The 922746-nt window shown below is 71.6% G+C and carries 779 protein-coding genes, 15 tRNA genes, 3 rRNA genes, 1 other RNA gene, 3 pseudogenes and 4 riboswitches (1 of these 805 running past the window's edge); of the genes and pseudogenes, 395 read left to right on the plus strand and 406 right to left on the minus strand.

The features are described from left to right. Positions 1-107 precede the first annotated feature (107 nt). Positions 108-521, minus strand: coding sequence for a peptidase inhibitor family I36 protein (locus DMA15_RS10885; RefSeq protein WP_164551725.1), 414 nt, complete (start codon positions 519-521; stop codon positions 108-110). A gap of 327 nt (positions 522-848) precedes the next feature. Between DMA15_RS10885 and DMA15_RS10890 the strand changes: the two genes are divergently transcribed. Both DMA15_RS10890 and DMA15_RS10895 read left to right on the plus strand, forming a co-directional pair. Beyond that, a complete protein-coding gene (locus DMA15_RS10890) occupies positions 849-2060 on the plus strand; it encodes an alpha/beta hydrolase (protein WP_125512578.1) in 1212 nt (403 codons plus the stop codon). Between the two features lie 75 nt (positions 2061-2135). Beyond that, complete coding sequence (locus DMA15_RS10895) at positions 2136-3008, plus strand: DUF4429 domain-containing protein (RefSeq protein ID WP_206302705.1); 873 nt, start codon at positions 2136-2138, stop codon at positions 3006-3008. 13 nt (positions 3009-3021) lie between these two features. Here DMA15_RS10895 and DMA15_RS10900 read toward each other — a convergent pair whose 3' ends face one another. Further along, positions 3022-4050: an aldo/keto reductase gene (locus DMA15_RS10900; protein WP_125512579.1), complete on the minus strand. Its 1029-nt coding sequence runs from the start codon at positions 4048-4050 to the stop codon at positions 3022-3024. Between the two features lie 5 nt (positions 4051-4055). Then, complete coding sequence (locus tag DMA15_RS10905) at positions 4056-4529, minus strand: MerR family transcriptional regulator (protein WP_125512580.1); 474 nt, start codon at positions 4527-4529, stop codon at positions 4056-4058. 146 nt (positions 4530-4675) lie between these two features. Between DMA15_RS10905 and DMA15_RS10910 the strand changes: the two genes are divergently transcribed. Continuing rightward, positions 4676-5491: a serine hydrolase domain-containing protein gene (locus DMA15_RS10910; RefSeq protein WP_125512581.1), complete on the plus strand. Its 816-nt coding sequence runs from the start codon at positions 4676-4678 to the stop codon at positions 5489-5491. 45 nt (positions 5492-5536) lie between these two features. Here DMA15_RS10910 and DMA15_RS37960 read toward each other — a convergent pair whose 3' ends face one another. Then, positions 5537-6214 carry a pirin family protein gene (locus DMA15_RS37960; protein WP_125512582.1) on the minus strand — a complete coding sequence of 226 codons (678 nt, stop codon included), beginning with the start codon at positions 6212-6214 and terminating at the stop codon, positions 5537-5539. A gap of 250 nt (positions 6215-6464) precedes the next feature. On the opposite strand from DMA15_RS37960, the gene fasR reads away from it, so the two are divergent. The 5 genes from fasR (at position 6465) to fabF (ending at position 11316) form a co-directional block, all read left to right on the plus strand. After that, positions 6465-7604 (plus strand): fatty acid biosynthesis transcriptional regulator FasR, encoded by a 1140-nt coding sequence (gene fasR, locus DMA15_RS10920; RefSeq protein WP_125517589.1) that lies wholly within the window; start codon positions 6465-6467, stop codon positions 7602-7604. Positions 7605-7694: 90 nt separating this feature from the next. After that, on the plus strand, positions 7695-8606 hold the full coding sequence (locus DMA15_RS10925; protein WP_125512583.1) for an ACP S-malonyltransferase: 912 nt from the start codon (positions 7695-7697) through the stop codon (positions 8604-8606). A 28-nt stretch (positions 8607-8634) separates the two neighbouring features. Beyond that, a complete protein-coding gene (locus tag DMA15_RS10930) occupies positions 8635-9636 on the plus strand; it encodes a ketoacyl-ACP synthase III (protein WP_125512584.1) in 1002 nt (333 codons plus the stop codon). A 98-nt stretch (positions 9637-9734) separates the two neighbouring features. After that, a complete protein-coding gene (locus DMA15_RS10935; RefSeq protein ID WP_030777934.1) occupies positions 9735-9983 on the plus strand; it encodes an acyl carrier protein in 249 nt (82 codons plus the stop codon). A 70-nt stretch (positions 9984-10053) separates the two neighbouring features. Beyond that, positions 10054-11316: a beta-ketoacyl-ACP synthase II gene (fabF, locus tag DMA15_RS10940; protein WP_125512585.1), complete on the plus strand. Its 1263-nt coding sequence runs from the start codon at positions 10054-10056 to the stop codon at positions 11314-11316. Positions 11317-11426: 110 nt separating this feature from the next. Here the strand turns inward: fabF and DMA15_RS10945 are convergent, their stop codons facing one another. Further along, positions 11427-11921 carry a DUF3145 domain-containing protein gene (locus DMA15_RS10945; RefSeq protein WP_125512586.1) on the minus strand — a complete coding sequence of 165 codons (495 nt, stop codon included), beginning with the start codon at positions 11919-11921 and terminating at the stop codon, positions 11427-11429. 346 nt (positions 11922-12267) lie between these two features. Here DMA15_RS10945 and DMA15_RS10950 point away from each other — a divergent pair, with 346 nt between their 5' ends. Beyond that, on the plus strand, positions 12268-13164 hold the full coding sequence (locus DMA15_RS10950; protein WP_125512587.1) for an SGNH/GDSL hydrolase family protein: 897 nt from the start codon (positions 12268-12270) through the stop codon (positions 13162-13164). 18 nt (positions 13165-13182) lie between these two features. On the opposite strand, the gene DMA15_RS10955 is transcribed toward DMA15_RS10950, so the two are convergent. Next, positions 13183-15645: a glycoside hydrolase family 3 C-terminal domain-containing protein gene (locus tag DMA15_RS10955; RefSeq protein WP_125512588.1), complete on the minus strand. Its 2463-nt coding sequence runs from the start codon at positions 15643-15645 to the stop codon at positions 13183-13185. Between the two features lie 183 nt (positions 15646-15828). Between DMA15_RS10955 and DMA15_RS10960 the strand changes: the two genes are divergently transcribed. Next, complete coding sequence (locus DMA15_RS10960; RefSeq protein ID WP_125512589.1) at positions 15829-16413, plus strand: TetR/AcrR family transcriptional regulator; 585 nt, start codon at positions 15829-15831, stop codon at positions 16411-16413. A 6-nt stretch (positions 16414-16419) separates the two neighbouring features. On the opposite strand, the gene DMA15_RS10965 is transcribed toward DMA15_RS10960, so the two are convergent. Further along, positions 16420-17574, minus strand: a complete 1155-nt coding sequence (locus tag DMA15_RS10965) for an agmatine deiminase family protein (RefSeq protein ID WP_346428908.1) — start codon at positions 17572-17574, stop codon at positions 16420-16422. A gap of 109 nt (positions 17575-17683) precedes the next feature. On the opposite strand from DMA15_RS10965, the gene DMA15_RS10970 reads away from it, so the two are divergent. The 3 genes from DMA15_RS10970 to DMA15_RS10980 all read left to right on the plus strand — a co-directional run bounded on the left by DMA15_RS10970 (position 17684) and on the right by DMA15_RS10980 (position 20826). Further along, entirely contained in the window at positions 17684-18259 is a 576-nt protein-coding gene (locus DMA15_RS10970) for a TetR/AcrR family transcriptional regulator (RefSeq protein ID WP_125512590.1), read from the plus strand. A gap of 107 nt (positions 18260-18366) precedes the next feature. Then, complete coding sequence (locus tag DMA15_RS10975) at positions 18367-19269, plus strand: aminoglycoside phosphotransferase family protein (protein WP_125517594.1); 903 nt, start codon at positions 18367-18369, stop codon at positions 19267-19269. Between the two features lie 240 nt (positions 19270-19509). Then, the gene (locus tag DMA15_RS10980) at positions 19510-20826 is read left to right on the plus strand and encodes a pyroglutamyl peptidase (RefSeq protein ID WP_164551727.1); all 1317 of its coding nucleotides are present in this window, start codon (positions 19510-19512) and stop codon (positions 20824-20826) included. Here DMA15_RS10980 and DMA15_RS10985 read toward each other — a convergent pair. Continuing rightward, the gene (locus DMA15_RS10985; RefSeq protein WP_125512591.1) at positions 20784-21599 is read right to left on the minus strand and encodes an EI24 domain-containing protein; all 816 of its coding nucleotides are present in this window, start codon (positions 21597-21599) and stop codon (positions 20784-20786) included. The genes DMA15_RS10980 and DMA15_RS10985 overlap by 43 nt on opposite strands. Positions 21600-21737: 138 nt before the next feature. Between DMA15_RS10985 and DMA15_RS10990 the strand changes: the two genes are divergently transcribed. After that, positions 21738-24323 carry a M14 family zinc carboxypeptidase gene (locus DMA15_RS10990; RefSeq protein ID WP_125512592.1) on the plus strand — a complete coding sequence of 862 codons (2586 nt, stop codon included), beginning with the start codon at positions 21738-21740 and terminating at the stop codon, positions 24321-24323. A 120-nt stretch (positions 24324-24443) separates the two neighbouring features. Here the strand turns inward: DMA15_RS10990 and DMA15_RS10995 are convergent, their stop codons facing one another. Both DMA15_RS10995 and DMA15_RS11000 read right to left on the minus strand, forming a co-directional pair. Next, complete coding sequence (locus DMA15_RS10995; protein ID WP_125512593.1) at positions 24444-24872, minus strand: organic hydroperoxide resistance protein; 429 nt, start codon at positions 24870-24872, stop codon at positions 24444-24446. A 112-nt stretch (positions 24873-24984) separates the two neighbouring features. After that, complete coding sequence (locus DMA15_RS11000) at positions 24985-26016, minus strand: NADP-dependent oxidoreductase (protein WP_125512594.1); 1032 nt, start codon at positions 26014-26016, stop codon at positions 24985-24987. A 136-nt stretch (positions 26017-26152) separates the two neighbouring features. Between DMA15_RS11000 and DMA15_RS11005 the strand changes: the two genes are divergently transcribed. Continuing rightward, entirely contained in the window at positions 26153-26605 is a 453-nt protein-coding gene (locus tag DMA15_RS11005) for a MarR family transcriptional regulator (protein WP_125512595.1), read from the plus strand. Positions 26606-26805: 200 nt separating this feature from the next. Further along, positions 26806-27345 (plus strand): DUF4232 domain-containing protein, encoded by a 540-nt coding sequence (locus DMA15_RS36605; RefSeq protein ID WP_164551728.1) that lies wholly within the window; start codon positions 26806-26808, stop codon positions 27343-27345. Positions 27346-27402: 57 nt separating this feature from the next. Here the strand turns inward: DMA15_RS36605 and DMA15_RS11015 are convergent, their stop codons facing one another. After that, positions 27403-28155 carry a hypothetical protein gene (locus tag DMA15_RS11015; RefSeq protein ID WP_125512596.1) on the minus strand — a complete coding sequence of 251 codons (753 nt, stop codon included), beginning with the start codon at positions 28153-28155 and terminating at the stop codon, positions 27403-27405. A 120-nt stretch (positions 28156-28275) separates the two neighbouring features. Between DMA15_RS11015 and DMA15_RS11020 the strand changes: the two genes are divergently transcribed. Next, a complete protein-coding gene (locus DMA15_RS11020) occupies positions 28276-29142 on the plus strand; it encodes a YwqG family protein (protein WP_125512597.1) in 867 nt (288 codons plus the stop codon). A 104-nt stretch (positions 29143-29246) separates the two neighbouring features. Here DMA15_RS11020 and DMA15_RS11025 read toward each other — a convergent pair whose 3' ends face one another. Then, positions 29247-30563, minus strand: a complete 1317-nt coding sequence (locus DMA15_RS11025) for a helix-turn-helix domain-containing protein (RefSeq protein WP_125517599.1) — start codon at positions 30561-30563, stop codon at positions 29247-29249. 21 nt (positions 30564-30584) lie between these two features. Further along, positions 30585-30737 carry a hypothetical protein gene (locus DMA15_RS36610; RefSeq protein ID WP_164551729.1) on the minus strand — a complete coding sequence of 51 codons (153 nt, stop codon included), beginning with the start codon at positions 30735-30737 and terminating at the stop codon, positions 30585-30587. Between the two features lie 228 nt (positions 30738-30965). On the opposite strand from DMA15_RS36610, the gene DMA15_RS11030 reads away from it, so the two are divergent. From DMA15_RS11030 to DMA15_RS11095, 14 genes are all read left to right on the plus strand, one after another. After that, positions 30966-32045 (plus strand): DUF3068 domain-containing protein, encoded by a 1080-nt coding sequence (locus DMA15_RS11030; RefSeq protein WP_125512598.1) that lies wholly within the window; start codon positions 30966-30968, stop codon positions 32043-32045. Positions 32046-32307: 262 nt separating this feature from the next. Then, a complete protein-coding gene (locus tag DMA15_RS11035; RefSeq protein ID WP_125512599.1) occupies positions 32308-33516 on the plus strand; it encodes a glycosyltransferase family 4 protein in 1209 nt (402 codons plus the stop codon). Further along, positions 33513-34241, plus strand: a complete 729-nt coding sequence (locus DMA15_RS11040; RefSeq protein WP_240659745.1) for a class I SAM-dependent methyltransferase — start codon at positions 33513-33515, stop codon at positions 34239-34241. Before DMA15_RS11035 ends, DMA15_RS11040 begins: the two co-directional genes overlap by 4 nt. Beyond that, entirely contained in the window at positions 34238-38608 is a 4371-nt protein-coding gene (locus DMA15_RS11045; RefSeq protein ID WP_125512600.1) for an alpha-(1->3)-arabinofuranosyltransferase, read from the plus strand. Before DMA15_RS11040 ends, DMA15_RS11045 begins: the two co-directional genes overlap by 4 nt. Then, positions 38605-40056 carry a condensation protein gene (locus DMA15_RS11050; protein ID WP_125512601.1) on the plus strand — a complete coding sequence of 484 codons (1452 nt, stop codon included), beginning with the start codon at positions 38605-38607 and terminating at the stop codon, positions 40054-40056. The genes DMA15_RS11045 and DMA15_RS11050 overlap by 4 nt, the downstream gene beginning before the upstream one ends. Next, positions 40053-40790, plus strand: coding sequence for a class I SAM-dependent methyltransferase (locus DMA15_RS11055; protein WP_125512602.1), 738 nt, complete (start codon positions 40053-40055; stop codon positions 40788-40790). The genes DMA15_RS11050 and DMA15_RS11055 overlap by 4 nt, the downstream gene beginning before the upstream one ends. A gap of 17 nt (positions 40791-40807) precedes the next feature. Then, positions 40808-41716, plus strand: a complete 909-nt coding sequence (locus DMA15_RS11060) for a hypothetical protein (RefSeq protein ID WP_125517605.1) — start codon at positions 40808-40810, stop codon at positions 41714-41716. After that, complete coding sequence (locus DMA15_RS11065) at positions 41713-41940, plus strand: Trm112 family protein (protein ID WP_125512603.1); 228 nt, start codon at positions 41713-41715, stop codon at positions 41938-41940. The genes DMA15_RS11060 and DMA15_RS11065 overlap by 4 nt, the downstream gene beginning before the upstream one ends. A gap of 13 nt (positions 41941-41953) precedes the next feature. Next, on the plus strand, positions 41954-42757 hold the full coding sequence (locus tag DMA15_RS11070; RefSeq protein ID WP_125512604.1) for an FkbM family methyltransferase: 804 nt from the start codon (positions 41954-41956) through the stop codon (positions 42755-42757). After that, entirely contained in the window at positions 42747-43343 is a 597-nt protein-coding gene (locus tag DMA15_RS11075; RefSeq protein ID WP_240659746.1) for a hypothetical protein, read from the plus strand. The genes DMA15_RS11070 and DMA15_RS11075 overlap by 11 nt, the downstream gene beginning before the upstream one ends. 69 nt (positions 43344-43412) lie before the next feature. Then, on the plus strand, positions 43413-44318 hold the full coding sequence (locus tag DMA15_RS11080; protein ID WP_125512606.1) for a LysR family transcriptional regulator: 906 nt from the start codon (positions 43413-43415) through the stop codon (positions 44316-44318). A 93-nt stretch (positions 44319-44411) separates the two neighbouring features. Next, on the plus strand, positions 44412-44981 hold the full coding sequence (locus DMA15_RS11085; protein ID WP_125512607.1) for a cysteine dioxygenase family protein: 570 nt from the start codon (positions 44412-44414) through the stop codon (positions 44979-44981). Beyond that, the gene (locus DMA15_RS11090) at positions 44981-46072 is read left to right on the plus strand and encodes a putative sulfate exporter family transporter (protein ID WP_125512608.1); all 1092 of its coding nucleotides are present in this window, start codon (positions 44981-44983) and stop codon (positions 46070-46072) included. Before DMA15_RS11085 ends, DMA15_RS11090 begins: the two co-directional genes overlap by 1 nt. A gap of 94 nt (positions 46073-46166) precedes the next feature. After that, the gene (locus DMA15_RS11095; RefSeq protein ID WP_125512609.1) at positions 46167-47660 is read left to right on the plus strand and encodes an acyl-CoA synthetase; all 1494 of its coding nucleotides are present in this window, start codon (positions 46167-46169) and stop codon (positions 47658-47660) included. A 79-nt stretch (positions 47661-47739) separates the two neighbouring features. Here DMA15_RS11095 and DMA15_RS11100 read toward each other — a convergent pair whose 3' ends face one another. Then, on the minus strand, positions 47740-51393 hold the full coding sequence (locus DMA15_RS11100) for a S8 family serine peptidase (RefSeq protein WP_125512610.1): 3654 nt from the start codon (positions 51391-51393) through the stop codon (positions 47740-47742). Between the two features lie 507 nt (positions 51394-51900). Here DMA15_RS11100 and DMA15_RS11105 point away from each other — a divergent pair. Together DMA15_RS11105 and DMA15_RS37430 are read left to right on the plus strand one after the other, a co-directional pair. Beyond that, on the plus strand, positions 51901-52938 hold the full coding sequence (locus tag DMA15_RS11105) for a rod shape-determining protein (protein ID WP_030793578.1): 1038 nt from the start codon (positions 51901-51903) through the stop codon (positions 52936-52938). Positions 52939-53006: 68 nt separating this feature from the next. Further along, a complete protein-coding gene (locus DMA15_RS37430) occupies positions 53007-55055 on the plus strand; it encodes a GAF domain-containing protein (RefSeq protein ID WP_240660198.1) in 2049 nt (682 codons plus the stop codon). A 31-nt stretch (positions 55056-55086) separates the two neighbouring features. Here the strand turns inward: DMA15_RS37430 and DMA15_RS11120 are convergent, their stop codons facing one another. From DMA15_RS11120 to DMA15_RS11130, 3 genes are all read right to left on the minus strand, one after another. Beyond that, positions 55087-57120 carry an ABC transporter permease gene (locus DMA15_RS11120; protein ID WP_125512611.1) on the minus strand — a complete coding sequence of 678 codons (2034 nt, stop codon included), beginning with the start codon at positions 57118-57120 and terminating at the stop codon, positions 55087-55089. A gap of 150 nt (positions 57121-57270) precedes the next feature. Then, a complete protein-coding gene (gene modA, locus DMA15_RS11125; protein ID WP_125512612.1) occupies positions 57271-58095 on the minus strand; it encodes a molybdate ABC transporter substrate-binding protein in 825 nt (274 codons plus the stop codon). Positions 58096-58111: 16 nt separating this feature from the next. Continuing rightward, positions 58112-58510 (minus strand): helix-turn-helix transcriptional regulator, encoded by a 399-nt coding sequence (locus tag DMA15_RS11130; RefSeq protein ID WP_125512613.1) that lies wholly within the window; start codon positions 58508-58510, stop codon positions 58112-58114. 168 nt (positions 58511-58678) lie between these two features. Between DMA15_RS11130 and DMA15_RS11135 the strand changes: the two genes are divergently transcribed. Then, positions 58679-59689: a YihY/virulence factor BrkB family protein gene (locus tag DMA15_RS11135; RefSeq protein ID WP_240660199.1), complete on the plus strand. Its 1011-nt coding sequence runs from the start codon at positions 58679-58681 to the stop codon at positions 59687-59689. A 14-nt stretch (positions 59690-59703) separates the two neighbouring features. On the opposite strand, the gene DMA15_RS11140 is transcribed toward DMA15_RS11135, so the two are convergent. From DMA15_RS11140 to aepX, 11 genes are read right to left on the minus strand one after another with little or no spacing between them, the layout of a single operon-like run. Further along, positions 59704-60768, minus strand: coding sequence for a hypothetical protein (locus tag DMA15_RS11140; protein ID WP_125512615.1), 1065 nt, complete (start codon positions 60766-60768; stop codon positions 59704-59706). Continuing rightward, entirely contained in the window at positions 60758-62026 is a 1269-nt protein-coding gene (locus tag DMA15_RS11145) for a hypothetical protein (protein ID WP_125512616.1), read from the minus strand. The genes DMA15_RS11140 and DMA15_RS11145 overlap by 11 nt, the downstream gene beginning before the upstream one ends. Then, positions 62023-63192, minus strand: coding sequence for a hypothetical protein (locus tag DMA15_RS11150; protein WP_125512617.1), 1170 nt, complete (start codon positions 63190-63192; stop codon positions 62023-62025). Before DMA15_RS11150 ends, DMA15_RS11145 begins: the two co-directional genes overlap by 4 nt. A gap of 1 nt (position 63193) precedes the next feature. Continuing rightward, positions 63194-64354, minus strand: coding sequence for an ATP-grasp domain-containing protein (locus DMA15_RS11155; RefSeq protein WP_125512618.1), 1161 nt, complete (start codon positions 64352-64354; stop codon positions 63194-63196). Continuing rightward, positions 64351-64800 carry a GNAT family N-acetyltransferase gene (locus DMA15_RS11160; protein ID WP_125512619.1) on the minus strand — a complete coding sequence of 150 codons (450 nt, stop codon included), beginning with the start codon at positions 64798-64800 and terminating at the stop codon, positions 64351-64353. The genes DMA15_RS11155 and DMA15_RS11160 overlap by 4 nt, the downstream gene beginning before the upstream one ends. Next, positions 64800-65573 carry a class I SAM-dependent methyltransferase gene (locus DMA15_RS11165; RefSeq protein ID WP_240659747.1) on the minus strand — a complete coding sequence of 258 codons (774 nt, stop codon included), beginning with the start codon at positions 65571-65573 and terminating at the stop codon, positions 64800-64802. Before DMA15_RS11165 ends, DMA15_RS11160 begins: the two co-directional genes overlap by 1 nt. Next, positions 65570-66043, minus strand: a complete 474-nt coding sequence (locus tag DMA15_RS11170; protein ID WP_240659748.1) for a hypothetical protein — start codon at positions 66041-66043, stop codon at positions 65570-65572. The genes DMA15_RS11165 and DMA15_RS11170 overlap by 4 nt, the downstream gene beginning before the upstream one ends. A 20-nt stretch (positions 66044-66063) precedes the next feature. Beyond that, positions 66064-67299 (minus strand): aconitase family protein, encoded by a 1236-nt coding sequence (locus DMA15_RS11175; RefSeq protein ID WP_125512620.1) that lies wholly within the window; start codon positions 67297-67299, stop codon positions 66064-66066. Positions 67300-67308: 9 nt separating this feature from the next. Continuing rightward, entirely contained in the window at positions 67309-68439 is a 1131-nt protein-coding gene (locus tag DMA15_RS11180; RefSeq protein ID WP_125512621.1) for a hypothetical protein, read from the minus strand. 19 nt (positions 68440-68458) lie between these two features. After that, entirely contained in the window at positions 68459-69805 is a 1347-nt protein-coding gene (locus DMA15_RS11185) for an LLM class flavin-dependent oxidoreductase (RefSeq protein ID WP_346428909.1), read from the minus strand. A gap of 18 nt (positions 69806-69823) precedes the next feature. After that, positions 69824-70744 carry a phosphoenolpyruvate mutase gene (gene aepX / locus DMA15_RS11190; protein ID WP_164551731.1) on the minus strand — a complete coding sequence of 307 codons (921 nt, stop codon included), beginning with the start codon at positions 70742-70744 and terminating at the stop codon, positions 69824-69826. A gap of 517 nt (positions 70745-71261) precedes the next feature. Here aepX and DMA15_RS11195 point away from each other — a divergent pair. Then, complete coding sequence (locus DMA15_RS11195; RefSeq protein WP_125512623.1) at positions 71262-76403, plus strand: hypothetical protein; 5142 nt, start codon at positions 71262-71264, stop codon at positions 76401-76403. Between the two features lie 7 nt (positions 76404-76410). Here the strand turns inward: DMA15_RS11195 and DMA15_RS11200 are convergent, their stop codons facing one another. Next, positions 76411-76836 (minus strand): hypothetical protein, encoded by a 426-nt coding sequence (locus DMA15_RS11200; RefSeq protein ID WP_125512624.1) that lies wholly within the window; start codon positions 76834-76836, stop codon positions 76411-76413. A 193-nt stretch (positions 76837-77029) separates the two neighbouring features. Between DMA15_RS11200 and DMA15_RS11205 the strand changes: the two genes are divergently transcribed. Together DMA15_RS11205 and DMA15_RS11210 are read left to right on the plus strand one after the other, a co-directional pair. Continuing rightward, on the plus strand, positions 77030-78487 hold the full coding sequence (locus DMA15_RS11205) for a hypothetical protein (RefSeq protein ID WP_125512625.1): 1458 nt from the start codon (positions 77030-77032) through the stop codon (positions 78485-78487). After that, a complete protein-coding gene (locus DMA15_RS11210; protein WP_125512626.1) occupies positions 78484-79956 on the plus strand; it encodes a hypothetical protein in 1473 nt (490 codons plus the stop codon). The genes DMA15_RS11205 and DMA15_RS11210 overlap by 4 nt, the downstream gene beginning before the upstream one ends. Before the next feature lie 139 nt (positions 79957-80095). Here DMA15_RS11210 and DMA15_RS11215 read toward each other — a convergent pair. From DMA15_RS11215 to DMA15_RS11230, 3 genes are all read right to left on the minus strand, one after another. Continuing rightward, positions 80096-80172: transfer RNA gene (locus DMA15_RS11215), tRNA-Ile, on the minus strand. Between the two features lie 187 nt (positions 80173-80359). Further along, positions 80360-80432, minus strand: a tRNA-Asn gene (locus tag DMA15_RS11225). Positions 80433-80437: 5 nt separating this feature from the next. Next, positions 80438-80510: transfer RNA gene (locus DMA15_RS11230), tRNA-Asn, on the minus strand. 162 nt (positions 80511-80672) lie between these two features. Here DMA15_RS11230 and DMA15_RS11235 point away from each other — a divergent pair. From DMA15_RS11235 to DMA15_RS11250, 4 genes are all read left to right on the plus strand, one after another. Beyond that, the gene (locus DMA15_RS11235) at positions 80673-80975 is read left to right on the plus strand and encodes a YtxH domain-containing protein (RefSeq protein ID WP_125512628.1); all 303 of its coding nucleotides are present in this window, start codon (positions 80673-80675) and stop codon (positions 80973-80975) included. Positions 80976-81049: 74 nt separating this feature from the next. Next, positions 81050-82477: an FGGY family carbohydrate kinase gene (locus DMA15_RS11240; protein WP_125512629.1), complete on the plus strand. Its 1428-nt coding sequence runs from the start codon at positions 81050-81052 to the stop codon at positions 82475-82477. A gap of 161 nt (positions 82478-82638) precedes the next feature. Next, a complete protein-coding gene (locus tag DMA15_RS11245; protein WP_125512630.1) occupies positions 82639-84372 on the plus strand; it encodes an ABC transporter ATP-binding protein in 1734 nt (577 codons plus the stop codon). Beyond that, positions 84372-86291, plus strand: a complete 1920-nt coding sequence (locus DMA15_RS11250) for an ABC transporter ATP-binding protein (RefSeq protein ID WP_125512631.1) — start codon at positions 84372-84374, stop codon at positions 86289-86291. Before DMA15_RS11245 ends, DMA15_RS11250 begins: the two co-directional genes overlap by 1 nt. Positions 86292-86407: 116 nt before the next feature. Here the strand turns inward: DMA15_RS11250 and DMA15_RS11255 are convergent, their stop codons facing one another. From DMA15_RS11255 to DMA15_RS11275, 5 genes are all read right to left on the minus strand, one after another. Then, positions 86408-87754: an RNA polymerase sigma factor gene (locus DMA15_RS11255; protein WP_125512632.1), complete on the minus strand. Its 1347-nt coding sequence runs from the start codon at positions 87752-87754 to the stop codon at positions 86408-86410. Positions 87755-87873: 119 nt separating this feature from the next. Beyond that, positions 87874-89772 carry a DNA primase gene (dnaG, locus tag DMA15_RS11260; protein WP_125512633.1) on the minus strand — a complete coding sequence of 633 codons (1899 nt, stop codon included), beginning with the start codon at positions 89770-89772 and terminating at the stop codon, positions 87874-87876. Between the two features lie 76 nt (positions 89773-89848). Continuing rightward, a complete protein-coding gene (locus tag DMA15_RS11265; RefSeq protein WP_125512634.1) occupies positions 89849-91111 on the minus strand; it encodes an FAD-dependent oxidoreductase in 1263 nt (420 codons plus the stop codon). Between the two features lie 159 nt (positions 91112-91270). Then, on the minus strand, positions 91271-92662 hold the full coding sequence (locus DMA15_RS11270) for a deoxyguanosinetriphosphate triphosphohydrolase (protein ID WP_125512635.1): 1392 nt from the start codon (positions 92660-92662) through the stop codon (positions 91271-91273). Between the two features lie 48 nt (positions 92663-92710). Then, complete coding sequence (locus tag DMA15_RS11275) at positions 92711-93652, minus strand: CbiX/SirB N-terminal domain-containing protein (protein WP_125512636.1); 942 nt, start codon at positions 93650-93652, stop codon at positions 92711-92713. A 248-nt stretch (positions 93653-93900) separates the two neighbouring features. On the opposite strand from DMA15_RS11275, the gene DMA15_RS11280 reads away from it, so the two are divergent. Further along, positions 93901-94659, plus strand: a complete 759-nt coding sequence (locus tag DMA15_RS11280) for an ElyC/SanA/YdcF family protein (protein ID WP_125512637.1) — start codon at positions 93901-93903, stop codon at positions 94657-94659. A gap of 302 nt (positions 94660-94961) precedes the next feature. Next, entirely contained in the window at positions 94962-97238 is a 2277-nt protein-coding gene (locus DMA15_RS11285) for a molybdopterin oxidoreductase family protein (RefSeq protein ID WP_125512638.1), read from the plus strand. A gap of 109 nt (positions 97239-97347) precedes the next feature. Here the strand turns inward: DMA15_RS11285 and cutA are convergent, their stop codons facing one another. Continuing rightward, entirely contained in the window at positions 97348-97686 is a 339-nt protein-coding gene (cutA, locus tag DMA15_RS11290) for a divalent-cation tolerance protein CutA (protein ID WP_125512639.1), read from the minus strand. A 331-nt stretch (positions 97687-98017) separates the two neighbouring features. Between cutA and DMA15_RS11295 the strand changes: the two genes are divergently transcribed. Next, positions 98018-98758 carry a hypothetical protein gene (locus DMA15_RS11295; protein WP_206302706.1) on the plus strand — a complete coding sequence of 247 codons (741 nt, stop codon included), beginning with the start codon at positions 98018-98020 and terminating at the stop codon, positions 98756-98758. Further along, a complete protein-coding gene (locus DMA15_RS11300; RefSeq protein WP_240659749.1) occupies positions 98758-100131 on the plus strand; it encodes a HAMP domain-containing sensor histidine kinase in 1374 nt (457 codons plus the stop codon). The genes DMA15_RS11295 and DMA15_RS11300 overlap by 1 nt, the downstream gene beginning before the upstream one ends. Positions 100132-100186: 55 nt before the next feature. Here DMA15_RS11300 and DMA15_RS11305 read toward each other — a convergent pair whose 3' ends face one another. Beyond that, entirely contained in the window at positions 100187-100849 is a 663-nt protein-coding gene (locus DMA15_RS11305) for an NAD(P)H-dependent oxidoreductase (protein ID WP_125512640.1), read from the minus strand. Positions 100850-100913: 64 nt separating this feature from the next. Between DMA15_RS11305 and soxR the strand changes: the two genes are divergently transcribed. From soxR to DMA15_RS11325, 4 genes are all read left to right on the plus strand, one after another. Then, complete coding sequence (gene soxR, locus DMA15_RS11310; protein WP_125512641.1) at positions 100914-101435, plus strand: redox-sensitive transcriptional activator SoxR; 522 nt, start codon at positions 100914-100916, stop codon at positions 101433-101435. A 9-nt stretch (positions 101436-101444) separates the two neighbouring features. After that, complete coding sequence (locus tag DMA15_RS11315) at positions 101445-102242, plus strand: aminotransferase class IV (protein WP_125512642.1); 798 nt, start codon at positions 101445-101447, stop codon at positions 102240-102242. Between the two features lie 483 nt (positions 102243-102725). After that, positions 102726-103316 carry a hypothetical protein gene (locus DMA15_RS11320; protein WP_125512643.1) on the plus strand — a complete coding sequence of 197 codons (591 nt, stop codon included), beginning with the start codon at positions 102726-102728 and terminating at the stop codon, positions 103314-103316. Positions 103317-103436: 120 nt separating this feature from the next. Further along, positions 103437-104069, plus strand: coding sequence for a class F sortase (locus DMA15_RS11325; protein ID WP_125512644.1), 633 nt, complete (start codon positions 103437-103439; stop codon positions 104067-104069). Between the two features lie 24 nt (positions 104070-104093). Here DMA15_RS11325 and DMA15_RS11330 read toward each other — a convergent pair whose 3' ends face one another. The 3 genes from DMA15_RS11330 to DMA15_RS11340 are packed head-to-tail and all read right to left on the minus strand — an operon-like array spanning position 104094 to position 106630. Then, the gene (locus DMA15_RS11330; RefSeq protein WP_125512645.1) at positions 104094-104876 is read right to left on the minus strand and encodes a TSUP family transporter; all 783 of its coding nucleotides are present in this window, start codon (positions 104874-104876) and stop codon (positions 104094-104096) included. Positions 104877-104907: 31 nt separating this feature from the next. Then, positions 104908-105150 (minus strand): hypothetical protein, encoded by a 243-nt coding sequence (locus tag DMA15_RS11335; protein WP_125512646.1) that lies wholly within the window; start codon positions 105148-105150, stop codon positions 104908-104910. A gap of 43 nt (positions 105151-105193) precedes the next feature. Beyond that, entirely contained in the window at positions 105194-106630 is a 1437-nt protein-coding gene (locus DMA15_RS11340; RefSeq protein WP_240659750.1) for a ferredoxin reductase family protein, read from the minus strand. Positions 106631-107005: 375 nt separating this feature from the next. Between DMA15_RS11340 and DMA15_RS11345 the strand changes: the two genes are divergently transcribed. The 5 genes from DMA15_RS11345 to DMA15_RS11365 all read left to right on the plus strand — a co-directional run bounded on the left by DMA15_RS11345 (position 107006) and on the right by DMA15_RS11365 (position 112715). Next, a complete protein-coding gene (locus tag DMA15_RS11345) occupies positions 107006-108316 on the plus strand; it encodes an FAD-dependent oxidoreductase (protein WP_125512647.1) in 1311 nt (436 codons plus the stop codon). Position 108317: 1 nt separating this feature from the next. Then, entirely contained in the window at positions 108318-110891 is a 2574-nt protein-coding gene (nirB, locus tag DMA15_RS11350; RefSeq protein WP_125512648.1) for a nitrite reductase large subunit NirB, read from the plus strand. Next, a complete protein-coding gene (nirD, locus tag DMA15_RS11355; RefSeq protein ID WP_125512649.1) occupies positions 110888-111226 on the plus strand; it encodes a nitrite reductase small subunit NirD in 339 nt (112 codons plus the stop codon). Before nirB ends, nirD begins: the two co-directional genes overlap by 4 nt. A gap of 57 nt (positions 111227-111283) precedes the next feature. Beyond that, on the plus strand, positions 111284-111868 hold the full coding sequence (locus DMA15_RS11360; protein WP_125512650.1) for a TetR/AcrR family transcriptional regulator: 585 nt from the start codon (positions 111284-111286) through the stop codon (positions 111866-111868). A gap of 73 nt (positions 111869-111941) precedes the next feature. Continuing rightward, a complete protein-coding gene (locus DMA15_RS11365; protein ID WP_125512651.1) occupies positions 111942-112715 on the plus strand; it encodes a glucose 1-dehydrogenase in 774 nt (257 codons plus the stop codon). A gap of 46 nt (positions 112716-112761) precedes the next feature. On the opposite strand, the gene DMA15_RS11370 is transcribed toward DMA15_RS11365, so the two are convergent. Then, positions 112762-113337, minus strand: a complete 576-nt coding sequence (locus DMA15_RS11370) for a hypothetical protein (protein ID WP_240659751.1) — start codon at positions 113335-113337, stop codon at positions 112762-112764. A 209-nt stretch (positions 113338-113546) separates the two neighbouring features. On the opposite strand from DMA15_RS11370, the gene DMA15_RS11375 reads away from it, so the two are divergent. From DMA15_RS11375 to DMA15_RS11385, 3 genes are read left to right on the plus strand one after another with little or no spacing between them, the layout of a single operon-like run. Then, a complete protein-coding gene (locus DMA15_RS11375; RefSeq protein WP_206302707.1) occupies positions 113547-114803 on the plus strand; it encodes a sugar ABC transporter substrate-binding protein in 1257 nt (418 codons plus the stop codon). Continuing rightward, entirely contained in the window at positions 114800-115711 is a 912-nt protein-coding gene (locus tag DMA15_RS11380; RefSeq protein WP_125512652.1) for a sugar ABC transporter permease, read from the plus strand. The genes DMA15_RS11375 and DMA15_RS11380 overlap by 4 nt, the downstream gene beginning before the upstream one ends. Before the next feature lie 5 nt (positions 115712-115716). Continuing rightward, positions 115717-116553: a carbohydrate ABC transporter permease gene (locus tag DMA15_RS11385; protein WP_125512653.1), complete on the plus strand. Its 837-nt coding sequence runs from the start codon at positions 115717-115719 to the stop codon at positions 116551-116553. A gap of 25 nt (positions 116554-116578) precedes the next feature. On the opposite strand, the gene DMA15_RS11390 is transcribed toward DMA15_RS11385, so the two are convergent. The 3 genes from DMA15_RS11390 to DMA15_RS11400 all read right to left on the minus strand — a co-directional run bounded on the left by DMA15_RS11390 (position 116579) and on the right by DMA15_RS11400 (position 122552). Then, positions 116579-118795 carry a hypothetical protein gene (locus tag DMA15_RS11390; protein WP_125512654.1) on the minus strand — a complete coding sequence of 739 codons (2217 nt, stop codon included), beginning with the start codon at positions 118793-118795 and terminating at the stop codon, positions 116579-116581. 258 nt (positions 118796-119053) lie between these two features. Then, positions 119054-121081 (minus strand): glycogen debranching N-terminal domain-containing protein, encoded by a 2028-nt coding sequence (locus DMA15_RS11395; protein WP_125512655.1) that lies wholly within the window; start codon positions 121079-121081, stop codon positions 119054-119056. Next, positions 121074-122552 carry a hypothetical protein gene (locus DMA15_RS11400; RefSeq protein WP_240659752.1) on the minus strand — a complete coding sequence of 493 codons (1479 nt, stop codon included), beginning with the start codon at positions 122550-122552 and terminating at the stop codon, positions 121074-121076. The genes DMA15_RS11395 and DMA15_RS11400 overlap by 8 nt, the downstream gene beginning before the upstream one ends. 203 nt (positions 122553-122755) lie before the next feature. Between DMA15_RS11400 and DMA15_RS11405 the strand changes: the two genes are divergently transcribed. Both DMA15_RS11405 and ppdK read left to right on the plus strand, forming a co-directional pair. Next, the gene (locus tag DMA15_RS11405; protein WP_125512657.1) at positions 122756-124111 is read left to right on the plus strand and encodes an ROK family protein; all 1356 of its coding nucleotides are present in this window, start codon (positions 122756-122758) and stop codon (positions 124109-124111) included. A 492-nt stretch (positions 124112-124603) separates the two neighbouring features. Further along, a complete protein-coding gene (gene ppdK, locus DMA15_RS11410; protein ID WP_125512658.1) occupies positions 124604-127297 on the plus strand; it encodes a pyruvate, phosphate dikinase in 2694 nt (897 codons plus the stop codon). Between the two features lie 134 nt (positions 127298-127431). Here ppdK and DMA15_RS11415 read toward each other — a convergent pair whose 3' ends face one another. The 4 genes from DMA15_RS11415 to DMA15_RS11425 all read right to left on the minus strand — a co-directional run bounded on the left by DMA15_RS11415 (position 127432) and on the right by DMA15_RS11425 (position 130404). Continuing rightward, on the minus strand, positions 127432-127977 hold the full coding sequence (locus tag DMA15_RS11415) for a hypothetical protein (RefSeq protein ID WP_125512659.1): 546 nt from the start codon (positions 127975-127977) through the stop codon (positions 127432-127434). A 39-nt stretch (positions 127978-128016) separates the two neighbouring features. Further along, complete coding sequence (locus tag DMA15_RS37965) at positions 128017-128151, minus strand: hypothetical protein (protein ID WP_276314333.1); 135 nt, start codon at positions 128149-128151, stop codon at positions 128017-128019. Between the two features lie 146 nt (positions 128152-128297). Then, positions 128298-129431, minus strand: a complete 1134-nt coding sequence (dusB, locus tag DMA15_RS11420) for a tRNA dihydrouridine synthase DusB (protein WP_125512660.1) — start codon at positions 129429-129431, stop codon at positions 128298-128300. 31 nt (positions 129432-129462) lie between these two features. Continuing rightward, positions 129463-130404 (minus strand): helix-turn-helix transcriptional regulator, encoded by a 942-nt coding sequence (locus DMA15_RS11425; protein ID WP_125512661.1) that lies wholly within the window; start codon positions 130402-130404, stop codon positions 129463-129465. A 101-nt stretch (positions 130405-130505) separates the two neighbouring features. Here DMA15_RS11425 and DMA15_RS11430 point away from each other — a divergent pair, with 101 nt between their 5' ends. The 4 genes from DMA15_RS11430 to DMA15_RS11445 all read left to right on the plus strand — a co-directional run bounded on the left by DMA15_RS11430 (position 130506) and on the right by DMA15_RS11445 (position 135174). After that, a complete protein-coding gene (locus DMA15_RS11430) occupies positions 130506-131963 on the plus strand; it encodes an MFS transporter (RefSeq protein WP_276314334.1) in 1458 nt (485 codons plus the stop codon). A gap of 83 nt (positions 131964-132046) precedes the next feature. Then, positions 132047-133498, plus strand: coding sequence for an MFS transporter (locus DMA15_RS11435; protein WP_125512663.1), 1452 nt, complete (start codon positions 132047-132049; stop codon positions 133496-133498). Between the two features lie 48 nt (positions 133499-133546). Next, positions 133547-134563: an aldo/keto reductase gene (locus tag DMA15_RS11440; protein ID WP_125512664.1), complete on the plus strand. Its 1017-nt coding sequence runs from the start codon at positions 133547-133549 to the stop codon at positions 134561-134563. 23 nt (positions 134564-134586) lie between these two features. Continuing rightward, positions 134587-135174 carry a TetR family transcriptional regulator gene (locus DMA15_RS11445; protein ID WP_125512665.1) on the plus strand — a complete coding sequence of 196 codons (588 nt, stop codon included), beginning with the start codon at positions 134587-134589 and terminating at the stop codon, positions 135172-135174. Positions 135175-135182: 8 nt separating this feature from the next. Here DMA15_RS11445 and DMA15_RS11450 read toward each other — a convergent pair whose 3' ends face one another. The 3 genes from DMA15_RS11450 to DMA15_RS11460 form a co-directional block, all read right to left on the minus strand. After that, positions 135183-135926 carry a hypothetical protein gene (locus tag DMA15_RS11450; protein ID WP_125512666.1) on the minus strand — a complete coding sequence of 248 codons (744 nt, stop codon included), beginning with the start codon at positions 135924-135926 and terminating at the stop codon, positions 135183-135185. 15 nt (positions 135927-135941) lie between these two features. Further along, positions 135942-136535 (minus strand): hypothetical protein, encoded by a 594-nt coding sequence (locus DMA15_RS11455; RefSeq protein ID WP_125512667.1) that lies wholly within the window; start codon positions 136533-136535, stop codon positions 135942-135944. Between the two features lie 123 nt (positions 136536-136658). Next, complete coding sequence (locus tag DMA15_RS11460; RefSeq protein ID WP_125512668.1) at positions 136659-137102, minus strand: hypothetical protein; 444 nt, start codon at positions 137100-137102, stop codon at positions 136659-136661. A 78-nt stretch (positions 137103-137180) separates the two neighbouring features. Here DMA15_RS11460 and DMA15_RS36615 point away from each other — a divergent pair, with 78 nt between their 5' ends. After that, entirely contained in the window at positions 137181-138233 is a 1053-nt protein-coding gene (locus tag DMA15_RS36615; protein WP_164551732.1) for a helix-turn-helix transcriptional regulator, read from the plus strand. Here the strand turns inward: DMA15_RS36615 and DMA15_RS11470 are convergent. Both DMA15_RS11470 and DMA15_RS11475 read right to left on the minus strand, forming a co-directional pair. After that, positions 138230-138445, minus strand: coding sequence for a hypothetical protein (locus tag DMA15_RS11470; protein ID WP_125512669.1), 216 nt, complete (start codon positions 138443-138445; stop codon positions 138230-138232). The two genes, DMA15_RS36615 and DMA15_RS11470, sit on opposite strands and share 4 nt — an antisense overlap. A gap of 85 nt (positions 138446-138530) precedes the next feature. Further along, positions 138531-139913, minus strand: coding sequence for a glycine--tRNA ligase (locus tag DMA15_RS11475; RefSeq protein ID WP_125512670.1), 1383 nt, complete (start codon positions 139911-139913; stop codon positions 138531-138533). 165 nt (positions 139914-140078) lie between these two features. Between DMA15_RS11475 and DMA15_RS11480 the strand changes: the two genes are divergently transcribed. The 4 genes from DMA15_RS11480 (at position 140079) to DMA15_RS11495 (ending at position 143275) form a co-directional block, all read left to right on the plus strand. Further along, positions 140079-141074 (plus strand): metal ABC transporter substrate-binding protein, encoded by a 996-nt coding sequence (locus DMA15_RS11480; RefSeq protein ID WP_125512671.1) that lies wholly within the window; start codon positions 140079-140081, stop codon positions 141072-141074. Between the two features lie 32 nt (positions 141075-141106). Next, on the plus strand, positions 141107-141895 hold the full coding sequence (locus DMA15_RS11485; RefSeq protein ID WP_125512672.1) for a metal ABC transporter ATP-binding protein: 789 nt from the start codon (positions 141107-141109) through the stop codon (positions 141893-141895). Positions 141896-141911: 16 nt separating this feature from the next. Continuing rightward, positions 141912-142802, plus strand: a complete 891-nt coding sequence (locus tag DMA15_RS11490) for a metal ABC transporter permease (protein WP_125512673.1) — start codon at positions 141912-141914, stop codon at positions 142800-142802. 71 nt (positions 142803-142873) lie between these two features. Then, the gene (locus DMA15_RS11495; RefSeq protein ID WP_125512674.1) at positions 142874-143275 is read left to right on the plus strand and encodes a transcriptional repressor; all 402 of its coding nucleotides are present in this window, start codon (positions 142874-142876) and stop codon (positions 143273-143275) included. Positions 143276-143341: 66 nt separating this feature from the next. On the opposite strand, the gene DMA15_RS11500 is transcribed toward DMA15_RS11495, so the two are convergent. The 3 genes from DMA15_RS11500 to DMA15_RS11510 all read right to left on the minus strand — a co-directional run bounded on the left by DMA15_RS11500 (position 143342) and on the right by DMA15_RS11510 (position 145267). Beyond that, the gene (locus DMA15_RS11500; protein WP_125512675.1) at positions 143342-144163 is read right to left on the minus strand and encodes an isoprenyl transferase; all 822 of its coding nucleotides are present in this window, start codon (positions 144161-144163) and stop codon (positions 143342-143344) included. A 54-nt stretch (positions 144164-144217) separates the two neighbouring features. Then, the gene (gene recO / locus DMA15_RS11505) at positions 144218-144967 is read right to left on the minus strand and encodes a DNA repair protein RecO (RefSeq protein WP_125512676.1); all 750 of its coding nucleotides are present in this window, start codon (positions 144965-144967) and stop codon (positions 144218-144220) included. A 72-nt stretch (positions 144968-145039) separates the two neighbouring features. Further along, a complete protein-coding gene (locus tag DMA15_RS11510) occupies positions 145040-145267 on the minus strand; it encodes a hypothetical protein (RefSeq protein WP_030783606.1) in 228 nt (75 codons plus the stop codon). A 336-nt stretch (positions 145268-145603) separates the two neighbouring features. On the opposite strand from DMA15_RS11510, the gene DMA15_RS11520 reads away from it, so the two are divergent. After that, positions 145604-146437 (plus strand): helix-turn-helix transcriptional regulator, encoded by an 834-nt coding sequence (locus tag DMA15_RS11520; RefSeq protein ID WP_125512678.1) that lies wholly within the window; start codon positions 145604-145606, stop codon positions 146435-146437. Further along, positions 146419-146703: a DUF397 domain-containing protein gene (locus DMA15_RS11525; protein ID WP_125512679.1), complete on the plus strand. Its 285-nt coding sequence runs from the start codon at positions 146419-146421 to the stop codon at positions 146701-146703. Before DMA15_RS11520 ends, DMA15_RS11525 begins: the two co-directional genes overlap by 19 nt. Here the strand turns inward: DMA15_RS11525 and DMA15_RS11530 are convergent. Together DMA15_RS11530 and DMA15_RS11535 are read right to left on the minus strand one after the other, a co-directional pair. After that, positions 146690-147514: an isocitrate lyase/phosphoenolpyruvate mutase family protein gene (locus DMA15_RS11530; protein WP_125512680.1), complete on the minus strand. Its 825-nt coding sequence runs from the start codon at positions 147512-147514 to the stop codon at positions 146690-146692. The genes DMA15_RS11525 and DMA15_RS11530 overlap by 14 nt on opposite strands. Before the next feature lie 46 nt (positions 147515-147560). After that, positions 147561-148262, minus strand: coding sequence for an NAD(P)H-binding protein (locus DMA15_RS11535; protein ID WP_125512681.1), 702 nt, complete (start codon positions 148260-148262; stop codon positions 147561-147563). A 124-nt stretch (positions 148263-148386) separates the two neighbouring features. Here DMA15_RS11535 and DMA15_RS11540 point away from each other — a divergent pair, with 124 nt between their 5' ends. From DMA15_RS11540 to DMA15_RS11565, 6 genes are all read left to right on the plus strand, one after another. Continuing rightward, a complete protein-coding gene (locus DMA15_RS11540) occupies positions 148387-149139 on the plus strand; it encodes a TetR/AcrR family transcriptional regulator (protein ID WP_240659753.1) in 753 nt (250 codons plus the stop codon). A gap of 178 nt (positions 149140-149317) precedes the next feature. Continuing rightward, positions 149318-155272, plus strand: coding sequence for a type I polyketide synthase (locus tag DMA15_RS11545; RefSeq protein WP_276314337.1), 5955 nt, complete (start codon positions 149318-149320; stop codon positions 155270-155272). A gap of 131 nt (positions 155273-155403) precedes the next feature. After that, the gene (locus DMA15_RS11550) at positions 155404-157482 is read left to right on the plus strand and encodes a 3-hydroxyacyl-ACP dehydratase (protein WP_240659754.1); all 2079 of its coding nucleotides are present in this window, start codon (positions 155404-155406) and stop codon (positions 157480-157482) included. Further along, positions 157479-159104, plus strand: a complete 1626-nt coding sequence (locus DMA15_RS11555; RefSeq protein ID WP_240659755.1) for a PfaD family polyunsaturated fatty acid/polyketide biosynthesis protein — start codon at positions 157479-157481, stop codon at positions 159102-159104. The genes DMA15_RS11550 and DMA15_RS11555 overlap by 4 nt, the downstream gene beginning before the upstream one ends. A 19-nt stretch (positions 159105-159123) precedes the next feature. Next, a complete protein-coding gene (locus DMA15_RS11560; protein ID WP_125512684.1) occupies positions 159124-159984 on the plus strand; it encodes a hypothetical protein in 861 nt (286 codons plus the stop codon). Positions 159985-160000: 16 nt separating this feature from the next. Next, on the plus strand, positions 160001-161254 hold the full coding sequence (locus tag DMA15_RS11565; protein WP_164551734.1) for an aldehyde dehydrogenase family protein: 1254 nt from the start codon (positions 160001-160003) through the stop codon (positions 161252-161254). Here the strand turns inward: DMA15_RS11565 and DMA15_RS11570 are convergent. The 3 genes from DMA15_RS11570 to DMA15_RS11580 are packed head-to-tail and all read right to left on the minus strand — an operon-like array spanning position 161164 to position 162919. Beyond that, positions 161164-161865 carry a hypothetical protein gene (locus DMA15_RS11570; protein ID WP_125512686.1) on the minus strand — a complete coding sequence of 234 codons (702 nt, stop codon included), beginning with the start codon at positions 161863-161865 and terminating at the stop codon, positions 161164-161166. The genes DMA15_RS11565 and DMA15_RS11570 overlap by 91 nt on opposite strands. Positions 161866-161873: 8 nt before the next feature. Then, complete coding sequence (locus tag DMA15_RS11575; RefSeq protein ID WP_125512687.1) at positions 161874-162287, minus strand: DUF6114 domain-containing protein; 414 nt, start codon at positions 162285-162287, stop codon at positions 161874-161876. Further along, the gene (locus DMA15_RS11580) at positions 162278-162919 is read right to left on the minus strand and encodes a DUF6230 family protein (protein WP_125512688.1); all 642 of its coding nucleotides are present in this window, start codon (positions 162917-162919) and stop codon (positions 162278-162280) included. The genes DMA15_RS11575 and DMA15_RS11580 overlap by 10 nt, the downstream gene beginning before the upstream one ends. A gap of 204 nt (positions 162920-163123) precedes the next feature. Between DMA15_RS11580 and DMA15_RS11585 the strand changes: the two genes are divergently transcribed. Beyond that, positions 163124-163801, plus strand: coding sequence for an AIM24 family protein (locus DMA15_RS11585; RefSeq protein WP_125512689.1), 678 nt, complete (start codon positions 163124-163126; stop codon positions 163799-163801). A 25-nt stretch (positions 163802-163826) separates the two neighbouring features. Here DMA15_RS11585 and DMA15_RS11590 read toward each other — a convergent pair whose 3' ends face one another. Further along, positions 163827-165110: an aminotransferase class I/II-fold pyridoxal phosphate-dependent enzyme gene (locus DMA15_RS11590; protein ID WP_125512690.1), complete on the minus strand. Its 1284-nt coding sequence runs from the start codon at positions 165108-165110 to the stop codon at positions 163827-163829. A 311-nt stretch (positions 165111-165421) separates the two neighbouring features. Here DMA15_RS11590 and DMA15_RS11595 point away from each other — a divergent pair, with 311 nt between their 5' ends. The 6 genes from DMA15_RS11595 to DMA15_RS11620 are packed head-to-tail and all read left to right on the plus strand — an operon-like array spanning position 165422 to position 172592. Beyond that, complete coding sequence (locus tag DMA15_RS11595; protein ID WP_240659756.1) at positions 165422-167107, plus strand: ABC transporter substrate-binding protein; 1686 nt, start codon at positions 165422-165424, stop codon at positions 167105-167107. A 40-nt stretch (positions 167108-167147) separates the two neighbouring features. Beyond that, the gene (locus DMA15_RS11600) at positions 167148-168107 is read left to right on the plus strand and encodes an ABC transporter permease (RefSeq protein WP_125512691.1); all 960 of its coding nucleotides are present in this window, start codon (positions 167148-167150) and stop codon (positions 168105-168107) included. Then, positions 168107-170128 carry a dipeptide/oligopeptide/nickel ABC transporter permease/ATP-binding protein gene (locus DMA15_RS11605; RefSeq protein ID WP_125512692.1) on the plus strand — a complete coding sequence of 674 codons (2022 nt, stop codon included), beginning with the start codon at positions 168107-168109 and terminating at the stop codon, positions 170126-170128. The genes DMA15_RS11600 and DMA15_RS11605 overlap by 1 nt, the downstream gene beginning before the upstream one ends. Then, positions 170125-171207, plus strand: a complete 1083-nt coding sequence (locus tag DMA15_RS11610; protein ID WP_125512693.1) for an ABC transporter ATP-binding protein — start codon at positions 170125-170127, stop codon at positions 171205-171207. Before DMA15_RS11605 ends, DMA15_RS11610 begins: the two co-directional genes overlap by 4 nt. Further along, the gene (locus DMA15_RS11615) at positions 171204-172139 is read left to right on the plus strand and encodes a dihydrodipicolinate synthase family protein (RefSeq protein WP_125512694.1); all 936 of its coding nucleotides are present in this window, start codon (positions 171204-171206) and stop codon (positions 172137-172139) included. The genes DMA15_RS11610 and DMA15_RS11615 overlap by 4 nt, the downstream gene beginning before the upstream one ends. Beyond that, the gene (locus DMA15_RS11620) at positions 172140-172592 is read left to right on the plus strand and encodes a VOC family protein (protein ID WP_240659757.1); all 453 of its coding nucleotides are present in this window, start codon (positions 172140-172142) and stop codon (positions 172590-172592) included. Between the two features lie 57 nt (positions 172593-172649). Here DMA15_RS11620 and DMA15_RS11625 read toward each other — a convergent pair whose 3' ends face one another. The 5 genes from DMA15_RS11625 to leuA all read right to left on the minus strand — a co-directional run bounded on the left by DMA15_RS11625 (position 172650) and on the right by leuA (position 179574). After that, positions 172650-173333, minus strand: coding sequence for a response regulator transcription factor (locus DMA15_RS11625; RefSeq protein WP_206302708.1), 684 nt, complete (start codon positions 173331-173333; stop codon positions 172650-172652). Continuing rightward, positions 173330-174583 carry a sensor histidine kinase gene (locus DMA15_RS11630; protein WP_240659758.1) on the minus strand — a complete coding sequence of 418 codons (1254 nt, stop codon included), beginning with the start codon at positions 174581-174583 and terminating at the stop codon, positions 173330-173332. Before DMA15_RS11630 ends, DMA15_RS11625 begins: the two co-directional genes overlap by 4 nt. A 92-nt stretch (positions 174584-174675) precedes the next feature. Then, positions 174676-176772 carry an MMPL family transporter gene (locus DMA15_RS11635; RefSeq protein WP_125512695.1) on the minus strand — a complete coding sequence of 699 codons (2097 nt, stop codon included), beginning with the start codon at positions 176770-176772 and terminating at the stop codon, positions 174676-174678. 178 nt (positions 176773-176950) lie between these two features. After that, positions 176951-177682: a TerB family tellurite resistance protein gene (locus tag DMA15_RS11640; protein ID WP_240659759.1), complete on the minus strand. Its 732-nt coding sequence runs from the start codon at positions 177680-177682 to the stop codon at positions 176951-176953. Positions 177683-177852: 170 nt separating this feature from the next. Continuing rightward, positions 177853-179574, minus strand: coding sequence for a 2-isopropylmalate synthase (gene leuA / locus DMA15_RS11645; protein ID WP_125512697.1), 1722 nt, complete (start codon positions 179572-179574; stop codon positions 177853-177855). Positions 179575-179865: 291 nt separating this feature from the next. Between leuA and DMA15_RS11650 the strand changes: the two genes are divergently transcribed. From DMA15_RS11650 to DMA15_RS11665, 4 genes are all read left to right on the plus strand, one after another. Beyond that, positions 179866-180957, plus strand: coding sequence for a M4 family metallopeptidase (locus DMA15_RS11650; protein WP_125512698.1), 1092 nt, complete (start codon positions 179866-179868; stop codon positions 180955-180957). 43 nt (positions 180958-181000) lie between these two features. Further along, the gene (locus tag DMA15_RS11655; RefSeq protein WP_125512699.1) at positions 181001-181267 is read left to right on the plus strand and encodes a protealysin inhibitor emfourin; all 267 of its coding nucleotides are present in this window, start codon (positions 181001-181003) and stop codon (positions 181265-181267) included. Positions 181268-181379: 112 nt separating this feature from the next. Next, on the plus strand, positions 181380-182741 hold the full coding sequence (locus DMA15_RS11660) for a GH1 family beta-glucosidase (RefSeq protein ID WP_125512700.1): 1362 nt from the start codon (positions 181380-181382) through the stop codon (positions 182739-182741). After that, positions 182738-183976 carry an MFS transporter gene (locus DMA15_RS11665; protein ID WP_125512701.1) on the plus strand — a complete coding sequence of 413 codons (1239 nt, stop codon included), beginning with the start codon at positions 182738-182740 and terminating at the stop codon, positions 183974-183976. The genes DMA15_RS11660 and DMA15_RS11665 overlap by 4 nt, the downstream gene beginning before the upstream one ends. Positions 183977-184040: 64 nt before the next feature. Here the strand turns inward: DMA15_RS11665 and era are convergent, their stop codons facing one another. From era to DMA15_RS11685, 4 genes and pseudogenes are all read right to left on the minus strand, one after another. Next, positions 184041-184994: a GTPase Era gene (gene era, locus DMA15_RS11670; RefSeq protein WP_125512702.1), complete on the minus strand. Its 954-nt coding sequence runs from the start codon at positions 184992-184994 to the stop codon at positions 184041-184043. A 114-nt stretch (positions 184995-185108) separates the two neighbouring features. Then, positions 185109-185465, minus strand: coding sequence for a cytidine deaminase (locus DMA15_RS11675; RefSeq protein ID WP_125512703.1), 357 nt, complete (start codon positions 185463-185465; stop codon positions 185109-185111). Between the two features lie 133 nt (positions 185466-185598). Further along, positions 185599-185832 (minus strand): DUF397 domain-containing protein, encoded by a 234-nt coding sequence (locus DMA15_RS37440; RefSeq protein WP_240659760.1) that lies wholly within the window; start codon positions 185830-185832, stop codon positions 185599-185601. A 193-nt stretch (positions 185833-186025) separates the two neighbouring features. After that, positions 186026-186604, minus strand: a pseudogene (locus DMA15_RS11685) (DUF5753 domain-containing protein); the annotation flags it as partial. A 21-nt stretch (positions 186605-186625) separates the two neighbouring features. Between DMA15_RS11685 and DMA15_RS37970 the strand changes: the two are divergent. Continuing rightward, positions 186626-186757, plus strand: coding sequence for a hypothetical protein (locus DMA15_RS37970; RefSeq protein WP_276314403.1), 132 nt, complete (start codon positions 186626-186628; stop codon positions 186755-186757). Between the two features lie 204 nt (positions 186758-186961). Here DMA15_RS37970 and DMA15_RS11690 read toward each other — a convergent pair whose 3' ends face one another. The 15 genes from DMA15_RS11690 to hrcA all read right to left on the minus strand — a co-directional run bounded on the left by DMA15_RS11690 (position 186962) and on the right by hrcA (position 203540). Then, positions 186962-187318 (minus strand): MmcQ/YjbR family DNA-binding protein, encoded by a 357-nt coding sequence (locus tag DMA15_RS11690; protein ID WP_125512706.1) that lies wholly within the window; start codon positions 187316-187318, stop codon positions 186962-186964. After that, the gene (locus DMA15_RS11695) at positions 187315-188619 is read right to left on the minus strand and encodes a hemolysin family protein (RefSeq protein WP_125512707.1); all 1305 of its coding nucleotides are present in this window, start codon (positions 188617-188619) and stop codon (positions 187315-187317) included. The genes DMA15_RS11690 and DMA15_RS11695 overlap by 4 nt, the downstream gene beginning before the upstream one ends. A gap of 4 nt (positions 188620-188623) precedes the next feature. Continuing rightward, complete coding sequence (ybeY, locus tag DMA15_RS11700) at positions 188624-189121, minus strand: rRNA maturation RNase YbeY (RefSeq protein ID WP_125512708.1); 498 nt, start codon at positions 189119-189121, stop codon at positions 188624-188626. 12 nt (positions 189122-189133) lie between these two features. Continuing rightward, positions 189134-190150: a PhoH family protein gene (locus DMA15_RS11705; protein ID WP_125512709.1), complete on the minus strand. Its 1017-nt coding sequence runs from the start codon at positions 190148-190150 to the stop codon at positions 189134-189136. A gap of 185 nt (positions 190151-190335) precedes the next feature. Further along, entirely contained in the window at positions 190336-191439 is a 1104-nt protein-coding gene (locus DMA15_RS11710) for a PfkB family carbohydrate kinase (protein ID WP_125512710.1), read from the minus strand. Positions 191440-191574: 135 nt separating this feature from the next. Further along, positions 191575-192879, minus strand: a complete 1305-nt coding sequence (locus tag DMA15_RS11715) for a glucarate dehydratase family protein (RefSeq protein ID WP_125512711.1) — start codon at positions 192877-192879, stop codon at positions 191575-191577. 70 nt (positions 192880-192949) lie between these two features. Continuing rightward, on the minus strand, positions 192950-193951 hold the full coding sequence (locus DMA15_RS11720; RefSeq protein WP_125512712.1) for an adenosine deaminase: 1002 nt from the start codon (positions 193949-193951) through the stop codon (positions 192950-192952). Between the two features lie 38 nt (positions 193952-193989). Beyond that, on the minus strand, positions 193990-194895 hold the full coding sequence (locus DMA15_RS11725; protein ID WP_125512713.1) for a ribonuclease Z: 906 nt from the start codon (positions 194893-194895) through the stop codon (positions 193990-193992). 15 nt (positions 194896-194910) lie between these two features. Next, a complete protein-coding gene (locus DMA15_RS11730) occupies positions 194911-195264 on the minus strand; it encodes a histidine triad nucleotide-binding protein (protein WP_125512714.1) in 354 nt (117 codons plus the stop codon). 66 nt (positions 195265-195330) lie between these two features. Next, complete coding sequence (locus tag DMA15_RS11735; RefSeq protein WP_125512715.1) at positions 195331-198540, minus strand: S41 family peptidase; 3210 nt, start codon at positions 198538-198540, stop codon at positions 195331-195333. 82 nt (positions 198541-198622) lie between these two features. Continuing rightward, positions 198623-199180, minus strand: coding sequence for a hypothetical protein (locus DMA15_RS11740; RefSeq protein WP_164551735.1), 558 nt, complete (start codon positions 199178-199180; stop codon positions 198623-198625). A 117-nt stretch (positions 199181-199297) separates the two neighbouring features. Next, positions 199298-200038, minus strand: a complete 741-nt coding sequence (locus DMA15_RS11745; RefSeq protein ID WP_125512717.1) for a 16S rRNA (uracil(1498)-N(3))-methyltransferase — start codon at positions 200036-200038, stop codon at positions 199298-199300. Then, positions 200035-201117, minus strand: coding sequence for a nitronate monooxygenase (locus DMA15_RS11750; RefSeq protein WP_125512718.1), 1083 nt, complete (start codon positions 201115-201117; stop codon positions 200035-200037). The genes DMA15_RS11745 and DMA15_RS11750 overlap by 4 nt, the downstream gene beginning before the upstream one ends. Before the next feature lie 266 nt (positions 201118-201383). After that, the gene (dnaJ, locus tag DMA15_RS11755) at positions 201384-202523 is read right to left on the minus strand and encodes a molecular chaperone DnaJ (RefSeq protein ID WP_125512719.1); all 1140 of its coding nucleotides are present in this window, start codon (positions 202521-202523) and stop codon (positions 201384-201386) included. Beyond that, positions 202524-203540, minus strand: coding sequence for a heat-inducible transcriptional repressor HrcA (hrcA, locus tag DMA15_RS11760; protein ID WP_125512720.1), 1017 nt, complete (start codon positions 203538-203540; stop codon positions 202524-202526). It abuts the gene before it with no gap. Between the two features lie 181 nt (positions 203541-203721). Between hrcA and DMA15_RS11765 the strand changes: the two genes are divergently transcribed. Next, positions 203722-204459, plus strand: a complete 738-nt coding sequence (locus DMA15_RS11765) for an MBL fold metallo-hydrolase (RefSeq protein ID WP_125517641.1) — start codon at positions 203722-203724, stop codon at positions 204457-204459. 35 nt (positions 204460-204494) lie between these two features. Then, positions 204495-205331, plus strand: a complete 837-nt coding sequence (locus tag DMA15_RS11770) for a DUF3097 domain-containing protein (RefSeq protein ID WP_125512721.1) — start codon at positions 204495-204497, stop codon at positions 205329-205331. 973 nt (positions 205332-206304) lie between these two features. On the opposite strand, the gene hemW is transcribed toward DMA15_RS11770, so the two are convergent. Both hemW and DMA15_RS11780 read right to left on the minus strand, forming a co-directional pair. After that, complete coding sequence (gene hemW, locus DMA15_RS11775; protein ID WP_125512722.1) at positions 206305-207537, minus strand: radical SAM family heme chaperone HemW; 1233 nt, start codon at positions 207535-207537, stop codon at positions 206305-206307. A 274-nt stretch (positions 207538-207811) separates the two neighbouring features. Next, entirely contained in the window at positions 207812-209713 is a 1902-nt protein-coding gene (locus DMA15_RS11780; protein WP_125512723.1) for a SpoIIE family protein phosphatase, read from the minus strand. 351 nt (positions 209714-210064) lie between these two features. On the opposite strand from DMA15_RS11780, the gene DMA15_RS11785 reads away from it, so the two are divergent. Continuing rightward, positions 210065-214087 carry a HAMP domain-containing protein gene (locus DMA15_RS11785; protein ID WP_125512724.1) on the plus strand — a complete coding sequence of 1341 codons (4023 nt, stop codon included), beginning with the start codon at positions 210065-210067 and terminating at the stop codon, positions 214085-214087. A 49-nt stretch (positions 214088-214136) separates the two neighbouring features. Next, entirely contained in the window at positions 214137-214715 is a 579-nt protein-coding gene (locus DMA15_RS11790; RefSeq protein WP_125512725.1) for a response regulator, read from the plus strand. 99 nt (positions 214716-214814) lie between these two features. On the opposite strand, the gene DMA15_RS11795 is transcribed toward DMA15_RS11790, so the two are convergent. Together DMA15_RS11795 and lepA are read right to left on the minus strand one after the other, a co-directional pair. Next, complete coding sequence (locus DMA15_RS11795) at positions 214815-216704, minus strand: long-chain fatty acid--CoA ligase (RefSeq protein WP_125512726.1); 1890 nt, start codon at positions 216702-216704, stop codon at positions 214815-214817. Between the two features lie 284 nt (positions 216705-216988). Further along, positions 216989-218860 (minus strand): translation elongation factor 4, encoded by a 1872-nt coding sequence (gene lepA / locus DMA15_RS11800; RefSeq protein WP_125512727.1) that lies wholly within the window; start codon positions 218858-218860, stop codon positions 216989-216991. A 217-nt stretch (positions 218861-219077) separates the two neighbouring features. Between lepA and rpsT the strand changes: the two genes are divergently transcribed. Beyond that, a complete protein-coding gene (gene rpsT, locus DMA15_RS11805; protein ID WP_055564969.1) occupies positions 219078-219344 on the plus strand; it encodes a 30S ribosomal protein S20 in 267 nt (88 codons plus the stop codon). A gap of 553 nt (positions 219345-219897) precedes the next feature. Here the strand turns inward: rpsT and holA are convergent. Beyond that, positions 219898-220881 (minus strand): DNA polymerase III subunit delta, encoded by a 984-nt coding sequence (gene holA, locus DMA15_RS11810; RefSeq protein WP_125512728.1) that lies wholly within the window; start codon positions 220879-220881, stop codon positions 219898-219900. Between the two features lie 54 nt (positions 220882-220935). On the opposite strand from holA, the gene DMA15_RS11815 reads away from it, so the two are divergent. Beyond that, entirely contained in the window at positions 220936-221181 is a 246-nt protein-coding gene (locus DMA15_RS11815) for a hypothetical protein (RefSeq protein ID WP_125512729.1), read from the plus strand. Between the two features lie 84 nt (positions 221182-221265). Here DMA15_RS11815 and DMA15_RS11820 read toward each other — a convergent pair whose 3' ends face one another. From DMA15_RS11820 to leuS, 6 genes are all read right to left on the minus strand, one after another. Further along, positions 221266-222147, minus strand: coding sequence for a YceI family protein (locus tag DMA15_RS11820; RefSeq protein WP_125517644.1), 882 nt, complete (start codon positions 222145-222147; stop codon positions 221266-221268). A 181-nt stretch (positions 222148-222328) separates the two neighbouring features. Continuing rightward, positions 222329-225019 (minus strand): ComEC/Rec2 family competence protein, encoded by a 2691-nt coding sequence (locus tag DMA15_RS11825; protein WP_125512730.1) that lies wholly within the window; start codon positions 225017-225019, stop codon positions 222329-222331. Next, positions 225016-226218 (minus strand): ComEA family DNA-binding protein, encoded by a 1203-nt coding sequence (locus DMA15_RS11830; RefSeq protein ID WP_125512731.1) that lies wholly within the window; start codon positions 226216-226218, stop codon positions 225016-225018. The genes DMA15_RS11825 and DMA15_RS11830 overlap by 4 nt, the downstream gene beginning before the upstream one ends. Positions 226219-226336: 118 nt before the next feature. Then, positions 226337-227182, minus strand: a complete 846-nt coding sequence (locus DMA15_RS11835; protein WP_125512732.1) for a DegV family protein — start codon at positions 227180-227182, stop codon at positions 226337-226339. Between the two features lie 88 nt (positions 227183-227270). Then, entirely contained in the window at positions 227271-228005 is a 735-nt protein-coding gene (locus DMA15_RS11840) for a hypothetical protein (protein WP_125517647.1), read from the minus strand. Between the two features lie 171 nt (positions 228006-228176). Further along, positions 228177-231077 carry a leucine--tRNA ligase gene (gene leuS, locus DMA15_RS11845; RefSeq protein ID WP_125512733.1) on the minus strand — a complete coding sequence of 967 codons (2901 nt, stop codon included), beginning with the start codon at positions 231075-231077 and terminating at the stop codon, positions 228177-228179. Between the two features lie 396 nt (positions 231078-231473). On the opposite strand from leuS, the gene DMA15_RS11850 reads away from it, so the two are divergent. Together DMA15_RS11850 and DMA15_RS11855 are read left to right on the plus strand one after the other, a co-directional pair. Continuing rightward, a complete protein-coding gene (locus DMA15_RS11850; RefSeq protein ID WP_125512734.1) occupies positions 231474-232556 on the plus strand; it encodes a cytochrome b/b6 domain-containing protein in 1083 nt (360 codons plus the stop codon). Beyond that, positions 232553-234142 carry an NADH-quinone oxidoreductase subunit NuoF family protein gene (locus DMA15_RS11855; RefSeq protein ID WP_125512735.1) on the plus strand — a complete coding sequence of 530 codons (1590 nt, stop codon included), beginning with the start codon at positions 232553-232555 and terminating at the stop codon, positions 234140-234142. Before DMA15_RS11850 ends, DMA15_RS11855 begins: the two co-directional genes overlap by 4 nt. Positions 234143-234197: 55 nt before the next feature. Here DMA15_RS11855 and DMA15_RS11860 read toward each other — a convergent pair. After that, positions 234198-234270: transfer RNA gene (locus DMA15_RS11860), tRNA-Ala, on the minus strand. Between the two features lie 122 nt (positions 234271-234392). Between DMA15_RS11860 and DMA15_RS11865 the strand changes: the two genes are divergently transcribed. Further along, positions 234393-235610, plus strand: coding sequence for a glycosyltransferase 87 family protein (locus DMA15_RS11865; RefSeq protein ID WP_125512736.1), 1218 nt, complete (start codon positions 234393-234395; stop codon positions 235608-235610). Here the strand turns inward: DMA15_RS11865 and DMA15_RS11870 are convergent. The 3 genes from DMA15_RS11870 to DMA15_RS11880 form a co-directional block, all read right to left on the minus strand. Beyond that, entirely contained in the window at positions 235579-235812 is a 234-nt protein-coding gene (locus tag DMA15_RS11870) for a hypothetical protein (protein WP_030783413.1), read from the minus strand. The genes DMA15_RS11865 and DMA15_RS11870 overlap by 32 nt on opposite strands. Before the next feature lie 3 nt (positions 235813-235815). Next, positions 235816-235998, minus strand: a complete 183-nt coding sequence (locus tag DMA15_RS11875) for a hypothetical protein (protein WP_125512737.1) — start codon at positions 235996-235998, stop codon at positions 235816-235818. 70 nt (positions 235999-236068) lie between these two features. Beyond that, positions 236069-237439 carry an MFS transporter gene (locus DMA15_RS11880; protein ID WP_240659761.1) on the minus strand — a complete coding sequence of 457 codons (1371 nt, stop codon included), beginning with the start codon at positions 237437-237439 and terminating at the stop codon, positions 236069-236071. Between the two features lie 208 nt (positions 237440-237647). Here DMA15_RS11880 and DMA15_RS11885 point away from each other — a divergent pair, with 208 nt between their 5' ends. Next, on the plus strand, positions 237648-238583 hold the full coding sequence (locus DMA15_RS11885) for a helix-turn-helix transcriptional regulator (RefSeq protein ID WP_125517649.1): 936 nt from the start codon (positions 237648-237650) through the stop codon (positions 238581-238583). Positions 238584-238605: 22 nt separating this feature from the next. Here the strand turns inward: DMA15_RS11885 and DMA15_RS11890 are convergent. From DMA15_RS11890 to DMA15_RS11915, 7 genes are all read right to left on the minus strand, one after another. Then, positions 238606-238678 (minus strand) — tRNA-Ala (locus tag DMA15_RS11890). A 142-nt stretch (positions 238679-238820) separates the two neighbouring features. Further along, positions 238821-239462, minus strand: a complete 642-nt coding sequence (locus DMA15_RS11895; RefSeq protein ID WP_125512739.1) for a histidine phosphatase family protein — start codon at positions 239460-239462, stop codon at positions 238821-238823. Continuing rightward, positions 239459-239902: a ribosome silencing factor gene (rsfS, locus tag DMA15_RS11900; protein ID WP_125512740.1), complete on the minus strand. Its 444-nt coding sequence runs from the start codon at positions 239900-239902 to the stop codon at positions 239459-239461. The genes DMA15_RS11895 and rsfS overlap by 4 nt, the downstream gene beginning before the upstream one ends. Before the next feature lie 134 nt (positions 239903-240036). Beyond that, positions 240037-241773 (minus strand): LCP family protein, encoded by a 1737-nt coding sequence (locus DMA15_RS11905; RefSeq protein ID WP_125512741.1) that lies wholly within the window; start codon positions 241771-241773, stop codon positions 240037-240039. 16 nt (positions 241774-241789) lie between these two features. Next, positions 241790-242452: a nicotinate-nucleotide adenylyltransferase gene (nadD, locus tag DMA15_RS11910; RefSeq protein WP_125512742.1), complete on the minus strand. Its 663-nt coding sequence runs from the start codon at positions 242450-242452 to the stop codon at positions 241790-241792. A 44-nt stretch (positions 242453-242496) separates the two neighbouring features. Further along, positions 242497-242661, minus strand: coding sequence for a hypothetical protein (locus tag DMA15_RS36620; protein WP_164551736.1), 165 nt, complete (start codon positions 242659-242661; stop codon positions 242497-242499). An 86-nt stretch (positions 242662-242747) separates the two neighbouring features. After that, complete coding sequence (locus DMA15_RS11915) at positions 242748-243008, minus strand: hypothetical protein (protein ID WP_125512743.1); 261 nt, start codon at positions 243006-243008, stop codon at positions 242748-242750. Positions 243009-243107: 99 nt separating this feature from the next. On the opposite strand from DMA15_RS11915, the gene DMA15_RS11920 reads away from it, so the two are divergent. Next, entirely contained in the window at positions 243108-244193 is a 1086-nt protein-coding gene (locus DMA15_RS11920) for a M48 family metallopeptidase (protein WP_125512744.1), read from the plus strand. A 24-nt stretch (positions 244194-244217) separates the two neighbouring features. Here the strand turns inward: DMA15_RS11920 and DMA15_RS11925 are convergent, their stop codons facing one another. The 5 genes from DMA15_RS11925 to proB form a co-directional block, all read right to left on the minus strand. Beyond that, the gene (locus tag DMA15_RS11925; RefSeq protein ID WP_125512745.1) at positions 244218-245282 is read right to left on the minus strand and encodes a hypothetical protein; all 1065 of its coding nucleotides are present in this window, start codon (positions 245280-245282) and stop codon (positions 244218-244220) included. Between the two features lie 66 nt (positions 245283-245348). Next, positions 245349-245990, minus strand: coding sequence for a hypothetical protein (locus DMA15_RS11930; protein ID WP_125512746.1), 642 nt, complete (start codon positions 245988-245990; stop codon positions 245349-245351). Positions 245991-246083: 93 nt separating this feature from the next. After that, positions 246084-247376, minus strand: a complete 1293-nt coding sequence (locus DMA15_RS11935; protein WP_125512747.1) for a glutamate-5-semialdehyde dehydrogenase — start codon at positions 247374-247376, stop codon at positions 246084-246086. A 172-nt stretch (positions 247377-247548) separates the two neighbouring features. Further along, positions 247549-248037 (minus strand): hypothetical protein, encoded by a 489-nt coding sequence (locus DMA15_RS11940; RefSeq protein ID WP_125512748.1) that lies wholly within the window; start codon positions 248035-248037, stop codon positions 247549-247551. Positions 248038-248252: 215 nt separating this feature from the next. Continuing rightward, positions 248253-249380, minus strand: coding sequence for a glutamate 5-kinase (gene proB / locus DMA15_RS11945; RefSeq protein ID WP_125512749.1), 1128 nt, complete (start codon positions 249378-249380; stop codon positions 248253-248255). Positions 249381-249683: 303 nt separating this feature from the next. Here proB and DMA15_RS11950 point away from each other — a divergent pair, with 303 nt between their 5' ends. Beyond that, positions 249684-251774 carry a hypothetical protein gene (locus DMA15_RS11950; RefSeq protein WP_125512750.1) on the plus strand — a complete coding sequence of 697 codons (2091 nt, stop codon included), beginning with the start codon at positions 249684-249686 and terminating at the stop codon, positions 251772-251774. 163 nt (positions 251775-251937) lie between these two features. Here DMA15_RS11950 and obgE read toward each other — a convergent pair whose 3' ends face one another. From obgE to DMA15_RS12040, 18 genes are all read right to left on the minus strand, one after another. Further along, positions 251938-253377, minus strand: coding sequence for a GTPase ObgE (gene obgE / locus DMA15_RS11955; RefSeq protein WP_125512751.1), 1440 nt, complete (start codon positions 253375-253377; stop codon positions 251938-251940). A 110-nt stretch (positions 253378-253487) separates the two neighbouring features. Then, the gene (gene rpmA, locus DMA15_RS11960) at positions 253488-253742 is read right to left on the minus strand and encodes a 50S ribosomal protein L27 (protein WP_010986870.1); all 255 of its coding nucleotides are present in this window, start codon (positions 253740-253742) and stop codon (positions 253488-253490) included. Between the two features lie 14 nt (positions 253743-253756). Continuing rightward, entirely contained in the window at positions 253757-254077 is a 321-nt protein-coding gene (rplU, locus tag DMA15_RS11965; RefSeq protein WP_028813461.1) for a 50S ribosomal protein L21, read from the minus strand. A 198-nt stretch (positions 254078-254275) separates the two neighbouring features. Continuing rightward, complete coding sequence (locus DMA15_RS11970; RefSeq protein ID WP_125512752.1) at positions 254276-255634, minus strand: phospholipase D-like domain-containing protein; 1359 nt, start codon at positions 255632-255634, stop codon at positions 254276-254278. Between the two features lie 221 nt (positions 255635-255855). Then, positions 255856-260226: an Rne/Rng family ribonuclease gene (locus DMA15_RS11975; RefSeq protein ID WP_125512753.1), complete on the minus strand. Its 4371-nt coding sequence runs from the start codon at positions 260224-260226 to the stop codon at positions 255856-255858. Positions 260227-260462: 236 nt separating this feature from the next. Further along, on the minus strand, positions 260463-261263 hold the full coding sequence (locus DMA15_RS11980) for a TIGR03936 family radical SAM-associated protein (protein ID WP_125512754.1): 801 nt from the start codon (positions 261261-261263) through the stop codon (positions 260463-260465). Between the two features lie 48 nt (positions 261264-261311). Next, positions 261312-262664, minus strand: coding sequence for a hypothetical protein (locus tag DMA15_RS11985; RefSeq protein WP_125512755.1), 1353 nt, complete (start codon positions 262662-262664; stop codon positions 261312-261314). Between the two features lie 6 nt (positions 262665-262670). Beyond that, a complete protein-coding gene (locus tag DMA15_RS11990; RefSeq protein WP_125517652.1) occupies positions 262671-263162 on the minus strand; it encodes a GNAT family N-acetyltransferase in 492 nt (163 codons plus the stop codon). A gap of 60 nt (positions 263163-263222) precedes the next feature. After that, positions 263223-265148: a TIGR03960 family B12-binding radical SAM protein gene (locus DMA15_RS11995; protein WP_125512756.1), complete on the minus strand. Its 1926-nt coding sequence runs from the start codon at positions 265146-265148 to the stop codon at positions 263223-263225. Positions 265149-265198: 50 nt separating this feature from the next. Then, entirely contained in the window at positions 265199-266884 is a 1686-nt protein-coding gene (locus DMA15_RS12000; protein WP_125512757.1) for a CYTH and CHAD domain-containing protein, read from the minus strand. Positions 266885-266956: 72 nt separating this feature from the next. Next, the gene (gene rodA / locus DMA15_RS12005; protein WP_125512758.1) at positions 266957-268153 is read right to left on the minus strand and encodes a rod shape-determining protein RodA; all 1197 of its coding nucleotides are present in this window, start codon (positions 268151-268153) and stop codon (positions 266957-266959) included. Continuing rightward, positions 268153-270411, minus strand: a complete 2259-nt coding sequence (mrdA, locus tag DMA15_RS12010) for a penicillin-binding protein 2 (RefSeq protein WP_125512759.1) — start codon at positions 270409-270411, stop codon at positions 268153-268155. The genes rodA and mrdA overlap by 1 nt, the downstream gene beginning before the upstream one ends. Beyond that, a complete protein-coding gene (gene mreD / locus DMA15_RS12015; protein ID WP_125512760.1) occupies positions 270408-271079 on the minus strand; it encodes a rod shape-determining protein MreD in 672 nt (223 codons plus the stop codon). Before mreD ends, mrdA begins: the two co-directional genes overlap by 4 nt. A 12-nt stretch (positions 271080-271091) precedes the next feature. Continuing rightward, complete coding sequence (mreC, locus tag DMA15_RS12020; protein ID WP_125512761.1) at positions 271092-272045, minus strand: rod shape-determining protein MreC; 954 nt, start codon at positions 272043-272045, stop codon at positions 271092-271094. Positions 272046-272207: 162 nt separating this feature from the next. Beyond that, positions 272208-273227 carry a rod shape-determining protein gene (locus tag DMA15_RS12025; RefSeq protein WP_030362602.1) on the minus strand — a complete coding sequence of 340 codons (1020 nt, stop codon included), beginning with the start codon at positions 273225-273227 and terminating at the stop codon, positions 272208-272210. Between the two features lie 303 nt (positions 273228-273530). Beyond that, positions 273531-273944, minus strand: a complete 414-nt coding sequence (gene ndk / locus DMA15_RS12030) for a nucleoside-diphosphate kinase (RefSeq protein WP_030783313.1) — start codon at positions 273942-273944, stop codon at positions 273531-273533. 176 nt (positions 273945-274120) lie between these two features. Continuing rightward, positions 274121-274474, minus strand: a complete 354-nt coding sequence (locus DMA15_RS12035) for a DUF4233 domain-containing protein (RefSeq protein ID WP_125512762.1) — start codon at positions 274472-274474, stop codon at positions 274121-274123. A gap of 5 nt (positions 274475-274479) precedes the next feature. Continuing rightward, complete coding sequence (locus DMA15_RS12040; protein ID WP_125512763.1) at positions 274480-276003, minus strand: folylpolyglutamate synthase/dihydrofolate synthase family protein; 1524 nt, start codon at positions 276001-276003, stop codon at positions 274480-274482. Between the two features lie 167 nt (positions 276004-276170). On the opposite strand from DMA15_RS12040, the gene DMA15_RS12045 reads away from it, so the two are divergent. Then, entirely contained in the window at positions 276171-277187 is a 1017-nt protein-coding gene (locus tag DMA15_RS12045) for a rod shape-determining protein (RefSeq protein WP_164551737.1), read from the plus strand. Positions 277188-277245: 58 nt separating this feature from the next. Here the strand turns inward: DMA15_RS12045 and DMA15_RS12050 are convergent, their stop codons facing one another. Continuing rightward, on the minus strand, positions 277246-278406 hold the full coding sequence (locus tag DMA15_RS12050) for a histidine kinase (RefSeq protein WP_125512765.1): 1161 nt from the start codon (positions 278404-278406) through the stop codon (positions 277246-277248). 135 nt (positions 278407-278541) lie between these two features. Here DMA15_RS12050 and DMA15_RS12055 point away from each other — a divergent pair, with 135 nt between their 5' ends. Continuing rightward, the gene (locus tag DMA15_RS12055; protein WP_206302709.1) at positions 278542-279201 is read left to right on the plus strand and encodes a hypothetical protein; all 660 of its coding nucleotides are present in this window, start codon (positions 278542-278544) and stop codon (positions 279199-279201) included. A 65-nt stretch (positions 279202-279266) separates the two neighbouring features. On the opposite strand, the gene DMA15_RS12060 is transcribed toward DMA15_RS12055, so the two are convergent. Further along, a complete protein-coding gene (locus DMA15_RS12060; RefSeq protein WP_125512766.1) occupies positions 279267-281891 on the minus strand; it encodes a valine--tRNA ligase in 2625 nt (874 codons plus the stop codon). A 212-nt stretch (positions 281892-282103) separates the two neighbouring features. Between DMA15_RS12060 and DMA15_RS12065 the strand changes: the two genes are divergently transcribed. The 3 genes from DMA15_RS12065 to DMA15_RS12075 all read left to right on the plus strand — a co-directional run bounded on the left by DMA15_RS12065 (position 282104) and on the right by DMA15_RS12075 (position 285160). Next, positions 282104-283159, plus strand: a complete 1056-nt coding sequence (locus DMA15_RS12065) for a hypothetical protein (protein ID WP_125512767.1) — start codon at positions 282104-282106, stop codon at positions 283157-283159. 113 nt (positions 283160-283272) lie between these two features. Next, positions 283273-284271: a hypothetical protein gene (locus tag DMA15_RS12070; RefSeq protein ID WP_125512768.1), complete on the plus strand. Its 999-nt coding sequence runs from the start codon at positions 283273-283275 to the stop codon at positions 284269-284271. A gap of 49 nt (positions 284272-284320) precedes the next feature. Next, positions 284321-285160: a hypothetical protein gene (locus tag DMA15_RS12075; RefSeq protein ID WP_125512769.1), complete on the plus strand. Its 840-nt coding sequence runs from the start codon at positions 284321-284323 to the stop codon at positions 285158-285160. Positions 285161-285226: 66 nt separating this feature from the next. On the opposite strand, the gene clpX is transcribed toward DMA15_RS12075, so the two are convergent. The 5 genes from clpX to DMA15_RS12100 form a co-directional block, all read right to left on the minus strand. After that, positions 285227-286513 carry an ATP-dependent Clp protease ATP-binding subunit ClpX gene (gene clpX / locus DMA15_RS12080; protein ID WP_125512770.1) on the minus strand — a complete coding sequence of 429 codons (1287 nt, stop codon included), beginning with the start codon at positions 286511-286513 and terminating at the stop codon, positions 285227-285229. A 167-nt stretch (positions 286514-286680) separates the two neighbouring features. After that, positions 286681-287385, minus strand: a complete 705-nt coding sequence (locus DMA15_RS12085) for an ATP-dependent Clp protease proteolytic subunit (protein WP_125512771.1) — start codon at positions 287383-287385, stop codon at positions 286681-286683. A 62-nt stretch (positions 287386-287447) separates the two neighbouring features. Further along, on the minus strand, positions 287448-288053 hold the full coding sequence (locus tag DMA15_RS12090) for an ATP-dependent Clp protease proteolytic subunit (RefSeq protein ID WP_030783279.1): 606 nt from the start codon (positions 288051-288053) through the stop codon (positions 287448-287450). A gap of 392 nt (positions 288054-288445) precedes the next feature. Further along, positions 288446-289822 (minus strand): trigger factor, encoded by a 1377-nt coding sequence (gene tig, locus DMA15_RS12095; RefSeq protein WP_125512772.1) that lies wholly within the window; start codon positions 289820-289822, stop codon positions 288446-288448. A gap of 126 nt (positions 289823-289948) precedes the next feature. Next, a tRNA-Pro gene (locus tag DMA15_RS12100) sits at positions 289949-290025 on the minus strand. A 153-nt stretch (positions 290026-290178) separates the two neighbouring features. Between DMA15_RS12100 and DMA15_RS12105 the strand changes: the two genes are divergently transcribed. Next, positions 290179-290249: transfer RNA gene (locus DMA15_RS12105), tRNA-Gly, on the plus strand. Positions 290250-290336: 87 nt separating this feature from the next. On the opposite strand, the gene DMA15_RS12110 is transcribed toward DMA15_RS12105, so the two are convergent. Continuing rightward, the gene (locus DMA15_RS12110; protein ID WP_125512773.1) at positions 290337-290531 is read right to left on the minus strand and encodes a hypothetical protein; all 195 of its coding nucleotides are present in this window, start codon (positions 290529-290531) and stop codon (positions 290337-290339) included. A 561-nt stretch (positions 290532-291092) separates the two neighbouring features. Between DMA15_RS12110 and DMA15_RS12115 the strand changes: the two genes are divergently transcribed. Then, on the plus strand, positions 291093-292310 hold the full coding sequence (locus tag DMA15_RS12115; RefSeq protein WP_125512774.1) for an acyltransferase family protein: 1218 nt from the start codon (positions 291093-291095) through the stop codon (positions 292308-292310). Positions 292311-292361: 51 nt separating this feature from the next. Here DMA15_RS12115 and DMA15_RS12120 read toward each other — a convergent pair whose 3' ends face one another. Both DMA15_RS12120 and DMA15_RS12125 read right to left on the minus strand, forming a co-directional pair. Beyond that, a complete protein-coding gene (locus DMA15_RS12120; protein WP_125512775.1) occupies positions 292362-294821 on the minus strand; it encodes an FtsX-like permease family protein in 2460 nt (819 codons plus the stop codon). Continuing rightward, on the minus strand, positions 294821-295648 hold the full coding sequence (locus tag DMA15_RS12125; RefSeq protein ID WP_125512776.1) for an ABC transporter ATP-binding protein: 828 nt from the start codon (positions 295646-295648) through the stop codon (positions 294821-294823). The genes DMA15_RS12120 and DMA15_RS12125 overlap by 1 nt, the downstream gene beginning before the upstream one ends. A gap of 263 nt (positions 295649-295911) precedes the next feature. Between DMA15_RS12125 and DMA15_RS12130 the strand changes: the two genes are divergently transcribed. Together DMA15_RS12130 and DMA15_RS12135 are read left to right on the plus strand one after the other, a co-directional pair. Next, a complete protein-coding gene (locus tag DMA15_RS12130; protein ID WP_125517654.1) occupies positions 295912-296760 on the plus strand; it encodes a helix-turn-helix transcriptional regulator in 849 nt (282 codons plus the stop codon). Next, positions 296720-296995 carry a DUF397 domain-containing protein gene (locus DMA15_RS12135; RefSeq protein ID WP_125512777.1) on the plus strand — a complete coding sequence of 92 codons (276 nt, stop codon included), beginning with the start codon at positions 296720-296722 and terminating at the stop codon, positions 296993-296995. Before DMA15_RS12130 ends, DMA15_RS12135 begins: the two co-directional genes overlap by 41 nt. Before the next feature lie 216 nt (positions 296996-297211). Here the strand turns inward: DMA15_RS12135 and DMA15_RS12140 are convergent, their stop codons facing one another. Further along, on the minus strand, positions 297212-298387 hold the full coding sequence (locus DMA15_RS12140; RefSeq protein WP_125512778.1) for a PP2C family protein-serine/threonine phosphatase: 1176 nt from the start codon (positions 298385-298387) through the stop codon (positions 297212-297214). A 152-nt stretch (positions 298388-298539) separates the two neighbouring features. On the opposite strand from DMA15_RS12140, the gene DMA15_RS12145 reads away from it, so the two are divergent. Further along, complete coding sequence (locus tag DMA15_RS12145) at positions 298540-299811, plus strand: GNAT family N-acetyltransferase (protein WP_125512779.1); 1272 nt, start codon at positions 298540-298542, stop codon at positions 299809-299811. 17 nt (positions 299812-299828) lie between these two features. Here the strand turns inward: DMA15_RS12145 and DMA15_RS12150 are convergent, their stop codons facing one another. From DMA15_RS12150 to DMA15_RS12160, 3 genes are all read right to left on the minus strand, one after another. Further along, positions 299829-300083 carry a superinfection immunity protein gene (locus DMA15_RS12150; RefSeq protein WP_125512780.1) on the minus strand — a complete coding sequence of 85 codons (255 nt, stop codon included), beginning with the start codon at positions 300081-300083 and terminating at the stop codon, positions 299829-299831. Positions 300084-300156: 73 nt separating this feature from the next. Next, positions 300157-300990, minus strand: a complete 834-nt coding sequence (locus DMA15_RS12155) for a DNA-formamidopyrimidine glycosylase family protein (protein WP_125512781.1) — start codon at positions 300988-300990, stop codon at positions 300157-300159. A 212-nt stretch (positions 300991-301202) separates the two neighbouring features. Then, positions 301203-301688: a ribose-5-phosphate isomerase gene (locus DMA15_RS12160; RefSeq protein ID WP_125512782.1), complete on the minus strand. Its 486-nt coding sequence runs from the start codon at positions 301686-301688 to the stop codon at positions 301203-301205. A gap of 173 nt (positions 301689-301861) precedes the next feature. Here DMA15_RS12160 and DMA15_RS12165 point away from each other — a divergent pair, with 173 nt between their 5' ends. Both DMA15_RS12165 and DMA15_RS12170 read left to right on the plus strand, forming a co-directional pair. Beyond that, on the plus strand, positions 301862-303319 hold the full coding sequence (locus DMA15_RS12165) for an amino acid permease (protein WP_125512783.1): 1458 nt from the start codon (positions 301862-301864) through the stop codon (positions 303317-303319). Positions 303320-303445: 126 nt separating this feature from the next. Beyond that, positions 303446-304783: an FAD-binding oxidoreductase gene (locus tag DMA15_RS12170; protein WP_125512784.1), complete on the plus strand. Its 1338-nt coding sequence runs from the start codon at positions 303446-303448 to the stop codon at positions 304781-304783. Here DMA15_RS12170 and DMA15_RS12175 read toward each other — a convergent pair. Next, a complete protein-coding gene (locus tag DMA15_RS12175) occupies positions 304780-305358 on the minus strand; it encodes a biotin transporter BioY (protein ID WP_125512785.1) in 579 nt (192 codons plus the stop codon). The two genes, DMA15_RS12170 and DMA15_RS12175, sit on opposite strands and share 4 nt — an antisense overlap. A gap of 399 nt (positions 305359-305757) precedes the next feature. Here DMA15_RS12175 and DMA15_RS12180 point away from each other — a divergent pair, with 399 nt between their 5' ends. The 3 genes from DMA15_RS12180 (at position 305758) to DMA15_RS12190 (ending at position 309517) form a co-directional block, all read left to right on the plus strand. Further along, positions 305758-307065 carry an amino acid permease gene (locus DMA15_RS12180; RefSeq protein ID WP_240659762.1) on the plus strand — a complete coding sequence of 436 codons (1308 nt, stop codon included), beginning with the start codon at positions 305758-305760 and terminating at the stop codon, positions 307063-307065. Positions 307066-307223: 158 nt separating this feature from the next. Beyond that, positions 307224-308657, plus strand: coding sequence for an amino acid permease (locus DMA15_RS12185; protein WP_125512787.1), 1434 nt, complete (start codon positions 307224-307226; stop codon positions 308655-308657). A gap of 209 nt (positions 308658-308866) precedes the next feature. Then, positions 308867-309517: a superoxide dismutase gene (locus DMA15_RS12190; RefSeq protein ID WP_125512788.1), complete on the plus strand. Its 651-nt coding sequence runs from the start codon at positions 308867-308869 to the stop codon at positions 309515-309517. 182 nt (positions 309518-309699) lie between these two features. On the opposite strand, the gene DMA15_RS12195 is transcribed toward DMA15_RS12190, so the two are convergent. Then, positions 309700-310341, minus strand: coding sequence for a DsbA family protein (locus tag DMA15_RS12195; RefSeq protein ID WP_125512789.1), 642 nt, complete (start codon positions 310339-310341; stop codon positions 309700-309702). Between the two features lie 148 nt (positions 310342-310489). Between DMA15_RS12195 and pepN (DMA15_RS12200) the strand changes: the two genes are divergently transcribed. Further along, on the plus strand, positions 310490-313054 hold the full coding sequence (gene pepN, locus DMA15_RS12200) for an aminopeptidase N (RefSeq protein WP_125512790.1): 2565 nt from the start codon (positions 310490-310492) through the stop codon (positions 313052-313054). Positions 313055-313193: 139 nt separating this feature from the next. Next, entirely contained in the window at positions 313194-314261 is a 1068-nt protein-coding gene (locus tag DMA15_RS12205) for a hypothetical protein (RefSeq protein WP_125512791.1), read from the plus strand. A 16-nt stretch (positions 314262-314277) separates the two neighbouring features. Here the strand turns inward: DMA15_RS12205 and DMA15_RS12210 are convergent, their stop codons facing one another. The 3 genes from DMA15_RS12210 to DMA15_RS12220 form a co-directional block, all read right to left on the minus strand. After that, positions 314278-315474 carry a serine hydrolase domain-containing protein gene (locus tag DMA15_RS12210; RefSeq protein ID WP_125512792.1) on the minus strand — a complete coding sequence of 399 codons (1197 nt, stop codon included), beginning with the start codon at positions 315472-315474 and terminating at the stop codon, positions 314278-314280. Between the two features lie 89 nt (positions 315475-315563). Next, positions 315564-317438, minus strand: a complete 1875-nt coding sequence (locus DMA15_RS12215) for a TIGR03767 family metallophosphoesterase (protein WP_125512793.1) — start codon at positions 317436-317438, stop codon at positions 315564-315566. Positions 317439-317694: 256 nt separating this feature from the next. After that, positions 317695-318162 carry an NUDIX hydrolase gene (locus tag DMA15_RS12220; protein ID WP_125512794.1) on the minus strand — a complete coding sequence of 156 codons (468 nt, stop codon included), beginning with the start codon at positions 318160-318162 and terminating at the stop codon, positions 317695-317697. A 349-nt stretch (positions 318163-318511) separates the two neighbouring features. Here DMA15_RS12220 and DMA15_RS12225 point away from each other — a divergent pair, with 349 nt between their 5' ends. Further along, positions 318512-321811, plus strand: coding sequence for a S8 family serine peptidase (locus tag DMA15_RS12225; protein WP_125512795.1), 3300 nt, complete (start codon positions 318512-318514; stop codon positions 321809-321811). A gap of 56 nt (positions 321812-321867) precedes the next feature. Here the strand turns inward: DMA15_RS12225 and DMA15_RS12230 are convergent, their stop codons facing one another. Both DMA15_RS12230 and DMA15_RS12235 read right to left on the minus strand, forming a co-directional pair. Beyond that, entirely contained in the window at positions 321868-322563 is a 696-nt protein-coding gene (locus DMA15_RS12230) for a hypothetical protein (protein ID WP_240659763.1), read from the minus strand. After that, the gene (locus DMA15_RS12235) at positions 322560-323090 is read right to left on the minus strand and encodes a sigma-70 family RNA polymerase sigma factor (protein ID WP_125512796.1); all 531 of its coding nucleotides are present in this window, start codon (positions 323088-323090) and stop codon (positions 322560-322562) included. Before DMA15_RS12235 ends, DMA15_RS12230 begins: the two co-directional genes overlap by 4 nt. 197 nt (positions 323091-323287) lie before the next feature. On the opposite strand from DMA15_RS12235, the gene DMA15_RS12240 reads away from it, so the two are divergent. Further along, the gene (locus DMA15_RS12240) at positions 323288-324304 is read left to right on the plus strand and encodes an aspartate-semialdehyde dehydrogenase (protein WP_125512797.1); all 1017 of its coding nucleotides are present in this window, start codon (positions 323288-323290) and stop codon (positions 324302-324304) included. Positions 324305-324348: 44 nt separating this feature from the next. On the opposite strand, the gene DMA15_RS12245 is transcribed toward DMA15_RS12240, so the two are convergent. Further along, positions 324349-325548, minus strand: a complete 1200-nt coding sequence (locus DMA15_RS12245) for an MFS transporter (protein WP_125512798.1) — start codon at positions 325546-325548, stop codon at positions 324349-324351. A gap of 126 nt (positions 325549-325674) precedes the next feature. On the opposite strand from DMA15_RS12245, the gene DMA15_RS12250 reads away from it, so the two are divergent. Continuing rightward, positions 325675-326550 (plus strand): LysR family transcriptional regulator, encoded by an 876-nt coding sequence (locus tag DMA15_RS12250; RefSeq protein WP_125512799.1) that lies wholly within the window; start codon positions 325675-325677, stop codon positions 326548-326550. Here the strand turns inward: DMA15_RS12250 and DMA15_RS12255 are convergent, their stop codons facing one another. From DMA15_RS12255 to DMA15_RS12265, 3 genes are all read right to left on the minus strand, one after another. Next, positions 326551-327081 carry a DUF1203 domain-containing protein gene (locus DMA15_RS12255; protein ID WP_125512800.1) on the minus strand — a complete coding sequence of 177 codons (531 nt, stop codon included), beginning with the start codon at positions 327079-327081 and terminating at the stop codon, positions 326551-326553. Between the two features lie 91 nt (positions 327082-327172). Then, positions 327173-327391, minus strand: coding sequence for a hypothetical protein (locus tag DMA15_RS12260; protein WP_125512801.1), 219 nt, complete (start codon positions 327389-327391; stop codon positions 327173-327175). Next, positions 327388-328638: a flavin-dependent oxidoreductase gene (locus DMA15_RS12265; protein WP_125512802.1), complete on the minus strand. Its 1251-nt coding sequence runs from the start codon at positions 328636-328638 to the stop codon at positions 327388-327390. Before DMA15_RS12265 ends, DMA15_RS12260 begins: the two co-directional genes overlap by 4 nt. 324 nt (positions 328639-328962) lie before the next feature. On the opposite strand from DMA15_RS12265, the gene pepN (DMA15_RS12270) reads away from it, so the two are divergent. Beyond that, positions 328963-331530 carry an aminopeptidase N gene (gene pepN / locus DMA15_RS12270; protein WP_125512803.1) on the plus strand — a complete coding sequence of 856 codons (2568 nt, stop codon included), beginning with the start codon at positions 328963-328965 and terminating at the stop codon, positions 331528-331530. 834 nt (positions 331531-332364) lie between these two features. Here pepN (DMA15_RS12270) and DMA15_RS12275 read toward each other — a convergent pair. From DMA15_RS12275 to DMA15_RS12285, 3 genes are all read right to left on the minus strand, one after another. Then, positions 332365-333273, minus strand: coding sequence for a LysR family transcriptional regulator (locus tag DMA15_RS12275; RefSeq protein WP_125512804.1), 909 nt, complete (start codon positions 333271-333273; stop codon positions 332365-332367). A 29-nt stretch (positions 333274-333302) separates the two neighbouring features. Beyond that, positions 333303-334232 (minus strand): DMT family transporter, encoded by a 930-nt coding sequence (locus tag DMA15_RS12280; RefSeq protein WP_125512805.1) that lies wholly within the window; start codon positions 334230-334232, stop codon positions 333303-333305. Between the two features lie 140 nt (positions 334233-334372). After that, entirely contained in the window at positions 334373-335860 is a 1488-nt protein-coding gene (locus DMA15_RS12285; RefSeq protein ID WP_125512806.1) for an FAD-dependent monooxygenase, read from the minus strand. A 99-nt stretch (positions 335861-335959) separates the two neighbouring features. Between DMA15_RS12285 and DMA15_RS12290 the strand changes: the two genes are divergently transcribed. Further along, a complete protein-coding gene (locus tag DMA15_RS12290) occupies positions 335960-336553 on the plus strand; it encodes a TetR family transcriptional regulator (protein ID WP_125512807.1) in 594 nt (197 codons plus the stop codon). Between the two features lie 113 nt (positions 336554-336666). On the opposite strand, the gene DMA15_RS12295 is transcribed toward DMA15_RS12290, so the two are convergent. From DMA15_RS12295 to DMA15_RS12305, 3 genes are read right to left on the minus strand one after another with little or no spacing between them, the layout of a single operon-like run. Continuing rightward, entirely contained in the window at positions 336667-336906 is a 240-nt protein-coding gene (locus DMA15_RS12295) for a hypothetical protein (protein WP_030791007.1), read from the minus strand. Between the two features lie 20 nt (positions 336907-336926). After that, positions 336927-339251 (minus strand): 4-alpha-glucanotransferase, encoded by a 2325-nt coding sequence (gene malQ / locus DMA15_RS12300; RefSeq protein WP_125512808.1) that lies wholly within the window; start codon positions 339249-339251, stop codon positions 336927-336929. Next, positions 339251-339559 (minus strand): hypothetical protein, encoded by a 309-nt coding sequence (locus tag DMA15_RS12305; protein ID WP_125512809.1) that lies wholly within the window; start codon positions 339557-339559, stop codon positions 339251-339253. The genes malQ and DMA15_RS12305 overlap by 1 nt, the downstream gene beginning before the upstream one ends. A gap of 443 nt (positions 339560-340002) precedes the next feature. Between DMA15_RS12305 and DMA15_RS12310 the strand changes: the two genes are divergently transcribed. Then, the gene (locus tag DMA15_RS12310; RefSeq protein WP_125512810.1) at positions 340003-343131 is read left to right on the plus strand and encodes a beta-N-acetylglucosaminidase domain-containing protein; all 3129 of its coding nucleotides are present in this window, start codon (positions 340003-340005) and stop codon (positions 343129-343131) included. Between the two features lie 78 nt (positions 343132-343209). On the opposite strand, the gene DMA15_RS12315 is transcribed toward DMA15_RS12310, so the two are convergent. Further along, entirely contained in the window at positions 343210-343746 is a 537-nt protein-coding gene (locus DMA15_RS12315; protein ID WP_125512811.1) for an HNH endonuclease, read from the minus strand. 313 nt (positions 343747-344059) lie between these two features. Here DMA15_RS12315 and DMA15_RS12320 point away from each other — a divergent pair, with 313 nt between their 5' ends. From DMA15_RS12320 to DMA15_RS12390, 15 genes are all read left to right on the plus strand, one after another. Next, positions 344060-345157: a mechanosensitive ion channel family protein gene (locus DMA15_RS12320; protein WP_240659764.1), complete on the plus strand. Its 1098-nt coding sequence runs from the start codon at positions 344060-344062 to the stop codon at positions 345155-345157. A 215-nt stretch (positions 345158-345372) separates the two neighbouring features. Continuing rightward, the gene (locus DMA15_RS12325) at positions 345373-346956 is read left to right on the plus strand and encodes an MFS transporter (RefSeq protein ID WP_125512813.1); all 1584 of its coding nucleotides are present in this window, start codon (positions 345373-345375) and stop codon (positions 346954-346956) included. Positions 346957-347188: 232 nt separating this feature from the next. After that, on the plus strand, positions 347189-348367 hold the full coding sequence (locus DMA15_RS12330) for an ROK family transcriptional regulator (protein ID WP_125512814.1): 1179 nt from the start codon (positions 347189-347191) through the stop codon (positions 348365-348367). A gap of 58 nt (positions 348368-348425) precedes the next feature. After that, entirely contained in the window at positions 348426-349766 is a 1341-nt protein-coding gene (locus tag DMA15_RS12335; protein WP_125512815.1) for an ABC transporter substrate-binding protein, read from the plus strand. 11 nt (positions 349767-349777) lie between these two features. After that, positions 349778-350713 carry a sugar ABC transporter permease gene (locus DMA15_RS12340; RefSeq protein ID WP_125512816.1) on the plus strand — a complete coding sequence of 312 codons (936 nt, stop codon included), beginning with the start codon at positions 349778-349780 and terminating at the stop codon, positions 350711-350713. A 6-nt stretch (positions 350714-350719) separates the two neighbouring features. Then, entirely contained in the window at positions 350720-351625 is a 906-nt protein-coding gene (locus DMA15_RS12345; RefSeq protein ID WP_125512817.1) for a carbohydrate ABC transporter permease, read from the plus strand. Between the two features lie 8 nt (positions 351626-351633). Next, entirely contained in the window at positions 351634-352899 is a 1266-nt protein-coding gene (locus tag DMA15_RS12350) for a 6-phospho-beta-glucosidase (protein ID WP_125512818.1), read from the plus strand. Further along, complete coding sequence (locus tag DMA15_RS12355; RefSeq protein ID WP_125512819.1) at positions 352890-353885, plus strand: BadF/BadG/BcrA/BcrD ATPase family protein; 996 nt, start codon at positions 352890-352892, stop codon at positions 353883-353885. Before DMA15_RS12350 ends, DMA15_RS12355 begins: the two co-directional genes overlap by 10 nt. Before the next feature lie 251 nt (positions 353886-354136). Next, on the plus strand, positions 354137-355672 hold the full coding sequence (locus DMA15_RS12360; protein WP_164551738.1) for a hypothetical protein: 1536 nt from the start codon (positions 354137-354139) through the stop codon (positions 355670-355672). Between the two features lie 32 nt (positions 355673-355704). Then, positions 355705-356694 (plus strand): glutamate ABC transporter substrate-binding protein, encoded by a 990-nt coding sequence (locus tag DMA15_RS12365; RefSeq protein WP_125512820.1) that lies wholly within the window; start codon positions 355705-355707, stop codon positions 356692-356694. Between the two features lie 52 nt (positions 356695-356746). Then, positions 356747-358066: a hypothetical protein gene (locus DMA15_RS12370; protein WP_125512821.1), complete on the plus strand. Its 1320-nt coding sequence runs from the start codon at positions 356747-356749 to the stop codon at positions 358064-358066. After that, positions 358063-360609 carry a serine/threonine-protein kinase gene (locus tag DMA15_RS12375; RefSeq protein ID WP_125512822.1) on the plus strand — a complete coding sequence of 849 codons (2547 nt, stop codon included), beginning with the start codon at positions 358063-358065 and terminating at the stop codon, positions 360607-360609. The genes DMA15_RS12370 and DMA15_RS12375 overlap by 4 nt, the downstream gene beginning before the upstream one ends. A gap of 3 nt (positions 360610-360612) precedes the next feature. Next, positions 360613-362034 (plus strand): PP2C family serine/threonine-protein phosphatase, encoded by a 1422-nt coding sequence (locus DMA15_RS12380; RefSeq protein ID WP_125512823.1) that lies wholly within the window; start codon positions 360613-360615, stop codon positions 362032-362034. A 93-nt stretch (positions 362035-362127) separates the two neighbouring features. Continuing rightward, the gene (locus DMA15_RS12385; RefSeq protein WP_125512824.1) at positions 362128-363483 is read left to right on the plus strand and encodes a VWA domain-containing protein; all 1356 of its coding nucleotides are present in this window, start codon (positions 362128-362130) and stop codon (positions 363481-363483) included. A 64-nt stretch (positions 363484-363547) separates the two neighbouring features. Continuing rightward, positions 363548-364822 carry an FHA domain-containing protein gene (locus tag DMA15_RS12390; RefSeq protein WP_125512825.1) on the plus strand — a complete coding sequence of 425 codons (1275 nt, stop codon included), beginning with the start codon at positions 363548-363550 and terminating at the stop codon, positions 364820-364822. Between the two features lie 54 nt (positions 364823-364876). On the opposite strand, the gene DMA15_RS12395 is transcribed toward DMA15_RS12390, so the two are convergent. Continuing rightward, on the minus strand, positions 364877-365842 hold the full coding sequence (locus DMA15_RS12395; RefSeq protein WP_125512826.1) for a methyltransferase domain-containing protein: 966 nt from the start codon (positions 365840-365842) through the stop codon (positions 364877-364879). 99 nt (positions 365843-365941) lie between these two features. On the opposite strand from DMA15_RS12395, the gene DMA15_RS12400 reads away from it, so the two are divergent. Beyond that, on the plus strand, positions 365942-366355 hold the full coding sequence (locus DMA15_RS12400) for a globin (RefSeq protein ID WP_125512827.1): 414 nt from the start codon (positions 365942-365944) through the stop codon (positions 366353-366355). Positions 366356-366409: 54 nt separating this feature from the next. Here DMA15_RS12400 and DMA15_RS12405 read toward each other — a convergent pair whose 3' ends face one another. The 3 genes from DMA15_RS12405 to ettA are packed head-to-tail and all read right to left on the minus strand — an operon-like array spanning position 366410 to position 369202. Next, positions 366410-367093, minus strand: a complete 684-nt coding sequence (locus DMA15_RS12405; protein WP_125512828.1) for a hypothetical protein — start codon at positions 367091-367093, stop codon at positions 366410-366412. Beyond that, positions 367090-367530 carry a thioesterase family protein gene (locus tag DMA15_RS12410; protein WP_125512829.1) on the minus strand — a complete coding sequence of 147 codons (441 nt, stop codon included), beginning with the start codon at positions 367528-367530 and terminating at the stop codon, positions 367090-367092. Before DMA15_RS12410 ends, DMA15_RS12405 begins: the two co-directional genes overlap by 4 nt. A 7-nt stretch (positions 367531-367537) precedes the next feature. After that, entirely contained in the window at positions 367538-369202 is a 1665-nt protein-coding gene (gene ettA, locus DMA15_RS12415; protein WP_125512830.1) for an energy-dependent translational throttle protein EttA, read from the minus strand. Positions 369203-369426: 224 nt separating this feature from the next. Here ettA and DMA15_RS12420 point away from each other — a divergent pair, with 224 nt between their 5' ends. Then, positions 369427-369723 (plus strand): hypothetical protein, encoded by a 297-nt coding sequence (locus DMA15_RS12420; RefSeq protein WP_164551740.1) that lies wholly within the window; start codon positions 369427-369429, stop codon positions 369721-369723. A 55-nt stretch (positions 369724-369778) separates the two neighbouring features. On the opposite strand, the gene DMA15_RS12425 is transcribed toward DMA15_RS12420, so the two are convergent. The 4 genes from DMA15_RS12425 to DMA15_RS12440 form a co-directional block, all read right to left on the minus strand. Next, positions 369779-371188, minus strand: a complete 1410-nt coding sequence (locus DMA15_RS12425; protein ID WP_240659765.1) for a Cys-Gln thioester bond-forming surface protein — start codon at positions 371186-371188, stop codon at positions 369779-369781. Between the two features lie 275 nt (positions 371189-371463). Next, positions 371464-371877, minus strand: coding sequence for a single-stranded DNA-binding protein (locus DMA15_RS12430; RefSeq protein ID WP_125512831.1), 414 nt, complete (start codon positions 371875-371877; stop codon positions 371464-371466). A gap of 163 nt (positions 371878-372040) precedes the next feature. Next, the gene (locus tag DMA15_RS12435) at positions 372041-373897 is read right to left on the minus strand and encodes a YfjP family GTPase (protein WP_164551741.1); all 1857 of its coding nucleotides are present in this window, start codon (positions 373895-373897) and stop codon (positions 372041-372043) included. A gap of 4 nt (positions 373898-373901) precedes the next feature. Then, positions 373902-375596 (minus strand): dynamin family protein, encoded by a 1695-nt coding sequence (locus tag DMA15_RS12440; RefSeq protein ID WP_164551742.1) that lies wholly within the window; start codon positions 375594-375596, stop codon positions 373902-373904. A 270-nt stretch (positions 375597-375866) separates the two neighbouring features. Between DMA15_RS12440 and DMA15_RS12445 the strand changes: the two genes are divergently transcribed. Beyond that, a tRNA-Arg gene (locus DMA15_RS12445) sits at positions 375867-375939 on the plus strand. A gap of 113 nt (positions 375940-376052) precedes the next feature. Beyond that, positions 376053-377033: a tyrosine-type recombinase/integrase gene (locus tag DMA15_RS12450; protein WP_240659766.1), complete on the plus strand. Its 981-nt coding sequence runs from the start codon at positions 376053-376055 to the stop codon at positions 377031-377033. A gap of 72 nt (positions 377034-377105) precedes the next feature. Here DMA15_RS12450 and DMA15_RS36625 read toward each other — a convergent pair whose 3' ends face one another. Then, a complete protein-coding gene (locus DMA15_RS36625; protein ID WP_164551743.1) occupies positions 377106-377246 on the minus strand; it encodes a hypothetical protein in 141 nt (46 codons plus the stop codon). Positions 377247-377505: 259 nt separating this feature from the next. Continuing rightward, positions 377506-377886, minus strand: a complete 381-nt coding sequence (locus DMA15_RS12455) for a hypothetical protein (RefSeq protein ID WP_240659767.1) — start codon at positions 377884-377886, stop codon at positions 377506-377508. Positions 377887-378413: 527 nt separating this feature from the next. Here DMA15_RS12455 and DMA15_RS12465 point away from each other — a divergent pair. The 24 genes from DMA15_RS12465 (at position 378414) to DMA15_RS12585 (ending at position 390915) form a co-directional block, all read left to right on the plus strand. Then, complete coding sequence (locus DMA15_RS12465; RefSeq protein ID WP_125512835.1) at positions 378414-378755, plus strand: hypothetical protein; 342 nt, start codon at positions 378414-378416, stop codon at positions 378753-378755. 95 nt (positions 378756-378850) lie between these two features. Next, positions 378851-379204: a hypothetical protein gene (locus tag DMA15_RS12470; RefSeq protein WP_125512836.1), complete on the plus strand. Its 354-nt coding sequence runs from the start codon at positions 378851-378853 to the stop codon at positions 379202-379204. Beyond that, positions 379201-379464: a hypothetical protein gene (locus tag DMA15_RS12475; protein ID WP_125512837.1), complete on the plus strand. Its 264-nt coding sequence runs from the start codon at positions 379201-379203 to the stop codon at positions 379462-379464. The genes DMA15_RS12470 and DMA15_RS12475 overlap by 4 nt, the downstream gene beginning before the upstream one ends. Beyond that, positions 379461-379883: a hypothetical protein gene (locus DMA15_RS12480; protein ID WP_125512838.1), complete on the plus strand. Its 423-nt coding sequence runs from the start codon at positions 379461-379463 to the stop codon at positions 379881-379883. Before DMA15_RS12475 ends, DMA15_RS12480 begins: the two co-directional genes overlap by 4 nt. Further along, the gene (locus DMA15_RS12485; protein WP_125512839.1) at positions 379880-380167 is read left to right on the plus strand and encodes a hypothetical protein; all 288 of its coding nucleotides are present in this window, start codon (positions 379880-379882) and stop codon (positions 380165-380167) included. The genes DMA15_RS12480 and DMA15_RS12485 overlap by 4 nt, the downstream gene beginning before the upstream one ends. Then, the gene (locus tag DMA15_RS12490) at positions 380164-380559 is read left to right on the plus strand and encodes a hypothetical protein (protein ID WP_125512840.1); all 396 of its coding nucleotides are present in this window, start codon (positions 380164-380166) and stop codon (positions 380557-380559) included. The genes DMA15_RS12485 and DMA15_RS12490 overlap by 4 nt, the downstream gene beginning before the upstream one ends. Beyond that, positions 380556-381386, plus strand: a complete 831-nt coding sequence (locus tag DMA15_RS12495; protein ID WP_125512841.1) for a hypothetical protein — start codon at positions 380556-380558, stop codon at positions 381384-381386. Before DMA15_RS12490 ends, DMA15_RS12495 begins: the two co-directional genes overlap by 4 nt. Position 381387: 1 nt before the next feature. Next, complete coding sequence (locus DMA15_RS12500; RefSeq protein WP_240659768.1) at positions 381388-382476, plus strand: hypothetical protein; 1089 nt, start codon at positions 381388-381390, stop codon at positions 382474-382476. Positions 382477-382496: 20 nt separating this feature from the next. Next, positions 382497-383291: an exonuclease domain-containing protein gene (locus DMA15_RS12505; protein WP_125512842.1), complete on the plus strand. Its 795-nt coding sequence runs from the start codon at positions 382497-382499 to the stop codon at positions 383289-383291. Next, positions 383288-383746 carry a phiSA1p31-related protein gene (locus tag DMA15_RS12510; RefSeq protein ID WP_125512843.1) on the plus strand — a complete coding sequence of 153 codons (459 nt, stop codon included), beginning with the start codon at positions 383288-383290 and terminating at the stop codon, positions 383744-383746. Before DMA15_RS12505 ends, DMA15_RS12510 begins: the two co-directional genes overlap by 4 nt. Continuing rightward, positions 383743-384351 carry a hypothetical protein gene (locus DMA15_RS12515; RefSeq protein ID WP_125512844.1) on the plus strand — a complete coding sequence of 203 codons (609 nt, stop codon included), beginning with the start codon at positions 383743-383745 and terminating at the stop codon, positions 384349-384351. Before DMA15_RS12510 ends, DMA15_RS12515 begins: the two co-directional genes overlap by 4 nt. Beyond that, positions 384351-385073 carry a DNA cytosine methyltransferase gene (locus tag DMA15_RS12520; protein WP_206302712.1) on the plus strand — a complete coding sequence of 241 codons (723 nt, stop codon included), beginning with the start codon at positions 384351-384353 and terminating at the stop codon, positions 385071-385073. Before DMA15_RS12515 ends, DMA15_RS12520 begins: the two co-directional genes overlap by 1 nt. Continuing rightward, complete coding sequence (locus tag DMA15_RS12525) at positions 385070-385270, plus strand: hypothetical protein (RefSeq protein ID WP_125512845.1); 201 nt, start codon at positions 385070-385072, stop codon at positions 385268-385270. Before DMA15_RS12520 ends, DMA15_RS12525 begins: the two co-directional genes overlap by 4 nt. Continuing rightward, positions 385267-385542, plus strand: coding sequence for a hypothetical protein (locus tag DMA15_RS12530; RefSeq protein WP_125512846.1), 276 nt, complete (start codon positions 385267-385269; stop codon positions 385540-385542). Before DMA15_RS12525 ends, DMA15_RS12530 begins: the two co-directional genes overlap by 4 nt. Positions 385543-385547: 5 nt before the next feature. Then, positions 385548-385988, plus strand: coding sequence for a hypothetical protein (locus DMA15_RS12535; protein ID WP_125512847.1), 441 nt, complete (start codon positions 385548-385550; stop codon positions 385986-385988). A gap of 365 nt (positions 385989-386353) precedes the next feature. Further along, the gene (locus tag DMA15_RS12545; RefSeq protein ID WP_125512849.1) at positions 386354-387301 is read left to right on the plus strand and encodes a hypothetical protein; all 948 of its coding nucleotides are present in this window, start codon (positions 386354-386356) and stop codon (positions 387299-387301) included. Continuing rightward, complete coding sequence (locus DMA15_RS12550) at positions 387298-387789, plus strand: hypothetical protein (protein WP_125512850.1); 492 nt, start codon at positions 387298-387300, stop codon at positions 387787-387789. The genes DMA15_RS12545 and DMA15_RS12550 overlap by 4 nt, the downstream gene beginning before the upstream one ends. Further along, complete coding sequence (locus DMA15_RS12555; RefSeq protein WP_125512851.1) at positions 387786-388037, plus strand: hypothetical protein; 252 nt, start codon at positions 387786-387788, stop codon at positions 388035-388037. The genes DMA15_RS12550 and DMA15_RS12555 overlap by 4 nt, the downstream gene beginning before the upstream one ends. 24 nt (positions 388038-388061) lie before the next feature. Continuing rightward, positions 388062-388559 carry a hypothetical protein gene (locus DMA15_RS37035; RefSeq protein WP_206302713.1) on the plus strand — a complete coding sequence of 166 codons (498 nt, stop codon included), beginning with the start codon at positions 388062-388064 and terminating at the stop codon, positions 388557-388559. Beyond that, on the plus strand, positions 388559-388780 hold the full coding sequence (locus DMA15_RS12565) for a hypothetical protein (RefSeq protein ID WP_125512852.1): 222 nt from the start codon (positions 388559-388561) through the stop codon (positions 388778-388780). The genes DMA15_RS37035 and DMA15_RS12565 overlap by 1 nt, the downstream gene beginning before the upstream one ends. A gap of 39 nt (positions 388781-388819) precedes the next feature. Beyond that, positions 388820-389236, plus strand: a complete 417-nt coding sequence (locus DMA15_RS12570; protein WP_240659769.1) for a hypothetical protein — start codon at positions 388820-388822, stop codon at positions 389234-389236. Further along, positions 389233-389664 (plus strand): hypothetical protein, encoded by a 432-nt coding sequence (locus tag DMA15_RS12575; RefSeq protein ID WP_125512853.1) that lies wholly within the window; start codon positions 389233-389235, stop codon positions 389662-389664. The genes DMA15_RS12570 and DMA15_RS12575 overlap by 4 nt, the downstream gene beginning before the upstream one ends. A 2-nt stretch (positions 389665-389666) precedes the next feature. Then, on the plus strand, positions 389667-389903 hold the full coding sequence (locus DMA15_RS12580; protein ID WP_125512854.1) for a hypothetical protein: 237 nt from the start codon (positions 389667-389669) through the stop codon (positions 389901-389903). Positions 389904-389997: 94 nt separating this feature from the next. After that, positions 389998-390915 (plus strand): hypothetical protein, encoded by a 918-nt coding sequence (locus tag DMA15_RS12585; RefSeq protein ID WP_240659770.1) that lies wholly within the window; start codon positions 389998-390000, stop codon positions 390913-390915. 67 nt (positions 390916-390982) lie between these two features. Here the strand turns inward: DMA15_RS12585 and DMA15_RS12590 are convergent, their stop codons facing one another. After that, positions 390983-391198: a prevent-host-death family protein gene (locus tag DMA15_RS12590; RefSeq protein ID WP_125512855.1), complete on the minus strand. Its 216-nt coding sequence runs from the start codon at positions 391196-391198 to the stop codon at positions 390983-390985. Between the two features lie 83 nt (positions 391199-391281). On the opposite strand from DMA15_RS12590, the gene DMA15_RS12595 reads away from it, so the two are divergent. From DMA15_RS12595 to DMA15_RS12815, 47 genes are all read left to right on the plus strand, one after another. Beyond that, a complete protein-coding gene (locus tag DMA15_RS12595) occupies positions 391282-392013 on the plus strand; it encodes a hypothetical protein (RefSeq protein ID WP_125512856.1) in 732 nt (243 codons plus the stop codon). Positions 392014-392103: 90 nt separating this feature from the next. Continuing rightward, positions 392104-393192, plus strand: a complete 1089-nt coding sequence (locus DMA15_RS12600; protein ID WP_125512857.1) for a hypothetical protein — start codon at positions 392104-392106, stop codon at positions 393190-393192. A gap of 18 nt (positions 393193-393210) precedes the next feature. Next, a complete protein-coding gene (locus tag DMA15_RS36630; protein WP_164551746.1) occupies positions 393211-393381 on the plus strand; it encodes a hypothetical protein in 171 nt (56 codons plus the stop codon). 7 nt (positions 393382-393388) lie between these two features. Beyond that, entirely contained in the window at positions 393389-393967 is a 579-nt protein-coding gene (locus DMA15_RS12605; protein WP_125512858.1) for a hypothetical protein, read from the plus strand. Next, entirely contained in the window at positions 393964-394473 is a 510-nt protein-coding gene (locus DMA15_RS12610) for a hypothetical protein (RefSeq protein WP_125512859.1), read from the plus strand. Before DMA15_RS12605 ends, DMA15_RS12610 begins: the two co-directional genes overlap by 4 nt. Beyond that, positions 394470-395123: a hypothetical protein gene (locus tag DMA15_RS12615; RefSeq protein WP_125512860.1), complete on the plus strand. Its 654-nt coding sequence runs from the start codon at positions 394470-394472 to the stop codon at positions 395121-395123. Before DMA15_RS12610 ends, DMA15_RS12615 begins: the two co-directional genes overlap by 4 nt. A gap of 164 nt (positions 395124-395287) precedes the next feature. Beyond that, complete coding sequence (locus tag DMA15_RS12620) at positions 395288-395485, plus strand: hypothetical protein (protein ID WP_125512861.1); 198 nt, start codon at positions 395288-395290, stop codon at positions 395483-395485. Positions 395486-395554: 69 nt separating this feature from the next. Next, a complete protein-coding gene (locus DMA15_RS12625) occupies positions 395555-395755 on the plus strand; it encodes a hypothetical protein (protein WP_125512862.1) in 201 nt (66 codons plus the stop codon). A gap of 482 nt (positions 395756-396237) precedes the next feature. Further along, positions 396238-396498 (plus strand): hypothetical protein, encoded by a 261-nt coding sequence (locus DMA15_RS12630; RefSeq protein ID WP_125512863.1) that lies wholly within the window; start codon positions 396238-396240, stop codon positions 396496-396498. After that, positions 396495-396674 (plus strand): hypothetical protein, encoded by a 180-nt coding sequence (locus tag DMA15_RS12635; protein ID WP_125512864.1) that lies wholly within the window; start codon positions 396495-396497, stop codon positions 396672-396674. Before DMA15_RS12630 ends, DMA15_RS12635 begins: the two co-directional genes overlap by 4 nt. Continuing rightward, complete coding sequence (locus tag DMA15_RS12640) at positions 396664-396960, plus strand: HNH endonuclease signature motif containing protein (RefSeq protein WP_125512865.1); 297 nt, start codon at positions 396664-396666, stop codon at positions 396958-396960. Before DMA15_RS12635 ends, DMA15_RS12640 begins: the two co-directional genes overlap by 11 nt. Positions 396961-397259: 299 nt before the next feature. Continuing rightward, positions 397260-397838 (plus strand): bifunctional DNA primase/polymerase, encoded by a 579-nt coding sequence (locus DMA15_RS12645; RefSeq protein WP_125512866.1) that lies wholly within the window; start codon positions 397260-397262, stop codon positions 397836-397838. A gap of 50 nt (positions 397839-397888) precedes the next feature. Next, positions 397889-398401 (plus strand): hypothetical protein, encoded by a 513-nt coding sequence (locus DMA15_RS12650; RefSeq protein ID WP_125512867.1) that lies wholly within the window; start codon positions 397889-397891, stop codon positions 398399-398401. Next, a complete protein-coding gene (locus DMA15_RS12655; RefSeq protein WP_125512868.1) occupies positions 398391-400082 on the plus strand; it encodes a Terminase in 1692 nt (563 codons plus the stop codon). The genes DMA15_RS12650 and DMA15_RS12655 overlap by 11 nt, the downstream gene beginning before the upstream one ends. Positions 400083-400101: 19 nt before the next feature. Continuing rightward, a complete protein-coding gene (locus DMA15_RS12660) occupies positions 400102-401523 on the plus strand; it encodes a phage portal protein (protein ID WP_125512869.1) in 1422 nt (473 codons plus the stop codon). After that, positions 401520-402341 carry a hypothetical protein gene (locus DMA15_RS12665; RefSeq protein WP_125512870.1) on the plus strand — a complete coding sequence of 274 codons (822 nt, stop codon included), beginning with the start codon at positions 401520-401522 and terminating at the stop codon, positions 402339-402341. Before DMA15_RS12660 ends, DMA15_RS12665 begins: the two co-directional genes overlap by 4 nt. Before the next feature lie 54 nt (positions 402342-402395). Then, positions 402396-403139, plus strand: a complete 744-nt coding sequence (locus DMA15_RS12670; RefSeq protein ID WP_125512871.1) for a hypothetical protein — start codon at positions 402396-402398, stop codon at positions 403137-403139. A gap of 15 nt (positions 403140-403154) precedes the next feature. Next, complete coding sequence (locus DMA15_RS12675) at positions 403155-403544, plus strand: head decoration protein (RefSeq protein ID WP_125512872.1); 390 nt, start codon at positions 403155-403157, stop codon at positions 403542-403544. 17 nt (positions 403545-403561) lie between these two features. Further along, on the plus strand, positions 403562-404596 hold the full coding sequence (locus DMA15_RS12680; protein WP_125512873.1) for a major capsid protein: 1035 nt from the start codon (positions 403562-403564) through the stop codon (positions 404594-404596). Between the two features lie 13 nt (positions 404597-404609). Beyond that, positions 404610-404951, plus strand: coding sequence for a hypothetical protein (locus tag DMA15_RS12685; protein ID WP_125512874.1), 342 nt, complete (start codon positions 404610-404612; stop codon positions 404949-404951). Positions 404952-404955: 4 nt separating this feature from the next. Beyond that, on the plus strand, positions 404956-405363 hold the full coding sequence (locus DMA15_RS12690; RefSeq protein ID WP_125512875.1) for a hypothetical protein: 408 nt from the start codon (positions 404956-404958) through the stop codon (positions 405361-405363). Continuing rightward, complete coding sequence (locus tag DMA15_RS12695) at positions 405360-405713, plus strand: hypothetical protein (protein WP_125512876.1); 354 nt, start codon at positions 405360-405362, stop codon at positions 405711-405713. Before DMA15_RS12690 ends, DMA15_RS12695 begins: the two co-directional genes overlap by 4 nt. Positions 405714-405715: 2 nt before the next feature. Further along, positions 405716-405985: a hypothetical protein gene (locus DMA15_RS12700; RefSeq protein WP_125512877.1), complete on the plus strand. Its 270-nt coding sequence runs from the start codon at positions 405716-405718 to the stop codon at positions 405983-405985. Then, positions 405985-406389 (plus strand): hypothetical protein, encoded by a 405-nt coding sequence (locus tag DMA15_RS12705; RefSeq protein ID WP_125512878.1) that lies wholly within the window; start codon positions 405985-405987, stop codon positions 406387-406389. The genes DMA15_RS12700 and DMA15_RS12705 overlap by 1 nt, the downstream gene beginning before the upstream one ends. Before the next feature lie 73 nt (positions 406390-406462). Next, the gene (locus DMA15_RS12710) at positions 406463-407131 is read left to right on the plus strand and encodes a phage tail protein (RefSeq protein WP_125512879.1); all 669 of its coding nucleotides are present in this window, start codon (positions 406463-406465) and stop codon (positions 407129-407131) included. A gap of 104 nt (positions 407132-407235) precedes the next feature. Then, the gene (locus DMA15_RS12715) at positions 407236-407559 is read left to right on the plus strand and encodes a hypothetical protein (RefSeq protein WP_125512880.1); all 324 of its coding nucleotides are present in this window, start codon (positions 407236-407238) and stop codon (positions 407557-407559) included. A 53-nt stretch (positions 407560-407612) separates the two neighbouring features. Beyond that, positions 407613-408044 (plus strand): hypothetical protein, encoded by a 432-nt coding sequence (locus tag DMA15_RS12720; protein WP_125512881.1) that lies wholly within the window; start codon positions 407613-407615, stop codon positions 408042-408044. 6 nt (positions 408045-408050) lie between these two features. Beyond that, on the plus strand, positions 408051-412424 hold the full coding sequence (locus DMA15_RS12725) for a phage tail tape measure protein (RefSeq protein WP_125512882.1): 4374 nt from the start codon (positions 408051-408053) through the stop codon (positions 412422-412424). A gap of 4 nt (positions 412425-412428) precedes the next feature. Beyond that, on the plus strand, positions 412429-413319 hold the full coding sequence (locus DMA15_RS12730; RefSeq protein ID WP_125512883.1) for a hypothetical protein: 891 nt from the start codon (positions 412429-412431) through the stop codon (positions 413317-413319). Continuing rightward, a complete protein-coding gene (locus tag DMA15_RS12735; RefSeq protein ID WP_125512884.1) occupies positions 413319-414467 on the plus strand; it encodes a phage tail protein in 1149 nt (382 codons plus the stop codon). Before DMA15_RS12730 ends, DMA15_RS12735 begins: the two co-directional genes overlap by 1 nt. Further along, positions 414464-415393 carry a hypothetical protein gene (locus DMA15_RS12740; protein WP_125512885.1) on the plus strand — a complete coding sequence of 310 codons (930 nt, stop codon included), beginning with the start codon at positions 414464-414466 and terminating at the stop codon, positions 415391-415393. Before DMA15_RS12735 ends, DMA15_RS12740 begins: the two co-directional genes overlap by 4 nt. A 12-nt stretch (positions 415394-415405) precedes the next feature. Continuing rightward, entirely contained in the window at positions 415406-416029 is a 624-nt protein-coding gene (locus tag DMA15_RS12745; RefSeq protein ID WP_125512886.1) for a hypothetical protein, read from the plus strand. Between the two features lie 16 nt (positions 416030-416045). Continuing rightward, on the plus strand, positions 416046-418670 hold the full coding sequence (locus DMA15_RS12750; protein ID WP_125512887.1) for a right-handed parallel beta-helix repeat-containing protein: 2625 nt from the start codon (positions 416046-416048) through the stop codon (positions 418668-418670). A 13-nt stretch (positions 418671-418683) separates the two neighbouring features. Continuing rightward, entirely contained in the window at positions 418684-418950 is a 267-nt protein-coding gene (locus DMA15_RS12755) for a hypothetical protein (RefSeq protein WP_125512888.1), read from the plus strand. A gap of 11 nt (positions 418951-418961) precedes the next feature. Further along, positions 418962-419219: a hypothetical protein gene (locus tag DMA15_RS36635; RefSeq protein WP_164551747.1), complete on the plus strand. Its 258-nt coding sequence runs from the start codon at positions 418962-418964 to the stop codon at positions 419217-419219. Then, positions 419216-420160 carry a LysM peptidoglycan-binding domain-containing protein gene (locus DMA15_RS12760; protein ID WP_125512889.1) on the plus strand — a complete coding sequence of 315 codons (945 nt, stop codon included), beginning with the start codon at positions 419216-419218 and terminating at the stop codon, positions 420158-420160. Before DMA15_RS36635 ends, DMA15_RS12760 begins: the two co-directional genes overlap by 4 nt. 20 nt (positions 420161-420180) lie before the next feature. Next, positions 420181-420459, plus strand: a complete 279-nt coding sequence (locus DMA15_RS12765) for a hypothetical protein (RefSeq protein ID WP_125512890.1) — start codon at positions 420181-420183, stop codon at positions 420457-420459. Positions 420460-420497: 38 nt separating this feature from the next. After that, complete coding sequence (locus DMA15_RS12770) at positions 420498-420830, plus strand: hypothetical protein (RefSeq protein WP_125512891.1); 333 nt, start codon at positions 420498-420500, stop codon at positions 420828-420830. Then, positions 420827-421510 (plus strand): collagen-like protein, encoded by a 684-nt coding sequence (locus DMA15_RS12775; RefSeq protein ID WP_125512892.1) that lies wholly within the window; start codon positions 420827-420829, stop codon positions 421508-421510. Before DMA15_RS12770 ends, DMA15_RS12775 begins: the two co-directional genes overlap by 4 nt. A gap of 188 nt (positions 421511-421698) precedes the next feature. Further along, positions 421699-422958, plus strand: coding sequence for a helix-turn-helix transcriptional regulator (locus DMA15_RS12780; protein ID WP_240659771.1), 1260 nt, complete (start codon positions 421699-421701; stop codon positions 422956-422958). 76 nt (positions 422959-423034) lie between these two features. Next, positions 423035-423301: a hypothetical protein gene (locus DMA15_RS12785; protein ID WP_240659772.1), complete on the plus strand. Its 267-nt coding sequence runs from the start codon at positions 423035-423037 to the stop codon at positions 423299-423301. Beyond that, positions 423298-423837, plus strand: coding sequence for a hypothetical protein (locus tag DMA15_RS12790; RefSeq protein ID WP_240659773.1), 540 nt, complete (start codon positions 423298-423300; stop codon positions 423835-423837). The genes DMA15_RS12785 and DMA15_RS12790 overlap by 4 nt, the downstream gene beginning before the upstream one ends. Before the next feature lie 11 nt (positions 423838-423848). Further along, positions 423849-424367, plus strand: coding sequence for a hypothetical protein (locus tag DMA15_RS12795; protein ID WP_125512893.1), 519 nt, complete (start codon positions 423849-423851; stop codon positions 424365-424367). Beyond that, a complete protein-coding gene (locus DMA15_RS12800) occupies positions 424364-425005 on the plus strand; it encodes a hypothetical protein (RefSeq protein WP_125512894.1) in 642 nt (213 codons plus the stop codon). The genes DMA15_RS12795 and DMA15_RS12800 overlap by 4 nt, the downstream gene beginning before the upstream one ends. Positions 425006-425977: 972 nt before the next feature. Next, on the plus strand, positions 425978-427753 hold the full coding sequence (locus DMA15_RS12805; RefSeq protein ID WP_240659774.1) for a hypothetical protein: 1776 nt from the start codon (positions 425978-425980) through the stop codon (positions 427751-427753). Positions 427754-427829: 76 nt separating this feature from the next. Further along, positions 427830-430331 carry an NB-ARC domain-containing protein gene (locus DMA15_RS12810; RefSeq protein ID WP_125512895.1) on the plus strand — a complete coding sequence of 834 codons (2502 nt, stop codon included), beginning with the start codon at positions 427830-427832 and terminating at the stop codon, positions 430329-430331. A 121-nt stretch (positions 430332-430452) separates the two neighbouring features. Beyond that, positions 430453-431274, plus strand: a complete 822-nt coding sequence (locus DMA15_RS12815; protein ID WP_125512896.1) for a hypothetical protein — start codon at positions 430453-430455, stop codon at positions 431272-431274. On the opposite strand, the gene DMA15_RS12820 is transcribed toward DMA15_RS12815, so the two are convergent. Then, positions 431241-433199, minus strand: coding sequence for an AMP-dependent synthetase/ligase (locus DMA15_RS12820; protein WP_125512897.1), 1959 nt, complete (start codon positions 433197-433199; stop codon positions 431241-431243). The two genes, DMA15_RS12815 and DMA15_RS12820, sit on opposite strands and share 34 nt — an antisense overlap. 127 nt (positions 433200-433326) lie before the next feature. Here DMA15_RS12820 and DMA15_RS12825 point away from each other — a divergent pair, with 127 nt between their 5' ends. Both DMA15_RS12825 and DMA15_RS12830 read left to right on the plus strand, forming a co-directional pair. Continuing rightward, positions 433327-435066 carry a hypothetical protein gene (locus DMA15_RS12825; RefSeq protein WP_125512898.1) on the plus strand — a complete coding sequence of 580 codons (1740 nt, stop codon included), beginning with the start codon at positions 433327-433329 and terminating at the stop codon, positions 435064-435066. Positions 435067-435124: 58 nt separating this feature from the next. Then, positions 435125-435484: a VOC family protein gene (locus DMA15_RS12830; protein WP_125512899.1), complete on the plus strand. Its 360-nt coding sequence runs from the start codon at positions 435125-435127 to the stop codon at positions 435482-435484. A 76-nt stretch (positions 435485-435560) separates the two neighbouring features. Here the strand turns inward: DMA15_RS12830 and DMA15_RS12835 are convergent, their stop codons facing one another. After that, positions 435561-436424: an ABC transporter permease gene (locus DMA15_RS12835; protein WP_125512900.1), complete on the minus strand. Its 864-nt coding sequence runs from the start codon at positions 436422-436424 to the stop codon at positions 435561-435563. Beyond that, entirely contained in the window at positions 436421-439084 is a 2664-nt protein-coding gene (locus DMA15_RS12840; RefSeq protein ID WP_164551748.1) for an alpha/beta fold hydrolase, read from the minus strand. Before DMA15_RS12840 ends, DMA15_RS12835 begins: the two co-directional genes overlap by 4 nt. 109 nt (positions 439085-439193) lie before the next feature. Here DMA15_RS12840 and DMA15_RS12845 point away from each other — a divergent pair, with 109 nt between their 5' ends. Further along, entirely contained in the window at positions 439194-439664 is a 471-nt protein-coding gene (locus DMA15_RS12845; protein WP_125512901.1) for a GNAT family N-acetyltransferase, read from the plus strand. A 40-nt stretch (positions 439665-439704) separates the two neighbouring features. Next, positions 439705-440931: a pyridoxal-phosphate dependent enzyme gene (locus DMA15_RS12850; protein ID WP_125512902.1), complete on the plus strand. Its 1227-nt coding sequence runs from the start codon at positions 439705-439707 to the stop codon at positions 440929-440931. A gap of 40 nt (positions 440932-440971) precedes the next feature. Here DMA15_RS12850 and DMA15_RS12855 read toward each other — a convergent pair whose 3' ends face one another. The 6 genes from DMA15_RS12855 to iolC all read right to left on the minus strand — a co-directional run bounded on the left by DMA15_RS12855 (position 440972) and on the right by iolC (position 448997). Next, entirely contained in the window at positions 440972-442423 is a 1452-nt protein-coding gene (locus tag DMA15_RS12855) for an APC family permease (RefSeq protein ID WP_125512903.1), read from the minus strand. Between the two features lie 393 nt (positions 442424-442816). After that, positions 442817-444319 carry a CoA-acylating methylmalonate-semialdehyde dehydrogenase gene (gene mmsA, locus DMA15_RS12860; protein ID WP_125512904.1) on the minus strand — a complete coding sequence of 501 codons (1503 nt, stop codon included), beginning with the start codon at positions 444317-444319 and terminating at the stop codon, positions 442817-442819. 17 nt (positions 444320-444336) lie between these two features. Continuing rightward, positions 444337-446226 (minus strand): 3D-(3,5/4)-trihydroxycyclohexane-1,2-dione acylhydrolase (decyclizing), encoded by a 1890-nt coding sequence (gene iolD, locus DMA15_RS12865; RefSeq protein WP_125512905.1) that lies wholly within the window; start codon positions 446224-446226, stop codon positions 444337-444339. Next, a complete protein-coding gene (gene iolB, locus DMA15_RS12870) occupies positions 446223-447035 on the minus strand; it encodes a 5-deoxy-glucuronate isomerase (protein ID WP_125512906.1) in 813 nt (270 codons plus the stop codon). Before iolB ends, iolD begins: the two co-directional genes overlap by 4 nt. Before the next feature lie 28 nt (positions 447036-447063). After that, complete coding sequence (locus DMA15_RS12875) at positions 447064-447948, minus strand: deoxyribose-phosphate aldolase (protein WP_125517694.1); 885 nt, start codon at positions 447946-447948, stop codon at positions 447064-447066. A 116-nt stretch (positions 447949-448064) separates the two neighbouring features. After that, on the minus strand, positions 448065-448997 hold the full coding sequence (iolC, locus tag DMA15_RS12880; protein WP_125517692.1) for a 5-dehydro-2-deoxygluconokinase: 933 nt from the start codon (positions 448995-448997) through the stop codon (positions 448065-448067). Positions 448998-449156: 159 nt separating this feature from the next. Here iolC and DMA15_RS12885 point away from each other — a divergent pair, with 159 nt between their 5' ends. From DMA15_RS12885 to DMA15_RS12900, 4 genes are all read left to right on the plus strand, one after another. Next, positions 449157-450056 carry a sugar phosphate isomerase/epimerase gene (locus DMA15_RS12885; protein WP_125512907.1) on the plus strand — a complete coding sequence of 300 codons (900 nt, stop codon included), beginning with the start codon at positions 449157-449159 and terminating at the stop codon, positions 450054-450056. A gap of 237 nt (positions 450057-450293) precedes the next feature. Next, complete coding sequence (locus DMA15_RS12890) at positions 450294-450491, plus strand: MarR family transcriptional regulator (RefSeq protein WP_125512908.1); 198 nt, start codon at positions 450294-450296, stop codon at positions 450489-450491. 154 nt (positions 450492-450645) lie between these two features. Beyond that, complete coding sequence (locus tag DMA15_RS12895; protein WP_125512909.1) at positions 450646-450966, plus strand: heavy-metal-associated domain-containing protein; 321 nt, start codon at positions 450646-450648, stop codon at positions 450964-450966. A 95-nt stretch (positions 450967-451061) separates the two neighbouring features. Then, entirely contained in the window at positions 451062-453386 is a 2325-nt protein-coding gene (locus tag DMA15_RS12900) for a heavy metal translocating P-type ATPase (RefSeq protein WP_125512910.1), read from the plus strand. Positions 453387-453858: 472 nt separating this feature from the next. Here DMA15_RS12900 and DMA15_RS12905 read toward each other — a convergent pair whose 3' ends face one another. Both DMA15_RS12905 and DMA15_RS12910 read right to left on the minus strand, forming a co-directional pair. Further along, complete coding sequence (locus DMA15_RS12905) at positions 453859-455148, minus strand: citrate synthase (RefSeq protein ID WP_125512911.1); 1290 nt, start codon at positions 455146-455148, stop codon at positions 453859-453861. A 133-nt stretch (positions 455149-455281) separates the two neighbouring features. Beyond that, entirely contained in the window at positions 455282-457588 is a 2307-nt protein-coding gene (locus tag DMA15_RS12910; RefSeq protein ID WP_240659775.1) for an ATP-dependent RecD-like DNA helicase, read from the minus strand. 359 nt (positions 457589-457947) lie between these two features. Here DMA15_RS12910 and DMA15_RS36640 point away from each other — a divergent pair, with 359 nt between their 5' ends. Then, positions 457948-458109 (plus strand): hypothetical protein, encoded by a 162-nt coding sequence (locus tag DMA15_RS36640; protein WP_164551749.1) that lies wholly within the window; start codon positions 457948-457950, stop codon positions 458107-458109. A gap of 15 nt (positions 458110-458124) precedes the next feature. On the opposite strand, the gene DMA15_RS12915 is transcribed toward DMA15_RS36640, so the two are convergent. From DMA15_RS12915 to DMA15_RS12925, 3 genes are read right to left on the minus strand one after another with little or no spacing between them, the layout of a single operon-like run. Further along, entirely contained in the window at positions 458125-458967 is an 843-nt protein-coding gene (locus tag DMA15_RS12915) for a sugar phosphate isomerase/epimerase family protein (protein ID WP_125512912.1), read from the minus strand. Beyond that, the gene (locus tag DMA15_RS12920; protein WP_125517696.1) at positions 458964-460130 is read right to left on the minus strand and encodes a dihydrodipicolinate synthase family protein; all 1167 of its coding nucleotides are present in this window, start codon (positions 460128-460130) and stop codon (positions 458964-458966) included. The genes DMA15_RS12915 and DMA15_RS12920 overlap by 4 nt, the downstream gene beginning before the upstream one ends. Positions 460131-460141: 11 nt before the next feature. Further along, on the minus strand, positions 460142-461302 hold the full coding sequence (locus DMA15_RS12925) for a Gfo/Idh/MocA family oxidoreductase (RefSeq protein ID WP_164551750.1): 1161 nt from the start codon (positions 461300-461302) through the stop codon (positions 460142-460144). Positions 461303-461470: 168 nt separating this feature from the next. On the opposite strand from DMA15_RS12925, the gene DMA15_RS12930 reads away from it, so the two are divergent. Further along, entirely contained in the window at positions 461471-462514 is a 1044-nt protein-coding gene (locus DMA15_RS12930) for a LacI family DNA-binding transcriptional regulator (protein ID WP_125512913.1), read from the plus strand. A 103-nt stretch (positions 462515-462617) separates the two neighbouring features. Here DMA15_RS12930 and DMA15_RS12935 read toward each other — a convergent pair whose 3' ends face one another. Further along, positions 462618-464177 carry a PLP-dependent aminotransferase family protein gene (locus DMA15_RS12935; RefSeq protein ID WP_125512914.1) on the minus strand — a complete coding sequence of 520 codons (1560 nt, stop codon included), beginning with the start codon at positions 464175-464177 and terminating at the stop codon, positions 462618-462620. 28 nt (positions 464178-464205) lie between these two features. Here DMA15_RS12935 and DMA15_RS12940 point away from each other — a divergent pair, with 28 nt between their 5' ends. The 3 genes and pseudogenes from DMA15_RS12940 to DMA15_RS37445 form a co-directional block, all read left to right on the plus strand. Then, the gene (locus DMA15_RS12940; RefSeq protein ID WP_125512915.1) at positions 464206-464805 is read left to right on the plus strand and encodes a LysE family translocator; all 600 of its coding nucleotides are present in this window, start codon (positions 464206-464208) and stop codon (positions 464803-464805) included. 80 nt (positions 464806-464885) lie between these two features. Further along, positions 464886-465458 (plus strand): Uma2 family endonuclease, encoded by a 573-nt coding sequence (locus tag DMA15_RS12945; protein ID WP_125512916.1) that lies wholly within the window; start codon positions 464886-464888, stop codon positions 465456-465458. 54 nt (positions 465459-465512) lie between these two features. Next, positions 465513-466190, plus strand: a pseudogene (locus tag DMA15_RS37445) (sugar phosphate isomerase/epimerase family protein); the annotation flags it as partial. Here the strand turns inward: DMA15_RS37445 and DMA15_RS12955 are convergent. Continuing rightward, positions 466180-467175 (minus strand): EamA family transporter, encoded by a 996-nt coding sequence (locus DMA15_RS12955; RefSeq protein WP_125512918.1) that lies wholly within the window; start codon positions 467173-467175, stop codon positions 466180-466182. The pseudogene DMA15_RS37445 and the gene DMA15_RS12955 overlap by 11 nt on opposite strands. 91 nt (positions 467176-467266) lie before the next feature. Here DMA15_RS12955 and DMA15_RS12960 point away from each other — a divergent pair, with 91 nt between their 5' ends. The 3 genes from DMA15_RS12960 to DMA15_RS12970 all read left to right on the plus strand — a co-directional run bounded on the left by DMA15_RS12960 (position 467267) and on the right by DMA15_RS12970 (position 471373). Beyond that, the gene (locus tag DMA15_RS12960) at positions 467267-468163 is read left to right on the plus strand and encodes a LysR family transcriptional regulator (RefSeq protein ID WP_125512919.1); all 897 of its coding nucleotides are present in this window, start codon (positions 467267-467269) and stop codon (positions 468161-468163) included. 617 nt (positions 468164-468780) lie between these two features. Beyond that, positions 468781-470577, plus strand: coding sequence for a glycoside hydrolase family 3 protein (locus DMA15_RS12965; RefSeq protein WP_125517699.1), 1797 nt, complete (start codon positions 468781-468783; stop codon positions 470575-470577). A gap of 157 nt (positions 470578-470734) precedes the next feature. Next, a complete protein-coding gene (locus tag DMA15_RS12970) occupies positions 470735-471373 on the plus strand; it encodes a hypothetical protein (RefSeq protein ID WP_125512920.1) in 639 nt (212 codons plus the stop codon). 65 nt (positions 471374-471438) lie between these two features. Here the strand turns inward: DMA15_RS12970 and DMA15_RS12975 are convergent, their stop codons facing one another. The 7 genes from DMA15_RS12975 to DMA15_RS13005 form a co-directional block, all read right to left on the minus strand. Further along, the gene (locus tag DMA15_RS12975) at positions 471439-472890 is read right to left on the minus strand and encodes an aminopeptidase (protein ID WP_125512921.1); all 1452 of its coding nucleotides are present in this window, start codon (positions 472888-472890) and stop codon (positions 471439-471441) included. 89 nt (positions 472891-472979) lie between these two features. Continuing rightward, positions 472980-473411 (minus strand): hypothetical protein, encoded by a 432-nt coding sequence (locus DMA15_RS12980; protein WP_240659776.1) that lies wholly within the window; start codon positions 473409-473411, stop codon positions 472980-472982. A 100-nt stretch (positions 473412-473511) separates the two neighbouring features. Next, a complete protein-coding gene (locus DMA15_RS12985) occupies positions 473512-477234 on the minus strand; it encodes an ABC transporter ATP-binding protein (protein WP_125512922.1) in 3723 nt (1240 codons plus the stop codon). A 174-nt stretch (positions 477235-477408) separates the two neighbouring features. Beyond that, on the minus strand, positions 477409-478347 hold the full coding sequence (locus DMA15_RS12990; RefSeq protein ID WP_125512923.1) for a serine hydrolase: 939 nt from the start codon (positions 478345-478347) through the stop codon (positions 477409-477411). Positions 478348-478466: 119 nt separating this feature from the next. Beyond that, on the minus strand, positions 478467-480155 hold the full coding sequence (locus DMA15_RS12995) for a thiamine pyrophosphate-binding protein (protein WP_125512924.1): 1689 nt from the start codon (positions 480153-480155) through the stop codon (positions 478467-478469). A 177-nt stretch (positions 480156-480332) separates the two neighbouring features. Continuing rightward, positions 480333-481334, minus strand: coding sequence for an agmatinase (speB, locus tag DMA15_RS13000; protein WP_125512925.1), 1002 nt, complete (start codon positions 481332-481334; stop codon positions 480333-480335). A gap of 77 nt (positions 481335-481411) precedes the next feature. Beyond that, on the minus strand, positions 481412-482872 hold the full coding sequence (locus DMA15_RS13005) for a sodium:solute symporter (RefSeq protein WP_125512926.1): 1461 nt from the start codon (positions 482870-482872) through the stop codon (positions 481412-481414). A 182-nt stretch (positions 482873-483054) separates the two neighbouring features. Here DMA15_RS13005 and DMA15_RS13010 point away from each other — a divergent pair, with 182 nt between their 5' ends. Together DMA15_RS13010 and DMA15_RS13015 are read left to right on the plus strand one after the other, a co-directional pair. Next, positions 483055-484524: a PucR family transcriptional regulator gene (locus DMA15_RS13010; RefSeq protein WP_125512927.1), complete on the plus strand. Its 1470-nt coding sequence runs from the start codon at positions 483055-483057 to the stop codon at positions 484522-484524. A gap of 111 nt (positions 484525-484635) precedes the next feature. After that, complete coding sequence (locus tag DMA15_RS13015; RefSeq protein WP_125512928.1) at positions 484636-485424, plus strand: phosphatase; 789 nt, start codon at positions 484636-484638, stop codon at positions 485422-485424. Here DMA15_RS13015 and DMA15_RS13020 read toward each other — a convergent pair. The 4 genes from DMA15_RS13020 to DMA15_RS13035 form a co-directional block, all read right to left on the minus strand. Then, positions 485385-486365: a cation diffusion facilitator family transporter gene (locus DMA15_RS13020; protein ID WP_164551752.1), complete on the minus strand. Its 981-nt coding sequence runs from the start codon at positions 486363-486365 to the stop codon at positions 485385-485387. The genes DMA15_RS13015 and DMA15_RS13020 overlap by 40 nt on opposite strands. An 83-nt stretch (positions 486366-486448) precedes the next feature. Next, positions 486449-487309 carry an acyl-CoA thioesterase II gene (locus DMA15_RS13025; RefSeq protein ID WP_125512929.1) on the minus strand — a complete coding sequence of 287 codons (861 nt, stop codon included), beginning with the start codon at positions 487307-487309 and terminating at the stop codon, positions 486449-486451. A gap of 36 nt (positions 487310-487345) precedes the next feature. Then, positions 487346-488503 (minus strand): acyl-CoA dehydrogenase family protein, encoded by a 1158-nt coding sequence (locus DMA15_RS13030; protein WP_125512930.1) that lies wholly within the window; start codon positions 488501-488503, stop codon positions 487346-487348. Positions 488504-488635: 132 nt separating this feature from the next. Further along, on the minus strand, positions 488636-489229 hold the full coding sequence (locus DMA15_RS13035; RefSeq protein WP_125512931.1) for a TetR/AcrR family transcriptional regulator: 594 nt from the start codon (positions 489227-489229) through the stop codon (positions 488636-488638). A 111-nt stretch (positions 489230-489340) separates the two neighbouring features. Here DMA15_RS13035 and DMA15_RS13040 point away from each other — a divergent pair, with 111 nt between their 5' ends. From DMA15_RS13040 to DMA15_RS13080, 9 genes are all read left to right on the plus strand, one after another. Beyond that, positions 489341-490972, plus strand: coding sequence for a carboxyl transferase domain-containing protein (locus tag DMA15_RS13040; protein WP_125512932.1), 1632 nt, complete (start codon positions 489341-489343; stop codon positions 490970-490972). A 16-nt stretch (positions 490973-490988) separates the two neighbouring features. Further along, a complete protein-coding gene (locus tag DMA15_RS13045) occupies positions 490989-493007 on the plus strand; it encodes a biotin carboxylase N-terminal domain-containing protein (protein WP_125512933.1) in 2019 nt (672 codons plus the stop codon). Then, a complete protein-coding gene (locus tag DMA15_RS13050; RefSeq protein WP_125512934.1) occupies positions 493004-493957 on the plus strand; it encodes a hydroxymethylglutaryl-CoA lyase in 954 nt (317 codons plus the stop codon). Before DMA15_RS13045 ends, DMA15_RS13050 begins: the two co-directional genes overlap by 4 nt. A gap of 7 nt (positions 493958-493964) precedes the next feature. Continuing rightward, entirely contained in the window at positions 493965-495119 is a 1155-nt protein-coding gene (locus DMA15_RS13055; RefSeq protein ID WP_125512935.1) for an acyl-CoA dehydrogenase family protein, read from the plus strand. Positions 495120-495304: 185 nt separating this feature from the next. After that, positions 495305-496363, plus strand: coding sequence for an ABC transporter substrate-binding protein (locus DMA15_RS13060; protein ID WP_125512936.1), 1059 nt, complete (start codon positions 495305-495307; stop codon positions 496361-496363). Positions 496364-496585: 222 nt separating this feature from the next. Then, positions 496586-498028, plus strand: coding sequence for an aspartate aminotransferase family protein (locus DMA15_RS13065; protein WP_125512937.1), 1443 nt, complete (start codon positions 496586-496588; stop codon positions 498026-498028). After that, positions 498012-499325 carry a SidA/IucD/PvdA family monooxygenase gene (locus DMA15_RS13070; RefSeq protein ID WP_125512938.1) on the plus strand — a complete coding sequence of 438 codons (1314 nt, stop codon included), beginning with the start codon at positions 498012-498014 and terminating at the stop codon, positions 499323-499325. The genes DMA15_RS13065 and DMA15_RS13070 overlap by 17 nt, the downstream gene beginning before the upstream one ends. Beyond that, the gene (locus tag DMA15_RS13075) at positions 499322-499885 is read left to right on the plus strand and encodes a GNAT family N-acetyltransferase (protein WP_125512939.1); all 564 of its coding nucleotides are present in this window, start codon (positions 499322-499324) and stop codon (positions 499883-499885) included. Before DMA15_RS13070 ends, DMA15_RS13075 begins: the two co-directional genes overlap by 4 nt. Then, complete coding sequence (locus DMA15_RS13080; RefSeq protein ID WP_125512940.1) at positions 499882-501648, plus strand: IucA/IucC family siderophore biosynthesis protein; 1767 nt, start codon at positions 499882-499884, stop codon at positions 501646-501648. Before DMA15_RS13075 ends, DMA15_RS13080 begins: the two co-directional genes overlap by 4 nt. A gap of 59 nt (positions 501649-501707) precedes the next feature. Here DMA15_RS13080 and DMA15_RS13085 read toward each other — a convergent pair whose 3' ends face one another. Next, positions 501708-503327: a beta-N-acetylhexosaminidase gene (locus tag DMA15_RS13085; protein WP_240659777.1), complete on the minus strand. Its 1620-nt coding sequence runs from the start codon at positions 503325-503327 to the stop codon at positions 501708-501710. Positions 503328-503461: 134 nt separating this feature from the next. Between DMA15_RS13085 and DMA15_RS13090 the strand changes: the two genes are divergently transcribed. The 3 genes from DMA15_RS13090 (at position 503462) to glmS (ending at position 506530) form a co-directional block, all read left to right on the plus strand. Continuing rightward, the gene (locus DMA15_RS13090; RefSeq protein ID WP_125512942.1) at positions 503462-504355 is read left to right on the plus strand and encodes a DUF4429 domain-containing protein; all 894 of its coding nucleotides are present in this window, start codon (positions 503462-503464) and stop codon (positions 504353-504355) included. Between the two features lie 89 nt (positions 504356-504444). Next, on the plus strand, positions 504445-504702 hold the full coding sequence (locus tag DMA15_RS13095; protein WP_125512943.1) for a hypothetical protein: 258 nt from the start codon (positions 504445-504447) through the stop codon (positions 504700-504702). Positions 504703-504712: 10 nt separating this feature from the next. After that, positions 504713-506530: a glutamine--fructose-6-phosphate transaminase (isomerizing) gene (gene glmS, locus DMA15_RS13100; RefSeq protein WP_125512944.1), complete on the plus strand. Its 1818-nt coding sequence runs from the start codon at positions 504713-504715 to the stop codon at positions 506528-506530. 231 nt (positions 506531-506761) lie between these two features. Here the strand turns inward: glmS and DMA15_RS13105 are convergent, their stop codons facing one another. Beyond that, entirely contained in the window at positions 506762-507286 is a 525-nt protein-coding gene (locus DMA15_RS13105) for a universal stress protein (protein ID WP_125512945.1), read from the minus strand. 486 nt (positions 507287-507772) lie between these two features. Between DMA15_RS13105 and DMA15_RS13110 the strand changes: the two genes are divergently transcribed. From DMA15_RS13110 to DMA15_RS13125, 4 genes are all read left to right on the plus strand, one after another. Next, a complete protein-coding gene (locus DMA15_RS13110; RefSeq protein WP_125517705.1) occupies positions 507773-508045 on the plus strand; it encodes a hypothetical protein in 273 nt (90 codons plus the stop codon). Between the two features lie 414 nt (positions 508046-508459). Next, positions 508460-509695, plus strand: a complete 1236-nt coding sequence (locus tag DMA15_RS13115; RefSeq protein ID WP_125512946.1) for a helix-turn-helix domain-containing protein — start codon at positions 508460-508462, stop codon at positions 509693-509695. 10 nt (positions 509696-509705) lie between these two features. Further along, complete coding sequence (gene orn, locus DMA15_RS13120; RefSeq protein ID WP_125512947.1) at positions 509706-510308, plus strand: oligoribonuclease; 603 nt, start codon at positions 509706-509708, stop codon at positions 510306-510308. Between the two features lie 111 nt (positions 510309-510419). Beyond that, positions 510420-510492, plus strand: a tRNA-His gene (locus DMA15_RS13125). Between the two features lie 99 nt (positions 510493-510591). On the opposite strand, the gene DMA15_RS13130 is transcribed toward DMA15_RS13125, so the two are convergent. Next, entirely contained in the window at positions 510592-511647 is a 1056-nt protein-coding gene (locus DMA15_RS13130) for a LacI family DNA-binding transcriptional regulator (RefSeq protein WP_125512948.1), read from the minus strand. A gap of 299 nt (positions 511648-511946) precedes the next feature. Here DMA15_RS13130 and DMA15_RS13135 point away from each other — a divergent pair, with 299 nt between their 5' ends. From DMA15_RS13135 to DMA15_RS13150, 4 genes are all read left to right on the plus strand, one after another. Further along, on the plus strand, positions 511947-513257 hold the full coding sequence (locus DMA15_RS13135) for an extracellular solute-binding protein (RefSeq protein ID WP_125512949.1): 1311 nt from the start codon (positions 511947-511949) through the stop codon (positions 513255-513257). A gap of 5 nt (positions 513258-513262) precedes the next feature. Next, positions 513263-514270, plus strand: a complete 1008-nt coding sequence (locus DMA15_RS13140; RefSeq protein WP_125512950.1) for a sugar ABC transporter permease — start codon at positions 513263-513265, stop codon at positions 514268-514270. After that, positions 514267-515124 (plus strand): carbohydrate ABC transporter permease, encoded by an 858-nt coding sequence (locus DMA15_RS13145; protein WP_125512951.1) that lies wholly within the window; start codon positions 514267-514269, stop codon positions 515122-515124. The genes DMA15_RS13140 and DMA15_RS13145 overlap by 4 nt, the downstream gene beginning before the upstream one ends. A 96-nt stretch (positions 515125-515220) precedes the next feature. Further along, positions 515221-516630: a GH1 family beta-glucosidase gene (locus tag DMA15_RS13150; protein ID WP_125512952.1), complete on the plus strand. Its 1410-nt coding sequence runs from the start codon at positions 515221-515223 to the stop codon at positions 516628-516630. Positions 516631-516747: 117 nt separating this feature from the next. On the opposite strand, the gene DMA15_RS13155 is transcribed toward DMA15_RS13150, so the two are convergent. Together DMA15_RS13155 and DMA15_RS13160 are read right to left on the minus strand one after the other, a co-directional pair. Continuing rightward, positions 516748-518121 (minus strand): HAMP domain-containing sensor histidine kinase, encoded by a 1374-nt coding sequence (locus DMA15_RS13155; protein WP_125512953.1) that lies wholly within the window; start codon positions 518119-518121, stop codon positions 516748-516750. Further along, on the minus strand, positions 518118-518822 hold the full coding sequence (locus DMA15_RS13160) for a response regulator transcription factor (RefSeq protein ID WP_164551753.1): 705 nt from the start codon (positions 518820-518822) through the stop codon (positions 518118-518120). The genes DMA15_RS13155 and DMA15_RS13160 overlap by 4 nt, the downstream gene beginning before the upstream one ends. Positions 518823-518943: 121 nt before the next feature. Between DMA15_RS13160 and DMA15_RS13165 the strand changes: the two genes are divergently transcribed. Then, positions 518944-519501: a hypothetical protein gene (locus tag DMA15_RS13165; protein ID WP_125512954.1), complete on the plus strand. Its 558-nt coding sequence runs from the start codon at positions 518944-518946 to the stop codon at positions 519499-519501. 9 nt (positions 519502-519510) lie between these two features. Here DMA15_RS13165 and DMA15_RS13170 read toward each other — a convergent pair whose 3' ends face one another. Together DMA15_RS13170 and DMA15_RS13175 are read right to left on the minus strand one after the other, a co-directional pair. Further along, entirely contained in the window at positions 519511-520374 is an 864-nt protein-coding gene (locus DMA15_RS13170) for a fused MFS/spermidine synthase (protein WP_125512955.1), read from the minus strand. Positions 520375-520479: 105 nt separating this feature from the next. Next, positions 520480-520977 (minus strand): hypothetical protein, encoded by a 498-nt coding sequence (locus DMA15_RS13175; protein WP_125512956.1) that lies wholly within the window; start codon positions 520975-520977, stop codon positions 520480-520482. Between the two features lie 335 nt (positions 520978-521312). Between DMA15_RS13175 and DMA15_RS13180 the strand changes: the two genes are divergently transcribed. After that, entirely contained in the window at positions 521313-522845 is a 1533-nt protein-coding gene (locus DMA15_RS13180; RefSeq protein ID WP_125512957.1) for a hypothetical protein, read from the plus strand. 12 nt (positions 522846-522857) lie between these two features. On the opposite strand, the gene DMA15_RS13185 is transcribed toward DMA15_RS13180, so the two are convergent. After that, positions 522858-523451, minus strand: coding sequence for a histidine phosphatase family protein (locus tag DMA15_RS13185; protein WP_125512958.1), 594 nt, complete (start codon positions 523449-523451; stop codon positions 522858-522860). 288 nt (positions 523452-523739) lie between these two features. Between DMA15_RS13185 and DMA15_RS13190 the strand changes: the two genes are divergently transcribed. From DMA15_RS13190 to DMA15_RS13205, 4 genes are all read left to right on the plus strand, one after another. Continuing rightward, a complete protein-coding gene (locus DMA15_RS13190) occupies positions 523740-524855 on the plus strand; it encodes a phosphatase PAP2 family protein (protein ID WP_125512959.1) in 1116 nt (371 codons plus the stop codon). Next, complete coding sequence (locus DMA15_RS13195) at positions 524782-525954, plus strand: hypothetical protein (protein ID WP_125517709.1); 1173 nt, start codon at positions 524782-524784, stop codon at positions 525952-525954. The genes DMA15_RS13190 and DMA15_RS13195 overlap by 74 nt, the downstream gene beginning before the upstream one ends. A 499-nt stretch (positions 525955-526453) precedes the next feature. After that, the gene (locus DMA15_RS13200; protein ID WP_125512960.1) at positions 526454-528049 is read left to right on the plus strand and encodes a hypothetical protein; all 1596 of its coding nucleotides are present in this window, start codon (positions 526454-526456) and stop codon (positions 528047-528049) included. Next, positions 528049-529413 (plus strand): AAA family ATPase, encoded by a 1365-nt coding sequence (locus DMA15_RS13205; RefSeq protein ID WP_125512961.1) that lies wholly within the window; start codon positions 528049-528051, stop codon positions 529411-529413. The genes DMA15_RS13200 and DMA15_RS13205 overlap by 1 nt, the downstream gene beginning before the upstream one ends. A gap of 215 nt (positions 529414-529628) precedes the next feature. On the opposite strand, the gene DMA15_RS13210 is transcribed toward DMA15_RS13205, so the two are convergent. Continuing rightward, on the minus strand, positions 529629-531542 hold the full coding sequence (locus tag DMA15_RS13210) for an EAL domain-containing protein (RefSeq protein ID WP_206302715.1): 1914 nt from the start codon (positions 531540-531542) through the stop codon (positions 529629-529631). Positions 531543-531868: 326 nt separating this feature from the next. Between DMA15_RS13210 and DMA15_RS13215 the strand changes: the two genes are divergently transcribed. Next, positions 531869-533179 carry a M6 family metalloprotease domain-containing protein gene (locus DMA15_RS13215; protein ID WP_240659778.1) on the plus strand — a complete coding sequence of 437 codons (1311 nt, stop codon included), beginning with the start codon at positions 531869-531871 and terminating at the stop codon, positions 533177-533179. An 83-nt stretch (positions 533180-533262) separates the two neighbouring features. Here the strand turns inward: DMA15_RS13215 and DMA15_RS13220 are convergent. The 4 genes from DMA15_RS13220 to DMA15_RS13235 all read right to left on the minus strand — a co-directional run bounded on the left by DMA15_RS13220 (position 533263) and on the right by DMA15_RS13235 (position 535851). After that, positions 533263-533336, minus strand: a tRNA-Lys gene (locus DMA15_RS13220). After that, positions 533327-534079 (minus strand): bifunctional DNA primase/polymerase, encoded by a 753-nt coding sequence (locus tag DMA15_RS13225; protein ID WP_125512963.1) that lies wholly within the window; start codon positions 534077-534079, stop codon positions 533327-533329. The genes DMA15_RS13220 and DMA15_RS13225 overlap by 10 nt, the downstream gene beginning before the upstream one ends. After that, a complete protein-coding gene (locus tag DMA15_RS13230) occupies positions 534060-534413 on the minus strand; it encodes a hypothetical protein (protein WP_125512964.1) in 354 nt (117 codons plus the stop codon). Before DMA15_RS13230 ends, DMA15_RS13225 begins: the two co-directional genes overlap by 20 nt. A 343-nt stretch (positions 534414-534756) precedes the next feature. Then, positions 534757-535851, minus strand: a complete 1095-nt coding sequence (locus tag DMA15_RS13235) for an LLM class flavin-dependent oxidoreductase (protein WP_125517713.1) — start codon at positions 535849-535851, stop codon at positions 534757-534759. Between the two features lie 207 nt (positions 535852-536058). On the opposite strand from DMA15_RS13235, the gene DMA15_RS13240 reads away from it, so the two are divergent. Both DMA15_RS13240 and DMA15_RS13245 read left to right on the plus strand, forming a co-directional pair. After that, a complete protein-coding gene (locus DMA15_RS13240) occupies positions 536059-536307 on the plus strand; it encodes a hypothetical protein (protein ID WP_125512965.1) in 249 nt (82 codons plus the stop codon). A 65-nt stretch (positions 536308-536372) separates the two neighbouring features. Then, positions 536373-536564, plus strand: coding sequence for a hypothetical protein (locus tag DMA15_RS13245; protein WP_125517715.1), 192 nt, complete (start codon positions 536373-536375; stop codon positions 536562-536564). Here DMA15_RS13245 and DMA15_RS13250 read toward each other — a convergent pair. Together DMA15_RS13250 and DMA15_RS13255 are read right to left on the minus strand one after the other, a co-directional pair. Further along, positions 536554-537291 (minus strand): decarboxylase, encoded by a 738-nt coding sequence (locus DMA15_RS13250; protein WP_125512966.1) that lies wholly within the window; start codon positions 537289-537291, stop codon positions 536554-536556. The genes DMA15_RS13245 and DMA15_RS13250 overlap by 11 nt on opposite strands. Beyond that, positions 537288-538118: an aspartate/glutamate racemase family protein gene (locus DMA15_RS13255; protein ID WP_125512967.1), complete on the minus strand. Its 831-nt coding sequence runs from the start codon at positions 538116-538118 to the stop codon at positions 537288-537290. The genes DMA15_RS13250 and DMA15_RS13255 overlap by 4 nt, the downstream gene beginning before the upstream one ends. Before the next feature lie 438 nt (positions 538119-538556). On the opposite strand from DMA15_RS13255, the gene DMA15_RS13260 reads away from it, so the two are divergent. Both DMA15_RS13260 and DMA15_RS13265 read left to right on the plus strand, forming a co-directional pair. Continuing rightward, complete coding sequence (locus DMA15_RS13260) at positions 538557-539537, plus strand: D-2-hydroxyacid dehydrogenase (RefSeq protein WP_125512968.1); 981 nt, start codon at positions 538557-538559, stop codon at positions 539535-539537. A 64-nt stretch (positions 539538-539601) separates the two neighbouring features. Beyond that, complete coding sequence (locus DMA15_RS13265; RefSeq protein ID WP_125512969.1) at positions 539602-541005, plus strand: amidase; 1404 nt, start codon at positions 539602-539604, stop codon at positions 541003-541005. A 67-nt stretch (positions 541006-541072) separates the two neighbouring features. On the opposite strand, the gene DMA15_RS13270 is transcribed toward DMA15_RS13265, so the two are convergent. After that, positions 541073-541573, minus strand: a complete 501-nt coding sequence (locus tag DMA15_RS13270; RefSeq protein WP_164551754.1) for a DUF3830 family protein — start codon at positions 541571-541573, stop codon at positions 541073-541075. A gap of 97 nt (positions 541574-541670) precedes the next feature. Between DMA15_RS13270 and ehuB the strand changes: the two genes are divergently transcribed. The 9 genes from ehuB (at position 541671) to DMA15_RS13315 (ending at position 548529) form a co-directional block, all read left to right on the plus strand. Beyond that, on the plus strand, positions 541671-542603 hold the full coding sequence (ehuB, locus tag DMA15_RS13275; protein ID WP_125512971.1) for an ectoine/hydroxyectoine ABC transporter substrate-binding protein EhuB: 933 nt from the start codon (positions 541671-541673) through the stop codon (positions 542601-542603). After that, complete coding sequence (ehuC, locus tag DMA15_RS13280) at positions 542603-543334, plus strand: ectoine/hydroxyectoine ABC transporter permease subunit EhuC (protein ID WP_206302929.1); 732 nt, start codon at positions 542603-542605, stop codon at positions 543332-543334. Before ehuB ends, ehuC begins: the two co-directional genes overlap by 1 nt. Further along, positions 543331-543978, plus strand: coding sequence for an ectoine/hydroxyectoine ABC transporter permease subunit EhuD (ehuD, locus tag DMA15_RS13285; RefSeq protein WP_125512973.1), 648 nt, complete (start codon positions 543331-543333; stop codon positions 543976-543978). Before ehuC ends, ehuD begins: the two co-directional genes overlap by 4 nt. Next, entirely contained in the window at positions 543968-544783 is an 816-nt protein-coding gene (gene ehuA, locus DMA15_RS13290) for an ectoine/hydroxyectoine ABC transporter ATP-binding protein EhuA (protein WP_125512974.1), read from the plus strand. Before ehuD ends, ehuA begins: the two co-directional genes overlap by 11 nt. 146 nt (positions 544784-544929) lie before the next feature. Continuing rightward, the gene (locus tag DMA15_RS13295) at positions 544930-545688 is read left to right on the plus strand and encodes an IclR family transcriptional regulator C-terminal domain-containing protein (protein ID WP_125512975.1); all 759 of its coding nucleotides are present in this window, start codon (positions 544930-544932) and stop codon (positions 545686-545688) included. Between the two features lie 114 nt (positions 545689-545802). Beyond that, positions 545803-545876 (plus strand) — tRNA-Lys (locus tag DMA15_RS13300). 169 nt (positions 545877-546045) lie between these two features. Continuing rightward, on the plus strand, positions 546046-546726 hold the full coding sequence (locus DMA15_RS13305) for a DedA family protein (protein WP_125512976.1): 681 nt from the start codon (positions 546046-546048) through the stop codon (positions 546724-546726). 34 nt (positions 546727-546760) lie between these two features. Then, a complete protein-coding gene (locus DMA15_RS13310) occupies positions 546761-547894 on the plus strand; it encodes a sensor histidine kinase (protein ID WP_240659779.1) in 1134 nt (377 codons plus the stop codon). Continuing rightward, positions 547885-548529 carry a response regulator transcription factor gene (locus DMA15_RS13315; RefSeq protein ID WP_125512978.1) on the plus strand — a complete coding sequence of 215 codons (645 nt, stop codon included), beginning with the start codon at positions 547885-547887 and terminating at the stop codon, positions 548527-548529. Before DMA15_RS13310 ends, DMA15_RS13315 begins: the two co-directional genes overlap by 10 nt. 30 nt (positions 548530-548559) lie before the next feature. On the opposite strand, the gene DMA15_RS13320 is transcribed toward DMA15_RS13315, so the two are convergent. The 7 genes from DMA15_RS13320 to DMA15_RS13350 all read right to left on the minus strand — a co-directional run bounded on the left by DMA15_RS13320 (position 548560) and on the right by DMA15_RS13350 (position 557167). Continuing rightward, positions 548560-548907 (minus strand): hypothetical protein, encoded by a 348-nt coding sequence (locus tag DMA15_RS13320; RefSeq protein WP_125512979.1) that lies wholly within the window; start codon positions 548905-548907, stop codon positions 548560-548562. A gap of 80 nt (positions 548908-548987) precedes the next feature. Continuing rightward, positions 548988-549674: a response regulator transcription factor gene (locus tag DMA15_RS13325; RefSeq protein ID WP_206302717.1), complete on the minus strand. Its 687-nt coding sequence runs from the start codon at positions 549672-549674 to the stop codon at positions 548988-548990. After that, entirely contained in the window at positions 549626-550942 is a 1317-nt protein-coding gene (locus DMA15_RS13330; RefSeq protein ID WP_125512980.1) for a sensor histidine kinase, read from the minus strand. The genes DMA15_RS13325 and DMA15_RS13330 overlap by 49 nt, the downstream gene beginning before the upstream one ends. Positions 550943-551352: 410 nt before the next feature. After that, positions 551353-553023 (minus strand): AMP-binding protein, encoded by a 1671-nt coding sequence (locus DMA15_RS13335; RefSeq protein WP_125512981.1) that lies wholly within the window; start codon positions 553021-553023, stop codon positions 551353-551355. A 140-nt stretch (positions 553024-553163) separates the two neighbouring features. Continuing rightward, positions 553164-553769 (minus strand): lytic polysaccharide monooxygenase, encoded by a 606-nt coding sequence (locus DMA15_RS13340; protein ID WP_125517720.1) that lies wholly within the window; start codon positions 553767-553769, stop codon positions 553164-553166. Between the two features lie 244 nt (positions 553770-554013). Beyond that, positions 554014-555480, minus strand: coding sequence for an SPFH domain-containing protein (locus tag DMA15_RS13345; RefSeq protein ID WP_125512982.1), 1467 nt, complete (start codon positions 555478-555480; stop codon positions 554014-554016). Between the two features lie 289 nt (positions 555481-555769). Next, positions 555770-557167, minus strand: a complete 1398-nt coding sequence (locus tag DMA15_RS13350; RefSeq protein WP_206302719.1) for a peptidoglycan-binding protein — start codon at positions 557165-557167, stop codon at positions 555770-555772. Positions 557168-557396: 229 nt separating this feature from the next. Here DMA15_RS13350 and DMA15_RS13355 point away from each other — a divergent pair. The 4 genes from DMA15_RS13355 to DMA15_RS13370 all read left to right on the plus strand — a co-directional run bounded on the left by DMA15_RS13355 (position 557397) and on the right by DMA15_RS13370 (position 562497). After that, positions 557397-557470 (plus strand) — tRNA-Lys (locus DMA15_RS13355). 179 nt (positions 557471-557649) lie between these two features. Beyond that, positions 557650-558363, plus strand: coding sequence for a FadR/GntR family transcriptional regulator (locus DMA15_RS13360; protein ID WP_125512984.1), 714 nt, complete (start codon positions 557650-557652; stop codon positions 558361-558363). A 310-nt stretch (positions 558364-558673) separates the two neighbouring features. Further along, positions 558674-560563, plus strand: a complete 1890-nt coding sequence (locus tag DMA15_RS13365) for a cellulose synthase catalytic subunit (protein WP_125512985.1) — start codon at positions 558674-558676, stop codon at positions 560561-560563. Beyond that, entirely contained in the window at positions 560560-562497 is a 1938-nt protein-coding gene (locus DMA15_RS13370; protein WP_125512986.1) for a kelch motif-containing protein, read from the plus strand. The genes DMA15_RS13365 and DMA15_RS13370 overlap by 4 nt, the downstream gene beginning before the upstream one ends. 86 nt (positions 562498-562583) lie before the next feature. On the opposite strand, the gene DMA15_RS13375 is transcribed toward DMA15_RS13370, so the two are convergent. Beyond that, positions 562584-563618: a glycoside hydrolase family 6 protein gene (locus tag DMA15_RS13375; protein ID WP_125512987.1), complete on the minus strand. Its 1035-nt coding sequence runs from the start codon at positions 563616-563618 to the stop codon at positions 562584-562586. Positions 563619-563746: 128 nt separating this feature from the next. On the opposite strand from DMA15_RS13375, the gene DMA15_RS13380 reads away from it, so the two are divergent. The 3 genes from DMA15_RS13380 (at position 563747) to DMA15_RS13390 (ending at position 566049) form a co-directional block, all read left to right on the plus strand. After that, entirely contained in the window at positions 563747-564502 is a 756-nt protein-coding gene (locus tag DMA15_RS13380) for a GAF and ANTAR domain-containing protein (RefSeq protein WP_125512988.1), read from the plus strand. Between the two features lie 375 nt (positions 564503-564877). After that, positions 564878-565001, plus strand: a riboswitch (cobalamin riboswitch). Positions 565002-565033: 32 nt separating this feature from the next. Further along, positions 565034-565255 (plus strand): CbtB-domain containing protein, encoded by a 222-nt coding sequence (locus DMA15_RS13385; protein WP_125512989.1) that lies wholly within the window; start codon positions 565034-565036, stop codon positions 565253-565255. A gap of 23 nt (positions 565256-565278) precedes the next feature. Beyond that, on the plus strand, positions 565279-566049 hold the full coding sequence (locus DMA15_RS13390; protein WP_125512990.1) for a CbtA family protein: 771 nt from the start codon (positions 565279-565281) through the stop codon (positions 566047-566049). On the opposite strand, the gene DMA15_RS13395 is transcribed toward DMA15_RS13390, so the two are convergent. The 12 genes from DMA15_RS13395 to DMA15_RS13450 form a co-directional block, all read right to left on the minus strand. Further along, entirely contained in the window at positions 566030-566701 is a 672-nt protein-coding gene (locus DMA15_RS13395) for a class F sortase (RefSeq protein WP_125512991.1), read from the minus strand. The two genes, DMA15_RS13390 and DMA15_RS13395, sit on opposite strands and share 20 nt — an antisense overlap. A gap of 16 nt (positions 566702-566717) precedes the next feature. After that, positions 566718-567266: a hypothetical protein gene (locus DMA15_RS13400; RefSeq protein WP_125512992.1), complete on the minus strand. Its 549-nt coding sequence runs from the start codon at positions 567264-567266 to the stop codon at positions 566718-566720. 128 nt (positions 567267-567394) lie between these two features. Then, complete coding sequence (locus DMA15_RS13405) at positions 567395-568174, minus strand: HAD-IIA family hydrolase (protein ID WP_125512993.1); 780 nt, start codon at positions 568172-568174, stop codon at positions 567395-567397. Positions 568175-568296: 122 nt separating this feature from the next. Continuing rightward, positions 568297-569403, minus strand: coding sequence for a 2-aminoethylphosphonate ABC transporter substrate-binding protein (locus tag DMA15_RS13410; protein ID WP_125512994.1), 1107 nt, complete (start codon positions 569401-569403; stop codon positions 568297-568299). Positions 569404-569425: 22 nt separating this feature from the next. Then, positions 569426-570223 carry an ABC transporter permease subunit gene (locus DMA15_RS13415; protein WP_125512995.1) on the minus strand — a complete coding sequence of 266 codons (798 nt, stop codon included), beginning with the start codon at positions 570221-570223 and terminating at the stop codon, positions 569426-569428. After that, positions 570210-571073 (minus strand): 2-aminoethylphosphonate ABC transporter permease subunit, encoded by an 864-nt coding sequence (locus DMA15_RS13420; protein ID WP_240660204.1) that lies wholly within the window; start codon positions 571071-571073, stop codon positions 570210-570212. The genes DMA15_RS13415 and DMA15_RS13420 overlap by 14 nt, the downstream gene beginning before the upstream one ends. A 94-nt stretch (positions 571074-571167) precedes the next feature. After that, entirely contained in the window at positions 571168-572223 is a 1056-nt protein-coding gene (locus DMA15_RS13425; protein WP_125512997.1) for an ABC transporter ATP-binding protein, read from the minus strand. Further along, positions 572220-572930 carry a phosphonatase-like hydrolase gene (locus DMA15_RS13430; RefSeq protein WP_276314339.1) on the minus strand — a complete coding sequence of 237 codons (711 nt, stop codon included), beginning with the start codon at positions 572928-572930 and terminating at the stop codon, positions 572220-572222. The genes DMA15_RS13425 and DMA15_RS13430 overlap by 4 nt, the downstream gene beginning before the upstream one ends. Positions 572931-572935: 5 nt before the next feature. Then, positions 572936-574060, minus strand: a complete 1125-nt coding sequence (locus DMA15_RS13435) for a TIGR03364 family FAD-dependent oxidoreductase (protein WP_125512999.1) — start codon at positions 574058-574060, stop codon at positions 572936-572938. A gap of 134 nt (positions 574061-574194) precedes the next feature. After that, on the minus strand, positions 574195-574977 hold the full coding sequence (locus DMA15_RS13440; RefSeq protein ID WP_125513000.1) for a GntR family transcriptional regulator: 783 nt from the start codon (positions 574975-574977) through the stop codon (positions 574195-574197). 147 nt (positions 574978-575124) lie between these two features. Further along, a complete protein-coding gene (locus tag DMA15_RS13445) occupies positions 575125-575865 on the minus strand; it encodes a hypothetical protein (RefSeq protein WP_125513001.1) in 741 nt (246 codons plus the stop codon). A 353-nt stretch (positions 575866-576218) separates the two neighbouring features. Then, positions 576219-577424: an ROK family transcriptional regulator gene (locus DMA15_RS13450; RefSeq protein WP_125513002.1), complete on the minus strand. Its 1206-nt coding sequence runs from the start codon at positions 577422-577424 to the stop codon at positions 576219-576221. Between the two features lie 56 nt (positions 577425-577480). Here DMA15_RS13450 and DMA15_RS13455 point away from each other — a divergent pair, with 56 nt between their 5' ends. Together DMA15_RS13455 and DMA15_RS13460 are read left to right on the plus strand one after the other, a co-directional pair. Next, on the plus strand, positions 577481-578572 hold the full coding sequence (locus tag DMA15_RS13455; RefSeq protein WP_125513003.1) for a Gfo/Idh/MocA family oxidoreductase: 1092 nt from the start codon (positions 577481-577483) through the stop codon (positions 578570-578572). Beyond that, positions 578569-579060 (plus strand): heme-degrading domain-containing protein, encoded by a 492-nt coding sequence (locus tag DMA15_RS13460; RefSeq protein WP_125513004.1) that lies wholly within the window; start codon positions 578569-578571, stop codon positions 579058-579060. The genes DMA15_RS13455 and DMA15_RS13460 overlap by 4 nt, the downstream gene beginning before the upstream one ends. A gap of 89 nt (positions 579061-579149) precedes the next feature. Here DMA15_RS13460 and DMA15_RS13465 read toward each other — a convergent pair whose 3' ends face one another. The 4 genes from DMA15_RS13465 to DMA15_RS13480 all read right to left on the minus strand — a co-directional run bounded on the left by DMA15_RS13465 (position 579150) and on the right by DMA15_RS13480 (position 582966). Further along, a complete protein-coding gene (locus tag DMA15_RS13465; protein WP_125513005.1) occupies positions 579150-580481 on the minus strand; it encodes a hypothetical protein in 1332 nt (443 codons plus the stop codon). Positions 580482-580758: 277 nt separating this feature from the next. After that, positions 580759-581616: a fumarylacetoacetate hydrolase family protein gene (locus DMA15_RS13470; RefSeq protein ID WP_125513006.1), complete on the minus strand. Its 858-nt coding sequence runs from the start codon at positions 581614-581616 to the stop codon at positions 580759-580761. Positions 581617-581760: 144 nt separating this feature from the next. Beyond that, on the minus strand, positions 581761-582522 hold the full coding sequence (locus tag DMA15_RS13475; protein WP_240659780.1) for a YidC/Oxa1 family membrane protein insertase: 762 nt from the start codon (positions 582520-582522) through the stop codon (positions 581761-581763). A 123-nt stretch (positions 582523-582645) separates the two neighbouring features. Next, positions 582646-582966: a DUF6412 domain-containing protein gene (locus DMA15_RS13480; protein ID WP_125513007.1), complete on the minus strand. Its 321-nt coding sequence runs from the start codon at positions 582964-582966 to the stop codon at positions 582646-582648. A gap of 367 nt (positions 582967-583333) precedes the next feature. On the opposite strand from DMA15_RS13480, the gene DMA15_RS13485 reads away from it, so the two are divergent. From DMA15_RS13485 to DMA15_RS13530, 10 genes are all read left to right on the plus strand, one after another. Then, positions 583334-584368, plus strand: coding sequence for an SEC-C domain-containing protein (locus DMA15_RS13485; RefSeq protein WP_125513008.1), 1035 nt, complete (start codon positions 583334-583336; stop codon positions 584366-584368). A 295-nt stretch (positions 584369-584663) separates the two neighbouring features. Next, positions 584664-587240: a Z1 domain-containing protein gene (locus tag DMA15_RS13490; RefSeq protein ID WP_125513009.1), complete on the plus strand. Its 2577-nt coding sequence runs from the start codon at positions 584664-584666 to the stop codon at positions 587238-587240. Next, a complete protein-coding gene (locus DMA15_RS13495; RefSeq protein ID WP_164551755.1) occupies positions 587237-588280 on the plus strand; it encodes a PD-(D/E)XK motif protein in 1044 nt (347 codons plus the stop codon). The genes DMA15_RS13490 and DMA15_RS13495 overlap by 4 nt, the downstream gene beginning before the upstream one ends. After that, positions 588277-590226 (plus strand): hypothetical protein, encoded by a 1950-nt coding sequence (locus tag DMA15_RS13500; protein WP_125513011.1) that lies wholly within the window; start codon positions 588277-588279, stop codon positions 590224-590226. The genes DMA15_RS13495 and DMA15_RS13500 overlap by 4 nt, the downstream gene beginning before the upstream one ends. Beyond that, positions 590223-591119 (plus strand): hypothetical protein, encoded by an 897-nt coding sequence (locus DMA15_RS37040; RefSeq protein WP_206302721.1) that lies wholly within the window; start codon positions 590223-590225, stop codon positions 591117-591119. The genes DMA15_RS13500 and DMA15_RS37040 overlap by 4 nt, the downstream gene beginning before the upstream one ends. 3 nt (positions 591120-591122) lie before the next feature. Then, positions 591123-592982, plus strand: a complete 1860-nt coding sequence (locus DMA15_RS38125) for a DUF6339 family protein (protein WP_346428910.1) — start codon at positions 591123-591125, stop codon at positions 592980-592982. A gap of 70 nt (positions 592983-593052) precedes the next feature. Next, positions 593053-594135 (plus strand): DNA cytosine methyltransferase, encoded by a 1083-nt coding sequence (locus tag DMA15_RS13515; RefSeq protein ID WP_346428911.1) that lies wholly within the window; start codon positions 593053-593055, stop codon positions 594133-594135. A 46-nt stretch (positions 594136-594181) separates the two neighbouring features. Further along, positions 594182-594655: a very short patch repair endonuclease gene (locus DMA15_RS13520; protein WP_346428944.1), complete on the plus strand. Its 474-nt coding sequence runs from the start codon at positions 594182-594184 to the stop codon at positions 594653-594655. Between the two features lie 62 nt (positions 594656-594717). Beyond that, positions 594718-595230 carry a nucleoside deaminase gene (locus tag DMA15_RS13525; RefSeq protein ID WP_206302723.1) on the plus strand — a complete coding sequence of 171 codons (513 nt, stop codon included), beginning with the start codon at positions 594718-594720 and terminating at the stop codon, positions 595228-595230. 87 nt (positions 595231-595317) lie between these two features. Next, positions 595318-595620 carry a hypothetical protein gene (locus tag DMA15_RS13530; protein ID WP_125513015.1) on the plus strand — a complete coding sequence of 101 codons (303 nt, stop codon included), beginning with the start codon at positions 595318-595320 and terminating at the stop codon, positions 595618-595620. A 130-nt stretch (positions 595621-595750) separates the two neighbouring features. Here the strand turns inward: DMA15_RS13530 and DMA15_RS13535 are convergent, their stop codons facing one another. The 3 genes from DMA15_RS13535 to DMA15_RS13545 form a co-directional block, all read right to left on the minus strand. Next, positions 595751-596746 (minus strand): helix-turn-helix domain-containing protein, encoded by a 996-nt coding sequence (locus DMA15_RS13535; RefSeq protein ID WP_276314340.1) that lies wholly within the window; start codon positions 596744-596746, stop codon positions 595751-595753. Continuing rightward, a complete protein-coding gene (locus DMA15_RS13540) occupies positions 596743-598251 on the minus strand; it encodes an MFS transporter (RefSeq protein ID WP_125513016.1) in 1509 nt (502 codons plus the stop codon). Before DMA15_RS13540 ends, DMA15_RS13535 begins: the two co-directional genes overlap by 4 nt. A 196-nt stretch (positions 598252-598447) precedes the next feature. Further along, positions 598448-599731 (minus strand): DUF445 domain-containing protein, encoded by a 1284-nt coding sequence (locus tag DMA15_RS13545; RefSeq protein WP_240660207.1) that lies wholly within the window; start codon positions 599729-599731, stop codon positions 598448-598450. Positions 599732-600031: 300 nt separating this feature from the next. Between DMA15_RS13545 and DMA15_RS13550 the strand changes: the two genes are divergently transcribed. Continuing rightward, positions 600032-601354, plus strand: a complete 1323-nt coding sequence (locus tag DMA15_RS13550) for an SGNH/GDSL hydrolase family protein (RefSeq protein ID WP_125513017.1) — start codon at positions 600032-600034, stop codon at positions 601352-601354. Between the two features lie 55 nt (positions 601355-601409). Here the strand turns inward: DMA15_RS13550 and DMA15_RS13555 are convergent, their stop codons facing one another. From DMA15_RS13555 to DMA15_RS13575, 5 genes are all read right to left on the minus strand, one after another. Next, on the minus strand, positions 601410-602114 hold the full coding sequence (locus tag DMA15_RS13555) for a L,D-transpeptidase (protein ID WP_125517732.1): 705 nt from the start codon (positions 602112-602114) through the stop codon (positions 601410-601412). A gap of 114 nt (positions 602115-602228) precedes the next feature. Continuing rightward, positions 602229-602927: a DUF1707 domain-containing protein gene (locus DMA15_RS13560; protein ID WP_125513018.1), complete on the minus strand. Its 699-nt coding sequence runs from the start codon at positions 602925-602927 to the stop codon at positions 602229-602231. A 10-nt stretch (positions 602928-602937) separates the two neighbouring features. Beyond that, a complete protein-coding gene (locus DMA15_RS13565) occupies positions 602938-603915 on the minus strand; it encodes an ABC transporter ATP-binding protein (RefSeq protein WP_240659781.1) in 978 nt (325 codons plus the stop codon). 6 nt (positions 603916-603921) lie between these two features. Continuing rightward, positions 603922-604734, minus strand: a complete 813-nt coding sequence (locus tag DMA15_RS13570) for an ABC transporter permease (protein WP_240660208.1) — start codon at positions 604732-604734, stop codon at positions 603922-603924. Positions 604735-604810: 76 nt separating this feature from the next. Then, positions 604811-605632: an ABC-2 family transporter protein gene (locus DMA15_RS13575; RefSeq protein ID WP_125513019.1), complete on the minus strand. Its 822-nt coding sequence runs from the start codon at positions 605630-605632 to the stop codon at positions 604811-604813. A 186-nt stretch (positions 605633-605818) separates the two neighbouring features. On the opposite strand from DMA15_RS13575, the gene DMA15_RS13580 reads away from it, so the two are divergent. Then, positions 605819-608209 (plus strand): transglycosylase domain-containing protein, encoded by a 2391-nt coding sequence (locus tag DMA15_RS13580; protein ID WP_125513020.1) that lies wholly within the window; start codon positions 605819-605821, stop codon positions 608207-608209. A 16-nt stretch (positions 608210-608225) separates the two neighbouring features. On the opposite strand, the gene DMA15_RS13585 is transcribed toward DMA15_RS13580, so the two are convergent. From DMA15_RS13585 to DMA15_RS13595, 3 genes are all read right to left on the minus strand, one after another. After that, on the minus strand, positions 608226-608546 hold the full coding sequence (locus tag DMA15_RS13585) for a multidrug efflux SMR transporter (protein WP_125513021.1): 321 nt from the start codon (positions 608544-608546) through the stop codon (positions 608226-608228). Between the two features lie 45 nt (positions 608547-608591). Further along, a riboswitch (guanidine-III (ykkC-III) riboswitch) is annotated at positions 608592-608661 on the minus strand. A gap of 36 nt (positions 608662-608697) precedes the next feature. Beyond that, the gene (locus tag DMA15_RS13590; RefSeq protein ID WP_206302725.1) at positions 608698-609042 is read right to left on the minus strand and encodes a co-chaperone GroES; all 345 of its coding nucleotides are present in this window, start codon (positions 609040-609042) and stop codon (positions 608698-608700) included. Between the two features lie 44 nt (positions 609043-609086). Next, positions 609087-609407 carry a DUF3618 domain-containing protein gene (locus DMA15_RS13595; RefSeq protein WP_240659782.1) on the minus strand — a complete coding sequence of 107 codons (321 nt, stop codon included), beginning with the start codon at positions 609405-609407 and terminating at the stop codon, positions 609087-609089. Between the two features lie 177 nt (positions 609408-609584). Between DMA15_RS13595 and bcp the strand changes: the two genes are divergently transcribed. From bcp to DMA15_RS13620, 5 genes are all read left to right on the plus strand, one after another. Then, positions 609585-610052, plus strand: a complete 468-nt coding sequence (gene bcp / locus DMA15_RS13600; RefSeq protein WP_125513022.1) for a thioredoxin-dependent thiol peroxidase — start codon at positions 609585-609587, stop codon at positions 610050-610052. Positions 610053-610199: 147 nt separating this feature from the next. Then, positions 610200-611696 (plus strand): glycine betaine/L-proline transporter ProP, encoded by a 1497-nt coding sequence (proP, locus tag DMA15_RS13605; RefSeq protein ID WP_125513023.1) that lies wholly within the window; start codon positions 610200-610202, stop codon positions 611694-611696. Positions 611697-611830: 134 nt separating this feature from the next. Beyond that, positions 611831-612472, plus strand: coding sequence for an HNH endonuclease signature motif containing protein (locus DMA15_RS13610; protein WP_125513024.1), 642 nt, complete (start codon positions 611831-611833; stop codon positions 612470-612472). A 158-nt stretch (positions 612473-612630) separates the two neighbouring features. Then, entirely contained in the window at positions 612631-613143 is a 513-nt protein-coding gene (locus DMA15_RS13615) for an HNH endonuclease signature motif containing protein (protein WP_346428945.1), read from the plus strand. A gap of 52 nt (positions 613144-613195) precedes the next feature. Further along, a tRNA-Leu gene (locus DMA15_RS13620) sits at positions 613196-613279 on the plus strand. 51 nt (positions 613280-613330) lie between these two features. Here DMA15_RS13620 and rdgB read toward each other — a convergent pair. The 4 genes and pseudogenes from rdgB to DMA15_RS13640 form a co-directional block, all read right to left on the minus strand. Continuing rightward, entirely contained in the window at positions 613331-613933 is a 603-nt protein-coding gene (gene rdgB / locus DMA15_RS13625; protein WP_125513026.1) for an RdgB/HAM1 family non-canonical purine NTP pyrophosphatase, read from the minus strand. 58 nt (positions 613934-613991) lie between these two features. Continuing rightward, positions 613992-614387 (minus strand): hypothetical protein, encoded by a 396-nt coding sequence (locus DMA15_RS13630; protein WP_125513027.1) that lies wholly within the window; start codon positions 614385-614387, stop codon positions 613992-613994. Between the two features lie 164 nt (positions 614388-614551). After that, positions 614552-615298 carry a ribonuclease PH gene (gene rph / locus DMA15_RS13635; protein WP_125513028.1) on the minus strand — a complete coding sequence of 249 codons (747 nt, stop codon included), beginning with the start codon at positions 615296-615298 and terminating at the stop codon, positions 614552-614554. Positions 615299-615426: 128 nt separating this feature from the next. Continuing rightward, a pseudogene (locus tag DMA15_RS13640) lies at positions 615427-615663 on the minus strand (PTS glucose/sucrose transporter subunit IIB); the annotation flags it as partial. Between the two features lie 230 nt (positions 615664-615893). Between DMA15_RS13640 and DMA15_RS13645 the strand changes: the two are divergent. Both DMA15_RS13645 and DMA15_RS13650 read left to right on the plus strand, forming a co-directional pair. Beyond that, positions 615894-617207, plus strand: a complete 1314-nt coding sequence (locus DMA15_RS13645; RefSeq protein WP_125513030.1) for a PTS transporter subunit EIIC — start codon at positions 615894-615896, stop codon at positions 617205-617207. Between the two features lie 255 nt (positions 617208-617462). Continuing rightward, the gene (locus DMA15_RS13650; RefSeq protein WP_125513031.1) at positions 617463-618737 is read left to right on the plus strand and encodes a PTS transporter subunit EIIC; all 1275 of its coding nucleotides are present in this window, start codon (positions 617463-617465) and stop codon (positions 618735-618737) included. 76 nt (positions 618738-618813) lie between these two features. Here DMA15_RS13650 and DMA15_RS13655 read toward each other — a convergent pair whose 3' ends face one another. Beyond that, entirely contained in the window at positions 618814-619566 is a 753-nt protein-coding gene (locus tag DMA15_RS13655; protein ID WP_125513032.1) for an MBL fold metallo-hydrolase, read from the minus strand. A 201-nt stretch (positions 619567-619767) separates the two neighbouring features. Here DMA15_RS13655 and DMA15_RS13660 point away from each other — a divergent pair, with 201 nt between their 5' ends. After that, positions 619768-620229: a type II toxin-antitoxin system PemK/MazF family toxin gene (locus tag DMA15_RS13660; protein WP_125513033.1), complete on the plus strand. Its 462-nt coding sequence runs from the start codon at positions 619768-619770 to the stop codon at positions 620227-620229. 108 nt (positions 620230-620337) lie between these two features. Here the strand turns inward: DMA15_RS13660 and DMA15_RS13665 are convergent, their stop codons facing one another. From DMA15_RS13665 to clpS, 10 genes are all read right to left on the minus strand, one after another. Beyond that, positions 620338-621291 carry a cysteine synthase gene (locus tag DMA15_RS13665; RefSeq protein WP_125513034.1) on the minus strand — a complete coding sequence of 318 codons (954 nt, stop codon included), beginning with the start codon at positions 621289-621291 and terminating at the stop codon, positions 620338-620340. Positions 621292-621303: 12 nt separating this feature from the next. Continuing rightward, a complete protein-coding gene (locus tag DMA15_RS13670) occupies positions 621304-621591 on the minus strand; it encodes a MoaD/ThiS family protein (RefSeq protein WP_125513035.1) in 288 nt (95 codons plus the stop codon). Positions 621592-621730: 139 nt separating this feature from the next. Continuing rightward, complete coding sequence (locus tag DMA15_RS38130) at positions 621731-621832, minus strand: putative leader peptide (RefSeq protein WP_320590866.1); 102 nt, start codon at positions 621830-621832, stop codon at positions 621731-621733. A 69-nt stretch (positions 621833-621901) separates the two neighbouring features. Beyond that, positions 621902-622675, minus strand: a complete 774-nt coding sequence (locus DMA15_RS13680; protein ID WP_125513037.1) for an ABC transporter ATP-binding protein — start codon at positions 622673-622675, stop codon at positions 621902-621904. Further along, on the minus strand, positions 622672-623688 hold the full coding sequence (locus DMA15_RS13685) for an iron ABC transporter permease (RefSeq protein ID WP_125517743.1): 1017 nt from the start codon (positions 623686-623688) through the stop codon (positions 622672-622674). Before DMA15_RS13685 ends, DMA15_RS13680 begins: the two co-directional genes overlap by 4 nt. Before the next feature lie 116 nt (positions 623689-623804). Then, on the minus strand, positions 623805-624767 hold the full coding sequence (locus DMA15_RS13690; RefSeq protein WP_125513038.1) for an ABC transporter substrate-binding protein: 963 nt from the start codon (positions 624765-624767) through the stop codon (positions 623805-623807). Positions 624768-624809: 42 nt separating this feature from the next. Beyond that, positions 624810-624972, minus strand: a riboswitch (cobalamin riboswitch). After that, positions 624936-625358, minus strand: coding sequence for a M67 family metallopeptidase (locus tag DMA15_RS13695; protein WP_164551757.1), 423 nt, complete (start codon positions 625356-625358; stop codon positions 624936-624938). It overlaps the preceding riboswitch by 37 nt. 89 nt (positions 625359-625447) lie before the next feature. Continuing rightward, complete coding sequence (locus DMA15_RS13700) at positions 625448-626950, minus strand: amino acid permease (RefSeq protein WP_125513039.1); 1503 nt, start codon at positions 626948-626950, stop codon at positions 625448-625450. A gap of 372 nt (positions 626951-627322) precedes the next feature. Continuing rightward, positions 627323-627928: a DUF2017 domain-containing protein gene (locus DMA15_RS13705; protein WP_125513040.1), complete on the minus strand. Its 606-nt coding sequence runs from the start codon at positions 627926-627928 to the stop codon at positions 627323-627325. Positions 627929-627939: 11 nt separating this feature from the next. Next, on the minus strand, positions 627940-628254 hold the full coding sequence (gene clpS / locus DMA15_RS13710; protein ID WP_125513041.1) for an ATP-dependent Clp protease adapter ClpS: 315 nt from the start codon (positions 628252-628254) through the stop codon (positions 627940-627942). Positions 628255-628334: 80 nt separating this feature from the next. On the opposite strand from clpS, the gene DMA15_RS13715 reads away from it, so the two are divergent. After that, the gene (locus DMA15_RS13715; RefSeq protein WP_125513042.1) at positions 628335-629663 is read left to right on the plus strand and encodes a nicotinate phosphoribosyltransferase; all 1329 of its coding nucleotides are present in this window, start codon (positions 628335-628337) and stop codon (positions 629661-629663) included. 118 nt (positions 629664-629781) lie between these two features. Beyond that, positions 629782-630366 carry an isochorismatase family protein gene (locus tag DMA15_RS13720; protein WP_125513043.1) on the plus strand — a complete coding sequence of 195 codons (585 nt, stop codon included), beginning with the start codon at positions 629782-629784 and terminating at the stop codon, positions 630364-630366. 72 nt (positions 630367-630438) lie between these two features. Here DMA15_RS13720 and DMA15_RS13725 read toward each other — a convergent pair whose 3' ends face one another. Further along, on the minus strand, positions 630439-630768 hold the full coding sequence (locus DMA15_RS13725; RefSeq protein ID WP_125513044.1) for a hypothetical protein: 330 nt from the start codon (positions 630766-630768) through the stop codon (positions 630439-630441). Positions 630769-630879: 111 nt separating this feature from the next. Continuing rightward, a complete protein-coding gene (locus DMA15_RS13730) occupies positions 630880-633300 on the minus strand; it encodes an immune inhibitor A domain-containing protein (protein ID WP_125513045.1) in 2421 nt (806 codons plus the stop codon). Between the two features lie 488 nt (positions 633301-633788). Here DMA15_RS13730 and DMA15_RS13735 point away from each other — a divergent pair, with 488 nt between their 5' ends. Continuing rightward, positions 633789-634055, plus strand: a complete 267-nt coding sequence (locus DMA15_RS13735) for a hypothetical protein (RefSeq protein ID WP_125513046.1) — start codon at positions 633789-633791, stop codon at positions 634053-634055. A gap of 49 nt (positions 634056-634104) precedes the next feature. Here DMA15_RS13735 and DMA15_RS13740 read toward each other — a convergent pair whose 3' ends face one another. Then, positions 634105-634794: an RDD family protein gene (locus tag DMA15_RS13740; RefSeq protein ID WP_125513047.1), complete on the minus strand. Its 690-nt coding sequence runs from the start codon at positions 634792-634794 to the stop codon at positions 634105-634107. A 139-nt stretch (positions 634795-634933) separates the two neighbouring features. Then, the gene (locus DMA15_RS13745; protein WP_125513048.1) at positions 634934-636538 is read right to left on the minus strand and encodes an RDD family protein; all 1605 of its coding nucleotides are present in this window, start codon (positions 636536-636538) and stop codon (positions 634934-634936) included. Between the two features lie 266 nt (positions 636539-636804). Here DMA15_RS13745 and DMA15_RS13750 point away from each other — a divergent pair, with 266 nt between their 5' ends. Next, complete coding sequence (locus DMA15_RS13750) at positions 636805-637290, plus strand: SsgA family sporulation/cell division regulator (protein WP_125513049.1); 486 nt, start codon at positions 636805-636807, stop codon at positions 637288-637290. A 49-nt stretch (positions 637291-637339) separates the two neighbouring features. Here DMA15_RS13750 and DMA15_RS13755 read toward each other — a convergent pair whose 3' ends face one another. Further along, positions 637340-638737, minus strand: coding sequence for an FAD-linked oxidase C-terminal domain-containing protein (locus DMA15_RS13755; RefSeq protein ID WP_240659783.1), 1398 nt, complete (start codon positions 638735-638737; stop codon positions 637340-637342). Positions 638738-638892: 155 nt separating this feature from the next. Between DMA15_RS13755 and DMA15_RS13760 the strand changes: the two genes are divergently transcribed. After that, the gene (locus tag DMA15_RS13760) at positions 638893-640386 is read left to right on the plus strand and encodes a tetratricopeptide repeat protein (RefSeq protein WP_240659784.1); all 1494 of its coding nucleotides are present in this window, start codon (positions 638893-638895) and stop codon (positions 640384-640386) included. On the opposite strand, the gene DMA15_RS13765 is transcribed toward DMA15_RS13760, so the two are convergent. Next, complete coding sequence (locus tag DMA15_RS13765; protein ID WP_125513051.1) at positions 640372-640875, minus strand: MarR family winged helix-turn-helix transcriptional regulator; 504 nt, start codon at positions 640873-640875, stop codon at positions 640372-640374. The two genes, DMA15_RS13760 and DMA15_RS13765, sit on opposite strands and share 15 nt — an antisense overlap. Positions 640876-640969: 94 nt before the next feature. Between DMA15_RS13765 and DMA15_RS37045 the strand changes: the two genes are divergently transcribed. Beyond that, on the plus strand, positions 640970-641527 hold the full coding sequence (locus tag DMA15_RS37045) for a quercetin 2,3-dioxygenase (RefSeq protein ID WP_206302726.1): 558 nt from the start codon (positions 640970-640972) through the stop codon (positions 641525-641527). Then, on the plus strand, positions 641524-642405 hold the full coding sequence (locus DMA15_RS37050; RefSeq protein ID WP_206302727.1) for an alpha/beta hydrolase: 882 nt from the start codon (positions 641524-641526) through the stop codon (positions 642403-642405). The genes DMA15_RS37045 and DMA15_RS37050 overlap by 4 nt, the downstream gene beginning before the upstream one ends. A gap of 73 nt (positions 642406-642478) precedes the next feature. On the opposite strand, the gene hppD is transcribed toward DMA15_RS37050, so the two are convergent. Next, positions 642479-643636: a 4-hydroxyphenylpyruvate dioxygenase gene (gene hppD, locus DMA15_RS13775; protein WP_125513052.1), complete on the minus strand. Its 1158-nt coding sequence runs from the start codon at positions 643634-643636 to the stop codon at positions 642479-642481. 121 nt (positions 643637-643757) lie between these two features. Here hppD and DMA15_RS13780 point away from each other — a divergent pair, with 121 nt between their 5' ends. The 6 genes from DMA15_RS13780 (at position 643758) to DMA15_RS13810 (ending at position 648735) form a co-directional block, all read left to right on the plus strand. Next, positions 643758-644228: an Lrp/AsnC family transcriptional regulator gene (locus tag DMA15_RS13780; RefSeq protein ID WP_030794967.1), complete on the plus strand. Its 471-nt coding sequence runs from the start codon at positions 643758-643760 to the stop codon at positions 644226-644228. A gap of 61 nt (positions 644229-644289) precedes the next feature. Further along, the gene (locus DMA15_RS13785) at positions 644290-644937 is read left to right on the plus strand and encodes an ABC transporter permease (RefSeq protein ID WP_125517751.1); all 648 of its coding nucleotides are present in this window, start codon (positions 644290-644292) and stop codon (positions 644935-644937) included. Between the two features lie 88 nt (positions 644938-645025). Beyond that, complete coding sequence (locus DMA15_RS13795) at positions 645026-646249, plus strand: betaine/proline/choline family ABC transporter ATP-binding protein (RefSeq protein ID WP_125517749.1); 1224 nt, start codon at positions 645026-645028, stop codon at positions 646247-646249. After that, positions 646246-647100, plus strand: coding sequence for an ABC transporter permease (locus DMA15_RS13800; protein ID WP_125513053.1), 855 nt, complete (start codon positions 646246-646248; stop codon positions 647098-647100). The genes DMA15_RS13795 and DMA15_RS13800 overlap by 4 nt, the downstream gene beginning before the upstream one ends. Further along, on the plus strand, positions 647097-648065 hold the full coding sequence (locus DMA15_RS13805) for a glycine betaine ABC transporter substrate-binding protein (protein WP_125513054.1): 969 nt from the start codon (positions 647097-647099) through the stop codon (positions 648063-648065). Before DMA15_RS13800 ends, DMA15_RS13805 begins: the two co-directional genes overlap by 4 nt. Positions 648066-648147: 82 nt before the next feature. Beyond that, the gene (locus DMA15_RS13810; RefSeq protein ID WP_125513055.1) at positions 648148-648735 is read left to right on the plus strand and encodes a helix-turn-helix domain-containing protein; all 588 of its coding nucleotides are present in this window, start codon (positions 648148-648150) and stop codon (positions 648733-648735) included. A gap of 155 nt (positions 648736-648890) precedes the next feature. On the opposite strand, the gene DMA15_RS13820 is transcribed toward DMA15_RS13810, so the two are convergent. From DMA15_RS13820 to DMA15_RS13845, 6 genes are all read right to left on the minus strand, one after another. Beyond that, positions 648891-649700 carry a S16 family serine protease gene (locus DMA15_RS13820; protein ID WP_125513057.1) on the minus strand — a complete coding sequence of 270 codons (810 nt, stop codon included), beginning with the start codon at positions 649698-649700 and terminating at the stop codon, positions 648891-648893. Between the two features lie 165 nt (positions 649701-649865). Beyond that, positions 649866-650507, minus strand: coding sequence for a helix-turn-helix domain-containing protein (locus DMA15_RS13825; RefSeq protein ID WP_055702359.1), 642 nt, complete (start codon positions 650505-650507; stop codon positions 649866-649868). A 245-nt stretch (positions 650508-650752) separates the two neighbouring features. Continuing rightward, the gene (locus DMA15_RS13830) at positions 650753-652552 is read right to left on the minus strand and encodes a DEAD/DEAH box helicase (protein ID WP_125513058.1); all 1800 of its coding nucleotides are present in this window, start codon (positions 652550-652552) and stop codon (positions 650753-650755) included. Positions 652553-652661: 109 nt separating this feature from the next. Next, entirely contained in the window at positions 652662-653195 is a 534-nt protein-coding gene (locus DMA15_RS13835) for a hypothetical protein (RefSeq protein ID WP_240659785.1), read from the minus strand. Positions 653196-653265: 70 nt separating this feature from the next. Continuing rightward, positions 653266-653610 (minus strand): DUF397 domain-containing protein, encoded by a 345-nt coding sequence (locus DMA15_RS13840; protein WP_125513059.1) that lies wholly within the window; start codon positions 653608-653610, stop codon positions 653266-653268. Continuing rightward, a complete protein-coding gene (locus tag DMA15_RS13845) occupies positions 653607-654461 on the minus strand; it encodes a helix-turn-helix transcriptional regulator (protein ID WP_240659786.1) in 855 nt (284 codons plus the stop codon). Before DMA15_RS13845 ends, DMA15_RS13840 begins: the two co-directional genes overlap by 4 nt. Before the next feature lie 147 nt (positions 654462-654608). On the opposite strand from DMA15_RS13845, the gene DMA15_RS13850 reads away from it, so the two are divergent. Then, positions 654609-655064: an ATP-binding protein gene (locus DMA15_RS13850; RefSeq protein WP_125517755.1), complete on the plus strand. Its 456-nt coding sequence runs from the start codon at positions 654609-654611 to the stop codon at positions 655062-655064. Between the two features lies 1 nt (position 655065). Here DMA15_RS13850 and DMA15_RS13855 read toward each other — a convergent pair whose 3' ends face one another. Further along, on the minus strand, positions 655066-655614 hold the full coding sequence (locus DMA15_RS13855) for a DinB family protein (protein ID WP_125513061.1): 549 nt from the start codon (positions 655612-655614) through the stop codon (positions 655066-655068). A gap of 176 nt (positions 655615-655790) precedes the next feature. On the opposite strand from DMA15_RS13855, the gene DMA15_RS13860 reads away from it, so the two are divergent. After that, positions 655791-655862: transfer RNA gene (locus tag DMA15_RS13860), tRNA-Cys, on the plus strand. 130 nt (positions 655863-655992) lie between these two features. Then, a complete protein-coding gene (locus tag DMA15_RS13865) occupies positions 655993-656790 on the plus strand; it encodes a hypothetical protein (protein ID WP_125513062.1) in 798 nt (265 codons plus the stop codon). A gap of 3 nt (positions 656791-656793) precedes the next feature. Here the strand turns inward: DMA15_RS13865 and DMA15_RS13870 are convergent, their stop codons facing one another. The 7 genes from DMA15_RS13870 to DMA15_RS13900 all read right to left on the minus strand — a co-directional run bounded on the left by DMA15_RS13870 (position 656794) and on the right by DMA15_RS13900 (position 666388). Then, positions 656794-657372 (minus strand): AAA family ATPase, encoded by a 579-nt coding sequence (locus tag DMA15_RS13870; RefSeq protein ID WP_125513063.1) that lies wholly within the window; start codon positions 657370-657372, stop codon positions 656794-656796. 44 nt (positions 657373-657416) lie between these two features. Then, complete coding sequence (locus DMA15_RS13875; protein ID WP_125513064.1) at positions 657417-659735, minus strand: molybdopterin cofactor-binding domain-containing protein; 2319 nt, start codon at positions 659733-659735, stop codon at positions 657417-657419. Then, entirely contained in the window at positions 659732-661759 is a 2028-nt protein-coding gene (locus DMA15_RS13880) for a (2Fe-2S)-binding protein (RefSeq protein ID WP_206302728.1), read from the minus strand. The genes DMA15_RS13875 and DMA15_RS13880 overlap by 4 nt, the downstream gene beginning before the upstream one ends. Beyond that, the gene (locus DMA15_RS13885; protein ID WP_125513065.1) at positions 661756-662661 is read right to left on the minus strand and encodes an FAD binding domain-containing protein; all 906 of its coding nucleotides are present in this window, start codon (positions 662659-662661) and stop codon (positions 661756-661758) included. Before DMA15_RS13885 ends, DMA15_RS13880 begins: the two co-directional genes overlap by 4 nt. Before the next feature lie 305 nt (positions 662662-662966). Continuing rightward, a complete protein-coding gene (locus DMA15_RS13890; protein WP_125513066.1) occupies positions 662967-664613 on the minus strand; it encodes a beta-N-acetylhexosaminidase in 1647 nt (548 codons plus the stop codon). A gap of 109 nt (positions 664614-664722) precedes the next feature. After that, positions 664723-665019 carry a DUF3039 domain-containing protein gene (locus DMA15_RS13895; protein ID WP_033263869.1) on the minus strand — a complete coding sequence of 99 codons (297 nt, stop codon included), beginning with the start codon at positions 665017-665019 and terminating at the stop codon, positions 664723-664725. Positions 665020-665200: 181 nt separating this feature from the next. Continuing rightward, positions 665201-666388, minus strand: a complete 1188-nt coding sequence (locus DMA15_RS13900; RefSeq protein ID WP_125513067.1) for an MFS transporter — start codon at positions 666386-666388, stop codon at positions 665201-665203. Positions 666389-666487: 99 nt separating this feature from the next. Between DMA15_RS13900 and DMA15_RS13905 the strand changes: the two genes are divergently transcribed. Then, positions 666488-667393, plus strand: coding sequence for a LysR family transcriptional regulator (locus tag DMA15_RS13905; RefSeq protein ID WP_125513068.1), 906 nt, complete (start codon positions 666488-666490; stop codon positions 667391-667393). Here the strand turns inward: DMA15_RS13905 and DMA15_RS13910 are convergent. After that, positions 667366-667974, minus strand: a complete 609-nt coding sequence (locus tag DMA15_RS13910) for a YqgE/AlgH family protein (protein ID WP_125513069.1) — start codon at positions 667972-667974, stop codon at positions 667366-667368. The two genes, DMA15_RS13905 and DMA15_RS13910, sit on opposite strands and share 28 nt — an antisense overlap. A 244-nt stretch (positions 667975-668218) precedes the next feature. Between DMA15_RS13910 and murA the strand changes: the two genes are divergently transcribed. Beyond that, positions 668219-669562 (plus strand): UDP-N-acetylglucosamine 1-carboxyvinyltransferase, encoded by a 1344-nt coding sequence (gene murA, locus DMA15_RS13915; protein WP_125513070.1) that lies wholly within the window; start codon positions 668219-668221, stop codon positions 669560-669562. A gap of 105 nt (positions 669563-669667) precedes the next feature. On the opposite strand, the gene DMA15_RS13920 is transcribed toward murA, so the two are convergent. The 11 genes from DMA15_RS13920 to DMA15_RS13970 form a co-directional block, all read right to left on the minus strand. Then, a complete protein-coding gene (locus tag DMA15_RS13920; protein WP_016645140.1) occupies positions 669668-669949 on the minus strand; it encodes an HU family DNA-binding protein in 282 nt (93 codons plus the stop codon). Positions 669950-670180: 231 nt separating this feature from the next. Further along, on the minus strand, positions 670181-671614 hold the full coding sequence (locus tag DMA15_RS13925) for an NAD-dependent malic enzyme (protein WP_125513071.1): 1434 nt from the start codon (positions 671612-671614) through the stop codon (positions 670181-670183). Positions 671615-672013: 399 nt separating this feature from the next. Further along, positions 672014-674368, minus strand: coding sequence for a UvrD-helicase domain-containing protein (locus DMA15_RS13930; protein WP_125517757.1), 2355 nt, complete (start codon positions 674366-674368; stop codon positions 672014-672016). 145 nt (positions 674369-674513) lie between these two features. Beyond that, on the minus strand, positions 674514-675311 hold the full coding sequence (locus DMA15_RS13935) for a zf-HC2 domain-containing protein (protein ID WP_125513072.1): 798 nt from the start codon (positions 675309-675311) through the stop codon (positions 674514-674516). Next, positions 675308-675883: a sigma-70 family RNA polymerase sigma factor gene (locus DMA15_RS13940; RefSeq protein WP_125513073.1), complete on the minus strand. Its 576-nt coding sequence runs from the start codon at positions 675881-675883 to the stop codon at positions 675308-675310. The genes DMA15_RS13935 and DMA15_RS13940 overlap by 4 nt, the downstream gene beginning before the upstream one ends. A gap of 193 nt (positions 675884-676076) precedes the next feature. Beyond that, the gene (locus DMA15_RS13945; protein WP_125513074.1) at positions 676077-676664 is read right to left on the minus strand and encodes a CGNR zinc finger domain-containing protein; all 588 of its coding nucleotides are present in this window, start codon (positions 676662-676664) and stop codon (positions 676077-676079) included. Positions 676665-676791: 127 nt separating this feature from the next. Continuing rightward, positions 676792-678042, minus strand: coding sequence for a uroporphyrinogen-III synthase (locus DMA15_RS13950; RefSeq protein WP_125513075.1), 1251 nt, complete (start codon positions 678040-678042; stop codon positions 676792-676794). Between the two features lie 104 nt (positions 678043-678146). Continuing rightward, the gene (locus DMA15_RS13955) at positions 678147-679490 is read right to left on the minus strand and encodes a nitrate/nitrite transporter (RefSeq protein ID WP_125513076.1); all 1344 of its coding nucleotides are present in this window, start codon (positions 679488-679490) and stop codon (positions 678147-678149) included. A gap of 164 nt (positions 679491-679654) precedes the next feature. Then, positions 679655-680650 (minus strand): hypothetical protein, encoded by a 996-nt coding sequence (locus DMA15_RS13960; RefSeq protein WP_240659787.1) that lies wholly within the window; start codon positions 680648-680650, stop codon positions 679655-679657. A 34-nt stretch (positions 680651-680684) separates the two neighbouring features. Further along, positions 680685-681344, minus strand: coding sequence for a hypothetical protein (locus DMA15_RS13965; protein ID WP_240659788.1), 660 nt, complete (start codon positions 681342-681344; stop codon positions 680685-680687). Positions 681345-681422: 78 nt separating this feature from the next. Then, positions 681423-681986 carry a MarR family transcriptional regulator gene (locus DMA15_RS13970; RefSeq protein WP_125513077.1) on the minus strand — a complete coding sequence of 188 codons (564 nt, stop codon included), beginning with the start codon at positions 681984-681986 and terminating at the stop codon, positions 681423-681425. A 119-nt stretch (positions 681987-682105) separates the two neighbouring features. On the opposite strand from DMA15_RS13970, the gene DMA15_RS13975 reads away from it, so the two are divergent. Further along, the gene (locus DMA15_RS13975) at positions 682106-683086 is read left to right on the plus strand and encodes an EamA family transporter (RefSeq protein WP_125513078.1); all 981 of its coding nucleotides are present in this window, start codon (positions 682106-682108) and stop codon (positions 683084-683086) included. Between the two features lie 50 nt (positions 683087-683136). Continuing rightward, entirely contained in the window at positions 683137-683784 is a 648-nt protein-coding gene (locus tag DMA15_RS13980) for an NAD(P)H-binding protein (protein WP_125513079.1), read from the plus strand. Positions 683785-683837: 53 nt separating this feature from the next. Here DMA15_RS13980 and DMA15_RS13985 read toward each other — a convergent pair whose 3' ends face one another. The 3 genes from DMA15_RS13985 to DMA15_RS13995 form a co-directional block, all read right to left on the minus strand. After that, positions 683838-684440, minus strand: coding sequence for a hypothetical protein (locus tag DMA15_RS13985; RefSeq protein WP_125513080.1), 603 nt, complete (start codon positions 684438-684440; stop codon positions 683838-683840). Positions 684441-684742: 302 nt separating this feature from the next. Further along, positions 684743-685555, minus strand: coding sequence for a hypothetical protein (locus DMA15_RS13990; RefSeq protein ID WP_125513081.1), 813 nt, complete (start codon positions 685553-685555; stop codon positions 684743-684745). 194 nt (positions 685556-685749) lie between these two features. Beyond that, positions 685750-686721: a LysR family transcriptional regulator gene (locus tag DMA15_RS13995; protein ID WP_125513082.1), complete on the minus strand. Its 972-nt coding sequence runs from the start codon at positions 686719-686721 to the stop codon at positions 685750-685752. A gap of 83 nt (positions 686722-686804) precedes the next feature. Between DMA15_RS13995 and DMA15_RS14000 the strand changes: the two genes are divergently transcribed. Further along, entirely contained in the window at positions 686805-688085 is a 1281-nt protein-coding gene (locus DMA15_RS14000) for an MFS transporter (RefSeq protein ID WP_240659789.1), read from the plus strand. Here DMA15_RS14000 and dacB read toward each other — a convergent pair. The 6 genes from dacB to ftsE all read right to left on the minus strand — a co-directional run bounded on the left by dacB (position 688006) and on the right by ftsE (position 693690). Beyond that, entirely contained in the window at positions 688006-689568 is a 1563-nt protein-coding gene (gene dacB / locus DMA15_RS14005; RefSeq protein WP_125517762.1) for a D-alanyl-D-alanine carboxypeptidase/D-alanyl-D-alanine-endopeptidase, read from the minus strand. The two genes, DMA15_RS14000 and dacB, sit on opposite strands and share 80 nt — an antisense overlap. A gap of 113 nt (positions 689569-689681) precedes the next feature. Then, positions 689682-690070: a transfer-messenger RNA gene (ssrA, locus tag DMA15_RS14010) on the minus strand. A 142-nt stretch (positions 690071-690212) separates the two neighbouring features. Then, entirely contained in the window at positions 690213-690734 is a 522-nt protein-coding gene (gene smpB / locus DMA15_RS14015) for an SsrA-binding protein SmpB (protein ID WP_125513084.1), read from the minus strand. 18 nt (positions 690735-690752) lie between these two features. Next, the gene (locus DMA15_RS14020) at positions 690753-691949 is read right to left on the minus strand and encodes a S41 family peptidase (RefSeq protein ID WP_206302729.1); all 1197 of its coding nucleotides are present in this window, start codon (positions 691947-691949) and stop codon (positions 690753-690755) included. Between the two features lie 78 nt (positions 691950-692027). Further along, positions 692028-692945 (minus strand): permease-like cell division protein FtsX, encoded by a 918-nt coding sequence (gene ftsX, locus DMA15_RS14025; RefSeq protein WP_125513085.1) that lies wholly within the window; start codon positions 692943-692945, stop codon positions 692028-692030. Between the two features lie 55 nt (positions 692946-693000). Beyond that, complete coding sequence (ftsE, locus tag DMA15_RS14030) at positions 693001-693690, minus strand: cell division ATP-binding protein FtsE (protein ID WP_030788113.1); 690 nt, start codon at positions 693688-693690, stop codon at positions 693001-693003. 241 nt (positions 693691-693931) lie between these two features. Between ftsE and DMA15_RS14035 the strand changes: the two genes are divergently transcribed. After that, positions 693932-694120: a hypothetical protein gene (locus DMA15_RS14035; protein WP_125513086.1), complete on the plus strand. Its 189-nt coding sequence runs from the start codon at positions 693932-693934 to the stop codon at positions 694118-694120. A gap of 163 nt (positions 694121-694283) precedes the next feature. Here the strand turns inward: DMA15_RS14035 and DMA15_RS14040 are convergent, their stop codons facing one another. From DMA15_RS14040 to DMA15_RS14055, 4 genes are all read right to left on the minus strand, one after another. Further along, complete coding sequence (locus tag DMA15_RS14040; RefSeq protein ID WP_125513087.1) at positions 694284-694964, minus strand: hypothetical protein; 681 nt, start codon at positions 694962-694964, stop codon at positions 694284-694286. A gap of 278 nt (positions 694965-695242) precedes the next feature. Further along, entirely contained in the window at positions 695243-696349 is a 1107-nt protein-coding gene (prfB, locus tag DMA15_RS14045; RefSeq protein ID WP_125513088.1) for a peptide chain release factor 2, read from the minus strand. Between the two features lie 993 nt (positions 696350-697342). Then, a complete protein-coding gene (locus DMA15_RS14050; RefSeq protein WP_125513089.1) occupies positions 697343-698578 on the minus strand; it encodes a serine/threonine-protein kinase in 1236 nt (411 codons plus the stop codon). Positions 698579-698738: 160 nt separating this feature from the next. Then, a complete protein-coding gene (locus DMA15_RS14055; protein WP_125513090.1) occupies positions 698739-700427 on the minus strand; it encodes a serine/threonine-protein kinase in 1689 nt (562 codons plus the stop codon). 486 nt (positions 700428-700913) lie between these two features. Between DMA15_RS14055 and DMA15_RS14060 the strand changes: the two genes are divergently transcribed. Further along, a complete protein-coding gene (locus tag DMA15_RS14060; RefSeq protein WP_125513091.1) occupies positions 700914-704465 on the plus strand; it encodes an FHA domain-containing protein in 3552 nt (1183 codons plus the stop codon). A gap of 199 nt (positions 704466-704664) precedes the next feature. Here the strand turns inward: DMA15_RS14060 and DMA15_RS14065 are convergent, their stop codons facing one another. Continuing rightward, positions 704665-705114: a PPOX class F420-dependent oxidoreductase gene (locus DMA15_RS14065; RefSeq protein WP_125513092.1), complete on the minus strand. Its 450-nt coding sequence runs from the start codon at positions 705112-705114 to the stop codon at positions 704665-704667. A gap of 192 nt (positions 705115-705306) precedes the next feature. On the opposite strand from DMA15_RS14065, the gene DMA15_RS14070 reads away from it, so the two are divergent. The 5 genes from DMA15_RS14070 to DMA15_RS14090 all read left to right on the plus strand — a co-directional run bounded on the left by DMA15_RS14070 (position 705307) and on the right by DMA15_RS14090 (position 713055). Next, on the plus strand, positions 705307-706704 hold the full coding sequence (locus DMA15_RS14070; RefSeq protein ID WP_125513093.1) for an ABC transporter substrate-binding protein: 1398 nt from the start codon (positions 705307-705309) through the stop codon (positions 706702-706704). Between the two features lie 70 nt (positions 706705-706774). Continuing rightward, entirely contained in the window at positions 706775-708055 is a 1281-nt protein-coding gene (locus DMA15_RS14075; RefSeq protein WP_125517766.1) for a sugar ABC transporter permease, read from the plus strand. Continuing rightward, complete coding sequence (locus DMA15_RS14080) at positions 708052-708933, plus strand: carbohydrate ABC transporter permease (protein ID WP_125513094.1); 882 nt, start codon at positions 708052-708054, stop codon at positions 708931-708933. Before DMA15_RS14075 ends, DMA15_RS14080 begins: the two co-directional genes overlap by 4 nt. A gap of 211 nt (positions 708934-709144) precedes the next feature. Beyond that, positions 709145-710221 (plus strand): hypothetical protein, encoded by a 1077-nt coding sequence (locus DMA15_RS14085; protein ID WP_125513095.1) that lies wholly within the window; start codon positions 709145-709147, stop codon positions 710219-710221. Further along, complete coding sequence (locus DMA15_RS14090; RefSeq protein ID WP_125513096.1) at positions 710218-713055, plus strand: stealth conserved region 3 domain-containing protein; 2838 nt, start codon at positions 710218-710220, stop codon at positions 713053-713055. The genes DMA15_RS14085 and DMA15_RS14090 overlap by 4 nt, the downstream gene beginning before the upstream one ends. On the opposite strand, the gene DMA15_RS14095 is transcribed toward DMA15_RS14090, so the two are convergent. Continuing rightward, positions 713043-715154 (minus strand): CDP-glycerol:glycerophosphate glycerophosphotransferase, encoded by a 2112-nt coding sequence (locus tag DMA15_RS14095; RefSeq protein ID WP_125513097.1) that lies wholly within the window; start codon positions 715152-715154, stop codon positions 713043-713045. The genes DMA15_RS14090 and DMA15_RS14095 overlap by 13 nt on opposite strands. 118 nt (positions 715155-715272) lie before the next feature. On the opposite strand from DMA15_RS14095, the gene DMA15_RS14100 reads away from it, so the two are divergent. The 4 genes from DMA15_RS14100 (at position 715273) to galE (ending at position 723253) form a co-directional block, all read left to right on the plus strand. After that, positions 715273-718848 (plus strand): bifunctional glycosyltransferase/CDP-glycerol:glycerophosphate glycerophosphotransferase, encoded by a 3576-nt coding sequence (locus tag DMA15_RS14100; protein ID WP_206302731.1) that lies wholly within the window; start codon positions 715273-715275, stop codon positions 718846-718848. Next, positions 718845-720440 carry a hypothetical protein gene (locus DMA15_RS14105; RefSeq protein ID WP_125513098.1) on the plus strand — a complete coding sequence of 532 codons (1596 nt, stop codon included), beginning with the start codon at positions 718845-718847 and terminating at the stop codon, positions 720438-720440. The genes DMA15_RS14100 and DMA15_RS14105 overlap by 4 nt, the downstream gene beginning before the upstream one ends. A gap of 59 nt (positions 720441-720499) precedes the next feature. Beyond that, a complete protein-coding gene (locus DMA15_RS14110) occupies positions 720500-722170 on the plus strand; it encodes a glycosyltransferase family A protein (protein ID WP_125517770.1) in 1671 nt (556 codons plus the stop codon). 75 nt (positions 722171-722245) lie between these two features. Next, positions 722246-723253 carry a UDP-glucose 4-epimerase GalE gene (gene galE, locus DMA15_RS14115; protein WP_125513099.1) on the plus strand — a complete coding sequence of 336 codons (1008 nt, stop codon included), beginning with the start codon at positions 722246-722248 and terminating at the stop codon, positions 723251-723253. A gap of 34 nt (positions 723254-723287) precedes the next feature. Here the strand turns inward: galE and DMA15_RS14120 are convergent, their stop codons facing one another. Next, a complete protein-coding gene (locus DMA15_RS14120) occupies positions 723288-723932 on the minus strand; it encodes a TetR/AcrR family transcriptional regulator (protein ID WP_125513100.1) in 645 nt (214 codons plus the stop codon). 135 nt (positions 723933-724067) lie between these two features. Between DMA15_RS14120 and DMA15_RS14125 the strand changes: the two genes are divergently transcribed. The 5 genes from DMA15_RS14125 (at position 724068) to DMA15_RS14145 (ending at position 733489) form a co-directional block, all read left to right on the plus strand. After that, positions 724068-724979 carry an ABC transporter permease gene (locus DMA15_RS14125; RefSeq protein WP_125513101.1) on the plus strand — a complete coding sequence of 304 codons (912 nt, stop codon included), beginning with the start codon at positions 724068-724070 and terminating at the stop codon, positions 724977-724979. After that, positions 724966-725775, plus strand: a complete 810-nt coding sequence (locus DMA15_RS14130) for an ABC transporter ATP-binding protein (protein WP_125513102.1) — start codon at positions 724966-724968, stop codon at positions 725773-725775. The genes DMA15_RS14125 and DMA15_RS14130 overlap by 14 nt, the downstream gene beginning before the upstream one ends. A gap of 66 nt (positions 725776-725841) precedes the next feature. Continuing rightward, positions 725842-729519, plus strand: coding sequence for a bifunctional glycosyltransferase family 2 protein/CDP-glycerol:glycerophosphate glycerophosphotransferase (locus DMA15_RS14135; protein WP_125513103.1), 3678 nt, complete (start codon positions 725842-725844; stop codon positions 729517-729519). Beyond that, positions 729516-731816 carry a CDP-glycerol glycerophosphotransferase family protein gene (locus tag DMA15_RS14140; protein WP_240659790.1) on the plus strand — a complete coding sequence of 767 codons (2301 nt, stop codon included), beginning with the start codon at positions 729516-729518 and terminating at the stop codon, positions 731814-731816. Before DMA15_RS14135 ends, DMA15_RS14140 begins: the two co-directional genes overlap by 4 nt. Beyond that, positions 731813-733489, plus strand: a complete 1677-nt coding sequence (locus DMA15_RS14145; protein ID WP_125513104.1) for a glycosyltransferase family 2 protein — start codon at positions 731813-731815, stop codon at positions 733487-733489. Before DMA15_RS14140 ends, DMA15_RS14145 begins: the two co-directional genes overlap by 4 nt. A 266-nt stretch (positions 733490-733755) precedes the next feature. On the opposite strand, the gene DMA15_RS36645 is transcribed toward DMA15_RS14145, so the two are convergent. Further along, entirely contained in the window at positions 733756-733920 is a 165-nt protein-coding gene (locus DMA15_RS36645) for a hypothetical protein (protein ID WP_164551644.1), read from the minus strand. On the opposite strand from DMA15_RS36645, the gene DMA15_RS14150 reads away from it, so the two are divergent. Next, entirely contained in the window at positions 733906-734409 is a 504-nt protein-coding gene (locus DMA15_RS14150; RefSeq protein WP_125513105.1) for a GNAT family protein, read from the plus strand. The genes DMA15_RS36645 and DMA15_RS14150 overlap by 15 nt on opposite strands. Before the next feature lie 77 nt (positions 734410-734486). Then, complete coding sequence (locus DMA15_RS14155; RefSeq protein ID WP_125513106.1) at positions 734487-735131, plus strand: dihydrofolate reductase family protein; 645 nt, start codon at positions 734487-734489, stop codon at positions 735129-735131. A gap of 31 nt (positions 735132-735162) precedes the next feature. Here DMA15_RS14155 and DMA15_RS14160 read toward each other — a convergent pair whose 3' ends face one another. From DMA15_RS14160 to DMA15_RS14175, 4 genes are all read right to left on the minus strand, one after another. Continuing rightward, positions 735163-736695 (minus strand): hypothetical protein, encoded by a 1533-nt coding sequence (locus DMA15_RS14160; RefSeq protein WP_240659791.1) that lies wholly within the window; start codon positions 736693-736695, stop codon positions 735163-735165. Then, entirely contained in the window at positions 736679-737209 is a 531-nt protein-coding gene (locus tag DMA15_RS14165) for a GtrA family protein (protein ID WP_125513107.1), read from the minus strand. Before DMA15_RS14165 ends, DMA15_RS14160 begins: the two co-directional genes overlap by 17 nt. Then, the gene (locus DMA15_RS14170; RefSeq protein ID WP_206302932.1) at positions 737206-737949 is read right to left on the minus strand and encodes a polyprenol monophosphomannose synthase; all 744 of its coding nucleotides are present in this window, start codon (positions 737947-737949) and stop codon (positions 737206-737208) included. Before DMA15_RS14170 ends, DMA15_RS14165 begins: the two co-directional genes overlap by 4 nt. Positions 737950-738332: 383 nt before the next feature. After that, entirely contained in the window at positions 738333-738881 is a 549-nt protein-coding gene (locus tag DMA15_RS14175) for a phosphatase PAP2 family protein (protein WP_125513109.1), read from the minus strand. A 125-nt stretch (positions 738882-739006) separates the two neighbouring features. Between DMA15_RS14175 and DMA15_RS14180 the strand changes: the two genes are divergently transcribed. Next, a complete protein-coding gene (locus DMA15_RS14180; protein WP_125513110.1) occupies positions 739007-739279 on the plus strand; it encodes a GlsB/YeaQ/YmgE family stress response membrane protein in 273 nt (90 codons plus the stop codon). A 110-nt stretch (positions 739280-739389) separates the two neighbouring features. Here the strand turns inward: DMA15_RS14180 and DMA15_RS14185 are convergent, their stop codons facing one another. Further along, positions 739390-744333 (minus strand): NAD-glutamate dehydrogenase, encoded by a 4944-nt coding sequence (locus DMA15_RS14185; protein ID WP_125513111.1) that lies wholly within the window; start codon positions 744331-744333, stop codon positions 739390-739392. Positions 744334-744848: 515 nt separating this feature from the next. Between DMA15_RS14185 and DMA15_RS14190 the strand changes: the two genes are divergently transcribed. Next, complete coding sequence (locus DMA15_RS14190; protein WP_125513112.1) at positions 744849-745415, plus strand: DJ-1/PfpI family protein; 567 nt, start codon at positions 744849-744851, stop codon at positions 745413-745415. Between the two features lie 859 nt (positions 745416-746274). On the opposite strand, the gene DMA15_RS14195 is transcribed toward DMA15_RS14190, so the two are convergent. The 3 genes from DMA15_RS14195 to DMA15_RS14205 form a co-directional block, all read right to left on the minus strand. After that, complete coding sequence (locus tag DMA15_RS14195) at positions 746275-748614, minus strand: LuxR C-terminal-related transcriptional regulator (protein ID WP_125513113.1); 2340 nt, start codon at positions 748612-748614, stop codon at positions 746275-746277. A gap of 128 nt (positions 748615-748742) precedes the next feature. Then, positions 748743-749414, minus strand: a complete 672-nt coding sequence (locus DMA15_RS14200; RefSeq protein WP_125513114.1) for an HAD family hydrolase — start codon at positions 749412-749414, stop codon at positions 748743-748745. 313 nt (positions 749415-749727) lie between these two features. Then, a complete protein-coding gene (locus DMA15_RS14205) occupies positions 749728-750249 on the minus strand; it encodes a hypothetical protein (protein WP_125513115.1) in 522 nt (173 codons plus the stop codon). A gap of 317 nt (positions 750250-750566) precedes the next feature. Between DMA15_RS14205 and DMA15_RS14210 the strand changes: the two genes are divergently transcribed. Further along, positions 750567-751013 (plus strand): Rv3235 family protein, encoded by a 447-nt coding sequence (locus DMA15_RS14210; RefSeq protein ID WP_125513116.1) that lies wholly within the window; start codon positions 750567-750569, stop codon positions 751011-751013. Positions 751014-751129: 116 nt separating this feature from the next. Here DMA15_RS14210 and secA read toward each other — a convergent pair whose 3' ends face one another. Continuing rightward, on the minus strand, positions 751130-753982 hold the full coding sequence (secA, locus tag DMA15_RS14215) for a preprotein translocase subunit SecA (RefSeq protein ID WP_125513117.1): 2853 nt from the start codon (positions 753980-753982) through the stop codon (positions 751130-751132). Between the two features lie 247 nt (positions 753983-754229). Between secA and DMA15_RS14220 the strand changes: the two genes are divergently transcribed. Beyond that, complete coding sequence (locus tag DMA15_RS14220) at positions 754230-754802, plus strand: GNAT family N-acetyltransferase (protein WP_125513118.1); 573 nt, start codon at positions 754230-754232, stop codon at positions 754800-754802. Positions 754803-754932: 130 nt separating this feature from the next. Continuing rightward, the gene (locus DMA15_RS14225) at positions 754933-756096 is read left to right on the plus strand and encodes a crosslink repair DNA glycosylase YcaQ family protein (RefSeq protein WP_125513119.1); all 1164 of its coding nucleotides are present in this window, start codon (positions 754933-754935) and stop codon (positions 756094-756096) included. Here DMA15_RS14225 and DMA15_RS14230 read toward each other — a convergent pair. From DMA15_RS14230 to mtnA, 7 genes are all read right to left on the minus strand, one after another. Next, positions 756089-756832, minus strand: coding sequence for a response regulator transcription factor (locus tag DMA15_RS14230; protein WP_125513120.1), 744 nt, complete (start codon positions 756830-756832; stop codon positions 756089-756091). The genes DMA15_RS14225 and DMA15_RS14230 overlap by 8 nt on opposite strands. A gap of 194 nt (positions 756833-757026) precedes the next feature. Beyond that, on the minus strand, positions 757027-757776 hold the full coding sequence (gene raiA, locus DMA15_RS14235; protein ID WP_125513121.1) for a ribosome-associated translation inhibitor RaiA: 750 nt from the start codon (positions 757774-757776) through the stop codon (positions 757027-757029). 255 nt (positions 757777-758031) lie between these two features. Beyond that, positions 758032-758919, minus strand: coding sequence for a ComF family protein (locus DMA15_RS14240; RefSeq protein WP_125513122.1), 888 nt, complete (start codon positions 758917-758919; stop codon positions 758032-758034). A 118-nt stretch (positions 758920-759037) separates the two neighbouring features. Continuing rightward, complete coding sequence (locus DMA15_RS14245) at positions 759038-760789, minus strand: LpqB family beta-propeller domain-containing protein (protein WP_125517776.1); 1752 nt, start codon at positions 760787-760789, stop codon at positions 759038-759040. A gap of 97 nt (positions 760790-760886) precedes the next feature. Continuing rightward, positions 760887-763142: an MtrAB system histidine kinase MtrB gene (gene mtrB / locus DMA15_RS14250; protein WP_125513123.1), complete on the minus strand. Its 2256-nt coding sequence runs from the start codon at positions 763140-763142 to the stop codon at positions 760887-760889. Position 763143: 1 nt separating this feature from the next. Next, positions 763144-763833: a two-component system response regulator MtrA gene (gene mtrA / locus DMA15_RS14255; RefSeq protein WP_198502768.1), complete on the minus strand. Its 690-nt coding sequence runs from the start codon at positions 763831-763833 to the stop codon at positions 763144-763146. Between the two features lie 412 nt (positions 763834-764245). Then, positions 764246-765403 carry an S-methyl-5-thioribose-1-phosphate isomerase gene (mtnA, locus tag DMA15_RS14260; protein ID WP_125513124.1) on the minus strand — a complete coding sequence of 386 codons (1158 nt, stop codon included), beginning with the start codon at positions 765401-765403 and terminating at the stop codon, positions 764246-764248. Between the two features lie 140 nt (positions 765404-765543). Here mtnA and DMA15_RS14265 point away from each other — a divergent pair, with 140 nt between their 5' ends. From DMA15_RS14265 to DMA15_RS14285, 5 genes are read left to right on the plus strand one after another with little or no spacing between them, the layout of a single operon-like run. Continuing rightward, entirely contained in the window at positions 765544-766869 is a 1326-nt protein-coding gene (locus DMA15_RS14265) for a glycerophosphoryl diester phosphodiesterase membrane domain-containing protein (RefSeq protein WP_125513125.1), read from the plus strand. Positions 766870-766897: 28 nt separating this feature from the next. Beyond that, a complete protein-coding gene (locus tag DMA15_RS14270; RefSeq protein ID WP_125513126.1) occupies positions 766898-767599 on the plus strand; it encodes a DUF4129 domain-containing protein in 702 nt (233 codons plus the stop codon). After that, positions 767596-768846, plus strand: coding sequence for a DUF4350 domain-containing protein (locus tag DMA15_RS14275; protein WP_125513127.1), 1251 nt, complete (start codon positions 767596-767598; stop codon positions 768844-768846). The genes DMA15_RS14270 and DMA15_RS14275 overlap by 4 nt, the downstream gene beginning before the upstream one ends. Beyond that, complete coding sequence (locus DMA15_RS14280; RefSeq protein WP_125513128.1) at positions 768843-769832, plus strand: MoxR family ATPase; 990 nt, start codon at positions 768843-768845, stop codon at positions 769830-769832. The genes DMA15_RS14275 and DMA15_RS14280 overlap by 4 nt, the downstream gene beginning before the upstream one ends. Further along, entirely contained in the window at positions 769832-771142 is a 1311-nt protein-coding gene (locus DMA15_RS14285; protein ID WP_125513129.1) for a DUF58 domain-containing protein, read from the plus strand. Before DMA15_RS14280 ends, DMA15_RS14285 begins: the two co-directional genes overlap by 1 nt. A 79-nt stretch (positions 771143-771221) precedes the next feature. Here the strand turns inward: DMA15_RS14285 and rrf are convergent. From rrf to DMA15_RS14305, 4 genes are all read right to left on the minus strand, one after another. Continuing rightward, positions 771222-771338: ribosomal RNA gene (gene rrf, locus DMA15_RS14290) — 5S ribosomal RNA — on the minus strand. An 86-nt stretch (positions 771339-771424) separates the two neighbouring features. Beyond that, a 23S ribosomal RNA gene (locus tag DMA15_RS14295) occupies positions 771425-774549 on the minus strand. A 309-nt stretch (positions 774550-774858) separates the two neighbouring features. Beyond that, positions 774859-776384: ribosomal RNA gene (locus tag DMA15_RS14300) — 16S ribosomal RNA — on the minus strand. The 16S, 23S and 5S rRNA genes sit together here, the layout of an rRNA operon. 585 nt (positions 776385-776969) lie before the next feature. Then, positions 776970-777977, minus strand: coding sequence for a stage II sporulation protein M (locus DMA15_RS14305; protein ID WP_125513130.1), 1008 nt, complete (start codon positions 777975-777977; stop codon positions 776970-776972). Positions 777978-778065: 88 nt separating this feature from the next. Between DMA15_RS14305 and DMA15_RS14310 the strand changes: the two genes are divergently transcribed. After that, positions 778066-779139, plus strand: coding sequence for an RDD family protein (locus DMA15_RS14310; RefSeq protein WP_206302732.1), 1074 nt, complete (start codon positions 778066-778068; stop codon positions 779137-779139). A gap of 23 nt (positions 779140-779162) precedes the next feature. On the opposite strand, the gene DMA15_RS14315 is transcribed toward DMA15_RS14310, so the two are convergent. Both DMA15_RS14315 and ahcY read right to left on the minus strand, forming a co-directional pair. Next, positions 779163-779777, minus strand: coding sequence for a hypothetical protein (locus DMA15_RS14315; protein WP_125513131.1), 615 nt, complete (start codon positions 779775-779777; stop codon positions 779163-779165). A 141-nt stretch (positions 779778-779918) separates the two neighbouring features. Further along, positions 779919-781391, minus strand: coding sequence for an adenosylhomocysteinase (gene ahcY / locus DMA15_RS14320; RefSeq protein WP_125513132.1), 1473 nt, complete (start codon positions 781389-781391; stop codon positions 779919-779921). 361 nt (positions 781392-781752) lie between these two features. On the opposite strand from ahcY, the gene DMA15_RS14325 reads away from it, so the two are divergent. Further along, positions 781753-783900, plus strand: a complete 2148-nt coding sequence (locus DMA15_RS14325; RefSeq protein ID WP_125513133.1) for a fructose-specific PTS transporter subunit EIIC — start codon at positions 781753-781755, stop codon at positions 783898-783900. An 86-nt stretch (positions 783901-783986) separates the two neighbouring features. Here DMA15_RS14325 and DMA15_RS14330 read toward each other — a convergent pair whose 3' ends face one another. The 7 genes from DMA15_RS14330 to DMA15_RS14360 form a co-directional block, all read right to left on the minus strand. Continuing rightward, positions 783987-784946, minus strand: a complete 960-nt coding sequence (locus DMA15_RS14330; RefSeq protein WP_125513134.1) for a cation diffusion facilitator family transporter — start codon at positions 784944-784946, stop codon at positions 783987-783989. Between the two features lie 111 nt (positions 784947-785057). Next, positions 785058-786209 carry a mannose-6-phosphate isomerase, class I gene (gene manA, locus DMA15_RS14335; protein ID WP_125513135.1) on the minus strand — a complete coding sequence of 384 codons (1152 nt, stop codon included), beginning with the start codon at positions 786207-786209 and terminating at the stop codon, positions 785058-785060. A 163-nt stretch (positions 786210-786372) separates the two neighbouring features. Next, on the minus strand, positions 786373-787572 hold the full coding sequence (locus tag DMA15_RS14340) for an SIS domain-containing protein (protein WP_125513136.1): 1200 nt from the start codon (positions 787570-787572) through the stop codon (positions 786373-786375). A gap of 155 nt (positions 787573-787727) precedes the next feature. Continuing rightward, positions 787728-787904 (minus strand): Trm112 family protein, encoded by a 177-nt coding sequence (locus DMA15_RS14345; protein WP_125513137.1) that lies wholly within the window; start codon positions 787902-787904, stop codon positions 787728-787730. 219 nt (positions 787905-788123) lie between these two features. Further along, positions 788124-789488, minus strand: coding sequence for a phosphomannomutase/phosphoglucomutase (locus DMA15_RS14350; protein WP_125513138.1), 1365 nt, complete (start codon positions 789486-789488; stop codon positions 788124-788126). A 128-nt stretch (positions 789489-789616) separates the two neighbouring features. Beyond that, positions 789617-791233: a lactate permease LctP family transporter gene (locus tag DMA15_RS14355; protein WP_125513139.1), complete on the minus strand. Its 1617-nt coding sequence runs from the start codon at positions 791231-791233 to the stop codon at positions 789617-789619. Positions 791234-791411: 178 nt separating this feature from the next. Continuing rightward, on the minus strand, positions 791412-791837 hold the full coding sequence (locus tag DMA15_RS14360; protein ID WP_125513140.1) for a DUF3499 domain-containing protein: 426 nt from the start codon (positions 791835-791837) through the stop codon (positions 791412-791414). Positions 791838-792119: 282 nt separating this feature from the next. Here DMA15_RS14360 and DMA15_RS14365 point away from each other — a divergent pair, with 282 nt between their 5' ends. Then, on the plus strand, positions 792120-792581 hold the full coding sequence (locus tag DMA15_RS14365; RefSeq protein ID WP_125517780.1) for a metallopeptidase family protein: 462 nt from the start codon (positions 792120-792122) through the stop codon (positions 792579-792581). 44 nt (positions 792582-792625) lie between these two features. On the opposite strand, the gene DMA15_RS14370 is transcribed toward DMA15_RS14365, so the two are convergent. The 3 genes from DMA15_RS14370 to DMA15_RS14380 form a co-directional block, all read right to left on the minus strand. Then, positions 792626-794122, minus strand: coding sequence for a DUF5719 family protein (locus DMA15_RS14370; protein ID WP_125513141.1), 1497 nt, complete (start codon positions 794120-794122; stop codon positions 792626-792628). Then, complete coding sequence (locus DMA15_RS14375; RefSeq protein ID WP_125513142.1) at positions 794119-797784, minus strand: glycosyltransferase family 2 protein; 3666 nt, start codon at positions 797782-797784, stop codon at positions 794119-794121. Before DMA15_RS14375 ends, DMA15_RS14370 begins: the two co-directional genes overlap by 4 nt. A gap of 267 nt (positions 797785-798051) precedes the next feature. Next, a complete protein-coding gene (locus DMA15_RS14380; protein ID WP_016642094.1) occupies positions 798052-798315 on the minus strand; it encodes a WhiB family transcriptional regulator in 264 nt (87 codons plus the stop codon). 623 nt (positions 798316-798938) lie between these two features. Here DMA15_RS14380 and DMA15_RS14390 point away from each other — a divergent pair. From DMA15_RS14390 to DMA15_RS14400, 3 genes are read left to right on the plus strand one after another with little or no spacing between them, the layout of a single operon-like run. After that, the gene (locus DMA15_RS14390) at positions 798939-799454 is read left to right on the plus strand and encodes a cysteine dioxygenase family protein (protein WP_125513143.1); all 516 of its coding nucleotides are present in this window, start codon (positions 798939-798941) and stop codon (positions 799452-799454) included. Positions 799455-799488: 34 nt separating this feature from the next. Next, positions 799489-800445, plus strand: a complete 957-nt coding sequence (gene cofD, locus DMA15_RS14395; RefSeq protein ID WP_125513144.1) for a 2-phospho-L-lactate transferase — start codon at positions 799489-799491, stop codon at positions 800443-800445. Beyond that, a complete protein-coding gene (locus tag DMA15_RS14400) occupies positions 800442-801776 on the plus strand; it encodes a coenzyme F420-0:L-glutamate ligase (RefSeq protein WP_125513145.1) in 1335 nt (444 codons plus the stop codon). Before cofD ends, DMA15_RS14400 begins: the two co-directional genes overlap by 4 nt. A gap of 159 nt (positions 801777-801935) precedes the next feature. Here the strand turns inward: DMA15_RS14400 and DMA15_RS14405 are convergent, their stop codons facing one another. From DMA15_RS14405 to DMA15_RS14415, 3 genes are all read right to left on the minus strand, one after another. After that, positions 801936-802931, minus strand: coding sequence for a DNA-3-methyladenine glycosylase 2 family protein (locus DMA15_RS14405; RefSeq protein ID WP_125513146.1), 996 nt, complete (start codon positions 802929-802931; stop codon positions 801936-801938). A 38-nt stretch (positions 802932-802969) separates the two neighbouring features. Continuing rightward, positions 802970-804052 (minus strand): NDP-sugar synthase, encoded by a 1083-nt coding sequence (locus tag DMA15_RS14410; protein WP_125513147.1) that lies wholly within the window; start codon positions 804050-804052, stop codon positions 802970-802972. 105 nt (positions 804053-804157) lie between these two features. Next, positions 804158-805603 carry an N-acetylmuramoyl-L-alanine amidase gene (locus DMA15_RS14415; RefSeq protein WP_125513148.1) on the minus strand — a complete coding sequence of 482 codons (1446 nt, stop codon included), beginning with the start codon at positions 805601-805603 and terminating at the stop codon, positions 804158-804160. A 137-nt stretch (positions 805604-805740) separates the two neighbouring features. On the opposite strand from DMA15_RS14415, the gene DMA15_RS14420 reads away from it, so the two are divergent. From DMA15_RS14420 to DMA15_RS14435, 4 genes are all read left to right on the plus strand, one after another. Then, positions 805741-806493 carry a TIGR03089 family protein gene (locus DMA15_RS14420; RefSeq protein WP_125513149.1) on the plus strand — a complete coding sequence of 251 codons (753 nt, stop codon included), beginning with the start codon at positions 805741-805743 and terminating at the stop codon, positions 806491-806493. Between the two features lie 435 nt (positions 806494-806928). Next, positions 806929-808008, plus strand: a complete 1080-nt coding sequence (locus DMA15_RS14425) for an LCP family protein (RefSeq protein ID WP_346428946.1) — start codon at positions 806929-806931, stop codon at positions 808006-808008. A gap of 225 nt (positions 808009-808233) precedes the next feature. Further along, positions 808234-809988 carry an LCP family protein gene (locus DMA15_RS14430; protein ID WP_125513150.1) on the plus strand — a complete coding sequence of 585 codons (1755 nt, stop codon included), beginning with the start codon at positions 808234-808236 and terminating at the stop codon, positions 809986-809988. 101 nt (positions 809989-810089) lie between these two features. Then, positions 810090-811769, plus strand: a complete 1680-nt coding sequence (locus DMA15_RS14435; protein WP_125513151.1) for an LCP family protein — start codon at positions 810090-810092, stop codon at positions 811767-811769. 46 nt (positions 811770-811815) lie between these two features. On the opposite strand, the gene DMA15_RS14440 is transcribed toward DMA15_RS14435, so the two are convergent. After that, the gene (locus tag DMA15_RS14440) at positions 811816-812853 is read right to left on the minus strand and encodes a glycosyltransferase family 2 protein (RefSeq protein ID WP_125513152.1); all 1038 of its coding nucleotides are present in this window, start codon (positions 812851-812853) and stop codon (positions 811816-811818) included. 150 nt (positions 812854-813003) lie between these two features. Here DMA15_RS14440 and DMA15_RS14445 point away from each other — a divergent pair, with 150 nt between their 5' ends. Next, complete coding sequence (locus DMA15_RS14445; protein WP_240659792.1) at positions 813004-814488, plus strand: LCP family protein; 1485 nt, start codon at positions 813004-813006, stop codon at positions 814486-814488. A 92-nt stretch (positions 814489-814580) separates the two neighbouring features. On the opposite strand, the gene DMA15_RS14450 is transcribed toward DMA15_RS14445, so the two are convergent. Continuing rightward, positions 814581-815129 (minus strand): acyl-CoA thioesterase, encoded by a 549-nt coding sequence (locus DMA15_RS14450; protein ID WP_125513153.1) that lies wholly within the window; start codon positions 815127-815129, stop codon positions 814581-814583. Positions 815130-815257: 128 nt separating this feature from the next. Between DMA15_RS14450 and DMA15_RS14455 the strand changes: the two genes are divergently transcribed. Both DMA15_RS14455 and DMA15_RS14460 read left to right on the plus strand, forming a co-directional pair. Further along, positions 815258-816598 (plus strand): LCP family protein, encoded by a 1341-nt coding sequence (locus DMA15_RS14455; protein ID WP_125513154.1) that lies wholly within the window; start codon positions 815258-815260, stop codon positions 816596-816598. A gap of 170 nt (positions 816599-816768) precedes the next feature. Then, a complete protein-coding gene (locus tag DMA15_RS14460; RefSeq protein WP_125513155.1) occupies positions 816769-817965 on the plus strand; it encodes a dipeptidase in 1197 nt (398 codons plus the stop codon). A 45-nt stretch (positions 817966-818010) separates the two neighbouring features. Here DMA15_RS14460 and DMA15_RS14465 read toward each other — a convergent pair whose 3' ends face one another. Next, positions 818011-818448, minus strand: a complete 438-nt coding sequence (locus tag DMA15_RS14465) for a VOC family protein (RefSeq protein WP_125513156.1) — start codon at positions 818446-818448, stop codon at positions 818011-818013. A 13-nt stretch (positions 818449-818461) separates the two neighbouring features. After that, positions 818462-818824 (minus strand): VOC family protein, encoded by a 363-nt coding sequence (locus DMA15_RS14470; protein WP_125513157.1) that lies wholly within the window; start codon positions 818822-818824, stop codon positions 818462-818464. A gap of 96 nt (positions 818825-818920) precedes the next feature. Here DMA15_RS14470 and DMA15_RS14475 point away from each other — a divergent pair, with 96 nt between their 5' ends. The 3 genes from DMA15_RS14475 (at position 818921) to DMA15_RS14485 (ending at position 821736) form a co-directional block, all read left to right on the plus strand. Then, entirely contained in the window at positions 818921-819430 is a 510-nt protein-coding gene (locus DMA15_RS14475) for a CGNR zinc finger domain-containing protein (RefSeq protein WP_125513158.1), read from the plus strand. A 150-nt stretch (positions 819431-819580) separates the two neighbouring features. Next, on the plus strand, positions 819581-820786 hold the full coding sequence (locus DMA15_RS14480) for an FAD-dependent oxidoreductase (RefSeq protein ID WP_125513159.1): 1206 nt from the start codon (positions 819581-819583) through the stop codon (positions 820784-820786). Between the two features lie 47 nt (positions 820787-820833). Then, positions 820834-821736, plus strand: coding sequence for an RNA polymerase sigma-70 factor (locus DMA15_RS14485; protein ID WP_125513160.1), 903 nt, complete (start codon positions 820834-820836; stop codon positions 821734-821736). A gap of 55 nt (positions 821737-821791) precedes the next feature. Here the strand turns inward: DMA15_RS14485 and DMA15_RS14490 are convergent, their stop codons facing one another. Beyond that, positions 821792-823135, minus strand: coding sequence for a UDP-glucose/GDP-mannose dehydrogenase family protein (locus DMA15_RS14490; RefSeq protein WP_125513161.1), 1344 nt, complete (start codon positions 823133-823135; stop codon positions 821792-821794). A 209-nt stretch (positions 823136-823344) separates the two neighbouring features. Between DMA15_RS14490 and DMA15_RS14495 the strand changes: the two genes are divergently transcribed. Then, positions 823345-824502 (plus strand): acyl-CoA dehydrogenase, encoded by a 1158-nt coding sequence (locus DMA15_RS14495; protein ID WP_125513162.1) that lies wholly within the window; start codon positions 823345-823347, stop codon positions 824500-824502. Positions 824503-824565: 63 nt separating this feature from the next. On the opposite strand, the gene DMA15_RS14500 is transcribed toward DMA15_RS14495, so the two are convergent. The 3 genes from DMA15_RS14500 to DMA15_RS14510 are packed head-to-tail and all read right to left on the minus strand — an operon-like array spanning position 824566 to position 827535. Then, positions 824566-825795, minus strand: coding sequence for a dipeptidase (locus DMA15_RS14500; protein ID WP_125513163.1), 1230 nt, complete (start codon positions 825793-825795; stop codon positions 824566-824568). Positions 825796-825799: 4 nt separating this feature from the next. Further along, a complete protein-coding gene (purE, locus tag DMA15_RS14505; RefSeq protein WP_125513164.1) occupies positions 825800-826333 on the minus strand; it encodes a 5-(carboxyamino)imidazole ribonucleotide mutase in 534 nt (177 codons plus the stop codon). Next, complete coding sequence (locus tag DMA15_RS14510; protein WP_240659793.1) at positions 826330-827535, minus strand: 5-(carboxyamino)imidazole ribonucleotide synthase; 1206 nt, start codon at positions 827533-827535, stop codon at positions 826330-826332. The genes purE and DMA15_RS14510 overlap by 4 nt, the downstream gene beginning before the upstream one ends. Before the next feature lie 203 nt (positions 827536-827738). On the opposite strand from DMA15_RS14510, the gene DMA15_RS14515 reads away from it, so the two are divergent. Next, positions 827739-828281 carry a GtrA family protein gene (locus tag DMA15_RS14515; protein WP_125513166.1) on the plus strand — a complete coding sequence of 181 codons (543 nt, stop codon included), beginning with the start codon at positions 827739-827741 and terminating at the stop codon, positions 828279-828281. Positions 828282-828330: 49 nt separating this feature from the next. Here the strand turns inward: DMA15_RS14515 and DMA15_RS14520 are convergent, their stop codons facing one another. Then, positions 828331-829599 (minus strand): ATP-binding protein, encoded by a 1269-nt coding sequence (locus DMA15_RS14520; protein WP_125513167.1) that lies wholly within the window; start codon positions 829597-829599, stop codon positions 828331-828333. Between the two features lie 275 nt (positions 829600-829874). Continuing rightward, positions 829875-830552, minus strand: coding sequence for a response regulator transcription factor (locus DMA15_RS14525; RefSeq protein ID WP_055534262.1), 678 nt, complete (start codon positions 830550-830552; stop codon positions 829875-829877). A 493-nt stretch (positions 830553-831045) separates the two neighbouring features. Between DMA15_RS14525 and DMA15_RS14530 the strand changes: the two genes are divergently transcribed. Together DMA15_RS14530 and DMA15_RS14535 are read left to right on the plus strand one after the other, a co-directional pair. Continuing rightward, positions 831046-832542 carry an oligopeptide:H+ symporter gene (locus DMA15_RS14530; protein ID WP_125513168.1) on the plus strand — a complete coding sequence of 499 codons (1497 nt, stop codon included), beginning with the start codon at positions 831046-831048 and terminating at the stop codon, positions 832540-832542. A 115-nt stretch (positions 832543-832657) separates the two neighbouring features. Then, positions 832658-833497 (plus strand): alpha/beta hydrolase, encoded by an 840-nt coding sequence (locus tag DMA15_RS14535; RefSeq protein ID WP_125513169.1) that lies wholly within the window; start codon positions 832658-832660, stop codon positions 833495-833497. 210 nt (positions 833498-833707) lie between these two features. Here the strand turns inward: DMA15_RS14535 and DMA15_RS14540 are convergent, their stop codons facing one another. The 4 genes from DMA15_RS14540 to DMA15_RS14555 all read right to left on the minus strand — a co-directional run bounded on the left by DMA15_RS14540 (position 833708) and on the right by DMA15_RS14555 (position 836829). After that, positions 833708-834703 carry a DUF1573 domain-containing protein gene (locus DMA15_RS14540; RefSeq protein ID WP_240659794.1) on the minus strand — a complete coding sequence of 332 codons (996 nt, stop codon included), beginning with the start codon at positions 834701-834703 and terminating at the stop codon, positions 833708-833710. Between the two features lie 25 nt (positions 834704-834728). Next, a complete protein-coding gene (locus DMA15_RS14545) occupies positions 834729-835484 on the minus strand; it encodes an LPXTG cell wall anchor domain-containing protein (protein WP_125513170.1) in 756 nt (251 codons plus the stop codon). A gap of 217 nt (positions 835485-835701) precedes the next feature. Beyond that, positions 835702-836211 carry an ATP-binding protein gene (locus DMA15_RS14550; RefSeq protein ID WP_125513171.1) on the minus strand — a complete coding sequence of 170 codons (510 nt, stop codon included), beginning with the start codon at positions 836209-836211 and terminating at the stop codon, positions 835702-835704. 249 nt (positions 836212-836460) lie between these two features. Then, positions 836461-836829, minus strand: a complete 369-nt coding sequence (locus DMA15_RS14555) for an STAS domain-containing protein (protein ID WP_125513172.1) — start codon at positions 836827-836829, stop codon at positions 836461-836463. A 251-nt stretch (positions 836830-837080) separates the two neighbouring features. On the opposite strand from DMA15_RS14555, the gene DMA15_RS14560 reads away from it, so the two are divergent. Then, positions 837081-838025: an RNA polymerase sigma factor SigF gene (locus DMA15_RS14560; RefSeq protein WP_125513173.1), complete on the plus strand. Its 945-nt coding sequence runs from the start codon at positions 837081-837083 to the stop codon at positions 838023-838025. 190 nt (positions 838026-838215) lie between these two features. Next, the gene (locus tag DMA15_RS14565) at positions 838216-841497 is read left to right on the plus strand and encodes an AAA family ATPase (RefSeq protein WP_125513174.1); all 3282 of its coding nucleotides are present in this window, start codon (positions 838216-838218) and stop codon (positions 841495-841497) included. Between the two features lie 57 nt (positions 841498-841554). Here DMA15_RS14565 and DMA15_RS14570 read toward each other — a convergent pair whose 3' ends face one another. Both DMA15_RS14570 and DMA15_RS14575 read right to left on the minus strand, forming a co-directional pair. Beyond that, positions 841555-842922 carry a peptidase M23 gene (locus tag DMA15_RS14570; protein WP_125513175.1) on the minus strand — a complete coding sequence of 456 codons (1368 nt, stop codon included), beginning with the start codon at positions 842920-842922 and terminating at the stop codon, positions 841555-841557. 59 nt (positions 842923-842981) lie between these two features. Beyond that, complete coding sequence (locus DMA15_RS14575; RefSeq protein ID WP_125513176.1) at positions 842982-844418, minus strand: hypothetical protein; 1437 nt, start codon at positions 844416-844418, stop codon at positions 842982-842984. 210 nt (positions 844419-844628) lie between these two features. On the opposite strand from DMA15_RS14575, the gene DMA15_RS14580 reads away from it, so the two are divergent. Then, on the plus strand, positions 844629-846314 hold the full coding sequence (locus DMA15_RS14580; protein WP_240659795.1) for a carboxylesterase family protein: 1686 nt from the start codon (positions 844629-844631) through the stop codon (positions 846312-846314). Here DMA15_RS14580 and hutI read toward each other — a convergent pair. The 4 genes from hutI to hutU all read right to left on the minus strand — a co-directional run bounded on the left by hutI (position 846298) and on the right by hutU (position 851884). Further along, on the minus strand, positions 846298-847482 hold the full coding sequence (gene hutI, locus DMA15_RS14585; protein ID WP_125513177.1) for an imidazolonepropionase: 1185 nt from the start codon (positions 847480-847482) through the stop codon (positions 846298-846300). The genes DMA15_RS14580 and hutI overlap by 17 nt on opposite strands. Before the next feature lie 96 nt (positions 847483-847578). Further along, positions 847579-848943, minus strand: a complete 1365-nt coding sequence (locus DMA15_RS14590) for a formimidoylglutamate deiminase (RefSeq protein ID WP_125513178.1) — start codon at positions 848941-848943, stop codon at positions 847579-847581. Beyond that, the gene (locus DMA15_RS14595) at positions 848940-850142 is read right to left on the minus strand and encodes an allantoate amidohydrolase (RefSeq protein ID WP_125513179.1); all 1203 of its coding nucleotides are present in this window, start codon (positions 850140-850142) and stop codon (positions 848940-848942) included. Before DMA15_RS14595 ends, DMA15_RS14590 begins: the two co-directional genes overlap by 4 nt. Positions 850143-850219: 77 nt before the next feature. Beyond that, positions 850220-851884, minus strand: a complete 1665-nt coding sequence (gene hutU / locus DMA15_RS14600; protein WP_125513180.1) for a urocanate hydratase — start codon at positions 851882-851884, stop codon at positions 850220-850222. A 144-nt stretch (positions 851885-852028) separates the two neighbouring features. Here hutU and DMA15_RS14605 point away from each other — a divergent pair, with 144 nt between their 5' ends. Further along, positions 852029-853468: a diaminopimelate decarboxylase gene (locus DMA15_RS14605; protein WP_125513181.1), complete on the plus strand. Its 1440-nt coding sequence runs from the start codon at positions 852029-852031 to the stop codon at positions 853466-853468. A 32-nt stretch (positions 853469-853500) separates the two neighbouring features. Here DMA15_RS14605 and DMA15_RS14610 read toward each other — a convergent pair whose 3' ends face one another. Beyond that, positions 853501-854289, minus strand: coding sequence for an alpha/beta hydrolase (locus tag DMA15_RS14610; RefSeq protein WP_125513182.1), 789 nt, complete (start codon positions 854287-854289; stop codon positions 853501-853503). A gap of 177 nt (positions 854290-854466) precedes the next feature. Here DMA15_RS14610 and DMA15_RS14615 point away from each other — a divergent pair, with 177 nt between their 5' ends. The 3 genes from DMA15_RS14615 (at position 854467) to DMA15_RS14625 (ending at position 857085) form a co-directional block, all read left to right on the plus strand. After that, entirely contained in the window at positions 854467-855837 is a 1371-nt protein-coding gene (locus DMA15_RS14615) for an APC family permease (RefSeq protein WP_125513183.1), read from the plus strand. Positions 855838-855964: 127 nt separating this feature from the next. Then, on the plus strand, positions 855965-856264 hold the full coding sequence (locus DMA15_RS14620) for a hypothetical protein (RefSeq protein WP_125513184.1): 300 nt from the start codon (positions 855965-855967) through the stop codon (positions 856262-856264). Positions 856265-856359: 95 nt separating this feature from the next. Then, a complete protein-coding gene (locus tag DMA15_RS14625) occupies positions 856360-857085 on the plus strand; it encodes a dienelactone hydrolase family protein (RefSeq protein ID WP_125513185.1) in 726 nt (241 codons plus the stop codon). Here the strand turns inward: DMA15_RS14625 and DMA15_RS14630 are convergent. Continuing rightward, entirely contained in the window at positions 857075-860164 is a 3090-nt protein-coding gene (locus DMA15_RS14630) for a BTAD domain-containing putative transcriptional regulator (protein WP_125513186.1), read from the minus strand. The two genes, DMA15_RS14625 and DMA15_RS14630, sit on opposite strands and share 11 nt — an antisense overlap. Before the next feature lie 326 nt (positions 860165-860490). Here DMA15_RS14630 and DMA15_RS14640 point away from each other — a divergent pair, with 326 nt between their 5' ends. The 4 genes from DMA15_RS14640 (at position 860491) to DMA15_RS14655 (ending at position 866721) form a co-directional block, all read left to right on the plus strand. After that, the gene (locus DMA15_RS14640) at positions 860491-861132 is read left to right on the plus strand and encodes a hypothetical protein (protein WP_125513188.1); all 642 of its coding nucleotides are present in this window, start codon (positions 860491-860493) and stop codon (positions 861130-861132) included. Between the two features lie 26 nt (positions 861133-861158). Continuing rightward, the gene (locus DMA15_RS14645; protein ID WP_240659796.1) at positions 861159-863375 is read left to right on the plus strand and encodes a serine/threonine-protein kinase; all 2217 of its coding nucleotides are present in this window, start codon (positions 861159-861161) and stop codon (positions 863373-863375) included. Beyond that, positions 863372-865633: a PQQ-binding-like beta-propeller repeat protein gene (locus DMA15_RS14650; protein WP_125513190.1), complete on the plus strand. Its 2262-nt coding sequence runs from the start codon at positions 863372-863374 to the stop codon at positions 865631-865633. Before DMA15_RS14645 ends, DMA15_RS14650 begins: the two co-directional genes overlap by 4 nt. Before the next feature lie 209 nt (positions 865634-865842). After that, positions 865843-866721, plus strand: coding sequence for an alpha/beta hydrolase (locus DMA15_RS14655; protein ID WP_125513191.1), 879 nt, complete (start codon positions 865843-865845; stop codon positions 866719-866721). A gap of 17 nt (positions 866722-866738) precedes the next feature. Here the strand turns inward: DMA15_RS14655 and DMA15_RS14660 are convergent, their stop codons facing one another. Then, entirely contained in the window at positions 866739-867572 is an 834-nt protein-coding gene (locus tag DMA15_RS14660) for a MurR/RpiR family transcriptional regulator (RefSeq protein WP_125513192.1), read from the minus strand. A gap of 148 nt (positions 867573-867720) precedes the next feature. Here DMA15_RS14660 and DMA15_RS14665 point away from each other — a divergent pair, with 148 nt between their 5' ends. Together DMA15_RS14665 and DMA15_RS14670 are read left to right on the plus strand one after the other, a co-directional pair. Then, positions 867721-869148, plus strand: a complete 1428-nt coding sequence (locus tag DMA15_RS14665) for a cytosine permease (RefSeq protein WP_125513193.1) — start codon at positions 867721-867723, stop codon at positions 869146-869148. A gap of 11 nt (positions 869149-869159) precedes the next feature. After that, complete coding sequence (locus DMA15_RS14670) at positions 869160-869576, plus strand: hypothetical protein (RefSeq protein WP_125513194.1); 417 nt, start codon at positions 869160-869162, stop codon at positions 869574-869576. A 330-nt stretch (positions 869577-869906) separates the two neighbouring features. Here the strand turns inward: DMA15_RS14670 and DMA15_RS14675 are convergent, their stop codons facing one another. Further along, on the minus strand, positions 869907-871298 hold the full coding sequence (locus DMA15_RS14675; protein ID WP_125513195.1) for a cystathionine beta-synthase: 1392 nt from the start codon (positions 871296-871298) through the stop codon (positions 869907-869909). A 163-nt stretch (positions 871299-871461) separates the two neighbouring features. Here DMA15_RS14675 and DMA15_RS14680 point away from each other — a divergent pair, with 163 nt between their 5' ends. From DMA15_RS14680 to DMA15_RS14690, 3 genes are all read left to right on the plus strand, one after another. After that, positions 871462-872484 carry an SGNH/GDSL hydrolase family protein gene (locus DMA15_RS14680; protein ID WP_206302734.1) on the plus strand — a complete coding sequence of 341 codons (1023 nt, stop codon included), beginning with the start codon at positions 871462-871464 and terminating at the stop codon, positions 872482-872484. A gap of 315 nt (positions 872485-872799) precedes the next feature. Then, the gene (locus DMA15_RS14685) at positions 872800-874020 is read left to right on the plus strand and encodes an acetyl-CoA C-acetyltransferase (protein ID WP_125513196.1); all 1221 of its coding nucleotides are present in this window, start codon (positions 872800-872802) and stop codon (positions 874018-874020) included. A gap of 255 nt (positions 874021-874275) precedes the next feature. Further along, positions 874276-875151, plus strand: a complete 876-nt coding sequence (locus tag DMA15_RS14690; protein WP_125513197.1) for a hypothetical protein — start codon at positions 874276-874278, stop codon at positions 875149-875151. Between the two features lie 46 nt (positions 875152-875197). Here the strand turns inward: DMA15_RS14690 and DMA15_RS14695 are convergent, their stop codons facing one another. Then, positions 875198-875509, minus strand: coding sequence for a hypothetical protein (locus DMA15_RS14695; RefSeq protein ID WP_240659797.1), 312 nt, complete (start codon positions 875507-875509; stop codon positions 875198-875200). Positions 875510-875611: 102 nt separating this feature from the next. Here DMA15_RS14695 and DMA15_RS14700 point away from each other — a divergent pair, with 102 nt between their 5' ends. Continuing rightward, positions 875612-875842 (plus strand): DUF4287 domain-containing protein, encoded by a 231-nt coding sequence (locus tag DMA15_RS14700; RefSeq protein WP_125513198.1) that lies wholly within the window; start codon positions 875612-875614, stop codon positions 875840-875842. 98 nt (positions 875843-875940) lie between these two features. Here the strand turns inward: DMA15_RS14700 and DMA15_RS14705 are convergent, their stop codons facing one another. The 3 genes from DMA15_RS14705 to DMA15_RS14715 form a co-directional block, all read right to left on the minus strand. Continuing rightward, complete coding sequence (locus tag DMA15_RS14705; RefSeq protein ID WP_125513199.1) at positions 875941-876870, minus strand: Bax inhibitor-1/YccA family protein; 930 nt, start codon at positions 876868-876870, stop codon at positions 875941-875943. Positions 876871-876937: 67 nt separating this feature from the next. After that, positions 876938-878290, minus strand: coding sequence for an aromatic acid/H+ symport family MFS transporter (locus tag DMA15_RS14710; protein ID WP_240659798.1), 1353 nt, complete (start codon positions 878288-878290; stop codon positions 876938-876940). A 30-nt stretch (positions 878291-878320) separates the two neighbouring features. Next, positions 878321-879514, minus strand: coding sequence for a 4-hydroxybenzoate 3-monooxygenase (locus DMA15_RS14715; RefSeq protein WP_125513200.1), 1194 nt, complete (start codon positions 879512-879514; stop codon positions 878321-878323). A gap of 161 nt (positions 879515-879675) precedes the next feature. Between DMA15_RS14715 and DMA15_RS14720 the strand changes: the two genes are divergently transcribed. After that, entirely contained in the window at positions 879676-881373 is a 1698-nt protein-coding gene (locus DMA15_RS14720; RefSeq protein ID WP_240659799.1) for an IclR family transcriptional regulator C-terminal domain-containing protein, read from the plus strand. Positions 881374-881402: 29 nt separating this feature from the next. Here the strand turns inward: DMA15_RS14720 and DMA15_RS14725 are convergent. Further along, positions 881403-881485, minus strand: a tRNA-Leu gene (locus tag DMA15_RS14725). Between the two features lie 374 nt (positions 881486-881859). On the opposite strand from DMA15_RS14725, the gene DMA15_RS14730 reads away from it, so the two are divergent. Both DMA15_RS14730 and DMA15_RS14735 read left to right on the plus strand, forming a co-directional pair. Then, positions 881860-882630, plus strand: a complete 771-nt coding sequence (locus DMA15_RS14730) for an ABC transporter ATP-binding protein (RefSeq protein ID WP_125513202.1) — start codon at positions 881860-881862, stop codon at positions 882628-882630. Between the two features lie 134 nt (positions 882631-882764). Next, a complete protein-coding gene (locus DMA15_RS14735; RefSeq protein ID WP_125513203.1) occupies positions 882765-885275 on the plus strand; it encodes an FtsX-like permease family protein in 2511 nt (836 codons plus the stop codon). Between the two features lie 97 nt (positions 885276-885372). Here the strand turns inward: DMA15_RS14735 and DMA15_RS14740 are convergent, their stop codons facing one another. The 3 genes from DMA15_RS14740 to DMA15_RS14750 all read right to left on the minus strand — a co-directional run bounded on the left by DMA15_RS14740 (position 885373) and on the right by DMA15_RS14750 (position 889194). Then, positions 885373-886671, minus strand: a complete 1299-nt coding sequence (locus tag DMA15_RS14740) for a cyclopropane-fatty-acyl-phospholipid synthase family protein (protein WP_125513204.1) — start codon at positions 886669-886671, stop codon at positions 885373-885375. A gap of 151 nt (positions 886672-886822) precedes the next feature. Then, positions 886823-888238, minus strand: coding sequence for an NAD(P)/FAD-dependent oxidoreductase (locus tag DMA15_RS14745; RefSeq protein WP_125513205.1), 1416 nt, complete (start codon positions 888236-888238; stop codon positions 886823-886825). Between the two features lie 362 nt (positions 888239-888600). After that, positions 888601-889194, minus strand: coding sequence for a TetR/AcrR family transcriptional regulator (locus tag DMA15_RS14750; RefSeq protein WP_125513206.1), 594 nt, complete (start codon positions 889192-889194; stop codon positions 888601-888603). 102 nt (positions 889195-889296) lie between these two features. On the opposite strand from DMA15_RS14750, the gene DMA15_RS14755 reads away from it, so the two are divergent. Next, entirely contained in the window at positions 889297-889719 is a 423-nt protein-coding gene (locus DMA15_RS14755) for a VOC family protein (protein ID WP_125513207.1), read from the plus strand. An 8-nt stretch (positions 889720-889727) separates the two neighbouring features. Here DMA15_RS14755 and DMA15_RS14760 read toward each other — a convergent pair whose 3' ends face one another. The 12 genes from DMA15_RS14760 to DMA15_RS14815 all read right to left on the minus strand — a co-directional run bounded on the left by DMA15_RS14760 (position 889728) and on the right by DMA15_RS14815 (position 903632). Continuing rightward, positions 889728-890699: a Ppx/GppA phosphatase family protein gene (locus DMA15_RS14760; protein WP_125513208.1), complete on the minus strand. Its 972-nt coding sequence runs from the start codon at positions 890697-890699 to the stop codon at positions 889728-889730. Further along, the gene (locus tag DMA15_RS14765) at positions 890696-891229 is read right to left on the minus strand and encodes a DUF501 domain-containing protein (RefSeq protein WP_125513209.1); all 534 of its coding nucleotides are present in this window, start codon (positions 891227-891229) and stop codon (positions 890696-890698) included. The genes DMA15_RS14760 and DMA15_RS14765 overlap by 4 nt, the downstream gene beginning before the upstream one ends. 103 nt (positions 891230-891332) lie before the next feature. Further along, on the minus strand, positions 891333-891812 hold the full coding sequence (locus DMA15_RS14770; RefSeq protein WP_125513210.1) for a septum formation initiator family protein: 480 nt from the start codon (positions 891810-891812) through the stop codon (positions 891333-891335). A 125-nt stretch (positions 891813-891937) separates the two neighbouring features. Beyond that, positions 891938-893218: a phosphopyruvate hydratase gene (eno, locus tag DMA15_RS14775; protein ID WP_125513211.1), complete on the minus strand. Its 1281-nt coding sequence runs from the start codon at positions 893216-893218 to the stop codon at positions 891938-891940. Positions 893219-893559: 341 nt separating this feature from the next. After that, positions 893560-894285: a transglycosylase family protein gene (locus DMA15_RS14780; protein WP_125513212.1), complete on the minus strand. Its 726-nt coding sequence runs from the start codon at positions 894283-894285 to the stop codon at positions 893560-893562. 4 nt (positions 894286-894289) lie between these two features. Further along, a riboswitch (cyclic di-AMP (ydaO/yuaA leader) is annotated at positions 894290-894477 on the minus strand. Between the two features lie 188 nt (positions 894478-894665). Next, positions 894666-895766, minus strand: a complete 1101-nt coding sequence (locus DMA15_RS14785; RefSeq protein WP_125517795.1) for a transglycosylase family protein — start codon at positions 895764-895766, stop codon at positions 894666-894668. A gap of 147 nt (positions 895767-895913) precedes the next feature. Beyond that, positions 895914-897236, minus strand: a complete 1323-nt coding sequence (locus tag DMA15_RS14790; RefSeq protein ID WP_125513213.1) for a cytochrome P450 — start codon at positions 897234-897236, stop codon at positions 895914-895916. A gap of 46 nt (positions 897237-897282) precedes the next feature. Further along, positions 897283-898326: a nucleoside triphosphate pyrophosphohydrolase gene (locus DMA15_RS14795; protein WP_125517796.1), complete on the minus strand. Its 1044-nt coding sequence runs from the start codon at positions 898324-898326 to the stop codon at positions 897283-897285. Between the two features lie 50 nt (positions 898327-898376). Then, complete coding sequence (locus DMA15_RS14800; protein ID WP_125513214.1) at positions 898377-899051, minus strand: SurA N-terminal domain-containing protein; 675 nt, start codon at positions 899049-899051, stop codon at positions 898377-898379. Positions 899052-899202: 151 nt separating this feature from the next. Further along, the gene (locus tag DMA15_RS14805; protein ID WP_276314391.1) at positions 899203-900705 is read right to left on the minus strand and encodes a serine/threonine-protein kinase; all 1503 of its coding nucleotides are present in this window, start codon (positions 900703-900705) and stop codon (positions 899203-899205) included. A 62-nt stretch (positions 900706-900767) separates the two neighbouring features. Then, positions 900768-901433: a hypothetical protein gene (locus tag DMA15_RS14810; RefSeq protein WP_125513216.1), complete on the minus strand. Its 666-nt coding sequence runs from the start codon at positions 901431-901433 to the stop codon at positions 900768-900770. Positions 901434-901568: 135 nt separating this feature from the next. Next, positions 901569-903632: an N-6 DNA methylase gene (locus DMA15_RS14815; protein ID WP_125513217.1), complete on the minus strand. Its 2064-nt coding sequence runs from the start codon at positions 903630-903632 to the stop codon at positions 901569-901571. Positions 903633-903835: 203 nt separating this feature from the next. Between DMA15_RS14815 and DMA15_RS14820 the strand changes: the two genes are divergently transcribed. Next, positions 903836-904576 (plus strand): hypothetical protein, encoded by a 741-nt coding sequence (locus DMA15_RS14820; RefSeq protein ID WP_125517797.1) that lies wholly within the window; start codon positions 903836-903838, stop codon positions 904574-904576. Between the two features lie 16 nt (positions 904577-904592). Here DMA15_RS14820 and DMA15_RS14825 read toward each other — a convergent pair whose 3' ends face one another. From DMA15_RS14825 to DMA15_RS14835, 3 genes are all read right to left on the minus strand, one after another. Continuing rightward, the gene (locus tag DMA15_RS14825; RefSeq protein ID WP_125513218.1) at positions 904593-905336 is read right to left on the minus strand and encodes an N-acetyltransferase; all 744 of its coding nucleotides are present in this window, start codon (positions 905334-905336) and stop codon (positions 904593-904595) included. Between the two features lie 208 nt (positions 905337-905544). Beyond that, positions 905545-906279, minus strand: coding sequence for an HNH endonuclease family protein (locus DMA15_RS14830; protein ID WP_125513219.1), 735 nt, complete (start codon positions 906277-906279; stop codon positions 905545-905547). Continuing rightward, complete coding sequence (locus DMA15_RS14835; protein WP_164551761.1) at positions 906276-906989, minus strand: MOSC N-terminal beta barrel domain-containing protein; 714 nt, start codon at positions 906987-906989, stop codon at positions 906276-906278. The genes DMA15_RS14830 and DMA15_RS14835 overlap by 4 nt, the downstream gene beginning before the upstream one ends. A gap of 140 nt (positions 906990-907129) precedes the next feature. On the opposite strand from DMA15_RS14835, the gene DMA15_RS14840 reads away from it, so the two are divergent. Continuing rightward, on the plus strand, positions 907130-907543 hold the full coding sequence (locus tag DMA15_RS14840) for a hypothetical protein (protein WP_125513221.1): 414 nt from the start codon (positions 907130-907132) through the stop codon (positions 907541-907543). Between the two features lie 120 nt (positions 907544-907663). Beyond that, on the plus strand, positions 907664-908071 hold the full coding sequence (locus tag DMA15_RS14845) for a nuclear transport factor 2 family protein (RefSeq protein WP_125513222.1): 408 nt from the start codon (positions 907664-907666) through the stop codon (positions 908069-908071). Between the two features lie 47 nt (positions 908072-908118). On the opposite strand, the gene mfd is transcribed toward DMA15_RS14845, so the two are convergent. Next, on the minus strand, positions 908119-911649 hold the full coding sequence (gene mfd, locus DMA15_RS14850; protein WP_125513223.1) for a transcription-repair coupling factor: 3531 nt from the start codon (positions 911647-911649) through the stop codon (positions 908119-908121). Positions 911650-911905: 256 nt separating this feature from the next. On the opposite strand from mfd, the gene DMA15_RS14855 reads away from it, so the two are divergent. Continuing rightward, positions 911906-913363, plus strand: coding sequence for a DUF2079 domain-containing protein (locus tag DMA15_RS14855; RefSeq protein ID WP_125513224.1), 1458 nt, complete (start codon positions 911906-911908; stop codon positions 913361-913363). Between the two features lie 90 nt (positions 913364-913453). On the opposite strand, the gene DMA15_RS14860 is transcribed toward DMA15_RS14855, so the two are convergent. Next, positions 913454-916027, minus strand: coding sequence for an FtsX-like permease family protein (locus DMA15_RS14860; protein ID WP_125513225.1), 2574 nt, complete (start codon positions 916025-916027; stop codon positions 913454-913456). Continuing rightward, a complete protein-coding gene (locus DMA15_RS14865; RefSeq protein ID WP_125513226.1) occupies positions 916024-916812 on the minus strand; it encodes an ABC transporter ATP-binding protein in 789 nt (262 codons plus the stop codon). Before DMA15_RS14865 ends, DMA15_RS14860 begins: the two co-directional genes overlap by 4 nt. A gap of 381 nt (positions 916813-917193) precedes the next feature. Here DMA15_RS14865 and DMA15_RS14870 point away from each other — a divergent pair, with 381 nt between their 5' ends. Continuing rightward, the gene (locus DMA15_RS14870) at positions 917194-918732 is read left to right on the plus strand and encodes an MDR family MFS transporter (protein ID WP_240659800.1); all 1539 of its coding nucleotides are present in this window, start codon (positions 917194-917196) and stop codon (positions 918730-918732) included. Between the two features lie 242 nt (positions 918733-918974). Here DMA15_RS14870 and DMA15_RS14875 read toward each other — a convergent pair whose 3' ends face one another. Beyond that, positions 918975-919877 carry a cellulose-binding protein gene (locus DMA15_RS14875; RefSeq protein ID WP_125513227.1) on the minus strand — a complete coding sequence of 301 codons (903 nt, stop codon included), beginning with the start codon at positions 919875-919877 and terminating at the stop codon, positions 918975-918977. 236 nt (positions 919878-920113) lie between these two features. Beyond that, positions 920114-922746 carry the 3' portion of an SUKH-4 family immunity protein gene (locus DMA15_RS14880; RefSeq protein ID WP_125513228.1) on the minus strand. Its footprint extends 385 nt past the window's final position, so only the last 2633 of its 3018 coding nucleotides appear in the window; its start codon lies off the right edge, out of view; its stop codon occupies positions 920114-920116.

The raw sequence follows: 922746 nt of genomic DNA on the forward strand, positions 1-922746 counted from the left end.
GCGGTCCGGCCCGCTCCGCGACCACGTGCGGCCGCGTGAGCGAGGGTGCGTGCGCGTCCTGCGTCCGAGTCAGCCGGTTCCTGCCTCGGGGAGGCGAGTACCCGCATTCAGTTCTCCCAGACCTTGAAGGCACGCACGCGATATGGCGATTCGGGGGCCCAGGTGCCGCTGCCCGGGTAGGTGTTGAATTCGGCGGTCTCGGCGCACTTCGCGGACTGGTACGCGGTGACGGGCCGGCCGGTGCGGTTGGCGAGAGCCTGCGCGCTGCCCCCCTCCGGCAGCGCGATACAGCTCTCGATGTCGATGTCGGCCAGTTCATACGCATGCCGGGCGCCTTTGAACTTCGCCTTCTCCCAGAGGCACAGCTCACCGGCCGCGCACCGGCCCGATGTGGGCGGGGCCGCGGCCACGGCGTAGGGCGGCGAGAGGATCACCGCCGCCAGTACGGCGAGCGCGGCGAGTAACGCGGCCGTGATGCTCGTGATGGCCGTGGGCATGGTCCTGGGCGTGGTCGTACGCATGTGCTTCAACCCCCGTGTCGTATGGCTCAGTTGTCCGCCTCGTGCGGATCTCTCGTCTGAACTGTGGACCGTCCGACCGCGCCATCGGAAGGGGTACGAATGTGCGTCACCCGGATAGGCGAAAGGCCCCGGGAATACCCCTGAGGGGTTCCCCCCGACCGCCCCCTGACCTGGCCCCTGACCCGGCCCGCCCACCCCAGGCGCCACGCACGGAGCGTGACCGCGGCGCTCCAGATGCGCCTGCTATGCCTCAATTACCCTTACGGAAACGTGATCTGCCTCACGCGATGCACGGTATGCATCGGGGTTCTCCTAGGGTGTTCCGTAGTGACTTCCTTCGACTCATCCCCCCATCTCAACGCCTGGCGCACCCTGCTCGCGCTGGCCGTCGTGTTCGTCATGCTGGCGACCACGGGCTGGACCGCCGTCCGTGACAACGGAGGCGAGTCGTCGCCTCTCGCCGCCGCGCTCTCCGCCTGGGAGCGAGGAAGCATCGACGGGCACGCGCTGCCCGACCCCGACGCCCCCGCCGCTCGGCTCACCCAGTTCTTCGCCTCGCTCGACGAGCGGCAGCGCGACCGGCTGGCCGCCCGCTATCCGCTCGCGGTCGGCAACATGAACGGCGCGCCCACCGAGCTGCGTTACCGCGCGAACCGCATCGCCCTTGGCCAGGCCCGCAAGGTCGAGCGGGAGCGCATGCACGACAAACGCCTCTCGCCCCTCGGGCAGCAGGAGGCCGAGCGCCGGATGAAGCGCTTCGGGGTCATGATGCGCCCGAACCGCCAGGTCCTCGCCTTCGACCCCATGGGCTCCGGGCGTATGGCCGAGGTCTTCGGGGACCTCGACAAGGCGCGTCGTGTCTCCGTGGTGGTGCCCGGCGTCGACACCAACGTGCTGACCTTCGAGCGGACGTTCCGCAAGTACTCGGCGCCGGTGGGCATGGCGAAGGCGCTCTACCGCGAGGAGCGCGCCGTCAGCCCCCGCGCCCGTACCGCCGTGATCGCCTGGGCGGACTACACCGCGCCCGTGGGCATCGGCGTGGACGCGGCCACGTCCATGCGCGCCGAGAGCGGGGCCGTGCGCCTCGACTCCATGGTGCGGGCGCTGCCCGGCCGCTCCCCGGTCGCGCTGTACTGCCACAGCTACGGCTCCGTGGTGTGCGGTGTGGCCGCGCGGACGCTGCCCTCGCGGGTCACCGACATCACGGTCGCGGGCAGCCCCGGCATGCGCGCCGACCGGGCATCGCAGCTGGGTACCGGGGCCCGGATCTGGGCCGCGCGGGACAATGACGACTGGATTCAGGATGTGCCGTACATGGAGGTCGGCGGGCTCGGCCACGGCGCCGACCCGGTCTCCGGCGGCTTCGGCGCGCGGGTGCTCTCCGCCGCGGGCGCCGCGGGGCACACCGGCTACTTCGAGCCGGGCACGGAGAGCCTGCGCAACTTCGCCGAGATCGGCACCGGCGCGTACCAGGGAGTGCGGTGCGCGGGTGCGGACGACGCCTGCCGGAAGAACATTTCCGGTGGGGCGGCGGCCTGACGCGCGTAGAAATCGATGAAACAGCGGCCCGCCGCAGGAGGGACGGAGGCGCGCGTGCCGCCTACGATGAGCCGCATGGGTGATGTACTGGCCGGATTTCACGCCGCCTGGGAGTTCGAGTCCGACTCCGTGCTCATCCGCTTCGAACGGGGAATCCGCACGCCGAAGCTCTACCAAGCGCTCGGTGAACGGCGTATCCCGCATGAGGCGATCGCAGCGGTGACTCTCTCTCCCGGCAAACGCGGGACCGTCGTTCTGCATGCCGTCCCGAGGCCGGGCGCCGATCCTCTGATGGAGGCGGCGGCCGGTCAGCTCAAGGACGGCTGCGACCCGTACCGCTTGGTGCTGCCCGCCGAGCGGGAGACGCTCGCCGAGTACTACGCGGACGAGCTGCGGGCACGGATCACAGCCGACGACGACCCTCCCGACCGCTATCTGGTGGCCGCGCCCGAGGCGCCGCTGCAGTTCAAGGCGTACGACGGGAAGGCCTCGTTCGACGGCAAGCAGGTGTCCTTCCGGTGGTTCTGGACGGGCGCGTCGTCGGCGAAGTGGAAGGCCGGTGACCAGAGCTTCTCCGTCTCGGACCTGACCGGCGTCGAATGGCGTTCGCCGGAGGTCTTCGAGGGCCATCTGCGGCTCCTGCGCCGGGAGTCCCCCGTGGCGCAGCCCGCGCAGGCCGACCAGGATCCGGCGGCCGTGGTCTTCGGGCTCGGTTATGGCCCGGTCCACGAATCGCTGCCGTTCGCCGCGTCGGTCCTCGCGGCGGTGCGCGCCTGCGGCCCGGCCCTGACCTCCGACGGCGTCGGCGCCCCGTCCGTCCCGGCCGTCCGGCGCGACCCGGCGGACATCGCGGACCGCATCCGGCACCTGGGCGAGCTGCACCAGGCGGGGCTGCTCACGGACGAGGAGTTCACGACGAAGAAGACCGAGCTGCTGGCGGAGCTGTGAACAGGGTGCTCGGCTATTCGCGGCCCGCCGAGGTGAACGTCATGTCGGCGTAGCGGTCGCCCGCGACGTCGGCGGCGATCGGGTCGAGCAGGGCGAGTTCGTCGTCGGTGAGGGTGATGCGGGTGGCCGCGGTGTTCTCCTCGACGCGGGTGCGCTTGCGGGTGCCGGGGATCGGGACGACGGGCAGGCCGTGGACCGCGGACTGCTGCCGCACCCAGGCCAGGGCGATCTGGCCGAGGCTCGCGCCGTGGGCTTCGGCGACCGTGCGGACGGGGGCCAGGAGGGCCGCGTTGGCGGCGGCGTTGGCTCCGGTGAACCGGGGCTGCTGGCGGCGGAAGTCGTCCTCGCCCAGCTCCTTGTCGGCGTTGACGAACGCGCCGGTGAGGAAGCCGCGGCCGAGCGGCGAGTAGGGCACGAGTGCCACGCCGAGCTCGGCGGCCGCGGGGACCACGCCCCGCTCGATGTCGCGGCTGAAGAGCGACCACTCCGACTGGACGGCGGCGATGGGGTGGACGGCGTGGGCGGCGCGCAGTTCGTCGCCGGTGACCTCGCTCAGGCCGAGGTGCTTGACCTTGCCCGCGGTGACGAGGTCGGCCATCGCGCCGACCGCCTCCTCGATGGGGACGTCCGGGTCGCGGCGGTGCATGTAGTAGAGGTCGATGGTCTCCGTGCCGAGGCGGCGCAGGCTGGCTTCGACGCTGGAGCGTATGTAGGAGGGGGAGTTGTCGATGCGCCGCTTCGTCGGCTCGCCCGGGTCGATGGCCAGGGCGAACTTGGTGGCGAGGACGATCTCGTCGCGGTGCGCCTTGACGAAGGGGGCGAGGAACTTCTCGTTCTCGCCCATGCCGTAGACATCGGCGGTGTCATAGAGGGTGACGCCCAGTTCGAGGGCGCGGTCCAGGGTGGCGCGGGCCTCCTCGGCGTCGGTCGGGCCGTAGGCGAAGCTCATGCCCATGCAGCCGAGGCCCTGGACACCGACCTCGGGGCCGTGGGTGCCGAGCCGGGCCGTGGCGATCGCGCCGTACGTGTTCTCCACCGTCATCAGTGTCAGAGCCTCTCCGACGCCTTGCGGGCGCCCGCGTATGTGTCGATCTTGTAGTCGAGGACGGCGAGGGTGTCCCGTAGCTCCGCGATGCGGGCGCGGACGTCGCGCCGGGTCCGCTCCAGGAGTTCCTGGCGCTCGGGGAAGGTGTGCTCGCCTTCGCGCACCAGTTCCGCGTAGCGGACCATGTCGGCGACGGGCATCCCGGTCAGCCGGAGCTTGCCGACGAACGCGAGCCAGTTCAGGTCGCGGTTGCGGTAGCGGCGCTGGCCAGTGTGCGAGCGGTCGATGTGGGGCATCAGGCCGATCCGCTCGTACCACCGCAGGGTGTACGCGGTGAGGCCGGTGAAGGCGGCGACCTCGCTGATCGTGTAGTGGTCCTGGCCGTCCGGACGCGGGGGCCCGGCCGGTGGCGACTCGCAGCGGGCGGACCCGGATGCGGGGCGGGATGCTGCGCTCGTGGTCTCCATCACCGTCATGTTCCTCACGCTATGACCTTGGAGTGCGCTCCAAGCAAGCGGATTAGTGGATCGATCGGATCGGTCAGGGGATCTGGGGATCAGCGGAGCAAGGGATCAAGGGGGTCGGTGGGAATCGGGGGGCACCTCTCATTAGGCTCGTGGGCATGCAGAGCTTGGCGATGATCGAGAACTGGCCGGTCCCCACGGCGGCCGCCGCTGTCGTCCGCGCGGACGGGACGGTCGCGGGGACGCACGGGCCGACGGACCGGCGCTTCGCCCTCGCCTCGGTCACCAAACCGCTCGCGGCGTACGCGGCACTGGTCGCGTACGAAGAGGGGGCGGTCGAGCTGGACGAGCCCGCCGGGCCGGAGGGGTCGACGGTACGGCACCTGCTCGCGCACACCAGTGGGCTCGCCTTCGACGAGCACCGGGTGACGTCGGCGCCGGGGACGCGGCGGCTGTACTCGAACGCGGGGTTCGAGGTGCTGGGCGATCACATCGCCAAGGCGACGGACATCCCGTTCGCCGAGTATCTGCGGCAGGCGGTGCTCGAACCGCTCGGGATGACCGCCACCGCGCTGGAGGGCGAGTGTTCGCCCGCCAAGGACGGGGTGTCCACCGTCGACGACCTCGTCAGGTTCGCCGCGGAGGTGCAGGCGCCCCGGCTGCTGGACGCGCGGACGGTGGCGGCGGCGATGACGGTGACGTACCCGGGGCTGAAGGGTGTGCTGCCGGGGTACGGGCACCAGAACCCCAACGACTGGGGGCTCGGTTTCGAGATCCGGGACTCCAAGGCGCCGCACTGGACGGGGAGTTCGTCGTCGCCCCGGACGTTCGGGCACTTCGGGCAGGCCGGCACGTTCCTGTGGGTGGACCCGGACGCGGGGGCGGCCTGTGTCGCCCTCACCGACCGGCCCTTCGGGCCCTGGGCCGCGGAGGTCTGGCCTCCGTTCACGGACGCGGTGCTCGCGGACCTCTGAGGCCCCGCGCAAGGCCCGCCTGCCCGCCGTCGTCGCGCCCCGCGGCTACCCGCCCGCCATCTCCCACACCAGCAGCTCCGCCGCGACCTCCGTGGTGGCGTCCGCCGTGGCCACCGCCTCCAGCCCCGTCCCGCCCGTGACCCGCGCCGCGTCGCCCGCGCTCAGGTGCTCCTCCCCCAGCCGTACTTCGCCGCGCACCACGTGGAGGTAGGTGAACGGGGCGTCCGGCAGGGCGGTGCGCTCGCCGGGGGCCAGGCGCCGGATGTGGAGGAGGGCTCCCGCCCCCGGGATCTCGTACGGGGTGGCGTCGGCGATTCCGTGGATGACCGCGTACGAGGGTTCGCCGCCCGGGGAGAGCGGGGCGAGCCACATCTGGACGAAGACGAGGGGGTCCGCGCCGTCGTTGCGCTCCACGTGGCGGACGCCGCCCGCCGCCGACAGGTGCTGGAGGTCGCCCGGGCGGACCAGGGACTCGCGGCCCGTCGAGTCCCGGTGGGTGAGTTCGCCCTCGACGACCCAGGTGACGATCTCGGTGTGGCTGTGCGGGTGTTCGTCGAAGCCCGCGCCGGGCGCGAGGCGCTCTTCGTTGCAGGCCAGGATCGCGCCGAAGCGGAGGTTGTCGGGGTCGTAGTGGGGCCCGAAGGAGAAGGCGTGGAAGGACTCGATGCCGGCCGCCGCGTCCCCGCCGCGGTACCGGTCGCCGGAGCGCCGTACGTCTGTCACGCGCTCCACGTTAGAGCCTGTCTTTGAACCCGCGTCGTTCGCGCGGAGCGCGGGCGGGGGTTCAAAGACAGGCTCTTGGCCCCGGCACCGCATCCCCCCGCCCCGATAAGGCAGTCTTGTCCCCGTGCCCGAACCCTCAGCGAACGAAGCCCACCAGGAGTCCGAGCCGGGTTCCCCGCCCGGGTCCCACCCCGAGCCAGGAGCCGGGCCACGGCATGACCGCCGCACCCCGCACGCGCACACCGCGACCCTGAAGCGCCTGGAGAAGTCGTCGGGGAGCCTCGCGGCGCAGGCCATCGCGCGCATGGACGAGACGCTGTCCTGGTACCGGGCGATGCCGCCGGAGAACCGCTCCTGGATCGGCCTGGTCGCCCAGGCCGGTATCGCCGCGTTCACCGAGTGGTTCCGGCACCCGGACGCCCCCCAGGCGATCTCCACCGACGTCTTCGGGACCGCCCCCCGCGAGCTGACCAGGGCGATCACCCTGCGGCAGACCGTGGAGATGGTGCGTACGACGATCGAGGTGATGGAGTCCGCGATCGACGAGGTCGCGGCCCCGGGCGACGAATCCGTCCTGCGCGAGGCGCTGCTCGTCTACGCCCGTGAGATCGCCTTCGCCACCGCGCAGGTGTACGCGCAGGCCGCCGAGGCACGCGGTGCCTGGGACGCCCGTCTCGAATCCCTCGTGGTGAACGCGGTGCTCTCCGGAGAGGCCGACGAGGGGGCCGTCTCCCGCGCCGCCGCGCTCGGCTGGAACTCCCCCGAGCACGTCTGCGTGGTCCTCGGCACCGCCCCGGACGGCGACAGCGAGCTGACCGTGGAGGCCATCCGGCGGGCCGCCCGGCACGCGAAGCTCCAGGTCCTGACGGGTGTACTCGGCTCTCGCCTGGTCGTCATCGCGGGCGGCAGCGACAATCCGCTGGCGGTCGCCAAGGCGCTGATCGGGCCGTATGCCGCCGGTCCCGTGGTGGCGGGGCCGATCGTGCCCGATCTGCTCGCGGCCACCCGTTCCGCGCAGGCGGCGGCCGCCGGGCTCAAGGCGAGCGCCGCCTGGCAGGACGTCCCGCGGCCCGTCCTCGCGGACGATCTGCTGCCCGAGCGGGCCATGGCGGGGGATCCGGCGGCCCGCGTACAGCTGGTGGAGGAGATCTACAGACCGCTGGAGGAGGCGGGCTCCGCGCTCCTGGAGACGCTCAGCGTCTATCTGGAGCAGGCGAGCAGCCTCGAAGGCGCCGCCCGGATGCTCTTTGTGCACCCCAACACCGTGCGCTACCGGCTTCGACGTGTGACTGACGTCACCGGCTGGTCGCCCTCCGACGTACGGTCGGCCTTCACGCTGCGGATCGCGCTCATCCTGGGGCGACTGGCCGACGCGGATCCTCAGTCGTAGGGCTTTTGTCGGGCCCCTACAATTCCCCCAGCCGTTCTTCGTCCCTGTCCCCACGGGCGGCTTACGCCGTCGACAAGAGAGAGTGTGAGAGTGCTCGTACTCGTCGCTCCCGGCCAAGGCGCTCAGACGCCCGGCTTCCTGACTCCCTGGCTCGACCTCCCCGGCGCCGCAGACCGCCTCGGCGCCTGGTCGGACGCCATCGGGCTCGACCTCGCCCACTACGGCACGCAAGGAGACGCGGACGAGATCCGCGACACCGCCGTGGCGCAGCCGCTGCTCGTGGCCGCCGGACTGCTCTCCGCCGCGGCACTCGGTGACATCGCGCCGGGCGCCGTCGCCGGACACAGCGTCGGCGAGATCACGGCCGCCGCGTACGCGGGTGTGCTCGGCGACGACGACGCCCTGCGCCTCGTGCGCAAGCGCGGGCTCGCCATGGCCGAGGCCGCCGCCGTCACGGAGACCGGCATGGCGGCGCTGCTCGGCGGCGACCCCGAGGTCACCGTCCCGCACCTGGAGAAGCTCGGCCTGACCCCGGCCAATGTGAACGGCGCGGGCCAGATCGTGGCCGCGGGCACCAAGGAGCAGCTCGCCGCCCTGGAGGCCGACAAGCCCGAGGGCGTGCGCAAGGTCATCGCCCTCAAGGTCGCGGGCGCCTTCCACACGCGCCACATGGCTCCCGCGGTGGCGCGGCTGGAGGAGGCCGCCAAGGGCCTCACCCCCGCCGACCCCAGGTTCACCTACGTCTCGAACCGCGACGGCAAGACGGTCGCGACCGGCGCCGAGGTGATCGAGCGCCTGGTCGGCCAGGTGGCCAACCCGGTCCGCTGGGACCTGTGCATGGAGACGTTCCAGGAGCTGGGCGTCACCGCGCTGATCGAGATCTGCCCCGGCGGCACGCTGACCGGTCTGGCCAAGCGTGCGCTCAAGGGCGTCCAGACGCTCGCGGTCAAGACCCCCGCCGACCTCGACGCGGCCCGCGCGCTCGTCGCCGAGCATTCCTGAGCCGACGACAGACAAGGAGCCGTAGCGCATGTCGAAGATCAAGCCCAGTCAGGGCGCCCCGTACGCGCGGATCATGGGCGTCGGCGGCTACCGGCCCACCCGTGTCGTGCCGAACGAGGTGATCCTGGAGACGATCGACTCGTCCGACGAGTGGATCCGTTCCCGCTCGGGCATCGCCACCCGCCACTGGGCCTCCGACGAGGAGACCGTGGCCGCGATGTCCATCGAGGCGGCGGGCAAGGCGATCGCCGACGCGGGCATCACGCCCGAGCAGATCGGCGGCGTCATCGTGTCGACGGTCTCGCACTTCAAGCAGACCCCGGCCATCGCGACCGAGATCGCGGACAAGATCGGCGCGGGCAGGCCCGCCGCGTTCGACATCTCCGCGGGCTGCGCCGGCTTCGGTTACGGTCTGACGCTGGCCAGGGGCATGGTCGTCGACGGTTCCGCCGAGTACGTCCTTGTCATCGGCGTGGAGCGGCTGAGCGACCTCACCGACCTGACCGACCGCGCGACGGCGTTCCTCTTCGGTGACGGCGCCGGTGCCGTGGTCGTCGGCCCCTCCAAGGAGCCGAGGATCGGCCCGACGGTCTGGGGCTCGGAGGGCGACAAGTCCGAGACGATCAAGCAGACCGAGTCCTGGGAGGCGTACCGCAACGGCGCGCCCGACAAGTTCCCTGCCATCACGCAGGAAGGCCAGGCGGTTTTCCGCTGGGCCGTGTTCGAGATGGCGAAGGTCGCCCAGCAGGCGCTGGACGCGGCCGGGATCACCGCGGACGACCTGGATGTCTTCATTCCGCATCAGGCCAACGAGCGGATCATCGACTCGATGGTGAAGACTCTGAAACTGCCCGAGCACGTCACGGTCGCCCGTGACGTGCGCACCACCGGTAACACCTCGGCCGCCTCGATCCCGCTCGCGATGGAGCGGCTCCTGGCGACCGGCGAGGCGAAGAGCGGCGACACCGCGCTCGTCATCGGCTTCGGGGCGGGTCTCGTGTACGCCGCCACGGTCGTTACCCTCCCCTAGGCATCACGTACGGATCACCCGGTCCGTACTGCTGTGACCAACCTGCCGCTGCCGCGGCGGGCGCCACACCCTCTGGATACATAAGAAGGAGCGCCAACATGGCCGCCACTCAGGAAGAGATCGTCGCCGGTCTCGCGGAGATCGTGAACGAGATCGCCGGCATCCCGGTCGAGGACGTCCAGCTGGACAAGTCCTTCACCGACGACCTGGACGTCGACTCGCTGTCCATGGTCGAGGTCGTCGTCGCCGCCGAAGAGCGCTTCGACGTCAAGATCCCGGACGACGACGTCAAGAACCTCAAGACGGTCGGCGACGCGACCAAGTACATCCTCGAGCACCAGAACTGACCGAGCTCGTGCTCAGTCGCCACCCGGCGGTGGCGCCGCTGATCCCCTCAACACCGTGGAGAAATTTCCTGTGAACTCGACCAATCGCACCGTGGTCGTCACCGGTATCGGCGCAACCACACCGCTGGGTGGCGACGCAGCCTCGACGTGGGAGGGCCTGCTCGCGGGCCGCTCCGGCGTCAGCACGCTGGAGCAGGAGTGGGCGGCCGAGCTGCCCGTCCGCATCGCCGGCCAGATCGCCGTGGAGCCGGGTGAGATCATCCCCCGCCCGCAGGCACGCAAGCTGGACCGGTCGGCGCAGTTCGCGCTGATCGCGGCCAAGGAGGCCTGGGCCGACGCGGGCTTCACCGCGAAGGCGGGCGAGGACACTTCGGTGGACCCGCACCGCCTCGGCGCGGTCATCGCCTCCGGCATCGGCGGCGTGACCACGCTCCTCGACCAGTACGACGTGCTGAAGGAGAAGGGCGTACGCCGTGTCTCCCCGCACACCGTGCCGATGCTGATGCCCAACTCCCCGGCGGCCAACGTCGGCATCGAGCTGGGCGCCCAGTCGGGCGTCCACACCCCGGTGTCGGCCTGCGCCTCGGGCGCGGAGGCCATCGGCTACGCCATCGAGATGATCCGCACCGGCCGCGCCGACGTCGTCGTCGCGGGCGGCACGGAGGCGGCGATCCACCCGCTGCCGATCGTCGCGTTCGGCAACATGATGGCGATGTCGAAGAACAACGACGACCCGCAGGGCGCCTCGCGTCCCTACGACGCGGACCGCAACGGCTTCGTGCTCGGCGAGGGTGCCGGTGTGATCGTCCTCGAGTCCGAGGAGCACGCCAAGGCCCGTGGCGCGAAGATCTACGCGGAGGCCGTCGGCCAGGGCATCTCGGCCGACGCGCACCACATCACGCAGCCCGAGCCGTCCGGCAACGGCATCGCCGCGGCCCTGCAGAACCTGATCGACACGACGGACCTCAAGCCGTCCGAGATCGTGCACGTGAACGCGCACGCCACCTCGACCCCGCAGGGTGACGTCGCCGAGATCAAGGCGCTGCGCAAGGCGTTCGGCGACGACGTCGACCACATGGCGATCGCCAGCACCAAGTCGATGACGGGTCACCTGCTCGGTGGCGCGGGCGGCGTGGAGACCGTGGCCACGGTCCTCGCGCTCAAGCACCGCATGGCCCCGCCGACGATCAACATCGAGAACCTCGACCCCGAGGTCGACGCGGACATCATCCGCGACGAGGCGCGCGCGCTGCCCGAGGGCCGTATCGCGGCGCTGAACGACTCGTTCGGCTTCGGCGGCCACAACGTCGTCCTGGCGTTCCGGACCGTCTGACGCGGTCGTACGTGAACCGGAAGGGCCCCCGCCGCATGGTGGGGGCCCTTCCGATTGCGTGAGGGCCCTTCCGGTTACGTGGAGGCCCTTCCGGTTACCCGGAACAGGTGTCACACGACCTGGTGCAGCCACCGCACCGGCGCGCCCTCGCCCGCGTACCGGAAGGGTTCCAGTTCGTCGTCCCAGGGCTTGCCGAGGAGCTTGGCCAGCTCGGCCTCCAGGTCGCTCTCGCCGCGCTGCGAGCGGGCCAGGGCGGCGCGCAGGCGGTCCTCGGGGATGAGGATGTCGCCGTGCAGCCCGGTGACGGCGTGGAAGATGCCGAGGTCGGGCGTGGCGCTGTACCGCTCGCCCTCGGCGTTCGGGCACGGCTCGGCCGTGACCTCGAAGCGCAGCAGGGACCATCCGCGCAGGGCGGAGGCGAGCTTGGACGCGGTGCCCGCCGAGCCCTTCCAGGAGAATTCGGATCTCCAGGTGCCCGGCGCGGCGGGCTGCCTGATCCAGTCGAGGCTCACACGCGCGCCGAGCACGCCCGCGACGGCCCACTCGACGTGTGGGCACAGCGCGCGCGGAGCGGAGTGCACGTACAGAACTCCACGTGTCGTCACCGGGACCTCCAGTGTGGGTCGAGGTTCGCCTTCCCCAGCGGCCTCGCGCCCGTGCCGAGCAATTTTCCCCAAATGGTAGAGAAACCTGGGAAAAGGGGACAGATGTGACGTGATGTAATTTAGCGGAACCACGGCAGCGAGGCGTCACCGGGTCGATCATCCGCCTGTCGCCGCCCATGACAGCGGGGCCGGGCGGCTACGGGGCGAGGCTACCGTGCGTCGGCGCAAGGAGTGTGACGTACCGTCGGTCCCAGGGCCAGGAAACTCCGACCTTTCACCCGGCGGGGCGCAACCCCGGCCACGCGCACGACGTCTTCATTGAACGACAGACAGAGGGGACCAGGGGATGCGGAACCGCAGGCACCGTACGCGTGCCGTCGTCGCGCTCGCGACAGCCGCCCTCCTCGGCACCGCCTCGCTCACGGCGTGTGACGCGCAGGGCGGCAACTCCCCGGCCCCCGGCGCCTCCGCGCACAAGAAGCCCTCCCCCGCCTGGGACACCACGCCCCGCTCGCTGGCGGCGGTCGGCGACTCCATCACGCGCGGCTTCGACGCCTGCTCGGTGCTCTCCGACTGCCCCGAGGCGTCCTGGGCGACCGGCACGGACGCCGAGGTCAGAAGCCTCGCGACCCGGCTGCTGGGGAAGAAGCGGGCCGCCTCGCACAGCTGGAACCACGCCAAGACCGGCGCCCGGATGGCGGATCTGACCGGGCAGGTCGAGCAAGCCGCCACCGAGCGGCCCGAGCTGGTGACGGTGATGGTCGGCGCCAACGACGCCTGCCGCTCGACACCGTCCGCGATGACGCCGGTCGCCCGCTTCCGCGCGGACTTCCAGGAGGCGATGCGCACGCTGCGCCGCTCGCTGCCGAAGGCGCAGGTGTACGTGTCGTCCGTGCCGGACCTCAAGCGGCTCTGGTCGCAGGGGCGCACCAACGCGCTGGGCAAGCAGGTGTGGAAGCTCGGCATCTGCGCGGCGATGCTGGCCGACCCGGACGATCTGAGCACCGCGGCGACCGAGCGGCGGGAGTCGGTGCAGGACCGCGTCGTGGCGTACAACGACGTACTCGAAGAGGTGTGCGAGAAGGATCGGCGGTGCCGATACGACGGCGGGGCGGTGTTCGACTATCGCTTCGACGGCGACCAGCTGAGCCACTGGGACTGGTTCCACCCCAGCAAGAACGGCCAGGCGCGCATCGCCGAGCTGGCCTACCGTCAGGTGACCTCCCGCAAGCCGGTCTCCTGAGCGCTCCTGGGCTCTGCCTTACGGGGCGGCCCTGAGCGTCTTCGTCAGGCGCGGGTCCGCGATCGAGCGGCCCGCCGTGACCTCGTACGAACCTTCCTGGTACGACCAGGCGTTGGCGTCCTCGTCCCAGATCTCGAAGGCCCGGCGCGGGAGTTCGACCGTCGCCTCCACGCTCTCGCCCGGCGCCGCCTCGACGGACGCGAAACCGGCGAGCCAGCGGGGCGGGCGGGCGGCGTCCGCAATGGTGGGGGCAAGGTAGAGCTGGATGACCTCGCGGCCCGCGCGCGTACCGGAGTTGCGGACGCGGACCGTGGCCGTCGTGCCCTCCACCGTGAGGGATTCGTATGTCCAGTCGGTGTAGCCGAGGCCGTGGCCGAACGCGTACGAGGGGGTGGCGCCCGCCTGCTCCCAGGCGCGGTAGCCGATGAACACGCCCTCGTCGTAAGGGAGTTCACCGTCGGTCGGAGTGACCCTCGTGACGGGGGCGGCCGCGAGGTCGCCCCAGGTGGTGGGGAGCCGGCCGCCGGGCTCCTCGGCGCCGAGGAGGACGTCGGCGAGGGCCGCGCCGCCCTCCTGGCCGGGGAACCAGCCGAGCAGGATCGCGGCGACGTCGTCGCGCCACGGAAGTTCCACCGGGGAGCCGGAGTTGACGACGACGACCGTGCGGGGGTTGGCCGCGGCCACCGCGCGGACCAGGTCGTCCTGGTGGCCCGGCAGCCTGAGGTCCTGGCGGTCGAAGCCCTCGGACTCGACGCGTTCGGTGGTGGCGACGACCACGACGGCGGTGTCGGCGTGGCGCGCCGCCTCGACGGCCTCGGACATGAGTTCGTCGGCGGCGCGCCGCGGGCCGAGGTGGACGAGGGAGAACAGGACGCCCGGCAGCGGTGTCGCGGCCTCCTTGTCGAGCCGGTGGAGCAGGGAGACCTCGACGGGCTCGCCCTCGGTGAGCGCCACCGTGCCGCGCTCGACCGGGGAGCCGAAGAACGCCTCGAACGGGTCGGCCCCGGCGTCCATCTCCTGCACGCCGTCATAGAGGACCCGGCCGCCGACCGTCAGCGTGAAGCCGCCGAGGCCGCGCGTGCCGAAGGAGTGCTCGCCGCTCTCGCGGGGCGTGAACGTGCCGACCACCTCGACGCTCGCCATGGCCTCGTGGGTGACGCCTTCGGGCAGGTCGTCGCCGATCCACTGGACCTGGCCGGTGGGCAGGCCGCCCTCGCCCAGGAGGTGGCCCTCCGCGTCCCGGCAGCGGGCGCGCAGCTCGAACCCCTTGTCGGCCGGGGCGAGTTCGTCGCTGGGGTCGGCCCCGACCGCGTGCGTGAGGGCGCCTTCTGGCAGGGCGGCGGTCAGGCCGTCGAGCGGGGAGACGACGCGGGCGGGGAAGACGGTGGCGGAGCCGCCGCCGAGGACGCGGGCGTCGCGGGCGGCGGCGCCGATGAGAGCGACCGTGCCGGGGGTGCGCCGGAGCGGCAGGGTCTGGTGCTCGTTGCGCACGAGGACGAAGGAGCGGCGGGCGATCTCGCGGGCCAGGGCCTCGCCGTCGATGTCGGCGGGGGCCCGGGTGACGGCCGGTTCGGCGCCTTCGAGGACGCCGACGCGCGCGGCGAGGCGCAGGACGTCGCGGACGGCCGCGTCGACCGTCTCCTCCTCTACGTGGCCCGCGCGGACGGCGGCGGCGAGCGGCTCTCCGTACACCGTGCGGGGGCCCGGCATGGCGACGTCGAGGCCGCCCTCGATGGCGCCGGCGGTGGTGCGGGCGGCCATCCAGTCGGAGACGTTGCAGCCGTCGAATCCCCACTCGCCGCGCAGCACTCCGTTCACGAGGTGGCGGTGTTCGGTCATCGTCACGCCGTTGACCTGGTTGTAGGCGGTCATGATGCCCCAGGGGCGGGCGTGGGTGACGATCGCCTCGAAGGGCGCCAGGTACAGCTCGCGCAGGGCGCGCGCGCCGATCCTGTTGTCGACGGTGAAGCGCTCGGTCTCGGCGTCGTTGGCGACGAAGTGCTTGACGGTCGTGCCGACGCCGCCGGACTGCACGCCCTGGACATAGCCGGTGCCGATCACGCCCGTCAGATACGGGTCCTCGCTGTACGCCTCGAAGTGGCGGCCGCCGAGCGGGGTGCGGTGGAGGTTGACGGTGGGCGCGAGCAGGACGTGGACGCCCTTGCGGCGGGCCTCCTGCGCCAGGAGCGCCCCGGCGCGGCGGGCCAGCTCCTGGTCCCAGGTGGCGGCGAGGGCGGTCGGGGAGGGCAGCGCGATGGACGGGTCGTCGGCGGTCCAGCGGGTGCCGCGCACGCCGATCGGGCCGTCGGACATCACGAGGGACCTCAGGCCGATCTCCGGCAGGGCGTGCAGGGACCACATGTCGCGGCCGCCGAGCAGGCGGGCCTTGGCGTCCAGGCCGAGCTTGCCGAGGGCGGCCTCGACGGCCGCCTCCCGCGCCCGGTCCGCGTCCGTGGCCTCGGTGGGCTTGGGTGCCGCCATGACGGTGCCTCCTCGTTGAATCCGTGGATGTGTCGCACCGGCCGTCCGCGCCGGTGGCCCCATCCTGCATCTCCCACCTGTTGATCGGTAGGTTTCGTTATCTTGCTGTTATACGAAGATGTCGTACGGTCCTCCGGGTGGGGCCGGAAGTCCCGCGAGCGGGGCCGAGGGAAGGGTGCGGAGATGACGGCGGGCAGGGCGAGGCCCAGGGGCGAGGAGAGGCGTGCGGAGATTCTCCGGGCCGCCCTTGAGGTGATCGCCGAGCGCGGCTACCGGGGCGCGAGCCTCGGGGCGGTCGCCGAGCGGGTCGGCCTCACCCAGCAGGGCCTGATGCACTACTTCCCCACCAAGGAGGCCCTTCTGGTGGCCGTCCTGGAGGCCCGCGACCAGTGGGACGCGGTGCCGCGCGGCGAGTGGCGGCTCGATCTGCTCGGCTCGCTCGTGGAGTACAACGCGATGCGGCCCGGCGTCGTGCAGACCTTCTCCGCGCTGCTCGGCGAGAGCGTGACGGACGGGCATCCGGCGCGCGCCTTCTTCGCCGGGCGGTACGGGACGGTGCGCGAGAGCTTCGCGGCGGTGCTGCGCGCCGAGTACGGGGAGCGGCTGCCCTCCGGCCTCACGCCGGAGGCGGCGGCTCCGCTGCTGGCGGCGGTGATGGACGGCTTGCAGTACCAGTGGCTCCTCGACCCCGACGCGGTGGACATGCCGGAGGCCTTCCGGGCCTTCCTCGCACTCCTTGGCGGCGGCCAGGAGACGGGCCGGGACTAGCCGGGGCTAAGGCGCCTTCGGCAGTTGCTGGGTCGCGCAGTGGATGCCGCCGCCGCCCTCGCCGAGGGCGTCCACCGGGATCTGGGTGACCTGGCGGCCCGGGTACAGCTCCCGGACGATCGACGCGGCCGCGCTGTCGGCCTTCCTGTCGCCGAAGCGGGGCATGATCACGGCGCCGTTCGCCACGTAGTAATTGACGTAGCTCGCGAGGAAGTCGGGGCCTCGGCGGCCGATGCGGGTCGGTTCGGGGAGCGCGGCGAGATCCAGGGACTTGCCGCGGGCGTCCTTCGCCGCGGAGAGGGTCTCGCGGGCCTGGGCGTAGGCCTTGGACCAGACGTCGTCGGGGGCCGTCGGCGGCGGGGTGCTCATGACCACCACGCCCGGTTCGGCGAAGCGGGCCAGGGCGTCGATGTGGTAGTCCGTGATGTCCTTGCCCCTGACACCGTCCACCCAGATGACCCGGGTGACGCCGAAGAGCCGCTTGAGCGCGCGTTCGATGTCGTCGCGGGACTTGCCCGGGTTGCGATTGCCGTTGACCAGGGAACTCTCGGTCGCGAGCAGAGTGCCCGCCCCGTCGACCTCGATCGCGCCGCCCTCACCGACGATCGGCGCCTCGACGCGCGGAACGCCCCGGTCGGCCAGGATCCGCCGGGCGACCTCGCCGTCGCGGGCGTGCTCCTGCTTGTCGCCCCAGCCGTTGAAACGGAGGTCGACGCCCGCGAGGCCGTCGGGGCCGAGCACGAAGCTCGGGCCCGTGTCCCGCATCCACAGGTCGTCCACCGGCACCGGCAGGATCTCCACCCCCGAACCGCAGGCCCGCCGGGCCGCCTTCGCGTCCCGCTCGTCCGCGAGCAGCGTCACCGGCTCGAACTCCGCGATCGTGCGGGCGATCCGCGCGATGTCCTCCCGTACGGCATGGACGTACGACTTCCAGATGCGGCGGCTCGGCCAGGACATGTACGTCAGCTCGTGCGGGGCCGCCTCGTCGGGCATGCGGCGGCCGTCGGCGGAGGGTGCCGTGGCGGGCTCGGCGCGGTCCTGCTTTCCCGGGTGCTCGGCGCCCCCTTCGCCACCGCAGGCGCTCAGCGCCGTCGCGCCGAGGGCCGCGAGGGCGCCTGCCCTGAGGGCGCGCCGCCTGGGCATTCCTCTGTTCGGTGTCACGTCGGTGTCCTGCCTTTCTGGCCCTGACTGAAATTTCAGTCAGTACGATCGTAGGGCATGATCGGAGGCCGGACCCAGAACCCGATCCTTCAGGCAGTGGAGCAGCGCGATGCCGGACAGGCCCACCCAGATCCTCGAAGCCGCCGCCCGGCTGATCGCCCGGCGCGGGGTGCGCGGGCTGCGCGTCGAGGAGGTCTCCGCCGAGGCCGGGGTGTCGACCGCGCTGATCTACTACCACTTCAAGGACCGCGCCGGGCTGCTCCGCCGCACCCTGGAGTTCATCGGCCGCCGCGCGGTCCGCTACACCGACGCCGCCCTGGAGACCTCCGCCGACCCCCGCACCCGGCTCACCGACCTGCTGCTCCTGGAGCTTCAGGACACGCCCCGCGTACGGGAGAACAGCGCGGCCTGGGGTGAGCTGCGTGCCACCGCCGTCTTCGATCCCGACCTGCGCGAGCAGCTGACCGTCGCCACGAAGGAGTGGGCCGACGATCTCGCCCACCTCATCCGGCAGGCGCGGACCGCCGGGCAGGCGGCGGAGGACGTCGACCCGCGGGCGGCGGCCGAACGGCTCACCGCGCTCGTCGAGGGCGTCAGCGAACGGTGGCTGAGCGGCACGACCACGCTGGAGCGCGCGCATGAGCTGCTGCGCGGGGCCGTCGTACGGGAGCTGGGGCGGGCCTGAGCCGGGCGGTCTCCGTGGGCCTACCCGCGCCGGGGCAATTCGGTTGACCGGGCGCTGTCCGGCCGCTTCTATTCGGAACTCGTACGACGAGGGGGGACGGAATGAAGATGCACGCCGGTGAGGCCGAGGTCGACGAGGCGGTCGTCGGCCGGCTGATCGGCGCCCAGTTCCCGGCCTGGGCCGGGCTTCCCGTGCGGCGGGTGGGCTCCGCGGGGACGTCGAACGTGATGTACCGGCTCGGCCCGGACATGGTGGTGCGCCTGCCCCGGCTCGCGGGGTCGGCGAAGGACGTGGCGCGGGAGCAGCACTGGCTGCCCCGGCTCGCGGCGGCGCTGCCCGTCGCGGTCCCCGTGCCGATCGCCCAGGGCGTGCCGGGCGAGGGCTACCCCTGCTCCTGGTCCGTCTTCCGCTGGCTGGACGGCACGACGCCCGACCCGGGCGAGCCCCTCGCCGAGCCCGTGCTGTTCGCCCGGGACGTCGCGGAGTTCCTGATCGCTCTGCGCGGGGTCGACCCGGCCGGTGCGCCCGCCGCCTACCGCAGCGAGCCGCTGGCCGAGCGCGACGGCTCCACCCGGGAGGTGATCGCTGAGCTGCGCGGTCTCGTGAACGCCGGGGCCGCGACGGCCGTATGGGAGGCCGCTCTGCGTGCGCCCGCGTGGCGGGGGGACGCGGTGTGGGTGCATGGCGATCTCCAGCCGGGCAATGTCCTCGTCGACCGCGGCCGGCTCAGCGCGGTCATCGACTTCGAGTGCATGGGCGTGGGCGACCCGGCCGTCGATCTGATCGCCGCCTGGTACCTGATGGACGCCGAGGCCCGCGAGGCCTTCCGCGCCGCGCTCGGCGGGGCCGCGGACGACGCGATGTGGGCGCGCGGGCGGGGCTGGGCCCTCACGATCGCCCTCAACGAACTCCGGTACTACCGCGAGACGAACCCGGTGATGGCGGACATCGCGCGCCGCGTCCTCGGCCGGCTGACCGAGGAGGCGGGGCGGGCGGCGGGCGGGCGGTGAGGCTCAGAGCCTGTCTTTGAACCCGCGTCGTTCGCGCGGAGCGCGGGCGCAGCGGCGGTCGGTGCGTGCGATCGGCGTGCGTGCCGGGCGTCGGGGCGCAGGCGGGGGTTCAAAGACAGGCTCTCAGGGGGACCGCGCCATGAAGGCCCGTGCAGTCCACTTCGCGCGGGCCGCGCCATAGCGCTCACCCCGTCCGCCCCGCGATACTTCCGCCACCCCACCGGTTACGGAAGGACTCGCGTGCGTTCTCGCTCTCATGTGCTGTCTCGGCTCGGCGCCCTCGGTGTCGCCGCCCTCTTGGCCGGGGCCATCGCCCCGGCGTCCGCCTCCGCCGCCCCGGGCTCCGAGGGCCGTGCCCCCACCGTCGAGGAGCAGCGGCTGGACCGTGCCGCCCCTCGGGAGATCCTGCGGCGCAGCGGGTTCGACGGCCTCGCCCCGGAGTTGGCGCGGGCGCTCGGCGAGGCCCGCTCCTATGGCCAGGCCCGCCGTGTCGTCGTACGCGAAGGCGGGCAGCTGTGGCGCAGGGCCGTCGACCGGGCGCAGGGGCGCGGGCCCGCCCGGGGGGACCTGAGCCGGGACGACGACCGGCCGCTGTACTGGGCCCGCCTGGGGATGGCGCGGGAGCTGCGGCAGTGGGAGCCGAAACGGTTCTCCCTCGGGGAGGAGCAGCGCGCCCGGCTCATGGGCGCGCTGGAGAGGACGTCCCGGGGGCAGGACAGCGTCCGGTTCCCCGCGTCCGACCGCGGCCCCGGCAAGGGTCAGCGAGCAAAGGGCCAGCGCGCCGAGGGCCACCGCGTCAAGCGGATCCTCGTCACCGGGTTCGATCCCTTCACCCTCGACCGGGACGTCCGCATCAGCAACCCCTCCGGCGCCACCGCGCTGGCCCTGGACGGCACGACGATCCGGACCGCCGACGGTGTCGCCCGCGTCGAGGCGGTCACCTTCCCCGTCCGCTGGCAGGACTTCACCGACGGCGCCGTGGAGCGGGCGCTGCGCCCGTACCTCCCCCGCGTGGACCTCTTCACCACCATCAGCCAGGGGCGGGTGGGCCGCTTCGACATCGAGCGGACCAACGGGGCCTGGCGCGGCGGCTTCCCCGACAACGACAACGTCTCCAGGACGGAGACCGTCCCGGTGAGCGATCCCGCCTCGCAGCCCCAGTGGACGTCGACGACCCTCCCGTACAAGAAGATCGCGGAAGCCGCCACGGGCCGCTTTCCCGTGTACGACAACACGTCGGTGACCGAGATCCCGGCGGGCGGGGGCGCTCCCGTGGTCCGGCCCGGCGGGCCCACCGAGGGGTCGACGGCCCGCGCGGGTGGCGGCGGTGACTATCTGTCCAACGAGATCGCCTACCGGGCGACGCTGCTGCGGGACCGGCTGGGGCTGCGCGACCGGCTGCCCGGCGGGCATGTGCACACGCCGGTTCTGCGGTTCGGGGCGGGTAACACCGACCCGGCGACGGGCGCCGTGACCGATCCCGAGTTCGTACGGAACCGGCTCGACATCATCGCTCAGGTGAGGGGCATCCTGCGCGTGGCCGCGTCGGAGTCCTGACCCGCGCCCTCCGGGCCGCCGTCGCCGTCCGAGCCGTTCTCGCCCAGCAGGTCCCGTGCCATCAGCGTCGCCCCCGCGACCGCGCCCGGCATCAGGAACACCGCGACGAACGGCACCAGGAAGGCGACGGCGAGCGGCGCCCCGAAGCCCCAGGCGAGCCCCTTGCGCGAGCGCAACAGGGCGAGCCGGTCGCGCAGTTCGACGCCGCGGCGCTGGAGGGCGACCGCGGTCAGCTCCTCGACGAGGAAGAAGCCGGTCACGCAGAAGCCGATGACCGGGACGACGGTCTGGCCGACGACCGGGATGAAGCCGAGCCCGAAGAGCAGGACGCCCCAGAGCAGCGCGCGCACGAGGACGCGCAGGCTGTCCCTGGCGGAGATCCACAGTTCGCGCCAGAGCGGGAGCCCCGACTCGGGGGCGTGGCCCGACTCGGCGATGTCGACCTTCTCGGAGAGCGACTCGTAGAAGGGCTGCCCGATCAGGAGCGTCATCGCGGTGAAGGTGAGGACGGAGAGCAGCAGCGCGAGGCCGAAGAGCAGCGCCGTCAGGAAGCCGCGGAAGAGGCCCTGCCACGGCGAGGACCAGTCGTCGGCGAAGGGCGTGGCCCAGCCGACGGCGTCGGCGCCCCAGAGCGCGAGGGCGACGAGCGCCCCCGCGTACAGGACGAGGGTGATGAGACCGGGCAACAGGCCCATCCCGTACTGCTTGCCGTGCTGGGCGACCCAGCGCTGGCCCTTCATCAAGTAGCCGAAGCCCACACCGAGATCACGCATGCGGCACACCCTAGCCGCAGGTGGGGGGCGGTTTGGGGGCTGCCGCGTGCCAGGACTGTCACAGCCCTCTCGAAGGCCCCCTTGTTGTGGAGGAGTTGAACCGTGTAAGACCTCGCTTACCGATCAACGGAGGTACGCATGGGCATGTCCCGGCCATCCAGACCCGTTCTGTTCACCGCCGCCGCCACGGCCGGCGCGCTGGTGCTCACCGCGCTCGTCCCGGGCAGCGCGACCGCCGACCCGGCACCGCGCCCGGTCACCCGCGAGGGTTCGCCGCTCGGCGCCGACCGGGCGGCCATGGCCCCGCAGGCCGCTGCCGAACGCGCCCTCGGCAGCCCGCCGGCCCCGGGGCTCGCCGATGGCAGGGGCCGCGGCTACCCGCGCGAGCGGAAGCTCGACACACCTCCGGAGAACCCTGCCGACAAGTCGATAAAACTGGGGCTCACGCCGTACCACGGCATAGCCCCGAAGCTGAACGCACTCCAGCGCCTCGGCGACCGCGTGAGCGTGGAGATCGCGGGCCGTTCGGCGGGCGGGCACCCGCTCTACCTCGTGACAGTCACCGCGCCCGAGTCCGCGCGCGAGGCGGCGCGCCAGGAGCGGATGCGCGAGCGCATCGAGAACGCTCCCTCGGCCGCCGCGAAGGACAAGGCGATCAAGGCCTCGTACAAGACGCCCGTCTTCATCAACAACAACATCCACGGCAACGAGTGGGAGGGCACCGACGCCGCCCTGAAGCTCATCGAGAGGCTGGCGAGGGCGAAGGACGCGAAGAGCCGGTCCCTGCTCGCGCACAACCGCCTCTACTTCAACGTCACCGCCAACCCCGACGGCCGTATCGCGGGGACCCGGGCGAACGCCAACGGCTTTGACCTCAACCGCGACTTCATCACCGCCTCCCAGCCCGAGGCCCGCGCGATCCGCGAGATCGCCGCCGCCAAGCAGCCCGCGGTCATGCTCGACCTGCACGGCTATGTGAACGGCACGCTGATCGAGCCGACCACTCCCCCGCACGGCGAGAACTACGAGTACGACCTGTTCCTCAAGAACTCCTACGCCAACGCCCTCGGCATGGAGGCCGCCGTCAACGGCCTCGGCTACACGCGGGAGAAGGACGGCGTGAAGCCCGCCGTCATCCCCTTCCGCGACCAGGAGGAGGGCTGGGACGACTGGCCGCCCATCTTCACCCCGCAGTACCTGCCCTTCCACGGCGCGGTCGCCACGCACACGATCGAGTTCCCGATGCAGGTGAACAACGCGGCGTACGAGTCGCAGCCGGTCGCGGAGCTGCGGCGCAGGGCCGCCATCAACGTCGACATCGCGGGCGCGGCCATGCGCGCGAGCGTCGACTACGCCGACCGCCGCCGCTCCTCGCTGATCGCCGACCAGATCGAGGTCTTCCGGCGGGGCGCGACGGGCGCGGAGCAGGTGCCGGTCTCGGCGGAGACGGTGCCGGGCGTGCCGGGGATCGGCCCCGAGGATGTGTACACGACCACGTTCCCGCGCGCGTACGTGATTCCGGCGGGCTCCTCGCCGGGCGGGCGCGGTCAGCGTTCGGCGACGGCGGCGGCGCGGCTCGTGGACCATCTGCTCGCCAATGACGTACGCGTCGAGCGCGCGGCCCACCGCTTCCGGCTGGGTGGCAAGACGTACCCGAAGGGCTCGTACGTCGTCGACATGCACCAGCCCAAGCGGGGTCTGGCCAATGTGATGCTGGCCGACGGGCGCGACATCAGCGACAAGGTGTCGACCATGTACGACATCTCGGGGTGGAGCCTCGGGCGGCTGTGGGGCGCGAGCGTCGACTCCGTGAAGAGGGGCGACCTGGACGCCCTGCGCACGCGTGAGGTGCGGGCCGCGGCCCGGGTCGGGTATGTGGCACCGCGCGGTGATCTGCGGCTGCGGCTCGACGACCCGCGGGAGATCGCGGCCGTCAACCACCTGCTCGCCGAGGGGGTTTCGGTACGAGGCGGCCGTGACGGGAGCGCGATCGTGTCGTCGTCGGCGCGCCGGGCGGCGGTGGAGGCCGCGAGGAAGTACGACGTCGCTTTCGATGCCACGAAGGCCAAGGGCGGTGCCGCGCTGCACCGTACGCGGGTCGCGGCGGCCGTCACGCCGGGCGAGCTCTTCGCACTGCGGGAGATGAACTTCGACGTGGTGCCCGTGTCGACGGCCGTGCTCAACTCGGGCTTCGGCTGGAAGGGGACGGACGCGCTCTTCGTGTCGGCCGGGCTCGACCACGACGAGCTGAACCCGGCGGCGAAAGCCGGGCTCGAACGGTTCCTCACCAAGGGCGGCGGCCTCGTCGGCCGGGGTGCGGCGGGCGCCGCGCTGAACACCGGCGCGAAGCTGCTCGCCGTGCGGCCGGTGGAGGGCAACGGCGACGCCAACGGCGTGGTCCGCGTGGTCAACGCGGGCGGCACGGTCACCGGCGGCGCGCCGGACCACAGCTTCGTCTACTCGCCGATGTGGTTCACCGGCCTCGGCTCCGGGGTGCGCGTGGAGCAGCGGTACGGGACCGGCGACCCGCTGGTCTCCGGGCACTGGCGGCCCCTGGAGGACGGCGGCGGGGGCCCGGCGTCCGCCGCGGGGCGCGCCGCGGTCGTCAGCGGGGCGGCGCGGGGCGCGGACGTGGTCCTTTTCGGCACCGAGCCGCTCTTCCGCGACCATCCCAAGGGGGTGTTCCCGCAGGTCGGGCGGGCGCTGCTGAAGGTCGGCCGGTAGTCGGCGCCGCGCGGTAGGCGGTAGGCGTGGCCCGCACGGTCGGACAGAGCGCCGCGCGGTACGGCAGAGGGCCGCACCCCCGCTCGGGGGTGCGGCCCTTTCGTGCGGGTGACCGGTGGGTCAGGCGACCGCGAGGTCGACCTTGATGTTGCCGCGCGTGGCGTTCGAGTAGGGGCACACCTGGTGCGCCTTCTCGACAAGCGACTGCGCGGTGGCCGCGTCCACGTTCGGGATGGAGGCGGTGATCGCGACCTCCAGGCCGAAGCCGCCGGACTCGTTCTGGCCTATGCCGACCTTGGCGGTGACGGTCGAGCCGGAGATGTCGGCGTTCTCCTTGCGGGCGACCACGCCGAGGGCGCCCTGGAAGCAGGCGCTGTACCCGGCGGCAAACAGCTGCTCGGGGTTGGTGCCCGCGCCGCTGCCGCCCATCTCCTCCGGGGGGTTCACGACGACGTCGAGCTTGCCGTCGTCGCTGGCCACACGGCCGTCGCGGCCGTTCTCGGCGGTGGCGACCGCGGTGTACTTGACGTCGATCTTCTGGATGGACATAGGTGCCGATTCCTCCTGTGACGTGCCGCGGTGCGCGCCCACACCGCGGCCAAGTGGAATCAGGTTATCGGATGCCGGAAGATCGACACATGGCCCCGCCCGGGACGGCGTCTCAGGCGAGGGAGACGATCATCTTTCCGGTGTTCTCGCCGCGGAGCATGCCGAGGAAGGCGTCCACGCCGTTCTCGACGCCCTCGACGACCGTCTCGCGGTACTTCAGCTCGCCGGAGCGGATCCAGCCGCCGACCTCGCGGACGAACTGCGGCTGGAGCGCGCTGTGGTCCTGCACGAGCATGCCCGTCAGGCGCAGCCGCTTGCCGATGACCAGGGCGAGGTTGCGCGGGGCCGGGGTCGGCTCCTTGTCGTTGTAGCCGGCGATCATGCCGCAGATGGTGACCCGGCCGTGCACGTTCAGCCGGCTGATGGCGGCTTCCAGGTGCTCGCCGCCGACGTTGTCGAAGTAGACGTCGATGCCGTCGGGGGCGGCCTCCTTCAGCTGCTCGGCGACCGGCTTGTCGTCCTTGTAGTTGAAGGCGGCGTCGAAGCCGTACTCCTCGACGAGCAGCTTGACCTTCTCGTCCGAGCCCGCCGAACCGATGACGCGCGAGGCGCCCTTCAGCTTGGCGATCTGGCCGACCTGGCCGCCGACGGCACCCGCGGCGCCGGAGACGAAGACGGCGTCGCCCTCCTTGAAGGAGGCGACTTCGAGCAGACCGGCGTACGCGGTCAGGCCCGTCATGCCGAGCACGCCGAGGTAGGCGGAGAGCGGCGCGGCCTGCGCGTCGACCTTGGTGGCGTGCTGGGCGGGGACGGAGGCGTACTCGCGCCAGCCCGCGAAGTGCAGCACGTGGTCGCCGACCGCGAAGCCCTCGGCGTTGGAGGCGACGACCTCGCCGACCGCGCCGCCCTCCATGGGCTTGTCGAGCTGGAACGGCGGGACGTAGGACTTCACGTCGTTCATCCGGCCCCGCATGTACGGGTCCACCGAGAAGTGGAGGTTGCGCACCAGGACGCGGCCCTCGCCGGGGGCGGTGACGGGGACCTCGCGCAGCGCGAAGTCCTCGGGGACCGGCCAGCCTTCCGGGCGCCGGACCAGGTGCCACTCACGGCTGACGGAGGGGAGCTGCTCGGGGGTGACGGACATGAGGGCGTCCTCCTAAGAGATGTTTCATGCCAAGCGATGCTTCATGCATGCTTCATGCCTAGCGATGTTTCATGTGCTGAAACAACCATGCTCTTTGATATTTCATAGTGTCAAGTAAACGGGTAACCTGGTGACCATGGCCACCAGTGACCCGCGTACCCCTTCACCCCGCGCCGACCCGCTGACGGTCGAGGTCGTCGAGCTGATCGGCGAGGTCGTGGGGCGCTACCACGAGGAGTACGAGGAGGCGGCGGCCGGCCACTCGCTGACCGGCGCGCAGGCGCGCGTCCTGGGGCTGCTCTTCATCGAACCTATGCCCATGCGCCGCATCGCGCAGAAGCTGAAGTGCGAGCCGTCGAACATCACGGGCATCGTCGACCGCCTGGAGGCCCGCGGCCTCGTCGAGCGGCGGCCCGACCCGGCCGACCGGCGCGTGAAGCTGGCCGCGCCGACGGATGAGGGCGCGGAGGTCGCCCGCGGTCTGCGCGACTCCCTGAACTTCGCGCGGGAGCCGCTGGCGGAGCTTTCGCACGAGGAGCGGCTTTCGTTGCGGGGGTTGCTGCGGAGGATGTTGGGCGGGGAGGCGTAGGCCTTCGGGCGGCCGTTCCAGTCGGTCGCCCCAGTCGGCCGTTCCAGGATGTGTGCGTCTGTGCTGGTCAGGGGCTGTTCCGGCGTTCCGGCGTCCCGTGTCCGTGGCCCGTTGTGGCGGCCGGGACGGGTCGCGGCGGAGGCTGTGGCGGTCCGAGCAGTTCGCCGGACGGACCACTCCCAGCACCCATGGAGCTTCTGATGCGCTCGCGTCTCGCCGCCCGTTCCCCCCGCGCCACCCGGCTCGCCCTGACCGCCGTCGCCGCCGTGGCCCTCACCACCACCGCCGCCGGGGCCGCGCTCGCCGTCGACGGGCAGAGCAGGGCCTCCGCCGTCGAGCAGGCCTGCGGAACCAATGACCTGACCTTCAAGGTCACCGAGAAGACGCAGGCGGGCGGGTATCTCCTCGTCACCGCCAAGGCCAGGCCCGGCATCACCTGCTACCTGGAGGGCAACATCCCCTCCGCCTCCTTCGGCTCCTCCCCCGACACGGAGGTCCTGCCCATCGAGCAGGGCATCACCGAGAGCATCAAGCTCTCCGGTACCACCGCCGCCTACGCCGGTATCAACCCCAAGTCGACCGACAACGACTACGGCATCGAGTTCGAGCGGCTCTTCCTCTCCGTCGCCGGTGACGAGGAGAACAGCGTCGCCCTCCGCCTGCCCAGCGCCACTCTTATCGACAAGCCCCTCGCCACCAACTGGCACGCCGACCCGGCCGACGCTGTCCCCTTCAGCTGACGCTCTCCTGCGCCGGGAGGCCTCGGCCCGGGAGGTCCCGCTCCGGGAGGCCTCGCGTCACCTGCACCACCACAGGAAGCGGTCGCACGGCTCGGTCGGGTCCGGTTCGGGTTCCGGTTCCGGGTCCGGTGCGGGCGTGGGCCTCGGGTTCTCGGCGGTCGGCGAGGACGGGGTGGGGCGGGAGGTGCCGGGGGCGTCGTCCGGGGTTCCGGGGCCGGCCGGGGACGAGTCGGCCGGCCGCTCGCCGTCCGGGGTCGCCTCTCCCTCCCCCTCCCCTTCCTTCTTCCGCTCCTCCTGCTCCTTCTCGCTCTCCTTCCCCTTCTCTTCCTTCTCCTTCTTCTCTCTCTTCTCCCTGGCCTTCTTGTCCTCGGCGTCCTCTTCCTTGGTGGAGGACGCCGAGGTGGCCGCCGACGCGCTGCCGCCGGGGCCCGCGGTCCCGCCCGGCGCCGGGCTCTGCCGATCCCCCTCGTCCGGGACGGAGGCGGCGGTGGGGTCCCCTGAGGTCCCCTCGATGCCCAGTTCGGCCAGGCTCAGGCCGCCCGCCGCGAGCGCGAGGCCCGCGGTGGCGAGCAGGACCTTGCGGCGCCTTCGCCGGTGCGCCCTGCGGCCGCGTTCCTTGCGGCGGGCGCGAGTGCGGGTGCGGGCGTGGACGCCGGGGTGCGGGGGCTCCTCGCCGTACGCGTACTCCTCGTCGTACGCGTACTCCTCGCCGCCCGGTTCCTCGTGCGGGCCGGATTCGGCCGGGGCTCCGCACCCCGGGCAGGCGAGGGCGCCGTTGAGGTGCCTGCGGCACGGGTGGCAGTAGTCCATGAGGCTTGGAGGCTAGGTGCCGCGCCGCCGACTGCGGAAGCCGCCGCTGTGAAAGTTGTGTGCGGAATCAACAACCCCGGCGCGGCGGCGTTGTCAGTGGCGGGAGGCATGATCGGGGGCATGACGCGGAACTCTTCCGGCGCGCTGCGCGCCCTTGCCCATGAGCACCTCCCCTCCGACGTGGCCGAGCGGTGGCTCGGGCTGCTGCGGCCCGGCATCCGGCTCGCCCCGGCGGGCGGGGACGACGCGGTGGTGGGGCAGTTGGGCGGGGAGCCCAAGCTTCCGGATGACGTGGAGTGGCCGGAGTGGGAGGGGCACGGCCCGCTGTCGTTCGTCGCGTCCGTGGAGTGCGCGGCGCTGCCCGCGGGGGCGCTCGACGTGCCGTTCCCGGCGACGGGGACGCTCGCCTTCTTCTACTTCGACGGCCAACTGGACGACGGGGAGGCGGTGGTGGACGTCGCCGACGAGCCGTCCAGAGCGGGCGCCCGCGTCGTCTACACCCCCGCGGGCACGCCCCTGACCGAGCGGGCGACGCCGGAGGACCTGGACGCCTACCCCCATGTCCCGCTCACCGCGCGCGTGGAGGCGACGGTCGCGGAGCCGACGCATCCGCGGATCCAGCGGGCCTTCGCGCCCGACGCCGAGCCCTTCCAGGATTACGAACACCCGGTGTGCTCCGAGGCGTTCACGGACGCCCTGTGGGAGTACGGCGAAGTGGCGGGCCATCAGCTCGGCGGCACACCGCAGTCGGTGCAGGGTCCTGTCGAGGCGGAGGTGGCGCATGCGGCGCTCGGCCCGGGGACGAGCTGGCACGACCCCCGGATCGTGGAGGAGATGCGGGACTGGCTGCTGCTCGCCCAGTTCGACTCGGACGACGCGGCGGACATGATGTGGGGCGACACGGGCTGCCTCTACTGGCTCATACGCCCCGCCGACCTCGCGGAACTCCGCTTCGACCGGGCCCTGTTCACCTGGCAGTGCTGCTGAGCACGTGACAGTGCTGCTGAGCACGTGAGTGACAGCGCCGCTGAGCACGTGACAGTGCCGCTGATCGGCTGGCAGCCCTGCCGACCGGGTACGCCCATGGTGGCCTAGGCCCGCCCCAGCAACCCCCTCAACCGCCGCGCCCTCAGCACCAGTTCCAGCTCGAAGCGGCGGTCGGGGTCGTCGACCTCGTCGCCCCACAGCTCCCTTATCTGGCGCAGGCGGTAGCGGACCGTCTGGGGGTGCACCCCGAGGCGGGCCGCCACCTCGGGGGCGCCGCCGCGGGTCTCCAGCCAGGCCAGCAGGGTCTCGGCGAGGCGGCGGCCATGGGCGGGGCCGCAGTGGTCGAGCGGGGCCAGGCAGCGGCGGGCCAGGTCCTCGATCAGCTCCTCGGGTTGCAGGAGCACCAGGGCCTCGGTGTGCTCGGTGCAGTGCAGGACCTCACCGGAGGGCAGCAGTCCGCGCTCCATGAGCCGCACCGCCGCCTCCGCCCAGCGCAGCGACTTCGCCGCGTCGGCGAGCGGCACGGGCGGGCCGATGGCGCCGGACCAGCCGGTCATGGCGCGGCGCAGCAGTTCGGGGCGCCCGGCGGCCTCGGGGTCGGGCACGACCATGCGGGGCTGCTCGGCCTCCATGTCGAGCAGGACGCCCTCCCCGACGGCGGGTGCCACGGCCTCCGGCGCGGGACGCAGCAGCACGCCCACGGCGACGCGGTCGGGCAGCTGCCAGCCGACGCGGGCGGCCCGCTCCCCGAGGGCGTTGCCGAAGGGGGCGCCCGGCGCGGCCGAGGGGCCCGAGCCGTGGCCGGACGCCGCGCCTCCGGTGGATTCGGCGCGCCGCTCCGAGAGCAGCAGTTCCATCAGCTTGCGCTGCAGCCGCAGCCGCTCGCCCGCCTCCCGGGCGGCGGCCTCGGCGTAGCCGCGTACGGACTGGTCGACGAGGCCGTCCAGGTACTCGAAGCCCGACTCGGCGAGTTCGTACATGGCCGGGGGCGGGATGTCGATCTGCTGGCCGATCTCGGCGAGGCGGCGCCAGGCGAGGCGTACGCCGAGGCGGTAGATCGCCTGGAGCGAGTCGAGGCTGCGGCCGTGCAGGCCCTCGCCGCGCCCGAATTCCTGGAAGACCTCCAGGTGGTAGCGGGGCCGCCCTTCCTGGGACGCCAGCTGCTGCACGAAGCCTTCGAGGGCGCGGCGTATGCCGACCAGCGCCATGGGCTCGCCCGAGTCGTCGAGGACGACGGGCAGCCCGGGGTACTCGGCCCGGATCTCGCGCAGGATGTCCTGGGCGAGGGAGGGCACCTCCTCCAGGGCGAGCGCGGCGAACCGCCGCACCTGCCGGGGCGGCACGTCCCGCCAGGCCGAGCGCGCCGAGGCGGAGCTCTGGCCTCCGGTGGGGGTGGTCCCGGCGGCTTCGGTGGGCTGGATGTCGGTCGCGGCCACGGTGGCTCACTGACCCCGCGACGGCGTGTCGTAGTGGACCAGTGGCGTGTTGGGCTGCTCCGGTGTGGCGTCGAGGAGCGCGACGATGCCGAGGGCGGCGCCCACGGCGAGCAGCGCCCCGGCGGCGACGGTGAGTGATGCGGCGAGCAGTCGGTGCATGGCGAGGGCCAGCCTCTCTGTCGGAGGTCGTCCCCACCCTGGGCACGCAGGCGGCCATGACCACGCGGTGTCGGTCATGAATGTCCTGGTCGCACAGTCCCGGCCGGCCCCGTCCGGCAAGGGCCCAGTCTCTGCATCCATTGACACCTAGTCAAGGGTCGGCCTACGGTCCCCGCCCATACATACGGCTCGGTAACACTTCTCCCGCCCTTAGCCCAGGAGTGCCCCATGCGCCGCACCACCTCGCCATTTTCCCTGGTCATTCTCGGTATTGGCGCGTTTCTTCTGGTCCTGGCCCCGATGTTGGCCTGGTACGTGGAGCCACGCGCGAAACGCACACCGACCGACATCGACACGATCACCATCTTCAAAGGCAAAGGCAGCTATTTCGACACAAAGAAGATCAAAACGGTTCATGACAGGAACCTCACCATCACCCGCCAGGTGCGCGGTGACGTCGCCGAGAGCGAGAAAAGCGGGCGTGCCGTCTGGGACGTGTCGACCTCCGTCGACCCGGACAAGTCGCTGCCCGCGGCCAGCCCGCACGACTCGCTCCAGTGGACGATGGAACGCTGGGTCACCGACCGGAAGACGAACAAGCCGGTGCACTGCTGCGGCGAGAAGCCGTACTTCGAGGGCGAGGCGTACCTGAAGTTCCCCTTCGACGTGGAGAAGCGTTCCTACCGCTGGTGGGACAGCACGCTCGGAGCGACCGTGCCGCTGGAGTACCGGGGCACCAAGAAGATCCAGGGGTACGAGGGCCACCGCTTCACGGGCACCGTGAAGGCCGCCAAGGTCGGCACCCGCCAGGTGCCGGGCCGGATGGTCGGCCAGCCCAAGAAGAGCCAGGTCATCGCCGATGAGTTCTACGCCAACCACGGCATCGAGCTGGTCGCCGACCCGCGCACCGGCCGGATCATCTACGCGGCCATCGGGCCCCGCAAGACGCTGCGCGCACCGGGCTCCGACAAGGACGCGACGGTGCTGCTCGACAGCAAGCGCATCGCCTTCACCCCGGCGACCCAGAAGGCCCAGGTGAAGCTCGCCAAGGACGACAGCGAGCGCCTGGAGCTGGTGGGCGAGACCCTGCCGGTGGCCGCGGGCGCCCTGGGCGCGGCGCTGGCCGCGGTCGGGATCGTCCTGGTCGTACGGGGGCGCAAGGCCGACGGGGCGAACGGCTCCGGCGGGCACGGCGGCCAGGGTGGGCACGACGGCCACGGCGGCCCCGGCAGCCCCGGCGACTCGGCGGAACCCGGACGTCCGAATGCTGAACCGTCCCGAAGCGCCCTGCACCCCAGCACGATGTGATGAGGCGTCAGCTCGAAATGGCGCGGAAATTGTCACCTCGGTGAGTAGACCCGCGGTAAGGGGCAGCGAAAACTAACCACCCCCACCCGAGCACAGTCCCCGCACCACCCCCGCACCGGCCGGACACAGCACCTTCGCAGCGACCCCACGTCGCGTGGCGCCCGGCCGGCGCACCCCGCAGTACCCCGCAAGCCCCACAGCAGGACCGCTTCGCCCGCCCGACCCCCCACAGTTCCGCACCCTGAGACGAGTTGGAGCACGCATGCCCCAGCACGTACCGTCCTCGCTGCGCGCGGCCGCCCCGCGGCACGCGCAGCGACTGCCGGCGCCTCCCCCACAGCCGCGCCGGATCGTCTTCCTCGCCCACCGCGACCTCGGCAACCCGGCCGCGGGCGGCTCCGAACTGCTCGTCGACCGGCTCGCCGACGGGCTCAGCAAACTGGGCCACCAGGTCACGCTGCTCTGCGGCGGGCCCGCGGCCTACCGCGACTACCGCGTGGTGTCCGCGGGCGGCGACCTCGGTCACTACCTGCGGGCGCGGTCCGCGTTCACCCGCCAGGTCGGCGACTGCGATCTGCTGGTGGAGGTCTGCAACGGCATGCCGTACCTGGCACCGCTGTGGCACCGCGGCCCGACGCTGTGCCTGGTCAACCACGTCCACACCGATCTGTGGGGGATGCGCTTCCAAGGCGCGCTCGCCCCCGCGGCCCGGCTCGGCCGGAAGCTCGAGCACTGGGCCCTCTCCGGGGCACAGCGCGGCAATCTCCTGGTGGCCGTCTCGCCGTCGACGGCCACCGCGCTGCGGGCGATCGGCGTGGACCGCGAGCGCATCCGCATCGTGCACAACGGCGTGGAGGAGCCGGGCCCGCTGCACGCCCGCTCCGACGAGCCTTTGTTCCTCGCGATGGGACGCCTCGTCGAGTACAAGCGGATCGATCTGCTCCTGCGTCTGTGGGAGCGGGTCAGGCCCGTCACGGGCGGCCGCCTCGTGATCGTCGGCGACGGCCCCGAGCGACAGCGCCTGGAACAGCTCGCCGGTCCCGGCGTGGAGTTCCGCGGCCATGTCTCCGAGGCCGAGAAGCACCGGCTGCTCTGCGAGGCCTGGATGCTGCTGCATCCCTCGGCCGTGGAGGGCTGGGGCCTGGTCATCACCGAGGCGGCGACGCGTTCGACGCCCTCGGTCGGCTTCGACGTCCCCGGGGTCCGCGACTCCATAGAGGACGGCGTGACCGGCCTGCTCGCCCGCGGCGAGAGTTCCTTCGCCGCCGCCTGGTGCACGCTGGCGCTCAGCGCCGAGCGCCGCAGGGCACTGGGCAAGGCCGCCGGCGACCGGGCGGCCCAGTTCCGCTGGGGCAACACCGTGCGGCAGTTCCAGGCGGTGGCGGCCGAAGCGGTCGCCGCCCATCACGCGCCCGCCGGGCTCCCCATACCCGCGCCCGCCGGGCCCCCGACCGCACAGGGGACTAAGTGAGAGACCCGTCCCTGCGTCGCTCCGTCACGCTTTTCCGCGCCTTCATGCGCGAACAGCGGGAGCCGGAGCGCTGCTACACCCTCCTCGCCAAGGACGCCGCCGACCAGGTGGAGGCGTACGTCAAGGTGAAGGACCGCGTCGTCGTCGACATCGGCGGCGGAGGCGGCTACTTCACCGAGGAGTTCCGGCGCCGCGGCGCGCAGAGTTACCTCTTCGAGCCCGATCTCACGGAGATGACGGCGTCGGGCACCAAGCCCCCGGAGGGCTCGGTGCTCGCCGACGGCTATCTGCTGCCGCTGGCCGACGAGGTCGCCGACGTCACGTTCTCCTCGAACGTCCTGGAGCACGTCGACGACCCGCAGACGTTCCTGAGCGAGATGGTCCGGGTCACCAGGCCCGGCGGGCTCATCTATGTCTCGTTCACCAACTGGCTCTCCCCCTGGGGCGGCCACGAGTGGGCGCCCTGGCACTACCTGGGCGCCGACCGGGCCCGCGCCCGCTATGAAAGACGTACCGGAAAAGCCGCGAAACACACGCTCGGCGAGAACCTCTTCGCACATCACGTCGGAACGACCCTGCGCCAGGTGCGGGGCCGTTCCGACGTGGACGTGGTGTCGGCACGTTCGCGCTACTGGCCTTTCCTGGCCGGGGCGATCACCAAGGTGCCGGGTGTGCGCGAGTTCGCGACCTGGAACCTCCTTCTCATTCTCAGGCGGTGTCCATGACCACGGTCCAGGCCCCACCCCCGGCCTCCGTGCGGCCCACGACCGACGCCCCTGAACCCTCGCGGGGGCCGCGTTCGCGGCGCTGGCTGCTGGGGTTCTGGGCCGCGGTCTTCGTGCTGTTCCTCGCGGTGAAACCGGGGCGGATGACGTTCGACACCAAGCTCGGTGTCACCGTCGACCCCTGGCAGTTCCTCTCCGACCTCGGCCAGCTCTGGCACGACCGCGGCGGCTTCGGCGGGATCCAGGACCAGTACGTCGGGTACGCCTTCCCGATGCTGCCGTTCTACGGCCTCGCCGACCTCGTGCGGCTGCCGGTCTGGTTCGCCGAGCGGCTCTGGCTCTCGCTGATCGTGTCGGTCGCCTTCTGGGGCGCGCTGCGCCTCGCCGAACGCCTGGGCATCGGCAACCGGCAGAGCCGGCTGCTCGGCGCGGTCGTCTACGCCCTGTGGCCCACGTTCACCGTGGTCGTCGGCTCGACGTCCGCCGCGGCGCTGCCCGGCGCGTTCCTGCCGTGGGTGCTGCTGCCGCTGACCAACGAGCGGATCAGCGCGCGCCTCGCCGCCTGCCGCTCGGCGCTGATCATCCCCTTCATGGGCGGCGTGAACGCGGCGGCGACCCTCGCCTCGCTGCTCCCGGTCGCCCTCTTCCTCCTCTCGCGCCCGAACGGCCCGCGCAAGCGGAAGCTGATCACCTGGTGGGTGCCGGGCGTCATCCTGGCCACCGCCTGGTGGATCGTGCCGCTGCTGATGCTCGGCATCCACGGCGAGAACTTCCTTCCGTACGTGGAGAACTCCGCCACCACGACCGGCACCATGTCGGCGACCGAGACGCTGCGCGGCGCCGGTAACTGGGTGGCGTACCTCAACTTCGGCGAGGCGTGGCTGCCGGCCGGCTGGACGGTGGCGACGGCCGTCGTGACCGTCGTCTGCTCGGCGCTCGCCGCCGCCCTCGGACTCGCGGGGCTCGCCCGGCGCGATCTGCCCGAGCGGCGCTGGCTGGTCCTGACCGTCCTCTCGGTCGTCCTGATCACGCTGGCCGGGTACGGCGGCGCGTTCGGCGCGCCCTTCCACGAGACCGTCCAGTCCTGGCTGAACGGCGGGCTCGTCCCCTTCCGCAACATCTACAAGTTCCAGACGGGCCTCGCCCTCGCGCTGGCCTTCGGCCTGATGCACCTGGCGGGCGTCGCCTCCCAGGCGCGTCGGGGGGCCCGGCCGGTGCGCGGAAGACGGTACGCGCCCGCGATAGCCGCGCTCCTCGTGCTGCCCGGCCTCGCCTGGCCGTACCTCAACGGCTCGATCCTCCAGCCGGGTTCGTTCCAGAAGCTGCCCACGTACTGGCAGACGACGGCCGACTGGCTGGAGAAGTACTCCCCCGACTCCCGTGCCCTCGTCGTCCCGGCGACCGCGCACGGCATCTACACCTGGGGCTCGCCCATCGACCAGCCCCTCGACGTGCTCGCCGAGTCGCGCTGGGCGCAGCGCGACTACGTGCCGTTCGGCACGCCGGGCAACCGCCGCGCGATGGACGCGGTCGAGCAGGCGCTGATGACCGGCGGCGAGGTGCCGGGCCTGACCGACTACCTCTCCCGCGCCGGGCTCCACTACGTCGTCGTACGCAACGACCTCGACCCGGACCAGGTCGGCCACGTCCCGACCGCCACGGTCAAGCGCACCCTGGAGGAGTCCGGCTTCCGCCGCGTCACCGGCTTCGGCCCCAAGACCACCGGCGGCACGATCCCCGACGACACGCCCCTCCAGGTGGAGGGCCTCTACCCGCGTGATCGCGCCGTGGAGATCTACGCCCCCGGCGAGGGCGCCGAGCGCCCGGGCCAGGCCGCTCTGAAGCCCGTCTCCAACACGGCGGTCGTCAGCGGTGGCCCGGAGTCCCTGCTCCCGCTCTCCGCCGACCCCGCGATGCGGGACCGCCCGGCCGTCCTGACCGGTGACAACCACCCCGGCGTCGGGACGCCCGGCCTCCAGGCCGTCGGTGACGGACTGCGCCGCGCCGACACCCGTTTCGGCCTGGTCAACTCCAATACGTCGTACACCTACGGCCCCGACGAGCGGAACGCCCCCGACGCGGTCCAGGACCCCGGCAAGAAGCCGCACCAGATCCTGCCGACGAACGGCGTCGAGCACCAGACGACCGCGGAGCTGCGGGGCGCCAAGTCGGTGTCCGCCTCCTCCTACGGCAACTGGCTCTTCCACCTGCCGCAGTACGACCCGGTGAACGCCTTCGACGGCGATCCGGCGACGGCCTGGGCCGAGGGCGGCTCGGACTCGGCGGCGGGCGAGTGGATCAAGGCGGAGTTCAACTCCGAGATCACCGTCCCCTCCTCCTTCCGCGTCACCCCGCTGCCGCAGGACGGCGTGCGGGCCGCACCCACCCGGGTGCGCGTGGAGACCGAGGCGGGCAGCGTCACCAGCTCCCTCCAGCCCGACGGCACTCCGCAGCGCGTCAAGGCCCGCGCGGGCGCCACCGACTGGATCAAGATCACGATCGTGGACACGCAGGAGGCGCGCCCCGGTCTGACGGGCGCGGGCTTCTCGGAGATCACCCTCCCCGAGGTGCGCGTCACCAAGCTCCTCCAACTGCCCAAGGACGCGCAGAAGGCGGTCGGCGCCGACGCGACGACGTACTCGCTGCACCGCTCCTCGGACCCGAACGCGCTCTCCCCGGTCAACGCCGAGGCGGGTCTGCACCGCCGCTTCACCACCACGGGCTCCGGTGAGTACGAGGTGAAGGCGAGCGCGGTGGCCATGCCGGGCGCCGCGCTGGACGAGCTGCTCTACAAGGTGGCCCCCGAGCAGAAGCAGCAGATCATCGCCACGGCCGACTCCACGGCCAGGCTCGGCCGGGGTCTTTCGCCGCGCAACCTCACCGACGGCGACCTGACCACGGCGTGGATCGCGGGCACCGACAACCGTCCGGTGGTCCACCTCAAGTGGCCGGGCAAGCAGCCGGTGGGCGAGATCGTGCTGCCCGCCGCGGGCGGCCTGTCCACCCGTCCCGAGAAGATCGAGATCAGCTCGCCGGACGGGGCGACGACCGCGGGCGTCGACGAGAACGGCATCGCCCGCTTCACCCCGATCACCACCGACCAGATGGACATCACCATCACCAAGACGGCGCCGCTGGCCGTCCACAACCCGGTGGCGGACGACGACCTCCAGCTGCCGGTGGGCCTCACCGAGGTCTACGTCCCCGCGCTCGACACGTACCGCACACCGCAGCCCGACGTCTCGGAGCGCTTCTCGCTCCCCTGCGGTCAGGGTCCGGCGATGTCGATCGACGGCGAGCTGTACGAGACGAGCGCCAAGGGCAAGGTCTCCGACCTCACCGAGCGCAGGCCGGTCGAGATCAGCCTCTGCCAGCGCGGCGAGAAGGACACGGCCGTACGCCTGGACGCGGGCGCGCACAGCGTGGAGACCGGGGACTCCGGTCCGCTCGCGGTCATGGACGCCTCGCTCACCCGGGGCACCCCCGGCGAGGTGGACAAGACCACCCGCGAGCTGAAGATCAAGGACTGGCTCGGCGACCGCCGCGAGGTGAGCGTCGGCGCCGGAGCGGCCTCGTACCTGTCGACGTACGAGAACGTGAACGACGGCTGGAAGGCGACCCTCAACGGCAAGGAGCTGACCTCGCTGCGGCTCGACGGCTGGCAGCAGGGCTGGCTCGTGCCCAAGGGCGAGGGCGGCACGGTGAAGCTCACCTACGAGCCGTCGCAGACCTACGAGATCGGTCTGATCCTCGCCGGTGTCGGCGTCCTCGCGCTGGTCGGGCTGGTCCTCGTCCGGCGCCGCGAGCCCAACACAGACGCGCTGACCCCGGCGCCCCCCGCCCCGGGTCCGATCCTCGGCACGGTGGCGCTGACGCTGGTGGCCGTGGTCATCGCGGGCCCGTTCGCCCTGCTCGTCCCCGCCCTCGCGCTGCTGGCCTGGTGGCGGCACGCGCTGCTGGTGCCGATCGCGTTCGCGGCGATGGCGGGCGCGGGCATCGCGGCGGCGACCGGTGCCGGAGAGGCGGTCAGCGAGGACTCGGGGGCGTTCGGCCCGGTGGCCCAACTCCTCGCGCTCATCGCGCTGTTCGCGGCGCTGGTGAGTGTGGGCGAACGGCGCGCGCGTCCGGACAAGGACCCGGATACGCGTCCGGTCACGCACCCGGACACCGCCGATACGTTGGTGTACGGGCCGGGCGGCGGTCCCGCTCCGGGGCAGCCGGCCCAGCCGGCCCAGCCCGGGGCCGGCCCCACGGTCTCGGCCCGGGGCCCCGAGCCTCAGGCCTCGCCCGCGCCGCAGAGCGATGCGACGGTCCGCTTCCCGCGGCACGGGGGCGGGCCCACGACAGGAGAAGGCACGCAGCGATGACCGCACTGGAACACCCGGCACGGCGTGCGGACGGCTCTGGCCGGCCGCCCGCGCGCGTGCCGTTCCCCGTCGTCGACGAGGTCTCCCGGCACTGCCTCCAGGAGGAGGAGCCGGAGACCGTGCACATCGAGGTGCACCTGCCGGGCACCCCGGACCCGGCCCGGCTGCGGGCCGCCTTCAACGAGGCCCTGCGCCGCCATCCCCGCATCCTCATGCGGGAGGCGCGGGGCCCGTGGTACCGCCGCCGCTACGAGTGGGAGCTGACGGCGGAGCCCGACGTGGAGGCGGTGACGTTCCCGGCTCCGGAACGGGACGCCCTCAAGCGGGCCCGCGAACGGGCCCTGGCGGAGGCGCCGCCGCTCTCCGCTTCCCCGCCGATCCGTCTGGAGGTGGTGGCGGCCGAGTCCGGCGCCGCCTCTGGGCCGGGCGCCGAGTCCGAGTCCGCATCCCTGCGGGGCGCCGAGCAAGGCGCCGCCTCCCCGCACAGCGCGGACGCCCCCGAGGGGCCAGGCACTGTCCTCTTCCTCACCATCAACCACACCGCCCTCGACGGCCCCGCCTGCCTCCGCGTCCTCGCCACGGCCGCGGAGATCTACGGCGGCCGGGACAACTCCCCCGCGGCGCCGCCCACCCGTACGCCGGACAGCACCGGGGCCGCGCCCCAGCCCCCGGCCGACGCGCCCTCCGGGTGGGCGCCCCCGGCGCGGGTCGCCAAGGGCGCGCCCGAGCCGTCCCCCGGCAACGGCATGCTCGTCGCGGAGCTGCCCGTGCCGCGCCGCCCCAAGGGGTCACCGTTCACCGTGAACGACCAGCTGATGGTGGCGACCGCGCTGATGATCGCCCACTGGAACCGCGAGCACGGCGAACGGCCGCGCCCCCTGCGCATCACCATGCCGGTGGACGACCGCCCCCGCGACGCGACCATGCCGATCGGCAACGGCACCCGGCTCGTCGAAGTCCCCTTCAGCGCAGCAGAGTTGGGCCACCGCGAGTGGACCCCGGAAGCCATCGGCGACCTGCTGCGCCGCACCTCCGACCGCACCCGCGCCCTCAAGGCCCTGGCCCGGCCCCAACTGGGCCACGGCGCGAGCCTGTTGACCGCGCCGGTGCTCCCGGTCACGGTCAGGGCGGCCGTCACGCGCGGGCTGCGCCGGGCCGCCGCCCCCTGGACGTCGACGACGCTCCTGAGCAACATCGGGCGCATCCCGTACGCCCTGGACTTCGGCGACGCGGGCCGCGCGCACGCCGTGTGGTTCTCCGCCCCGGCCCGGCTGCCGCGCGGCCTCACCGTGACCACGGCGTCCACGGCGGGCCGCCTGCACCTGGCCCTGCGCTGGTCGAAGGCCCTGCTCAGCCACGGCGACGGGGCGCACCTGCGGGATCTGTTCGAGCACTACCTCCACGCGACGGAGCACACGCGGGCCGACGAGAAGGGAGGGCCGAGTTGACCGCCACGGCCACCAAACGCCCCGCCGGACTCCGGGACTTCTACGAGGACCCCCGCGTCCCGGTCGCCTCGGGCGACGCCCGCACCCTGCGCCAGGCCCGCATCCTCGCCGACGCGCTCGGCCCGGCCACGGCCCGTGCCGCCACCGTCCTGGACATCGGCTGCGGCGACGGTTCGGCCGCCGCGACCGCGGCGCCGCTCCTCGCGGGCCACCGCGTCATCGGCGTGGACTGGTCGCAGGACGCCCTCAAGCGCGCCCACGCCCACCTTCCGTACGTCGTACGCGGTGAACTCACCGACGGCGGGCTGCCGTTCGCCGACGGGGCGGCCGACGCCGTCCTGTTCAGCGAGGTCATCGAGCACCTGGTGGACCCGGACAGCGCGCTGGACGAGCTGAGAAGGGTCCTCAGGCCAGGGGGGCACCTCATGCTCTCCACGCCCAACCTCGCGGCCTGGTACAACCGCGGCCTGCTCCTCGCCGGGGTGCAGCCGGTCTTCTCCGAGGTGAGCCTGCGCGGCATCCACGGCCGCCCCGGCAAGGAGGTCGTGGGCCACCTGCGGCTCTACACGGCCCGCGCCCTGCGGGAGTTCGTCGCGGCGAGCGGCTTCACCGTCGTACGCATGTCAGGTGCGCCCTTCCACGGCGTGCCGCGCCCGCTGCGCGCCCTGGACCGGCTCGCGTGCGCCGTGCCCAGCGCCTCCTCGATCCTGCTGCTGCACGCCCGAAGGTCTTGAGTCCGATGTGGTGGGGTGTGGCCGCCGCGCTGCTCGCGAACGTGCTCTACAGCACCGGGTTCGTCCTGGAGAAGCGGGCGCTGACCGCCATGCCGTCGGTCAGCGTCCGCAATCCGGCGCGGCTGCTGAGGCAGGTGCTCGGCAGCCCGCTGTGGATCGGCGGCTCGCTCGCCCTGGCGGCGGGGTTCGGCGCCCAGCTCGCGGTGTACCGGACGCTGCCGATCGCGGCCGCGCAGGGCATCTTCGTCTCGGGCCTCGTCCTTCTGCTGCTGCTGTCCTCGGTCCTGCTCGGCGAGCGGACCTCGGGGCGGGAGCGGTACGCGGTCGCCGCGATCCTCCTGGCGCTGCTCATGGTCGTCCTCTCGCTGAACGAGGAGAACGACACGGTGAGCCGCGGCGCGCCCGTGCCGCTGGTCCTCACCGTCTGCCTGCCCTCGCTCGCCGCGGGCCTGTGGCTGTACGGCGCCGCCGAGCGCCGGGCCAAGCACCGGCACCGCATGCCGTCGGCGGGCGTCGAGTACGGCGTGGCGGTGGGCCTGCTGTACGGCGTGAGTTCGCTGGCCATCAAGGGCGTCTCCAGCCATCTGACGACCCAGGGCATCGGCGGCGCCCTTGTGGACCTGCTGCGCTCGCCGTACCCGTATCTGCTCCTGTTCACCGGCGCGTTCGGGCTGATCATGTCGCAGGCGGCGCTCCAGCGCTGCCGCGCGTCGCTGATCGTCCCGGTCTGTACGACGGTGACGGCCCTGTTCACCGCGGTGCTCGGGACGCTGGCGTTCGGCGAGGCGCTGCCGGACGAGCCGGTGCGCCTCGCGCTGCGCATCGCGGGCACCGTGCTCGCCGTGTCCGTCCTGCTCGCCATGCCGAAGCACGACGGCCCCCCACCCCAATCCACCCCACCCCCCAAGGAGTTGACGAGCGGATGAACCCCGACGACCCGTTGCTGAAGATCCTCGCCTGCCCGCTGGACAAGGGCCCGCTGCATCTCCTTGCCCCCGCGGAACCCCTCGTACCGGAGGAGGCGCTCTACAACCCGCGCCTGCGCCGCCGCTACCCCGTCATCGACGGCATCCCGCAGTTGCTGCCCTCCTCCGGCGAGCAGGTCCCGGAGGACGAGCACGAGCAGCTCCTCAAGCGAATATCCCCGTGACGGGGGGCCGCCGATGACGCTCGCCGCGCGCCTCGCGCCCTACGTCCCCGACCGCCTGATCGCCTCCCTGGCCCGGCTGGTCTACCCGCGCTTCGAGCCGGAGCTGGCCCGGCTCGCCGACCTCTGCCCGCCGGACTGCGGCACCGCCGTGGACGTCGGCGGCTGGTACGGGCCCTGGTCGCGCCGCCTCGCCTCCCGCGCGCGCCGCGTGGTGACCGTCGAGCCGGTGCCGCGCCTTGCCCGGCTGCTCGACGCCAGCACTCCCGGCAACGTCCGCGTCATCCAGGCCGCGGCCACGGACCGGCCCGGCACGGCCCGGCTCTGGCTGCCGCACGGGGACAACGGCGAGCGGGGCGTGTCGTCCCTGATCCGCCGGGACATCCACGCCACCGCCGTCGACGTGCCGTGCATGACGCTGGACGGGCTCGGTCTGCGGGACGTCCACTTCGTCAAGATCGACGTGGACGGCAACGAGCTGCCGGTGCTGCGCGGCGCGCACGAGCTGATCACCCGCGACCATCCGGCGATCTTCATCGAGCTGGAGTCCCGTATCCAGCCGATCGCCCCGATCGTGGACCTCCTCACCCGCCACCACGGCTACCGGGGCTGGGTGCTGCCACACGACACCTGGCTGCCGCTGGCCTCCTTCGATCTGGAGGCGCACCAGCGCGACACGTCGTACGTGGTGACGCAGGGCCTGCTGCGCCGGGTGCTGACGCCCCGGCACCCCCGCTACGTCAACTCGGTGCTGTTCCTTCCGGAAGGCCGCCGCCCGGGACCGCGAACGGTGCGCGACGATGGAGCACATGCCCGCTAGTTCCGCCTCCGCGCCCTTCACCCCGCTCGACTTCCAGCTGGTCCTGCTGCGCCGCATGGCCGACCACAACGCCGACCTGGTGGAGGACGCCCGCCGTGCGCTGGGCGCCTCCCTCGCGCAGATGCGGGAGGCCAACCGGCGGTGGCAGGCGATGACCCGCGGCGCGCGCTCCCGGGGCGCCGCGGCGCGCTACCGCTCCGTCCTCGGCGCCCCCGAGTCGACCACCCGCCGCACGATCGGCGACCTGGAGTGCGAGGCGCTGCTCTGGCCGCTGCCCCTCTGGCCCGACCTGCGCTTCGAGGTGCTGCGCGCGCCGAACGGGGCCGTATGGAACGAGTGGCTGGTGCGCGCCCCGGGTTCGCCGGGCCCCGGCCTCCGCACCCTCGACGACCTGACCCCCTGGTCCTGCACGGTCGACGAGGCGGCCCGCGCCTTCGCCCCGGCGAGGCCCATGGAGGGCACGGCCCCGACCCGCTGGCGCCTGACGTTCGAGGCACCGGACGCGGGGGGCGAGCGGCGGCGCTGTGTCGCGGAGTTCACGTGGGGGTTGTTGCAGCGGGTGGATACCGCACCGGTCAGCCGGTAGAGCCGTGGCGGCCACAAGCGCCACCCCCACCCATGTTCGACCCTTCCAACATCTGCTTATGATTCAGCGGTGTTCGATTCACGGCACATCAAGACGTTCCACGAAGTGGTCCGGGCCGGGTCGTACTCGGCGGCCGCTCGGTCGCTCGGGTACACGCAGCCCGCGATCACCCAGCAGATGAAGGCCCTTGAGCGGTCCGTCGGGACTCCGCTGTTCACTCGGGTCGGGCGGCGGATGCGGCTGACGGAGGCCGGGGAGGCGCTGTCGCGGCACGCCGGGATCATCCTGGACGACATCTCCGCCGCCCAGCAGCAGATGAACGCGATCACGCGGCTGCGGTCGGGGCGGGTGCGGGTCTGTGCCTTTCCGAGCGCCAACGCCACCCTCATCCCCGAGGCCCTGGCGCGGCTCGCCTCGGGGCATCCGGGGGTGCGCGTCGAACTCCTTGAGGACGAGCCGCCGGAGTCGCTGCGGCGCGTGGTGCGCGGCGAGTGCGACATCACGCTCGCCTTCACCTACCCCGGCCTGCACGAAGAGGTGCCGGAGGAGCTGGCGGAGATCCCCCTCATGGAGGACCAGCTGACCGTGCTGCTCCCCACGGGCCACCCCATGGCGCGGCGGCGTTCGGTCAAGCTCGCCGAGCTGGCGGAGGAGCGGTGGATAGCCGGCTGCCCCCGCTGCCGCGCCAACTTCCTGCACGAGTGCGCCGAGTTGGGCTTCGCTCCCGACATCGCCTTCACCACCGACGACAATCTCGTCGTGCAGAGCCTGGTCGCCGAAGGGCTCGGCATCGCGATGATGCCGGGGCTCGTCCTGAACTTCCTCTGCCACCGCAAGGTGACCGGCCGCGCCCTGGACCCCGCCTCGCGCCGCAAGGTCTCCGCGTACGTGCTCAAGGACCATCTGCGCATCCCGGCCACCGCCCTCGTCCTGGACGTGCTGAAGACCGTGGCCGCCAACCGCGTCGGCTGCTGAGACCGCCACCCCCTCGATCCATAAGCAGAGTTTTCAGGGGAGCGAAAGAACTGTCGTTGGACGTGATGGATCGAGCGGCGCGACGCTGCCCGTATGACCACGCCGACCACGTACCGGCCCGCCCGGACCACCGCACGCCTCGACACCCTCGTCGCCGACGTGCGCGAGGCGGTCGGGCGCGGCCTGCCCCCCGACCTGACCGCCTACCTGGTCGGCGAGCGGCTCGCGCCCCACCTCGGCGCCGCCGATCTGCTCACCGCCGAGCAGTGCGAGGGCGACCCCGAGCGCTACCGCCAGCACGTCCTCCACGCCGAGCAGGACGGCAGCTTCTCGATCGTGGCCCTGGTCTGGCTGCCGGGACAGCACACCTCCGTCCACGACCACGTCTCCTGGTGCGTCACCGGCGTCCACGAGGGCGAGGAGCACGAGCGCCGCTACCGCCTGGTGCCCGCCACCGAGCCCGGCGGCACGGCCCGCCTGATCGCCACCGACGACGTCGTCAACCCCCAGGGCGCGGTCTGCGGCTTCGCGCCGCCCGGCGACATCCACCGGGTGTGGAACGCCTGCGGCACGCGCGCGATATCGATCCACGTCTACGGCGCCGACATAGCCCGCCTGGGCAGCAGCGTCCGCCGGGTGTACGCACTCCCGGCCGACCGCTGATGGCACTCCTCGGGGAGCGCCCCAAGTCCCGGCTCACGGCCCCCGCTTCCGCCTCTCCCGTCACGCGTCCCCCCGGCAAGCTTCCCGGGCTCGCCCTCGCCACGGCCGGCGTCGGCGTGGCCTGGGGCGTGCACCACCTCGTGCCCGGCGTCCCGATGCTCACCGCCGCCGTGGTCCTCGGCATCGCGGCGGCCCATGTGCCGGGCGCCGCCCACCACTTCGTACGCGGCCCCGGCAAGGCGGGCCTGACGTTCGCGGCGAAGCGGCTGATGCGGGTCGGCGTCGTGCTGCTCGGCCTGAAGCTGGGCCTGGAGGACGTGCTCGGGCTCGGCTGGGCGTCGGTGGTGATGGTGCTCGGCGTGGTCGCCGTCACCTTCTTCGGCACCTGGTGGCTGGGCCGCCGCATGGGCCTGCGCGGCGACCAGCCGCTCCTCATCGCCACCGGCTACTCGATCTGCGGCGCGTCCGCGATCGGCGCGGTCAGCGAGGTCTCCGAGAGCGACGAGCGGGACACGGCCACCTCGGTGGCCCTCGTGACGCTGTGCGGGACGCTCGCGATCGCCGTACTGCCGCTGCTCCAGCACCCGTTGGGGCTCACCGACGCGGAGTTCGGGCGCTGGGTCGGGGCGAGCGTGCACGACGTGGGGCAGGTCGTGGCGACCGCGCAGACGGCCGGCTCCGGGGCGCTCGGCGACGCGGTCCTGGTCAAGCTGATGCGGGTCGCGCTGCTCGCGCCGCTCGTCGCGGCCGTCGCCCTTTCGGTGCGGGCACGGTCGAGGTCCGGCGCCGCCGGGCGGGCCGGGACCGCCGAGGGGGCCGGGAGCGCCAAGCGCCCGCCTCTCGTGCCGCTCTTCGTCGTCGGCTTCCTCGCCATGGTCGCCCTGCGCACCACCGGCTGGCTGCCGGGCGGCGCGATCGACGCCGCGCAGACGGCACAGGAACTCCTGCTCGCCGCCGCCCTGTTCGGCCTCGGCAGCGCGGTCGACCTGCCGTCCCTGACCCGCACGGGCGGCCGGGTCGCGGCGCTGGGCCTGGCGTCGTGGGGTGTGATCGCGGGGATCTCGTACGTAGGCGTGGTCCTGACGTACTGAGCGGCCGTCCACCGCCAGGAAGGGCGGGGTCGCCCTGTGTGAGACTGCACATGCCCCGCACCCCAGGCCGAGCAGACTCCGAGGAGTACGAGACGTGGATCCCCTCTTCCCGACCCTGGCCGCCCCGCACGCGCGGAACTCCGCCGCCGGGGAAGCGCTGCGCTTCGGCGAGCGCGCGCTGAGCCACGACGAGCTGGCCACCGTCGCGCGGGCGCTGGCGGGCCGTCTGGGCGGCGCGGACCGCGTCGCCGTCTGGGCCACGCCCTCCCTGGAGACGGCCGTGGGCGTGGTCGCCGCGCTGCTCGCCGGGGTCCCGGCGGTGCCGCTCAACCCGAAGTCGGGCAGCGGCGAGCTTGCGCACATCGTGGCGGACAGCGCGCCTTCGCTGATCCTGGCCGAGCCGGGTGCGGAGCTTCCTTCGGCGCTGGCGGACTTGCCCCGTATCGACGTAACTACGGACGTCGGCGCAGCACTCACGGACCCGGGCGCCCCCGAAACCCCCGAAGCCCCCGAAGCCCCCGAGGCTCCCGAGGCTCCAGCCCTGATCGTCTACACCTCGGGCACCACCGGTCCGCCCAAGGGCGCCGTCCTGCCGCGCCGTGCGATCGCCACCACGCTGGACGCCCTCGCGGACGCCTGGCGGTGGACCGCCGACGACGTGCTCGTGCACGGCCTGCCGCTCTTCCACGTGCACGGCCTGATCCTCGGCGTGCTGGGCCCGCTGCGGCGCGGCGGCTCGGTGCGCCACCTCGGCCGGTTCAGCACCGAGGGCGTGGCACGCGAGCTGGGCTCCGGGGCGACCATGCTCTTCGGGGTGCCGACGATGTACCACAGGATTGCCGAAGCCCTGCCGGACGAGCCGGAGTTGGCGAAGGCGCTGGCCGGGGCGCGGCTCCTGGTGTCCGGTTCGGCCGCGCTGCCGGTGCACGACCACGAGCGCATCGCGGCCGCGACGGGCCGCCGCGTCATCGAGCGGTACGGCATGACGGAGACCCTGATGAACACCAGCGTCCGCGCGGACGGCGACCCGCGCGCGGGAACGGTCGGCGTGCCGCTGCCCGGCGTCGACCTGCGCCTGGTCGACGAGGCGGGCGAGCCGGTCCCTGCGGACGACCCCGAGGCGGTCGGCGAGATCCAGGTGCGCGGCCCGAATCTCTTCACCGAGTATCTGAACCGCCCCGACGCGACCGCCGAGGCCTTCGCGCCGGGTGGCTGGTTCCGCACCGGCGACATGGCGCTGCGGGACCCCGACGGCTACGTACGGATCGTCGGCCGCAAGGCCACCGACCTCATCAAGAGCGGCGGCTACAAGATCGGCGCGGGCGAGATCGAGAACGCGCTCCTGGAGCACGCGGGGGTGCGGGAGGCCGCGGTCACCGGGGAGCCGGACCCCGACCTCGGGGAGCGGATCGTGGCGTGGATCGTCCCCACGGACCCTCACTCCCCGCCGCCTGCCGAGGAGTTGGCGTCCCACGTGGCGGACCGGCTGGCCCCGCACAAGCGGCCCCGGGCCGTGCGGTACCTGGACGCGCTGCCCCGCAATGACATGGGGAAGATCATGAAGCGGGCGCTGCCGGGGCGTGGCTGACGCGGGGGGGGGGGGGCCGCCCCGCTCCTCGAACGCCGGAGGGGCTGACACCGCCCCTCCGGCCGCCCCCTGAGGAGGGCTATCTCACTCCCACCGCCCGAATGATCTCCTGGGACACCGACCCGCCCCGGTCATCGCTCACCGAGGCCCGGAACGAGACGGACCCGGCCCCGGCCGGCACCTTCAACTCCCCGCCCCAGTAAGCCTTCTCACCGCCGCGCCCCAAGGCGACGCGCCGCCACGACTCCCCCTCATCATACGAAACGGACAACTCACCCCCGCCCAAGGCGCCCCCTCCCGCCCCTTTTACATACTCGGCGAAGATCCCGACCGGCACGGTCCGCCCACCGCGCACCTCCCCCGCGAGAGACGTGTCGACGTCGAAGCCGAGGTTGAGCAGCGGCAGCGGGGTCTTCCGGTCCGCCGGGGTCTCCTTCGACCGGAAGGTCCACTCGGCGTGCCCCTTCGTGGCGAGCTTCCACCGCGCCGGATCGAGCGTCGTGTCGGTGACGACCTTGTACGTGCGCTCGGCGGGATCCGCGCCCCGCACGTACACACCGGCGCCCTCCCGCCGGTCGACGCTGACACCCTCCACGAAGACCTCGCTGACCTGCGTCATCGTCTCCTCGCTCCACACATCGCCTAAGCCGGTGTGGTCGGGCCCCGAGTCGCCCCAGCCGGGCACGTTGAACTCCAGCGTGTCCCCGCGCCGCGTCTGGCCCCAGCCGAGGCCGGTGCCGAGCCAGGGGCGCAGGACCGGCTTGAACCAGTTCAGGCCCGTCCGCTCACCCCCCTTGTAGGAGACGAGGCCGCCGCGCTGCTCCAGGGCGCCGGGCCCGGTGGACACGGACTCGTGCCAGAGCAGGCCCGCACCCGTGGAGACGTACTCCGTCCGCGTCGCCGGGTAGTCGACCTTCTCCTGGAAGCCGAAGCCGATCGGGAAGGCGTCGGTGATCGAGTAGCGGAACTCATCGCCCCGGGCGGGCCTCACCGCGTGGAACTTGGTGTCCAGGACGGCCAGTTCGCGCTTCCCCGGCCGGTAGGTGAGGTCGTGCGGGACGGCTCCCTCGTGTCCCTCGGAGAGGTCGTAGACGTAAGGGGTGTTGACCGTGCCCGTACTCTCGATCCTCTCGCCCGCCTCGGCCGTCGCGATGAGCCGGGCGCCGTCGGCGGCGTCGACGGTGGCGATCTGGAGCGGCCGATCCGCGTTGTCGTCGCCGCCGAACCAGGCGTGGAGGCGGCCCGCCCGGTCGTCCGTCACGAACAGGGCGCTCACTCCGGCGTCCTGCGCCGCCTGCCCCAGCCGCTCCGGGGTGACCGCGTCCGTGCGGCGTACGACGGCGGCCTTGCCCCGCACGTCCTTGCCCGCGTACGCGGCCGGGGTGCCGTCGCCCGCGTCCACCAGCGCCCACTTCCTCCGCCCCTCGGCGATGGTCCCGCCGGGCTGGGCGACGGCCTCGCGCAGGCCCTTGACGTCCACGAGGGGCTTGCCGAGCCGCCAGACCGTGCGGTACTCGAAGCTGCCCTCGGTGACCTCGGAGGTCGGGGCGGCGAAGACGCTGTCGTACTTCACGGGCACCTGCACGGCCCCCTGAAGCTCGGCGCCGCCACCCTTCCTGTCGTACTCCATCAGCAGCTGCCGGGTGGCGGTGCGCCGCTGGACCTCGGCCCGGGTCTCACGCAACTCCCGCCCGTCCAAAGTGACTTCACGGTCGCGGTCGAGACTGATCTGCGGTTCGGCGAGGAACCCGAGGCCGAGCGAGTCCTCGCCGTGGGCGCCGCGCACGTCGAGGAAGGACGTCAGGGCGTACGTTCCCGGCGGCAGCCGCAGCTTCAGGGCGCCGGAGTCGCCGACGGCGGCCGGGAACGGATCGGCCCCCTCGGCGAGCCGCTGCACCACGAGGTCCGCCGGGGCTGCGGCGCCGTCACGGTCCTTGACGTGCACGGTGAGCGTGTACCGCTCCGCCTCCTTGACCAGGCCGAACGCGGTGTGCGCGACCTCCTTCCCTCCGGCGCTCGCGACGATGGCGCCGCTGGTGTTCCCGACGGGCGCCTTCGTGCCGTCGCCGGTGACGGTGGTCGAGGCGGTGCCGTGCGCGGGGACGGTGAGGGTGGTGTCGCCGAGCCCGACGGCCCCGTCGCCCCCGCCTCGTACACGGAGGCTCAACTCGACTCCGGCGCCGGACGAGTTGGCATAGGTGACGGTCCTACGGGCCGGCTCATTGCCCTCGTACGGCCAACCGTGGAAACCGAGATCGACGCTGCCGCTCGCGGTGATGTCCGCACCGACCGCGTCGGGCACGCTGACCCGCCCGGCGCCCAACTCATACGTGCTGGCGTCGAGTTGCCGGGACGTGGACATGAGCGCGTTCTTGAGCCGGGCGCCGGTCCAGTCGGGGTGCTTTTCGGCGAGGAGGGCGGCCACGCCCGCGACGTGCGGTGCCGCCATCGACGTACCGCTCATCTCGGTGTAGAAGCCCTCGCCGCCGGTGAGCCCGGAGCGGGCCGCGAGGATGTCGACGCCGGGCGCCGACAGATCGGGCTTGAGCGCGTGGTCGCCGGTGCGCGGGCCCCGGCTGGTGAAGGGCGCGGCCCGGTCGTGGGAGTCGACCGCGCCAACGGTCAGCGCGGAGTCGGCGGCGCCGGGCGAGCCGATGGAGGAGGGGGTGCCGGCGTTCCCGGCCGCGACGACGAAGAGGGCGCCGGTCTCCTCGGAGAGCGTGTTCACGGCGGTGGCCATGGGGTCGGTGCCGTCGCTCGGCTCCTGCGAACCGAGGCTCATGGACACGACCTCGGCGTCGGCCTCCTTGGCGGCCCACTCCATGCCCGCGATGACCTCGGACTCGCTCCCGAAGCCGTCGTCGCCGAGCACCTTGCCGACGGCGAGGGAGGCGCCGGGCGCGACGCCCCTCTCCTTCCGCCCCTCGGAGGCGGCGCCGCTGCCGCCGACGGTGGAGGCGACGTGGGTGCCGTGCCCGTTCCGGTCGGCGACCTCCTCACCCGGGATGAAACTCCTGCTCTCCGCGACGCGCCCCGCGAGGTCCGGGTGGTCGCCGTCGACCCCGGTGTCGAGGACGGCGACCTTCACGCCCTTCCCGGTGAGCCCGGCCGCCCATGCGTGGGGCGTGCCCATCTGTTCGTTGCTCCGCGCCATGTCGGCCCGGACGCGGCCGTCGAGCCAGACCTTGTCGATGCCGGACGCCTCGTCGCGTATGGCCCGCCACAGGGCGTCGGGCTTCGCGGCGCTCACGGCGAGGCCCGCGACACTCGGCAACGACCGCACCTTCACGACCCCGCGCGGCAAGGAACGGGCCCGCCTCCCTCCGCCCTCCTCATACGTGACGATGAGCGGAAGCGGCGCCCCGGCGTGGTCGGCGGCCCCCTGCCGGATCAGCCCGGTGACGTCGAAGAGCCGCGGGTCGAGCACGCCGGAGCGGAGGTACGGCCGCGCCTCGTCCGGCACGACGCTGAGGCGCCCGCCCGCCAGCTGACTCCGCACGGCACCGTCGGCGCCGGGGGCCCGTGCGACGGCGACGGTCCGGCGACCGCCGGGGAGGCGGGTGACGGTGACCTGGTCGCCGGTGATCAGGGTGACGGTATGGGCGACGGGGGCGGCGGCCGCGGGCTCTCCGTAGGGGGCGGTGGCGCCGGGCCCGCCTGGAAGCAGGGCGAACACAAGGGTGCCGACACCGACAAGCCCGGCTCTTCGCCGCGCGGGGGCTCTCCTGTCCATGGGCAGCCTCTCTTCGTGGACGCCGTGCGGGGCTGATGCGCGAGCGCTGCGAAAGAGTGTCAGGCTCCTTGTGCGACAAGGGAGTTGCCGGGAGGTGGCGGAAATCCGCCACCGCAGAATCCACACGCCGAGCGACGGCGCCCCGTAAGGGGCGCGGGGGAACTGCGCCAAGCTGAAGCGCCCCGTAAGGGGCGCGAGGAACTGCGCGACCAGCCACGCCCTACCCGCAGAGACCACACGACCGGCCCTCCCAGGGGCGCGGGGAACGGCGCGACCAGCCACGCCCCACCCGCAGGGACCACACGACCGGCCCCTCCCAGGACCTGCGCACCGAGCCACGACGCACCCGCAGCGAGCCCCCTCCCCCGGGCCCCCGAAAACCACCCATCCAGCCGCACCCCACCCGGCCCACCCCAGCAGGCGCACCCCCCGCCCCCGACCCCACGATGCGAGAAAGGACCGCCGACCGACGGTCCCCACCGGTCTGCGCTCTCGGGAGGACCTGCCATGACCGTCAGTCTGGAGCAGCTACGCCGTTGCCACATCGCCGTCGACCTCGGAGCCGCGAGAACCCGGGTCTTCGTCAAGGGCGCGGGCCTCGTCGTCGACGAGCCAAGCGCCGCCGCGGTGAACACGAGAACCGGCGCCCTCATCGCGGTAGGCCAGTTCGCCGAGCAGATGACGGGCCGCACGCCCGGCTACATCCGCGTCGTCCGCCCCGTCTCCGGCGGCACCGTCGTCGACATCGAGATGGCCCAGCGGATGCTGCGCCACCTGCTCGGTGAGAAGCTCCGCCGCACCCTGCGCCGCAAGCCGAGGCTGCGCGCCGCGGCATGCACCCCGCACGACGCGGACCCCCTCGCCCAGCGCGCGGCCGTGGAGACGATGGTCGGGCTCGGCGCCCGCCGAGTCGAACTGGTCGACACCCTCATCGCGGCGGCCGTCGGCTGCGGCCTGCCCGTGGAGCGCCCCGAGGCGACGATGATCCTGGTCTGCGGCGCCGCCACGACACAGGTGGCGGTCCTGTCCATGGGCTCGATCGTGACGGCCGAACGCATTCCCGTGGGCGGTGAGGCGATCGACCACGCGATCGTGCAGCACCTTCGCCACCAGCACGAACTGATGCTGCCCTCGCAGTCCGTACGTCCCCTCCAGCTCGCCCTGAGCGGCAACGGCCTCACCCCGCACGGCCCGGAGTCCACGGAGATCCACGGCAGGGACGTCGCGACGGGCCTGGCCCGTTCGGTCCACGTGGACACCGCCGCGGTCCGCGACGCGATCCACACCCCACTGACCGCCGTGCTCGACGGCATCGGCAAGGTGCTGCGGGACTGCCCGCCGGACCTGGTCGCGGACCTGGCGGACCGCGGAATCATGATGGTGGGCGGCAGCGCGCGGCTGCCGGGGCTCGACCAGATGCTGCGGGACGCGACGGGTATGCCCGTACAAATCGCGGAAAGGCCTGATGTGTGCGCCGTACTGGGACTCGGTGCGATGCTGGAGGGCAAGATCCAGCCGCTGGTCCTGGACCCGCTGTCCGGCTGACCGGGGCCGGAGCCAGAGCCGGAGCCGGAGCCGGAGCCTGACACCGCGACACGGAGTGCGTGACCGAGATGCCCGAAGGAACGGACGCGCCGCCGCCCCCTCCGCCCCCGCAGCCCCCTCCGCCCCCGATGCCCCTGCTGGACGCGGTGCTCAGCGTCGGCGCGGACCTCGATCTGCGGGCCACGCTCCAGCACATCGTGGACAGCGCGGCCCGGCTCACGGGGGCGGGGTACGGCACGCTCGGCGTCAACTCCCCCGTCCACGAGGGGCCGACGGAGATGTTCGTGGCGGGCGGTGGCACGCCGCCGGCTCGCGGCGCGGCGGGCGGCGACGTCATCCGCGTACCGATCCACGTCCATGACGAGGCGTTCGGTGACCTCCTGCTCGCGGACAAGGCGGAGGGGCCGTTCACCGACGAGGACCGCCAGCTCCTGAGGATCCTGGCGAGTCAGGCGGGCATCGCGATCGGCAACGCCCGCCTGTTCGAGGCGGCCCGGCAGCGGGAGCGCTGGATCGAGGGCGCCGCGGCGGTCACCACGGCCCTGCTCACGGGCGAGGCGGCGGCCGACGCGCTGATGACGGTCGCGGACCGCGCGAGGGTGCTCGCGGGCGCGGCGGCGGGCGTGATCCTCCAGCCCACGGAGGCAGGCGGCATGCGGATCGTCGCCGCCTCCACAGACGGCGCCCCCCACGGCTGGGGCGCCTCAGCGGGCCTCTCCGAGGGATCAACGGGCACAACCCGAACGACCGCCCCGCCCGGCGGCACCGGTGCAGCCGAAGCGCCACCCGAGGCAGAGGCAGCCGGAGCGGCCGAGACGCCGGGGGCGCCCGAGGCCGCGTGGACGACCGGGCCGGCCGGGTCCACCGCGTCAGCCGGGCCCATCGGGTCCACCGGGTCCACCGGCTCCGCCGGGCCAACCCGAGCGTCACAAACGGCCAAGGCAGCCGGAACAGCCGAACCGAGCGACCCGACCAAGGCCGCCCGACCGCCCGAGCCCACCGGCCCGCCCGAGGCCGCCACCCCGGCCGAAGGCGCCGAGACGACCCAGCCGGTCCACGCGGCCCCGACGTCCGAACCCCACCCCGGCGAGGCAAGCCCCGGTCCCCTGGCCGCCCCCGACGACGAGACACCCCCCAGCACCCCAGCGCCCCCCACCAGCAAGACCACGCCCGCCAGTGCCACCCCGCCCCCCGACCGCCACGCCACACCCCCCGCCGATACCCCCAACTCCTCGCCCCCCAACTCTTCGCCCCCCACCCCCTCCAACCACAACGACCTCATCGGCACCACCATCGAACCCGGCAGCGCCGTCCTCACCCAACTGCTCGGTGGGGAGCCCGTGTTCATCGAGGACTCCGCCACCGACCCGCGGATGACGACCCACGTACGCGCCCGCTTCGGGCCCAGCATGATGCTGCCGCTCCAGGCCGGCGGCCGGCTCATCGGCACGCTCGCGCTGCCCCGCAGGCGCGGCGCGCCTCCCTACACCGCCGCCGAGCGACTGCTCGCCACCCAGTTCGCCTCGCAGGCCGCCCTTGCCCTCGTACTCGCCGACGCCCAGCAGAGCCGTCGGCGCCTCGCGGTCTTCGAGGACCGCGACCGCATCGCCCGCGATCTGCACGACCTCGTCGTCCAGCGCCTCTTCGCGACCGGCATGATGCTGGAGTCGACCCGCCGCAAGGCCCACTCCACGCAGGTGGAGACCACGCTCGACCACGCGGTCGACGAACTGGAGTCCACGATCCAAGAGGTCCGCACGGCCATCTTCGCCCTCCAGCAGCCCCCCGCCGACGCCCCCACGACCTTCCGCGGCAAGGTCCTGCGCGAGACCGCGGGCGCCGCCGCGATCCTCGGCGTCCAGCCCTCCGTGCACTTCGGCGGCGCCGTCGACACCCGGGTCACGGACCCGGCGGCCGCCCACCTCCTCGCCGCCCTGCGCCGGGCGCTTGCCGCCACCTCGCGCCGCACCGGCGTCACCCGGGTCGACGTGGCGGTGGACGCCCGCGCGACCCTCCCCGACGGCCGGGAAGGCGTACGCCTGACCGTGTACGACGACGGGGCCACGGACGGCGTGGAAGCGGGCACGACGGTGACCTGGCAGGCTCCCCTCCAGTAAGGGACCAGGAACCCCGCCCCCCGACGGAACGTCAGAGCGTCACCACCGAGACCTCCGTCGCCTTCACGCTCGTCCACACCTCGGCCCCGTCCACGATCCCCAGCTCCACCGCCGCCTGCGGAGTGATCTCGGCGACCAGATCCGGCGCCTCGCCGGAGACGATCAGCACCCGCAGCCTGCTCCCGGCCGTCGTGACCTCGCGGACCGTCCCCCGCCACACGTTGCGCGGGCTCCCCTGCGGCCTCTCGCGGTGCACGGAGACCGCCTCCGGAGCGATCACCGCCAGCGCCCGCGTCCCCTCGGCCGGCGCGTCGGCGACGACCAGCCGCCCCTGACCCGCCAGGACGAGCGTGCCGTCCGCGCCCACCGTCCCCGGCCAGGCGTTGCGGCCGAGCATCCGCGCCACCCACGGCGAACGCGGATGCCGGGTGACCTCGGCGGGCGGCGCGTCCTGCAACGTACGCCCCTCGTCGAGTACGAGGACACGGTCGGCCAGCGACACGGCCTCCACGGGATCGTGCGTGACGATCAGGCACACCCCGCCGAAGCCTTCGAGGTGGCGCCGCAGCGTGTGGCGGACGTGCGCGCGGGTGGTCTGGTCGAGGGCGGCGAGCGGCTCGTCGAGGAGCAGCAGCCGGGGCCGGGCCGCGAGCGCCCGGGCGAGCGCGACCCGTTGGGCCTGGCCGCCGGAGAGCTGGCCGGGCTTGCGGTGCGCGAGGTGTCCGACGCCGAGCCGGTCGAGCCAGGCCCGCGCCTCCTGGCGGGCCCGGGCGCGCCGGACGCCCTGCGCGCGCAGCCCGTACGCGGTGTTGCCGAGCGCGTTCAGGTGCGGGAAGAGCGCGCCCTCCTGGGGCACCCAGGCCACCCCCCGGCGGTGCGGCGGCAGCGCGGTGACGTCGTGGTCGCCGAGCCGCAGCCGGGCGTGGGCGCGGGGCGTCAGGCCGAGGAGGGCGCGCAGGAGCGTGGTCTTGCCGGCGCCGTTGGGTCCGACGACGGCGATGGTGGTGCCGGGCGCGGCGTCGAGGGTCAGTTCGTCGGCGCCGGTGACGTCGGCGTGCAGACCCCACTTCTCCTGCGGGGCCAAGGCTGCCAGAGCCGGCAGAGCCTCGCCGAGCGGTTCGGAGCCACCTGAGGCAGCCCTGTCCCCTGCGCCCCCCGAAGCACCCGGAGCACCCAGGCCATCCGAAGCACCCAGAGCATCCGGAGCCTCCGGAGCACTCGCGGCCCCCGTCCGCCCCCCGGCCCCCACGCTCGCCCCCGCCGACCACCGCCCCCGCAGCCCCACCAGCACCGCCATGGCGATGGCGAGCAGCAGCAGGGAGAGGGAGGTCGCGGCCTCCGGTGAGTCCTGGAGCAGCAGATAGACCTGGAGCGGCAGGGTCTGCGTGGTCCCGGGAAGGTTGCCCGCGAAGGTGATCGTCGCGCCGAACTCACCGAGGGCCCGCGCCCAGGTCAGCGCCGCGCCCGCGATCAGCCCGGGGGCGACCATCGGCATGGTGACGGTGAAGAACACCCGTACGGGAGAAGCGCCAAGCGAGGCCGCCGTCTCCTCGAAACCGGGCCGCAGCCCGCCCAGCGCGCCCTCCAGGCTGATCACGAGGAACGGCATCGACACGAACGTCGCCGCGACCACCGCGCCGGAGGTGTGGAAGGGCAGCACGATCCCGAAGGTGCTCTCCAGCCAGGGCCCGAGCAGCCCGCGCCGCCCGAAGCCGAGCAGGAGCGCGACCCCGCCGACGGTCGGCGGCAGCACCATCGGCAGCAGTACGAGGGAACGTACGAACGCCTTCCCGGGGAAGTCCACCCGCGCAAGGAGCCAGGCCAGCGGCACCCCGAGCAGCAGGGAGAGCCCGAGCGCCCAGAACGACACGAGCATGGAGAGCTTCAGGGCCTGGGTGACCCCGGGCGCGGACAGATGCCCGCCCAGCTCCCCCCACTCGGTACGGGCGAGGATGCCGATCAGCGGCATCAGCAGGAACGCGATCGCGAGCAGCGCGGGCAGCGCGAGGGCGACGGGCGTCCGGGGGCGGCCCGGGGCACGGGTGCGGAGGTGGAGGCGGCTCATCGGCGTTCCTGGGCTAGGTGCGGGGCAAACGGGTGGGCGGGATCACCCCTGCAGCGCGGGGCAAACGGGTGGGTGGGTGGGGAAACCGCCGCGAAGCGGCGAAAAAGCGGCCACTCCTACAGCCCAGGGCACCCGGACGGACGTACGGCGCTACGGCTTCTGGAACCCCGCCTCCCGCAGAATCTTCTGCGCAGGCCCCGTGCTGAGCCACTTAACGAACGCCGCCGCCTCCTCCCCGTTCGCGGAGCCCTTGAGCGTAGCCGCCGGGTAGGAGGCGACGGCGTTCTGCGCGTCGGGGATCTCGACGGCGTCGACCTTACCGGGAGCGGTCGCGGCATCCGTCCGGTAGACGAGACCGGCGTCGGCCTCGCCGAGCTCCACCTTGCTCAGCACGGAACGCACGTTCGCCTCCTTGGAGACGGGCTTCACCTCGACGTGCCGCCGGTCCAGGACCTGCTTGCTGTAGCGCCCGACCGGAACCGTGTCGTCCGCGAGGACGACCTTCAACTCGCTGTCGCCGAGGTCCTTCAGCCCCTTGATCCGCTCCGGGTTCCCCTCCCGGGTGGCGATCACAAGGCGGTTCTTGGCGATCACGGTGGGCGTCCCGGTCTCCGCCTTGAGGCCGTCCATCGTCTTGGTGTCGGCGGTGACGAGCACATCGGCGGGCGCCCCCTGCTTGACCTGCGCGGCCAGCTCCTGCGACCCGGCCGCGGAGACCGTGATGCTGGTGCCCGGGTGGTCCTTCTCGTACGCCTTCTCAGCGGTGGCGAACACATCGGTGAGGGAGGAGGCGGCGAGGACGGTGAGGTGCACGTCCTTGCCGCCACCGCCCTTCTCGCGTCCGCCGTCGTCGTCACCGCTGCCACAGGCGGCGGCGAACGGGACGAGCAGCGCGGCCGTCACGACCGCGGCGGCACCACGGCGGACGGAAGCGGGAACGGAAGCGGGGACGAACGATTTCGGAGAGAACGACATGGGCAGGGCTCCTGGCTCAGGCGCGATCAATGTGCACACTCGTGGACTTCACGCGCGCGGTGGCCTGCATCCCGACCTCAAGGCCGAGCTCCTCCACCGCCTCACGCGTCAGCAGCGAGACCAGGCGGTGCGGCCCCGCCTGGATCTCCACCTGGGCGGCCACGTCACCGAGCTTGACGGCGGTGACGATGCCGGGAAAGGCGTTGCGGGCGGAGGTGTACGGGACGTCCTCCTCGCCCGCGCCGCCGCTCTGCGCGACCTCGACGGAGAAAGCGGCCAGATCCCGGCCGTCGATGAGCCGCCGCCCGCCCTCGTCGCGGTGCGTGGCGACGCGTCCGGCGTCCGCCCAGCGGCGGGCGGTGTCGGGACTGACCCCGAGCAGACGCGCGGCCTGCCCAATCGTGTAGGACTGCATATGCGACAAGATAAGGGCGATTGCCTGGCATCTGAAATAGTTGATGAGTTCCTCCATGGCAGATGCGAGACCTCATGGAGGAACACCCAAGGCCGCCCAAGGCCGCCCGGCACGACATCTCCTGAGGAGAACAGGCATATGTCGGCCCACTCGGCCAACTCGCCGCCCATGGCAACCTTCGGCAAGGACAAGAACACGGGGCCGGGCCCCGAGGTCGAGGCGGCGGCGCCCGACGAACCCACCGAGCTGCCGGCCCGCTCCTGGTGGTCGGTCCTGCGGCGCACCGGCAAGGAGTTCATGGACGACGACCTGCCCGACCGGGCCGCCGCCCTGACCTACTACGGCGTGCTCTCGCTCTTCCCCGCCCTGCTCGTCCTGGTCTCGGTCCTCGGTGTGATCGGCGAGAAGGCGACCACCTCGGTCCTGGACAACCTGGAGAAGCTGGCGCCGGGCCCGGTGCGCGACCTGCTGAGCGACGCCGTACGGCAGTTGCAGGGCAGCGGCGGCACCAGCGGCGTGATGGCGCTCCTGGGCCTGGTCCTCGCGGTCTGGTCGGCCTCCGGTTACGTGGGCGCCTTCATCCGCGCCTCGAACGCTGTCTACGACCTTCCCGAGGGCCGCCCGGTCTGGAAGCTGACACCGCTGCGGATCGCCCTGACCCTGGCCCTGATGGTCCTGCTCGCCGTCAGCGCGCTGATCGTGGTCTTCACGGGCCCGATCGCCGAGCGCGCGGGGGACGCCATCGGCGTGGGCGACGAGGCGCTCACGGCCTGGTCCATCGCCAAGTGGCCGGTGCTGCTGGTCCTCGTCGTCTCGATGATCGCCCTGCTCTTCTGGCGGGCCCCGAACGTCCACGGCCCGGGCTTCCGCTGGCTGAGCCCCGGCAGCGTGCTCGCGGTGCTCCTGTGGCTGGTGGCCTCCGCGGGCTTCGCGCTGTACGTCGCCGGTTTCGCCTCGTACAACAAGACGTACGGCACCCTGGCGGGCGTCGTGATCTTCCTGGTCTGGCTCTGGCTGTCGAACCTGGCCATCCTGCTCGGCCTGGAGTTCGACGCGGAACTCGCCCGCCAGCGCGCGATCGCCGGCGGCATGCCCCCGGAGGAGGAGCCGTACGTGGAACCCCGCGACACCCGCAAGTGGCCCCGCCGCCGCCACTCCCGCCCGGGGCCCGCGTCCTGACAGGGACCGGCGCGTCATCCTGATGACACGGCGGCCTCCGGCACGTCGAAGGGGTCGCGGCGCTCCGCGAAGTTGCCGTGCTCGGCGACCGCGAGCCCCTGGCTGTACGGGACGCCGTGCCGCTCCAGCTGGGCCGCGGTCTCCGGCGTCGGGCCGACGAACCGTCCCGGGTCGCCCTGCGGGACCAGCGCTACACGCGGGTCGCGGACATCGGCGGGAGCAGCGGGGCGCAGCACGTCGAGCAACTCCTCGACGTGCGGCCAGTACCCGGCCATCTTGGCGCCTCCCAGCACCTGGGGGGCGCCAAGGAGCGAGAGTGCCGCCAGGTTGCTGTAGTTGTCGAAGACGGTCGCCTGTTGTGCGGGGCATTCCAGCAGCGTGCCGTCGGGTCCTGTCCGTCGGCCGTGGGCCTGTTCGGTCAGCCGTGCGCACCAGGAGGTCAGCGCCTCGTCCGGGACCGAGGCGGCGCCCGCGGCGTGCTCCCGTACGAAGGAGACGAGCCAGGGAAGCGGGAAGTAGGTGGTCGCCGCCGGTGCCGTGACCATGCCCGCCGCCCGCTCGACCACGGCGGTGATCAGCATGTACGAGACGGCCAGGTCGGCCCCCCACCGGGCGACCCGGGACGCCGCGAGGTCGGCGCCCGCCGCCGCCTCGGGCACGGCGTCCATGGCCGGTTGGCTCGCGACGGTCACGTGCTTGCGCCGCTTGTTCCGGGAGAACTGGCGATGACCGCGGACGTTTCCGTCTTCGCCGAGGTACCACCACGCGTAAGGGCGCCAGCCCAGGTCGGAGAAGTTGACGTGGGTCAGGACGACGCGGAGGTGGTGGACCGCGCGCGGGGCCCGTCGCTGCGCGGCCGCCGCGTACCAGCAGACCCTCATCCGCGGGTCGAAGACGTTGGGACTGGCGTGCGGCAGGGAGACGAGCGCGGGCCCGCTCGCCGACCAGCGGGCCAGCGAGGCGTCGTCGAGGCCCAGGAGGGCCAGCGCCTCGCTCACCGCCGCGGGCGGTGCCTGGGGGTGCAGCAGGGTCGAACGCCTGCGTCGTACGTAGTCGATGAATGCTTCCTCAGCGCGCACCGGCCAACTCCTCCATCTCCGGGTTCCGTCCGACGCTCCACCAGGAAAGTCCTGAGACGGCCAGGACGGCGGCGAGGATCAGCCATGCCGCACGGAGGCCGAAGGCGTCCACGAACCAGCCCGCCAGCAGCGCCGCACCTCCCTTGGCGGACCCCGCGACAGCGTTGCGCACCACGGTGAACCTCCCCACCCGGTCCTCGGGCGGCGCCTGATTGGTCAGCACCTGCATCACCATGATGTGTGTGGTCAGCACCGCGGCGAGCACCCCGAAGAGCAGGATGACGACGACCTGCCAGCGGACCACGGCGAGGCCGACGGCCAGTACCGCCCCGGCGGGGAGGGCCACCCGCAGGACCGCGTTCGAGGACATCCGCCCGGACGACAACGCCATTCCGGCGAGGAACCCCCCGCCCATTCCGGAGGCGCTGAGCATCGCGTAGAAGTTCCCCGAACCGGGGGCGACCGCGTGGGCCAGCGGGACCGCGGCGGTGGAGATGAACGGCAGTGCTCCGCTGCTGGGGACCGAGTAGACGAGGATCGCCCGCAGCACCCCGGGACTGGCCGGGGCCTGCCCTTCCGGTTCCTTCCCGGCAGCCGCCTCACCGGCTCCGGTGCCCGCCGCGGCCGGGACCCCCACGGCCTCGCCTTCCCGCTCCGCCGCATCCGCCTCGGGGGCCATCGCGCGGTGCACCGCCCAGAGCCCGGCCAGGTAGAGGACGGCCGCGGCCGCGAAGCACCAGCCGACGGCGTCGGCGCCCAGCAGCAGGCCGGCGGCCCCGCCGCCCGCCACCCCGCCCACCTGCGCCAGCGATGTCGAACGCTGCCGCAGCGTCACGGCGTCCGATGCCGCGAAACGCTGCCGGATGAAGCGGCCCGCGTGCGCCTTGTTCATGGTCTTGACGAAGCTGAGGCTGCACTGCACCGCGGCGAAGGCGGCCACGGTGACGCCGACGGACGCCTCGGCGGCCCAGACCAGGGCCAGGAGCGAGGAACCGGCCAGCAGGACCCAGTTGGTCACCGAGAGCCGTCGTGCCGCGTTCCCCCTGTCGGCCCTCTTGCGGACCATCAGCCCGAGGACGACACCGGGCAGGTAGGCGGCGGCGCCCATCGCCCCTGTCACCGCCGCGTCATGGGTGAGGTGGTAGGAGGCCCACATGATGGTGAGCGCCTGGAGGCTCTCCGCGACGCCGCCGACGCAGAAGAAGGTGAGCAGCCATCGGGCGCCCGGTACCGCCCGGGCGGAGCTCCTCGCCGTCATCCGGCGGCGCCGATCCCCGGACGCGCGGGGCCCGCTGCGTCCCGGCCCGTGACGGCCGAGCGCAGCTGGGCGGCGTCCTCGGGCGTCAGCCCCTCGTAGTACGCCCGGTACTCGAACTCGCACGAGCTGGCCGGATCGGCTCCGCGGGCGATGTTTCCCTCGCCGACCAGGACGACACCGGGCAGGTCACGTACGCGCGGAGCCGGCAACGGCAGGCTGCCGTCGGGGTTGGGGCGGGCCCACAGCAGACCGCTGGTCTCGGCCGGAGCATGCCGCGGCGCGAACCTGTCCGCGTCGTGGCCGAGCTGGCAGGCCACGAACGCGCCCCAGAGGTCCGCCCCGGTCGTCACGCGCAGCAGCTCCCCCCACCCCGCGCCGGCCGGACGCATGCCGACCTCACCGAAGTACAGCTCCGCGCCGTCGTACAGGAACTCCGCGTGGAAGACGCCGTCCACCGCGTCGAGTGCTCCGATCACGCTTCGGGTGAGGGCGGTCAGCCGGGCATGCATGGCGTCGTCGCGGCAGAGGATGGACGTGCCCCACGTGCCGGCCTTCTTGAGCGCCGGCCGGTCGTACTCGGAGACCTCCACCCAGGAGACACGGCCGTCGTGGCAGACGCCGTCGCAGTGGAACTCCCGCTGTACCGCGACGGCCTGCTCGACCAGCCACAGTTCGCCGTGGTCCGCGAGCCAGGCACGGGCCTGGGCGACGGGCATCCGGCGGACGTCCCGTGAGGCGGAGGAGGCGATCGGCTTCACGACGACCTCGGCCATGGCCCGCGTACGTTCCGGCTCCTCGGCCAGGAAATGCCCGGAGAGCCAGGCTTGTGGGGAGGGCACGGCGGCGGCGAGCCTCCTGCGCATCCGCCACTTGTTCGTCACGGGCAGTGTCTGTTCGTAGCCGAGCCCCGGCAGGTCGTACCGGCTGCGCAGGAACCCGGCGGCGAGCATGGTGCTCTCGCTCGTGGCCACCACCGCGCCGAACGGCTGAGCCGCCATCAGCGCGTCGGCGTGGAGCAGAAGCTCGGGGCCGGGCGTCTTCTCCCACTGCCGCGCCTCCGCGTCGAGGCGGACGAACTCGTGCGTGTCGGAGAAGGCGGCCATGGCGCGGCGGGCCCAATCCTTGTCGCGTCCCAGTACGAGAGCCCGGGTCCTGTTCGTCGACACCTCAGACGCTCCGGTTGAACTCGGCTATGGCACGCAGACCGTCCACCAGGCCCTCGTGTGTCGCCGCCTTGACGATGGCGTGTCCGCACCGTCCGTACGTGCCCACACGGTCGTTCTCCGGTGCCGGGTAGTCCACTTCGACCACGTCGAATCGGTCGCGGAAGTCGTCCTCGGTCAGTTGTCGTCCGGCGTCGCGGACCAGGTAGATCCATCCGAACAGCTCGGCGGGCTCCTGGGGTGGCACCGGCAGTTCGGGGGCCCGGCCGAGCCCCACATCGAGGGTCGCGGCGTAGAGGTCGACGCCATGGGTCATGCGCAGCACCTCGGGTGTGAGCGCACCGGCCGGACGTGCCCCCACCTCCCCGAGGACGAGCTCCCCGTCCGGCCGGACGAAGGCTTCGAGGTGGAAGACGGTGTCCGGGGCGTCCAGCTCGCGCAGGACCTCCGCGGCGAACCGGGTCGCCCGGGCGCTGAGTTCGCTCTCGGCCGGCCCTAGCGGCGCGTCGGCGACCGCCTCGCCCTTGGTCCATCCCATCAGCGGGGCGAGGTAGCCGGAGACCGCCGTCCACGCGGGACGGCCGTCCCACCACACGCCGTCGACGTGGATCTCGCGTCCCTCGACGTACGACTCGACCACCGTCGACACGTCCGACCGGGCCGGATGGCGGCGCAGGTAGTCGTCGAGCTGCTCCTGGCCGCGGATGGGCTCGGTGGCCTGGGAGCCGAATCCGTCGGCCGGCTTGGCGACGAAGACCTCGCCGAGCTGCTCCGCCAGTGCCGCGTAGTCGGGCGCGGAGGGGTTGAGGTAGGCGCACCGGGCCGTGGGGATCTTGGGGGAGACGGCTCGCTTCTGGACGCGTTTGTCGCGGAAGCGCAGGCACCGCGCCGGATCGGTGTCGCCCGGCAGGCCGAACACCGAGCGGATGACGGTCGCCGAGAACATCGGGTGCTCGTGCCCTGTGACCACCGCGCTCATCTTGTCGCCGGGATGCTCCGTGACGGCGCGCAGGACCTCCTCGGCGTCGGAGAGGTCGGCGACCTTCGTGTAGGACAGTCCCTTCAGACCAGGCTTGATCTTGTCGACGACGAGATGCAGGTCCAGGCCGGCGCGCCTGGCCGCTTCGACGAATCCTGCTCGATACCCCAGACAGACAACAGTCACTCTCGTGCACCGATCTCTTTGACGTACAGGTGGTGGGAGGGCGGGAACGGTCGCGTGGGCCGGTATCCCAGGGCGGTGAAGAACGCGATGTTGGCGGCGAGACCGTCGCGCAGGGCGATGACCATGCGGCGCGTACCGAGGGAGAGAGCCCGATCCTCCACCGCGGCGACCAGTTGGGTGCCCACGCCCTTGCGGCGGCAGTGCGGCGTCACGGCCAGAGCGTCCAGCGTGTGCCCCTCCGGATCCGGCGTCTGGTGCACCACGCCCACCCATTCGTTCCCGGCCCGTGCGATCAGCCAGGTGTCGGAGCAGGCCCGGACGGTCTCTGCGGACCACCGCAGAGCGGTCGGACGGAATGTCGCGGCGAACGGCCGGTAGACGTCGTGGATCAGCCGGGCCACCGCGGTCGCGTCCCGGCGCCGCGCCTGCCGGACCACGACGGGCATCACGACGGCCGGACCGCGTAGAACGCTTCGCTGAGGTACGGGATCTCGACGCTTCCCCCCTTCGCGTGGCGGGCGCACAGATCGCGTACCCGGGCGTAGAAGACCGGTCCCACGGCCGCCACCGCGCGCTGCGCCTGGGTGGAGGAGGAGCTCATGGTGACGAACTCCTCGACGGTCAGCGACTGGTGCCACTCGGCCGCCCGGCGCTCGGTGTGCGAGAAGGCCGCGCCCAGTTCGTCGGCGATGTCGAAGCTGCGGTAGAAGCGGCTGTAACCGGGTGAGAGTTCCTCCAGCAGGTCCTCGTACTCGGCGGCGAACCCGCCGGCCGCGTGGTCGCGGTTGTTCTGGATGACCATGCAGACCCCGCCGGGGGCGAGGCACCTGGCCGCCTCGCGCAGGTAGGCCGCCCGGTCCATCCACTGGTAGGACTGGGCGGCGACCAGGACGTGGACGGAGCCCGGGGCACACGAGGAGAGGTACTGCTCGGCGGTCCCCTCGTGCCATTCCACCTCGGGGAACTTCTTCCTGCCGAGCCGGATCATGTCCGCCGACACATCCACGGCGTGTACGGCCGCGTCGGCGGGAAGGTGCGGCAGCACTCCCTCCAGGGCGATGCCCGTGCCGGCCCCGGCGTCCACCACGGTCGGCGGGCCCGCCTCGGGGAGGAGGCCGACGAGGTGCTGGAACAGGGCGGAGGGGTAACGCGGCCGTGTCCGGTCGTAGTTGTCGGCCAGGCCGTCAAAGCTGGCATCGGAAGGGGGCACGTGGCTCACGCTCCAGACGGTGAGGGCTTCACACGGTTCAGAAGACCGCCCGAGGCGATCATTTCCAGCAGAAAAAGCGGAGGCTTCGGAAACCCGGCGATCACGTCTCCCTCGGAGCGGATCTCTCCGCGCTCCAGGTCGACGGAGATCGTCATCCCCTCGCTGAGGTCGCCGGTATCGGCCTCGATGGCGGGGAGGGCGAGGTTCCAGCAGTTGCGGAAGAGTATCCGGCCGAAGCGGGGGGCGATCACCAGACTGATCCCGTTGGCCAAGAGGGTGGAGACCGCCTGTTCCCGCGAACTGCCGATGCCGAAGACCGAGTCGCTGACGATCGCGTCCCCCGGCCGGACACTCTCCACGAAACCGGGGAGGTAGGCCTCGAACAGGTGAGGCGCGAGGCGCCCGGGATCGGTGTGCATGTGCTTGTAGCGTGCCGGGATGATGTCATCGGTCGAGACCGTGCCGGCGACGCGGCGCACCCGGTGTGTCGATATGTGGGTCACGGCAGGTCCTCCACGCCGGGAACCGCGCCGCACAGCGCGGTCACCGCGGCCACGAGCGGCGACGAGAGGTAGATGTTGGCCTCGGGGTTGCCCATGCGCCCGCGGAAGTTGCGGTTCATGGTGGAGAGCACGTTCTCGCCGCGGGCGGGCAGCGGGCCCTGGGTCCCCACGCACGCCCCGCAGCCCGCGGGCGTGACCACGGCTCCGGCCTCCAGCAGTGTGTCGATGTGGCCGGCGCGCATGGCTGCCCGGTAGATGTCGTTCGAGCCCGGCGTCACCACGAACTGGGTGCCCTGGCGCACGCGGTGGCCGCGCACCACCGCTGCCGCCTCCGCGATGTCCTCCAGTCGGCTGTTGGTGCAACTGCCCAGGAAGACATAGGAGATGGGGGTGCCCGCCGCCTCGTCGAGCGGCACGGTGTTGCCCGGCAGATGCGGCAGGGCGACAGTGGGCTGAAGACCGCTGATGTCGAATTCGATCCGGGAGACCCCCTGAGCCGTTCCGGTCGGGATCGTGCCCTCCGCGTCGGGGACGAAGACGCATTTCGCGCCGAGTTCGACGCCCAGACTCGCCAGGCCGGCGGACGCGTCGCTGGACAGGTCACGCGCCCACGCCCCGGTGAACTCCACCGACCGGTAGAGGAACGGTTCCTGGCCTCGCTCGCGCAGCAGGGTGAGGAGTACGTCGCGTGACCGTGCCGCCCGCGTCGGCGTCCCCGTGATCCGCAGCTCGACGGTTTCGGGAACGCGCAGCCAGGTGGTCCCGGTGACCATCGCCGCGACGATGTCCGAGGCTCCCATGCCGAGGCCGAGCGCCCCGAAGGCGCCGCCGACGCAGGTGTGGGAGTCGGACCCGAGGACGAGGGCCCCCGGGGTGAACCATTCGGCTTCGGCGGCGATGACGTGGCTGATGCCCTGGCCTCGGGCGCGTACGTCCACCCCGAGGCGCGCGGCGAACGCGTCGGCGTCCTTCATCCTGTCGGCCATGTCGACGTTGGCCACGAGAACGGAGTGGTCGAAGACGAAGCTCACCCGCTCCGGGTCGAAGACCGTCGAGAACCCGTACTGCTCGTACAGCCTGGCGACGGTCGGCGCGTTGCCGTCCTGTACGTAGATCCGGTCGGGCGTGGCGGTGACGATCCGGCCCGGTTCCACCGGCCCGTCCTCGTGGTCGCGATGGTCGGCGATGATCTGTTCGGCGAGCGGGGTCCCGCTCTTGAGCCGCCGTTTCACAGCCCGTCCTCAGCGCCGCGCGGCGCGCGTCTGGTCGGCGAGTTCGCGCAGGCGCTCGGGCGAGACGGTGCCGCCGACGGCGATGGCCTCGGCCCGCACGTCGTGCAGCAGTGCCTCCAGCGTCTCCGTGTCCAGATCGGCACCACCCTCGCCGAGGGCGTGGGCGATCACACCGCGGCCGGAGTGCTTGCCGACCAGCAGCTTGCGCTCGCCGCCCACCAGTTCCGGGGAGTACGGCTCGAAGGTGGAGGAGTCGCGGAGCATGCCGGTGGTGTGGATGCCGGATTCGTGGGCGAAGACGTTGGGTCCGACGATCGGCTGCCACGGCGAGGCGGGAATGCCGCAGGCCTCGGAGACCAGGCGGGACAGGGCCGTGAGTTGGGTGGTGTCGATGCCGAGGTCGACGTCGTACCACTGGCGCAGGCTCAGCACGACCTGTGCGAGATCGGCCATGCCGGCCCGCTCCCCGATGCCGTTGACCGTGACGTGGAAGTAGCGCACGCCTGCTTCTATCGCCGCCAGGGTGTTGGCCACCGCGAGGCCGAAGTCGTTGTGGCAGTGGGCCTGGAGGTCGATGTCGGCGACGCTGTCGATGGCGCGCACCCGCTCCGCGTACTGGCTGGGCGACAGGATGCCGATGGTGTCGGACAGGCGGAGCCGGTCCGCTCCCGCCTCGGCGACGGCGACCGCGTACTCCTTGAGGAAGTCGGGCTCCGTGCGTCCGATGTCCTCCGCGCTGATGCTGACGAAGCAGCCCTGGTCCTTCGCCATCTTCACCATGTCCTGCGCCGTGGACAGCAGCCATGTGCGGTCCCGGCGGACCGAGTTCTTCAGGTGGTTGTCGGAGGTGGGAAGGCCGATGTGGATGGCGCGGAAGCCGAGGTCGATGCTGCGCTGCACGTCGCCGCGCACACCCCGGTTCCACCCGATGAGCGTCACCTCGTCGCGGCGCTCCAGCATCTCCTTCAGGGCCCGGACCTCCTCGCCTCCCATGGTGGGGATCCCGGGCTCGATCCACCGCACCCCGGCGTCCACCAGGGCGTTGAAGATCTCCACCTTCTTCTTCGCCGACAGAGCCACGCCGGGGGTCTGCTCGCCGTCGCGCAGGGTGGTGTCCTCGATGATCAGGTCGTCGCGCATGCTGATGCTCTCTTTCCGTCTATCGCTGAGCGGAGGTCACGTACTGGTTCTCGGGACGACGCAGTCCCAATTTCTGCCGAAGGGTGCCGGGTGTGTAGCGCCGTTTGAATACTCCGTGGCGCTGGAGCCGGGGCAGAATGTTCTCGGAGAAGTCGTTGAGGCTCTCCGGCAGCAGCGGAGGCATGATGTTGAAGCCGTCGGCGGCGCCGCTCTCGAACCACTGGAGCATTTCTTTGGCGACCGCGTCATAGCTGCCGATGAGGGTCAGATGGCCGCGTGCGGTGGTCATCTTCTCGTACAGCTGGCGTATGTTGAGCCGCTCGCCGTAAGCGAGCTTCTCTATCAGTGCGCGCCGGCTGGTGTTGGCGTTGCTCGGCGGCAGGTGCGGCAACGGGCCCTCGATGTCGCAGGATGACAGATCGAATCCGCCGACCAGGTCCGAAAGCATGCTGAGGCCGAATTCAGGACGGATGAGCGACTTCAGCTCTTCGACTCTGTCCTGCGCCTCGCTTTCGTTCCTTCCGGCGTAGACGGTGAGGCCCGGAAGGATGATGATTCCGGGGTTGAGCCGTGCGTGGCCGGCCGCCCGCTTGTCGAGGTCTTCCGCGAAGGCGACGGCGGAGTCCAGGTCCGGTTGGGCCGTGAACACCATCTCGGCGGTTCTGGCGGCGAGTTCCCGGCCGGCATCGGAAGACCCGGCCTGCACTATCACCGGATATCCCTGTGGCGGGCGGGAGACGTTGAGCTCCGCTTCGAGTGAGAAGAAGCTTCCCCGATGGCGCAGCTTGTGCCGCTTGGCGGGATCGTAGAAGCGGCCTTGCGCCTTGTCCGCCGGAAAGGCGTCGTCCTCCCAGGTGTCCCAGAGGCCGCGCACCACGTCGATGAACTCCTCGGCCCGGCCATACCGGTCCGCGTGCGCGGGATGCGATGCCAGCCCGAGGTTGCCGGCGGCCGCGAGTTTGGACGTGGTCACCAGGTTCCAGGCCGCCCGCCCTCGCGAGATGAGGTCGAGGCTGGCGTACTCGCGGGCCAGGTTGTACGGCTCCTTGTATGTCGTCGAGGAGGTCGCCACCAGACCGATGTGCCGGCTGACCATGGCCAGCGCACTCATCAGTGTCAGCGGTTCGAAGAAGGTCACCCGGCCCCCGAAGCCGGCCTGGTCGTCGTTGAAGACGGCCGGTGCGTCGGACAGGAACAGGGTGTCGTACAGGTGCTGCTCGGCGAGCCGGGTCACTTCGACGTAGTGGTCGAGGTTGCGGGTGGCGGTCGGATCGCTCGTGGGGTGCCGCCAGGAGGCGGCATGGTGCCCGGTGCCGTACGAGACGTAGGCACCCATGATCATCTGTTCCCTGCGCTGTGCGGGCATCGCGACGGCTCCGGTGGGTCAGTGGCGGGGGGCGCGCACGATGGGCCGCTTGTCCTCGGGCATCGAGAGGATCTTCGAGGTCTCGATGCACACCTCGCCGGCTTCGAGTGCCCGGCCGTGGTCGAGGATGCGGTGACTGACCTCTTCCATGGCCCGAGTCGCCGCGCGCAGCATGTGGTTGGCGTAGATGATCAGGCGGAAACCCGCCTCGTGAAGCTCTTGCTCGGTAACCGAGGGATAGGCCGTCGGAATCGACACCAAGGGGATGTGCGGATACCGCTTTCGCAGCTCGCGTGCCAGATCGAGCACGAGGGACTCGTCCGCGCTGCGGCTGTGAATGACCAGGCCGTCCGCCCCGGCCTCGACATAGGCTCCGGCGCGGTCGAGCACCTCTTGTCTCGGCAGTCCCGTGATGAGCCCTTCGAGCCGAGCGATGATCATGAAGTCGGTGCCGGCCTGTGCGGCCTTCCCCCGGGATATCTTTTCGCAGAACTCCTCGACCGGGGCCATGGTGTGCAGACCCTTGCCGGGCAGCAGAGAGTTCCGCTTTTCCCCGCTCTTGTCCTCGATCACCACGGCCGATACGCCACGCCGCTCCATGGCCCTGACCAGATATTCGAAGTGGCTCACCCGTCCGCCCGTATCCCCGTCCATGACGAGAGGCAGGGTGCTCACCGAGAAGATCTGATCGATCCAGGACAACCGCAGATTGCTGTCGAGCAGTTCGATGTCAGGAAGGCCGCGCAAGGCGGAGTCGGTCAGCGAGCTGGACCAGAATCCGTGGAAGCTCCTTTTCGTCGGCCCTACCCCCTGGGCGTGCTCCGCGATGACCGCTGAAAGCGGGCTGTGCACTTCCAGTATGCGTACGAACTTCTCCCGGGAGAGGGCCTCCCGAAGTGCCGCCAAGCGAATCTCGTTACCTACGCTGGAAATACTCACAAGCACTCCCTGACGACGATCCTGCCTCCGGCTCCGGTGCACTCCGAGAACCACGCTTTCCTGCGCCACTTTCTCGCGGATCGCGCTTCCCGCTCTCGGAGTTGGGAGGCGGTGACAACAAAAGCGGTGATCGTCTGGCGCGTCAATGATCTCCTCTTCGCGCACCCGACCGGTGGAATACTTTGCGCCACCGGCCGAACCTGCCGGGGTCACGCGGAGTCGCGGACTTTACCCGAATTCGGGAACTCTCTTACCTTCCCTATACATCTAGATGGTTGATCAATTGACGTAACGCTACGTTCACCTTCCCGCCCCCACCTCTACGTGTCCGGGCACCGGGCTCCACATGGCCGGATTCGCACGTCGAACGTGTCCGCGTGGCGCGAGGCGCAGGGGTGAACACGGCACTCCCTCGCGCGGTTCCGCAGACGCGGGCCGGCTCTGCTGGCTAAAATTCCTTGCTGTGTAGGGGAGTTGAGTATCGCTGCGCCTTGTTGCGGCGACATCGGGGGGCGCGGTGACAGAACCACTGAGGGTTACGCCGTCGGACGGCTGCGAGATCGATGACTGGAGTGCCGTCAAAGACGCGCTGCTCGGGGTGGTCCGCCACGCGGATCCCGCGGCGGGCGAGAGCACCTGCCGTGCCGAGGGGAAGTGGCATGCTTCCGTCGCGAGCGTCGAGGTGGTCAAGCGGCTGGCCGGTGGCCGTGGCGGCGCGCAGGTTCTGGAGATCATCACCCGTCGGGACGGCAACCGGCAGCCCACGCTCCATGTGGCGAAGCTGATGGACGTGGGTGAGGCCGTCAAGGAGTGGAAGGGGTACAGGCGGCTCATCGCCACCTGTGACAGCAACATGTTCGTGGCTGTCACGGCGGTCAGCCAGGGGGTCGCCGAAGAGCGTACGTGGGAGGCCCGCAAGAGCGTCGTGGTGTACCGGCACGCCATGGACTGGGATCACCGTGCAGAGGTGAGCATGGTGGCCCTGGAGGACGTGATCGCCGCCGCCGTGGACGGGCACACCCCTGAGGATGAGTGTGCCGGGCTTGTGCGGCAGGTGCTCGCCTCGCTGGCGGACAGCATGTATGCCCGCGCCGAGACGCAGGAAAGGCAGCTGGCGGCGTCTTTCAACCGTTCTCTTGGCTTTGATCTCTGCCTGTCGGTGGGCAGAGTCGAGGGGCGCGCCGGTGACTTGCTCCTGATGGACGGCAACGCCGATGCCGAGGACAAGGAATCACGGCGGATCTACTCCGATGACGTGGCGGAGGAATCCACCGCGACGCCCGGTGCGAAACGTTCCCTGACTCCCGGCCAGACGGTGCGGCTGTCCCTGAGCAATCTTGAGGTGAGTGACGACGAGGTCAGAGGGACACTGGTCGAGAGTGCGGTCCATGTGCGGGTGAAGCTGGTGGGCTCCGCGAAGGCGGCCGCGAGTCTGAAGCGCATCCGTCAGGAGCAGGCGAACCGCAGATCCGTGGAGGTGCTCGGTCTCATCACGGCCGTGCGCGCGCAGTCGTGGTCGACAGCGATGGCTCGCGCGTTCGGACCGGAGGCCTTCACCGAGACGGAGGCGGCGATCACCTACGGGGAGACGCGTATCGCGCATCCGGTGGGACGCCTGGCATCGGTCCTGTGGGGGCCTGCCGACAAGCGGTCGTTCTCGCCGGTCCACCGCGACCTCAATCCGCGCAACATCATCACTCTGGGCACGACTCCCTATCTGATCGATTTCGCGACGTTCGAGGAGTCGGGGGCGACTCTCCAGGATCCGGCGTGGCTGGAGACCTGCTTGGTCCGGGACTGTCTCGCGGACCGGCTGACGTGGGACGAGTTGGTGCGTCAGCAGCGTCTCCTGGGCTTCCTGGTGCGGATGACCGCGCACTGGGACGGCGATCGCGTCCGCGCGGCGGCGGAGCAGGTCGCCCAGGCCTTGACGACCGACAACCCACGCCTGGGACGGAGCCTGCTGCTCCTGTGGCAGGTGCGCGGCACGCTCACCGAGACCTCGCTGCGGGCCGTTCTCGGTGATTGGCGTGTGCACTATCCACAGCACTTGGTTCTGGCCGCCTGCAAGACCCTGAAGTGGGCGGAGAACGCGGATGAGGTGGCCAACCCCCATCGTTTGCGGGCGTCGTGCGCCGTGGCCGGGGTGGCGAGTGAGAGTCTGGGACCGCTCGGCGAGATGTTCGCCGACTGGGCACCGGGGGACGCGGCTCTCGCCTGCGAGGTCCTGCTGGATGCCGGTGAGGCGATTTCCTCGGGCGCGGGAGATCTGCTCCTTGCGGTGTCCTCCCGGGTGGAGGACCGCGCGTTGCTGGCCCGTGTGGCACAGGGACTGCGGAGACTGCCGTCATCAGCCCTGTCGGAGGCGCGCCAGGCGTTACTCCTTCGCCACCTGAAGGGGCCGGATGCCCCAGCGGGAAAAGCAGAGAGGCCTGACCCGAGCACGGGGCAGGCCGATGATCTCTCGTTCACCTACATCGCTCTGGAGGGCCACCGGTTGCCGCCGGGGGCCCCGTGTGTGCAGCAAGGGCACGGCGCGTTGTCGGCCGCGTCCGAGGACTGTGTCGCCTTGGTCGAGCGTGAACAGCATGTGGTGCTGTTGTCCGATCCGGGAGCGGGAAAGACGACGGTGGCACGTGAGTTGCATGTGCGGCTGCTGTCGGACGACGTGGTCCCCGTCAGCGGCCCACTGCTGCCGCTGTGGGTCTCTGCCGTCGGTGTCATCGAGTTCTTGCGCGCCTCCAAAGAGCCGACGACCGTCCACCGGTTCCTGCGCGTGGCCAATGGTCTGCAGAAGGTGCTGTCGGACGCGTGTCTGGCGGCGTTGATCGCCATGGGCGGGGTGCATGTCACCGTTGACGACCTGGACCTGGTCGACAGCCGCGAGCGCAGCCAGATCATGGTCTATCTGGCCCAGATAGCCCGCAAGGCTCCGAGGCTCAGACTCCTTGTGTGCGACCGCATCCGCGACTACGACCCGATGGTCCTGCGGTGGCCCGCGGTCGCCGTGCACAAGGTCCGTGAGGGACCGGCCCGGGACTTCTTGCGGGCGGTGCTGCGCAAGCGGGACAAGCACGGCTGGAAGAACCGGTTCAAGAACCTTGAGGCCCGCCTGTTCCGGGACGTCGGCGCCGGGGCGCTGCGCGATCTGGCCGGCAAGCCGCAGTTCCTGAACATGCTGGTCGACCAGTACGCGGGCACCGACGTACTGCCGTCCAACCCCGGCGAGTTGGTGCACCGCTATCTCACCCGGCTGCTCAACGACTCCGCATCGAGCGTGCACGTCGATGATCTGATCCGGCTGCTGGGAGCGATCGCCAAGAAGCTCGACGCGTCCGGCGCGCTGCGCAAGGCGGCGGCCGAGGCCGCGCTGGAGAAGGTGGCCGAGGGACAGGGCCAGGAGCGGTTACGGGAACTGCTGGCCACGCCCTGTCTGGACGAGGTCGCCGGACGGGTCAGCTTCCGTGATCCCCTGGTGCAGTCCTACTGCGGTGCGGTCGCTCTGCAGCGGTACCCGAAAGAGGCTCTCAGGACCGTCACGGACTACGTCCTGCGGTACGGGTGGAGAGAAGCGGCCGTCTTGCTGGTCACCGATCCGGAGACGGCGGAGACGACGACCGAGGCCGTCGTGCGGGCGGGGGTCATCGCCAGCCCCTGGTACGGGGCTCTGCTGATGCAGGCCGCCCCGGACAGTGCGGTCATCGAAATCATCCGTGACACGTTCCTGCGGGAGCAGAAGGACGTTCTCCGCTCCTCGGACAGCGGCGTCCCTGCCTGGAAACGCTCCGCGTACGCCCTGGCCAAGTACGGGGACCGGGCGGCTCTGGAGATCCTGCGCGACACCGCTCTGGCCGCGGAGGTATCCACCGACGCCGCGGAAGCCGCCCTGGACGGCCTGGTGATGATGTACCGGTGGTTCGTCCCCGATGCGAACACCTACCTGCAAGAGGTGCTGACCGCTTTCCTCGACGCCCCGGCCGAGCGAACACCCCGGCATCCGCGGCTGGTCACGCGGGCTCTGCGCAGTATCCAGGTCGCGGAGCTGCACAGCCTCGTGGGCCTGGCCTGGGACCGGATCGCCGCCCATGAGCCCTGGGAGGTGCACTCCCAGGCGTGGGAGACGGTGACGCATCTGGGGGTGCGGCCGGACCGGTCCAGAACCCGTGCCTACGCGGACGCCTGCGGTGAGCGGCTCCTGCGACTCGACGCGGAACTCAAGGAGACGGCCGCCACGGAGACCACGCAGCTGCTGGACTCGGAGCGGCTGCGGCTGCTCACGCACCTGGCGACGTGCGGTCGGCTGGAAACCGTCCTGGCCTACCGGTTCCGGTTCGGACTCGCCGACTACCGGGACTGGCCGCAGCTCATCGACAGGGCGGCCGCAGCGCAGCACTCCTTCCAGTGGCACGGGGCGGCGGCCCCCACCTTGCTGCTGACCTCGGATGTCCTGCGGGGCATCAACATGGCGTCCGAGCAGTGGAAGAGGATGCTGTCGCTGGGAGACGACTCACTGACCGCACTGGCCGCGCACCATCTCCTCGCGGGCAACGTCGACGTCGACGAGGCCTGTCTGCGGGACATGGTCTCGACAGGTACCAGCAAGGCGCTCCTGATCGCGTCCGCGTTCGTGCACAGTCTTCCCCAGCAGATGCACAGCATCCTGCCCGCACTGCTCGCCCCCTACCTCGACGAACTGGACACCGAGTCGTTGGAGGCGGTTGCCGCGCTGGTCAGCGCCACCGAGCACCTGCACGCCGAGACGGGACGGCAACTGGCCTGGCGTGTCCACCGCACCTTGCTGGCACAGAATCTGGACCGGGCGGCCCTCCACTGGCCCTGGTCGGTCACATGGCGGCGGGCCCTGCTTCCCCGGGCGGAGATCGGCGACTTCCTCACGGCGCGGGCGGAGCAGAGCGAGCAGACCGGCCCGGCCGGCCCGGCCGGTCAGGACGGTGCCGAGGGCGCCCGCGACCGCGAACTCCTGACGCTGCTGGGCAGTGCCGATGTCCTGTTGGACGCCCCTGCCGTCAAACCGGTCTCCCTGTCGCAAGACGCACGCCGAGAGCTGGCCGCCCTGGCCAAACGGACGGCCGCCAGTGGCGTGCGCGGACACAAGTTCGTGCTCCTGGCCGCGAGTACCGGCCTGTACGAGGAACTCGCCTTTGTGCAAGAAGCGGCCTTCGATCCGTACAACCTCTCGACAGTCATCCGCCACTCGCACGGCGTGCACGGCAGCGTCGAGGTCTCCCTCGCCGCCCATGCGATCACCGCGGTGGGCTATCTGTCGCGGCTCAAGGCCAAGGATGACCCGGGCTACAACGCCAAAGAGGACATGGATGAGGTGAAGAGCATGGACCTTGCGCTGATCGCACAGCACCCCAGCCTGGCACGCGCCCGGCTCATCTCACTGGGGTACTGGAGCGTCGAACCTCTGCGGGACGCGCTGCCCACCGAGGATCCGATCCTGCTGGCCGCACTGGGCAACATCGTGCACCACTGGCTCCCGGGATCGCAGCAGGAGGCCGACGCGCAACGCAGCGACATCGCCCGCTGGCTGCTGCGTGCGACCACCGAGATGCCGCTCACTCCGCAGACCCGCGGAACCCTGACCGACCTGCGGCTGAGCATCGAGGACAGGCTGGGACGCTATGTCAACTGACCACCGGCTAGAGACCCATCTCCGTTTTCGCCGCCGCCACCACCTTGCGACGCAGCTCCGACACCCGAGCCAGGGCGGCCCGCCGGGCTTCCCCGGGCCCCGCTTCCGCCACGCCCCGTTGCTGGCGCAGCAACTCCTCGCAGGCCCGCAGCACATTGCCGGACGCCAGCAGACGCAGCCTCGTCAGTTGGCTGCGCATCTCGGCGTAAGCCTCCGTGGCACCGGCCGGCGGGCGCTCGCTCTGCCCGGACTGCGCATGAAAGAGGTCCGAATGCTCCCAACTGGCCTCCAGGAACGCCACGAACGCATCCGTGAGGGCGTCCCGCACCCAGAGCCGATGCTCACGGCGTCCTCCGACCACCGTCGTCACGATCAGCGTCGCCGCACTGGTCAGCGCCGCCGCCCACGCCGCCCAGACCCCCAGGTTCCCCATGGCCGCACTCTCTCTCACCACTCCACCCCCACACGGGTGTATTCCCGTGCAAATGCTGTCCTACATGCGCCGCCGTCGTTGGACCCAGTGCGCTCTGGCGCGATCGTCCGACATGCGGGACAGTCCAAGAAGTACGCATGCGAGTCACGCTCCGACGCACCATCATCTGCGCGCCGGACAGGGGGGACGCTCCATGGGCACTTCTAAGGACTTCTTCGCACTCTCCGCCGCCGGAATCGGTGCGATGGCCTGGACGAGGTTCCTCGAAAGAGCCATGGTGGGTCTCTTGTCGCGGTCCGAGAGGCTGGGCCAGCCCACCGCCCGCCGGGCACTCCAGCGGCATCTGGAGTACACGCTGCCGGGCACCGCCCGCCCCGACGGGCTCGAGGCGTCCGGCGCCGACGAGCTCGCACACATCGTCCACCGCTGCGCACAGGACGACCAGACCGGCGAGAAGACCGACTCCCTCACCCGGGCGGTCCTCGCCGTGACCGGTGACGCGGAGATGGTCTCGCAGCTGAGGCTGCTGAGCGATCTGAATCTGGCGCGCACCCGCTTGTCCCCCGCCGAACTCAGCTCCCTGTACGCGTTGTTGCAGGAGTGCGAGGCCGACATCCATGATGTGGCGCGCCTGGCGCTCGCTCCCTTCCCGCCCCGCCTTCCCGAGCACTGCACGGACCCGTGGAGCGTGACCCTGCACCTCCTGCGCCGCAACGCCCAGCCGGACGGGCTTCCGCCCTTCCTGGCCTTCCTGGAGTACCTTGCCGCCTCCCTCACCTCCGGCGACGAACGGCGACGGCTACAGGAGTGGAATCGCGCGCACGCGGCGGACCGCGGGCTCGTGGAGCCCCTTGAGCGGTGCCGTGCCGCCGCGCGTCCGATTCCCCGTCGGGCGGGCTCCGCACCGGAGCCTCGCATCATGTTCGTCCTTCTGCCGGACGGACTGGACGAGGACTACTGCACGTTGCGCGTGTGGCACCAGCAGGAGCAAGTGGTCAAGGACGACGATGTGCGCGTCCGTCATTCGGATCTGCATCGTGCCGTACGCCAACGCCTCGCGCACTGGACGGCCCAAAGGAACACAGATCACATCCTGGTCGAGTTCTGGCTCGGCCTCACCCTGCTCAATCTCCCGGTCGTGCGCTGGTGCATGCCCGAGGACCATGACAACAGTGAGAGCAACCTACGTGTCGTCGTACGCAGCCTGAACCTGCGCCCCGAGGACGAGCGCGCCTGGCGCGCGCACTGGTCAGGGCTCATCGCGCAGAAACGTCCGACCCGGCCCGCGCTCTGCGCGGCCGGGTCGAACGACGCCCCCTTACCTCCTGGACGCCCGCTGATCCTGGCCGAACCACCCGACCATGACGCCGGCCGCGAGCAGCTGCTCGCGGCGCTCCGCCAGGGAGTGGCGGCCGTGATGTGGGATCTCGGCAACGCCGACCGCCAGGATTTCCGCGCCTACGCGGAGAGACTCTTCGACGAAGCGCCCTTGTCCCAGCTGCCCATGCGGCTCGCCCGGGTGCAGACCGCCCGGGACGGCAGCCCTCAGGCTCAGGCCCTGCAGGACGCGGTCCTCATGTGGGACGATCCGGACCGGAACCTCCCCCGGCTCAATCCCCTCACAGCCCCCGACGAGGTCGCGATACGGTGACTCTTCCCGAGGACCGCTGGCTGATCACCGCCTCACCCCTGCAGAACGCGATGCCGACCTGGCGCAATTCCGCCCCTTTCGTGGCCGAGTTCACCGAACCGCCCGCCTGCTGGGAAATAAGCTCGCAGGCCCCCGCCATGGAAACCGTCATGGCTCCGCTCAACCTGCTGGCTCAGCTCGAAGGACCGCTCGAGCACCCGGACAGCGGCGTGTACGAGATCCCCCTTGACCCCTTTGCCCTGTCCTTCTCCCCCGGCTGGGACCTCGTCCTCGTCGTCGACACCGGCCTGACCATGCAGGCGTGGTTCTCCACCGCCAATGCCATAGCCGCCTGCGCCCACGACCTCCCGCTCTTTCGCAGCGTGCGCGTCATCCGCATGAGCAACAGACAGGGGAATCCGCCCTCCTTCACTCCCGACGCGAGTTCGCTCTCGGCCGCCCCGGCGGACGCGAGCCGGCGCTGCATGATCCTGTTGCTCACCGATGGCGTCGGCCCGGTCTGGAAGCGCCAGGAGCTCTTCGCCCTGCTGGGCGCGTGGACCGTCCATCACATCGTGGCCATTCTGCAGACGCTTCCCCACCCCGCGTGGGAGCTGGCCGCCCTCTCCACCCGCGCCGCCCGCCTGCGGGCCCCCGAGCGCGGCTGCACCAACCGCGCCCTGGTCAGCCACGACAGCGAGGAACAGGACGCCGCCGAGGCCAAGCTTCCTGCCGCACCGCTCATCCCGGTCCTGGAGCTGCGCAAGCGATGGGTGGAGCAGTGGGTGCGTCTGCTGCTGTCGAAAGCCCGCGTCCATCAGCACGTCGTGGAGTTCCCTCCCGACCTCGCGGAGAGCGCTGTAGCCGCCCCGGGCACCTGCCTCGGGGGCACCGCCCAAGACGTCTTCATCCCCGGCCAGGCAGGACCGTCCGATCCGCCTCTGACGGCCAGCGAGCGGGTGGCCGCCTTCGAGACCGCGGTTCCCGAAGGCACCTTCAGACTCGCCATACGCCTCGCCATGGCACCGCTCAACCGCTACGTGATGGACCTCATCGCCGACAAGTCCCATCCTTTCGCGACCCCGAGCGACCTGTCCCGCATCCTCACGAGCAACCTTCTGGTGGCCTACGAACAGCCGGCCGACAAGCCCAGCTCCTACGGCCGGGTCACCTTCGACTTCGCCGACGGGGTACGCCAGTGCCTCCTGGCCCAGAGCGATTCGACCCAGACCTACCAGACCGCGGACCTCCTGGAGCGCTACCTGCCGCAGGTGATGCCCGCCCTGGCCGGATTCGCGAGCCGTCTGCGCAAGCCCCGGCCGGAAGCACTGCCCGCGGTCACCCTCCAGAACCTGCCGTACCTGAGAGTGGAGGCGAACCTGCTCTCGGCCCTGTCCGCGGAGTCAGCCGCCCACCGGGCCACCGCCGACCATCTCCGCACCACACTCACCACCCACCAGGCGGGTACCCAGCGCACACCGGGCGGGTGACGTCGTCCGGCCATCAGCACCGCACATGGTCTCGGCCGCAAGGGGCCGGTCAACGATCTCTGGCGTGTCGCTGCAAAGAGAGCGACCGCCGCAGGCGCACAGTTGACGCAGGTGGAATCGTTCCTGCGCCCTGACGCCGTGGTGGGGCGGGTGGGACTCGAACCCACGGCCGACGGATTATGAGTCCGCTGCTCTAACCGGCTGAGCTACCGCCCCTAACGGCGCGTCGCGCACATTTGTGCGCGCCGTCTGCCGCAGCATAGCCGCTCATACGATCTCCTGCTTCGGATGGTCGGCATCGCTGTGGCATCGCCCGTCCATGAGGACCGCAGGGCTGTCCACATGGTTCCACCGGGCACGAAAAAGGACCCCGGAGAGATCTCTCAGGGGTCCTTCCTCACAGCTCTCCCGACTGGACTCGAACCAGTAACCTGCCGGTTAACAGCCGGCTGCTCTGCCAATTGAGCTACAGGAGACCGAGCTCCCCCGACTGGACTCGAACCAGTAACCTGCCGGTTAACAGCCGGCTGCTCTGCCAATTGAGCTACAGGGGATCGTCTCGTTTTGCATCGAACGCACCTAGCTGGGAACTCTCCGGGCGGCGGGCGCTCGCTGCGACACATACATTAGCGCAAGCAGGGGGGTGCTCCGCCAATCGGTATCCCTCAGCCGATCATCAGGCGAGTGGCAGACGAGGCAAGGGAAGGGTGGCAGCCATGCGGTACCGGCTCACATTCGTGGCGGGACTGGCCCTCGGGTACGTACTCGGGACCCGGGCCGGGCGCGAGCGCTACGAGAAGTTGAAGAAGTCCGCCCGCGAGATCGCGCAGAACCCGGCCGTGCGCAACACCGTCGAGTCCGCGGGCCAGCAGGGCCGCGAGGTGGCGGGCAAGGCCTTCCACACGGTGTCCGAGAAGGTCGGGGACAAGATGCCCGACTCGGTCGCCGACCGGGTGCGGTCGCTGCGCGAGCGGGGACAGAGGCCCGGCGAGGACGACTGGGGCACGACCAACACATAGCGACCGGCCCGCAGTGATCACGGGTAGCGAACACAGGTACGGGACACGCCCCGCGGTGCGGCAGAATTCCCCGCATGGGGATAGTCGCAGGGTTGGACAGTTCGCCCGATTTCACTCGCATCGTCGTCTGTGACGCGGACACGGGCGCCGTACTCAAGCAGGGCTACGCCCCGCACCCGCTGGAGAGCGCCGAGGGTGGCGGGCGGCCGGCCGACGTCGATCCGCAGGCCTGGCTCCTCTCCCTCGGCGAGGCCGCGGGCGGCGGGCTGCTCGAAGGCGTGCAGGCCATCGGCGTCTCCGCCCAGCAGAACGCCCTCGTGCCGCTCGACAGCCACGGCAACACGGTGCGCCCCGCGCTCGTCGGCAACGACCGGCGGGCGCAGGTGGCCGCCGTCGACCTGATCGACGCCCTCGGCAGCCGCGAGGCCTGGGCGCAGGCCGTGGGGTGTGTGCCGCAGTCCGCGCAGCCGGTGACCAAGCTGCGCTGGCTCGCGCGGACCGAGCCGGAGGCCGCCCGGCACGTGGCCGCCCTGATGCAGGCCCCCGACTGGCTGGTGTGGCAGCTCCTCGGCCGCCCCGCGCGGCGTACGACCGACCGCGGCGGGGCCTCCGGCACCGGTTACTGGTCGGCGGCGACCGGCTCGTACCGCCCCGATCTCGTCGAACTGGCCCTCGGGCACCAGGCGATGCTGCCCGAGGTGATCGGTCCCGCCGAGCCCGCGGGGACCACGCCCGAGGGGCTGCTGATCTCCGCGGGGACCGGCGAGACGATGGCGGCCGCCTTCGGGCTCGGGGTGCGGCAGGGCGACGCCGTGGTCTCGCTCGGCGCCTCCGGCTCGGTGATGGCGGTGCACCACGAGGCGCTGGCCGACCCCTACGGGATGATCACCTCCCTCGCGGACGCCACGGGGCTGCATCTGCCGGTGGTCCACACGATGAACGCCGTGCGCGTGCTGCGCGGCACCGCCGAGATGCTGGGCCTCGCCGACCTGGAGGAGCTGTCCGCGCTGGCGATGAAGTCGACGCCGGGCGCCCACGGCCTCGTACTCCTCCCCTATCTCGAGGGCGAGAAGACGCCCAATCTGCCGCATGCCGCGGGGACGCTGACCGGGCTGCGGCGCGAGTCGATGAAGCCGGAGCATCTGGCGCGGGCCGCGTTCGAGGGCATGCTCTGCGGGCTCGGGGACGCGCTCGACGTACTGCGTGCGCGAGGTGTGGAGGTGCGGCGCGTCTTCCTGCTGGGCGCCGCCGCCGAGCTGCCCGCCGTGCAGGCGGCCGCCCCGATGCTCTTCGGTACGCAGGTCGTGGTGCCGCAGCCCGCGGACTACGCCGCGATCGGCGCCGCGCGCCAGGCCGCGTGGGCGCTGACCGGTCAGCTGCCGCTCTGGCAGGGCGCCGCGGCGCAGGTCTTCGAGGCGGGCGAGGAGCTGGCCGTGGGCCAGGCGGTGCGGCAGCAGTACGCGACGGTGCGGGAGCAGGCGCACCCCGGGGCGTTCGCCTGAGAGGTGCAGACCTCTCTCCCGCCTCGGATGGGCCCACTTTTTACCCAGGCTGATTTTTGACTCGGTCATGGGTTAATCGCTTGCACCCCGAGGGGTCAGGTGTCGCAGGATAGGGACGACCTCGCCCACGTGCCGACACCCGACTCCTCGAGAGACCGAGCGTGCTCATACGACTCCTGCGGACGCACCTGCGCCCGTACAAGAAACCGATCGCCCTGCTGGTGCTCCTGCAGTTCCTGCAGACCTGCGCCTCGCTCTATCTGCCCACCCTGAACGCCGACATCATCGACAACGGTGTCGTCCAGGGGGACACGGGTTACATCCTCACCTACGGCGGCATCATGATCGCCGTCACCATCGTGCAGATGGTCTGCAACATCGGCGCCGTCTTCTACGGCGCGCGGACCGCCTCCGCCTTCGGGCGCGACGTGCGGGCCGCCGTCTTCGACCGCGTGCAGTCCTTCTCCGCGCGCGAGGTGGGCCAGTTCGGCGCCCCTTCGCTGATCACGCGGACCACCAACGACGTCCAGCAGGTGCAGATGCTGGCCCTGATGTCGTTCACGCTGATGGTGACCGCGCCCATCATGTGCGTCGGCGGCATCGTGATGGCGCTCGGCCTGGACGTGCCGCTCTCCGGGATCCTTGTCGCCGTCGTGCCCGTGCTCGGCGTCAGCGTGAGCCTGATCGTGCGGCGGCTGCGGCCGCTGTTCCGCAGCATGCAGGTACGGCTCGACACCGTGAACCGCGTGCTGCGCGAGCAGATCACCGGCAACCGCGTCATCCGCGCCTTCGTCCGTGACGCGTACGAGAAGGAGCGGTTCCGTAAGGCCAACGCCGATCTGACCGACGTATCGCTGGGTACCGGCAAGCTGCTCGCGCTGATGTTCCCGATCGTGATGACCGTCGTGAACATCTCCTCCGTCGCGGTGGTGTGGTTCGGCGCCCACCGCATCGACGACGGCGGCATGGAGATCGGCGCGCTCACCGCGTTCCTCGCCTATCTGATGCAGATCGTCATGTCCGTGATGATGGCGACCTTCATGTTCATGATGGTGCCGCGCGCGGAGGTCTGCGCCGAGCGCATCGAGGAGGTCCTGGACACCGAGAGCAGTGTGGTGCCGCCGGCCGATCCGGTGCGTGAGCTGCGCAGCCACGGGCACCTGGAGCTCCGGGGCGTGGGCTTCCGCTACCCGGGCGCCGAGGAGCCCGTCCTGAAGGCCATCGACCTGCTCGCCCGGCCCGGCGAGACGACCGCCGTGATCGGGTCGACCGGCAGCGGCAAATCGACGCTGCTCAGCCTCGTACCGCGACTGATCGACGCGACGGAGGGGCAGGTCCTGGTCGGCGGCGTGGTCGTGGCCACGATCGAGCCCGCGCTGCTCGCCAAGACGGTGAGCCTGGTCCCACAGAAGCCGTACCTCTTCGCCGGCACGGTCGCCACCAACCTTCGCTACGGCAACCCTGACGCGACGGACGAGGAGCTGTGGCACGCCCTTGAGGTCGCCCAGGCCAAGGAGTTCGTGTCGGGCCTGGAGGGCGGCCTCGGCGCGCCCATCTCGCAGGGCGGCACGAACGTGTCCGGTGGTCAGCGCCAGCGCCTGGCCATCGCGCGCACGCTGGTGCAGCGCCCGGAGATCTACCTCTTCGACGACTCCTTCTCCGCGCTCGACTACGCCACGGACGCGGCGCTCCGCAGGGCCCTGTCCCGGGAGACCGCCGAGGCGACCGTGGTCATCGTCGCCCAGCGGGTGTCCACCATCCGCGACGCCGACCGCATCATCGTGCTCGACGAGGGCCGGGTGGTGGGCACCGGAGGCCATCACGAGCTGATGGAGAGCAATGAGACCTACCGGGAGATCGTCCTCTCCCAGCTGACGGAAGCGGAGGCCGCGTAATGGCTGGTCCTGGCGGACCGATGATGGGCCCCGACTCCCGGTCGATGGATTTCAAGGGCTCCGGCAAGCGGCTGCTCGCGCAGTTCAAGCCGGAACGGGCCACGATGTACGGGATGCTCGCGGCCGGAATCCTGAGCGTCGCGCTCTCCGTCCTCGGCCCGAAGATCCTCGGCAAGGCGACCGACCTGCTCTTCGCGGGCATCGTCGGCCGTGACATGGACGGCGACCTGACGAAGGAACAGGTCATCGAGGGTATGCGCGCCAAGGGCGACGGCGGCATGGCCGACATGCTCACCGGCGTCGACTTCACGCCCGGCGAGGGCATCGACTTCGGCGCGATGGGCGAGGTCCTGCTGCTCGCGCTCGGCACGTTCCTGGCCGCGGGCCTGCTGATGGCGGTGGCGACGCGGCTCTCCAACCGCGCCATCAACCGGACCGTCTTCCGGATGCGTGGCGACGTACAGGAGAAGCTGTCGCGGCTTCCGCTGTCGTACTTCGACAAGCGGCAGCGCGGCGAGGTGCTGAGCCGTGCGACGAACGACATCGACAACATCAACCAGACGCTCCAGCAGACGATGGGCCAGCTCATCAACTCGCTGCTGACGATCATCGGCGTACTGGTGATGATGTTCTGGGTGTCGCCGCTGCTCGCGCTGGTGGCGCTGGTCACCGTGCCGCTGTCGTTCCTCGTGGCGACGAAGGTCGGCAAGCGGTCGCAGCCGCAGTTCGTGCAGCAGTGGAAGACCACCGGCAAGCTGAACGCGCACATCGAGGAGATGTACACCGGGCACGCGCTCGTAAAGGTGTTCGGCCGGCACGAGGAGTCGGCGAAGGCGTTCGCCGAGCAGAACGAGCAGTTGTACGAGGCCGGGTTCAAGGCGCAGTTCAACAGCGGTGTCATGCAGCCGCTGATGTTCTTCATGTCGAACCTCAACTACGTGCTCGTGGCCGTGGTCGGTGGTCTGCGCGTCGCGTCCGGGTCGCTGTCGATCGGTGACGTGCAGGCCTTCATCCAGTACTCGCGCCAGTTCTCGATGCCGCTCACGCAGCTCGCCTCGATGGCGAACCTCGTGCAGTCGGGCGTCGCCTCCGCCGAACGGATCTTCGAGATCCTCGACGCGGAGGAGCAGGAGGCCGACCCGGTGCCCGGCGAGCGGCCCGAGAGGCTGCGCGGGCGCGTCGAGATGGAGCACGTCTCCTTCCGCTACGCCGAGGACAAGCCGCTCATCGAGGACCTGTCCCTCGTCGTGGACCCGGGCCACACGGTCGCCATCGTGGGGCCGACCGGTGCGGGCAAGACGACGCTGGTCAACCTGCTCATGCGGTTCTACGAGGTGACCGGCGGGCGCATCACCCTGGACGGGGTCGACATCGCGAGGATGTCGCGGGACGAGCTGCGGACCGGGATCGGCATGGTCCTCCAGGACACCTGGCTGTTCGGCGGGACCATCGCGGAGAACATCGCGTACGGCGCCGCGAAGGACGTCACGCGCGAGGAGATCGAGGAGGCGGCGCGGGCCGCCCACGCGGATCGCTTCGTGCGGACGCTGCCCGACGGGTACGACACCGTCATCGACGACGACGGCACGGGCGTGAGCGCGGGTGAGAAGCAGCTCATCACCATCGCGCGGGCGTTCCTGTCCGACCCGGTGATCCTCGTGCTCGACGAGGCGACCAGCTCCGTGGACACGCGGACCGAGGTGCTCATCCAGAAGGCGATGGCGCGCCTCGCGCACGGGCGCACTTCCTTCGTCATCGCGCACCGGCTCTCCACGATCCGCGACGCCGACACGATTCTGGTCATGGAGGACGGGGCGATCGTGGAGCAGGGGACGCATGATGCCTTGCTGGCGGCCGGTGGGGCGTATGCGCGGCTGTACGCCGCGCAGTTCGCGGAGGCCGTTGCCGAGGTCGACTAGGGGCGTCGTGGGGGCTCGGGGGCGTTTGCGGGTGCTGGTCTGGTGTGGCTGGTCGCGCAGTTCCCCGCGCCCCTTCGGGGCGCTTCACCTGCGGGGCGCGTCGGCTGCGGAGTGCTTCAGTCCAGGTAGCCCCTCAGTTGGTCGGCGAAGGCGTGGTCCCTCAGTTTGTTGAGGGTCTTGGACTCGATCTGGCGGATGCGTTCGCGGGTCACGCCGAAGATGCGGCCTATCTCCTCCAGCGTGCGCGGGCGGCCGTCCGCCAGGCCGTAGCGCAGTTGTACGACCTTGCGTTCGCGCTCGCCGAGCGTGGAGAGGACCGCCTCCAGGTGCTCGCGGAGCAGCAGGAACGCCGCCGACTCCACGGGGGATGCCGCGTCGCCGTCCTCGATGAGGTCGCCGAGCGCGACGTCGTCCTCCTCGCCGACGGGGGCGTGCAGCGAGACCGGCTCCTGCGCCAGGCGCAGCACCTCGCTGACCCGCTCCGGGGCCAGGTCCAGCTGGGCCGCCACTTCCTCGGGCGTGGGTTCGTAGCCGCGCTCCTGGAGCATGCGGCGCTGCACGCGGACGACGCGGTTGATCAGCTCCACGACGTGTACGGGTACGCGGATCGTGCGGGCCTGGTCGGCGAGGGCGCGGGACATGGCCTGGCGGATCCACCAGGTCGCGTACGTCGAGAACTTGTAGCCCCGGGCGTAGTCGAACTTCTCGACCGCCCTGATCAGGCCGAGGTTCCCCTCCTGGACGAGGTCGAGCATGGTGAGCCCACGGCCCACATAGCGCTTGGCGACCGAGACGACCAGGCGGAGGTTGGCCTCGATGAGACGGCGCTTGGCCATCCGGCCCATGACGACCAGCTTGTCCAGGTCCAGGGCGAGTTGGGAGTCCAGGTCAGGGGTATTGCTCAGCTTCTCCTCGGCGAAGAGACCCGCTTCCACGCCACGGGCCAGCTCCACCTCCTCCGCCGCGGTGAGCAGGGGGATCCGGCCGATCTCGCGCAGGTACTGGCGGAACAGGTCGGAGGAGGGGCCGCCGGTGTCGGCGCGGCTGCGGGGGGCGGGGAGATCGAGCGTCTCCGGTTCGAGGGCTTCCGGTTCGGGGGCTTCCGGTTCGGGGGGCTCGACGGGGGCGGTCTCGGCGGGGGCGGGTGCCTCGGGGTCGGGGGGCTCGGCGAGGGCCGGTGCCTCGGATTCGAGGGTCTCCGGGTGCCGGGCGGCGCGGCTCTGTGGAGGGACCGCCTCCAGGACGTCCGTTTCCGCTTCCGCTTCGGCGCGCGCGGCGGTCTCGGTCTGGGTGAGGGTCTGGGTCTGCACGGGGGCGACCTCCAGGGTGATCGCTGCTGAGGCGTGCGGCAACGGGAGAGGGACCACGGCCTCGCCGCTGTCCGTCCCGGACACGATGAGTGGAACCGCGGGGGTCTCGGGCCCGCTGTCTGCGGGCCGGCCGCGCTCCGAGGACTCAGGCACCGGAACCCAGTGTGGGGTACGACACACGGCCGCCACGAGGGGCGTGCGGTGACTTTTTGAGTCCGGTCCGTGACCGCGTGGTTACCCGACGGGTAGCCCTTGGCCCGAGGGCCACACCTCTAGAGCGCGTCGGCTCCGCGGTCGCGCAGCGCCTGGCCGTACTGCTGGAGGACCCACAACTCGTTCTGCACCGCGGTCAGTCGCTGTGGGTCACCGCCCGCGCCGAGGCGGGCGAGGCTGCCCTGGACGTCGCGGATGCGGCGGTCGACGGCGCGCAGGCGGACCTGGACGAGCTGCGTGCCCGCGTACACCTCGTCGACGGTCTTGCGCAGGATCGCCTCGACGGCCAGCTCGGTGACCATGCGGCGCACCGTGTCGTCGGGCGCCGCGTCGAGCACGCGCGCGAGGTAGGCCTGCGCGTCGGTGATGCCCGCCTCGGCGCCGCCCGCCTCCTCGATGCACTGGCGCACGGCCGCGTAGGGCGGGGCGGTGAACTCGTCCGCTCCGTACGCGTCGAAGGCCGGGGAGACCAACTGGGGGTACTGCAAAGCGAGTTTGAGCAGCTCGCGCTCGGTGCGGTGGGCGGGGCTGCGCAGCGTGAGCGCGGGGCCGCTGGGTGGGGGCGGTCCTTGCGCGTACGTCTGCTGGGGCCTGCCCTGCGGCTGCGCGGGGCCCCGGCCGCCGCGGTCGCGGGCCCAACGGGCCAGCTGGGCCACGCGCTTGACCACGAACTGGGTGTCGAGGATGCCGAGCATGCCCGCGAGCTGGACGGCCACCTCGTGCTGCGCGCCGGTGTTCTTGATGCGGGCCACCACGGGCGCCGCCTCGTCCAGGGCGGCGGCCCGGCCGGCGGGGGTCTCCAGGTCGTACCGCGAGACGATCTGGCGCAGCGCGAACTCGAAGAGCGGTGTGCGGGGCTTGACGAGGTCGGCGACCGCCTCGTCGCCCTTGGCCAGGCGCAGCTCGCAGGGGTCCATGCCGTCGGGGGCGATGGCGATGTACGTCTCGGCGGCGAACTTCTGGTCGTCCTCGAAGGCGCGCAGAGCGGCCTTCTGGCCCGCCGCGTCACCGTCGAAGGTGAAGATCACCCGCGCCGAGCCGTTGTCCATCAGGAGGCGGCGCAGGATCTTGATGTGGTCGCCGCCGAAGGCCGTGCCACAGGTCGCGATGGCGGTGGTGACGCCTGCGAGGTGGCAGGCCATCACGTCCGTGTACCCCTCGACGACGACCGCGCGGGAGGCCTTGGCGATCTCCTTCTTGGCCAGGTCGACGCCGTAGAGCACCTGGCCCTTCTTGTAGATCGGGGTCTCGGGGGTGTTCAGGTACTTCGGGCCGTTGTCGTCGTCGCGGAGCTTGCGGGCGCCGAAGCCGACGACCTCGCCGCCGATGTCGCGGATGGGCCACATCAGGCGGCCCCGGAAGCGGTCGATGGGGCCGCGGCGGCCTTCCTGGGAGAGGCCGGAGAGGGTCAGCTCCTTGTCGGTGAAGCCCTTGCCGCGCAGATAGCGGGTGAGGTGGTCCCAGCCCGCGGGGCTGTAGCCCACGCCGAAGTGCGCGGCGGCGGCCTGGTCGAAGCCGCGCTCGGCGAGGAACTTGCGGCCGATCTCGGCCTCGGGGCTCTCCAGCTGGTCCACGTAGAACTGAGCGGCGATCTTGTGGGCCTCGACCAGGCGGATGCGCTCGCCGCGCTGGTGGCTGGGGTTGTACCCGCCCTCTTCGTACCGCAGCGTGATGCCCGCCTTGGCGGCGAGGCGCTCGACCGTCTCCGAGAAGGTGAGGTGGTCGATCTTCATCACGAAGGCGATCGTGTCGCCGCCTTCCTGGCAGCCGAAGCAGTGGAAGAGACCCTTGCTCGGGCTGACCTGGAAGGACGGGGACTTCTCGTCGTGGAAGGGGCACAGACCCTTGAGGTTTCCACCCCCGGCGCTGCGCAGCTGGAGGTAGTCGGAGACCACGGCGTCGATCGGGACCGCGTCCCGAACCGCCTTCACGTCCTCGTCATTGATCCTGCCTGCCACGTACGAATACTACGGCTCGCCTGTGACACTCCCGCCCGGCCGTCACGGCCGACGGCGTCTTCGGCGGGCCCGGCCGTCACGACAGCAGCGACTCCAGGGGGACGGACGGGTCCGCGAGGCGCTCGACGTCCGGGCGCGCGCCCGTGCGGATCAGCTCCTGCATGGTCTCCGTGACGTCCCACACATTCACGTTCATCCCCGCGAGCACCCGCCCCTCGCTCAGCCAGAACGCGATGAACTCCCGCTTGCCGACGTCACCGCGGGCCACCACTTGGTCGTACGAGCCCGGGGGCGCCCAGCCCGAGTACTCCAGGCCCACGTCGTACTGGTCGGAGAAGAAGTAGGGCACGCGGTCGTAGCGGACGTCCTGGCCGAGCATGGCGCGGGCCGCCGCGGGGCCGCCGTTGAGGGCGTTGGCCCAGTGCTCGACGCGCAGCCTGGAGTCGAAGAGCGGGTGGTGCGGGGCGGCCACGTCGCCCGCGGCGAAGATGTCGGGGTCCGAGGTCCGCAGGGAGGCGTCGACGACGATGCCGCCGCCGTGCGCCCGCTCGACCAGGTCGAGGCCCGCGGCCTCGGCGAGCGCCGTGCGGGGGGCCGCGCCGATCGCGGCGAGCACGTCGTGCGCGGGGTGCTCCTCGCCGTCGTCCGTCTGCACGGCGAGCACCATGCCGTCCTGGCCGACGATCTCCGTGAGGGAAGCCCCGAAGTGGAACCGCACGCCGTGCTCCGCGTGCAGGTCGGCGAACATCTGGCCGACCTCGGGGCCGAGGACGGCGTGCAGCGGGGTCGGCTCGCGCTCGACGACGGTGACCTCCGCGCCGTACTCCCTGGCGGCCGCGGCGATCTCCAGGCCGATCCAGCCCGCCCCGGCGATCACCAGGTGGCCGTTGTCCCTGCCGAGTGCCGTCAGGACCTGCCGGAGGCGGTCGGCGTGGGCGAGGCGGCGCAGGTGGTGCACGCCCGCGAGGCCGGTGCCCGGGACGTCGAGGCGGCGTGGCTCGGCGCCGGTGGCGAGCAGCAGCTTGTCGTAGTGGATGACCGCGCCGTCGCCCAGGCGCACGCTCTTGGCCTCGCGGTCGATGGCGACGACGGGCTGGCCGAGGTGCAGTTCCACCTCGGCCTGCGCGTACCAACCGGGTTCGTGGACGAAGACGCTGTCGCGCTCCTCCTTGCCCAGGAGGTAGCCCTTGGACAGGGGCGGGCGCTCGTAGGGGTGGTCGCGCTCGTCACCGACGAGGATCACCCGGCCGGTGAAGCCCTCGGAACGGAGGGTCTCGGCCGCCTTGGCGCCGGCCAGACCTCCTCCCACAATGACGAACGTCTGATGCGCGTCGACCACTTGATGCCTCCTTGCCGGGGGACCGGGGGTGGACCCCGGAAGAACACAGGCTTGCCGCCACAGGGAGCGTCCCGCACGGAGCGTGAGGGGGGAAGGGGGCGTCGCCCCATCCGGCCACTTTCCGTCACGCCCCGTGGTCACGCCAAGCTCACTCCAAGGTCACGTACCGCTGTTCCCGCTGCCCTGTCGTCCGGCCGTCAGTCGGGTGTGCAGCGCGCGGGCGGCCGCGTCCGTGAGGGACGCGATCTGGTCGATCACCACGCGCTGGGCCGTGCGGTCGTCGTCCGCCGCGTCGTACAGGGCGCGGAACTGCGGGTCGAGTCCGTCGGGGGCGCGCGTGGTGAGCGCCTCGGCCAGCTCGGCGACCACGATGCGCTGGTCGGCGCGGAGCCGCTCCTGTGCGGGGCGCTGCATCACATAGCGGTCGGCGACGGCCTTGAGCACCGCGCACTCGTGGCGCGCCTCGCGGGGGACGACGAGTTCGGCGGCGTACCGCGTGAGGGGCCCCTTGCCGTACCGCACGCGCGTGGCGGTCTCCGCGGCCAGACAGAAGCGGCCGATGAGCTGGCTGGTGGCGTCCTTCAACCGGGCCTGGGCGACGGCCGATCCGTCGTACCCGTGCGGCCACCACTCCTGGTCGAGGAGGCGGTCGAGGGCTTGGGCCAGCTCTTCGGGGTCGGTGTCCTCGGGGACGTAGCGTCCGAGGGCCACGGCGTAGATGTCCTGGCGCTCGGGCTCGGCGTGCAGGGCGTTCGGGTCGATGTGTCCGGCGTGCAGGCCGTCCTCGAAGTCGTGGACCGAGTAGGCGACATCGTCCGACCAGTCCATGACCTGCGCCTCGAAGCAGATGCGCTGCCCCGGGGCCTCCTTGCGGACCCAGTCGAACACCGGCCGGTCGTCCTCGTAGACCCCGAACTTCGAGGAGTGCGGGTCGGTGGGGTGCGCGCCGCGCGGCCAGGGGTACTTGGTGGCGGCGTCCAGGGCGGCACGGGTGAGGTTGAGGCCGACGCTGACCAGGTCGCCGGTGGCCTCGGAGCGGACGAAGCGCTTCGGCTCGATGCGGGTGAGCAGGCGCAGCGACTGGGCGTTGCCCTCGAAGCCGCCGCAGTCGGCCGCCACCTCGTTCAACGCCTGCTCTCCGTTGTGCCCGAAGGGCGGGTGGCCCAGGTCGTGGGAGAGGCAGGCGGTCTCCACCAGGTCGGGGTCGCAGCCGAGGGCCGCGCCCAGCTCGCGGCCCACCTGGGCGCACTCCAGGGAGTGCGTCAGCCGGGTGCGGGCGCTGGCGTCCCAGGCCTGGCTGCGGGTGCCGGGCGTGACGACCTGGGTCTTTCCGGCGAGGCGGCGCAGCGCGGCGGAGTGCAGCACGCGCGCGCGGTCGCGCTGGAAGGCCGTGCGCCCCGGCCTCTTGTCGGGCTCGGTGGCCCATCGCTCGACGGCCGCTTCGTCGTAGGCCCCGTAGGCGTCGTAGGCGTCATGGGTGCCGTGGGCCTCGTGTCGCGCGTGCGGTCCTGTGCCGTTCGTTGCCGGGCCGTTCGGTGCTGTGCCTTCCATGCACCGACAGTAGACGCAAGCAGTGACAAAGAGGGTTCTGGCCCCTCGTCAGACCGCGGTCAGGCGGCGCTGTTCGGCCACGGGCGGGGAGGTACGGGCCTGGTCGTAGCGGTGCAGGACGAGGCGGGCGAGCGTCGGGTGGGCGCCGAGCGGGGCCGCGGCGATCCAGGGCGCGGCGGCGGCGCTCTGGGTGGCGAAGCGGCCGGGTGCGGTGAAGTAGGCGGCGACGGCGACGCGGGTCCTGCCCTCGTCGGCCAGGGTCTGGAGCGCCTCGGGCACGGTGCGGGCGCAGGCGGCGGTGGGCGCGGCGTAGGCGGGGACGACGGGGACGCCGAGGCGGTCGGCGAGCAGCGCGGCGGCGGCCTCGGTCCCGGCGGCGGACTCCGGGTCGCGGGAGCCCGCGGCGGCGAGGGCGACGGCGTGGTGGCGGCGCGCGGTGGCGCCAAGGGGCCGCGCGGGCCAGCCCGCCTCGACGAGCCGGGTGTGCAGGGCCTCGGCGAGCAGCGGGTGCGGGCCGAGCGGGGCGGCGACGCGGGTGTCGAGGTGGGGTGCGTCGGCGGCGGCCGCCGGGATGTCGTGCTTGACGTGCTGGCCCGGGCTCAGGAGCAGCGGTACGAGCACGGCGCTGCCGCCCGGCTGCGCGGCGAGGGTGTCGGTGAGCAGGGGCTCGTTCAGCTCGATGTGCCCGAGCCGGACGGGGAGGCCGGGCCGTTGCTCGCGGATCCGCTCGGCGAGGGCCGTGACGGTGGCGAGGGCGCGGGGGTCGCGGCTGCCGTGGGGGACGAGGATGAGCGTGGGGCGGGTGTGCGGGTGGGGGTGCGTGTGGGGATGCGTGTGGGGGGTGGGGCGGGTGGCGGGGCGGCGGTTGCCGTCGGGTGAGACGAGGCTGAGCCTGCTGCCGAGCTGACTTGCGATGCGGTCCATGAGTTGCGCCGTACTGTCGAGGTGAGTGCTGCCGGACTCGTCGCGAAGAGGGTTCGACGGCGTCATGAACCGAGGATGGCCGGGGCAGATTGCGGGGGCGTTGCGTGGCCGTGACGGCTGTTTTCGCCGGGCTCACGGCGGTGCTCTCGGGGTCGTGTACGTCGGGGTCGCGCACGGGAGTTGGGTCAGGGGCGAATCAGGGGCGGGTCCGGGTTGCGGGGCCTGCCGGATGCCGGCGGGGTCACTTACGGTTGTGGCAGTGATCGGGTCGGGGGAGATCCGTGGGGGCGCGGTGGTGCGGGGGCGGTGCGGATATGGACCGGATGGATGGAGCGGGGCGACCGGGCCGGGCGGGGCTGCTGAGGCTGGCGCGATTGCGGTGGTCCGGGCGGCCCGGGTGGCCGGGGTGGCTGCGGCTTCCGCGTACGAGAAGGGGGCGGCGGCTGGCCGTGCAGGGGGCCATGGCCCTCTGCGTGCTCGGGCTGCTGCCCGCGACCTGGCTCTTCGTGACGACGGACAGCAAGATCGGCACGACCGCTGACGCGCCGCGCGCCCGGGTCGCGATGGTCTTCGGCGCCGGGCTCTGGGAGGGCGAGCCCTCGCCGTATCTCGCGCACCGGCTGGACGCGGCCGCCGATCTGTACCGCGCGGGCCGGATAGAGGTCGTGCTGGTGACGGGTGACAACAGCCGCGAGGAGTACGACGAACCGGACGCGATGCGCGCCTATCTGAAGAAGCACGGGGTGCCGGACCGCCGGATAGTGAGCGACTACGCCGGGTTCGACACCTGGGACTCCTGTGTCCGCGCCAAGAAGATCTTCGGCGTGGACCGGGCGGTGCTGATCAGCCAGGGCTTCCACATACGCAGGGCGGTCGCGCTGTGCGACGCGGCGGGCGTCTCGTCGTACGGCGTCGGAGTGGACGCGGTGCACGACGCGACCTGGTACTACGGCGGCGCCCGGGAGATCTTCGCGGCAGGCAAGGCAGCGCTGGACGCCACGCTCCACCCGGCCCCACGCTTCCTGGGCCCGCGAGAGCGGGGAGTGGAACGCGCGCTGGCGTCGGGCCGGTGAGTCTTGGGGCCCCGGGTGCCCCGAAGGAGCGCGGGTGCTTGAGTGCCCCAAAGGGGCGCGGGGAACTGCGCAACCAGCCACGACGCACCCGCGGGTGGCTGGCCGCTGAGCGGCGGGGGCCCAGGTGCCCCAAAGGGGCGCGAGGAACTGCGCGACCAGCCACGACACACCCACAGGTGCCTGACCGCGCACCAAACCGACCCCACCTCACAGCGAGGTGCGGCCATGGCTGAGATCGGCTTACCGCGTGCGTAACGCGAGCACGTCAGGGCACGTAACAAGAACGGAGGACGCTGGACGGCATGCACTCCACGGCGACCCCCGCGACCCCGGCGACTCCCGCGACTCCCGCGGCCACCGCGGCCACCGCGGCCACGGCGGTGACGGCGGTGACGGCGACCCACTGCCCGTACTGCGCGCTGCAGTGCGGAATGGGGCTGGCGGCGGGCCCCGGTGGTGGCGTGGAGGTCGTGGAGCGCGCGGCGTTCCCCGTGAACAAGGGCGCCCTGTGCGGAAAGGGACGCACGGCGCCCGCGCTGCTCTCCTCCCGGGTGCGCCTGACCGAGCCCCTCGTCCGATCCCACGCCACGGGCAAGCTCGCGCCGGCTACCTGGGAGGAGGCACTCGACCGGATCGCCGGTGAGCTGTCCCGCGTGCGTACGGAGCATGGCGCGGACGCGTGCGGGGTGTTCGGGGGCGGAGGGCTGACCAACGAGAAGGCGTACGCGCTGGGCAAGTTCGCGCGGGTGGTGCTCGGCACGTCGCAGATCGACTACAACGGACGGTTCTGCATGTCGTCGGCGGCGGCGGCCGGGCAGCGGGCGTTCGGGCTCGACCGGGGGCTGCCGTTCCCGCTGGAGGACATCCCCCGCACCGGCTGCGTGATCCTCGTCGGGTCGAACCTCGCCGAGACGATGCCGCCCGCCCTGCGGTATCTGACCGAGCTGCGGGAGAACGGCGGCACGCTGATCGTCGTGGACCCCCGGCGGACGCGGACCGCCGAGCAGGCCGACCTGCATCTGGCGCCGCGCCCCGGCACGGACCTCGCCCTGGCGCTCGGGCTGCTGCACCTGGTGGTGGCGGAGGGGCGGACGGACGAGGCGTTCATCGAGGAGCGGACCAGCGGATGGGAGGAGGCGCGGGCGGCGGCGATGGCGCACTGGCCCGAGCACGTGGAGCGGATCACCGGCGTGCCCGTGCCCCAACTGCGGGACACCGTGCGGATGTTCTGCGACGCCGAGACGTCGATGGTGCTCACCGCGCGCGGGCCCGAGCAGCAGTCCAAGGGCACGGACACCGTCGGGGCGTGGATCAATCTCTGCCTCGCCACGGGCCGGGCCGGGCGGCCGCTGTCCGGGTACGGGTGTCTGACCGGGCAGGGCAACGGCCAGGGCGGGCGCGAGCACGGGCAGAAGGCGGACCAGCTGCCCGGGTACCGCAAGCTGACGGATCCGGCGGCGCGGGCGCATGTGGCGGGGGTCTGGGGCGTGGACCCGGAGTCGCTGCCGGGGCCCGGCAGGTCGGCGTACGAACTGCTCGACGCGCTCGGCGGGGACGTGAAGACGCTGCTCCTGATGGGGTCCAACCCGGTCGTGTCGGCGCCGCGGGCCGCGCATGTGGAGGAGCGGCTGCGGTCGCTGGACTTCCTCGCGGTGGCGGACGTGGTGCTGTCGGAGACGGCCGCGTTGGCGGACGTGGTGCTGCCGGTGACGCAGTGGGCCGAGGAGACGGGGACGGTGACGAATCTGGAGGGGCGGGTGTTGCTGCGCCGCCGGGCGGTGTCCGCGCCCGCCGGGATCAGAAGCGACCTGGACGTGCTGCACGGGCTCGCGGCGCGGCTCGGCCATGAGAAGGGTTTCCCCGTCGATCCGGAAGAGGTCTTCGAGGAGCTGCGGCGGGCGAGCGCGGGTGGGCCCGCGGACTATTCGGGGATCTCGTACGAGCGGCTGAGGGAGGGGGACGGCGAGGGGGTGTTCTGGCCGTGCCCCGACCCTGCGCCCGGCACCGGGCAGGCGCGGGGCACCGGGCAGGTTCCGGGCACCGGGCAGGCTCCGGGCGTCCGCGAACCGGCGCCGGGCGCCGATGTGCCCGTGGAGGCCGCCGTGGCTCCGCATCCCGGGACACCCCGGCTGTTTCTGGAGGGGTTCGCGACGGAGGACGGGCGGGCGCGGTTCGTGCCGGTGGTGCATCGGGCCGCGGCGGAGGAGACGGACGCGGAGTATCCCGTGCTGCTCACCACGGGGCGGGTGCTCGCGCAGTATCAGTCGGGGGCGCAGACGCGGCGGGTGGATGAGCTGAACTCCGCGGCGCCAGGGCCTTTCGTGGAGCTGCATCCACGGCTCGCGGCGCGGTTCGGGATAGCGGACGGCGAGGCGGTCGCCGTGGTCTCGCGGCGCGGCCGGGCGGTGGCCCCGGCGCGGGTCACATCGTCGATCCGCTCGGACACGGTGTTCATGCCGTTCCACTGGCCGGGCGAGGGGCGGGCCAACTCCCTGACGCACCCGGCGCTGGATCCGATATCGCGGATGCCGGAGTTCAAGGTGTGCGCGGTGCGGCTCGAACGCGCGGAGAGGGCCTAGGAGGCCCTCAGCGGGTGCGCCCGGTGGCGGTGGCCGCCATAGGCATGCCGGGCGCGAGGGTGACAGCTCCCGGTCTGCGCCCACAGGGGCAGGCGCGCCGTTCCCGCGATCACTCGGCGGTCTCGCGCTCCACCCACTCCAGGTAGGCCGCGTTCCCCCGCGCCACCGGGGTCGCGATGATCTCCGGGGTGTCGTAGTCGTGGGCGTCGGCGAGCCATGCCTCCAGGGCGGCGTAGCGCGCGGTGGTCGTCTTGAGCAGCAGTTGCCATTCCTGCGCGGTCTCGATCTCGCCCTCCCAGCGGTACACGGAAGTGACGGGTCCGGTGATCTGCGCGCAGGCCGCGAGCCGGGCCTGGACCGCCCCGCGCGCGAGGTCGCGCGCCTTGTGTTCCGCGTCGGTCGTGGTCAGCACGGTCAGCACGGCAAGCGCCTTCGGTTCTGCGTCCATGCGCCGATTGTGCCCAGCCCTCGCGCGGACCGTTGCGCCAGCCCTCACGTGACCGTTACGCCAGCCCTCGCGCGGCCCGTTGCGCCCCGCCCCCGCGCAGGCCCCGGACCCGACCGTCGCGCGCTGTCGCCGCCAGAGGCGAGTGCCCTGGTCGAAGGTCCCGAGATGTCGGAGTTCTCCAGCTGTAGTCGTGGTTGTTACACAACCTCCCGTTTTCTGTGATGGACGGTTCCTACGGTCGACAGCGGTGGCCGGCCCCTGCCGAACCCCCTGCGCAGTCCCTGGGCCGGCCACCACCAGCCCACCGGCCTCCGCACGAGTCAGCCACGCCATGAACCCGAACCTCCGCCGCCTGCTCCTCTCGGGCGCCGCCCTCCTCGTCGCCCTCGCTGCCTCCGTGCTCGCCGGATGCACCGGCCCCGACGGCCTCGGCCCGGGCGAGGCCGCGCCTTCCGTCTCCGCGCAGCCGCGCCCGGAGGCGGTCTGGCCCGCCTGGTCGGGTACGTCGTCGCTGGCACCCGGCGCCGACGCCGCCACGCGTCAGCCGCCCCCGCGGGCGCTTGAGGGGCTGCCGAAGGTCGGTTCGGGAGGGCTCGCCTCGCTGGATGTCCACACGGTCCTGCGGGCGGATCCGCGGACGAAACCGCTGGCCGAGCGGGGGCTGATCGACCGGCCGGGGCGGGCGGGGCTGCGGCCGCCCATGTTCATGGACCTGACCGGCGACAAGAAGCCCGAGTTGCTGGTCGCCGCGGACACGGAGAGCGGGCGGAACATCCTGACCGTCTACACCGAGCGCGGCGGCAAGGTCTATCCGATCCTGTTCACCTCCGGCAGGCGGATGAGCGTCGAGACGATCGGCCCCGACCTGCTGGTCCGCACGCCGTGCTCGGACGGCGGCGAGCAGGCCGTGCGCTTCCACTGGGACGGCGCGCGGATGTCCACGGTCAGCGACATCAGGGACTACAAGAAGCCGGGGGACTCCCCGGAGACGGTGGGGCCGAGGCCACGCGCCTCGGACACAGCGGAGCCGAGGCCGCGTGCCTCCGAGACCGCACCCACGGGAGGGCCCTGATGCGGCTGAGGACCGCGCGGGCGCGGCTCCGCATGCCGCGTCGGCTCCGGGCCGCCCGGACCCAGGCCCTTCACGCCGCCTGGCGTGCCCTGGTTCCGCGCGGGGCCGAGCGGAACGGTCTCGGGCTCCGCTGGAAGATCGCCGCGCTCCTCGCCTGCGGGTGTGCCGTCGTCGCCGTCGCCATCGGGCTGCTCATCCACCACGCCAGGCTCGACCAGGTCGCGGGGAACGCCCGCTCGAACGCGACCGCGCAGCTCGTCCGCGTGCGCCAGCTGTACGAGTTGACGGGGCAGGTCGACCGGAGCGACACGGACGCGGCCCTCGACGATCCGGACCTGCCCGAGCCGCTGCGGCGGGCCGCGCTGGCCGGGCAGCGGAGCACCTATCTCGACCTGGCCTCGGACGACCCGTGCGTCTGGGCGGCGAGACCGGTCGGCGGCCGTACCCGTCACGTGCTGTCCGTCCGCGAGTCGCTGCGCGAACAGGCGGACGAGGTAGCCGACTTCGACCGGCAGCTGATGATCTCGGGAGCCGTGGTCGTCGGCCTCGCCGCGCTCGGCGGGGCGGGGCTCTCCAGCAGGCTCAGCCGTGAACTGCGTACCGCCGCCGCCATCGCGCGCCGCATCAGCCAGGGCGACCTGGACGCCCGTATCCACCCTCCCCGGCCGCCGGACGCGCGGCACGCCAAGGACGAGGTGGCCGAACTGGCCACCGCCGTCGACACGATGGCCGCCTCCCTGCAACAGCGCCTGGAGGCCGAGCAGCGCTTCACCGCCGATGTCGCGCACGAGCTGCGCACCCCGCTGACCGGGCTGCACACGGCGGCCGAGCTGCTGCCGCCGAGCCGCCCGACCGAGCTGGTGCGCGACCGGGTGCACGCCCTGCGGACCCTCACGGAGGACCTGTTGGAGGTGGCACGGCTGGACGCGGAGGTGGAGAAGCCGGACCTGGAAGTGCATCCGCTGGGGCGGCTCGTCGAGACGATCGCCGAGCGCGCGGGCGGCTCGCAGGCCGCCTTCACGGCACGCGGGACGCGGGCCGCGTATGAGACGTTCGTACGCACCGACGTGCGACGCCTTGAGCGGATTCTGACGAATCTCGTCGCCAACGCCCGTAAGCACGGCGGCGATCCCGTCGAGGTGCGGGTCGAGGGCACCGAGGTGACGGTCCGCGATCACGGCCCCGGCTTCCCCGACTGCCTCCTGAAGGACGGCCCGCAGCGCTTTCAGACCGGTGCGCGCGAGCGCGGCCAGGGGACCGGCCTGGGACTGACCATCGCGTTCGGCCAGGCCCAGGTGATCGGCGCGAGCGTGGAGCTGGCCAACGCGGTGGACGGCGGGGCGGTGGCGGTCGTCAGCCTGCCGCGGGCCTAGGACCGCCCTCACGCCCGTACGGCCTCATTCCCGTACGACCTAACTCCCGTACGACCTAACCTCCGTACGGCCGGACCGCCTTGGCCGCCCGCAGTGCCCAGCCCCACCACGCCAGTTGGTCGAGCATGGCCTTGGCCGCGGCGTCGGCGGCCGACGGGTCGCGGTGGTTGCCCTGGTCGTCGAAGAGGGCGCCCGCGTTGTGGAAGGAGACGGTGTCGCGGATCGTCATGGTGTGCAGCTCCGCGAAGACCGGGCGCAGGTGCTCCACCGCGCGCAGGCCGCCGGAGAGGCCGCCGTACGAGACGAAGGCGAGCGGCTTCGCCTCCCACTCGGCCTTGTGCCAGTCGATGAGGTTCTTCAGGGACGCCGGGTAGGAGTGGTTGTACTCGGGGGTGAGGACGATGAACGCGTCGGCGGCGGCCAGCTTCGGGGTGACCTTGGCGAGTTCGGCGGCCACGGCGGCGGGCGGGTTGAAGGAGAGGGAGGTCGGCAGGTCGGATTCGGCCAGGTCGACGACGTCGACGGTGAGGTCGGAGCGCTCGCGGACCCGGGCGAGCAGCCACTCGGCGACGATCGGCCCGAAGCGGCCCTCGCGGTTGCTGCCGACGATGACGGCGACGCGAAGGGGCGCGTCGCCACCGCTGTCACCCGCGAAAGCGGAGGCGGAAGGAGCGGAAGGGGTGGACAGAAGGGGCAGGGAGGACGTGGTCTCGGTCATGGGGCAAGCCTCGTAGTTAAACCTTGGTTGAGGTCAAGCGTGGACTTCTGGCTAACCTGACCGCATGACCCCGCATCTCGCGCCGCACGCCAAGGAAGCCACCGTCGGGGAACTCTCCGCACGCAGCGGGGTCTCCCCCTCCGCCCTGCGGTTCTACGAGCGCGAAGGGCTCATCAAGTCCCGCCGCACCACCGGGAACCAGCGCCGTTACGGACGCGACACCCTGCGCAGGCTCGCCTTCATCCGCACCTCGCAGCGGCTCGGCATCCCGCTGGCCACCATCCGCGAGGTGCTCGGCCTGCTGCCCGAGGACCGCACGCCGACCCGCGAGGACTGGGCGCGGATCTCCGAGTGCTGGCGCGCCGACCTCGACGCCCGGATCCGCACCCTCCAGCGGCTGCGCGACGACCTCACCGACTGCATCGGCTGCGGCTGCCTCTCGCTCGCCAAGTGTGCGCTGACCAACCCGTGGGACGAGCTGGGCGAGCGCGGCCCCGGGGCGCGCCGCCTGGTCGAGGAGGAGGACCCGTGCGCCGCGAAGAGCTGCCCGGAAGCGCGGGCGGACGAGGTGGGAGCTGTCTCGTAGCGTGGCCGCATGACAACCACGGACCTGGTGCAGCGCATCGAGATCGACGGACAGCCGGCCACGGCGGGAAGCCTGCTCTGGCCCGCCCTCGTCAACACCGGACACTTCACCGCGATGCAGGTCAGGGGCGGCAAGGTGCGGGGCATCGAGCACCATCTGGCCCGGCTCGACGCGGCCACGCGCGAACTGTTCGGGCGGGAGCTGGACGGGGAGCGGGTGCGCGGCGCGGTCCGGCACATCCTGCGGGACGACATCGACGACGCGTCCGTACGTGTGTACGTCCACGCACCGCACGGGGAGCCGTCCCTCATGGTCACCGTGCGGCAGCCCGTCGTGCTGCCCGCGGGCATGGCGGCCCGCGCGCAGGCGCTGACCGCCGTGCCGTACCAGCGGCCCTTCGCCCACATCAAGCACCTGGGCGGCTTCGGGCAGGCCCGGCACGGCGAGCTGGCGCGGTCGGCGGGCTTCGACGACGCGCTGCTCACCGGCCCCGGCGGGGAGATCAGTGAGGGCGCCGTCACGAACATCGCCTTCTTCGACGGCACACGGGTCGTGTGGCCGGACGCGCCCCACTTGGCCGGCATCACGATGCGGCTGATCGAGGAGCGTCTGCCGGCCGCCGGGTTGCCCACCGGGCACGCCCCCGTCACCCTCGCGGATCTGCCGTCGTACTCGGCTGCCTTCGTCACCAACGCGTGGGGGGTGAGTCCGGTGCGCCGCGTCGACGATGTCGCGTACGCCGTCGACGAGAAGCTGATGGCGATCGTGGCCGGGGTCTACGAGGAGGTCCCCTGGGACACGATCTGAGGGGCGCGGCGGGCGCCACGGAGGCGCGGCGGGGTGCACCGCGCCGCGCCGCACCTAGCCGCACGGGACCGACCCAGCCGTACCGGCCCACTCCGAGCCGCACCCAGCCGCACCGGACCCACCGGATCGCACCAAGCCGCACCGGACCTCACCCAGCTGCACCGGGCCGTACCGGCCCACTCCGAGCCGCACCCGGCCGCACCGGGCCGACGGCCTCGCCGGTGCCTCCGCCGAGGGGCCGGGTCACCCATTCACAGCCGCCGCGCGCGCTCTTCGGAGTCTTGCCGCCGACAAGCCGGTGACCTGCTGGAACGCTCACCTCGTCGGGCCGGAAGCCGCTCGTTCGGCGGCTTTCTGATGGTTCATCAGGAGGCGTGGGCCGCCGAGTGCCACTTACCTCGGTACAGCGGGGCTCGACCGACGCAGCGGCACTTGGGGGTGCCGCGGGGCGTGTCCCGCGAAGGCCTCGGAGGAACGAGCACCATGCGCAACGCCCGCCTGCTGTCCGGTACCGCGCTCGCCGTAGCGGCGGCGGGCGCCCTGGCCGCCCCCGCCTCCGCATCCGCGTCCGCCACGCCCGCGTTCGCCGCGCCCGCTCCCGCCCCCGTCGGCGGCCTGGAGATCCAGCCGGCGACCGTCATGCCCGGTTCCGCCGTCACCGTGCACACCACCGCCTGCGGCTCCGGAGGGACCGCGACGGGGGACGCGAGCGCGGTCGGGGCGGGCACGTTCACGCTCGCGCCGGGCGCGCGGCCCGAGGACGTGACCGGGCGGTTCGAGGTGCCGCCGTCCGCGCAGCCCGGCACCTACGAGATCGTCGCCAAGTGCTCCGGTTCCGGCGGTGCCGCCGTGAGGAACAAGCAGGTCGCGGGCGATCTGGTGGTGACGATCACCTCCACGGCGGCCGCCGCGGAACAACCGCGTCCGCATCCGCGGGGGCATGTGAAGACGGGGGTCGGCGGCGCGCTCGGTCCCGACCCCGTGCAGACCGCGGCGGGAGTGGCGGCCCTGGCCGTCGCCGCCGCGGGCGGTACCTGGCTCCTGCATCGCCGGGCGAGAGGCGACAGGATCTGACGGACACCCTCCGCTGTCCACCGGTACCGCCGCCCGCGCCCCCTCCCGGCCCGTGTCCCCTCGTGGGCCGGGAGGGGGACGAGGGAACCCCGGCCCGACCGACCCCGAGGGGGACGCCGTATGCGCAAGAGGACCGGCAACGCCGTCATAGCGACCGTCACCGCCGTGGCGCTCTGCTCCGGCGCCTGGCTGCTGACCAGCGGCACCGCGTCGCACCCGCCTCCGCAGCCCTCCTCCGCGCAGGCCGCCCCGACCCGGCCCGGCGCGGCCCGCCCCGACCCCGGCACCGCACCGCTTCCGCCCTCGCCGCCCGACCGGGTGCGGATCCCCGCGATCGGCGTCGACGCGCCCCTGATGGGCCTCGGCCTGACCCGGCAGGGCAGCCTCGACGTGCCTCCGGCCGGGCGCAAGAACCTCGCGGGCTGGTACGAGGCGGGCACCACGCCCGGCGAGCGCGGCACCGCGATCGTGGCGGGCCACGTCGACAACAAGGAGGGCCCCGCCGTCTTCTACGAGCTGGGCGCGCTGCGCAAGGGCCGCACGATCGAGATCGAGCGCAGGGACGGCAGCGTGGCCGTCTTCACGGTCCACGCGAACGAGGTGTACGACGCGAAGGACTTCCCCGACGAGAAGGTGTACGGCGCCGCTCCCCGCCCCGAGCTGCGGGTGATCACCTGCGGCGGTAAGTACTCGGAGCGCACCGGCTACCAGGGCAATGTGGTGGTCTTCGCGCACCTCACGGCGGTGCGCTGACGCTCGCCGAGGGCGCGCCCTCGCTCAGGCCACCCACTGCTCGTACGCCATCTTGGCGACGAGTCCGAAGACGGTGACCAGGAGCACGACCCGGACGAACCCGCTCCCCTTCTTCAGCGCCGTGTGCGCGCCGAACATGCCGCCCGCGAGGTTGAAGGCGGCCATCAGCGCGGCCAGTTGCCACAGCACCGCGCCCTGCCAGGCGAACATCGCGAGGGCGCCCGCGTTGGTGCAGCAGTTGACGATCTTGGCGGTGGCCGACGCGGCGACCAGGTCGAGGTGGAGCACGGCGGTCAGGGCGAGCACGAGGAAGGTGCCCGTGCCGGGCCCGATGAGGCCGTCGTAGAAACCGATGCCGAGACCCGCGAGGCCGATCGCGGCGAGGATCCGCTTCGGCGACGCGGGTGCGGCGGAGGGCGCGGTGCCGAAGGCGGGGCGCAGGATCACGAAGGCGCCGACGGCGACGAGCACCACCATGATCACGGGCTTCAGTACGTCGGTGCTCATCCCGGCCGCGAAGAAGGCGCCGCCCATCGACCCGGCGAGCGCGGCGAGGCCGATGCGGACGGCGGTGGGCACGTCGACGGGGGTCTTCCTGGCGTACGTCACCGCCGCGCCCGTGGTCCCGACGATCGCCACGGCCTTGTTGGTGCCGAGGGCGTGCGCGGCCGGGGTGCCGCCGGGCAGGCCGAGCAGCAGGGCGGGGAGCAGCAGCAGTCCCCCGCCGCCGACCACGGCGTCGATCCAGCCGGCCGCGAGGGCGGCGAGACACAGGACGACGACTGTGGTCAGGGATATGTCAGGCATGATCGCGACCCTATGCCGTTCAGGATGCCGGTCAGCGGGCGGCCCGTGGCTCGGGGACGGTGGCCGGGGCGCGGTCGGGGGCCGGGGGCGCGGCGGGGTCGACGGTGAGGGTCAGGGCGGTGGCGAAGAGCGCGCTCGCTCCGGCGAGGCCCGCGGCGAGCGTGTGGCGGGCCCGGCGGGTGGGGCCCTGGGCGGGGGCGGGGGGTCTGCGGTGGCGTCCCATGGGACCGGCGTTCTCCAGCTCGAATGGGGGGTCGACGCGAAGGGCGTTCATTGGGTCGGGGTGCTCAGTCGGCCGGGGCCTTCACCTCGGGCGTTCAGAAGGCGAAGTCCTCGGCGTGGATGCGCTGCGCGGGGACGCCCGCGCGCAGGAGGGCGGCGGTGGCGGCGGCGGACATGCCGGGCGGGCCGCACAGATAGACGTCGTGCTCGGCGAGGTCGGGGACGAGGTCGCGCAGGGCCTGTGGGGAGAGGGGGTCGAAGGCGGCGCCGGACGCGCCGAGCAGATAGTGCAGCCCGGCTCCCCTGCGGGCGGCGATCGCCTCCAGCTCCTCCCTCAGGACCAGGTGTGCGGCGCTGGTGGCGCGGTAGAGGAGGGTGAGGTCGCCGGGGCCGCCGGGCAGCGTCTCGAAGAGGGCCCGCATCGGGGTGATGCCGACGCCGCCCGCGAGGAGCAGCACCTTGCGCCGGGTGCGCCGGTGGGCGGTGAGCGCGCCGAACGGCCCGGTGGCCAGGACGCGCGTGCCGGGCCGCAGGCGCCGCATCCGCCGGGTGTGGTCGCCGGCCGCCTTGACGGTGATGCGCATGGTGTCGTCGCGTACCGGCGCGGAGAGGGAGAAGGGCAGCGCGGTGCGCCAGAGCCTGCGCCCGAGGAACCGCCAGCGGAAGAACTGGCCCGGTTCGGCGCGCAGTTGGTCGAGCCCGATGCCCTGCACGACGACGGAGACGACGCCGGGTCCTTCGTCGCGGACCTCGATGACGCGCAGGCTGTGCCGCAGGGCTTGCCGTACGGGGACGACGAGGCGGTACCAGAGGAGCAGGACGGCGACGGTGGCGTGCGCGAGGGCCCACAGCCAGCCGGTGAGGAGGCTGCCCGCGATGTCCGGTCCGGCGAGCTGGTGGGCGAAGGCGAGGGCGGCGCCGAGGTAGGTGAGCAGGTGGGCGGCGCGCCAGGTCTCGTGGGCGAGGCGGCGGCGCACGGCGCGGGCGGAGGTGACGCCGACGGCGGCGAGCAGCGCGGTGCCGACGGTGGCGGCGGCGAGGCCGGGGTAGCCGAGGAGGTCGAGGGCGGCGCGCGGGAGGCCGGTGCCGGTGTGCGCGGCGTATCCGCAGAGGGCGAGCAGGGCGTGGGCGGCGCAGAGGCTGAGCACGTACCGCCCGCCGAGGGCGTGCAGCCGGGCGAGCCGGTCGGCGCCGACGCCGTGCTCGATGGCCGGTACGCGGGCCATCAGCACCAGCATGACAAGCACCCCGTACCCGGCGAGCAGCCCCGTGAGGTGCGCCCCACCGGCGAAAACACCGGCGACCCTGAGGTCCGCCCGCACCTGCGCACCCCACATCCCGCCCACGGCGAGCGCCCCGGCGAGGATCGCGGAGCGGAGGGCGGGGGGTGAGACGCGTGGCGTCGCGTACGCCCTCGGGGGCTTCCTGGGCCTCGGCGGGATCCGCGCCTCGGGTACCGGGTTCGTCTGGCGCAGGTACGCGGACAGTGCGGGGTGAGTGTCGGGTCGGGGGTCGGCTGCCTGTGTGGTCACGGCGGCACACTAGGCGCGGGCGCCACCGGAAAAGGGCTGGTCAGCGCGGTACCGCCAATCCTTAAGGCGCCCTTGAGGACCCCCTCAAGAGGCGTTAAGCAAACGACTCCTCCCACCCACCCGCCCCCCCCACGGCAAGAACTCGGCGCGGGGCAAACACCCCACCCCTACGGGAAGGACTCGGCGCCGGGCAAACACCCCACCCCTACGGCAAGGACTCGGCGCGGGGTGAACGGGTGGGTGGGTGGGAGAGCGCCCGCCGCGAAGCAGGCGGAAAACCCTCACAGCACCCCCCAGCGGAAGCTGAGCGCACCGTTCCCCCAGAGAAACAACCCGGCCCCGACAGGGAAACACCCACCCCGCAGGCTGCGGAACATGACATCCACGGCAGTGGTGATCGGCGCGGGCCTGGCCGGCGCCCACGTAACACAGCGCCTGGCCGCAGAGGCCATCGACACCGTACTCATCGGCGAAGAGGACCACGCCCCCTACAACCGCGTCCTCCTCGCCGAGGTCCTCGCGGGCCGCTACGGCGCGGACGTGATCACCCTGCCCACCCCCAAGGCCGGCACCACCCTCCGCACCCGCGCCGTCCGCGTCGACCGCGCGGACCGCCTGGTGCACTGCGAGGACGGCACCGTCGTCCCGTACGGCACCCTGATCCTCGCGACCGGCTCCAACCCCGTCCTGCCGCCCCTGCGCGGCCTCTTCGCCCCCGGCGCCCGCGAACTCCCCCGGGGCGTGCACGCCTTCCGGACGATGGACGACTGCCTGGCCCTGGACAAGGCCGTGGCCCCCGGCACCCGTGTCGTCGTCATCGGCGGCGGCCTCCTCGGCGTATCGGCGGCCCGCGCCCTGGCCCAGCGGGGCGCGCAGGTCGTCCTGACGCAGCAGGCCGAGCGGCTCATGGAGCGCCAGCTCGACCCGGCCTCCTCGGAGCTGGTGCGGGCGCACCTGACGGGCCTCGGCGTGGAGGTGCACACGGAGTGCCGGGTGCGCGGTGTCGGCGTCACGGACGGCGCCGTACGCCACGTGGAGCTGGCCGACGGCTACGAACTGGAGACCGAGCTGACCGTCCTCGCCTGCGGGGTACGCCCCCGCACGGGACTCGCGCTGGCCGCCGGACTCGACGTACGCAAGGGCATCGTCGTCGACGACCTGCTGCGCACGTCCGACCCGCACATCAGGGCGATCGGCGACTGCGCGGAGCACGCGGGCCGCGTCTACGGCCTGGCGACCCCGGCGCTCGAACAGGCCGACGCGCTCGCCGCCGCCCTGACCGACAAGAGCACCGACAAGAACAGCAGCGGAAGCACAGACGGAGGCACCGGCGCAGGCAGAAGCCCCGCCCCCTACACCGGCAGCCGCATGCTCACCCGCCTCACCCTCGCGGGCCCCGGCCCGCTGGACCTCGCCGCGTTCGGCGACCCCGAGCCGCGCCCCGACGACGACGTCATCCAGCTCGCCGACGCCACCCGCGGCACCTACCGCAAGGTCGTCGTCCGCGGCGACCGCCTGGTCGGCGGCGTCCTGCTCGGCGACCTCGCCTCGGTGGGCGCGCTGGCCCGCGCCTGGGAGGCCGACGACCCGCTGCCCGACGACGACAGCCCCCTGCTCCACCTGCTCACCCATCCCCAAGCTCTCGACCTCGCTCGAGCAGGGCAGACCCCGACCGGAGGCCGCTGACATGCCGACCCCCCAGCCGAACCCCGCACAGACCCCGCCCCGCCCCACCCTCGTGCTCGTCGGCCACGGCATGGTCGGCCAGCGCTTCCTGGAGGCCGCCGTCGAGCGCGGACTCGCGGCGAGCCACCGGATCGTGGTGCTCTGCGAGGAGCCGCGCCCCGCCTACGACCGGGTGCAGTTGACCTCGTACTTCTCGGGCCGCACGCCCGACGAACTCTCCCTCACCGACCGGGACTTCCTCGACGCGCACGGCATCGAGCTGTACGTCGACGAGCCCGCCGAGAGCTTCGACCGCGAGGCGCGGACGGTCACGGCCCGCTCCGGGCGGGTCTTCCCGTACGACACGCTCGTGCTCGCCACCGGCTCCTACCCCTTCGTGCCGCCCGTGCCGGGCAAGGACGCGACGGGCTGCTTCGTGTACCGCACCATCGAGGACCTGCTGGCCATCGAGGAGTACGCGAAGAAGCACGCCACGACCGGCGCCGTGGTCGGCGGCGGCCTCCTCGGCCTGGAGGCGGCGGGCGCGCTGCGCGGGCTCGGGCTCGCCACGCACGTCGTGGAGTTCGCGCCGCGCCTGATGCCCGTGCAGGTCGACGAGGGCGGCGGCGCGGCCCTGCTCCGGACCATCACCGGCATGGGTCTGACCGTGCACACGGGCACCGGCACGCAGGAGATCGTGACGGGCGAGGACGGTTCGGTCAGCGGTATGAAGCTGTCCGACGGCAGTGAACTCGCCACGGACCTGGTGGTGTTCTCCGCCGGTGTCCGCCCGCGCGACCAGCTCGCCCGCGAGCACGGTCTGGCGGTCGGCGAGCGCGGCGGCATCACCGTCGACGCGCAGTGCCGCACCAGCGACCCGGACGTGTACGCGATCGGCGAGTGCGCGCAGGCCGTGGACGGCCGCGTATACGGCCTGGTCGCGCCCGGTTACGAGATGGCGCAGACGGCGGCCGCCGCCATCGCCGCCGACCGGGAGGCGAGCTTCACCGGCGCCGACCTGTCGACCAAGCTGAAGCTCCTCGGCGTCGACGTGGCGTCCTTCGGTGACGCGCACGGCACGGCTGAGGGCTGCCTGAACGTCGTCTACTCCGACTCGCGCTCGGGCACGTACAAGAAGCTGGTGATGGGCGCGGGCGGCGAGCTGCTCGGCGGCGTCCTCGTCGGCGACGCGGACGCGTACGGCCTGCTGCGCCCGCTCACCGGGACCGTGCCGCCGGTGCCCGCCGAGCAGTTGGTGCTCCCCGCGGGCGCGGGCGCGCCCGTCGCGCTCGGCCCGGAGTCGCTGCCGGGATCGGCGGTGATCTGCAGCTGCCACAACGTCACCAAGGACGCCATCCAGGCCTGCGCCACGCTGCCCGAGGTGAAGAAGTGCACCAAGGCCGGTACGGGCTGTGGCAGTTGCGTGAAGGTAATCGGGCAGCTGCTTCCGCACTCCGGCGGCAAGGGGCTGTGCGGCTGCTTCGCCCAGACCCGCCAGGAGCTGTACGAGATCGTGCGCGCCCTGCGGGTCACGTCGTTCCGCGCGCTTCTCGACGGGCACGGCCGTGAGGCGGCGCGCGGCGGCGAGGGCTGCGAGGTGTGCAAGCCGACCGTCGGTTCGATCATCGCCTCGCTCGCCCCGACTATCGGCGCCGAGGGGTATGTCCTCGACGGCGAGCAGGCGGCGCTCCAGGACACCAACGACCACTTCCTCGCCAACCTCCAGAGGAACGGCTCGTACTCGGTGGTCCCCCGCATCCCCGGCGGCGAGATCACCCCCGAGAAGCTCATCGTCATCGGCGAGGTGGCACGGGACTTCGGCCTCTATACGAAGATCACCGGCGGCCAGCGCATCGACCTCTTCGGAGCGCGGGTCGACCAACTGCCCCGGATCTGGCAGCGGTTGGTGGAGGCGGGCTTCGAGTCGGGGCACGCGTACGGCAAGGCGCTGCGCACGGTGAAGTCCTGCGTCGGCCAGACCTGGTGCCGCTACGGCGTGCAGGACTCCGTGCGCATGGCCATCGACCTGGAGCTGCGCTACCGCGGCCTGCGCGCCCCGCACAAGCTGAAGTCGGCGGTCTCCGGCTGCGCCCGCGAGTGCGCCGAGGCCCAGTCGAAGGACTTCGGCGTGATCGCCACGGCGAGCGGCTGGAACCTGTACGTGGGCGGCAACGGCGGCGCCACCCCGCGCCACGCCGACCTGCTCGCGCAGGACCTGGACGACGCCGGGCTGATCCGTCTCATCGACCGGTTCCTGATGTTCTACATCCGCACCGCCGACCGCCTGGAGCGCACCGCCGCCTGGCTGGAGCGGATCGACGGCGGCCTCGACCACGTGCGCGACGTGGTCGTCCACGACTCGCTGGGCATCTGCGCCGAGCTGGAGGCGCTGATGGCCGACCACGTCACGCACTACCGCGACGAGTGGGCCGAGACCCTCGACGACCCCGACCGCCTCGCCCGCTTCGTGTCCTTCGTGAACGCGCCGGGCGTGCCGGACCCGACGGTCGGCTTCGTCCCGGAGCGCGACCAGATCAAGCCGGACCTGCCCCTGCTCTCCCTCAGCCCCCGGCCCCTGGAAGGAGCCTCCCGATGAGCACCGCCCCCACACGTGTCCAACTGCGCCTGGCGAACGACTGGTTCGAGGTCTGCGACCGCGCCAGGCTGACCCCGGGCCGTGGCCTCGCGGCCCTGCTGCCCGACGGCAGCCAGGCCGCGCTCTTCCTCGACCGCGAGGGCCGCGCGTACGCGATCGACAACCGCGATCCGTTCACGGGCGCCGCGGTGCTCTCCCGCGGCCTGCTGGGCTCGCAGGACGGCCGGCCGTTCGTCGCCTCGCCGCTCCTCAAGCAGCGGTTCGACCTGGAGACGGGGCGGTGCCTGGACGACGACGAGGTGACGGTGGCGGTGCATTCCGTGCGCATTGCTTGACCGATCGTTCCAGAAATACCTTGACCGGTCGTTCCAGAAAGACATAGCGTCCCCCTCGTGGCCAGGACCAAGGAATTCGACCCGGACGCCGCCTTGCAGTCAGCCCTGGAGCTGTTCTGGCGGCGTGGCTACGAGGCGACGTCGATGGCGGACCTCGTCGAGACGCTCGGCATCGGGCGCGCCAGCATCTACGCGACCTTCGGCAACAAGCACGAGCTGTACCTGAAGGCCCTGGAGCGGTACGGCGAGCAGCAGAAGCCCCTGCTGCTCGCCGAGTTGGCACAGCCCGGACCGGCGCTGCCCGCCGTCCGCGCGGCGGTGCGGCGCTTCGGCGCCGAGGCCACGGCCCATGAGCGCCGCCTGACCGGGTGCTTCGTCACCAATACGGCGGCCGAGCTGGCCCCCCACGACGAGGCGGCCGCCCGCGGCGTCGAGCGCAGCTGGGAGCAGGTCGAGACCCTGCTGCACTCCGCGCTCGTGCGCGCCCAGGCCCAGGGCGAACTGCCCGAGGACCGCGATCCGCTGACGCTCGCGCGCATGCTGCTCGTCCTGATGCAGGGCCTGCGCGTCGTCGGCAAGGCGTCCACGGATCCGGCGCGGGTGCGGGACGCGGTCGAGCAGGCGCTGACCCTCCTGGACTGACTGACACCCTTCCACCCTGGTTCATTTCCGCTGCCCAAATACTGGACCGATCGGTCAAGAAAAGAGTTCCGTCATGACTGTCACCCGTGCCCGCTTCACCGGCCGTACCGCCCTCGTCACCGGCGGCGGCTCCGGTCTCGGCCGCGCCGCCGCCCTCGCGTTCGCCGCCGAGGGAGCCAACGTCGTGGTGGCCGGACGCACCGAGGCCCCGCTGAAGGAGACCGTGTCCCTCATCGAGGCGGCGGGCGGTACGGCCCTCGCCGTCACCGCCGACGTCTCCCGCTCGGCCGACCTCGCCGCCCTGGTCGCGACGGCGGTCGCCCGCTTCGGCTCCCTGGACGTCGCCGTCAACAACGCGGGCGTCCTGCGCGCCGGACAGCCGGTCGCCGAGCTGCCCGAGGAGGACTGGCGCACGATGCTCGACATCAACGTCACCGGCGTCCTGCTCGCCCTCCAGGCGGAGGTCAAGCAGATGCGCACCCAGCCCGCGGGCGGCGCGATCGTCAACATCGGCTCGAACCTGGGCGCCCACACCTCCGTCCCCGGCACGGCCGCGTACGGCGCGACCAAGGCGGCCGTCTCCGCGCTGAGCCGCGCGGCCGCCGCCGAGCACATCCGGGACGGGGTCCGCATCAACACCGTGAGCCCTGGCGCCTCCGACACCTCCATGTCGCTCAAGCCCGGCGAGAGCGAGGCGGACCGCGCGGCGCGCATGAAGGAGCAGTCGCCGCTCGGCCGGGTCTCGACGACCGAGGAGGTCGCCGCGGCCGTGCTGTACCTGGCGTCGGACGAATCCGGCTCCGTGGTCGGCGCGGACCTCGTCATCGACGGTGGCGCGGCGGCCTGAGCGGCCCCGCCTACCGCGCCTACCGCGGCTACCGCGGCTACCGCGGCTACCGCAGGTCCGACGCCTCGAAGACGCCCCGCGCCGCCGCCCCGTCGATCCGTGCCGTGAGCCTGCGCAGTTCGGCGCACCCGCTGCTGAGCAGGCCCGCATCGCGTGCGGCGCGGGCCCCGCGGTCCAGGCGGTGCAGCAGCAGCGGGTTGGCGACGAGGATCTGCGGGTCCAGTTCGACGCGGTTGCCGAGGGAGTCGCACAGGACGAGGCGCGCGGCGACGCCCTCGTTGTGCCGTACGGCGGTCAGCAACCCGGTGCAGACATGCCGGCGACGCCCGAGGCCCTGGACGGCGAGCCAGCCGGGGCCCGCCGTCACCCGCGCGGGGTGCAGCACCACGTACAGCAGCGCGGAGAGTCCCGCCCACAGGGCGAGCCGGGGCAGGGCGAGGGTGCCGTTGGCCAGGTCGATGAGGACGATGAGCACGAAGAGGCCGAGCGCGCAGAGGACCGCGGCCCGCACGTCCGACGCCCAGTTCCGGTCGGACACGGTCTCCGCCGTGCCCACGTAAACGCTCTCGCCCCGCGCCGCGCCGCGCCGGGCGGCGGCCCGTGTCGTCCTGTGGTGTCCCATGTGCGGCACGTTAGGACGGCTGTGCGACGACTGGCCCCGGCATTGACGCGCCGCATACACCCGGGCGGCCCACCTTGACGGGACGCTGACGCCTCCCCGGGAGGGGGGCGACACTCGGCCGCAACACCACTGTCGTAATCACCGCGCATGGTTGATCGTTGGGCCCGACACGTACAGGAACTCCGACCTCACGCAGGGGGACGACCGGGATGACCATCAGCCGCAGGACACTGCTCGCGACCGGCGCCGGGCTCGGACTGCTCACGGCGTGCGGCTCCAACACCGGGCGGGGCGGCGGGGGTTCGGGCAGCAAGGGCCCGCGGCTCGCGCAGTGGTACCACCAGTACGGCGAGGCGGGCACCGAGCAGGCCGTGAAACGGTACGCCGCCGCGTACGACAAGGCGGACGTCGCCGTGCAGTGGCGGCCCGGCAACTACGACGAGCAGACCGCCGCGGCCCTGCTCACCGACTCCGGGCCCGACGTCTTCGAGGTCAACGGCCCCACCCTGGACCAGATCCAGGGCGGCCAGGTCGTCGACCTCACCGATCTCTTCGAGGGCGTACGGGACGACTTCAACCCGGCGGTCCTCGCCCCGAAGACGTACGACGGGAAGATCTGGGCGATCCCCCAGGTCGTCGACATGCACCTGCTCTACTACCGCAAGATCCTGCTCGACGACGCCGGTGTGCGGCCGCCGAAGAGCCTGGACGAGCTGGTCGACGCGGCGAAGGCGCTGACGACGAAGAACGTGAAGGGCCTCTTCCTCGGCAACGACGGCGGGGCGGGCGCGCTCGGCATCACCCCGCTGTACGCGGCGGGCCTCTCCTCCGTCACGGCGGACGGCGAGGTCGGCTTCGACGATCCGGCCGCGGCCCGCACCCTGGGCAAGCTGCGCCAGCTGTACGCCGACAAGTCGCTGCTGCTCGGCGCGCCCGCCGACTGGGCGGACCCCTCGGCGTTCGTACAGGAACTGACCGCCATGCAGTGGTGCGGCCTGTGGGCGCTGCCCGCGGTCAAGAAGGAGCTGGGTGACGACTTCGGGGTCCTCGCGCTGCCCGCCGACGGTCCGGACGGCAGGCCCGCGCTGCCCGTGGGGTCGTACGGCGCCGCGGTGAGCGCCCGCAGCGACCACAAGAAGGAGGCGAAGGAGTTCCTGAAGTGGCTGTGGATCGACAAGACCGAGTACCAGGAGGACTTCGCGCTCTCCTACGGCTTCCACATCCCGGCCAGGCTCTCCCTCGTGAAGAAGGCCGACAAGCTCAAGGAGGGCCCGGCCGCGGACGCCGTGCGCTACTCCACCGAGTACGGCTACGCCGAGCCGCTGCTGTGGACCCCCGCGAGCCGCACCGCCTACCAGGACGCGCTGAGCCGCGTCATCAAGTCGGGCGCCGATCCGGACAGCGAGCTGAAGTCCGTCGTGCGCACGGTGCGGGCGGAGCTTGCCCGCACCAAGAAGAAGCCGTGAGCCGGCTGCTCGGCACCCAGAACCGCACGCTGTGGTTCTGGGTGTTCGTCGGCCCCTTCGCGCTCGGCCTCGTCCTCTTCACGTACGTACCGCTGGCCTGGAGCGTCTACCTCAGCTTCTTCGACGCCCACAACACCGTCTCGCCCACGGACTTCGTCGGCCTCGACAACTACACGTCGATGCTGCGGAACGACGCGTTCACCGACAGTCTCGTCACCTTCGCGGTCTTCTCGGCGTTCATCGTGCCCACCACCTTCGTCCTGTCGCTCGCGCTCGCGCTGATGGTGAACCGCATGCGCCGCGCGCAGGCGTTCTTCCGGTCGGTCTTCTTCCTCCCCGCCGCGTGCAGCTACGTCGTGGCGGCGCTGATCTGGAAGCTGTCGATCTTCAACGGGGTGCGGTTCGGGCTCGCCAACACCGTCCTCGGCTGGTTCGGCGCCGAGCAGGTCGCCTGGCTCTCGACCACGGAGCCGCCCTGGTACTGGCTGGTCATCGTCACCGTGCGGCTCTGGCTCCAGGCGGGCTTCTACATGATCCTGTTCCTGGCGGGCCTCCAGCGGATCTCGCCCACCCTCTACGAGGCGGCGGCGGTGGACGGGGCGCGACCCGGCTGGCAGGTCCTCCGCCACATCACGCTCCCGCAGCTGCGCGCGACCTCGGTCGCGGTGACGCTGCTCCTGGTGATCAACGCCTTCCAGGCCTTCGACGAGTTCTACAACCTGCTCTCCGACTCCCGCGGCTACCCGCCCTACGCCCGTCCGCCGCTCGTCTACCTCTACTACACGGCGCTCGGCCAGGGGCAGAACCTCGGGCTCGGCAGCGCGGGCGCGGTGATCCTCGCACTGATCATCGCGGTGGTGACGGTGGGCCAGGCGCGGTGGTTCGGCCTGGGCCGAAAGGAGGACTGAGCACGATGGACGACGCCCTTGTCCGGGCGGGCCGCGCGCTGCGGGTGGTCCTGCTGATCGCGCTGGCCCTGCTGTTCCTGATCCCCTTCTACCTCCTGGTCCGCAACGGCCTGGCGTCGGAGCGGGACATCACCTCTCCCGACTGGACGTTCTTCCCCTCCACCCTGCACTGGTCGAACCTGCCGGAACTCTTCGAGGACCCGACGGTGCCGATGGCGCGCGCCCTGCTCAACTCGACGCTGATCGCGGTCGCGACGACCCTCGGCACCCTCGTCCTCGCCTCGCTCGCCGGGTACGGCCTCGCGCGCATCCCCTACCGCTGGGCCGACCAGGTCTTCTACGCGATCCTCGGCACGATGATGGTCCCGGCGGCCGTCACCTTCGTACCAAGTTTCGTCCTGGTCTCCTCCCTCGGCTGGGTCTCGACGCTGCGCGGCCTGATCATCCCCACGCTCTTCTCGGCCTTCGCGTGCTTCATCTTCCGGCAGTACTTCCTCGGCTTCCCGAGGGAGCTGGAGGACGCGGCGCGGGTCGACGGGCTCGGTTACTGGCGTACGTACTGGCGCGTGGTCGTCCCGAACTCCCGGCCGGTGTTCGCCGCCGTCGGCACGATCGTGTTCATCGGCGCGTGGAACTCCTTCCTGTGGCCGCTGGTGATCGGCCAGGACCGCGACGCGTGGACGGTCCAGGTGGCGCTGGCGACGTTCACGACCTCGCAGGTCATCCGCCTGCACGAACTGTTCGTCGCGGCGGCGGTGTCGATCGTGCCGCTGCTGGTGGTGTTCCTGTTCTTCCAGCGGTGGATCGTGGCGGGGGTGGAGAGGTCGGGGATCGACGACTGAGGGGGCGTGGCGCGGGCGGCCGGTCTCAGACGGGTTCCGTCATGTCCTCCATGAGTTCCGGGAGTTGGCGGAGCCTGGAGACGGTCTGGTTGAGGAGGCGGACCGTCGTGTCGGCCTGCCTGCGTCCGATGGGCCGGCCGATGGAGGCGGCGCGGGCCTGCTGCTTCAGCTTCTCCAGGAGGTCGCCGGCTTCGGCGGACGCCTCGTGCAGCCGGCGGATGCGGTCCTCGACACGGGTGACCAGAGCGTCGACGGTTGCCTCCTCGGCGGGGGCCGCGTCCTCGGCGTCCGCCCACCCTCCGGCCTCGGCCGACCGCTCGCCCGACTGCTCGCCCGACTGCTCGCCGGGCGGCGGCTGCGGGGTGGCGGTTGTGGGCGGGGCGGCCGGTGTCGTGGGGGCCAGGGTGGGGCCCGGGGCCGGAGCGGGGCCTGGGCTCGTGGGGGCCGAGCCCGCTGTCGCCGCGGTCTTGCGGCGGCGCTTCCCGTTCTCCTTCGGGAACTCCCTGTCGAACCAGAACGCGGTCATCACCCGGCCCGGCATCGCCTTCCCCGAGACGCTGACCTGCCACGGCGTGCGGTCGCCGTCGTCCATCGCGGCGACCAGCTCCCTGAGCAGCCCCACCGCCATCATCCGGCTCTTCTCGTACCGCAGGGCCTGGAGCGAGTTGGTCACGCCGCGCCGGGAGCGGCGCATGCGCTCTCCCGTGTCGCCGATCATCTCCTGGCCGTCCAGCGAGCCCCGGTCGGCCTCGATGATGCCGAAGGACGCGAGCCAGTGCGCCGCCCGGTAGGACACCAGTTCCTCGAAGGCGGAGTCGTCGGTGTCGGCGGCCGCGAGCAGGTCGGGCAGGCCGCGGCCGGAGAGGACGATGCCCTCCCGGACCTTGGTGCCGAAGACCTGTCCGACGCGCGGGTTCCAGGGCTGCGGGTAGCTCTCGGAGGTGAGGGCCGACCAGGTCCTGGCCCGCTGGTCGATCTCCGCCTTGCTGAGCAGGGACGGCTGGTTCTCGCTGAGCGCGCGCCGCAGCAGGTGCCGCCTGTGCGCGTCCACGGGGAACAGCTCCACGAGCAGCTTCATGGAGCGCAGGTCGCGCAGCTCGGAGACGGCCATCTCCGGTGAGGCGTCGGCCAGTTCGCGGATCGGCGCGAGCCCGGAGAGCACCTCCGCCGTCTTCTCGTCCATCACACCCCGGGCCACGTACATGCCGAGCACGCTGCGGCCGAGCGCGCGCGAACGGTTGATGGGGTCGAACTCCAGCGGCGGGTGCACATGGTCGCGCCGGTTGTTCATCTGCACGATGCGGTAGAGGCGCTGCGGGGTCGGTGTGCCGATCACCAGATGGGCGTCCACGGTGGCGATGGCCGCCGCCCGGCGGGCCCGCGACCCGTTCGTGGGGTCGAGGTCGTCCGCCGCCTCCGCGTACTCCTTGTTGAGCAGGGCGGAGAATTCCGTGAGCCAGACATGGGGGTCGTGGACGACTTCGTCGCCGTCCCTGCCCAGCTTCTCCGCGGGGACACCGGCAAGCACCTCACCGGAACTCAATCGGAAAATCGACTGACGCTTTTGTGTTCGATTGTTTCCCCGGACGGCCATCCATCCCCAATAGGCGGACGGATGGCGGGGATTCCCGTCGGAATCCTTCTCCGGTTCCTCCTCCAGACGCACTTGCTGGGGCACGTACATTCCGGGCTCCTGCTGCCCGTTGAGGACCAGATCCTCCTCCAGGTCATAGGGGCGGACCCGGTCCACGCGCGTCAGGGCGTTCGCCGCGTCCTCGGCGTTCATCATCAGGGCGTGCCGGTTGGGCACCACGCTCTCCAGGGCGGCGAGATAGGTCTCGCTGCCGTCACCGACGACCCCCTTCCACGGCCGCACCGGAGCGAGCGTCCGTTCCGTGCCCTGCCCCACCGTCGGGTCGGCCATGGAACGCCAGATCGAACTGATCCGTTCGTTGTGCCCCCACTGCACGCCGCCGACGCCGTGCATGCGGACGAGGGCGACGACCATGTCCCCGGCGTCCGTGCGCAGACGGCGGACCGCGCTCCCCTTCAGTCTGCGTACGCCGTTGGCGTCCGCCTCGCTCAAGGTGTCCTCGGGGTCGACGATGAAGGGGGCCACGTTCTCCAGCGCCCCACGAGGGAGGTTGACCCCGTCGGTGGCCAGCACGGCCTCGATCCAGGCCTCTTGCCGCTCCCGCGACACCGGTGCCGGAAACGGACTCCCGGCGGTGAGCTGCCCCATACCGCGTCTCCCCTGCTGTGCTTTCTCGGCCTCCTTGATCGGAGACCTGGACGAAGGCAACACGCTCGCAGGGGCAACTCGTCATTTCTAGTGCTGATGCGATTAGCAAATCACTTCGAGCGGATGGAAAAAATGAAGAAGAGCCGCGGCGCCTTCGACGTGAAGTGACGTGAAGGTGCCGCGACTCACTGGGTGATGGTTCCGGAATTCCCGAACTGACTTACGCTATTGACTACTTCCGCGTCGGCCGGTAATTGCTCACGCCCCGCCCACCGCCGTCAGCAACGCCAAGGGCGCCGCCGCCGACCGCGATTCCAGGACGCACGCGTGCGGATACGGCACCGGCACCGGATACGCCCCCTTGTCGTAGCCCGCGAGGACCTCCGGGAGGCGGCCGTCCGCCGTGGTGGCGGCGGAGACGAGGGCGCGGGCGACCGTGCGGGCCTCGTCGTGGAGGCCGTAGCGCGCGAGGCCCAGCGCGATCAGGGCGTTGTCGTGCGGCCACACCGAGCCCCGGTGGTACGACAGCGGATGGAACGCGGGCTGCCCGGCCGCGACCGTCCGCACGCCCCACCCCGAGAAGAAGTCGGGCTCCAGCAGGCGGCGGCCCACCGCCTCCCCGCACTCCTTGTCGAGCAGCCCGGACCAGAGCAGATGCCCCGCGTCCGAGGCGAGCGCGTCGACCTGGCGTCCCTCGCCGTCCAGGGCGAGCGCGGGAAAGCCCTGCTTCGGCATCCAGAAGTCCCGCTGGAAGCGGTTCCGGAGATCGCCCGCCGCCTGCGCGAGCAGCTCCGCGTAGACCGTGTCGCCCCAGACGGTCCGCGCCAGCCAGGCGGTACGGCACAGCGCGTCGTACGCGTAACCCTGCGCGCCCGCCGCCATGACCGGCCCGCTCGCCCTGGTGCCGTCGGCGGAGCAGATCGCGCCGGGCGAGTCCTTCCAGTTCTGGTTGGCGAGGCCGCCCTCGTCGGCGCGGTAGACGAGGTAGCCGCGCGAGGTCAGCCCGCCGTGGTCGAGCATCCAGCCGACGGCGGCGCGCGCGGCGGGCTCCAGGCGGCGGGCGAGCGCGCGGTCCCCGGTCTGTTCCGTGTACGCGCCGAGCAGCACGAGGAAGAGCGGGGTCGCGTCGACCGAGCCGTAGTAGCGCCCGAACGGCACCTGCCCGAAGTGCGCGAGTTCGCCCTGCCGCACCTCGTGGACGATCTTCCCGGGCTGGGCGACCGCGCCGACGACGGTCTCGGAAGCCTGCGTCGCGGCGAGCGCGGGCAGCGTCGCGGCGGCCAGGCGCGGCACGTACGGGAGGGCGAAGAGCGAGGTCAGCAGGGCGTCGCGGCCAAGCATCGTGAGGAACCACGGCACTCCGGCGCCGGGCACGCTCAGCTCCTCGCCGTCCGGCCCCTTCGCCGGTACCTGGAGCACCGCGAGGTCCGCGAGGCCGCGCGCGCAGGCGTCGGCGAGCGCGGGCCATCGGGTGGGCAGGGTGACGCCGGAGACGAAGGCGTCCTGGAGCGCGGCCAGTTGGCGTTCCGCCTCGGCGGGCGACTCGGGCACGTCCGGTCCGGCCGCCCCGTGCGGATAGGCGGCGGCACTCAGTGCCACCTCGGCCGAGCCGTGCGGGGCCAGCTCCAGCGTCCATACGAGGCGACGCGCGCCACCGCCGGTCTCCTCCACGGCGTCGGGGCGCGGGTCGGCGGTCACCGTCGTGCGGGCGCTCCAGTCGCCGCGCCGGTATCCGAACGCGACGCCCCTCGGACCGCCGCCGCCATCGCCGTCACCGGCACCGCTGCCGCTGACGCTGCCGCTGCCGCTGCCGTCGCCGTCGATCGGCCGCCGGGACCTGACGGCGCCCGGCTTGGCGTACGTACGGTGGTCGGCGCGCAGTTCGAACTGGTCGGTGAAGTCGGCGTCCACGGTCAGTGCGATGTGGACCCGCGTCGGCACCGGGCGGTTGCTCACGACCCGCAGGGATTCGACGAACGCGCCCTCGACCACGGCCTGTTCCCGCAGGACCGTGCAGGCGGGCGGCTCCTGGCGGCCGCCGCGCGGCACGAGCACGCAGCGCGCCGCGCCAGCACCGGCCGCCGAGGTGTCCACCGGCGCGAGGACCTCGGGCACGGCCCCGTCGACGGTCAGCTGCCAGCGGCTCAGGTGCCGTGCGTCCCGTACGAACAGGCCGTCCGGGCCCGCGCCGCCGCCGCGCACGCCGCCGACCCCGCTGATGTCGCCGCCCGCGCCGACGGCCGCGAACGTCCGCCCCCGCACCAGTAGCCGGTACCGGTCACTCATGTCCACACCTCTCCGTTCGGAGGTCTCCCCCACCCGTTCCGTCCCGCCCGGCGTGCAGCAGGTCCAGCGTGAGCGCCGCCGTCCAGCCGAAGCCGCGCGCGCCGCAGCCCTCGCCCGTGTACGGGTCCACGTACTCCGCGAAGCCGGACGCGCCCGCCGCATCGAGAACGGCCTCGCGCAGCGCGTCGGCCCGCGCGCGCTCCCCGTGCAGCCGAAGCCCTCTCTCCACAAGCCAGTTGGTGTTGAACCACGCCGGTCCGCGCCAGTAGCGGCGGAGGTCGAAGGCGGGGCCGGTCAGGTCGTAGCTGGGCACGAGCCGTGTGGCGCCGCCGAGGCCGAAGTGCGGGCCGCACGCGGTGCGCACCAGGGCGGCGGCGACGCGAGGCGGCAGCGCGGGGAGCACGAGGGGGATCAGGCCGGTGACGCCGCGCTCGGTGAGGAGCGCGTCGGTGCGCAGGTCGCGGCAGAGGAAGATCTCCCGGTCCGGGTCCCACAGGCGGGCGACCAGGGTCTCCGTCAGGCTGCGGGCCCGCGCGCACCGCACCCGCGCCGCGCTCCCCTCCGACCCGTGCAGCCCGCCTGGCCCGTCCAACTCGGCCTCGATCAGGGCGAGTGCGTACTCCGAGGTGATCAGGAGGGCGTTGAAGGCGGGGTCCTCGACGGAGAACGCGGGGCCCTCGTCCGTGGACGCGCCGGGGCCCGCGCCGTCGACGTACCCCCGGTCGCGGTACTCGGCAGCGAGCCGCACATACCGCCCGTAGTCCGTGTCGGTGGGCCGGTGCTCGGGCACCCCGTGGTCGAGGTCCGCGCGGCGGAAGTCGCCCGGCGCGGCGGGCTCGACGCGACTCAACGGGCCGTCCCAGCAAGGGCTGTTGTCCATGCCCTGCTCCCACGGGTGCTGTACGGCGGCGAGCCCAGCGCCGCCCGCGTCCCTGGCACCCAGGAGATAGCGGTGCCAGGCGGCGAGGCGGGGCCGGAGGCGGGCGAGGAAGGAGCGGGCCCGGGAGAGGCCGGGGTCGGCGCGGTGCACGAGCCAGACGGCGAGCGCGTGCACCGGCGGCTGCACGATTCCGGAGGTCTGTACGGGGGCGGGGGCCCCGGCGCGGCGGCCCGCCGTCGCCGAGCGCCAGAAGTCGGGGCCGGGGAAGTAGGCGTCGAGCGGGACGGCGTCGTTGAACACGATGTGCGGTACGCGGCCGTCGCCCCACTGGGCGGACAGCAGCGTCTCCAGCTCCAACTGGGCGCGCAGCGGGGAGAGATGGCGCAGCCCGATCGCGATGAACGCGGAGTCCCAGGACCACTGGTGCGGGTAGAGCGCCCGCGAGGGCACGGTCGAGGTGCCCGTCCAGTTGGCCCACAGCACCTCGGCCGCGCGCGCCCGCAGCTTCTCCGCCGGGGGCGCGGCCGAGCGGGCGGCACCGGGGGCGGCGTGGGGGGCGGGTGGCTGGGTGGTCGTCGTGCTGCGGTCCACGCGGATCTCCCGAAGGCTGTCGACGTCCCGTCAGTTCGGTGGGGGTCACCCTAGGGTTACGTCTACTTCACACGCAAAACTCAATATGTAACGCTGAGTTGACGAGCACAAGGGGTGCGGGCGGGTCCCCCCGGGGAAGCCCTCGGGGCCGGGCCGCCCGTACGGTGAGCCTCGGCGAAGGCATGTTCGGGCGGGAGGGGCACATGGGAGGCCGCACCATCGGCGAGGGCGCCGTGGAGGGGAGGGCCGGACAGTACGGACGGGCCGGGCGGGACGGGCGGGGAGCGCTCGCCGCCCCGCTCCCTGGCCCCCGTCCCGCCTCCGGCCAGCCCGGTGCCGGGGAGCTGCTGGACCTCGTACGCAGGGGGCGCGCCACGACGCGTGGGGCTCTCCAGGAGGTCACCGGGTTGTCGCGGGCCACCGTGGGGCAGCGGCTCGGGCGGCTGTTCCGGGCCGGGTGGGTGCGGGAGGGGCCCGGCGGGCCGGTGGAGTCGCCGCTCGGGGGGCGGCCCGCGATCCGGTTGGAGTTCGACGAGACGCACGCGGTCGTGCTCGCCGCCGCGCTGGAGACCCGGCACGCCCGTATCGCCCTGCTCACCCTCGGGGGCGAGATCGTCGCGGAGCGGTCGGCCCCCCTCGCGGTCGAGGAGGGGCCCGAGACGGTCCTCGACGCCCTGGGCGCCCACTTCGGCGAACTGCTGCGCGAGAGCGGCCGGCCCGCAGCATCGGTCTGCGGCATCGGCCTCGCCGTGCCGGGCCCGGTGGACACCGCGACGGGCCGCGTGATCCAGCCACCGATCATGCCGGGCTGGGACGGCTACGACATACGGACCCGCCTGCGCAGAGCATTCACCGCCCACGCCGCCGCGGGCCCACCCCCCGACACCACCCAGCGCACCGGCACCCCCACCCTCCCCGACCTCCCCGTCCTCGTGGACAACGACGCCAACCTCATGGCGTACGGCGAGCAGCGCACCCACTACCCCGACTGCTCCGCCTTCGCCCTGGTCAAGGTCTCTACCGGGATCGGCGCGGGCGTCGTGGTGGACGGCGCGGTCTACCGCGGCATCGACGGCGGCGCGGGCGACATCGGCCACATCCGGGTCCCCGAGGGAGCGGACGCACTCTGCAAGTGCGGCTCCTACGGCTGCCTCGCCGCCCTCGCCAGCGGCCGCGCACTCGCCCGCAGACTGACGGAGGCCGGTTTCCCCGCCGCCTCCGGATCGGATGTGCGCGCACTCCTTGACGCCGGGAACCCCACCGCGCTGGGGTTCGCGCGCGAGGCGGGGCGGCACGTCGGCGAGGTGCTCGCGACCGTCGTGACGCTCCTGAACCCCGGCGTTCTCATGATCGCGGGAGATCTGGCCGGAACCGCCTTCCTCACCGGCGTACGCGAACTCCTGTACCAGCGGGCCCTGCCCCGTTCCACCGCCCACCTGGACGTCGTCACCTCACGCCTCGGCGACCGCGCCGCGCTGATCGGCGCCGGAACACTGGTGGTGGAGCACCTGTACGCCCCGGAACGGGCAGAAGAGCGGCTCGCCGCGCTCGGCGTGTGACGCCGCCCGCGCGCTGTCTCCCGCAGTGAACGGCACCGTCCGGATGCTGACATCCGGGCCCGCCAAACGGCGTGATTCTCGCCACCCCTGATAGCCCTTGCGCTCAGATGAGCACCCCAAGAGTGTGTAAAGGGCGGCTGCACTTCTCCAAGGGGTGGCACTCAGTGCCAATGCTCGATCATTCATGAAGTGAACTCACATCTGAGATCGTACCGCTCGTTTGAGCGTTTAGCAGGTTCTACGGGGGTAGCCCGTTCAACTCTTGAACACGCCCCTCTCCACCCTCCCTACCGCCAAGTCACTTTCGATCTAGCGGCGGACGGGTGGTTACGGCCGCATGACGCACAAGTGGACGTACCCAGGCGCCTTCGATCTGGGTATGTTCCTCGCCGTCAGGGCAGCCACCGAGTCCTCGAGGAGTCGAGACCCGTGTCGGAAAACAAAGATCTCCACGTAGCTCACACGAGTGAGACGACCGAGGCGACCGAAGCGGTGAAGTTCGTTTACGACTTCACCGAGGGCAACAGGGACCTCAAGGACCTTCTCGGCGGCAAGGGTGCGAACCTCGCCGAGATGACCAACCTCGGGCTGCCCGTTCCGCCGGGCTTCACCATCACCACCGAGGCGTGCAAGACGTACCTCGACAGCGGCGAGGAGCCCACCGAGCTGCGCGACGAGGTCAGCGCGCACCTCGACGCCCTTGAGCAGAAGATGGGCAAGAAGCTCGGCCAGGCCGACGACCCGCTGCTCGTCTCCGTCCGCTCGGGCGCCAAGTTCTCCATGCCCGGCATGATGGACACGGTCCTGAACATCGGGCTCTCCGACAAGTCGGTGACCGGCCTCGCCAAGCAGTCCGGCGACGACCGCTTCGCGTGGGACTCCTACCGCCGGCTCATCCAGATGTTCGGCAAGACCGTCCTCGGCGTCGACGGCGACCTCTTCGAGGAGGCGCTGGAGAAGGCCAAGGAGGCCAAGAAGGTCACGATCGACACCGACCTCGAAGCGGCCGACCTGAAGAAGCTGGTCACCAAGTTCAAGAAGATCGTCAAGACGGAGGCCGGGCGGGACTTCCCGCAGGACCCGCGCGAGCAGATGGACCTCGCGATCCGGTCGGTCTTCGAGTCGTGGAACACCGACCGCGCCAAGCTCTACCGCCGCCAGGAGCGCATCCCGCACGACCTCGGCACGGCCGTCAACATCTGCTCGATGGTCTTCGGCAACCTCGGCCCCGACTCCGGCACGGGCGTCGCGTTCACCCGCGACCCGGCCAGCGGCCACCAGGGCGTCTACGGCGACTACCTCCAGAACGCGCAGGGCGAGGACGTCGTCGCGGGCATCCGCAACACCGTGCCGCTCGCCGATCTGGAGCAGATCGACAAGAAGTCGTACGACCAGCTCATGCAGATCATGGAGACCCTTGAGACGCACTACAAGGACCTCTGCGACATCGAGTTCACCATCGAGCGCGGCCAGCTGTGGATGCTCCAGACCCGCGTCGGCAAGCGCACCGCCGGTGCCGCGTTCCGCATCGCGACGCAACTCGTCGACCAGGGCCTGATCGACGAGGCCGAGGCGCTCCAGCGCGTCAACGGCGCCCAGCTCGCCCAGCTGATGTTCCCGCGCTTCGACGCGGACTCCAAGGTGCAGCAGCTCGGCCGCGGCATCGCCGCGTCACCGGGCGCCGCGGTCGGCAAGGCCGTCTTCGACTCGTACACCGCCATCAAGTGGTCGCGCTCGGGCGAGAAGGTCATCCTGATCCGCCGCGAGACCAACCCCGACGACCTCGACGGCATGATCGCCGCCGAGGGCATCCTGACCTCGCGCGGCGGCAAGACCTCCCACGCGGCGGTCGTGGCGCGCGGCATGGGCAAGACCTGTGTCTGCGGCGCCGAGGAGCTGGAGGTCGACACCAAGCGGCGCCGCCTCACCGCGCCGGGCGGCATCGTCGTCGAGGAGGGCGACGTCGTCTCCATCGACGGTTCGACCGGCAAGGTCTACCTCGGTGAGGTGCCCGTCGTGCCCTCCCCCGTCGTCGAGTACTTCGAGGGCCGCATGCACGCGGGCGCCGACGACGCCGACGAGCTGGTCGCCGCCGTGCACCGGATCATGGCGTACGCGGACCGCGTGCGGCGCCTGCGGGTGCGGGCCAACGCGGACAACGCCGAGGACGCGCTGCGCGCCCGCCGCTTCGGCGCGCAGGGCATCGGCCTGTGCCGCACCGAGCACATGTTCCTCGGTGAGCGCCGCGAGATGGTCGAGCGGCTGATCCTCGCCGACGCGGACGAGGAGCGCGAGGACGCCCTGAAGGAGCTGCTCCCGCTCCAGAAGCGGGACTTCGTGGAGCTGTTCGAGGCGATGGACGGCCTGCCGGTCACCGTCCGCCTCCTGGACCCGCCGCTGCACGAGTTCCTGCCGGACATCACGGAGCTGTCCGTCCGGGTGGCGCTCGCCGAGTCCCGCAAGGACTCCAACGAGAACGACCTGCGTCTGCTCCAGGCGGTCCACCGCCTGCACGAGCAGAACCCGATGCTGGGTCTGCGCGGTGTACGCCTCGGCCTCGTCATCCCGGGCCTGTTCACCATGCAGGTGCGCGCCATCGCGGAGGCGGCGGCCGAGCGGAAGAACGCCAAGGGCGACCCGCGTGCGGAGATCATGATCCCGCTCGTCGGCACGGTCCAGGAGCTGGAGATCGTCCGCGAGGAGGCCGAGCAGGTCATCGCGGAGGTCATCGAGTCCACCGGCGTCGACCTGAAGCTCGCGCTCGGCACGATGATCGAGCTGCCGCGCGCCGCGCTGACGGCCGACCAGATCGCGGAGGCGGCCGAGTTCTTCTCCTTCGGCACGAACGACCTCACCCAGACCGTCTGGGGCTTCTCGCGGGACGACGTGGAGGCCTCGTTCTTCACCGCATACCTGGAGAAGGGCATCTTCGGGGTCTCGCCGTTCGAGACGATCGACAAGGACGGCGTCGGCAAGCTGGTGAAGGACGCGGTCAAGGCGGGCCGCGAGACCCGCCCCGACCTGAAGCTCGGCGTCTGCGGCGAGCACGGCGGCGACCCGGAGTCCGTGCACTTCTTCCACGAGGTGGGCCTGGACTACGTCTCCTGCTCCCCGTTCCGCATCCCGGTGGCCCGTCTGGAAGCGGGCCGCGCGGCCTCCCACTCGGCGGGCAGCGACCACCGCTAGATCCATCCGAATAGATCCACCCGAACCCCGGGGCCGTCGCCGTGTCCCCGACCCTCAGTACCGATGCGGCGACGGCTCCGGCCCACGATGAAGGGGCGGCACCCTGTGCGGGGGTGCCGCCCCTTCGGGCGTGGTCAGCGGGGGCGGTTTCCGGCTCTGTTCCTCGCGATGTTCCGGGTCTTCCTGGTGTGGGCCGACTCGGCGAGCAGGGCGAGTACCTCCGGCGATGTCGACCTCTCGGCGAGGAGGCGCTGCATCCAGTTCGTGGCCTCCGCCAACTCGGCCGGTGTCGGCACGTGGCCGTTCTCGATGGACAGGTAGAGCAGCCAGTCGCGAACGCGGCGGCGGATGAACTCGCGGTTCCCCTCCGCCTTGAGCCGGTCGGTCTCCGGCAGCAGTCCGGCCGACCACTGCCGGAACTCGGCAGGACCGGTCATCTTCATCGCGATCCTGTCCACGAGGGCGACCACCGCCGACTTGGACGCCAGCTCGTTGGGCTCGCGCAGGATCGTGGCCACGATCGCGCGGTCCCGGTCGCGGCTCCGGGAGTCGGCGGTCACCGAGACGACGCGTTGGTACGCGGACGATCTGACGTGCTCGTCCGCGACGGCCTCGTCGACGTCCACGTCGAGGACGCCGGCCTCCGCCAGCAGCCCGGCCACATCGGAACGCAAGGTCATCGCTTCCCCCCTTCCCGCAGGGCGCCGTGCGGCCCCGCGTCACACGATCTCCGGCATCGTCGCCAGCGCGTGACTGGAGGATTCCACCATGTCGCGGACCATGTCGTCCGGGTGCCTGGGGGCGTGCGGGGCCAGGGGATCGAGGCTGTAGCCGTCCGGGGCCGTGCCCGTCACCTTCAGGATCGCGAGCGCCGCCAGCCTGCGTTCGAGTGCGGGATGCGGGAGGGCCTTGCGGGCCTTGGCCGCCTCGCGCAGGTAGCGGTGCAGGAGCAGATGGAGCGTGGCACCCGGGGGCGGGGGCGTGGGGTCGAGCGCGGGCCTCAGCCGCCGGAGGTGTCCAGCTCCGCGTCCTCGCTCACGCCCGCGCAGTCGTAGGGGTCCTTCAGCCAGCCGTCGGGCAGGACCACGCGGTTGTTGCCCGACGTCCGGCCGCGAGGGCCGTCGGCGCCCACCGGCCACGGCTGGTCGAGGTCCAACTCGCCGAGCCCGTCCTCCAGTTCGGCCAGCGACGAGGTGACCGCCAGGCGCTTGCGCATCTCCGAGCCGACCGCGAAGCCCTTCAGGTACCAGGCCACGTGCTTGCGGAAGTCGATGACGCCGCGCGCCTCGTCGCCGATCCACTCGCCGAGCAGCGTCGCGTGGCGGAGCATGACCCCGGAGACCTCGCGCAGGCTCGGGGCCTTCGGCGCGCCCGTGCCCTCGAAGGCGGCGACCAGGTCGCCGAAGAGCCAGGGGCGGCCGAGGCAGCCGCGGCCGACGACGACGCCGTCACAGCCCGTCTCGTCCATCATGCGGAGCGCGTCGGCGGCCGACCAGATGTCGCCGTTGCCGAGCACCGGGATCTCGGGGACGTGCTCCTTGAGGCGGGCGATGGCGTCCCAGTCGGCGGTGCCGCCGTAGTGCTGGGCGGCCGTGCGGCCGTGCAGCGCGATGGCCGTGACGCCTTCCTCGACCGCGATGCGGCCCGCGTCGAGGAAGGTGATGTGGTCGTCGTCGATGCCCTTGCGCATCTTCATCGTCACGGGGAGGTCACCCGCGCCGGCGACCGCTTCCTTCAGGATCGCGCGCAGCAGGTGGCGCTTGTACGGGAGCGCGGAGCCGCCGCCCTTGCGGGTCACCTTGGGGACGGGGCAGCCGAAGTTCAGGTCGATGTGGTCGGCCAGGTCCTCCTCCGCGATCATGCGGACGGCCTTGCCGACGGTCGCCGGGTCGACGCCGTACAGCTGGATCGAGCGCGGCTTCTCCGTCGCGTCGAAGTGGATCAGCTGCATCGTCTTCTCGTTGCGCTCCACCAGGGCGCGCGTCGTGATCATCTCGCTCACGAAGAGGCCCTTGCCGCCGGAGAACTCCCGGCACAGCGTCCTGAACGGCGCGTTCGTGATGCCCGCCATGGGGGCGAGCACGACGGGCGGCGAAACGGTGTGCGGGCCGATCGAGAGGGGCTGGGACGGCATCGGGGCTCTCCGGGACGGACGACGGGACCCTCTATTGTCCCTCACTCCCCGACACGTCCGACGACACGTCCGGGGACACCTCCGTCGGCACCTCCGACGGCACCTCCAGTGACGGCTCCGACAGCTCCGCCAGCCGCTCGAGACGCTCCTCCGTCTCGTCGTCGGCGGGTACGTACGCGATGAGGCGGTGCGCCTGCGTCAGCGGGGCCATCCACAGCATGCGGTGCTCCAGTCTCAGCAGCCCCACCCTCGGGTGCTGGTACCGCTTGACGTGCGGGGCCATCGTCGCCACCTCGTGCCGCTCCCACAGCTCGCGGAACTCCGCGGAGACCCCGAGCAGCCGGTCCCGCAGCTCCTTCCAGGCGGGCTCGGCGCCATGCTCGGCCATCGCCCCGCGGAACTTGGCGGTCAGGTCACGCAGCATCTCGTCCCGGTCGAGGAACGTCTCGCGCCAGCGCCTACTGGTGGCCAGGAGCCACAGGCAGTTGCGGTCGCGCGGCGCCATCGCGTCGAAGTCGCCGAAGACGTGGGTCCAGGGGCGGTTGTAGGCGAGGACGTCGTAGCGGCCGTTCTGCACGGTCGCCGGGTAGGGGGCCACGCGGTGCATCAGCCTGCGGACCGGCGCGGAGAGCGCGGTGCACTCGGCCTCGGGGCGCGGGTCGACGGCCCCGGCGAGGGCGAAGAGGTGGGCGCGCTCGCTCGGGTCCATGAGCAGCGCCCGGGCGATCGCGTCCAGGACCTGCGCGGACACCTTGATGGGGCGCGCCTGCTCCAGCCACGTGTACCAGGTGACGCCGACCGCGGACAGCTGCGCCACCTCCTCGCGGCGCAGGCCCGGCGTCCGGCGCCGGGCGCCGCGCGGCAGCCCCGCCTGCTCGGGCGTGACACGCTCGCGGCGGCTGCGGAGGAAGGCGGCCAGTTCCCGCCTGCGGATGTCGGCGCCGGGGTCCGCCGTCGCGGCCGTGAGGGTCATGGATCAAGGCTGCCGCACGCCGCAGCCTGTTTCCAGGTGCGTCTGGTACCAGGATAAGGAGACTCTGGTACCCCCCTTAGGCCCGGAAGATCGTCGTATACGTGACTCCCGCGACCCCCACCGAAAAGCCCCGCCCGACCGGCCTCCCCGTACCGCCCGGACCAGCCTCCGAGCCCTCCGCCCTGACCCCCATCGGCCTGCTCACCGTCCTCCTCGGCGCCGCCCTCTCCAGCATCGACTTCTTCATCGTCAACGTCGCCCTGCCCAGCATCGGACGCGACCTGCGCGCCTCCCCCGCCACGCTGGAGATGGTCGTCGCCGGTTACGCGGTCGCGTACGCCGTGCTGCTCGTCCTCGGCGGCAGGCTCGGGGACACGTACGGACGCCGGACGCTCTTCCTGTGGGGCGTCGCCGCCTTCGGCCTGACCTCGCTGGCCTGCGGGCTCGCGCCCGGCGCGTGGTGGCTGGTGGGGGCGCGCGTGGCGCAGGGCGCGGCCTCCGCGCTGATGCTGCCGCAGGTCCTCGCCACCATCCACGCCACGACGCGGGGCGAGCGGCGCGCGAGGGCCGTCGCGTTGTACGGCTCGGTGAGCGGACTCGGTGTCGTACTGGGGCAGGCGCTCGGCGGCGTCCTGGTCGCCGCCGACCTGGCGGGCACCGGTTGGCGCATGGCGTTCCTGGTGAACGTGCCGGTCGCGGTGGCCGCCCTGCTCTGCGCGGTGCGCGCGGTGCCGGACAGCCGCGCCGGGCAGCCCCGGCGCGGCGACCTCGGCGGCACGCTCCTGCTCGGTGCCGCGCTGACGGCCCTGCTGCTCCCCCTCTCCGAGGGGCGGGCCACGGGCTGGCCGCTCTGGTCGGTGCTGCTGCTGGCCGCCGCGCCGCTGCTCGCCTGGGCGTTCGCGGCCGTCGAGCGCCGGGCGGAGAACACCGGGGGCAGCCCGCTGCTACCGCCGTCGCTGCTGCGCGAGCCCGGCGTACGAAGGGGCCTCGTACTCGGCCTGCCGATCTTCATCGGGTTCAGCGGCTGGATGTTCGTCAGCGCGGTGACGCTTCAGCAGGGGCTCGGCTACGGCGCGCTCAAGGCGGGCCTGACGCTGGTCCCCATGGGGCTGACGCAGTTCGCGGCGTCGATACTCGCCCCGCGGGTGGCCGCGCGGCTCGGCGGCCGGGCGATGGGGGTGGCCGCGCTGGTGCACGGCTCGGGCCTGGTGATCCTCGCCCTGACGGCGCTGTGGGTGCCGTGGTCCTCGCTCAGCCCGCTGGCCCTCGCGCCGGGCCTCGCCGTGTGCGGCCTCGGCCAGGGCGTCGAACTGGCCCTCTACTACCGGATCGTCCTCGCCGCGGTGCCGGCCGCCCGCGCGGGCGCGGGCAGCGGTCTGGCGGCGACCGTGCAGCAGTCGTGCCTGGCGGTGGGGGTGGCGACGGTCGGCTCACTCTTCCTCGCACTGGTGGCGGGCCCCGGCATGCGGGACGCGTTCGCGATCGTGCTCGCGGTGCAGGTGGTGGGCCTGCTCGGGCTCGCGGCGCTGAGCCTGCGGCTGCCGAGGCGGCTCTCCTGAGCCGGGGACGCCCCCTGCTCCACAGGAGGCCGCCCCCTCCACAGGTGAGCGCCCCCGCCAGGCCACCGGACTAGCGTCAGAACATGCCCGCTGAACTCACCCACCGCCGACGGCTGCTCGTCCTCGCGATCTGCTGCATGAGCCTGCTGATCGTCAGCCTCGACAACACCGTCCTCAACGTCGCGCTCCCCGCCATGCGCGAGGAGTTCGACGCCGGCGTCTCGGGCATGCAGTGGGCGATCGACGCGTACACCCTCGTCCTCGCCTCGCTCCTCATGCTCGCGGGCTCGACCGCCGACCGGATCGGCCGCCGCAAGGTCTTCCGGGCCGGGCTGATCCTCTTCACCCTCGGCTCGGTGCTCTGCTCGCTCGCGCCCGGCCTCGAAGCCCTGGTGGCGTTCCGCATGGTCCAGGCGGTGGGCGGCTCGATGCTCAACCCCGTCGCGATGTCGATCATCACCAACACCTTCACCGAGCCGCGCGAGCGGGCCCGCGCCATCGGCGTCTGGGGCGGCGTCGTGGGCATCTCCATGGCGGCGGGCCCGCTGGTCGGCGGGGTGCTCGTGGACTCGGTCGGCTGGCGCTCGATCTTCTGGGTCAATCTGCCGGTCGGCCTCGCCGCGCTCGTCCTGACCATGCGGTACGTCCCCGAATCCCGCGCCCCCCACCCCCGCCGCCCGGACCCGGTCGGGCAGCTCCTGGTGATCGCGCTGCTCGGCGCGGTGACGTACGCGATCATCGAGGCGCCCACCGCGGGCTGGACGTCACCGCTGATCCTCGCCTTCGCGGGCGCGGCGCTGCTGGCCCTGATCGGCCTCCTCGCATACGAGCCCCGCCGCGCCGAACCCCTCATCGACCTGCGCTTCTTCAAGTCGGCGCCGTTCAGCGGGGCCACGGTGATCGCGGTCTGCGCCTTCGCGGCCCTGGGCGGTTTTCTCTTCCTCTCCACGCTCTACCTCCAGGACGTACGCGGTCTCGACGCGCTGCACGCCGGGCTGTGGATGCTGCCGATGGCGGCCATGACGCTGGTTTGCGCGCCCTTGTCGGGCCGCCTGGTCGGCAGCCGCGGCCCGCGCCCTTCGCTGCTGGTCGCCGGGGTGGCGATGACGGCGTCGGGCGTGCTCTTCGCCGCCTTCGAGGCGGAGAACTCGGGCGGGACCCGCTTCCTCGGCTACGTCCTCTTCGGCCTCGGCTTCGGCTTCGTCAACGCCCCCATCACCGACACCGCGGTCGCCGGGATGCCCCGCGCCCAGGCGGGCGTCGCCGCGGCGGTCGCCTCCACCAGCCGCCAGATCGGCCAGACGCTGGGCGTCGCGGTGATCGGCGCGGTCCTGGCGTCGGGCGCCACCTCGGCGGCGTACGCCACCGGCTTCACGGAGGCGGCCCGCCCCGCCTGGTGGATCATCGCGGGCTGCGGCTCGGCGGTACTGCTGACCGGGGCGCTGACGGGCGCCGCTGGACCGGTGCCGAAGGGGGCCGGAGGACCGGTGCCGAAGGGGGCCGGAGAAGGCCGAATGACCGGCGGCAGGAAATGACAGATGACAGATATTGAAATCTGTCATCTGTCATGTCATCGTGGACGCATGCGAACTCTCACTCTCGGAAACAACGGCCCCCGCACCTCCGCCCTCGGTCTCGGCTGCATGGGCATGTCCGCGCTCTATGGGGCGGCGGACCGCACGGAGTCGATCGCGACCATCCACGCCGCCCTCGAAGCGGGCGTCACGCTCCTGGACACCGGCGACTTCTACGCCATGGGGCACAACGAACTGCTGATCGGCGAGGCCCTGCGCACCGCCCCCGCCGCCCGCCGCGAGCAGGCCCTCACCAGCGTCAAGTTCGGCGCCCTGCGTGACCCGGACGGCGGCTGGTCGGGGTATGACGGGCGCCCGGCCGCCGTGAAGAACTTCGCGGCGTACTCGCTCCAGCGCCTCGGTGTCGACCACATCGACGTCTACCGCATCGCCCGCGTCGACCCCGACGTCCCGGTCGAGGAGACGGTGGGCGCCATCGCGGAGCTGGTCGAGAAGGGGTATGTCCGGCACATCGGCCTCTCCGAGGTCGGCGCCGAGACGCTGCGCCGGGCCGCGGCCACGGCCCCGATCTCCGACCTCCAGATCGAGTACTCCCTCATCTCGCGCGGCATCGAGGCCCAGATCCTGCCGACCGCCGCCGACCTCGGCATAGGCATCACGGCGTACGGGGTGCTCTCCCGCGGCCTGATATCCGGCCACTTCACGCGCGACCGGCAGCTCGCCGCGGACGACTTCCGCGCGATGAGCCCCCGCTTCCAGGGCGAGAACCTCGACCGCAACCTCGACCTGGTCGACGCCCTGCGGAAGATCGCCGAAGAGAAGGGCGTCAGCGTCGCCCAGACCGCCATCGCCTGGGTGCTCGCCCAGGGCCCCCGGCACGGCGCGGCCATCGTGCCGCTGGTCGGCGCGCGCCGCCGGAACCGGCTCGACGAGGCGCTCGGCGCCCTCGACGTGACGCTCGGCGCCGCGGACCTCGCGGCGATCGAGGCGGCCGTGCCCGCGGACGCGGCGGCCGGCGCGCGTTACCCGGAGGCGCAGATGGCACACCTCGACAGCGAGCACTGATCCGCCCCGGGTACGGTCTAGTCATGGCAGCGACCGCGGCTCCCCTGACTCCCGAGCGCATCCTCGAAGCGACCGAGGAGGTGCTGCGCAGGCACGGCGCGGCCAAGGCCACGGTGGTGGACGTGGCCCGGGCCCTCGGGGTGAGCCACGGCACGGTGTACCGCCACTTCCGTACGAAGTCGGAACTGCGCGGCGCGGTGACGCGGCGCTGGCTGGACCGCACCTCCGAGACGCTCTCCGGAATCGTCACCGGCACCGAACCCCCCGAGGCGAAGCTCCGCCACTGGCTCGCGGGCCTCTTCGACGCCAAGCAGCACAAGGCGGGCGACGACCCCGAACTCTTCGCCACGTACACGGTGTTGGCCGACGAGAACAGCGACGTGGTGGACGACCACATCGCCGACCTCACCGGCCAGCTCGCGGCGATCATCCAACAGGGCGTGGAGCGGGGCGAGTTCGCGTCCCCCTCCCCCGCGACCTCGGCCCGCGCCGTCTTCGACGCGACCAGCCGCTTCCACGACCCCGCGTATGCCCCGCACTGGTCGCGCCCGGGCATCGAGACCGACTTCGAGGCGGTACTGGACCTGACGGTGCGGGGCCTGCGGGCCTGAGCGCCCCGTCACGCTCCGTGCGAATGCAGGCGGATGGCGATCCAGCGTTTGCGGAAGAAGAAGAGAAAGCTGACCTCGATCGTCAGCGAGTAGACGACCACCAGGGCCACGCAGAGCAGTGAGGGAAACGCCGCCGTCTCCTCGGCTGCCTGTGTCAGGTAGAAGCCGCCCAGGAACTCGCCGAAGACTCCGGTGCTGAGCATGAAGAGGACGGTCGCGATGTACGGATAACCCATGTGCGTGCTCTGCGAGTACAGCGACTTTTCCCAGGAGAGATGTTCGCCTCCCCCCAGGAGGTCATTGATGCGCCCCTCCAGGAGCCGCACGCCCTGTCCGGCACGCTGCGACCGATGGTATTCCCCGAGCCACACCAGGGCGCTCGCCTTCGAGGCGATGGGGACGAACAGCAGACTCACCAGGATCAGCAGGGAGCGCGGGACATCCGAGGCGAGGAGGGCGGCCAGGATGAGGCTCAGCGAAGTGAACGCGAAATTCATGACCTGGATGCGGTTGGAGATTGCCTGAAGGCTTTCCTGGCGCAGTGTCGCGTACTCCGCGAGCCGCGCGTCCAGCTGATTTCGCAGCGTCTCAGGACTGACCGGCGGCTGCGGCTGTGTCTGCGTTTGCGGCTGCGTCTGGCCGGGGACGCGGCCGCCGGGTGGCGGGGAATTCACGGCCGGGTCGATCCAGCCGGGCGGCAACTCCCCCGGTAACGGCCCCGGTGACGGCCCCTGCGGTGGATCGGCGGTCATCCGGCCTCCCTGACATCACGAGAACGTCGGCAGAGGGGTCGCTTCGGAAAGGGAGTAACGGTAAGTCCTGAAGCCGACCTCGGCCGCCCGCCGTACGTTTTCCTGGCGGTCCTCCACAACAACGCTGTCCCGGGGTCGGACCACCCGGGCCGCGCACTCGAAGAGTCCGGTGCCCGGGGTCGACTTGCTGACCCCGAGAGTGTGGGAGACGAAGACGAGGTCCGGATCGATGTAGTCGCCGAGGCCGAGCCAATTCCACTGCTTGGCGAACCAGAAACTGGTGTTGTTGGAGATGATCCCGATCCGATTTTCCGCATCCTGGGCGGTCTTCAGCATGAGGTCGGCACTGGGGTTCCGGTGGAGCAGGCGTGTTTCCGCCTCCTCGACCTGGTCCCGAGTGATTTTCTCGCCGATCACCGAGCCCAGATCCTGCCAGTACTCGTCTTCCTCGTATTCGGCGACGCTGAATTTCTCCCACAGCCGCCGCGCCGCCGTCGAGACGAACTGGCGGTCCCAGCCACGCATATCGGCCAGCCCCTTCCCCGGCGTGAGGAGAAGGGTCTCCCAGGGGTCACAGAAGAGAACATTCCCGATGTCGAACAGAACCACCGAAGAGTTCTTCATTCCACCCGTCCCAGAGATGACACCCTCCAGGACGCTAGCAATGCCGACTGACGAGCACAAGAAGATGCGCGGCCCGCCCCCTGCCCGCGGACGCGCCTGCAACCCCTCCTACAGCCCCTCTTCCGTGGGCCGGTGTTCCACGTACTCGATGAGCGTGCCGTCGCGGTGGCGGGCCGTGAAGCCCGCGCCCGTGGGGACCTTGACGAGAGGGGCCGTGATCTCCGCGCCCTCTGCCGCGAGGCGGTCCAAATACTTCTGGGCCGAGTCGACGAGCAGCGTGCCGTTCGTCGCGCGGAACGGGGCCAGCGTCTCCTCCGTGCCCTCGATCAGGAGGAAACCGCCGACCACGGCGAGGGCGAGGTTCTTCTCCGGGTACGTGAACCACATGTCCCGTTCCGTGCCGAGCAGGCGCTCGTAGGAGGCGGCGACGGTGTCCAGGGTGCCGGGGCCCGTGTAGACGCGGATGAGGGCGCGGGGTTCCGCCAGGGCCGAGGAGTCGTTCTGGCGGCGCCACATCGTGGGGGTGGGCGAGGGCTCTGTCGTTTCGGTCATGGGTACAGCCTTCGCCGCGCCCGGCGGCCCCGCCAGACAGGTATGTGTGGGGGTGACTCCAGGTCATAGGCTGGGCCCATGGAGACGACGGCAACCACGGCGCTGCGTCGGGGACTCGGCGGTTTCCTGCGGGCCCACCGTGAGCGGCTCGCCCCCGCCGACGTGGGTCTGCCGAGCACGAGTCGCAGGCGTACGTCAGGGCTGCGCCGCGAGGAGGTCGCCGCGCTCTCGGGCGTCTCCGTGGCCTGGTACACGTGGCTGGAGCAGGGGCGCGTGGACACGTCCCGGCAGGTGCTCGACGCCGTCGCCCGCGCCCTGCGCCTCGACGACACCGCCCACCACCACGCCCTCACCCTGGCCGGCTTCGCCCCCCGCCCGGGGAGCCCGGCCACTTCCGCCGCCACCCACCCCGGAAGCCCGGACACTTCCGCCGCCACCCACCCCGAGGCCTCGAACGCCTCCGCCGCCCGCCACCCCGGAGGCCCAGACACTTCCGCCGCCCGCCACCCCGGAAGCCCGAACGCTTCCGCCGCCACCCACCCCGAGGCCTCGAACGCCTCCGCCGCCACCCACCCCGAAAACCCAGACACTTCCGCCCCCGCCCACCTCCACGACGCGGGCACCGCCATCGGCACCACCCCCAGCCCCACCCTCCGTACCCTCCTGGACAGTTGGCCCGACAGCCCGGCCCTTCTCCTCGGGCCCGCGCTGGACATCCTCGCCTGGAATCGCGCGTACGCCGACCTGTGGCCCGACCCCGCCGGCCTCCCCGAGGAGCGCCGCAATCTGCTGCTCCTGCTGGTCGGCGACGAGCCGTATCAGCGGCTGCTGCCCGGCTGGGAGCCCGTCGCCATGGACCTGTACCGGCACTTCCGCACGCGCGCGGACCGCCTCCCCACGGACGTGACCTTCCAGCGGCTCACCGGCCGGCTGGCGTCCGCCCGCCCGGACCTGGCGCACTGGTGGGCCTGCCGCTCGGTCGGCGACTTCGCCCCGCGCACGGTCGGGATCACCCCGCGGGACGGCACCCCGCCCCGCGCGTACGACATGACGCTGCTGCTCACCCCGCACCCGCCGGACACGGCGATCCTCGTGCAGACGCCCACGAAGCAGCAGACGCCCACGGCCTAAGAGGCCGGAGCCGACGGATCCACCGTCGCCTGATGCTCCTGCACCAAGTGCTCCTCCGCCTTGAGCCACGGCAGGAACTGCGCCTTCCTGCGCCATCCGCAGGTCCCGCACGTCAACTGCCGCTGCATGCCCGCCTTCTGGACCTCCACGACGTGCTCGCGGCCGTGCTGGTCCCAGCGTCTGACCCTGCTCGTGGTCGTGGGGGTAGGCATGCGCCCCAGTGTGCACGGAAGCCCCCGGTTCCATAACCCGGAACCGGGGGCTTCTGCCCAGCTTCACTCAGTGGACATACCCGCGTCAGCAGCCCACGAGGCGCGCCGCGAGGTAGCCCTCGATCTGGTCGAGGGAGACCCGCTCCTGCTTCATCGAGTCACGCTCGCGCACCGTCACGGCGTTGTCGTCGAGGGTGTCGAAGTCGACCGTCACGCAGTACGGCGTGCCGATCTCGTCCTGGCGGCGGTAGCGGCGGCCGATGGCGCCCGCGTCGTCGAACTCGATGTTCCAGTTCTGGCGGAGGGCGGTGGCAAGGCCCTTGGCCTTCGGGGACAGCTCCGGGTTCCTCGAAAGAGGAAGGACCGCGACCTTGACCGGCGCGATGCGGTGGTCGAAGCGCATGACCGTCCGCTTCTCCAGCTTGCCCTTGGCGTTCGGCGCCTCGTCCTCGATGTAGGAGTCGAGGAGGAAGGCGAGCATCGTGCGGCCGACACCGGCGGCGGGCTCGATGACGTACGGAGTCCAGCGCTCGCCGGCCTCCTGGTCGAAGTAGGACAGGTCCTGGCCGGACGCCTTGGAGTGCGCGGACAGGTCGTAGTCGGTGCGGTTGGCGACGCCTTCCAGCTCGCCCCACTCGCTGCCGCCGAACTGGAAGCGGTACTCGATGTCAGCGGTGCGCTTGGAGTAGTGGGAGAGCTTCTCCTTCGGGTGCTCGTACCACCGCATGTTCTCCTCGCGCAGGCCCAGGCCGGTGTACCAGTTCCAGCGCTGCTCCATCCAGTACTCCTGCCACTTCTCGTCCTCGCCCGGCTTGACGAAGAACTCCATCTCCATCTGCTCGAACTCGCGGGTGCGGAAGATGAAGTTGCCGGGCGTGATCTCGTTGCGGAAGGACTTGCCCATCTGCGCGATGCCGAAGGGCGGCTTGCGGCGCGAGGTCTGCTGGACCTGGCCGAAGTTGGTGAAGATGCCCTGCGCGGTCTCGGGGCGCAGGTAGGCGACGGAGCCGGTGTCCTGCGTGGGGCCGAGGTGCGTGGCGAGCATCCCCGAGAACTGCTTGGGCTCGGTGAACTGGCCCTTGGTGCCGCAGTTGGGGCAGTTGATGTCCGCGAGGCCGTTGGCCGGCGGGCGGTTGTGCTTGGCCTCGTAGGCCTCTTCCAAGTGGTCGGCGCGGTGGCGCTTGTGACAGGAGAGGCACTCGGTGAGCGGGTCGGAGAAGGTCGCGACATGGCCGGAGGCCTGCCAGACCTCGCTCGCCAGGATCACCGACGAGTCGATGCCGACGACGTCCTCGCGCGAGGTGACCATGTAGCGCCACCACTGGCGCTTGAGGTTCTCCTTCAGCTCGACGCCCAGCGGTCCGTAGTCCCAGGCGGCGCGCTGGCCGCCGTAGATCTCGCTACAGGGGAAAACGAAGCCACGGCGCTTGCTCAGGCTGACGATGGTGTCGATCTTGTCGGCGGCCACGGTGCTCTCTTCATAAGACGGTGGGCGAGGCGAATGCCTCAGGTTACCGGCGGCCTGACCCCCCTAATCAAATCGGTTCCCCACAAGCCGCTTCGGGAGCCTTCGCGGGATGCCCGCGGAGCCCCTTGTTGACAATCGTTTCCACATTTGTTGAAAATGAGTGTCATGAACGTACGACGACGCCTCATACCCACCGCCGCCCTCGCCTCCGCGACGGTCCTCGGCCTCACGGGCCTGACCGCCTGCTCCTCCACCGCGGACGGCAAGGACGGCAAGCTCGACGTGGTGGCGTCGTTCTACCCCATGCAGTACCTCGCGGAGCAGATCGGCGGCGACCACGTCTCCGTCACCAACCTCACCGAGCCCGGCCAGGAGCCGCACGACCTCGACGTCTCCGCCAAGCAGCGCGGGCAGCTGGAGGAGTCCGACGTCGCCGTGTACCTGAAGGGCCTCCAGCCCGCCGTCGACGACGCGATCGACCAGTCCGGCATCAAGACCAAGGTCGACGCCGCCTCCCTCACCAGCATGGAGAAGCACGGCACCGAGGTCGGCGGGCACGAGGACCACAAAAAGGACGAGCACGGCCACGAGGAAGAGGCCCACGAAGGCCACGACCATGGCCACGACCACGAGGGCTCCGACCCCCACATCTGGCTCGACCCGGTGAAGTACGCCGAGGTCGCCAAGGGCGTCGGCAAGGCCCTGGAGAAGGCCGACCCGGACCACGCGGCGACGTACAAGAAGAACACCGCGAAGCTCGTGAAGAACCTCGATGGCCTGAACAAGCGCTTCGAAGACGGCCTGAAGGACACCAAGGCGGACTCCCGCGTCTTCATCACCACCCACGCCGCCTTCGGCTACCTCGCCGAGCGCTACGGCCTCACCGAGGAGGCCATCAGCGGCCTGGACCCCGAGGGCGAGCCGAGCGCCAAGCGCGTCAAGGACCTCCAGGAGATGGCGAAGGAGGACGGCGTCACCACCGTCTTCTACGAAACCCTCGTCAGCGACCGCACCGCCAAGACCCTGGCGAAGGACGCCCAGCTCAAGACGGATGTGCTCGACCCGATCGAGGGCATCACCGAGAAGTCCAAGGGCGACGACTACATCCAGGTCATGGACTCCAACCTCAAGGCCCTCCAGAAGGCCCTGGGCGCCAAGTGACCCCACCCCCTGTGGCTACGGAGGCACGAGCCATGAGCAAGCACACCGCATCCGGTGACGCGGAAGCCGTCATAGCCCTGCGCAAGGTGACGGCCGAGCTGGGCTCGCGCCCCGTGCTGCGCGGCATCGACCTCACCGTGGGACGCGGCGAGGTCGTCGCCCTGCTCGGCGCCAACGGCTCGGGCAAGTCCACCGCCGTCCGCACGATCATCGGCCAGGTCCCCGTCACCGGCGGCGACGTGGAGATCTTCGGCACCGCCCGCCGCCGCTTCCGCGACTGGGCCCGCGTCGGATACGTCCCGCAGCGCACCACCGCCGCCGGTGGCGTCCCCGCCACCATCAACGAGGTCGTCACCTCCGGCCGCCTCTCGCGCGCCCGCTTCGGCGTGCTCCGCAAGGCCGACCGCGAGGCCGTCGCCCGCGCCATCGACCTGGTGGGCCTGACCGACCGCGCCAAGGACTCCGTGAACGCCCTCTCCGGCGGCCAGCACCAGCGCGTCCTGATCGCCCGCGCGCTGGCCTCCGAGCCGGAGCTGCTGATCATGGACGAGCCGATGGCGGGCGTCGACCTGGCCAGCCAGGAGGTCCTCGCGGCCACCCTGCGCCACCAGGTCGCGCAGGGCGCCTCCGTCCTGCTCGTCCTGCACGAGCTGGGCCCCCTGGAGCCGCTGATCGACCGTGCCGTGGTCCTGCGCGACGGCTGCGTCCTGCACGACGGGCCGCCCCCGCGGGCGGTCGGCCAGCACGCGCTGCCGGGCCACGACCACGTCCACCCGCACGACGCCGACGCCGAGCCGGTCCGCACCGGCCTGCTGACCTGAGGGCGAGCCAAGAACCATGGAAATCCTCGAATACGCCTTCATGCAGCGGGCGCTGCTCGCCGCCGTCCTGGTCGGCATCACCGCGCCCGCCGTCGGCATCTACCTCGTCCAGCGCCGCCAGGCGCTGATGGGCGACGGCATCGGCCACGTGGCGATGACCGGCGTGGGCCTCGGCTTCCTGCTCTCCGCCTCGCCCGTGTGGATGGCGACGGCGGTCGCGATCGTCGGCGCCGTCGTGATGGAGCTGATCCGCTGGTACGGCAAGACGCGCGGTGACATCGCGCTCGCGATGCTGTTCTACGGCGGTATGGCGGGCGGCGTCATGTTCATCAACCTCGCCCCCGGCGGGTCGAACGCGAACCTCCAGTCGTACCTCTTCGGCTCGCTCTCGACGGTCTCCGAGGAGGACGTCACGGCGATCTGCCTGCTCGCCGCCTTTGTGGTCCTCGTCACGGTCGGCCTGCGCCGCCAGCTCTTCGCGGTCAGCCAGGACGAGGAGTTCGCGCGCGTGACGGGCCTTCCGGTGCGCGCCCTGAACCTGCTCACCGCCGTCACCGCCGCGATCACGGTGACCGTCGCCATGCGCGTCGTGGGCCTGCTCCTGGTCTCCGCGCTGATGGTGGTGCCGGTGGCGGCGGCCCAGCAGCTCACCCGGAGCTTCGCGGCGACCTTCGCGATCTCGGTGGCGATCGGCGTCGCGGTGACGATCGGCGGCACGGCGACCTCGTACTACCAGGACGTTCCGCCCGGCGCGACGATCGTGCTCCTGACCATCGGCGTCTTCATCGCCCTGACGGTCCTCGCGACGCCACTCGCCAGGCGCAGGGCGCGGGCCAAGGCCGCGGCCGAGTCGGCGGGCGATCCCGCGGAGTGCTCGGTTCCGGCCCAGCCGGTGGCCAGGACCTGACCTGGCCCGTGGCCGACCTGGCACAATGGCCCGGCAGGCCCAGACCAGAGCGCAGACGCGAGGAGACAACCGTGGGAGCCCCGGTTCGAGGCAGGTCCACCCGCCAGCGCGCGGCGGTGGCCGCGGCACTCGACGACGTGGACGAGTTCCGCAGTGCGCAGGAGCTGCACGACATGCTCAAGCACAAGGGCGACTCGGTCGGTCTGACCACGGTCTACCGCACGCTCCAGTCGCTGGCCGACGCCGGCGAGGTGGACGCGCTGCGCACCAGCGAGGGCGAGACGGTCTACCGCCGCTGCTCGACCGGCGAGCACCACCACCACCTGGTCTGCCGCGTCTGCGGCAAGGCGGTCGAGGTGGAGGGCCCGGCGGTGGAGAAGTGGGCCGAGGCGATCGCCGCGGAGCACGGCTTCGTGAACGTGGCGCACACGGTCGAGATCTTCGGCACGTGCGCGGAGTGCGCGAGCAAGTAGGCATACGTACGTGAGTGAGGGGGCCCGCGCCGTGACAGCGCGGGCCCCCTCCTCCACGTCTGCCGACTAGCTCTCGGCGATCTGCTGCTCGTTCGGGATGGCCCCGCCGAAGCGGCGGTCGCGTGAGGCGTATTCGAGACAGGCGCGCCACAGGTCGCGGCGGTCGAAGTCCGGCCACAGGACGTCCTGGAAGACCATCTCGGCGTACGCGCTCTGCCAGAGCAGGTAGTTGGAGGTGCGCTGCTCGCCGCTGGGGCGCAGGAACAGGTCGACGTCCGGCATGTCCGGGTAGTACAGGTATTTCGCGAAAGTCTTCTCGCTGACCTTGGACGGGTCGAGGCGGCCCGCCCGCACGTCCTCGGCGAGGGCCTGGGCGGCGTCGGCGATCTCGGCGCGGCCGCCGTAGTTCATGCAGAAGTACAGGGTCAGCTTGTCGTTGCCCTTGGTCTGCTCCTGGGAGATCTCCAGCTCCTTGGCGACCGACTTCCACAGCTTGGGCATGCGGCCCACCCAGCGCACGCGGATGCCCAGCTCGTCGAGCTGGTCGCGGGTCTTGCGGATGAAGTCGCGGTTGAAGTTCATCAGGAACTTCACCTCGTCCGGGGAGCGCTTCCAGTTCTCCGTGGAGAAGGCGTAGAGGGAGATCGCGCCGACGCCCATCTCGATGCCGCCCTGGAGCACGTCGAGGACGCGCTCCGCGCCGACCTTGTGCCCCTCGGTGCGCGGAAGGCCGCGCTCCTTCGCCCACCGGCCGTTGCCGTCCATGACGATGGCGACGTGCTTGGGCACCAGCTCGCCGGGGATCTTCGGCGGCCGTACGCCCGTGGGGTGCGGTTCAGGGGTCTTGTACTCGCGGCGGGACCGGCCGAGGATTCCGCGTCGTGCCATGGGGCTCTCTCTCCTACGTGACTTGAGGGTGGTGCGGGGTGGTACTGGTACTGCTCAGCTTTTCTCCACGTACCGCAGGGAGCGCAACCCGCGCTCCAAGTGCCAGTGCAGATAGGCCGAAACCAGCCCGCTGCCCTCGCGCGCGTGCCGCGCCTCGCACGCGTCGGCCGTCTCCCAGTCGCCGGTGAGCAGCGCGCCGAGCAGGGTGAGGGCCTCCGGGGACGGTACGACGCTGCCGGGCACCCGGCAGTCCACGCAGACGGATCCGCCCGCCGCGACCGAGAAGAAGCGGTTCGGTCCGGGCAGGCCGCACTTCGCGCAGTCGTTGAAGCTGGGCGCGTAGCCGTTCACGGCGAGGGAGCGCAGCAGGAAGGCGTCGAGGACGAGGTGCGGCTCGTGCTCCCCGCGGGCGAGGACGCGCAGCCCGCCCACGAGCAGCAGATACTGCTGCACGGCGGGCTCGCCCTCGTTGTCGGTGAACCGTTCCGCCGTCTCCAGCATGGCCGTGCCGGCGGTGTAGCGGGCGTAGTCGGCGGCGATCCCGCTACCGTACGGCGCGATGGTCTCACTCTGGGTGCAGAGGGGCAGTCCGCGTCCGACGAGGTCGCTCCCCCGCGCGAAGAACTGCACGTCGACGTGGGAGAAGGGTTCGAGCCGCGCCCCGAACTTGGACTTGGTGCGCCGCACCCCCCGCGCCACCGCGCGTACGCGCCCGTGACCGCGCGTGAGCAGCGTGATGATCCGGTCCGCCTCACCCAGCTTCTGGGTGCGCAGCACGATGCCGTCGTCGCGGAACAGACTCATGGGGCCATTCTCGCGTACGGCGGGGAGTGCGGGATACGCCGTACGGCGGGGGGTGCGGGGTACGGCTGAGCGTCAAGGCACCTCGCCCCGGCTGCGGGCGTTCGCGTACGCCGTCGCCGCGCGCAGGCGCTCCGCGGCGGTCGCCGTGCGGACGGCCTCCGGGTCGCAGTCCCACTCGCGGCCGCCTCCGTAGGGGCGCAGCTGGACGTACGGACCCTCGTGACCCATCACCCGGCCGACGCGGCCGTTGCGGGTGTCGACGACGTACGAGCCGACGGGGAGGTTCGCGGGAAGGTTCACGGCGCACTCCTCAGCGCGGCGGCCAGGCGTGCCGCCACGTCGACGGAACAGCCGCCCAATTCGACGCGCGGGCAGGGTGCCTCCCTCGCGATCGTCGCGGGGTCGATCCGCAGGGACGGCAAGGTAATTTCCGCTCGCGCGAGTGCGGCGCGCAATTCCCTCAATGTTTCCTCCGCCTGTTCGACGCATACCACTGCGTGGCGCTTTGATTCCGCCTTCACGTGACTCCCCTTCGCCTTCGGATTTCACTCTTCGCACCCCTACGGTGACGTATCGCGCCTACACTCGGCAGGAGTCTGTCCTCTACAACTGCGGGGCAGCGGAAGGCGGTTGGCCATGGCCAATGGTTCACGGCAGGCGGCGTGGGAGTTCTTCGGCACGGAGCTGAAGCGGCGCCGCGAGGACGCGGGGATCACGCAGTCGGCGCTGGGTACGCGGGTTTTCGTCTCCGGGGGCTACATTGGGCAATTCGAACAGGCTATTCGTAAGCCGCAGTTGGATGTGGCCGAGCGGATCGATGAGGTTCTGCGGACGGATGGCATTTTCGCCCGCATGTGCCGCAAGCTGATCAACGATAAGCGCTATGCGGAGTACTTCGCGGCGGTCGTGGAGTTGGAGGCCCTGGCCACGCGGATCTGCGAGTTCGCGCCCGCGCTGTTCCCGGGCCTGCTCCAGACCGCTGATTACGCTCGGGTGGTCACTTTGGCGGCCAATCCCTTCGTCACGGATGAGTACGTCGAGGACATCGTGACGGCCCGGCTTGAGCGGGCGGGCATCCTCAAGGACGCCACAAGGCCCGAGTATTGGACGGTGCTGCACGAGAACGTGCTGTACATCCCCGTGGGCGGTCCGGCCGTGATGGCCCGGCAGCTGGAGCACATCGCTGCGCTGATGCGGGAGCGGCACGTGATGGTTGTGGTACTGCCCTACGAGGCGGGAGCACACGCCTCGATGACCGGCGATCTGAGGCTCATGGAGTTCGAGGACGCGCCCCCAACCGCCTATACAGAGACGTCGTTTTCGGGAACCCTCGTCGACGAACCGGCGGTGGTGATGCGAGCACAGCGAGCATACGATCTGCTCAGGGCCGCCGCGTTGTCGCCGGAGGCGTCCCTCGCCCTGATCGAATCGGCGGCTGAGGACTACAGACGATGCGCGAGTACGACCTGAGCAACGCCCGCTGGCGCAAGAGCACCCACAGCAACGGCGAAGGCGGCAACTGCGTCGAGGTCGCCTACGACTTCATCGGCGCTGCCAGCTGGCGCAAGAGCAGCCACAGCAACGGCCAAGGCGGCGACTGCGTCGAGGTCGCCGACGGAGTCCCCGGCGTCGTCCCCGTAAGGGACAGCAAGGTTCCCCAGGGCCCCGCCCTGATCATCGGCGCCCCCGCCTGGCAGGCATTCGTCACCGGCGCCGCCGCCACTACCCGCGAGTGACCGCCGCCGAGGCGAACGCGTCGGACAGCGCCTGCGTCTCGGCGTAGGACGGGATGCCCGCCGGGAGGGGCCCCGACCCGTCCCTCACCGCCTCGGCCGCCGCGACAGCGCCCCGCAGCGCCGCGCGGAACAGCAGCGAGCCGCAACTGACGCGCCGCACACCGGCCGCGGCGAGTTCGGGGAGGGACGGCCCGTCGGGCGAGTGCAGGATGTTGAGGGGCGCGGTGAGCTTCGAGGCCAGCCGGGTGATGGTCCGCACGTCCCGCAGGCCCGGCACGAACAGGCCGTCCGCTCCCGCCTGTTCGTACGCGGCGAGCCGGTCCTCGGTCTGGGTCACATGAGCACCCGGCAGCCAGTACGTGTCCGTGCGGGCGTTGACGAAGAGGCGGCCGTCCGTCGCCTCCTTCACGGCCCGGAGCACCGCGCACTGCCGGTCGAGGTCGGCGAGCGTGCTGTCCGCGCGGCCGTCCTCGATGTTCACGCCCACGATGCCCGCCTCCGCCAACTTCACCGCGAGGGCGGCGACTTCCTCGGGGTGGTCGCTGAAGCCGCCCTCGATGTCGACGCTGACCAGGACGGAGAGGCGGGCGAGGCCGCGGGCGAGCCGGAGGGTCTCCTCGCGGGCGGCGCCCGACCCGTTCCCGTCGGGCAGCCCCGCCGAGGCGGCCACCCCGAGACTGGTCGTCCCGACCGCCCGGAACCCGGCGGCGGCCAGGGCGGCGGCCGAGGCGTGGTCCCAGGCGTTGGGGAGCAGGAGGGGCGCGCCGGGCGAGCGGTGCAGGTCGCGGAAGTGCTCGTAGCGAAGTGTCATGGTCCGACCGTACGGGCGCGCCCCGGCGACCGGTGCCGTAACCGGTTCAGTAGCCGATCGTGAACCGGCGCTGGACGAACCGCGGCAGCTCCGCCTCGTCCACCAGTGCGACGGCGGCGTCCTCCACGGATATGCGGCTGCGCCCGTCCTCGTCGAGCACCGGCTGGTCACCGCCGAGGCGATACCGGCCCGTGCGCCGCCCCGGGGCGATGTCCTCGGCGGGGCTGAAGTACGTCCAGAGCCGGTTGGACACGCGCAGCACGTTCAGCGCGTCCCGGTGGCCCCGCACCGCCGCCGCGTAGGACCTGGGCAGCCCGAGCCGGTCGAGGCTCCCGTGCAGATGCTCCTCGGAGTCGGCGTGGACGAGACCGGGCTCGACCTCAAGGCTGCCGGCCCCGCCGATCACGATCAGCCGGACGCGAGGATGGCTCTCCAGGGCCTTCAGCAGCGACCGCGCGGCGGTCACGAAGACCGAGGGGTCGGCGACCGAACGCTCCACGGTGGCGGCGAAGTCCGCGGCCGCGTTGCCGGGCTGATAGCCGCTGATCAGCACGTCCATGCCGGGCAGCGCCGCGGCGACACCCTCGGCGTCGAACACGTCGAGGCTCCGCCATTCCACGCCCGCCCGCTCCTCGCGGATCCGCGAGGCGTCACGGGTGAACGCCGTGACCTGGTGCCCCCGTTCGACGGCCTCGGTGACGACCCGGCTGCTGATAGTCCCGCTCGCTCCGATGACTCCTATGCGCATGGCTCTCCCTCTGTTTCCGCCGTGACAGCGGTCGCGCCACACCCAATGGTGACGCCATGCGGAAACTATACGGTGTGAAGTTTTCATACGCTGCTCAATTTCGTGACGCTGTACGGTGTCGGGTGTGGAGAGCGTGACGACAGGACGTACGAACGTGACGACGGGCCGCACGAAGGGGCCGGGGCGCCGCGAGCGCCTGCGCGCCGAGACGACGGCGGAGATCAAGAAGGTCGCCCTCGAACTGATGGCCTCCGGCGGGCCCGACGCCATCACCCTGCGGGCCATCGCGCGCGAGATGGGCATGACCGCCAACGCCATCTACGGCTACTTCGCCACCCGCGACGACCTGGTCACCGCGCTCATCAACGACGTCTACACCGCACTGGCCGACGCCGTGGACGCCGGATGGGCCTCGGCGTCCGCCCAGGGCCCCGCCGACCGGATCCGCGCGTGGGCGCACGCCTTCCGCGACTGGGCCCTGGCCAACCCCGAGGGCTTCCGCCTGATCTACGGCGACCCCGTCCCCGGCTACCGCGCGCCGGACGGCGGCGCCGCGCCGCAGGCCGCGCACCGGGTCTGCACCGGCCTCGCCGGTCTCGCGGACGCCGCCTGGCCCCACGTGCAACACCTCTACGCGGACAGCGAGTTCGACTGGCCGGACTTCGATCCCGGCCTGCTCGCCAAGGTCCGCCCGGCCTACCCGGACCTCCCGCCCGCCGCCGTGGCCCTCGCGCTGCGCATCTGGGGCCATCTGCACGGCCTGGTGTCACTGGAGGTCTACGGCCACCTGCGCACCCAGACCCTCAGCCCGGACAAACTGTTCCGCGAGGAACTGGCCATGCTTGTGCGGTCAATAATCCCATCTAACCCCATCTAATCCCTCTAGTTAATTCAGGGTTGACGGTTTTGGCCTGGCGCGCCGGGGAGTTACGAGGCGCGACGGCATTTCGACTAGTCTGGTCCGAAGGTTCTCGAATGCGGACATCCGACCAGGCCATCTCGGTGCCATTATCTTCATACATGAGGGTCGAATGACAGACTCAGTTGACTTCCGAATGTCCAGGAATCCCCTTGCCATTGTCGGTATCGCGGGGATGTTTCCAGAGGCGCGCGATGTCCGCGAATTCTGGAGCAACGTAATGGCGGGACGGGACTGCATCACCGAAGTCCCCGAAAGTCACTGGCGAATCGACGAGCACTACGACCCCGACATGTTCGCGGAGGACAAGACATACGCCCGCCGTGGCGGATTCCTGCCCGCCGCCGTCTTCGATCCGGCCGAACACGCGATTCCACCGGCGGCACTTGACTCCATCGGCCTGGTCCAGCTCCTGAGCCTGGAGGTGGCGAGGGAAGTACTGCGGGACGCCGGATGCGAAGAGGCGCCCTGGTACGACCCTTCGCGCACCGGCGTCATGCTCGGGGTGTGCGGGCAGAACACCACGATGTTCCCGCTCGGCTCACGCCTCTACGGTCCGGTCGTGCGGGAGGCGGCCCTCAGTGTCGGCCTGTCGGAGCGGGAAGCCCTCGAAATCGAGAAGCGGTTCAAGGCGGCGGCCCCCGCATGGACCGAGGACAGCTTTCCCGGAATCCTGCCGAACGTGGTCTCCGGCCGCATCGCGAACCGATTCAATTTGGGCGCCGCGAACTGCACAGTCGACGCGGCCTGCGCCAGCTCCCTGGCGGCCCTGCGCATGGCCGCGGGCGAACTCGTGGAACACCGGGCCGATTTGATGATCACCGGTGGCTGCGACGCCGACAATTCAATCACGACCTTCATGTGCTTCAGTAAGACGCCCGCACTGTCCCCGAGCGGACTCATCAAGCCTTTCGACGCATCGGCGGACGGCACGCTGGTCGGCGAGGGAATCGGCATGCTGGCACTCAAGCGGCTGGCCGACGCCGAGCGTGACGGTAACCGCGTCTACGCCGTTCTCCGCGGTTTGGGAGGGTCCAGCGACGGGCGGACGAACAGCATGTACGCGCCCTCCGGCCAAGGACAATTGCAGGCGCTCCGCCGCGCCTATGCCGATGCTGAACTCGGCGCGGACTGCGTGGAACTGATCGAGGCCCACGGAACCGGCACCGCCGTAGGGGATTCCGTCGAACTCACGGCCCTGCGGACGCTTTTGGGGGACTCCGCCCGGCCCCGCAGTGTCGCGATCGGGAGTGTGAAGTCCCAGGTCGGCCACACCAAGGCGGCGGCCGGGGCCGTGGGTCTCATCAAGGCCGCCCTCGCGCTGCACCACAAGGTGCTGCCGCCGACCATCAACGTGGACGCCGTCAATGACGCGGCCGACGGCGCGCTGTACGTCAACACGCGGACCCGGCCGTGGGTGCTCGACCCGCACCGCCCGGTGCGCCGCGGGGCCGTGTCGGCCTTCGGGTTCGGGGGCGTCAATTTCCACGCCGTCCTGGAGGAGCACCGCACTGCGGACCAGGAGGCGCTGACCCTGCACAGCATTCCGCGGGCACGGCTGTGGCACGCTCCTGACACGGAATCCCTGCTGCGCCAGTTGCGCGAAGGCACGGAGCCGGAGTCCGGCGGACCCATCCCCGCCAGCCACGTACGGCTCGGAATTCTCGCCGCCGACGAGACGGAACTGGCCGCCCTGATCTCGCGGAGCGCCGAGGCCATCGAGTCCGCCCCGGGCCGCGACGACTGGAGCCTGCCCGGCAAGGCCTACTACCGGCGTGTAGCGATGCCGACGGGTTCCAAGGTGGCCGCGCTCTTCTCCGGCCAGGGCAGCCAGTACGAGAACATGGGCCTGGAGGCGCTCGTCGGCATTCCTCCCGTGCGGCGCGCCTTCGACGAGGCCAACATGCGGTGGCAGGACGAGGAGGAAACCCTCGCGCAGGCGGTCTACCCGCCCCCGGGGCAGCCTGCCGCCCCTGCCACGCTCCAGCGCACCTCGTACGCGCAGTGCGCGGTCGTGGCCCTGGCGATGGGGCAGTTCCGGTACCTGCGCGAGGTGGGCCTCCTCCCCCAGGGGCTGCTCGGCCACAGCTGCGGCGAGCTGGCCGCGCTGTGGGCCGCCGGCAGCCTCACCGACGAGGGATGCCTCGCCCTGACACGTGAGCGTGGCCGGGCCATGGAACCGCCGGTGGGCTCCGGCGACGACCCGGGGACGATGGCCGCGGCCCGTATGTCCTTGGAGCGCTGGGAGGAAATGGCCGCAGACCATCCCGGCGTGACCCTCTGCAACATCAACGCCGTGGACGAGATCGTGGTCGGAGGCCCCACGGACGCGGTCCGGGCGTTCACCGACTTCTGCGCGACAGTGGACATCGCCTCCCACCGGCTCCCTGTCGCCGCCGCGTTCCACACTCCCCTGGTCGAGCACGCCGTCGACGGCTTCAGCCGGGCCGTGGAGCGTGTGGGGGTCGGTCGGCCGCAGGTGCCCGTCCTGGCGAACACGCCGGGCGCCCGTTACGGCGACGACCTCCAGGCCAACAACCGCACGCTCGTCGAGCAGATGGTGCGGCCCGTGGACTTCGCGGGCCGGGTGCGGGAGCTGTACGAGGAGGGCTTCCGCGTCTTTGTGGAATGCGGGCCCAAGCAGGTGCTGACGCGCTTGGTCCAGCGGACTCTGGACGGCGCCGACGTGGAGGTCATCGCCACCGACGCCGGGCCGGGAGGGGACAGCGCGGCTTCCCTGAAGTGCGCCGCGCTACGGCTGGCGGTCCTCGGCATGGACATCCGCGACATCAACCGCTACGACGCACCTGTCCCCGTACCCCGTGCCGCCGCTCCCTCTCCCGTCGCCAGGCGGCTGGAGGGGCCGTCGTTCGCGGTGACGGCCTGCCGCGACCGGTACAGCGCCGCGCTGAACGAGCCTTTCGAGCGCACTCCCGCCACGCCCGCACCCGCCACGGCCGCTCCAGCTGTGGCGGCGCCACGCTCGGCGCCGGCCGCTGAGGAGCACGCCCTGGTGGAGGCGGCCACCAGGCACCTGGAGCTGCACACGCAGTATGTGGAGGGCCAGTTGCACACGGCCCGCAGCCTGACCGGTCTGCTGGAAGGCGAGCGGGCCGAGAACTCCGGCAGGTCGCTGCTGCGCGAGGTGGAGGCCGTCCGCGACCATGGCGTGGCACTGAGCCGGGCCCACATCCGCGCGCAGGAAGTACTCCTCGACTTCGCGCGCCTGGGCCTCGGGACCGCCCAGGAACCCTCACCGCCGCCCCCCGCCTCCGGCACCGAAGAGCCGGACGACTTCGTACCCTCCGCGCCCGAGGCCGTACCCGTCCAGGCACGGGGACAGGCGGAGGAGCAGACCGCCGAAGTCCTGCCCCAGCCGAGGTCCGCCCCGCCCGCCCCGGAACTCCCCTCGCCCGCGGCTCCCGAGGAGCCGCTGGAACAGATCGAGGTGGAACGGACGCTGCGGGAGCTGGTGGCGGAGAAGACCGGCTACACCTTCGAGATGGTCGACCCCACCCTGGACATCCAGAACGAGCTGGGCATCGACTCACTGAAGCAGGTGGAGATCGCCTCGGAGGCGTGGCGCCGCTACCCCTCTCTGCCGCGTGACGAGATCTACCGTTTCGCGCAGGCCCGCACGGTCCGTGAACTGTCGGCCGTCCTCATCGAGGTCGCCGCCGCCTCGGGGGATGTGCTCGCCACTCCCGACACACATGCCGCAGAGCCCGCCGAGTCTCTGCCTGTCGGCCGGGCCTGCTGGACACTTGAGCCCCTGCCCGAAGCGGACGTCCTCGCCGACGCCTACGGGCCACACCCCGCCGCACTCCTCCTCGATGACCGCAGTGCCCTGGCCGCCGCCCTCGCCGACGCGCTGACAGCCCGTGGATGGGACGTCCGCCGCCTCGCGCTGCCGGGGGCGGGCGCGCCCGGCGACGGCCCCTGTGAACTGGCCGACTGGACGGAGGACACGCTGCGCGAACAGCTCGCCGAGGCCACCGGGTCCGCGCAAGGGCTGGGATTGTGCGTGCTGCCGATCGCCCGGGGGCAGGGTGCCGACACCGATGCCGCGATCGCCCGGCTGAGCCACGCCGTGCTGGTCGCCAAGCACGTGGTGCCCGCGCTCAAGCAGACGGCCGCCGCGGGCCACCGCGCCGCCTTCATGGCCGTCACGCAGTTGGACGGGTCGCTGGGGCTCGCGGGCTCGGACGGTCTGGAGCAGGAAGCGTTGTTCGGCGGTCTGGGCGGCCTGATCAAGGCCCTCGCGGTGGAGGAGCCGAGTCTGTTCGCCCGGGTACTGGACTGCGCTCCCCATCTCGGTCCGAATGAGGTGGCCGCACAGTTCCTCACCGAGATGACCGATGTCGCCGCCCTGACGGAGATCGCCTGGGACGGCGAGACGCGGCGCACGCCGACGCTGACCGCGGGCCCCAGCGACCTGCTGCCCCTGGACGCGGCAACTCACGGAGTGACAGCAGACGACCTTTTGGTGGTGACAGGAGGAGCGCGGGGCATCACCGCCTGGTGCCTGGAGGCGCTCGCCGCCCAGCAGCCGTGCGGGTTGATCCTGCTGGGCCGCACCCGCCTGGAGGAACTTCCCGAAGTGCCGGGGGCCCGCGAGCCGTTCGACGCGGAGGCCGGGAATCTGGATTATCAGCGGGAGATGCACGCCACGCTCGCCGCCCTGCGTGCGGCGGGTGCCGATGTCACCTACCTCGCGGCGGACGTCGGTGACGCGGAGGCGGTCCGGGCCGCGCTCGCCCCGTACGCCGGTCGTGTCACCGGTGTGCTCCACGGCGCCGGAGTCCTGGCCGACCAGCCGCTGGGCGAGAAGAAGCCGCAGGACATCGCGCGAGTGGTGGGGACCAAGCTCGCGGGCCTCGCCAACGTCCTGGCCGCCCTGGAGACGGAGAGCCTGCGCCACCTGGTCGTCTTCACCTCGGTGTCCGGGATCTACGGCAATGGACGCCAGACGGACTACGCGATGGCCAACGAAGCCCTCAACCGGTTCGCCTGCGCGTGGAAGAAGGGGCACCCCGCCACCCGCGTGGCGGCGATGGCCTGGGGCCCCTGGCGCGGCGGGATGGCTTCGGGACGGGCCCAGGAACTCTTCACCCAGCTCGGCGTGCCTCTCCTGGGCCGCGAGGAGGGCTGCGCCTACTTCGTCCAGCAGATGGCTCCCGCACGCAGCGACGACATGGTGACGGTCATCGGCCCACTGACATCGCTTTTCCGGCCGGCGGCGCCACCCCGGCAGATGGAAGTGGTGCGGGATCTGACCGGTCTCGCAGCCGAGCCGGTACTGCGTGATCACAGCATCGACGGACGGCCGGTGCTGCCGATGACGGCGGCCGTCGGATGGGGAATCAACCTGGTCGAACGCGCGCACGCCAACAGGCCGGTGACGCAGATCCGCAACTTCTGCGTCCGCAAGGGGCTCGTCCTCGACGGCTCCGAGCCGCCACGCGCACGCCTGAGAATGCGCGGCGGAGACAGCCGTACCGACGGCGTCTCGGTCGCGGTCCATGACGACGGTCCCAGCCGCCTGCTCCGCTACGAAGGCGCCTTCGGCATGACGGCGGACAGCGCCGCCCCACCCCGTATGCGGCTCCCCGCGGGCCTGGAAGACGCGGACCACTCGCACCACCCCGCGTACGCGGACGGATTCCTGTTCCATGGGCCGCTGTTGCGAGGACTCGGCCGCGTACTGAGTGAGGACGACACCCGCCTGGTCGTCCCGGCCAGGCTCCAGGACCCCCCGCTGGCCCGTGGGGCGTACTCCGGCGCCCTCTACAGCCCGGCCTCGGCCGATCTGCTCCTTCAGGCGGCGGCTCTTCTGGGCAGGCGGTTGTGCGGCCACCGCTGCCTGCCGGTCGCCGTCGAACAGGTGGATCTGTTCGACTCGTTGCCCGATGACGAACCGTTCGTCATCGTCGCCGAGCTGCTGGCGCACGACCCCTTGGAACTCACCTGCACGGTCTCCGCGTGCACTCCGCGGGGTGACGTCCTCCAGCGCTGGAAGGGCCTCAAGGGAATCGTGGCCGTGCCGGAACTCGCCACCCGCGCGGCGTGGCCCGCGCCTGCCGATCTGTGACGGCGAACGCCCCCACTCCAAGCGAAGAGACCATGGACGATCTCCAGTTTCACGGACCCCCTGTCGTAGTCCCCTGGTGGCCGGAAGAGAGTGCCGGGAATCCGGTCGCCCCGGCCTGCCCCGGAGCCCCGGTGAGCGTGGCGCGGGAACTCGCGGGGCTTGTCCATACCGCCCATGAGACGGCCCTGCGGGCGCATCAAGCACTTGAGGACTGGGCGCTCGCAGGCGCCGCCCGGCCCACCCCACGGGTGCCGGCACCGGTCACCCCAGCGGTGCCGGCAGCGGTCATCGAAGCCGGGGAGGCGGCGCGTCGTACGCCCGCTCGGGAGGCGGGCGGCTTCCTGCGGGCGAGCGTCACCTATCGGCACGACGGCGAGCTGCCGTCCGCCGCCGTCCTGCGTACCGACACCACGGCCGACACAGAGGGCGCGGGGTCATGGGGCTGGACCGTGCACCACGGCGCGGCGCTCCTGGCCGAGGCACACGGCCTGGCGGGCGAAGGCGCGAGGGAGGCAGCGGCCTGGCCGGTCCGGGCGGTGCCCGGGGACAGCCGCCAGTTCCGTGCCCTGGCCCGCGCCACCCGCGACCGCCTCGGCCCGGCGGACGTGGAGATGGTCTGCACCGAGGGCCCGGGGAGCTTGCGCCGCGTGACGGAGGCCACCCACTCCGGCGCCGAGACGGGCCGGTACCACCTGGGTCGTCTGACGGCCACCGTCGACCTCGGCCGCGGCGGTCCGGGTACGGGCTGGCCGGCACTGCTCGACGCCGCCTGGCAGGCGCTGCACCTCCACGCGCTGCACCAGGGGCTGCACACCTGCCTGGTGCGACCCGCTCTGCTGCCCTGGGCGGGCAAGAGCACGGAGATCGAGGTCCTGGACACGGCACAACTCACCGGCTCACTCACGCTGGAAGCGGACATCGCGGCGATCGGCCTCGTCCCCCGCCCCCATGTGGTCGCCGACATGCGCGTCCACACCGCTCGGGGCCCCCTCGCCCGGCTGCACAACGTGGCGGTGATCCTGCGGGAGAGGCCGGGCACCCCGGTGGGACCCGGAGCCGCCGCACGACAGTCAGGGGATGAGACACCCCCGTTCGCCAACGAACTGCACATGGCGCATGCCGCCGAAGGGGACCTGCACGTCGCCTACGGCTCCCCCGCCGACGCGGCACAGCCGAAGGTCCGCCCCCGCTTGCCCCGGGGCGACCTGCTCATGCTGGACCGGTTGCTCACCGCTCCCCCCGCCGAGGGCGAGGGCTCGCCGGAATCCGAATACGTCACCGAGTACGACGTGCCGGCGGCCCCCTGGTACGTCCGGGAGAACGGGGGCACGGTCCCCCACCTCATGTACCTGGAGTCCTCGCTCCAGGCCGCGGCCTTCGTCGGGGGCGCGCTGGGTGCCAGCTTCGAGTTCCCCGACGAAAGCCTCACCGTCCGCAATCTCGAGGGCCAGGACCACATGGTGCGCCGGGCTGATCTGCTCGGGCGCACCGTACGTCAGCGGACCAGGATTCTCGCTCGTACTCCGTTGCCCGGCGCGGTACTTCAGCGGTACGGATACGAACTCAGCGTGGACGACGAGGTGTTCTACCGGGGGGAGAGCGTCCACGGCTTCTTCACCGAGAGCGCCCTTGCCAGTCAGCAGGGCTTGGACGGGGGCCGCCTCGTCCCTCCGTGGCTGAGACGCCAGGCGTCGTACGAGGTGCGCGCGGTCCGGCCGGACCTGTCGGCGCTTCCCGTGGGGCAGGGGCGTTTCGCCTTCCTGTCGGGGACCGAGAGCGAGCTGGTGCGCGACGGTGGCACCCATGGCCGGGGATACCTGCTGTGCACCAAACCGGTGCGTGCGGACGACTGGTACTTCGCCCACCACTTCCTGAACGACCCCGTCATGCCCGGCTCCTGCGGGATCGAAATGCTGATCCAGATGGTCAAGGGCTACCTGCTGTGCACCGGCACCATCGACGAGAAGGAGCTGAACGCGCTGCGCACACCGCCCGGTGCGGAACTCCGGTGGACCTACCGGGGGCAGATCCTGCCGCAGCACCACGAGGTGCAGGCCGAGATCCATCTGCGCCGGATCCACCGGGACGGCAAGGGTCTTACGGCCTGGGCCGACGGCAGCGTCTGGCGCGACGGCCTGCGCATCTACGCGGTCGACAACATCGTCCTACAGGTGGGCGACAGTTCCGGAGAGCAGGTGGGTCACCCATGATGACGTCGGACCACGCCGTCGTACGCTTCGACCCCGTCGATGTCCGTGCGCTCCTGTGCGAACTGGATCAGCCGTGTTTCGTCGTCCGCCAGGGGGGACGGATCGGGGTCGTCGCCGAACGTCCCGGCGCCGGTTCCGGCACGCAGATCCTGGCCGCGGCCGCACCGGTCAGCACCCGCGCGCTGGGTGCCCCGCACTTCCTGGCGCGGCACGGAGTGCGGCAGCCCTACATGGCGGGGTCGATGGCGGGCGGCACCTCGTCCGAGGAGCTGGTGGTCGCCCTTGCCCGCTCCGGCCATCTGGCGTCCTTCGGCGCGGCCGGTCTCTCCGCCGGCCGTGTCGAGCAGGCGCTGCGACGGCTGCGACGGGATCTCCCGGACCTTCCCTGGGCCTGCAACCTCATCCACGACCCGGCCGACCCGGCGTCGGAACGCCGAACGGTGGACCTCTGCCTGCACCACCAGGTGGCGTGCGTCGAGGCGTCCGCCTTCCTCCAGCCGACGGCGGAGCTGGTCCGTTACCGCGCGGCGGGACTGCGCAGGGCACCGGACGGAGCCGTGCACACCGGCAACCGCGTCGTCGCGAAGGTCTCGCAGCCCAGCACCGCGGAGTTCTTCCTGCGGCCGCCCCCCGCCGAGCTTTTGACCGAACTCGCCCACCAGGGGCGTATCACCGCTGAGCAGGCAGAACTGGCCGCGCGGGTGGCGCTGGCCGACGACATCACCGTGGAAGCCGATTCCGCCGGGCACACCGACCGGCGGCCGCTGGTCACCCAACTGCCCCTGATCATCGCCCTGCGGGACCGCGAGGCGGCGGCCGGGCGTCCCGGCGGGGTCGTCGGTGTCGGCGCCGCCGGTGGCATCGGCACTCCCCAGGCCGCGTTCGGTGCCTTCGCCATGGGCGCGGACTACATCGTCACCGGCTCCATCAACCAGGCATGCGTCGAAGCGGGCACCTCGCCCGCGGTGAAGGCCATGCTCGCCGAAGCCGGGCCCGGCGACTACGCGATGGCCCCCGCCGCCGACATGTTCGAAATGGGGATCGATGTGCAGGTCCTCAAACGGGGGACCCTCTTCCCCGGCCGGGCCGCGTGGCTCTACCGGCTCTACCGCGAGCACGCGAGCCTTGAGGACCTGCCCGGAAGCGACCTCAAGCGGCTGGAGGAACAGATCCTGCGGCGCCCCGTCGGCCAGGCGTGGGCGGACGTGGCCGCCTACCTCGCACAGCACCGGCCCGAGCAGGCGGCGCTCGCCGCGCACACGCCCAAGCTCCGTATGGCACTGCTCTTCCGCTGGTATCTGGGACTCTCCTCGCGCTGGGCCACGCAAGGCGCCCCGGACCGCAGCGGCGACTACCAGATCTGGTGCGGCCCGGCGATGAGCGCGTTCAACGCATGGGTCCATGGAACGCCCTGGCAGGACCCCCACCACCGGTACGCCCCGGACATCGCACGGGCACTGCTCTCCGGCGCGGCCTACCACAGCCGCCTCGCCCAGCTGCGCTTCGCGGGCGTCAGCCTGCCCTCTCTGTGCGGCACCTACCCCGCCCCCGGTGCGGTGCCGTCCGCGGGCGCCTTCCCTCAACCCGGCAGGCCTGCGCTCCCCTCACTCGTCACGGGCTGAAGAAGGGCTTCTCGCTCCCATGCTGCAGATCGACCCGTTCTGGTCCTACGGAATCGGGGCCGGATGCGCACTGGCCACCGCCGCCCGGCTACGCGACGCCCACGGTGACGGCACGCGCCGAGAGGCCATCCGGGATCGGGGGCTGCTGGCCACCCTGCTGTTCATGGGGATGCTGTTCATCCCCATGGGCATGTGGCTGGCCACGCGGTTCCCCGGCTGGGAGACCATGTACGCCTGGCGAGCCGTTCCACCGTGGGCGCTGGCGGCCTTCAGTGCGGGCCTCGTGGTCTGCGCCACAGCGGGCTACCTGCTCACTCATAGGCTGCTGGTCCGCGGAAAGCCGTGGGGTGCCTGCCTGCAATTCGTCGCGGCCTACGTCTTTGTCTTCTGCACGCTCATCCACGGCTGGGACGGCACCGGTCTGCGCCGTTTCCTCGCCACCGCGCCCGCCGCCTTCACCTCCCCCACGCCGACCACGGCTGAACTCATCCAGTGGCTTCGGTCCCCCATCGCCGAGACGCTGTTCTGGATGGGCCTTGTGCTGATCCCGGCCCTCCTGGCGGTGAACGTCCGGCTTCGAACGGGGGGCACGGGCGCACCAGGCACACGAGGCGCGCCGCTGGACGGCCTGGACATGGTCCTGCGGGCGACGATGGTCATCCTCGGCCCGTGCCTCGCGCTCGCCGTCTCGGCGTCCCTGGCCGTCACGGTGTTCGGCCCACTCCTCGGCGGCGCGGCGTGGACCGCTCTCGCCGTCGCCGTCCTGCATCCCCGCAGCGCGCTGGCCGCGGTGTGCCGACGTATCGTCCTGCCCGCCGCTTGTCCGCCGCGCCGTGCGGAACCCTCTGCTGGAGGCCAGCATCTTCACGCCGGACAGTGACCGCGATCGCGTCACCGTGACAAGCGCCTTCTCGGGCCATCCCCTGCTCTGCGTTCCCCTCTCCTCCGCGGCGGACGTCTGTTCCACCGTCGACCGGGCACGCTGCGCCCAGGAGGCGTGGGGACCGGCACCGGCCGCCGAGCGCACGCGATGGCTCATGCGTCTGCGCGGAGACCTCAGGGCCCACCGTGCCTGGCTGGGGTCCGTCGTCGAGCACGCCGGCGGACTGGGGCCACGCGACCGCGCCGCCGAACTCCGCCAGACGGACAAGGTGTTGCTGCACGCGTTCAAGGCCCTGCGGGCATCGGTCGGCCTGCGGCAGGCCCTGCGCGGCGCACAAGCCCGCCCGGCCCCGGGCCGGTACAGCCCGCACAGGCCGGCGGTGATCTCTTCACGCGTGCACGAGGGGCGGCCGCTGGCTTCCCTCCTCGAAGGCGCCCTGCCCGCACTTGTGGGCGGCAGCGCCGTCGTCACGGAGGTGGACGTCCGCAGCGCCGTGCCGGCGCTCGCGGTGCAGGCCCTGGCGCGGAGGGCCGGTCTGCCCCGGCACGTCTGGCAGTTGATGGTGAGCCAGGACTCCGAGCGGGCCACCGTGGGGGATCTGCGAGCGGTACTGAACGAGCACGCGGACGACTTCGCCCCGCAATGCTGTCTGCGCGGCACCTCGGGGTCAGGGAAGGCGGGGACGCGGGTTCCGGGTCTTCTCGTGCTGCGGCACGACGGATGCTCCCGTGCGGCCGCCCAGGCAGCGGTCGACGCCTGCTTCTCGCGCGCCGGCCGGATGTGTTCGACGACCCCGCTCATCGCGGTGCACGCCGACCGCCAGGCCGAGTTCGTACGACAACTCGTCGGCCGGGCCGCACGATTCACCCCGGAAAGCACGCTCCCCGGACGGGGACAACTCACGCTCATGCGGAAGTGGTCCGCCACCGTTGCGGCATCCGGCGCCTTGCCCCTACTGCCGAAGAGCCCCACCAGCGGTACGACGCCACCAGTCCCGGAGCCGGTCGCCCTCTTCGACCACAGTGCCTGGTACCGGAGACTCCCCGAACTTCCTCCGGCAGGCCCGGTCGCGCTCGTCACCACCTTCACCCGCTGGTCCGAGGCGCTGGCGCTCGCTCGTCACACCGGTACCCACCTCAGCGTCTTCACCCGCACGCGCGCCGCGCAGCTGGACCCTCAGTTCGCGGGGCTTCCCGCGTCCCGGATCGGATTCAACCGGGCGTCGTCGCCCACCCCGGCCTGGGGCGGACCAGGCGCGCACTCCTGACCGGGGCCGATGGTCGTGCCGTCGGTGGTGGCGTGATCGGCGCGGGCCCATAGACCCGTCGCGTGAACATCGCTCAAGTAGAGGTAGGGCAAAGGCAAGGGCGGCAGTGCGGCCGTGGAGAGGGCCACGGGCAGCAGGCCGAAGACGCGGCCCCCGAGCCGCGTCGCGGCGAACCGCACATCACCGGAGAGGGTGATGCGACGGGCCACCGTGCAGGAGCCGGGCGCGCGGCCCGAACCCTGGTAGCCGATACGGGCGTTGTCGAGGGTGACACTCTCGGCGCGGCACACGTCGCGCCCCAGGGGGCAGTACATGGCGGTGACGGTGAGGCCGGTGGCACGCAGCGTCGCCCCGCGCGGGGACCGGCCGCCCGGCACCGCGGCCTTGAAACACGCCAGAACGGCTCGTGCGGCCGGCGCTCGCGCAGCCCCTGCGGGAGCGGCGGCAGGGAGATCCGCTGCCGTACACGAGTCCGAGGGCGTCGCTTCCGTCGTGGGGGCCTTGCGCACGGACGGCGCGGGCGGCACGGCGGGATCGGCGCCGGCGGAGACGGGGAGGAGACCGAGCACGCAGGTGGCGGAGAGGAGCAGCGCTGCACGGCGTCGTCCCACTCGTTCACTCACAATTCGGCGCCGACAGCCGCGTCGACCGCTGCCGGTGCCGCCTCGGACCCGCCCTCGGCCCCTCTCCACGCCAGGGCGAGCGAACCGCCGAGCAGAGCGAGGAACATGCCGATCAGAAAGCCGCCGAGGTTGGCCAGCGGGTAGGACAGCAGTCCGAGGACGAGGGCGGCAGCACCGCTCGTGGTGGCGCTGGCGGGGCGTGCCCACAGGTGTGCGGCGCAGGCCAGCAGGGCGGCGGCCACGAGGACCGCGCTGGCGCCGCTGATCCCCTGGAGGCCCAGCAAACTGGGGCGGGCGAGCGGGAAGACGCCCAGTTCGGCGGCGGCCAGGGCGAGCACGAGGCAGGCGGCCACGGGGCGCGGGCGACGGGGATGGGGATGGGGCGGGGTGGAAGCCGCGCTCAGGTGCATGGCTGCTCCCCCCGGCGGACGGACATGTCGGCGCCCGCGAGGGAGAACATCCCCGCCGTCAGCGACCAGGCCTTCAGGCGCATGTTCTCGATGGTCAGCTTGCGGGCCTGCTGCCCGTACGTTCCCGCCGGGCCGGTGACCCCCGAGCTATCCAGCGTGGCGGCATCTCGGCCCATCTCCACCGATTTGTACGTCATGTTCCCGGTCAGGCGGGACAAGTCGAGCGCCAGGTGCTCGGCGCGCACAGGCGCGGGCGCGCCGGAGCGGATGACCAGAGTGGCGGCGCCGAACGGGGAGTGGGTCACCGCCGACTGGCACAGGCCGCTGATCCGCGCGCTGCGGATGCCGACGACCGCCACCGGGTGGCGGGTGCCTTTTCCGTCGGCGCGGAAGGAGGCGAACTGGGTGGCACCGGTGGCCTCGAGTCGCTCGGCGGTCACGGTGAACGGGCTGCCCGCGACAGCGAAGGAGACCGGGATCTCGGCCGCGGTCGTCGTGACGACGGTCCCGGCTCCCAGCGTCATCGCCGCACCGAAGACGAGGGTGAAGCGCCGCCACCTGATGCGGCCGCGACGTCGGCCCGTCCGCGCACCCCGGCGCTTCGACGGCGAACGGGATGTCGTTGCTTCCATGGAGTGTCCCTCGGGCCGGCGCGTGTGGTGCGAGCGTTCTGCCACCTGCGCAACGCGGTTCCGAGGGCGGGCGTCACCACGGCCTACCCGAACGGCGGTACCGGCGGCCGTACCGACGGCGGCCCCGACACCGGTCCGCGCGGAAGACCGGCGGCGGCCCGTGGAGGCTTTCCGTGGGCATCCCCCATGGCCCAGGATTCCCCTATGAAGAGTGACTTGTTCTCCAGTGACCACATGGCGCAGCCGGCCCTCGCCCCCGGTATGACCCTCCAGAACGCCAAGTCGATCAAATACGCCGTGAACGGCGAGATGTTCGCCCGCCAGGGCGCGATGATCGCCTATCGGGGCGATCTCCAGTTCGAGCGCAAGGGCCAGGGCGTGGGCGGCATGCTCAAGCGCGCCATGACCGGCGAGGGGCTGCCGCTGATGGCGGTGCGCGGCCAGGGCGAGGCCTGGTTCGCGCACGAGGCGCAGAACTGCTTCATCGTCGACGTCGAACCGGGCGACGTCCTCACGGTCAACGGCCGCAACGTCCTGTGCTTCGACGCGACCCTCTCGTACGACATCAAGACGGTGAAGGGCGCCGGCATGACCGGAGGCGGCCTGTTCAACAGCGTCTTCACGGGCGCGGGCCGCCTCGGCCTGGTCTGCGACGGCAACCCCCTGGTGATCCCCGTCTCCCCGCAGCAGCCGGTGTACGTCGACACGGACGCGGTGGTCGGCTGGACCGCCGACCTCTCCACGTCCCTGCACCGCTCGCAGTCGATCGGCTCGATGATCCGCGGCGGCTCGGGCGAGGCGGTCCAGCTGATGCTCCAGGGCGAGGGCCACGTCATCGTCCGCCCGAGCGAGGTGACCCCGCAGAAGGCGCAGCAGCACTGAGCGCGCTGCCGCGCCTCGCGGCCGGTCAGGCGGCCTGGCGGGCCCGCTGCTCGTATCCGGCGAGGCGGACGCAGACGGTGAGGCCGTGCATGGCCTGCTCCAGGTCGGCGAGGCCGGGGTAGCTGGGGGCGATGCGGATGACGGCGTCGCGCGGGTCGTCGCCGTAGGGGTGTGTCGCGCCGGCCGGGGTCAGCACGATGCCGGCCTCGGCGGCGCGGCGTACGACGTCCTTGGCGCAGCCCTCGGGGACCTGGAGGGTCACGAAGTAGCCGCCCTTGGGCGAGGTCCAGGTCGCGAGGCCGGTGCCGCCGAGTTCGGCGTCGAGGATGCGCGCGACCGCCTCGAACTTGGGCTGGAGCAGCGCGCGCTGGCGCTCCATGTGGGCCCGCACGCCGTCGGCGTCCCGCAGGAACATCACGTGACGCAGCTGGTTGATCTTGTCGGGGCCGATCGACCGCTTCTGGTTGTTGGCGAGGAGCCACTTCACGTTGGCGGGCGAGGAGCCGAAGAAGGCGACGCCCGCCCCCGCGGCGGTGATCTTGGAGGTGGAGCCGAAGACGAACGCCCGGTCGGGGTTGCCGGCCTCGGCGCAGGCGGCGAGGAGGTCGGCGATCTCGGTGGGCTCGTCGGTGAGGTGGTGGGCGGCGTAGGCGTTGTCCCAGAAGATCCGGAAGTCGGGGGCGGCGGTCTCCATGCGGGCGAGGCGGGCCACGGTCTCGTCGCTGTAGGAGACACCGTCGGGGTTGCTGTACTTGGGCACGCACCAGATGCCCTTGACCGCCGGGTTCTCGGCGACCAGCCGCTCGACCTCGTCCATGTCGGGCCCGTCGGCCGTCATCGGCACGGGGATCATGTCGATGCCGAACCGCTCGCAGAGCGCGAAGTGCCGGTCGTAGCCGGGCACGGGGCAGAGGAACGCGACGGGCTCCTGCTCCACCCAGCGCGACTCGGCGCCGGGCACCTTCCCGAGGAGGGCGTGCACCAGGCAGTCGTGCATCAGCTCCAGGCTGGAGTTGCCGAGCGCGAGCAGCTGCCCGGCGGGGACCTGGAGCAGCTCGGCGAAGATCTCGCGCAGCTCGGGCAGGCCCTGGAGGCCGCCGTAGTTGCGTACGTCCGTGCCGTCGGCGGCGGTGTGCCGCCCGCCGGGCAGGCCGAGCAGGTCCTCGCTGAGGTCGAGCTGTTCCGGCGCGGGCTTGCCCCGGGTGAGGTCGAGGGAGAGCCCGCGCGCGGCAAGCTCCTCGTACTCCTTCCGGGCCCGCTCCAGAAGCCCGTCCAGGGCCGGGGCGTCGGGGCTCAGCTCGGTGGTCATGGTGTTGCCTCTCGCAGATACGGCTCGGGGGATCGCTTCGGTGCGGTCGCCTCGGGGGCGTCGCTTCGGTGCGGTCACTTCGGTGCGGCCGCTTCGTCGCGCCTGCCGAGAATACAAACCGGTTCCGCCCCGCGCCCCGGACGCCCGCTCCACGAGACCGGCGGGGCCCCTGACCCGCCAGGTGGCCCCGCTCATCAATGGGGGTGAAATGCCGTGTGCGGGGCCTTGACCGGCCTCCGCGCCCCTCCTATGGTCGCCACGCCACCCACGACGTAGGACGTGGGATCTCCTCAGGGACCAAGGGAGACACCGTGAGCGACTCCATCCCTCGAAGCGCCACCCGCAAAGCCCCCGAAGCCCCGGGAGCCCCCGCACCCGCCTCCGTCGCCTCGGCGCCGGACCGCCGCTCCGTCCTCAGATACAGCGCCGCGCTCGGCGCGGCCGCCGCCGTCACCACCACCCTCTCCGCCTGCTCCTCCGGCCCCGAGTCGACCAACGAGTCCGGAGGCGGCGGCCAGGGCGGCGACTCCACGCTCACGGCCGTCATCGGCTACGGCAACGACGGCAGCTGGGACCCGACCCAGACCGCCTCCGCCTTCGCCATGGCGGGGAACGAACACATCTACGAGGGGCTCCTCGGCACTGACCCGATCACCCGTGAGCCGTATGCCGCGCTCGCCACCGAGGTCCCGGACGACCTCAAGGCGACCACGTGGCAGTTCGCCCTGCGGCCGGGCGCCAAGTGGCACGACGGGAAGCCCGTCACCGCCGACGACGTGGTGTTCGTCTTCGACCGGATCCTGGACCCCAAGACGCAGACCCTGGCCAAGGGGTTCTTCGCGAGCTGGCTGAAGGAGGTCAGGAAGGTCGACGCGACGAACGTGGAGCTGATCCTGAAGTTCCCCTTCCCCGACGGCGCCGCCCGCCTCTCGCTCGCGAAGATCATGCCGAAGCACGTCTTCTCCAAGCCCGGCGCCTGGGAGGACGCGACCAAGGGGAAGGCGGTGGGCTCGGGGCCGTACCGGCAGACCGCGCACCACCCGAAGTCGAACACCACCTTCGAGGCGTTCGACGACTACAACGGCCCGCGCAAGGCCGCCTTCAAGAAGATGAACTGGCTGACGATCGTGGACGCCGCACCCCGCGTCGCGAAGATCTCCGGCTCCAGCGCGGACGCGGAGATCGCCGACAACATCCCGTACGCCAACATCGGCCAGCTCAAGAAGAGCGGCATGACGGTCGAGGGCGGCGCCGGGATGAACAATCTGTTCCTGCTCTTCAACACCGCACACAAGCCGTTCGACGACGTACGCGTGCGCCAGGCGCTGCACTACGCCATAGACCGCGACAAGATGATCGAGGCCGCCCTCAAGGGCCACGGCAAGGCCGCGACGTCCTTCCTCAACGAGGCCAACCCCTCCTACCGGCCCGCGAAGACCGTCTACGCGTACGACCTGGCGAAGGCGAGGAAGCTCCTGAAGGAGGCGGGGGTCGGCGATCTCAAGGTCAACCTCATGGCGGTGAACGTGAGCTGGATCGTCGACTGCCTGCCGACCATCCAGGACGGCTGGGAGAAGCTCGGCGTCGAGGTCACCCTGGACCCGCAGGAGACCACCGCGGTCTTCACCAAGCTGGACCAGAAGAAGGACTTCCAGATCGTCGCGGCCGCCTCGAACCCGAACCAGTTCGGCCTCGACGCCGACCTGATCATGCACTACAACTACGGCCCCGAGAACCTGTGGATGGGCTACGCCCGCTGGGCCGGGAACGCCACGGCCAAGAAGCTCTTCAAGGACATGGCGCAGGCCACCCGCGAGCCCGAGGCGGGCCGCAAGAAGGCCATGATCCAGGAGTACATCGACGTGATCGCCGAGCAGGCCGTGCTCTACCCGGTCGTGCACAACGAACTCATGACCGCCTGGGACCCGAAGAAGATCACCGCCGTCAAGGCCCAGCCCTATCCCGGGATCAACCTCCTCCAGGCCAAGTGGGCGTGACCGCCGCCCGGTTCACCGGCCAGTTCGGGAGTCGTACTCCGTGACCGCAGTCCTCAGAATCCTCGCCCGCCGCATCGCCCTGCTCGTCCCGCTGCTGCTCGGCATCGTGCTCTTCGTCTTCCTCGTGATGCGGTTCTCCGACGTCGACCCGGCCTCCGCCTTCTTCCAGGGCGCCAACCCGACCCCCGAGCAACTGCACGAGTTCCGCGAGGAGAACGGGCTCCTCGATCCGCTGCCCGTGCGCTATGTGGCGTTCGTGGGGGATCTGCTCCAGGGCGACATGGGGATCAGCGTCCTCAACCGCTCCCCCGTCCTCGACCAGGTCACCACCGCCCTGCCGCTCACCATGCAGCTGACGTTCCTCGGGCTCGGCATCGCCGTCGTCCTCTCCCTCACCCTCGGCGTGACCGCCGCGATCCACCGCGACCGGCTGCCGGACCAGCTGATCCGCGTGGTCTCCCTGACCGGCGTCGCGGCGCCCGGCTTCTGGCTGGCGCTCCTGATGATCCAGTACCTCGCGGTCGACCTCGGCTGGTTCCCGACCGGCGGCTACATCAACCCCGCCGACTCCCTCACCGGCTGGCTCAAGACCATGACGCTGCCCGCCCTCGCGCTCTCCCTGCCAGTGGCGGCCGGTCTCACCCGCATCATCCGCACCGCCGTCGTCGAGGAGCTGGACAAGGACTACGTCCGTACGGCCATCGGCAGCGGCCTGCCCCCGGTGGTGGTCGTCGGCCGGAACGTCCTGCGCAACGCCCTCATCAACCCGCTCACCGTGCTCGGCCTGCGCGTCGGCTATCTGCTGGGCGGCGCCGTCGTCATCGAGACGATCTTCTCGCTGCCGGGCATGGGCAAACTGATGATCGACGCCGTGAAGAACGGCGACCCGGCCGTCGTCCAGGGCGTCGTCATCACCACCGCCGTCGGCTTCGTCGTCGTCAACCTCGTCATCGACATCCTCCACCTCCTGGTCAACCCGCGCCTGAGGGGGACGAGTTGATGCTGATGTCACGCAAGAGGCTCACGGACAGGCTCGCGGTCCCCGGCCTGCGCCTGCGTTCGCTGCGCAAGCTGCCCGTCCTGTCCCGGATCGCGGTCGCCGTCGTCGGCACCGTCGTCCTGGTCGCGCTCCTCGCGCCGCTCATCGCCCCGCACGACCCGCTCGACCAGCAGCCCCAGGCCGGCGGCACCGGCCACCCCTCCGCCGACCACTGGATGGGCCAGGACAGCCTCGGCCGCGACATCCTCAGCCGGCTGATGTACGGGGCGCGCTGGTCGCTGGCGATCGGGCTCGGCGCGACCCTGCTCGCCCTGATCGTCGGCGCGCTGATCGGCGCGGTCGCCGCGACCTCCCGCAAGGCCGTCGACGAGACGCTGATGCGCTGCCTCGACGTCGTCATGGCGTTCCCCGGCATCGCGCTCGCCGCCGTGCTCGTCGCGGTCTTCGGCGGCGGCATCACCGTACTGATCTGCGCGATCGCCTTCCTCTTCACCCCGCCGATCGCCCGCGTCGTACGGGCCAACGTCCTCGACCAGTACGGCGAGGACTACGTCACCGCCGAACGCGTCGTCGGCGCCCGCACCCCGCACATCCTCATCCGCCACGTCGCCGTGAACTGCGCGGCGCCCATCCTGGTCTTCTGCACCGTGCAGGTCGCCGAGGCCATCGTCTTCGAGGCCTCCCTCTCCTTCATCGGCGCGGGTGTCCGCCCGCCCGACCCCTCGTGGGGCAGTGTCATCGCCGACGGCAAGAACATGGTCCTGATCGGCGGCTGGTGGGCGACGGTCTTCCCCGGACTGCTCATGCTGCTCACGGTCCTCGCCCTGAACATCCTCTCCGAGGGCGTCTCCGACGCGTGGGCGGCGCCCTCCACCCGGGACGTGCCGGGCGCGGCCCGCGACGAGGACCCCCTCGAAGCCCCCGAGCCGGGCACGGGCGAGGTCCTCGGACTCCCCGGCCTCGCCGAGGCCTCGGAACGGCTGCGGGCCCGGGCCCGGCCCCTGCCGTCCGGCGCGCCGGTCCTGGCCGTACGCGACCTGCGCATCGCCTTCCCCGGACGGCACGACGGCGTGGACATCGTCGACGGCATCACCTTCGACGTACGCCCCGGTGAAGTCCTCGGCCTGGTCGGCGAGTCGGGGTGCGGCAAGTCGCTGACGGCCCTGACGGTGATGGGCCTTGAGCCCAAGGGCGCCCGCGTCCGGGGCAGCGTCACCTTCGACGCACAGGAGCTGGTCGGCCTGCCGATGCGCTCCCGGCGCCGACTGCTCGGCCACCACATGGCGATGATCTACCAGGACGCCCTGTCCTCGCTGAACCCGGCGATGACGGTCCGCTCCCAGCTCAAACAGGTCGTACGAAGAGGTGGCCGCCGCACCTCCGTCGAGCTGCTCGAGCTGGTGGGCCTGGACCCGGAGCGGACGCTGCGCAGCTATCCGCACGAGCTGTCCGGCGGCCAGCGCCAGCGCGTGCTGATCGCCATGGCCCTCTCCCGCGACCCGAAGCTGATCATCGCCGACGAGCCGACGACGGCGCTCGACGTCACCGTGCAGGCACAGATCATCCAGCTGCTGCTGAGGCTCCGCGCGGAGCTGGGCTTCGCGCTGATCCTCGTCTCGCACGATCTGGCGCTCGTCGCCGACGTCACCGACAGGGTGGTGGTGATGTACGGCGGTCAGATCGTCGAGACGGGCGTGACCGCCGACCTGGTGGGCGCCCCCTCGCACCACTACACGCGCGGCCTGCTCGGCTCGGTGCTCTCCCTGGAGTCGGCGGCGCAGCGGCTCACGCAGATCAGGGGCGTGGTCCCGTCCCCGGCGGACTTCCCCCCGGGCTGCCGCTTCACGGACCGCTGCCCCATGGCGTCGGAGACGTGCCGGGAGGAGGCCCCGGCGCTGGTGGGCCCGGCAACCCACGAAGCGGCGTGCCACCATCCAGCACCCCGCAGCGAAGCGCCCCGAAGGGGCGCGGGGAACTGCGCGCCCAGCCCCCACGAACCCGCACCCGGGGAGCACACGTGACCACCCCCCTGCTCTGGTTGAACGACGTCCACGTCACACACCGGGCCCGCTCCGGCGGGCTGTTCTCCCGGGACCAAGTCCACGCCCTCACAGGGGCAAACCTGAAGATCGCCCCCGGCGAGACCCTCGGCGTGGTCGGGGAATCCGGCTGCGGCAAGTCCACCCTGGCCAAGACCTTGCTAGGGGTACAGCGCCCCACCAGCGGAACGGTGACCTTCAGAGGCAGGGACCTCTGGACGATGCCCCCCGCCAGAAGGCGGACGGAGATCGGCACCCGCACCGGCATGATCTTCCAGGACCCGTCCACCGCCCTGAACCGCAGGCTGTCGATCAGACAGATCCTCCGCGACCCCCTGGACGTACACAGACGCGGCACACCGGCCGAACGCGACGCCCGTGTCGCGGAGTTGATGGAGCTGGTCGGCCTGCCCAAGGCCCTCGCCGACGGCCTCCCGGGCCAACTGTCCGGCGGACAACGCCAACGCGTCGCGATCGCCCGCGCACTGGCCCTCGAACCGGACCTGGTCGTCGCCGACGAGCCGACCAGCGCGCTCGACGTGTCCGTGCGTGCCCAGATCCTCAACCTCCTCCTGGACCTCAAGGAACGCCTCGGCCTCGCCCTGGTCTTCGTCTCGCACGACATCCAGACCGTCCGCAGGATGAGCGACCGCGTCCTCACCATGTACCTGGGGCGGATCGTGGAGGAGGCACCGGCCGCCGAGATCCTGGACCGCGCCCGGCACCCGTACACGCGCGCCCTGTTCTCCGCCACGCCGGGCCTGCTCGACCCCATCGACCCGATCCCGCTGGCCGGGCCGGTGCCGTCGGCGACCCGGCCGCCGAGCGGCTGTCCGTTCCGCACGCGCTGCTGGAAGGCGGACGACGTGTGCGCCGAGGCGATGCCGGACGTCGAGCCGTCGGGCACCGGACATCTGTTCCGTTGCCACCATCCCGTGAACGAAGGAGAGTCGACCCACGAGCTGGCCACGCAGGCCGCCGTCCAGGCCGCCACCCAGGCTGCCGACACGGCCCGAACCCCGGCCGCCGCCACGGCCGCACACCCGAGGGAGCGCCCATGACCCTGCCCACCCCGCTGACCGGTGTCGTACCGCCCGTCTGCACCCCCCTGACACCGGACCGCGAGGTGGACACCGCCTCCCTCGTCCGGCTCGTCGACCACTTGATCGACGGTGGCGTGGACGGCCTCTTCGTGCTCGGCTCCACCTCGGAGGTGGCGTATCTGACGGACCGGCAGCGGGCGCTCGTCGTCGATACGGTCGTACGTCACGTGGGCGGCCGGCTGCCCGTGCTCGCGGGGGCGATCGACATGACCACGCCCCGCGTCCTGTGCCATGTGCGGGCGCTCACCGACGCGGGCGCGGACGCGATCGTCGTCACCGCGCCCTTCTACACGCGCACCCACCCGGCCGAGATCGCCCGCCACTTCCGGCTGGTCGCGAGCGGAACGGCGCTGCCGGTCCTCGCGTACGACATGCCGGTGTCGGTGCACTCGAAACTGAGCGCGGAGCTGGTGCTCGAACTGGCCGCGGAGGGCGTGCTCGCGGGCCTGAAGGACTCCAGCGGCGCCGAGGGAGCCTTCCGGAGCGTGCTCCTCGGCAGGCGGTCGGTACCGGTACCGGCGCCCTTCAGCGTGCTGACCGGTTCGGAGGTGACGGTCGACGCGGCGCTCGCGATGGGCGCGGACGGAGTCGTGCCGGGCCTCGGCAACGTCGACCCCGCCGGGTACGTACGCCTCTACGCCGCCTGCCGGGAGGGCGACTGGGAGCGTGCGCGGGCCGAGCAGGAGCGGCTGTGCGGCCTGTTCGGGATGGTGACGGCGGGCGACCCGGCCCGGATGGGCGGCAGCTCGTCGGCGCTGGGCGCCTTCAAGGCGGCGCTGCACCTGCGCGGCGTGATCGCCTGCCCGGCAACGGCGGAACCACAGATTCCGCTGTCCACGAGGGAGACGGAGACGGTGGGCAAGCATCTGGCGGCGGCGGGGTTGCTCTGAGTGGCCCAGGGCCTGTCCGACGGATCATGCCGCGGGACGGTCGGCAAATGGCGCGACAAGTCCTTTGCCCTGGTGCAGAGTTGGCGCATGTTGGATCACATAGCCATTCAGGTGAGCGACATCGCGGCCAGTGCTGCTTTCTACGACGCCGCGCTCGGTCCGCTCGGCGGTGCACGGAAGAAGCAGTTCGGCGAAAACATCAGCTTCGGCGTCACGGGCCACCCGCTCTGGCTGGTCCCCGCGACCGACGCCACACCTTCGCGGGAACTGCACATCGCCTTCGTCGCGGACGACCGAGCCTCCGTGGACGCCTTCTACGCAGCCGCTCTCGCGGCAGGTGCCGAGGGCCTGCACGCGCCCCGACTCTGGCCGGAGTATCACGAGTCCTACTACGGGGCATTTGTTCGCGATCCCGACGGGAACAACGTCGAGGCCGTCTGCCATCTGCCCTGAAGCCTGCTTCAGGAGCCACCCAAAGTATCCATCGGACAGGCCCAGGCCCTGGGCCCCTCACGCCCCCGGCGCCACCAGTCCCGACTCGTACGCCACGATGACCAGTTGGGCGCGGTCCCGCGCGCCCAGCTTGCCCATGATGCGGCTCACATGCGTCTTCGCGGTGAGCGGGCTCAGGCCCAGGGTCTCGGCGATCTCCGTGTTGTTCAGGCCCCGCGCCACCAGCGCGAGGACCTGCCGTTCGCGGTCCGAGAGGCCCTCGGGGCCGCCGACCGCCGTCAGCCCGGGGGTGTCCGGCGCGCGCAGCACCCGGGCGATGAGCCGCGAGGTGGGCCCCGGCGAGAGCAGGGACTCCCCGGCGGCGACCGTGCGGATGGCCTCAAGGAGTTCGGCGGGCCTGGTGTCCTTGACCAGGAAGCCGGACGCGCCCGCCCGCAACGCGTCCACGACGTGCTCGTCCGTGTCGTACGTCGTCAGCATCAGCACCTTCACGCCCGCCAGATCCTCGTCCGCCGCGAGGAGCCGCGTCGCCTCGATGCCGTCGAGGTCGGGCATGCGGATGTCCATGACGACGAGGTCGGCCCGCTCGGAGCGGGCGAGTTCGACCGCCGAGCGGCCCGTGCCCGCCTGGCCCACGACCTCCATGTCGGGCGCCGAGTCGACGAGCATCGCGAACGCCGCGCGCACCAGCGTCTGATCGTCGGCGAGCAGCACGCGGATCGGCGGCACAGGGCTCGTCATGTCAGGCCTCCCAGGGACGCGGGCGCGAGGGGCAGCACCGCGGAGACCATGAAACCGCCCCCGGGCCGCGGCCCCGCCTCCAGGGTGCCCCCGACGGTACGGGCCCGCTCCCGCATCCCGACAAGTCCGTAACCCGGGGTGCCGCCGGGTTCCGCCACGCCCGCGCCGTCGTCGGCCACCGTGACGTTCAGCGCGGCGTCCTCGGCGCGTATGTCCACTCGCACGGTGGGGCCGGGGCCCGCGTGCCGCACCGCGTTGGTGAGCGCCTCCTGCACGATGCGGTAGGCGGCCGCGCCCACGGCCGGCGGCGCCTGGCAGCTCTCCACGTTCAGCTCGACGCGGGCCCCCGAGGTGCGGGCCGCCTCGACCAGGTCGGGCAGCGAGCCGAGGCCGGGCAGCGGTCCCCTGGCCTCGTCACCGCCCTCGTCCTCCGTACCGGATCTGAGCACCTCCAGCGTGGCGCGCAGTTCACCGCGGGCGGTGCGGCAGGTCTCGGCGACGTCGTCCAGCGCCTTGGCGACGGCCGCGCGGTCCAGGCGGTCCGGGTCGGCGGCCAGGACGTGCGCGGCGACGGACGTCTGGACGCCGACCAGGGTGATGCTGTGCGCGAGCAGGTCGTGCAGATCGCGGGCGACCCGCAGCCGCTCCTCGGCGACCCGGCGCCGCGCCTCCTCCTCCCGCGTGCGCTCGGCCCGCTCGGCGCGTTCGACGACGGAGGCGACGTACTGGCGGTGGATGCGGACGTACACGCCGAGCAGCAGGAAGGAGATGATCCAGCCGGTGATGCGCAGGGACTCGGCGCCCTCGGCCAGGCCCTCGGAGAACTTGACGCTCAGCATGATGCCGATGACCCCGGCGCCGATGAGCACGGTGTTCCGTGGCCGGGTCCGGGAGGCCACGGTGAACAGGGCGGCCATCGAGACGGCCATGGGCGCGGTGTGGTTGGCGTCGAGGGAGTGGTAGGTCAGCAGGATCGCCATCAGGACGACCATGACGCGCATCGGGGCGCGGCGCCGCCACACGATGGTGATGTGCGCGGCGAGCAGCAGCGCCCATCCGAGCACGCCCGGCGGATCGCCGTTGTCCCGCACGACCCGCACGACGACGACCGCGCTCACCGCCATGGTCAGCGCGAACAGCACGTCGGTGCGCAGCCGTTCGCCGGGGGTGGCGGGGCCCAGGACGCGTTCGATGAGGTTGCGGGGTGCGGTGCCCGGCGCCGGGCCCGGACCGCTGGCGGGTGATTCCACCAGCCCATCTTCGGCCAGGAGGCCGCCCTTCGGGGAGGGTTCGGGTAGGCGGGCGCCCCTCCGCTGCCGGAGGGGCGCCCGGAAGGACGGGCTCAAGGCGAGGGCACCCGGACGCGTTCGGCCTCCGGCGCCGGGGGCGCCGTCGCCCGGGGCCTGGACAGCGGGCCGGGCCACCACACCTTGCGGCCGAGCGCCACGCTCGCGCTCGTCACCAGGTACGTACGCACCAGGAAGGTGTCGAGGAGCACGCCGACGGCGATGACGAAGCCCAGCTCGACGAGTTGGACGAGCGGCATGTTGGTCAGCACGGCGAACGTCGCGGCGAGCACGAGGCCCGCGGAGGCGATGACGCCGCCGGTGGTGCGCAGCGCGGTGAGCGCGGCCGGGCCCGGCTCGGAGCCGTTCAGGCACTCCTCCCGCATCCGGTGCATCAGGAAGATGCCGTAGTCGACGCCGAGGGCGACGAGGAAGACGAAGGAGAGCAGGCCGAGCCCCGGATCGGTGCCCTCGAACCCGAAGAGCGGTTCGAAGACGAGCCCGGCGATGCCCAGCGAGGCGCCCCATACGGCGACGACCGCGCCGAGCAGCAGCAGCGGCGCGACGAGGCTGCGCAGCAGGGCGACGAGGACCAGCAGTACGGCCGCGAGGACGAGTGGCACGACGACGGCCCGGTCCCGGGAGTTGCTCTCCTTCAGGTCGAGCTGCTGGGCGCTCGCCCCGCCGACGTACGCCCCGTCGAGCCCGTCCCGCAGCGCCTTGATCGTGGCGGTCTCCCCCGGGGACTCGGGCGGGGCCGACGCGTTCACGGAGATCTCGGTCCAGCCCTTGGCGGTACGTCCCTTCTGCGCGCGGTCGACGCCCTTGGTGCCGCGGATCTCGGCGAGGGCGGCGGTGGCGTCGTCGGCCCGGGTCATGACGGTGATCGGCTGGGCGCTGCCCTCGGGGTAGGCGGCGGCGAGGGTCTCCATGGCGGCCACGGAATCGGGGGTCTTGGTGAAGGAGTCCTCCTGCTTGAGCGAGCCGGGGAGGCTGAAGGCGCCGAGGGCGAGCGCCCCGAGGAGCACGCCGCCACCGGCGAGGACGGCGAGCGGCCTGCGCCCGGCGGAGCCGCCCATCGCGGCGAAGAGGGAGCGCCGCTGCTTAGGCGTGCTGCCGTAGGCGGGGACGAGCGGCCAGAACACCCGCCGCCCGAGGAGCACGAGGATCGCGGGGAGCAGGGTCAGCATCGCCGCGAGCGCGCAGAGCACGCCGACGGTGCCGAGCGGGCCCATGCCCCGGCTGCTGTTGAGGTCGGCGGCGAGCAGGCAGAGCAGTCCGGCGGCGACGGTTCCGGAGGAGGCGAGGACGGCGGGCCCGCAGCCGCGCAGGGCGGCGACCATGGCGTCGTAGGGCTGTTCGATCCTGCGCAGCTCCTCGCGGTAGCGGGCGACGAGCAGGAGGGCGTAGTCGGTACCGGCGCCGAAGACGAGGATGGTCATGATGCCGGAGCTCTGCCCGGTGATGGCCGTCCCGAAGGCCTGGTGGAGTCCGTAGGCGACGGCCATCGCGAAGTAGTCGGCGATGCCCGCGACGGCGAGCGGCACGAGCCACAGGAACGGGCTGCGGTAGATGAGGATGAGCAGCAGCGCGACGACGGCGGCGGTGGTGTAGAGCAGGGGGCCGCCGAGCGAGTTGTAGACCTCGCTCGCGTCGGTGTCGAACGCCCCGCCTCCCCCGACGTCGACGCTCAGTCCGCCCTCGCCCCGGGCGATGTCGCGCACGTCCCCGACGAGGGCGTCCCGCTTCTCCTCGTCCTGCCCGGGTTCGGTGCTGGCGATCGGGTACATCAGGGTGGTGCCGTCCTCGGAGGGCACGCCCTTGGGCTCCGCGACGAGCCGGTGCGCGTCGGCGACCTCGGCGATCTGCTCGGCGGCGGTCTTCCGGTCGGCGGCGCTGAGTCCGCCGTCCCGGTGGTAGACGAGCACCAGTTCGGTGGCTTCACCGCCCGGCAGCTGGTCCTGGATGCGGGCGACCTCGGTCGAGTCGGCGCTCGCGGGGAGGTAGTCGACGGGCCGGTCCTTCTGGACGTCGGCGAGGCGGGACGCGAACGGCGAGGCGAGCGCGAGCACGGCGATCCAGAGCCCCAGGAAGACCCAGGGAACGGCGCGTCGTCGCCGTCGTGACGCGGCGGTGGTCGGTGCGGCCCCCATGACGGGCCTCCTTCGGCAGGGGTGACATCTACGGGGTCAACCCTTCCGGGGAGCGGGCCTGGAGCCGTCGAGCAGGAGACCGAGTTGGGCGGTACGGCCCGGGGAGGCCGGGGGCGGGGATTACTCCCCACGGAGTACGAGCCGGGCCCCTTGGGGCGCGTCCGGGAGCCCGCGCCCCTCAGGAAGGCGTCCGCGCCGCCGCCAGCAGCCGTGTCACATCCTCCGAGCAGATGGTGAGCGCGCAGCCCGCCGTGGCGAGGACGTCGCGCTCGGCGGGGGTGTAGGGCCCGTCGGCCAGGGCGATCCGCGCGCCCTGGAGGAGCAGCGCCTCGCGGCCCGCGGGGGCGAGGTGGGGGGCCAGGGGGCCGAGCGCCTCGTGGAGTTCGATGGCGAGGCCGGGCCCGCAGTCGGGCTCGGTGACGCGGCCGGTGTCGGCGGCGAGCGCGTCGACGAGGGCGACGAGCCGCTCCTCGGTGCAGTCGTCGTGGCCCGCTCCCCGCAACGTGCCGACGGCCGTGTCGAGGGTGGCGCGCGAGCAGGCGCCGCCAGTGGAGAGGACGGCGAGGACCACGGTGTGGACGGCGTCGCGCAGCATCGCGGAGAGCCGGGTGGTGGTGGGGTGGTCGAGGACGTCGGGATCGAAGAGGTCCTGGCAGGCGGCGCACTGGACGACGGGCCCCGCGGCGCCGCGCGGCACGACGGGCAGGCCGAGCAGGACGAAGCGGCGCCGGCCGGTGAGCCGCTGGTAGTTGCGGTCGCCGCCGCAGGCCGGGCAGAAGAACTCGCCGTCACCGACGGCGTCCCAGGCGGTGTGCACGCCGATCATCCGCTTGCACAGGGCCCGTCCGCGCGAGACGGGTCTGGCGGAAATGCGGGCTTGTCGGCCGTTTCGTCCATGATCTGGCAGCACCACGCACCTCCGTAACTCCCCGGCTGCATTGCCGTGTTGGCGTGATGTTAGCCACATCGGTGATGCGGCGTCAGCACCTCGCACAGGAGAGCGAGCCGGAGGTGGCCGGGAGATGACGCGGCCCCGCCCGCCGGAGAGGCGGACGGGGCCGGAGAAGGCAGGGGTGGGGGTCAGCGCGCCGCGCGGTTGACGGCCGACACGACGGCCTTCAGCGAGGCACGCGTGGTGTTCGCGTCGATGCCGATGCCCCACAGCACCTTGTCGCCGATCGCGCACTCGATGTACGAGGCGGCCTGCGCGGACGCGCCCTCGCTCATCGTGTGCTCCTGGTAGTCCAGCAGGCGTACGTCGATGCCGATGCCCTGCAGCGCGTCGAAGAACGCGGAGATCGGGCCGTTGCCGGAACCGGTCAGGACGGTGTCCGTGCCGTCCAGCGTGGCCTCGACGGTGAGGGTGTCGACGCCGTCCATGTCGGTCGTCGTCTGGCCGTTCTTGACCTGAATCCGACCCCACGGGTTACCGGGGTTGGGCAGGTACTCGTCCTGGAAGACGCTCCAGATCGCACCCGGGGTGACCTCGCCGCCCTCGGCGTCGGTCTTCGCCTGGATGATCCGGGAGAACTCGATCTGCATGCGGCGGGGCAGGTCCAGCTTGTGGTCGTTCTTCAGGACATAGGCGACACCGCCCTTGCCGGACTGGGAGTTGACGCGGATGACGGCCTCGTAGGAACGGCCGACGTCCTTGGGGTCGATGGGCAGGTACGGCACGGCCCACTCGATGTCGTCGACCGTCTTGCCCGCCGCCGCGGCGCGGGTCTCCAGCGCGTCGAAGCCCTTCTTGATGGCGTCCTGGTGGGAGCCGGAGAAGGCGGTGTAGACCAGGTCGCCCGCGTAGGGGTGGCGGGGGTGGACCTCCATCTGCGTGCAGTACTCGTACACGCGGCGGACCTCGTCGATGTCCGAGAAGTCGATCTGCGGGTCGACGCCCTGGGAGAAGAGGTTCATGCCCAGCGTGACCAGGTCGACGTTGCCGGTGCGCTCGCCCTGGCCGAACAGGCAGCCCTCGACGCGGTCGCCGCCGGCCATGACGGCCAGCTCGGCGGCGGCGACGGCGGTGCCGCGGTCGTTGTGCGGGTGGATGGACAGGCAGACGTATTCGCGCCGCGAGAGGTTGCGCGACATCCACTCGAAGCGGTCCGCGTGGGTGGAGGGCGTGGAGCGCTCGACCGTGGCGGGCAGGTTCAGGATGATCTCGCGCTCGGCGTCGGGCTGCCAGACGTCCATGACGCCTTCGCAGACCTCCAGGGCGAAGTCCAGCTCGGTGTCGGTGAAGATCTCGGGGCTGTACTGGTATCCGAACGTCGTACGGTCGTCCAGCAGCTTGTCGGCGTACTCCATGACCAGCCGGGTGCCGTCGACGGCGATCTGCTTGACCGCCTCGCGCGAGCCGCGGAAGACCACGTCGCGCCAGACGGGCGCGGTCGCGTTGTACAGGTGGACGGTCGCGCGGCGGGCGCCCTTCAGGGACTCCACGGTGCGCTCGATCAGCTCTTCGCGGGCCTGGGTCAGGACGGAGATCGTCACGTCCTCGGGGATCGCGTCCTCGTCCTCGACGATCGAGCGCACGAAGTCGAAGTCGGTCTGGCCGGAGGAGGGGAAGCCGACCTCGATCTCCTTGTAGCCCATGCGTACCAGCAGGTCGAACATGGCGCGCTTGCGCGCCGGTGACATGGGGTCGATCAGCGCTTGGTTGCCGTCGCGCAGGTCCGTGGAGAGCCAGCGGGGGGCGACGGTGATCCGGTTGTCGGGCCAGGTGCGGTCCGGGATGCCGACCTGCTCGTACTGGCCGTACTTGTGGATCGGCATGGACGTGGGGCGCTGGAAGTTCGGCATGTGCGGGGCTCCTCGGAAGTGTCCTGAAGGACGGCCGACGGTCTTAGCGCAACGCCGAACTCCGCGGGGAGGGGGTCGGCCTCGACTACAGGCCCTCGCCGCGGCAGCTAAGGAGAAGCAGCCCGAATCGCATGATGTGCCGCAGCCTAGCCGAGCCGCGCTCTGTGCGCGGGCCCGTATCAGTATGCGGGACCGTGGCGAGATAAACGCGTAGAGGTGATCAATCCCTCTATTTCAGCAATCATGGTGGCAGGTAGTGACAGCGGCATGACCCAGTGCCACATTGCCGCCATGACCGCCAACCTGACCGGCTTCGAGCCTGTCTTCTGCACCATCGTGCCGCCCCACGTCCTGGACACCCTCGCGCAGAGCCAGGACCCGACGCTCGCCGCCCCGGCCCGCCGCACCCTGGAGCGGGACTCCATCGAGCGCACCCACCGCCGTCTGACCACCGTCATCGGCGCGCCCGGCGTGGCCCTGCCCAAGGGCGCCGCGGCGGACAAGCCGCACCGCACGATCTACGACGCCAAGCAGCGCACGCAGCTGCCGGGCCGCAAAGTGCGCGGCGAGGGCGACGAGCCCGGCAAGGACGCCACCGTCAACCGCGCGTACGCGGGCCTCGGCGCCACCTTCGAGCTGTTCCAGAAGGCGTACGAGCGCAACTCCATCGACGGCAACGGCCTGCCGCTCGACGCGACCGTCCACTACGGCGAGGACTACGGAAACGCCTTCTGGAACGGCGAGCAGATGGTCTTCGGCGACGGCGACGGCGAGATCTTCCTCGACTTCACCATCCCCGTGGACGTCATCGGCCACGAGCTGACCCACGGCGTCGTGCAGTACACGGCGAACCTCACCTACTTCGGCCAGCCCGGCGCCCTGAACGAGTCGATGGCGGACGTCTTCGGCTCGATCATCAAGCAGTACACGCTCGGCCAGAGCGCCCACGAGGCCGACTGGCTGATCGGCGCGGGCCTGCTCGCCCCGCGCGTCTCCGGCAAGGCCCTGCGCTCCATGAAGGAGCCCGGTACGGCGTACGACGACGACGTGCTCGGCAAGGACCCGCAGCCCGCCGACATGGACCACTACGTGCGCACGGGCCGGGACAACGGCGGCGTGCACATCAACTCCGGCATCCCCAACCGCGCGTTCTACCTGGTCGCCGACGCGCTCGGCGGCCACTCGTGGGAGCGGGCCGGCCAGATCTGGTACGCCGTCCTGACCGGCGGCGAGCTGGCGCAGGACGCCTCCTTCGAGGACTTCGCGAAGCTGACGGTGGCCGCGGCCCGCCAGAAGTACGGCGACGGGGAGGAGCTGAAGGCCGTCACCGACGCGTGGGCCACGGTCAAGGTGCCGGTACCCAAGGCCGCCGCCAACGGCTGACGGCGCGCTACCGGCCGCCCGCGCGGTGGAGTAGACAGGAGCCATGCGTATCCAGGTGAAGCGCACGGGCGGGTTCGCGGGCATCGACCGGCACGCCGAGGTGGACACCTCGACGCTGGCCGATGCCCCCGAATGGCACGCGCTGGCCGAACAGGCCTTGGCCGACGGCCGCGGCACCCCACCCATCGGGGTGCCGGACGGCTTCAACTACCAGCTGACGGTGGACGGGTGCACGGTGTACTGCTCCGACCCGCGGCTGACCGAGCCACAGCGGAAGCTGATCTCGCGGGTGCTGAAGGAGGGCTCGTAGGCCACACGCACGCCAGGAGGCCGTGAGGGACGCGAGGAGAACGTGAGCCTTGTTCACCTTTTCCTCGCGCGCCCATTGACTTCCGTACTCGGCGGTACGGAAGATCCCGCCCATGGCAGCGACCCCGGCAGGCCCGATACCCCCGCTCCCCCGCTTTCCCCGCGACTTCCTGTGGGGCGTTTCCACCTCGGCCCACCAGATCGAGGGCGCCGCCGACCAGCGCGGCGCCTCGGTGTGGGACGCGTTCACGGCCGTGCCGGGGAACGTGAAGGACGGCACGACGGCCGCCGTCGCCTGCGACCACTACCACCGCTACCGCGAGGACGTGGCGCTCGTCCGTGACCTCGGCGTGGACGCCTACCGCTTCTCGGTCTCCTGGCCCCGCGTGCTGCCCACCGGCTCGGGCCCGGTGCACGCGGCGGGCCTGGACTTCTACGACCGCCTCGTCGACGAGCTGTGCGCGGCGGGCGTGCGCCCCGTCCCCACCCTCTTCCACTGGGACACCCCGCTGGCCGTGCAGGAGGCGGGCGGCTGGCTGAGCCGCGACACCGCCGAGCGCTTCGCGGAGTACGCGGCCGTGGTCGCGGCCCGCATCGGCGACCGCGTCCCCAAGTGGATCACCCTCAACGAGCCGGCCGAACACACCCTGCTCGGCCACGCCCTCGGCGAGCACGCGCCCGGCCGGCGGCTCCTCTTCGACGCGCTGCCGGTCGCCCACCACCAGCTCCTCGCGCACGGTCTCGCGGTACGGGCGCTGCGCGCGGCGGGCGCCCGGGACATCGGCATCGCCAACTCACACGGCCCGACCTGGCCCGCGTCGGACGGCGACGAGGACACGGCCGCCGCCGACTTCTACGACGTACTCCTCAACCGCCTCTTCGCCGACCCGCTGCTCGTCGGCCACTACCCCGAGGGCTGCGGGGAGTTGATGCCCTCCCCCGACTTGGAAGCGGACCTGAAGGTCATCTCCGAGCCCCTGGACTGGTACGGGATCAACTTCTACCAGCCGACGAAGGTGGGCGCCCCGCTCCCGCACACCACCGAGTTCTCCGGCCTCACGCTCCCGCCCGAACTCCCCTTCTCCCCACGGGAGATCGAGGGATATCCGAAGACGGACTTCGGCTGGCCGGTGGTCCCCGGCGCCCTCACCGAACTCCTCACCGCCTTCCGCGACCGCTACGGCGACCGCCTCCCGCCGCTCGTCATCACCGAGAACGGCTGCTCGTACGAGGGCCTGGACGACCAGGAGCGGATCGCCTACCTGGACGGCCATCTGCGGGCCCTGCACCGGGCGCTGGAGGCGGGGGTGGACGTACGCGGCTACTTCGTCTGGTCGCTCATGGACAACTTCGAGTGGGCGGAGGGATACCGGCGGCGCTTCGGCCTCGTCCACGTCGACCACACCACGCAGGAGCGCACCCCGAAGGCGTCCTACCACTGGCTGCGCGAGGTCCTGCGGGCGCGGCGCGCATGACCGCGACCGCGCTGCGGGAGCCCACCGAGCGGGTCGGCGGCGGGTGGACGGGCGCCCTGTCGCTGGCCAACGGCGCGATCTGGGTGGGGTGGTACGGGCCGTTGCAGATCCTGCTCGCCGCGCAAGCCGAGGAGCTGGCCCCCGCGGGCACCTCGAAGGAGACGGTCCTCGCCTGGGTCACCGGCGTGGGCGCGGTCGTCTCGCTCGCCGCGAACCCGCTCTTCGGCGCGGTGTCGGACCGCACCACGTCCCGCTGGGGCCGGCGCACCCCGTGGATCGTGGCGGGCACGGCGGGCGGCGCCGCCTCGCTCCTGCTGCTGTCGGCGGCGGAATCCGTGTGGGCGATGGCGGCGGGCTGGTGCCTGGTGCAGCTCACCCTGAACGCCGCGTTCGCCGCGGTCACCGCCGCCGTGCCGGACCAGGTGCCGCGCGGCCAGCGGGGCGCGGTCGGCGGCTGGCTCGGGGCGGCGCAGCTGCTCGGGGTGGTCGTCGGGACGGGCCTCGCGACGCTGGCGGGCTCCACGGTCGCGGGGTACGCGGCGTGCGCGGTCTTCACGGTGGCGGGCGTGCTGCCCTACGTCGTACGCCACCAGGACCCGCGCCTGGACGCCGCCGACCGCCCGCCCTGGAACCGGCGGCGCTTCCTGGCCGGCTTCTGGCTCAGCCCCCGGCGCCATCCCGACCTGGCCTGGGCCTGGCTGACCCGCTTCCTGATCAACGTCAGCAACTCCGTGGTGCTGCTCTATCTCCTGTACTTCCTCCGCGACCGCCTGCACCGCGCGGACCCGGAGCAGGGCGTGCTGATCCTGACCGCGGTGAACGGCGCGACGATGCTCGCGACCGTCGTGGTGGGCGGCGTCTGGTCGGACCGGGTGGGCCGCCGCAAGCCCTTCGTGATCTGGGCGGGCTCGCTGATGGCGGCGGCGACGGGGCTGCTCGCCCTCTGGCAGACCTGGCCGGGCGCGATCGTCGCGGCGGCGCTGCTCGGCGTCGGCTTCGGCGTCTTCACGTCGGTGGACTTCGCCCTGATGACGGACGTCCTGCCCAGCTCCCTGGACCGCGGCAAGGACCTCGGCGTCATCAACATCGCCAACTCCCTCCCCCAGGTGGCGGCCCCGGCCCTGGCGGCCCCGATCGTGACGCACCTGGGCGGCTACCGCGCGCTCTACCTGACGGCGGCGGTGATCGGCCTGGCGGGGGCGGTGCTGGTGACGCGGATCAGAGGGGTGGAGTAGGCGCCCCGAAGGGGCGCGGGGAACTGCGCGCCCAGCCACAACGGACCCGAGCGGAAAAGGGTGGTCAGAACCCGAGCTTCCGCAACTGCCGAGGATCCCGCTGCCAGTCCTTGGCGACCTTGACGTGCAGGTCGAGGAAGACGGGCGTACCGAGAAGCGCCTCGATCTGCTTGCGGGACTTGATGCCGACGTCCTTCAGCCGCTTGCCCTTGGGGCCGATGATGATCCCCTTCTGGCTGGGCCGCTCGATGTAGACGAACGCGTGGATGTCGAGCAGCGGCTTGTCCGCGGGCCGGTCCTCGCGCGGCAGCATCTCCTCGACCACCACGGCGATGGAGTGCGGCAGCTCGTCCCGTACGCCTTCGAGCGCCGCCTCGCGGATCAGCTCGGCGACCATGACCTGCTCGGGCTCGTCCGTGAGGTCGCCCTCGGGGTAGAGCGGGGGGCCCTCCGGCAGCAGCGGCACGATCAGATCGGCGAGCAGGCCGACCTGCTGGTCGCCGACGGCCGACACCGGCACGATCTCGGCCCACTCGAAGCCCAGCTCCGTGCCGAGCTGGTCGATGGCGATGAGCTGCTCGGCGAGCGTCTTGCTGTCGACCAGGTCGGTCTTGGTGACGATCGCGATCTTCGGCGTCTTCTTGATGGACGCGAGTTCCTTGGCGATGAACCGGTCACCGGGGCCGAGCTTCTCGTTCGCCGGCAGGCAGAAGCCGATGACGTCGACCTCGGCCCAGGTGGTCCGCACGACGTCGTTCAGCCGCTCGCCGAGGAGCGTGCGCGGCTTGTGGAGGCCGGGGGTGTCCACCAGGATCATCTGGGCGTCCGGCCGGTGCACGATGCCCCGGACCGTGTGGCGCGTGGTCTGCGGCTGGTTCGCGGTGATCGCGACCTTCTTGCCGACCAGAGCGTTCGTAAGGGTGGACTTGCCGGCGTTGGGGCGGCCGACGAAGCAGGCGAAGCCGGCCCGGTGGGCGGCCTCGGACGGCTCGGCTGATGACGGGGTACGAACGCTCATGGCGCCCATTGTCCCTGATCGCGGGAGCCCCGCCGTACCGTGCGGCCTCCGCCGCGGGCCCCGGCCAGGAAATCACCGGCTTCGCCGGGTTCGTCCGCGACCGCCGGACGGGCTCTACTCGCCCGCGCCGACCCGCGCCCTGACCTCGCCGTCGGGGCCCGCCAGGAAGACCGGCGTACCGGCCCCGCCGAGGTCCGACACCGCGGCGAGGTCCTCCGCGGGAAGCTCCTGCGCGCCGGAGACGACCGCCGCGGCCTCCAGGGACTCGGCCCCCGAGGCGACCGCCATCGCCACGGCGGTCCTCAGCGCGGAGAGCCGGAGCGAGTCGAGCGCGACGGTCCCCGCCACGTACGTACGTCCCGTCTCGTCCCGCACGGCCGCGCCCTCGGGCACGCCGTTGCGGGCCCGGGCCGAACGGGCCAAGGTGACGATCTTGCGGTCCTCGGGACCGAGGTCGGTGCTCTGCGTCATGGCACGAGCATAAGGAGCCCGGCACCTGCCTTCGGAGTCACCCCGCACTCCCTCCGGTCGGGCCTTGAGCGCGGAGTTCGTCTGCGCCGCACCGCCACCCGCGCCTGACGGACCCGACGACGGCCCGGCCCGCTCAGCGACGGGCCGTCGCGCCGCCCCCCGTCCGGCGGGGCACGGCGGCCTGAGCCGGCCCCGCGGCCAGGGCGAGGAAGTCCGACCAGGCCGCGGGCCGGAAGGCGAGGACCGCCCCGCTGGAGCGTGTGGAGTCGCGCACGAGAACCACGTCACCGGTCCAGGCGATCTCCACGCACTGCTGCGCGCCGCCGTCGCTCGCACTGCTCTTGCGCCACGTCCATGAGCTGCCCACGCTTCTCCTCCACCCCGGGTGCGGAAGGCCAGCCGTCACTCCTGCGGGCGGGGAGGCGAGAACCTGCTCGACCGGCCTCCCCGCGCGGCTGGTGCAAGGACACGCAGCACCTCTTTCAGAATAACGGCACGTCATACGAATACGAACGAGCCGTTTCTGGCCAACGTGCCCCGCGCCCAAGGCAGTTGGCGTACTACTCCGCGACCGCGGCGGGCTCCAGGAGCGTCTCCAGGTCGTCCCGGCCGTCCTCGATCCGGACCGCGAGCGACCGCAGCAGATCTCCGACGTTCTCCTTGATGGCCAGGTCCTCCAGCTCCCAGAACCTCTCCAGATAACGCCCGGTCTCCTCCGGCGCGTTGGTGGTGTAGGCGTCGCCGCGCGGATTCTCCAGGTAGAGCGAGTCCGGCATCTCGTCCGCCTCGAACTCGAAGTGGCTGAAGGGGCCTTGGATTCCGGCGTGGGCGCCGATGCTGAACGGGAGGATCTGGATGTTGACCCCCGGCTTGGCGGACAGCTCGGCCAGCCGCTCCAGTTGCGCGCGCATCACGCCGCGGCCGCCGACGTGACGGCGCACGACCGCCTCGTCGAGGATGTAGAACAGCTCGCGCCCGCCCGAGGTCAGCAACTCCTGACGCGCGAGCCGGACTTCCACGCTGCGTTCCAGGCTCTCCTCGGGGATGTGCTTGTCGTACGACAGCATGATCGCGCGTGCGTACTCCTCGGTCTGAAGCGGACCCGGCATCAGGAGCGCGCCGTAGTGGCGCACGATGGACGCCGAGGACTCCGGGGCCCGATGGCCGAGAAGCCGGACGGGCGTCGCACCACCCGCACGTGGACCGACTGGGCCGCTCTGTCGGCTCCGTGGCTCAGCCTTCTCGTCGTGATCCAGGAGATTGTCGACAAGTGGGTGCTGCCCCACGTGTGAACGGATCTGGCCCCGGCCTAGGGGCCGGGGCCAGGTGCGGCGGACGCCATCGCACAGACGTTTCCACTCCGAGTTTCCTTGGCCGGCGGCCCGGAGTGGGAGCGTTTCGGATCCGCCCGTCATCCCATTCTGCCGCCCCTTCACGCCGATGGCGAGGGGCTGTTGGGACACTCTGCCGAGTGAACCGTCGCCCCCCTGTGCCCCTCAGGGCCGGTCGAGCCGCAGCCGTCGCGCTCGCGGCAGTCCCGCGACCACCAGGTCGTACGAGTCCTCGATCAGCTCCCTGAGCTGATCGTCGGGGAGCTCGCCGTCGGCCGTGACGGTGTTCCAGTGCCGCTTGTTCATGTGATAGCCCGGCGCGATCTCCGGGTGCGCGGCGCGCAGCTGCACCGCCAGGTCCGGGTCGCACTTGAGGTTGACGGTCAGCGGCCGCCCGCCGAGCGCCGAGAGCGCGAACATCTTCCCCGCCACCTTGAAGACCGAGGTCTCCGGCGTGAACGGGAACTCCTCCACCGCGTCGTTGAAGGACAGGCAGAACGTCCGCAGCTCCTCGGGGGTCACTCCGCGTCCCCCGCCTCATGCGCGCCCTTGGGCGTGACCGGCTCCACGAGCACCGTCACGATCTTGTTCCGGCGGCCCGCGGCGGACTCCGCGGTGAGCGCCAGCTCGCGGCCGTCCGGCAGCGGCACGATCGCCGAGGCCCCGGCGATCGGGACGCGGCCCAGCTGCTTGGCGAGCAGGCCGCCGACCGTCTCCACGTCCTCGTCGTCGAACTCGTCGAGGCCGAACAGCTCCCCGAGGTCGCCGATGTCGAGCCGTGCCGTGACGCGGTAGCAGCCGTCGGCCAGCTCCTCCACGGGCGGCAGCTCACGGTCGTACTCGTCGGTGATCTCGCCGACGATCTCTTCCAGGATGTCCTCGATGGTGACGATGCCGGCCGTGCCGCCGTACTCGTCGATGACCACGGCCACGTGGTTGCGCTCCTGCTGCATCTCGCGCAGCAGGTCGCCCGCGTTCTTCGTGTCGGGCACGAAGGTCGCCGGGCGCATCGCCGTCGACACCAGCTCGGACTCGGCCTCGCGGTTGATGTGCGTCTTGCGGGCCAGGTCCTTCAGATAGACCATGCCGACGACGTCGTCCTCGCTCTCGCCCGTGACCGGTATCCGCGAGAAGCCGGAGCGCAGGGCGAGGGTGAGGGCCTGCCGGATCGTCTTGAAGCGTTCGATGGCGACGAGGTCGGTGCGGGGCACCATCACCTCGCGCACCAGGGTGTCGCCCAGTTCGAAGACGGAGTGCACCATGCGGCGCTCCTCGTCCTCGATCAGGGACTCCTTCTCGGCGAGGTCGACCATCGCGCGCAGCTCGGCCTCGGAGGCGAACGGGCCACGCCTGAAGCCCTTGCCCGGGGTGAGGGCGTTGCCGATGAGGATCAGCAGGGGCGGGATCGGGCCCATGATCCGGGCCAGCGGCAGCAGGACGTACGCGGCGGCGGTCGCGGTGTTCAGCGGGTGCTGGCGGCCGATGGTGCGCGGCGAGACCCCGACGGCGACATAGCTGACCAGGACCATCACGCCGATGGCGATCGCGAGGGCTTCCCAGGTCTTGTCGAACTCGTTCAGGCAGGCGTACGTGACGAGGGCCGACGCGGCCATCTCGCACGCCACCCGCACGAGCAGCGCCACGTTGAGATAGCGGGTCGGGTCGGCGGCGACCTGCGCGAGCTTCGCGCTGCCGCGGCGCCCCGAGCGGACCGCCTCGTCGGCGCGGAAGCTGGAGACGCGGGCGATGCCCGCCTCGGCGCAGGCGGCGAGCCAGGCCACGACGACCAGGGCGACCGCGCCCGCGATCAGTTGGAGACTCACGGCGCTACGAGACGGTGGGCGCGGGAGAGGGGCCGGTCAGGCCCTTCTCGGCACGCCAGCCGTCGACGATCGCCGCCTGGAGGCCGAACATCTCGGCCTTCTCGTCGGGCTCCTCGTGGTCGTACCCGAGCAGGTGCAGCACCCCGTGGACGGTCAGGAGCTGGAGCTCCTCGTCCATGGAGTGCTGCGTCGGGGCGTCCTTGCCCTGCTGGGTGGCGACCTCGGGGCAGAGCACGATGTCGCCGAGGAGGCCCTGCGGGGGCTCGTCGTCGTCCTTCATGGGCGGCCGCAGCTCGTCCATGGGGAAGGACATGACGTCCGTGGGCCCGGGCAGGTCCATCCACTGGATGTGCAGCTGCTCCATGGCGTCGGCGTCCACGACGATCACCGACAGTTCGGAGAGCGGGTGGATGCGCATCCGCGCGAGGGCGTAGCGGGCGATGTCGAGGATCGCCTGCTCGTCGACCTCGGTTCCGGATTCGTTGTTGACGTCGATCGACATGGTGGTGCTGGTCTACTTCCCGTCGCGGCTGTCGTGCTGCTCGTACGCGTCGACGATACGGCCGACCAGCTTGTGCCGTACGACATCGTGGGAGGTGAGCCGGGAGAAGTGGATGTCCTCCACGCCCTCCAGGATCTGCTGGACCTCGCGCAGACCGCTCTTGGTGCCGCCGGGCAGGTCGACCTGGGTGACGTCACCGGTGATGACGATCTTCGAGTCGAAGCCGAGGCGGGTGAGGAACATCTTCATCTGCTCGGCGCTGGTGTTCTGCGCCTCGTCGAGGATGATGAACGCGTCGTTCAGGGTGCGGCCGCGCATGTACGCCAGCGGTGCGACCTCGATCGTGCCCGCGGCCATCAGTCGCGGGATCGAGTCGGGGTCGAGCATGTCGTGCAGGGCGTCGTAGAGCGGGCGCAGGTAGGGGTCGATCTTCTCGTACAGCGTGCCGGGCAGGAAGCCGAGGCGCTCGCCCGCCTCGACCGCGGGGCGGGTCAGGATGATGCGGTTGACCTGCTTGGATTGGAGGGCCTGGACCGCCTTCGCCATGGCGAGGTAGGTCTTGCCCGTGCCGGCCGGGCCGATCCCGAAGACGATGGTGTGCTTGTCGATCGCGTCGACGTACCGCTTCTGGTTCAGCGTCTTGGGGCGGATGGTGCGGCCCCGGGACGAGAGGATGTTCTGCGTGAGGACCTCGGCGGGGGTCTCCTCCGCGCCGCTGCCGCTCTCGTCCGCCCTCAGCATGGCGATCGAGCGTTCCACTGCGTCCTCCGTCATCGGCTGACCGGTGCGGAGCACCAGCATCATCTGGTCGAACAGGCGCTGGATGAGGGCGACTTCGCGGGCCGCGCCCACGGCGCTGATCTCATTGCCCCGGACGTGGATGTCGGCCGCCGGGAAGGCCTTCTCGATCACGCGCAGCAGGGCGTCGCCCGAACCGAGGACGGTCACCATGGGGTGCTTCGCCGGAACCGTGAAGTGGGCTCGGGCGTCGTCCTGGCCTGCGGTGTGCGTGGTGGGTGTCTGAGTCATGGGCCGGCTCTGAAGGCCTGCTCATCCTCCTTGTGCGGGGCTTGGGCCGCGTGGCCTTGCGCTTCCAGGGTACGACGGCGCCGGCGCTGTGCCGTAGGGCTTTTTGTACCGCCGCTTCGCGGCGGGTGCTTTCCCACCCACCCGCCCGGCACCCCGCGCCTCCTCCTCGCCGAAGACCTTTCCCCTCACGCCGACCTGAAGCCGATCGTCGGGACCGCTCTGCGCAGGGGCCAGGGGCGGCTCTGGGCCGGGAGCAGGGTTTCCAGGAAGCTGTAGCGCCGCAGCGCCGCCGGGTCCTGTTCGTCGAACTCCCGTACGCGCTGCCACCACGCCCCGACCTCCGCCCAGCCGGGTGCGGACAGGGACCCGCCGAACTCCTGCACGGAGAGGGCCGCCGTGAGCCCGGCGAAGGCCAGCCGGTCCGCCAGCGGCCACTCCGCGAGCGTCCCGGTGACGAAGCCCGCCACGAAGACGTCGCCCGCGCCGGTGGGGTCCAGCGCCTCCACCTCGATCGCGGGGACGTCCGCGGTCTCCCCCGTCCGCCGGTCCACCGCGTACGCGCCCTCCGGCCCCAGGGTCACCACGGCCAGCGGCACATGCTCCGTCAGCGCCCGTGCGGCCGCCCGGGGGCACGACGTGCGCGTGTACCGCATCGCCTCCTCCGCGTTCGGCAGGAAGGCCTCGCAGTGCGCCAGGTCGGGGAGGGCCGCGAGATCCCAGCGGCCGGTGTCGTCCCAGCCGACGTCGGCGAAGATCCGGGTGCCGCTGCGGGCGGCCTGCGCGATCCAGGGGGCGCGGCTGCCGGGCGTCAGCGAGGCGATGGCGGCACGCGCGCGTGGCGGGCAGGAGGGGGCGCCGCCGTCGGGGGCGTCGGCGTCCGGCGGCGGCTCGTGGCCGTGGCTGACCATGGTCCGCTCGCCCTCGTAGGCCATGGAGACGGTCACCGGGGTGTGCCAGCCGGGCACGGTCCGCGACGAGGTGAGGTCGATGCCCTCGCCTCCTTCGAGGGTGTCCCAGCAGTACTCCCCGTAGTGGTCGTCGCCGAAGGCGGCGGCCAGCGAGGTGTGCAGGCCGAGCCGGGCGAGCGCGGTCGCCATGTTGGCGACGCCGCCGGGGCTCGACCCCATGCCGCGCGCCCAGGACTCGGTCCCGCGCACCGGCGCGGAGTCGAGGCCGGTGAAGATGATGTCGAGGAAGACCGTGCCGGTGAGGTAGACGTCGCAGGCCGGATCGCCGGCTCTGCGGGCCGCCTTCAGCGGGTCGACGGTGGGCTGTAGGGGTACGACCATGCAGGCAACGTAACGGACGACGCGCGCGGGGGCCCGGGGTTCCCGGTTCGGCACGTCGCGCGGTGCTCCCAGCCCGGTGCCACCAGCCCGGTGCCACCAGCGCGGTGTCACCAGCGCGGTGCCACCAGCCCGGCGCTACCAGCGCGGTACCGCCGGAGTCGCCCACTCCGGGTCCGCCGCCCGCATCGCCGCCGCGTCGTCCCGCTCCCGCAGGGCGCGGAAGTCGTCGTCCAGCCAGCGCGCGTGCAGGGCGGCGAGCCTGTCCCGGTCGATGTCGACGCCGAGCCCGGGGGTGTCGGTGACGGTGACCCTGCCGTCCACGAAGCGCGGCCGGGAGGTCAGCACGTCCTCGGCCTGCCAGGGGTAGTGGGAGTCGCAGGCGTGGCCGAGCCCGGGCACGGTCGCCGCCACGTGGGTCATCGCGGCGAGGCTGATCCCCAGGTGCGTGTTGGAGTGCATCGACACGCTCACGCCGAACGTCCGGCAGACCGCCGCCAGTTCGCGGGTGCGCCGCAGCCCGCCCCAGTAGTGGTGGTCGCAGAGCACCACCCGCACGGCGCCCTTCGCGAAGGCCTCCGGTATCTCGTCGAAGGTCGTCACGCACATGTTGGTGGCGAGCGGCACCGAGGTGCCCGCCGCGACCCGCGCCATGGCGGGCGTGCCGAGCGCGGGGTCCTCCAGGTATTCGAGTACGTCACCCAGCTCGGCCGCGACCCTCAGCGAAGTCGCCACGGACCAGGCGCCGTTGGGGTCCAGCCGCAGCGGGCTGCCCGGGAACGCCCGCGCGAGGGCGCGGATCGCGGCTATCTCCTCGTTTGGCGGGAAGACGCCGCCCTTGAGCTTGAAGGAGCCGAAGCCGTGGCGCTCGGCGAAGAGGCGGGCCTGGGCGACTATCCCGGCCGGGTCGAGCGCGGCGCCCCAGCCCGCGTCCGGCTCGCAGGCCCGCCCCGCCGGATGCTCGGCCCACTTGTAGAACAGGTAGGCGCTGTACTCCACGGCGTCCCGCACCTTGCCGCCGAGCAGCGCGTGCACGGGCAGGCCGAGCGCCTTGCCGAGCGCGTCCAGGCACGCCACCTCGAACCCGGAGACGACGGAGAGCCGCAGCTTGTCGGCGCTCTGCACGCCGCGCAGGCCGCCGACGTCCACCGCCTCGTCGACCCGCGCGGCGTCCACGGGCGTCTCGTCCGCGAGTGTGAACAGCCGGTTCACATCGGAGACAGCCGTGCCGATCAGCCGCTCGGCGAGCGGCCGCGCGATCTCCAGATACTTCCCGTCGCCGTACGTCTCCCCGATCCCGGTCACTCCACCCGCCGTGACCAGCTCGATGATGAGCCGGGGCGTGTAGGGCTGATGGACGCCCTGGGTGTTGAGCAGCGGTGGATCGGCGACGAGGACCGGGGTGAGGCGGACGTCCGTGATGACCAGGCTCTGTCCATACATGGGAACGGAGACTAGGTATGCGCATGACAGAGCGTCAATGGGGCGTGGGGAAGCGCCCCGGCGCCCGCGCTCAGTCGAACGAGTAGGCGTCGACCTCGGCGAGGTACCGCGCCCGCAGCGCCTCGTCCGCCGCGTCCCTGTCGAGGAAGGCCGCCTCGAAGGAGTTCCGCGCCAGCGTGCGCAGCCGCTCCTGGTCGATGCCGAGCGCCTCGCGGACGGCGTGGAAGGTGTCGTCGACGTACCCGCCGAAGTAGGCGGGGTCGTCGGAGTTGACCGTGCACATCAGCCCGGCGTCCATCATCCGGGCCAGCGGGTGCTCCTCGAGTACGTCGATGGCGCGCAGCCGCACGTTCGAGAGCGGGCACAGGGTGAGCGGCACCCGCTCGCGGACCAGGCGCTCGACGAGGTCCGGGTCCTCCATGCAGCGCAGGCCGTGGTCGACGCGCTCGACGCGCAGCACGTCGAGGGCCTCGGTGATGTAGGCGGGCGGGCCCTCCTCGCCCGCGTGGGCGACGAGCCGCAGGCCCAGCGCGGCGGCGGCCTCGTACACCTCCTTGAACTTCGCCGGCGGGTGGCCGACCTCGGCCGAGTCGAGGCCGACCCCGATGATCCGGTCGAGGTGGGGCTCGGCGGCGCGCAGGGTCTCCATCGCGGACTCGGCGGACTGGTCGCGCAGGAAACACATGATGAGCCGGGTGGAGACGCCGTGCCGCTCCTCGGAGCGGTCAAGGGCGCGGGAGAGGCCGTCGATGACGGTGGCGATGGGGACGCCTCGGGCGATGTGCGCCTGCGGGTCGAAGAAGATCTCCGCGTGCCGTACGCCCTGGGCGGCGGCGCGCGCGAGGTAGGCGTCGGCGAGGTCCTCGAAGTCGGCCTCGGTGCGCAGCACGGCCATCAGGCCGTAGTAGAGGTCGAGGAAGGACTGGAGGTCGTCGAAGAGGTAGGCCTTGCGCAGTTCCCCGGTGTCGGCATAGGGCAGGTCGACGCCGTTGCGCGCGGCGAGCGCGAAGGCCAGCTCGGGTTCGAGGGTGCCTTCGATGTGGAGGTGGAGTTCGGCCTTGGGGATCGGCATGGTGCGGTCTCGCTGGTTCTGTGCTGTGTGGGGGGTGTTCAGGTGCGTTTGGGCAGGGGGACGCGCAACAGGTCGCGGGCGATGGTGAGTTCGCCGTCGAACCCGGCGGCGCGCGCCTGCTGTTCGTAGACGTCCGGGTCGGGGTAGCGCTGGCTGAAATGCGTCAGCACGAGATGGCGTACGCCCGCGTCGATCGCGACCCGCGCGGCCTGACCGGCGGTCAGGTGGCCGTGGTCGGTGGCCAGTTGCTCGTCCTCGTCGAGGAACGTCGACTCGATGACGAGCATGTCGCAGCCCTCGGCGAGCGCGTACACGCCGTCGCAGAGCCGGGTGTCCATCACGAAGGCGAAGCGCTGGCCGCGCCGCACCTCGCTGACCTCGTCCAGCGCGACGCCGCCGAGGCTGCCCTCCTTCTGGAGCCGCCCGACGTCGGGTCCCTTGATGCCGCGCTCGGCGAGCAGCCGGGGCAGCATGCGGCGCCCGTCCGGTTCGGTGAGGCGGTAGCCGTACGACTCGACGGGGTGGGAGAGCTTCACCGCGTCGAGGGTGTACGAGGGGCCGGTGGCGAGCGGGCCGTCGGCGGCGACCGGGGCCTCGGTGAGCCGGACGGTCTCGCGGTAGGCCGTGGCGTACCGCAGCCGGTCGAAGAAGCGCTGTCCGGAGGCCGGGTAGTGGGCGGTGACGGGGTGCGGGACCCGGTCGAGGTTGATGCGCTGGATCACCCCGGCGAGGCCGAGGGAGTGGTCGCCGTGGAAGTGGGTGACGCAGATCCGGTGCAGGTCGTGCGCGGCGACCCCGGCGCGCAGCATCTGCCGCTGCGTGCCCTCGCCGGGGTCGAAGAGGATGCCCTGGCCGTCCCAGAGCAGGACGTAGCCGTTGTGGTTGCGGTGCCGGGTCGGGACCTGGCTGGCGGTGCCGAGCACCACCAATTCACGTACGGACAAGAGGTGTTGGCCCCGCTATCCGGGGGGCCACTGGAGGCCGCGGCCGCCCAGGACGTGCACGTGCGCGTGGAAGACGGTCTGGCCGGCGCCGGTCCCGGTGTTGAAGACGAGGCGGTAGCTCTCGGACCCCTCCTGGGCGGCGACCTCGCCCGCCTCGCGCAGCACGTCGGCGGCGATCTCCGGCGCGGCGGCGGCCAGTGCCGCGGCGTCGGGGTGGTGGACCTTGGGGATCACCAGGACGTGCGAGGGAGCCTGGGGGTTTATGTCACGGAAGGCGAGGGTCGTCTCGCTCTCCCGCACGACGTCCGCCGGCACCTCACCCGCGACGATCTTGCAGAACAAGCAGTCGCTTCGCGCTTCGCCCGCCATGGGTCCGGCCTCCTCGTGAGCAGTGATCAGTACGCTGGAATGCTATCCCTCGGTGCCGCGCCGGGCCTATGGCGCCCCGGGGAGGTCCGGCGCCGTCTTCGCGGGGTTCTCCTCCAGCGCGGCGAGCGCGAGCCGCACGGCCTCGTCCAACTGCGGGTCGCGGCCCGCCGCGTAGTCGTCGGGGGTGGTGACGACCTCGACGTCGGGGGCGACGCCGTAGTTCTCGACGCCCCAGCCGGGGCCCTCCATCCAGAACGCGTACTTCGGCTGGGTCACCAGCGTCCCGTCGACCAGGTGGTAGCGGCTGTCGATGCCGACGACGCCGCCCCAGGTACGGGTGCCGACGACGGGGCCGATGCCGAGCGCCCGGATCGCGGCGTTGACGATGTCGCCGTCGGAGCCGGAGAACTCGTTGGCGACGGCGACGACCGGGCCGCGGGGCGCGTCCAGGGGGTAGCTGAGGGGCCGGGCGCCGCGGGGCAGGTCCCAGCCGACGACGCGGCGCGCGAGCTTCTCCACGACGAGCTGGGAGGTGTGCCCGCCGCCGTTCTCGCGGACGTCGACGACCAGGCCCTCGCGGGCGACCTCGACGCGCAGGTCCCGGTGGATCTGCGCCCAGCCGGGCGCCTGCATGTCGGGGACGTGGAGGTAGCCGAGGCGGCCGCCCGAGCACTCGTGGACGTAGGCCCGCCGGTCAGCGACCCAGGCGTGGTAGCGCAGCGGCCCCTCGTCGGCGACGGGGACCACCACGGCATGCCGCGGATCGCCGCCGCCCGAGGGCGAGACGGTCAGCTCGACGGGTTTGTCCGCGGTGCCGACGAGCAGCGGGCCGGGTCCCGTGACGGGGTCGACGGGCCGGCCGTTGACCTCGACCACCGCGTCGCCAGGGCGCACCGCGACGCCGGGGGCCGCGAGCGGGGACTGCGCGGCGGGGTCGGAGCTCTCCGAGGGGAGGATGCGGTCGATGCGCCACTGGCCGTCGTCGCCGCGCGAGAGGTCGGCGCCGAGGAGGCCCTGGCGGAGGGCGGTGCCGCCCCCGCCGCCGGGGGTGACGTAGGCGTGCGAGGTGCCCAGTTCGCCCTGGACCTCCCAGAGCAGGTCGACGAGGTCGTCGTGGGTGGCAACGCGGTCGAGGACGGGGCGGTAGCGGTCCAGTACGCCGTCCCAGTCGACGCCGCCCATGTCGGGCCGCCAGAAGTTGTCCCGCATGAGGCGGCCCGTCTCGTCGTACATCTGGCGCCACTCGGCGGCCGGGTCGACGGTGTGGCGGATGCGGGAGAGGTCGACCGTGATGTTCGAGTCGCTGTCCTCGTCGCCGGAGGCGCGCCGGTCGCTCGGCACCACCTTCAGCTTGCCGTCGGTCCACAGCAGGACCCGCTTGCCGTCGCCGGTGACCGCGAAGTGGTCGGCGTCGGCGGCCAGTTCCTCCACGCGGCGCTGGACGAAGTCGTACCGCTCCAGTTCCGTGTGGGGCTCCGGGTCGGACGGGGTGGCCCGGGAGGCGCCGAGCACGCCGCGCACCGGGTGGCGCAGCCAGAGCAGGCCGTCCTTGGCGGCGCGCAGCGTGGTGTAGCGGGCGGCCTCGACGGGGAACGGCACGATGCGGTCGGCGAGCCCGTCGAAGTCGATGCGGGTGACGGGCGCGCCCTCGCTGTCGGGGGTCTCGGCGCCGGGGCTGTCCTGCCCCTCGAAGGGCCTGCCGTGCCGCTGCGGGCCGAACGGCGAGGGCGTGGTCGCGGCGAGCGTGAGCAGGTAGGGCCGGGAGCCGCCGACGAAGGCGAGGTCGAAGACGTGCTCGTCGTAGACCGGGTCGAAGGCGCGCGCGGAGAGGAAGGCGAGGTGCTTGCCGTCGAGGGTGAACGCGGGCGCGTAGTCGCGGAAGCGCAGCGGGGTCGCCTCGGACACCGACAGGTCGGCGGTGTTGGCGAGCCTGAGCTGGCGCAGCGGGCGCGGGCCCGGGTGCGACCAGGCGAGCCAGGCGGAGTCGGGTGAGAAGACGAGCCCGGTGGCCTCGCCGTCCTCGGCGCGGTCGACCTCGCGGACCTCGCCGCTCTCCCGCTCGACGAGCAGGACACGCCCGTCGTGCGAGGCGACGGCGGCGCGGCTGCCGTCCGGCGACATGGCGAGCGAGAGGACCCGGCCGAGCTGTCCGGCGGCGAGCCTGCGGGGCGTCGCGCCGGGCGCGGGGCCGGTGGCGGGGGCGAACTCCAGCGCCTCGTCGCCCTCCGCGTCGGTCACCCAGACGACGTGCTCCTCTCCGGCGACGCGGAAGGTGCGGGGCAGCCGGGCGCGCACTCCCGGCGTGGCGGCGAGCGCGCGGGCGGGGCCCTCGCGGTGGGTGATCCAGTGCACGGAGCCGCGGACGGAGACCGCGCTGCCGCGGCCGGTGTGGTCGGGCGCGGCGGCCCCGAACCAGCGGGCGGCGGCCACGGGGTGCGGCTGGAGGTCGGCGCGCTGACCGCCGAGGCGGATGTCGAGGCGGCGCGGCTCGGCGTCGGTCAGAGCGTCCAGGAGCCACAGCTCACCGGCGCTCATATAGATCACGCGGCTGCCGTCGGTGGCGGCGTGCCGGGCGTAGAAGCCGTCGAGGGGGGTGTGGCGGCGCAGGTCGGAGCCGTCGGGCAGCGAGGAGTAGAGGGCGCCGACGCCTTCGTGGTCGCTGAGGAAGGCGACCCGCTCCCCCACCCACAGCGGGTACTCGATGTTCCCGTCGAGGTCTTCGTGCAGGCGTACGAACTCGGTCTCCGTGCCCTCGCGGATCCACAGCTTGCCCGCGGTGCCGCCGCGGTACCGCTTCCACCAGGCGGCCTCGCGGCCCATGGGCGCGGAGAGCAACAGGACCCGCCCGTCGGGGCCGTACGCGACATCGCCGACCAGGCCGTAGGGCAGGGTGGCCGCGGGGCCGCCGTCCAGCGGCACGGCCCGCGCCCAGCTGCGGCGCAGCGAGGCCTGGCCCGCCGCGCTGACGGCGAGGACGTGCCCGTCGGGGGTCCAGCCGCGTACGCCCGTCTTCCAAGTGCCCCAGTACGTCAGCCGCTTGGCTGGGCCGCCGTCGAGGGGCGCGATGTGCACCTCGGGCGCCCCGTCGCGGGTGGAGGTCCAGGCGACGGTGGTGCCGTCCGGGGAGACGCGGGGATGGTTCACGGGCATGTTGTCGGCGCTCACCCGCCAGGCGCGGCCCCCGTCGAGGGGGGCGACCCAGACGTCGTCCTCGGCCGTGAAGGCGGCCAACTCGCCGTGGATGTGCGGATACCGGAGGTACGCAGTCTGAGTCACACCACCCAGCCTAGGCAGCCGCCGGGCGGCCCGGAAGCGGTTTGGATCACTTCGTCCGGGACCGCCCGTCCGTGCCGGGCGGTCACTTCCCCGGGGCGCAGTCGCAGGTCGAGGGCGGGGGCGGGGTGACGGTCACCGTGACGGTCGTGGTGGGGCCGGGTTCCGGCTCGTCGTGGGAGGGCGGCGGCTGGGAGGCGGGCGGCGGGGAAGGCTTGCCGTCGCCGTTGCCGTCGTCCGCGCCGCAGTTGCCGAGGACGTCGACCTGGAACCACTCCTTGCCGTCGACCTTCGCGGTGAGGTTGCCGCGTACGCATCTGCCGTCGACGACCGCGTGCACCTTGCCCTTGATGGTGATGTCCTGGCCGCCGTCGGACTCGCCCTGGCAGTCCACCTCGACGACGGCCGCGCGCGTGGGAGAGCCGCTCTTGGGCGTCACCCGGTCCGCGTAGCGGGCCGTGCAGCTGATCCACGCCACGTCGAGACGCTGCCGCTCCAGCGCCTTGGTGCCCATCTCGTCCACGGTGAGCGCGACCGCGGAGGTGTTCAGATCACCGCCTCCGGGCTCGCACGCGCCGACGCCCAGCGTGGCGGCGCCGGCGAGCCCGACGGCGTACAGGATCGGCGTACGCCGCTTCCACACGTTCCGCTGCTGTAACCGTCTCAATGCCCCCATAGGCGGCAGAGTGCCACTCCGTGCGCCCGCGCGGTAGACCGCATGCGGCCATCTGTCGGGTGGTGCCCGGCCGCCCGGCGGGCGTCAGGACCAGCGGCCGGTGCGGCCGAGGAGGAGCGCGGTGGCGGCCGTGCCCGCGGTCGAGGTGCGCAGCACGCTGCGGCCGAGGCGGTAGGGCTTCGCCCCGGCCTCGGCGAACGCCGCCAACTCGTCCGGGGAGACGCCCCCTTCGGGCCCGACCACCAGCACGATGTGTCCGGCCGACGGGAGGGGGGCCGTGGCCAGCGGCTCGCTGCCCTCCTCGTGCAGGACGGCGGCGAAGTCGGCGCCCGCGAGCAGGGCGGCGACCTGCTTGGTCGAGGCCGCGTCGGCCACCTCGGGGAAGCGCACCCGGCGCGACTGCTTGCCCGCCTCGCGCGCGGTGGCCCGCCACTTGGCGAGCGCCTTGAGGCCGCGCTCGCCCTTCCACTGCGTGATGCAGCGCGAGGCGGTCCACGGCACGACGGCGTCGACGCCGGTCTCCGTCATGGTCTCGACGGCCAGTTCACCCCGGTCGCCCTTGGGCAGCGCCTGGACGACGGTGATCCGGGGCTCCTGCCCGGGCTCCTCGCCCACGGAGTCCACGCGCACCACGAGCCGGTCCTTGCCCTCGGTGTCGACGACCACGCACTCCGCCCACCGTCCGGCGCCGTCGGTCAGGACGACGTCCTCGCCGGCGCGCAGCCGCTTCACGGAGACCGCGTGACGCCCTTCGGGGCCGTCCAGTACGTAACGTCCGGCGCCGCCCGCGTCGAAGTGCTCGACGACGAAGACGGGGGCGGTCACGCCTCGCCGCCCTGTCCCTCGGAGGCCAACACGCCCTTCGCCTCGGCGAGTTCGGCCGCGAGGACCTCCACGAGCTGCCCGGCGGGCAGCTCCCTGGCGAGCCGGTGGCCCTGCCCCGCCCAGAGCGCCATGCCCTGCGCGTCACCCGCCTTCGCGGCGGCCTTGCGCAGGCCGCTGGTGAGGTGGTGCACCTCGGGGTAGGCGGCGGGCGCGTACGGCCCGTGCTCGCGCATGAAGCGGTTGACGAGACCGCGTGCGGGACGCCCGGAGAACGCCCGGGTCAGCTCGGTGCGCAGGAACATCGGATTGGTCATGGCCTGCTTGTGCAGGGCGTTGGCGCCCGACTCGGGGGTGACCAGGAACGCCGTGCCGAGCTGCGCGGCGTCCGCGCCCGCCGCCAGCACCGCGGCGATCTGCGCGCCGCGCATCAGGCCGCCGGTCGCGACGAGGGGGACCTGCACGGTCTCGCGGATCTGCGTGAGGAGGGAGAGCAGTCCGATCCCGGCGCCGTCGGCCTCGGGGTTGTCGCGGTGGGTGCCCTGGTGGCCGCCCGCCTCGACGCCCTGCACGCAGACGGCGTCGGCGCCGGCCCACTGGGCGGCCTGCGCCTCTTCGGGCGTGGTGACGGTGACGACGGTGAGGGTGCCGACGCGCGCGAAGGAGTCGAAGACGTCGCGGGTCGGGCAGCCGAAGGTGAAGGAGACGAGCGGCACCGGGTCGTCGAGCAGGATCGCCAGCTTGGCGTCGTACCCGTCGTCGCGCCCGCTGTCCGGGTCGCCGAGCTGGGTCTCGTACCAGGTGGCCTCACCGGCGAGCTGGCTGCGGTAGACGTCGACGGCGGCGGCGTCCGCCGTGTCGGGCTGCGGCATGAAGAGATTGACGCCGAAGGGCCGCGAGGTCAGGCTTCGCAGCTGCTTGATCTCCTGGTACATCCCGTCGGCGGTCTTGTACCCGGCGGCGAGGAACCCCATCCCACCGGCCTCGGAAACGGCCGCGGCCAACTGCGGACAGGAGGCACCGCCCGCCATGGGGGCCTGCACGATCGGATAACGGCAGAGCTCGGTCAGTGCGGAGGACATACCCGCATAGTCCCACGCCCCACTCAACCAACCGAATCGCGCCCTTAGGACCCTAGCGCCCCGTCAGGCAAGCGCCCCGAAGGGGCGCGGGGCTGTGACATATGCGGCTCCGCCGCGGGGCGCGAGCAACCAAAACCCAACCCGCAGAGAAAGCCCCGTAAGGGGCGCGGGGAACTGCGCGAGCAACCAAAGGCCAACCCGCACAGGAAAGCAAGGCGCCCCGGCACGGAACAACCGCCCGGGGCACCGAGGAACCGCCCTAGGCGCTACCGCCCGTTAAACGCATCCTTCAGGCGAGAGAAAAGCCCCTGCTGCCCCGGCTGAAACTGCCCCGTGGGCCGCTCCTCGCCCCGCAGCTGCGCAAGCTCCCGCAACACCCGCTCCTGCTCGGGATCGAGCTTCGAGGGGGTGAGGACCTCGACGTGCACGATGAGGTCACCGCGCCCGCCGCCCCGCAGATGCGTGACGCCGCGCCCGTGCAGCGGGATCGACTGCCCGGACTGCGTGCCGGGACGGATGTCGACCTCCTCCATGCCGTCGAGCGTCTTCAACGGCACCTTCGTGCCGAGCGCCGCCGCCGTCATCGGAATGGTGACCGTGCAGTGCAGGTCGTCCCCGCGGCGCTGGAAGACGTCGTGCGGCAGCTCGTGGATCTCGACGTAGAGGTCACCGGCGGGCCCGCCACCGGGCCCGACCTCGCCCTCGCCCGCGAGCTGGATCCGCGTGCCGTTGTCGACACCGGCCGGGATCTTCACGGTCAGCGTGCGCCGCGACCGGATGCGTCCGTCACCGGCGCACTCCGGACAGGGCGTCGGCACGACCGTGCCGAACCCCTGGCACTGCGGGCAGGGCCGCGAGGTCATGACCTGACCGAGGAAGGACCGCGTGACCTGCGACACCTCACCGCGACCGCGGCACATGTCACACGTCTGGGCGGACGTCCCCGGCGCGGCGCCCTCACCGCTACAGGTCGTACAGACGACCGCCGTGTCGACCTGGATGTCCTTGGTGGTCCCGAAGGCGGCCTCGTCGAGGTCGATCTCCAGCCGGATCATGGCGTCCTGGCCGCGGCGCGTACGCGAGCGCGGCCCGCGCTGCGACGCCGTCCCGAAGAACGCGTCCATGATGTCGGAGAAGTTGCCGAAGCCACCGGCGCCGAAGCCGCCCGCGCCTCCGCCGCCGCCCGCCTGGGACAGGGGGTCGCCGCCGAGGTCGTAGACCTGCTTCTTCTGCGGGTCCGACAACACCTCGTACGCGGCGTTGATCTCCTTGAAGCGCTCCTGAGTCTTCGGGTCCGGATTCACATCCGGGTGAAGCTCACGCGCCAGCCTCCGGAAGGCCTTCTTGATCTCGTCCTGGGAAGCGTCGCGGCGCACGCCGAGTACGGCGTAGTAGTCCGTGGCCACTTACGACTCCGCCAGGATCTGTCCGACGTAACGTGCCACTGCGCGTACTGCTCCCATCGTTCCCGGATAGTCCATGCGGGTCGGTCCGACCACGCCTAGTTTCGCGACTGCCTCGCTGCCCGAACCGTAGCCGACCGAGACCACGGAGGTGGAGCTGAGGCCCTCATGGGCGTTCTCATGACCGATCCGTACGGTCATGCCCGAATCCGTCGCCTCGCCCAGCAACTTGAGGAGCACGACCTGCTCCTCCAGCGCTTCGAGCACGGGACGGATGGTGAGGGGAAAGTCATGTCCGAAGCGGGTGAGATTGGCGGTTCCGCCGATCATCAGCCGCTCCTCGGTCTCCTCGACAAGGGTTTCGAGGAGGGTGGAGAGGACCGTCGCGACCGTGCCGCGGTCCTCGGTCTCGAAGGCCTCGGGCAGGTCCTGCACCAGCTGCGGCACATCCGCGAAGCGGTGGCCCGCGACCCTGCTGTTGAGGCGCGCCCGCAGATCGGCGAGAGAGGTCTCGCCGAAGGGGGCCGGACAGTCGATCATGCGCTGCTCGACCCGGCCCGTATCGGTGATCAGTACGAGCATCAGGCGCGCCGGAGCCAGCGAGAGCAGCTCCACGTGGCGCACCGTCGAGCGCGTGAGCGACGGGTACTGCACCACGGCGACCTGCCGCGTCAGCTGCGCGAGCAGCCGCACCGTCCGCCCCACGACGTCGTCGAGGTCGACGGCGCCGTCGAGGAAGTTCTGGATGGCGCGCCGCTCAGGCGTGGTCATCGGCTTGACGCCCGCGAGCTTGTCGACGAAGAGGCGGTACCCCTTGTCGGTCGGGATGCGTCCCGCGCTGGTGTGGGGCTGGGCGATGAACCCTTCCTCCTCCAGCGCCGCCATGTCGTTGCGCACGGTCGCCGGGGAGACGCCGAGACTGTGCCGCTCGGTGAGCGCCTTGGAGCCGACCGGCTCCTCCGTCCCGACATAGTCGTGGACGATGGCGCGCAGTACTTCGAGCCTGCGTTCACTGAGCATCGCGCACACCTCCAGCCGTCATCCGTCGCGGTGATCCCCTGCCTGGCACTCAACGCGGGTGAGTGCCAGCCTGTCAAAGGGCCAGTGTACGGCCGTCGGGTACGGGCGCGGCAAGGCCGGATCCCGCTCGGTCTGCCGAGAGGTCGGGAGGTGCCGCAGGGGCTAGCGTCACCGTATGGATGTGGAGCCGGCATGGGAAGCGGCGGGCTGGGAGCGGCTGTCGCCACGGGTGGGGCGGTGCCGTCTGCCGGTGTGGGACTGCACGGCGGGGCTCGTGGTCGGTGACGGGGCGGCGCTGATGATCGACGCGGGGTCGGGTCTGGCGGAGGGCGCGGCGCTGCGGACGCGGGCCGGGCAGCTCCTCGGCGGGGCCCGCCGCGTGACGCATCTCGCGTTGACGCACCCGCACTTCGACCATGTGCTCGGGGCGGCGGCCTTCGCGGGCGTGGAGGTGTACGGCGCGGTGGGCATCGACACGGTGTTCGCCAGGGGCGCGGAGGAGCTGCGGGTGGACGCGGTGCGGCACGGCGCGGATCCGGCGGCCGCGGCGGAGGCGGCGGACCTTCTCGTCCACCCCCGCCACTTGGTGTCCGGGGAGTGGACGCTCGACCTCGGCGGCGGCGTGCAGGTGCTCCTCGCGAACGTGGGGCCCGGCCACTCGGGCCACGACCTGGTGGTCCTGGTGCCGGGCGGCGAGGACGGGCGGGAGATCGTCTTCTGCGGGGACCTGGTCGAGGAGTCGGGTGAACCGCAGGCGGGCCCGGACGCGGTGCCCTCGCGGTGGCCGGCGGCGCTGGACCGGCTCCTGGACCTGGGCGGTGAGGACGCGCGGTATGTGCCGGGGCACGGTGCGGTAGTGGATGCGGCTTTTGTCCGTGCGCAGCGGGCCACACTGGCGGCCCGTTTCGGCGTGTCGTAACGGGCGCCCCGCGGCTTCTTCCTATCGTCGGCAAAATGCGCCAGTACTCCGCCGATCTCACGCCCCCCTGGAAGAAGCCGAAGCCCGTGCCGGAGGTGGCGGCGGAGGCCGGCCTCGTGGTGGAGGAGCTGAGCACCGGTTTCTGCGGGGCGGTGATCCGCTGCGAGAAGACGGCGCAGGGGCCGACGGTGACGCTGGAGGACCGCTTCGGCAAGCACCGCGTCTTTCCGATGGAGCCGGGGGGTTTCCTCCTGGAGGGCAAGGCCGTCACTCTCGTACGCCCCGCCGCGGTCGCGGGAGCCTCTCCCGTACGTCCGTCCCGTACCGCGTCCGGTTCGGTGGCCGTCCCCGGGGCGCGGGCCAGGGTCGCCCGGGCGGGGCGCATCTATGTGGAGGGGCGCCACGACGCGGAGCTGGTCGAACGGGTGTGGGGCGACGACCTGCGGATCGAGGGCGTGGTCGTGGAGTACCTGGAGGGCATCGACGACCTGCCCGCGATCGTCGCGGAGTTCTCCCCCGGCCCCGACGCGCGCCTCGGCGTCCTGGTGGACCACCTGGTCCCGGGCTCCAAGGAGTCCCGCATCGCGGCGCGGGTCACCGGCGAGCACGTCCTGGTGGTGGGCCACCCCTACATCGACGTGTGGGAGGCGGTGAAGCCGTCCTCGGTCGGCATCGAGGCCTGGCCGCGGGTGCCGAGGGGGCAGGACTGGAAGACGGGCGTGTGCGGGGCGCTGGGCTGGCCCTCGAACACGGGGGCGGCGTGGCAGCGGATCCTGGGCTCGGTGCGCAGCTACCGGGATCTTGAGCCGGCGCTGCTGGGGCGGGTGGAGGAGCTGATCGACTTCGTCACGGTGGCTGGCCCCGGGGCCTAGCGGGGTCGGGGGCGGGGGCTTCTGTGCGGCTTGCCCTGGGCCTTGGGTGGCGTCTGGGGCGGGGGCTTCTGTGGGGCTGGGTCTGGGCCTCGCGTGACGTCGGGGGTGGGGCCTTCTGTGCGGCTGGGCCTGGGCCTCGCCTGACGTCGGGGGTGGGGCCTTCTGTGCGGCTGGGCCTGAGCGTCGCGTGACGTCGGGGGTGGGGCCCTCTGTGCGGGTTGCCCTGGGCCTCGCGTGGCGTCTGCCGCCCGCGTTGTTGGCGTGCCGCCGGCCTTCACCACCGCAGCCGCCGCTACCGCGGCGGCCTCTCCCACCCACCCACCCGTTCACCCCGCGCAGACCAGCCACGGACGCCCCTGAGCGCTGGCCCGCACGACCAACCGGGCCGCCTGTTTACCCCACGCAGACACCCGGGACCACCCCGCACCACCACGTCCCCGCCAGCCTCCACCCCCGCCACCAGCCGCTTCGCGGCGTTTCCCACCCACCCGTTTACCCGGCGCAGACCACCCACAGACGCCACCGGGTGCCATCCCACCCCACAACACCACCGTCAGCCTCCGCCACCGCACCAGCCGCTTCGCGGCCTCTCCCACCCACCCACCCGTTTGCCCCGCGCAGACCGCAGGCCCCCACCCTCCCCGTTCACCCCGCAAGCCGCCGACGGCGAGACCCACCCACCAGAAGCCTCGACCTACCAGCGGGCCGAGCGGGTGGGCGGGTGGGAGAGCGAGCGCGGGGCCACCCCCAGGGACAGAAGCGCGGCAGCGCCCGGTGGGAAAGCGAGCACGGGACCACCCCCGGGAGCAGAAGCGCGCGGCAGCATCCGGCGGGAAAGCGAGCGCAGGGCCACCCCCAGGGGCAGAAGCGCGGCAGCACCCGGCGGGAAAGCGAGCCCGGGGCCACCCCCAGGGGCAGAAGCGGGGCAGCGCTGGGTTGTTGGCCCGGCTTGAGGCGCCCCCGCCATGCAGCCTCAGTCGACCAGCTCCCGCACAACCCCGTCCGCCAACAAGCGCCCCCGCAACGTAAGCACCGCCCGCCCGGCCTCGTAGGGACCAGGCTCCAGGAGGCCCCTCTCCAGCGCCCGGCGCGAGGCCGAGAGCCCCGCCTCCCTGAGGAGGGACAGCGGGCAGCCCTCCCTCAGCCTCAGCTCAAGGAGGATCCGCTCGACCCGGCGGTCCTCGCCGGAAAGCACCTCCCGGCCCGCCCCGGGCGAGCCCCCCGAGGCGAGGGCCGACGCGTACGCCCCCGGATGCTTCACGTTCCACCACCGCACGCCCCCGACATGGCTGTGCGCCCCCGGCCCGGCCCCCCACCAGTCGGCGCCCCGCCAGTACAGCTCGTTGTGCAGGCACCGCCCCGCCTCGGAGGTGGCCCAGTTGGAGACCTCGTACCAGTCGAAGCCCGCCGCCCCCAGCACCTCGTCCGCGATCAGATACCGGTCCGCGTGGACGTCGTCGTCCGTCATGGGGACCTCGCCGCGCCGGATCCGCCGCGCCAGCTGCGTACCCTCCTCCACGATCAGGGCATAGGCGCTGACGTGGTCCGGTCCGGCCCCGATCGCCGCGTCCAGCGAGGCCCGCCAGTCGTCGTCGCTCTCGCCGGGCGTGCCGTAGATCAGGTCGAGGTTCACATGGTCGAAGCCCGCCGCCCGCGCCTCGGCGACGCACGCCTCGGGCCGCCCCGGCGTATGCGTACGGTCCAGGACGCGCAGCACGTGCTGGCGCGCGCTCTGCATGCCGAAGGAGACCCGGTTGAAGCCTCCCTCGCGCAGCTCGCTCAGATACGCCGTGTCGACCGACTCCGGGTTCGCCTCGGTCGTGATCTCCGCGTCGTCCGCGAGCCCGAACTCGTCCCGGACGGCCGCCAGCATGCGCACCAGGTCGGCGGCGGCGAGCAGCGTCGGCGTACCGCCTCCGACGAACACGGTCCGCACCGGCCGCGGGTCGTCGCCCATGACCTTGCGGGCGAGGCGCACCTCGTCGGCGAGGGTGTCCGCGTAGTTGTCGCGCGAGGCGAGCACACCGCCGGAGCCGCGCAGCTCGGTCGCGGTGTAGGTGTTGAAGTCGCAGTAGCCGCAGCGCGTGGCGCAGTACGGGACGTGCAGGTAGAAGCCGAGGGGGCGGGAGGCCGCGCCCTCCAGGGCGGACGCGGGCAGCGCGCCGTCCTCGGGCATGGGCTCACCATCGGGCAGTGCGGAAGGCATACGTGAATTGTCCCGCACCGCCGGCGGAAGCCGGACCGTCGGCAGAATCCGGACCGCCGAAGAGACCGCACCGCCGGCGGAGGCCGGACCGCCGAAGAGACCGCACCGCCGACAGAGACCGCACCGCCACAGAAATCCGGGCCACCGCCCCGCCCCGGGAACCCCAAGAGCCCCGCAAGTCCGAACAACCCCGGCAACCCCAAGAGCCCCGGACGCCCCAGCGGCCGCCACCCCGCAGCCCCGGAAGCCTCAGCACCCCCGCACCCCCGCCCCCCTACTCCGCCCGCAACACCAGCAACGCCATGTCGTCATCCGGCGGCCGCTCCGAGAACTCGTGCACCAGCCGCCGGATCCGCTCCGCCACCACCCCCGCGCCGAGCCCCGCACACTCGGCGAGGGCCCGCGCGAGGCCGTCGCCGTCGTCGAACTGCAGTCGGCCCGAGCGCCGCTCGGTCACCCCGTCGGTGACGCACAGGAGCGTGTCGCCGGTGCGCAGGTCGAAGCTCTCGCTCGTATACGTCTCGTCGTCGACGACCCCGAGCAGCATCTGCGGCGTCGCCGCGGCCCGCACCTCCCCCTCGGGCGAGAGAAGCAGCGGCAGCGGATGCCCGGCGCACGCGATCGTGCAGCGCACGCCCCCTTCGTACGGAACCAGCTCGCCGTAGAGGAGGGAGAGGAAGCGCGCGGTGGCCCCGTCGGTGGGCACGCCCTGGCCGCCCGCGACGGCGACGACCGCGGCCGCCGCGTCCGCCGCCTCGGTCGCGTCGTCGAGGAGCAGTTGGTTGAGGCGGTCCAGGACCTCCGCGACCTGGTAGCCCTCGCGGGCGAGCAGCCGCAGCCAGGGGCGGGCCAGGCCGATGACGACGGCGGCCTCGGGCCCCTTGCCCTGCACGTCACCGAGCGCGAAGCACCAGCGCCCGGCGCCCGCCTGGAACACGTCGTAGAAGTCGCCGCCGGGCCCGCCCTTGTCCCGCGGCTCGTAGACGAGGCCGCTCTGCACGCCGGGGATCTGGGCGACCTTGCTGGGCAGCAGCCCGCGCTGGAGGACCTGGCTGATGTTGGCCTGGCGCTGGTAGCGGCGGGCCGTGCTGACGGCGAGGGCGACGCGGCGGCTGAAGTCCTCGATGAGGCCGGTGACCTCGTCGGGGAAGCGGAGCAGCCCGGTCCGGCCGATCACCAGCGTGCCGAGGGCGCGGCCGCCCGCGGTCAGGCGGTACGCGAGGGCCGTGCCGGACGACTCGCTCGCCGGCCCCTCGCCCGGCCAGGGGACGGGACAGGCGCCCGAGCCCGCCGCTTCGGGCAGCCAGGGCGGGTCCTTCTCCAGGACGCGGCGCAGCTCCTCCACGCGGTGCTCGCAGGTGTGCCAGACGCGGGCGAGCCGCGCGCCCGGTGCGCCGGGGGCCGCGCGGGCCTGGCCCTCCGAGGCGTCGTCGAGCCAGACCGCGCACCAGTCGGCGAGCCGCGGCACGAGCAGCTGTCCGGCGAGCGCGGCCACCAGGTCCTCGTCGAACTGCCCGGCCAGCAGGTCGGAGGCCTCCGCGAGGAAGCTGAGCGCGCCGCGGTTGACCCACTCGGTGTCGTGGGTGACCCGCTTGGGCAGGGGCGCGAGAAGGTCGGCGGTGCGCGGCCCGCGCTGGGGCGCCTGCTCGCTCACGGACGGCTCGCTGTCGTGGCCGCTCCGGGCGCCCTCGACGGGCAGCCGGGCCCAGACGGTCTTGGTGCCCGTGCGGTAGGTGATGCCCCAGGACTCGGAGAGGGTCGCCACGAGTTGCAGGCCGCGGCCGTACTCGGGGGTGCCGCTGGGCGGCGGGTGCTGCTCGCCGCGCACGGCGCGGGAGGGGTGGTGGTCGGAGACCTCGATGACGAGGGTGTCGGTCTCCTCGCCCGGCCCGGCCTCGTCGAGTCTGCACAGCAGTTCGACGGCGGTGCCCGCGTGCACGACCGCGTTGGTGACCAACTCGCTGACCAGCAGCACCGCGTCGTCGGCGACACGGTCGGTGAGGCCGGCCGCCGCGGGCACGTCCAGCTCGCACCAGTCGGCGAGGGCGGCGCGCACGAATTGGCGGGCGTCCGCGGGCGACAGGGAGGTGCCGGGCAGGGATGTGCGCACCACCGCCGGTGGGCGGGGCCGGTCCGGGTCCTTGGCACAGGCACGGAACTCGGTCTCCCGTTGCATCGGACTGGACCCCACTGTGCGGCTCCTGAGCAGTTCGGGCGAATACGCCTCAGGCGACACCGACAGGGTGACAGACTGGCGGCGCCCATAAGCACCGAGTCACCGAAGTGGGCCGCTATGAGTGAGAACAGTGGTAAGCCCGCGCTCGGATCCCCCCGGATCCCGGCCCAGGCCCCTCCCCCGTCCCCCTCCGGAGCCTCGGAGCCCCCTTCCGGAGCGGCAGCTTCGGAGCCCCTTCCCGGAGCGGCAGCTTCGGAGCCCCTTCCCGGAGCGGCAGCTTCGGAGCCCCTTCCCGGAGCGGCCGAGTCCGCCCCGGCCAACGATCTCGGTCTCCGTACGCTGCTGGCCGCCATGCGCGCCGCGCGCGACGGGGAGTTCACGAAGATCGCGCCGGTCGGCGACGGTGTCACCGCCGAGCTGTTCACGCTCTACAACGAACTGCTCGACCGCTCGATGCACTTCGACGGCGAACTGGTCCGGGTGCGCAGGGAGATCATCCGGCACGGCCGCCTGGACGAGCGGTTCACCCCGAGCCCGGGGCAGGGCAGGTGGGCCGCCCGTATCCAGGAGGTCAACTCCCTGCTCGACTCGCTGGTGGCCCCGGCCGCCAACGCCACCCGGGTGCTGAACGCGGTGGCGGGCGGCGACCTCACCCAGCGCGTCGACCTGCACGACGGCAGCCGTGAGCTTCGGGGCGACCTGCGCCGCCTGGGCCGCGCCGTCAATACGATGGTCGACCAGCTGTCCCTCTTCACCGGCGAGGTCACCCGCGTCGCCCGTGAGGTGGGCACGGAGGGGCGGCTCGGCGGGCGCGCCAAGGTGCGGGGCCTCTCCGGCAGTTGGCGTGATGTGACGGAGGCCGTCAACACGATGGCCTCACGGCTCACCGCGCAGGTGCGCGACATCGCCCTGGTGACGACGGCGGTGGCGCAGGGCGACCTGACGCGCACGGTGAAGGTCGAGGCCACCGGCGAGCTGCTCGAACTGAAGCTGACCGTCAACACCATGGTGGAGCAGCTCTCCGCGTTCGCCGCCGAGGTGACGCGCGTGGCACGCGAGGTCGGCACGGAGGGCCAGCTGGGCGGACAGGCCCAGGTGCGAGGCGTCTCCGGCGTATGGAAGGACCTCACCGACAACGTCAACTTCATGGCCTCGAACCTCACCTCCCAGGTCCGCAACATCGCCCAGGTCACCACCGCCGTCGCCAACGGCGACCTGAGCCAGAAGATCACCGTGGACGCCCGGGGCGAGATCCTGGAGCTGAAGTCGACGGTCAACACGATGGTGGACCAGCTCTCCGCCTTCGCCGACGAGGTCACCCGCGTCGCCCGCGAGGTCGGCACGGAGGGCAACCTCGGCGGGCGGGCCCAGGTGCGGGGCGTCTCCGGTGTATGGAAGGACCTGACCGACAACGTCAACTTCATGGCGGACAACCTCACTTCGCAGGTCCGCAACATCGCACTCGTCTCGACGGCCGTCGCCCAGGGCGATCTCGGCAAGAAGATCACGGTGGAGGCGAAGGGCGAGATCCTGGAGCTGAAGTCGACGATCAACACCATGGTCGACCAGCTCTCCGCCTTCGCCGACGAGGTCACCCGCGTCGCCCGCGAGGTCGGCACGGAGGGCAACCTCGGCGGGCAGGCCCAGGTGCGGGGCGTCTCCGGCGTATGGAAGGACCTCACCGACAACGTCAACTTCATGGCCTCGAACCTCACCTCCCAGGTCCGCAACATCGCCCAGGTCACCACCGCCGTCGCCAACGGCGACCTCTCCAAGATGATCACGGTCACCGCGCGCGGCGAGATCCTGGAGCTGAAGGACACCGTCAACACGATGGTCGAGCAGCTGCGCGCCTTCGCCGACGAGGTGACGCGCGTGGCCCGCGAGGTCGGCACGGACGGGCGGCTCGGGGGCCGCGCGCAGGTCCTCGGGGTGTCGGGGGTGTGGAAGGACCTCACCGACAACGTCAACTACATGGCGGACAACCTCACCGGCCAGGTCCGCAACATCGCGCAGGTGGCGACCGCCGTCGCCCAGGGCGACCTCTCCAAGAAGATCGACGTGGACGCGCGCGGCGAGATCCTGGAGCTGAAGACCACCATCAACACCATGGTGGACACGCTCTCCTCGTTCTCCTCCGAGGTCACGCGCGTGGCCCGCGAGGTCGGCTCCGAGGGCCAACTGGGCGGCCAGGCACGGGTCGAGGGCGTGTACGGCACGTGGAAGCGCCTGACGACGAACGTGAACGAGCTGGCGCTGAACCTCACCACCCAGGTCCGCGCGATCGCCGAGGTCGCCTCCGCCGTGGCCCAGGGCGACATGACCCGCGCCATCACGGTGGAGACGCGCGGCGAGGTGTCCGAGCTGAAGGACAACATCAACCTCATGGTCTCCAACCTCCGCGAGACCACCCGCGCCAAGGACTGGCTGGAGTCCAACCTCGCCCGCCTCGCGGGCCTGATGCAGGGCCACCGCGATCTGATGGAGGTCGCCGACCTGATCCTGCGCGAGCTGACCCCGCTGGTGAACGCCCAGTACGGCGCCTTCTTCCTGGCCGACCCGGACACCGCGGAGGGCCCGGGGCCCACGCAGGTCACCGCGAAGGGCCTCGCCTTCATCGCGGGGTACGGCGCGGCGCAGGACTCGGTCGTCGACACCGGCGGGATGCCCGCGCAGGGCCTGGTGCGCCAGGCGGCCCTGGAGAAGAAGCGCATCCTCGTCGAGAACGTCCCGCCGGAGTACATCAAGATCCACTCAGGGCTCGGCGACGCGGCCCCCGCCACGGTCGTGATCATCCCGATCCTCTTCGAGGACAAGCTGCTCGGCGTGATCGAACTGGCCACGTTCTCCCGCTTCTCCGACGTCCACCTGGCCTTCTTCGACCAGTTCGTGAACACCATCGGCGTGGCGATCAACACCATCATCGCCAACTCCCGTACGGAATCGCTCCTCGGCGAGTCCCAGCGCCTGGCCACCCAGCTCCAGGAGCGCTCGGACGAACTCCAGCGCCAGCAGGCGGAGTTGCGCCGCTCGAACGCGGAGCTGGAGGAGAAGGCCGCGCTGCTCGCCACCAGCTCCCAGTACAAGTCGGAGTTCCTCGCGAACATGTCGCACGAGCTGCGCACACCGCTCAACTCCCTGCTGATCCTGGCCAGGCTGCTCTCCGACAACCCCGACGGCAACCTCTCCGACCAGGAGGTGCAGTTCGCGACGACGATCCACCGCTCGGGCTCGGACCTGCTCCAGCTCATCAACGACATCCTGGACCTGTCGAAGATCGAGGCCGGCCGGATGGACGTACGCCCCAAGAAACTTCCGCTGATCAAGGTCCTGGACTACGTCCACGCCACGTTCCGCCCGCTCACCCTCGACCGGGGCCTGGCCTTCGACGTGTCGGTCGGCGAGGACGTGCCGCGCGAGATGTTCTCGGACGAGCAGCGCCTCCAGCAGATCCTGCGCAACCTCCTGTCGAACGCGGTCAAATTCACCTCGGCGGGCAGCGTCGAGCTGCGGGTCAGCCGCGTCACGGACGGCGCGGCCGACCGGCTCGGCCACGACAGCGAGGACCTGCTCTGCTTCGCCGTCCGCGACACCGGCATCGGCATCCCCACCGAGCAACTGCCGGTGATCTTCGAGGCGTTCCAGCAGGCCGACGGCACCACCAACCGCAAGTACGGCGGCACCGGCCTCGGCCTCTCCATCAGCCGCGAGATCGCCGGCCTGCTCGGCGGCCGCATCACCGCCGAGAGCAACCCCGGCCAGGGCTCCACCTTCTCGCTGTACGTGCCCGTGGTGCACCCGGGCCACAGCGCGGCCGCCGTCGCGTTCGCCGCGGCCCACCCCCGGCAGCTGCCGGAGCCGCGGGAGCCGGCCGTGCTGCGTCCGCACACCAGTCTCGAACCCGACGACAGCTGGCCCACCCCCACCAAGCTGGAGGAGTGGAAGCGGGGCCGCGCGGGCCGCCTGCTCCCGGGGCGCCGGGTGCTGATCGTCGACGACGACATCCGCAACGTCTTCGCGCTCACCCACGTACTCGGCCGGGTGGGCATGCCCGTCCTCTACGCGGAGAACGGCCGCGAGGGCATCGAGACCCTGGAGCGCAATCCGGACGTCGACATCGTCCTGATGGACATCATGATGCCGGAGATGGACGGTTATGAGACCATGGCCGCCATCCGCGACAGCCCCCGCTGGCGGGGCCTGCCCATCGTCGCCCTCACCGCGAAGGCCATGCCCGGGGACCGCGAGAAGGCCATCTCCCAGGGCGCCACCGACTACGTGCCCAAGCCCGTGGACGTGGATCAGCTCCTCGGTGTCGTCTGCGCCCTGCTGGACCCCGAGGGCGCCGGCGCCGACGAACCGGCGAGCGACTGAGGAACTCCCGACATGAGCGAACTCCCGACATGAGCGCAGAGCCCCTGACATGAGCGCAGAGCCCCTGACCGATCACCGAGCGAGCATCCTCCTTGTCGACGACATGGAGGACAACCTGCTGGCCCTCGAAGCCGTCCTCGCCTCCCTGAACGAGCCGCTGGTGCGGGCCCGTTCAGGGGAGGAGGCGATGAAGGCGCTCCTGCGCCAGCGCTTCGCCCTCATCCTCCTGGACGTGCGGATGCCGGGCATGGACGGCTTCGAGACCGCCGCGAACATCAAACGCCTCGACCAGACCAAGGACGTGCCCATCATCTTCCTGACGGGCACCGACCACGACGCCGGCTACGCCTTCCGCGGCTACGCGACGGGCGCCGCGGACTTCCTCACCAAGCCGTTCGACCCCTGGGTGCTGCGCGCCAAGGTCATGGTCTTCCTGGAACTGCACCGCAAGAACCGGCAGCTGGAGCGGGTACTGGCCCGCGAGCAGCTCCACTTCGACGAGCTGGCCGCGCGCCTGTCCGCGATCGAGACCCAGATGGCGGCGAGCAGCCTCGACGACGTGGTGGAGCTGCGCCACCACGTCACGCACATGGAGGAACTGGTGCGGGAGATGCGCCGCTGCCGCTAGGGCGCGTCCTCAGGATGCGCCGCTGCCGCTGTGGCGCGGCCTCAGGCCTCGCGCGAACCCGCGTACGTCCTCAGGCCTCGCGCGAACCCGCGTACGTCCTCAGGCCTCGCGCGAACCCGCGTACATCTCGTCGATCAGGTGCTTGTACTCCCGTTCGACGACCGGGCGCTTCAGCTTCAGGCTCGGCGTCAGCTCGCCGTGCTCGACGTCCAGGTCGCGCGGCAGGAGGCGGAACTTCTTGATGGTCTGCCAGCGCTGGAGGCCTTCGTTGAGCTGCTTCACATAGCCCTCGATCAGCTCCACCGTGGCGGGCGCGGCGACGACCTCGGCGTACGACTTGCCGCCCAGGTCGTGCTCCTGTGCCCAGGCCAGGATCGCGGGCTCGTCCAGCGAGATCAGCGCGGTGCAGAAGTTCTTGTCGGCGCCGTGCACCAGGATGTTGGAGACGTACGGGCACACGGCCTTGAACTGGCCCTCTACCTCGGCGGGCGCGATGTACTTGCCGCCGGACGTCTTGATGAGGTCCTTCTTGCGGTCGGTGATCCGCAGATAGCCGTCGACGGACAGCTCGCCGATGTCCCCGGTGTGGAACCACCCGTCGGACTCCAGGACCTCGGCCGTCTTCTCCGGCAGGCCGTGGTAGCCCTCCATGATGCCGGGGCCGCGCAGCAGGATCTCGCCGTCGTCGGCGATGCGGACCTCGGTGCCGGGCAGCGGCTTGCCGACGGTGCCGGTGCGGTAGGCCTCGCCGGGGTTGACGAAGGAGGCGGCGGAGGACTCGGTGAGGCCGTAGCCCTCCAGGATGTGGATGCCGGCGCCCGCGAAGAAGTACCCGATGTCGGGGGCGAGGGCGGCCGATCCGGAGACGGCGGCGCGCAGCCGCCCGCCGAAGGCCTCGCGCAGCTTGGAGTAGACGAGCGAGTCGGCGACCTTGTGCTTGGCGCGCAGCCCGAAGGGCACCGAGGCGTTGCCGGTCCTGCGGAAGTTGTCCTGGCTGACCTTCGCGTACTCGCGGGCGACCTCGGCGGCCCACAGGAAGATCTTGTACTTGGCCCCGCCGCCGGCCCGGGCCTTGGCGGCGACGCCGTTGTAGACCTTCTCGAAGATGCGGGGCACGGAGGCCATGTACGTCGGCTGCACCACCGGCAGATTCTCGATGATCTTGTCCACGCGGCCGTCGACGGCGGTGACGTGCCCCAGCTCGATCTGCCCGGAGGTCAGCACCTTGCCGAAGACGTGTGCGAGCGGCAGCCACAGGTACTGCACGTCGTCGGGGCCGAGCAGGCCGGTCGCCGCGATGGCCTTCGCCATGTACGACCAGTTGTCCTGTGGCAGGCGCACGCCCTTGGGGCGGCCCGTGGTGCCGGAGGTGTAGATGATCGTGGCGAGCTGGTCCTTGGTGATCGCCGCGATCCGGTCCTTGACGGCCTCGGGGCTCTTCTCCAGGTGGGCGGTGCCCAGGGCCTCCAGGTCGGCGAGGGTGAGCACCCAGCCTTCGGGGTCGCCCTCGGCGGCGCTCACGCCCTCGGCGTCGATCACCACGACGTGCCGCAGCTCGGGCAGCTCGGTCCGCTTCGCGCGCGCCTTGGCGAGCTGGGCCGCGTCCTCGGCGATCAGCACCCGGCTGTCGGAGTCGGCGAGGATGTACGCGGACTCCTCGGCGTTGGTCGACGGGTAGACGGTCGTGGTGGCCGCGCCCGCGCACATGATGCCGAGGTCGGCCAGGATCCACTCGACCCGTGTGGAGGAGGCGAGGGCGACCCGGTCCTCCGGGCTGAGACCCAGCTCGATGAGGCCGGCGGCGATGGCGTAGACGCGGTCGGCCGCCTGCGACCAGCTGAGCGCCTTCCAGTCGTCGGGGCCCGCGCCGGACGGGGCCGGGACCGGGTAGCGGTAGGCCTCGGCGTCCGGCGTGGCCGCCACGCGCTCCAGGAAGAGATGCGCCACCGAGGGCGGACGGTTCTCGATCAAGGTCTGTGTGTCGCTCACGACATCCTCCGGGCCCACGACGGTGCGGCGATCTGGCTGGCGGCGGCTCTGCTTCTTATCTCTGCTGCTGCCCTGTCGGCCACTTGTTTAACTTGCGAGTAACCTGCGAGTGGAGATCAGAGTAGAGCGCCGACGCCCGACGCGTAAGGGGCAGCTGCCTCTCACTTCCTCCGGACCCCGAAATCCCCCGGACGCTCATACGAACGGGCCCGGCGCGTCGTACACACCGGGCCCGCGTGGCAGCGGCGGAACCGCGGCCGGGGAGGCTACTCCTTCACGGAGAGTTACTTCTTCGCCTTGCCCGGACCGCTGTCGTCACTGGAGAGCACCGCGATGAAGGCTTCCTGCGGCACCTCGACGGAGCCGACCATCTTCATCCGCTTCTTGCCCTCCTTCTGCTTCTCCAGGAGCTTGCGCTTACGGGAGATGTCACCGCCGTAACACTTGGCGAGGACGTCCTTGCGGATGGCGCGGATGGTCTCGCGGGCGATGACCCGGGAGCCGATGGCCGCCTGCACGGGCACCTCGAAGGCCTGCCGCGGGATCAGCTCGCGCAGCTTGGCGACGAGCCGCACGCCGTACGCGTACGCCTGGTCCTTGTGCGTGACGGCGGAGAAGGCGTCGACCTTGTCGCCGTGGAGCAGGATGTCGACCTTGACGAGCTGGGCCGACTGCTCGCCGGTGGGCTCGTAGTCCAGCGAGGCGTATCCGCGCGTCTTGGACTTCAGCTGGTCGAAGAAGTCGAAGACGATCTCGGCGAGCGGCAGGGTGTAGCGGATCTCGACGCGGTCCTCGGAGAGGTAGTCCATGCCGAGCATGACGCCGCGCCGGTTCTGGCACAGCTCCATGATCGAGCCGATGAACTCGCTCGGCGCGAGGATCGTGGCGCGCACGACGGGCTCGTAGACCTCGTCGATCTTGCCCTCGGGGAATTCACTCGGGTTGGTGACCGTGTGCTCGGTGCCGTCCTCCATGATCACGCGGTAGACCACGTTGGGGGCGGTGGCGATCAGGTCGAGCCCGAATTCCCGTTCGAGACGCTCGCGGATGACGTCGAGGTGCAGCAGCCCGAGGAAACCGACGCGGAAGCCGAAGCCGAGCGCGGCCGAGGTCTCCGGCTCGTACACCAGCGCGGCGTCGTTGAGCTGGAGCTTGTCGAGGGCCTCGCGCAGGTCCGGGTACTCCGAGCCGTCCAGCGGATACAGACCCGAGAACACCATCGGCTTGGGGTCCTTGTAGCCGCCGAGGGCCTGGGTGGCGCCCTTGTGCAGGGAGGTGATCGTGTCACCGACCTTGGACTGACGGACGTCCTTCACGCCGGTGATGATGTAGCCCACCTCGCCGACGCCGATGCCGTCGGCCGGGGTCATCTCGGGGGAGGACACACCGATCTCGAGCAGCTCGTGCGTGGCGCCGGTGGACATCATCCGGATCCGCTCGCGCTTGTTGAGCTGGCCGTCGACCACTCGTACGTACGTCACGACGCCGCGGTAGGAGTCGTAGACCGAGTCGAAGATCATCGCGCGCGCGGGCGCGTCGGCGACGCCGACCGGCGGCGGGATCTCGGCGACGACCTTGTCGAGCAGCGCCTCGACGCCCATGCCGGTCTTCGCGGAGACCTTCAGGACGTCGGCGGGGTCACAGCCGATGAGGTTGGCCAGCTCCTCGGAGAACTTCTCCGGCTGGGCGGCCGGCAGGTCGATCTTGTTGAGGACCGGGATGATCTTGAGGTCGTTCTCCATCGCCAGATAGAGGTTGGCGAGAGTCTGCGCCTCGATGCCCTGGGCCGCGTCGACCAGGAGGATCGTGCCCTCACAGGCCGCGAGCGAACGCGAGACTTCGTACGTGAAGTCCACGTGGCCCGGGGTGTCGATCATGTTGAGGATGTGCGTACTGCCCTGGTCCGGGCCCTCGTTCGGGGCCCAGGGCAGACGCACCGCCTGGGACTTGATCGTGATGCCGCGCTCGCGCTCGATGTCCATCCGGTCGAGGTACTGAGCGCGCATCTGGCGCTGCTCGACCACCCCGGTGAGCTGGAGCATGCGGTCGGCGAGCGTGGACTTGCCGTGGTCGATGTGCGCGATGATGCAGAAATTGCGGATCAGAGCCGGGGCGGTACGGCTCGGCTCGGGCACATTGTTAGGGGTCGCGGGCACGCAGGGTCCTGTCTCTTGAGGCGCCTGTAGCCTCGGGTCGGATCTATACGTAGCTTCCATCGTCCCATGGGTGGCGCACTGCGCTCGGTTTGGGCCGGTCCGACAGCGGCTGGTACCGTGGGCAGCTGTGTCTCGTAGCCCTCTCAAGCGTCGAGGCGCGTGTCATAACACTCATCTGCAGTACCTCTGCAGTACCTGAACCTGAAAAGGCTCTTTCGTGGCGAACATCAAGTCCCAGATCAAGCGGATCAAGACCAACGAGAAGGCGCGTCAGCGCAACAAGGCGGTCAAGTCTTCGCTGAAGACCGCGATCCGCAAGGCCCGCGAGGCCGTTGCCGCCGGTGACACCCAGAAGGCCGCCGAGCTCACGCGTGAGGCCACGCGCCAGCTCGACAAGGCCGTCTCCAAGGGCGTCATCCACAAGAACCAGGCCGCCAACAAGAAGTCGGCGCTTGCGACGAAGGCCGCGTCCCTCAAGGGCTGAAGCCTCTGCCCCGGCTAGTGCGTCTCGTACGCCCAGTACGCCGGGGAGCTGATCAATCCTCCCGCGAGGGTAATTCGAGCCCTCTACCTCGAATCGCGGACAGACCCCGCAGTACGCCACGCTGCGCCAACGCCCCCGGCCCACTCCGGGGGCGTTGCTGTGTCCCGGGTGCCGGGGTGGTGGGGGCGCAGGGGGCGCCCCGTCGGGGCTGGTGGCGGGCGCGAAAGCGCCCCGTCAGGGGCGCGGGGAACGGCGCGAGCAACCACGTCCGACCCGCAGGAGACCGGGGCAGCTGGGCCCCGCCAAGGGCGCGGGGCGGCTCGGAAGGGCCCCGTAAGGGGCGCGGGGAACGGCGCGACCAGCCACAACCAACCCGCAGGGAACCGGGGCAGCTGGGCCCCGCAAGGGGCGCGGAACGGCGCGGGAGGCCCGTAAGGGGCGCGGGGAACGGCCCGACAGCCACGCCCGCCCCGCAGGGAACCGGTGCCGAGACCGAGACACAGGCGCCCCGCCAGAGCCCGCACAAAAAGAATCCGCCCACCCCAGCGGAGCGCTACCGTCGGGCCCGCGCAGCCCGCGCAACCGCCACGACCGCCTTCTCCAACGCGTACTCGGGATCGTCGCCGCCCCCCTTGACCCCCGCGTCGGCCGCCGCGACAGCGGCAATCGCCGCCGCCACCCCATCCGGGGTCCACCCCCGCATCTGCTGCCGCACCCGATCGATCTTCCAGGGCGGCATACCCAGCTCCCGAGCGAGGTCGGCCGGACGCCCGCCCCGCGCGGAGGAGAGCTTGCCGATGGCCCGCACACCCTGCGCGAGAGCGCTGGTGATCATGACAGGGGCGACCCCGGTCGAAAGCGACCAGCGCAACGCCTCGAGCGCCTCCGCGGCCCGCCCCTCCACCGCCCGGTCGGCGACCGTGAAGCTGGAGGCCTCCGCCCGCCCCGTGTAGTACCGCCCGACGACCGCCTCGTCGATCGTGCCCTCGACGTCCGCCGCCAGCTGCGACACCGCGGAGGCCAGCTCACGCAGATCGCTGCCGATCGAGTCGACCAGGGCCTGACACGCCTCGGAGGTCGCCGAACGCCCCAGGACCCGGAACTCACCGCGCACGAACGACAGCCGGTCCGCGGGCTTCGTCATCTTGGGGCAGGCGACCTCACGCGCACCCGCCTTGCGCGCGGCGTCGAGCAGGCCCTTGCCCTTGGCGCCGCCCGCGTGCAGCAGGACGAGGGTGATCTCCTCGGCGGGCGACCCGAGATACCCCTTCACGTCCTTGATCGTGTCGGCCGACAGATCCTGCGCGTTCCGCACGACGACGACCTTGCGCTCGGCGAAGAGCGAGGGGCTGGTCAGCTCGGCGAGCGTGCCGGGCTGCAACTGCTCGGGGGCGAGGTCACGCACGTCCGTGTCCGCGTCGGCGGCGCGGGCGGCCGCCACCACCTCCTGCACGGCACGGTCGAGGAGCAGATCCTCCTGCCCCACGGCGAGCGTGAGGGGAGCGAGCGGGTCGTCGTGAGCTGTCTTCCTGGCCATCGCGGTCAAGCATCCCACGCGCCACTGACAGAACCCATATCGGAGAATGGGCACGTGACCGACGTACGACATGTCCTGGTGCTGCCCGACCGCGATGCCGCGGAGGAGGTCGCCGAAGAACTCCCCGACCGTTTCGGCGTCGCCGAGGAACCCCAGCTCGTCCGTGACGCGCTGGCCGGTGAGGACGACGCCGAGGACGCCCAGTGGCTGGTCGTGGTCGAGGACCCCGAGTCCCGCCTGGACCCCGCCGCGCTCGACGAACTGGCCGCCGCGTACGAGGGCTGGCTGGAGGTCCCCTGAGGCGCCCCCGGCGTCAGCCCGGCCCCGGACCCGGCGTCGGCCCCCGGGGCCAGGTCGGGGCGCCAGGGGCCGCCGCCCCGCGCCTCAGCTCTTGGGGACGACCTGGATGTCGAGGTCGATCGTGATGCTGTGCCCGACGGCCGCGATACCGCGCGCCAGCATCGTCTGCCAGCTGATCGTGAAGTCGTCGCGATGCAGCTCGGTGGTGGCGCGGCAGGCCACGCGGGTCTCGCCCTCCAGCCCCTGCCCCACCCCGAGGTACTCCGTGTCCAACGTGACCGTGCGCGTCACCCCGTGCAGCGTCAGCCCACCGGATATCGCCCAGCGACTGCCGCCCTTGTGCACGAAACGGTCGCTGTAGAACTCCATCGTCGGGAACCGCCCCACGTCGAGGAAGTCACCGGAGCGCAGGTGGTCGTCGCGCATCTGCACCCCCGTGTCGATGGAGGCCGCGTCGATGACGACATGCATCGCGGAATCCCGCATCCGCTCCCCCATCCGGATGGCTCCCGCGAAGCTGTTGAACCGGCCGTGGATCCTGGCCAGCCCGATGTGCCGCGCGGTGAAACCGACCGACGAGTGCAGGGGGTCGATCTCCCAGTCACCGGCCTCGGGAAGCGCCGGGGGCTGGGCGATCTGGAGCGTCACATCGCCGAGCGAGGCATGCGCCTCCTGACCGACCGTGGCGCTCGCCCGGTACGGGGTGAACCCTTCCGCCGAGACCATGAGCCGGTAGTCCCCCGCCGGAACGGTGGTGACGAACGACCCATAGGGATCCGTCCCCCCGCCGACCACCTTGCGGCCCGTCGCGTCACTGACGGCGAACTCCGCGTTCCGCACGGGTTCGTTGACGGGGTCCAGCACCCGGCAGCTGAGCACCCCCGCGTTCGGCGGAACCCTGAACGCCGACATGGGTCCCGTCCGTCCCACCCGATTCGTACGGTTTCCCAGCCAACGGCCGATCACGCGCGACACACCCCCGCGTTCCTTGACAACACTGCATACTGCGACGAAGACGCATTCGATCACCGTTGCGGCATTCGATGCAACACGGCCGCACATCGCGGGAATGCTGACGATGCGCTGGAAGTGTCGCGAGTAGCCCGAATTGATCGCCTGGCTGACCGTCGCGGGCCCTCAGCTCCCCCTAGGGCGGCCGCGTCGCCGCTTCCAGCTGAGGCGACGCCCTCGGGCCGGAGGCCAGGACCGCCACCGAGCCGTCCACGTCAGTACGCAGCACCCGCGCCCCTCCCGCCCGCAGCGCCGCGATCGTGACCGGCGCGGGGTGCCCGTACGAGTTGTCCGCGCCGCAGGAGATCAGCGCCAGCCTCGGCGCCGCCCGGCGCAGAAGCTCCGGATCCTGGTGGGCCGAGCCGTGATGAGCCACCTTGAGCACGTCCACGGAGGCGAGCGCCGCGGCGGCCGGGCTGCGCAGCAGAGCACGCTGGCCGGGCGGCTCGAGATCCCCGAGGAGCAGCAGGCTCAGCCCCGCGGTCCGCACGAGCAGCGTCACGCTCGCGTCGTTCGGCCCCTCGGGCGGCGGGGCCGGGCCTGCCGGGGGCCACAGCACCTGCCAGTCCAGCGCCCCCGCGCGCCGCCGCTCCCCCGCCACGGCCCGGGTCACCGGAACACGCTCGGCGGCCGCCTGATCCCGCACGAACTCCGCCTGCTCCGGCGGCTCCTGGAACCCCGTCGTCTGGATCACGCCCACCTCGCGCCCCCGCAACACCCCGGGCAGCCCCGCCACGTGATCGGCGTGAAAGTGCGTGAGCAGCACCAGGGGCACCCGGGTGATCCCCAGCGAGCGCAGGCATCGATCGGCCGCCACCGGGTCGGGCCCCGCGTCGACGACCACCCCCGCGCCCTCGCCCGCCGCGAGCACCGTGGCATCACCCTGGCCCACGTCGCACATCACCATGCGCCACCCCGGCGGCGGCCAGCCCGCGATCACCCTGGTGAGGGGCGGCGGCTGGACGACCGCCAGCAGGAGCAGCAGGGCGCAGGCCCCGGCGAGCCACGGGTGCCGGGCGAGTCTGCGGCCCACCAGGATCAGCACGACCGTGGCGAGCGCGAGCAGCAGCCCGCCGCGCCAACCGCCGGGCCAGTCGATGCCGCTGCCGGGCAGCGCCGCCCCCGTGCGGGCAATCTCCGCGATCCACTCGGTGGGCCAACTCGCGCCCCACGCCAGTGCCTCGGCGACCGGCATCGCCACGGGCGCCGAGGCCAGCGCGGCGAAGCCGAGCACGGTGGCGGGCGCGACGGCGAACTCCGCGAGGAGATTGCACGGCACCGCCACCAGACTCACCCGGGCGGCGAGAACGGCGACGACGGGCGCGCACACCGCCTGCGCCGCGGCCGCGGCGGCCAGCGCGTCGGCGCACCTGGGCGGCATCCCGCGCCGACGCAGCGCCGCACTCCAGCGTGGCGCGAGGGTGAGCAGCGCTCCGGTGGCGAGGACGGAGAGCAGGAAGCCATAGCTGCGGGACAGCCACGGGTCGTACAGGACGAGCAGCAGTACGGCGGCGGCCAGCGCCGGGATCAGCGATCTGCGCCGCCCGGTGGCGAGGGCGAGGAGTGCGATCAGCCCGCAGGCCGCGGCGCGCAGCACGCTCGGGTCCGGTCGGCAGACGATGACGAAGCCGAGGGTGAGCAGCCCGCCCAGCAGCGCGGTCGTACGCAGCGGGATGCCCAGCTTCGGGGCGAGCCCCCGCCGTTCGGCCCGCTGGGCGGTGCCGGGTGGCCCGATGAGCAGGACGAGGACGATCGTGAGATTCGCCCCGCTGACGGCGAGCAAGTGCGTCAGGTCGGTGTCCCTGAACGCCTGCTCCAGTTCGGCGGGGACTCGCGAGGTGTCCCCGACCACCAGCCCCGGCAGCAGCGCGCGTGCGTCGGCCGGCAGCCCTTCCGTGACCTCGCGCAGTCCGCCCCGCAACTCCCCGGCGAGCCGCTGGGCCCCGGTCGGCGCCCCGACCACACGCGGCGCCCGCTCCCCCGAGACCCGGAGCACCGCCGCGACCCGGTCCCCCTCCGGCAGCGGCGGCGCCAGCCTCCCCTGAACCCGCAGCCGCGTGGAGGGCAGCAGCCCGAGCCAGGTGTCACCGGGACGGCCGGCGTCGGCCGACCGCGCCCCCGGCTCCCCCGCGCTCCGGCCACCCGGCGGGTGCGGGGGCTTCGCGGAGTCCGAATGCTCTCCCCGCACCACGACAAGCACCGGGGTCCGCGTCACGGTCGCCGTGCCGTCCGCCTGCTTGACGCGGACGACATCGGCGTCCAGGACGACAGTGGGCGGCAGCGCGTGCGCACTCGCGACGCGGGGTCTGGTGCGCCTGGGATCGGACGTGACCCGCAACTCCGCTTCCACTTCCGCGAATTCACTTGCCAGCGCAGGGATGGGCCCCCGGTGCAGGTCCGGCCCGTGCAACGCCGCGGAGCCCGCGGAGGCGGCGGCACAGAGCAGGGTCGCGGCCACCGAGAAACGCCCCCAGGCATATCGCCGACCGGTGCCCCGTCCGCGCGACATCCGCCCTCGCCGCCCGCCCGGAGCCCCACCCGGAGCCCCACCCGGAACCCCGGCTGGGAGCGTGGGCCCCGCCCCGCCCCCAGTCGTCCACGCCACCAGCAGCACCCCCGCCGCCGCCACGCAGACCACCACCGTGGCGACCGCCCACCGCGGCGGGGCGTCCAGCATGAGCGCGGCCGCCACCCATGCCGCCAGCGCGGGCGGCACCAGGCGCAGGTCGACCGGCCCCTCCTGCCGGGGGTGCGAGGCACCGAGGCGGTGACCCGACGAGACGTGAACGGCCGCACGCGCCGCGCCGGTTCGCGATCCCGGCGTCATGGCCGTACGAGACCCTGGAGATCGGCGTAGCGCCGGTCACCGATGCCGTTGACCTCGCGGAGCTCTTCGACGGAGCGGAAACCGCCGTGCTCGGTGCGGTAGTCGATGATGTGCTGGGCCAACACGGGGCCGACTCCCGGCAGTTCGTCCAGCTGCTCCGCGGTCGCCGTGTTCAGCCCGACCGGGCCCGTGGCTCCCGCCGCCCCGGCACCCGCCGAACCCGCACCCGTCGCCGCACCGGATCCGCCCGGCGCGGGGGCCGCGGCCGGCTCTCCGACCACCACCTGCTCGCCGTCCGTCAGGAACCGCGCGCGGTTGAGGCCGCCCATGTCCGCGCCGGGCCGGGCCCCGCCCGCGGCCCGCAGCGCGTCGGCCACCCGGGAGCCCGCGGGCAGCCGATGGACACCGGGCCGACGGACCTTCCCGCTCACGTCCACGACGATCGCGCCACCACCCGAGCCCGCCGCCCCGGCCGCGCCACTCCCACCCGCCGCCGCGCGGCCCGCCTCCACGGAGGGCCCCGGCGACGGCGCGGGTCGCGCCCCGCGCTCGGCGGCCGCGCCCGCCGCACGCACGACGTCCGGCGCCTGGACGGGCTGCGTGCGCCCCGTCCAGAAGTGCTGCGCGGCGAAGACCGCGGCGACGGCGAGGACCACGACGAGCGCGACCACGCCCCGCCGGTCGACCCCGCACCGCGACTGGAGCCACACCGGCAGCCGCTCCCGCACGGCCAGACCCATCCGCTCCCGCCGCGAGGGTCCGTCCAGCGCCGCCCCCTTCGCGGCTCCGTCCGCCTCCGCCCAGGTCTCCGCCGCCGCATCCTCCTGCCGCGCCCACCCCGGTGCGGGTGGAGCCGGACGCTCCGCGCCCCCGCCCTCGCGCCCGGGAAGCAGCGGCGCATCAGCAGCCGCCACGTCCAAGCGCGGTGAGGCAGCCGACACCTCCGGCCGTGGTGAGGCAGGCGGGGGTTGTGGCTCGGCGAAGAGGCTCTCCGCCCGCAGCCGCACCGCCTCCGCCGAGACATGGCCGCGCCGGACCCGGCGGGCGTGACGGCGCCGCGCGCGGCCGTCGGAACCAGGGGCACGGCCGGGGCCGCTCGTCGCGGAAGCCACAGCAGAAGACGTCCCAGAAGACGCCCGGGAAGACGGCCGCGAAGACGCCCGCGAAACCGTCCGAGAAGGTGATCGAAGTGAGGTCATGCCGACGACGTTAGGCACCGCCACGACATTATGTTGATCTTGGTCAATTCCCGTGGATTACCCAGCAGTTGTGGATAACTCCGTCACCCACACGTGGCACATCATCCACGCCCAGAACTCACCGAGGCGAGACCACGGCCCCCAGCAGCCCCGGCCCCGTATGCGCGCCGATCACCGCGCCCACCTCGCTGACATGCAGCTCCCCGAGGCCCGGCAGCCGCTCGCGGAGGCGGTCCGCGAGGGCCGACGCCCGCTCCGGCGCCGCGAGATGGTGCACCGCGATGTCGACCCGGCCCGTCCCGGCGCGTTCGACGACGATCTCCTCCAGCCGGGCGATCGCCTTCGACGCCGTCCGCACCTTCTCCAGCATGTCGATACGGCCGCCGTCCAGCTTCAGGATGGGCTTGACGGCGAGCGCGGAGCCCAGCAGCGCCTGCGCGGCACCGATACGGCCGCCCCTGCGCAGATAGTCGAGGGTGTCGACGTAGAAGTACGCGGACGTGCCCGCGGCACGCTTCTCGGCGGCCGCCACCACCTCGTCGACCGAGTCACCCGCCTCCGCGGCCTCCGCCGCCGCGAGGGCGCAGAAGCCGAGGGCCATCGCGACCATGCCGGTGTCCACCACCCGCACCGGAACCGGCGCGTCCTTCGCGGCGAGGACCGCGGCGTCGTACGTACCGGAGAACTCGGCGGACAGATGCAGCGAGACGATGGCCGTGGCGCCCGCCTGGGCGACCTTCCGGTACGCCTCGGCGAAGACCTCGGGGCCGGGCCGGGACGTGGTCACCGACTTCCGCTTCTGCAGCGCCAGGGCGACGGAGCGCGCCGAGATCTCGGTGCCTTCCTCCAGCGCCTGGTCGCCCAGGACCACGGTCAGGGGGACCGCGGTGATGCCGTGCCGCTCCATCGCCCGCTGCGGCAGATAGGCCGTTGAATCCGTGACGATCGCGACATGGCGGGACATGGGCTGGACACTACCCGGCTGGGCCGCCGGGCGGCAGCCCGGCCCCTGCTCGCCCCCTCCCGGGGAGGCGCCCCGCCTCACGGGCGGCTCAGGTCGTGCTCTCCGGCTTGGCCTTCTTCTCCCACGGATACGTGGGCGCCTGCGAGGGTGGCGTGATCGCGGGCCGTGCGGACTCCCGGGAGGCCTGCGGCGAGGGCTCGGACCAGGTCTGCTCCGCTTCCTTGCCGGGCTGCGCGGCGGGCTCGGGCCAGGCGGCGGGTGTCTGTGCGGGCGCCGGCTCCGTCGTCCAGTGCCGCAGGGCGCCCGCCTCCATGCCGATCTGCGTGCTCAGCGAGTCCAGGTCGTCGCCCGCGAACCGGCGGGCACGGTCGCGCGCCGACCACCGCAGGGAGTCGGCCGCCTTGGTGATCTGCTCCGTACGCTCCTTCAGCTCGGGGAGCCGCTGGGCGAGGGCCGCCTTGTCCGGGTCGCGCTCCAGGCGCCGCAGCTCGTCGTCCAGCTCGTGCCCATGGGCGCTGAGCCGGTCGAACAGGCCGAGGGACTCCTTCAGAGAGGCGTCCTCGACGGCGCCCGCCTTCAGCACCTCTTGCGTGGCCCGCATCGACGAGCGCAACGACAGCCGCAGCTGGGCCAGTTCGCCCGCGGCGCCGATCTGGGTGAAGCTCTTCGCGCGGAGGGTGGTGTCCTCCACCGTGCGGCGAGCCTCCGAGATGGTGCGGTCCACGCCCCGCTTGGCCGCCTTCACGACCTTCACCGTGGCATACACCCCCAGCACCAGGAAGAGCACGACGAGCAGCGCCACGATCACGCCCACGGCTTCCATGACGCCCCTCTCGAGTCCGGTCCGGTCCACCCCAGCGATGGTCCCTCCACCGTAAACGGAGAAGGCAGGCCGGAGGTTCCATCGGAACCCCCAACCTGCCCTTAAGGGAAGACCCCTATGCCACCCGGCTGACCGGAAATGCGCCGTCCGTTACACCGGAACGATCTTCACCTACGCCGGAACGATGTTCACCAGCTTCGGCGCCCGCACGATCACCTTGCGGATGCCCGCGCCGTCCAGCGCGGCCACGACCTTCTCGTCGGCCAGCGCCACCTTCTCCAGCTCCGCGTCGGAGATCGACGGCGGGACCTCCAGGCGCGCCTTGACCTTGCCCTTGATCTGCACGACACAGGTCACGGACTCGTCCACGACGTACGCCGGGTCGGCCACCGGGAAGTCCTGGTGGACGACCGAGTCGGTGTGGCCCAGCTTGCGCCACAGCTCCTCGGCGACGTGCGGGGCCAGCGGCGCGATCAGCAGCACCAGGCGCTCCGCGACGGACCTCGGCACCACGCCGCCCACCTTCGTCAGGTGGTTGTTCAGCTCGGTGATCTTGGCGATGGCGGTGTTGAACCGCATGCCGTCCAGGTCCTGGCGGACGCCGTCGATCGCCTTGTGCAGGGCGCGCAGGGTGGCCTCGTCGATGTCGGCCTCGGCGACGTCCTCGACGGTGACCTCACCGGTCGACTCGTCGACGATCAGGCGCCACAGCCGCTGCAGCAGCCGGTACTGGCCGACGACCGCGCGGGTGTCCCAGGGGCGCGACACGTCCAGGGGGCCCATCGCCATCTCGTACAGGCGCAGGGTGTCCGCGCCGTACTCGTCGCAGATCTCGTCCGGCGTGACGGCGTTCTTCAGGGACTTGCCCATCTTGCCCAGCTCGCGCTTGACCGGCTCGCCCTCGAAGAAGAACTTCCCGTCCCGCTCCTCGACCTCGGTCGCCGGCACCGGGAAGCCGCGGCTGTCACGGTAGACGTAGGCCTGGATCATGCCCTGGTTGTACAGCTTGTGGAACGGCTCGGCGGACGAGACGTGGCCCAGGTCGAACAGGACCTTCGACCAGAAGCGCGCGTACAGCAGGTGCAGCACCGCGTGCTCGGCGCCGCCCACGTACAGGTCGACGCCGCCGGTGGGCTGCCCCTCGCGCGGGCCCATCCAGTACTGCTCGACGGCGGGGTCGACCAGCTGCTGGTCGTTGCGCGGGTCCAGGTAGCGCAGCTCGTACCAGCACGAACCGGCCCAGTTGGGCATCGTGTTGGTCTCGCGGCGGTACTTCTTCGGGCCGTCGCCCAGGTCCAGGGTGACGTTGACCCAGTCCTCGTTGCGGGACAGCGGGGTCTCCGGAGAGGTGTCCGCGTCGTCCGGGTCGAAGGTGCGCGGAGAGTAGTCGTCGACCTCCGGCAGCTCCAGGGGCAGCATCGACTCGGGCAGCGAGTGGGCGACGCCGTCCTCGTCGTAGACGATCGGGAAGGGCTCGCCCCAGTAGCGCTGGCGGCTGAACAGCCAGTCGCGCAGGCGGAAGTTGACGGTGCCCTCACCGATGCCGCGCGTGGCCAGCCAGCCGGTGATGCGCGCCTTGGCGTCGACGACGCCCAGGCCGTCCAGGGAGACCTCGGCGTTCGAGGAGTTGATCAGCTTCGCCTCGTACGAGGAGAAGGCGTCGTCCCACGTCGACGTGTCCGTACCGCGGCCGTCCGACGGCTCGACCACACAGCGCATCGGCAGGTGGAAGGCGCGCGCGAAGGCGAAGTCACGGCTGTCGTGCGCCGGGACGGCCATGATCGCGCCGGTGCCGTAGCCCATCAGTACGTAGTCGGCGATGAAGACGGGGACCTGCTCGCCGCTGACCGGGTTGGTGGCGTAGACGCCGGTGAAGACGCCGGTCTTCTCCTTGGCGTCGGCCTGGCGCTCGACGTCGGACTTCGAGGCGGCGAACGCGCGGTACTTGGCGACGGCCTCTGCGGGCGTGGCGTGGCCGCCGGTCCACACCTCGTGGGTTCCCTCGGGCCAGGCCGCGGGGACGACCTTGTCGACCAGTTCGTGCTCGGGCGCCAGGACCATGTAGGTCGCGCCGAACAGGGTGTCCTGGCGGGTGGTGAAGACGGTGATCGCGTCGCCTTCGGTGCCCACGGGGAAGTTCACGCGGGCGCCTTCTGAGCGGCCGATCCAGTTGCGCTGCTGCAGCTTGATGGCCTCGGGCCAGTCCAGTGCGTCCAGGTCGTCCAGCAGGCGGTCGGCGTAGGCGGTGATACGCATGTTCCACTGGCGCAGCTTGGCCTTGAAGACGGGGAAGTTGCCGCGCTCGGAGCGGCCGTCGGCGGTGACCTCCTCGTTGGCCAGGACGGTGCCCAGGCCGGGGCACCAGTTGACGGGCGCGTCGGAGGCGTAGGCCAGGCGGTACTGGCTCAGCACCTCCGCGCGCTCGGCGGCGTTCAGCTCGCTCCACACGCGCGTGGAGCCCGGTACCGCACGCTCACCGCTGTCGAACTGTGCGACCAGGTCGGCGATCGGGCGGGCCTTCTTGGCGTCGGCGTCGTACCAGGAGTTGAAGATCTGGACGAAGATCCACTGGGTCCACTTGTAGTAGTCCGGGTCGATCGTCGCGAAGGAACGCCGCTTGTCGTGGCCCAGACCCAGGGCGCGCAGCTGGGCCTTCATGTTCTCGATGTTGGCCTCGGTGGAGACCCGCGGGTGGGTGCCGGTCTGGACGGCGTACTGCTCGGCGGGCAGGCCGAAGGCGTCGAAGCCCAGGGTGTGCAGGACGTTGTGGCCGGTCATGCGCTGGAAGCGCGCGAAGACGTCCGTGGCGATGTACCCCAGGGGGTGGCCGACGTGCAGGCCCGCTCCGGAGGGGTAGGGGAACATGTCCATGATGAACTTCTTGGGCTTGGCGACCAGCGCGGCCTGTGCCTCGTCGCGCGCGGCCATGTCACCGCTCGGGTTCGGCGCCTCGTAGGTGCCCTCGGCGTCCCAGAAGTCCTGCCAGCGTGCCTCGATCTCAGCGGCCAGAGCGGCCGTATAGCGGTGCGGCGCGGCCACCTCGGAGGCGGCAGCAGAATTCGTCTCGCTCATGATCCTCAAAGCTCCATCGATCGTCTCTGCCTACGGAATTGACCGTGCCGGTCAAATGAAAAAGCCCCTCGCACAGGAGGGGACGCCGCGCCGATTCCGACCCGCGATTCACCGGCGGTCGGGACTGATCAGCGCGGCCCGCTAAGCAGAAGGCGTACGGCACGCATGGCGTCAGGGTACCGCAGCCCTCGCGCGACCCGCGACGAGCGTGTGCGGGCGGTAACCGGAGGCCCTGCCGCCGGGCCTTTGGCCAATGGTTACTCCGCGTACCGACCACTATCGGGGCAACACCAAGACCACATCGCGCTTTGATAACAACGCAATAACTCAAACCCCGTACCCACTGGTATGGCGCGACTTAGCATGCGGCGGGACCGAACCTTTCGGAGCCGCCCCATGAACCCTCTGCACCCCCAACGCCAGAGCCGTCTGCTCGGCACCGGAGCCCTGCTCCTGATACCCCTGCTCGTGCTGGTGGGCAGCGACGGCTTCCGGGCCGCCCTGGACTTCACCACCGGCGTCCTGTGCCTGGTCTCCCTCACCGCCGCCGTGGTCTGGGGCCTGGTCGCCACCGACCGCCTCTTCCTGCGCTCGCGCGAGCGGCTGCTCGCCCAGGCCGTGCACCGGACCACGGCGGTCGCCTCCGTCGGCTTCCTGCTGCTGCACGGCACCGTCAAGATCACCCTCGACCACGTGTCGCTCCTCGGCGCCCTCGTGCCCTTCGGGCTCGGCGTCACCGGCAGCGCCGGACTCATCGGCCTCGGCTCGCTCGCGGGCCTGCTCATGGTGGCCACGAGCGTCACCGGAGCCCTGCGCAGCGCCTTCGCCTCCCCCGCGCGGGTCGCCTCGCGCTGGCGCTCGCTGCACATGCTGGCCTACCCCGCCTGGTGCGCGGCGCTGATCCACGGCCTGTACGCGGGCCGCCCGCCGAAGTTCTGGGTGACCGCCCTGTACGGCCTGTGTCTGATCGCCGTCGCCGGGGCCATCGCGCTGCGCGCGGCGCCGCCGCCGATCAAGCGGATGGTCGCCTCCCGGATCCTCGCCCTGCTCGAACCGGAACCCGGCGCCCCGTCCCGCGGCCGCCCGCCCGCGCGGGACACCGCCTCCGCCCCGCTCCCCGGCACGGCCCCCGATGTCACCGCCGCCCCCGACCCCGCCGTCGGCATCTCGGCGGCCTACCGCGCGCTGACCGAGCCCCCGTACCCCCCGCCCCGCGCCGAACCCGCGGAACGCTGGCCCGCCCCTTGCCCGCCCCCGCCCGCCGAGGCCCCCTACGTGCCGCCCCAGCCCACGTACGACACCACCCCGCAGCCCGTCTACGACCTCTCCCGCGAGACCCACGACACCTACAGCACTAACGGCACCTACGACTACGAACCCGCGTACGACAGCGGCCCCGCCACCGAACCGCTGCCCCGGCCCTTCCAGGCCCCCAGCTCGGGCGAGCCCTGGAACGCCGCCACCGGAGGCCACCCGTGAACGCGTCACTGCCCGACGTCCCCGAAGTCCGCGTCGTCGGCCTCCCCGTGCTCACCTCGGGCTTCGACCTGGTCGAGCGCCTGGATCTGACCATGCACCTGAAAGTGCACGGCCCCTTGGAACCCCTGGCGGGTGAGCCGCTCGCCCGCCTCGCCGAGGACATCGGGCTGCGCGGCCGGGGCGGCGCCGGCTTCCCCTTCGCCCGGAAACTGCGGGCCGTCGCCGACGCGGCGATCCGTCGCGGGGTGCGCCCCGTGGTCGTCGTCAACGGCAGCGAGGACGAACCGGCCTGCCGCAAGGACACCGTCCTGATCAACCGCGCCCCGCACCTGATCCTGGACGGCGCCCTGCTCGCCGCGGAGGCCCTCGGCGCCCGCACCCTCGTCATCGGTGTGACGCGCGACTCCACCGAGGCCTCGATGCGCACCGCCCTCGCCGAGCGCGGCCTCGGCAACCGCCGCGGCTCGGCCCTTCGCGCGCGCGTGCAGCGCAATCCGGTACGGATGGTCACCGGGGAGTCCTCCGCCCTGGTCCGCTCGGCCGACGGCGGCCCTCCACTGCCGCCGGGGCGCAAGGTACGTACGTCCGACTCCGGAGTGGGCGGCGCGCCCACGCTGCTCTCGAACGCGGAGACCTTCGCCCAGCTCGCCGTCGCCGCGCGGACCGGAGCCGACCGCTACTGCCGCACCGGTCTGCGCGACGAGCCCGGCACGGTCCTGCTGACCCTCTCCGGAGCGGTCGCCCACCCGATGGTCGTCGAGGTCCCCACGGGGGTGCCCTTGCGGTACGTCCTTCAGCTCGCCGGCGCCCCACCGCTCCCCCAGGGCGTGCTGACGGGCGGGTACCACGGCAAGTGGCTCGACAGCGTCACGGCGCACGACGCGGTCGTCTCCCGCGCCGCCCTGGAGGCCTGCGGGGGCGCGCTCGGCGCGGGCGCGATCCTGCCGATCGGTGAGGGCACCTGCCCCCTCGGGGAGTCGCTGCGCGTCGCGCGCTGGCTCGCCGCGGAGAGCGCCGGGCAGTGCGGCCCCTGCTACCTCGGCCTCCCCGCGGCGGCCCGAGGCCTCGCGGACGTCCTGGACGGGGGCGGGCCGACCGCTCTCGAGGCGCTGCGCGAGGTGACCCGGGCCGTGAAGCGGCGCGGCGCCTGCAAGCATCCGGACGGCTCGGCGGCCTTCCTGGAGTCCTCGATCGCGGCGTTCACGGACGACCTCGCGGCGCATGTCCTCGGCGACGGCTGCGGCCGGCCCGTCGCGGGCGTCCTGCCCCTCCAGGCGGAGGCTCCCCCCGCGCAGGCGCCCACTGGCCGCAAGCTGGCCGTCGACTGGACGCTCTGCCGGGGGCACGGCCTGTGCGCGGACATCGTCCCCGAGCTGATCCAGCTGGGCCCGGACGGCTTCCCCGCCGTAGCGGAGGCGTCCGTACCGCGCTACTCCGAAGCGCGCGCTTCCCGCGCCGTGCGCCGCTGCCCGGCGCTCGCCCTGCGCATCGAGGAGGACCCGAAGGCGGCGTCCCCGGCCCGCCCGGCGCTGCCCGCGCTCCCGCCCGGCCGGGGCCGCAGGGCACTCGGCAGCGGAAGGCAGTAAAAACAGAAAGATGAGAGCGGGCCACCCGATCCGGGTGGCCCGCTCTCATCTGCTGTGGAGCTAAGGAGAATTGAACTCCTGACCTCCTGCATGCCATGCAGGCGCTCTACCAACTGAGCTATAGCCCCTTGCTGTGTCCGCCCGGTTTCCCCGGCGGCTCCGCCAACATTACACGGTCATCCCCGTGCTCCACCAAATCGTTTCCGGTCTGGACCGATACCACCCGATAAGGCCGGTACTGTCAGCCTCCGTGACCGTGCTCGCGTTCGCCACCGCCCGCCGCCGCCGTGTGCCCCTCGCCGCCGGGGGCTGCCTGCTCTCGTTCACGGCCTTCTGGCTGGCCCAGCGCGCCGCCGACGTCTCGATGATCGACCTGATGGTCTACCGGGCCGAGGGCGAGACCGTGCGGGCGGGCGGCGACCTGTACGCCCTGCGCACCACCGAAGCCCATCTGCCGACGACCTACCCGCCGTTCGCCGCGCTCCTGTTCACCCCGCTGACGCTCCTGGACATCCCGGACATGCGGGCCCTCGCCACGCTCGGGAACCTGCTCCTGCTCGTCGTCTTCGTCTCGCTCTCCCTGCGCTTCGTCGGCGAAGCGCGGCACGCGCGCGTGGAGAGCGCCCTGTGGGTGTCCGCGCTCGCCGTCTGGTGCGAGCCGGTCTGGACGACGCTGCGCTACGGCCAGGTCAACCTGCTGCTCGCCGTCCTCGTCCTGTGGGACCTGTCCCGGCGCCCCGGCCACCGCTGGGCGGGGCTCGGCATCGGTGTCGCCGCGGCGATCAAGCTCACGCCCGCGCTCTTCGTGGTCCTCCTGCTGCTGACCGGGGCCGCCGAGGCCCTGCGGCGCGGTGCGTGGCGGCCCGCGGTGCGGCACGCGTGCGTGGCGGCAGCCTCGTTCGCGGGCGCGACGCTCCTCGCGGCCGCCGTGCTGCCCCACGACTCGTGGCGGTTCTGGACCCGGATGGTCTTCCAGGCGGGCCGGGTCGGGCTCGCGGAGGACACCGCGAACCAGTCGCTGCGCGGCGTCCTCGCCCGGCTCCTGCGCACCCCGGAGCCCGGCCTGTGGTGGGCGGTGGCCGCGGCGGTGGTCTGCGCGCTCGGCCTCGCGGTCGCGGTGGGCGCCGCGCTGCGCGGGGAGCGGGCCCGGGCCGCGCTCTGCTGCGCGGCGACGGCGCTCCTGGTGAGCCCGGTGTCGTGGTCGCACCACTGGGTGTGGTGCGTGCCGATGGTGCTGCTCCTGGGTGCCGAGGCGGTCCGCCGGGGCGGCCGGGCCCGGTGGGCGGCGACCGGGGCCGCCTGCCTGGTCTTCTGCTCGTACGCCCTGTGGTGGGTGCCCCACGGGGAGGGGCGGCTCGAACTCGGCCAGAATTATGGCCAGATGACGCTGTCCGCCCTCTACGTAGTGACCGCTTCGGGGTTTCTGCTGGCCGGTGTCAGGCGGTGGCGAACGAGTAGAACCGTTTGAGGGTGCAGTGCTCGTCGAGCAGCCTGCCGTAGATCGGCTCCCCTTCGAGTTCCCGGTAGGTCTCGATGGGGTCGCCTTTTATGATCAGCGCCCGCGCGCACTCCTCACACCAGTACTGGTATTCGTTGTTCACCGGCTCCATGTCGCGGACGATTGGTGTGCCACTGCCGCACCAGTCGCATTTCCGCCTGTGTGCACCCATCGATCAGCTCCAGCTGTGGCCGCAGGCGGTGCAGACGTAACTGACCCCGCCGTTGTCACCGAGTACCTGGGCGACGTGGGCAGAGCCGCAGGAAGGGCAGTTGAGGAGGGCGCGGAGCGCGGCGCGTTCTCGTGTCGCCGCCTCGTCGAAGAGGCGGTCGACCTCTTCGAAGATGCTCGCAGGCATCGCGCTCTCCCTCCCGTCGGGCTGCGTCCCCTTCCGGCCGTCCGATTCTGCCACGCTCTGAGCGGCCCGGTCAGCGACGCATTCGTACCAGTCCGGACACGGCGCCGAGCGCGGCCACCGCGGAGAGCGCGTAGCAGCACACGAGGAGCGCGTCCCCGGATGAATACGCCCCGGAGCCCCCTTGCGACTCAAGCCTGTTCAAGAAGAGCGCTCCGAAGCAGGCGACTCCGGTCAGCTGGCCGAGCTGGGTGACCGTCGCGAGGAGGCCGCTGGCGTCCGCCGCGTCCTCGGCGCGCACCGTGGCGAGCGCCCGCGTGAGCGTCGGCCCGAAGCCGAGCGAGAGCCCGGCGCCGACGCCGACGAAGGCCGCGTACAACCAGAGCCCGCCGTCGCCACCGTCCCGCAGCAGGAGGCCCACGGCGGCCGTCGACACGGCGGTCAGCGCGAAACCGCCGGGGATCAGCGCCCGTTGCACCGCCTGCGGCCAGCGGCGCCAGGTCAGGCCGACGAGGCCGAAGACCGCGGCGGTCGGCGCGAAGGTGAGACCGGCGCGCAGCGCGCTGTGGCCGAGGCCGCCCTGGACGTGCAGGGTGAGCGCGAAGAGGAAGCCCGCGTTGACGGCCATCACGGCGGTGACCCGGACGACCGCGAGGCCCATGCCCGGCGTCCGCAGCACCCGGGGCGCGATCAGGGGCGCCCCGCCCCGCCGGGCGAGCCGTGTCTCGTACGCGCAGAACAGCGCGAAGAGCAGCGCGGCGGCGCCCAGCGAGAGCCAGGACCACAGCGGCCAGTCCTCCTGCTCCCCGAGCACCAGCGGCACGGTGAACAGCGACACGGCGCCCGCGAGCAGCACGAGCCCCGGCAGATCGAGGCCGCGCGCCCGCCCCGCCGCGCGCTCCGCGTCGTCGTCGCGCGGCAGCACGCGCACCGCGAGGAGGAGCAGGACGACGCCGACCGGCACGTTCACCAGGAACACCGGCCGCCAGCCGGTGCCGAACAGGTCGGCGCTGACCAGGACCCCGCCGAGCACCTGCCCGGCGGCGGCGCCGGTCGCGAGGACCGCCGAGTACGCGCCGAGCGCCCTCACCCGCGCCTCGCCCGCGAAGTTCCGCTGGATCAGGCTGAGCACCTGCGGGATGAGGACGGCCGAGCCCGCGCCCTGGAGCAGCCGGAAGGCGATCAGCTCCCCGGTCCCCTGGGCGAGTCCGCAGGCGAGCGAGGCCACGGTGAAGACCGCGAGCCCGGCGAGGTAGACCCGGCGGTGTCCGAGACGGTCGCCCAGGCGTGCGCCGGTGATCAGGAGGACGGCGTACGTGATGGTGTAGCCGGCGATGACCAGCTGCAATCCGGCGCCGGACGCGTGCAGTTCGGCGCGGATGGTGGGCGCCGCGACATTGACGATGAAGACGTCGAGCAGCGCCATGAACTGGGCGGCGAGCACGACCGCGAGGAGCCGTCCGCGGCGATTGTCAGTGCCGGGGGCTTTACTGAATGCGGGAGTTGAACCCGCGGGGGCGGGTGAGGTGGTCGTCGTCATGCCATCGAGCGTGCCGACGGCCGGGTACGGGTAACGAGAGCCCGCTGATGCTGGTACTGACAGCACCTGGCAGCGGTGGGGGCGGGCGCGGACGATGGGGGACGTGACGACGATGACGGGGATCCGAGGACGGACGCGGGAGCAGACGGGGCAGCCCGCGACCACCCAGCGGCGGCGGCCCGAGCTCGCCGCCTTTCTGCGGGGCCGCAGGGCCCGGGTGACGCCGGCCGACGTGGGCATGGCACCGGGACTGCGCCGCCGCACACCGGGGCTGCGCCGCGAGGAGGTCGCCCAGCTCTCCGGCGTCGGCGTCACCTGGTACACCTGGCTCGAACAGGGGCGCCCGATCAACGCCTCGCCCCAGGTCCTGGACGCCGTGGCGCGCACCCTGCGCCTCGACCAGCCCGAGCGCGAGCATCTGTACCACCTGGCCGAGGTGCCGTACGCCCCGGACCGCGAGGCCGCGGCGGGAGCGGTGGGCCCGGAGATCCAGGGCATCATCGACGCCATGGACCCGCGCCCCGCGGTGGTCTACAACACGCGCTACGACATCCTCGCCACCAACGCCGCCTACCGCGACCTGTTCCTCATCGAGCAGATCCCCACGAGCGGCGTCGCGAACGTGCTGTGGTCGCTGTTCACCGTGCCCGCGCGGGACTGCCCGCTGGTCTTCCGCGACTCGGAGCTGCCGGTGATGGTGGCGACTTTGCGCAGTGCGTACGGCCGGCATGTGGGCGAGCCCGAGTGGGAGGGCTTCATACACGCCCTGTCCGCCACGAGCCCGCACTTCGCGAAGCTCTGGGAGAGCGGTGACGTGCTGCCGCCCGGGCCCCGGGTGAAGACGTTCCGGCACAAGGCGATCGGCGAGCTGCGCATGACGTCGGTCTCCCTGAGCATCAACGGCATGCCCGAGTCCCGGATCGTCGTCTACACCCCGGACGACGACGAGAGCAGACGGCACACGGCCGCGCTGCGCGAGCGACGGCTGAGGAGCGGTGACCAGGAAGGCCGGCCAGGGAGGGCGGGAACGGAAAATCCCGCCCCCTGATGGGGACGGGATTTCCGGACTGTGGAGCTAAGGAGAATTGAACTCCTGACCTCCTGCATGCCATGCAGGCGCTCTACCAACTGAGCTATAGCCCCTCGTGCCACGCGGTGGAACCGCTCCGGCGTTTCGCCCCGCTCGGCGGGGCGAACAAGAAGAACTTTAGCCTGCGACCAGCCCGAATGTGAAATCCGGGTCCGGCCGCCCAGAGAGGTGATCCCAAGGCGGCCCTCGGGAGGCTCAGTCGTCGTCGCCGAGCACCGGCTCCGGCAGCGTGCCGGCGTTGTGCTCGAGCAGGCGCCAGCCGCGCGCGCCCTGGCCGAGGACCGACCAGCAACAGTTGGAGAGACCGCCAAGCCCCTCCCAGTGGTGGGAGTCGAGACCGAGGAGGCGACCGATCGTGGTGCGGATGGTTCCGCCGTGGCTGACCACCACCAGCGTGCCGTTGTCGGGCAGCTTCTCGGCGTGGCGCAGGACGAGGGGCGCGGCCCGGTCGGCGACCTCGGTCTCCAGCTCGCCGCCGCCGCGGCGCACCGGCTCACCGCGCTTCCACGCGGCGTACTGGTCGCCGAAGCGCGCGATGATCTCCTCGTGCGTCAGGCCCTGCCACTTACCGGCGTACGTCTCCTGGAGACCCTCCTCGTACGTGACGGGGAGGCCGGTGATGGCGGCCAGCTCGCCCGCCGTGGCCGCCGCCCGCTTGAGGTCGGAGGCGACGATCGCGTCCGGCTTCAGGGAGGCGAGCAGCCGGGCGGCGCGCCTGGCCTGGGCGATGCCCGTCTCGGTCAGCTCGATGTCCGTGGAGCCCTGGAAGCGGCGCTCCAGGTTCCAGGCCGTCTGGCCGTGCCGCCACAGGATGATCCGGCAGCCGCGGTTGTTCACCGAAGCTCACCGTCCAGGTCAGCCTCCTCCGCGGCCCGCTGCTCGGCGTGCTCGGCGCCCTTGCCGCGGGTCGCCTTGGCGTCCTCGGGCAGCCCGATCTCGGGGCAGTCCTTCCACAGGCGCTCGAGGGCGTAGAAGACGCGCTCCTCGCTGTGCTGGACGTGCACCACGATGTCGACGTAGTCGAGGAGGATCCAGCGCGCGTCGCGGTCGCCCTCACGGCGGACCGGCTTGGCGCCGAGCTGCTTGTTCAGCTGCTCCTCGATCTCGTCGACGATCGACTTGACCTGGCGGTCGTTGGGCGCGGAGGCGAGCAGGAAGGCGTCGGTGATCGACAGCACGTCGCTGACGTCGTACGCGATGATGTCGTGCGCGAGCTTGTCGGCAGCCGCCTGGGCGGCGACGTTGATGAGCTCGATGGAGCGGTCCGTGGCGGTCACTGGTGAGCTTTCCTTCAGATGGTCAAGACAGACCAAGGGTCTCACGGACCGCCGCCCGCACCCCAGACGATTACGTCACCGCCTCCGCGGGCCCCCGCCGACCCGCTGTCTCGCCCTCTGTCCCACCTTCTGTCTCACCCGGCCTCGTAGTCCTGGCCGAGGACCACGGAGACGTCGGCGTTGGGCGCGGTCTTGCCCTTGCGGACCGCGCTCGTCGGCAGGCCGAGGGTCTTGGCGACCTCTGTGGCCTGCGTCTTCTTGGCCGCGTCGGCGTAGGTGACCTGTGAGGTGGGGCGGGCGGTGGAGCCCGCGCCGCTGTCGACGAAGGTGTAGCCGCCGTTGACCAGGGAGACCCGGGCCTTCTGGGCCGCGCCCTTGACCCCGGAGGCGTTCTCGACGCCGACCCGCACGGCCGCGCCCTCCTCCGGGCTCTTCACCGTGCCGCCGAGGACGTCCTTGACCACGCTGTCGCCGGCCTTCTCGGTCAGCGTGCCGTCCGCCCGCACCGGCAGCAGCGTCGTCCGGTAGTCGCCGCCCTTCGCGCGCTCGGCGAGCCTGGCGAGGAAGGCGCCGAGATCCTTCTCCTTCAGCGAGGGGTCGAGGATCTGGGCGAGTGACTCCACGGTGGTCGTGGCCGCCTGCGGGTCCGACGAGAGCTTGCGCAGTACGCCCTGCATGACCTGGCCGAAGCGGTCCAGCTGCGCGCTCGCGCTCTCGCCGGGGGCGCGGTAGGTGGCGTAGGCGACGGCCATCTGGCCGCTCAGGGTCTGCTGCTCGCCCTTGCGCACCAGGGGCGCTTCGCCCTTCTTCGCCTTCGGGTCGGGCACGTCGGCGTCGGTGTCGATGTCGATGTTGCCGACGAGTTCGACGAGGTTGTTCAGGTACGGGGTGTCCAGCCGCCACGTGCCCTCGACCTCGGTGCCGAGGACCGTGTCGATCGACTCCCGGGTGCCCGTCGAGCCGTCGTCGTCGACGGACTTGCCGAGCGTCGTCGGGCTGCCGTTGTCATCGGAGACGGCGAGGGAGTTGGGCAGCAGGACGGTGGCGCCCTGCTCGGTGGTGGTGTTGTCGACCAGGAGCGCGGTGGAGGTGCCGCCGCCCTTGGTGTTGTGCAGATGGACGACGATGACGTCCCGCTTCTGCGGTCCCGCCGAGCCGGCGGCGGCGCCCTCGCCGTCCGACTGGCCGGGCAGCTTGCCCGCGGACCAGAGGTAGCCGACGCCACCCGCGATCGCCAGGGCGAGCACCACGACGAGCGCGACGACGCGGGAGCGCCCGCGCCGCTTGGCCTCCTCGCGCCGCTCGGTGCGGCTCTCGGTGAACTTCAGCCAGTCGATGACGTCCTCGGAGTCCTCGTCCGGCTCCTCGATGAAGGAGAACTGCTCGGTCCTGTAGTCGGGCTGCGGGGCGCGCGTCCCCGCTTCGGGCCCGGCGTACGGCTCGGGCTCCGGCTCGGCCCGCACGGCCTGCGGCGGCTGTGCCTGCGGCGGCTGTGCCTGCGGCGGCTGCGGCTGCTGCGGCGGCGACTGCTGCGGGGCTGCTTGCTGCTGAGGGACCCAGGCCTGCTCGTAGGAGGGCGCGGCGGGGGCGGCCTGCGCACCGCCGTACGGGTCATAGCCGCCCGCGCCATAGCCCTGCTGCTGCCCACCCGCATACGGGTCGTACCCGTACCCCTGAGACTGATGAGGCACCTGCGCCTGAGGCATTTGAGCCTGCTGCGGCACCTGCGGCTGCTGGGACACCTGCTGATACACCGGCTGCCCGTACTCGTCGTACCCGACGACCTGGTACTGGTCGGCCGCGTACTCACCTACGTACTCGCCCGCATACGGATCGCCGCCCGCATAAGGGTCGTACTGTCGGTCGTTCACCGGTGCCCCTCTCGGCTCATTCGCCGCGGTACAGCTCGCGCTTGTCGATATAACGCACCACGCCGTCCGGCACCAGGTACCAGACAGGATCGCCCTTGGCGACCCGCGCGCGGCAGTCCGTGGACGAGATGGCGAGGGCCGGGACCTCCACCAAGGAGACGCCGCCCTTGGGGAGTCCGGGGTCGGCCAGGGTGTGGCCGGGCCGGGTGACCCCGATGAAGTGCGCGAGGGAGAACAGCTCTTCCGTGTCCCGCCAGGTGAGGATCTGGCCGAGCGCGTCGGCGCCCGTGATGAAGAAGAGGTCCGTGTCGGGGTTGAGGGCACGCAGATCCCGCAGCGTGTCCGTGGTGTAGGTCGCTCCGCCGCGGTCGATGTCGATGCGGCTCACCGAGAACTGCGGGTTCTCGGCGGTCGCGATGACCGTCATCAGATAGCGGTCCTCGGCCGGGGACACCTGCTTGTCGCTCTTCTGCCACGGCTGTCCGGTCGGTACGAACACCACTTCGTCGAGGTGGAATTGCGCGGCGACCTCACTGGCCGCCACGAGGTGTCCGTGGTGGATCGGGTCAAACGTTCCGCCCATGACGCCCAGGCGGCGCTTGCCGTTGCTCACCGGACCGATGTCCGTACCGGTATGCGGACCGGTCTCCGGACCGGTAGGCATGTCCTGCTCTCCCATGCGTGCAGACCCTACCGGCCCGGGCGAGGGGCCCTGCTCCGGTCCTAGCGGTCCCGGTTGAAGCGGGTGGTGATCCACAGGAGCAGCATGAGGGCGACGAAGGCGCCACCCCCGGTGAAGAGAGGGCTGAGGCTTTCGTGGTCGCCGCCGTGCTCGCCGCCCTCGGAGGCGAGAGTGACCAGCTGGGCGGCGGTGCTGTGGAGGCTCATCTCAGGCAGGACCTATCCGGGGGTGGGATGGACATAAGGACTTCCGGGCCATCGTATGCGGGGGCCCGGCTCCGGCTCACGTCGACTCAGCCCTTACGGCCCTCATCGCCGCCCCGGTGGCCCTCGTCGCCACCTCGCCCGGCCTCATCAGGACCCTGCCCGGCCTCGCCGCCGCCCTGCCGACCCGCGTCCTCGCCGCGGCGGTACCCGCGCAGCAGGAACCACCCCACCAGGACGCACCCGACGACCATGACGATCAGCACGATCCGCAGCAGATTGCCCGGTCCCTGCTGCTGCGCGGCCTTGGCCGCCTCCGTGAGCCAGACGGCCCCGGGGTTGTGTTCCATGACGGAAGACTCCTTCTGTGTGCTGCCCTGTCACGGTATCTCCGCCTAGGCTGGACCCCACCTCGGGGGCACAAGGGGACGACATATGGGGGAATCCGCATGACCGACGGCAATCACCACAGCGGCGGCGACGGCGAGGGCCACGAGCACGTGCCCAGCCGGCAGCGCAGGCGCTTCCCCGGCATCTCGTCACGTGCCTACGAGCATCCGGCGGACCGCTCGGCCCTGGTGGCCCTGCGCAGGCTCAGCGGATTCGACACGGTCTTCAAGGCGCTCAGCGGTCTGCTGCCCGAGCGGAGCCTGCGGCTGCTGTTCCTGTCCGACTCCGTGCGGGTCTCGGACGCCCAGTTCGCGCACCTCAACACCATGCTGCGGGACGCCTGTTACATCCTGGACCTGGAGAAGGTCCCGCCGATGTACGTCAACCAGGACCCGAATCCGAACGCGATGTGCATCGGGCTCGACGAGCCGATCATCGTCGTGACCACGGCCCTGGTCGAACTGCTCGACGAGGAGGAGATGCGGGCGGTCATCGGCCACGAGGTGGGCCACGCCCTCTCCGGCCACTCCGTCTACCGCACGATCCTGCTCTTCCTCACCAACCTCGCGCTGAAGGTCGCGTGGATCCCGCTGGGCAATGTCGCGATCATGGCGATCGTGACGGCGCTGCGGGAGTGGTTCCGCAAGTCCGAGCTGTCCGCGGACCGCGCGGGCCTCCTGGTCGGCCAGGACATCAAGGCCTCCATGCGGGGCCTGATGAAGCTCGCGGGCGGCAACCACCTGCACGAGATGAACGTGGACGCGTTCCTGGAACAGGCCGAGGAGTACGAGGCCGGGGGCGACCTGCGCGACTCGGTCCTGAAGATCCTGAACATGCTGCCGCGCACGCACCCCTTCGCCACCGTGCGCGCCGCCGAGCTGAAGAAGTGGGCCGAGTCCCGCGACTTCCAGCGGATCATGGACGGCCACTATCCGCGCCGCGAGGAGGACAAGGACGCCTCGGTCTCCGACTCCTTCCGGCAGTCGGCCTCCGCGTACGCCGACGACGTACGCAACAGCAAGGACCCGCTGATGAAGCTGGTCAGCGACATCGCGGGCGGCGCGGGCGACCTGGGCGGCAAGCTGCGCGGAAAGTTCACGGGGCAGGGCGGGCAGGACAGTGGCCGCCCTTCGGACGAAAAGTGACCCACACCGTCCCGGGCCCAGCCGTCAGAGCGAAGGCTGGGCCGCAGCCGCCAGCGACCCGCACAGCGCCGTCGCGCCCCCCGTGGCGTACGGATCGGTGCCGGGCGGGCCGCCCGCCTTCGCCCGCTGCCCCGCGAGCAGCGGCCGCAGGTGGTTCGCGGAGTCGGCCGCGCAGGTGAGCGGCCCCGCCTTCGTGCCGGAGGCGAGCAGCTCGGCCCGGTGCATCCGCAGGTCGTCGCGGTCGAAGCGGAAGTGCAGCTCGCGGCGGACGGTGAACAGCGACGCCGCCGCCTCCCCCTTGCCGGCGCGCCTGAGCGCGTACGCGAACGTATGGTCCGAGGTCACCTCCAGCGTGTTCTTGTCCGCCTCGACCACCCGCAGCGTGCCCTCGACCCGAACCCGCCGGTCGGCGAGCGCGGTCGTCGTCGGGTCGAACCGCACCAGCCAGCCGGTGGGCGCGTGCCGCCCGTCGGCGGCGGGACGCGTGAAGCTCCGGTCGAACTGGGCGAGTTGCTCCGGATCGAGCAGCAGCCGCACGGAGCGCGGCGAGCCGCCGGTGAGCGTGTCCGGGTCGAGCGAGGACTCGACCAGGTAGTCCTTGGCGGTGGTCAGGGCGGACGTCACCTGGCTGTCCGAGAAGTGCGGGGTGCGGCGCGCGGCGGGGAGGTTGATGCCGGCGGCACCCACCCGGAACTGCGCGGCGGGGCTGTGCGCGTAGAGGTCGGCGACCCGCGCGGCGCCGGGCACGCGGCCCTGCGGGGCGAGGGGTATCACCGTCATCCGCAGCGGCTCGGGGCGCTTGGCCGCGGGGTTCTGGTAGGGGTGTCGTATGCCCATGTAGATCGCCGTGCCGAAGGCCAGGGCGATCAGTACGACCAGGAGCAGCGCCTGCCGGGACAGGCCGCGGTGGAGGGCGGGGCGGCGGCGCACGGCGCGCGCGTGGCCGCCCATGCGCTCCTGCGCGGAGAACTCCTGGAGGCGCGCAGCACGCACGAACGACTCGTCGAAGACAACGGATCGGTACTCGTCGTCGCCACCGCTGGGAGCGCCCTCGGGTGTCCCCGCGGGTGGGTCTCCTGGCCCGCCCATACTTTCAGGGTAGGTCTCGGGGAGGTCGGGTAAACGCTGGTGTACGCGACAAGTTCTGACGGCGCCTCACGGTGTGCGCGGCGCCGCGGGGACGGGTGATTGGCCGAATTCGGCGGATGCCGAGGGGCTTGAGGAGACCCCTCTGTCGGCCTTGCCGGTCTTGTCGGCCTTGTCGGTCTTGTCGGCGCTCTGCCCCACTTCGGTGGAGGCGGGCGCGGGCACGCGGTCCTGGCGGCTCGACGAGGCGCCCCGGTAGACGGCGGTGAAGGAGAGGGCGACCATGCCGATGCCCATCACGAGGGCGAGGAGCCAGGCGACGGGGCGGTGCCAGCGGGCGGAGCCGGGGTGGCGGCCGGGGCGGCCGTAACCCCCGCGGGTGTCGTCGTGTTCGTACGCCTCGTCGAAGTCGTCGTGGCCGAAATCGCCGTCGTCGGGGAAGCCGTCGTCGTAGAAGTCGTCGTCCCCGGCGTCGTGGCCCGAGCCGTGGGTGCGGGCCCGGCGGGCTTCGGCCTCGGAGGCCTCCGCGCGCGCCTGGGCGGCGGCCAACAGCCGCTCCACCGCGCTCGGTTCATGTATCTCGGCGGCCCGTACGAAGTCCTCGTCGAAGACCACGGAGGCGAACTCTTCGTCCGCACCCCCGCGGTCGCGGTCGTCGTCGGGCTCCCAGCCGTCAGGGAACGACGGCGTGCCCCCCACGTCCTCCGGCACCCTCCCAGCCTAGACCTGGGAGGGGCGATTTGGGCAGACGGAAGGGGAATTCGGCCGGGATATCAGCCGGGACGCACACAACTCACCGCGGACTCAACGGACATGGCCGTCGCCCGTGACGATGTACTTGGTCGAGGTCAGCTCGGGCAGCCCCATCGGGCCCCGCGCGTGGAGCTTCTGCGTGGAGATGCCGATCTCGGCGCCGAAGCCGAACTGCCCGCCGTCGGTGAAGCGCGTCGAGGCGTTGACGGCGACCGTCGTGGAGTCGACGAGCTGGGTGAAGCGGCGCGCGGCCTGCTGCGAGGTGGTGACGATGGCCTCGGTGTGCCCGGAGGTCCACAGCCGGATGTGCTCGACGGCCTGCTCCAGGGTGTCGACGACGCCGGCCGCGATGTCGTACGAGAGGTACTCGGTCTCCCAGTCCTCGGTGGTCGCGGGCACGACGGTGGCCTTCGAGCCGTCGGCGTACGTGAGCACGCGCTCGTCGGCGTGCACGGTGACGCCTGCCTCGGTGAGGGCGTCGAGCGCGCGCGGCAGGAAGGCGTCGGCGATGTCCTTGTGGACGAGCAGCGTCTCGGCGGCGTTGCAGACGCTGGGGCGCTGCGCCTTGGAGTTGATCAGGATCTCGACGGCCATGTCGAGGTCGGCCGCGGCGTCCACGTAGACGTGGCAGTTGCCGGTGCCGGTCTCGATGACCGGGACGATGGACTCCTCGACGACGGTCTTGATCAGCGAGGCGCCGCCGCGCGGGATGAGCACGTCCACGAGGCCGCGGGCGCGCATCAGCTCGCGTACGGAGTCGCGGCTCTCGCCCGGGACGAGCTGGACGGCGTCCGCGGGGAGACCGGCGCCGTGCACCGCGTCGCGCAGGACGCGCACGAGCGCGGTGTTCGATTCGTACGCCGATGACGAGCCCCGCAGGAGGACGGCGTTGCCGGACTTCAGGCAGAGGGCGGCCGCGTCCACGGTGACGTTCGGGCGGGCCTCGTAGATGATGCCGACCACGCCGAGGGGGACGCGGACCTGGCGCAGGTCGATGCCGTTGGGGAGCGTGGAGCCGCGGACGACCTCGCCGACCGGGTCGGGCAGGGCGGCCACGTCGCGCACGTCGGCGGCGATGGCGCGGACCCGCTCGGGGGTGAGGGTGAGCCGGTCCACGATCGACTCGCTGGTCCCGGCCTCGCGGGCGCGCGCGGTGTCCTTGGCGTTGGCCTCGACGATCTCGGCGGTCCGCACCTCCAGGGCGTCGGCGATCGCGAGGAGCGCGTCGTCCTTGGCGGCGCGTGGCAGCGGCGCGAGCGTGGCGGCGGCACCGCGGGCGCGGTAGGCGGCCTGGGCGACGGGCGAGAGGTTGTCGTAGGGCGAGACGGGAGAGAGCGACGTCATGCCCGCAGGGTAATCCCCGCGCGCGGGGCGGCCACCCGCCGTTCCAGTCCCCGAGACCCGGAACTCAAGACCCGAGACCCGATACCGAAGAGCCGGGACCCGGCACCCGCGACCGCGGGAAGGCGCCCGTGGGACGACGGCTCAAAACAGGTGCCGGTCCCCGGGCCCCGGCTCAGAACGGATGCACACCGACCGGCGTGGCCGGAAGCGGCCCGTACCCCTCCGCGATCCGCTGGTGATACGTGTCGCGGTCGATCACCTCAAGCCCCACGATCTCCCACGGCGGCAGCCGCGCGCTCTGCCGGTGCTCGCCCCAGAGCCGCAGCGCGACCGCGGCGGCGTCGTGCAGATCGCGGGCCTCTTCCCAGTAGCGGATCTCGGCGTGGTCCGGCGCGTACCGGCTGGTGAGGAGAAAGGGGTGGTCGTGGGCGAGCTGTTCGAGGCCGCGCCTGACCTCGTTCAAGGGGGCCTCGGCGCCCGAGACGCTCAGCGTGACGTGCCACAGCCGGGGCGCCTCCACCGCGTCGCCCTCACCGCTCTCGCGCGCCTGTCCCTCGTGCCCGGCGTGCGCCTCGCTCTCGTAGGCCTCGCCCGCGGCGACGCTCGTCAGCGCCCGCTCGGCCGAGCCGCGGGACGCCGCCCCCGGGCGTACTCGTCTCACGACGGCCTCCTTTACGCAATGTCGGTGCGGATACGCAACGGTCGTGCGGAACTGTCTTCAACAAAGTTGAGCAGGCCAAGGGGGTCCGCGGGGCGCTTTTGGGGAGTTTCACCTCGCGCGGACCGCCCGGCCGGGGCCGCCCGCGACGGTTTTCGGCCGGGGCGCGTGGGACTCGTGGGGCGCGTGGTCCGAGGCGACCTGGGCTTTCGGAGCGCCTATCCGTGCAGCGGGACGAGGTCGTCGCGGTGCACGACCTCACGCTCGTACGCAGGTCCGAGTTCGCGCGCGAGATCCCGGGTGGAGCGGCCGAGGAGCTGCGGCAGCTCCTTGGCGTCGAAGTTGACCAGGCCGCGCGCGACGGCCCGCCCCCGGGCATCCCGCAGCTCGACCGGGTCGCCCGCGGTGAAGTCGCCCTCGACCGCGGCGATCCCCGCGGGCAGCAGCGATTTGCGCCCCTCGACGACCGCGCGCACCGCCCCGTCGTCGAGGGTGAGCGCGCCCCGCGGCTCGGAGGCGTGCTGGAGCCACAGGAGCCGGTCGGCGGAGCGGCGGCCCGTGCGGTGGAAGTACGTGCCCGTGGCGCGGCCCGCGAGGGCGTCGGCGGCCTGGCTCGCGGAGGTCAGGACGACCGGGATCCCGGCGGCGGCGGCGATCCGCGCGGCCTCGACCTTGGTGACCATGCCGCCGGTGCCGACGCCCGCCTTGCCCGCGCTGCCGATCTGGACGTGCGCTATGTCGGCGGGGCCCGTCACCTCGGAGACCCTGGAGGTGCCGGGCTTGGCGGGGTCGCCGTCGTAGAGACCGTCGACGTCGGAGAGCAGGACGAGCAGGTCGGCGTGGACGAGGTGGGCGACGAGGGCGGCGAGCCGGTCGTTGTCGCCGAAGCGGATCTCGTCGGTGGCCACGGTGTCGTTCTCGTTGACCACGGGCAGCGCGCCCATCGCGAGGAGCTGGTCCAGGGTGCGGGAGGCGTTGCGGTGGTGGGCGCGGCGGGCCATGTCGTCGGAGGTCAGGAGCACCTGGCCGACGCGTACGCCGTAGCGCGCGAAGGAAGCGGTGTAGCGGGCCACGAGCAGGCCCTGGCCGACGCTGGCGGCGGCCTGCTGGCGGGCCAGGTCCTTGGGGCGCCGGACGAGCCCCAGCGGGGCCAGGCCCGCGGCGATGGCGCCGGAGGAGACGAGCACGATCTCGCGCTCGCCGCCGCTGCGGCTCTTGGCCAGGGCGTCCACGAGGGCGTCGACGCGGTCGGCGTCCAGGCCCCCCGACGCTGTGGTCAGGGACGAGGACCCGACCTTGACGACGACCCGCTGGGCCTCTGCCACCGACTGCCTTGCCGCTGTCACGCGCTTCCCCACATTGTCCCGACGTACCGGAGTTCCGGAGTCCCGGAGTCCCGAAGTCCCGGATCTGCAATCTACGTGAGGATGCGGATCGCGCGCGCACTTGTTCCGCGGAGCGGGACCCGGCGGCCCGGGGCGCCCGCCCCCGGTCCGCGAGGGGAAAAACGCACCCGGGGTTCAGTCTCCTTTGCCCCTTTTTCCGGTGATTGAGGTCACGGAAGATTGCTACGGAGCCACCGCGCGTCATACGGTCAGTGGTCGACTTCCCCCCATTCCCTCAATCTTCCCCGCCAGGAGCCCACGCCCGTGCCCTCTGCCGGACTCGCATCCCGACGCATCGTGCAGCTGTCAGCGCTGTTCGCGATGCTCGCGCTCTTCACGACCCAGCTCGTGAGCGCGCTGCTTCCCTACGTCCCGGTCTTCGTCGCCGCGGCCGCCGCGAACCTCGCGCTCGACATCTATCTGCAGTACAAGCAGCCGGGCCTCCTCTCGCTCCTTGGCAAGATCCGCTTCGACGTCACGGTCCGCCAGCTCCTGCGCGACATGCTGATGCTGGTGGGTCTGCTGCGCATCGACGGCATAGAGCCGCTGGCCGAGCAGTCGCCGCTGACGACCGCCCTGCTCGCCTTCTACGCCCTGCACTTCGGCTGCCAGGCCGTCGCCATACTCGTACGCCGTACCCGCGCGCTGCCGATCGTCACGCGCAACATCGACGCCTCCGCGCTGCACCTGACGGCCGCCCCGCCGCGGATCCTCTCGCGCCGCCAGGCCCACCGCCTGCTCACGTTCTCGGTGCCCACGACGGTCGGCCTGCTGCTCACCGCGGCCACCACCGACGCGTACTGGGGCGGCATCGGCCTCGGCATCTCCCTGGCGCTGATCGCCGGCGGCACCCTCTACCTCGCCACCTGGCTGCTGCCCAAGAAGCGGGCGAAGAACGACGAGCGGGTCCTGGAGTGGCTCGACCAGTGGCTGGCCGACTACAAGCCGACCGTCGGCATGTACTTCTCGGGCGGCACCACGTCCGCGTACCAGGCGAACATGTGGCTCTCCACGCTCTCCCAGCTCGACGGCAGGCCGCTGATCGTGCTGCGCGAGCGGTTCATGGTGCAGAAGATCGACGCCACGGACGTCCCGATCATCTGCTTCCCGAAGGTGGCGACGATGTTCTCCCTGGAGACGTCGACGCTGAAGATGCTGCTGCACCCGGCGAACGCCGCGAAGACCTCGCAGGTCCTGCGCATCCCGACGATCAAGCACGCCTTCATCAACCACGGCGAGAGCGACAAGCTGTCCTCCTGCAACCCGTACGCGAAGGCCTACGACGAGGTGTGGGTGGCCGGCCCCGCGGCCCGCGACCGCTACCAGCTCGCCGACATCGGCGTCGACGACAAGGACGTCGTGGAGGTGGGCCGCCCCCAGCTCTCCCCCATCCTGCCGTTCACGGGCGCGCCCACCGGCCCGTACACGACCGTCCTGTACGCCCCCACCTGGGAGGGCTGGGACGGCAACCCCGGCAACACCTCGGTGGTCCTGGCCGGTGAGAACATCGTCCGCGAGCTGCTCGCCGACCCGGGCGTGCGCCTGCTCTACAAGCCGCACCCGATGACCGGCTCGCAGGACCCGCGCGCGGGCGCCGCCAACGAACGCATCAAGGCGATGATCCTCGCCGCCAACGCCAAGCGCTCCGGCGCGCGCCCCGGCCCCGAGGCGGCGGCCGAACTGGAGCGCCGCACCGCGGCCCTGGACGAGCTGACCGCGCGGAAGTTCCGCAAGAGCGCGGACGAGCAGGAGCGGATGATGCTCCAGGGCTCCCCCGACGGCGGTCAGCAGGCCGCCGTGGCCGAGGCGATGGCCGCGTGGGAGGCCGCGTTCTGGGCCTCGTTCCCGGAGTGGGAGCACCAGATCGTCACGGGCCCGCGCCCGGCGATCTTCTCCTGCTTCAACCAGGCGGACCTGCTGATCAGCGATGTCTCCTCGGTCGTCTCCGACTGGCTGAGCAGCGAGAAGCCGTACGCCGTCGCCAACACGGCCGGGATGTCCGAGGCGGAGTTCCGCGCGAGCTTCCCCACGGTCTCGGCGGCGACGATCCTGACCCCCGAGGCGGACGGCATGGCGGCCCTTCTGAAGGCCGTACGCGCCCCGGAGCTGGACTCCCACGCGGAGGCCCGCGCCGAGCTGAAGGAGCACCTCCTGGGCCCCTCTGACCCGCCTTCCCTGGCCCGCTTCAACGCCGCGGCGCTCGCCCTGTGCGCCAAGGCCGACGCCCGCCGCGCCCGCATGGCCTCCCGCATCGACGCGGAGATCCCCGGCCAGCGCGTCGCGGAAGAGGCGGCGGAGGAGACGGCACAGGATCCTTCGGAGTCGAACGGCGCGGAGGACTCGGTCACCGCGTAAACACCTGAAGCATGCGGAAGGGGCCCCGGAGCAAAAGCTCCGGGGCCCCTTCTGTTACTGCTGTGGGCAATCGTTCCGCAGGGCGGAACGGGTGGGCACAGCCCCAAGCGCCGGGCGCCACCCTAGAAGGCAGCACCCCGGAACCCGCCCAGGGCGCCCCCGCCTAGAACGGCTCGAAGTCGTCGTAAGCCCGCTGCGCGTCGTCCCGCTCCGCCTCGCGGTCCTTGCGGCGCTGCGCGGCCGGCCGGGGCGCCTCGAGGCGGTGGTCCTCGCCACGGCGGCCCAGCATCTCCGCGCCGGCCATCATCGTCGGCTCCCAGTCGAAGACGACCGCGTTCTCCTCGGGACCGATGGCGACGCCGTCGCCCGCGCGGGCACCGGCCTTCATCAGCTGGTCCTCGACGCCGAGGCGGCTGAGGCGGTCCGCGAGATAGCCGACGGCCTCGTCGTTGTTGAAGTCGGTCTGACGGATCCAGCGCTCCGGCTTCTCGCCGCGCACGCGGTAGATGCCGTCGTCCTCGCGGGTGACGGTGAAGCCGCTGTCGTCCACGGCCTTGGGGCGGATGACGATACGGGTCGCCTCCTCCTTCGGCTTCGCGGCACGCGCGGCGGCGACCAGCTCGGCGAGGCCGAAGGACAGCTCCTTGAGGCCCTTGTGCGCGACGGCCGACACCTCGAAGACGCGGTAGCCGCGCGCCTCCAGGTCGGGCCGGACCATCTCGGCGAGGTCCTGGCCGTCGGGCACGTCGATCTTGTTGAGGACGACGATGCGGGGACGGTTCTCCAGGCCCGCGCCGTACAGCCGCAGCTCCTTCTCGATGACGTCGAGGTCGGAGACGGGGTCGCGGTCGGACTCCAGGGTCGCCGTGTCGAGCACGTGCACGAGCACGCTGCACCGCTCGACGTGCCGCAGGAACTCCAGGCCGAGGCCGCGGCCCTCGCTGGCGCCCGGGATGAGGCCGGGCACATCGGCGACGGTGTAGACGGTCGAGCCCGCCGTGACCACGCCGAGGTTCGGGACGAGGGTCGTGAACGGGTAGTCCGCGATCTTCGGCTTCGCGGCGCTCAGCACGGAGATCAGCGAGGACTTGCCCGCGCTCGGGTAGCCCACGAGGGCGACGTCGGCGACGGTCTTCAGCTCGAGGACGAGGTCCCGCGCCTCACCGGGCACACCGAGCAGCGCGAAGCCGGGGGCCTTGCGCCGGGCGGAGGCCAGCGCCGCGTTGCCGAGGCCGCCGCGGCCGCCCTGGCCCGCGATGAAGGTGGTGCCCTGGCCGACCATGTCGGCGAGGACGTTGCCCTCGCGGTCCATGACGACAGTGCCGTCGGGGACCGGCAGGACGAGGTCCTGGCCGTCCTTGCCGGAGCGGTTGTCACCGGCGCCGGGCTGGCCGTTGGTGGCCTTGCGGTGCGGGCTGTGGTGGTAGTCGAGCAGGGTGGTGACGTCCTGGTCGACGACCAGGATCACGTCACCGCCACGGCCGCCGTTGCCGCCGTCCGGGCCGCCGAGCGGCTTGAACTTCTCACGGTGAACGGAGGCACAGCCGTGGCCCCCGCTACCCGCGGCGACATGCAGCTCGACGCGGTCCACGAAGGTGGTCATGGTTCAGTGCCTCCAGAAACGAACGTGCAGGGATGTCTCTTGCGTAACACGCGAAAGGCGGACCCGCTTCCCCGCCGGGGAAGTGAGGTCCGCCTCGCGAAAAGAACCGATCAGGCGACCGGAACGATGTTCACGACCTTGCGGCCACGGTGGGTACCGAACTCCACCGCACCGGCGTCGAGCGCGAACAGCGTGTCGTCCTTGCCACGGCCGACGCCGGAGCCCGGGTGGAAGTGGGTGCCGCGCTGGCGGACCAGGATCTCACCGGCGTTGACGACCTGACCGCCGAAGCGCTTCACGCCGAGCCGCTGAGCATTGGAGTCGCGACCGTTCCGAGTGGACGATGCGCCCTTCTTGTGTGCCATCTTGTCTCAGTCCCTTACTTCGCAGCCGTGGGGATACCGGTGACCTTGATCGCCGTGTACTGCTGGCGGTGACCCTGGCGACGGCGGTAGCCGGTCTTGTTCTTGTACCGAAGGATGTCGATCTTGGCACCCTTGTGGTGGTCCACGACCTCGGCGGTGACCTTGATACCGGCCAGCACCCACGGGTCGCTGGTCACGGAGTCGCCGTCGACGACGAGCAGGGTCGAGAGCTCGACCGTGTCGCCAACCTTGGCCGTGGGAATCTTGTCAACCTCAACGATGTCGTCGACAGCAACCTTGTGCTGGCGACCACCGCTGCGCACGATGGCGTACACGCGGATCTCTCTCTCGCTCGGAACGGGACCCCCGCAGTCCAGCCACCCGCGAAAGCAGGCGGCCTCTCCCGACCCGGAAGCAGTGCCCGCGGTTCAGGAGGAAAAGGGTTTACAGGGGGCGGGCGTGCATAGGAACACGCCGACGGTCAAGGTTACGGGGCCCGCCCTGAAGGGTCAAACCGGGCCCCGCACCCCCGCTCACGTGGTCGGCTTCTCACCGTCCGGCGGCAGCGGCTTGACGCCCTTGCACAGGTCCGTCTTGTCGGCCGTGCCCGGCCAGGCCACGGCCCCCGTGCGGAGGAAGTGCGAGCGGTAGGTGTCGTGCACCGAGTCGTCGTCGACCTTGACGATCGCCTCGTCGTTCTCGCGCAGCGCGGGCGCCGTGTAGTTCTGCGAGCCGGTGAAGGAGACCTTGTTCCGCTTGCCGTCGTACATGCCGTCGATGAGCAGGTACTTCGAGTGGATGATGTAGGGCGTGATCAGCTTGGCGCCGGGGTTCAGCGGGTCCCTGTCGTCGTTGTAGCAGCGTACGGAGGGGCCGCCGGGCGTGTGGAGCTGCTCCCAGGTGCCGGGGGTGCCGCCCTGGCTCTTGGCGCTGTCCGTCTCGGCGTACAGGATGCTGACGTCGCAGCCGGCCTTCTTCAGGGAGACCAGCTTGTCGGCGATCTGCTTGCGCGTGATCTTGAAGATGGCGGCGCGGACCTTGGTGCGCTGCGTCACGCCCGCCGAGTCCCGGTAGGTGCACCGGATGTTGTTCATCACCGAGTACATGGTGTCGGTCTCGTTGACCGTGCCGTTGCGCGGGAAGAAGTACGCCTTGTAGCGGCCGCTGCTGACCGTGCGGTAGTCCCAGCCCTGCCACTGCTTGCCGAGCATGTCCGTGAAGTAGTCGGCGTACGCGTCGTACATGGCGGGGTTGTTCGGGAGCAGCAGCGCGTCGTTGAAGAACTTGGTGTGCGCGGACGGCGTCGAGTTCGACGTGGTCTGCACGACGACGTCCCTGGCGCCCTCGACCTGCGAGAACAGCCAGAACTTGTTGTGCATGATCGACTTGCCGTACCGCGGGTCGCCCAGGCAGGACTTCCCGGTCGGGCAGAGCGTCACGAAGGACGGCCTGGTCTTGCTCGTGCCGAGCGCCTGCATGAGGCGTGCGTACGAGGCGTTGGTGGGCCGGTCGCTCTTGCTGGTCTCGTCGAGCAGGACCTGGACGTGCACGCCGCGCCGCTTGGCGGCGACGAGCGCGTCGACGATCGGGGCCTCCCACACGTGGTAGACCGCGACCTTGATCGTCGACCCCGGCACCGCGGCGTTCGTCAGTTCGATCAGCCGGGTGCGGATCGCGTGCTGCTGGTCGACGCCGCCCTTCGGGTCGTTGAAGATCGGGCCCTCGGTCCAGGTGGGCGTCGGCGTCGTGTCCGCGGAGGCGGTACCCACCGACCCCGCGGCCTGGATCCCCGCCGCCGACAGGACCGTGGCCAGCGCCACGGCCTGGCGTCCGCCCTTGACCGGCTTCACCGCACGGTGCCGTCCCGTGCCTCGCAGGCGCGTGTGCGCCATCTGTCATCCCTCCCTGACGCGGGCGCGCCGTCTCCCCACACGCGCACTCACGTCGCTGTTCAACCGTCAGACCGCATGAGTTTTACAGGTGTTGCTCTTGTGCTCAAAGGCGAGGGTGGCCGCTTCACGCTTTCGAGCAGTGCGGGGCCGTTTCCCGGACACGGCGGTGCCCCCCTGCTCAGGCCGCACGGCCGAACAGGGGGGCACCGGTCGCGAAGGGGTCAGCCCTCGCTCGAGGCGTCGGCCGAGACGCCGGACGGCGTCTGCTCCGCCGCCGCGGCCTTCTTCGCCGTCGTCTTCGACGCCTTCTTGGCCGTCGTCTTCTTCGCGGCCGTCTTCTTGGCCACGGTCTTCTTAGCCGCCGTCTTCTTGGCGGGCGCCTTCTTGGCGGCCTTACGCGCCGTCTTCTTGGCCGGAGCCGCTTCCCCGGCCGGGGCCTCGGCCTCGGCAGCGGGCTGCTCCGGCTCTGCCTTCGCGGGCTCCGCCTTCACGGGCGCGGCCTTCTCCGCCGAAGGGACGACCACGACGGCCGCCTCCTCGGACGCGGTCGGCGCGGTGGCCTTGCGCACCGCGCGGCGGCGCGGACGGGCCGGAGCGGCGTCGGCGACGGGCGCCTCGGCCACGGGCTCGGCCACCGGCTCGGCGGCGGGCTCGGCCTTGGGCGCCGGGGCCACGACGACCTCGGCGGCCTCGGGCTCGGCGCTCTGCGCGGTCTTCGGCGAACCGGCGGGCGACGTCGCCTTGCGGACGGCACGACGGCGCGTACGTCCCTTCGGCGCGGCGTCCGCGGTGTCCGTGGCGACCGTGGCGTTCGCGGCGGGAGCCTCGGCCTGCGCCTCGTGGGCCTCATGCGCCTCGTGCGCCGCCTCGACGGCCTCCGGGGTGCCGACCATCGGGTCCTCGGCGGCCGGGGCCGCGGTGCGGGCGACGTCGGACTCGACGACCGGGACCTCGGCCTCGGCGGCCTCCGCCTCGGCCTTCGCGGCCTTCTCCGCGGCCCTCTCGGCCGCCTTCGCCCGCTTGCCCGACCGCTTGGAGGGCTCCGCCTTCGGAGCCTCCGGCGCCTCCTGCGCCTCATCAGGCACGGTCTCCGCGCGCGGGGCACCCGCGGGGGCCGAGGCCCGCCGCGTCGCCCTGCGCCGGGAGCGGCCACCGCGCGAAGCGGCGGCCTCGGCCTCGGCCGCGCTGCTGTACAGCTCCTCGTCGGGCACGAACTCGGGCTCGGGCAGCGCCACCGGAGCGGCGGCCTCCGCCGCGACCTCTTCCTCGGTCTCGATCACATCGGCATCGACGACGTCGGCCTCGTGCTCGTGGCCGTGCTCGTGGTCCTGGTGGTCCGCGCCGGCCCGGCCGCGCTTCTTGCGCTTGCCGCCACCACCTGCGGAGGTCGGCTGTTCCATGTGCACGATGACGCCGCGGCCGTTGCAGTGCACGCAGGTCTCGGAGAAGGACTCCAGGAGCCCCTGGCCGACACGCTTGCGGGTCATCTGGACCAGGCCCAGCGAGGTGACCTCGGCGACCTGGTGCTTCGTACGGTCGCGTCCGAGGCATTCGAGCAGGCGGCGCAGGACCAGGTCGCGGTTGGACTCCAGGACCATGTCGATGAAGTCGATGACGACGATGCCGCCCAGGTCGCGCAGGCGCAGCTGGCGCACGATCTCCTCGGCCGCTTCGAGGTTGTTCCTCGTCACGGTCTCTTCGAGGTTGCCGCCCTGACCGGTGAACTTGCCGGTGTTGACGTCGACGACGATCATCGCCTCGGTCTTGTCGATCACCAGCGAGCCGCCGCTCGGCAGCCAGACCTTGCGGTCCAGGGCCTTCGCGAGCTGCTCGTCGATCCGGTACGTCGCGAAGACGTCGACCTCGGACGTCCACCGCGAGAGGCGGTCGGCCAGGTCGGGCGCGACGTGCGAGACGTATCCGTGGATGGTCTGCCAGGCGTCGTCACCGCTGACGATGACCTTGGAGAAGTCCTCGTTGAAGATGTCGCGGACCACGCGGACGGTCATGTCCGGCTCGCCGTAGAGCAGGCCCGGCGCGCTCGTGGAGGCCGCCTTCGACTTCTTCTGGATCTCCTCCCACTGACCCTGCAGACGCTCGACGTCACGGCGCAGCTCGTCCTCGCTCGCGCCCTCGGCGGCGGTGCGCACGATGACGCCCGCGTCCTCGGGGACGATCTTCTTGAGGATGGTCTTCAGACGCGCGCGCTCGGTGTCGGGCAGCTTGCGGCTGATGCCGGTCATCGACCCCTCGGGGACGTAGACCAGATAGCGGCCGGGCAGCGAGACCTGGCTGGTCAGGCGGGCGCCCTTGTGGCCGATCGGGTCCTTCGTGACCTGTACGAGGACCGACTGGCCGGACTTGAGGGCGGACTCGATGCGGCGCGGGCCGTTGGCCATGCCGAGCGCCTCGAAGTTGACCTCACCGGCGTACAGGACCGCGTTGCGGCCCTTGCCGATGTCGATGAACGCGGCCTCCATGGACGGCAGCACGTTCTGGACCTTGCCCAGGTAGACGTTGCCGACGTAGCTGGTGGCCTGCTCCTTGTTGACGTAGTGCTCGACGAGCACGTTGTCTTCCAGGACGCCGATCTGGGTGCGCTCGCCGTTCTGGCGTACGACCATCACGCGCTCGACGGCCTCGCGGCGCGCCAGGAACTCGGCCTCGGTGATGATCGGGACGCGGCGGCGGCCCTGCTCGCGGCCCTCGCGGCGGCGCTGCTTCTTGGCCTCCAGGCGGGTCGAGCCCTTGATGGACTGGACCTCGTCGGCGCCGGTGCCCAGCTCGCGCTCCGGGTCCTTCGCACGCCGCTCGCGCGGCTCGCGGACCTTGACGACCGTGCGCTCGGGGTCGCTGTCGCCCGGCTCGCCCTCGGGGGAGTCACCGGCGCGACGGCGGCGGCGACGGCGCCGACGGCTGCTGCTCGAACCGGAGCCGCCGTTGTCCGAGGCCGAATCCTCGGTGTCCGCGCTGTCGTCGGCGTCCTCGGCGTCCTCGGCGGTCTGCTCCGCGGTGTCCTCGGCGTCCTGCTCCGCCTGCTCGGCGGCGGTGTCGTCGTCGGACTCGGCTCCGGCGTCGTGCTGCTCGCCGTCCTGGTCGGCCAGGTCACCGCGGCGACGGCGGCGGCCACCGCGACGGCGCCGACGGCCCTGGCGCTCGCCGGCCTCCTCCGCGTCGTCATCGGAGTCGGCCTGCTCGGCCGCGGTCTCCTCGGCCTCTTCGGCGGGCTGCTGCTCGGCGGCCTTGGCGGGCTCCCGCTCCTCGGCGGCGGGCTGCTCCTCCGCGGCCCGACGGCGGCGGCGACGGCGCGGGGACGTCTCCTCCTCCGCCACGGGGGCGGCGGGCTCCTCGACGACGGACTCCTCCGCGGCCTCGGCGGCGGCCGCGGCCGCGGCGCTCTCCGGGGTCTGGAACATCGGCGCGGCGAACACCGGCGCCTGGAAGACGGCGACGGCGGGACGTGCGGGCTTGCGGCCGTTGCCCTCACCGGAGGCGTCGGCGCTCTGTGCCTTGCGGGCCTTGTGACCGGCGGGCGCGGAGAATCCGACGGCCGCGGTCTTACGGGTGGCGCGGCGGCGACGGCCACGGGGGGCGTCGTCCTCCGCGGGCTCGGCTTCCTCGACCGGCGCGGGCTGCGCGGACTGCGCGGGCGCCTCCGCCTCGGCCTTCTCGTCAGCCTTGCCGGGCTTGTCGGCCTGCTCGGCGGCCTGCGGCGCACCGGCGGGCGCGGAGGCCCGACGGCTGGCACGGCGACGCGCACGCGGCGCGGGAGCTGCCTCCTCGGCCTCCTCAACGGCGGGAGCCTCGGCGGGCACGGCGACCTCAGCGGCAGCCGAAACGGCCTCAGCCACCTCGGCACCCTGCGGCGCACCGGCGGGCGCGGAGGCCCGACGGCTCGCACGACGACGCGCACGCGGCGCCGGAGCAGCCTCCTCGACCTCCTCGGCCTCTTCCGCAACGGGGGCGGGAGCCTCGGCAGGCTCCGTCACCTCAGCGGCCTGCGGCGCACCGGCGGGCGCGGAAGCGCGACGGCTCGCACGGCGACGCGCACGGGGCGCGGGAGCTGCCTCCTCGGCCTCCTCAACGGCGGGAGCCTCGGCGGGCACGGCGACCTCAGCGGCAGCCGAAACGGCCTCAGCCACCTCGGCACCCTGCGGCGCACCGGCAGGCGCGGAGGCGCGGCGGCTGGCACGACGACGCGCACGCGGCGCCGGAGCAGCCTCCTCGGCCTCCCCGGCCTCCTCGGCAACAGGCGCGGGAGCCTCAGCGGGCTCCGTCACCTCGGCGGCCTGCGGCGCACCGGCGGGCGCGGAAGCGCGACGGCTCGCACGGCGGCGTGCACGCGGCGCGGGAGCCGCCTCCTCGGCGGCGGCCACCTCGTCGGTCTCCTCGACCTCTGAGACGTCCGCGGAGACGTCCCCGGTGATGTCTTCGGCGGCGGGGGTGGCCGGTATGGCCGGGGCCGCGGCCTCCGTGGTGCCCGCGGGCGGTCCCGCGGGACGCGACGCGGCGCGGCGCCTGCGGCGCGGCGGCAGAGTGTCGCTGGGGGTGTTGTTCTGCGAGCCCTCAGTGGGTTCGGTCGGCTCAAGCATGCGGGCGGTTCTCCCGTCACGCTCCCGGGCGCCGCGCCTTGTCCGTGATGTCCGCGGCTCGCGCTAGATGCGCGGGGCCGCCATCCGGGGGCGTGGGCGCCGCACGGGAGCTCTCTATGTCTTGTCTCGCCGGTTCCGTACGCCCAAATGCGGACGGCCTGGCGAAAGTCTCGGTCAGTGCGCTGCCCGACCCAGGTGGCTCCCGAGTACAAGGGCTGCGCTTCGACGTACGTCCCTCAGCGGGGGCCTTCCGGCGCCGGCGCCTTCGCGGCGGCAGATACGGCGGCCGTGGGTGGGGCGGCCGTGACTGCCTCGCGGTCGGGCGCGAGCGGGTCGGTCACCGTGCCGGTCTCTTCATCGAAAAGCCCCTGCGCCAGCCTGGTCACCGCTGCGGGGACCGGCGGCGCCAGGTCGGCCACAGCTCGGAGACCGGACAGGACGTCGTCAGGTCGTACGGCAGGTGTCACGTGCCGAACAACCAGCCGCAGTATCGCACAGGGCTTGTCGCTCGGCCTATCAGTGCCGCGCGCGGCCGCCTCACCATCGGTGACCGCTTCCAGGCTCACGACGGCCTCGCGCGCGTCGAAGGTGCGCATGCCGCTCTTCGTGCGGCGCTGGACCTCGACCTTCTCGGCGGCGCGGAACACCTCCGCCGCCTGCTGTGCCCGCGCGGGCTCCACGCCGTCGAGGCGCAGCTCCCAGACGGAGGCGGTCAGCCGGTCGGCGAGGCCCGAGGTACGGGACTCGACGGCGTCGGTGATGTCCAGACCGTCCGGCAGCGACTCGTTCAGCAGCTCGCGCAGCTGGTCGGGGTCGCGCGGCGCGGTGAGCGCGATCTCCAGGTACTCGGCCTCACTGCCCGTGCCGGTGGGTGCGGCATTGGCGTACGACACCTTCGGGTGCGGGGTGAACCCCGCCGAGTACGCCATGGGCACCTCGGCGCGGCGCAGCGCACGCTCGAAGGCGCGCTGGAAGTCACGGTGGCTGGTGAACCGGAGGCGGCCGCGCTTGGTGTAGCGCAGGCGGATGCGCTGCACCGCGGGTGCGGGCGGCGGGCCTTCGGGCTGTCGCTTGCCCAGTGTCGTTCAGTCCTTCGTGAGAGCGGTCGTACTGCTACCTAGAGTACGTGCCCCGCGCGCGTCAGGTTCCCGCCGGGCCACCGGTACGGGCACGGGCTCCCCCGCTGTCGCCGCCACCGGCGCCGGCTGCCCGGGTGCCCCGAAGAGCATGCGCCGTACGTCGGCCCGCGCCTGTCGCACGCTCTCGCGGGCGGCGGTGAGGGCCTGTCGGGTGGTGCGGCGGACCTCCTTGACGGCCCTGGCGGCGGGGCGCCACACGGCGTCGCGGACCAGGTGTCCGACGGGTGTGAGAACGGTCCTGTAGACCCACCGCACCGGCTCCACGAAGATCCACCGAAGGAGTTTGGCGAGGAAGCGGCCGATGACGAGGGAGAGGTGCCCGGCGACGCGCCAGGCGTGCCCGAGCGCGTCACCGATCTCGCGGGCGACGACGGCGACGGCCCGCCCGATGGGCGCGAGCAGCCAGCGCCAGACGGCGACGGCGGGCGCGACGAGGATCCAGCGGAACAGGGTCGATACGACGGTCCAAGTGCCGCGCGCCAGCCAGGAGATGCCCGCCCCGATCCCCCGCGCCAGCCACGCGATCCCGTGCCCGATGGGGGTCAGGACCGCCCGGTACAGCCACACGGACGGCACCACGATCAACACGCGGCCCAGCCAGGCGAGACCGGCGCCGACCGGCACGACCACGTACCGCCAAAGACCCACCCACGGCCAGACGAAGACCGCCTTCAGCAGCCAGACCAGGACCGCGCCGATGCCCCGTCCGGCCGCCGCGGCCCCGGCGCCGAGCGCCCGCGCCAGCCAGGCGATACCGTGTCCGATCGGGGTCAGCACGGACGCGTACAGCCACGCCGCCGGGATCGCGACGAGGTGGCGCCACAGCCACGCGCAGCCCGCGCCGATACCGAGCGCCAGCGCCGAGATGCCCCGGCCAATACCCCGCGCCAGCCACGCGATCCCGTGCCCGATCGGGGTCAGGACCGCCCGGTACAACCACACGGACGGCACCACGATCAACACGCGGCCCAGCCAGGCGAGACCGGCGCCGACCGGCACGACCACGTACCGCCAAAGACCCACCCACGGCCAGACGAAGACCGCCTTGAACAGCCACGTCAGGACCGCGCCGATGCCGCGCCCGACCGGCCGCAGGCCCCTGAAGTACAGGAAGCGTCCACAGACGGCGAGCGCGTCCCACACCAGGCGCACCGGCACCACGAGCACCAGCACCACGATCCGTACGGGCAGCCGGATCGCGACGGCGAGACAGCCCTCGGCCTGCGGGGGGTGACGGTCGGCCTGCCCCGGCGGGGGCTGCTGGGCAGCCTCGTGGGGAGGTCGTTTTTCCAGGTCCATGTCGTCCTAGACGCGTGGGAGTCCGGTTCGGATCCAGTACCGCAGTTTTCCGCCCCGCTCGTCCTCGAAGGCGCCGCCCGACGCCTCGATGACCTTGCGCGAGCCGATGTTGTCGGTGTCGCAGGTCACCAGGACGGATTCCAGGCCCAGTTGGGCCGCGTACGGCAGGCAGGCGCGCAGCATCCCGGTGGCGTGGCCGCGGCGGCGGGCGGTGGGGCGGACGTCGTAGCCGATGTGGCCGCCGTACTCGCGCAGGAAGCGGGTGGCGATGGTGTGGCGGATGGCGACGCGGCCGAAGTAGTCGGCGCCGTCCACGTACCAGAGGGTCGTGACCGGGACGGAGTGCGGCGCGGCGGGGTAGGCGGCGGCGTCGACCTCGGCGACGTACCGCGCGAAGACGACGGGGTCGTGCCACTTCTCGCCGTAGTCCCGCAGGGTGCGGCCGAGCGTGGTGTCGTCGTCCGCCCCGCCCCGCCCCTCGGCCCGGAACTCCTCCATCGCGGCGATGTAGGAGCGGTGGACCAGGGCGGTGGGCGGGGCGAGTCGCGGCACGTGGGGCTACTTGACGACCGTGAGCGGCAGGAGCTTCTTGCCGGTGGGGCCGATCTGGATGTGCGTGTCCATCTGGGGGCACACACCGCAGTCGAAGCACGGCGTCCAGCGGCAGTCCTCGACCTCGGTCTCGTCGAGCGAGTCCTGCCAGTCCTCCCAGAGCCAGTCCTTGTCGAGACCGGAGTCCAGGTGGTCCCAGGGCAGCACCTCTTCGTACGTGCGCTCGCGCGTGGTGTACCAGTCGACGTCGACGCCCATCTCGGGCAGCGTCTTCTCGGCACAGCGCATCCAGCGCTCGTAGCTGAAGTACTCGCGCCAGCCGTCGAAGCGGCCGCCCTCCTCGTAGACCGCGCGGATCACGGCGCCGATGCGGCGGTCGCCGCGCGAGAGCAGGCCCTCGACGATGCCGGGCTTGCCGTCGTGGTAGCGGAAGCCGATCGAGCGGCCGTACTTCTTGTCGCCGCGGATCTTGTCGCGGAGCTTCTCCAGGCGGGCGTCGGTCTCCTCGGCGGAGAGCTGCGGGGCCCACTGGAACGGCGTGTGCGGCTTGGGCACGAAGCCGCCGATCGACACCGTGCAGCGGATGTCGTTCGAACCGGAGACCTCGCGGCCCTTCTGGATGACCTTCGTCGCCATGTCGGCGATCTGGAGGACGTCCTCGTCGGTCTCGGTGGGCAGGCCGCACATGAAGTACAGCTTCACCTGGCGCCAGCCGTTGCCGTACGCGGTGGAGACGGTGCGGATGAGGTCTTCCTCGGACACCATCTTGTTGATGACCTTGCGCATGCGCTCGGAGCCGCCCTCGGGGGCGAAGGTCAGGCCCGACCTGCGGCCGTTCCTGGTCAGCTCGTTGGCGAGGTCCACGTTGAAGGCGTCGACGCGGGTCGAGGGGAGGGACAGCCCGATCTTGTCCTCCTCGTACCGGTCGGCGAGGCCCTTGGCGACCTCGGCGATCTCGGTGTGGTCCGCGGAGGAGAGCGAGAGCAGGCCGACCTCTTCGAAGCCGGTCGCCTTGAGACCCTTCTCGACCATGTCGCCGATGCCGGTGATGCTTCGCTCCCGCACGGGGCGCGTGATCATGCCGGCCTGGCAGAAACGGCAGCCGCGGGTGCAGCCGCGGAAGATCTCGACGGACATCCGCTCGTGGACGGTCTCCGCGAGCGGGACGAGGGGCTGCTTGGGGTAGGGCCACTCGTCGAGGTCCATGACGGTGTGCTTGGAGACCCGCCACGGCACGCCCGACCTGTTGGGCACGACGCGGGCGATCCGCCCGTCCGGGAGGTACTCGACGTCGTAGAAGGCCGGGATGTAGACGGAACCGGTCTTCGCGAGGCGCAGCAGGACCTCCTCGCGGCCGCCGGGACGGCCCTCCGCCTTCCAGGCGCGGATGATCTCCGTCATGTCGAGCACGGCCTGCTCGCCGTCGCCGATGATCGCCGCGTCGATGAAGTCGGCGATCGGCTCGGGGTTGAAGGCGGCGTGGCCGCCGGCGAGGACGATCGGGTCCTCGACGGTGCGGTCCTTGGACTCCAGCGGGATGCCCGCGAGGTCGAGGGCGGTCAGCATGTTGGTGTAGCCCAGCTCGGTGGAGAAGCTGAGCCCGAAGACGTCGAAGGCCTTCACCGGGCGGTGGGCGTCCACCGTGAACTGCGGGACCTGGTGCTCGCGCATCAGCGCCTCCAGGTCCGGCCACACGCTGTACGTGCGCTCGGCGAGGACGCCGGGGCGCTCGTTCAGGACCTCGTAGAGGATCATGACGCCCTGGTTGGGCAGCCCGACCTCGTAGGCGTCGGGGTACATGAGCGCCCAGCGGACGTCGCAGCTGTCCCACGGCTTGACGGTGGAGTTCAGCTCACCGCCGACGTACTGGATGGGCTTCTGCACATGCGGGAGCAGAGCTTCGAGCTGTGGGAAGACCGATTCGGCAGACATCGCGAACCTTCATGAGCCGGCAGGGGTGACCATCAAGCGTACCCCGGGGTTCACCCGCCGAGCGCCGCCCGCACTTTCCGCCGGGACGCACCGGCCCACACCCCCGGCAGCGCCCGCTCGCCGTCCGCCGCGCTCGCTTCCTCCTGGCCGTACAGCAGGCCCCAGGCGAAGGCGTTCTCGCCCGCCATGTGGGCCTGGACGGCCAGGGCGCGCAGGGCCTCACGGGCGACCACGCTGTCCTGGTGGTCGCCGAGCACGCTCTGTACGGACTTCATCCGCTTCGCGAACCTCTTGGCGGGCTTGCCGAGCGCGGGGACCGCGGCCTCGCCCGCGTACCGGGCGCGCTTGGCGGCCTTGCGCGCCTCGTGCATCGCCCGGTCGCGCTCCCCGCCGGATTCCAGTGCGAGAGCGTGTTCGACGCGGGTCGCGAGGCGGGCGTAGTCCTTCAGGAGCGCCTTGGGCAGCGCCTTGGCGGGCGGCGCGGAGGCGGCGGGGTGCAGCGGGGGTTCGGCGAGCAGGGCGTCGAGGGAGTCCAGGAGCGCGAGGTAGCGCTCGCTCTCGAGTACGGCGGCCGTCCTGGACCGCGAGTCGGCGCGGCGGGCGACGGACCACATGCGCAGCCGCCCGCGGACGGGGCCGAGGAGCAGGGTCCCCGGCAGCGCCTCGACGCGGGTGACGAGCCGCTCGGCGAGGACCTCCTGGTCGCGGTCGACGCCCAGCTCCCCCGCGAGCCACTTCAGCTCCTCGCCCACGGGATCGGTGACCCTGCGGTCGAGGATCTTGCGGTACGACTTGAAGGCGCTGCGCATCCGCCGGGTGGCGACCCGCATCTGGTGGACGGAGTCGGGCAGTTCGCGGCGGACGGCGGGGTCGAGGGAGACGATCGCGTCGCGCTGGGCGCGGAGGTAGGCGACGACGTGGTCCCCCGCGGTGCCGGATCCGTCCCCGACGGCCTCCCGTACCGCCTCGGCCACGGCCTCGCTCTTCCCCGCCCGCTTGCCCGCGCTGACCGCGCCCTCCGCCGTCCCGGCCTCGCCGGCCGCGGCCTTCTTGCCCTTGCGGCCCTTCGGCGCGGTCTCCTTCGGCGCGGTCTCCTTGGGTGCGGTCTCCTTGGGTGCGGTCTCCTTCAGCGCCCTGGCCAGCTTGGAGGCGGTGGTGGAGCGGCGTACGCCCGCCTTCTTCAGCTTCTTCTCGACCTTGTCGAGGAAGGCGGGGTCGCCGCCGTCGGCCAGCTCCACCTCGATCTCGGACCACGCGGCCGTGCCGCCGCCCGGGGTGAGCCGCTCGGCGATCACCCCGTCGACGCTGACCTCGGCGAGCAGTGCGCCCCGCGCGTCGAGCAGGTGGCGCAGGTTCCGCGTGGACAGCAGGCGCACCACGGGTACGAGTTCGGCCTCGCGGACGCGGGAGCGCACGAGGCCGAGCAGGGCGGACGGCACGGTGTCGGCGAGCGGCGCGTGGATCTCGTCCCGCACGCCGTCGGCGAGCGACACCGGCAGCTTCAGGTGCCAGCCCTCGTCGGCGCCGCCGGTGCGGCGCCGCAGGGTGATCGAGGCGGCGGCCAGGCGCTGGTCGTGGGTGTCCCAGTAGACGGCGTCCAGCTCGACGACGCCCTTGTCGACGACTTTGCCGACCCCGGGCACCCCGGTCAGGTCGGGCGGCTCCGTGTCCGCCCCGGCCTCGTACTTCCGCTCGATCTCGCGCTTCGTCTCCGCCTCGTGCTTCGTGTCCGCCATGAATTGAATCTAGACGCGAAACGCGAACCCAAACAGGACCGCGGCAACCTCAGGACTTTCCGGCGCACGGAGCTACGCCGACATCGGCCGCTGCACCTTGATCGACTGGAGCAGCCCAACGGCCACCCAGACCGCGAACATCGATGAACCTCCGTAGGACACGAAGGGCAGCGGAAGGCCCGCGACCGGCATGATGCCGAGGGTCATCCCGATGTTCTCGAAGGCCTGGAAGGCGAACCAGGCGATGATCCCGGCGGCGACGATCGTGCCGTACAGCTCCGTGGTCTCCCGCGCGATGGCGCAGGCGCGCCACAGGACGACGCCGAGCAGGAGCAGGATCGCGCCCGCGCCGACGAAGCCGAGTTCCTCGCCCGCGACGGTGAAGACGAAGTCGGTCTGCTGTTCGGGGACGAACTGCCCGGTGGTCTGGGAGCCCTTGGTCAGGCCGGTGCCGGTCAGACCGCCGGAGCCGATGGCGATGCGGGCCTGGTTGGTGTTGTAGCCGACGCCCGCCGGGTCGAGCGCGGGGTTGGCGAAGGCCGCGAAGCGGGCGATCTGGTAGTCGTCGAGGACGCCGAGCTGCCATATGGCGACGCCACCGGCGACGCCCGCGCCGAGGAGCCCGAAGACCCAGCGGTTGGAGGCGCCCGACGCGAGCAGCACACCGAGCACGATCATCGCCATGACCATGACCGAGCCGAGGTCGGGCATGAGCAGGACGATCATTATCGGCACGGCGGCGAGGCCGAGGGACTGGAGGACGGTCCGGTGGTCGGGGTGGTCCTTGTCGCCCGCGTCGACGCGGGCGGCGAGCAGCATCGCCATGCCGAGGATGATCGTGATCTTCACGAACTCGGAGGGCTGGAGCGAGAAGCCGCCGCCGAGCACGATCCACGCGTGCGCGCCGTTGATGGTCGCGCCGAGCGGGGTGAGCACGAGCAGGACCAGGAAGACGGAGATGCCGTAGAGGATCGGCACGGCGGTGCGCAGCGTGCGGTGGCCGAGCCAGACGGTGCCGATCATCAGAGCGAAGCCGATGCCGGTGTTCAGGACGTGCTTGAGCGCGAAGGAGTACGGGTCGTCGCCGACCAGCTCGGTGCGGTTGCGGGTCGCGGAGTAGACGAGCGCGGTGCCGATGCCGGAGAGCGCGATCGCCGCGAGCAGCATCGGCCAGTCGAGGCGGCGCACTATCGAGTCGCGGGCGAGCAGGCGCGCCAGGTTGGAGCGCTCGGGGCCGTACCCGGAGACGGAGAAGCCACTGCCGGTCATCAGTCACGCCTCCAGTTGGCCACGGCCCCGGCCAGCTCCTGCTGATCGTCCTGCTGCTGCCCGTCCTGCTGACCGCCGTCCGGCTGCTGCCCGTCCGGCTGTTGCCCGTCCGGCTGCCCCTGCGGCTGACCGTCCTTCGGCTCGGCCGCCTCGGGCTTGTACGGCTTGATCTTCGGGGCGTCGATGGATCCGTCGGCCTCGATCTTCGGCAGGGTCTTCTGCGGCTCGGGCAGCAGCGCCTTCTTCAGGTCCTGGTTGCCGCTGTCGTCGAGGCCGTAGATCGCGTCGTAGATCTTGCGGACGGCGGGTCCGGAGGCACCGGAGCCCGTACCGCCCTGGGAGATCGTCATGACGATCGTGTAGTCCTTGGTGTAGGTCGCGAACCACGAGGTGGTCTGCTTGCCGTAGACCTCGGCGGTACCCGTCTTGGCGTGCATCGGGATCTTGTCCTGCGGCCAGCCGCCGAACCGCCACGCGGCCGTACCGCGCGTCGCGACGTCCGCGAGGGCACCGTCTATGTCCTTGCGCAGCTCCGCGTCCATCGGCAGCTTGCCGTGTGCCTTGGGCTTGATCTCCTGGATCCGCTTGCCGTCGGCGCTGATGATCGCCTTGCCGACGGTGGGGTCGTACATGGTGCCGCCGTTGGCGATGGCGGAGTAGATCGTGGCCATCTGGATGGGCGTGACGAGGGTGTCGCCCTGGCCGATGGAGTAGTTGACGGAGTCACCGGCGCGCATCTTCATGCCTTCGAGGCAGTTCTCGTACGCGATGCGCTCGGAGTACTCCCCGCCCTTCTTGCCCTGCTTGCACCACGCGTCCTTGTTCGCCTTCCAGTAGTCCTTCTTCCACTGGCGGTCGGGGACGCGGCCGGTGACCTCGTTGGGCAGGTCGATGCCGGTCTCCTTGCCGAGGCCGAACTGGTGGGCGGTCTTGTAGAACCAGTCCTTGGCGTCGGGCTTCGGCTTGTTGCCGCCGTCCTTGGCCCACTGGTCGTGCGAGAGCTTGTAGAAGACGGTGTCGCAGGAGACTTCGAGGGCCTGGCCGAGGGTGATGGAGCCGTGCCCCTTGGACTCGAAGTTCTTGAAGGTCTGGCCGCCGATGGAGTACGAACTGGGGCAGGGGTAGCGGCCGTTGAAGTCGTAGCCCGCGTTGACGGCGGCGGCCGTCGGGATGACCTTGAAGATCGAGCCGGGGGCCGCCTGGCCCTGGATGGCGCGGTTCAGCAGCGGGTAGTTGGACTTCTTGCCGGTGAGCTTGGCGTAGTCCTTGCCGGAGATGCCGCCGACCCAGGCGTTCGGGTCGTACGACGGGTTGGAGGCCATGGAGACGACGCGGCCGGTCTTGTTCTCCATGACGACGACGGCACCCGCGTCGGCCTTGTAGTTCTCCCCGGTGTTCTTGTCGAACTCGCCGCGGGCCTTCTCCATCGCGTCGTTCAGCCAGTACTCGGAGACGGCCTGGACGCGCGCGTCGATGCTGGTGACGACGTTCGCCCCGGGCTCGGCCTCGTCGGACTTGGCCGTGCCGATGACGCGGCCGAGGTTGTCGACCTCGTAACGGGTGACGCCCGCCTTGCCGCGCAGCTGTTTGTCGTACGTCCGTTCAAGCCCGGAGCGGCCCACCTGGTCGGAGCGGAGGAACGGGGAGTCGGTGTCCTTGGCCTTGTTGATCTCGTCGTCGGTGACGGGCGAGAGGTAGCCGAGGACCTGCGCGGTGTTGGACTTGCCGGGCGCGGGGTAGCGGCGCACGGCGGTGGGCTCGGCGGTGATGCCGGGGAAGTCCTCGGAGCGCTCGCGGATCTGGAGGGCCTGCTTGGGCGTGGCCTCGTCCGTGATCGGGATGGGCTGGTAGGGCGAGCCGTTCCAGCAGGGCTGGGGGGTCTTGGAGTCGCAGAGGCGAACCTTGTCGGCGACGTCCTTGGGGTCCATGGCGAGGACGTCGGCGAGCTTGGCGAGTACCGCCTTGCCGTCGTCCTTCATCTTCATCAGGTCCGTGCGGGACGCGGAGACGACCAGGCGGGTGTGGTTGTCGGCGATCGGTACGCCCCGGGCGTCGAGGATCGAGCCGCGTACGGCGGGCTGGACGACCTGCTGGACGTGGTTGCCGGAGGCTTCCTTGGCGTACTCCTCGCCGTTGCGGACCTGGAGGTACCAGAGGCGGCCGCCGAGGGTGAGCAGGAGGGAGACGACGAGGATCTGGATGATGATGAGCCGGATCTGGACGCGGGGGGTCCGTCCGGTCTCCGGGATGTTGGTCACAGGCGCTTGACCCCCTTGATGCGTCCGGCGCGTGCCACGCGGGCCTTGGCCGCCTTGGCGCGCAGGCCGCCGCGCTGGCTGCCGATGCTCAGTCCGGTGCCGGAGGCGAGCCAGCCGGAGGAGACGTCGGCGGCCTTGTTGGCCGGGGAGCCCTCCCCCAGCGGGTCGTTCTCGGCGCGTCTGGCGAGCGCGATGATCAGCGGCACCGTGAAGGGCGCGAGCAGCAGGTCGTAGAGCGCGGCGGTGAAGAGCAGCCCGACCAGGCCCACATGGCGTGCGGCGGTGTCCCCGACGAGGGCGCCCACGCCCGCGTACAGCAGCGTGGAGCCGAGGGCGGCGCTGACGACCACGGCGAGCGGCCCGGTGGCGGAGCGCAGCCGGCCGCCGTCGGGCTTGGCGAGGCCCGCGAGGTAGCCGACGACGCAGAGCACGAGCGCGTACCGCCCCGCGGCGTGGTCGGCGGGCGGGGCCAGGTCGGAGAGGAGGCCCGCGCCGAAGCCGATGAGGGCTCCGCCGACGTGGCCGTAGACCAGGGCGAGGCCGAGGACGGTGAGCAGCACCAGGTCCGGCACCGCGCCCGGCAGCTGGAGCCGGGCCAGGACGCTGACCTGGATGACCAGGGCGACGACGACGAGGGTGGAGGAGAGCAGGATTCGGTTGAAGCGCATGGGTCCGGTCTCCTACTGCTCGTCGCCGTTGGCAGCGCCGTCGACCGGCGGCTCTCCCGACGGGGTCGCCGTGACGGTCACCGTCGGGGTCGGCTTGGGCTTCTCGGGCTTCTTCGGCAGGACCGTGTCGCGCGGGTCCTCGCGGGGCGCTTCGACGACGACGCCGACGATGTCGAGCTTGGTGAACCCGACGTACGGCTTCACGTAGACGTTGCGGGTGAGGTCGCCGCCGGAGGGGTCGACGCGGACGACCTCGCCGACCGGGACGCCGGGCACGAACGGCCGGTCCTTCTGCGAGCCGAAGGTGACCAGGCGGTCGCCCTTCTTGACCTTGGCCTTGCCGTTGAGCAGCTGGACGGAGAGCGGGCGGTCGCCCTGGCCGGTGGCGAAGCCCAGTTCGTCGGTCTTCTCCAGGCGGGTGCCGACGGTGAAGTCGGGGTCGTTGGCGAGCAGGACGGTGGCGGTGCCCGGTCCGACCGTGGTGACGCGGCCGACGAGGCCGTCGCTGTTGAGGACGGTCATGTCGCGCTTGATGCCGTCCTTGGCGCCGGCGTCGATGGTGACGGTCCAGGAGAAGCCCTGGGCCGCTCCTATGCCGATGACCTCGGCGCCCTTGATGCCGTACTGTCCCGCGCCCGCCGTCTTCAGCATGCCGTCGAGCTGGCGTACGCGGCTGCGGTTGCGGTCGTCGCTGCCGAGCTTCGCCTTCAACGCGGCGTTCTGCCGCTCCAGTTCGGCGATGCGGTCGTGTCGCTCGCCGGAGTCACGGACCGCGCCGATGGCGTTCCCGATCGGGTCGACGGCGGAGGACATCCCCTCCTCGACCGGACCGAAGACGGTGGCGGCGGCCTGGCGGGCACCGTCGACCGGCGAGTCCTCACCGCCGCGGATGTCCACCGTGATCAAAGCGAACGCGATGGCGATCAGCAGCACCAGGAGCAGCCGGCTCTCTCGTGTGTCCCTCACGTGCGGCGGCGTGCCTTCCTCAATCGGATTCCGTGGAATCTGCGCGTTCCACGAGGTTATGGGGAATTCTTCTGCGTTGCCCGAATTCTTCTCTTGCCTCTATATCAACGATCCGCCGCACGAAGTGACAGGCACTCGTACGGCGGATGTTTCGCGTTCAGATCATCTGCGTGGCTGGGCGTCGAGCACCTGCTGCAACGCCTCGAACTCCTCGACGCACTTTCCGGAGCCGAGCGCCACGCTGTCCAGCGGGTCCTCGGCGATGTGGATCGGCATGCCGGTCTCGCGGCGCAGCCGCTCGTCGAGGCCGCGCAGCAGGGCGCCGCCGCCGGTCAGGACGATGCCGCGGTCCATCACGTCGCCGGAGAGCTCCGGCGGGCACTTGTCGAGGGTGGTCTTGACCGCGTCCACGATCGCGTTGACCGGCTCCTCGATGGCCTTGCGGACCTCGGCGGCGGAGATGACCACGGTCTTGGGCAGGCCGGAGACCAGGTCGCGGCCGCGGATCTCGGTGTGCTCGTCGGCGTCCATGTCGTACGCCGAACCGATGGTGATCTTGATCTGCTCGGCCGTGCGCTCGCCGAGGAGGAGGGAGTACTCCTTCTTGATGTGCTGGATGATCGCGTTGTCCAGCTCGTCGCCGGCGACGCGGATCGACTGTGCCGTGACGATTCCGCCGAGCGAGATCACGGCGACCTCGGTGGTGCCGCCGCCGATGTCCACGACCATGTTGCCGGTGGCCTCGTGGACGGGCAGGCCGGAGCCGATGGCGGCGGCCATGGGCTCCTCGATGATGTGCACCTGGCGCGCGCCGGCCTGCGAGGAGGCCTCGATGACGGCGCGGCGCTCCACTCCGGTGATGCCGGAGGGCACACAGACGACCACGCGCGGGCGGGCGAGATAGCGCCGCTTGTGGATCTTCAGGATGAAGTAGCGGAGCATGCGCTCGGTGATCTCGAAGTCGGCGATGACTCCGTCCTTCAGCGGGCGCACCGCGACGATGTTGCCGGGCGTGCGCCCGATCATCTTCTTCGCCTCGGCGCCGACCGCGAGGATGCCACCGGTGTTGGTGTTGATCGCGACGACGGACGGCTCGTTGAGTACGATCCCCCGACCCCTGACGTACACCAGCGTGTTGGCGGTCCCGAGGTCGACAGCCATGTCACGGCCGATGAACGACATGTTGTTCCCCATGAGGATGCGTCTGGCCTTCCCTATTGGAGCTTGTGATGGCTTTTTAGGTAGGCGAGGTGGGTGCTGAGTGGCAGTGGAGGCTTCCATCGTAGTCTCGGCCGCGCGAAGACGGCGCGAGGGTCTTCGCCATTGTCAGCAGATGATGTGCCGCCCCGCTCTTGGAGACGTGCCATCGGGGGCACGCGTTCCCCCGATTGGGGCGCACATACCAATCGACGGCCGGATTCCACCGGCCGTCCGGAGCGGGGCGGCATTCCACTGACGTGTCGTCAGCGCGTCGCGCGAGCGGCGTTACGCCAGACCCGGGAAGAAGATCTTCAGCTCGCGCTCGGCGGACTCCTCGGAGTCGGAGGCGTGGATCAGGTTCTCCCGGACGATCACGCCGAAGTCGCCGCGGATGGAGCCGGGCGCGGCGGCGATCGGGTCGGTCGGGCCCGCGAGCGCGCGCACGCCCTCGATGACGCGCTCACCCTCGACGACGAGGGCGACGACGGGGCCGGAGGCCATGAAGCCCATCAGGGGCTCGTAGAACGGCTTGCCCTTGTGCTCGCCGTAGTGCTGCTCCAGGGTCTCCTGGTCCAGCGAACGCAGCTCCAGCGCGGAGATCGTCCAGCCCGCCTTGCGCTCGATCCGCCCGATGATCTCCCCGATCAGACCACGACGGACGGCGTCGGGCTTCAACAGGACAAGGGTGCGCTGGCTCATGTACGGCTCCAAGGGTTCGTGATCTCTGAGATCAAGGTGGGATGCGCCGCACGATACCTACTCGCTGTGGGCAGTCGTTCCGCAGGGCAGGTGGGGCCTCCCCTGCTCGAGCGAAGCCGAGAGCTTGGGGAAGGGTGGGCACAGCGCACCAGCTCCGGCCCACCGGAACAGAGGCGTCAAGCGGCGTCGGCCTCGGGGCCAGCCTGCGCGGCGAACCTAGCCTTCGCCTCGTCGACCTTGCGCCCGAAGTGGACCGACGCCCACCACAGGGCGGCAAAAACCGCGCCCATGAAGAACATGGCCGGCACCACGAAACCGCTCGCGATCAGCGCGATCTGAAGAGCCCAGCCCAGCTGCACCCCGCCGGGCCGCGTGATCACCCCGCACAGCAGCACGCACAGCAGCATCGCGACGCCGCTGACCGTCCAGACCGTGCCCATCGACAGGTCGGGGTCCTTCATGGCGACCAGACCGGCGAAGCCGATGACGAAGAACTCGCCGATCAGCGTCGAAGCGCAGAGCGTACGCATAGGAGTCAGCCCCTCCCCAGGAGCAGCCGGGCCTCGCCGACCGTGATGACGGAACCGGTGACCAGGACGCCGCCACCGGCGAACTCGCCCTCTTCCTCGGCGAGGGTGATCGCGGCCTCCAGCGCGTCCGGCAGGCGCGGCTCGACCTGGACGCGGTCGTCGCCGAAGACCTCGACGGCGATCGCGGCGAGATCGTCCGCGCTCATCGCGCGGTGGCTGGTGTTCTGCGTGATGACGACCTCGGCGAAGATCGGTTCGAAGGCTTCGAGCAGCCCCCGCATGTCCTTGCCGTCACTCGCGCCGACCACCCCGATGAGGTTGCTGAAGTCGAAGGCCTCGCTGATCGCGGCGGCCGCGGCGCGGGCGCCCGCGGGGTTGTGCGCGGCGTCCAGGACGACGGTGGGCGAGCGGCGCACGACTTCGAGGCGGCCCGGCGAGGCGACCGAGGCGAAGGCCTTGCGGATCGTGTCGATGTCCAGCGGGCGCGCGTGCTGCGAGCCGATGCCGAAGAACGCCTCGACCGCGGCGAGCGCCACCGAGGCGTTGTGCGCCTGGTGCTCGCCGTGCAGGGGCAGGAAGACCTCCTCGTACTCCCCGCCGAGTCCGCGCAGCGTCAGCAGCTGGCCGCCGACCGCGACCTGGCGGGCGACGACGCCGAACTCCAGGCCCTCGCGGGCGACCGTCGCGTCGACCTCGACGGCCTTCTTCAGGAGCACCTGCGCGGCGTCGACCGGCTGCTGGGCCATGATCACCGTCGCGTCCGGCTTGATGATGCCGGACTTCTCCGTGGCGATCTCGCCGGGCGTGGAGCCCAGGCGGTCCGTGTGGTCCAGGTCGATGGGGGTGATGACGGCGACCGAGCCGTCGATCACGTTCGTCGCGTCCCAGCTGCCGCCCATGCCGACCTCGACGACGGCCACGTCCACGGGGGCGTCCGCGAAGGCCGCGTACGCCATGCCGGTGAGGACCTCGAAGAAGGAGAGCCTGTACTCCTGCCGGGCGTCGACCATCTCCACGTACGGCTTGATGTCGTTGTAGGTCTCCACGAAGCGCTCGGCCTCGATGGGGGCGCCGTCCATGCTGATCCGCTCGGTGATCGACTGGACGTGGGGCGAGGTGTACCGCCCGGTGCGCAGCTCGAAGGCGGAGAGCAGGGCCTCGATCATGCGGGCCGTGGACGTCTTGCCGTTCGTCCCCGTGATGTGGATCGAGGGGTACGCGCGCTGGGGCTCGCCCAGGACGTCCATCAGCGCGGCGATGCGGCTGACGGAGGGCTCCAGCTTCGTCTCGCCCCAGCGGCCCGCCAGCTCCGTCTCGACCTCGCGCAGCGCCTTGTCCACCTCCGGGTCGGTGGGCCGGGAGGGGATGTCGCCCTGCGGCGGGCCCGCCTGGGCGCGCAGGGTGCGGCTGCCCGCCTCGATCACGGCGAGGTCGGGGTCGCGGTCGGTCTCGGCGCCGACGATCTCGTCGAAGGCGTCGTCGTCGGCGGGGCGGTCGGCGTGCTCGTCGTGCGGGGGGAGGTCACTCACGTACGTCAGTCTACGGAGCGGCACCGACACTCGGCGTCCGGACCTGTCGCTCGGGTCCGGCGGGGCCCGCGCGCCTCCCGCGTACCACCCCCTCGGGACTTTCGGCCCGTCCGATTCGGGACCAAGGTCCCTCCGCTTTCCGGGGCCGCCCGGCAAACTTGGCGATCATGGACATAGGTATCGACCTCGGCACTGCGAACACCCTCCTCTACGTGCGCGGCAAGGGGATCGTGCTCAACGAGCCGTCCGTGGTCGCCGTGCGGGCGGACAGGGGTGGCAGGGGGAAGGTGCTCGCCGTGGGCACGGAGGCCAAGGAGACGATCGGGCGTACGCCCGGGTCCATCACCGCGATCCGTCCGTTGCGGGACGGCGTGATCAGCGACTACGAGGCGGCCGAGGAGATGATCCGGCACTTCGTGCGCAAGGCCGTGCCGGGGCGGCGGCCGCGGATCCGCATGGTCGTCTGCGTGCCGAGCGGGGTCACCCCCGTCGAGCGGCGGGCCATCGTGCACGCCTCGCAGCAGGCCGGGGCGCGGGCCGTCCACCTCATCGAGGAGCCGATGGCCGCCGCGATCGGCGCGGGCCTGCCGGTCGGCGAGCCGCGCGGCTCGATGGTCGTCGACATCGGCGGCGGCACGTCCGAGGTCGCCGTCATCTCGCTGGGCGGGATCGTCACGGCGCAGTCGCTGCGGGTGGGCGGCGACCGCCTGGACACGGCGATCACCGACTTCGTCCGCAAGCGCCACTCGCTCCTGGTGGGCGAGCGCACCGCCGAGGACATCAAGGTCGCGATCGGCTCCGCGTGGCCGGTGCCGGGGCAGGAGGAGTTCGAGGAGCGGACGTTCACCGTGCGGGGCCGCGAGAAGGTGGGCGGGCTGCCGAAGACGGTGGACCTGACGGTGCCGGAGGTGCGGGGCGCTCTCGACGAGCCCGTCGAGCACATCATCGCGGCGGTCAAGACGACGCTGGAGGAGTGCCCGCCGGAGCTGTCCGGCGACATCATGGAACACGGCATCGTCCTGACGGGCGGCGGCGCGCTCCTCCCCGGCCTCGACCTCCGCATCGCCTCCGCCACCGGCATCCCGGTCTTCGTCGCCGACGACCCCCTGGACAGCGTGGCGCTGGGCTGCGGCAAGTGCGTGGAGGACTTCGACGGCTTGGAGAGGGTGATGTCGGCGGCGTAGGGGTCTCTTCGGGACCGGTGGGTTCGGGGTGACGGGTGGGTGGGAAAGGTCCTTGCGGTCAGGCCAGCTCCCCCGCGGGCAAGCAGGCGACGACCTCATACGCCCCGCCCACCACTCCCGCCGAAAACTCCCCGCCCACGGCGAGCACCCGCTCCGCCATCCCCGTCGTACCGCTCCCCGAGGAGACCGGCGCCGACGCGGGCGCCGACGCGGGCAGCGCGTTGCGCACGGCGATCCCGAGGCGCCCGTCGACCACGTCCACCCGGACAGTGACCCGCTCCCCCGGAGCGTGCTTGGCCGCGTTCGTCAGACACTCCTGGACCACCCGGTGCACCGCCGCCTGCCGCAGCGGCGAGAGCCGATGGGCCGCGGGGGCCACCAGCAGCTCCACGGGGCTCCCCGCACGCCCGCTGCGCTCGGCGAGTTCAGGAAGGGCGTCGAGGCCAGGAGTGGGCGCCCCGTCCAGACCACGCTGCACGATGATCTCGTTCAGCATCCGGTGCGCACTGCGCGCCGTCTCCGACAGCTCCTCGAACCCCTCTTCGAAGGGCCCGCCGGAGGCCCGGCGCGCGAGCACCTGGGATCGCACGCTCAGCAGCGTCAGCTCGCGCCCCACGAAGTCGTGCACGTCCCGCGCGATGCGGGCCCGCTCCTGCTGGACGGCGTGCAGCGTGTCCGTCTCCGCGCGCTGCGCCTCCAGCTCGCGGACGAGGTCCTGCCGGTTCGCGGCGACGCCGACCCCGGCCGCGAGCACCCCGATCGGCACGACCAGGCTCAGGAACTCGCTGACCGTCTCGCCCCGGTGCGGCGGCCAGCCGGGCAGCAGGAACATCGCGTACGCGAACGCCACGTACCCCACGACCCCGAGCATCCCGGCCCGCCGCCCCCGGTAGCGCCCCAGCGAGTACAGCGCGAACTGCGTCAGCGTCAGCTCGTGCAGCCAGCCCAGCAGGAAGAGCGCGACGCCGTACGTCAGCCAGGGCGCCCGGCGCCGCAGCAGCAGGGACGCCGCGCCCGCCGTCAGGACGAGCGCGGCCATCGGGCCCGTGAGGGAGTTGTCCGCCGCTGCGAGGCCCGGCACGTCCAGGCTCATCAGCGCCAGCGCGCTCAGCGCGGTGAGCAGGTCCAGGGTCCGCGCGGCCTTGCCCCAGCGCTCGGCGAGGCGACGGCCGAGGGCCGCCGCCCGGCGTATCGCCTGGGCGGCGGGGCGGACGTGCATGCCCTCCATCATCCAAGGTCTTTCGGCCCGATTCATCGGACTTATGGCCCTGATTTGGTGATTTGCGGCACGGGCTCGCACGGCCGTGCGGCGCGGCTGACGGGCCCCGGCTCGTGCCGGGGGTCAGATCTGACCATGTGGTATGCCCAGAATTCCGCCCGGCGGACCCATCAGCTCGCCGGTGACGCCGGGGTCCTGCTGTGGACCGCGCTGTGGGCCGCCGCCGCCCTCACCGCGTACCGGCTGGCCTGTCTGCTCGCCCTCCCCCGCGCCCTCCAGGAGCGCAGGGCGCCGCTGCCGCTGGTCGGCGGGCGCTTCGACACGGCGCTGCGGCGCGTGGCGGACGCCGTCGACGCCATGGACCCCGTGGCCGTGCGCACCGCGGTCGCCGTGGGCGCCCTCGCCCTGTTCGTCGTACCCGTGGGGCTCGTCCTCATGGTCTGGCTGCCGCGCCGGCTCCGCTGGATCCGCCAGGCGGGCGCGGCGCGGGACCTCGCCGCCTCCGACGACGGCCGAGACCTGCTGGCCCTGCGCTCGCTGCTGCGCCCCCTCGACGAGGTGGCCGCCACCGCCTCGGAGATCCCCGACGCGACCCCGGGCAGCCTCGCCTGGGGCTGGCGGCACGGCGATCCGGAGATCCTGGACGCCCTGGCGGGCGCGGAGCTGGACCGGCTCGGCCTCGAACCACCGGCCCCGCGCGAGGGCCCGCCCGGGATGGCCTTCGAGCCGGTCGACCTCATCGCGCCCGCGGGCCCCGCCGACGAGCGGACCCGCGACACCCACCCCCTCGCCTGACCTTCGTACGGCAAAGGCCCCCAGAAGCCGCGTGTACGGTCCCGGGGGCCTTCGGCTCCGTCCGGTCAGGCGGCCGGCAGCGCCTCGAGCTGCGCCGTCAGGCGGGCGATGTCCGCCTCCGCCTTGGTGAGGCGGCCGCGGATCTTGTCCACGACCTGGTCGGGCGCCTTCGCCAGGAACGCCTCGTTCCCGAGCTTCGCCTCGGCCTGCGCCTTCTCCTTCTCGGCGGCGGCGAGGTCCTTGGCCAGGCGCTTGCGCTCGGCGGCCACGTCGATCGTGCCGGACAGGTCGAGCGCGACCGTGGCGCCCGAGACCGGCAGCGTCGCCGTCGCCGTGAAGGCGTCGCCCTCCGGCAGGAGACGGAGGAGCTGGCGGATGGCGGCCTCGTGCGGGGCGAGCGCCGTGCCGTCCAGGGTGAGGCGCGCCGGGACCTTCTGGCCCGGCTGGAGGCCCTGGTCGGCGCGGAACCGGCGGACCTCCGTGATGACCTGCTGGAGCGTCTCGATCTCCCGCTCGGCGCCCGCGTCGCGGAAGCCGCTGTCGGCCGGCCAGTCGGCGATGACGAGCGACTCGCCGCCGGTCAGCGCCGTCCACAGCGTCTCCGTCACGAACGGGACGATCGGGTGGAGCAGGCGCAGGGTGACGTCCAGGACCTCGCCGAGCACGCGGGCCGAGACCTTCGCGCCCTCGCCGCCCGCCATGAACGTCGTCTTGGACAGCTCGACGTACCAGTCGAAGACCTCGTCCCACGCGAAGTGGAAGAGGGCGTCGGAGAGCTTGGCGAACTGGAAGTCGTCGTAGAGCGCGTCGACTTCGGCGACCGTCGCGTTCAGGCGGGAGAGCACCCAGCGGTCGGTGGCGGACAGCTGCTCGACCGGCGGCAGGTCGCCCTCGATCGTGGCGCCGTTCATCATCGCGAAGCGCGTGGCGTTCCAGATCTTGTTGGCGAAGTTGCGCGAGCCCTGGACCCAGTCCTCGCCGATCGGCACGTCCGTGCCGGGGTTGGCGCCGCGGGCGAGCGTGAAGCGCAAAGCATCCGAGCCGTACTTGTCCATCCAGTCGAGCGGATTGACCGTGTTGCCGAAGGACTTCGACATCTTCTTGCCGAACTGGTCGCGGACCATGCCGTGCAGCACGACCGTCTGGAACGGCGGCGTGCCGTCCATCGCGTACAGGCCGAACATCATCATCCGGGCGACCCAGAAGAAGAGGATGTCGTAGCCGGTGACGAGGACCGAGTTCGGGTAGAACTTCGCGAGGCTCTCGGTCTGTTCGGGCCAGCCCATCGTGGAGAACGGCCACAGGCCGGAGGAGAACCACGTGTCGAGCACGTCGTTGTCCTGGCGCCAGCCCTCGCCGGTCGGGGGCTCCTCGTTCGGGCCGACGCAGACGACTTCACCATTCGGGCCGTACCAGACGGGGATGCGGTGGCCCCACCACAGCTGGCGCGAGATGCACCAGTCGTGGAGGTTGTCGACCCAGTCGAAGTAGCGCTTCTCCATCTCCTGCGGGTGGATCTTGACCTTGCCGTCGCGGACCGCGTCACCGGCGGCCTTCGCGAGCGGGCCGACCTTGACCCACCACTGCATCGAAAGGCGCGGCTCGATGGTGGTCTTGCAGCGCGAGCAGTGGCCGACCGAGTGCGTGTACGGGCGCTTCTCGGCGACGATGCGGCCCTCGGCGCGCAGCGCGCCGACGATGGCGGAGCGGGCCTCCAGGCGGTCCAGGCCCTGGAAGGGGCCGGGGACGGTGATGACCGCGTGCTCGTCCATGACGGCGATGTTCGGCAGGCTGTGGCGCTGGCCGATCTCGAAGTCGTTCGGGTCGTGCGCGGGGGTCACCTTGACGGCGCCGGTGCCGAACTCGGGGTCGACGTGCTCGTCGGCGACGACCGGGATCGTGCGGTCCGTCAGCGGCAGCTTGATCTGCTTGCCCACGAGGTGCTTGTAGCGCTCGTCCTCGGGGTGGACGGCGACGGCGGTGTCGCCGAGCATCGTCTCGGCGCGGGTGGTGGCGACGACGAGCGTCTGGTCCCCCTCGCCGTACTTGATCGAGACCAGCTCGCCGTCGTCGTCCTGGTACTCGACCTCGATGTCCGAGATCGCCGTCAGACAGCGCGGGCACCAGTTGATGATGCGCTCGGCGCGGTAGATCAGCTCGTCGTCGTAGAGCTTCTTGAAGATGGTCTGGACGGCCTGCGAGAGGCCCTCGTCCATGGTGAAGCGCTCGCGCTCCCAGTCGACGCCGTCGCCGAGGCGGCGCATCTGGCCGGAGATCTGGCCGCCGGACTCGCCCTTCCACTTCCAGACGCGCTCGATGAACGCCTCACGGCCCAGGTCGTGGCGGGACTTGCCCTCCTTGCCCAGCTCGCGCTCGACCACGTTCTGCGTGGCGATGCCCGCGTGGTCCATGCCGGGCTGCCACAGCGTCTCGAAGCCCTGCATGCGCTTGCGGCGCGTCAGGGTGTCGATGAGCGTGTGCTCGAAGGCATGGCCCAGGTGGAGCGCGCCCGTCACGTTCGGCGGGGGGATGACGACGGTGTACGGCGGCTTCTCGCTCTTCTCGTCGGCGGAGAAGTAGCCCCGTTCTACCCAGCGCTCGTACAGCGGCCCCTCTACCTCGGCCGGCGCGTACTGGGTCGGCAGTTCGGGAGTGGTCGCTGGGGGCTGCTGCTGAGCGTTCTCGGTCACCCGGTCAGTTTAGGGGGGCCCGGGGCCGGTCCCGAAACCGGAATGTTCGACCGCCCCGGGCACCGTGCGGCGCCGCCGCCGACTTCCGGCCACGTCCGTGCTCTGGCACAGCCCTTCAACAACTGCGCATCGATCCGCTACGACGGTCCCGCTCCCGCCACCCGTCCGACAGGATGTTCGGAACGCGTAAGCATCGGGAGGGAACCCCAGTAATGAGTTACCAGCAGCCGGGCCCGTACGGCGGGCAGCAGCCCCAGCAGCCCGGGCCGTACGGCCAGCCGCCGCAGGCGCCCCAGCCCGGCTACGGGTACCCCCAGCAGGCCCCGCAGCAGCCGGGTGGCTACAGCCAGCCCCAGCAGCCGGGCCCCTACGGGCAGGTCCCCCCGCAGGCCCCGTACGGGCAGGCCCCCTACGGGCAGGCCCCCGGGCAGGCCCCTTACGGGCAGGTCCCGCCCCCGCCCCCCGGCGGTGGCAAGAACAGGACCGGGCTCGTCATCGCGGCGGTCGCCGTGGTCGCCGCGGCCGCGGTCGGCGGTTACTTCGTCTTCGCGGGCGGCGATGACGACAAGGGCGGCGGCAAGAACAGCGGTTCCTCGAACGCGGCGGGCGGCGGGGGCGACGAGTCCGGCCTCAAGGACGACGGCCCGCACAAACTGACGACGCCGGAGACGGTGCTGACCGACTACAAGAAGGACCCGGGCCGCTCGGGCGGCATGAACAGCACCGACCTCGACGAGGTCGAGGCGGCCGGGGTGAAGAACCCCAAGGACGTGCGGGCGCAGTACCAGTCGGGCTCCAAGGACAACCCGCTGGCGATGAAGGTCGTGACCTTCGGCGGCGTCTACGGCGACATCGAGGACCCGGAGGGCGTCGTGGACCACATGTTCACGAACGCCGAGAAGGAGGCCGAGGACGGCACCACCGGCGCGAACGGCAGCGGCCAGAAGGTCACGCTGGTCGGCAGCCCGAAGAAGTTCACGCCGAGCGAGCTGGACGGCGCGGTCCTCAAGTGCCAGGAGATGAAGGTCAGTCTGGGCGGCGCGGCGGGCTCCACGGCTGGCTCCACCACCGGCTCCACCGCCGGGTCCTCCGGGCCTTCGGGGCCGAGCGAGATGTCCGCCGCGACCTGCATCTGGGGCGACCACAGCACCAGCGGCTACGTCGTCGTCACGGACATGGCGAGCGCACTGTCCGGCCAGGCCGCGGACCTCGACGAGGCCGCGACGACAACGGCCAAGTTCCGCGGGGAAGTCCGCGTCAAGCTCTGACGTCCGACGGGCCGCGCGCGGCCCGTCGCCCCTGGGGCAGGGTCCGGTCACCCGGCCGGGTTCTCTTGCGTCAGGATGTCAAGAACACATAAGCGTTTCAGAGGGGGAACCCCATGAGTTACAACCAGCCGGGCCCGTACGGCGGCCAGCAGCCCCAGCAGCCCGGGCCGTACGGCGGCAGTGGTCAGCCCCAGCAGCCGGGTCCCTACGGCGGCCAGCCGCAGCAGCCCGGCCCCTACGGGCAGCCCCCGCAGGCCCCCCAGCCCGGCTACGGCTACCCCCAGCAGGCGCCCCCGCCGCAGCCCGGTTACGGCTACCCCCAGCAGGCCCCGCAGCAGGGCGGCTACAGCCAGCCCCAGCAGCCCGGCCCCTACGGGCAGGTTCCCCCGCAGGCCCCCTACGGGCAGGTCCCGCCCCCGCCCCCCGGCGGCGGCAAGAAGAAGACCGGGCTCATCATCGGCGGCATCGCGGTGGTCGCGGCCCTCGGCGTCGGTGCGTACTTCGTCCTCAGCGGCGGGGACAGCGGTGGCGGGTCCTCCTCCGTGGCGGACGACGGGCCGCACAAGCTGGTCACGCCCGAGACGCTGCTCAGCGACTACAAGAAGGACAGCGGCCAGAGCGGGGGCTTCAACTCCAGCGACCTCGCGGCCGCCGAGAAGGCCGGCGTGAAGGACCCCAAGGACGTCAGCGCCGGATACAAGTCGGGGGACGACAGCAATCCCCTGTCGCGCAAGGGCATCCAGTTCATGGGTGTCTACGGAAAGGTCGGCGACCCGGGCAAGGTCGTCGACGGCATGTTCGCCAAGCTCAAGAAGGACTCCAAGGAGCCCGGCGCGCAGACGGGCAAGCTGGTCGGCAGCCCCAAGGACTTCAGCACGGACGACGCCGTGCTCAAGTGCCAGGAGTCCGTGATCAAGAACGACAGCCCGAGCGGCTCCGGCTCGTCCGGCCCCAAGGAGTTCCGCATGCCGGTCTGCATCTGGGGCGACCACAGCACCGTCGCCGTCGTCGTCCCCATCGAGATCGCCAACGCCATGGCGGGCAAGGTCTCGCTCGACGACGCCTCGGAGACCGCGCTCAAGGTCCGCAAGGAAGTCCGCGTCAAGCTCTGACGCCGGTACGCAGCACCGCCGCATCACCAACGAGGGGAACCCCGAAGCAGTGAGCTACAACCAGCCCGGCCCGTACGGCCCGCCCCAGCCGCCCCAGCAGCCCGCCCCCTACGGGCAGCCGCCGCAGCAGCCTTACGGGCAGCCCGCCCCCTACGGGCAGCCGCCCCAGGCCCCGTACGGGCAGTACCAGGCGCCCCCGCAGGGCGGCGGAGGCAAGAAGGCCGGGCTCATCATCGGTGCCGTGGTGGTCGTGGCCGCCGCTGCCGTCGGCGGGTACTTCCTCTTCGCCAAGGGCGACAGCTCCTCCGTCGCCGACGACGGCAAGACGTACAAGCTGACGGCCCCCGCGACCGTCCTCGGCAGCTTCAAGAAGCTTGAGGGCTCCGGCGGCGGCCGCATGTCGTCGAGCGACCTCAAGGACCTGGAGGAGCAGGGCGTCACCGACCCCAAGGACGTCCACGCCGCCTACCAGTACGGCGAGGGCGCGAGCATGCAGACCTTCAACTACTCGGGTGTGTACGGCGAGGTCGACGACCCGGAGAAGGTCGTCGACGCGATGTTCGCCGAGATGGAGAAGAACTCGATGAACGGCGCCGACGGATCCATGAAACTCCTCGGCGAGCCGGAGGAGTTCACGCCGGACGGCTTCGAGAACGGCATCATGAAGTGCCAGAAGGCCGAGTACAAGATGGGCGAGGTCGACCCGGGCGGCGAGGGCATCCCCAACAGCTTCCAGACGCCGATGTGCGTCTGGGGTGACCACAGCACCGTCGCGTACGCCGTGTACTCCGACGCCGCCGCGACCGGCAGCGGCAAGAAGATCGCGCTGGAGAACGTCGCCACCCAGGTAGCCAACCTCCGCGACGACGTCCGCGTCGAGGTCAAGTAGCCCTCACCACACACGAAGGGGCGCCCGGCGATCGAATCGCCGGGCGCCCCTTTGCGCGTAGGAGAACTACGCGGACTTCTGCTCCCCGGCGCCCGGACCCCGCACATCGCGCGGCACCAGCGTCGGGTTCACGTTCGAGCGGACGACGTCCGCCGTGATGACCACGCGGGCCACGTCCTTGCGGGACGGCACCTCGTACATCACCGACTGGAGGACTTCCTCCATGATGGCGCGCAGGCCGCGCGCGCCGGTCTGGCGGAGGATCGCCTGGTCCGCGATGGCCTCCAGGGCCTCGCGCTCGAACTCCAGCTCCACGCCGTCCAGTTCGAAGAGGCGCTGGTACTGCTTGACGAGCGCGTTGCGCGGCTCCACCAGGATCTGGAGCAGGGCCTCGCGGTCGAGGTTGTGGACCGAGGTGATCACGGGGAGGCGGCCGATGAACTCGGGGATCATCCCGAACTTCACCAGGTCCTCCGGCATGATGTCCTCGAACTGGTCCTTCTCCTCCAGCTCGCGCTTGGAGCGGATGGTGGCGCCGAAGCCGATGCCCTTGGCGCCCGCACGCGACTCGATGATCTTCTCCAGGCCGGAGAAGGCCCCGCCCACGATGAAGAGCACGTTCGTCGTGTCGATCTGGATGAATTCCTGGTGCGGGTGCTTGCGGCCGCCCTGCGGCGGGACCGAGGCCGTGGTGCCCTCAAGGATCTTGAGCAGAGCCTGCTGGACACCCTCGCCCGAGACGTCGCGCGTGATCGAGGGGTTCTCGCTCTTGCGGGCGACCTTGTCGATCTCGTCGATGTAGATGATCCCGGTCTCGGCCTTCTTGACGTCGTAGTCGGCCGCCTGGATCAGCTTGAGCAGGATGTTCTCGACGTCCTCGCCGACATAGCCCGCCTCCGTCAGCGCCGTCGCGTCCGCGATGGCGAACGGCACGTTCAGCATGCGGGCGAGCGTCTGCGCCAGGAGCGTCTTGCCGGAGCCGGTCGGACCGAGCAGCAGGATGTTGGACTTGGCGAGTTCGATCGCGTCGTCACGGCCCGCCGCGCCGCCGTTCTCTCCTGCCTGGACCCGCTTGTAGTGGTTGTACACCGCTACCGAGAGGGCCTTCTTCGCGGGCTCCTGGCCCACGACATAGCCCTCAAGGAATTCGTAGATCTCGCGAGGCTTGGGCAGTTCCTCCCAGCGGACCTCGCTCGTCTCCGCGAGCTCTTCCTCGATGATCTCGTTACAGAGGTCGATGCACTCGTCGCAGATGTACACACCGGGGCCTGCGATGAGCTTCTTGACCTGCTTCTGACTCTTTCCGCAGAACGAGCACTTGAGCAGATCGCCGCCGTCACCGATGCGTGCCACGAGGTGCTTCCCCTTCGCCTGGGAGACGCCACGTTCAGCGGCTCCTGGTGCCTCATATCCGACGGTACCTTGCCGGGACCCCCGTTCGGGCCCCCCTTGGCACGGTTCACTTCGACGCGAGTCGCGCGCGAACCATGCCAAGGAGCGGCAGATGCTACAGCGCCGCGTCAGGCAACCGCGGAATTGTTCATCTTCCGGGTGGAGATGATCTGGTCCACGAGGCCGTACGCGAGCGCGTCCTCGGCCGTGAGGATCTTGTCGCGCTCGATGTCGTCGCGGATCTTCTCGATCGGCGTCGTCGAGTGCTTGGCCAGCATGTCCTCCAGCTGCGCGCGCATCCGGAGGATCTCGTTGGCGGCGATCTCCAGGTCGGAGACCTGACCGCGGCCCGTCTCGCTGTAGGGCTGGTGGATCAGGACGCGCGCGTTCGGCAGGGCCATGCGCTTGCCCGGCGTACCGGCCGCGAGGAGGACCGCGGCGGCCGAGGCGGCCTGGCCCATGCAGACGGTCTGCACATCCGGCTTCACGAACTGCATCGTGTCGTAGATGGCCGTGAGGGCCGTGAACGAGCCGCCGGGGCTGTTGATGTAGATGGAGATGTCGCGGTCCGGGTCCATCGACTCCAGGCACAGGAGCTGCGCCATGACGTCGTTGGCGGAGGCGTCGTCGATCTGCACGCCGAGGAAGATCACGCGCTCCTCGAAGAGCTTCGCGTACGGGTCGTACTCGCGCACGCCCTGCGAGGTGCGCTCGACGAAGCGCGGGATGACGTAGCGGGACTCGGCGCGGGCGCCGGTGAACTCGGCCTGCGCGCCCTGGCCGTACTCGGCCATGGTGCGCTCGTAGAGGCCACTGCCGGGGTGGTTGTTCATCTGTCTTGGTCTCCTGAGGAGCGTGGGCTGAGGTTTCGGCTTACGGGACGCTGAGGGGTGCCTCAGGCTCCCGTGCCGCCCCCGCCCGGCATGCCGGCGGCGGTGGGCATGATGTCGTCGATGAGGCCGTACTCCTTGGCCTCCTGCGGGTCGAACCAGCGGTCGCGGTCCGAGTCGCGGGTGATCTGCTCCACGGTCTGGCCGGTGTGGTGAGCGGTCAGCTCCGCCATCCGCTTCTTGGTGTGCAGCAGACGCTCGGCGTGGATCTTGATGTCCGACGCGGAGCCGGCGAGGCCCGCGGAGGGCTGGTGGATCAGGATCTCGGCGTTCGGCAGGGCGAAGCGCTTGCCGGGGGTACCGGCGCTGAGCAGGAACTGGCCCATGGAGGCCGCCATGCCCATCGCGATCGTCACCACGTCGTTCTTGATGTACTGCATGGTGTCGTAGACGGCCATGCCTGCCGTGATCGAGCCGCCGGGGCTGTTGATGTAGAGGAAGATGTCCTTGTCCGGCTCTGCGGCGAGAAGCAGCAGCTGCGCGGTGATCTTGTTGGCAATGTCGTCGTCCACGGCCTGGCCGAGGAAGATGATCCGCTCGCCGAGCAGTCGGTTGTAGACCTGGTCGCCGAGGCCACCACCGATGGAGGGGTCGCCGGCGGCGGAGGGCATCAGATTCGTCACGTATCCACCTGCTCGTCTTACGACGGCGCCGGGCCGTCTCACGTCTTCAGCTGGGGCTGGGACCCCGCGTGCCAGCCGCTCCGGGGCGGCTCCGGGGACTCCCCTGCCCTCATATCCATGGACCCTAACGCGCGGGGTCCCTCCGGGAATCCCGGAGACGTAACTGTTCGCTGTGAGCGCAGGTCGAGCCCCGTCAGGGGCGCGGGGAACTGCGCGGCCAGCCACGTGCGAGCCGCGGTCGCGTCTGCCCGCTGCGGCTCCACGGCGAGTGCGGCTTGTACGGGGTACTCGCGCAGTTCCCCGCGCCCCTGACGGGGCACATGCCGCGGGCCCCCGGGATCAAGTCCCGGGGGCCCGCAGAAGGCACAGCGCTAGGGCGCTCAGGCCTCGGTCTTCTCCTCGGCGGAGGCGGACTCGGCGGTGGCCTCGGCCGACTCGTCCTCCTCGTCGTCAGCGAGGTCGATGACCTCACCCTTCGTGTCCTTGACCGTGGCCGCCTCCACGACGACCGCGAGGGCCTTGCCGCGGGCGACCTCGCCGACCAGCATCGGGACCTGGCCGCCCTCGACGACGGCCTGGGCGAACTGGTCGGGGGACATGCCGGAGGACTGCGCGCGACGCATGAGGTGCTCGGTGAGCTCCTCCTGGTTCACGTTCAGCTTCTCCTTGTTGACCAGCTCGTCGAGGACGAACTGGGTCTTGATGCCCTTCTCGGCCTGCTCCTTGGTCTCGGCGTCGAACTCTTCCTCGGTCTTGCCCTGGATCTCCAGGTACTTCGCGAGGTCGAGGCCCATCTGGCCGAGCTGGTGGTTGACCAGGTTGTGCTTGCGGGTCTGGATCTCGTCCGCGAGGAGCTTCTCGGGGACGGGGACCTCGACCAGCTCAAGGAGCTTCTCCAGGACGCGCTCCTGGGCCTGCGTCGCCTGGTCGTACTGCTTCATGTTCTCGAGGCGCTTGCGGCTGTCGGCCTTCAGCTCGTCGAGGGTGTCGAACTCGGAGGCCAGCTGCGCGAAGTCGTCGTCGAGCTCGGGCAGTTCGCGCTTGGCGACCTGCGTGACCTTGACGGTGACCTCGGACTCCTTGCCCGCGGCGGAGCCGCCCTTCAGCTCGGAGGTGAAGGTGGCCTCGCCACCGGCCTCCAGGCCCTTGACGGCGTCGTCGATGCCTTCGAGCAGCTCGCCGGAGCCGATGGTGTAGGAGACGCCGTTCGCGACGCCGTCCTCCAGGACCTCGCCGTCGACCTTCGCCTGGAGGTCGATCGTCACGACGTCGCCGTCCTCGGCGGCACGCTCGACCGGGGACGTGGAGGCGAAGCGCTCGCGCAGCTCCTCGACGGCCTTGTCGACGTCCTCGTCGCTGACCTCGATCGCGTCGACCTCGACCTCGATGCCGGAGTAGTCCGGGATCTCGATGGTCGGGCGGACGTCGACCTCGGCGGTGAAGTTGAGGGTCTCGTTGTCCTTCAGCTCGGTGATGTCCACCTCGGGCTGGCCAAGGACGTTGAGCTCGGCCTCGTTGACCGCCTCGGTGTAGAACTTCGGGAGCGCGTCGTTGACGGCCTCTTCGAGGACGGCGCCACGGCCGAACCGCTGGTCGATGACGCGGGCCGGGATCTTGCCCTTGCGGAAGCCCTTCACCGTGACCTGCTGGTTGATCTTCTTGTAGGCCGCGTCGAGGCTGTCCTTGAGCTCCTCGAAGGGCACCTCAACAGTGAGCCGAACCCGAGTCGGGTTCAGGGTCTCCACGGCGCTCTTCACGGTTCGGTCTCCTTGGGGCTGACTGCTTGGGATTCTGCCCGGCTCAGAGACACACGGGCACACAGCTTGCATAGTAACGGCAAGCGGGAGCCGACCCACAATGCGATCTTGTGGGGAGAGACCTGCTGGTCGGGGTGGCGGGATTTGAACCCACGGCCTTCCGCTCCCAAAGCGGACGCGCTACCAAGCTGCGCCACACCCCGTCGGTGCGACACGTAGGGTACATGCCCGCAGGCCGTGCGGCCCCCGGTCGAGCGGGGTCGTGAAGGGGTGTGCGGCCCAGGGGGTGTGCGGCGGAGGCCGGGGACCCGCTACGATGCCTGTCGTACCGCGGCCCGAGGGCCCTGGTGCGCCGTGCGGGCGTAGCTCAATGGTAGAGCCCTAGTCTTCCAAACTAGCTACGCGGGTTCGATTCCCGTCGCCCGCTCTCGTGAGACCTCCGGCCCGGCCCGCTGAATCCAGCGGCCGGGCCGGCGGCGTTTCCCGCCGCGCGGCCTCCTCGGAAGCGACCCGCTCAGAAACTGATCGAGTTGATGGTCTCCGCCAGTTCGTTCAGGAAGCGGTTTATCGAGGGCGCCATGCCTGTCGACGCGAGGAAGAATCCGAAGAGCACCGCGACGATCGCGGGCCCCGTCTTGAGCGATCCCCCACGGATCAGCACTACGAGGATGATCGCCAACAGCAGCACCACTGACAGCGAAATGGCCACACTGATCACACCCTAGGTCGGTCGCTCTCCCGGCCCGGGGGGTACGACCCCGCACACCCCCGCCACCGTCCATCGTGCCACCAACACGCCCCCTGTATGCGGCCGGTGACAGATCGTCGGCCAAAGCTTGACGGGGGCGCCAATTCGGCACCCCGCGGGCATCGGGAATTCCCTCCGGTCGTTGCCATCACCACACACGGCGTTCGCAAGAAATTCGAATTGTTGTGGTGGGCACATCCTGAGTTTCCGGCCCGCCGACCAATCGGACATATCACCGGAGTCGCCTGCGGGCGTTATGCACCATTTAAGATGGATGAATAGTGACGTATGGGACAGAAAACAGCCTCATCTCCTTGTCTACCGATGCGATTCGCGGGTACGTGGGCCCGATAAGCGGTAATCGGATCAGCGATTGACAGGGATTGCGTTGACGAAAGTGACGAGGGTTTTACGAAGACCGCGCGGCGACGCTAGGGTGCGTCAGATGTTCCACGCTGCCACCACCCCCGTAGGCGCAGTGCGGTCCCGGGTCGTCTCACCCAGCTCTTGGTGGGAGGGCCTGTGACCAACTCGGTGCACCCGCACGGACGCCACCGGGCGCCGCTCCCCCCGGCCCAGGTGCCGGCGGCCGGACCCCCGCCCCCACGCTCCCACGCCCGCCCCCACCATCCGACCCCGCAGGCCGCCCCCGCTCCCCCCACTCCGGTCGGCCACCGCGCGGCCGCCCGTTCGGCGAAGCCCGCCAAGCAGCGCGACGCGTTCTTCGACAACGCCAAGTACCTGGCGATCGTCCTGGTGGCGATGGCCCACGCATGGGAACCCCTGACGGATCACAGCCGCGCCGCCGAGGCGCTGTACATGACCGTCTACACCTTCCACATGCCGGCGTTCATCCTGATCTCCGGCTACTTCTCGCGCAGCTTCGACATGCGGCCCGACCGCCTGCGGCGCCTCGTGACGGGTGTCGCCGTGCCGTATGTGATCTTCGAGGTCGCGTACACCCTCTTCAAGCGCTGGGCGGACGACGATCCGGCCCAGCCGATCAGTCTGCTCGACCCCTGGTACCTCACCTGGTTCCTGGTCGCGCTCTTCGTGTGGCGGCTCACCGTGCCGCTCTGGAAGATCGTGCGGTGGCCGCTGCCGCTCGCCCTGGCCATCGCCATGCTCGCCGTGATCTCCCCGGACATCGGTGACGACCTGGACCTCCAGCGCGTCCTGCAGTTCCTGCCGTTCTTCGTGCTCGGCCTCCTCATGAAGCCCGAGCACTTCCAGCTGGTGCGCCGCCGCGAGGTGCGGATCCTGTCCGTGCCGCTCTTCGCCGCCGCGGTGCTGCTCGCCTACTGGGCCGCGCCCCGCATGACGTCCGTGTGGTTCTACCGCCGGGACAGCGCGCAGGAGTTGGGCGTGCCGTGGTGGGTCGGCATCGTGATGACGCTGGCGCTCTTCGGCTGTTCCGTGGTGCTCACCGCGTGCTTCTTCGCGTGGGTGCCGCGCCGCAAGATGTGGTTCACGGTCCTCGGCGCGGGCACGCTCTACGGCTATCTGCTGCACGGCTTCCTCGCCAAGGGGTCCCGCTTCTGGGGCTGGTTCGAGAATTACGAGTGGCTGCACAAGCCGCTCGGCGAGATCTTCGTGACGGTGGTGGCCGGAACGGTCGTGACGCTGCTGTGCACGCCTCCCGTGCAGCGGATGTTCCGCTTCGCGATGGAGCCCAGGATGGAGTGGGCCTTCAAGCGGGACGCGGCGGAGCTGGCCCGGGAACGGACCAGGTTCACCTGAGGAACCAGGTTCGATGAACGCCCGACGGTGTGCTTCACCGTCGGGCGTTCGTCATGCCGCGGACTTCAGGGCCTGCCGTGCCGGGATCGTCGTCGCGGCCAGGCCGAGGAGCAGGGTGGCGGCCACGAAGGAGCCGTAGACCAGCGGGGGGATGTACGGGGGTTCGCCGGTCAGGCCCTTGACCATCGGGAAGAGCGTGGCCAGGGCGATCGCCGAGCCGATGACCGTGCCCGCGACCGCCACGAGCAGCGTCTCCCAGCGGATCATCCGCATCACCTGGCGGCGGGTGGAGCCGATCAGTCGCAGCGTGCCCAGTTCGCGGCGGCGGTCGAGGACCGTCATCACCAGGGTGTTGACCGCGGCGACGGCCGCGAAGCCGCCGAGTACGGCCGCCATCGTGGTGTTGGCCCAGGCGTTCAGCTCGCGGTCCAGGGACTGGGCGCTGGTGTAGTCGTCGCGGTCCTGGAGGGTGCCGAGGGCGGAGAGGGCCGCCGCCGAGCCGCCCTTGGTCCAGATCTCGGTGGGGAAGGCCGAGGTCACGTGCCGCTTCAGGTCGGCGGCGGGCAGCGTCACCTGGGAGAGGCCGAGGCCCCTGCCGTACGTCGCCACGATCTTCGGGGTGGCCTTGGTGCCGTCGGGCATGTGGAGGGCGAGGCGGTCGCCGACCTCCACGTGGGCGGAGCGGGCGAGCCGGGTGTCCACGGCGATCTCGCCCTTGCCGAGCGTGAGCGTGCCCTTCTCGACCTTGAGGTCCTGGACCTTGCCGAGGCCGGCGGCGGTGCCGGTGATGCCCTGCGTCGACGCCGACTCCAGCCAGCGGTCGCCGCCCGAGCCGACCGGGACGAGTACGGAGGTCTTGAGCACTCCGACGGCCGCGGTGACCCCGTCGGCGCCTCGGGCCTTGGTGAGCGTGTCCGGGGCGAGTCCGGTGTCCGAGGTGAGGATGTGGTCGGCGGTGATGCCCTCGCGCTGCTGGTCCGCGGCGACCCGGTCCTCGCTGGTGTGCATGAAGACGAGGACGGAGGAGAACGCCATGGCGAGGACGATCGGGGTGATCGCGGAGGCCAGACGGCGTGCGTTCGTACGGGAGTTCGCGGCGGCCAGCGAGGCGGAGGCGCCCGCGCCGCGCAGCGGGAGGCCGAAGAGGGCCGCGCAGCCGCGGGCCACGAGCGGGCCGAGCAGGGCCACGGCGAGCATGAAGAGCATGACGACGCCGAGTGCCGCGTTGGCCGCGTCGTCGCCGCTGGTGCTCGCGGCGACTCCGGAGAGGGTCACGCCGCCCACCGCGGCGGCGACGCCGAGCGGCGTACGGATCCAGCCGAGCCCCGCGCGTTCCACGGACGCCTCGCTGAGCGCCTGGCCGGGCTTGATGCGGGAGGGGCGGCGGGCCGCCATGAATCCGGCGCCGAGCGCGGTCAGGACGGCGATGCCGACGGCGGCGGCGAGCGGGAGGACGGAGAGGGACAGGTCGACCGCCTCCGGGATCGCGCCCTTCTCCTTGAGCTGCCCGAACCACCAGTTGGCCAGGGCGATGCCGGGGAGCGCGCCGACCGCTCCCGCGAGGGGCGCGACGAGCAGGGTCTCGGTGGCGATGGTGCGGCGGATCTGGCGCGGGGTGGTGCCGATGGCACGCAGCAGCGCGTACTCGCGGGCGCGCTGGCCGACGGAGAGGGCGACGGTTCCGGCGGCGGTGAAGACGGCGGTCAGGGCCGCGATGCCGCCGAAGGAGCCGCCGAGCGCGGTCAGCATCTCCTTGGCGTAGGCGAGTTCGGAGCCCTCGGCGGCGGTGCGGTCGTCGCCGGTGTGGACCTCGGCCTTGCCGCCGAGGGCGTGCGCGACCTGGGACTTGAGGGCGGCGGCGGAGACGCCGGGCTCGGGCAGTGCGACGACGGCGTCGATCCGCCCGGGGTGCCCGGAGAGGCGTATGGCGTCGGAGTCGGCGAGCCAGGCGGTGGGTGCGCCGCCCTGGGCGGTCCTGACCGTGCCGGAGACGCGGAAGTCGCGCGGGCCGTCGGCGGTGGTGAGCCTGACGCGGTCGCCGACGGCGGCGCCGGGGGTGGCGAGGGCGACCTCGCCGGGGTGCGGGGCGCGGCCCGCGGTCAGCTTCTCGCCGGTGAAGGCGGTGGAGCCCCAGCCGTGCGCGGTGACCTCCTTGCCGCCGGAGCGGACGGGGAAGGTGACGTCGGCGACGGCGGTGCGGGCGCCGGGTGCCGAGGCGGCCTTGGCGACCAGGGACGCGTCGAGCCGGGCCCGGTCGGGCAGCGGGGTGGAGGTCTCGGAGCGGGACTCGCCGCTGCCGGTGACGAAGTCGACCGCCTGGTCGGCGGCGGCCACCACGGGGGCGCCCGCGTAGCGGACGGGGGGCGCGGAGGCGCGCAGGCCGGTCTCCAGGAGGATTCCGCACGCGGTCACGATCAACGAGGCCATCATCAGCGCGACGAAGGTCCCGGCGAACGCGGCGGGCTTGAAGCGGATCGCCGCGCGGGCCAGGCCGTTGGGTACGTACGCCATCACGCGGCCGCCGTCGCGTAGGCGGGGGCCGTCAGCGAGGTCATGCGGGCCGCGATCTGCGCGGCGGACGCGTGTTCGAGGCGGTCGACGAGGGAGCCGTCGGCGAGGAAGAGGACGCGGTCGGCCCAGGCCGCGGCGGCCGGGTCGTGGGTGACCATGACGACGGTGGCGCCCATGGCGTCGACCGCCGAGCGCAGCAAGCCGAGGATCTCGGTGGCGGTGGTGGTGTCCAGGGCGCCGGTCGGCTCGTCGGCGAAGATCACGTCGGGCTCGGTGACCAGGGCGCGGGCGATGGCGACGCGCTGCTGCTGGCCGCCGGAGAGCTGGCCGGGGCGGCGGCTCCCCTTGTCGCCGAGGCCGACGCGGGACAGCATCGCGGCGGCCTTGCGGCGGTCGGGGCGGCGGCCCGCGAGGCGCATCGGCAGGACGACGTTCTGTTCGACGGTCAGCGACGGCAGCAGGTTGAACGCCTGGAAGACGAAGCCGAGGCGGGTGCGGCGCAGGGCGGTCAGCTTGTTCTCGCTCATGCCGGTGATCTCGGTGCCGCCCAGGTGCACGCTGCCGGAGCTGGGCCGGTCGAGGCCCGCCGCGCATTGCAGGAACGTGGACTTGCCCGATCCCGACGGCCCCATGACGGCGGTGAAGCTGCCGCGCGGCAGGGCGAGGTCGATACCGGCGAGCGCGTGCACGGCACCGGCCCCGCGCCCGTACTGACGGCGGACACCGCGCAGTTCGACGGCCCAGTCACCGGGCCGGGCGCTCGGCATCGGAGACGTCACGACCGCTCCCGCGCGCTCTTCGGTCCGGTTCTTCCGTCGCAGCCCCATGGCTGTGCCGCCTTCCGTTCGTACGTTCGTACACCGCTGGTCGATGTCTCGAACCTACGGATCAGGGGCTGGTGTGGACCATGAGGGCGGCTGGCGGACCGGGGGTGGGGTTAACCCCAGGCGGGGCGCCCCGCCCCGCGCCCGTGGCATGCCAACACCCGCAACCGTTCAACCAGTTGGGACATTCGCCTGACCGTCCCGCTACCGTGCGCTTACGCTTGAACACGATCCGAAATCAACCCTCCGGGACGTTGGAGGCAGGCGTGACTCAACCCCGCGCGCTCGACGCGAGCGCCTCACCACTCGACTACTACGGCGCGGAATTACGCCGCCTGAGAGAGACCGCCGGACTGAGCCAGGCGCAGCTGGGCGACTGCATCTTCTGTACGGGATCCCTGGTGGGCCAGATCGAGACGACGAAGAGGGTGCCGACGCGGGAGTTCTCCGAACGGGTGGACGCGGCGCTGGGGACGGATGGTCAGCTGTCCCGTCTGGTGGGTCTCGTGCTGCGCAGCCAGTTGCCTAGTTGGTTCCAGGAGTACGCGGAGATGGAGGCTCGGGCCGCGTACATCTCCTCATACCAGTCGCAGTTGGTGGACGGACTGCTTCAGACACAGGCGTACGCGCGAGCGGTGCTGGGCGTCATGACGGAGGACAACCTCGACGCGCGAGTCGAAGCGCGCATGGATCGCCAGCGCATCCTGAAGCGGAAGAACCCGCCGCTGTCGTGGGCGGTGCTGAGCGAGGCGGTGCTGCATCAGGAGGTTGGCGGTCCCGAGGTCATGCGGGAACAACTGGCCCATCTGTTGAAGTTCCGAAGCAGCCAGTGGGTGAACCTCCAGATCCTGCCATTCACTGCGGGCCAACACGCGGGCCTGCCTGGCACGTTCACCACCCTCCGCTTCGAGGAGGACCCCGACCTCATCTACACCGAGGACTTCGTGCAGGGCCACATGACGGCTCATCCTGAGAAGGTCAAAGAGAGTTCTCTTCGTTACGCTCACTTGCAGGCATCCGCCTTGTCCATGGAGGATTCGGCGGCACTGATCGCGCGCGTGATGGAGGAACGGTATGGAGACCAACCAGCGGCTGGCGGGCGCGACATGGCGTAAGTCGAGCTACAGCAGCGACACGGGCGGCCAGTGCATCGAGTGCGCACCGCTCGGCACTGCCGCCTGGCGCAAGTCGTCGCACAGCGGTGACACCGGCGGCCAGTGCGTCGAGGTCGCCGACCTCAACGCCCATGTCGCCATACGGGACTCCAAGAACCCCGAGGGCCCGGCCTTCGCCGTCGCGCCCGGCGCCTTCGCGGCGTTCGTCTCGGCGGCGGCAAAGGGCAGCGTCTGAGCCGGGTGTGACAAGCCGTTTTTCCTTGGGGTACAGTGGATCTTGAGCCGGTCGCCGCTTCAAGCGGTAACCGGAGATGCGTCGGTGGTCCAAGGAAAGACGCCCCGCTTCCTGCGGGGAAATGCAGGTGCAAGGCCTGCCCGGCGCTCTATCAAGGCCCGTACACGCTCAGCGTGTACGGGCCTTTTCGTTGGCCAGACGGCCAATGAGTACGGCTCACGCCTCCCGGCAGATCAGCAGCAACGCCCTGTCGTCGTTCACGTCCTTGGCGACGGCCTCGATGAGGTGCCAGGCCGCGCCGTGGAAGCCGCCCGCCACATAGCGGTCGGCCTCGCCCGTGAGGCGGTCGATGCCCTCGGCGATGTCGCGGTCCGAGGTCTCCACCAGGCCGTCCGTGAAGAGCATCAGGACGTCGCCGGGGCGCAGCAGGCCCTTGACCGGGTCGAACTGGGCGCCGTCGTAGACGCCGAGGAGCGGGCCCTGGCCCGTCTTCTCCTCCCAGCGGCCGCTGCCCGCGCTGAGCTGGAGGCCCGGCGGGTGGCCCGCCGAGAAGAGTTCGTAGTCGCCGGTCTCCAGGTCGAGGACGAGGTGGATGGAGGTCGCGAAGCCCTCGTCCCAGTCCTGGCGGAGCAGATAGCCGTTGGCGGCGGGCAGGAAGGAGTGCGGGGGCAGCGAGCCGAGCAGGCCGCCGAAGGCGCCGGACAGGAGCAGCGCCCGCGAACCGGCGTCCATGCCCTTGCCGGAGACGTCGGTGAGGACGACCTCCAGGGTGCGGCCGCCGTTCGTGCGGGCGGCGACGACGAAGTCGCCGGAGAAGGACTGCCCGCCGGCCGGGCGCAGCGCCATCTCGCGGTGCCAGCCGCGCGGCAGCTTGGGCAGTTTGCTCTGGACGCGGATGCGCTCGCGCAGGTCGAAGAGCATCGTGCCGCCGCCGCGCCAGGGCACGCCGACCCGGCTGCGGAACTGGGCGATGACAAGCCCGAAGAAGCCGCAGGCCGCGACGACGAGGACGACGCCGGGTGTGACGCGCGAGGAGCCGTCGGTGTACGGGCCGAGCTGGACGGACTCCACGATCAGGGCCGCCGCTGCCGCCGCGTACAGGGCGAGGAGGCTGGCGGGGCGCAGGAGCAGGCCGCCCGCGACGATGGGCAGGACGAGGGCGGCGGGCGCGCACCACACGTTGTTGATGAGCGTGCCGCAGGCGATCATCGGGACGGTGACGAGCAGACCGGCGAGGGCGACCCAGTCGGGGCCGTCGCCCCGGAAGTAGTCGACGCCTGATTTGCGCAGCACTATGCGGACCCGGTGCAGCCGCTTGTTCATCCGGGCCGTGAACGTCTCGGCTTCCGCCCGCCGCTCGCGACGTGCGCGCCGTGCTCGTCGTACCGCCATTGCTCGTGGACCTTATCCAGCGGGCCGCGCACTTCGCACGGGAGGTCCCTCTTGTCCCCCGTCGGAGGCACGCCGTGGACGGGGGTCGACGGCCGGTTCCACCCCCGGAAATCCCCTCGCATCGGGCGGTATCGCCCTGGTAGGCATGGCATATGACGACAGACTTGCGGGCGCCGGCCGACTCACGCGCGCTCACGGAGATACGTGTGCTCGCCGAGGCCGAGTGGGACACGTGGTACGGGACGCTGGAGACCGCGTTCGGTGGTGTCGCCGAGTCGGCCGAGGAGCGGGAGCTGTGGCACGCGCTCACCGAGCACGACAGGTCGATCGGCGTGTGGGAGGGCGACGCGTGCGTGGGGACGGCGGGGGCCTTCTCCTTCCGCCTCTCGGTGCCGGGCGGCGCGCTCGTGGACGCGGCGGGCGTGACGATGGTGGGCGTGGCGGCGACGCACCGGCGGCGCGGGATCCTGACCTCGATGATGCGCAGGCAGCTGGACGACATCCGCGCGGGCGGCGAGCCGCTGGCGGTGCTGACGGCGTCCGAGCCGGTCATCTACGGCCGGTTCGGGTACGGCGCGGCCACCTCGCAGATGAAGGCGGACATCGACACGAGCCGGGTGAGCCTGTCCGTGCCGCCCGGCACGGACGACGTACGCCTGCGCTATGTGGATCCCGCCGACGTCCGCGTCCACGAGGCCTGCGAGGCGCTCTACGCGCGCCGGGTGGCGGGGCGTCCGGGCATGCTCGCGCGGCAGCCGGGCTGGGAGCGGCTCGGCCTCCTCGACCCGCCGGGTGAGCGGGGCGGCGCGTCACCGCTCCAGGGCGTGGTCGCCGAGCGCGCGGGCGAGCCGGTCGGATACGCGCGGTTCGCGGTCAAGCCGGACTGGGAGTGGCAGGGCCCCAAGGGCGCGGTCCACGTACGCGATCTGGAGGCCCTGGACCCGGCGGCGTACGCGGCGCTGTGGCGGTTCCTCTTCGACATCGACCTGACGTCGTCGGTCCTCGCGCGCAACCGCCCGGTGGACGATCCGCTGCTCCAGCTCGTCTCGGACGTCCGGCGGTGCGACCTCGCGGTGCGGGACTCGTTGCACGTACGCCTCGTGGAGGTGGGCGCGGCGCTGGAAGCGCGTACGTATCAGGCGCCGCTCGACGTGGTGTTCGAGGTCGACGACGCCTTCTGCCCCTGGAACGCGGGGCGCTGGCGGCTCACCGGCGACGCGAAGGGCGCGTCGTGCGCGCGTACGGAGGACGCGGCCGACCTCGCCCTGTCGGTGCGGGAGCTGGGCGCGGCGTACCTCGGCGGCGTGTCCCTGTCGTCGCTCGCGGGCGCGGGGCGGGTGCGGGAGCTACGGCGGGGGGCGCTGGCGGAGGCGTCGGTGGCCTTCGGGTCGGACGTGGCGCCTTGGCTGCCGCACGGGTTCTGAGGAGCCTGCGCGGGGGCTCAGGCGGGTTGGTCCAGGGGGGTCTTGGCCTTGCGGGTGGCGAGGTAGAGGGCGACCAGCCAGGCTATGGCCGACTCGTGGACGGCGACGTTGAGTATGAGGATCGCCCAGCGGAGTTCGACGCCTCGGTTGAAGGCGATGAGGGACGGCGCCAGGTAGAGCACGATGGTGAGGGTCGCGAGGGCGAGGCCGCCGATGGAGCCGAGATTGAAACCGAGATCGATGTCGAATCCGGGCATGTCGAACTTGAACATGGAGGTTCCCCCGCCGAATTGAAGTGAGGTGGTGAGTCATCGCTGGTCAGGCGATCGAACTGGTGAGCCGATCTTAGCCGCGCCGCCGGTCCGCCCGGCCGGGCCGCTGGCAGGTGGGGCACCAGAAGAGGTTGCGTGCGGCGAGGTCGGCGGTGCGGATGTCGCCGCCGCAAATGTGGCAGGGCTGGTTCGCCCTGCGGTAGACGTACACCTCGCCGCCGTGGTCGTCGACGCGCGGCGGGCGGCCCATCGCCTCGGGCGTGTGCTCGGGCCGGACGGTGTCGATCCGGTTGAGCCGGACGCCTTCGCGCATCAGCTCCACGAGGTCCGCCCAGATCGCGTCCCACCGGGCCTCGGTGAGGTCCTTGCCCTGGGTGTACGGGTCGATGCCGTGCCGGAAGAGGACCTCGGCGCGGTAGACGTTGCCGACGCCGGAGATGACCTTCTGGTCCATGAGGAGCGCGGCGATGGTGGTACGGCTGCGGGAGATCCGGCGGTACGCCTTGCCGGGGTCGTCCCCTTCCCTGAGGGGGTCCGGGCCGAGGCGCTCGTGTATCGCCTGCTTCTCCTCGGGCGTGATGAGGGCGCAGGTGGTCGGGCCGCGCAGGTCGGAGTAGTACGTCTCGTTCTGGAGGCGGAGGCGGACGGTGTCCGTGGGGGGCGGGGCGGGGTGCTCGCCGAGGGCGTACTTGCCGAAGAGGCCGAGGTGGACGTGGACCCAGTCGGCTCGCCCGAACCCCAGGAAGAGGTGCTTGCCGTGGGCCTCGGCGGTTTCCATCACTTGGCCGGTGAGGAGGGCGGTGCTGTCGCTGAACTTGCCTTGGGGGCTGGTCGCCCGGACTGGACGGTCCTGGAACCGGTTCCGATGCTCGTGCGCCAGGCGGTGGATGGTGTGGCCCTCCGGCACGGGGTCCCTCCGGGGGTTGAGCGGAAGAAATCAGCCCCTCCGGCTGGGGCTGCGGTCAAAACTCGCCTTAAGGGCTCGTCCTCAAACGCCGGACGGGCTGGGAATCTCCAGCGCGGCCAGCAGAAGAAACATCCGAGCCGGGGGACGAAAAAACAGCCCCTCCGGCGTTTGAGGAGCGGGGTCCGGGGCGGAGCCCCGTGGGGGGGGTGGACTTACTGCTCGGGGTGGCCGGGCGGGATGGGGGGCAGGACGCCCGTTGACTCGTAAGCCGACAGCATGTCGATGCGGCGAGTGTGACGCTCCTCACCCGAGTACGGCGTGCTCAAGAAGATCTCGACGAACTTGGTCGCGTCCTCCTGCGTGTGCATCCGGCCGCCGATAGAGATGACGTTCGCGTCATTGTGCTGGCGCCCGAGCGCCGCCGTCTCCTCGCTCCAGGCCAGCGCCGCGCGGACGCCCTTGACCTTGTTCGCGGCGATCTGCTCGCCGTTGCCGGAGCCGCCGATGACGATGCCGAGGGAGTCGGGGTCCGCGGCGGTCCTCTCCGCGGCGCGCAGGCAGAACGGCGGGTAGTCGTCCTGGGCGTCATAGATGTGGGGCCCGCAGTCGACGGGCTCGTGGCCGTGGCTCTTGAGCCATTCGACCAGGTGGTTCTTGAGTTCGTAGCCGGCATGATCCGAGCCGAGGTACACGCGCATGCGTCCGAGTGTGGCACGCCGCGCGCCGGGTATCCGCGACCGGGGCCGGGCCTCCGGGACCAAGGTCCAGGCCAAACGGCTGGAATGCAACGATCCGGATTCAGGACTTCCGTCCCGATCGCTCCTGAGTTTGAATGCGGGGGCTCGTGACCCGAGAACTTAAGGATTCGTCCATGACCTCGCAACCCTCCCTTGCGAAGGCAGACAGCACGCCCCCAACCCCTGGGGATCAGCGGTCTGGCGGCAGTGGTGACACCGGCGACACCGGCGACGGCCTGAAAGCGGGTCTCAAGAACCGCCACCTCTCCATGATCGCGATCGGCGGCGTGATCGGCGCCGGTCTCTTCGTCGGCTCAAGCTCCGGCATCGCCGCCGCCGGGCCCGCGATCCTCATCTCGTACGCCCTCGTCGGCACGATGGTCGTCCTCGTGATGCGGATGCTCGGTGAGATGGCCGCCGCACGGCCCACCTCCGGCTCCTTCTCCACCTACGCCGACCAGGCGCTCGGCCGCTGGGCCGGCTTCTCCATCGGCTGGCTCTACTGGTTCTTCTGGGTCGTGGTGCTCGCGGTGGAGGCCACCGCCGGTGCCGTGATCCTCAACGGCTGGATACCCGCCGTCCCCCAGTGGGGCTGGGCGCTCATCGTGATGGTGGTGCTCACCGCCACGAACCTCGTCTCGGTCGGCTCGTACGGCGAGTTCGAGTTCTGGTTCGCCGGGATCAAGGTCGTCGCGATCGGCGGCTTCGTCGTCATCGGTCTGCTCGCCGTCTTCGGCCTGCTGCCCGGCTCCGACAACCCGGGCGCCGGATTCGCGCACCTCACGGACGCGGGCGGCTTCATGCCCAAGGGCGCGGGCGCCATCCTCACCGGTGTGCTGATGGTCGTCTTCTCCTTCATGGGCAGCGAGATCGTCACGCTGGCCGCCGGTGAGTCCGAGGACCCGCAGCGCGCGGTCACCAAGGCGACGAACAGCGTCATCTGGCGCATCGGCGTCTTCTACCTGGGCTCGATCTTCGTCGTCGTCACCCTCCTTCCGTGGGACGACAAGTCGATCACCAAGGACGGCAGCTATGTCGCCGCGCTGAACTCGATCGGCATCCCGCACGCCGGTCAGGTCATGAACGTCATCGTCCTCACGGCCGTGCTCTCCTGCCTCAACTCCGGCCTCTACACCGCCTCCCGCATGGCCTTCTCGCTCGGCCAGCGCGGCGACGCGCCGAAGTCCTTCGCGCAGACGAACAAGCGGGGCGTGCCGGTGGCCGCGATCCTCGGTTCCGTCGTCTTCGGTTTCATCGCCGTCTGGTTCAACTACCAGTGGAAGGACACCGTCTTCGACTTCCTGCTGAACTCGTCGGGCGCGGTGGCCCTCTTCGTATGGCTGATGATCTGCTTCACGCAGCTGCGGATGCGCGGGATCATCCTGCGCGAGGAGCCGGAGAAGCTCGTCGTGAAGATGTGGCTCTTCCCGTATCTGACGTGGGTCACCATCGCGATGATCTCGTTCGTCCTCGTCTACATGCTGACCGACGAGACCGGGCGCAAGCAGGTGCTGCTCTCGCTCCTGGCGGCCGCGTTCGTGGTCGTGTTCTCGCTGGTGCGGGAGAAGGTCCGGCCCAGGGTCGACGCCTGATCCTTCTCGGCTTCTTCTCGGGGTCCCGTGATTAGTTGACGGCAGTTGTCAGCTTTTCGCGGGACCCTCTCCGTTGATCAGGCAGATGTACGCGGCTCAGGCGTACGCGGCTCAACGGAGGACCCCGTGGATTTCACCGCCCAGCAATTCGTGTTCCGGCCCGGCGACCCCGGGTACGAGGACGGACTCGCCGGATTCCAGACCGGTTTCGTGACCCGGCCCGACCTCGTCGTCGGCGCCACGAGCGCCGAGGACGTCGTCGCCGCCGTGTCGTACGCCGCCGGGCAGGGCCTGCCCGTAGGGGTGCAGGCCACCGGGCACGGGCTTCCCGGCGCCTCGGAGGGCGGCGTACTGATCAGTACGCGGCACATGGACTCCGTACGGGTCGACGCCGACGCCCGTACCGTCACCGTCGGCGCCGGTGCCCGCTGGGGGCAGGTCGTCGAGGCGGCGGCGCCCCACGGGCTGGCCCCGCTGAACGGCTCGGCGCCGGGCGTGGGCGTCGTCTCGTACACGCTGGGCGGCGGTCTCGGCATCCTGGCCCGGGAGTTCGGATACGCGGCCGACCACGTCCGCTCCCTGGACGTCGTCACGGCCGACGGCACCCTGCGCCATGTCACCGCCGAGAGCGCCCCCGAGCTGTTCTGGGGCCTGCTCGGCGGCGGCGCGAACCTCGGCGTGGTCACGGAGCTGGAGATCGGCCTGGTGCCGGTGGCGAGGCTCTACGGCGGGGCGATCACCTTCGACGGGCGTACGACGGAACCGGCCGCCCTGCTGCGCGGCTACGAGGAGTGGACGCGGACCCTGCCCGACGAGCTGACCTCGTCGCTCGCCGCGGTGGTCTACCCGGACCTGCCCCAACTCCCGCCCCCGCTGCGGGGCCGCTACCTCGTCTCGGTGCGCGTCGCGTTCACCGGAGCGGCCGCCGAGGGCGAGCGTCTGGTGGCGCCGTTGCGCGCGCTCGGGCCCGCCGTGTCGGACACGCTGCGGGAGATGCCGTACACCGAGAGCCCCACCATCCACAGCGACCCGGACTTCCCGCACGCGTACTACGGGGACAGCGCGCTGCTGAGCGGCCTCGATGTCACCACGGCCGGTGAGCTGCTCGCGCTGACCGGGCCGGACGCCGACGCGATGCACGTCGTCCAGCTCAACCACCTGGGCGGGGCGCTCGGGCGGCCCGCGCCGAACGCGGTGCCCTATCGGGAGGCGGGGTGGCTGGTGCGGATCCTCTCCCCGTTGGATGGCACCAGCGTCGCTGTGGCACGGGAGGTGCACGCGCGGGCGTTCGGGTGTGTGGCGGGGCAGCGGCTGGGGCGCTCCCTGAACTTCGCGTTCGGCGGCGGCGACCGGCCCGAGGGGCTGTACGACGCCGATACGCGAAAGAGGCTCGCCGAGTTGAAGGCCACGTACGACCCGGCGAACCTCTTCAGGCGGAACTACAGCGTGCGGCAAGTCCTTTAGCGGTCGAGCAGCTTCCAGGCCGTGGGCAGCGCGCCCATCGCGAGGGCGGCCTTCAGGGCGTCGCCGATCAGGAAGGGCGTGAGCCCGACGGCGACGGCCTGGGTCAGCGACATGCCGGTGGCGGCGGCGAGGTAGGGGACGCCGACCGCGTAGATGATCGCGGAGCCGAGCGCCATCGTGCCCGCCATGCGCAGGACCGAGCGGTCGGCGCCGCGGCGGGCGAGGGCGCCCACGACGGTGGCGGCGAGCAGCATGCCGAGGATGTAGCCGAGGGTGGGGAGCGCGGCGCCCGACTTCGCCTGCGCGAACCACGGCATGCCGGCCATGCCGACGAGGGCGTACAGCGCGAGGGAGAGGAAGCCGCGGCGGGCGCCGAGCGCGGTGCCGACGAGCAGCGCGGCGAAGGTCTGCCCGGTCACCGGAACGGGCGAGCCCGGTACGGGCACCGCGATCTGGGCGGCGATCCCGGTGAGCGCGGCGCCGCCGAGCACGAGCGCCGCGTCCTTCACGCGGGACGCGGGCAGCAGGTCGGCGAGGACCTGGCCGGGGCGGGTGGTGGCAGCGGCGATGCTCATCGGGACTCCGCGGGGGGCTTGGGCGGGTTGGGACGCGTTGACGCTATCCCAGGCGGGGGCGCCCCCACAGGGGCTCCGGGCGACAACCCGGGGGCGGGGCCTTGGTGGGCTCCGGACAAAGGGCGCCGCGTATAGGCCGTACGGCGTGATGCTCGTCACGGAGGTGGGCGGGTGGGTGCCCCGTTTTGCACGGAGGGCTGCCGCCCGGGGAGACTGTGGGGTCCCGCCAAATGTTTTGTGAACCTGAGAGCAGCGCTGAGCACCATGCACGACTCCTCCCCCGATAAATCGGCGCCCGGCACCGGGGGTTGTGCCCACCCGTCCCGCCCTGCGGGACGATTGCCCACAACGGGGACCCCGGAACCGCTGGGTGGTGGGCTTAAGCAGCGGCACCTCACCATGCTTGGGCTGGGTGGGGTTATTGGGGCCGGGCTCTTCGTGGGGTCGGGGGCGGGGATCGCGGTCGCGGGGCCCGGGATCGTCGTCTCGTATCTGATCGCGGGCGCGCTCGCGATGTGCGTGATGCGGATGCTGGGCGAGATGTCGGCGGCGATGCCCGCGTCGGGCTCCTTCTCCGTGCACGCGGAGCGCGCGCTGGGCCGCTGGGCCGGGTTCAGCGTCGGCTGGCTCTACTGGTTCCTGCTGGTGGTCGTGCTCGCCGTGGAGGCGACCGGCGCCGCGCAGATCGCGAACGGCTGGGCGCCCGCCGTCCCGCAGTGGGCCTGGGTGCTGATCTTCATGCTGGTCTTCACCGGCGCCAACCTCGCGGCGGTGAAGAACTTCGGCGAGTTCGAGTTCTGGTTCGCGGCGCTGAAGGTCTTCGCGATCGTGGCGTTCCTGGTGCTCGGACTGCTCGCGATCTTCGGGGTCCTCCCGGAGACCGATCCCGTGGGCCTCACCCATCTCAGCGGCGACGGCGGCTTCCTGCCCAACGGCTGGGAGGGTGTGACCTCCGGCGTACTCGCCGTCGTCTTCGCCTTCGGCGGCCTGGAGGTCGTCACGATCGCGGCCGCCGAGTCCGACGACCCGGTCCGCTCGGTCGCCCGCGCGGTGCGCAGCGCGGTCTACCGCATCCTCTTCTTCTATGTCGGTTCGATGCTGGTCATCGTGACGGTCCTGCCGTGGACCGCGCAGCAGGCCGGGGCAAGCCCCTACGTGACGGTCCTGGACTCGATCGGCGTGCCGTCCGCCGGGACCATCATGAACATCGTGGTGTTCGTCGCCCTGCTCTCGGCGCTGAACGCCAACCTCTACGGGTCCTCCCGGATGGTCTTCTCCCTCGCCGAGCGCGGCGAGGCCCCCAAGGCCCTCCTGAAGGTCTCCGGCGGCGGGGTCCCGCGCCGCGCGGTCCTCGCTTCGGTCGCTTTCGGCTTCGTATCGGTCGTACTCAATCTGAAGTGGCCCGACTCGGTCTTCCTCTACATGCTCAACTCGGTCGGCGCCGTGCTGTTGTTCGTATGGGCGCTGATCGCGGTCTCCCAGCTGCGGCTGCGGCGGCGCATCGAGCGCGAGGCCCCGGAGCGGCTGGTGCTGCGGATGTGGGCGTTCCCGTATCTGACCTGGGCGGCGCTGGTCGCGATGGCCGCCGTACTCGGTCTGATGCTCAACGACGACGGGGCGCGGCCGCAGCTGCTGTGGTCGGCGGGGGCGACGGGGCTCGTGCTCGCGGTGGCGGGGCTGCGGGAGTGGCGTGAGCGACGGGCGTGAAGTTTCTGTGAACGTGGCGTGTTCGTTTCTTCACGACGTGTAGGCGTCGTGTCCGTATAGCGGTCAGCCATTCCCTGTCAGCGGTACCGGACTTCAGACTGTGGGCCCGCTCGACCCCCCACTCGTCCCCCGTCTCGGCTAGTGAACAGGGCCCGCCCATGTCTCGGACGTCCACCTCCAAGGACGCAGCACCAGCACCTGATGCGGCACCCAAGGCCGACTCCCCGCTCGTCCACGGCCTCAAGCAGCGGCACCTCTCCATGATCGCCCTCGGTGGCGTGATCGGCGCCGGGCTCTTCGTGGGCTCCGGGGCGGGCATCGCCGCGGCGGGGCCCTCGATCGTCCTCGCCTACGCGATATCCGGCGCGCTCGTCATGCTGGTGATGCGCATGCTGGGCGAGATGTCGGCCGCGAACCCGGCCTCGGGCTCCTTCTCCGTCCACGCCGAGCGGGCCATCGGCCCCTGGGCGGGGTTCACCGCGGGCTGGGGCTTCTGGTTCCTGCTCTGCGTCGCCGTCGGGCTTGAGGGCATCGGCGCCGCGAACATCATGGTGGGCTGGTTCCCCGACACCCCCCAGTGGGCCTGGGTCGCCCTGTTCATGCTGGTCTTCAGCGGGGCGAACCTGACGGCCGTGAAGAACTTCGGCGAGTTCGAGTTCTGGTTCGCCGCCCTGAAGGTCGGCGCCATCGCGCTCTTCCTCGGCATCGGCGTCCTCGCGATCCTCGGCATCCTGCCCGGCTCGGACACCCCGGCCCCCGGCCTCGGGAACCTCACCGGCGAGGGCGGCTTCATGCCGAACGGCACGGACGGCCTGATCATCGGCCTCCTCGCCTCCGTCTTCGCGTACGGCGGCCTGGAGACCGTCACCATCGCGGCCGCGGAGTCCAAGAACCCGGTCCAGAGCGTCGCCAAGGCCGTACGTACGGCGATGTGGCGCATCGCCCTCTTCTACGTCGGCTCCATGCTCGTCGTCGTCACGCTGCTGCCGTGGGACAACAAGGAAGTCGTCGCCAAGGGCCCCTACGTCGCCACGCTCGACCACCTCGGCATCCCCGGCGCCGGCCAGATCATGAACGTCATCGTCCTGATCGCCCTGCTCTCCGCGATGAACGCCAACATCTACGGCGCCTCCCGCATGTCGTACTCCCTGATCGAGCGGGGCCAGGGCCCCAAGGCCCTCGGCCGCGTCTTCAACGGCGTGCCGCGCCTGGCCGTCCTCGCCTCCTCGGTCTTCGGCTTCGTCTGCGTGCTGCTCAGCTACTGGAGCCCCGACAAGGTCTTCCCCTGGCTGCTCAACATGATCGGCGCGATGATCCTGGTCGTCTGGATCTTCATCGCCGTCTCGCAGCTGATCCTGCGCCGCAGGACGGAGCGGGACGAGCCGCAGAAGCTGGTCGTCAAGATGTGGGCGTACCCCTTCCTCACCTGGGTGGCGCTCGGCGGAATGGCGTACATCTTCTACTTGATGACGGAGCAGCCGGACACGCGGAAGCAGCTTCTGGCGACGGGCGCCCTGACGCTGGCGCTGGCCGTCGTCGGCTTCGTACGCCAGAAGATGGCGGAGCGCTCGGTGGCGGCGGTCGCCGAGTAGGGCATCGGTACGCACGTGAAGGGGCCCGGGGTCGACGACGACCCCGGGCCCCTTCGGCGTATCTGCGCACCCGGCGTATCGGGTGTATCCGGCGGTCCTAGGACGAAGGGCTGATCAACTTCCGGGGACTCCTGCTGCTAGCCTGCACTTGCATAGAGGTTGCAATAAGCGCTTGGAACAAGCAGAGCAGCAGTCGGAGGGCTCGGACCATGGCCATTTACACGCTTCCTGAACTTCCGTACGACTACGCGGCGCTCGAGCCGGTCATCAACCCGCAGATCATCGAGCTGCACCACGACAAGCACCACGCGGCGTACGTCAAGGGCGCGAACGACACCCTTGAGCAGCTGGAGGAGGCGCGCGACAAGGAGACGTGGGGCGCCATCAACGGCCTGGAGAAGAACCTGGCCTTCCACCTCTCCGGCCACATCCTGCACAGCATCTACTGGCACAACATGAACAGCCCCAAGGACGGTGGCGGCGGCGAGCCGCTGGCCGCCGACGGTGTCGGCGAGCTTGCGGACGCGATCGCCGAGTCCTTCGGCTCCTTCGCCAAGTTCAAGGCCCAGCTGACCAAGGCCTCGGCGACCACGCAGGGTTCCGGCTGGGGCGTGCTCGCCTACGAGCCGCTCAGCGGCCGCCTCATCGTCGAGCAGGTCTACGACCACCAGGGCAACGTCGGCCAGGGCTCCACGCCGATCCTGGTCTTCGACGCCTGGGAGCACGCCTTCTACCTCCAGTACAAGAACCAGAAGGTCGACTTCATCGAGGCCATGTGGCAGGTCGTCAACTGGCAGGACGTCGCCAAGCGTTACGAGGCCGCCAAGCAGCGCGTGAACAGCCTGCTGCTGGCTCCCTGAGGCTCTGGAAGCCCTGGAGGCGTCCCGCCCCGTGAGAACGCCCTGCCTCGTGATCGTCTTCTCAACTTTCGCCGAGGCAGGCGGATAGACGAAAGGCCCCCGTGAGGACGTGACTCACGGGGGCCTTTCGGTGGCTCTGGGGCCGGCTCCGGGGGGGGCCGGGGAGTGGCTCTGGGGGTGGGTCAGTCGAAGATGGGGCCCTGCGTGCGCGTGCGCTTGATCTCGTAGAAGCCCGGCGTCGAGGCGACGAGCAGCGTGCCGTCCCACAGGCGTGCCGCGGCCTCGCCCTTGGGGGCCGGGGTGACGACCGGGCCGAAGAAGGCGACCTGCTCGCCGTCGGCGCCGGGGACGGCGATGACGGGCGTACCGACGTCCTGGCCGACCTTGTCGATGCCCTCCTTGTGGGAGGCGCGCAGCTCGGCGTCGTACGCGTCGGAGTCCATGTGGTCGGCCAGCTCCGCGGGGAGGCCGACCTCCTCCAGGGCCGCGACGACGGCCTCGCGGGTGGCGCCCTCGCCGCGGTTGTGGAAGCGGGTGCCGAGCGCGGTGTAGAGCTTGCCGGTGATCTCCTCGCCGTGCTTCTGCTGGGCGGCGATCACCACGCGCACCGGGCCCCAGGCCTGGGTCGCGAGCATCTCGCGGTACTCCTCGGGAAGCTCGTCGAGCCGGTTCTCGTTCAGGACGGCGAGGCTCATCACGTGCCAGCGGACCTCGACGTCGCGGACCTTCTCGACCTCCAGCATCCAGCGCGACGTCATCCACGCCCAGGGGCACAGCGGGTCGAACCAGAAGTCGACCGGGGTCTTGCCGTTGTTCTCGGACATGTCTCTCCCTAGGGAATGTGTTCGGCGCCTGGGGAGGGGAACGTCAGGGGTCCGCCAGGGCATTCCCGGATGTCGGCCGACAAGGGCACATGCGAGGATCGTAGACATTCGTACGAGTCATGATGCGAGTCACAAGGGAGTGCCGCCCGTGCCCGGTGAGAATCTGTCCCGCGACGAGGCCCGCGAGAGGGCCGCGCTGCTGTCCGTCGATGGCTATGAGGTCTTTCTCGACCTGCGCTCGGCGCTCGGCGAGAGCGGTCAGGAGCCGCGCACGTTCCGCTCGGTGACCACGATCCGCTTCCGCGCCGAGCCGGGCGCCGCGAGCTTCGCGGACCTGGTCGCGCCGAGCGTCACGGCCCTGTCCCTCAACGGCAAGGACCTGGACCCCGCCGAGGCCTTCGACGGCACCAGGATCACGCTGGAGGAGCTGGCCGAGGAGAACGAACTGGTGGTGGACGCCCAGTGCGCCTACAGCCGCACCGGTGAGGGCATGCACCGCTTCGTCGACCCCGAGGACGGCGAGGTCTACCTCTACACGCAGTACGAGCCGGCGGACGCCCGCCGCGTCTTCGCCAACTTCGAGCAGCCGGACCTGAAAGCGCCCTACCGCTTCTCCGTGAAGGCGCCCGAGGGCTGGACGGTGTGGTCGAACGGCGTCGGCGAACTGACCGACGGCGTCTGGAAGTTCGCCGAGACCAAGCCGATCTCCACGTACATCACGGCGATCGTGGCCGGCCCGTACCACTATGTGACGGACTCCTACGAGCGCGTCCTCGACGACGGCACGCGCCTGGAGATCCCCCTCGGCGCGATGTGCCGCAAGGGCCTCGCCCCGCACTTCGACGCCGACGACGTCTTCCTGGTGACCAAGCAGGGCCTGGACTTCTTCCACGACAACTTCGACTACCCCTACCCCTTCGGGAAGTACGACCAGGCGTTCGTGCCGGAGTACAACCTGGGCGCGATGGAGAACCCCGGCCTGGTCACGTTCCGCGAGGAGTTCATCTTCCGCGGCAAGGTGACCCAGGCGTCGTACGAGCGCCGGGCCAACGTGATCCTCCACGAGATGGCCCACATGTGGTTCGGCGACCTGGTCACCATGCGGTGGTGGGACGACCTGTGGCTCAAGGAGTCCTTCGCCGACTTCATGGGCTCCTTCTCGATGGTCGAGGCGACCCGCTTCACCAACGGCTGGATCACCTTCGCCAACAACCGCAAGGCGTGGGCCTACCGCGCCGACCAGCTGCCCTCCACGCACCCGGTCACGGCCGACATCCGCGACCTGGAGGACGCCAAGCTCAACTTCGACGGGATCACGTACGCCAAGGGCGCCTCGGTCCTCAAACAGCTCGTCGCCTACGTGGGGCGCGAGGCGTTCCTTGAGGGCGCCCGGCGCTACTTCAAGCGCCACGCGTACGGCAACACGGTCCTCGGCGACCTGCTCTCGGTCCTGGAGGAGACCTCCGGGCGCGACATGACCTCCTGGTCGCGGTCCTGGCTCCAGACGGCGGGCGTCAACTCCCTCACCCCCCAGGTCATCCTGAACGCGGAGGGCCGGATCACCGAGCTTTCCGTGCTCCAGGAGGCCGCCGAGTCCCACCCCGAGCTGCGCCCGCACCGGGTGGCGGTGGGCCTGTACCGCAGGGAGGCCGGTGGCGCCCTGGAGCGGTACGCCCGCGCGGAGGTCGATGTCGACGGGCCGCGCACGGTGGTGGCCGAGCTGGCCGGTGAGGCGGCGCCCGAGCTGATCCTGGCCAACGACGACGACCTGACGTACTGCAAGCTCCGCTTCGACGAGAACTCCCTCGCGACGCTGCGGGAACACCTGGGCGACATCACCGACCCGCTGGCCCGCGCGCTGTGCTGGTCGGCGCTGTGGAACCTCACGCGGGACGGCCTCATGCCCGCCCGTGACTTCATCGGGCTCGTGCTGCGCTTCGCCGGGCAGGAGAGCGACATCGGCGTGCTTCAGATGCTGCACGCGTGGACCAACTCCGCCCTGACGCACTACGCCGCGCCCGGCTGGCGCGAGGAGGGCGGCCGGGCGCTCGCCGAGGGGGCCCTGCGGGAGCTGCGGCTCGCGGAGCCGGGGAGCCAGCACCAGCTGACGTGGGCGCGCTTCTTCGCGGCGGTGGCCTCGTCGCCTGCGGACCTGCAACTCCTCCAGGGCCTGCTCGCCGGTACGGCCAAGATCGACGGCCTGGAGATCGACCAGGAGCTGCGCTGGGCCCTGCTCGGCCCGCTCGCCGCGCACGGCGCCGCCGACGAGGAGGTCCTCGCGGCCGAGCTGGCCCGGGACGACACGGCTTCCGGCAAGCGGCACCAGGTGCGGTGTCTGGCCGCGCGGCCCTCGGCGGCGGTCAAGGCGCAGGCGTGGGCCTCCGTGGTGGAGTCGGACGCGCTGTCGAACGCGCTGGTCGAGGCGACGATCTCCGGCTTCGCGCAGCCGTCGCAGCGGGAGCTTGTCGCTCCCTACGTCTCGAAGTACTTCGACGCGATCGAGCGCGTCTGGTCGGAGCGGTCCATCCAGATCGGCATGGATGTGGTGCGGGGCCTGTTCCCGCACCTGCGGGACGACGAGGGGACACTGACGGCGACGGACGCGTGGCTGACGTCCCACGCCTCGGCTCCCCCGGCCCTGCGCCGCCTGGTCCTGGAAGCCCGCGACGACCTCGCCCGCGCGCTGCGGGCGCAGGCTTGCGACGGGGGGTAGGGGGCCTGGGGCGAGGGCGCCGGGTGGGGGGAGATCATCGGCAGTCGAACGCTTGCGCTTTAGGGCGAGGTTGTCCAGGTTTGTCGACGGCTGTGTAACAGCGGTTAGAACGCCGAGCCCGCCAGGGAACGACCCCGGCATGAACCACAACGCCCCGCTCTCCCCGCTCCCCCTCCACCACCTCTCCCACATCCGGCCCCGCGTCCTGAGCACCGCCCAGCTCCGCACGCACGGCGTCTCCCCGGCCGACCTCGGCGCCCACTGCCGGCCGGGCGGGCCCTGGCAGCAACTCCTGCCAGGGGTATGCCTGTTGCACCCCGGCCCGCCCACCAGCGAGGAGCGGCTGCACGGCGCCCTGCTGTACGCGGGGCGCCCGCCCGTCCGCGAGGCCCGCGCCATGCCCGCCCAGCCCGGCGCGGGCGAACCACACGCCCCGTACGCCGACGCGATGATCACGGGCCTCGCCGCCCTCACCCTGCACCGCTTCTCGTCCGCTCCCCCGCTGCTCACCCTCGACCGCATCGACGTCCTGGTGCCCCGCACCCGCCGCCTGCGCTCCGTCGGCTTCGTACGGCTGGTGCGCGGCGCCGCGATGCCCACTCCCCAGCTCATCACGGGCGTCCCCGTGGCCCCGGTGGCCCGCGCGCTCGCCGACGCGGTGGCGCAGCTCACCGAGGCCGGTGCCGTACGGCGCCTGCTCACCGAGGCGGTGCGCGGCGGGCACTGCGAACCGGCCGCCATCGTGCGGGAGTTGACCCATGCCCGGCTGCTGAACCTGCCGCACGTCGTGGACGCCGTGGACTCCCTGCTCGCCGAGGGGCGGGCCATCGCGGAGGACAGGCTCTACCGACTGGTCGCCGAGCACGGCCTGCCCGCCCCGCTGTGGAACGTAGACCTGCGCCTGCCCGGCGGCCCCCACCTCGGCGGCGTCGACGCCTACTGGCCCGACCACGCCGTCGCCGTCGAGCTGGACACCCGCGCGCCCCGCCAGGGCCCCCGGCAGGGCTCCCGGCAGGACGACGACGGCCTGTGGTCCGAGTACGCCCGCAAGCGCGAGCACTTGGAGCGGCTCGGCATCACCGTCGTACACATCACCCCGAGGAAGCTGCGGGACTCGGCGGAGCAGCAGGCGGCCGTCGTGCGGACGGCGCTGATGGCGTCGGACGACCGCGACCCGGCGGCGTATGTCGTGGTGCTCCCCCGTTGACGGCCGCCCCCCGCCGCTAGCTCTTCGCGCAGAACTCCGCCTCCAGGACCGCCTCCCGGTCCCCGCCAGGCCCGTTGAAGTTGAGCGCCAGCGCGTGGCGGCCGTCCGCCGTCACCCCGGCCAGGGACGCCGAACCGTGGATGTCGCCGCTGTGGCCCCAGACGACCGTGCCGCAGGAGGTCCTGTAGGGCTCGATGCCGAGGCCGTAGCGCCGGCCCGGTCGGTCCTCGCCCTTCGGTACGGCACTCTTCATCGCGGCGAGCTGCCGTTTCGGCAGGAGCTTGCCGCGCAGCAGGGCGGTGTAGAAGCGGTTCAGGTCCGCCGAGTTCGAGATCATCTCCCCCGCCGGGCCCGCCACGGACGGGTTGAGCGAGGTCACGTCGTGGTTCTTGGCGTCGGGGGCGCCGGAGAGCTTGGTGTAGGCGCGCGAACTGGGCCGCGGCATGGCCGACTTCGTGCCGGGCGCGCTGGTGGCGCGCAGGCCGAGCGGTTCGATGACGCGCTGCCTGATCGCCGTCCCGTACGGCACGCCCGTGACCTTCTCGATGATCATTCCGGCGAGTTCGTAATTGGTGTTGGAGTACTGCCAGCCGGTGCCGGGCGCGAAGTCCGGCTTGTGGCGCATGGCGATCGCGACCTGCTGCCTGGGCGTCCAGGTGTCGTAGCGGTGGGCGAGGAAGTTCTCGGTGAACACCTTCCGCCTGAAGCCCGGGTCGGCCGTGACGTTGTAGATCCCGCTGGTGTGGTTGAGGAGTTGGCGCACGGTGATCCGGTCGCCGTCGTGGCCGTTCCCCTCGACCACGCCCGGCAGCCACTTGCCGACCTTGTCGTCGAGGTCCAGCCCGCCCTCGGCCTCCAGCTGGAGGAGGACGGTGGCGACGAAGGTCTTGGTGACGCTGCCGATGCGGTAGCGGTCGTGGGCGCCGCGCGGGCTCTGGTTCCTGAGGTCGCCGAGGCCCGCGGCGGCGTTCCAGGCGCCGTGCCGGTCCCGCGCCTGGGCAGTCACGCCGGGGGCGTCCTCGTTCAGGGCGGCCTCCATCGCACGCCGCGTCGCGCGGTGCCGGTCGCCGTCCCCGAGCGCCGCGCTCCCAGGCCCGGCGTACGCGGATGTCGCCTGCCCAGACGCGGCGTACGCGGGTGCCGCGAACGCTCCTGCCACCACCGTCACGGCGATCACCGCCGCCACACCTGCCCGCCCCTTCGGCACTGCCATTTCCCGCCCCTTCCGGCCACACTGCTGTCGGTCAAGGGGACCCGTGGACCGGCTCGGAGGTTGAGCGGGGGCGGGCGGCCAGGCCCGGCTCAGCCCTTCTTCAGCACCAGCTCCGTGTTCCGGTCCCCCGCCTCGCCGCCCAACGCGGGCTTCGCGCCGGGGGCGTTGAAGGACAGCTCCCGGTACAGCGCGGCGAGGCCCGTCTGGGAGAGGTCGGCGAAGTCCGTGCGGGGCGGGGCGGCGGACTCGATGAGCGTGGTGAAGACGGAGACCGTGCCGTCGTGGTTGTCGGAGACCTCCACCACCCGCGCCAGCTGCGGGAAGTCGATGTGCGAGGCCGTGGAGACCTCCCAGAAGGAGCCGTGCGGGGTGCGGTGCGGGGTGATGGCGTTCTTGTGGCTGTGGCCGTTGACCCAGGCGAGGACCGAGCGGTGGCGGCCGAGCAGCGCGACGACCTCCTCGCCACCGTGCCGGGCCTCGCCGGGCCGGGAGGGGTCGTGGCGGAGGTTGCGCATGGTCCTGCTGGTGTGGTGGCTGAAGACGACCACGTACGAAGGGCCTCCCGCGCGGCGCTCGTTGGCGGCCAGCTCACGCTCCAGCCAGCGCAGCTGGGCCGTGCCGAGCGAGCCCTCGTAGTGGCCGCCGGGGTCGGTGGTGTCCAGGCTGATGCCGAGGACGTCGTCGCTGACGCGGAAGGCGTAGTACTGGGTGGCGGAGGCGAGGTTCTCCTGGGTGTAGCCGTGGCCGAGGGGGCCGTGGCCCGCGTACGCGGGGTCCAGGTGCGCCTGGACGTACTCGGCGGGTGTGAACGGCGCCCGGGACTCGTCGGGGGTCACGGACCGCATGCGCTGCGCCTCGCTCTTCAGCAGCTCCCTGAAGTGCGTGCCCTTGGGGTCGCGCCCCTTCTTCACCGCCTTCCACAGCGCGGCCCCCCGCGTCTCGTCGAGGGACATCAGCTTCTTGCCGCCGACGGCGAACTCGGTGAAGTACGAGTCCTTGGGCGCCCAGCAGCCGCCGGGCAGCGCGTCGTGGTTGCCGACCGTGGAGTACCAGGGCAGGCCGAGGCCGGGGCTGTTGACCTCGCGGACGGCGGCGTCGAGGAAGCCGTGCAGGCGCGGGAAGCCGAGTGACTTGTCGGCGTCGCGCAGGGCGTCGTCCGGGTGCCAGTACAGCTTGAGGCCGCTGTCCTGCACGCCTTCGTAGCGGCGCGGGTCGCCGGTGTTGGGGGTGATGCGGCCGCCGCTCATCACCTTGAGGAACCAGTCGAGTTCGGCGCGGGAGTTGTTGTCGGTGTTGTCGCCGGTCGTCACGACGCAGTGCAGCGGGGCGCCGGTCGCGGGCGCGCCGCGCAGCGCGTTGACGCGCTCGACCAGGGAGACCGCGCCCGCCACCGACAGGGACTCGTGCGGGCGCCAGGCGCTCGCGGTCTGGGCGCGCAGATACTCGTACCGCAAGGGGTGTTGTACGTCGACGAGGTGCAGGTCGGTGAATTGCACGAACGCGGCGAGCGCGGTCCGCCGCTTCTCGCGCCCCGGTTTCGCCGCCGCGAGGTCGCCGCGCACCACGCGCGGCCAGGCGGGCCCGTCGCCGAGCCGCCGGTAGCCGGAGGTGCCGCGCGCGGCGGCGACGGTGAGCAGGGTGGTGCCGCTCTTGTACGGCATGAGGGGCGCGGCGGGCGCGGGCCGGGAGCGCGGGACGGTGGCGTGGCCCGCCGGGGAGGCGTTGCCGGAGCCCGCGCCGGGGCCCAGGGCGTAGCCGATGCCGACGGAGAGGGTGACCGCGCCGGTGGCGGCGAGGAGGGCGCGGCGGTCGAGGAGGCCCGCGACGGCCCCGGTCGTGGCGGGGGCGGAGGCCTCGGCGGAGGCGGTGGCCGTGGCTGAGGCGGTGGCCGTGGCGGGTGCGGTGGCCGTGGCGGGTGCGGTGGCCGTGGCGGGTGCGGTGGCGACAGAGCGTATGCGCGGCATGCGCGGTCTCCCCGAGTGCGAACGCGTCGGCAGTGGTCGCGGGGGCCCGGGACCTGGCTGCGGCCCGCGAACTTCCCGCTCGTACTGGATCGTTGGCATCGGGGGTGACCTGCGTGTGAACGAGACCGCAACGGGCAGCGCCGATCACCGTACGTCGATCTCCGGGCACCCTGCGCGGTCACCCACCTCTCCCCCGGCGGAGAGGAAGCGGTCACTCCACGTTCACCTTGCGGGGAAGGGGATGCGGTGCGGACCTTCAGCGGTCCGGATCGGCGCCGTCGCGGAGGTGGCCGTCGGCGGGGCGAGCGCGCCAGAGTTCGAGGCCGATGTCGACGAGTCCGACGCGGTCGAGGTCGGGCACGGACTCCAGCGCGTGCCAGGCCGCGAGGTCCGTGGAGCCCTCGGTCTCGTGGCGCAGTTCGCCTCCGGTGACCCGGCCCTCGTAGAGGATCCGCAGCCCGTGGAAGTCGGCGACGGCGCCGAGCCTGCGGGGGTAGCGGCGGCGCAGCGAGTCGATGCCGAGGAGGGCCACCGGTTCGACGACGTACCCGGTCTCCTCGTCGGCCTCGCGGATCACGGTGTCGTAGGGGTCCTCACCGTGGTCCATGCCGCCGCCGGGCAGCGTCCAGCGTTTGCTGCCGTCGCCCGCGACCCAGCGGGCCAGCAGCAGCCGTCCCTCTCTTACGCATACGGCGTAGGCCGCCACCCTTAGCTCCTTGTGCACATGTTGACGCTAGTGCCCTTGGGGCGCATTGGCAGGGGGGCGTCGGCTCGGGGTGCGTCGGTGAGGGTTCCCTCGGGTGTGTTGTGGCTTGGCGCGTTGTTCCCCGGTGCGGGTGGTTCTTGGCTGAGCGCGCAGTTCCCCGCGCCCCTTTGGGGCGCTTACGCCACCTTGTCCTCGATGACGTATGGCGGAATTGCGTCACGCCCCGATCACAGCTCGGACAACTCTCCCCAAACAGCTGTCACTTGCGTAAGGCTGAGCGGTCATCCGGTCCCGGATTCCGGACCTTCCCGGAACTCGGGCCGGTTTCACCCTCCTTCCCGCCCTTTACGCACGCACAGGGATGCCGATGCCCAGATCCAGTTCCAGCGCGAGACCCCCGGCCCGGGGACGCGCGGCCCGCCTCGCGATAGCCGCCGGCCTGACCGCCGCGCTCTGCGCCACCGGGATACCCGTGGCCCTCGCGGCCACCGGTGACGACCCCGCGCCCGCCCCCAAGTCCGCGGGCGGCAAGCTCGGCCCGGCCGACGCCGCGCTGCTCGCCGAGGCCGAGGCGGACGGCGAGAAGACCGTCACGATGATGGTCGCGACCGCCCCCGGCGCCACCGAGCAGGTCGCCGACCAGCTCGACGGCGTCAAGGGCGGCTCGGTGGGCCGCACCTACGACAAGCTCGGCTATGTCCGCGCGACCGTGCCGACCGGCAAGGCGGACGCCGCGATCAAGGCGGCCGCGAAGCTGTCGTCCGTGCACGCCATCGACCTGCGGCACGAGATCGAACTGGACGACCCGACCCCCGCCGCGGACCGCGCCAAGGGCGCCAGGACCGGTGCGCAGGGCACGTACCCGGGGCCGGACAAGAGCACCCCGGCGAAGAACCCGTACAACCCGTCCGCCGAGACCGGCGCCGTCGACTTCGTGAAGAAGAACCCGAAGGCCGACGGCCGCGGCGTGACCATCGGCATCCTCGACTCCGGGATCGACCTCGGCCACCCGGCGCTGGAGAAGACCACCACCGGCGAGCGCAAGATCACCGACTGGGTGACGGCGACCGACCCGATCGTGGACGCGGACGGCACCTGGCGCCGTATGACCAACCCGGTCACCGGCCCCACCTTCACCTGGGACAGCGAGACGTGGCAGGCCCCCGCGGGCTCCTTCCAGGTCAACCGCTTCCGTGAGTCGGCCACCACCGGCGGCGACGCCAAGGGCGACATCAACCGCGACGGCGACACCACCGACAGCTGGGGCATGCTCTACGACCCGGCCGCCGGTACCGTGCGCGTCGACCTGAACGACAACAACGACTTCACCGACGACGAGACGATGAAGCCGTACAAGGACGGCCACCAGGTCGGCTACTTCGGCAAGGACGACCCGGCGACCGACGTCGTCGAGCGCGTCCCCTTCGTCGTCGAGATCCGCAAGGACGTGCCCACCGACCCGTACGGCGGCGACTGGGTCGGCAAGAAGGCCGACTTCGTCAACATCGGCGTCATCGAGTCGGAGCACGGCACGCATGTCGCGGGCATCACCGCGGCCAACGGCCTGTTCGGCGGGAAGATGAACGGCGCCGCCCCCGGCGCCAAGCTGGTCTCCTCGCGCGCCTGCACCTGGACCGGCGGCTGCACCAACGTCGCGCTCACCGAGGGCATGATCGACCTCGTCACCAAGCGCGGCGTCGACATCGTCAACATGTCGATCGGCGGCCTGCCCGCGCTCAACGACGGCAATAACGCGCGCGCCGCGCTCTACACGCGCCTCATCGACGAGTACGGCGTGCAGCTGGTGGTCTCCGCGGGCAACTCCGGCCCCGGCGCGAACACCATCGGCGACCCCAGCCTCGCCGACAAGGTCATCTCGGTCGGCGCCGCCATCTCCAAGGAGACCTGGGCCGCCAACTACGGCTCCGCCGTGGAGAAGAAGTACGCGATGATGAACTTCTCCTCGCGCGGCCCGCGCGAGGACGGCGGCTTCACGCCGGTCATCTCGGCGCCGGGCTCGGCCATCAACACCACGCAGACCTGGCTGCCGGGCTCCCCGGTCGCCGAGGCGGGCTACCAACTGCCCGCCGGTTACTCGATGTTGCAGGGTACGTCGATGGCCTCCCCGCAGGCCGCGGGCGCCTCGGCGCTACTGCTCTCCGCCGCCAAGCGCGAGAAGGTCGACCTCACCCCGGCGAAGCTGCGCACCGCGCTGACCTCCACCGCCAACCACATCCGCGGTGAGCAGGCGTACGCGCAGGGCACCGGCCTGATCGACGTCGTCGGCGCCTGGAACGCCATCGAGGACGGCGCGAAGGCCCACACGTACACGGTGAAGGCCCCCGTCGACACCGCCCTGGACCAGGAGCTGAAGAAGCCCGGCACCGGCATCTACGACCGCGAGGGCGGCCTGAGGACCGGCCAGAAGCGGACGTACGACGTCACGATCACCCGCACCTCGGGCCCGGACCGCGGCATCCGCCACGAGCTGGACCTGGTCAAGAACCACGAGGACACCTTCCGCCTCCTCGGCGACGGCGACGTCACGCTGCCGCTGAACAAGCCGGTCACCGTGAAGGTCCAGGCGAAGGCCAAGTCGGCCGGTCTGCACAGCGCGATCCTGACCGTCGACGACGAGCGCTCCGAGGGCATCGACCAGCAGATCATGTCGACGGTCGTCGTCGCGGCGCCGCTCGCCAAGCCCTCCTTCGCGTACGAGGCCGAGGGCTCGGTGCAGCGCAACAGCACCAAGTCGTACTTCGTGACCGTGCCCAAGGGCGCCAAGTCCCTGGAGGTCGCCCTCGGCGGTCTGAAGGACAAGAGCCAGACGCGGTTCATCGCGGTGCACCCCTACGGCGTCCCGGTCGACTCCACGTCATCCCTCGTCTGCTACCCGAACTACGAGAACCCGGCCAACACCTGCCGCCCGGACCTGCGCGCGTACGCGGAGCCGCTGGCCGGTGTCTGGGAGATCGAGGTCGAGTCGCGTCGCACCTCGCCGCTGCTCGACAATCCCTACAAGCTGAAGGTCTCCGCGCTCGGCGTCGACTTCGACCCGGCCGTGCGGACGCTCCCCGAGGCGAAGGTCGGCACGCCCGCGCCCGTCACCTGGAAGGCCGTGAACAACTTCGCGGCGGTCGACGGCAAGCTGAAGGGCGGCTCGCTCGGTTCCGCCAAGTCGGCGCGGCCCACCATCGCCCAGGGCGCCACGCAGACCAGCACGGTGGTCGTGCCCGAGGGCGCCGAGCGTCTTGACGTCGTCATCGGCTCGCCCGCGGACGTCGCCGCCGACCTGGACCTGGCCGTCAAGAAGGACGGCAAGGTCGTCGGTTCGTCGGCGGAGGGCGACTCGGAGGAGACGGTGAGCCTGTCGAAGCCGGCCGCCGGTACGTACACGATCGAGGTCGTGGGCTACTCGGTGCCGACCGGTTCGACCGCGTACGACTACCGGGACGTGTTCTTCTCGGGCGCGCTCGGCAAGGTCACGGTCGACGAGTCGAAGCAGATCAAGCTGGGCAGCGGCGACTCGGCGCAGGTCGAGGCCAAGGTCGAGGCGAAGGCCCCGGCCGCCGAGGGCCGTGAGCTGTTCGGCGAGGTGTCCCTGCTGAACGCGGGCGGCACGGTCGCGGGCAACGGCAGCGTGAAGATCGAGAAGGTCACGCCGTAGGTGTAGCGGTGTCCTGTGGCGCCGGGTGGGCTCGGTCGAGCCCACCCGGCGCTTTCTTATAGGCCCTCGCACGAGACCTTCGCCGCGTCCGGCAGGGCCTTGAGGACCATGCGGCGCAGGCTGTCGCGGTCCTTGCCGGTGGGCCAGTTGTCGGGGTGGGCCTCGCCCCGGGGGATGGTGATCAGGACGCGGTCGCCCTGCTTGAGGCGGGGGTCCGTGTCGTGGTCCATGGGGAAGGTGAGCGTGCCGTTTCCGGACCTCGGTTTGTAGTAGCGGCTCACATCGAGCGTGATCCGGTCCCGCCCGGCGCCCGGTACCGGCTCGACCGCGGTGACCTCGCCCTCCACGATCAGCCGCGAGCAGGCGACGAAGCCCTCCGGGGAGAGCTTGGCGTCCCTCGCCCCGCCGCCCGAGTCCTTGTCGTCGCTCGCGCCCGGCCCGTTCACCACCAGCCAGCCGAGCCCTCCGACCAGCGCGGCGGCGGCTGTCACCGCGGCCGCGCCGAGCGCGGTGACCAGGCGGCCGCGGGCGGACCGGAGCGGAACGACTGGTTCTGCGGGTTCGGCGGGGGCCGCAAGCGCCTCGCCGATGATCCCCAGCCGCTCCCGCAACAGGGCCACGTCCGCCACGGCCGCCGCGTGCTCGGCGGCGAAGGCGGGGTCGCGCAGCGCCTCCCCCGGCACGGGGTCGTCCGTGAGCGCCGTCATCAGCGCGTCGAAACCGTCCAGGTCGTCCTCGCCGGGCACCCTCACACCACCTCCCCTTCGTGCAGCCGCGCCCGCAGGAGCCGTACCGCCGTGTGCAGCCTGCTCTTGACCGTGCCCTCCGGGATGCCCAGCTCGTCCGCTATCGCCCGTACCGGCAGATCGGCGTAGAAGCGCAGCACCACCACCTGGCGCTGGGCGTCCGGCAGCTCGCCGAGCCCCTGCGCCACCGCCATCGACAGCGCCCGAGACTCCGCCTCGTCCTCGTCGACCGCCTCCCGCCACAGCACGGAGAGCCGCTCGCCGAGCCGCTCCTGCCTGCGCCGGGCCCGGTGCCAGTCCATGGCCAGGTTCGAGGCGACGACCGCCGCCCACGCGGACACGTCACGCGGCGCCTCGCGCCCGTCCGCGGCCCGCTCCAGGAGCTTCAGCCTCACCTGCTGCACCCCGTCCGGCAGATCGGCGTGCGGCACCCCGCCGAGCGCGAGCACCGCCCGCACCCGGTCCTCCTGAGCCGCGTCCAGCGGGTCCGCGCCCTGCCACCGCGGCGCGCGGCGCGCTCTCCTGCGCAGCAATGTGCCTCCCCCAAGCCCGCGTTTCCCCTACGACGCGGGGACGGCCCGAAACGTTCACCGCCGGGACGGGCGGATGTGGCGTCCCGCACCTCGGACAATGGATTGGACAAGCCGGGCCCGGACAGACGCATGATGGAGCCACCCCCTACAGACCGGCCGAGGTCACGAGGCCGCACGCACATACGGAGGAAGTCCCTGTGAAGGTCGGAATCGTCGGAGCCACCGGTCAGGTCGGCAAGGTCATGCGCAAGATCCTCGTCGAGCGGAAGTTCCCCGTCGACGAGCTGCGCCTGTTCGCCTCGGCCCGCAGCGCCGGCACGGTGGTGGACGGCGTGACCGTCGAGGACGCCTCCGAGGCCGACTACTCCGGCCTGGACATCGTGCTCTTCTCGGCCGGCGGCGCCACCTCCAAGGCGCTCGCCGAGCGGGTCGCCTCCCAGGGCGCCGTCGTGATCGACAACTCCTCCGCCTGGCGCATGGACCCCGAGGTCCCCCTCGTCGTCTCCGAGGTCAACCCGCACGCGGTGGCGGACCGCCCCAAGGGCATCATCGCCAACCCGAACTGCACGACGATGGCCGCGATGCCCGTCCTCAAGCCGCTGCACGCCGAGGCGGGCCTCGAAGCGCTGGTCGTCGCCACCTACCAGGCGGTGTCCGGTTCGGGCCTCGCCGGTGTCGACGAGCTGTTCGAGCAGATCAAGAAGGTCGGCGAGGACGCCCCGAAGCTCACGCACGACGGCTCCGCGGTCGACTTCCCCGAGCCCGACAAGTACGTGGCGCCGATCGCGTACAACGTCCTGCCGATGGCGGGCTCCATCGTCGGCGACGGTCTGAACGAGACCGACGAGGAGCAGAAGCTGCGCAACGAATCGCGCAAGATCCTGGAGATCCCGGAGCTGAAGGTCTCCGGCACGTGCGTGCGTGTGCCCGTCTTCACCGGCCACTCCCTCCAGGTCAACGCCCGTTTCGCGCGTCCGCTCAGCCCCGAGCGCGCCACCGAGCTGCTCTCGGAGGCCGAGGGCGTCGTCGTCACGGACGTGCCCACGCCGCTGGTCGCCGCGGGCAAGGACGACTCCTTCGTGGGCCGCATCCGCAACGACGAGACGGTCGAGAACGGCCTCGCGTTCTTCATCTCCGACGACAACCTCCGCAAGGGCGCGGCGCTGAACGCCGTGCAGATCGCGGAGCTGGTGGCGGCCGAGCTGAAGGGCTGACCCCGGCCACGCCCTGAAAGCGGGCCACGTCCCGACGGGGGCGGTCACCCTTCGCGGGTGGCCGCCCCTTTCGCGCACGCCACGGCCACCAGCGCGAGCCCGGCGAGGGCGCCGCCCAGCCAGAGCGCGTCACCGGCCCCCCGGCTGTCCGCGACCCGGCCGCCCGCGAACGCGCCGAGCGCGATCGCCACGTTGAACACCCCGGCGAAGAGCGCCGAGGCGGCCTCGCGGGCGTGCGGCGCGGCGGCCATCACCCAGTTCTGGGCGGAGACCGAGACCCCGCCGTAGGCCAGGCCCCAGGCGACGAGCAGCGCGGCCGACGCGGCGAGAGAGCCGCCCGCGGGCACAAGCAGCAGCACGACCGCGCCGAGCCCGGCGGAGAGGGCGAGCAGCGCCTTGCGGGGATCGCGGGCCGCGACGGCACCGCCCGCGAAGTTGCCGACGATGCCGGCCGTCCCGTAGGCGAGGAGCAGCCCGCTGATCAGCCCCGCGCCGATGCCGGGGACGCGTTCGAGGACGGGGCGCACGTAGGTGTACGCGGCGAAGTGGCCGGTGACCAGGAGGGTGACGGCGAGCAGCCCGGCCCGCAGCCGCCCGATCCGCAGCAGACCGGCGAAGGCACCGAGTCCGACTCCCTCGCCGGCGGGCAGGGCGGGCAGCACCGTGGCGAGCAGCCCCGCGACGGCCAGGGCGAGCACGGCGAGGGCCGCGAAACCCCAGCGCCAGCCGGCCAGTTCGCCCAGGAGCGTGCCCGCGGGGACGCCGAGTACGGACGCCACCGCGATCCCGCTGAAGATCACCGCGGTGGCGCGCCCCGCGGCCTCCTCCCGGACCAGCCGTACCCCGAGCCCGGCCGCGATGGCCCACACGCCACCGATGCAGACGCCGACCAGGACGCGCGCGGCGAGCAGGACGCCGAAGGCGGGGGCGAGCGCGGAGGCGAGGTTGGCGGCGGCGAGGAGCGCCATCAGCGCGCAGAGGACCGTGCGCCGGTCCGCGCGGCGCACCGCGACGGGCAGCAGCAGCGCGGCGAGCGCCGCGACGAGGCCGGGCAGGGTGACGGCGAGACCGGCGGTGCCGTCCGAGACGTGCAGGCCCGAGCCGATGGAGGTGAGGAGGCCGACGGGGAGCATCTCGGTGGTGACGACGGAGAAGGTGGCGCTCGCCACGGCGACGACGGCGAGGCCGCCCCGCTGTCGCGGCGGTGCCGCCGGGGGTGTGGGGAGTTGGGTGTGCTGAGCCATGTCATCCAGCCTGTGCCGCGGCCGGGCGGGGAACAACGCCGAAGATCTCACCCTTGTATGAGCGAGGCTCATCGATGGGAGTGGCGCGGGGATGCGGGTGTTCAGGGTTGTGGGAGGGGCGCGGGGATGAGCGGGCTTGAGATGCGGGAGCTGGAATGCTTCCTCGCGCTCGCCGAGGAGCTGCACTTCGGACGGGCGGGCGAACGGCTGTACGTCTCACAGAGCCGCGTCAGCCAGCTGCTCGCCGCCCTGGAGCGCAGGATCGGCGCCCGCCTCGTCGAGCGTACGAGCCGCAGGGTCAAGCTGACCCCGCTCGGCGCACGCTTCCTGGCCGAACTGCGCCCCGCGTACGAGGGTTTGGCGTCGACCGTCGAGCGGGCGAGGGCGGCGGCGCGGGGCGTGGAGGGCACGCTGCGGATCGGCTTCCAGGGGACCGCGGACGCCCGCCTGATGGGGGCGATCGCGGCCTTCCAGACCCGGCACCCCGCCTGTGTGACGGAGATCGTGGAGATCCCCTTCGCCGACCCGTTCGGGGCGGTGCGCGGCGGTGACGTGGACGCGGCGATCGTGCTGCTGCCGGTCGCCGAGCCGGACCTGGTGCTCGGCCCGGTCTTCTCCAGCGAGCGGCAGACCGTCGCCGTCTCGGTGCGGCACGCCTTCGCGGGGCGGGCCTCGCTCACAGCGGCGGACCTTGAGGGGACCCCGCTGATCTCGGCGACCGCCCCGGCGCCCGCGTACTGGCGCACGGCTCACGCCCCCTCCGACACCCCCGCTCCCTCGGTCCGCACGCTCCAGGAAGGGCTGACGCTGGTGGCGGCGGACCGGGGCGCGATGCTGCTGTGCCGCCCGACGGCGGAGTACCACGGCCGCAAGGACGTCGTCTTCGTGCCGGTCGAGGGGCTGCCGGACTCGGTGCTCGGGATGGTGTGGCACCGGGACGGGGAGACCGCGCGGGTACGGGAGTTCGCGCGGGCGCTGGCCGACGGGTCCGCCGAGGCCTGATCAGGCGTCGGCGTCGGCGTCCCTGCGCACCTCGAAGTGGAAGCAGCCGTACTCGACGGCGCGGACGTGCACGAGGGCGACCTCCGGGTCGGCGAAGGCCTCCTCGAACGCGGCGTCGAACCCCCGCGTCTCGTCCTCCGGTATCTCAAGCAGCCGCCCGCCGATGATCCGTCCCTGGGCGTTGTAGCGCCGGATCGTCCGCAGGGCCCCGGCCCGGGAGTAGGGGTAGCCGTCGCGCTCCGGGGCGGGGCCCTCGCAGGGGTCGGCGTGGATGAAGACGGGCCCCAGCTCGTCGTAGGCCCCCGGCTCGGCCCCGCTCTCGGCGGCCCAGCGCCGCAGGGGCGCGTACGACACGAGGGCGACACGCTCCCCGGGCGCGACGGCCCGCAGACAGCACCGCAACGGGTCACCGCCCTCGGGATCAACGTACGGAACGCAGCCCCGCCCCGCGTCATCCACCTCGCGAAGCTGGGCGAGGGCATCGGGGGTGATGGGGCGGGGGGTGTAGGTGGTGGTGGCGATGGAGGTCATGGGTCGAGCGTGGCGCGGGGGCGGGGGTGGCGCTGGCGGTTTCGCGACGTCGCGTTGGGACGGGGAGGTATCAAGCCCCGCCCGGCAAATATCAGCCCGTCCGGCGCTTGAGGACGAACTCGGCGAAGCCGGTAATCGACCGAGCCTCGGGGACTATCCAGCCCGTCCGGCGCTTGAGGACGAACTCGGCGAAGCCGGTGATCAACCGAGCCTCGGGGACTATCCAGCCCGTCCGGCGCTTGAGGACGAACTCGGCGAAGCCGGTGATCGACCGAGCCCCCGCCCAGGGTGAGATGCCAGCCCCGCTCAAGGCCAGAGGCCAGACTCCGCTCCGGTCCGACGGTAGGCCGCCCCCAGCAGAGCCCGCTCCTCCCCCGTCAGAACATCCTCCACCCGCTCGAACCCCTCCGGCGCCCGCTCCGCGACCGCCTGGAGGACCCGGTCGGCCGGCATGTCCCGGTTGGCGAGGACGATCGCGTTGGCCGGCTCCCGGCGCGCCTCCTCGTAGGCCCGCAGCCCCGCCTCCCGGTCCGGCGAGGCGTACGCGAGGCACCGGGCGAGGACACACGCGTCGAGGATCGCCTGGGAGCCGCCGTTGGAGCCCACCGGATACATGGGGTGCGCCGCGTCGCCGAGCAGGGTCACCGGGCCGCGGCCCCACCACGCCAGCGGATCCCTGTCCACCATCGGGTACTCCAGGATGTGCCGCGTGGCGGCGAACAGCGCGGGCACGTCGAGGTCGCCGATGCGCCACCCCGCGTAGTACGGCAGGACGTCGGAGAGCCGCCCGGAGCGGTTCCAGTCGGCGGGCCCCGCCATCGCGTGCTGGTGCACCCGCGGGAACCGCACCTCCGCCACCCAGTTGAGCACCGCCCTGCCCCGCTCCTGGGCCGGCCGCGAGATCGGGTAGACGACGAGCTTGGCGGCGGCGTTGCTGCCCGCGATCGCGACCGTCCGCCCGCCGAGCACGGGGTGCCACTCGACGACGCCGCGCCACATCCGGATGCCGTTCCACAGCGGCGGCCCCTCGCCGGGGTGGAGCATGGCCCGTACCGCCGAGTGCAGCCCGTCCGCGCCGACCAGGGCCCGGGCCAGTACCGCGTACTCCCTGCCGCGCGCCATGTCCCGCAGGATCACCCGCAGCGCGGTGCCCTCGCGCTCGGCGAGGCGGACGAAGGCGGTGCCGGTGCGCACGGCGTGGTCGCCGATCCGGTCGCGCACCGCGTCGAGGAGGAGCAGCTGGAGGGCGCCGCGGTGGAGGGAGTACTGCGGCCAGTGGTGGCCGACGGCGAGGCCGCGCGGCTCGCCCCAGATGCGATTGCCGTGCCGGTCGAAGTGGACGATGGAGTCCGGCGCCACCGCGGTCGCGGCCAGCGCGCCGCCGAGCCCCAGTGCGGTCAACTCCCGTACGGCGTGCGGGAGCAGGTTGATGCCGACGCCGGAAGGGCGCAGCTCGTCGACGGCGTCCACCACGCGTACGTCGATGCCCGCGGCGTGCAGGCCGAGCGCGGCGGTGAGCCCTCCGATGCCGGCGCCCGCCACCAGTACGTCGGTCATGGCCGCCGCGCGGCCGGGCCGGCGCGGCCCGGCCCCTCGATCCCCAGCATCTCCCACGTCCCCCTGTGGTCCCGGCGGCCCCGGCGTTGTCGGTCGGTCGCCCGGTGGCCGCGCGCCCGGCGGGTGACCGCAGGCCGTGGTCGGCGGCCTGCCCGGCCGGGGCGGTGGCGCGGAGCGTAGCGGCACGGCAGCGGGAGAACAATGGCCCGGGCGGGCGGGCGAACCCGCATGGAAGGATGGCCGGAAACACCGCAAGTCACGCCCCGAAGAACCACGGGGAAACACCACACATGACCCACTCGTCGTACCCGAGGAGATGACCGCGTGCCCGGCACCAATCTGACCCGCGAAGAGGCGCAGCAGCGGGCGAAGCTGCTCACCGTTGACTCGTACGAGATCGATCTCGATCTCTCCGGAGCGCAGGAGGGCGGCACCTTCCGGTCCGTGACCACGGTGCGCTTCGACTCCGCGGAGGCGGGCGCGGAGACCTTCATCGACCTGGTGGCCCCCGCGGTCCACGAGGTCGTCCTGAACGGCCACTCGCTGGACGTGGCCGCGGTCTTCCGCGACTCGCGCATCAGGCTGAAGCACCTGGAGGCGGGCCCCAACGAGCTGAAGGTCGTCGCCGACTGCGACTACACCAACACCGGCGAGGGCCTGCACCGCTTCGTCGACCCGGTCGACCAGCAGGCGTACCTCTACACGCAGTTCGAGGTGCCCGACGCGCGCCGCGTCTTCGCGAGCTTCGAGCAGCCGGACCTCAAGGCGACGTTCCAGTTCACGGTGAAGGCGCCGAGCGGCTGGACGGTCATCTCCAACTCGCCGACGCCCGAGCCCAAGGACGACGTCTGGTTCTTCGAGCCGACGCCGCGCATCTCCTCGTACATCACCGCCCTGATCGTCGGCCCGTACCACTCGGTGCACTCCTCGTATGAGGGCCCGGACGGCCAGTCGGTGCCGCTCGGCATCTACTGCCGGCCCTCGCTCGCCGAGTTCCTCGACTCGGACGCGATCTTCGAGGTGACGCGGCAGGGGTTCGACTGGTTTCAGGAGAAGTTCGACTACGCGTACCCGTTCGCGAAGTACGACCAGCTCTTCGTGCCGGAGTTCAACGCGGGCGCGATGGAGAACGCGGGCGCGGTGACCATCCGCGACCAGTACGTGTTCCGTTCGAAGGTGACGGACGCGGCGTACGAGACGCGCGCGGAGACCATCCTCCACGAGCTGGCCCACATGTGGTTCGGCGACCTGGTGACGATGGAGTGGTGGAACGACCTCTGGCTGAACGAGTCGTTCGCGACGTACACGTCGATCGCCTGCCAGGCGTACGCGGAGGGCTCGCGCTGGCCGCACTCGTGGACGACGTTCGCCAACTCCATGAAGACGTGGGCGTACCGCCAGGACCAGCTGCCGTCGACGCACCCGATCATGGCGGACATCCGCGACCTGGACGACGTGCTGGTCAACTTCGACGGCATCACGTACGCCAAGGGCGCCTCGGTGCTCAAGCAGCTGGTGGCGTATGTCGGGATGGACGAGTTCTTCCGGGGCGTGCAGGCGTACTTCAAGGCGCACGCGTTCGGCAACACGCGCCTTTCGGACCTGCTCGGCGCGCTTGAGGAGACCAGCGGGCGCGATCTGAAGACGTGGTCGAAGAAGTGGCTGGAGACGGCGGGCATCAACGTGCTGCGCCCGGTCGTGGACGTCGACACGCGGGGCGTCATCACGTCGTTCGCGGTCAAGCAGGAGGCCCCGGCGCTGCCGGCCGGCGCGAAGGGCGAGCCGACCCTGCGTCCGCACCGGATCGCGATCGGCCTCTACGACCTGGACGAGGCGTCGGGCAAGCTGGTGCGCACCGAGCGCGTGGAGCTGGACGTCGACGGTGAGCTGACGGCGGTGGACGCGCTGGTGGGCAAGGCCCGCCCGGCCGTGATCCTGCTGAACGACGACGACCTGTCGTACGCGAAGGTCCGCCTGGACGCCGAGTCGCTGGCGTTCGTCACGGACCACATCGGCGACTTCGAGGCGTCGCTGCCGCGCGCCCTGTGCTGGGCCTCCGCCTGGGACATGACGCGCGACGCGGAGCTGCCGACCCGGGACTACCTCTCCCTGGTCCTCTCCGGCATCGGCAAGGAGTCCGACATCGGCGTCGTGCAGTCGCTGCACCGCCAGGTGAAGCTGGCGCTCGACCTGTACGCGGCCCCGGCCCGCCGCGAGGAGGCGCTGGCCCGCTGGACGGAGGCGGCCCTGTCCCACCTCCGCTCGGCCGAGCCGGGCAGCGACCACCAGCTGGCGTGGGCGCGCGCGTTCGCGGCGACGGCCCGCACGGAGGCGGAACTCTCGCTCCTGGAGCGGTTGCTCGACGGCACGGAGTCGATCGAGGGCCTGGCCGTCGACACGGAACTGCGCTGGGCGTTCGTGGGCCGCCTCGCGGCGACGGGCCGTCTCGACGAGGCGGGCATCGCGGCGGAGCTGGAGCGGGACAAGACGGCGGCGGGCGAGCGGCACGCGGCGTCGGCGCGGGCGGCGCGGCCGACCGCGGAGGCGAAGGCGGCGGCGTGGGCCTCGGTCGTCGAGGCCGACACGCTCCCCAACGCGATCCAGGAGGCGGTGATCGGCGGCTTCGTCCAGACCGACCAGCGTGAACTCCTCGCCCCCTACACGGAGAAGTTCTTCGCGGCGGTCAAGGGGGCGTGGGACTCCCGCTCCCACGAGATGGCCCAGCAGATCGCCATCGGCCTCTACCCGAGCCTCCAGGTCTCGCAGGCCACGCTGGACGCCACGGACGCGTGGCTCGCCTCGGCGAACCCGTCGGCGGCACTGCGCCGCCTGATCACGGAGTCGCGGGCGGGGGTGGAGAGGGCGCTTCGGGCTCGGGCTTCCGACGCGTAGCCCTCGGGCCGGGCGGGGGAACGGTCATCTGGCCCTCTGCCGGGCGGGGCGGGCCTTGCCTTGCCTGGCGGGGGGCCGGGGGGGGTGGGCCCGTGCCGCGGGGCGGGCCTTGCCTTTGGCGGGGGGGGCCGTCTGCCCGGCGGGGCGGGCCGTGCTTTTGGCGGGGGCCCGCCTGCCCGGCGGGGCGGGGCCTGGTCGGCTGAGGTCTGCCCCGGCTGGTCCGAGCCCGCCCCGGCTGCGGGCTCTCGCCGTTGTCGCCTGCGGGTGGTCCCTGCCCTGTCCCGCCGCTTCGCGGCGGATGCCCCCCACCCACCCACCCGTTCACCCCGCGCCTCCCAACAACCGGCCAATACGCGCGGAGCGCGGGCGAGGCACGGGCGGGGCGCGACGCAGACGACCACACAGCCACCCAAAAGCGCCGAGCAACGGGCGGGTGGGTGGGAGACATCCGCGCGCAGCGCGGCACGGGGCAGGGACGACCCGCAGAGGACGACACGACCCCCCAGAAGCGCCGGGCAAACGGGCGGGTGGGTGGGAGGCATCCGCGCGCAGCGCGGGACAGGACGCGGACGACCCGCAGACGACCACACAGCCACCCAGAAGCACCGGGCAAACGGGTGGGTGGGTGGGAGGCATCCGCGCGCAGGGCGGGACAGGACGCGGACGACCCGCAGACGACCACACGACCACCCAAAAGCACCGGGCAAACGGGCGGGTGGGTGGGCGGCATCCGCGCGCAGCGCGGGACAGGGCAGGGACCACCCGCAGACGACCACACAGCCACCCGAAAGCGCTGAGCAACGGGCGAGTGGAGGGCCCGGCCCCGGACCCCCGCTAGGCCCCGCCAGGAATCGCGTCGCGGAGCGCCACGAGGACGCGGGAGACCGCTGCCCCGTCCGCGGCGCCCCGCCTGACCGCCGCCACCACGTGGCGACGAGGGCGGTCCGCCGCGAGTTCTCGCATGACCACGCCGTCACGGCGTACCGCCGCCATCCGGGGAACGAGCGCCACCCCCATCCCCGCCCCCACCATCGCGAGGATCGCCGTCCAGCCGGACGCCGAGTGCGCCTGTTCCGGGGTGAATCCGGCACCCTCGCACGCCGCCCGCGTGATCTCCGACCAGGGTCCGCTGCCGCCGAAGATCCACGGCTCCCCCGCCAGGTCGGCGAGGCGCAGTCCCTCGGCCGCCGCCAGGGGGTGGTCGACGGGCAGCGCCACGTCCAGGGGGTCGGCGACGAGTGACTCCCGGGTGAAGCGGGTGTCCGCGTCGGGTGAGGCGGGCGCCTGGACCGCAAGGGAGAGGGCGACGTCCACCTCCCCGGCGGCGAGGAGTTCGTACGCCTCCGCCGCCTCGGCCTCCCGAACCCGCACCAAGATCCCCGGCGCCGCCTCCCGCAGCGCAAGCACCGCGGGTACGACGAGCGCGGGCACGGCCGTGGAGAACGCCCCGACCCGCACCTCCCCCGCCTCGCCCTGCGCATACGCCGCCAACTCCGCGTCCGCCCGCTCCAGTTGGGCGAAGACCGCCTCGGCGTGCCGCAGCACGAGGTGGGCCGCGTCGGTCAGCCTGACCCGGCGCCCGTGGGCCTCCAGGAGCGGTACGCCCAGCTGCTTGGCGAGGTTGGACAGCTGCTGCGACACCGCCGACGGGGTCATCCGCAGCGCCTGCGCCGTCGCCGTGACGGTCCCCCGCTCACTCAACGTACGCAGGATCGTCAGCTTCTTGATGTCCCACTCGCTCATGGAGCCAACGTACCGACCGGTCCGCACCCCTACCTCGCGCGGCCCGCGCCGCCCAGCACGACCCCGCCGAGGATCAGGCCCATGCACAGCACCTGGAGCCACCCCATCGCCTCGCCGAGCAGCGCGAAGGAGAGCAGGGCCACGCAGACCGGCTGGAGGTAGTAGACGATCCCGGCGCGGGCGGCGCCGATGATCGAGACGGCCTTGTTCCAGGCGAAGAAGGCGACCGCCGACGAGACCACGCCCACGTACAGGAGCGGGGAGACCGTGCCGGGTGTCGGCTCGAAGCCGCCCTGCACCGCGTAGCTGACCGCGAAGACCGGCAGCAGCATCAGCGCGCCGAGCACGAACGTCGAGAAGAGGAACGGCAGTCCGCCGATCTCCGCGGGCTTGCGCCTGAGGAGCGCGCTGTAGGAGCCGAAGGAGAGCGCGGCCGCGATCACCCACAGGTCGCCCACGGCGAAGTCCATGGCGAGGGAGCCCTTGCTGACGAGGAGCAGCACCCCGGCGCAGGCGACGAGCATGCCGGTCACGCGGCGCGCGCCGAGCCGGGCGCCGCCGGCCCGTTCGTAGAGGGCCATGAGGACGGGCGAGGCGGCCATGATCATGCCCATGTTGCCCGCGGTGGTCGTCAGGCCGGCCTGGTTGACCAGGGTGTTGTAGACGGTGACGCCCAACAGGGCGGCGAGGAGCAGGAAGCGCGGGTGCGCGCGGAGCAGTCTCCGCTGCCGCCAGGTCTCACGGGCGGCGAACGGCGCCACCGCGGCGATCGCGATGACCCACCGCCAGAAGGCGTGCTGGACGGGCGGCACGGTGTCGTGCAGGGCGCGGGAGGTGACGAAGCTGCCCGACCAGACGACCGTGGCGAGGACCGCGAGGGCGAGCCCGGCGCCGAGGGGGCGGGCTGCCGGGTGCGCGGCCGGTGCGGTACGGGCGGGGGTCCGGTCGAGGAGTGCCACGGGGTATCCCTTTTCTCTCTCCCCCGGCTCCGCGGGGGGGGTCTCACCCCGGCTCCGCGGGGGATCGCTGTCCTGTCGTGTGCGGGACAACCGTCGCACCCCCTCACTCATCACGTCCATCGAATCTTTTCGGCTTTAATTTAAAGCTGAGCTGAACGCTCCAGGGTGGCCCGCACCTCGTCCGCGTCCGCCTCCTCCGCGGCCCACGCCACGTACCCGTCGGGCCTGACCAGCACCGTCGTACGCCGGTCGCTCGACCAGTGCGCGACCACCGCCCGCCCCGCCGCGGGCCGCACGCCACGCGGCACGACGAGGACGAACCCGCCCGCCCGCAGCACCTCGTAGAGGCGGCCCTCCGCCAGTGCGAGGTCGGGCACCCGCCGCCCGACGAGCCGGTGGGCGCCCCGCGGGGCCCGGTAGGCGAAGCCGATGCCGGTGATCTGGCCGACCGCCTTGGCGCGCACGGCCGGGACCTCCCTGACGACCGCGGCGAACGCGGCCCGCGCCCCGCGCGTCCACGGCCGCTTGGCCATCGCGAGCCTGACGAGCCCGCCGCTGCTGCGCAGGACCGCCTTGCCGACCGGGTGCCGCTCGGCGTGATAGGTGTCCAACAGGCCTTCCGGGGCACGGCCGTTGACCGCGGCGACCAGCTTCCAGCTCAGATTCGCGGCGTCCTGGAGGCCCGTGTTCATGCCCTGGCCGCCCGCCGGGGAGTGGACGTGCGCGGCGTCCCCGGCGAGGAAGACACGGCCCACGCGGTACGCGGGCACCTGCCGTTCGTCGCTGTGGAAGCGGGACATCCAGCGGGCGTCGTGCATCCCGAAGTCGCGGCCGAGCGCCTGCCGGACGATGTCCTTGACCTCGTCGAGGGCGAGCGGGTCGCTGTCGGGGACGTCGCGCGTGCGGTTCCAGCCGATGACGCGGTAGTAGCCGTCGGCGAAGGGCGCGATGAAGGCGAAGGCGTCACCGGCCGCGTTGACGGTGAGCAGGCCCGGGGGCTTCTCGGCGAGCCTGACGTCGGCGAGGACGAGCGAGCGGATGACGGACCTGCCGGGGAAGGGCAGCCCGACCGCCTCGCGCACACCGCTGCGCAGGCCGTCCGCGCCGACGACGTACGCGGCGCGCAGCGTGCCCGGCTCGCCACCGGGGCCCCGCACTTCGAGTGTCACGCCCTCCGCGTCCTGGGTGAGCCCCGCGACCTCGGTCTCGTACGCGAAACGCACCCCCGCCTCGGTCGCGCGCCGCGCCAGGGACCGCTCGACCTCGTACTGCGGCAGGACGAGCACATGACGGAAGCGGGAGGGGAGGTGCGCGAGGTCCAGCGAGAGGCGGTCGAAGAGGCGGAGCCTGTCCAGCGGCTCCCCCTTGGCCTCCAGCTCGTCCGCGAGGCCCCGGGCGTCGAGCTGCTCCAGGGTGCGGGCGTGCACGACCATCGCGCGGGAGAGGTTGCTGATGCCGTGCGCCCGCTTCTCGACGAGGGTGACGGGGACGCCCGCGGCGGCGAGGTCCCCGGCGAGCAGCAGCCCGGTCGGCCCGGCGCCCACGACCACGACGCCGCGCGCGCCTCCGCTCCCGTGCTCCTGCTCGTGCTCGTTGATGCCGTCGTACTCGGTGGTCGTACCGTTCATGGCCGCCTCCTGATGCCAACACCTGTTGGTCAACGCTTGTTGGCCAACGTAGAGCCGCCGCTATGGACTGTCAACACTTGTTGGCCTACGTTTGTTGGCATGACCGAGAGAGCCCCCACACCTGCCGAGCCCGAGGCACCGCCCCGCCGCTCCGACGCCACCCGCGCCGGGATCCTCGCGGCGGCCCGCGAGCGGTTCGCCGCCGACGGGTACGAGCGCGCCACGATCCGCGCCATCGCCAAGGACGCGGAGATCGACCCGTCGATGGTCATGCGCTACTACGGCAGCAAGGAAGGCCTTTTCGCGGCCGCCACCTCGGCGGATCTGCGGATGCCGGACTTCACTCGGGTGCCGCGCGAGGAGGTGGGGCAGGTCCTCGTGGGGCACTTCCTGGACCTGTGGGAGGACGCGGGCGTGCTCACCGCGCTGCTCCGCGTGGGCATCACCAACCAGGCGGGCGCCGAGCGCATGCGGAAGATCTTCGCCGAGCAGTTGCTGCCGGTCGCGCGGGAGGTCTGCCCCGATCCGGACGCGGCGCCCGCGCGGGCCGCGCTCTGCGCCGCGCAGCTGCTCGGCCTCGCGCTGACGCGGTACGTGCTGCGGTTCCCGCCGTCCGCCGCGCTGACGAGGGAGGAGATCACGGCCTGGCTGGCGCCGACCCTCCAGCGCTATCTGACGGCCGAGCGGCCGTAAAGCCTGCCGAGCGCATGCCGAGGGCCCGGTTCAGTCACACAGGTGTACGCACGCATACGCACGTACCTACGTGACCGGACCGAGCCCTCGGAAGGAGTCGACGGACGGTGGCGTCAGCCCTGCTTCTGCTGCTTGCGGGACTTGTCGCCGACCATCACGAGGCCCGCGATCACCAGGAACAGCACGATGGGCGCGGCGACATAGAGGCCGAGCGTGTCGATGACACTCAGGCCCGGACCCGGGTCGTCGCCGTCGTCGCGGGTGAGCGCGAGGGCGGGGGACGACATGAGCAGCATCATCAGCGTCGTGCCGGAGGCCAGGGCGCCGGCGCGCAGAGCGTTCTTCTTGTCCACGGTGCAAACGTAGCGAACTCCTAAACGGGGTGCGCGTCCGGGGGTGCCGTACGGGCCGTGTCGTCCTTGAGCGCGGATTGCCGGAAGACCGCCATGAGCGCGTGCAGGCGCGGGGAGGCGGCGAGGTCCTCCAGGGTGACGGGGCGTCCGGTGGCGTCGGCGACGGGCAGGCGCCAGTTCGGGTACTGGTCCCAGGTGCCTGGCAGGTTCTGCGGGCGGCGGTCGCCGACCGCGTCCGGCAGCCAGATGCCGAGCATGCGGGCGGGCGTGGCGAGCAGGAAGCGGTGCAGGGCGCGGATCTCGTCCTCCTCGCAGCCCATGCCGCCGGGCAGCATGCCGAGCCGCGAGAGCAGGCCGAGCCACTCGCGCACGTCGGCGGCGGCCTCGGACTGCTCCTCGGCCAGGGGGCGGGTCAACAGGCCGAGGTCGTGGCGGAGCTGGACGTGCTCGCCGGTGAGGCGGGCGGCGGTCGAGGGCAGGTCGTGCGTGGTGGCGGTGGCCACGCAGTCCGCGCGCCAGGCCTCGGCGGGCAGCGGGCGGCCGGTGCCCGCCCAGTCCCGCTCGAACCAGAGCACCGAGGTGCCGAGCACGCCGTGCTCGCGCAGCGACTCGCGCACGCCGGGCTCCACGGTGCCGAGGTCCTCGCCGATGACGAGGGCGTCCGCGCGGTCCGCTTCGAGGGCGAGGACGGCGAGCATGGCCTCGGCGTCGTAGTGGACGTACGTCCCGTCGGTGGGGTCGCTGCCCTCCGGGACCCACCAGAGGCGGAACAGCCCCATGACGTGGTCGATGCGCAGGGCGCCCGCGTGCCGGAGCAGGCCGCGGACGAGGGCGCGGTAGGGGGCGTAGCCGGACTCGGCGAGGCGGTCCGGGCGCCAGGGCGGCAGGCCCCAGTCCTGGCCGCGCGCGTTGAACGCGTCCGGCGGGGCGCCGACGGTCATGCGCGGCGCGAAGTGGTCCCGCTGGGCCCATGCGTCGGCGCCGCCGGGGTGCACGCCGACCGCGAGGTCGTGGACCAGGCCGATCTCCATGCCCGCCTCGCGTGCGGTGCGCTGGGCGGTGGCCAGTTGGGTGTCGGTGAGCCAGGCGAGGCGGCAGTGGAAGTCGACGCGGTCCATCAGCTCGCGCCGGGCGCGGGCGGTCGCGGGTGAGGCGGGGTCGCGCAGGGGGGCGGGCCAGGAGTGCCAGTCGGGGCCGTAGGTCTCGGCGAGGGCGTACCAGGTGGCGTGGTCCTCCAGGGCGCGGCCCTGTTCGGCGAGGAAGGCGCTGTAGGCGGCGGTGCGGCCGGGGCCGAGGGGGACCTCGTGGAGCAGTTCGAGGGCCTCGCGCTTCAGGGCCCAGACGGCGTCGCGGTCGATCAACTCGCCCCCGCCGAGCACCCCTTCGCGCAGCCGGTCGGCCTCGCGGCGCAGGGCGTCGACCCGGTCGCGGGCCGCGCCCGTCAGATGGGCGAACTCCGGGACGGCCTCGATGCGCAGATGTACGGGGTCGGGGAAGCGGCGTGAGGAGGGGCGGTACGGGGACGGGTCGCCGCCGGGGCCGTCAGGCGGGCTGGGCACGGCGGCGTGCAAGGGGTTGACCTGGACGAACCCGGCGTCCAGGACGTGCCCGGACCAGGCGGCCAGCTCGGCGAGGTCGCCGAGGTCGCCCATGCCCCAGGAGCGGCGGGAGAGGAGGGAGTAGAGCTGGACCAGGAACCCGTGAGCGCGGCGCGCCGGGGTCTTGATCCGGCGGGGGGCGGCGATGAGGTGGGCCTCTGCGGTTTTGCCCTCGGGGCTGCGGACGAGGACCTTGTGGACGCCGGCGGGGGGCTCCGCCCGGGGTTGCGGCTCGGTCTCCCCTGGCCCTGCGTCCGGCGGCGGGGCCGCTTGCCGCTCGGTCGTTCCGCCGCTCCGCGGCGGGGTCTCCCACCCACCCACCCGTTCACCCCGCGATAGGGGCGGCTCTGTAGGGGGCTGGGGGGTGGCCTGCGACAGGAGCGGCTCGGTAGGGGGTTCTGAGGCGGTCGGCATTTCCTTGCCGGACGAGTGCGTTCTCCACTCGATCAGCCCGCCCCCCTCCAGCTCCACCCGCACCCACGTCCCCCGCGGCAGGCCCGCGAGAGGTGGCGCGGCGGGGAGGGGGGTGTCCGTCCAGGCGACCACGGTCGGGGGGAGCAGACGCTCGGCGAGGTGGGCCTCGCGCGCGGCGAGGGCGGCGCTGATCGCCTCGGGGGTGCTCGCGTCGACGCCCAGCGCGGCGAGGGCCGCGACGACCGCGGTGCCGGAGGCCGGGAGGGTGCGCCCCGGCGACGGGGAGTAAGAGGTGGCGACGCCGTACGAGGCGGCCAGCCGGGAAAGGGCCATCAGACCCCCATGGAGTCCAGGCCCGATGCCATACCGGCGGAGGTGGGCTCGCTGGTGAGCGGGGCGGCGTCGGCGAGGGGCGGCTCGCTGGTGAGCGGCGCGGCGTCGGAGAGCGGGGGCTCGCTGGTCAGGGGCGGCTCCAGGCAGCCGCAGGAGCAGGAGCCGTCGAGGCCGGAATCGGGGCTCGAGACCTGCTCCGAGAGGTATCCGGGGGCGGGGACCCGCGCGGAGAGCACGGGCGCCTCCTCGGCGAGGGCGGGGACCTGTTTGGAGAGGGCGGAGAGCAGAAGGTTCGCGGAAGCGGCCACGTGGGGGCTCCTTTTCAGGGGGCAGGTCACGGCAGCCCTACCCACTGCGCGGGGCCGCAGACCTCCAGGCTGCCCCAAGGTGACCCTGGTCACAATTGTTTCGCCCGGGCCGGAGTTGTTCTCCTGGGTCCCCCACCCGCCCGGAAGATCCGGCTCCGCCCCCCGTCCCGCCGGGAAGATGTCCGCCACCCCGGGCCACCCCAGCGCCCCGAAGGGGCGCGGGGAACTGCGCGAGCAACCACACCCGACCCGCAGCTGAGCGCCCCGCAAGAAGCGCGGGGAACTGCGCGCCCAGCCACGACCGACCCGCAGCCGAGCGGAAACCCCTCACTCCCGTTGACACCCCCGCCACCTCAGTGGTGGGCTCACTGCCATAGGTGACATCAGGGTGACGCCAGGGACCCCGGAGGCCCCGGGACCCCGGAGAACAAGGAGAGGGCGGCGTGCAGTTGCGGCGCAGGAAGGGCGCGGTCGCCATCGCCGTCGCCGTCATCGCGGGCACGCTCGGCGGTGCGCCCGGCGCTCTCGCGGCCCCGGGTGCGCCCGGCAGGCCCGGCGTTCCGGCCACGTCCCCGGATGTGGGCGCGGACGCCGACGGCGACACGGCGCGCAGGACCGGCTCCGCGCTGCCGTCCGTCTGGCCGCGCCCCCAGCTGATGGAGGCCGCCGGGAACCCCGTCACCGTAGGAGACGACGTCGTCCTGGTGACCGCACGTGAAGGCGGCGGCGCGAGCGCCGGGGACGGCGACTTCGATACGTACGCCCTGGACGCCCTCCGCGCCGTGCTGCGTGACGCCGGTGCCCGCCGCGTCATCGAGGTGCGCGACGGCGACCCGCTGCCCGCCGGGCCCACCGGGAGCGCCCTGGTCGTCCGGGCCGGCGGCCCCGGCGCGGACCGGGCCCTGCGCGCGCTCGGCGCCCGCGACCACGGCGACCTCCCCTCGGGCGGCTACCGGCTGGCCGTCGGCCGCGTCGACGGGCGGGACAGCGTCGCCCTCGCGGGAGCCGGGCCGGACGGCCTCTTCCACGGCGTCCAGACCCTGCGGCAGCTCACTCGGACGGGTGAGGCAGGCGGGACGAGCGGCGCCCGGGAGACAGGCGAGGCCCGTGCGCCGGGCCACACAAAAGCGCCCCGCACCCTCCCCGGCGTACTCGTCCGCGACTGGCCCGGCACCGCCGTCCGCGGCCTGACCGAGGGCTTCTACGGCACCCCCTGGACCCGCGAACAGCGCCTGGCGCAGCTGGACTTCATGGGCCGCACCAAGCAGAACCGGTACCTCTACGCCCCCGGCGACGACCTCTACCGCCAGGCCCGCTGGCGCGAGCCCTACCCGGCGGACCAGCGCGCCGACTTCCGCGCCCTGGCCGCCCGCGCGAAGGCCAACCACATCACGCTCGCCTGGGCCGTCTCCCCCGGTCAGGCCATGTGCATGTCCTCCGACAAGGACATCAGGGACCTCAACCGCAAGATCGACGCGATGTGGGCGCTGGGCGTGCGCGCCTTCCAGTTGCAGTTCCAGGACGTCAGTTACAGCGAGTGGCACTGCGAGCGGGACGCCGAGGCGTTCGGCAGGGGCCCGAAGGCCGCCGCGAAGGCGCAGGCCAAGGTGGCGAACGCCGTGGCCGCGCACCTCGCCGCGCGCCACCGGGACGCGAAGCCGCTCTCGCTGATGCCGACCGAGTACTTCCAGGACGGCACGACCGCGTACCGCGCGGCCCTCTCCGCCGACCTGGACCCCCGCATCGAGGTGGCCTGGACGGGCGTGGGCGTGGTCCCCAAGACCATCACCGGGCGCGAACTGGCGGGCGTCCGCGAGGCGTTCGGTCCGCACCCGCTGGTCACGATGGACAACTACCCCGTCAACGACTTCGCGCAGGACCGCATCTTCCTCGGCCCCTACACCGGCCGCCAGCCCGCCGTCGCCACCGGCTCCGCCGCCCTCCTCGGCAACGCCATGGAGCAGCCCGCCGCCTCCCGCATCCCGCTCTTCACGGCCGCGGACTACGCCTGGAACCCCCGCGCCTACCGCCCCCACGAGTCCTGGCTCGCCGCGATCGACGATCTCGCGGGCGGCGACACGCAGGCGCGGGGCGCGCTGCGGGCGCTGGCGGGCAACGACGCGTCGTCCGTGCTCGGGGCCGAGGAGTCGGCGTATCTGCGGCCTCGGATGCGCGACTTCTGGCGGGCGCGCACGACGACGGACCGGGCGCGGATCGACGGCGCGGCGGAGCGGCTGCGCGCGGCCTTCGGCGTGATGCGCGAGGCGCCGCGGCGGCTCTCCGGCAGCGCGCTCGACGGCGAGGTGCGGCCCTGGATCGAGAAGCTGGCGCTGTACGGCGAGGCCGGGGAGACGGCCGTCGACATGCTGCGCGCCCAGTCGCTGGGTGACGGTGCCGCCGCCTGGCGGGCCTCGCGCGCGCTGACGAGGCTCCGCGAGGAGCTGAGGGCGAGCGCCGTCACCGTCGGCGAAGGCGTCCTCGACCCGTTCCTCACCCGGGCGCAGAAGGCGTACGCGACCTGGGCGGGGACCGACACCGAGCGGGCGTCGGACCGCACGACGGCCCGCTTCGGCCGCGACCGCACGCTGAGCGCGGTGACGGCGCTGACCGACCCCGGCGGCAAGGGCAGCGTCGAGGTGCGTGTGCCGGGCAAGGGCTGGCAGCGCGTCGGCGCGCTCTCGGAGAGCGGCTTCACGGAGATCGACCTGACGAAGGCCGACCTCACGGACACGGAGCGCGAGGGCACCGGCAAGGGCAGCGGCACCGGCAAAGGCAGCGGCACCGCCAAGGGCATCCGCGCCGACGCCGTCCGCGTCGCCCTCACCGGCGGCACGCTCCGCCACCTCGTGCCCTGGTACGCCGACTCCCCCGCCGCCCGCCTCTCGCTGGCCCGCACCGAGACCGACGCGGAGATCGGCGGCGGCCCCCGGCGGGTCACGGCGAAGCTGCGCTCCCTGCGCCCGGGCAGTGTCCGCGGCAGCCTTGAGGCCAAGGCTCCCGAGGGCATCGAGGTGCGGGTGCCCGATGCGAGCACGCTGCCGCGCGGCACGGAGGTCGAGGTGCCGGTCGACATCACCGTTCCGGCGGGCACCCGGTCGGGAACGTACGAGATCCCGGTCACCTTCGGCGGCGAGACCCGCACGGTGTCGGTCCGCGCCTTCCCGCGCACGGCGGGCCCGGATCTGGCGCGCGGCGCGAAGGCCTCGTCGTCGGGCGACGAGACCAAGGACTTCCCGGCGTCGGCCGCCATCGACGGCGATCCGTCGACCCGCTGGTCCTCGCCCGCGGAGGACGGCGCGTGGTGGCAGGTGGAGCTGGCCGAGCCGGTCAGGCTGGGTCAGGTCGTGCTGCGCTGGCAGGACGCGTACGCCGCCGGGTACCGCGTGCAGACGTCCGCCGACGGCAGGACCTGGCGCACGGCGGCGACCGTCAAGGACGGCAGGGGCGGCCGCGAGGCCATCCGGATGGACGCGCGTGGGACGCGTTACCTCCGCGTCCAGGGCGACGAGCGGGCGACGCGGTTCGGCTACTCGCTCTGGTCGGTCCAGGCCTACGCGGTCGCCGAGGAGTAGCGGCGACCGCGTACGACCGCGCGTACGAGACGTTCGTACGCACGTACACCCACGTACAACAGAGGCCCGGATCGATTGCTAGGCGGAAATGCCATCGATCCGGGCCATCGCGTCGTCCGCGCCGAACGGCTGCAGGTAGGGCAGCCAGCGCGGATCCCTATGTCCGGTCCCGATGATGCGCCACGCGAGGCCGGAGGGCGGCGCGGGCTTGTGCCGCAGCCTCCAGCCCAGCTCCATGAGGTGCCGGTCGGCCTTGACGTGGTTGCAGCGGCGGCAGGACGCCACCACGTTGTCCCAGGCGTGCCGGCCGCCCCGGCTCTTGGGAATGACGTGGTCGACGCTGGTTGCGACGCCACCGCAGTACATGCACCGGCCGCCGTCACGGGCGAACAGCGCCCGTCTGGTGAGCGGAACGGGCCCCCGGTAAGGGACCCGGACGAACCGCTTCAGGCGGACCACGCTGGGTGCGGGGACGGTGCGCTTCTCGCTGTGCATGAAGGCGCCGGATTCCTCGAGGCAGAGAGCCTTGTTCTCCAGTACGAGGACGAGCGCGCGTCGGAGCGGTACGACGCCGAGCGGCTCGTACGACGCGTTGAGGACCAGGACATGCGGCACGGATGCCTCCTTGTACGCCGGCGGCGCGTGGCTCGCGCCGGGACGATCTGGCTGTCAGTCTCCCCTCATGCCTGGTCGTAGCGCCACCATGTGCCGGTAACGGGCTCGAAGTGTTTTCGACCACAGCGGCGACGCACCGGCACGTCATTTCCTTCTTGCCCAGGTGAGCACCGTCTCTCCCTCGAACATGACAACGATCCACACACAATGCCCCGTTAGTGTGGTGTGTCTGCCCGGCCCCCCGTACCCCCGTCGATGACCTCTCACGACATCTCGTCCGCCGGGCGGGCCGCGATACCTGGAGGTACCTGCCGTGCTCTTGTCCGTCCTGTCGGAAGCCGGAACGGACCCGGACCCCACGCCGACGCCGACGCCGAAGCCGCCCACGTTCGAGGACGCCCAGGAGAGCGCCACGAACGCGGCGAGCTGGGTCGAGCAGAACTGGTCCACGTGGCTCGGCATCGGTCTGCGCATCGTGCTGATCGTCGCGATCGCGATCGTGCTGCGCATCCTGGTCCGGCGTGCCATCACCAAGCTCATAGACCGCATGAACCGCACGGCGAACGCCGTGGACGGCACGGCGCTCGGCGGGCTCCTGGTGAACGTGGAGCGCCGCCGCCAGCGCTCGCAGGCGATAGGTTCCGTGCTCCGCTCGGTGGCGTCCTTCCTGATCCTGGGCACCGCGGCCCTGATGATCCTCGGTGCCTTCGAGATCAACCTGGCCCCGCTGCTGGCCTCGGCCGGTGTGGCGGGCGTGGCGATCGGTTTCGGCGCCCGCAACCTCGTCACGGACTTCCTCTCCGGCGTCTTCATGATCCTGGAGGACCAGTACGGCGTGGGGGACACGATCGACGCGGGGGTCGCGTCCGGCGAGGTGATCGAGGTCGGCCTGCGCGTCACCAAGCTGCGCGGGGAGAACGGCGAGATCTGGTACGTCCGCAACGGCGAGGTCAAGCGGATCGGCAACCTCTCGCAGGGCTGGTCCACGGCGGGCGTCGACGTGACGGTCCGCCCGGACGAGGACCTGGAGAAGGTCAGGGCGACGCTGGCGGAGGTCGGCGAGGCCATGGCCAAGGACGAGCCGTGGAACGAGCGGCTGTGGGGCCCGGTGGAGATCCTGGGCCTGGACAGCGTGCTGCTCGACTCCATGGTGGTCCGCGTCTCGGCGAAGACGATGCCGGGCAAGTCGCTGGGCGTCGAGCGGGAGCTGCGGTGGCGCATCAAGCGGGCGTTCGACGAGGCGGGCATCCGCATCGTGGGCGGCCTGGCGCCGCAGCCCGCGGAGGACGCGTCGGCCGACCCCGCGGCGGGCGTCGCGGCCCCTTCCGCCTACGCCTCGACGACGTCCCCCCAGTCCCTGGCGACGGCCCCGATCACACCGCCCGCGCAGCCGCCGCACCTCTCGAAGTAGTCAGAAGTAGTCCCCCCCCCGCGAAAGTAGTCCCCCCGCGAAATGTGTGCCCCGGAAACTCACTGAAAGGGAAATTGACAGAGGGGTAAATCCATGCCCCGGGCCCCTTGCGAAAGGGGCCTTTTTCTGTCCTCCCAAGGGGAATTGACAGGGGTTTGATAAATGCTTACGGTCCCGTCGCGTCAGGTTTTCGCCGAGCGATTCCGAGGGCATTCATGGCCGCTTCCCCCGACCCCACTGCGCCGAAGTTCAGGCAGCAGTTGATTCTCACCGTTCTCATGATCTGCTCGCTGCTGATCTGGCTGGACAACACCGTCCTGAGCACGACCCTGGAGACCCTCGCCGATCCGGTCCGCGGGCTGAACGCCGGCCCGGCCGAGCTGCAATGGGCCACCGGCTCCTACACCCTGGCCTTCGCCACCCTGATGTTCACCGCGGGCGCGCTCGGTGACCGCTTCGGGCACCGGACCGTGCTCGTCACGGGTCTTGTCGTCTTCGGCGCGTCCTCGATGTGGGCCGCCTACGCGGGCGACGCGGGCCAGCTCGTCGCCGCCCGGGCCGCGATGGGCGTCGGCAGCGCACTGATCATGCCCGCCAATCTCGCCATTCTCATGTGGACCTTCAGCGGGCCCGCGCGGACCACCGCGATCGCCATTTCCTCGACATCCGCCGGTGTCGGAATGGCCGCGGGCCCCGTACTCGCGGGGCTGCTTCTCGACCATTTCTGGTGGGGCTCGGTCTTTCTGATCAATGTCCCCGTCGTGGTGCTGGCACTGGCCGGCATCGCGCTGCTCGTCCCGAATTTCCGCAGCCCCACCCGGCGCCCGCTCGACCCGGCCGGAATGCTGCTGTCGATCAGCGGGCTCGCCGCACTGGCCTACGGCCTCATCCGGGCGGGCCAGGTCGCCGCCTGGGGGCGCACGGACGTCTGGGCGCCGATCGCCCTCGGCGTGGTCCTGCTGACCGCCTTCGTCCTCGTCGAACTGCGCGTCAAGGCCCCCAGCTTCGACCCCCGGCTGCTCGCGCAGCGCGCCTTCGGCGGCGGCAACGCGGCGCTCGGCCTGCTCCTCTTCGCCATGACCGCCGTCACCTTCTACCACGCCTTCTACATGCAGGGCGCGCGCGGCTACTCGCCGATGGAGGCGGGCCTTGCCAGTATCCCGACCGCGGTCGGCGCCACCCTGGGAGCGACCGTCGGCGCGCGGCTCGTACGGCGCTGGTCCCTGCTCCTCGTCACCGCGCCCGCGCTCACCGTCGCGGCGCTGACCATGGGCGCGTACGGCCTCCTCGGCCCGCACACCCCGCTGACCTGGATCGAGATCCTGGTGTTCGTCCAGGGCCTCGCCATCGGCATGGTGATCGGCCCGGTGAGCGCGGCGCTGATCAGCTCCCTGCCGCTGGACCGGGCCGGTGCCGGGTCGGCCGTCACCAACACCGTGCGGCAGACCGGCAGCGTGATCGGCATCGCGGTCGGCGGCACGATCATGTCGATCGTCTACCAGCGCGCGATCGAGCCCTCGCTGAGCGGCGCGCCGGGACCCGTACGGGAGCAGGCGCGGGTCTCCGCCGAACAGGCCCGGCACGTCGCCGCCGCGACCCACCGGCCCGCCCTCGCGCACGCGGCCGACGACTCCTTCCTCCACGCCATGCACGTCGGCGCGGTCTGGATGATGTGCGTCGCACTCCTCGGAGCGGCCGTGCTGGTGTTCGCCCTGCGTTCGACCGGGAGGCCCGCCGGGCGGCCGGGTGAGCCGCCGGTGCGGGAGCAGGCCCCGGCCGAGGGGGCAGCCGCCTCCTGACCCGGGCGCCTCCTGACCCGGCCGTCCCCCGACCCGGCCGTCCCCCGACCCGAGGCGCCCCGGGACGCACCCCGCGCAACGCACCGCCCCCGCAGGTAACGACTTGGTTGCCGCGGGGGCGTCCGCTATTGACGGCCCATTCACGCCAGCCTTACGGTCCTCACGAATTGGAAAGTTTCCTAACAGTTACGCGCCGCAGGCAGTCGGCGGCCGCTGAAGGGCAGGTGCCGGCATGGCAGCAGCAGGGAGCACCCCCGGGACCCCGGGTACGCCACGCGTCCTGCGGGCCATGAACGACCGCGCCGTGCTTGACCTCCTGGTCGTCCACGGGCCGCTGACCCGTACCCGGATCGGCGAGCTGACCGGCCTGTCCAAGCCCACCACCTCCCAGCTCCTCGGGCGTCTCGAAGCCGCCGGGCTCGTCCACACCACCGGCAGCCTCAGCGGGCGGCCGGGACCGAACGCCCTGCTGTACGAGATCGACCCGGGCGCCGGACACGTCGCCGCGCTCTCCGCCGACCCCACCGGCATCACCGCGCTCGTCGCCGACATCACCGGCACCGTCCTCGGCAGACAGCGCGTGGAGGCCGAAGCCGTCGCCGAGGACGTCCGCCACCGCACCGCCCAGCTGGTCGCGGAGGCCGTCGACGGGGCCCTGCGCCAGGCGGGCCTCGGCCACGACGACCTGCGGGCCGCGGTGATCGGCACCCCCGGCGCCATCGACCCGCAGACCGGCCAGCTGCGGTACGCCCCGCACCTGCCGGGCTGGCACTCCCGCACCCTGCGCGACGACCTCGCGGCGGTGCTCGGCACACCGGTCGCCATCGAGAACGACGTCAATCTGGCCGCCGTCGCCGAGCAGTACGAAGGCGCCGCCCAGGACCACGACAACTACGTCCTGACCTGGCTCGACGAGGGAGTGGGCGCCGCCATCGTGCTCGGCGGCACGCTGCTGCGCGGCGCCACGGGAGGCGCGGGCGAGATCGGCTACATGCCGCTGCCGGGCGCCCCGCTGGCCAGGAGCGGGGCGGCGGACCCGCACGGGGCCGAGGGCGACGGCGGGTTCGAGAGCCTGGTCGCCGCCGCGGTCGTCCGCGGCCTCGCGGGCCCCGGCGCGACACTGGCCGACGCCCTCGCCGACGACGCCGTCCTCGAAGAGGTCGCCCGCCGCATCGCCACCGGCATCGCCGCGGTCGTCGCCGTGGTGGACCCCGAACTCGTGGTGCTCTCCGGCGCGGTGGCCCAGGCGGGCGGCGACAAGCTGCGCGTCCACGTCGAGGAGGAGCTGACCGGGCTCGCGCTGCCCCGCCCCCAGATCCGCATCAGCGAACTCGACGGCGACCCGATCCTCACCGGCGCCCTCCGCTCGGCCCTCACCCAGGCCCGCGACCAGGTCTTCGACACGGCCTGAGCCCGGCGCCCCCCGCCCGCAGCCACCCCAACTCCCCTCCCCGTAAAGGAAGTCCGCCATGCCGCGATGGCGCATGCCCACCTGCGCGTCCGCGGCGCTCGCCGCAGCCGGTCTGTTGCTCTCCGGCTGCGCCAACCCGAGCGTCGGCAGCGCGAACGACGACCCGACCGAGCCGGTCACGCTGAAGTTCTGGCACGGCTGGGCGGCGCCCGGCGAGGTCGCGGCCGTCAACGCCAGCATCGAGCGCTTCGAGGAACTCCACCCGAACATCGAGGTGGAGTCGACCGGGAACGTCACGGACGCCACCATCAACCAGGCCCTGCGCGCGGGCGGCGACAAGGCCCCGGACGTGGTGTCGTCCTTCACCACCAACAACGTGGGGCAGTACTGCGACTCGGGGATGTGGGTGGACCTCGACCCGTTCATGAAGAAGACGGGCGTGGACAAGAAGAAGGTCTTCCCGAAGACCCTCCTGGACTACACCAGCTACAAGGGCAACCAGTGCGCCCTCCCCCTCCTCGCCGACGCCTTCGGCATGTACTACAACAAGGACGCCTTCAAGGAAGCGGGCATCAAGCGCCCGCCGCGCACGATGTCCGAGTTCAAGCGGGCGGCCCAGAAGCTGACCGTGCGCAGCGGCAAGGACTCGTACGAGCGGGTCGGCTACATGCCCAACTTCCGCCTCTACCAGGGAAGTCCGGACCGGCTCTTCGCGCAGTGGGGTCCCCGGTACTTCAGCGCCGACGGCACGTCGCGGCTCGCCGAGGAGCCGGCGACGTATGACTTCCTGAAGACCTCACGCCAACTCGCCGACGTCCAGGGCGGTTTCGACGACCTGGAGCGGTTCCGGCTCACCTTCGGTGACGAGATGTCCAACCAGAACGCCTTCCTCACGGGCAAGCTCGCCATGCACCTGGACGGCGAGTGGCGCGGGCTCATGCTCAAGGACGCCAAGGTCAAGTTCGACTGGGGGGTCGCGCCGCTGCCCGTCCCCGACGACCAGGCGGACACCTACGGACGCGGCTTCATCACCGGCACGGTCGCCGGGATCGCGCACAGCAGCAGGCACCAGAACGCCGCCTGGGAGCTGGTGAAGTTCCTGACCACCCACACCAACCAGGTCGTGGACTTCGCCAACGACATCCACAACGTGCCCTCCACCTACGCGGCCCTCGACTCCCCGCGCCTGGACGCCGATCCGAGGTTCCGCACCTTCTTCAAGATCCTGGAGAGCAAGCACAGCAAGGCCCTGCCGCCCTCCACGAACGGCGGCGCCTACGTCGTCTCGCTGGCCGACTTCGCGTACTCCGTCGAGGCCGGGCGCGTCCGCGATCTGCGCGAGGGCCTGAAGAGGCTCGACGAGCAGATCGACTCCGACACCCTCCAGTCGAAGAGCTGAGGACCCGAGCCATGGCACTCTCCCTCTCCAGTCCCGCGCGCCGCAGGCTCCGCACGCTCGGATTCCTCTCCCCCTGGCTCGTCGGCTTCAGCGTCTTCTTCGCGTACCCGCTGATAGCGACCGTCTACTTCTCGTTCATGCACTACAACCAGATCAAGGCGCCCACGTTCGTGGGGCTCAGGAACTGGACGTACGTGTTCGACCAGATGCCGCTCTTCGGGCCCGCCCTGTGGAACACCCTGTGGCTGGTCGTGATCATGGTGGCGGTGCGGGTGGTCTTCGGGCTCTCGCTCGGGCTGCTCATCACGAAGATCAAGACGGGCGCCGGGTTCTTCCGCACCGCCTTCTACCTGCCCTACCTCGCCCCGCCGGTCGCCGCCACCGTCGCCTTCGTCTTCCTGCTCAACCCGGGCACGGGCCCGGTCAACGAACTCCTCGGCGCGATCGGGATCTCCGGGCCCAACTGGTTCAACGACCCGGACACCGCCAAGCCCTCGCTGGTGCTGCTCTCCGTGTGGGGCATCGGCGACCTGATGGTGATCTTCATGGCCGCGCTGCTCGACGTGCCGAAGGAGCAGTACGAGGCCGCGGAGCTGGACGGCGCCGGGGCGTGGGCCAAGTTCCGCTACGTCACCTGGCCCTCGATCACGCCGATCGTGATGTTCGCGGTGGTCACGGGCGTCGTACAGACCATGCAGTACTACACGCAGGCCCTGGTCGCGGGGAAGGTCGCCTCCGGGGTCAGCATCGGCCCGGGTTCGGTGATTCAGCCCGGCTATCCGGAGCACTCGACCCTCACGGTCCCCCAGCTCGTCTACTCGATGGGCTTCCAGAACTTCAACACCGGCGCCGCGTGCGTGCTCTCGCTCGTGCTCTTCGCCATCGCCATGGCCGTGACGACGCTCCTGATGCGCAAGCGCTCCGGGCTGCTCTCGGCGGAGGACTGAGGACTCATGACGACCACGACTCTCGGCGTGCCGACGGCACCCGAACGCACCGCCCCGCTCCGGGGCCCCGCCGCCGCCCGCGCCCGCCGCAAGCGGATCCTGCACTGGATCGCCGTACACAGCGTGGCTCTCGCGATCGCACTCCTGTTCATCCTGCCGTTCGTCTTCGTCTTCCTGACGTCGGTGATGAGCGACGAGCAGGCGATGAGCGGCGAGCTGTGGCCCGACTCCTGGAACTGGTCGAACTACAAGACGGTGTTCGACACGCCGGGCTTCCTGGAGTGGTGGCGCAACTCCCTGCTCTACGCCGGCCTCGGCACGCTCCTCACGGTCTGCTCGGCGGTCCCTGTGGCGTACGCGCTCGCCAAGTTCCGCTTCCGCGGGCGGCGCACCGCGATGCTCCTCGTCATCTCGACGATGATGCTGCCGCCGCAGGTCATCGTGGTCCCGATGTACCTGGTCTGGGCCCAGCAGCTGCATCTTTCGGGCACACTGTGGCCGCTGATCATCCCGATGGCGTTCGGCGACGCGTACTCGATCTTCCTCCTGCGGCAGTTCCTGCTGACCATCCCGAAGGAGTACATCGAGTCGGCGAAGGTCGACGGCTGCGGCGAGTTCCGTACGCTCGTCAAGATCGTCGTGCCGATGGCGAAGCCGGGCATCGCCGCCATCGCGCTCTTCCAGTTCTTCTACTGCTGGAACGACTACTTCGGGCCGCAGATCTACGCCGCCCAGAACCCCGGAGCCTGGACACTGAGCTATGGGCTCGAATCGTTCAAGAGCGCCCACAGCGTCAACTGGAACCTGACGATGGCCGCGACGCTGCTCGTGATGGCGCCGGTCATCCTCGTCTTCTTCTTCGCACAGAAGGCCTTCGTCGAAGGCGTCACCCTCACCGGAGTAAAGGGCTGAGACACGCAATGAAGCTCGCAGTGGTCGGCGGAGGGTCGACCTACACACCCGAACTCATCGACGGGTTCGCCCGGTTGAGGGACGCCCTGCCGATCGAGGAGCTGGTCCTCGTCGACCCGGCCGCCGACCGCCTGGAGCTGGTGGGCGGCCTCGCGCGGCGCATCTTCGCCAAGCAGGGCCACCCGGGCCGCGTCGTCACCACCTCCGACGTGGACGCGGGCGTCGCGGACGCCGACGCGGTCCTGCTGCAACTGCGCGTCGGCGGGCAGGCGGCCCGGCAGCAGGACGAGACATGGCCGCTGGAGTGCGGTTGCGTCGGCCAGGAGACGACCGGCGCGGGCGGCCTCGCGAAGGCGCTGCGCACGGTCCCGGTCGTCCTGGACATCGCCGAGCGCGTACGGCGCACCAACCCGGACGCCTGGATCATCGACTTCACCAACCCGGTCGGCATCGTCACGCGGGCGCTGCTCCAGGCCGGGCACAAGGCCGTCGGGCTGTGCAACGTGGCGATCGGCTTCCAGCGCAAGTTCGCGAAGCTGCTCGACGTCGCGCCCGGCGAGGTGCACCTCGACCACGTGGGGCTCAACCACCTGACGTGGGAGACGGGCGTACGCCTCGGGGGCCCGGGCGGCGCCGACGTGCTGCCCCGGCTTCTGGAGCGGCACGGGGACGCCGTCGCCGAGGACCTGCACATGCCCCGCGAGATCGTCGACCGGCTCGGCGTCGTCCCCTCGTACTACCTGCGCTACTACTACCAGCACGACGCGGTCGTCGACGAGCTGCGGACCAAGCCCTCACGCGCCGCCGAAGTGGCCGCGATGGAGCGGGAGTTGCTGGAGATGTACGGCGACCCGGCGCTCGACGAGAAGCCGGAGCTGCTCGCCAGGCGCGGCGGCGCCTTCTACTCGGAGGCGGCCGTGGACCTGGCCGCCTCCCTGCTCGGCAACGGCGGGAGCCCCTACCAGGTGGTCAACACCGTCAACAACGGCACGCTGCCGTTCCTCCCCGACGACGCGGTCATCGAGGTGCAGGCCACCGTGGACGGCTCGGGCGCCAAGCCGCTGTCCGTGCCCGCCCTCGACCCGCTGTTCTCCGGGCTGATCGCGCACGTCACCGCCTACGAGGACCTGGCGCTGGAGGCGGCCCTGCACGGCGGCCGCGACCGCGTCTTCAAGGCGCTGCTCGCCCACCCCCTGGTCGGCCAGTACGCGCACGCCGAAGCGCTCACCGAGCGCCTCATCGCGCACAACCGGGAGCACCTGGCGTGGGCGTAGGCACGAGCGTGCTCGCGATCGACGCGGGCAACAGCAAGACCGACGTCGCGGTGGTCGCCGACGGCGGGCGGATCGTCGGCGCGGCCCGCGGCGGCGGATTCCAGCCGCCCAGGGTCGGCGTCGAACCGGCGGTGGACGTGCTCGCGGACGCGGTGACGCGGGCGCTCGCCGAGGCGGGCGCCGACTCCGTGGGCCATGTGTCGGCGTGCCTGGCCAACGCCGATCTGCCGGTGGAGGAACGGCAGTTGGCGCAAGCGCTGCGGCGGCGCGGCTGGGGCGCTTCCGTCGAGGTGCGCAACGACACCTTCGCCGTGCTGCGCGCCGGGCTCCTGGAGGACGCGGAGCCGCGGGGCGTGGCCGTGGTGTGCGGGGCGGGCATCAACTGCGTGGGCATGGTGCCGGACGGCCGTACCGCCCGCTTCCCGGCGATCGGCCGGATCTCCGGCGACTGGGGCGGGGGCGGCGGCCTCGCCGAGGAGGCGCTGTGGCACGCGGCGCGGGCCGAGGACGGCCGGGGCGAGCCGACCGCGCTGCGCGAGACGCTTCCGGCGCACTTCGGCCTGGCGTCCATGTACGCGCTGATCGAGGCCCTGCACCTGGGGCGCGTCACCCTGGCCCGGCGGCACGAGTTGACGCCGGTGCTCTTCGCCACCGCCGCCGCGGGGGACGCGGTGGCGCGCGCCCTGGTGGACCGGATGGCGGACGAGGTCGTCGCCATGTCGACCGTGGCCCTGGACCGTCTCGGCCTGCTCGGCGAGGAGGTCCCGGTCGTGCTCGGCGGCAGCGTCCTCGCCGCCCGGCACCCCCAACTGGACGACCGTATCCGCCTGTTGCTCGCCGAGCGGGCCCCCAAGGCGGAACCCCTGGTGGTCACCGCCCGCCCCGTCCTCGGCGCGGCACTGCTCGGCCTCGACCAGGTGGGCGCCCCCGCCGCGGTGCACGCGCGCGTGCGGGCGCATTACGAGGGCGGCGCGCACCCGCGCTGACGCGCCCCCGCTCGTGCGGCCCCCGCCGGTGTCGCCCCGCCCGTGCCGCGCACGCGCTGTGCGCGCGGGCGAGCGGGCGGGAACCGAAGGGCCGTCAATCTCGTGTTCAAGAAGAGGGATCCGCGCAAGATCGAGACAAGACCTGTGCGGATGTCAGTCCCTGGCGCAATACTTGCGGCCGTGTGTACTTCGTCCCGCGCCGCGACGCGCGTCGGGCGGAGGTGACCGTCCGACGACCAGGTGACCGTCCGATGACCGAGGGGGAGGTCGAGGCCCAGGTGACATATCCGCCGAACGGCAGCGCCGCGCCGCCGGGCCCACCGGGCCCACCCGGCCCGCCCGGGCACGCCCCGGGGCAGGCCGCGCCGACGATGCCCACCGTCCCACCGCAGGCCCCGGGCGCCCCGCCCGCCGTGCGGCAGCCCCCCGGGACGCCCGCCGCCCCGCGCCGCACCGCCTGGGCCGAGGGCACCGACCGGCTGCGCGCCGCCGCGACCACCGAGCCGGGCAGGCTGCGGATCATCGGCGCCGTCCTCGCCCTGCTCGTCGTCGCGTTCGGCGCGGTCACCACCTGGCAGATGACGGCCCGTTCGGCCGCCGCGGACGACGTGCTCCACCGCAGCCAGCCGCTGAGCGCCGACGCCGCGGCCATCTACCGCTCGCTCGCGGACGCCAACACCGCGGCGTCCAGCGGCTTCCTGGCGGGCGGCCAGGAGCCCGCGGCCGTCCGCCACCGCTACGAACGCGACATCGAGCGGGCCTCGCAGAAGCTCGCCACGGCGGCGTCGAACGCGGGCTCGGACTCCTCGTCGGCCGCCGCCGTCGGCAAGCTGAACAAGCTGCTGCCCCAGTACACCGGGCTGATCGAGCGCGCCCGTGCGAACAACCGCCAGGGCCTGCCGCTCGGCGGCGCCTATCTGCGCTACGCCAACGACAAGATGCAGACGCAGATGCTCCCGGCCGCCGAGAAGCTCTACAAGGCGGAGAACGAACGGCTCGGCTCCGACTACGGCAACGCCAAGCCCTACCCCTGGGCCGCCATCGCCCTCGGCGTCCTCGCGCTCGCCGCCCTCGCCTGGGCCCAGCGCCGCAACTACCGCCGCACCAACCGGGTGTTCAACCCCGGCCTGCTCGCCGCGACCGCCGCCACGACCGTCGTCCTGCTGTGGCTCGTCGCGGGCCACACCTTCGCCCGCTCGGGGCTCAACGAGTCGTACGACGACGGGGTCCGTTCCCTGAACGTCCTCAACGACGCCCGCATCAGCTCCCTGAAGGCCCGGGGCAACGAGAACCTGACGCTGGTCAGCCGCGGCGCGGAGACCACCGAGGTGAAGGGCGAGGCCGAGGACAAGTTCGACGTCTCCTACCGCGCGCTGATGAAGCGGCTCGGCGACGCGGACAGCGGGCTGCTCGGCAAGGCGGTCGACCTGGCCGACGACACCGACGGCGAGCGGCCGGTCAAGCAGGCGGTGGCGAACGTGGGCGTCTGGCAGGAGCGCCACAAGGCGGCCCGCTCCAGCGACGACTCGGGCGACTATCAGGGGGCACTCGACAGGGTCATCGGCGACAAGGACGACAAGAGCGTCAAGCCGACCGTCGAGTGCTTCGACAATGTGGACGCCGCCCTGGACCGGGCCCTGGCGCACGAACAGCGCGAGTTCCAGCGGGCCGCCGAGGACGGCAGGGGCGCCATGAGCGGGCTGCCGGTCGGCGCCGCCGTGCTCGCGGTCCTCGCCGCGGCGGGCGCCGTGCTCGGCATCGGCCGCAGGCTTTCGGAGTACCGGTGATGGGGTCAGAGGTGGAAGGGGGCGCGCAGACGATGCGTACACGACGTGGCACGGTCAGGCTGCGCGGCTGGGGCGGGGTCGGCGCGATGGGGCTCGCCTGCGCCCTGGCGGGGACGCTCGTCCTGGCGCTGCCCCACAAGGGCGCCGGCGGGGCGAAGGACCACGGCTCCGGCGTCACGGTCGCCGCGCCCTCGCGGGCGGACGCCGACGACTGCAACGACCGGAGCCCGCGCCCGTCCGCCAAGGACGGCCCGGCCATCGACGCCATCAAGAACCGCGAGGTCAAGAAGTTGATCGTCGGCGTCGACCAGAACAGCTACCGCTGGGGCTACCGCGACCCGAACAAGCCGGGCGGCGAACTGGAAGGCTTCGACATCGACCTCGCGCGGGAGATCGCCGAGGAGATCTTCGGCGACCGCGACGCCATCGTCTTCCGCGCCATACCGACCAACCAGCGCATCCCGGCGATCAAGAGCGGCCAGGTCGACATGGTCGTACGCACCATGACGGTCAACTGCGAGCGGCTGAAGGACGTCGACTTCTCGACCGGGTACTTCGAGACGGGCCAGCAGGTGCTCGCCCCGAAGAAGTCCGACATCACGGGCTACGACGGTTCACTCAAGGGCAAGAAGGTCTGCTCGGCGGCGGGCTCCATCGCCCTGGAGGAGCTGGAGAAGAAGAGCTTCGGCGCCGACATCTCCACCACCGTGCCCAACCAGCTCGACTGCCTCGTGCGGCTCCAGCTCGGCGAGGTGGACGCCGTGGTGACCGACAGCGCGCTCGCCGCGAGCCAGGCCGCGCAGGACCCGACGGTCGAGCTGAAGGGCGAGGAGCCGTTCACCACGGAGCACTACGGCGTGGCGATGAAGAAGGGCTCGGACGACCTGGTCCGCCGGGTCAACAAGGTCCTCGACGACTACCGCGAGGACAAGAAGGACGGCTGGCGGAAGTCGTACGACAAGTGGCTCAAGAGCGGCCTCGGCGAGGTCCCTGGCCCGCCGGAGCCGGAGTACCGCGACTGACCGGCCTAATACCACTGAAGTGTTGCGGCAACGCAGAGCGGAGAGGTGATCGATGAGCGGCACGGGACCCCCCGGTCCGGTGATGGACCGGGATGAGGTGGACCGTGCGCTGGCGCGGCTCGACGCCGAGCACGAGGCGATCGAGACCTCGCTCCTCGCTCTCCAGGACCACGCGGGACGCCGCCTCCTGGAAGGCGCCGCGCTCACCGGCGTCACCGAGGAGCGCTGGGCGGCCACCGAGCAGCGGATCACCCTGCTCTGGGCCTACTTCGACGCGTACGCCGGTGCCCTGAACGCCGCCCGCGAGGTGCGCGCCCGCAGGCGCTGGCCCAGCCGCGAGGACCTGGTCGAGCTGACGGAGCTGCTGCGCGGCGAGTCCGTGACCGTCGCGGGCGGCTCCGGGGCCGGCCCCGACCCGTCGAGCACCGGCCCCGCCAGACTCAGCGAGCGCTTCACGCTCCAGGAGCTGGTGAGCCGCATGAACGACCTGTACGCGCGCTCCCTGGACATGGTCGTCGCCGCCGACGCCGTCTGGTCGGCGCTGCCCGCCCGCATCGACCTGCTCGCCGCCGAGCTGGCCCGCACCCGCCACCTCGCGCACTCCGTGGGCGTACGCCCCGGTGAGCACCCCGCGGGCGACGACCTGGAGCGCATCACGAGCGCCCTGACCGCCCTGCGCGAGCAGGTGATCAGCGACCCGCTCGCCTTCTGGCAGCGCGCGGAGGGCAGTTCGGCGCCGGGCGGCGGCCGCGCGCACACCGACCGGTACGACCGTGAGGCGCGCGCCCTGGAGGAGGTGCGCCGCGAGATCGAGGCGGTGCTCACCGTCCGCCAGGACGCGGAGGCCCGCCTCGGCAGGCTCCGTGACGTGCTCTCCCGAGCGGACCGCACCCTCGCGGAGGCCCGCAGCGCCCGCGGCGAGGTCCTCGCGAAGATCGCCGCATCCGAGGTGCCCGCGGTCAGCGGCCCCTCGACCGCCCTCCAGGAGCAGCTGGCGATGGCCTCCGACTACCGCAGGCACGCCCAGTGGCACCGCCTCTCGCCGCTCCTGGAGTCCCTTGAGGAGAAGGCCGAGGACGAACTGCTGCGCGCCCGCGAGTCGTTGACCGCCGTCACGGCTCCGCTGGCGGTCCGCGCGGAGCTGCGCGGCCGCCTGGACGCGTACAAGGCGAAGGTCGCCCGGCTCGGCCACGCCGAGGACCCGCTCCTGATCGAGCGGTACGACGCGGCGCGCCGCATGCTGTGGAGCGCGCCCTGCGATCTGCGCGTGGCCGAGCAGGCGGTGCTGCGCTATCAGCAGGCGGTCACCGAGGTGCTGGCACCGAGGGTCCCGCAGCAGGGCGGGACCGCCGACCGGAGGGGGGACGCGTGAGCGAGCGGCAGTGTCAGCGGCCCGGATGCACGGGGTCGTACGAGGACGTGGGCGGCGGTGAGCTGTACTGCGACACGTGCGGCCTCGCCCCCGTCGTGGCGCCGAACGGGCTTGTGGGATCGCCTCCGACGGGTGTCACGGGCGGCGGCAAGGGGGCGCGGGGTTCGAGCAGTTCCAGCGCCCGCTCGTCAGCGGGGTCGTCCCGTTCATCCCGGTCGTCCCGGTCGTCGCGCTCGCAGTCCTCGCGGAGGTCGGTGTCGGGGCGGCTCTCCCGTTCCCTGTCGGGCGGTTCGACGTCCCGTTCGGTGTCGGTGCGCAGCTCGGGCTCGTCGGCCTCGTCGTCGGGGCGCGGGCGGCTCGGCGTCGGCCTGGTCACCGTGCCGGACGTGCCGCGACCCGATCCGCGCGGGGCGGTGCAGGAGAACCCGGAGGTGCCCGAGCGGAAGCGGTTCTGCTCGCGCTCGGACTGCGGGGCGCCGGTGGGCCGCGCGCGCGGCGACCGCCCGGGGCGCACGGAGGGGTTCTGCACCAAGTGCGGCCACCCGTACTCGTTCGTGCCGAAGCTGAACCCCGGCGACATCGTCCACGGTCAGTACGAGGTGGTGGGCTGTCTGGCGCACGGCGGCCTCGGCTGGGTCTACCTCGCCATCGACCGCGCGGTCTCCGACCGCTGGGTGGTCCTCAAGGGCCTGCTCGACACGGGCGACCAGGACGCGATGGCCGCCGCGATCTCCGAGCGCCGCTTCCTCGCCGAGATCGAGCACGCGAACATCGTGCGGATCTACAACTTCGTCGAGCACCTGGACCAGCGCACCGGCTCCATGGACGGGTACATCGTCATGGAGTACGTCGGGGGCAAGTCGCTCAAGGAGATCGCCAACGGCCGGCGTACGGCCGACGGCAGGCGCGACCCGCTGCCGGTCGAGCAGGCGTGCGCGTACGGCATCGAGGCGCTGGAGGCACTCGGCCATCTGCACAGCCGCAACCTCCTGTACTGCGACTTCAAGGTCGACAACGCCATCCAGACCGAGGGCCAGCTCAAGGTCATCGACATGGGCGCGGTCCGCAGGATGGACGACGACGAGTCCGCGATCTACGGCACGGTCGGCTACCAGGCCCCCGAAGTCGCCGAGGTGGGCCCCTCGGTCGCCTCCGACCTCTACACGGTCGCGCGCACCCTCGCCGTGCTGACCTTCGACTTCCAGGGCTATACGAACGTATTCGTGGACTCCCTGCCCGACCCCGACAACATCGAGGTCTTCCGTCAGTACGAGTCGTTCTACCGGCTGCTCGTGCGCGCCACCGACCCCGACCCGGCCCGCCGCTTCGCGTCCGCGCAGGAGATGGCCGAGCAGCTCACGGGCGTCCTGCGGGAGGTCGTCGCCCTCCAGACGGGCAAGCCGCGGCCCTCGCTCTCCACGCTCTTCGGGCCCGAGGTGAAGGTCACCGACACCGAGTTGTTCGCGGAGCTGACCGACGACGTGTCGCGGCTCGGGGTGCGCCCGCTCGCCCCCAAGGGCTCGGGCGGCCACCGGGAGTCGCTGCCCGCGCCGCCCGCCGCCATCGTCCGGCCGCTGGACTCCGCGGCGACCGCGCTCGCGCTGCCGGTGCCGCGCGTCGACCCGGACGACCCGAACGCGGGCTTCCTCGCCGGGCTCATGACGTCCGCGCCCGCCGAGCTGATCGCCGCGCTCGGGGCGGCGCCCGCCGACTCCGTCGAACTCCGGCTGCGCGGCCTGCGCGCCCGGCTCGCCATGGGGGAACTGACCGCCGCGGCCGACACGCTCGCCGACTTGGAGCACCGCCATCCGGATGACTGGCGGGTCGTCTGGTACCGGGGCGTGGCGGCCCTGGTGACCGGGGACTTCGAGAGCGCCGCGCTCTCCTTCGACGCGGTCTACGACGCGTTTCCCGGCGAGGCCGCGCCAAAGCTGGCGCTCGGGGTGTGCGCGGAGGTCCTCGGCCAGCTGGACAACGCCGCCGAGTACTACCGCCTGGTGTGGACCACCGATCCGAGCTATGTGAGCGCCGCGTTCGGCCTGGCCAGGGTGCGGCTCGCCGCCGACGACAGGGCGGGCGCGGTGCGCACCCTGGAGTCGGTGCCGGAGTCCTCCATCCACTACACCGCGGCCCGGGTCGCGGCGGTGCGGGCGCGCCTTCGCCGCCGTCTTGAGGCGCCGGAGGCGGCGCCGGGGGCCTCGGCCGGGGCGGCGTTCCTGGACGACCTGATGGCCTCCGCGGGGCAGTTGGAGGCGCTCGCGGGCTTCGGCCTCGACGCGGTGCGCAGGGAGCGGCTGGCGACCGAGGTACTGGGGACGGCGCTCGACTGGGTACTCTCCGGTAGGCACTCTCGCCACGTCTCCGCGCCGCCGGCCACCGCCGGGACGCGGACCGTGCTGCTCGGCAGCGACCTGGACGAGCGCGGTCTCCGGTTCGGTCTGGAGCGTTCGTACCGGACACTGGCCCGGCTCGCACAGGGTGGCGAGGAGAGGATCGAACTGGTGGAGCGGGCCAACCGTTTCCGCCCCCGGACGTGGGTGTGAGTGATGTCGCAGATGCCCCAACTGTCTGCCTGTCCCAGCTGCGAGGAGCCGCTGGAGTCGGGTGACCTGTTCTGTGGTGCGTGCGGGTACGACCTGTCGGCGGTGCCGGCGCGTCCGGCGACCTCCCCCAACGGGTCCGCCGTTCCGGCCCCCAACGGCTCGGCGGCGGCGTCCGGTCAGCCCTCCGAGTGGCCGGTCGCGCCCGAGGTGGACAGCTCCGACACCCCGGCGCCCACCCATCTGCCCACCGACCTGCCGGGCACGGACTCCAGGGGGACGCAGTTGGGGGCGGGGCCGAGATCGAGTGAGCCGGGTCCGCAGCCTCCGCAGCCAGGTCCGCGGTCGGGGGAGCCTGACGAGTACGCGCTGCCCGCGCCCGGCGCGATGCCGGAGGGCGGCGCTGTGCCGGAGGCCGCCCCGGTGCCGGACGGCGCCACCGCCGTGCCGACCGATGGCGCCGAGCCCGCCGACCCCCGTACCCACGCCCCCGACCCCGCCCCGCCCGCGGGCACCAAGCTCTGCGTGGCCTGCCGCTCCGGCCGCGTCGACCCGGACGGGTACTGCGAGAACTGCGGGCACGCCCAGCCGCGCGAGCGCGACCACATGGAGGAGGAGCTGGACGCGGTCGCCGCCGTCAGCGACCGGGGCCTGCGCCACCACCGCAACGAGGACGCGTTCGCGATCTCCGCGGCGGCCCTGCCCGACGGCTCGCCCGCCGTCGTCGCGATCGTCTGCGACGGCGTCTCCTCGGCGACCCGCCCCGACGAGGCCTCGCTCGCCGCCTCCCGCGCCGCCAACGAGTCCTTGCAGGGCTCACTGCCGCGCGGCACGCACCCGCAGCAGGCCATGCACGAGGCCATCCTGTCGGCCGCCGAGGCCGTCAACTCCCTGGCCACCGAGCCCGCGTCCGCCCGCGAGCACAGCCCGCACCAGAACGCGCCCGCCTGCACCCTGGTCGGCACCATCGTCGCGGGCGGCCTGCTCGTCGTCGGCTGGGTCGGCGACAGCCGCGCCTACTGGATCCCCGACGACCGCAGCGGCCCTGCCGCCCGCCTCACCGAGGACGACTCGTGGGCCGCGCAGATGGTCGCCGCGGGCCTGATGAACGAGGCCGAGGCGTACGCCGACGACCGCGCGCACGCCATCACGGGCTGGCTCGGCGCGGACGCGTACGAACTGGAGCCGCACACCGCTTCCTTCAAGCCGGACCGCGCGGGTGTGGTGGTGGTCTGCACGGACGGGCTGTGGAACTACGCGGAAGCCGTCGAGGACATGGCCCGGGCCGTGCCCGCCGACGCCGCGGAGCGCCCGCTGCACAGCGCGCAGGTCCTGGTCGGCCACGCGCTGGACGGCGGGGGCCACGACAACGTAACAGTGGCGGTCGTCCCGTTCCCCTACGCGCCGCAAGGGGCAGGATCGGCCTAGTGCCGGACGCCGGACGGGGGTTGTCCGGCGCCCGGAGGTTCCGAGCAGTACTGGGGACCTGGGGACCTGAGGATCTGAGGGGGAGCAGCATCCATGGCCAATTTCTCGAAGTCGAACGTGCCGCAGTTCTCGGTCGACGTCTACCAGAACGAGTTCCTGCCCGAGGGCGGCCGCGAGGTCAACGCCATCGCCACGGTGACCTCCACCGGGGGCGGGACGGTCGGCTCCGCGGTGAGCGCCCCGCATCTCTACTCCGCGGGGCAGAGCCCGGACGCCGCCGTGGCGATCATGGTGGACTGTTCCGGCTCCATGGAGTACCCGCCGACGAAGATGCGGGGCGCCAGGGACGCCACGGCCGCCGCCATCGACGCCGTGCGCGACGGCGTGCGCTTCGCGGTGATCGGCGGCACGCACATCGCCAAGGAGGTCTATCCGGGCAACGGCCGCCTCGCGGTGGCGGGCCCGGAGACCCGCGAGCAGGCCAAGCAGGCGCTGCGCAGGCTCAGCGCGGGCGGCGGCACGGCGATCGGCACCTGGCTGCGGCTCGCCGACCGCCTGCTCGCCTCCGCCGACATCGCCCCCTCGGCGGTGCGGCACGGCATCCTGCTCACCGACGGCCGCAACGAACACGAGTCGCCCGAGGACCTGCGGACCGCCCTCGACTCCTGCGCGGGCCGCTTCACCTGCGACGCCCGCGGGGTCGGCACGGACTGGGAGGTGAAGGAGGTCACGGCGATAGCCTCCGCGCTCCTCGGCACCGCCGACATCGTCGCCGACCCGGCCGGGCTCGCCGCCGACTTCACCCACATGATGGAGACGGCGATGGGCAAGGAGGTCGCCGACGTCGGTCTGCGGCTCTGGACCCCGGTGGGCGTGGAGATCAAGTTCGTCAAGCAAGTGGCGCCCACGGTCGAGGAGCTGACGGGGCGTCGCACGGAGGCGGGACCGCGCGCCGGGGACTATCCCACGGGGTCCTGGGGCGACGAGTCCCGGGACTACCACATCTGCGTACGGGTACCGAGCGCCGCCATCGGCCAGGAGATGCTCGCCGCCCGGGTCTCCCTGATCGTGCCGCAGGGCGACGGCGGCACGCAGACGCTGGCGCAGGGCCTGGTGCGGGCGGTGTGGACGGACGACATGGCGGCGTCCACCTCGATCAATCCGCAGGTCGCGCACTACACGGGCCAGGCGGAACTGGCACAGGTCATCCAGCAGGGACTGGACGCCCGTAAATCGGGGGATCTCGATGGGGCGACCGCCAAACTCGGCCGCGCCGTCCAGCTGGCGGCCGCCTCGGGCAACGCGGATACGGCGAAACTGCTTTCGAAGGTGGTGGACGTGGTGGATGCCGCGGAAGGTACTGTTCGATTGAAGGCGAAGGTCGCCGAGGCCGACGAGATGACACTCGAGACGCGGTCGACGAAGACCGTTCGCGTGAAGAAGCAGTAGCAGTAACGGACCATTCGCGTACGTACGGCCTTCGGGCCGGAGAAGGAGAGGGGGAAGCGCCGACATGCCGACCTGCCCGAACGGACACCAGTCGGGTTCCGACGACTGGTGCGAGGTCTGCGGTCACCGCATGGCCGGTGCCGTACCGCCGCCCCCTCCCCCGCCGCCCCCGGCCGGGTACGGCTATCCGCCGCCGCCTCCCGGCCAGGACCCGAACTTCCCGCAGCCCGGCCCCGGGCGCCCGCATCTGGCCGCCGTGCCGGAACCGGCGCCCGAGCCGCAGCTCTGCCCGCAGTGCCGCACGCCCCGCGAGGCGAACGCGCCCTTCTGCGAGGAGTGCCGCTGGAACTTCCTGACGAACACGGCGACGTCGTACACCCCGGCCGCGCCGAACCCGCCGCTGCCCGGCACCCAGGGCGGCCCCGGCAGGCCTCCGCAGCACCCCGGGCAGGGCGGCCCGTACGAGTACCAGGGCTCGCGCCCCTCGCAGATGAACCGCCCCGCCGAGCCGATCCCGCCGTTCGGCAACGGCGGAGGCAACGGCGGGCGCCCCGGCCCCGGTCAGGCCCCGCCCCCCGGCGCCCCGCAGGCGTTCCAGCAGCCCGGTCCGCCCGCGCCGCCCGCGTTCCCGCAGGAGACGGGGGCCCGGCAGGGTCCGCCGCCCCCGCCGCAGCCCGGCTCCGGCGGCCCGTCCTTCGGCGGGGACGACGACTGGGTGATCTCGCCGCCGTCGTCCCCGGCGCAGCAGTCGCAGCAGCCGTTCCAGCGGCAGGACGTTTTCCAGCCGGTTCCTCCGCAGCCGCAGGCTCCACAGCACCAGGCGCCGCAGCAGCCCCAGCAGCAGCAGGCACCGCAGCAGCACCAGGCACCGCAGCCGCCACAGCAGGAGCAGCCGCAGCAGCACCCCCCGCAGCCGCAGGCCCCGCAGGGCCCCGGCACGTGGACGGCGACGATCGGTCCCGACCGTGAGTACTTCATGGCGATGATGCAGCGCAGCGGCCCCGAGGCGTCGAGCCTGAACCTGCCCGCGTACTCGCCGGAGCAGCAGCGTCCGCTGGCCGGTGACCAGATCTCCATCGGCCGCCGCCGCCACTCCACGGGCGACACCCCGGACATCGACCTCTCGGTGCCCCCGGAGGACCCGGGCGTCTCGCACCAGCACGCGGTCCTGGTCCAGCAGCCGGACGGCAGCTGGGCGGTCGTCGACCAGAACTCCACCAACGGCACCACGGTCAACGGCGGCGAGGAGCCCATCCAGCCGTTCGTCCCCGTCCCGCTCCAGGACGGCGACAAGGTGCACGTGGGCGCCTGGACGACGATCACGCTCCGCCGCGACTGAGCCGCCTCCGAGCCGCGACCGAGCGCGCGGCCGAGGCCCGCCCGGCGCGGGCGGTCACAGTGGCCAGACGTACGGCCCCTCGGGGTCGTCGAGCCAGGCCCACTCGTACCGCCCGCGCACGGTGACGCCGAAGCGCTCGCGCACCGGCCGGTCCTCGCGCTCCCACAGCGCGAGCGCCTCATGCGGGTCGAGGCTGCCCGCCGTCAGCTCCAGAAGGAAACGGAACAGCTCGTTCTGCAGGGCCCTGCGCGGCAGCCCCCCGGTGTGCTGCTCGTGCGGGGCCCTTCCGCCGCCGCCGCGCAGCGGCACGAAGTAGGCGGGCGTGTGCAGGAAGCGCCCCTCGGCGTGCTCGGCGTCCCGCACGGTCAGCGCGATCAAACCGGTGGCCAGCGGCGCGAGGACGCGGGCCCCTGGGGTGCACTGGGCGAGCCAGAGCCGGGGCACCGAGGTGAGGGTGCAGGTGACGATGATCCGGTCGTAGGGCGCACGCTCGGGGCAGCCCGCGGCCCCGTCACTGGTCACCACGGCCGGCCGGTATCCGGCGGCCGCCAGATGCCGCCGCGCGGACTCGGTGATCTCCGGGTCGAGGTCGACGGTCGTGACGTGGTCGTCGCCGAGCCGGTGGGCGAGCAGCGCCGCGTTGTAGCCGGTGCCCGCGCCGATCTCCAGGACGCGGTCCGCGTCGCGTACGTCCAGTTCGACCAGCATCTTCGCCATCAGGGACGGCTGGCTGCTGGAGGAGATCAGCTCCCCGTCGCGTACGCGCGTGGCGAGCGGCGCGTCCGCGTAGGCCCCGCGCAGCCAGCGGGCGCGGCGCCCGGGGTCGGGGTCCTCGCCCCAGAGCCGCTCGTAGCCGCCGCCGGCGCCGGCGCCGACGTAGTAATACGGCACGAACAGGTGCCGCGGCACGGCCTCGAACGCCGCGCGCCAGGCGGGGTCGTCCTGCCAGGCCCCGCTCGCCTCGATCTCGCGCACGAGGGCGGCCCGTACCTCCGTGGCGAGTGCGGGATCGGGTTCCATGTGTCCACTGTGCTGCGCGCGAGCCGCCGATGCGAGTGGCGAGGGGGTTCGAGGGGGGTGGTCCTAAGCCTTCCGACCTCGGTCGCGCCGTCTGAGACCATGGACGGTGTGAAAGAGATCCCGCGCGGCACGCTTCAGGAGCAGACCTACTACGAACAGGTCGGCGGCGAGGAGACCTTCCGGCGCCTGGTGCACCTCTTCTACCAGGGGGTCGCGGAGGACCCGCTGCTGCGGCCGATGTACCCGGAGGAGGACCTGGGCCCGGCCGAGGAGCGCCTCGCGCTCTTCCTCATGCAGTACTGGGGCGGCCCCCGCACCTACAGCGACAACCGCGGCCACCCGCGCCTGCGCATGCGGCACGCGCCGTTCACGGTGGACAGGGCGGCGCACGATGCCTGGCTGAAGCACATGCGCGCGGCGGTCGACCAGCTCGGCCTCTCCGAGGAGCACGAGCGGACGCTGTGGAACTACCTGACGTACGCGGCGGCCTCGATGGTGAACTCCGAGGGCTGACTACTCCCCGATGCACCGCCCCACGTACCGCCCGCCCGCGTGCCGTCCGTTCGGCTACGCGGGCGTGACCGAGAGCCCGCCGGCCCCGGCCCGCCGCACCGCGACGGATCCGTAGGCCGTACGCAGCCGGAGCCACGCCCCCGAGGAGAGCAGGGTCAGCGTGTCGCCCCGCAGGAAGCCGAGTGACTGCGCGGCATGCGCGGCCCGCACCGGAAGCTCCGTCTCGCCGATGGTCCGGGACCAGATCTCCCGGCCCACGCGATCCAGCTCGGCCCGCACCCGCCGCTCGGCGGGCAACTCCTCGACGCGCGCCTTGAATTCGGTGACGGCGGCCGCGACCAGGCCCCGCACCGCGTCCGGCACCGGAAGCGCGGGCTCCGGCCGCCAGCCGCCGCGCGGCGGCAGCACGCCCGCCCAGGGCGGCCCGGTGACGGCCTCCGGCACGGCGGCGACGCCATCCGACCCCGCCGCGTCCCCCACGTACTCCAGGAACTCACCGGCGGAGACGGTGGCATCAAGCGTGGTGTCGAGCCCGTGTCCGTACGGCGTGGCGAGCCGTGCCGTACGGATGGCGAGCACCTCGAACGACGGCGGCCGCCCGAACACGGCGAGCGTGTCCCCGGCGGCCTGGAGCCGCACCGCGGCGGCCTTGTCGTAGTGGATCAGCCGGGCCAGGAAGGCGGCGAGGTCCGCCGCCTCCCGGGCGTCGGCGAAGTGCAGCCGCGCGCTCGCGGTCATGCGAGAAGTGCCCCCGAGCCGCTGTCGGCGCCGTCGTCGACGTACTCCTCCAGGAACGAGCGCTCCTCGGCGGAGATCCGCCGGGGCCGCTGCGCCTCCAGGTCGAAGGGGACGACCACGGTCGAGGCCCGCACATACACCTGGTCCGCGTCCTTGATCTCGTACGCGATGGTCAGCGACGCCGCACCGATCTTCGTCACCCACGACTCGATGGTGACCGGCTCGTGCCGGTGCACCAACGGCCGTACGTAGTCGATCTCGTGGCGGGCCACGACGGAGCCGCCGGAGAACGAGGGGGACCCGTCACCGGGCGCGAGCCGGAACATGAAGTCGATGCGCGCCTCTTCCAGGTACCGCAGGAAGACGACGTTGTTGACGTGCCCGAAGGCGTCCATGTCCGACCAGCGCAGCGGGCACCGGTATATGTGTCGAGCCACAGCCGCCTCAGCCTCGCGTCAGCTTCTTGTAGGTGGCGCGGTGCGGACGGGCCGCGTCCGGGCCGAGGCGCTCGATCTTGTTCTTCTCGTACGCCTCGAAGTTGCCCTCGAACCAGAACCACTTGGAGTCGCCCTCGTACGCCAGGATGTGCGTGGCGACGCGGTCGAGGAACCAGCGGTCGTGGGAGACGACCACGGCCGCGCCCGGGAACTCCAGGAGCGCGTTCTCCAGCGAGGACAGGGTCTCGACGTCCAGGTCGTTCGTCGGCTCGTCGAGGAGGAGCAGGTTGCCGCCCTGCTTGAGGGTGAGCGCCAGGTTCAGGCGGTTGCGCTCACCGCCGGAGAGGACGCCGGCGGGCTTCTGCTGGTCCGGGCCCTTGAAGCCGAAGGCGGACACGTACGCGCGGCTCGGCATCTCGACCTGGCCGACGTTGATGTAGTCCAGCTCGTCCGAGACGACCGCCCACAGGGTCTTCTTCGGGTCGATGTTGGCGCGGCTCTGGTCGACGTACGAGATCTTGACCGTGTCGCCGACCTTGATGGAACCGGAGTCCGGCTCCTCCAGGCCCTGGATCATCTTGAACAGCGTGGTCTTGCCGGCGCCGTTCGGGCCGATGACGCCGACGATGCCGTTGCGCGGCAGGGTGAAGGACAGGTCGTCGATGAGGACCTTCTCGCCGAAGGCCTTGGAGAGGTTGTTGACCTCGACGACGATGCTGCCGAGGCGCGGGCCCGGCGGGATCTGGATCTCCTCGAAGTCCAGCTTCCGCATCTTGTCCGCCTCGGCGGCCATCTCCTCGTAACGGGCGAGGCGCGCCTTGGACTTGGCCTGGCGCCCCTTGGCGTTGGAGCGGACCCACTCAAGCTCTTCCTTGAGGCGCTTCGCCCGCTTGGCGTCCTTCTGCCCCTCGACCTTCAGACGGGTCTGCTTGGTCTCCAGGTACGTGGAGTAGTTGCCCTCGTAGCCGATCGCGCGGCCGCGGTCGAGCTCCAGGATCCAGCCCGCCACGTTGTCGAGGAAGTACCGGTCGTGGGTGACGGCGACGACGGTGCCGGGGTACTTGGCGAGGTGCTGCTCCAGCCACTGCACGGACTCGGCGTCCAGGTGGTTGGTGGGCTCGTCGAGGAGGAGCAGGTCGGGGGCTTCGAGGAGCAGCTTGCAGAGCGCGACGCGGCGCTTCTCGCCACCGGAGAGGTTGGTGACGGGCCAGTCGCCGGGCGGGCAGCCGAGGGCGTCCATGGCCTGCTCGAGCTGGGCGTCCAGGTCCCACGCGTTGGCGTGGTCCAGGTCCTCCTGGAGCTTGCCCATCTCCTCCATCAGCGCGTCGGAGTAGTCGGTGGCCATCAGCTCGGCGACCTCGTTGAAGCGCCGGAGCTTGCCCATGACCTCCTTCGCCCCGTCCTGCACGTTCTCCAGGACGGTCTTGGACTCGTCGAGGGGCGGCTCCTGGAGGAGCATGCCGACGGTGTAACCGGGCGAGAGGAAGGCATCGCCGTTGGAGGGCTGCTCAAGGCCCGCCATGATCTTGAGCACCGTGGACTTACCGGCGCCGTTGGGGCCCACGACACCGATCTTCGCGCCAGGAAGGAAGCTCAAGGTGACGTCGTCGAGGATCACCTTGTCGCCGTGCGCCTTGCGCGTCTTGCGCATGGTGTAGATGTACTCAGCCAAGAGAAACCGTCCGGCAATCAGTGTGTGGGCAGATACACCCCATCTTGCCTGACGGCCACCCCTCGGAGGAAACCCGTGGGGTCAGGGGGCGGTCACCCGGTGTGGGCGGGAAGCGAGATGTTGCTGTGGCCGGTGCGTGGAGAGACGCTGAGAGGGACGTCACCGGGTCTCAGTGAGCGCGGGACGGAACCGTGCCGGTCGTGGTGGCCGAAGGAGCGTGTGTGATGAGGGTCATGCTGCGGGCACGCTTGGACACCCAGCTCTCGAACGAGGCGATCAAGAGCGGCGCGCTGCCGGATGTCATGCGGAGGATGACGGAAGAGCTCAAGCCCGAGGCGGCCTACTTCGGGCCCTGCGACGGCGGGCGGGCCTGCACCTTCGTCTTCGACATGCAGGACAGTTCCCGGCTGCCCACCATCGCGGAGCCGCTGCTGCTGGAACTCGGCGCGGAGATCGAGATCCAGCCGGTCATGAACAGCGACGACCTCCAGAAGGGTCTCGCCGCACTTCAGAAGGGCTGAGCTCGCGAGGGCTGACCGCGAGGGCTTACCTCTCGGGAGAGGGTTGATCTCGCGTTCACTTCTCGGTGGACGCCTCCTCCGGCTCCGCGGCCAGGTCCTTCTTGGCGCGCAGGAAGAAGACCGCCGCGCCGCCCAGCAGGACGAACCCCACGGCGACAGCCACCATCAGCGGCGTGTTGCCGGAGCTGCCGGTCTCGGCCAGGTCGCCGCCGCCCGAGGTGCCCCCGGCCGACGCGGGGCTCGGCTCGTTGGCGGGCTGCGCCTTGTTCTCCGTCGCGGTGCCTTCGGTCCGGCAGTCCAGTACGCCCTTGAAGCGCTTCTCGACGCCGTTCGGCCCCCTGAGCGTGAAGTCGTAGGGCTGGTCCTCCTGCAACGGGATCGTCACCGTCCGCGACGTGCCCGCCTTGATCGTGTACTTGGAGCCCATCAGGCGGAAGGTGAAGGGCGCGTCCCCCTTGTTGGTCGCCGTGATGTCCACGCCGCCCTTGGCGCAGTTCTTCTCCGCGGACAACGCCGGCACCGCGCCCTCGGCAGCCCAGTCGGCCGTCGCCTTCGCGGAGACCGTGGACTCGCTGGAGCCCGCGAGGATCTGCGTCTGGCTCCTGGTCTCGGAGGTGAAGGCCCGGCCCACCGGCACGGTGGTCGACGCCTGCACGGACAGCGCGGCCGAGCCGTCCGGCGCCTCCTCCGGCACCTCGAAGTAGAGCCTGCTGCCGTCACCCGCCGACTTCACGGGCTTGCCGTCCTTGCCGACGACCTTCACCCCGCTCGCCTCGGAGTCCGCGGGCGGCGTCACCGTCACCGCTTCCGCGTCGGTCCGCACGGTGACCGGGCCGAGCCGCTCCCCGGCCTGCCCGGAGACGGCGGGCGGCTCCAGCGTCAGCGAGGCCTTGGGCTCCGCGCTGTCGCGCGCGCTCTTGTGCAGATAGTCGGCGAGCTTCTCGGCCTGCGGGTCGAGGGCGTCGACCCGCGCACCGTCCGAGTACCGCCAGATCGCCACCTGGGTGCCTGCCGCCGCGGACTGCTCGGTCAAGGACGTCGCGCCCGCCTTCTCGGCGAGCGCCGCGAGGTCGTTCACCTGCGGGTAGGAGTGCTGGAGGATCCAGCGGATCCGGCCCGCGTCGCGGTTGCCGTTCAGCGAGGTGCCGCTCCAGGGGGTCTCCTGGTACTTGGCGTCCTTCTGCGTGGGGTTGTGGATGTCGACGCAGTACGTCTGGAGGGTGCCGCCGTCCTCCACGGACATCTCGAAGAGCCCGGCGGGGACCTGCTGCGCGCTGCCGCCCTCATGGACGACTGCCTGGCCGTACGTCTGCAAGCCGCCCAGCGTCGCGGTCGCTCCGCCCCGGTGCTGCGGGGCCTCTTCCGCCGCGGCCGCGCCCGCGGCGGCCACCGCTCCCGCGGCGACGAGCCCCGTCGCCGCGGTCACGGCGGCGAGGCGGGCGACGCCTCGACTACGTATGGACAACGCAGAAAACACTGAATTCCCCTCCGGGCGGGACCCGTTCACAACGGTGGGGGGTGGTCCCGCCAGCAGATTGAAAGCAGCAGGATCACCTGCCACCTGCGTGGCATCTCCTGCCAACTGCCCCGTGAGCTACGTCCGGCATCCTAAGGAAGCGGCACCCCGCGACCCTCAGTCATACGGTCGTATCACCGATCCGACTCGGAATCGTTATCCCCAACACCCCTCCCGAGCTGGGCTTATCGATAAATCAACGGCATTCAGGGACTGACGGCACGTCATCCGACCGGCTCCGTCTCCCTCACTGCCACCGGATCCGTCAGCGAGGAGTCGCCCTTGAGCACCCGCCGGAACGCCGAGGTGCCGCGCGACAGATCGTGGCCGATGGCCTGCGCCTCGATATCCGCCGACGTCCAGTGCTGCCCGCCGCGCTCCTCGTCGCGCACCTTCAACCGGCCCTGCACGATGACCGGTTCGCCCACCGAGAGCGACCCCTGCACGTTCTTGCCGAGCGTCCGGCTCGCCCACACCGTGAAGAAGTTGGTGTGCCCGTCGTTCCAGGTGTTCTTCCCCGCGTCGAAGTACCGCGAGGTCACCGCGAGCCGGAACCGCGCCACCGGCCCCGACGGCAACTCCCGGTACACCGGCGTCGTCGCGACGTTCCCCACCACCGTCACCATCGTCTCGTTCATGCCCTGCCCCTCCCGTGCGTCCGTTCGCGCCGCCGCTCCTGCCGCGGCCGCGCTCCCAGACTGCACCGGCCGGGCCGAGCCCGCTGGGCCCTGTGCGCTACCCACCGGTTGTGGAAAACTCCGTCACCCCAAAGGGGCTCCCCCCGGGCTCAGAGGGAGGCTCTCACCCCACCGCGGCCCGCGCCCCCGTCACCCGCACGTACTGCTCCCTGACCTCCCGGTACCGCAGCAGCTCGGCCGCCACCGGATCGAGGACCCTGGCCCGCCCGCACCCGGCCGCCGCCTCCCGGAGCCGGCGTTCCGCCTCGTGCCCGTACCGGCGCGCGGGGCCCCGCGCCGCGATCCGGCTCGCCCACTCCACGCACGGGCCGCCCACGATGCCCACCAGCATCAGCAGCACCGGCACCCCGAGGTTCGGCTCGGAGATCCCGATGATCTGCCCCACCAGCCAGAGCCCGCCCACGACCTGAAGCATCGTCATCGCCGCCTGCGCGAGCACCGCCACCGGCCACCACCCGGGCCGCGGCGGCCGCCCGCTCGGCACGCCCGCCGTCACCGTCAGCTCGTCGAGCGCCTCGGGCAGCCCTTCGGCGCCGCGCACCGCGGCCTCCCGCACGGCCTGCCCCCAGGGCACGGGCAGCCCCGCCGCCGCCTCGTCGGCCACCGTGCGCACGGCGTGCTCCACGCGCTGGCGCGCCGTCGCCTCCTCGTCCACCGGGGCCGGTCTGAGGGACAGCGTGTCGCCGTGCGGGGAGCGCTGACCCTCGTACCACCGCCAGAGCTTCAGCCACGGGTCGCCGCACGCCTTGCCCGCGTGCCTGCGCCAGGCCCGCTCCGCCGCGTCCCCCGCGGCCGCCGCGCCCACCGCGTCGGCGAGGCGGTCGGCGAACTCCTCGCGGGCCTCCTCGCTGAGCCCGACGCGCCCGCGGTTGCGGCCGCCGGGCGACCCGGCCACGTAGACCGGACGCAGCCGTTCCGCGGCGGCGTCCAGATCGGCGGCGATCCGGCGGGCCGCGGCGCCCCGCTCCTGGGTGAACTGGCCGAGCGCCTCGCGCAGTTCGCCGAGTCCGTCACCGGTGAGCGCGGAGAGCGCGAGCACCGTGGCGCCCGGTTCGCCGTGTTCGCCGAGGGCGATGCCGTCCTCGTCGAGGAGCCGCCGCAGGTCGTCGAGGACCTGGTCGGCGGCGTCGCCGGGCAGCCGGTCGATCTGGTTGAGGACGACGAAGGTGACCTCGGCGTGGCCCGCCATGGGCCGCAGATAGCGCTCGTGGAGCATCGCGTCGGCGTACTTCTCCGGGTCGACGACCCAGATGACGGCGTCGACGAGCGCCAGGATCCGGTCGACGTGCTCCCGGTGCTCGCCGACGGCCGAGTCGTGGTCGGGCAGGTCGATCAGTACGAGCCCCTGGAGTTCGTCGGCGCCGGGCCCCTGGAGGGGGCGGCGGCGCAGCCGTCCGGGGATGCCGAGCCGGTCGAGCAGGCCCGCGGCGCCGTCCGTCCAGCTGCACCCGATGGGCGCGGCGGTGGTCGGCCTGCGTACGCCCGTCTCCGAGATCATCACGCCTGCCAGGGCGTTGAAGAGCGTGGACTTGCCGCTGCCCGTGGCGCCCGCGATGGCGACGACGGTGTGCCGTTCGGAGAGCCTGCGCCGGGCGGCGGCCTCGTCGAGCACCCGGCCCGCCTCGGCGAGCGTGCCGCTGTCCAGGCGGGTGCGGGAGAGTCCGACGAGTTCGCGCAGCGCGTCGAGCCGCTCGCGCAGGGGTCCTTCGTAAGAAGTGGGCGCCCCGGAGCCTTCGTACGACGTGGCCCCCTCGTACGAGGTGGGGGCCCTTGAGGGGACGTAGGCGCGGACCTCGGTGTTGGCGGGCTGTTGCCCTTCGGCGACGCGGCGGGCGATGAGGCCGTCGTCCCAGGCCTCTTCGGAGCAGTCGGGCGACCGGCCGGGGCCCCCGGAACGCTCCTTGCGCTCCTCCCGCTCCTCCCGCTCGTCGCGTTCGGTGTGGTCAGTGACGGCAGTCACCGGATCACCTCTCCTTCTGCAGTACGGACAGGGCGGCGATCAGCTCGGCCTGGGGTTCGGGATGCACCTCTAGGGCGTCCAGGGGAGCGAGCCGCCGTTCGCGCTCGGTGGCGAGGACCTTCTCCAGGTAGTCGGTCAGCAGGCGCCCGCCGCGGTCGCGCAGCCGGACCGCGCCCTGGGCGCCGATCCGTTCGGCGAGGATCTCCCCGGCGGCGCGGGCGCGGTGCCCGCCGAGGAGGGCGGTGGCGAGCAGCGCGGCGACGACCTCGGGGTCGGGCAGCGGGGTCTTGTCGACCTTCTCCAGACCGCGCACCTCCTCCTCCGCGTACTCCTCGAGGACGCGCCGCCATCTGCGTACGGCCATCCCGATGCGGTGCTCGGCGTTCTCCGCCTGCGGGTCGCGGCCGGCGAGTCCGGGGACGTCGGCGGCGGGTTCGCGCCGCCAGGCCTCGTCGATGCGTTCGTCGGCCGCGGTGACGGCGCACAGCAGCAGCGCCTCCAGGCTCTCGGCGATGGCGTCGAGCAGTTCGCCGGGGCCGCAGTCGAGCGGGTAGCTGCGCCACCGCTTCAGGGCGTTGCCCGCGAGGACGCCGCCCGCCTGCAGACGACCCGTCACGCGCGCGTGCTCGTTGTCGTAGGCCTCGTCGACGGCGGCGGTGAGCCGCACCGCGGCGGCGTGCTGGGCGGCGACGGCGCTCGCCAGCTCGGGCAGCCGGGAGTCGAGCGAGCGCAGGACGCCGCGGGCCGTGCGGGCGATGGCGTGGTCGCGGGCGGCGGGCTCCTGGACGCGGCCGGCGAGCCAGGCGCGCAGGGGTGCGACGGCGTTGGCGGGGAGCAGCCCGCCGCCGCCCGCGGACTCGGGCAGCTCGGGGACGGTGAAGCGCGGCACGTCACCGAGGCCGGCCTTGGCGAGGAGGGCGCCGTACTGCCGCGAGACCTCGCTCACGACCTGGTGGGGCACGCGGTCGAGGACGGTGACGAGGGTGGCGTCGTGCTCCTTGGCGGTACGCAGCAGATGCCAGGGCACGGCGTCGGCGTACCGCGAGGCGGTGGTGACCATGACCCATACGTCGGCCGCGCAGATCAGTTCGGCGGCCAGGACGCGGTTGTCGGCGATGAGTGAGTCGACGTCGGGGGCGTCGAGGAGGGCGAGGCCGCGCGGCACGCTGTGGGCGGTCTCGATCCGCAGGGCGCGCTCCTGCTCGTCACCGCCGAAGCCCGGCGGATCGTCCTCGGGTACGCCGTCTTCATCCCCCTCTCCGTCCTCCGTGCTCTCCTGCGGGGGCATCCACACGCGCGTGAGGTCGGGCAGTACGCGCATCCCGGCGAACCAGTGATGGTCGTCCGGATGGCAGACGAGCACCGGCGTACGCGTCGTGGGCCGCAGCACACCCGCCTCGCTGACCTGTCTCCCCACGAGGGAGTTCACCAGCGTGGACTTGCCGGCACCGGTGGAACCTCCGATGACGGCGAGCAGGGGCGCTTCGGGTGCCTTGAGCCGGGGCACCAGATAGTCGTCGAGCTGTGCGAGCAGCTCGTCGCGGTTGGCACGCGCGCGTGGCGCCCCCGGAAGGGGGAGCGGAAAGCGTGCGGCGGCGACACGCTCGCGCAGGGCGGAGAGTGCGTCAAGCAATTGAGGCCGTACGTCCAAGGTCACCACATGCGAAGAATGCCCAATTTTGGCGGCTTTCTGAAGCATATGGGCGCCTCTGCGCGCCGATCGGACACAGGGGATGGAAGGGGCGAGCGCGGGCGCAGGCATAACGAGTGCACAACACCCGGGGCGTGAGGCGTCAAAAGCGATGCGGGATTCGCACCTGCCTGCGATTATCAGGACCGCTTCACCGAACCTCCACATCGTGGCGCGGAGGCGAAGCACCGGGGACAGGGTCCCGGGAGCCCTATCCTTGTCCCCGGCAAGGTCACGGATCTCCCCCACATCCGCCCCCGTGCCACCCGGCCACACCTGGCCCCCGTAGCTCAGTGGATAGAGCAGGCGCCTTCTAAGCGCTTGGCCGCAGGTTCGAGTCCTGCCGGGGGCGCATACATAGCCTCACCTGCGGAAACGTCGGTGAGGCTCTTTCATGTCCGGATGCACATCGCTCTGACAGCAAGCGCCTTGACCTGCCCACGTTCGTGGGCACATGCTGATTCCATGGCATCCGAAGAGATCGAACCGGAGCCGATCGAGCGCTACGACCTTGCCCCGATGGCGGCAAGTTGGGTTCGCTCCCTCCGCTCCCGCAACGCGTCAGACAACACGATCCGGATCTACTCAGGCGCCGCGAAGGCGTTCGGCAAGTTCCTGCTCGAGGAGTACGAGCCGGCCGCCGAGGGCTCGAAGGAGCCGCCCACAGAGCTCGGCGAGATTCACCGCGAACACGTCGAGGCTTACGTCACGACGACCATTGCGCGCACGAGCGCGAGCAATGCCCACGTGCACTACCGGTCGCTGAAGACGATGTTCAACTGGCTCGTAGACGAGGAAGAGATCGACAAGCACCCCATGCGGACGATGAAGCCGCCGACCCTTGCCGAGGTCGAGGTGCCCGTGATCTCCGACACGGAGCTCTCGAGGCTCTTCCAGACATGCCGCGGCAAGTCGTACGCCGAGCGGCGCGACGCGGCGATACTGCTGCTCTTCCTCGACACGGGGGTGCGCCTCGCGGAGTTGGCCGACCGCAGGGTCGGCGATCTCGACCTCGATCTCTGCGTACTGCGCGTGCTCGGGAAGAAGAGCAAATGGCGCACGGTGCCGTTCGGCAAGACGACAGCGCTCGCGCTCGACCGGTACATGCGCGCGGCTGCGAAGCACAAAGGGAAGCCGCTCGACGCCGACATGTGGCTGTGGTGGGGCGCCGGCGGCCGCCATGTCATGCACCGGTTCACGATCTGGGGCGTCGGGCAGATGCTCAAGAACCGGTGCGCGCAGGCGCAGATCACCGCGCTCCATCCGCACCAATTCCGGCACACGTTCGCGCACAAATGGAAGCTCAGCGGCGGCAGCGACGACGACCTCATGCGGATCACTGGATGGAGCTCGCGCGAGATGATCAACCGGTACGGCGCGTCGGCCGGCAGCGAGCGAGCGCGCGCGGCGCACGCCCGACTCAGCCCGGTCGACTCGCTCAGGTAGCGGGCACAAGAAAGCCCCGGCGGCCGGCTCGCGTGAGCCGGCCCGTGCCAGGGCAACAGGGGCGGGTCGGGCCTATGGCTCGACCCGTTCGACGTTCAGGCAGCCGACGAGCCGTGGAATGCGCAGACAGACGAGCGCGAGGGCGGTCGCTTCGTCCATCTGGGCGGGATCGTGAGCGACTCGCACATACGTGCCGAAGTCTCTGAACAGCATCGGCGTACCTTCGTCGAGGTCGACCGGTTCAACGCGTACATCTGTCACCTGACCCCCTAACCCGCTTGGGCTCTCCGGGCATGCCGGTTCGCACAGGCGTTCGAAACGCGCGAGGTCAGATCACCATACGGGTTATGAACCACCTTGCGCAGGGTTCACACACGTAACGGCGCGTCACCTTCGCATTGTGACAGTTCAGAGATAAACCGTTTCGTATGAACAACACACGATCGAGTGACCCCGCAAACGGAGTCGACGCCTACGCGTCGCGGGCGTCGCGCTCCCAACGCTCGGCGACCTCACGAGCCTTGGGGGTGTCCCCCGCAGCGTCGAGCGTCCGGATCATCGTCGCCGGCGCTCCGCCCTTCAGCTCTTCCTCGGTGTAGCCGATCGTCTGTAGGTGCGCAGCCGCACCGACGATCTCGCGGGGCAGACCGAGCCCTTCCGCGAGCGCAGAGACGAGCTTCGGCGTGACCTTGTACCCCTGCCCGCCGATGATCTTCGCGATCAAGCTCTTCCCCGGGGCCCATTCCGTGTCCGGGTCGATGGCGACCGCGGCGAACTCTCGCGTGCTGAATCGCCTATCGCTACCGACGTGCGCCTTCACGAGCTCGGTGAGTGCGTCGCGCTGCTCTGGCATGGTTCCGCCTCTCCGGTCACTCGCGTCCACACCGCCCATGCGGTACAGGGGCGAAAAATAGCAGGTCAGCACGTACAACCGTCCTGCACTTGCGCATCATTGTCCACGATCGAGGGCAGCGCCGGGGATATGAGTCCGACTCAGATCGAAAATTGCCTGTTTCCATACCTGCCCACGTTCGTGGACACCGCATATGCGATGTGCTTTAGTGGAGCTGCCCACGAACGTGGGCAGCTCGACGGAGGCGCTCATGATCCATGCCCGATGGCATCTGTACGACGGCGAGACGCTGCGGACACTGATGCAACGGGCACCGGGCGGCAGGTCACTGACTATGGAAGAGCTCGGCGAGCGAGTCGGGCTCTCGAAGTCGAAAGTCGGAATGCTCATTTCCGGCGAACGGCCGACCGTTCCGCTCGAAATGGCCGACAGCATATGCGCAGTTCTCGGTGTCCACCGGGGCGCTCTCTTTTTTCAGCCATTGCCCACGCCCATGGGCGCGGGCAGGCTCACCGGAGGTTCACGCAATGGACGAGATCAACACGAACGAGCGGTCGCTGAAGATGCGGATCGCGGCACACACGAGCTGGGCGAACACGACCGACCGATCGGCCCGTACCGCCGCCGCCCGTAAGGCGTCGCACTGGACGCGGTTCCTCGACATGGCGCGCGAGCAGCACCCCGACGCCACCGAGCAGCAGATCGAGCAGATCGCCGAGTCGCTGCGGAAGGCGCATTTCACCGAGCTCGCCCTGCGTTCGGCTGCGTCCCGCCGCCTCAACGGGCAGGCGAAGCGCTCGCAGCGCACCGCCCGCAACCGCGCCGAGCTCGCGCAGTACGAGGCCGACCGCGACCCCGCCGCGGCGTAGCACCCCGACGCGAGTCGGGGCCGGCCCGGACCGGCATCCGGATCGACCCCTTATCGGCTCGCACCCCACCACAGCTAGAAAGTGAGGCGATCGCCTTGAGCGCTCAGCCTATCGAACGCCCCCCGCTCACCGACTTCGACCGCAAGGCCGACAACGAGCTCGCCGTCGCCGCGATGCTCGACTACCTGCCGCTTCCCGCCGCGACCATGACGCCGCGCCCCGACGCGGTGCACATCACCGTGACGAGCGCTCGCGAGCTGTCGCAGTGGATGTACGCGCTCGGCGGCCGGCACGTCCGCACCGCGGGCGCCGACGGCGTCGTGCTGTGGACGCTGCACACACAGACGCCCGAGCGTCGCGGCGGCTCGGCGGTCCCGATTCGCGTGCACGCCGCCGTAGTTGACGGCGAGGACGTCCTCGACGAGGTGCGGCCGGGGGTGACCCGATGACCGCCGCCGACTGGCACGAGCTGCTCGGCGCCCTTGGCTACGGCGTCGTCGCCGGGCTGCTGCTCATCCTCGCCGGCGCCGTCGACACCGCCCGCCGCCGCAACTCCCGTAGCGGAAAGGACACCTCGGCTATGCCCGAGCGACACAACCCGAAGTCGTGCCCGCAGTGCACGCAGCAGTCGGCCGAGCTTCGGCACCCGATGTACCGGCGTGCTCACCGGCTCGTGTTCCTGCCGGGACAGAGGGGCGGTGCGGCATGAACGGACACATCACCGACGACTCCCTGCGCGAGATCTCCCTCGTCGTCGGCCCCGACTGGCAGGCGGGTCGACACGAGCCGCGCGACCCCGACGAGGCGCTCGTGACGCCCTCGCTCGACGAGATGGCGGCCGCGCCCGGGGCCACACAGGCGCAGTACCGCGTCACCTACGACAAGGTCGGCCGACACGGCGGCCGCAGCGGGCAGCCGGCACCGGCGCCGCTCACAGTGTGGGCGATCGGTTCTGACGGACTCGCCGGACACATCGCGAAGGACGTCCGTCCGTATCTCGCATCCGGCGGCGTCGAGGTGCACGTCGATCTCGAGTTGATGCAGGGGACGATCTTCACCGGGTACCGGTCCGGCGGGACGTTCGCGATCGAGCAGCTCGCGGTCGCCGAAGGGCGTGACGCCCAATGACCTTCGACACGAAGAACCTCGACGAGGTTCGCGAACCGGCGCTCGAGGCGCTGCTGCGCCTCGTCGGCGGCGACGCCCGCCTCGAGTGGCGCGGGGTGTACACAACCGATGGCACCGAGGGACCGACCGGGATCGGCCCGGTCTGCCCGGACCCCGACCACGAGCCGGGCGACGGCGATCTGTACACGTGCTGTCCCGAGTTGGCGATCGAGGTCGAGTCGGTCGAGCTCGCCGACTACCTCGTCGCGCTGCTCAACGCCGACGGCGAGCGGAGCGTCGAGTGAACGCCCCCGCCCGCCGGCTCGTGCCCGTGCCCGTACTCGTCGGCTCGCAGATCGAGCGCTTCCGTCGCTCCGTTCGTGCAGCCGCTATCCGCGAAGCGATCGATGTCGCCGACGCTGTGGTCGGGCCGCTGTGGCACGTCGACACGGGCGTCGAGATCGACGCTCGGCTGCGCCGTCTCCTCGACGACGTCGACCAGGACCAGGACGAGAAGGACACCCGCGGCGACGTCCAGTCGCACGGGGGCGAGTCCACTGCGTCCAACCCGGCCCGCCCGCGCGCTCTGCCCGACGTCGACACTGATCGCGCGCTGCGACGGGCCCGCATCGGCGCGTTCTCGGCGGGCGCCCGTTGGGCCCGGGTCGCTCGCGAGGCAGGGGCGAGCGCATCGTGACGGACCCGAAGCACGCGCAAGCAACCGAGCGGGGTCGCTACTACAGCGACCCCGCCGGGGGTCCTGATCTGATCTCGGTTACGAACGTCACCGGGTCGTCGGTGCACAAGCCGGCGCTCGTTCCCTGGGGCGCCGGGCTCGTCGCCGACGCGGTGATCGCCGACCCGATCGCGGTCGCCCGACGGGCCCGTACCGAGCCGACTCGGCTGCGGCGCGAGCTCGTCGCGCTACCGAACGCCAACCGCGAGCGGGCGTCGAATCTAGGCACGCGCGTACACAAGCGGGCGCACTCGATCGTGATCGGCGGACCGTACGCAGCCGACCCCGAGGTCGAGCCGTACGCCCGGCAGTTGGCCCGGTTCTTCCGGCTGTGGCGTATCGACTTCGACAGTGACGTCGAGGCGGTCGAAACGACTGTGCTCGACCGCGAGCACGGCTACGCGGGCACGGGCGATCTGTGGCTGTGGCTGCCGACCGGTCCGGGCGGGCGCCGTGAGCTGTGGCTGATCGACTACAAGACGAGCGCGAAGAAGCCGACGACGACGGTCTACGCCGAGCAGCCTTACCAACTCGCCGCGTACAAGTACGCCCCCGTCGCGCTGCTCGCGGACGACTCCGAGGTGCCGGCGCCGCGGCCGCGCCGTACGGCCGTGCTCAACCTTCGGCCCCGCGGCTACCGGCTGATCGAGCTTCCGAGCGACCGCGCTGTGTACCGGGCCTTTCTCGGTGCGCTGCGCAGCGCTCGGCATCTGCACAACGCGCCGAGCGCGTACCCGACGATCCTGCCGCCCTGGGCGCCGGGGTCGACGACCGGAAAGGCGGCGTGACATGGGCTCGCGCATCATGACCATGAAGAAACAGGCTGTCGAGCTCGGGCGTATCCGCACCGGTTACAGCCGGCCGAACCCGAAGCCCAAGGGGCGGCCGATCCCGGTCCGGTCCGAGACGTTCATCTTCACCTCGCACAGCCGCGACTACGTCGCCGCGGCCGCCGAGCAGTGGGGCGGCAAGGTCGAAGGCTGGACCCCGCAGAACTCCAAGATCGAGCAGTTCCGCGTGATCACGAAGGCCCGGGAGATCCGGGCGATCATGCCCTCGGGCGACCCGCTGTCGCAGGCGTACGAGATGTGGACCGGGGGCGGCTGCGCGCGGCGCTGCGACGGCGAGCGCGAGCAGAAGAGCGGGCAGCCGTGTCTCTGCCTCGCGCAGTACGGGCCCGAGTGGCACCGCCGGTCGGCGCGCGAGGTGTGCCGGCCGACGAGCCGTATCTCGGTGATGCTGCCCGAGCTGCCCGACCTCGGTGTGTGGCGGCTCGACAGCCACTCGTACTACGCGGCCGACGGCATGGCGGGCAGCGTCGACACGGTGCTGCAAGCGACCGGCGGCGCTTCGATGATGCCGGTTCGCATGTGGATCGAGCAGACGACCCGGGTCGCCGACGGCGAGACGAAGAACTTCCCGGTCGTCAAGATCGTCCCGGCTGTGCCGCAGTTGAAGCACGCGTTGTCAGGCCCGCTGTCGACCGCGGCCGCCCTCGACCCGAGCTCGCTCGTCGCGCGCCCGGCGCTTGAGGCGGCGCCCGCCGAGATGCCCGACTACCTCGCGGAAGCGCGCGGCTGTCGGTCCGCCGAAGCGGTGCGGGAGGTATGGCACAAGGCGAACCGCGCGGGGCACGTGCGGCGCGACGGGACCGACGATCTCTCGCGCGACCTCATGCAGATCTCGCGGGACGTCGAGGCGGGGATCGACCCGCGCACGGGCGTTGTCGACGACGACCAGGACGACACCGGACCGGATTCCGAAGGGGTCTACGAAGGCGAAGTTGTCGAGGACGGCGAAGGCGGCGACGAGCCGCCGACGGCGTACCCGGCCGCGGCGTGGCCCGAGGTCACGCAGCCGGGCGGGGGTGCGCAGTGACGTACTGGCACCGCGGCCCGATGGCTGCCTTTGACCTCGAGACGACGGGCGTCGACGTCGAGGCCGACCGGATCGTGTCCGCAGCGGTGATGAACCTCGACGGGGCGGCCGAGCCCGAGGGGCACGAATGGCTCGTCGACCCCGGGGTCGAGATTCCCGTCGAGGCGTCCGCCGTGCACGGGATCACGACCGAGCGGGCCCGCGCGGAAGGTGGCCCGCGGCACCTCGCTACCGAGCAGATCGTCGGCTGCCTCGCCGAGTTGGTGCGCGCCGGCGCCGTCGTGGTCGGGCACAACGTGCCCTTCGACCTCACGTTGCTCGACCGTGAGTGCCGCCGCTACGCGCTCGTTCCGCTGCTCGACCGGCTCGGCGACGCCCCGCTGCACGTCATCGACACGCGCGTGCTCGACACGCACGCGCTGCCGTACCGCAAGCGCCCGTCGGAGACGCAGGGCGCGCGGCAGCTCATCACCCTCGCGCAGGTCTACGGGCTGCCGTGGGACGAGGACGAGGCGCACGGCAGCACGTACGACGCGCTCATGTCGGCCCGGATCGCCTACCGGATCGGGCAGCTCGCGCACATGCCGCGCCGCTACTGGCCCAACCACATCAAGACGTTCCGGCGGCCGCGGTTTCACGAGCTGCGCGACCTCGATCGCGCCGAGCTGCACGCGCTGCAAATCCGGCTCGCCGCCGAGCAAGCCGCAGGGCTCGAGCGGCACTTCCGCAAGACCGACCCGACCGCCGCGGTCGACCGTTCGTGGCCGTTCCGCCCGTGGGCCGCGGACACCGAGAGCAAGGGAGTACCCGCGTGAGCGACTACCGATTCGTTGACTTCGACGATCAGCGCATTGCGCTCCTGGTCAACACCGACGGCTCGTACGAGCTGCACACCGGCAGCACGTGCACGTCGCGCGCCGCCGAGTTTCTCTTCGAGCTCGCGGTGCAGCTCGAGGCCGTGCACCCCCCGTACCCGTGCAACCCGAGCGCCGAGCCGGACGGGCCGAAGGGGCGCCCGGCCGAGCCGATCGACTCGCGTCGCGGCCGCCTCGATCGCGAGCGGTCGCTGTGGACGGACGGACGCGGTCACTTGTGGGATCTGTCGCTCGTGTGGGGCGACGTCGCCGATCGGCTGTGGCGTTGGCACGGCAGCCTCGACTCGTTCGGGGCGCCGCTGCTGCGGACCGTGGATGGCACGACGACCGAGCCGCTCGACGTCGTGCGCGCGGTGTACGGGCCGCTCATCCCGGTCGCGAAGGTCGCCGAATGACGGGCGTACCGGGGCTGCCCGCGCCCGGGTCGGTGAGGGTCGCCGAGCCGCCGCTCGTCGGCGCGGCGCTGCGCGTGCTCGGGCTCGACCTGTCTCTTCAGAGCACGGGCCTATGCCTGCCGGACGGGACGACGTTCCGTATCAAGACACGGCAGCGCGACGGCGACCGTCGGCTGTGCATCATCCGTGATCGCGTCCGAGAGGTGCTCGCCGAGCACCGGCCGCACCTCGCCGTCGTCGAGGATCTGCCGACGCACGCCATGTCGGCCGGCATCACCGGTCACGTGCACGGCGTCGTCAAGGCCGAGCTCGTCGACGCCGACGTGCCGTACGGGCTCGTCGTGCCGGCGACCCTCAAGTCGTACGCGTGCGATCACGGAAGCGCCGACAAAGCCCGGATGGCGGCCGCCGCTCACCTCGCCGCCGGCGTGACCTTCGCCGACGACAAGGGCGGCGACCAGTGCGACGCATGGTGGCTGCGCGCCGCCGGTCATGACTGGTGCGGCCTGCCGTTGTTCAGCCTGCCGGCGGCGCAGCGCGATCGGCTCACAAAGGCGAAGTGGCCGGACGCATACCGGCAGCGCTACGTCATGGGGGTGTCGTAGTGAGCTTCGTTCTCCCGCCCCGTGTTCCGAACGGCAGGACGATCGCCGATTTCTGCTGCAAGGAAGGCGGCGCGAGCTTCGGCTACTACCTCGCCGGGTTCGACGTCGTCGGGTTCGACCGCGAGCCGCAGCCGCGGTACCCGTTCCCGTTCGTACAGACCGACTTGCGCGAAATCGACCCCGAGTGGCTGCGGCAGAACTTCGACGGCGCTGCGGGGTCTCCGCCGTGCTGGGCGCACTCCGACCTCGCGCACCGGACCGGCCGAGAGTATGAGGACTTCATTCCGGAGACCCGCGAACTCTTCGAGGCGTCCGGGCTGCCGTACGTGATGGAGAACGTAGAGGGTGCTCCGCTCCGTACCCCGCTCACGCTGTGCGGAACGATGTTCGAGGGGCTGCGCGTCTCTCGTCATCGGCTCTTCGAGTCGAATGTCTTGCTCACCGCTCCCCGGCCGTGCCCGAAGCGGCACCCGTTGCACTTCACGCACGACAAGCGGAAAGCGCATTACGGGCAGCTCGACGAGTGGTCGGCGTTCGTCACGGTGACCGGTGGCGGCAACTCGTCTAAGGCGGCGGCCGAGGACGCTATGGGTATCCCGGCCGGCTGGATGACGAAAGACGGGCTGAATCAGGCGATCCCCCCGGCGTACACGGAGTGGATCGGTCGACAGCTCGCCGAGCACATCGTCGCTGAGCGCACCGTTACGGGGGTGCCGGCATGAGCCGCCGCCGCGCTGCGCCCGACGCCCCCACGATCCCGGGTACGGCCGTTGCCCCGCCGCGGCGCGCTGCCGAGGACGTCCTCACCGCGCGCCCGGTGCCGGCGGTCGAGGGGCAGATCGACCTCGTCGAGCACTGGCTCGACTGCGGGCTGCTCAGCGACGCGCAACGCGCTGCCTTGGGGGGCGACGATCCGTGACCGGCATCGGCCCGACGATCTGCAACCCGAACCCGGGGTTCGGGTTGCGGGTCCGACTCGATCACGCGAAGGCGAAGAGCCTCGCGTCGGCCGACTGGTCGTGCCCCTGCCTTCGTCCGGCTGAACACGCCGTCGGCTACGACGAGGTCGAGCAGCTCGTGATTCGGGCCGAGCGGCACATGCGCGACGAGTGCCCCAACGAACACGTACGAGCGGCGGCCGCCATGCGCAGCGAGCGCCGCAAGCAACACGCACGGAAGCGAAGGAAGTGACAGCCATGCCTCACGAGATCGACCCCGACAAGCTGCCCGAGGTGAAAGTCGACGGCAACGCCACGTGGCTACAGGCGGCGCTCACCGCGGCGCAGCGCCGCGGACTGTGGGAGCACCCCGGTACGTCCGTGTTCGCCGTCGTCGAGTTCACCTCGAAGTCGTTCACGGGTCACGCCGACGGCGAGGACAAAGACCCGGTCGTGAAGGTGCGCATCACGGTCGCCGAAGCGGCGCAGGACAACGAACAGGCCCGTCTCGTCGCCGAGGTGATGCGCGCCATGATGCGCCGCCGCCGCATGAACGGGACGCTCGACGAGCTCGGGCCCGGCGGGCGCGACGTCGAGTCAGCAGTCGCCGAAGCGCTCGCGCATCACCCGAGCGAGGCCGAGCTCGACGAGCACAACGCCCGCCGGCGGCGCGGCAGTCGAGTCGAGCAGCACGGATGACCCGGCCGGCTGCGGGAAGCAACGGGGCGCGGCGCGCGCGCTGCCCCCGCTGCGGCGCCCCGGTACTGCGACAGCTCGTCGGCCGCCGCGCGGCGCTCGACGTCGTCGCGGACGCCGAGGAGATACCCGCGGCCGCCGCCGCTGCGCTGCGTGAACCGAATCGCCTCGACTGGTGTGTGCACACGGTCGGCGGCGGGCCCGATCTCCGGTGGCCAGGTTCCACGCACCCAACTGACTGCACTTATCCACACGTTGTGGATCACGTCTGCACCGCCCCGGCGGCACCTTCGCGGACAACCGCGGGCCGCAGGACCCGCACCCCTTCCGTTCCCGCCGGACAGCTCACCCTCTGAGAGGCCGAACCGATGCCATGGTTCAACGTCGACGACAAAGCACACAGCCACCCGAAAATGATCAAGGCGGGTAATGCGGCTGTCGGGCTGTGGCTGCGCTGCGGCAGTTACGTCGCGCAGCACTTGACCGACGGCGTCGTACCCGGGCTGCTCGCCGAGATGTACGGGACCGAGCCACAGATCAGGAAGCTCACGAAGGTCGGGTTGTGGCACCCGGCCGGGCATGGCTGCCCCGGCTGCCCGCAACCGCCCGTCGGCGACTACTACATGCACGACTATCACGACCCCGCGTCGGGCAACCCACTACGCGCCGAGGTCGAGCAGCGCCGCAAACGTGCCGCGGAGAAGAAGCGCCGGCAGCGTGGCGCCTCGCAGGGCGGGCCCGACGGGGCGCCGCCGCGGCATCCCTCACTCTTCGACGGCGAACCGGACGCGAACGACGAGGAATTCGACGGCGAATGGCCCGCGAAAGATGCCCGCGATTTCGACGACTCCGCAGGTCAAGGGGGTATGTCCCCCGGGGACTCACGCGCGCGCGATCCACTCCACTCCAATCCACTCCCTACAAGGGGGGTTGATGAGAGAGAGTCGTCTGCCGGTAGTAGGCACTCGAGCGAGCCGGCTCTCTCTGCGATCGCCGCCGATTGGCAGCCGAGCGAGAACGACGTCGCGGCCGCGCAGCTCGCCCGCACGGATGGCGGCCGCGAGCAGCTCTCGCAGCAGCAGCTCGTCGACGTCACGCGGAAGTTCGTCCGCCGGATGGCCGCCGACGGACGCACCGCGGCGTCGTGGGGCGCCCGGTGGCAGGAGTGGGCCGAGCGGGAGCGCCCCGAGAACGGCAACGTCGTGCCTTTCGGCCCCGGTGCCCTCGCCCACGGGCGCGGGCGCCAGACGAAGAGCGAGCAGCAGCGAGCCGGGCTCGCCAACCTGCGCAATCGCCTCGAAGGGGGCACCGCATGAACGTCGCCGAGACCCTTGATCTTTTCGAGCAGATCGCCTTGATCGACGACCGCGTGATCAAGACGACCGAGACCGAGCAAGCCGCGCAGCTCACCTTGTGGGCGGCAGTGCTGCGCGACGTCCCTCTCGCCTTCGCCGGGCAGGCGCTCGGCGACCACTACGCCGAGTCGGCGTGGCCCGTCATGCCGAAGGACATCGCGGCCCGGTGGCGCCTCGAGGCGCGGCGCCGGCTCGACCGGCACGTCGGCACCTTCGAGCCCTGCGCGCACCCCGGGCTCGACCCGGACGACATTCCCGGCTACCGAGCCGCACTTCGCGCCGAGCGCGACGGCGTGCGCCGCGGCGGCTGCGAGCCGGTCGAGTTCCGCGCACTGCTCGCCGCATCCGACCCGGTTCCAGCCGGCCGCCCAACCGACGAGTACCTGCGGGCCCGCGAGCAGATGCGCCGGGCGCGCTCCGAGCGGACAGAGAGCGAGGCCACCGCATGAACCGCACCGAGCAGCGCCGGATCGCCGACGCGTGCACGGCCGTTATCGCGGCCGCGATCGAGGACGTCGTCGCCGAATTCCCCGACGCCGACCCGGAAGCGCAGGCACGCCGAGCGGTCCGCGCGCTCACGGCGCAGGGGTGGCACATCACGCCCGAACCGCTGTGCGCCCGCCTGCCGAGCGACCACGCCTGTGAGCAGACCGCGCCCCCCGAGATCACCCCCGCGGCCGCCCTGCGGTCCGCGTAGCACCGCCACGAAGGGAAAGATCACATGACCGACGAGAACGATCTCGAGCAGATCGCCACCGGGCAGCAGTTCGTCGGCGCGAGGATCGTGCAGCCGAACGACCCCGTCCGGCCCCGGTTGTTCGTGCTGCGCCGACACGTGGACGTGTCCGGGGTGAGCGGTACCGGCGTGATCGCCGACGGCGCCGAGTGGCCCGACGGGACCGCGTCGCTCCGGTGGCGCGGCGAACATCCGAAGATCGATTTCGCCGACCGCGGCGTGACGACCCTGCACTTCGTCCATGGCCACAGCGGTGCGACCGAAGTCGAGTACCTCGAGGACGAACCGGCCGACGCGCCCGTGCTCGACGCTCCGGTCGCCCTGCGTCGCGTGATCGACATCGCGCTCGGGAAGCCCGTGCGCTGCCCGCAGTGCGGCCGCCCCGGCGCCTGCCGCTGCATCGCGAACCGGCACGACGCCCGGGTCGACGTCGTGCTCGAGGGCGTGCTCGCCTACCTCGCCCGCACGGACGGCGCCGCGTGATGAGCGCCTTCGCCTTCGACCCCGACGACCTCGACGAGGACGCGCTCGAGGTGCTCGCCGAACTGAGCGAGGAGGACCTCGCCGAGCTCACCGACGCCGAGCTCGCCGAGCTGCTCGAGGGATCGGCGGACGACGAGGACCCCCTCGCCGGCTACGCCCGGTCGGCGGCTCGCCGGCCGCCCGCGGGGCGCCGCTCGATCACCGACCTACCGCCGATCTGACCGACCACTTCCGCCCAACTGCACGACTGCGAGGCCCCGATGACTGACACGACCACTGACGCCCGTACCTGCGGCCCCGAGTGCTCCGAGATGCACACCTGCGCCGGCCGATGCTTGCTCGCCCCGCTGTACCCCTCGATCGAGCTCGAGGCACTGCGCGCCACCCTCGACGAGGTGCGCGCATGGCGGCACGACCAACTGCACAGCCACACGACCCGGTACTTCGAGCTCGACGCGATCCTCGACCGGGCGGCGCTCGGGCAGATCACGCGGCAGCTCGACGAGGACGCCCCGACGTCGCTGCCCGAAGCGGTCGAGGCGCATCACCGCATCATGCGGGCGCGGCGCAACTCCCTCGCCGACGCCCGCCGCGTGTGGGACGCCGCGGAAGCGGGCGCGATCCGGCAGATCTCCCGCTTCATGCCGAGCACCGGCTCGACGGGGGCGCAGCGATGACGACCTCGGCCGAGGCAGCGATCGAGCTGCACGTGCAGCGCCTCATGCACGGTTACGGGCTCGACGAGGCGGCCGCCCGGGACGCGGTCGCGGCGTACCGGGTTGGCGATCGCGAGGCGCCGCATCACTTCGCGGCGCATCGTGCGGCGCTCGAGGTGCTCGCCGATCTGCAACAGCAGAACGTCGAGGTGCTGATCGCGGCGCTTCGCCGCGCGGCGCAGCACTGGGCCGACTCGGTGCTGCCGGCGCTGCTCGCGACGTTCCGCCGGGCGGCGGCCGCGGCGCAGCAGCCGGGCGACGCCTTCGAGTTGGTGCCCCCTCGCGAGCTGCCACCCCCGGGCCGGCCGCGGCCGCGGCGAGCTCGGGATCGGCCCGGGTGGCAGTCGCCGTACGGACCGCCCGCCCGCCGCTCTCCCCGAAAGAGGTGACCATGCCCGCATCACCGAAGGCGTTCGCCGCTCTCGCCGAGCGGCTCGTCGCGGCGAGCACCGTCGAAGGTCGCGACGCGCTGCTCGACAGGTGGCTCGACTACCGCGACCGGGCGACCGAATGGGACGCCGCGCAATGGGGGTTCGACCCCGACCAGTGGTGCGAGCACCAGCGCACGGAGTTGTCGCGTCGCAGCCGACACGACCGCGGCGTCGTACAGCTCGACGACGCCCTGTAACACGACGCCGGGGCGCCCCCTGCCGGCAAGCAATCCGGGGCGCCCCTCGCGGTGTTGATCACCCTACGCCCCACGCACAACAGGAGCGCCCGCCATGACGGACACCGCACGCCCCGCCCGTACCGCAGCCGACGACCTGCGCGTCGTCGTCGACCACTGGACGCACATGCGTGCCCTGATCGACACCTCGACGCCCGAGGTCTGGACTCCCCCGAGGACGCACGCCGACTACCTGCGCACCCTCGACGAGCACCACGCCGCCGAGGTCGCCCTCGAGGGCACGAGCCCGGCCGACTTCCTCGCCCGCCCCGGCGAGACCGGCGACCAGGACGCGACGCCCGGGGCCCGGGATCACCTCGTACTCGCCGAGCAGTCCGCGCCGTTGCGCCTGCACGTCGTCGACGCCTGCCGCGCGGTCGAGGCTGTGCTGTGCGCGCTCGCCGACGAGATCGCCGCCGAGGTGCAGCGCTCGAAGGTCGCCCCGCCGCACCGGGCGAACCCGACCGACCCGGTCGGCCGCGACCTTGCGCTGCTCGCTGCCCGGGATGAGGCGGACCCCGCCCGGTGGCACTACAACCTCGGGACGCGCAGCGCGGTTCGGGCGGCCGAGTGGCTGCTCGCCCGCCTCGACGACGAGGCGGGCCCGTGCCGCCCGCTGAATGGTGCGCAGCGTGAGCGCATCACCCGTATCGCTCGTGAAGCGGCGCGGCGCGTCGAGCGGACGATCGGGATCGAGCAGCGCCGCGAGTTCCCCATGAGCCGGCCGTGCCCATGGTGCGGCGCCGCACTGACGATGCACCGCGGCGGCAGTGATGCGTCCGCCGTGACCTGCGCGAACGGGGCCGACTGCGGCGCTCCCGTGCTCGTCGTCGAGGGGCGCCGCACATGGGCGGCGCCGCACGAGCTCGCCTCGCTCGAGACGGCGCTCGAGGCGGCCGCGCATCGCGAGAAGCGTGCCGCGGCTCGCCGCCGGCAGCGCGCCGCCGCGCAGGGGCGCAGCACTGCCGCATAGGCACACAAAAGCCGCCGTCGTCCCCACAGTGGGGCGACAGCGGCGCTCGATCGGCGAGAGCGGCCAGCTACTTCGGCGCGTTGGCGCGAAGGATCTCGGCCGCTTTCTCCGGTCCCCCGACTGACTCGACGAGCTCGCCGAGCTCGGCCGGGACGAGGGCAGCCTGCCGGCGGCTGCGACTCGTGAGGTATCGCACGACCTTCGCGATCCGGACCGTCGCGAGTAGCTCACTCAGGTTCGCGCGCGCTGCGGCGATCGGGTGATCGGTGCGGTTCTCGTCCATGACGTCTACTTTAACAATCCGCCTTGATGTACAACAAGACGCGATGTACATTAAGACGCACACCGACCCGGGAGGGGCCCGCAATGACGATCGAGCTCGTGAACACCGACGGCCGAATCTGGTCCAGCACTCACAGCGGTTTCGTGTTCCACGCGTTCCGACGCACCGAGGACGGCAAGCCTGTCGCCCTCTGCCGGAAGAACGTCCGCCCTCGCTCGTTCACGACGATGTACGAGGAGTGGTCGACCGCGGAGTTCGCCGACGGGACGCACGGGGGCCGGTGCGAGCGCTGCGTCGCCAAGCTCGCCGAGGTCGCCGAGGTCGCCGAGGTCGCCGAGACGAGCACTCCGGCCGGCGAGGACGAGCCCCTTCCCCAGGCCGTACAGAACGCCGCCCCCGGCGACTTCGTCGTGCTGCCCGACGCCGACACGACCGGGCGCGTGATCGTGTGGCGCGACCGCGAGCACGCGGGCGTGATCAACGACGAGGGCGCGAACATGACGCGAGGCCGGTACGCCGCATGGTCGCCTCGCGCGGAGCGGCGCGACGGCGTGGTCGGGTTCTTCGCCACCGTCGACGAGGCGGCCGCCGCGATCAAGGCCCTATGGCCACCGCGCCCCGCACGCACTACCCCGACATGCCGTACCCGGTCGCACCGCCCGTCTTGGCGGGTCGTGGTGCGCCGGGCGAACTACTCGGCGTTCAACGGCGGACGCCGCACGCCGTCCCCGTACTCGCTGCTGCGCTGTGGCGACTGCGGCGGCGCGTGGAGAACGAAGGCTGCGTATGTGGCGGAAACGCCCGACGCCACCTGACACAAAGCAGCCCGGCCGGTGATTGCAGCACCGGCCGGGCGCAGGACCCCCAACCCACCACCCCGCGAAGAGTGACAAGGACAGAGACCCGTGAAGAATCGTAGCCATCCCCCGGCGGCTGAAACGCCGCCGTTGATCCCGGGCATCCGGTACCGGCTCGAAGAGCGCACGCGCACCGTGACGACCGACATCAACGGCGAGCCCCGTGAGACGCCCGAGACGTATCACGTCTACGTGCCCGTGCCGCCGCGCGACTTCGACCGCGTGCTGCTCGTCGGTGTCGGGACGGTCGCCGTCGCCGTCACTGCGCTGTCGATCACGTGGTCGACGGCGAGTATCGGTGATCTGCTCGGCGCCGTCGTGATCTCCGTGATCGCCTATGGCGCGGCCGCCGTATTCGACTCCGCGTGGCTCGCGTGCATGGCGATCGAGTGGCTCGAGCGGTACGACCAGGACCGCGCGAAGGTTGCCCGCACGGCGAGTTGGGTGTGCCTTGCCCTCGCCGTCGTCGCAATCGTCGCGCACGGCTACATTCGCGGCGACCGCGTCGCCGGCTACGTCGGCGGCGCCGTCTCGGTGATCGCTAAAGGGCTGTGGGTCGTCGTGATGCGGCACTTCGCCGTGCCGCTCGGCGAGGGCCCGCGGGCATGGCTGCAACAGCGCCGACAGGAGATCGCCGCCGAGCGCGCGATCAGTGCCGAAGTGCAGCGCCTCGACGGTGCGCGGGCGTACCACTCCGCGGTGTACGGACCGACCGCCGCAACCGCGCAGCAGCTCGTCGAGGCGCAACCCGTACCGGAGTTGACGCACGATGCGCCCCCGCCGCCCCCGCCCGCCGCACCGCCGCACAGTGAGGCGCCGCACACACCGCCGCCCGTCATCCCACCGACGCACCCCGCCGACGAAGAGACGCAGCGCCCCCGCGAAGAGAAGCCAACCGCTCTCGACGCCATGAACGCGACGATCGACGCTGCCCTCGCCGTGTCCGGGCTGTCGAAGGCCGATGCAGTGCGGCGCGTCCGTGATGCGCTGCCGACGCTGAGCTCAGTGCAGATCGCCGAGCACCTCACGCGCCGCGGGTGGGAGACGACCGACGGCTACGTGCGCACGGTCAACTCGCGCGACGCTCAGAAGCCACAGCCCAAGAAGCGACCCGAGCCGAACGGTCCCTACCTCTAAGCCAGGAAGGGGCACGTCGTGCTCGTCGCTCTCGCCGTCGCGTACTTCGCGCTGTCTGCGGCCGCCGCCTTCGTTGGCCTCGTCCGCATCGCTCCCCGCCGCGACCCCGGGCTCTACGCCGGGCCGGTCGCCGGGACGACCGCCGTCATTCTCACGTTTCTCGCGCTCGGCGCGAGCTTGTACCGCTGAGGTCACCATGTCGAAGAACGAGATCACCCCGAGCGCGGTGTACCCCGCCGGGACGCCGATCCCGACCGCCCCGCCCCTGCCGGCGGCGCCCGCCGGCTCGACCAACCTGCCTCCGTGGCGCACCGCCGCCGCACCGCCCCCGCCCCCGCCGCCCCCTGCACCGCAGCACCCCGTGCCGGCCCCCGACCCGGGCCCGATCGAGCACCGCGTGACCGTCGAGCTCGTCTACCCCGAGCAGCCCGAACCCGAGCCCGAGCTCGGCCGTTGGGCCCGGCTGTGGGCAGCGTTCACGGACCACGTGAAGCCGTGGCAGGCGCTCGTCGCGCTCGGCGCCGCGGTGCTCCCGATCCCGTGGACCGGCTACAGCGCCGCGACGACGTGGGCGTACACGATGCATGAGGCACGCGAGATGCACGTCGGGCTCGGCTACACCCTCGCGTTCGGCGTGTTCGCGATCGCTGTGCGGCGCTTCACCGCGCACCGCGGCGTCGTGGCGCTGTGGGCGGTCGCCGTGACCGGCATCGGACTCTTCGGCGCGACCGATTGGTACGACGCCGTCGCCGCGATCACGGGGGTTCACCGATGAACGTCGCGGTGAATCTGGGGGGCATCGCGATCGCCCTCGCGATCTTGTGGCTCAACTTCCGCAAGTGGTGGAAGGGCAACCGCGACCCGAAAGAGCTCGTGCCCTACGGGGCCGGCTCGGCGCTCGGCTCGCTCTCGACGATCTGCGTTGGTGGGGCGCTCGGTTGGGGAGCTTCCGGCATCGCGGGTCTGTTCTCGAGCGCCGGCAGCAAGGGCGTACAGACGACGACCGGCACGAGCGGCGCGGCGACCCTGCCGACGGGTCGCATGGGCACACTCACCCCCGAGGGGGCAGTGATCACGTGCCTAGTCCTCGTCGGCGTGATCGCCCTGTACAAGACGTCGGGGAAGCTCGAGAAGCGCAGGATCGTCGGCGGGGTGATCACGTTCGCGATCCTCGGGTTCCTGCCCGGCGTTGCGGCGCTGCTCGCGTGGTGGCCCGACGCCGTGAACTGGGCAGGGGCGAAGGTGCTCGAGGTCGCGAGCAAGGGCGGCGAGGCACTGTGAAGCAGCAGATCGCACGCGCCGCCGGCCGCCTCGCCGAGCGCCAAGTCGACGGGTGGCTCGGCGAAGGTCTCGAGGCCACATGGCAGCGCTTCGCCGGCGGCATCACCGCATGGGTGCGAGCCGGCCGCCGAGACGACCTCGACGGGTGGAAAGCCGCCCTCGGGCCGCTCTTCCGACTCGCGGTGCTCGGCGGGCTCGGGTACATCGTGTGGTCACTCGTGAGGCGTTGGCCGTGGCTGCTGTGGCTGCTGCTCGCCGCCGCCCTCGGTGCCGCATGGAAGGCGACCCACAAGCGCCCCGCCGAGGACGTCGTCGAGGACACCGAGAACACCCCCGCCGAGCAGTCCCCCGAAGAGCGTCGCGCGGCCGCCGAGCAAGCCTTCGTCGACTACGTCGTCGCCTCGATCGGAGAGGCGAAGGGCGTGCACCTCTCGACCCTCGCCGAGGGGCTCGACCGACCCGGCTATCTGCCCGGCTGGGGAGTGCCCGAAGTGCGCGCGCAGTTGGGCGCCCTCAACATCCCCTGTCGGCGGTCCGTGAAGGTGCGCGATGCGGCCGGGAAATGGGCGGTCGCGTGGGGTGTCCACCGGGACGACGTACCGGCGCTCAACACCCCTTCCCCGGTCGAGGACGACGAGGCAGCCGCGTAGCGGTCTACCTGCCGCTCTACCTGCGGTTCTACCGCCGATCTACCTCTATCTACCCCGGTCTACCGGGGTCGATCTACCTCACTGACCCCCGGGGCAGCCGACAGCTTGGCGGCATCGCGGCCGCCCCGGGTCACCTATCCCACGAAGAGACAGGACGACCCATCATGGCAAAGGACAAGATCGATCCGGGCACGTTCGGCGGAGAATGGACCCGACCGCCCTCGCACGGGCGCGGCCGGTCCATGCGCGAGCTGCGAGATCGCGCGAGCTTCGACAACGAGCCGTCGACGGGCTGCGGTTCGGTGCTGCTCGTCGCACTCGTCGCCGTAGGTCACCTCGCATGGCGAGCGACGAAGAAGTAGGTACACCGCGGCGGTTGGCGCTCCGTCCGCTACTGCCGGGCGGGGCGCGGCCGCGAGAGGATAGGGACCATGGCGAAGAAGATCGAGCACGAGGCAGCCGACAACGGCATGACCCTCGACGAGGTGTCAGCGTTCGTCGCCGACGCCTTCGCGAGTGGGGCGAAGGGCGACGAGATCGTGCACGCTGCTGTCACCCTGCGGCAACGGTTGCGCTCGGCGCGCGTGAACGTTCCGGTGCAGCCCGAGGACCGGCCGCACGTCGAGAAGTAGGGGCGAACGCCCGCGGAATCAGGGCGCTTTGCGTGGCGAATCGTGCCGGAATCCGAGACGATTCGCCCGCGAAAAATCTGCGATCCCCGGACGAGTGCGCAGGTCACGCCATTCTGTCCCCGGGGGACTCCCTCGGGACCTCGCGCGCGCGTGCTCCCCTCCACTCCACTCCCTACAGGTGGCGGACGTAGAGAGCACACGTACCGGCAGTGCCACGCGCACGAGCGCGACACGCACTCTCTGCAACCCCCATGACTTGACGTAACTGATCACGTGTCGCACCCTGTTCGAACAGGCCCGGTATGCCCGGACACTGGCAGACCCCCGCAACGCCCCCCGACGGATCACCCCGGGGGGCGTTCGCATGTCCACCCCCGAGCACCGCGCAGCGCGGGACAACACACGATCAAGTGCGGGTCGCTGGCTGCGCCCCCGCCCTGCGCGGTACCAACGCCCACCCTTCCGAGAGGACCCTCGCACCCATGCGCGTACGCCTCACGGACGGGACACGCGAGGTAGAGATCAGGACCGACGGCAGCACCGACGACCCCGCACTGCTGCGGCAGATCGAACGCACCGCCCGCCGGCTGCTCGACGCCATGCCCGCACCACCCCACACCACGAGCCCTACCCCCTTCGGGTTCGGCAGGCAGCTCGACCTCGACCGCGTTGCCCTCGACTCCACCCTCGAGCGCAGCGACCAGGACGAGGACGACCTCGACGACGAGGACGACGAGACATGACGCAGACGATCGTGACCATGCCCGTCCGCATCCGAGTCGGCAACGGGCCCGAGCTTGAGATCGGCGAGGTCGACCTCGACGGTCCCGACGTACGGCCGGCGCTCGCCCGATTCCTCCGAGCAGCAGCCGACTACCTCGACCCCGAAGCACGCGAACGAGCCGAGCATGAGCGGTAAGTGGGAAGGCAGCACACGAAGGCACGAGCTGCCCGACGACTGGCCACAACGACGCGCATACGTCCTCGCACGCGACGAACACCGTTGCCGATGGCACGAGCACAGCACCGTGTGCGGGCAGGCAGCGACCGACGTCGACCACATCAGGCCCGGCAACGACCACCGGTACGAGAACCTGCAAGCGCTGTGCAGCGAACACCACGCGATCAAGAGCTCGCGCGAGGGCAACGAGGCCCCGCGGGTCACCCGTTGGCGCCCGGTCGAGCGACACCCCGGACTGCTGTGAAGCGAGCGCCGCAGCCGATCGAGCCCCCCCGACCCCCCCTGGGGGGTGACTCCCCTCCCCCCGGCTCTCTGAGCCCCGGGAGGTGCTGCGGCGCTCCGTGCGTATGAAACGCCGAGATTTCGGGGCACGGTGCCCCCTGGGCTGCCCGTGGGCGGACGGGCAGGGGTCGGGGAGGGTGATTCGATGGCGCGGCGGTAGGGCGCCGCACAGCGCCTCTCACCCCCTCGACCTCCATTGACATTTGATGAATGCGCAGGTCAGAGCGCTAAAAGCGTTACATCTGCGGTAGAATGGTGAGCATGAACCCGGGCCGCTGCGAGCACTGCGACGAGCCGCTGCGCATCACCGCGCGGCGGCACGCCCGGTACTGCGGCGCTACGTGCCGAGTCGCGGCGCATCGCGCCCGCCGCACCCTGCCCGACGAGCTCACGAGCCGGCCCCGATGGGTGCGGCGCACCTCGGCGAAGGTCCCGATCACGGTCGGCGGCGAGCCGGCGAGCAGCACCGACCCCGAGACGTGGTCGCGCTACCGCGACGCGGTGAAGTCGCCCGTCGGCGCCGGGCTCGGGTTCGTCCTCGACGGCGACGGGCTCGTGTGCCTCGACCTCGATCACTGCCTGTACGGCGACCGGGTTGCCCCGTGGGCTCAGCGCATCCTCGACGAGGTCGGCCCGACGTGGGTCGAGCGCTCGGTGTCCGGCGACGGGCTGCATGTGTGGGGGCTCGGCGAGCTGCCGCAGGGACGGCGCATCACGGTCGGGACCGGGACGGTCGAGCTCTACGGCACGGGCCGGTACATCGCAGTTACGGGCGACACATGGGGCGGCACGCCTCGCCGGCTCGGTGACCTCACCGAGGTCATTCACGAACTGCTGTAGCGCTCCCGACACGGGCGCGCTCGGCGCACCCGACACGGGAGGTAGGACCGATGGCAGTCACGGGGCGCAAGCCGAAGGACGGGCCGAAGCGCAACCGCGTCGCCGCGGTGCACGACTGGACGAGCGTCGTCGACGAGCCGTACGACGGGTCGCGGCCCGAGCTGCCCGAAGCTCGTCGGGTCGAGTGGACCGAGCGCGAGCTCGGCCGGTGCTCCGAGATGCAGCCGTTGCAGCGGCTCACCCGTGTGTGGTGGGACAGGGTCGCCGCGATGCCGCACTGCGTGCTGTGGTCCGACGCCGATTGGCAGTTCGCGATCACGACCGCCATGGTCGCCGACGCGGTGTTCGCCGGCGACGTTCGCCTCGCGGGCGAGCTGCGCATGCGCGAGCGCGTGCTCGGCACGACCCTCGACGCGCGGCGAGATCTCCGTATCCGGTACGTGCCGCTCGAGGACGAGTCGGCCGACGAGGACGAGGTGACCACAGCCGGCCGTACCGATCCGGTGCGCAAGGTAACCCGGCTGTCGGACCGCCGGGCTCGGCTGACCGCCGATGCCCCGTGACCTCGTTCGCGCCCGGGAGCATGACCGGACCCGCTCGCTAGGGTGGCTTTCCCTCGCGTGGAAAGAGCATTTCTGCGTGCACGGGCCCGGCGACATTCAGGGCCGGCCGCTCGATCCCGAACACCCTGACGGCATCCCGCTCGACGACGAGCTCGCCGCCCTCACGGTCGACGCCTACGCCCTCGACGGGTCCGGACGTCGGCTGTACGACTCGGCGTTCTTCAGCCGGGCGAAGGGCCGCGATAAGTCGGGGACTGCCGGGCGCTTCGTGCTCTTCGAGGCGTTCGGCCCGTGCCGGTTCGCGGGGTGGGCCGAGGGCGGCGAGGTCTACCGGTGGCGCGACTTCGAGTACGTCTACGAGCCGGGCGAACCGATGGGGCGCCCGGTCGTCTACCCGTTCATTCGCTGCCTTGCGACCGAGGAGTCGCAGGCAGGCAACACGTACGACAACGTGCTCTTCAATCTCACCGACGGGCCGCTCGGCGAGGATCTGCCGGGCGATGCCGCGGGCGTGACCCGGATCATCCTTCCGGACGGCGGCGAGATCGTCCCGTCGACGGCGTCCAACGCTGCGAAGGACGGCGGTAAAGAGAGCTTCGTCGTGTTCGACGAGACGCACCTGTACGTGCTGCCCGAGTTGCGCCGCATGTACAGCACCGTGCGCCGCAACTTGGGCAAGCGTAAGGACGCGTCGCCCTGGTCGCTCGAGACGTCGACGATGTACGCGCCGGGCGAGGGCAGCGTCGCCGAGGAGACGCACACGTTCGCGAAGCTCATTCGCGAGGGGAAGACCCGCACGTCGCGGCTGCTCTTCGATCACCGGTCGGGCCCCGAGGGCGTCGACCTCACGGACGAGGCGGCGGTGCGCTCGGCGCTCGTCGAGTCGTACGGGGACTTCGCCGCGGTGATGGACCTCGACCGGCTCGTGAACGAGATCTTCGACCCGCGCAACTCGCCGTCGGACAGCCGGCGCTATTTCTTCAATCTCGCCGAAGCGGCCGCCGACGCGTGGCTCGCCGAGCCCGAGCTGATCGGGGTGAGCGACCTCGACAAGCTCGTCGCCGACGGCGAGATGATCACGCTCGGGTTCGACGGGTCGCGGAAGCGTTCGCGCAAGGTGACGGACGCGACGGCTCTGATCGGCTGCCGCGTGAGCGACGGGCACCTCTTCGAGCTCGGGGTGTGGGAGCAGCCGGCGGGCGCCGCAGGTGAGAACTGGGAGGTGCCGAAGGCGGAGGTACTCACCGCAGTCGAGGGCGCCTTCGGCCGGTTCAACGTCGTCGGGTTCTTCGCGGACCCGGCGAAGTGGCAGGAACACGTGACCGGTTGGGAAGCGCGCTACGGCACGAAGCTCGCGGTCAAGGCGAGCCGGCAGCACCCGGTCGAGTGGTGGATGACCGGCGGCCGCGCGATTCAGATCGTGCGGGCGACGCAGCGGCTACTCGACGCGATCCTCGAGCGTGAGATGACCTACGACGGGTCGTACGCACTGACGCGGCATTTCCTGAACGCCCGCCGCCGCGAGGGGCGTACGGGAATCCAGATCATGAAAGAGAACCCCGACTCACCTCGCAAGATCGACGCCGCGGTCGCTTCGATCCTGGCGTTCGAGGCCCGGTCGCAAGCCATCGCGCAGGGGCTCGCCGAAGCGGCCGAGCCGATGGGCGGGTTCACGTTCTGACAGCCCGAGAGGGGGCGACATGCTGAGCGACGAGGCCGACTCTCCCGACTGGTGGCTGCTGCGTCTCGGGCGACGGATGCGGGACCGGCAGCAACACCTCGATTTCTGGTGGGACATGTACCGCGGGCAGCACCGTTTGCCCGAGCTGCCTGCCAACGCCCGCGAGGCGTTCCGCGAGTTTCAGCGGAAGTCGCGGACCAACTTCATGGGCACCGTGGCGAACGCGCCCGTGCACCGGCTGCGTGCCCTCGGGATCACTGACGCCGACGGGAACCCGGACGACGACGCGGCCCGATGGTGGCAGCTCAACAGGCTCGACAGTCGGCAGAAACAGGTCTACCGCGTCGCCCTGTCGCAGTCGGTCGGCTACATGATCGTCGGGCCGCACCCGACCAGGACGGAAGAGAACGGCGCCCCCTCGCCGCTCATCACCGCGGAGACGCCGAGCGAGTGCATCACCGAGGGCGACCCCGCGACGGGCGAGCGACGCGCCGGGCTCAAAGCCTGGTACGACGACGTCGCCCGGGTCGGCCGCGCAACGGTGTACCTGCCCGACAGGCTCGTGCGGTACAAGACGAAGCAGCGCGGGCCCGGCCGGCTGCCCTGGGGGCGGCAGGCGTGGGAGCACGACGGCGACGAGCAGCCGCACGACCTCGGCGCACTGCCCATGGTCGACTTCCCGTGCCGGCCCGATCTCGGCGAGGACCCTATGCCCGAGTTCGCCGGCGTGATCGACATTCAGGACCGGCTCAATCTCGGCGTGCTCAACCGGATGACCGCCGGGCGCTATGCGGCGTTCCGGCAGAAGTACGTCACGGGCCACAAGTTCCGAAAGCGGGTCGACCCGATGACGGGGCTCGAGGTCGTCGAGCAGCCCTTCGTACCGAGCCCGTCCGCGGTGTGGGCGAGCGAGGGCGAGAACGTCAAGTTCGGGCAGCTCGACGCGACCGACTTGAGCGGGTTCCTGAAAGAGCATGAGGCCGATATTCGGAACCTCTTGCTGATCAGCAACACCCCGAGTTACTACTTCGCGACGGACCTCGTCAACATCAGTGCCGACACCGTGCAGGCGCTCGACGTGCTGCACCTCGCGAAGGTCGGCGAGCATCAAGCGTTCTTCGGTGAGGCGCTCGAGGACGTGTTCACGCTGTGCGCCCGACAGGCGGGCGTCGAGCGCGACTTCACTGAGGCCGAAGTGCGTTGGGCCGACGCGCGGCAGCTCAACCCCGCCGTGCTCGCCGACGCCGCGGTGAAGAAGAAGGGCATCGGCTACCCGCTCACGATCCTCGCGGAAGACATGGGCGAGTCGCCGCAGCGCGTACGCCGGATCGCTTCCGGCGCCGCGGCCGACGCGCTGCTCGGCGCGTCGCTGCTGCCGCCCGCACCGCAGCCGACGGGCACGCCCCCGGCCGCGGCCGCAGGAACCGGTGACGCGGCATGAGCGAGGCGACGCAAGCGGCACTGTCGCAGCAGTACGACGCAATCTCGGGACGGCTGCGCGAGCGGCTGCTCGCCTTCGTCCTCGACGCTTTCGGCTCGCTCGGCAGCTACCGCGACGCCGACGCGGCCGAGTTCGTCGAGCACGTGCTGCCCGTTGTCCTCGGCGCTCAGCAACAGATGGGCGCGCTCACCGACGCCTACCTCGCGACCATGGTCGCCGACATGATGGGTGGCGCCGCCGCACCTGCGGGCGTACTGCTCGACGAGGCGCTGCGCGGCACGCCGCCGGCCGAGGTGTACGCCCGGCCGTTCGCGTCCGTGTGGACGGCGCTCGGCGAAGGCCGAGACATGACGGACGCCGTCGACGCCGGCACCAACCGGCTACGGTCCATCACCGACACCGACTTGCAGCTCGCCCGCACGCACGCCGCAAGGCAGTCGATGCGGCGCAGCCGGGCGAAGTTCTACCGGCGTCGGCTGTCGGGCTCGAAGAACTGCGCGCTGTGCGTCATCGCGAGCTCGCAGCGGTACCGGGTCGACAAGCTCATGCCGATTCATCCGGGCTGCCACTGCAAACCCGAGCCCCTGCCGGGCGACCGCGACCCGGGGCAGATCATCGACGAGGGGCTGCTCGAGGAAGCACACGCGGCGATCGCCCGCGATCTCGGCGAGTCAGACCGCGGCGGGCGTAGGCCCGATTACCGCGAGGTGATCATCACCCGCGAGCACGGCGAGATCGGCCCCATGTTGGCCGTACGCCGACACGAGTTCACCGGGCCGAAGGACGTCGGGCCGACCGACGTCGTCGACACGGACTGACGCGCCGACACGGCGCCTCACTGCTCACCCTTACCCGACACGGGAGACACCACCATGCGCACGCGCACTCTGCCCAAGCTGCCCGGGATCGAGTCGGCCCCCGGCTGGCTCCACCCCTACCCGACGAACCCCCTCTCGCCGTTCCTCTACGCGGACGGCGGCGACGGAGACAACGGGGACGGCGACGACAACGACGACCAGGACGACGACGCCGGCGGCGACGACAAGCCCGACAAGGGCAAGGGCGACGACGACGGCAAGGACTGGAAAGCCGAAGCCGAAAAGTGGAAGGCGCAGGCGCGTAAGCACGAGACCCGCGCGAAGGAGAACTCGAGCGCCGCGAAGGAACGCGATCAACTGCGGCGCGACGGGCTGCCCGAGCAAGAGCGGAAGATCGAGGAAGCCGTCGGGAAGGCGCTCGCCGAAGAGCGGGCGAAGAACGGCGGGAAGCTCGCGCGACAGGGGTTCCTCGCCGCGGCGAAGGGGCTCATCCCCAACGCCAGCGACGTCGCCGACGACGTCAACCTCTCGCGGTACGTCAACGACGACGGCGAGGTCGACGAGGACGGGCTCGCCGAGCTCGTGAAGCGCCTCGCCCCGAAGGCGTCCGACACGGACGACGAGGACGACGACGAGGGCGACGGCGACGGCGGGCGCGACACGCGCCGCGGCGGCCGCGGCGATCGGCGCGGGTTCGACCAGGGCGCGCGGGGCGGCCGCTCGAAGGACCGGCAGCGCTCGAGCGTCGCCGCGGGCCGCGATCTGTACGCCGAGCGGCACAAGAAGACCAACACCTAACCGGGAGTCTCCCCGATGAACCTCACCACTACGACCGAGACCTTCGGTCAAGACGATCAGTCGTGGCTCAAGAGCGCGCACGGCACCGAGAGCGCGCAGACGATCACCCTCGACACGTCGGCGTTCACGCCGGCGACCCACTACCCGAAGGGCTATTTCCCGAGCGGTCTGCCGATCGGCAAGATCACCGCGACGGGCAAGTACGGCCCCTACGACGGCGCGGCATCCGACGGGCGCGAGGCGCTCGTCGGGTTTCTGTTCACCGCAGTGAGCGCGCCGAGCGTCAACACGATCGACCCGCAGGGCGCGCTCTTGTGGCACGGCGCCGTCGTCGAGTCGAAGCTGCCCGTCGCTGTCGACGCCGCCGGTAAGGGCGACGTCGCCGGCTACATCCGGTTCTTCTGAGAGGGGTGAGGTAACCCATGCTGATCAACAACGACTACATCACCCCCGCCGAGCTCACCGGCTACGTGCGAGCGGGCGCGGCCGACCTCGCGGCGAATCAGTTCACGCTCGCCCGGTGGCTGCCGAACTCTGAGATCGACGATCTCGAGTACCGCTTCACGCGGGGCGGCGAGGGGCTCGTCGAGGCGGCGACGTTCCGGTCGTACGACGCCGAGTCGCCGATCGCGGCTCGGCCCGGGATCGCCCGTGTCACGGGTGAACTGCCCCCGATCTCCCGCAAGATCAGGCTCGGCGAGTACGACCGGCTGCGGCAGCGTCGGCTCGACGGGCAGGTGCGCAACGCACTCATGCGCGACTCGCTGCGCATGACGCGGGCGGTGTCCGCGCGTATGGAGCTCGCGCGCGGCGAGGCGCTCTACAAGGGCAAGCTCGAGCTCGCCGAGAACGGCGTTATCGCGACCGTGGACTTCGGCCGCAGCGCCTCGCACACCGTCGTGCCGTCGGTCGCGTGGACCGACCCGGCCGCCGCGATCCTCGCCGACCTCATGGCGTGGAAGGCGACGTACATCGTCACCAACGGCGAGGCGCCCGGGGCGATCCTCACGAGCGACCGGGTCGTCGCGCTCATGATGCGGAACGACGAGCTGCGCGCCCTGGTCTACGCCGGCGGCGTCTCGCAGCCGTCCGTGATCAGTGTCGCCTCGATCAATGAGGTACTGCGGGCGTACAGCCTGCCGGCGATCTCGACGTACGAGGCGCAGGTGCGCGTCGGCGGCGTCGCGACCCGGGTCATCCCCGACGACCGCGTGCTGCTGCTGCCGGCCGCGGGCGAGGCGGGCGACCCCGAGTCGACCGACCTCGGCGCGACGCTGTGGGGCACGACTGCCGAGTCGCTCGACGGCGATTACGGAATCGAGGAAGGCGAAGAGCCGGGCATCGTCTCGGGCATCTACGCGGAGAAGGACCCGCCGGCGCTGTGGACGAAGGCGGCCGCGATCGGTCTGCCGGTCCTCGCGAACCCCGACCTGTCGTTCTGCGCCGACGTCGCGTGAGAGGGGTGATCGCATGAGCGGGAAGCAGCTCGCCGAGTACGTCCATGTGCGCGACCTCGCCGGCCGCACGGTCGTGTTCGGGCCCGGCGACGACGTACCAACGTGGGCCCGTAAGCAGATCGCCAACCCGAAGGCATGGGGCGCCGCCGAGCCGGCCGACTCTTCGCATGCCGAATTGCCCTCGCCCGCGGGCGCGGGCGACGTCGAGGCGCCGCCGCGGTCGGGCAAGGGCTCGGGCGTCGAGGCATGGCGCGCGTTCGCTGAGCGCAAGGGCGTCGACGTCGACCAGGGCGCGAGCGCGAAGGACGTCATCGCGGCGTGCGAGGCCGCCGGCGTCGTCGAGCGAGAGGAGTAGCGCAGTGCCCCCGTTCGCGACGGTCGAGGACTACGAGGCGCGCGCCGGCGTCACCCTCGCCGGGGCGAAGCGGGCGCAGGTCGAGGCGTACCTCGACGACGCGTCGGCGCTCATGCGCCGGCACATCCCGAGCGGGTACGAGCCGGACCCGGCGACGCTCAAGGCGATCGCGGTCGCCGTCGCGCGCCGGGTCATGGCGAACCCGGGCGGGTACCGGCAGCGCAGCATCGGGCAGTACGCCGAGACGCTCGGCGAGAACGGCGGTCTGTATCTCACCGAGGACGAGATCGCCCTGTTGCAGCCCGAGACGCTCGACGACCCGGACGCCGACGCCGCGTACTCGATCGAGCTGCGCGACGAGGGGCTGCCCGGATGGCGCCCTGATGTGCCGTGTTGGGGGCGGCCGCTGTGATCGGTGACGATCTGCTGCCGCACCTCGTCGACGTCGAGCAGCCGGCCCGGACAACGGACCGCTACGGCAACGAAGTCGACGACTGGACGAGCTCGACGCACACCGCCGTCGCCGCGTGGTTGCAGCAGAACACCGGGGCCGAGGACACCGACGGGCGGAACGCTCAGATCGGCGAATGGCTCATGCTCTGCAACCCGTACGACACCGCGGGCGACCCGCTCACGGTGCGCGGCGAGGCGCGCGTGCACTGGGGCGAGCTCGACTTCGAGGTGATCGGGCCACCGGGCCCGGCGTACGAACCGGCCGAGCTGCATCACTACGAAATCCGGCTCAAGACAGTCGAGGGGTGACCATGGCTCGAGCTTCGTTTCGGCCCAACCGCCGCAACATCGCGACGTTCCTCAAGACGCCGCAGACGCGCGCCCTGATCGAGCGCAAGACCCGGGCAGCCGAGAGCGCCGCATCGGCGGCGAGCACGGCCGACGGGCAGTTCAGGGTCGACGTCGAGACCGACGACAAGCGCGTACGCGGGGCGGTCATCGGCGACTACTCGACGAGTGACCCCGAGGTGTCCCGGGCGGCGCTGCTGCGCGGACTCGACGGGGCGCGGGGCGCCGACTGATGCCCGCGGCGATCGTCTTCCCGGACGCCGCGGCGATCGTCGCCGACTACCTACGGGGAGCGCTCGCCGCTCACGGGCAGCCGGTGCACGTCGGCACCCGCGTGCCGAACCCCCGCCCCGCTCGCTTCGTGCGCTTGACGCGCATCGGCGGCGCGCAGGTGGACGTCGTCACGGACCGGCCGCGGCTCGACGTCCATTGCTGGGGCGCCACCGACGAGGCGGCGCACGACCTCATGCAGATCACGCGGGCGCTGCTGCTCGCCCTCCCCGGATGGCGCGGCGCGACCGCGTACGACGTCGACGAGGTCGGCGGGCCCAATGAGTTGCCCGACCCCGAGTCGTCGTCGCCGCGGTACGCCCTCGCCGTCGAGGTATCGCTGCGGGGCAAGCGCCTCACCCCCTGAATACGGGCTCACCCGCCCCCGACAGCCACCCCCGGACCGCACCGCGGCCGGGGGTTTCTCCATGGAGGGACGCATGTCCACACCGACCCCGCCGGTCCTCGAGGACGGGCTCAGGAACGACTACATCCGCAAGCAGCTCATGCAGGCCGTTTACGCCGCGGACTACACAGCGGCCGCCGTGACGGCGCCGTTCGCCGCGGCCGACGGCGCTCTCGCGGCGCTGCCGGCCGGCTATGTGCCGGTCGGCTACACCACCGACGACGGGTTGACGTTCACGGGCGATCTGTCCATGACCGATGTGACGAGCTCGCAGTCGGTCGAGCCGACGCGGTCCGACGTCGAATCGGACGTTCTCACGGTGCAGTACGCGCCGCAGGAAACCAATCAGGCGACCGTCGCGCTCTTCGAGGGGCTGCCCCTGTCGGGCACGGACGCGCTGCCGGCGATCGGCGAGGCGTGGTCGTGGGCCCGGCCGGCGACGCCGAAGAACCCGTATCGGCGGCTGCTGTGCATCGGGCTCGACTACAACGACAGCGGCGCAGAGATCTACGTCGTGAAGTTCTTCCCGCGCGCCCGGCTGACTTCGCGAGACGACGAGCAGTGGGCGCGCTCGACGGAGACGCAGCGGCCGGTGACGTTCACCGCGTACCGCGATCCGGTGCTCAAAACGCCGTGCTCGAACTGGGTCGACGGTCCGGGATGGCGAGCGTTTGCGCCGCCGGAGCCGCCCGCGGGCGGCTGACCTTTCCCCCCGATCGGGCGAGGGACGGCGGTTCTGGGTGAGCCCCTCCGTCCCTCGCCCTTCGCATGCTCACCCGCAGCTCACCCAAGGAAGAGAGCACGATCATGTCGAAGCCCAACCGCGCCCGGTTCAAGCTGTCCGCCGTCAAGCGCTCGTATGCCGAAGCGGTCGGCGGCGAGCTCGTCGAGGTCGAGACCGACGACGGGAAGGTGTTCACCTTCCCGCACCCGCTCTTCACCGAGGACGACCTCGCCCGGCAGATCGACGCCGCCGAGGGCGACGTCGGCAAGGCGCACGTTCTGCTCGGCGAGGCATACGACGACTTCATGAAGAGCGGCGGCGACGCGAACTCACTCATGCTCGTCTACGTCGCGGCCCGGTCTGAGATGCAGGACACCCTCGGCCGGCACCGCCCTACACGGAAGTAGGCGAGGACGGCAGCCAGCTCGACACCGAGCTCGACGAGCCCCTCGTCTACACCGTGCTCGACGTCCTCGGGGACAACCCCGAGGCCGTCGAGGCGGACCTCATCCACCACTACCCGGGATACGGCCGGGGCGGTCCCCTCGCGGCGTTCTGGAAGGGCGAGATCACGCTGCGGCTGCTGCGCGTCATGGTCGAGCAGCTTCCGCCCAACTCGGCGACCGCACGCGCGGAGAACGGCCACGACTGGCAGCACGCGGACTACGCGACGCAGGACACGGTCGACCTACTCGCCTTGCTGGTCACGCAGTTCGCCAACGCGCACCGCGACCCGAAGAAGTACCCCAATCCGATGCCCCTCCCCGAGCCGGGATGGCGGCCGGGCGACCCGCCGCCCGAGGACACAGCGGCCGCCGAGGAAGAGCGCCGGGCGAAGGCCCGAGACGCGTACGAGCGGCTGAACTCTCAGCTCATCCCCGGAAAGGGGTGATCCCGCATGCCGGTCGAGGTCGGCGTCGGCTACGTCTCAATCGTTCCGGAGATGAGCCGGTTCGGTCCCGAGCTCGACCGGCAGATGAGCCGGCAAGAGGGACGGCTGCGTACCGCGGTCACACAGCCCATGACCAACGCCGGCGGCGACGCGGGCGGCGGCGCCGGTAAAGGCATCCTCGGCGGGATCGGCGGGGCGCTCAAAGGCGGCATGGCTGCGGTCGCCGTCGCCGGCGCCGCACTCTTCGCGAAGGGGTTCTCGGACGCCCTCGCGCAGGAGAAGAGCAACGACAAGCTAGCCGCGCAGCTCGGCCTCTCCGAGAAGGAAAGCGGCCGGCTCGGCAAGGTCGCCGGCAGCGTCTACGCGAAGGGCTACGGCGAGAGCGTCGACGAGGTCAACGCATCGCTTAAGGCACTCGCGCAGAACGGCGTCGCCGCGGTCAACGCCCCTAAGAAGGATCTCGCTGCGCTCTCAAAGTCGGCGCTCAATCTCGCCGAGACCTTCGACGCCGACGTAGGCGAGTCGGCGAAGGCTGCCGGGCAGCTCATCAGGAACGGGCTTGCGAAGGACGGTAAGCAGGCATTCGACCTGATCACTCGCGGGTTCCAGACAGGGGCCGACAAAAGCGAGGATCTGCTCGACACCCTGAATGAGTATTCCACTCAGTTCCGCGACCTCGGATTGACGGGGCAGCAGTCAATCGGGCTGCTGACACAGGGACTTAAGGCAGGCGCGCGCGATAGCGACACGGTCGCCGACGCGCTCAAGGAATTCGCGATCCGGGCGAAGGACGGCTCGGACAGCACGAAGCAAGGGTTCGACGCGATCGGCCTTTCGGCCGACCAGATGGCGACGACCTTCGCGAAGGGCGGACCGCAGGCAGGCAAGGCACTCGACACGGTCCTCGACCGGCTGCGGAAGATTCCCGACCCGGTTAAGCGGTCGCAAGTCGCGGTGCAGCTCTTCGGCACGAAGGCCGAGGATCTACAGCAGAGCCTCTATTCCCTCGACCCGAGCAAGGCCGAGGGCGCCCTCGGCAAGGTGGGCGGCGCTGCGAAGCGCATGGGCGACACCCTGCACGACAACGCCTCGAGCCGTATCGAGTCGTTCAAGCGCACCGCTCAGCAAGGGCTCGTGACGTTCATCGGCGGCTACGTGCTGCCGCCCCTGGAAAAGCTCGGCTCGGTCGTCTCGCGCGTCGTCAGTCCCGCGCTCGGCAAGGCGAAGGACGTCGTCGGCGGTCTGTTCTCGACGCTCGCCGGGGGCGACAAGCTCGCCCCTTTCACGTCGGCGATCACGAACGCCGGCACGACAGTCCGCGACACCCTCGGCCCGGCATTCAGCAACGTCGCGAGCACCCTGCGCGGGACTGTGCTGCCGGCGTTCGCGGGCGTCGGCTCTGTGATCTCCGGGCAGCTCGTGCCCGCGCTCGGCTCGGCTCTCGGGACGTCGCTGCAATTCGTCTACGGGCTGCTCTCGAAGGTCGGCGCAGTCCTGATCGGGACCGTGTGGCCGGCCGCGATGAAGGTCTACGCGGCGCTCGCGACCGCCGTCGGCCCGATCCTCAGCAGCGTCTCGGCGTTCATCCAGCAGCGCGCCGTTCCGGCCGTTCAGATGATCGGCGCGAAGCTCGGCGAGCTCGTCACTCGGGCGCAGCCGGTGATCGCCGTCGTGACGACCGTGACGTCGTGGCTCGGCCAGATGGCGGCGAAGATCATCGGGGTCGTGGTTCCGGTCCTGATCAACTTGATCGGGCCCGTGTTCTCCGCGGTGTTCGCCGTGCTCGGTACAGCGATCAGCGTCCTGTCGTCGGTCGTCGGCGCAGTGGTCGCCTTCGGCAGCGGTGTCGCCACCGTGGCGACGGCAGTCGGCGGCGCCTTCATGTGGCTCTGGACGAACGCGATCTCGCCTGCCATGTCGGGTATCCGCACGGCGATCTCGGTCGCCATGTCGATCATCCGACCGATTCTCGAGGTCGGCGCCGCAGTCGTCCGCAAGACGCTCGGTATCGCGTTTTCGTGGCTGTACAACCACGCCGTACGCCCCGCCATGTCCGGGATCAGCAGTGTCGTTTCGGGCGTGAGCCGCGGCGTCATGGCCGTACTGCGGCCGATCGCCTCGTTCCTGCGAGGCACCCTCGGCCCGGCGTTCTCGTGGCTGTACAACAACGCCATCCGTCCGGCCATGTCCGGGGCGTCGTCGCTGATCTCTTCGGTCTGGCGGAACGGGATCAAGCCCGTTTTTTCCGCCCTGAAGTCAACGGTCGGCACCATCGGCGGCAGCTTCCGCACGGCGAAGGACGCCGTCGCGAAAGCCTGGAAGGGAATAGAGAACGCCGCGAAAGCGCCCGTGAATTTCGTTTTGGGCACGGTGTGGAACGGCGGTCTGCTAAAAGCCTGGAACGCCATTGCGGGATGGGTCGGGCTCGATAAGCACAAGCTCAAGAAAGTGAAGCTGCTCGCTCAGGGCGGCACACTCGGGCCCGAGCCAGGCGTTTACAACTCGCCGACCGCGATCGTCGGCGAGGGCAACCCGGCTCATCCCGAGTTCGTGATTCCGACCGACCCGCGGTACCGCAAGCGGGCGCTTGCACTGCACGCGGCCGCCGGCTCTCAACTGATGGCCGACGGCGGCGTGATCGGGACCGTCAAGGGATGGGGTTCCGACGCCGTCGACTGGACGGTCGACAAGGCGAAGTCGGTCGGCGGCGCCATCAAGACGGCGGCCGATTTCATGACCGACCCGAGCAAGGCTATGGGCCTGATCTTCCGGCCGATCCTCAACAAGCTCGGCGGGATCACGGGAGGGCCCTTCGGTAAGGCGATCGGCGCCGTGCCGAAGATCGCGGTCGACGGGATCAAGTCGCTCGTATCGAAGTTCCTCGACTTCGGGGGCGGCGGGTCCGGTCCGGTCGGGGGCTCGGGCGTGAAGCGCTGGACGTCCGTCGTGCTGCAAGCACTCAAGATGGTCGGTCAGCCGGCATCGCTGCTCAACACCGTGTTGCGCCGCATGAATCAAGAGAGCGGCGGCAACCCGCGCGCCATCAACAATTGGGACTCGAACGCGAAGGCGGGCGACCCATCGCGCGGGTTGATGCAGACGATCGGCTCGACGTTCAACGCGTACGCCGGGAAGTTGCGCGGCCGCGGGATCTACGACCCGCTCGCCAACATCTACGCGAGCATGCGGTACGCACTCTCCGCGTATGGCTCGCTCTCGAAGGCGTACAACCGGGCCGGCGGCTACGCGAGCGGCGGCAAGCCGAAGGCGGGCGAACTCGCATGGGTCGGTGAGGAAGGGCCCGAACTCATCCGCTTCAAGGGCGGCGAGACGGTCTACGACAGCCCGACGTCGGTTCGGATGGCGGCCGGGCTCACAGCCCGAGGGTTCGCGAAGGGCACGACCAGGACGCGAGCCAGGAAGGAAATCCCGGGCGACCTCAAGTCGTTCACGAAGTCACTCACGGGCAGCGCCGCACAGATCAAGACGGCTGCGAAGAACCTCGCGGTCGATCTCAAGGCGGCAGGCGGCGCCGGCAAGGGGCTCGCGTCGCAGGCGTCCAAGACGTCGACGCGGCTGCAACAGCTCGCCAAGGAACGGGACGCGGTCGGCAGCAAGTACGCCGCGGCGAAGCAGTCGTACACCGACCAGAAGAAGAACGCGAGCGACTACATCGGGCTCTCGCAGATCAGCAACCCGACGTCGGTCGGGGACCTGATCGCCGGCATGCAGACCCGGCAGCAGTCCCTCAAGTCGTTCCAAGGGCAGATCAAGACGGCGTCGAAGAAGGGAGTCTCGCAGTCGCTGATCTCGCAGCTCGTCGCCGCGGGCCCCGACAGCGACCTCGCCCGGCTCGTCTCAGGCGCAAGCGCCGGGCAGATCAAACAGCTCAACAGCCTCGCGAAGAGCGGCTCGTCGCTGTCGACGTCGTACGGAAAGACCATGGCTGACGCCATGTACGACGCCGGCTCGAAGGCCGGTAAGGGGTTCCTCACGGGCCTACAGGCTCAAGAGGCCGAGCTGCAAAAGCAGATGAACAAACTCGGCTCGGGCATGGTCAAGTCGATCAAACGCGAGCTCAAGATCAAGTCGCCGTCGAGGGTGACCCATGCAGTCGGCTCGCAGGTCGGCGCCGGGCTCGTCGGCGGCATGGTCGACACCCTGCCGCAGATCGACCGCGCGTCGGTCCGTATGGCGGCCGCAGCGGTCCCCGTGCCGGTCGCCTCGCAGACAGCACCCGCGGCCGGGTTGCAGCAAGGGCAACAGCTCGCGCTCATCCTCGCGGACGGCACGCAGCTCGACGCCTATGTCGACACACGCGTCGACGCCGGCATGAGTGACGTGCGCAGCCGCAGCCGAGCCGGCGTGAAACGGAGGTAACCCGATGCCGATGATCGTCGACCCGAGTGCGCCGCACGTGACGCCGCCGGATCGGGTGACCTCGCCCGACGGATGGTTCGCGGCGCTCGTCGACGAGACGTGGGCGGGCGTCGTGCTCTCGGTGAACTACACCGCGGGCACGGCGCTCGACGACGCCGTCGACGTCCGGCGCGTGCGCATCGTCCGGCAGGACCCGGGCGCGGCCGCGCCGGTACCGGTGCGCAGCGCCGATGCGGCGTACGCGATCGAGGGCGTCGGGACTGCCTACGATCACGAAGCGCCGCTCGGCGTGCCGGTCATCTACACCGCGACCGCGGTCTACGAGGACGGCAGCACCGGGCCTTCGTCGAGTCTGTCGGTCACGGTGCCGGCGCCCGAGCCGGGCGACGACAACGATCTGTGGCTCAAGAGCCTCGACGAGCCGTCGCTGTCGCTGCGTTGCATGCTCGTCGACTGGCCCGGTCCCTCGTCGGCGGGGCGGCAGGATGCGGTCGAGGTGAGCGGCTCGCCATGGCGGACACTCGCGTACGACGAGCACGGCGCCGAGGTCGCGCAGGTCACGATCGACGTACCGCCCGAGCGGGTCGACCAGGTACGCGCACTGCTGCGTTCCGGGGTGCTGCTCGCGCAGGTGCGCCCCGGCTACCTCACCCGTGACGCGTTCTGTGTGCCCGCAGATATCAGCGGCCCGACACCGACCGGGAAGCTCGGCTCGTCCGAGGGGTACCGGTTCGGGTTCACGATCGAGCCGCTCGAGCGTCCGGCGACTGCCGGGCAGTCGATGCGGCTGCCGTCGTGGTCGTGGGACAAGGTCGCCGCGCAATTCGCGAGTTGGGACGCGGTCGCCGCGAGCTACAGCTCGTGGGCGTCGCTGTCGACGAACGGGGTCACCTGATGTTGCCCGTTTCGTCGGCGGCGTACGAGGCGCTGCTGCGCTCGGCTCGGCGGCCGAAGCGGGCGATGTGGTCCAACGATGGCGGCCGCACATGGGTCGAGTCTCGTGTCGGCGACGCAAAGGTGACGCCGGACCGCAACGCCGAATGCCGGTACAGCGGCAGCGCTGATCTACTCGACGTGCCGTTCGGCCGCGACGGGATCAACTCCGTCGCCACACGCGTACGGCTGTGGCAGGGGATCGCGGGCCCGCGCATGGAACCGGAATGGATTCCGGCCGGCTCGTATGTCGTCGACCGCGCGAGGCGGACGCGGTTCGGTGCATCGGTCGATCTGCTCGGCCTCGAGGACGCGCTCAGATCGGCGTCGTTTCCCACGACCCGCACGATCGGCCCGGACACCGCGGCCGGCGTCGTGCCGGCGCTCGTCGGCGAGGCGCTGCCCGACGCTCCGATTTCGTGGCGCAGCGGGATCGACAAGGGCACGCCCGTGCCGGCGTTCGTCGTCGACGAGGACCGTTGGCAGGCGCTCAGCAGCGGCAGCGACAGCTCGGGCACGGCGACCGGGATCGCCGCGGCGCTCGGCGGCGAAGTGTTCGCGGACGCCCGCGGGGTCATCACCTTCGCCCCGGTGCCGACCCTCGCCGACCCGGTCGCGTGGCGCATCCCGTACGGGCTCGCCGTCGTCGAGCCGGCCGAAGAGCAGAACTCCGAAGGGCTCGTGAACGTCTGGGCGATCTCGGGTGACGGCGGCGACGGGTCGCCCGCAGTCGGCCCGGTGTACGTCTGGGACGACGACCCGAACAGCCTCACCTACGCGGGCCCGGACCCGATCGAGGACCCTCTCGCCCCGCAGCGTCTCGGGCTCACCGGGGTACGGCTGCGCGTCGACCGCTACTCGTCGGCGCTCATCACCTCGACCGCACAGGCATACGCGGTCGGCCGGGCGAAGCTCGCCGACTCACTCGGCGTGCAGAGCAGCCTCTCGTTCTCGGCTGTCTGTCACCCCGGGCTCGAGCCGGGCGACGTCGTCGAGGTCGAGATCAGGCCCGGCGCGTGGCAGCGCCACATCGTCGACTCGTGCCCGTACGAGCTCGGCGCCGCCTCTATGTCGTGCACGACCAGGACGACCGCGCGGAGGCTCTCATGACGGACGCAGCGCGTCGGCTCGGCGAGGATCTCGCACGCGCGGGCACCTCGAGCGGCAGCTCGGGCACCGTGTCGGCCGAGGTCGTCGACGTCACCGACGCCGGAACCGTGAACCTGAGTCTCGGCGGCGCGCTCGTAACTGACGTCGCGTGCCCCGACAGTTACCGCAACAGGAAGGCGGGCGACTGGGTCGCGGTCCGGCCGGGCGCCGTGCCCGTCGTGATGTGGCGGCTCGGCGACGACCCCGGCGCGAACGACGAGAACACGATCAGGCAGCTCGCAACCGAGGTCGCCCTCGACGAGCAAGTCGTACGCGCCGCAACGTGGGGCACGGCGGCACCGAGCGGGGGCGGTTGGCAACAGGCGACCGTGCCGTTCGTGCGCAAGACGAGCGAGGGGAAAGTCGAGCTGTACTTTCAGCTCGCGAGCGAGACAGACCCGTCGCCGCCATCCCCGACCGGGCGGCCGCCGAAGGCTGCGACGGTCACCGCCAACTCGTCCGGGTCGTGGCGCAACGGCCGGCGAGACGACTACCGCGATTACCCGTTCCAAGGGGACTACACCGGGGGCGGGAATCTGCGCGGCGCATGGTTCTACGGCAACAAGATCGCCGCCGCATGCGCGGGCAAGACCGTCGCCTCAATGAAGGTGTCGTTCACCCGCCGCCGCGGCGCCGGCGCCAACGCGAAGCGCCCGATGCACTTGTACCTGCACGACCACACCTCGCCCCCTTCCTCCCTCGACCTCGACGAGGGGCCCGACGAGCTGCTCTCGCTCAGCGTCGGGGCGAAAGGAACGGCGACGCTGCCCGCCGATTGGCGCTCGAAGCTCGCGAGCGGCACCCGCAAGGGGCTCGCGATCTACGCCCGCGGCGGCCGCGACTACGCCTCGTTCAGCGGCGGCACGATCACGATCACGTTCTCGTAAGGAGGCGCCCCCGTGGCGACAGTAGGTAGAGCGAAGCTACGCATCCCGAGCGGCGCCGATGCGCCGGTCGGGCCCGGCGCGCTGTACGAGCTCGGCGAGGACGTCGACCCTCACCTGATTCAGCATGTGGCCGATCAGGCGGAGCGCGACGCGACGTTCGCCGACGCCCCGCTGCACACGTTCGTGTCGGCCGAGGACGGCTCTCTATGGGTCAAGACGTCGGCGACCGCGAACACGTGGGCGACGATCTACGAGCCGCTACCGGCATGGCGGCCGCTCGAGCTCCTGGGCGGCTATCAAGAGGACACCTACACCCCGCAGGTACGCCGAATCGGTAAACAAGTGTGGCTGCGCGGCCGCATCGCGCGCACCGACGGGACCGTGATCCCGAACGGCGGCATCGGTATCGCAAAGGTCCCCGCCGACTGCATCCCGCAGGAAGAGATCGGCGCGTACGCCGGCACATCCTCACTCGCCGGCGACGTCGTAATCGGAACGGGCAAGGTCGAGATCCTCGACGTCGGCACGGCGAGCTCACTCGGCAACCCCGGCACGGTCCTTTGGTGGTCGCAGGACGGGGCGACCGCCGCCGGCACGCCATGGGTGAACGTCTCGGGCTCGTACTGGATCGACTGAAAGGGGGCGGCTCCCTATGGCGCTCTACACCTTCGGCGGCACTCCCGCCGACGTACTGACCACTCAAACCGGCGACGTCGTCCCCGACTACCCGGTGATCGTCCGGGTCGCCGGTACCGGGCAGGCTGTAACCGCCCTATACGAGGCCGACGGCACGACCCCAATCGGCGAGCTTCGGACCAACTCGGCGAGCAGCAGCGCGCCGGGCGCGATCCGGACGTTCAAGGTCGCCGACGTGACGGCGATCGAATTCGAGTACCTCGACGCCGGCGGGAACCCGGTTCGCTGGTACGCCGCGGCGCGCGAAGCGTCGACCGGCGCTCTCGATCAGATCGAGGCGAAGCTCGACAAGAGCGGCGGCACGTTGACGGGCAAGGTGCAGTCGTCCGCGGTCAACGCCGACGACGTTGTGTTCGCCTCGTTCAAGGCAGGCGACGCGTACGACCGGTGGCGACAGACAGCCGACGGCGGCATGTCCTGGGGTGCTGGCACAGCACAACGAGATACGCAGCTCTACCGCAGCGGCCCGGGAGTCCTCGAGACCCCGGGCACTTTTGTACCCGGGCAGATCAGCCTCAACGGCATGAAGCTCTTCAACCCCCGTGCCATGTTCGGCGCGAAGGGCGACGGCGTCGCGGACGATGCGCCGGCCGTACAGGCTGCGCTCGACGCCTGTTCATTCGGCGGGGGTTGGGTGATCGTTCCTCCCGGCGACTACCGACTCGCAACGCTGCCGCTGCGCACGTGGCGAAAGACCCGCATCACCCTCATGCCGGGCGCGCGTTTCATCCGCGCAGCCGACTCGACCGTGCTCACGAATGGTGCCGCCGACCAGACGTACGGCGGCTACACCGGGCACGGCGACATCATCATCGAGGGCGGCACATGGGAGATGCAGGGGACGACTGCCGGGCTCACGGCGAGCCGTATGTGCATCAGTCTCGGGCACGCGCAGAACATCACGATCCGCGACGTCACAGTTAAGGATCTTCCGGGCTACCACGCGATCGAGATCAACGCGATCAAGACCGCGAAGATCACCGGCTGCTCGTTCCTCGGATACATCGACCCGGGATCGCGTGATTTCAGCGAAGCGATTCAGCTCGACCTCGCCAAGGGCAGCGCCTATTTCGGGGCCTTCGGGCCGGCCGACGACACACCATGCGTCGACGTCCTGATCGATGGCTGCACGGTCGGACCATCCGGCACGCCCGGAACGACGTCATGGCCGCGCGGCATCGGCTCGCACTCGGCATCGCCGGGCAAGCCGCATCGCGACGTGCGCGTGAAGAACTGCCGCTTCGAGGGCTGCTCGCAGTTCGCGATCGGCGCCTACACGTGGGAAGGCGTCGTCATCGAAGGCGTGCAGATGCGCGACTGCGGCGGCGGTGTCCGCGTGCGCACGCTGGACTCGTCGACGGCATCGCACCGCACGCCCGCCGGCGGGAGCTCGCCGACGATTACCGGCTCGCAGCCGCTCGTCGGGGTCGAGATCAGCGACATGACGTTCGTAGGCGGCGGCTCGTACGGCGCCGCGGTGCACGTCGAAGGCGAAGACACGGGCTTCGTCGGGCTGCTCTCACTCGACTCCATCACGATCAAGTCGTGCGCGGGCAACGGGCTGCGGCTCATCAGCGTCGAGGACTACTCGGTTCGCGGCGTAACCGTCGTCGGCTCGGGCGGGACCGGATGGAGCACCCTGGGCACGCGGCGCGGCCGGTGGGTCGGTTGCCACGTGAACGGCGCGACGAATGCCGGTATGACGCTCGACAGCCGCTCGACGGCGGCCGCGGCGGCGACCGACGTCACGGTCGCGCAGTGCTCGGTCACTGCGTGCGGCGCGAACGGGTTCCACATCTACGACGGCACCGACGTCATGATCGACGACTGCGACGCATACGCCCTCACCGGCTACGGCGTGCAGATCAGCACGGGCACGGCACGGCCGGTCATCCGCAACGTGCGCACTCGGGCGACGACACTCGTCGGCATCAACATCACGTCGACCGTGACGAACGTCCGCCGGTACGGCAACGTCGGAACCGTCGCCGATGCGAGCACGACGCCGACGGAGACGAGCCCCTACGACTCGGCGCAGGGCGCCCTCGAGGATGCGCTCGCCGTCCCCGGCAGGTACGAGAGCCGTTCGCGGCTGCGCAGCGGCAGCGATTCCGGGCTCACGTCGGGGTGGCTGTACCTCGTCCCCGTGTGGCTGCCGAAGGGCGCCGTCGTCTCGACCCTCACGTTCGTATCAGGCGGCACAGCCGGGGCAGGGCTCACGAACCAGTGGTTCGCGCTCTTCGACTCGGCACGGGTCGCGCTCGCCCGAACCGCCGACGCGACAACGGCGGCATGGGCGGCCGCAACGGCGAAGACGCTGAACATTGCGCAGACGACCGCGGGCACGGCGACGTCGTACACCACGACGTACGCCGGTCTGCACTACCTCGGTGTCATGGTCGCCGCGACGACCCCGCCATCGCTGCTCGGCGAGGGCCGACTGTCCGTGGGCGCCTCGACGGCGCCCGGGATGGGTGCGACGAACAGCGGCATGACGACCCCGCCGACGGTCACAGCCGGCGCGTTCACCGCCGCGGCGTTCTCGGCGGCGGCGATCCTCGCGTACGCGTACGCAGCTTGATCGGGGGCGGCGTATGACTGCCGACCCCGCCAACGTTCGCGCCGCGTACTACGTGACCGGCGCCGGCGTCGAGCCTGGACAACTCACCGGCGATCTGACGGCAGCGCTCGACGCCGCCGACGAGATCAATCGCGCCATCGGTACGACGAGCAGTGGCTACGGCCCGGCGTTCGTCGTGCCCGTGATGGCCATCACCTACCCCGACGCCACAGCGCCCCCGGCGGCCGAGCCCGGCAGCTCGACCGACGGGGGCGCGACGTCGACCACTCACGAGTCATAGGAGGCTCACCCATGGGCGACACGGAACGCCCGATCCCCGAGCGCCTCGAGGATCAGCACGAACAGGCGCAGCACCTCAAGAGGACCAGCAACGGCCCGACCGTCAGCAACGAGGCCGAGCTACTCGCCGCGGTGCACGGCAACCCCGACATGGCTGGCTACTACACCGGCCCCGAGCTCGCCGTCGACGAGCCGGCCGAGAGCGACCCCGTCGACCAGGACGACGCCGCCGCGGCCGCGGACACCGCGGACGGGGGTGATTCCGCATGAGCCGCGAGGGGATGATCGCGGCCGCTGAGAAGTCGATCGGGCTGCGCGAGCCGAACCATATTCAGCAGTGGTACCGGGAGCGCAACGGCAGCGACTACAACGGCAACTTCGCATGGTGCGACGCCGCGGTGTCCTACTGGGCAACGCAGGCAGGCGAACGCGACGCGGTGCTCTTCGGCACCGACTACGCGTACACCGTGTCGCACGCGCAGCGGTTCAAAAACGCCGGTCAGTGGACCGCCATGACGAACGGCATCGCGAAGAGCGGTATACGCCGCGGCGACATCGTGTTCTTCGACTGGGCCGGCTCGAGCGAGATCGGCAAGATCGATCACGTCGGCATCGTCACGTCGGTGTCGGGCGGCTACGTCTACACGATCGAGGGCAACACGCTGAACGTGTGCGCCCGTCGCGTTCGCGGCGTTAGGGAGATCGCCGGATTCGGCCGCCCGAAGTACAAGGCAGCGAGCGGCGGTTCATCGTCCGGCGCGACGTACACCGTCGAGGCGGGCGACACCCTCGGCGAGATCGCGGCCGCGCACGGCACGACCGTGGAGATCCTCGCCGACTTGAACGGGATCAAGGACCCGAACAAGCTCGGCGCAGGGCGGAAGCTCAAGTTGCCCGCGGGCGCCTCGACGGCGAAGGTCGTGAGCCTCGCGAAATTGATCAAGGCGTTCAAGGCCGACGCTCCGAAGTCGGGCACGCCCGTGTCGTACGCCCCGGTCGAGTACGTCGAGGACGCCCTCGTATCCGAAGGGCTGCTCTCGTCCCGGTACGCCGACGGGCACGCCGGCACCGCGACGCGCAGCGCCTACTCGCTCTATCAGCAGCGGCTCGGCTACCGCGGCACACAGCCCGGCGGCGACGCCGACGGCACGCCCGGTAAGAGCACGCTCACCACTCTCGGCAAGGCGCACGGGTTCACCGTCGTCGCCTGATCAGACAGGAAGTGCAGACCATGCTCAACAATCTCAGGTACGACGTTCTCGAGCGGGCCGGCTGGACCGGTGCAGAGGCGGCGCTCGCGATCCTGATCACCGATCTCGCGAACGTGTCCGTGTGGTGGGCGGCGCCCGTCGGGCTCGTCCTCGCTTCGGCGAAGGGGTGGATCGCCGGTCGGCTCGGCCGCATCGGGACCGGCTCGACCCTGCCCGAATCGAGGGACCCGGCGACGCCGATGCGCACGGTCGGGCTCGGCCCCGGCGCGGGATCGCCCGACGGTCCCCTCGCTCAGTAAGGGGAGTTCACTCACCCCGGATCATCGGAGGTACGCGCGTGGACGCTGCGACGCTCGGCGCCGTCGGCACGATCGTCGTCGGGCTCGCAGCGGCCGCGGCCGCCATCGTTGGGGCGCGGGGCGCGAACAGCGCCTCGCAATCCGGCGCCGTACTCGGCGGCTACTCGACGCTCGTCGACAACCTGCAAGAAGAGCGGGACAAGCTCGCGGCGAAGATCGCTGAGAACGAGCGGCTGCTCGCCGCGGCGTACGCCGAGCTCGCCGGCGAGCGAGCCGATAAGGCACGGCTACAAACCGAGATCACGTCGCTCACAACCGAGAACAGCCGGCTGCGCGAGCGCATCGTCGAGCTAGGGGGGCAACCCACGTGACACGCGCTCAGGCTGCCCTCGCGCACCGGTGGCGATCGTTCGCCGTCGCCGCGGTGTTGCTCGTCCTCGCAGGCGCGATCGTGCTCGTGTGGCTACGGATCGACGACGCCGACCAACGCGCCGCCGGGCTCGCGACGGAAGCAAACGCCCGCGGCGACGCAGTGACGACTCTCGCCGGCGACGTGCGCGTGCTGCGGGCGCAGATCAAAGCCAAGGGCGGGACACCGGCCGCGCCGGACCCTGCCCGCGCGGTCGAGGATCTGCCCGACCGGGCGAAGGTGCCGGTACCGATCCCGGGACCGGCCGGACCGCGGGGCGCCCGCGGCGAGCAAGGCGACCAGGGCGAGCCCGGTAAGCCCGGCGCAACACCGGATACGGTCCCCGGGCCGAGCGGCGCGAAGGGCGACCAGGGCGAACCGGGCGCCACCGTGACCGGCCCCCCGGGGCCGGCCGGACCGCCGGGCGCCGATGGTAAAGACGGCACGAACGGACGCGACGGCGCAGACGGCGCCGACGGGAAGAGCGGGCAGACATGCCCCGACGGCTACTCGCTACAGGCACCCGACTACGACCCCGACGCTCTCGTGTGCCGACGGGACGGAGCGCCACCACCCGAGGACCCCTCACCGACCCCGAGTCCGAGCGCTCTCGGGCTGCCGACGGAACGCCGTCGCTCGTGAACTGAGCCTCATATCGCGCCCCTGTCTGGCCTCACGGCCGGATGGGGGCGCTTTTCGTCGTTCCTGGTCCGGAACGGAGCGACCCCCGTCGAGATGAGTCGACGAGGGTCGTTGAGTGCTCCCCGAAGGGGCTGCATCCCAGTATGACCCACGCGCCCGACAATGCGCAGTCGTACGCTGGGTGTTGAGTGCTCTCACCCGACAAGGGGAACCCACGCATGAATCTGAATGGATTGACCACCGGGGAGCGGATCAAGTTCTACCGAACGCGCGCCGGTAAGACGCAAGCAGCAGTCGCCGGGCTCGTCGCCCGTTCCGAGGACTGGCTCAGCAAGGTCGAGCGCAACGTACACAGCATCGACTCACTGAGCATGTTGATCGCAATCGGCCGGGAACTCGGGCTCGACAACGTCGCCGACCTAGTCGGCCCGGCGATCGACTTGAGCCTCGCCGGGAGCGCCGAACACCCTTCGGTGCCGATGATCCGACGCACCCTCAACACACCGCCGTCGCTGCTCGGTATCGGGCTGCCCGGCGAGGATCTCACCGCGGCGCAGCTCGCCGAACGAGTCGTCGAGGCATGGGGCATCTACGAGAAGGAGACGGAGCGCTACGGACCCGTCGGCGCCATGCTGCCGGGACTGCTCGCCGAGACATACGCGACCCTGCGCAGGACGACCGGCGAGGACGAGCTCGAGGCGACCCGGGCGCTCGTCTCACTGCTGCACCTGCACCAGGTGTTCTTGCGCCGGGTCGGTGAGCGCAAGCTGTCGCTACGCGCAGCCGACCGCGCGATGCAGATCGCGGACGAGACAGGCGACCCGGCGCTGATCGCCGCGGCGGCGTGGAACGTGTGCGGCATCCTCACCTCGAGCGGCGAGGTCGGCGACTCGCTCGACCTCGCCCGCAGCACGATCGCGCACTGCCGACCCGGCGAGGACGCAACACCCGAGCACCTCTCGGCGTACGGCGCGCTGCACCTCGCCGCGGTGATCGCCGCCGTCCGCGACAGCAAAGCTCCGACGGCATGGGACCTACTTCGCGAGGCGGACACGGTCGCTGGGCGGCTCGGATCGGACCGGAACGACTTCCACACCTCGTTTGGGCCGACGAACGTGAGCATGCACGGCGTGCACCTCGCGGCCGAAGAGGGCGACGTCGTCGAGGCGCTGCGCCTCGCCGACGACGTGACCGTTCCCGATCCGGGCGGCGTGCTGCCGCTCGAGCGCACGACGCGGTATCTCGTCGAGGTGATGCACGCGAACCGCGTGAACGGCGATCAGTACGCCACGCTGCACATGCTGCGACAGATCATGGAAGCGTCACCCGAAGAGATCAAATACTTCCCCCTCGTCCGCGAGGCAGTGCAGTCGCTCTTGAAGCGACCGCGGCCGCACATGCACAAGGAACTGCACGAAATCGCTGAACACGTAGGTGTGCTCGCGTAGTTGGCCACCCGGAACCAGAGGCGACCCGGAACCAGATTCCGGGTCGCCTCTGCATGTTCGCTCTACGGTCCGTGACATGACGACGACTCAGCGAACTTGCCGAGGGGTGACGTTGACCGCCAACCCTTCGCAGGGCGTACGCATCGTGCGGGACGGATCGTTAGAGACGACCAACGCCGGCCGCTTCGCGCTGCCGCTGTCGGTCACGCAGAACGGCACCGAGCTCGGGGTCGGTCGGCTGATCTTGACATTCGATACTGCCGCCGAGCTGCACGCCGAGCTCGGGCGCATGCTCGCCGAGTCGATCCCCCCGACTACTCCGGATGAGCGGAGCGAGACGTGACCACGAACGAGGCGCTGCCACAGCGCACGCCGGCACACAGCACACAAGACAGAATCCGACGCGCGAACCTAGCGGACGCCGCAGGAGGGTTCGACGGGTTCGTGCCCCTCGAATGGCTCAAGATGAGCGGCGCCCCCGTGAGCGAAACACTCATCGCGTGGAGTCAGGGGAAGCTCGCTGAGATCCCCGCGGGGGTGCAGTGGGATGTCGTACAGATGGAGCGTCGCCGCGGTTGGCGAACCGTGACGGCGCTGCGGACCGCCGGCGCGACCATCGGCCCCGTGTTGCACAGCGAGTCACACATCGAGGTACTCGTGCCCTTGGGCTCGGCCGCCGACTGGGACCAGGACGGCGCGACCGTACTCGGCCCGGGAGAAGCGTTGCTCGTGCCGCACCCTGCCGTCATCGCTCCCCACACACAGAACGCGCGGTCGTGGATCGTCGCTCCGAAAGGCGCGGTGTTCACGGACGGCGCCGCCCTGTACGAGGCGTACGCCGCCGCGGGCGCGAACATGTCCATGGGCGGCACCCGATGAACGCGGGCAGAGTGGCACACGCAGAGATTGCCCCGCCAGCACCGTCGACAGGGCTGATCCTCTCGCTCACGGTCCGTACGTCGCTCGAGCACACTGCCGAGGGGAAGATGTTCGGCGTCGTGATGCTCACCTATCCGGCACCGCAGTTCGGCGAGGTCGATCAAGACGACGTCGAGCTCAAGATGCGAGGCGTCGCAGCATCCCTTGGCGCCGCTCCCTATGGCGGGCCCGTGCCTACCGTCGGCGCGCGTATCCACATGCAGGGCGCAGACGCGGCACTGTGGTTCAAGGGCTGCGACTTCGGTCTGCGGCTCAAACATCCCCGATGGGCGTCCGCGGCCGCACGTCTCGACGAAGTGCTGCTCGTCGTCGGGCTCGCGGAATTGTCGCCGGGGGCGACCCGGGCCGAGGTAGACGAGTACAGAGTGCACCTAGCTACGAACCGCGATCTGTACGTTGCCCGAACACAGATCGCCCCGCCGAACGCTGTCCACGATTGCGTTGCTGCCGCTTTGAGGCGGTGCCTGTGAGCACGGCACCGAGCCGGCCCGGCGTCGTACCGCACATCGCGTCGTGGTCCGCTGAGAATCTGCCCAAGAATCTTCCCGAGCCGGTCATCGCCTTCGCCGGCGTGGGCGGCATCGCATACCCCGACGAGACCCCCGAGGACCGCGACGATCGCGGCGTGCTCTGGCGTCGGCAAGGAGACGCGCAGGGCGAGGGCAAGGCACAGTACGGCAAGGTGCACGGCCCGCGGCAGCGCGAAGTGATGCACCGGCTCCTCTGCCAGGTATGCGGCGGGCCCGCGGATCGTGACGACCGCGGCATGCTGTGGCTGCTCGAGGACAACCGAACCGACTGGAAAGACTGGCCGGAGAATCTACTCACGGCTCACCCTCCCGTGTGCCTCCCTTGCGCCCGTCAAGCGGTTGTCGACTGCCCGCATCTACTGAAGGGTTCCGTCGCCGTGCGAGTCGCTGCGAGCGACGTCTGCGCGGTCTACGGCATGGTCTATTCGCCGGCCGGGCTGCGCCCGATGCCTCTGCATCTTGACGTCGTCGCCTACGGCGGCCGGATGGCGCCGTGGGTCCTCGCCGGGCAGCTCGTGCGCGGGCTGAACGGCTGCACGATCGTCGACCTTCGGGCAGAGCTCGACGGTCGGCACTGAGACAGGGGCGGTCCGTCATGACGCGCTCTGACGGTCCGCCTCGCACCGCCTCCCCTTCGCGGGGAGATACGAAGCCCGTCCACGTCACCCCGAAGGAATCTCACCGATGGTCACTCAGAACGCCGAGCGCTGTACTGCCCCGGTTCAGGCAGAGGTGTGCGGAGGCTGCCCCGGAACCGACAGATCGTCGTGTTGCCGCAGGGGCGGCGGTCCGATGCTGGCCGCCGGTCACCGATCGGTCGACGACGGTCAAGCCGACGCCACCGGTCGGCACTGAGACAGGGGCGCTCGGCGGTTGATCCCCCGATCCTGCCGGGCGCCCCGTTGCATTCCCCGGGGATATGCCATTGCGGAATCGTGTCTACTACATCCAATGTAGTGAACGAAGGCAACCACCCCCCGACCTGAGCCGACGCGGCAGGCAGCTTCGCGCGAGGTGTGCCGTTCCGTTCCGATGACGGAGTCGCGTCGTGACGCCGCCCCGAGCCCCTACAGTGGGCCCGGGGCGGTCGTCGTCTGGGCCCGTGATGCGCCGTCAGTATCCGGCCAAGATGGCGGCGAAATGACACCAAGCGCTTCGGCAAATTTCGTTCACGCGCGACCGGCAAAGACGCAGGTGAGCACATCGCACAAGCCCTGACACCTTCTAAGCGCTTGGCCGCAGGTTCGAGTCCTGCCGGGGGCGCCAACAGCCTCTCCCGCACGACCGGCAGCGCCGCGCCTCTCCGCGGTGCCCCGCGCCCGCTTGCCGACGGCAGTTCTACAATGAGGCCCCACGCCGCCGACCTGGGGTTTCCGCGCGTGGCCTGGCAGGGACCGGAGAGGTTGCGAGCGAGCTTGAGATCCGCTACCCACACTGACCGCGAACCGCGAACCGCGAACCGCGAACCGCGAACCGCGAACCGCGAACCGCGAACCGCGAACCGCGAACCGCGAACCGCGTAACCCGCGCTGAGCGCGAGGGGGCTCGGGGTGGCCGCGCGGTCCGCTGACATTCCGTTCCTGCGCGCCCCCGTCGGGCACGACGCCCACCGCTGGAGCACGTTCCCCGGTGAACGCAGGCTCGTCGTCGCCACGCGCACCCTCACGTCGACGATCCGCGTCCTGGAGACGCTGCCCTCGGTGCTGCGCGCGGACCCCCGGGTGACGGTCGTCTTCGCGCACGACCCGACGTCCGCCTTCGGCGACGGCTCGCTCGATCTGCTGTACGACTCGGGGTGCCGTGTCATGCCGTGGGACCAGTTGGCCCACATCGACCCCGACCTGATCCTCAGCGCGAGCGAGAACATCGAGGTGCCGGAAGGTAACTGCCCGGTCCTCGTGCTCCCGCACGGCATCGGTTTCCAGAAGTACGTGCCCGACTCCCGCGCCCCCCGCAGCCGTCTGTCCGGCGTGGCACCCGACGCGCTCCTCGAAGCGGGCCGGGCCTGGACGGCCGTATCGCATCCGGAACAGGAGCGGCAGTTGCTCGCCGCGCACCCGAAGAGCGCCGGACGCACCCTGCTCATCGGCGATCCCTGCCTCGACGAACTGCTCGTCAGCGCGGACCGGCGTGACGACTACCGGCGCGCGCTCGGGGTCGCCGACGGCCAGCGCCTGGTGCTGGTCAGCTCGACGTGGGGGCCGACCTCTCTCATCGGCCGCGACCCCGGGCTGCCCGCGCGTCTCCTCGCCGGTCTGCCCTGGGACGAGTACCGCGTCGCGCTGGTACTGCATCCGAACGTATGGGCGGCCCATGGCGCCTGGTACCTCCGCGCCCTTCAAGCCGAGGCGCTCGACGCCGGTCTCCTGCTGATTCCGCCGGTGCACGACTGGCGCCCCGCGCTCGTGGCCGCCGACACCGTCATCGGCGACCACGGCTCGGTCACGCTGTACGGCGCCGCGCTGGGCAAGCCCCTGGCCCTCGCCGCATACGGGACGGACGCCGTGCCCGGCACCGCGGGCGCCGACCTGGCGGGGCTCGCCCCCCGCTTCGACCCCGAGGGCAGCCCGCTGCGGCAGATCGAGGCCCTCGTACGAGACCACGCGGACGAGCCCGAGCGGTACGCCCCGGTGGCCGCCCGCGCCTTCGACGCGCCCGGCACCGCGCTCGCCCGGCTGCGTACCGCTCTGTACGACCTGCTCCGGCTGGAGCCGCCCGCGGCCGCCACCCCGCCCGCCCCGCTCGCGCTCACGGCACCCGCCAAGTCCGGGGCGGCTGTCGCCTCCTGGGTGGTCGGCTCCCACATGGAGGCCGACGCCGGTGGCCGGGTCACTGTGCGCGTCAGCCGTGTTCCCGCCGCGGTCGCCGACGTACGGGGCGAGGAGGAGGGGGACCTCGACTCGCATCTCCGCGCCCAGTACTCGCATCTCCGCGCCCAGTACTCGCACCTCTGCGTCCGGCCTGACGAGGAACGCGACCGGCGGCTGACCGAGAGCGCCTCCGTCCTGGTGGCCTCCGCCCCCGCGCCCACACAGGTCGCGGCCCTGCGCTGGGTGCGTGACGCGCTGGCCGACCGGCCCGGAAGTCTGCTGGCCGCGACCGCGCTCTCCTCCGGGGAGTGCCTGGTGGCCCTCCGCGACGGCCGGACCGTCCTGGCGCGGGCCGCCTCGGGTTCCATGGACGCCGGGCTGGTCGCCGCGGTCGTCTACACCTTGCTCCGGGCAGGCCGCCCGACGGCCGACGGCCCGGTGACACTGCGCGTCGGCGACACGCGGAGCGACATCGAGCTGCTGCGCCCAAGTGCCCCACTACACACCCCTCCTTGATCACACTACGGTGGTCGTCGACACGCAGGCCGACGCTGATACGGCAGCCCGGCCGGTACGTGAAGGGGGCGGCCCGGTGGCAGTCGAGGTGGCGGCGATCGCCGCGTCGGGGGCGACGACCACGCTGGTCGGTCTCGCGGTCACCGACGCGTGGACGCGTACGCGGACCCTGCTCACCCGGCTGTTCAGCCGACGGCAGGAGGGCGCGGGCACGGAGGACTCCGACACCGAGGACGAGCAGCTCCGGACCGCCGTGGAGCAGGTGGCGGCGGCGCTGCGGTCGGAGGACCAGCACCGTCTGGGGGACGCCACGGACCGGCTGCGGCGCAGGCTGCGGCACGCGCTGCGGGAGGAGTCCGAGACGGCGCGGGAACTCGTCGTACTGCTGCGCGAGTTGCATGAGGAGGGCGAGCAGGGGTCCGCCTCCGCGGCGGCCCGCGCCACGCCTCCCGCGCAGGCGCTGACCGGCATCTCCTATGACGTACCGCCCGCGCCGCGCCCCGACGGGCCACCCTCCCAAGTCCCGTCGCTCCAAACCCGTTTCATCAACCGGACCGTGGAGATCGCCGACCTGTCCGGCGCCGGGGCGAGCGGCGCGGCGGGCGACACCGCCGCCGTCTCGCACGTCGACGTGCGCGTGCTCGCCGGGCCGCCGGGGGTCGGCAAGTCCGCCCTGGCCCGGCACTGGGCACACACGATGCGGGAGCGGTTTCCCGACGGGCGCCTCTACGTCGACTTCGCGGCGCTGCGCGCCCGTGCGGGCGGGGACGCGGACGCGGGCAGGAGCGGGGGCACGGGCGGGAGCGGGGGTGCGGACGTGACGGACGCCGTCGGCCACTGCCTGCGGTCCCTCGGCGTCGACGAGACACTCCTGCCGCCGTCCCTCGCCGAGCGGACCGCGCTCTTCCGTAGTCGTACGTCCGCGTTGCGGATGCTGCTCGTGCTGGATGACGTGACCGCGCCCGCGCAGGTGCGGGCCCTGATTCCGCAGGGGCCCGGCAGTGCCGTGCTCGCCACGAGCACCGCGCGGCTCGGCGAACTCGCCCTCGACGGCGCCCGGCCGCTGTCCCTGGAGCCCCTCACCCAGGACGCCGCGCTGCTCCTGCTGGCCGACCGGTGCGGCGAGGAGCGCGTCGCCGCCGATCCGGACGCGGCCCGCCGCGTGGCCGACCTGTGTTCCGGGCTCCCGGTCGCCCTCCACGTGGCGGCGGCACGCCTGGTGAACGACCGCCACCTCACCCTGGGGGCGCTCGCCGCCGAACTGGACGACGAGAAGCGCCGGTTGCCGGCGCTCAGCGTGGGAGGCGAGTCACCGGTCTCCGCCGTCCTGGACGCCTCCTATCGGCAGCTGACGCCGGAGCTGGCGCGCGGCTACCGGCTTCTCGGCCTCCTTCCCGGCCACTGCTTCGACGCGGCGACGGCCGCCGCCGCGCTCGGCTCCGACGTGGGCGCCGCCCAGCTGCTTCTCGACGTCCTGGAGGACATGAGCCTCCTTGAGACGGCGGAGGACCGCCGCTATCGGTTCCACGGACTCGTACGTGCCCATGCCCGCGCCCGCGCGTCGGCCGAGGAGCCTGAGAGCGCCGCATCCGACGTCGTACGGCGTGTCCTGACGCACTATCTGGCGCTCACCGCGTTCGCCGACCGCGCGGTGCGTGCCGACCGGACGCGTGTCGCCGATCTCCGTCCTCTCCTGGAGGGGCGGGCGGACCCGTTCGCGGCGCGTGGCGGTCCCGGGCCGCTGGAGTGGCTGGAGGCCGAGCGGGCCAACATCATGGCGGTGCTCCGCGCCGCCGGGGCGCACCGGCTGTACACCCAGGGGTGGCAGCTGGCGGAGTGCTTCACCGTGCTGTTCCTGCACCACCGGCATCTGGGCGACTGGCGGGAGTCGCTGGAGCTGGGTGCCCGGTACGCGCAGGCCTCGGTCGCCCCGGCGGCCGAGGCACGGCTGCGCAGCCTGCTTTCGCGCCCGCTCATGGACCTCGGTGAACACGCGGCGGCCGAGCGGGAGTTGACGGCGGCCCTGGCCTGCGCCGAGGTGTCCGGCGACACGGTGCTGCTCGCGTCCGCGCTGGAGTTCTCCGGGCGCTACTGGGACCGGTTCGACCCGGCACGCGCGATCGCGGCGTACGAACGTTCCATGGAGCTGAACGCGCGGGCCGGCGAGGTGCGCGGGGCCGCGATCGCCGCCTTCTTCCTCGGGCGCGCCCAGGACGCGAACGGCGAGCCCGCCCAGGCGCTCGCCACGCTCCGGCGGGCCCGCGCGGACCTGCTTGCCCTGCGCGACCCCGATCACCGCATGGCGGCCCGGGCCCACGCCGCGCTCGGCCGGGCCCTTGCCCACCTGGGCCGCACCGAGGAAGCCGTCCCCGCGCTGCGGGAGGCCGCGGGGGCGCTGCGGGAGCGCGAGGCGTACGCGTACGAGGCCGAGGCACTCCTTGACCTGGCCTCCCTCGCCGAACGCCCCGGCGCCGACCGCTCCCGCCTGCGGGAGGACCTGGCCAGGGCCCTGGCCATCCACGAGGAGATGGGCAGCCCCCGCGCCGAGGAACTGCGCGAACGGCTCCGCACGGCCTGAGCGATGTGCCGGTTCACGGGAACAGGCCGCCTGGGCGTGCCCGAGGGTGCGGGAAGGGGTGCCGTAATGTCTGGCCGTCTCGGGTGGAGTGGAATGAAGTGAATCTGGAGGGGCTGTCTTGGTGACGGTCAGGTGGCGTGTGGTCGTGGGGGCCGTCGGGGTTCTCGGGGTGCTCGGGGGTGCGGGGTGTGCCGCGCAGGAGGGGCGGGGGGAGGCGCAGGGTGGCGCGTCCGTCTCGGCCTCCGCGTCACCGCCACGGTCAGCCTCGCCACCCCGATCGCCCTCACCCTCGTCGCCGTCGCCCGAGCGGGCGCTGACCGTCCGGCAGCTCAAGGGGCTGCTGCTCCGGGCCGAGGACGTGCCCGGCGTGGAGGGCGTGACGGAGCAGGGGCCCGCTCCCCAGTACAAGCCGCGTGTCCTCGTGAAGGGCCCGGGCTGCCAGGACGTGTTCGACACGCTCGTCGCCAGCCACGCTTCCGCCTCCGTGCTCCAGGACTTCTGGGGGACGGACCAGCGCTGGGTCGGCAGGTCCTGGCTCTCCTCGTACGCGGGAAGCGAGGCCGAGAGGCGGTTCCGGGAGTTGTCGGCGGGGCTCAAGACCTGCCCGGCCCTGGTGGCGCGGACGCCCGAGGGGCAGCTCAACTCCCGGATCACCGTGCGGAAGGCCCCGGCCCTCGGCGACGAAGCCGTCGCCTTCGATCTGAGCATGGACAAGCCGGGCGGCTCGCGCGGCGCGGGTGGCCGGGAGGAGGCCACGATCACCGATCACCACCTCCTCGTACGCGTCGGCTCCCTCACCCTGGACGTCGGCGACCGGGGCGCGCAGGGCGACCCCCGGCTGTCCCTGGACGCCGTCGTCGACAAGCAGCTCGGCCGGATCGCGGCGCAAGCGCCTCCCTATGCCCGCTCCTACTCCCCGTCCTTCTCCCCGCCCGCGCCGTAGAGCGCCTCGATCTCGCGCGCGTACGCAGCCGTCACCGCATGGCGCTTGATCTTCAAGGACGGGGTGAGGAGTCCATTAGCCTCGGAGAACTCGCCGTCGATGATCGCGAACCTGCGGATGGACTCCGCTCTGGAGACCGCCGCGTTGGCGTGGTCCACGGCCCGTTGGACCTCCGCGATCATCTCCGGGTCGCGGGCCAGTTCGGCGAGCGGCGTCTCCAGGGGGCGTTTGCGCACGGCCAGCCAGTGCTCGACCGCCTCGGGGTCCAGGGCGACCAGCGCGGCGACGTAGGAACGGTTGTCCCCTACGACGAGGCACTGCCCCACGACCGCGCGGCCGCGGAGCCGGTCCTCCAGGACGGCGGGCGAGACGTTCTTGCCGCCGGAGGTGACGATGATGTCCTTCTTGCGGCCGGTGATGGTGAGGTATCCGGCCTCGTCCAGCGCCCCCAGGTCACCGGTGGCCAGCCATCCGTCGGTGAGCACGGCGTCCGTGGCCGCCGGGTTGTTCCAGTAGCCCTCGAAGACGATGCCGCCCTTGAGCAGCACCTCCCCGTCGTCGGCGATGCGCACGGCCGTGCCGGGCACGGGGAGGCCGACCGTGCCGGGGCGCGGGCGCAGCGGCGGGGTGATGGTGGCGGCGGCCGTGGTCTCGGTGAGGCCGTAACCCTCGTAGACGATGATCCCGGCGGCGTAGAAGAAGAGGTTGAGGTCGCGGTCGAGGGGGGAGCCGCCGCTGATCGCGTAGCGCAGGTTGCCGCCGACCTCCTTGCGGATGCGGCGGTAGACGAGGAGTTCGTACAGCGCCCAGCCGAGGCGCAGGCCGAGTGAGGGGCCCGGCCGGCTCGGGTCGAGGAACTTGTCCAGGTACGCCTCGCCGAACCGCACCGCGACCCGCTCGGCACGGTCGAAGGACGCGGCGCGGCCCATCTTCTCCGCGGTGGCCCGGCCGGTGTCGTGGATCTTCTCGAAGAGGTACGGGACGCCGACGAGGAACGTCGGCCTGAACGCGCGCAGTTCGGGGCGGAGTTCGTCGGGTTTGACGCTCGGGCAGTGGCCCAGTTCGATGCGGGCCAGCATGCAGGCGATCTGCAAGGAGCGGCCCAGGATGTGGGCGAGCGGCAGGAAGAGGAGCGTGGAGGCGACCTGCCCGGTGATCTCCTTGAAGACGGGGTGCAGGAGGTCGACCGTGTTGGCGGCCTCGGCGTGGAGGTTGCCGTGGGTGAGGACACAGCCCTTGGGGCGGCCCGTGGTGCCGGAGGTGTAGCAGAGGGTCGCGATGGAGTCCGGGGTGAGCGCGGAGCGCCGCTTGGTCACCTCCTCGTCGGACACGTCCCGGCCCAGAGCGGTCAGTTCCGCCATCGCGCCGCCGTCGATGTGCCGGATGCGGGGGCCGCCGTCGGGGGACGGGGCGGAGTGGGTGCGGAGGGCCTCCTCGGCCGTCGCCGCGTTCTCCGCCGTCTCCGCGATCAGGAGGCGGGCCCCGGAGTCCCGGACGATCCACTCGATCTGCTCCGCCGAGGACGTCGCGTAGATGGGGACGCTCTGGCCGCCCGCCGCCCAGATCGCGAAGTCCAGGACCGCCCACTCGTAGCGCGTACGTGACATCAGCGCGACCCGGCCGCCCGGTTCGAGGCCCGCCGCGAGCAACCCCTTCGCGATGTCGGTGACTTCGCGCGCGAAGGCGGCCGCGGTCACCGGATGCCAGCGGCCGCCCTCCTTGCGGCGCAGGACCACCGCGTCGGGGGCCTCGGCCGCGTTGGTGAACGGGATGTCGGCGGTGCTGCCCGCGGTGGCCCTCCCCACGAGCGGGGCGGTGCGGGCCTCGCGCACGGTCCCGTGCGCGTCCCTGACCAACTCGACCTCGGCGCGCCCCGCGAGGTCACTGCGGCGCTGGGCCCTTCTCAGATCCTTGCGTACGCCCATGACGGCTCCCCGGCTTCGGTTTCGGGGCAACTTACTCGCGCGTAAGGAAAAGACAATCCCCCCGGTTCTCGCGGGGGCGACGCCTGGGCGGCTCAAGGCGAGCGCGGGCCGGACCGATGTAGGGCCCATGACATCTACGTACTCCCCTGGTGTCCGAAAGGCGGAACCCCGCCCCACGGTCGACGCACCCCCAGGGCCCTGGCGGACCCGCGCCCGCCTGGGGCTCGCCCTCCTGCCCGCCCTGGTCATCGCCGTCGCCGGTTTCCAGCGGCGGTGGATGTCCGACGACGGGCACATCTACGTGCGGACGGTCCGCCAGGTCCTCGCGGGCAACGGGCCCGTCTTCAACCCCGGGGAGCGCGCCGAGTCGTCCACCGGGACCCTGTGGCAGTGGCTGCTCGTGGCGGCCGGTGCGCCGGGCGCGGACATCGCCACGGCGGCGATGTACGGCGGGCTGCTCCTGACCGCGGCCGGTTTCGCGCTCGCCGGGCTCGCGGCGCTCCGCCTGCACGGCGGGAGCGGCCGAGCGCACGGCGAGGGTGCCTTCCTGCTGCCCTGCGGTGCCCTGGTGCTGCTCGCGCTGCCGCCCGTCTGGGACTTCGCCACGTCCGGCCTGGAGACCGGGCTCGCCACCTGCTGGATCGCGGGCGCCTGGCTTGCGCTCGTCGCCCGGCCCCGCACCCTGGTGACCTGCGCGGTGCTCGGCCTCGGCCCCCTCGTGCGGCCGGACCTGGCGCTGGTGTCGGCGGTCTTCCTGGCCGCCCAGTGGATCGTGGCGCGCCCCTCGTGGCGCGGGGCCCTCGCGGGCGCCGGTGCCGCCGGGGCGCTCCCCCTCTCGTACGAGATCTTCCGCATGGGCTACTACGGGCATCTGATGCCGCTGCCCGGCGTCACCAAGGAGGCCTCGCGGAGCCTGTGGGGGCGGGGGGCCGACTACCTCTGGGACTTCGCGGGGCCGTACGTGCTGTGGCTCCCGCTCCTGATGACCGTCGCGGCGGTCCTCGCCTCCGGCCCCGTGCGGGGGTGGGGGCGAGGGCGCGGCACCGGGGCCGCGTCCGCGATCGCTCCCGTGGCGGCCCCCGTGCTCGCGGGCGCCCTGTGCTGGCTCTACGTCATCAAGGTGGGCGGCGACTTCATGCACGGGCGGATGTTCCTGCCGGGGCTGCTGCTGATGCTGCTGCCCGTCTTCCTGGTGCCCGTCACGCGCGCGTGGACGATCGTCGCCGCCGGGGTCGCGGTGTGGGCGGTGGCGTGCGCGGCGGTGCTGCGGGTGCCGTACGAGGGGCGGATCGGGCCGGCCGGTGTCGCCGACGAACGGGGGGTCTACGTACAGCAGAACGCCGCCCCCCACCCCCTGCACCACGACTTCGCGGGGCAGCCGGGCAACAGGGCCTACGCCGCTCTCGTACGGAAGCGGGTGCGCGCGGGCGCGCCCACGCTGCTCCTCGCCCACACCCCGGTGCCCGCGGCCCGGCCCGGCGTGACGGGGATCTACAACACGCTGGGCTTCAGCGGTTCCGTCATCCCGCTCTCCGGGGCGGCCCTGGACCCGATCGGGCTCGCCTATCCGCTGGCGGCGCACTCGGAGGGCTTCAACGGTCGGGTGGGCCACGACAAACGGCTCCCGGACGAGTGGATCGTCGCCGAGCGCGGTGTCGCCGACGGCCTGCCCCGGGGGCTCGACCCCGCCCGCGTCGACGCCGCCCGCCGCGCCCTGCGCTGCGAGCCGTTCGCCGAGCTGCGGGCGGCCACGCGGGCGCCGATGACGGCCGGGCGGTTCTGGCGGAATCTGACGGGGGCCGTGGAGCTGACCGCGTTCCGGTTCCCCAATGATCCGGTGCGGGCGGAGCGGGAGTTGTGCGGATAGCGGGGGCCGGCGGCGCCGGTGACGGCGGAGCGCGGTCACCGAGCGCTACGCTCGCGGAATGACCTTGGAATGGGAGCAGGTTGTCATCGACGCGACGGACCCCGAGGCGCTGGGGCGCTGGTGGGCCGAGGCCCTCGGCTGGACGGTGGTCGAGAGCTCCGACGACGAGTATGAGATCAGGCCGGAGCCGGGCCGCCTTCCGAGCCTGCTCTTCGGGCGGTCGCCGGAGAAGAAGACCGAGGTGAAGAACCGCGTCCACCTGGACTTCCGCCCGGACGACCGGGACGCCGAGGTCGCCCGCCTCCTGGCCCACGGGGCCCGGCACGCCGACGTCGGCCAGAGCGGCGACGAACCGTGGGTCGTACTGCTCGACCCGGAGGGCAACGAGTTCTGCGTGCTCGGCCCGCGCCACGGCTGAGGCCCGCGCCATGGCTGAAGGCCGCGCCACGGCTGAGGCCCTCGCCGGGCTGAAGGCGCCCCTCAGCCCCAGCCCCTCAGCTCACCACGTCCTTGCGCGCGAAGCCCCGGAACGCCAGCGCGAAAAGCACCAGCGCGTACGTCAGCGAGACCGCCGCCCCCTGGATCATGCCGCCCCACTCGGGGCGCGGCTGGATGAGGTCCGCCCAGGCGAACTGCCAGTGCGCGGGGAGGAAGTCGCGCCAGTGACCGAGCGCGGTGACCGCGTCCAGGACGTTGCCGACGATGGTGAGGCCGACCGCGCCGCCGACCGCGCCGAGCGGCGCGTCGGTCTTCGTCGACAGCCAGAACGCGAGGCCCGCGGTGACCAGCTGGGAGACGAAGACGTACGCGACGGCGATCAGCAGGCGGCGCGCCGCCGTGCCCGCGGGCAGCACGCCGCCGGTGGGGATCTCCAGCGGCCCCCAGCCGTACGCCACCGTGCCGACCGCGAGCGCGACCAGCGGGAGCAGCACCATGGCGGCGGCGCTGAGGCCGAGCGCCACGGCGAGCTTGGACCAGAGCAGGCGGGCCCGCGGCACGGGAGCCGCAAGCAGATAGCGCAGTGACGACCAGCTCGCCTCGGAGGCGACCGTGTCCCCGCAGAAGAGCGCGACGGGGATGACGAGGAGGAAGCCCGCCGACACGAACAGGCAGGTCGCCGCGAAGTTCGCCGCGGACGCCGTGGCCGTATCCATCAGGGTCACCTCGGCGCTGCGCCCGCCCGGCGAACCGGCGACGGCGAACGCGGTGACGAGGACGAGGGGCAGCAGCGCCATGATGCCGCCCATCACGAGCGTGCGGCGCCGCTTCAGCTGGCGGACCGCCTCGACCCGCAGCGGCAGCGTGTGTCCGGCGCGGTAGCCGGGCGCCGTGGGGCGCTCCAGGGTGGGGGCGCTCATGCGGTGCCTCCGATCAGGGTGAGGAACGCGTCTTCGAGGCGGCGGTGCGGGCCCATCGACTCCACGGGCACGTCCAGGCGCACCAGTTCGGGCAGGAGCCGGGCGCCGCTCGCGCTCTCCGTGCCGTCCAGGCGGATCAGGAGGCCGTCGTCGACGCGGACCGCGGAGGCGACGCCGGGCAGCGCGGCGATCTTGTCGAGCAGCGGGTCCGAGACGGCCGCCGCGAGCCCGACGAGGAGCGTGTCCCCGGAGCCGATGATCTCGGCGACCGGCCCGGCCTGGACGAGGCGGCCGCGGTCCATGACGACCAGGTGCGTGCAGGACTGCTCGACCTCGGCGAGGAGGTGGCTGGAGACGATGACCGTGCGCCCGCCGCGCGCGTAGCGGATCATGACCTCTCGCATCTCGCGGATCTGCGGCGGGTCGAGGCCGTTCGTCGGCTCGTCGAGGATCAGCAGGTCCGGCAGGCCGAGCATGGCCTGGGCGATGGCCAGGCGCTGGCGCATGCCCTGCGAGTACGTCCGCACGGACCGGGCCAGGGCGTCGCCGAGCCCGGCGATCTCCAGTGCCTCGTCCATGTGGGCGTCGTCGGCGGGGCGGCCGGTCGCCTTCCAGTACAGCTCCAGGTTCTCCCGGCCGCTGAGGTGCGGCAGGAAACCGGCGCCCTCGACGAACGCGCCGACCCGGGAGAGGACGGGCGCGCCCGGCACGATCGCCTGGCCGAAGACGCGGATCTCGCCCGCGTCGGGCCGGATCAGGCCCATCAGCATGCGCAGGGTCGTCGTCTTGCCCGCGCCGTTCGGCCCCAGGAGGCCGAGCACCTGGCCCTTCTCGACGCGGAAGGAGACGTCACGGACCGCGTACCGGTCGCTGGACTTGGCGTACCGCTTGCTCAAGTCCGTGATCTGGAGCGGCACTTCGGCGAGGGCGGGGTCGGGTGCGGGCGCCGACGTGCGGCGGCGGCCGGTGAGGAGCAGGCCGAGCGCGACGACGGCACCGGCGACCGGCAGCCACCACACCCAGGAGGGCAGGGGCGCGGCGGCGGTCCGCACGCCGGGGGCGGTCGGCACCTTCAGGTCGCTCTTGAGCGAGACGGTGTACTCGGCGGGCTCTACCGGTGAGGCGTACCCGAGGTCGGTGGAGGCGATCACGAGGCGCAGGCGGTGGCCCTTCTGCACCTCGTGGTCGACGGCGGGCAGGCGCAGCTCGACGTCCTTGCCCTCCTTGGCGCCCTCGACCCTTACCGGCGCGACCAGTTGGGAGGGCAGGACCTGCTGCTTCCCGTCGGGACTGACGTCGTACACCTTCGTGAAGAGCACCGCGTCGTCGCGGGAGGACTTCACATGGGCCAGGACCGTCGGCGCCCCGGTGATCCGCAGGTCCTCGCCGAGCGGCTTCGAATCGAACTTGGCGTGCTGCCCGGGGATGTCAAGGGAGACGCCGACGCCGAGGGAGGAGAGCCGGGAGAGGCCCCTGCCGCCGAGGCCGGGGAGGGTGGAGACGGCGGGCGGGCTGGCGCCCGCGGGGTTGTCGAAGGTCTGCTCGCGGCCGGTGAGCGGGACCGCGCGCCGGCCGCTCTCCAGGCCGGGGTAGGTGTCGCCGCTCGCGCCCCGCAGTTGGGCGGCGCCGTCGGTGGAGTCGATGCCTCCGGTGCGGGTGACGCGGAACGCGGGGCCGGTGTCGGCGCTCTTGTCGCCCTTCAGATAGCGGTCGAACCAGGCGCCGACGCGCTTCTCGACACGCCCGCGCTCGGCCTCACGCTCGCCGCCGTCGTGGCCGCCCGCGATCCAGTCGACGGTGACGGGCGCGCCGTTGGCACGGACCGCGCGGGCGATGGCGTCGCCCTGGCCGAGCGGGAAGAGCGAGTCGGTCTGGCCCTGCGCGAGGTACGTCGGCACGTCGATGCGGTCGCCGACGGCCGCGGGGCTGCGCGCCGCGAGCAGCTCGCGCGCCTTCGCATCGGGCTCTCCGGCGACCGCGACCCGGTTGTACATGGCGCACAGCTGCTTCTCGAACTTCTCGCAGCCGCCGCCGGTGTTGATGAACGAGCCGGTCCACAGCTTCTTGAAGACGCCGTCGGGGAAGAGCGCGTCCGCGAGGTTCCAGTAGGTGATCTGCGGGGCGATCGCGTCGACCCGCCGGTCGTACCCCGCGGCGAGCAGCGACACCGCCCCGCCGTACGACGCCCCGGTGACGCCCACGCGCGGGTCGCCGTCCTTGTCGAGCCGCACCTCGGGCCGCTCGGCCAGCCAGTCGATCAGCTTGGAGACGTCGGCGACCTCTGCCTTGGGGTCGTTGAGACCGATCTTGCCGGTGGACTTCCCGAAGCCGCGCGCGGACCAGGTCAGCACGGCATAGCCGTCCGCCGCCAGCTCCTCGGCCTGCTCGCGCACGTCCGCCTTGCTGCCGCCGAAGCCGTGGCCGATGAGGACGGCGGGGCGCTTGGCGGCGGGGTCCCCCGCGGTGAAGTACGAGGTGTCGATCTTCGCGCCGTCGGCGTCGAGCGTGCCGTCGGCGCGGTGCACGGAGGGGCTGTCGTCGGCGGCGACCGCCGTCCAGGTGCCCGCACCCGCGAGCACCACGACGGCGGCCGCCGCGGCGAGCAGCCGTCGTGGCCCGCGCGGTCCGGGAAGCCTGGGCCTGGGCAGTCGTAGATCCATGCGTCCACCGTACGGGCGGCCACCGACAACCGTGGCAGCCGCCGGTCTGAACTGTCCCGCATCCCCGGGGAGTAGACTCCGCGCCCCGCGTACCGCGATCGTGGTACGCATGGAGAACAGGCCCGCGTCAGAGAACAGGCCCCCGGCTGAGAGCAGGCCCCCGGCGGAGATCCGGCCCGCGACGACCGTCGCCGAGGTGGCCGCCGCCGGGCACCTCTTCGACGGCCCCGTCCGCCCCGAGGCGGCCCGCCGCTTCCTGGACACCCCCGGCCACCACCTCCTGCTCGCGTACGGGCAGGACGGCGGCGCCCCCATCGGCTTCATCAGCGGCGTCGAGACGGTCCACCCCGACAAGGGCGCGGAGATGTTCCTCTACGAACTCGGCGTGGACGAGCGCTTCCGCCGCCGCGGGGCGGGCCGCGCGCTGGTCCAGGCGCTGGCCGCGCTCGCGCGGGAGCGGGGCTGTCACGGCATGTGGGTCGGCGTGGACACGGACAACGAGGCGGCGCTCGCGACGTACCGGGGCGCGGGCGGCAAGGACGAGGGGCGGTTCGCGTCGGTCGGGTGGGAGTTCGGCTAGCCGAGGCACACCGCGTCAGGGGTGAACCTAGGCTGCACCTATGACATCTCAGGCCACACCCCCCATCTCCGGGGCCTCTCTCGCCACCGGCCAGCGCTCGCTCGGGGACCCGTCCGTCCGTTTCCCCCTGTGGCCGCCGCTCACCGCGGGCTGCCCGGTGACCAGCACCGAGAGCGTGTCGTACCCCGTCGAGGTCGACTACGCGTACGACAAGGTCCCCACCGGTCTCTTCACCGCGGCACCCGGGCAGCCGCGCGGCCACGAACGCTGGGCCCCGCTCCTGCCGCCACTGCACGCCCCCGGCCTCGGCGAGGGCGGCACGCCGCTGGTGCCGCTCGGCGAGGGGCTGTGGATCAAGGACGAGTCCCGCAACCCCACGTGGAGCCACAAGGACCGCATCAACCGCGTCACGGTCAGCGCGGCGGTCGGCGCGGGCGCGGAGGGCATCGTGGTCGCCTCGTCCGGTAACCACGGCGCCTCCGCGGCGGCGTACGCGGCGCGGGCGGGCCTGCGCTGCGTGGTGATCGGCTCGGCGGGGACGCCGCCCGCGGTCGACGCGTTCCTGCGGGCGTACGGGGCCGTGGTGCTGCCGGTGCCCGAGAGCGCGCGGTGGCCGCTGCTGCGGCGGATCGTGGAGCGGTTCGGCTACCACCCCGTCAGCAATGTGACGCCCACGCACACCGGGCACGCGTTCGGGCCCGAGGGCTACAAGACCCTCGCCTACGAGATCTACACCGAACTCGGCGTCCCCGGGGCGGTGTTCCTGCCCACCGGCTACGGCGAACTGCTCTTCGGCGTCTGGAAGGGCTTCGCGGAACTGGTCGCCCTCGGCCTCGCCGACCGGGTGCCCCGCATGTTCTCCTGCGAGCCCTCGACGGGGGGCCCGCTGGCCGCGGCGCTGCGGGACGGGGTCCCGGCGACGCGGGTCCCGGTCGGTGCGACCGCGGCGTACGCGATCAGCTCGGCGGTCGGCGGCTACCGCGGGGTCGTCGCCGTGCGGGAGAGCGGGGGCGGGGCGCTGCTCGTCTCCGACGCGGAGATGGAGGCGGCGAGGGCGGAGCTGGCGCGGGCGGGGCTCTGGGCGGAGCTGTCGGCCGCCGCGGGCCTCGCGGGGTTCCGCCGGCGCGGGGACGCGGCGCTGGACGGGCCCGTGGTGTGCGTGTCCACGTCCAGCGGGTTCAAGGACCGCGACCTGCTCTCCGCCGAGGGCTCGGCGGAGCTGGATCCGGAGGACTGGGCGGAGGTGGAGCGGCGGATCAGGGCCTGAGGGGCTCCTTTCCCGCCGCCTCCCGGGGACCTAGGAAGGCTCAGACGCCGGAGGGCCTGAGGGATTCCTCCCCGTCCTCCGGGACGCTCACCAGCCACCGCGTGTCGCGTCGCGGCCGCAGGTACAGCGCCCAGTACAGCGTCGCCACGACCACGATCCCGCCGGTCCACACGAGGTACTCCGCCTCCTGCTGGCTCAGCACGTACGCGAGTACGGCGATCAGCACCACGGGCACGGCCGGCCACAGCGGCATCCGCCAGGCCGCGCTGTGCCCGTGCGAGCCCCGCCGGGCGAGCAGCGCGGCGACCGCGACCAGGAGGTACATGCCGGTCACGGAGACGCCGGTCACCCCGTACAGCGTGTCCAGGTTGACGAAGCACAGGAGCGCGCCGGGGACGCCGACGAGGAGCGTGGCGATCCAGGGGGCGCCGGACGCGCCGAGCTTGGAGAGGGCCTTGTTGACCGGCGTGGGCCACGCCTTGTCCCGCGCGGAGGCGAACAGGACGCGGGAGTTCTGGATGACCATGACGATGCCCGCGTTGATGATGGCGAGGGCCACGCAGAGGCTGACGAACGTGCCGACCGCCGAGTTCGACCAGGCCGTCACCATGGCGCTGATGTCGCCCTGGGTCAGGGCGGTGAGGCTCTCCGCGCCCATGGTGATCGCGATGACCGGCACCAGGATGATCACGGCGGAGATGCCGAGGGTGGCGAGGACGGTCCGCGCGACGTTGCGGCGCGGGTTCTCCAGCTCCTCGGAGAGGTAGACGGCCGTGGAGAAGCCCTGCGTGACGAAGAGGGCGATCGCGAGGCCGGAGACGATCAGCATGGCGGTGACGGTGTCGACGCCACCGGGGCCGGAACCGGCCACCGAGAGGTCCACGAGACTGCCCGGGCCGCGCTCGGCGTGGGCGAAGCCGAGGACGGCGACGACGCCCGCCGCGACGACCTCGAGTACCAGGAAGATGCCGGTGATCCACGCGTTGGCGCGCAGGTCGAGCAGGCCCGCGAGGGTGGCGCAGATCATGACGCCGGCGCCCGCGTAGGACGGGTCGAGATGGATGACCGGTGCCAGGTAGTCCGCCGTGCCCATGGCGATGACGGGCGGCACGATCATCACGACGAGCAGCGAGAGCACGAAGACCAGCCAGCCCGCCAGGCGCCCCGCCATGGTGGAGACCATCGCGTACTCACCGCCCGCGCTGGGGATGAGGGTGCCCAGCTCCGAGTAGCAGAACGCGACGCCCACGCAGAGCAGCGAGCCGATCGCGATGGTGAGCGCGGTGGCGGTGCCGAGCGAGGAGAAGAGGTCGGGGACGACCACGAAGAGCGTGGAGGCGGGCGTCACGCAGGAGAGCGTGAGGAGGGTGCCTCCCACGACGCCGATGGAGCGCTTGAGCTTCTGGGTGTCGCCCGGCACGGCCAGGGGCGCGAGGGGCGCCTCGGAGGTCTCGGCGGGGGCGGACGTGAGCGGGCGAAGCGTATCGGTCATACAGCGCGGTTCCGATCGACTCGTGCGGCAGGTTCTGCGGGGGGTCTGCTGGGGAGCCCTATCGCCTCCGAAGGCTGTCGAGCTGTCTTTCAGTGGCTCCCGGCGCGTCATCTCACCCCGGCGCTAACCGGAACGTCAACGGTCATTTACCTACGGAATCCGCAGCGCCCCCACCTCCCAAGTCGCCTCGCTTTCACAAGAGTTTGCCTCCTCGGGGCGCAATGAACATGCCGACGCCAGAGATGACCTTCGTATTGCAGGCGTATGAACACGGTCGCTTTCACTGCCCGAATTGCACCCTGTGCACGGGAACCGCAAGAGCGGCGTCAAAAAAGAATCAGGACCGTCCGAATTCCGGACGGCCCTGATGCACGCGCTGTCACGCGTGGTGACTCAGTGGTTGCGCGGGAACCCCAGGTCGACCCCGGCCGGCGCGTCCGACGGGTCGGGCCAGCGCGTGGTGACGACCTTGCCGCGCGTGTAGAAGTGCGTGCCGTCGTTGCCGTAGATGTGGTGGTCGCCGAAGAGCGAGTCCTTCCAGCCACCGAAGGAGTGATAGCCCACCGGCACCGGGATCGGCACGTTCACACCGACCATGCCCGCCTCGATCTCCAGCTGGAAGCGGCGGGCCGCGCCGCCGTCGCGGGTGAAGATCGCGGTGCCGTTGCCGAACGGCGAGGCGTTCATGAGCGCCACGCCCTCCTCGTAGGTGTCCACGCGCAGCACGCACAGGACCGGGCCGAAGATCTCGTCCCGGTAGGCCTTGGCGGTCGTCGGGACGCGGTCGAGCAGCGAAAGGCCGATCCAGTGGCCGTTCTCGTGGCCCTCGACCGTGTAGCCGGTGCCGTCGAGGACGACCTCGCAGCCCTCGGCCGCGGCGCCCGTGACGTACGAGGCGACCTTGTCGCGGTGGGCGGCGGTGATGAGCGGGCCCATCTCGGACGCCGGGTCGTTGCCCGGGCCGATCTTGATCTTCTCGGCGCGCTCCTTGATCTTGCCCACCAGCTCGTCGGCGATGGAGCCGACCGCGACGACGGCCGAGATGGCCATGCAGCGCTCGCCGGCGGAGCCGTAGGCCGCGGAGACGGCGGCGTCGGCGGCCGCGTCCAGATCGGCGTCCGGCAGGACCAGCATGTGGTTCTTGGCGCCGCCGAGCGCCTGCACGCGCTTGCCGTGGGCGGAGGCGGTGGTGTGGATGTGGCGGGCGATGGGCGTGGAGCCCACGAAGGAGACGGCCGCCACGTCCGGGTGTTCGAGGAGGCGGTCCACGGCCACCTTGTCGCCGTGCAGGACGTTGAAGACGCCGTCGGGCAGACCGGCCTCGGCGAGCAGCTCCGCGATCTTCATCGACGCGGACGGGTCCTTCTCCGAGGGCTTCAGGACGAAGGTGTTGCCGCAGGCGATGGCCAGCGGGAACATCCACATCGGCACCATCGCCGGGAAGTTGAACGGGGTGATGCCCGCGACGACGCCGAGCGGCTGGCGGATGGACGACACGTCCACGCGGCTCGCCACCTCCGTCGACAGCTCGCCCTTGAGCTGCACGGTGATGCCGCAGGCCAGGTCGACGATCTCCAGGCCGCGGGCGACCTCGCCGAGCGCGTCGGAGTGCACCTTGCCGTGCTCGGCGACGATCAGCTCGGCGATCGCGTCGCGGTTGGCGTCGAGCAGCGCGCGGAACTTGAAGAGGATCGCCGTGCGCTTGGCGAGCGAGGAGGTGCCCCAGGTCGCGAAGGCCTCGCGGGCGGCGGCGACGGCGGCGTCCACCTCGTCGACGGACGCGAACGCGACCCGCGTCGTGACGACGCCGGTCGCCGGGTCGGTGACCGGGCCGTAGTTGCCGGACGCGCCCTCGACGGCCTTCCCGCCGATCCAGTGATTGACCGTCTTCGTCATGACAAGCATCCCTACTCTCACAGGTGGCGGCGTCGGGCAGCGACGTGCCGGTCGTACTCTTCCCTGGCCTTGACCGCGGACACCCGGTTCGCCGTCTCGGCCACGGGCACATCCCACCACGCCTGCGCCGGGGGCGGCCCCGACACTGTGTCTGCCGTTTCCGTCTCCACATAGACACATGTGGGGCGGTCCGCGGCACGCGCCTCCGTCAGCGCCCCGCGCAGGTCACGCACGGTTTTGGCGCGCAGCACCCGCATCCCGAGCGAGGCCGCGTTGGCCGCGAGATCCACGGGCAGCGGGCCCGCGCTGTACGTCCCGTCCGGCGCGCGGAAGCGGTAGTCCGTGCCGAACCGCTCGCCGCCCACGGCCTGGGAGAGCCCGCCGATGGAGGCGTACCCGTGGTTCTGGAGGATGACGAGCTTGATCGGCACGTTCTCCTGGACCGCCGTGACGATCTCGGTGGGATTCATCAGATACGTCCCGTCGCCGACCAGCGCCCACACCGGCCGCTCGGGCGCGGCGAGCGCGACACCGATGGCCGCCGGGATCTCGTATCCCATGCAGGAGTAGCCGTACTCGACGTGGTACTGCCGCGGCGAGCGGGCCCGCCACAGCTTGTGCAGGTCGCCGGGGAGCGACCCGGCGGCGTTGATGACGATGTCGTCGTCGTCCACCAACTCGTCCAGGGCGCCGACCACTTGGGCCTGGGTGGGCCGCACGTCCGGCTCGTCCGCGTGGTACGCGGCGTCGACGCGCTGCTCCCAGCGGGCCTTGTCGCCCGTGTACTCGGCGGTGTAGTCGGCCGCGACGCGGTGGCCGCGCAACTCCCCCGCGAGGGCGTCGAGTCCGGCGCGCGCGTCGGCGATCAGGGTGGCGCCCGCCATCTTGTGGCCGTCGAACGGGGCCACGTTGAGGTTGAGGAAGCGCACCCCCGGCCGCTCGAAGAGGGTGCCGGAGGCCGTGGTGAAGTCGCTGTAGCGGGTGCCGACGCCGATCACCAGGTCGGCGGCGCGGGCCAGTTCGTTCGCCGTCGCCGTGCCCGTGTGGCCGATGCCGCCGACGTCCGCCGGGTGGTCGAAGCGCAGGGAGCCCTTGCCGGCCTGGGTGGAGGCGACGGGGATGCCGGTGGCGTCGGCGAACTCCCGCAGGGCGTCCTCGGCCGCGCTGTGGTGCACGCCGCCGCCCGCGATGACCAGGGGCCGCCGGGCCGCGCGCACCGCGTCCGCCGCGGCGGCGAGCTCCCGCGGGTCCGGTGCCGGCCTGCGCACGGCCCACACCCGCTCGGCGAAGAACTCCTCGGGCCAGTCGTACGCCTCGGCCTGCACGTCCTGCGGCAGGGCGAGGGTGACGGCACCGGTCTCCGCGGGGTCGGTGAGCACCCGCATCGCGGCGAGAGCGGCCGGAATGAGCGCTTCCGGCCGGGTCACGCGGTCGAAGTACTTCGAGACGGGCCGCAGGCAGTCGTTGACGGAGACATCGCCCGCGTACGCCACTTCGAGCTGCTGGAGCACGGGGTCGGCGGGGCGGGCCGCGAAGGTGTCGCCGGGCAGGAGCAGGACGGGCAGGCGGTTGACGGTGGCGAGGGCGGCGCCGGTGACGAGGTTGGTGGCGCCGGGGCCGATGGAGGTGGTGACGGCGTGGGTGGACAGGCGCCCGGACTGCCGGGCGTACCCGACGGCGGCGTGCACCATGGCCTGTTCGTTGCGCCCCTGGTGGAAGGGCATGTCGTCGGCGTACTCGACGAGCGCCTGCCCGATCCCGGCCACGTTGCCGTGCCCGAAGATCCCCCAGGTCGCGCCGATCAGCCGCCGCCGCTCGCCGTCCCGCTCGGTGAACTGCCGGCTCAGGAAGCGTACGAGCGCCTGCGCGGTGGTGAGCCGCACGGCGCCCGACTGGGTCCGCGTCATCGATATCCCTCCGTGTGGTCGGGGTGGAAGCAGATCCGCCACTCCCGCTCCTCGCCGGGTCCCGCCATGACGTTCAGGTAGTACATCGCGTGCCCCGGCTGGGCGACGGACGGGCCGTGCCAGCCGTCGGGCACGAGCACGGCGTCACCGGTGCGGACCTCGGCGAGGAGATCGGTACCACCCGCGCGGGAGGGGAAGACCCGCTGGTAGCCGAAGCCTTCACGCCCGCCGGGCGCCTCGATCTCGAAGTAGTAGATCTCCTCCAGCTCGGCCTCGACGCCCGGGCGGTGCTCGTCGTGCTTGTGCGGCGGATACGACGACCAGTTGCCGCCGGGCGTGATCACCTCGACGGCGATGAGGCGGTCGCAGTCGAAGGCGTCCGCGGAGGCGAAGTTGCGCACCTCGCGGGCGCAGCTGCCGCTGCCGCGGCTCTCGACGGGTACCTCCGGCGCGGGGCCGTAGCGGGCGGGGAGTCGACGCTCGCACTTCGCTCCTGCCAGGGCGAAGCGGCCTCCCGCGCCGGAGGCGATCTGGATTCGGGCGTCACGGGGCACGTAAGCGAAATCGGAGACTCCGCTGAACACGCCCTCCCTGCCCAGGAGTTCGATGGTCCCGTCTTCCGTGTGCACCGTACAGCCGCCGGTCAGCGGGAGCACGATCCATTCACTCTCCCCGGTGGCGAAGGAGTGGTTCTCACCGGGTCCCAGCTCGACGACGCGCAGCGCGGAGTGGACCCAGCCTGCCCGTTTCGGATCGATGTCGACGGCGTACGGTCCATGGGCCGCACTGCCTTTCGGTACGTACGTCATGTGGGCCTCCTCAGCCTGTCCGCCCCCGCTACAGCAGTCCTACGGCGGTGTCGACCGCCCCCGCCACATCCCCGTCGGGCGGATAGAGCAGCGCCCTGCCGACGACGAGACCCTGCACGGTGGGCAGCCGCAGGGCGCCGCGCCACTTCTCGTACGCGGCGTCCTGATCGTCCCCGATGTCGCCGCCGAGCAGCACGGCGGGCAGCGTCGAGGTCTCCATGACGCGGGCCATGTCGTCGGGGTTCTCGGTGACGGGGACCTTCAGCCAGGTGTAGGCGGAGGTTCCGGCGAGACCGGAGGCGATGGCGATGGACCGGGTGACGGCCTCGGCGCTCAGGTCGTTGCGGGGCGGCCCCGTGCCGTCGCGGTGTGTGCGGCGGGTGAGGAACGGCTCGATGAAGACCGGCAGCCCGCGCTCGGCCATGGCGTCGACGACGCGGGCGGCGGAGTGCAGCGTGGTCAGCGACCCGGGGTCGGCGTAGTCGACGCGCAGCAGCAGCTTGCCCGCGTCGAAGCCGAGCCGTTCGAGGTCCTCGGGCCGGTACCCGGTGAACCGGTCGTCCAGTTCGAACGCGGCGCCCGCGAGGCCGCCGCGGTTCATCGACCCCATGACGACCTTGCCGTCGAGGGCGCCGAGGAGCAGCAGGTCGTCGAGGACGTCGGCACTGGCGAGGACGCCGTCGACGCCGGGCCGCGACAGCGCGAGGCAGAGCCGTTCGAGGAGGTCACGCCGGTTGGCCATGGCGAACGGATCGCCCCCGACGCCGAGGGCCCCCCGGGCGGGGTGATCGGCGGCAACGATCAACAACCGCCGACCGTCGGCGAGGAGCCGTCGCCGGGGCCGCCGGGAGGCGGCTTCGAGGATGGCTTCGGGTCGGTGGGCCCGGATACGGGTGAGGTCAGCGAATTCCAGCCCCTCCGGCGGAAACTCCAGTCCCTCCGGCGGACGCGCGGAAAATTCCAGCCCCTCCGGCGTTTGAGGAGCGGGGTCCGGGGCGGAGCCCCGTGAACGGCGCGCAGAGCCCGGGCTCACAACACAGCCCCCGCTTCAACAGCTGAGGCGACCTCGCCAGCAAACGGCATAGCGGAACTGCACTCCAGTCGCGAAGCGACGATCGCCCCCGCCGCATTGGCGTACCGCAGCACCCTCTCCAACTCCCAGCCCGCGAGCAGCCCATGGCACAGGGCCCCGCCGAACGCGTCCCCCGCACCGAGCCCGTTGAGAACGGTCACCGGCAGCGGCGGCACCCGCACCACCTCCCCCGCCCGGTTCATGGCGAGCACCCCTTCGGGCCCCTGCTTGACGACGGCGAGTTCGACCCCGGCGTCGAGCAACGCCCGCGCCGCCGCGAGGGGTTCACGCTCCCCCGTGGCGATCTCGACCTCGTCGAGATTGCCGACGGCGACCGTGGCATGGGCCAGTGCGGCGGCGTAGTGGGGCCGCGCCTCATCCGGGTCCGCCCAGAACATCGGCCGCCAGTCCAGGTCGAACACCGTGTATCCCGCCCCCGTCGGCCGCGAGGCCAACGCCGCCAGCGTCGCCGACCGGCTCGGCTCCGCGCACAGCCCCGTCCCCGTCATCCAGAAGATCCGCGCCGCCGCGATGGCGCCCAGGTCCAGCTCCTCCTCGTGGATCTCCAGATCGGGGGCCTTGGGCAGCCGGTAGAAGTACAGCGGGAAGTCGTCCGGCGGGAAGACCTCGCAGAACGTCACCGGCGTCGGCAGCCCCGCGACGGCGCTCACCCAGCGGTCGTCGACGCCGAACTCCCGCAGCGCCCGGTGCAGATACCTCCCGAAGGGGTCCTCGCCGGTGCGGGTGACAAGCGCGACGCGGCGCCCGAGGCGCGCCGCGGCGACCGCGACGTTGCTGGCGGAGCCGCCGAGGAACTTCCCGAACGAAGTGACCTCGTCGAGAGGCACCCCGCTCTGCAGCGGATAGAGGTCGACCCCGATCCGGCCCATGGTGATGACGTCGTACGCATCGGTCACCCTGCACGCCCCTTCGGCCGTCGATCGTGTGCCCCCAGGTCTAATCCCGTCCCCGGAACCCTGTCAACATTTTGTCCTTACATTCGGACCACTCCTTGACACCTCTCCGAGGCGGCCTGGAGGCTGACCGGCATGACGACGCTGTCTCGCATCCGGATCGGTTCGGCGCCCGACTCATGGGGCGTGTGGTTTCCCGAGGACCCCCAGCAGGTCCCCTGGCGCCGCTTCCTCGACGAGGTCGCCGAGTCCGGTTACGAGTGGATCGAGCTGGGTCCCTACGGCTATCTGCCCACCGACCCCGCGGTACTGGCGGCCGAGACGGCCCGCCGCGGGCTCAAGGTCTCCGCGGGCACGGTCTTCACGGGGCTGCACCACGGCCCCGCCGTCTGGGAGAAGACCTGGGCGCACGTCGCCGACAACGCCGCGCTCGCCCAGGCGATGGGGGCCGGGCACCTCGTCGTCATCCCCTCCTTCTGGCGCGACGACAAGACGGGCGAGGTCCTGGAGGACCGCGTCCTGACGCCCGCGCAATGGCGTGAACTGACCACCCAGACCGAGCGTCTGGCCCATGAGGTCCGGGAGCGGTACGGGCTCCAGGTCGTCGTCCACCCGCACGCGGACACGCACATCGACACCGAGGAGAACGTCACCCGCTTCCTCGACGCCACCGACCCCGGCCTCGTCTCGCTCTGCCTGGACACCGGCCACTACGCCTACTGCGGCGGGGACAGCGTCAAGCTCATCGAGACGTACGGCGAACGCATCGGCTATCTCCACCTCAAGCAGGTCGACCCGGAGATCCTCGCCGCGGTGCGCGCGGAGGAGGTGCCGTTCGGGCCCGCCGTGGCGCGCGGCGTGATGTGCGAGCCGCCCGCCGGGGTGCCCGCCCTGGAGCCCGTCCTCGCCGCGGCCCAGAACCTGGGCGTCGACCTCTTCGCGATCGTCGAGCAGGACATGTACCCCTGCCCCCCGGACAAGCCCCTCCCGATCGCCCACCGCACCCGCACCTACCTCCGCTCCTGCGGGGCCTAGCTCACCCCCGACCAGAGCGAAAGCGCCGCCCGCGTATGTCACTTTCGTCACAAACACTCTTTTCCTGTCACACATGTCTCACGTACGCGGCCCTTACGTCACAGCCGGTCCACAGCCGGGCCCCAGTGGTCACTCTGCGTCGTTCACCGGGCACAGGCTGAGTGATCGCCGCGCGTCGTGCCCAGTTCCCCCGTCGGCCTCTCCGGCCGCCCTGGGCACACGCAGGGAGGTGCCACGATGACCGACCGCAGGCTCTGGTCGTACAAAGAGATCGCCGCGCACATCCGGGTGCAGCCCGACACCGTGCGCTCCTACCGCAAGCACGGACTCCTGCCCGACCCCGACCACGTGGAGAGCGGCAAGCCCTACTGGTACGCGGACACGATCCGCGCCTGGGTGGCGGCCCGTCCCGGCAACCGCGGACGCAGAGGCTGACGCCGCGCGAGCGCGCCCGGGCCGCCACCGGGTCGCGTTGTGAAATACCCCCTAGGGGTATAGTGTTGTGAGTGTCAGGGGGTCCAGGGGACTCCGGGACCCCCTCCCGCACGTTACGTCGCACACGTACACACGCCCTCCCGAGGAGAACGACATGAGCGCCCAGACCGAGCTGCCCCAGGCCGCGTCCGAGACGACCGGCTCCTGCTGCTCCCCCAGCGGTTCCTGCCACTCCGGCTCCGCCGAGACCCCGCAGGGCGCCGTCACCACGGTGTACGAGGTGACGGGGATGACCTGCGGTCACTGCGAGGGCGCCGTCTCCGCCGAGATCTCGGAGATCGCGGGCGTCACCTCCGTCAAGGCCGTCGCCTCCACCGGCCAGGTCACCGTCGTCTCCGAGGCCCCGCTGGACGAGGCCGCGGTGCGCGCCGCGGTCGACGAGGCGGGCTACGAACTCGTCGGCGCCAAGGCCTGACCGGCACCCCGCCGGTACCCCGGGCCCCGTGGTGTCGGCGCCGACACCACGGGGCCCGCCGTCGTATCAGCAGCCCAGAGGTGTACGAAAGAGTCATGACGGAAGTCTCCGAAGTCTCCGCGGCCCCTGGCGCCTCCGCTGTCTCCGATGCCTCCGGGGGCTCCGGGGGCTCCCAGGTCGAACTCGCCGTCGGCGGGATGACCTGCGCCTCCTGCTCCTCCCGCATCGAGAGGAAGCTGAACCGCGTGGCGGGCGTGACCGCCGCCTCGGTCAACCTCGCCACGGAGAAGGCGAAGGTCACCTACGCCGACGGGGTCGAGGTCGCCCAGCTGATCGCCCTCGTCGAGAAGCTGGGCTACACGGCCGAGGAGATCGTCCCGCCCCCACCGGAGCCCGAGGCGGGCGACGCCCCGGCCCCGACCACCGCGGACATCACCGAGCCCGACATCCTGCGCCGGCGCCTGACCGTCTCCGCCGTCCTGTCCCTGCCCGTCGTGCTGCTCGCGATGGTCCCCGCCCTCCAGTTCGACAACTGGCAGTGGCTCTCGCTGACCCTCGCCGCGCCCGTCGTCGTCTGGGGCGGCCTGCCCTTCCACCGGGCGGCGTCCACCAATCTCCGGCACGGCGCCGCGACCATGGACACGCTCGTCTCGGTCGGCACGCTCGCCGCGTTCGGCTGGTCGCTGTGGGCGCTCTTCTTCGGGGACGCCGGAATGCCCGGCATGCGGCACGGCTTCGACTTCACCGCCTCCCCCGGCTCCGGTGCCTCGACGATCTACCTCGAAGTCGCCTCCGGTGTCATCACGTTCATCCTGCTCGGCCGCTGGCTGGAGGCCCGCTCCAAGCGGCGGGCCGGTGCCGCCCTGCGCGCCCTGCTCGAACTCGGCGCCAAGGACGTCACCGTCCTGCGCGAGGGCAGGGAGGAGCGGATCCCGGTCGGGCGGCTCGCCGTCGGCGACCGTTTCCTCGTTCGCCCCGGAGAGACCGTCGCGACCGACGGCACCGTCGTCGAGGGGGCGTCCGCGGTCGACGCCTCGATGCTGACCGGTGAGTCCGTGCCGGTCGACGTGGGCGTGGGCGACGCCGTCACCGGGGCGACCGTGAACGACTCGGGACGCCTCGTCGTACGGGCGACCCGCGTCGGCGCCGACACCCAACTGGCCCGCATGGCCCGCCTCGTGGAGGACGCGCAGACCGGCAAGGCCCAGGTGCAGCGCCTGGCCGACCGGATCGCCGGGGTCTTCGTGCCGGTGGTCCTGCTCATCGCGGCAGGCACGCTCGGCGGCTGGCTCGGCGCCACGGGCGACGCGACCGCCGCGTTCACCGCCGCCGTCGCCGTCCTGATCATCGCCTGCCCGTGCGCGCTCGGCCTCGCCACGCCCACCGCCCTGATGGTCGGCACGGGACGTGGCGCCCAGCTCGGCATCCTCATCAAGGGCCCCGAGGTCCTGGAGTCCACGCGCCGCGTCGACACGGTCGTCCTGGACAAGACGGGGACGGTGACGACGGGCCGTATGGAGATGGCGGACGTGTACGCCGTCGGGCACACGGACGAGAAGCAGTTGCTGCGTCTCGTGGGCGCCCTGGAGCACGCCTCCGAGCACCCCGTGGCCCGGGCCCTCGCGGCGGGCGCCGCCGACCGTCTGGGCGTCTCCGTCGGGGAGTTGGCGACCCCGGAGCGGTTCGAGAACGTCGCCGGGTCCGGGGTGCGCGGCACAGTGGAGGGGCACGAGGTGCTCGTGGGACGCGAGCGGCTCCTCGCGGACGCGGGCGTCACGGGCCTGGACGCGCTGACCGCGCCCCGGAGCGAGGCGGAGGCCGGGGGGCGTACCGCCGTCCTTGTCGCCTGGGACGGCGCCGCGCGCGGCGTGCTGACGGTCGCCGACGCCGTCAAGGAGACCAGCCCGCAGGCGGTGCAGGAGCTGCGTGCGCTCGGCCTGACGCCGATGCTGCTCACCGGCGACAACAAGGCCGTGGCCGACGCGGTCGCGCGGGCGGTGGGGATCGCCCCGGACGCCGTGTACGCGGAGGTCCTTCCACAGGAGAAGGCCGACGTCGTACGGCGGTTGCGGGAGGAGGGCCGGGTCGTGGCGATGGTCGGGGACGGCGTGAACGACGCGGCGGCCCTCGCCACCGCCGATCTGGGCCTCGCGATGGGCACGGGCACGGACGCGGCGATCGAGGCGAGCGATCTGACGCTGGTGCGCGGGGACTTGCGGGTGGCGGCCGACGCCATCAGGCTCTCCCGGAAGACCCTCGCCACCATCAAGGGCAACCTCTTCTGGGCCTTCGGCTACAACGTCGCCGCGCTGCCGCTCGCCGCGGCCGGCCTCCTGAACCCGATGATCGCGGGAGCCGCGATGGCGTTCTCGTCGGTGTTCGTGGTCACGAACAGCCTGCGGCTGCGGACGTTCACATAAGCCCTTCACATGTCCGTCCCAGCATCCTCACGCGCCTCGCGAGATCCCCATATGGGGGCTCTTGCGCATGTACGAGACATATGCAAGAGACGCAGATCACAGTGATCCGAACGTAACCATCTAGGGGGGTCGCGAGTCTAATGGGACGATGCCAGTAGATGTCTTGGGGGACGTCATCTGACATCAGGGGACATCTTGGGGGATGCTCCCTGGAATTGCGTTGCCGGGGCACGTGCACCGGGGAGCTTTGAGCGGCCCTCCCGTACGTACGCGTCCCGGCAGAGCGCAGGGCAACCACAGACGCCCGGCCGGATCCCGTGGGGGGAATCCGCACCGGGAAAAAGGGAAGCGCCCCGACCGTCGACCCGTGGGGGGATCGACGGCGGGGCGCTTCTCGCTTTAGGAGCGCCCCGAAGGGGCGCGGGGAACTGCGCGACCAGCCACATGCGGCCCGCAGTTCCCGAAGAAAAGATCAGCGACCCTCAACCGGGACGAAGTCCCGAAGAACCTCACCGGTGTAAATCTGCCGAGGCCGACCGATACGCGAACCCGGCTCCTTGATCATCTCGTGCCACTGGGCGATCCACCCCGGAAGACGCCCCAGCGCGAACAGCACCGTGAACATCTCGGTCGGGAAGCCCATGGCCCGGTAGATCAGACCCGTGTAGAAGTCCACGTTCGGGTAGAGCTTGCGCTCGACGAAGTAGTCGTCGGCCAGCGCGTGCTCCTCCAGCTTCAGCGCGATGTCCAGCAGCTCGTCGGACTTGCCGAGCGCCGAGAGGACATCGTGCGCCGCCGCCTTGATGATCTTCGCCCGGGGGTCGAAGTTCTTGTAGACGCGGTGCCCGAAGCCCATGAGCTTCACGCCGTCTTCCTTGTTCTTCACCTTGCGGATGAAGGAGTCGACGTCGCCGCCGGAGGCCTGGATGCCTTCCAGCATCTCCAGGACCGACTGGTTGGCGCCGCCGTGCAGCGGGCCCCACAGGGCCGAGATGCCGGCCGAGATCGAGGCGAACATGTTCGCCTGCGAGGAGCCGACCAGACGCACGGTGGAGGTCGAGCAGTTCTGCTCGTGGTCCGCGTGCAGGATCAGGAGCTTGTCGAGCGCGGCGACGACGACCGGGTCCAGCTCGTACTCGGCGGCGGGCACGGAGAACGTCATGCGCAGGAAGTTCTCGACGTAGCCGAGGTCGTTGCGCGGGTAGACGACCGGGTGGCCCTGCGACTTCTTGTACGCGTAGGCGGCGATCGTCGGAAGCTTGGCGAGAAGGCGGATCGTCGAGAGGTGACGCTGCTTCTCGTCGAAGGGGTTGTGGCTGTCCTGGTAGAACGTCGACAGCGCGCTCACCACGGACGACAGCATCGCCATCGGGTGGGCGTCACGCGGGAAGCCGTCGTAGAACCGCTTGACGTCCTCGTGCAGCAGGGTGTGCTGCGTGATCTCGTTCTTGAAGCTCGCCAGCTCGTCGACCTTCGGCAGCTCGCCGTTGATCAGCAGGTACGCCACCTCGGTGAAGGTGGAGCGCTCGGCCAGCTGCTCGATCGGGTAGCCGCGGTACCGCAGGATGCCCTGCTCGCCGTCGAGATAGGTGATGGCGGATTTATAGGCGGCGGTGTTGCCATAGCCGCTGTCCAGGGTCACAAGACCGGTCTGGGTGCGGAGCTTCCCGATGTCGAAGCCCTTGTCGCCGACGGTCGAATCGATCACCGGGTAGGTGTACTCGCCATCGCCGTACCGCAGTACTACAGAGTTGTCGCTCACGTCATCCCTCACCGACGTTGTGCCTCTTCTTCGAGGTGCCCTGACTGTCTCTACCATCCCCCATTTGGCCCTGGAGAGTGCACTCGGGGTCGACCATTGGGCCTATTGGCGGCACTGAGTGCCGCCAACCTGCTCATCCTGCCCCCTTCGCCCCGGTTCCGGAAGTGCTGTGTGACGTTTCCGACTCGTTTGATCGATCAAAACGCCCCGGGCCCGCTCCGCGGCCTCCCGCGAGCCTGAAATCCAGGGCCGTACAGCGCCTGCCCGCGGAGACCGTGCGGACAGCCTGACCCAGAGCTTTGCGCGAACCGACCAGGACGACCAGCTTCTTGGCGCGTGTCACGGCGGTGTAGAGCAGATTGCGCTGGAGCATCATCCACGCGCCCGTGGTGACCGGGATCACCACGGCCGGGTATTCACTGCCCTGGGAGCGGTGGATCGTCACCGCGTACGCGTGCGCCAGCTCGTCCAGTTCGTCGAAGTCGTAGGGGACTTCCTCGTCCTCGTCGGTCAGGACGGTGAGCCGTTGCTCGTCGAGGTTGAGGGCGGTGACGACGCCGACCGTGCCGTTGAAGACGCCGTTCCGCCCCTTCTCGTAGTTGTTGCGGATCTGGGTGACCTTGTCGCCGACGCGGAAGACGCGGCCGCCGAACCGCTTCTCGGGCAGGTCGGGGCGGGCGGGGGTGATGGCCTGCTGGAGGAGGCCGTTGAGGTTCCCGGCGCCCGCGGGGCCGCGGTGCATGGGGGCGAGGACCTGGACGTCGCGGCGCGGGTCGAGGCCGAACTTGCGGGGGATGCGGTGGGCCGCGACGTCGACCGTGACGCGGCCCGCGTCCTCGGTCTCCTCCTCGACGAAGAGGAAGAAGTCCTTCATGCCCTGCGTGAGGGGTGGCACGCCGGAGTTGATGCGGTGGGCGTTGGTGACCACGCCCGACTCCTGCGCCTGGCGGAAGATGCGGGTGAGGCGGACGGCGGGGATCGGGCTCTCCGCGCCGAGCATGTCCCGCAGCACCTCGCCCGCGCCGACGCTGGGCAGCTGGTCGACGTCTCCCACGAAGAGCAGGTGGGCGCCGGGCGGGACGGCCTTCACCAGCTTGTTGGCGAGGAGCAGGTCGAGCATGGAGGCCTCGTCGACCACGACCAGATCGGCGTCGAGCGGCCTCTCCTTGTCGTACGCCGCGTCGCCCCCGGGCCGCAGTTCGAGCAGGCGGTGGACGGTGGAGGCCTCCGCGCCGGTGAGTTCGGCGAGGCGCTTGGCGGCGCGGCCGGTGGGGGCGGCGAGGACGACCTTGGCCTTCTTGGCGCGGGCCAGCTCGACGATGGAGCGGACCGTGAAGGACTTGCCGCAGCCGGGGCCGCCGGTCAGGACGGCGACCTTCTGGGTAAGGGCGAGCCGCACGGCCGCTTCCTGCTCGGGCGCGAGCGTCGCCCCCGTGCGGTCCGCGAGCCAGGCGAGCGCCTTGTCCCAGGCGACGTCCCTGAAGGCGGGCATCCGGTCCTCGGGGGTCCGCAGGAGGCGCGACAGCTGGGCGGCGAGGGAGAGTTCGGCGCGGTGGAAGGGGACCAGATAGACGGCGGTGATGTCGTCGCCGCCCTCCGGGTCGGGGAGGGATTCGCGGACGACCCCCTCCTCCTCCCCCGCCAGCTCGGCGAGGCAGTCGATGACCAGGCCCGTGTCGACCTGGAGCAGCTTCACCGCGTCGGAGATGAGGCGCTCCTCCGGGAGGTAGCAATTGCCCTGGTCGGTGGCGTTCGAAAGGGCGTACTGGAGACCGGCCTTGACGCGTTCGGGGCTGTCGTGCGGGATGCCGACGGCCTGGGCGATGCGGTCGGCGGTGAGGAAGCCGATGCCCCAGACGTCGGCGGCGAGGCGATAGGGCTCGTTCTTCACCACGGAGATCGACGCGTCGGCGTACTTCTTGTAGATGCGCACGGCGATGGAGGTGGAGACGCCGACTCCCTGGAGGAAGACCATGACCTCCTTGATGGCCTTCTGCTCCTCCCAGGCGGCGGCGATCATCTTGGTCCGCTTGGGGCCGAGGCCGGGCACTTCCACGAGCCGCTTCGGCTCGTTCTCGATGATGTCGAGGGTGTCGACGCCGAAGTGGGTGGTGATCCGGTCGGCCATCACGGGGCCGATGCCCTTGATGAGTCCGGAGCCGAGATAGCGGCGGATGCCCTGGATGGTGGCGGGCAGCACCGTCGTGTAGTTCTCGCAGGTGAACTGCTTGCCGTACTGCGGGTGGGAGCCCCAGCGGCCCTGCATGCGCAGGCTCTCGCCGACCTGGGCGCCGAGCAGCGAGCCGACGACGGTCAGCAGGTCACCGGCGCCGCGGCCGGTGTCGACGCGCGCGACCGTGTACCCGGTCTCCTCATTGGCGTACGTGATGCGCTCGAGGACCCCCTCGACCGTCGCCATCGCCACAGCTGGACTCGACATGATCCGACGCTACCGCCCGCCACCGACAACGTGGACAGCCTGTGGACAACTTCCGGGCTGTGAGCAACGGCGAAGGGACCTGGTCCGTCGACCAGGTCCCTTCGATCCCTCCCCTATGTCAGAAACCCCGCGATTCCCCCCGAGATCCCCCCAGATCCCCTCGGGAACCAGTTCCCCCCTCACGGGAAGTCCCTGACTCCAAGTACGACACGCCTGGTGCACAAAGGGTTGCACGGCGTTGCCCACTAATTTTTCGCGGACTTCTTCCGGGTGCCGACGCCACCGGGCGGACGTACCGTTTGACCCATGAGTGCTGTTCTCCGGTCGGGCTCTCCCCGGCCCTCCGAGCGGGAAGGGGAATGATGTTCGGCGTCGCGAAGCTGGCCGGGCCGGTGGCCAAGGCGATCTCCAAGAAGACCGGCATCCCCGTGACGACCGTCACCCGCGTCATCGAGGTGGGTCTGCCGGTCGTGGTGGCGATGGTCTCCAAGAAACGGGCGGCCCGCGGGAAGACGAAGTAGGCCCAGGGGCGGGCGTCACGCGTGCGTGCGGAAGCGCTGGGCCGTCTCCTTCAGCACCTGCGCGCCGTCCCTCGCCCACAGCGCCTCGTTGAAGATCTCGACCTCGATCGGGCCGTCGTACCCCGCCGCCTCGACCCTGGCGCGCAGCGCCTTGAAGTCGATGCTCCCGTCGCCCAGTTGCCCTCGTCCGAGCAGTACGCCCGCGGGCAGCGGTGTGATCCAGTCGGCCAGCTGGAAGGCGTGCAGCCGGCCGCCCGCGCCCGCCCGCGCGATCTGCGCGGGCGCCTGGTCGTCCCACCACACGTGGTACGTGTCCACGACGACGCCCACCTGTTCGGCCGGGAAGCGTCCCGCGAGGTCGAGGGCCTGGCCCAGGGTGGAGACCACGCAGCGGTCCGCGGCGAACATGGGGTGCAGCGGCTCGATCGCCAGGCGTACGCCCCGCTCCTCGGCGTAGGGCCCGAGGGCGGCGAGGGCGTCCGCGACGCGTTCCCGCGCCCCGGCGAGGTCACGGCTGCCGGGCGGCAGGCCGCCGGAGACGAGCACCAGCGTGCGGGTGCCGAGGGCCGCCGCCTCGTCGATGGCCGCGCGGTTGTCGTCGAGGGCACGCGCGCGTGGCGCCCCTTCGGGGTCGGTGAAGAAGCCGCCGCGGCACAGGCTGGTAACGGCGAGGCCGGAGTCGCGCATGAGGCGGGCGGTGCGCTCGACCCCGTACTCCTGGACGGGGGCACGCCACAGGCCGACCGCGGTGATGCCCTCCTTCGCGCACCCTTCGGCGAGTTCGGGGAGGGAGAGCTGTTTGACGGTCTCCTGGTTGATGCTCAGGCGCGACAGGGCCAGGGGCGGCGGGGTGTTCATTGCGGTACTCCGTGGACGGTCAGCAGCGCGCGCATCCGGGACGCCGCCAGGTGCGGGTCGGGGAACAGGCCGAGCCCGTCGGCCAGTTCGTAGGCGCGGGCCAGGTGCGGGAGGGAGCGGGCCGACTGGAGGCCGCCCACCATCGTGAAGTGCGTCTGGTGTCCGGCCAGCCAGGCGAGGAGGACCACGCCGGTCTTGTAGTAGCGCGTGGGGTGCTGGAAGAGGTGGCGGGAGAGTTCGACGGTCGGGTCGAGGAGGGCGCGGAAGGCCTCCACGTCGCCGGTGTCCAGGACGCGCATGGCCTCGGCGGCCAGCGGGCCCAGGGGGTCGAAGACGCCGAGCAGCGCGTGGCTGAAGCCGTGGTCGTCGCCCGCGATCAGCTCGGGGTAGTGGAAGTCGTCGCCCGTATAGCAGCGCACGCCGTCCGGGAGGCGGCGGCGCAGGGCGATCTCGCGGTCCGCGTCCAGGAGGGAGACCTTGATGCCGTCGACCTTGTCGGGGTGGGCGGCGATGACCTCCAGAAAGGTGTCGGTCGCCGCGTCCAGGTCGGCCGAGCCCCAGTAGCCCGCCAGGGCGGGGTCGAACATGGGGCCGAGCCAGTGCAGGATGACCGGCTCGCTCGCCTGGCGCAGGAGGTGGCCGTACGTCTCCAGGTAGTCGTCCGGCGAGGCGGCGGTGGCGGCGAGGGCGCGCGACGCCATCAGGATCGCCTGGGCGCCGGCCGATTCGACGAGGGCGAGCTGTTCCTCGTACGCCTTCCTGACCTGCGGGAGGCTTGCGGGCAGGGTCAGTTGGTCGGTGCCGGCGCCGCAGGCGATCCGGCCGCCGACCGCCTTCGCCTCGGCGGCCGAGCGGCGGATGAGTTCGGCGGCGCCCGCCCAGTCCAGGCCCATGCCGCGCTGGGCGGTGTCCATGGCCTCGGCGACGCCCAGGCCGTGCGCCCACAGGTGGCGGCGGAAGGCGAGCGTGGCGTCCCAGTCGACGGCGGCGGGGCCGTCCGGGGAGACGTCCGCGCGCGGGTCGGCGACGACGTGGGCGGCCGAGAGGACGGTGCGGGAGGTGGGCGGGGGGCCGCCGACGCACGTACGCGCGGGCTCGGTTCGCGGGGTGTACGCGCGCGTGGCGCCTCCCTCGGCGGGGAGCGTGACGGTGCCGGTGTCCATGGCTGCGGCGCTCACAGCGCGATCTCCGGTACGTCGAGGCGGCGGCCCTCGGCGGAGGACCTCAGGCCCAGTTCGGCGAGTTGCACTCCGCGCGCGCCCGCGAGGAGGTCCCAGCGGTAGGGCGCGTCGGCGTACACGTGCTTGAGGAACAGCTCCCACTGGGTCTTGAAGCCGTTGTCGAACCCTTCGGGGCCCTGGTTGTCGGGCACCTCCTGCCACTGGTCGCGGAAGGAGTCGGTGGCGGGCAGGTCGGGGTTCCACACCGGTTTCGGGGTGGTGCCGCGGTGCTGTACGCGGCAGTCGCGCAGGCCCGCCACGGCCGAGCCCTCCGTCCCGTCGACCTGGAACTCCACCAGCTCGTCGCGGTGGACGCGTACCGCCCAGGAGGAGTTGATCTGCGCGATCACTCCGCCATCCAGCTCGAACACGCCGTACGCGGCGTCGTCGGCGGTGGCCTCGTAGGGCTTGCCGTGCTCGTCCCAGCGCCGCGGGATGTGGGTGGCGGTCAGGGCCTGGACGGTGCGTACGCGGCCGAACAGCTCGTGGAGGACGTACTCCCAGTGCGGGAACATGTCGACGACGATGCCGCCGCCGTCCTCGGCGCGGTAGTTCCAGGAGGGGCGCTGTGCGGGCTGCCCGTCGCCCTCGAAGACCCAGTAGCCGAACTCGCCGCGGACCGACAGGATCCGCCCGAAGAAGCCGTCGTCGATGAGCCGCTTCAGCTTGAGCAGGCCCGGCAGGAAGAGCTTGTCCTGTACGACGCCGTGCTTGACGCCCGCGTCCCTGGCCAGCCGGGCGAGGCCGAGGGCGGCGTCCAGGCCGGTGGCGGTCGGCTTCTCGGTGTAGACGTGCTTGCCCGCGGCGATGGCCTTCTTGAGGGCGTCCTCGCGGGCCGAGGTGACCTGCGCGTCGAAGTAGATGTCGACGGCCGGGTCGGCGAGGACCGCGTCGAGGTCGGTCGAGAAGTGCTCCAGGCCGTGCTCCTCGGCGAGGGCGCGCAGCGCGTGCTCCCTGCGGCCCACCAGGACCGGCTCGGGCCACAGCACGGTGCCGTCGCCGAGGTCGAGGCCGCCCTGGGCGCGCAGGGCCAGGACCGAGCGGACGAGGTGCTGGCGGTGGCCCATGCGTCCGGTGACGCCGTTCATGGCGATGCGCACCGTCTTGCGTGTCACGAGAGTGCCTCCGTAAGTGCGTGGCAAGCGCCTCCGTAGGGCTCGCACACGCCTCCGTAGGCGCATAGCAAGCGCTTACCATCCGCAGAGAAGCTAGCCTGCCGCACAAGGTTCGGACAAGGGCTCCGGAGCAGGGCCGAACAGAGCAGTGACCGGGAGGACGACGAGATGACCGTGACCCTGGCGGACGTGGCGGCACGCGCGCAGGTCTCCCCCGCCACCGTCTCCCGCGTGCTCAACGGCAACTACCCCGTGGCGGTCGCCACCCGTGAGCGTGTCCTGCGGGCCGTCGACGACCTCGACTACGTCCTGAACGGCCCCGCGAGCGCGCTCGCCGCGGCCACCTCCGACCTGGTCGGCATCCTCGTCAACGACATCGCCGACCCCTTCTTCGGGATCATGGCGAGTGCGGTGCAGTCCGAGATCGGGGGGCCAGGGGGGCGTGCGGGCGGGGAGCGGATGGCCGTGGTCTGCAACACCGGCGGCTCCCCGGAGCGCGAGCTGACCTATCTCACGCTCCTTCAGCGCCAGCGCGCCGCGGCAGTGGTCCTCACCGGGGGTGCGAGCGAGGACCCCGAGCACGCCGACGCGATCGCCCGGAAGCTGCGGCGGCTGACGGAGGCGGGCACGCGGGTGGTGCTCTGCGGGCGGCCGCCGGTGCCGGACACCGGGGCGGTGGCGCTCACCTTCGACAACCGTGGCGGCGGCCGGCGGCTCACCGAGCATCTGCTGCGCCTCGGTCACCGGCGCATCGGCTACCTCGCGGGGCCCGAGGGCCGGACGACCACGCGGCACCGCCTGGAGGGCCACCGGGAGGCGCTGGCCGCGCACGGGGTCGAGGACGATCCGGCGCTCACCGTGCACAGCCCGTACGACCGGCGTTCGGGGTACGACGCCACGGACGAACTCCTGCGCCGCGCCCCCGACTTGACTGCCGTGCTGGCCGCCAACGACACGGTCGCGCTGGGCGCCGGGGCCGCGCTGCGGGACAAGGGCCTGCGGATCCCGGCGGACGTCTCGGTGGCGGGCTTCGACGACCTGCCGTTCAGCATCGACGCCTCCCCCGCGCTCACGACGGTGCGGCTTCCGCTTCAGGAGGCGGGGGCGAGGGCGGGCCGCATCGCGATGGGCAAGGAGGAGCCGCCGCCGGGGGGTGTGGCTACGGTGCACGGGGAGTTGATGGTGCGGGGGTCCACGGGAGGGCCGCGGTAGGCGGGTTCGGGGCGCTCAGGTTCACCGGGTCGGCGGACCGCGCCTGAGGGATTCCGCTGCACCGGGCCGGTTGACCGAGCCTCCGAGCCTCCGGGCTTTCGCCTCACCGAGCCAGTCGGCCCAGTACCGCCACCCCTTCGGTGATCCGCGTGGGGCTGCTGGCCGCGTAGCCGAGTACGAGGCCCGGGGGGTGCGGGAGTTGGGTGTGCCATGACAGGGGGTGCGTCTTGACGCCGTGGGCGAGGGCGGCGGTGGCGAGGGCGGTGTCCGGGCCGTCGTACGCGCTTTCGTCGAGGGTGATCATCAGGTGCAGCCCGGCCGCGGCGCCGTGCACGACGGCCCCCGGCAGGTGCGTGCGGATCGCCTCGATCATCGCGTCCCTGCGCCTGCGGTGGTGCTTGCGGATGAGCCGCAGATGGCGTTCCAGGTCACCGGATTCCATCAGGTGGGCGAGGACGAGCTGGGGCAGCGCCGCGTTGCCGAGGTCGATCAGGCGCTTGGCGTCGACCAGTGCCGCCCGGTACGTGGCAGGTGCGAGCAGCCAGCCCAGGCGCAGGGCGGGCGCGAGGAGCTTGGAGACGCTGCCCGCGTAGCAGACCTGGTCGGGGAGGAGGGCGCGCAGGGCGGGGACGGCGGGCCGGTCGTAACGGTGTTCGGCGTCGTAGTCGTCCTCGATGACGAGGCCGCCCTCGCGGGCCCAGTCCATCAGCTCGCGGCGCCGCTCACCGCCGAGGACCACTCCGGTGGGGAACTGGTGGGCGGGCGTGAGCAGTACGGCGGGGGCGCCGGTGGCGCGCAGGGCGTCGACGCGTATGCCGTGGGCGTCGACCGGGACGGGCGGGGTGGCGAGCGGCCGCAGATGCTGGCGCACGCCGAGTGAGCCCGGCTCCTCGACCGCGCACTCGGTGATCCCTTCGGCGCGCAGTACGTCGACGAGCAGCCGCAGCGCCTGGGCCGTGCCGTTGACGATCATCACGTCGTCCGGGTCGGCCATGATCCCTCGGTTCTGGGAGAGCCAGCGTGCGACGGCGGCGCGCAGGGCGGGGGTGCCGCGGGGGTCCCCGTATCCGAAGTCCGAGGGGGTGAGCGCGGCGAGGACGGAGCGCTCGGCGCGCAGCCAGGCCGCGCGCGGGAACGCGGAGAGGTCGGGCAGGCCCGGGGAGAGGTCGATGCGGGCGGGCGTGGTGCGGATGGCGTCGAAGACGCCGAGGTCGGGAGGGGCGGTGAAGAGGTCGGCGCGGGGCGCGGGGCCCGTCGGCGGGGTGTATGGCCGCCCGGTGGGCCGGGACGGCGGCGGGGACGGCGGTGGGACGGCGACGACTACGGTGCCACCGCGGCCCCGCCCGGCGACGTGGCCGTCCTCCGTGAGCCGACGGTAGGCCTCGGTGACGACGCCACGGGAGACGCCGAGTTCGTCGGCGAGGGCGCGGGTGGCGGGGAGCCTGCTGCCGGTGGTGAGCCGCCCGTCCGCGATGGCCGCCCTGATCTCCCCCGCCAGCCAGCCGCCGAGCCCGCCGCGAGGGGCCCGGCGGGGGTCCAGCTGGAGGAAGTCGGAGGTGGCGCCGGGGCGGCGCGCGTGCGTGTGCGTGTGCGGATGCGTGTGCGGATGCGCGTCATCCGGCGTTATGGACCGGTCGGAAGGGGATCCATTGGACCTGTTCATGGAACCATTGTGGCGACAGGGTCAAGGCATGGAATTTCTGCTCACCTCCCTCGTCGTCTGCGTGACGCCCGGCACCGGCGTCCTGTTCACGATCGCCGCGGGCCTCTCCCGCGGCACACGGGCCGCGCTGATCGCGGCCGTGGGCTGCACGCTGGGCGTGGTCCCGCACATGGTGGCCGCGATCACCGGTCTCGCGGCGCTCCTGAACGCCAGCGCGGTCGCCTTCCAGACCATCAAGTACCTGGGCGTGGCCTATCTGCTGTACATGGCGTGTAGCACGCTGCGGGACAAGAGCGACCTCGCCGCCGAGGAGGAGACCGAGCCGCGCTCGGCGGGCCGCACGATCCTGACGGGCGTACTGATCAACATCCTCAACCCGAAGCTGACCCTGTTCTTCCTCGCGTTCCTGCCGCAGTTCGTCAGCACCGACGAGCCGTACGCCTTCCTGCGCATGACGGAGCTGAGCGCGTACTTCATGCTGATCACGTTCCTGGTCTTCGCGGCGTACGGCCGCTTCGCCGCGGCGATGCGCAGCCACGTCATCTCCCGCCCCCACGTGGTGAGCTGGATGCGCCGCACGTTCGCGGCGGCGTTCGCGGCGCTGGGAGCGCGGCTGGCCTTCCTCTGAGAGGCGGGCCGCGCCCGATCAGCATCGCCGTGTCCGCGAGGTCCCGATGTCGTTGACATCACCGGGAAAAGGAGGCTCATATGGCAGTCATGGTCATGGATGCACCCAGCGCCTGGGACGTACTGGACGGCGTCAACCTTCCCCGCGGCTACCGCGTCGAGATCACCGAGGGGAAGATCATCATGACGCCGCAAGGCGAGTACCAGTGGAAGGTCATCCTTGAGGCCGCCCCTCAGATCAAGCAGCAACTCGCCGCCCACGGCGACATCCTCTCGGACGTCATGATCGACTTCCCGTCCAGCCAGTACGGCTACGCACCCGACCTCGCGATCATCGCCCCGGGAGCCGAGCGCAACAGCCGTGGCCGCTTCGAGTGGCACAGCCTGGAGGCGGTGCTCGAGGTCGTCTCGAAGAGCAGCCGGGACAACGACTTCGCCAAGAAGTTCCGGCTGTACGCGGAGTGCGGCATCCCCGTGTACGTGGTCATCGACCCCGAGGCCGGGGTCTGCGCCCTCCACCGCCTTCCCACCCGGACGGGTACGTACGAGGAGGAGACGGAGGTCCCCTTCGGCACGGACCTCGTCCTGCCGCTGGCCGGGCGGGAGATCACCGTCAGGACGGACGGTTTCCCGAAGGCGGGCGACCTCGGCTGAGCCGCGGGCGGGGGGCGGGGTTGACCCCGTGCCCATGGCACCTAGTGTCGGACCATGAAATTCGCATTTTCCACTCTTGGTGTGCCGGGTTTGTCCGTTCCCGATGTCCTGCGGCTCGCCGTCGAGCACGGGTATCACGGGGTCGAGCTCCGGGCGCATCCCGAAGAGCCGGTGCATGCCGGGCTCGGGCTCGTCGAGCGGGCCGATGTGGCCGCCGCTTTCAAGGCAGCCGGGGTCGAGATCCTCGGGGTCGCGGGGTACGCGCGCGTGGCGGAGCCCGGGGAGGACGGGCCGGTCATCGACGAGGTGAACTCCCTCGTGTCGCTCGCCCGCGATCTCGGCGCCCCCTTCGTCCGCGTCTTCCCCGGCGGCGGTACGGAGCAGAGCGCGGACGAGGCCGACGCCACGGCCGCACGGCGGCTCGGCACCTTGGCGCGGAGCGCCGCCGACGCCGGCGTACGTGTCCTCGTGGAGACCCACGACTCGCACCGCACCGGCGCCGACGTCACGCGCGTGCTCGGCACCGTCGGGCACCGCCAGATCGGCGCCCTGTGGGACGTGATGCACACGTGGCTCGGGGACGAGTCCCCCACCGACACCTTCGCCGCCCTCTCCCCCTACCTCGGCTACGTCCAGGTCAAGGACATCGCCTCCGCGGACGACAAGACGCCCCTGGCGCTCGGGACCGGCGCCCTGCCGCTCGCCGAGTGCCTTGCGGTGCTCAGCGCGGAGAGCTGGGACGGCTGGCTGTGCTGGGAGTACGAGAAGCGGTGGTACGAGGACGCGGCGCCGCTGCCGGGGCTCCTTGGGCCGGGTCGGGAGTACCTGTCGCGGCTGCTGTCCCGCTCCGGCTGACACCGCCGCCCGCCTTCGAGAACGAGGTCAGCGCGACGCCGCCCACCAGCAGGGCGGCCGCGCACCACCTCAGGCCGCTCACCGACTCGCCGAGGACGAGCGCCGCGCCGGACATCCCGAAGACCGGTACGAGCAGCGAGAACGGGGCGACCGTGGAGGCGGGGTGGCGGCGCAGCAGATAGCCCCAGGCGCCGAAGCCGAAGACCGTCGTGATCCAGGCGACGTAGACGATGATGCCCGCGCCCGTCCAGTCCAGGGAGCGCAGCGCCGCGAGGTCCCTGGACGGCCCTTCCCACAGGAGCGAGAGCCCGAGCAGCGGCAGCACCGGGACCGTGCTCACCCACACCATGAAGTTCAGGGCGTCGGGCGGGGACGCCTTGCGGGTGAGGACGTTGGAGACGCCCCAGCAGGCCGCCGCGCCGATCAGCAGCGCGAACGCGGCGAGCGGGCCGGTCTCCCCCTCGTCGACGGCGGCGACCGCGATCCCGGCGAGGGCGATCAGCATGCCGAGCGCCCGTACGCGGCCGGGCCGTTCACCCAGCGCCACGAAGGCGAAGAGGGCGGTGAAGACGGCCTGTATCTGGAGCACCAGTGACGACAGACCCGCGGGCATCCCCGCGTCCATCCCGATGAACAGCAGTCCGAACTTGGCGACCCCGAGGACAAGTCCGACCCCCACCACCCACTTCCACGCCACCTTCGGCCGCCCCACGAAGAAGACGGCGGGCAGCGCCGCCACCAGGAAGCGCAGGGCGGAGAAGAGCAGCGGCGGGAAGTGGTCCAACCCCACCTCGATCACCACGAAGTTGACGCCCCAGACGGCGGCGACGAGGACGGCGAGACAGACATGTGCGGGTCGCATGCGTCGAGGATCACCCGGCGCCACCATGTAGGACCAGCACGGATCTCTGCATGATTGGATGAAGCAACGCTGAATTGATGGGGAGGCCCCCGTGCTCGATCTCGCCCGGCTCCGCGCGCTGCACGCCGTCTCCGTGCACGGCACCGTGGGCGCCGCCGCCACCGCGCTCGGCTACACCCCCTCCGCCGTCTCCCAGCAGATCGCCAAGCTGGAGCGGGAGACCCGCACGACCCTCCTCGAACGCCGGGGCCGGGGCGTCGCGCTCACCGAGGCCGCGCTCCATCTCGCGGACACCGCGCAGCAGTTGATGACGATCGTGGAACGCGCCGAGACCGAGCTGGAGGAGCGGCGCGGGGTGCCCGCGGGGCGGCTCACCATCGCCGCGTTCGCCTCGGCGGCGCGGGGGCTGCTGCCGGGGGTGCTCGCGGACCTCGCCGTCCGGCACCCGGCGCTCGACGCCCGTATGACCGAGATCGATCCGCACCTCTCCATCGATCTCGTCGCCAAGGGCGCGGTCGACGTGGCCGTCGTCCACGACTGGGACATCGCGCCGCTGCCCACGCCTCCCGGCGTCGAGCAGGCCGTCATCGGCGACGACCTCTGCGACCTCGTCGTGCCCGCGGGGCACCGGCTCGCGGGGCGTACGTCCGTACGGCGCGAGGAGCTGAAGGACGAGCGCTGGATCACCCAGCCGGCGGGGCTCGTCTGCCACGAGTGGCTGGTGCGGACCCTGCGGGAGGCCGGCTGCGAGCCGGACATCGCCCATCAGGCCGAGGAGAACCCCACGTTGGTCGCGCTGGTCGCGGCGGGTCTTGGGGTGGCGCTCATTCCTCGCCTGGGGCGGGGCGAGATTCCCGGCGGGGCGGTCACGGTGCGGCTCGATCCGGTGCCGGTCCGGCGGCTGTACGCGCTGTGGCGGACGGGGGCGTCCCGGCGGCCCGCGATCACGGAGACGGTGCGGGCGCTGGTGGAGCGGTGGCCCGTCTGACGGCTGGGTCAGCATGGACGTGAGGGCTCGGCGCGCATGAGCCTGACGGCTCGGGGGTCATCAGCCTGACGGCTCGGCCTGCTTCGGCCTGACGGCTCGGGCGTCATCAGCCTGACGACTCAGGCGTCACCAGCCTGATGGCTCAGGCTGCTTCGGCCTCACCGCTCGATCCACTTCAGCCTGACGGCTCGGGCACTTCAGTCTGACCGTCGGTCCACTTCAGCCCCGCCGCTCGGTCCACTTCAGCCTGACCGCTCGGTCCACTTCCGCGTCGCAAGAATCAACCCCCGCCCCCCACGCACCACTTCCCCGAATCCGGGAACCCTCCCGCCCGCCGCCCCGTCCAACCGGCACGCTGCCGTTGAGTCTCCGTATGGCGGTGTCGGCATCGCTGCTGGCTGCGAGCGCTGACCTCCCTCTCCGCCGCCTGCGGCCCGGCAGCCCGCCGTCACCGGTGCCCGCCCCCCTTTACACAGCACCGGTGACGGCCCCCGCCTCCGCCCTCCTTGACCGGCGGAAGGCTTCGGGATATCCGTGAACCCCGAAAGTTTCCTCCGCCCCGCAGGAGAACACCCGTGCCCCACGACGACCACAGGCTCCGCCGCCTCATCTCCACCATGTCCCTGGAGGAGAAGGTCGGCCAGCTCTTCGTGATGCACGTCTACGGGCACACCGCCACCGACCCCGACCCCTCCGACGTCGACACCAACCTCCGGGAATCCGGCGTCCGCGACGCCGCCGAACTGATCGCCCGCTACCACCTCGGCGGCGTCATCTACTTCGGCTGGGCCCACAACACCCGCGACCCGCACCAGATCGCCGCCCTCTCCCGCGGCATCCAGGAGGCGGCGGCCGCCACACAACGCGTCCCCGTACTCATCTCCGTCGACCAGGAGCACGGCGTCGTCGCCCGCGTCGGCGCCCCCGCGACCCTCCTGCCCGGCGCGATGGCGCTCGGCGCCTCCGGTTCGCTCGCGCACGCCCGCGAGGCCGCCCGCATCGCAGGCACCGAGCTGCGCGCCCTCGGCATCCACCAGGACCACGCCCCGGACGCCGACGTGAACGTAAACCCCGCCAACCCCGTCATCGGCGTACGCTCCTTCGGCGCCGACCCCGAAGCGGTCGCCGGTTTCGTGACCGCGCAGATCGAGGGCTACCGGAGCGCGGGCATCGCGAGCGCGGCCAAGCACTTCCCCGGGCACGGCGACACGACGGACGACAGCCATACCGAGCTGCCGCACATCCACCACACCCGCGAGGAGTGGGACCGCATCGACGCCCCGCCGTTCCGCGCGGCGATCGCCGCGGGCGTCGACTCCGTGATGACCGCGCACATCGTGGTGCCCGCGCTCGACCCCTCGGGCGACCCGGCGACGCTCTCCCGCCCGATCGTGACGGGCGTCCTGCGCGAGGAACTCGGCTTCGACGGCGTGATCGCCACGGACTCGCTGGCGATGCGCGGGGTCCGTACGAAGTACGGCGACGACCGCGTGGCCGTGCTCGCGCTGCGAGCGGGCGTGGACCAGCTGCTCAACCCGCCGCAGCCGCGGGTCGCGTGGGAGGCGGTGCTCCAGGCCGTCAGGGACGGCGAGCTGACGGAGGAGCGCGTCGACGAGTCGGTCCTGCGGGTGCTGCGCATGAAGGCGAAGGTGGGTCTCCTGGACGGGATCGGGATCGAGACCGCCGGTCGGGCCAGGAGTGGATCCGCCCCTCAAGGCGCCGCACCGGAAGCCGTTGACGTAACCGTCGGCTCCCCCGCCCACCTCGCCGCCGCCGACCGCATCGCCGAGGCGACCACCACCCTGCTGCACAACGACAACGCCCTCCTGCCGCTCTCCCCCCACACCCACCGCGACGTCCTCGTCGTCGGCGCCGACCCCCGCTCCCCGTCCGGCACGACGGGCCCGCCGACCTCGGTCCTCGCCGACACCCTGACCGCCCTCGGCTTCCACGCCACGGCGCTGTCGACCGGAACGGCCCCCGACGGCACGGCCGTCGAGAAGGCGGTGGCGGCCGCCCAGGGCAAGGACGCGGTACTCGTGGCGACGTACAACGTCTCGACGCACACCGCCACGGCGAGGGACAACACCCAGGCCGCCAACGCCACCCTGGACAGGGCCGCCACCGGCCCCGCTCGGGCGGAAGAGGACGGGCAGACCGCCCTGGTGGCCGCCCTCAAGGCCACCGGCATCCCTGTCGTCGCCCTCGCGATCCGCAACCCCTACGACGTGGCCCACCTGCCCCCCGTCGACGCCGCCCTCGCCTCCTACTCCTGGACGGACGTCGAACTGCGCGCCGCGGCACGGGTGATCGCGGGCCGCGTCGCACCCCAGGGGCGGCTGCCGGTGCCGGTGCGGCGGGCGGACGATCCGGCGCAGGTGCTGTACCCGATCGGGCACGGCCTGACGTACTGAGGCATACGAAGCGCCCCCGGCGCACCACCGCCGACTTGCCCCGAAGCGCCCCGCGCGGCTGGCGCGGTCCCGGCGCGGCGGGCCACGCTGAGTGCACAGGTCGGGGGGACAGTGGATGCTTGCCTGCAGTCTTTCCTGCGGTCGTGCCTGCATTGCAGTGCGGCCGCGTGCCGTCGTGGGGGTGGTGGCCGCGCTGCTGCTCGCCGTCGCGGCCGCGCTGTTGACGGGGTGCCAGAAGGGCGGCGGTCCCGGCGGGGCGTCCTCCGGGCGCATCGACGACCAGACGCCCGTGGCCTCGCGCCCCACCGGTTTCGGCGCGGTGTTCCTCGCCGAGGGTGAGTGCAGTGCGCGCGGGCGCGGCACGTTCACGGAGGTGCCGTGCACCAGCGAGCGGGCGGCGGCCCGCGTCGTCGCCCGCCACGGCGGCAAGGCCGGGCGGGGCCCGACGTGCCCGGCGCGCACGGACTTCGTGCTGCACCTCAGCGAGAGCAGGCCCGCCGTCGACGAGGACGGCGACGGGGCGGTCCCGAGGGGCTATGCCTGCATGCGGAACCTGGAACCGCCGCACCCCGGGGACCCCGGGGGCGGCGGCGGGCCCCGCACTCTCGTCGGCGACTGCGTCTACGGCGCGGGGCGGGGCGAGGTGCGGGAGACGGCCTGCGACGGTTCCGGTCGGCGCGAGCCGGAGTTCCGCGTGGAGTCGGCGGTGCGGAGCCGGGACGCGTGCGGCGCTTCCACCGCCCTGTACGTGACCTTGGGCGGTGCCCGGCCCGTGGGGTGCGCCGTGCGGGTGTGACGCGCACGGGGCTCCTCCTCCCCGGACCCCGCTCCTCGAACGCCGGAGGGGCTGGATCTGCCGCCTTACGGCCTCAGCGTCTGCTCCTTCTTCACGTCGCGCCGGTCCAGCTTCGCGTCGTACGCCGCCAGCGGCTTGCCCGAGGTGGACGGCACGCCCGCCCACTCCTGGATCCGCTCTGTGGCCCTCGCCTTCTCGGCCGGGGTGAGCTGCGAGACGGTCGCCCCGTGGTGGGCGCCGGGTGCCGTGAGGACGTGGTTGTCGTGCCGGGCGCCCCGCGCGGGGCGGAACTTCTCGGCGCCGTACGGGTCGTACTCGCCGTACACGTACATCATTCGGTGCGCGTGGTGGCGCACCCATGTGTCGATGTCCCGCATCGCGCGCGGGTCGAACGTCATCGGGATCTCGCGCGGCACGAAGTTCCGCGGCGGCTGGTAGCCGTAGCGGCTCAGGCCGCCGAGCCAGGGCTGCTTGATGGTGGGCGCGCCGAGTTCCGTGCCCGCCTGGTAGTAGTACGGCGTGTACGGGGCGAGGCCCTGGTCGGTGTAGGAGGACCAGCCGCCCACCGAGTCGACGTAGTCGAAGAGTTCCTGGTCGCTCACGGTGGCCGCGTCGGGGATCGTGCCGCAGGCGGTGGCGGCGGGCTGGTACTGCCAGAAGCCCCACACGAGGTCCATCACGACGGCCTCGAACGCCTTGTCCAGCGTGCCGATGGTCTTGAAGGTGTAGCCCTCCGCCTCGGCATGGGCGGCGAGCTTCTCCGACAGCGGCTCCCTGCGCACCATGGCCTCGCGCTGCACGGCCTGGATCCGGGCGCGGCACTCCTTGGTGCCCACGTGCGCGAGGAACCTGTCGTAGGCCGAGTCCTCCTTGTCGACCGCGTCGTTCGGCGCGACGTAGGAGACGATGCCCGCCATGTCACGCGGGTAGAAGCGCTCGTAGTACGTGGCGGTCATGCCGCCCTTCGAGACGCCGGTGGCCAGCCACTTCTTGCCGTAGACCGGCTTCAGCGCCTGGTGGATGCGGTGCTGGTCGGTGGCGGCCTGCCAGATGTCGAGCTTGGACCAGTCGGCCGGTTCGGGGCGCGAGGGGGTGAAGAAGCGGTACTCCATGGAGACCTGGTTGCCGTCGACGATCTGCGTCGGCTCGCGGCGGCTGGGGTTCGTGGAGAGGCCGTAGCCACTGGTGTAGTAGACCGTGGGGCGGCTCGTGTCCTTGTGCAGGACCGTCAGGCGCTGCTTGAACGTGCCCTTGGAGGGGCGCCGGTGGTCCACCGGCTGGGTGTAGTTGAGGACGAAGAAGCGGTAGCCGGGGTACGGCTTCTCCTCGATGAGGCTCATGCCGGGTATGGCGAGCAGCTTGTCCTTGATGTCCGGTTCCGCGGTGGTGGCCCGCTCTCCGGTCGGGGCCCGTTCTCCGGTCGGGGCCCGCTCCCCGGCGGTGGCCGTCGCTCCGGCCGCGCTCACCGTGCCTATCAGCACCACGAGCGACAACACCCATCTGAGCACCTTGCGCATGCACCCTCCCCTGTCGACACAGCGATGCCCCGGAACCTAACGGAGCAACTGGGTCCACACCAGGGGGAGTTACCGGCGGCCCGCGGACGTCAGCAGAGGATCCAGCCCGAACTGGCCCCGCGCCCGCTGACCTTCCCCGTCACCCGCACGCAGCGGTTTCCCGCGTGCACCACGACCGGGCCCGCCCGGCGGGTGTAACGCCCCTGGTCGCGGGCGGGGCGGCTGCCGCGCGCCTGGACGCTGACCGACATGGCCTTGCGGGCGCCGCCGCGCTTGGCGATCGTGACGGCGCAGACGAAGCCGCGGGTCTTGAAGACCTCGATGCGGCCCGTGCTGAACGGAATCGTGCGCACCTTGTGCCCGGCACACGGTCCCGCGAGGGCGGTGGCCTTGGCCTGGCCGGCCGCGTGTGCCGTGCCCGCGCCGGGGCCCGCCAGGGCGAGCAGAAGGGCGGCGGCGAGTCCGGCGGTGCCGAACGTCAGCCGCCGTCGTATGCGGTCACGGCCGCGACCACTGCTCACAGTTTCCCCTCCCGCCCCAGCGGCATCAGCGTACTGGTGTACGGACGCAGCCCACCGCCCGGACGGTTGCGGGAAACCCCGCCTTTTCTGCTGTCGCGGTTCAGGCCGTCTCCACCGGCTCCCCCACGAAGGTCCGCCACAGGCGCGCGTACCGCCCCTCACGCGCGAGCAGTTCCTCGTGCGTGCCGTCCTCGGCGACGCGCCCGTCGTCCATCACGACGACGCGGTCGGCGCGGGCGGCCGTGGTGAGGCGGTGGGCGACGACCAGGGTGGTGCGCTTGCCCGCGATGCGGTCGGTGGCGTGGTTGACCTGCGCCTCTGTGGCGAGGTCGAGCGCGGCGGTCGCCTCGTCGAGGAGCAGGATGTCGGGGTCGACCAGCTCGGCGCGGGCGAGCGCGATCAGCTGCCGCTGGCCCGCCGAGAGGTTGCGGCCGCGCTCGCTGACCTCGTGGAGGTAGCCGCCGTCGAGGGTGGCGATCATCTCGTGCGCGCCGACCGCGCGGGCGGCGGCCTCGACCTGGGCGTCGGTGGCGTCGGGCCGGCCGTAGGCGATGGCGTCGCGGACCGTGCCCGCGAAGAGGTAGGCCTCCTGCGGCACGACACCGAGGCGGTGGCGGTACGCGGTGAGGTCCAGGGAGCGCAGATCGGTGCCGTCGACGGTCACGCGCCCGCTCGTGGGGTCGTAGAAGCGGGCGACGAGCTTGACGAGCGTCGACTTGCCCGCGCCGGTCTCGCCGACGAAGGCGACGGTCTGCCCGGCGGGGATCCGCAGGCTGACGTCGGTGAGGGCCGCCTCCTCGCCGTTGTACGCGAACCGCACGTCCTCGAAGGCGATCTCGCCGCGCAGCGAGAGGACGTCCCGCGGCTCGTCGGCGGCCTTGGTGGACGTCGGCTCCTGGAGCAGTTCCTGGATGCGGCCGAGCGAGACGGTGGCCTGCTGGTAGCCGTCGAAGACCTGCGAGAGCTGCTGCACGGGCGCGAAGAACAGGTCGATGTAGAGCAGATAGGCGACGAGCGCGCCCGTCGTCAGCGTGCCCGCCTCGACCCGCCCCGCGCCCACGATCAGCACGGCGACCACCGCGAGGGACGACAGGAACTGCACGAACGGGAAGTACACGGAGATCAGCCACTGGCCGCGGATGCGGGCCTGGCGGTAGCTGTCGCTGTTGCGCGCGAACCGCTCGGCGCCCGAGCGCTCGCGCCGGAAGGCCTGCACGATGCGCAGCCCGGCGACGGACTCCTGGAGGTCGGCGTTGACGACGGAGACGCGCTCGCGCGCCAGCTCGTACGCCTGCACGCTGGACTTGCGGAAGAAGTACGTGCCGACGATGAGCACCGGCAGTGTCGCGAAGACGACGAGCGCCAGCTCCACGTCGATGACGAGCAGCGCGACCATGATCCCGAAGAAGGTCACGACGGAGACGAAGGCGGTCACGAGACCCGTTTGGAGGAACGTCGACAGCGCGTCCACGTCCGTGGTCATCCGGGTCATGATGCGACCGGTCAGCTCACGCTCGTAGTAGTCGAGCCCGAGCCGCTGCAACTGCGCGAAGATCTTCAGCCGCAGCGCGTACAGAACCCTTTCGCCGGTGCGTCCCGTCATCCGCATCTCACCTGTCTGCGCCACCCACTGCACGGCGACGGCGGCCAGCGCGAGCCCGGAGGCGACCCAGACCGCGCCGAGCGCGAGCTGGTTGACGCCCTCGTCGATGCCGTGCCGGATCAGGACGGGGAGCAGCAGTCCCATGCCCGCGTCGACCGCGACGAGCAGCAGGCTCAGGAGCAGCGGAAGCCCGAACCCGCCGAGCAGCCTGCGCAGGTTGTACGAATCCTCGGGTGTGACGGCGCGTGCCTCGTCGATGCCGGGCTTGTCGTCGGCCGGGGGCAGCGCGTCGACCTGGGCGAGCAGCTCCGGCGTGGACGGCATCCCGGAGAGCGCCGGATCCTTGGCGGAGTCCGGCTCGCGGTCACCGGTCCACAGGGCGGGCGTGATGCCGCGCTCGGCGTCGAACTCGGCGTCCAGCTCGTCGCGTATCGAGGTGTCCTCGGGCAGGTCGGCGGGGTACGCGTGGCCGGGCGATACGCCGCCCAGCTCGTCGGGGTCGGTGAGCAGGCGCCGGTAGAGGGCGGAGCGCTCCTGGAGCTCCTCGTGGGTGCCGAGGTCGGCGAGGCGCCCGTCGTCGAGGACGGCGATGCGGTCGGCGAGGCCCAGGGTGGAGCGGCGGTGGGCGATGAGGAGGGTGGTCCGCCCCGCCATGACGCCCCGCAGTGCCTCGTGGATCTCGTGCTCCACGCGCGCGTCCACCGCCGATGTCGCGTCGTCGAGGACGAGGAGGCGGGGGTCGGTGAGGATGGCGCGGGCGAGCGCGATGCGCTGGCGCTGGCCGCCGGAGAGGGTGAGGCCGTGCTCGCCGACCGTGGTGTCGTACCCGTCGGGCAGTTCGGCGATGAACCGGTCGGCCTGGGCGGCGCGCGCGGCGGTCTCGATCTGCTCCTGGGTGGCGTCGGGGTGGCCGTACGCGATGTTCGCGCGGACCGTGTCGGAGAAGAGGAAGGAGTCCTCGGGGACGAGCCCGATGGCGGAGCGCAGCGAGTCGAGGGTCAGTTCGCGCACGTCGTGGCCGCCGATGAGGACGGCGCCGTGCGTCACGTCGTAGAAGCGGGGCAGCAGCAGCGAGACGGTCGACTTGCCGCTGCCGGAGGAGCCGACGACGGCGAGGGTCTCGCCGGGGGCTATCTGGAAGGTCAGCCCGTCGAGGACGGGGCGGTCGTCCTCGTACGCGAACCCGACGTCGTCGAACTCGACGGTGGCCGGGGCGTCGGCGGGCAGCTCCTTGGTCCCGTCGCTCATGCTCGGCTCGGTGTCGATCAGTTCGAGGACGCGCTCGACGCCCGCGCGGGCCTGCTGCCCGACGGTGAGGACCATGGCGAGCATGCGCACAGGACCGACGAGCTGCGCGAGATAGGTGGAGAAGGCGACGAACGTACCGAGTGTGATCTCCCCGCGCACGGCGAGCCAGCCGCCGAGGGCGAGCATGGCGACCTGGCCGAGCATCGGGACGGCCTGGAGGGCGGGGGTGTAGCGGGAGTTGAGCCTGATGGTCCGCAGCCGCCCCGCGAACAGCTTGCGCCCGACCTCGCGGAGCTTGCCGGTCTCCTGGTCCTCCTGCCCGAACCCCTTCACCACGCGTACGCCGCTGACGGCGCCGTCGACCACTCCGGCGACGGCGGCCGCCTGGGCCTGCGCGTACCAGGTGGCCGGGTGCAGCCGGGTGCGGGAGCGGCGGGCGATGAACCACAGGGCGGGGGCGACGGCGAGGGCGACGAGGGTGAGCGGCAGCGAGAGCCAGGCCATGATGCCCAGCGAGATCACGAAGAGCAGGATGTTGCCGATGGTCATCGGCAGCATGAAGAGCAGGCCCTGGATGAGCTGGAGGTCGCTGGTGGCGCGCCCGACGACCTGCCCGGTGGACAGCTCGTCCTGGCGCCGCCCGTCGAGCCGGGTGATCGTCCCGTACATCTCGGTGCGCAGGTCGTGCTGGACGTCGAGGGCGAGGCGGCCGCCGTAGTAGCGGCGGATGTAGGTGAAGACGTAGACGAGGGCGGCGGCGCCGATCAGCGCGCCCGCCCAGGGGCCCATGGAACGTCCGCCGCCCTGCCCGTCCGCCCCGATGACGTCATCGATGATCACCTTGGTGATCAGGGGGACAAGGGCCATGACGGCCATGCCGGCGAGCGAGGCCCCGAGCGCGAGCACGACGTCCTTCGGATACCGCCACGCGTATCCGCTGAGCCGCCGCGCCCATCCCCGTTGCTCTGTCACGTGCTGCCTCCCGTAGACCTGACCTGCCGAGAGGCCCAACGCGGCGGGAGCCGAATTTCATCCCGCCGCGCTGGAAGGAGGCGCCGAGGAAGCGCCCCGAAGGGGCGCGGGGAACTGCGCGACCAGCCACAGCGCTCCCGCGGCTGGTCGATGGGCCCGCGGTCCCCGGGGGACTCAGCTGCCGGGAACCGCCACAAAGGCCTCCCGCGGCGTGTCCGTGGGCACATAACGCCCGGCCGCCGAAGCCCGAGGAGCAAGATCCTTATGAATAGCCTTGGCCACGCCCTGAATCGTGGCGACCCCGTAATTCATGGTGCTGTTGCCGTGCGTGAGCACGGAGATCGTGTAGTCATGCCCGCCGCCCTTGAACGCGCCGATGCTGTGCACCCGCCAGCCGTGCGTCGACCGCTGCAACCAGCCGTTCTTGACGTGTATCGAGACTCCGGCCGGCGCCCCCGCCGGGGTGCCCCAGCGCTGCGAGGAGACGACCTTGCCCATCAGCTTCAGCATGTAGGCGCGGGCGTTGTCGCTCAGGACGGAGTTCTCGGCGGTGATCAGCGCGAGGAGCTTCTGCTCGTCGGCCGCGTTGATCCGGGTCAGGCCCCAGTAGCCGCCGGACCCCGGCACGGTCTTCGTCATCTTGGCGGCCTTGAGGAAAGCGTTGATCTTACCCGTGCCGAGCTGGCGCCAGAGCGTGCTGGTCGCCGCGTTGTCGGACTGGGTGATCATGGCGTACGCGAGGTCGGACTCGCGCTCCGTCAGCTTCCGCTCGGTCTTCTTCGCGTCCCACAGGAGCGTGGCGAGGACGGTCGCCTTGACGATGCTGGCCGAGTCGAACGAGGTGGTGGAGCGCAGGGTGCAGGTGGTGCCCGTGGTGCGGTCGCGAAGGCCGATCGCGATCGTCCCCTTGCGGTTCTTCAGCGCCGCCGTGATGTCCTTGGTGAGCTTGGCGGCCAGGCCGGCCTGGGCCGAGGTGCAGGTGACCGTCGGTGCGGGCGCGGCGACGGCCGGCGCGGCGGTCGCGACCGCGCCGAGCGGCACGAGAACACCGGCGGCGAGCCCCGCGGAGAGCAGACGGGCACGCCGGGATATCCCGGATACCGGGTGAGTCATGGATTCTTCCCATCCCCTTGGGCAGTACAAGACCCTCGGGGTCCGTACCAGCGCGCCCCCTGCGCGCTTGCACCAGATGACTCACCGACACCGGCGATGGTTGTACGAAAAGAAGCTGATCAGTCGAGGTGTGTCGGAGCGAACATCTTCAGCACCGCCGGAAGCACCACCACGGACGGCCCCGGCTCGGCCAGCGCCTTCGCGAGGTCGTCCCGGAGCGTCTCGGGGGTCGTACGGATCCCCGGCACCCCGAAGGACTCCGCGAGGGCCACGAAGTCCGGGCGGGACAGCTCCGTCGCGGTCGCCTCGCCGAAGGCGTCGGACATGTACTCGCGCAGGATGCCGTAGCCACCGTCGTCGACGATCAGCCAGGTCACCGGCAGGTCGTACTGGCGGGCCGTGGCCAGCTCGGCGATCGAGTACATCGCGCCGCCGTCCCCGGAGACCGCGAGGACCGGCTGGGACGGGTCGGCGACCGCCGCGCCGAGCGCGGCGGGGAAGCCGTAGCCGAGGCCGCCCGCGCCCTGCGCCGAGTGCATGGTGTTGGGCCGCCGCGCGTCGAACGCCGACCATGCCCAGTACGCGAGGATCGTCATGTCCCAGAAGGACGGCGCCGCGTCCGGCAGCGCCGCGCGCACGGAGGCGAGGATCCGCTGCTCCAGCGTGAGGTCCTGGGACGCGATCCGCGCGCGGACCTTCTCCAGGAGGGCCGCCACCCGCTCGGGGGCCGAGGGGTCCTCGCGGGGCGCGTCGATCGTCTCCAGGAGCGCCGAGAGCGCGAGGCGCGCGTCCGCGTGGATGCCGAGTCCGGGGTGGTTGGACTCCAGCTTCCCGGCGTCGGCCTCGATCTGGATGACCCGGCCGCGCGGCTTGAACGTGTGGTAGTTCGACGACAGCTCGCCGAGCCCCGAGCCGACCACGAGGAGGACGTCCGCGTCCTCCAGGAAGTCGGTGGTGTGGCGGTCCTCCAGCCACGACTGGAGGGAGAGCGGGTGCTCCCAGGGGAAGGCGCCCTTGCCGCCGAAGGTCGTGACGACCGGGGCGCTCACCAGCTCGGCGAGGGCCAGGAGCTTCCCGGAGGCGTCCGAGCGGACCACACCGCCGCCCGCGATGATCGCGGGGCGCTCGGCGCGGGAGAGCAGGTCGGCGGCGACCGCGGTCAGCTCCGGGCGCGGGACGACCTCGTCCGGCGTCGCGTCCATCGCCGTGACGACCGGCAGCGTCGTCTCCGCCAGGAGCACGTCCTGCGGGATCTCCACCCAGACCGGGCCGTGCGGCGCGGTCAGCGCGGACTCCCAGGCCGCGGCGATCGCCGAGGGGATCTGGGAGGCCGTGCGGACCGTGTGGACCGACTTCACGATGTCGCGGAAGGACGCCTGCTGGTCGCGCAGCTCGTGCAGATAGCCGTGGCGCCCGCCCCCGAGGCCCGCCACCGGCACCTGGCTGCCGATCGCGAGGACCGGCGACGAGCCGGCCGCCGCCTCCTGGAGCGCGGCGAGCGAGGTGAGCGCGCCGGGTCCGGTGGACAGCAGCAGCGGGGCCACCTCGCCGGTGATACGGCCGTACGCGTCCGCCGCGAACCCGGTGTTGTTCTCGACGCGCAGACCCACGTACGTCAGCGAGGAGCGGCGCAGGGCGTCGAACATGCCGAGCGCGTGCTGGCCCGGCAGGCCGAAGACGGTGGTCGCGCCGAGGCCGGACAGGGTCTCGACGACGAGATCGCCGCCGTTGCGCCCGGGGGGCGGGTTCAGGGCGGCCTCCGTCTGGCGCGGGGTGGGGCGCAGCACCAGGTCGTGGTCGTGGGTCATGCGGCGTCTTCTCCTTCTCGCCCGGGCCACGGCCCGGCGGGCGTTCCGGTCCTCGCCCGGGCTACGGCCCGGCGGGCGTTCCGGCAGGCGTCCGGCCGGGGGTCCGGCCGGGCGCACGGGCCGCCGGGCCGCGCACGGCCCGGCGTGCCACGGTCTCCGGCGGCCTCGCGGCCGTGGTCACTTCGCGTGCTGCTCCCCGCCGGAGGCACGGGCGGCGGCGATCTGCCTGCTCATGATCGTCGTCAGCTCGTACGCCGTGTGGGAGGCGGCGACCGCGGTGATCTCCGCGTGGTCGTAGGCCGGGGCGACCTCGACGACGTCCGCCGAGACGAGGTTGCAGGAGGACAGGCCGCGCAGGATCTCGAGCAGCTCGCGGGAGGTCATGCCGCCCGCCTCGGGGGTGCCGGTGCCGGGCGCGTGGGCCGGGTCGAGGCAGTCGATGTCGATGGAGATGTACAGCGGGCGGTCGCCGATGCGCTGGCGCAGCTGGTCGGCGACCTCGTCGGCGCCGCGGCGGTAGATGTCCGCCGAGGTGACGATGCCGAAGCCCATCTTCTCGTCGTCGGTGAGGTCCTTCTTGCCGTACAGCGGGCCGCGCGTGCCGACGTGGGAGAGCGCCTCGGTGTCGAGGATGCCCTCCTCGACGGCCCGGCGGAACGGCGTGCCGTGCGTGTACTCCGCGCCGAAGTACGTGTCCCAGGTGTCCAGGTGGGCGTCGAAGTGGAGCAGCGCGACCGGGCCGTGCTTCTTGGCGACCGAGCGCAGCAGCGGCAGCGCGATGGTGTGGTCGCCGCCGAGGGTCATCATGCGGGCGCCGGAGCCGAGCAGGTCGTCGGCGGCGGCCTCGATGGTCTCCACCGCCTCGTTGATGTTGAACGGGTTCGCGGCTATGTCACCGGCGTCCGCGACCTGCGCGAGCGCGAAGGGCGAGGCGTCCTGCGCCGGGTTGTAGGGGCGCAGGAGGCGGGAGGCCTCACGGATGGCGTTGCCGCCGAAGCGGGCGCCGGGGCGGTAGGAGACGCCGGAGTCGAAGGGCACGCCGACCACCGCGACGTCGGTCTTGCCGCCGACCTCGTCGAGGCGGGGCAGTCGCGCGTATGTCGCCGGGCCCGCGTACCGGGGGATGCGGGAGGAGTCGACGGGGCCGCGGGGGGTCGTCGGGGTCTCGGCGCTGCTCATGGTCGGTTTCCTTCTGCTGGTGCGAGTACTGCGATTCAAGTGTCGCGCGCCCCACTGACAGCGGGCCGCGCGGGGATCTAGACGGCCGCCGGAGCCTGAGGTTCCGTGGCGTCCCGCCCGGCGAGGCGTTCGCGCCAGGCGGCGAGGACGGCCGCGTCGGTGGGCCTGGTGGCCAGGGAGACGGCGACGTACACGGCGAGGGAGGTCAGGAGGCCGTAGTAGACGGGCTGGTTGGCGAGGATGCCGTACCCCCACATGAGCCCGATGACGGACAGGCCGCCGGCGGCGACGGCGGCGAGCGCGCCCTGCGCGGTGCCGCGGCGCCACAGCAGCCCGCCGAGGATCGGCACGAGCAGCCCGGCGACGAGCAGGTTGTAGGCGACGGTCAGCGCCTCGACGACGTCGTTGAGCGCGATGGCGATGAGGATCACGCCGACGCCCATGACGAGGATGAAGACGCGGTTGCCCTTCACCTCGTCGTGCGGCCCGTCGTCGCCGCCGCTCCGCACGGCCCCGCGAAGGCGCGACCAGATGTCGTTGTTGGCGACGGTCGCGCAGGCGATGAGCGCTCCGGAGGACGTCGACATGACGGCGGCGAGCGCGGCGGCGAGGACGAGACCTCGTACGCCCATGGGCAGTTCGTCCTTGACGATGGTCGCGAAGGCGGCATCGGCGCTCGGCAGCTTCGGGTACATGACCTTGGCGGCGGTGCCGATGACGGCACCCGCGATCGCGTAGAGAAGGCAGTAAGTACCGGCGACCGTGCCGCCGTAGCGGGCGACCTTGTCGCTGCGCGCGGTGAAGACGCGCTGCCAGATGTCCTGCCCGATGAGCATGCCGAACGTGTAGATCAGCACGTACGTGAAGATCGTCTCGCCGCCGATGCCCAGCGGGTCGAAGTACTCGGTGGGCAGCTTCGCCCTCATCTCGCCGAAGCCGCCCGCCTTGACGACGGCGATCGGCAGCAGGAGCAACAGCACACCGATGGTCTTCACCACGAACTGCACCATGTCGGTGAGCGTGATGGACCACATGCCGCCGAGCGTGGAGTAGGCGACGACGATCGAGCCGCCGAGGATGATCGCCACCGTGCGGTTCATGTCGAACAGGACGTCGAAGATGGTGGCGTACGCGATGGTCGAGGTGACCGCGAGCATCAGCGTGTACGCCCACATGACCACTCCGGAGATGACGCCCGCGCGCCCTCCGTAGCGCAGGTCGAGCATCTCGGAGACGGTGTAGACCTTCAGGCGCGCGATGCGGGCCGAGAAGAAGACGCTCAGCGCGAGCAGCCCGAGGCCGATGGTGAGGACCATCCAGGCGCCGGAGAGGCCGTACTGGTAGCCGAGGCCGACGCCGCCGATGGTGGAGGCCCCGCCGAGGACGATCGCGGCCATGGTGCCGGAGTACATCCACGGCCCGAGGCGGCGCCCGGCGACCAGGAATTCGCTCTTGGACTTGGCGCGGCGCATGCCCCACCAGCCCATGGCCAGCATCCCGGCGAGATAGACGACGATCACTGTGTAGTCGACGGCCATAAGGGGGGGCCTCCTTCGCGCACCTCGGTGGCGTGTCGTGCAGATGGGGAGTGATGACCGGCCGCGGGGACATCCGCCCGTACCCGCGACCTGCGGTCGGCACGACCTTAGGTGGCCGGAAAGCAACGCTGAAGTGTACGTTTCTTCCACTCCGACCGACCGATACGGATGGAACGTCCACCATGGCCGACCCCCACGGCCCCCTGGGCCCGGCAGCACCCCCCACCCCACCGGTCCCGCTCGCCGCACTGCTCGCCCGCGAGGACCTGGGCCTGCGCCAGATCGCGGGCCCCGACACGGCGGACACGGCCGTGCAGTGGGTGCACACCTCCGAGATGAGGGACCCCTACCCGTACCTCCTCGGGGGCGAGCTGCTCCTGACCGCGGGCGTGCACATCACCGACCCGACGGGCGCGGACGGCGGCCTCGACGCGTACGTGACCCGCATCCTCGCGGCCGGCGGGGCCGCCCTCGGCTTCGGCGTCGCCCCCGTGCACGACACGGTCCCGCGCGCCCTGGTCGCGGCCTGCGACCGCCACGGCCTGCCGCTCCTCGAAGTCCCGCCCCGCACCACGTTCAGCGGCGTCGCGCGCGCGGTATGGCGGCTGATGGCCGAGGCCAGGCACGCGGAGCTGCGGCGGGTGACGGAGGCGCAGCAGAGCCTCGCGACGGCCGCGGCACGGCCCGACCCGGTCCCGGCGGTCCTGCGCCAGCTCGCGGCCCGGCTCGGCGGGCTCGCGGCGCTGTACGGCCCGGACGGGGCACGGCTACAGGCGGCCGGGCAGGCGCCGGACGCGGTGCGGGAGGCGCTGCGGGACCTCACCGGGGTCGTGCGGCGCGCCGTGCCCGCCGCCCCCGCCTCGGCCGCCGCCACGGCCGGCGGAAGCCATCTGGCCGCCTACGCGCTCGGCGGCGGGCGCGGCTTCGCCCTCGGGATCGCCACGGAGCGCCGCGAACCGGGCGACCACACCATCGCGGGCGCCGCGGTCGTGCTTCTCTCCCTGCTCACCGGGGAACACCAGGGCGACTCCGAAGCGGCCCGCTCGGCGGCCCTCGTACGGCTGCTCCTCGGTGCCGCCCCCGAGGAGACCGGGCCTCTCCTGGGCAGCGCCGCCTGGACCGTGGTGCACGCGCGCGGGGAGCGCACCCCGCTGGCCGCTTCGGCGCTCGCCGCGGCGCTCGGCAGCGGTCTTGTCGACCCGCGCGAGGACGTCGTACGCCTGCTCGTCCCCGCCGACCGCGAGGTCGCCCCGGCGGACGGCTGGACCCTCGGCGTCTCCGCCCCCGCCGCCCCGGACGCCCTCGCGGCGGCCGACGCCCAGGCCGCCCGCGCCCTGCGCCGCGCGGAGGCCACCCGCCGCCCCCTCGTAAGGCACCACGCCAACGGCATCGCCGCGCTAGTCGCCCCCGAGGAGGCCGATACCCACGCGCGCGTGCTGCTCGCCCCGCTCGCCGGGAACGAGGCGCTCGTGGAGACCTTGCGGGCCTGGCTCTCCCTGCACGGCAGTTGGGACCGCACGGCGGTCGCGCTCTCCGTCCACCGCAACACGGTCCGCCAGCGCATCGCGCGGTGTGCCGCGCTGCTGGGGGCGGACCTGGACGACCCGGACGTACGGATGGAGCTGTGGTTCGCACTGAGCCGGGAGAGCTGAGCCGGGAGAGCCGACCGTGACGTCCGGCGGCGGCCCGGAGGGGCGCAGGTCACAGCTCCAGGCTTTGATACGGCCCGTCCCCGCGCCCCGACCGACGGCAGAATGGGGAGCATGCCGATACCCAGCCGTCCCGCGCTAGTCGACCATCTCGTCCGCACCCGCATCGCCGGCGATGTCGCCACCCCCCGTGAGAACAACCTCAGCCACTACAGGAAGCTCGCGAACGGCGACCGTCACTACTGGCTCGGCCTGGAGCTGGGCGACCGCTGGACCGACGAGCAGGACGTCCTCGCGGTGATGGCCGAGCGCTGCGGCGTCATCGACGACCCAGGACACCGGCAGGGCCAGGACACCATCGACCCGGAGCTGACGGTCGACGCCCTGGAGCGCATGGCGGCCCGCCTGCGCAAGGCGGCCGCCGGCAAGGAGAGCGTCCTTTTCGCCACCGGCCACCCCGGAGGGCTGCTCGACGTGCACCGCGCGACGGCCGCCGCCCTGCGCGCGGCGGGCTGCGAGATCGTGGTGATCCCCGAGGGGCTGATGGCCGACGAGGGCATGGTCTTCCAATTCGCCGACGTGGCGGTCCTGGAGCGCGGCGCGACGCTGTGGCACACGCACTCCCCCGAGCCGATGAACGCGATCCTGGACGGCCTGGAGCACGCGGGCCGCCCGCAGCCCGACCTGGTGGTCGCCGACCACGGCTGGGCGGGCCGGGCGGGCCAGCGCGGCCTCGACTCGGTCGGCTACGCGGACTGCAACGACCCGGCGCTGTTCATCGGCGAGGCCGAGGGCACGGTCCAGGTGACGGTCCCCCTGGACGACCACGTCACGAGCCCTCGCCACTACGACCCGATGACGGCCTACTTGCTGAACGCGGCGGGGCTGACCCCGGAGTCCTGACCCGTCCCCGGCGTCGGGTCCAGGTACACCCGCCTGATCGCGGGGAAGCGCTCCCGCAGGCGCCGCGCCATGCGGTCGCAGGCCCGCTCGATGTCCGCCGCGCTCGACACGTCCCGGAAGTCCACCTTCGCCGCGACCAGGGCCTCCTTGGGGCCCTGGAGCAGCGTGGTCAGCTCCAGTACGTCCACGACGTGCGGGTCGGCGAGGAGTTCGGCCCGCACCACGGCCCGCATCTCGGCGGGCAGCGGACGGCCGATCAGCAGCTCGGAGTTGGCGTGCCCGAGGACCCAGGCGACGTACACGAGCAGCACGCCGATGCAGAGCGAGGCGACGCCGTCCCACACCCCGGATCCGGTGAGCTGCCCGCCGAGCAGTCCGGCGGCGGCGAGCAGGAGGCCCGCGAGCGCCGCCGAGTCCTCCATGACGACGGCCTTGACCGCCGTGTCGGGGGTGTGGCGCAGATAGCGCTTGAGGCGCACTCCGTAGCGATCGGCCTCACCGCGCGCCTGCTTGAGGCCGGTCCGCAGCGAGTAGCCCTCCAGGAGGAAGGCGACACCGAGCACGAGGTACGAGATGAGCGGGTCGCCCGGCTCATGGCCGTGGGTGAGGGTGTGGATGCCGTCGTACACGGCGAAGACGCCACCGCCGACGAAGGTGGCGACGGAGGCGAGCAGCGCCCAGATGTAGCGGGCCCCTCCGTAGCCGAGCGGATGCTCCTCGTCGGCGGGCCGCTCGCCCGCCTTGAGGGAGGCGAGCAGCATCAGCTCGGTGACGGTGTCGGCCACGGAGTGCGCCGCTTCGGAGAGCATCGCGCTGGATCCGCTGATGACACCGGCGACGGCCTTGGCGAGGGCGATCCCGAGGTTGGCGACGGCGGCGACGATGACGGTGAAGGCGCTCTCGCCGCCGCCTTCCGGCTTCTCTGACGGTTGCTCACTCATGCCACTCGTGTCACCCGTACCACTCATGTCACTCATGTATTCGGACGGTATGTCCGATCAGCACGGAACGCGAACCCTGCCCGTCAGCGCGGAACGCGCACCACGCCCTCTTGAATGACTGTCACCGCGAGCCGCCCGTCCTGCGTCCAGATCCGCGCCTGGCCGAGGCCGCGCCCGCCGGAGGCCGACGGCGACTCCTGGTCGTAGAGCAGCCACTCGTCCGCCCGGAAGGGCCGGTGGAACCACATGGCGTGGTCGAGCGAGGCACCGACGACGTCACCGACCGCCCAGCCGCCCCTGCCGTGCGCGAGCAGCACGGAGTCGAGGAGCGTCATGTCGGAGACGTACGTGGCGAGGCAGACGTGCAGCAGCGGGTCGTCGGCGAGCTTGCCGTGGGTGCGGAACCACACCTGGGAGCGCGGTTCGCGCGGCTGCCCGACGGTGCCCCAGGGCGGCACGTCGGCGTAGCGCAGGTCGACGGCGGCGCGCGCCTCGATCAGCCGCTGGGCGACGGGCCCCGGCAGATGGCGGGGCAGCATCTCGGCGGCGGTGGGGAGCGTCTCGGGGTCGGGCGCGTCCGGCATCGCGGCCTGGTGCTCCAGGCCTTCCTCGTACGTCTGGAAGGACGCGGAGAGGTGGAAGATCGGCTGCCCGTGCTGGACGGCGACGACCCTGCGCGTGGTGAAGGAGCGCCCGTCGCGTATCCGGTCGACGGTGTAGACGATCGGCGCGCCCGCGTCACCGGCGCGCAGGAAGTAGGCGTGCAGGGAGTGGGCGTGGCGGTCGCCGGGGACGGTGCGGCCGGCGGCCACCAGGGCCTGCGCGGCGACCTGTCCGCCGAAGACGCGGGGCACGAGCGCCGAGCGGCTCATGCCCCGGAAGATGTCCTCCTCGATCTGCTCCAGGTCGAGCAGATCGAGGAGGTCCTCAAGTGCCTGGTTCATGAGGGTGGTTCTGCCGGGCGGCTTGCGCAGTGGCCCTCAGAGGCCCATGTCCTTCGCGATGATCATCTTCATGACCTCGCTGGTGCCGCCGTAGATGCGGTTGACGCGGTTGTCCGCGTACAGGCGGGCGATGGGGTACTCGTTCATGAAGCCGTACCCGCCGTGCAGCTGGAGGCACTTGTCGATCACGCGGTGCGCGACCTCGGTGGTGAACAGCTTCGCGGAGGCGGCCTCGGCGGCGGTCAGCTCGCCCGCGTCCAGGGCCTCCAGGGCGCGGTCAACCACGGCCTCGGCGGCGTCCACCTCGGCCTGGCAGGCGGCCAGTTCGAACTTGGTGTTCTGGAAGGAGGCGACCGTCTTGCCGAAGACCGTGCGGTCCTGGACGTACTCCTTGGCGAACCGCACGGCGGCCTTGGCCTGCGCGTACGCGCCGTAGGCGATGCCCCAGCGCTCGGAGGGGAGGTTGCTGCCGAGGTAGTAGAAGCCCTTGTTCTCCTCGCCGAGGAGGTCTTCCACGGGGACCTTGACGTCGACGAACGCCAGCTCGGCGGTGTCGGAGGTCCTCAGGCCGAGCTTGTCGAGCTTGCGGCCGATGGAGTAGCCCTCGGACTTGGTGTCGACGGCGAAGAGGGAGATGCCGAAGCGGCGGTCCTCGGCGGTCGGCGCGGCGGTGCGGGCGCAGACGATCACGCGGTCGGCGTGCACGCCGCCGGTGATGAAGGTCTTGGAGCCGTTGAGGACGTAGTGCGTGCCGTCCTCGGAGAGCTTGGCGGTGGTCTTCATGCCCGCGAGGTCGGAGCCGGTGCCCGGCTCGGTCATCGCGAGGGCCCACATCTCCTCGGCGGAGACGAACTTCTCCAGGTAGCGCTTCTTCTGCTCGTCGGTGGCGAGCATCTTGATGTAGGGCAGGGCGAGCAGCACGTGCACGCCGGAGCCGCCGAAGCTGACGCCCGCGCGGGCCGTCTCCTCGTACTGGACGGCCTCGAACTTGTGCGTGTCCAGGCCTGCGCCGCCGAACTCTTCGGGGACGTTGATCCCGAAGAGGCCCAGCTCGGCGAGCTTGTAGTAGAACTCGCGCGGCACCTGACCGGCGGCGAACCACTCGTCGTGGACGGGGACGACCTCGGCCTCGATGAAGGCGCGCAGGGTCTCCCGGAACGCCTCGTGGTCCTCATTGAAAACGGTACGGCGCACGGAGAACTCCCTCTGCCACTGCCTACGTCGACTAAGCGCTTGCTCAGACTCAGGTTACCCGGCGGTCACCAGAGGCGTCCAGAGACGCAGGTCACTCGGGGGTGGCGGCCGTGCGGGCGGCGCGGGAGGGGGTCACTGGGCGGCCGCCGCCGCGAACGCCCCGCGCGCGAGGCTGTGCAGCAGGTCCGCCATGCCCGCGCGGCTGGGCAGCGCGTCGCGGCGGCTGAGGTGCGGCGTGGAGTTCAGCAGCCCGAAGACCGCGTGCACGCAGACCCTGGCGGCATTCTCGGCGAGGTCCGGATAGACCTTGCGCACCACCTCGACCCAGATCTCCACGTACTGCCGCTGGAGCTGGCGGACCAGCTTGCGGTCGCTGTCCCGCAGGCGGTCCAGCTCGCGGTCGTGCAGGGTGATCAGGGAGCGGTCGTCCAGGGCGAAGTCGATGTGCCCCTCGATGAGCGCGTCGAGGACCCGCGACGGCGACCCGTCCGTGTCGGCCACACAGCGCTTGCCGCCCGTCAGGAGCTGCCCGCTGATGCCGACGAGCAGCTCGGCGAGCATCGCGTCCTTGCCCGCGAAGTGCCGGTAGAGGCCCGGGCCGCTGATGCCGACCGCGGCACCTATCTCGTCCACGCCGACCCCGTGGAAGCCGCGCTCGGCGAAGAGCCGGGCAGCCTCCCTGAGGATCTGCTCGCGGCGGGTGGGGGCGTCGGTTCTGGTGGCCATGAAATTGATTCTAGACAGGTCGGTTAGCGGTCGTTAACCTGAGGGAAACGCGTTAACGCTCATTAACCGATCCGAGCGTGACCGGGTGGACCGAGCAAGGGGGCTCGACTGATGCGGCAGGCACCAGTGCTGACGAGCGCGGCAGATCCCGCGTCCGAGGCATGGCGGGCGAACGAGACGGCGCACACCGCGCTCGTGGAAGAGCTGCGGGCCAAGCTCGCGGCGGCAGCGCTCGGCGGCGGCGAGCGGGCGCGGGCCCGCCATGTGGCGCGCGGCAAGCTGCTGCCCCGGGACCGCGTGGACACGCTCCTCGACCCCGGCTCGCCCTTCCTGGAGCTGGCCCCCCTCGCGGCCGACGGGCTGTATGGCGGGGACGCCCCGGCGGCCGGTGTCATCGCGGGGATCGGCCGGGTCTCGGGCCGCGAGTGCGTGATCGTCGCCAATGACGCCACCGTCAAGGGCGGCACGTATTACCCCATGACGGTGAAGAAGCACCTGCGTGCCCAGGAGGTGGCCCTGGAGAACCGCCTCCCGTGCCTCTACCTCGTCGACTCGGGCGGCGCCTTCCTGCCGATGCAGGACGACGTCTTCCCCGACCGCGAGCACTTCGGGCGGATCTTCTACAACCAGGCGCGGATGTCGGGCGCGGGCATCCCGCAGATCGCGGCGGTCCTCGGCTCCTGCACGGCGGGCGGGGCCTATGTCCCGGCGATGAGCGACGAGGCGGTGATCGTGCGGAACCAGGGCACGATCTTCCTCGGCGGCCCGCCCCTGGTGAAGGCGGCGACCGGCGAGGTGGTGACGGCCGAGGAGCTGGGCGGCGGCGAGGTCCACTCCCGCACCTCCGGCGTCACCGACCACCTGGCGGAGGACGACGCGCACGCCCTGCGGATCATGCGCACCATCGTCTCCACACTCCCCGCGCGCGGCGAACTGCCCTGGCCGGTCCAGCCGGTGGAGGAGCCGAAGGTCGACCCCCTGGGGTTGTACGGCGCGGTGCCGACGGACTCCCGCACCCCCTATGACGTCCGGGAAGTCATCGCGCGCGTGGTCGACGGCTCCCGCTTCGCCGAGTTCAAGGCGGAGTACGGCACGACGCTGGTGACCGGCTTCGCCCACATCCACGGCCACCCGGTCGGGATCGTCGCGAACAACGGCATCCTGTTCTCCGAGTCCGCCCAGAAGGGCGCCCACTTCATCGAGCTGTGCGACCAGCGCGGCATCCCCCTGGTCTTCCTGCAGAACATCTCGGGCTTCATGGTCGGGCGGGACTATGAGGCGGGCGGCATCGCCAAGCACGGCGCGAAGATGGTCACGGCCGTGGCGTGCACGCGCGTGCCGAAGCTGACGGTCGTCGTCGGCGGTTCGTACGGCGCGGGCAACTACTCGATGTGCGGCCGGGCCTACAGCCCCCGCTTCCTGTGGATGTGGCCGAACGCCAAGATCTCCGTGATGGGCGGCGAGCAGGCCGCCTCCGTCCTCGCCACCGTCAAGCGCGACCAGTTGGAGGGGCGCGGCGAGCAGTGGTCGGCCGAGGACGAAGAGGCTTTCAAGGACCCGATCCGCGCGCAGTACGAGGAGCAGGGCAACGCCTATTACGCCACGGCCCGGCTCTGGGACGACGGTGTGATCGACCCCCTGGAGACCCGGCAGGTGCTGGGTCTGGCCCTGACCGCCTGCGCGGGCGCTCCGCTTCCCCAGAGGGAGCCAGGTGCGCCCGGCTTCGGCGTCTTCCGGATGTGACGTGAGGAACCCACTGATGTTCAGCACTGTTCTGGTCGCCAACCGCGGCGAGATCGCGGTCCGCGTCATCCGCACCCTGCGGACGCTCGGCATCCGCTCGGTGGCGGTGTTCAGCGACGCGGACGCGGACGCCCGCCACGTGCGCGAGGCGGACACGGCCGTACGGATCGGTCCGGCGCCGGCCGCCGAGAGCTATCTGTCCGTGGAGAGCATCCTCCGGGCGGCCGCCGCCTCCGGCGCCCAGGCCGTCCACCCCGGTTATGGGTTCCTCGCGGAGAACGCGGGCTTCGCGCAGGCCTGCGCCGACGCCGGGATCACCTTCATCGGCCCGCCCGCCGGGGCCATCTCCCTCATGGGCGACAAGATCCGCGCCAAGGAGACGGTGGAGGCGGCCGGGGTGCCGGTCGTCCCCGGCTCCTCGGGAAGCGGCCTGACCGACGCCGAACTGGCCGCCGCCGCGCGGAAGATCGGTACCCCGGTGCTGCTCAAGCCGAGCGCGGGCGGCGGCGGCAAGGGCATGCGCCTGGTGCGGGACGCCTCGCTGCTCGACGAGGAGATCGCGGCGGCCCGCCGTGAGGCCCGCGCCTCCTTCGGTGACGACACGCTCCTCGTCGAGCGGTGGATCGACCGCCCCCGGCACATCGAGATCCAGGTCCTCGCCGACGGCCAGGGGAACGTGATCCACCTCGGCGAGCGCGAGTGCTCCCTCCAGCGCCGCCACCAGAAGATCATCGAGGAGGCGCCGAGCGTCCTCCTGGACGAGGCCACGCGCGCGGCGATGGGCGAGGCGGCCGTCCAGGCGGCCCGCTCCTGCGGGTACGCGGGCGCGGGCACGGTGGAGTTCATCGTCCCGGGCAAGGACCCCTCCTCGTACTACTTCATGGAGATGAACACCCGCCTCCAGGTGGAGCACCCGGTCACCGAGCTGATCACGGGGCTCGACCTGGTGGAGTGGCAGCTGCGGGTCGCGGCGGGCGAGCGCCTGCCGTTCACCCAGGAGGACATCACCCTGACCGGGCACGCGGTGGAGGCGCGGATCTGCGCCGAGGACCCCTCGCGCGGCTTCCTGCCCTCGGGCGGCACGGTCCTCTCCCTGCGCGAGCCGCAGGGCGACGGCGTGCGCACCGACTCCGGTCTGAGCGAGGGCACGGAGGTCGGCAGCCTCTACGACCCGATGCTCTCCAAGGTCATCGCGTACGGCCCCGACCGCGCCACGGCCCTGCGCAAGCTGCGCGCGGCACTCGCCGGGACGGTCACACTGGGCGTGCCGACGAACGCGGGCTTCCTGCGCAGGCTGCTCGCCCACCCGGCGGTGGTGGCGGGCGAGTTGGACACCGGCCTCGTGGAGCGCGAGGCGGACGGCCTCGTCCCCGACGGCGTGCCGGACGAGGTGTACGAGGCGGCGGCAGCGGTGCGGGAGGCCGCGCTCGCGCCCGCCGAGGGCGGCTGGACGGACCCCTTCTCGGTGCCGAGCGGCTGGCGGCTCGGGGGGACACCGGCGCCCCTGACCCACTGGCTGCACGTGCCGGGACTCGAACCCGTCGCCCACCGGCTCCGGGGAGGCGGCCACACGGTCACCTCCGACCGCGTCTCGGTCACCGTGGACGGCACCCGGCACACCTTCCATCGCGCGGGTGACTGGCTGGGCCGCGACGGCGACGCGTGGCACGTGCGGGACCACGACGCCGTCGAGGCGAGCCTCACGGGCGCCGCGCACGCCGGGGCGGACGCCCTCACCGCCCCCATGCCGGGCACCGTCACGGTCGTGAAGGTCTCCCCCGGCGACCGGGTGAGCGCCGGTCAGAGCCTGCTGGTGGTCGAGGCGATGAAGATGGAGCACGTCATCTCCGCGCCGCACGCGGGCACCGTCACCGAGCTGGACGTGACGCCGGGGTCGACGGTCGCCATGGACCAGGTACTCGCGGTGGTCCTCCCGGCGGAGATGGCGGACACGCCGGACGCGCCGACCGCCGGGACTGCCGGGAGTGCCGCGACCCCCAAAGCGGCCGAGCCGGCCAAGGAGGCCCACGGATGACCACGTCAGGTGCAATCGGCCTCCCCATGAAGGTCGTCTCCCCCGACCTGCCGCCCCGCGTCCGCATCCACGAGGTCGGCGCGCGGGACGGCCTGCAGAACGAGCAGTCGGTCGTGCCCACGGAGGTCAAGGCGGAGTTCGTCCACCGCCTCGCCGACGCGGGGCTGACCACCATCGAGGCGACCAGCTTCGTGCACCCCAAGTGGGTGCCCCAACTGGCCGACGCCGAGCGGCTCTTCCCGCTCCTCGGCGACCTCCAGGGCGTGCACCTGCCGGTCCTCGTGCCGAACGAACGCGGCCTGGAGCGTGCCCTTGCCCTCGGCGCCCACCGCGTCGCCGTCTTCGCCAGCGCCACCGAGTCCTTCGCCAAGGCCAACCTCAACCGCACGGTCGACGAGGCCCTGACGATGTTCGACCCGGTCGTATCCCGCGCGCGGGAGCAGAAGATGCACGTCCGGGGCTATCTCTCCATGTGCTTCGGCGACCCCTGGGAGGGCCCGGTCCCCGTCGCCCAGGTCGTCCGCGTCTGCCGCGCGCTGCTCGACATGGGATGCGACGAGCTGAGCCTCGGCGACACCATCGGCGTGGCCACGCCGGGCCATGTGCGCGCCCTGCTCACCGCGTTGAACGAGGCGGACGTGCCGACCGACCGCGTCGGCGTCCACTTCCACGACACGTACGGCCAGGCGCTCGCCAACACCCTGGCCGCCCTCCAGCACGGCGTGACCACGGTCGACGCCTCCGCGGGCGGCCTCGGTGGCTGCCCCTACGCGAAGAGCGCCACCGGGAACCTCGCCACCGAAGACCTCGTATGGATGCTGCACGGCCTCGGCATCGACACCGGGGTCGACCTCGGCCGCCTCAGCGCCACAAGCGCCTGGATGGCCGGTCACCTGGGCCGGCCCAGCCCGTCCCGCACCGTCCGCGCCCTGACCCACCAGGAACAGTGAGTAAACGATGGACCACCGCCTGAGCCCCGAGCACGAGGAACTCCGCCGCACGGTGGAGGCGTTCGCCCACGACGTCGTCGCCCCGAAGATCGGCGACTTCTACGAGCGCCACGAGTTCCCCTACGAGATCGTCCGCGAGATGGGCCGCATGGGCCTGTTCGGCCTGCCCTTCCCGGAGGAGTACGGCGGGATGGGCGGTGACTACTTCGCGCTCGGCATCGCCCTCGAAGAGCTGGCCCGCGTCGACTCCTCCGTGGCGATCACCCTGGAGGCGGGCGTCTCGCTCGGCGCGATGCCGCTGCACCTGTTCGGCACCGAGGAGCAGAAGCGGCGGTGGCTGCCGAAGCTGTGCTCCGGCGAGGTGCTCGGCGCCTTCGGCCTGACCGAGCCGGACGGCGGCTCGGACGCGGGCGGCACCCGGACCACGGCGGTGCGGGACGGCGACGAGTGGGTCATCAACGGCTCGAAGTGCTTCATCACCAACTCCGGTACGGACATCACCGGCCTGGTCACGGTCACCGCGGTCACCGGCCGCAAGCCGGACGGCCGCCCGCTGATCTCCTCCATCATCGTGCCGTCGGGGACACCGGGCTTCACGGTCGCCGCGCCGTACTCGAAGGTGGGCTGGAACGCCTCGGACACCCGCGAGTTGTCCTTCTCCGACGTACGCGTCCCCGCGGCGAACCTCCTGGGCGAGGAGGGCCGTGGCTACGCCCAGTTCCTGCGGATCCTGGACGAGGGCCGCGTCGCCATCTCCGCGCTCGCCACCGGCCTCGCGCAGGGCTGTGTGGACGAGTCGGTGAAGTACGCCAAGGAGCGGCACGCCTTCGGCAAGCCGATCGGGGCGAACCAGGCCATCCAGTTCAAGCTCGCCGACATGGAGACGCGGGCGCACATGGCGCGGGTCGGCTGGCGGGACGCGGCGTCGCGGCTGGTCGCCGGTGAGCCGTTCAAGAAGGAGGCGGCGATCGCCAAGCTCTACTCCTCGACGGTGGCCGTGGACAACGCCCGCGAGGCCACCCAGATCCACGGTGGCTACGGCTTCATGAACGAGTACCCCGTGGCCCGGATGTGGCGGGACTCCAAGATCCTGGAGATCGGCGAGGGCACCAGCGAGGTCCAGCGGATGCTCATCGCCAGGGAGCTGGGTTTCGCGGGCTGACTCCCGGCAAGACGAACGCCAGGACTCCAAGCCGCCGGTGCCGCCTGTGCCGCCAATGCCGCCGGTGCCGCCTCGTGACGGTGTGACGTAGGGCCCCCTGGACTTCAGGTGAGCTTAGGCTAGCCTAAGCTCTACTTCCGGCCAGTGGCCCCGCCACCGCACCGTCACGAAAGCAGAGAACCCACATGTCCCAGCCCCGTCCCAACAAGCCCTCCCGCCGCGGCATACTCGCCGCCGGTGGCGCCCTCGGCCTCACCGCCGTCCTGGCAGCCTGCGGCAACGACAAAAAGGACGGGGACAGCAAGGGCAAGGGCGGCGCGGCCAAGTCCGGCCCCTGGAGCTTCAAGGACGACCGCGGCCAGACGGCCAAGCGGGACGCCACGCCGAAGAACATCGTCGCGTTCACCGGTGTCGCCGCCGCCCTGTTCGACTACGGCATCGAGTGCAAGGGTGTTTTCGGCCCGACGAAGACCAAGGACGGCAAGGCCGATGTCCAGGCCGGCGACATGGACATCAGCAAGCTGACCATCATCGGCAACGAATGGGGTCAGTTCAAGATCGAGAAGTACGCGGCCCTCGCCCCGGACGTGCTGATCTCCACGATGTTCGACGACCAGGGCACCCTCTGGTACGTGCCGGAGGAGAGCAAGGACAAGATCCTCAAGCTCGCCCCGAGCGTCGGCGTCAGCGTCTACGACCGCCAGATGACCCACCCGCTCCAGCGCATCCTCGCGCTCGCCGAGTCGCTGGGCGCGGACGTGAAGGCGGACAAGGTCGTCAAGGCGAAGAAGCGCTTCGAGGACGCGTCCGAGCGGCTGCGCAAGGTCGCCAAGGCGCACAAGGACATCAAGGTCCTGGTCGGCTCCGCGAGCCAGGAGCTGTTCTACGTCTCCGGCACGAACCTCTCGGCCGACCTGGAGTACTTCAAGGCGCTCGGCGTGAACTTCATCGAGCCGCCGGAGAAGGCCAAGAAGGAGTCCGGCGGCTGGTTCGAGAACCTCAGCTGGGAGAACGTGGACAAGTACGACGCGGACATCATCATGATGGACAACCGCACCTCCGCCATCCAGCCGGCCGACCTGGACAAGTCCAAGCCGACGTGGAAGAAGCTGCCCGCGGTCAAGGCCGGCCAGGTCATCCCGCGCGTCACCGAGCCCATCTTCTCGTACGACAAGTGCGCGCCGATCCTGGAGGACCTGGCGGACGCGATCGAGAAGGCGAAGAAGCTCAAGAAGGGCGCCTGACCCTCGCGTTGACGGCCGCCACGCGCGTCGACCTCCCCTCGCACCGACGGCCGCCCCTTCCATTTACGGAGGGGGCGGTTCCGTTTTTGTCACACAGGGGTACCCCCGGGTTCAGTGGGGCAGGAGCTTAGGTTAGGCTAACCTTAGCTTCACACCCCGCGCGCCTCCCCACACTCCTGTCCCCGAGTGCGCGGTCAAGTCCCCTCACCTGGAGGACAGTTCATGCGCTCGCACCTGCTCAATGACACCACCGCGGAGCGGTACCGCAGCTCCGTGATCGAAGGAGTCGAGCGGGTGGCGGCCCAACTCGCCACCACCTCACGTCCGTTCACCGGCATCTCCGTCGACGAGCTCGCGCCCCGCATCGACGCCGTCGACCTGGAGAAGCCCCTGCACGACACCATCGCCGCGCTCGACGAGCTCGAAGAGCTGTATCTGCGCGACGCGGTGTACTTCCACCACCCCCGCTACCTCGCCCACCTCAACTGCCCGGTCGTCATCCCCGCCGTCCTGGGCGAAGCGGTGCTCTCCGCCATCAACTCCTCGCTCGACACCTGGGACCAGTCCGCGGGCGGCACGCTCATCGAGCGCCGCATCATCGACTGGACCTGCGAGCGCATCGGGCTCGGCCCGGCCGCCGACGGGGTCTTCACCAGCGGCGGCACCCAGTCCAACCTCCAGGCGCTGCTGCTCGCCCGCGAGGAGGCCAAGGAGCAGGACCCCACCCGGATGCGCATCTTCGCCTCCGAGGTCGGCCACTTCAGCGTCCAGAAGGCGGCCCGGCTGCTCGGCCTCGGCGAGGAAGCCGTCGTGGTGATCCCCACCGACCACAACAAGCGCATGCAGACCGTGGCCCTCGCCCACGAGCTGGAGCGCTGCCGGCGCGACGACCTCTCCCCCATGGCTGTCGTCGCCACCGCGGGCACCACCGACTTCGGCTCCATCGACCCGCTGCCCGAGATCGCCGAGCTGTGCGCGCGGTACGGCACCTGGATGCACGTGGACGCCGCGTACGGCTGCGGGCTGCTCGCCTCCCGCAAGAACCGGCACCTCCTCGACGGCATCGAGCGCGCCGACTCCGTCACCGTGGACTACCACAAGTCCTTCTTCCAGCCGGTCAGTTCCTCGGCCGTGCTCGTGCGCGACGGGGCGACGCTGTCCCACGTCACCTACCACGCCGAGTACCTCAACCCGCGCCGCATGGTGCAGGAGCGCATCCCCAACCAGGTCGACAAGTCCCTCCAGACGACCCGGCGCTTCGACGCCCTCAAGCTGTGGATGACCCTGCGCGTGATGGGCGCCGACGGCATCGGCGGCCTCTTCGACGAGGTGTGCGACCTGGCCTCGGAGGGCTGGAAACTGCTCGCCGCCGACCCCCGCTTCGACGTCGTGGTCGAGCCGCAGCTCTCCACCCTCGTCTTCCGCTACATCCCCGCCGCGATCTGCGACCCGTCCGCGATCGACCGCGCCAACCTCTACGCCCGCAAGGCCCTGTTCGCCTCCGGTGACGCGGTCGTCGCGGGCACCAAGGTGGGCGACCGCCAGTTCCTGAAGTTCACCCTGCTCAACCCCGAGACCACCACCGCCGACATCACGGCTGTCCTCGATCTGATCGCCGGCCACGCCGAGCAGTACCTGGGAGAGAACCTTGACCGCGCCTGCTGACCCCCACCAGCCGCCCGCGCCGTACGACTTCATCGGCATCGGCCTGGGCCCGTTCAACCTCGGCCTCGCCTGCCTGACGGAGCCGCTGGACGAGCTGAGCGGCCTCTTCCTGGAGTCCAAGCCCGACTTCGAGTGGCACTCCGGGATGTTCCTGGAGGGCGCCCACCTCCAGACGCCGTTCATGTCGGACCTGGTCACGCTGGCCGACCCGACATCCCCGTACTCCTTCCTGAACTACCTGAAGGAATCGGGACGGCTGTACTCCTTCTACATCCGCGAGAACTTCTACCCCTTGCGGACCGAGTACAACGACTACTGCCGCTGGGCCGCCGCGCGCCTGACCTCGATCCGCTTCAGCACGACGGTCGAGGAGGTCACCTACGAGGACGACACCGAGCTGTACGTCGTACGGACCACCGCCGGCGACCTCTTCCGCACCCGCCGCCTCGTCCTCGGCACCGGCACGCCGCCACACCTGCCCGAGGCCTGCGACGGCCTCGGCGGAGACGCGATCCACAACTCGCGCTACCTCCAGAGCAAGGCGGAGCTGCAGAAGAAGGAGTCGATCACGCTCGTCGGCAGCGGCCAGTCCGCCGCCGAGATCTACTACGACCTCCTGAGCGAGATCGACGTCCACGGCTACCGGCTGAACTGGGTCACCCGCTCCCCCCGCTTCTTCCCCCTCGAATACACCAAGCTGACGCTGGAGATGACCTCTCCGGAGTACATCGACTACTTCCACGCGCTGCCCGAGGCGACCCGCTACCGCCTGGAGACCCAGCAGAAGGGCCTCTTCAAGGGCATCGACGGCGAGCTGATCAACGCCATCTTCGACCTGCTCTACCAGAAGAACCTCACCGGGCCCGTCCAGACCCGGCTGCTCACCAACACCGCGCTGACCGAGGCGACGTACGACAGCGAGAACCGCACGTACACGCTGGGGCTGCGCCAGGAGGAGCAGGAGAAGGAGTTCCGGCTGCGCACCCAGGGCCTGATCCTCGCCACCGGCTACAAGTACCAGGTCCCCGACTTCCTCGCGCCGGTCCACGACCGCATCCGCTGGGACGGACGGGGCCGCTACGACGTGGCGCGCAACTACAGCATCGACACCACCGGGAACGGCATCTACCTCCAGAACGCCTCGGTGCACACCCACTCGATCACCAGCCCCGACCTCGGCATGGGCGCGTACCGCAACGCGTACATCGTCGGCGAGCTGCTCGGCCGCGAGGTCTACCCGGTCGAGAAGTCCATCGCGTTCCAGGAGTTCGCCGCACCGGAGGGAGTTCTCATATGACCGGCGACCGCACCACCGGCGGCGACTTCACGTTCCGCCCGCTCGACCCGCTGTCCGACGCCGAGCTGCTGCACGGCTGGGTCACGCACCCCAAGGCCTCCTTCTGGATGATGCAGGACGCCTCCCTGCCCGACGTCGAGCGCGAGTACATGGCGATCGCCGCCGCCGAGCACCACGACGCGTTCATCGGCCTGCACAAGGGCGTGCCGTCGTTCCTGATGGAGCGGTACGACCCCCGGTACGTGGAACTCGTCGGCCTCTACGAGCCGCTCCCCGGCGACGTCGGCATGCACTTCCTCACCGCGCCCTCCGACGTCCGCATCCCCGGCTTCACGCGCGGTGTGATCACCGCGGTGATGCGGGAGCTCTTCGCCGACCCGGCGACCGAGCGCGTCGTCGTCGAGCCCGACGTGCGCAACACGGCGGTGCACGCCCTCAACGAAACCGTCGGGTTCCGCCCCGAGACCGTCATCCAGAAGCCGGAGAAGGAAGCCCTGCTGAGCTTCTGCACCCGCGCTCAGTTCGAAGCAGCAGTACGCGAAAGGGAACTGGCGATATGACCCTGTCCGACGCCGTGGCGCACCTGACCCCGGAGCGCTGGGCCACAGCCAACCGCCTGCTCATCCGCAAGGCGCTCGCCGAGTTCGCCCACGAGCGGCTGCTCACCCCCGAGCCGCTGGGCGAGGGCGCGTACGTGATCCGCAGCGACGACGGCCTCACCCGCTACCGCTTCGCCGCCCGGGTCCTGCGCCTGGACCACTGGCAGATCGACGCCGACTCGATCACCCGCCACCGCGACGGCACCGAACTGGCGCTGAACTCCCTGGAGTTCTTCACCGAACTGCGCGGCGCGCTCGGCCTGAGCGACGCGATCCTGCCGGTCTACCTGGAGGAGATCTCCTCCACGCTCTCCGGCATCTGCTACAAGCTCACCAAGCCCGCGCTCCCCGCCGCCGAACTCTCTCGCTCCGGCTTCCAGGAGATCGAGACGGGCATGACCGAGGGCCACCCCTGCTTCGTCGCGAACAACGGACGGCTGGGCTTCGGTGTGCACGAGTACCTTTCGTACGCTCCTGAGACCGCGAGCCCCGTACGCCTGATCTGGCTGGCGGCGCGCAAGGACCGGGCCGCCTTCACGGCGGGCGCTGGCCTCGACTACGAGTCGTTCCTCCGCGCCGAGCTGGGCGAGGAGACCCTGGCCCGCTTCGACCGCGTCCTGCGCGACAAGGGCCTGGACCCGGCGGAGTACCTGCTCATCCCCGCCCACCCCTGGCAGTGGTGGAACAAGCTCTCGGTGACGTTCGCGGCCGAGGTCGCACAGCAGCACCTCGTCTGCCTCGGCGAGGGCGACGACGAGTACCTCGCGCAGCAGTCGATCCGCACCTTCTTCAACCGGACCTCGCCCGAGAAACACTATGTGAAGACGGCCCTCTCCGTCATCAACATGGGCTTCATGCGCGGCCTCTCGGCGGCGTACATGGAGGCGACCCCGGCGATCAACGACTGGCTCGCGCACCTCATCGAGACCGACGAGACACTGCGCGGGACCGGCCTGACGATCATCCGCGAGCGCGCGGCCGTCGGCTATCGCCACCTGGAGTACGAGGCCGCCACCGACCGCTACTCCCCCTACCGCAAGATGCTCGCCGCGCTGTGGCGCGAGAGCCCGGTGGCATCCCTCGGCGAGGGCGAGCAGCTGGCCACGATGGCCTCGCTGCTGCACGTCGACCGCGACGGCGGCAGCTTCGCCGGGGCGCTCGTCGAACGCTCGGGCCTCGCCCCGACCGAGTGGCTGCGCCGCTATCTGCACGCGTATCTGACGCCGCTGCTGCACAGCTTCTACGCGTACGACCTGGTCTTCATGCCGCACGGCGAGAACGTGATCCTCGTCCTGAAGGACGGTGTCGTCCAGCGCGCGATCTTCAAGGACATCGCCGAGGAGATCGCGGTCATGGACCCGGACGCGGTCCTTCCGCCGGTCGTCGAGCGCATCCGCGTGGAGGTCCCGGAGGACAAGAAGCTCCTGTCCATCTTCACGGACGTCTTCGACTGCTTCTTCCGCTTCCTTGCCGCGAACCTCGTCACGGAGGGCCTGATCGACGAGGACGCCTTCTGGGGCTCCGTCGCCGAGTGCGTCACCGCCTACCAGGAGGCGACCCCGCACCTGGCGGAGAAGTTCAAGCAGTACGACATGTTCGCCCCGGAGTTCTCGCTCTCCTGCCTCAACCGCCTCCAGCTGCGCAACAACGAGCAGATGGTGGACCTGGCGGACCCCTCGGGTGCGCTGCAACTGATCGGGACGCTGAAGAACCCGATCGCATGAGCCGGGCGGGGCTCCCGGGACGGTCCCCGGGAGCCCCGCCTTGATGCCTGCCCCCATGCCTACCGGGCGGGCCAGGGCACCTGCGGCGACTTGTAGTAGCCGATGCCCAGCGCGTCCCACCGCGGGGCCTGCGCGGCGAGCCGCCCCTTGTACCGCTCCCAGTCGTGCGTGGCCGCGGGCGACCAGCCGAGTTCGGCGATCCCCGGCAGGCGCGGGAACGCCATGTAATCCAGGTGCGCGGAGGTGGACAGGGTCTCCGTCCACAGCGGCGCCTCGACACCCATGACCGCGTCGGCGGGCGCCCCCTTCAGGTAGGTCGCCGGGTCCCAGTCGTACGAGCGCCGCACCTCGACGAGGCCCGCCCAAGTCAGGCCGAGCGGGGTGTCCTTGGTGTACTTCATGTCGAGGTAGGAGCGGTCGGCCGGCGAGAGGACCAGCTTGGTGCCGTTCCTCGCGGCGTTCACCACCTGCTCGCGCTCGGCGGCGCCCGTCCTGTCGTATCCCCAGTACTGGGCGACGGCCCCCTCGGCGGGCCTGGCGCCGGCCAGCTGGTGCCAGCCCATCACCTTCTTGCCGTACTTGGCGACCACCGGCTGCACCTTGTCCATGAAGGCGACGAAGTCCTCGTGGCTGGTGGAGTGCGCCTCGTCGCCGCCGATGTGGAGGTACTCGCCGGGCGTCAGCGCGGCCAGCTCACGGATCACGTCGTCCACGAAGTCGTACGTCACGTCCTTCTTGACGCACAGCGAGCTGAAGCCGACCGCGGTGCCGGTGTAGAGGGGCGGGGCCACGCCGTCGCAGTTCAGTTCGGCGTACGAGGCGAGGGCCGCGTTGGTGTGCCCCGGCATGTCGATCTCGGGGACGACCTCCAGATGCCGCGAGGCGGCGTAGGCGACGATCTCCTTGTACTGCTCCTTCGTGTAGTAGCCGCCCTTGCCGCCGCCGACCTGTGTGGAGCCGCCGTACGTGGCCAGGCGCGGCCAGGAGTCGATGGCGATGCGCCAGCCCTGGTCGTCGCTGAGGTGCAGGTGCAGCTTGTTCATCTTGTAGAGCGCCGCCTGGTCGATGTAGCGCTTGACCTGGTCGACGGTGAAGAAGTGCCGCGACACGTCGAGCATCGTGGAGCGGTAGCCGTATCGCGGCATGTCCTTGATGGTGCCGCCCGCGATCCGCCATGGGCCGCGCTGCTCGGTCTTCTCCTCGACGGCGGCGGGCAGTTGCTGGCGGACCGTCTGCACACCGTGGAAGAGCCCGGCGTCCGACCAGGACGTGATGGTGAGGGAGGCGCGCGTCGAGATGACCCGGTACCCCTCGCCGCCAAGAGCCTTGTTCTCCGGCTCGGCGCCGATCCGCAGCCGGATGCCGTCACCGCCCTCGGTCGTGGTGACCGGGAGCCGGTAGCCGGTGGAGGGGCGCAGCACCTTCGCGAGGTACTCGCCGACGCGCCGCTCCTGCGCGTTGCCGACGCGGATCCGGGTCCGCGCGGTGATCTCGTAACCGGCGCCGCCCGCCTCGGCCTTCATGGGCGCGGGGACGATCTGGCCGAGCGGGGTGACGGAGGGCTTGGCCGCCGTGCCCGCGGAGGCGGGAGCGGGGGCGGCGGCTAAGGAGGAGACTCCGGCGGCCGCGACGAGCAGCAGCGAGCCGAGCAGACGTGACGTTCTGTGGTGCGTTCTCACAAGCGGTCCCTTCGACGGGCCGACGCAGCGCAACCGAACGATTCCCATTGGTAACTCGGCCCCTACAAGGGGTCAAGGGCCATAGGCCATCAGTGCGAGGAGTCGGCGTGAGGAGTCGGTGCGAGAATCCCCGCATGGCGGAAATCATCCAGCGGGACGGGACCTGGACCTTCGACGGGGAGACGCTGCGGCTCGTGCCGGGCCACGACAAGAGCGTCTCCCTGCTGCGCAAGACGCTGGGCGAACTGGCCGTGCCACTCGGCGCGTTGGCCGGCATAGCCTTCGAGCAGGGCAAGAAGTCGGGCCGGTTGCGGCTGCGGCTGCGCGACGGCGCCGACCCGCTGCTCCAGGCGACCGGCGGCAAGCTGGCGGACGCGTCCGACCCGTATCGGCTCCTTGTGGAGCCGGACCGGTACGGCGTGGCGGAGTACCTCGTCGACGAGGTCCGCAACGCCCATCTGATTGAACAGGTGCCCACCACGCCCTGTACGTCCTACCTCCTCCCCGGCCCGCCCCTGCCCCTGTCCGTCTCCGCCGGGGACGGCACGGCGAGCTTCGACGGGGAGTGCGTACGCCTGGAGTGGAACTGGAAGGCGGAGGAGGCGAAGTCGGCGTCCGGCACCAGGACACTGGCGCTCGCCGACCTCACGGCGGTGGAGTGGCAGCCCGCGGCCGGCCTGGAGAACGGCCACCTCCGCTTCACGGTACGGAACGCCCCGACCAAGGCGCCGCCGAAGTACGACCCGAACGCGGTGGAGCTGTGGGGCTTCAAGAAGGACCCGCTGATGGCCCTGGTCGCCGCCGCGGTCCAGGCCCGCCTCCCCCACCCCTCGGCCCCCGCGCCCCCGCCCACCCCGGCCGACGCGCCGCCCGCCGACGCCAAGGGCCACGCCCCGGCACCGGCCCCCGCCGACGACCACGACGCCCTGCTGCGCCGCCTGCGCGAGCTGGGGGAACTGCACAAGGCCGGCATCCTCACGGACGAGGAGTTCACCACGGCCAAGCAGGCGGTCCTGCGCCGCATGTAGGCCACCCGACCCCACTTTCCGGCGCGCGCTTGCCCGATTCCGGGCAGGATTCTTGCGAAAGCGGGCAAGATCCCTCAGGATCAGCAGACATGCACGACGACCTGGTGGACCACCTCACCCGCAGCACCCCGCTCCGGCGGGGCGAAGCGCTGCGGGTCATCCAGGACGTGCTCGCCTACTTCGACGAGACGACCGAAGCGTTCGTCCGTCGCCGCCACCGCGAACTGCAGGGTCAGGGCCTGCTGAACGCGGCGATCTTCGAACAGATCTCGGCGGAGCTCGCATACCGCGCGGTGGCACCGCCGGAGCTCACCCTCCGGCAGCTGCGCCGCATCATCTACGGCTAGGACACCCTCTATGTGTGGAATCGTCGGTTACATCGGCAAGCGTGACGTCGCCCCGCTGCTCCTCGAAGGCCTCCAGCGCCTGGAGTACCGCGGCTACGACTCGGCGGGCATCGCCATCACCAGCCCCAAGGCCTCGGGGCTGAGGACGGTCAAGGCCAAGGGCCGCGTCCGCGACCTGGAGGCCAGGGTCCCCGCCCGCTTCAAGGGCACCACCGGCATCGCCCACACCCGCTGGGCCACCCACGGCGCCCCCTCCGACGAGAACGCCCACCCGCACCTCTCGCAGGACGAGAAGGTCGCCGTCGTCCACAACGGCATCATCGACAACGCCTCCGAGCTGCGCGCCAAGCTCACCGCCGACGGCGTCGAGTTCCTCTCCGAGACGGACACCGAGGTCCTCACCCACCTCATCGCCCGCTGCCAGGCGGACACCCTGGAGGAGAAGGTCCGCGAGGCGCTGCGCCACATCGAGGGCACGTACGGCATCGCCGTCCTGCACGCCGACTTCCACGACCGCATCGTCGTCGCCCGCAACGGCTCCCCGGTCGTCCTCGGCATCGGCGAGAAGGAGATGTTCGTCGCCTCGGACGTCGCCGCGCTCGTCTCGCACACCCGCCAGGTCGTCACCCTCGACGACGGCGAGATGGCCACCATCAAGGCCGACGACTACCGCACGTACACCACCGAGGGCTCCCGCACGACCGCCTCGCCGACCACCGTGGAGTGGGAGGCCGAGTCGTACGACATGGGCGGCCACGACACGTACATGCACAAGGAGATCTTCGAGCAGCCCGACGCGGTCGACCGCGTCCTGCGCGGCCGCATCGACGACCGCTTCTCCACCGTGCACCTCGGCGGCCTGAACCTGGACGCGCACGACGCCCGCAAGGTGCGCCGAGTCAAGATCCTCGGCTGCGGCACCTCGTACCACGCGGGCATGATCGGCGCCCAGATGATCGAGGAGCTGGCCCGCATCCCCGCCGACGCGGAGCCCGCGAGCGAGTTCCGCTACCGCAACGCGGTCGTGGACCCCGACACCCTCTACATCGCGGTCTCCCAGTCCGGCGAGACGTACGACGTGCTCGCCGCCGTCCAGGAGCTGAAGCGCAAGGGCGCCCGCGTGCTCGGCGTCGTGAACGTGGTCGGTTCCGCGATCGCCCGTGAGGCGGACGCGGGCGTGTACGTCCACGCGGGCCCGGAGGTCTGCGTCGTCTCCACCAAGTGCTTCACGAACACCACCGTCGCCTTCGCCCTGCTCGCCCTGCACCTCGGCCGCATCCGCGACCTGTCGGTCTCCGACGGCAAGCGGATCATCGAGGGCCTGCGGAAGCTGCCCGGCCAGATCTCGGAGATCCTCAAGCAGGAGGACGAGATCAAGAAGATCGCCAAGAGCTACGCGGACGCCCGTTCGATGCTCTTCATCGGGCGCGTACGCGGCTACCCCGTCGCCCGCGAGGCCTCCCTCAAGCTCAAGGAGGTCTCGTACATCCACGCCGAGGCCTACCCCGCCTCCGAGCTGAAGCACGGCCCGCTCGCCCTCATCGAGCCCGCCCTGCCGACCGTCGCGATCGTCCCGGACGACGACCTCCTGGAGAAGAACCGCGCCGCCCTGGAGGAGATCAAGGCCCGCAGCGGCAAGATCCTCGCGGTCGCGCACCAGGAGCAGGAGAAGGCCGACCAGACGATCCTCGTCCCGAAGAACGAGAACGAGCTGGACCCGATCCTGATGGGCATCCCGCTCCAACTCCTCGCCTACCACACGGCGTTGGCGCTCGGCCGGGACATCGACAAGCCGCGCAACCTGGCGAAGTCCGTCACCGTCGAGTAGTCCACGGGATCACCGGGTCACCGGGCCAGAACATGTGAACGGCTCCCCGCGCGTGCCACCAACGCGCGGGGAGCCGTTCCCTCAAGGGCCGGGGTCGCCCATTACCCCGACCCGCGCCCGCTGCGGCCGGTGGCCTTTATGTACCCTTCGCGGCGCCGGGGAGCACCTCTACACACGAGTAGATTTATCTGCCGGCGTTACGGGACGACCGGCTTCACGGAATGACCGGCTTCACGGAATGACGACGACGGGCCGCTGCGCCCGCCGCGCGAGCCGCCCCGCCACGGAGCCGAAGATGCGGCCGACGATGCCGTGGGTGGAGCCGACGACGATCGCGTCCGCGCTGTACTCGCGGCCGACCTCCTCCAGCTCGTGGCAGATGTCGCCGCCGCGCTCGACGAGGATCCAGGGCACCTCGGCCAGATAGTCCGCACAGGCCAGCTCGAGCCCGAGCACCTCGGTGCGGTGGTCCGGCACGTCGACGAAGACCGGCGGCTCGCAGCCCGCCCAGACGGTGGTGGGCAGCCGGTTGGCGACATGCACGATGATCAGGCCGGAACCCGACCGGTGGGCCATGCCGATGGCATATGCGAGGGCCCGCTCACTGGAGGTCGAGCCGTCGAAGCCGACGACGACACCGTGCCGGAAGGCGGGATCGCAAGAATGACGTGGTTCTTCCGCCGCTCGGGGGGTCGCCGACGGATCGGCGACCTGCCGCTTGCGGTCCGCTGGTTCGGAGTATTCGTGACCGGCCATGGGTGTCTCGGCGAAGGAGTCCTCTGTGGGAGGGTCTGCTTGTTCAGACGCTGCGAAAGCTCGGGACCTGGGAGGTCGTCGGTTCGGACCCGGAAGGTCGTCCGGGAATCATCTTCCCAACCCCATACCCCCAAGGGTACGGCGACACTCCTCTCCTGCCCAGAGCCTGCGAAGAGCCCGCACGGGCCCGCGCCGGGCCGCGCACAGGGCCCCCGGCGTTCACCGGAGCATGCATGAGCCTCGCCCGTATGGCAATGGTTGCTGCCTCCTACAGGTGGTTTGCGCACCCGTCCGGGACCCGTCCGGCGCCCACCCGGCGGCACGCCAGTGACCGGCCGCCCGACCGCGCGTTGAACCCCCGTACGCCACCGCCACAGGGAGCACGCCGTGCCTGGAACCCCGACCGCGTCCCCACCCACCCGCAAGCACCGCCCGGTCCCCGGCCCACGCGCCCGGGAGGCCCGGCGGACACCCCCGCAGGACTCGGTGAGCGACGTGGTCCGCTGGGCGGTCTTCAGCTGCGTGCTGGTTCCGGTCGTCCTTGTGGGGTACGGGATCTCGTTGGCGGGCGCGGGCGGCGCGGCGCTCGGTCTCGCGGCCGTCACCGGGGTCTGCCGGGTGCTGCTCCGGCAGTCCGAGCGGGGCGCCGCGCGACTGCGCGCGGAGGAGAACAACGGGCACCGCGGACGGCACGGCAGAACGGGCACGGGGGCGCACCGGGGCCTGCGGCACAGCGCCGAGAGCGCGCCGGTCGACTGACCGATTCGCACACACGCTCCCGTAGCTTTTCAGCCAACTTCCGGGAGTCGGGCATTCCTTGGCCGAACGGGCCCCCAACCCCCGTCCGAACAGGGCTGAAAGGTGCTCCGAAGGCGTGCGCACCCTACGGGGACCGGCCATGGAGCCGAGGCGCACTTCCCTGCACGGCCCACGAGTGCAACGCTTCGTGATCGAATGCTTCACGCCAAGTTGCCATGTCGACAATCTGCCGGGTGCTGAACTGGTCACCCCGGCAGCACGGGACACAGTAGATTCGATCTTGACTGTATTACGGCGGGGGACTGGTGGAGGACCGAGGGGAAACGTGCAGGAGCGACAGGCCCAGCAAGCACGTCAGGCACGTCAAGCACATCAGGAACGGGGAGCCGCTACGACCGAGGGGGGTTTAGCACCATGAGCCACGACTCCACTGCCGCGCCGGAGACCACGGCCCGGAAGCTTTCCGGCCGCCGCCGCCGGGAGATCGTAGCGGTGCTGCTCTTCAGCGGTGGCCCCATCTTCGAGAGTTCCATACCGCTCTCCGTCTTCGGCATCGACCGGCAGGACGCGGGTGTCCCCCGTTACCGGCTGCTCGTGTGCGCCGGAGAGGACGGCCCGCTGCGGACCACCGGCGGGCTCGAACTCACCGCACCGCACGGCCTGGAGGCCATCGGCCGGGCGGGCACGGTCGTCGTACCGGCCTGGCGGTCGATCACGTCTCCGCCGCCGCCGGAAGCACTCGACGCGCTGCGCCGCGCGCACGAGGAGGGCGCCCGCATCGTCGGGCTCTGCACCGGCGCGTTCGTACTCGCCGCCGCCGGCCTGCTCGACGGCAGGCCCGCGACCACCCACTGGATGTACGCGCCGACGCTCGCGAAGCGCTATCCGTCCGTGCACGTGGACCCGCGCGAGCTGTTCGTCGACGACGGGGACGTCCTGACGAGCGCCGGCACCGCGGCCGGAATCGACCTCTGTCTGCACATCGTGCGCACGGACCACGGCAACGAGGCGGCGGGCGCGCTCGCCCGCAGGCTCGTGGTGCCGCCGCGCCGGGCCGGCGGTCAGGAGCGCTATCTCGACAGGTCTTTACCCGAGGAGATCGGCGCCGACCCGCTCGCCGAGGTCGTCGCCTGGGCGCTGGAACACCTCCACGAGCAGTTCGACGTGGAGACCCTGGCCGCGCGCGCGTACATGAGCAGGCGGACCTTCGACCGCAGGTTCCGCTCGCTCACCGGGAGCGCTCCCCTGCAGTGGCTGATCACCCAGCGGGTGCTCCAGGCGCAACGCCTCCTCGAGACGTCCGACTACTCCGTGGACGAGGTGGCGGGCCGCTGCGGCTTCCGCTCGCCGGTCGCGCTGCGGGGACACTTCCGGCGCCAGCTGGGCTCGTCCCCCGCCGCGTACCGGGCCGCCTACCGCGCGCGCAGGCCCCAGGGCGAGCGCGCGCTGGAGTCCGCCCCGGCCTCCTCGCACTCCATGCCCGCGCTGGTGGAGGCGGGTCCGGTGCCGACCCAGACCCGGCGCACGGCGGCGGCCAGCGCGCTCGGCCCCTCGGCCTCCGTGCCCACCGAGCCGGGCAAGCCGCACTCGGACGCGTACGCGGGGCACGCGGGCCGTCCGCCCCTGCCCGGCCAGAGGAGCGCGCCGTAGGGTAAGACGCATGAACGATCGCATGGTGTGGATCGACTGCGAGATGACCGGGCTCTCGTTGACGGACGACGCACTTATCGAGGTGGCCGCACTGGTCACCGACTCGGAACTGAACGTGCTCGGCGAAGGTGTGGACATCGTGATCCGCCCGCCGGACGCGGCGCTGGAGACCATGCCCGAGGTGGTGCGCACGATGCACACCGCCTCGGGTCTCCTCGACGAACTGGCCGACGGCACCACGCTGGCCGACGCCGAGGAGCAGGTCCTGGCGTACGTACGTGAGCACGTCAAGGAGCCGCGGAAGGCTCCGCTGTGCGGAAACTCGGTCGGCACCGACCGCGGCTTCCTGCTGCGCGACATGGCGACCCTGGAGGAGTACCTCCACTACCGGATCGTCGACGTCTCCTCCATCAAGGAGCTGGCGCGCCGCTGGTACCCACGGGCGTACTTCAACAGCCCGGCCAAGAGCGGCAACCACCGCGCACTCGCCGACATCCGCGAGTCCATCGCCGAGCTGCGCTACTACCGCGAGGCGGTCTTCGTCCCGCAGCCCGGACCGGACTCCGACACCGCCAAGTCGATCGCCGCCAAGCACGTGCTGCCCGCGCGGTAGCCTCCGCGCACCCCTCCTGTACGGGGTCCGGAAAACGTGTGCGCGAGCACCCCTTCGGACCCTGTACACTTTTTCTCGGCCGGTCGGAAGAACGCAGAACGACCGGACATGGTGGGTGTAGCTCAGTTGGTAGAGCACCTGGTTGTGGTCCAGGTGGCCGCGGGTTCAAGTCCCGTCACTCACCCTGAGGAAAGGGCCCCGGTTCGAGAGAACCGGGGCCCTTTCCGTTTTCGCTTCCGCGACGCACGGGAATCGCGCTCGGGAAGAGTCCCGCTCATCGTGCTCAGGAAGAGTCCCGCTCGACCAGTTCCGTCGGGAGCACCAGCTGGCGCCGCTCCAGGCGCCGGGCGGCGGCCGGGCGGCCGTCCGCGATCTCCGCGAGCAGCAGGTCGATCATCGCCCGGCCCATCTCCTCGATCGGCTGGCGCACGCTGGTGAGCGGCGGGTCCATGTGGCGCGCGATCGCCGAGTCGTCGAAGCCGACGAGCGCCACGTCGTCGGGTATCCGGCGCCCGGCCTCCCGCAGCGCCTGCCGGGCGCCCGCCGCCATCACGTCCGAGCCCGCGAAGACCGCGTCCACCCCGGGGCAGGCCGCGAGCAGCTCCCGCATCGCGCGCCGCCCGCCCTCCTCCGTGAAGTCGCCCTGCGCGATCAGCCGCTCGTCCACCGTGCGGCCGGCGCCTTCCAGGGCGGTGCGGTAGCCGTCCAGGCGGCGCTGGGCCCCGTACACGTCGAGGCGGCCGGTGATGGTGGCTATGGACGTGCGGCCGCGGGCCATGAGGTGGTCGACGGCCGAGCACGCCCCGGCGTAGTTGTCGGAGTCGACCGAGGGCAGCGCCTCCTCGGCGGAGCGGCGGCCGCTGATCACCGCGGGGATCTCCAGCTGGGTCAGCAGATCCGGCAGCGGATCGTCGGCGTGGACCGAGACCAGCAGGACGCCGTCGACGCGGTGGGCCGCGAGGTACTGGGCGAGGCGCTGACGCCGCTGGTCGTTGCCGGCGAAGATCAGCAGCAGCTGCATCTCGGTCTCGCTGAGCTGGGCGCCCACCCCGCGCAGCACGTCGGAGAAGTAGGGCTCGGCGAAGAAGCGGGTCTCCGGCTCCGGCACGACCAGGGCGATCGCGTCCGTGCGGTTGGCGGCCAGGGCGCGGGCCGCCGTGTTGGGGACGTATCCCAGCTCGGCGACGGCGGCCTCGACGGCCGTGCGGGTCGCCGCGCTCACCCGGGGCGAGCCGTTGATCACGCGGGAGACCGTCCCCCGGCCCACTCCCGCCCGCGCGGCGACCTCCTCCAGGGTGGGCCGTCCGCCACTGCGGCCGCGCGCTGCGTGAGCTGCCATTGTCCGCCTCCCGTCACTTCCCCCGGCGAGGAATGTAACAGCCGGATCTTCACCGGGCGGAGGAGCGAAAGCACGGGCGGCCCGTAACGGCCCGATAACCGAAGACGTAACTCCCTGTCCGGTCCCTTGACACCCCCGCCCCCAGCCACGAGTCTTCAACTCATCACACGTGGGAGCGCTCCCACAGTACCTGACCCGTACACATCCCGCACGTTCCCCGCCCGAGCCGCAGAGTGAACCAACGGGCCCAGCAGAGCAGTTGGCCGGGGGGTCGGCACGTCAGGCAAGAGGAGGACGTCATGCACACGAGTTCCGGCCGGTCCCGCCGACTGGTGGCCTACACGGCCGTGACCGCCCTGGCCGCGAGTCTGCTGGCCGCTTGTTCCAGCGACGACGAAGGGTCGGCGGGCGGCGACGGCAAGATCACGCTCAATGTGGGCACGTTCGGTGTGCTGGGCCTCAAGCAGGCGGGCCTGTACGAGGAGTACGAGAAGGCCCACCCGAACATCAGGATCAAAGAGAACGTCATCGAGCGGAACGACGCCTATTACCCGAAGCTGCTCACCCAGCTCCAGTCCGGCGCCGGGGTCAACGACGTGGCGGCCGTCGAGGTCAGCAACATCACGGAGGTCGTACAGACCCAGGGCGCCAAGTTCGAGGACCTGGGCAAGGCCGAGGGCGTGCAGAAGTCGGCGTACCTCGACTGGAAGTGGAAGCAGGCCACGACCGAGGACGGCAAGACGATCGGTCTCGGGGTCGACATCGGTCCGACCGCGCTCTGCTACCGCAAGGACCTCTTCGCGAAGGCGGGCCTGCCCACCGACCGCGAAGAGCTGGCCAAGGAGTGGGCCGGCGACTGGGACAAGTACGTCGCGATGGGCGAGAAGTACATGGAGAAGGCGCCGAAGGGCACCAAGTTCGTCGACTCCGCCTCCAGCGTCTACAACGCCGTCTTCGCGGGCGCCACCGAGCGCTACTACGACAAGGACGGCGAGGAGATCTACGAGCAGAGCCAGGGCCGCAAGGACGCCTGGGACGCGGCGATGAAGGTCGCGCGGGGTGACATGTCCGCCAAGCTCAAGCAGTTCGACCCGACGTGGGACCAGGGCTTCGCCAACGGCAAGTTCGCCACGGTGGCCTGCCCCGCCTGGATGGCCGGTTACATCCAGGAGAAGACGGGTCCGGGCGGCAAGGGCAAGTGGGACATGGCCAAGGCGCCCACGGACGGCAACTGGGGCGGGACCTTCCTCGGCGTGCCGAGCGCGGGCAAGCACAAGAAGGAGGCGACCGAGCTGGCCGTCTGGCTGACGCGGCCCGAGCAGCTCGCGAAGGTCTTCGCCAAGCAGGCCAGCTTCCCGTCCACCCCGGCGGTCTACGACAAGCTGAAGCCGTCGCCGGCCACCAAGGCGTACTTCAGCGACGCGCCCATCACCCGGATCTACGCGGGCATCGCCGAGAACACCCCCTCGGCCGTCTACGGCGTCAAGGACGCCCAGATCGGCCAGTCCATCACGGACATCGGTGTGCTCCAGGTGGAGCAGCAGGGCAAGTCTCCCGAGGAGGGCTGGGAAGCGGCCCAGAAGGAGATCAAGGATGTTCTGGGACAGTGACGCCCATGTCCGAGACGACTGAGTACGCCGAGACCGCGCCCCCCGTGAAGGGGGACGCGGCCCCGGCCGCGCCGGAGGGCCGCGCGCCCTCCCCCACGACGTCCTCGTGGCGCAGCCGCCTGTACCGCTGGGACATCAAGGCGTCGCCCTACGTCTTCGTCGCGCCCTTCTTCCTCTTCTTCGGCGCCTTCGGCCTCTTCCCGCTGCTCTACACCGGCTGGGCGTCGCTGCACCGCCTGGAGCTGACCAACCTCGACGACCGCACCTGGCTCGGCCTGGAGAACTACACCAACCTGCTGGGCAGCGACTACTTCTGGAACGCGCTCGGCAACACCTTCACCATCGGTGTCATCTCCACCGTCCCCCAGCTCGCGATCGCGCTCGGAATCGCGCATCTGCTCAACTACAAGCTGCGCGGGTCCACGCTGTGGCGGGTCGCGATGCTCGCTCCGTACGCGACATCGGTGGCGAGCGCCTCACTGGTCTTCACGTTGCTCTTCGCCTGGGACGGCGGCATGGTCAACTGGCTGATCGGGTCGGTCGGCCTCGACCCGGTCAACTGGCGTGAGTCCTCCTGGGGTTCGCAGTTCGCCGTGTCGTCGATCGTCATCTGGCGGTGGACCGGCTACAACGCGCTCATCTACCTGGCGGCGATGCAGGCCGTGCCGCACGACCTGTACGAGTCGGCCGCACTGGACGGCGCCTCGCGCTGGCAGCAGTTCCGGCACGTGACGATTCCGATGCTGCGGCCGACGATCCTGTTCACGGTGGTCGTCTCCACTATCGGCGCGACCCAGCTCTTCGGCGAGCCGCTGCTGTTCGGCGGCACGGCCGGGTCCAAGGGCGGCGCCGACCACCAGTTCCAGACGCTCGGCCTCTATCTGTACGACCAGGGCTGGATCAACGGCCATCTGGGCCGGGCCTCGGCCGTCGCCTGGCTGATGCTCCTGATCCTGCTGCTCATCGCCGCGGTCAATCTGCTGATCGCCCGACGCCTGAGGAAGGACCGATGAAGTCCCGCGCCCGCACCATGGGCCTCAAGGCCGGCCGCACGATGCACGCGGGGCCGCTCACGTACGCCGTCCTCGCGCTGTTCACGGCCATCTCGCTGGCGCCGCTGATCTGGACGGCCGTCGCGGCCTCGCGCACGAGCGGGCGGCTCGCCCAGACGCCGCCGCCCCTGTGGTTCGGCGGGAACCTCTTCAAGAACCTCGAACGGGCGTGGCGGGAGGCGAGCCTCGGCGACGCGATGCTGAACACCACGATCGTGGCGGGCAGCATCACCATCGGCACCGTCCTGTTCTCCACGATCGCCGGATTCGCCTTCGCCAAGCTGAAGTTCAGGTTCAGCGGGGCGCTGCTGATACTGACCATCGGCACGATGATGGTGCCGCCCCAGCTGAGCGTCGTACCGCTGTATCTGTGGGTCGCCGACCTCCAGTGGACCAACCAGCTCCAGGCCGTGATCCTGCCGACGTTCGTGAGCGCCTTCGGGGTCTTCTTCATGCGGCAGTACTTGGTCCAGGCCCTGCCCAGCGAGCTGATCGAGGCGGCGCGGATGGACGGGGCGAGCAGTCTGCGCATCATCTGGCACGTGGTGTTCCCGGCGGCGCGGCCCGCGATGGCCGTGCTCGGGCTGCTGACGTTCGTCATGGCCTGGAACGACTTCCTGTGGCCGATCATCGCCCTGAACCAGTCGAACCCCACCGTGCAGGTGGCGCTCAACTCCCTCGGCACGGGGTACATCCCCGACCGGGCGGTGATCATGGCGGGCGCGCTGCTCGGTACGTTGCCGCTGCTCCTGGCGTTCGTCCTGTTCGGCAAGCAGATCGTGAGCGGGATCATGCAGGGGGCGGTCAAGGGCTGAGCCTCCGGGAGCGGCGTGGCTCCGGGTGCCCCGGCGCTCCCCCTTCTTTCTCCGGTACTTCTTCTCCCCCTTCCTCCTTCTCATGGGAGCGCTTCCATGCTTGAACCGCTTACCTTTCCGGCCGGTTTCCTCTGGGGTGCGGCCACCTCCGCGTACCAGATCGAGGGTGCCGTGCGTGAGGACGGCCGCACCCCGTCGATCTGGGACACCTTCAGTCATACGCCGGGCCGCACGGTCGGCGGCGACACCGGTGATGTCGCCGTCGAGCACTACCACCGCTACCGCGACGACGTGGCGCTCATGGCGCAGCTCGGCCTTGGCGCCTACCGGTTCTCCGTCTCCTGGCCGCGGGTGCAGCCCACCGGCCGCGGCCCCGCCGTCCAGCGCGGCCTGGACTTCTACCGCCGCCTGGTCGACGAACTGCTCACCCGGGGCATCGAGCCCGCCCTCACCCTCTACCACTGGGACCTGCCCCAGGAGCTGGAGGACGCGGGCGGCTGGCCCGCGCGGGAGACCGCGTACCGCTTCGCCGAGTACGCCGGTCTCGTCGCCGAGGCGCTCGGCGACCGCGTGGAGTCCTGGATCACGCTCAACGAACCGTGGTGCAGCGCCTTCCTGGGCTACGGCTCCGGGGTGCACGCCCCCGGCAGGACCGACCCCGCGGCCGCCCTCCGGGCCGCGCACCACCTCAACCTCGCGCACGGCCTCGGCACCCAGGCGCTGCGGGCCGCCCTGCCGGCCCGCGCGCGGGTCGCGGTGAGCCTCAACTCCGCGGTGGTCAGGGCGGTCTCCCAGGCGCCGGGGGACGTGGACGCGCGGCGGCGCATCGACAACCTCGCCAACGGCGTCTTCCACGGCCCGATGCTGCACGGGGCCTACCCGACCGACCTGCTGGCGGACACCGCGCACCTCACCGACTGGTCCTGCGTCCGCGAGGGCGACCTGGCCGCGATCCATCAGCCGCTGGACGCGCTGGGGCTCAACTACTACACGCCCGCGCTGGTGTCGGCGGCCCCCGAGGGCGGAAGTTCGCGCGCCGACGGGCACGGCGCGAGCGATCACTCCCCCTGGCCCGGGGCCGAGGACGTCACCTTCCACCAGACGCCGGGCGAGCGCACGGAGATGGGCTGGACCATCGATCCGACGGGGCTGCACGAGCTGATCATGCGGTACACCCGGGAGGTGCCGGGGCTGCCGCTGTACGTGACGGAGAACGGGGCGGCCTGCGACGACAAGCCCGACGCCGACGGCCGCGTCCATGACCCGGACCGGATCGCCTACCTCCATGGCCATCTGGCCGCGGTCCGCCGTGCCCTCACCGATGGCGCCGATGTGCGCGGGTACTACCTGTGGTCGCTCCTGGACAACTTCGAGTGGGCGTACGGCTACAGCAAGCGGTTCGGGGCGGTGTACGTGGACTACGAGACGCAGGCCCGGACTCCGAAGTCCAGCGCGGAGTGGTATGCGGCGGTCGCCAGGACGGGGTCGCTGGCCGCTGACGAGTGACACCGCGGCCCGGTGGGGGCTGGTCGCGCAGTTCCCCGCGCCCCTGAGGGGCGCTAAGCCAGGCCCCGTAAGGGGCGCGGGGAACTGCGCGAGCAACCACGACGCACCCGCACGGACTTACCCCTGGCCGACGGCACGTCTCCCGCCCCGGTGCCCCCGGCGCCCGGGCGCCCCCCGGCGAGCCCCCCTCTGAATCCAGAGGCGGACCTCCGTGCCGCCGAGGACCGAGCGGCCGACACGGACGTCGCCGCCCGTCGACTCGGCGAGGCGGCGCACGATGTCCAGGCCGAGCCCCGTGGACCCGTCCGCCCCGGACCCCGCGCCCCGCGCCAACGCGGCCTCGGGGTCGGCGATCCCGGGCCCCGCGTCGGAGACGAGGACGATCACCGCGTCCTCGCCGCTGTGCACGTCCACCGAGAAGGCCGTCCCCTCCCCGGTGTGCCGGAAGACGTTACCCAGCAACGCGTCCACCGCGGCGACCAGTTCCGCCCGGGCCACCGGCACCCGCACCGGCCGCTCCACCCCCGCCACGCGCACCTCGCGGCCCTCGTCCTCGGCGAGCGCCGACCAGAACGCCATCCGCTCGCGGATCACCTCGGCCGCGTCACAGCCCGCGCCGGGCCCGGCCGCGGCCGTCCGGGGCTTGGCGTCCCGTGCGGTGCGGATGATCGTGTCGACCTCGCGCTCCAGGCGCTCCACGGCGACGCGGGTCTGCTCGGCCGCGGGCCCGTCCCCGAGCGAGGCCGCGTTCAGCCGCAGCACGGTCAGCGGCGTACGCAGCCGGTGGGAGAGGTCGGCCGCCAGCTCCCGTTCGTTGGCGAGGAGCTGGACGACCTGGTCGGCCATGGAGTTGAACGCGACCGCCGCGAGCCGCAGCTCCGTCGGCCCCTCCTCCGGCACCCGCGCCCCCAGCTTCCCCTCCCCCAGGTCACGCGCCGCGCCCACCAGCCGCTTGGCCGGCTGGACCATGCGTACGCCGAGCCGGTCCGCGACCGCCACCGACCCGATGACGAGCGCGATGCCGACGCCCGCGAGCACCAGCCACGCCGTGGTCACGCCATTGCTGACCTCGGCCTCGGGAACGTAGATCTCCACGACCGCCGTCCCGGAGCTGAGCGCGGTCGGCTGGAGCACCACGAAGCCGCCGGGCACCTCGGCGGTCCTGGCGCGGCCCTCCTCGCGGGTGGCCTCCACGGCCCGCGCACCCGCGCGCGGGTGGCCGACCTCGAAGGCGGGAGCGTCGTCGATGGCCGGTACGTACACGGCCATCCGCCCGTCGCCGCCCGCCTCGGACGTGGCGACGGCCCGGGTCAGCTCCTCGCGGTCGGTGGTGATGGAGAGCGTGGGGCCCATGCCCGCGCCGTGCCGCTCCGCGTTCGAAAGGGCGCGGTCCCTGGCCATCTCCTTGACGACGAGGCCGAGCGGTACCGCGAAGGCCACCACGACCATCACCGTGACGGCCAGGCACACCTTGACGAGGGCCCATCTCACAGCGGTGACTCCACCGGTGGCGGCTCCAGCTTCACGCCGACCCCGCGCAGGGTGTGCAGGTAACGCGGCCGCGCGGCCGTCTCGCCCAGCTTCCGCCGCAGCCACGACAGGTGTACGTCGATGGTCTGGTCGTCCCCGTAACTCTGCTGCCACACCTCGGCGAGCAGCTCCTTGCGGGGCACGACGACGCCGGGCCGCCCGGCGAGGAAGGCGAGCAGGTCGAACTCGCGGCGGGTCAGGTCGAGCCGCGCCCCGTCGAGGTCGGCCTGGCGGCGCAGCGGGTCGATGGAGAGGCCGCCGACCCGCAGGACGTCGCTCGGCGGCGCCTCACCGGCGGTGCCGCGCGCGCGGCGCAGCACGGCGGCCATCCGCGCCGAGAGGTGTTCGACGGAGAACGGCTTGGTGAGGTAGTCGTCGGCGCCGTCGTTGAGGAGCCGTACGATCTCCGCCTCGTCGTCCCGCGCGGTGGCGATGATCACGGGGACGTCCGTGATCCCGCGCAGCATCTTCAGCGCCTCCGACCCGTCGAGGTCGGGCAGGCCGAGATCCAGGATCACCACGTCAAAGCGGAAATGGGCGACCTCCCGCAGCGCCTCCAGGGCCGTGCCGACGCTGCGCACGGTGTGCGACGCCTCGGTCAGGTGCCGGATGAGGGCGGAGCGTACGAACTGGTCGTCCTCGACGACGAGCACACTTGCCATGGGCGGCACCGTACGCCATACGGAGGAACGCGGTCCTCTCTGGATCACCCATCCCCCTGCGAACACCAGAGCGAATACCGCAGGGGACACGTTGGCGCCGCGTGGTGCAGTATGGCCCGCGATGCGCAGAGGACTCGTACACACCATCGCCTGGTCGCTCGCCACGGGCGCGGCGGTCACGCTGTCGTGGTGGGGCGTCCACACGGTGATGGCGGGCACCGCCTACGACCCGCCGCGCGCCCTGCCGCTGGCGGCCGACGACGGCGGCAAGGACCGCGCGGAGCCACTGTCCTCCTCGACGCACCGCTCCGAGTCACCGTCGGCCAAGAAGTCGCCGAAGCCCGAGAAGTCGGCGAAGGCGCCGAAGTCTCCGAAGGCCCCCGAACCGTCCAAGTCCCGCACCCAGGCCCCCGACGCCTCGCCGCCTGCCGGTTCCGGTAACGCGGCCACCGGCAGGGGCACGGTGAAGGGCTACAGCACCAAGGGCGGCCGGGTCGTCTTCGATCTCGGCGAGGACTCCGCGACGCTGGTCTCGGCGACCCCGGCGGCGGGCTGGTCGGTGCAGACGTGGAAGCAGGACAAGTGGATCCGCGTCGAGTTCACGGCGGGCACGGAGAAGCTCTCGGTCTTCTGCACCTGGCACGACACCGCACCCCGGGTCGAGATCAACACCTACTGACGCGCGCGGTCACCGGAAGACCGAGGGCGGCGGCGCCGGTGAGGCGACCGCGCCGGCGTCCGTGACGGCGGCGGCTCCCCCGCTGAAGTCCCGCAGCCCGCGCCCGTGTTCGACCCGGCCCGGGTGCGGGTCGCTCGCGCTGCGCCGGGTCAGCTCGGCGACGGGCAGTACCTGGTCACCGGCGAGCAGCACGGCGTTGCCGAACCGCTTGCCGCGCAGCACGGTGGGGTCGGCGACGAGCGCGAGTTCGGGGAAGAGCGCGGCGGCGGTGGCGAGCTGCCCGCGCAGGTGTGCGAGCGGCGGGCCGTCGGCGAGGTTGGCGGCGTAGTAGCCGCCGGGCGCGAGGACCCTGCGTACGTCGGTGAGGAATTCGGTGCTCGTGAGGTGCGCGGGGGTGCGGGCGCCGCTGAAGACGTCGGCGATGACGAGGTCGGCCCAGCCGTCGGCGATCTTCGCGAGGCCTTCGCGGGCGTCGGTGCCGCGCACCCGCACCCTGGCCTGCGGGTCCAGGGGCAGTTCGCGGCGGACGAGTTGGATGAGCGCGGTGTCGCGCTCGACTATCTGCTGGGTGGAGCGGGGGCGGGTCGCCGCTATGTAGCGGGCGAGGGTGAAGGCGCCGCCGCCCAGGTGCACGGCGCGTATCGGCTTTCCGGCGGGCGCGACGAGGTCGGCGATGTGGCCCAGCCTGCGCTGGTACTCGAAGTCGAGGTACGTGGGGTCGTCGAGGTCCACATGGGACTGCGGGGCGCCGTCGACGAGCAGTGTCCACGCGCGTGGCCTGTCCCGGTCCGGCATCAGCTCGGCGAGCCCGCCGTCCACCTTCTCGACGACGGCCTCGGACGCCGCTTCCCGGGCTCGCCTGTTCCTTGCCATCGGACCATTATCGGCGCACGCGGACGAAGCGGCCCGGCGGCGGTGCGGCGGGCGCGCGGGGGCGGGTGTGCGGGGGCGGGCTTGCGCGGAGGCGGCGGGGACCGCTCAGCGGCAGTTGTCGGCGGCCTCGATGGTGCGCGCGGCCTGGCCGAGCGCGGCCCGCAGGACGGCGGGGTCCGTGACGGGGTCGGTCTCACCGCTCGGCGGCAGCAGCCAGCCGGTGCCCGCGACCGGCGGCTCGGGGATGGCGGGGCCGGGGTCCCGCTCCTGCGCCGACACGCGCAGGCCGCGCCCGAAGGTCTGCGTACAGGCGCTGCCCGGCAGGTCCCAGCCGTCGGCGGTGCCGGGCGGCACCAGGAAGCCGAGGGTGTCGCAGCTCCCGTCGTGCAGGACGGGGCCGATGGTGTCGCCCGCGCCCCGGCGCAGGATGTCGACCGCTTCGAGGCCTTGCCTGGCGGGGACGGTGACCAGGTCGCAGCACTCGTCGTCGCAGGGTGCCGGGACGGGTGGCGCGGTGCTCGCGTCCTGGGTGGGCCGGTGCCGTGCCGTGGTCAGTGAGGCCGGGGGCGCGTCGCCGTTCGTACGGGAGTCGCTGTTCTGCATGCCGATCTCCAACAAGGGGACCCCTCCTCGCGAGTGCGGGAGCTGTTCTGGTCTCCCACTCCGCATGGTTCAACGCGAGTCGGCGTCAACAGGCACTGCGGCACGCCGCCGCAAAGGATGGCAGTTCATGGCAGATCGTGGGTGAGATATCCGGTTTGTAGCCAAACCCCGCGTGTCGGCCCCGTCACAGCAGGTACGTTCGTGCTCCGCCGGAACAGGGGGCAGCCCCGCGAGATCCCGTGCGCGGGCGCGGCGTCCAGTGCGCCAGCGTGTGCGCGCTCCGGCACGCTCCGCACGAGAGGGTCCGGCCCATGGCGTCCTCACCGTCCTCACCGATGGCATCGTCAACCCAGTCCCCGCGACCGAACCTCGCCTTCCGGCAGCTGCGCGGACAGCGCTCGCCCGGCGAGTTCGCCGCCGCGGTCCGGCGGGCCGCTCGCGAGATCGGCGAGCGGGTCAGCTGCGACGCGCGGTACGTCGGACGCGTGGAGGCGGGGGAGATCCGCTGCCCCAACTACGCCTACGAGCGGGTGTTCCTGCACATGTTCCCCGGCCGGACCCTGGCCGACCTGGGGTTCTCGCCCCGCGCACAGGTGCGCGGGAAGTCGGGGCGCGCGGAGTGCGAGACGCCGCCCTCCCCCACCGTGATCCGCCCCCGCGGAACGCATCAGCCAGGCGCCCCGAGCACCCCGAGCAACGCGAGCACCTCGAACAGCACGAGCACCCCGAACAACACGAACAAGCCGCACACCACGATCCAGTTGTACGAGTCCCATCCGTCCGGGTCCGACCCCCGCGCCTGCGATCCGTACGCGATCCAGACTCACGAGGAGAGCGACGTGCAACGTCGCGCATTCATGACCGGCTCGACCGTCGCCGTGGCCGCCGTCTCCCTGGCCCCCATCGGGCTCGCGCTAGGCGGCGCCGCCGAGGCCGCCGCCCGGCAGGGCCGCGGCATCGGCGAGGCCGAGGTGGGCGCGGTCGAGGAGGCCGTGCGCAAGATCAGGCTGCTCGACGACCGGCACGGCGCCGACGGCCTCTACCGGCGCGCGGCCGCCCCGCTGCGCACCGCCTACGCCCTGCTCGACGCGGGCACGACCCGGCAGTCCACCGCCGGCCGGCTGCACGCGGGCGCCGGGGAGCTGGCCATCTCGGTCGGCTGGCTCGCGCATGACTCGGGCCGCTTCGACGACGCCCGCTCGCACTACGCCGAGGCCCTCGCCACGGCCCGGCTGGCCGGGGACCCGGCCCTGGAGGCGCACGCCTTCTGCAACACCGCCTTCCTCGCGCGCGACGCCGGGCGGCCCCGGGAGGCGGTGCGTGCGGCGCAGGCGGCCTCCCGCGCGGCCCGGCACCACGGCTCGCACCGGCTGCTCTCGCTGATCGCGCTGCGCGAGGCCGGGGGCTGGGCGGGGCTCGGCGACCGCGCGGGCTGCGAGCAGTCGCTGATCCGCGCGCACGCCCTGTTCGAGCGCGGGGCCTCGGACACCGACCCGGAGTGGATGAGCTTCTACGGCCGGGCCGAGCTCGAGGGCCTGGAGGCGCAGTGCTGGTCGGCGCTCGGCGACTGGGGGCGGGCGGTCGGGCACGCGCGGCGCGCGGCGGCCACGGCGTCCTCGCAGACCCCGCACTTCACCCGGAACATCGCGCTCTACACCGCCGAGCTTGCCGACGACCTGGCCCGCGCGGGGCGCCCCGACGAGGCGGCGACGGCGGGCCTGCGGGTCCTCGCGCTCCTCGACGAGGTGCAGTCGTCCCGCATCCAGTCGATGCTCGCCACGACGGCACGGGTGCTCCTGCCGCACCGCCGCGCCGCCGGGGTGGGCGGCTTCCTGGAGCGGCACGCTTCGCTGCCGCGCGCGGTGTAGACGTACATCCGGCTAGGACAGGTGGCCCGTCTCGTTCCAGGACTCGATGGCGGGCTCTCCGTAGGCCCAGCCGAGGACCGAGAGGGATGTCGGGTTGAGGCGGATGCGGGCCGCGAAGCCGATGTCGTGGCCGAGCCAGCGGGCGCCGATGACCCGCAGGATGTGGCCGTGCGCGAAGACCAGCACATCGCGGTCCGCGCTTCTGGCCCACTCCACCACCTCGTCCGCGCGCGCGGAGACCTGCGCGAGCGTCTCGCCCCCGGGGACGCCGTCGCGCCAGATCAGCCAGCCGGGGCGGACCGCGTGGATGTCGGCCGGGGTCATGCCGTCGTAGTCGCCGTAGTCGAACTCCATGAGCGCGTCCCACGGCTCGGCGCGGTCCCCGAAGCCGGCGATCTCGCAGGTGTCCCGCGCGCGGGAGAGCGGGCTTGTGCGCACCTCGGCGTCGGGCAGGCCGTCGTAGGGAGCGCGGTGCAGCCGCTCGCCCAGGAGCTTCGCGCCGCGGCGGCCCTCGTCGAGGAGCGGGATGTCCGTCCTGCCGGTGTGCTTCCCGGACAGTGACCATTCCGTCTGTCCGTGCCGGGCCAGCAGGATGCGGGGTGCCATGGGTTGGGACCTCTCCACGTTGCTTTTCGCTGCTTTTCCACTGCTCTTCTTGCAGCTTTCTTGCAGCTTTTTTACGGGTTTTTCACTGCTTTGTACGGATACGAAGTGTCCGTCACTCCATCATCACCCACCCTTGATCGAACGCTCACCCGGCCTGGCAACCCCGCGGGCGATCTGTGCGTCCCCTACCAGCGGGGGCGCCTCCGCGGCTTCGCGTACGCCGTAAAGTGATCCGGCGGCCGACGCCGAGTGGGCCGAGTGAACAGAGATGATGGGGGAACGAACCGGATGCCGAAGACCGACGTACCAGGCACCGGGCGCATGAGCGAGGACCGGCTCCGCTGGTGGACGGAGCTGCCGCTGATCGTGCTGGTGTACGCGGCGTACTCGGCGGGGCGGCTGCTCGCCAGGGGTGATGTCGCGAGCGCCGTCGACCACGGCATCGGGATCCTCCGGGCCGAGCAGTTCCTGCGGCTCGACGCGGAGACCCCGCTGAACCGTCTCTTCACCGCCCACGCCTGGATCGGTGTCCCCGCCGACTTCTGGTACGCCTCGCTGCACTATCTCGTCACGCCCGCCATCCTGATCTGGCTCTTCCGTAGCCGCGCGGTGCACTATCGCGCCGCACGCGCGTGGCTGATGATCTCCACCATGATCGGCCTGGTCGGCTTCACGCTGCTGCCGACCTGCCCGCCGCGGCTGCTCAGCGCGGGCCACGGGTTCATCGACACCATGGCGCAGTACAGCGACTACGGCTGGTGGGGCGCCGAGGCGAGCGCGCCGCGCGGGCTCGGCGGCATGACCAACCAGTACGCGGCGATGCCCAGCCTGCACGTCGGGTGGGCGCTGTGGTGCGGTGTGATGCTGTGGCAGCACGGGCGCTCGCCGCTGATGCGGGTCGCCGCGGTCGGCTACCCGCTCATCACCACGCTCGTCGTGATGGGCACCGCCAACCACTACTTCTTCGACGCGGTCGCGGGGGCCGTGGTGATGGGCGTCGGACTGCTGCTCGTACGGCCTGTGCGGAAGCTCACGGAGCCGGTGATGGCGCGGCTGCGGGCGCGGTTCGTCGGGGGTGGCGGGGTGTTGGCGTCGTCGGCGGGCTCGCCGGTGGCCTCGTCGGCGGGCTCTTCTGCGGGCTCGTCGGCGGGCTCGTCGGCCGGCTCGTCCGCGGGCACGGCGGTGGGCTCTTCCGTGGACTCGTCGGCCGGCTCGTCCGCAGGCTCGCCGGTGGGCACTTCCGTGGGCTCGTTCGCCCCAGAGTCCTCAATTGTCAGTGGCGAGTGCCAGACTTCGACGGGTGAGCGACTTCCCCGACAGCGCAAGCACAGTGCCGGCCCAGGCGCCGAGCCGAGCGCCGGACCCGCAGAGGCGGAGGACGGCGCTGCGGCACCGGCTCGCTGAGCTGCGCGGCGCCGACGTTCCCGCACAGCCGCTGGACGCCCGGGCGCTCGCCGCGCTCGCGGCCAACCCCGGGTGCAGACGGCGGGCGCTGCTCGACGGCGCGGGCGTGGACAAGACGGCGCTCGCCCTGTCGCTCGGCTCGCCCTCCGGCTTCGGGCAGTCGCAGTTCGCCTTCATGCGGGGGAACGCGTTCGAGGCCCGGGTCAAGGCCGACGGCGGCGCGGAGCTGCTGCGGCTGACGCACGGGCGGCTCGGCGGCGGACCCGAGCCGGTGCCGGGCGAGTCCGCGCTCCCCGACCTCTCGGCGGCGGGCCCCGAGGGGCGGGCGGCCCGCACCGCGCTCGCGCTGCGCGAGGCCACGGAGTCCGGTGGCTGGACGCTGCTCGACCACCCCATGCTGGCGCTCGACGTCGCGGGGACGCTCGCCTTCCTGGAGCCGGACGCGGTGGTCGTCCATCCGGACGGGAGCTGGACGGTCGTCGAGATCAAGTCCTTCCCGATGATCGACGGTTCGGCGGACGCGGCGAAGGTGGGCGCGGCGGCGCGGCAGGCCGCGGTGTACGCCCTGGCGCTGGAGCGGGTGGCGGAGCGCCTCGACCCGGTCCCGCCGGTCCGGCACCACGTCCTGCTGGTCTGCCCCAAGGACTTCTCGAACCTCCCAACGGCCTCGGCGATCGACGTCCGCAGGCAACTGTCGGTGACCCGGCGCCAATTGGCCCGCCTCACCCGAGTCGAGGACATCGCGGCGGAGCTTCCCGAGGGCGTGACCTTCGACGTACGCCGCCCCGCCGCCGAGCTGACGGCGGCCGTCGAGGCGGTCCCCGCGACGTACGCCCCCGAGTGCCTCTCCGCCTGCGAGCTGGCCTTCCACTGCCGCACGCGCGCCCGCGAGGAGGGCGAGGTGACGTCCCTGGGGCGGGCGATCCGGGGCGAGCTGGGTGGCCTGACCACGGTCAGCGCCGTCTTGGCGGCGGCCGGGGTGGGTTCCGAGGAGGCGGGGGACCCGGCGGACCCGGCGGTGGCGGCGCTGCGGAGGGCGGCGGGGTTGCGGGCCGAGGCGTTGGCTGGCGGGGGCGCCTTGGGGGGTGCGTCTTGCTGAGGCCCCTGTCGACAGGCGCACGTCACTTCCCCACCCACCCGCCCTTCTGCCCATCGGCGACCACCCCTTGCCGGAAAGCCCCACCGCGCAGCGGCGTCCGGGCGCCCCGGGAAGCAGGGGCACGGCGCCCGGCCCCCTGCCCTTCGACCACCACCCGATGCCGGGCAAACGGGCGGGCGCGTGGGGAAGCCCCACCGCGCAGCGGCGTCCGGGCGCCCCGGGAAGCAGGGGCACGGCGCCCGGCCCCCTGCCCTTCGACCACCAGCCGGTGCCGGGTGAACGGGTGGGTGGGTGGGGAAGATCCGCCGCGCAGCGGCGTCCGGGCGCCCCGGGACGCAGGGGCAGGGCACCCGGCCCCCCGCCCTTCGACCACCAGCCGGTGCCGGGCAAACGGGTGGGTGGGTGGGGAAGATCCGCCGCGCAGCGGCGGGGTAGGAGATGGCGCCCCACGCGCAGGGGACGCCCCGGGGCCCCGCGGCCCACTGGAAGGAGAGCGCCCGTGTCGCTGATCGACAGTCTCGCCCGGCTGGAAGCGGTCACCGCCGACCGCGCCCGGCCCAGGGCAACCGTCCGGCACCGGCATGTTTCCGACCGGCCCCTCGTCCTCGTGCCGCTCACCACCGCGGGCGAGGCGGGCGCGCCCCTCGGCGCCCTCGTGGGGACGGAGCGCACCTCGCCCCGTCTCCTCGTAGTGCCCCAGCCCCGCGACCGCGACCTCCGCTTCGCGTTCCTCGCGCAGCTCGCCGAGACCGTCCTGCCCTACATCGAGGCCTACGGGGACGACGTCGAGGCGGCCGAGCGCAGTGAGACCGACCCGGAGACCGGCAAGCGCGTCAAGGTCGAGGTCGAGCTGTGCGCGGACGCCCCCCAGCTGATCGTGCCGAGCCGCGCCGGCATCGAGTTCGTACGCCTCCTCGGCCGCTCCATGCGCTTTCGCCGCACCGCCGAGCAGGACCCCGACGCGCCCTACCCCGCGCCGCCCCGCGTCCCCCTCCTCGGCCGCTGGCTGACGCACTTCGGGGAGCGCGCCCGCGTCCCCGGCTCGTCCCTGCTCGTGGCGATGACCGACCTGCTGTCCCGGCACTGGGCCACCGGCCAGTCCACCCTGGAGGACCAGCACCTGGGTGCCCTGCTGGCCTGGATCGAGGCCCTGGAGGGCACCTCGGGCGCCGAGGCCGCGCTCCGCGCCGAGCTGGCGCGCGACAAGGACGGGCAGCTGCTGTGCCCGCCCGCGGGCCCGGCCACGGACCCGGCGTTCGACAACGACCTGCTCGCCCCGGCCATCGAGCGCTACGACCGCGCGCGTACGGCCCTGGCCGCCGCCGAGGACGGCATCGAGGCGGACGCGCGGCTGGCCGCGCTGACGGCCGCCGAGCGGGAGATCCGCGCCCTGGTCGAGAGCAGGACCCGCCCCACCTGGGACGCCGTATGGCGCGGTCTGGACGCCCTGTGCACCCTGCCCGCGGCCGCGCACGACGCCGACCGGTGGACCCGCGACCGCTGGTCGTTCACCGGGCACCGCGACCGCGTGGCGGCGGGCGAACCCCCGCAGCCCCGCGTCGACGACGCGATCACCGCGGCGAACAAGCTGGCCACCCGCGAGCGCGAACAGGCCCGCCTCGACGCCCAGGAGGCCCTGGACGACCCCTTGGTGATGGCGGGCCGCCGCCTCGCGGGCGAGGCCTTCGCGGGCGAGGTGACCGAGGTCGTGATGGCGTACAGCGAGGCCAAGACCCCGAGACCGCGCCCCCTGATCACCGTCCGCACGGAGGACCGCCCCCACCTCGGCGAGCGCACGAAGGTGTACCGCTCGCTCCAGGGCAAGCCGCAGACGGCCGAGTTCGTGGCGTACGAGAGCGTGGGCGGCGAGGAGACGGTCGTACTGCGCCTCATCGACAAGATGGGCCGCGGCAAGGAACCCGACGCCGGTTCGGTCCCCGAGAAGGGCGACCGGATCTGCTGGACGCTCTTCGAGCACGACCAGCGCGGCGGCCCCAAGCTGCCGGACCCGGAGGCCACCCCGTGGACCCACGGCGGCCCGCCGTCACAGACCCCGGAGAGCCCTGATCCCGTGACCGCGGAGGACACCCTGTGATGCAGCTCGCCCCGCCCGCGGGCCACGCCTTCGACCCCGGCGCCGAGGCCGCGCGCGCCACGGACGCGATCCTCCACGACACGCTGCACGGCACGCACCGCGGCGTCGTCGTCGACTCCCCGCCCGGCGCGGGAAAGTCGACGCTGGTGGTGCGCGCCGCGCGTGAACTGGCCGCGGCCGGACGCCCGCTGATGGTGATCGCGCAGACGAACGCGCAGGTGGACGACTTGATCCTGCGCCTCGCCGAGAAGGATCCCGAGCTGCCGGTGGGCCGTCTGCACAGCAGCGACCCGGATCCGTACGACAAGGCGCTCGACGACCTGCCGAACGTACGCAAGTCGACCAAGGCGGGCGACCTCGCCGGTCTGGACGTCGTCGTCTCGACGGCCGCGAAGTGGGCGCACGTCAAGGTGGACCAGCTGGACGCGCCGTGGGGGCACGCGATCGTCGACGAGGCGTACCAGATGCGGTCGGACGCGCTGCTCGCCGTCGCGGGGCTCTTCGAGCGGGCGCTGTTCGTGGGGGACCCGGGGCAGTTGGACCCGTTCTCGATCGTCGGCGCGGAGCAGTGGGCGGGTCTCTCGTACGACCCGTCGGCCTCCGCCGTCACGACGCTGCTCGCCCACAACCCCGAACTGCCGCAGCACCGCCTGCCGGTGTCCTGGCGGCTGCCCGCGTCGGCGGCGCCGCTCGTCTCCGGGGCCTTCTATCCGTACACGCCCTTCCGCAGCGGTACGGACCACGGGGACCGCGCGCTGAACTTCGCGGTGCCGTCGGACGGTTCGGCGCCGGACCAGGTGATCGACGAGGCGGCGCGGGCGGGCTGGGGCCTGCTGGAGCTGCCCGCGCGGAACACGCCGCGTACGGACCCCGAGGCCGTGCGGGCGCTGGCCCAGGTGGTCCGGCGCCTCCTGGACCGGGGCGGCGCGGCCACCTCGGAGCGCGCCCCCGACCCGGCGCCGCTCACGGCCGACCGCATCGCCGTCGGCACGGCCCACCGCGACCAGGCGGCGGCGGTCCGCGCGGCCCTCGCCGACCTCGGTGTCACGGACGTCACGGTGGACACCGCGAACCGCCTCCAGGGCCGTGAGTACGACGTGACGGTCGTCCTGCACCCACTGTCCGGCCGCCCGGACGCCACGGCCTTCCACCTGGAGACGGGCCGCCTCTGCGTCCTGACCTCCCGGCACCGGCACGCCTGCATCGTGGTCTGCCGCGCGGGCGTCGACCTCCTGCTCGACGACCACCCCTCGACGGAACCGGTCCAGCTGGGCGTCACGGTGAAGTTCCCGGACGGCTGGGAGGCCAACCACGCGGTCCTGGCACAGCTGTCCGAGCACCGGGTCCCGTGGCAAGCCCCATAAGAATCGCGCCCCTGCGGAGCGGTTCCCGTGTCGGGGCGCATGAGAGCCCCGTAAGGGGCGCGAGGAACTGCGCGAGCAACCCAATCCGACCCGCACCCGCGTGGAAGCCGCCGCGGGCAGACGCGTCCGTGCGGGTCGCGCCCGGCTGGGCGCGCAGTTCCCCGCGCCCCTTACGGGGCGCGTTCCTGGGCCGGGGCGCATGAGGCCCCGGGGCCCTACGCCGCGCGCAGCAGCGCGGAGATCCGGTCCGCCGGAACCGGGCGGGAGTAGAGCCAGCCCTGGCCCGTGTCGCAGCCGATGCGGCGGAGCCGGGCCGCCTGCGCCGCCGTCTCCACGCACTCCGCCGTCACCGTGATCCCCAGCCGATGGGCGAGCCGCACCAGCGCCTCGACGATGAGTTCGTCGGCGGGGTTGCTGTGCGCCTCCCCCTCCTCGTACTGGAAGCCCCGTACGAAGGACCCGTCCAGTTTGAGGACGGAGACCGGGAGCCGGCTCAGGTACGCCAGGTTCGAGTACCCCGTACCGAAGTCGTCGATGGCGATCCGCACCCCCATGTCGCTGAGCGCCTGGAGGGCCTGGAGCGGCCGCCCCGCCGAGCCCATCACGGCGGACTCGGTCAGCTCCAGCTGGAGCAGCCGGGCCGGGAGGCCGGTCTCGGCGAGGATCTCCGCCACGTCGGCGACCAGGTCGGAGTCCCACACCTGCCGCACCGCCACGTTCACGCTCACGAACACCGGCTCCCGCTCCGGATGCGCCAGCTGCCACCGCCGCGCCTGCCGGCACGCGGTGCGCAGCACCCAGCGGCCGAGCTGCACGATCGACCCGTCCTCCTCGGCCAGCCCGATGAACCGATTCGGCGTCAGAAGCCCGAACTGCGGGTGCCGCCAGCGCACCAGCGCCTCGACGCCCCGCACCCCCTCGTCGTCGAGACCCACCAACGGCTGGTAGTCCAGGACGAATTCGTCCCGCTCCACGGCGGGCCGCAGCGAGCTGGAGAGCGTCTGACGGGTCATGCGGTGGGCGTTGCGCTCGGGGTCGAAGAGCGTCCAGCGGGCCTTGCCGTCCGTCTTCGCCCAGTACAGCGTGGTGTCGGCGGCCTGCATCAGCCCCGTCGTGGTGGTGCCCGCGGCGCGCCGCTCCACCACGCCGATGGAGGCGGAGACGGAGAGCCGCTGGCCTGCCAGGTCGAAGGGCTCCTGTAGCGCCCGCAGCGCCGCCTCGGCGAGATCCGTCAGCTGTTCCGTCCCCGTGGAGTCCTCGACGAGCAGCGCGAACTCGTCGCCGCCGAGGCGCGCCACCAGCGGCGCGGTCACCGTGCCGTACCCGGCCTGGTCGGCGCAGCGCGTGAGCCGCTCCGCGACGGCGGCGAGCAGCCGGTCGCCGATCCGGTGGCCGAGGGTGTCGTTGACCGCCTTGAACCCGTCGAGGTCCAGATAGCAGAGGCCGACCCGGCCGGTGCTCGTGTCGTCGTAGGCACCCGCTTCGAGCGCGGAGGCCAGGCGTTCGAAGAAGAGGTTGCGGTTGGGCAGCCGGGTCACCGGGTCGTGCATCTGTACGTGCCGCAGCCGGGCCTGCAACTCGCGGCGGGCGCTGATGTCGGCGGCGGCGAGCAGCACGGTCCTGCCCTCGCCCCGCTCGGCGGACTCCGGCATCGGCGAGACCGTGATCTGCACCCACAGGGAGTGCCCGTCGGGGTGCTTCAGACGCCGCGTGCAGCGCAGCTTGGCCTGCCGGCCGCGGAGCACTTCGCGGTACGCGTGCCAGGTGCGGGCGTCGGAGGCCAGGTCGACCAGGTCGGCGGCGACGCGCCCGCCAAGCGTCCCCGGGGCGGCGCCCAGGAGCGCGTCCAGGGCGTGGTTGGCGCTGACGACCAGGCCCTCGCTGTCGACGACGGCCAGAGGGAGGGGGGCGTGGGCGAACGCACCGTGGTAATCGACCGGCTCCGGGCCGGGGCGGTCCCTCACGGCGCGCTCCGGGCCGCGAAGCTCCGGCACCGGGCGCTCCGGGCCGCGAAGCTCGGACACGTGATGATCGACCCGCTCCGATTCGCGACGTTCCGTGACGGCAGGACGGGCTCGGCCGGGTGTGGTGGCCGCCGTGGGGGTGGGCCCTTGGGACGTTCCGTTCACCGCTTGCTCCCGCAGTGCAGTTGTTCTCGAACAGGTCTCGTCGGGCGGCGGGCAGGTGGCGGGCGGCGGTGTGGGGCCGGGCCCGCGCAGGAAAGTGTGCCGATCATAGAGGCCCGCCAGATGCCCTATCCAGCCATGGCGCCACACCCGGGGTGGCCCACGGGGTATGACAGATCGTTTCTGCTCGCCAGTGAACTGGTTCCGTCATGGCTCGATCGCTTGTGACGTTCCGTGAGCGGTCGGGGTGTCGCCCCTCTGCCCGCCCCTCACCCGGAAGGGCCAGACAAACAGGGCGAAGTTCAACAAAACATCACAAGGTGGGTGGGGTGTCCCGCATTCCGCACCCGGAGGTCGACGTGCCGCGTCAGCTCCCCCCTTGGGGACTCACCCGTGGAGGGAGGAACCCCAGGCCATGGAGGGACCCCCGGTTGCGCAGCACCGCCGCGCTGCTCACCTCGCTGACCGCCCTCGCCGCCACCTCGCTCGTCGCCGGCCCCGCCGTCGCCGAGTCCGCCGCGGGGCCCTGCGCCCTGCGCCGCACGAACGCGCACCACTCGGAAGGGCTCGACACCTGGAACACCGCCTACCCCCGCCCGGCCAGGACCCTGAACGCCGTCATGGTCTTCCTGTCCTTCCCGGACTCCCCGCCGACGACCACGCCCGATGAACTGGCCGCCGACCACTTCCCCGCGACCAGCCAGTTCTTCGAGCGGGCCTCCTACGGAAAGTTCGAGCTGCGCCCGCACCCGGGGCGCGAGTGGGTCCAGATGCCTCGCGATTCCACCTCGTACGACATAAAGCGCGACTGGAACGCCCAGCGCCGCGCCGCCTATCTGCGCGACGCCCTGGCCGCGGCCGATCCGCACGTGGACTTCTCCCGCCACGACATCGTCTACTTCGTCGCGGACCCGAACGCGCCCGGCGTCGACTCGGACGCCACGAAGGTGGTGAACTTCGACCGGCCGATGCGGGCCGACGGCACGGACATCCGGCGCGTTGTCACGGTCTTCGAACGGCACCCGCCGGACCGCAACGTCCTGGCCCATGAGACGGGCCACGTCTTCGACCTGCCCGACCTCTACCACCGGCCGACCGACGGCAAGGGCGACTGGGACACCCATGTGGGGGACTGGGACCTCATGGGCAGCCAGTTCGGCCTCGCCCCCGACCTCTTCGGCTGGCACAAGTGGAAGCTGGGCTGGCTGGAGCCGCACCAGGTGCGCTGTGTGGCGGCGGGCCCCGAGCGGCTGACCCTGGAGCCCCTGGCGGCGCCCGCCGCGCCCACCGCGCGCGGGCCCCTCGGCGGCGGCACCAGGCTCGCGGTGATCCGTACGGGCCGGGACACGGCGATCGCCCTGGAGGCGCGGGGCGCGACGGGCAACGACCACGCGACCTGCACGGAGGGCGTCCTCGTCTACGAGGTGCGCAACGGGACGGCGTCGGGCGGCGGCCCCATCGAGGTCGTCGACGCCCACCCGGAGTCGGAGTCGTGCTGGGGCGACTCGGTCTACCCGCAGCTGGCGGACGCCCCGGTGCGGGTGGGGGAGACGTTCACGGTGCCTGGCGAGGACGTACGCGTGGAGGTGGAGGCGCGGACGGCGTCGGGGGCGTGGGCGGTGACGGTCGCGGCGGGCTGAGACGCGTACGCCGGCGGCTCCGTGCGCATGGATGCGTACATGCAAGAAGCCCCTCGCTCTCACGAGGGGCTTCTCACTGTCTGTGCGCCGCCAGGGACTCGAACCCCGGACCCGCTGATTAAGAGTCAGCTGCTCTAACCAACTGAGCTAGCGGCGCCTGCTGACGTCGTAGACCTTAGCATCCTGATCGCCGCGAGGAAAAATCGATATGCGGACCGCGGAGGAGGCCATGGAGCGGGCCGCGCGGACGCAGGCCCAGAGCATCACCTCGGGGCCGGGCAGCCAGGGGTGGCGGGCGCCGGGGGCCACCAGCCAGCGTGATTGCAGGCGGGCGGCGGGCCCGGCGGCCGGGGCGTCGGCGGTGGCGCCGAGGGGCGGCACGGTGACCGCGTCCCCCGTGCCGTGGCAGAGCACGGAAGGGACCGCGGAACCCCACTCCTCCCACTCCAGGAGCGAGGGCAGGCGCTGGGCGGTGCCGGGGGCGGCGAAGAGCAGCATGCGGCCGCGGTGGGCGGCGACGGGGCCCGAGCCCGGCCCTTCGTCCCATAACCGGTCGAGCATGCGCCGCCCGAAGACGGCGGGGACGCTCACCACGTCGAAGGCGGAACCGCAGGGGAGCACCGCGGGAGCGGTGGGCCGGGTGCGCCAGTGGGCGAGGGCGCTTCGGGGGTACGTTTCGGCGGAGGCGAGCCAGGCGGCTCCCTCGGAGGTGACGAGGCGGCTGTTGCTCATGACAGTACGTCTACCGGCGGTGAGCGCTCCGTCTCGGGGAGTTGCCGGAAGCCGGGACGGCGGGGGGCGGGGTGGAGTACCTTGCCCTGCCCTACCGGCATATGCCGGATGATCTCGTACGCCGCCACCGGCCGCCCGCGCGCCGCTCTCAGCCGCGCTTTTCGGCACCGCCGCGCAGCAGGTCCCGGCCGAATTCGACCATCTTCTTCGCGTAGTCCTCGGTCCACTCCGCGCGCTCCGCGATCAGCGCGGGCGTCAGCCGGTCGAAGCGGCGGGGATCGGCGAGCTGGGCGGCCGCGATGGCCTGGAACTCAACGGACCGGTCCGCCGCGGCCCGGAACGCGTGCGTCAGTTCCGTCGCGCGGTCGAGCAGTTCGCGGGGGTCCTCGATCGACTCCAGGTCGAAGAAGTGCTCGGGGTCGGCCGATGCCTCCGCCGGCTCGAAGAGCAGCGGCGCGGGGCGCATGCGCTGTTCGGTCCGGGGCCGCTCGGGCTCCGCCATGGTTCCTCCTCGTTCGCTGCGGTGCCGCGGGGCGGCCTTGGCCGTCTTCCATTCTCCCTTGCCGCACAAGGGGGTCCCTCAAGGGGCGCGGCCAGCCGGACGCGGCCCGCACGAACGCGTCTGCCTCGCGCCCGTGCGGGTCGGATTTCGGTCGCTCGCGCAGTTCCCCGCGCCCCTTACGGGCCCTCATGCACCCGGCACGGAAACGCGCCCCAAAGGGGCGCGGGGAACGGCGCGCCCAGCCACACACGGCCCGCACGGACGCGCCTGCCCGCAGCAGCCTCGCGCCCCTGCGGGTCAGATTTTGGTTGCTCGCGCAGTTCCCCGCGCCCCTTGCGGGGCTCTATGCCCCCGGCAAGCTATACGCATCGGCGATAAGCCCGTACGACCGCAGGCGGACCTCACCCCCGTGCGCGTTGCCCGTGATCATGAGTTCGTCCGCGCCCGTCCGCTTCGCCAGGTCGTCCAGGCCCGTGCGGACCTGGTCGGCGGTGCCATGGATGACGTTGGAGTTCCAGCTGTTCACGAACTCCCGCTCCATCTCGTTGAATTGGTACGCCTCCGCCTCCTCGGGAGTGGGGACGAGGCCGGGGCGGCCCGTGCGCAGGCGGACCATGTTCAGGGCCGCCGCCCTCACCTGGCGGCGCGCCTCGTTCTCGTCGTCGGTCGCCAGTGCCGAGACGCCGATGAGGGCGTAGGGGGCGTCGAGGAGCGCGGAGGGCTTGAACGACTCGCGGTAGAGGTCGAGCGCCGGGATCGTGTTCTGCGCCGAGAAGTGGTGCGCGAAGGCGAACGGCAGGCCCAGCACCCCGGCGAGGCGGGCGCTGAAACCGGAGGAGCCGAGCAGCCACACCGGCGGGCGGTGCGGGGACTGGACGCCGCCGGGCGAGGTCGCCTGGATGGGGCCGGGGACCGCGTGGATGCGCGCGTAGGGGTGGCCGTCGGGGAAGTCGTCGTCCAGGAAGCGGGTCAGCTCGGCGAGCTGCTGCGGGAAGTCGTCGGCGCCCTCGTTCAGGCGGTCCGTGCGGCGCAGGGCCGCCGCGGTCGCGCCGTCCGTGCCGGGCGCCCGCCCGAGGCCGAGGTCGACGCGGCCGGGAGCCATCGCCTCCAGCGTGCCGAACTGCTCGGCGATGACGAGCGGGGCGTGGTTGGGCAGCATGACGCCGCCGGAGCCGAGCCGGATGCGTCCGGTGTGGGCGGCGAGGTGGGCGAGGATCACGGCCGGGGAGGAGGACGCGACGCCGGGCATGGAGTGGTGCTCGGCCACCCAGTACCGGTGGAAGCCGCGCGCCTCGGCGAGCTTGGCGATCTCGACGCTGGTGCGCAGCGCGTCGGTGGCGGTGCGCCCGGCGCCGACGGTGACGAGGTCGAGCACGGAGAGCGGCACGGGCGCGGAGCCGTGCCGCTCACCCCGGATGCCGTCGTCGTCGGCCCGCACCCCGCGAATGCCGTCGTCGCGGATGCCGTCGTCGCGGATGCCGTCGCCGGTCGGGTCCACTGTCACTGGGGTGCCTCCTGCACTGCGTACGTACGTCACGTGGGTACGGGAGAGCCAACAGGAGGCAGGCTCCGTTTTATTCCCCGAAGCCGCGTCAGCACCCCCAACCGGCCCCCTACGGGCCCCGGGGCCAGCTACCGTGCCGCCATGGCTGATCCCCTGAAGACCCTCGTCGACGGAGTCGAGGTCGAGGTGCCCAACACCCTCCCGGACATCCGCGCCGCCCTGCCCGAGGAACGGCGCGCGGATTTCGACCGGGCCATCAACGCCGCCGGGGTCGACGAGATCCACGCCGTGATGCGGCACTGGATGCTGGAGGCCGTGCCCGATCCCGACGCCGAGGAGCGGCTCGCCCGGCTGGCGTCCGACGAGGCGGAGAGGCGGGGCACGTCGTGAGCCCTCGCCACCGCAGGAGCCACCGCGTCACCTACGCGCCGCCCGCCGACGATACCCTCGCCAAGATGGGTGACGCCGACGCCTTCCGCGCGGTCCTCGCGAGGACCATCGGCCGGGACCCCTACGGCCACGGCTCGACACCCGTACGGGACGACCCCGACCGCAGGGAGGCCACGGTCGACGGCGCCATCGTCCTGTACTACGTGTCCGGATCGGTCCAGACGTTAACGGTGGTGAGGCTGATCCTCAGCCCTTGACCTGGACCAGCGGCTCCTTCGTGAACAGGGAGCCCAGCTCCGGCGCGTTCACCCGGCGCTCGGCGAGCCGCAGCGCCTCCCAGACCGTGACCTGGTTGGCGGTCAGGACCGGCTTGCCCAGCGCCGCCTCCAGGTCGCGCACGTACGCCGCCGTGTGCAGGGCGGTGTCCGGCAGGAGCAGCGCCCGCGCGTCCGGGTGGTCGCCGTCGCGGGCCAGCGCGAGGACCTCGTCGCGGCCCCACGTCCCGACCTCCGCCGCCGTGATGACGCCGCTGCCCCGCACCGCGACGACCTCCACGCCCGCCGCCTTCAGGAACGCCGCGAAGTGCCCGGCCACGTCGTCCGGATATGTCGCCGCGACCGCGACGCGGGCCGCGCCCACCTCACGCACGGCGTGGGCGAAGGCGAACGAGGTCGAGGAGGCGGGCATCCCCGCCGCCCGGGCCAGCTCGCGGACCTGGTCGTGCGCGCCCTCCCAGCCGCGGACGAAACCGCCGCTGGTGCACGCCCAGACCACCGCCTCCGCGCCGGAGAGCCGCAGCTCCTCGACGCCGGCGGCGAGCCGCGGGGGCGAGCCCATCTCCAGGAGCGCGTCGACCCGGTGCGCGTCCTCGCCGATGTCCGTGTGGACGACCTGGAGCCGGACATCGCTGCCGAGCATCTGCTCCATGCGGGGATAGTCGTCCTCGGCCGAGTGCCCCGGGTAGAGAAATCCGAGTGCCGTCACGTCCAGCCTCCTCCTTCTGCGGGTGGTCCCGCGGGTGGTCCCTCGGGCAGGCCCTGTGGGGGCGGCGGGTCCAGCGCGCTCGCGCCCGGCCGCGCCCCCGGGTCGATCAGTGCCTGATATGGCCCTACCGCACGCGTACCCAGCCGACGCAGGGCCGACCACATCGTCACCTGGTTCGCCGAGATCACCGGTATGCGCAGTTCCGCTTCCAGTTGCGGGATCACGTCGTACGTGGGGAGGTTCGTGCAGCTGATGAAGAGGGCGTCCGCGCTGCCCCGCACCGCGCGGCGCGCCATGTCGGCCACGTCCCGGTAGGAGACCTTCCAGATGTGCCGGGTCAGGCCGAGGTAGGCGCGGGCGTCGACCGAGACGCCCGCCTCGGCCAGATACTCCTCAAGGGCCTTCGTCACCGACCAGGTGTAGGGCGTGACGAGCGCGATGTGCCGGGCGCCCAGCTCGTCCAGGGCCTCCAGGAGCGCGCCGGAGGTGGTCACCGCGGCGACCGCGCCCTCGCGGGTCATGGCCTCGCACATCGCCCGCTCCCCCGCGGCGCCGCCGACGAAGCTGCCCGACGTGCAGGCGTATGCGAGGACTTCGGGCTCGGCGACGGTCAGCGCGCGGACCGCGTCGGCGAGCGTCTCGTGCTCGCTGACCAGACGCGCCAGGTCCAGGCTGACCTCGACCGGCACGTATGGGGTGCGGGTCAGATGGAGGGAGACCTCGTCCGGGACCCAGCGCCACAGTTCGCGGTCGAGGGCGAAGTCGAAAGGGGCAACGACACCGACACCTCGTTGTGGGTGCGGTCCGCCGAGGAAGGAGACGTCCATGAGCAGGCCCCAAGTTCATGCGTGGTGATCAGGGACCGGCCGGGGGCCGGGGACGAGCGATACCGGCGACGCGCCGGGACGTCGGGACGGGGACGCCGCGCGAGCGGACCACGCGGGCGGAACGTGCGAGCGGGTCGAGCGAACGGAACGTGCGAGCGGATCGAACAGGCGTGTAGAGCGGGCGGAACGTGCGGACGCTTCGTGCGGGCGAGCGCACGGAGAGTACGCGGCTGTCGGTACGCCGATGCGGCAGTGCCTCTGTTGACGAAGGTAGGTTCGGGTGCGAGCGTGGTCAATCCGCACATCTCAGACGCATCGCGGTCGCACCCAGCGCAGACGCATCCCAGACGCATCCCAGACGCATCCAGACCCATCGCAGACAGCCGAGCCGTACCTCTTCAGAGAAGCGGAACCTCATTGCGAAACGGTTTCCCCTCGATGTCCGAATCGACGCCCGGACCACCCCCCGGAACAACCGTTCTCGTCCTGGACGCCCCTCCCCCGGCACCCCCGCCGCGGCTCGGGGGCCTGACCGGCCGCGCCCGGATCCTGCACGCCGACGAGGCCTCGCTGGCCGGCCGACTGCCCCTCGCCGACGCGCTGTTGGTGTGGGACTTCACCTCGGACGCGGTGCGGCGCGCCTGGCCGGGCGAGGGGCCGCGGCCGCGCTGGGTGCACACCGCGAGCGCGGGCGTGGACCATCTGATGTGTCCCGAACTCGTCGCCTCCGACACGGTGGTGACGAACGCGCGCGGCGTCTTCGACCAGCCGATCGCGGAGTACGTCGCCGCGCTCGTACTGGCCCTGGCCAAGGATCTGCCGCGCACCCTGGAGCTCCAGCGCGAGCGCTCCTGGCGCCACCGCGAGACCCGGCGGATCGCGGGCACGCGCGCGTGCGTGGTGGGTTCGGGTCCGATCGGCCGGGCGGTCGCGAGCACGCTGAAGGCGCTCGGGATCACCACCGCCCTGGTGGGACGCGCGCGCCGGCCCGGCGTGCACGGCGCCGACGACCTGGACCGGCTGCTGGCCCGCGCCGACTGGGTGGTGTGCGCGGCGCCGCTCACCGACGCCACGCGCGGCATGTTCGACGCGCGGCGCTTCGGCGTGATGCAGCCCTCCGCGCACTTCATCAACATCGGGCGCGGGCCCCTCGTCGTCGAGGACGACCTGGTGGCCGCCCTGTCGAAGCGGTGGATCGCGGGTGCGGCCCTCGACGTCTTCGCACACGAGCCGCTGCCCGCCGGAAGCCCTCTGTGGACGGCGCCAGGTCTGCTCGTATCCCCGCACATGAGCGGCGACACGGTCGGCTGGCGCGATGAACTGGGCGCCCAGTTCGTCGAGTTGTACGAGGCGTGGGAGGCGGGCCGGCCGCTGCGCAACGTGGTCGACAAGGAACGCGGCTACGTCCCGGGGCCCTGACGGCGCGGGCACTGATCACGACGGCACTGATCACGACGGGCACTGATCACCACTAGGAGGCTGGATGTCCGAGCTCACGGATCTCACCGCCGTTCAACTCGTCGACGGCTACCGCAAGGGCGAATTCAGCCCGGTCGACGCGGTCCGTGCCGCGCTGCGGCGGGCCGAGGAGGTGCAGCCCGCGGTCAACGCCTTCGTACGGATGGAGCCCGAGGCCGCGCTCGAACAGGCCGAGGCGAGCGCGGGGCGGTGGCGGCGCGGCGAGCCGCAGGGGCTCGTGGACGGCGTGCCGGTCTCGGTGAAGGACCTGCTGCTGATGCGCGGCGGCCCGACCCTGCGCGGATCAAGGACCATCCGGGCGCAGGGGGCGTGGGACGAGGACGCCCCTTCGGTGGCGCGGCTGCGGGAGCACGGGGCGGTGTTCATCGGGCGCACGACGACCCCGGAGTTCGGCTGGAAGGGCGTCACGGACAGCCCGCGGAGCGGGGTCACCCGCAATCCGTACGACACCTCGCGCACCTCGGGCGGCTCCAGCGGGGGCAGCGCGGTGGCCGTGGCGGTCGGCGCGGGCCCGCTGTCGCTCGGCACGGACGGCGGCGGCTCGGTGCGGATCCCGGCGGCGTTCTGCGGGATCTTCGCGCTGAAGCCGACGTACGGCCGGGTGCCGCTGTACCCCGCGAGTCCGTTCGGGACGCTCTCCCATGTGGGGCCGATGACGCGGGACGCGGCGGACGCGGCGCTGATGATGGAGGTCGTCTCGGGCCCCGACGCCCGGGACTGGTCGCAGCTGGGGGCGGTGGCGGACAGTTTCCGCGAGGGCCTCGACGGCGGCGTGCGGGGGCTGCGGATCGCCTACTCCCCCTCGCTGGGCGGCCAGGTCGCGGTGCGGCCCGCCGTCGCCGCGGCCGTGCGGCGCGCGGTGGAGTGCCTGGCCGCGCAGGGGGCGTACGTCGACGAGACCGACCCGGACTTCTCGGAGCCGGTGGAGGCCTTCCACACCCTGTGGTTCAGCGGGGCGGCACGCGTCGTGCAGCACATGTCGCCCGCCCAGCGGGAGCTGCTCGACCCGGGGCTGCGGGAGGTCTGCGCGCAGGGCGCGCGGTACAGCGCGCTCGACTACCTCGCGGCGGTCGACGTACGCGCGGACCTGGGGCGCCGCATGGGCCACTTCCACACGACGCACGACCTGCTGGTCACACCAACGCTGCCGATCACCGCGTTCGAGGCGGGGGCGGAGGTGCCGAAGGGTTCGGGGCACCGGCGGTGGACGGGGTGGACACCGTTCACGTACCCCTTCAACCTGACGCAGCAGCCCGCGGCGACGGTGCCCTGCGGGGTGGACGAGGAGGGGCTGCCGATCGGGGTGCAGATCGTCGGCGCGCGCCACGCGGACGCGGTGGTGCTCCGCGCGGCGCATACGTTGTACGAGGCCGGGGTGGGCCGCATCGCGCCGCCCCGCCTCGCCTAGGCCTGTCCAGCGGGAGGCCCGTCCGGCGGTAGGCCTGCCCGGCAGAAGGCCTGCCCGCCGGAAGAACCTAGGCGCGTGTGAAGCTCAGCGTCTCGCCCTGGGCGCCCGCGCGCCACAGGTCGTTGCAGGCCTCGGCCATCCGGTCGAGGCCTTCGACGATCTGGCCCCAGACGGTGCCGGGGACCCAGCCGACGTCGCCGTTCAGGAGCAGGTTGTTGCGTTCGTAGAAGAGGGCGAGGTCGACGACGGTGGTGCCCGCCCTGACGTCGGCCTGCGGTTCATAGCCGTACGCCCGCGTCCCCAATTCCGTACCGGAGAAGGAGAAATAGCAGAGATCCCCCGGAATGGGGGTGACTGTCGGATTCTCCAGGGGTGGCTCGCGGTCCGCGAAGGCCGGGAAAAGGGCGTAGATCTCATTGCGGGCGTATTTCGCGTGATAGACGTCCGAGCCGAGCGGAAGCGCCTCCCACACGGCCGCGCAGGTCACCGGGGCCCGGTCGTCGAGCAGCTTCGCCGTGCACTGAACTCCCCGCTTGGCGAGGGAGACTTCGATGAATCGGTCTGCCATGTCTCCCATGCTCCTCCCGGGGTCAAGACCACAACGATCGCATCAGGGGCCGGAATTCACCGGCATATCTCGCGTCGAGTCGGGTAGCCGCGCGCCCATGGCTCCACCACTTGGCAACAACGAGGGATTCACCGGCAGATCCGTTCGCCGCCGTGCCCTGCTCACCGGAGCGGGCGGGGCGGCGCTGGGCGCGTTCGGGGTCTCGGCATGCAGCCGGGTCCCGGAGGAGGGGAAGGTCGAGGGGGGCGATCTGCTGGAGCGGCTCCGCGACGCCGGCACGGTCAGGATCGGTGTCGCGGGCGAGGTCCCGTTCGGATACATCGACGAGGACGGCGAGGTCACGGGCGAGGCGCCGGCCATCGCCAAGGTCATCTTTCCCCGCCTCGGCGTGCCCGAGGTCAAGGCGGTGCCCACCAAGTTCGGGGCCCTTATCCCCGGCCTCACCCAGGCACGGCAGTTCGACGTGGTGTCGGCGGGCATGTACATCAACCCGACGCGGTGCGAGCAGGTGCTCTTCTCCGATCCCGACTACCTCATGCTCGACTCCTTCATCGTGAAGAAGGGCAATCCGCACGGCATCAAGGACTACGACGACATCGCCGAGAAGGGCCTGAAGCTGGCGAGCGGCACCGCCTACGCGGAGATCGACTACGCCAAGGCCGCGGGGGTGAAGGACGTGCTCGTCCTGCCCGACCAGGTGGCGGGGCTCGACGCAGTGGCCCAGGGCCGGGTCGACGCCTTCGCCGGCACGAACGTCACCGTACGCACGGTGGTGAAGAAGAACCCGCGGGTCGAGGCGACGGACCCGTTCCAGCCCATGGTCGAGGGCAAACCGGCGTACGGCGCGGGCGGCTTCGCCTTCCGGCTCTCCGAGAAGAACCTGCGGGACGCCTTCAACAAGGAGCTGCACAAGCTCAAGGAGAGCGGCGAGCTGCTGCGGATCGTCAAGCCGTTCGGCTTCACCGAGGCGGAGATGACCGATCTGACCCTGCGCAAGCTGTGTCCCCCGGTGAAGGGCGCCTCCTCATGATGTCGTCGGAGTTCTTCGGCAACTGGTTCCTGCCCGGCATCTGGATCACCGTCCAGGTCACCCTCCTCAGCGCGGCCCTCGCCTTCGTGATCGCCTTCCCGATCGGTGTGCTGCGCACGAACCGGCTGTGGATCGTGCGGTTCCTCGCCGGGGCCTACTTCGAGATCTTCCGCAGCACGTCCTCGCTGGTCTTCATGTTCTGGATCGCGTTCACCGTGCCGCCGGTCTTCAACATCAGTTTCCAGCCGATGTTCGCGGGCGTGCTGGCGCTCGGCATCACCTACGGGGCGTACGCCTCCGAGATCGTGCGCGGGGCGCTCGCCGCGGTGCCGCCCGCACAGCGCGAGGCGGGCATCGCCCTGAACTTCACCCCGGCACAGCGGCTGCGCCGCATCGAACTGCCGCAGGCCTGGCCGGAGATGATCCCGCCGTTCAACAACCTGCTGATCGAGCTGCTCAAGGGCACCTCCCTGGTCTCCCTCATCGCGGTGGCCGACATGACGTTCGCCGGTGACCTGCTGCGGCTCGTCAAGAACGAGAGCGCGCCCATCTACACGCTGCTGCTCGCCCTGTACTTCGTCTTCGCGTTCGTCCTCACCCGCGGCATGCGGCTCCTTGAGCGGCACGCCAAGAAGCGGATCGGGCAGGCGCCCGAGAAGACGGGCCTGTTCAGCGGGATGCGCGCCAAGTCGTCGATCGATGCCGTCACCGGCACGGGGGGTGCCAAGTGAACTGGAACTGGTCGCACGTCGACGACTTCATGCCGCTCTTCTGGGACGGCGTGGAGCTGACCCTCAAGGCGCTGTTCTTCGGCACCCTGATCGCCTTCTCGCTGGGTCTGGTCTGGGCGATCGCCCAGCGCTCGGAGAAGAAGTGGATCCGCTGGCCGGTCACGGTCTTCACCGAGTTCATCCGGAATACCCCGCTGCTCGTGCAGCTGTTCTTCCTGTTCTACGTGGTCCCGGAGTGGGGCCCCTCGATGTCGCCGCTCACCACGGGCATCGTCGGGCTCGGGCTGCACTACTCGACGTACACCTCGGAGGTCTACCGGGCCGGCATCGAGGGCGTGCCCGACGGCCAGTGGGAGGCGGCGACCGCGCTCAGCCTCTCCAAGCGCCGCACCTGGACGGCCGTGATCCTGCCGCAGGCCGTGCGCCGGGTGATCCCCGCGCTCGGCAACTACGTGATCATCATGCTCAAGGAGTCGCCGCAGATGGCCGCCATCGGCGCGCTCGACATGCTGGGCCAGGCCCAGGGTTACAGCCAGGCGACCTTCACCTACGAGGCGATCAGCGTGGTCGGTGTCGCCTTCATCGTCATCGCCTACCCGGCCTCTGTCCTTCTGCGAGTTTTGGAGCGACGCCTTGTCCGCTGACAGCAGCACTTCCCAGGAAATCCCCAACCCGGCCGTCGACGGCAGCGAGCTGATCCGCTTCGACAAGGTCGTCAAGCGCTACGGCTCGAACACCGTCCTGGACGAGCTGGACTTCTCCGTCGCCTCCGGCAAGCACGTGACGCTGATCGGCCCTTCCGGTTCCGGGAAGACCACGATCCTGCGGCTCCTGATGACGCTGGTGAAGCCCGACGAAGGCACCATCAAGGTCGGCGACAACTACCTCACGCACGAGGAGCGGAACGGCAAGCTCGTCCCGGCGGGCGAGAAGCACGTCCGCGAGGTCCGCAAGAACATCGGGATGGTCTTCCAGCAGTTCAACCTCTTCCCGAACATGAAGGTGCTCAGGAACATCACCGAGGCACCCGTCACCGTCCTCGGCCTCTCCAAGGACGAGGCCGAGCAGCGCGCCCGCGAACTGCTCGACCTGGTCGGCCTCGGCGACCGCTGCGACGCCTACCCGTCGCAGCTCTCGGGCGGCCAGCAGCAGCGGGTCGCCATCGCGCGCGCCCTGGCGATGCGCCCGCAGGTGCTGCTCCTGGACGAGGTGACGTCCGCGCTCGACCCGGAGCTGGTGGCGGGCGTCCTCGACGTGCTCCGCGACATCGCGCACACCACGGACATCACGATGCTCTGTGTGACCCACGAGATGAGCTTCGCCCGGGACATCTCGGACCAGGTGCTCATGTTCGATTCGGGTCGGGTCATCGAATCCGGGACGCCGGAGAAGATCTTCACCGAACCCGAGCACGAGCGGACCCGTGAGTTCCTGAGCGCGGTGCTGTGACACTGGCATATGCCAGGGTGGCGCGTTCCTGCTGACACGGCCGGAGCGCGCCACCAATCTGCTCAACATCCGCTCCCTATGCACCACTTGGCGGCTATCGTGGGACGAGCCCGACTGTCCGGAACCATTCCACGCAGGGGGAAGCCGTGGCGTTGAAGCACAAGGCGACCGCGCCACACGACTCCGTCCAGAGCGCCCTGCGGGTGCTCGAAATCGTCAGTCGGCACGGCTCGGGCGTCACCACCGCCGGGCTCGCCCGCGAGACCCGCCTGCCCGCCACCCGCCTCGCACCCCTGCTCCGCATGCTGCGCCGCGAGGGGTATGTGGAACAGACAGCCGAGGGGACGTACGTCACCGGGGAGTCCCTGAGCCGCCTCGGCTCGGCCCACCGCCACGACGAGGCGCTGCGCGAGAAGCTCCAGCGCACGCTGGACGGCCTGCGCGACTCCATCGGCGCCGCGGTCTACATCAGCCGCTATGTGGACGGCGAGGTCCGCCTCACCGACTTCGCCGCCGGGCCCCGCACCCCCGCGGTCAACGAATGGGTGGACTTCCGCTCCTCCGCCCACGCCAGCGCGATCGGCAAGAGCCTGCTCACCCAGCTCGACGTGAACGGCCGCCGTGACCATCTCTCCCGCCACAAGATGGCCCGCCTCACCTCGCGGACGATCACGAACGAGCGGGTCCTGCTGAACCGCCTCGCGGCCCAGCCCGCCACTGTCCCGGTCCTCGACCTCCAGGAGTACGCGGTCGGCACGGTGTGCGCGGCCGTGCCGATCACCGCGGGGTCCTCGGTGGGGTGCCTCGCGCTGTCCCTGCCGGTGGAGCATGCGCATCGCCTGCGGGAGGCCGCGGATACGTTGAATCGGCGGGCGGCGCCTGTTCTGCTGTCCCTCGCCATCTGATCTCTCCCGCGGGTCCGTCGTGGCCGGTCGCGCAGTCCCCCGCGCCCCTTCGGGGCGCCTCTCGCCCTGGTTAAGAGCACCCCTTCGGGCCAGGTATTATTTACGTGTCAGCAGGCGCCGCTAGCTCAGTTGGTTAGAGCAGCTGACTCTTAATCAGCGGGTCCGGGGTTCGAGTCCCTGGCGGCGCACTTGCGAATGCCGAAAGGGCGTTCCCGGTCTTCCGGGGACGCCCTTTCGCGTATGCCCCGTGGGCGCCCTTTCCCGTACGACCCCGCTGCCAGGGTGCGGTTTCCCGCACCCCAGCTGGGCGGCAACCCCCATACCGCCCCTGACCTGCGCTTTCTAGCGTTGCACCCTATGGACCCCATGACACTCGCGCTCCCCCAGGAACCCGCCGGCGGCATCGCCGGCTGGGCCGCCGACCTCGTCGACATGATGGGCGGCCCCGGAGCCGGGCTCGCCATCGCGCTGGAGAACCTCTTCCCGCCGCTGCCCAGTGAGGTGATCCTGCCGCTGACCGGTTTCGCCGCCGGGCAGGGCGTGATCAGCCTCTTCTCCGCGCTGTTCTGGACCACGCTCGGCTCGGTGGTCGGCGCGGCCGCCCTCTACGGAATCGGCGTCCTCTTCGGGCGCGAGCGCATGCACGCCCTGTGGGGGAAGCTGCCGCTGGTCAAGGCGTCCGACCTGGAGCGGACCGAGGCGTGGTTCGCCAAGCACGGCACCAAGGCCGTCTTCCTCGGCCGGATGGTGCCGATCTTCCGGAGCCTGATCTCCGTGCCCGCCGGTGTGGAGCGGATGCGGCTGCCGGTCTTCCTCGCCCTGACCACGCTCGGCAGCCTGATCTGGAACTCCGTGCTCGTCATGGCCGGCTACTGGCTGGGCGACCAGTGGGACGTGGTCGAGACGTACGTGGGACTCCTCTCCAAGGCCGTCCTGGCGCTCGTCGTCGCGGCGATCACGGTGTACGTGGTGGTCCGGGTGAGGTCACGGAACCGGCCCCGAGCGGGGGCCGAGGCCCGCCACCGCCGCGCCGGATAGGGGTCGGCTAATGTCGGACGGCGTGAAGGAGCCCGTGGCCGCCCCGTTCTTGCTCAGGGTCCTCGGCGTGCTCATCGGCTGCCTCACCGCCCTGCTCGGCCTGGTCTACTTCACCGTCGCCGGGACCGCCCTCGGCCCCTTCCTGCTCTCGCCGCCCACCCGCGCCCGCGCCCACGCGCTGCTCGCCTCGGGCGCGCGCAGACTCACCGCCCTGGAGCGACGGCGCCGGTCCGTCTTCTTCCACGACACGTTCCCCGACCACCGCGCCTCCGACCGGCAGATCCTGCGCTACCTCGCGATACGCACGTACTCCGGACTGCTCTGCGCCGTCGTGGTCGGCCTCGTCGACTTCGGCGCGGTCCTCGCGGGCGTCTTCGCGGTGTCGCTCGCCACCCACACCGCGATGACCTGGGTGGACGTCCTCAGTCAGGTCGTGCTCGGCGGCACCCTGCTCTTCCTCGCCGTGCAGGGGCTGCGCGCGCTGACCGACCAGGACGCCCGGCTCGCCCGCGAGTGCTTCGGCCCCTCCGAGCGGGAGCTGATGCAGCGGCGCATCGACGAACTGGCCACCAGCCGTGCCGCCGTGGTCCAGGCGGTCGACGTCGAGCGGCGGCGCGTCGAGCGCGATCTGCACGACGGCGTCCAGCAGCGGCTCGTCGCACTCGCCATGCTGCTCGGCCGGGCCCGGCGCGGCCGCACCCCGGAGCGGGCCGACGCGCTCCTGGAGCAGGCCCACAAGGAGGCCCAGGAAGTCCTCACCGAACTGCGCGAGGTCGCCTGGCGGGTCTACCCGAGCGCCCTGGACAACCTCGGCCTGCGTGAGGCGCTCGGCGGGGTCTCGGAGCGGTGCGCGCTTCCCGTACGCATGGAGTACGACGTGCCGGATCCGCTGCCGTCCACCGTGGAGACCGCCGCCTACTTCGTCGTGTCGGAGGCCGTGACCAACGCCGCCAAGCACTCGGCGGCCGAGGAGATCTCCGTGCGCGTACGGGCGAGCGGGGCGCGCCTCACCGTGCTCGTCAGGGACAGCGGGGTCGGCGGCGCCGATCCCGGGGGCAGCGGACTGACCGGGCTGCGCAGCCGGGTCGCCGCGCTCGATGGCACTCTGCACGTCGACAGTCCCCTCGGGGGGCCCACCACCATCACAGCGGAGCTGCCGTGCGCGTGATCCTCGCCGAAGACTCGACCCTGTTGCGGGAGGGCCTGGTCCGGCTGCTCGCCGAGGAGGGCCACGAGGTCCTCGCCGCCGTGGGCGACGCGGAGGCGCTGCTCGCGGAGGTCGAGGCGCGGGCGCCGGACGTCGTCGTCACCGACATCCGCATGCCGCCGGACCACACCGACGAGGGCCTGCGCGCGGCGGTGCGGATCCGCGAGCGGCGCCCCGAGATCGGCGTGCTCGTCCTCTCCCAGTACGTGGAGCGCAACTACGCGACGCAGCTGCTCACTTCGAGCGCCGAGCGGGTCGGCTACCTCCTCAAGGACCGGGTCGCGCAGGTCGAGGAGTTTCTGGACGCGCTGGAGCGGGTGCACGCGGGCGGCGCCGCCATCGACCCGGAGGTCGTACGGCAGTTGCTGATCCGCACGACGCACAGCGACCCGCTGACCCGGCTCACGCCCCGGGAGCGGACGGTCCTTGAGGCGCTCGCGGAGGGCCACACCAACGCGGCGATCGGGCAGAAGCTGCACATCTCGCTGAGCGCGGTGGAGAAGAACCTCAACGCGATCTTCGACAAGCTGGGGCTCTCGCGGACCGAGGGGTACAGCCGACGGGTGCTGGCGGTCCTGCGGTACCTGGAGTCCTGAGGTCCCTCGTGTCCGGGGCGCGCGGCGCGGCTACGAGAGGACGACCCCGTCCATCACCAGCGCCGCAGCGAGCCCCGCGGCCAGGAGCCAGGTGCCGAGCCTGGTCCGGCCCCGGCGGCTCAGCTCGATCACTCCGCCGCAGAGGATGAGCAGCAGTCCGTAGACCCCTACGACCAGTACGGACGACCGGCTCGCCAGCCGCAGCGCGAGAACGACCGCCGCGGCGCCCATCAGCAAGGAGGCCGCGGCGATGCGGGCACGGCGGGCGCGGGCCGCGGGGGTGGGGCCGGAGGGCGGGCCGGGGGGCGGGGCGTCGGACTCGGCGGGTTCGTGGGACTGGTCGGGCGCGTGGGACTGGTCCGCGTCGGGCGTGCTCATGGTTGTGGATCGTAATCGTTCACGCGCGCGGGGCCGGGGACTTGTGTTCGTTCACCACGGATCCCTCACCCCCGCTGATCTCACCCCCGCAGATACGCGAGGACCGCCAGCACCCTGCGGTGGGTGCCGTCCGCCGGGGGGAGGTCCAGTTTCCCGAGGATGTTGCCGATGTGCTTGCCCACGGCCGCTTCGGAGACGACGAGTTCACCGGCGACGGCCGCGTTCGACTTCCCCTCGGCGACCAGTGCCAGCACCTCGCGCTCGCGCGGAGTCAGCTTCTCCAGCGGGTCGCGCCGCCGCCGCAGCAACTGCCGTACGACTTCCGGATCGACGACCGTCCCGCCCTCCGCGACCGAGACCAGCCCCTCGACGAACTGCTCGACCTGTCCCACGCGGTCCTTGAGCAGATAGCCGACGCCGGTGCCGTCGCCGGTGTCCAGGAGTTCGGCGGCGTACGAGCGTTGTACGTACTGGCTCAGGACGAGCACCGGCAGTCTCGGCCGCTCCGCCCTGAGCGCGACCGCCGCGCGCAGCCCCTCGTCCTGGAATCCGGGCGGCATCCGCACGTCGGTGACGACGATGTCCGGCTCGTACGCCGAAACGGCGTCCCGCAGCGCGTCCGCGTCGCCGACCGCGGCGACCGTCTCGTGCCCGAAGCGGCCGAGGACGCCGATCAGGCCTTCGCGCAGCAGCACGCTGTCCTCGGCGAGGACAACTCTCAGGCCCCGGCTTCCATTTCGGCTTCTGCTTCGGTCTCCGCTTCGCACGGTATCTCCACGGACAGGATGGTCGGGCCGCCCGGAGGGCTGGTGACCGCCAGTGTGCCATCGAGGACGGCGAGGCGGTCGGCGAGGCCGGTGAGCCCCGTGCCGCGGGCCGGGTCGGCGCCGCCGCGGCCGTCGTCGCGCACCACGATGCGGAGGCGTCCCTCCGTGTGGGCGGCGGTGAGGTGGACGCGGGTCGCACCGCTGTGCTTGCCGACGTTGGCGAGGGCCTCGCGGACGGCGAAGTACCCGGCGGACTCGACGGTTTCGGGCAGGCGGGGCAGCCGGACGCCTGCCGTCTCGACGGGTAGGGCGCAGCGGTCCGCCACGTCCTCGATGGCGGCGGACAGGCCGTAGTCGGCGAGCACCTGGGGGTGGATGCCGCGGATCAGCTCGCGCAGCTCGGTGAGGACGCGGCCCGCCTCGTCGTGGGCGGCGGCCAGTTGGCGCGCGAGGGGGCTGTCGGGGTCGGCGTCGAGGCGGGCGAGGCCCAGGCTCATCGTGAGCGCGACGAGCCGCTGTTGCGCGCCGTCGTGCAAGTCCCGCTCGATACGCCGCCGTTCGGCCTCGAAGGCGTCGACGAGGCGGGCCCTGGAGCGCGTGACCTCGGCGAGACCGGCGGCGAGTTCGGCGTCGCGCGGGGCGAGCAGGAGACGGGCGAACGCGGCGCGGGCGGCGCTGTAGGCGCCGAGCGGGTGGGCCAGCAGGAGGAGCAGGACCAGGCCCAGGAGGGCGGTGGCGCAGGCCGCCGGGTAGGCGTCGACGAGCCACAGCTTGGCGGGGCGGATGTCGTTGCCCGGGCCGCCGGCGGCGGCGAGGTGCGCGGGGGCGGCGACGAGGAGCACGGGGAAGGCGACGGTGCAGGCCAGGACGAGGAGGTCCAGGGGCCACAGGACGAGGGCGAACAGGACGGCGTAGGCGAGTTCGCGCCAGGTGGCCTGCTCTCTCAGGCGGAGCCGGCACCAGGCGGGGATGCCGGGGGCTTCCGGGGTGCGGTGGGGAGTGGGGGCGGGGGTGGGGTCGACGAGCAGCATGCGGCGGCGTTCGAGGGCGGCGAGGGGGATGCCGGTGAGGGGGAGGGCGGTGAGAAGGGGGATGCCGATGAGCACGAGGGTGAGCGCGGCGCCTACGGCGGTCAGAGCGAGGCCCACCACCAGGGTGGCGGCACCTAGGAGGGCGCCGCCCAGCAGGTATGTGCAGCCGCGCCAGGGCGCGGAGCTTTTCAGGTACCGGCGTTGTTGTAGCTCGGTCCAGATGGGTTGGGGGGGCATGGGGTTACGGTAGGCGGGTTCTGGCGGGGCGCCTTGGGCTGGCGGGGCGCCTTGGGCTCGGTCTGCGCCTTGGCTTCGTGGGTGGGGCGGGGCCGCGGGGGTATGTGCGTGCTCGCCATCTCGGTGCGGGTGCCTGTTGGTTGTTGCTCGGCTACTGGGATCCACTGTGCTGCGCTCGCACATACCCCCACGTCCCCTCCGGCCGGTTCGGCGGCCGCGGGCCGGTGGGGGTTCCCCCCCTGCCGGGGCCGGCCACTCCGGGGGCCGATCACGCCCGCCCCCGGCCGCCCGTGTGGCGCGGGGGGCCCACCCTGCGGTGCAGGGGACTTCGTCCCTACGTCCGCCTCCGCGGCGCGGGGCAAACGGGTGGGTGGGTGGGGAAGTATCCGCCGCGGAGCGGCGGGGCGGGGTCAGAGGGGCAGGAGGTGGGCTCGGGCATGGGCGCGGTACTCGGCCAGCAGGGTTGATATGTCCGCTGAAGTCAGCCGGCGGTACGCCAAGGCACCCGGAGGACGCCACCAGACAGGGTCACCGCAGCGGAAGGCGTCCCGCCGAAGCTCCCCGCGCGCGACCTTGCTGGTCGCGGTCACCGGCATCCGTCCGACCACCCGCACAAAGCGCGGAGCCATCTTCGTGCCCAAGTCCCCCTGCGCCCGCAGGAACTCCGCGAAGTCGTGCGGGTCGAAGCCCGCCCCCGGCACCGGCGCCACCGCCGCCATGACCTGGTCCCCCGCCACCGGGTCCGGGACGGCGTAGACCGCCACGGCCGCCGCCCGGGGGTATCGGGCGAGGATGTTCTCGATCACCGCGGCCGCCAGGTTCTCGCTGTCGACCCGCAGGCGGTCATCCGTACGCCCCGCGAAGTAGAGGTAACCGGAGCCGTCCCGGTAGAAGAGGTCCCCCGTCCAGTACCAGCCGCCCCGCACCCGCTCGGCCTGCGCCTCCTCGTTGCGCCAGTAGCCCTCGAAGGGGTTCGGGCCGCGGTTGACCAACTCCCCTATCGCCTCCGTCCCATTGATCAACCGCCCGTCGGCCGCGAACCGCGCCGCCTCGCACTCGCGCAGCGTCACGGGGTCGACCACCGCGAGGTCGTCCCCGGGCGCCGCCCGCCCGATCGCCCCGGTGGGCGTGCCCGGGGTGCGCTGGATCGCCGCGCCGCCCTCGGAGGATCCGTACCCCTCCACGAGCCGCACCCCGAACCGCTCCTCGAACCGCGCCGCGACCACGGTCCCCGCCTCCGTCCCGAACCCGACCCGCAACGGGTTCTCCCGGTCGTCGGGCCGCGCGGGCGTGGCCAGGATGTACTGCACGGCCCTGCCCACGTACGTGAAGTACGTCGCCCCGAACTCCCTTACGTCGGCGAGGAATCCGGACGCCGAGAAGCGGCGCCGCAGCGCCACCCCCGCGCCCGCCGCCAGCGCCGGAGCCCAGTCCGCGATCACCGCGTTGCCGTGGAACATCGGCATGCAGATGTAGTGCGTGTCGTCCGCCCGGATCCCGAAGTGGGTGACCAGGGAACGGCCCGCCGCCGCCAGCCTGCCCTGGCTGCAGATCGCCGCCTTGGGGGCGCCCGTGGATCCGGAGGTGAAGTAGAGCAGCATGCGGCTCGCCGGGCCGACGGTCCGGGCCATCTCCGGTTCGGCGTCGGCGTAGGGCGCGAGCAGATCCTCGTACGCGCGGGTGTCGGTCACCAGGATCCGTACGCCCGGAAGGTCCAGGCCGTCGAGCAGCGGGAGGTGCGCCCGCTCCGTCACGAGGATCCGGCAGTCGGTGTGCAGGATGTCGCGGGCCAGTTCGGCGCCGCGCCGGGTGGGGTTGATGCCCGCCACCGCCGCACCGGCGAGCGCCGCCGCGCTCAACCACTGCGGGTACTCAGGAGTGTTGTCGAGCAGTACGCCGATGTGGGGTTCACCGTGGCTCGGCAGGAGGTCGGCGAGGAGCGCGGCCCTGGCCGCCGCGCCCGCCGCCATCTGGTGGTGGCTCAGCGACCCGCCCTCGAAGCGCAGGCCGGTGCGGTGATCGCCCCACCGCGCCTGGACCAGTTCCGCGACCGTACTCCCGACGCTCCCGACGCTCTCCATGGCCGCGCACCATATGTGATGGCTCGTCAGTTATGAAGACGGGTGCGGGGACGGCTCCGCGTACGCCGTGCGGGCGCGAGGTCGTGCACGGCGTACGCGGAACCTGCCTGTGGGGTGGGGGGAAGCTCGTCGCGCACCGCTCAGAACTTGACGTCCGAGCAGGCGTAGAACGCGTTCGCCGTGTCCGCGATCGTCCAGACCGCGACGATCACGTGGTGCCCGCTGCGGCCGCCGGGGATGGTGCCGCTGTGCGAGAGGGTCGCGGGCGGCTGCTGACTGTTGTACGGCACGCTGAGGAACGGCGTGGTGTCCAGGGCGGCCCTGGTCACCGGCTTGCTGTCGTCCCAGCCCTGCTTGGTGATGTAGTACTTGAAGTCCGTGGTGCGGTGGCGCGCGGTGAACTGCCAGCGGAACGTGTAGTTCTGACCGCCGCTCACCGATGTCGTGGGCCAGGCTCCGCCCGATGGGGTCCTCGGCGAGTTGAGCTGGTTGAAGCCCGCTATGCCCGCCGAGCAGATCTTGCCGTCCGCCGGACCGCCCGCGGGGAAGCCCTTGGGGCCCTCGACGCTCTGCGGTTCGTACTGTATGGAACCGCAGTTGGTCACCACACCCTTGGCGCAGTTGATCTGCCTGCTGGCCGGCAGATCCGTGTAGCCGTGGCTGCTGGCGCCACCGGCGGAGAGCGCGAACGCGCCGACCGTGGTGAGGCCGACCATGGCCGCGTACATCTTCTTGCTCTTGTACATCTTCTTGCTCTTGTTTCGCATGTGCCGCTCCTGACCGAACGTGGGGGTTCCGTGGGACGTGCGCGCACTGCGGTCTAGACCAAGTCTCAGGCTATTGCCGTTAGTTGAACATGTCCATACCAACCGCGGAGAGCATCCGTCCGCGCCGTCGAGCGCGGTTCCACGGGTGTTCACCGAGGGGCGTGACCTGTTCGCCGAGGCGCTTTTGACCTACCGGTGCTCTTCCCTCCGGTGTTTTGCCGACCTACCGGTGCTCTCCGTGGCCCGTGTAGAACGCGACCGTCAGGTCCTTCACCAACGCCTTGCGCTCGTAGTCGTCCAGCTCCACCAAGCCCCGTGTGGTCAGCCGCGTCACGGTGTCCTCGACCGAGTCGACCACCGAGGTCAGGACGGTGTCGCGGTGCCGTGCGTCGAGCGCGGCGACCCGGCGGCGCTGCATCGCCGCCGCCACTTCGGGGGCGTACTCGATACGGGTCGGCTGGGCCGAGAAGATTTCGATGCCGACCGCCTCCGCGTCGGCCGCGAGCGCCCGGGTCAGCGCCGCGGCGACGGCGTCGGCATCGCGCAGGGTGGGGGCGGCGGGCAGCGCGGGGGCGTCGTCGTGGAACGCGTCGGCCGGCAGCCGCGAAAGCACCCGGGCCGTCGTCGCCTCCACGCACTCGCGCAGGTACTCCTGGTGGTCCTCCACCGCGAGCGTCGCCCGCGCGGTGTCCTTGACCCGCCATACGACGAGGACGACGACGCGCAGCGCGACCCCGCCGCGGTCCACGGCGGGCATCGGCTCGCTCCGCCAGTGCCGCAGGCGTACGTCGACGCGGCGGCGCAGCAGGAGGGGGTTCACCCACATCAGGCCGGTGCGGCGGACGGTGCCGCGGTAGCGGCCGAAGAGGCTGAGCACCCACGCCCTGCCGACCCGGCCCCGCGCGAGGCCGCCGAACCCGAACAGGGCGAGCGCGCTCGAACCGGCGAGCGAGGCCCACTGCGCGACCCCGAGCCCGGCGCCGCCGTATCCATATACGTACCCGAGCCCGTCGGCGTGCCCGTACCCGTACCCGGTCGGTGCGGTCATCCGCAGCAGCGGTTCGGGCAGCACCCCCGCCCACCAGAGCGAGAGCGCGCAACCGGAGGCGCCCGCGCATCCGCCGAGCACCCCGGCGAGGCCGGGCAGGACCCGGGCCCGCCGCTCGACCAGCGTCGGGTCGATGTCGGGCACGGGGTGGGGGTGGTGGTGGGGGTGGGGCGCGGAGGGGGTGGTAGTGCCGGCGCCGGTGAGGGAGGTCGCGGGAGTGGCGGAGGTGGCGAAGGTGGCTGGAGTGGTTGGGGCGGCCGAGGCGGTGAGGGTGGCAGGGGTGGTCGCGGGACGTCGCGTCGTTCGGGGCTGCTCCCCTGTTCCCTGCCTGCGCCGCACCACGGCGGGCGGGAGGGGGACGCCTGTCGCGTCCTCCGGGTCGTCGCGGAAGAGGAGGTGGATGGGGATCTCGGTGGTGGCCTCGCTCTGGATCACCCGCGGCGACCGCGCGGCGGCGGGCTCGGGCGCCGCGCCGGGCTGTGGGTGCTGCGGGGACTGGAGGTGCTGGGGGCGCTCGGGGTGCTGCGGGGGCTGGGGGCGCTCGGGGTGCTGCGGGGACTGGAGGTGCTGAGGATGCTCGGGGTGCTGCGGGGACTGTTGGTGCTGCGGGGACTGTGGCTGTGAAGCTGCCGTCGCGCTCATCCGTGCCTCCGCCTCATTCGTGCCTCGATCTCATTCGTGCCTGAGTCACACCTGTGCCCGGGGCTCGGCTCTGCCCCGCGCCACGCCCGTGCCCGGGTCACACTTTTAACCCCGGCACATTCGTCACCGGGTCTCACCGGGGCCTCCCGGCGCGCCTTCCGTACCCGGGTCACATGTCTGACCGGGGCACATTCGTAACCCGGTCTCTCCCCCACCCCACAGCCCCGGCACCGGGCCCGGCACCAGCACCGCCCCCGGCACCCCCTGCGCACCCCCCGCCCCACCCCCCTCACCGGAACAACCGCCGCCACGTCTCCGGCCCCGGGTAGCCGTCCGCCGCCGTGCCCCGCCAACCCTGGGAGCGCTGGAACGCCTCCACGTTGCGCCGGTCGCTCTCGGTCCAGCGAGGGCCGGGGCCCCGCGCGTAATGCTTGCCGAAGCCCCTTCGGATCAGTTGCCTGCCGAGCTGTTCGATCGCCGCGTGGGACTGGCCGGGGCGGAAGACGCCCCTGCCGGGGTAGGCGGGCGCACCCTGTGAAGCGGTCCCCGCGCCCGGACCCGGCCCCGTCGTCCGAGGGATGTTCCGGCCCGAGCCCTTCATCAGGTACGCCCACGTCGTCGGCCCCGGCAGGCCGTCCGCCGCCGCGCCCCGCCAGCCCTGCGCCAGCTGGAACGCCTGCGTCGCCCTGCGGTCCGCGTCCGTCCAGAGCGGCCCCGGGCCCGAGCGGTAGAAGCGCTTGCCGCCCCGGGCCACCAGCGCCTTGCCGAGCTGCGTCACGTACTTGTTGTTCGCCCCGGGGCCGAAGGCGCCCGCCCCCGGGTACCGCGTCACCGCCGAACCCGAGCCGGGGGCGGGAGCCTCCTCCACGCCCTTGAAGCGATAGGCCACATAGCGGTCCGCATTCTCCCAGTAGGCATAGGGAGTCGCCTGTTTGCGGGCGTGCGGGCGGACCTGTTCGTAGGCGACGTATTGCACGTGCGTGGTGTCCGTCCAGCCGCCGAAAATCGTGACGTGCGAGCCCTTCGTGGGGTCCGCCGGGTTATGGAAGAGGAGAATGTCGCCGGGCTGGAGCTGGTCCTTGGTAATCGGCACCCCGTACTTGTCGAGGGTGCCCGTCCATTCGTTGCCGCTCAGCTTCCAGGCCATGGAGACAAAGCCCGAGCAGTCCTGCCGGTAACCGTCGGTCCAGTACTTCGCCATGCTGTACGGGACCTTCGCGGTGACCCACGTCATGGCCCGCTCGATGATCGCCGCACGGGTGGTGGGGCCGTACGTCGACTCCGCCGGGACGCCCGCGCCGCCGTGCAGCGGGCTCGCGCTGCCCTGGGGTGTGTCGGGGCCGTCGTTCGCCGGGCGGGAATCGGCCCGCCGCACCCCCGACTCGCCCCCCACCTCGGTGGAAGCCCTGACGGATGCCCCGGCGGGCGCGGCCGCGACGGATGCCCCGGCGGACGCCCCCGCAGGAACCGCCCCTCCCCCCACAGCCACCGCCGGCAAGCTCTGACCGCCCAGCACCGTCCCCGCCGCCGCCGCGAGGACGAGGGCGCGCCGCGTGCCGTGCGCACCCGGGTGGCCCCCGAGACGCAGCGGCAGCGCATGCGCCATCGAGCGCCGCCAGTGAATACAGCCGGGACAGTCGCAGTCGCTCTCGGGGTCGAATTCCTCGAATACCGGAGCGTCCTCCATGCGATTCCCCTCACACCCCAGAAAAGAAAGTCCGCGCATCTGCACATCCGTCAGTTTCTCAACTGTCGCGGGATACCGCATGTTGACGGTCCGAATGATGTATCGCCCCTCCCCCGGACCCGCTCCGGCGCCTCTCCCCTGCCTCTCCGGAAGCACCGGAAGGCCGCGCCCGGGCACCGGGTGGTCCGAGGCACCCCCGGACATCCGGTAGAGTTATCCAGGTCAGCAGGCGCCGCTAGCTCAGTTGGTTAGAGCAGCTGACTCTTAATCAGCGGGTCCGGGGTTCGAGTCCCTGGCGGCGCACAGACAGCGAAGGCCCTCCGTTCACGCGGAGGGCCTTCGTCGTGTCCGGGCGGGGTCCGCGTCGCGTCCCGGGCGGGGCCTTCATCGCGTCCCGGGCGAGGCCCACCTCGTGTCTCCCGGAAGACCTTGCCCGTGCGCGCGGGGCCGACCCCCCGTATCCGTACCGCTACCGTTGCGCCATGGCGCGCGACATCCAGGAGCGGATCAAGAAGCTCATCATCGATTCCCGGCTGCCCTCCGGGGCCTCGCTCCCCACCGAGCCCGAGCTGATGGAGCGCCTGGGCGTCAGCAGGAACTCCGTCCGGGAGGCGCTCAAGGCGCTCCAGGCCATGGGGATCGTGGAGATCCGGCACGGTTTCGGTACGTATGTCGGCCCGATGTCGGTCGCGCCGATGATCGAGGGCCTCGCCTTCCGCACGGTCGCGGGCCACTACCGCGGCGAGGACAGCCTGCTCCAGCTCCTGGAACTGCGCGAGGCCGTCGAGACCGGGCTGATCGCGCGCCTCGCGGGCCGGGTCCCGGAGGCCGACCTCGCCGAACTGGACGCCTTGGTGGACCGGATGGAGGCCGAGGCCGCCTCCGCGGACGGCGCCGTGCACGCCGAGACCGACCGCGCCTTCCACGCCGCGCTCTACCGCGGCCTCGGCAACCTCCTCCTCGGCGAGGTCCTGGAGGCGTTCTGGGACGCCTTCCACAAGGTCCGCACCGACCTGGTGGACGTGCCGCAGGATCCCAAGGTCACCTGCCGCCAGCACCGCGAGATCCTGGAGGCGGTGCGCTCGGGGGACGCCGTCCGCGCCGAGCAGGCCATACGGGAACACTTCGGCAACATCCGTACGCGTTTGCGCTCACCCGCCTCAACAGGTGCCCCAAATCGCACTTATGACCGGTAAACCACCTGTTTGGCTCTTGCGATCAAGACACGGAGCGTAGAACCCTGGCCTGGAGCCATTGGCTCTCATGAGGCGGACGGTACGGGGCAGTTGGGGGCCCGGGACGACCGCGCCAGGCAGGACCGGGGACAGGGCCGGGGGGCCCGTTCGCGAAGTGACGCCGAGGGGGGCGTCATGCGACCGGAAACTCGCCGTTCTGTGACAAAAGGGACGGTCGCCTGCCACTGACGCGTCCGTGAAGGTCGAGGGGGACCTCAGCGGGCGGAGAGAAAAAGGAACACGCGGGCGACCGCGTGCGGGGGGATGACTCATGACGTCGACGCCGGCGGGCGCGCGGCAGGACGGTCCATCGCCGACGAGCCGGCTATGGGTGCCGTCACACGCGACAGGTGGTTTCCGCAGAATCAAGAAGACCCTGCCGCGGTACGACTACGAGCACTACAGCCGCCTCGCCGGGCCGCTCACCCAGCCCGACCCGGACAAGCCGTACAAGGTCGGGTACCGCTCGCTGCTCTCACAGGAGCCGCACCGGATCCGGGCCGCGCTGATGCTCGGCGCGGCCCCGCTGCTCTCCCTCGTCCTGCTCGGCTGGCTGCTCCAGCCCGAGCACTGGACGGAGCGGGAGCACGTGGCGAACGACTGGCTGCCGGCGCTCGACGTCGTCATGCTCGTCTCGATCGGGCTGATCGAGTTCTTCCGCTGTATGAACGTGCTCTCCAACGCGCACGCGACGCTGGTCGCCCGTGACCCGATACCCGTGGTGCCCGAGACCGGCACCAGAGTCGCCTTCCTCACCTCGTTCGTGCCCGGCAAGGAGCCGATCGAGATGGTGACGAGGACGCTGGAGGCCGCGGTCAGGATCCGTCACCGCGGCCTGCTGCACGTCTGGCTCCTCGACGAGGGCGACGACCCGGAGGTCAAGGAGGTCTGCCTGCGGCTCGGCGTCCACCACTTCTCCCGCAAGGGCGTGGCGAGGTGGAACACGCCCAAGGGCCCGCACCGCGCCAGGACCAAGCACGGCAACTACAACGCCTGGCTGGACGCGCACGGCGACGGCTACGACTTCTTCGCCTCCGTGGACACCGACCACGTCCCGATGCCGAACTACCTGGAGCGGATGCTCGGCTTCTTCCGGGACGAGAACGTGGGCTTCGTGATCGGCCCGCAGGTCTACGGCAACTACGACAACTTCGTCACCAAGGCCGCCGAGTCGCAGCAGTTCCTCTTCCACGCGCTGGTCCAGCGGGCGGGGAACGCCTACGGCGCGCCGATGTTCGTCGGGACGAGCAACGCCGTGCGCATCAAGGCCCTGAAGCAGATCGGCGGCCTGTACGACTCGATCACCGAGGACATGGCGACCGGTTTCGAGATCCACCGCGCCACGAACCCGGCGACCGGCAGGAAGTGGAAGTCGGTCTACACCCCGGACGTGCTCGCGGTCGGCGAGGGCCCCAACGCCTGGACGGACTTCTTCACGCAGCAGCTGCGCTGGTCGCGCGGGACGTACGAGACGATTCTCAAGCAGTTCTGGAAGGGGCCCTTCTCACTGCCGCCGGGCCGCCTCTTCAACTACACGATGATGGTCATCTTCTACCCGATGTCCGCCCTGAACTGGATCCTGGCAGCGCTGAGTTGCGCGCTCTTCCTGGGCCTCGGCGCGTCCGGCGTGAACATCGACCCGACCATCTGGCTGATGCTGTACGGCAACGCCTCCGCGCTCCAGATCGGCCTCTACATCTGGAACCGCAGGCACAACGTCTCCCCGCACGAGCCCGAGGGCTCCGGCGGTGTGGCCGGCATGGTGATGTCGGCACTCTCCGCTCCCATTTACGCGCGCTCGCTCCTCGACGCCGCCCTGCGCCGCAAGAGCAGGTTCGTGGTGACCCCCAAGGGCGACTCGGCGAGCCCGGACACGCTCTTCGGGACGTTCCGGATCCATCTCTTCTTCATCCTGGTCTTCGGCGGCTCGGTCGCCGCCTCCTTCGTGTACGGCCACTCCCACCCCGCGATGATCGTCTGGGCGACGTTCGCCCTGCTGATCACGTCGGCGCCGATCTTCGCGTGGCGCTGGGGCATGCGGCAGGCCCGGAAGAGGCCGGGGCCGCCCGTGCTCGACGCGGTGGTTCCGCGGCAGAAGCCCAGCTGGGCGGCGGCGCCCGAGCAGACCATGCGGATCTCCCTCGGGGGGCGTGAGAAATGACGGAGCGTCCCGGCCGCCGCCGCGCCCGCCGCATCGCGATAGGGACGGCGGTCGTCCTCGCGCTCGCGGGGATGAACGGCCCCTGGCTGTGGCGCGTGGGCTCCGAGAAGTACCACGAGTACAAGATCAACCGACCGGAGTACAAGGCGGACAACGGCCACTGGGAGATCGTGGACTTCCCCGAGGAGTACCGGCAGAACACCATCCACGCGGCGCTCCTGCACACGGGCAAGGTGCTGCTGATCGCCGGGTCGGGCAACAACCAGAAGAACTTCGACAAGAAGAAGTTCGACACCCGCCTGTGGGACCCGGTCAAGAAGACCATCAAGAAGATCCCGACGCCCACCGACCTGTTCTGCACGGGCCACACCCAGCTGAGCGACGGCAATCTGCTGATCGCGGGCGGCACCAAGCGCTACGAGAAGCTGAAGGGCGACATCACCAAGGCCGGCGGCCTGATGATCGTCCACAACGAGGACCCGGACGAGCCGAAGACGATCCCGGCGGGCACCGAGTTCACCGGCAAGAAGAACGGCAAGACGTTCGTCTCCCAGGACAGCGTCCTGGTGGAGAAGGCGAAGAAGGTCTTCGACAAGCGGACCGGCCGGTTCCTGCGTACGGAGCCCGGTCTCGGCCGGATCTACGTCGAGGCGGCCAAGAGCGGCGCCAAGTACGAGACGGGTACGCAGGACAACTACCGCATCCAGGGCCTGAAGGGCTCCGACACCCGCAACGTCTACGGCATGGCGCAGAAGCTCGCCCTGGACAAAAAGGACTTCCAGGGGATCAAGGACGCCTTCGAGTTCGACCCGGTCGCCGAGCGGTACATCAAGGTCGACCCGATGAACGAGGCGCGCTGGTACCCCACGCTGACCACGCTCACCGACGGCACGATCCTCTCCACCTCGGGCCTGGACGAGATCGGCCAGCTGGTGCCGGGCAAGAACGAGGTGTACGACCCGAAGACCAAGAAGTGGACGTACACCAAGGGCATCCGGCAGTTCCCGACCTACCCGGCGATCTTCCAGATGACCGACGGCAAGCTCTTCTACTCCGGTTCGAACGCGGGGTACGGCCCCGACGACGTCGGCCGCAAGCCCGGCATCTGGGACCTGCGGACCAACAAGTGGCGGGGCGTCCCGGGCCTGAGCGACCCCAAGCTCCTGGAGACGTCCGGCACGGTCGAACTGCCGCCCGCGCAGGACCAGAAGTACATGGTGGTCGGTGGCGGCGGGGTCGGTGAGTCCAAGGAGTCCAGCGAGAAGACCCGCGTCGTCGACCTGACGGCGGACGAGCCGAGGTTCGTCGACGGTCCCCCGCTGGAGAAGGGCACGCGCTATCCGCAGATCTCGACGCTGCCCGACGACAGCGTGCTGATCTCCGGCGGCTCCGAGGACTACCGCGGGCGCGGCGACTCCAATATCCACCAGGCGCGGATCTACGACGCGAGGACCGGGAAGATGCGGAGGGTCGCCGACCCGCTGGTCGGCCGCAATTACCATTCCGGGTCGATTCTGCTGCCGGACGGCCGCGTGATGTTCTTCGGCTCCGACTCGCTCTTCGCCGACAAGGCCAACAGTAAGCCGGGCGTCTTCGAGCAGCGCATCGAGATCTACACGCCACCGTATCTCTACCGCGGTGCCCGGCCGGGCCTTGGCCGGGGGCCTGAGACGATCAAGCGGGGGGAGTCCGGTACGTTTCCGACGCGGCACGCGTCCTCCATCAAGACGGCCCGCTTGATTCGGCCGAGTGCGTCTACGCATGTCACGGATATCGACCAGACGTCGATCGCGCTGGACTTGGAGAAGTCCAAGGGGGCCATTTCCGTGACGGTTCCGAGGAATCGGAGTCTGGTGGAGTCCGGGTGGTACATGCTTTTCGTCACGGATGATCAGGGGACTCCGAGCCGGGCTCGGTGGGTTCGTGTGCCGTAGGGACGAACTCCCTTTGGTGGGTGGGGAACTGCGGCTTTTTCTGGGCTGAGCGCGCAGTTCCCCGCGCCCCTTGCGGGGCGCTCCCTTCAGCCAGCGCTCCTTGCGAGGCCTAGTGCGTACTCCGGCCACCATTCGCCCGCCTTCGGGCCGCCCCGGCATGTTCCGTCGGATTCGCCCGGGCGTTTGACCCAGAGATACGCGTCGACGAGCGGATCGCCGGTCTTCGTCGTCGGGGTTTCGCCGAGCGCCCGGCCCGGCGGGTTGCACCAGGGGTCCTTGCCCTTGTCGTAAGGGCCGTTGCCGTTGCGCCCCGTGTCGATGACGAACGGCTTGTCGCCTATCTTCGCCGAGAGCTTCTTGCCGAACTCCGTACTGGCCTCGGTGGTCTGGAAGTTGGATACGTTCACCGAGAAACCGTCGGCCTGCTCGACGCCGGACCGCTTCAGGGGCTCCCAGAGCGAGTCGGGGTTCTGCCAGCCCGCGTTGCCCGCGTCCAGGTACACCTTGGTGTTCTTCAGGGAGTTGAGCCTGTCGATGGCACCCCTGAGCAGGTCGTACCGCTCCTCGTGGAACTGTTCGGGCGTGCAGTTGTCGACCATGTGGAGCACCGCGTCCGGCTCCAGGATGACCGTGGCGCGGCGGTCGCCGATGCCCTTGGCGACCTCGTCCACGAAGGCGCGGTAGGCGTCGCCGTCGGCCGCGCCGCCGCCGGAGTACTGGCCGCAGTCGCGGTGCGGGATGTTGTAGAGCACCAGCAGGGCGTCCCGGTCGGCCTTCTCGGCGGCCTCGGTGAAGCCGCGCGCCTGGTCCTGAGCGTCCTCCGGGACGAGCCACTCGGCGACGGGCTGCTCGGCGATCTTCCGGATCAGCTCGGCGTCGTCCTTCTCGCCGTCCTTCTCATAGGCGGCGACCTGCTTGGCCGCGTTCCCCTCCGGGTTGACCCAGTACGGGTCCTCCTCCTTGGGCTGCTGCTTCAGCGGCGGACCCGACCTCTCCTCCTCCGGGTCACCGCCGGAGGAGGAACACCCGGAGAGGAGCAGCGCGGCCCCCGCGAGCGCCACTCCCGTCCTCACCCCCCGGGCCGCGAAACCACGTCCGCGACCTGTGCCTTTTCGGTACATTCAGTCCCCCTTGGGTGCACTGTCCGTATCTCAATCCTGACAGAAGGAGACTCTGTCCACGAGGGACGCGTTACCGTCGCGTCGCGGCCGGGTAGGCGCAGTCCGCGGGGAGTGGAGGAGAAAAAGTCATGGGGGACCACCCATGCGCACTGCGGCTCGCCGAAGTACTGGTGGAGGCCGCGGACACACTGACCGATGACTTCGACCCCGAGCGCTATCTGCGCCGGGTGTCGGACCGCTCCGTGGAGCTGCTCGACGCGCAGGGCGCCGGTGTGCTGTACGCCGGCGGGGGCGACGGCGTCCGTTTCATCCCCGGCAGCCGCCAACAGGAGGTGGTACGCGCCCTGTTGGCGGTCCAGCTTCGGGGCGGGCCGTGCCTCGACAGCTTCGGGACCGGCAAGCCCGTGCCGCCAATCCGTGTCGACTCCAATGTCGTGGGGGCCCGCTGGCCGGCGTTTGCCGAGCGGGCCGGTGAGCACGGCGTCGCGCAGACCTTCGCGGTGCCGCTGCGGCACGGCGGTACGACGCTCGGCGTACTGAATGTCTTCGTCTCGCACGCACATCAAAAGGCGCCTTCGGAACGGGAGTTGCGCATCGCCCAGGTGCTCGCCGACGCCGCCGCGGTGGGGTTGGTCAATCACCGCACCCACGCCCGGGCCCTGACGCTCACCCAACAGCTCCAGGGGGCGCTGGACAGTCGTATTCGCATCGAACAGGCCAAAGGCATGCTCGCCGAGCGCTGGAACACCGGCATGGACGAGGCATTCGAGGCGCTGCGGCGCTATGCGCGCAGGGAACGCCAGGTCATCGACCTGGTCGCCGTTCAGGTGATCAAGAGAACGCTCACCGGTGAACTGCTCCGGAAGGACCGGTCGGCGCCCTGAGAAATCGGCGCCCGCGGCGGGCGGGCCCGGTACCGAAGGCGGGATGCCCAGCGCGAATGGGAGGGGGAATTGGCGATATCCGGACTCCGGATCCCTCTAGGCCGACGCGCTCATTCGTCCTAGAGTCTGTCGCACGGCCCAAGCCCCCGGCCTTCTCGGCCATTCCCCCCATTCTGGAATGGCCGTGAACCTCCCGCGTCGGCGCCGGGTTCCTCCCGCAGCTCGTGCGCACGCGGTCGAGGACCAGCCCGGTCGGCGGCTCAGGGGGGAGCGGGCCACCGACCGGGCCAGGTGCGCCGGTCCGCCCCGTGCCGCGGGGGCCCCGAGGGGTGTTGACAGCCCCCCTGACGTGCTGGGACTCTCCGGGACGACAAGTCCATACATCGAGGCGACGGTTGCCAGGAACCCGGTGCGAATCCGGGACGGTCCCGCCACTGTGACCCGCACGCGACGCGCGTGCGCGGAAGTCAGGAACTGAACCGTCGTCCTCCTGCCATGGGGCGTGGAAACCCCAGAAGGAGGCCCACCGGTATGTCCCTGCACTCCGCAGCGCCACACACCGACACCACGGCGAGCCAGGCCGCCGTGACCCGGACCCGCGACTGGCTGATCGCCTCGGCCGCCGCGATCCTCGCGCTGATCGCGCTGTACGCCGTGTTCCTCGACAACGGCACGCTGATCTCGGCGACCGGCGACTACCTGCACGAGTTCGCGCACGACGGCCGGCACCTCTTCGGTGCCCCGTGCCACTGACCGGGCGGACGGGCACGAGCACCATGCACTCTTCCCCCGTACTCCCCCTGCTCGGGCGCGGTCTGGTGGCGGGAGGGGCGGCGGGCCTCGCCGCCGGCCTCTTCTCGCTGCTGCTCGCCGAACCCCTGATGGACCGCGCGATCCGCGCCGAGGAGAAGCGCTCGGCGGCCGAGGAGCACGCGCACGGCGCGGCGCAGGCCGTCCAGCACCACGAGGAGCTGTTCAGCCGCTCCACGCAGCACGGCGGCCTCGTGGTCGCCGCGGTCGTCGCGGGGCTCGCCCTCGGCGTCCTCTTCGCCGTCGCGTACGCGGCGGTGCACCGCCGTGATCCGGCCGCCACTCCGTGGCCGCGCGCGCTGGCCTTCTCCGCGGCGGCCTTCCTCGCCGTCTCCCTCCTGCCCGGGCTGCGCTATCCGGCGAACCCGCCGGGCGTCGGCGACGCGGGGACCGTCGGCGACCGCCAGGCGCTGTGGCTGGCCGCGGTCGCCATCGGCGTCCTCGGCATGTTCCTCGTACGACAGGTGTACGTACGTCTGTCGACGCGCCCGGAACCGGTGCGGCACCTCGCGGTGGCGCTCACCGCGGTCGTCGTCCTCGCGGCGCTGTTCCTGCTCCCGGACAACCCGGACCCGGTCCCGGTGGACGCGACGCTGCTGTGGGACTTCCGCATGCTGTCGCTCGGCTCGCACGCGCTGCTGTGGGCGGTGTTCGCGGCGGTCTTCGGCGGGCTCGGTCTGCGGGCCGCGCTCAGAACCCCGGCCGCGGCGGGCCGCGCTACCCCCGTACACCCGTGAGGTAGGCCGAGACGATCACGTTGGCCGTGTAGGTGCGGGTGGCTCTGTCGAAGACGCCGCCGCAGGTGATGAGGCGCAGTTCGGCGCGGCCCTCCTCGTGGGGGCCGTACGCCTTCCTCGCGTCGAAGCGGTCGCGGGGGACGACCTGGACGTCGTCGACCGTGAACTCCGCGACCGTGCCGTCGTCGCGGCTCACGCCGATCTTCTCGCCGGGGCGCATCGCGCTGAGGTCGTAGAAGACCGCGGGCCGGGTCTCGGTGTCGACGTGGCCGACGAAGAGGGCCGCGCCCGGGGCTCCGGGGCGGGTGCCGCCGCCGTACCAGCCGACGGTGTCCGCCTCGGCGTACGGCGGCGGGTCGATCGCGCCCTCGGTGTCCAGGCCGCGGGCGGTCACCGGGGCCTGCACCTCCAGGGACGGCACCTCGACGTGCCGGGGTCGCGCGGGGGCCAACGGCTCGTGGGCGGCCGGGAGTTCGACGCCTTCGAGGGGGCGGCCGACTGCCGCGGCGTCGCCGTTCGCGGGCGCGGACAGACCGGCGCGCAGGTCCGCGATCTGGGCGCCCCACAGGCCGAGGCCCGCCAGGAGGGCAGCCCAGGCGATGCCCGTACGGAGGCGTCCGGTCCCGGGCGGGTGTTCCTCACCGCCGGACACTGTCCCGGCCCTTCCGTCACTCGGAGCGGCTGCGGCGGCGGATGCCGCGGAATGCCACGGCGACCGCCGCGGCTCCGGCGAGGACCAGGCCGACCACGGCGTGCCGGGTGCCGGGTCCCGCCTCGTCGGCGCCGGCGGAGGCGACCGAGGGGAACCGCGCGGTGCCGCCGCCTCCGGCCCGTACCGGGGAGACCGGCTCCGGGTTGCGCTGGATCACGCGGACCGTGCCGGTGCGCTGGTGGGGGTGTCCGTCACAGATGACGGTGACCTCGTACGACCCGGAGAGCCCGCTCCTGATCTTGGTCTTGCCGTTCAGCGAGTCCTTGCCGCCGTCCCGCCCGGTCAGCTCGGCGTCCCCCTCGAAGGCCCCGGACCCGGCGGACCCAGTGGTGCCTTCGCACCCCGAGACGCTCACCTCGACGCCGGCTCCGGCGGGGGCCTCCGCGGGGGTGACGGTGGCCCGTACGGCCCCGTCCTCATGGCCCTGGGCGCCGGTCGCGGGCCCCGCGAGGGCCAGCGCGAGGGCTATGGGGCCCGCACGAAGAGCGAGGGTACGTATACGCATCGTGAACCTCCTGTACCTCGAGGTTCACGCATCCGTCCGCGCGGCGCATCCCGGGGGCGGGGCCGGCGGGGCTCCGCCCCGGGGAGCGCGGGCAAACGGGCGGGTGGGGCGTCGCCGTGAAGCGGCGTTCAGACCCGGGCCACCAGGTCCGCGATCGAGTCCACGACCGTGGAGGGGCGGAACGGGTACTTGTCGATGTCCCGCCGGGTCGTGAGGCCGGTGAGCACGAGGAACGTCTCCATCCCCGCCTCCAGCCCGGCAAGGACATCCGTGTCCATGCGGTCACCGATCATCGCGCTCGTCTCCGAATGCGCCCCGATCGCGTTGAGCCCCGTCCGCATCATCAGAGGATTCGGCTTCCCCGCGAAGTAGGGATTCTTGCCGGTCGCCTTGGTGATGAGCGCGGCGACCGCCCCCGTGGCGGGCAGCGGTCCCTCCGTGGAGGGGCCGGTCTCGTCGGGGTTGGTGCAGATGAAACGGGCCCCGGCGTTGATGAGGCGTACGGCCTTGGTCATCGCCTCGAAGGAGTACGTGCGGGTCTCGCCGAGGACCACGTAGTCCGGGTCGTGGTCGGTGAGTACGTACCCGATGTCGTGCAGGGCCGTGGTCAGACCGGCCTCGCCGATGACGTAGGCCGTGCCGCCGGGCCGCTGGTCGTCGAGGAACTTGGCGGTGGCGAGCGCGGACGTCCAGATGTTCTCGACCGGCACTTCGAGGCCCATGCGGGTCAGCCTGGCCTGGAGGTCGCGCGCGGTGTAGATGGAGTTGTTCGTGAGGACGAGGAAGGGCTTGCCGGACTCGCGCAGCTTCTTGATGAACGCGTCGGCACCCGGGATCGGGACGCCCTCGTGAATGAGCACACCGTCCATGTCGGTGAGCCACGATTCGATGGGCTTGCGCTCTGCCATGGGGTGCACTCCTGCGGTGTACGGGTTGGCTGGGGCGCCGGGACAGCGCTGTGCCGACGCCCCCACCCTAAACAGGAAGCCGTGATCTTGACCCCGCCGATCACCGTCAGGCGTCCGCCGGCTCAGCTGCCCGTCGCCGACTTCCACTCCTCGACGTATGTCCGGAGGTTCTCGGAGACGTCCGCCCAGTCCGGCTCGAAGATCTCGACGCCCTCGATGAGCCTGTCGAGGGCGACCGCGTTGGCGTCCGTGGCCTTGACGTCCTTGCGGGCCGCGAAGCCGCCGCCGATCTCGCTGACCTGCCGCTGTGCCCGCGGGCTGAGCAGATGGTCCAGGAACTTCTTCGCGTTGGCGCTGTGCGGCGCCTTGCTGACGAGCCCGGCCGCGTACGGGAGCGCGAAGGTGGTCCGCTCCCCGCCCTTCTTCGCGGGGAACCAGATGCCGAGGTTCGGCATGTCCTTGGACTGCGCGTAGTTCATCTGGACGTCGCCGTTGGCGGCGAGCAGCTCGCCCTTGTCGACCTTGGGCGCGAGCTTGCCGGTGGAGGCGGACGGGCCGACGTTGTTCGTCTGGAGCTTCTTCAGGTACGCCATCGCCGGCTTCCTGCCGCCGAAGTCGTGCATGGCCTTGATGAGCACGGCGGTGCCGTCGCCCGCGACGCCGGGCGTGGAGTACTGCACCTTGCCCTTGTACGTGCTCGCCGTGAGGTCCTCCCACGTCCGTGGCGCCTTGGCGCCGGTCAGCTCCTTCTTGTTGTAGATGAAGCCGAAGTAGTTGTTCACGACGGAGGTCCACTTGCCGTCGGCGTCCTTGTCGGCGCCGTCGACCTCTTCGGATCCCTTGGGCTTGTACGCCTGCAACAGCCCTTTCTCGTCTGCCTGTTGGATGAAGGGCGGCAGCGTGATGATGACGTCGGCCTGCGTGTTGGACTTCTCGCGGACGGCGCGCTGCACCATCTCGCCGGAGCCGCCCTCGACGTAGTTCACCTTGATGCCGGTCTTCTTCTCGAAGTCCTTGAAGACGCGGTCGTACCAGCCGTCGCCGTTCTCGCCCTTGAGGCCGTCGGCGCTGTAGACGGTGATGACCTTCTCGTCGGACGCGGCGGTGCCGCCGCACGCGGTGAGGGATCCGGCGAGGACGAGGCCGCCGGTGAGGGCGGCAGCCGTGCGGAGGTGGCGGCCCCGGGTGAGGCGGACGTGGGCGGGGCGGACTCGGGTGCGGCGGGACATGACGTTCGTACTCCTTGAGGGGTCAGCGATACGAGGCACGCGTACGGACGCGGGAGACGGCGAGGAGCACCAGCAGCGTCGCCGCCATGAGGACCACCGCGAGGGCGGCGCCGGTGAAGGTGGAGCCGCGGTCGGTGGCCGCGTAGATCCGCACGGGCAGCGGCGTCCAGTCCGGCGGGTAGAGCATCATCGTGGCGCTCAACTCGCCCATGGAGAGCGCGAAGCAGAGCCCGGCGGCCGCGTTGAGGGAGGGCAGCAGGAGCGGCAGCTTCACCTTCCACAGGACGTACGAGGGCCGGGCGCCGAGGGAGGCGGCGGCCTGTTCGTACGCCGGGTCGAGCCGCTGGATGGCGGCGGAGACCGACTGGTGGGCGAAGGCGGTGACGAGGACGGCGTGCGCGAGGACCACGATCCAGCGCGTGCCGTTGAGGATCATCGGCGGCTTGCTGAACGCGACGAGGACCGCGAGTCCGACGACGACCGAGGGCACGGCGACGGGCAGCAGGAACAGCGCGTCGACGGCCCTCTTGCCGCCCTTCTTCAGCGAAGCGGCGGCGAGCGCCGCCCAGGTCCCCGCGGCGAGCGCGAGCAGGCTGGCCGCGAGGGCGGTGACCAGGCTGGTGGTGAGGGCCTGGAGCGATTCGCCGCGGGTGGCGGCCGTGTAGTGCCCGGTGGTGAAGCCGGAGGGGAAGGCTCCCGACCAGTGCGAGGAGAAGGACGCCGCGAGGATCACGAGGAGCGGCAGCGCGAAGAGGGGCAGGAAGAGGACGAGGAAGAGGCTCCAGACGGCCCACTTTCCCTTGCGGCTATGCACCAGCACGGCGGCTCACCACCCGGTAGAGGCCGTAGAGGCCCACGGAGATCGCGATGTTGACGACGGCGACGACGCAGGCCGCCGGGTAGTCGGATTCGAGCATGGCCTCGCTGTAGACGAGCATCGGCAGGGTCGTGACGCCCTTGGCGCCGGTGAAGAGGACGATCCCGAACTCGTTCAGGCACATGACGAGGACGAGGCTGCCGCCCGCGGCGAGCGCAGGCAGCGCCTCGGGCAGGATGACCCGGCGCACGATCCGCCCCGGCCCGGCGCCGAGGCTGGCGGCCACCTCAAGTTGTGCCGTGTCGATCTGCGAGAACGCGGCGAGCAGCGGCCGCATGACGAAGGGCGTGAAGTACGTGATCTCCGCGAGGAGCACGCCCCATGGGGTGGTCAGGAACTGGAAGGGTCCGTCGGCGGCGCCTGTCGCGTCCGTCCACACCCCGTTGGCCATGCCTTTCGTCCCGTAGATGAAGAGCAGGGCGAGGGTGATGAGGAAGGACGGGAAGGAGAGGAAGACGTCGATGAACTTCGCTACGGCCTTCCCGCCGGGGAACGGCACGAAGGCGATGACCAGCGCGAGCGCGAACCCGAGCACGAGGCATCCGATGGTCGCCCCGAGCGCCAGCCACACGGTGGTGCCCAGCGCCTCCCGGAAGGCCTCGGAGGCGAAGACGTCCGCGTACGGCTGGAGGGAGGTCCCGCCGGTGTCGGGCTGCACGGACTGCCGCACGACGAGGAAGAGGGGGTAGAGGAAGAACACCCCGAGAAGGACAACGGGCGGCAGCACCCACACGAGGGCGGGCACGCCGCGTCTGGCCTTCGCCGCTGTGGGCAATCGTTCCGCTGGGGCGATGGGGGTCCCCCCTGCTCGAGCGGAGTCGAGAGCTTGGGGGAGGGTGGGCACAGTCCCCGGTGCCGGGTCACTTGAACGGAGGCGCTCGGCAGGACTACCCATCGGTCACCCCTCCGGCAAGGAGCACCGCGTCCTCGGGCGCGAAGTGCAGCGTGATCTCGTCCCCCAGCGCCGGCGGCTTCCGCAGCTCCCGGACGTCCGCCTTCACCCGCTCCCCGCCCACCTCGACGTACAGCCGGTGCGTGGCCCCCCGCCACTGGACCTCGGCCACCCGTCCGGTGAGCGCGTTGGGCCCGTCGCCGAGCCCGACCAGATGCGGCCGCACGCAGAGTGTGGCCGTGGCGCCGGATACGGCGTCCCCCGTGTCGGCCTTCAGCTCGGCGTCCGCGAAGGAGACCGCGCCCGTGCCCCTCACCGTGACCGCGAGGAGGTTGGCGTTGCCCACGAAGGAGGCCGTGAACTCCGTGCGCGGTGTGCGGTACAGCTCCTGCGGGGTCCCGCAGTCCTGGAGGCGCGCCCGGTCCATGACGGCGATTTGGTCGGCCAGGGTCAGCGCCTCCACCTGGTCGTGGGTGACGTAGAGGATGGAGACGTCCGGCAACTCCCGGTGCAGCCGGGCGAGTTCGGCGAGCATGCCGGAGCGGAGCTGCGCGTCGAGCGCGGACAGCGGTTCGTCGAGGAGGAGCACGCCCGGCCTGATGGCGAGCGCCCGCGCGATGGCGACCCGCTGCTGCTGCCCGCCGGACAGCTCGCGCGGGAACCTCTTGGCGTACGAGGCCATCCCGGTCATCTCCAGGGCCTCGGCGACCCGCCCGGGGATCTCGGCCTTCGCCACCTTCTGCGCCTTCATTCCGAAGGCGACGTTGTCCTCGACGCGCATGTGCGGGAAGAGGGCGTACTGCTGGACGACCATCCCTACGCCCCGCCGGTGCGGCGGCAGCCCGGTGACGTCGCGCTCCCCGATGAACACCCGCCCCGACGCGGGCCGCACGAACCCCGCGACGGCCCGCAGCGCGGTGGTCTTGCCGGACCCGGAGGGCCCGAGCAGCGCCATGACCTCGCCGGGTTCGACGGTCAGGTCGAGCGCGTCGAGGACGGTGTGCCGGCCGTAGGCGACGGAGACCCGGTCGAAGCGGATGCCGCTGCTCATGTCCCCACCCGGTCGAGCAGTGCGGGCAGTTCGGCGACGGAGGCGAGGACGTGCGTGGCGCCGTGCCGCGTCAGCTCCGCCTCGCCGTGGGCCCCGGTCAGGACGCCCGCGACGACTCCGGCCCCGGCCCGTACCCCGCTCCTCATGTCGTACGCGGTGTCGCCCACGACAGCGATCTCCTGGACGCCCGCCGCGGCGCCGGTCCGCAGGAAGGCGCTGAGCACCATGTCCGGGTAGGGCCGCCCGCGGCCGCCCGCGTCGGCGGGGCACAGGGTCAGCTCGACGAGTCCGCGCCAGCCGAGCGCGTCGAGGATGGCGTCCTGGGTGACACGGGCGAACCCAGTGGTCAACACCACTGTCTTCCCGGCTGACTTGAGCTGCTCGATGGCCTCGCACGCTCCGGGAATCGGTGCGATGCGGCCGCCGTGGACGAGGTTCCCGTACGCCTCCTCGAAGGCGGTGTTGGCCCGCTGGGCGCGCTTCTCGTCGCCGAAGAGGTGGCGGAAGACGGAGATCTTGGACTCGCCCATCGTGGCGCGCACGTACTCCAGCTTGGCGGCGTGGTCCGGGGTGCCGGGCTCGACGCCCAGTTCGCGCGCGGCGGCGGAGAACGCCTGCTCGACGAGGCCGCCGTCGGCGACGGTGGTGCCGGCCATGTCGAGGACGACGAGACCGATGCGGTGCTCCCGCTTCGGGGATGCTGCCAACTCCCTCACCATCCCAGTTCGTCGGCGGTCGTCTCGGCGATGGCGGGCGAGCAGGTCATGCCGCGGCCGCCGGGCCCGGTGACCAGCCACACGCCCTCGCGCACCTGCTGGCGGTGGACGACCCGGCCCGTGTCGACGCACTGCGCGTACACCCCGGCCCAGCGGCGCCGGATCCTCGGCAGCGGGCGGCCGAGGAAGCCCTCGACGACCTCGGTGAGGTGGTCGTAGGGGTCTTCGAGGGTGTCGAAGGCGAAGGGGTGCTCGTACTCGTGGGTGTCGCCGATGGTCAGCCCGCCGTCCGCGCGCTGCACCATGAGCAGCTGCATCTTGTGCGCGGCGGCGGTCGGGGTCTGCGCCTGCCCGGCGTTGAGCGCGTCGAGTGCGTCCGACGCGTAAGCCGGGTAGTAGCGGAAGCTGTCGGCGTCGGCGACGGATGTGGGGAGCGGCTCGCCGAGCGGCGCGGTCTGCATCATCTGGAGGCGGACGCGGCGCACGGGCAGCTCGGGCCCGGCCAGTTCGCGCACGAGCCCGCCGAGCCAGGCACCGGTGGCGAGCACGACGGCGTCGCCGGTGTGTACGTCGCCGTGGTCGTCGCGGACCGCGCTCTCGCCGACGACCTCGCGGACCTCGCGGCCGGGCAGGAAGGTGTAGCGGGGCGAGGCCAGGAGGGCTTCGCGCAGCCGGAGTTGGGCGGCGCGGGGTTCGACGGCGGCGTCCCGCTCGCACCACAGACCGGCGAGGAAGTCGCCGCGCAGCGCCGGGTTGAGGGCGCGCGCCTCGTCGGCGGTGAGGAGCTTGTAGCCACGGACGGCCGCGTCCGGGCGGGTCAGCGCGGCCTCGGCGACCGCGCGCTCGCGTTCGTTGCGTACGAGGGTCAGGGAGCCGTTGGCCCTGAAGCCGAGGCCCGGCACGCGCGCGCCGATGCCCTCCCACAGCTCGCGGGCGCGCAGCGCGGTCGCCAGCTCCTCGCCGCCCGCGCGGCCGCTCACCCATATCTGCCCGAAGTTGCGCAGGGACGCCCCGCGGGCCTCGCTCTCGCGCTCGATCTGTACGACCTCGTGGCCGCGTTCCACTGCGTGCCAGGCGTGCATGGTGCCCACCACGCCGGCTCCTACGACGATGACTCTCACGGCGGCAACGCTCCTGCCGACGGGTGGCCCGCGCGGGGCCGGGCGGCGACGGGACGGTGAACGAGCACGGAAGCTTGGCCTAGACCCGTTACCTTCTCGTTATCTCACCGGGCTGATCGTCGGCGAGCGGGCGCTCAGCCGAGGTGGGTGGTGAACGAGAACCGGTCACCGCGGTACAGGGTCCGCACCCGCTCCAAGGGGCGCCCCTCGGTGTCCCGGGAGAGCCGGTGGATCAGCAGCATGGGCAGCGCGGGGGGCGTGCCGATGAGCAGGGCCTCGCGCGGGGTGGCGAGGACCGTCTCGATCCGTTCGTCGGCGTCCCCGAAGGAGATGCCGAGCCGGTCGCGCAGGTACGCGTAGAAGGAAGAGTCCGGCGCGAAGTCGCGGTCGAGACGCGGCACCCTCGCCACGGAGACGTATGTGCTCTCCAGGCCGACCCGCTCGTCGTCGGCGAGCAGTACGCGCTCCATGTGCCAGACGGGCTCGCCCTCCTCGGCGCCCGTCTCGGCGGCGAGCGCGGCGGGGCAGGGGAAGCGGTCGAGGGAGATGAGGTGCCGGCCGGGTGTGCGCCCCTGGCGGCGTACGCCCTCGGTGTAACTGGCGAGGGAGAGCGGCTGCTCCAGCTTGGGCCCCGCGACGACGGTCCCGCGGCCCTGCCTGCGCAGCCGCCCCTCCAGGAGGAGTTCGCGCAGCGCCTGCCGCACGGTCTCCCGCGCCACCTCGTACCGCTCGGCGAGGTCCCGCTCGGTGGGCAGCGCCTGCCCGTGCCCCAACTCCTCCATGAGGACGGCGATCCTGGCCTTCACGGCGTAGTACTTGGGGATGCGCCCGTGCTCGGGAATCCCGGAACGGACGGGAGCGCCGGGCACCTGGCCGAGCAGGTGGGCGGGGGGCTGAACGGGGTTCGGGTTGTCCACCTGGGGATGTTCGCAGACGGATGTGAACGGGACCGAGCCCCCCGAGGGGCGCCGGGTGCTGGACGCGCCCCAAAGGGGCGCGGGGAGCTGCGCGCCCAGCCACGACAAACCCGCACCAGGCCCCCGCACCAGGCCCCCGCGCCCGATTCAGCGGCCCGCACGCAACCGCCGATACCTCCCGAGCAGCACCGCACCCCCCACGAGAAAGCCCGCGCCCAGGACCCCGAGCCCGAGCAACATCGCCACCCCGGTCTGCGCCAACTCCTCAATCGGCTCCCCCCGCTCCTCCCGCTCCCCGGCAGACGACTCGTCCCGCGCGACGGCGAAGGCATAGTCATTGGAAGCGCCGACCCACTCCCCGTCATCGCCCCTGCGCTGGACGACCGCGGCGGAGGCGACGACACGCGTGGGCACGGTGTCGGCGGCGAAGGCGAGCCGGACCTTGACGGTGAGGGTGCGGCCGGGGCCGACCGTGAACCCCGCGAAACCGTCGTCGAAGACGCCCACGTGCTCGTCCTGCTCGGTCCTCTCGAACGGCACGGGCCGCCAGCGCGCCCCGTCGTGGAACTCCAGCCGGATCTGTTCCGGCCGCAGCGGCTGCCGCTGGTCGACGAGGACCAGGATCGGATGGATGCCGGCGCAGGGCTCGCCGGTGGCGTTGGTGAGGTCGATCGCCCAGTCCTGCGGTCCGGCGCCGGGCCGGTAGGCGGCGGGCCCCTCGTGGATGCGGGTGTCGAGGGGGAAGGCGGCGCTGTCGGCGGTGGCGCAGGTGGGCGGGGCCACGGCGGGCACCCCGGCCACGGCGGGGAGGGCCGTGCCGAGGCATGCGGCGAGCGTGGTGGCGACTGAGGTGGCGACGCCGAAGAGGGCGGGACTACGGAATCGCATGGAACACCTTTGCTGGCTGACGCGGGGCTGAGGCTGGGCTGAGGCTGCCGACCCGAGTACGGGGCTCCGGCGCGGAGTTGGCGCCGCCGCGGGCCGTGGCGGGCGGCGCCCGGAAGACGACGGTCGTGGCCAGCGACCCTGCCACGCGGGCCCCGCCGCGCCGGGGTGCCACCCCCCGGTAGGCCCGATCGGCCGCCGAAGAACCGCACGATCAGTCGAGATCCGGCCCATTGCGATTGGCGCGAGTCCCGCACTCAATGCGAGGGACGAGGCGGGCCCCCGCCAACCGGAGAGGCAAGCCACTCTCACCCCACAAGGCAGCCCACACACCCCCCCCCCAATGAAAGCCCCCCTCACCCCGCGATAAAGCCCACGCTCGCCCGGCCGAACAGCGGTGCGAGGACAAGCTGGGCCGCGCCCTCCGCGACGGCGCGTTCCCCTCCCGGGGCGAGGGCGACCGGCACCTCCGCCTCCCCGCCACCGCGCCGGACGCGCTCGGCGACGACGGCGCCCACACCCCGTACGAACAACTCATCCGCGGCGAACACGGTCCGCCCGCCGAGCAGCACGCGGTCGACGTCGAGCAGCCCGACCAGGTTCGCCGCGGCCGTCCCGAGCACCCGCGCGGCCTCCTCCAGGTCGCCCCGGGCGACGGCGGCGAGGCACAGCGCCTCGACGCAGCCGCGGTCCCCGCACTCACAGCGCGGCCCGTCCAGCTGGAGCACTTGGTGGCCGAATTCGCCCGCGCCGGTACGGGCGCCGCGATGCAGGGCGCCGCCGAGCACCAGCCCGGCGCCGAGACCGGTGCCGAGATGCAGATAGGCGAAGGAACCGGCGGCGTCGGCGCCCGCGAGGGCCAGGCCGAGGGCGGCGGCGTTGGTGTCCTTGTCCACGACCACAGGCAGCCCGAGCCGAGCCGCCAACGCGTCCCGCAGCGGAAACCCGTCCCACCCAGGAAACCCGGTCACCCGCCGCAGCACCCCGCCCACATGATCGAGCGGCCCGGGCAGAGCGACCCCGACCCCGGAGACGCCGCCACCCGCGCGGGGGCCGACGCCGGGCGCCGCCTCCTGGGCACCCAGTACCTCATCCCGAAACGAGCCCGCTCCACTCGCGCCCTCCCCCAGCCCCGCCAAAAGCCCCCGCGCCTCCCCCGCCGCCGCCTCCACGACGGCCTCCGCGCCCGCGGCGAAGGCGAGGGGAGCGCGGCGCTCGGCGACCACCGTGCCGGTCAGGTCCACCAGGACCGCCGTCAGTTCGTCGCGGTCCAGGTGGAGGCCGACCGCGTGGCCCGCATCGGGGACCAGCCGCAGGACCGTACGCGGCTTGCCGCCCGTCGAGGCGCGGCGGCCCGCCTCCGCCGCCAGGCCCTCGGCCCGCAGCCGTGCGGTGATCTTGCTGACCGCCTGCGGGGTGAGCCCGGTGCGCTCGGCCAGCTCCAGGCGGCTGATACCCGCCTCGCCCGCCCCGCGCAGCAGATCGAGTACGAGCGCGGCGTTGTGGCCGCGCAGCGCCGGCAGGTTCACTCCGGGGTTCGCCCTGTTCACGTACGACTTCACGGGGCCATTGTCCTGCTCGCTTGCACTTTGGCAACACCGTTGCTTAAGTGGAGGACATGACTGGCACAGGCTCCTCAGGCTCCCCCCTCCGCGTCGGCCTCGTCGGGTACGGCCTCGCGGGCTCCGTCTTCCACGCCCCGCTGATCGCCGCCACCGAGGGCCTCGTCCTCGACACGGTCGTGACGTCGAACCCCGAGCGGCAGACACAGGCCCGCGCCGAGTTCGGCGACGGCCTGCGCTGCGCGGAGTCGGCCGACGAGCTGTGGGCGCGGGCGGACGAGCTGGACCTGATCGTCGTCGCCTCCCCGAACAAGACCCACGTATCGCTCGCGACGGCCGCCCTCAAGGCGGGCCTGCCGGTCGTCGTCGACAAGCCGGTCGCGGGCACGGCCGCCGAGGCACGCGAACTGGCCGCCCTCGCCGACGAGCGCGGCCTGCTCCTGTCCGTCTTCCAGAACCGCCGCTGGGACAACGACTTCCGCACCCTGCGGCAGCTGCTCGCGGACGGCGAGCTGGGTGACGTATGGCGCTTTGAATCCCGCTTCGAGCGGTGGCGGCCGCGGCCTAAGGGCGGCTGGCGCGAGTCCGGCGACCCGGAGGAGATCGGCGGTCTCCTCTACGACCTGGGCAGCCACGTCGTCGACCAGGCCCTGGTCCTCTTCGGCCCCGCCGCGAGCGTGTACGCGGAGTCGGACGTCCGCCGTCCGGGCGCGGAGGCCGACGACGACACGTTCATCGCGCTCACGCACGCGAACGGCGTCCGCTCGCACCTGTACGTGAGCGCCACGACCGCCCAGCTCGGCCCCCGCTTCCGCGTCCTCGGCTCCCAGGCGGGTTACGTGAAGTACGGCCTCGATCCCCAGGAGGCGGCCCTGCGCGACGGCGGGCGTCCCGCGACGCTGAGCCCGTGGGGCGTGGAGCCCGAGTCGATGTGGGGCCGGGTCGGCTCCGGTGAGTCCCCGCTGTCCGGCGGCGGCCGCCCGCACCCCAGCCTGCCGGGCGACTACCCCGCGTACTACGCCGCGATCGCCGACGCCCTGCGGGGCACCGGCGAGAACCCCGTCACCGCGCTCCAGGCCGCCGCGGCCCTGGACGTCCTGGAGGCGGCGCGCCGCTCGGCCCGTGACGGTGTGGCGGTGACGCTGTGACCGCCACCGCCGCTGCCCCTGTCTCCGAAGCACCCTCCATCGAAGAACTGGAGTCCCAGGAGCGCCGCCTGGTCCTGCCCCGCTTCACGTACGACGACGCGTGGGCACTCGGCAACCTCCTGGTGGAGCTGGCCCGCGAGCGCCGCGCCCCGGTGGCGATCGACATCACCCGCGGCGGCCAGCAGCTCTTCCACGCGGCGCTGCCCGGCTCCACCCCGGACAACGACGCCTGGATCGCCCGCAAGCGCCGCGTCGTCGAACGCTACGGCTGCTCGTCCTACCTGGTCGGCGCCCGCTTCCGCGCCAAGGGCACGACCTTCGAGGCCTCTTCCCGCCTGGACCCCGACGCCTACGCGGCCCACGGCGGCGCGTTCCCGCTCGCGGTGGAGGGAGCGGGGGTCATCGGCGCGGTGGTCGTGTCGGGGCTGCCGCAGGTGGAGGACCACGCGCTGGTGGTGGCGGCACTGGAACGGTTCATCGCCGCCTGAGCCACCCTCGGCCCAGCAAAAAGCAGGCCCCGCACGGAACCGGCAAGTCGCCGGATTCGCGTGCGGGGCCGCTCACAGCGCGTGCGCCGTCAGACTCGGTTCAGGGTGTACGTACCCGAACCGTCCTGCCTGCCGCTGGAGTACTGGCGTACGGACTCCCCGTCCGCGTACCGGTCGTGGCCCATCATGGAGCCGGTGTACTTGTTCTGCACACCGATCTTCGAGCTGCCGGGCACATCACGGTAGATGTAGAACCGCTGGAGGTCATCCTCCCTGCAGGGGGACTCCATCATCAGGGGCGTCTGGTCGGTGCCCGCGTTCTGCGGGAAGATGTTGGCGCATGCCTGGTTGCCCAAGTTCCACAGGGTCGCCTCCATGACCCCGTCGCTCTCCGTCACGTTGCACAGGCGCCACTGGTCCAGGTTGCCGCTGAAGATCGTCGAGGGCCGCAGGCGGACACTGTCGGCCCTGAGGTGCGGCGCGCCCCAGGAGAGGGACTTGCCGGGCACGGTGATCCTGTAGAGCTCGGACCCGCAGCTGAGATCGGCCTTCGCGATGGGCGCGCCGGCCTTCGCACCGGCCTTCGCGCCGGGCCCGTCGGCCTTGGGCTGGCCGGCGACCTTGTCCTGGCCGGCGGCCTTGCTCTGCGCGAGGCGGTCCCGCTTCTGCTTCGCCGTAGGCGGCACCGCACCCGCCGGGCGCTCGGCCTTCGCGGCGGGCGAGCCGCAGTCGAGGAGGCCCTGCGCCTTGGCCATGATGCTGTTCGCGGGCACGCTGTCCTGGCAGCGCACCGCGCCCTCCTCCAAGGTGGTGAAGGTGGTGAAGCTGCCGCCGCCGGGGCCCTCGATCCACTTCAACGCCCAGCCGCCGCCGCTCTGTTGGACGCGGTTGCAGTTCAGGCTCGCGTACGTACCGGTGACCTTCTTGGTGCCCTTGTAGACGCCGTAGTAGCCGGGCTGGTTGAAGTTCCACGTGACCGCGTTCGACTCGGTGCTCGTGGAGGAGGCGTCGACCTTCACGCTCAGACCCAGGCTCGCACCGGCGGCGGTGAGGGTCTGGACGGGGAAGCTGCCCTCGAAACCGCCGGTGGCGCCGACGGAGACCGAGATGACCGTCTGGGTGCTGGTGGTGACGACATGGTTGCCGGTGGTGCCCTCGGTGACGAACCAGCCCTTGAAGTGGGTGATCGTCGGGGAGACTTCGGTGGACTTGATGTACGGCTTGCGGGTGCCGAGGTCGGCCGCCGTACAGGTGTCGCCGGGCTTGGCCGTCGTCGAGGCGGCAGCCGGTGAGGCGGTGGGTGCCGCGGCGGCCGGTGAGGCGGCGAGGCTCATGGCGGTGACCGCCAGGGTGGCCGCCGTAGCGGTCACCGCCGTGAATGATCTGCCGAAGCGGCTTACGGGCCCTATGGAGCGCAGCATTGCCTGTTTCCCCCTGGTCGCCTGGTCCTGTGTGTGTGGGTCGGGGTGAATGTAGCGGCCACAGGGGGTGGGGGCGTGAGCCCCGAACGAGCCACAAAGGATCACGGAGGGGCTTGTTCCGCCCCTGCGGGGGCCTATCAGGGCTGGTGGGGGGGAGCGGAGGGGGCGGCTTGCGCGCAGGGCCGATTGTCCGCGGGGGCGGCTTGCGCGAGGGGCCGCTTCCCCGCGGGGCGGCTTAGACGCGCTTACCCGCGGGGCAGCTTGCGCGAGGGGGCGCTTACGCGTCCTTCAGCTGCTGCCGCTGCCGCCCGAGCCCGTCGATCTCCAGCTCCACGACGTCCCCGGCCCGCAGATACGGCTTCGGCTCGGGCTGCCCCATGGCCACGCCCGCCGGCGTACCGGTGTTGATGACGTCACCGGGGTACAGCGTCATGAACTGGCTCACGTACCGCACCACTTCGGCCACCGGGAAGATCTGGTCGGCGGTCGTGCCGTCCTGCTTCAGCTCGCCGTTGACCCAGAGCCTCAGGGACAGCGCCTGCGGGTCCGGCACCTCGTCGGCGGTGACCAGCCAGGGGCCCAGCGGGTTGAACGTCTCGCAGTTCTTGCCCTTGTCCCAGGTGCCGCCCCGCTCGATCTGGAACTCGCGCTCGGACACGTCGTGCGCCACCGCGTACCCCGCGACATGCGCGAGCGCCTCCTCGTGCGACCCGAGATAACGGGCCGTACGTCCGATGACCACGGCCAGCTCGACCTCCCAGTCGGTCTTCACCGAGCGGCGCGGCACCAGCACGGTGTCGTCCGGGCCGATCACCGTGTCCGCCGCCTTGAAGAAGACGACGGGCTCGGCGGGCGGCTCGGCGCCCGTCTCGCGGGCGTGGTCGTGGTAGTTGAGCCCGATGCAGACGACCTTGCCGATCCGCGCGACCGGCGGCCCGACGCGCAGCCCCGCGGCGGCGAGGACGGGCAGCTCCCCGGAGTCGGCGGCGGCCCGTATCCGGCCGAGGGCGTCCGCGTCGGCGAGCAGCTCCCCGTCGATGTCCGTGACGATCCCCGACAGATCCCGCAGGGCCCCCTCGGCGTCGAGCAGCGCCGGACGCTCCGCCCCGGCCGTACCGACTCGCAGCAGCTTCATGGTCGAACTCCATTCCTTCGGTAGCCCGGCCGATGGGTTGCGGCCATCGGAGGTTTGGTCGATCGTCCAAGCTCACTGTCCGCTCCGCAATACCCCGTTCACGTACTGGACCCTTACTGGGCGGTAGCCAGGAGGGGCGACGGGTCACCCGGCGGCGGCCGTGAGGGGCGCCCCGTTCGGCATGTCCCGGTACAGCACCGCCCGCTCGACGGCGCTCCAGGTCATGCTGGTCACGACATAGAGAGCGGCGGCGAGCGGCACCACGGCCACGGTGACCAGAGTCATGAACGACATCAACGGCATGGCCTTGGTGATCGCCTCCATGCCCGGCACCTGCTGGTCGCCGCCCTGGACCAGCGGAGTGGCCGCCATCTGCCGCTTGGTCCGCCCGTAATTGAACGTGGCGACCGCGGCGACGATCACGAACAGCGCCAGATAGACGAGACCCTGCGCCCCGAAGAGCCCGCCGTCGGCCAGCGCGCCCGTCCACCGGCCGCCCAGCGGCGCCGAGCCGAGCGTGTGGTCGAGCAGCACACCGGCGCCGCCACCGGAGAAGAGGTGGTAGAGCAGGAAGAAGGCGGGCAACTGGAAGAGGCTCGGCAGACATCCGGAGAGCGGCGACACCTTCTCCGCGCGGTGCAGTTCGAGGACGGCCTTCTGCAGCCGCTCGGGGTTCTTGGCGTGCTTCTTGCGCAGCTCGACGATCCGCGGCGAGAGCTTGGCGCGCGCCTTCTGGCCACGGGCCGAGGCGCGCGAGAGGGGAAGCACGAGGAGTCGTACGCAGGCGGTGAAGACGACGATCGCGGCGGCGGTCGCCGAGCCGTGGAAGACCGGGTCGAGCAGGTCGGCGAGGAGCGCGACCAGGTCCGCGAAGAGGGACATGAGCGCGGAGAAGAGATCGGACATGGAGAAGCCCTCCGAGGGTTCCGTCGTGCCGGGAGAAGAGGTCGACTCGGCGGTGCGGAGTCGACTCGGCGTGACGGCCCACGAGGGGCGCGTGTGCGGGAGCGGGTGTTGGTGCGGGGTCCCCTACGCGGCCGTCAGGAGGGGACGGCCGGGTGCTCGGGGTCGCCTGCGGCCCCGAGCGTCGGGGTCGCGCTGGGGCAGGAAGGCGGTGCGCCGTTCACGGTCGCGGATGGCCGTGCGCACGCGGGTGCGGGGCACGGCGGGCGCGCAGCGCGCGGCGATCACGGAACAGACGACGAGCGCGGCCCCGGCGGCGGCGGTCGCGGCGAGCGCGACGGCGGCGGTGAGGCTGCCGCTGTCGACGAGGACGACCTCGACGAGCAGGAAGAGGAGGAGCAGGGCGGGGCGCGCGGCGGCTTTCCCGTCACGAATCAGTCCGCGCACGGTGGGCCCCCTCTCCGCGATCGCTCACGCCGGTCAGTAGTCAGTAGTACGAGTTCGGCTGTACGACTGTACGGATTCGGTTATACAGGATCGGCGGGGGACGGCGTACTGCCCGGAGGGAAGACGAACTCCTGCCCGAGACACTTCACTCCGGCTGACGCCCCCGGCGAGGGGACGCGGATGGCGAGGCGGAGCACCACCGGCGGAGCCAGCCCCACCCGGGCACCACCCGACGTGACCGAACCCAAACCCGAACCCACGCCCACGCCCCAACCCAAACCTGATCCCGAACCTGACCGACCTGGGGTGGACCCGTAACAAACCGGGCCCTCCTGCAAGAGACCCGCTCGGCAGTACGGTGTCCCGTATGCGCCCCGACAAGCCTGCCGACGCCGACCACGCCGACGCCGACCACATCGCCGAAGCCGCACGCCTGGAGCGCACGGCCGGCCTGTATCCGGAGGACGCCGAGCCGCTGCTCCTCCAAGCCGCCGCCCACCTCGAACTGGCCGGCGCCCGCGAGCGCGCGACGGCGCTCTACGACCGCCTGCTCTCCGCGGACGCCGAGCGGCCCCCCGCGTCCCCGCTCCTCATCCGCGCCCTGAAGGCCTCGAACCTCTGGGAGTACGGCCACGAGGCGGAGGCAAGGGCGATCATCGAGGGAGTCCGCGCGGCGGCCCCCCGGGACCCGGCGCCGTGGGTGATCGTGGCGGAGTCCCTGGAGTCCCACGACGAACTGGAACAGGCCCACGCCACCTTCACCGAGGCGGCGACCCTCCTGCTCCCCCCGGAGACGGCGGACCCCGCGTACGCGACGCACCCCCTCCTCTTCGGCCGCCACCGCGTACGCCGCCTGCTCGGCGCGGACCACGACGCGTGGGACACCCTGGCGGACCGCGTCTCCACGTCCCCCGTCCCCCTGGACGAACTGCACGACCCGAAGCGGACCTGGTCCCTGGGCTCGGAGAACCCGGCGGAACTCCGCGCGGAGATCGCCCGCATCCAGGCGGAGTTGGGCTCGTACAGGGAGGCGCTGTCGCGCCCCTTCCCGGTGGCGATCCTGCACTGGCCGGAACCGGAACTGTCCGAACTCCTGACGGCGTACCCGTCCCTGACCGCCGAATACCCCTCGCACGAGGAGCACTTGGCGACGATAGAGTCCTCACTCCGCGAACTCTCCGCGTCCGGAACCCCCAACTTGGGCATCGTGACGGGCACAGTCCCGTCCTACGAGGCCTTCGCCGCCTCAGAAGGCTCGTCCCCCGCCGAACCGGAACTGCTCCCCCAGTACGCAACAACCCTGGCAGCCCGGGGCCGAGCAACGGCTTGGCCCCCGGAGCCTTCGGAACCGTGCTGGTGCGGGTCCGGGGTGACTTATGGGGGCTGCCACGGGCAGCAATAGCGGTGCGGCGTCCCGATGCCACGGCTCTGCACGTTTCGGCAGGCGCACCGGCCCTTTTCCCCACGCCAAAATGAATGGCACGTGCGTGCGATATCGTCTGACGCACCCCCCACGCCCTTGTCGCCAGGGGCCACTGTCGAGCCGTGCGACTTCACCGCTGCACCCCATCAGTCGGCACCACATGCACCATTGATGCATTCCACACGTACTGAATCTGCGCAAATACAGCAAATTCGTTGACCCAGGCAAGTACTCGAGGTACTGGAGCCGCGGGTGGTCCGGTAAGGGAACAAAAGTGAGCAGCGACCTCGACCAGATGTACGACGTCTTCCGCAGCCTCCTCGAGACCAGCACGCCGACGGAAGCGGTGAAGCAGCTGGAGATCCTGGGTGTCGATCCGGGGCGCATCCAGCGCATCCGCGAGTTCCACGAGCAGCAGCTGCTCGCGATCAAGGAGATGGAAGAGCCTCGGGTGGCCGTCTACGGCAACCGGGAGACCTGGTACACCGGGCCGCGTGAGAACGACCGCGCGTGGCCCGCGATCCAGCGCGCGTTGGAGAAATCAGGCTGGACCCCGGATGCCGTCAAAGACCTTGACGCGTCGTCCACGCGTGTCGTCTCGCTGCTGAACCATCCCAAAGAACCGGAATTCGCCGCGCGCGGCCTGGTCGTCGGCTATGTGCAGTCCGGCAAGACGACCAACTTCACCTCGGTGATGGCCAAAGCGGCCGACCGCGGATACAAGCTCTTCATCGTGCTCGCCGGTATCCACAACGGCTTGCGCCGCCAGACACAAGCTCGTCTCGCCCAGCAGCTGGTGGAGTCGAATCCAACAGCTTGGACGCAACTCACGGGGCTGGACCGAGACTTCGTACCGACGGAGAATGCCGCCTCCTTCTTCGGGGGCAGCAACACCACGCATGTGCTGTGTGTGGTGAAGAAGAATGCCCGAGTGCTCCGTAAGTTCGCCCGTTGGCTGGAGTCGGCCTCCGACTACCTCCAGCAAGCCCCGGCGTTGGTGATCGATGACGAGGCCGACCAGGCCAGCGTTGCCACGACCTCGATCAACCCGCTCATCCTGCGCATCCTCGACACCCTGCCGAAGGCGGCGTACGTCGGCTACACGGCGACCCCCTTCGCCAACATCCTCATCGACCCGGCGGCAAAGGACCTGTACCCCAGCGATTTCATCGTCAACTTGCCTCAGCCCAAAGACCACTTCGGCACGGAGGTCCTCTTCGGCCGGTATGCCCTCGACGGCGAGGACCCGGAAGACGTCGACGACGGGTACGACATGATCCGCAGCATCCCCGCCGAGGATGTGCCCCTCGTCACACCGGCGACAAAAGCAGATGCCGACGGCTTCACCCCCGAGATCACCGAAACCCTCGCCGAGGCGATCCAGTACTTCTGGCTCACCACCGCCGCCCGCCGCGTGCGTGGCACCGGCAACAAACACGCCACCATGCTGATCCATACCAGCATGCGCATTCAGGTCCACAACAGCTTCCGCGCCCCGCTCAGACGCATCCGTGCGCGCACTCTGGAGAATCTCGACTCCCCCGAGACGCTGCGGCGCCTGCGCGACCTCTGGGACGAGGAGACCGCCCGGGTACCCGCGGAGGACTTCAAACTGACAAAGGTCCCCTTCGAGAGTTTGTTGGAAGAGTTGCCGGGCGTGATTCGAGACTGCCGAATCATCATGGACAACTCCGAGAGCGAGGACACCCTCGACTACGACAATGGACCCGTGGTCGCCATCGCGGTCGGCGGCAACAAATTCTCGCGCGGCCTCACCCTGGAGGGTCTGGCCGTGACCTACTTCGTACGCGCTGCTTCGGCATACGACACCCTGCTGCAGATGGGCCGTTGGTTCGGCTTCCGCCACGGATATGCCGATCTCCCCCGCGTGTGGATGACACCCGACCTCCACGCCTCCTTCCGGCATCTGGCCACCGTCGAGGCGGACATGCGTCGCGACATCGACGTGTATCTCCACGAGAACGAGACACCGCAGACGTTCGCCGTCCGTCTGCGCACGCATCCGGTGCTGCGGGTCACCGCCGCTGCCAAGATGCAGTCCGCGATCAAGGCCAGCGCCGCGTACGGCGGCCGCCGGATCCAGACCCGCTACTTCCACACCCGTGCCGATTGGCTCCGCAACAACCAGGAAGCCGCCCGAGACCTGGTGCGTCTCGCCGTGGAGGAGACCACTGCGCACGACTCGCGCCCCGAGACGGGCCGACACGTCCTGCACGGGATCCCTCACACCGGTGTGCTCGACTTCCTGAGGCGGTACCGATTCCACGAGAACTCCCAGGAGTGCGACGCGGAGTTGATCTCCTCCTATGTCCGACGCCGCGTACAGCAGGGCTCCCTCCTGCGCTGGAACGTCGCGATCGTCGGCAATCGTGCAGCAGGTGAGGAAGCCGACTTCGCTTTCGCACCCGATGTCACCGTCGGCCGCATCACCCGTGCTCGTCTCCGCAATCTCACCGGTGAACCCGACTTCGCGGACATCAAGACCCTGATGAGCCGGGCCGACGCCGCCGTGGACCTGGCGGGCGCTCTGCGAGGATGGACGGAAAAGGAGATCACGGGGCAACGCCGTAAGCAGCTCCCGAACACCGGTCTCATCGTGCTGTACCCCATCGACAAGGACTCGCCGCCCTCTGAGCACCGCGAGCAGTCCCGCGAGCCACTCGGAGCCGAGGACCACGTGATCGGCGTCGGTCTGGTCTTCCCGGAGACCGGGAACGACAGCGAGGTCAGCTGGGACGGCAGCTACATCGCGGCCGATCTCTCGGGCATCCGGTTGGAGGACACAGACGACGAGGACCTGCGCACCCTCGAAGGCGAGGACGCCGCGTGAGCGACATCTTTCGGCGCACCCTGGAGGAGAGTTGGCGTGATCTCCTGGCCGCCCCAGTCTCCGCGGACCATCGGCTCCGGACCGCTCGGCTACCCGTGACCACCTCGCGCGGCCCGGTCCTCGCTGCCGTCGACCGCGAAGGTCATCGGCACCTCATGGTGCCCATCGCCGGGAACCAGCACGTCCGTGAGATCCGCGACGGCCAGGTCCTGCATCTGCGCAAGCGGCCTTTGGAGGACAAGGACGTCTACCAGCACTACGCCGATCTCCGCTGCCTGCGCCGTGACCTCGACGACGTCTTCACCCGGCTCTGCGAGGACGTCCTCCGGGAGATGGCCCAGCTGGGCGAAGACGAGCAGTCTCCCGCCACACCCCGGCCGCTCAAGGTCCTGCACCGGGTGCTCGACCGCTGGCGGTCGCTGTTCCGTACGTCCGGGAGACCGCTCGGCCCCGAGCAACTCGCGGGTCTTTACGGCGAACTGCACCTGCTCCTCCGGCTGCTCGCCGAGAACCCCAGCGCCCACAGGATGTGGACGGGACCGACCGGCCGACCGCACGACTTCACCTCGGGGACCGAAGCCGTCGAGGTCAAGACGGCCACCGGCGACGCGTTACGCATACGCGTCCACGGCCTGCGCCAATTGGAACCGCCGGAGGGTGGCTCCCTGCAACTCGCCTGCCTGCGCGTCGAACGTGTCCCTGAGGGCGGGAACGGAGCGAGCGTCGTGGATCTGGTGGAACAGGCGCTGCGGCTGAGCGATGACGAGAGCGCTCTGCTCGGCCTCCTCGCCGAGGTCGGCTATCACACCGTGGACGCCGAGCGCTATCGCACGATCCGATTCCTCGTGCGGGACGAGCGCTGGTACGCGGTGGGCGCGGGGTTCCCGCGCATCACGACGGCGGACCTCGCCGTCGCCGAGGTGCCCGGCAACGTGACCGATGTCGAATACACGGTGGACCTCACCGTGCCCACCCCCGATCCACTGCCGATGACCGAGGTGGAGCGACATCTGGCGGCCATGCTCAGGGAGAAGAAGTGACAGACCTGCGCACCGACCCTCGGTGGTACTCCCAGCCCTACCCGCCGGAAGGAGCCGGCGCGGCCGAGGGCATCCGCAACCAGCTCGGCCGTCCGGAATTGGACCTGCTCACCATCCTCGTACGGGAAGCAGCCCAAAACAGTTGGGACGCCAGGGACCCGCGGCACGACGGGCCGGTTCGGTTCGGCGTCGACCTGGGCTACGTGGGCCCGGCGCACGCGGATGCCTGGCGTCGGCTGCTCTCCAGCGGGGCGCCGTCGAACGAACACCTCGCCCTGCGCAAGTTACTTCGTTCGGGGGTCCGGATCATGACAGTCTCCGACCGGGGCACGAATGGCCTCGGCGGCCCCACCCGTGCCCACCAGATCTCCGAGGGACGTCAGGACTTCATCGCCTTCGTGCGGAACGTGGGGGAGCCCCGGGACACCAAGCTCGGCGGCGGCACCTACGGCTTCGGCAAGGCCATCTTCTATCTGCTCTCCGGCATCGGCACGGTGCTCGTGCACACTCGCTGCCGCAACGACAGGGGTGAGCTGGAGACCCGCCTGATGGGCTGTGCCCTGTGGCACAGCTACCGAGCCGTTGACGCTGCAGGCAACGAGCGGCGCTACACGGGGCGGCACTGGTGGGGGGATGCGTCCGGCGAGGTGATCGATCCGCTGATCGGCTCCAACGCCGAGGAGATGGCGCGCCTTCTGGGCCTCGCGCCATTCGGTGTGGAGGAGACCGGCACCAGCATCGTCGTCATCGACCCCCACCTCGACGGTATGGAGCCAAGAGAAGCAGCCGCCTACCTCGCGGAGACGGTGTCCTGGCATCTGTGGCCCAAGATGCTGGAGCGTGCCGACGGGACGTTGCCCATGCAGTTCTCGGTCACCTGCGAAGGACGTGATTTTCCCGTCCCGGACCCGAGGACCACGTCACCCCTCAACCTCTTCGTCGACGCCTATCGGCAGCTCTCCACCGACGAGGGCCGGACGCTGTCGTGCCAGAAGCCCGTCAAAGAGTTGGGCCGCATGGGGCTCGTCCAGCGCCCGGTCATCCCTCTCGAACCCTCCCCCGCAGCGCGCCGGGCCATGGAGATGGTGCAGATCGAGCGGACCGTGCACCACGTGGCGCTGATGCGTCCCGCGGAACTGGTCGTCACCTACTGGCCCGGACGAGAGACGGGTGCCGAACTCCTGTCCTACGCGGGAGTGTTCCGTGCCACCGAGGAGATGGACGCCACCTACGCCGAGGCCGAACCGCCCACGCACGACGCATGGAACCACCATCGTCTCGAAGGGCACGACCGGACATTCGTGCGCACCACGTTCACCCGCCTCAAGGAAGCGGTCGACGAACTCCTCCAACTGGGCGGCGCCGCCCGAGAGGGGTCGGCGAACGTGGCCCTGGGGGCCGCGAGCGCCCGTTTCTCACCGCTGGTCGGCGGTGCCTGGGGTACCGGGGGAGCCACGGACTACGGTCGTTCCTCCTTGGGCCGGGCCTCTGCGGCACCGGACGAGGACGAGGAACTGCCCGGACCGCACCACGGCAGCCGCCGCAAGGGACGGATCTCGAGCACCGTCGACCCCCCGTCGATGACGGACGCCACTCCCCGAGCGCCTCGCCCCCGCGTGAAGTACGCGGGCGCGACAACGTATGAGGAACGCAACGGCCACTCCGTCCTCGTGCAGGCGTTCACCCTTCCCGCGCCGGTGCTGCAGCGCGTTCGGGTCGACTTGGCAGTGGCCCTGCCGGGTGCCGGAAACCGCGAGACCGACCCGCCTGCCGGGGCCGCCATGCCCGGGTTCGTCGGCTGGGAGGATCCGACGGGCACTTTTCATGCCTCGCCCACGTTCGTCATCGAAGGCGGCGACGACGCCGTCTGGCGTGCCGTCGTCCGCCCGGCGCCGGACACCATCACGGAAATCACCGTGAAAACCCGGGCGGTGACCACCTCGTGAGCAGGCTCGCCCTCCCCTACCGCTCGCCCGTGGCCTCTTGTGTCCGCCCTGAGCCGTGGCAACTCGTCCTCGACGGCGCCACGACGGATCTCCCCGAGTCGCTCGCCTTCTGGGATTACCGCATGGACATCGAGCTGAGCCGCACTGTGCACGTCGATCTGCGGACGGCCCGTGAAGGAGCCGGCCTCGGCGATGACGCGGTGCTCTCCCTCGCGGCGATCTGGACGGCTTCCGGCTCCAACCTCCGCGGTCCCGTGCAGCGTGTCCCGCTCAGTGGTGACGGCGTGCGCACGGTGAATCTTCGCGCCGTCCTGTCGGGTGCCCAACTCGGCGGGGTGCTCTCCCTGGAGACAGTGCTCGTCCTTTCCCGTGCGGTCGGTCCTGCCGCCCCCTTCGCCCCGCGCCGGGCCGGGTCACTGCTCTGGGACGACACCGCGTCACTACGCCTGCAGGGTGACGCACCGCTCTTCCCGATGACGGTGATCGACTTCGCTCATACCTCGTACAGGGACGATGCCGCCTGGCATCTGCAGCTCGGTTCGGACCTGAACGGTGCGGCCATGGGCTCCATGCTCCTCATCGTCAACGAGAAGGCCGAGGAGGTGGCCACCGCCTTCGCGCACGCCGCCAGGCCCGGTCCGGTGGATCGCGTCGTCCTCTCGATGGTCTACTCGGACTGCGCACGGATCATGGTGGAACATGCCTTGCTGAAGGAGGAGTTCGTCGACGACGCGGACTTCGCCGAGGAGTCTCTGGGCGCCACCCTGGTCAACCTCTTCCACCGCCTGTTTCCGGGCCGCACCGTCCAGGACCTGCGCCGGCTCCGACAGAACTCACCGAGCCTGTTCGCCACCGAGCTCCAGGCCGCGACCCGCATCCTCAAGGAGGCGTGATCCATGGCTCTCCTGTATCCACGTCTCCTCGCCGGCCAGGCCAAGCCGCTCCACCGGCAGTACCGGGAAATGTCGCCCCGCGACCTGGCCGCACAAGTCGCGTATCGCCACGAGTCGGCGGTCTACGTCGCCACCGGAGGCGACCGGGTCTCGGAGTCACAGCTACGTGCTCTTCGAGCCCGTGTCCTGCGGACCGCCGAGAACGCGGGCTTTCCGCACGTGTCATCCCGTACGGCTCGGGCACGCTTCGACCTCGACCTGGCCGCACTTCTGCACGCGGAGATGGACCTGATGCCGGCCGAGGCGGCGTCCGGTGACATCTGGGCCTTCCTCGCACTGGTGTTGCTCCCGGACGTCGCCCACTGGCGCTACCCGCGCCCACCCGGCGACCGAGTCGTGGCCAGTGACCTCACCCGGCACGTCTTCGGACGTCTGTGGTGGCGCGCTCACCTGGTCCGCGACCCGGCTGCCACTGAGCCGTATGCGGCACTCGCCATTCTCGGGGAGGCCGCGTTCGACGGGATCTACGCACGCCGCAAGTCCCTTGGCGGCAGCCCTCATCTGGTGCGCAACATTCTGCACGCCTGGTCGGCCGTCGACCTGCACGGCCTGCCCGAGCGGGACGTCCTGCGCGACTTCCTCAAGCGGCTCCTCCGACTGGCCCCCTTCGTCATCTTCGAGGCCTTGGAGGATGTCGAACTGCAGGCAGAACTGCGCGCCGCCGCCGAGGAGTCCGTGGCCGCCCTGCGGCCCGACGACACGCGACCGAAGAGTGCGGAGCCCGTGCCCGCGGTCAAGCCGGCGACCCAGCCCTCAAAGCCGGGGTCGATCTCCATGGCGGGGCGGACTGCCGTCTCCGCATCCCTGTCGCCCACGCCTCGCCTCTCCTCGCTGGAACTGTGCGCGGGGGCCGGGGGCCTCGCGCTCGGCCTCGAGTACGCCGGCTTCGCTCCCGCCCTGTTGATCGACAACCGCCCAGTCGCGCTGGACACCCTTCGCCTCAACCGGCCCGACTGGCGCCTCAGTGGGGAGGATCTGTGCGTCCTCGAACCGAGTTCACTGGCCCAGGACCCGGCCCTGCGCGAACTCGACCTGATCTCCGGTGGTCTGCCGCGCCTGAAGGCGTCGGCGGCCGTCGCCCGGGAACGCGGCAATGATCACGAGTTGGCGGTGTTCCATGCGACCCTCGACCTCACCCGGGCCCTCCGTCCCCGCGCCCTTCTGATCGAGAACGTGCCGGATCTGGCCACGAACAAGACGTACGCACCTCTCCGAGAGCACGTGCGGCAGGAGATGGCCGCCATCGGCTACTCCACCTCCTGGTTCGTCCTCAATGCCGCTCACCACGGTGTGCCGCAGGACCGGAAGCAGGGCGTCCTTGTCGCCTTCGCGAGCCCCGAGGCCGCCGAGGCCTTCAGGATCCCCCCGCCTCACCCCGGCCCCCCGGTCTCCGTCGGTCAGGCGCTCGGCCCTTCCATGGCCGCCCGTGGCTGGCCCCGCGCCGCCGAGTGGGCGGCACAGGCCAAGGATGTCGCTCCCACTCTCGTCGGCGGCTCCTGGGAACGCGGCGGTGCCGACCTGGGACCGACCGGCTCCAAGCGGGCCTGGGCCCGTATCGGCGTTGACGGCGGCACGGTCGCGAACGAGGTGCCGGGGCCCGACTTCGCATGGAACCCGGCCATCGGTCGTGACGGCATGATGGCCCTCACCGTCGAACAGGCCGCCATACTTCAAGGCTTCCCCAAGGACTGGGAATTCGCCGGACGCAAGACCGCCCGCTACCGTCAGGTGGGCCATGCCTCGCCGCCTCCGGTGGGCGAGGCTCTCGGGCGGGCGATCAGTGCCGCACTGGCGGCGGTATGACGTTTCGCCTTCTCCATCACCTATAAACTCGCTCACCATGACCGCCGCTCTGCCTCACCAGCGTCCACCTGTGGATTTCCGCATCGTGGACCTATTCGCCGGACCGGGCGGGCTGGACATGGCCGCGACGATCCTTGATCTGCCCTCCGTGGGGATCGAGTGGGACGCGAACGCCGTCACGACCCGTGACGCGGCGGGTCTGCACACCGTCCACGGCGATGTGCGCGATTACGGCCCGAAGGACTTCCCCGAGGCGAACGTGCTCGCCGGAGGCCCGCCCTGCCAGAGCTTCACCGTCGCCGGTGCCGGAGCCGGCCGCCGCGCCCTGGACGACGTCCTGAAGTTCGTGCAGCGGCTCGTCGACCGCGACGCACGCCCCGGCATCGACGCCGACCTGGCCAAGATGGACGACGAGCGCACCGGGCTCGTCCTCGAACCCCTGCGCTGGGTGCTGAGCGCCCTCGACGACCCCGCACTCCGCCCGTACGACGCCATCGTGCTCGAACAGGTCCCCGCCGTCCTCCCGGTCTGGGAGGAGTACGCGAAAGCCCTGGTCAATGAGGGCTACTCGGTGGACTACGACATACTGCACACCGAGGCCTACGGGGTCCCGCAGACCCGCCGCCGCGCGATCCTCGTCGCCCGTCGTGACGGACGACAGGCCGCGCTTCCCGCGCCCACGCATCACCGTTACCGCAAGGGCGCACCACGGCCCGAGCGAGACCTCGTGCTCGAGAGCTGGGTCGCCATGGAGGATGTCCTCACGGAGCGTGACAGTCCCTTCCAGGTCGTCTCCAACTACGGGACGGGTGGTGATCCCAAGCTCCGCGGCCGTCGACGCTCCTGCGAACCCTCCGCCACGGTGACCGGCAAGGTCTCCCGCAATCGCATCGTCACGGACGACCCCATGGAGCGCGATCTCCCCCGGCTCAGTCACAGCGAGGCGGGCCGCCTCCAGACCTTTCCGAAACTGTTTCCCTGGTCCGGCGGTGACATCGCCCAACAGATCGGCAATGCCGTCCCACCCCGACTCGGCATCCACGTCCTCAGCGCCGCCCTCGGACTGGCGCTCCCGGGCAAGGACGAGTGGGACGCGCTGGCCGACTGGTGTCCGAAGGCCCATGACGCAGCCGAGGCAGAACCCGCACACTGAGAACGTGTCCGCCCCACGACCGATCCCCTCGTCGCATTCCGTGTCCATGCGCATGCGCAAGCAGCGCTCCCGGGACACCAAGCCGGAGGTGGCCGTCCGCCGGCTGCTCCACTCCGCCGGTCTCCGCTTCCGGCTGCATCGGCACATCCCCGGAATGAACCGCAGCACGATCGACATCGCCTTCCCCGGACCACACGTCGCCGTCTTCATCGACGGTTGCTTCTGGCACGGCTGTCCCGAGCACGCCACCTTCCCGAAGGCGAATTCGGCGTTCTGGCGCGAGAAGATCGACAAGAACGCGCTGCGGGACACCAGGACGACCGCCCACCTCGAAGCCCTCGGCTGGACCGTCCTGCGCTTCTGGGAACACGAGGCGCCGGAGTACGTGGCTGCACAAGTGGTGGCCGTGCTGCGCCCGTGGAAGGCACAGGGGGCACTCACCTCGTACCCCCGGATCCGCAGTAGCTCTTCCTCCGCACCGTGCCCCCTCGGGCAAGCGGCAGCTCCGCGGCAGGCATAAGGTCGATGTCCGGCATAACGACAACGCCGGCCGACCAAGCCCCGCGAGGAGAGGAAGAACCCTTGCCCTACGCCCCCGAGGACGAGCAAGACCGCAGGTATCTGGAGATGGCCGTCGCCAACTCTCGACGCGCCCTCGAAGACCCCGGCAAGAAGCCCTTCGGGGCCGTTCTCGTTGTGGGCGGGGAAGTCGTGGGGGACGGCACCAACGCCGTCGTCGAGCTGAACGACCCCACCGCGCACGCCGAGGTCATGGCTCTGCGGGACGCGGGGCGGCGGCTCGGGCGGTATTCCTTTGGGAACGCAGTGCTTTACGCGAGCAGCGAGCCCTGCCCCATGTGTCTCGTCGCCTGTTACTGGGCCGGGGTTCCTCGGGTCGTCTACGGCGCCACCAGTCGCGACGCCGCTGTCAACGGGCACGAGGATCTGCAGTTCTATCGCGATGTCGCGTTGCCCAACGCCGAGCGGCGGCTGGTGGACGAGGTGCCCGTCGACGGAGCGCCCCGGTCGGCAGCGGTGGACGTTCTCGCCGCCTGGGCGGCCGCGCAGCCCCAGCCCGTGGAGCCAAAGCTCTGATACCCCCGGTCGGCTCAGGGGCCGGCCCCGCGCGTTAGCCTCGGGGCGAGAGACATCAGGGACGTATCAGCGAAAGGCGGGCAAGGCATGGCGAGGATTCCGGGGGGCGTCGTGGCGGCCAGTGGGCTCATCGGTGGGTACGGCGTCGCCCGCTTCACCAAGAAGCGGCCCCTCGGTGGGATCGTGCTCGCCGCTGCCGGGGGCGTCGCCGCTCGGCGGTGGCGGGAGGATGCCGGGGCCAAGGCCGCCGCCGCGCTCAGCGCCGCGTACGTCGCCGGGTTCGCCGGGTCGCATCCGTTGGCCAAGAAGGTCGGCGCCTGGCCCTCCGTCCTCGGGGCTGCCGGTGCGGTCGCTGCCGCCTCGTGGGCGCTGGCTGACCGGCGGCGCTGAGACAGCCCGGCGTGGCCGCCTCATGGGCGCCGACTGACCGGCACGGCTACCTCACGGGCACCGGCTGACCGGCACGGGCCCTCATGGGCGCCGACTGGCCAGCGGGGCCAACCACAGTCCGGCGACGCCACTAGCCCGCGGCAGAACCCCGGAACGTCGCCCGGTACGCCCCCGGCGACACCCCCACCCCCGCCGCGAAGTGCTGCCTCAGCGACGCGCCCGTGCCGAAGCCCGCCTCCGTCGCGACGCGGTCGATCGTGTGGTCCGTGGTCTCCAGGAGTTCGCGCGCCCGGTCCACCCTGCGCTGCGTCAGCCACCGCATCGGGGTCAGGCCCGTCTCCTCCCGGAAGCGGCGGCTGAACGTGCGTACGCTCATCGATTCGACCGCCGCCAGGTCGGCCAGGGTCAGCGGCTCCGCCAGGCGGGGCAGCGCCCACGCGCGGGCCGCGCTCGTCGACGTCAGCTGCGGCTCTGCCAGCGGGCGTTGGACGTACTGGGACTGGCCGCCCTCCCTGTGGGGCGGTACGACCGTGCGGCGGGCCACCTCCGCCGCGACCGCCGCCCCGTGGTCGGAGCGGATCAGGTGCAGGCACAGGTCGATGCCCGCGGCCTCGCCCGCCGAGGTGAGGACCTCGCCCTCGTCCACGTACAGGACGTCCGCGTCCACCCTCACCTCCGGGAACCTCCGCGCGAACCGCTCCGCCGAGAGCCAGTGTGTCGTCGCCCTGCGGCCGTTCAGCAGGCCCGCCGCCGCCAGGACGAAGGCGCCGGTGCAGATGGATGCCACCCTGCGGCCCTCCCGGAGGGCCAGCGCCGACACCAACTCCGGTGACAGGCCGCCCGGTTCCAGTTCCTCGTCGCTCTCGTGCGACGCCGGGACCATCACCGTGTCCGCCGCCGCGACCACGTCAAGGCCGTGGTCCGCGTAGATCGGGAAGTCCGCGTCCGTGCGGATCCTGCCGGGGCGTGGCGCGCACGTGCGTACGTCGTAGAGGGGGTCGCCCGACGGCGAGCGTGCCGTGCCGAGGAGTTGGTGGACCAGGCCCAGTTCCATGGGCAGTACGCCGTCCCTGACCAGGATCGCCACCACCCTCGCCGTGGCCGCAGGCGCCCCCGCCCCGCTCACCCCGTCTTCACCGTCGACAACGGCTCCGCGATGTCCTCCAGCGACCGCCTCTCCGCCTTCACCGCGAACACCGCCGCCACCAGGCCCGCCGCGCACATCAGGCCCGCGCCGATCTGGAAGGCGAGGACCGTGTCGCCGACGACGCCCGACTCGGTGAGCTTGGCGAAGATCAGGGGGCCGCTGATGCCGCCGGCCGCCGTGCCGATCGCGTAGAAGAAGGCGATGGCCATGGCGCGGGTCTCCATCGGGAAGATCTCGGAGACCGTCAGATACGCGCTGCTCGCGCCCGCCGACGCGAAGAACAGGACCACGCACCAGCACGCCGTCAGCGTCGCCGCGCTCAGCGAGCCCCGGTCGAAGAGCCACGCCGTGCCGAAGAGCAGGACGCCGGAGACGATGTACGTCGACGAGATCATGATCCTGCGGCCGACCGTGTCGAAGAGCTTGCCGAGGAAGAGCGGGCCGAGGAAGTTGCCCGCGGCGATGACGGCGAAGTAGTAACCCGTGCTGCCCGAGGGGACGTCGTAGAACTTGGTCAGGATCGCGCCGAAGCCGAAGGTGATCGCGTTGTAGAGGAACGCCTGGCCGACGAAGAGGGAGAGGCCGAGGACCGCCCGCTTCGGGTAGTCGCGGAAGACCGTCTTCGCGATCAGGCCGAAGCCGATGCTCTTGCGCTGGTGGATGGTGATCTCACGGTCGGGCGGCGGCAGCCGTTCACCCTTCTCCGCCTCGATCTCGCGCTCCACCGACGAGACGAGTTCCTCCGCCTTCTCCCCGTGCCCGTGGATGAGCTGCCAGCGCGGGCTCTCCGGGACGTGGCGGCGTACGAGGAGGATCACCAGGCCGAGTACGACGCCGAGGGCGAAGGTCAGCCGCCAGCCGAGGTCCTTGGGGAAGATGTCGGTGTTGAGCATGACGACGGAGAGCAGCGAGCCGCCGATCGCGCCGAGCCAGTAGCTGCCGTTGATGATCAGGTCGACCCGGCCGCGGTACTTGGACGGGATCAGCTCGTCGATGGCCGAGTTGATGGCCGCGTACTCGCCGCCGATGCCGAAGCCGGTCAGGAAGCGGAAGAGGAAGAACCACCAGGCGTCGAAGGAGAGCGCCGTGAGCGCGGTCGCGCCGAGGTACACCGCGAGGGTGACCATGAAGAGCTTCTTGCGGCCGTACTTGTCGGTGAGCCGGCCGAAGAAGAGCGCCCCGGCGCAGGCCCCCGCCACGTAGAGGGCCGCCGCGATCCCGGTGACCTGCGCCGAGGAGATGGCGAGGCCGCTGCCCTCCTCGGAGAGGCGGCTCGCGATGTTGCCGACGGTGGTGACTTCCAGGCCGTCCAGGATCCAGACCGTGCCGAGGCCCACCACGATCATCCAGTGCCAGTGGGACCAGGGGAGGCGGTCGAGACGGGCGGGGACGGCCGTGGTGACGGTGGCTTCCGGGGCGGTGCCGGAGCCTGGGCCGGAGCCGGGGTCCGGGGGCGGCTCGGAGGACGTGGGCGACGCGGTCATGGCGGGCGGCTCCTTCCGCTGTTCCCACGTCGCCGGCCCGCGGCTCCCGCTGCGCTGGCGACGGCTCTCTCAACGCTGAGAGAACTCCTCCAGAGTGCCCAGCAAACGCCGCCTCACGCGCGCTGGACTCGCCGGACGATCACAGGACACTCCGGAAGATCACAGCGCACCCCGGACGCCTCACCCCCGCGAACCCCTACCCCACGAACACCCGCGACACCGCATAGATCGCGAGCCCCGCCAAGGAGCCGACCACCGTGCCATTGATCCGGATGAACTGCAGGTCCCGCCCGATGTGCGCCTCGATCTTCTTCGAGGTGTCCTCCGCGTCCCAGCCCGCCACCGTGTCCGTGATCAGCGAGGTGATCTCGTCGCGGTAGGTCGTCACCACGTACACCGCCGCGCCCTCGACCCAGCCGTCCACCTTCTGCTGGAGCCGGCCGTCCTGCGCCATCCGGGCGCCGAGCGAGAGCAGCGAGGCCCGCACGCGCAGCCGCAGCTCGCTGCGCTCGTCCTCGGCGGCGGCCACGATCATGGAACGTACGGCCGACCAGGCGGAGGCGATGAGGTCCTGCACCTCGCCGCGCCCGAGCACCTCCCGCTTCAGGCGCTCCACGCGCTCCCGCGTGTCCGAGTCGGACTGGAGGTCGGAGGCGAAGTCGGCGAGGAAGCGGTCGACGGCCCCGCGCGCGGGGTGCTCGGGCATGTCCCGCATCTCGGTGACGAACCGCAGCAGTTCCTTGTAGACACGCTCGCCGACCCGCTTGTCGACGAACCGCGGGGTCCAGCCGGGCGCACCGCCCTGCACCGCGTCCATCACCGAGTCGCCGTGCTCGACGAGCCAGTCGTGCGCGCGTACGCAGACCAGGTCGACGACCCTGCGGTGGCCGCCGTCGGCGACGATCTTCTCCAGCGTCTTCCCGATGCCGGGCGCGATCTCCTGGGCGTCGGCGCGGCGCGTGATGGCCTCGCCGACGACGGCCTGCACGTCGGAGTCGCGCAGCACGGTCAGGGCGCCGCGCAGCGCCGTGGCCAGCTCGGCGGTGACGCGGTCGGCGTGCGCGGGCTGGGCCAGCCAGGTGCCGAGGCGGCCGCCGATGCCGACGGCGTGCAGCCGGCCCCGTACGACGTCGGCGGAGAGGAAGTTCTCCCCCACGAAGTCGCCGAGGGAGGCGCCGAGCTGGTCCTTCTTGTTCGGGATGATCGCCGTGTGCGGGATGGGCAGGCCGAGCGGGTGCCGGAAGAGGGCCGTCACCGCGAACCAGTCGGCGAGCGCGCCGACCATGCCGGCCTCCGCGGCGGCCGCGACATAGCCCGTCCAGGCACCGGCGCCCGAGTGCTGCGCCCACTTCGCGAGTACGTAGACGACCGCGACGAAGACGAGCAGTCCCGTCGCCGTGATCTTCATCCGGCGCACGCCGCGCCGCTTCTCCTCGTCGGCGGGGCTGTACGTGAAGCCGCCGGGGGCCACCGCCGTCACCGGGGCCGCCCCGAACGGCGTACCCTCACCCGGTTCACGCCCCTTGCCGGGTTCGGGGGTTTTCTCCGCGTTTGTGCTCTGCACTCACTCCACCTGGCCCGTTCGCCTCGTCCTCATCCGCATTGTCCCCGCGTCCTGTGTTCTCCGTCCCTTCCTCCCTACTCCTGGAACGAACGACAAGTTCCCGGCGTCGATAAGAGCAGAGGGGGGCAGTGTCGGCCGCCTCACGGCCCATGCCGCATCATGGGGTGATCACATCGGAGCCTCGGGGCTCCCCCTGCCCGAGGAGAAAGAGCCCGCATGACCAAGCGTCACGGTTATGCCCTTCTCGCCGCGGTCATCGCGGTCATAGTGGTGATTTCCGCCGCCATATACGTCGGAGTCGCCGGCACCGACAACGGCTCGCAGGACACCATCAGCGCGGGACCGCGCGGCCCCCGCAACTCCGCCGACCCCGCCTCCTCCGGCACCTGGGTCGGCTCCTGGTCCGCCTCCCCCGCGGGGTTCGAACCGGGCACCGAGCGCAAGGGTTTCGCCGGCCGCTCCCTGCGCAACGTGGTGCACACCAGCGTCGGCGGCGAGAGCGCCCGCATCACCCTGTCGAACCTCTACGGAACCACGCCGCTGAGCATCACGCACGCCTCCATCGCGCTGGCCTCCGCGTCGAACGCCCCGGCCGCCGCACCCGGCACGCTGCGCCGCCTCACGTTCGACGGCAACACCTCGGTGGTGATCCCGCCGGGCGCCCAGGTGATGAGCGACGCCGCCCGCCTGCGCGTCCCGCACGACGCCGACCTGCTGGTCACGACGTACTCACCGACCCCGTCGGGGCCGGTCACCTACCACCCGCACGCGCGCCAGATCAGTTACGTCGCCGAGGGCGACCGCACCGAGGACCCGGCCGGCGACGCCTACACCGAGCAGAGCCCGTTCTGGCGCTACCTGTCCGCGGTGGACGTGCTGAGCAACGAGACCGACGGCACGGTCGTCGTCTTCGGCGACTCCATCACCGACGGCATCTCCTCCACGATGGGCGCCAACCGCCGCTGGACCGACGTCCTCGCCGACCGGCTGCGCACCGAGTCGGGCGCGCCGCGCTACGGCGTGGCGAACCAGGGCATCAGCGGCAACCGCATCCTCTCCGACGGCCGCGGGCAGCCCGCGGCGAACCCGAGCGGCCTCTCCCGCTTCGACCGTGACGTCCTGAACCGCACGGGCATCAAGGCCGTCGTCATCGCCCTCGGCGTCAACGACATCCTGCGCAACCCGCACCAGAACGACCCGGACCGCATCGTCGAGGGCCTGCGCGAGCTGACCCGCCAGGCGCACACGCGCGGCCTGCGCGTCGTCGGCGCCACGCTGATGCCGTTCGGCGGGCACCGCGGCTACGGCCCCGGGCTCGAATCGGTGCGGCAGGCGGTGAACGAGCAGATCCGCTCGGGGAAGGTCTTCGACGAGGTCGTCGACTTCGACCGCGCGCTGCGCGACCCCTACGACCCGCGCAAGCTGCGGGAGCGGTACGACTCCGGGGACCACCTGCACCCCTCGGACGCGGGGTTCCGCAAGATGGCGGAGACGTTCAACCTCGCGCACCTGAAGGGCTCGGCGGCGGCCGAACTCTGACGGGGCCTCAGCCGCCCGACCGCTCCGTGCGAGTGCGGGCGGCTGCTGCCGGGGATCAGGTGCCCGGCTTGCGGCCGTAGACGAAGACGTCGTCGCCCTTGCGCAGCGTGTTCCAGTACTTCACGGCGTCCTTCGTCGTCATGTTGACGCAGCCGTGGGAGCCCGGCGGGGACCAGACGCTGATGCCCACCGAGTGGAAGGCCTGGCCGCCGTCGAAGAACTGGCTGTACGGCATCGGCACGTCGTAGATGCTCGACACGTGGTCGATGTCCCGCCAGTAGACCTTCTTCAGGCCCGTGCGGGTCTCGTGGCCGTTGCGGCCGGTGCGGACCGGGACCGGGCCGTACTTGAGGTCCTTGCCGTCCTGGATCCAGCTGAGCTGGAGCGTCAGGTCGACGCAGGCGATGCGCCCCTTGTCGGTCGGGCACTTGCCCGCCTTGTTGGGGTTGTCGCCCACCGCCTTCTGCTTGTTCATCAGGTCCATGACGCCCCAGGTGATGCTGCCCGCGTACCCGGCGTTCGGGCTGATCTTGTGCTTGGTCTGGAAGGCCTTGATGGCCTTGCAGTCGGCCGCCGACTGCTTGCCGTCCACCGGGCGGCCGAGGAACTTCTCGACCTGCTTCTGGTACGGCCCGGTCTGCGTCGAGCACGACGCGGCCTGCGCGCTGCCGGTGCCGAGTGCCACCGTGAGCGGGGCCACCATCACGGTGATCCCCAGCGCCACGGCTCCACGCCTGCGAAGTGTGCGTATGTCCCCCACTGCTGCCTGCCCCTCGTCCATCAGTCGTCCACGGGTCGGATCCCACCTGCTAGACAGGGCGGGTCCCCGGTTCGTTGCAGAGCGAATCGACACAGGTGTGTAACAAGGGACGATTCAGTCACCCTGCCCGCGCTCCAGCTTCTCGCGGCGTCGCTCCTCCTTGAGCCGCTGCTTCTCCTCCCTCAGTCGCAACTTCTCCGCCTTGCGCAGCTTGCGATCGACGCCGACGCCGCCCATCAGCGCGAAGCCCTTGACGACCACGCGGGGCGAGCCGGGCGTGCCCACGCCGGTCGCCCTGTCGTCGAAGCCGCCCATGATGCCGAAGCCCTTGACCACGACGTTCATCTCGGGCGGCACGGTGACCTGGAGCCCGCCCATGATGGTGTAGCAGCGGATCTCCACGTCACGCTCGGCGAAGTACGCCTCGCGCAGGTCGATCTCGCCGCCGCCCCACATCGCGAACGCCGTGAACTTCTGTCCGATCGTCCAGCCGCCCTTGCGGCTGAAACCGCTCCAGAAGGCGAAGCCACCTGCCGACGTCGGCTCGTGGTCCACCATCCGCGCCGCCCAGTCGACGGCCGCGGGGTCGTCGCTCGCGGGCCCCTTCACCATGGAGACCTTGGCGCCGTGCACCGGCAGATCGCGGGTGAGCGGCTCCAACTCGCCGTACGTACGTGCCTTGTAGGCGGCGTCGAGGCGCTCCTCGAACTCCGTCATGTCGAGGCGGCCCTCGGCCATCGCGTCCCGCAGCACCTCCGCGACCCGCTCTCGGTCGGCGTCGGATGCCCGCAGCTCGGGGAGTCTCTCACTCATGGGAGGAAGCCTACGAGGTCGCCTTCTCCGCGTACATCTTGGCGATGACCGCCTCGATGTCCGGCTCCCTGACCGACAGATCGGCCATCGGATAGCGCGCCGCGATCCGCGCGACGAGCGGAGCCGCTGACTGAGCGGCCGGGAAGGCGAGCCACTGGCGCGGGCCCTCCACCTTCACCACCCGCGCCGACTCGATCTCCATGGGCGGAAGTTCACGCTCCAGGTCCACGACGAGGGTGCGCTCGCTCTCGCCCACCTCGTGCAGCCCGGCGAGCGGACCGTCGTACATCAGCCGCCCGTGGTCGATGACCATCACGCGCTCACACAGCTGCTCGATGTCGGTGAGGTCGTGCGTGGTGAGCAGGACCGTCGTACCGGACTGGGTGTTCAAGTCCCGCAGGAAGCCCCGCACCTTCGCCTTGCTGATGACGTCGAGGCCGATCGTCGGCTCGTCCAGATACAGCACCTCGGGGTCGTGCAGGAGCGCCGCCGCGATGTCGCCGCGCATCCGCTGCCCGAGCGAGAGCTGGCGCACGGGGACGTCCAACAGGGCGCCCAGTTCGAGGAGTTCGACGCACCGGTCCAGGTTCTCGCGGAAGCGGGCGTCCGGGATGCGGTACATCCGGTGCACCAGGCGGTAGGAGTCGATCAGCGGCAGGTCCCACCAGAGCGTGGTGCGCTGCCCGAAGACGACGCCGATGCGCTGCGCGAGGCGCGTCCGCTCGCGGGACGGGACGATGCCCGCGACCCGCAGCCGCCCCCCGCTCGGCGTGAGGATCCCCGTCAGCATCTTGATCGTCGTCGACTTGCCCGCGCCGTTCGGCCCGATGTAGCCGACCATCTCGCCGCGCGGCACGGTGAAGGAGATCCCGTCGACGGCCCGCACCTGGTGCCGCTCGCGCCGCAGGAAACCCGTCTTCTTGCGTACGTCGAAGACCTTCTCGACGCCTTCCAGCTCGATGAGGTCGGTTGTTCCCACTGTCTCCACGGCGGTTCAGCTCCCTGTGCTGCGATACGAGCGGAGGCCCGCGCGCCAGGCGAGGCCCGCGAGGGCGAGGCATGCCACGGCCACCGGCGGCGGCGCGAAGGCCGTCCACACCGGCAGGTCGAGCGGATAGGGCCGCCCCAGGACGTACAGGGCGGGCAGCCAGTTCACGAAGGCGAGCGGCAGGACGAAGGTGACCCCGCGCACCAGGTCCTTGGCGAAGACGGTCGGCGGGTACTGGAGCAGCGTGGTCCCCCCGTACGTGAACGCGTTCTGCACCTCGGCCGCGTCCTGCGCCACGAACTGGAAGGCCGCGCCCGCCATGAACACCGCCGCGAAGATGCCCGCCCCGCTGACCAGCATCAAAGGCACCATCAACACCTTCAGCGGCGCCCAGTCGATGTCCAGGACCACCAGCGCGTACGTCAGGACCAGCGCGCCCTGCGTCAGCCGCCCCAGCCTGTGCAGCCCGAACCGGTCGGCGGCGACCTGCGCGAGCACCGGGGCGGGCCGCACGAGGAGCGTGTCGAGCGTGCCGTCGCGCACCCGCCTGCCGAGCCGGTCCATGGAGCCGAGGGCCAGGTCGGCGAGGCCGAACGCGGTGCACGAGGCGCCGTACAGGAAGGCGACCTCCGCCAGCGCGTAGCCGCCGAGCCGGTCCACCTGGGAGAACATCAGCAGGATCGCCGCGAAGTCGAAGGCGGTCACCGCGAAGTTGCCGAGCGCGCTCATCACGAAGGAGAGCCGGTAGGCCATCAGGGAGCGGATCCACATCGCGGAGATCAGCCGGTAGGCACGCAGCCCGGAGCGCACCTGCGCCAGCCGCCCGGTGCCCTCCTGCCCCGGCGGTCCCGCCCGCCCCGGCTGCCCCGCCTGCCCCGCTCGCGTCTTCGTCAGGTCAGCCACCCTGCACCACCACCCGCCGCGTCGCCGCCGCCTGGAGCAGCCGCCCGGCCGTCAGCAGCGCCGCGGCCCAGCCGAGCTGGAAGGCGTACGTCCGCAGCAGGCCGAGGCCCGTGTGCGTGCCCAGGAAGACATCGGCGGGCACCTGGAGCAGCGCCGACCACGGCAGCGCGCGGGCGAGGTCGCCGAGCGCGCCGGGGAAGACGTTCAGCGGCAGCAGCATCCCCGAGAAGAACGTGCCCGCGAGCATCACCACCTGCGTGATCCCCGCCCCGTCGAGCAGCCAGAACGCGCAGAGCGCCACCAGGAAGCGCAGCCCGAAGCTGACCAGCGCGCCCAGCGCCACGGCGAGGAGGAACGCCAGCCAGCGCAGCGGGTCGGCGGGCAGCGCGAGGTCGAAGACGAGCGCGCCGACCGCCATCGGCACGATGCCGCGCCCGAGCAGCTGGAACAGGGCCCGGCCCAGGTCGCTCGCCAGCCACCACGCCTGGAGGTCCGCGGGCCGGTACAGGTCCACGGCGATGTCCCCGGTGCGGATCCGCTCGATCAGCTCCCCCTCGAAGCCGCCGCCCATCAGCGCCATCACCGTGAGCAGCCCCTGCCCGAGCCAGACGAAGGTGACCGCCTGCGCCTGGTCGTATCCGCCGAGGCCGGGCCGCTCGTCCCAGAGCGCGATGTAGGTGTAGGCGAGGATCAGCCCGAAGGCGGTGTTGGTGAAGACCCCCGCCGCGGTCGCGATCCGGTAGGTGGCGTATCTGCGAAAGCCGCCCTCGGCGACGGCCGCGTACAAACGGAACCGTCCTGCACGCACGCGCATCCCTTTCACAGTGGGCCTCGCCCCTCATCGGCCAAAGCGCAGGATCGTAGTGTGATGCGGGCCGCTCGCGCCAGGCATTTTCGGGGCGGGGCGCGTGCCCTGGTGCGCCGCGCCCGCGGCGGCAGTGTGCAATGGGGTGTACGAGGCGTACTGGACGTACGACGCTAACCGGGAGTTCCGCGAGACATGAGCGACGAGCCGCAGCAGCAGGACCCAGGCGGGCAGGGTGGCGAGCCCGCCGGGACCGGCAAGGCCAAGAAGCCCAAGCGCCCCAAGCGCAAGGGCTGGCGGCGGATCTTCCCGACCTGGCGCATGGTCCTCGGCGGCTTCATCCTGCTCGTCCTGCTGGGCGTGGGTGCCTTCATGGCGGGCTACATGCTGGTCGAGATCCCGCCGGCGAACGCCGCGGCGACCAAACAGAGCAACGTCTATCTGTACGACGACGGCTCCGAGATCGCCCGTGACGGCGAGGTGAACCGCGAGAAGGTGCCGCTCAAGCAGATCCCGCTGCACGTCCAGCGCGCCGTGCTCGCCGCCGAGGACCGCGACTTCTACGGCGAGTCCGCGGTCGACCCGAAGGCGATGATCCGCGCGGCCTGGAACACCGTCACCGGCAAGGGCAAGCAGTCCGGCTCCACGATCACCCAGCAGTACGTGAAGAACTACTACCTGGGCCAGGAGCAGACCGTCTCGCGCAAGGTGAAGGAGTTCTTCATCTCCATCAAGCTGGACCGGGAGGTGAGCAAGGACGAGATCCTCTCCGGCTATCTGAACACCAGCTACTTCGGCCGCAACGCGTACGGCGTGCAGGCCGCCGCCCAGGCGTACTACGGCAAGAACGTGAAAGACCTCTCCACCGGCGAGGGCGCCTACCTCGCGACGCTCCTCAACTCCCCCAACGCCTACGACGTCGCCACGCACCCCGAGAACAAGCAGCGCGCGGCGGGCCGCTGGTCCTACGTCCTGGACGGCATGGTCAAGGAGGGCTGGCTCGGCAAGGCGGACCGGGCGAAGGTGAAGTTCCCGGCGCCCGACGAGGCCAAGGGCGCGGCGGGCCTCTCCGGCCAGCGCGGCTATGTCGTCAAGGCCGTCGAGGACTACCTCACCGCCAACAAGATCATCGATGAGGAGACCCTCGCCAAGGGCGGCTACCGCATCACCACGACCCTCCAGAAGGACCGCCAGGACGCCTTCAAGAAGGCCGTCGACGACCAGGTGATGTCGAAGGTCGACAAGAAGGCCCGCAAGGTCGACCGCAACGTCCGCGCGGGCGGCGCCTCCATCGACCCGGCCACCGGCAAGGTCGTCGCGATGTACGGCGGCATCGACTACACCAAGCAGTACGTCAACAACGCCACGCGCCGCGACTACCAGGTCGGCTCCACCTTCAAGCCGTTCGTCTTCACCTCGGCCGTGGAGAACGGGTCGGTCACCCAGAGCGGGCAGCCCATCACCCCGAACACCGTCTACGACGGCACCAACAAGCGGCCCGTGCAGGGCTGGAGCGGCGGGACGTACGCCCCCGAGAACGAGGACCAGGTCTCCTACGGCGACACCACGGTCCGCGAGGCCACCGACAAGTCCGTGAACTCGGTCTACGCCCAGATGGCCGTCGACGTCGGCTCCGACAAGGTGAAGGAGACCGCGATCGCCCTCGGCGTCCCGAAGTCCACGCCCGACCTCACCGCCTCCCCCTCCATCGCGCTCGGCCCCTCCACCGCGAGCGTCCTCGACATGACCGAGGCGTACGCGACGCTGGCCAACCACGGCAAGCACGGCACGTACACCATCGTCGAGAAGATCACCAAGGACGGCGAGGAGATCGCGCTGCCGGAGCAGGAGACCGAGCAGGCGGTGACCCGCGAGGCCGCCGACACCACCACCTCCATCCTGCAGAGCGTCGTCCAGGGCGGCACCGGCACGGCGGCCCAGGGCGCGGGCCGCCCCGCCGCGGGCAAGACCGGCACCGCGGAGAACGACACGGCGGCCTGGTTCGCCGGCTACACCCCCGACCTCGCGACGGTGGTCGCCGTCATGGGCCAGAACCCCGAGACCGGCGCACACACCCCGCTGTACGGGGCGCTCGGCGAGGCCCGCATCAACGGCGGCGCCTACCCGGCCCGCGTCTGGGCGCAGTTCACCAAGGACGCCCTGGAGGGCGAGCCGGTCAAGGAGTTCGACCTGGAGCTGGAGCAGGGCGCGGACCTGCCGGTCGTGCCGGACCCGACGACGGGCGGCACCCCGGACCCGGCGACCGACGGCGGCGCCACCACCGGCGGCCCCACGGACGGCGGCACGACGGACGGCGGCCCCACCGACGGGGGCGCCACCACGGGCGGCCCGACGGACGGCGGCGCCACGACCGACGGCGGCCAGGACCCCGGCGGGCAGACCGGCGGCCAGACGGGTGACCAGAGCGACGGCGGGGCCACCGCGGACGGCGGCGCCACGGACGGCGGAACGGCCGACGGGGGCGCCGCCCAGGGCGGCCCGGACGGCGGCGCGACCGACATCGGGGGGACGGATGACGGCGGCGCGTCGGACGGCGGCGACCTCGGCGGCCTGACGGACGGCTAGCGCCCCGAAGGGGCACTCAGTGCCCGGAGGTCGCCTTGAGCCCGACGACGGCGACCAGCAGCAGGCAGACGAAGAAGATCCGCGCGGCGGTGACCGGCTCCCCCAGCACCACCATGCCGAGCACCGCCGCGCCGGCGGCGCCGATGCCGACCCACACGCCGTAGGCCGTACCGATGGGCAGCGACTTGGCGGCGTACGACAGAAGCACCATGCTCGCGACGATGCCCGCGCCCGTGAACACGCTGGGCCACAGCCGCGTGAACCCCTCGGTGTACTTCATCCCGATCGACCAGCCCACTTCGAGCAGACCGGCGACTATCAGCAGAACCCAGGCCATGACGGCACCTCCGACGAGTGGAACGCTCAGCGCGTTACCTGATGGGGTGCGTCGTCTTTGCGGAAACCCGGTACGGCGCGTCTCGTCGGGGTCGTTCCACGGTAGCAAACAGGCCGGCGAGGCCGCTTCCTACAGGTACAGGCCCGTCTTCCTACAGGTACAGGCCCGTCGAGTCCTCGGAGCCCTCGAACCGGTCCGCGGCCACGGCGTGCAGATCGCGCTCGCGCATCAGGACGTACGCCACGCCCCTGACCTCGACCTCGGCGCGGTCCTCCGGGTCGTACAGGACACGGTCACCCGGCTCGACCGTACGTACGTTCTGCCCGACCGCGACCACCTCGGCCCAGGCGAGCCGACGGCCCACGGCCGCGGTCGCGGGGATCAGGATGCCGCCGCCGGAGCGGCGCTCGCCCTCGCTGGTGTCCTGCCGCACGAGCACACGGTCGTGCAGCATCCGGATGGGCAGCTTGTCGTCGTGGGTGGTCTTCTCGCTCACGCCACCGAACCTACCTGCCCCGGCGCCCTCCGCGGCCCCCCGGGTCAGCTGTCGCGGCGCCGCGCGCCCATCACGAGCAGGCCGACGACGCCGACGGCCACCAGGGCCACCGGGACGATCCGCTCGATGCGGGGCGAACCGTCCTCACCGACGAAACGGCTCCGCACGTCCGAGACGAATCGGTTCGCCCCGACGTACGCCCGCCCCACCGTGTGGTCCACGCTGGAGACGACCTTCGCCTTCGCGTCACCGACGATCGTCTTCGGGTGGACACGCACCCCGATCTCGTCGAGCGTCTCGGCCAGCTGGTCGCGCCGGCGCTTGATGTCCGCCTCGATCTGCGCAGGGGTCCTGGCATCCGACACCGCGCTGCCTCCGTGGTCGTATCGACTGTCTGTACATGAACTGTGACCACAGTCTGTCAGCTTCACGCCCGCCGCACCCCACGGCACCCCTATTACGCCCCCCATTACGCTCGACCCCGTCACCACACCTTTCGCGAAACACCCCGTTTTGAACGCACCCCCGCGAGGAGACCGAGAATGAGCGAGCGACTGCAGCCGGGCGACACCGCCCCCGCCTTCACCCTGCCCGACGCCGACGGCAACGACGTCTCGCTGGCCGACCACAAGGGCCGCAAGGTCATCGTCTACTTCTACCCGGCCGCCCTGACCCCCGGCTGCACCAAGCAGGCCTGCGACTTCACCGACAACCTCGACGTGCTCGCGGCGGCCGATTACGACGTCATCGGCGTGTCGCCGGACAAGCCGGAGAAGCTGGCGAAGTTCCGCGAGCAGGAGAGCCTGAAGGTCACGCTGGTCGGCGACCCCGCCAAGGAGACCCTGGCGGCGTACGGCGCCTTCGGCGAGAAGAAGCTGTACGGCAAGACGGTGACCGGCGTCATCCGCTCGACCGTCGTCGTCGACGAGGAGGGCAAGGTCGAGCACGCCTTCTACAACGTGAAGGCGACCGGCCACGTCGCGAAGATCATCAGGGACCTGGGCGTCTGACGGACGGCTCCCCGGGGGCTTACCCCCTTCCTCACTGTGACAAAGCCCCCCTCCCAGGGGGCTTTCGTTTGCGTCGGCGATGTTCGAGCAAGTGACCCCAGGGGGGAAAGCGGGGGAGCACGTCCGAAGAACGAAAGGAACCACTCCATGGCGGCCCACGAAGAGATAGAGGCCGATGCCGACGCGGTCAAACGCCACCGCACGCTGTACCGGGCCGCCAACCGGCGCAAGAACCCGCCGCTGCGCCGCACCGACATCACGGTCACGGACGAGGCCGCGGTCAAGCGGGCGGTCAAAGCGGCGTCGCTCGGCAACGCCATGGAGTGGTTCGACTTCGGCATCTACAGCTATCTGGCCGTCACCATCGGCCATGTCTTCTTCCCGTCCGGGAACGAGACGGCCCAGCTGATCTCCTCCTTCGCCACCTTCGCGGTCTCCTTCCTGGTCCGCCCCGTCGGCGGCATGGTCTTCGGGCCCATGGGCGACAAGATCGGCCGCAAGAAGGTCCTCGCGCTGACGATGATCATGATGGCGATCGGCACGCTCGCCATCGGCCTGATCCCGTCCTACGCCACGATCGGCTTCTGGGCCCCGGTCCTGCTGATCTTCTTCCGTCTGGTGCAGGGCTTCTCGACGGGCGGTGAGTACGGCGGCGCGTCCACCTTCATCGCCGAGTACGCCCCCGACAAGCGGCGCGGCTACTTCGGCAGCTTCCTGGAGATCGGCACGCTCGCCGGTTACACGGGCGCGGCGGGCCTGGTCCTCATCCTGAACACCGCCCTCGGCTCGGACGCCATGGAGTCCTGGGGCTGGCGGATCCCGTTCCTCGTCGCGGGCCCGCTCGGCCTCGTGGGCCTCTACCTCCGGCTCAAGCTCGACGAGACCCCCGCCTTCCAGAAGATGGAGGACGCCTCCTTCCACTCGGCGTCCGAGGGCGCGTCCACCGTGGAGACCACGGCCAAGGGCGACCTGGCGAAGATCTTCCGCCGGCACTGGCCCACGCTGATCCTCTGCGTCGCCCTGGTCGGCGCGTACAACATCACCGACTACATGCTGCTGTCGTACATGCCGACGTACCTCTCCGACGAACTCGGCTACGACGACTCGCACGGTCTGCTGATCCTCATCGGCACGATGATCGTGCTGATGCTGATCATGAACCGGGTGGGCAGGCTCTCCGACCGCTTCGGGCGCAAGCCGCTGCTGATGGCGGGAATGCTGGGCTTCCTCTTCCTCTCCCTCCCGGCCTTCCTCCTGATCAAGCAGGGCAGCCTCTTCGCGGTCTCCGCGGGGATGCTCCTGCTCGGCCTCTCCCTGGTCTGCCTCCTCGGCACGATGTCGGCGACGCTCCCGGCCCTCTTCCCCACCTCGGTCCGCTACGGCTCCCTCTCCGTCGGCTACAACCTCTCCGCCTCCCTCTTCGGCGGCACGGCCCCCCTGGTGATCACGTCCCTGATCAGCGTCACGGGCACGGACATGGTCCCGGCGTACTACTCGATGGCGGCGGCGCTGGTCGGCATCATCGCGGTGGCCTGCATGAAGGAGACGGCCCAGCAGCCGCTGTCGGGCTCGCCGCCGTCGGTGGAGACGAAGGAGGAGGCGGCGGAACTGGTGGAGGCCCAGTCCCCGACCCCCCGCTTCTGACCCTCCCCCGCACCACGGCCCGACCCGCTTGTGCAAGTGGGGCGGGCCGTTCCGCATATCGGGCGTGACTGTCCGATTAGCGGTTCGTTACTCCGTACGGGCTACGAAGGCGTGGCCGGGACGGAGGGGATGAGATGTCGGTCAGTCCGCACACCAGAGAACGTCTGGAGGAGGCCGCTCGCTCGTCACAGACGCTGTCCGAGGCGCTGGGGAAATTGGGAGTGGACCCGAAAAGCCCGACGCGGCGCTACATCCGTGAGCGGATGCGGAGGCTGGAGGTGGACACGTCGCACTTCCAGCGGGAGGGAACTCGGTGGACCAAGGAGCTTCTGATACCAGCGGTGGCCGCGTCGAGCAGCGTGAACGGTGTGCTGCGGTACCTGGGAATTGAGGTCGTGGGCGGTCATCACACACACATCAGCCGACGCATCAAGGCCTACGGAATCGATACATCGCACTTTCAGCGGCCGTCTCGGCTCGGCATTGCAAAGGAATGCCGCACACCTGACCAGCTCCTGGTCGAACAAGGCCCGACAGGCGCGCGGCGCATCCAGAGCGACCGACTCAGACGGGCCATGGCCGAACTCGGCGTTGCCGAGCGGTGCGCGATGTGCGGAACGGAACCGCTGTGGCGAGGGCGCCCCCTGCCACTGGAGGTCGACCACATCGACGGCAACTGGCGCAACAACAGAATCCAGAACCTACGACTCCTGTGCCCCAACTGCCATTCGGCCACGGACAACTACCGTGGTCGCGGCAAGAGGCGCCACTCATGAGCGAGCCCGTCCGGTACACGCGGGAGCTGCTGACCCCGGCTGCGAAGAACTGCTCAAGTGTGGAGGAGGTCATGGCGTTCGTAGGGGTACGTCCATACCGGAGCCTGCGCCGCCACTTGTTCAAACGGTTCGACGACTACGGGATCGATGTCTCCCATATGCCCCGTCGACTGCGGGGCGGGCCATATCCCAAACCCGCAGCCGATGAACTCCGGCGGGCGGTTGCCCAGAGCTCGTCAATTGCACAGACCCTGCGCGCTCTAGGAAAACCGGACACCAGCCAACTGCGCGCCCTGCTGTCTCAGTGGGTTGAGGAGGATGGCCTCGACACGTCCCACTTCCTTGGCCAGGCCCACCAGCGAGGGAGGCCGGGCCCGACGCCCGTGAAGACAGCGGCGGATGTACTTGTCAGGCACAGCGGGTCACACCGCACCAGAACTGCCCTGCTGCGCAGAGCCCTGCGCGAGACCGGCGTACCCGAGTCATGTGACGAGTGCGGAACCCCGCCCGAATGGAACGGGCGGCCCATGACGTTGGAGGTCGACCACGTCAACGGTGATTGGAGCGATGACCGACGCGAGAATCTGCGGCTCCTATGCCCTAACTGCCACGCAGTAACGGCCACCTGGTGCCGAGGCGGCCGAAAATCCGGACAAAGCAGCGGCTCGTAGCACCAGGCGCATTTCACCTCAGCCACCGGCCGGATATCATGGCTGGCAGCTGGCGGTCGTTGCTGAATTGGTATAAGCGCGACACTTAGGATGTCGTGGGAGAAATCCCATGTGGGTTCGAGTCCCACCGGCCGCACGCAACCGAAGGGGCGTCCCGCTCACCAGCGGGACACCCCTTCACCATGCCTCAGCCCAACAACTCCCGCACCACCGGCACCAACCCCCGGAACGCCTCCCCGCGATGGCTGATCGCGTTCTTCTCTTCCGCCGTCAGTTCCGCGCACGTACGCGTCTCGCCCTCCGGCTGGAGGATCGGGTCGTAGCCGAAGCCTCCGGAGCCGGAAGGGGTCGTTCGCAGGGTGCCTCGCAAGCGGCCCTCGACCACTCGTTCCGTGCCGTCGGGCAGGGCAAGGGCCGCCGCGCAGGCGAAGTGGGCCGAGCGGTGTTCCGGGGCGATGTCGGACAGCTGGGCCAGGAGCAGCGCGAGGTTCGCGGCGTCGTCGCCGTGGCGGCCCGACCAGCGGGCGGAGAAGATGCCGGGGGCGCCGCCGAGGACGTCGACGCACAGGCCCGAGTCGTCGGCGACGGCGGGCAGGCCGGTGGCCCGGGCGAGGGCGTGTGCCTTGAGCAGGGCGTTCTCGGCGAAGGTGACGCCGGTTTCCTTGACGTCGGGGATCTCGGGGTAGGCGTCCGCGCCGACGAGGTCGTGGGTGAGGCCTGCGTCGGCGAGGATCGCCCTCAGTTCCGTGATCTTGCCGGCGTTACGGGTGGCGAGGATGAGGCGGGTCATGCCCCCAGTATCCAAGGACCCAGTGTCCAAGGAGATGTCCAGGGGGCACGACGGGTCCCTACGGTGTGCAGACCTTGGTCAGTTCGCCCGCCGCGTCGGTGACCGGACTGACGTCGGGCGTGCTGTCGCCGCTCTTGATGGCCTCGCGGACGTTCTCGACGGCCTTGCCGAGGTCGTCGACGGCCTTGTTCACGTCGGTGTCGTCGGTCTTGTCGCTGATCTTGTCGAGGTTCTTGTTGATGTCGTCGAGTGCCCGGTCGGCCTCGGCGGGGTTGTCACCGGCCTTCTCGGCGGCCTGCTGCAGGTCGGTGACGCTGTCGGCGATCGTGTCCGCGGTCTGGACGCAGTCCAGGGCCTTCGAGACGGCGTCACAGCCGACGAGGCCGACGCCTGCCGGTACGACGATCAGGGCTGTGACGACAGCGGTGGCGATACGACGGTGGCGCGCGGCCATGGTTCGGTCCCTCCCCGGGTGCGTACGGGCGCCCGGCATTGCCCGCGCGCCCGTACTCCTAACAACGCCCGGCAGGGGGTTGTTGGTTGCCTTACGTGATGTACGTGATGTAGCCGACGTACCTGGTGTGCTTGACCTGCGCCGCTACGTCGCCGCGCCGTACGTCACTGGCGCGTCGCCGCCAGCGCCTCGCGCTGGAAGTTGGCGAGGTCCTCGCAGCCGCCGAGGGCGAGGTCGAGGAGCGCGTTCAGCTCCTTGCGGTCGAAGGGCTCGGCCTCGGCGGTGCCCTGGACCTCGACGAAGCGGCCGTCGCCGGTGCAGACGACGTTCATGTCGGTGTCGGCCTTCACGTCCTCCTCGTAGCAGAGGTCGAGGAGGGGTACGCCGCCGACGATGCCGACGGAGACCGCGGAGACGGTGTCGGTGAGGGGCTTGCGGCCGGCCTTGATGAGCTTCTTGCCCTGCGCCCAGGCGACGGCGTCGGCCAGCGCCACATACGCGCCGGTGATCGCGGCGGTGCGGGTGCCGCCGTCGGCCTGGAGGACGTCGCAGTCCAGGACGATGGTGTTCTCGCCGAGCGACTTGTAGTCGATGACGGCGCGCAGCGAGCGGCCGATGAGGCGGCTGATCTCGTGGGTGCGGCCACCGATCTTGCCGCGTACGGCCTCGCGGTCGCCGCGGGTGTTGGTGGAGCGGGGCAGCATCGAGTACTCGGCGGTGACCCAGCCCTCACCGCTGCCCTTGCGCCAGCGCGGGACGCCTTCGGTGACGGAGGCGGTGCAGAAGACCTTGGTGTCGCCGAAGGAGATGAGGACGGAGCCCTCGGCGTGCTTGCTCCAGCCGCGCTCGATGGTGATGGGGCGGAGCTGTTCGGGCGTGCGGCCGTCGATACGGGGCGAGGGCGTAGACATGGGCCGAGCCTATCGGCACATGGGTGAGGGTCCTCCCCCGATCGAGGAAGGACCCTCACCCGTGAGCCCGTGAGCCCGTGAGCCCGCGCGCCCAGCCCGCGCGCCCCGCGAGCCGTGAGTTCAGGAACTCACATCATGTCTTCGATGTCCGCGGCGATCGGGTCGGCGTCCGTGCCGATGACGACCTGGATCGCGGTGCCCATCTTGACGACACCGTGGGCGCCGGCGGCCTTCAGCGCGGCGTCGTCGACGAGGCCGGGGTCGCGGACCTCGGTGCGGAGGCGGGTGATGCAGCCCTCGACCTCTTCGATGTTGTCGATGCCGCCGAGCCCGGCGACGATCTTCTCAGCCTTGCTGGCCATGTGTTTCTCCCTGGTTCCAAAGGACGCGGCCTCAGCACGCCGTAGGTCCGCTGTGTCACGTTAACGCACGGTTGGACCATCTTCGCGGGCGGTGTCCGCACACGTACCCAATGATGACGATCAAGGTGTCGCCCCGCGCCGAGTCACGCCGAGGCGGCGCGTCCAGCCGCTCTCAACTGGTCTACACCAGTTTTCAACGACCGCCAAACCTGGCTTGTTCCGGGAGGACGCCGATGAGTTCCGACGCCGCCGCGGTGCCGCGGAAGAAGTGGTGGAACGGCCTGTTCCAGGGCCTCCAGAAGATGGGCCGCAGCCTCCAGCTGCCCATCGCGGTGCTGCCCGCCGCCGGCATCCTCAACCGCCTCGGCCAGCCGGACGTCTTCGGCGCCGACGGGCTCGGCTGGACGAGCGTGGCCAAGGTCTTCGCGGCGGCGGGCGGCTCCCTGCTCGACTCCTCGCTCGGCCTGCCGCTGCTGTTCTGCGTCGGTGTCGCGATCGGCATGGCGAAGAAGGCGGACGGCTCGACGGCGCTCGCGGCGGTCGCCGGTTTCCTCGTCTACTACGCGGTGCTCCGCGCCTTCCCCGAGGACTGCCCGGCCGATACGACGTTCGGCGCGGCCGGGATGTGGAGCGGGGTCTGCGTCGCGGAGGACGGGACGGTCGCGCAGGCCGCGTACCAGAATCCGGGGGTGTTCGGCGGCATCGTGATGGGTCTGCTCGCCGCGTGGTTCTGGCAGCGCTACCACCGCGTGAAGCTGGTCGACTGGCTGGGCTTCTTCAACGGCCGCCGTCTGGTACCGATCATCATGGCCTTCGTGGGGCTGATCTTCGCGGGTCTGTGCGTGTGGATCTGGCCGCCGGTCGGTGACGCGCTGACCAGCTTCTCGAAGTGGCTGGTGGATCTGGGCTGGCTGGGCTCGGGCATCTTCGGCGTCGCCAACCGCGCGCTGCTCACGGTGGGGCTGCACCAGTTCCTCAATACGTTCGTGTGGTTCCAGTTCGGCGACTACACCAAGCCGGACGGCACGATGGTGCACGGCGACATCAACCGGTTCCTCGCGGGCGACCCGTCGGCGGGCCAGTTCACCTCGGGCTTCTTCCCGATCATGATGTTCGCGCTGCCCGCGGCGGCCCTCGCGATCACGCACTGCGCGCGGCCGGAGCGGCGCAAGGTGGTCGGCGGCATGATGCTGTCGGTCGGCCTGACGTCGTTCGTCACGGGCATCACCGAGCCGATCGAGTACTCGTTCCTCTTCATCGCGCCACTGCTCTACGCGCTGCACGCGGTGCTCACCGGTGTCTCGATGGCGGTGACGTGGGCGCTGGGCGTGAAGGACGGCTTCAGCTTCTCCGCGGGGCTGATCGACTACGTCATCAACTGGAGTCTGGCGACCAAGCCGTGGCTGATCATCCTGATCGGTCTCGGCTTCGGCGTCGTGTACTACTTCGTATTCCGCTTCGTCATCACGAAGTTCGATCTGGCGACTCCGGGACGTGAACCAGAGGAGGAGGCGGAGGCCCTGGACCGGGAGCAGACCAAGGCCTGACGCGCTCCGGCCGAGCGGCTTCCCGGCGCTCCGCAAGGCCCTCGGACCTCTGGTCCGGGGGCCTTTGGACTGCCATATCCGTATATGGCCGAGCCCACAGGAATCGCGGGTTCCTTACGTCACCTTCACCGTGCTACAACAGGTCTACACCACTTAATGGTGTAGACCACGCGGCCTTCTCGCCGCGTCCCCCGGAGACGCCGCCGTCCCCCACTTAACTGTCCCCAGGCGGCGCCTTGCCCACTGGAGGAAGTTGTGTCCACGGCCAGTGCCGCCCCCGCGGCAAAGAAGAAGGGCTCCGGCGCGATGGCTGTCATGCAGCGCATCGGCCGCAGCCTCATGCTGCCGGTCGCCGTGCTGCCCGCCGCAGCCCTCCTGGTCCGTTTCGGCCAGGACGACATGCTGGGCCGGGAGTCCTTCCCGACCTTCGTCAACAAGCTCGCGAGCTACATGGCGGCGGGCGGTGGCGCGCTGCTCGACAACATGGCGCTGCTGTTCTGCGTCGGCATCGCGATCGGCTTCGCCAAGAAGTCGGACGGTTCGACGGCCCTCGCGGCCGTCACCGGCTACCTGGTCTTCCAGAAGGTGCTCGCCACCTTCACGGACAAGAACCTGCCCAAGGTCGCCTCCGTCGTCGACGGCAAGATCGTGATGAACGAGGCGCCGGTCAACGCCGGTGTGCTCGGCGGCGTCGTGATGGGCATCATCGTCGCCCTGCTCTACCAGAAGTTCTACCGGACCAAGCTCCCCGACTGGGCGGGCTTCTTCGGCGGCCGCCGCCTGGTGCCGATCCTGTCGGCCTTCGCGGGCCTGGTCGCGGGCATCGTCTTCGGTCTGATCTGGCCGGTCCTCGGCACCGGTCTGCACAACTTCAGTGAGTGGCTCGTCGGTTCGGGCGCCGTCGGCGCCGGTGTCTTCGGTGTCGCCAACCGCGCGCTGATCCCGATCGGCATGCACCACCTGCTGAACTCCTTCCCGTGGTTCCAGGCGGGCACGTACAACGACGGCGGCACGGACTACCACGGCGACATCGCCCGCTTCCTGCACGGCGACCCCAGCGCGGGCCAGTTCATGACCGGCTTCTTCCCGATCATGATGTTCGCCCTCCCGGCGGCCTGCCTCGCGATCGTGCACTGCGCCCGTCCCGAGCGCCGCAAGGTCGTCGGCGGCATGATGTTCTCGCTCGCGGCCACCGCGTTCGTCACCGGTGTGACCGAGCCGATCGAGTTCACCTTCATGTTCATCGCGCCGGTCCTGTACGCGATCCACGCGGTGCTCACCGGTGTCTCCATGGCGCTGACCTGGGCGCTCGGCATGAAGGACGGCTTCGGCTTCTCGGCCGGCGCGGTCGACTTCTTCCTGAACCTCGGCATCGCGAAGAACCCGTGGGGCCTGGCCCTCGTCGGCCTCTGCTTCGCGGCGGTCTACTACGTGGTCTTCCGCTTCGCGATCACCAAGTTCAACCTGCCGACGCCGGGCCGTGAGTCCGACGAGGAGCTGGCCGAACTGCAGAAGGCCGAGGCGAAGTAGCCTCCGGCTCAGCCGAACGGAGAAGGGCCCGGGCGTTGGTCACCAACGCCCGGGCCTTTCCGTTGCTCCGGCGGCCTCAGATCTCGTACGTCGCGCCGGGCGCCGCCAGCTCGGCCGGGCCGTCGTACACGGCGCGGGCGTCCGCGAGGTTCACCTGGGGGTCGGTCCACGGCGGGATGTGGGTGAGCAGCAACCTTCCTGCACCGGCGCGCCGGGCGCACTCGCCCGCCTCGCGGCCGTTCAGGTGCAGGTCGGGGATGTTCTCCTTGCCGTGCGTGAACGCCGCCTCGCACAGGAACAGATCGGTGCCGAAGGCGAGTCCGTCCAGGCTCTCGCAGCTGCCGGTGTCGCCGGAGTACGTGAGGGACCTGCCCCCGTGCTCGACGCGGATGGCGTACGCCTCGACGGGGTGGCTCACCCGCTCGGTGCGCACCGAGAACGGGCCGATGTCGAAGGCGGCCGGCTTGACCGTGTGGAAGTCGAAGACCTCGCTCATCGAGGAGGCCGAGGGCGTGTCCGCGTACGCGGTCGTCAGGCGCTGCTCGGTGCCCTCGGGGCCGTAGACCGGGATGGGGGCGCAGCGGCCGCCGTCGTGCCGGTAGTAGCGCGCGACGAAGTACGCGCACATGTCGATGCAGTGGTCCGCGTGCAGATGGCTGAGGAAGATCGCGTCGAGGTCGTACAGACCGATGTGGCGCTGGAGCTCGCCGAGGGCGCCGTTGCCCATGTCGAGCAGCAACCGGAAGCCGTCGGCCTCTACGAGGTAGCTCGAGCAGGCCGACTCCGCGGACGGAAACGACCCCGAGCAGCCGACGACGGTGAGCTTCATGAAGCTGGAACCTCCGCGCTGGCGAAAGAGCTGGGGGGTGGGTGTGCGGTCCGTCGAGCGTAAGGCGCGAAACGGCGGGTCGCTCCTCCGTCGCGGGCCGTTGTGGGGGAACTCACCTGCGGTGTCACCGGTTCGGGGGGCGCGTGGGGCGGGTGGTGGAGTGGCGGGCGTGACGGCGCGTGCGCCGGTACCGTCGTGGTTATGGACACGTCCTGGTGGCTCGCGCTCGCCGCCCTCGTGGTGCTCGCACTGGTCGTCGCGCTGGTGGACGGCTGGGGCCGCGGGCCCCGGCAGCGGACCACCCGCCCGCCGGGCCGGGCGCGGCCGCCGCGAGGCCCCCGGCGGCGGCTTCCCGCGCCGCGCCCCGCGGAGATCTGGTGGGCGCGGGTGCCCTACGAGGACGGGCCCGGCGGGAAGGACAGGCCGTGCCTGGTCCTGTCGGTGCGCGGGGAGCGGGCTCGGGTCGCGAAGATCACCAGCAGGTACCACGAGGAGCGGGCGGGCGTGATCCCGCTGCCGCCGGGCTCGGTGGGCGACGCGGAGGGCCGGCCGAGCTTCCTGGAGACGGACGAACTGCGGGACGTACCGCTGTGGGAGTTCCGGCGCAGGGCCGGGGTGGTGGATCCGGTGTTGTGGGACCAGGTGAAGTACCTGGCCGGTTAGCCGGTCACCCGGTCACCCGAAAACGCCGGACGGGCAGGAGATTTCCAGCCTGTCCGGCGTTTGAGGACGAACTCGGCGGAGCCGGTGATAGACGGCGCCCCCGGCCGGCTAGGCCCAGAGCTGGCCCTGGAGCGTTTCGATGGCCGCCTCGGTCGTCGCCGCGGTGTAGACCCCGGTCGACAGGTACTTCCAGCCGCCGTCGGCGACGACGAAGACGATGTCGGCGGCCTCGCCCGCCGCCACCGCCTTCTTGCCGACGCCGATCGCCGCGTGCAGCGCGGCCCCCGTGGAGACGCCCGCGAAGATGCCCTCCTGCTGGAGGAGTTCCCGGGTGCGGGTCACCGCGTCGGCCGAGCCGACGGAGAAGCGGGTGGTGAGGACGGAGGCGTCGTACAGCTCGGGGACGAAGCCCTCGTCGAGGTTGCGCAGGCCGTAGACGAGGTCGTCATAGCGCGGCTCGGCGGCGACGATCTTGATGTCCGGCTTCTGTTCGCGCAGGTAGCGGCCGACGCCCATGAGCGTACCCGTCGTGCCGAGGCCCGCCACGAAATGGGTGATGGAGGGCAGGTCGGCGTAGACCTCGGGGCCCGTGGTCGCGTAGTGGGCGCCCGCGTTGTCGGGGTTGCCGTACTGGTAGAGCATCACCCAGTCCGGGTGCTCGGCCGCCAGCTCCTTGGCGACGCGGACCGCGGTGTTGGACCCCCCGGCCGCCGGGGAGGAGATGATCTCGGCGCCCCACATGGCGAGCAGGTCGCGCCGCTCCTGGGAGGTGTTCTCCGGCATGACGCACACGATGCGGTAGCCCTTGAGCTTGGCCGCCATGGCGAGCGAGATGCCGGTGTTGCCGGAGGTCGGCTCCAGGATCGTGCAGCCGGGCGTCAACCGGCCGTCCTTCTCGGCCTGTTCGACCATGTGCAGCGCGGGCCGGTCCTTGATGGAACCGGTCGGGTTGCGGTCCTCCAGCTTGGCCCAGATGCGGACGTCGGCCGAGGGGGACAGGCGCGGCAGGCGGACGAGCGGCGTGTTGCCGACCGCGGCGAGCGGGGAGTCGTAGCGAGGCATCCGGGATCGGGCCTAGACCATGCCGCCGGCGACGGCCGGCAGGATCGTGACGCTGTCGCCGTCGGCGAGCTTGGTGGAGATGCCGTCGAGGAAGCGGACGTCCTCGTCGTTGAGGTACACGTTCACGAAGCGGCGCAGCTTGCCGTCGTTGGCCGGGTCGACGAGCCGCTCGGCGATGCCCGCGTGCCGCGAGTCGAGGTCGGTGAAGAGTTCGGCGATGGTGTCACCGCTGCCCTGGACGGCCTTCTCGCCGTCGGTGTAGGTGCGGAGGATGGTCGGGATGCGGACCTCGATGGCCATGGCTGAGGGCTCCTGTCGGGAGAGTTCAGGTGAGTGGGCGCGCGGCGGCCCGGTCGTGCGGTGTGCGCGTCGTGCGGTGTGCGCGGTCGTACGTGGATGAGGCGCCGCGGCCCTTTTCTCGGCCGTACGGCGGCAGGGGTCAGCGCGAACAGATGGCGCTGCTGAGCCTGCACAGGTCGACGTGCAGACGCGCCACGAGCAGCATGCCCGGCATCTTGTCGCTCACGTCGTGGGAAACCATGGGCTCATCGTATCGATTCCCGGTCCGGGTCCCGGAATGTGATCTCACATGGTGGATGGTTTCGGTCCATCACCTGGATGCGGGGAGGTAGGTGACGGTCGGCGCGCCCGTCGCCGGGTGCACCGCGACCTCCGCCGTGACGCCGTACACCTCGGCCAGCATCTCGCTGGTCAGGACCTCCTTGGGGGTGCCGGACGCGGCGGGGCGGCCCTCGCGCAGGACGTAGAGGCGGTCGCAGTAGTACGCCGCGAGATTCAGGTCGTGCAGGGCGAGGAGATTGGTGGTGCCGAGGCCGCTGACCAGGGAGAGGATCTCCAGCTGGTAGCGGATGTCGAGGTGGTTGGTCGGCTCGTCGAGGATCAGGACCGTGGACTGCTGCACCAACGCCCGCGCCACCAGGGCGCGTTGGCGTTCGCCGCCGGAGAGCGCGGCGAAGGAGCGGTCGGCCAGGCGCTCCGCGCCGACGCGGCCGAGGGCGCCGCGCACCAGCTCGTCGTCCCGCTCGGTGTCCCCCTCCCAGAAGCGTTTGTGCGGGGAGCGGCCCATCGCGACGATCTGCCGCACGGTGAGGTCGAAGCCCGCCTGGCCGTCCTGCGGGACGGTGGCGATGTGCCGGGAGCGCGCCTTGGCGCCGAGCCCCGCCAGATCGGTCCCGTTCAGCAGGACGCGGCCCTCGGCCGGGGTGAGCGCCCCGTACACGCAGCGCAGCAGGGTCGTCTTGCCGCTGCCGTTGGGGCCGACGACGCCGACCGTCTCGCCCTCGGCGACGGTCAGTGAGACACCGTCGAGGAGGCGCTCTCCGCCCGGGGCCCGGTAGCCGAGGTTCTCCACGCGCAGCGTCACGTGGCCATCCCTTCGTGGCTCTGGCCCCTGCGCAGCAGCCAGAGGAAGAACGGTCCGCCGGTCAGCGCGGTGAGCACGCCGACCGGGATGTCCTGCGGGGCGGCGACCGTGCGGGCGGCGAGGTCGGCGACGACCAGGAACACCGCGCCCATCAGCGCCACCACCGGGAGCAGCGGGCGGTGCGCGGCGCCCACCAGCAGCCGGGCGGCGTGCGGCACCATCAGGCCGACGAAGCCGATGGCGCCGCTGTACGCGACGAGTACGCCGGTCAGGAGCGAGGCGAGGACGAAGACGGCGGCGCGGAAGCGGGCTGTGTCCAGGCCGAGGACGGTGGCGCCCTCCTCGCCGACGAGCAGCAGGTCGAGCGGGCGGGCCAGCGCGATCAGCAGGGCCGTGCCGACGGCAAGGACTACGCAGGGCAGAGCGAGCATGTCCCAGCGCGCGCTGCCGAGGCCGCCGAGCGTCCAGTAGAGGACTTCCTTGAGATGGTCGGCGCTGTCGGCGGTGACCAGGATGAGGCTGGTCAGGGCGGTCAGGATGTACGAGACGGCGACCCCGGCGAGGATCAGGCGGCCGGTGGCGAAGCCCCCGCCGCCGCTTCTGGCCAGGGCGTAGACGAGGGCCAGGGAGACCAGCGCGCCCACGAATGAGGCGGCGGGGATGGTGACGGCGGTGCTGAGGGCGGCGCCCAGGCCGAAGACGCCGCCGAGGACGATCGCCGAGACCGCGCCCACGGAGGCGCCCGAGGAGACGCCCAGGAGGAACGGGTCGGCGAGGGGGTTGCGGACGAGGGCCTGGAGGACGGTGCCGATGACTGCCAGGCCGGCTCCTACGGTGGCGCCCAGGATGACTCTGGGGAGTCTGACGTCCAGGACGATGGTGCGGAACGGGGAGGGTTCCGCGCGGCCTGTGAGGATGTCCAGGACCTGGCTCGGGGGGATCCTGACCGAGCCCAGGGCCAGCCCGGCGAGTATCGCTGCCGCGAGGGCCGCGGTCAGTCCCGTCAGTATCAGGAGGCGGCGCCCCCTGTGGCTCGGTCGATCGCCCTTCGGGCTCGTCCTCAAACGCCGGACGGGCTGAATTTTGCCTCCCCCGGGCTGGATCAGGCGCCGGACGGGCTGGGGGGTGCTCACAGCTGTGCCGCCAGCTTCTTCACCGCCTCCGGGGCTCGTACTCCTGTCACCACGTCCGACAGGGGGAGCACCGCGAACCGCTTGTTCTTGATCGCGGGGACGTCCGCCAGGACCGGGTCGTCGAGGAGGCGGCGCTTCTTCTGGGCGACGGTCGTGGCGCCGTAGTCGAGGATCACGATGACCTCCGGCTTGCGTTCGACGACCTTCTCCCAGGACGCGTCGCCGAAGGACTTGTCCACGTCGGCGAAGACGTTGCGGCCGCCCGCCCGCTCGACGATGTCGTTACCGATGCCCCTGCCGCCCAGCGTGAACGCCGTCTTGTCGCCGCTGTCGTAGACGAAGACGGAGGCAGGCTTCCCGCCCTTCGCCTTCTTCTCGGTGGCGGCCAGCTCCCGCTTCGCGCCGCTCACCCACTTGTCCGCGCGCTCGCGCACCCCGAAGGTCGAGCCGACCTCGCGCACCTCGCGGTAGACGTCGTCCATGGAGACGGCCCGCTTCGCGCACCCCTCGATGTTGAGGCGGCTCTTGATGCCGGACTTGGCGAGCGCGGAGCGGCTGCGGCCGTCGCCCGCCAGGAAGGCGCTGGCGTAGCCGCCGTACACGAAGTCGGGGTTGGCGGCGAGCAGCTTCTCGTAGGAGGGGTACTCCTTGGCGAGGACGGGGACGGACTTGTACGCCTTCTCGTACTTCGGCAGGACCTTGTCGTCGAGGTAGGCGGTCCCGGCGAGGCGGTCCTTGAGGCCGAGTTCCAGCATCACCTCGGTGACGTGCTGGTTCATGGTGACGGCCCGCTTGGGGGGTGCGTCGTACGTCGTGCGCACACCGCAGTTGGTGACGGTGTACGGGAATCCGGCGGACTTGGCGGCGGGCTTGCCGGAGTCGGTGGAACCGGACGAGCCGCATGCGGCGAGCGGGGCGAGCAGGGCCGCGGCGGTGAGTACGCGTAGGGCGCGGGACATGGCTGAACTGCCTCCTTCAGGGGATTTCCGCGTCCCCTGCGATGTGTGGAGAAGGCGGCAGGTCAGTTCCTGACTCCCCCGCCTCCGTGAGGAGGTGGGGTCACAGTGGCGGGACCGTGCCGGGTTCGCACCGGCTTCCTGGCTCCTGCCGCCTCGAAGATGTCGGGGTCAGTATGCCTGTACGACCCGCACCTCTTCCTCGGTGACCTCGCCCTCGACGATCCGGAACGAGCGGAACTGGAAGGGGCCCGCGCCGTCGGTGTCCGCGGTGGAGACCAGGAGGTAGTGGGCGCCGGGCTCGTTGGCGTAGCTGATGTCGGTGCGCGAGGGGTAGGCCTCGGTCGCGGTGTGCGAGTGGTAGATGACCACCGGCTCCTCGTCGCGGTCGTCCATCTCGCGGTAGAGCTTGAGGAGGTCACCCGAGTCGAACTCGTAGAACGTGGGCGAGCGCGCGGCGTTCAGCATCGGGATGAACCGCTCGGGGCGGCCGGTGCCCGCCGGGCCCGCGATCACGCCGCACGCCTCGTCGGGGTGGTCCTGGCGCGCGTGCGCGACGATCTGGTCGTGGAGGGCCTGGGTGATGGTCAGCATGGCAGTCAGGATAAGCAGAGGGCCCGCACCGTACCGAAGTGTGGTACGGGCGGGCCCGAATGCTGGACAGGTGCCCCGAGGGGCGGGTGTCAGTCCTTGGCGACCGGCTCGGTCTCGGAGGCGGCGGCACCGACCTTGCGCTTGTTGAACGCGGCGGCCTGCGGGTTGCGCTTCTTGAGGATCAGGTAGGCACCCGCGAGGATCGCGATCCACACCGGAGCGGCGTACAGCGAGATCCGGTTGTCCTCGTCGATGCCCATCAGCACGATCACCATGCCGATGAACAGCAGCGCGAACCAGCTCGTGTACGGAGCACCCGGCGCCCGGAAGGTGGACTGCGGCAGCTCGCCCCGGTCGGCCTTGCGGCGGTAGCGGATCTGGCAGGCCAGGATCATGATCCAGGCCCACATGCCGGAGATGGTCGCGAAGGAGACGACGTAGGTGAACGCCTTGCCGGGCCACTGGTAGTTGATCCAGACGCCGACCAGCATGCACGCGGCGGAGAACGTGGTGCCGAGCAGCGGCAGGCCGTTCTTCGTGAGCTTGGTGAAGAGCTTCGGGCCCTGGCCGTTGAGGGCCAGGTCGCGCAGCATGCGGCCGGTGGAGTACATGCCGGAGTTGCAGGAGGAGAGCGCGGCGGTGAGGACCACGAAGTTCACGATCGCGGCGCCGACGCCGAGGCCCATCTCCTCGAAGGCCGCGACGAACGGCGAGACTCCGGGCTTGAAGTGCGTCCACGGCACGACCGACAGGATCATGATCAGCGCGCCGACGTAGAAGACGGCGATGCGCCACGGCACGGTGTTGATGGCCTTGGGCAGGACCGTCTTCGGGTCCTTGGACTCGCCCGCGGTGACGCCGACCAGCTCGACGGCGAGGAAGGCGAACATCACGATCTGGAGCGTCATCAGCGTGGAGCCGATGCCGTTGGGGAAGAAGCCGCCCTGGTTCCACAGGTGGGCCACGGTCGCGGTGTCACCGGCGTCGGAGAAGCCGATGGTGAGGATGCCGACGCAGATCAGGATCATGCCGATGATGGCGGTGACCTTGACCATCGAGAACCAGAACTCCAGCTCACCGAAGAGCTTCACGGAGATGAGGTTCGCGCCGTACAGGATGACCGTGAAGACCAGCGCGTACGCCCATTGTGGGAATGAGTTGTGTGTCCAGTACTGCATGTACTGGGCGGCGGCTGTCACTTCCGTGATGCCGGTGACGACCCAGAAGAGCCAGTACGTCCAGCCGGTCACGAACCCGAAGAACGGGCCCATGAATTCGCGCGCGTACTCCGAGAAGGAGCCCGACACGGCGCGGTACATGAGGAGCTCGCCGAGCGCCCGCATGATGAAGAAGATGACGAGGCCCGCGATGGCGTACGCCAGGATGAGGCTGGGGCCGGCCTTGTGAATGGCCTTGCCCGCGCCGAGGAACAGGCCGGTGCCGATGGCACCGCCGATCGCGATCATCTGGATCTGCCGGGCCCCCAGACCGCGCTGGTAGCCCTCGCCCTCGCCGGACGGGCCGCCCGCGGCCTGCACGGCACCATTGCCGTCGTGCCCGTCGTGCTGCTCTTCGACCTGCACTGAGGTCATGGTGACGCCTTTCTCCATGCTGATCCGCGCCCGCGTTTCGCGTTGATGGCTGCGGATCAGGTCCTGATCCCCCCGGATACCTATGGAGTGCTACCGGCGGTCTGCCGGCCCGAGCGCTCTCGGTGACATGGGTGGCGTCACCGAGCGGTCGTGAAGATTTATCACGGTCGCAACAGTGAGAGAATCAGCCATCTGTGACGCAGCCCACAGGGAGAAGCGGACAAAGGTCTCTTCCCGCAGCAAACGTGGGCAATGAAGTGACGGGATCGTTATCCGGATTTGAGCATCCGCTGAGCGAACGGACCGCCACGTGAACGGAAGGTGTCCAGTACAGCAAATCTCGCTGTCATATGCACCGGTTTCCGGCCCCGCTCAGTCCAGCAAGGTCCCGACCAGCGTCTCTTGCAGACCGCCCAGCCAGAGGTAGGCCATCACCATCGGCTTGCGGGGGTCGGAGTCGGGGAGCCGGTAGAGCAGATCGGCGTCGTCCTCGTCGGTGACCTCGAGGCGGGTGCCGATCGCGAGGCGGAGGTCATTGAGCGCCCCGAGCCAGTGCCGGGACTCCTCGACCGACAGTTTCAGGACAGCTCCGCCCTCGCCCGATGACGCCATCGAGTCGAGGGACCGGATCACGACCAGCGCGTCGTCCCGCTTCTTGGCCCGCAGGTCGTTCTCCGTGAAACGGCGGAACTCGGCCGAATACGCCCGCAGTTCGTCGTCCTGCGCGATGTCCCCGGTCTCACTGCCGGGACCGCCGTACGCGTCCGGGAGCAGGCGCTGCATCACCGGGTCGGTGGGCGGCTCGCTGGGGCCCTCGGCGAAGAGTTCCGCGAGGGGGTCGTCGGAGGGCTCACCGCCGGGGCCGGGGCCGATCAGCTCCAGGAGCTGCACGGCGAGGGAGCGGATGATCGAGATCTCGACCTCGTCGAGGGCGACGGCGGCGCCGCCCCCGGGGATCGGTTCGAATTGTCCTGGCATCAGATGCGTCGCTACTTCCGGTCCTGCTGAAGGGTGGCCCACAGCCCGTACCCGTGCATGGCCTGCACGTCGCGCTCCATCTCCTCGCGGGAGCCGGTGGAGACGACCGCGCGGCCCTTCTGGTGCACGTCCATCATCAGCTTGGTGGCCTTCTCCTTCGAGTACCCGAAGTACGACTGGAACACGTACGTCACGTAGCTCATGAGGTTGACCGGGTCGTTGTGCACGAGCGTGATCCAGGGGACGTCCGGCTCGGGGACGACGAGCGCCTCTTCGTCCGAATCCGGGCGGGTGATCTCTGCGGGAGCCGTACTCACGTGCCCCATGCTGCCACCCCCAAGGGGTCCCCGCACAAACGGGCCCACGAAATCGTCAGAGTGACGAGATGCGGGGTAGCATCCTTCGTATGAACACAGCGGACCTTGGCCTGCCGGTGGATGTTCCGTCGACGGCGCTCTTCACGGACCAGTACGAGCTGACGATGCTCCAGGCCGCGCTGAAGGCCGGCACCGGAGGACGCAGGTCCGTCTTCGAGGTCTTCACCCGCAGACTGCCCGAGGGGCGGCGCTACGGCGTCGTGGCGGGCACCGGCCGCGTTCTGGACGCGGTGGAGAACTTCCGCTTCGACGCGGGCGTCCTCGGCTTCCTGCGCGAGCGGAACATCGTCGACGAGGCCACCCTCCAGTGGCTCTCCGGCTACCGCTTCAGCGGCGACATCTGGGGCTACCCCGAGGGCGAGGTCTACTTCCCCGGCTCGCCCATCCTGCGGGTCGAGGGGTCCTTCGCGGAGTGCGTGCTCCTGGAGACCGTGATCCTCTCCATCCTCAACCACGACTCGGCCATCGCGGCCGCCGCCTCCCGGATGTCCTCGGCCGCCGGTGACCGCCCGCTGATCGAGATGGGCGCCCGCCGCACCCACGAGCTGGCCGCCGTCGCCGCCTCCCGCGCCGCGTACGTGGGCGGCTTCGCGACCACCTCGGACCTGGCCGCCGGCTTCCGCTACGGCATCCCGACCGTCGGCACCAGCGCCCACGCCTTCACCCTGCTGCACGACAGCGAACGCGACGCCTTCCGCGCCCAGGTCGACTCGCTCGGCCGCGGCACGACCCTGCTCGTGGACACCTATGACGTGACCGAGGCCGTCCGCATGGCCGTCGAGATCGCCGGGCCCGAGTTGGGCGCCGTGCGCATCGACTCCGGCGACCTGCTCCTCGTCGCCCACCGGGTGCGCCAGCAGCTGGACGAGCTGGGCGCGACGGAGACGAAGATCGTGGTCACGTCCGACCTCGACGAGTACGCCATCGCCTCGCTGCGGGCGGCGCCCGTGGACGCGTACGGCGTGGGCACGCAGCTCGTCACCGGCTCCGGGCACCCCACCTGCTCCATGGTCTACAAGCTGGTGGCCCGCGCCCACTCGGCGGACCCCAAGGCACCCCTGGAGCCGGTGGCGAAGAAGTCGCTGGGCGCGAAGAGCTCGGTGGGCGGACGCAAGTGGGCCGCCCGGCGCACGGACGAGTACGGCGTCGCCGAGGCCGAGGTCGTCGGCACCGGGGCCGTCCCCGCCGACCTCGTCGACCGGCAGCTCCTCGTCGAGCTGGTCAAGGGCGGCCAGGTCGTCGCCCGGGAGCCGCTCGACGCGGTCCGCGACCGGCACGCCGCCGCGCGCGCCGGACTGCCCCTCTCGGCGACGCAGCTGTCGCGGGGCGAGGCGGTCATCCCCACGGAATATCTCTGACGGGCCGGATACCTCCGACGGGCCCGGATAACTCCGACGGGCCCGGGAAGGTGCCCCCTCCCGCAACACGTGTGAAGTCTCTAGGCTCGTAGTCACCCCCGGCAGAAGGACACCGCCCATGCGCCGCGCACTGATCGTCGTAGACGTGCAGAACGACTTCTGCGAAGGCGGCAGCCTCGCGGTCGCCGGCGGCGCGGACGTGGCCGCCGCCATCACGGAGCTGATCGGCCAGACCCCGGCCTGCTACCGCCACGTGGTCGCCACCCGGGATCACCACATCGACCCCGGCACCCACTTCTCGGAGAACCCCGACTACGTGGACTCCTGGCCGCCGCACTGCGTGGCGGGCACGGAGGGTGTCGGCTTCCACCCGAACTTCGCCCCGGCCGTCGCCTCCGGCGCGATCGACGCGGTCTTCGACAAGGGGGCCCACTCGGCCGCGTACAGCGGCTTCGAGGGCGTCGACGAGAACGGCCTCTCCATGGCGGAGTGGCTGCGGGAGCGCGGGATCACGGAGGTCGACGTGGTGGGCCTCGCCACGGACCACTGCGTGCGGGCCACGGCGGTGGACGCGGTTCGGGAGGGGTTCGGGACGACTGTTCTGCTGGAGCTTACGGCGGGGGTCGCCTCGGCGACCACCGAGCGGGCGATGGCGGAGATGCGCGCGGCTGGCGTCGAGCTGACCGGTAAGCCTGTCGTCTGAAAGCACGGCGCCGCCACGGGGCTCCGCCCCGGACCCCGCTCCTCAAACGCCGGAGGGGCTGATTTTTGCTCCTCAGACGCCGGAGGGGCTGGGCCTTGCGCTCTGTCTCTTCAGGGCTCTGACCGGATGCCACAGCTCCTGCACGGCGTTGGGCGCCGCCCGCCATATCAATCCGTCCGGATGGTGCAGGACCGCCGTGACCTCGTCCGGCGTGGGCGGTTCCGCGTTGCCCCGCAGATAGACCGCCCGCAGCCCCAGGTTCCGCAGTCGCGTCAGCGCCCTCGCGCGGTTCACGGCGTGCACGATCATCCTTACCGCGCCGTCGCCCGGCGACGGGCTCGGCACGGTCAGTGCCACCACCACGCTGCCGTTCGGCAGCTTGCAGAAACCTCCTGCGGACATGCCGGATCACTCCCCCGTCAATAAGAAGTACTCACCACGCACCTAAACACGATCGGCCGCCGCCCGCTAGGGGACGACGGCCGATCATGGTTTGACCTGCGGAAACGCTGACTACTTCGTGGAGGGGCCCACCTGGACCGTGATCGAGGAGCCGTCCTTCGGCTGCTTCAGGATCTTGATCTTGGTGTTGGTGTCAGTGACCTTCACGCTGCCGGTCGGGTTGGACGCGTACCAGTAGGTGCCCTTGCGGTCGTCGAAGACCGAGACGCCCTTCTGGGACTTGATCTTCGTCGCGACGTCCGCGTTGTGGAGCGTGAACTTGTCCGTCGCGTACTTGCTGAAGGGCGCGTCGAACGGCTGGATCTTGTTGCGCATGAGCGAGCCGTCCTTCCACTTCAGCGGCTTGGCGTGCGCGTCGACCGGGAGGATCAGACCCTCGCCGGGGTGCTGGCTGGTGTTGTTGTCCTTCTGGGAGGTGTCCCACTGCCAGACCATCAGGCCGGTCTGGTACGGGTAGTGCTCGACCCAGTCGGGGCGGGTGCGCGAGAAGCCGAAGTTGTACGGGCCGACCTTCAGGGTCTTGTCGTACGAGACGTACTGGCGGTTCTCGGCCAGGTAGTACTGGTCGTACTTCTTGGTGAAGGACTCGGCGATGCGGGAGAAGCCCTTCGACGTCCAGCCGTTGTCGTCGCCCTCGGCGCCGTCCTCGAAGACCTTGGCGCCGTCCGCGGTGATCGCGAGGGCGTCGGCCGCGAAGCCCTTGCCGCCCGCGCCGCCGTCCGTGGCGTAGCGGAAGCGGATGTCGATCTTCTTGCCGGCGTAGGCGTCGAGCGGGAAGACCAGCTTCTTGTACGCGCCCGAGACACCGGTCAACGCGGGCTTGTCACCGGCGTCGCGGGTGATCGGCCTGCCGTCCGCGGTGCCGTCCACCGGCGTGTAGTTGGCGCCGCCGTCCGTGGAGACCTCGGTGTAGAGGTAGTCGTAGTTGGCCTCGATGTCCCACCAGCCCTGGAGCGACAGCTCGGCCTTGGTCTTGCCGGTGAGGTCGACGGAGCGCGTGAGGGTGTTCTTCAGGTCGTCGCCCTGGTTGCTCCACCACTGCTTGGAGCCCTCGGCGGGCTTCACGATCTTGGTGGTGACGGGCTTCTTCGGCAGGTCGACCAGGAGCGCCTGGCGGTGGCGGGTGTTGTACTCCGCGACGCCCAGCTTGTGCTCGGAGGTGGTGGCCGCCTTGGCCTTGGCGTAGTCGAGCCAGCCCAGCTGGAACTTGTCCCAGGCGGTCATGTCGCCCGGCAGGTCACCGATCGAGTCCTTGCCGGTGCCGAGCCAGGAACCGGCCGACATCAGCGACCAGAAGCCGACCGAGTTCTCGCCCTTGCCGGTGGTGTCGTAGAGGTCCGGCAGACCGAGGTCGTGGCCGTACTCGTGGGCGAAGACGCCGAGGCCGCCGTTCTCCGGCTGCATCGTGTAGTCGCCGACCCAGATGCCCGAGTCGCCGATCTGGGTGCCGCCGGCCTTGTTGTTGCCGGGGCCCGTGCGGCCCGCGTCGTTGCCGTACGCGTACCAGCGGTGCGCCCACAGGGCGTTCTCGCCCTCGGCGCCGCCGCCGGCCGACTCGTCCTCGCCCGCGTGGACGATCTGGAAGTGGTCGATGTAGCCGTCGGACTCGTTGAAGTCGCCGTCGTTGTCGAAGTCGTAGCGGTCCCAGAGGTCGTACTTGGCCAGGTCCGCCTTGATCTGCTCGTCCGTGCGGCCCTCGGCCTTCTGCGCCTTGGTCCAGGCGGTCACGCCGTCCTTGACCGCGTCCCAGACGTTGGCGCAGTTGGTGTCGCCGCAGTAGTTCGAGCCGTAACGCGCCTCGTTGTAGTCGACCTTGACCCAGTCGGAGACCGCGCCGTCGACCGAGTAGCGGCCGGAGGAGGTCTTCTCGTAGTAGGTCTTCAGCGAGTGCTTGGTCTTGCCCTTGCTGTCCTTGCCCTTACCGAAGTAGAGGTCCTGGAAGTGCTTGCGGTTGTAGTCCTTCTGCCAGGCCGTGCTGTTGTCCTTCGCACGGTCCGGCTTGGCTATCTTGTTGTGCAGCGGGCCGGGCTTGCCTCCGTACTTCTTGACCGGCGGCTGCGGGCCCTCGGGGCCGTCCGGGTCGTACATGGTCGTGTCGTCGACCTTGTCCCCGAACTCCACGAGGATCGTGAAGATCTTGTCGGTCTTCTCGCGGCCCAGCTCGACGTACTTCTTGTCGTCGAGCTTGACGACCTTCGACGCGCCCCGCTTCTGGACCTTGGCGTCACCCTCGACGACCTGCTGCAGGGCCGCTTTGCGCTGCTGCGCCTGCTGCTTGCTGAACGGTCCTTCGAGGTCGTGGTCGACATGCGCCTTGGGCCGCGACGGGTCCTGCCTGTCGATGGCCGGTGCCGCGGCCGGAGCCCCGTCGCCGGGGGCGGCAGTGGCCGTCGCCGCCGAGTACGTGGCGGCGGCAGCGGCCACCGCCACGGCCACGGCCGTGGCTCTGAACGTGCGTGTTCTGGCTGTCACTTGATGAATGTCCTCCCCACGCGCCCGCGCGAATGGCGGACCGAGATCCCGGTCGGAGGAGGTCCGCGCGCGATGTACGCGTCACAAGTGACGACATTCGACCGGAAGTGCGGGAGAAAAGACAGACCTTGACTTGGACATACCAAGTGCACTATGCGACCCCGGGTTCCGTTATCCGGACGCGGGGCACACCTTCGGCGAGAAGTCCAACAGGCGCTCCGGACCGTCCACTTGGTGGACGTCATGAATCCGTGCGCCCCCTGTGCTGCGGCACCGTGGGTTAGGTCACGCTTACCGCCCGTTCCCGTCGGGCATGCAGCGTCATAGAGTCAATCGACGGTGCGCCACCGCGCTCGGCGACACATCCCAAGTCGCCGCCGTCGGGCCCCCTTTGATTCGTATACAGCCGCCCACACATCCGCATCCGCCCCCGGGCCAAGAGCGCGGGGGGATCACTGCCGAGGACGGATCACGTCATGCCTCGTCCCATGCCACGTCCGACCACCGCACAGATCGCCTACGGTTCGGTGACCGTCGTCTTCTCCACCCTCGCCATGCTGCTGCTCTCCCGGACCGGTTCGGGAGTCGTCGGTGTCGCGGTGATAGCCGTGGCCGCGCTCGGCCTCGGCTTACTGGTCGCGATGACGGTCCCCGCGCCCCGACCGTCGGCGCCCCCCATGCCCGCCGCCCCCGAGCGGGTCCCCGCCCAGCGCGCGGTGCTCCCCGAGCCCGTACGCGAACCGGCGGGCCCGTGAATCACGGGCCCGCCGGTCCTGGTGCCGCCACACCAGTCCTCCCTGCGCGCTAGACGCTGACCACCACCGTCTTGGCGGCCTTGTCGTGCAGGCCCTGTTTGTAGGGCTTGTCGAAGAAGCTCCAGCCGCCGCAGATCGCCGTCCAGATGCAGGCGCAGCAGAAGGCGAACGGCAGCCAGAGGACCGCCGCGCGGGCGAGCGCGGTCTGCATGCCGGGCGTGGCACCGTCGTTGAGGTTCGCGACGCGCAGGCCCAGCCACTTCTTGCCGAGCGTCTGACCCGTCTTGGAGATCATGAACGTGTCGTACGCGATGTAGAGCAGGGCGGCCAGCAGGGACTGTCCGAAGGACTTGCCCGTGTTCACCTCGTCCGGGTCCACGTCGTACTCGGACGTGTTGAACAGCCAGGACAGCAGCCAGACGACGATGCCGACGAGGATCATGTCGATGATCCTGGCGAGGACGCGCTTGCCGCTGTCGGCGAGCGGGGGCATGCCGGCGAGGGGGTCCTGCCCGCCGTAGCCGCCGGGTCCGCCGCCGTAGGGCCCACCGCCGTAGGGGTCGCCGCCTCCCCCAGAGGGTCCGCCGCCCGCGCCCGGGGGCGTGTTCCCGTACGGGGCGCCGCCGCCCGGGGGCGGGGTGTCGTAGGGGGAGCCGCCGCCCGGCGGGGGCTCCTGCGGGGGCTGCTTCTTGAACGGGTCGTCGTCCGGAGGCGGGTATCGCGGCGGTTCGGTGCTCATGGCCCGAGTCGACCGCGACGGCCCCGCCTCCGCATCCGGCGAGCGGCTGACCGGGTTACGCGCGGCCGCGCCTACGCCTCACACCACGGCGTACGTAGGCGCCCTCGTCCCGCCCCGTGAACGACGTACGTACGCACTCTCATCCCGCGACGAACGTGCCCGCCGCCTTGTCGTGCCAGCACTGCCGCCACGGCCTGTCGAAGAGGCACCACAGCACGCCGACGACGCCGACCACCAGGAGCCCCGGCACGCTGTAGACGAGCCAGCGGCGCAGGGCCGCGCCGAACGTGGGCGTCTCGTGCTCCTCGATGTCCCGTACCTCGATGCCGCACACCTTCTTGCCCAGGGTGCGGCCCCACTTGGCGGTGGGCAGCGCCTCGTACACGACGCCGAAGAGGAGCAGGACGGCGAGGACGATGCCGAGGTAGCCCGCGGTGGTGGCGTCGAGCAGCCAGACCGTGGTCTTCTCGCCCGAGAGTTTCGCCGCGTCGATCTTGCTGTCGACGTGGTCGGCGGCCTCGGCGCCGAGCGGCAGGGCCGCGGCTCCGGTGACGGCGACGAGGCTGACCGTGTCGATCAGCCGCGCCACGAAGCGCCTGCCGAGCCCGGCGGGGCGGGCCGAGGCCTGGGCCCGCGCGGCCGCGAGGAACGGGTCCTCTGTCACGGGCTTCCACGGCACGACGGGCTGCCCCTCGCCCTGGCCCGGGGCGGCCCCGGCGAGCTGATGCACCTGCTGCGCCCAGGAGGGCGAGCCGCCACCGGGCCCGGAGGTGAGGGGCGCGGCGCTGGGCTGGGGCTGGTGGGGCTGGCTGGTCTGGTGGGCCTGTTGCGGGTGCTGGGCCTGGTGGGCCTGCTGGGGCGCAGGGGTTTGTGCAGGGGCGGGTGCCTGTGCGGGGGCGGTCGCCTGGGGCGGTACGGAGGTCTGCGCGGGCGGTGCGGACGCCTGTGCGGGCGCGGACGCCTGACCTGAGGCCGACGCCTGGCCGGGCACGGAACCCCGACCGGACGCGGGCACCGCCTGTCCGGATCCGGACGCCTGCCCGTGCGTGGACGCCTGCCCATGCGCCGACTGTCCGGGCGCCGACCCCTGTGGCGGTACCGAAGGCTGCGGGGCTGCCGTCCGGCCGGACGCCGGGCGGACCGCGCGGAACGCCATGGTGCCGTCGGCGCCGGGCGAGGGCGTGGGAGTGGACGCGCCCGGGGCCCCGGCCGGGCTCACCGGGCCCTTCGGCCGACGGAACGTCACCGTGCCCTCGCCCGCCGACGGCACCGGCCCGCCGGGCGTGCCGGGACCGCTCTCGTCCTTCGGCGACTCAGGCGCGGCCGCCCGCTCCGAGGCCCCCGCGCCCTCGCTCGGCACGCGCGGGTCCGCCTGGCCCGGGGCGCCCCACGAGATCCGGCGCTCCTGCTCGGCGCCGAGGCCCGCCTGCCTGCCCGCGTCGGCCTGCCAGGCGGAGGCGGGCTCGGGCCTCGCGCCATGCTGGTCCGGGGCGGCGCCCGCGGCCGGTTCCTCGTCGAAGAAGTGCGGGCCGGTCTCCTCGACGGGAGGCGCCACCGAGGCACCCGCACCCGCACCCGCGCCGGGCGGCGCCGGGAGGGGTTCGCCGTCGGACGGGGCGGGACGGCTCGTACCGGGCACCCAGGCCGCACCGTTCCAGTACCGGACATATCCGGGAATGGACGGATCGGGGTAATAGCCTTCGCGGGGCCTGTCGTCGCCTGGGGCCGGAGTTGGGGCGCTCATGTCCGTCGTCCCGTATCTGCTCGGGGGTCTTTTGAGGGCTCCACATCTATCAGACCTCCGTGTGCCACCGGGCGGCTCCCGCCCTTCGGACCACTTTCCGGGCACGCTCCCCACACTCTCCCCGCGACCCCCACGCCCCCGCCGGTCACCTTTCCGGAGTCGTACGGAGAAAAATCCCCGAACCCGCGTAATGCTCCGGGGATCACGCGCTCTCCACTCGTATGGGTCCTCTCCCGGGACCCCGACGAGGAAGGAAGCACACCGACATGCACTCCGTCGTGGAACGCGAGCTTGAACTCAGGCTGGTCCTCTCGCCGGAACGGGTCATCCCCGTGCCGGCCCGCCTCACCTACCGCACCGACGATCCCTACGCCGTCCACATCGCCTTCCACATCGGCTCCGAGCACCCCGTGCACTGGACGTTCGCCCGCGAGCTGCTGGTCGAGGGGGTGTTCAGGCCGTGCGGTCACGGCGATGTGCGGGTCTGGCCGACGAAGGTGGACGACCGCAGCGTCGTGCTGATGGCGCTCACCTCGCCGGACGGCGACGCACTCCTCGAAGCACCGGCGGCCGCGGTCTCCGCCTGGCTGGAGCGGACGCTGCGGGTGGTCCCTCCGGGTTCTGAGTCCGAGCAGCTCGGCATCGACGACGGCCTCGCCGAGCTGCTCGCACCCGCCGCGGGCCGTTTCGGCGCCGACGAGCTGTGGCTGCGCGACCCGTGGCCCTCGGACGAGTCCAAGGACGGTGAGTGAGCTCCGCCGCCACGGGGGCGTCAGCGGGGACGGGACAGCACGGGAGACGTCAGAACAGCTTGCCCGGGTTGAGGAGCGAGTGCGGGTCGAAGGCCGCCTTCACGGCCCGCTGCATCTCCACCCCCACCGGGCCGATCTCGCGTGCCAGCCACTCCTTCTTCAGGACCCCGACGCCGTGCTCGCCGGTGATGGTGCCGCCGAGTTCGAGGCCGAGGGCCATGATCTCGTCGAAGGAGTCGCGGGCGCGCCGGGCCTCGTCGGGGTCGGCCGCGTCGAAGCAGACGGTCGGATGCGTGTTGCCGTCGCCCGCGTGCGCGCAGACCCCGATGGTCAGCCCGTACTTCTCGGCGACGCGCTCGACCCCGTCGAGCATCTCCGCGAGCTTCGAGCGCGGCACGCACACGTCGTCGATCATCGTGGTGCCCTTGACCGCTTCGAGCGCGGTGAGGGACAACCGCCTCGCCTGGAGCAGGAGTTCGGACTCGGCGGCGTCCTCGGCCGGGACCACCTGGGTGGCGCCCGCGGCCTCGCAGAGCGCGCCGACGGCGGCGAGGTCGGAGACCGGGTCGGGGGTGTCGAAGGCGGCGAGCAGCAGGGCCTCGGTGGTCTCGGGCAGACCCATGTGCGCGAGCGCGTTCACGGCCTTCACGGTCGTACGGTCCATCAGTTCGAGCAGCGACGGGACGTGACCGCCCTCCATGATCTTGCATACGGCGTCGCAGGCGGCCTTGGTGGAGGCGAACTCGGCTGCCAGCACGAGCTGTTGGGGCGGCTTGGGCCGCAGCGCGAGGACGGCGCGCACGACGATGCCGAGGCTGCCCTCGGAGCCGACGAACAGGCGCGTGAGGTCATACCCCGCGACGCCCTTGGCCGTGCGCCGGCCGGTGCTCATGAGCCGCCCGTCGGCGAGGACGACGTCGAGCCCGAGCACGTACTCCGCGGTGACCCCGTACTTCACGCAGCACAGCCCGCCGGAGGCGGTGCCGATGTTCCCGCCGATGGTGCACATCTCCCAACTGGAGGGATCCGGCGGGTAGTACAGGCCGTGTTCGCCCACCGCACGGGAGAGCACGGCGTTGACCACGCCCGGCTCGACGACCGCGATCCGGTCGACGGGGCTGATCTCCAGGATGCGGTCCATCTTGACGAGGGAGAGCACGACCCAGCCCTCGCCGGCGTTGGCGGCGCCGGACAGGCCCGTGCGGGCACCCTGCGGCACGACGGGGACGCGCAGCTCGGTGGCGGTGCGCATGACGTGCTGGACCTGCTCGACGGTGCGGGGCAGCACCACGACGGCGGGGGTCCCCGCCTCGCAGAAGCTCGCCATGTCGTGGGAGTACGCGGACGTGACGTCCGGATCCGTGAGGACCGCCTCGGCGGGGAGACCCTCCCGGAGGAGTGCGATGAGGGTGCGGCTCATGATCACAGCCTCGCACCCGGGGGCCATCGGTGTGAACCCGTGTGCGACGCCGGGGCCGTGCCGGGATGTGCTCTTCGTATTGACGCACAGTGATCGGCATGAAGCGTTACAGGTCCTACGCGAAGTCCTACGGGCCCCTCATGGGGTCCTACGGGTCCCCGATGGGGCCTTACAAGTCCCCCATGAGGGGTTCGGTGAGGCGGGCGCTGATCGCCTCCGTGGTGGGGGCCGCGGTGGCCGGTGCCGCGTATGTGCTGGTGCCGATGGACCGCGGGGACGGAAGGCCGCCCGCGCTCGGGCCCGCGGGGCGCGCGAGGGTGGCCGTGGGGGCGGGGGCGCCCGCGGCGCTGCCGGATCTGGCGGCGCTGATCGGGGAGCGTGAGGCGCATCTGCGGGCACACCCCGGCGACGACCACTCCTGGGCGGTGCTCGGCTCGGCGTATGTGGCGCGGGGCACCCGCACCGCCGACTTCGCGTACTACCCGAAGGCCGAGCAGGCGCTGCGCACGTCGCTCAGGGCCAGGCCCCAGGGCAACCCGGAGGCCCTGACGGGGCTCGCCACCCTGGCGAACGCCCGGCACGACTTCCGGGCGGCCCGCACGTGGGGCGAGCAGGCGGTCCGGCAGGCGCCGAAGCGGTGGACGGCGTATCCCGCGCTGATCGACGCCTATACCGGGCTGGGGGACGCCAAGGGTGTCGGCAGGGCCCTGGAGTCCTTGCAGAAGCTCGGCTCGGGCCCGGCGGTCAAGGCGCGTACGGGGCAGGTGTACCGCGACCGCGGCTGGCGCGAGGACGCCAACGCCGCGCTCACCGACGCGGCGGCGCTCGCGGAGGCCCCCGCGGAGAAGGCCGCGTATCTGCACCGCGTCGGGGAGCTGGCGTGGGAGCGCGGCGAACCGGCCCTGGCGCTGCGCTACTACGAGGCGGCGCTCGCCGCCGACCCCGACCACCACGCCTCGCTCGCGGGCAAGGGCCGCGCGCTCGCCGCCCTCGGCCGCACCTCGGAGGCGCTGCACAACTACCGCACGGCGCTCACCCGACAGCCGCTTCCCGAGTACGCCCTCGAACTGGGCGAGCTGTACGAGTCGCTGAATCTGCGGCCGGCCGCGCGCGCCCAGTACGACGTGCTGCGGGCCCGGGTGCGGCAGGAGGGCGGGGGCGGGGTCAACAACGAACGTGTCCTCGGCCTCTTCGAGGCGGACCACGGCGATCCGGAGGCGGCGGTGGAGCGCCTTGAGGCGGAGTACAAGCGGCACGGCAATCCGCAGACGGCGGACGCGCTGGGCTGGGCGCTGCATCTGTCCGGGGACGGCGAGGCGGGCCTGAAGCTCGTGACGAAGGCGATGAAGGACGGCCCGCGCAGCGCGCTGTTCGCCTATCACCGCGGGGAGATCGAGCGGCAGCTCGGCTGGTACGGGGCGGCGCGGCGGCACATCGGGGAGGCCCTGCGGATCAACCCGTACTTCTCGCCGCTCGCCGTGCCCGCGGCGAAGGAGGCGCTGGAGGCGCTGGGCGAGCCGCCGGAGGGCGGGCCCGCGCAGGTCTACGCGCCGGTGGAGCCCGCCCCGGCCCCGCCGGTCACGCGGCAGACGGGTCCGCGCCAGGTGTCCCCGCGCGGCTACTCCTACCGTCAGGCCTCACCGCGCCCGTCGCGCACAGCGTCATCGGGGAGCTGAGCCGGGGGCGGGGGTCGAGTCCGGGGCCGGGGTCGAGTCCGGGGCGGGGGCCGAGTCCGGGGCGGGGGCCGGGCCCCATGGGGTCTCCAGGGCCTTGCGCAGGGCGGCGGCCAGCTCCTCGCCGATGCGTTCGGTGAGGTGCCGTTCCAGGCGGGCGATGGCGGCCTGGGCCTGGCGGTGCGCCCGCTCACCCTCGCCGGTGCGCCGGATGAGGCGCTGCCGGGCGGAGGCGGGGTCGGGGACCTGTTCGAGGATCCCGGCGGCGACCAGGCCGTGCACGGCCTGGTGCGCGGTCTGCCGGGTGACGCCCATGCGCCGCGCCAGCTCGGAGACCGTGGTGCCCCCCTCGTCCAGTACGGAGCAGAGCTGCACCTGCGTCGGGGAGACCGGGGCCGCCCCGGCGGCGGCCATGGCGGCGGAGAGCCCTTCCTCGAACCAGCGGCGGGCCTCGCCGAGGAGCTGGGGCAGGTCACGCGGCTGGGACGGCATGTTTCCTCACTGATGTTCCCGGGACCGGCTTGCTCACCGGCACTCTTTGATGTCAGGCTACCTGACATTCCCGATTCGCCGAGGAGCAGCACCCATGACCATCGAGTACGCCACGCGCTACCGCCCCGCCTCCCGCATCCCCGCGGACCCGGGCAAGCCCTACTTCATCGAGAAGGGCGAGGGGGACCGCGCCCATCTCTTCGGCGACCTGGTCACCGTCTACGCGGGCGGCGAGCAGACCGAGAACACCTTCAACTTCTTCACCGTGGAGGGCCCCAAGGGCGACCTCATCCCCGCCCACATGCACGCCGACACCCACGAGGTCTTCTACGTCACCCAGGGCGCCGTCCGCCTCTTCGTCGAGGACACCGAGGGCGAACAGCAGGAGAAGCTGCTCACCCCGGGCGACTTCGGCTTCGTACCGAAGAACTGCACGCACGCCTACCGCATGGAGCGCCACCACAGCCAGGTCGTCGGCGTCGCCGCGGGCCCCGGCGGCACCTTCGAGCGGTTCTTCGAGAACCTCGGCGCGCCCACGCAGCAGCACGGCCTGCCCCACCGGCCGCTCGTCCCCGAGCCCCACAAGTGGACAACCGTCCCCGAGCAGTACGACGTGAACTTCCTCCCCGACCACCAGTGGCGCACCCGGTGACCGGGCCCGCGGCGCGCGCCCGGATCGCCGCGCCCCACCCGGACGTGGCACCCCTGCCGCCCGCGGCCGCGCGCGAGCCTGGTGTGCGGGAGTTGCGCGGTGTGCCCTATCTCCAGGCGGCGGGCAGCCGGCCCCTGGAACTCGACCTGTGGCTCCCGGGCACCGCCCCCGACTCCGCTCCGGCGCCGCTGGTGGTGTTCGTGCACGGCGGCGCCTGGTTCCTCGGCCGCCGCGACGACATGGGCCTGCGCACCCGCCAATGGTCGCCGGGCCCGTTCGCGCGCATCGCGGCCGCCGGATGCGCCGTCGCCTGCGTCGACTACCGGCTCAGCGGCGAGGCCGCCTTCCCCGCCCCGCTCGACGACCTGCGGGCCGCCCTGCGCTGGCTCACCCTGCGCGGCGCGGAACTCGGCGTCGACACCGGGCGGACCGTGGTCTGGGGCGACTCCGCGGGCGGCCACCTCGCCTCGCTCCTCGCGCTGGCCGAGCCGTCCGTCGCGGGCGCGGTGATCTGGTACGGCCCGAGCGACCTGACCACCGCGCGGGGCCACTTCACCCCGGAGGACCCCGCCACCCCGGAGGCGCGCCTGCTGGGCGCGGCCCCGGCGGCCGTCCCGGAGCGGGCCCGGGCGGCCAGCCCCGTGGCCCAAGTCGCCCCGGGGGCCCCGCCGTTCCTCCTGGTCCACGGCGACGCGGACACCATGGTGGACCACTCGCACAGCGCGTCCCTGGCGGCCGCGCTCCGGCAGGCCGGTGCCGAGGCGGAACTGTGGACGGTCCCGGGCGCGGACCACGCCTGGCACGGCCTGCCGGAGACGGAGGTCGAGCGGATCTTCACGCGCTCACTGGACTTCGTACGAAACCACGCGAGGCCGTGAAGACCCGGGCCGGGGAATTCAAGCCCGTCCGGCGATCGAGGACGAGCTGGGCGCAGCCCGCGATCAACGGCGCCTAAAGATTGCCCCGCTTCTCCTGCTCCCGCTCGATCGCCTCGAACAGCGCCTTGAAGTTGCCCTTGCCGAAGCCCATCGACCCGTGCCGCTCGATCAGCTCGAAGAACACGGTCGGCCGGTCCTGGACCGGCTTGGTGAAGATCTGGAGCAGATAGCCGTCCTCGTCGCGGTCGACGAGGATCTTCAGCTCGCGCAGGGTCTCCACGGGCACCCGGGTCTCCCCGGCCCACTCCCCCAGCGTGTCGTAGTACGAGTCGGGGGTGTCCAGGAACTGGACGCCGGCCGCGCGCATCGTGCGTACGGTCTCCACGATGTCGTTCGTGGCGAGCGCGATGTGCTGGACGCCCGCGCCGCCGTAGAACTCCAGGTACTCGTCGATCTGCGACTTCTTCTTGGCGATGGCGGGCTCGTTGATCGGGAACTTGACCTTCAGCGTCCCGTCGGCCACGACCTTCGACATCAGCGCGCTGTACTCGGTGGCGATGTCGTCGCCCACGAACTCCTTCATGTTCGTGAAGCCCATGACCTTGTTGTAGAAGGCGACCCACTCGTTCATCCTGCCGAGTTCGACGTTGCCGACGCAGTGGTCGATCGCCTGGAAGGTCCGCTTGGCCGGCGGCTCGACGATGGGCTTCGCGGCGACGAAACCGGGCAGGTAGGGACCGTCGTAGTCGGTGCGCTCCACCAGCGTGTGGCGGGTCTTGCCGTAGGTGGCGATGGCGGCGAGGACGACCTTGCCGTGCTCGTCCTTCTCCTCGTACGGCTCGGTGAGCCCGCGCGCCCCGTGCTCGACGGCGTAGGCGTACGCGGCGCGCGCGTCCGGCACCTGGATGGCGAGGTCGACGACGCCGTCGCCGTGCTCGGCCACGTGGGAGGCGAGGAAGTGGCCCCGCTCGGTGGAGGCCTTGATGACGGAGGTGAAGACGAAGCGGGCGGCGCCGTTCGTCAGCACGTAACTGGCGGTCTCGCGGCTGCCGTTCTCCGGTCCGGAGTAGGCCACGAGCTTCATGCCGAAGGCGGTGGAGTAGTAGTGCGCGGCCTGCTTGGCGTTGCCCACGGCGAAGACGACCGCGTCCATTCCCTTGACCGGGAAGGGGTCTGCCTCGCGCGCGGTGTGGGGGGCTGTGTGGGTGGGGTTCGTCGAAGTAGCTGCCATGTGCTGAGGCTCCCGCCGATTGACAAGGTGCGCAATAGTTCGCGTATTCAGTGGTCAAAATGACCAGCGGAAGGCAAGGATGGGCGGGCTATCTGTACATGATGACCACCCTGGAGGGCGCATGGCGATCGATCATCTGGACGGCAGGCTCATCGTGCTCCTGGCGCGGGAGCCGCGTATCGGGGTTCTTGAGGCGTCCCGCAGGCTCGGCGTCGCGCGCGGCACGGTGCAGGCGCGGATGGACCGGCTTCAGTCCAATGGAGTCATCCGCGGCTTCGGCCCCGAGGTCGATCCGGCGGCGCTCGGCTACCCCGTCACCGCCTTCGCGACGCTGGAGATCAAACAGGGCCAGGGCGCGGACGTACGCGCCCATTTGGCGACCGTCGCCGAGGTGCTCGAACTGCACACCATCACGGGCCACGGCGATATGCTCTGCCGCCTCGTGGCCCGGTCGAACGCCGATCTCCAACGTGTGATCGACCGCGTCGTGGGTTTTGATGGCATCGTCCGGGCTTCCACGGCGATCGTCATGGAAAACCCCGTTCCGCTGCGGATCATCCCGCTCGTGGAGCAGGCGTCCGAAGACCCCTGAGTCGACGACCCCGAGCGCTTCGGAAGGCGAGCGCTCCGGGAAAGGCGAGGTGAGCACTTCAGTGAACTTCTGGGACTACCTCGGCAACCGGCACCAACAGTTGCTGACGGACGCCTACCAGCACGCCAGCGCCGTCTTCCAGTGCATGGTCGTGGCGACCCTCATCGGCGTACTGATCGGCGTCCTCACCTACCGCAGCGAGTGGGCGGGCAATCTGGCCACCACCGCCACCTCCACCATCCTCACCATCCCCTCGCTCGCCATGATCGGTCTGCTGATCCCCGTCGTCGGGCTCGGTGTCGCGCCGACGGTCATCGCGCTGACCCTCTACGGCCTGCTGCCGATCGTGCGCAACGCCATCGTCGGCCTGCGCGGCGTCGACCCCTCGCTCGTCGACGCGGCGAAGGGCATCGGGATGTCGCGGGCCGCCCGGCTCTTCAAGGTGGAGCTGCCGATCGCCTGGCCGCCGATCCTGACCGGCATCCGGGTCTCCACGCAGATGCTGATGGGCATCGCGGCCATCGCCGCGTACGCCTCCGGGCCCGGGCTCGGCAACGAGATCTTCCGCGGCATCGGCTCGCTCGGCAGCAAGAACGCGCTCAACCAAGTGCTCGCGGGCACGCTGGGCATCATCGTCCTGGCGCTGCTCTTCGACGCCGCGTACGTCCTGATCGGCCGGCTGACGATCTCAAGGGGTATCCGTGTCTGAGACCACCGCCGCCACCACCTCCGGGTCCACCGCCTCCGGAGCCGACTCCGGGGCCGCCGGGACCTCCGGGGCCACCTCCGGGGCCACGATCGAGCTGGAGAACCTGACCAAGCGCTACCCGGGCAGCCACGAGCCGGCCGTGGACAGCGTCAGCATGGAGATCAAGGCGGGCGAGACCGTCATCTTCGTCGGCCCCTCCGGCTGCGGTAAGTCGACCACCCTGAAGATGATCAACCGCCTCATCGAGCCGACCAGCGGCCGCATCCGCATCGACGGCGAGGACGTCACCGACATCGACCCGGTGAAGCTGCGCCGCAAGGTCGGGTACGCGATCCAGTCATCCGGCCTCTTCCCCCACATGACGGTCGCCCAGAACATCGCCCTCGTGCCGAAGATGATCGGCTGGGGCAAGTCGCGGATCAAGTCACGGGTGGAGGAGATGCTGGACCTGGTCGGCCTAGACCCGGGCGAGTTCCACGGCCGCTATCCGCGCCAGCTCTCCGGCGGACAGCAGCAACGCGTCGGCGTGGCGCGGGCGTTGGCGGCCGACCCGCCCGTGCTCCTGATGGACGAGCCGTTCGGCGCGGTCGACCCGATCACCCGCGACCACCTCCAGGACGAGCTGATCCGGCTCCAGCACGAGCTGCACAAGACGATCGTCTTCGTCACCCACGACTTCGACGAGGCGATCAAGCTCGGCGACCGCATCGCCGTACTGCGGGAGCGCTCGCACATCGCGCAGTTCGACACCCCCGAGGCGATCCTCACCAACCCCGCCGACGACTTCGTGTCGGGCTTCGTGGGCGCGGGGGCCGCGCTCAAGCGTCTCAACCTCACGCGCGTACGGGACGTGGAGATCGCGGACATCCCGACGGTGACCGTCGACGACCCGTTGCAGACCATCTTCGACAAGCTGCGCGTCAGCGGCGTCAACGAACTGCTCCTGCTCGACAAGCGCGGCCGCCCCTACAAGTGGCTGCGGCGCGGGGACCTGATGCGCGCCAAGGGCTCGCTGGCCCGCGCGGGCACCCTCGTCCACGACACGGTGACCCGCGACGCCACGCTGCGCGACGCGCTGGAAGCGGTGCTCACGGACAACGCGGGCCGGGTCGCGGTGACCGGTCGGCGCGGGGAGTACACGGGCGTCGTCGACATGGAGACGCTGATGAACTCCGTCCACGAGATGCTGGAGGCCGACCGTCTGGACGCCGTCGAGCACCAGCACGAACTGGAGGAGCAGCGCGCCCAGTTGACCCACCAGGAGCAGGAGGGCGCGGGCTACGGCGATCCCGGAGGGGCGGCGAAGGCATGAGGCCCGACGAGCGCCGCCCCCAAGGGGAGCACGAGGTCAAGGGCCTCGCGTTCCGTGACGTCGGCGAGGACGAGCAGGAGGCGCCGCCCGCGCCCGCGGCCGGGCGGCAGCCGCGCCGGGTCACCTGGCAGAAGGTGACGTTCCTGCCCGCCGTGCTCGCGGTGATCCTGCTGCTCACCTGGTGGTGGTTCCAGCAGGCCGACCTGGACTCGATCTCCAGGAACGCGCTGGCGAACGGCAACGTGTGGCTCAGGCTCCGCCAGCACATCGAACTCACCGCGATCTCCACCTTCTTCGTCCTCATCATCGCCATCCCGCTCGGCATCCTGCTGACCCGCGGGAAGCTGCGCAGGGCGGCGCCCGCCGTGATGGCCCTGGCCAACATCGGCCAGGCGACCCCGGCGATCGGCCTCCTCGCCCTCCTGGTGATCTGGCTGGGCATCGGCGAGAAGGCGGCCCTGATCGGCATCATCACCTACGCCGTCCTGCCGGTCCTGTCCAACACGATCGCGGGCCTGAAGGCGAACGACCCGACGCTCCTGGAGGCGGCGCGGGGCATCGGCATGTCGCCGCTCGGCGTCCTCGGCAGGGTCGAACTCCCGCTGGCCGTACCGCTGATCCTGGCGGGCGTGCGCACGGCGCTCGTCCTGAACGTCGGCACGGCGACGCTGGCCACCTTCGGCGGAGGCGGCGGCCTCGGCGACCTGATCACGACGGGGATGACGAACCAGCGCATGCCGGTCCTGATGCTCGGCTCGATCCTGACGATCGCGCTCGCGCTCCTGGTGGACTGGCTGGCCTCACTGGCCGAACTTGTCCTGCGCCCGCGCGGGTTGGAGGTGCGGTCATGAGGGTTACGTGGCGTACGGGCGGCCTCGCCGTGCTGGCGGGAGCCCTCCTGGTGAGCTGCGGCCTCACCAGCGGCAGCCCCATGGTGGACGACGTGAAGCCGGGCTCCATCGGCAAGGGCCTGCCCCTCAAGGGCGCGGACCTCACCGTCACCTCCAAGGAGTTCACCGAGCAGCTGATCCTCGGCGCGATCATGGGCATCGCCTTCGAGGCGGCGGGCGCGGACGTGCTCGACCGCACGGGCATCCAGGGCTCGATCGGTGCGCGCGAGGCCGTCAAGGGCGGTGACGCGGACGCCATGTACGAGTACACGGGCACCGCCTGGATCACGTACCAGGGCAACACCGAGCCCATCGACGACCCGCACAAGCAGTGGCAGGCGGTGCGCGACGCGGACCTGAAGAACGGCATCACCTGGCTCGCGCCCGCCACGCTCAACAACACGTACGCGCTGGCGATGAACGGCCGGAACGCGGCGAAGTACAAGACGAAGACGCTCTCGGACGTGGCGTCCCTCTCCAAGTCCGACCCGAAGGCGGTCACGCTCTGCGTGGAGAGCGAGTTCGCCTCCCGCGAGGACGGCCTGCCGGGCATGCAGAAGGAGTACGGGATGAGCGTCCCGTCCGCCAACATCACCAAGATGGACACCGGCATCATCTACACGCAGGCGTCCAAGGGGTCGTGCACGTACGGCGAGGTCTTCACCACGGACGGCCGCATCAAGGCGATGGACCTGACGACGATGGAGGACGACAAGCGCTTCTTCCCCAACTACAACGCGGCCCCCGAGATCAACAGCAAGTCCCTGGAGCGGCACCCGGAGATGGCGGAGATCCTGGCCCCCATCACCAAGGCCCTGAACAACACGGTGGCGCGGGACCTCAACTCGAAGGTGGACGTGGACGGCCAGGACCCGCACGCGGTGGCGAAGGAGTGGCTGGTCCAGGAGGGGTTCGTGAAGGAGTAGTCCCGCTACGAAGGCCCGCTACAAAGACTCCGTTGCAGAGAAAGCATTGCAACGGAGTCTTTGCATGCCTACGCTGACAGGCATGACGGCACCCAAGTCCCGCCGGACGGTCACGCTGGACGCCCGCTCCCTGCGCGGGCTCGCTCATCCGCTGCGGATCCGCCTGCTCGGTTCACTGCGGCGCGACGGCCCCGCCACCGCCTCCCAACTGGGCGTGCGGCTCGGCGAGTCGAGCGGGTCGACCAGCTACCACCTGCGGCAGCTGGCGGCGCACGGATTCGTCGAGGACGCCCCGGAGCGGGGCAAGGGCCGGGAGCGGTGGTGGCGGGCGGCGCACCAGGGGACGAGTTTCGACGACGCGCTGCTGCACGACGCGGACCCGACCGTGCGCGGGGCCGCCCAGCTCTACCTCCACGAGGTGGCGTCCCTCTACATCGAAGCGCTGTCCACGTGGGTCGGCACGAGCCACGAGTGGCCGGAGGAGTGGATCGCCAGCTCGGACATGAGCGACGCCATGCTGCGGCTGACCCCCGAGCGGACCGCCGAACTGAAGGACAGGATCCACGAGGTCATCGAGGGCTTCCGCGAGTCGGCGAGCGACGAGCACGACCCACGAGCGGCCCTCGTCCGCATCCAGACACAGCTCATCCCGACGCGCCCCACCGACTGAAGGGCTGACGACCATGCACCCTGACATCCACCTGAGGCTGCACCACGACCGCGCCGCCAAGTTACGGCACGCGGCACCCCCGCGGCGCACACGCCCTCACCCACGTATACGTACGCAACTCGGCTGGACGCTCGTGGAGTTGGGGCTGCGGCTGGTCAGCAGCTCGGGAGTTCGCCGCCCTTGCCCAGCGCCCGCAGCGCCTCGACCGTCCCCTTCAGCGTCGTGACCGGGACGAGGCGCAGCCCCTTGGGGAGTTCCGCCTTGGCGTCCGCGCACTCGGCCCGCGGCACCAGGAAGACCGACGCGCCGTCGCGCCGCGCGCCCTGCGTCTTCAGGGCGACGCCGCCGACCGGGCCCACCTCGCCGGAGGCGGTGATCGTGCCGGTGCCCGCGATGTCGCGGCCGCCCGTGAGGTCGCCGCCGCTGCCGTCGCCGTCCAGCTTGTCGATGATGCCGAGCGACAGGAACAGGCCCGCGCTGGGGCCGCCGACCTTGCCGAGGTCGACCCGGACGTCCGCCTTGCCGGTGTCGTCGTAGCCGTTCGCCTTCAGATAGGCCATGGCCGCCTTGACCGCCTCGTCCTGCGACTTCTTCATGTCGCCGAGGTTGTGCTTCTGGACTTCCTTCACGTCGTCGCCGGTCGGATAGACCGAGTCCTTCGGCATCACGGCACGGTCGGTCCGGAACCACCCGTCGACCACGTCACCGAGCCGCACGTCCATCTGCGGCCCCGTCGCCGCGATCGTCGTCATGCGCAGAGCACCCTTGGTCTCCCGGGTGGGGACGCCGCTGATGGTGAGCACGGGCTTGCCCTCGTACTTGCCGAGCACGTTCGCCGTACCGCCGGGCTGCGCCACGGCGAACGGCAACGGCGCGACCGCCGCGACGGCGAGCAGGGCCACGACGGGCAGGGCGCAGACGGCGAGGGCCTGGCCCCGGCTGAATCGAGCGAAGGAGAAAACCACGGGATCAATCTAACGTGACGAAAACGCGACGGGTCCGGCGGACAGGGACGAGCAATATCTAGCCCGTCCGGCGATTGAGGACAAGCTCGGCGCAGCCGGCGGGATCAAGCCCGTCCGGCGCTTGAGGACGAGCCAGGCGCAGCCGGCGACAGACCGAGCCCCAGCTCAGCGCAACGCATCGGCGACTTCGCGCGCCGCGTCCACCACCCGCGGCCCCACCCTCTCCGGCACGGAGTCCGCCAGCATCACCACGCCCACGCTGCCCTCTATCCCCGTCACCCCGACCAAGGGCGCCGCGGCCCCGCTCGCCCCGGCCTCCAGCTCGCCGTGGGTGAGCGCGTAACCGGGGTCCGTCACCAGCCCCTGCCGGGCCGCCAGGATGGCGCGGCCCGCCGCACCCCGGTCCAGGGGGTGGCGGAAACCCGTGCGGTACGCCACGTGGTAGTCCGTCCACGTCGGCTCCACCACCGCGACCGCGAGGGCCTCCGTGCCGTCGACGAGCGTCAGATGCGCCGTGGCCCCGATGTCCTCGGCGAGCGAGCGCAGCGCCGGCAGCGCGGCCTCCCGCACCAGCGGATGCACCTGGCGGCCGAGCCGCAGCACGCCGAGGCCGACGCGGGCGCGCCCGCCGAGGTCCCGTCGTACGAGCGCGTGCTGTTCGAGGGTGGCGAGCAGGCGGTACACCACGGTGCGGTTCACGCCGAGCTTGTTGGACAGCTCGGTGACCGTGAGGCCATGGTCGGTGTCGGCCAGCAGCTTGAGGACGCGCAGTCCTCGGTCCAGCGTCTGGGATGTCTCCGCGGTCACGACGCCCACTCCTTAAGTGAGGGTCGGCGACCTCCTTACGCGGCGGTTGCGCCGCCGGTCCCGTGGGCGACGCGCGTCAGAGGCCGCCGGTCGGAACACCGGCTGCGCTCCGCGGCGGCGCTGCCACGGGGCGTGTGCGTTGCGGGGACAGTAGCGAGGCCGTCCCGCTCAGCGGAAGACTCCGTCCAGAATCCGGGCATGCAGACGTCCCCGGCGCCCCCCATTGCCCCGTTACGCGGGGGGTGTCACTTCATGCGGGTGGCCCATTCCTGCACCTTCTCGATGCGCTGCCGCAGCTGCCCCGCGGTGGCCTCCGCGCTCGGCGGTCCCCCGCAGGTGCGGCGCAGCTCGGTGTGGATGACGCCGTGCGGCTTGCCGCTCTGGTGGACGTACGCGCCGACCATCGTGTTCAGCTGCTTGCGCAGCCCCAGCAGCTCCTTGTGGGAGACCACGGGCCGCCGCTCGGCGGGCAGCTCAAGGAGGTCCGCCTCCTCGTCCGGCTTCTTCCTGCTGTGCGCGATCTGCCGGGCCTGCCGCTTCTGGAGCAGCATCTGCACCTGGTCGGGTTCGAGGAGGCCGGGGATGCCCAGGTAGTCCTGCTCCTCCTCGCTCCCCGGGTGGGCCTGCATGCCGAACTCGGCGCCGTCGAAGAGCACGCGGTCGAAGACGGCCTCGGACTCCAGCGCCTCGAAGGAGAACTGCTCCTGCTCCCCGGTGTCCTCGTCCTCCTGCTTGTTCGCCTCGTCCATCTCCTTCTCGGACTCGGCGTAGGGGTCCTCCTCCCCCTCCTTCTTCGGCTTGTCGAGGGCGTGGTCGCGCTCGACCTCCATCTCGTTGGCGAAGGTGAGCAGGTCGGGGACGGTCGGCAGGAAGACGGACGCGGTCTCGCCGCGCCTCCGGGAACGTACGAATCGACCGACGGCCTGCGCGAAGAAGAGCGGCGTCGAGATCGTCGTCGCGTACACGCCCACCGCCAGGCGCGGCACGTCGACGCCCTCGGAGACCATGCGGACGGCGACCATCCACCGGTCGGTGCCCTCGCTGAAGTCGTCGATGCGCTTGGAGGCCCCGGCGTCGTCGGAGAGGACGAGGGTCGCCTTGGTGCCGGTGATCTCGCGGATCAGCTTGGCGTAGGCGCGGGCGGAGTCCTGGTCGGAGGCGATGACGAGCCCGCCCGCGTCCGGGATGGCCTTCCTGACCTCGGTGAGCCGCGTGTCGGCGGCCTTGAGCACGTTCGGCATCCACTCGCCGCGCGGGTCGAGGGCGGTACGCCAGGCCTGCGAGACGGCGTCCTTGGTCATCGGCTCGCCGAGCCGGGCGGCGATCTCGTCCCCCGCCTTCGTACGCCACCGCATGTTGCCGGAGTAGGAGAGGAAGATGACGGGCCGCACGACGCCGTCGCCGAGCGCGCTGCCGTAGCCGTAGGTGTAGTCGGCGGCGGAGCGCCGGATTCCGTCGTTGCCCTCCTCGTACGTGACGAAGGGGATGGGGTTGGTGTCGGACCGGAAGGGCGTACCGGTCAGCGCGAGCCGCCGCGTGGCGGGCTCGAAGGCCTCCAGGCACGCCTCGCCCCACGACTTGCTGTCGCCCGCGTGGTGGATCTCGTCGAGGATGACGAGCGTCTTGCGCTGCTCGGAGCGGTTGCGGTGCAGCATCGGCCGCACGCCGACGCCCGCGTAGGTCACGGCGACGCCGTGGTACTCCTTGCTGAGCGGTCCGGCGCTGTACTCGGGGTCCAGCTTGATGCCGATACGAGCGGCCGCCTCCGCCCACTGCTTCTTCAGGTGCTCGGTGGGCGCGACCACGGTGACCTGCTGCACGACGTGGTGGTGCAGCAGCCAGGACGCGAGCGTGAGCGCGAAGGTCGTCTTGCCGGCGCCGGGGGTGGCGACGGCCAGGAAGTCTCGCGGCTGCTCCTGGAGGTACCGCTCCATCGCGCCCTGCTGCCAGGCGCGCAGCTTGTTGGCGGTGCCCCAGGGGGCGCGGCCGGGAAAGGCGGGCGAGAGGTGGTGGGAGGAGTTGGCGGCGGCGCTGGTGGTAGTCACGGTCTCCGGGATTTGCAGCTCGGGTACGTACGACAACCGGGCCACCTTACCGGTGGGCCGACGCCGGGGACTCTCCGACGGCCCCCGGCGCCTCGATGTGGGAGGCGGGTCACACGGAGGCCGGGACCGGCTCCCGCGACGCCTCGGTCCGGCGCCGGTAGTAGTGCACGGTGACCGCGCCAAGGAGCGGCCCCCAGAAGAGCAGCGGGGCGTAGACGATGTTGAGCAGCCAGATGCCCCAGGTGCTGGCTTCCATGTCCGGATTGAGCGAGGTGTAGACGAAGAGCGCGCCGAAGACAGTCGTGGCGAGCGCGCCGAGGCCCGCCAGAGTGGTCCCCACCATGACCGGGACCTCGCGCCCGCCCAGCCAGGGGATCCAGCGCGGCCACGTCTCCCCCCAGCTCTGCACGAGACCGAGCGTGAGGAACGCGAGGACCTCGGAGATCAGGCTGAGGGCGACCAGGGCCAGCGACCCGAGGCCGGGCGCCCCCATCTGCTCGTACTCGGATTGCGCGAGCCCCACGGGGACGCCGAGGGCGATGGCCACCCGCCAGATCGCGGAGGGCACATTGGTCAGCGCGGCGCCCACCGCGGCGAGCCGGGCCCAGCGCGGCACATCGGGTAACACATGCATTTTCGGCATGCCGCCAGGCTCGTCGACGGGGCGCGCGCACGCATCGACCCCCGGGTCCATCCCCTCTCCCCCGCGAGGCTTACCCGCGCGTACGGGAGGCGTACGTGAGGAAATGGGACCAGGTGGAGGGGGTGAGGGTGAGGTGGGGGGCCTGGGGGGTCTTGGAGTCGCGGACGTGGATGGTGCGGGGGGTGGGGGCGGCGACTTCGACGCAGTCGCTGCCGTCGCCGCTGCTGCTGTAGCTGCTTTTGTGCCAGCCCTGGGCGACCTCTACGCAGTCGCCTGACTCGTTGCTGCTGCTGTAGCTGCTCTTGCGCCAGTCGAGGGCGACCTCGACACAGTCGTTGGGGTCGCTGCTGCTGCTGTAACTGCTCTTGAACCAGTGCAGCTCGGAACCGGGTCCAGCAGCGGCTTCGCGGATCATGTCTCTCCCAGCACTCGCTCGATAAAGGCCAATGACTCCCGCGGCGGGAGAGCCTGGGCCCGGATGATGCCATACCGCAGTTCGAGGATACGGAGCTGCTTCGGGTCCGAGACCGGGCGGCTGTTGAACGCACCGTCAGAACGCCCCATTGCGGTCCCGTCCCCGAATTTGAGCACCTCGATCAAGCCCGCCGTGCCCGGGTGACCCTCGTGGTCAGTCGGCATCACCTGGATCTCGACGTTTGGCAACTGCCCCAGCTCCAACAGCCGTTCAAGTTGCCGACGCAGCACCATCCTCCCTCCGATCGGGCGCCGAAGCGTCACCTCTTCCTGGACAAAGCTGAGATCCGGGGAAGGCGCACGTTCGAAGATGGACCGCCTGGCCATGCGCGCCGCCAGCGCCCGCTCCGTCTCACTGCTGGACAGCACGGGCCGCCACGTACCGAGCAATGCCCGCGCATACTCCTCCGTCTGCAACAACCCATGGATGTTGTGGTTGCTGTAGAGGCACACCTCGACCGCCCGCTCCTCCAGCTTCGCCAGTTGCCGCACCTTCTTCGGATACCTGGCCTCCCGCATCTTCTCCTTCATGGCGGAGACGAGCCCGTTGGCCCCCAGCACCTCATCGGCCATGTCCAGATACTCGGGCCGAGGAATCCGCGCCCCGCGCTCGATCTTGCGGACCATGTCCTCCCCGTAGCCGACCGCGTCGGCGAACTCCGCGACGCGGAGCCCCGCCGCCTCCCTCCGCAGCTTCAGGTGCTGGCCGACCATCTCGACCGCCGCGCTGATCTCGTCCTCCGGGTCGACGTCCCAACCGGGTTCATCCACACCGTCGTTGCGTTCTTCCACCGCGCCCACCTCCGACGTCCGACCAAGTCCAACGCGCACCCGTACCCGTACGTCACCCAAGACAGCCGAGACAACGCGGGACAAGGACGGGACAAACGCGGTACGCACGGCCGGAAGCACTGTTCACGGCGCACCCGCACGGCCACGCTGAGTGACGTGAACCAAGAAACCGCCGGGGCCGAAGCCCCTTCCCCCACGCTCCAGTTCACGGCCCTGTTCTCCGCCACGCGACGCGGCGCCCGCCTTGCCCGGCTCCTGGCACGGGAGCAACTGCGCAGATGGGATCGCCCGTACGACACCGCGGAGCACATCGTCGCCGAGCTGGCGAACAACGCCGTGCTGCACGGCCACGTGCCCGGCCGGAGCTTCCGGCTCGCCCTGAAGGTCACCGGCGCGGACACGCTCCGTATCGAGGTGACGGACGCACGCGTGGACCGGAGTCCGCCGCCGCACCCCCGGCGACCGTCCCTCGGCGAGGAGTCGGGCCGGGGCCTGCTCCTGGTCGAGGCGCTGGCCGACCGCTGGGGCACGGACCTGCGGCCGCCCTCGTACGGCCCGTGCAAGACGGTCTGGGCGGAGCTGGACGCGCCGCGGCCGACATAGCTCAGGCCATGCTGAGGGCGCCGTCGAGGGACTCACGGATGATGTCCGCGTGCCCCGCGTGCTGCGCGGTCTCGCCGATGATGTGCAGCAGTGTCCGGCGGGCCGTCCACCGCGCTCCGGCCTCGAACCAGGGGGCTTCGGGGAGCGGGTGGGAGACGTCGAGGTCGGCCAGACCGCGCACCACCTCATCCGTGGTACGGGCGACTTCGGCATACGCGTCCAGCACTCCGGCAAGCGTCTCGCCGGGCAGCATCCGGAACTCGTCGTTGCGCCGGGCCCAGTCGTCCTCGGTCATGTCGGTCACGTCGCCCAGGGCCGGGAGACCCTCCTGGATGAAGGCGACCCAGACCCGCTCGACCGAGGTGACGTGCTTGATGATGCCGCCGACGCACAGCTCGCTGGCGGTGCTGCGCAGGCCGGCCTGCTCGTCCGTGAGGTCGCGTGCCGTGCGGCGGAGCATGGTCCGGTGGTGGTCCAGCGCTTCCAGCAGGTCAGCGCGCTCGCCGGTGATCGCCGGCTGGTTGAAGGTCGTGGTGTCGGTTCCGGGCATGGTGGTGGCCGCCTTCCGTGGGTACCGCTCCGCAGGAACAAGCACCACGCTAGGAGGCGAATAGGCCAGGGCCCGGCCTATATAAACGGGGCATGGCAGTCACATTGCGGGCCCAGCCGTTCCCTTGAGACTTCGCGGCCGCCCCGGCTACGTTCGAGGAGTCAGGTCGACGACTTGGCCGTGTGCCCGAGTGGCTGAGGGGCTGGACTGCAAATCCAGTAACGCGGGTTCGATTCCCGCCACGGCCTCTGCCTCCCGTGCCCGCGCATTGCCCGGTTACTCAGATCCTCACGCCCCTCCGACGCCACAATGGCGGAGGACGAGGCAGGGGGAGCCACGGGCGAGAGGTGCCGGGTGGAGGCTGGGGATTACATCGCGGTGGCGAGTTCCGCCGTGTCCAGTGGGGCCGTCGCCGTCGCCTGGTGGCAGGTCCGGGTCGCGAAGCACTCGACCGACGCCCAGACGGCACAGCTGCGGCAGCAGATGGCCCATGTGCTGGAGGAGCGGGACAAGGCGGACTGCCCGCAGTTCATCATGCAGGAGACGGAAGCCCGCCCCGGCGACGGTCACGGCCTCGAAGTGATCGCCCTCATCAAGCAGACCTCCGGTGCCCTCCTGAGAGAGGCCCGCGTCACCGTCCACCTCAACCACGAACCCGCCCACGTCGTCGGCGCGGGCGAGGACGGCACCCTTCTGTGGCCGCACACCGGCCCCACCGCCGAGAAGCGGCTGACGCTCCGGGCGCCCACGGGACACCGCGGGCCGCTGGAGATCCGCGCCGACCTCACCTGCCACGAGGCGAGCGGCGACCGCACATGGGAATGCCGCGTCTTCGGTTACCCGCACGCGGAGTGGGAGCAGATCCTCGAAAGCATGGGCTCGCCACCGTCCCCGCCCTCGGCGTCCCGGCCGTCCCCGCCGCCCTCACCGCCGCTGCCCCCGCTCCCGCTCGGAGCCACGCCCAGCACTCGCCGGGCCCTCGATGAGGTGACGCGTCGGCGCGCCGTGTTCTCGCCTCTCGACGGCATCGAGGCGGCCCTGCCCACGCTCCCCGGATTCAGCTACCCCACCCTGCTCCACCCCGAGGACATCGGCCTGCTGGCCGCCACGCCCGTACTGACGCGGACGGTCCCCGGCCACGAGGACGGCGATCACCTCCACGACGACATCTGGTGAACGTCACCCGGCCGGGTCCACCCGCGCCTCGCCCACCCGCGCCTCCTCCAACCGCCCCAGAATCGCGTCCACCGTCTCCTCCACCGACATCTCCGAGCTGTCCAGCCAGAGGCCGAGCCGTGGGGTCGTCTCGCGCAGGCCCGTGTCCAGGTCCTGGACCGTCCACGCGCCGTAGCCCGTCTTGCCGCGGCCGGACTCGCGGGCGGCGACCACGTCGGGGCGCGGGGCGAGGACGATCACGTACAGGGGGCGGGTCCGCACGAGGTCCACGTACGTCTTCAACTCCGGGCCCAGGATGACGTCCTGGACGATCACCGTGAAGCCCGCGCTCGCGTACTCGTCCGCCGTGGACGCCGACAGGCCGTAGCGCAGGCGGAGTTGGGCCTCGGCCTCCTCCCCGGCGCCGGGCTCGAACTCCGCGCCGCCCGAGACGATCATCCGCCGGTAGACGTCACCGCGGACATGCGCCGCCTTCGGCAGCCGCTCGGCCAACGCCTGGGCCACCGTGGACTTTCCGGACGCCATGATGCCGGTGATGACGATGACACCGGTGGGGTGAGGGGAGGTAGTCATGTCGTCCATCGTGCCACCGGGCCCCGCCCGACGGCCGCCGGTTATCGCGGAGGTTACTGCGGGGCCGCCACCGCCGCCTGCGGGCGGATGGGGAGGCGGTTGACCGGGCGGCCCGTCGCCGCGCGGACCGCCGCCGCGATCGCCGCGGGGGACGTCACGACCGGCACCGCGCTCGCCGCCTTCGCGCCGAAGGGGGCGACGACGTCCCGCTCCTCCACCAGCTTCACGATGCGGATGTCCGGGGTGTCGAGGGCCGTGGGAAGGGCGTACCCCGTGAGGTCGGGGTGGCGGACGATCCCCCGTGGCGTGCGGAGGTTCTCCGTCAGCGCCGCGCCCACGCCCTGGGTGACGCCCGCCTCGATGCGGGTCCGCAGCTGGGCGGGGTTGAGGATGCGGCCCACGTCCTGGGCGACGGCCAGCTCGACGACCCGTACCGAGCCGATCTCCACGTCGACGTCGACGACCGCGCGGATCGCGCAGAACGCCATGCCCACGAACGCGTCGCCCTGCCCGGCCTCGTCCAGCGGCTCGGTCGGATGCGGGCGGCACTGGGCCGTGGCCCACAGCTCCTTGCCGTCCAGCGCCTCGGTGACCGTCGTGGAGAGCACGCCGTCGTACGAGGTGATCTTGCCGTCCGTGATCTGGAGCAGCTCGGTGGACATGCCGAACTTGTGGGCCAGCGGCTGGAGCAGCTGCGTACGGACCATCTTCGCCGCGCGCTCCACCGCGCCGCCCGACACCCACGTGTGGCGGCCGCGGCAGCTCGGGCCCGCCGGGGGCTGGTCGGTGTCGACGGGGGCGACCCGGACATCGTCGATGCCGAGGGTCTCCTGGACGATCTGGCGGGCCAGCGTGGTGAAGCCCTGACCGGTCTCGACGGCCGCGCAGATCACCGTGGCGACGCCGTCGTGGACCTTGACCGTGGCCGTGGAGACCTCGTCCGTGCCCTCGGCGCCGAGGAGCTGGACCATGCCGAGGCCGTAGCCGACCCCGCGCCGCACGGCGGAGGGTTCGCCCGCGCCCTCGGGGCCGCCGGGCAGCAGCCACTCGTCCTCGGGGGTGTCCTTGGGCAGACCGGGCAGCGGGAAGTCCCGTACGGCGGCGAGGAGTTCGGCGACCGGGGCCGGGCACGTCACCGTCTGGCCGGTGGGCATGATGTCGCCGGTCGCCATGGCGTTGCGCAGCCGCAACTCGGCCGGGTCGACGCCCAGCTTCTTGGCGATCTTGTCCATCTGGGCCTCGTACGCGGCGCACACCTGCATGGCGCCCTCGCCCCGGACATGCCCGGAAGGCGGGTTGTTCGTACGGACCGCCCAGCCCTCGATGAAGGCGTTCGGCACGACGTAGGGGCCGCAGGCGAAGGAGACGGCCGCGGCCAGGGCCTCCGAGGAGGTGTCCGCGTACGCGCCCGCGTCGAGCAGGATCTGCGCCTCGACCTTGACCAGGCGGCCTTCGGCGTCCGCGTGGTGGCGGTAGCGCAGGAGCGTGGGGTGGCGGTGGGCGTGGCCGAGGAAAGACTCCTCGCGGGTCGCGGTGAGCTTGACGGGGCAGCCGGTCCGCAACGCGAGGAGTCCGAGGGGGAGTTGGAAGCTCGCGTCCTCGCGGTCGGCGGTCGCGCCCGGCACGCCCGTGACGACGACCTTGACCTGTTCGGGCGGCAGGCCGTAGCAGGCGGCGGCCCGGTCGCGGTCCGCGTGCGGGTCGGTGGAGGCGACGTACAGCTCCACTCCCCCGTCGGGGCGCGGCACGGCGAGGCCCGCCTCCGCGCCGATCGGCGCGGGGTCCTGGCGGCCGATGCGGTAGAGGCCCTCGACGACGATCTCGCCCGCGGCCTCCGGGTCGCCGTGGCGCAGCGGGATGTGGCGGATCAAGTTGCCGTCGGGGTGCAGCGGTTCGGCCTCGAAGGCCTTCTCCGGGTCGGTGACCGGCTCAAGCACCTCGTACTCGACGATGACGGCGGCCGCCGCCATCCGCGCGGTGTCGGGGTGGTCGGCGGCGACGGCGGCGATGGGCTCGCCGTGGTGGCGTACGACGTCGGAGGCGAAGACCGGCCGGTCCGGCGTCCTGCGCCCGTGCAGCGCGTCGCCTGGCACGTCCTCGTGGGTGACGACGGCACGCACACCCGGCATCTCGCGCGCGTGGCTGGTGTCGATGGAGACGATGCGGGCGTGCGCGTGCGGGGAGCGCAGGACCGCCGCCCACAGCAGGCCCTCGGCCCACAGGTCGGAGGCGTAGGGGAAGGTGCCCTCGGTCTTGGCGCGGCACTCCGCGGGCGGCAGGGACGCGCCGATGCCGTGCGGCAGCGGCTCGGGGCCCGGCGCGGCAGCGGGCGCGGCCGTGGTGGTGGCCGCGGTGGTGGTCTCGTCGCTCACGCCTGGCCTCCGTCCTGGCCGTAGGGGCCGTGCGGTTCTTCGTACGCACCGTCGTCGTACGCGTTCTGGTGGACGCCGCCCGCGCCCGGGCCCGCCTGATGCGGGATGCGGGCCTCTTCGGCGCGCTCGTCCTGGGCCGGGGTGGACGCCTCGCGCTCGGCGACCACCTCGCGCACGGCGTCGAGCACACCGCGGTAGCCCGAGCAGCGGCAGAGGTTGCCGCAGAGCGCGCGACGGGTCTCCAGGTCGCTGGGGGCGGGGTTGCCCTCAAGGAGGTCGTGCACGGTCATGGCCATGCCCGGCACACAGAACCCGCACTGCACCGCGCCGCACGCGGCGAGCGCGCGCTGCACGTCGGAGGGCTGCCCGTCGACGGCGAGGCCCTCGACGGTACGGATCTCGCTGCCCGCGGTGGTGGCGGCGGGCACCAGGCAGGAGGCGACGAGGCGGCCGTCCACCTGGACGTTGCAGGCCCCGCACTCGCCCTGCGAACAGCCGTCCTTGGCGCCCGCGAGGCCGAGCCGCTCCCGCAGGACGTAGAGCAGGGACTCGCCGATCCAGGCGTCGGTGACGGGCCGGTCGGTGCCGTTCACGCGCAGGACGTAGGAGCCGAGGGGGTGGTCGTCGTGGAGGGGGTTGGGGGCGATGACGGGGGCGTCGGCCGCCTCCGGTGCCGCGTCGTCGGCGGCGCCGGGCTCGTCCGGGGTGCCCGGTTCATCCAGGGCGCCCGGTTCATCCAGGGCGCCCGGTTCATCCAGGGCGCCCGGTTCGTCGGTGACGTCCGCGACTTCCGCCGCGTCCGCTTCCTCCGGTACGTCACCGGGCTCCGCGAGGGCTTCGGCAGGGTCGGCGGGGACAGCGGGCTCAGCGGGCTCGGCGTGTCCGGCGGGCACGTCGAGCCCGCTGAGCCCGCTGTCCCCATCCACGGAGTCGGCGGCCTCATGCGCGGGCGCCCGCTCGGCGACCTCGACCGCGTCCGCCCCCGCGTGCACCGGCTCCGCGACGGCCACCGGCTCCGCGACGGCCTGGGCCTCCGCGGCCACCATGGCCTCCTGCGCGACCTCGGCGGCGCCCTGGACCTCTTCGGCGGCCACCGCGGCCTGCGCCGCCTGCGCGGCTCTCGCCGCCTCGATGCCCGACTGCCCGGCGGGCGGCACGCTGACCGCCCGCAGCAGCGTCGTCCGCTCGAAGCCGCTCTCCTGCGGCGCGCCCGGCGCTTCCAGCGCGCCCGGCGTCTCCTCGGGCGCGGTCTGCTCCAACGCCTCCTGGGGCTGCGCACCCCACGGCGCACCGGCCCCCGCACCCGTCGCCCACGGCGCGGGCGCGCCGCCCGGCAGGGTCGCGGGAGGCATACCGCCCCCGGGCCAGGAGTTCAGCTGCGTACGGACGGGATAGCCGCCGTCGCCGGTCAGCGAGGAGGCCGTGAACTCGCCCGATTCGTCCGGGAGATCACCACCGGCGACCGGGATCGACCACTGCCCCGTGATGTCGGACGAGGGCGCGGCGCCCCCCTGCCCGTACTGCTGCTCATAGCCCTGCTGCTCATAGCCCTGGCCGTACTGCTGCTGCTCGTACCCCTGGCGCTCGTACGCCTGCTGCTCGTACCCCTGCTGGTGCTCGTACGCCTGGTACCCCGCCGCGTCGCTCTCGGCGAAGCTCCACTGTCCGGTCGCCCGGGGGTCGTAGCCGGGGTTCTCCGCCGCCTGCTCGGGCTGGGTCTGGGTCTGGGTCTGCGGCTCCTGCGCCGTGCCCGCCTCGGGCCACCGCACCGTCCGCCCGCCGCCGGCCGCGCCCGTCACCTCGGGCGGCATGACCCAGGCGCCCGTGGCCGCCGGGTCGGTGGCGTCGGCGGTGGTCGGGTTGACCGTTATCTGCGGCGGCACATAGCCGTGGCCGGGCGCGGCGAGCGGGGCGTCCAGCATGCCCTCGGGGAGCTGCACGAACGCCGTGGCGTCCGAGTCGTACTCGCCCTGCGGATGCGGCTGCCAGCCGCCGCCGTTGTGGGTGTTCTGTTCGTCGCTCACGACAGCGCCCTCCCCAGTGCTCGTCGGGCCAGCGCGGCGACGGTGCGCCGCAGGTGCAGTACGCCGGGCGGCAGCGGCTGTTCGGTGCCGTCGGCCGCCGGGGGCTGGTCGGGGACGCAGGCGGCGGCGACGTACTCACCGAAGGCGGTGACCGCCTCCGGGACGAGGCTGCCGCGCTCGCCGTCCCAGTCGATCAGCGAGGCGACCCACTGCTCGGCCTCCAGGGGCCGCAGCGGCATCGGCGCGATGGCGCCGACCGCGCACCGCACGGCGCGCCGCGCGGGGTCGAGGACCAGCGCGACGGACGCGATCGCGCGGCCGGGGCCGGTGCGTCCCGTCGCCTTGAGGAAGACCTGGGGGGCGTGGAGCAACGGCACGCGCACGAAGCCGATCAGCTCGCCGGGGCGGAGCATCTCCATGCCCGCGAGCAGATGCGCGACGGGGACCTCGCGGCGGGCGCCACCGGGCCCCGCGATGATCAGCACGGCTTCGAGGGCCGCGAGGACGGGCAGCGCGTCGCCGGTCGGCGCGGCCGAGGCGATGTTGCCGCCGAGGGTGCCCGCGTTGCGGATCTGGGGCGGTCCCGCGGCGCGCGCGGCGGCGGCCAGGGCGGGGAAGAGCGCGGCGAAGTCGGGGCGGCCCATGCGGGCGTGGGTGAGACCGGCGCCGAGCAGGCCGTGCCCGTCCTGGTACTGCCAGCCGCGGATCTCGCTGATGCGGCCGAGGCCGACGAGGGCGGCGGGGCGCAGCTGTCCCGAGTTGACCGAGGCCATCAGGTCCGTGCCGCCGGCGACGGGCACGGCGGCGGGCATGGCGGCGAGTGCCGCCACGGCCTCGTCGAGCGTGGCGGGCAGCTTCACCGACTGCGGTGTCTGCGCCGCCTGCGGTGCGTGCGTGGTCAAAACCGGCTGCCCCTTCCCGATGCCCGGCCGCGTACTTCACCTACGTCGCGTACGTGAAGCGCTCGCCGTTCGCGACGTGTCGCCGTTACGCCTGTTCCGCCGTACGGTACGTGCTCCCAACCCGGACGTGGCAACTCTGGCACATCTTCGCAGGGCCCCGACGCGGGGGTCCGCTAGGAGGCATTCGTCCCCAGACCAGGGGGATATGCCGTTTTCGCACGGCTTCCGGCGGCCCGTGCGCGGGGCTCGTCGCGGCCCGCGCGGGAAGGCGCGGGCCGCCGGGTCCAGGCACTCGGACGGGGACCTCACACGTTCGGGGGCGGCCCCTCGATCGGGCGGCCGAGGTCACTGCTGGTCAGCCCTTCGGGGGCGGGCCTCTGCTGTCGCGGCAACGGGCCGGTCGGCGGGCGGTAGTCGACGCCGAGCGCGTCAAGTCGCGCGTAATGGGCCGTCATACGCCGTTCGAAGTCCGCGAAGTCGCGCTCGTCGGGCGCCGGGAGGCGGCGCCAGGCGACCTCGCAGAACGCGGCGAGGCGCGGGAACACCTGGTAGTCCACGCGTCCCTGGTGCTCCATCACCTCGGTCCAGACGTTGGCCTGGGTGCCGAGGACGCGCGCGGCCTCCTCCTCGGTGAGTTCGGCGGGGACGGGCTCGAAGCGGTAGACGTCCTGAAGGGTGCGGACGAAGCCGATGGGCATCGGTTCGTCGGGGCCGCCGTCCTGCCGGTGGTCCAAGTACACGTGCTGCTCGGGGCACATGATGACGTCGTGGCCGGACTTGGCGGCGGCGATACCGCCCCGGTAGCCGCGCCAGGAGGAGACGGTGGCGCCCTCGGCGAGCCCGCCCTCCAGGATCTCGTCCCAGCCGATGAGCCGCCGCCCGCGGGCCGTGAGCCACTGGTCGAAGTGGCGGATGAACCAGCTCTGGAGCCCGTCCTCGCCCTCGACGCCCAGCTCCTTGATGCGGGCCTGCGCGGCGGCCGAGGCCTTCCACTGGTCCTTGGGGCACTCGTCGCCGCCGACGTGGACGAAGGTGGACGGGAAGAGGTCGAGGATCTCCTCGAAGACACCTTCGTAGAAACGGAGTACGTCCTCGGTGGGGGCCAGCACGTTCTTGCTGACGCCCCAGGTGTCCCAGACGGTCAGCGCCTCGGTGTCGACGACGTCGGTGTTGCCGAGGTGCGGGTAGGCGCTGATCGCGGCCTGCGAGTGGCCCGGGATGTCGATCTCGGGGACGACGGTGATGTGCAGGGAGTCCGCGTAGGCGACGATCTCGCGGATGTCGTCCTGGGTGTAGAAGCCGCCGTGCGGGCGCTCCTCCCACAGTGGCGACCTGCGGTGGCCCCACTTGGTGCGGGCCCGCCAGGAGCCGGTCTCCGTGAGCTTCGGGTGGCGCTTGATCTCCACGCGCCAGCCCTGGTCGTCGGTGAGGTGGAAGTGGAAGACGTTGAGCTTGTGGGCGGCGAGCAGGTCGAGGTAGCGCAGGACGCCTTCCTTCGGCATGAAGTGCCGGGAGACGTCGAGCATCATGCCGCGCCAGCCGAAGCGGGGGGCGTCCTCGATGGCGGCGCCGGGCAGGGAGTGCCGCGCGCCCGGCCGCAGCGGCGCGCGCCGGAAGGCGTCGGGACCGAAGAGCTGGCGGAGTGTCTGGGCGCCCCAGAAGACGCCCGCGGCGGCGCCGCCGCGGATCTCGACGCCGGTGTCGTCGATGGTGAGCCGGTACGCCTCCGGCTCCAGGGAGGCGTCGATGAGCAGGGCGACGGAGTCCGCCGCGCCCTCGGCGCCGGGTGGCAGCGGCAGGCCGAGGGCGGCGCCGAGCGTGGTGCGCAGCCAGCGCTCGGTGGACTCGGTGCCGGGGCCCGCCCACAGGGTGGTGGAGGGTCCGGCGGCGAAGGAGGAACCGGGCACGGCCTCGGCGTGTGCGGGCGCCGGGATGAGCTGGTCAAGGGTCATGCCGCGCAAGGCTGTCACGCGAGGGCACATCGCAAAAGGGGCGTTGCGGTACACGCAACGCCCCTCGGGCCACGGGACGGGAAGCCACGGAGAAGTGGCCCCGCGAGGGTTACTTCTTGCCGTCCTTGCCGCCCTTGTCCTTGTCGCCGCCGGCGCCCATGGACTCGTAGATCTCCTTGCACATGGGACAGACGGGGTACTTCTTCGGGTCGCGGCCGGGGACCCACACCTTGCCGCAGAGCGCGACGACGGGGGTCCCGTCGAGCGCGCTCGCCATGATCTTGTCCTTCTGGACGTAGTGCGCGTAGCGCTCGTGGTCGCCGTCACCGTGCGACACCTGCGGCGTCGGCTCTACGAGGGTCCCCGTACCTGCCCCGCGCTCGGGCTCGGGCTCAAGAGTGCTCATAGGGGCCAAGGGTACTCACGCCGGCCGCGTCCCGGCATCGCCCGTACCGCGGCGCCCCGCCAGGGGGGACCGGTTTCGTACCGCGCGGCCCGGTGGGGGTTGCTCGCGCAGTTCCCCGCGCCCCTTACGGGGCCCGTCGTGCGGCCTCGCGTCAGGGGCACGGGGGCACCACAGCGCCCCGTCAGGGGCGCGAGGAACTGCGCGCCAAGCCCCCACCGGCCCGCACCCCGTAGGGGCCACTCCGGCCCCGCGCAGTGAACAGGTGCAGGACGAGCCCCGCCAAGGCCACCCCCGCCGCCGCCCAAGGCAAGGCGCGGGGAGCGAGACCCACCGAAAGAGCGAGGCCCGCCAACGCGGAACCGGTCGCGCTGCCCAGATACAGCGCGGAGTTGTTGAGGGCGAGGGCGATCGTGCCGCGCTCGGCGCGCAGGGCGAGGAGTCGGTGCTGCTGCGGGACCTGGAAGGCCCAGCCCGCCGCGCCCCAGACGACGAGCGCGGGAAAGGCCGCGGCGCCGAGCAGCGGCAGGACGCCGACCGCGACGACCAGCGTCGACACGATCCCCGTCACGAGGAGCACCACCCGGCCCATCCGGTCGACCAGCGGTCCGGCGACCACGCTGCCGAGCACACCGCCGATCCCCCACGCCCACAGGTACGGCGCCAGCTCCCCCTCGCCCACGCCGCCCGAGGAGGCGAGCACCGGGGCGAGGTAGGTGTAGAGGCCGAGGCTGGCGACGGCCCCCAGGAAGGAGACGCCCACGATCGGCAGCACCTTGCGGTCGGTGAGCGCCCCGAGCCGCGCCCGCACCGGCACCGGCGGCCCGGCGGGCACCTCGGGCAGCCCCACCGCGAGGCCCACGAGGGCGACCGCGCCGAGCCCCGTCACCAGCCACATCGTGGCCCGCCAGGAGGTGTGGTCGGCGAGCAGCACGCCCAGCGGGACGCCGAGCACCGTGCCCGAACTCATCCCGCCCATCACCAGCGCGAGCGCCCGCCCGCGCCGCTCCTCCCCCGCGAGCGAGGCGGCGGCCGCCGTGGACAGCGCCGAGTAGACCCCGGCGCCCATGCCCGCGACCGCGCGTGCGAGGAGCAGCATGCCGAGGCCGGGCGCCAGCGCGGTGAGGCCGTTGCCGAGCGTGAAGACGGCCAGCGCCGCGACGATCAGCACGCGCGGCCGTACGCCGGAGAGCAGCCCGGCGACGAGCGGCGCGCTCACCGCGTACGCGAGGGTGAAGACGGTGACCATCTGCCCCGCGAGCGAGACGGTCGTCCCCAGATCCCCGGCGACGACGGGCAGCAGCCCCGCCATCACATAGGCGTCGAGCCCCAGGGTGAAGGACCCCACCATCAACAGCCATACCTTGCGCACGCCACTCAACTCCCTGGTCGCTCCTGTCGGGAGAGGAAACGTAGGCAGCCTCCGCATCCGGGGGGAAATGCCTGACGCGCGCATTTATGCTCGGGTGGCATGAATGACGTACGGGCCGCGGCAGGGGCCGAAGAGGGCCGGGTTTTCCCCGAGGGCGTCGAGCTGCGCCACCTGCGCGCCTTCCTCGCCGTCGCCGACGAGCTGAGCTTCACGCACGCCGCGGACCGGCTCCGCGTCGGCCAGCCCACGCTCACCCGGACCGTGCGGGCCCTGGAGGAGACCCTCGGCGCGCGTCTCCTGGACCGGACCACGCGGCGCGTCGCCCTCACCGAGGCCGGCTGCCGGCTGCGCGACGAGGTGGCGCCGCTGCTCTCCCGGCTCGACGCCACGCTGCGCGCCGCGGGCAGCGAGCCCCCGGTCCTGCGGCTCGGCTTCACCTCGCTCCTGCCCGGGGCCTGCGCCGAACAGGTCCCCGCCTTCAAGGCGGCCACCGGCGCGGGCGTGCGCCTGGTGCGGCGCGACACCCCGCTGGCGGGCCTGACCTCGGGCGCGTGCGACATCGCGGTCGTACGGGGTGACGTCCCGCCCGGCGCCGCGGTGCGCTCACGCCTGCTGCTGCACGAGCCGCGCATCGCGGTCCTCGCCCGGGACGCGCCCGAACTGGCGGGCCGCCGCGTCGTGGACTGGGCGGAGCTGGCGGATTTCCCCCTGGTCGTCAACACCGTCACCGGCACGACCGGCCCCGAGCTGTGGCCCGAGGGCCGCCGCCCGCGCCTGGCCTGCACCGCCGACAACTTCGACGAGTGGCTGGAGGCGGTCGCCGCGGGCCACGGCGTGGGAGTCGCCCCGGAACCGGTGGCCCGCAGGCACTCCCACCCCTCGCTGCGCTACGTACGCCTGAAGAACGCCCCGCCCGTCGCCGTGCGCCTCGCGGTCCCGGCCAGGGACGCGCACCCGCTTGCCGAGCGCTTCCTCGGTCAGTTCAGGGACGGGTCGTCCGGATAGGTCGCCACCATCGCCAGCTCGCTGCGCTGGCGCCTGAGCACCGCGCGCCACAGCCGCTCGGGATCCGGGGACGAGACGTCGCCCGGCTCGGACTCGACCACGTACCAGGCGCCGTCGGCCAGCTCGGCCTCCAACTGGCCGGGGCCCCACCCCGAGTACCCCGCGAAGATCCGCAGGCTGCCGAGGGCCGGGGAGAGCAGCTCCGGCGGGGCCTCCAGGTCGACGAGGCCGATCGCGCCGTGCACGCGGCGGAAGCCGACGGGGTCGACGCGGCCCGTGCGGAAGCGGATGCCGGACGGCGTGCCCTCCTCGCCGGGGATCACCGCGACGCCGAGCGCCGAGTCCAGCGAGACCGGACCGCCCTGGAAGACGACGCCCGGCGCCCCGGCCAGGTCGCCCCAGCCCTCCAGGATGTCGGCGACGTCCACCGGCGTCGGGCGGTTCAGGACCACGCCGAGCGAGCCCTCCTCGTCGTGGTCGAGGAGCAGCACCACCGCGCGGTCGAAGTTGGGGTCCGCCAGGGCGGGTGTGGCCACGAGCAGCCGCCCTGTGAGCGAGGACACCTCGGTCATGGAGGACATGATCCCGCATCTTCGCCCCGAGCGGGGAGGTAACGGCCCCACGGGAACCGACGCAGATCAGGGCGCATGAGTGCGACCGGAGCGCACACGGCGGCCGGTGACCCGGAGTGCCCGGTTCCGCACGGTTCGTGTTGTGGCGAACTCATGACCTGTTCCGCACGCCCCGCGCCTTACGGAAGGGGGGTACGCGGCCATTACCCTTGCCCTTTGGTCCCCCCGTCCATCCAATCGGAACGCGAGATTCATGACCGTCACCGACGATGTACTGCTTGTCCACGGCGGAACCCCGCTGGAGGGCGAGATCCGTGTCCGCGGCGCGAAGAACCTCGTGCCCAAGGCCATGGTCGCCGCGCTGCTCGGCAGCGCTCCGAGCCGGCTGCGCAATGTCCCGGACATTCGCGACGTCCGAGTCGTACGCGGCCTGCTGCAGCTGCACGGCGTGACGGTCCGCCCCGGTGACCAGCCGGGTGAGCTGATCATGGACCCGTCGCACGTGGAGAGCGCGAATGTCGCCGACATCGACGCCCACGCGGGCTCGTCGCGCATTCCGATCCTCTTCTGCGGACCGCTGCTGCACCGCCTCGGGCACGCCTTCATCCCCGGCCTCGGCGGCTGCGACATCGGCGGCCGGCCGATCGACTTCCACTTCGAGGTGCTCCGCCAGTTCGGCGCGACCATCGAGAAGCGCGAGGGCGGCCAGTACCTGGAGGCCCCCCAGCGGCTCCGCGGCACGAAGATCAAGCTGCCGTACCCGTCCGTGGGCGCCACCGAGCAGGTCCTGCTCACCGCCGTGCTCGCGGAGGGTGTGACCGAGCTCTCGAACGCGGCGGTCGAGCCGGAGATCGAGGACCTGATCTGCGTACTGCAGAAAATGGGCGCGATCATCGCCATGGACACCGACCGGACCATAAGGGTCACCGGTGTCGACAGCCTCGGCGGCTACAACCACCACGCCCTCTCGGACCGCCTGGAGGCCGCCTCCTGGGCTTCCGCGGCGCTGGCGACCGAGGGCAACATCTACGTCCGCGGCGCCCAGCAGCGCTCGATGATGACGTTCCTCAACACCTACCGGAAGGTGGGTGGCGCCTTCGAGATCGACGACGAGGGCATCCGCTTCTGGCACCCGGGCGGCTCGCTCAACGCGATCGCCCTGGAGACGGACGTGCACCCCGGCTTCCAGACCGACTGGCAGCAGCCGCTGGTCGTGGCCCTGACGCAGGCCGCGGGCCTGTCCATCGTCCACGAGACGGTCTACGAGTCCCGCCTGGGCTTCACCTCCGCGCTCAACCAGATGGGCGCGCACATCCAGCTCTACCGCGAGTGCCTCGGCGGCTCCGACTGCCGCTTCGGCCAGCGCAACTTCCTGCACTCGGCGGTCGTCAGCGGCCCCACGAAGCTCCAGGGCGCCGATCTGGTCATCCCCGACCTGCGCGGCGGCTTCTCGTACCTCATCGCGGCTCTCGCGGCCCAGGGCACGTCCCGTGTCCACGGCATCGACCTGATCAACCGCGGCTACGAGAACTTCATGGAGAAGCTCCAGGAACTGGGCGCGAAGGTCGAACTGCCGAACGGCAAGACGACGCTGTAACGCTCACGAATCCAGCCCGGCCGGCGTTTGAGGCCATCTTTTGACGGCACGCGAAAGGGGCGGCCACCCAACCGGGTGGCCGCCCCTTTTTTCGCTGCTTAAGGCTTACTTGCCCTTGGCCGCTTCCTTCAGCTTGGAACCAGCCGAAACCTTGACGCTGTAACCGGCCGGGATGTTGATCGGCTCGCCGGTCTGCGGGTTACGGGCGGTGCGAGCGGCACGGTGCGTGCGCTCGAAGGTCAGGAAGCCGGGGATGGTGACCTTCTCGTCGCCCTTGGCAACGATCTCGCCGACCGTCTCGGCGAACGCGGCCAGCACGGCGTCGGCGTCCTTGCGGGTCACCTCGGCGCGGTCGGCCAGCGCGGCCACCAGCTCACTGCGGTTCATGTTTGTACTCCCGTGTTCTTTTGCCGTTGAGGCGTGATCGAAGCCGATGCTGCCAGGGTCCTCGGACAGTCCCCGGACCCGGGTCTTACGTCAGACCCTCGCGCCCGATTACGCATCCTGCCCCCACCTGCGGCGGGAAAGCCAATCCGGCACCCTCCGAAGGGCCGCAGGGCCATGGTCCGCCACCCTAAAGGGGCGTTTACGACCGGGCGTCTCACGACGCGCCGAGCGTCAGGCGGACGTGGGACCCGTCACAGCGGCGCCCGCGGCCTTCGCCGCGGTGCGCACCGCCCCGGCCACGGCACCCGCGACCTTGTCGTTGAAGACGCTGGGGATGATGTAGTTCCGGTTCAGCTCGTCCTCGGCGACGACGTCCGCGAGCGCGCCCGCGGCGGCCAGCATCATCTCCGTATTGACCGTACGCGACTGGGCGTCGAGCAGGCCGCGGAAGACGCCCGGGAAGACCAGGACGTTGTTGATCTGGTTCGGGAAGTCCGAACGGCCGGTGGCCACGACCTCCGCCGTCTGCCGGGCGATCGCCGGGTCGACCTCGGGGTCCGGGTTCGCGAGCGCGAACACGATGGCGCCGTCGGCCATGGCCGCCACGTCGTCGCCGTTCAGCACGTTCGGGGCCGAGACGCCGATGAAGACGTCGGCGCCGACGACGGCCTCCTTGAGGGTGCCCGTGAGGCCCTCGGGGTTGGTGTTGTCGGCGATCCAGCGCAGCGGCGAGTCGACGGCGGCGGAGACCAGGTCCTCGCGGTCGGCGTGCACGACGCCGTGGATGTCGGCCACCACAGCGTTCTTGACGCCCGCGGCGAGCAGCAGCTTCAGGATGGCCGTACCGGCCGCGCCGGCGCCCGACATGACCACGCGGACATCGCCGATGCCCTTGCCCACCACGCGCAGCGCGTTGGTGAGCGCGGCCAGGACCACGATCGCGGTGCCGTGCTGGTCGTCGTGGAAGACGGGGATGTCCAGGGCCTCGCGCAGCCGTGCCTCGATCTCGAAGCAGCGGGGGGCGGAGATGTCCTCCAGGTTGATGCCCGCGAAGCCGGGGGCGATCGCCTTGACGATCTCGACGATGGCGTCGGTGTCCTGGGTGTCCAGGCAGAGCGGCCAGGCGTCGATGCCCGCGAAGCGCTTGAAGAGGGCCGCCTTGCCCTCCATGACCGGCAGCGCGGCCTTCGGGCCGATGTTGCCGAGGCCGAGTACGGCCGATCCGTCCGTTACGACCGCAACGGAATTGCGCTTGATGGTCAGACGGCGCGCGTCCTCGGGGTTCTCGGCGATCGCCATGCACACGCGGGCCACGCCCGGGGTGTAGATCATGGAGAGGTCGTCACGGTTCCTGATGGGGTGCTTGGACGCCATCTCGATCTTGCCGCCGAGGTGCATCAGGAACGTACGGTCGGAGACCTTGCCGAGGGTCACGCCCTCGATGGTGCGCAGCTGCTCGACGATCTCGTCGGCGTGCGTGGTCGAGGACGCCGCGATCGTCACGTCGATCCGCAGCATCTCGTGGCCGGAGGCCGTGACGTCGAGGCCGGTGACCGAGCCCCCGGATGACTCGACGGCCGTGGTGAGCTGGGAGACCGCGGTTCCGCTCGCGGGCACCTCCAGCCGGACCGTCATCGAGTAGGAGACGCTGGGCGCCGTTGCCATGGCCGACTTCCTCTGCTTTCACCTTGTAGCTGTTGCCGTCCGATGGTCGCACCTACCAACGAGTACGTGGTAGTCGCCCCGGATTGAGAACGTTTTGTTCACCGACCGTCGCGCTGCGCGGGCGGCTTGTTTTCGGAAACTGGTTTCCACCATACGAGAAGTTGAGGAAAACAGAAAGAGGCCCCGGGCAACGAGAGCGAACAGAAAGAGGCCCACGTCACTGGGTGACGTGGGCCTCTCTCCTACGTTCATGACACCGGCCCGCCATGCTCGCCTCGCGGCAAGTGGTCGCTCGTAGCGACGAAGGTTGGGCCCGGGGGCTTGGATCGAGCCGGTGCCACATCCAAGGTAACAAACGATCCCCGTAAGGCAATTCCCGTCCCGGGAAGTGCCGGGAACTCAATCCCGGAGCAGGTCCGGCACCCCGTCCCCGTCCGGTTCGTCCCGCTCGCCCGACAGGACCGTGAGCTGCTGCGTCGCGCGCGTCAGCGCCACGTACAGCACCCGCAGGCCCGCCGGGGACTCGTCGGCGATCTCCGCGGGCGACACGACGACCGTCGCGTCGTACTCCAGGCCCTTGGCCTCCAGGCTGCCGAGCGCCACCACGCGGTCGCCGAGCCCGGCCAGCCAGCGGGCGGCCTGGTCGCGGCGGTTCATCGCGACGACCACGCCGACCGTGCCGCTCACCTGCTCCAGGAGCCGGGCCGCCTCCTCGCGCACGGACGCGCCGAGATCCTTGTCGCGTACGACGGCGAAGCGGGGCCGCACACCGGTCGAGCGGACCGCCGACGGCGACTCGGCGCCCGGCAGCGCGAGGGCGAGCACCTTGGCGGCCAGATCGGCGATCTCGGCGGGGTTGCGGTAGTTGACGGTGAGGGTGAAGCGGCGGCGCGGACGGCTGCCCAGGGCCTCGTCACGGGCCTCGGCCGCCTCGTCCGGGTCGGACCACGAGGACTGCGCCGGATCGCCGACGACCGTCCAGGTGGCGTGCCGGCCGCGGCGGCCGACCATGCGCCACTGCATGGGGGTCAGGTCCTGCGCCTCGTCGACGATGACGTGCGCGTACTCGGTGCGCTCCGCCGCCAGGCGCTCGGCGCGCTCGCGCTGGGACTCCTCGCGCTGCGGCATCAGCTCTTCGAGGCCGGTGAGCAGGTCGAGGGGGTCCAGCTCCTTCTTCTTGCGGGGCCTGTGCGGCGTACCGAGGATCGCCTGGAGTTCGTCGAGGAGCGCCACGTCGTGCACGGACAGGGCGTCGCGCTTGAGGGAGCGGGCGACCTTGCGGACCTCCCCGGGGTTCAGGACGCGGCGGGCCCAGCGGCCGAGGCGGCGCTCGTCGCCCATCGCCGCGAGGACCGCGCGCGGGGTCAGCTCGGGCCACCACGCGTCGAGGAAGCGGATGAAGTCGTCCTCGGAGGTGATGTCGTCGTCGAAGGAGGAGCGCAGTTCGGCGGCAAGCTCCGGGTCCGAGTGGCGGCCCGCGGCCCCGGACTGCGACCACAGGGCGTCCAGGAGGAGCTTGCGGGCGCGGGGGCGCAGCAGGTTCACCGGGGCGGTTCCGCTGAGGGCGTTGCGGCGAATGCGGCCCAGCTGGTCGGCGTCCAGTTCGAGGCGCCGCCCGAAGGCGACGACGCGCAGGCGCGTGGGGGCGCCCTGGCCGCCCTGGGGTTCCGGGCCGTCCTGAGGTTCCGCCGGGTCGTCGCTGAAGGTCAGCTGCTCGTCGCGCGGGGCCGCGGGCCTGGCCTGCACGCCCTCCAGGGCCCCCCGCGCCGCCTTGCGCAGTACGCCGAGCATCCGTGAGGAACCCTTGACGCGGGCCACCGCCGGGGAGTCGTAGACCGTGGCCTCGACGCCGTCGACCAGGGAGCCGACCGCGCGGATCGCGACCTGCCCCTCCTCACCGAGCGAGGGCAGCACACCCTCGGTGTAGGCGACCAGGAGCGGGGTCGGGGAGACGATGAGGATGCCGCCCGCGTAACGGCGGCGGTCCTGGTAGAGGAGGTACGCGGCGCGGTGCAGCGCCACCGCCGTCTTGCCGGTGCCGGGGCCGCCCTCCACGTACGTCACCGACGCGGCGGGCGCGCGGATCACCATGTCCTGCTCGGCCTGGATCGACGCCACGATGTCCCGCATCGAGTGGCTGCGGGCCTGGCCGAGCGCGGCCATCAGCGCGCCGTCGCCGATCACCGGCAGCTCTTCGCCGTCGAGGTAGGCGGTGATCTCCGGGCGCATCAGGTCGTCCTCGACGCCGAGGACCTTGCGGCCCTTGGAGCGGATGACGCGGCGGCGTACGACACGGCCGGGGTCGACCGGGGTGGAGCGGTAGAAGGGGGCGGCGGCGGGTGCCCGCCAGTCGATGACGAGCGGGGAGTAGTCCGCGTCCAGGACGCCGATGCGGCCGATGTGCAGCGTCTCGGCGATCTCGGCCGTGTTGTCCTCGTTGACGGCGCCCTCGGCGGGCTCCACGGCCGTGTACGCGCCGTCGGGGCCCTTCTTGCCGTCCTTGCCCCGGAGCAGGTCGATGCGGCCGAAGAGGAAGTCCTCGAAATCGTTGTTGAGCCGGTTGAGATGGACCCCGGCGCGGAAGACCTGCGCGTCGCGCTCGGCGAGCGCGCCCGGCGTGCCCACCTGGGAGCGCTTGGCGGCGTCGTTCATCAGGAACTCGGCCTCGTGGATCTTCTCCTCGAGACGCCGGTAGACCTGGTCGAGATGGTGCTGCTCGACACTGATCTCGCGGTCCCGTGTGCCTGGCGGCATTACTGCGTTGAGGTCGGCCACCGAGGCCCCTTTCAAGACGTGCTGCTCGCCCGTGATGAGCAGCCGTCCACCGTACGCGAAAGGGACCCCCCTTGTGCACCTGCGTGCGCCGGTACGCCCCCCTGGGCGCCGACGGGAGCATCGCCTAGACGTCGACCTCGACCAGGCGGTCGCCGTCGAAGGTGGTCACCTCGAAGTGGTCGATGTCGTTGCGGTCCATGGCGGCGCCCCCGTGCACGTACAACGGACTGCGCGCCCACTTGTTCGGGCTGTCCTTGATGCCGTACCCCCACTTGGGCACCGACCAGGTGGTGACCGTCTCCTTCCGGCCGTCCTTGCCGACCGCGACGAGGGAGCACTTGAGCGGCCCCTTGACGTTCTTCAGCTCCAGGACGGCGTGGGTGCCCCAGGTCTTCTTCTCCGTGCCGACCGTGGCGCTGACCTTCGTCGCCGGGTCCGTGGCCTCCGACTTCTCCTCCATGTGGTGGAAGAAGGCGTCCTCGGCGGGGCTCGTGGGGTGCGGGTGGGCGGCGATGTCCGTCGAGCCGGCGTCGTCGCCGGTCACCGCGAGGACCGTGAGCGGGCCGCCGACGATCAGCGCGACCGCCGCCGCGACCAGGTACAGGCCGCGCCTGCGCCGCCGCTCGCGCGTGCGGGAGACCTCGCCGGCCAGGCGCTGGGCGAGGTGCGGTCCGGGGCGCGCGGCGAGCTGTTCGCCGATCGCCGGTACGCCGTGGCCGCCGGGCAGGTCCGCGAGCGCGGCCAGCATCGGCTCCACGCCGGAGAACTCCTCCAGCTGCCGCGCGCAGATCTCGCACACCGCGAGGTGCGCCTCGAAGCGCGCGTTCTCTGCCTCGTCCAGGACACCGAGGGCGTAGGCGCCGACGGTCTCGTGGATGGTGTCGTCCTGCCACTCGTCATGGTGGCCGTAGAACCCGGTCATGCCGTCACCCCCCGCTCCTCGAGCGCGAGCTTCATCGAACGAAGCGCGTAGAAGACCCGCGAGCGGACCGTGCCGCTGGGTATGCCCAGCGTCTGAGCCGCCTCATTGACGGTACGCCCTTTGAAGTAGGTCTCCACAAGTACCTCGCGGTGCGCGGGAGTCAGGTCCTCCAGCGCGTCGGAGAGCGTCATGAGCCACAGCGCCTTATCGATCTCGTCCTCCGCGGGGATGACCTCCAGCGGCGACGGATCGACCTCCTGCGGCCGGGCCTGCCGGCTGCGGTGGCCGTCGATGACGATGCGCCGGGCGACCGTCACCAGCCAGGGGCGTACCGAACCGGTCGCCCGATTGAGCTGACCGGCGTTCTTCCAGGCACGGATGAGTGTTTCCTGTACGACATCCTCGGCGCGTTGGCGGTCGCCCGCCACCAGCCGCAGCACATACGCGAGGAGGGGCCCCGCGTGCTCGCGGTAGAGCGCGCGCATCAACTCCTCGTCGGGCCCCGGTGGCCGGCCGAGACGATGCCGGGCCGGCTTCGGGCGTTCATCGGCCACGGCGGAATCCTTGCGCACGGCTGCCTCCGGTGTCCGCGGTTCGAGCGGGTCTGGTGTCCGCGGTTCGAGCGGGTCTGGCGGGTGTCACATCGGAGGTACGTACGTACGTGGGCGGCGGGGCGTTCAACGCGGCTCGGCGGGAGGGGATTCGCGGGCGCGGGCAGGCCTCCAAGGCACAGGCCGGCCGGCCCGGCCATGGGTACGGGCGGCCTCAGGCGCGGGCCAGGGCCGCCCTGCGGCGGTGCCTCGCCACCCGTTCGCGGTTGCCGCAGACCTCGCTGGAGCACCAGCGGCGCCGGTGGCCGCGGGACGTGTCCAGGTACACGATGGGGCAGTTGTCCCCCTCGCACTGGCGCAGCAGCGCGCGGGCCACGGGGTCGGTGAGCAGGTCGACGGCGTCCCTGGCGACGCAGGCGACGAGCGCCGCGCACTCCGGGGCCTCGCGCAGGGCGCGGGCCAGGGTGCCGTCGGCGGCGCGGACCGCGTGGGGGACGGGCGGCGCCGGAGCGGCCAGCGCGTTGACCCGCTCAAGGGCCGCGTCGGCGGGCCTGCCCTCGATCTCGCCGAGGACCAACTCCGCGACGTGACCCCGTAGTTCGAGGAACCCGGCGAGCCAGGAAGGGCCCGCCCCCGGCAGCGGGGCATCCGCCGGGACCAGACCGGCGCCCACGAGCCAGTCGCCCAGTCTCGCCATGGAGTCGAGCCGCTCCACGGGGTGGTTCGTCGCCACGAGGTCCAGGCAGCTCCGCCCGGAGTCGAATCGCAGCTCGTACGGAGCCGGGGCCATGCCCAACGCCATGCGCCTGTCACCGCCTTGGGGGTCACCGGTGAGTGAATGCCGTTGTGTACCCCCTACAGTGCCCGTCCCCCGGCGGGTCCGGAAGCCCTGCCACCGGCCCGGCGCCGACGAACCGTCAGATACCGCCTCACCCCCCGTACTTGGACTCGGCCACCGGATCGATCGCGAGCCGGTACCCCCGCTTGACCACCGTCTGGATCAGCTTCGGCGCGCCCAGCGCCGTACGCAGCCGGGCCATCGCCGTCTCCACCGCGTGCTCGTCGCTGCCCGCCCCCGGCAGCGCCCGCAGCAGCTCGGCGCGGGCCACCACCCAGCCGGGCCGCCGGGCGAGGGCGCGTAGCAGGGCCATGCCCGCGGGCGGCACCGCCCGCAGCTCGTCGTCGACCAGCACGGCGTGCCCGCGGATCTCCACGCGGTGCCCCGCGATCGGCAACGCCCGCGCGCGGGAGGGCAGTTCCTGGCAGAGGAGTTGTACGAGGGGGCCGAGCCGGAAGCGTTCGGGCTGGACGGTGTCGACCCCGAGCGACTGGAGCGGCAGCGCGGTCACGGGCCCCACGCAGGCGGTCAGCACGTCGTGCCCGAGGGCGGCGAGGAACTCGTCGGCCATGCCCCGCTCCTCCGCGCGGGCCAGCAGCGACGCGGCGGCGGGCGCGCTGGTGAAGGTCAGCGCGTCGACGCTCCGCGCGACCGTGGCGTCAAGGAGCCGGTCCACGGGCGCGATGTCCTCCGGCGGCAGCCACCGGTAGACGGGCACGCCGACGACCTCGGCGCCGCCGGCCCGCAGCGCCTCCACGAAGCCGGGCAGGGGCTCGCCGTGCAGCTGGAGCGCGATCCGACGCCCCTCGACGCCCTCGCCGAGCAGTCGGTCGAGGACCTCCGCCATGGACTCGGAGGAGGGCGACCACTCCTCGGTGAGCCCGGCGGCCCGCACGGCACCCTTCACCTTCGGCCCTCGGGCCAGCAGCTCGACCCCGCGCAGACAGCCGAGCAGGGCTTCCCCGTACCCCCAGCCGTCGGCGGCCTCGATCCAGCCGCGGAACCCGATCGCCGTGGTGGCGACCACGATGTCCGGGGCGTGGTCGATCAACTCCTTGGTCGCGGCGAGCAGTTCACTGTCGTCGGCGAGCGGCACGATGCGCAGCGCGGGAGCGTGCAGGACGGTCGCGCCGCGCCGCTGGAGGAGCGTGCCCAGCTCGTCGGCGCGGCGGGCGGCGGTCACCCCGACGGTGAATCCGGCGAGGGGGCCGTGGGCGGCGTCCTGGCCGCCGGGCGCGCCGGGCCGCGAGGCGGGGGCCGGCTGCGATGTCGATGCGGAGGCCGATGTGGAGGCCGATGTGGAGGCCGAGGGGCGGCTGGGCTGCGGTGGAGTGGCGTGCATAGTTTGTCTCGTCTCGTCCCGCTCGTGGCTCATGGGCGGCGGACGACCGAGCCTGTCAACGGCGCGTGACAGGCTCGGATCACAGCGATGTCCGCCGTGTTACGTCACACCTCGGCATAGCTGAGCTGCGGCTTCGCGTCCGTGTCGGCCCCGGCGACCGTACGGACGGCCGCCTTCCCCCGAAGGTATACGGCCCAGGTGACCACCGAGCACACCCCGTAGAAGGCGAGGAATCCGACGAAGGCCCCCGTGCCCGACCCCACGGTCTGGAAGGACTGCCGCAGCGCGAGGTTGATGCCGAGCCCGCCGAGCGCGCCGACGGCCCCGATCAGCCCCATCGCGGCCCCGGACAGCCGCCGCCCGTACGCCGCGGCCTCCTCCCCCACGAGCCCCTTGCCCTCGGCCTTGGCCTGGAAGATCCCGGGGATCATCTTGTACGTCGATCCGTTGCCGAGCCCGGTGAGCACGAACAGGGCGATGAAGGCGCCGACGAACAGCGGCAGCGACTCCCTGACGGAGGCCAGCACGACGACGCCGGTCGCGGCCCCCATCCCGACGAAGTTCCCCAGGGTGATGCGCGCCCCGCCGAACCGGTCGGCGAGCCGCCCGCCCACGGGCCGGATGAGCGAGCCGAGCAGCGGGCCGATGAAGGTCAGCTGCGCGGCCTCCAGCGGCGTACGGCCGAACTGTGTCTGGAGGACGAGCCCGAAGGCGAAGCTGTACCCGATGAAGGACCCGAACGTCCCCACATAGAGGAAGGCCATGATCCACGTGTGCGCGTCCCGCACGGCGGCCCTGACGGCCCCGGTGTCATTGCGCACGGACGAGATGCTGTCCATGTAGCGCGCGGCGCAGAACACGGAGACGAGAACCAGCGGGATGTAGATCCCGAGCACCACCCGCGGCCCGCCGCTCGCCCCGATGACGGCGAGCCCGACGAGCTGCACGACGGGTACGCCGATGTTGCCGCCCCCCGCGTTGAGCCCGAGCGCCCAGCCCTTCTTCCGCAGCGGGAAGAAGGAGTTGATGTTGGTCATGCTGGAGGCGAAGTTGCCGCCGCCCACGCCGGTGAGCAGCGCGCACACCATGAAGGTGGTGTACGAGGTCCCCGGCTCCATGACGGCGAAGGCGGCGACGGTCGGCAGGAGCAGCAGCGAGGCGGCGATGACGGTCCAGTTACGCCCTCCGAAGCGGGCGACGGCGAAGGTGTAGGGGACGCGGACGACGGCTCCCACCAGGGTCGCCATCGACACCAGGAAGAACTTCCCCGCCGGATCGATCCCGTACTCCGGCCCCATGAACAGAACCATCACGGACCACAGGCTCCACACGGAGAACCCGATGTGCTCGGAGAGCACCGAGAACGCCAGATTCCGCCGGGCGACCCGCTCCCCTCCCTCCTCCTTCCAGAACTTCTCGTCCTCCGGGTCCCACCGCTCGATCCACATCACACGCCTCCACGGCTAGTCCACAGGCCTCGTCCGACGCTCCCGAAGGTGCCGACGCTCCCGAAGGTAGGGAGACCGCGTTTCGCCCCTGTGGCGCGGAGTGACCGCCGGGGAACGTTGCTCTCACGGGGGGTGGGGTGGGGTGGTGAGGGTGGGGCGGCCGGTCACCGGTTGATGGACTGGATCTCCTCGACCTCGACCTGCTGATCCGCGCCGAACCGGCCCTCGGGGAGGTCCCCGTCCTCGCCGGTGGTGCTGGTCCAGGTGATCTTCCAGGTGACGGTGGCCTGGAGGTCGTACGAACCGTCGCCGGAGGACCGCAGGTACTTCACGCCGCACGGCGGATCCGTGTCCGCGGGGGTGCCCTTGGCCCGGGGCACGCCGATCCGGTGGTCCTCGATCGGGCACTCCCCGGACGCGGGATAGGTCTCGGCGTCCTCCGTTCCCGGAGCGATCGAGAGGGACATGGGTTCGGCGGTCGTGGTCGCGGAGAGGCCCGAGCCCGGGATGCTCGCGGTGACGGAGACCTTCTTGAACTTCGCCTTGTCCAGCCAGACCCAGGTCGGGAGATTGACCTTCGTCGTCCCCTGCGGGGCCATCGTGATCTCGGTGCTGGGCACGGGGAGTTCGTCGTAGGCGTACTCGGCGAGGATCTCGGGGGTCACCGCGAGGGGTTCCTCGGGAGTCTTCCCCTCATCGACCCAGAAGGGCTGCTTGTCGCACGCGCTGGCCTCGGGGTCGTCCTTGCGGTTCGGATTGATCGCCGCGGCCCAGAACATCCCCTTGCCCTGCTTGTCGAGGTTGTAGTCCTTGTACGGCTTGCCCTTCTTGTAGCGGTTGTCGAGGTAGTCCCCGACGAACTCGCCGACGCCCTCGAAGATCGGTACACCGTCGCCGAAACCCCGCCACGCCTTGACCGTCTTCTCGATCTCCTTCGGCGAGAAGGCGGGTTCGTACCAGCAGGCGGGCGGATTCCAATTGCTGTCCGCCGACGAGAGGTTCCCGGTCCGGGCCGAGCTCGTATCGCCGTTGACCGACGTCTGGACCTTCGTCTGGACGGTGATGGTGCGGCCGTTTCTGCCGCCCTTGGCTTCCTTGGTGGGGCTTGTGGTGTTCGTTCGGTCCGCCCAGGCCGGCGCCGCCTGCACGGTGAAGAGCACGGCCGTGATACGGCCAACGCCACGCTTTTGCGCATCACGGCTGGCAGACCTCGCTCCCGCGCTCCGACGTGCTCTTGGTCACCTGCCAAACCCCTTTGGAGTTCTTCCGGAGCCGGTCGTTGTAGAAGACGTACGAGTCCTTCGTTGCCTTCGTGACGTTCGTCTTCTTCGTCTTGCGGTCCTTCGTGTAGCCCTTGGACTCGTCGGCGCAGTAAGTGAGCCCGGCCGAACCGTCCTTGCCGAAGACGACCTTGCGGTTGAAGTAGCGCACCGTGCCGGTCACCGTCGTGCCGTCCTTGATGAATCCGCTGACCCACTCCACCGTTCCGAGCAGAGCCGAGTCCTTGCTGTAGAAGACGATGGCCTCGGACTTGGGGTCCTGCTTCTCGATCGCCTCGTCAATTGCACGGAGGTACTCCGCGTTGTCACGCAGCACCGCGTCCGTCTTGGCGTCGCCTGTGGTCTCGGGTGTGAAGACGAGTTCGTCGCCCTCCGGCAGGGTGACCTTGGGCCGCTCGACCCCATCGGACGAGGCCGAGGCCGACGGAGACTTCTTCGCGCCGTCTCCCGAATCGGCGCCCGCAATCTTGTCGTTGTCCTTCGTCCCTCCATCGCCGCCTCCACAGGCGGAGAGCGAAAGGGCAGCGACCGCGGTCATGGCGGCCGCTGCGAGCAGGGCGGGTCGGCGGTTCACGGTCAGCTCCTGGTGAGACGAGAGTTCGCTGGGGTGAACCAAAACTATCCATGCGGGAGAGGCGAGGTCACGTCGAGGTCAGCCCAGGTGCGTGTCCCCCAGTGACACCAACAGGCGGCGCAGCGCCCAGTCGAGGGCCTCGCGGTCGGCGGGGGTGAGGGCGGCCAGCATGCGCTGTTCGTTGGCGATGTGGGCGACGACCGCGCGGTCGATCAGGTCGAGGCCCGCCTCCGTGAGGCGGACGCGGATGGCCCGGCGGTCGGCGGGGTCCTGGCGGCGTTCGATGAGGCCCTTGCGCTCCAACTTGTCCAGGCGGTTGGTGATGGCGCCCGACGTCACCATCGCCGTCTTGAGCAGGCCGCCCGCGGTCAGTTCGTGCGGCGCGCCGACCCGTCGCAGCGTGGCGAGGACGTCGAACTCCGCGAACTCCAGGCCGTACTCGGCGAAGACCGTCTTCATGCCCTTGCTCAGCAGTTGCTCCGCGCGCTTGATGCGGCCCACCAGGGCCATCGCGTCCAGGCCCGCGAGGTCCAGGTCGGGGCGCTCACGGCGCCACTGGGCGCGCAGCGCGTCGATGGCGTCCGCGCGGGGCTCGTCGGCGCTGCCCCCACGGGGCTCTTCCGGTGTCTCTTGCTCGGCCATGACTCGGCATCGCTCCAAATCTCTCAACGTTCAGATACTTGACGTTCGCAGATCGAGGCTCCATATTTATCTCAACGTTGAGAATAACAGCGTTCAGGGGAAGAGCGAGGGGAAGCGCCATGTCCGCCAGCAAGAGCACCGCAGAGCAGCACCCGTCCGGAGAGCAGCGTTCCGGGCAGGACCTGCCCACCAAGGACCTGCCCACCAAGGACCTGCCCGCCAGCGCCCCCTCCCCCCGGAGGTCCGCGAAGGCCGCGGCCGGCATCGCCGCGCTGGCCGCCATCGGCCCGGCGACGTGGGGCACGACCTACGTCACCACGACCGAACTGCTCCCCCCGGACCGCCCGTTGCTCGCCGCGGCCCTGCGCGCCCTGCCCGCCGGGCTGATCCTGCTCGCGCTCACCCGGCGGCTGCCGCGCGGTGACTGGTGGTGGAAGGCGGCCGTGCTCGGCCTGCTGAACTTCGGGGCGTTCTTCCCGCTCCTCTTCTTCGGCGCCTACCGCCTGCCCGGCGGCGTCGCCTCGACGATCAGCGCGGTCATGCCGCTGCTGGTGGCGGGCTTCGGGATCGGCGTACTGAAGGTGCGGCCCACCCGGCGTACGTTGATCGCGGGCCTCGTCGGCGTCGTGGGCGTGGGCCTGCTGGTCCTGCGCGGCAGCGCGGCGGTCGACGCCACCGGGCTCGCGGCGATGCTGGCGGCCACGACGCTGATGGCCCTCGCGGTGGTGCTCAGCAAGCGGTGGGGCCGCCCCGAGGGAGTCTCCCTGCTCACGCTCACCGGCTGGCAACTGACCGCGGGCGGCCTGGTCCTGGCCCCCATCGCCCTCACCGCCGAGGGCCTGCCGGACCACCTCACGGGCGCCAACCTCGCCGGTTACGCCTACCTCGGCATCATCGGCACGGCCATCGCGTACGCCCTGTGGTTCCGCGGCATCGAGCGCCTCCCCGCCTCCTCGGTCTCCTTCCTCGGCCTGACCAACCCGGTCGTCGCCACACTGGCGGGCCTGCTGCTCCTGGGCCAGACGCTGACCCCCTGGCAACTGGGCGGCCTGGCCCTGGTCCTCACCAGCGTCCTCCTGGGCCAAAGCCGCCGCGCGTAACCACAGTCCCCCAGACGCCGCACCGACCCCACCGAACCCAGGAGCCCACCATGCGCATCACCGTCTTCGGAGCAGCCGGAACCGCCGGAAGCCGCATCGTCACGGAGGCCCTGTCCCGCGGCCACGAGGTCACCGCGGTGGTCCGCGACGCCGCCCGCTTCACCGAGCTGCACCCCGACGCCACGCACCGCACGGGCGACGCGGGACGCCCCGACCACGTGGCCGAGTTGGCCGCCGGACAGGACGCCGTGGTGAACGCGACGAGACCGGCCCCGGGCCGCGAGAGCGACCACGCGGCCATCACCGCAGCCATGCTGACGGGCCTCGCCCGCACCCCCGGCGTACGCCTCCTGGTGATCGGCGGCGCGGGCAGCCTGACGGTCCCCGGCACCGAGGGAACCCTCGCGATCGACGACCCCCGTTACGTCCCCCCGGCCTGGCGCCACATAGCCGAGGCCTCCAACGCCCAGTACGACGCGCTCCGCACGGCGACCACGGACGTGGACTGGACCTACCTGAGCCCCTCCGCGCTCCTCGAACCCGGCACCCGCACGGGCACGTTCCGCCTGGGCGGGGACGAGCTTTTGGTGGACGCGGAGGGCGGCTCATCCCTCTCGATGGAGGACTTGGCGGTGGCCCTCCTGGACGAAGCGGAGAACCCGAAGCACCCCCGCTCCCGCTTCACGGCCGGGTACTGAGGGCGCACCACCCGGCGGACGTCCACAGGACGCCCCGCCCGACGGACGTACCGCTACTTCGCGGGGAACTTCCACACGGCCGGCTCGGCCTCGCTGTCCTCGGGGGCCCAGCGCACCTCAAGCTCCTTGGCGCCGACCGGAACCAGGTAGGTCTGGCAGATCACGTGGCTCTCGCCCTTCTTCCAGCCCTCCAGCTCCAGCTCGTCCTCGCAGCCCGCCGCGTCCTCGGAGGCGCCGATCAGGAGGCCGCCGCGGGCGCCGTCGGCGTAGATCTCCGCGCCGTCGCCCACGTCCGGGACGTCCGCGAGCGGGGCGCCCGCCTTGTGCGTGTACTTCACGTGCGCGACGGCGGCGACCAGGCCCTTGGCCCGCTTCGCGTCCGAGACCAGCTTCTTCGTCTCGGCCTCCGTGCCCAGGTCGACCTTCTGCGCGGCGACGTCGTACGTGACGGTGGCGTCGCCCTCCTTGACCTTCCCCGTGGTGCTCTCACCGGCCGACAGCGCGGAGGGCGCCTCCGGCTTGGCCTGGGAGTTGGCGGCGTCGGCCTTCGGCTTCTCCTCCGACTTCTTGTCGTCCCCGCCGCCGCAGGCGGTCAGCGCGAGGGCGAGTACGGCGACGGGCGCGGCGAGGCGCAGCCCGGTCTTCTTGCAGAGCAAAGTGATCTCCTGGCTGTGAGGGACCTGCCGCTCAGCGCGGGGTCGGCCCCCGTGAGCAGCAGGAAGAGCCGCCAGCTTAGGAGTTGGCCGCGTGAAGGGTCGAGATCATTGCGGCCTCCCACCCGGCCCTTGGTTGCTCGCGCAACCCCTTGGCGCTTGGTGACTTGCCGCCACCGCCCGCCGCAACGCCCGCCTTTGCGCGCGTATTTCACCGGATTACGGTCACCAACTCGCGCGTGCCGGTCACACAACGCCCTGACCCGGTCACGAAATCCTTCACGATCACTTCACTTCAGGAGTGATCACTGGGCGGCACCGGCGGAGGAGTCCGCGGGCGGCTGTTGAGGCGGCGAGGGGGGCTCCACGGGGGGCTCGCCGACCCCGGGGCCCGCCTGCCGCTCGGGCGGGGCCGACGGCGGGGTGACCGGTACCACGGGGCCGTACGCCGGGGCCGTCGCGCCCTCCTTCGGAGCCTGGCCCGGGCCGCCGCCGTCCGCGGGGCCCGAACCGGGTCCGGGCTCGCCGCCCTCGCCAGGCGGTGCCGCACGAGGTGAGCCGTCCTCGTCCTCCCGGCCTGACGCACCGAGCCCACCCCTCTCACCGGGCTCGGGCCCCTCCTCGGCGTCCTCCCCGCCCTCCCGCGACCGAGCCGCGGCGGACGAGGAGGCGGACGGGTCAGCGGAGACGGCAGGCTCGGCCAGTTCGTTCGGGCGGCCGGACGCGTCCACGGGAGCCACCTGCCCGTCACCCTTTCCGCCCTCGACGCCACCCTCGCTGCCGTCCTCGCCGCCCGCAGGCCCCTGCACCGGCAGCCAAGGCGCATGCGTGCTGCCCGAGAACAGCGTGCCGACGATGACCAGCGCGTAGACCGCGCAGGCGATACCGACGATCATGCCTATCCGGCGGTACTTCCGACCACGCCATCCCGTCTCGTCGACGAAGGCGGGCCCGTCGGCCTCACCGCCCCCACCGTCCGGGCCGCCCACCCCGCCCGCTCCCAAGCCCGAGCCGAAGCCCGAGCCGAAGTCGGGGCCGGTCGGCAGATCCGCCAGCGTCCGGCCCAGGCCATCGATCTGAACGGTGACCTCGTTCGGATCATGGGTGTGTCCCGGCAACGCGTCTTCTCGCCACGATTCCATGCGTACGCAGACCCCCACCTCGTGGAATTCGGGTGCGCGTACGACCCCGGGCCCCTTGCCGTCGGACCGGACGCCACCCGATCCGAGCGCCACCCGATCCGAGCGCCGCCCGTACCACGTCCCGCCCGGGCGACGAATGTAGCGCTCGAAGGGGCAGGAGCGGTTATCAGTCAGATCTGACTCATCATGATGAGTGCATCTGCGGCCGGAACCCACCCATCCACGGGCTTCTCCAGCCATCCTTCGGCGGTGGCAAGCTCCGCGGCAGCGGCCCGTACCGCCGTCACTCCCGGATGAACCAGACCTTTTCGCCACACGAGCGAGACGGGTGAGAGCGGTACGGGATCGACCAGCGGCCGCAGTACGGCACCCGGCATGGCCGGAAAGTCCACCACGACCAGGGCCGGGTTGCGCTTCTTCGCCATGATCCGCCCGAACTCCTCGGGCCCCACGGCCAGCGGCGCGGGCGGTGCGACGCCGATGCCACGCCCCTCGAAGAGCCGGTGCGCGAGGTCGGTCCACTCCAGCGTCCTGGGGTTGCCCGCCCCGGCGTACACGGTCTCCCCCGCGAGCGCGGCCAGCGGCACGGCGTCCAGCTCGGCCAGCGGGTGGTCGCACGGCAGCAGTACCGCCATCGGCTCGTACCGCACGGGCTGCTGGGCGAGCGCGGACCGCAGGGCGGGGTCGAGCCCGGCGTACCGCCCGAAGGACATGTCGAGCCGCCCGGCGACCATCTCGGCGGCGGCGCCCGTGAGGCCGCTCTCGAAGCGGGCCATCAGCTCGCACTCCGGGGCGAGTGCGCGGGCCCGTTCGAGGATCCGCCCGAAGACGAGCCCGGGGCTGTTCAGGTCGACGAGCAGCGGCCGCGCGGCCCCCGCGAACGCGGCGACCAGCTCGTCCTGCGCCGCGAGGACCCGACGCGCGTACGGAAGGAGCCGCTCGCCGTCGGCGGTGAGCGCGACCTGCCGTGTCGTACGCGAGAACAGCTCGGCGCCCAACTCCCTCTCCAGGCGCCGCACATCCCGGCTCAGCGCCTGCTGTGCCACGTACAGGCGGGCGGCCGCCCGGGTGAAGTGCAGCTCTTCGGAGACGGCGACGAACGCGCGCAGCAGGCGCGGGTCGATGTCGGGCTCTGCGGTCACCGAGCGAACCTACAACGTGGATGCGTGAATCGGCACCGAGAAGGTGTTGGACCCCATCCACCCGGCGCGGCGAGCCTGTCCGCATGCCCAGCGACATACCCCGGCCCACGTCCCCCGAAGGCCCCCGCAACCCCTACGCCCGCCTCTTCGCCCTCCCCGGCGCCACCGCCTTCACCCTCGGCAACCTCATCGCCCGCCTCCCCATGGGCATGTTCAGCGTGAGCGCCGTCATCATGATCTCCGGCGCCCGGGGGTCGTACGCCCTGGCCGGGGCCGTCACCGCGACCGGCCTCGCCGCGACCGCCGTCGTGGCGCCCTGGACCGCGCGGCTCATCGACCGCCACGGGCAGGCCCGCGTCGCCGTGCCCGCCACCGCGATCGCCGCGCTCGGCTCGCTCTCCCTGCTGCTCTGCGTGCGCTGCGGAGCACCCGACTGGACCCTCTTCGCGTCATACGCCGCCACAGCCACGACCCCGAACACCGGCGGCATGTCCCGTGCCCGCTGGGCCCACCTCCTCAAGGGCGACGCCCCGGCCCTGCACACGGCGAACTCCTTCGAACAGGCCGCCGACGAGCTCTGTTTCATGCTCGGCCCGGTCCTCGCCGCCTTCCTCTGCGGCGCTCTCTTCCCCCAGGCGGGCACCCTGGTCGGCGTGGTCCTGCTGCTGACCGGCGTACTGATCTTCGCCGCCCAGCGGGCGACGGAACCCCCGCCCCAGGGACGTACAAGAGACGCCACAGAAGCCAGATCACCCCTCCGCGCGCGTGGGATGCCCGCTCTGCTCGTCGTCTTCCTCGCCACCGGGGCCGTCTTCGGCTCCCTGGAAGTCGTCACGCTCGCCTACGCCGACGAGCGGGGGCACAAGGCCGCGGCGGGCGCCATACTCGCCCTTCAGGCCGCCGGGTCCTGTGTGGCGGGCCTCGTCTACGGAGCCGCGAAGCCGCGCGGCCCGCTCGTGCGCCGCCACCTCCTGTGCGGCGCGGCGATGGCCGCCCTGATGACGCTGCCGCTGCTCGCGGTGACCGTCACGGGCTCGCTGATCGCCCTCTCCGTGGCGCTGCTCATCGCGGGCATGGCGACGGCGCCCACGATGGTCACCGGTATGACGCTCGTCCAGCACCGCACCCCCGAGGGGCGGCTGAACGAGGGCATGACCCTCGCCGTGACCGGCCTCCTCGGGGGCATCGCGTGCGGCGCGGCGGGCGGCGGCTGGGCGGTGGAGCGCCTGGGCCCCGCCGCGGGCTACTGGGTGCCGGTCGCCGCCGCCTGCCTCGCCCTGCTGCTCAGCAGCGCGCAGGCTTGCGCCACGAGCACTCCACTTCGCCGTCCCGCTCGCTCGCCCCGCGTGTCGAGCGGGGCATGACCGGCACGGCCTGCTCCCGCGTGGACGAGGCGAGGGTCACCACGATCGCGTCCTCCAGCGCCTTCACCGAGGGGGCCAGATGGTTGTTCAGGATGATGCTGAACACCAGCTCGCGCCCGCTCTTGTCCTTCACATAGCCGGACAGCGCGGACGCTCCCGTCAACGTCCCCGTCTTGGCCCGGACGTTGAGGGCCGCCGGGGTCCCGCACATCCGCGAACGCAGCGTGCCGCCCGCGAACTTGCCCGGGGCGCACGCCACCGGCAGCGACGCGTACCAGTCGGCGAACCACGGTTCCGCCTTCGCCGACCGCAGCAGCTTGACGTACTGGTCCGCGGCCGCGTTGTCCTTGCGCGAGAGCCCGGAGCCGTCGACCTGGCGCAGCTTGCCCGGGTCGACGCCCGCGGTCTTCAGATAGCCGTGGATCGCGGCGATGCCGTCACCCCAACTCCCCGGCCTGCCCGTCGCCTTGTGGCCCATGGCCTTGGTCAGCGACTCGGCGTGCATGTTGTTGGAGAGCTTCATGAACGGGACAAGGAGGTCCTTGAGCGGCATGGAGTCGTGCGAGGCGAGCCGCCGCGCGTCCTTGGGGGTGGCGACCCCCGTCCTGGTGGGCCCGCTCACCTTCACGCCGTGCGCGGCGAGCGCGTCCCGGAAGACGGCCGCCGCGTACCCGGTCGGCTCCCAGACGGTGACCCACTCCTTGGTGACGGCCCCGCCCGCCGGGACCGTACCGCTGACGGTGATGGTGTTCTCGCCGTGCCGCCGCTCCACGGCGAGGGTGTCGGCGCCGCCCGGGGCGACGGTGGTGGCACGCAGGTCGATGTCCACGTACTCGGTCTTCGGCGTCACGGTGACGCGCGGCTTGTCCCCGGCCGTGGCGCCGGGCGCGACCTCGACGACGACCGTGCCGGTGTCGTAGTCCTTGTCGGGCGCGACACTCAGGGCGCTGATCTGCGCCGCGTAGTACGCGGACTCGTCGTCGGCGCTCCAGGTGTCGCCGTTGCGCCGGTCGTCGAAGCGGGTGTCGTCGGCGATCAGCCGTCCCGAGACCCTGCGCACTCCGGAGCCGGCGATCTCGGCGGCGAGCCGGTCGTAGTCCTCGGCGAGCGTCGTCGGGTCCCCGGTGCCGCGCAGATACAGGTCGCCGTGGAGGACGCGGCCCCGCCGCGCACCGTCGGCGAGCACGTCGGTGGTGAACCGGTGGTCGGGCCCCAGCAGCTCCAGGGCGGCGGCCGAGGTGAGCATCTTGGTGTTGGAGGCGGGCATGAGGCGCCCGCTGGACCGGTGCTGGTAGAGGACGTCACCGGACGCGGCGTCGGCGACGACCACACTGGCCACGCCGCCCTCCATACGGGGGTCGCCGAGGATGGTGTCGATGGCTTCCGGCAGGCCGGACCGGTCGGAGTCCGCACCGGCCGGGGAGCCGGCGGAGAGAGTGGCCGCCGCTACGGCGAGCACGGCGGGCCAGATCCAGTGGCGCATACGGTGGTTGACGCGTCTCACGGGTCTACTCATGACCCCGGAGGATAAACCCGGGGGAGAGACAGAAGAAGCCCCCTGGCCGGGGGCCAGAGGGCTTCAACCTCACATGGGAATTGTGGAGATGGCGGGAATCGAACCCGCGTCCAACGGTGCAGAATCAGGGCTTCTCCGAGCGCAGTTCGCTGCGATTTTCTCGGCCCCGGAGATCTCGCGAACAAGTCTCCGACGGGCCCAGTCACTGTTTGATTTCCCGTCGCACCCCGTGACCGGGTGCGGCGGTTTAGTTCCCTAGATTATGCCAGGGTCCGGGTCGGGAACACCCCCGGGCTGACACCCATTTAGGGTCCTTCAGTCACTGCTTATTAGGCAGCGAGGGCGAAGGACTGGGAATCGCTCTTGGAATTGGCGATTATTTGTTGCGACATATGGTTTACGAGATCATTGTCGCTTCCTCGGCTCGCTTCCCCTGCTTCGACATCCGCTGTCGAAACCGATCATCCCCATGTTGTTTTTTCAATGCGGGCCCCTGCTGGGCGGGGACCCGGTGCCCCTGCTGTGAGGAGCACGACCCATCGTACGTGACCAACGCCCGACGGTGCCAGCCTATTCCTGGCAACCCGGCTTCCAGGGCGCCCGGCCGGAGGCTAGGCGATCCCCTGCCGCCGCCGCACCGCCGAGATCGCGCGGTTGGTCTCGCGCGTGTCCTGCTTCTCCCGTAGCGTCTGCCGCTTGTCGTACTCCTTCTTGCCCTTCGCCAGCGCGATCTCGACCTTGACCCGGCTGTCCTTGAAGTACAGCGACAGGGGCACGATCGTGTGACCCGTCTCCTGCGACTTGGACAGCAGCTTGTCGATCTCCGCGCGGTGCAGCAGGAGCTTGCGCTTGCGCGTGGCGGAGTGGTTGGTCCAGGTGCCCTGGACGTACTCCGGCACGTGGATGTTGTGCAGCCACGCCTCGCCACCGTCGATGTGCACGAAGCCGTCCACCAGGGAGGCCCTGCCGAGCCGGAGCGACTTGACCTCGGTGCCCATCAGCACCAGGCCGCACTCGTAGGTGTCCAGGATGTGGTAGTCGTGCCGCGCCTTCTTGTTCTGCGCGATCATCTTGCGCGCGGGGGCCTTCTCGTTGGCCTTCGCGGCCTTGCGCTTTACCTTTTCCTTAGCCATAGTGCGGCCATTTTCGCACTACGAGGGGGGTCCGAGGCCAGTCAATACCGTCTCGGCCCGCGCCTCGGCCCCGTCCTCGACCTCCAGGTCCGGGGTGATGCCCCGCCCGTCCACCGCCCGCCCCGACGGGGTGCGGTAGTGGCCGACGGTCAGCTCGGCGACGGAGCCGTCCGGAAGGCGGCTCGGCATCTGGACCGCGCCCTTGCCGAAGGTCCGCGAGCCCACCACCACCGCGCGGCCGCGATCCTGGAGCGCCCCCGTGAGCAGCTCGGCGGCGCTCATCGTGCCGCCGTCGACGAGCGCGACCACCGGCCTTTCGGTGTCGCCGCCCCGCCGGGCGTGCAGGGCCTTCTGTACGCCCCGTACGTCATACGTCGCCACGAGACCGCCGTCGACCAGCGCGGACGAGGCGGTGACCGCCTCCGAGACCAGCCCTCCGGAGTTCCCGCGCAGGTCGAGCAGGATCCCGGCGCCCTCGGGGGCCTCGCGCACCGCGGTCCGCACGGCCTCTCCGGAGCCCTTGGTGAACGCGGCGACCTTGATCAGCGTCGCGCCGCCGGGCAGCCGGGAGACGGTGACGGAGTCCGTGGAGAGGCGGGCCCTGCGCAGCGTCTCGCTCCACGCGCGCGTGGAGCGCTTGAGGCCGAGGCGCACCGGGGTGCCGGCGCGGTCGCCGCGCAGCAGGGCGACGACCTCCGTGACGGGGCGGCCGGTGACGCGCTCGCCGTCGATGGAGCGCAGCCGGTCGCCCTCGCGGATCCCCGCGCGGTCGGCGGGCCCGTCCTTCTGGACCCGGGAGACCTCGATACGTCCGTCGGCGCCGCGCCGGGCCCACAGCCCGACGCCCGTATAGGCGCCGTCGAGGGCCTGCTCGAACTCCTCGTACTCCCCGCGTGAGTACACCGACCCCCAGCGGTCCCCGCTGCGGCTGACGGCTTCCTCGGCGGCCTTCTTGGCGTTCTTGCCGTCGGCCATGGCGTCGGCGGCGGCGTCCGCGGCCTCCTCGGCGGTGTCGGCGCCGCCTCTCAGCGGGGCCGAGGCGTCCGAACGTACCGAAGGAGGAGGTGTTTTCCGGCCGTCGTCGGCCGCCTCGCTCCAGGAGCCGGTGGCGGCCCCGGTGGCGAGGACGCTCGCGAAGACCAATGTCAGCGTCGCCCCGCGGCGGATGCGGCGGGGCACTGAGCACCGATCGGCGAACCGGTCGAGACCTGACATGACGGTGAGTCTAGGACAACGGAAGGCGCCGTACGGCGGGTTGAACCGTACGGCGCCCTGGAACGACGAGGGTACTTGTCACACCTTGAGGTACTTGCGCAACGCGAAGAACGCGGCAAGCGCGGGCATCAGAAGGCCGATCGCGAGCACCAGCGGGAGCTTCGCCAGGACGGCGTCCCAGCCGATGAAGTTGATGAGGTTGATCTTCTCGGCGAGCGCGAGACCGTGGTCGATCATGAAGTAGCGGCCGACGAGCAGCATCGCGCAGGCGACGGCGCCGCCGATGAGTCCGGCGACGGCGGCCTCCATGATGAACGGCATCTGGATGTAGAAGCTGGAGGCGCCGACCAGCCGCATGATGCCGGTTTCCCGTCTGCGGCTGAACGCCGAGACGCGCACGGTGTTGACGATCAGCATCAGCGCGACGACGAGCATCAGCGCCATCACCGCGAGCGCCGCCCAGTTCATGCCGTTGAGGAGCCCGAAGAGGTTGTCCAGATAGCCCTTCTGGTCCTGCACCGACTGCACGCCGTCGCGGCCCGAGAAGGCGGTCGCGACGACCTGGTACTTCTCCGGGTCCTTCAGCTTGATGCGGTACGACTCCTGCATCTGGTCCGGTGTGAGGGAGCTGGAGAGCGGGGAGTCGCCGAACTGCTCCTTGTAGTGCTTGTACGCCTCGTCCGCCGTCTCGTGCGTGACCTTGTCCACGACCGGCATCTTCTTCAGATCGCCGAGGATCTGGTCCTTCTGCTCGTTCGTGACGGCGCCCTTGGCGCACTTGGGGTCCTGCTCGGCGTCAGCCTTGTTGCACAGGAAGATCGAGACGTTGACCTTGTCGTACCAGTAGCCCTTCATCGTGCTCACCTGGTCACGCATGAGCAGCGAGCCGCCGAAGAGGGCGAGCGAGAGCGCTACGGAGACGATGACCGCGAAGGTCATCGTGAGATTGCGACGGAGACCGACGCCGATCTCCGACAGGACGAACTGGGCGCGCATGGCGGCCTTTCAGTGGATCAGGTGAATCAGACGTACGAGCGAGACGGGGGGCGTCTCAGTGCTGGTAGCCGTAGACGCCGCGCGACTGGTCGCGCACGAGACGGCCCTTCTCCAGCTCGATGACCCGCTTGCGCATCTGGTCCACGATCTGCTGGTCGTGGGTGGCCATCACGACGGTGGTGCCGGTGCGGTTGATCCGGTCGAGCAGTTTCATGATGCCGACGGAGGTCTGCGGGTCGAGGTTGCCGGTCGGCTCGTCGGCGATGAGGAGCTTGGGGCGGTTGACGAACGCGCGCGCGATCGCCACTCGTTGCTGCTCACCACCGGAGAGTTCACCCGGCATCCGGTCCTCTTTGCCGCCGAGGCCCACGAGATCGAGGACCTGGGGCACGGACTTGCGGATCTCGCCGCGGGACTTGCCGATGACCTCCTGCGCGAAGGCCACGTTCTCACCGACGGTCTTGTTGGGCAGGAGGCGGAAGTCCTGGAAGACGGTGCCCAACTGGCGGCGCATGTGCGGCACCTTGAAGTTGGACAGGCGCGCGAGGTCCTTGCCGAGGACGTGCACCTGGCCGTGGCTGGTGCGCTCCTCGCGCAGCACGAGCCGCAGGAAAGTGGACTTTCCGGAGCCGGAGGACCCCACAAGGAAGACGAACTCGCCCTTCTCGATCTCCAGGGAGACATCCCTGAGGGCGGGGCGGGTCTGCTTGGGGTAGGCCTTGGAGACGTTGTCGAAACGGATCACGGATGCACCACGGGTTGCCGGGGGTAGGTGTGCGTGACCCTACGCGAAGCCGGTGCGCGAGCGCAGTCGGCGTCCGGAGTTGCGCGATTTGTCCACGGAAGTGCCCGGGTGCGGAACGTGCCGGAACCGGCGGGGGACGGCGGGCCGCGCCGAAACCCGCGGAAGCTGGCACAGTGGTAAGGGGAACGATTGGATTCCCCGTAGCGTTGGGCAGGCTGAGACTGTGCGGGAGGAGAAGCGCATGACCCTGGATCGGTTGGTATGCGCGAACTGCGCAGCGCCCGTGAGTGAAGGCCGCTGCCCCGTGTGCCGGGCCAATCGCGAGCGCATACAGCAGGAAGGGCCCTTCGCGGGCCTCAATCCCGCGGCACTGATAGCGCTGCTCGTGGTGCTGATCGCGGCGGTCGCGCTGCTGGCGCGTTCCGCGTAGGCGTCGCGCAGGCACGTCGCGTAGGCATACAGGGAAGGGCCCGGAGCTTCAGAAAGCTCCGGGCCCTTCTCTACGTATGTACGTACGTCTTGACGTACGCACCCGGAACGTACATCGCGTACGTGCCGTACGTCTCCGTGCGTGACCCGTGTCGGCGTCTGTGTCAGGCGGCGGCGCGGTTGCCGGCGAGGCGCGGCAGGATGCGGAAGCCGATGCCACCGGCGATCATCGTGGCGGCGCCGATCACCAGGAAGGTGATCTCGGCGGCACCGGTGTCGGCCAGCTCGGCCTTGTCGCCCTTGTTGCCGCCCTGCTCGACCGGCTTGGAGCCGGTGCCAGTGCCGGTGCCGGTGCCGGTGTCGGAGAGGCTGTCCTTGCCCTGGCCCTGCTCGACGGGGTTGGAGCCGCCGGCGGGGTCGGTGTCATTGCCCCCGCCGTTCCCGCCGCCGTTTCCGTTGCCCTGGCCGTTGCCGTTCCCGTTGCCGCCGTTCCCGTTGCCCTCGTTGCCCGGGTCACCCGGGTCCGAGGTGGGCCGGTCCGTCGGGTCCGAGGTGGGCTTCTCGGTGGGCTCCGGCGGGTCGGTCGGCTCGGTCGGCTCGTTGGTCGGCTCCGGCGGGTCCGTCGGCTCCTCCGTCGGGACCGGGTCGGACGGCTCCTCGTCCGGCTCGGTGTCGACGTCGACGTCCACACCGACGCCGCTGTCGTCCGCGTGGGCGCCCACGCCCACGGGGCCGAGGTCGACGTCGAGGGCCGAGGCGGCACCCGCGGCGGTCAGCGAGGCACCGGCGGCGATCACCGCACCGGCGGCTATCCGCGCGACACGAATCCGCGTCTTCTTGGTCATCTGGTTGCTACCCCCAGTAGCTGAAACGTCGGAGAGGCAGCGTCCGAGGCGGCGTTCCGGAGGCGAACGATCAGCCCCCACAGATCCCACGCACCCCAGGAATACGCATACCGCTCGCTAGCCTTTCCACTTTTCACAGCAGCGTCAAGGTCGTTGCGGGCGCGATGTCCGATATCGGGGCAGTTGACCGGCGTAGGGAGATGTGACTGTGACGTAAAAGGCAACTGCCGCCTCGGGGGCGGCAGTTGCCTTGTCGATAAAGCCGCTCTGTGCGGTTTTTACTTCTCCTGCTGCTTGCGCCAGCGAATTCCGGCTTCCAGGAATCCGTCGATCTCGCCGTTGAAGACGGACTCGGGATTGCCGACCTCGAACTCCGTACGCAGGTCCTTCACCATTTGGTACGGGTGCAGGACGTACGAACGCATCTGGTTGCCCCAGGAGTTGCCGCCGTCACCCTTGAGGGCGTTCATCTTCGCCTGCTCCTCCTGGCGGCGGCGCTCGAGCAGCTTCGCCTGGAGGACGTTCATCGCGGTCGCCTTGTTCTGGATCTGCGAGCGCTCGTTCTGACAGGAGACGACGATGCCGGTGGGGAGGTGGGTCAGGCGCACCGCGGAGTCGGTGGTGTTGACGCCCTGGCCGCCGGGGCCCGAGGAGCGGTACACGTCGACGCGCAGCTCGCTCTCGTCGATCTCGATGTGGTCGGTCTGCTCGACCACGGGGAGGATCTCGACCCCGGCGAAGGAGGTCTGGCGGCGCCCCTGGTTGTCGAAGGGCGAGATGCGCACGAGGCGGTGGGTGCCCTGCTCCACGGAGAGCGTGCCGTAGGCGTACGGGACGTTGACGGCGAAGGTGGTCGACTTGATGCCGGCCTCTTCCGCGTACGAGGTCTCGTACAGCTCCGTCTTGTAGCCGTGGCGCTCGGCCCAGCGCAGGTACATGCGCTGGAGCTTCTCGGCGAAGTCGGAGGCGTCGACGCCGCCGGCCTCCGCGCGGATGGTGACGAGGGCCTCACGGGCGTCGTACTCCCCGGAGAGGAGCGTACGGACCTCCAGCTCGTCCAGCGCCTTCCTGACGGCGGTCAGCTCGGACTCGGCCTCGGCGCGGGTGTCCGAGTCGTCCTCCTCCTCGGCCATCTGGAACAGCACACTGAGGTCGTCGATGCGCCCGCGCAGCGCCTCGGCCTTCCTGACCTCCGCCTGGAGGTGGCTCAGCTTGCTGGTGATCTTCTGTGCCGCTTCCGGGTCGTCCCACAGGGACGGTGCGGCCGCCTGCTCCTCGAGCACGGCGATATCGGCCCTCATCTTGTCGAGGTCCAGGACGGCCTCGATCGACTCCATGGTCGAGGAGAGGGACTTGAGCTCTTCGGATACATCGACGACTGCCACGACTCCAGCCTAACGGCTGCGGCAAGCGGGGTTGGCCCCGACGGGTCCCTGCGGGGCTTGAGCGGTTTCCCCGGGGCGGGGGCAGCGGGGCCCGCCTCGGCGGGGGGCCTGTCCGCATGGCGGGGGCCTGTCCGCACGGCGGGGGAGCCTGACCCCACGGCGGGGGCCTGTCCCACCCACCCACCCGTTCACCCCGCGCAGGACGGGACCGTAGGAGCGGCGAGCTGCGGATGCCCCGGGCCGATTCTCCCTACCCCGCCGCTCCGCGGCGGATGCTTCCCCACCCACCCACCCGTTCGCCCCGCACGGGACGGGGCCGTAGGAGCACAGCGGAACGTGCCGAGCAACGGACGGCGGGTGGGACAGCCACCCGCCGGTAGGTCTCCGGGCAGGAGCAGGGAGGGCTACGGCCACCCGTCTGTGCCGGGTAAACGGGCGGGTGGGTGGGACAGGACGCCGCGCAGCGGCGGGGACCACCCACCCGGTGGTGGGGGAACGACCGGCCGAAGTCGGGAGGGCTACCCCCGCCCGTCTGTGCGGGGTAAACGGGCGGGTGGGTGGGGCAGAGCGCCGCGCAGCGGCGGGGACCACCCACCCGGTAGCGGGGGAACGACCGGCCGGAGCCGGGAGGGCTACCCCCGCCCGACTGTGCGGGGCAAACGGGTGGGTGGGTGGGGCAGGACGCCGCGCAGCGGCGGGGACCACCCAACCGGCAGTGGTGAACGACCGGCCGAAGTCGGGAGGGGTGCGGCCACTCGGCCGTGCCGGGTGCACGGGTGGGGCAGGGCGCCGCGCAGCGGCGGTGATCGTTCGCCCCGTGGGGGGACGGCCGCCGGGAGGGTGCGGTCGTCTCTTCGTGCCGGGTCGCGGGTGGGGGGCAGAGCGTCGCGCAGCGGCGGTTGTCGCCCGACCGGCCCGGGGAGCTGGGAGGGTGCGGTCCGGCAGGCGGGGCGGGTGTGCTGGGGGGCGCTGCTCTTCGGGGGGCGGGCGGGGTCAGGGGGCCGTGGGGGAAGAGGTGTCGGGGGCCGTCGGCTGCGCGTCCGAGGAGCTCGCGGCGTAGACGCCGATCCCCGCCGCCGCCGCGAGGACCACCCCGGCCACGCCGAGCGTGACCCGACGGCGCCGCGTGGAGGCGCGGTGCTTGGCGGAGCCGGGGCGGGCCGCGCCGGACGCCCGCGGCGCGCGGGCCGTGCCGCGGGCACCGCCGGCCAGCTCGTCGGGCCCCGGCACCCGCATCGAGGTGTGCGTGTCCCGGTTGTTGGAGTCGGCCGACGTCGACCCCGGCACCAGGGGGACCGCCCCGCGCCGGGGGGCGGCCGCACGCGGCTCGGGGGCGGAGTCCTCGTACGCCTCCTCGGCCGGCGAAGGCTCCGTGTCGGGCTCGTCGACGTCCAGCGGCGGCATCCCCGCGACCAGCGGCAACAGCTCCCGCAGCCGCGCCGCCAGCTCCGAGGCGCGCAGCCGCGAGGCGGGCGCCTTGGCGAGGCACTGGACGAGCAGCTGCCACAGCTCCTCGGGGATCCCGGGAAGCGGCACGACCGTTTCTGTGACGTGGCGGCGCAGGACCGCGCCGGGGTGGCCCCCGCCGAAGGGGGTGAACCCCGCGAGAAGCTCGTACAACACCGTCGCCAGGGCGTAGATGTCGACGGCGGCGCGCGGCGGAAGGCCCTCGATGATCTCGGGGGCGAGGTAGTCCGGCGTACCGATGATCTTCGTGGCGCGGGTCCGCCGCGGGGAGTCGATCAGCTTGGCGACGCCGAAGTCGGTGAGGAGCGCGGGGTGCGCCCCGCCGGGGCCGAGCGGGCCCTGCATGTCGAGGAGGACGTTCTCGGGCTTGACGTCACGGTGCACGATGCCCGCCGCGTGCGCGGCGGCGAGCCCGTCGGCGACGTCGGCGACGATCGCGACCGCGGCCTCGGGGGCCATGCGCCGCTCACGGTCGAGGCGGGTGCGCAGGTCCGTGCCGCGGACGAGATCCATGACGAGGGCCAGGTCGTTGCCGTCGACGACCAGGTCGTGCACGCCCACCACGCGCGCGTGGTCGAGGCTGAGCAGAGCCGTGCGCTCCTGGACGAAGCGGCCGACGAGTTCCTGGTCGGAGGCCAGGTCCTCGCGCAACAGCTTGATGGCGACGGGACCTTCGGGCCCCTCGCCGAGCCACACCGTGCCGGCGCTGCCACGGCCCAGGATCTGGTGGGCGGTGTACCGGCTGCCGATCTTGCGCGTCAAGACTGCTCCTACGGATGCGTGTTGGCGACAAAACTACGCGTCCTTGCCGCCAACCTTCACTCCGGGAGCAGAAATCACCCTGCAGATGTCGACAAATCCCCAGAGTCGTCCGGGGATTGCCCGCCCGCGCGGGCGGGCGCCAGGGAAAACCGGACAGGACCTAGTTGCCGCCGAGCTTTCCGACCCAGCCGCTGACCGTGTCGTACCAGTCCGTCAGCTGCTCCCAGTAGCCCTTCGTCGTGCCGATCCAGTCCTGCAACGGGCTGAACTCCCAGACCAGCCAGCTCGCCACGAAGAGGATGAGGATCGTGAACAGGCAGCCCTTGAGGCAGCCGAGCCCCGGGATCTTCATCGGGTTGGCGCTGCGCTGACGCGGCTGCCTCGGCTCGCGCGCGGGGCGCGGGGCGGGCTGCTGGGGCGCAGGCGGCTGCGGGGGCGCGGCGTACCGCTGGGGCTGGTGCTGCGGCTGGTGCTGCTGCGGCGCGGGAGCGTACGGCTGGGGCTGCTGCCGACGCGGCTGCTGGCCGCGCTGCTGCTGCCCGCGCTGCTGCGGCGAGTACTGCTGCGGGTGCGGCGGCTGCTGCTGGGGCCGGGCCACCTGACGCTGGGGGCGGCGGCGCAGCGGGTCCTGGTCGGGGTCGAGATAGGACTGGACCTGGGTCTGTTCGTTGCGGTCACGGGCCGCGCGCATCTGGTTCTGCCAGGGGTGCGGCTCGTTCGGGTCCGCCCCCGGGCCGTTCGGCGGGACCGGCGGCATGACCGCGGTCGGGTCGGCGGCGCCGCGGTTGTGCGGCAGTACGGAGGTGGGGTCGGCGTCGCCGTGGGCGCCGGTGCCGCGCATGACGCTGGTCGCCGCGTTCGGGTCGTACGCGCCCGCGTTGCTCGGCAGGACCTGCGTGGGGTCGGCCGCGCCCGGGGCGTCCGGCACGGGGGCGGGCGACGGGTCCGGCATGAGCAGGGCGCCCACGCCCTCCGCGGCGGCGATCTGCGCCGGAGTGGAGTGCACGCCCACGCCGTCGGCGACGGCCCGCAGGCCACGGGCGAGGTTCACGGCGCTGGGGCGGCGGTCCGGGTTCTTGTCCAGGCAGCGCTCGATGACCGTCCACAGCGGGTCGGGGACGGTCGAGGGGCGGCGCGGCTCGGCGCTGAGGTGCTGGTGCAGGACTTCGAGGGCCGAGCCACCGGCGAACGGCGGACGGCCGGTGACCAGCTCGTACAGGAGGATGCCGGCGCCGTAGATGTCGACGGCGCTGGTCTGCGGGCGGCCCTCGGCGGACTCCGGCGCGACGTACGCGGGCGTGCCGACGAACTCCTGGGTGCGGGTCAGGCCCGGGGAGTCCGCGAGGCGCGCGATGCCGAAGTCGGTGAGCATCGGGTGCATGCCCTCGGCGTCCTGCTTGACCAGGACGTTCGCGGGCTTCAGGTCGCGGTGTACGACGCCGTCGGCGTGGCTCGCGGCGAGCGCGTCGGCGATCTGGGCGGTCAGCAGGGCCGCGGCGACCGGCGTGAACGGGCCGTTCTCGCGCAGGTAGCGGTGCAGGTCGGGGCCGTCGACCAGGTCCATGACCAGGGCGAGGAGGTCGCCCTCGACGACCAGGTCGCGGGTTCTGACGATGTTCTGGTGGGTCAGCCTGAGCAGGACGGACCGCTCCCTGAGGAAGCGCATCACCACGTCCGCGTCGTTGGCCAGCTCTTCCTTGAGGACCTTGATCGCGACGGTCTCGCCGGGCTGGCCCGCGACGGCCGCCTCGGCGCCCGCGGTCTCCCGCTGGCGGGCTCGCCAGACGGTGCCCGTGGCGCCGCGCCCGAGCGGCTCCTCGAGCAGGTACTTGCTGCCTACCGGCCGCACGTCATGCGCTCCCTGCTGATCTGGCTGGTCCCGTCCGGACGCTGGTCCCGTCCGGGGGTCTGAGGTGTTCCGACCCACTGTAGTGCTGCCGAACGGGGCACCGGTCGATCCGATTCCGCCCGGCTGATTCCCGCGGATCACTGTCCGGGGCGCTGGCGGGTCGCTGTCGGGTCGCTGTCGGATCGCGTCGGGTCGCTGTCGGGTCACTGTCCGGGGGAAAGACGCTCGCCCGTGGCCATTGGTTGCCGGGCAGTCCCCATTTCGACCTTCCCGCACGGACCCTCGCGCCTGTCCCAGGCGGTCCAAGCAGGCACTTTTCCGAGCAGAGGCGACCAATCAAGATCACTTACCGGTGGCCGCCGGGCGTGTTGTCGGTGGCAGGTGCGAGGATGCCCCCAGTACTGGCCGACGTGCCCGTGTGCGGTGGGGGGAAACAGCGCGAGTCCCCGTGCCGGGCGCCCAGCGCAGAAGGGACCGCTGACGGCGATGCAGATCCGGCTGACCGTCCTCGGGCCGCGCAGCGGCCAGACCGAGCAGCAAGGCCGCCCCCCGGCGGCGACCGGGGTTCCCGGCGCCTGTGACGTGCTGGTCACCGCGCCCGCCGGGACCGCCCTCGCCGCGGTGGCCTCCGGCCTCGCCACGGCCGTGGCGGGCACCGAGAGCCCCCTCGTGCTGTACGCGGGCCCGGAGCGCCTGGACGCCCAGCGGTGCACGCTCGGCGAGCCCCCCTTGATCGACGGCGCGGTGCTCTCGCTGGGCGCGCCCGCCGAGCCGGGTCCCGAGCCGACCGGCGCGGCCGCCCAGCTGCACGTGGTGGCGGGGCCCGACGCGGGCGGCGTCCATCTGCTGCACGGCGGCCAGATCCGGGTCGGCCGCTCCGCCGACGCGGACGTCCCGCTGGACGACCCCGACGTCTCCCGGCTGCACTGCGCGGTCACCCTCGCCCAGGACGGCCGCGTGACCGTCACGGACCTGGGCTCGACGAACGGCACCTCGGTGGACGGCAGGGAGGTCACCGACCGTCCCGTGCCGCTCCCCCCGGGCTCCCTGCTGCGGATCGGCGAGTCCGCGCTCCGCCTGACCGGCGGCGGCCCCGGTGCGACCTCCGGAGCGGGCGCCGCCCTGACGACCGCCCCTGACGGCGAGGGGCACGTGCGCGTGCGGCCCGCCGAGACCCCCCAGCCCGCGTTCCTCGCGCCGGGGCGCCCTCCGGAGGGGGCCAACCACCATGCGTACGGCTCGGCGGCCTGGGGAGCGGCGGGCGGCGACGGCACGCACCGGTCGGCCGGGGCCCACGGGACACACGGAGCCCACGGGACCCACGGGACGCATGGCACACACGCGACTCACGGGACTCACGGCACTTCGGGGGCGTACGAGACACAGGAGCCGCACGCCGCACAGGCGTACGGGACGGCGGGGGGCTACGGCAGCGGGGCCGGGGCGTACGACGCGGTCGGCGGCGACCCGGGCGTCGTGCCGTCGCAGGGCGGCGCGCCCGACGCCGAGCGGACCCGCCTCGGCACCCCGCCGCGCGGCACGACGGTCCCGCGCGGCCTGCGCAAGCGGGGCGGCCTCTCGGCCTGGGCGCGGCGGCTGACCGGGGGCCGGGGCAGCGGGCAGGACGAGGGGGCGTACGACGGGTATGACGCGTACGACGCCGACGAGGACGGCGACGACGAGTTCGGGGCGCCGGAGCCCACGCCGGAGGAGCTTGCCGTCGCCGCCGCCGCGCGGACGCCCGAATCCTGGCCGGATCCCGCCACCCTCCTCTTGACGGCGCTCGGCCCCGGCCCCCGCCTCTGGGAGCGCGGCCCGGGCCATCCGGAGGCGCTCGCGGTGCGGCTCGGCACGGTCGACCGGGTGGCGCCCGACGACCGGACGCCGCTGCCCGCCGTGCCGGTCACGGTGAGCCTGCGGGAGGCGGGCGCGCTCGGCATCGCCGGGCCCAGGGAGCGGCTGACCGGGCTGGCGCGGGCGGTCATCGCCCAGCTCGGCGCGTTGCACTCCCCCGCCTGCCTGGAGATCGTGCTGATCAGCACGGACCGCGCGCGCACCACCGCGGAGCGCACCGCCGAGTGGGCCTGGCTCGGCTGGCTCCCCCATCTGCGGCCCACGCACGGCCAGGACTGCCGGCTCCTCCTCGCCTACGACCGCGACCAGGCGGCGGCGCGCACGGACGAGCTGATCCGGCGCCTTGACGACCACATCGCCGACGAGGGCGGCGCGGACGCCGAGGCGGCCGGTTTCGGGGTGGCCTCTCCCTACGGAGGACCCGGTCCCTTCGGGGGGCCCAGCCCCTCCGGAAGGCACGCTTCCGGGGAGCCCGCGTCGCGCACTGTCGTGATCGTCGACGGTGACCCCGGGTCGGCGGGGCTGCGCGAGGCGACCGTGCGGCTCGCCGGTGAGGGCGCGCGGGCCGGTATCCATGTCGTGTGCCTCGCCGAGACCGTGGCCGCCTCGCCCGCGTCGCCGGTCCTGGAGACGTACGAGGCCGCGTGTTCGGTGTCGCCCGCCTTCCGCGCGTGCGGTGCCGTCGCGCTGCTCAGCGGCGATGTGGCGACCGCGCTGCGGCTGATGCGGACGGCGGGCGGGCGGCCCGCGGGGCACGGCACCGTCGCCGCCGTGGACGCGGTGTCGGCGGCGTGGGCCGAGCGGTTCGCCCGGGCGCTCGCGCCGCTGCGGACGGACGGCACGGCCGGTGAGGGGCACGCGCGCGTGTCCGCGCCGCTGCCCCAAGCGGCCCGGCTCCTGGACGAGTTGGGTCTCGCCCGTGCCACGCCCGCCTCGCTGATGGCGCGCTGGGCCGCCGCGGCCGACGACGCGGAGGCGCTGGGCGGGCGGGCCGCCGCGGTGCTCGGCGCGGGGCCGCGCGGGCCCGTCGTCGTGGACCTCGCCGCCGACGGGCCGCATCTGCTGGCCGAGGGGCCCGCGGGCAGTGGGCGTACGGAGTTGTTGCGTTCCATCGCCGCCTCCCTCGCCGCCGCCGAGCGGCCCGACCGGCTCGGCATGGTGCTCGTCGACGGGCGGGACAGCGGGAGTGCGGGCGGGGGCGCCGGGCCGCAGGGCGCGGGGCTCGGGGTCTGCACGGACCTGCCACATGTCACCACGCATCTGGTGGCCAACGACCCGGTGCGGATGCGGGAGTTCGCGCAGTCCCTCGCCGCCGAGCTGAAGCGGCGGGCGGAGCTGCTGGGCAGGCTCGGGTTCGCCGAGTGGCATACGCAGCGGGAGGTCTCGGGGCGGATGGTGGCGCAGAGGTCGCCTTCGTCGGGCGGCGGGACGGGCGGGGCTTCCGGGGCGCGGGGGGCCTCCGAGGCCCGTGGTGCCTCCGGGGCCGCCGCCTCGGGAGCGGGCGGCGCGGATGGTTCCGCCTCTGCGTCCGCTGGGTCGGCTGGGTCGGCTGCGGCCGCTGGGCCCGCCGCGCCCGCGCAGGGGGCCGACGGTGACCTCGATCCGCCGGCCACCGGGTCCACGATGCGGCTGCGGCCCGCGTCGGCGCGGCAGCGGGCCGAGCCGGGGCCCGCGCTGCCGCGGCTCGTCGTCCTCGTCGACGACTTCGACGCGCTGCTCTCGCCCGCCCTCGGCTCGCCGGGGCGGCCCGCGGCCGGGTCGGTCGTGCGGGCCCTTGAGGCGGTGGCGCGGGACGGCGAGCGGCTCGGCGTGCACCTCGTGGCGGCGACGGGGCGCAGTGAGCGGATGCCGGAGACCGAGCTGGGGCAGCGGGCCTCGCTGCGGGTGGTTCTCGACGCGGTGGCCTCGGGGCCGGAGGAGCCCGCGCCCGGGCGGGGCGAGCTGCGGTCGCCGGACGGGCGGGCCACGGCCTTCCAGGCGGGGCGGGTGACGGGGCGGATTCCTCGTACGGCGACGCTGCGGCCCACGGTCGTGCCGCTGGAGTGGGAGCGGATGGGGGATCCGCCGGCTCGGCGGCCCGTGCGGGAGCTGGGGAACGGGCCTACGGATCTGGCCTTGCTGGCCAGTGCGTTGGAGCGGGCGGCGCGGTCCGTCTCGGCGGATCAGGTGCCGTCGCTTCTTTAGGCGGTGGGGGAGCGTCTGTTCCGTCCCCTTTGTCGCGGGGGGCGCCTGTGTCCCGTACGCCCGTTCTATCGGTTCCCTGAGCCGGGGCGTTGTGCCCACCCGTGCCGCCCTGCGGCACGCCTGCCCACAACGGGCAGGGCTCCGTCCGCGACGGGGTGGGCCCGCACGCCTGCCCACAACGGGCTGGCAGGCGCTGCCCTCAGCGGATCGTCGCCCCGTACACCCTCTCCACCCGCATCGTGATCAGTACGCGTCGCTCCGCGACCATCACCTCGCGGTACTCGGCCCAGTCCGGGTGTTCGCCCGCCGCCTTGCGGTAGTAGTCGACCAGGGCCTCCACCTCGGGGCCCCGGGGGTCCGTGCCCGGGCCCGTGAGGGTGACCGTGCCCTCCGCCGTGGCCCAGGCCATGCCGTCCGGGTGGGTGACCTCCAGTGCGGCCCGCGCGTCGCGGCGCAGGTTGGTGGTCTTCGCGGTGCCCGCCGTCGTCGAGATCTGGAGGAGGCCGGTGGCACGGTCGTACGACGGCAGGACCGGGGAGAGCTGGGGGCGGCCGTCCGCCTTGATCGTCGCGAGGACGCCGAGGCGACTGGCGGCGAGCAGCGCGTGCGGGTCGAAGGCCTGAGCGGAGCTGGCGGTGGCTTCAGTCATGTCGGGGCCAACCCGCGCCCCGGTGGTGCCTATTCCCCCCAGTGGTGTGACAAGACCGGGTACGCGCCGATGACGGCACGTCACAACGCCATCACGATCAACGAGTTGACACCGCAGGCCATCTTGCCGCCCCTCCCCGCACGGGCGTAGACAGGCCGCACGGGACTCGCCAGGGAAGAGAACGGGGCAGTGATGCGCAGCACTCTTCGCAGTACACGCAGGGCGCCAATCCATCGGCGCACCACCGCCAAAATCGCCGCGGCCGTCGTCGCGGGAACGCTCGCGCTCACCGCCACCGCATGCGGTGGCGACGGCGACGACGACGGGAAGAAGGGAGGCAAGGGCGGCGGCAAGGACAACGGCGCGTCGGTCCAACTGCCCAAGCTGGACGGGGAGAACGTCTCCGTCTCCGCCGTGTGGGGCGGCTCGGAGCGCAAGGTCTTCCTGAAGGTTCTGGAGGAGTTCGAGAAGAGGACGGGCGCCAAGGTCTCCTTCGTGCCCGCGCAGGACCCCATCATCAGCTTCCTGGAGTCGAAGGTGGCGGGCGGCGAGCCGCCGGACGTCGCGATGCTGCCGCAGGTCGGCGCGATCGAGCAGGCCGTGGAGAACAAGTGGGCCAAGCCGGTCGGTGCCGAGGCGCAGAAGCAGCTCGACAAGAACTACGCCAAGGGCTGGCAGGACCTCGGCGCGGTCGACGGCAAGCAGTACGGCGTGTACTTCAAGGCGGCCAACAAGTCGCTGGTCTGGTACAACACGCGCGTCTTCGAGAACGCGGGCGTGAGCGAGCCCAAGACCTGGGACGACTTCATGAAGACGGCCCAGACGATCTACGACTCCGGGGTGCCGCCGGTATCGGTGGCGGGCGCCGAGGCGTGGACGCTGACCGACTGGTTCGAGAACATCTATCTGTCGCAGGCGGGCCCGGAGAAGTACGACCAGCTCGCCCAGCACGAGATCAAGTGGACGGATCCGTCCGTGAAGGAGGCGCTGACCACGCTCGGTGAGCTGTTCGGGAAGAAGGGCTTCATCGCGGGCGGCGCGGACGGCGCGCTCCAGACGGAGTTCCCCGCGTCCGTGAAGCAGACCTTCAAGGGCGGCGACCAGCCGAAGGCGGGCATGGTCTTCGAGGGCGACATGGTCTCGCTGCCGATCTCGGAGACGAAGGCGAAGGTGGGCACCGACGCGAAGGTGTTCCCGTTCCCGGCCGTGGGCGAGGAGTCGCCGGCCGTGGTCGGCGGTGACGCGGCGGTCGCGCTGAAGGACAGCAAGGGCGCGCAGGCGCTGCTGACGTTCCTGGCCTCGCCGGACGCGGCCGAGATCTGGGCCGAGGCGGGCGGTTTCATCTCGCCCAACAAGAGCCTGGACCTGGCGGCCTACCCGAACGACGTGCAGCGCAGCATCGCCAAGGCGCTCATCGCGGCGGGCGACGACATCCGCTTCGACATGTCCGACCAGGCCCCGCAGGCCTTCGGCGGCACGCCGGGCAAGGGCGAGTGGAAGGCGTTGCAGGACTTCCTGAAGAACCCGAAGGACGTCGAGGGGACACAGAAGACGCTGGAGACGGCCGCCGCCAAGGCCTACAAGGACTGACGCGATGGCGTCCGCGAACGCCGGGGGCACCGCCAAGGTGGCGCCCCCGGCCCCGACCCCGCGCAAGAGCGTGACCGGCACCCGCAGGATGGTGGCGGTACTCTTCCTGCTGCCCGCCCTGGTGCTGCTCGGCGCGCTCGTCCTCTACCCCATCGGGTACTCGCTGTTCCGCAGCTTCTTCGACTCGTCGGGCGACTTCACGGCGTTCGACAACTACAAGACGCTGTTCACGGACGACAGCATTCTGACCGCCATCAAGAACAACGCGATCTGGCTGGTCGTGGCGCCCACGGTGGCGACCGCCCTCGGCCTGATCTTCGCCGTGCTGACCGAACGGGTGCGTTGGGGCACGGCGTTCAAGCTCGTCATCTTCATGCCGATGGCGATCTCGATGCTGGCCGCGGGCATCATCTTCCGGCTGGTGTACGAATCCGATCCCGACCGGGGCGTCGCCAACGCGGTGGCGGTGAGCGTGCACGACACGTTCGCCGAATCCTCGGCGTTCCCGCAGGCGCACCCCAGCATGAAGTCGCCCCTGAAGTCGGCCGGTGGCGGCGCCTTCATCACCAAGGACCCGGTGCGGGCGGGCACGCCCGTGGTGCTGCCACTGACTGGTGTGCCGCCGAACGAGATGCCGGACGACGCGAAGGCGGCGAAGGCGGCGCGGCCCGACCCGGACCGGGTCACCGGCACGGCCTGGCAGGACTTCACGCGCGGCAAGGGCCGGGGCGAGGTCAACGCCCCCGACACCGCCGAGTTCGGCTACGCGGGCATCAAGGTCGAGGCCGTCAAGGACGGCGAGGTGGTGGCGTCCACCGAGGCCGGGGCCGACGGCACCTTCGCGCTGCCGAAGGAGGCGGACGGGGCCCAACTGCGCTTCCCCGCATCGAACTTCCGCGAGCCGTACAACGGCGTCGACTGGCTCGGCCCGTCCCTGATCACGCCCGCGGTCATCGGCTCGTATCTGTGGATGTGGGCCGGGTTCGCGATGGTCCTGATCGCGGCGGGGCTCGCGAGCGTGCCGCGTGAACTCCTTGAGGCGGCGCGGGTGGACGGCGCCAACGAGTGGCAGGTGTTCCGGCGGGTGACGGTGCCGCTGCTCGCGCCGGTCCTCGCGGTGGTGCTGGTCACGCTCATGATCAACGTACTGAAGATCTTCGACCTGGTCTTCGTGATCCCGCCGGGCTCCTCGAAGGACGACGCGAACGTCCTCGCGCTCCAGCTCTACAACTCGGCGTTCGGCGACCGTGACGCGGGTGTGGCCAGCGCCATCGCGATGCTGCTCTTCCTCCTGGTGATCCCGGTGATGCTGTTCAACATCCGGCGCATGCGGCGGGAGGGGCGACGATGACGACCCAGACGGAGATCGTCAGGGCCAAGCAGTCCGTGGGCGGGCGCATCGCGTCCGCCCTGGGGGGCACCGCGCTGCGCGTGTTCCTGGTGCTCGTGGGGCTGTTCTGGCTGGTGCCGACCATCGGGCTGCTGATCGGCTCGCTGCGTACCTCCGCCGACATGAGCGAGAGCGGCTGGTGGAAGGTGTTCGGCGCGCCCTCGCAGATGACGCTGGACAACTACTCCAACCTCCTCAAGGACGAGACGATCACCGACTCGATCCTCTCCAGCGTCATGATCACCGTCCCGGCGACGTTGCTCGTGGTCGTCCTCGGCTCGCTCGCCGGGTACGCCTTCGCGTGGATGGACTTCCCGGGCCGCGACTGGTGGTTCATCGGGGTGGTCGGGCTGCTCGTGGTGCCGGTGCAGGTGGCGCTGTTGCCGGTCTCCGAACTCTTCGGCGAGATCGGCATCTTCGAGACGACGGTCGGCGTGGTCCTCTTCCACGTGGCCTTCGGCCTCCCCTTCGCCATCTTCCTGCTGCGGAACTTCTTCGCGGAGATCCCGCGCGAACTCCTGGAGGCGGCGCGCCTTGACGGGGCGGGTGAGCTGCGGCTCTTTCTGCGGGTCGTGATGCCGCTGGGGGCGCCCGCGATCGCCTCGCTCGGCATCTTCCAGTTCCTGTGGGTCTGGAACGACATGCTGATCGCGCTGATCTTCGCCGACTCGGAGAATCCGCCGATCACGGTGGCGCTCCAGCAGCAGGTGCGGTTCTTCGGCGACAACGTCCACATCCTGGCGCCCGGCGCCTTCATCTCGATGGTGATCCCGCTGGCGGTCTTCTTCGCGTTCCAGCGGCAGTTCGTGTCGGGTGTGATGGCGGGGGCGGTGAAGTAGGAGAGGCAGGCACAGCAGGCACGACAGGCACAGCAGGCGCGTCATATTCGTACGGTGATTCGAGGCGGCCCGCGTTCGGGCCGCCTCCTTCCGTGTGTCCCCCGGCCCGCGGGCCCCCGGCACTGCTCCGAGCGGATCGATTCCGCTGTGCGGGCGAGGGAAGCGGCCCGTGAGGCGAGCGGCGCGGAGCAAAAGTGGGCAAAGTAGACAAATGCGCCACTTTGGGTTCACGTCACCGCGCCGCCCCGGGCCTCCGCCGCCGTTCGTACGGCGGTTGCGCGCCAGTGCGCGCGGCACGCGGTTCCGGCTGGAGCGGGCCGCCGCGGGGCGGGTGCGGCGGGCCGCGGGGCGGGGCGAGCCCCTGCTGACGCCCGTGCACCTCTCGCTCCGCGACAGCCGCACGCTCAATGTCGCCCTCGCCGCGGAGGGAGCCACGGACCGGGCCCGGCTGCTCATCACCCGCGGCCACCGCCGGGTCGCCGTCCCCCTGGCCTTCGAGCGGCACTCCGCCGACGCCCCGCTGCTCACCGCCACGGTCACCCTGCGGGACATGCGGGACGGCGTCTGGCGGCTCACCGTCGAGACGCGGGACGCCGACGGACGCGTACGGCGACGGGGGATCGCGGCACTCGGGGACAGCGCGGTGCCGGGTACGCCGACCGTGCCGCACGCCCCCGATCCGCTCACCGGGACCCTCGTACGGATCGTCAGGTCCCGCAGCGGGCGGGCCGTGCTCCAGGCCACGCGGTCGCGGCCCCGCGCGGAGCTGGTGCGGTTCGCACCGCGCGGGGACGGGATCACCGTCCACGGCCGGCTGGTCGGGGCCGCCTCCCCGCCCCGGCGCGCGGAGGCCGTGCGGCGCAGGGACAAGGTCGTCGTGCCTGTCGATGTCGACGTCGACAGCGACAGCGACGCGGCGGGGCCGGGCGGCGCGTTCACCCTGCGGGTGCCGCTCGGCGCGATGACCGGGGCCGGGCCCGGGCAGTGGGTGTGGGACTTCCGGGTGGACGGGCTGCCGCTCGGGCGGTGGCTGTCCGACGTACGGGACCCGTCGGCCGCCTACCCGACCCCCTTCCGCGTCTTCGCGCTCCCGGACGGCGCACTGGTCCGCGCGCACGCCCACTTCACCCGGACGGGTGCCTTCGCGGTGACGTGCTGGGACATCACCGGCCTCACGCGCGAGCCGGCCGACCCCGCCCCCCGATCGCCCGCCCTCACCCCCGAACCATCCGCCCCCGCGTCCGCACCACCCGCCCTCACCCCCGAGCCCGCGAAGGAGACCTCATGAAGATCACGTATCTGCTCGGCTGGGGCGACGAGATGGGCGGCACCGAGCTGGCCACCTACACCCAGGCCAAGCACCTCGCCGAGCGCCCCGGCATCGAGGCCGAGGTCGTCTCCGTCTTCCGCACCCGCGCCGAGCCGTTCTTCGCCGAGGCGCGCGACCTGTCCGTCCGCTACCTCGTGGACCGCACCACGACCCCCGCACGGCCGGTGCGGGAGAGTGAGTTGGACGACGCCGCGTGCCGCACCCTCGCCGCGCTGCCCAGCGAGCTGATCAAGCCCGCCTGGGAAAACACCTTCGACCGGCTCTCCGACATCGAGCTGACCGCCGCGCTCACCGCGCTCGACACCGACGTCCTGGTCACCACCACGCCCGCGCTGCTCGCCGCCGCCGTGGCGCTGGTGCCCGCGCGTGTCGTCACCGTCCACCAGGAGCACCGCCCCACCCAGCGCCGCGGCCCCTCCGGCGAACCCCTGCTCCTGCACGCCCCCCGACTGGACGCCCTGGTCACGCTCACCGAACGCACCCGCGACTGGATCGCCGAGTCCCTCGGGGCCACCGCCCCCGAGCTGGCCGTTATCCCGAACGCGGTGCCGGACGGCTTCCGGCCGCGCGCCGACGGCGAGAGCAAGGTCATCGTCATGGCGGCGCGGCTGACCGGCGAGAAGCGCGTCGACCATGCCGTCCGCGCCTTCGCCCAGGTCGCCGACGCCCACCCGGGCTGGACGCTGCGGATCTTCGGCAGCGGCCACCGCGAGCGGCATCTGCGCCGACTCGTCGACGGGTTCGGCCTGCACGACCGGGTCGAACTGCTCGGCCCCTGCCAGGACATGGCCGCCGAGTGGGCCAAGGCGGGGCTGAGCCTGATGACCGCCGGGCACAACGAGGCGTTCCCGCTGGTGCTCCTCGAAGCGCTCGCCGCCGGGGTGCCCGTCATCGCCTACGACGTGCTGACCGGGCCCGCCGAGATCGTCCGGCACCGCGTCGACGGCCTCCTCGTGCCGCCCGGAGAGGTCGGTGAACTCGCCCGCGCCATGGACGAGTTGATGGGCGACGACGCGACCCGGCGCGCCTACGCCCGTGCCGCCCGCGAAGGCGTCTACGCCCGCTTCTCCTCGGCGGACGTCACCGCCCGCTGGGAGGAGCTGTACACCCGGCTCGTGGCGGACCGCGACCGGCCCCGGCGGCTGCGCGGGCGCGCGGACCGCGTCGCCCTCGGTGTCGCGTCCGGCGGCTGCGGCTTCCGGCCCACCGCCCCGCACACCTTCGACGCCGCGGCCGCCGCCGACGAGCGGGCCCGCGAGGACGAGATCATCGCCGCCGACACCACGGGCCGCGTGATCCGCTCGGTGGGCCGCCTCGCCGAGCGCCGCGACGACGTGCTCGCCCCGCGCATGGCGGAGTGGAACCTGCGGCTCACCGCATCCGCCCTGGAGGCCGGTGAGGTGCCCTACGTGCTCGTCCGCACCTCCGACGGCACCGCGCACACGCTGGCCGTGGCCGCCGACGACCAGAGCCGCGCCCTGAAGGCCCTGGCGGGGGCGTTGCGCGGGCAGCCCGTCTACGCCGAGCTGGTCAACCCGCGCGACGCGGCTCCCGGCGCCGTCCTGGCCGAACGCCTCGACTCCATCGGCGAGCTGTCCGGCGTGAAGGTCTTCAAGCCGGTGACCACGACGACGCTGTCGCTGCGGCACGGCGCGGGCCTCGCCTGCACCGTGGCGTTCTGGCCCCGGGCCGCGCGGAGCACGTCCGCGGCGGCCGACGGCTTCCGCGCGCCCTTCGGGACCACGCTCGCCGGCGGGGAGCTGCCCTCGCTCACCCCGACGGCGACCCTGCGGGTGGGAGACCGCGACTACCCCACCCTCCAGGTCTTCACCGAACTCCTCGTCAAGGACGTGGACTTCCCCATCGACGCCGTCTACACCTGGGTCGACGACTCCGACCCCGAGTGGCGCGCCCGCCGCGACGCGGCCCGCGGCGGCACCGGGCGGGAGTCGGCCGACGACGGCGCCGTGCGCTACCGCAACCGCGACGAGCTGCGCTTCAGCCTGCGCTCGCTGGCGATGTACGCGCCGTGGATCCGGCACGTGTACCTCGTCACGGCGGGGCAGGTCCCCGACTGGCTCGACCGCGACCACCCCGGCCTGACCGTCGTCGACCACCGCGAGCTGTTCGCCGAGCCCGACGCGTGCCTGCCGACCTTCAACTCGCACTCCATCGAGTCCCAGCTGCACCGGATCGAGGGCCTGTCGGAGCACTTCCTGTACTTCAACGACGACATGTTCCTCGGCCGCCCCACCACCCCGGACACCTTCTTCCTCAGCAACGGCCTGGCCCGCTTCTTCTGGTCGTCGGCGTCCGTGCCCGCCCTGCCCCTCTCCCCCGACGACGAGGGCTATCTGGCGGCGGCGAAGAACAACCGCGAGCTGCTGCGCCGCGCGTTCGGCAGGACGACGACGCACAGCTTCTTCCACGTGCCGTACGCGCTGCGCCGCAGCATCCTCACGGAGATCGCCGAGCGCTTCCCCGAGGAGACGGCGGCCACGGCCCGCAGCCGCTTCCGCTGCGCCGATGACTTCGCCCTGGTCTCCTCGCTGCACCAGCACTACGCCTACCTCACCGGGCGGGCGGTGCCGGGCTCCATCTCGTACGACTTCGTGGACATCGGCGACCGCGCCGACCACGCGCGCCTGGGGCGGCTGCTCCAGAACCGCGACCGCACGGCCTTCTGCATCGGGGAGTCCCCCGACAGCGGCATGGCTGACGAGGAGATGGCGCTCGCCATCAGGTCGTTCCTGACGGCGTACTTCCCGGTCCGCTCGCCCTACGAATCCTGAGGCGAGGAGGCCCCGGAAGGCAGGAAGAGCCGCCGGACGACGCGTTCGGCGGCCTTCCCGTCGTCGTAGGGGCAGAAGCGCGCCCGGAACGCGGACCGCAGCTTCGCCGCCTCCGGCGTGTCCCAGCCGCCGCCGCGGAACAGCTCGGTCAGCTCGTCCTCGGTGGTGGCCACGGCCCCCGGCGTCTCGCCCGGCCGCCCGGAGAGCAGGTCGAAGTAGGTGCCGCGGGCCAGCCGGTAGGCCTGCCAGTCGGGGGCGTACGTCACGATCGGGCGGTCCAGGCAGGCGTAGTCGAACATCAGCGACGAGTAGTCCGTGACGAGCGCGTCGGCGGCGAGGCAGAGGTCCTCCACGCGCGCGTGGCCGGTGACGTCGATGAGCCGCGGGTGCGCGTCGAGCCCGGCGTCGGCGCCGTAGAAGTAGTGGGCGCGCACGAGGACGACGTATTGGGGGCCGAGCCGTTCGGCGAACCGCTTGAGGTCCAGGCGGGGCAGGAAGCCCTTCTGGTAGTCGCGGTGGGTCGGCGCGTACAGCAGCACGGTCCGCCCGTCGCCGACGCCCAGCTGCGTGCGGATGCGGGCGATCTCCTCCTCGCCCGTCGTGAAGTACACGTCGTTGCGCGGATAGCCCGCCTCCAGCGGCTGGTAGGCGGTGGAAGGGTAGACGCGCTCCCAGATCTCCGTGGAGTGCGGGTTGGCGGAGAGGCTGAAGTCCCACTGGTCGGTGTGGTCCAGGACCTTCTGGAAGCTGATGCCGTGCGTGCCCGCCGGGTAGCGGCGCTGGTCCAGGCCCATCTTCTTCAGCGGGGTGCCGTGGTGGGTCTGGAGGTAGACCTGGCCGGGGCGCTTGGTGAAGCCGCCGGGGAAGCTGGAGTTGTTGACGAGGTACGTGGCCGTCGCCATCGCCTGCCAGTAGCGCCGGGAGCCTTCGACGACGTAGTCGACGCCTGCGGGCACCTTGTGCTTGTGGCGTCCGGAGACCACCCACACGCCCCGGATGTGCGGGGCCAGTTCGCGGGCCTTGGCGTGGATGGCGGCGGGGTTGCAGGAGACCGCGCGGTTCCAGTAGGCGCCGTAGACCGCGAGGTGCGGGTCGAGGGAGCGGTGCAGGTCGGTGCGGTAGGCGGCGCGCATGGCGCGGGCGCGCAGCCTCTTCTTCTGCTGCTTGAGGTGCCGGGTGAGGCGCAGGCGCCGGGTCTCGGCCTTGCGCAGGCCTTCGTAGGCGGTGAAGGAGGCGGCGGCGAGGGCCTTCTCCTCGGGGGTGCGGGGCTCGGTGCCGGGGGCCGCGCAGGCCCGGTGGAGGCGGGCCGCCTCGCGGAAGAAGTCGCGCCGGTCGGCAGCGCGGATCCGGCCCGGGTCGTCGAGGACGGCGAGGAGGTGGGCGGCGGCGTGCGGCAGGAGCCGGGCGCGGTCGGCGGGTCCGGCGGCGGCGAGGAGTTCCTCGTACCGCCCGACGAGCGCGAAGTGGTGCCTGCCCGGCGTCTTGGCGAAGCTGCCGCCGCGCCGCTCGCGCCAGCGCACGCAGCTCCGGTCGAGGACGGCGAGCCGCTCGCCCGCGCGCAGGGTCGCGGTGTGGACGGGCACCACGTCCTCGTACGCCCCTTCGGAGAAGGCCAGTTGGCTCTCGCGCCAGAAATCGCGGCGGAATACGCGGTTCCAGGCGGCCGGGGTGACGGAGAGCGGGTCGCCGGTGAGATGGTCGCCGCCGGGGCGGACGGTCTCCCACCAGTCGATGCGGTCGTGCGCGAAGAGCAGGACGTCCGGGTCGCCGTGTTCCGTGAGGGCCGCGTCGACGGCTTCGAGGGCGCCCGGCAGCAGCACGTCGTCGCCGTCGAGGAAGAGGAGATGGCCGCCGGTGGCGTGCTCGGCGCCGGTGTTGCGGGCGGGGCCGGTGCCCACCTGCGCGGTCAGGCGCAGCAGTTGCACGCGCGGGTCGCGCTCGGCGTACTCCGCGGCGATCGCGGCGCAGGCGTCGGGCGAGGCGTCGTCGACGACGATCAGTTCGAGGTCGCCGAAGGACTGGGTGACCACCGAGTCCAGGCATTCGCGCAGGTAGCCCTGGACGCGGTGGGCGGGGACGACAACGGAGAAGCGCGGCATGACAACCGACCGTAGTCAGCGGGGCACGGCCTGTCGAAGACCTCCCGTCACTCATTGGGGTGACAGACGCCGACGGTACTGACCGTCGGGAGCGACGAGCGGGCAAATGGGGCTAAATATGCCGTACTCCCATGAAAGGCCGGTCGCCGTGCAGCCCCGTCTCAGCGTCGTCGTGCCCATCTACAACGTCGAGGAGTTCCTGGAGGAGTGCCTGGAGTCGATCGCCCGGCAGACCCTGCACACCGCGGCCGGCCCGGGACGGTCCGGCGGGCCCGAGGGGCCGGGCGGCCTCGAATGCGTCATGGTCGACGACGGCTCGACCGACGCCAGCCCGCTCATCGCGCGTGAGTTCGCCGCCAGGGACCCCCGTTTCGTCTACGTCCGCCAGCGCAACGCCGGGCTGAGCGCCGCCCGCAACACCGGCGTGCGCAAGGCCTCGCCCACCGCCGAGTTCCTGACCTTCGTCGACAGCGACGACGTCGTGCCGCACGACGCGTACGAGCGGATGATCGCGAGCCTGGACGAGACCGGCTCGGACTTCGCGAGCGGCAACGTCTGGCGGCTCACCGAGCGCGGCCGCTCGCAGGCCTGGCAGTACAAGTGGCTGACCGAGCCGCGGGCGCGTACGCACATCTCCCGCGACCTGGACCTGCTCTCCGACCGCGTGGCCTGGAACAAGGTGTTCCGCCGCGCCTTCTGGGACCGGCACCGCTTCACCTTCCCCGAGGGCAAGCTCTACGAGGACACGCCCGTGATGATCCCGGCGCACTTCCTCGCCGGGTCCGTGGACGTGCTCAGCGACCACGTCTACTACTGGCGGGTCCGCGAGGGCTCCATCACCCGGCGGCGCACCGACGTCAAGGGCGTGCGGGACCGCATCGCGGCGTGCGCGCACGTCAGCGGCTTCCTCGCCGAGCACGCGCCGGAGATGAAGAAGACGTACGACGCCTCCTGCCTGCGCGACGACTTCGTGTACTTCCTGGAGGGGCTGCCGATGGGCGGCCCCGAGTACCGCGCCGCGTTCATGACGGACACGGCGGCCTTCCTGCGCCGCGCCGACCCGTCCGTGATCGCCGGGCTCCCCGTCGACCTGCGCATCAAATGGCAGCTCGTCCGTGAGGCGCGCACCGCCGAACTCATCGAGCTGCTCGCCTTCGAGCGGGCCAACGGCACCGCCTTCCACGTCCGCGGGGCGCTGCGCCGCCGCGCCTGCTACCCGGGCCTCGGCCGCGTCCCCGAGAAGCTGGCGCGGATCGGGCGTGCTGACCTGCCCGTGGTGGCGCGGGTCGGTGAGGCGCGGTGGGACGCCGAGGGCAAGCTGCGGATCAGCGGATACGCGTACGTACGCAATCTGGCGGCGACCCGCCCCGGGCACTCCGTCAAGGCGGGGCTGCTCAAGTCGGCGCACAGCAGGGGGCGGTTCCGGCACGTGCCGACGAGGACGGTCGCCGCGCCGCAGGCCACCGAGCAGTCGCGCCAGCAGCTGCACTGCTACGACCTGTCCGGCTTCGAGATGACCGTCGACCCCGAGCAGCTGAAGACGGGCGGGACGTGGCAGCCGGGGAACTGGCTGCTCGGCGTGGTCGTCGCCGGGCACGGCACGGTGCGGCGCGCGGCCGTGCGGTCCGCCGACGGGGCGTCCGCCCAGTCCCTGGTGCGCGAACTCGGCGACGGGCTCCGCCTGGTCCTCGGCTTCAGCAAGGGGCGGCTCGTGCTGCGGGTCCAGGAGTACGCGGCGCGCGTGGACGCCCATCGGCGCGACGGCGGCGACGTGGTGCTCAGCGGGAGCCTGCCGGGGCGGGTGCGGCCCAGGGCCCTGCGGCTCACCCACAAGCACTCCGGCACGGACCTCGACTATCCGGTGGCCCTCGCGGACGACCGCTTCGAGGTCCGGGTGCGGCTCGCGGATCTCGCGGGGGTGGCCCCTACCCCGCACCTCGCGCCCAAGGAGGTCGAGCCGCCGCACGGTGACCGCTGGCAGGCCAACCTCGTGCTGCCCGACGGCAGGCTGAAGTCCCTCGCGGCGACGCTGGACCTGGCCCCCGGGCGGTACGCCTCGGATACGGGCCGCGAGCTGTGCGCCACCGCCAACGACCAGGGGCAGCTGGTCGTCGAAGTGACCCGGCAGCCGATCGCCGACCGTGTCGCGTGGGGCGCGGACGGCACGCTGACCGTCGATCTGCTGGCGTCGCAGTCCGGCTGGCCCGAGGCGGAGTTCGTCCTGCGGCACAGCGGCCGCGACGAGGAGCTGGCGGTACCGGCCGTACGCGAGGGCGAGCGGCTGCGGGCGGTGGTGGCGCCGGGGGGCGGGGCGCTGCGGGAGGGGCGGTGGTACGCGTTCCTGCGGGAGGCGGGGGCGGAGGCCAGGGCCGGGGGCGGGGAGTGCCGGGAGGCCGAAAGGGCTGAGGGAGCCGGGCGGCGTGAGGATGGCATGCCCGTGCGGCTGCTCGCCTCCGTTGCCGCGAGGCTGCCGGTCCACCAGGCCGTCCAGGGGCGGGAGTTCACCGTCGACCGGCGGTTCGGGGACCGGCTGCTCGTCGAGGCGGGGTCCGTCCTCGCCCGCTCCGAGCGCGGCGCCTACCGCCGGCACCGGCTGCGCACCGCCCACTATCCGAACCACCGCGAGCGGCCGCTGAGGGACGCCGTCCTGTACTTCGACGGCGACTCGCCCCGCGCCGTCCACGAGGAGCTGGTGCGGCGCGGCGCCGACGTCGAGCACCTGTGGGTCACGCACGACCAGCAGACCCGCGTCCCGGCCGGCGCGAAGGGCGTGGAGGAGCACAGCGCCGCCTGGTACGAGGCGCTGGCCCGCTGCCGCCGCATCGTCACGGCGGGCCATCTGCCGGACTTCTTCGAGCGCCGCGAGGGCCAGACCGTCGTACAGACCTGGAACGGCGCCCCGCTCAAGCGCATCGGCACCGACCTCACCGGCACCCTCTACGCCGACCACGGCCACCTCGACGCCCTGCCCAGGCTCTCCCGCCAGTGGGACGTGCTGGTCTCGCCGAACCGCTTCTCCACCCCGCACCTGGGCCGCGCCCTCGCCTACGACGGTGAGGTCCTGGAAGCGGGCTCGCCCCGCAACGACGTGCTGTTCGGCGACGACCGCCGCAAGACCGCCGAGCGCGTCCGCCGCGAACTCGGCCTCACCCCGGACAAGCGGATCGTGCTGTACGCGCCGACGTACCGGGACCATCTCGCCTACTCCCCCGGCCGGTTCCGGTACGAGCCCGCGCTCGACTTCCGCGCCGCCGAGTCGGTGCTCGGCGACGACCACGTCCTGCTGGTGCGCAAGCACCCGCTGACCTCGGGCAGGCTGCCGGGCGCCCGCGCCCCCTTCGTACGCGATGTGTCGGCCCATCCCCGCGCCGCCGAACTCCTGCTGATCGCGGACGTGCTGGTGACCGACTACTCCTCGCTGATGTTCGACTTCGCGCACACCGGGCGTCCGATGCTCTTCCACGCGTACGACCTGGAGCACTACCGCGACACCGTGCGCGGCTTCTACCTCGACTTCGAGACGAGCGCCCCCGGCCCGCTGCTCGCCTCCACCGGCGAGGTCGTCGAGGCGCTGCGGGACCTGGACGCGATCGCGGCCCGGCACACGGACGCGTACACGGCGTTCCGCGAGGCCTACTGCGACCTGGACGACGGCAGGGCGGCGGCCCGCGTCGTGGAGAGGCTGATGCGGTGACCGGCACGACGCTCCTCGCCCGCGGCACCGCCCACGGCGCGACGGCGCTGCGCGGCGGCGGCCGGTGGCGCCCCTCCCCCTACCTGGTCTTCGGCGGGCTGTTCTGGCTGGTGATGTCGCTGGCGTTCTGGCGGGTGCCGATGTGCTGCGACTTCGGGCAGCACGCGGCGGTGGTCGAGCGCCTCAAGGACGACCTGCTCCACCCCGCGCACCCGATGGCGGACCTGCCGGGCGAGGGCAGCGCGTACTACTCGCCGTACGCGGTCGCCCAGGGCGTGTTCGCCAAGGTGACGGGGCTCGCGGGCTGGCAGGTCGTGAAGCTGGCGGGCCCGCTCAACCTCCTGGTCCTGCTCACCGGCATCGGCCGTTTCGTGCGCGGCCTCACCACGCGGCCGTGGGCGCCGGTGCTCGCGCTGTGCGCGATGGTGCTGCTGTGGGGCACGCGCATGGCGTGGTGGAGCGGCTATCTGGGCCTGATGTCGATGACGGGGAACCTCGGCTACCCCTCGACGTTCGCGATCGGGCTCGCGTTCTGGGCGTGGGCGTGGGCCGGTTCGCTGGCCCGGGGCCCCCGCTGGGATTCGGCGTGGGCGTCGGGGCGGGGCCTTTGGCCTTACGTCGGTCTGGGCGCCCTGTGCGGGCTCATCCTGCTCATCCACCCGATCTCGTCGGTGGCGGCGGTGCTCGGCGTGGTCGCGTTCGCGGCGTCCGACCGCAGGGTGTGGGCGTGGGCACGGCTCGGGGCGTGGGCGGCGACCGGTCTGACCGCGGCGGTCGTGGCGGCGCTCTGGCCGTACTTCAGCGTCTTCTCCCTGGTCGGCGATGAGAGCGTCGACTGGATCCACCGCCAGCTCTACACCGAGATGCCGCAGCGCTTCTGGCTCGCGCTGCTCGGGCTCCCGGCCCTGTGGCTGCGGCTGCGCAGGGACCGCAGGGATCCGCTGGTGCTGATGTTCGTCCTGGAGTGCGCGGTCGTCGCGTACGGCTGGGTCAGCGGCCACTACACCTACGGCCGCATCCTCGGCCTGACCCTGGTCCCGCTCCAGTTCGCCCTCGCCATCGAGCTGGCGGCGCCGCGGACCTGGGGGTGGCGGCGGGGCGCGCTCGCGGGGGCGGCGGCGCTCGGGGCCTGCGTGGGGTTCTTCCAGATCCAGGCGGGCGCCGTCGTGCCGCGCGCGCTCGACCCGATCGGCTTCGACCAGCCGCCGCGCTGGCCCGGCTACGGCTGGGCGGTCGAGCACATGCGCCGGGGCGACGTCGTCCTGACCAACGGCTACTGGCCCACGCGGTCGGTGCCCGGTCACGGCGCCAACCTCGTCGCGCCCGCCTGGCCGGACGCCTCGCTCGACGAGGACGTGCGCAATCGCCGCCTGGCGGCCGTACGCGCCTATCTCTCCCCCGACTCCACGCGCGCGGGGCGCATGGCGACCGTGCGCCGCTACGAGGTGCGGTGGCTGCTGCTCAGCCGCGACCAGAAGGTGCCTCCGGAGGCGGTGGTCGTCGACTGGAGCCGGCGGACCGGCGAGGTGCTGGCGCGGGTCGGCGGGTCGGCGGGTCAAAAGCCCCACAAGGAGGCAAGGCCGCACCCATGAATGCCCCACTAATCGGATAATTACCAGTAACCACTAACATTTCCCCCGTGGACCGCACTCTGTCTCAGCCGACTGCCCAGAACCCCTCCCCCTCTAACGCGTCCGCCTCCCAGGTCTCCGTCGTCGTGATCGGCTACGACGACGCGGCCCACGTCGCGGACGCGGTGCGCTCCGCGCTGGCCCAAGGTCCCGTCGTCCGCGAGGTGATCGCCGTCGACGACTGCTCGACGGACGGCAGCGCGGAGATCCTCGCCGCCCTCGCCGAGCGGGACCACCGCGTGAAGGTGATCCGCCGCGCGACCAACAGCGGCGGCTGCGGCACGCCCCGCAACGACGGCATCGACGCCGCGTCCGCGCCGTACGTGATGTTCCTCGACAGCGACGACGTGCTGCCGCCCGGCGCCGCCATCGCGCTGCTCGCCGCGGCCGAGCGGCACGGCTGCGAGGTCGCGTCCGGCCTGTGCGTGCGCCGCGAACTGCCCGCAGGGCGCGAGGTGCCCTGGCAGCCCGAGCTGTACACGAAGGCCCGGCTCGTCGCCCGGCCCGAGCTGCGCACCCGCCTCGTCCACGACACGCTCTGCGTCAACAAGCTCTACCGCACGGACTTTCTGCGCGCGCACGGCATCCGCTTCCCCGAAGGCCGCTTCATCTACGAGGACTTCGTCTTCACCGCGCGCGTGCTCGCCGCGGGCCCGCGCATCGCGCTCGTCCCGGACACGGTGTACGTGTGGCATGTGCGCCGGGCCGCCGCCAAGCTGTCGATCTCCCTGGACCGCGCCGGGATCGCCAACTGGCAGGCCCGCATGGAGGCGCACCGCCAGTCCGTGGAGATCCTGCGGGACGCGCGCGGCACCGGGGGCAAGCGGCTCGCGCGGGCGGCCCGCGCCAAGTTCCTCGACCACGGGCTGCGCATGTACGCCCGTGAACTCCCCTCGCGCGGCAAGGAGTACCAGCGCGAGTGGTGGTCGCTCACGCGCGCGTACCTGACGACGTTCGACGCCGCCGACCTCGACGCGGCGCCCGCCCCCGGCCGCGTCATCGCGCGCGTCGTCCTCGCCTCCGAGGAGCCGCGCGACCTGGCGCGGCTGCGGCAGGTGGCGGCGCGCCCGGCCCGGCTCGCCCCGCCGTACCCGAGGGCGGCCGACGCCACCCCGGTCTGGGCGGCCGACCTGCCCCAGGTGACGTTGGAGCACCTGCTCGTACGCCCCATGCGGCTGCTGCCCCTCGCGGTCGACGGCGAGCTGAGCCCGCGCGCGGGCGGCACGCGGCTCGTGCTGCGGCTGCGGGAGCTGTACGGGCGGGTGGCACAGGCGGGGCCCGCCACCGTCGACGTCGAGCTGGTCCACCGGTTGAGCGGCCTGCCCGGTCTGCGCAGGACGGCGGCGTTCGCCCCGGAGCGGCCCGGCGAGACCTGGACGGCCACGGTCCTGCTCGACCTCGGCGCGCTGGACGGGGCGGTGTGGGACGTACGGCTGCGGCTCCACTTCGACGACGGGACCTCGCGGGACACGACCGCGCGGGCCGTCGCCGGGCCGGGGCTGCTGCGGCGCACGGTGGTGCCGGGCGGGCGGCGCGGCATCCTGCTCGTCCAGCCGTACGCCACCCAGGCGGGGAACCTCTCGGTGCGGCTCGCGCCGGGGGTGCGGGGCGTGGCCGGGGTGGTGAAGCGGCGCGCGGCCCGGCTGGTCCGGTCCGCGCTCGACGCCGCACGGCGTGCTTCGGGGCTCTGACGCGCCCCGTACACGCCCTCTGCGAGACTTGCAGGCCACCTCGACGCACGCGCGACAAGACGGGAATCGACGACCATGACCTGGCTGATCACCGGCGGCGCCGGATACATCGGAGCGCATGTCGTCCGCGCCATGACGGAGGCGGGCGAGCGGGCGGTGGTCTACGACGACCTGTCCAGCGGCATCGCCGAGCGCGTCCCCGCGGGCGTCCCCCTCGTCACCGGTTCGACCCTGGACGCGGAGCTGCTGGCCCGCACCCTGAAGGACCACGCGATCACCGGCGTCATCCATCTCGCGGCGAAGAAGCAGGTCGGCGAGTCGGTGGAGCGCCCGCTGCACTACTACCGGGAGAACGTGGAGGGCCTGCGGGTGCTCCTCGACGCGGTGGTGGCGGCCGGCGCCCCCTCCTTCGTCTTCTCCTCGTCCGCCGCGGTGTACGGCATGCCGGACGTCGACCTCGTCACCGAGGAGACGCCGTGCCTGCCGATGAGCCCGTACGGCGAGACGAAGCTGGCGGGCGAGTGGCTGGTGCGGGCCGTGGGGCGCGCGCACGGCCTGGCGACGGCGTCCCTGCGCTACTTCAACGTGGCGGGCGCGGCCACGCCGGAGCTGGCCGACACCGGCGTCTTCAACCTCGTCCCGATGGTCTTCGAGAAGCTCACGGACGGCGAGGCCCCCCGTATCTTCGGCGCGGACTACGCCACCCCGGACGGCACGTGCGTACGGGACTACATCCACGTCGTGGACCTGGCCGAGGCCCATGTGGCGACGGCCCGCAAGCTCGCGTCGGCCGCGCCCGGCACCGACCTGACCCTCAACATCGGCCGGGGCGAGGGCGTTTCGGTCCGCGAGATGACCGACCTCATCAACGAGGTCACGGGCCACGACACCCCCGCCGAGGTCACTGCCCGCCGCCCCGGCGACCCGGCCCGCGTGGTGGCCGCCGCGGACCGCATCGCCGCGGAGCTGGGCTGGTCGGCCAAGCGGGACGTCCGCGACATGATCGCGTCGGCGTGGGCGGGGTGGGTGCGGCTGCATCCGGGGGCGGAGCCTCAGCCGCGCCCGACGGCGGAGCCCAAGTAAGCCCGGGCAGGCCGGGCACGCCGTGCGGGTCGCCTCAGAGCGCCCGCAGCCCCGCCGCCGTGGCCGTCGCGAGCCGGGCCAGGTACCCCTTGTCCAGCTCCGCCCGCACCACCACCGAGCGCCAGTAGAGCGGCCCCGACACCAGGTCGAGGGCCAGCTCCTCGTCGGTGCCCTCGCGTAGCTCGCCGCGCTCGACGGCCGCCCGGACGATGCCGCTCGCGACCCCGTGCTGGCCCTCCCGCAGCGCCTTCTGGAGCGCCTCGGCGATCTCGGGGTTGCGGGCCGCCTCCGCCTGGAGGTCCGGGATGATCTGCGAGGCGACCGGGTGCCGCAGGGCGCGCGAGGTCACCTCGTACAGCAGCCGCAGATCCCCCTCCAGGGAGCCCGTGTCCGGCGCCGGGAGGCCCTGCACCGCTATGGCCGAGACCAGGTCGAGCACGAGGTGCAGCTTGGACCGCCAGCGGCGGTAGACCGCCGTCTTTCCCACGCCCGCGCGCCGCGCGATGCCCTCGATGGACATGCGCGCGTAGCCGACGGAGGCCAGCTCCTCGAAGACCGCGGCGCGGATCGCCTCCGTCACGTCCTCGCGGAGCACGGCGGCCCCGGCGGGCGCCCTGCGGCGCGGCGATGCGCCGCGCGGTCCGCTCGCCCGTTCACCCTGTGGCCTGCTCGTCGTCATACGGACAGCATAAACAGCGCGGAACGTCACGACGATACGGTTGCGTTCCGACGTGCTCTCGCCCTACGCTCGCGTTGCGACGATACGGGCCCGTCCCGACGTACGCTCCAGCCTCCCCGAGCGAAAGCCACGGACGTGAGCCAAGTCCTCGACGCACCCCCCACTACGGCGGCCACCCCCCTCTCCCCCGCCGAACTCGCCGCCCTGCACGGCCTGACCGTCAGCGGCGCCCGCCCCTCGCTCCCCGCTTACGTGCGCCAGCTGTGGCAGCGCCGCCACTTCATCACCGCCTTCGCGACAGCCAAGCTGACGGCGCAGTACAGCCAGGCGAAGCTCGGCCAGCTCTGGCAGGTGATGACGCCGCTGCTGAACGCGGCGGTCTACTACTTCATCTTCGGCGTCCTGATGAACACCAAGCGGGACGTGGAGGACTACGTCCCGTTCCTGGTCACCGGCGTCTTCGTCTTCACCTTCACCCAGCAGTCCGTCATGGCGGGCACCCGCGCCATATCGGGCAGCCTCGGCCTGGTCCGCGCCCTGCACTTCCCGCGCGCCTCGCTGCCCATCTCGTACTGCCTGCAACAGCTCCAGCAGCTGCTCTTCTCCATGTGCGCGCTGGTCGTGATCCTGCTCTGCTTCGGCGTGCCGCCCACGGCGTCCTGGCTCCTGGTGGTCCCGGTCCTGGCGCTCCAGTTCACGTTCAACACGGGCCTCGCGCTCGTCATGGCCCGGCTCGGCAGCAAGACGCCGGACATCGCGCAGCTGATGCCGTTCGTGCTGCGGACCTGGATGTACGTGTCCGGGGTGATGTGGAGCATCGACGCGGTACTCAAGGACCAGCACCTGCCGCACGCCGTGCAGGTCCTCCTGGAGTGCAATCCCGCCGCCGTCTACATCGACCTGATGCGGTTCGCGCTGATCGACAGCTTCACGCGGGGCCAGCTGCCGCACCACGTGTGGGCCTGGGCGCTGGGCTGGGCCCTGCTCGCCGGGGTCGGCGGCTTCCTCTACTTCTGGAAGGCGGAAGAGACGTATGGCCGAGGCTGAGACCCCACAGGGACAGGGGCGGGAGGACAACGCCCCCACCGTCATCGTCGACCAGGTCGACATCGTCTACCGCGTCCACGGCGCGGGCGCCACGGCGGGCCGGGGCGCCGCGACCGCCGCGCTCGGCCGCATCCTGAGGCGGGGCGGCTCCCCCGACGTCCGCAAGGTGCACGCCGTCAGGAACGTCTCCTTCACCGCCCGCAAGGGCGAGGCCATCGGCCTGATCGGCACCAACGGCTCCGGCAAGTCCACGCTGCTCAAGGCGGTCGCGGGCCTGCTCCCCGTCGAGCGCGGCCGGATCTTCTCCGACGGCCAGCCCTCCCTCCTCGGCGTCAACGCGGCCCTGATGAACGACCTGACCGGCGAGCGCAACGTCCGCCTCGGCGCCCTCGCCATGGGCATGTCGCGCGAGCAGATCGAGGAGCGCTACCAGGAGATCGTCGACTTCTCCGGGATCAACGAGAAGGGCGACTTCATCACGCTGCCGATGCGTACGTACTCCTCGGGCATGGCGGCGCGGCTCCGCTTCTCCATCGGCTCGGCCAAGGACCACGACGTACTGCTCATCGACGAGGCCCTGGCCACCGGGGACCGCTCCTTCCAGAAGCGCTCCGAGGCCCGCATCCGCGAGCTGCGCGAGCGCGCGGGCACGGTCTTCCTGGTCAGCCACAACAACAAGTCGATCCGGGACACCTGCGACCGGGTGCTGTGGCTGGAGCGCGGCGAGCTGCGGATGGACGGCCCCACGGCGGACGTACTGAAGGAGTACGAGCGTTTCACAAACCCGGACAGGTAGCCCTTTTGTCGCATCAATACGCGCATCCTTACACTATGGGAGCGTTTAGCAACAGAAGGAGTGCGCGTGCAGCCACGGCTGAGTGTTGTCGTCCCCGTCTACAACGTCGAGCTCTACCTCGACGAGTGCCTGGAGTCCCTGGCGGCCCAGACCTTCACGGACTTCGAAGTGGTCATGGTCGACGACGGGTCGACGGACGGCAGCGCGGCCATCGCCGAGCGCTTCGCGGCGGCCGACCCGCGCTTCCGGCTGATATCCCAGGAGAACAAGGGCCTGGGCGCGGCGCGCAACACCGGCGTACGGGAGATGTCCCCGCACAGCGAGTACCTCGCCTTCGTGGACAGCGACGACACGCTGCCCGCCACGGCGTACGCGCTGATGATCGAGACGCTTGACGGGACCGGGTCGGACTTCGCGGCGGGCAACGTGACCCGCTTCCGCTCCGCCGGGTACGTGCAGTCGCCCGTGCACCGCGTGCCCTTCGCGACGACCCGGCTGCGTACGCACGTCTCCAGGTTCCGCCCGCTGCTGACCGACCGCACCGCGTGGAACAAGGTCTACCGCCGCTCCTTCTGGGAGCGGCACCAGCTCGCATACCCGGAGGCCATGCTCTACGAGGACGCGCCCGTCAGCGTCCCCGCGCACTACCTCGCGGACTCCGTCGACGTGCTGAGCGAGCCGATCTACAACTGGCGCGAGCGTGAGATCGGCGAGCGTTCCATCACGCAGAACCGCACCAATCCGCAGGGCCTGATCGACCGCGTGAAGTCGATCCGCATGGTCCGTGACTTCCTGCTCGCGCGGGTCGGCGAGGACCCGATGTACGCCGAGCACCTGCGGGTCTACGACAACAACGCGCTCGCCGAGGAGATCCCCCTGTTCTGGCGGGTCCTGCCGGGCTCGGACGCCGCCTACCAGGAGGCGTTCCTGGAGCACGTGGGCCGGCTCGTGCGCGAGATCGGGCAGGACGCGGTGCGGGCGCTGCACGTGCCGCACAAGCTGAAGCTGTATCTCACCGTGCACCGGCGCCTGGACGAGCTGATCGCCCAGCTGGAGTTCGAGAAGGAGCACCCCGGCTCGATCCCCGTCTCCGGGACGCTGCACCCGAAGGCCGACTACCCCTTCCTCGACCCGACCGCCCCTGTGCCGGACGCGGTCCTGCGCCTCGACCCGGAGCTGCGGCTGCGCAGCCGCCTCGACGAGGCCGCCTGGCACGACGGCAAGCTGTGGCTCTCGGGCTGGGCGTTCCCGCGCCAGCTCGGCGCCGAGTCGCGGAGCAAGACGCTGAAGTCGCTGATCCTGAAGGAGAAGGGCAGCCGCCGTACGGTCCTTGTGCCCGCACGCAGCCATCTCGACCCGGAGGCCACGGTGGCCTCGGGAGCGGAGTTCCGGCACGCCGACTGGGCGGGATTCGGGGCGCTGGTGAACCCCGCGCGGCTGCGGCGGCGCGGCAAGTGGGTCGACGGGCTGTGGCGGGTGCGGATCGCCGTGGCGGGCACGGGCTCGACCCCGCGGCGCGGGCCGCTGTACGGGGCGGGCACGGGCTCCGGCCAGACGCCGCCCGCGCACTGGGTGACCGAGGATGTCCGGGTGGCCCCGCAGATCCAGGACGGCGAGCTGGCGATCCGCGTGGAGACGGCGCACGCGCGTGCGCTGGAGGTCCGCGCGGAGGGCTCCGGCCTTCTCGTACGCGGCGTCCTGCGCACGGCTCCCGAGGGCGAGCCCCGCCTGCGCATGCGCCACCGCGAGTCCGGCACGATCCTCACGGTGCCGCTGGACCTCGACGCCCCGAGGGAGGGCCGCGTCCCCTTCACGGCTCTGGTGGAGACGGCGTCCCTGAGGGAGGTCCGCGAGGACCACGAGCGGTTGCGCCCGACGCAGGCGGAACGCGCGATTGGCCGCTGGGACATGTCGGTAGAGGTGACGGCTGCTGCTACCGCTGCTGCCGCTGTGGGCAATCGTTCCGCAGGGCGGAACGGGTGGGCACAGCCCACAGCGCAGGGTGCCGAAAAGGAGGCGCCCACCAAGACGACCCGCCTAGCCCTGATCCTGGATGACCGGGAGGGCTTCTCCGGCGCCCAGTTCCCCCACGCCAACCGCACGGTCTACGCCCGCCGCAGCCCCGGCGGCTACCTCCAGCTCTGCGACCAGCCAACCCAGCCCCTGGTGGACCACGTCTCCGTACAGCCCGACGGCACGGTCACCCTCACCGGCAGCTACCCCGCCGCCGGAACCCACGGCTTGGAACTGGTCCTCCGCCAGACCTGGTCGGGCCACGAGTACACATTCCCCGCCCACGCCAGGAACGGCCGGTTCACGGCAAGCTTCGTCCCCGCCCCCACCCACCCCTACGCCACCGGAACCCCCCTCCGCGCCGGCTTCTGGTGGCCGTCCATCCAGAAGCCGGACGGCACCCGCACCGCGGTCCAGCTCGCCCCGCCCGTCCACGCCCACCTCCCCCTGGAGGTCACGGCGCACGGCAAGCGCGTGGAGCTACAGGCCCGCCAGTACGACCAGCTGGCCCTGATGGCCCACTCCGAGCTGCGCCCCGACGAGCGCAGCCGCTACCGCCAGACCCGGCTCCGCACCGAGGCCTACCCCACCGCCCGCCACGAGCCGCTGCGCGAGGCCGTTCTGTACGACGTCTTCGGCGGCCGCATGTACGGCGACTCCCCGCGCGCCATCCACGAGGAGATGGTCCGCCGCGGCCTGCCGGTCGAACACCTCTGGGTCGTCAAGGACGGCCAGTGCGAGGTCCCGCCGACCGCGAAGGCGGTCCGCGTGCACAGCCCCGAGTACTACGAGGCGATGGCCCGCTCCCGCTACCTCGTCGGCAACACGCACTTCCCGCGCTGGCTGGAGCGGCGCGAGGGCCAGCAGATCATCCAGACCTGGCACGGCACCCCGCTGAAGCGGATCGGCTTCGACTTCGACAACGACCACTTCGCCGGCACGCAGTACCTCATGGACCTGGACCGCGAGCGCCACCAGTGGTCGATGCTGCTCTCCCCGAACCGGTTCAGCACGCCGATCATGCGCAGCGCCTTCCGGTTCGGCGGCGACGTGGACGGCGAGCTGCTCGAAGCGGGCTACCCCCGCAACGACGTCCTGCTCGCCCCGGACCGCGCCGAGCGCGCCGCCCGCGTACGCCGTGCCCTCGGCCTGCCCGACGGCAAGAAGGTGATCCTCTACGCCCCGACCTGGCGCGAGGACAAGCAGCGCCACCGCGGCGGCTTCCTCCTCGACCTGCGTATCGACCTGGAGAAGGCGCGCCACGAGCTGGGCGAGGACCATGTCCTCCTGATCCGCCCGCACGCCCACATCGTGGAGCCGGTGCCGGGCGCGGGCGACGGCTTCGTATGGGATGTCGCGGGCTATCCGGACATCATGGACCTGCTTCTGATCGCGGACGTCCTGGTCACCGACTACTCCTCGGTGATGTTCGACTTCGCCGTGACGGGCCGTCCGATGCTCTTCTTCACGTACGACCTGGAGCACTACCGCGACCGTCTGCGCGGCTTCTACTTCGACTTCGAGAAGCGCGCGCCGGGCCCGCTGGTCCCGACCTCCGACGAGCTGATCGCCGCGCTGCGGGATCTGAACGCGGAGAGCGAGCTGTACGAGAAGGAGTACGGGAAGGCGTACGAGGAGTTCCGCGCCGAGTTCTGCGACCTGGACGACGGGCGGGCCGCGAGCCGCGTGGTGGACCGGATGCTCGCCCACCGAGGGACGGCGACCGCATGAACACCGAGGAGGGGGGCACCGCCATGCCCGAGCAGAGCGACACCGCGGGACCCGTGCTGAGCGTGGTCGTCCACGGCCGTAACGTCCAGGGCCACCTGGCCGCCGGCCTGGACGCCCTCGCCGCGCAGGCCTCGCCGGGCGTCGAGGTGATCGTCGCCGCCGTGGGCGCCTCCGCGCAGGCCGCGGCCGCGGACCGGCCGGGCGTCACCGTCGTACCGCTGCCCGAGGGGACGGGCGACGGCGCGGCGCGCGCCGTGGGCGCCGAGCGGGCGGCGGGCCGCTGGCTGCACTTCGTCCACAGCAAGGACACCGTGCCGACGGGCGCACCCCGCACGCTCGCGGACCGCGTGGCCGACCTCGCCGGTGGCGCGGACGACGTGAGCGGCACGAACGGCACGAGCGGTACGAGCGGCGCGGACGTGCTCGTCGTCGACCACGTCCGCTCCACCTGGCGGCACCGGGGGATGCCGAGCCCCGACGGCAAGTACCTCGCCAAGCAGGCCCGCAGGGCGCTGCCGCTCGCGGACTGCCCGGACCTGCTGCGGGTCACGCCCCTGCTGGGCAACCGCGTGTTGCGGGCGGACTTCTGGCGGGCGCACGCCGCTCAGCTGGCCGGGGAGGATGAGACGTTCACCGCGTACGCCGCCCTGCTCCTCGCGGGCCGTATCGCCGCGCTCGACCAAGTCGCCCTGAACGTAAGGGAGTTGCGGGCCGAGAGCCTGCCCTCGGGGCCGCCCGAGGCCCGCTTCGGCGTCATCGCGCGCTATGAGTCGCTGCTCGCCCTCGCCGCGGACCTCGGCCTCCCGGCGGCGCCCCGCACCGTGCTCTACGACGTCATGGTCGGCGACTGCCTGCGCGTCGTCGCCCGCGAGAAGCTGCCCGACCCCGTGCGCAGGGAGTTCTTCCACCGCGCCTCGAAGGCCGCCGTCGCGTGGCGTCCCGAGGGCCACCAGCGGCCGGGCGGTCTCGAAGGCGTGCGGCGCCGCATCCTCGAAGAGGACGCGTACACGAAGTACCGCACGTTCCAGACCGCCAACCAGCAGCGCCGCAAGCTCAGGTCGGCGGTCGTCTCGCGCAAGCACAAGGTGGGCCTGAAGGTCCGCGACCTGCGCTACCGCAGGGAGCTGGAGCGCCCCGTCGACCCCAACCTCGCCGTGTTCACTGCCTATTGGGACCGGGGCGTGGCCTGCAACCCGGCCGCGATCGCGGCCAAGCTCGCCGAACTCGCGCCGCACATCCACCCGGTGTGGGTCGTCACGGCGGCGAACGTACCGCTGCTGCCGCCCGGCACCGACCACATCGTGCCCGGCACGCGCCGCTACTGGGAGATGATGGCCCGCGCGAAGTACCTGGTCAACAACGTCAACTTCCCCAACGCGGTCGTCAAGCGCCCCGACGCGATCCACCTCCAGACCCACCACGGCACGCCGCTCAAGCGCATGGGCCTGGACCAGCTCGACTACCCGGCCGCCGCCAAGGGACTGAACTTCCACAGCCTGCTGGCCCGCGTCGACAAGTGGACGTACAGCGTCTCCGCGAACAGTCACTCCACGCAGATGTGGGAACGCGCGTACCCCTCGCGCTACACCTCCCTCGACCACGGCTATCCGCGCAACGACGTCTTCTACCGCGCGTCGGCCGCCGACATCCGGGCGATCCGCGAGCGGCTCGGCATCGCGCCCGGCAAGCGGGCGATCCTCTACGCGCCCACCCACCGCGACTACGAGGCGGCCTGGACCCCGCGCCTGGACCTGGCCACGCTCGCCGACCGCCTCGGCGAGGACACCGTCCTGCTCGTGCGCGGCCACTACTTCTACGGCGGCACGGCCTCGCCGCTCGCGGGTCTGCGCAGGAGCGGCAGGATCATCGACGTCTCGTCCTACGACCCGGTGGAGGACCTCTCCCTCGCGGCGGACGCGCTGATCACGGACTACTCGTCGATCATGTTCGACTATGCCAACCTGGACCGGCCGATCGTCATCTACGCCGACGACTGGGAAACGTACGCCACCACGCGCGGCGTCTACTTCGACCTACTGGCGGAGGCGCCGGGCCAAGTGGCGCGCACGCAGGACGAGCTGACGGACCTCCTCACCTCCGACGCGTGGCGCGACGGCTCGTCGACGAAGGCGCGCAAGGCATTCCGTGAGCGCTTCTGCGAGTACGACGACGGGCGCGCCGCCGAGCGGGTCGTACGCCGTGTCTTCCTCGGCGAGAGCGAGGAGTCCCTGCCGCCCGTGACCCCGGTCGGCGAGCGCACCCCGGCCCCGACGCCCGAGGAGGCGACGCAGCGATGACCCGCACCCCCGATGTCACCGTGACGGTGATCGTCTACAACGACGCGGACCGCCTGCCGCGCGCGGTGGCCTCCCTGCGCCGCCAGACGCACGCGAACATCGAGATCATCATCAGCGACGACCACTCGACGGACCACACCCCCGAGGTGGCCCGCCGGCTGGCGGCGGAGGACGACCGCGTCAGCTATCTCCGTCTGCCGGAGAACAGCGGCGGTTGCAGCGCGCCGCGCAACCGCGCGCTGGAGATCGCGCACGCCCCGTATCTGATGTTCCTGGACAGCGACGACGAACTCCCCGAGCGGGCAGTCGAGTTGCTGCTTGCCGCACACCGCGAGCGCGAGGTGGACTTCGCGATGGGCGCGGTGGAGCGGGTACGGGTGGACACGGGCCGCACCTCGACCTGGATGCCGCACCTGGTGGCGGAGCGCCGCACGGTGGAGGGCATCGAGTCCGAACCCGCGCTCCTCTTCGAACACCTCTCGACGAGCAAGATGTACCGCCGGGAGTTCCTGGACCGCAACGGCCTGCGCTTCCCGGAGGGCATCCACTACGAGGACCAGCTCTTCTCGGCGCAGGCGTACTGCCTGGCGAAGTCCTTCACGGTGATCCCCGAGCCGGTCTACCGCTGGTACATAGCCCCCTACGAGGCGGCGGAGTCGGCGTCGATCTCGAACCAGCGCCACAAGCTGTCGAACGTACGGGACCGGGTCCACGTACAGCGCCTGATAGACGACTTCTTGAGGACGAGCGGCCACGAGGGGATCAAGGAATCGAAGGACTACAAATTCCTGAAGCACGACTTCCGGATGTACGCGGGAGATCTCCCCTTCCGCGACGAGGAATGGCTGTCAGGCTTCGCGCGGATCGTCAACCCCTACCTGGCGGAGCTGTCCCCCGGCGCGTACGCCCGCCTCCCCCGAGCCGAGCGGGTGGTCCTCCAACTGGTCCGCGACAACCGCCTGGCGGACGCCCGGCTTGCGGCGCGGGGCCTGGGCCACGGGGTGGCGCCGCGCGAGACGTCCATGGACGCCGAGGGCCGTGTCTACTGGGGCGGACGGATCCCGGAGACGGACCGGGCCCGCGCCGAACTGGACCTCTCCAACCAGGGCCTGGACTCCCGCCCGTTCCCGAGCGCGCAGTTCCGCCACGAGATCACGCGCATCGAACGCGGCCCCGGCGCCTCGGTCGACCTGACCATCCGCACCTACGACCCGGGCCTGCGCCTGCCGGTCGGCCCGCAGGTGGCGACGGTGCTCCTGGCCCCCGGCAGGCGCCGCATGAAGACCCCGTTCCGCCTGAACCCGGTCCGCCCCGGCGTCTTCGAGGGCAAGGCGCACCTGGACCTGACCGCGGCCCCCCTCCCCCTGAACGGCTTCGAGGGCACCCGCCACCCGGTCCTCCAACTCACCGCGGGCCCCCTGCGCAACACCTCCCTGCTCCTGGCCCCGCTCTCCTTCCCACCCCTGAAGGCCCGCATCGACTACCGCGCCGGCGCACTCCCGCACGAGGTGACACTGGAACCGGAGGGCCGCGCCTCGGGCCGCCTCCAACTCCGCTGGACCCCGGTGGGCGTCACGGCCAACCTCATCCGCCCCCTGGCCCGAAGGGCGGGCACGGGAGCGGGGGCGCGGGTCCGCAGGGCGGCGAGGCTGGTGGCTAGCGTGGTGCGGTGAGGGCCGGGGGCCCGGACCCTCGACAGCCGCCATCCGCAGGGCGCCGCCCGGCTCCCCGACAGCCGCCATCCGCAAGGCGCCGCCCGGACCCCCAGCAGGCGCCTCCGCAAGGCGCCACTCGGATCCCCAACAGCCGCCATCCGCAAGGCGCCGCCCGGACCCCCAGCAGGCGCCTCCGCAAGGCGCCACTCGGATCCCCAACAGCCGCCATCCGCAAGGCGCCGCCCCTTCCCCACCCACCACCCCCCACCCGCCCTACACAGCCGTCACACCCCCAGTGGCCGCCCACCCCGGTCGGCCAGGAGCAGTGCGAGCGGCCCGGCGGGGAGGAGGAACCGCCCGTCGGCGGCGGCGTCGAGCGCGTCGGCCATGGCCCACCAGGACAGCTTGAAGTCCCGCTCCGACGGCGTCAGCTCGTGGATGCGGTCCACGCCATCTACGGCGACGCGGAAGCGACAAAGCACCTGTCGTTCGAACCACGCACCCGCGACCAGGTAGGCCAGATCATCGCCCGCTCCATGGTCTCCGCCACCGCCGAGCCCCGGGACGAGTACTGCCTCGCCATCACCGAGCGCGAGAGCGGCCGGCTCATCGGCTACGCCCGCCTCGCCCTCGACCCGCACCAGCCGAAAGCGGCAACGATGGGCGGCGCCCTCCACCCCTCCGTCTGGAGGCTCGGCTACGGCACGGAGACCGTGGGCATCCTCCTGGGCCTGGCCTTCGGCGACCTCGGTCTGCACCGCGTATGGGCGGCCCGCGCACCTCTGAACACCGCCTCCCACAAGACGTTGCTCCGCGCCGGATTACAGGAGGAGGGACGGATCAGGCAGCACGTCCTCGTGCACGGCGCGTGGCGGGACTCCCTCACCTACTCGATCCTCGAGGATGAATGGAAGGCCACCGCGGACGGGGGACGCTGAAGGCGCCACCGATGAGTTCCCGCCGCCCCGGCAGTCTCCCCTTCGTCGCACCCCGAGCAAGAGGAGAGACACCACCCATGCCACAGCTGCTGCGAGTACAGAACTTCTGCGTCTCGACGGACGGATTCGGCGCCGGTGAGCACCAGAGTCTGGAGAGGCCCTTCGGGCACGCCGACCCCGGGGACCTGGTCTCCTGGGCCGGGGCCACCGCCAGTTGGCCCGGGCGGACCGATCCCGGGGGCAGCCGCGGGCTCGATGATTACTTCACCCGGGACTTCACGCACAACATCGGCGCCGAGATCATGGGCCGCAACAAGTTCGGGCCCCAGCGCGGGCCCTGGCAGGACCATGAGTGGCGCGGGTGGTGGGGCGACGAACCCCCGTTCCGGACACCGGTGTTCGTCATGACCCACCACAAGCGGCCCTCGTTCACGCTCTCCGACACCACGTTCCACTTCGTCGACGGCGAACCGGCCGACGTCCTCGAACAGGCGCGGGAGGCGGCGGGCGGCAAGGACGTCCGGCTCGGTGGCGGGGCCACCACGATCAGGGAGTTCCTCGACGCGGGCCTCGTCGACACGATGCACGTGGCCGTCTCGCGGGTGGAGCTGGGCTCCGGCGTGCGGCTGTGGAAGTCGCCCGATGAGCTGCTCGACCGGTTCCACCACGAGGTCGTCCCCAGCCCGAGCGGCGTCACGCACCATCTGTTCTGGCGCAGGTGACACGGGCGCCGCGCCCGTCCCTGGGCGCGGGTCAGCCCACCACCTCGTACAGCACCTGCCCCTTCGGCCCCGCGCCCGCCACCCGCAGCGCGGGGTCCCCGGGGCGCAGGCCCCCGTCCCCCGGGTACTGCACGATCCACCGCACCCCGTACCGGCGCAGGATGCCGAGGCGTTCCGTGCGCGGGGTCGCGGGGGCGAAGTAGGCGCGTACCGCGTCCGCCCGTGCCTCCTGGTCCGGCAGGAAGAAGTCCGGGTAGCCGGGGGCCACCGTGTAGGGGCCGTACGCCGGAATCTGGCGGGACGGGAAGGTCTTCGCCATGACCACGTCGCCGTGGCGGACCTGCGGGGCCAGCCAGTCGTAGCCGGACCAGGGGGCCTTGTACTTGGCGGCCACCGGCCCCGGCAACACCCCACGCGGCACCACGTACCCCAGCGTCCCCGCCTGTGTCCACGCGCCCAGCAGCAACGCCGCGCCGAGCAGCCCCGCGCCCACCCGCCGCACACCCGCGCGGCCCGCCTCGAAGACCTCGAGCACCGCCGCCAGCTGGGCGGGGATGAGGGCGGCGGGCAGCACCCTGCCCCATGAGTAGTGGCCGGTCAGGCCGCCCGCCGCGAACATCGCCGCGCCGAGCGCGAAGAAGAGGACCAGGGGATCGCGGTGGTCCCTGCGCCATCGGAGGACCAGTGCCGCCACCCCCAGCAGCGCAAGGCCGAAGTGCGGCAGCAGCCCCCGGTACAGCGAGCGGTGGATCTCCTCAAGGCCGCCCACGCCGAGCAGGCCGAAGAAGGAGTAATACGGCCATGCCGCCAGCACCGAGAGCCCGAACGCCACGCCCCCGGTCAGGCGCAACAGCACCGGCCTGCTCGGCCACGGCCGCGCCCCCAGGACCATCGCGAGCGCCCCGAACGTCGCGACGACGCCCGTGAACTGGTGGCACAGGAGGATCACGGACCACAGCGCCCCCAGGCCGAGGAAGACGAGCCACCCTCCGCCCCTCAGGGACTTCCGCACCAGCGCCCAGAAGTGGAAGGAGAGGCCGAGCGCGAACGTACTCGGGTACGAGACCGTCAGCGCGAGGGAGTTGAGGCCGAGGAACCCGCTCCAGTTGAAGAGCCCCGGGCCCCAGAGCAAGAGCAGGGCAAGCAGCGCCAGCGGCACCGCCCCGGGCCGCGTACTGAACGTACGTACGAAGTGGCGGACCCCCGTCACCAGCAGGCCGAGGCCGACCAGCGCGGCCACCCTCAGCACCACGAACGTGCCGAGTCCGGTCACCTTGGCAAGGCAGCCGAGGAGCAGCGTCCAGGGGGAGTAATAGGGGCTCGGGGTGTCCGCGTCGACCAGCGGATCGCCGGGACTCAGCAGGTCGGCCCGCAGGCGTTCGATCGTCGCCGCGTGGATGCCGAGGTCGCCCGCCCACGGCAGGCGGACGATCACCAGGAGGAGCAGAGCCAGGAGGAGCAGGGCCGAGAGGCGCAGGGGCGAGAGGCGCAGGGGCGAGAGGCGCAGGGCCTGCGGGGTGACCGCGCGCGGAGCCCGTATGCCGGCCCTACTGGCGTCGCGCATCGTGCTGGAAGACCCACGTCCGGTAGACCAGGAAGCGGAACCCCGACGCCAGGACGATCGACAGCGCCTTGGCGATGTTCGAGCCGAGCGGCCCGCTCATCCCCGCGCCGTGGTACGCCGCGTAGAACAGGACGCTCTCCATCGCGACGCCGATCCCGCTGAAGACGAAGAAGAGGGCGATCTGCCGCTTGGTGCGCGAGGCGCGGTCCCGGTAGGCGAAGAAGCGGAAGCCGAGGTAGTTGGTGCCCATCGCCACGCAGCTGGCAAGGACCGTCGCCGTCATCGGGCGCGAGCCGAGGCCGAGCAGCAGGAGGTTGAAGACGACGAGGTTGACGGCGACACCGCTGCCGCCGACCAGGCCGAACTTCACCAGCTCCAGACAGAGCGCGCGCAGCCTCGCGAGGACCGACCGGGGCGCCGGGAGCGTTGCGGCGGCGGAGGACGCCGGGCCCGCCTCCGGAGCGGGCGGCGCGGTCGTGGCGGGCGGGGCCTCCTTCAGAGCGGGCGCCGTCATCCGCGCACCCCCGTACCCGCACCCGTACCCGGCCGGGAGCCGCCCGTCCCGAGCCGCAGCTTCCACGGCATGACGATCGACTCCAGCTGCACCATCAGGTTCATCTTCGACTCGCCGACCGTGCGGTCCTCGAAGTGGATCGGCACCTCCATGACGCCGAAGCCGCGCCGCAGCGCCCGGTACTTCATCTCGACCTGGAAGCTGTAGCCCGCGCTGTCCACGGAGGCCAGGTCGATGGCGCGCAGGGCGTCCGCGCGCCAGATGTTGAAGCCGCCGGTGATGTCGCGGACGCGCGTGCCGAGGATGGTGCCCGCGTAGGCGTTGGCCCAGCGGGAGAGCAGCTTGCGGTGGGCGCCCCAGGCGTCGGAGAGCGTGCCGCCCTGCACATACCGGCTGCCGATGACGACGCCCGCGTCGGTGGAGAGTGCGACGCCGAGCAGCTCGGCGGCCTTGGCCACGGGGTGGCTGCCGTCGGCGTCCATCTGGAGGACGTACTCCGCGCCCTCGGCGACGGCCCGGGTCATACCGGCCGCGTAGGCCCGGCCGAGGCCGTCCTTCTCGGTGCGGTGCAGGACGCTCATCCGGGCGCTGCCGTACCGCTCCGCGAAGCGCTCGGCGATGTCGCCGGTGCCGTCGGGGCTGGAGTCGTCGACGACGAGGAGGCGCAGGCCGGGCAGGGGGAGGGCCATCAGGGCCTCCGCCATGCCGGGCAGGTTCCCCGCTTCGTTGTACGTGGGCATGACGACGGTCAGCGGGGTGGCGGCCCAGGCTTCGGGCAGTCTCGCGGCGAGGTCGTCGGAGAGGTTCTCGGGGGTGTTCACAGTCACGGCTGGGGCCCTTCGGTGGTCCGCGGTCGATGGGTGGTCCGGTTCCCTGGCGCTGTGGATCTCGTACCTCCGTCAGACAATCTCACCCACCTTAGACCAAATGCCCGAATTGATGGGGTATGGCGAATCTCATCACCCATTCCGCGCCACGCAGGCAACCAATCAGGCCAAGGAAAGCTCCGCCCGAAGTGGCCGTACCTCCGCACCCACCGAGCGGCAACACGAGATCCACCACCGAAGACGCCGACGGGCCGCCCCACGTTGCCCGAGACCCCCGCGACCCGAACCGTGCGCCCTCACAGCCAGCGGCGCAGCACCATCCCGGGAGCGCGGTGCACCAGCCACCCGCTGGCCGCGCCGATCACGGCACCGACGGCCACATCGCTGGGATAGTGCGCACCGGAGTGCACCCGCTCGACCGCGACCGCCACCGCCGGGACCGCGCAGGCGGCGCCCCAGCCGAGGGAGGTTCCGGCGACGGCGGCGGCGAAGCCGACGGCGGCGGCGGTGTGCCCGGAGGGGAACGAGGAGCTGTCCGGGCGGTCGTGGACGCCGTCGTGGGGGATCAGCTCCTCGGGCGGCCTGCGCCGCTCGTAGAGCTGCTTGCACACCGCGTTGGAGGCCAGCTCCGCGACCCCCATGGCGGCAAGGCCCGCGAGCGCGGCCTTCCGTTCCCGGTAGCCGCCGGTGGCGGACATGAGCACCGCCGCGGCCCACCACAGTTTGGTGTGCTCGGCCGCCGACTCCACCGCGGGCAGCACGTGCCGCGTCAGGGGAGAGGTCCAGTGGGCCACGCGACGGGTGAGCCGTTCATCGCCATCTTTGACATCCGCCAAGCCGATCATGTGTGCCAGTTTCCCGCCCCCACACCTGTCATGCACGAATGAGAGATGCATACGGTGCGGTTTCCCGGGCACCTGGAGTTGCAGATTCCAAAAAGTTTTTGGCAACAACAGATGGAGGAGCTGACGTGTCATTCCTGTGGGCCATCATCGCGGGTCTCATCATCGGCGTGATCGCCAAACTCGTCCTGCCGGGACGTCAGCCCATTCCCCTTTGGCTGACGGTCATCCTGGGTATCCTCGGCGCCGTCATCGGCAACGCGCTCGCCAGCGCCTTCGGCGTACGTGACACCGGTGGCATCGACTGGATCAGGCACATCTTCCAGATCGGCGTCGCCGCCGCCCTGATCGCACTGGTCACTCCCCTGTGGGCCCGGCGCGGGGCCCGCCACCACGCCTGATCGGCGCACCCCGCTCGACATGTGAAAAAAGGGGGCGCCCCGAGCCACAAGGCTCGGGGCGCCCCCTTTTCACGTACCGGATACCGGATATCGGATACCGCCGGCAACGCCTACGAATGCGTACGCAACAACGTCCGCATCGTCCGCATCGCCACCGACAGATTCGCCAGATCGAACGCGTCGGAACTCTGGATCTCCTCCAGAGTCGTCCGCGCCCGGCTCAGGATCGGCGCGTTCTTCTCCTCCCACGCCTTGAAGCGCTGCTCCGGCGTGGACTCGCCGCTGCCCGCGGCCAGTACGTCGGCCGTCAGCGCGGCGTGCGCCGCGTACAGGTCCTCGCGGATGGAGGCGCGCGCCATGGACTGCCAGCGGTCGGCCCGCGGCAGCTCGATGATGCGGTCCATGAGCTGGGTGATCCGCAGCCGGTCGGCGAGGTCGTAGTAGACCTCGGCGACGGCCATCGCGTCGGTGCCCACCCGGTCGGCGACCGCGACGATGTCGAGCGCCGGGAAGGCGGAGGAGAACCCGGCGACGCGCTGGGCGAGCGCGTCGGGGACGCCCGCGCCCGTCAGCTCGTCCCGGATGCCCTCGTACCACTCCAGGTCGGAGCCGCGCAGCAGGGTCGGCAGCGCGTCCCAGACCTGGGCGACGCCCTCGCCGAAGAAGTCGATGGTCTCGGCGAGCTGGAGCGGCTGCGGCCGGTTGTTGAGCAGCCAGCGCGAGCCGCGCTCCACGAGGCGGCGCGAGTGGAGCCGCACCCGCGTCTGCACATCGGCGGCGACGACATTGTCGAGCGCCTCGACCGCGTCCCAGACCTCGCTGAGCCCGAAGATCTCCCGCGCGGCCAGCTGGGCCCGCACGATCTCCTCCAGGGAGGCCCCGGTCTCCTCCCGCAGCCGGTGCAGGAAGGTCGAACCGCCGGTGTTCACCGTGTCGTTGACCAGGACGGTCGTGATGATCTCGCGGCGCAGCGCGTGCGCGTCGACCTGCTCGGGGAACCTCTCGCGCAGCGCCTGCGGGAAGTAGGCGTGCAGCAGGCGCCGCAGGTACGCGTCGTCGGGCAGCGTCGTCTGGATCAGCTCGTCGGCGGCCGTGATCTTCGTGTAGGCGAGGAGGACGGCCAGCTCGGGCTGGGTCAGGCCGCGCGTGGAGTTGAGCAGTTCGCGGATCTGCCGGTCGTTCGGCAGGAACTCCAGGCCCCGGTCGAGGTGGCCCTGCTTGCCGAGCCTGCGCATGAAGCGCTGGTGGGCGTGGAGCAGGGACGGCGACTGGGCGACGGCGTTGGCCAGCGCGGTGTTCTGCGCGTAGTTGTTGCGCAGCACCAGGTGCCCGACCTCGTCGGTCATCTCGGCGAGCAGCTTGTTGCGCTGCTTGACGGTCATGTCGCCGTCCGTGACGACCGCGTTGAGCAGGATCTTGATGTTCACCTCGTGGTCGGAGGTGTCCACGCCCGCGCTGTTGTCGATCGCGTCGGTGTTGATGCGGCCACCGGCGCGCGCGAACTCGATGCGGCCCAGCTGGGTCAGACCGAGGTTGCCGCCCTCGCCGACGACCTTGACGCGCAGGTCGGCGCCGTCGACGCGGATCGCGTCGTTCGCCTTGTCGCCGACGTCGGCGTGCGACTCCGCCGACGACTTCACGTACGTACCGATGCCGCCGTTCCACAGCAGGTCGACGGGGGCCTGGAGGATGGCCCGCATCAGGTCGGCCGGGGTCATCTTGGCGACGCCGGACTCGATGCCGAGGGCCTCGCGGATGTGGGCGTTGAGCTGGATCGCCTTGGCGGAGCGCGGGAAGATCCCGCCGCCGTTGGAGAGCAGCTTCTTGTCGTAGTCGGCCCAGGAGGAGCGCGGCAGTTCGAACAGGCGGCGGCGCTCGGCGTAGGAGGTCGCGGCGTCCGGCTTCGGGTCGATGAAGATGTGCCGGTGGTCGAAGGCCGCGATCAGGCGGATGTGCTCCGAGAGGAGCATGCCGTTGCCGAACACGTCACCGGACATGTCGCCGACGCCGACGACCGTGAAGTCCTCGGACTGGGTGTCGCAGCCCAGCTCCCGGAAGTGCCGCTTGACGGACTCCCAGGCGCCGCGGGCGGTGATGCCCATGCCCTTGTGGTCGTAGCCGGCGGAGCCGCCGGAGGCGAAGGCGTCGCCGAGCCAGAAGTCGTACGACTCCGCGACCTGGTTCGCGATGTCCGAGAAGGTCGCGGTGCCCTTGTCGGCGGCGACGACGAGGTAGGTGTCGTCCTCGTCGTGGCGCACCACGTCCGAGGGCGGCACGACCTCACCGGCGACGAGGTTGTCGGTGATGTCGAGCAGTGCCGAGATGAACGTCTTGTAGCAGGCGACGCCTTCCGCCAGCCACGCGTCGCGGTCCTCCGACGGGTCCGGCAGCTGCTTGGCGACGAAGCCGCCCTTGGCGCCGACGGGCACGATGACGGTGTTCTTCACCATCTGCGCCTTGACCAGACCGAGGATCTCCGTACGGAAGTCCTCCTTCCGGTCGGACCAGCGCAGACCGCCGCGCGCGACCTTGCCGAAGCGCAGGTGCACGCCCTCGACGCGCGGCGAGTACACCCAGATCTCGTACGCGGGCCGGGGCGCGGGCAGGTCGGGGATGGCCTGCGGGTCGAACTTCATGGAGACGTACGAGTGCGGCTCGCCGCTCTCCGTGCGCTGGAAGAAGTTGGTCCGCAGGGTCGCCTTGATGACGGTGAGGAAGGACCGCAGGATCCGGTCCTCGTCGAGCGAGGCGACCTGGTCGAGCGCCCCGTCCAGCTCTTCGAGGAGCCCGTCGGTCAGCTCGGTCCCGGCGCGCTGGTGGTCCGGCGACATGCGCGCCTCGAAGAGCGAGACGAGCAGCCGGGTGGTGTGGACGTTGTTGCGGAGGGTGTCCTCCATGTAGTCCTGGCTGAACGTGGAGCCCGCCTGGCGCAGGTACTTGGCGTAGGCCCGGAGGACCATCGCCTGCCGCCAGTTGAGGCCCGCGCGAAGGACCAGCGAGTTGAAGCCGTCGACCTCGGCCGCGCCGGTCCAGGCGGCGGCGAAGGCCTCCTGGAAGCGCTCGCGGCCGTCGTCGCCGAGGTAGTCGCTGCTGCCGTTGGGGGACTTGGGCATGCGCAGCCCGAAGTCGTAGATCCACGCGTGCGTACGGTCGGCGCAGCGCAGCTCGTACGGGCGCTCGTCGGTGACCTCGACGCCGAGGCGCTGGAGGACGGGAAGCACCGCGGAGAGGGAGACCTGCTCGCCGGAGCGGTAGATCTTGAAGCGGCGCTCGCCGGGCGCGGCGCCCACCGGCTCGTAGAGGGAGAGCGCGAAGTCCTTGTCGCCCTTGCCGAGCTGCTCCAGGTGCTGGAGGTCGGCGACGGCGGCGCGCGGCGTGTGGTCGGCCTTGTAGCCCTCGGGGAAGGCGCCCCCGTAGCGGCGCAGGAGTTCGGCGGCGCGCTCCTCGCCGCACTCGGCGGTCAGCGCCTCGGCGAAGCCGTCGGCCCACGAGCGGGCGGCGTCGACGAGCCGTCCCTCGATGCGCTCGACGTCGGCGTCGGAGAGGTCGGGGACCTCGGCGCCCTTCGGCACCCTGACCACGAAGTGGATGCGGGAGAGGATCGACTCCGTGTTCCAGGCGGTGAAGTCGACGCTCGCGCCGTTCAGCTCCTCCTTGAGGATGTCGATGATCCGCAGCCGGACGCCGGTGGTGTAGCGGTCGCGCGGCAGGTAGACGAGGGCGGAGTAGTAGCGCCCGTACTCGTCCTTGCGCAGGTAGAGCCGGAGCCTGCGCCGCTCCTGGAGGTAGAGCACGCTCGTCACGATGGAGCGCAGCTCGTCGGCCGGGGTCTGGAACAGCTCGTCGCGCGGGTAGGTCTCCAGGATCTGGAGCAGGTCGCGCCCGTCGTGGCTGTTGGCCGAGAAGCCCGCGCCCTTGAGCACCTCCGCGACCTTGCGGCGGATGACGGGCACGCGGCGCACGGACTCGGTGTACGCGGCGGACGAGAAGAGCCCGAGGAAGCGGCGCTCACCGATGACGTTGCCCTCGGCGTCGAACTTCTTCACGCCGACGTAGTCGAGGTAGCTGGGCCGGTGGACGGTGGCCCGGCTGTTGGCCTTGGTCAGCACGAGCAGCTTGTGCTCGCGGGCCTTGGCGCGCGCGTCGGCGGGCAGCCGGTTGAAGGACGGGCTTACCGGGTGGTGGTCGTCGCCGTGCTGCGGGTCGGCGCGCAGGATGCCGAGGCCGGTGCCGGGGACGGCGGCGAGCGAGTCGTCGTCCGTGAGGTTGTACTCACGGAAGCCCAGGAAGGTGAAGTGGTTGTCGGCGAGCCAGCGCAGCAGCTCGCGGGCCTCTTCGATCTCCTGGTCGGGCAGGTCGCCGGCGGTGGGCTCGGCGGGCAGCTCGTCGGCGATGCGCAGGGCGGCATCGCGCATCTTCTCCCAGTCCTCGACGGTCTCGCGCACGTCGGACAGGATCCGCAGGAGATCGGCGGCGATCTGCTTCAGGTCCGCGCGGTCGGTCTCGCGGTCCATCTCGACGTGGATCCAGGACTCGACGAGCGCGTCGTGCGGCAGCTCGGCGCCCGCCTCGCCGGTCAGGACCTCCAGGAGCTTGCCGGTCAGATCACGGCGTACGACGACCTGGGGGTGGATGACGACGTGGATGCCGCGGCCCTGGCGGGAGAGTTCGTTGGTGACGGAGTCGACGAGGAAGGGCATGTCGTCGGTGACGACCTCGACCACGGAGTGGCTGCAGGTCCAGCCGTTCTCCTCGACCGTCGGGGTGTGGACCCGTACGTTCGCCGTCCCCTGGGGGCGGTTCTCGGCGAGCCGGTAGTGGGAGAAGGCGGCGCCGAAGACGTCGACCGGGTCGCGGTCGGCGAGGTCCTCGGGGGCCGTGTGCAGGTAGTAACGCCGGAGGAACGCGAGAGCCATGTCCTGGTCCGGCGTGGCCTCGCTCGTCTTCCCGGTCGGTGCACCGCTCGGTAGGCGCCCCCCGGCCGGGCTGTTCTCAGCTACCCGGGCGGCCCGCGCGAGCAGCTCGGTCTTGGCTTCGTCCAGCTTGGTCTGCATTGTCCTCTGGCTCCTGCCGCGCGCCATTGCGCGGCGTAGAAGGAAGTGAAGTGACGTAACGCCCCGGCCCGGGGTCTCCGGACGTGTTCGACGTTATGCCGCGGTGCGGGAAGAGCGGTCGGCTTTCCGCCATTCTCAGCGGTTCCGCTGACGGATGGCCTGCCCGGCCCGATCGGCCGCACCGCGAAGAAGCGTCGGCGAGGGCCCGGGCACGGATGTCATCCGTGTTCCCCGGGCGCAGGGCGGAGGCACCGATGCCTCCGCGGGCTATCGCGACGATCACGGGTCAAGGCTATCGCTCCGGACCGGGTCGGCGTCACGAGCCTTTTGTGTACAAAAGCAGGGGCAGAACCTGGACAGTCTGCACAGTGCGGCCGCGTACGTCCGTCTCCCCCGGGGTGCGCGCCCCTGCCGGCCGCCGCGCGTGCCCGCCCTCTTGGCAAACGGGACGGGGGCGGGCACGTTGAGCGGGACGGAGAACGGACATGCGCGACGGACTCGGGGAGCGAGCACCGATGGCAGCCAAGATCCTCATTGTGACCGGCGACGCGGCTGAGTCGCTGGAAGTCCTCTACCCCTACCAGCGGCTGCGCGAGGAGGGGTACGACGTCCACATCGCCGCCCCGGCCCGCAAGACCCTGCGGTTCGTGGTGCACGACTTCGAACCGGGTTTCGACACCTACACGGAGAAGCCGGGCTACACCTGGCCCGCGGACCTCGCCTTCTCCGAAGTGGATCCCGGCCGGTACGCCGCCCTGGTGATCCCGGGCGGCCGGGCGCCGGAGTATCTGCGCAACGACCCGGAGCTGCGCAAGATCCTCAAGTCCTTCTTCGACGCGGACAAGCCGGTCGCGCAGATCTGCCATGGCCCTCTCCTGACGGCGGCGATCGGCGGCCTGAGCGGCCGCAGGGTCACCGCGTACCCCGCGCTGGAGCTGGACATGCAGACGGCGGGCGCGACCTTCCAGGACGCGGAGGCGGTCGTCGACGGCACCCTGGTCTCGGCCCGCGCCTGGCCGGACCACTCGGGCTGGATGAGGGAGTTCCTGACGGTACTGAGGGCGAAGGCGCCGGTGACGTGAGGCGGGGGTGACGGGGGTGCGGGGCACGCGGGGCGCGGGGCGCGGGTGACGTGGCCCCCTGGTGACATGGACGCCGGGTGACGTGGCCCCCTGCTGGCGCGGGGCGGCCGACGTGGACGCCGGATGGCGTCAGTACGGGCAGCCGGTGGAGCCTGCGCGTCCGCTAGGTATACGGAGTTCCGCGCCCCCGCACCACATCGGTATGCCGATCCTCGCGGATACCGATGCCGGGAGGCGGCCGCGGCGGGCAGGCTCTGTTCTGCGCCGCCTCGCCCGAGCCACGGGAACGGGCGGCGGGGTGCCGACAGCGCCTGGTCCATTCCCCCACGGCTGTCATGGCGAGGCACCCCGCACCCGACTCACGGCCCCCGGCGACGCGGCCGAAGCGGCGCCTGCCCTCGTCGGCGAGGGCAGGCCCGCGCCCACCCGCCCCCGCCGCGAGCGCACACTCCCTCGCCCAGAGGGGCAGGCCCACGCCTCCGGCCGCCCGCCGGGCCCCGAACGCACACTCCCCTCGCCCTACCCCGGAAGGCAGGCCGCGCGCCCACCGTCCCCGCCGCCCACCCGCCCCCGCCGCGAGCGCACACTCCCTCGCCCAGAGGGGCAGGCCCACCCATCCTGGCCGCCCGCAGGCCCCGAGCGCCCCCCTCGGCCTACCCCGGAGGGCAGGCCCGCGCGCCCACCCATCCCGGCCGCCCGCCGGGCCCCGCGCACACTCCCTCGCCCAGAGGGGCAGGCCCACCCATCCTGGCCGCCCGCAGGCCCCGAGCGCCCCCCTCGGCCTACCCCGGAGGGGCAGGCCTGCGCACCCATCCGCCCCCGGCCGCCCGCCGGGCCCCGCTCACACTCCCTCGCCCGCCTACCCCGCGGCCCCGCAGCCCCGCTCCTCCACCGCCGCCCCCGCGATCTCCGCGGCGACCTCCGACGCACCGGCGATCTCCGTGCGCGAGCCCACGCCCAGCTTCGCGAGGATGTGCTCGACATGCGCGTCCGCGGTCCGCTTCGAGATGACCAGGCGCTCCGCGATCTCCCGGTTGGACAGGCCCTGGGCGACCAGGACGGCCACCTCACGCTCCCGCCGGGTCAGCACGTCTCCGGCCGCCCGCCGCCCCGGCCCCCGCTGGGCCGCCGGCCTGCCCGGCGTGTCCGCGTCGGCCCGCACCGCTTCCAGGACCTGCCGGCCGGAGAGCCGCGCCCCCACCGCGTGCCACCGGTCGAACTGCTTGTCGCCCAGCGCCTCCCGCGCCGACTTCCGCGCCGCCTCCTGCTGCTCCAGGAGCGAAGGGAGCATGCCGATGGGGTCACCGCTGAGCCGTCGCGCGTTCTCCGCGTACCCGAAGAGCCACGCGGCCCGCGTATGCCGCCCGGCCCGCGCCGAGGCCCACGCGAGGCCGTGGCAGCACATCGCGGCCACCAGGATCTCGTCGACCTCGCTCGCCGCCTCAAGACCGCGGCACAGCGAGGCGACGCCCGCCTCCCGCTCCCCCACGAGCCACAGCACCAGGCCCTGCGTGGTGAGCGTGGACCCGTAGATCTGCCGCTCGCCGGTGCCCTCCAGCAGCTCAAGACCCTCCGCGCACAGTTCGAGCGCCCCCGCGGTGTCCCCGAGCACGGCCCGCAGCAGAGCCGCTTCGGAGCCCATCACCACCAGGCCGAGGAGGCTGTCGCGCTCGGCCATCCGCCGCCGCACCTCCGCGAGCCGGTCGAGCCCCGTCTCGTCCCCGCACAGCCCGGCGAGCCCGCTGGCGTACGCCTCGGCGAACTGCTCGACGTCCTCATCCCCGGCCCGCGCCGCGCACTCCCGCGCCAGGTCCATCTGCTCGACGGCCGTCGTCAGATCCGCGGTCCACACCGCGAAGGCGCCGCGCACGAGCAGCCCCCACGCCCGCGCCGAACAGTCGTCGGGGACGAGCCCGAGCCCCTTCTCGACCCAGTACCCGCCCTCGGAGAGCGCCCCGAAGGCCCGCCAGTGGGGCCACAGCCGGGCGGCGAGGTGCAGCCCCTCCGCCGCCCGCCCCTCGGGCTCGTACGCGTACTCCAGAGCGGCCCGCAGATCGGCGCTCTCCGCCCGGACCGTGCGGTGCAGCTCCGGCTGCCCGGGGCCGAAGAACCCCTCCTCGAAGCGGCGCCCGAGGTCCCGGTAGTACGCGAAGTGCCGCGCCCGCAGCGCCGCGCCCCCGTCCGCCTCGACCACGCCGAGCCGCTCGGCCCCGTACTCCCTGAGGGTGTCCAGCAGCCGGTAGCGGTTCCCGGACTCACCGAGCCGCTGCACCACGGACTTGTCGACGAGCCCGATCAGCTGCCCGAGCACCTCACCGACGGGCAACTCCCCGCCCCCGCAGACCTGTTCGGCGGCGCCCAGCTCGAAGGAGCCCGCGAAGACCGACAGCCGGGCCCACAGCAACCGCTCCGCCGGAGTGCACAGCTCGTACGACCAGTCGATGGCCGTACGCAGCGTCTGGTGCCGTGACAGAGCGGTGCGCCGCCCTCCGGTGAGCACCTGGAACCGATCGTCGAGCCGCGCCACCAGCTCCTCCATCGACACCGCCCGCAACCGCACCGCGGCCAGCTCCAGGGCCAGCGGAATGCAGTCGAGCCGATGGGTCAGCGTCAGCAACTGCCCGCGATTGCCGTCGTGCGCGGTGAAGCCGGGCACGACACTGGCGGCCCGCTGCGCGAACAGTTCCACGGCGTCGTCCGGCGCGAGCGGCGCGACGGGACAGCAGTGCTCCCCCGGCACGTCCAGCGGCTGCCGGCTGGTCGCGAGCACGCACACGTCGGCGGCCTCGCGCAGCAGGATGTCGGAGAGCATCGCGCACGCGTCGACCAGATGCTCACAGGTGTCGAGCACGATGAGCAGGCGCCGCCCCTGCAAGTGCGCCACGACCGCGTCGAGCGGCGCCATCCCCGGCTGCTCGGGCAGTTCGAGGACCGCGGCGAGCGTGGCGGGGATCAACTCGGGGTCCCGCAGCGCCGAAAGCTCCGCCAGCCAGACCCCGTCGGGGAACCTCTCCCCGAGTCCCGCGGCGGCCCGTAACGCGGTCCGGCTCTTCCCGACACCTCCCGGCCCGACCAGCGTGACCAGACGCGCGTACGCGAACGCGGCCCGCACCTGCGCCAGTTCGTCCGCCCGCCCGACGAACGAGGTCAATTCGGCGGGCAGTTGCCCACCCCGCCGCTGCCCGAAGCCGAAACCCATCGCGCTACCGCCCCCGTCACGTCGTCCGGTACAGAGGATCCCACCTCAGCGTACGCAGAACAGCGCGGAGCGTGAACGGAATCCCCCAACCACCCGCACCGGCCCCCTCGGGCGACGCTCGGGCACCCTCAGGCGGCAAGCCGCTCCGCCACGACCACGGCCTCCTCCAGCGTGTCCACGACGGGCACCCCGGCCAGCTCCAGGCTCCCCCGGCTGTGCGAGCCCCCGGTGTAGAGCACGGCCCGCGCCCCCACGTGCGCGGCGGCCACCGCGTCGTCGACGGCGTCCCCGATCACGACGACCCGCTCGGCGGCGGCGACCACGCCCTCCAGCGCGGCGAGGTGGCGCACCATGCGCTCGGCCTTGCCCGCGTACGAATCGTCGGTGCGCCCGTCGATCCGCACGAAGTGCTCGTGGATCCCGTGCCGCCGCACGATCGGCACCAGGTGCTCGTGCGGGGCGAGCGACAGCAACGACTGCGTACGTCCCTCGGCCCGCCGCCCGGCGAGCAGCTGAGCGGCCCCTTCGGTGAGCCCGCACGCCTCGGCCCGGGCCCAGTAGTGCCGGTGGAAGACGGCGTCCATGACGCGCCACTCGCTCTCGCTCGGCAGCCGCCCCATCAGCCGCTCGTAGAAGAGCGGGATCGGCACGCAGTACAGCTCCCGGTACCGCTCCAGCGTGATCGGCTCGATCCCGATCTCCGCGAAGGAGGCGTTGGTCGCCTCGATCACCGCATGGATGTCATGCAGGAGGGTCCCGTTCCAATCCCAAACGATATGCGCCCCGCGCCGCGTCCCCATCCCTGAAATCTACCCTCCCCGAGGGGCTGGGCACCTGCCCCTACGCCACGGCACCCACGCGCCGATCCGCCCACCCACGACCGCACCACCACGGCGAGACGACGACCCACCCCACACCACGGTGTCATCACGGCGAGACGGCCCCCGCCCCCACACCGACACACCACCACGGCGAGCCGACCAACCGCTCCTACCTCGCCATGTCATCGCAGCGAGACGGGCGGGTCGGTGGGAAAGATCCGCCGCGAAGCGGGCGGCCTGGAACCCCTCACAACCCGCGCCGCCCCGCGGCAACCCCAGTCCCCCAGCCCCCTCAAGGCGCCCCCGCCAGCCCAATCAGCCCGGGAATCTCCTGCGTGGCGAACCAGAGCAGCTCATGGTCCTCCGCCCCGTCCACCACGAACCGCGCGTCATCGTCGCCCTGGTCCGCCGCGCCCAGCGCCGCCGCGGCCGCCGCGACGTCCGCCTCCGCGTCCCCCGCGTCCACGTGCACGGCCGCCACCTTCGCCAGGGGGAGCCCGTCGGCGAGCCGCACCTCTCCGAGCGCCCCCTGGTCGAGCCCCCGGCCGGGGTCCGCCACGGCCGCCCCGTCCGGCACATCGGCCGCGAGCACGACCCGGCGCCGCGGCGCCCCGGGGTCCACCGCCACCAGCCGCAGCGACGCCGTCGCCGCCCGGTTCAGCGCCGCGTACTCCAGCTCCTCGATGTCATCGGAGACGTACCACTCCCGCAGGGCGGGGGTGACGGCGTAAGCGACCAGCGGCCCGGGCCCCAACTCCCCCGCCTTGTACGCCTCAGCGAGCCGGGGCAGGGTCAGAGGAACGTAGACGCGCATGGCTGACCGCTTTCGTTCGTGTACGGAGAAGGCCGTGTCCGTAGAGGGCCGTGTACGTGGAAGGCCTCCAGGATACGTCCGCGAGTCCCCCATCGAGGTGCCCCCACCGCCCCCGCGGCCGTCCACCCGCCTCCACCGATTCACCCGGCACGCCCCGGCAACCACCGCGTCCTCGACCCCTCCGATCCCTCGGATAGGTGAACCACGAAGCCCTCCCCGAAGCACCCCGAGGCCCTTGCACCCTCTCCCGCCGCCCCCGTACAAGATCCCCGGGACAAAAAGTTACCCACCGGTAAAGGCGACGAAGGAGGCACCCCGTGCGCAAGGTGATGACAAGGCCCCGCCCCCGCCCGTCAGCGGCCCGCCCCCCGGCAGGCCGCCCACCCACCCGCAAGGACTCCCGCCGCCCCGCGGACCGCGCCCCCAGGCCCATCCCGGCCAAACCGCCCCCGCACCCCACGGAGGTCTTCACCGAACGCCTCCTGCTGGTCCTCAGCGGCCAGCGCCCCCTGTACTGGGTGGCCCGCCACATCGCCAACACCGCCTTTGACGACCTGGCCCGCCTGGCCGAGCGCACCCCCCTCTGCGCGGACGGCCACCGCCCCACGGTCCACCGGATCGGCCACTACCAGCCGCACCCCGAGGCCTACGAGGTCTTCGCCCGCATCGCGACGGGCCCGAGACTGCGCGCACTGGCGTTCCGCCTGGCCCTCGGCCCGGACCGGAAATGGCGCTGCACAGCGGTGGAAATGGAAAGGACCTGAACCGAAAAAACCTGAGTGGGAGGGGCCGGGAAATCCCGGCGCCCTCCCACTCAGGTCACGGACGAGGCAGCTCGGCCCAAGCCGAGCCCCGCCCCCTCAGAGCGACAGCGACAACGTCACTTCTTGCGCCGCCGCCCGCCCTTCTGAGCCTTGCGCCGCTCCGCGCGGGTCATACCGTCCGCCTCGGAACGCACTCCGGAACCATCCGTGGTGAAGTCGCCCTCATCCACGCCGCCCTCGGCGTTCGGCGCCTGGAAGTGCAGCCGGTCGGGCCGCTGCGGAGCCTCAAGGCCCTTGGCGCGGATCTCGGGCCGCGCCTGGGCCCCGCCACCCGCACCCGCCGGAACCGCGTCCTGCACGCCGCCCTTGGTGAGCGAGGTGGCCGCCGCCGCGTCCTCGACCGGGACCTCCTCGACCTGCTGCTCGACCTGGACCTCCAGGTTGAACAGGTAGCCGACGGACTCCTCCTTGATGCCGTCCATCATGGCGTTGAACATGTCGAAGCCCTCGCGCTGGTACTCGACCAGCGGGTCCTTCTGCGCCATGGCGCGGAGGCCGATGCCCTCCTGGAGGTAGTCCATCTCGTAGAGGTGCTCACGCCACTTGCGGTCGAGCACCGACAGGACGACCCGCCGCTCCAGCTCACGCATGATCTCGGAGCCGAGCTGCTCCTCGCGCGCCGCGTACTGCTCGTGGATGTCGTCCTTGATGGACTCGGAGATGAACTCGGCGGTGAGGCCCGCGCGGTCGCCCGCCGTGTCCTCCAGCTCCTCGATGGTGACCTTGACGGGGTAGAGCTGCCTGAAGGCGCCCCACAGCCGGTCCAGGTCCCACTCCTCGGCGAAGCCCTCGGCGGTCTCGGCGGCGATGTACGCGTCGATGGTGTCGTCCATGAAGTGCGCGATCTGCTCGTGCAGATCCTCGCCCTCCAGGACGCGGCGACGCTCTCCGTAGATGACCTCGCGCTGGCGGTTGAGGACCTCGTCGTACTTCAGGACGTTCTTGCGCGTCTCGAAGTTCTGCTGCTCGACCTGCGACTGGGCGGAGGCGATCGCGCGCGTGACCATCTTGTTCTCGATCGGCACGTCGTCGGGGACGTTGGCCATCGACATGACGCGCTCGACCATCTGCGCCTTGAAGAGCCGCATCAGGTCGTCGCCCAGCGAGAGGTAGAACCGGGACTCGCCCGGGTCGCCCTGGCGGCCGGAACGACCGCGCAGCTGGTTGTCGATACGACGCGACTCGTGCCGCTCGGTACCGAGGACGTACAGCCCGCCGAGGGCCTTGACCTCCTCGAACTCCTGCTTGACGGCCCGCTCGGCCTTCTCCAGGGCGGCGGGCAGCGCCGCGGCCCACTCCTCGACGTGCTCGACGGGGTCGAGGCCGCGCTGGCGCAGCTCCGCCTCGGCGAGGTCGTCGGGGTTGCCGCCGAGCTTGATGTCGGTGCCTCGTCCGGCCATGTTCGTGGCGACGGTGACGGCGCCCTTGCGGCCGGCCTGGGCGACGATGGTCGCCTCACGGTCGTGCTGCTTGGCGTTGAGCACCTCGTGCTGGATGCCCCGCTTGGACAGCTGCTGCGAGAGGTACTCCGACTTCTCCACGGAGGTGGTGCCGACCAGGATCGGCTGCCCCTTCTCGTGCTTCTCCGCGATGTCGTCGACGACGGCGGCGAACTTGGCGACCTCGGTGCGGTAGATCAGGTCGGACTGGTCGGCGCGGACCATCGGCCGGTTCGTCGGGATCGGCACGACGCCCAGCTTGTAGATCTGGTGGAACTCGGCGGCCTCGGTCATGGCCGTACCGGTCATGCCGGAGAGACCGCTGTCGTAGCCCTCGCGCTTGTAGAGGCGGAAGAAGTTCTGGAGGGTGATGGTCGCCAAGGTCTGGTTCTCGTCCTTGATGTCCACCCCTTCCTTCGCCTCGATCGCCTGGTGCATGCCCTCGTTGTAGCGGCGGCCGGCGAGGATACGGCCGGTGTGCTCGTCGACGATCATGACTTCGCCGTCGATGACGACGTAGTCCTTGTCCTTCTTGAAGAGTTCCTTGGCCTTGATGGCGTTGTTGAGGTAGCCCACCAGGGGCGTGTTCACCGACTCGTAGAGGTTGTCGATGCCCAGCCAGTCCTCGACCTTGCTCACGCCGGACTCGTGGATGGCGACGGTGCGCTTCTTCTCGTCGACCTCGTAGTCCCCGGTCTCCTCGATGCCCTTGAGGGGGTTGCCGGGCTCGCCCTTGGTGAGGCGGGTGACGAGCTTGGCGAAGTCGCCGTACCACTTGGTGGCCTGGTCGGCGGGGCCGGAGATGATCAGCGGCGTGCGGGCCTCGTCGACGAGGATCGAGTCGACCTCGTCGACGATCGCGAAGTTGTGGCCGCGCTGCACCAGCTCGTCCTGCGACCACGCCATGTTGTCGCGGAGGTAGTCGAAGCCGAACTCGTTGTTCGTGCCGTAGGTGATGTCGCAGTTGTACTGCTCGCGGCGCTGGGCCGGCGTCATGTTGGCCAGGATGCAGCCGACGCTCAGACCCAGGAACTTGTGGACGCGGCCCATCATCTCGGAGTCGCGCTCGGCCAGGTAGTCGTTGACCGTGATCAGGTGGACGCCCTTGCCGGACAGGGCGTTCAGATACGCGGGCAGGGTGCCGACGAGGGTCTTGCCCTCACCGGTCTTCATCTCGGCCACATAACCCATGTGCAGCGCGGCGCCGCCCATCATCTGGACGTCGTAGTGGCGCTGGCCCAGGACGCGCTTGGCGGCCTCACGGACCGTCGCGAAGGCCTCGGGCAGGAGGTCGTCGAGCGTCTCGCCGTCGGCGTATCGCTCCTTGTACTCCTCGGTCAGCGCGCGCAGCTCGGCGTCGGAGAGGCTGACGAAGTCCTCTTCGATGGAGTTGACCTGGTCCGCGATGCGGTGCAGCTTGCGCAGGATCTTGCCTTCGCCTGCACGCATGATCTTCGAGAGGACGGACACGGGGGTTGGTCTCCTTGCCGGTCGGGCCTGGCATGGTCGGTTTTACTCGTCGGGCAACGGTCATCGTATGCGAGGACCCGGCTGCGCCGGGAGGTCTGCCATGAGGTCAACGGGCGAGGGGCGCCGAAGGTGCCGGGTTGCGCCCACGAGTGCCTCGCGAGTGCCGCGTAAGTGGCGCCCGAGTGATGATCACGAAGGGCCGGTAAAAACACTGGCTCCCAGGACAGCGGCCCCGCATCATCGCTTGATGGAGCCCGTCACACTCACCACCGAACGCCTGAGCCTGCGCGCCTTCACCTCCGAGGACATCGACGAGGTGTACGAGGCCTGCCAGGACCCCGAGATCCAGCGCTGGACCACGATCCCCTCGCCGTACGCGCGCGTGGACGCCGAGCACTTCATCAGCCGCATGGTCCCGGACGGCTGGCGGAACGACCTGGAGTACACCTTCGCCGTACGTCCCCGGGGCGGCGGCCCGCTGATCGCGGCCACCAGCCTGCACCACCCGCGCTCGGGCAGCTGGGAGGTCGGCTTCTGGACGGCCAAGGAGCACCGGGGCCACGGCTATATGACGGAGATCGTGCTGGGCCTCGCCCGCTGGGCCTTCACGGAGCTGGGCTGCACGCGGCTCGAATGGCGCGCGGAGGTCGGCAACGCCGGGTCGCGGGCGGTCGTGGAGAAGGCCGGTTTCACCATCGAGGGTGTTCTCCGCGCGGGTCTGCTGAACAAGGGCACGCTCCGGGACAGCTGGGTGGGCGCCCTGCTGCCCTCGGACATCGCCATGGCCTCCCCGCTGCCGTATCTGCCCGCGAAGCCCTGAGCGGCCGGACTGCCCACGGCTCTTGCGCGGCCGGACTGCCCATGGCACCTGCACGGCCGAAGCGCCCACGGCTCCTGGCAGGGTGGGATATCCCACCCTGCTGTCAGTGGCTGCGCCTATCGTTTCGACCATGACGACCCCGCCGCGCCCCGCCATCGAACTCTCCGCCGACGAGGCCCGCCGCATCGCGCTGCGCGCCCAGGGTTTCCTGGGCGCGCCGGACCGCAAGTCCGGTGTGCGGGGCGTCCTGCGGCACCTCGGCGCGGTCCAGCTCGACACGATCTCGGTCCTGGCTCGCTCGCACGAACTCATTCCGTACGCGCGCCTGGGCGCCGTCGGCCGCGACACGGTCGAAGCGGCGTACTGGACCCAGACCCACGCCTTCGAGTACTGGTCGCACGCCGCGTGCATCCTGCCCGTCGAGGAGTGGCCGCACTTCGCCTTCCGCCGCCGCGCCTACCGCTCCCGCCCGCACTGGCACCACGACCTGCCCGACGGCGCGTATGACCAGGTGGTCAAGCAGCTGCGCGCCGAAGGCCCGCTGACCGCCACGGAGTTGGGCGGCGCGAAGAACAAGGGCGAGTGGTGGGACTGGTCCGACGCGAAGATCGCCGTCGAGCGCGCGCTGATGTACGGCGAGGTGGTGTGCACGGAGCGCCGCTCCTGGAAGCGGGTGTACGACCTGGCGGAGCGCGCGATCCCCGACGCCCTGCTGCACGACGACCTGAGCGACGCGGAGTGCCTGCGCCGCCTGGTACGGCTCGCCGGTGAGGCCCTGGGCGTCGGCACGCGCGCGGACATCGCCGACTACCACCGCCTCAAGGGCGAGCAGTTCGACGCGGTGGTCGCCGACTCGGGCCTGGTGCCCGTGGCGGTCCAGGGCTGGTCCAAGCCTGCCTGGGCGGACCCGAAGGCCCTGGAGACGGCGCCCCGCGGCCGCCACCGCACGACGCTGCTCTCGCCGTTCGACTCCCTGGTCTGGGAGCGGGCGCGCACGGAGCGGATCTTCGGCTTCACCCACCGCCTTGAGGCGTACGTGCCCAAGCCCAAGCGGATACACGGCTATTTCGCGATGCCGCTGCTCGCGGGCGGCAAGCTGCTCGGCCGGGTCGACCCCGCGCGCGAGGGCTCCACGCTGGTGGCCAGGCAGGTCTCGCTCGACACCCCGAAGGCGGTCGCACCGATGGCCCAGGCGCTCCTGGAGGCGGCGTCCTGGGTCGGCTGCGATTCCGTACGGGTGGAGCGGGTGAACCGCCCGGAGCTGACGGCCGACCTGGTGCGCGCCCTTACCTGATCTCCAGGATCTTCTCCCGCATCGCGTAGACCACGGCCTCCATCCTGGAATGCAGCTGCAACTTCTCCAGGATGTTGCGCACGTGGTTCTTCACGGTGTTCTCGGAGATGAACAACTCCTTGGCGATATCGCGGTTGTTCTTCCCCGTGGCTACCAGTTTCAGCACCTCCAGCTCGCGCTCCGTCAGCCGGGGCGCGGGCACGAGTCTGCGCTCGTCGGTGCGCTGGATCATCGACTTGAACTCCGTGAGCAGCTTCGACGCCATCGAGGGGCTGATCTGCGACTGCCCGTCGGCCACCGCCCGGATCGCGGTGGCCACCTCGTCCGTGGAGATCTCCTTGAGGAGATAACCGGTGGCGCCCGCCTTGATCGCGTCGTAGAGGTCGGCTTCCTCATCGCTTATGGTCAGCATGATGATCTTGGCGCTGGGCGCCACCTCCTTGATGGAGGTGCACGCCTCGATCCCGCCGCGCTTCGGCATCCGTACGTCCATGAGCACGATGTCGGGCAGCAGGTCGGCGGCCTTGTCCACCGCCTCGGCGCCGTCGCCCGCCTCGCCCACGACCTGGATGTCCTCCTCGGCGGCGAGGACGATCTCCAGGCCCCGGCGGAAGAGGGCGTGGTCATCCACCACAAGGACCCTGATGGGCTCCTTGCGCGGGGCGCCCGCGTCCGTGCCGATGCCGATGCCGTCCCCGGCACCCTCGTGACGCATCGGTCCGAAGCTGTCCGCCATCGTTCCTCCCCCATGAAGGCCGTGGCCTGTTGTGCCTCTGCCACGCCAACCCGACGCGGCAGCACGCCGGTTGACCGGCCCGCCCATGATTTCATGCCCGGCGCCGGTGCGGTGCGCGCACTGGTCGCACAATGGTGCCCCTGGGGGCGCACGAAGCGCTCCAGGGGCACCACCACGGCGGTCGGCGGACGGCGTCAGCCGCCGAGAGCCCCGCCTCCGCCACCCGTCTCGGCCTGGGCGACCATCGGGTCGGTGTTGAGGCGGATGACGCCGTAGTCGTAGGCGTGCCGTCGGTAGACGACGCTCGGTTCCTTGGATTCGGAGTCGACGAACAAGTAGAAGTCGTGTCCGACCAGTTCCATCTCGTAGAGGGCCTGGTCGAGCGACATGGGCGCCGCGACGTGCGTCTTCTCGCGGACCACGAGGGGGCCTTCGCCCTGGATCTCCAGCGAGCCGATCCTCTTGACCGGCACACCGTCCGGCTCTTCGTCGCGCGCGAGGGTGCCGTCTCCGTTGAGCGTCGCCGCGTCCGGGACGCGCTCGGCGACCTCGGCGGCGGAGAGCCTGCCGGTGCCGCGGCGGTTGTGGCGCTTCTCGTGCTGCTTGCGCAGGCTGGCGTCGAGCTTGGCCGTGGCCAGGTCCAGCGCCGCATACGGATCAGCGGCCGAGGCTTCCGCGCGGATTACGGGTCCGCGTCCGCGGAGTGTGATCTCCACGCGGTCGGAACGGTCGGCCTGACGCGGGTTGGTTTCCTTGGACACCTCGACGTCGAGGCTGATCACCTTGCCGTCGAGCCTCTGGATCTTGTCCAGCTTCAGCTTCTCGGCCACGTGCTTGCGGAACCGCTCGGGCACCTCGGTCTTGCGGCCCTTGACGACGATGTCCACGCAGAACTCCGTTCCCGGATTGCTCCGCTTCGATGGCGGAGCATCTCCCTTTTGCACCAGACCCCGGTGACTGCCGGGGCCTCGGACTCGGTGACTTCCACCTCCTCCTCCCCCGTGGGCGAGATCTCCACCCCACCGGCCCGGGTGATTGCGGAAACCCGTGAAACTCAGGAACCCGTGAACCCATGAACCGGCATTCCGATATGCGAGGTGCGGCGTTCGCCATTCCTCACAACCGAACATATCTCGCCCGGGCGGATGTCGTCACCCTCTACTGCGGCGTACCTCCATTCAGGTGTATCCACCCTCTCATCACCTGCAACGACGTAAGTTCTCCATCAGTTCCGGGTTTATTTCGAAAGACTCCGGTGACGCGGCGACAACGGCGGCACTGATCGCGTTCTCGCGGCCAAATACCGGCTCTCGCACGGCGCCCGTTCCCGGTCCCCGCGCGGCTTCCGCCCACCCACTGCTTTCCATGTGTAGGTCACGTATCGCCCGCGCCGCCTCCGTCAGTGAGGCGCCCGTGGTCATCAGGTCGTCCACGACCACGATCCGGCCACCTTCCGCGAGCAACCGGCCGCCCCCGGCGGTCACCTCCAGGGCACCCGCCAGATTGGCCTGCCGCTGCCGGGAGCCGAGCCCCGACTGGTCGGCCACCGCGCGCCGTTGCCGCAGTACCGCGAGCACTCGCGCCGGGACCCCCGTCCGCCGTAGCTCACCCGCCGCGGCGAGCGCGATCCGCCGCACCGGGTCATGACCGCGCGCCCGCACAGAGGCACGCGCCGACGGCACCGGGACGAGCGACAACGGCACCGTGCGCCCCTGTGATCCGCCGTGTGTGCCGACTACCCACGATCGCGCACCCGTATCACCCCATCCCCGTGTTTCGGCCCGCGGAGCGGCGAGCGCGGCTCCGGCAAGCACGGCCCCGGCCAGCGCCGCCCCCAGCGGCCCGGCGAGCCCGAGGGCGCCACGCTCCTTGTGCGCCAGCAGTACGGCCCGCACCTCGTCCTCGTACGGCGCCGCGGCGAGCACCACCGGCAGCCCCAACGGCTCCGGCGCCGGCCGCACCCGGCGCGGCGCGCGACCGCTCAGAGCCGCCCGGCACCCGCCGCAGAGCGCCGTCCGAGGCCTCCCGCAGCCCCCGCACTCGGCCGGCAGCACCAGGTCGGTCAGGTCCTGCCACCACCCCCGCATGGCCTCCACTGTGCCAAGGCGGGAGCCACGCGACCACCCCTGTGGATAACCCCCTGTGGATAACCGTGTGGCCCCGCTGAACAGCGAGGCCACAGGGGAACCAAGAAGGGAGACGGGCTCACCCCGGATAGACCGGAGCCGAGCCCTCCTTCACCACCGTCTGCCACTGCGACCCCGTCGGCAGCCGCACGATCCCGTCGTCCGAGTGCGCCACCAGCGGCTGCTGCTCGCTCTCGGACGCCGCGATCTCCTTGACGCCCGTGAGACCCGGCAGCGTGGTGCCCGAGAGCACCGACCCGTCGCACTGCACGTACCGCATCTGCTGCACCCCACCGGACTCGCGCCCGACCACCACGAGGCGGCTGCCGCCCGCCCACGACATGGCCGTGACCTCCTCCATCCGCGGCGCCGCCGGGGTGGGATCGAGCACCGAGATCGAGGGCCGCTCACCCTCGCCCCGCTCGACCCGGCCGATCCACAGGGACGTCTTGCCGTCCTTCCCCTCGACCAGCAGCGCGATGCGTACGCCGTCGGCCGACACCCGCACCGACTCGATACGCCCGTCGAGCCCGGGCACCTCGACCTCGACCGGTTCGCCCTCGCCCTGGCCGAGCCAGAGCAGCCGCGGCCGCTTCGGATCCCGGTCCGCCACCCACAGGTCGCCCCTGCCGTCCCAACTGGGCGTGGAGAGACGGTCCTCCTCCGCCTTGGCCTTGCTGCGCACCTGCGGCTTGCCGAGCGTGTCCTCGAGGACCAACGACCCCGTGTACAGCGCCTTCCCGTCGAGCGACACCCCGGCCGCACGCTTCTCGTCGCGCGAGACCGCCGCCGAGCGCAGCGGCTGGTCACCGGTGCCGAGGATGCCGTTCACCGGCTCCGGGTCGGCGGTGCTCCCGGCGTTGGCCGGCATCCGGACCAGCCGGTGCTCCTCGTCGATGAAGTACTGGTAGTCCGGCCGGACGGCGCTGCGATGCGCCGCGACGCTCTCGGCGTGGCTCTGGCTCAGGACACAGAGCATCGAACCGTTGGAACGCTGCAACGTCACCTGCTCGACCCCCGAAGGCGTCAAGTCCTGCAACGTGAAGAGCAGTTGCGCCGCCATCTCCCGGCAACGCGTCTGGCTGGCGTCGTCTGCCTGGCTGTTCAGCCGCACGGTCAGCCGGTTCTGGTCGTCCGGCGTCAGCGATTCGCCGGGGTCCTTGAGCCGCGTACCGCTGCGGAACCTCGAATCCACCACCTGGTCCAGCCAGTTGGTCGGCCCCTCAAGCAGCGCCTTCACCGTCTGCGTCAGCGGGTCGATCCGCTGACGTATGTAGATGGGGTCGGCGACCAGACCCGTCTGCCCGTTCGCACCCGTCCCCGAGGGCCCCGCGAAGTAGTACTTGTTGACGGAGCGGTAGATGCGCTGGAAGTCCGACTCACCGAGCACCACACCCGGCGGCGGCTTGTCGATGCGCCACTCCTTGCGGCCCGGCCCGCCCACCAAACTCAGATGCACGAACTGGCTGTAGGAGGCCTCCTCGGGCCGGTACGCGTGCTGCTTGTCCACCGTCGCGACCTGCTGGCCGGTCAGGGAGAAGCGGCGGCTGCCGTCGGCGTCGTTACCCGCGTTGCCCGCATCCGTGTTCGGGCCGTCGGCGAGCACCGTCGTGGACCCTTCCGGATCCCACTCCTTCGATGCCTCCTTGGTCAGATACTTGCGCGCCATCGCGAACTGCGGATCATCACTGGTCAGCGCCTCGAGAAAGCCCTGCACGATCTCCACGGGCAGCGCGCCCTCGCGGGGCGGCATCGCGTAGACGCGGACCTGCGACTGCGAGTCCGGCCGCTGCGAGGCGTCGACGGACTTCAAATTCCCGCTGTCGGGCATCGAGGCACAGCCCGCCAGGAGCACCCCGCAACCGCCCAGCAGCAGTCCCGTACGCAGCGGACGCCCACGGCGCGCCCGACGGCCGCGCCTCTCCCGCTCAGCGCCCACGAGCACTCTCCCCTTCCCTCGCCGAACCCGCCTCGGCCTCACGTGCCGCCTCCGCCTCCGGCTCCGGCTCCGGCTCCCGCGACCGCGCCTGTGACTCCTGGGGCTGCGGTGGCGCTTGTGACCCCTGCGTCTCCCATGACTCCTGCGCCTGCTGCGCCTGCTGCGCCTGCTGTGACTTCTGCGCCTGCTGTGAGTCGGGTGACGTGGTGGTCCCCCGCTGCGGCGCGGGGGACTCCGAGCCCTCCCGCACCGCGGAAGAAACCTCGTCGTCCGGCGACCGGCGCGACACGACCCGCGACCCGTTGCCGGGCAGCGCCGTCAGATCCACGGCGGCGGCCCGCGCGAGCCGGGGCGCTATCGGCCCCTTCGCCGGCACAGGCGGCGACGCCTTCTGGGACACCGCGGCCGCCTGCGCGGGCACGGTCGCCAACTTGTTCCCCCCGCCGAGCGGCAGCCCCGCGTCGTTCAGCCCGCGGTGGCGCCGCGAGTCATCGGGCTCCAGCGGAATCGGCGAGCCCCGCAACGGCTCGTCCGCCGTCCTCGGCAACGTGAGCCTGAACTGCGAACCGCCCCCCGGCTCCCCCCACGCCTGAAGCCACCCGCCGTGCAGCCGCGCGTCCTCCAGCGCGATGGAGAGCCCGAGCCCCGTACCACCGGTGGTACGCGCGCGTGCCGGATCCGCCCGCCAGAAGCGGCTGAACACCCGGGTCGCCTCGCCGGGCTTGAGCCCCACTCCGTAATCCCGCACCGCGACCGCCACCGCCCCGCCCGCGGCGGCGAGCCGCACCACGACGTCCTTGCCCTCGCCGTGCTCCACAGCGTTGACCACGAGATTGCGCAGCACCCGCTCCACGCGCCGGGCATCCGCCTCGGCGACCACGGGCTGCTGATCCCCGACGACCCGTATGTGCGTGCCCTTGCGCTCGGCGAGCATCTCCGCGCCACCGACCACCCTGCGGACGACCTCGCGAAGATCTATCGCCTCCGCCTCCAGCGCCGCCGCCCCCGCGTCGAACCGGCTGATCTCCAGCAGATCCGCCAGCAGCAACTCGAACCGGTCCAGCTGATCGGCGAGCAACTCCGCCGACCGCGCGGTCACCGGATCGAAGTCCACCCGCGCCTCATGAATCACATCCGCGGCCATGCGCACGGTCGTCAACGGCGTACGCAGCTCATGCGACACGTCCGACACGAACCGCCGCTGCATCCGCGACAACTCCTCCAGCTGCTGGATCTTCAACTGAAGGTTCTGCGCCATCTTGTTGAAGGCCTCACCGAGCCGCGCGATGTCGTCCTCACCGGTCACCTTCATACGTTCCTGAAGGCGCCCGGCGGAGAGCCGCTCGGCGATGCCCGCCGCCATGCGGACAGGCGTGACCACCTGGCGCACCACCAGCCAGGCGATGGCCCCCAGGAGCACCACGACGAAGAGCCCGGCGGTCGCCAGAGTGGTCCTGACCAGGTTGAGGGACTCCTCCTCCTGCGTCAGCGGGAAGAGGTAGTAGAGCTGGTACGGGTCGCCGTTGAGGTCGTTCAGCCGCTTGCCGATCACCAGACCCGGCTGGGCCTCACGCCCGTCGTCGTACTCGATGCGCGTATTGGCCTGGAAGACCTCCGTGCCCTTGTCGACCCGCCCGCGCAGCTCCTCCGGCACGCTCAGGATCGGCTCCACGCCACCCGAGGCCCGCGAACCGCGCACGCTTCCCGCGTCGCTCGTGGAGGTCAGCGTCACCACCGCGAACGCGTTCTGCCCGCCGCTGGACAGCTGCTCCACGAGGTCGGACATCCACACGGCGGCGTTCCGCCCGTCGACCGTGCTGCCGTCCGGCCCCTGGCCCTGCCCCTGCTCAGTGCTCTGCCGCGCCGCGTTCACACTGTCCTGGGCCGCCCGGAAACCTCCGTCGGCCTGGCTCTGCGACGCCTTCACCTTCGCCTTGAGCAGGCCGTTGTTCACCGAGCTCATGACGGCGAAGCCCAGCATGAGAACCACGCCGAGCGACATCAACAGGGTCGTGACCACGACCTTCAGCTGGATATTGCGCCGCCACAGCCGCACGGCCGGCAGCAGCGGGCGGCGCACCCAGCGCACGAAGAGCCGCAACACCGGGCTGCCCTGCACCCCGCCCTGCAACAAGAGCCCGCCGTCGACGAGCCGCCCGAACCGCGACGCGCGCCGCGCCGGTCCAGTCCGCCCCGAACGAGCCCCCGGACCGCCGGGCGCCGAGGAGGAACTGTCCCGCGACATGTCAGCTCGGTCCGGCCTTGTAACCGACGCCCCGGACGGTCACCACGATCTCCGGCCGCTCCGGGTCCCGCTCCACCTTGGAGCGCAGCCGCTGGACGTGCACGTTCACCAGACGGGTGTCCGCCGCGTGCCGATAGCCCCAGACCTGCTCGAGCAGCACCTCACGCGTGAACACCTGCCACGGCTTGCGCGCCAGCGCCACCAGCAGATCGAACTCCAGCGGCGTCAGCGCGATCGACTGCCCCTCCCGCTTCACGGAGTGCCCCGCCACATCGATGACCAGGTCACCTATGGCGAGCTGCTCCGGCGCGGGCTCCTCCGACCTCCGCAGCCGCGCCCTGATCCGGGCCACCAGCTCCTTCGGCTTGAACGGCTTGACGATGTAGTCATCCGCCCCCGACTCCAGACCGACCACCACATCCACGGTGTCGCTCTTGGCCGTGAGCATGACGATCGGCACCCCGGACTCCGCCCTGATCAGGCGGCACACCTCGATGCCATCGCGCCCCGGCAGCATCAGGTCGAGCAGCACAAGATCGGGCTTGGCCTCCCGAAAAGCGGCCAGCGCCTTGTCGCCATCAGCTACGAACGACGGCTCAAAACCTTCACCACGCAGCACAATCCCGAGCATCTCGGCCAGTGCGGTGTCGTCGTCGACGACAAGGACTCGTCCCTTCATGCCTGACATCATCCCATTCTCGTAACAGTGACTGGGCTGCTGGTGAGTGAGGTCACTGACCTGTGACGATAGTCGTATCGGGCCATCACTCTGCGCCGATCAGCCGCTGGGGACACATTCGGACCAGGTCGGTAACGGACGCCGGACGGCCCCACCCATGACACCTCGTCCCCCGCGGAACCCCCCGTCTCAGGGCAGGGACCACCCGTGACACGTCAGTCCGAGACGGCCGCCGGCATCCCCGCCAGCCCCAGAATCCGGACAGCACGGCACCCCTCAGCCCAGCCCCGAGGAAGCCCCGGGGCCATCCCCGAAGGAGCCCCGGGGCCGTGCCACAGCGCCCGGGCCGGAAGCCGCGCCCCGCCCTCGGCACGGCCCCCAACCCCAGCCCCCTGCGCCTCCGCCTGCACCTACGCTTGCGCCCTCAGCCGATGGTCACCTGCCCCGACCTCGCGCAAAGCTCGGCCAGCCCCTCCGCCGTCACCGGCGACAGAACCCCCTCCTCCGTCACGATCGCCGTCACCAGCTCCGGCGGCGTCACATCGAACGCCGGGTTGTACGCCTGCGTCCCCAGCGGCGCCACCGGAATACCGCCTCCCGCCTCCATCCCGATCACCGGCACATGCGGCGCAGTGACCTCCGTCACCTCGTGTCCGGCCCGCTGCTCCACCTCGATGGACGCTCCGTCCGGGGTGAGCGGGTCCACGGTCGTCACCGGCGCCACCACGATGAACGGCACATGGTGATAGCGCGCGAGCACCGCGAGCGGATAGCTCCCCACCTTGTTCGCCACCGACCCGTCTGCTGCGATGCGGTCGGCGCCGATCAGCACGGCATCCACCTCCCCCGCCGCGAACAGCGAACCCGCCGCGTTGTCCGTCAGCAGCGTGTACGCCATGCCGTTCCGCGCCGCCTCGTACGCCGTGAGCCTGGCCCCCTGCAACAACGGCCGCGTCTCGTCCACCCACAGCCTGCGCAGACTCCCCGCCCGGTGCGCCTTGAGAGCCACCGCGAACGCCGTTCCCTCCCCACCCGAGACCAGCGCCCCGGTGTTGCAGTGCGTCAGGATCCGGTGCCCACCCCCCGGCAGCAGCTCGTCGAGCAGTTCCAGACCGTGCGCCGCCATCCTGGCGCTGGCCTTGGCATCCTCGGCGTGCAGAGCCCGCGCCGCCTCCAGCGCGGCACCCGCCGCCCGCTCGGGAGCGGCCCCGCCCACCACCGCGGTGCGGTACGCCGCCTGGGCCCGCCGCGCGCCGTACGCGAGGTTGACCGCGGTGGGCCGCGCTCCCGCCAGCGCGTCCGCGGCCTCGTCCACATCGAACCCTCGGGCAGCGGCGAGCGCGACGCCGTACGCCCCCGCGATCCCCAGAAGCGGTGCCCCGCGCACCGCGAGCGTGCGGATCGCCTCCACCAGTGCCGGTGCGTCGGTGCACACCAGCTCGATCTCCTCGCCCGGCAGCCTGGTCTGGTCGAGGATGACCAGTACGGGGCCTTCAGGTGGCTCGTCCCAGCGGATCGCGGGGATCGCCGGGGTCTCGGTCGGCCGTATGTCCTCGCTGGATTGCGCGTACTGATCAGCCATCCGCCCAGTCTGCCCCCTACCCGGCGGACAATTGAAGGTGTCCCACCCCTACGGCACCCGGTCACCCGGCCGGTGCCCCGTGGCACGATGGCTGGCAACCTGCCGCCGCACCCGCGGACGGGCACCGTGAAGGAGCGACGATGAACGACACTCCGGGCTGGGCTTCGCCCGGATCCGCCCCCTCCGACGGCCAGGACTCCGGCAAGCCGGACGCCACCGAGCCCGCGGACGACAGCCGGCAGAGCGGCCCGTCCAAGTGGTCCAAGGAGCAGCCGCCGCCCGCCCAGTGGTCCCCGCCCAGCGACCCGGGCCCGGGACAGACCCCGCCTCCGCCACCCCCTCCGCCCGGCCAGGGCGGCGGCTGGGGCTGGGGCCGACCCCCGAGCGGCCCGGGTGGCCCCGGAGCCCAGGGCGGCCCAGCAGGACCCGGCCCCGGCGGCTATCCCGGCTGGGGCGCCTGGCAGGGCCCCCCGCCCGCCGCCAAGCCCGGAGTCATCCCGCTCCGCCCGCTCGGCGTCGGCGAGATCCTCGACGGCGCCGTGTCCACGATGCGCGCCCACTGGCGCACGGTCCTCGGCATCTCCCTGAGCGTGGCCGTGCTCACGGAGATCGTCGTCGTTCTCCTCCAGGGCCTGGTCCTGAGCGAGTCCGCCGACACCGACGCCCTCAACGACCCGAGCGCGACGGTCGGCGAACTGACCCGCGCCATGGGCGACACCATGCTGAACTCCGGGGTGGTCCTCGCGATCACCCTGCTCGGCACGATCGTCGCCACGGCCCTGCTCACGATGGTCACAAGCCGCGCGGTGCTCGGTAAGTCGGTGACCACCGCCGAAGCCTGGCGGGACTCCCGCCCTCAGCTCGCAAGGCTGTTCGGCCTGACCCTGCTCATCCCGCTCATCGCCGTCGCGGTCGTCACCATCGGCATCCTGCCCGGCCTCCTGATCGCGCTCGGGGGTGCCTCCGACGCGGGGGCGGGCCTCGCCGTGCTCGGCGGCCTCGCCGCGGGCGTCGCCGCCATCTGGATCGTGGTCCGCTTCTCGCTCGCCTCCCCCGCGCTCATGCTGGAGAAGCAGGGCGTCAAGAAGTCCCTGACCCGTTCCGCCAAGCTGGTCCGCGGCTCGTGGTGGCGGGTCTTCGGCATCCAGCTGCTCGCCGCCATCATCGCGAACGTCGTGGCGTCGATCATCGTCATCCCGTTCACCTTCCTCGCCGGCGCGGTCAGCGGCGAAGGCGTCAGCGGCTTCCTCGACGGCACCAGCGAACTGGGCTGGACGTTCCTGATCGTCAGCGGCGTCGGCTCCGTCATCGGCTCCATGCTGACCTTCCCGATCACGGCCGGGGTCACCGTGCTCCTCTACATCGACCAGCGGATCCGGCGCGAGGCCCTCGACCTCGAACTCACCCGCGCCGCCGCCGGCACCCCCGGCCAGGGCACCAACCCGCCCGGCACCCCGGGGAGCTGATGCGGTGACAGCGGCGGGGGCAGTGCTCATGGGGCTCGGAGCGGCACCGCTCCTGCCGCGCACCGGCGAGGACCCACCGGTGACGATCCCACGCGACCCCGCCCGTGAAGCGGCCGAGCGCGAACTGTCCAAGCCGATGTACCACGAGAACGACCCGAGCCTCCTCCAGCGCGCCCTGAACGCCTTCTGGAACTGGGTCGACGACCTGTTCTCCGCCGCCGCGGGGGCCACCCCGGGCGGCGGGCTCGGCCTCCTCGTCATCGTCCTCGCGGTAGTGGCCCTGGGCGCCGCCCTCTGGTGGCGCCTGGGCACCCCGCACCGCACCCCCACCTCCGCACCGCCCCTCTTCGACGACCGCCCCCGCAGCGCCGCCGAACACCGCGCCGCCGCCGAGGCCCACGCCGCCCAGGGCCACTGGAACCAAGCCGTCCAGGAACGCATGCGCGCCATCGTCCGCGCCCTGGAGGAACGCGCACTCCTGGACCCCCGCCCCGGCCGCACCGCCGACGAAGCCGCAGCGGAAGCAGGCCGAACCCTCCCCGCCCACGCCCCCCAACTCCGCTCCTCGGCCCACGAATTCGACGACGTCACATACGGCGGCCGCACCGCCGACGAACCCGCGTACCTCCGCCTGGCCGCGCTCGACCGGGACCTCGAACGCACCAAGCCGGTCCTGACCAGCACCACCCACACCACCCCGAGCAGCAGCTCCCAGGGAGCCGCCGAATGACCGGCTCCACCCGCCCGGCCGAGCCACCCCAGCCCGCCACGCCCTCCACCACGCGGCAGCCGGACGCCCCTCGCCCCACCACCTCGGTCTCGCCGACACCCCGCCAGCTCTGGACCCGCTCCCGAGGCATCGCCCTCGCCCTGGTCATCCTGCTGGCCACGGCCGTCGCCATCGCCGCCGTCCGCTCCGGCGCCCAGCACGGCCGCCTCGACCCGCGCTCCGCCGACCCCCACGGCAGCCGAGCCGTCGCCGAACTCCTCGCCGACCAGGGCGTATCCACCCGCGTGGTCACCACCACCGAAGAGGCCCGCACCGCGGCCGGCCCGGACACGACCCTTCTGGTGACCAACCCCGACCTGCTCACCGACGGCCAGCGCTCCCGCCTCCACGCCGCCACCAAACACTCCGGCGGCCGCACCGTCCTCGTCACTCCCGGCGCCCCCTCGGTCAAAGACCTCGCCCCGGGCGTCACCGCGCACGACACCCCCAGCGCGGACTCCACGCTCTCCCCCGGCTGCTTCCTGCCGGCCGCCCGCCGAGCGGGCACCGCCGACATGGGCGGCATCCGCTACGACACCCTCACCCCCGACGCCGAGGCCTGCTACCTCAGCGACGGCCTGCCCAGCCTTCTGCATCTCCCCGCCCCCCGCGGAAAGGGCGACACCGTCGTCCTCGGCGCCCCCGACATCCTCTACAACGACCACCTCGACAAGCGCGGCAACGCCTCGCTCGTCCTGCAACTCCTCGGTACCCGACCCGAGTTGGCCTGGTACCTCCCCTCACTCTCCGACGACCGGACGGCCGACTCGGAGCAGCGCGGCTTCTTCGATCTGATCCCCTCCGGCTGGCGTTGGGGCACCCTGCAACTCGCCATCGCCGCGGCTCTCGCCGCCCTCTGGCGCGCCCGCCGCCTCGGCCCCCTCGTCACCGAACGCCTCCCCGTGGTCATCCGCGCCTCAGAGACCGTCGAAGGCCGTGCCCGCCTCTATCGCAGAGCGAACGCCCGTGACCGCGCGGCCACCGCCCTGCGCACCGCCACCCGCACCCGCCTCGCCCCCCTCGTCGGCGTATCCCCCGCTCAGGCGCACGCGCCCGAGACCCTGATCCCCGCACTGTCCACGCGACTTCGCACTCCCGGCCAAGACCCGCACCCCCTCCTCTTCGGGCCGCCCCCGGGCAACGACACAGCGCTCATCGCCCTAGCCGACCAACTCGACGCCCTCGAAAGAGAGGTACGCCACTCATGATGGACCCGACCACTGACACCGGGCCCACCGGAGATTCCCGCGACGCACGCGCTTCCCTCGAAGCCCTGCGCGCAGAGATCTCCAAGGCCGTGGTCGGCCAGGACTCCGCCGTCACCGGCCTCGTCGTCGCCCTCCTCTGCCGCGGCCATGTCCTACTAGAAGGAGTCCCTGGGGTAGCCAAAACGTTGCTTGTCCGCGCCCTCGCGGCGAGTCTCGAACTCGACACCAAGCGCGTCCAGTTCACCCCGGACCTCATGCCGAGCGACGTCACGGGCTCCCTCGTCTACGACGCGCGCACCACGAAGTTCTCCTTCCAGCCCGGCCCGGTCTTCACGAACCTCCTCCTCGCCGACGAGATCAACCGCACCCCGCCCAAGACCCAGTCCTCGCTCCTCGAAGCGATGGAGGAACGCCAGGTCACGGTCGACGGCACCCCCCGCCCGCTCCCCGACCCCTTCCTGGTCGCGGCCACCCAGAACCCCGTCGAATACGAGGGCACCTACCCCCTCCCCGAGGCCCAACTGGACCGCTTCCTCCTCAAACTGACGGTCCCGCTCCCCTCCCGTCACGACGAGATCGACGTCCTCACCCGCCACGCCGAGGGCTTCAACCCACGCGACCTGCAAGCCGCCGGCGTACGCCCCGTAGCGGGCCCCGCCGACCTGGAAGCCGCCCGCGCCGCGGTCGCCAAGACCTCCATCTCCCCCGAGATCACCGCTTACGTGGTCGACGTGTGCCGCGCCACCCGCGAATCGCCCTCTCTCACCCTCGGCGTCTCCCCCCGAGGCGCCACGGCCCTGCTCTCCACGGCACGCGCCTGGGCCTGGCTCACCGGCCGCGACTACGTCATCCCCGATGACGTCAAAGCCCTCGCGCTGCCCACCCTCCGCCACCGCATACAGCTGCGCCCGGAGGCCGAAATGGAGGGCGTCACCGCGGACTCGGTCATCAACGCGATCCTCGCCCACGTCCCGGTCCCCCGCTGATGGCCGTTACCGGACGCACCGCCCTCCTGGCAGCCCTGGGCAGCCTCCCCGTAGGTCTCTGGGACCCCAGCTGGACCGGCATCCTCGCCGTCAACGCCCCCCTGGCCCTGGCGTGCGCCTGCGACTTCGCACTGGCCGCCCCGGTACGCCGCCTCGGCCTGACCCGCTCCGGCGACACTTCCGTACGCCTGGGGGAGACCGCCGACGTCCAGCTCACCGTCACCAACCCCTCCGGCCGCCCCCTGCGCGCCGACCTCCGAGACGCCTGGCCCCCCAGCAGCTGGCAGCCCGGAACCGAAGTCGCCGGATCCCGCCAGAGCCTCGCGATCCCCGCCGGCGAACGCCGCCGCCTCACCACTCACCTGCGCCCCACCCGCCGCGGCGACCACCGATCCGACCGCGTGACCATCCGCTCGTACGGCCCGCTGCGCCTCTTCGCCCGCCAGGGCAGCCACCGGGTCCCGTGGACCGTACGCGTCCTACCGCCCTTCACCAGCCGGAAGCACCTGCCCTCCAAGCTGGCCCGGCTCCGCGAACTCGACGGTCGTACCAGCGTGCTGACCCGCGGCGAGGGCACCGAGTTCGACAGTCTCCGCGACTACGTCCCCGGCGACGACACCCGCTCCATCGACTGGCGCGCCACGGCCCGCCAGTCCACCGTCGCGATCCGTACCTGGCGCCCGGAACGCGACCGGCACATCCTTCTGGTCCTCGACACCGGCCGCACCTCCGCCGGCCGGGTCGGCGACGCGCCACGCCTCGACGCCTCGATGGACGCCGCACTCCTCCTGGCCGCCCTCGCCTCCCGTGCCGGTGATCGCGTGGACCTTCTCGCATACGATCGCCGCGTACGTGCCCTGGTCCAGGGCCGATCAGCAGGTGATGTCCTCCCCTCTCTGGTCAACGCCCTGGCGACTCTGGAACCCGAACTCATCGAGACGGACGCCCGAGGCCTGACCTCGACGGCCCTACGCACAGCGCCCCGCGGTTCCCTGATCGTGCTGCTTACGAGCCTCGACGCGGCCCCCATCGAAGAGGGCCTGCTACCCGTACTCTCTCGGCTCACCAAACGCCACAAAGTCCTGCTCGCTTCGGTCGCCGATCCCAAGATCGAGGAAATGGCGAATGCCCGTGGAATGGCAGAAGCGATATACGAGGCGGCAGCGGCAGCCCAAGCGCAATCCGAAAGGCACCGCACGGCGGAACAACTCACCCGCCGCGGCGTCACGGTCGTGGACGCGACCCCAAACAATCTGGCCCCCGCGCTGGCCGACGCTTACCTTTCCCTGAAGGCGGCCGGCCGTCTCTGAGGAGAAAGGGCAGGGGCGTGAAAACAAAAAAAGCCTCAGTCCCCGGACATTGTCCGGGGACTGAGGCTTTATAAAATTAGTTCGGCGGCGTCCTACTCTCCCACAGGGTCCCCCCTGCAGTACCATCGGCGCTATGAGGCTTAGCTTCCGGGTTCGGAATGTAACCGGGCGTTTCCCTCACGCTATGACCACCGAAACACTATGAAACTGACAACCGCACCGCCATGTGGCATGACGGGGTTGTTCGTGGTTTCAGAACCAACACAGTGGACGCGAGCAACTGAGGACAAGCCCTCGGCCTATTAGTACCAGTCACCTCCACCCGTTACCGGGCTTCCAGATCTGGCCTATCAACCCAGTCGTCTACTGGGAGCCTTAACCCCTCAAAGGGGGTGGGAATACTCATCTCGAAGCAGGCTTCCCGCTTAGATGCTTTCAGCGGTTATCCTTTCCGAACGTAGCCAACCAGCCATGCCCTTGGCAGGACAACTGGCACACCAGAGGTTCGTCCGTCCCGGTCCTCTCGTACTAGGGACAGCCCTTCTCAATATTCCTACGCGCACAGAGGATAGGGACCGAACTGTCTCACGACGTTCTAAACCCAGCTCGCGTACCGCTTTAATGGGCGAACAGCCCAACCCTTGGGACCGACTCCAGCCCCAGGATGCGACGAGCCGACATCGAGGTGCCAAACCATCCCGTCGATATGGACTCTTGGGGAAGATCAGCCTGTTATCCCCGGGGTACCTTTTATCCGTTGAGCGACGGCGCTTCCACAAGCCACCGCCGGGTCACTAGTCCCGACTTTCGTCCCTGCTCGACCCGTCGGTCTCACAGTCAAGCTCCCTTGTGCACTTACACTCAACACCTGATTACCAACCAGGCTGAGGGAACCTTTGGGCGCCTCCGTTACTCTTTGGGAGGCAACCGCCCCAGTTAAACTACCCATCAGACACTGTCCCTGATCCGGATCACGGACCGAGGTTAGACATCCAGCACGACCAGAGTGGTATTTCAACGGCGACTCCACGAACACTGGCGTGCCCGCTTCAAAGTCTCCCACCTATCCTACACAAGCCGAACCGAACACCAATATCAAACTATAGTAAAGGTCCCGGGGTCTTTCCGTCCTTCTGCGCGAAACGAGCATCTTTACTCGTAGTGCAATTTCACCGGGCCTATGGTTGAGACAGTCGAGAAGTCGTTACGCCATTCGTGCAGGTCGGAACTTACCCGACAAGGAATTTCGCTACCTTAGGATGGTTATAGTTACCACCGCCGTTTACTGGCGCTTAAGTTCTCAGCTTCGCACACCCGAAAGTGCACTAACCGGTCCCCTTAACGTTCCAGCACCGGGCAGGCGTCAGTCCGTATACATCGCCTTACGGCTTCGCACGGACCTGTGTTTTTAGTAAACAGTCGCTTCTCGCTGGTCTCTGCGGCCACCCCCAGCTCACCGTGTAAAACGGATCACCAGTGATGGCCCCCCTTCTCCCGAAGTTACGGGGGCATTTTGCCGAGTTCCTTAACCATAGTTCACCCGAACGCCTCGGTATTCTCTACCTGACCACCTGAGTCGGTTTAGGGTACGGGCCGCCATGAAACTCGCTAGAGGCTTTTCTCGACAGCATAGGATCATCCACTTCACCACAATCGGCTCGGCATCAGGTCTCACCCTGTATGTCATCCGGATTTACCTAGATGACGGGCTACACCCTTACCCCGGGACAACCACCGCCCGGGCTGGACTACCTTCCTGCGTCACCCCATCACTCACCTACTACCACCTTGGGTCAGCGGCTCCACCACTCCCCTCAACTCCGAAGAGATCAGGGCGGCTTCACGGCCTTAGCATTAATGGGCTCGATGTTTGACGCTTCACAGCGGGTACCGGAATATCAACCGGTTATCCATCGACTACGCCTGTCGGCCTCGCCTTAGGTCCCGACTTACCCTGGGCAGATCAGCTTGACCCAGGAACCCTTAGTCAATCGGCGCACACGTTTCTCACGTATGTATCGCTACTCATGCCTGCATTCTCACTCGTGAACCGTCCACCACTGCCTTCCGGCGCAGCTTCACCCGGCACACGACGCTCCCCTACCCATCCACACAGGCGTTGGCCCTATTGTGTGAATGACACGACTTCGGCGGTACGCTTGAGCCCCGCTACATTGTCGGCGCGGAATCACTAGACCAGTGAGCTATTACGCACTCTTTCAAGGGTGGCTGCTTCTAAGCCAACCTCCTGGTTGTCTGTGCGACTCCACATCCTTTCCCACTTAGCGTACGCTTAGGGGCCTTAGTCGATGCTCTGGGCTGTTTCCCTCTCGACCATGGAGCTTATCCCCCACAGTCTCACTGCCGTGCTCTCACTTACCGGCATTCGGAGTTTGGCTAAGGTCAGTAACCCGGTAGGGCCCATCGCCTATCCAGTGCTCTACCTCCGGCAAGAAACACACGACGCTGCACCTAAATGCATTTCGGGGAGAACCAGCTATCACGGAGTTTGATTGGCCTTTCACCCCTAACCACAGGTCATCCCCCAGGTTTTCAACCCTGGTGGGTTCGGTCCTCCACGACCTCTTACAGCCGCTTCAACCTGCCCATGGCTAGATCACTCCGCTTCGGGTCTTGAGCGCGCTACTAAACCGCCCTATTCGGACTCGCTTTCGCTACGGCTTCCCCACACGGGTTAACCTCGCAACACACCGCAAACTCGCAGGCTCATTCTTCAAAAGGCACGCAGTCACGACGCACCAAGCAAGCTTGATGCGCGACGCTCCCACGGCTTGTAGGCACACGGTTTCAGGTACTATTTCACTCCGCTCCCGCGGTACTTTTCACCATTCCCTCACGGTACTATCCGCTATCGGTCACCAGGGAATATTTAGGCTTAACGGGTGGTCCCGCCAGATTCACACGGGATTTCTCGGGCCCCGTGCTACTTGGGTGTCTCTCAAACGAGCCGCTGATGTTTCGACTACGGGGGTCTTACCCTCTACGCCGGACCTTTCGCATGTCCTTCGCCTACATCAACGGTTTCTGACTCGTCTCACAGCCGGCAGACTGTGAAAGAGAGATCCCACAACCCCGCATACGCAACCCCTGCCGGGTCTCACACGTATACGGTTTGGCCTCATCCGGTTTCGCTCGCCACTACTCCCGGAATCACGGTTGTTTTCTCTTCCTGCGGGTACTGAGATGTTTCACTTCCCCGCGTTCCCTCCACACTGCCTATGTGTTCAGCAGCGGGTGACAGCCCATGACGACTGCCGGGTTTCCCCATTCGGAAACCCCCGGATCAAAGCCTGGTTGACGACTCCCCGGGGACTATCGTGGCCTCCCACGTCCTTCATCGGTTCCTGGTGCCAAGGCATCCACCGTGCGCCCTTAAAAACTTGGCCACAGATGCTCGCGTCCACTGTGCAGTTCTCAAACAACGACCAACCACCCATCACAGCCCGCCTAAGCGAACCTTCACTGGGGTCGGCATTGAGGTCGGGAACAAGTCCGTACCCTCAGATACCCAACAGCGTGCCCGACACCCTTCACCGCTTCCCTCCACTTTCCACGCTCTAAAGAGCAGTACTTGCAGGAGAAGACAGTCAAGTGTGCCGAGTAGTCAACGTTCCACCCATGAGCTACCACCGTCGATCGTTTGCCGACGTAGTGGCCTCTGAACCAGGCAAGCCTGGCTTAGAAGTGCTCCTTAGAAAGGAGGTGATCCAGCCGCACCTTCCGGTACGGCTACCTTGTTACGACTTCGTCCCAATCGCCAGTCCCACCTTCGACAGCTCCCTCCCACAAGGGGTTGGGCCACCGGCTTCGGGTGTTACCGACTTTCGTGACGTGACGGGCGGTGTGTACAAGGCCCGGGAACGTATTCACCGCAGCAATGCTGATCTGCGATTACTAGCAACTCCGACTTCATGGGGTCGAGTTGCAGACCCCAATCCGAACTGAGACAGGCTTTTTGAGATTCGCTCCGCCTCGCGGCTTCGCAGCTCATTGTACCTGCCATTGTAGCACGTGTGCAGCCCAAGACATAAGGGGCATGATGACTTGACGTCGTCCCCACCTTCCTCCGAGTTGACCCCGGCAGTCTCCTGTGAGTCCCCATCACCCCGAAGGGCATGCTGGCAACACAGAACAAGGGTTGCGCTCGTTGCGGGACTTAACCCAACATCTCACGACACGAGCTGACGACAGCCATGCACCACCTGTATACCGACCACAAGGGGGGCACCATCTCTGATGCTTTCCGGTATATGTCAAGCCTTGGTAAGGTTCTTCGCGTTGCGTCGAATTAAGCCACATGCTCCGCTGCTTGTGCGGGCCCCCGTCAATTCCTTTGAGTTTTAGCCTTGCGGCCGTACTCCCCAGGCGGGGAACTTAATGCGTTAGCTGCGGCACCGACGACGTGGAATGTCGCCAACACCTAGTTCCCACCGTTTACGGCGTGGACTACCAGGGTATCTAATCCTGTTCGCTCCCCACGCTTTCGCTCCTCAGCGTCAGTAATGGCCCAGAGATCCGCCTTCGCCACCGGTGTTCCTCCTGATATCTGCGCATTTCACCGCTACACCAGGAATTCCGATCTCCCCTACCACACTCTAGCCTGCCCGTATCGACTGCAGACCCGGGGTTAAGCCCCGGGCTTTCACAACCGACGTGACAAGCCGCCTACGAGCTCTTTACGCCCAATAATTCCGGACAACGCTTGCGCCCTACGTATTACCGCGGCTGCTGGCACGTAGTTAGCCGGCGCTTCTTCTGCAGGTACCGTCACTTTCGCTTCTTCCCTGCTGAAAGAGGTTTACAACCCGAAGGCCGTCATCCCTCACGCGGCGTCGCTGCATCAGGCTTTCGCCCATTGTGCAATATTCCCCACTGCTGCCTCCCGTAGGAGTCTGGGCCGTGTCTCAGTCCCAGTGTGGCCGGTCGCCCTCTCAGGCCGGCTACCCGTCGTCGCCTTGGTGAGCTTCTACCTCACCAACAAGCTGATAGGCCGCGGGCTCATCCTGCACCGCCGGAGCTTTCAACACACTCAGATGCCTGAGCGTGTGTTATCCGGTATTAGACCCCGTTTCCAGGGCTTGTCCCAGAGTGCAGGGCAGATTGCCCACGTGTTACTCACCCGTTCGCCACTAATCCCCACCGAAGTGGTTCATCGTTCGACTTGCATGTGTTAAGCACGCCGCCAGCGTTCGTCCTGAGCCAGGATCAAACTCTCCGTGAATGTTTTCCCGTAATCGGGATGAACACCACGAGAGCGGAACGGTCGGGAGGAATAATCCCGTCCGTTCACAGCGTCCTCGCTGTGTCGCCTGCACGGACAGTGCCGTACAGGACTTTTTCAAAGGAACCTCAACTCACCGAAGTGAGTCGGGGTATCAACATATCTGGCGTTGACTTTTGGCACGCTGTTGAGTTCTCAAGGAACGGACGCTTCCTTTGTACTCACCCTCTCGGGCTTTCCTCCGGGCGCTTCCCTTCGGTATTTCGTGTTTCCAACCTTACCAGATCCGTTTTCCGTTCCGTTTCCGGTTCGGATTTCATTTCCGGTGGCCGTTGGAGGGCCTTTGCCTTTCGGCTGATCCGACTTTATCAGAAGCTTTCGGCCGGACTTACCGGCTTCAGTTCCGATTGATCGGGGGTGGCTTCTCAATTCGATGTAATTCGAGAAGCAAGCAGACTTTAAACCGCCGCCACCGGACTTGTCCAGTTCTAGGCAACTGTTCGAATCTACCTCCCCAGTCCTTCCGTGTCAACGGTTTTTCCGGGGCGAAGAGGAGACTAGCAGCTCCTGAGGGCCCTACGCACATCACGCTGCGGTCGGGGCGGAGGCGCTGCGGTCGGTCCGGTCCAGGTCGCCCGTTTCGCCCGCTCGGGCCGCCCTGCCGCCCAAGACGAAGACGTAGGCGAGGAACGCCAGCTCGGCGGCGATTCCGATGGTGATGCGGGCCCAGGTCGGCAGGCCCGAGGGGGTGACGAAGCCTTCGATGGCGCCCGATACGAACAGGACCAGTGCCAGGCCGATCGCCATGCCGAGGGCTGCTCGGCCCTCCTCCGCCAAGGCCGTGCGGCGGGTGCGGGGGCCGGGGTCGATGAGGGTCCAGCCGAGGCGCAGGCCTGTGCCGGCCGCTACGAAGACGGCTGTCAGCTCCAGGAGGCCGTGCGGCAGGACCAGACCGAGGAAGGTGTCGAGGCGGCCCGCCGAAGACATCAGGCCGATGCCGACCCCGAGGTTGAGCATGTTCTGGAAGAGGATCCACAGGACGGGGAAGCAGAGGAAGGCGCCCAGGACGAGGCACATCGCGGCGGCCTGGGCGTTGTTCGTCCAGACCTGGGCCGCGAAGGATGCCGCGGGGTGGCTGGAGTAGTACGACTCGTATTCGCCGCCCGGGCGGGTCAGCTCGCGCAGTTCACTGGGGGCGGCGATGGAGGACTGGACCTCGGGGTGGGTGGCGATCCACCAGCCGATGAGTGCCGCGAGGGCCGTCGAGAGCAGTGCGGTGGGGACCCACCAGTGGCGGGAGCGGTAGACCGCCGCCGGGAAGCCGTGGGCGAGGAAGCGGGTGACGTCTCTCCAAGAGGCGCGGCGGGTGCCCGTCACGGCGCTACGCGCGCGTGCCACCAGATGTGTCAGGCGTCCGGTGAGCTGTGGGTCCGGTGCGCCGGACTGGATCAGGGAGAGGTGGGTGGCGGTGCGCTGGTAGAGGGCGACGAGTTCGTCGGCCTCGGCGCCGGTGAGGCGGCGTTGGCGGCGCAGCAGGGCTTCCAGGCGGTCCCACTCGGCTCGGTGGGCGGACACGAAGACGTCGAGGTCCATCGGGTGGCTGCTCCTCGTACTGCGGCGCGTGGCTGCTCAGCTTGGCAGACTGGCCAGTCCTAGGGCAGGGCGGGGAAGGGCGGCAGGCGTGAGTGAACTGGTGACTGGTGAGGCGGTGGCGCTCGAGCTGCGTCCCGCGAAGCTGCCGAGCCGGATGCTGGCCTTGCTGATCGACATGGCCGTGGCGTGGGCGGTCTATCTCGCGGTGACGGTCGGGGTCGTCGCTTCGACCTCTTCGTTGGACGACGCCGCGGCCGCCGCCGTCGCGGTCGCCGGCTTCGTACTCATCCTGGTCGGCGGTCCGATCGCGGTGGAGACGCTCAGTCATGGGCGGTCGTTGGGGAAGCTGGCGTGTGGGCTGCGGGTGGTGCGGGATGACGGGGGGCCGATTCGTTTCCGGCACGCGCTCGTGCGGGGGGCCGTCGGGGTCGTCGAGATTCTGATGACGTTCGGGGTGGTGGCGTGCATCGCGTCGTTGGTGTCGGCGCGTGGACGGCGGCTCGGGGATGTGTTCGCGGGCACCTTGGTCGTACGGGAGCGGGTGCCTGCCGGGCGGACCGCCTCTGTGCCTCCGCCGCCTCCCTGGCTGATGGGGCGGTTCTCCGGGCTCGATCTGTCCGGGGTCCCTGAGGGGCTGTGGCTTGCGATCCGCCAGTACCTGACGCGGATGGGGCAGTTGGATCCGCAGGTGGGCTGGGCGATGGCGGAGCGGCTGGCCGGTGATCTGGCGGAGCGCACGGGAGCTCCGGCGCCGCAGGGTGTGCCGCCGGCCGCGTATCTGGCAGCCGTCGTGCATGAGCGGCAGGCGCGGGATGTGCGGAGGGCCTTCGGCGGGGAGGCGGGGGGCGCTGCCGGGCATGCGACGGCGGGGGGCGCCGGTGGACATGTGGCGGCGGGTGTCGGTGGTGGACATGTGGCGGCGGGGGCCATTCCGGATACACCGGCTCCGGGCTTCGCTGCTCCGGGCTCGGCCGCTCCAGATTCTCCGGCTTCGGGTTCTGGCGCTCCGGATTCTCAGGCTCCGGGTTCTGCCCCTCCGGGTTCACCGGTTTCGGGCTCCGCCGCTTCGGGTTCTCCCGCTCCGGGCCCCGTGTCGCCGTCGGGCGGGCGCGGGGGTGAGGAGTCCGCTCCTTCCGCGACAGGGTTCGTACCGCCTGCCTGACCGGTCCGGGATGGGCCGGGGTGTCAGGCGAAAGTCGACGGTGGGGTTTCCAGGTGCTCAAGCTCGATGCCGGGGGCCGCGAGGACGACGTCGCCGGTGAGGTGGACCGCGTGCTGTTCGCCGGTGTCCAGGGCTGTGACCTGGTATTCCTCCACGATCAGGGGGCCGTTGTCAGTGGCGTGTGCTTCTCTTTTCAGCAGGGCCCAGGACTGGTCGAGGGTGCGGGGGGCGAGGACCGGGTCCGTGAAGGCGACCAGGCGGATTCGGGTCGCGGGGGCGTCGGGGGTCAGGCGGAGCAGCCGGGCCGTCGCGATGAGGAAGGCGGGGGATGTGCCGGTGAAAGCGTGGGCGGGCGCGTTGTCTTCGGTGGCATGGGCGCCGGTGGGGTCGGTGCGGACCCAGGTCACGCCGTTGAGGGCGGCGGCGCGGACCTGCCAGTCCCCCACGTGCAGTTCGAGACGGATGGGGCGGCCGCGGTCGTCGAGTGCGAGGTCGACGGAGCCCGCGGCGGTGCCTGAGGGGGAGGTTCGTTGGGAGACGTAGCGCCAGCCGGAGGGGCCGGGTGCGCAGTGGAAGTGTTCTTCGCCGAGGGGGGTGCGATCGTGCGGATCATGGAGCGAATAGCGGCCGCGGGGCATGGGCTTGGGTCCTCGGGTCAGTACCTGCGGTGAGCGGTGGGGTCGGTCCGGACCGGCCGGTGCCGCTCCCAAAGGGGCAGGCCCCCGCCGGGGGGGGGCGAGGGCCTGCTGAGGTGGGGCTGACCGGTGGCCGGTCGGCGGTCAGTAGCGGTAGTGGTCGGACTTGTACGGGCCCTCGACCTCGACACCGATGTACGAGGCCTGCTCGGGGCGGAGCGTCGTGAGCTTCACGCCGAGCGCGTCGAGGTGCAGACGGGCGACCTTCTCGTCCAGGTGCTTGGGGAGCACGTAGACGTCGGTCGGGTACTCCTCCTGCTTGGTGAACAGCTCGATCTGGGCCAGGGTCTGGTCCGCGAACGAGTTGGACATCACGAAGGACGGGTGGCCGGTGGCGTTGCCCAGGTTGAGCAGGCGGCCCTCGGAGAGCACGATGAGGACCTTGCCGTCGGGGAACGTCCACGTGTGGACCTGCGGCTTGACCTCGTCCTTGACGATGCCGGGGATGGCGGCGAGGCCCGCCATGTCGATCTCGTTGTCGAAGTGGCCGATGTTGCCCACGATCGCCTGGTGCTTCATCTTGGCCATGTCCGAGGCCATGATGATGTCCTTGTTGCCCGTGGTCGTGACGAAGATGTCGGCCTTGTCGATGACCTCGTCGAGCGTCGTGACCTGGTAGCCGTCCATGGCCGCCTGGAGGGCGCAGATCGGGTCGATCTCGGTGACGATGACGCGGGCGCCCTGGCCGCGCAGGGACTCCGCGCAGCCCTTGCCCACGTCGCCGTAGCCGCAGACGACGGCGGTCTTGCCGCCGATGAGGACGTCCGTGGCGCGGTTGATGCCGTCGATCAGGGAGTGGCGGCAGCCGTACTTGTTGTCGAACTTCGACTTGGTCACGGCGTCGTTCACGTTGATCGCCGGGAACAGCAGGGTGCCGTCGCGGTGCATCTCGTACAGGCGGTGGACGCCGGTCGTGGTCTCCTCGGTCACGCCGCGGATCTCCGAGGCGAGCTGGGTCCACTTCTGCGAGCCCTCGGTGATGGTGCGGTTGAGGAGCTCCAGGATGACGCGGTGCTCGTCGTTCTCGGCGGTGTCGGGCGAGGGGACCTTGCCGTCCTTCTCGTACTCGACGCCCTTGTGGACCAGGAGCGTGGCGTCGCCGCCGTCGTCCAGGATCATGTTCGGGCCGCCGGTGGGGGTGTTCGGCCAGGTCAGCGCCTGCTCCGTGCACCACCAGTACTCCTCCAGGGTCTCGCCCTTCCAGGCGAAGACCGGGACGCCCCGGGGGTCCTCGGGGGTGCCGTTCGGGCCGACGGCGATGGCCGCGGCGGCGTGATCCTGGGTGGAGAAGATGTTGCAGGAGGCCCAGCGGACCTCGGCGCCGAGGGCGACCAGGGTCTCGATGAGCACGGCGGTCTGCACGGTCATGTGCAGGGAGCCGGTGACGCGGGCGCCGGCGAGGGGCTGGCTGGCGGCGTACTCCTTGCGGATCGCCATCAGGCCGGGCATCTCGTGCTCGGCGAGGGTGATCTCCTTGCGGCCGAAGGCGGCGAGGGAGAGGTCTGCGACCTTGAAGTCCTGGCCGTTGGGCCGGCCGGTGGTGGTGGCAGTCGTCATGAGTGAGCTGCTCCTCGTGGGGTTGGTCGAGGGTGGACATGGCTGACCTGCGGCGTCGGGTACAAGGGTGCACCGACGCGCGCAGCGCAGTCCGTCGGAGGCCCTCTCTCCCTCGGCCGGTCCGTGCGCGGACCGCCCGACCGCCATCAGCAGCGACGTCTGGCTCAGTCATCCAAGCTACACCGGTCGGCCCAGCGAGCCCCAGCCCGCCTCTGGTCATGGAACTCCGGCGGATAGGCAGTCAGACCCGGACGTTATGGGACCTTTGCGCTTTTGATCCTGCGCGGACGTGTTGCAGGATGCCTAGGGATCGGGAACATATGCGCGATCTCGGTTTTGACGAAGGCGTGAGGAGATCCAAGTGACCAGTCCGGCCGACCCGCCCATGGGCGGCGACAGCGGTGGGCAGAAGAGGCCGAAACTGCTCGCGGTGACCGCGTGCCCGACCGGCATCGCCCATACGTATATGGCGGCGGAGAAGCTCTCGCAGGCGGCGGAGCGTCTCGGGGTCGAGATGAAGGTGGAGACGCAAGGTTCCATCGGGGCTGAGAACGTCCTCTCTGACAACGATGTCAGAGACGCCGACGGCATCATCATCGCGGCGGACAAGGATGTGGACCGCAGCCGTTTCGTGGGCAAGCGGGTGCTGTCCGTCGGGGTGTCCGAGGGCATCAGCCGTCCGGAGCAGCTGATCGAGCGGGTGCGGAGCGCGCCCGTGCACGGCGGTGACGGGGGCGGCGGACCCGAGGCGTCGACCGGCGGTGGCGGTGGGGGCGGCCGGGAGCGGAGCATCGCGTACAAGGCGCTGATGAACGGTGTCTCGTACATGATTCCGTTCGTGGTGGTCGGTGGTCTGCTGATCGCGATCTCGCTGGCGCTCGGCGGGGATGCCACGTCGAAGGGGTACGTGATCCCGGAGGGGACCTTCTGGGCGCACGTCAACGCCATCGGGGTCATCGGGTTCACGCTGATGGTGCCGATCCTGTCGGGGTACATCGCGTACGCCATCGGGGACCGGCCGGCGCTGGTGCCGGGCATGATCGGCGGGTGGATCGCCAACACCGGTGAGCTGTACGACTCCAAGGCGGGGGCGGGGTTCATCGGGGCGATCGTGACCGGTTTCCTGGCCGGTTATCTGGTGGTGTGGATCAAGAAGGCCAAGGTCCCGAAGTTCGTCCAGCCGATCATGCCGATCATCGTGATCCCGATCCTCGCGACCACGGCGCTCGGACTGTTCTTCATCTACGTCATCGGCAAGCCGATCTCGTGGGTCTTCGAGCATCTGACCGACTGGCTCAGCGGCATGACCGGGACCAGCGCGATCCTGCTCGGCGCGATTCTCGGACTCATGATCGCGTTCGACATGGGCGGCCCGGTCAACAAGACCGCGTTCCTCTTCGGTACGGGGCTCATCGCGACCGGCAACCAGACCGTGATGGGCATGTGCGCGGCGGCCATCCCCGTGATGCCGCTCGGGCAGGGGCTCGCCACGCTGATCCGGCGCAAGCTGTACTCGGAACAGGAGCGCGAGACGGGCATGGCCGCGCTGTTCATGGGGTTGTTCGGGATCTCGGAGGGAGCGATTCCGTTCGCTGCCGCGCGGCCCGCGCAGGTCATCCCCGCCAACATGCTCGGCGGCGCGGTCGCGGGTGCCGTCGCCGGTATGGCGGGCGTCGAGGACGCGGTGCCGCACGGCGGGCCGATCGTGGCGGTGCTGGGTGCGATCGGTGGCGTACCGATGTTCTTCGTGGCGGTCGCCGTCGGCACGGTCGTCACCGCGCTCGCCACGGTCACGCTGGTCGACCTCAGCGAGCGCAAGGGGCGGGGGGCCTTGCCCGTCGGCGACCGGGTCGGCGGGCCCGAGCCGGCGCTCGCAGGGGCCGGGGTGGCCTCGGGTGGCGCGGCGGTCGCGGGCGGGGCGACGGTCGCGGGCGGGGCGCTGCGGAAGGAGCCGTCGGCTCGGCCTGCGGCTTCGGATTCCGCTCCGGCTTCGGCTCCGGATTCCGCTTCGGCTCCGGATTCCGCTTCCGCTTCGACTTCGGCCGACGCACCCGAAGTCCTCTCCGGCTATCTCACCGAGCGGACCGTGAAGGTCCAGCTGGCCGCCCGTGACAAGGATGCGGCGATCCGGGAGATGGCCGCGCTTCTGGCCACCACGGGCAGGGTCAACGACGTGGAGGAGCTGGTGCGGACCGCGCTGCGGCGCGAGGAGCAGGGCACCACCGGGCTCGGTGAGGAAATCGCCATTCCGCATGCCAAGACCGACGCCGTGGACGCGCCCGTCGTGGGGTTCGCCCGGTCCGCGGAGGGTGTCGAGTGGGGGTCGCTCGACGGTACGAAGGCCAAGCTGATCTTCATGATCTCCGTACCGGAGGCGGCCGCCGGGGACGAGCATCTGCGGATCCTCGCGCTGCTTTCGCGGAAGCTGATGGACACGGGGTTCCGGGAGCGGCTGGTGGCGGCGCCGGATGACGCCGCGATCCTCGACGTGCTGCGTGAGGTCCAGTAGGGCCCGTGGTCATCTCCTCATGTACGTCGATGGGGCCCCGCACCAGCAAGGTGCGGGGCCCCATCGACGTACGTACGAGAGCGAGGTCAGTGGGCGCCGGGCGACTTCGCGGGGTTGGTGCCCTCGGCTGCCGCCGACTCGCTGAAGATGTCCGGTTCGAGGTAGATCACGCGGGCGATCGGGACCGCGGCGCGGATGCGGTCCTCGGCGGCGTTGATCGCGGCGGCGACCTCCGCGGCGGTGTCGTCGTGCTGGACGGCGACCTTCGCGGCGACGAGCAGTTCCTCGGGGCCGAGGTGGAGCGTGCGCATGTGGATGACCTTGGTGACCGTGTCGCCGTCGACCAGGGCCTTCTCGATCTTCTCGACCTGGTCGACGCCGGCGGCCTCGCCGAGCAGGAGCGACTTGGTCTCCGCGGCGAGGATGATGGCGATCGCGATGAGCAGGACGCCGATGCAGAGCGTGCCGATGCCGTCCCAGACGCCGTCACCGGTGGCGAGGGCGATGCTGACGCCGCCGAGGGCGAGGACCAGGCCGACCAGCGCGCCGAGGTCCTCCAGGAGGACGACCGGCAGCTCGGGGGCCTTCGCGCGGCGGACGAACTGCGTCCAGGAGAGGTTGCCGCGCAGGAGGTTGGACTCCTTGATGGCGGTGCGGAAGGAGAAGGTCTCCGCGATGATCGCGAACACCAGGACACCGACGGGCCAGTACCAGTGCTCGATCTCGTGCGGGTCCTTGATCTTCTCGTAGCCCTCGTAGATCGCGAACATGCCGCCGACCGAGAAGAGGACGATCGAGACGAGGAAGGCGTAGATGTAGCGCTCGCGGCCGTAGCCGAAGGGGTGTTGCGGGGTCGCCTCGCGCTGGGCCTTCTTGCCGCCGAGGAGCAGCAGTCCTTGGTTGCCCGAGTCCGCGAGCGAGTGGACGCTCTCGGCGAGCATCGAGGACGAGCCGCTGAAGATGAACGCGACGAACTTCGCCACCGCGATCGCGAGGTTCGCGGCGAGTGCCGCGACAATCGCCTTTGTTCCGCCTGACGCGCTCATGAGTGCCGGGGGTCCCTTCGCCTTCGTGTGTGCCGGGCCATCGCTGGTGAGAAGTGCTTTGCCCGCCCTTTGCGGTGGGTCATTGTTGCAGCACGGGAGGGTGCCGGCGCGTCAGGCCACCACAGTGGCCCGGAAAACCGTGCCCACTCCGGACACTTCGGCCTTTTCCCCTGCGGGGACGAATGCGGACTGACCGGGTGTCAGGGTCAGTTCGCCCGCGCGGACCGTGCCCGCGGTGCAGAGCAGGATCTGCGGGGTGGTGGCGGTGAGGTCCTGCGGGGCCGCGCCCTCGGGCAGGACGAGACGGGAGAGGCGGAACTCGTCGATCGGGGTCTCGTACACCTCTTCGCCCGCGGGTGACGCCTCGGGGCGCAGGACGCCGGGGTCGCTCGCCTCGAAGCGGACGACGCGCAGGAGTTCGGGCACGTCGACGTGTTTGGGCGTCAGGCCGCAGCGCAGGACGTTGTCGGAGTTGGCCATGATCTCGACGCCGAGGCCGTCGAGATAGGCGTGCGGGACGCCGGCGCCGAGGAACAGGGCCTCGCCGGGCTGGAGTCGTACGTGGTTGAGGAGCATCGCCGCGATGACGCCCGGGTCGCCGGGGTAGTGGTGGGCGAGGTCGGCGTACGGGGCGTAGGCGCCGCCGAGGCGCTGGGCGGCGGCCGTGAACGCGGTGACCGTCTCGGCCATCTGTTCGGGGTCGGCGCTCAGCACGGCCGTCAGGACCTCGCGCAGGGCGGCTTCTTCGGGGTGGGCACGCAGCAGGTCCACGTACGGCTTGAGGGAGTCGACGCCGAGGGCCTCCAGGAGGTCGGCGGTCTCGCCGGGGGCGCGGAAGCCGCAGAGGCCGTCGAACGGCGTGAGGGCGCAGATCAGTTCGGGTTTGTGGTTGGCGTCCTTGTAGTTGCGGTTCGGGGCGTCCACGGGGACGCCGCGGCGCTCCTCGTCGGCGTACCCCTCCTTCGCCTGCGCGAGGTCGGGGTGCACCTGGAGGGAGAGCGGGGCGCCCGCGGCGAGGATCTTGAAGAGGAAGGGCAGGCGCGGGCCGAACTTGGCGACCGCCTCCGGGCCCAGCTCGCGCTCCGGGTCCGCCTCGATGACCTCGTTCAGCGCGCCGCGCTCGGTGCGCGAGGGCGCGCCCGGGTGGGCGCCCATCCACATCTCGGCCTGCGGATCGCCGCTCGGCTCGACGCCGAGGAGCTGGGCGAGGGCGGTCGTGGAGCCCCAGGCGTAGGGGCGGATGGTGTTGGTGAGGCGGTCCACGGAGGGGGTCTCCCTTGCTACTGCTGCGTACGCGAATTCTGGGCTGCGGCCCTGACCGGCGCGGGCGCGGTCCGGTGCCGGGCCCTGACCGGAGCGATCCGGTGCCGGGCCGTGTCCGGAGCGGTCCGGTGCCAGGCCCTGACCGGAGCGGTCCGGTGCCCGGTCATGATCGGCCCCCCGAGGCGAGCGCCAGGTAAACGGCGGCGAAATCCGTGACGGCGATCAGCTCCGCGAGCGCCTCCAGCTCGTCGCCCGACTCCGGCTCCAGCTCGCTGAGCGCCACGTCGTGGCCGTGCGCCAGCTCGCGGGCGGCCGGGGCTGCCGAGAGGCCTCCGGCGTCGACCGGGCGGTCGCGGAGCAGCACCACGCGCGCGCGGAGGGCGGCCTGGTCGTCGACGCGGTCGCGGAAGAAGTCGTCGGTGTCGTCGCCGCCCCCGGGGTTGCCCGCGAGGAGCGCGCCGTGGGCGGGCAGGGCCTCGGGCAGCTCGCAGGCGAGCGCGGCGTGCCCGGCCAGCTCAGCGAGGGTGGCGGCGAAGCGGCGGCCCGCGGCGCCCGCGGACTGGCCCTCGGTCCAGATGAGCGGGAGCGCGTCGGCCAGCTCGGCGGCGAGCGTCTTGGCGGGGTTGCTGTACGTGGAGATGGCCGGGCCGCAGCGTTCCGCAACCCGGTCGAGGCGGTCGGCGACCTTCTGGAGGACGTCGACGGGGGCGGCGATCAGACCGGTGCGGTCCAGGAGCACGAGGAGCGGGACGAGGAGCGCCCACAGGGTGCAGGGAGCGCCGGACGCGGCCTCGTCCTCCACGCGGCGTGCCTCGTACGAGCCGGAGTCCCGGTCGGCTCCGTCGTGCACGCCTTCGTACGCGCCGTACGGCGAGGTGGCCAGGGGGACGGTGAGGCCGTGGCTGCCCTCCACGCCCTCCGCGAGGGGGGTGCGGGCGGGGGCGACGGCGACGACCGTGCAGCCGCGGCGGTACGCCTGTTCGGCGAGGAGGGTGAGGCCCGGTTCGGTGCCGTCCGGGGTGGCGATGAGCAGCAGGTCCACGGGGCCGACCCAGCCGGGCAGCGCCCAGCGCAGGGCGCCCGCGGCGGGGGCGACGCCGGTCGGGGCGAGCCGCACGACGGGGCAGCCCGCTCCGGCGAGGCCGTCGAGGAGGTCCGCCACGCAGACGGCCGCGGTGCCCGGGCCCGCGATCAGGATGGCGCGGGGGCGGCCGTCGGGCTTGAGGTCCGTCAGCCCCGCCTCCGTGGCGTGCCGGATCGCGGTGCGGACGCGGGCGCCCGCTTCCGCCGCGCCCCGCAGCAGTCCGCGGCGGTCGGCGCGGGCCAGCGCCTCGGGTTCGTCGAGCAGCGACTCGTCGAGCATGGGGGTGAGGCCTCCGATCGCCGTGCGCGGCTTCGCGCGCGCTGCTGGGTCGTGCCGGGGCGGGTGCCCTTGCGCGGGTGCGCTACCCGGGTCCCCTGCGCGGGGTGTGCCGAGCGGGACGCCTCTGCGCGGGACGCCCCTGCGCGGGGGTGCCGTCAGGCGGGGCGGCGGGCCTCGTCGACCAGGAGGACGGGGATGCCGTCGCGGACCGGGTACGCCAGGCCGCACTCCTTGGCGTCCGCCGTGCAGATCAGCTCGGTCTCCGTCTCCTTGAGGGGGGCGTGGCAGGCCGGGCAGGCGAGGATCTCCAGGAGGCCGGCTTCGAGCGCCATGGGGTGGGTCCCTTCGAGCTGATGTGGTGAGGTTTCGCGGTTCTGTGAGGCGGTGGCGCGGCCTCGCGGTGCGGGACGCTGCGGGCCCTGCGGGTGCGGGGCTCCCAGGCCCCGTGGATGCGGGCGCCGCGGTCCCCGCGGGGTGCGGGACGCCGCGGTGCCGCCTCACAGGATGCGGCCTGGTCAGCGTACCTCCGTGCGAGGCGGCCCGTGGGGGCGTCAGCCGCGGATGATCGCGAGGGCCTCGTCGCGGGCCTTGGCCATCGTGGCCTCGTCCCGCGCCTCGACGTTGAGCCGCAGCAGGGGCTCGGTGTTGGAGGCCCGGACGTTGAACCACCAGTCGGCGGCGGTCACCGTCAGGCCGTCCAGCTCGTCCAGGGTGATGCCGTCCTGACCCTCGTACGCCGTCTTGATGGCGGCGAGGCGGGCGGTCTGGTCGTCGACCGTGGAGTTGATCTCTCCGGAGCCCGCGTAGCGGTCGTACTGCGCGACGAGGCCGGACAGCGGGCCGTCCTGCTCGGCGAGGGCCGCCAGGACGTGGAGGGCGGCGAGCATGCCCGTGTCCGCGTTCCAGAAGTCCTTGAAGTAGTAGTGCGCGGAGTGTTCGCCGCCGAAGATCGCGCCGGTGCGCGCCATCTCCGCCTTGATGAAGGAGTGGCCCACGCGCGTGCGCACGGGCGTGCCGCCGTTCTCCTTGACGACCTCCGGGACCGACCAGGAGGTGATCAGGTTGTGGATGACCGTGCCCTTGCCGCCGTGCTTGGCCAGCTCGCGGGAGGCGACCAGGGCGGTGATGGCCGAGGGGGAGACCGGGTCGCCGTTCTCGTCGACCACGAAGCAGCGGTCCGCGTCGCCGTCGAAGGCGATGCCGAGGTCGGCGCCCTCCGCGCGCACGCGCTCCTGGAGGTCCACGATGTTGGCCGGGTCCAGGGGGTTCGCCTCGTGGTTGGGGAAGGTGCCGTCCAGCTCGAAGTACATCGGTACGAGCTCCAGGGGCAGGCCCTCGAAGACGGTGGGGACCGTGTGCCCGCCCATGCCGTTGCCCGCGTCGACGACGACCTTCAGCGCGCGGTTGGCCCTCAGGTCGACGAGGCCGCGCAGGTGGGCGGCGTAGTCGGTGAGGGTGTCGCGCTGGGTGAGGGTGCCGGGGGCCGCCGCGTCCTCGGGGCCGCCGGAGGCGAGCCAGCCCTCCACGAGGGCGCGGATCTCCGCGAGGCCGGTGTCCTGACCCACCGGGGCGGCGCCCGCGCGGCACATCTTGATGCCGTTGTACTGGGCGGGGTTGTGCGAGGCCGTGAACATCGCGCCCGGCAGGTCCAGCGCGCCCGAGGCGTAGTACAGCTGGTCCGTGGAGCAGAGCCCGATCTCGGTAACGTCCACGCCGCGTGCTGCCGCCCCGCGCGCGAAGGCCCGCGAGAGGCCGGGCGACGAGGGGCGCATGTCATGCCCCACGACGATCGCGTCCGCCGCCGTGACCTGCGCGAAAGCAGCGCCGAACAGCTCCGCGAGCGATTCGTCCCACTGGTCCGGGACCACCCCGCGAACGTCGTACGCCTTCACGATCTGGGACAGATCAGCAGTCACGGCCAACCCTCTCTGCAAGCTCTGCGAGTGACGTCGGTACGTCGGTCACCCCACGTCGGTCGTCCCAAACTACCCGCAACCACCGACAACGAACTCGTGCGTCGATCAAGCCGCGATCCGGCCCCTGCTCACGGCAGCATCCAGCCGAGCACCGCCGTGCTCTGCCCCACCACGATCAGGCACATCACGAGGAGCAGACCGAGGCTCCACGGCAGCACCTTGCGCAGCAGGTCGCCCTCCTTGCCCGCGAGTCCGACGGCGGCGCACGCGATCGTCAGGTTCTGCGGAGAGATCATCTTGCCGAGGACGCCGCCGGAGCTGTTGGCGGCGGCGAGCAGTTCCGGAGAGAGCCCGGACTGCTGAGCGGCCGTCACCTGGAGCGCGCCGAAAAGGGCGTTGGCGGAGGTGTCGGAGCCGGTCACCGCGACGCCGAACCAGCCGAGCACCGGTGACAGGAAGGCCAGGCCCGCCCCCGCGGCGGCCACGTAGTGCCCGATCGTCGCCGCCTGACCGGAGAGGTTCATGACGTACGCGAGCGCCAGCACGGAGGTGACGGTGAGGATCGCGAAGCGCAGTTCGTGCACGGTGGCGGCCCATTCCCGTACCGCCACGCGCGCGTGCACCCCGATGACCGCGGCCGTGAGGGCCCCGGCGAGCAGCACGAGCGTGCCGCCCGTCGACACCAGCGGCAGCGAGAAGACGTTGCCGCCGACCGGATCGCCCGAGGGGTCGGTGACCTCAAGGAAGGGCCAGTCGAAGGTGCGGGTGGCCTTCGTGAGGAGGTCCTTGACGGCCGGTATCTGCGCGAGGGAGAAGACGGCGACGATCAGGGCGTAGGGGGCGTAGGCGCGCAGCACCTCGGGGCGCGGGTCGTCGTGGTCGAGGTCCTCACTGCGTACGCCCGTCAGGACCGCGGCGCGTACGGGCTCGGTCGCCGGCCTGCGGGCGTGCGGCACCGCCACCAGGGCGCCCGCGCCCGCCAGGGCCGCCCCGATGTCGGCGAGCTGCGCGGAGACGTAGTTGGAGGCCGCGAACTGGGCGGCGGCGAAGGCGGACCCGCACGCGAGCGCGGGCACCCAGGTCTCGCGCAGCCCGCGCCGCCCGTCGACGAGGAAGACCAGGAGCAGCGGTACGACGAGGGCGAGCAGCGGGGTCTGGCGGCCGACGACCGTGGCGACGGTGTCCAGCGGGATGCCGGTGACCTGAGCCAGCGTCACCACGGGTGTGCCCATGGCTCCGAAGGCGACGGGCGCGGTGTTGGCGACGAGGGCGACGACCGCGGCGCGTACGGGGTCGAAGCCGAGGGCGACGAGCATGACCGCGCTGATCGCGACGGGCGCCCCGAAGCCGGCGAGCGCCTCCAGGAGCGCCCCGAAGCAGAAGGCGACGACGAGCGCCTGGATGCGGGGGTCGTCGGAGAGCCGCCCGAAGGAGCGGCGCAGGATGTCGAAGTGCCGGGTGCGGACCGTCATGCGGTACACCCACAGGGCGTTGACGACGATCCACATGATGGGGAAGAGCCCGAAGAGGGCCCCTTGCGCGGCGCTGGAGGCGGTCTGGCCGAGCGGCATGCCGTACGCGAGCCAGGCGACGAGGACGGCGACCGCGAGGCCGATGAGGCCCGCCCGGTGCGCCTTCATGCGGACGGCGCCGAGGAGGACGAGGACGGTCAGGAGGGGCAGGGTCGCGACGAGTGCGGACAGGCCGAGCGAGTCGGCCACGGGCTCCAGTTGCTGCACGAACACGGAACGCCTCCCGGCTGTGGGGTGGCGAAATCGTCACGGCCCCGACGGAGGAACGTCAACGTGCCGGAGGGCGAGGATGGCGAAGATCCAGTGAAGGGCCGTCAGGAGCGCGGCCCGCTCAGGAGCACGGCCCGCTCAGCACGAGCGCGGCCCGTTCGGCGCCAGGAGCGCGGCCCGCTCAGGAATCGGGGGAGCGCAGCACCCGGAGGTGACCGCGCCGCGCGACCTCCATCGGGTCCGCCGAGCGCCGCCCGCTTCCGCCCGCCTCGGCCGCGCGCTCCTGGGGGCGTGCGGCCTCGCGCACGGCGTTGGCGAGCGCTTCGAGGTCGTCGCCGGAGGGGCGGGCCGGACCGGAGGCGTCGGCGAGCCGGACGACCTCCCAGCCGCGGGGCGCGGTCAGGCGCTCGGAGTGCTCGGCACAGAGGTCGTAGCAGTGGGGTTCGGCGTAGGTGGCGAGGGGGCCGAGGACCGCGGTCGAGTCGGCGTAGACGTACGTCAGCGTCGCGACGGCGGGACGGCCGCAAGCGGTGCGCGAACAGCGACGTACAGGGCTCACGACGTTGGACGGTACCGCACTCTTGAGCGGGCCGCGACGACTCTCCACGAGGTCACTCCCCCGTGTCGTGCGGTGATCCTCGAACCGGTGGGCCGCGAGGGCGCGGCGTTGACCTGCGCAGACGCCAGTGACCAGAGGGGCGGGTGGTGTTGAATCCGGTCACCACATGGCGGGAATCAGGTCATTTGGCGCGAGATCGACGGTCCGGAGCGATATGGAATCGAGTCCAAGCCTGGCCGGAACGGTCAGGAAGCGACATGGCGCGCACCGCGCGGAAAGGGTGATTCCGAGGACTACGCTTCGTCAGTGATGGACGACCCCGTACAGCCGATGGACGACCCCGTGCAGCCCCCCTCCGCAGACCCGAGGCCCCGCCGCCGCGACCGCCACGGCCGGGGCATGCGCGGCCCCGTGGCGCCGCCCCAGGTGCCGCTCTCCGCGAGCCGCGCGGAGGCCTTCACGGACCTCGTGCAGGACTCCGTGGAGCGTCTTGAGCGGCGCTGGCCGCAGCTCGCGGAGATCGAGTTCCTGGTCCTGGAGGTGCCGCCCCTGGGGGGTCCCGGCGGGCCCGACGGGGAGTGGCAGGACGAGGCGGTGCCGCTCGGCGGCTCCCTCTCGGCGTCCGAGGGGCGGCCCGCCCGCGTCGTCATCTACCGCCGCCCCGTGGAGATCCGCACCAAGGGGCGCGACGAGCGCGCCGCCCTGGTGCACGAGGTGGTCGTCGAGCAGGTCGCCGATCTGCTCGGCCTCTCCCCGGACTCGGTCGACCCGCGCTACGGCGACGAGGACTGACGGACGGCGGCACCTACCGCTGCAGCACTGACGCACGGCGGCGCCTACCGCTGCAACACCGTCAGATCCCGCTCCGCCTCCGGCACCGCCACCGTCCCCCGGTCGTCCGGCAGCGTCTGGACGGTGAACATCGGGACGCCGTCCTCGGGCAGCGCCAGCATCCGCGACCCGTAGACCTCGCCGCCGGACAGCGGCTCCACCGTGAGGGCGTAGGCGCCCTTCAGGCCGGCCGGTACCGGCGGCCTTGTGACCTCCAGGGTCGTGCCGCCCTTGACCGTGTACGTCTTCGTGGCGGGCGTGCCGCCCTCGGTGCCGGGTGAGGCCGTGACCTTCACCTTCGCCGACTTGCCGGGGGCCACCAGGGAGAGCGTGGAGCCCTTGGCGCGGTTGTCGGCCACTGTCGCGCGCGTGCCCGCCGCGTCCGTCGCCGGGATGAACGCCGTCTCCTGGGCGCTGCCCTTGCCGCGGGTGACGTGCAGGGCGGCCACCACGGGCACCGCCTTGTCGGTCGGCGAGAGCAGCAGCGAGGCGGCCTCGCCCTTGGTGACGTCACCGAGGTCCACGGCGGCGGTCATACCGGCCTTGACGTGGAGGTTCTCGTGTCCGGCCGGGGTGATCGTGCCGGTCGGCGAGGCGAGCTGGAGCTTCAGGTCGGCGTCGTCGGAGCCGGGTGCGAAGGCGACCAGGCGCACCGAGGTGGCGTCCTTCGGGATGCCGGGCAGCACGGCCTCGGGCGCGGGGTCGGCGGTGGCGGGCAGCCAGTCGCCGCCGAGCTTCTCGTCGGAGGACTGCACGGCGGCCGCGACCCGGCCGCTGCGCGCGGTCACATGCATCGTGAGGTTGGTGTACTGCTTGTCGGCGAGCGTGGAGAGCAGCACGGGCACGCTGGAGTGCGGCTGGACCTGGATGGCCTCGCCCACCTGGGAGGTGACCTCGCCGTCCGGGCCGAACAGCTCCACGTCGACGACGGCCGCGGAGTCGTCGGGGTTGGTCAGGTGGATGTAGTCGCTGCGGCCCTTGGCGGTGCTCGCGGCCGGGAACCAGAAGTCGGTGTCGGGCGCGGTGCAGTTGGTGCCGTGCGCGCCACGGCCGGCGCCCGCGGAGTACGTCGTGGTCTGCTGCACGGTCCAGCCGGGGGCGAGCGCGCCGTCGGCGGTGCCGATGAGCGCGGGTGCCTCGGCGCCGGACTCCTCGCCGCCGACCGTCTCGCCCGGCTTCTTCTGGGTCAGGAAGGGCTTGGTCTCCTTGCCCTTGGCGCCCTCTTGCGGAGCGTCCGTCAGCTGCTTGAGCACGGGCACCAGTTCGGCCTTGCCCGTGCTCGCGGCGCCGCGCGACTTCGGGGTGAAGGCCGTGTACGAGGTCTCCGCGAGGTCGGAGGCGCTGGGCACCGGGCAGAGCAGGCTGGTGCGCTCGACGGGCAGCCGTGCGGCGGCCTTCGCGGGGGCGCCGCCCTTGTCGTCGGGCCCGCTGGACGCGGCGTACCCGGTGACGGCGCCGAGCGCGACGACCACGGCGATCAGGGACTGGGTGGTGCGGTTCACTGCTGGCTCCCGTCGGGGCGCTCGCTGTCGGTGGCGCGGGGCGGCCGCGGGGGCGGCGGGGGCGTCGGCGGCTGCTGCTGTCCGTACGGGCCCTCTCCGTAGGACTGGTCGTACTGCTGCCCGCCTCCGTAGACACCGCTCGCTCCTCCGTAGGAGGCGTACGGGTCGTACTGGCCCTCCTGGGGGGCCTCGGCCGGGTAGGCCGCCTGTTCGTAGGAGCCGGGCGGGTAGGTGCCGTCCTGGTACGGGGCGTTCTGGTACTCGCCCTGGTACTGCTGTTCGGCTCCCGCGTGGGCGGGTTCCTCCCACGCGCCGTACGACTGCTGCTGCGGAACGGCCCCCAGGGGCTCCTCCGAAGGAGGCGGCGGCACGTCCTGGCCCGCGTCCTGCGCGGCCTGCTCGCTCTGGGCCCGCAGCCTGCGCGCCCTGCGGCCCTCGCCCTCGACCGCCTGGGCCGGGACGACGGGCTCCTCGGGGAGGTCGTCGTCGACGTCGCGGCGGCGCCCGGGCAGCGCGAGGACCACGAGGACGAGGGCGAGCGCGCCCTGCGCCCACAGCCAGGCGGTGTGGCCCACGGGGGCTTCGTAGGTGACGTCGAGCCGGCCGCCCGAGGTGGGCAGTTCGAAGCCCTGCGCCCAGCCGTCCAGCGTGGTGCGGGTCAGCGGGCGGCCGTCGAGGGTCGCGGTCCAGCCCGGGGCGGCGGAGTCGGCGAGCCGCAGCACGCGGCCCGCGTCACCCGCGGGGATCTTCGTGTGCAGCTCGACGGGGCCCGCGGCGACCGGCTCCGGGTCGCCGGTCTTCGGGACGATGGCGGCGCGGGAGACCTGCCGGTCCACGCGCCACAGGGCGCTGCCGTCCTCCTGGCTGAGCCGGGTCAGGCCGGGCGTGGCGTCCAGGGTGCGGCTCATCTGGCGGGGCGCGCCCTCGCGTACGAGGACGTAGCGCACGGCGTAGCCGCCGAGCTGGTCGGCCTGGTCGGCTCCGGAGCCCGCGACGAGCCGGGCGACGATCTTGTCGAGCCTGTCGTCGGGGCCCGCGGCGGCGGCCAGTTCGGCGTCACCGAGCCGGGCGCCCGATCCGCGTACGAGCGTGTAGGCGACGTCGGCCGCCGACTCGCTGTCGAGGACGAGGGTGCGGGCCTGGTCCTGGGTGCCGCTCTCCTCCGCGACGAACGCGGGCACCTGGACCGGATCGCGCCGCTCCAGGGGGCCGTCGGCGCCGCGGATCATCCATCCGGCGGCGAGGAGCAGCGGCCCGGCCGCGGCGGCGAAGGCGATGAGCGCGGCGACCGGCTGGCGCCAGCCGAAGCTCTGCTCGGCGACACGCGCGCGTGCCCCGTCGGCGCCGAGTGCGGCGGCGGCGAGGAGCGCGATGCCGTAGGCGAGGGTTGCGGGGCCCGCCCACGCCGAGCCGTTCGACAAGACGGCGAAGACCAGGGAGACCAGGGCGGCCGTCCAGGCGGTGCGGACCGCGAGCTGCCGCTCGGTGCGCAGCAGGGCGCCGAGGGCGGCGAGGACGATGCCGGTGAGCAGCAGTCCGTGCACGGTGCCGGGGCCGCCGGGGCTGGTGCCGAGCAGGTCGAGCGCGCTGGCGGAGCCGGTGCCGAACTCCAGGCCCGCTTCCTTGAAGAAGCCGAAGGGCAGCAGCGTCAGCGACCACGGGGCGAGCATGAGCAGCGGGGTGCCGAGCGCGGCGAGGAAGCGCGGTCCGTAGCCGGTGATGTCGCGGCGGCGCAGTACGAGCAGGGCGAGGCCGAGCACCAGGGCGATCGGCCAGACGACCGGCGTGAAGGCCGTGGCGAGGGTCAGCAGGAGCGCGTACGCCCATGTGGCGCGCCAGGTGCCGCGGGCGCTCCCGGAGGCCGTCAGACCGGCGGCCGCGGCGCCCGCGCGCGCGATGAGCGGCAGCAGGACGGCGAGGACGGCGGTGCCGATGCGGCCGCCCGCGAGCGCGCCGGTGGCGGCGGGCAGGAAGGCGTACGCGACGGAGGCCCAGGCGCGCAGCAGGCGGGAGGTGACGAGCGGGCGGGAGGCGAAGTACGCGGCGAAGCCTGCCAGCGGCACGGAGCCGACGAGCAGCACGGTGACGGCGAGTCCGGTGGAGCCGAGGAGCAGGCTGGACAGGGCGGCGACGAGCGCGAGATACGGCGGCGCGGTCTCGGTGCCGCCCGTGCCGACGGGATGCCAGCCGTCCAGGTAGCGCGCCCACAGGCCCGAGGAGTCGGCGGGGGCGGGCAGCAGCGCGCCGCCCGCGAGCGCCCCGCCGCCGAGCAGGGCGCGGCAGGCGATGAGCGAGACGAACAGGAGCACTACGAAGAGCATCGGTCCCGGTTTGCGGGCGATGCGCTTGAGGCGGGCGAACTGCTCGATCTCCAGGAAGTCGGCGTCGTCGCCGCCGGGCCCGGACTCGACGGCGCCGTGCCGTCCCGCTCCCGCGGGGGCCTCGGGGTCGGAGCGGCCGACGAGGCTGCCCGCCGCCTGTTCGACGGTGGCCCGCACGGTGGCGCCGGGCGGCGGGAACAGGGCCCGCGTCTCGCCCGCGTCGAGCACGGACTTGCCGCGCTGTTTGCGGGCGGCGAGGATCCGCCCCGGCCGCAGCAGTGTGGCCAAGAGGCCCGCGATCTCGTCGAGGGCCTGGCCGGGCGCCTTGCCGAGGAGGTAGGTGACGGTGCGCAGGAGCGTGCCGAAGACGAGGCGGAAGAGCACCCAGGGCAGCACGGCCGTACGGGCGTTGGCGAGCAGGGTGTAGGCGGCGCCCGCCTTGTCCACGCGGTGCGGCGAGGTCGCCGTGCGGCCGACGCAGTCGACGGTGCGGCGCTCGCGCGAGGACGCCTCCGCGTGCCGGACGACGGCGTCGGGGGCGACGAGGACGCGGTGTCCCGCGGCGTGCGCGCGCCAGCACAGGTCGACGTCGTCGCGCATCAGCGGCAGGTAGCGGTCGAAGCCGCCGAGCTGTTCGTAGACATCGCGGCGGATGAGCATGCCCGCGGTGGAGACCGAGAGCACGGGCCGTACGTGGTCGTGCTGGCCCTGGTCCTGCTCGCGGCGGTCCAGGCCGGTCCAGCGGCGGCCGCTGTTGGCGATGGAGACGCCGACTTCGAGCAGCTGTCTGCGGTCGTACCAGCCGCGGAGCTTGGGGCCGACGACGGCGACGTCCTTGCCAAGATCGTGTTCGTTCTCGACGGCGCGCAGCAGTTCGGCGAGGGCGTCGGGCTCGGGCGCGCAGTCGTCGTGGAGCAGCCAGAGCCACTGCACGGGCTCGCCGTGCGGCAGGTCCGGCAGGTCGTACGCCTCGTCGCGCCAGGACCGGCTGACCGGGTCCCAGCCGCTCGGGCGCTTGAGGTACGGCAGCTCTTCGGGGGTGGGCGTCCCGGCGCCGCGGACCGCCTCGTCGACGGCGGTGCCGAAGCCGGAGCGGCGGGCGAGGTGCAGCACGCGGTCGGGGCCGAGGGCCTCGGTGAGCAGGCGGGCGGAGTCGTCCGCGCTGCCGGTGTCCGCGGCCACGGCCTGCTGCACGGGCCGCTCCTGGCCGAGCAGCCCCGCCAGGGCGTCGGGCAGCCAGCGGGCGCCGTCGTGGGCGACGAGGACGGCGGTCACGACGTGCCGCGGGAACTCAGGGGCGGCAGCGTCGTGAGGGGCTGCCGAGTGGTTGTGCACGGACATCGAGGTACGGGCCCCGGTTCGATGGACTGCGGTGGACGCCTGCGCCCTGCGGGGGCGCCGGGGCGTCTCGGACGGGGCCCCACACTAGGGCCTGTCCGGCGGTTCAGGTCGCGTTGGGGTGGCGGTCGCCGCCGGGTGCGGGTGACGGCCGGCACCAGGACGGCCCGCCGCCTGTGGATGACCCACGGGCGACGGGCCGTTCGTCGCGCACTGTTCGAGGGAGATGTGTGCCGAACGGGGGCGGCACCTGCGCGGATGCGCTTCCGTTCACACCGCTGCCTTCTTCAGTCGTCGGCGCTCACGCTCCGACAGACCGCCCCAGATACCGAAGCGTTCGTCGTTGGCGAGTGCGTATTCGAGGCATTCGGAGCGGACCTCACAGGCGAGACAGACCTTCTTGGCCTCGCGCGTGGAGCCGCCCTTCTCGGGGAAGAAGGACTCGGGGTCGGTCTGGGCGCACAGCGCGCGCTCCTGCCAGCCGAGTTCCTCGTCCGCGTCCTCGACCAGCAGTTCCTGAACCAGCTCGGTCATCTGCGCCCCTCGTCTGTCTGTGCGTCCCCGTGGTGCTGCCGTTACCGATTTCGGCTGAACGACACGAGTGAAATTACAAGTGTGCCGATCCGGGCCAGTCAAGCCGAGATCTGCTATTGGGCCCCTTATTCACTCTGCGGAACCAAGGCTATGCGGAAAGTGTTCAAATCGGCATAAACCATGACACCCGTCGGCGGCCCGCCGGCGCTCTCCTCCCGGAGGCCTCGGCGGAGGTCTCATATGGAAGGACGTCGATGTTTGAGTGCCGGTTGCTGCGCCATGTGTCCCGTGCGCCCGGTGCACAAACCTTTCGCCTGTCCGAACAACCGGATGAGGTGAAAGCTATCCCACATTTCGGACATAGAGTTGACAGTCAAGGTGTAACCAGGTGTCCTGGTGGGCATGCTCGCGAACCTGGCTCTTTCGATGACCCGCACCAGCGGGTCCATCGGTGCTGCCCACGCGCGCTGTCGCTGTTCCTGCTCCAGCTGTTGAGTCCATCCAGCTGTCGAGCCGCTCTCCCCGCATCACGCATTTCCGCCTGACCCGTCACTGCTGCCTTTCCGCGCTCCACCCATCCTTCGCGACACCCCAGCACTCTTACGTTGAGGAACCACCGCACGATGAACAGCGACAGCGACCTCCAGATCGCCGGCGACATCCTCGAAGTCCCCCACCTGCTGCAGCCCGCCCGCGAGCACCCCGCCACCGTGGCCGAGTTCGTCGGCCTCGCCCGCACCATCGCCGCCGACCGCTCCCAGTGGGAGCACCTCGTCCAGTACGACGCCACCAGCCGCTGGTACCACCGCCTGCGCACGGGGCCCGGCTACGAGGTCTGGCTGCTCTCCTGGGTGCCCGGGCAGGGCAGCGGACTGCACGACCACGGCCGCTCCTCCGGCGTCCTCACGCTTCTCGAAGGTGAGTTGACCGAGCACACCGAGCGGGGCACGCGGGCGCTCGCCGCGGGCGCGCAGCGCGTCTTCGCGCCGGGGTACGTCCACGAGGTCGTCAACGACTCCCTCGAACCGGCCGTCAGCCTGCACGTCTACTACCCCGGCCTGACCGAGATGCCGATGCACGCCGCCCGGTGCGCGGCCACCGCCGCGGACGGCGTCGCGGAGGATGTCGTAACCGCCTGACGCGCTGTCGTACCCGCCTGACATGCTGGGGACCATGCGCATTGTGGTTCTGGCCGGTGGCATCGGCGGCGCCCGTTTTCTCCGCGGGCTCAAGAAGGCCGCGCCCGACGCGGACATCACGGTCATCGGCAACACCGGTGACGACATTCACCTGTTCGGGCTGAAGGTCTGCCCCGACCTGGACACCGTGATGTACACGCTCGGCGGCGGCATCAACGAGGAACAGGGCTGGGGGCGTACGGACGAGACGTTCAGGGTCAAGGAAGAGCTGGCGGCCTACGGCGTGGGGCCCGAGTGGTTCGGACTCGGCGACCGCGACTTCGCGACGCACATCGTGCGCACGCAGATGCTGGGTGCCGGATATCCGCTCAGCGCCGTCACCCAGGCGCTCTGCGAGCGGTGGCAGCCCGGGGTGCGGCTCATCCCCATGTCGGACGACCGCGTGGAGACGCATGTCGCCGTCACACTCGACGGCGAGCAGAAGGCCGTGCACTTCCAGGAGTACTGGGTGCGGCTGCGCGCCTCCGTGGACGCTCACGCGATCGTGCCGGTCGGCGCCGAGCAGGCCAAGCCCGCGCCCGGCGTCCTCGAGGCCATCGCCGAGGCCGACGTCGTGCTCTTCCCGCCGTCCAACCCCGTGGTGAGCGTCGGCACCATCCTCGCCGTGCCCGGCATCCGCGAGGCGATCGCCGACGCGGGCGTGCCGGTGGTCGGCCTCTCCCCCATCGTCGGCGACGCGCCCGTGCGGGGCATGGCCGACAAGGTGCTCGCCGCCGTCGGCGTGGAGACCAGCGCCGCCGCCGTCGCCGAGCACTACGGCAGCGGGCTGCTCGACGGATGGCTGGTCGACAGCGTCGACGAGGGCGTGGTGGAGCGGGTGGAGAGCGCCGGCATCCGGTGCCGGGCCATACCCCTGATGATGACCGACATCGACGCGGCGGCGGAGATGGCGCGTGCGGCTCTCGCCCTCGCCTCGGAGGTACGGGCGTGACCCCGCCGGACGGGGCGGGCCCGTCCTTCCGGGTGTGGGCCGTGCCCGGGCTGCCCGAGGTGCGGGAGGGCGACGACCTCGCCAAGCTGATCGCGGCCGCCGAGCCGGGGCTCGCCGACGGGGACGTCCTGCTCGTCACGTCCAAGATCGTCAGCAAGGCCGAGGGGCGGGTCGTCGAGGCGGGCGACCGCGAGGCGGCCATCGACGCGGAGACCGTGCGGGTCGTGGCGCGGCGCGGGACCCTGCGGATCGTCGAGAACCGGCAGGGGCTCGTGATGGCCGCGGCCGGGGTCGACGCGTCGAACACTCCGTCCGGGACGGTGCTGCTGCTCCCCTCGGACCCCGACGCCTCGGCTCGCGCCCTGCGGGAGGGGGTGCGGGACGCGCTGGGGGTCGACGTGGGCGTCGTCGTCACCGACACCTTCGGGCGGCCCTGGCGGGCCGGGCTCACCGATGTGGCCATCGGGGCGGCGGGCGTGCGGGTCCTCGACGATCTGCGGGGCGGTGTCGACGCGTACGGCAATCCGCTGAGCGCGACCGTCGTCGCCACCGCCGATGAGCTGGCCGCGGCCGGGGATCTCGTGAAGGGCAAGGCGGCGGGGCTGCCGGTCGCAGTGGTGCGGGGGCTCGCCCATGTCGTGGGCGACGGCTCCGGGGCGGGGGACTCTGCGGACGCGGGGGCGCGGGCGTTGGTGCGGGGGGCGCGGGACGACATGTTCCGGCTCGGGACGTCCGAGGCGGTGCGGGAGGCCGTGACGCTGCGGCGGACCGTGCGGGAGTTCACGGACGAGGAGGTCGACCCCGGGGCCGTGCGGCGGGCCGTCGCCGCGGCGGTCACGGCGCCCGCGCCGCATCACACGACTCCGTGGCGGTTCGTGCTGGTGGAGTCCGCGGCGGCGCGGGGCGAGTTGCTGGACGCGATGCGGGACGCGTGGGTCGCGGATCTCCGGCGGGACGGGCGGTCCGAGGCCGCGATCGCCAAGCGGGTGCGGCGGGGGGACGTGCTGCGTAACGCGCCTTATCTGGTGGTGCCTTGTCTGGTGATGGACGGGGCCCATGCGTACGGGGACGCGCGGCGGGACGCGGCGGAGCGGGAGATGTTTGTCGTCTCGGCGGGGGCCGGTGTGCAGAACTTCCTTGTGGCGTTGGCCGGGGAGCGGCTGGGCTCCGCGTGGATTTCTTCGACGATGTTCTGCCGGGATGTCGTGCGGGACGTTCTTGGGCTGCCGGGGGGCTGGGATCCCATGGGGGCGGTTGCCGTGGGGCATCCGGCGGGGGAGCCTCCGGCTCGGGGTGAGCGGGATATAGCTGGCGTGGTCACTGTGCGCTGACGCTGGCCGGGGGGCCTTGGGGTGGGGTCTCGGTGCGGGTTTGTTGTGGTTGCTCGCGCCGTTCCCCGCGCCCCTTACGGGGCCCCCGGGCCGGATCCTCCGTGCGGGTTTGTTGTGGTTGCTCGCGCCGTTCCCCGCGCCCCTTACGGGGCGCGGGGGTCAGAGTAGGGCGATGTTTGTTCTGCGCATTCGGGGGGCTCTTCGGGGTGGGGTGTGGCCGCTCAGGAGGATCAGGCGGGTGGCTCGGTGGCGTTGGCCCTCGTAGGGGGTCAGGAGGGACAGCATCGCCTCGTCGTCCGCTTCGCGGTTGTCCGCCAGGGCGTGGCCCACGATACCCGGGAGGTGGAGGTCGCCGACCGTGACCGCGTCGGGGGCGCCGTTGCTGCGCTGGACGGTCTCCGCCGAGGTCCAGGGGCCGATACCGGGGATCAGTTCGAGGCGGGCCTGGGCTTTCAGGGGTTCCATCGTCGCCGCCTCCTCCAGGCGGGCGGCGACCTTCACCGCGCGCAGGATCGTCGAGGCGCGCTTGTTGTCCACGCCCGCCTTGTGCCACTCCCAGGAGGGGATCAGGGACCAGGTGCGGGGGTCCGGCATCACGTACAGATGGAGGGCCGGGCCGGGGGCCGGCTCGCCGTGGGCGCGGACCAGGAGGCGCCAGGCGCGGTAGGCCTCGTCCACCGTCACCTTCTGCTCCAGGATCGACGGGATCAGGGACTCCAGGACCAGGCCCGTGCGCGTCAGCCGCAGCCCCGGGCGGCGCCGGGCCGTCGCGGCGACCAGGCGGTGGCGGGGCGCGAACGCCGAAGGGTCGTCCGACGCGCCGAGGAGCGTCGGGAGGCGGTCGAGGAACCAGGCGGCGCCGGGGCCCCACGCCTCCGCCTCCACCGTGCCGGAGCGCAGCGCCAGGCGGAGGGTTCCGGGGCCCTCCGGTGTGCGGCTCGCACGCCAGATCGAGCCGTCGGGGGTCGTACGGAAGGTGGGGTCCGCGGGGCCGCGCCGCAGGGGGCCGATGGTCACGCCGAGGTCCAGAGGGAACGGCGGCTTCCACGTACGGGTCCGGGGGGCCGTGGGCTGGCGGGGTACGCCCGCCGGTACGGCTGTTTCGCCACCGCGCACAGTGGTGCGAGTGGGGCGCGGGGCGAAACGGGACGACATCTTTATGAGGGTAGGCGACGGCCGACCGTGCCGGGGCGCTACTGGTCCGAGGAGAAGCGGACGGCGCCCGGCGGCAGCTCGGCCCCGCACCAGACGCGTACGCCGTCGCGCAGTTCGTTGTCGGCGCCGATCCGCGCCCCGTCGCCGATCACCGCGCCGGAGAGCGCCGCGCGGGCCCCGACGCGGGCGCCCGCGCCGACGAGGGAGTCCGTGATCACCGCGCCCGGTTCGACGACCGCGCCGGCCAGGATCGCGCTGCCGGAGATCCGCGCGCCCTCGCCGACGCGGGCGTTCTCGCCGACGACCGTGCCGCCGGTGAGCTTGGCGTCCGGGGCGACGGAGGCGGTGGGCAGGACCAGGCTCTCGCCGCGGCGCCCCGGGACCGCCGGGGAGGGCGCGCGGCCGAGGACGAGGTCCGCCGAGCCGCGGACGAACGCCTGGGGCGTGCCCAGGTCGAGCCAGTACGTGGAGTCGACCATGCCCTGGAGATGGGCGCCGTGGGCGAGGAGGTCGGGGAAGGTCTCCCGTTCGACCGAGACGGGGCGGCCCTCGGGGATCGTGTCGATGACCGAGCGGCGGAAGACGTACGCGCCCGCGTTGATCTGGTCGGTGAGGATCTCCTCGGGAGTCTGCGGCTTCTCCAGGAAGGCGGTGACCCGGCCGGTCGCGTCGGTGGGGACGAGGCCGTACGCCCTCGGGTCCTCGACCCGGGTCAGATGCAGCGAGACATCGGCGCCGGACGTCCGGTGGGTGTCGACCAGGGCACGGATGTCCAGGCCCGTGAGGATGTCGCCGTTGAAGATCAGGACGGGCTCGTCGGGGCCCGAACGCAGGTGCGAGGCCACATTGCGGATGGCGCCGCCCGTGCCGAGGGGCTCGGTCTCCGTGACGTACTCGATGTGGAGGCCGAGCGCCGAGCCGTCGCCGAAGTGCGGCTCGAAGACCTCGGCGAGGTAGGAGGTGGCGAGGACGATGTGTTCCACGCCCGCCGCGCGGGCCCGCGCCAGCTGGTGGGTGAGGAACGGGACGCCCGCCGCCGGAACCATCGGCTTGGGGGTGTGGACCGTGAGCGGTCGCAGCCGGGTTCCCTTGCCGCCGACCAGGAGGATCGCTTCTGTCACCTGTCGTCTCTGCTTCCTGCTGGGGCCGGCCGAACTTGGGTTTCGGCCGGCCAGTGTATGCAGACGGATGTGCAGATCGTGCAGTTCGTACAGTGCGACCGGGCCTCAGCGGCCCTGCATGCGGGCGGAGGAGGACCGGGCTTTGCCGAGCTTGTCGTACAGGCGGCTGCCGGGGCAGTCGGTGGCGAATCCGTCACGGTGTCCGGAGATCACTCGGAGGCGGACGTTCCTGCCTTTCTTGAACAGGTTGCCACCACCGGACTTCAGGTAGGTAGTACCGCGCGGGTTGGCGCCGTACAGGCCGAGCTTCCACGCGGTCAGCCGGGCGATCGCGGTCACGGCCGCCTTCGGCGGGTTGGCGCTGCTGTACGTGCCGAGGACGGCGATGCCTGTGCTGTTCGCGTTGAAACCGCGAGTGTGGGCCCCGAGGACGGGCTTGGCCACACCTCCGGCACGTCCTTCGTAGATGTTTCCGCACTTGTCGACCGCGAAGTTGTAGCCGAAGTCGCGCCAGCCGCTGCTCCTGACGTGGTAGCGGTAGATGCTGCGCAGCACGGATCCCGCCTCTGAGCAGCGGTAGTTGTTGCCGGATGCGCTGTGGTGCACGAAGGCGGCCTTCACGGTCCTGGTGTACGCGAAGTCCCGCTCGCGGATCCGTTCGTCGGCGCCCCAGCCCTTGCGCGTGGTGATGCGCGGGCGCGGGCCGATGTAGGGCCTTACCTTGCCGACCACCTCGCGGCCGCCGCGGGCGGCGATCAGGTCCGCCTCCGTCTGCCGCTTGGTCAGCTCCGGGATCACGGCGGCGTCGAGCGGGGCGAGGTCCGCGTTGACGGCCGAGGCGGCGGCGGCCTCGGCGGACATGGCGGTGGCGCGCGGCACCTCGGCCGGGCCGCCGCGCGGCGGGGGTTCGTCGCCCGGGTCCACGAGTTCCAGGCGCAGGCCCTCGGGGAGCAGGGCGGGGGCGTGGCCCGCGCGCCGGTCGCTCTCGGCGCGTACGCGGATCTCCACGCCGTCGGAGTCGCCGACCCACAGGGGGGCCGTGGAGCCGCGGAGCCTGCCGGAGCCGCGCTCCATCGTGTCCGGGTCGGCCGCGTGTTCGTGGTTGTGCGTCTCGACGCCCTGCCAGCCGGACCAGGTGGTGGTGCCGGTCGCGCGGGTGCGGACCTGGACGGTGCCGTGCAGTTCGTCGGCCGGGTCGTCCCAGACGACGCCCACCAGCGAGAAGGGGCGGACGTCGCGGCGGGTCAGGCCCTGTTCGCGCTCCGCGGGGGCGGCCGAGCGGTCGGCGGCGAGGGGGGCGAGGGGCAGCGACTGGGTGCTGCCGGGGATGCCCTCGGCGCTGGGGGCCGTCTTTGCGTTCGGGGCCGCCTTTGTGCTTGGGGCGGCTGTCTTTGTGCTGGGGGCCGTCTTTGTGCTTGGGGCCGTCTTTGTGGTGGGGGCCGTCTTCGCGCCGGGGGTCGCGGCCCGGGCGGTGGTCGACGGCAGGGTGAGGGGCAGGGCCAGTGCGGCCGCGCAGGTGACGCCGATCGAAGAAGCAAGGAATCCACGCATACGTCCGATAGTCGGCATAGCGGAACATATCTGTCCATTGGGGAATTGACGGACCGTCGGCCCGGCGCGGCCGATCCGGCGGCCCGCGCTCCCCCGCCACGCCGGGGGCGCGCGGGTGCGCGCGTACCCTTGCGCCCGTGAACGCCAACGACCGCACCCCTGCCGACCTGCTGCGATCCGCGCTCGCCGCGGATCCCGGCCGTCCCCTGGTGACCTTCTACGACGACGCCACGGGTGAGCGCGTGGAATTGTCCGTCGCCACCTTCGCCAATTGGGTGGCCAAGACCGCCAATCTGCTCCAGGGCGATCTCGCCGCCGGGCCCGGCGACCGGGCCGTGCTGCTGCTGCCCGCGCACTGGCAGACGGCCGTGTGGCTGCTCGCCTGCTCGTCGGTGGGGGTGGTGGCGGACGTGGGCGGTGACCCCGCGTCGGCCGACCTCGTCGTCAGCGGGCCGGATGACCTGGATGCGGCCCGGGCCTGTTCCGGGGAGCGGGTCGCGCTCGCGTTGCGGCCGCTCGGGGGGCGTTTCCCCCAGCCTCCGGAGGGCTTCGCCGATTACGCGGTCGAGGTGCCGGGGCAGGGGGACCGGTTTGTTCCGTATGCCCCCGTGGATCCGGATGAGGTCTCCCTCGTGGTCGGCGGGGAGGAGCTGACGGGTGCGGAGGTCGTGGAGCGGGCCCGTGCGGACGCCGGGCGGATGGGGCTCGGGAGTGGGTCCCGGGTGCTTTCCGGGCTTTCGTACGGGTCCTGGGAGGGGCTGAGTTCCGGGCTGTACGGGGCGCTGGCCGCGGGCGGGGCGGTGGTGTTGTGCCGTCACCTGGAGGGGTTGGGGGAGGAGGCGCTGGCGAAGCGGGTTGTGGATGAGCGGGTGTCTCTTACGGTCCGGTGAGGCTGCCTTGTAGGTGCGGCGGGGTCTGGTGCGGGTTCGTTGTGGCTGGTCGCGCCGTTCCCCGCGCCCCTGACGGGGCGCCTCCGCTCGGTTCTTCGCTGCGGGTGCGTTGGGGCTGAGCGCGCAGTTCCCCGCGCCCCTTACGGGGCGTCTCCTCTGTGGGGTGTCACTCGACTGGGCTATGTCTGGGGGTGGTCCAGAGGCCCCCGGCGGTGGGGCGGGCCATGGTCGTAAGGGACGTATGACGGACCTACGCAGCCATGAGGGGTGGACGTACACGTGACCGACACCGCGGGCTCGGGTTCCGGGACGGAGGAGACTCCGGGTCCCGAGGTGACGTACGGGCCCGGGGCGGGCGCCAGCCCCAGTGGGGCCGGCGCGGTGCGGCGCAGGCGGCGCTGGCTGCGGGGGCTCGCCCTCGGGGTCGCCATGCTGGTGCTCGCCGCGGGCGGCGCGGGCTGGGTCGCCTACCGCAAGCTCAGCGGCAACATCACCAAGGACACCGACGCCGCCGCCGAGCTGGCCCGCTTCGAGAAGGAGCGGCCGACGCCACTCGTGCACGACGCCCAGAACATCCTGCTCATCGGCTCCGACACCCGCGCGGGCCCCGCCAACCGCAAGTACGGCAGGGATCCCGGCACCCAGCGCTCGGACACCACGATCCTGCTGCACCTGGCCGCCGACCGGCAGAGCGCGACCGCCGTGTCGATACCCCGCGATCTGATGGTGGACATTCCCGGCTGCCGCAGGCCGGACGGTTCACGGACGCGGGCCCAGTTCGCCCAGTTCAACTGGGCGTTCGAGTTCGGCGGGACGGCCTGCACGATCCGTACCGTCGAGAAGCTCACCAGGATCCGCGTCGACCACCACATGGTCGTGGACTTCGCGGGGTTCAAGGACATGGTCGACGCGGTGGACGGGGTGGAGGTGTGCCTGAAGGCGCCCATCGACGACGACGACGCCCACGTACGGCTCGCCCCCGGGCCCCGGACCCTCGACGGCGAACAGGCCCTCGGCTACGTACGCGCCCGCAAGAGCCTCGGCAACGGCAGCGACACCGAGCGGATGGACCGCCAGCAGGAGTTCCTCGGCGCACTCGTCAACAAGGTGCAGAGCAATGACGTCCTGCTGAATCCGGCGAAGCTCTACCCCGTCCTCGACGCGGCGACCTCCTCGCTGACGACCGACCCCGCCCTGGCGAGCCTGCGCGGCCTGTACGAACTGGTGCGCGGCATGCGCAACATCCCCACGGAACGGGTGCAGTTCCTCACCGTCCCCCGGAAGTCGTACACCTACGACCCGAACCGCGACGAGCTGGTGGAACCCGCCGCCGAGCAGCTCTTCACCCGCCTGCGCACCGACAGCCCGGTCCAGGTGATCCCGGAGAAGCCCGAGAAACCGGCGCCGGCCCAGCAACAGGCGGACAGCGACGGGAAGCCGGACGACCCTTCCCATACGCCGTCGCCCGCCCCGACATTCCGGGGCAACACCGCGGCGGAGGCCGCCTGCGAGTAAAGCGATCCTCAAGGGAAGGCCGCCTTCGACCTGGAAATAGGGCGGATTGCCCAGTTGTAGGGGAGTGGAATTTGTCACCGGCGTCGTCGGGCGCTGAACTGGGCGGATAGTGTGAGCGATCCGGTGCGCCGGGCCCTCTCGGCCGCGCACCGCTGGAACGACTGACCGAGCGCCTTCTTGAGGGGGTAAGGCGCCGCGTGGCCCCGACGGAGGACGCAAACAACCGTGGACGCGCAAGGCCGTGGGCGGGCTGAGAACATCGACCCCGCAGACCAGTGGGTACTCAACCCGGACACCGGTGACTACGAACTGCGACTGAGCCCCTCCGCAGGGCAAGGACAGTCGACGGTGCCTGGACCCCGCAGGGCCGACGCCCCCCGCCAGGGAGGGCGAGGCCGCCCCGCGCCGGGGCGCGACCGCGAGCGCCCGCGCCAGGGTGAGCGCGACGAGCGCCGCGAGGTGCCCGGGCAGCGCAGGCGCCGCGTCAAGGAGCCGGAGACGACCGGCGGCGGCAGGCGCAAGCAGCGGCCGCGGAAGTCCAAGGGCAAGAAGGTCCTGGTGTGGACCGGCGGCACCCTGGCGTTCTTGCTGGTCACGGGGTGTGTCGGCGGCTATCTGTACTACCAGCACCTCAACGACAACATCACGTCGATCAACGACGACGGCGCGGGCACCGGCGGCTTCAGCAAGGACCGGGCCATCAACATCCTGGTGGTCGGCACCGACAAGCGCAGCGGCGACGGCAACAAGGGCTACGGCGACGAGGGCAGCCTCGGCCACGCGGACACCACGATCCTGCTGCACGTCTCCAAGGACCGTACGAACGCGACCGCGTTGAGCATCCCGCGCGACATGATCACGGACATCCCGGACTGCCCCACCACCATGAAGGACGGCAGCAAGAAGACCATCCCGGGGTCGACGAACGTCCGCTTCAACGAAAGCCTCGGCCAGAACGACCGCACGCCGAGCTGCACGATGCGCACGGTCACGAAGATCACCGGGATAAAGCTCGACCACTTCATGGTGGCCGACTTCAACGCGGTCAAGACGCTCTCCAGCGCGGTCGGCGGCGTGGAGGTCTGCCTCGCCAAGGACATCGACGACCCCAAGTCCCATCTGAAGCTGTCCAAGGGCAAGCACACGATCGAGGGCGAGAAGGCGCTCGCGTTCGTGCGCACCCGGCACACGGTGGGCAACGGCGGCGACTTGAGCCGCATCGCGCTCCAGCAGCAGTTCCTCAGCGCGCTGATGCGCAAGCTGAAGTCGAGCGACACCCTGACCAATCCGAAGAAGATGTTCTCCCTGGCGGAGGCCGGCACCAAAGCGCTCACCGTCGACTCCACGATCGCGGACATCATGAAGCTCCGTGACCTCGGCATGGAGCTGGGCAAGCTCGACATGAAGAACCTGACCTTCGCCACGCTGCCGGTCAAGGACAACCCCGCCGAGAAGACCCCCATCACGGTCGTGCCCGACCCGCCCAAGGCCGACCCGCTCTTCGCGATGCTCCGCGCCGACCAGTCGCTGACCGCGGTGAAGAAGAAGGAGAAGAAGGAGAAGGCCGCGGTGGCCGCCCGGTTGAAGGGCCCCAAGGCCGACCCCTCCGACGTGCGGGTCGACATCTACAACGGCAGTGGCAAGACCGGCGCCGCTCAGACAACTCTCACCTGGCTGCAGAACACTGAGGGCGTGCTCAAGTCCAGCCAGCAGGGGAACGCGCCCTCGGTCATCAAGAAGACCACGCTGGAGTACGGACCGGCCCAGGCGGACCAGGCCCGACGGCTCGCCGAGATCATGGGTCTGCCCGCCTCCGCCCTGAAGCCGGGCAAGAGCGAGAAGAACGCACAGGGCCTCCCGGCCATGAAGCTGACGCTCGGCGGCGACTTCGAGGGCGCGGGGGTCCCCATCGCCCCGCCGTCGAAGGCGCCGGACGGGGTTCAGAAGGTCGAAGCCGACAAGACTGTGTGTGCCAAGTGACCTGAAGCGGTCGTTTCGCGTCTAACAATGCGCCAAGGGCAGAAGCACCAAGGCGTCGCGGAGCGGCCGCAGTTCGGGAACGGGGCGGGGAGGGGCTGGGGATGAGGCAGAACAGCGTGCGTAAGGAGGGGGCGCGACAGCGTGCCCCGCACGCAAGTGATCACGGCTGGGACGACGGCCCGCACCAGGACGGCGCACCCCCCGGGGAGCCGTCGGCGGACACCGCCACGCCCCCCGCGGCGCGCCCGCCCGGCCACCGGCGCCGGCGCCGCGGCTCGGGCGGCACCGCACGCCCGCCGCGCCGCAAGCGCCGCGTCCTGCGCTGGTCGGCGACGATCCTCTCGGTACTGATACTCGGCACGGCCGGCGCCGGATACCTGTACTACCAGCACCTCAACGGCAACCTGGAGACGGACGACCTGAACCTCGGCGAGCACCGGGCCCCCGAGCCCACGCCCAACGCCGCGGGCCAGACGCCGCTCAACATCCTGCTCATCGGCTCCGACGCCCGGGACTCCAAGGAGAACCAGAAGCTCGGCGGCGCCAAGGACACCTTCGGCTCACCGCCGCTCGCGGACGTCCAGATGCTGCTGCACCTCTCGGCCGACCGCAGCAACATGTCGGTGATCAGCATGCCGCGCGACACCCTGCTGCAGATCCCCAAGTGCACCGACCCGGACGACGGCAAGGTCTATCCGCAGACCGGCCCGCGGACCATGACGAACCAGTCCCTCGGCCGCGGCGGGCCCGGCTGCACGGTCGCCACCTGGGAGAAGCTCACCAACATCCACATCGACCACTTCATGATGGTCGACTTCGCGGGTGTGGTCTCCATGGCGGACGCCATCGGCGGCGTACCCGTCTGCGTGGACAAGAACATCCACTCGCGCGACAACCAGGGCCACGGCTCCGGTCTGAAGCTGGAGAAGGGCACCACGGAGGTCAAGGGCGAGCAGGCCCTGCAGTGGCTGCGCACCCGCTACGGCTTCGAGGGCGGCACCGACATAAGCCGCGCCAAGGCCCAGCACATGTACATGAACGCGCTGGTCCGCAAGCTCCGCGAGAACACCGGCCTGACCAGCCCCAACCAGCTGCGCAAGCTCGCCGAGGAGGCGACGAACGCGCTGAAGGTCGACGACGGCCTCGGCACGATCAAGAAGCTCTACGACCTCGGCAACGAGCTGAAGAAGGTCTCCCCGTCACGTACGACGATGACGACCATGCCCTTCGAGTACGTCGGCGCCCGCGTCATCCCCAAGCCCGGCGATGCCGAGCAGCTCTTCCGGCTCGTGCGCGACGACATCCCGCTGGACGGAAAGGGCAGGAAGAAGCCGGCCAAGGAGAAGCTCTCGGACGATCCGGCGGCCGACGACGCCCAGATCGGGATCCAGGTCCAGAACGGCACGCGGACCGCCACCGAGCCCCCGGCGTCCGGCCGGGCGAACACGGTGGCGCAGCTCCTCACCGGCAAGGGCTTCACCAAGGCGACCCCGGACACGACGACCGTCCTGACCGAGGACAGGACGGTCATCCGCTACCCCAGCGCCGAGCTGGAGGGCGACGCCCAGCGGGTCGCCAAGTCGCTGGGCCTTCCGCTCAGTTCGGTGAAGAAGTCGACGGACGTCTCCGGTGTCACGCTGGTCGTCGGCGCCGACTGGCGCGAGGGCGAGAAGCCGCCCAAGGCGCCGAAGAAGGACGACAGGACGCCGGAGTCGGCGGACGCGCTCAGCGGCTCCGACAAGAAGGCCTGCATGAAGGTGGACCCGGACTTCACCTGGTAGCCCCGCCGGCCCCCGAGGGTGGCCCCCCGCGCACGCGAGGGGCCGTTCAGGCCTCCTGGGTCTCCCCCAGGACGGCCGGGCGGCGCGAGGCGATGACCTTCCTGGCCAGCGAGCGCGGGCTGGTGAGGAAGCCCCAGCCCCACGACATGTGCATGGTCGCCAGCGCCACCGGGATCTGGAGGCGCGCCTTCAGCGGCAGGCCCTTGCCCGCGGGGACGGAGCCCGCGGTGATCGCCGCGAGGTAGCCGCCGGGGATCACGAAGCCCCACGGCGTGAGCGCCGCGCCGACCACCAGGCCCGCCGCGATGGCGCAGAGCGCGGTCGGCGGCGCGAGGTAGCGCAGGTTGATGGAGCCCGCGTGGTAGCGGGCGACGACGTGCCGCCAGCGGCCGTAGTCCTTGTACTGCTTGGCCAGCGCCTTCACGCTCGGCCGCGGGCGGTAGGAGACGAGCAGGTCGGGCGAGAACCAGATCAGGCCGCCGGCCTCGCGGATGCGGAAGTTCAGCTCCCAGTCCTGGGCGCGGATGAACTCCTCGTTGTAACCGCCCTGCTGTTCGAGGGCCTCGCGGCGGAAGACGCCCAGATAGACCGTCTCGGCCTGCTGGGCCTCGCCGCCGGTGTGGAAGGCGGCGTTGCCCACGCCGATCTTCGACGTCATGGCGGCGGCGACCGCGTACTCCCAGTCGTTCTGGCCCTCGGCGTGCATGATGCCGCCGACGTTCATCGCGCCGGTCTCCTCCAGGAGGCGGACGGCGGTCGTGATGTAGCCCGGCGAGAGCGCGGCGTGGCCGTCCACGCGCACCACGATCGGGTGACGCGAGGCCTTGATCGCGGCGTTCAGCGCCGCCGGCGTGCGCCCCGTCGGATTGGGGACCGTGTGCACCCTCGGGTCTTCCCTGACCAGCTCCGCGGCGATCTCGTCCGTGCGGTCGGTGGAGGGGCCGAGGGCGACGACGACCTCCATCTCACCCGCGTACTCCTGACGCAGGATCGCGTGGACGGCCTCGCGCAGATGCCGCTCCTCGTTGAGGACGGGCATGATCACGGATACGGCGGGCGGCTGCGCCTCAGACTTCGCGTTCATCACGCGTCACGTTACCGCGAATGGGGGACACGGACGCGCGCCGTCCGGGTCGCTACCCCGGGCCGCATTTCGTATGGGCTTACGTTTCTCGGGTCCCCCAGGCCGCCACCCACCCCCAGCCAAGCCCGTCTCCGCGGAGGTGTCCCCCACGTGCCCCCACCGCCCCGCTACCCCGCTCCCCCGCCGCGCCGCCCGCATCCGCAGGGCCGCAGGCCGCCCGCGCGCAGGACCGCGGGGCGGGGCAAGCGGCGGCCGCGCTGGGCGATGCGGGTGGCGACCACGTGCTCCGTGGCGGTGCTCGCGGCGGCCGGGATCGGGCACACGGTGGTCACCAGCCTCGACACCGGCATCAAGCGGGTGGACGCCTTCAGGGACATGAAGAACCGGCCGGCCTCCGGCAACGGCATGAACGTCCTGCTCGTCGGCACCGACGGCCGCGACAAGATCACCCCGGAGGACAAGCAGAAGTACCGCCTGGGCGGCGCGCCCTGCCACTGCACGGACACGATCATGATCGTGCACATCTCGGAGGACAGGGACCGCGCGAGCGTCGTGAGCCTGCCCCGTGACTCGTACGCCGATCTGCCCCCGCACACCGACCAGAACAGCGGCAAGCAGCACCGCGCGCACCCCAACAAGATCAACGCGGCGTACGCGGAGGGCGGGCCGAACCTCACGGTGCGGACCGTCGAGCACATGACGAAGGTCAAGATCGACCACTATCTGGAGGTCGACTTCACCAGCTTCATCAAGACCGTCGACGTGCTCGGCGGCGTGGAGATCTGCACGGCCAAGCCGCTGAAGGACTCGCACACGGGCCTCAACCTGGCGGTCGGCACGCACGCCATGAACGGCGGCGAGGCGCTTCAGTACGTACGTTCGCGCTATGTCGACGGGGCCTCCGACCTCGGCCGGATGCACCGCCAGCAGCGGTTCCTCGCGGCGCTCATCGCGAAGGCGACCAGCAGCGGCGTGCTGCTGAATCCGGTCAAGTTCCGTGACGTGACGCTGACGCTGCTCGGCTCGGTGCGGGCGGACAAGGGCTTCGGGACGAGCGACATGCTGGACCTCGGGCGGGCGATGCGGGGCTTCTCGCCGTCGTCGTCGGAGTTCACGACCGTGCCGCTGAGCGACAGGGGGCAGGTCCTGCCGGGCATCGGCTCGACGCTGAAGTGGCACCCGGAGAAGTCCGCGAAGCTCTTCAAGGCCCTGCGCGAGGACCGGCCGCTCGCGCCGCACCGCGTCAGGTCCAAGCACGCGCTGGTGGACGTCTCGCCGCAGCAGATCCGGGTGCAGGTGGACAACGGCACGGGGACGCCGGGGCTCGGCAAGCGGGTCGACGCGGAGCTGCGGGCGACCGGGTTCCGTACGACGGGGCTGCCCGCGGACGTGCCGAACGCGGCGAGGGCTCCGGCGCCGCGGACCGTCGTCGCCTACGACCCGCGCTGGGACCGCTCGGCGAAGTCCCTCGCGACGGCCCTGCCGGGCTGCGAGATGCGCAGGGTGGACGGGCTGGGGGCGACGCTGAAGGTGACCGCGGGGACGGACTTCAAGGCGGTGCGGCCGGTGCGGGCGGAGGACGAGCTGCAAGGGGAGTTCGGGGTGGTCACGGGCGACCAGGTGGTCTGCCCTTAGCCGCCGCTTGGTGCCGGGCCCCGAGGGCGTGGCCGCCGCTTGGTGCCGGGACCCGGGGGCGTGGCCGCCTCCTGGAGACGGGCCCCGGGGCCTCAGTCGTCGAAGCCCTCCGCGGCCCGTGCCTCGCGCAGCTCCTTGATCGCCCGGCGGCGGGCGAGGCGGTGCGTGCGGCGGATCTGGGCCTCCTGGTAGCGGCGGCGGTCGCGGTCCGTCTCCGGGAGGACCGGCGGGACCGTACGGGGCTTGCCGTCGGCGTCGACCGCGGCGAAGACGAGGTAGGCGGAGCCCACCTGCTGCGCGGGCGTCGACTCGTTCCAGCGCTCGGCCAGGACCCGGACGCCGACCTCCATGGAGCTGCGTCCGGTCCAGTTCACCTGGGCTTTCACATGGACGAGGTCTCCTACACGGACCGGCTCCAGGAAGACCATCTCGTCCATCGACGCGGTGACCGCGGGCCCGCCCGAGTGGCGCCCGGCGACGGCTCCCGCCGCGTCGTCCACCAGTTTCATGATCACACCGCCGTGCACCGTGCCGAGGAGGTTGGTGTCGGCGTGGGTCATGATGTGGCTGAGCGTGGTGCGGGACGCCGAGGTCGGCTTGCCCGGAATCTCCGATTCCAGACGGGGGGCCTGATCTGTCATGCCCTCCAGCCTATGCCGGACGTGTGAGCGAACCTTCCCCGGGCGCTTTGCATCAGCTCTGCAACAGCCCTGGCCCGAAATCCCGACCGCCTGTATGCCGCGCGCTCCGGCATAGCACACTGGGCCACATGAGCGATTGGCCAGACGATCAGGCGGGCGGCCGTGGCTACGGCCGCGGCAGCGGGGACTCCCAGCCCGACGGCGCCCGCGTGATGCGGCACGTCCAGCGCGGGGGGCCCACCCGCCCCGCCGGACCGCCGCCGGGCGGTGTCCCGCAGCAGCCCTCGTACGACGAGTACGGCGACGCGTACGGGAACGGCCAGCCGTACGGCGACGCCCGCGACGAGGTCTTCGAGCCGCGCACCCCGCGCCGGGACGCGTACGGGCAGAGCTACGACAGCGGCTACAACACCGGCCAGGTCTACGGCCAGCCCGCCGGCGCCGGCCGGGGCGGCGACGGCCAGCCGCCGCGCACCGCGCGCCCCGCGCCGAACTGGCGGCGCCGCATCAAGATCGGCTCGATCACCCTCGTGTCCGTGCTGCTCGTGACGTCCGTCGCCACGTACTTCTGGGCCGACGGCAAGCTCAAGCGCGAGGTCGACCTCTCCAAGGTCATCGAGCGGCCCGAGGGCGGCGCGGGCACGAACTACCTGATCGTGGGCTCGGACAGCCGTGAGGGCATGTCCGACGAGGAGAAGAAGAAGCTCCACACGGGCTCCGCCGAGGGCAAGCGCACGGACTCGATGATGATCCTGCACGTCGCGGACGACGGCGGGAACACGATGATCTCGCTGCCGCGCGACTCGAACGTGACGATCCCGTCCTTCAAGGGCGCCGAGTCCGGCAAGCTCTACCCGAACCAGGGCCGCCAGGTGAAGCTGAACGCCGCGTACGCGGAGGACGGCCCCGAGCTGCTCGTGCGGACCGTCGAGTACAACACCGGACTGCGCATCGACCACTACGCCGAGATCGGCTTCGGCGGCTTCGCCAAGATCGTGGACGCGGTCGGCGGCGTGGAGATGGACATCCCCAAGGGCTTCAAGGACAAGAAGTCCGGCGCCGACTTCGAGGCGGGCAAGCAGACGCTCGACGGCGAGCAGGCGCTCGCCTTCGTCCGTACGCGGTACGCGCTCCCGGGCAGCGACCTGGACCGTACGAAGAACCAGCAGAAGTTCCTCGCGGCCCTCGCCAACCAGGCGGCGACGCCGGGGACCGTCATGAACCCGTTCAAGCTCTACCCCACGATGGGCGCGGGCCTGGACACGCTGATCGTCGACAAGGACATGGGCCTGATGGACGTGGCGTCCATGTTCTGGGCGATGAAGGGCGTCACGGGCGGCGACGGCAAGTCCATGAACATGCCGCTCGCGGGCACGTCCGGCGGCAATCTCCTGTGGGACAAGGCCAAGGTCAAGCAGCTCGTCAATCAGCTCAACAACGACGAGAAGGTGACGGTCGAGGGGGGCTGAGGCCGCGGGCCGGGGTGGCTTGGGCCGCGGGCCGGGGGCGGCTTGGGTCGCGGGCCGGGGACGCGCTCGGAAGTGGCGTACCCCGAACGGGCCCGCCCGGCGCGAACCTGCGGCTCCGGCGTGCCACGGTGGTGCGAACTGCTGCCGCCGCCGATGTCCGGAGCCCTGCCATGGCAGACCTACAGGACGAGATCAACGCCACCGCCGAGGCGGGGGAACTCGACCAGTCCCCCGCACGGCCCGACCCTCACGCCGAGCCGCTTCCCGAAGGGGAGCCCGGGCTCGGTCCCGACGCCGAGTCCGATGCTGAGCCCGATGTCGAGTCCGATGTCGAGCCCGATGCCGACTCGCTGCACGCCGACGATCCGCTCGCGCGGGCCCGGGCCGTGCTCACCGCGCATCCCGTAGCCGACGGGTACAGCGGTCTGCCGGGAGCGCTGCGCGACCTTCCCTGGTACGACTTCGAGACCGGCGACAGCGGCCTGGAGAGCGACCTGCCGCGGCTGCGCGCCGGGCGGGTCGGGGCGCAGTTCTGGTCCGTACACGTGCCCGACTGGCTCGGCGCCGACCGGGTCGTGCGGGCGACGCTCGAACAGATCGACCTCGTGAAGCACGTGGTCGGCGCCCACTCCGAGGGGCTGCGCCTTGCCCGCGACGCCTCCGAGGCCACCGATGCCCGCAACTGCGGCCGCATCGCCACGCTGATCGGCCCCGCCCGGGGCGCCGCGCTCGGCGACTCGCTGGGCACGCTGCGCGCGCTGCACAGCCTGGGCGTGTGCGCGGTGACCCTCTGCGGCACGTCCTGGGCGGGCGCGTCCGGGCTGAGCGCGTTCGGCGAGGAGGTCGTACGGGAGATGAACCGGCTCGGCGTCCTCGCCGACCTCTCCGGCGCCTCCGAGGCGACCGTGCGGCGCGTGCTCGCCATCTCCAAGGCGCCGGTGATCTTCACCCGGTCCGGGGCCGGTGCCGTGCGCGACCACCCGGACAACCTCTCCGACGAACTGCTCACCGAGGTGGGTGCCGCCAAGGGCCTGTGCCTGGTGCCGCTGGCCGCGGAGCGGACCGGTCCCTCGGTGCGCGACGTGGCGGACCACCTCGATCACGTACGCGGCGTCGCGGGGCCGGAGTGCGTCGGCCTCTCGGGGACGTACGACACCCCGGACGAGCATCCGGACGACCTCGCCGATCCGTCGGGTTACCCGCGACTGATCGCCGAGCTGATCGAACGCGGCTGGTCCGAGGCCGACTTGGCGCTGCTCACCTGGGGCAACGTCCAACGCGCCCTGCGTGGCGCCGACTTCACGGCACGGGCCACGCGGGAGCGCAGGACGGCTTCGACGGCGACGATAGAGCACCTGGACGGCTGACCCGGCGCCCTGCGGCCGCTCGGGTCGGCTCCGGGGCCGCTTCGGTCAGGAGATCCTGAGGAGGCAGAACGGGTGCCCGACGGGGTCGGCGTACACGCGGAAGCCGCGCTTGCCGCCGTCGTCGTCCACGTCCAGGGGGCGCGCGCCCAGGGCGAGCACCTTCTCCTGGGCGGCGTCCATCTCCTCCTCGGTGCTGCCCGCGTCGAGGTCCAGGTGGACCTGCTGGGCGTTGCGGTCGGCGCGCGGCCACTCGGGCGGGCGCAGGTCGGGCACCCGCTGGAACGAGACCTTGACGCGTCCGGGGGCCAGGAGGTCGACCCAGTCGTCGTCGCCCTCGATGGTGCCGCCGATGATCGCGGCGTAGAACTCGGCCAGCTCGCGGGGGCGGGGGCAGTCGAAGACGACGGTGCGCAGGCGGGCGATGGGGGCGGGGTCGGTGCTGTCGGTGCTGTGGGTGCTGTGGGGGTCGTACTGGTCGACCATGGGCTCCTCCTTCTCAGCAGGCACAGAGGCAGAACGGGTGCCCCGCCGGGTCGGCGTAAACACGCCAGTTGCGATCACGGTCGGCGGCGTCGAGGACCGTGGCGCCGAGCGCGAGGGCCTGCTCCTCGGCGGCGTCCATGTCCTCCACCGTGAGGTCCAGGTGGAACTGCTGCGACCCGTCGGGCGCGGGCCACTTCGGTGGTACGTACCCGGGGGCCTCCTGGAAGGCCAGGGCCGTGCCGCCGTGGCCCGTGAGGTCGACCCAGCCCTCGTCGGCGGGGGTGGGGGTGCCGCCGATGACCGCGGCGTAGAACTCCGCGAGGGCGAGCGGGTCGGGACAGTCCAGGACGACGACACCGAGCTTGGCGAAAGCCATGGTTTCTCCAGGTCTGCTGATGCGGGGTTACTGCATAACCCCGTATAACCGGTAACCGTTACTTCATGCTCCCCCAGAAGCGGTAACGTCGCAACCATGAATGACAGGGCGCCCGCGCCGGGCGGACTCGCGTTGATCCAGGAGCTGGTGAACAGCGTGGATCTGGCGACGGGTGCGGACCGCCTGGACGCCGAGGAGGGCCGGAGCGCCTTCGGGCTCGCCCCGCGGGACGTGCCCGCGGCGCGTGAACTGCGCGAGTCGCTGCGGGCGGCATGCCTCGCGCACGCCGGGCACCCGCCGCACGCGCCGGTGCGCGAGCTGAGCGAACTCCTCGCGGCGGGCCCGCTGTTGGTGCGGGTGGACGCGGCGTCCGGCGCGGCGTCGCTCGCCCCGGCGGACGCGGCGTCGCTCACCGCGCGGGTGGCGTCGGCGGTCGCCGAGGCGCTCGTCTCCGGTACGTGGTCGCGCCTCAAGGCGTGCGAGGCGGTGACCTGCCGCTGGGCCTACTACGACCGCAGCCCGGCCGGGCGGAGCCGGTGGTGCGACATGGGGGTGTGCGGGGCCCGCGCCAAGATGCGGGCGTACCGGGCGCGGAAGAAGCGGTAGCCAGATGGACCAGCCGCACCCCGCGCGGAGTGACCTGCGCCACAGACTGTCACAGCCATGGAGCGTCCGGTGTCTTGAGGCCGAACCCCTTGAATTCGAGGCCGAACCCCTTGAAGCCGGGGCCGAGCCCGTTGTAGCGGAGGAGACACCATGGCTGAGAACACCGATGTGGTCGTGATCGGCGGCGGTTACGCCGGCGTGATGGCGGCCAATCGTCTGACCCTGCGCGGCGATGTGACCGTGACGCTGGTCAACCCGCGTCCGGACTTCGTCCACCGGATCCGCCTGCACCAGGTGGTGGGCGGGACCGGCGACGCGGTCGTCGACTACCGCGAGGTCCTCGGCGAGCGCGTCCGGCTCGTCGTCGACACCGTGGAGCGGATCGACGCGGCGGGCCGGAGCGTGGCGCTGGCCTCGGGCGGCACGGTCGGCTACGACTACCTGGTCTACGCGGTGGGCAGCGGCAGCGCCGACCCGGCCGTCCCCGGGGCGGCCGAGTTCGCCCACCCCATCGCCACCCTGGAGGACGCCCGGCGGCTGCGCCCGCTCCTGGACGCCACGCCCGCGACGGCGCCGGTGACGGTCGTCGGGGCCGGTCCGACCGGGATCGAGGCCGCCGCCGAGCTGGCGGAGACGGGCCGCGCCGTGACCCTGGTCTGCGGCGGTGTCCTCGGCCCCGCCCTGCACACCAAGGGCCGTCGGTCGGTGGCCGCGCGGCTGGCCCGGCTCGGGGTGGCCGTGCTCGACGGCTCCGGTACGGAGGTGACGGCGGTGACCCGGGACGCCGTACGGCTCGCCGACGGCCGCGAGCTGCCGAGCCGGGTCACCCTCTGGACCGCCGGTTTCGGCGTGCCCGACCTGGCCGCCCGCAGCGGGCTGCGCACCGACGCGCTGGGGCGCCTGCTCACGGACGAGACGCTGACCAGCGTGGACGACGGGCGCGTCGTGGCGGCCGGGGACTCGGCGGCGCCGTCGGGCCTGCCGCTGCGGATGGGGTGCCAGTCCGCGCTGCCGCTGGGCGCGCGGGCCGCCGACACCGTGCTCAGCCGGATCGCGGGTGAGCGGCCCGCGGAGCTGAAGCAGCCGTTCAGCGCCTGGTGCGTCAGCCTGGGCCGGCGCGACGGCATCTTCCAGCTCGCCAACAGGTCCGACGTGGCGATGGGCTTCCACGTCGACGGCAACCTCGCCGCGAAGGCCAAGGAGACCGTGTACAAGGTCGTCCTCAAGCACCTGGCGGCCGAGGCGGGCAAGCCCGGCTCCTACCGCTTGCACCGCGTCCCGGGAGACGCAAGGCGCCGCCTGCTGCGCCAGGCCGGGCCCGTCGGTGCGCCGGTGACCGCCGAACGTACGGCCTGACCGGACACCGGACGAATGAGGACGCCGAGAAAAGAGGACGTCGAGACATGAGTGACCACCCCACCGACCCGGCGACCGAGTCGTTCCTCGCCCACCGCAACCTCCTGTTCACCGTCGCCTACGAGATGCTCGGCTCGGCGGCCGACGCGGAGGACGTGCTCCAGGAGAGCTGGCTGCGGTGGGTCAAGGTCGACCTGGAGCAGGTGGACGACCGGCGCGCGTACCTGGTGCGGATCACGACCCGCCAGGCCCTCAACCGGCTGCGCACCATGAAGCGCCGCAAGGAGGCGTACGTCGGCCAGTGGCTGCCCGAGCCGCTGCTCACCGCGCCGGACGTCGCCGACGACGTCGTGCTGGCCGAGAGCGTGTCGATGGCGATGATGCTCGTCCTCGAAACGCTCTCGCCTACCGAGCGTGCCGTCTTCGTGCTGCGCGAGGTCTTCGACATCGGTTACGAGGAGATCGCGGCGGCCGTCGGCAAGAGCCCCGCCGCCGTACGCCAGATCGCCCACCGCGCCCGTCGGCACGTCGACGCGCGCCGCCCGCGCCAGACGGTCTCCCCGCGCAGGGCACAGGCGGCCATAGAGGCGTTCCAGCGCGCCCTGGAGACCAGGGACATGCAGGGCCTCCTCGACGTGCTCGCCCCCGAGGTCGTCCTCGTGAGCGACGGCGGCGGCGTCAAGCAGGCCGCGCTGCGGCCGGTCGCGGGCGCCGACAAGGTGGCGCGCTTCTACCTCGGCGGCTCAGCCAAGGCCGGGGTCACGATCACCACCGAGCCCACGGTGGTCAACGGCAGCCCCGCGCTCCTCGTACGCCTGGACGGCGAGCTGGACGGCGTGATGGCGGTCCGCGTCGAGGAGGCGAGCGAGCGGATCACCGGCCTCTACTACGTCCGCAACCCGGAGAAGCTGTCCCACGTCGGGGCGGAGACGCCGCTGTCCCTGCGGTGAGGGCACGCGCGGGGCGCGGGGCCGGTGACCCGGCGGGGCGGCGCGAAGGGCCCCGCTAGGCCGCCGGCCTGCCCATCGCCCGGTAGGTCCACCCGGCCGCCCGCCACACCGCGGGGTCGAGCGCGTTCCGCCCGTCCAGGATGACCGGCGCCGCCGCCACGGAGGCGAGCGCCGCCGCGTCCAGCTCCCGGAACTCGCGCCACTCCGTGAGGTGCAGCACCACGTCGGCGCCGCGCACCGCGTCCACCGCCGTGTCCGCGTACCCGAGCGTGGGGAAGAGGCGGCGCGCGTTCGCCATGCCCTTGGGGTCGTAGACCGTGACCTGTCCGCCCTGGAGGTGGATCTGCCCGGCGACGTTGAGCGCGGGAGAGTCCCGGACGTCGTCGGAGTCCGGCTTGAACGTGGCGCCGAGCACCGCGACCCGCTTGCCGAGGAAGGAGCCGCCGCCCAGCGCCTCGCGGGCCATCTCGACCATCTGGCCGCGCCGCCGCATGTTGATGGAGTCGATCTCGCGCAGGAAGGTCAGCGCCTGGTCCGCGCCGAGTTCACCGGCCCGCGCCATGAAGGCGCGGATGTCCTTCGGCAGGCAGCCCCCGCCGAAGCCGATCCCGGCCCGCAGGAACTTCTTGCCGATCCGGTCGTCGTGCCCGAGCGCCTCCGCCAGCTTCACCACGTCGCCGCCCGCGGCCTCGCACACCTCCGCCATGGCGTTGATGAAGGAGATCTTCGTGGCGAGGAAGGAGTTCGCGGAGGTCTTCACCAGTTCCGCGGTCGGGAAGTCGGTGACGACGAAGGGCGAGCCCTCCGCGACCGGGGTCGCGTACACCTCGCGCAGCAGCTTCTCGGCGCGCTCGCTGCGCACGCCGACCACGATCCGGTCGGGGCGCAGCGTGTCCCGCACGGCGAAGCCCTCGCGCAGGAACTCCGGGTTCCAGGCCAGTTCGACCTCGTCGCCCGCGGGGGCCAGCTCCAGGATGCGGGCGGCGAGCCGGTCCGCGCTGCCGACCGGCACGGTGGACTTGCCGACGACGAGGGCGGCCTTGTTCAGGTGCTTGGCCAGCGACTCCACGGCGGCGTCGACGTACGACATGTCGCACGCGTACTCACCGTGCTTCTGCGGGGTGTTCACGCAGATGAAGTGGACGTCGCCGAAGTCGGCGGCCTCCGCCCAGTCCATGGTGAAGCGCAGCCGGCCGCTGGAGCCCTCGATGCCCGCGACGTGCTTGCGCAGCAGCTCCTCCAGGCCGGGCTCGTACATGGGGACCTCGCCCCGCTGGAGCATGTCGATCTTCTCGGGCACGACGTCGAGACCGAGGACCTCGAAGCCGAGTTCGGCCATGGCCGCGGCGTGCGTGGCGCCGAGATAGCCGGTGCCGATCACGGTGATCTTGAGGGCCATGCGGTGCTCCAGAGGGTGTGCGGGGCTTACGGCTGCGCGTGCGCTGACCGAGCATAGTCGGGCGTGTCCCGGCCGCTCACGGGGCGTGTTCGCCCCGGTCGGCGAGGGCGCTCGCGGGCTGTCGCCAAGCTCACGTATCCGTGGCGCGGGCGGCGGCACTAAAATTGGGTTACTTAACGGTAATTAGCATCCTTGGAGCGTGAGAGACCTTGGCCGGATCGGCTGATTTCGACCTGTACCGCCCGTCCGAGGAGCACGACATGCTCCGGGACGCGATCCGCTCGCTGGCCGAGGCGAAGATCGCGCCGTTCGCCGCCGCGGTGGACGAGGAGGCCCGCTTCCCGCAGGAGGCCCTCGACGCCCTCGTCGCCAACGACCTGCACGCCGTGCACGTCCCGGAGAGCTACGGCGGCGCGGGCGCCGACGCCCTGGCGACCGTCATCGTGATCGAGGAGGTGGCGCGCGTCTGCGCCTCGTCCTCCCTCATCCCGGCCGTGAACAAGCTGGGCTCGCTGCCCGTCATCCTCTCCGGCTCCGAGGAGCTGAAGAAGAAGTACATGGGCCCGCTCGCCGCCGGTGAGGGCATGTTCTCGTACTGCCTCTCCGAGCCGGACGCCGGTTCGGACGCGGCGGGCATGAAGACCAAGGCCGTGCGCGACGGCGACTTCTGGGTGCTCAACGGCGTCAAGCGCTGGATCACCAACGCGGGCGTCTCCGAGTACTACACGGTCATGGCCGTCACCGACCCGACCAAGCGCTCGAAGGGCATCAGCGCCTTCGTCGTCGAGAAGTCGGACGAGGGCGTCTCCTTCGGCGCCCCGGAGAAGAAGCTCGGCATCAAGGGCTCCCCCACCCGCGAGGTCTACCTCGACAACGTCCGCATCCCCGCCGACCGCATGATCGGCGAGGAGGGCACGGGCTTCGCGACGGCGATGAAGACCCTGGACCACACCCGCATCACCATCGCGGCCCAGGCCCTCGGCATCGCACAGGGCGCCCTCGACTACGCCGCGGGCTACGTCAAGGAGCGCAAGCAGTTCGGCAAGCCGGTCGCCGACTTCCAGGGCGTGCAGTTCATGCTCGCCGACATGGCGATGAAGATCGAGGCCGCGCGCCAGCTGACGTACGCGGCTGCCGCCAAGTCGGAGCGTGGCGACAAGGACCTCACCTTCCAGGGCGCGGCCGCCAAGTGCTTCGCCTCGGACGTCGCGATGGAGGTCACGACGGACGCCGTCCAGCTCCTCGGCGGCTACGGCTACACCCGCGACTACCCGGTGGAGCGCATGATGCGCGACGCGAAGATCACCCAGATCTACGAGGGCACGAACCAGGTCCAGCGCATCGTGATGGCGCGCAACCTGCCGTAGTACGCGGGCAGTTGGCATACGTCGAGGGGGTGCCGCCCGGCCGGGCGGCACCCCCTCGTGCGCTCAGCCGTCCAGCTGCTCCAGCGTCGCGAGGGACGGACCCCTGCGGGACTGCTCGTCCCTGGCGACGTCCTCCGCCGCGCCGAGCACCCGGACCGCGTTCCGCCACGTCAGTTTGGCCAGGTCGGGGCGGGACCAGCCGCGGGTGAGCAGTTCCGCGATCAGGTTCGGGTAGCCCGCGACGTCGTCCAGGCCGTCGGGGGTGAACGCCGTGCCGTCGTAGTCGCCGCCGATGCCGATGTGGTCGATGCCCGCCACCTCGCGCATGTGGTCGAGGTGGTCGGCGACCGTGGACGCCGTCGCGATCGGGCGGGGCGTCGACTCCTCGAAGGCCGCGTGGACCTTCATCGCCTCGGGTTTCGTGTCGAGGGGGTGGAAGCCGTGCGCGCGCATGTTCTCGTCGGCCGCCACCGTCCAGTCGACCGCCGCCTGGAGCACGAACTTCGGTACGAACGTCACCATCGCCACGCCGCCGTTCGCGGGCAGCCGCTCCAGGACGTCGTCGGGGATGTTGCGCGGGTGGTCGCAGACCGCCCGCGCGGACGAGTGCGAGAAGATCACCGGGGCCACCGAGGTGTCCAGCGCCGCCCGCATCGTCGTCGCCGCCACGTGGGAGAGGTCGACCAGCATGCCGGTGCGGTTCATCTCGCGGACGACCTCGTGGCCGAAGGCGGAGAGGCCCCCGACGCCCGGCTCGTCCGTCGCCGAGTCCGCCCACGCGATGTTGTCGTTGTGCGTGAGCGTCATATAGCGCACGCCGAGCGTGTGCAACGCCCGCAGCGTGGCGAGGGAGTTGTTGATGGAGTGGCCGCCCTCGGCCCCCATCAGGGAGGCGATGCGGCCCTCGCTCCGGGCCTTCTCCATGTCGGCCGCCGTCAGCGCGCGGGCCAGGTCCGCCGGGTAGCGGGCCAGCAACTGCTCGACGCAGTCGATCTGTTCGAGCGTGGCGCTGACCGCCGCGTCGCCGGCCAGGTCCGTACGCACGTACACCGACCAGAACTGCGCGCCGACACCGCCCGCCCGCAGCCGGGCGATGTCCGTGTGCAGGCTGCCCGTCTGGTCGGCCGCGATGTCGAGGCGGCCGAGGTCGTAACCCGCCTTCTCGCGCAGCGCCCACGGCAGGTCGTTGTGGCCGTCGACCACCGGGAAGTCGGCGAGCAGGGCGCGCGCCTCGTCGAGAGGAGCGCCGGGAGCGGCGCCGAGGGGAATCGCGGGATCACTGGCGGAAGTCATGCGATCACTTTCCCGAACCGAAGCCGAATCCGGAACCCGCCCCCTCGACCTTCGTCCGCAGCCGCTTGCCCTTCTCCCGCGCCTGGTCGTTCAGATCCTGCTGGAACTCCCGCATACGGCCGAGGAGTTCCGCGTCGTGCGCGGCGAGCATGCGGGCCGCGAGGAGGCCCGCGTTGCGCGCGCCGCCGACCGAGACGGTCGCCACCGGTACGCCCGCGGGCATCTGCACGATGGAGAGCAGGCTGTCCATGCCGTCCAGGTACTTCAGCGGGACGGGGACGCCGATCACCGGCAGCGGGGTCACCGACGCCAGCATGCCGGGCAGGTGGGCCGCGCCGCCCGCGCCCGCGATGATCGCCTTCAGGCCGCGGTCCGCCGCCTGCTCGCCGTACGCGATCATCTCGTGCGGCATGCGGTGCGCGGAGACGACGTCGACCTCATAGGGGATCTCGAACTCGTCGAGGGCCTTGGCGGCGGCCTCCATGACGGGCCAGTCCGAGTCGGAGCCCATGACGATGCCAATAACGGGGGAGCTCATTCGGTGATCGTTCCTCTGAGGTAGCCGGCTGCGTGGCGGGCGCGGTCGAGGACCTCGTCCAGGTCGTCGCCGTAGGTGTTCACGTGGCCGACCTTGCGGCCGGGCTTCACGTCCTTGCCGTACATGTGGATCTTGAGCTGCGGGTCGCGGGCCATGCAGTGCAGATACGCGGCGTACATGTCGGGGTAGTCACCGCCGAGCACATTGGCCATCACGGTCCACTTGGCGCGCGGGCGCGGGTCCCCGAGCGGCAGATCGAGGACGGCCCGCACGTGGTTGGCGAACTGCGAGGTGATCGCGCCGTCCTGCGTCCAGTGGCCGGAGTTGTGCGGGCGCATCGCCAGTTCATTGACGAGAATGCGTCCATCGGGTGTCTCGAACAGCTCGACCGCGAGGTGGCCGACCACGCCCAGCTCCTTGGCGACGCGCAGCGCGAGCTCCTGCGCCTCGCCCGCCAGGGCCTCGTCGAGGCCGGGCGCCGGGGCGATCACCGTGTCGCACACGCCGTCGACCTGCTGGGACTCGACGACGGGGTAGGCCACGGCCTGGCCGTGCGGCGAGCGGACGACGTTCGCCGCCAGTTCGCGCACGAAGTCGACCTTCTCCTCGGCGAGCACCGGGACACCGGCCCGGAAGGGGTCCTCGGCGTCCTCGATCGAACGTACGAACCACACCCCCTTCCCGTCATAGCCGCCCCGCACCGTCTTCAGGATCACGGGGAAGCCGTCGCCGCCGTCCGTGGCGCCCTCGGCCGCGAAGGCGGCCACGTCGGCCGGGTCCTTCACGATCCGGTGGCGCGGGCACGGCACGCCGATCGCCGTGAGCTTCTCGCGCATCACGCCCTTGTCCTGGGCGTGCACCAACGCGTCGGGCCCCGGGCGCACGGGAATGCCGTCCGCCTCCAGGGCCCTGAGGTGCTCGGTGGGTACGTGTTCGTGATCGAAGGTGATCACATCGCAGCCCCGCGCGAAGTCACGCAGCGTGTCCAGGTCGCGATAGTCGCCGATGACGACATCGCCGACGACCTGGGCCGCGGAATCCTGCGGGGTGTCACTGAGGAGCTTGAATTTCAGGCCGAGGGGGATACCCGCCTCGTGGGTCATGCGGGCGAGCTGACCGCCGCCGACCATGCCGACTACCGGGAACGTCACACCCACAGGGTATCGGCCGGTCCCGGCCACCCGGGAACGGCCGGATCCCATCGCCCGCGCCCCCTCCCGTCCCAGCGGTGCCACGGTGTCCGGACGCCCGCGCGCGCCCGCGCGGACCGCTGGTTAGCATGGCTGGGTCGACAACGACCGAAACACCAATCCGTCGGCACGTACACGACCGGCCGAACGGGCCCGGTCAGGAACACCGGCCGAACGGGCCGGTGACGAAATCGACGGGGGCTGGGGCGACCACCATGACGGAACGGGGCGCACTACGGGTGCGACTGGACCAGCTGGGGCGCGAGGTCGCCAAGTTCGGGGCCGTAGGGGCGGTCGGGACGCTGGTGAACTTCGGCGTCTTCAACCTCGTACGTCACCTCACGGATCTGCACGTGGTGCGCGCGAGCGTGATCGCCACGGTCGTCGCCATCGCCTTCAACTACGTGGGGTTCCGCTACTTCACCTACCGGGACCGCGACAAGAGCGGCCGCACCAAGGAACTCACGCTGTTCCTGCTGTTCAGCGTGGTCGGCCTGGTGATCGAGAACGGCGTGCTCTACGTGGCGACGTACTGGTTCGGCTGGGACAGCAGGCTCCAGTCCAACTTCTTCAAGTTCCTCGGCATGGGCATCGCCACGCTCTTCCGCTTCTGGTCCTACCGCACCTGGGTCTTCAAGGCGCTGCCCGTGGTCGCCCATGCGGAATCGTTCCTGGAGAAGCCGGAGAAGTCCGGGGAGCCCGGGCAGCCCGGGGAGGCCGAGTCCGAGGAGCGGTCGGCGGCTCGGCGCGCGGGCTGACGCCTCCGCCTCTCCGGCGCCACCCTGTTCCTCTCCGCCCTTCCCGCGGTCACCTGACCGTCTCCGCCACCGTCTCCGTCCTGGAGACGGGCGTACGCGACAGGAAGAGCGCGAAGATCGGCGGCTTCGTCTGGAGCATCTCCAGGCGGCCGCCGTCCGCCTCGGCCAGGTCCCTGGCCACCGCCAGGCCGATCCCCGTCGAGTTGCGGCCGCTGATGGTCCGCTCGAAGATGCGGGCCCCGAGGTCGGGCGGCACGCCGGGGCCCTCGTCCGTGACCTCGATGACCGCCTGGTTGCCGGTGACGCGGGTGCGCAGGGCGACCGTACCGCCCCCGTGCATCAGGGAGTTCTCGATCAGCGCCGCGAGGACCTGCGCCACCGCGCCCGGCGTGCCCACCGCCTCCAGGTGCCGCTTGCCGGAGCTGACGATGGCGCGGCCCGCGCTGCGGTAGGCGGGGCGCCACTCCTCCAGCTGCTGCTTGATGACCTCGTCCAGGTCGAAGGCGACGGCGGAGCCGGTGCGGGGGTCGCGGGAGTTGGTGAGCAGCCGCTCCACGACGTCCGTCAGCCGTTCCACCTGGGCCAGCGCGATGGTCGCCTCCTCCTTCACCGTGTCCAGCTCGTCGGTGACGGTGATCTCCTCCAGGCGCATCGACAGCGCGGTCAGCGGCGTACGCAGCTGGTGCGAGGCGTCCGCGGCCAGGCGGCGCTCGGCGGTCAGCATCCGGCCGATCCGCTCGGCCGACGCGTCGAGGACGTCGGCGACGCGGTCCAGCTCCGGCACGCCGTACCGCTTGTGGCGGGGCCGGGAGTCACCCGAGCCGAGGCGCTCCGCGGTCTCGGCGAGGTCGGTGAGCGGGGAGGCGAGGCGGTTGGCCTGGCGTACGGCGAGGAGTACCGCGGCGACGATCGCGAGCAGGGCGACGGCCGCGATGATCAGCAGGGTCCGGCCGACTTCCCGGGTGACGGCGGCGCGGGGCTCCTGGACGGTGACCTGTTCGCCCTGCTCGCCGGGGCGGGTGGCGCTGATGACGTCTCCGCCGGGGCGGGTGCCGATCTCGATGGGCTTGCGGCCCGGGATCTCGATGCGGGCGTACCGGTCGCTGGCGACCTGGTCCCGCAGGATGGCTCCGGTGATCTTCTCCTCGCTGATCAGCCGGCTGTCGACGATGCTGGCGAGGCGGAGCGCCTCGGATTCGACGCGTTCCTGGGCGCTGCTGCTGATGGTCCTCGTCTCTACGATGACGAGGCTCACTCCGAAGACGGCGATCACCACGAGGACTACGGCGAGGGTGCTGTTGATCAGTCGGCGGCGCATTTACTCAGTGTCGCGGATCTGGTGCCGCCGCGGTTCCCCGGCGGGTGCGGGTCTGTTCCTGGTTGCGCGCGCAGTTCCCCGCGCCCCTTCGGGGCGCTGTCCTGAGGGCGCTGGGTGCGCCCCGTCAGGGGCGCGGGGAACGGCGCGCGCAACCGAAGGACCATCCGCAGACGCGTCTGCCTACGGCGGTTCAACGGCGGGTGCGAGTCTGTTTTTGGTTGCTCGCGCAGTTCCTCGCGCCCCTAGGGAGCTGCTCCTGACGCCCCCGGCGAGGCTCAGCTCTTTTCGAAGCGGAAGCCGACGCCACGGACCGTGGCGATGTAGCGAGGGTTCGCCGCGTCGTCGCCCAGTTTCTTGCGCAGCCAGGAGATGTGCATGTCCAGCGTCTTCGTGGACGACCACCACGTCGTGTCCCAGACCTCCCGCATCAGCTGGTCGCGCGTGACGACCCGGCCCGCGTCGCGCACCAGGACCCGGAGCAGGTCGAACTCCTTCGCGGTGAGCTGGAGTTCGTCGTCGCCCATCCAGGCGCGGTGCGACTCGACGTCGATCCGCACCCCGTGCGTGGACGGCGCCTCCTTGTGCTCGGTGGCGCCGCGCCGCAGCAGCGCCCGGACCCGGGCGAGCAGCTCGGCGAGCCGGAACGGCTTGGTCACGTAGTCGTCGGCGCCCGCGTCGAGGCCGACGACGGTGTCCACCTCGTCGGCGCGCGCGGTCAGGATGAGGATCGGCACCGTGAGCCCGTCGGCGCGCAGGCGGCGGGCGACCTCCAGGCCGTCCATGCCGGGGAGCCCCAGGTCGAGTACGACCAGGTCGACACCGCCCTGGAGTCCGGCGTCGAGAGCGGTCGGGCCGTCCTCACGCACTTCGACCTCGTAACCCTCCCTGCGCAGGGCGCGGGCCAGCGGCTCCGAGATGGACGCGTCGTCCTCGGCGAGCAGTACACGGGTCATGGAGTGATGGTAGTCCGCGGTGGACAAGGGCCGTGCGGTGATCGCACAGTGGAGCCCCCCGGAGGACAGGGCACGGGCGCGGCCTTCGGCTATGGGAAGCGATCTTGAGAAACACCTTTGTTTGTGTGCCGTTGGTTGCACCGAAACCTGTGATCCATCTCTCAAGTCCTTCCATATGCATCCCCGCCGTGTCGTATGGTGACCCAACGCCTGATGCACTATTCAAGGACCTTTGGCCCGCTGTGCGCGCCTTAGGTCTCTTTTATGTGCGGGCCGGCTTCGGCCAGCCTTGAAAGGAATGACCTGTGGTCGGGCCCTGCGCGCGAGGTTGCGCCCAGGGTGTGGATCCCGGAGTTCGCCTTCCCTCTCCCCCTCCCCGGGGGGTGAACCTCCCCCGGGCGTGGGGCAGGGGTGTGCGAAACCGGTGCCGACCGCCCCCCACCGGGCGCGCTCACGCTCCTGTCGCGCGTCCCGAACCCACGAGGATCGACCCATGGCGTCCAGCCTGACGAAGGACTCCGCCAGCACTCCTGGCACCGAGAAGACCTTCTTCGGCCACCCCCGCGGACTGGCCACACTGTTCATGACCGAGATGTGGGAGCGCTACAGCTTCTACGGCATGAAGGCACTTCTCCCGCTGTACTTGATCGCCCCCGGCGGCATGAGCATGAGTGCCACGACGGCGACGGCGATCTACTCCGTCTACATGTCGATGGTCTACCTGCTCGCCCTGCCCGGCGGCTGGATGGCCGACCGCTTCTGGGGTCCGCGCAAGACGGTCATCATCGGTGCCTGCGTCGTCATCCTCGGCCACATCACCCTCGCGCTGCCCAGCTCGGCGTCCTTCTTCGCCGGTCTCGCGCTCGTCGCGCTCGGTTCCGGCCTGCTGAAGGCGAACATCTCCGTGATGGTCGGCCACCTCTACGACGGCCCGAAGGACCCGCGCCGCGACGGTGGCTTCACGCTCTTCTACATCGGCATCAACCTCGGTGCCTTCCTCGCCCCGCTCTCCATCGGCACGGTCGGCGAGAGCGTCAACTGGCACCTCGGCTTCGCGCTCGCCGCGGCCGGCATGGCCCTCGGCCTCGCCCAGTTCATGCTCGGCTCGCGCCACCTGAGCGCCCAGAGCAGCGTGGTCTCGCAGCCCGCCACGCCGGAGCAGCGCGCCTCCGCCCTGCGCACCGGCCTGCTCTGGCTGATCGCCGCCGCCGCGCTCTACACGCTGATGGGCGTCACCGGGAACTTCGCCGACTGGGCGCTGATGCCGCTGATCATCGCGGGTCTGCTCATCCCGATCGTCGTCCTGGCGCGCATGAAGCGCGACAAGGAGCTGTCGCAGCTGGAGCAGTCCAAGCTGTCGGGTTACATCTGGTTCTTCGTGGTCGCCGCCGTCTTCTGGATGATCTACGACCAGAACGGCTCCACGCTGTCGATCTTCGGCAAGACGTCGACGACGAACAACCTCCTCGGGTTCGACTTCCCGACCTCCTGGTACCAGTCGCTGAACCCGATCTTCATCATGGCGCTCGCCCCCGTGGTCGCCTCCGCCTGGCTGTGGCTGAACAAGCGGGGCAAGGAGCCGAGCACGGCCGTCAAGTTCGCCTCCAGCCTGACGCTGATCGGCATCTCCTTCGCCGTCTTCCTCATCCCGCTGATCGACACCGCCGCCAACGGCGGCCGGGTCAGCCCGATGTGGCTGGTCGCGATCTACTTCATCCAGACCGTCGGTGAGCTGTGCCTCTCCCCGGTCGGCCTGTCGCTCACCACGAAGATGGCGCCGGAGAAGTACAGCGCCCAGATGATGGGTGTCTGGTTCCTCGCGGTCACCGCGGGCGACTCCGTGACGGGTCTGCTGACCTCTCCGCAGCTCGGCATCGACCTGAACAACTCGGGTGCCGTCGCCGTCGAGGCGATCATCGCGGTCATCGCGGGCTTCGGCATCTGGACGTCCCGCAAGAAGGTCAAGCAGCTGATGGGTTCCGTCAACTGACGCTCCCCCGTTCAGGCCCCGCCTGAACCGAACGGAGGGCCGCCGCACCACCCGGTGCGGTGGCCCTCCGCGTTTGTACGGGTGTTGGGCGCCTCGCCGGAGGACGATCGGGCCCATGCGCCGCACCTTTGTCTCCCTCGCCCTCTGCGGGGCGCTGCTGTCGTCCAGTGCCGCCGCGCAGGCGGCCCCCGAGCCGCCGCCGTCCGGGCGGCTCTTCTCGTACGGCTCGCATGAGCGCCAGAACATCACCGTGTACGGGGCCCGGTCCGCGCGCCGGCCCGCCCTGGTGATCCTGCACGGCGGTTCGTGGGCCAGGGACACGGACTGGAGCGGGCGGGCGCGGTGGTTCGCGGCCCGCGGCTTCACCGTGTACGACACGGATTACCGGCTGACGTCGGACGCGGCGTGGCCCGCGCAGCGCGATGACGTGCTGGCCGCGCTGCGGTGGGTGCGGCGGCGGGAGGGCGGGGAGCGGCCGTTCGTGCTCGGCTCGTCGGCGGGCGGGCATCTGGCCTTGCAGGCGGGCTCCTATGGGGCGGGGCGTTCGCGGGTACGGGGGGTCGTGGCTCTCTCCCCGGTGGCCTCGCCGTACCGGGCGTGGGCGGACGGCGGGGAGGCGGGTGCCTCCGCCGAGCGGCGGGCCCTGCGGCGGGCCGCCGTGCGCCTCGCCGGGTGCGCCCCGGATCTCGGGGGGCTGCGGTGCTGGGCCCGGTGGGACGACCTGGCCGCCCGTACCCATGCGTCGGGCGCGGATGACGCGTCGCTGTTCCTGGTCCACTCCGCTGGCGACTACGTGCCCCCGGCCCACTCCGCGGAGCTGGCCTCGGCGCAGCGCCGGGCGGGCCTGACCCGGGTGACGACCCGAACGGTCCCGGGCGCGGCCCATGGCGCCCCACTCCTCCACTCCCCCGGCCTCGCGGGGGCGGTCCTCCACTGGCTCGGCTCGCAGCCCTAGCAGCGCCCCGAAGGGGCGCGGGGAACGGCGCGCGCAACCAAAAGACAACCCGCAGACGCGTCTGCCCACGACGGTTCTACGGCGACCGCGGACCGTCCCCGGCTGGGCGCGCAGTTCCCCGCGCCCCTCAGGGAAGCGCCCCGCCAGGGGCGCGAGGAACTGCGCGCGCAACCAAAAGACAACCCGCAGACGCGTCTGCCCTCCACGGTTCTACGGCGACCGCGGGCCGTCCCCGGCTGGGCGCGCAGTTCCCCGCGCCCCTGGCGGGGCCCCACGTGACGTCCCCGACGAGAGTGGGCGTCCGCCGCGATGGCGGCCGGGCGGGTGGCGGAGGTGGTCGATCGCCGCCATGCCGAGGCGGAAGACCGCGGCCGGCACCACGAGGCAGAGCAGGATCCAGAAGACCGTGGCACCCCAGGGGCGGCCCACCTCCCACGGCTGCTCGGCGAGAATCTCCCCGCCGAACTTCAGCGAGACCAGATAGTCGCCGTGCGCCCCCGCCGAAAGCTCCACCGGCAGCTCGATCCGCGCCTTCTTGCCCGGCGCGATGGTCCCGCGCCACGGCCGCTCCTCCCACTGCGGCGCGAACACGCCGTGGGAGGTGCCGACTTGGAAGACGGGGTCCTTGACCGGCTCCGAGCCGACGTTGTCGACCGTGAAGGCGAGCGTGCGCCGCGGCGGGGCGCCGAACCAGGTCAGGAGGCCGCTGGAGCCGTCGAGGCCGGTGCCGGTGCCGGTGAGGGTCGAGAGACTGCCGCTCTCCGCATGCTCGGGCAGCGGTTCCACGGGGTGGCCCGCGACCTTGAACGCTGCGTCGGCCCGCGCCTTCTTCCCCGTCACCGTCGCCACGTGGACGACGCAGGGGCAGGGCTTGGGCGGCTCGGCGACCGGAAGCCTCTTGCTGAAGGCGCCGCCCTTGTCCGTGGTGACCGCGCGCCCCTCGGAGTTGGCACAGGAGCCGGTGCCGCCGATCACGCCCCTGCCGGGCTTGGACTGGCCGCAGATCAGCAGCATGAGCAGGGCATTCGGCCGCCACCCGGCACCCTTGACGGTGACCGAACCCCCTTTGCCCGCCTGGGACTTGGAGAGCGTCACGGTCGGCTTGCCCGCCGCCGAAGCGGGGGCCGGCGGCAGCAGGAGCACGCCGAGCAGCGCGAGCACCACGGCGGCCCACAGGCCGGGCCCGCTCCCCTTGCCGTTCACCATTTCCTCCCCCGCGCCGCCGGAACCGCTACCGCGAGCGCGCCGCCTGGTTCCTGCGGGTCAGCCAGAGCGTGCCCGCCGCGCCCGCGAGCAGCACGGTGCCGCCGAGGGTGGCGAGGGCGATCGCGGAGTCCGTGGGGCCGGTCTCCGGAAGTTCGGCGTCGCCGGACGTACCACTGGTACCGGAGCCGGAGCCGGAGCCGCTCGTACCGGAGTCGGCCCCACCCGAGCCGTCCGATCCGCCCGATGAGTCCGAGCCGCCCGTCCCGCCGCCCGCCGCCTTGACGGACAGTTCGAGCGACGGCTTCGGGTCGTTGGACGGCGTGCACGTGGTGGTCGTACCGAGCGCCTTGATCGTGAGGACCCCGGCGGTGAAGGTGACCTTGCCGCTCTTCTCGGGCGTATACGTCCCCGACAAGTCACTGATCTTGATGGGGGTGTTGGCGGGGATCGCCTCGGAGTTCGCCGCACCGGAGACCGGCACGGTGCCGCTCTCGGCGCCGCCCAGCTTGATCACCGCACTTGGCTTCATCGCGCCCTTGCCAAGCTCCACGGGGCTGGACGAGACGCCTTTCTGGAAGGACATCGTCAGTTTGTAGCCGCTGCCGCTCTTGACGCTCTTGATGTCGATCGGCGAGACCGCGCTCTTGTCGCCGATCGGCGTCTTGCACTTGTAGTCGACGTCCTGGACGGTGGCCTGCGCGGCAGGGGCGGCCATCAGCACCGCTGAGCCGCCGGCCAGGGCGGTGGCAAGCGCGAGCGCGGCCGATTTCGTGTACGACACCTCGTGATCCCCTCATGCCGGTCGTCGTGGCGTGCCGCGGTGCGGGGTAACGCTGGATTACTGACGGCACATCAGATTGGGCGTCAAGGTACGCCCGGGACCTCGCCGAGGGAAGACAAAGTACGCGCCGGATCGCGATGATCCGGCGCGCGTACGAACCGTCGGTAACAGCCTTGGCCCTGGGCCGAAGCGCCAGGGCCTTTCCGGCGGACAGACCCTAGGCAGGCGCGCCCAGCTCCGCCCAGACCGTCTTGCCCGTGCCATCGGAGCCGCGGACCACGCCCCAGTCCAGGCAGAGCCGCTGGACGATGAACATGCCGTGCCCGCCGGGGCGCCCGGCGCGGTGCGGGGTGCGGGGCGCGGGCTGCCCCGCGCCGCGGTCGGATACCTCGATGCGCAGCACCTTGCCGTCGCAGGAGAGCCACAGCTCGTCCGGGCCCTCGGCATGCAGGCAGGCGTTGGTGACGAGTTCGGAGACGACGAGCAGGACGTCCTCGGCGGCGGCACGCCGGTCGGCGCTCTCCGCGGGCAGCCAGCCCCACGCGTGCAGCGCCTCGCGCGTGTAGTCCCGGGCGAGCGGGACGATGCCGCTCGCGCCGTTCAGGCTCAGCCGGCGGACCTGGCGAGCCGTGGGCGCCCCGGAAGCCCGGTCCTCGGGCGCGTCCGCGACGGCGGCCTCGGACTCCGGGCCGCGGTCGCCCGGCGAGCAAGGCCGGGTGGTGCTCATCAGCGCTTCACCTCACCGACAAGATGACTGAGCACTCTGGACACGCAGAGGACTCTGGGACAAGTAGGGGTCTGTGGACGAGTAGGGGGCATCGGCTGCTTGCCGTTCTGACAGATGACGGATCCAGGTCTCTCCTGCCCGGCCGAACCGTGAGAACACCCACTAGTTCGGGCCGGTCCGTGTGACGCTGGTAACGCCTTGATCACACAGAGACAACTGACGCGTAACTTTCGCGCGGAGCCGTCACGGTCAGTCCGCCAGGGCGGCGTCGAGCGTCTCGTGGAGAGTGAAGACGGCCTCCGCACCGGTGATCTCGAACACCCGGGCCACCACCGGCAGCATCCCGGCCAGATGGACTCCGCCCCCCGCGGCCTCGGCCTTGAGCCGGGCCCCGAGCAGCACGTTGAGCCCCGTGGAGTCACAGAACTCAAGACGCGAGCAGTCAACGACGAGCCGTGCGTAGCCCTCCGCGAGGCAGCTTTCCAGCGGCTCGCGCAGGAGATCGGCGGTGTGGTGATCCAGCTCACCCGCCGGTGTCACGACGGCGCTCGTGCCCGCCTTCCGCACTTCGACCAGGAGTCGGCCCCTGTGCGCACTGCCGACCGTGCCGCGGTCCATGCCGTCTCTCTCTTCCGACCGTCGTGGCTGTTGATGATGCCCCTGAACATTACGCCCTCCGTACGGTTCGGGGTACCCGAACATCCCCCCGAAATCGGACATTTACCCGCACAAGGCACTTGCGAGCGACGCGCGGAAGCGGGTAGGGGTAGAAGAGACACGAATCGACACGGACGGCTTTGGAGGCGCCGCACACCGCAGTGCACGTATTGGCATCGGCAGCCATATGCCGAGAACGATGGAGGACACCCATGTCACCCCGGCTCGACGAATCGCATACTGACCAAGCGACGTCGACACTCCCGCCGCACCGCTCCGCCACCATCCCGGGCCCCTCCCACGAGCCCCAGCCGTCCCCGGAAGGCCTGGAAGCCCCGGAAACCCCGGAAGGCCTCGACGACCTTCCCGAGATCCCGCCGTACGACAAGGTGGGGGCGCTGGACGCGCGGGCCCTGTCCAAGACCCTCTTCGGGCGCCTCGAATCGCTCGAGGAAGGCACCCACGAATACTCGTACGTGCGCAACACCCTGGTCGAGCTGAACCTCGCCCTGGTGAAGTTCGCGGCCTCCCGGTTCCGCTCCCGCAGCGAGCCGATGGAGGACATCATCCAGGTCGGCACGATCGGCCTCATCAAGGCGATCGACCGCTTCGAACTCAGCCGCGGTGTGGAGTTCCCCACGTTCGCGATGCCGACGATCGTCGGTGAGATCAAGCGCTTCTTCCGTGACACGAGCTGGTCGGTGCGGGTCCCGCGCCGCCTCCAGGAACTCCGGCTCGACCTCGCCAAGGCGGGCGACGAACTCGCCCAGAAGTTCGATCGCGCCCCGACGGTCGGTGAACTCGCCGAGCGCCTCGGCATCTCCAACGACGAGGTCGTCGAGGGCATGGCCGCCTCCAACGCCTACACGGCCAGCTCGCTGGACGCCCAGCCCGAGGAGGACGACTCCGAGGGCGCGCTCGCGGACCGCATCGGCTACGAGGACCACGGTCTCGAGGGCATCGAGTACGTCGAGTCGCTGAAGCCGCTGATCGCCGAGCTGCCGCCGCGCGACCGCAAGATCCTCTCCCTCCGCTTCGTCGCCAACATGACGCAGTCGGAGATCGGCGAGGAGCTGGGCATCTCGCAGATGCACGTGTCGCGACTGCTGTCGCGGACCCTCGTCAAGCTCCGCAAGGGACTGACGGTCGAAGAGTGACCCGGCGCGGCGCCGCTGCGCGCCCGAACGGCCCTGTGGGGCCCGCCTCTTGACGGGGGCGGGCCCCACAGCCGTTCCGGCGGGACGGCGTCCGGCAGGGCCGGAGCGTTCGCCGTTCACCCCTTTGGTCGAGTTGATCCGGTTTTCGAACACGCCCTACGCTTTTCGGTGAGACAGCGGCTGGCGCCGGATGGGACGTGCTCGGGCGGGGGCGGTCGTGATCGTGGGGCCGGGGGAGGACGGTGGCGCGCAGGACCTGCTCGGGCGGGGGGAGTTCCTGCGGGCGATGCGCGCCCAGTTGGAGCGGGCCCGTGGCGGTCGCGGCGGGCTGCTGCTGGTCAGCGGTGAGGCGGGCATCGGCAAGACGGCCCTCACCGGTTGCGCGGTGCACGAGGCGCGGCGTGCGGGCATGGCCGTGTTGCGCGGGTCGTGCTGGGGCGCCGACGGCACTCCGGGGTACTGGCCCTGGACACAGGTCATACGCGGTCTGCGCGGCTCCCTGCGGGCAGAGGCGTGGGAGGCCGCGTCCGAGGCTGCCGGTACGGCGTGGCAGGTGCTGCTTGACGGCGGGGGCCGGGCCGAGGAGTCGGGGCGGTTCGAGCTGTTCGACGCGGTCACGACCATGCTGGTCACCGCGGCGCAGCACCAGCCCGTCCTGGTGGTGCTGGAAGACGTGCACTGGGCCGACTCGGCGTCGGTCGCCCTCCTGGAGTTCGCGGCGCAGCACGTATCGCTGGAGCGGGTGTTGATCGTGGCCACGTGCAGGCTCGTCGAGGTCGAGCGGCCCGACCACTCCCTGCGCGACCGGCTCCGGTCATTGACGGCCCGGGCGACGACCCTCACGCTCACGGGACTCGGCGCCGACGACGTCGCCGAACTGATGCACCGTACGGCGGGAACCGCCCCGGACGGCAGGCTCGTCGCCGACGTGCTGCACCGGACGGGCGGCAACCCCTTCTTCGTACAGGAGACCGCGCGCCTGTGGGCCGGCGGTCACGAGGTGAGCGGGATGTCGCCGGGCCTGCACGCCTCGCTCCGGCAGCGGTTGCACCTGCTGGACGGTGCCGTCGCCGACTGTCTGGGGGCCGCGTCCGTCCTCGGGCGGCGGTTCCGCGCCGACACCCTGGCGAGCGTCATGGGCGCCCCGCCCGGGGAGGTGTGCCGGTGGCTGGACCAGGCCGCGGGCGCGCGGCTCGTGGCGTACGAGCCCGACGGGGAGGCCTCCCAGGACTGGCTCTCCCGGGACTCGCTCTCCCAGAAGGCGGTCTCCCGGGAAGTGGTCTTCGAGCATGACCTCGTGCGCGAGACCCTTTACGGCAGCCTGGACACCCGGCGCGTACGCCGACTGCACGCCGCCGCCGTACGCGCGCTGCGCAGCACCACGGACGCGCGGGACGTGACCCTCCCGGTGGAGCTGGCCCGCCACGCCCACCTCGCCTTCGAGGAGCTGGACCGCGACGAGGCGGTGGACCTCCTGCTGTCCGCCGCGCGGCACGCGGAGAACCGCATGGCGCACGAGGAAGCGGCCGGGCACTATCAGCGCGCCCTCGACCGCCTCGGCGACGCGGCCCCCGCGCGCCGGGTGCTGCTCATCCTCCACTTCGGGACGGCGCTCCAGATGCTCGGCGAACACGAGCGTTCCTGGCGGGAGTACGCCGACGCCGCCACCCTGGCGCGGGGGCTGAACGATCCGCTGCTGATGGGGTGGACCGCACTGACCCTGTACGGCTCCGACGGGCGCGGCGACACCGCGCTGCTGAAGCCACGCGTCCTGCGGTGGGCCCACGAACAGCAACGCGCCGCTTCCGGGGAACCGGCGACGGCGGGGGACGACGGCGAACCGACCCTGTCGCAGTGCTCCCTGGCCCGGCACGTGGCGGCCGGTGTGATCGCCGGGGCCCGTGCGGCGGGCGATGACGACACGTTGCACATCGGGCTCTGGGCACGACTGCAGTCGGAGTGGGGTCCGCGGACGGTGGGCGACCGGCGGGCCCTCGCGGAAGAGCTCGTCGCGGTGTCCCGGCGCCGTGGCGACCGGTGGACGGAGCACGTGGCGATGTCCATGAGCTGGGTCGCCGCACTGGAGGCGGGCGACCCGCGCTTCATGGAGGACTTCCACGCCATGGTGGCCCTGGGCGCCGCCGACGGCTCGGCCCGCCTGCGGCTGCACTCCGTGATCGACCGCAGCATCATCGACGCCCTGACCGGCAGGTTCACCGAGGCGACCGAGCTGCTCGAAGCCTCGGAGTCGATGAGCGCGTCGAGCGCCAACTACTACCAGTACTTCGTCTCCCACCACCGCTGGAGCCTGCTCGTCCTGCGCGGCAGGTTCACCGAGGCGCGGCGGCTGCTCGACACACTGCGGGCCCAGCAGCATCCGTACGTCGACCTCGTCGAGGCCCTCGCCGACCTGGAGGCCGGCGAGGGCCGGGGCGTGCCCGTCCCCCGCCCGGGCGCGGGCGCCGGCGGTGACACGGTGCTCCACCGCAGCGTCACCCCCCTGTGGCTGCGCTACCAGGCGCAGGCGGCCGCCGCGTCGGGCGACCCGGCGTGGTGCGACAACGCCCACGCCGCGCTCGTCCCGTACACCGGCCAGTGGCTGGTCTCCCTCTTCGGATGGGACATCAGCGGCCCGGCCGCGCTCTGGCTCGGCGTGCTCGACGCGGCGCGACAGCGCTGGGACTCGGCCGTACGCCATCTCACCGAGGCATGCCGGTCGGCCGACCGCCTGCACGCGCTGCCCTGGTCGCTGCGGTCCCGCCTCGAACTGACGGCCGCGATCGCGGCGCAGGGCGCCCACGACGAGCGGTACGTGGCCCGCCTGCTCGGCGAGGCGGAGCCGCAGGCGCGGGAGCTGGGAATGACGCATCTGCTCGCCCGCGTCGAGCACTTGGGCGGCGGTCGTCCCGACCGGGTTGACGCGCCCGCCGCGTACGAGTTCCGTCGCAACGGCGAGGTGTGGCGGCTGACGTACGAGGGCCGCACCGTACACATGCCCGACGCGAAGGGCCTGCGCGACCTCCACTGCCTGCTGAGCCTGCCCGGCCAGGACATCGCGGCGGTCCGGCTGCTGAACCCGGACGACGACACCGTCGCCACCGCGCACGGAATGGGGGCCGACGACGTGCTCGACGACGAGGCCCGCACCCGCTACCGACGTCATCTGGAGCGGCTGGAGGAGGAGATCGACCGGGCGGTCGAACAGGGCGACGAGCGACGCGCGGCCGCCTACGACCAAGAGCGAGCGGACCTGCTGGAGGAGCTGCGCCGCTACGCGGGTCTCGGAGGCCGCCCCCGCCGCCTGGGCGACTCGCGCGAACGCGCCCGGAAGAACGTCACCGGCCGCATCCGTGACACCTTGCGCAAGCTGGACCAGCGGCACCCCGACCTCGCGGCCCACCTGCGCCGCGCCCTCTCCACCGGGACGATGTGCCGCTACACCCCCGACCGGGAGCTCCGCTGGAAGCTGTGACCGGCCGTCGCGGACACCACACCGGTGTCCGCGACGGCCTGCTGTGCGAAGGCAGGATCACAGCGGTTGCCAGTCGAGCCAGGTGCTGCCGGGCTGGTGCTGCCAACGGTGATGTACGCCCCCGGGGTTGTTGGCGAAGATCTCCAGCCGCCCGTCCCGATTACGCAGCGCCCGGATGAAGTAGCCCCCGCCACCGAAGTCCTGCCAGGTACGCCACGCCCCCGAAGCACCCACCTGGTAGTTGTGCTGCAGGACGTCATCGTTCATGGCGAACACCTCGATCCGCTCGTCATGCGACTCCACCACCGCAAGCCGCGCGCTCACCGGACCACCCAACGGCTGCCAGTCATGCCAGTCACCGGCCGGCACGTTCTGCCAACGGTGGTGTACCCCTGAGTCGTTGGACGCGAAGACCTCCAACCGCCCGTCACGGTTCTTCGCCACCGCCAGGTGCTCACCACCCAGACCGAAATCGACCCACTCCCGCCACGTCCCCGCCAGATCCGTCTGACACGTGTGCCGGAAGATGTCGTCATTCATGGCGAACACCTCGATCCGCCCGTCGGATGCCGGAGCCGCCGCGAGACGCGCACCCGCCGGACCACCCAACGGCCGCCAGTCATGCCACGTACCGCCCGGCGTGTTGTGCCAACGGTGATGCACACCAGCGGAGTTGGAGGCGAAGACTTCCAACCGGCCGTCGTGGTTGCTCCCGACCGCCAGGTGGTCCCCTCCCCCGCCGAACGCGTACCAGTCGGCCCACTCCGCCGACACCTTCGCCTGATAGCGGTGCATGAACGTGTCACCGTTCATGGCGAACAGCTCCAGGCGCCCGTCCGGCGAAGCCGCCAGCGCGACCGTCGCCGACGCGGGGCCGCCGAACGGCCGCCAGCCCGACCACGCGCCACCCGGCTCATGCTGATACGTGTGGTAGATCTGGTCGACCGCCGCATGGAACACCTCCACACGACCGTCCGCCGACATCCCCACCGCGAGCCGCTGCCGCCGGTCCGGTTTTCCCGGGCCGACCGCCTCCTTCGCTTCGTCGAGCAGCGCGCGGGCCTTGCCCTCGGCCTGGTCGTACCGGTCGGGGAACGCGGAACGCTGCACCCTCTGGGCGGTCTGCCCGGCCGTCAGGTTCGGGTGCTGCTGCTCGACGCGGATAGCCCGCGTGAAGAACTGCTCGGCGGCGTACGGCACGTGCATGATCTGTTGCGGTGTGCCCCAGCCTTGGCTCGGGCGCTGCTGGAAGACGCCGAGGGAGTCGCGGTCGCCGCAGTCGAGGTTGTTCATGTGGGACTCGACCCAGCCGGCTTCGAAGCCGGCCAGCATCACTTTGTCGGAGACGCCGAGGTCGCGGCCGACGGTGTACACCGTCTTCGTGACGTCCAGGTCTCGGTCCGGGGGTACGCGGCAGGGTGCCATGGGAGTGTTCCTGTCTGTGCGAGGCTCTGTGCGAGGCCGATGGGGCTCGGGTGAGGGCGTCACAGCGGTTGCCAGTCGAGCCAGGTGCTGCCGGGCTGGTGCTGCCAACGGTGATGTACGCCCCCGGGGTTGTTGGCGAAGATCTCCAGCCGCCCGTCCCGATTACGCAGCGCCCGGATGAAGTAGCCCCCGCCACCGAAGTCCTGCCAGGTACGCCACGCCCCCGACGCATCCACCTGGTAGTTGTGCTGCAAGACGTCGTCGTTCATGGCGAACACCTCGATCCGCTCGTCATGCGACTCCACCACCGCAAGCCGTGCGCTCACCGGACCACCCAGCGGCTGCCAGTCATGCCAGTCACCGGCCGGGATGTTCTGCCAACGGTGGTGTACCCCCGAGTCGTTGGTCGCGAAGACCTCCAACCGCCCGTCACGGTTCTTCGCCACCGCCAGATGCTCACCCCCCAGACCGAAATCGACCCACTCCCGCCACGTCCCCGTCAGGTCGGTCTGGCAGGTGTGCCGGAAGATGTCGTCGTTCATCGCGAACACCTCGATCCGGCCGTCGGATGCCGGAGCCGCCGCGAGACGCGCACCCGCCGGACCACCCAACGGCCGCCAGTCATGCCACGTCCCACCCGGCGTGTTGTGCCAACGGTGGTGGACGCCGTCGCCGTTGGAGGCGAACACCTCCAGGCGGCCGTCGTGGTTCTTGGACACGGCCAGGTGGTCTCCGCCGCCGCCGAACGCATACCAGTCGGCCCATTCCCCCGACACCTTCGCCTGGTACCGGTGCATGAACGTGTCGCCGTTCATGGCGAACAGCTCCAGGCGCCCGTCCGGCGAAGCCGCCAGCGCCAGGGCCGCCGACGCGGGGCCGCCGAACGCCCGCCAGCCCGACCACGCACCACCCGGCTCATGCTGATACGTGTGGTAGATCTGGTCGACCGCCGCATGGAACACCTCCACACGACCGTCCGCCGACATCCCCACCGCCAGCCGCTGCCGCCGGTCCGGTGCCACAGGACCCTTCCACCAGCTCGTCTCCTTGCGGGCGCCGGCCCACGAGAAGCTGAAGTGGATGTGGTTGGTGTGCGGGTTGGCGCCCCGGTACGGCTGCCAGCCGGCGTCCGCGCGGTTGGCCATCCAGATGCGCCGGTTCCAGATCATGTACATGATGCCGAAGCGGCGGGCGAGGGCGTGCGGGTTGCCGTGCCGGTCCGTGGCGTGCAGCCAGTTGATGAGGTCGTCGGCCAGGTGCTCCTGGCCCTGCACGTTCACGCCCCAGTCCCAGGCCCGCCCCTCCTTGTGCTCGCTCTGGCCTCCGCTGCCGCAGGCCCTGCTGATCCCCATGTTGGTCGTACCGGGGTAGGCGGCGAGCACCAGGTCGCGGAAGCCGACCAGGCCGGGTTTGGCCTCGGGGTCACAGTCGCGCTGCGGTTCGTAGAGCGCGTACGGGTCGATGCCAGGACCGAATTCGGGTGCGGTGGGTGCCATATCCGGCTCCTCCAGCCTCAGTCCTCCGCCCGGTGCGGAGGAACGTCGTACCCGTAGGGCGCGTGAGGGGAACGCGCGGCCGCCAGACGCGATCACGCGCCTGCCCCGTGGCAGTGGCGCGGGCCCGTTCGACCGGGCCCCGCGCCTCGTTCAGGTCGTCTTCGGTGCGTCCGCGCGCCGGGACAGGCCCCCACGAGGAAGGCTTCCGTCGTGATCCATCGCAGAACTCCCCACCGGGCGGCCTTCGCGCTGACGGCCACCGCCCTGACGTTCACCGCGCTGCTGTCGGCTCCGCTCGCCTCCGCGGCGAATCCCGGCCCCGGCGCCGAGGAGACCCCGCGCACCGGCGACACCGTGCGCACCGACGCCGGGCTCGTCCGCGGCGCCCGGTCGGGCGCGCACCGCGTCTTCCGGGGCATCCCCTACGCGGGCGCCCCCAAGGGGCGTCACCGCTGGGCGCCGCCCCGCCCCGTACAGCCGTGGAAGGGGGTCAGGGACGCCACGAAGCCCGGGCCGCTGTGCCCGCAGGTGCCCTCGGCGTACGCGCAGATCTCCAGCACCGAGGAGGACTGCCTGGTCCTGAACGTCACGACGCCTCCGGCCGCGGACCGGCACCCTCGGCGGGCCGCGCCCGTCCTCGTCTGGATCCACGGAGACGGCTCCGTGGGCGGGGGCGGCTTCTTCGACGGGCGCCGGCCGGCCGAGCGCGGCCTGGTGGTCGTCACCGTCAACTACCGGCTCGGCGTCTTCGGCGGTCTCGCCCTGCCGGGTCTCCCGGGGTCCGGCACCTTCGGCCTCCAGGACCAGCGGGCCGCCCTCACCTGGGTACGGAACAACGCGCGGGCCTTCGGCGGCGACCCGGGCAACGTCACCGTTGCCGGTGTGTCGTTCGGCGCGTCCGCCGTGGCCGGGCATCTGACGTCACCCGCGTCCAAGGGCCTGTTCCACCGTGCCGTCATGGCGAGCGGCGAGGCCGTGATGGACATGCCGGCCGGTGCGATGGGCCCCGGCGTGCCGGGCTATCCGTGGTACGTGTGGCGGGCGGGCCGGGAGATGGAGGACATCACCACCGAGATGACCTCGACCCTCGGCTGCCGGGACCGCCGCCCGCAGCGCACGCTCGCCTGCCTGCGCGCCCTGCCCGTGAAGACGATCCTCAAGGTGCCGCACATCATGAACGCCTTCCAGGCGTTCGGATACGGCAACGCCACCCTGCCCGAGCTGCCCCCGAAGGCCCTGCGCGCCGGCCGCTTCCACCGCGTGCCCGTCCTGTCGGGCGCGACGCTCGACGAACACCGGACGTTCGTCGGGATGCTGTACGACGCGGTGGGCAGGAAGTTCACGGAGGCCGACTACGGGCGGGCGCTGCGCACCGCGTTCGGCTGGCGGTTCGCGAAGCGGGTGCGGGCCGAGTACCCCACGGACGCTTTCCCCTCCCCCGCGCTGGCGTGGGCCACCGTGATCACCGACCGCATGTGGGCGCGCGGCACGCAGGCGCAGCACGACTCGCTGGCCCGGTATGTCCCTGTGTACGCCTACGAGTTCGCCGACCGCGACGCGCCGATGTTCCTGCCGCTGCCCGGCGACTTCGACTTCGGCGCCTTCCACGCGGGCGACATCCCGTACCTGTTCGAGGACGAGACGGCCGAGCCGCGGTTCACGCCCGCACAGCGGTGCCTGTCGGCCACGATGAGCGGGTACTGGGCCGCGTTCGCCCGCACCGGCACGCCGAGTGCCGCCGGTGCGCCCGCCTGGCCGCCCTACACCCCGCACCTGCCGTACACGCAGTCGCTGGCACCGCACCGGATCGGGCCCGTCGACTACTACCGGGAACACAACCTCGCCTTCTGGGAGGCCACCCGGGCGGTCCGCGGGGAGATCACCTCTCCGCGGTAACTCGGCGGCTGCCCCGCTGCCAGACCTCGCCGACCAGCGGGACCCCCGGACGGTACGCCAGGTGGACGTGGCTCGGGGCGTCCAGGAGGGCCAGGTCGGCGCGGGCGCCCTCGCGGATGACGCCGATGTCCGTGCGGCGCAGCGCCCTCGCGCCGCCCGCCGTCGCCGACCAGATCGCCTCGTCCGGGGTCATGCCCATGTCCCGTACCGCCAGGGCGATGCAGAACGGCATGGAGGAGGTGAAGGACGAGCCCGGGTTGCAGTCCGTGGAGAGGGCCACGGTCGCGCCCGCGTCCAGGAGGCGGCGGGCGTCCGGCCATTCGGCGCGGGTGGAGAACTCCGCGCCGGGGAGGAGGGTGGCCACCGTGTCGCCCTGAGCGAGGGCGTCGACGTCCGCGTCCGTCAGGTGCGTGCAGTGGTCGGCGCTCGCCGCGTCCAGTTCGACGGCGAGCTGGACGCCGGGGCCGTACGAGAGCTGGTTGGCGTGGATGCGGGGGTGCAGGCCCTTCGCCTTGCCCGCCGTGAGGATCGCGCGGGCCTGGTCGCCGTCGAAGGCGCCCTTCTCGCAGAAGACGTCGATCCAGCGGGCGTGCGGGGCGCAGGCGTCCAGCATCTCGCCGGTGACCAGTTCCACGTACGCCGCCGGGTCGTCGGCGTGGTCGGGCGGGACGATGTGCGCGCCGAGGAACGTGACCTCGTCCGTGTGCCGGGCCGCGATGCGCAGGGCGCGTGCCTCGTCCCGCGTGGTGAGGCCGTAGCCCGACTTCGTCTCGAAGGTGGTGGTGCCCTGGCGGAGGGCCTCGGCGAGGTAGTGGGTGACGTTCGCCTCCAGCTCCTCGTCGGTGGCGGCGCGGGTCGCGGCGACCGTGGTGCGGATGCCTCCCGCGGAGTAGGGGCGGCCCGACATGCGGGCGTTGAACTCCTGGGTGCGGTCGCCCGCGAAGACGAGGTGGGAGTGGGAGTCGACGAAGCCGGGGATGGCGGCGCGGCCCTCGGCGTCGTACGTCTCGTCCGCCGCCGGGGCCTTGTCGGCCGGGCCCACCCAGGCGATCTTCTCGCCGTCCAGGACGACGGCGGCGTCCGTCAGCAGGCCGAGGGGGGTTCCGTCGCCCTGTGCGGGGTCGTTGGTGACGAGGCTTGCGATGTTGGTGATGAGGGTGGTGGTCATGGTGTCTCCGGGGATGGGGGGATTCAGCCCCTCCGGCGTTCGAGGAGCGGGGTCCGGGGCGGAGCCCCGGGCAGAGGACCGGCTCGGGCTGCAGCGTCAGTCCCTCAGCGCCGCGATCGCCTCCGCCAGAGCCGACGGGACGTCGGGAATCAGCGCGTGGGAACCATCCCGTACGACCACTCGGCCCCCGGCCACGACATGCCGGACGTCCGCCGCGGTCGCCGCGAAGACCGCCGTCTCGGCGGCGAGGCGCGGGACGGGGCCCGCCGTGCGGACCGAGTCCAGGGCGATCGTCGTGAGGTCCGCGAGCGCGCCCCGCTCGATCGCGCCCGCGTCGGGCCAGCCGAGTGCCGCGTGCCCGTCGGCGGTGGCCGCCCGCAGCAGCGCCGCCGCCGTCCAGTGGCCCCGCGTGTGCGAGCGCAGCCGTTCGTTCAGCTCCATCGCCCGCGCCTCTTCGAGGATGTCGATCACCGCGTGGCTGTCGCTGCCCAGGGAGAGGGGGCTGCCCTCCCGGTGGAGGGTGGCCGCGGGGCCGATGCCGTCCGCCAGGTCCCGTTCGGTCGTCGGGCACATGCACGTGCCCGTCGTGGTGCGGCCGAGGAGCCCGATGTCCTCCTCCGTGAGGTGCGTGTTGTGGACGCCGGTCGTGCGGGTGCCGAGCACTCCGCGGTCGAAGAGCAGCTGCGTGGGCGTACAGCCGTGCACGGCCTGGCAGGCGTCGTTCTCCGCCGTCTGCTCGGAGAGGTGGACGTGGAGGGGGGCCTCGCGCTCGGCGGCCCACCGCGCGACCACGCCCAACTGCCCGGCCGGGACCGCCCGTACGGAGTGGATCGCCGCCCCGATACGGGCGTGGGGGCGTTCCTTGAGCGCCGACGCCCGCTCGGCCCACGCGTCGGCCGTGCCGTCGGAGAAGCGGAGCTGGTGGCGGTTGGGGGGCTCGCCCCGCGTCTCGGAGAGCAGTCCCGAGGCCACGTACGCCGTGTCCAGGAGCGTGATGCGCACGCCCGCGTCCGACGCCGCCTGGATCAGCGCCTCGCCCATCGCGTTGGGATCGGCGTACGGGGTGCCGCCCGGCCCGTGGTGGAGGTAGTGGAACTCCCCCACCGTCGTGATGCCCGCCAGCGCCATCTCCGCGTACACCGCCCGGGCGAGCGCGTGGTACGTCTCGGGGGTGAGCCGGTCCGCCACCGCGTACATGACCTCGCGCCACGTCCAGAAGGTGCCCGAGCCGACCTGGACGGTGCCGCGCAGGGCGCGGTGGAAGGCGTGGGAGTGGGCGTTGGCGAGGCCGGGGAGGGTCAGGCCGCGCAGGACCGTCGCGCCCGGCGGCGGCGCCTCGACGCCCTCGCGGACGGCCGTGATCCGCTCGCCCGCCACCTCCACCGCCACGCCCGGCTCGACGTGGGTGCCGAGCCAGGCGTGTTCCAGCCAGTACGTGTGCGCCTTCGCGTCCGTCGTCACTTGCGGGCCAGCCCTTCCAGTACGTCGGCGAGTGCGGTCACCCCGGCCACGCAGTCGTCCTCGGCGGCGGACTCCGCCGGGGAGTGCGAGACGCCCGTGGGGTTGCGTACGAACAGCATGGCGGTGGGGATGGAGCCGGACAGAATACCCGCGTCATGGCCCGCGCCCGTGCCGAGGACCGGGATCGGCCGGTCGCTCTCCGCGCCCAGGATGGCGCCGAGTTCGTCGCGCAGGGCGTCCTCGAACTCCACGACCGGCGTGAAGGACTCGCGTACGACGTCGAGGTCGATGCCGTGCCTTTCCGCGTACTCGCGGGCCGCCTTCTCGATGCCGGTGACGACCGTGTCCAGGGTCGGCTGGTCGGCGGCGCGGGAGTCGAGCCAGCCGCGCACGAGGGAGGGGATGGCGTTGACGCCGTTCGGCTCGACGGAGATCTTGCCGAACGTGGCGACCGCGCCCGCCAGTTCGGCCTCGCGGCGGGCGGCGAGCACCGTCTCCGCGTACGTCAGCATGGGGTCCCTGCGGTCCGCGAGGCGGGTCGTGCCCGCGTGGTTGGCCTCGCCCCGGAAGTCGAAGCGCCAGCGGCCGTGCGGCCAGATGGCGGACGCGATGCCGACGGGGTCGCCGGTCAGGTCGAGGGCGCGGCCCTGCTCGACGTGCAGCTCGACGAAGGCGCCGATGCGGGCGAGGCGTTCGGGGTCGGGGCCGATTCCGTACGGGTCGTAGCCCGCCGCCTCCATCGCCTGGGGCAGCGTGATGCCGTCGCCGTCCCGGAGCTTGTGCGCCGCCTCGACGGTGAGCTTTCCCGCGGTGAGCCTCGAACCCACGCAGGCCAGGCCGAAGCGGGCGCCTTCCTCGTCGCCGAAGTTGACGATCGCCAGGGGCTTGGCGAACCGGGCGCCGCGTGCGCGCAGTTCGTCCAGGGCCGCGAAGGCGGAGACGACGCCGAGGGGGCCGTCGAAGGCACCGCCGTCGGGGACGGAGTCCAGGTGGGAGCCGGTGACGACGGCGTCCCCCTGGCCCGGGTCGCCCAGCCAGGCCCACTGGTTGCCGTTGCGGTCCAGCTCGTAGGTGAGCCCGCGGGTGTCCGTCTGGGCCTTGAACCAGGCGCGGCAGTCGGTGTCGGCGGCCGTCCAGGCGTAGCGGCGGTAGCCGCCGGAGCCGGCGTCGCGGCCGATGGAACTGAGGTCCCGCCACATTTCCTGGAAGGACGGGGGCCGCGCCCCCTCAGGGGCGCGAGGAACTGCGCGACCAGCCACGACGGATCGTGAGTCGCTCACGCGCCGTCACCCTCCCGCATGGGAACCCGCACACCCTTCTCGTCCGCCACGGACTCCGCGACGTCGTACCCGGCGTCCACATGCCGGATGACACCCATCCCCGGGTCATTGGTGAGAACGCGCCGGATCTTCTCTCCGGCGATCTTCGTGCCGTCGGCCACCGAGACCTGGCCCGCGTGGATCGAGCGGCCCATGCCGACGCCGCCGCCGTGGTGCAGGGAGACCCAGCTGGCGCCCGATGCCACGTTCACCATCGCGTTCAGGAGCGGCCAGTCGGCGATCGCGTCGGAGCCGTCGAGCATGGCCTCCGTCTCGCGGTAGGGGGAGGCGACCGAGCCGCAGTCCAGGTGGTCGCGGCCGATGGCGAGGGGGGCCTGGAGTTCGCCGGAGGCGACCATGTCGTTGAAGCGCTCGCCCGCCTTGTCGCGCTCGCCGTAGCCGAGCCAGCAGATGCGGGCGGGCAGGCCCTGGAAGTGGACGCGCTCACCCGCCATCTTGATCCAGCGGTGCAGCGACTCGTTCTCGGGGAAGAGGTCGAGGATCGCCTTGTCGGTCTTGTGGATGTCGGAGGCCTCGCCCGACAGGGCCGCCCAGCGGAAGGGGCCCTTGCCCTCGCAGAAGAGGGGGCGGATGTAGGCGGGCACGAAGCCGGGGAAGGCGAACGCGCGCTCGTAGCCAGCGAGTTGGGCCTCGCCGCGGATCGAGTTGCCGTAGTCGAAGACCTCGGCGCCCGCGTCCATGAAGCCGACCATCGCCTCGACGTGCTTGGCCATCGACTCGCGCGCGCGGGTCGTGAAGCCCGCCGGGTCCTTCGTCGCGTACGACTGCATCTCGTCGAAGTCCACGCCCGTCGGCAGGTACGCCAGGGGGTCGTGGGCGGAGGTCTGGTCCGTGACGATGTCGATGGGGGCGGACTCGGCGAGCATGCGGGGCACCAGGTCCGCCGCGTTGCCGAGCAGGCCGATGGAGAGGGGGCGGCGGGCGTCCCGTGCCTCGACGGCGAGCTGGAGCGCGTGCTCCAGGGAGTCGGCCTTCACGTCGAGGTACTTGTGCTCGATGCGGCGCTCGATGGCGCGCGGGTCACAGTCGATACAGATCGCGACGCCGTCGTTCATGGTCACGGCGAGCGGCTGGGCGCCGCCCATGCCGCCGAGGCCGGCGGTGAGGGTGATGGTCCCGGCGAGGGTGCCGTTGAACTTCTTGGCCGCCACCGCCGCGAACGTCTCGTACGTGCCCTGGAGGATGCCCTGCGTGCCGATGTAGATCCAGGAGCCCGCGGTCATCTGCCCGTACATGGTCAGGCCCAGCTGCTCCAGACGGCGGAACTCCTCCCAGTTCGCCCAGTCGCCGACGAGGTTGGAGTTGGCGATCAGGACGCGCGGCGCCCACTCGTGGGTCTGCATCACGCCGACGGGGCGGCCGGACTGGACGAGCATCGTCTCGTCCTGCTTCAGGGTCTTCAGGGTGCGGACCATCGCGTCGAAGGAGCGCCAGTCGCGGGCCGCCTTGCCGGTGCCGCCGTAGACGACGAGCTTGTCGGGGTGCTCGGCGACCTCGGGGTCGAGGTTGTTCTGAAGCATCCGCAGGGCGGCTTCCTGCTGCCATCCCAGGGCGTTCAGTTCCGTGCCGCGCGCTGCTCGTACGGGGCGGGGTCCTGACATGGGGCGGTGCCTCCTCGCGTGACGGACTGCGTATGAGTGTGACCTTGTTATTCACATCCTGAGGGGCTGAATAGGGCTAGTCAATAGCGAACGAATGCGCGAGTACGCCAGCGGGGGCCCGGCCCGGGTGATTGGCTGGATCGCATGGCCCACGACGACTGGCTGGATCACGCGGCCCCCGACGACCACCACGCGGACGCGGACGACGACCAGCAGACCCGGCCCCTCCCCGCGGGCCCCGACGCCCCCGCCCGCCGCGACCAGGCCATCCGCGCCGCCGTGGAGCAGGGTCTCGTCGGCCCTACCGCCCCCACCGCCCCCGCCGGCCCCCTCGTCTGCCTCCTCGACATCGCCGGCGTCCGCGCGAGCGCCGCCGCCCTGCGCGGCGCCTTCGAGGCCGTCACCCCGCCCGGCACCCCCGTCCTGCACGCCTTCGCCGTGAAGGCCACCCCGCTCGTGCCGGTGCTGCGGCTGCTGCGTGCGGCGGGGATCGGCGCCGAGGTGGCGAGCCCCGGGGAGCTGGCGCTCGCGCGGGCCGCCGGTATCGCGCCCGCCGACACCGTCCTGGACTCCCCCGCCAAGACCCCCGCCGAGCTGCGCCAGGCCCTCGCGCTCGGCATCGCCGTCAACGCCGACAACCCGCAGGAGCTTGCCCGCGTCGACGCCCTGGTCCAGTCGGCGCCGACCGCCTCCCCCGTCGGGCTTCGCGTGAACCCGCAGATCGGCGGCGGCGCGATCGGCGCCCTGTCGACGGCGACGCCCACCTCCAAGTTCGGCGTCCCGCTGCGCGACGAGGGCGCCAGGGAGTGGGTGATCCGGGCCTGCCTCGACCGGCCGTGGCTGACCCGCCTGCACGCGCACTCCGGGTCGCAGGGCATGCCGCTGGAGATGATGGTGCGGGGCGTCGGAGCCACGTACGAACTGGCCGAGGAGATCAACGAACGCGCCGGGCGGCGGCAGATCGACACGATCGACATCGGCGGCGGACTGCCCGTCAACTTCGGCTCGGACGAGGAGAGTCCGACCCACGCGCAGTACGCGCGCCGCCTCAAGGCGAGGGTGCCGGGGCTGCTCGACGGGCGGTACGTCCTGGTCACCGAGTTCGGCCGCTCGCTGCTCGCCAAGCACGGCACGGTCCTCGCCCGCGTCGAGTACGCGAAGAAGGCGGGCGGCAGGCCCATCGCGGTGACGCACGCGGGCGTGCAGGTGGCGACCCGGACCGTGTACGCGCCGCTCTCGTGGCCGCTGCGGATCGCCGCGTACGACGCGAAGGGGCGGCCCAAGGGCGGGCCCGCCGTCGGTCAGGACATCGCGGGCCCGGCCTGTTTCGCGGGCGACCTGCTCGCCGAGAACCGCCCGCTGCCGCTGCTCGAACAGGGCGACCATGTGGCCGTCCTCGACACGGGCGCGTACTACTTCACGGCCCACTACGCGTACAACAGCCTCACCAGGCCCGGGATCTACGGCTTCTCGGCCTACGGCGACGACGTACGGTTCGCCGCCGCGCGCGAGCCTCAGACGCTCGACGAGATCGTGGCGGAGGCGGGCGGCGGCGCGGAACGGGACGCGCTGCGGTACCTCTGAGCGCCGGTCGCCGTGCGGGCCGTATCAGTACGTCAGAGGGTGGGGCCGGTGGTGAAGAACTCCGTCAGGACAGGGGCGAGGACCTTCGCGTCGACATCGTGGTCCTGGCTGTCCAGCGTGCGGTGCAGGCCGGGCAGGGCCTTGGCCCCGTGGCGGATCCACGCCTCGCTCGCGCCGCCGTCGAGCACGAGGAGCCGGTCGGCGAGGGCGTCCCAGCGCCCGGCCGGCAGCGGGCGCCCGGACATCGTGTCGCCCATGACCGCTCCGTCGTAGGGAAGGGTGTGGGCCACCGCTTCCATGCCGGCCCAGAACGGCGCCTGGCGCATCCCGGTCACCACGTCCTGCGGGACGCCGACCGCGCGGGTCAGGAAGTAGGCGACCGCGTCGCCGCGCGCGCCGCTCTCCACGAGGCCGGTGAGGTGGGCGACGTAGTCCTGGGGAAGCGGCGGGCGGCTGTCGTCGACCACGAACGGCGGCTCGTACACCGACAGACGGGATATCGCGCTGCCGCGGCCCGCCGCCTCCAGCGCGAGGACGGCACCGGAGGACATGCCGTGGACGTACGCGCTTCCACCGGCGAGCCCGATCACCGCGTCCAGGTCCTCGATCTCGCGCTGGACGTCGTAGGGGGCGGTGTCGCCACTGTCGCCCCGCCCGCGACGGTCGTAGGTGATGACGTCGAAGTCCCCGGCGAGCAGCCCGGGGAGTTCCCCGAAGTCGCCACGGCGCTGGAAGGCGCCGCCGACGAGGATCAGCGCGGGCCCCTGCCCGGTCCGTTCGTAGGCGATGGCCGTGCCGTCCTTCGAGAACACCTTGTCCATGGGAATCCGTCTCCGCTCATAGCTCATGACGGCGGGCCGCGCGCCCGCCCCCTCGGGGACTGACGAACGCCGACATGCTCTGAGCTTCCTCAACCGGCGCATAGTGACGCAGCTCACGGGCAGACCCTTCCTCCAGACGTGTTCGCAGACGTGTTCCCGGTCTCGGGGGAGGCTCCTATGACGGCATCCGGTACACCCACCACCGCACCACCGCCCGCCGAGGAAGGCGCGCTGCACCGCGCCATCGGTCCCAAGCTGCTGATCCTCTTCGTGATCGGCGACATCCTCGGCACCGGCATCTACGCCACCACCGGCAAAGTCGCCGGGAAGGTCGGCGGGGCGCTGTGGCTGCCGTTCGCGATCGGGTTCGTCGTGGCGATCCTGACGGCCGCGTCCTACGTCGAACTGGTCGGGAAGTACCCGAAGGCGGCCGGGGCCGCGCTCTACACCCAGAAGGCGTTCAAGACGCCGTTCCTCACCTTCATCATCGCCTTCATGGTGATGTGCTCGGGGCTCTCGTCGGCCAGCGCCGCCGCCCGCGCCTTCAGCGGTGACTACCTCGCCGAGCTGACGGGCGACGCGCTGCCGCCGACGCTGATCGCGATCACGTTCATCGTCCTGCTCGCGGCGCTGAACATGCGGGGCGTCTCGGAGTCCGTGAAGACCAACGTCGTGCTGACCCTCGTCGAACTGACCGGTCTCGCGATCATCCTGGGGATCGGCGCGTACGCCGTGCTGAGCGGGGACGGGGAGCCCTCCCGCCTCACCGACTTCGAGGCGGGCGGCGGAGGCACCGCGTACGCCCTGATGACCGGCGTGCTGGGCGCCACCGCGCTCGGCTTCTTCGCCTTCGTCGGCTTCGAGGACTCGGTGAACATGGCCGAGGAGACCAAGGACCCGGTGCGCACCTTCCCGCGCGCGATCTTCATCGGCGTCGCGGTGACGGGCACCATCTACGTCCTGGTGGCGCTGGTCTCGTCCCTCCTCGTCGACTACAAGACCCTGGAGGGCTCCAGCGGCCCGCTCCTGGAGGTCGTGAAGGCGGGCGGCGTCGACTTCCCGCACAAACTCTTCGCGCTGATCGCCCTGTTCGCGGTCACCAACTCGGCGCTGATCAACATCATGATGGCCTCGCGGCTCTGCTACGGCATGGCCAACGAACGCATCCTGCCGCGCGCCATGGGTCGCGTCCTCTCCAAGCGCCGCACCCCTGTCGTCGGCATCGTCTTCGTCTCGCTGCTCGCGATCGGCCTGGTCTCGACCGGCGAGATCGAGGGGCTCGGCGACACGACGGCGTTCCTGCTGCTGTGCGTGTTCGCGGTGGTCAACGTGGCGGTGCTGGTCCTGCGCCGGGACCCCGTCGACCACGCGCACTTCCGTACGCCGACGGTCCTGCCGGTCCTCGGCGCGGTCACGGCCCTGGTCCTCGCGAGCCCCCTGGCGGACCGCCCGGCGGAGGTCTACATCCGCGCGGGCGTCCTGATCGCCATCGGGGTGGCGCTGTGGGGGGTCAACAAGGCGGTGCTGAAGGCGCGGGGCGAGGAGTAGGGGCCGGGGGAGCGGGAGCGGGGGTGTCGCGCATTCGGGGGCACTCCTGGTGCGCGCGGTCCGAGCGCGTACGAAGCTCGGTCAGGAACCGCTGCATCGGTGCAGCGAGGAACCCCGAGGAGCAACCATGCGCGCGCCCACCGTTCTGTCCGCCGTCGGCCTGGCGGCCGCCGTCGTCCTGGCCGCGGCCGTCCCCGCGGCCGCCGCTCCCGCGCCTGACGGCAGCCCCGTCGCGGGCACCCACGCCGTCCCGGCGGCGGACAGCGGCGTCGCGGGTGAGCCCGCGCCCGGCGGCGAACTCGGCGGCCCGCTCGGCGCCCTCCTCAACCCCGTCCTCAACCTCCTCGGCGATCTCCTCGGCCTCGGCGGAGGTGCACAGAAGGGCAACCCCCTGGGCGGCCTCACGGGTTCGGGCACCGGCATCTGACGTACGCGTCATCGCGTTTCACGGGCGCCCCGCACCGCTCTGCTGAGGGCTAATACCGGCCCGGCCGGGGCCCGGTGATCACTACCGTCACCCCCATGACGACGATCACCACGCGCACAGTCACCTACCCGGCCGACGGTCTGACGATGGTCGGGCACCTCGCGCTCCCGGCCGGTACGGGCCGTGCGCCCGCGGTCCTGATCGGGCCCGAGGGGCCGGGGCTCAACGACTTCCAGCGCGGCCACGCCGACGCCCTCGCCGAACTGGGGTACGTGGCGCTGGCCTTCGACATCAACGGCGGCCGCTGGTTCACCGACCCCCAGGAGATGCTGGCGCACACCACTCCCCTGCTCGCCGACCCCGACCGGATGCGGGAGATCGGCCATGCGGCGCTCGACGTGCTGCGCGCCGAGCCGCGGACCGACCCCGGCCGGATCGCCGCGATCGGCTACGGCACCGGGGGCGCGATCGCGCTGGAACTCGGGCGCGACGGCGTCGACCTGCGCGCGATCGCGACGGTCAACGGGCTGATCACGGGCCGCCCCGGCGAGGCGGCCCGCATCCGCTGCCCGGTCTGGGCCGGGGTCGGATCGGAGGACCCGATCATGTCGCCCGCGTACCGGGACGCGTTCACCGCCGAGATGCAGGCCGCGGGCGTCGACTGGCGGCTCGTGGTCTACGGCGGCGCACTGCACGCATTCCACCATCCGCCCGTCGACCAGGACGTGCTCCCCGGCGTCGGCCACCACCCCCTGCACGCGCGCCGGGCCTGGGACGACGTCGTCGCCCTGCTCGCCGAGTGCCTGCCCGTCACGGAGTGACCAGGGACCGGGCGATGCGGAACTGCCGCTCGGCCTCGGCCCGGTGGCCCGCCGCCTCATGGGTGAGGCCGAGGCGGTGGCGGACCTCCCTCTCCAGGGGCCTGCTGGTGTGCTCGGTGAGCGTGGCCAGGGCCTCCCGCTGGAGGGTGAGGGCCAGCGGCAGGTTCCCGTGTCCGTGTTCGGCGGCGCCGAGCAGGGACAGGCTCGACGCGCGCAGTTGCAGGTCGCCGACCTCGCCGGCCAGCTCCGCCGCGCGCCTCGCCAACTCCCTGACCTCGGCGTGCCTGCCGAGCGCCAGGTGGGCCTCGGCGGTGAAGCACAGGGTCTTGCTGATCATCCGTGGGCGGCCGATCTTCTCGGCGAAGGCCAGGGACGTGGCGTAGTACGTGAGCGCCTTCTCGTGCCGTCCCTGCTGGTCGTGGAGGGCGCCGAGCTGGCAGCTCGACATCCCGGCGAGCCAGTCGTCGTCGAGCCGGGCGGCAAGCTCCATGGCCTCGCTCAGGTGGGCGGCCGCCTCCGGGACGCGGCCGAGCGCGCGCTCCGCTGCGCCCGAACCGGCGATCGCCCGCGCCTGTTCGCGCAGGTCGCCCTGGTGGCGGGCGAGGCGCAGCGCGTCGGCGCACCAGGCGAGCGCCTGGGGGAAGCGTCCCTGGTAGAGGTCCGCGATGGCCATGCAGTTGCGCAGGGAGGAGGGCATGCGCCGGTCGTCGGCCAGGTCGGCGCTGGGCAGCGCCGACTCCAGGGCGGAGCGGCACTCGTGGTAGCGGCCCTGGCGGACCAGCGTGTCGACCAGGGACTCGGCGGTCCAGCAGGCGTGGTCGTGCTCTCCGGCGGCCGCCGCGAAGGCGACCACGTCGAGGAGTTGGCCGCCCGCGGCCTCCAGCCACGCGTCGGCCTCCCGCCAGTCCGAGAAAGGCGAGAGAGGCGAGAGAGGCGAGAGGGGGGAGCGAGGGTCGGAGGAGGAGAGGGAGAGGTCGGGTCCGGTGGGGAAGCCCTCGGGGCCCCAGTCGCTGGCGATGCGCCCGGCGGCGATGTAGAGGTGCAGCACGGCGGCGCGGTCCGCGGCGGCCTCCTCGGGCACGGCGGCGGCGAGGCGGCGCGTGTGGTCGCGTACGAGATCGTGCAGCCGGTAGCGGCTTGCCCGGGGCTGTTGCAGCAGGCTCGCGTCGACCAGGCGCTCCAGCAGGTCCTCGGTGTCCTGGCGCGGGCGCCCCAGCATGGCGGCGGGGGCGAGCCCGTCGAACTCGGCGGTCGGGGCCTGGCCCAACGCGCGGAAGGCGCGCTGCAGTTCGGGGGTGAGCAGGTCGTAGGAGATCCGGAAGGCGGCTTCCACGCTGCGGTCCTCGGCCCGCAGCTCGCCGAGGCGGCGTGCGTCGTCCGACAGCCTGCCGACCAGGTGGGCCAGGGTCCAGGACGGGCGGTTCTGCAGCCGGGCGCCGGTGATCCGCAGCGCCAGCGGGAGGCCGCCGCAGCGGCGGGCAAGTTCCCGCGCGGCCTCCGGTTCCTGTCCGGCGCGGGCCTCGCCGAGCAGCCGTGTGAGCAGGGTGACCGCCTCGTCCGTGGCCAGCGGCTCCACGGTGAGGCGACGGTCGGCGTCGAGGCCGGGCAGGCGCTGGCGGCCCGCCACGAGGACCCTGCTGCCCGGCCCCGCGGGCAGCAGGGGGCGTATCTGTTCCGCGCTGCGGGCGTCGTCCAGGACGAGCAGCAGCCGCAGGGAGCTGGTGGCCGCGCGCCAGGCGGCGACCAACTCGTCCAGCTCGTCCGGGAGTTCGCCGTCGGCGCCGCTGACCGCGCGGAGCAGCCGGTGCAGGGCGCGCTGCGGGGGCGGGCTCTCGTGGGGGGCGCCGTGCGTGTGCAGGTCCACGAAGAGGCAGCCGTCCGGGTACTGGTCGTGGAGCGCCCAGGCGGCGCGGACGAGCAGCGCGGTCTTGCCGACGCCCGCGGTGCCGTCGACGGCGGCCACGGAGACCGAGTCCGGGGGCACGGGCGCGGTGAGCAGGGCCAGCTCCGGTTCGCGGCCGACCAGGCAGGGGGTGTCGCCGGGGAGTTCGTTGCGGGGGCGGGGCGGGGGTGGGGAGGGGCGCTGGGGTGCGGCTGCGGGGGCCGGGGGCTGCGCATCGGCGTGCGTCTGGGCTTGCGCCTGGGCCTGCGCGTGGGCGTGCGCGTGCCCGGTGGCGGGGTTCGTGGCCCGGGGTGCCGGTGCCCCGCCGAGCAGCATCGGATCGTCCCGGCGCAGCACGCCCTGGTGGACCCGGCGCAGCTCCTCGCCGGGCTCCACGCCCAGCTCGCCGCGGAGCCGGTCCCGGGTCTCCTGGTAGGCGGCGAGCGCCTCGGCCTGCCGCCCGCTGCCGTACAGGGCGCGCATCCGCAGGGCGGCGAGCGGTTCGTCGTGCGGCTGCGCATGGGGTACGGCCATCAGCTCGTCCAGCGCCTCCGCGTACCGGCCCAGGAGCACCAGGCACTCCACTCGCTCCTGGTGGAGGGTGCGCCGCTGCCGGGCCAGGCGCTGTCGCTCGGCGTCGGCGAACGGGCCGGGCAGGCCGGCCAGCGGCTCGCCGCGGAACAGGCCGAGCGCCCGCGTACAGCCGTCGAGGGCGGCGGTCAGGTCGCCCGCTGCCCTCGCGTCGCGCACCGCGGCGGTCCGCGCGGCCAACTCCCCTGTGTCCGTACGCGCTCGGCCGGGCACGAAGCGGTATCCGCCGCGCTCACCGCGGATCACGGACGCGGCGGGGCCGGTGCCGGGCGCGTCCAGTGCCTTGCGCAGGGGGTAGACATAGCTGGGCAGGACCCGGCGGCCCGTGCCGGGTGGCTCAACTCCCCATACGGCGTCCAGGAGTTGCTGGTGGGTGACGAGTGTCTCCGCGCGCAGGACCAGCGCGGCGAGCACCGCCTGACGCCGTACGGGCCCCAGGTCGAGCGGCACCTCGCCGCGGTGGGCACCGACCGGGCCGAGCAGGGCGAGGCGCAGCGGGTCCGCCGCGCCTTCCGCGTCCTGCGCGCCTGTCGCACCTGCCGAGCCTGTCGCGCCCTCCACACCTGCCTCGCCCGAGCCGGCTGTGTCCCCCGTGTCCGTGCCCATCCTCAACTCCCCCATGCGGTTCTCGTCTTCAGCAGAATTTCATCGGCATTGCAGTGTCTCGCGAGAGGGTACGGCGCGATGTGTCCGCTCCCGAGGGCGTAAACCGCAGGAAAGCGAGCTGTTCCGTGAGTGAGAACCCGCAGATGGACCCTCGGCAGGGCTTCGGACAGGCGCCACCTCCGATGCCGGGACAAGCGCCGCCCCCGATGCCGGGGCAGGCGCCGCCCCCCGCACCCCCGCAGGCCCCGAGCGCGCCTTCGGCCTGGTCGCAGCCGGTTCCGGCAGGCGGCCCCGGCAACGGCGGCCCAGGCGGCGGCCGTTCGCGCGTGTGGCTGATCGGTGGCGCCGCGGCGCTCGCCGTGGCCGTGGTCGTCGGCGTGGTCATCGCCACGTCAGGGGGCGATGACGACAAGGGTGGCACCGCGGCGAAAAAGCCGGGAGCCGTGACCGAGCCGAAAGGCCCCGAGGCGCCGCCGAAGGGCAAGGCGTTCACCAAGGTGCCCAAGGGATGCGAGCTGATCAAGCCGTCCACCATCGAGAAGATCGCGCCCGGCGCCAAGTGCACACCCGGCCTGATGGACGACAAGGACCTGGCCTCGATGATCACCAGGATGCCGAGGTGGGAGCACCCCGGCTACGGCGGCGACTTCCAGAGCCTGAACGTGAGCCTCCTGGTCAGCCCGACGGCCAAGAGCAAGTACGACATGGACAAGAGGGTCACCATGAAGGACATGGGCCCCACTCACGAGGTGACGGACTCCCGGCCGGTCAAGGGCATCGGCGAGGAGGCCTTCGTCGTCCACGCCGTCGACGACTCGCTGACCTGGGTGACGGTGCTCGTCCGCGAGGGCAACGCCTCGGTCCGCGCGGGCTTCGTCTACAGCAAGGACAGTTCCGACAGAACCCCGAAGCAGACCGAGGACGACGCCGTCACCGCGGCCCGCGACGTGCTCGCCTCTCTGAGCTGACCGCCGCGGCCACGATGACGATGCCCATGACCCCGCACGGAAGCGGCGACCTCACGGCCGCGCAGCCCACGCAGACCGCACACCCCGCGCACGGCCCCGCCCGCATCGGCCCCTACGAGATCTTCCAGCTGCTCGGCGAGGGCGGCATGGGCCGGGTCTTCCTTGCCAGGTCGCCCGGGTCGCGGCTGGTCGCCCTGAAGGTCATCCGGCCCGAGTACGCCGAGGCGCCCGACTTCCGCGGGCGCTTCCGGCGCGAGGCCGCCTCCGCGCGCCGGGTGAGCGGCTTCTTCACCCCGCCGGTGCTCGACGCGGACGCGGACGCCCCCCAGCCCTGGCTGGCCACGGCCTACGTCCCCGCGCCCTCGCTGCACGAGGTCGTACGTGCCTACGGGGTGCTGCCCGAGGCGGGCCTGCGGGCCCTGGGCACCGGCCTCGCGGAGGCGCTGCTCGCCATCCACGGCGCCGGGATCGTCCACCGCGACCTCAAGCCCGGCAACGTACTCATCGCCGGGGACGGGCCCCGCGTCATCGACTTCGGCATCAGCAGCGCGGTGGACGCCACGCAGGTGACGCGGACGGGCGCCGTGGTGGGCACGCCCGGTTTCATGGCGCCCGAGCAGATCATGTCGAGCCGCGAGGCAGGACCGGCGGCCGACCTCTTCTCGCTGGGCTGCGTGCTGGTCTTCGCGGCCACCCGGCAGGGCCCCTTCGGCACCGGGGGAACGGCCGACATCCTCTACCGGGCCGTCCACCACCCGCCCCGGCTGGACGGTGTCCCGGAGGCGTTGCAGCCGCTCATCGGCGCCTGTCTGGACAAGGACCCCGCCCGCAGGCCGCCCGCCGCGTCCGTGCTCGCCGCGCTCGGCGCCGCCGACCCGGCCGCCCTGCTCACCGAGGGCCTGCGCGAGGACCTGGCGCGCCGGGAGGCGCACGCCGCCGTGCTGGTGGCCGCGCCGCCCGTGCCCATGCTGTCCCTCGCCCCGCCCGTCGACCCGTTCGCCACTCCCGCCCCCAGGGGGCCGAGCCGCCGCAGGTTCCTGTGGATCGCCGCGGCCGGCACCACGGTCGCGGCGGGCGGCGGGGCCGCGGCGCTCGCCGGATGGCGCTCGGATCCCGACGCGCCCCCGGCCCGGAGCGGCGGCAGCAGCGCGGGCACCACCGGCCGGCCCGAACCGAAGGTCCCGGCAGGACCGAAGCCGCGCTGGTCGACCCCGCTGAAGAAGCTGGAGAGCGCGCAACTCCACCTCCTGGGCGACACGTTGGTGCACTGGGAGAAGCGTCGCGCGATCGCCTACGACACCGCGACCGGCAAGGAACGCTGGACGGGTTCGCTGCGCACACCCTCCGACGTCTCGGGGGAACCGGAGTGGCTGGGCGTGCGGGGATCGACGCTGTTCGCCACGGCCTGGAGCGGCGAGCGCGGTTATCTGTTCGGCGTCGACTCCGCGGGCAAGCGGAAGTTCACCCACGTGGTCACCGAGCAGGGCGACGGCCAGTCCGCCGCCTTCGTCCACGACATCCTCTCCGTCGCCGGTTCGGTCGCCCTCGTCGGCACCAGCGGCAGCAGTGCGTACGGCGTGCTCGCCGTCGATCTCGGCTCGGGCAAGGTGCTGTGGTCGCGCAAGGTCAACGGCAGTGACTTCCAGGCGTACGCCGACGGGAGCCTCTGCTTCCTCCAGGACAACGGCACGCTCCTCGGCCTCGGCCTGCGCTCGGGCGCCGAGCGATGGAAGGTCCGTGACGTCATCAAACCCGGCGCCTATCCGGCCCTGTCCACCGACGGCGAGACCCTGCTCGTCTCCAGCACGAAAGTGCAGGCCTTCCGCGCCACCGACGGCAAGAAGCTGTGGACGGCGATCAACGAGACGACCACCATCAGCCCGGCCAGGGTCCGCGGTAAGCGGGCCTACGTCTACGACGGTCCCGGCACCGTGTTCGCCCTGGACATGCGGAACGGCAAACAGGTGTGGCACACGGCGAGCCCGGTGCACCTGACGACCACCGGCGGCGCCGACAGCCAGGGGCCGACCGTCTCCGCGTCCATGGTCGCCATCGCCACGTTCGCCACCGGTGACGTCCCGGGCTTCGTCGTCCTGCGCACCTCGGACGGCAAGCCGCTCTGGGCCCACCAGCCGTCCGGCAGGACCGGGGGCAAGCGCGAGTGGCTGCTCCAGATCTCCGGCAGCACGCTCTTCGCCGCGTCCGACACCACCCTTCACGCCTTCCGGAGCGACGCCTCGTGACCACACCGCCTCCACCGCCCATGCCGCCGTCGGCGCCGACCCCCGCCACTCCGGCACCTTCCACGCCGACATCGCAGGCCGCGCCCCCCGCCTCGTACATCGGCCCCTACCGGGTGATCCGGGAACTCGGCGCGGGCGGCATGGGCCGCGTCCATCTCGCCGCGTCACGCAGCGGCCGCGCGGTGGCGGTCAAGGTCGTACGTCCCGAACTCGCCGCCGACCCCGACTTCCGCCGCCGCTTCAAGGCGGAGGTCGACGCCGCGCGCGCGGTCTCCGGCGCCTTCACCGCGCCGGTCGTGGACGCCGACCCCGAGGGCCCGCAGCCGTGGCTGGCCACCGCGTACATCCCCGGCCCCTCCCTCACCGAGGCGCTGGAGGCGCACGGGCCGATGCCCGAGCCCACCCTGCGCGTGCTCGGCGGCGGCCTTGCCGAGGCGCTGGGCGCGATCCACCGCGCCGGGCTCATCCACCGCGACCTCAAGCCGTCGAACATCCTGCTCACCCTCGACGGCCCCCGGGTCATCGACTTCGGCATCAGCCGGGCCGTCGACGGGACCGTCCTCACCGCCGAGGGCCAGGTCGCGGGGTCGCCCGGCTTCATGTCGCCCGAGCAGTCGAGGGGCGTCGAACTGACGCCCGCGTCCGACGTGTTCGCCTTCGGTGCCGTACTCGCCTTCGCCGCCACCGGCGTCCCGCCCTTCGGCACCGGCGCGGCCCACGCCCTGCTCTACCGGGCCGCGTACGAGGAGCCGCAGCTGCACGGCGTCCCGCACGGCCTGCTCGGCATCGTCACCGCGTGCCTCGACAAGGACCCCGCCCGCCGCCCCACCGTCGACCACCTCCAGGCCTGGCTGCGCCCGGAGACCACCGCGGGCTGGCTCGGCGCGGTCGAGCTTCAGGTGACCGAGGACCAGCGCACCCTTCAGGAAGCGCTGCGCGCCCCGCTGCTCAGCCGCCGCCGGCTGCTGACCGGCGGCGCCGCGCTCGCCGCGACGGCGGCGGCCGGGGGCACCGTCTGGTACCTGCGCTCGCGCGACGGGAACGGCGAGGGCGGCGGGGGCTCGGCCGCCACCCCCGAACTCGACTGGTCCAAGGAGCTGTCGCAGCCCGCCATGTCCCTGAGCGCGGTGACCCGCTCCACGCTGCTGTGCACGCAGAAGGCCTCCGGCGCCTGCTTCGACCGGGAGTCCGGCAAGCTTCTGTGGGAGGACCTGAGCGGCCAGAACACCGACGCCCTCACCGACGACAAGCGCGTATACACGGTACGTACGGACGGCAAGGTGCACGCTTTCGACGGCCGCTCCGGCAAGGAGGTGTGGGACGCCTCCCCGGCCGGGGACGGCGCGCCCAAGCTGGACCTCTCGGACGGCGACCTGGTCATGACGGCGAGTGGCGGACGTTTCCAGGCCCTGGAGGCGTCGAGCGGCGAGGTGCGGTGGACCTCGCGCGACGTGAAGGAAGGGAGCATGGTCCTCGGCGTGACGCCGGCGGGCGCGCTGCTCGCCTGGGGCAGCGCGTCGAAGACGAATCCGGCCGCGATGCTCTCGGGCTTCTCCGCCCTCGACCGGGAGACGGGCGACCGCATATGGGCGAAGGACCTCGTCACCCTGTACGCGCCGGACGGGAGCAGGGGCGAGCCCAAGTCCAAGGCCAAGCCCACGGGCAAGGTTAGGAGCAAGGTGCTCTACGCCATCGACGCCGACATGAAGCTGCTGGCGATCGACCCCGACAACGGCAAGACCCGCTGGAGCGAACCCACCCGACTCCCGCCGACGAACAGTGAGATCCTCGGCTTCACCGGGGCCCTGAGCCTGCTCGGCGACACCCTGTTCTGCTACCCGAGCACCAACTTCGGCGGCTCGACCCGCGGCCTGCTCACCGCCTTCGACCCGGAGTCGGGCAAGACCCGGTGGACGGTCCAGACGGCCGCGCGCGGCGAACGCGGTTACGCACGGGTCGACGGGACCGTCTGCTACCTGGACAAGAAGGTCCTGCACGGAATCGACGCCAGGACCGGCGCGAGACGCTGGAAGGCGGGCGCGGGCCTGGCCGGCCTGACCCTCGCGGGCGCCCTGGGCGGACTCTTCCTCGCGGCGGGCAAGAAGGGGCTGTACGGCTTCCACGCCGAGACCGGCAAACAGGTCTGGCACTACCGCGCCACGGGCGGCTCCGGCTCCTGGTCGACGATCCCGCTCGGCGACCACCTGTACGCGACCTGGTCGGGCAAGCTCTTCCGTTTCTCGGTGCCGAAGGCATAGCGGGCCCCCCGGCCCGGGCGGTCGGCAATTCGGTGGTGGGCGTACCGGACGGGGCCTATCGTGTCGATCATGTACTCGACCCTGCACAACTGGCAGTCCCTGCGCATCCGTTCGGCGTCCCGGACTCGGTGCTGACCCGAGCGTTCCGTCGGCACCTGGTCATCCGCGCACGTACACCGTTCGCCTCAGGATGACGAGGACTCCTCACCATGCGCATCACCGCACACCCCACCTTCGTATTCGTTCCCGGCGGGTCCAGCAATGCCCGCGCCTGGGGGCCGTTGCAGAACGAGCTGGCCCTGCTCGGTCACCGTTCGTACGCCGTCGACCTGCCCGGCCACGGCGACCACGCCGACCACCCGGCCGCCTACTACCGCCAGCCGCAGGACCTCGCGGCACTGGCCACCGCGCCCTCCCCGATGCGCGGCATCACGCTGCGGGACAACGTGCGCCACGTGGTCGACGTCCTGCACCGGCTCGCCCCGTCCGGGCCCCTGGTCCTGGCGGGCAACAGCTTCGGCGGCCTGACCGTCACCGCCGTCGCCAACGCCGTGCCCGAACTCCTCGACCGCGTCGTTTACCTCTCCGCGGTCTGCCTCAGTGACTCGGCGATGGTCACCGAGAAGTGGGACGTCCTCGACGACAACTTGCTGGACGCCGCGGCAGCACACATCACCGTGCCGCACTCGGGGGATCCGGGAGTGGCGCGGCTCAACTGGCGTGCCGCGCACACCGACCCCGTACTGTTCGCACAGCTCAAGACCGCCGTCATGGCCGACTCCACCGACCACCAGTTCCGGATGCTGCTCGACTCCATGGACCCGGACGAAAACTATGCGGTACTGGAGGAAGGCGCGGTGGCCCGGGCCGGGCAATGGGGCAAGGTGCCGCACACCTTCGTACGTCTCACCGAAGACCTGAGCATCCCCCCGGCCGTCCAGGACTACATGATCCGCAAGGCCGACGAACTGACCCCGGAGAACCCGTTCGACGTCCGTGCGCTGGCCACGTCACACGTCGGATACTTCAGCCGCCCACACCTCTTCGCGGCGCTGCTGGCCGAACTGGTCCAGGCGGAGTCGATGTAAGCGGCTGGCGCGGCCCCTCACTCCACGAACAACCCCCGCGCCGCCGCCCCCGCGTCGAACTCCTCCAGGCGGGCCTGCGCGTCCGGGAGGCCGTCGCACATGGTTTCCAGGAGGACGCGGCCCAGCAGCATCGGGGCGCACGCGGTGTCGAAGGCGAGGCCCGTGCCGACCGCCGCCGGGAGCAGGAGGTGGGAGTACGCGGCCACCGGGGCGAACGGGGAGTCCGCCACCGTGACCACCGTCAGGCCCGCCTCCCTCGCGTGGGCCAGCGCGTCCACGACCTCACGGGGGTGGCGCGGGAGCGCGAAGCACAGGAGCGCCGTGGCGCCCGCGCGGACCGCCGCGTCGATGCGGTCGGTCAGCATCGTGCCGCCCTCGTGGAGGAGGCGCACGTCGGGGTGGACCTTCGCGGCGAAGTACGAGAAGCCGTACGCCTGGGAGGCGGCGGCCCGCAGGCCGAGGACGGGGAGGGGGCGGGAGGCGGCGAGGAGGCGGCCCGCCCGCTCCACCGGCGCCGGGTCCGCGAGGGCGTCCGCGAGGTGGCGGAGGTTCGCGATCTCCGCCTCGACCGCCTGCTGGTATTCGTTGAGGGAGTCCTCGACCGCCGTCTCGGCGGGCGCCACGTCCCGCAGGTGTCTGCGCAGGGCCGGATAGCCGTCGAAGCCGAGCGCCACCGCGAAGCGGGTGACCGAGGGCTGGCTCACCCCGGCGAGCTCGGCCAGTTCGACGCTGGAGAGGAAGGGGACGTCCGCCGCCCGCCGCACCATGCAGTGCGCGATGCGCCGCTGCGTGGGCGTGAGCCGGTGGCCCTCGAAGAGCGCTTGCAGTCGCGCGGCAGGGCTGTCCGTCATGCCGTCCCCCTCAGGATGTCCGTACCCACGGTCGTACTCATGGCCCCTCCTCGATCAGACGCCAGGTATTGACAACCTATTCAGCCAGCAAGAACTCTGCATGACGATATACAGCCGGGCAAGGGACTCCCAGGGAGAGTGGGCCGGTATGGCAGCTGAGGACCTGGTGGAGCGGCGCTCCATCGACGTCGTCCCGGACGACGAACGGCACGGCACGGCGTTCAGCCAGTTCACGCTCTGGCTCGGCGCCAACCTCCAGATCACCGCGGTCGTCACGGGCGCCCTCGCCGTCGTCTTCGGCGGCGACGTGGTGTGGTCGCTCGTCGGCCTCGTCCTCGGCAATCTGCTCGGCGGCGCGGTGATGGCGCTGCACTCGGCGCAGGGGCCGAGGCTCGGACTGCCGCAGATGATCCAGTCCCGCGCCCAGTTCGGCGTGAAGGGCGCGGTCGTACCGCTCCTGCTCGTCATCCTCATGTACGTCGGCTTCTTCGCGAGCGGCAGTGTCCTCGCCGGACAGGCCACGGCCCGGCTGACGCACACGGACGACACCACCGGCATCATCGTCTTCGCCGTCGTCACGGCGGTGATGGCGGCGGTCGGCTACCGCGTCATCCACGCGCTCGGCCGGGTGGCGAGCGTGATCTGCGCGCTCGCCTTCGTCTATCTCGGCATACGGCTCGTGGAGCGCGTGGACATGGGCGCCCTGCTCTCCGACGCCCACTTCGACCTGCCGGTCTTCCTGCTCGCCGTCTCCCTCTCGGCGTCCTGGCAGCTCGCCTTCGGCCCGTACGTCGCGGACTACTCGCGCTATCTGCCGCGGACGACCTCGGCGAAGGCGACGTTCTGGTGGACCCTGTCGGGCTCGGCGCTCGGCTCGCAGTGGTCGATGACGTTCGGGGTGCTGGTCGCGGCGAGCGCGGGCGACGCCTTCCTCACCCACCAGGTCGGCTACGTCGTCGGCCTCGGCGGCACCGGCCTCATCGCCTCCTTCCTGTACTTCGTGATCGCGCTCGGCAAGCTGACCATCAACGTGCTCAACACCTACGGCGGCTTCATGTCGATGGTGACCACCGTCAGCGGCTTCCGGGGCCAGCGGGTGCTCGGGCCGCGCGGGCGGGCCGCGTACATCGCCGTGATCATGCTGGCGGGCACGGCGGTCGCGCTGCTCGGCAAGGACAGCTTCCTGACGTCCTTCAAGGACTTCCTGCTGTTCCTGCTGACCTTCTTCACGCCCTGGTCGGCGATCAACCTCATCGACTACTACCTGATCTCCCGCGAGCGGTACGACATCCCCGCCCTCTTCGACCCCCACGGCCGCTACGGCGCCTGGCGCTGGGACGCCCTCGTGGTCTACGGCGTGGGCCTGCTCGCCCAACTGCCCTTCCTCGTCACGCACTTCTACACGGGCCCGCTCGTCGCCCCGCTGGGCGGCGCCGACATCTCGTGGATGGTGGGCCTCGTGGTGCCCGCGGTGCTCTACTGGGCCCTGGCCAGGCGCGATGCCCTCACGCCTGGGGCTGGGCCCCGGACGGAAAGGGGGGTTACCCCCAGCGCGAAGGAGGCCCCGGCGCCGTAACGTAGCCGGGTATGGACGCCCGTGACGCCGAACTCAAGGCCGACCTCAAGAAGGAACTCGACGCCACTCTGCACGCCCGCAGAGAGCTGGGCGAGGAGTACGACGCCGCCTTGGTCGACTCGTTCCTCGGGAAGATCGAGCAGCGCGTGGACGGCACGATAGACCGCCGTATGCGCCGCCACCTCGCAGAGCAGCAGATGGTCGTCGCCCGCGGCGCCCGCTCGCCCGGCAGCCCCCTGGACTCGTGGAGCGAGCGGTACGGCTTCGGCGTGCTCTCGCTGATCCTCGCCGTCCCGCTCTCCGCGATCGGCGCGGTCAACGGCGGCCTGACCGGCCTCCTGGTGACCTGGGCCGGCATCTTCGGCGTCAACGCGGTCCACGCCAACAGAGACCGCAAGCCCCGCCCCACCACAGAATGGGACGACTGAGCGCCCCGTAAGGGGCGCGGGGAACGGCGCGAGCAACCACAACGCACCCGCGGAGAAGAACCGCCCACCCAGCGGAGCGCTATCGCGGGGACCGCCGCACCCCCGGCAAGCCAGGGGGCGGGACGACGGCGATCCCCGCGAGGGACGCGGGCCAGGTCAGGGCCGGGCCACGTCCCGGCGTCCATGGAGGTCCGGGAGCCGCTCCGGAGTTCCTGACGCCGACAACCACCAATGTGCCGGAGCAGTGTTAAGCGGGTGCTGCGCGCACATGTCGCGCTCGTACCACTTCCGCGAAGTCCCGCCCACGGCCCCGGCCCACGCCCCCGGCGCTCACTGGCCCTGCTGCTCCGCGAGGAAGGCGAGCAGGTCCTGCCGGCTCACGACACCGGTCGGCTTGCCCTCGACCAGGACGATCGCCGCGTCCGCGCCACCGAGCACCGACATCAGGTCCGCCACCGGCTCGCCGGAGCCGACCTGCGGCAGCGGGTCCGACATGTGCTTCTCCAGCGGGTCGGAGAGCGAGGCGCGCTGGGTGAAGAGCGCGTCGAGCAGCTCCCGCTCGACGACCGAGCCGATGACCTCGGCGGCCATCACGTCGGGGTGACCCGCGCCCGGCTTGACGATCGGCATCTGCGAGACGCCGTACTCGCGCAGCACCTCGATGGCCTCGCCCACCGTCTCCTCGGGGTGCATGTGCACCAGCGAGGGCAGCGCGCCGCCCTCCTTGCGGCTCAGCACGTCGCCGACGCGCGGCGCGTCACCGGCCTGCTCCAGGAAGCCGTAGTCGTTCATCCACTCATCGCTGAAGATCTTGCTCATGTAGCCGCGCCCGGAGTCGGGCAGGAGCACGACCACGACGTCGTCGGGGCCCAGCCGCTCCGCGACCCGCAGCGCCGCGACGACCGCCATGCCGCAGGAGCCGCCGACGAGCAGCCCCTCCTCCTTGGCCAGGCGCCGCGTCATCTGGAAGGAGTCCTTGTCGGACACCGCGATGATCTCGTCGGTCACGTTCTGGTCGTACGCCGTCGGCCAGAAGTCCTCACCGACGCCCTCGACGAGGTAGGGCCGCCCGGAGCCGCCGGAGTACACGGACCCCTCGGGGTCGGCGCCGACGACCTTCACCCGGCCGTCGGAGACCTCCTTCAGGTAGTTGCCCGTCCCGGAGATCGTGCCGCCGGTCCCGATGCCCGTCACGAAGTGGGTGATCTTCCCCTCCGTCTGCTCCCACAGCTCGGGGCCGGTGGAGTGGTAGTGGGAGAGCGGGTTGTTCGGGTTGCTGTACTGGTCGGGCTTCCAGGCGCCGGGCGTCTCGCGTACGAGGCGGTCGGAGACGTTGTAGTACGAATCCGGGTGCTCGGGGTCGACGGCGGTCGGGCAGACGACCACGTCGGCGCCGTACGCGCGCAGCACGTTGATCTTGTCGAGTGACACCTTGTCGGGGCAGACGAAGATGCACTTGTAGCCCTTCTGCTGGGCCACGATGGCGAGCCCGACCCCGGTGTTGCCGGACGTCGGCTCGACGATGGTCCCGCCGGGCTTCAGCTCCCCGCTCTGCTCGGCCGCCTCGATCATGCGCAGGGCGATGCGGTCCTTCACGGAACCGCCGGGGTTGAAGTACTCGACCTTGGCCAGGACGGTCGCCTGGATGCCCGCGGTCACGTTGTTGAGTTTCACCAGCGGGGTGTTGCCGACGAGACTGATCATCGAGTCGTGGAATTGCACCGTTGTCTCCGGGCTGCGATGTAGTGCGACGAATTGGTGCGGTCAGCCTAAGGGTCCATGTCATCCGTTCACCTCCGCTCGCGATTGGCCGACCGTGCTTACGGGGCAATGAGTGGATGTACGGCTGTACGGCGGTTCGGCTACGAGGAGGTGGCTGCGGGGCATGTCGAGGGCGAGGGTGGCACGGCGGATCGCCGCGGGGGCGGCGTACGGCGGCGGAGGCATCGGGCTCATCGGGGCCGCGACGGTCGGCGTGGTGCTCGCCGAGGTGCAGCTGGCGAAGCGGACCGTGGGCGGCGGCCACGCGGATCCGCCGCGGTCCGACGGCCGCTACGGACGGGCGTACGGCGAGGAGCCCGGCCGCCCCGACTGCTCCGAACCGGTGCGGTTCGCGATGCTCGGCGACTCCACGGCGGCGGGGCAGGGCGTGCACCGGGCCGGGCAGACCCCGGGGGCGCTGCTCGCCGCGGGGCTCGCGGCGGTGGCGGAGCGGCCGGTCGACCTGCGGAACGTGGCGCTGCCGGGCGCGCAATCCGACGACCTGGACCGCCAGGTGACGCTGGTCCTCTCCGACCCCGCGTGGGTGCCGGACGTCTGCGTGATCATGATCGGCGCGAACGACGTGACGCACCGGATGCCGCCGACGCGGTCGGTGCGGCACCTGTCGGCGGCGGTGCGGCGGCTGCGGACGGCCGGGGCGGAGGTGGTCGTCGGCACCTGCCCCGATCTCGGCACCGTCGAGAACGTCTACCAGCCGCTGCGGTGGCTGGCCCGCCGGGTCTCGCGGCAGCTGGCCGCGGCGCAGACGATCGGCGTGGTCGAGCAGGGCGGGCGGACGGTGTCGCTGGGCGACCTGCTGGGCCCCGAGTTCGCGGCGAACCCCCGGGAGCTGTTCGGTCCCGACAACTACCACCCCTCGGCGGAGGGGTACGCGACGGCTGCCATGGCGGTACTTCCCACGCTGTGCGCGGCGCTCGGCCTGTGGCCCGAGGAGGAGCGGCCCGACATCTCGCGGCGCGAGGGCTTCCTGCCGGTGGCGCGGGCGGCGGCGCAGGCCGCGGCGGAGGGCGGCACGGAGGTCACCCCCGCGATGCCGGCCGGCCCCCGGGGGCCGTGGGCCCTCCTCAAACGCCGTCGCCGCCGCCGCATCCACCACACCCCGGACCCCTCCCCGCTCCCCCGATGACGTGCGGCCCCGGTGGGGGCTGGTCGCGCAGTTCCCCGCGCCCCTACGGGGCGCCACCCGCGACCGGGACCAAGGCGCCCCGTCAGGGGCGCGGGGAACTGCGCGAGCAACCACGACGCACCCGCACAGGAGCCCCACGCCCACAGGGAAACGCACCCCCAGTCCGCCCAGGGCCCCGCCGGCCTGAGCAACCGCTTAGAAATGCGTCCCTCGTCACAGCCCCCGCCCCCTGACGCCCACCCCTACGTACAGGTAACTTCCAAGGAGTCCGCCACCCCGCCCCGGCCCGGGGCGCCCCCGCCAGCAGGAGTGCTGATGCCCGAAGCCGTGATCGTCTCCGCCGCCCGAACCCCGATCGGCCGCGCCTTCAAGGGCTCCCTGAAGGATCTGCGCCCCGACGACCTGACCGCCACGATCATCGAGGCCGCCCTCGCCAAGGTCCCCGAGCTGGACCCGAAGGACATCGACGACCTGATGCTCGGCTGCGGTCTGCCCGGCGGCGAGCAGGGCCACAACCTCGGCCGCATCGTCGCCGTACAGCTGGGCATGGACCACCTCCCCGGCTGCACCATCACCCGCTACTGCTCCTCGTCCCTCCAGACGAGCCGCATGGCCCTGCACGCCATCAAGGCGGGCGAGGGCGACGTCTTCATCTCCGCGGGCGTGGAGATGGTCTCGCGCAGCACCAAGGGCACCTCGGACGGCCTGCCCGACACGCACAACCCCTTCTTCGCCGACGCCGAGGCCCGCACCGAGGCCGTCGCCAAGACCGAGGGCTCCACCTGGCACGACCCGCGCGAGGACGGCCTGGTCCCGGACGCCTACATCGCGATGGGCCAGACCGCGGAGAACCTCGCCCGCGCCAAGGGCGTCACCCGCAAGGACATGGACGAGTTCGGCGTCCGCTCGCAGAACCTCGCCGAGGAAGCCATCAAGAACGGCTTCTGGGAGCGCGAGATCACCCCCGTGACGACCCCTGACGGCACCGTCGTCAGCAAGGACGACGGGCCCCGCGCCGGCGTCACGTACGAGGGCGTGCAGGGCCTCAAGCCCGTCTTCCGCCCCGACGGCATGGTCACCGCCGGCAACTGCTGCCCGCTGAACGACGGCGCCGCCGCCCTGGTGATCATGAGCGACACCAAGGCCCGCGAGCTGGGCCTGACCCCGCTCGCCCGCATCGTCTCCACCGGCGTCACCGGCCTCTCCCCCGAGATCATGGGTCTCGGCCCGGTCGAGGCGTCCAAGCAGGCCCTGCGGCGGGCCGGGCTGACCATCGACGACATCGACCTCGTCGAGATCAACGAGGCCTTCGCCGCCCAGGTGATCCCCTCCTACCGCGACCTGAACATCCCGCTGGAGAAGCTGAACGTCAACGGCGGCGCCATCGCCGTCGGCCACCCCTTCGGCATGACGGGCGCCCGCATCACCGGCACGCTGATCAACTCCCTCCAGTTCCACGACAAGCAGTTCGGCCTGGAGACGATGTGCGTCGGCGGCGGCCAGGGCATGGCGATGGTCATCGAGCGTCTGAGCTGACGATCGGGCGCCTGAGCTGACGCAGGGTCGGCGCGCGTTGACGCTCCGTTTCTGCACCTTTCCGTGACCCAATCTCCCCCAGGATGTGACCTATCTCCTGGGGGAGATGCATATGCCCAGCTCAGAGCGGTCTGTGGGGGTACTCCGGGCCCAAAGACCTGTCCACTTCGTGACGTTATGCACTGACAGGTGGATCGTGCAGGCTTCAAGCTGATGTAGGAAGTCGGGGGTCGACTTGAAACCGGGAGTACGTCAGTGAGCGCCTTGCCTCTTGCCTTGCTGCTCTCCACGGCCGCTGCCACGGCCGTGGGTGCCGCCGCCCTGCACGCGGTGCACGGCCTTCGTAAGCAGTTGGCCGAAATCACGGCCCTGCGCACCGAGCTGGCCGACAGCCGTGCCGCCGCCGAACGCCCGCACCCCACGGTGCCGGGCGCCCGCACCGCCGTGGACACCGACGAGATACGCGCGGCGGTCGCCGAGGCGCTCGCCGAGGAGCGGGAGCGGGAGCTGGCCGAGGCCCGCGCCTTCTGGGCCGCCCAGGAGGCCCGTGAGGGCTCTGACGCGCCCTCCCTGCTGCACGGCCTGCCCGGCATTCCCGACGGCATCGCCCTGCCCGGCATTCCGGACAGCATCGCCGACGAGCTGTTCCTGCCGCGCCAGGCGGACTTCGCGGGCCTGGAGGCGGACAGCCTGGAGCCGGTGATCGAGCCCTTCGCCGACCCGGCCGCCGACGAGTATGCCGGGGACTCCCCCGAGCTGGCCGCGGCCCGCCGCCGCCACCCCTCGCACCCGGACTTCGTGCCGGTGCGGACTTCCGCGATGGACGGGTACGGCGACCACGAGCGCACGGTGGCCTGCCTGGAGGAGCTGGCCGACGCCCGCACCGCCCTCGCCGACGTCCGCCCGGGCCCGCTGGGCACCCTGGACGTCTACGTCTTCGCGGACGGCACCACGCTCTGCATGACCCCGGGCCACCGCGAGACGGCGGAGCTGCTCGCCAACGCCCTGCGCGAGGGGCACGCGCCGGTCCTGCTCGGCGGCTCCGGCATCTCGGGCGCCTACGCCCTGACCTTCGAGTGCGGCACGGAGAACGTCTACATCCTCGCGGACCGCGTCATCGCCTCGGTCTGACCCCGGGCCCCTCAGACCCGGGCCCCTCAGACCCGGGGCCCTCCTCTCAGACCCCGGCCCGCTTCTGCGCTTGGGCCACCAGCTCAAGGGCCCGCGCCAGCTCCTCGGGGTCCTCCAGTACGAGGGCCAGATCGCGCCCCGCGACGGTGATCTGGTCGGCGGCGGCGAACATCCCCGCGTCCGGCATCTCCCGCGGTGGGGTTCCCGGCTCCTCGATGGCCTGCGCGCGCGCCGCCAACTCCCTGGCCAGAGCCAGTGCTTCGGTCGCGGCCCCGCGCTGCAGCCGGCTCTGCGGCGCGGCCCGCAGGCGGTCGGCGAAATGGTCCACTGCGGCCGTCAAAGGCGTCGTATCGAGCACCCCGCGACCTTATGCGCCTTTGCGGGACTGTTGCCAACGCCCACAGCCTCAGGCACGGTGGCGTGAAGGACGGAACACATCGCGACGCGTCCGGAGGCGCCGATGTCCCAAGTCTTCTCCGAGGAGACCCACCGCAATCTGCTCGCCCGCATCCCCCAGTGCACCGGTCGTGAAGTCTCCGACTGGCTGCGTGCCGTGGACGAAGGCCCCTCTCTCTTCCGCTTCGAGGAGAAGGTCAGCTGGCTCCGCGCCGAACACAACCTCGCGTACGGCCACGCGAAAGCGATCATCCACGAGTACGACCTGAGGCGGGCCGCCCGCAAGTTCCTCTGACCCCCTACCCCCCTCCCGACACGCACGCGAAGGGCCCGCGGACCGGAATCGGTCCGCGGGCCCTTCGGCTGTCGGGTTCAGCCGCTGAGCGGCAGGCGTCAGTCGTTCCCCTGGAGGATCGCGATCAGGCGCAGGAACTCGAGGTAGATCCAGACGAGCGTCATCGTCAGACCGAAGGCGGCGAGCCAAGCCTCTTCCTTCGGCGCGCCGTAGGCGATGCCGTCCTCGACCTGCTTGAAGTCCAGGGCGAGGAAGCAGGCGCCGAGCAGGATGCCGACGATGCCGAAGACGATGCCGAGGCCACCGCTGCGGAAGCCGAGACCGTCACCGCCGCCGAAGACCATGAACAGGAGGTTCACGGCGGTCAGCAGCAGGAAGCCCATCGCCGCGGCCATCACGAAGCCGTAGAAGCGACGGTTGACGCGGATCCAGCCCGCCTTGTACGCCACGAGGACGCCGACGAAGACCGCCATCGTGCCGAGCACGGCCTGCATGGCCGCGCCGTCCGCGATGCGGTTGTCGACGACGCTGGAGACGACTCCGAGGAAGACGCCTTCCAGCGCGGCATACGTCAGGATCAGCGCGGGCGATGCCTTGCGCTTGAAGGACTGCACCAGGCCGAGCACCATCGCGACGAGACCGGCGCCGATCGCGATGCCGTACGACTTGCCGATGTTGGCGTCGTCGACCGGCAGCAGCGCCCAGGCGAGCGCCGCGGTGACCAGCAGCGTGCCGAGCGTGGTGGCGGTGCGCATGACGACGTCGTCCATCGTCATACGGCCCGTGGTGCTTACGGGCGCCTGGGGGGCGCCGTACTGCACGTCCTGCTGGGCGTACGGATTGGTGGCGTAGGGGTTGCCCGCGGGGGCCTGCTGGCCGCCTGCGTACGGACCGCCTTGCGCGTACGGGTTGCCCTGGGTCTGGGTCGCGGCTGCGGGTCCCCCGGCCTGCGGCTGCGCGCCGAAGCCGGCGTAGCCGTTGTCGCGGCTGAACCCCCGTCGCGAGAAGACCGGGTTGCTGCTCCTCATTTCACTCCTCCATGGCCACCGTGCGTGGCTTTGCCCTCAAGAGTAATGCGTAGGCAAAAGGATGGTCCTAGTGCTTGGGGAGGATCTTTCCCTCTCTGTGACCGAGAACGCTCGGCATGGCCCCTACTGTTCCCGGATCGGAACCGTTCGCCCGTACGAGTGGCACCAGGGAGATCGCGACGGCGCCGAGGATCCCGGCGACCGCGAAGGTCGTGAAGCCGAGCGAGGCGTTGCCGCCCGCGACCACCGCGCCGCCCAGCCAGGGCCCGACGACGGCGCCGGTGCGGCCGACGCCGGTGACCCAGCCGAGCCCCGTGGCGCGCTCCGCGGGCCCATAGACGGAGGGTGTTGCCGCGTAGACCATGACCTGCGCGGAGAAGAGCCAGATGCCGGTGACGAAGACGACGGCGTAGGCGACGCAGAGCGGCAGCTGGGCCTTGAGCAGGAAGGCGCCGCACGCGGTGAGCAGGAACCAGATCGCGGAGACCCTGAAGGCCCCGAAACGGTCGGCGGTGCGCCCGGCGACGAGCATGCCGACGATGCCGCCCGCGTTGATCACCATCAGGAAGGTGACGGAGGAGGAGAGGGAGTAGCCGGAGGCGCGCATCAGCTCGGGGAGCCAGGTGGAGACGCCGTAGACGAGCAGCAGACCGGCGAAGGAGGCGAGCCACAGCAGCGGGGTCGCCAGGCGGCGGCCCGGTGCGAAGAGCGCGGCGACGGCGGAGAAGCGGCCCTTCGCCCCGGCCTCGGGGGCTTCGGCGGCGGTCGGGGACGGCAGGCGGTAGCGGGCGGCGACCGCCTCGGCCTCGCGCGTGCGGCCCTTGGCGAACAGCACACCGGGCGACTCGGGCAGCCACTTGACGACGAGCGGCACGGCGACGATCGCGGGGATCACGCCGGTCCAGAAGACGACGCGCCAGCCGTGGTCGGGCCCGAGCACGAGCCCGAGGCCCGTCGCCGCCATGCCGCCCGCGTGGTACGAGGTCATCATCAGGCCGGTGGCGAGCGCGGCCCTGCGCGGCGGCGCGAACTCGGCGACGATCGCGAGCCCGATCGGCATGAGCCCGCCGAGCCCGAGCCCGGAGACGAACCGTCCGGCGCCGAAGAACGCGGCGGTCGGCGCGAGCGCGCACAGCGCGGAGCCCAGCGAGAAGAGGACGACGCTGCCGGTCACCATCGGCTTGCGGCCCGCCCAGTCGGTGAGGGTGCCGCAGCCGAGGGCGCCGATCAGCATGCCGAAGGTGGTCCACGAGCCGATGGTCCCGGCGGTGGAGGTGCTGAAGCCGAAGCCCTCGTCGTCGAGGAGGTGCGGCATGACGGCGCCGTAGATGTTGACGTCCATCCCGTCGAAGAAGACGACGAGCCAGCACAGGGCGAGGACGGGGGCGACGGATGTGAAGGTCCGCTCGGGAGGGGTCACGGGGCTCTCTTCCTTCTAGGGCCCGTCCTGCTAGGGCCTGTCCTGCTCGTCCAGGGGGAATCCGGTGTAGGCCTCGGCCAGGTCGGTCTCGGCGGAGCGCGCGGTGGTGAGCCGGTCGAGCCCGGCGAGCTGGATGCGGTCGTCGAAGGGGGTGGCGTCGGGGGCCCGGTGCAGCAGGGTCGTCATCGCGTACGAGAAGCGCTCGGCCTGCCAGACGCGGCGCAGGCAGGTCTCGGAGTACGCGTCCAGGCCGCCCGCATCGCCCTTGTCGCGGAGCAGGACCAGGGCGCGGGCGAGCGTGACGACGTCGCCGACCGCGAGGTTGAGGCCCTTCGCGCCGGTGGGCGGGACGATGTGCGCGGCGTCCCCGGCGAGGAGGAGCCGTCCGTGGCGCATGGGCTCGTGGACGTAGCTGCGCATGGGGGTGACGGACTTGGCGGTGACGGGTCCGCGCCGCAGCGTCCACTCCGGGTCATCGGTCTCCAGGCGGCGGTCCAGCTCGTCCCAGATCTCCTCGTCGGGCCAGTCGTCGGCGTCGGTGCCGTCGGGGACCTGGAGGTACGCGCGCGTGACACTCGGCGACCTCATCGACAGGAGGGCGAAACCGCGGTCGTGGCGGGCGTAGACCAGCTCGTCGTGGGAGGGCGGCACGTCGGCGAGGATGCCGAGCCAGGCGTAGGGGTACGTGCGCTCGAAGACGCGGGAGACCGCGCGGGGCACCGCCTCGCGGGCCACGCCCCAGAAGCCGTCGCACCCCACCACGTAGTCGCACTCCAGAACGTCCTCGCGCCCTTCGCGGCGGAAGCGGACGCGGGGGCTCTCGGTATCGGCGCCCTCCACGGCCAGCGCCTCGGCCCCGAAGAGCAGCGGGCCGCCCTCGGCGAGCTGGAGGGCGATGAGGTCCTTGCAGACCTCGGTCTGGGCGTAGACGGTGACGGACCTGCCGCCGGTCAGCGCGGGGAAGTCCACGCGGTGCCTGCGGCGGTCGAAGCGCAGCTCGATGCCGTGGTGCGGGAGGCCCTCGCGGTCCATGCGGGCCCCGGCGCCCGCCGCACGCAGCACGTCGACGGTGCCCTGTTCCAGGATCCCGGCCCGCTGGCGGCGCTCCACGTAGGCGCGGTCGCGGCTCTCCAGGACGACGGAGGCGACACCTGCGCGGTGCAGCAGGCGGGCGAGGAGCAGTCCGGCCGGTCCGGCCCCGATGATTCCGACGGTGGTCCGCATCCCTCGCCCCTTGTTCGCCGTCCGCTCGGCCGTTTGACCGCTTGGCTTGTTCGTCTGGTGAACTTTCGTTCATAATGCGTTGCACGGGAGTCTCGGGCCGCGCCTGTGCGGTGTCAACGGGTGTGCGGCACCCGATTCCGTCGGACATGAGGAGCGCCGCCATGCCGGAAGAGTCCGTACGCCCCCTGGAGCGCGGCCTGGCAGTCCTGCGGGCGCTCGCCGTGGCGGAGCAGGGGCAGTTGCGCGCGGGTGACCTCGTACGCGCCACGGGCCTCGCCCGCTCCACGGTGGACCGGGTCGTGGCGACGCTGGCCAGGATCGGATACGTACGCACGCGTGGGCAGCAGCTGCACCTCACCCCCCGCCTCATGGAGCTGGGCAACGCCTACCTCGCGGCGAGCGGCCTGACCGGCGAGGTCGCCGCGCGCACGGCCCGGCTCGCGGACGAGCTGGACGAGTCGGTGTCGCTCGCGGTGCCCGACGGCGACGGGGTGCGCTTCGTGACGCAGGCGGCGCGGCGCCGCGCGATGTCGGTGGCCTTCCGCATCGGGGACCTGCTGCCGCCCGAGCGCTGCGCTCCCGGCGCGCTCTTCGCGGACGCGTGGGGCGAGGAGGAGTGGGCGGCCTGGCACGCGCGCGTGGCGGCGGGCCCCGCGGAGGAGGCCTTCCCCGCGCTGCCGCCGGGCCCGGCGCCCTCGGCCGTTCCCGATCTCGCCGCGCGCGTGGCCCGCGCCAAGGAGACCGGCTGGGCCCTGGACGACCAGTTGATCGAGCCGGGCCTGATCGCGGTGGCGGTCCCGGTACGCGACGGCGCCGGCCGGGTCCGGTACGCCCTGTCGGCGGTGAGCCACACGAGCAGGTACACGGCGGAGGCGCTGGCGGCGGCGGTGCTGCCGCGCCTGCGGATGGAGGCGGAGCGGCTGGGGGGCATGGCGGGGGCGGGGACGCCGGGCGCCTCAGGGGCGGAACACGCCGTGGCGCTGGGCGCCTCGGAGGCGGAGCACCCCGTCGACCTGGCGGACCCGGAACCGGCGCTCCCCGCCTTCGACCCGCAGGCCGCCAAGGAGGAGCTGGGTCCCGGCTTCCTCCAGTCCCTCGCCCGTGGCCTCGCCGTCCTGCGCGCTCTGGGCGAGGCCCGGGGCGACGGGCTGCCGCTCACCGCGCTCGCCGCCGCCACCGGGCTGCCGAGGGCCACCGCCCGGCGCTGCCTGCACACCCTGGCGCTCACGGGGTACGCGGCCCACGACGGGCGCCTCTTCCGCCCACTCCCCCGCATCCTCGAACTCGGCCACGCGGCCCTGTCCCGGCTCACCTTCGCCGAGCTGGCCGAGCCGCACCTGCGCGCACTGGCCGACCGCGTGCACCAGTCGGCATCGGTGACGGTCCTGGACGGCACGGACATCCGGTACGTCGCACGGGCCGCCACGGTCCGCGTCATGAGCGTCCACATCACGGTGGGCACCCGCTTTCCCGCGTACGCCACCGCGATGGGCCGCGTCCTGCTCGCCGGGCTCCCGCCGGAGGAACGCGAGCGCCTGCTGAAGGCCGCCCCGCCCCGCGCCCTCACCCCGCACACCGTGACCGACCCCGCCGAGCTGGCCCGCGTCCTCGACCGCGCCGCCGCCGAGGACCACGCCACCGCCGACCAGGAACTGGAGGACGGCCTGCGCTCGGTGGCCGTACCGGTCAGGGACGCGGCGGGACAGGTGGTCGCCGCCCTGAACATCGCCCAGCACGCGGGCACCGCCCCGCTCTCCGGGACCCGGGACGCCCTGCTCCCCGCGCTGCGCGCCACGGCGGCCGCGATCGAGACGGACCTGCACACGGCAGCCCGCTTCAACGAAGTACGAATGAGCTGACCGGCGGGGCGGTTGACCTGCATGGGAGGTGCCCGGAGCCGGACTCGAACCGGCACGCCCCCGAGGGGCAGCGAGGTTTAAGCTCGCCGTGTCTGCATTCCACCATCCGGGCAGGCCATGGGCCCCGCAGCAAGGATTCGACCCTATCGGGAGGCGTCCCCCGAACAGCGGATGGGGGACCCGATGTTGTCTTATTTTATTGACGTCTGAGGGAGCATCAGCCCCCGGAACGCGCCATCGGTACTTGCCGGAGGCCTTTCCCCGGCTCCGGCCGGTCTCGTGGGCCTCTGCACGGAATGACGGAATTTAGCCGCCCGGCCCCTCCTCCCCTCTCAGGGCCGCCCCTCATCCCCAGGTATGACACGGCGCACCTGGGTCCGACTCGAGAGGGCCCCCGGAACCGGAACAGCGGCTGACTACACGGCACCGATCGGGCAGCACGATGGAGTACGTCCCCACTCGTCGTCCCGACAGGAGCACCGTCCCGTGACCACCACCCCCTTCGCCACCCGCGCCACAGCCGTGGCCGCGCGCGCCACGGATCTCTCCAAGGTGTACGGACAGGGTGAGACCCAGGTGGTCGCCCTGGACCACGTCTCCGTCGACTTCGGACAGGGCGAGTTCACCGCGATCATGGGTCCCTCGGGCTCGGGCAAGTCGACGCTGATGCACTGCGTCGCGGGCCTGGACAGTTTCAGCTCCGGGTCGGTCCGCCTCGGCGAGACCGAGCTGTCCACGCTCAAGGACAAGCAGCTCACCAAGCTCCGCCGGGACAAGATCGGCTTCATCTTCCAGGCGTTCAACCTGCTGCCGACCCTCACCGCCCTGGAGAACATCACGCTCCCCATGGACATCGCGGGCCGCAAGCCGGACAAGCGGTGGCTGGAGCAGGTCATCGAGATGGTCGGCCTCTCGGGGCGGCTCGGCCACCGGCCCACGGAGCTGTCCGGCGGCCAGCAGCAGCGGGTCGCGGTGGCCCGCGCGCTCGCCTCCCAGCCGGAGATCATCTTCGGTGACGAGCCGACCGGAAACCTCGACTCCCGGTCGGGGGCGGAGGTCCTCGGCTTCCTGCGGAACTCCGTGCGGGACCTCGGGCAGACCGTTGTGATGGTCACGCATGACCCGGTCGCCGCGTCTTACGCGGATCGCGTGATCTTTCTTGCCGATGGGCGGATCGTGGACGAGATGCACCGGCCGAGCGCCGAGGGCGTGCTTGACCGGATGAAGGACTTCGACGCCAAGGGGCGGACCAGCTAGTAGGCGCCGGTTCATCTTTTACTGCGGGCCGCATGTGGCTGGTCGCGCAGTTCCCCGCGCCCCTGACGGGGCGCTTCCCCAGCCCTCCTGCCCCTGACGGGGCGCTCCTTCCCCCCTCACCTGGACTCACACCCATGTTCCGTACCGCCCTGCGCAATGTGCTCGCGCATAAAGCCCGGTTGTTGATGACCGTGCTCGCCGTCATGCTCGGTGTCGCCTTCGTCTCCGGCACCCTCGTCTTCACCGACACCTTCGGCAACGCCTACAAGAACAAGTCGGCGAAGAGCTTCGACCACGTCTCCGTCGCCGTCCTCTCCGGTGGCTCCGGCGAGGAGGAGAAGAAGGAGAAGCCCCAGCTCACCGACTCCCTCCTGAAGAAGGTCGGGGAGCTGCCCGGCGCCGAATCCGCGCTCGGTTCCGTCTCCGGGTTCACCGCGCTCGCCGACAAGGACGGCAAGCTCGTCGGCGGCGAGTGGGGCACCACCGGCGCCAACTACTACCCGGGCAAGGACGGCAAGGACCCGCGCTACGACTTCACCGGCGGCGCCGCCCCGAAGTCCGCGGGCGAACTCGCCCTGGACTCCCGTACCGCCGACCGCACCGGCTACAAGGTGGGCGACACCGTCCGCTACTCGACGGACGGCCCGGTCCGCACCGCGAAGGTCAGCGGCATCTTCGACACCGACGAGGGCAGCGTCGTCGCGGGCGGCAGCCTGGTGGTGTTCGACAACCGGACCGCCTTCAAGGAGCTGAACAAGACCCAGTACGACGAGATCGACGTGAAGGCGGCCGCCGGCACCTCCGAGTCGGCCCTGGAGGGCGCGATCGAGAAGGTCGCGCCCAAGGACTCGTCGACGACGACGGGCGGCGAGCTCAAGTCCCAGCAGGACGACATGATCGAGGAGCAGACCAGCTCCATGAGCCAGGTCCTGCTGATCTTCGCGGGCATCGCGCTCTTCGTCGGCATCTTCATCATCGCCAACACCTTCACCATGCTGGTCGCCCAGCGCACCAAGGAGCTGGCGCTCATGCGGGCCGTCGGCGCCTCGCGCCGCCAGGTGACGCGCTCCGTGCTGATCGAGGCGTTCCTCGTCGGCGTGATCGCCGCCGTGACCGGCTTCGCGCTCGGCATCGGCGTGGCGGTCGGCCTGGAGTCCCTGATGAACTCCGCCGGTGCCTCGCTGCCCTCGGGCCCGCTCGTCATCGCCCCGACCACGATCCTGGTCGCCCTGCTCATCGGTGTCGTCGTGACGATGCTGGCCGCCTGGCTGCCGGGCCGCCGCGCCGCGCGGATCCCGCCGGTCGCCGCGATGAACAGCGTCCACGCGACGCCGACCACGCGCGGCCTCGTGGTCCGCAACACCATCGGGTCCGTCATCGTCGCCCTGGGCGCGCTGATGCTCTTCATGGACGACAACTACGTGAAGTCGGGCGGCGCGGGCGTCATGCTCGTCGGCGTCATCGTCCTCACGCCGCTGCTCTCCCGCCCGTTCATCGCCGCCGCGGCCCCGCTCCTGAAGCCGTTCGGCGTCACCGGCAAGCTCTCGCGCCTCAACTCGGTGCGCAACCCGCGCCGTACGGCGTCCACCGCCTCGGCGCTGATGATCGGCCTCACCCTCATCACGGCGATGACGGTGGTCGCCACCTCCATGAGCACCGCCATCAACAAGATGGCCGCCGGTTCCATGAAGGCCGACTACAGCGTCTCCATGGCGAACTTCCAGCCGCTGACCCCCGAGGTCCGCGAGAAGCTCGACAAGATCCCGGACGTCGAGGCGACCAGCCCGCTGCGCCAGGCGTACGGCGAGGCCGACGGCGGCTTCACCACCATCTCCGGCGTCGACCCGAAGACCTTCGGCAGCCTGGTCGGCATGGACTTCACCGGCGGCTCGGCGGAGGGCCTGAAGGCCGGTGACGTACTCGTCGACGACAAGCTGGCCAAGGACCAGGGCCTCAAGGCGGGCGACACCTTCCCCCTGAAGTTCGACGACGACAGCAAGACGGTCAAGGTGAGGGTCTCCGGGGTCTACGAGGGCAACGAGATGCTCAGCGGCGTCTTCGCCCCCACCTCCGTCGTCGACAAGCACCTGACCAAGGTCGTCGACAAGCAGGTGCTCGTGAAAATGAAGGGCGGCGCCTCCGACAAGGCCGAGGACGCCATCGTCAAGGCCCTCGGCGAGAACCCCGCCATCACCGTCCAGGACAAGGACGCGATCAGCAACGCGGTGGCCGGCGCCATCAACATGATGCTGAACATGCTCTACGGCCTGCTCGCCATGGCCGTCCTGATCGCGGTGCTCGGCGTCATCAACACCCTCGCCATGTCGGTCTTCGAGCGCAAGCACGAGATCGGCATGCTGCGGGCGATCGGCCTGGACCGCGCGAAGGTCAAGCAGATGGTGCGCCTTGAGGCGGTCATCATCTCCCTGTTCGGCGCGGTGCTCGGCATCGGCCTCGGCCTCTTCATGGGCTGGGTCGCGGGCGGCACCATCTCGAACAGCGTCTCCACGTACTCCATGGAGGTCCCGCTCGGCCGGATCGTGGTCTTCCTCGGGATCGCGGCCCTGGTCGGCGTCCTCGCGGCGATGTGGCCGGCCCGCAGCGCGGCGAAGCTGAACCCGCTGATGGCCATCAAGAGCGAGTAGACGGTCAGCGGTACGAGGAAGGGCCCCCGGCGGTGAATCGCCGGGGGCCCCTTTCACGTACGTACGTACGCGGCCGTGGCTTCTCGCACGTACGCGGTTACGCCCGCCACTCCCGGGACCGCAGCGGCAGCCCCGAGGCGCCGCCCTCGGGGGTCTTCACCGCCAGGACCTGGTTGACGCCGATGCGGTTGTGTTCGAAGGCGAGCGCGGAGGCGGCCATGTAGAGCCGCCAGACGCGGGCGCGGCCGGGCGAGGTGAGGCGCTGGGCCTCGGGCCACGCCGCCTCCAGGTTGGCGACCCAGCCGCGCAGGGTGAGGGCGTAGTGCTCGCGGATGGCCTCCGTGTCGCGCACCTCGAACCCGGCCCGCTCCAGCAGGCTCACCGTGGTCCCCACTGGCGCCAGCTCCCCGTCGGGGAAGACGTACGCGTCGATGAACTCGTCGACCGAGTACGCCGATTCGTCCGTCTGCGGGCGGCGCGCGATCTGGTGGTTGAGCAGCCGCCCGCCCGGCTTCAGGAGGGCGTGCAGATCGTGCGCGTACTCCAAGTACCGCTCGGAGCCGACGTGTTCGGCCATGCCGATGGAGGAGATCGCGTCGTACGGGCCGTCGCGCACGTCGCGGTAGTCCTGGACGCGGATCTCGATCCGGTCGGTGAGGCCCTCCTCGGCGATGCGCTTCCTGGCATACGCGGCCTGCTCCTGGGAGAGGGTGACGCCGACGACGTTGACGCCGTGCTCGCGGGCCGCGTGGATCGCCATGGAGCCCCAGCCGCAGCCGACGTCGAGCAGGCGCGTGCCGGGCCGCAGGCCGAGCTTGCGTGAGACGAGTTCGAGCTTGTCGCGCTGGGCGTCCTCCAGAGTGGCGTCGGGCGAGGCCCAGTAGGCGCAGGAGTAGACCATCGAGGGGCCGAGCACCAGCTCGTAGAAGTCGTTGCCCACGTCGTAGTGGTGGCTGATGGCCCGCCGGTCGCTGTGCTTGGTGTGCCGGTGGAGGCGGCCGCGTCTGCGCCGCTCCTCCGGTGGCGGGGCGGGTGGCAGGAAGGGCGCGGAGAGGGCGAGCAGCTCGCGGGCGGCGGCGCGGACGTCGGGGTCGCGCACGGCCTGCCGCAGGGTCCTGGCGTCCTCGCCGCGCTCCCAGATGAACCCCGCCATCCGGTCCAGCGTCTCGTAGAGGTCCCCGTCGACGTCCAGGTCCCCGGCGACCCAGGCGCGGGCCAGGCCCAGTTCGCCGGGCTTCCACAGGAGGTGGCGCAGGGCGCGGCGGTTGCGTACGACGAGGGTGGGGGCGCCGGGGGGCCCGGCCTCGGAACCGTCCCAGCCGCGGATGCGTACCGGCAGCTCGGCTCCGATGAGCCGCTCGGCGAGTTCCTTCAGCCGCAGTGCGGCGTTCTGCATGGCGCACACCTCCGTGAGGAAGGACCGCTTGACGGTCCGGACACCACGTAAACACCGAAGGGCCCCCGCGCACTCCCGCCGCACGCCGAAGGGGGCCGCCCGCACCACGGATGGCGGGCGGCCCCCTTCGGGGTGGATCAGTGACGCGAGGTCAGGAGGCCTTGGCCTTCTCGTTGTCCTTGGCCTCGGCCTTGGCCGCCGGGGCGGGCTCGGCCGCGGCCTGCGGCTTCGGGGCCGGCTTGGCGGCCTCGTAGAACTCCTCGCGCGGGGCCTCCAGAGCACCGAGGGAGACGACCTCGCGCTTGAGGAACATGCCGAGCGTCCAGTCCGCGAAGACGCGGATCTTGCGGTTGAACGTCGGCATCGCCATGCCGTGGTACGCGCGGTGCATGTACCAGGCGAGACGGCCCTTGAGCTTGATCTTCATCTTGCCCATGACGATCATCGCGACGCCCTTGTGCAGGCCGAGACCGGCGACCGCACCCTTGTTGGCGTGGCTGTACTCCTTCTGCGGGAAGCCCCGCATGCCGGAGATCACGTTGTCGCCGAGGACCTTGGCCTGACGCAGCGCGTGCTGGGCGTTCGGCGGGCACCAGGCGTTCTCGTTGCCCGCCTTGCGGGCGGCCATGTCCGGCACCTGGGCGTTGTCGCCCGCGGCCCAGATGTAGTCCGTGCCCTGCACCTGGAGGGTGGTCTGGGTGTCCACGTGGCCGCGGGGGCCGAGCGGCAGACCGAAGCGGGTGAGCGCCGGGTTCGGCTTGACGCCGGCGGTCCACACGATGGTGTTGGAGTCGACCTCGAGGCCGTTGTTGAGGACCACGTGGCCGTCCACGCAGGAGTCCATGCCGGTCTTCAGGTAGACCTCGACGCCGCGGCCCTCGAGGTGCTCCTTGCCGTACTGGCCGAGCTTGGGGCCGACCTCGGGGAGGATCTTGTCGGCGACGTCGACGAGGACGAAGCGCATGTCCTCGCGCTTGACGTTGTTGTAGTACTTGGCCGCGTCGCGGGCCATGTCCTCGACCTCGCCGATGGTCTCCGCACCCGCGAAGCCACCGCCGACGAAGACGAAGGTCAGCGCCTTGCGGCGGACGTCCTCGTCGGTCGTGGAGTCAGCCTTGTCCAGCTGCTCGAGGACGTGGTTGCGCAGGCCGATGGCCTCCTCGATGCCCTTCATGCCGATGCCCTGCTCGGCGAGGCCGGGGATCGGGAAGGTGCGGGAGACCGCGCCCATCGCGATGACGAGGTAGTCGAACGGCAGCTCGTACGCCTCGCCCACGAGGGGGGCGATGGTGGCCACCTTCCGGTCCTGGTCGATGGTGGTGACCCGGCCGGTGAGAACCTCCGCCTTGGGCAGCACGCGTCGCAGCGGGACGACGACGTGCCGCGGCGAGATGCTGCCGGCGGCGGCTTCGGGGAGGAAGGGCTGGTAAGTCATGTACGACCGGGGGTCGACGACCGTGACGGTCGCCTCTCCGAAGCGCATCTTCTTGAGGATGCGCCGAGCTGCGTACAGGCCTACGTACCCACCGCCTACTACGAGGATCCTGGGACGCTCCGTGGTGCTCATGCCATCGAGTATCCACCCGCCCGGCGGGGGTCGCTCGTGCGCCCCTTCACAAGCATGCCGAGGGGCTCTGCTACACTTCGCCGCCCACGTGACCGAGGTCATGGCGCCCCAGGGGAACCACGGTGTAACGCGAGTCGTTGTCCACCCCTTGTGAGCTGCCGCTCCGGCTCCTCGCCCGGAGTGGACCACCACTCCGCTTCACTCCTCGGCTCCTTTCCCGAAACGCCGCGGCCACACGCCGGGAAGCCTCTGAATGACCCATTCCGGGCCTCGACGGGCAAGAACCTCGCCCGCGAGGGCCGAATTCCTTGTGAAGAACTTCACGAACTTTCCCGACAGGGCGTCACCGCAGGGCCCCGGCGTCAGCCGTTCGGGGCGCGCAACCCGCTCAGCAGGCGGTCCAGGGCCTGCTCCGTCTGCTCCGGCGCGCGCGGATCCGTCGACCGCGCGAGCCACAGCGCCGCCTCGTTCATCGCCCCCGACAGCAGGCGCGCGAGGGGCTCCACGGGCCGGTCGGCGATGACGCGGGCCGCGACGAGGGCGCCGAGCACCTCGGTCAGGTGCCGGGCGGAGGAGTCCTCGTCCATGGCCCGCCACTCGTCCCACCCGAGCACGGCCGGGGCGTCCATCAGCACGACGCGGCGCACCACCGGGTCGCGCCCGGCGGCGAGGAAGGCCCGGCACCCGGCCCGCAGCTGCTCCCAGGGATCCTCGTGCCGCCCGGCGGCCTCCGCCACCCGCTCGCCCAGTTCGCGCTGCACCTCGGCGACGACGGCCCGGAAGAGCCCCGCCTTGCTCTCGAAGTGGTGGTAGGCGGCCCCCTTGGTCACCCCGGCCCCCTGCGCCACCTCGGCGAGGACGACATCGTGATAGCCGTCGACGGCGAACCTCCGGCGCCCCTCGGCCAACAGCGCCCGCCGGGTCGCCGCCCGCTGCTCGGCCCGCGCACCACCCATCCCTGCTCCACCCCTCTCTTCACATACCCGGGGTATGTTACCGTCCACCCCTCACATACCCGGGGTATGCGAAACGCCCGCCACAGGCAGAGGGAGACACCCATGACGGCCAGGCTCGGAAGCTTCTACCCGGTGATCGCCACCGGCGATGTCGCCGCGGCACGCCGCTTCTACACCCGCCACTTCGGCTTCGAGGTGACCTTCGAGGCCGACTGGTACGTCAGCCTCCGCCGCCCGGACGCCCCGCAGTACGAACTGGCCCTGCTCGACCACGCCCACCCGACCCTCCCCGAGGGCCACCGCACCCCGCTCAGGGGCGGCCTCCTGCTCAACTTCGAGGTCGACGACGCCGACGCGGAACACCGCAGACTGGTCGACGAGGCGGGCCTGCCCGAACTCCTCCCCCTGCGCACGGAGGAGTTCGGCCAGCGCCACTTCATCGTCGCGGCACCGGACGGCGTGATGATCGACGTCATCACGGTCATACCGGCGACCGGCGAGTACGCGGGTCAGTACGTCCAGTAGACGCCGGCTCAGTCCAGCAGCCGCTCGTCGTCGATCTCCTGCGCCACCTTGTAGGCAATGCCGTCCAGGATGTCGTGCTCGCTCACGACCACCTCTCGCGCGCCGATCCTGTCCATGATCGCCAGCAGTACCAGGGCGCCCGACGCGATCACGTCGACGCGGCCCGGGTGCATCGCCGGGATCGCGGCGCGTTCGGCGTGCGTCGCGGTCATCAGGTGGTCGGTGATCGTGGCGACCTGGTCGTACGAGAGGCGGGAGTGGTGGATCGCCGCGCTGTCGTAGGTCTCCAGGCCGAGCGCGATCGCGGCGAGCGTGGTGACCGAGCCCGCGAGGCCCACCAGGGTGCGCGCCTCCTTCAGGGGGACCGTCGCCCCGGCGAGGTCGAGGGCCGCCTCGATGTCCGCGCGGACCGCGGCGAACTGCTCCCGCGTCGGAGGGTCCGCGACGAGCCCGTCCCGTACGAGATGGCGCTCGGTCATCCGGACGCAGCCGACGTCCACCGAGCGGGCCGCACGGACGGAGTCGGTGCCGACCACGAACTCCGTCGAACCGCCGCCGATGTCCACGACCAGGTACGGCTTGGCGAGGTCGTCGCGGCCGGTCAGCTCCTTGGTCGCGCCGGTGAAGGAGAACTCCGCCTCCTGCGCGCCGGTGATGACCTCCGGCTCGACGCCCAGGATGTCCAGGACGCCCCGGACGAACTCGTCGCGGTTCTCCGCGTCGCGCGACGCGGAGGTGGCGACGAAGCGGACGCGCTCGGCGCCGTGCTCCTTGATCACCTCGGCGTACTCGCGGCAGGCCGCGAAGGTGCGCTCCAGGGCCTCGGGGGCGAGACGGCCGGTCCGGTCCACGCCCTGGCCCAGGCGGACGATCGTCATCCGCCGGTCCAGGTCGACGAGTTCACCCGTGACCGGGTCGGCGTCCGCGACCAGGAGGCGGATCGAGTTCGTGCCGCAGTCGACGGCGGCGACGCGGGTCACGCGTCGCCCTCGGGCGCGCACGGGGTGACGCAGGGGCCCTTCGCCCACCACTCGGGCAGCATCGCGATCGCCTCGTCACCGAGCGGGTTCACCCCGGGGCCCGCGGCCAGGGAGTGGCCGACCAGGACGTGCAGGCACTTCACGCGGTCCGGCATGCCGCCCGCGCTCGGGAAGCCCTCCAGGACCTCGATGGCGTCGCGGCGCGCGAGGTAGTCCTCGTGCGCGGCGCGGTAGGCGGCGGCCAGCTCGGGGTCGGTCGTCAGCCGCTCCGACATCTCCTTCATGACGCCGTTGGCCTCAAGGGTGCCGATCGCGGACGCGGCCCGCGGGCACGTCAGGTAGTACGTGGTCGGGAACGGCGTCCCGTCCGGCAGGCGCGGCGCCGTCTCGACGACGTCCGGCTGACCGCAGGGGCAGCGGTGCGCGATGGCCCGCAGCCCGCGCGGCGGTCGGCCGAGCTGCTGCTTGAAGGCCTCGACGTCGGCGTCGGTGGGCTCGGTGCGCGGGGTGGTCGGCGGGGGCGTTTCCATGACTGTCTTTCCATCAGGGGTCGATCGGCGGGGTGATCGACGGTCAGTTCGGATCGGTTCGGGTCAGGTCGGATCGGGTCCGGTCAGCTCGGATCGGGTCCGGTCAGTCGTCCGGGCGGTCGGCCTTGTCGACGCCGTCCCAGACGTTCGAGTACCAGGGGCGCGAGGCCGCCCCCTGATCCGCGCGCCGGCTCTGCGCCGCCGCGGGGTCGATCACCGTGAACCCGGTCTCGCCCGGCATCACGTAGTGCAGCCGGTCCCGGATGCGCTGCTCCGCGTACGCGTCGTCCTGCCAGCGGGCCTTCTCGTCGCGCAGCTTCTCCACGTCCGCCCGGCGCTCGGCCTTCTGCCGGCGCAGGTCGTCGATCTCGGCGCGCTGGGAGACGTACTGCCTCATGGGGTAGGCGAGGGCGACGACCAGGGAGCAGATCACGAGCGCGAGGAGGGCCGCGCGGCCGGTGAGCCGGGAGCGGCGCGCCTGGCGCTTGGTCTGGGAGCGGTAGACGCGCTCGGCGGTCTGCTCGCCGAGCAGCCGCAGGCGGGTAGCCGTGGAGAACCGGTCCTTGGTCCCGGCCTTGGCCATGGTTCCGCCTCCCCAGAGCAGCGCGGCGCGTAAACGTACGTACGTCCCCGCACACGGTACGGGACCGGGTGCGGGGACGTAGGTAACTACAGGGCTGCGCGAGCGTGCTCAGCCCGTGCGGCCGCTCAGCCCTTGAAGCGCGGGAAGGCGCTGCGGCCGGCGTAGACCGCGGCGTCGTCGAGGATCTCCTCGATGCGCAGGAGCTGGTTGTACTTGGCGACGCGCTCGGAGCGGGCCGGGGCGCCGGTCTTGATCTGGCCGCAGTTGGTGGCGACGGCCAGGTCGGCGATGGTGACGTCCTCGGTCTCGCCGGAGCGGTGGGACATCATGCACTTGAAGCCGTTGCGCTGGGCCATCTCGACGGCGTCCAGGGTCTCGGTCAGCGAGCCGATCTGGTTGACCTTGACGAGCAGGGCGTTGGCCGAGTTCTCCTCAATGCCGCGGGCCAGGCGCTCGGGGTTGGTGACGAACAGGTCGTCGCCGACGAGCTGCACCTTGTCGCCGAGCTTCTCGGTGATGGCGTTCCAGCCGGCCCAGTCGTCCTCGAACAGCGGGTCCTCGATGGAGACGAGCGGGTACGAGGCGACGAGCTCCTCGTAGTACTCGGTCATCTCGGCGGCGGAGCGGGACTTGCCCTCGAACTGGTAGGTGCCGTCCTTGTAGAACTCGGACGCGGCGACGTCGAGGGCGAGCGCGATCTGCTCGCCGGGGACGTAACCGGCCTCCTTGATGGCCTCGAGGATGAGGTCCAGGGCGGCGCGGTTGGAGTCGAGGTTCGGGGCGAAGCCGCCCTCGTCGCCGAGGCCGGTGGCCAGGCCCTTGCTCTTCAGGACCTTCTTCAGCGTGTGGTAGACCTCGGTGCCCCAGCGCAGCGCCTCGGAGAACGACTCGGCGCCGATCGGCGCGATCATGAACTCCTGGATGTCGACGTTGGAGTCGGCGTGCGACCCGCCGTTGAGGATGTTCATCATCGGGACGGGCAGCAGGTGCGCGTTCGGGCCGCCGAGGTAGCGGAAGAGCGGCAGGTCGCTGGCCTCGGAGGCGGCGTGCGCGACGGCGAGGGAGACGCCGAGGATGGCGTTGGCGCCGAGCGAGCCCTTGTTGTCGGTGGCGTCCAGGTCGAACATGGCCTGGTCGATCAGGCGCTGCTCGGTGGCGTCGTAGCCGACGAGCTCCGGGCCGATCTGCTCGATGACGGCGAGGACGGCCTTCTCCACGCCCTTGCCCTGGTAACGGTTGGGGTCACCGTCACGGAGTTCGATGGCCTCGAAGGCACCGGTGGAGGCACCGGACGGAACGGCGGCACGACCGGTGCTGCCGTCGTCGAGGCCGACCTCGACCTCGACCGTGGGGTTGCCTCGGGAGTCCAGGATTTCCCGGGCTACGACGACGTCGATGGACGGCACGAGCATCTCCTTCTGGGAGTGTGACGCGTATACACGATTACGCCGGGCCGCTTCGGCCCTGCGCCTCCTGAGCCTAACCGGCCCGGAGCCTTCGGCCAGCCGACCGCCCGGCCCCTGGGACGGTCGGGTGCGCAAACACCCGGGAAACAGGGCGTAAGCCCACCTTTTCTACTCGCTGGTAGCGAACAAGGGGGCGGGGCGGAGGGCCGGGCGGAGGGGGCCGGCGGGGGGGGCGGACATGGCCCCGCCCCGGTGCGTACGGGGGATACGCGCACCGGGGCGGGGTGCCCATGGGGACGGGGCTGCGGCCGTGCGTCCGCCGAGGCACGGCCGCGGACGGGTCAGCTCAGGTGGAGCTGCTGGCCCGGGTAGATGACATCGGCGTTGTCGATGATGTCGCCGTTGAGCTTGTAGACCTTCTGCCAGCCGCCCTTGACGTCCTGCGCCTCGGCGATCTTGGACAGCGTGTCGCCGGTCTTGACCTTGTACTCGCCGTCGCCCTTCTCGACCTTCTTGCCGGTCGGGGTCTCGACGGTCTTCTTCGACTCGGTCTGCGGCGCGGGCTGCGGCTTGGGGGCCTGCTGCGTCTGCTGCGGGGCGGCCTGCTGCTGCGTCTGCTGCGGCTGCGGCTTGCTCTGCTGCTGCGGGGCCTGCTGCTGCGGGGCCTGCTGCGAGCCGCCGCCGCTGCTGGGCGAGGCGCCCGAGAGGCCGACGCCACAGCTCGGCCAGGCACCCTTGCCCTGTCCGGCGAGGACCTTCTCGGCGATCTCGATCTGCTGGGCCTTGGAGGCCTTGTCGGCGGAGGGCGCGTACTTGGTGCCGCCGTACGCGGCCCAGGTGGACGGCGAGAACTGCAGGCCGCCCTGGTAGCCGTTGCCGGTGTTGATCGACCAGTTGCCGCCGGACTCGCACTGGGCGACGGCGTCCCACTCGGAGGCGGTGGCGGCGGAGGCGGAGCCCGCGGCCATCAGCGGGGCGGCCACGGCGGCACCGGTGACACCGGCGAGCGTGACGACACGGGTGGCCTTGGACGGACGGCGGTGCTTGCCCTTGCTGGAAAACAGCATGAGTTGATCCCCTCACCGACGCCTGCGAGGTGAGCTGTCGGGTTCGGGCCAGTGAAGTTGCCCGGTCGCACTTCCATGAGTGCGACTTCACCCCTAGCCGGTTCCGTACGTCCCGCTCCCGTTCGGAAGCTCAACGTCCGGACCCGGCGCTTACCTTGGGTCCCCCGCTCCTGCCTACGGCGCTCGAAGCGACGACTGTTCCCGTTCGGCCGTTGGCAGGATTCGGCGTACCGACCGGCGGGGCCCACCAGTGGCGAGCGGTCACGACCGTAGTCACGCGATCGCCGGAATTTCAAAGACGATCAGGGCTTGTGAGACCCATCTCTCACTCGCACCAATGCGGACATACGACGCGAAGTGGTCCACGGACGGTTCGTCAACTACCCCCGCTTTTCGCCCAAATCGAGGCTCTGACCGGGGAGGATGAGGTCCGGGTCGGCTCCGACGGTCTTCTTGTTCTCCTTGTAGAGGCCGTGCCAGCCGCCCTTGACGTCGTGGTCGTCCGCGATGGCCGAGAGGTTGTCGCCGGAGCGGACCGTGTACGTCCCGTCGGCGACCTTCTCCGTCCGCGCGTCGCCGCGCGAGGCGTGCCGTCCGGGACGGTCGCCGCCGCTGCCGCTCTCGCCGCCCGTGGCGCGTCCGTCGTCGGCGCTGCCGCCGCGGTGGCGGCCGGTGGCGGAGTCGCCGGAAGAGGCGGCCGGGTCGTCGGAGCCGGGGGAAGTGGTGCCCTTCTGCCCGGACTTGCCGGAACCGTCCGGGTCGCCCTTGCCGTCGGCCTTGCCCGCGCCGTCCGTGCCGTCCGTGTCGCCCTTCTTACCCTTCTTGCCCGACTCGTCGTGATTCTTCTCTCGGGACGCGTCGCCGGAGCCGGGCGTGTCGCCCGCGTCGGCGGCGTCACCGGAGGAGGAGCCCGGGGTGCCTGACGTGTCGTCGGACGCGTCGGCGGAGCCGGAGGACTTACCGGCGCCCGCCTCCCCCTTCTCCTTGGCCTCACCCTTGTCCTTGGCCTCGCCCTTGTCCGCGGACTTCCCGCCCCCGGACGTGCCGGTGGAGTCGGAGGGCTCCGGGAGGACCGGACCGCCCGGGTCCACGTCGGCCGCGGCGCCACCGTCGGTGAGTTTGGCGATCGGGGCGCAACTCGGCCAGGCCTCGGGACCCTGGGCGTCGAGGATCTTCTCGGCCACGGCGATCTGCTGGGACTTGGAGGCCTGGTCGGCACTGGGCGCGTAGTCGAGGCCGCCGTACTGCTCCCATGTCTCCTGGGAGAGCTGGAGGCCTCCGTAGTACCCGTTCCCGGGGTTGGCGCTCCACGCGCCACCGCTCTCGCACTGGGCGAGCCTGTCCCAGGTGACCGTCTCGGCGGCGCTCGCGCTGGTGGCTCCGAGGAGCGGGATGGCGATGGCGGATCCGGTGACTCCTGCCGCGACGATCAGGGCCGGGGCCTGGCGGGGGCGTCGGTGACGACCATTGCCGGAGAGCATGCGGTTGCCTTTCACGAGACTATTGCGGCGACTTGGGCACCGGGTGCCCGAGTCGACGTGAAGGTAGCCGCAGTCGAACAGTTGTCACAAGTCGATGCAGCGGAGATCACGTGCACATCACAGTCGTGATGGGCCGTCAGTTATGCGTCAGCCGAAGGACTTTTCCTGTGCGGTCGTGAACTCCACCGGCAGGGTGCGCAGTCCTCGCATGATCAGCCCGCCACGCCACCGCAAATCAGCTGGGTCGGCCGCCAGTTGCAGGTCGGGAAGGCGCCGCAGCAGGGTCGCGAGGGCGGTCTGGCCCTCCAGACGGGCGAGCGGGGCGCCGAGGCAGTAGTGGATGCCGTGCCCGTACCCGAGGTGCGTGTTGTCGGTGCGGCTCAGGTCCAGGGTGTCGGGCCGCTCGAAGCGTTCGGGGTCGCGGTCGGCGGCGGCCAGCACGACGAGGACGGGGTCGCCCACGCCGATCTCCTGACCGCCGATGGTCAGCGCCTGGGTGGCGAACCGCCAGGTGGCCAGCTCCACGGGCCCGTCGAAGCGGAGCAGTTCCTCCACACCCGTCTCCAGGAGGCCGGTGTCGCCCTCCGCCAGCGCCTGTTGCAGGCGCGCGCGTTGCTCGGGGTGGGTGAGAAGGGCGTACATGCCGTTCCCGATGAGGTTGACGGTGGTCTCGAACCCGGCGAAGAGAAGGATGAAGGCCATCGCCGCGGCCTCGTTCGCCGTGAGGTGCTCGCCGTGGTCGGAGGCGCGGATGAGGCCGGAGATGAGGTCGTCGCCCGGTTCGAGGCGCTTGCGGTGGATCAACTGGACGAGATAGCCCCGCATCTTCTTCACGGACCGCGCGACACCGCCGCGGGGCCCGCCCTGGTGGCGGATCATCATGCCCGCCCAGTCGCGGAAGTCGTCCTGGTCCTCGCGGGGGACGCCGAGCAGGTCGCAGATGGCGTAGATGGGGAGCGGGAAGGCGAACTCGTGGATGAGGTCGGCCTCACCTTTCCCGGCGCCGCCCTTCCCCGCGCCGCCGCCCTCGGCGCCCTGCTTGTCGAGGATCGCGTCGATCAGGCCGTCCGTCAGCTCCTGCACACGCGGCGCGAACTCGGCGACGCGGCGCGGGGTGAACGCCTTCGACACCAGGCGCCGCAGGCGGGTGTGGTCCGGCGGGTCGATGTTGAGCAGATGCGTCATCAGCTCCGCCTTGCGCTCGCCGGGGATGCCGGTCTTGCCCTTGGCGTGGGCGGGCTCGTCGTGGTGCGCGGGGTTCTTGCTGAGCCGCTGGTCGGCGAGGGCCTGGCGGGCGTCGGCGTACCGGGTGACCAGCCAGGCGTCGACGCCGCTGGGCAGCGTGGTCCTGTGCACCGGCGAGTTCTCGCGCAGCCAGGCGTACGCGGGGTAGGGGTCGGTGGCGAACTCCCAGGTGAAGAGTTCGGGCCCCTGGGGCTTGTCGACTGGTCCGCTCGGCTGGTCAGGCATCCCCCGACGGTATCCGGCGCTCCCCTCGCCCGTGCCCGCCGGTGGCTCACATGCGTCCGGCATCCTCCCCGGCATCTTGCCCGGCGCCCTCCGCCGCCCGTACCGCGTCGCGGTAGGCGCGGGCCGCGGCCCGCAGAGCCGCCTCGGGGTCGATGCCCTCCGCTTCCGCGCGCAGGGCCAGGGCGAGGAGTTCGTACCCCACGCCCTCGCCCTGCGGGAGCGGGACGGGAAGGCCCGCCGTGCGGACACGTGAGGCGAGCTTCGCGGCGAGGGCCAGGGCGGGCTGGCCGAGCGGGATGCCCTCCGTGAGCGAGGTGCGCTGCTTCTCCACCGCCTTGGTGCGCAGCCAGTGCGCCTTCACGTCCTCGGGGGTGTCCGCCGAGTCGTCGCCGAAGACGTGCGGGTGGCGGTGGATGAGCTTGTCGACGATGCAGCCCGCGACGTCGTCGACGGAGAAGGGGTCCTCGGTGTCCTCCTCGGCGATACGGGCGTGGAAGATCACCTGGAGCAGTACGTCGCCCAGCTCCTCGCGCAGCTCGTCCCGGTCGCCGTCCTCGATCGCCTCGACCAGTTCGTACGCCTCCTCGATCGCGTACTTCGCCAGGCCCTTGTGCGTCTGCCGCGAGGACCAGGGGCACTCGTCGCGGATCTGGTCCATCACCTGGACGAGGTCGAGCAGGCGGGCGCCCGGCAGGTCGTAGGAGGCGGGGAGCAGTTCGAGGTCGGGCATCGCGACGCGGCCCGAGCCGGCGAGGCGGGCCAGGCCGTCGGTGAGGGGGCGGTCGCCCTCGGCCCCGGCGACGACGAGGACCGTGCGCCCGCCCGCGCAGGCGTCCACCAGCTCCTCGGCGGTGGGCGACGCGTGCGTCACGGCGACGCCGGCCTCGCGCAGATACGGCAGCTGGGGGTGGTCGGCGTCGCCGCACAGCACCTCGTCGGCGCCGTGCAGGGCCTGCCAGGCGGGCCAGGACAGCAGGCCGGGCGCGACGCGGTGGCTGGTGGTCAGCAGGATGACCCGCCCGGCGGAAGCCTCGGCGGAGGCCGAACCGTCGGCCGGGGGCGTGGGCGGGGCCGGGGGCGGAGTAACGATCTCGTTCACCCGACGAACGTAACCCAGCCCCTGGCCACCGGAGTCTCCGCCTAAGCCTCCCGGTCCGCCGCGCTCGCCCCCGAGGCGGTGACCTGTCGGATCCAGGGGGTCTTCGCGTCCGTGCGCTTGTTCTTGTCGACGTCCCACGAGCCGTACCGCGGGTTCAGGTCGATGTCGAGCTTCTTGGACGCGGCCGTCAGCGCCTTCCAGAAGAGCGCCTGGCCCTCCGGCGAGTTCATGTCCGCGCCCAGCTTCTTGGCGAGTTTCTGGGCCTCGATCTCCGTGCGGAGGCTGTCGTCCAGGCGGGCCGGGGCGACGCTGTACTGCTGGAGCCAGCCCTCCTCCAGCGCCTTCCTGCCGCCCGCCTGCTTCTCCAGGCCCGCGCGCATCGTCTGGATGTCGCGGCGCGTGACGCTCACCCCGGCGTCGGCGGCCGCGCGGTGCAGCACCTCGTCCAGGACCATCGTGTGCAACGTGGCGCGGGTGAGGCCGCCGGACTTGGCGATGGCCTGCGCGTACCGCTCGTCGTCGGGGATGGCGGCCCGCTGCGCGTCGCGCACCTCGTTCACCCGGCCCTCCAGCTGCGCGACCGTGATGCGGTCGCCGCCGACGACGGCCGCGGCGCCGGGGTGCGCCTCGTTGCCGCAGGCGGTGAGGAGGGGGGCCGCGGCGAGCGCGGCGGTGGAGAGGAGGAGCGCGGTACGACGACTGGTGCGGCGGTGCAAGGTGGGCCTCCCGGTGGAGATTGTGCGGCGGTGCACAAAGTCTTGCGGTGATCGATGTTAGGCAGTGACCGTCTTCTCGGCCAGCTATTCGACAGCTATTCGCCCAACGATTTCCCGGGAGTTGGGGCACCCTCCGCCCCGCCGTTCGGGCCTAACCGCGCATCTGCCCCAGCCACTGGAGCGTCCGGTGGATCTCCGCCGGGAACGGGTGTCCGGGGCCGTGCACCAGCTCCGCGTCGTGCAGCAGCCGCGCCAGCGTGTCGTGGGCGGCGCCCCGGTCGCCGAGGGCCAGCAGCAGGTGGCCCATGCGGCGGCGGATCTCCAGGGACTGGCGGCGGTCGTCCGTCGCGTACTGGTTCTCGTAGTAAGGGAGCAGCGCGCGGTACTCGGCGAGCGCCGCCGCCGGTTCGCCGAGCTGTTCGAGGCACTGCGCGGCCTCGTAGCGGAACTGGAGGGAGTGCGGGTCGGCGTGGCCGGACTCGGCGGCCCGCTCGTCGGCGAGGCGCCGCAGCTCGGGCAGGGCGCGGCGGTACTGCCCGTCGTCCATGAGCGTGGCCGCGTACTGCTTGCGGAGCGTGCGGACGACCGGGGAGTGCTCGCCGTGCTCGGCGGCGGCGGCCGGGAGGATCGCGCCGAGGATGTCCACGGCCTGGGTGATGCGGCCCTCGCCGAGGAGCCGTTTGACGTCCTCGACGGCGCGGACGACGTCCTGGCGGGGCGGCGGACTCGGCGGCTGCGGCGGCATGTCGGGGGCGGGCGCGGGCGTCGCGGCGCGGTCCGGCCAGGGCGCGAGCGGGCGCAGGAAGGGCCGGGTGGGGTCGAGCGGGCGGCCCGAGGGGATGCCGCGGGCGGGCAGCAGCGGCGCCAGCTCCTCGTAGACGTGCTGGGCGCTGCCGGGGCGGTGCTGGGGGTCCTTGGCGAGCAGGCGCAGGACCAGGGATTCGAGGGCGTCGGGCACTTCGGGGCGCAGGCGGCGGACCGGCAGCGGCGGCTCGTAGAGGTGGCGGTGGAGGACTCCGAGGGCGGTGGAGCCGGAGAACGGCACGTCGCCGCTGAGCAGTTCGTGCATGAGGACGCCGAGGGCGTAGAGGTCGGTGTACGGGCCGACGGCGCCGCCCATCGCCTGCTCGGGCGCCATGTACGCGGGGCTGCCGATCGGTGAGCCGGTGTGGGTGAGGCGGGTGGTGTCGGTGTCCATCACGGAGGCGATGCCGAGGTCGAGGACGCTGATCGTGCCGTCCTGCTTGACCATCACGTTCCGCGGCTTGAGGTCGCGGTGGACGATCGGCACGGCGTGCACCGCGGAGAGCACGGCGCACAGCTGGGCGGCGATGGCGACGGCCCACTGCCAGGGGTAGGGGTCGTGCTCGGCGAGGTGGTCGCCGAGGTCGGCGCCGTCGACGTACTGCATGACGAGGAAGAGGGCCCCGTCCTCGGAGGGCTCGCTGCCCGCGTCGTGCACGGTGACGAGGCCGGGGTGGTCGACCTGCGCGGTCACCCGGCACTCGCGCACGAAGCGGCGGCGCAGCTCCTCGGCCTCGGCGCCCGCGACCCGGTCGGGGCGGAGCAGCTTCACGGCGACGCGCCGGTCCAGGCGCTGGTCGTACGCCGTCCAGACCTGGCCCATGCCGCCCTGGCCGATGAGCGTGGACAGTTCATAGCGCCCCGCGACGACCCGGCCGCCTCGGCCGCCGGTTCCGGTCCCCGGTACCACGGTCAGCCGCCGCCCTGCCGCTTGCGCAGATAGTCGCTCAGCTCGTCCAGCTCGGCGCGGACCTGGTGGATGCGGGCAGGCGCGGGCGGCGCGGCGGGGGGCGGGGTCTGCCCGCCGACGGGGGTCTGGCCGCCAACAGGGGTCTGCCCGCCGATGGGAGCCTGCTGGACCACGGGGGCCTGCTGGACCACGGGAGCCTGCTGGGCCACGGGGGCCTGCTGGGCGGGGGGTTCGGGGGCGGTGGGCTGCTGCGGCGGGTAGCCGTAGGCGGGCCGCGTCTGCTGCTGCGCGTAGCCGGGGAAGGACTGCGCCCCGGCCGCGTACCGGCTGAAGTGCCGTATCTCCGCGAAGAGGTAGTAGGCGACGGCGGCCATCAGCGTGCAGAGCAGGACGATCATGCCCGCGTTGCCCGGCCCCTGGAACTCGTCCTCGCCCGGGTCCACCCCGATCAGCACGAGCCCCGTGATGTCGAGGGCCGTCACGACGGCGAGGACGACCCAGTCGTACGCCTTGCGGGTCACTATGGCGAGCCGCAGCAGCGGGGCCCACGCGAGCAGGCCGCAGGTCATGACGGCGAGCGCTACGAACACCACGCGCAGCGTCACCTGTGTACCCCCTGGCGGGGGCGGCGGTTGCCGCTGCGCGTAGCCGTGGCCGTGGCCGTGCATGGCTGCTCCTGGTACCTGAAGGACGAACGAATGCGGATCGAGCGTATAGGCCGACCACGGGAAGCGGTCCCGGGTTGTACCGAACCCTGTACCGAACCGTTGTCGTACTGGTCACGCGGCCTCCGTGGGAGCGTCTCACTCCGGCGGAAGCGTGCCTTCCGTCAGTCCGTCGTGCATGCCGCGCACCAGCTGCTCGCCGAGCCTGCCCGCGAGGCGCAGGGCGTCCTCGAAGGCGGCGAGTTCACGGAACCGCTCGCTGTGGCCCCGCTGCCCTTCGAGCGGCAGCCGGGGCAGCCGCAGACGGCGGACGTCGAGCCGGGCGGAGGTGGAGGCGTAGCTGCTGGCGCGGCGGTGGTTGGCGGTGCCGCGCAGGAAGCCCGCGACGAACCACGGGTCGAGCGCGGCCGGGTCGGGCCGCAGCAGGGTGAGGCCGCGGCCGAGCGCGGCGCCCGCGGTGGCCTCGTCGATCACGCGGGCCGCGGCGCCGCCGCCGGAGACGGGGACGACGACGTCGCCGGGCTCGGTGCGGACGACGGTCTCGTCCGGGGCGCCCTCGTGGGCGGTGCCGGAAGGGGCGCCGCCGGTCAGCACGTCGTGGTCGGTGAGGACGGGGACGCCGGTGGCCCCGGCGCCGGTGCCGGTGTGCAGGGTCAGGGCGCCCGCCCTCGCCAGTTCGCCGATGGTGGTCGAGGGCGGGTGCGGGGCGCCGGCGGGCTCGTCCGGCGCGAGGGCCGGTGTCAGGTCCGCGGCCCGGCGCAGCGCCTCGCCGAGGCTCTCCCGTACGGTCGCCAGTTCCGTGCTGCCGCCGCCGGTGGCGGGGGGCGGCAGCCTGCGGGCGGGGGCCAGGTCGACCTCGTCGTCGAGGAGTTCGAGCACCGGCACCGAGCGGGCGAGGCCGGGGCGTTCCTCGGCGGTGCCGTGCCGGTCGAAGGCGCGCCAGGCGTCGAGCACGGCGTCATGGACGGCGGGCCAGAGCTGTTTGTCGCGCCCGTCGGCGGCGAGGACCCCGGCCGCCTCGACCAGGAGCAGTTCGGGGGCGGGCGGTGCGGCGGGGCCGGGCCTGCGCAACACCCAGACGTGCAGGGGGAGGTTGTAGGGGGGCGCGGCGCCGGCCGGCAGGGCGATGACCGCGCGCAGGGCGCCGCGGCGGAGCAGGTCGGCGCGGATGCGGCGGCCCGAGCGGCGGGAGGCGGCGGCGGGCGGCATCAGCAGGACGGCGGTGCCGCCGTCGACGAGGCGGGCCAACGCGTGCTGGACCCAGGCGAGTTCGGATTCGGCGCGGGCCGGGAAGCCGTACTCCCAGCGGGTGTCGTAGGCCAGTTCGTCGTGGCCCCAGTTCCGTTCGTTGAACGGCGGGTGGCAGAGCACGGCGTCGGCCCTGCGGTCGTCGTAGGCGTCGGCGAGCAGGGTGTCGGCGGCCATGGTGCGCACGGTCGCGTCGGAGTGCAGGGCGAGGCGCAGCGCGGTGAGGGCGGCCAGTTCGGGCGCGCTGTCCTGGCCGTACAGGTACTGGTCGGGGCGCGGCGGGACGGCGCGCAGCAGGGCGCCGGTGCCGCAGGCGGGGTCGAGGACCGTGCGGGCGGGGGCGGCGATCTGGGCCAGCTCGGCCATGAGCGCGGCGGGGCCCGCCGGGGTGAGCGTGTACTGGCGGGGGTTGGCGTCGGTGTGCCGGCCGAGCAGGAACTCGTACGTCTGCTTGGCGCCCAGCTCGGCGGCCAGCTCCGCGACGCCGCGCAACAGCGGTACGGACGGCTGGAGTTCGACGGGCTCGGGGACGCGCACGGCCCGCCTGCGCCGCACCCCGAACCGCATCGCGACCACCTCGTCAAGCTCGCCCGGCAGGAGCTGGGCCATCCGCTCGTCCGACACCGCGCTCACCGCGAGCCAGGCGGAGGGCCTGTCGCGGACCAGGAGCAGGGCACAGCCCGCGTGCAGGAGGGCGGTGACGGGTCCCGCGGGGTGTCCGGCGAGCTGCTGCCAGACGCGTTCGCGCAGGGGGACCTCGATGAGCTTGCCCTGGGCGCGCAGCCAGCGTTCGACGTCGGCGAGCGCGAAGGCGGGGCTGGTCTCCGTGCCGCCGACGGGTCTGGGGAAGTCCCCGTGCCTGCGGCGCCAGTTGCTGACGGCGGCCCGGCCCACCCCGGCCAGCCTGGCGATTCCGGCGGCGGTCACCTCGGTCGCGTCGTCCCGCGGCTTCATTGCAGCAGCTCCCCTCGTCGCGCGGGGTCAGTCGCGCGGAGTCGAGCATACCCAGAGCACCATCCGCACGGGCGGCTTCACGCGCGTTAACCCCCGATTCACAGAACCTCATGTTGACTCGGTTCACAGGATTCTGGTGTGATGACTCCACCGAACGACTTCTCTGGGGGGTTCCCATGCGTCACCACCTGCGTCACCCGCGTCTGCGCCGTACCGCGATCGCCGCCGTCTGTCTCGCCACCGCCGCCACCGCGGGCCTCACGGCCTGCGGCAGCGAGGGCGGATCCGCGAAGAAGGCCGACAAGGGCCCCTTCGCCGGCATGTCCGGCGGCAAGATCGCCGAGAAGGCCGTCAAGGCGACCTCGGGCGCCAAGTCCCTGCGCATCAAGGGCGATGTCCCGGACGGCGAGGGCGGGATGCTCTCGCTGAACATGGCCATGGACACCAAGGGCAAGTGCGCGGGCACCATGGGCATGAACAAGGAGGGGTCGATCGAGTTGATCGTCCCGGGCAAGACCGTCTACATGAAGTACGACGAGGAGTTCCTGCGCGCGCAGAGCAAGGGCGAGCCCGCGGCCGACGTACAGGCCACGGTGGACATGCTCGCGGACCGCTGGGCGAAGACGAAGGCGACGAGCGCCGACGCGAAGGAGATCGCCGCGTTCTGCGACCTCGACACCGTGCTCGCCGACTTCAAGGGCGTCAGCTCCGTGGCCCGCAGGGGTGGGACGACCAAGGTCGACGGCACCCCCGCGATCAAGCTCATGGAGACCGACGGCAAGGAGAAGTACACCCTCTACGTCGCCACCGAGGGCAAGCCGTACCTGCTGCGGGTCGACACGGAGAAGGGCGGGAAGGTGGACACCCTGAAGTTCACCGACTACGACAAGCCGGTGAAGGCGAAGGCGCCGACCGGCGACGTCCTCGACTTCGACAAGCTGTAGGGCTGCCGCGGCGCGCCTACAGCGTGTGCCGCACCCATATGTTCGGCTCCACGTATACGCCGTAGCCCCGCGCCGGTTCGCAGTGCACCGGCACCAGGGCGCCCGGCACCTCGACCGGGCCCTCCTCGTCGAAGGGCAGCCCGGTCCACTCGCGCCACTGCGCGGTCGAGCCGGAGACCGTCATCGAGGCGTGCGCGACCTTCTCGATGACGCCGCCCGCGCGGACGTGCACCCGCAGCCACGGGTCGTGCGGCAGCCCGTCCTCGCGCGTGCGGCGGGCGTACTCGTCGATGGGCGCGGCCGGTTCGAGGTGCTTGGCGTTGGGGCGTACGGGCGCGACCACCTCGGTGAAGCCGCGGGCGCGGGCGTTCTCCCGCATCGCCGCGAGCATCCGCCCCGATATGCCCCTGCCCTGCGCGGTGAGGTCCACGGTGATCTCGATGGCGCTGACCGTGTCGGGCTCCTTGCCGTGCCGCAGGTCGGAGAAGGCCCAGAGCAGGACCTGGTCCCAGCCGCCGTCGGGCAGTTCGCCCCCCGCGCGGCCGCGCAGGGCGAGCGGGACGCTGAAGGCGCGGGCCACGACCTTGCCGGTCCCGTCCGTGGCGACCAGGACGTACTCGGGGAGGTCCGCGACGATCCTGCCGATCAGGGACCAGCCGACGGGGTCGTGGAGGATGAACTCGGGCCAGTCCTCGGCCATTTTCCAGAGGGGGCCGACGAGTTCTGGCCGCTCGGCCAAGGTGGTGATCTTCAGCTCCATGCGGGGGTAGGGTACGCGTCCCTCCGGGTGGGCGGCATGGAATTACCTGCGGCAACGTCGTGGCTGGTCGCGCAGTTCCCCGCGCCCCTTCGGGGCGCATACCTCGCGGGACGCCACCCTGGCCGGAGGCCCCGAAGTGGCCCCGAAGGGGCCCTGAAGGGGCGCGGGGAACTGCGCGGCCAGCCCCCACTCGGCCGCAGATATCGCCTCAGTCGGCGCGGAAGCGGGGCGGTGCGCTCGTCGGGGCGGGGCCGGTCGGGAGTTTCCTGTCGGGGCAAGCCGACAGGACCTTCCTCATCGCCCGCTTCTCGGGCGCCGTCACCCACACCCCGTACTTCTTCTTCACCCCGACCTGTCCGGCCACGTACGCGCAGCGGTACGCCTTGTTCGGGGGGAGCCAGGTCGCCGTGTCGCCGTCGCCCTTGCTGCGGTTGGGGCCCGCGTCGACCGCGAGGAGGTTCAGCGGGTCGTTGGCGAAGGCGATGCGCTTGGCCGGTGCCCACTGGGCCGCGCCCTTCTGCCAGGCGTCCGAGAGCGCGACGAGGTGGTCGATGTCGACCTGGCTGCGGCCGCGCCGGAACGTCACGTCCTTGCCGGAGTACGGGTCGGGCGCGAGCCTGCCCGCGACGACCTGGCAGTCCCCGCCCCGGTATCTGACGTCCTTCAGGTCCCGCTTGAGTATGTCGTCCCGGGTGGGACAGCGATTGGAGTCCGTGTCGGCCCAGGCGCTGCCGAACCGGGCCCGGTCGTAACCGGTCTTGGGCGCACGGCCCTTGACCGTGAGCGTGTCGACGGCCGCCAGCGCGGACCCCGCCTCGGCACCGGCACCGGCACCGGCACCGGCACCGCCCCCGCTCCCGCCGTCCGTCCGCACGTCGCAGCCGGTGAGCAGCGCGGGCACGGCGACCAGCGCGAGCAGGGCCGAGGTGGTGCGCCGGTTCACCGTACGACCACCGTGTCGCCGAGGGCGAGCGGCGCGGGCGTCACGACGTCCGTGTGGATGCCGATGCACATGCCGCGGGCGGCGGTCAGCGTCTTGAGGACGCGGTTGTCCTCGGGGAGGCCGGGCTGGGCCTGGGTGACCATGACGCAGCGCTTGACGCGCTTGATGCCGCGCAGCCGGAGCGGGGCCGTGTCCCGGCCGCCGCCGAGGACGATCTCGCGGCCGATCCAGTCCTCCTCGATCCAGGGCTCGTCGGTCTCCACGACGATGTTCTTGCGCAGCCGCCGTACGTCGACGGGGTCGGCGTCACCGAGCAGGCCGCCGAGCGCGCGGAGCGAGGCGGTGCCGATGAGGGAGACGGGGGAGACGTCCTTGAGGCTCTCCGAACCGTCCTCGGCCTCACGGACCAGTTCGACACCGTCGCCGAAGCGCTCGGGGACGCGGGGGTCCCCGGGGCGCAGCGTCGCGCCGTCCGGCGCGGTGATGACGGGCAGGCCGTCGTCGTCGTACGCCGCGTAGTGCTCCAGGAGCCCGGGGATGCGGCGGAAGCGCGGGTGGTTCTTGCCGCTGCCCAGCTTGCCGTCGGCGCAGCGCAGGGCCCACCGCCGGTCGCCGATGGCGCCCCCCGCGTCGAACTCCAGCCGGTCGTGCTCCTCACCGAGCATCGACTTCACCGGGAACCTGCGCAGCCCCACGACCTTGAGCGTCACTGCGCTCTCCCCTCCCCTGGGCGGACTTGGCGACCTCCACGGTAGCTGCCGCGCGTCGCGGGCCGCGGTCCGCCTCCTCGGCCCGGAACGCCGGGGCAAAAGCCGTACCATCTGCTGATCCGTCACGCTTCAGGAGATCCATGCACAAGCGCCTGCGCCGACTCGCCGTCCTGCTCGCCGTCATCGCCGTCGGCGCCACGGCGTGCGGCCCTTCCGACGCCTCCTCCGCTCCGTCCGCGAGCACACCGACGGCAGTGAGCACGCCGACGGCGCCGAGTGCCTCCCCCAGTGCCCGGGGCAGGGGTCTGAAGGGCGCGGCGGCCGCCTTCTACCTGCGGACGCTGCGCAAGCACTACCCGGATCTCGACCACATCAGCGACGACGCGCTCGTCGCGGAGGGCGACGCGCTGTGCACCATCCGGGGCGCGGCCCTCGGCGAGCAGTTCACGAAGTCCATGCGCCGGCTCGGCACGTCCAAGAAGCAGACCTCCCGCATCATGGGCGCCGCGCACGGCCTCTGCCGGGACGAGGACGAACAGCTGTACAAGGACTGACGCGGCTTCCGGGGGGCGGGTCCCGGGGCCCGGGGGATTACCTCCGCGGTAATCGACCCTCCCCCCGCTCCCCGGCAGGATCGGGCCCATCAGCCGAGTCCGGAGCCGAGGAGAACCCCCATGACCGCCGAGCACACCCGCGCCACCGTCCAGGAGTTCCTCGCCGCCCGCGTCGCCGGGGACACGGCACGGCTCACCGCCCTCTTCGCCGACGAGGTCGACTGGCTGCTCGCCGAGAACCCCGCCGTGCCGTGGATCAGGCCCAGGACCACGGCCGCCGAATGCGCCGCCCAGTTCACGGAGTTGATGGAGCACACCGTGCCCGAGGACGCCCGTGCCCGCGTCGACACCTTCCTCGTCGACGGCGCCGACGCCGTCCTGATGGGCCACGTCTCGGGCACCGTACGCGCCACCGGCAAGTCCTTCGAGGGCCCCTTCGCGCTGCGGCTCACCGTGGAGGAGGGCCGGATCACCCGGCACCACCTCTACGAGAACAGCCTGTCGATAGCCGAGGCGTGCACCGCCTAGGCCCCGCAGCACCGCCCAGGCCCCGGAGCGCCCCCGTCGGCCCAGCGCTACGACCCCAGGATCGACGTGAGGAACTCCCCCACCCAGCCGAGCAGTTCGCGCCCGATCAGCGGCTTGCCGCCCACCTTCGCGGTCTTGGGGCGCGGCACCAGGATCTGGTGGGCGTTGGCCCTGATGACCGTGCCGGGGTAGAGCCGCTTGAGCCTCAGCTCCTGCGACTCCCGCAGCTCCACCGGCGCGAAGCGGATGTTGTTGCCCTGGAGGACGATCTCGCCGACCTCGCAGGCGCGGGCGAGCATCCGCAGGCCCGCCACGAGCAGCAGGTTCTCCACCGGCTCCGGCAGCTTGCCGTAGCGGTCGGTCAGTTCCTCGCGTACCGCCCTGATGTCCTCCTCCGTGTTGGCGGAGGCGATGGCGCGGTAGGCCTGGAGGCGCAGCCGCTCGCCGGGCGCGTAGTCGTGCGGGACGTGCGCGTCCACCGGCAGCTCGATCTTGACCTCCAGCGGCGGCTCCTCCTCGACCCCGCCCTCCAGCGAGGCGCGGTAGTCCGCCACGGCCTCGCCGACCATGCGTACGTACAGGTCGAAGCCGACGCCCGCGATGTGCCCGGACTGCTCGCCGCCGAGCAGGTTTCCGGCGCCGCGGATCTCCAGGTCCTTCATCGCCACGTACATGCCCGCGCCCATCTCCGTGTGCTGGGCGATGGTCGCGAGGCGCTCGTGGGCGGTCTCCGTGAGGGGCTTCTCCGGGGGGTAGAGGAAGTAGGCGTAACCGCGGTCGCGGCCCCGGCCGACGCGGCCGCGCAGCTGGTGCAGCTGGGAGAGGCCGAAGTTGTCGCCGCGCTCCACGATCAGCGTGTTGGCGTTGGAGATGTCGATGCCGGACTCGACGATCGTCGTCGAGACGAGCACGTCGAACTTCTTCTCCCAGAAGTCCACGACGACCTGCTCCAGGGCCTGTTCGGACATCTGGCCGTGGGCGGTGGCGATGCGGGCCTCGGGCACGATGTCCCGGAGCCGCGCCGCCGCGCGGTCGATGGACTCGACGCGGTTGTGGATGTAGAAGACCTGGCCCTCGCGCAGCAGCTCGCGGCGGATCGCGGCGCCGATCTGCCGCTCCTCGTACGGCCCGACGAAGGTCAGGACCGGGTGGCGCTCCTCGGGCGGGGTGGTGATCGTGGACATCTCGCGGATGCCGGTCACGGCCATTTCGAGCGTACGGGGGATGGGGGTGGCCGACATGGTCAGCACGTCCACGTTGGCCCGCAACTTCTTCAGCTGCTCCTTGTGCTCGACGCCGAAGCGCTGCTCCTCGTCGACGATGACCAGGCCCAGGTCCTTGAACTTGGTCTCGGCGGAGAAGAGGCGGTGCGTGCCGATGACGATGTCCACCGAGCCGTCGCGCAGGCCCTCCAGGGTCGCCTTCGACTCCGTCTCGGTCTGGAAGCGGCTCAGCGCCCGTACGTTGACCGGGAACTGGGAGTAGCGCTCGGAGAACGTGCCGAAGTGCTGCTGGACCAGGAGCGTGGTGGGGACCAGGACGGCGACCTGCTTGCCGTCCTGCACCGCCTTGAAGGCCGCGCGGACGGCGATCTCCGTCTTGCCGTAGCCGACGTCGCCGCAGATCAGGCGGTCCATCGGGACCGTCTTCTCCATGTCCTCCTTGACCTCGGCGATCGTGGTGAGCTGGTCGGGCGTCTCCACGTACGGGAAGGCGTCCTCCAGCTCGCGCTGCCAGGGCGTGTCGGGGCCGAAGGCGTGGCCGGGCGCGGCCATGCGGGCGGAGTACAGCTTGATCAGGTCCGCGGCGATCTCCTTGACCGCCTTCTTCGCGCGCGCCTTCGTCTTCGTCCAGTCGGCGCCGCCGAGGCGGTGGAGCGTCGGCGCCTCGCCGCCCACGTACTTGGTGATCTGCTCCAGCTGGTCGGTGGGGATGTAGAGCCGGTCGCCGGGCTGGCCGCGCTTGGCGGGCGCGTACTCCACGACCAGGTACTCGCGGGTGGCGCCCTGGACCGTGCGCTGCACCATCTCGATGTAGCGGCCGACGCCGTGCTGCTCGTGGACGATGTAGTCCCCGGCCTCCAGGGTCAGCGGGTCGATCGTCTTGCGGCGGCGCGCGGGCATGCGCTGGCCGTCCTTGCCGGCCGCCTTCTGCCCGGACAGGTCGGTCTCGGTGAGGACGGCGAGCTTCAGGGCGGGGTCGACGAAGCCGTAGTCGATCGAGCCGCAGGAGACGTGCACCAGCGACGGTGTCAGCTCGGTGAGGTCGCCGTCCAGACGGGCCGCGATGCCCTCCGCGCCCAGGACCTCGACGGTGCGGGCGGCGGGGCCGTGGCCCTCGGTGACGTAGACCGTGCGCCAGCCGTCGGCGAGCCAGCCCTTGGTGTCGGCGAGGGCCTTCGCGGTGTCGCCGCGGTAGGTCTCCGGGGCGTGCATGCCCAGCTTGAGGGTGTTCTCGTCCAGGCCCTCGTCGGCGGCGAAGGGGCTCACCGACCACCACATCATGCCGAGGTCGCGGGCGTGGTCCCGGACGTCGGCGATGCCCCGCAGGGAAGCGGCGCCCACGTCGATCGGGGCCTCGCCGCCGCCGGCCGTCGCCGCCCAGCTGGCGTGCAGGAACTCCTGCGAGGTCGCCACCAGGTCGGCCGCGCGCGTGCGCACCCGCTCCGGGTCGCAGACCACGGCCATGCTGTTCTTCGGCATGACGTCGAGCAGCAGCTCCATCTCGTCCACGAGGACCGGGGCCAGCGACTCCATGCCCTCGACCGCGATGCCCTCGGCGATCTTGTTGAGCAGTTCGCCCAGCTCGGGGTGGTCTTCGGCGAGGGCCGCGGCCCGCCGCCGTACCTCGTCGGTGAGCAGCAGCTCGCGGCAGGGCGGCGCCCACAGGCCGTGCTCGGCGACCTCAAGGGAGCGCTGGTCGGCGACCTTGAAGTAGCGGATCTCCTCGACGTCGTCGCCCCAGAACTCGACGCGCAGCGGGTGTTCCTCGGTCGGCGGGAAGACATCGAGGATGCCGCCGCGGACGGCGAACTCGCCGCGCTTCTCGACCAGTTCGACCCGGGAGTACGCCGCTGCCGCCAGCGCCGCCACGATCTCGTTCAGGTCAGTGGTCTCACCCTGGCGCAGGGCCACCGGCTCCAGGTCGCCCAACCCCTTGACCTGCGGCTGGAGCACCGAGCGGACCGGCGCGACGATCACGGAGACCGGGCCGGTCTCGGGGTCGTCCGGGCGGGGGTGGGCGAGGCGGCGCAGGACGGCGAGGCGGCGGCCGACCGTGTCGGAGCGGGGCGAGAGGCGCTCGTGCGGCAGCGTCTCCCACGAGGGGTAGTCCACGACGCCGTCCGGCGGCAGGATCGTGCGCAGCGCGGCGGCCAGGTCCTCCGCCTCGCGGCCGGTGGCCGTCACGGCGAGGACGGGGCGGCCGGAGTCGCGGGCCAGCGCGGCGACCACGAAGGGGCGGGCCGCGGGCGGGCCGACCAGGTCGACGTGCGAGCGGTGGCCGTCGGCGGCGGCCTTGACCGCCTCGGCGAGTGCCGAGTCCTTGACGACAGCGTCCAGCAGACCGTGCAGGCTCATGGAAGGCTTTCTCTCGGGCCGGGGGGAGCTCCAGCCTACGACTTCCGGGGCTCCCGGTGCGGGGCCTCGGCTCGGGGCGCCTGGCGGGGGCGGGGCTTGTCTGACGCACAATGTTCCGACGGCGGGGCTGTCGTCCTGCCACGGGGCTCCGCCCCGGACCCCGCTCCTCAATCTCCCCCGGACTCCGTCCGGGGGGACCCCCGAGGGGCTGAATACGGGGCTGCTGTTGCCCCCCGCCTACGAGGAAGCGACGCCCATGCCCGGAGCACAGCCCGACGCCCCCGCCCCGGTGCGCGGCGATGGGCTCATACCGTCGCGGGACCAGACCTCTCCCGGCCCCCGCAAGGGGACCCGCTCCGTCTGGGACCGCGCCCCGCATCTTCTCGCCGCCGCGCTGTTCCTCGCGTACGCCACCGTGTCCATCGGGCGCTACCGGCGCATGGAGAGCCGTTCCTGGGATCTGGGCATCTTCGAGCAGGCCGTGCGGGCCTACGCCCACCTCCAGGTGCCGGTCGCCGACCTCAAGGGGCCCGGCGCCAACATCCTCGGCGACCACTTCAGCCCCGTCACCGCGCTGCTCGCGCCCGCCTACCGGCTCTTCCCCTCGCCCCTCACGCTGCTCGTCGCGCAGGCGCTGCTGCTCGCCGTCTCCGCGATCCCCGTCACGCGCGCCGCGACCCGGCTGCTCGGGCGCGGCTCGGGCCTGGCGATCGGGGTCGCCTACGGGCTCTCCTGGGGGATCCAGCGCGCCGCCGACTTCGACTTCCACGAGATCTGCTTCGCCGTACCGCTGATCGCGTTCTCCCTCGAAGCCCTGCTGCGCCAGCGCTGGCGGGCGGCGCTGCTGTGGGCGCTGCCGCTGGTCCTCGTCAAGGAGGACCTGGGGGTGACGCTCGCCGCCATCGGGCTCGTCGTCGCGATCCGCGCCCACCGCCGCGGCCACTCCAAGGCCGTGCCCTACGCCCTTGCCGTCACGGCCTTCGGCGCCGTCGCCACCCTAGTGACGCTCACCCTGGTCATTCCCGCGTTCAACTCGGGGGGCGCGTACGACTACTGGGACAAGGTCGGCGAGGGCGGCGCGGCCGCCGGGGCGCTCGGCGGGCTGGACACCAAGCTGCGTACGCTCGCCTGGCTGCTTGTCCCCACCACCGGGCTCCTCGCCCTGCGCTCACCGCTGCTGCTGGTGGCGCTGCCCACGCTCGGCTGGCGCTTCCTCTCCGCCGACGACCACTACTGGGGCACCGACTGGCATTACAGCGCCGTCCTGATGCCGGTGATCCTGCTCGCCCTCGTCGACGCCGTCGACATCCTGCGCCGCAATGAGCGGCCGTGGCTGCGGCAGTACGCCGACCGGCTGCCGGCCTGCGCGGCCGCCGCCGCGCTGGCCCTGACGACCTCCCTGCCGCTGGCGGGCCTCACCGAGGCGAGGACGTACGAGAAGAGCGGGCGCGTCACCGCGGTGGAGCGGATGCTCGACCGGGTGCCGGACGGCGCCACCGTCGAGGCGAACATAGGGCCCATCAGCAGGCTCACCTCCCGCGCCCGCGTCTTCTGGGTGGGCGCCGCCCACCCGGTCGTCCCCCGGTACTTCGCCCTCGACGTGCGCTCCGGCTGGACCAAGGACCCGGTCGCGTACGCGGAGAAGCTGCACCCCGGTGCCGATTACGTGGCGGAGGACACCGCCTACGGATACGTACTGCTGCGCAAGGTCTGAGGCGGGGCCGCGCGTGCGAGCAGGCCCCGGCGGGCACGCGTCGCCGCGCGTCCGCCGGGGCCTGTTTCCCCCGCACCCCCGTCGCGGTGGCTATTCGGTGGCGATCGCGTTCAGGACGTTCATCCGGCCCGCACGGAACGCCGGGACCAGGGCGGCGAACAGGCCCACGAACGCCGACCCGATGAAGACCGCGATGATCGTCGGCCACGGGATCTCCAGGACCTTCAGGCCTTCGAGAGCGAGGAGCTTCTGGGCCGTCGCCCCCCAGCCCATCCCCAGTCCGAGGCCGAGCAGCGCGCCGAAGAGGGCGATGACCACCGACTCCATGCGGATCATGCGGCGCAGCTGGCGGCGCGAGAGGCCGATGGCCCGCATCAGGCCGATCTCCCGGGTGCGCTCGACCACCGAGAGGGCCAGGGTGTTCACCACGCCGAGGATCGCGACGATGATCGCGAGGCCCAGCAGGCCGTAGACCATGTTCAGCATCTGGCCGACCTGGTCCTTCAGGGTCTGCTTGAAGTCGGTCTGGTCCATGACCTCGAACTGCGGGTAGGCGGCCAGCGACTTCTTGAGCGCCTCGTACGCCTTGTCCTGCTGCCCGGCGGCCGCCTCGGCGAGCACCATCTCGGTGAGCGGCATCCGGTCGGCGGGCACGTACCGCTCCGCGGTGGCGATGTCGGTGTACATCGCGCCCTTTTCGAGGGAGCCTTCGTCGGAGGTGATCGCCGCCAGCCTCAGCTCACCGGTGCGGCCGTCGTCGAAGGCGACCTTCAGCGTGTCGCCGACCTTCAGGTGGTGCTTGTCGGCGAAGTCCTCGCCCACGGACATGGCGTCCTTGCCGTACGCGGCCGACACGTCGCCGGAGACGGCCTCGCGGCGCAGGTCCTTGACGTAGGTCGGGTCGGTGGCGCTGAGGCCCGCGCCCTTGGTGACCTTGCCGTCGGGGGTGGTGATGTCGGCGCCGACGTCCTTGTAGCGGCTGAAGTGGTCGACGCCCGGGGTCTTGGTGAGGGCCCGCTCGGCCTCGGCCGTGAGCCCGCCCTTGCCCTGCACGATGAAGTCCGCGCCGACCGACTTGTCCAGCTCGGCCGTGGCGGAGGCGACCATCGAGGAGCCGACCACGGAGAGGCAGGCGACCAGCGCGAGGCCGATCATCAGGGCGGCGCCGGTGGCGCCGGTGCGGCGCGGGTTGCGCAGGGCGTTGCGCTCGGCCATCCGTCCGACGGGGCCGAACGCCCGCAGCAGGACCACGCTGATCACGCGGACCACACCGGAGGCCAGCACCGGGCCGATGACGACGAAGCCGATGAGGGTGAGCACGACCCCGCCGCCGAGGAAGAGCGACCCCTCCTTGGCCTTGTCGGCCTGCGCGGCGGCGTAGAGGCCGAGGGCGCCCACGCCGGTGAGGGCCAGGCCGATGACGGCGCGCAGCACGCTCGCCCTGCCGTCGGCCGGGGTGCCCGCGTCGCGCAGGGCGGCCATCGGGGAGACCTTGCCCGCCCGGCGTGCGGGGAGGTAGGCGGCGAGGACGGTGACGACGATGCCGAGGACCATGCCGATGACGGGCGTCGTCCAGCTGACGGTGAGGTCACCGGTGGACAGCTCCATGCCCATGCCGGACATGAGCTTCATCAGGCCGACGGCGAGACCGATGCCCGCGCCGACGCCGAGGACCGACCCGGTCACGCCGAGCAGCAGCGCCTCGATGAGCACCGAGCGGTTGACCTGCTTGCGGCTGGAGCCGATGGCCCGCATCAGGCCGATCTCGCGGGTGCGCTGGGCGACCAGCATCGAGAAGGTGTTGATGATCAGGAAGATGCCGACGAGGAAGGCGATCCCGGCGAAGCCGAGCATCGCGTACTTCATGACGTTCAGGAAGCCGCTGACGGACTCGCGGTTGTCGTCCGCGCTCTCCTTCTGCGTCTTGATGTCGTACGTGGCCTTGTCGAGGGCGCCCGCGACGCTCGCCTTCAGCTCGGTGTCGCTGACGCCCGCCCGGGCGGTGAGGTTGACGTGTGTGAACCGGCCGGTGGCGCCGAGGAGTTCGCGCTGGGCGGTGGGCGTGTCGAAGTAGACGACCGCGGCGCCGGGGTTGGTCACCTTGAAGGTGGCGATGCCGGTGATCCTCGCGGTGTGGTCGCCGGTCGCGGCGATGGTGCGCAGCTTGTCGCCGATCTTCAGGTCGTGCTTGTCGGCGGTGTCGGCGTCGACCATCACCTCGGTGGGGCCGCGCGGGGAGTGGCCGGAGGTGATCTCCATCGAACGCAGGTCGTTGCGCGTCCAGTTGCCCGCGAGCGTCGGGCCGCCGTTGGTGGGGCCGACGTTCTCGTTCCCGGCGTCGACGACGGTCACGCTCTGGCTGATGACCGCGCCCTCGGCGCTCTTGACGCCCTCGGCCCTCTTCGCCTCCTGGACGACGGAGGCGGGCATCGACTCGGGCCTGCCGCTGCGCGGCCCCTCGTCCGTGTCCTCGGCGGACTTGGGGGTGACCGTGACATCCGCGGAGGTGGCCGCGAAGAGCTTGTCGAAGGTGGTGGAGACGGTGTCGGAGAAGACGAGCGTGCCGCACACGAACGCCACCGACAGGATGACGGCGACCGCGGAGAGCGCCATCCGCCCCTTGTGCGCGAGGAAGTTGCGCAGGGAGGTCTTGAGGACGGTCATGACGTGCGCCCCCGCGCGTCGAAGGACTTCATGCGGTCCAGGACCTGGTCGGCGGTCGGGTGGTGCATCTCGTCGACGATCCGGCCGTCGGCCAGATACAGCACCCGGTCCGCGTAGGAGGCGGCGACCGGGTCGTGCGTGACCATCACGATGGTCTGGCCCAGGTCGGTGACCGAGCGGCGCAGGAAGCCCAACACCTCGGCTCCCGCACGGGAGTCGAGGTTTCCGGTCGGCTCGTCGCCGAAGATGATCTCGGGCTGGGAGGCGAGCGCGCGGGCCACGGCGACGCGCTGCTGCTGGCCGCCGGAGAGCTCGGTCGGGCGGTGCTTGAGGCGCCCGGCGAGGCCCACGGTCTCCACGACCTGGTCGAGCCAGGCGCGGTCGGGCTTGCGGCCCGCTATGTCCATGGGGAGCGTGATGTTCTCCAGGGCGTTGAGCGTCGGGAGCAGGTTGAACGCCTGGAAGATGAAGCCGATCCGGTCCCGGCGCAGTCGTGTGAGCTTCTTGTCCTTCAGGCCGGTGATCTCGGTCTCGTCCAGGTAGATCTGCCCGGAGGTGACGGTGTCGAGGCCGGCGAGGCAGTGCATCAGGGTGGACTTGCCGGAGCCGGAGGGGCCCATGATCGCGGTGAAGTGCCCGCGGGCGATGTCCACGTCGATCCGGTCGAGTGCGACGACCCTGGTCTCCCCGGAGCCGTACGCCTTGACGACCTGGCGTGCCCGTGCCGCCACGGCCGTACGCCCTCCCGTGCCCCCGTGCCTGGGTGTGGTTACAGCCGTTGTCACGGTACGTCTCCTATGTCGGTCATGCGGTGTCCGTCATGCGGTAAGGCGGATGCCTTGATGTGCTCGTGGCCCGATGTGCTCGCCGTGCGAACAAGTCTGGTGTCGTGAAGGGGTCCGGCGCGCTGGTGCTCAGCGCAGTCTTCTACGGGGGTAAACCCCACCCCCACCCGTGCGGCGCGCTGTAAAGCCAATCTAAGGACCGGCCGGGACCCGCTCATCCTCCGGCGGTACGAACCCGCCCCGATCCGAAGTACGGATGTTCCCCTAGGGGATCTCCACCCCCTGGTGGAGGCCGGCTCAGGGTTGGTCGCACCCTGCCCTCCACCCCCCGGCGGGTGAGAAGGTGGCCCGCAGCAACTGGTGCAGGGGGAAGGAATCGTCGTGGGCACGCGCACGGAGACGGGGACGCAGGACGCGATACGGGGCCGGGGCGCGGTCGTCGCCGCGCTGATGCTGTCCATGGCGCTGGTCGCCGTCGACGCCACGATCGTGTCGACCGCCGTCCCCCAGATCGTCGGCTCCCTCGGCGGCTTCCCGATCTTCTCCTGGCTCTTCTCCGGGTACCTGCTCGCGGCCACGGTCACCCTGCCCGTCTACGGCAAGCTCTCCGACACCTTCGGCCGCAAGCCCGTACTCGTCGCGGGCAGCGTCCTGTTCCTCCTCGGCTCCGCGCTGTGCGCGCTCGCCTGGAACATGGAGTCGCTCATCGCCTTCCGCGTCGTTCAGGGACTTGGCGGCGGCGCCATCCAGGGCACCGTGCAGACGCTCGCCGCCGACCTCTACCCGCTCAAGGAACGCCCCAAGATCCAGGCGAAGTTGTCGACGGTCTGGGCCGTCGCGTCCATCGCGGGCCCCGCGCTCGGCGGGCTCATCGCCGCCTGCGCCGACTGGCGCTGGATCTTCCTCATCAACCTGCCGATCGGGGCGTTCGCGCTCTGGCTGATCGTGCGGCACCTGCACGAACCGGCCCGGGAGCCGGTGGCGCGGCGCCGCGTCGACTGGCCCGGCGCGCTCGCCGTCTTCGCCTGCGGCGGTGTGCTGCTGACCGCGCTCGTGCAGGGCGGCGTCGCCTGGGCCTGGCTCTCGGCGCCCTCGCTCGCGCTCTTCGCGGCGGGGCTCGCGCTGGTGGGTGTCGTCGTCCTCGTCGAGCGGCGGGCCGCGGAGCCGATCATCCCCGGCTGGGTGTGGCGGCGGCGGACCATCGCCGCGGTGAACCTCGCGCTCGGCGCGCTCGGTCTGCTGATGGTCGCTCCCACGGTCTTCGTGCCCACCTACGCCCAGTCCGTGCTCGGGCTCGCGCCGATCGCGGCGGGGTTCGTGCTCTCCGCGATGACGCTGAGCTGGCCGGTGTCGGCCGCGTTCAGCCAGCACGTGTACCGCAGGATCGGCTTCCGGAACACGGCGGCCATCGGTGCCTCGGCGGCGGCCCTGATCATGTTCGCCTTCCCGCTGCTCCCCTACCCCGGCTCGGCCTGGCAGCCGGCCCTGCTCATGCTGCTCCTCGGCGCGGCCCTCGGCATCTTCCAGCTCCCGCTGATCGTCGGCGTCCAGTCCACCGTCGACTGGGCCGAGCGCGGCACGGCCACGGCGTCCGTCCTCTTCTGCCGCCAGATCGGCCAGACCCTGGGCGCCGCGCTCTTCGGCGCGGTGGCCAACGGGGTACTGAGCGCGCGGCTCGGCGGCTCCGGCTCCCTCGACTCGGTCGCCCGCGTCCTGGACGACCCCGGGTCCGTGTCCGATCCGGAGCGGTTGCGGAGGGCGGTGGACGGGGCGGTCGACGCGGTGTTCCTCGGGGCGGGGGCTGCGGCGTGCCTGGCCCTGCTTGTTCTCCTCGCCCTGGCGCCGAGACGCTTTCCGCTCCTTCCGGAGCAGCGGCGGACCCCCTCTGACCAGGTGTCCCCCGCGCGGCGGCCTGAGTAGGCCGGGGGGGTAACACCTGGTGCCAACTGCGGGTTGTGTGTGGCTGATCGCGCAGTTCCCCGCGCCCCTGACGGGGCTCTGCCTGGCGCCCCGTCAGGGGCGCGGGGAACTGCGCGCCAAGCCACGTACAACCGGCACGTCATACACCCTGGCCAAGGCCCCGTAAGGGGCGCGGGGAACTGCGCGACCGGCCCAAACGACCCGCACGCTGCCACGCCCACCCGGGAGGACCGGCACCCCGGCTAGGGGGTCTCCTCGGCGGGGGTGCGGCCGGTCAAGGCGGCCAGGCTGGAGCGCACGTGGTCCATATGGGCCCGTACCTCGTCCCACCGCTCCCCGTGCTCCCGCAGGAGTCGCTCCGTCTCCCGGGTGACCCGGTCCTCCCGCACCCTCGCCTCCGCGATGACCTCCGCGCCCCGCGCCGCCGCGTCCTCCTGGCCGTGCCGGGCGGACTCCTCCACCTCCGCGAAGGCCCGCTTGGCCTCGGAGAGGCGGGCCTCCGCCGCGGCGATCCGCTCCGCGTCCCGCGCGTCCGAGACCGCCTCGCGCTCGGCGATCTCCCGCTCGGCCGCCTCCCACCGCTCGGCCTGCTCCTTCTCCTGCTCGGCGAGCAGCCCCTCGCACCGCTGCCGCATCTCCCGCAGCGCGGCCAGCGCCTCGCCGCGCCACTCCTTCACATCCCGCCGGGCGGAGATCCGGGCGTCGTCGGCCGTGGCCCGGTCGTCCAGCAACCGCCGCCTGACCCATTCGTCGGCATCCGCGGCCACCTCATCGGCGTACGCCCGAGCCGCCTCCCGCACCCCGCGCGCCCCCGCCTCCGCCTCCTCCGTCACGGCCTGCGCCGCCGCCCGCGCCGCCTGCCGCACCTCGGCCGCCTCCGCCTCGGCGAGCGCCAGGATCTGCCGCGCCCGCCCGCTGAGCGTCTCGTACGTCTGAGGGGCGAGCCGCGACACCGCGTCCCGCAGGTGTTCGGCCTGGACCTCCATGTCCTTGGCGAGGACGGTGAGCCGGGCGGCGCGCTCCCACGCCACGTCCCGTTCCTCGGAAAGCCCGTCGGCGTACGCCTCCACCTGCTGGGGGCGGTAACCGCGCCCTCGCACGGTGGTGAAGCCGTGCGGCGAGGACCACGCGCCACTGCTGCTCATCCTGGAACCCCTCTCCGACGTACCTCGCGCGTACAGCGCGATTGGCGCACATCTTGATGGATCAAGCGGAAGCGCTCATAACGCGACACTCCGCCCACTCCACCCGGTCAAGGATGCGGCAATTGCCGCCGGAAGCCGGAATCGCGGCGACACAGGGTGGCAGAAGGCGACAGAAGGCGCCCGGTCCGTCTTCCGGGCCAGGCGCCTTCCGCGTACGTACTCCACTCGCGCCCTTGCTAGAGGAGCCCGTCCCACATCTGCTCAAGGAGCACCGACCACCAGCTCTCCGGTGACGCGAGCGCCGCCGGGTCGAGGGCGGCCAGCTGGTTCTGGAAGTCGACGGTCCAGCGGCCCGCCTGCTCCTGGTTGAGCCCGAACCGCAGCCGCCACATCCGGCCGAGCAGCGCCAGGCAGCGCGCGAACTCGGGCAGCCCCGTGTTCACGAACTGCGGCGGCACGGGGGCGCCGCCGGGGCCCGCCTCGACCGGCACGGCCACGATGTTCGCCGTGCCGTACTGGACACAGAGCGCACGGCCGAAGTCGCTGCCCATCACCAGATACGAGCCCGCGTCCGACGCGGGCTGCACGCCCCGCTCCTGCGCCAGCTCCGCCAGCGTCGGCACCGGCCTGCCCGGCTGGGCCTGCGCCCAGAAGAACGGCCCGAAATCGACGGGCAGGCCCGCCACCACGAGGGTGTGCGCCACGATGTCCGGCACGCCCTGCCGGGAGACCGCGCGCTGGTCGAAGCGGAAGACGCCGGGCCCGAAGGCCCCGGCCAGCTCCTGCGCGACGCCCTCGGGCGGGACCGGCGGGGCGGGCGGCATCGGCTGCAACGGCGCGCGCACCGGCGCCGGGCGCGCCGGGCCGTCCGCGACCTGGTGCAACTCCCCCTGGTGCGCGAGGAGTTGCTGCATGCCGCCCTGACGGGACGCGTGGTCCCTGCCGTACGGGGCGATGGACGTGATCCGCGCCTGCGGCCAGGTCTCACGGATCATCCGGGCGCAGTACGCGCCCGGCAGCTCGCAGGACTCCAGCTCGGTGTGGAGTTCCAGAACCTGCTGCGGGGGCACGTTCATGCCGCGCAGCTCGTGCAGGATCTGCCACTCCGGGTGCGGGGTGCCGGGCGCCGAGCGCCGGATGACCTGCTGCTCGGAGCCGTCGGCCGCGCGGTAGCGCAGCACGGCCTGGTAGCCGGGGCCGACGGTGGGCTGACCGGTGGGCGGCTGCGGATAGCCGTACGGCTGTCCGGCCGGGCCCGGCCGCATGGGCGCGGGCGCCGGCGCGGGCGGCGGCGGCATGCCGGGGCCACCCGGGCCGCCGACCGCGGGACCGGCCAGCATCGTCGCGGCGTGGTGGACGCCGCCGCCGGGGGGCGGCGGGGTGCCGGGCGCGCCGGGAGCACCCGGGGGCTTGGGCGCGCCGGGCACCCCGCCGAGGCTCGCGTCGGCGAACATCGTCGCGGCGTGATGCACACCGCCGGGAGGCGTACCGGGGGCACCGGGCGGGCCCGGAGGCGCGGGCGCGGCAGGCGTGCCGGGGGCACCCGGAGGGCCGGGCGGCTTGGGCGCGCCGGGACCGCCAGGACCGCCGAGGCTCGGGTCGGCGAACATCGTCGCGGCGTGGTGGACACCGCCCGGAGGCGTACCGGGGGCGCCGGGCGACCCCGGAGGCGCGGGCGCGGCAGGCGTGCCGGGCGGCTTGGGTCCGTCGGGCCCGAGCGAGGAGACGAGCTGCGTCGGTACGTACCCACCGGCGGGCGTACCGGGAGCGCCGGGCCCGGAGGGCGGCGGCGTGCTTCCCGGGGGCGGCCCTTGCGGATACCCGTACGCGGAGGCGTCGGCCCCCGGCGGAGGCGGGGTCGGCGGACCGGCGGGCGGCGGCGTAGCGGATCCGGCGCCGGGGCCTTGCGGATAGCCGTACGCGGAAGCATCCGGCGCACCCGGCGAAGGCGGCGGCGGAGTCGGCGAACCGGCGGGCGGCAGCGGCGCGTTGGCCCCCGGCGGAGGCGGAAGCGGAACCGGCGCCCCCTCAGGAGGCAGCGGCGAACCGGCGGGCGGCAGCGGCGCGTTCGCCCCTGCACCACCCGGAGCACCGGGCCCCTGCGGATACCCGTACGCGGAAGCATCGGCCCCCGACGGAGGCGGAGTCGGCGAACCGGCAGGCGGCAGCGGCGCGTTCGCCCCAGCGCCACCCGGAGCACCGGGCCCCTGCGGATACCCGTACGCGGAAGCATCGGCCCCCGGCGGAGGCGGGGTCGGCGGACCGGCGGGCGGCGGCGTAGGGGAGCCGGCGCCGCCACCGGAGGCAACGGGACCTTGTGGGTACCCGTACGCGGAAGCGTCCGGCGCACCCGGCGCCGGGGACGGGCCGTCCAGGGCCGGAGCGATGGCGGTCGCCGGGAGGTGGCTGCCTCCGTGCATCAGGGCCGTCTTGGCGTCCGGCGCCACGCCCCGCGACGGGGGCCCGTCCCCGTCCTCGGAGACCAGCGGCGGCGCGAACACCGTCGCGGGCGCCGCCACCGAAAGGTCCTCGCCCTCGTCGGCGTTGGTGTCCGTACCGGCCCACGGGGTCGCCCCCACGGGCACGCCCGGCGACGTCGCGGGCAGGCTGTCGTCGCGGTCGGGCCCGGCGTCCCCGCCCTGCGCGGCGGCCGCGGGCCACGGCGTACCGCCCTCCGGCGTGACGGGTTCCGCGGGAGCCGAACTCCCGTCATCCACCGCCCCGCTGGAGGCCGACGCCCCGCTGGAGGCCGACGCCCCACTGGAGGCCGACGCCCCGCTGGAGGCCACCGCCTCGCCGGAAGCCGCCGCGTCGGACGGCTCCCGCTCGCCCTCGGGTGACGCCCCCTCGGACGAGCCACCGCCCCTGC

This window comes from Streptomyces sp. WAC 01529 (genome assembly GCF_003945545.1).
In the GTDB taxonomy this organism is placed as follows: Bacteria; Actinomycetota; Actinomycetes; order Streptomycetales; family Streptomycetaceae; genus Streptomyces; species Streptomyces anatolicus.

Coding starts and splice junctions, on each gene's coding strand:
- DMA15_RS10885 (WP_164551725.1), bottom strand. CDS start 521: ATGCGTACGACCACGCCCAGGACCATGCCCACGGCCATCACGAGCATC.
- DMA15_RS10895 (WP_206302705.1), top strand. CDS start 2,136: ATGGGTGATGTACTGGCCGGATTTCACGCCGCCTGGGAGTTCGAGTCC.
- DMA15_RS10900 (WP_125512579.1), bottom strand. CDS start 4,050: ATGACGGTGGAGAACACGTACGGCGCGATCGCCACGGCCCGGCTCGGC.
- DMA15_RS10905 (WP_125512580.1), bottom strand. CDS start 4,529: ATGACGGTGATGGAGACCACGAGCGCAGCATCCCGCCCCGCATCCGGG.
- DMA15_RS10910 (WP_125512581.1), top strand. CDS start 4,676: ATGCAGAGCTTGGCGATGATCGAGAACTGGCCGGTCCCCACGGCGGCC.
- DMA15_RS10930 (WP_125512584.1), top strand. CDS start 8,635: ATGTCGAAGATCAAGCCCAGTCAGGGCGCCCCGTACGCGCGGATCATG.
- DMA15_RS10935 (WP_030777934.1), top strand. CDS start 9,735: ATGGCCGCCACTCAGGAAGAGATCGTCGCCGGTCTCGCGGAGATCGTG.
- DMA15_RS10950 (WP_125512587.1), top strand. CDS start 12,268: ATGCGGAACCGCAGGCACCGTACGCGTGCCGTCGTCGCGCTCGCGACA.
- DMA15_RS10955 (WP_125512588.1), bottom strand. CDS start 15,645: ATGGCGGCACCCAAGCCCACCGAGGCCACGGACGCGGACCGGGCGCGG.
- DMA15_RS10960 (WP_125512589.1), top strand. CDS start 15,829: ATGACGGCGGGCAGGGCGAGGCCCAGGGGCGAGGAGAGGCGTGCGGAG.
- DMA15_RS10970 (WP_125512590.1), top strand. CDS start 17,684: ATGCCGGACAGGCCCACCCAGATCCTCGAAGCCGCCGCCCGGCTGATC.
- DMA15_RS10975 (WP_125517594.1), top strand. CDS start 18,367: ATGCACGCCGGTGAGGCCGAGGTCGACGAGGCGGTCGTCGGCCGGCTG.
- DMA15_RS10985 (WP_125512591.1), bottom strand. CDS start 21,599: ATGCGTGATCTCGGTGTGGGCTTCGGCTACTTGATGAAGGGCCAGCGC.
- DMA15_RS10990 (WP_125512592.1), top strand. CDS start 21,738: ATGGGCATGTCCCGGCCATCCAGACCCGTTCTGTTCACCGCCGCCGCC.
- DMA15_RS10995 (WP_125512593.1), bottom strand. CDS start 24,872: ATGTCCATCCAGAAGATCGACGTCAAGTACACCGCGGTCGCCACCGCC.
- DMA15_RS11000 (WP_125512594.1), bottom strand. CDS start 26,016: ATGTCCGTCACCCCCGAGCAGCTCCCCTCCGTCAGCCGTGAGTGGCAC.
- DMA15_RS11005 (WP_125512595.1), top strand. CDS start 26,153: ATGGCCACCAGTGACCCGCGTACCCCTTCACCCCGCGCCGACCCGCTG.
- DMA15_RS36605 (WP_164551728.1), top strand. CDS start 26,806: ATGCGCTCGCGTCTCGCCGCCCGTTCCCCCCGCGCCACCCGGCTCGCC.
- DMA15_RS11015 (WP_125512596.1), bottom strand. CDS start 28,155: ATGGACTACTGCCACCCGTGCCGCAGGCACCTCAACGGCGCCCTCGCC.
- DMA15_RS11020 (WP_125512597.1), top strand. CDS start 28,276: ATGACGCGGAACTCTTCCGGCGCGCTGCGCGCCCTTGCCCATGAGCAC.
- DMA15_RS36610 (WP_164551729.1), bottom strand. CDS start 30,737: ATGCACCGACTGCTCGCCGCATCACTCACCGTCGCCGCCGGGGCGCTG.
- DMA15_RS11030 (WP_125512598.1), top strand. CDS start 30,966: ATGCGCCGCACCACCTCGCCATTTTCCCTGGTCATTCTCGGTATTGGC.
- DMA15_RS11035 (WP_125512599.1), top strand. CDS start 32,308: ATGCCCCAGCACGTACCGTCCTCGCTGCGCGCGGCCGCCCCGCGGCAC.
- DMA15_RS11045 (WP_125512600.1), top strand. CDS start 34,238: ATGACCACGGTCCAGGCCCCACCCCCGGCCTCCGTGCGGCCCACGACC.
- DMA15_RS11050 (WP_125512601.1), top strand. CDS start 38,605: ATGACCGCACTGGAACACCCGGCACGGCGTGCGGACGGCTCTGGCCGG.
- DMA15_RS11065 (WP_125512603.1), top strand. CDS start 41,713: ATGAACCCCGACGACCCGTTGCTGAAGATCCTCGCCTGCCCGCTGGAC.
- DMA15_RS11070 (WP_125512604.1), top strand. CDS start 41,954: ATGACGCTCGCCGCGCGCCTCGCGCCCTACGTCCCCGACCGCCTGATC.
- DMA15_RS11075 (WP_240659746.1), top strand. CDS start 42,747: ATGCCCGCTAGTTCCGCCTCCGCGCCCTTCACCCCGCTCGACTTCCAG.
- DMA15_RS11085 (WP_125512607.1), top strand. CDS start 44,412: ATGACCACGCCGACCACGTACCGGCCCGCCCGGACCACCGCACGCCTC.
- DMA15_RS11090 (WP_125512608.1), top strand. CDS start 44,981: ATGGCACTCCTCGGGGAGCGCCCCAAGTCCCGGCTCACGGCCCCCGCT.
- DMA15_RS11100 (WP_125512610.1), bottom strand. CDS start 51,393: ATGGACAGGAGAGCCCCCGCGCGGCGAAGAGCCGGGCTTGTCGGTGTC.
- DMA15_RS11105 (WP_030793578.1), top strand. CDS start 51,901: ATGACCGTCAGTCTGGAGCAGCTACGCCGTTGCCACATCGCCGTCGAC.
- DMA15_RS37430 (WP_240660198.1), top strand. CDS start 53,007: ATGCCCGAAGGAACGGACGCGCCGCCGCCCCCTCCGCCCCCGCAGCCC.
- DMA15_RS11120 (WP_125512611.1), bottom strand. CDS start 57,120: ATGAGCCGCCTCCACCTCCGCACCCGTGCCCCGGGCCGCCCCCGGACG.
- modA (WP_125512612.1), bottom strand. CDS start 58,095: ATGTCGTTCTCTCCGAAATCGTTCGTCCCCGCTTCCGTTCCCGCTTCC.
- DMA15_RS11130 (WP_125512613.1), bottom strand. CDS start 58,510: ATGCAGTCCTACACGATTGGGCAGGCCGCGCGTCTGCTCGGGGTCAGT.
- DMA15_RS11135 (WP_240660199.1), top strand. CDS start 58,679: ATGGCAACCTTCGGCAAGGACAAGAACACGGGGCCGGGCCCCGAGGTC.
- DMA15_RS11145 (WP_125512616.1), bottom strand. CDS start 62,026: ATGACGGCGAGGAGCTCCGCCCGGGCGGTACCGGGCGCCCGATGGCTG.
- DMA15_RS11160 (WP_125512619.1), bottom strand. CDS start 64,800: ATGCCCGTCGTGGTCCGGCAGGCGCGGCGCCGGGACGCGACCGCGGTG.
- DMA15_RS11180 (WP_125512621.1), bottom strand. CDS start 68,439: ATGCGCGACGACCTGATCATCGAGGACACCACCCTGCGCGACGGCGAG.
- DMA15_RS11185 (WP_346428909.1), bottom strand. CDS start 69,805: ATGCCCGCACAGCGCAGGGAACAGATGATCATGGGTGCCTACGTCTCG.
- DMA15_RS11200 (WP_125512624.1), bottom strand. CDS start 76,836: ATGGGGAACCTGGGGGTCTGGGCGGCGTGGGCGGCGGCGCTGACCAGT.
- DMA15_RS11205 (WP_125512625.1), top strand. CDS start 77,030: ATGGGCACTTCTAAGGACTTCTTCGCACTCTCCGCCGCCGGAATCGGT.
- DMA15_RS11235 (WP_125512628.1), top strand. CDS start 80,673: ATGCGGTACCGGCTCACATTCGTGGCGGGACTGGCCCTCGGGTACGTA.
- DMA15_RS11240 (WP_125512629.1), top strand. CDS start 81,050: ATGGGGATAGTCGCAGGGTTGGACAGTTCGCCCGATTTCACTCGCATC.
- DMA15_RS11250 (WP_125512631.1), top strand. CDS start 84,372: ATGGCTGGTCCTGGCGGACCGATGATGGGCCCCGACTCCCGGTCGATG.
- DMA15_RS11270 (WP_125512635.1), bottom strand. CDS start 92,662: ATGGAAGGCACAGCACCGAACGGCCCGGCAACGAACGGCACAGGACCG.
- DMA15_RS11275 (WP_125512636.1), bottom strand. CDS start 93,652: ATGACGCCGTCGAACCCTCTTCGCGACGAGTCCGGCAGCACTCACCTC.
- DMA15_RS11280 (WP_125512637.1), top strand. CDS start 93,901: ATGGACCGGATGGATGGAGCGGGGCGACCGGGCCGGGCGGGGCTGCTG.
- DMA15_RS11285 (WP_125512638.1), top strand. CDS start 94,962: ATGCACTCCACGGCGACCCCCGCGACCCCGGCGACTCCCGCGACTCCC.
- cutA (WP_125512639.1), bottom strand. CDS start 97,686: ATGGACGCAGAACCGAAGGCGCTTGCCGTGCTGACCGTGCTGACCACG.
- DMA15_RS11295 (WP_206302706.1), top strand. CDS start 98,018: ATGAACCCGAACCTCCGCCGCCTGCTCCTCTCGGGCGCCGCCCTCCTC.
- DMA15_RS11300 (WP_240659749.1), top strand. CDS start 98,758: ATGCGGCTGAGGACCGCGCGGGCGCGGCTCCGCATGCCGCGTCGGCTC.
- DMA15_RS11305 (WP_125512640.1), bottom strand. CDS start 100,849: ATGACCGAGACCACGTCCTCCCTGCCCCTTCTGTCCACCCCTTCCGCT.
- soxR (WP_125512641.1), top strand. CDS start 100,914: ATGACCCCGCATCTCGCGCCGCACGCCAAGGAAGCCACCGTCGGGGAA.
- DMA15_RS11315 (WP_125512642.1), top strand. CDS start 101,445: ATGACAACCACGGACCTGGTGCAGCGCATCGAGATCGACGGACAGCCG.
- DMA15_RS11320 (WP_125512643.1), top strand. CDS start 102,726: ATGCGCAACGCCCGCCTGCTGTCCGGTACCGCGCTCGCCGTAGCGGCG.
- DMA15_RS11325 (WP_125512644.1), top strand. CDS start 103,437: ATGCGCAAGAGGACCGGCAACGCCGTCATAGCGACCGTCACCGCCGTG.
- DMA15_RS11330 (WP_125512645.1), bottom strand. CDS start 104,876: ATGCCTGACATATCCCTGACCACAGTCGTCGTCCTGTGTCTCGCCGCC.
- DMA15_RS11335 (WP_125512646.1), bottom strand. CDS start 105,150: ATGAACGCCCTTCGCGTCGACCCCCCATTCGAGCTGGAGAACGCCGGT.
- DMA15_RS11345 (WP_125512647.1), top strand. CDS start 107,006: ATGACATCCACGGCAGTGGTGATCGGCGCGGGCCTGGCCGGCGCCCAC.
- nirB (WP_125512648.1), top strand. CDS start 108,318: ATGCCGACCCCCCAGCCGAACCCCGCACAGACCCCGCCCCGCCCCACC.
- nirD (WP_125512649.1), top strand. CDS start 110,888: ATGAGCACCGCCCCCACACGTGTCCAACTGCGCCTGGCGAACGACTGG.
- DMA15_RS11365 (WP_125512651.1), top strand. CDS start 111,942: ATGACTGTCACCCGTGCCCGCTTCACCGGCCGTACCGCCCTCGTCACC.
- DMA15_RS11370 (WP_240659751.1), bottom strand. CDS start 113,337: ATGGGACACCACAGGACGACACGGGCCGCCGCCCGGCGCGGCGCGGCG.
- DMA15_RS11375 (WP_206302707.1), top strand. CDS start 113,547: ATGACCATCAGCCGCAGGACACTGCTCGCGACCGGCGCCGGGCTCGGA.
- DMA15_RS11385 (WP_125512653.1), top strand. CDS start 115,717: ATGGACGACGCCCTTGTCCGGGCGGGCCGCGCGCTGCGGGTGGTCCTG.
- DMA15_RS11390 (WP_125512654.1), bottom strand. CDS start 118,795: ATGGGGCAGCTCACCGCCGGGAGTCCGTTTCCGGCACCGGTGTCGCGG.
- DMA15_RS11395 (WP_125512655.1), bottom strand. CDS start 121,081: ATGAGTGACCGGTACCGGCTACTGGTGCGGGGGCGGACGTTCGCGGCC.
- DMA15_RS11405 (WP_125512657.1), top strand. CDS start 122,756: ATGGGAGGCCGCACCATCGGCGAGGGCGCCGTGGAGGGGAGGGCCGGA.
- DMA15_RS11415 (WP_125512659.1), bottom strand. CDS start 127,977: ATGACCTTGCGTTCCGATGTGGCCGGGCTGCTGGCGGAGGCCGGCGTC.
- dusB (WP_125512660.1), bottom strand. CDS start 129,431: ATGCCGTCCCAGCCCCTCTCGATCGGCCCGCACACCGTTTCGCCGCCC.
- DMA15_RS11425 (WP_125512661.1), bottom strand. CDS start 130,404: ATGACCCTCACGGCCGCGACGGCGGACCCCGGCGCCGACATCCGCAGG.
- DMA15_RS11435 (WP_125512663.1), top strand. CDS start 132,047: ATGCCCGCTGAACTCACCCACCGCCGACGGCTGCTCGTCCTCGCGATC.
- DMA15_RS11440 (WP_125512664.1), top strand. CDS start 133,547: ATGCGAACTCTCACTCTCGGAAACAACGGCCCCCGCACCTCCGCCCTC.
- DMA15_RS11445 (WP_125512665.1), top strand. CDS start 134,587: ATGGCAGCGACCGCGGCTCCCCTGACTCCCGAGCGCATCCTCGAAGCG.
- DMA15_RS11450 (WP_125512666.1), bottom strand. CDS start 135,926: ATGACCGCCGATCCACCGCAGGGGCCGTCACCGGGGCCGTTACCGGGG.
- DMA15_RS11460 (WP_125512668.1), bottom strand. CDS start 137,102: ATGACCGAAACGACAGAGCCCTCGCCCACCCCCACGATGTGGCGCCGC.
- DMA15_RS36615 (WP_164551732.1), top strand. CDS start 137,181: ATGGAGACGACGGCAACCACGGCGCTGCGTCGGGGACTCGGCGGTTTC.
- DMA15_RS11470 (WP_125512669.1), bottom strand. CDS start 138,445: ATGCCTACCCCCACGACCACGAGCAGGGTCAGACGCTGGGACCAGCAC.
- DMA15_RS11480 (WP_125512671.1), top strand. CDS start 140,079: ATGAACGTACGACGACGCCTCATACCCACCGCCGCCCTCGCCTCCGCG.
- DMA15_RS11485 (WP_125512672.1), top strand. CDS start 141,107: ATGAGCAAGCACACCGCATCCGGTGACGCGGAAGCCGTCATAGCCCTG.
- DMA15_RS11490 (WP_125512673.1), top strand. CDS start 141,912: ATGGAAATCCTCGAATACGCCTTCATGCAGCGGGCGCTGCTCGCCGCC.
- DMA15_RS11500 (WP_125512675.1), bottom strand. CDS start 144,163: ATGGCACGACGCGGAATCCTCGGCCGGTCCCGCCGCGAGTACAAGACC.
- recO (WP_125512676.1), bottom strand. CDS start 144,967: ATGAGTCTGTTCCGCGACGACGGCATCGTGCTGCGCACCCAGAAGCTG.
- DMA15_RS11520 (WP_125512678.1), top strand. CDS start 145,604: ATGGCCAATGGTTCACGGCAGGCGGCGTGGGAGTTCTTCGGCACGGAG.
- DMA15_RS11525 (WP_125512679.1), top strand. CDS start 146,419: ATGCGCGAGTACGACCTGAGCAACGCCCGCTGGCGCAAGAGCACCCAC.
- DMA15_RS11530 (WP_125512680.1), bottom strand. CDS start 147,514: ATGACACTTCGCTACGAGCACTTCCGCGACCTGCACCGCTCGCCCGGC.
- DMA15_RS11535 (WP_125512681.1), bottom strand. CDS start 148,262: ATGCGCATAGGAGTCATCGGAGCGAGCGGGACTATCAGCAGCCGGGTC.
- DMA15_RS11545 (WP_276314337.1), top strand. CDS start 149,318: ATGTCCAGGAATCCCCTTGCCATTGTCGGTATCGCGGGGATGTTTCCA.
- DMA15_RS11555 (WP_240659755.1), top strand. CDS start 157,479: ATGATGACGTCGGACCACGCCGTCGTACGCTTCGACCCCGTCGATGTC.
- DMA15_RS11560 (WP_125512684.1), top strand. CDS start 159,124: ATGCTGCAGATCGACCCGTTCTGGTCCTACGGAATCGGGGCCGGATGC.
- DMA15_RS11575 (WP_125512687.1), bottom strand. CDS start 162,287: ATGCACCTGAGCGCGGCTTCCACCCCGCCCCATCCCCATCCCCGTCGC.
- DMA15_RS11580 (WP_125512688.1), bottom strand. CDS start 162,919: ATGGAAGCAACGACATCCCGTTCGCCGTCGAAGCGCCGGGGTGCGCGG.
- DMA15_RS11585 (WP_125512689.1), top strand. CDS start 163,124: ATGAAGAGTGACTTGTTCTCCAGTGACCACATGGCGCAGCCGGCCCTC.
- DMA15_RS11590 (WP_125512690.1), bottom strand. CDS start 165,110: ATGACCACCGAGCTGAGCCCCGACGCCCCGGCCCTGGACGGGCTTCTG.
- DMA15_RS11605 (WP_125512692.1), top strand. CDS start 168,107: ATGCTGATGTCACGCAAGAGGCTCACGGACAGGCTCGCGGTCCCCGGC.
- DMA15_RS11615 (WP_125512694.1), top strand. CDS start 171,204: ATGACCCTGCCCACCCCGCTGACCGGTGTCGTACCGCCCGTCTGCACC.
- DMA15_RS11625 (WP_206302708.1), bottom strand. CDS start 173,333: ATGACGAGCCCTGTGCCGCCGATCCGCGTGCTGCTCGCCGACGATCAG.
- DMA15_RS11635 (WP_125512695.1), bottom strand. CDS start 176,772: ATGGGGGCCGCACCGACCACCGCCGCGTCACGACGGCGACGACGCGCC.
- leuA (WP_125512697.1), bottom strand. CDS start 179,574: ATGCCGAACTTCCAGCGCCCCACGTCCATGCCGATCCACAAGTACGGC.
- DMA15_RS11650 (WP_125512698.1), top strand. CDS start 179,866: ATGACCGCCAACCTGACCGGCTTCGAGCCTGTCTTCTGCACCATCGTG.
- DMA15_RS11655 (WP_125512699.1), top strand. CDS start 181,001: ATGCGTATCCAGGTGAAGCGCACGGGCGGGTTCGCGGGCATCGACCGG.
- DMA15_RS11660 (WP_125512700.1), top strand. CDS start 181,380: ATGGCAGCGACCCCGGCAGGCCCGATACCCCCGCTCCCCCGCTTTCCC.
- DMA15_RS11665 (WP_125512701.1), top strand. CDS start 182,738: ATGACCGCGACCGCGCTGCGGGAGCCCACCGAGCGGGTCGGCGGCGGG.
- era (WP_125512702.1), bottom strand. CDS start 184,994: ATGAGCGTTCGTACCCCGTCATCAGCCGAGCCGTCCGAGGCCGCCCAC.
- DMA15_RS11675 (WP_125512703.1), bottom strand. CDS start 185,465: ATGACGCAGAGCACCGACCTCGGTCCCGAGGACCGCAAGATCGTCACC.
- DMA15_RS37970 (WP_276314403.1), top strand. CDS start 186,626: ATGGCCGAGAAGCCGGACGGGCGTCGCACCACCCGCACGTGGACCGAC.
- ybeY (WP_125512708.1), bottom strand. CDS start 189,121: ATGTCGATCGACGTCAACAACGAATCCGGAACCGAGGTCGACGAGCAG.
- DMA15_RS11705 (WP_125512709.1), bottom strand. CDS start 190,150: ATGACTCAGACACCCACCACGCACACCGCAGGCCAGGACGACGCCCGA.
- DMA15_RS11710 (WP_125512710.1), bottom strand. CDS start 191,439: ATGGTCGTACCCCTACAGCCCACCGTCGACCCGCTGAAGGCGGCCCGC.
- DMA15_RS11715 (WP_125512711.1), bottom strand. CDS start 192,879: ATGTATGGACAGAGCCTGGTCATCACGGACGTCCGCCTCACCCCGGTC.
- DMA15_RS11720 (WP_125512712.1), bottom strand. CDS start 193,951: ATGCCGATCCCCAAGGCCGAACTCCACCTCCACATCGAAGGCACCCTC.
- DMA15_RS11730 (WP_125512714.1), bottom strand. CDS start 195,264: ATGGCGGGCGAAGCGCGAAGCGACTGCTTGTTCTGCAAGATCGTCGCG.
- DMA15_RS11750 (WP_125512718.1), bottom strand. CDS start 201,117: ATGTCCTCCGCACTGACCGAGCTCTGCCGTTATCCGATCGTGCAGGCC.
- hrcA (WP_125512720.1), bottom strand. CDS start 203,540: ATGCTCAGTGAACGCAGGCTCGAAGTACTGCGCGCCATCGTCCACGAC.
- DMA15_RS11770 (WP_125512721.1), top strand. CDS start 204,495: ATGCGCCAGTACTCCGCCGATCTCACGCCCCCCTGGAAGAAGCCGAAG.
- hemW (WP_125512722.1), bottom strand. CDS start 207,537: ATGCCTTCCGCACTGCCCGATGGTGAGCCCATGCCCGAGGACGGCGCG.
- DMA15_RS11780 (WP_125512723.1), bottom strand. CDS start 209,713: ATGCAACGGGAGACCGAGTTCCGTGCCTGTGCCAAGGACCCGGACCGG.
- DMA15_RS11785 (WP_125512724.1), top strand. CDS start 210,065: ATGCGCGCCGCGCGCGACGGGGAGTTCACGAAGATCGCGCCGGTCGGC.
- DMA15_RS11790 (WP_125512725.1), top strand. CDS start 214,137: ATGAGCGCAGAGCCCCTGACCGATCACCGAGCGAGCATCCTCCTTGTC.
- holA (WP_125512728.1), bottom strand. CDS start 220,881: ATGGCCAGGAAGACAGCTCACGACGACCCGCTCGCTCCCCTCACGCTC.
- DMA15_RS11825 (WP_125512730.1), bottom strand. CDS start 225,019: ATGACGCCGGGATCGCGAACCGGCGCGGCGCGTGCGGCCGTTCACGTC.
- DMA15_RS11830 (WP_125512731.1), bottom strand. CDS start 226,218: ATGACCTCACTTCGATCACCTTCTCGGACGGTTTCGCGGGCGTCTTCG.
- DMA15_RS11835 (WP_125512732.1), bottom strand. CDS start 227,182: ATGTCCCGCCATGTCGCGATCGTCACGGATTCAACGGCCTATCTGCCG.
- DMA15_RS11840 (WP_125517647.1), bottom strand. CDS start 228,005: ATGGAAGCCGTGGGCGTGATCGTGGCGCTGCTCGTCGTGCTCTTCCTG.
- leuS (WP_125512733.1), bottom strand. CDS start 231,077: ATGAGCGAGACGAATTCTGCTGCCGCCTCCGAGGTGGCCGCGCCGCAC.
- DMA15_RS11850 (WP_125512734.1), top strand. CDS start 231,474: ATGAACCCTCTGCACCCCCAACGCCAGAGCCGTCTGCTCGGCACCGGA.
- DMA15_RS11870 (WP_030783413.1), bottom strand. CDS start 235,812: ATGGGTGCACACAGGCGGAAATGCGACTGGTGCGGCAGTGGCACACCA.
- DMA15_RS11875 (WP_125512737.1), bottom strand. CDS start 235,998: ATGCCTGCGAGCATCTTCGAAGAGGTCGACCGCCTCTTCGACGAGGCG.
- DMA15_RS11885 (WP_125517649.1), top strand. CDS start 237,648: ATGACGGGGATCCGAGGACGGACGCGGGAGCAGACGGGGCAGCCCGCG.
- nadD (WP_125512742.1), bottom strand. CDS start 242,452: ATGGGAGAGCAGGACATGCCTACCGGTCCGGAGACCGGTCCGCATACC.
- DMA15_RS36620 (WP_164551736.1), bottom strand. CDS start 242,661: ATGAGCCTCCACAGCACCGCCGCCCAGCTGGTCACTCTCGCCTCCGAG.
- DMA15_RS11915 (WP_125512743.1), bottom strand. CDS start 243,008: ATGGAACACAACCCCGGGGCCGTCTGGCTCACGGAGGCGGCCAAGGCC.
- DMA15_RS11920 (WP_125512744.1), top strand. CDS start 243,108: ATGACCGACGGCAATCACCACAGCGGCGGCGACGGCGAGGGCCACGAG.
- DMA15_RS11925 (WP_125512745.1), bottom strand. CDS start 245,282: ATGGGCGGGCCAGGAGACCCACCCGCGGGGACACCCGAGGGCGCTCCC.
- DMA15_RS11935 (WP_125512747.1), bottom strand. CDS start 247,376: ATGACGTCGCTCTCTCCCGTCTCGCCCTACGACAACCTCTCGCCCGTC.
- obgE (WP_125512751.1), bottom strand. CDS start 253,377: ATGACCACCTTCGTGGACCGCGTCGAGCTGCATGTCGCCGCGGGTAGC.
- rpmA (WP_010986870.1), bottom strand. CDS start 253,742: ATGGCACACAAGAAGGGCGCATCGTCCACTCGGAACGGTCGCGACTCC.
- DMA15_RS11970 (WP_125512752.1), bottom strand. CDS start 255,634: ATGGCGCACACGCGCCTGCGAGGCACGGGACGGCACCGTGCGGTGAAG.
- DMA15_RS11975 (WP_125512753.1), bottom strand. CDS start 260,226: ATGCTTGAGCCGACCGAACCCACTGAGGGCTCGCAGAACAACACCCCC.
- DMA15_RS11985 (WP_125512755.1), bottom strand. CDS start 262,664: ATGGACCTGGAAAAACGACCTCCCCACGAGGCTGCCCAGCAGCCCCCG.
- DMA15_RS11990 (WP_125517652.1), bottom strand. CDS start 263,162: ATGGAGGAGTTCCGGGCCGAGGGGCGGGGCGGGGCGGACGACGACACC.
- DMA15_RS11995 (WP_125512756.1), bottom strand. CDS start 265,148: ATGTCTGCCGAATCGGTCTTCCCACAGCTCGAAGCTCTGCTCCCGCAT.
- DMA15_RS12000 (WP_125512757.1), bottom strand. CDS start 266,884: ATGGCGGACACGAAGCACGAGGCGGAGACGAAGCGCGAGATCGAGCGG.
- rodA (WP_125512758.1), bottom strand. CDS start 268,153: ATGACCGGCAGTGGCTTCTCCGTCTCCGGGTACGGCCCCGAGCGCTCC.
- mreD (WP_125512760.1), bottom strand. CDS start 271,079: ATGCGCTTCAACCGAATCCTGCTCTCCTCCACCCTCGTCGTCGTCGCC.
- DMA15_RS12025 (WP_030362602.1), bottom strand. CDS start 273,227: ATGTCGTTCATCGGCCGTGACATGGCTGTCGACCTCGGGACCGCCAAC.
- ndk (WP_030783313.1), bottom strand. CDS start 273,944: ATGAGCCAGCGCACCCTTGTCCTGTTGAAGCCCGACGCCGTCCGTCGT.
- DMA15_RS12035 (WP_125512762.1), bottom strand. CDS start 274,474: ATGCGTACGCTCTGCGCTTCGACGCTGATCGGCGAGTTCTTCGTCATC.
- DMA15_RS12045 (WP_164551737.1), top strand. CDS start 276,171: ATGGACATAGGTATCGACCTCGGCACTGCGAACACCCTCCTCTACGTG.
- DMA15_RS12050 (WP_125512765.1), bottom strand. CDS start 278,406: ATGCACGTCCGCCCCGCCGCCCAGGCGATACGCCGGGCGGCGGCCCTC.
- DMA15_RS12055 (WP_206302709.1), top strand. CDS start 278,542: ATGTGGTATGCCCAGAATTCCGCCCGGCGGACCCATCAGCTCGCCGGT.
- DMA15_RS12065 (WP_125512767.1), top strand. CDS start 282,104: ATGAGTTACCAGCAGCCGGGCCCGTACGGCGGGCAGCAGCCCCAGCAG.
- DMA15_RS12070 (WP_125512768.1), top strand. CDS start 283,273: ATGAGTTACAACCAGCCGGGCCCGTACGGCGGCCAGCAGCCCCAGCAG.
- DMA15_RS12085 (WP_125512771.1), bottom strand. CDS start 287,385: ATGAACAACCACCCCGGCAGTGGCCTCTACGAGCGCACCATGGCCGAG.
- DMA15_RS12090 (WP_030783279.1), bottom strand. CDS start 288,053: ATGCCCTCCGCCGCCGGCGACCCCTCCATCGGTGGTGGCCTCGGCGAC.
- DMA15_RS12120 (WP_125512775.1), bottom strand. CDS start 294,821: ATGGCGTACGTACCCAACGGCCTGGCCCGCGCGGCGATCCGCTTCAAG.
- DMA15_RS12125 (WP_125512776.1), bottom strand. CDS start 295,648: ATGGGGCTGCGACGGAAGAACCGGACCGAAGAGCGCGCGGGAGCGGTC.
- DMA15_RS12135 (WP_125512777.1), top strand. CDS start 296,720: ATGGAGACCAACCAGCGGCTGGCGGGCGCGACATGGCGTAAGTCGAGC.
- DMA15_RS12140 (WP_125512778.1), bottom strand. CDS start 298,387: ATGGCGGTACGACGAGCACGGCGCGCACGTCGCGAGCGGCGGGCGGAA.
- DMA15_RS12145 (WP_125512779.1), top strand. CDS start 298,540: ATGACGACAGACTTGCGGGCGCCGGCCGACTCACGCGCGCTCACGGAG.
- DMA15_RS12150 (WP_125512780.1), bottom strand. CDS start 300,083: ATGTTCAAGTTCGACATGCCCGGATTCGACATCGATCTCGGTTTCAAT.
- DMA15_RS12160 (WP_125512782.1), bottom strand. CDS start 301,688: ATGCGCGTGTACCTCGGCTCGGATCATGCCGGCTACGAACTCAAGAAC.
- DMA15_RS12165 (WP_125512783.1), top strand. CDS start 301,862: ATGACCTCGCAACCCTCCCTTGCGAAGGCAGACAGCACGCCCCCAACC.
- DMA15_RS12175 (WP_125512785.1), bottom strand. CDS start 305,358: ATGAGCATCGCCGCTGCCACCACCCGCCCCGGCCAGGTCCTCGCCGAC.
- DMA15_RS12180 (WP_240659762.1), top strand. CDS start 305,758: ATGCTTGGGCTGGGTGGGGTTATTGGGGCCGGGCTCTTCGTGGGGTCG.
- DMA15_RS12185 (WP_125512787.1), top strand. CDS start 307,224: ATGTCTCGGACGTCCACCTCCAAGGACGCAGCACCAGCACCTGATGCG.
- DMA15_RS12190 (WP_125512788.1), top strand. CDS start 308,867: ATGGCCATTTACACGCTTCCTGAACTTCCGTACGACTACGCGGCGCTC.
- DMA15_RS12195 (WP_125512789.1), bottom strand. CDS start 310,341: ATGTCCGAGAACAACGGCAAGACCCCGGTCGACTTCTGGTTCGACCCG.
- DMA15_RS12205 (WP_125512791.1), top strand. CDS start 313,194: ATGAACCACAACGCCCCGCTCTCCCCGCTCCCCCTCCACCACCTCTCC.
- DMA15_RS12210 (WP_125512792.1), bottom strand. CDS start 315,474: ATGGCAGTGCCGAAGGGGCGGGCAGGTGTGGCGGCGGTGATCGCCGTG.
- DMA15_RS12215 (WP_125512793.1), bottom strand. CDS start 317,438: ATGCCGCGCATACGCTCTGTCGCCACCGCACCCGCCACGGCCACCGCA.
- DMA15_RS12225 (WP_125512795.1), top strand. CDS start 318,512: ATGCCCAGATCCAGTTCCAGCGCGAGACCCCCGGCCCGGGGACGCGCG.
- DMA15_RS12245 (WP_125512798.1), bottom strand. CDS start 325,548: ATGGCTCAGCACACCCAACTCCCCACACCCCCGGCGGCACCGCCGCGA.
- DMA15_RS12250 (WP_125512799.1), top strand. CDS start 325,675: ATGAGCGGGCTTGAGATGCGGGAGCTGGAATGCTTCCTCGCGCTCGCC.
- DMA15_RS12255 (WP_125512800.1), bottom strand. CDS start 327,081: ATGACCTCCATCGCCACCACCACCTACACCCCCCGCCCCATCACCCCC.
- DMA15_RS12265 (WP_125512802.1), bottom strand. CDS start 328,638: ATGACCGACGTACTGGTGGCGGGCGCCGGCATCGGAGGGCTCACCGCC.
- DMA15_RS12275 (WP_125512804.1), bottom strand. CDS start 333,273: ATGAGCGAGTGGGACATCAAGAAGCTGACGATCCTGCGTACGTTGAGT.
- DMA15_RS12285 (WP_125512806.1), bottom strand. CDS start 335,860: ATGAACGGTACGACCACCGAGTACGACGGCATCAACGAGCACGAGCAG.
- DMA15_RS12290 (WP_125512807.1), top strand. CDS start 335,960: ATGACCGAGAGAGCCCCCACACCTGCCGAGCCCGAGGCACCGCCCCGC.
- malQ (WP_125512808.1), bottom strand. CDS start 339,251: ATGGCCCTTTCCCGGCTGGCCGCCTCGTACGGCGTCGCCACCTCTTAC.
- DMA15_RS12325 (WP_125512813.1), top strand. CDS start 345,373: ATGGCCGCTTCCCCCGACCCCACTGCGCCGAAGTTCAGGCAGCAGTTG.
- DMA15_RS12330 (WP_125512814.1), top strand. CDS start 347,189: ATGGCAGCAGCAGGGAGCACCCCCGGGACCCCGGGTACGCCACGCGTC.
- DMA15_RS12335 (WP_125512815.1), top strand. CDS start 348,426: ATGCCGCGATGGCGCATGCCCACCTGCGCGTCCGCGGCGCTCGCCGCA.
- DMA15_RS12340 (WP_125512816.1), top strand. CDS start 349,778: ATGGCACTCTCCCTCTCCAGTCCCGCGCGCCGCAGGCTCCGCACGCTC.
- DMA15_RS12345 (WP_125512817.1), top strand. CDS start 350,720: ATGACGACCACGACTCTCGGCGTGCCGACGGCACCCGAACGCACCGCC.
- DMA15_RS12350 (WP_125512818.1), top strand. CDS start 351,634: ATGAAGCTCGCAGTGGTCGGCGGAGGGTCGACCTACACACCCGAACTC.
- DMA15_RS12360 (WP_164551738.1), top strand. CDS start 354,137: ATGACCGAGGGGGAGGTCGAGGCCCAGGTGACATATCCGCCGAACGGC.
- DMA15_RS12365 (WP_125512820.1), top strand. CDS start 355,705: ATGCGTACACGACGTGGCACGGTCAGGCTGCGCGGCTGGGGCGGGGTC.
- DMA15_RS12370 (WP_125512821.1), top strand. CDS start 356,747: ATGAGCGGCACGGGACCCCCCGGTCCGGTGATGGACCGGGATGAGGTG.
- DMA15_RS12380 (WP_125512823.1), top strand. CDS start 360,613: ATGTCGCAGATGCCCCAACTGTCTGCCTGTCCCAGCTGCGAGGAGCCG.
- DMA15_RS12385 (WP_125512824.1), top strand. CDS start 362,128: ATGGCCAATTTCTCGAAGTCGAACGTGCCGCAGTTCTCGGTCGACGTC.
- DMA15_RS12390 (WP_125512825.1), top strand. CDS start 363,548: ATGCCGACCTGCCCGAACGGACACCAGTCGGGTTCCGACGACTGGTGC.
- DMA15_RS12395 (WP_125512826.1), bottom strand. CDS start 365,842: ATGGAACCCGATCCCGCACTCGCCACGGAGGTACGGGCCGCCCTCGTG.
- DMA15_RS12400 (WP_125512827.1), top strand. CDS start 365,942: ATGGACGGTGTGAAAGAGATCCCGCGCGGCACGCTTCAGGAGCAGACC.
- DMA15_RS12405 (WP_125512828.1), bottom strand. CDS start 367,093: ATGACCGCGAGCGCGCGGCTGCACTTCGCCGACGCCCGGGAGGCGGCG.
- DMA15_RS12420 (WP_164551740.1), top strand. CDS start 369,427: ATGAGGGTCATGCTGCGGGCACGCTTGGACACCCAGCTCTCGAACGAG.
- DMA15_RS12430 (WP_125512831.1), bottom strand. CDS start 371,877: ATGAACGAGACGATGGTGACGGTGGTGGGGAACGTCGCGACGACGCCG.
- DMA15_RS12440 (WP_164551742.1), bottom strand. CDS start 375,596: ATGCTTCAGAAAGCCGCCAAAATTGGGCATTCTTCGCATGTGGTGACC.
- DMA15_RS12450 (WP_240659766.1), top strand. CDS start 376,053: ATGGCATCCGAAGAGATCGAACCGGAGCCGATCGAGCGCTACGACCTT.
- DMA15_RS36625 (WP_164551743.1), bottom strand. CDS start 377,246: ATGCTGTTCAGAGACTTCGGCACGTATGTGCGAGTCGCTCACGATCCC.
- DMA15_RS12455 (WP_240659767.1), bottom strand. CDS start 377,886: ATGCCAGAGCAGCGCGACGCACTCACCGAGCTCGTGAAGGCGCACGTC.
- DMA15_RS12465 (WP_125512835.1), top strand. CDS start 378,414: ATGGACGAGATCAACACGAACGAGCGGTCGCTGAAGATGCGGATCGCG.
- DMA15_RS12475 (WP_125512837.1), top strand. CDS start 379,201: ATGACCGCCGCCGACTGGCACGAGCTGCTCGGCGCCCTTGGCTACGGC.
- DMA15_RS12480 (WP_125512838.1), top strand. CDS start 379,461: ATGAACGGACACATCACCGACGACTCCCTGCGCGAGATCTCCCTCGTC.
- DMA15_RS12485 (WP_125512839.1), top strand. CDS start 379,880: ATGACCTTCGACACGAAGAACCTCGACGAGGTTCGCGAACCGGCGCTC.
- DMA15_RS12500 (WP_240659768.1), top strand. CDS start 381,388: ATGGGCTCGCGCATCATGACCATGAAGAAACAGGCTGTCGAGCTCGGG.
- DMA15_RS12505 (WP_125512842.1), top strand. CDS start 382,497: ATGGCTGCCTTTGACCTCGAGACGACGGGCGTCGACGTCGAGGCCGAC.
- DMA15_RS12515 (WP_125512844.1), top strand. CDS start 383,743: ATGACGGGCGTACCGGGGCTGCCCGCGCCCGGGTCGGTGAGGGTCGCC.
- DMA15_RS12525 (WP_125512845.1), top strand. CDS start 385,070: ATGAGCCGCCGCCGCGCTGCGCCCGACGCCCCCACGATCCCGGGTACG.
- DMA15_RS12535 (WP_125512847.1), top strand. CDS start 385,548: ATGCCTCACGAGATCGACCCCGACAAGCTGCCCGAGGTGAAAGTCGAC.
- DMA15_RS12545 (WP_125512849.1), top strand. CDS start 386,354: ATGCCATGGTTCAACGTCGACGACAAAGCACACAGCCACCCGAAAATG.
- DMA15_RS12550 (WP_125512850.1), top strand. CDS start 387,298: ATGAACGTCGCCGAGACCCTTGATCTTTTCGAGCAGATCGCCTTGATC.
- DMA15_RS12555 (WP_125512851.1), top strand. CDS start 387,786: ATGAACCGCACCGAGCAGCGCCGGATCGCCGACGCGTGCACGGCCGTT.
- DMA15_RS37035 (WP_206302713.1), top strand. CDS start 388,062: ATGACCGACGAGAACGATCTCGAGCAGATCGCCACCGGGCAGCAGTTC.
- DMA15_RS12565 (WP_125512852.1), top strand. CDS start 388,559: ATGAGCGCCTTCGCCTTCGACCCCGACGACCTCGACGAGGACGCGCTC.
- DMA15_RS12570 (WP_240659769.1), top strand. CDS start 388,820: ATGACTGACACGACCACTGACGCCCGTACCTGCGGCCCCGAGTGCTCC.
- DMA15_RS12575 (WP_125512853.1), top strand. CDS start 389,233: ATGACGACCTCGGCCGAGGCAGCGATCGAGCTGCACGTGCAGCGCCTC.
- DMA15_RS12580 (WP_125512854.1), top strand. CDS start 389,667: ATGCCCGCATCACCGAAGGCGTTCGCCGCTCTCGCCGAGCGGCTCGTC.
- DMA15_RS12585 (WP_240659770.1), top strand. CDS start 389,998: ATGACGGACACCGCACGCCCCGCCCGTACCGCAGCCGACGACCTGCGC.
- DMA15_RS12590 (WP_125512855.1), bottom strand. CDS start 391,198: ATGGACGAGAACCGCACCGATCACCCGATCGCCGCAGCGCGCGCGAAC.
- DMA15_RS12595 (WP_125512856.1), top strand. CDS start 391,282: ATGACGATCGAGCTCGTGAACACCGACGGCCGAATCTGGTCCAGCACT.
- DMA15_RS12605 (WP_125512858.1), top strand. CDS start 393,389: ATGTCGAAGAACGAGATCACCCCGAGCGCGGTGTACCCCGCCGGGACG.
- DMA15_RS12610 (WP_125512859.1), top strand. CDS start 393,964: ATGAACGTCGCGGTGAATCTGGGGGGCATCGCGATCGCCCTCGCGATC.
- DMA15_RS12620 (WP_125512861.1), top strand. CDS start 395,288: ATGGCAAAGGACAAGATCGATCCGGGCACGTTCGGCGGAGAATGGACC.
- DMA15_RS12625 (WP_125512862.1), top strand. CDS start 395,555: ATGGCGAAGAAGATCGAGCACGAGGCAGCCGACAACGGCATGACCCTC.
- DMA15_RS12630 (WP_125512863.1), top strand. CDS start 396,238: ATGCGCGTACGCCTCACGGACGGGACACGCGAGGTAGAGATCAGGACC.
- DMA15_RS12635 (WP_125512864.1), top strand. CDS start 396,495: ATGACGCAGACGATCGTGACCATGCCCGTCCGCATCCGAGTCGGCAAC.
- DMA15_RS12640 (WP_125512865.1), top strand. CDS start 396,664: ATGAGCGGTAAGTGGGAAGGCAGCACACGAAGGCACGAGCTGCCCGAC.
- DMA15_RS12645 (WP_125512866.1), top strand. CDS start 397,260: ATGAACCCGGGCCGCTGCGAGCACTGCGACGAGCCGCTGCGCATCACC.
- DMA15_RS12650 (WP_125512867.1), top strand. CDS start 397,889: ATGGCAGTCACGGGGCGCAAGCCGAAGGACGGGCCGAAGCGCAACCGC.
- DMA15_RS12655 (WP_125512868.1), top strand. CDS start 398,391: ATGCCCCGTGACCTCGTTCGCGCCCGGGAGCATGACCGGACCCGCTCG.
- DMA15_RS12660 (WP_125512869.1), top strand. CDS start 400,102: ATGCTGAGCGACGAGGCCGACTCTCCCGACTGGTGGCTGCTGCGTCTC.
- DMA15_RS12665 (WP_125512870.1), top strand. CDS start 401,520: ATGAGCGAGGCGACGCAAGCGGCACTGTCGCAGCAGTACGACGCAATC.
- DMA15_RS12670 (WP_125512871.1), top strand. CDS start 402,396: ATGCGCACGCGCACTCTGCCCAAGCTGCCCGGGATCGAGTCGGCCCCC.
- DMA15_RS12675 (WP_125512872.1), top strand. CDS start 403,155: ATGAACCTCACCACTACGACCGAGACCTTCGGTCAAGACGATCAGTCG.
- DMA15_RS12680 (WP_125512873.1), top strand. CDS start 403,562: ATGCTGATCAACAACGACTACATCACCCCCGCCGAGCTCACCGGCTAC.
- DMA15_RS12685 (WP_125512874.1), top strand. CDS start 404,610: ATGAGCGGGAAGCAGCTCGCCGAGTACGTCCATGTGCGCGACCTCGCC.
- DMA15_RS12700 (WP_125512877.1), top strand. CDS start 405,716: ATGGCTCGAGCTTCGTTTCGGCCCAACCGCCGCAACATCGCGACGTTC.
- DMA15_RS12705 (WP_125512878.1), top strand. CDS start 405,985: ATGCCCGCGGCGATCGTCTTCCCGGACGCCGCGGCGATCGTCGCCGAC.
- DMA15_RS12710 (WP_125512879.1), top strand. CDS start 406,463: ATGTCCACACCGACCCCGCCGGTCCTCGAGGACGGGCTCAGGAACGAC.
- DMA15_RS12715 (WP_125512880.1), top strand. CDS start 407,236: ATGTCGAAGCCCAACCGCGCCCGGTTCAAGCTGTCCGCCGTCAAGCGC.
- DMA15_RS12725 (WP_125512882.1), top strand. CDS start 408,051: ATGCCGGTCGAGGTCGGCGTCGGCTACGTCTCAATCGTTCCGGAGATG.
- DMA15_RS12730 (WP_125512883.1), top strand. CDS start 412,429: ATGCCGATGATCGTCGACCCGAGTGCGCCGCACGTGACGCCGCCGGAT.
- DMA15_RS12735 (WP_125512884.1), top strand. CDS start 413,319: ATGTTGCCCGTTTCGTCGGCGGCGTACGAGGCGCTGCTGCGCTCGGCT.
- DMA15_RS12740 (WP_125512885.1), top strand. CDS start 414,464: ATGACGGACGCAGCGCGTCGGCTCGGCGAGGATCTCGCACGCGCGGGC.
- DMA15_RS12750 (WP_125512887.1), top strand. CDS start 416,046: ATGGCGCTCTACACCTTCGGCGGCACTCCCGCCGACGTACTGACCACT.
- DMA15_RS12755 (WP_125512888.1), top strand. CDS start 418,684: ATGACTGCCGACCCCGCCAACGTTCGCGCCGCGTACTACGTGACCGGC.
- DMA15_RS36635 (WP_164551747.1), top strand. CDS start 418,962: ATGGGCGACACGGAACGCCCGATCCCCGAGCGCCTCGAGGATCAGCAC.
- DMA15_RS12760 (WP_125512889.1), top strand. CDS start 419,216: ATGAGCCGCGAGGGGATGATCGCGGCCGCTGAGAAGTCGATCGGGCTG.
- DMA15_RS12765 (WP_125512890.1), top strand. CDS start 420,181: ATGCTCAACAATCTCAGGTACGACGTTCTCGAGCGGGCCGGCTGGACC.
- DMA15_RS12785 (WP_240659772.1), top strand. CDS start 423,035: ATGACGACGACTCAGCGAACTTGCCGAGGGGTGACGTTGACCGCCAAC.
- DMA15_RS12820 (WP_125512897.1), bottom strand. CDS start 433,199: ATGGGCGTACGCAAGGATCTGAGAAGGGCCCAGCGCCGCAGTGACCTC.
- DMA15_RS12825 (WP_125512898.1), top strand. CDS start 433,327: ATGACATCTACGTACTCCCCTGGTGTCCGAAAGGCGGAACCCCGCCCC.
- DMA15_RS12830 (WP_125512899.1), top strand. CDS start 435,125: ATGACCTTGGAATGGGAGCAGGTTGTCATCGACGCGACGGACCCCGAG.
- DMA15_RS12835 (WP_125512900.1), bottom strand. CDS start 436,424: ATGAGCGCCCCCACCCTGGAGCGCCCCACGGCGCCCGGCTACCGCGCC.
- DMA15_RS12840 (WP_164551748.1), bottom strand. CDS start 439,084: ATGGATCTACGACTGCCCAGGCCCAGGCTTCCCGGACCGCGCGGGCCA.
- DMA15_RS12845 (WP_125512901.1), top strand. CDS start 439,194: ATGGAGAACAGGCCCGCGTCAGAGAACAGGCCCCCGGCTGAGAGCAGG.
- DMA15_RS12850 (WP_125512902.1), top strand. CDS start 439,705: ATGACATCTCAGGCCACACCCCCCATCTCCGGGGCCTCTCTCGCCACC.
- DMA15_RS12855 (WP_125512903.1), bottom strand. CDS start 442,423: ATGACCGATACGCTTCGCCCGCTCACGTCCGCCCCCGCCGAGACCTCC.
- mmsA (WP_125512904.1), bottom strand. CDS start 444,319: ATGACGAAGACGGTCAATCACTGGATCGGCGGGAAGGCCGTCGAGGGC.
- iolD (WP_125512905.1), bottom strand. CDS start 446,226: ATGACGCGGACCCAGTCGGGCGCCGTGCGGCTCACCACCGCGCAGGCG.
- iolB (WP_125512906.1), bottom strand. CDS start 447,035: ATGACGTACGTACCGAAAGGCAGTGCGGCCCATGGACCGTACGCCGTC.
- iolC (WP_125517692.1), bottom strand. CDS start 448,997: ATGGGCCGGATCGGGGTCGACCTCTATCCGCTGCAGAGCGGGGTGCCT.
- DMA15_RS12885 (WP_125512907.1), top strand. CDS start 449,157: ATGACGACGCTGTCTCGCATCCGGATCGGTTCGGCGCCCGACTCATGG.
- DMA15_RS12890 (WP_125512908.1), top strand. CDS start 450,294: ATGACCGACCGCAGGCTCTGGTCGTACAAAGAGATCGCCGCGCACATC.
- DMA15_RS12895 (WP_125512909.1), top strand. CDS start 450,646: ATGAGCGCCCAGACCGAGCTGCCCCAGGCCGCGTCCGAGACGACCGGC.
- DMA15_RS12900 (WP_125512910.1), top strand. CDS start 451,062: ATGACGGAAGTCTCCGAAGTCTCCGCGGCCCCTGGCGCCTCCGCTGTC.
- DMA15_RS12910 (WP_240659775.1), bottom strand. CDS start 457,588: ATGTCGAGTCCAGCTGTGGCGATGGCGACGGTCGAGGGGGTCCTCGAG.
- DMA15_RS36640 (WP_164551749.1), top strand. CDS start 457,948: ATGATGTTCGGCGTCGCGAAGCTGGCCGGGCCGGTGGCCAAGGCGATC.
- DMA15_RS12915 (WP_125512912.1), bottom strand. CDS start 458,967: ATGAACACCCCGCCGCCCCTGGCCCTGTCGCGCCTGAGCATCAACCAG.
- DMA15_RS12920 (WP_125517696.1), bottom strand. CDS start 460,130: ATGGACACCGGCACCGTCACGCTCCCCGCCGAGGGAGGCGCCACGCGC.
- DMA15_RS12930 (WP_125512913.1), top strand. CDS start 461,471: ATGACCGTGACCCTGGCGGACGTGGCGGCACGCGCGCAGGTCTCCCCC.
- DMA15_RS12935 (WP_125512914.1), bottom strand. CDS start 464,177: ATGAACAGGTCCAATGGATCCCCTTCCGACCGGTCCATAACGCCGGAT.
- DMA15_RS12940 (WP_125512915.1), top strand. CDS start 464,206: ATGGAATTTCTGCTCACCTCCCTCGTCGTCTGCGTGACGCCCGGCACC.
- DMA15_RS12945 (WP_125512916.1), top strand. CDS start 464,886: ATGGCAGTCATGGTCATGGATGCACCCAGCGCCTGGGACGTACTGGAC.
- DMA15_RS12955 (WP_125512918.1), bottom strand. CDS start 467,175: ATGCGACCCGCACATGTCTGTCTCGCCGTCCTCGTCGCCGCCGTCTGG.
- DMA15_RS12965 (WP_125517699.1), top strand. CDS start 468,781: ATGTCCCTGGAGGAGAAGGTCGGCCAGCTCTTCGTGATGCACGTCTAC.
- DMA15_RS12975 (WP_125512921.1), bottom strand. CDS start 472,890: ATGCGCAAGGTGCTCAGATGGGTGTTGTCGCTCGTGGTGCTGATAGGC.
- DMA15_RS12990 (WP_125512923.1), bottom strand. CDS start 478,347: ATGACTCACCCGGTATCCGGGATATCCCGGCGTGCCCGTCTGCTCTCC.
- DMA15_RS12995 (WP_125512924.1), bottom strand. CDS start 480,155: ATGACCCACGACCACGACCTGGTGCTGCGCCCCACCCCGCGCCAGACG.
- speB (WP_125512925.1), bottom strand. CDS start 481,334: ATGAGCAGCGCCGAGACCCCGACGACCCCCCGCGGCCCCGTCGACTCC.
- DMA15_RS13005 (WP_125512926.1), bottom strand. CDS start 482,872: ATGGCCGTCGACTACACAGTGATCGTCGTCTATCTCGCCGGGATGCTG.
- DMA15_RS13010 (WP_125512927.1), top strand. CDS start 483,055: ATGGCCGACCCCCACGGCCCCCTGGGCCCGGCAGCACCCCCCACCCCA.
- DMA15_RS13015 (WP_125512928.1), top strand. CDS start 484,636: ATGCCGATACCCAGCCGTCCCGCGCTAGTCGACCATCTCGTCCGCACC.
- DMA15_RS13020 (WP_164551752.1), bottom strand. CDS start 486,365: ATGAGTGAGCAACCGTCAGAGAAGCCGGAAGGCGGCGGCGAGAGCGCC.
- DMA15_RS13025 (WP_125512929.1), bottom strand. CDS start 487,309: ATGAACCAGGCACTTGAGGACCTCCTCGATCTGCTCGACCTGGAGCAG.
- DMA15_RS13035 (WP_125512931.1), bottom strand. CDS start 489,229: ATGGCCACCAGAACCGACGCCCCCACCCGCCGCGAGCAGATCCTCAGG.
- DMA15_RS13040 (WP_125512932.1), top strand. CDS start 489,341: ATGCGGCAGGCACCAGTGCTGACGAGCGCGGCAGATCCCGCGTCCGAG.
- DMA15_RS13045 (WP_125512933.1), top strand. CDS start 490,989: ATGTTCAGCACTGTTCTGGTCGCCAACCGCGGCGAGATCGCGGTCCGC.
- DMA15_RS13050 (WP_125512934.1), top strand. CDS start 493,004: ATGACCACGTCAGGTGCAATCGGCCTCCCCATGAAGGTCGTCTCCCCC.
- DMA15_RS13055 (WP_125512935.1), top strand. CDS start 493,965: ATGGACCACCGCCTGAGCCCCGAGCACGAGGAACTCCGCCGCACGGTG.
- DMA15_RS13060 (WP_125512936.1), top strand. CDS start 495,305: ATGTCCCAGCCCCGTCCCAACAAGCCCTCCCGCCGCGGCATACTCGCC.
- DMA15_RS13065 (WP_125512937.1), top strand. CDS start 496,586: ATGCGCTCGCACCTGCTCAATGACACCACCGCGGAGCGGTACCGCAGC.
- DMA15_RS13075 (WP_125512939.1), top strand. CDS start 499,322: ATGACCGGCGACCGCACCACCGGCGGCGACTTCACGTTCCGCCCGCTC.
- DMA15_RS13080 (WP_125512940.1), top strand. CDS start 499,882: ATGACCCTGTCCGACGCCGTGGCGCACCTGACCCCGGAGCGCTGGGCC.
- DMA15_RS13090 (WP_125512942.1), top strand. CDS start 503,462: ATGGCGGAAATCATCCAGCGGGACGGGACCTGGACCTTCGACGGGGAG.
- DMA15_RS13095 (WP_125512943.1), top strand. CDS start 504,445: ATGCACGACGACCTGGTGGACCACCTCACCCGCAGCACCCCGCTCCGG.
- glmS (WP_125512944.1), top strand. CDS start 504,713: ATGTGTGGAATCGTCGGTTACATCGGCAAGCGTGACGTCGCCCCGCTG.
- DMA15_RS13105 (WP_125512945.1), bottom strand. CDS start 507,286: ATGGCCGGTCACGAATACTCCGAACCAGCGGACCGCAAGCGGCAGGTC.
- DMA15_RS13115 (WP_125512946.1), top strand. CDS start 508,460: ATGAGCCACGACTCCACTGCCGCGCCGGAGACCACGGCCCGGAAGCTT.
- orn (WP_125512947.1), top strand. CDS start 509,706: ATGAACGATCGCATGGTGTGGATCGACTGCGAGATGACCGGGCTCTCG.
- DMA15_RS13130 (WP_125512948.1), bottom strand. CDS start 511,647: ATGGCAGCTCACGCAGCGCGCGGCCGCAGTGGCGGACGGCCCACCCTG.
- DMA15_RS13135 (WP_125512949.1), top strand. CDS start 511,947: ATGCACACGAGTTCCGGCCGGTCCCGCCGACTGGTGGCCTACACGGCC.
- DMA15_RS13140 (WP_125512950.1), top strand. CDS start 513,263: ATGTCCGAGACGACTGAGTACGCCGAGACCGCGCCCCCCGTGAAGGGG.
- DMA15_RS13145 (WP_125512951.1), top strand. CDS start 514,267: ATGAAGTCCCGCGCCCGCACCATGGGCCTCAAGGCCGGCCGCACGATG.
- DMA15_RS13150 (WP_125512952.1), top strand. CDS start 515,221: ATGCTTGAACCGCTTACCTTTCCGGCCGGTTTCCTCTGGGGTGCGGCC.
- DMA15_RS13160 (WP_164551753.1), bottom strand. CDS start 518,822: ATGGCAAGTGTGCTCGTCGTCGAGGACGACCAGTTCGTACGCTCCGCC.
- DMA15_RS13165 (WP_125512954.1), top strand. CDS start 518,944: ATGCGCAGAGGACTCGTACACACCATCGCCTGGTCGCTCGCCACGGGC.
- DMA15_RS13170 (WP_125512955.1), bottom strand. CDS start 520,374: ATGGCAAGGAACAGGCGAGCCCGGGAAGCGGCGTCCGAGGCCGTCGTC.
- DMA15_RS13175 (WP_125512956.1), bottom strand. CDS start 520,977: ATGCAGAACAGCGACTCCCGTACGAACGGCGACGCGCCCCCGGCCTCA.
- DMA15_RS13180 (WP_125512957.1), top strand. CDS start 521,313: ATGGCATCGTCAACCCAGTCCCCGCGACCGAACCTCGCCTTCCGGCAG.
- DMA15_RS13185 (WP_125512958.1), bottom strand. CDS start 523,451: ATGGCACCCCGCATCCTGCTGGCCCGGCACGGACAGACGGAATGGTCA.
- DMA15_RS13190 (WP_125512959.1), top strand. CDS start 523,740: ATGCCGAAGACCGACGTACCAGGCACCGGGCGCATGAGCGAGGACCGG.
- DMA15_RS13205 (WP_125512961.1), top strand. CDS start 528,049: ATGCAGCTCGCCCCGCCCGCGGGCCACGCCTTCGACCCCGGCGCCGAG.
- DMA15_RS13230 (WP_125512964.1), bottom strand. CDS start 534,413: ATGGCGGAGCCCGAGCGGCCCCGGACCGAACAGCGCATGCGCCCCGCG.
- DMA15_RS13240 (WP_125512965.1), top strand. CDS start 536,059: ATGGCTGATCCCCTGAAGACCCTCGTCGACGGAGTCGAGGTCGAGGTG.
- DMA15_RS13245 (WP_125517715.1), top strand. CDS start 536,373: ATGGGTGACGCCGACGCCTTCCGCGCGGTCCTCGCGAGGACCATCGGC.
- DMA15_RS13255 (WP_125512967.1), bottom strand. CDS start 538,118: ATGGACGTCTCCTTCCTCGGCGGACCGCACCCACAACGAGGTGTCGGT.
- DMA15_RS13260 (WP_125512968.1), top strand. CDS start 538,557: ATGTCCGAATCGACGCCCGGACCACCCCCCGGAACAACCGTTCTCGTC.
- DMA15_RS13265 (WP_125512969.1), top strand. CDS start 539,602: ATGTCCGAGCTCACGGATCTCACCGCCGTTCAACTCGTCGACGGCTAC.
- DMA15_RS13270 (WP_164551754.1), bottom strand. CDS start 541,573: ATGGCAGACCGATTCATCGAAGTCTCCCTCGCCAAGCGGGGAGTTCAG.
- ehuB (WP_125512971.1), top strand. CDS start 541,671: ATGGCTCCACCACTTGGCAACAACGAGGGATTCACCGGCAGATCCGTT.
- ehuC (WP_206302929.1), top strand. CDS start 542,603: ATGTCGTCGGAGTTCTTCGGCAACTGGTTCCTGCCCGGCATCTGGATC.
- DMA15_RS13305 (WP_125512976.1), top strand. CDS start 546,046: ATGGACCCCATGACACTCGCGCTCCCCCAGGAACCCGCCGGCGGCATC.
- DMA15_RS13320 (WP_125512979.1), bottom strand. CDS start 548,907: ATGAGCACGCCCGACGCGGACCAGTCCCACGCGCCCGACCAGTCCCAC.
- DMA15_RS13330 (WP_125512980.1), bottom strand. CDS start 550,942: ATGCCCCCCCAACCCATCTGGACCGAGCTACAACAACGCCGGTACCTG.
- DMA15_RS13335 (WP_125512981.1), bottom strand. CDS start 553,023: ATGGAGAGCGTCGGGAGCGTCGGGAGTACGGTCGCGGAACTGGTCCAG.
- DMA15_RS13340 (WP_125517720.1), bottom strand. CDS start 553,769: ATGTACAAGAGCAAGAAGATGTACGCGGCCATGGTCGGCCTCACCACG.
- DMA15_RS13345 (WP_125512982.1), bottom strand. CDS start 555,480: ATGAGCGCGACGGCAGCTTCACAGCCACAGTCCCCGCAGCACCAACAG.
- DMA15_RS13350 (WP_206302719.1), bottom strand. CDS start 557,167: ATGGAGGACGCTCCGGTATTCGAGGAATTCGACCCCGAGAGCGACTGC.
- DMA15_RS13360 (WP_125512984.1), top strand. CDS start 557,650: ATGGCGCGCGACATCCAGGAGCGGATCAAGAAGCTCATCATCGATTCC.
- DMA15_RS13365 (WP_125512985.1), top strand. CDS start 558,674: ATGACGTCGACGCCGGCGGGCGCGCGGCAGGACGGTCCATCGCCGACG.
- DMA15_RS13370 (WP_125512986.1), top strand. CDS start 560,560: ATGACGGAGCGTCCCGGCCGCCGCCGCGCCCGCCGCATCGCGATAGGG.
- DMA15_RS13375 (WP_125512987.1), bottom strand. CDS start 563,618: ATGTACCGAAAAGGCACAGGTCGCGGACGTGGTTTCGCGGCCCGGGGG.
- DMA15_RS13380 (WP_125512988.1), top strand. CDS start 563,747: ATGGGGGACCACCCATGCGCACTGCGGCTCGCCGAAGTACTGGTGGAG.
- DMA15_RS13385 (WP_125512989.1), top strand. CDS start 565,034: ATGTCCCTGCACTCCGCAGCGCCACACACCGACACCACGGCGAGCCAG.
- DMA15_RS13390 (WP_125512990.1), top strand. CDS start 565,279: ATGCACTCTTCCCCCGTACTCCCCCTGCTCGGGCGCGGTCTGGTGGCG.
- DMA15_RS13400 (WP_125512992.1), bottom strand. CDS start 567,266: ATGCGTATACGTACCCTCGCTCTTCGTGCGGGCCCCATAGCCCTCGCG.
- DMA15_RS13405 (WP_125512993.1), bottom strand. CDS start 568,174: ATGGCAGAGCGCAAGCCCATCGAATCGTGGCTCACCGACATGGACGGT.
- DMA15_RS13410 (WP_125512994.1), bottom strand. CDS start 569,403: ATGTCCCGCCGCACCCGAGTCCGCCCCGCCCACGTCCGCCTCACCCGG.
- DMA15_RS13425 (WP_125512997.1), bottom strand. CDS start 572,223: ATGAGCAGCGGCATCCGCTTCGACCGGGTCTCCGTCGCCTACGGCCGG.
- DMA15_RS13445 (WP_125513001.1), bottom strand. CDS start 575,865: ATGCGATTCCGTAGTCCCGCCCTCTTCGGCGTCGCCACCTCAGTCGCC.
- DMA15_RS13455 (WP_125513003.1), top strand. CDS start 577,481: ATGACTGGCACAGGCTCCTCAGGCTCCCCCCTCCGCGTCGGCCTCGTC.
- DMA15_RS13465 (WP_125513005.1), bottom strand. CDS start 580,481: ATGCTGCGCTCCATAGGGCCCGTAAGCCGCTTCGGCAGATCATTCACG.
- DMA15_RS13470 (WP_125513006.1), bottom strand. CDS start 581,616: ATGAAGCTGCTGCGAGTCGGTACGGCCGGGGCGGAGCGTCCGGCGCTG.
- DMA15_RS13475 (WP_240659780.1), bottom strand. CDS start 582,522: ATGTCCGATCTCTTCTCCGCGCTCATGTCCCTCTTCGCGGACCTGGTC.
- DMA15_RS13485 (WP_125513008.1), top strand. CDS start 583,334: ATGCGCCCCGACAAGCCTGCCGACGCCGACCACGCCGACGCCGACCAC.
- DMA15_RS38125 (WP_346428910.1), top strand. CDS start 591,123: ATGGCTCTCCTGTATCCACGTCTCCTCGCCGGCCAGGCCAAGCCGCTC.
- DMA15_RS13520 (WP_346428944.1), top strand. CDS start 594,182: ATGCGCATGCGCAAGCAGCGCTCCCGGGACACCAAGCCGGAGGTGGCC.
- DMA15_RS13530 (WP_125513015.1), top strand. CDS start 595,318: ATGGCGAGGATTCCGGGGGGCGTCGTGGCGGCCAGTGGGCTCATCGGT.
- DMA15_RS13540 (WP_125513016.1), bottom strand. CDS start 598,251: ATGACCGCGTCGCCCACGTCCTCCGAGCCGCCCCCGGACCCCGGCTCC.
- DMA15_RS13550 (WP_125513017.1), top strand. CDS start 600,032: ATGACCAAGCGTCACGGTTATGCCCTTCTCGCCGCGGTCATCGCGGTC.
- DMA15_RS13560 (WP_125513018.1), bottom strand. CDS start 602,927: ATGAGTGAGAGACTCCCCGAGCTGCGGGCATCCGACGCCGACCGAGAG.
- DMA15_RS13575 (WP_125513019.1), bottom strand. CDS start 605,632: ATGCGCGTGCGTGCAGGACGGTTCCGTTTGTACGCGGCCGTCGCCGAG.
- DMA15_RS13580 (WP_125513020.1), top strand. CDS start 605,819: ATGAGCGACGAGCCGCAGCAGCAGGACCCAGGCGGGCAGGGTGGCGAG.
- DMA15_RS13585 (WP_125513021.1), bottom strand. CDS start 608,546: ATGGCCTGGGTTCTGCTGATAGTCGCCGGTCTGCTCGAAGTGGGCTGG.
- bcp (WP_125513022.1), top strand. CDS start 609,585: ATGAGCGAGCGACTGCAGCCGGGCGACACCGCCCCCGCCTTCACCCTG.
- proP (WP_125513023.1), top strand. CDS start 610,200: ATGGCGGCCCACGAAGAGATAGAGGCCGATGCCGACGCGGTCAAACGC.
- DMA15_RS13610 (WP_125513024.1), top strand. CDS start 611,831: ATGTCGGTCAGTCCGCACACCAGAGAACGTCTGGAGGAGGCCGCTCGC.
- DMA15_RS13615 (WP_346428945.1), top strand. CDS start 612,631: ATGCCCCGTCGACTGCGGGGCGGGCCATATCCCAAACCCGCAGCCGAT.
- rdgB (WP_125513026.1), bottom strand. CDS start 613,933: ATGACCCGCCTCATCCTCGCCACCCGTAACGCCGGCAAGATCACGGAA.
- DMA15_RS13630 (WP_125513027.1), bottom strand. CDS start 614,387: ATGGCCGCGCGCCACCGTCGTATCGCCACCGCTGTCGTCACAGCCCTG.
- rph (WP_125513028.1), bottom strand. CDS start 615,298: ATGTCTACGCCCTCGCCCCGTATCGACGGCCGCACGCCCGAACAGCTC.
- DMA15_RS13645 (WP_125513030.1), top strand. CDS start 615,894: ATGAGTTCCGACGCCGCCGCGGTGCCGCGGAAGAAGTGGTGGAACGGC.
- DMA15_RS13655 (WP_125513032.1), bottom strand. CDS start 619,566: ATGAAGCTCACCGTCGTCGGCTGCTCGGGGTCGTTTCCGTCCGCGGAG.
- DMA15_RS13660 (WP_125513033.1), top strand. CDS start 619,768: ATGGACACGTCCTGGTGGCTCGCGCTCGCCGCCCTCGTGGTGCTCGCA.
- DMA15_RS13665 (WP_125513034.1), bottom strand. CDS start 621,291: ATGCCTCGCTACGACTCCCCGCTCGCCGCGGTCGGCAACACGCCGCTC.
- DMA15_RS13670 (WP_125513035.1), bottom strand. CDS start 621,591: ATGGCCATCGAGGTCCGCATCCCGACCATCCTCCGCACCTACACCGAC.
- DMA15_RS38130 (WP_320590866.1), bottom strand. CDS start 621,832: ATGGTTTCCCACGACGTGAGCGACAAGATGCCGGGCATGCTGCTCGTG.
- DMA15_RS13690 (WP_125513038.1), bottom strand. CDS start 624,767: ATGTCCCGCGCCCTACGCGTACTCACCGCCGCGGCCCTGCTCGCCCCG.
- DMA15_RS13695 (WP_164551757.1), bottom strand. CDS start 625,358: ATGCTGACCATCACCCAGGCCCTCCACGACCAGATCGTCGCGCACGCG.
- DMA15_RS13700 (WP_125513039.1), bottom strand. CDS start 626,950: ATGACCTCAGTGCAGGTCGAAGAGCAGCACGACGGGCACGACGGCAAT.
- DMA15_RS13705 (WP_125513040.1), bottom strand. CDS start 627,928: ATGCCAGGACAATTCGAACCGATCCCCGGGGGCGGCGCCGCCGTCGCC.
- clpS (WP_125513041.1), bottom strand. CDS start 628,254: ATGGGGCACGTGAGTACGGCTCCCGCAGAGATCACCCGCCCGGATTCG.
- DMA15_RS13715 (WP_125513042.1), top strand. CDS start 628,335: ATGAACACAGCGGACCTTGGCCTGCCGGTGGATGTTCCGTCGACGGCG.
- DMA15_RS13720 (WP_125513043.1), top strand. CDS start 629,782: ATGCGCCGCGCACTGATCGTCGTAGACGTGCAGAACGACTTCTGCGAA.
- DMA15_RS13725 (WP_125513044.1), bottom strand. CDS start 630,768: ATGTCCGCAGGAGGTTTCTGCAAGCTGCCGAACGGCAGCGTGGTGGTG.
- DMA15_RS13735 (WP_125513046.1), top strand. CDS start 633,789: ATGCCACGTCCGACCACCGCACAGATCGCCTACGGTTCGGTGACCGTC.
- DMA15_RS13740 (WP_125513047.1), bottom strand. CDS start 634,794: ATGAGCACCGAACCGCCGCGATACCCGCCTCCGGACGACGACCCGTTC.
- DMA15_RS13745 (WP_125513048.1), bottom strand. CDS start 636,538: ATGAGCGCCCCAACTCCGGCCCCAGGCGACGACAGGCCCCGCGAAGGC.
- DMA15_RS13750 (WP_125513049.1), top strand. CDS start 636,805: ATGCACTCCGTCGTGGAACGCGAGCTTGAACTCAGGCTGGTCCTCTCG.
- DMA15_RS13755 (WP_240659783.1), bottom strand. CDS start 638,737: ATGGCCCCCGGGTGCGAGGCTGTGATCATGAGCCGCACCCTCATCGCA.
- DMA15_RS13760 (WP_240659784.1), top strand. CDS start 638,893: ATGAGGGGTTCGGTGAGGCGGGCGCTGATCGCCTCCGTGGTGGGGGCC.
- DMA15_RS13765 (WP_125513051.1), bottom strand. CDS start 640,875: ATGCCGTCCCAGCCGCGTGACCTGCCCCAGCTCCTCGGCGAGGCCCGC.
- DMA15_RS37045 (WP_206302726.1), top strand. CDS start 640,970: ATGACCATCGAGTACGCCACGCGCTACCGCCCCGCCTCCCGCATCCCC.
- hppD (WP_125513052.1), bottom strand. CDS start 643,636: ATGGCAGCTACTTCGACGAACCCCACCCACACAGCCCCCCACACCGCG.
- DMA15_RS13780 (WP_030794967.1), top strand. CDS start 643,758: ATGGCGATCGATCATCTGGACGGCAGGCTCATCGTGCTCCTGGCGCGG.
- DMA15_RS13800 (WP_125513053.1), top strand. CDS start 646,246: ATGAGGCCCGACGAGCGCCGCCCCCAAGGGGAGCACGAGGTCAAGGGC.
- DMA15_RS13805 (WP_125513054.1), top strand. CDS start 647,097: ATGAGGGTTACGTGGCGTACGGGCGGCCTCGCCGTGCTGGCGGGAGCC.
- DMA15_RS13810 (WP_125513055.1), top strand. CDS start 648,148: ATGACGGCACCCAAGTCCCGCCGGACGGTCACGCTGGACGCCCGCTCC.
- DMA15_RS13835 (WP_240659785.1), bottom strand. CDS start 653,195: ATGCCGAAAATGCATGTGTTACCCGATGTGCCGCGCTGGGCCCGGCTC.
- DMA15_RS13840 (WP_125513059.1), bottom strand. CDS start 653,610: ATGATCCGCGAAGCCGCTGCTGGACCCGGTTCCGAGCTGCACTGGTTC.
- DMA15_RS13855 (WP_125513061.1), bottom strand. CDS start 655,614: ATGCCCGGAACCGACACCACGACCTTCAACCAGCCGGCGATCACCGGC.
- DMA15_RS13870 (WP_125513063.1), bottom strand. CDS start 657,372: ATGGACGACATGACTACCTCCCCTCACCCCACCGGTGTCATCGTCATC.
- DMA15_RS13890 (WP_125513066.1), bottom strand. CDS start 664,613: ATGACCCTTGACCAGCTCATCCCGGCGCCCGCACACGCCGAGGCCGTG.
- DMA15_RS13895 (WP_033263869.1), bottom strand. CDS start 665,019: ATGAGCACTCTTGAGCCCGAGCCCGAGCGCGGGGCAGGTACGGGGACC.
- DMA15_RS13905 (WP_125513068.1), top strand. CDS start 666,488: ATGAATGACGTACGGGCCGCGGCAGGGGCCGAAGAGGGCCGGGTTTTC.
- DMA15_RS13910 (WP_125513069.1), bottom strand. CDS start 667,974: ATGTCCTCCATGACCGAGGTGTCCTCGCTCACAGGGCGGCTGCTCGTG.
- murA (WP_125513070.1), top strand. CDS start 668,219: ATGACCGTCACCGACGATGTACTGCTTGTCCACGGCGGAACCCCGCTG.
- DMA15_RS13920 (WP_016645140.1), bottom strand. CDS start 669,949: ATGAACCGCAGTGAGCTGGTGGCCGCGCTGGCCGACCGCGCCGAGGTG.
- DMA15_RS13925 (WP_125513071.1), bottom strand. CDS start 671,614: ATGGCAACGGCGCCCAGCGTCTCCTACTCGATGACGGTCCGGCTGGAG.
- DMA15_RS13930 (WP_125517757.1), bottom strand. CDS start 674,368: ATGCCGCCAGGCACACGGGACCGCGAGATCAGTGTCGAGCAGCACCAT.
- DMA15_RS13935 (WP_125513072.1), bottom strand. CDS start 675,311: ATGACCGGGTTCTACGGCCACCATGACGAGTGGCAGGACGACACCATC.
- DMA15_RS13945 (WP_125513074.1), bottom strand. CDS start 676,664: ATGGCGTTGGGCATGGCCCCGGCTCCGTACGAGCTGCGATTCGACTCC.
- DMA15_RS13950 (WP_125513075.1), bottom strand. CDS start 678,042: ATGCACGCCACTCCACCGCAGCCCAGCCGCCCCTCGGCCTCCACATCG.
- DMA15_RS13955 (WP_125513076.1), bottom strand. CDS start 679,490: ATGTGGATCGAGCGGTGGGACCCGGAGGACGAGAAGTTCTGGAAGGAG.
- DMA15_RS13970 (WP_125513077.1), bottom strand. CDS start 681,986: ATGGCCGAGCAAGAGACACCGGAAGAGCCCCGTGGGGGCAGCGCCGAC.
- DMA15_RS13975 (WP_125513078.1), top strand. CDS start 682,106: ATGTCCGCCAGCAAGAGCACCGCAGAGCAGCACCCGTCCGGAGAGCAG.
- DMA15_RS13980 (WP_125513079.1), top strand. CDS start 683,137: ATGCGCATCACCGTCTTCGGAGCAGCCGGAACCGCCGGAAGCCGCATC.
- DMA15_RS14000 (WP_240659789.1), top strand. CDS start 686,805: ATGCCCAGCGACATACCCCGGCCCACGTCCCCCGAAGGCCCCCGCAAC.
- dacB (WP_125517762.1), bottom strand. CDS start 689,568: ATGCGCCACTGGATCTGGCCCGCCGTGCTCGCCGTAGCGGCGGCCACT.
- smpB (WP_125513084.1), bottom strand. CDS start 690,734: ATGGCTAAGGAAAAGGTAAAGCGCAAGGCCGCGAAGGCCAACGAGAAG.
- DMA15_RS14020 (WP_206302729.1), bottom strand. CDS start 691,949: ATGTCAGGTCTCGACCGGTTCGCCGATCGGTGCTCAGTGCCCCGCCGC.
- ftsX (WP_125513085.1), bottom strand. CDS start 692,945: ATGCGCGCCCAGTTCGTCCTGTCGGAGATCGGCGTCGGTCTCCGTCGC.
- DMA15_RS14035 (WP_125513086.1), top strand. CDS start 693,932: ATGACCCTGGATCGGTTGGTATGCGCGAACTGCGCAGCGCCCGTGAGT.
- DMA15_RS14040 (WP_125513087.1), bottom strand. CDS start 694,964: ATGACCAAGAAGACGCGGATTCGTGTCGCGCGGATAGCCGCCGGTGCG.
- DMA15_RS14060 (WP_125513091.1), top strand. CDS start 700,914: ATGCAGATCCGGCTGACCGTCCTCGGGCCGCGCAGCGGCCAGACCGAG.
- DMA15_RS14065 (WP_125513092.1), bottom strand. CDS start 705,114: ATGACTGAAGCCACCGCCAGCTCCGCTCAGGCCTTCGACCCGCACGCG.
- DMA15_RS14070 (WP_125513093.1), top strand. CDS start 705,307: ATGCGCAGCACTCTTCGCAGTACACGCAGGGCGCCAATCCATCGGCGC.
- DMA15_RS14080 (WP_125513094.1), top strand. CDS start 708,052: ATGACGACCCAGACGGAGATCGTCAGGGCCAAGCAGTCCGTGGGCGGG.
- DMA15_RS14085 (WP_125513095.1), top strand. CDS start 709,145: ATGCGCCACTTTGGGTTCACGTCACCGCGCCGCCCCGGGCCTCCGCCG.
- DMA15_RS14090 (WP_125513096.1), top strand. CDS start 710,218: ATGAAGATCACGTATCTGCTCGGCTGGGGCGACGAGATGGGCGGCACC.
- DMA15_RS14095 (WP_125513097.1), bottom strand. CDS start 715,154: ATGCCGCGCTTCTCCGTTGTCGTCCCCGCCCACCGCGTCCAGGGCTAC.
- DMA15_RS14100 (WP_206302731.1), top strand. CDS start 715,273: ATGCCGTACTCCCATGAAAGGCCGGTCGCCGTGCAGCCCCGTCTCAGC.
- galE (WP_125513099.1), top strand. CDS start 722,246: ATGACCTGGCTGATCACCGGCGGCGCCGGATACATCGGAGCGCATGTC.
- DMA15_RS14120 (WP_125513100.1), bottom strand. CDS start 723,932: ATGACGACGAGCAGGCCACAGGGTGAACGGGCGAGCGGACCGCGCGGC.
- DMA15_RS14130 (WP_125513102.1), top strand. CDS start 724,966: ATGGCCGAGGCTGAGACCCCACAGGGACAGGGGCGGGAGGACAACGCC.
- DMA15_RS14140 (WP_240659790.1), top strand. CDS start 729,516: ATGAACACCGAGGAGGGGGGCACCGCCATGCCCGAGCAGAGCGACACC.
- DMA15_RS14145 (WP_125513104.1), top strand. CDS start 731,813: ATGACCCGCACCCCCGATGTCACCGTGACGGTGATCGTCTACAACGAC.
- DMA15_RS14155 (WP_125513106.1), top strand. CDS start 734,487: ATGCCACAGCTGCTGCGAGTACAGAACTTCTGCGTCTCGACGGACGGA.
- DMA15_RS14160 (WP_240659791.1), bottom strand. CDS start 736,695: ATGCGCGACGCCAGTAGGGCCGGCATACGGGCTCCGCGCGCGGTCACC.
- DMA15_RS14165 (WP_125513107.1), bottom strand. CDS start 737,209: ATGACGGCGCCCGCTCTGAAGGAGGCCCCGCCCGCCACGACCGCGCCG.
- DMA15_RS14170 (WP_206302932.1), bottom strand. CDS start 737,949: ATGCCCACGTACAACGAAGCGGGGAACCTGCCCGGCATGGCGGAGGCC.
- DMA15_RS14175 (WP_125513109.1), bottom strand. CDS start 738,881: ATGATCGGCTTGGCGGATGTCAAAGATGGCGATGAACGGCTCACCCGT.
- DMA15_RS14185 (WP_125513111.1), bottom strand. CDS start 744,333: ATGCAGACCAAGCTGGACGAAGCCAAGACCGAGCTGCTCGCGCGGGCC.
- DMA15_RS14190 (WP_125513112.1), top strand. CDS start 744,849: ATGGCAGCCAAGATCCTCATTGTGACCGGCGACGCGGCTGAGTCGCTG.
- DMA15_RS14195 (WP_125513113.1), bottom strand. CDS start 748,614: ATGGGTTTCGGCTTCGGGCAGCGGCGGGGTGGGCAACTGCCCGCCGAA.
- DMA15_RS14200 (WP_125513114.1), bottom strand. CDS start 749,414: ATGGGGACGCGGCGCGGGGCGCATATCGTTTGGGATTGGAACGGGACC.
- DMA15_RS14205 (WP_125513115.1), bottom strand. CDS start 750,249: ATGCGCGTCTACGTTCCTCTGACCCTGCCCCGGCTCGCTGAGGCGTAC.
- DMA15_RS14220 (WP_125513118.1), top strand. CDS start 754,230: ATGGAGCCCGTCACACTCACCACCGAACGCCTGAGCCTGCGCGCCTTC.
- DMA15_RS14225 (WP_125513119.1), top strand. CDS start 754,933: ATGACGACCCCGCCGCGCCCCGCCATCGAACTCTCCGCCGACGAGGCC.
- DMA15_RS14230 (WP_125513120.1), bottom strand. CDS start 756,832: ATGGCGGACAGCTTCGGACCGATGCGTCACGAGGGTGCCGGGGACGGC.
- DMA15_RS14240 (WP_125513122.1), bottom strand. CDS start 758,919: ATGCGGGGGTGGTGGCAGGACCTGACCGACCTGGTGCTGCCGGCCGAG.
- DMA15_RS14245 (WP_125517776.1), bottom strand. CDS start 760,789: ATGCCCGACAGCGGGAATTTGAAGTCCGTCGACGCCTCGCAGCGGCCG.
- mtrB (WP_125513123.1), bottom strand. CDS start 763,142: ATGTCGCGGGACAGTTCCTCCTCGGCGCCCGGCGGTCCGGGGGCTCGT.
- mtrA (WP_198502768.1), bottom strand. CDS start 763,833: ATGATGTCAGGCATGAAGGGACGAGTCCTTGTCGTCGACGACGACACC.
- mtnA (WP_125513124.1), bottom strand. CDS start 765,403: ATGGCTGATCAGTACGCGCAATCCAGCGAGGACATACGGCCGACCGAG.
- DMA15_RS14265 (WP_125513125.1), top strand. CDS start 765,544: ATGAACGACACTCCGGGCTGGGCTTCGCCCGGATCCGCCCCCTCCGAC.
- DMA15_RS14270 (WP_125513126.1), top strand. CDS start 766,898: ATGGGGCTCGGAGCGGCACCGCTCCTGCCGCGCACCGGCGAGGACCCA.
- DMA15_RS14275 (WP_125513127.1), top strand. CDS start 767,596: ATGACCGGCTCCACCCGCCCGGCCGAGCCACCCCAGCCCGCCACGCCC.
- DMA15_RS14280 (WP_125513128.1), top strand. CDS start 768,843: ATGATGGACCCGACCACTGACACCGGGCCCACCGGAGATTCCCGCGAC.
- DMA15_RS14285 (WP_125513129.1), top strand. CDS start 769,832: ATGGCCGTTACCGGACGCACCGCCCTCCTGGCAGCCCTGGGCAGCCTC.
- DMA15_RS14305 (WP_125513130.1), bottom strand. CDS start 777,977: ATGGACCTCGACGTCTTCGTGTCCGCCCACCGAGCCGAGTGGGACCGC.
- DMA15_RS14315 (WP_125513131.1), bottom strand. CDS start 779,777: ATGCCCCGCGGCCGCTATTCGCTCCATGATCCGCACGATCGCACCCCC.
- ahcY (WP_125513132.1), bottom strand. CDS start 781,391: ATGACGACTGCCACCACCACCGGCCGGCCCAACGGCCAGGACTTCAAG.
- DMA15_RS14330 (WP_125513134.1), bottom strand. CDS start 784,946: ATGAGCGCGTCAGGCGGAACAAAGGCGATTGTCGCGGCACTCGCCGCG.
- DMA15_RS14340 (WP_125513136.1), bottom strand. CDS start 787,572: ATGCTCGACGAGTCGCTGCTCGACGAACCCGAGGCGCTGGCCCGCGCC.
- DMA15_RS14345 (WP_125513137.1), bottom strand. CDS start 787,904: ATGGCGCTCGAAGCCGGCCTCCTGGAGATCCTCGCCTGCCCGGCCTGC.
- DMA15_RS14365 (WP_125517780.1), top strand. CDS start 792,120: ATGGACGACCCCGTGCAGCCCCCCTCCGCAGACCCGAGGCCCCGCCGC.
- DMA15_RS14375 (WP_125513142.1), bottom strand. CDS start 797,784: ATGTCCGTGCACAACCACTCGGCAGCCCCTCACGACGCTGCCGCCCCT.
- DMA15_RS14380 (WP_016642094.1), bottom strand. CDS start 798,315: ATGACCGAGCTGGTTCAGGAACTGCTGGTCGAGGACGCGGACGAGGAA.
- DMA15_RS14390 (WP_125513143.1), top strand. CDS start 798,939: ATGAACAGCGACAGCGACCTCCAGATCGCCGGCGACATCCTCGAAGTC.
- cofD (WP_125513144.1), top strand. CDS start 799,489: ATGCGCATTGTGGTTCTGGCCGGTGGCATCGGCGGCGCCCGTTTTCTC.
- DMA15_RS14405 (WP_125513146.1), bottom strand. CDS start 802,931: ATGTCGTCCCGTTTCGCCCCGCGCCCCACTCGCACCACTGTGCGCGGT.
- DMA15_RS14415 (WP_125513148.1), bottom strand. CDS start 805,603: ATGCGTGGATTCCTTGCTTCTTCGATCGGCGTCACCTGCGCGGCCGCA.
- DMA15_RS14435 (WP_125513151.1), top strand. CDS start 810,090: ATGAGGCAGAACAGCGTGCGTAAGGAGGGGGCGCGACAGCGTGCCCCG.
- DMA15_RS14440 (WP_125513152.1), bottom strand. CDS start 812,853: ATGAACGCGAAGTCTGAGGCGCAGCCGCCCGCCGTATCCGTGATCATG.
- DMA15_RS14450 (WP_125513153.1), bottom strand. CDS start 815,129: ATGACAGATCAGGCCCCCCGTCTGGAATCGGAGATTCCGGGCAAGCCG.
- DMA15_RS14455 (WP_125513154.1), top strand. CDS start 815,258: ATGAGCGATTGGCCAGACGATCAGGCGGGCGGCCGTGGCTACGGCCGC.
- DMA15_RS14460 (WP_125513155.1), top strand. CDS start 816,769: ATGGCAGACCTACAGGACGAGATCAACGCCACCGCCGAGGCGGGGGAA.
- DMA15_RS14465 (WP_125513156.1), bottom strand. CDS start 818,448: ATGGTCGACCAGTACGACCCCCACAGCACCCACAGCACCGACAGCACC.
- DMA15_RS14470 (WP_125513157.1), bottom strand. CDS start 818,824: ATGGCTTTCGCCAAGCTCGGTGTCGTCGTCCTGGACTGTCCCGACCCG.
- DMA15_RS14475 (WP_125513158.1), top strand. CDS start 818,921: ATGAATGACAGGGCGCCCGCGCCGGGCGGACTCGCGTTGATCCAGGAG.
- DMA15_RS14480 (WP_125513159.1), top strand. CDS start 819,581: ATGGCTGAGAACACCGATGTGGTCGTGATCGGCGGCGGTTACGCCGGC.
- DMA15_RS14485 (WP_125513160.1), top strand. CDS start 820,834: ATGAGTGACCACCCCACCGACCCGGCGACCGAGTCGTTCCTCGCCCAC.
- DMA15_RS14490 (WP_125513161.1), bottom strand. CDS start 823,135: ATGGCCCTCAAGATCACCGTGATCGGCACCGGCTATCTCGGCGCCACG.
- DMA15_RS14500 (WP_125513163.1), bottom strand. CDS start 825,795: ATGACTTCCGCCAGTGATCCCGCGATTCCCCTCGGCGCCGCTCCCGGC.
- purE (WP_125513164.1), bottom strand. CDS start 826,333: ATGAGCTCCCCCGTTATTGGCATCGTCATGGGCTCCGACTCGGACTGG.
- DMA15_RS14510 (WP_240659793.1), bottom strand. CDS start 827,535: ATGGGATCCGGCCGTTCCCGGGTGGCCGGGACCGGCCGATACCCTGTG.
- DMA15_RS14515 (WP_125513166.1), top strand. CDS start 827,739: ATGACGGAACGGGGCGCACTACGGGTGCGACTGGACCAGCTGGGGCGC.
- DMA15_RS14520 (WP_125513167.1), bottom strand. CDS start 829,599: ATGCGCCGCCGACTGATCAACAGCACCCTCGCCGTAGTCCTCGTGGTG.
- DMA15_RS14525 (WP_055534262.1), bottom strand. CDS start 830,552: ATGACCCGTGTACTGCTCGCCGAGGACGACGCGTCCATCTCGGAGCCG.
- DMA15_RS14530 (WP_125513168.1), top strand. CDS start 831,046: ATGGCGTCCAGCCTGACGAAGGACTCCGCCAGCACTCCTGGCACCGAG.
- DMA15_RS14535 (WP_125513169.1), top strand. CDS start 832,658: ATGCGCCGCACCTTTGTCTCCCTCGCCCTCTGCGGGGCGCTGCTGTCG.
- DMA15_RS14540 (WP_240659794.1), bottom strand. CDS start 834,703: ATGGTGAACGGCAAGGGGAGCGGGCCCGGCCTGTGGGCCGCCGTGGTG.
- DMA15_RS14550 (WP_125513171.1), bottom strand. CDS start 836,211: ATGAGCACCACCCGGCCTTGCTCGCCGGGCGACCGCGGCCCGGAGTCC.
- DMA15_RS14555 (WP_125513172.1), bottom strand. CDS start 836,829: ATGGACCGCGGCACGGTCGGCAGTGCGCACAGGGGCCGACTCCTGGTC.
- DMA15_RS14560 (WP_125513173.1), top strand. CDS start 837,081: ATGTCACCCCGGCTCGACGAATCGCATACTGACCAAGCGACGTCGACA.
- DMA15_RS14565 (WP_125513174.1), top strand. CDS start 838,216: ATGGGACGTGCTCGGGCGGGGGCGGTCGTGATCGTGGGGCCGGGGGAG.
- DMA15_RS14570 (WP_125513175.1), bottom strand. CDS start 842,922: ATGGCACCCTGCCGCGTACCCCCGGACCGAGACCTGGACGTCACGAAG.
- DMA15_RS14575 (WP_125513176.1), bottom strand. CDS start 844,418: ATGGCACCCACCGCACCCGAATTCGGTCCTGGCATCGACCCGTACGCG.
- hutI (WP_125513177.1), bottom strand. CDS start 847,482: ATGACCACCACCCTCATCACCAACATCGCAAGCCTCGTCACCAACGAC.
- DMA15_RS14595 (WP_125513179.1), bottom strand. CDS start 850,142: ATGTGGCGGGACCTCAGTTCCATCGGCCGCGACGCCGGCTCCGGCGGC.
- hutU (WP_125513180.1), bottom strand. CDS start 851,884: ATGTCAGGACCCCGCCCCGTACGAGCAGCGCGCGGCACGGAACTGAAC.
- DMA15_RS14605 (WP_125513181.1), top strand. CDS start 852,029: ATGGCCCACGACGACTGGCTGGATCACGCGGCCCCCGACGACCACCAC.
- DMA15_RS14610 (WP_125513182.1), bottom strand. CDS start 854,289: ATGGACAAGGTGTTCTCGAAGGACGGCACGGCCATCGCCTACGAACGG.
- DMA15_RS14615 (WP_125513183.1), top strand. CDS start 854,467: ATGACGGCATCCGGTACACCCACCACCGCACCACCGCCCGCCGAGGAA.
- DMA15_RS14620 (WP_125513184.1), top strand. CDS start 855,965: ATGCGCGCGCCCACCGTTCTGTCCGCCGTCGGCCTGGCGGCCGCCGTC.
- DMA15_RS14625 (WP_125513185.1), top strand. CDS start 856,360: ATGACGACGATCACCACGCGCACAGTCACCTACCCGGCCGACGGTCTG.
- DMA15_RS14630 (WP_125513186.1), bottom strand. CDS start 860,164: ATGGGCACGGACACGGGGGACACAGCCGGCTCGGGCGAGGCAGGTGTG.
- DMA15_RS14645 (WP_240659796.1), top strand. CDS start 861,159: ATGACCCCGCACGGAAGCGGCGACCTCACGGCCGCGCAGCCCACGCAG.
- DMA15_RS14655 (WP_125513191.1), top strand. CDS start 865,843: ATGCGCATCACCGCACACCCCACCTTCGTATTCGTTCCCGGCGGGTCC.
- DMA15_RS14660 (WP_125513192.1), bottom strand. CDS start 867,572: ATGACGGACAGCCCTGCCGCGCGACTGCAAGCGCTCTTCGAGGGCCAC.
- DMA15_RS14665 (WP_125513193.1), top strand. CDS start 867,721: ATGGCAGCTGAGGACCTGGTGGAGCGGCGCTCCATCGACGTCGTCCCG.
- DMA15_RS14670 (WP_125513194.1), top strand. CDS start 869,160: ATGGACGCCCGTGACGCCGAACTCAAGGCCGACCTCAAGAAGGAACTC.
- DMA15_RS14680 (WP_206302734.1), top strand. CDS start 871,462: ATGTCGAGGGCGAGGGTGGCACGGCGGATCGCCGCGGGGGCGGCGTAC.
- DMA15_RS14685 (WP_125513196.1), top strand. CDS start 872,800: ATGCCCGAAGCCGTGATCGTCTCCGCCGCCCGAACCCCGATCGGCCGC.
- DMA15_RS14700 (WP_125513198.1), top strand. CDS start 875,612: ATGTCCCAAGTCTTCTCCGAGGAGACCCACCGCAATCTGCTCGCCCGC.
- DMA15_RS14705 (WP_125513199.1), bottom strand. CDS start 876,870: ATGAGGAGCAGCAACCCGGTCTTCTCGCGACGGGGGTTCAGCCGCGAC.
- DMA15_RS14715 (WP_125513200.1), bottom strand. CDS start 879,514: ATGCGGACCACCGTCGGAATCATCGGGGCCGGACCGGCCGGACTGCTC.
- DMA15_RS14720 (WP_240659799.1), top strand. CDS start 879,676: ATGCCGGAAGAGTCCGTACGCCCCCTGGAGCGCGGCCTGGCAGTCCTG.
- DMA15_RS14735 (WP_125513203.1), top strand. CDS start 882,765: ATGTTCCGTACCGCCCTGCGCAATGTGCTCGCGCATAAAGCCCGGTTG.
- DMA15_RS14740 (WP_125513204.1), bottom strand. CDS start 886,671: ATGCAGAACGCCGCACTGCGGCTGAAGGAACTCGCCGAGCGGCTCATC.
- DMA15_RS14745 (WP_125513205.1), bottom strand. CDS start 888,238: ATGAGCACCACGGAGCGTCCCAGGATCCTCGTAGTAGGCGGTGGGTAC.
- DMA15_RS14750 (WP_125513206.1), bottom strand. CDS start 889,194: ATGGGTGGTGCGCGGGCCGAGCAGCGGGCGGCGACCCGGCGGGCGCTG.
- DMA15_RS14755 (WP_125513207.1), top strand. CDS start 889,297: ATGACGGCCAGGCTCGGAAGCTTCTACCCGGTGATCGCCACCGGCGAT.
- DMA15_RS14765 (WP_125513209.1), bottom strand. CDS start 891,229: ATGGAAACGCCCCCGCCGACCACCCCGCGCACCGAGCCCACCGACGCC.
- DMA15_RS14770 (WP_125513210.1), bottom strand. CDS start 891,812: ATGGCCAAGGCCGGGACCAAGGACCGGTTCTCCACGGCTACCCGCCTG.
- DMA15_RS14780 (WP_125513212.1), bottom strand. CDS start 894,285: ATGCTGTTTTCCAGCAAGGGCAAGCACCGCCGTCCGTCCAAGGCCACC.
- DMA15_RS14785 (WP_125517795.1), bottom strand. CDS start 895,766: ATGCTCTCCGGCAATGGTCGTCACCGACGCCCCCGCCAGGCCCCGGCC.
- DMA15_RS14790 (WP_125513213.1), bottom strand. CDS start 897,236: ATGCCTGACCAGCCGAGCGGACCAGTCGACAAGCCCCAGGGGCCCGAA.
- DMA15_RS14810 (WP_125513216.1), bottom strand. CDS start 901,433: ATGCACGGCCACGGCCACGGCTACGCGCAGCGGCAACCGCCGCCCCCG.
- DMA15_RS14815 (WP_125513217.1), bottom strand. CDS start 903,632: ATGAAGCCGCGGGACGACGCGACCGAGGTGACCGCCGCCGGAATCGCC.
- DMA15_RS14825 (WP_125513218.1), bottom strand. CDS start 905,336: ATGGAGCTGAAGATCACCACCTTGGCCGAGCGGCCAGAACTCGTCGGC.
- DMA15_RS14840 (WP_125513221.1), top strand. CDS start 907,130: ATGCACAAGCGCCTGCGCCGACTCGCCGTCCTGCTCGCCGTCATCGCC.
- DMA15_RS14845 (WP_125513222.1), top strand. CDS start 907,664: ATGACCGCCGAGCACACCCGCGCCACCGTCCAGGAGTTCCTCGCCGCC.
- mfd (WP_125513223.1), bottom strand. CDS start 911,649: ATGAGCCTGCACGGTCTGCTGGACGCTGTCGTCAAGGACTCGGCACTC.
- DMA15_RS14855 (WP_125513224.1), top strand. CDS start 911,906: ATGCCCGGAGCACAGCCCGACGCCCCCGCCCCGGTGCGCGGCGATGGG.
- DMA15_RS14860 (WP_125513225.1), bottom strand. CDS start 916,027: ATGACCGTCCTCAAGACCTCCCTGCGCAACTTCCTCGCGCACAAGGGG.
- DMA15_RS14875 (WP_125513227.1), bottom strand. CDS start 919,877: ATGAGCAGCAGTGGCGCGTGGTCCTCGCCGCACGGCTTCACCACCGTG.